The sequence below is a fragment of the Chryseobacterium sp. MEBOG07 genome, from assembly GCF_021869745.1.
Lineage (GTDB): Bacteria > Bacteroidota > Bacteroidia > Flavobacteriales > Weeksellaceae > Chryseobacterium > Chryseobacterium viscerum.
Genome location: NZ_CP084579.1, coordinates 1,730,145 through 2,652,890 on the forward strand (window position 1 = coordinate 1,730,145; position 922,746 = coordinate 2,652,890).

The window sequence follows — 922,746 nt, forward strand, 5'->3', positions numbered from 1 at the left end:
CTTCACCATTCTCTGTGTACAGAGGGTTTTTTGGAAGTAAACCATTTTCAAAAATTAATGAATATCTTATTTCCAAAGGGAAGAAACCTATTTCGTGGTAGAATCTGTTGATTGACCTGCCTTTTTTATCGTAATCCCGATTTTATATTTTCCGGCTAATGCTTTTGTTCCATCCTGTTGTTTTGGGTATGGAGCAACATCCTGTAATGTAATGAGGTATCCGTTAAATTCTGCCGACTGGTGATAATTCCTTCCCGGATAATCTGTACTGGCAAGGCTTAAAATAGCAGGTCGGGTTGCAGTTCCCATTACTTCCACCTGGGCAACAGCTGCTCCGGCCCAGATACAGTTGACCCCTTCAGGACAGCGGCTGTCTTCAGAAATTCCTTTGAATGTTACATTCATCTGGTATTCCTTTAAAAACTTATTCTCACCTTCATTGAAGTATAGAATACCGTCTTTCTGATCATTGGAATTCATAGCTTTTGTATTGGTTTGCATTTCAGAAGCTTTTGTATTAATCTTAGATTTCTTTTGGGCATCACATCCCGTTAATGCAAAAATTCCCAGACTGAGTATGATAACTTTATGGAACATAGTTTCTAATATTTAATTAAATGACACTGAACATATTAAGAAGTACTACCAAAAACATTGCCACTCCTACCACAAAACTGAATCCGGTTCCATAAATGAATCCAATCAGTGCTCCTTTAGTAGATTGTAAAGCTTTATTCATATCCTTACTGTCATGAAGTAATTCGCCAATAAATACCCCTGCAAACATTCCGATCAGAAAACCTAATGGAATTGGAATAAATATTCCAACAATGGTCCCTATTACAGAACCGATACTTCCCCAGCGCGTACCTCCATATTTTCTGTTGGTCTTTGCCGGAATCACATAGCTTAATACTACCGAAGCTAATGTAAGAACTCCGAATGCCCAGATATAAATCATAGATAGATCCGCATCCGTCCCGAATTTATAGATCAGAAGTCCGCAGATACTCAGCAAAAGACCGGGTAAAACAGGAAGAAAAGTTCCCAATATCCCGACAAATAATAAAATAAGGCAGAAAATATTAATAATCGTTGTATCCATTCGTTTTAAAAATATAGATGCAATATAAAAAAAGTGGCCTTATAAAAGACCACTTTGAGAACGAGTTATAAAATTTTATTACAAATTTAAGATTACATATTCCAGAATCGGTCCTGCTTTACCGATATTTCCACTTGCATGGTTATGGAATGTAGTATAATAGATATTTCCGCTATTGGAATTTCCTGTACAAGGTCCCATGGTATCTCCATGTGCCTGATGCGCATTCCATGCATTCTGGTTGATCGTGATGGTGATATTGTTTCCACTGGCGGTGTGATGACAGATCGTAATGTGATTATTATTTAAAGAAGTTCCTACAGGTGTTTGTGGAGCAGAAGGATTGGTGTAATGTCCTGTTCTGATCATCAACGGTTCGTTGCCTTTCTGTACCAGAACATCCCAGAATGCAGGATCATAATTCTGAATTTTTTCCCACGATCCCATGTCATATTGAATATCCAATGTATTAAAGCCTAATGCAGTTGCCAAAGCTGTATTTGAGACGCTGCAGCCAATATAAGAGGTTGCTGTACCAATATCCTTCAGGCAAAGAAGATTATCATTGATGAAACCTCCGGGAGCATTACAATTTTCAGTATTTGTATTTCCCCCTACCAGATAAGCTGAGGCCCAGTCTGAGCTGTAAAGACTTCCGCCATTAGTTACGAAAGTGGAGAGATTGGAGTATACATTAGCATCATTACTTGGAGCGTTGGTTCCTGTCTGTGCATACGCACGGGATCCACAATTCAGGAAGATGATGTCATACTGCGAAATAGTATTGATATTTTTAAATCCTGATAAGTAATCTCAGTTGCGGTATATCCAAGAGAAGTTATAATATCTTCGATTTTGTCATAACTCCCTTTTATATAAGCCATTTTTGCTATCTGATTCAGCTTTGAATCTGTTGTAGTGACAGTAGTTGTTTCATTCTTTTTAACGGCAACCGGAACTTCGGTTCTGAAATTTTTTCCATCACCGGTTTGAATGTGAAGGGTAGTATTTCCTTCAGGAGCGGTTAAGCTGAAGCTGCCATCAGCGCCGGAATAGGTATGGTAAACATTGCTCTGGCTATCAGTGGTGAATACAAGAGCCCCTCCAATAGGCTTTGTCCCGTTTTTAGCAAATACTTTGCCTTCCACTTTTCCTGTGTAGACTACTTTAGTAGGTGTTTCTTCAGGAGCAGCAGTGTCGTCTCCTTTACAATTGGCCAGAAGCACAAGGCTGCATAGCATAATAAATAAGTAATTTTGTCTCATATTTAATTGATTTTGATGGGTTTAGTTTTAACCAAATTTAATAAATAATTAATATTAAAACGTTAAAATTGTGATTATTTTAATATTATTTATTTTATTGTCATTTCCGTAGTTAATTTTTCACCTATAATCAAGTGTTGTGATGGATTTGATATTTTACAATATGGTCTGTGAAAAATTTTTGTCAAATATCTTAGGGTAAATACTTTTTGGGATGAAAATTGATTGTGAATAGTAAAATCATGATTCTTAATTTCATAAATTTGCTGTAATGAATGACCAGTTACAAGAAACCAAAAACTTTATACAGGAGCTGAGCGAGCAGCTTTACATCTATATTACCCGGATTTCACCAACTGGGCTGGACTGGTTTTTTCATATTATTGTAAAACTTAGTCTACTTCTTGTCTTGCTTTTAATTACCGATTTTGTTTTTAAATTCATCATCAATTCTATTTTTCGGTTATTTCATAATGAAGAGAAGTTTCCCATCTTAAAATCTATTTATCAGTCTAAAATCACCAACTCGGTAGCGCATTTTGCTGCTTTGATCGTTGTCGGGTCTATCCAGGGGTCTATATTTCCGGAAAATGCTCTGCCCAAAACAACCATCTTTATTATTAGATGTGTCAATTTGGGATTGGTATTAATACTTGCCGGAATGTTGTATAGATCACTGACTGCTTTTAGAAATTATTTTAGCATCAAACAGGATTTTTATAAAATTATGGCACTCAATGCCATTTCAGAAACGGTAAAAATTTTAGGACTCTTTGTATTTACAGTAGTAGGAATCTGTGTAATCTTTGGGATCAAAGGAACCACTATTGTAGGAAGTCTGGGGGCTATTACCGCTGTTTTGGTACTTGTTTTCAGAGATACAATTCTGGGATTTGTAACGGGACTGCATGTGGCAACTTCTAAAATCCTGAAAGTAGGGGATTGGGTAAGCATTCCCAAATACAGCATCGAGGGAAATATTACAGATATTAGCCTTTTGACAACCAAAATTACCAATTTTGATAAGACGGTTTCCACTATTCCAACCTATGATTTGATGACCACTGAGATCAAGAATATGCAGGTCATGTCTGAATCTAATACCAGAAGAATAAAAAAGTCAATCTACTTTAATATCAATTCTTTTAAGTTTCTGACAGATGAAGATATTGAACGTCTAAAGGAAATTAATCTTATTTCAGATTACCTTGAAGAAAGAAATATTGAGATCAAAAAAGAAAAAGAAAGCCTGGAACATAAAGATAAAATTGTGAACGGAAGACAGCTTACCAATATCGGGGTTTTCAGATATTATGCACAGAAATATATTGAAAATGATCCGGATGTAGACAAAACCGGAACCAGAATGGTTAGACAGCTGGATATCACCCCTCAAGGGCTGCCGCTTGAAGTCTACTGTTTTGCCAGTGATTCCAAATGGGAGCGTTTTGAGCAGATTCAGGCAGATATTTTTGACCATTTATTGGTCGCCTCAAAAGAATTTGAGCTTCAGGTGATGCAGGTAAGCGTAAAAGTATAAAGCAGGAAGATTGAAGAGGGAAGCAGGAAGTTTTACCCCCTTTTCTATAAATTTTAAATTAAATTTTTAAATGATCATGAATGTAGAAGAACCAATTGAAGTGCAAAGTCTGGATTTTATTTCCAGCCCCAAGCTTCTAACTTCTTACATCTCATATCTAACATCTAAAATAAAAAATGACAAAACTAAGCGTAAACATTAATAAAATTGCGACGTTAAGAAATGCAAGAGGAGGTGAAACCCCAAGTGTTACAGAAGCAGCTGTAAAAATTCAGGAATTTGGAGGACAGGGGATTACCATTCACCCAAGACCTGATGAAAGGCATATCACAAGAAAAGATGTCTATGATCTGAAGCCATTGGTTACGACTGAGTTTAATATTGAAGGAAATCCTCATCAGAGCTTTATTGATATGGTATTGGATGTAAAACCGGAGCAGGTAACCTTAGTACCGGATGCTGATGATGCAATTACTTCTAATGCAGGATGGGATACTAAAAAACATTTGGATTTTCTTACAGAGATCATCGCAGAATTTAAAAATGCAGGGATTCGTACTTCTGTTTTCCTTGATCCTTTACCAGAATTGGTAGAATACGCAGCGAAGGCCGGAGCAGACAGAATAGAACTGTATACCGAAGCGTACGCAAAAAATTATCTGACTCATAAAGAACAGGCTATAAAACCTTATTATGACACAGCGGTTGAAGCTACCAATTTCGGATTGGGAATCAACGCTGGACATGACCTAAGCTTAGAAAATCTGAAGTACTTTGCAGATACCATTCCAAACCTGTTGGAAGTATCTATCGGACACGCTTTAGTTTCTGAAGCGCTTTATATGGGATTGGAAAATACGGTTCAGGCTTATTTGAAGAGACTGGCAAAATGGTAATCAATAAGAAACTAGACGTTAGAGATTAAAAGTAAGTAATACTTCGTTTTTGGTCTCTCATATGATCTAGCTTCTAATTTCTCATATCTAACTTCTAAGAAAAATGGAAATTTTAAACTCAAAAATATTCGGCGAAAACTTAACTAATACGCCGTTGTTGGTGTTCCACGGACTATTTGGAATGCTTGACAACTGGGGGAGCTTCGGAAAAGACCTGGGAGAATATCTTCCTGTACACCTGATCGACCTCAGAAATCACGGAAGAAGCTTTCATTCGGAAAGTATGTCTCATGATGATCTGGCAGATGATATTGCCCGTTATATGGATCATTATGGAATTCAGAAAGCACATGTCCTAGGACACTCTTTAGGAGGAAAGGCAGTGATGCAGTTTGCAATAAAGTATCCTGAACGTGTTGAAAAACTGATTGTTGTAGATATTTCGCCTAAAGCATATCCACCCCATCACCAAGGAATTATAAAAGCATTGGAAACTGTTGATTTCAATACAGTAGGTTCAAGAAATGAAGTGGAAGAAGTTCTCAATCAGTATATCCCGGAAAAATCTACGATACAGTTTTTAACGAAAAACCTGTATTGGGATGAAAATAAAAAACTTGGCTGGAGATTTAATCTTAAAACATTATCCGAAAAATATAATGAATTTGTTTCCAACGCTGTTAAATTCGGTGTTTTTGAAGGAGATTCACTCTTTATAGCAGGAGAAAAGTCCAATTACATCCTGCCTCAGGATGAATTCGGAATCAAACAGCAGTTTCCAAAGGCTAAAGTGGTAACGGTAAAAAATGCAGGACATTGGGTACAAGCTGAAAATCCGGTTGATTTTGCAAATGTTGTTAAGGAATTTTTGGAATTAAATTAATTTTATTCTTTGATTTTTGATATTATGTTAAATTTATATTAAAATTTAATATTATTTCTCCATGTTTTGAATTTTTTGTACTTTGGATTTCCAAAACAATAAAAATATTAACTTATGGAAAACAAAAATTCAAAAAAGAAGCCATTTTTTGCGACATTCTTAGAAAAACAAGTTAAAGACCCAGAAACTGTGAAAGGAGGAGCTATTACTTCCAAACTTGCAGACCAGATTACTTCAGTAATCAAGGATCATATCACTACTTCAGCACTTGAAGATAGTGTTACAACGCCTGATAATGATAATGTTACGATGAAATATCCATCTGACGGAGATGATGATGTTTTTGAAATGTAAGAAATATACGAAAGCGTAAGCTAAATTATATATCAAACTAAAACTAAACATTATGAAAAGTAACAGCTCAAAGAAGAAGCCGTTTTTTGCATCATTTTTAGAAAAACAGGTTAAAGATCCGGAAACGGTAAAAGGAGGAACAGATATTATTTCAATTCCTGAAAGAGATATGATCACAAAACCTTCAGTAGACACTGTAACATCTCCAAAAGATGATATGATGCATACGATGAAATATCCATCTGACGGTGATGATGATACCATTACTATTCCACTATAAAATAAGTAGAATATAAATAAAAATAATAGGGGAAACTTAATGTCTAAGTTTCCCTTTTTAATAAAAACCGGCAAATGATTCTCTGCATCACTCATTCACAGGATTTTTATAATATCGATCTCTTTTTCGAATATCTGACCTCCAAAAATATCCCTTATTTCAGACTGAATTCTGACCGGCTGAATCATCTTCAGAAGATCAGTATTCATGAAAATTCGTTTGAATTAACTGACGAATCCGGAAATATAATCCATTCCGATTCTATTAAAGGAGTATGGCACAGAAAAGCCTGGAAAATTAATGCTCCTGAAGAACTGGATCAGGATTATGAAAGAATTTTTCTGAATGAATATGGAAGTTTGAGGTATAATCTGATGACAGCTTTAGAAGATATTCCCTGGATCAATCCTTATGAAAATGAAAAAAAGGTTGATGGAAATAAGATATTTCAGCTGAAAATTGCTCAAAAAAATAACCTGAACATTCCTAGAACTCTTTTTTCCAATGACTCAGAAAAAATAACGGCGTTTTTCCATCAATACTGTAAGGGAAAAGCAATTGCTAAACTTCATGGTGTAACGGCAAAAACGATGTCAGGTGAAAATATGATTTCCACGACTGTTATTGAAGAAGAATCTTTGGAACATCTATCAGATATCGCATATTGCCCAATGATTTTTCAACCCTATATTGATAAAGAATATGAATTAAGAATCGTCTATGTAGACGGTGATTTTTTCACAGGAAAAATTAATAACAGCGAAAATGCAGATTGGAGAGTTGCCCGTGAAGGTTATTTCTGGTCAGCTTATGAACTGCCGCCCACTGTGAAAGCCAATCTCACTTCCATGATGAATGAAATGGGGCTTTATATCGGAGCAATCGATATGATCAAAGGAAGAGATGGAGTCTATTATTTCCTTGAAGTTAATCCACAGGGAGAATGGGGAATGCTGCAGAAAGAACTGGGATTTCCCATTGCAGAAAGAATTGCCGACAATCTTATCAAAAGAATTAATTTCCATGAATAAAATTTTAATTATAACGCATACTGCAGATAATTTTTCAATTGAAAAAGTAACAGAATACATCGGAAAAAATAACTGTGAGGTCATCCGCTTTGATGTGGATGTATATCCTTTACAAAACAAACTGTCTACCATTTTTCAGGATGGAGAATGGATAAGCTACCTTGAAACTCCTGAAGCAAAACATCGCCTGGATGATATTTCAGCCATTTGGTACAGAAGAGCCTACAATATCGGAAAAGGACTGAAAGAAGAGATAGACTCTAAGTTTTACGGAGCAACAATGGGCGAGATCCGCAATACTCTTTTTGGCTTTTTTGAATCAGTGGATACTTATTCTTTGGGAAAACCAAGTGTTTACAGAAGACTCGATAGTAAGGAAGAGCAATTGAAAATCGCCGATAAATTAGGTCTGACCATTCCGGCAACCTGCCTTACTAACAATCCTGATGAAGCAAGGAAATTTATTGTAAAACATCAGAATGTAGTGGCCAAAATGCAAACCGGTTTTGCAATCTATGAAGACGGTGTTGAAAATGTAGTTTTTACCAACGTTGTCAGTGAAGATAAATTGGAAGAACTAGATTCACTCCTGTACTGCCCAATGCAGTTTCAGCAGATGATTCAAAAGAAAAAAGAACTTCGTATTACCATTGTGGGAAGAGATGTCTATGCATTTGAAATAGACTCTCAACAGTCAGAAGATGCCAAAGTAGACTGGAGAAAAGACGGAATAAATCTCATTGATAAATGGACCAGGACAGAACTTCCGGGAGATGTAGAAGCAAAGCTGCTGGAGTTGCTTGATATTTACAATGTAGATTATGGTGCGATAGACATGATCGTTTCTCCTGAAGACGAATATTACTTTATTGAGATCAATGCCGCAGGAGAGTTCTTCTGGCTGGATAATCTTACAGAAGGAAACCTTATTTCCAAGAGTATTGCAGATGTTCTCTGCGACAAGGCTCCAAGAAGAAATAATGAGGTGATGGCTTAAAAACAAAGTATGTTTTCATCATAAAAGTCCTGAAAGTTGTCAATTCTTTCAGGACTTTTTTATTGAATCGGTTGGAACCACCCCGTCAAAAATTCTTTGAATTTTTGCCACCCCTCCAGAGGAGGTGAACTTTCGCTCCTTTAGTTGGAATATTTTGCCACCATTGTAATGTTGTTCAATGCTTTTTTTGTAGACAATCATTTTAAAATATATAGTCTCAAAACTTAGGTGTACTTTTTCATGCAAAGTTTATAATTTAAATAAAAAAAACGGTTAAAAACTTTTGTGACTTTTGTGGTTAAAACTTTCAAGTTTATCGTTTTCAAAATGATAATATTGGTTAAATTAAGTTGAATTATGCTTTAAAAATCGCAAATTTGCAAAAGCGGTTTTTCAGAGGAATTTTCACAGGATTCCGAAGAATTGCCGGATAGAAAATATTGTTATATTTTAGTCAGCAATCAAGCAACATAATTAATGATTTTTGTAACGGGTGCTACCGGAATTCTGGGAAGAATAATTGTACTGGAACTTCTTAAAAGAGGTGAAAATGTACGTGCTTCCAAAAGACCGGGCAGCAATTTAAACGAAGTAAGGCATTCATACAGCTTTTATACGGAGAATCCCGACGATTTTTTTAATAAGATCGAATGGGTAAACGTAGATTTTGATGATCTGGATTCTTTGACAACTGCACTGCAAGGTGTAGATGAGGTGTATCACTGTGCCGCAAAAGTAAGTTTTCATCCAAAAGATGAAAAAGAGATGTACCGTACAAATATCAAGGGTACAGAAGCCCTGTTGTTTGCCTGTGAAGGATCAGGCGTGAAAAAATTTCTCCATGTAAGTTCTGTTGCCGTTCTTGATAATTTCAATGAAAAAGGAGAGTTGGACGAAGATTCTGAGTTTAATCCAAAACTGGAACACTCTGCTTATGCTATTTCAAAACATTTATCTGAAATGGAAGTATGGAGAGCCTCAGCAGAAGGTCTGAATGCAATCATTATCAATCCGGGAATGATCGTAGGAAGTGGAAACTGGAGCCAAAGCAGCGGGGAGCTTTTCTCGACCTTTGAAGATAATAGTTTTACCTTTTCCGGTGGTTCTGCCTATGTTGATGTAAGAGACGTAGCCAATACTGCGATCGGGCTAATGGAAAATAATCTTTTTGGAGAACGTTTTATCATTGTTGCTGAAAACAACCGATATGCTGACCTGGCAAAACAAGTGAGAACCCGTCTGGGGCTTAAAGATGCCAGAATTCTTTCACAATCCGTATTAAATATCGGAAGAATTGCCAACACCCTTTTCGGCTGGCTGATCCCGAAACTGAAAATGGTTACCAAATCAAATATTGAGGCCATTTCATCATTCAACACCATTTCCAATCACAAAGTCAAAGAAAAGCTGAATTATCAGTTTATTCCTGTAAAAGAAAGTATAGACTTTCACCTGAATAATTATATTAACGACAAAAAGCTGAAGAAATGAATCTTGCAGAGGCAATTATCCTTAAAAATGTAGAAAAACATCCTATAAAAGCGGCCATCGGATTTAAAAAGAAAGATGCAGCCTGGAAAGAGCTGAGCTGGCAAAAATTCAGTGAGATTATTTTTAAAACCGCCAATTCCTTAAAAGAAGCTGGTGTTCAGGAAAATGACAGAGTTGCTATTTATTCAGATAATTCATCCGAATGGATGATCGTGGACCTTGCTTCAATGGCTATTGGTGCTGTTACAGTTCCTATTTATTCAACCAATAATGCTGAGCAGGCAGAACATATCATCAACGATTCCGGAGCTAAGGTTGTTTTAGTAGGCAACCAGCTGCAGTATGATGCTTGTTTAGAATTTTTACATAAAGAAGAAAATAATCTGGAAACAATTATTGTTTCCAAAAAAGCAGTGTGGATCAAGAAGGAATTCAATAGTTTTTATCTTGAAGACTTTATTGCAAAAGCTTCACTAGAGCTTGAGTTCTGTAAGAAAGAAAATGATGATACTGCCACATTGATCTATACTTCCGGAACCACCGGGATTCCAAAAGGGGTAATGCTTACCCATGGAAATTTCATTAAAGCATTCGATTCTCACTTTGAATTTTTTAAGTTTAAAAATTTTGAAGAAGAGCTTTCACTGGCATTTTTACCCTTAAGCCATGTGTTTGAAAGAAGCTGGAGCTTACTGTGTTTATACGGGGGTGCCCGAGTTTATTTCCTGGAAGATCCTAAAAATATAGCTAAAGCATTGGAGGAAGTAAAGCCTACTGCGATGTGTGCTGTACCAAGATTTTTTCAGAAAGTATATGCCGGAGTCCTGGAAAAAGCAGAAGAAGGTTCATCATTGAAGAAGAAAATCTTTGATTGGGCGCTTAAAACCGGATGGGAAACTGCTGAATTGAAAAGAAATGAAAAACCGATTCCTTTTGTATTGAAACTTAAAGAATCTGTCGCAGATATGCTGGTTTTTAGTAAAATTAAAGAAAAAATGGGCGGAAGACTTTGGTTTTTACCATGTGGTGGCGCTTCTCTGTCACCGGAAGTTACCCGTTTCTTTGATTCAGTGGGAATTCACGTGACTGTTGGTTATGGATTAACAGAAACTACCGCGACACTGACTCTTTTCCCTCTAACTCATTTTGAACATGGTACAAGCGGAAAACCTTTGCCGGGAGTAGAAATGCGTATCGGAGAAAGTGATGAGATCCAGGCGAGAGGTAACGGGATCATGAAAGGATATTATAACAAGCCTGAAGAAACTCAGAAAGTGTTCACGGAAGACGGATGGTTCAAAACCGGTGATGCAGGAAAATTTGATGATAAAGGAAACCTGATCATTACGGACAGAATCAAAGATCTGATGAAGACTTCCAATGGGAAATATATCGCTCCGCAACAGATCGAAAACCTTTTGACCAACAACAATTTTATCCAGCAGATTATGCTGATTGCGGAAGGAAGACAGTTTGTTTCAGCGTTAATTGTTCCTAATTTTGAATTTTTACAGGATTATATCAAGAAAAATAATATTCCTTTTACCAACTGGGTAGAGGCTGTGAAAAATGAGAAGGTAATCAACCTTTACAAAGAAAAAATTAAAGAATTACAGAGCCACCTGGCAGATTATGAAAAAGTGAAGAAATTCACCTTGATGCCTGCAGAATTTGATATCAATACAGGAGAAATCACTCCTACATTGAAGGTCAAAAGAAACGTGGTGATCAAAAAATATGCAGATATTATAGAGAAGATGTACTAAGAGATTTTGATCTCCTGTTTTCACATATATCACAACTGAAGACGTGAAAATTCCCTTCTCTGGAGGGGTGGCAAAAATTCAAAGAATTTTTGACGGGGGTGGTTAAAAGTTTTATCACTTAAATTAAACGATGACGACACAAGAATTTATAGGAAAAGAAAATTTCAGCATTCATACACAAACGGTTTCAGAAAGCTGTCCGTCCAATATTGCCCTGATTAAATACTGGGGAAAATATGACAACCAGATTCCTGCCAATCCGAGTATCAGCTATACTCTAAACCACTGTAAAACCAATACTTCAATGGAGTTTATAGCGGATGAGCCCTTTTCAGTACAGACTTTTCTGGCTGGAAATGAAGAAGTGAAGTTTGCTGAAAAAATTGAGAAATATTTCAAAAATATAGAACAATACCTTCCTTGGATTTTAAAAGGAAGATATAGTATCAGAACAGAAAATACATTTCCACATAGCTCAGGGATTGCGAGCTCAGCTTCGGGATTTGGAGCGATTGCACAATGTCTGATGGTATTGGATGCTTCATTTACAGGAAAAATTTCTGAAGAAGAATCTTTGAGAAAAGCTTCATTTTTAGCAAGACTTGGAAGTGGAAGTGCATGCCGAAGTTTATACAACGGACTTGTTGTCTGGGGAAAAACTGATGAGGTAGAAGGTAGTTCTGATCTATTTGGAGTACAATATCCGGATACGGAAATTCATGAAGTATTTAAAAACTTTAATGACTGGGTTTTGTTAATTCATGAAGGACAAAAAAGTGTTTCGTCAACGGTAGGACACGGTTTGATGAATACCAATCCTTACTCAGAAAGGAGATTCCAGGAAGCAAGGGAAAACTTTGTTCCCATGAAAGAAATCCTGAAAATTGGGGATATGAACCGTTTTATCAAATTGGTAGAGCATGAAGCACTTACACTGCATGCGATGATGATGATGAGTGACCCAGCTTTTATCCTAATGAAAACAGGAACCCTGGAAGTCATCAACAAAATCTGGGATTTTAGAAGAGAAACCGGACTTTCATTATTTTTTACTCTGGATGCAGGAGCCAATGTTCACCTTCTGTTTCCAAGCAATGATTCTGAAGAAAAGATCAAAGCATTTATTGAAGCTGAATTATTACAGCATACGCAGAAGAATGGGGTAGTGAAGGATGTGATGAAGTTTTAAAAAAATAATATTCAAAAAAGTGGGCTTTAGTCCACTTTTTTTATACTTAATCTTCAGTAACTATAGCTTCCCGGTCGCCGTTTTCCTGCTTTCCTTCTTCTATCATCATTTCGGCTTCTGCTTTTTCTTCAGAAGTTGCTGTTTCTACCAGCTCCTCCTGTTCATCATTATGATGGTCAATGAAAAACTCGCAGTATACCGGAAGATGGTCTGAACCAAAATTCTCCAATGTCTTCAGCTGTTTAATAAAAATATCTTCACTGTGAAACATCAGATCGATAGGAAACCTTAAAAGACGGTATTTTGCATGAAAGGTAGAAACGAAAGAATGCCCGATTCGCGGATCTATCAGATGACTTGTTTTTCTGAAAAGTACAGATGATCTTGACCAGGCAACGTTATTGAAATCTCCTACTACAATGACTGGTTTTTTGATATCCTTTACACATTTGGCTGTGCTTAGAAGATCGCCATCTCTTTCCTTTGATGTTTCCTCTTCTGTAGGACTTGGCGGTGGTGGGTGAACTCCGAAGAAAACAAAAGAAAAGCCATCAGCTGTTTTCATATGTATTTCAATACTCGGAATATCATCTGCTACGAAATAATGAGTTATGGCTTCTTTAATTTCAATCCTGGAATAGAAATGCATACCGTAGGTGTTTTCAAGGGTCACCTTATGTTGGTAACCATATTCTTTTTCTAAAGGTCTCATTGCTTTTTCCCAGTCACCATTGCTTTCCATAGTCATGAAAAAGTCCGGGTTATACTTTTTAACAAGCTCAATGAATTTCTCATACTCTTTATTGAACTGATAGACATTGGCTGAAATGAAATGAAGCTTTTCAGAGGACTTGGTGTGCTGTTTATATTTTTTTACAGGATAAAGAGGGGTATATTTGATGAGTGTCTGGCTATGATAAACAAACAGCACAAGTAAAAATCCCTGATAATACCATACATATTCTATAGGATCAATGATAAGCCCTAATAGAAAAGTGAAAAAGATAAGATAAGTAACCTGTATCTTAGCAAATTCAGGAACCCGGAATATCCAGTGAGAATGCTGAATTTTTGGAAGGATAGTCAAGACCAGTAAAAGTATGGCCAGAACCAGATAAATAATCCACATATGAAAATTCTTTGGCTGAAATAATTTTTGGTACAATTTAAGGAAAATCAATTTTAGAATCCATTTATTAATTTAAATTTTGCTTACTTTTATTTATATAAATCATATTCTATGAATAAAATTATGGCACTGCTTCTGCTGATCAGTATTTCAGCTTTTGGTCAGCAAAATAAGGATATTGAAAAACCGATCCGTAACCTATTCCTTGGTATGAAAAATGCAGATTCTGAGCTGGTAAAATCTGCCTTTTCGGAGAATGCAGTTCTTCAGACTATTACCAAAGACGGTACTGTAAAAAGTGACAGCATACAGGATTTTATTGCTTCAGTTTCTAAATTTCCGAAAGGAGATCTGGATGAAAGAATTATCATAGAAGCCGTTCATACCGATGGAAATCTGGCAAGTGTGTTTACGCCTTATTCTTTTTATTTAAAAGGAAAGCTGTCTCATTGTGGAGCAAATAGTTTTCAGTTGGTGAAACAGAATAATGAATGGAAAATTCAATATGTTATTGATACGAGAAGAAAGGATAATTGTAAGGAAATTAAATAATAAAATTAAACAAGAAGTAGGAAATGAAAATTCATCATATTGCAATCATCTGTTCAGATTATGCCGTTTCAAAGAAATTTTATACAGAAATTTTAGATTTGAATATCATTAGGGAAGTTTACCGTGAAGAAAGACAATCTTATAAGCTTGATCTGGCCATAGGAGATCATTATGTCATAGAACTATTCTCTTTTCCTGATCCAGGTCAGCGTCCGTCACGTCCGGAAGCATGTGGTTTAAGACATCTTGCCTTCTCCGTTGACAATGTTACAGAAAAAAGAAATGAACTGATCGGGAAGGGTCTGAGCTGCGAAGAAATCCGCATAGACGAATTCACTGGAAAAGAATTTTTCTTTACTCAGGATCCGGACCAATTGCCGTTGGAGTTTTATGAAATGTAAAAATTAGTGGGCGTAGCCTGCAAAGAAACTCACTGCCATAATCGCTAAAACAATAGAAGAAATGACTACATATACGTAGTCTTTTTCTTTTAAATAGCCTATTAAAGCGAAAACAATCCTCATTAAAGGTGTAAAGATCAACAAAAGGATCCCCAGCTGAATAATAGCCATGCCTTCTCCTTTACACAGGGAATTCCAGAAATGACTCCATACTTTCTCTGAAGAAGTACCTACCACAAGGCTGGTATATTTTTCGGGCATTTTAAACCCTTCAAAAAATAACTTGATAAAACCAATCAGGGAGGTTGCCACAGACAGAATAACACCCAGTCTAAGAAGATTTCCTACGGAGCGGTTCAGATCTACATCTGTAAAATTCTTTTTCATTATCTGAAGCTTTTGTTGATACCGTTATACATCATATAAACTGAAAGAATGGTTATAACAATGGCAAAAAATACTTTTAATTTTTTGGTCTTTGATACCATCAGCGTTTTTGAACCGATAAAACTTCCGATTACAACCCCAATCAAAACCGGAGCTACAATGACAGGAATAATTTCTCCTCTCTGGAAATAGATCAGTGCACTGGCTACAGCCGTTACTCCAATCATGAAGTTACTGGTGGTGGTAGAAACTTTGAAAGGCAGTTTCATCATATTGTCCATTGCCAATACTTTCAACGCACCGGAACCTATTCCTAAAAGTCCGGACATGGCACCTGCGAACATCATCATCAAAAATCCTGGAACTGTATTTCTTGCTGAATAGCTTTTTAATACTCCTTTATCTGGGAATGTTCCGTACAACTTCAGTTTTTCTTCCAGACTTCCTTTGATCAGAGGTTCCTGGTGATCAGGCTTCCCTTTAAGATTCAAAATAACCGTAAGAAGAAGGATACTTGCGAAAATAATTCCGATGGTATTCGGATTAAGCATTCCTGAAACCAGAGCACCCGCAATAGCACCCGCTGTGGTGGCTATTTCGAGAAACATACCGATTCTCATATTGGTAAAACCTTCTTTGACGAAAGCTACAGCCGCACCGGAAGAGGTACCAATCACCGAGATGAGTGAAGCACCGATAGCATAATGCATTGGAACGCCAAAGCCCAGCGTTAATAAAGGAATGATAATGACTCCTCCTCCTAAACCCGTAAGTGAACCTAAAAGACCAGCGGAAATTGCGCCAAGGAAGAGTATGATGATTTCTGACATACTACAAATAATGGTACAAATATAAAATTATTGTAGTAGTCTGCCAAACATTTGAAAAAGATAAATTTAACGTATTTTTGCATGCATGAAAAACAGAATGAAATTATTTTATGTAATCCTTGGGGCTACCCCTAAGGGAAGAAACATTGAGCAGCACGATGTTTTCTTCGGAATAGCAGAGAATCTTAGAGATCTTGTTCCTGATATGAAGGAGTTTTGGAAGGAAGCAGAAGGAAAAATTCATGTGGACTGTCATCAGGAAGTAAAATTCGCTGACGGATATGAGGTGGAGATTGTAGAAAAAGGAGAAAATTCTTCCGAAGATCAACTGTTTTTTCTCAATCTGGGAGGGTATAAGCCTGGCTTTTTTGAAGAATTTCATGAGCAGCACCTGATGGTGGGGCTGTCTATGGGAGAAATTGTAAAAAGAGCAAGAGGTACTGAGTTTTATCAGACCATGGGATTTGAAGGAGCGGTAAGTCATATTGATGATAAACATGGAGTAGACATTGATGATATCTTCAATGTGAGTGATATTCTTCCAGTACATATGAAAGAAAAATATTCTATCATTCTTAAAAAGTCTGATGCAGAAAACCAGGAGAATCCAATGGGGCTTGGCTATTTAAAAATCGATAAAATTCAATAAGAATAAATCTAATAAAAATAAAAAATGAAAATAGGAATTCTGGGTGGCGGACAGCTGGGAAGAATGTTGATACAAAGTGCACTGAAGTATGATGATGAGTTTTATACTCTGGATCCGGCGTCTGATGCACCATGTCATAATATCTCGTATTTTACACAGGGAAATTTTAATGACTATGAAACGGTTCTGAACTTCGGAAAAGATAAAGATGTCGTAACTATTGAAATAGAACACGTAAATGCCGAAGCATTGGCAGAACTTGAAAAGCAAGGAATAAGAGTGGTTCCTAATGCCAATATCATCAAAACAATTCAGCAAAAAATCCTTCAGAAAGAATTTTATAAAACTCATGATATCCCAAGCCCTGAATTTCAGGTGGTATGGAACAGTGATGAGAAAATTATCATGCCGTTGCCGTTTGTTCAGAAAATGAATACAGGAGGTTATGACGGGAAAGGAGTACAGGTGATCAAAACAGAAGAAGATTATCAGCATATATGGACAGAAGCTTCAGTAATTGAAAGTCTGGTTGATATTGATAAGGAACTCTCTGTTATTGTGGCGAGAAATGAAAAAGGAGAAACCAATATTTTCCCGCTAACGGAAATGGTTGCCGATCCAAAACTGAATCTTTTGGACTTCAATGTATGTCCGGTTCTTCTGACAGAAGATGTTCAGGGGCAGATTGATTCTATCACCGAGAAATTCTTAAATGCAGTAAATTCTCCGGGGCTATTCGCCATCGAATTATTTCTTGATAAAGAAGGAAAAGTATGGGTGAATGAGACGGCTCCACGACTTCACAATTCAGGACACCAAAGCCAGGAAGGAAATACCAATTCACAGTTTGAGCAAATGTACCGTGTGGTAAAAAACTTACCTTTAGCAGATACCGATGCCATCACTTACAGCGGAATGCTGAATCTGGTAGGAGCAGAAGGATACGAAGGAAAAGTAGTTTATGAAGGAATGGAAGATGTCCTTAAGTTACCTGAAACTTATATCCATTTATACGGAAAAACAGAAACCAAACCGGGAAGGAAAATGGGACACATCAACGTCCTTGCAGATTCCAGAGAAGAGCTGATGGAAAGGCTTGTACAGGTGAAAGGAATGGTGAGAGTGATTGCTGAGTAATATCAGTTTAAAATAAATAAAAGGGAGCTGTTTTATATTTAAAAACAGCTCCCTTTTATTTTGTTATATCATTTTTCAATAGGAACGGGCTTTAGCCCGTTTACAAATGAGTATAGATTTAATTGGCTTTAGCCAAAACTTAATTTTAGGTTTCGGCTAAAGCCAAATGTATGCATGTTGTTTATATCGGGCTAAAGCCCGATCCTATTGATGACTCAATTGTCTGATAATGTAAGAAAAGTGATTATTCGCTCATACATAACCTCCATCATCCCTCTTCCAGCTTCCATTCTTTTACTTAAAAATCTTCTGAATCACATTTCCGATCTCCACAAAATCTCCATGATTTCCTACAGAACGTATTTCCGGACTGTTTTTATCATATTCTGAGAAAGGGAATATCAAAAGATAATTATTATCATTCAGGTTTCTGTTCAGAAGTTCCGGAATCATTCTCATTCTCGGAATATAGGACTTCATACCACGTTTTGCCATCAGAATAATCAATGCTTCATCATCTTTCAGCTGAGCAGCGGTTCTTTCTCCGTCCTGCCATGTGTTCATAATAATGAATTCTGCTTCTATATTGGCTTTTTTAATAATTTTCTGTAGAATATCAATAATGTTTTCAGGGGCATAAAAAATAACCGTAGCTCCTGAATTTCTGGCAATATTCCAGACTCTCAGCAGGGCATGGAAGAATCCTGCTTCCTGATGGGCATTTTCAGGAATCATCACTGCATATTTTTTTATGGTGGAAAGTGGTTGTGCTGCATGATAGACTAGTACATTCACATCATCATTCTGCAGATAACCGTTGTAAAGATTATAGACAAAAGATGGAGAGAATCCCTTTTCACCTTCCAATCCTATGATGAGGTCTGTAATTTTCTGTTCTTTAATAACATTGTTGACCCCATTGATCACATCATTGTCGTATCTTTTTAAGGCTTGTAATTTAACATCTGCGGCGGCGGCGGCATCTGCTGCCTGGTGAAGAAGCTTTTCTGCATTTTTTACTGAAGATTCATTTTTATCTTCATTAATGACATTTAAAGCAAACAGATCTTCTGTATTAGAGTGGGCTTTGATTAGGATTCCAAGGTTCACCATTCTTTCAACAGTTGCTTCGTGATTGATGGCCAATAGAATATTCTCTTCCTCATGAGTATTCCCGGAAACAGTATCCTCATTGTCTGTTTCCGCAATTTTCTGAGCACTAGCCATAGAAATGAAAGAGGAGATGGTACACGAAATAAGAATCAATAAAATACTTCCGTTCAGGACATGTTCATTCAGTAATCTTATCGGTTCTCCCGTTTCAGTTTCGGAAAGGATGATATTATAACCTACCATTACTGTGGCTAGCGTTGCAGCAGCTGAAGCAGAACTTAATCCGAAAATAAGTCTTCCTTCCTCTTTAGTAAATTTGAAGGTTTTTTGAGTGATGACTGCAGATATATATTTACCACCAATAGAGGCGACGAGCATAATGGCGGCTACTTTTATGGTCTCAAAACTTTTGAAAAATACAGTAAAGTCAATCAACATTCCGACACTGATCAAAAAGAAAGGAATAAATATGGCATTCCCCACAAATTCTACCCTGTTCATCAAAGAAGAAGTATGTGGAATTAATCTGTTTAAGGCCAACCCCGCAAAGAAAGCTCCAATAATGGCTTCTACACCGGCAAGTTCAGCGAGCATAGCTGCCAGATAAATCATCACCAATACAAAAATGTACTGTGAAATTTTATCATCTACTTTTTTGAAAAACCAGCGTCCTATAATGGGAAATACGATCAAAACAATCAATGCAAAAAGAATAAAGGAAACCGATAGTTTAACCCAAAACGAGGTGCCTACATCTCCTTGTACCATTCCGACCACTACAGCTAAAACCAGCAATGTAGCAATATCTGTGATCATTGTTCCTCCCACAGTGATATTGACCGCCCGATTTTTAGCAATTCCCAGTTTACTGATCAGCGGATAAGTGATCAGGGTCTGAGAAGAAAATAGACTGGCGAACAAGACAGAAGTTAATGTTGAAAACCCTAGCAGGTAATATCCTCCAACATATCCTAAAATAAAAGGAAAGATAAAAGCATAGCCTCCGTATCCTAAGCTTTTCCATTTGTTTTTTTTGAAATCTCCCATGTCAATTTCCAGCCCTGCCAGAAACATGATGTAAAGCAATCCGGTTGTTCCCGTCACAACAATACTGCTGTCTCTGGATAATACATTGAATCCGTTGGGACCAATGATGGCGCCGGCAATGATAAGTCCTAATAGGTGAGGGACTTTAATTTTATTAAGCAGCAGGGGCGCTGCAAGGATAATGATCAGTACCAATAGGAACTTCAGTACCGGATCTTCTATAGGAAGACTCAGGTTGTGTATACTCAGTAAAATCATAAGTGTTTATTTTGTGGAACGTACTAATTCAACAGAGAACTTGGCAGTACAGCCATCAGAAGTGATGCTTCTTGTACCCTTGATCTTGTTGTCTGAAATATCATTAAGAAGAACGCTCATTTCTACATTCTTTTTAGCTGTAGAATCTGTTTTGAAAGACAATCTGATCTCATTATTTTCAAATTTGCCTGTATACAGCCTTACCAGATTATTGTTATTGATGATTTTGGTAATAGGCTGGGTAGAATCGTTATCGAATTCCCAGATATCGGTACGCTGGTCACCCACAGCATATTCACTGCAATTGGATTCTGTACAGATTACCTTTCCGTTCCAGGGACCGGAAATCTCTGTAGGCCATGTCGCGATAACTACAGAATCTTTTTTTGTATAAATACTGTCTCTCATTTTCAGGAGCGACTGATATTCAGACTCTTTCTTGGCAAATACTTTTTCTTTCTCTAATAATTGTTTTTCCCTGTCTGTCAGGTTCTTCTCTTTCTCTTTATAGTCGCAGCTTATCAAAAGAAAAGATGCGGCCAGAAATAAAAAAAATGTGTTTTTCAGCATATTGTATAAGTTGAGTATACAATATAGGAAAAATGAAGGGAATATGAAAATGCCCCGATTATGCCCTTTAGTATTCTAAAGGAATAAAAACAAGTCCTGAGACGTCGTAACCTTGTATATTGGTCTTCCAGGCAGGGGATGTTTTTATGATATCAGTAAGTTGCTTTTTTATTGTATCCGGAACATTCAATTTTTTTATTTCTACAAAAGATGGGGCACCCTTTGAATCTATATCTAAAACAAGAACAGAATTTCCTTTCTCTTTTTCTTGTACTTCTTTTGCAGGACAGGATACACGTTTTTTTCAACCCATTGATACAATGCTGCATCACCACCTTCGAATTCAGGGTGTGGAGGCTTATTATCTTTAAATTTTGGTGGAAGGTCTTTAGGATAAGAGCTCAGGTTTGAATTTTCTTTCACTAATGTAAGCACTCCTTTTTTATTAGGACTATATATTCTATGGTTCATTTTTTCTGTGGTAAGATCAATATCCACAAAATGAATTTCTGTATTGTTTATTCTGTAAATGCCTCTATGAGTTTCTTCTCCTGATGTTTTTTTAACAAGAGCATTTTCCCTGATGGTATCTCCTTTATTGGGAATCAGATAGATTTCCTGATCAGTGGTCTGGTCTTTCTTGCTTTCGATATAGATTTTATAATCAAAGCTTTTCAGTTTGATATCTTCTCTGGGCTCTGTTTTTTGAGAAAAATACAAGGCAGGAAGAAGTAAAACGTAAATGATGGATAATTTTTGCTTCATGGTGATAATAGTTGTGTCTAAACAAATGTAAAGAAATTTTGAAACTTACCTATAAATTTTAATTATCTTCAATACATAGAAATATATAAAGCAAATGAAAAAGGGACTACTTATATTTTTGTTTTCGGCCAATCTTTTTGCTGCGCAGCAAGAGATTTCTGCACAAAATTTACCGTCTATACCTTTATGGACGAAAATCCCTGATGGACCAGGGCCGGGTGGTGAAAGTATCATTTCTGCCAAAGGTTCCATTACCCATATCAGTACCCCAAAACTTATTATTCATCAGCCTGGAAACCCTAATGGAATTGCAGTTTTAGTTATCAGTGGCGGCGGATATGCCCACATTGAATCAGGATCAGAAGGCTATCCTGCAGGAGAATGGCTGAAATCCCTGGGAATTACAGCTTTTGAACTTCAATATAGGCTTCCCTCAGAAGGCTGGGCAACAAAATCAGTTCCTTTTCAGGATGCACAGCGTGCTTTACGAATCATTAGAAAGAATGCTGGAAAATATAAAATAGATCCCAATAAAATAGGAGTGCTCGGATTTTCTGCGGGTGGCCATCTTGCCGGATATATTTCTTCTACATTCGATACATCTTATTATCCACCTCAGGATGACACCGATTTGATTGCTGCTAAGCCCAATTTTACAGCAATGATCTATCCGGTAGTATCGATGCTGCCACCCAACAATACTACCCATTCCTATAAATCTTTATTAGGAAAAAATGCTGATACACAGGATCATATCAGACTTTCGGTTGAAAAGCAGGTGAATGCTCAGACTCCCATCACTTTCCTTGCCCAATCAGAAGATGATCCTATTTCTCCCGTAGAAAACAGTATTCTGATGTACCAGGCTTTGAAAAATAATAAGGTGCCTGCTGAGCTGCATTTGTTTCAATCAGGAGGCCATGGTTGGGGCTTGGGTAAAAAAGGAACTAATACCGGTGAGTGGACGGATCTGTTTTTAAAATGGTTGAAAGTAAACGGAATTTATAGCAGGACAGAGTAGGTCTTCAGGAATTTAAATATGTTTTTTGAAATGTGATATTAATTATTTAACCGCTTTTTAAATAAGTGTTTGTGGTAATATCTGAAGGGTTTAATATTTAAGTAAACCTTTAGCAACGGGCATTAATTTTTAAAATTAAGGTGTCTTTTGTGGTTGGGAAAACTCTCTTTTCGTTATTATGCTTTCTGCCTTTTGAACATTTCCGGTTTGTAATTGATAATAAAAACACCAAAAATGATCATTACAGCAGCAAGGATGAATTTAAATGTCACTTTCTCATCCATAATCAGCCAGCCTAAAAATATGGCAATAATGGTATTGATATACGCCAGAATAGAAACCTGTACCGGCGAAATTTTCGTTAATGCATAATGAAATGCAAAAAAGGCAGCTACAGAACCAAAAACAGAAAGGTATATCATCGCAGAAATACTTTTTGCAGTCCAGTTTCCAAAGTTGTAATTATCAGAAAACAGGAATGCCAGAATGATCTGAACGATTCCGGCAAACAGGAATTGGTAAAACAGATTCAATGTTATATTTCCGCTCTGGATATTTAATTTTTTGGTGAAAATGGTTCCGGAAGCCCAACCTGCGATAGCACAGAAAAGGAAAATCATTCCCATTCTGTAATCCGGATTGGCGAGATCTTGAAGTCCATCCCAGAAAATAAAAAGGATGCCGCTGAAACATAATATGATGCCACTAAGAGCACGCAGACTGAACTTTTGTAATCCTACAGCCACACTTCCCAGAAACACCAGGATAGGTGAGCAGGCACTGATCAACGAAGCAAGACTGCTTGATACGGTTTCTTCAGCCACCGTGGTCATCCCATTAGCAATCACCAGCATCAGAGAAGCAAAAATAATCTGATATCCTAAACTTTTCCAGCCGATCCATTTGAATTCCTTTCTCGAAAGAAGAACAATAAGCATAATGATAGAAGCCAGAAACTGACGGATTCCGGCAACAAACCATGCGGGAATTGTTTCCACAGCAACACGGATGGCTAAAAAAGTCGTTCCCCAGACAATGGCAACGGTAAGAACAGCAAAAATAAGTTTATAATCTTTCAACGTAAATCAAAGTGTAACAAGCAAATTTAGCGGTTTTAAAATGATTTTGATGGATACAGTTGCTTTGATTTTTGCTGGTACAGATGCTGGTTTGCAGGATAGAATTTACAGCAGTTAAGAAACCGTAATGACTATTTTTCCGCTTGCTTTTCTGTTTTCAAGGAATTCATAGGCTGTTTCTATTTGATCTAAAGTATAGGATTGATCATGGAGCTGAACCTTCAATTTTCCAGTTTCAAAAAGTTGGGAAGCCGCTTTTAAAATATCACCGTGATGCTTTTTTCCCTCTCCACTCAATAACGGATATAGGGTAAATACTCCTGAATAGGTAGCATTACGAAAAGATAGAGGAGCCAGATTATGATCTCCCCAGCCCAAAATACTTACTACATGCCCTGTATATTTTTTTACGGCTAAGAAAGAATCATCCAGCACGCTATTTCCTATTGTATCTACTATAGCATCAAATCCAATTCCGGCAGTATATTCATTCACATACTGATCAACAGGCATGGTAGTGTAATCTATGGGAGTAGCACCATAATTTTTTACCCTCTCAAAATGATCCGGGCTTACGGTAGTATATACTTTGGGTCCCATGGCTGCTGCGATCTGAACAGCCATATGACCAACACCACCGGCTCCTCCGTGAATTAATATGGTTTGACCGGGTTGTATATTAATTTTATCAATTAATGCTTCCCATGCTGTAATGAATATCAGAGGGACAGCAGCAGCTTCCTGAAATGAGATGTTTTTAGGTTTTAAACTAATGTGTTCCGCATCAGCCGTAATATATTCTGCTAAAGTTCCCTGATGGCCGCCAACTCCACCAACCATTCCAAATACTTCATCTCCTTTCTTCAACCCTTCTACATTTTTCCCTGTTTCTATTACAATTCCTGACATGTCAATGCCTGGTACAGCCGGAAGAGTAACCTTGGCGTGAGCTGCCTGCCCATTTTTTATTTTAAGGTCTAAAGGATTCAATCCTGCTGATTTGATTTGAATAAGAACCTCATGATCTTTCGGGGTAGGCTTATCTATTTCTCTTAATACAAAAGGTTTTTCAAATTGTTCTGATACCAATGCCTGCATTTTTCTGTTATTGATTTGTGAATTCATTATTTTCTTTTTTCTTCTGCAAATTACTATGATTTAGTACATCAGTATGTTGTATTTTTACATGATAAAAGAGTATAATATTGTCATGAAAAAAGATTTTCTTCAGCAGCCGTTTGAACTTGTTTTGAAAGAACCAGCAGAGGTATGTCCGAGAGGAGATCACAGCGTCAGTTTTTTTGAACTTGTTTATATCGTTTCAGGGGAAGGGGAGCAGGAGATTAATGGGAATACGTTTTCTTACCATGAAGGAAACCTTTTTTTGCTTGTGCCGGAAGATTCCCACCGTTTCCTATTCAAAACAAAAACTCAGCTTTTTTTTATAAGATTCAATAAGATTTTTTTTCAGCTTCATGCGATGACTCCTGTATTTATGAAACAGCTGGAGAAGGTTTTTTCCAGTCATACGCTGCAGGGATCTGTTATTAAAGGAGAGGAGAACAACCTGGTGATCAAAAAAATGATGGAAAGCCTGATGATTGCCATGCAAAGTAAGAATTTCTATAATGATGAATTAGTCCGGCTTCTTGTACAGGCTGTTCTGACGATAGTGGCTCAGAATCTGGTCAAGGAAAATATATTGGAAGTCAGTGAAAGTACTGATCATAAGGCAGCAGATATTATTCAGTATGTTCAGGGGAATATTTATACTCCTAAAAAGCTGACGAGTGAAAACATCAGTACTGTGTTTGGTATCTCGAAAACGTATGTAGGCCGTTATTTTAAGAATAATACAGGAAAAACATTAAATGAATATTCTGCTCAGTACAAGATGAAGCTTATTGAAAACCGCCTGCGATACAGTGATATGCGGATCAGTGAAATAGTCAATGAGTTTGGATTTACCGATAAAAGCCACCTGAACAGGTTCTTTAAAAAAGTGAAAGGAATATCACCTTCTGTATTTAGAAACGAATAAAGTTGTTATTTTAAAAGAAGACATTTATCTTTGAACATCTAATAAAATTGAAGATGGTAGGAATTATTATGGGCAGTCAGAGTGATCTGCCAATCATGGAACAGGCTGCAAATTTTCTTAAAAGCCTTGATATCCCTTATGAATTAACAGTAGTTTCAGCACACAGAACTCCGGAAAGAATGTTCGACTATGCAAAAACAGCTAAGGAAAGAGGGCTGAAAGTAATTGTTGCAGGAGCTGGAGGAGCAGCCCATCTTCCGGGAATGGTGGCAAGCTGTACTACACTTCCGGTAATCGGAGTTCCTATTTTGTCCAGTAATTCTATAGACGGATGGGATTCTGTTTTATCTATCCTTCAGATGCCTGGCGGAATTCCTGTGGCAACAGTAGCTTTGAACGGAGCTTTAAATGCTGGGATTTTAGCGGCTAAAATTTTAGGAAGTGGTAATGAAGAAGTAGCTGCAAAACTTCAGAAATATCAGGATTCTTTAAAAGATAAAGTACTGGGAACAGTAGATGACATCAAAGCCCAGCATCCAAATCATTTTGACAAATAGTTGATCATTACACTCAAAATAAAAGCCTCACTGTACAGCGAGGCTTTTTTGTTTTTATTTTTTGATGAATTTTGAAGAGATTATTTTATCTTTCAGAATCAGCTGCAAAATATAGTTTCCTTTTGATAAAGACCCTACATTAATCATCTCATTATTAGGATTTCCCTCCTTTACGAGTCTTCCGCTTGCATCATAAATTTTATAACTTTTAATATCCTCTAATCCTTCAATGTGGATATCATCTACTGCGGGATTAGGATAGAGCAAAAGTTTTTTTCTGAGTTTTACGTCTGATGAAGCCAGTAAGCAGTTTCCTACCGTATCACCCGACATTGCCCAACCTTTATTGATAAGAATATTCTTTTTATCTGTTACATTGGAAGCATAGGTCAAAGGGGTTACATCATCTAAGTCAATGTTATTGGCAGTATTAGGATTGTCTGCCCATCCGGCCAGTGTTTTACTGAAGTTCTCACAATCTATTCCTGTCTCCGTGAACGCCTGCACACCATCATTAAGGGCGGCCAGATTCCAGTTGGCAAGTGATTGATTAAAACTCGGAGTCGTCTTGAGGAGCTGATCTATTCTGGTAACCTTGGTCATATCCCAATTTTCTAAAGGCTGATTAAAGGCTGTACAGCCATGGAGAGCATGAGCCATAATGGTAACCTTGGAAGTATTCCAACTGTTTAGGGATTGATTGAAAACAGGAATAAAATGAAACATATAACGAATATCTTCAAGACTTGAAGTATCCCAGTGATCCATAGGTTGATTGTAGCTGGAGCAAACAGCAAACATCCATTTCATATCAGTTACCTTCGAAACGTCCCAGTTATTCAATGTTTGGTTAAAGAGTCCTCTTCCTGCAAACATAAAGGAGAGATCAGTTGCTGATGACATGTTCCAACTATTAAAATAAGGTGGATTGAACTGATCAGGAAGTGAGTTTATGATGCTATCAAAGAGAATAGCAAACGCAAACCTAAAATTCTTAATTCTGGAAGTATCCCAATTTTGCATGGAGCTGGCACCGGTAAAGCTTTTTGTACCAAAAAACATATAAGAGGCATCTTCAACATTACTAAGATTGGGGGTGTCAGCAGCCGTGATCTGAATGAGTTTACATTGGCTGAAGGCACTGCCCATCGTTGTCCAGACAATGTTTCCCCATTGTTCTATTTCCAGAATTTTATCAGCACTTCCGTTGATCTGCCAGACCGGAAAAATTTGATTCGGAAGCTGAACCTCCTGTACATCTCCAAATTTTATGTGTTGAAAAATACCATTTCCGTTACTCACTCTTACTCTGTATTTTGCATCATTCTTCTCTGCGATTGATGTCCCAAAATCAATAAGAACCTGTTTGGTAGAGGTTACATTGGTAAGAGAACCATTGTGCTGGGGATATCCTACTTCCTCCCAATAAATGTCATAGTTTTCACCAATTCCGGGAAACCATATTTGTTCAGAACTTGCCTGATAGGGAGCACTTACATTGATAGGCTGCATCACAGTAGAAGCGGGCTTCCAGATGGTGATAAATTCATTCTGAGCTTTCACCATACATACCAGTAAAATAAAAAAGCTGGCCAATAATTTTTTAATACCATATAGAGGAGTTTATCGTTATTTCTTAATGAATTTTGAAGAAACTGTTTTTTCTTTCATAATAAGTTGTATCATATAATTTCCTTTGGGTAAAGAGCTTACGTCGATCATCTCATGATTAGGATTTCCTTCCTTTACCAATCTTCCACTTGCATCATAAATTTTATAATTCTTAATATCGCTTAAGCCTTCAATGTGAATATCATCCACTACAGGATTAGGATAAAGTAGAGGTTTTTTATTCAGCTTCAAATCTGATGAAGACAATAAACAGCTTCCCACGGCGTCACCTATTAATACCCAACCTTTATTGATGAGAATATCTCTTTTGTCTGACACATTTGACGCATATTTTATTCCTATTAAAGAACCTAGTGGAACATTGTTGGCCGTATTGGGATTGTCTGCCCATCCCAGAAGTGTTTTGCTGTAATTTTCACAATTAATGCCCGACATCGTAAAAGCACTGTTCCCATTAGTAAGAGAAGCTAAGTTCCAGTTTCCTAACGGCTGATTAAAACTTGAAGCACTGGTAAGAATCTGATCTATCCTGGTTACCTTAGTTGTATCCCAGTTTTCTAAAGGCTGATTAAAGGCCGTACAGCCATGAAAGATATGCGCCATATTAGTAACATTAGACGTATTCCAATTGAGGGGCTGATTGAAAACCGGAATCATATGAAACATAAAATGCATATCTTCAAGATTGGAAGTATCCCAATTGTCCAGACGCTGATTGAAACTTAGGCACTGGCCAAACATCCAGCTCATGTCAGTTACTTTGGAAACGTTCCAGCTATTGAGAGTTTGGTTAAAAACTTCTCTTCCTGCAAACATATAGCTGAAGTTCGTAGCCGAAGACATATTCCAGGTGTCAAAATAAGGAGGATTAAACTGATCTGTTAATGTGGATGGTGCAAGATCAAATAAAAGGGAAAACATAAAACTGAAATTTTTGATTCTCGAAGTATCCCAGTCTTGCATGGAAGGAGCACCGTTAAAGCTTTTAGTACCAAAAAACATGAAAGATGCATCATCCACATTATTAAGTTTCGGAGTATCTGTTGCTGTAAGCACCATAAGTTTGCATAGGCTGAAGGCACTGTTCATCGTAGTCCATGAGATATTACCCCATTGCTCTATTTCTAACAATTTATCAGCACTTCCGTTGACCTGCCATATAGGAATGAGTTGTTCAGGAGCAGAAAATAGTTGAGCAGACCCGAATTTTATTTGTTTGAAAGCTCCGCTGCCGTTAGTAACTTTTACTCTGTATTTTGCATCATCCTTATCTGCGATTGATGTCCCAAAATCAATAAAAACCTGTTTTGTAGAAGTTACATCGGTAAGGGTACCATTGTGCTGGGGATAACCTACTTCCTCCCAATAAATGTCATAATTTTCACCAATTCCGGGAAACCATATCTGCTCATTGGTAGCCTGATACGGGGCATCTACATTTAATGCCGGGAGTACAGTAGAGGCTGGCTTCCAGATGGTGATAAACTCATGCTGAGCTTTCACCATCAAAACCAATAAAAGGGAAATGAGTATTGGGATTTTTTTTAATATCATGTTGAATGTTTAAGATTATTTTTTGATGAATTTTAAATTCTGAATATTTTCTTTTGAATAAAGCTGTAAAATATAATTCCCAGAAGTTAATGATTGGATATTAATCTGTTCGTTCACTACATTTCCATGTAAAACAATTCTTCCGCTTAGATCAATAATCTTAAAGTCTTTTGCATTGGAGTTTTTCACATAGATAATATCTGCAGCAGGGTTGGGATACAGACTGATTTCACCTTTTATCTTTAGATCGGAAGTTCCAAGCAAGGATTGGCATTCTCCGTTATAAGTATCTCCACTAATGGTCCAGCCCTTACTGTTGATTAAATAATTTCTGGCCGTTACCGCCGCATTATGAGAATAGGTAAGAGGTGAAACTGAAGACAAATTGATATTATCAGGAATTGAAGGATTCTGGCTCCAGCCATAAAGAGTGCTGTCATAATTCTGGCAGTTCAGTGCAGAGTTTTTAAACATATTGGAAGCATAAATCAAAGAACTCAGATCCCAGCTTCCTAAATTTTGGTTAAAGACAATTGCATTATTGAACATGTTGTTTGTGCTTTTTACTAAAGCCACATTCCATTTTCCTATATCCTGATTGAATTTTTTGGCTCCGTTGAACATATCCTGCATCCATTCTACTTTTCTTGTATCCCAGTGAGAAATATTACTGTTGAAGTTCTCTGCATTACTAAACATGCTATGCATAAATTTCACATTTTGGGTGTCCCAGTTGCTGATATCCTGGTCAAAAGCCCTTGCATTCAAAAACATATTATTCATTTCTATAATCTGCGAGGTATTCCAGTTTCCAATTGGTTGATTGAATTTTGAAGCATTTGAAAACATGAATTCAGCATCAAGATTATTAGACATATCCCAACTTCCAATAGGTTGGTTAAACTCTTTAGCCATACTAAACATTGCTGTAGTGGCAGTTACTTTAGAGGTATCCCAGTTGTCTAATGGCTGGTTGAAAAGCTTTGCTACGTTGAACGTTACTCCCATCATAGTCACATTGGAAGTGTTCCAATTTCCAACCGGCTGATTAAAGACAAAACATCCTGCAAACGTTCCCAGCAAAGTAGTTACATTAGCAGTATTCCAGTTGTTGATACTAGGGTTTCCAACTAAATCAGAACATCCTGAAAACATATAAGACATATCCGTTACCATCTTCAGATCGGGAATGTCAGTTGCGGTGAAATCTAAAATTTTGCACGCCTGGAACGCCTGTTCCATAGAAGACCACTGAATAGTTCCCCATTGTTCTACCAATAGTATTTTATGAACATCTCCTACAATTGCGTCATAATTTAGCATATCCCAGTCTGCAAATCTTATTTGATGAAAATTTCCGTTTCCGTTACTTACCTTTATCCGATAAGTAGCATCTGATGGATTGGGATTTTGTGGGGCTCCGAAATCGATCAAGGTCTGATAGGCAGAAGTCACATTCGTTAAAGTAGCATTGTGAGAAGGATAGCCTATCTCTTCCCAATAGATCTGGTAATTGGTTCCTCTTCCGGGAAACCAGATCTGATTATTGTTTGAGTTTACAGGAATTCCTGTATAAGCATTGGGAGGAGGGGGCAGGCTGGGCTTCCACACCGTAATGAATTCATGTTGCGCTTTTGCCATGAATATGAGCAAAAGGAAAATGAGCATCGGAATTTTTTTTAAAATCATGATTAAAATTTTATAGTGATTGGTTTTACGGTTATTTTTTAATGAATGGGAAGGAATGAATTTTATTCTTGGTAACTACCTGTAGGATGTAATTTCCCGGAGATATAGACCTGACAGGAATTTCATCATTTTCTAGGCGGTCTTTGGCAACAGTTCTTCCGCTCATATCCGTGATGATATAGCGTACTGCATTCGGAATGTTTTTCAGGTGAATATTATCTTTTGCAGGGTTGGGATAAATGAAAGTTTTATTGCTGATCTCCATTTCAGAAGTTGAAAGGGTTTGATTACATAGCGCATTATAAACATCCCCTGATATAGTCCAGCCTTTAGAATTGATCAAATAATTTCTTGCGGTAACTGCATCCGGATGAGAATACACTATTGGAGAAACACTAGATAGAGTAATATTATTAGGTGTTGATGAATTCTGACCCCATCCAAAAAGCGTTTTGTCATAATTCAGACAGCTCATAGCAGAATTGAGAAACATATCATTAGCAGTTACCAGCGAGCTGAGGTCCCATTTTCCCAGATTTTGATTAAAAGCTGTATGGTGGAACATTTCGTTCATATTGGTAACACTGGATATATTCCAGTTTTGAATATCCTGGTTGAAATTCTTAGCCTCATGAAACATATGCTCCATGGTGGTCACTTTCGATGTGTTCCATTCGCCGAGAGGTTTATTGAATGCTGTATTATCAAACATAAACGACATATCTGTGACATTGGCCGTATTCCAGCTTCCTACCGGTTGATTGAACAGATCAGTATCACCAAACATATAATACATATCTGTAATGGTAGAAGTATCCCACGTATTGAAAGAAGGATTGCCTACCAATGCTGAACATATATAAAACATCTGACGCATACTGGTTGCCATGCTCAGGTCAGGAGCATCAGTTGCTGTCACGTCCATAAAGTTGCAGAATACAAAAGCGTTGTCAAAGCTTTTCCATTTTATATTTCCCCATTGAGCAATTTGGGTAATTTTTGTTCGGTCTGCCGCATTGTAAGCAGGGACTATTGTATTGTCGAAAAACCTTATCTGATCAAAGCTTCCATTTCCGTTGCTGATTTTGATTTTATAGCTGGCTTGGGATGATTGGGGATTTAAAGGAGTGCCTAGATTGATGATGAATTCCTTGGTAGAGGTTACATTACTCATCGTTCCATTGTGTTGTGGATATCCGACCTCTTCCCAGGAAACCTGAAAATTGGTTCCTCTTCCCGGAAATTTAATTTGTTGTGTGTTCTGGGTTTTCCAGATGGTGATAAATTCATTTTGCGCTTTTGCCGTGAATATTGACAAAAGAAAAATGAGCATTGGGATTTTTTTTAAAATCATGCTTATTGTTTTATGGTATTAGTTTTTCATGGGAAAAATAGAAATAAAGAATATTTTTAACTATATCTCTATTTTATTCGATATAAATATAATAAAAATTTAAAATATTTATGATGTTTTTCGTATTTGTTTCGAATTTTGTTTATTCTGATAAAATAAAAAACTCTCCATTTTGGAGAGTTTTAATTTATTCCTGAATCATATTGTCCCTGGTGTTTTTCTGGACTGCAATAGCTCCAAAGAGAGCGAGCAAAAATGCAAAGGCATAAAATCCTTTTTCACTTGGAAGAATGGTTGCATTCCAAAGTCCTATGGCTAATAGTATAATGGATGATAATGTAGCAAACCAGCAAATGCCATAATAAATATCGGTTACCTGAATATTTTCTAATCGGTCTCTTACTGCTTTTTGCAGAGAAACAACGGCAAATAAGCCATAAAGAAGGATGGTGAAATAATATCCTTTCTCATTCAGAAGCATTTCAGCCCTCACAAGACCCACGATGAAGCCGATCATTCCGGCTCCCAATGCTACCCAAGATGCAGCGATGAATGCATTCGAGACTTTTTGTTTTTTCATGTATTTACTGTTTTATTTAAGGGGCTAAGATATTCATTTTTTATAAATAGAGCTCTAACAGAGGGAAAATATGGGCAAAATACGGTAGAGATATTCATTAATTTTTTGCTAAAGCCTATGGATTTTTATTGAATAGTAAAAACGGATCAAAGTCCGTTCCTATTGAATGTTTATAAGGCTGAACGAAAATTGATAATACATAATTCCTCCCTAGCCCTGATAGCAGCGGTTACCCCGGAGCAAGAGTGGGAGAGTTGAAGAGTTAAGATGTGGGAAAGCGCTGGTGTGAGGAGTATGAGCGGATAGCGGGATCAGCTCATAAAAAAACTCTCCAAATTGGAGAGCTCTTATCTTATTGAGTAATATATTCGTAATTGTACTGAGCGGAAAGACTTCCGTTGGCCTCTTTTGAAATAACCTGTGCAGGAAACCCTGAACTGTTGTATTGTATGGTAGAAGTTCTGGACTGATTTTGTTCCCAGATCCCGTTGTTTTTGAAACTTATCTTTTCTGTCAGATAATTGTTTTTACTTACAACATAAGCTCCTCCCATCATAATTTTGAGATATTTGTTGATGTTTGTGTAGGGGTTCAGTTTATCATCATAAGAGTACACAATTTTAGTGCTGTAGCTGGATCCTCCGCCTTCTGAAGTTTCTGATGAAATATTGTTTCCGTTATAAACATAAGTATCTACAATCGGATTGGAACAGTCCGGCGACTGGCAAAGCGAGGAAGAGATCACCTGCCCGTTCGTATTATAATTATAGGTAATCGTTCTGTTGTAAGCCGTATTAGTGTAGATTGCTTTAGCGTTTACCAGCTGATCTCCATTGTAAGTGTAGGCTGAATAATAGTCTACCGTGCCATCTGGCTTATAATAAGTGGTTTTTACAGGTTTTCCGTTGCTGTATTCAAATGTTGAGGTTCCTGATGCGGACAAGGTTTTTATAAGTTCTCCCTGACTATTGTATTCCAGGGTTTGTATACTGGTTTGTGGCTGAGCTGGGTTATCATAATAAACTGTAGTAATTTTACTCAATAATACCTTTGGTTCAGAAGGGGTATTGGTTCCATCATTATCATCATTACTGCTGCAGCTGTTAAAGAATACTACAGAGCTCATCAACCCTAGAAATAAGAAATTTTTCATGTTATTTTTTGCTGACAAAAATACAGAATGCCTTATAGCTCTGCATAAAAAAATCCCACTATCTTAGAAATAGTGGGATAATATCATGTTTTATATAGATCCTAGTATCTGTAGTATTCAGGCTTGAATGGCCCTTTTACGTCTACTCCGATATATTCAGCTTGCTCAGGAGAAAGAGTTTCCAGCTCAACGCTTAATTTCTTAAGGTGTAAAGCAGCAACTTTCTCATCTAAGTGCTTAGGAAGCATATATACTTCGTTTCCATAAGCAGCAGAGTTGTTCCATAATTCGATCTGAGCCAAAGTCTGGTTAGAGAAAGAGTTAGACATTACAAAACTTGGGTGACCTGTAGCACATCCAAGGTTTACCAATCTACCTTCTGCAAGGATAATTACTTCTTTTCCTTCAATAGTATAGATGTCAACCTGAGGCTTCACTTCAGATTTAGTCTGACCATAGTTTTTGTTTAACCAAGCCATATCGATTTCATTGTCGAAGTGACCGATGTTACAAACGATAGCTTTATCTTTCATTTTAAGGAAGTGTTCCCCTCTAACGATATTAAAGTTACCTGTAGTTGTGATAACGATATCAGCATTATCTACCACTGTATCTAATCTTTTTACTTCGTAACCGTCCATTGCAGCCTGAAGCGCACAGATTGGATCGATTTCTGTAACAGTAACGATAGAACCAGCTCCTCTGAATGAAGCAGCCGTACCTTTACCTACGTCTCCGTATCCGCAAACTACCACTCTTTTTCCAGCCAACATTACGTCTGTAGCTCTTCTTACTGCATCTACTGCAGATTCTTTACATCCGTATTTGTTGTCGAATTTAGACTTAGTTACTGAATCATTTACGTTGATAGCAGGCATTACTAAAGTTCCGTTCTTCATTCTTTCGTAAAGTCTGTGTACTCCTGTTGTAGTTTCTTCAGAAAGACCTTTGATATCTTTTGTGAATTCAGGGTATTTATCAAAAACCATGTTTGTTAAATCTCCACCATCATCCAAAATCATGTTTAATGGCTTTCTATCTTCACCGAAGAATAAAGTCTGCTCAATACACCAGTCAAAATCCTCTTCATTTAAACCTTTCCAAGCATAAACCGGGATTCCAGCAGCAGCAATAGCCGCAGCAGCGTGGTCTTGTGTAGAGAAAATATTACAAGATGACCAGGTAACTTCAGCTCCTAAAGCGACCAATGTCTCGATAAGAACAGCTGTCTGGATAGTCATGTGAAGACATCCTGCGATTCTTGCTCCTTTCAATGGCTGAGAAGGTCCGTATTCTTCACGGATAGACATCAAACCGGGCATTTCTGCTTCTGCAAGGGTAATTTCTTTTCTACCCCATTCTGCAAGGGAGATATCCTTAACTTTGTAAGGAACGTATTGTGTTGTAGTACTCATATGTAATGAATAGTTTTTAAATTCAATTGATAACGAAAGGCAAAATTACGATTAATAATTAAGATATAAAAACGGCAAAATTAAGTTCAGGTTTATGAGATTAAACATGAGTTAATATTATTTAGTCTTAATATAAATAGTTAATTTTAACGGATAAAAAAATATATATATTATGAATCATACTCATACAGAAAAGAGTGTCAAGCCTATTGCTCCAAAAGTACAGGAGCTCATCAATGCTTCCAAAAGTATTATCCTGGCTACAGTGGATGCTGAAGGAATTCCTAATTCCAGCTATGCCCCTTTTGTACAGGTGGAACAGACGTTTTATATCCTGGTATCTTTCATGGCAAAACATACAAAAAACCTTGCTGATGGAAGAAATGCCTCTATCATGTTTATTGAAGACGAATCTGCGACCAAACAGATCTATGCCCGCGAACGTCTGACTATTGAAGCAGCACCTTCTCAAATTGAAAGAGATTCTGAAGTATGGAATGATGTAGTGGCTAAACTTAAAGAAACTCATGGAAAAGTAGTGGATGTCATTTCCGGAATGGGAGATTTTATTTTAATTGCTTTGCAGCCTGTAAAAGGATCTTATGTGAACGGATTTGGAAGTGCTTATTTCGTAGATGCCAAACTTGACATTGTAGAGCACAGAAATGATGCGAATCACCAATCTAAATAAATAAGCTGGGAGCTGGAAGAAGGAAACCTAAGTTTATAAAGATTAATCAAACAAAGTATTTGTTTTTATAACGAGTAGCAACTTCCATCCTCCAGCTCCCATCTTCGTTTCTTCTTTTCCACTAATGGTTTCTTTTTAGTATTTTTGTCCAATAAAAAAAGAATGCCCCTTTACAGAGATTTTTCAGATGATAATGCCACGATCCTTGTTTGGAAATATGATGAGGATGAAGAGCTTGATATCAACGAACTTCTGGAGCCGGAGAATGCTGAAAAGGTGAAAGATTATCATCCTAAGAAACTCCTTGAAGTCCTGATGGTCCGTAAACTCCTGAAAGGACTAAAACCTCATTCTAAAATTTTATATAAAGAGAGAGAACCTTTTCTTTCTCCCAACGATGCGGAAATTTCTATTACGCATTCTTTTCCTTTTGCCGCCATTGCCATTTCTAAAAATAAAATAGGAATTGATGTCGAAAAATTCAACCCTAAGATTTTAAGGGTAATCGATAAATTCACCTATGAAAATGAACGCGGATTCATTCCCGAAGATAAAGCCGATACTTTTTACACCATTATATGGAGTGTAAAGGAAAGCATGTACAAAATTCATCACTCAAAATATTGGTCTTTAAAGAAGAATTATGAGGTGAAACCTTTTGAGCTGAAGCATCTTCATAAAATAAGCTGTCGTGTATATGACGATCAGTTTTCAGATGAATTCAAGGCCAGGGTAGAGTTTTTTGACGACTACTGCTTTACGATTGTGGAGGAGTAGGTTCTGTTTCGTTTTTGTATTTTTCGATGACCTTTCTCTGTTCTTTTGCTACATCATAGATCAGCTCCAGAATATCGTGGATATTTTTAAGCTCCGTCAAATGTGATATTTTATCAGGATCTCTTCTGTCAACGATGTCATTTTCTTCAATCTCGGTTTTTCTTTTCACCAGCATATCTTCAATGGAAGAATCTTCCGGTTCAAGACGGCTTTCCATTTTCAGGGTTTCGTTCACGTCATTTCCGTTGAGAAGGGTAGAGGTCTGCTGCATTTCTGCTTCAATCTTTCTGCTCCAGCTTTCGGCATCTATTTCAGGATATACCTCATTACTTTTTGCATATTGAGATAACGAGGCAGTATAGGCTGTTATCAAATGGGAGGTTGCCACAAACTGATGCACCACTTCCAGTTTTTTCTGCTGATTTTTAGGATCAGAAATCATTCTCTGGAAATTATCAGAAAGATTGGCCAAAGAAATGATGGCATTTTTTCTTTTTACTTTATATTCCTCAAGATCAAAATTTCCCTGTAAGAATTTAGAAATTACACTCTGGAAATAGATAAGGTTGTCTGCAGCAGACTTTTTCATCAGTTCCAGATTTTGGGTATGTTCCCAGACCGGCAATACAATATAAGACACTACAAAAGCAATGATTCCCGCAATAGCCGTATCAACGATTCTGTCTTTAAAAATGATATTGACCTTTCCGGGATTTAAAAAATTAAAACTAAGGAAAACATAAATAGTCATGAATAACACCGCCCAGAAATACCGTCCTTTCAAAAAGCTGAAACACATGATCATACTGATAAGCAGAATAGCCAATAATACTCCGTTAATATGGATAAAATGCAGAATAACGTAAGCAATCGTTGCTCCGGCAATTGTTCCATAGAGACGAAGAAGATTTCGCTGTTTTGTAATGGAATAAGCAGGTTTTAAAATAGCCGTAATGGTAATTAATATCCAGTAAGTATGTCCCAGTCCCAGAAGATCGAACATAGAGAAAAGGTAACCTAACAATAAAGCAGTTGTAATTCTTATGGCGTGACGGAAATGGGAAGATGATAATGAAATATTATTTCTTAAAACCTTGGCATTCAGTTTAGGCTCATTAGGCATAAATTTTTTCAAATCTAATCCTGTGGATAAACTTTTCGCCAGTTTTATATTCTGAGAAAATACTTTATAGATCTCGTTGATTTCTTTCGTGATTTCATAGATACGCATCAGAATCTGACGTAGAATCATGAAATTTTCCAGGTTGTCGGAAGACAGTTGTTTATTTCTAAGCTCGAAATAATTATAATTTAAGTTCTTTAATTCCAGTTCCAGATCGGACAGTGGTTTTGCTCTGGTTCCACTTTGGAGTGCGATTCCTATATTGGTGATCTCTTCTGCCAAAAGATTGAGATAATCATGGATATTTACCAGAATCATGCTGTCTTCGAAACTCTGCTGCAGTTTCTGATAATCACTTTCAGAAGTCATCAGTTTCTCATGAAGGTCCATAGAATTCAGGAACATCAGCATCAACAAACGGCTGGTAGTTGTAGATTCATTGACGATGGTTCTCGTTTTAAAAACCGTTTCTCTGGTATCTTCCTGCAGGTTTTTTATTGCAATCTGTTTCGCAATAACCTGAGTGGTCAGTTTGTTAAAATCTGGATTCTTCTGGTAATAATTGGCTTTAATCTTTAAAAATTCAGCCAGCTGAAGATAATTTTCTCCAATCATCTGACTCGCGAGTTTATAAGGACGTATGGTGGTTACGATAAGGAATATGAGTAAAAACCAGATACAGCCGCAAGCAAAGATCAGCAGACTTTTAAAGATATTACTTCCCGTAAGATGCCCGTCAATAAAGATCGCAAGGACAACCAGGGATAATGAGCCTACAGCAGCCAATCTTTGACCATACACCCCAATTAGTGAGAAAAACATCCCGAATATAATAACCTCAAGAAGAACCAATAGCTTAATATTCATCACAAGACTTGCAATGAGTGCGACAAAAACAAAACAGAAGATCGCAAAAGTAAGGGCATTTCTTCTTCTGATAAATGGACCGGGCTGATCCGTAAGGGCTACAAAGCTGGTTCCGAGAGGGAAGAGGAAGTATTCTTTCAAAATCCCGAAGTGGGCGAGGACTAGACAAGGCAGAACAGTAGCTAATGTAATTCTGATGGCAGAATATACATACTGACTGGTTACAAATTTTTTTAGTTCCGCCGAATAGTTCATATTACAAAAATAGCTATTGAATTTAAGAAAAGCGCCATAAAAAAGAGACTTTTGTAAACTTAAATATTATATTTTTTTAATGAGAGTTATTGAGTGTTTAAAAATAAAGAGACAAGAAAAAGCAGATTGAGGATTCACTTTAACATTTCCGCTGACCAATCGTGTTTTATGAATTCTTACCTTAGCTTATCTCAACTCTTAAATAATCAGGCTCATGAAAATTAGTATTAATAATATAGTTGTCATTTTATTTTCTTTCATTATTCTAAGCTGCAGTTCACGGAATAAGGATCCTTTTAAAGCAAAAGAAATTTATAAATCCAATACTCTGATCATTACTCAAATTTCAGAGCATTCTTTTATTCATACTTCGTTTAAACAGACCAATGATTTCGGAAATGTGCCTTGTAATGGATTGATTGTAAAAGATCGTGATGAAACTATCGTTTTTGATACTCCTACTACTGATAAAACTTCCGAAGAGCTGATTAAATGGATTACTGAAAAACTCCATGCAAAAATCAATGCGGTGATTCCTACTCATTTTCATGATGATAGTTTAGGTGGATTGATGGAATTCCACAAGCATAATATTCCTTCTTATTCATATGCTAAAACAATTGAATTGGCCAAAGAAAATCATTTTGTCATACCTGAAAACAGTTTCAATGATGCAGTTGTTCTGAAAGTAGGAGATAAAGAGGTCACTGCAAAATTTTTTGGAGAGGGCCATACAAAGGATAATGCAGTGGGGTATTTCCCAAGTGAAAATATTCTGTTTGGAGGCTGTTTGTTGAAAGAACTTGAGGCAGGCAAAGGATATTTAGGAGATGCCAATGTTTCTGCATGGTCCAATACCGTTGAAAAAGTAAAAAAAGAATATCCCAATGTGAAAATCGTCGTTCCCGGACATGGGGATTATGGGGATGGAAGACTTCTTGATTATACCATTCAATTGTTTAAAGGTGAATAATCAATTGTTGCAGTATATAAATAAATTAACAAAAAAAAGCCTCATTACGATGTATGAGGCTTTTTTGTATAGCTGTTGCTTTTTTTTTAACGATCGTTATTGGATGTTTCTTCTCCAATGTTCCAGGTAAGACCGAAACGAAGAGTATTATCCAATGCACTGTTGATTTTAGACATATTGATAAGGTAAGAAAGATCAAGTCCGAAAGAACGGTATTTTAGTCCAACACCCGCTGTTGCAAACTGTCTTGCTCCCTGCTCTTCACTTTCATGGAAGTAACCTCCTCTTACAGAAAAAGCATTGTCATAAGAATATTCTAAAGCACCACTGTACATGATACTATTTTTGTTTTTGAAAGATTTTCCAATACCAGCCATTGGTCCTACATTAGGAATTTGATAAATAGGCTGTCTTGTATTAGGGTCTATTCCTGCATACTCAGATCCAGGAACCAAAAGTTTTGAACCTTCTACAGAGATTCCTACTCTGTTCATATCATCCAGGTACATGTCATATCCAACCCCTAATCTTGCCATAGTCGGAAGATAAGATCTTGATTCTTCATTTCCTGTATAATCCAGTTTCGGACCTAAGTTTTGAATAGCCAAACCTGCATTTACTTTCCCATCATATCCACCAATACTGGAGAATCTTGGAGAAGTATAGTATCCTGAAACGTCTACTGCAAAACTGTTTGCAGCCTTAAGTGTAGTATCTGTGTTGAATCCTCCGGCTAAGTCTGAACGAATGAATCTACCGGTAACAGCACCAGAGAATGAATCGGAAAGCTTCAAAGCGTAGGCAACGTCAATTGAGAATTCGTTTGGTTTTGATGTACCCATTGATGCAATTTCTGTACCTACCAACTGCGTCAGGTCTACCTGTCCCATGTTGAAATAATAGATACTTGCAGAAATTGTAGATCTTTCTTCCTGCCCCAGGAACTTGTGGAACGAAGCATATAATAAGAATACATCATTGGTAAGTTTTCCCATGTAAGGTGTATAGTTAAGACCTACGGAAGAACTTGTTCTGCTGAAAGGATATTTAGCCGCATTCCAGAATTGAGAAAATGCATCCGGAGAGGTTACCACCCCTTGATCTCCCATACCTCCTGATCTCGCATCAGGAGCAATTCTTAGGAAAGGAGCTCCGGTAAGAACTGGGTTTACTTTACCTAAATCTTGCGAATAGCCTAAAAAACCAGCACTCAAACCAAATCCTAAAAGCAGTTTAGTAGTTAAATTCATATGTTGTCTTTTATATATTATCAGTTTTTTGTTAATATTATTGTCTATGTATTATTTAATTATTTCAAAAGTACCATTTTTTCTACAGCTGTAGCACTTCCTTTGCATTTTTCTTGATTTTGACTTTTTGCAAATATCTTAAAAATATACGTACCTTTTGCTACTGTAGCCCCAAAATCATCTCTTCCGTCCCATTCTATTGCCTGACGAGGGGTTCTAAAGCCCTGTAGGAACGGTTCTGCTACCACCGGTTGTGATAAAGTTCTTACCAATCTTCCCGTTATTGTATAAATTTGTACGTTCACATCCAGAATATCATCACAATTGTGTTCAAACTGAATATATGTTTTATTCGTAAATGGATTTGGCCAGTTCAGCGGACGGTTGATCGTCAGGTGCTGGTCAGATTCATCCTTAACTTCAAAATTTAACGTAGCACTTGTTGAATTATTGTTTATGTCCCAAACTTTAAATGTCAATTGGTGTTGTCCGATTGCCATATTTCTGAAAGGATAGGTCACATTTCCTTTCTGATAGTCGGCAAGACTTGGGTTTAAACATCCGTTTCCTTCTCCCGGAGCATAAAAATCATTCAAAACAACAGTGTTGATAATCTGCCCGTCAAGGTATACAGTAATATCGTGACCTACTCCTGATCCGGTTGAATTAATTCCTGTATCATCTGTAAGACAAGCCAGAAGCATAGGGTTCTGATTGGTAATTCCACCATCTGCAAAGTTGGTGTTATTCATATACAGTTTTACCTTTGGCGGCTGGTTGTCATTAATTCCGTTAGGGTTGATATCACCTACCTGTACAGCCTGATTATTGAAAACATCCGTAGACTTGTTGTCTGCGTAGGCTAGTATTCTTCCTTGACCTACTGCGTAGTTGATGTCTTTAGGAACATAGAATTCGGCAGTAAATACACCATTCACAGCAGTTCCTGCAGCTTTTACAATGGCGCTTCCTTCTTCAGTATAATCTAATACAGGAGATAAAACTCCATTGTTATTTAAAGTTTTCTTATTTAATCTCTTATCGAAAATATTGATGCTGACCTTTCCGTTGAAGGTACTGTTCAAGGTTCCGTTCGTATTATTGACGTGTCCTTTTATTTTAACAAAATCCAACCCTCTTATCAATCCAGGAACAGGGGTTTCAATATTATCAATGATCAGAAGTCTTTGTGGTCTGCTCAGTTTCATAGCGGGGTCACCCAATAAGTTTACCTTTAAGTGATTATTGTTGGGTCCCTTTTGTTTTTTAGCAATTAAATGAGCATTTCCTAAGGAGTTGAAATCGTCGTTGGTTAGCTTAAATATATTTTGAGTCAATGTATTGGTGAAATCACGTCCGTAATCTACCCCAATGGCACGGCTGGAAGTAATCATTGTTGATGCACCTCCCTGTTTCATTTTAATAAACTGTTCTCCTACAGAGTTGGTTGAAGGCTCATCCCATAAAGTAAATTCACAGGTGATGGTGGATACAAACGGGAATCTGCTGTATACATTGGAGAAGTTATTGGCATTCTGAACCTCAGTACTTGTCAATACCCTTTCCTGTGCCCAACCGTTGATTCCTCCATGTCCGAAATAGAAAAGGTATAAACTGTTTCCGATAGCATTGGAAATAGCCTGGTTTACCTGTGGATATCTTCGACCTCCGGATGTACTCTGAGCGGTAAAGGCATCCAGATATAATTTTTTAACATTATATTCTTTTAGATCTACCTGACCAGGTTGTTCAAATATACTAACCAGAGAGTTGTTCATCACATTATGGAAAGGACTTCCTCCTTCATTATTATCATCCACTACGAAGTCAAGTCTCATACGCCAGTCTCCAAAAGGACTTGATTGTCCCTGAAGAGAATTATAATAAGCCAGCGTTTTATTGATCATATCTCCGGCTTCACTGGTATTCGCAGCAGGAATTCTACCCACTGGCAGATCCGGTAAATTATTTTCAATTAATAATGTAGTCTGAGGCTTGGTCATTACAATATAATCATCCGTTACAAATGATGATACATAATCTGAAGACTGCTCACTCTGGTAGCTAGCAACAACGTTTGTATTATTCGGAACTCTATTCTTATAATCAAATGAGGCATCCCCCAGAATAAATACATATTGAAGTCTCCCTAGAGGAGTATTAAGCTTGCTTACAAAATCTCTTACAGCAGTAAGGTCTTTGCTTCCACTGCCATATTCTTCATAGATCTTGTTAACGTCTACAATTTCTACCTTATAATTATGATTGGTCTGATGGTAGCTGGCAAGTCTTTGTGCCTGGCCCATCATTTCAGGTACAGTAAGGATAAGGTAATCTATATTTTGTAAAGCAGAAAGATTCTGATTCGAAATTCTTCCCACAAACTGAGGACTGAAAGCAGCATCAGCACGGAAAGCCACAAATTCATTATTGAAATTCTGATCAGCGGCAGTATAAGCAAAGTTGAAAGAGCCGGCTCCTCCTTTATTCACCCTTTTAGTAGCATTTGTAATATCTGTTACATCCCATACCTGTTCAATATTAGCAGCGTTGCTAATGCTGAAACCATAATCTGTATTGCTTCCACTTACAATCGAATAATCCCTGAAATTCATCTGTGAACCATTGAAAGCAAGATTTTCTTTATACTGAACTTCTACATAATCAAAATAAAAAGTTCCGTTAGGGTTTTTAGAAATATCAGGGTTCAAAACCATTGTAATCTGGTTCCCGGTAAGATTGGTAAGAGAACCTGTATAGGTTACAGGATAGAAGGTATATTGATATGTTGACGTATCTGAAGGGATTATTTGCAGTGGGTGCGGATTTAAATTATTGATCTTAAAATCAATTGTATTCTGTTGAGAATTATAAGCAACCACTTGTGTTCTGTATCGTACAACATCATTCGCTTGTATGGGCGAATTGGTAGCGAACGTTATTGTTTTTTCATTGTTGAAAGGAGTATCTTCTACCCATGTTCTTCCCACTTTCAACAGGTTTTTCTGATCTTTGTTGATCACCTGATAATTGTCGTATCTTGTAATTACCTGGGCAGGAAGAGTTCCATCAATCGTCGGAACCCTTTTACCGGAACCTTTGTCAAAGTTGATATAGTAATAAGAGAAGTCCTCATATATATTTTTGACATTATTGCTTCTTTCGCTGAATCGGGTATCCTTTCTTTTAAAACCATTTCCATTGGAAGTATCATAAAGATTGTATCCATCAGGTCCCTGTGCATAGAAAAGGGCATAATCATTATCATTCCATACGCCGTCATCTTCACCTACTACCTGAATGGCATTTTCCTGTAAAGCTCCGTATCTCGGATCCTGGTTAAACTCAGGAAGCATTACACCTCCGTTTCCATAGATTCTGAAGTTTTTAGGATTTACAGAACCAGGATTGATTCCGTTATCTTTTAAAAATTGAGAGGTAATTTTGAATACTCCGGACTTGTCTACTTTTATTTTGTAGAAATTTCCACTTGATAATGGGTTAATGTTGGATCCTATTTTACTGACAGTACCTGTAGTATTGACAAATGCGGATGCTTCCGAAACATTAAATGAGGATAATCTCTGAACACGGCCTTTTACATTTTTAAATAATGCGATACTCACACTTGCATAGCTGTCTCCATCTAAAGTATAATAGGCAACATCTGCCACATCATAATTGGGAAGACTCCCTTTATCAAGTTCAAATAAATCCTGATTGGAAACGTTTTCCCAGACAAGGTCTGAAATTTTTAATTGCTTTTCTCCAATTTTTTGCTTGGTTACTATAAAAACGTTATTTTGGTTGAAAGAAAAACCTTCATTTTTAAAACTTGGAAGATTCAATTTTGTGTCACCAAAATCCTGAATTTTAGAGCCACTCCATTCTATGGTGTTTCTCTGGGCGTAAAGTGTTGATGCAAAAGCGATTAAAGATAAAAGCGTAATTTTTCGTTTCATGTTTACTATTGAAATTGCTAAATTACAAAATAAATGAAAATTTTAGAATTAAATTGCGATACAATAAAATTAATTTGTTAACGTTTTTCAAAAAAATCAAATGTTTACTTGATTTATTGAATAATTTATTTTTTCTTTGTACTTTGAAAATATTTATATCAACTATGAAAAAACTAAAGTTGTTTTCATTAATAGCATTAAGTTCTACACTTGCATTAACCAGCTGTGGCGGATCAGGAACCAGCAAGGGTGGCGGTACCAAAAAATTTGTCAGCAAAACAGGTTGGAAACCAAACGAGAAACAAGGTTGGTTTTTTGCAGGAAAGCAACAGAAGCAGAAGGGGTGGCCTGGAATGGTATATGTAGAAGGTGGAACTTTTACGATGGGATTAGTGAAAGATGATGTTATGCACGATTGGAATAACACACCTCGCAGAATGCAGGTAAGTTCATTCTTTATCGGAGAAACTGAAATTACTAACTACGAATACCGCGAATACCTGACATGGTTGAAGTATGTATTCCCACCAAGTGACCCGAGTTTTAAGGAGATCTATAACGGTGCTTTACCGGATACCTTATTATGGGACAACAAATTAGCTAGAAACGATTATAATGAAACGTATTTGCGTTCTCCGGAATTCGATTACTATCCAGTTGTAGGAGTTTCTTGGACACAAGCAAACAGATACTGTGAGTGGCTGACAGACAGAGCGAACGAAAAAGCTTTGATGCAGTCTGGTATTATTGCTAAAGATTTGTATATCAACGAATCCAATAACCAAGGAGGTACTGCATTTAACATGGATAAATTCAAATCGAATGATCCTGAAATGCAAGGATATATTAATGAGAAAAGAATGCAGCAAAAAACTGGTATGAAAACTACAAACCAGAGATTGCTTGCAGCCAACAGAGCTCCAAATTCTGCAATGGTACAGAAGTTCAGACTTCCTACTGAAGTAGAATGGGAATATGCAGCTCTTGGTATGGCTAAAACCAGAGAATATAACCAATACTTAGGTAAAAAACCTGAAATCGAAAGATTAAGAGGTACTAAAGGAAGAGACAGAGGAATGTTCCTTGAAAACTTCAAAATGGGTAAAGGGGATTATTCTGGTATCTCAGGATGGAAGAATGATGGTTCTGCACAAACTTCTGATGTAAGAAAGTACCCATCTAATGATCTTGGTGTTTATGGTATGTTCGGTAACGTTTCAGAATGGACTGCCGATGTTTACAGACCTATCATTGATGAGGATTACAGTGATTTCAACTACTATAGAGGAAACATGCCTCAAGCTATCGTAAGAAACGGTGACGGAACTTATAAAATGATCGACGAAGGTACTATCAAGTATGATACTTTGGCTGACGGAAGATTAGTGTATAAAGGACTTCCTGGACAATTCGAAAGACAGACTATCGCTGACTATAGAAACTATAGAGATGGTGACAGACAATCTTCTTTAGAATATTACAGAGCTTCAGATTCTGCTGCAGGATTTGATATGTACAACGCTCCTAAAACAAGTTTCGTTGTAGATGGAACGGGTAGAGTGAAACTACAGAAAGATACTAAAGAAAGAACTTCTGGAATTTCTAACGAGGTTAGAGTAGTAAAAGGTGGTTCTTGGCAGGATACAGCGTATTGGCTGGACCCGGGACAAAGAAGATATAAAAATCAAAACAGAGCTTATGGTTGGGTAGGATTCCGTGTTGCACAGGATTCTAGAACAAACGATAAGAGTAGAACTAGAAGATAATATTTATCAAAAAATACTTATAAAAAACCTTCCGGATTTCCGGAAGGTTTTTTTATTTTTGAACCATGAAATCGCTTAGGTTAAAAAGTCTAAAATACTCATATAGATTTGGCGATTACATATGACCTCTTTAAAAAATATATATATATATTTCCACATGAATATAGAACAGTTTTATCCTTTATTTCTGCAGGCCGCAAAAGTGACTATTGATAGCAGAAAAATAGCAGAGAATGATATTTTCTTCGCCTTTTCCGGTGAGAATTTCAATGCGGCTATCTTAGCAGAAAAAGCCATAGATGATGGAGCTTTGGCAGTGATTGTTGAGCTTCCGGAATTTGAAAACAGAGATAAAAATATTTTCTATGTTCCGTCTACCCTTGAGTTTTTACAGCAGCTCTCTCTCTATCACAGAAGCAGGCTTACCATTCCTTTTATCGGGCTTACAGGGAGTAATGGAAAGACTACTACAAAAGAGTTGATTCATGCTGTTCTTTCAGAAAAGTTTAATGTTCAGTATACATTTGGAAACCTGAATAACCATATCGGAGTTCCTTTGACAATCCTTTCCATTAAACCTGAACATGAGATGGCCGTCATTGAGATGGGAGCCAATCATCAGAAAGAAATTGAATTTCTGTGTACCATCTCACAACCTGATTTCGGATATATTACCAATTTTGGAAAAGCTCATTTAGAAGGATTCGGAGGATTCGGAGGAGTGATCAAAGGAAAGTCTGAACTGTATGACTATCTTAAAAACAATCATAAAACTATTGTTGTTAACGAAAATGATCCTATCCAGGTTGAGAAAACAGAAAATTATTCACCGAAAATTACCTTTGGAAAAGATGCATCCGATTATAATTTTGAATCTTTTTCGGAAGAACATTTTGTAGGATTAACTTATCAAGGAGTAAAAGCTGTTTCAAAACTGACAGGAGAATACAATTTTACCAATCTTTGTGCGGCAGCAAGTCTTGGTCTTCATTTCGGAATTAGTTTTGAAAAAATAAAACATGCTCTGGAATTGTATACGCCTACCAATATGAGATCTCAGGTGGTGAAAAAAGAGGGGAGAACCTTGGTTCTGGATACCTATAATGCCAACCCAAGTTCTATGACTGCTTCATTGAATAACTTCATCAGTTTTGAAGGCCGTAAAACCATTATTATCGGAGATATGCTTGAACTGGGTGATGAAAGTGAGAAAGAACATCAAAACATCTTAAAACTGGCTCAGGATCTGAATTTCGATGAAATTATTACTGTAGGAAAGTATTTTAAGGCAGTTAACCCTTCAGATCTTGCTTTTGAAAATACAACAGTATTGATGGAATATTTAAAACAGAATAAAATTCAATCTGACAACATATTGTTGAAAGGATCCAGAGGAATTGCCCTTGAGAAACTGATTGACTTTGTATAAAAATCAGAAATTGATTTTAATATAAACCAAAAAATATAGCTGTAGGGGAGAACGGTTTGAATAGAAACATGAGTCTCCCTTTTCCAGCTTCCGGTTTTTAATATTAAATTTATTTAATCTTTAAATCCCAGAATTCTTGTACAATGAGTTGAATATTTTTGAAGGTGCTCGGAAATACTTCATTCTCAATTTGTGCGGTCGTTTTCCAGGCTACTTCAGTAATGCCCTCTTCTATTTGAGGCGTGGAAGTGTCTTCTCCATCGAAGTTCATTTCAAACCAATGGGTGCATTTTAAGATTTTCTCACCATTTCTTTCTATATAAATATGATAGGTGGTATTGATAAACTTTAGAAGTTCAACATCTTTCAGACCAGTTTCTTCTTCTATTTCGCGTACTGCAGACTCTTCTCTGGATTCTCCTTTTTCCATTTTCCCCTTGGGAAGATCCCACTTACCAAGTCTTTTGATGAAAAGAATCTTACCTTCAGGATTATTGACAAGACCTCCTGCTGCTTCTATAATTCTGAAAAGCTTTTGGAATTCCTGCCAGATTTCGTCCAAATTCTCACCATATACATTCAGTTCCTGCACAGAAGTATTCTCCAAAAGATCAAGAGCGATCTCTAAAGTCGTATAATTTTCATACCCAAGCTTTTTTTCAAGTTCTTCAGGATGCTTAGATATTAATAATTTTTTTTCGTTGATAAAAACTTTATACATTTGTAAGAGTTAAGAATTTAAATACAAAAATAAAAAATGAATTTAGAAGGACGAAAGATTATTGTCAATAAATCATCTAAAGAGCTTACCGAATTGCTAAAATCACCTGAAAATTACAAAGATTTTATGCCGGATGGTCTTCAAAAGTTTGAAACAAGAGATAACGGATTTAAATTTGGATTACAGGGAATGCCAGAAATCGCGTTAAAAATAGATGAAGTAGATGATCAAAAAGCTGTTTTAAGATCCGCAAGTTCAAGCTTGGATTTTACATTAACAGCAACTTTAAACCCAATTAGTGAAAACCAGACTGAAGTTCAGATGTTGTTTGAAGGGAAATTTAATCCTTTCATCAAGATGATGGTAGAAAAACCATTGCAGAACTTTATCAATACGCTTACCGATAAGATCGAAGCTTATAAATAATAAAAAAACCTTCATTTTTGAAGGTTTTTTGTTTTTTATCAGATAATGTGTTTAAACTATGATTCCTGAGCAGTGATCATAGGAGCTTCCTGTGGCGGAAGACAATACATTTACCTCGTTATTTATCTTTAAAACACCCATAAAGGCGAAGATCAGAGCTTCCTTATAATCGATGATTTCTTTTTCAGGGATGATGACTTCGGATTTTGTTTTTGCTCTTATTTTTTCAATTAAAAAAGTGTTGTAAGCACCCCTCCGGTGATAAGGATATCTTTTATATTGTTTTTATTGATGACATGAGCGATTTGCTGGGCACAGTGCTCTGTAAAAGTGGCTAGGGCATCTAAAATTTCGATATTCTCAAGAGCCGGAAATACATGTTGATGGCACCATTCTATTCCTAATGATTTCGGATGCGATTGCTGATAGAAATCTAAATGGTTAAGTTCATTAAGTAAAGCTTCATGTATTCTCCCTTTTTTCGCAAGTTCTCCATTTTCATCAAAGCTTTTATGGAGTTTCTTAGCTAAATGATTCAACACAATATTAACAGGGGCAATATCAAAAGCGATCCTTTTTCCGCCTGACTGTAAAGAAATATTAGAAAATCCACCAAGATTCAGACAAGCACTGTATTTTGAAAAAAGCAATTCATCACCTATCGGAACCAATGGAGCTCCGTTTCCTTTCAACAGGACATCCTGACTTCTGAAATCATAGATGACAGGTAATCCGGTTTCCAGCTTGATTGCTCTGCCGTCACCTACCTGCAGCGTAAATCTTCTCTGAGGCTGATGAAAAACGGTATGGCCATGGGATGCAATCAGACTGATATTTTCAAGCTGATGTTGATGAATAAATTCTTTAACCTGCTCTCCCAGATAAAAACCATACTCAGAATGCAGTTCCAGTAAGTCTTCAGCAGAAAGATGAATGGAGTTTTTGAGTCTGTTTTCCCAATCTTCAGAATAAGGTAATGTCTCGGCTTTCAGGATTTGAAAGGTCCATTTGTCCTGTTTTTCAAATGCTGCAAGACAGATATCCAAACCATCCAGACTCGTCCCGGACATGAGTCCAATAGCAAGAGCTTTCATTCTTTTTGGATTTATTTTTTATTCTCGGAAATTCTTTTTGAACTGAAATCTCCGGAGTTGTTATAGAACGTATATTCGGAAAAATCATCTTTAGCCGTCATTCCATTGGCACCCACTAGAGTAGAGCCGTCTTCCATGGTGACATACACCGTATCTTTAGTATAGATTCTGTTCTTTCTTTGATCCCAATAAATACTCTGCATCGCAAATCTCTGTCCTTCATTGGTTTTTATTCTTACATCACCTTTGGCTTCGTAGAATTTTTTGTATTCAAAGATTCTGGCGTATTTGGCTGTAATCCTTCCCGGAACTTTAGGTTTCTTTTTATCAAAGAACTCAATATCAATTCCTTTTCTGGCTACAACATACGGGCTGTCAATAAGCTCATACTTTTCAATGATGGGTGCTTTGGCTTTTAAAGTAACAAAACCAGAGTCACGCTGTATAATATTGGCTTTGTAGATAATCTGTGAAGGGAAGTTTTTACTTTGGCTGCCATTTCTTTTGGTAAGATCCTCTTCACAGGATGTCAATATAAAAAATATAGCACAACTAAAAAGGCATGCTATATTTTTATATGATATTTTTTCTGAAAAATTCATTCTAGTTATAAAGAGCCTTTCTGAACCATTTATCAGCAAAATTAAAGCCGATTTTCAGGTTGATGAAATTCTGATTGATCAGGTTGTTGCTAAGAGTTCCTCTTTTTCCAACTTCTACACCTATTTCAAGACCACTCATTCTTGTGATACTACTGTTTTTGAATGGAAGCATTACCCCTCCGGAGATACCGAATTTGTTGATGCTCGTTCCATCCAGATTAAGATTTCCTCTTTCATAGAAAGCTCCATATCTATAGACTACCCTTGAGAAGTAGCTTCTGAAGTTGTTATAGTTAGGAAGGTACCATCCACCGGCAGAAATTCTGTAGGTATCCTGGAAATCAAAAGTTTTACCAAAATAAGCAATGTTTTCTCCTTTTTTATAGTCAACCTGTCCAGATACAAACCAATGATTTTCACTTCCATATCCAACCCCTACGGATGCCTGTAATGGAAGAAGGTTTTTAGATTTTGTATTCTGTTGTTCTATAATTGTTTCTGATCCGGTAACCTTTGTCGTTTCCTGAGTATCAGAATATCTGTAGGTACTGTTGATGTACTCAGTAGTCATATTACTCGTGTTACCAAATGTAGCAGTAGCTCCTATTGTAAACTTCTTGTCAGTACGTGTATTTAAAGTCTGATAACTTGTACCAAGGGTAAAGTTAAAGTTTCTGATTCTGTTTTTCGTCTGATAACCATTCACGTATTCACCAGCATAACTACCAGTGGCAGCATTATAAGCACGGAATTCGTTAAGGTCACTAAGATCTCCAAAATAAAGGTTAGCTCTTGCCCCCACAGAAAGTTCCTGATTGATTTTATAAGAAACTGCTACCTGTGCGGTGTTCAAAGTTCCGCTTCCTTTAAAGTTATTTTTATAAAGAGGAGTCTTATCGTCAGCAAACTGCTCAGTTACGATATCGTAGCTTTTAGAACTGTATGGCTGATAAGAGATTCCCATTTTTACTTTTGAAGATAACGGAAATGCTAACGAAATACTGGAAAGGTACGTAGAATGCTTTGTAGATTTCATATCGTTAAAGTTCGATTTGAAATAATTGTTTTCATTGGTAGCCTCCAATCTGATACTCGTAAGTTCGAAATTGGCATTGTTTGCCGGGTTGGCAAAATTGAAACTACTGGTAAAATCACTGATAAAAGCAGTGGATATACCTCCCATAGAAGCAGTTTCGATCGTATTATCATATTTCACATCTCCAATTCCATAAGTTGCATAAGGTGAGTTGCTTAGACTCTGTGCGTTCAGAAAATATCCAACTGATATGAATGATACTACAAAGATTTTTTTCATTCTTTATTTTTAAAATAATGCGCAAATATCTTAAATATTAATGAATTGTAAAAATTATATGTGGTTAAAGTTTGTTAAGGGCCTTCCTTTAAAAGAAAAATGCAAATTTTTATCAATAAAAATAGTAATTCTATTATAGAAAAAAGACTGTTCTATGATGAACAGTCTCGGTTTATACAGAGTATTATCTCTATTATTATTTTACCTGAAGAACAGAACGGCTGTGGCTAAAACTTTCAAAGCTGAATTTGCCATGATATTTTCCCATTCCTGAAGTTCCCACCCCTCCAAAAGGCAAATAGTGAGAGCCAACATGGATGATAGTATTGTTTATTTCCGCATCTCCGCTTGTCGTATGATTGAGAATGTAATCTGCAAACTCCTGATTTTCCGTGAAAACATATAAAGCCAATGGTTTAGGACGATTATTGATTTCTTCCAAAGCCTCTTCAATGTCATTATACGTCATAATAGGTAGGATAGGACCGAAAATTTCCTGCTGCATAATTTGATCATCCCAGGTAACATTATCCATTACCGTAGCTTCAAAATGACGGGTTTCAAGATCATAATGCCCTCCATAGATTACCTTTTCAGGAGCTGCTTCCAGGTAACCTGCAAGGTGCTTAATCTGGTTTTGACTTATAATTTTTCCGATTTTTCCTAAAGAATTACCTTCATAAGTGGTTTCTAAATTTGCTTTAAACTTTTCGATAAATGCATCTTTTATAGATTCATGAATGTAAATATAGTCCGGAGCAACACATGTCTGACCGCAGTTGATCCATTTTCCATAGGATATTCTTGTCACTGCTTTATCCAGATCTGCATCCTTATGAACAATAGTAGGAGATTTTCCTCCAAGTTCCAGAGCCAATGGAATTAATTGTTCTGCAGCAGCTTTCATGACGATTTTTCCAACATTAGGACTTCCTGTAAAGAAGATATAATCAAAAGGGAAGCTCAATAAGAGGGTGTTTTCCTCAATAGCTCCCTGAATAACTGCTACATAAGATTCGTCAAAAGATTCATTGACAATTTGCTCAAGAACTTTTGCAACGTGAGGGGTATTTTCCGAAGGTTTTATAATAGCCGTATTTCCTGCAATCAGAGCTCCGATAAGCGGACTGAAAGTCAGCTGAACAGGGTAGTTGAATGGGCCAATAATATAAGTAACGCCGTAAGGTTGATAGGTTATCTTGCTCTCAACTTCTGCTCCTGATGGATGTGGTTTTGAAAGTACCGGAGTCGGCTTTGCCCACTCATCAATATTCTCAAGAAGATAATCAAGTTCACTGATGACAATTTGAATTTCCACATACTCTGCTTCCTTTCTGCTTTTCCCCAAATCGATGGATAAAGCTTCACAAAGATCATCCGTATGCTGTAAAAATACGTCACGGAATTTTCTTAACTGAGTCTTTCTGAATTCAATATCTTTAGTCTGATTCGTTTTGAAAAAAGCCTTCTGTTTCTGAAATACACTTTTGATTTTTTGTTCTAAATCTTTATTCATTGGTTGATGATTTTATTATTAGAGTATAAGTTGAAATGGTAATGTAATTTACGAGAAATTTCACTTCGCAAATATATTGGTTAAAATTAAATTTTACACAATTTAATTTTTGATTTTATTCTAATAAGATTATTGATATTACCTATCATATAATAGATATTCTGAACCTTCAAGAAGTAAGTATATATAGTTTTATGCATTTTAAGCAGACTTAATTTTATAAATTGGAATAAGATTTTTTATCTTTGAAACATGAATTGGGAGAACATCGCCGGACAGACGAATCTGAAAAAACTTCTTAGAGAAAGCATTGCCGAAAACAGAGTGAGCCATGCCCAACTTTTTGTAGGAAAGGAGGGATACGGAACTCTACCTATGGTATTGGCCTATGCACGGGAAATTTTAAGTAAGGAAAATGAACATGCTGCAGCGAAAGTAGAGCATCTCAATCACCTGGACCTGCATTTCAGCTTTCCGGTTTTTACAGATAATAAAAATTCTTTAAGCAAGAATAAATTTGAAGAGTTTAGAGAAATGATACTGGCTTCTCCTTATGCAAGCTATGATGACTGGACGGCTTTTTTAGAATCCGAAAATAAACAGCTTTTTATTTCGGCGGATGAGATTGATGATCAAAATCAAAAATTCTCACTAAAAAGTTATGAAGGAGGAACCAAAATCCTCATTGTTTGGAGAGCTGATAAAATGAATATTGCCGCTTCCAACAAGTTTTTGAAATTTTTGGAAGAACCACCAGCCAAAACGATCATTCTTCTTACTGCAGAAAGCACAAACGATATCCTTCCTACCATTCTTTCCAGAACGCAAGTGGTAGAAATCCCAAGAATCACTGATGAAGATATTGAGAGTCACCTTAAAACGAAATTATCTGTTTCGGAAGATAAAATAAGAGAGATTGTTCATGAGGCACAGGGAGACCTGAATGATGCTGTAAAGCTTTTTAATTCGGGAGATAAAACCAACGAATTTGAAAAACTTTTTGTACAATGGGTGAGAGATGCTTTTATGGTGAAAAAGAAACCCGAGTATCTTAGGAGTATTATTCTTTGGGCGAGAGAAATTGCAGGATGGAACAGGGAAAAACAGAAGAATTTCCTGAATTACTGTTCTGAAATTTTTAGGTTGGCACTCCTTCAGAATTATCAGTCCGAAAATCTGGTATATAAAAAGATCAATGCCAATGGCTTCAATTGGGCAGGATTTTCGAAATTCATCAGCGGAGCTAATATTGAAAGTATTTTAGAAGAAATCAATACCGCAGATCTGCATCTGACCCGAAACGGAAATCCTAAAATTGTATGGACCGATCTGGGCATAAAATTATCAAGATATATTCACAAAAGCACATAAAGAAAACTCCGGTAATGTTACCGGAGTTTTTGTTTTTATCTAAAGACTTGTACTAAGTTTTTTTGTCTTTTCCTGAGCATAGCTCAATGTGAAAAAAACTAGCGCTGCAATTGAAATTATTTTTTTCATGATCTCAATTTTTAAAGTTGATCAATGTAATCCCTTTTTAATTCATTTCCGTAATCTTATATAAACAGAGATATTACTGCGGTTTCTTCTTGTAAATGTAGGATTACCTGTTGTTTCGATATGTAATTATAGAAATAGTCTTTTGTTTACAATAAATTAAATCTATATTAAATAATCAATCAATCGTTTGATTTTAACAAAAACTTATGTAAATTTGCGCCCTGAAAAATGAACACTAACATGATTTCAAAAGAAGAAAATATATTATTTGCGGCCGAGAAGCTCTTTGCAGAAAAGGGGTTTGAAGGAACTTCCACCAGGGAAATAGCAAAGGATGCTAATGTAAATATCTCTATGATCTCATACTATTTTGGCTCTAAGGAAAAACTTTATGAGAAATTAGTGGAATACAGAATGAATGAAGGTCAGTTTTTTTCAAAAGATCTTTTGGGAAGAACAGATATCAACGAATGGCAGAAGATTGAAAGAGTAATTGATCAGTTTTCTAACAAGATCCGAACTCAAAAATGCTTTTACAGGATTATGCAGCGAGAGCAGCTGCACAGTAAAAATCCTCAGATTGTAGAATTTTTGAAGCAAACCAAAATGGGATTCCTTTCTATGTATTCACAAATATTGGAAAGCGGTCTTAAAAATGGAATTTTTACCAAAAACCCACCTATTTATCTGCTTCATTCTACCGTAAGCGGAACTCTGTTTTATGCATTCAATGCTAAAGAAATGTATAAAGAATTCCTGAACGAAACAGAAGATGAGGAGGCTTTTGACGAAAAATACTATACAGAACTTAATAAACATATAAAATATTTACTAAAAGACCTTTTAGGTTATGAAGAGAATAAATAACTCAGTGATTGCATTATCACTATTCGTAGGAATAGCAAATGCAAATGCTCAGGAGAAAAAAACACTTTCTCTTGACGAAGCCGTACAGCTGGGAATCCAGAACAGCAAGAATCTCAAGATCGATGCAGCCAAGATCGAAGAGGCTACAGCTGATCTTTTGGAAGCGAAAAACAAACAGTTACCAGAATTGAAAGTGTCAGGAAGTTACATGTACCTTCCGATAAAACCGAATGTTGATATTAAACTTCCGGGGCTTTCAGGCGGAGCAGGCGGTCCTGAAGTACATCAGGTATTGTATGGTTCAGCTAATCTTAGCGTTCCTATCTACAGCGGAGGAAGAATCAGATATGGGATACAATCAGCTAAATATTTGGTGGAAGCGTCAAAACTAAGTACTGAGAACGATAAAACAGCCATTGCTTATAATGTTGCGCAGGCTTATAACAACCTATTTAAAGCCAATCAGGCGATCAAAGTTTTTGAAGAAAACCTGTCTGCTTCTCAAAAAAGAGATGAAACCTTCCTTAAAATGGAAAATAACGGGTTGATCGCCAGAAATGACAGATTAAAAGCAAATCTTCAGACTTCAAATATTGAACTTCAGCTGTTGGAAGCTAAAAATAATTACAATATTGCCAATATCAATATGGATTTATTACTTGGTATTCCTGAAACGACAGAGATTGAAGTAGATCAGAATTATATTGAAGAAGGAACAGAGGTAAAACCTGTTGATTTCTATGTTACTGAGGCCAGAGAAAACCGTAAAGACTTACAGGCTTTAGCACAGCAGAGAAAAGCTGCAGAATTAGGTTCAAAAGCTGCAAAAGCAGAAAACCTTCCTTCCATCGCATTTACAGGAGGTTATGTAGCAGCAGATATTCCTAAGTTTCTTACGGTCTACAATGCCGTTAATGTTGGGATTGGAGTTTCTTATAATTTATCCAATATCTGGAAAGAAAATTCTTCATTGAGACAGTACAAAGCGAGAGAAAAGCAACTTGCAGCTACTGATGAATTACTGAATGACAACATTAAGCTTGATGTGAACAGAGAATATCAGAACACAGACTATTCAAAAAAGAGAATTGTCGTTTTCGAAAAAACTGCTGAACAGGCTAATGAGAATTATAGAATTACAAAAAATAAATATGATAACGGTCTTGCAACCATGACCGAATTGCTGGATGCAGACGCCGCTCAGATCGCGGCCAACGTTGGCGTGATCAATGCTAAGGCAGATGCTGCACTGGCATACAGAAAACTATTACAGACAACAGGAACTTTAACAATTAAATAAGCAGATCGAAACCAAAATGGAAAATAATAATACACAGGCAATTGAACCTAAAAAGAAAAAAAGTTTAGTTTTTCCTATCATTTTAGCGGCAGTAGTAATCGGAGGAGGAATCTACGGTTACAGAGCCTTCACTTACGGACAGTATCATGAAGAAACTGACGATGCTCAGATTACTTCCAATATGGCTCCTGTAATTTCTAAAATCTCTGGCTATGTAGCTCAGGTAAAGGTAAAAGATAATCAGTTTGTAAAGAAAGGAGATACTTTGGTGATTTTGGATAACAGAGATCAGAAAATGGCTCTTGAGCAGGCTCAGGCAGCACTATCTACAGCCAAAAGTAATATTTCAAATGCAGAAGCTACTACAACGGCTACTTCAAAAAATATCGGTTCTTCAGAAGCTGCTGTAGTAACTGCTAATGCTCAGATAGAAGCAGCGAAAGTAAATATTTGGAAAACTACTCAGGATCTGAAAAGATATGCTAATCTTGTGAAAGACCACTCTATTACAGAACAGCAATATGAGCAGGCTCTGGCTGCAAAACAATCAGCAGACAGACAGCTGCAGGTTTTGATTGACCAGAGAAATCAAATTGCTCAGCAAACCCATATTGCTTCTTCTCAGACAGCAGCAAGCTCCCAACAAATCAGTGTTGCAGGGTCTGTGGCAAAGCAGAGAGAAGTAGATGTTGAAAATGCAAAATTAAACTTATCATATACCGTAATCCTTGCCCCTGAAGATGGACACGTAGGAAAAGTATCTACTCAGGCAGGTCAGTATCTGCAGGCTGGATCACAGTTGTTTGCTTTGGTTAAAAACGACCAGAAATGGGTAGTGGCCAACTTTAAAGAAACACAGGTTGATAAGATGGTAGAAGGACAGAAAGTGAAAATTGAAATTGATGCTTTTCCTGACCAGAAATTTGATGGAGTAGTAAGCTCTTTCTCTCCGGCTACAGGAGCTACTTTCTCTATACTTCCTCCGGATAATGCGAGTGGTAACTTCGTAAAAGTAGTTCAGAGACTTCCTGTGAAAATTGATTTTGTAAATCTTGATAAGAATATTGCAAAGAGATTGAGAACAGGTATGAACGTGAAGGCAGAGGTTGCTTTGAAATAACATTTAAAATTGTTAAAAGTCAATGAACTTCGTTTTTAATAGTGAATCAGTTTTTATAGTCATTTTAATATAAACTGCTTTATAATTCACGATTCACTTGCGAAGCAAAATTCACCATTGATTTTTTACATCGTAAAAAACTTATGCAAGATTCATTAGTAGAATATGGAGCGCGTAGAGTGATCATTACGATTACTGCTATCCTTTGTGCCCTTCTAGAAATTGTAGACTCCACGATTGTCAATGTTGCCTTGAATGAAATGAAGGGGAATCTTGGATCTACACTTTCAGAAGTGGGATGGGTAATTACGGCTTATGCCATTGGTAACGTAATTATAGTACCGATGACAAGCTGGCTTTCCCAGCAGTTTGGGCGTAGAAATTACTTTGCGGCATCCATCATTATATTTACCATATTTTCATTTTTATGTGGAAATGCGACCAATATCTGGGAACTTGTGTTCTTCAGATTGATGCAGGGAATCGGTGGGGGAGCCTTATTGGTAACTTCACAGACGATCATTACGGAATCTTATCCGATTGAAAAAAGAAGTATGGCTCAGGCTATTTATGGTCTGGGAGTAATTATCGGCCCTACCTTAGGTCCGCCTCTTGGAGGGTATATCGTTGATAATTTCAGCTGGCCATATATTTTCTATATTAATATTCCGATCGGAATTGCGGCTACTTTGATGACACTTCAGTTTGTAAGAAGTCCGAAATATGCAGAAAAACGTAAAGTTTCGGATGTCGACTGGATTGGAATTGGTTTACTGGCAGTAACGGTAGGTTCATTACAATTCATTCTGGAAAGAGGACATGAAGAAGACTGGTTTGAAAGCGGAATGATTGTAGCATTTACTGCAGCGGCAATTTTAGGATTTATATTATTCCTTTGGCGGGAACTTACCTTTAAATATCCGATCGTTGAGCTCAGGGTACTTAAAAATAGTAACTTAAGAATCGGAACAATGATGTCATTCGTGCTTGGATTCGGACTTTATGGTTCCACGTTCATCGTTCCACTCTATACACAGAGTATTTTGGGATGGACGGCACTTCAGTCAGGAGCATTGATGATTCCCGCTGCATTGACAACTGCCTTTATGATGCCTATTATCGGTAGACTATTAGCAAAAGGAGCCAAACAGCAGATCCTGGTTTCATTAGGACTCTTTATCTTCTTTGTCTATAGTTTCTGGGGCTATAAAATTCTGACACCAGATACCAGTAAAGATGCCTTTTTCTGGATGTTGATTGTAAGAGGAGCAGGTCTTGGATTATTATTTATCCCGATTACCTCTTTATCACTAAGTACCTTGAAAGGTCAGGAGATTGGTCAGGGAGCAGCCTTTACAGGAATGATGAGACAGTTAGGAGGATCATTTGGTATTGCTGCCATTACAACATTTATCGCCAATGCAGGTCAGAAATACAGGAATAATCTGATTTCCCATCTGGACGAAAATAGCTTTGAAGTTCAGCAGAGGCTGGCTGCCCTAAAGGCAAGCTTTATCGCAAAAGGAAAAACACCTGATGAAGCTATGAATGCCGCTTATAAAATGCTTGATTTATCTGTAACCAAACAGGCAACAGTATTGTCCTATATGGACGTATTTCTTTACCTCGGAATCGTATTCCTGATATGTATTCCGTTTATCTTACTCGTAAAAGAAAGGAAAAGCAAAGAAAAAATAGATTTGAGTGAAGCCATGCACTAAATTTTAAAAAAAAACCTTCGAAATTTTCGAAGGTTTTTTTTATTTAGTCCTTTATATGTATGCCAACTGGACTATTAGCAAATATGCAATTATTAAAGGAGTACATTGTCGGGGTATTAAAATTCAAAAAGGTTGGCGAGAATTCAACAATTGAACCATTAACGTAGTTTTTTCCAGCTATATTAATTTCTTCGTTTTCAGCCCATATTTTTAAGATATAATTATCATTCTCTGTATTACTTATAGTTATTTCATTTTTTTAGATCTAATTATAAAATCCGACTGAGCCCAATATCTATTTGCAGACATCCAAAATATTAGATAACCTTGTTCATTATAGAATCTACAATTTAAAAGTATATTATTATTTACTTTTTGTAATCCCAATATATTTTCTTTATTAATCATTATCAAAATTGGAACATTTTCAAAAAAATTATTTCCTAATTTTACTCTTAAAGTGTTAATGTCAAACTGTATTCCTCCAGATAGTCTGTCTCCTTTCAGGTGAGTTGACTTTCTCTTAAGTAAATCGGATTCTGAAATTTCATTTTTATGAACCTGCGTATGACAATTGGGACACAATAAAATTAAATTGTCAACTTCATGCTTTCCTCCTTTTGAATATTCCTCAATATGATGACGTTCAGTTAATTTTTCACAACACCAAGCACATTCAAAAAAATGCATTTGAAATACTTTATCACTGATTGGTTTAGGTATATGTCTACTCATATTATCTGTAAGTTTTCTAATTAAATATTTAAATATAAACTATTTAACCTTAATGTACTTTTTAAATAAATTAATATCACTTATTGGAGAATTTATTTATTTTTTTAGTTTTACATAACCAAATGAAAAAATATGAATAGATTCCCTCAACCCCAAAATGCCTTTTCAAAAAGTAGAGTCTTACGATATTACAGGACTTTTATCTGAAGAGTATTTGTATCTCAGCTTATCGTATTTTACCCTTTACGATGCTTTTATACCCATAAATGTAATAGTCTTTTTTCCTAAAGGTTGTTATTACTACTATTTTTTCTTTCATACTAAACTTAACCATGATCTCAAAATACTTACAAAACATTAAATATGAATCAAATACAACTTCCGGAGACCTATTTGGCATTATCAGATTTCAGGGAAAATGATATTTACCTTCCTGAAATGAATCAGGCCCAGATTATTTCAGATTTTTTCCCAGGAACTTTTACAGAGCTTACTCAACGCTTGTCAGATATTACAGGAGCGTTTTATGGAGGCATGCTCAAGCAAATCGGAAAGCTTTACGGAGCAGAAGCTATTGAGCAGCTTTCCAGTATTTTTATGTATGATCTCGGATCAAGAATGGCACTGAGGAACCTTGAAGCAAAACCTAATCTGCAGCCCGGTATTCCGGCTGTGGCAAAAATATTGATAGGAGCAGTTTTTACATCCAGTCCCGAATATAATTTTGAATTTAAAGAATTAAATGATCACAGAGGCGAATTGCTGATTAAAGGAGTAGACCGTTACCATAAAATAACGCAGAGCCTGCAGATTGCAAGTTTGCTGAAATGGCCGGTCATAAAGCCTTTCATACAGGGAGTTTGCGATACCATGGGACTGGATGTTTTACTTGAAATAAAAGTCCTGAAGCTTGATCCGGACAGCTCATGCAGTTATCATATCATTGTCTCAGAAAAATAGTAATGAAAATAATAATTTCAAATATCAAAAAAAAGCGGACTTTAGTCCGCTTTTTCTGTAAATGAATATCTAATGGCTTTAGTCAAAGTGCATAAAGCATCTCGCAGATTTTGCTAATTCTGCAGATCTTAATTTTAATAAAATCATAATCATGGAGAAAAAATTCAATAGGAATGGGCTTTAGCCCATTTACAAAAGAACAATACCTTCAATTGGCTTTAGCCAAAACATAAAATCACACACACTTTAACGATAACCTTATCAAAAATATCAGCAGTATTCAATTTTATCGGAGATAAAATCCTTGCGTTTTATAACATATTTATATGAACTTTCTGCGCCTTTGTGTACACTAACAAAATATTTTATTCAATCCTCTCTATCCACTCAATACCACTTACATCAATCAGTTTCAGGGCATAAATTTCACTTTTCAAAAGAATGTCATCAATATTCAGAGTTAAATCCGCCTTTGCTCCCAACGGAATAACAAGACTGTGTTTTCCTGGTTTTACTTTGGTAACGTAATGGTTTTTTATATTGTCTTTAGAAAAATCGGAAAGTTCTTTATGGTTCAATTCTTTTAAAATATTTCCGTTTTTGTCCAGAATATGTATGCCTATCAGAAAAGAACCATAGACATCAGCACCTTCCGTTCTGTACACTTCAAATGTCAGATCCGAATTGCTATGGGAGATATTTGATATTTCCAGCTTGGGTTTTACCGATTTATTATGTAAGGTTCCCCATACACCTCCATGGAAATATTGATTGGTAAAAAGAGTTAATCCGAATATAATGAGCGAGCCCGCAAAGACAATCGTTTTAGGTTTTGAAACGGGCAGATCTCCCGAACCCAACCATGGGAACCATTTTTTTTGAGTAAAGCTCTTGTTATTCTTTATGAAATAATAGTCCATCGAATATGGACCGCTTCCGGTAAGAAACAGAACAAATCCGCCTGCGACTCCTAAAACCCCTATCTGCCACTCATCAAGACAGGTTGTGCCCAGCCATCCGGATCCTAGCAGGATTCCAAGGGCAAGACTGAAGATCCCGATACTCATCAAGCGGGTAAATAATCCAAGGATAATCAATAATCCAACAATGGCTTCAATGATGGTGAAAGTAATCATGGATCTCTCTAAAGCATCCGGATGGGTAACCAGATATTCAATAATTGGTTTTATTCCGAGGGCATTGGGTAAAAAATGATTGAATTTTTCCCCGATATATCCCTGTTCATCGGGAATAAGTTTGTTTTCAAGGATAAGTCTGCGCCAGAAAGCTGAAAAGTAAGTCCATCCGATAACCATTCGGAGAGATAATGTATATAATCCGGCCAGGTCCGAAGACGGGCTGTTTATGGTATGTTTCATTGAAATTAATATTGTTATTGTAAAAAACTGATTTTTAATGAGGTTTAAAAAAGTTTAAACCAGATTAAGTTTCAGTCTTTTAAATAAAATATATTTCGGTGGGCTGTTTCCTGTAGAATGCCCTGAATATTGATTGAAAAAAATCTTCTCTTCAAAAGAGTTCCCAGCAGCGAAATAAATACCGGATAAGGATTCTTTGTATCTGCATTGAGCTCTAGCTTTTGAAACTGATACCCCGGAAGAAGCAGAAGCCGCATCACAGCTGAAGGAAAGAGATGAGGTTGTTTTTACTTTATTGAGGCCGCTGATGTACTGAATGTCAAAAATATCAAGAACATTTCTTTTGACAGAACATGGAGACAATGAAAACACCAATATAAGCATCGTAATGACAGCTTTATAAGTTTTCATATGAAGTCCTGAATGGGGCATAATTACAAATCTACACTTTATTTTAATGTAAGCTTCATGAATTGTAGGAAATCGTCCTGCTGATCTACAAATAAGTAATGGGAGCAATTATCAATACGCTTGAAATTTTTCTTTCCGACCATATTTTTAAGATCATTCAGCTGGTTTTCTGAAAATATTCCATCATTTTTACCATAGACCGCAAAAACGGGAATTCCTTTTTTCCGGATGTCTTTTAAAACAGCGGTATTATCCAGATTGTTCTGAGGTTCATTTTGATAAAACTTCAAGGGAGAATCGGGGTTTCTTATATTGTTTTTGTAAAATTCACCTGCTTTGTATTCATTCCTCAGCATTTCACTTTCGGGGGTAGGATGGGGCATATCGAAGAATCCCAGTTTTCCGGCCATATCATAACATCTTTTTCTATAGGCAGCAGAATTTTTGTTCAGACTTTCTATTTCCGATATTTCTTTGAGCTGGGCAGGATCATTTTTAAAATGTTCTTTAGCTTGTTTTAAAATATGATTATAGGTTTCCTGCTGGGTAAATAATGCACCTGCAAGAGTCAGACTGTTTACTTTATCAGGAAATTGTGCCGTAAATAGAGTTCCGATAATTCCGCCAAAGCTGTGGGCAAGAATATTGGCTTTTTTGATGTTATAAGTTGTGTAGATTCCTTTTAAATCCTCAAAACTTTCTTTGAATGTCATGGTTGCATTTTCATCCTTTGAACGCCCTTCACCGCGTCTGTCATAGACAATGACATAAAATCCTTTGTCAGCAAGATGTTGAGCCGTTGTTCCCTCAAATAAAGTTGCATTTCCGCTTGGCCCGCCATGAATAAAAATCAAAGGCGAATTTTTCGGATTTCCATACGCTTTAGAATATAAATTCTGTGATTTAAAAAACATTGAACATATGATGAAAAGAATGGAAAACAGTGATTTCATGATGGTTTTTTTGAGCCCTCTAAACTACTAAATATTCTCTGAGCAGAAGAAAATAAAGTGATCTGAATTATTATTACATTTAAAAATTGAAAACACTACTGACGGACAGTTGTCATAGTTTCGGTTTATCTTTACACTCTCAAAGCTTACATAAAAACAACAAAATATGGACACCAATAATTTTGATACCATCATAAAACGTTCCTTAGACATCAGAGAAAAATATCATCAGTTGGAAATAAAAGGCAACGGAAAAGAATGGACTCTGGAAGAAGATGCTCTTGCTTATCTTACTGATGCGGGATTGGTAGGAAGAAATGTAATGTCCCATCAGAAAACATGGCTGAAAAAAGATTCAGCGGAAGAACTTGAACATAAATTAGCAGAAAATATCTGGTGGCTGATTGTTCTGGCAGATCGAACAGGAATTGATATTAAAGAAGCGATGGAAAATTTTTTAACTAAAACGGAAAATATATTCTAATGAGTTATTGTTTAGCAATAGAAGGCATGCAGCCTGAAAGCAGAAAAGAACTGCACAAAAATTACCATGACAACTATTATGGTTTTCCTATTCATGATGATAATGAGCTGTTTGGAAGACTGATTCTGGAGATCAATCAGGCAGGATTAAGCTGGGAAACCGTTCTGAAAAAGGAAGACAGCTTCAGAAAAGGCTATGATCATTTTGATATCCAGAAAATAGCGGCTTATACAGAAGAAGACCGTGAAAGATTGCTCGGTGACCCGGGAATTATCAGGAATAAACTCAAAGTGAACGCTGCGATAGAAAATGCAAAAACCATCATTGAACTGCAGAAGGAATTTGGCTCATTTGAAAAATGGCTGGAACATCATCATCCCAAAACATTGCAGGAATGGATGAAATTATTCAAAAAAACCTTCAAATTCACAGGTGGAGAGATTGTCAACGAATTTCTTATGAGTACCGGATATTTGAAAGGTTGTCATACCGAAACTTGCCCTATTTACGTGAAGGTATTGGAAAGTAATCCGTTATGGAATAAAATGGAAGATAAATAGAAAACTGATCAATATATAATTTTAAATTCCTGCGGAATGATAATCGGAGTACTTAGGTTATTCGCATATTTCATCATTCTGTAGGAATCTGGCTTTATCAATTTTTATAAAAAAGATTCTATTAATAGCCATATCCAATATATCTAATATCTTTTTGGCTTGCCATTACGATTAATTCCAGATAAAATGTATCTAATTCCTCAGTCATTCTTTGAAGCTTTTTTCATCAATTCCTTATGCTCATTTCCCCATTTTTCAAACTCCAGGATAATGGGTTTCAGTTTGTATCCTATTTCTGTAAGTTCATATTCTACCCTTGGCGGGACTTCTGCATAGACTGTTCTGGTAATAATCTTGTCTTCTTCCAGTCTGCGAAGCTGAAGCGTAAGCATTCTTTCGGTAATGTTCTGAAGCTTTTTTCTAAGTTCCCCGAATCTCATTTTCCCATTGATCAGATAGCAGCAGATGGCCAGTGCCCATTGCCCTCCGATCGTGTTGGATGCATAGATTTCCGGACATTCATCAGCAAGTGCCTTTTTATTGGCAAAATTGGTTGAAGTTTCCTTTATTTTAGTCATTACTTACATTTTTTATAGTACCATACAATAGGTTGCTAATGTACGAAATGTAAGTTACGTGTTGTAATTTTGTAGCAGAAATTTAAACATAATGAAGACCTTAGTAATTGTTACACACCCAGATATTGAAAAATCAGCCATTAATAAAAAATGGATTGACGAATTGAAAAAATACCCTGAAAAATATACCGTTCATCAACTGTACGAAGCTTATCCTGATGGAAAAATCAATGTAGCAGAAGAACAAAAACTGATGGAATCTTATGACAAAGTTGTATTTCAGTTTCCTTTTTACTGGTTCAGCAGCCCACCACTTTTAAAACAATGGCTGGATGAGGTAGTTTTGTATGGCTGGGCGTATGGAAGCAACAGTGGTTTTAAACTAGCCGGAAAGAAAATGTCACTGGCTGTCACTGCAGGAATAGATGAGGAAGGATACTCTACCTCCGGAGAATATAAATATACGATGAATGAGCTTTTCAGACCTTACGAACTGACTTTTGATTATATAAAAGCAGACTATAAAGAACCTTTCGTCTACTATGGAATTGAAAGAGATTCTTCCGATGAATGGATCAACAGAAGTGTTCCGATGTATCTGGAGTTCTTGGATAATTTATAATGATATAAAAAGTAGGTTGAAACCTTGAATTTCCAATGTGTTCAGCCTACTTTTGAATATATTCAAAAGGTTCCACATTCCAGTCCTGCACATATTTTTTTATCGTATTACTGTCAATATTAAAAGGAACATCCTGATATTTCCAGCCTTTTGAAGGAACTTTTAAATCTATAAGATAGTTTTCAATCGAGTAGATGTCAAGTATCGCTGAATTATTAGGTTTTATAGAATCAAAAATGATAAGGAATTTGTCTCCTTTTTGATAAGAAAAATTAGCAGTTTTAGAATATGTAATACCATTAACATAATATTCATAATCTATTCCCACCCCATTATTATTTTTATAATGCCAGTCTGAGGTGGCTTCTCCAATTGTATATTTAGGGTCTTTGAGTATGTTATTAATCCCCAGATTAGCACTGATTAAACAGAATATAATAAATAGGAAAACGGCTATCAATACAATAATATGAAACTTTTTTAAAATAAATTTTTTCATACTCAATTAATATATTTTTCATTGAACTTTTGTAGATCTACCGCCTGTTCCTGAAAATACTCTTTAAACTTATCTGAAAGATTTTTGTCTTTAAATTTTACAATAGTGTACCCGCTATCAAAAGCAATAATTTCTACAATACTTTCCTGAATAAAAAAATGATTAGGTTTCCAAACACTTGTATCTTCAGCAGATAATCCGGATATTAATGAAGTATCGGGTTCAATATTATCTTTTACAGCTGATATTATTCCCCAAATTATCTGAGTATCGCTGTGATACAGTTTTTCAAATTCCGGATTATTCAAAATAAAAAAATCTTCATCAAAGTTAATGGGAAGCGGCTGATCTGGCATAAAATCTAAATCTGCCAAAATCCATTTATAAACAATGAGGTCATCCCATATAGGTTTCAAAACCTCCTGAAGATTAGTATGATATTTTACCTTTTTGGTACTTCTGATAATCCAGTTCATTTATTCTCTGTTTAAAACCCTGTTGATTCTCTTCTCAGCCTCCTCCTTTGTAATTCCATTATGAAAATCATCTACAAACGGATGGTCATAGCTTTCATGCGGAAAAACAAACGGCCGGCCGATAGCATTGTTTACCACCACTGTTGTCGGAATACTTTCTTCAAAATCATAATCCGGAAGGTAGGTAGAAAGCCATCCGAAATATTCAGCTTCAAATTCCTTATTGTCATAATTTGCAACATATTCATCAAAGTTCTTTTCACTCAATGACACCCAGATTCCATAATCCAGATCCCTGCAGTCATCTGTAACTTCCTGTATAAGAACAGTACGGATAAATCTATGAGTATAGTCAGAATCTTCCACGACACACAAATCTGAACTGAGCTCAGCATTTTTTAATTCTTCTTCGGATAAACACGAATAGAAATAGGGTTCATGATAGGCGAGTGCAGGCCAGTCTTCCTTTTCTTCCCCGCAGCATTGGCAGATGTATTTCATATTGTTGTTTTATTTATAATGTTGGTAAAATTTATTATCAAAAAGTTCCTGAGGATCATACTTCCTTTTCATTTCAAAAAAAGATTCTGCCTGCGGATAGACCTTTCTCATTTTCTCTCTGTCAATATGAAGACGGTAAGGAAGATAAAAAGTACCCTCGTTTTTCAGGGTAATATCTACCAGTTTGTTGGTGAGAACTTTCATGGCTTTTTCCTGCTTCTCTGTTTTCTTCTGGTTAAAAAGTAATACAAATCCGAAAACATGCTCTCTGGCGTAATTCATATAGCTGTCTTCATCCTTATTCACTGCACGGATGGTGATATTCAGGAGATCCAGCCCGGAGTTTCTCAAAACGGGTTTTATATCTTTAATAAACTGATTAAAATTTCTATCCGGAATAAAATACTCCTGCAGCAAATCTGTAGAATTTGGGTCTTTATTTTCAATGAGGGAAACATGATCGTTAAGGAGCTCATTTCTGGAATAAACAGCATCTTTAGTCATTTTATTCATTCCCGTTTCCAGATCCCATCGCAGCCTTTTTCCGTATTCGCTGTTTACGGTACTACGAAAAACAAGACGTTTCGTTTCAGCGTTTTTGGCATTTTGAAGGGGGAGTGGTAAAGGCTTTTCATCTGCTTTTTCAAAATAATTGATGGTAGCTTCTTCAAGGAAATGTTTATCAGAAATTCTCAGTCTTCCGAAAACAAGATTAACATTCGGATTTTCAGAAATAAATTTTTTGTAATAATCGGTATAATGATCAGAACTCAAACGGACATATTTATACTGAAGAGCAAGGTTGTCAACCACTTTTAATTTCACATCAAGAATAATCCCGAAAAGCCCATAACCACCGATTACCAGTTTAAAAAGCTCCGGGTTTTCTTCCCTGCTGCAATTAAGAATTTTCCCACTTTGATCCATCAGTGAAAACGAAACTACACTAGACGAAATGGGAGGAAGATTTTTTTGCCATCCGTGACCGTTGACACTCATAGATCCGCCTACTGAAAAAGAACTGAAAGCCTGCATTACGGCGATAGACTTTCCATGTTTGTCCAGATATTTGATAGCGTCTTCCCAAAGCGCACCGGAACCGATGGTAAGAATGTTGGTCTTTTCATCCAGTTCCATATGTTTATAAGGGAGCATATTTAGCAGGATGCCGTCAGGGTAGATGGTATGTCCGCCCATACTGTGCTGAGCCCCGGCAATAGAGATTTTTAAATGTTTTTCTTTAGCATATTTCAGGATCTGACGAAGCTGGTTTTCAATTTCAGCTTTAGAAGCAGGAACTTTAATCAGCGTATCAATTTTTGTTAAATTTAGCTGGCTTGCATCATTCGTATATCCTTTGGGAATTTCGTTTTTAATACCAGATTCACTCCATTTTGTTTTAAGAACATGAACAACCGGAATAGCAATGAAAATAAGGACCATAACGATCCCTAATATAAAAAAATGTCTCTTTTTCATGGAAATTTAAAAAGCTAAAATACTTAAAAATCCTTATCCCACCGTAGGTGTATCCTCTTCTTTCAGTATTTTTTTATCCTTCATGGTAAGCATCATTCTTTCATATTTGTATTTTTCCCAATTGAATCCGTTGAGAAAATCAAGAGCAGCCTGAAAACCTCTGTTGAAAAGCTCTTCCTTTTCTTCTCTTTTCATAAAGAAATTCAGCCAGCTGCTGGTACCGCAGTTCACGGTTTGTATGCTGTACAGTTTATAGAAAGTATGTTTCGTCAAAAATGTCTTATCATTAAAACCTTTCAAGGTATTGATGATATTTCCGGCATAGCTGAACGGGGTTTTAAGAATTTCTTCACTGGTTTTTCCTTTTTCAGAAAGGATATCAGAATCACTCGTGAGCTGAACTCCGAAAAGAGGCATTCTGGGATAGAAAACTTCATCCGCATGAAACAGATCAATTGGGAAATTAGAAATACTGCCTCCATCAATGAAAACCCCTGCGGGATTAATATCTTCCGGCTTGGTATTCATCCAATATTTCCAGGCGTATTTTACAGAATCTTCGTTTGTATTGATTTGTTTCTGAAAAGGCTCAAAGAAAAAAGGTACCGCCATAGATGCTCTTACAAACTCAGCCGGGCTGATGTGTTTCAGTTCTTCTTCGGACCAGTAGAGATTGGCCATAATCGGAAGCTGTACTTTAATTTTAGCATTGATATCAGTGGTAATCACAACATAATCAGACTGAAGAAGGTAAAACGGATTGTTTTTATAATAATCATTATTGACAGCACTTTCATAGAAAATTCTATATCGGGTCTGATCAATATGTTCCTGATTTTTGATTTTAATCTTTTCGATGCTTTGCAGGGCAATCAAATAGTATTCCTGCCCGTTTCCATAGCGATAGTTGAGGTTGAGGTCCGTTTCTTTCTGAATGAATTTTTCGTTGAGGTGGGTAACCGTTTTTATTCCAAAATGATCCAGTGCGCTTTGCATGGTATTCTGAAAAACGTTTCCGGGATTAAGACCACTGTTTTCTTTCCTGAAATTGTTGTACAGCTTTTTAATGCAGAAAAAAAGAATGACAGCCGGAATCAGAGGAATCAAAAACATCAGTTTGGCATTCAGTATAGTTGTTGAAGGTGCCAGAAAAGGAATGCTAACCAGAATAATGAACAGGATTGCGGCAATAACAGCATTGATCTTAAAGAAATCTTTGTTGTTCAGCATCGCGTGGAGCGTTGTTTTTACATAGGTTTTCCCATCCATAAAATCTGAAAAATCCCAGCTGAAGAGAATATCTTTAATCAGTTCGCTTTTGGCTTCTTCTTTGGTTTTACAAGCAGCGATAAGCATGGTATTGATTGCTCCTGCACTCGTTCCTGCCACTTTCAGAAATCGGACACCGAATATTTCCAATCCATAAAGATAACCCACCAATGCACTTCCCCAGACACCACCACCTTCCTGTACGAATTCCACATATTGATTTCCTGAATGATCCAGCAGATCAGAAAATTCTTTTGCTGAAATAGTCTCATGCAAAGCAATCAGTTTTTCCTTAGATGCCTGCGAAAGAGAATGATCTTCCAGAATGGTGTTAAGGTTTTCAGGGGTCATGGTATTTTGTTTTGAGGGTGTGTAGTCCTTGCGGGCAGAGGAGAAGTGATCTCTAATCTAAAATAGTCAGCGGGTTTAAATGTTATTGGAGATAAAATCTTTGCGGCTTAAACCCACAGATTATTTTATATTCTTATGTGCCTTTACGTTCATATAAAAATTAATTACCACTGTTTTCGCCTCACATAAATAAACGTACTGATCATAATAGTAGCCATGACTCCTAACGTTATAAAATATCCATATTTATGGTGAAGTTCAGGCATATTATCGAAATTCATCCCATAAACCCCAGCAATAAAGGTGATTGGTAAGAAGTAAATAGAATAAATAGCCAGAACTTTCATGACCTGGTTAGCCTTTTGATCCGAAAGTGCCAGGAACATGGAAATAAGGTTGGTAATCTGAATATTTAAATGATCAAAATCTGCCACTACATCTTTATGCTTATCCTTTAAATCTACAATTTCGGAATCCTGAAGATTCAATAATTTGAATTTATCGATCGCATCCGTAGAAATTATCAGTACTCGTGAATTCAATCCTGATTTTCGTTTCAGCTTATAAAGACGGCGGATCTGGCTGGTATGATTGGTGTTTTTAAGGAAAATCTCATTCTCTATATTGTCCATCGTTTCGAAAAGACTCAAAGATTCGTCGTCAAAACTTTTCATAATCAATATAGCGATCATCAGAATGATTTGCTGAGGAGTAAGATCTTGCTGAATCATTGAAACTTTTTTCTTCACCTCGGAGATACTTCTTGTTTTCATCCTGTGGATGGTAATAATGGTATTATCTACCAAAAAGATCCCGATCTTGGTGCTGATATCGCTGATCGTATTCAGATTCTTTCTTTCTAGTTCTGTACTTTCACGGAGTAGGAAGAATTTTACATTTCCGTCTTCTTCATATTTGGGAAGGTGATTAGGATCCATAGTATCTTCCAGGAGAAGATTGTTGATTTCGTATCTTTCATGAAGAAATTTCAGGTCTTCTGCAGTGGGAGCCTCCACATCTACCCATTCGCACTGGGAGGTTCTGTATATCGTATCAATTGGCATAAAGTAAAAATACTAATATTTTGAAAAAGTATGTGTTAAATAAGTTTTATCTTTGCCAAAATTAAAAAACTATATGATTAAAAGTACAATAAAAGGTGTGGGATTTTATGTTCCAGATAATGTTGTTACCAATGATGATCTGGCAGAATTAATGACCACCAATGATGAATGGATTACGGAAAGGACGGGAATTAAAGAAAGAAGGCATCGTAAGAATAGAAACGATTCTCAGGAAACGGCTGCTTATCTAGGATTTAAAGCTTCTGAGAAAGCCCTTGAAAAAGCTGGTCTTACCGCGAAAGATATTGATTATATTGTTTTTGCAACACTTTCTCCGGACTATTATTTTCCTGGATGTGGAGTATTGCTTCAGGATATGCTGGGATGTGATACCATCGGAGCTTTAGATGTAAGAAATCAATGCTCAGGGTTTGTATATTCTATGAGCGTTGCCAATGCTTTTATTAAATCGGGAATGTATAAGAATATTCTTGTTGTAGGAGCAGAAGTTCATTCTTTTGGATTGGATTTTTCTGATGAAGGAAGAGGGGTTTCTGTAATCTTTGGAGATGGAGCAGGAGCAGTAGTACTTTCTGCTACAGAAGATGAAAAAGCAGGAGATATATTAGCTGTAAATATGCATTCTGAAGGGAAATATGCAGATGAATTGTGCACACAGTTTCCGGGTTCTAAGTTCGGATGGAGTGACAGGATGAGAAAGGAACCTGAGAATGTTACCAATAAAGAAGTGTATCCTATTATGAACGGAAACTTCGTTTTCAAACACGCAGTAACAAGATTTCCGGAAACGATGATGGAAGCCCTGAATAAAGCTGGAAAAACCGTTGAAGATCTTGACATGTTTATCCCGCATCAGGCCAATCTGAGAATTGCTCAGTTTGTTCAGCAAAAATTTGGTTTACCGGATGATAAAATTTTTAATAACATCCAGAAATACGGAAATACAACGGCTGCCTCTATTCCGATTGCTTTAAGTGAAGCGATTGAGCAAGGGAAAATCAAAAGAGGAGATCTTGTACTTCTTTCAGCTTTCGGAAGCGGATTTACGTGGGGAAGTGTCCTTTTTGAATATTAATAGGTAAAAGAACCCTCTGGTTTTCACTGATACCACAACTGGAAATGTGAAAATTCTCTTCCTCTGAAGGGGTGGCGAAAGTTCAAAGAATTTTTGACGGAGTGGTTCAATAATATAATAAAAAACCCGCAGAACTTCAGTTCTGCGGGTTTTTTATGGTGTATTACTTATTAAAGACTTTTCAATAATTTTTCTGTATCAGAAGAATCCTGTCCGGTACTTTTTGCAAGTTCAATAGACTTTTCAGCCCACATTTTTGCATTTTTCTTGTCGCCAACCTTATTGTAAAGATTAGCTAAAGTATCTGTATTGGCAAAGTTCTCGTCTTTCTTCACAGATTCCTGTGCCCAGCTGATTGCTTTCTCAAGAGACGTTTTATTGCTTACATTTTCAAAGAAGTTCCATGCAAGAGAATTCAACTCTTCAGAACCTGCTGCAGAATAATCTTTGTAAATGTCAAGAATCAATTTTTCATATTCAGGAATATCTTTATTCTTTAAAGCTCTGTTGGCTTTCATTCTTTTTAAGATCTTGTCCGCCTCTTCTTTGCTCAGGAATTTCTGAGTTTCAGCCATAAAATAGCTGTCATTCCACGTTTTGGTATCTGCGTTATATGCTTTTTTGGAAACGGTATTCAGTTTGATATTTTTGTCGAACTTTTCATACTTATCTTCCGGGAAGAATTTAACGATATCTGCTTTTTTATCCTGGAAAATCTTGTACAAAGGGCTGTCTGTAGTCTGAACTCCCGAAAGAAGCATTTGAATATCTTCCTGGTCTAAGCCTGCTTTCTGCTGAAAATAACGGTTAAGTACTTTACCGGCAAACTCAGCATCATTATACATGGTAAGCCCTGCAAGATTCTTTAAAAACTCAGGATCTTTTTCTCCTTTCTCAAACTGCTGCTTCAAAGAAGTCAGTCTTTTGTTAGGATCTTCAGCATCCTTCGCAAACTGGATAAAGTCTTTCTCTTCAACATATCCTAGCGTTCTGTGTACAGCTTCACCATTTCCATCAATGAACAGGTAAGTAGGGAATGCTTTTACATTATATTTTTTTGCCAGTTCAATTCCTTCTCCTTTTTCCATATCAATTTTAGCATTGATAAAGTGAGAATTATAATAATCACCTACAGCCTGAAGGGGGAAAATGTTTTTCACCATCAGTTTACAAGGTCCACACCATGAGGCATATGCATCTATAAAGACCAGCTTTTTTTCTTTTTTGCTTTGGCCAGGATAGTGGCAAATTTGCCCTCTTCAAATTTAATTCCCTGCGCCCATACAAGGGCTCCTATGAATATGGAGGAAAGTATAGCTATTTTTTTCATAAAAACTTTTTATTCCATGCAAATGTAATAAATATGATGACACATAAGCCGTCCATATTGAAAATAATTATACAGGAACCTTACTTTTAAAACAGATATCAGCTCATATGAAAGATAATCATCTATTGTTTTAGTATAATTGTTAAAATTAATGTAAAATGCTGTTTTGGGTTAAATGATTAAATTTCAATATTATATTTTAATAAAAAATAAAATATCACTAGTTTTGTAAAAAACAAAAAGACACTCCCTGTTAAAGTAATGATGAATTATTATAAAATAAAAATAATAATTTGTTTTTTTATGTCTAAAAATCTTCTGAAATTTTTGTTTTTGCTGGCAACAGCTATCCCCATATTCGCTCAGAAAAAAATAACTTTGATCTTATCTGTGAAAGAACCTCTTCTGTTACAGCTTATAAGGATTTACCCAAAGCGATCAAAACTGCAGATTCTCTTTATCTGTCAGCACAAACGCCTTCAGAGAAAATAAGATGTCTTGTTCTTTCTTCGGAACTTTATCATCATGCAGGAGAGCTTAAAAAAGCAATATGCTATAGTGAAAATGCCCATTCTGTAATCAATCAGGCAAATGATCCGGAATGGATGGCTGTAGTAACCCGATTACTTGCCAGACAATATAGACAGGTAGGGTTATACGAAAGGTCCAAAAAATACATTGTAAAAGGGCTGGAAGCATCAGGGAAGATCTCTGATTTTCAGAAAAGTAATGAGGCAGCAGGATTATTGAATCAGGAAATGGCCTTCTATGAAATGGAATTGGGCAATTATTCAAATGCAATACGATACATTGAGTCATCCCTGAAATATTTTGAAAAAATAGACAGCCGTAATGAAGATAGAACGGCAGCCGCTTCTTATCAGGTGTTGGGAGATGTTTATTTTAAGCTTAATGAATATTCCGTTTCAGAAAATTATTATAGAAAAGCTGAAGGACTGCTTAAAGATGGCAGCTGTACATTGGGATTGGTCTATAATGGGCTGGGAGGTATCCGTTTGAAGCAGAAAAACTGGAAAGATGCCGAATTATATCTTAAAAAAGCTGAAAAAATAGCAGATACCTCCAGAAGTCTTAAGCTTAAAAAAGCAGTATATTCTAATATTAATGATTACTATGAAGGAACGGGGGACAATTTCAAAGCTTCTTTATATGCGGTAAAATATGTAAGGATGTATGACAGCATTGCTGCCCGTAACCAAAGTTTCACCATGAAAGGTCCTGAGATTTCTAAAGGGAAGACTAATAAAAAGAACGGACAGATGAATTTGGTGAAGAATGCTGCTATTATTATCCTGTTTATATCGTTGGTTGGCTTACTTATTTTCTTCAGAACACAGCAGAAAAAACAGCGTTCAAAACTTAGAAATATTATAAGAGCTCAGTTGAATATGATCAGTAAAAGGAATAGTCACCCTTTAAAACAATCCGGTGGTTCTGAGTTTTCCAATATATCCGTGGAAGAAATTGACGAAAAAGACTCTGAAACAGACCGAAAACGTAATGATTCATTGATGACCTCCGAAACAGAATCAAAACTGCTCGAATTGCTGGAAGAATTTGAAAAGGGAAACCTGTATAACAATAAAGGAATGTCCCTGTCTTTTCTCGCAGGCGAGCTGAATACCAATACAAAATATTTGTCTTATGTCATTAATCAGCATAAAAGTGCTGACTTTAAAACGTATATCAACCGCTTAAGGATCAACTATATTGTAGACAAAATGATCAATGATGAGAAGTATAGACAGTATAAAATAAGCATCCTTGCTGATGAATGCGGCTTTTCTTCACACAGTAAATTTGCTGCAGTCTTCAAAGCGGTTACAGACCATTCTCCATCCGCTTATATTAAATATATTGATGCTGAAAATCAATCAGATAAAAATGTTCATTTTCCCGAAAATGATTAAAAAGAAATGTTTTTTTTAATTGTATCTTACCATTTTCGTGAAAATGAACAACCTATTGTTTTATAGGAAAGCCTTGCTATCATATCTTTGCGCCAGCTTTATAAGGGATGAATACAAATACAACAACGGTTGAACTCTTTTATTTTTGAAAGGATATTACATCTTCTGAAATAAAAGAGTGGTAACACAAACTTCAATTCCCATTTTTAACTTCTAACGAAATATTCTGATTCAGAATATTAATCATATCTCATAATCGGGGTTGATTGCCCGGTTTTTTTTCAGTCAAGTTTTTTTAAGTGCAAATCCACAGAAGTCTGTGGATTTGTGATTTTATTTAACTTTTGTATTGTCGGGTTTTGTTTTTGAAGTATCAGAGGCTGCCGGTGAAGGGATTGAATTGGCCACAGCAGAATCACCCATTCTGTTTCTTAAAGAATCTTTGTTGTGAGCATCTTTATATTCCTCTCTTTTTCTTTGTTTTGAGCACAGCTTCCTAAGAAAAGAAGTCCAAGAACTGCTCCTATCAATATTTTTTTCATTGTAATACTATTTTAATGTTGATGTTAATCAAATATAATCATTTAATTAAAAGATTAAAAGATTAAAAGATTAAAAGATTAAAAGATTAAAAGATGTTATTATCAAAATTCAATAGGGGTGGGCTTTATCCCGGCCACTTAAAAAAACAACACCTATCTACTGGCTTTAGCCAAAACTTAAAACTCAATAAAGACACGGTCACTGACCTTTTTATCCTTCTATCTTCACAATAAAAAAATCTGCAGCGCTTTCATCTGCAGATTTTCCATTTTAAATTGAATGTATATTAATACTATTTGACGGGTGATGTCACCGTAGAATCTTTTTTAATCTTGATACTGTCAGGATTTGTCTTCTTTGCAGTCAGAGTATCAGTGGTGGCAGGTGATGCGCTTTTTCGTGCATTATCTACCGTCGCTGAATCACGGCTGCTCGATGACATTGTCGATTCTTTGGTTCCACAGCTCACTGCGAATATTCCTATTCCAACGGCCGTTAGCAATAACTTTTTCATACTATTTTATTTTGGGGTGTGTAAGTGATTAAAAATCAACAATTATTCCTAAGAGGGTATGGGAAGTCGTAAAGTATAGGTAAAGTTTGTTAAAAGATGTTAGGTAGGAGGTGGCAGGGATTAGGGGTGGGAGAGTTTGAGGGTTAGAGGGTATTAGGGTAAAGAGCCTTTCTAACTACCATTAACCTTAAATGTTAAACCTCTAATCCCGCACCCCATTCCACAAAAAAGCCCCGAAACCGAAATTCCGAGGCTGTTAAATCATTTATCAATGATCATTTATCGTTTATTATCCCAGATATGGATATTTGTAGTTTTTTGGAGAAACGAATGTTTCTTTTACGCTTCTTACAGACGTCCATCTTAGAAGATTCATTTTAGAACCTGCTTTATCATTTGTTCCTGAAGCTCTACCACCACCGAAAGGCTGTTGTCCTACTACGGCACCTGTTGGCTTATCGTTGATGTAGAAGTTACCTGAAGCATTTTCTAACGCTTTAAAAGCCTCATTGATAGCATAACGGTCTTGAGAAAATACAGAACCTGTTAATGAATAAGGAGAAGTAGAATCTACAAGTTTCAGCGTTTCTTTCCAGTCCTGATCTTCATATACGTAGATCGATAAGATTGGGCCGAAGATCTCTTCTACCATACTTTCGTAGTGAGGATTTGTCGTTTCGATTACTGTTGGGTGTACGAACCATCCTTTAGAATCATCAACTTTTCCTCCGATCGCTACAGTAGCTTCACCTGAAGCATTTGCTCTGTCGATATATCCTTTACATTTTTCGAAAGAATTTTTGTCGATTACTGCATTTACGAAGTTAGAAGTATCTTCCGGAGAACCTACTTTGATGGTACTCATCTGAGCCTCCATTACTTTTTTCACATCAGCCCAAAGAGACTTAGGTACGTAAGCTCTTGAAGCAGCAGAACATTTCTGTCCCTGGTATTCGAAAGAACCTCTTACCAGTGCAGTCGCTACGGCTTCTACGTTAGCAGAAGGGTGAGCAATAACAAAGTCCTTACCACCTGTTTCTCCAACGATTCTTGGATACGTTCTGTAGTTATGGATATTGTCACCGATCATTTTCCACATTCCCTGGAATACTTTTGTAGACCCAGTGAAGTGAAGACCTGCGAAATCACGGTGAGCCAATACTTTTTCAGCAGTTTCTTTTCCATCTGTAAAGATCATGTTGATAACCCCTGCAGGAAGTCCTGCTTCTGTCAATACATCCATGATTACTTTTGCAGAATATACCTGCTTGTCAGAAGGCTTCCAAACCACTACGTTTCCTAACATGGCCATACAAGTCGGAAGGTTCCCTGAAATTGCTGTAAAGTTGAACGGAGTTACTGCAAAACAGAATCCTTCTAATGGTCTGTACTCTACACGGTTCCAGATTCCATTGTCAGAAACTGGCTGTTCCGAATACATTTCTGTCATGAATTCTACGTTGAATCTTAAGAAGTCGATGAACTCACAAGCAGCGTCAATTTCAGCCTGGTGTACATTTTTAGACTGTCCGATCATCGTTGCAGCGTTGATCACATCTCTGTAAGGTCCAGCCAAAAGATCAGCTGCCTTTAAGAAAATTGCTGCACGCTGTTCCCAGCCTAGTTCATTCCAATCGTTTTTAGCTGCCAATGCCGCGTTGATAGCGTCATCCACATGCTGCATACCACCTTGGTAGTAGAATCCGAAGTCATGAGCATGATCCTGTGGAGACTGAAGCTGTACTTTTGTATCAGTTTTTACTTCTTTTCCATTGATAATCATTGGGATTTCTACCTTTTCAGCCCACATTTTTTTATAAGTGTCGATAAGGCTCTTAACTTCTGGAGATCCCGGTTCATATGAATTTACCGGCTCGTTTACCGCTAATGGTACTTGCGAAATTGCTTTTGACATATTACGTTTTATTATTTTATTAAATTAAATAAGATGTGTATACAAATTTACGATAATTATAAGGAAAGAAAAAAATACCACCTGATTTTATGGAATAAACTTTATTCTTCAATAATCATTAATAAATAGTGGTTTTTTAACATCTGCTATTGAAAATAGAAGATGTATTTATTCGATATTTTAAATAGAAGGAGAAAATGATGTGAACGATCTTAATCATAAGAATAGAAACAACAAAATATTTGTCATAGTTCATAAATGGTGATTAAGTGTTGTAAATAAAGGATTTATGGCGAAATGTTAAAAATGTATAAAATTGCATTTGTTGCGATTTTGAACATTTTAAATAATTTTTTTGATAGCCGGAGTTTTAAGATTGTTCTAATTTTACACCATTATTAATCAGGTATGAAAAAAAGAGTCTTATTTTTCTCTTTTGTCTTATTTTTCTCAGCGTTGTGTGCAGGTCTTTTTGCACATAAAGGGAAAACTCAATCCTATCCTGATGTCCTTTCAAAAATACATCTCCTTCAACAGAAATCCGATCAGCAGACTCAGCCTGAAATGTATAGTTTCACAGATGCTCAGGATGTACAGGATTCCAATGACTGGGAGAAGGTGAAATTTGATTACTCAGTACTTGCACAGCAGTGGTTACACTATTTCTTTGCAGGCTACACTTATAATACACAGGTTGCGGCTGTTCAAAACCGTATTTATTTTACAGCACCAAGATACATTCTGTATCATTCTCTGCAGATAGCAGGCTGCTAATCCCTTTTTGAGATTTTAATGATCCATTATGGTTTGTATTCATGTAAATACAGATCCGTAAGAGTCATTCCCATTTTACATTTTTGAACATTTCTATTTGCCTTACAGAAAGGTGAACAGGATAGTGTTTGTCCAATTTTAAATAAAAATATTATGCACTTAACACCGAGAGAAACGGAGAAGCTTATGCTATTTCTGGCAGGCGAACTCGCTCTAAAAAGAAAGGCAAGAGGCCTTAAATTAAACTACCCAGAATCAATTGCACTCATCAGTCACTTTTTGCTGGAAGGAGCAAGAGATGGAAAAAAAGTAGCTGAATTGATGCAGGAAGGCGCTCATCTTCTTACCAAAGATGATGTGATGCCAGGCGTTTCAGAAATGATCCATGACGTTCAGATTGAAGCCACTTTCCCGGATGGGACTAAGCTGGTAACCGTACACAATCCAATCCGCTAATACTATTGATGATGATACCAGGAGAAATTTTTGTAAAAGAAGGTACAATTATCTGCAATGAAGGCAGAGAAACTGTAAAAATAAAAGTAACCAATACAGGAGACCGTCCTATTCAGGTAGGTTCACACTTCCATTTTTTCGAAGTCAATAAAGCCATGAGCTTTGATCGCGAAAAAGCTTTCGGAAAGAGACTGAATATTGTAGCAAGTACTGCAGTACGTTTCGAACCGGGAGAAGAAAAAGAAGTGGAATTGGTAGAAATAGGAGGAACCAAAAAAGCAATGGGCTTCAACAACCTTGTCGACGGACAGGTAGATTCTGAAGAGCAGAAAAAAGCAAGCCTTGCAAAAGTTGAAGAGTTAAACTTTAAAAATCACTAAGATGAGCTTAAACGTAGACAGAAAACAATACGCCAATATATTAGGTCCAACAGCCGGAGACAAAATCAGACTGGGAGATACTGAAATTATCATTGAAATTGAAAAAGATTTCACCCATTACGGAGACGAAGCCGTTTTCGGAGGAGGAAAAACCATACGTGACGGGATGGGGCAGAATGTGAGTGCCAAAAGAGATGAAGGTGTTTTGGACCTTTGTATCACAGGAGCAGTAATCATCGACCACTGGGGAATTGTAAAAGGTGATATCGGAATCAAAGACGGAAAGATTGTAGGAATCGGAAAAGCGGGTAATCCTGATACGATGGATGGGGTAAGTCCTAATATGATCATTGGAGCTTCAACGGAAGTTCATGGTGGAAAAGGATATATCGTAACTGCCGGAGGTATTGATACCCACATTCACTACATCTGCCCTCAGCAGATCGAAACATCCCTGTACAGCGGAATTACAACAATGATCGGTGGCGGTACAGGTCCTAATGACGGAACCAATGCCACAACTGTTACTCCGGGAAAATTCAACATGCAGAAAATGCTTGAGGCAGCAGAAGAATATCCGATGAACCTTGGTTTCTTCGGAAAAGGAAACTGCTCAGCAGAAGAGCCTATCGAAGAACAGGTGGAGGCAGGGGCTTTAGGAGTAAAAATCCATGAAGACTGGGGAGCAACTCCTGCAACCATTGATGCTGCGCTGAAAGTAGCTGATAAATATGACGTTCAGGTTGCCATCCACACTGATACTTTGAATGAAGGAGGATTTCTTGAAGATACCATGAGAGCGATCAACGGAAGAGTAATCCACACTTTCCACACGGAAGGAGCAGGAGGAGGTCACGCACCGGATATCATTAAAGCTGCCATGTATCCAAACGTATTGCCGGCTTCTACAAACCCTACACGCCCTTACACCGTCAATACAATCGATGAGCATTTGGATATGCTGATGGTATGCCACCACTTGAGTAAAAATATCCCTGAAGATGTAGCGTTTGCAGACTCACGTATCCGCCCTGAAACGATTGCAGCAGAAGATATTCTTCATGACATGGGAGTTTTCAGTATCATGAGTTCAGACTCTCAGGCGATGGGAAGACCGGGAGAAGTGATCACAAGAACATGGCAGACGGCAAGCAAAATGAAGGAGCAGAGAGGAGCTTTGGAAGAAGATCAGAATGCGGAAAACGACAATTACCGCGCCAAAAGATACGTAGCTAAATATACCATCAATCCAGCGATTGCTCACGGTATTTCAGAATATGTAGGATCCATTGAAGAAGGGAAATTAGCAGATTTGGTGATCTGGAAGCCTGCATTATTTGGAGCAAAGCCGGAAATGATTGTCAAAGGAGGATTTGTAATCGCTGCTAAAATGGGAGATCCGAATGCGTCTATTCCAACACCTCAGCCGATTATTTACAGAAATATGTTTGGAGCTCATGGAAAAGCCAAGTTTGGTATTTGTGCCAACTTCGTTTCACAGATCTCTATTGATAACGGAACAATTGCTTCTTACAAATTGGAGAAAATGATTCTTCCGGTGAAAAACTGTAGAAATATTTCAAAAGCAGATCTTATTCATAATGATAAGACTCCTCTAATTGAAGTGAATGCTGAAAACTATAAAGTAACGGTAGACGGTGAATATATCACTTGTGAACCGGCAGAAACACTTCCTTTAACACAATTGTATTTCTTATTCTAAGATAAATATTAAAGCAGAGTGTCTGAAAATTAAAACGATTTGTTTTGTCATTCTGAACGAAATATAATGTAGTGAAGAATCTCAATGGGATTATCAAGGAGATTCTTCCTTCGTCAGAATGACATTTTCAGACACTCTCTTTATCAAAATTGATCTGTTAGAATTTTAAAACAATTATAGAATTAAGTTTAGAATGAAATATTTAAATAAAACAGTTTTTTCTTTTGCCATAGCCGGAATATCTATGCTTTCAGGAAATGTAAGCGCTCAGTTTTTAGGAGGACACCGACTGAAAAGTGATGAAGAAGGCCCCAAAGGACAATTTATGGTGTATGGTTCTTTAGACTATTCTAAAATCACAACACCGTCAAGCAGCAGCAGTACCGTTTCGAGTGCACCGCTGGGAGTGGGATACTTCATCAATAATAATGATCTTATCGGAGTCAATTATGCATACTCACAGAATACGGTTGATCACAATGTTGTCTATAAGCAAAATGAAGCAGGTATCTGGTATAGCCCCTCATTAATGCTTGGGAAATACTTTGTATTGATTGGGCAAGTGGATGCCCATTATGTTTGGGGGCAACAGTTGTCAACGGCGGCTGATGCAATGCAGAACTTTAACGGATTCCGTCTTCGTGCCTATCCTCTGATCGGAATTTTATTAGGTGGAGGCTGGGCTCTGAAATTCAAATTTGCTGAACTTTCAATGCTTCAGACCAAGACAAAAGAAGAAGGTTGGACGAAAAGCTATGTAGCAGGAATCAGTGGTTCAACATTCGGAGTGGGTATTTCTAAAAACTTAGACTTCAGAAAAAAATCCAAAAATGATAATTAATCAAATCATAGGCAATCTAACCGAAAATCCTACAGGGAAAACCATAGATTATCTTGATCTGGAATGGTTTGAAACCACCAAAAGAATCCAGCGCAAAAAAACCAGGCAGGGAACTGATGTTGCCATCAAATTTCTTAGAGAAGGGCAGCGTTTGCGTGAAGGAGATATTCTTTTTGAGGATGCCGAAAAAATAATCGCGGTCAATGTTCTGGAAACAGAAGCTATCGTGATGTCACCCGCTTCATTGTTGGAAATGGGTACCGTGTGCTATGAAATAGGAAACAAACATATTCCGCTTTTTATTCAGGAGGATAAAGTATTGCTTCCTTTTGAAATGCCCATGTTCAGATGGTTGGAAGCAAGCGGTTTCAAACCGGAAAAACAATCCGTAAAGCTGCTGAATCTTCTTAAATCTAACGTAGAACCTCACGGACATGGAAGCCTTGGCTCCACAATCTTTACAAAAATCTTAAAAATGGCCGCTCCGAAAGATGAATAATATGAATATAAACTTTCTGTCAGGACTTCTTCATCTCTCTGACCCTACGCTTCCCATAGGGGGCTACAGCCACTCCAACGGACTGGAAACCTATGTGCAGGAAAGAATCGTGCATAATCTGGCAACAGCAAAAGAATTTGTTCAGAATATGCTGGAGTACAACCTTAAATTCAATGACGGAGCTTTTGTTAAAATGGCTTATCAAGCTGCCGAAAATGGCGATTTGCAACAACTGTTGGATTTAGATAACGAATGTAACGCCATAAAATGTCCGAAAGAAATCCGTCAGGCCAGCCAGAAATTAGGTCTCAGACTGATCAAGATCTTCAAAAGAAGAGAAAGTTCCCCTTTGATGGAGGATTTTGAAAAAGCAGTTCAGCATAAAGAAGCCAATTCTCATTACTGTATTGTTTTTGGGGTGTATGCTTATTTAATGAAGATCCCTTTGTATGAAGCACTTCTGGGATTTTATTATACCTCAGTTGCAGGAATGATCACCAATGCCGTAAAGTTGGTCCCTCTTGGACAGCTGGACGGGCAGGATATTTTGTTTTCCCTCTATCCTGTTATGGAAAAAACAGTTGTAGAAACGATAGAACTGGACAGAGATATGGTTGGACTTTGTAATACCGCTTTTGATATAAGGTGTATGCAGCATGAGAGGCTTTATTCAAGGCTTTATATGTCGTAAGGCAAAAGTAAAAAGATAAAAGGGAGGAAAGGCAAAATGATAATGGAAGACAGGGAAAGCTAAGAAAATGAAGAAACTTAAGATTAAATGAATGGGAGGTTTCTTAGCCGAATGAAATGCCTTTGCATCCCTTATAATATTCTCAATTAATAAAAATAAGGAGATCATTGTTAAGTGAAACGCCTTTGCGATCATAACATAATTCATATTAAACAAAACTTAGCACCCATAGCGTTAAAAAAACAATTAAAATTTTAGAAGAAATGGAAAATAGAAAATATATAAAAGTAGGAGTTGCAGGACCGGTAGGTTCAGGAAAAACTGCATTATTGGAACGTTTAAGCAGAAAATTATTCGGGAAATATGATCTCGGAGTGATTACTAATGATATTTACACCAAAGAAGACGCTGAATTTATGGCTAAAAACAGTCTTCTTCCTCATGACAGAATTATTGGAGTAGAAACGGGGGGCTGCCCTCACACTGCCATCCGTGAAGATGCAAGTATGAACCTTGAAGCAGTAGATGAGCTTGCAGCACGCTTCCCGGACATCGAACTGGTTCTTATTGAGAGTGGAGGGGATAACCTTTCGGCGACTTTCAGTCCGGACCTCGCAGACGTTACCATCTTCATTATTGATGTTGCAGAAGGAGAAAAAATACCTAGAAAAGGAGGTCCGGGTATTACAAGATCAGACTTATTGATCATCAATAAAATTGACCTTGCACCGCATGTAGGAGCCAGTCTTGAAGTGATGGAAAATGATGCCAGAAGAATGAGAAAAGGAAATCCTTTTGTATTTACCAATCTTAAAACAGATGAAGGACTGGATAAGGTAATCGGGTGGATCAAAAAATATGCTCTTTTAGAAGAAATTGAAGAACCGAACTTAGTAAGATAGATGGATAGTCGTTTAAGTATTATTGCAGGATTCAAGGGAGGAGAATCCTATGTGAAAGACCTTTATGTCTCTCTTCCTTTCAGAGTAGTTTCTGTAGGACAGCGAAAAAGTGACAAAAAGCTCTATCAGATGGTGATGAGCTCCTCTCCGGGAATTCTGGATGGAGACCACTATCATCTGGACGTTGCTCTTGAAAAAGGAGCTGCACTTCAGCTGCAGTCACAATCGTATCAGAGGCTTTTCAACATGAAAGATAAGGCACTTCAGGAGCTTAATGTAAAGATGGAGGATGAAACTTCTTTTGCCTACGTTCCTCATCCTATCGTTCCGCATGAAGATTCCAATTTTAAGAGTAAAGCAAATATTCACATCGGGGAAAACAGCCAGATCATCATCAGTGAGATTATTACCTGTGGGAGAAAACATTATGGAGAGGTTTTTAAATTAAAACGTTTTCAGAATGTGATGGAAATCTATCATAACAACAAACTTGTAGTGAAAGATAATGTTCTGATTCAGCCTGATATGATTCCGATCAGCAGTATTGGAAATCTGGAACAGTACACTCATCAGGGAACCCTGATCTTCTACAGCACAAAGGAAAATGTAGATAAGAATGGCTTGATTGAAGAGATCGTTGAGGCAGCAGCCCAACATCATGAAGAAATGGAAGTAGGCGTTTCTGCAATGGAAGACAACGGTTTTGTAGTAAGAGCTTTAGGGCATGGAGGGGAAATGATGTACAACTTCTTCCTGTATATTCAGGAAATTCTTTGGTCTTTAGAATAAAAAGGCTCTCAGGTAAAAAAATAAATTAAAAAATGGATAGTACACTTTGGGCGCTTCTTTTGAGTGCCATTTCAATAAGTTTTATACATACCGCTTCAGGGCCGGATCATTATCTGCCATTCATCGTACTCTCAAAATCAAAAAAGTGGAGCGGAATTAAAACAGCCATATTAACGGTTGTCTGTGGATTTGGACATGTTTTCAGTTCTCTGATCTTAGGTTTTATAGGTGTTTTCCTTGGATGGCAGCTGAATAAGATCTCCTGGTTTCAGGATATCAGAGGGAATTTCTCAGGATGGGCACTGCTTATTTTTGGAGGAGTTTATTTGATATATGGTCTCATTCAGGCGATCAGGAACAAACCTCATAAGCATTTTGATGTGATGGGTGATGATGTTTATGTATACGAACATAATCACACAGAAATGGTAATGCCTCAGAAAAGAATAAAAGTGACTCCGCTTGTACTTTTCATGATTTTCGTAATGGGACCGAGCGAACCTTTAATTCCTTTATTATTCTATTCGGGAGTAAAACATTCAATGTCTGAAATTGCTGTACTGGTAACATCTTTCACGATAACTACCGTGTTGACAATGCTTGGAATGGTACTTCTGGGACGTTACGGTTACTCCACCTTATTCAATACTGAAAAACTGGAAAGATATATGGGTGTGGTAAGTGGAGCAGTGGTAACGGTTTGCGGAGTTGGGATGGTCTTTCTTGGATGGTAAACGAGATTCGGGTTTCGGGATGCTGTGTGCGAGTGGTAGAGTTTGAGGGTAAGAGGGTTTGAGAGTTGAACTGTTTAAAGTTCAAGGTTGTTATCCTTTCACTGATAATTGACTATTCACCATTCACTTGCGAAGCAAAATTGGCTCTGCCTCCAATGTCTATCATCTATCCGTCTCTTATCTTAATATCCACAATCATTAATACAATTAAAAAACTATGAACGAATTTTTCAAAAAAATCCCTTTTTTAGATACTATTTTAAAAGGAATAGGGCAGATTATGCTCCAGGAAAACAGATGGACAGGGCTTTTGTTTCTGATAGGCATCTTTATGGGGAGCTGGCAGTGTGGGGTAGGAGTATTGCTTTCGACGGCAGCCGGAACTTTCACGGCGATGAAGCTTGGATACAATAAATCTGAAATCAATGCCGGGTTGTATGGTTTCAGTGCAGCCCTTGTAGGAGTAGCCTTATCTTTTCTATTCGAAACCACATTATTGATCTGGGTTCTTATTGTACTGGGGGAGCATTAGCTGCTGTTATTCAACATTTTTTTATTCAAAAGAAAATTCCGGTCTTTACTTTTCCTTTTATCATCATTACATGGGTGTTGGTATTTACACTTCATCATTTTACCCATATTCCACCATCTGCGATGTTGAGCAGTGAAGTGGTTCCTACGCAATATGACGATTTGCTTTCCTGTACCAATGGTTTTGGTGAAGTAATATTTCAGGGTGGTGTACTTTCAGGAATGATTTTCTTTCTTGCTGTTTTTATCAGCTCCCCGATAGCTGCTTTATACGGATTGGCAGCCTCTATTCTTGGGGCGGGATTATCACAGTTGAATGGAGAACCTGTTAAAGAAATCCACATGGGATTATTTGGATTTAATGCAGTGCTTTCGGCAATCGCATTCTCAGGAGTTAAGAAAACAGATGGGTTATGGGTACTTATTGCTGTTTTGTTAACCATTGTGATTGATGATCTTTTAATAGATAACCATTGCCTGGATATCGTTGGTGGAGTATTTACATTCCCATTCGTAGCCGGAACATGGATTACTCTTTTAATTCAGAAGATATTTCTTAAAGCAAAAGTATAGCGTTGGAGAGTTTTAGTGTAAATCAATTCATTATTTAAAGTTTAAAGATCTTTCACAAAATGATTGAGGATTGACATCCAAGATCAGGTATCTCCTGTCTCCTGTCTCTTATCTCTCCTCTAATTTCTAATTTAACAAAACAAAAAATGAAAATAACAAAAATAGCCGCAGCATTTCTAGTCATGGCATTCAGTGGAAAAATGATGGCGCAGGAAGCAGAAAAACAACTGCTGATCAAAGATGCCGATGACAAATTTCCAATCGCGGATGTTTTAGTAAAATATGACCACGGAAACAGCCATACCCACACAGGAACAGACGGCACATTTGCCATTCCTGTAAAATCTCTTCCTGATACTCTTGTGATCAGTCGTCAGGGATATGATGAGGTAAAATGGGTGGTCGCCAATGATGAAGATAAAAATAAAGTTATTTTTTTACAACATAAGCCGTTTCAGATTTCTGAAGTAGCCATCAATCACAGTTCCTTTTTATCAGCCATTACCAAAGTAGATCTGAACAAATTTCCGGTAAGCTCTGCGCAGGATCTGTTGAGAAAAGTTCCCGGGTTGTTTATTGCACAACATGCTGGGGGAGGAAAGGCTGAACAGCTTTTTTTAAGAGGATTTGATGCCGATCACGGTACCGATGTAAGCGTGAATGTAGACGGAATGCCGGTAAATATTGTTTCTCATGCCCATGGTCAGGGATACTCAGACTTACACTTTGTCATTCCTGAAACCGTTAATAATATTGATTTCGGAAAAGGAGCCTATTATATGGATCGGGGAGATTTTAATACGGCAGGATATGTAGATTTCCAGACGTACAATGGCTTGAAAAACAGTATAATCAAATTGGAAGGAGGATCTTTTAATTCAAAAAGAGTGCTGGGAATGTTCAATATTCTGCATGATGATCTCGGGAGAAAAAATGCCTATATAGCAGCAGAATATAACTATACAGACGGGCCTTTCGATGTAAAACAGAATTTCAACAGAGTCAATATCTTTGGGAAATACAATCAATGGCTTACCGATAAAGACTATTTTAATATCCAGTTTTCAACATTCAATTCTTCATGGAATGCTTCCGGGCAGATTCCAGAACGTGCTGTAGATGAAGGGATCATCGGAAGATGGGGAAGTATAGACCCTACAGAAGGTGGAAAAACATCCAGAACAAACCTGCAGATGAACTTTAAACATATCATTTCTCAATCCGAGCAGATCGATGCTATGGCTTTCTATTCAAAGTATAATTTCAATCTGTATTCCGATTTTACCTTTAATTTAAAAGATAAAGATCATGGCGATGAAATTCAGCAGACCGACGGAAGAAATATTTATGGAGCCGAAGTAAAATATACAAAGACTTTTTCCCTTGCCAACAGCTCTTTGAGCTGGACTTCAGGAATAGGATTAAGGAATGACGACATTAATACTTTACAACTGAACCATGTCTACCACAGAGATCTGCTGCTTGACAGATTATCCGATGTGACAGGAACGGAAACCAATCTTCATGCCTATTCAGGTTTGATCTGGAAAACCGGAAAATGGACCATCAATCCGGCTTTGAGAGTAGATCATTTTATCTTTAATATGCATAATCTTTTGGATGTGGAGCAATTGCCGTCCGGACAATCCAAAGAAGCGACAAGAGTGAGCCCAAAATTGAATTTCTCTTATGCCCAAAATGATAACGTGATGTGGTTCCTGAAAACAGGGATGGGCTTTCACTCCAATGACCTGAGAGTGGTGGTTCCTAATAAAAACGAAAATACTCTTCCTTATTCTATTGGAGCAGATTTTGGGGTAAGGCTGCATCCTTTCAAATCGTTGATCATTACGCCAGCTTTATGGTATATGGATCTTCAACAGGAGTTTGTATACGTTGGGGATGATGCTGTGGTAGAGCCTTCTGGAAAATCGAGACGTTTCGGAGCAGATCTTGGTATTCGTTTCCAGCCATTAGAAAACTTTTATCTGAATGCAGATATCAATTATTCCCATGCCAGATTTATGGAAGAAGAAAAAGGTCAGGACTATGTTCCGCTGGCGCCTGTAGTAACCAGTACAGGATCTGTAAACTGGGATTTCCTGAATGGCTTTTCTTTAGGACTTCAGTACCGATATCTTGGTGCAAGACCAGCAGTGGAAGATAACAGTATCAGAACCAAAGCTTACTTTGTGAATGATCTTATGCTTTCTTACAACCGTCAGAAGTGGGGAGCCAATATTCAGGTCAACAACTTATTCAATGTACAATGGAACGAAGCCCAATTTGCAACAGAAACCCAATTAAAAGGAGAGGCAGAACCTATCACAGATCTTACCTACACACCGGGAAGCCCTTTTGGAGTAAGAGTAGGGGTGTACTATAAATTCTAAGTGGGAGATTGAGAGGGTAAAAGGGTGAGAGGGTTTGAGAGTATAAGGGTTTGAGAGAGGTGAGTGCGAAATACAGCGGTACTCTTTTGCAATTTTGCTTTTTCGCCCTTCTCAGCCGATTCAGTATTGAGTCTTAAAAATATTTTGTATAACTTTAAATAATCATAACAAGGATATGGAAGTTCTATCCAATTTTCAATATAAAAAGCTTTTTCTACCGAATATCACGGACAAGATATTAGCCAATAATGCTGATCTGCAGCTGTATCGGATAGAAAACTATCTTAAAGGGATTCTAATGCCGGTGATTCCGTACCGTACAACGTTTAATTTTATTATTTTCGTTACCAACGGTCATATCAGACAATATCTTGAAAATAAAGAATATCACGCAGAGAAAGGAGGGGTTATCTTTATAAAACAAGGCACCATTACAGCAACAGTCGAATTATCCGACGATATCGAAGGCTTCTTCCTTGCCTATGAAAATAATATTCTGTCCGAACAGGAACTGCCTAAACATAAAAGCAGTATTTTTTTCATGACCCCTTTTCTGAATCTTGACAGCCTCACCTATGGTACCATTACACAGCTTCTTCCGATTATGGAGCAGGAATTATGGTTGAATAACCTCAATGTCAATGATGTAGTAGTCACTATGCTTCATCTTATTTTAATCAAGATTCTGAGTACAGATTCTGATACCCATCATAAATCTGCGACAAGACCTATGGAACTGTCTCTTCAGTTTCGGGATCTTTTGTTTAAATATCATGTGGTGGAAAAACGGGTGGCATTTTATGCTGATAAACTCTCTGTGACAGAAAGTTATCTGAATAAATGTGTAAAAGGGGTAACTCAGAAGTCACCAAAACAGTGGATCAATGAAATTGATATCAATTACAGCAAGGCACTCCTTCATTCCAGTAAAGATATCGCGGAGATCGCGTATGAGCTGAATTTTCATACGGCCTCCCATTTTACGCAGCTTTTCAAAAAAATTGCAGGGATTACCCCGAAGGAATACAGAACCCAGTTTTTGAACAATAATAGAATATCTGTGTAGTGATGCTGGAGGCGGGATGTCAGATGCTGGAAGCAATGAGGTGCAAATATTTGTCAATAGAACGAATTAAAACTTCAGTCTACCAGCTTCCATTCTACCAGCTTCCTACATTCTCTCGTTTTCCAGAATTTTGAGAACCAGTTTCTCCTCTCGGGTCAGATCAGTTTTCCCGTCATTTTCTTCAATGACCTCCAGTTCATCAAGATATTTTTTGATGGTATTGTTTTCGTAAAGATTGATGACTAAAGGGTGAACGTAGTATTTTCTGCATACAGCTGTTGTATTTCCCAAATGCTCAGCAACAATATCAAGCGCTTCTTTTACCTTCTTTTTATATTGGGTGTCATTTTCTGCATACCCTATTTCTTTAAAAGCAATCAGAGCGCTTACCGTTCCGGACCAGGTTCTGAAATCCTTAGCGGTAAAATCTTCACCACTGAGCTCTTTAATATAATCATTCACCATCCCGGAATCTATAGAGTGGAGATTTCCTTCATCATCAAAATACTGAAAAAGTTCTTTCCCCGGAATATCTTTACACTTCTGAACGAGCCTTGACAATCTTTTACTCCGAAGATCAATACGATGCATAATCCCTTTTTTCCCTTTAAAAGAAAAAGTAATTTTCTGCCCATTCACCTTCACATGTTTGCCTTTCAAAGTCGTCAGGCCAAAAGAACCATATAGTTTTTCATAAATGGCATTGCCGATACGGATGTTGGTTCTCTGCATAAGGCTTACAATTAAAGCCAGAATTTTCCGCTTCTCAAAATTTCGCACAGCAAGGTCCTGTTCTACTTGCAGCCGGATGTCCGGTAATGCATATCCGAACTGAAGCATTCTGTAAAATTTCGTATGATTTCTTAAAGCGTTCCAAAGAGGATGGTAACGGTATTGTTTCCTTTGTTTGGCATCAAAACCTGTCGCCTGCAGATGTCCGTTTTCCAGAGCACAGATCCATACATTTTCCCAGGCAGGCGGAATCACCAGCTTGTTGATTCTTGTAATTTCCTCCTTATTACTTATTTTTTTCCTTCCTTATAATAGGAATATTTTTTTCCTGTTTTCTTACGGATGATTCCGGTGGTTTCCGCATCGGTGGTATATACAAGATGTACCGCCTTTGCAGAAGCTTCCGGATCCTTCATGATTTTAACAATTTTTGAAGGCTTCAGGTGAGAAATGATCTCCAGATCTGTATTCTTCTCCATAAAGCATGGTTAGGAGTTTTTACCCCTCGAAAATATCAGTAAAAGAATCACTACTATCGCACAGACTAGGATGATTCCCCACCACATTCCTGCCTTAAAAATTGTTTCTACTGCCTCACAGCTTGTTAACATCAACAAGCATAATATCGTAATACTGTATAAGCTTAATTTTTTCATAGGTATATATTTGTTTGAGTGTGTTGGTTAAATTCTCAGCCGATCAGCTCTCCAGTTTTTAATAGACCTTTTAATTTCGTCTCCTGATATGTTTTCATGAAGAGCCCTGTATAAAAGCTCCTTGAATTCATCATCATAGGTAAATCTCAATGCAGCAATCTGATCGAATTTCAGTTTTTCAGCAACTTCATCAGATCTTTTATTGAAAATCTCAAAATAACGCTGTTTAAACTCCAGGATCACCATTCGGTTTTGAAGTCCCAGAGCATAATGCTGCCGTGTCATGAATGCCAGATAGAAAAGCAGAAAGATTACAATAGAAAACAGAATCCAGGTTAGCTTATTTTCCGGATCATCCCAGATTTTATAAATTCCGAAAATCTCTAATATGATGAGTAAAGGAAGATAAATAAAATGATGAGGTGGATAAAATTTCCTGTGGTTATTGTAGTTTTGCTGTTTCATGAAATAAAATGTAGCAATAATCTTTCCAAAAAATTGTTATTTTGATAATGTGGTAGCTTTTTTATACTTTAAAATAGTTTGTTTTATGAAATATGTTTGGGATTTTAATGTTTTAAAAGATGTGTTTTTTTGATTTATAAACCGAAATGTTTTTAACTTTCGGAAAACTATTTCAATGAAAAATATCTTATTTATTATAAGTATGTTGTTCTTTTCAATAGCTCTCTTTTCCGGGCAAAATCATAAAAAAGAAGTTCTGGAGTATCTTGCAAAAGAAATGAAAAAGGAAAAGATTCCCGGACTTCAGATTGCTGTTGTTAAGGATAGCAAAATCTTGTTTTCAGAACCCTTGGGGACAGCCAATGTAGAGTTTTCAGCTCCTGTTACACATAATACAATATTTTCTATCAATTCTATTGCTAAAATATTTACCGCTGTTGCTATTATGCAATTGGTAGAAAAGAAAGATCTTGAAATTGAAAAACCCATTTCTGTTTATTTGGATCATATACCAGAAAACTGGGGGAGAATTACCACCAGACAATTACTGAGCCATACTTCAGGTTTACCGGATATTGAATCAGAAAACGGAGACGGTTTGATTAGTGACAAAGGACAGGATTCTTCATGGGTGAAAGTTCAGACTTTACCACTATTGTCTGATCCTGGAGAGAAATTTAATTATAATGCTACTAATTATCTTGTCTTACAGAAGATCATTGAAAAAATAGGAAAACTTCCTTTTGAAGAGTGGGTCGAAAATGGTCAATTTAAAATAGCCAAAATGAATAATACAAAATATGGAAACTCATATGATGTAATGAAAAATAAAGCTCCCACTTATAGTTTTTATAGGTTGGATAAAGCAACAGGAAAACATCTCAAAGGAAATAAACTCAGAGAATTGTATGAGGATTTTCCTACAAGTTTCAGAACAGATGCAGGAGTTTTTACGAGTGCCGGTGATATTGCACAATGGATCATAGCATTACAGGATGGTAAATTTTTGAAGCATCAGGAAAATATCAGAAAAATGTGGATACCCGTGCCATTAAATAACGGAATTTATGAAGGTTTTGGAGGATTATTAAATGCTTATGCATTGGGCTGGCCGGTTATCAGGAGAGACGTTCATTTTGCCGTTTCAGCTCTTGGAGGAGGACGTGCTTCAGTAAATATTTATCCTGATGATAATTTGGCAGTGATTCTGCTGACCAATCTGACCGGAGTTGAAACCTATACTATAGCCGATAATATCTCAAAAATGTTTTTTAAAAACTAAAGCTTGCCATTTAAAATAAGAAAATACTATAAAAATTTTGGTAAAATTTATAGTTGCATAATTGAGGTTGTTTAAAATAAAACATAAAAAAACAAATTACAGTTTCGTTGTAAAAGGATTCCTTTAAAAAAGATCAGATTATTAAGGAGAATAGGGAATATATTTAATCTGCCGACATCAAATTTTTCGTAACTTTCGGTGTTTAAAAAAAGAAAAAGAATGACTTCAAAGGAAAAAGTTGCTGCGCTTCGTGAAGAAATGCAGAAAAATAATGTTGATGCATTTATAGTATATTCTGCAGACCCGCATATGAGCGAATATCTTCCTGAACAATGGCAGGAGAGAGCTTGGTTATCAGGGTTCTTAGGTTCTGCCGGTTTTGTGGTAGTTACCAAAGACAAAGCTGGACTTTGGACAGACGGAAGATACTTTACACAAGCAGCTATTGAGCTGGATGGTTCAGGAATCGACCTTTTCAAGGACGGTATGGAAGGTACTCCTAATTATATCGACTGGATCATTTCAGAAATCCCTGCCGGTGGTAAAGTGGCGGTAAATGCTTTGGCAGCTTCTAATGCCAACTGGGAACTGCTTACTCAAAAATTTAATTCAAAAAATATTACGCTGGTAGATTCTCCGCTTTTAACAGAAGTTTGGAAAGAAAGGGGAACTCCATCTGCCAACCCGATCTTTGTACATCCGATAGAAAGAGCTGGTAAATCGGTGTCTGATAAACTTTCTGCCATCCGTCAGAAAATGGAAGAGCAGGAAGCTACCGTACACATTATATCAAGTCTGGATGATGTAGCATGGACATTGAACCTGAGAGGAAGCGATGTAGAAAGCAATCCTGTATTTTTAGGATATATCGTAATTACTAAAAACGATGCAGTTCTATTCACGGGATTAGAAAAAATGGAAGTGGGGGCAAGAAAACAAATGGATGACTCCTTTGTAAAAATGATGCCTTACGAAGAATTCTACAATTTTCTGAAGACATTCAAGAATGAAAAAGTATTGGTTTCTCCAAATACCAACCAACAGATCTTTGCAACATTACAGGCCGAAAACCAGTTTATCAAAGCTCCGGTTCCCAGTAATCTGATGAAAGCCCAGAAAAATGAGGCTGAGCTGGAAGGTTTCAGAACCGTAATGGTAAGAGATGGTGTTGCGATGGTGAAATTCCTTTATTGGTTAACGCACAATGCAGGAAAAGAAACTATGAATGAATATTCTATCGGACAGAAACTGAAGGGTTTCCGTGCAGAAGGAGAAAATTTTGTAGGAGAAAGTTTCGGTTCTATCATAGGATATAAAGATAACGGTGCTATCATGCACTATTCTGCCAAGAAAGAAGGAAGCAAAGAAGTAACCAATGAGGCTACCATCCTGGTAGATTCAGGAGGTCAGTACCTTGAGGGGACTACAGATATTACAAGAACTTTTGCATTAGGAACGCCTTCTGAAGAGTTTAAAAGAAATTCAACATTGGTATTACAGGGATTAATCCGTCTATCCATGGTGAAATTCCCGAAAGGAACAAAAGGAGTGCACCTTGATGCCATTGCAAGACTTCCGTTATGGATGGAAGGGAAAGATTTCAACCACGGAACAGGGCATGGGGTAGGAAGCTTCATGAATGTACATGAAGGGCCGCAGAATATCAGAAAAGATCTGAATCCTCAGGATCTTCTACCAGGAATGGTTTGTTCAAATGAACCCGGGTATTATCTTGAAGGGCACTATGGAATCCGTCATGAGAATCTGATTGCAGTAAAAGAAGCCGAAAAAACAATTCACGGAACATTCTATGAATTTGAAACGCTTACATTCTGCCCGTTCTTCAAAGATACAGTGGCAAAAGAAATTCTTTCAGAAAGTGAAATTGCTTGGTTGAATGGTTACCATAAAACCTGTGAGGAAAAACTAGGTCCTTACCTGGAAGGAGAAGTTAAAGAATGGTTCTTACAGCTGGTAAGCCCTCTTTAATAAAGTGAATCAGGGTGAAAGTGAATGACAATCATAACTTTAAACCTTGAACTTTAAACAATAAAAAAGAATATTGTTAGATAAACTAAAGTCCTGTAAGGTATGTCCTGCAGGGCTTTTTTGTTTACACAACCGTATTTTTACGGATAAAAGTTTAGGGATTACCCTGATTGATAAAAACCGGGACTGACCTATCTTTGTTACAACAAAACATCATTCATATCTTCATAAATAACTCAAGTAAATTCAAAACGGTAGATCATCTCGTCCTGAGATGATTTTTTTTGTTGTTAATTGAAATTGGCCAGACATATTTGAGTAAGTCTCAAAATTAAGCTAGCATAAAAAAAATATTTAAATTGATTTATATAAAAAAGGCAGAGAATCTATCAGGAAATCTTATTCTTAAGTATGGTAAGACATTGACAAAGTCGGATATGAATTTATATGGTTATGCATGAGCTTAGAAAGAATCAATGAAATTGATGCCGCCTTTGCCCTCTTTACATTAAGACTCTGCAAAAATTAAAACTTTGCGTTGATAAAGCATATTGCCTCCATCTTTTTATTTATTTTCGTGGTTTATTAGAATTCCCTAATGTCAAGAATGATGGTACATGATTATTTTCGAAGCTTTAATCTGTTTTCAGATGATGAAATTGAAGAGTTTTTGCAGCTTTTCGAAATCAGGAAAGTACATAAAAATGATTATTTCATACGGGAAGGCGAGCGATGCCGGGAAGTGGGGTTTATAAAATCCGGAATTTTCAGGTCTTTTTACATTTCTGATGATGGGAAAGATATGACCTATTGTTTCAGGTTTCCCAATACGATGATTGCTGCCTACTCATCATTTATTTCAGGATGTCTCAGTAAAGAAAATATGCAGGCCATCAATGACGCAGAGCTGATGATCCTGAAAAAAGAAAAGATGGATACCCTTATTCAGGATAATCTGAACTGGACCAAATTTCTGAAAATCATTGCTGAGCAGGAATATCTTGAGCTTGAAAATAGATTTTTTCAGCTTCAAAGAGACACAGCTACCCAACGATATACTGCGCTTATTAAAAACTATCCCGACTATATCCAGAAAATCCCACTGCAGTATTTATCCTCTTACCTCGGAATTACACAGCGGCATTTGAGCCGGATCAGGAAGGAGATTACTTTTTAGACATTTGTCCTGTTGATTGGAATAGGAGCGCTCTACTTTTGTCAAAAAAATTATGGAGCAAAATATTCTGATTATTGGAGGAAACGGATTGGTAGGTAAAACGATTGCAAGAATACTGCAGTCAAGAAATCCTCATATCACCATTTTTATTGGGGGAAGAAAAGGAGGTAAAACAGATAAAGATCTGAAGATTGATGTTACAGATCCCTCTTCGTTTAAAGCCATTTCTGATAAAAAAATAAATCTCATCATTCTTTCTGTGAATGATAAAGAAGATCACGTTCTTCGTTTCGCTATCGATCACAAAATAGATTATCTTGATATTACAAAACCTACCCTGGCTTTGGTAAAAGCGTATCATATTGCCGGAAAAGCAGATGTAAACAGCAGGATTGTATTCAGCTCCGGCTGGATGGGCGGGATTGTCCCTGGATTGGTGAATGTCCTTTCGGATTCAGGGGATATTAATGAAGTAAAGCTCTATGTATATTATTCGGTGAAAGATCTGGCAGGAGAGAGTTCTGCTCACTTTATGGCGGAAAATGTAGCGGTTCCTTTTGTCCATTATAAGAATGATAAACCAGTTTCTATCAGACATTTTTTAGATACAGAAAACTTTCATTTTTCCTTTGGAATAGGAAAGAGAAATGCCTATAATTTTGACGTTCCCGATCTGTATATCCTCAACAAAGTAGAAAGAATTTCTGATGTAAGTGTGAAAATGACTTATAATTCAAAATTCATTACCTGGCTGCTTGGGGCATTTCAATATGTAAGAATCTATAATATTTTATCTTTAAAGGAGAGAAAAATGATTTTTGGATCGAGCGGAAATGGAGATCAGGCTGTCTTTGAAATTGTAGTCAACAATCAGTCCGGACAAAAAAAACTGAGTTTGCAGAGTATAAAAGGTCAGGCAGAACTGACTGCTTTATCTGCGGTTCTGCATGCGGAAGAAATCTTTAGAAACCCTCATGAAAATAAGGTGTATTTCAGTCATCAGCTGCATGAGCCCTCATCATTGCTGGCACAGCTTCATGCTTATGATTCTATTAATATCAGTGTAACACAATGAAGAAAATAGCGATTATCAACGGGCATCCCAACAGAGATTCTTTCAACTTTGGAGTTGCAAAAGCGTACAGAGCGGGAGCCATAGAAACAGGAGCAGAAGTAAAAGAAATTGTCATAAAGGACTTAAATTTCAATCCTAATCTGAAGTTTGGATACCAGAAAAGAATGGAACTTGAACCAGATTTATTAAAAGCATGGGAAATCATTCAGTGGGCAGATCATCTGGTTTGGATACATCCTGTCTGGTGGGGCGGATTTCCTGCAGTGATGAAAGGATTTATAGACCGTCTTTTTTTACCGGGAATGGCTTATAAATACCGGGAAAATTCTGTATGGTGGGATAAACTTTTAAAAGGTAAAACAGCACATATTCTTACCACATTAGATCAGCCGGGATGGTATTATCGTTTGTTTTTTGGCAGACCCAGTGTGAATCAGCTTAAGAAATCGATACTTGAATACTGTGGGGTAAAACCAGTGAAAGTAACTTATATTGGAATCATCAGAAATTTTAAAGAAGAGCAGCGTGATCACTGGCTGAAAAAAGTGAAGGTATTGGGTAGGAAACAGAAATAATCCAAAAGAAATTCTTTTCAAAAAAAAAATATAATGAAAACGGTATCCGGCAATAATTTTCTTTTCTATTGTCGGACAACGTTTCATTATTTGGAGAGAAAGGTTGATATTTTTCACTTTTTACAAACCTTTTTTCCCTTCAATCCAATACGCCTGAGATTTTATACATCGTGCAGAAACTCCTTTGGCTTTAAGGAATTTTCTGATCAGAGACATCCTTTCTCCGTTTCCGGTGAGGTAAAAAATGACTTCATCATCGTAGATGGTCTCTTTTTCCTCCCGCAGAAAATCGTTGAGAGCTTCTATCATTTTCATCGTATTATTTTTAGGACAATGATAACCATATAGATTCAGTTTTTCCAAAGCAGAAGTTTCTTCCAGCTCGTGAAGGCATATAAATAACGAACCATAATCCTCCACAGCTTCTTTGATGGAAAGAGAACTTCCCAATGAAGTTTCATCCCCTACAGAAAAATGAATTTTGGCGTTGGGAATAAAGAATTGTTTTCCTCTTGGCATTAAAAGTTTTATGGAATCTCCTAAAGATAGATTGGTTATAAAATTGCTCCCGGCTGCAGTAGCATCATGAAGATGAAATAAGACATCGAAAGTCCCCATTTCCCTGTTGAAGTTGAAAGGAGAATAATTACGGAAATCCCTGTCATTAATTCTTATTCCTATTGCATAAGCAGGCTCATAAGGGACGTCCTGTAAATCTGTTTCAAAACGTATCAGGCGAAGATCGTCTGTGATTTTTTCTATATGGGTAACGGTACAGTCTTTAAATTTTGAGGACCAAACATTTTCTACAGTGTCATTGATCCATTTTGGTAGGCTTGGCATAAATTATTTTTATTGCAAAGGACGTTGCAAAATCAGAAAATACCGATAGCAGTTTCGGGGAATTGATTGGACTATTCGTGGTTGGGTTGTTATTTTTTATTTTCATCACGAAATGCCGACGGAGATTGATCTTCCAGTTTAGAAAATAAACGGCTGAAGTAGGTGTGGTCAATATATCCCAGCTCGTAGGCAACTTCTTTTATGCTCAGATCCGTAAAAACCAATAGTCTTTTGGCTTCGATTAAAATTTCCTGATGAATCCAGTGCTGTGCAGGTTTTCCTGTTGCTTCACGGACAGTTTCCGTTAAGTATCCTCTTGTAATATTTAAAATTCCAGCATATTCTGATGGACTTTTCAAGGTTTTGAATTCTTTTCGCACCAAATTTCTGAATGCTCTAGATACCTGTAAAGCACGGCTTTCGTTGGAAGCCTGAGTAATATTGTTTTGGGAATACATTAGAGCAAACATTCCCAGGAATGCATTAAGCAAAGATTGAGTTACCAGAAACCCTTCTTTAGAAGAAAGCATTTCATGAGTATAGGAGTCATGAAGTAAACCGGCTGCTGTATTTATTTTTTTGATAAGACCTTTGTCAATGGTGAGAGGCTGTATTTCAACCATCGATTCCTGGAAAAAAGAACGTACCACATCGGGTACAAGTTCTGCTTTAACGGCTACGAACCATCCACAAACCTCCTTCATCAATAATCCCTGATGTACCTGACCCGGTAATACACAGAAAATAGTAGGCCCTTTTTTTTCAATGATTTTAAAATCGACCATCATTTTCACATGTCCGCTTTCCATACAGGTAAAAATGTAATGACTGTCTCTGTGTATGCCTTTATCCAGAAGTATATCCTCAGCATCCTGAGTACGTTTATCCATCCTTTTGACATGGAATCTATGGTGGGAAATACCACTCAAATCATAAGTTGGAATTGTATGTTTCATCTTAAAGCACTATAAAAGAAGGCACAGGAAATATAATCTATCCTCTGATTAGAAGAAATACTTAATGGTAAAATTACGTATTTCCACGGTTTTACATTCGCCATATTAGTCTCAAATTTGCCGGACATATCATAACGGCCCCCTTAGATTACGTTTTTATATGAATATACATTAGAATTCGGAACAGAAAGTAACCTGTTCCGGATTTATTTTGCTTTTGAAAATGCCATTTTTATGGCTAAGTAGGTAAGTACGCTGGCCATAAACCATTTCTGAATTTTTATCCAGACCGGATTATTAGAAAAGAATAATGCCACTCTTGCAGCAGTTAATACAATGATGAAATTGATGCTGAAGCTGATCAAAACCTGAATGACTCCCAATTCCAGGCTTTGTGTGAACACAGAACCATACTCAGGTTTGATGAACTGAGGAAAAAAGGATAGGTAAAATACCGCCACTTTTGGATTTAATACATTCGTTAAAAAACCAATAGTGAAAAGCTTTTTGGGACCGTCATGAGCAACATTTTTGTCAACATCAAAGATATTCCTGCTCTTGGGTTTGACAGCCTGATAAGCAAGGTATAAAAGATATACAGTTCCCAGTGTTTTAAGAACCGTATACGCCAATGGAACCGCCAGCAAAACAGCAGTAAGACCAAAGGAAACCATGATGATATGGAATAAAAATCCGCATACGACTCCGGCTAACGAGATAAACCCAGACTTTTTCCCCTGTGTGATGGATTTTGAAATCAGATAAATCATATTGGGGCCAGGGCTGATGACTAAAATGAGTGCAGCCAGAATGAAAAATATGAGCTCGTGGAATGGAATCATGACAGTACTTATTTAAATGAGAAGGTTTCCGGTGCAAAGATACGGGGTGTTTCTGATTTAATTTTATGAAAAACAAAAGAAAAATTCATTTTTATTCAATTAAAATTCATTTTCCACTTGAATGTGATTTAAAAATAAATATCAGTCTGTTTTTTTTGTAAATTTCAACACATAAAATAATTATCATTCACAAATAAATATTATCATGACTACTGAAAACATTTTTGAAGCTATCAGAAAATGGAAAAATCTTATTGATTCTTACAAAAACGGAATTGATATGAATGGAGCAGAAATTTTGAATTATTTGAATCAGGGAACTCACTTCAGCGTTTCGGGTGAAGAAATTGAACAATGGAAAAAAAATCTTGAAATCACAGAACCGAAAATGATTCATGCCTATGTAGGGATTCATGATGGGCAGGTAAAATTTTTCCTGATTGATTCTAAAAGTGATAAAGATGCCAACTTCAGTACCATCCTTATCAAAGATTTTTTACGTGATTTTAGTGAATCAAAAATAGAAAGCAACAATGATATTTTGGTTGAGGTTCCTCCAATTACTGCAGAATCTGCCATTAACCGAAACTTTAGATGGAATATGTTTGGTACTTCGTGGCTGCAGTCTCAGAAAACAGAAGATATTTTTCAGTTGATTTCCATACCGTTTTCAGATTATGAAAATATGGGGATTACAGGAGGGCAGACGTGTATCAGTTTCTTTGGACTTACTGATGATTTAGTAAAAAAAGATTCAGATTTTCCTTATCATATAGAAATTATTACAGTGAAAAGTCTGGCGATTAATCATATGAGCGAAACCGCAGAAAATTATTCTACTCCAAGACCTCCTTTTACGATTATTGATACTCTTAATGATTATCAACTTCTGAAGCAAAGCACCAGTGTTTTCGTATAACAGTTTATCCCTGTATTTACAGATTATTATTAATCTCGTTTTATGTACAGGGCTGATTATATTGGTAAAAGAAGGAATAAGGGCAAAAATTCCTGTGATTGTGCTTCTTTCAGGAGAATTCATGCTGGAGCTGTCTGATTTGGCCGGACGGCTGATGAAATTAAATACATTCAATATCTACAATTATACATTGAGCCAGTTTTTTGGTTTGATGATTCTTACGGTGATCTATAGCAATTACTATATCCAGCTTTCCCGTGAGGTAAAATGGATGATCTATTGTTATGCCATATTAACCCTGATTACGAATGTGCTGTATGTGCAAAATGATATGCAGGTTACCTTTTATTCCAATATTATCACCAGCGTTATTATTTGTAGCTATGCGGCCTCTTATTTTATGAAAATCATCAGGGAAGGCAGGACAGATAGAGATATGTTTGTAGTGAACATCATTGTTTTCCTGTTTTTTTCTATTGAATGTCTCATATCCACTACCTTTAATTTTTTAATCAGCAACCACCTGAATTGGGTAGCCCCTATCTGGCTTTTCAGAGGCATCCTGCTATTGTCTTTTTATATTTCTTTTATTAATCTGGGATGTGGCGTTGGGAAAATCAGGATCAGATAGTTGTATGGATATGGATCGGTATTGGGCTATTTTCTTTAACAACGGTATTCATTACATTATTGGTGATTAGTTATTTAAAAAGCATCAGGAAAAACAAACAGAAGGTCTCCCGGATGGTTCGAAATACAAAAAATGAACATTGGGAGAATATGCTGCTTTTACAGGAACAGGACAGGGAACGCCTGGCAGAAGAACTTCATGATAATATCATATCACAGTTGAATCTCATCCGTCTGAATCTTAATGATAGAAATCCCGAAGAGCTTAATCGTGATTTAAAAAAATCGATGCAGCTGATACGGGAGTTGTCTCATAATCTTACACCACCTGATCTTGAAGAGATTGAGCTGGCGGATTTAATAGCAGATTATCTTGAGCAGGTCAATAAAAATGTAGAGGTGATTTTCCGGCATATTACCATACAAATACCCATCAGCAGTCCTGTAAAACTGAATCTTTTCAGAATCGTACAGGAACTGATCACCAATATCCTGAAACATGCTGAGGCGACCAGAGTGGACGTGTCCTTAAGAATATCTCTGAACTATCTGATGCTAACCATAGAAGATAACGGCCGTGGATTTATCATAGAAACCCAATCTGGAGGTATTGGTCTGAGGAATATTGAGTCGAGAGCACAAAAAATTAAAGCTATTTATAAACTTAAAACCCAGCCTGAGAAAGGCACCAAATTCATTGCCTGTATGGCAATACAATAAAAAATAAACATGGAACACTCAAAAATTAAAATCGGAATTGTAGATGATGATCTGCTGTTTGTACAGCTTTTGAAAAATTATATCGACAATAATGGCGACTATCAGGTTGTCTTGACTTCTACAGGCGGGCATCAGTTTCTCACAGAGCAGGATTCTGTGGCTTTAGATATTCTGATTCTGGATCTGAGAATGACGCACGGTGACGGTCTTGAAGTAATGGCCGAACTCGGCAAAAAAGAAACAGAAACGAAAATTATTGTTCTTTCCAGCTTCTACCGCCGTTCATTCATGGGGCAGATGCTGAAAATGGGAGCCCATGCTTTTTTACCTAAAGAAATTGAACTGGAGGAACTTTTGGCGGTCATCAAAACCGTTCATCATACCGGACATTATTTTTCTAACGATCAGATTGATGTCATGAGAACCCAGCTTTCCAATAAACTTCCGGAATTTCACGCTTTTTCCAGAAATGAGCTCACCGAAAGAGAAATAGATGTTTTACGACTGGTCTGCCAGCAGCTGAGCACCAAGGAAATTGCAGATTCTCTTTTCATTTCACCCAAAACGGTAGAAACGCATAAGACGAATCTTATGATCAAGACGGGAGTGAAAAATATGGCGGGACTTGTTATTTATGCCGTGCAAAATAAGGTGATAGACCCTAACGAAATTGTATTATTTGATAAATAGTTTTTACCCAAAAAAGAATCAGGGAGCACATGACTGTACTCCCTGATAACAAGAAATCTAAAAATACACTATAATTTAGGATTCAATACTTTAGCAATAGAAACTGCATCCGCTACAGTGTCCAGGCTATAGATCTGCAGAATACCCTGAGTAGTTGCTGCCTGACCTAGAATGTTTTGTTGGTTTTGTGCATTCACTGCATTTTCAAACATGATTCCTGTAGAATGTGCAGCAGATTGATATACGTTACTTAAAGCCATTGCAGGAGATTCTGCTACTACTTTTACGTTCGACTGCGTTACTGCGTCTGTGATTTGTTCGTTTACTGGCATAATGATTATTGTTTATTGGGTTAAAGGTTAACCGGATTTTCCGGTGGTTTGGATAATAGTTTTAAAGAGGTCCGCAAAAGTGGATTACGGATTAAGAATTTTAGCCATAGAAACAGCATCTGCAATGGTATCCAGACTGTAGATCTGTGCGATACCCTGTGTAGTAGCTGCCTGAGTGACAACATTCTGTTGGTTTTGTGCGCTCACCGCATTTTCAAACATGATTCCTGTGGAATGGGCTGCTGTCTGATATACGTTGCTTAAAGCTACTGCAGGAGATTCTGCAACTACCTTTACGTTCGACTGTGTTACTGCGTCTGTGATTTGTTCGTTAACTGGCATAATGATTATTGTTTATTGGGGTTAAAAAACAACCGGAAAATCCGGTTGTTCGGAAAATGGAATTCAGCTGTTCACAAAAATGGATTATGGATTAAGGATTTTAGCCATAGAAACAGCATCAGCAATGGTATCCAGACTGTAGATCTGAGTGATACCCTGTGTAGTAGCTGCCTGAGAGACAATATTCTGTTGGTTTTGTGTATTCACTGCATTTTCAAACATGATTCCTGTAGAATGTGCAGCAGATTGATACACGTTAGCTAAAGCCATTGCAGGAGATTCTGCTACTACTTTTACGTTTGATTGTGTTACTGCGTCTGTGATTTTTTCGTTTACTGGCATAATGATTATTGTTTATTGGGGTTAAAATAACCGGTTGTTCCGGCTCTAAAATGGGTTGTATTCTGCGGTATGCAAAATGGATTAAGGTTTAAGAATTTTAGCAATTGAGATGGCATCCGCTATGGTATCCTTACTGTAGATTTGAGAGACTCCTTGCGTAGTGGCTGCTTGTGTAACGATGTTGTGCTGATTTTGGTTGTTCATTGCATTTTCAAACATGATTCCCGTAGAATGTGCAGCAGATTGGTACACGTTAGCTATAGCCATTGCAGGAGACTCTGCTACTACCTTTACATTAGACTGTGTTACTGCATCTGTGATTTGTTCGTTAACTGGCATAATGATTATTGTTTATTTAGGTTAAAAAACGACCGGATTTTCCGGCTGAGAGAATGACTTTTTCTCAAAAAAGTGTAAAAACTATGGCTTAAGAATCTTAGCGATAGAAACCGCATCTGCTACCGTATCCAGGCTGTAGATCTGCAGAATACCCTGAGTGGTAGCTGCCTGACCTAAAATGTTCTGCTGGTTTTGTGCATTTACTGCATTTTCAAACATGATTCCTGTAGAATGTGCAGCAGATTGGTACACGTTGGCTAGAGCCATTGCAGGAGATTCTCCTACTACTTTCACGTTAGACTGCGTTACTGCGTCTGTGATTTGTTCATTAACTGGCATAATTGTAATTGTTTTTTTTGAGATCTGATCTCGGTTAATAATTATTGAGGTAAACTAGTTTTATGTTCTATCTTTTAAACTCACCACAGATCCTCCAGATGAATAGATTTCAAAGGCATTGGTATTGACAGGTTATGAATAAATTAGACTTGAAGGGTGGCTCTGAATACAATGGTTGAAACCCTATCTGTAAAATCTGCGCGAGTTTAAAGCATATTTTTTTGGTAAAAGGATGCGGTTTCTATTTTAATATATGTCTTAAAAATAAATTCCTGCTGCAGGCATGCCGGCAATGTCGGATTCCTTTGGGCTAAATATGGATTCTGAATAATTGCTTTTGTCCATTGACGGCATCTGAAAGAAAGTGCAAATAAATGTTGACCTGATTGTATTATATTGAGGGCACCAGCTTTCATCTTTGCAGGGAAATAAACCGCATCCGTAGTTTTTAGAGACTTAGATTAAAAACGTTCTTTTTTAATGGTCTCGAGCTGCTTGAGCTTTATATTTTTTGGACTCATCTTTTTTACGCCCATGACATAACTGCTGATCCCGTTCATGGCGTTCCGTTGTTGATTCAACGCAGAATTGATCTGCATCTGTCCGGTAGAATGGGCGCTTACCTGTGTGGAAATAGCCTGAGGTACAGCGGTAGACATTCCTGTAATGATTACATTAATTTCGTCCATATATTGATTTTTATATTTTTAAGGTCGGATATTGCCAAATCGGGCATTCAGTTTATTCATTCGGTCCATGATTTTGAGTTCCTTCTCTTTTACCTTTGCTGATGACGCTTCCTGAAGCTTTTTCAGCTGCTCTTCATAGTTCATCACAGGGGTTTCAGGAGGAGCTTGTGTGGCAATCTGAGTCTGGGCAGATTCCTGCTGTTTTACGGCTTCTTCCAGCTTTTCCAGGAGAGGAGCAAGCGACTTCATAGTCTCTTTGACAGCTTTATCTCTGATATAGCTGATAATTTCATCTTCATGTCTTAACACAAAAGGCATGATTTCTTTTTCTACCATTTCTGGTTCCGTCACGGGTACCGGAGTTTGGGGAACGGGAGCTTTTTTGCGGATTCTTCTGCGCATACATCTTGTTTTAGAATACGATACAACGTACTACAGCAGATAATTAATAAATGCAGACGCAGATTTCCAGTCCCGGTTGAGATCTTTAACCACGTTATATCCCGTAATCTCCAAAGCGATACATGCTGAGATAGCGCTGGCAGACAGCATTTCTTTTAACTGGTGTGGAGGAAGAGTGAGGATATAATCATCCGGAATGATAAGCGATTTGCTACCGGATGGAGGGGTTTCATTCACTACAATACTCAGGATTTCCTGAAAATAATGAGCAATCAGCTTGGAAGCCTGAAATTCCAGCTCCCTTTTTAATGCAACTATTTCGTCTTGGGTTACCAGTTCAGAAATGGCACTTACATCCACATCATGTACAGAATATTGTGCCTCACCGGTATCTGAGGGAGTGATCGTAATATCCGTCTTCAGCGTCCATTTTGATTTTTCAAGATTAATTGTAAGAAGCTTTGAGTCGTAATCAGGGACGGCAACTTCGTTCAGGGAAGTAAGAGGCAGGATTCTTACATTACAGTAAAAGACCTTTGGATCATCCAGCTTGACCATAATCACGGCAATTCCCGTGGATTTATCTTTAGGCTCTACCACAAAAGACTGAAAATGATTGTATCGTTTGCCCCCTCTGTTGAGACAGTTAACCAATCTTATGGTAGGCTGAATATTAATATCAGAGGTCTGAAGATTAAACACAAAACGCTCTGAATTGTGATCCGTTTTTTTAGGTTCTGCACTTTTGGTGTCAAGATAATTGATTTCACTGTTTTTGATCAGATAAAGTCGTTCATTTAAATCATTTAAACTTTCCAGATTTAAAATTTTGGCGGGTTTGGTTACTGAGGAATAATTCATCTCTTATTTATTTTAATTTTTTCAATGAGTTGGGCTATTATTGTTTTTTTCTTTGGATTTTCTTCAGATTCTTCCGAAGAAATGACTGCTTCTTTAATTTCTGGTTTTACGAGTGGCTGTGTCAGTTTTACTGATTTTAATACTAATTTTCCCCCATGATCAGCCGTGATAAAGCTTTTTCTCATACCTTCCTTTTCTGATGAGACTTCTTCCGAAACCGGATCTACTCGTTTTTTTTTTCAGGATCTTCAGTCTCAGGGATTACTTCCGTATAGGATGGGGGAGAAGGAAGGGCTTCTGAGACAGGAAGCGTGTTGACATTATAAATAGTATTGGAAATCTTAGCCTTTACTTCAGCATATTCACTTACCATTTTGAATAAGTCTTTCATCATTTCATTTCCTTTTCCTGCATCCTGACCCTGAAGATTCTCGGCCATCTGAACAGAAGTTTCTTTACTGCCTGGAGCCGGTCCGAAAGTGGTTCCATAGGTCAGTAGATTATTGGCCAGTCTGCTTAATGCGATAAGACCTACCTGCTCAAATCCTTTTAAAAAAGACTGTAAATCCTGAACCATCATTCCTGTAGACTGTTCTATCATTACTTTCGTTACTCCGGTCATTGGAGAACCCTTAGGGGGAGCCAGTACCTCACTATTCACAAATACTACAGCTTTCTCCGCCGGAGTGGTAGCATTTGCTGCCTGGGATTGTTGGGTTTCACTGTTGTTTTCACTCATGATTGTAAGGTTTTAGATTATCCTTTTAAAATTTTAATGGCATCTGCAACAATCGCAGGGTTGAGCTGGTTCAAGTTCTGCTGGTTTGTCACAGAATTCTGAATGGAAATTCCACTGGCATGCGTGGCCATCTGGTAAAGCATACTCATAGCCTGTGCGGGAGACTCACCAAGTACGGTAACGTTAGTCTGCGTTACTGCATCTGTAGTCTGGGTGTTTACTGTATCTGCCATATTCTGGTTTTAATGGGTTACTATTATTTTTATTTTCAAGCCTCTTTTTTCAAAGACTTTTCTTTCAACTCAACCTTACTATTATTTTTTGATTAAGTCTTCACTGTGAGATTGTTGATCTCTTTTGTCTGATACAAATTTCATCAAACAGAATAAATCTTTATTAAGGGAAAAAACTGATTTTTAAAAAATAAGGGAATTCTCTCATGAGTGAAATTTTGAAACAATGAGTTTTGTTTTAGAATAATAAAAGCCAGAAATAATTCATGAGCTTACTGAATTAAATACATGAATACACAAATACATCATCTGTGAATACGGGTAAACCCCTAGTTTCTGAAAATGGGTGCATCCCCTCTATACCAGCCGCCGCTTTACCTTGAAATTTGTCTGATAACCTATTCTAACATTTAAAATCATTATATGAATAACCAGAACAACACAGATTCGGAAACAGTAATTCCCTTTATAATAGTGCAGCCGGGATACGCCACAGGAGACATGTTTGCTATTGCTGCAACATTGATAAACAATGAAAGATACCATGTACTAATATCTACAACAGTTGATAAAGATGGAAATGTGAAAGATCCGTATGATAACAGCAAATCAATTATAGAATTCTACAGGAACTCCGGAATAGATGAAAGCAGGATACATACTCTTGATGTGGAAGAAGTGAGAAGCCCCGGGCTGGCAAGTAAATTGAAAAAAGAAGCTATCCGCCTTTTAAAACCCTATGGGATATCAACAGGAGAAATAATCAAAAATCATTATAAACCTGTAGGAGAGGGAACCCAGTACATCGCTAAAAATTTTTCTGAGGCGATGAGGAATCAATTAAAAGATGCATGGGAAATCAACGGAAGCCAGAATGATGCGATAAAAATATGGCTGGAAGAACAAGGCATACCCACAAGTGGAAATAATCTACTGATTTTATGGTCCCGTTTCAGCGGAAAGGGAGGTGATATTCATATAGAACACGACACCAGTTATTGGGGAATCAAGCAGATTGTACACAGAGTGGCCGACATGTATGATGCCGTTATCATTACCGGAGATAAAGGATATCTGAAAGAAAGAGCCAAGAAATATGATGAAACGGCAAATGAGATTAATGGTGGGTCTCAGCCCAAAAAAGTATTCAATATTACAGAATTTTGGAAAGGTGACTCTCCTGCACTGGAAGCATGGGGAGGAAACACCCGTTTGGGGCAGTTTAAGCTGTATGATTATTTTCAGGAACACTTTAAGAATGTAAAACATCTTGGATTCAGAAGCGGTAATCTGGAAGTAATGGCCATGCTGGGATATCAGGTTCGCTATATGGAAGAAAAAGGAAGTGAAAGTGGTGGCAGAATGACCACATGGTTTGATAGCGGGCATGGTGAAACAGCGCTAGGAGGTAAAGCAACAGGATATGAGCGGCTTGTATTAGCAGAACCTCCTACAAGATCCGGTAAATATATTCAATATCAGATCCAGGAAATAAACAGAGAAACCCAGGAAAGAAAAGAACCCTTAGAACAAAAAATTAAAGGATTGGAAAACAGTATGGAAACTACTGATATTCAAATTATTAAAGATCTTAAAAAAGATGTAAAAAAAATAGACGATGAGGGCGAGGCCCAAAAGAAAAGATATGCAGGCCCTGAAATGGCACCTTCCCGTAAAGATAAAATTTCTCCGACTCCTATATCTAAAAAAGAAAAAGAAAATTTTACAGAAGGATTTAGCGAATTTGATATGAAGATTATTCTCAGTTATTTACAACCCTCAGACTGGGTAGAAAGAGAAACAGGATATCAACGCTATATCTCTCAACGAGATAAAAGCTATGAAAGACTATTGGAGAGCTCTGAAAAGACTTATTAAAATAAACATACTTATACTCCAAAGAAACAGCATTTTGTATCCGTACAGAATGCTGTTTTATTTTATTACTATTAAAAAATGTAAATTAGCTGAAGAAAATTAATTGAAAGGCATACTATGTCCAAGCTAAAAGCCATAAGAGAACAAAAAAATCTGACCCAGGAAGAATTATCAGAAAAATCAAGGATTTCTGTAAGAACCATTCAAAGGATAGAAGCTGGGACAGAACCGAAAGGGTATACCCTCAAAACTCTTGCGCAGGCTTTGGAGATAGAAGAATCTGTATTGCTGCAGGACACCCCTCAGGAAATTCCGGAAGCAGATGAGGTGGAAATAAAAGTAGAAGAAGAGCCAATTCCAATTCCTGTCAACTACTCTTATATTAAAATCATTAACCTTTCCTCATTATTATTTACCCTTTTACCCCCTCTGAATATTTTTGTTCCATTGCTGCTGATGTTTACCATGAAACAGCGAAATAGTCTCGTAAGACAAATCATTTCCGTTCAGATAATATGGACGATAATGGCACCTATTGTATTCATGCTCGGAATCTTTTTAAAGCCGGGACCAAAGCTTACATTAGTGCTTATGATCATCATTATCCTGTCTAATATATTTGTTATTCTTCGTAATGCTGCAGAAATAGACCGTTATAAAAAATTATATTACAAGTTGAATTTCAATATGATATAAATCTCGCCAGAGCTTTGTCGGGTTTTTGTCGGGTTCATTTTTATTTGAAAAATGAAATGAAATTGAATCTTTGTCAAAAAAATAATAATGACAAAAACGGCACAGTTTATCCTTCCCTTTTTTATTCTGCTCTTTAGTACAATTCATGCACAGACAGAAAAAACAGATCCTCTTTATAGAACAATTATGTCGAAAGACAGTCTGCTTTTTTCAGTCGCTTACAACACCTGCAACATCGGGCTGATGGAAAGCATGGTAAGCGACCGGTTTGAATTTTATCACGATAAAGGTGGCTTTGAGGATAAAAATAAATTTATAATTGATTTTAAAAACGGATTGTGTAAATCTCCGGAAACCTATCAGCTTAAGAGAGTCTTGGTTGCAAAAAGCACTGAGATTTATCCCATGTATAAAGATGGAAAAATCTATGCTGCCATTCAGAATGGAGATCATCTGTTCTATGAAAAGGCAGGAAGTCAAACTGAGAAATTAGTAGGAGAAGCAAAGTTTACACATCTGTGGGTGCTGGAAAATGCTGAGTGGAAACTTAAGAATTCATTGAGCTTTAATCACCATCCAAAACAAACTACCGATAGTGAAACCATGTTTGATAACGACCAGTCGATGCAAAGCTGGTTGAAAGAAAATAATATTCCTACCCTGGGATTAGGAATTATTGAAGGAGGAAAATTACAGAAAGTAAAAGTTTTTGGAGACTATAAAAAAGGAGTTTCAGCTCCCCAAAATGCCTATTTTAATGTCGCATCGCTCACCAAACCTGTTACAGCAATGGTCGCCTTACGTCTTGTAAGTTCTGGACAGTGGAAATTGGATGAACCTTTAGATGCCTATTGGACAGATCCTGATGTCATCAACGACCCAAGACATAAAAAATTGACAACCAGGATTGTTCTGAGCCATCAGACCGGTTTTCCCAACTGGAGATGGATGAATGCTGACAAAAAACTGAACTTTCAGTTTGATCCCGGCACAAAATATCAATATTCAGGAGAAGGTTTTGAATACCTTCGTAAAGGCCTCGAAAAGAAATTTGGAAAGCCATTGGAACAGCTTGCCAAAGAGCTTATCTTTCAACCCCTCAACATGAGTGACACCAACTATATTTGGGATCAGAATACGGATGAGTCAAGATTTGTGACAGGATACAATGAAAAGGGAAATCCTTATCCAATAGAAAAAATTAAAACAGCTAATGCTGCTGATGATCTGCATACCACGATAGAAGATTACAGAAACTTTATGGTCAGCGTTATGAAGGGGAAAAACCTAAAACCTGAAATATTCCGGGAAATGATCAAAAAACAGGTGAAAATCAAAGAAAATAAGTATTTCGGATTAGGTCTTGAAATCTATGATCTTGGAAATGGTGAATATGCCTTATCCCATGGCGGATCGGATCAGGGTACAAGATGTATTGCCATTGTATTACCCAATTCAGGAAAAGGGATTGTGATATTTACCAATGTAGATGACGGTTACAAAGTCTATGAAAAACTGGTTCTTCATTACCTGGGAGAGCAGGGAAAGAAAATAGTTGATATTGAACAGAAATAAGGATCTAAATAGATAATTCTGCGAAATATTTTTTAAAAGCAAAATCCCCGTTCTTATTAATTGTAAGAAACAGGGATTTTTTTTATTGATTTTTAAAATCTATTTTACTTTTTCCAGCAGATAGAGTTTAGCTCCGGAAAATGCCAGTTTAGGCATCAGGTTTCCTTCCAGAATCATCGTTTTACTGTTGGCATCAACCACCGAAATATAATTATTAGAATTGTATTCTATATAATTCTCCTTTTCCTTAGTGGCAGGATTTTTTCCAAACTCTAAAGAATATTTTACCCAATCTTCATCTTGTGAACTGCAGTGCACCGGTTTGAATTTAGACTTTTTAGCTTTGAAAATAATCTGATCAAAACCTTCTGCGCATTCTGAAGTAAATGAACCATCGGGATTCTGATCCTTTGAGAAATCCTCAAAAGAACCGCGATAAACACCTACCACTTTCCAGGTGCCATCCAGACGGTCTTCATCAATTTTTCCCTTTGCTTTGCTTACTGCCCAGCTGATTCCGTTTACAGTACCTTTTACCGCTTTATAGCTTAAGCTGACTGCTCCGGATACCACTTTTGTAGCCGTTCTTACCACACAGGAATTGAGAACAAGAACAGCCGAAGCCAGGAATATCATTTTTTTCATATTGCCAAGTTTTTTATCTCCTGCGAAGATAGTATTTTAAAAAAAATCTTAAGCTATTTTACAATCAATGGAAAGAAATTAGAAAAATAAGAATACCAATACAGTCTTTACTTCCCGTTAAAATACCTTTTAAGGTCAGATATACTTTTGATATGAAGCTCTTCAGCCTGTTTTCTTCGCATCATCAGCGCATAAGCATTATTAAATCCTAAAGGCTGCAACCATCGAATTCCATATTGCTTTTCAAACTCTGAATTCACATATCTGTAGGTTTTATCAGGACTTTGGGAAACATTGCTGATCATCTCTTTCGTAGGTTGTAAAAGGACCAGAAGCCCGGTTCCTGTATATTCAGGATAAAAATCAATGGCGTCATTTGTTAAAGCATCAAAACAGATTTTGGTCCCGCCCAAACCTGTTTTTGTTTCTACTTTATAATCTGTATAGCCTTCAATAAGCATTTTATACATCTCTGCGAGAATATATTGTTCACCAAAGATCTTTGAACCAATCCGAACCGTCCCTGAATTTCCCTTTCGCGGACTTTTATACAGATTATTTCTGATTAAAAAATCCTTCGCAATCTTTTCCGGGGTCTGATTGAGGTGATCAGATCTATAATTCAAATCGGTCATGATAGAATCATTGAACTTTCCAGCTAATAGGTTTAAGGTCTTTTCCAGCTCCGGAAATTTTTTCAGTGTTTTGGTTTTAATAATAGGAGCCGCAAAATAGGGTGGGAATATCTTCTTATCATCATTCAATACATATAGATCAAAAGCTTTGATTCTGCCGTCTGTAGAGTATCCACTGATCAGATCAAGCTCCTTTTCATAGGCTGCTTTATACATGATAGCATCACTTACCACAAGCGGATGTACGTTGAGTCCATATACAGAACGCAATCCAAGGTCACCATCCTGCCTTCCCATAAACTCCGGGGTAAAACCAGCCTTGATCGTACGATTTGAAACAGAAGTCAGTAGATAACCTATTCCTAGAATAATAAAGAGGATGGGAAGTATATATTTCAGTTTTTGAAAGAATTGATATCCCGATTTTTGTATCATGGCAATGGTTTGATCCAATACAACAGCAAGTAATGCTGCCGGAATAGCTCCTGCCAAAATCATATTGGTATTATTAAGGGAAATACCCCCGAAGATAAATTCTCCCAAACCGCCTGCTGCAACAAAAGAGGCCAAGGTAGCAACTCCCACATTAATAACAGCTGCGGTTCTTATTCCTGCAACGATGACCGGCATCGCCAAAGGAAGTTTTACCTTAAAAAGAAGCTGGCTCCTGTTCATTCCCATTGCTTTGGCTGCCTCAATAACTGCCGGATCTACCCCTGTAATTCCGGTATAGGTATTTCGGATAATGGGAAGAAGTGCATAGATCAGTAAAGCTGCAATCGCTGGTTTTGGACCAATACCAAAAACAGGAATCATAAATCCCAGCAATGCTATACTCGGAATGGTCTGTAAAATCCCAGCAATACCCAGTACGGGACTGGAAAGTTTCTTTTTTCTGGCAATCAGGATTCCTAAAGGGACTCCAACAATAATAGCCAGAAGCAGGGACAGGAAAGTAAGCCCAAGGTGTTGAATAACCTGGGTGATCAGCTTTTCCTGCTGTTCAAAAATAAATTCCCAAAGACTCTGCTGCGTCATACAATCTGTGATTTTCTATAATGATTAAACGCTCTGATCAGCTCCTCATATACCTCAACATTTTGATGACCGGAGCTTAATTGTTGTAAAACATCCCATACGCTTGTATTATCGATGTTTTCTAGCTCATGATATGATGTTTCAGGACTAAGGAAGGGACTGATATGTTGTAAAGTTGCTACTTTATATTCTAATAAAAGCCGGTTTTCAGCAAAGAAATCACGGACAAAATGGTTGGAAGGATGGTAAAGGATTTCTTTGGGAGTGCCGGTCTGTACAATTTTCCCCTGATCCATGAGGCATATCCGATGTCCCAGATCAAATGCTTCCTGTACATCATGCGTAACCAATACAATCGTTTTGTTTTTAAGATCCTCCAGGGATTTAAATTCTGAATGAATATCAGCCTTGGTAATATTATCCAAAGCCCCGAAAGGTTCGTCCATCAGTAACACCGGGCTGTCTGCAATCAAAGCTCTTGCAATACCCACCCGCTGCTGCTGTCCGCCGCTTAGCTCATGGGGAAATCGGGAAAGGACCTCTTCAGAAAGATGAAGTTTAGCCAACAGCTCATGAGTTCTTCTTTCCGTTTTCTTTTTGTCCCATTTCAGCAGTTCCGGAACTACCGCAATATTCTGTTGAATGGTATAGTGAGGAAATAAACCGGAATGCTGCATTACAAAACCAATTCCCATCCGCAGTTCCTCGGCTTTCTGATCACGGATATTCTTACCATCAATGAAAATATTCCCCGCATCTGCTTCTATGAGACGGTTGATCATCTTAAGGGTGGTTGTTTTCCCACATCCGCTGGTTCCCAAAAGAACAAGGATCTCCTGATCAAATGCCTGAAAAGAAATATGATCTACTGCCTTTTTTCCATTAAAACTCTTAGATATTGATTCTACTTTGATCATCGGTGAAAAATTACTGAGCAAGCCTGATTCCTGTGAACTGCCATTTCAAATGGGTTTGAAAAAAATTACGGTACGTATTTCTGCTGTGCCCCGGAGGAGTAGCTTCTGAAGCACCTCGTAAAACCGTTTGATTGACCATAAATTTTCCATTATATTCGCCTACAGCCCCTGCTTCTTTTTTAAAATGAGGATAGGGCAGATACGCAGAATTCGTCCATTCCCAACGGCTTCCCCAATCAAAATGATGAGAAGCTGCTTCCCATTCTGCTTCAGTAGGGAGACGCATTCTTTTCCATGATGCAAAAGCAGATGCTTCGTAGAAATTAATATGGCACACCGGGGCATTGGGATCTATTTCCTGTAATCCGTTTAAGGTATAATTCATCCATTGACCTTCAATATAATGCCAGTATAGCGGAGATTTTGCAGAATTTTGTTTCACCCAGTCCCATCCTTCCGCATGCCAGTGTTTGAAATCTGAATATCCACCTGCTTCCATAAATTCTAAATATTCACCGTTGGTTACCAGTTGATTGGCGATTTCAAAGTCTGTAAGATATACTTTGTGTCTTCCTAATTCATTATCAAAACAGAATCCTTCTCCTTCAAAACCAATTTCATAGATTCCTTCCGAAAATCTGAGCATTTGCAGATCCGCGGAACCATATTGTTGAGGCTTTTCTTTTGTATAAGAAGGGAAGAGTGGGTTGTGTCCTAGAATATATTTGATATCAGTGATTAATAATTCCTGATGCTGCTGTTCATGATTAAGACCTAGCTCCAAAAGTGGTTCTATAGATTCTTTCATAAACGAGCTTTGAAGAAAAGCCTTCATCTGCTCATCTACATATTTTCTATAGAGATACACGTCTGAAACCGAAGGACGGCTGAGGTTTCCGCGGTCGGTCCGGATCACTCGCGCTCCGATGGTCTCATAGTAACTGTTAAAAACAAAATTATATTGAGGATCAAAAACCTCGTATTGGGGGAAATTTGGCATTAAAATAAAAGTTTCAAAAAACCAGGTGGTATGACCAAGATGCCATTTCGGAGGGCTTACATCTACAATAGGCTGTACTACATAATCTTCGATTTCCAGTGGAGCGCAGATTTCTTCAGAACGTCTGCGGATATCCACATATTTTTTCACGATATCTTTTGTGGGGATCTCTGGTGTCATATCTTTTTGTTTTTAGTGCTTGATGTTCATTTTTTCACTCTTGCAGATGTGATGCATTGCAAGGGTTCATTTATTTTACCTGCCAGACAGTATCTACAAACCATTTTTTAGAATCTTTGATCTCTCCGGTGATGGTAAAACCTGATTTTTCGCCCAATTCTTTAATCTTTTCAGCAGAGAATTTCTGTGAAATTTCCATATCAATAAGTTCATTTTCTTCAAATGAAATCCGGGTATCATCAATAGTCACCTGCTGCCTGATAAGGCTTACCAGAAAACTTTTGCAGGCTCCGGTGATGGGATCATAAGTCTGATAATGCTGAAATTGCTCAAGATTAAAATCTCCACCCAGTTCGTTGTTGATGCGGGTCAGAAGATTAAGATTAAAAGAAGCAGTGATCCCTTCTTTATCATTATAGGCACTCAAAATAGTGTGGGGATTCTTTTTAAGGTCAAATCCTATCAACACGCGGTCTTTTGAAGATAGATTGGTATTCAGATGCAGACAGAAATCTTCAGCTTCTTCCGGAGTCATATTTCCGATATTGCTTCCTAAAAACAAGACTACTTTTCTTCGGTCAGATAATGAGGCTGCTTTTTGAAGCATCTCAAAATAATCACCTTCCAAACAGGTGATTTTCATTTCCGGAAACTGACCGCTTAGTTTTTTATGGAGAATCGAAAGAATATTTCCCGAAATATCAATCGGCATATAAGTGAAATCAACTCCATTTTTGATCAACTGTTCCAGTAAATAGGTAGATTTCATAGCGTCACCCGCTCCCAGTTCAATCAAGTCAAAAGATTCGTTCTCAGGAATGAGGAGACGGGTAAGTTCATCCGTTTTATTTTTAAAAATATCCAGCTCGCAACGGGTCAGATAATAGTCAGGCATAGCCATGATTTTCTGGAAAAGGTGATCACCGATTTTATCGTAAAAGTATTTTGAAGATAATTTTTTAGGAGTATGCTGCAGTCCATTCAGAACGTCCAAACGGAAATGATCAACAGACTCTTTTTCAGTCTTAGAATGTGGATCTAACTGTAAATTCATAAGCCTTATTTTGTGTGGTTTTTGTAAAGGGGTGCAATTATCCTGCCTTTCATAACATTCAATTCCTTTGCCTTTTATCTAATTAAATATAAACAATTTTACTTTTAATAGAATGATTTTCAAAATGTTTTTACAAGATGTGGTATTTTTTTATCCATCAGAAATCTTATCAGTTGATCGTAAAAGCTGAGAAAGAAGAGTCGGGAAGCTATTGTCTGGTTTAACGCCGGAAAATCAGTATTCCCCCTTCAATATGACCAGTTTAAAGTATTTACCCTTATTTCTATCTCTGTTTTACAATAGTTTTACCATTACAAAACATCACTATTATGAATACTACATTGAATTTCAGTAAAAAAATACAATTCATTTTATCCTTCGCTATTTTTATGGGAATGGGATTGTTATCTCTAAAAGCGCAGGAAAATACAGCTGTAAGATCAGCTTTCCAGAATACAAAGAAAATCAGAGCCGGACTGTTGGAGGTAGGGTATGCAGAAATAGGACCTGAAAACGGAAAACCCGTCATCCTTCTTCATGGATGGCCCTATGATATCCATAGTTTTGAAGAATCCTCTGCTATCCTTGCTGGAAAAGGTTACCGTGTTTTGGTTCCTTATTTAAGAGGCTATGGAACAACTACTTTTGTATCTCCGGATACAAAACGCAACGGTCAGCAGAGTGCTGTTGCATTGGATATTATTGCTTTTATGGATGCCCTGAAAATTGATAAAGCGATCATTGGCGGATTTGACTGGGGAGCCAGAACAGCGGATATCATGGCAGCATTGTGGCCAGAACGCTGCTCCGGACTGGTGGCGGTAAGCGGATATTTAATAGGAAGTCCAAAGGCCAATGAAAAACCTCTCTCACCCAATGCTGAATTTTTATGGTGGTATCAGTATTACTTTTCAACTGAAAGAGGATATAAAGGGTATAAAGCCAATACAGAAGCATTTAATAAATTAATATGGAAAACTGCCTCGCCAAAATGGGCTTTTGATGACCAGACCTATGAACGTTCTGCCGCAGCATTCAATAATCCAGATCATGTTGATATTGTGATCCACAATTACCGTTGGCGCCTGGGATTGGCTAAAGGAGAAAAACAATATGATATGCTTGAAGCCAAACTGGCAAAATCTCCGGCTATTACAGTCCCAACAGTTACCCTGGAAGGCGATGCAAACGGAGCGGCGTTTCCTGCCCCGGAAAATTATGCTTCCAAATATACAGGCAAATATGCACATCATACGCTGACGGGTGGGATTGGACACAATTTGCCACAGGAAACTCCAAAAGCATTTGTAGATGCGATCATAGAAGTGGATTCTATGTCACAGAACCAATAAAAACCTGCCGGATGTAAAGTATAGTAACATCTTTATTAGAATAATGATCTGATTTAGGGCAAAAAGCGTCTAAGGATTTAGCCAGTTTACAAAATTTCCTGCCTGTACCCTCAATAAAAGCAAAAACCACTACTCAACAGCAGTGGTTTTTTATTAATAGTATATTGTAATACTTACTTCTGGAAACCTTCTTCCAATTTCAGCTTATTTATCAAAGGATTTGCATACATCGCTAAGAAATACTCTCTCGAAACGGGTTCAGAGGGATCAATACGCATTTCAAGTCTGCGGACAAACAATTGTTTTTCCTGTTCAGTATATTCAGAGGCGTAGATATTGGTGTTGTGAAGGAGATCGTAAGCGATGTACTTCGTTGGCCAAAGTTTATAATTACTGATGATTGAACGATCAATAACCTGTGAAATGGCTTGCAGTTGTTTGTTTTTATTATCAATGGTGTTTGCAATATCATCCAGTTCCGTATTAATGACATCACCGGCATGCAGATGAATGCGTTTCTTTTGCCCAAGAATTCCACTTAATATATTGGTAAAATCTTCATTTTTGCCTTTGATATATTCCTCATCCCTGTGCTGTGCCAGCAGTTGAGGCATCTTTAAGGAATCTGTAGGATCATACTCATAAGATATGGAGATCGGAACAATCTTTAATGTTTTAAAATAATCCGTCAACGACTGGTCTCCGGCTGCCATAGCAAGCATTTTCAAAACGCCCTGCTGGGTAGAATCGTTACCGTCTTTTGTACGGCCTTCACGCTGGGCAATCCATACCGAGCGGTTTTCGTGATGCAACAGCTCGTCAATATATTCAGACATGGTCTGTGAACTTTTAAGCTGTTCACGAAGTGACAATCCTCTTTGTACTAAAAAGTTACGGTTCAGCTTAGCCAGTACATTCAAAAACTTTTTACGGACAAGGTTATCACCAATAGCCGAAGCGGTCATAATATAGCCACCTTCCAGCAATACCAGATTAAGCAGTGAAGTATCCAGAACAATATCCCTGTGGTTCGAGATGAAGAGGTAAGAGGTATTTTTATCCAGCTTATCGAAGCCAGAAGTTGTTAAACCCTCAGAACTTTTCGCAAGGATCTGACGAACCGCATAGGCTACAAACTGATGCTGAAAATCACTTATGGAATGAACTTTTTTAAACTGTTCAAGCCAAACCTGCTCATCTGCACCAGGAAAAGTAAAATTCATAAATGCCTTCATCATGGGATCATGGGCAATACTCCCTAATCTTTCATTCACTTCCTGATCAGAAAAATACCGGATTTCATCAAACTTCGACATGCAATTATTCAAAAATTAAAACTTTTTGCAAAAGAACGAAAATTTATCTGGGGATAGGGTATAATGGATGTTAAAGTATTATGAATGGCTTAGGAGTTGGGTAAAATCATCTGGTGAACTGGAGTAAATTACTTTTTAACCATTAAGGATTATGTAGTTATTAAGGGAATTTAAGATGAAAATCAAAGATTTTCTTTAAGTCCACTCTAAAAGCGAAGCTCTTCTTAACATTCTTATCCTCTTAATTTCTTCTTAATGGTTTAAAATAAAGCACTTCATATGTGAGTTTAAATTCCTGCCGGAATGACAAATACTACGCCTTATCTATCATACACTTTGTCATTCCGTAGGAATCTCTACTATTTTATTCAAACCATTTTAATTGAAAATTCAGAATTTATACTAAATTGATCCTCATTATTGCACCGTAATAATTCTATAATCATAGTGAAACAAGTATCAATTTTATTGGCTCTATTTTTTTCTGTAGGAATGGCCAATGCACAACAAGCGGAAGACCAGGGGAAAATAAGCGGAAGAATTGTGGATTCCAAAACGGGAAATACAATAGAGCATGCCAGTATTGGCCTGTTGAATCAGGATAACAAAGAAGTGAACGGAGCTACCTCCAATGAAAAAGGTGAATTTTCCATAGATCATATTGCTTTAGGAACATACAAAATAGCTGTTTTCTATGCAGGGTACAAAAACAAAACGACTTCTGATATTCAGATCGGGAATAGTAATATGACTTTTTCATTGGGTGATATTCAGCTGATCAATGGGGAAACTGTTTTGGAAGGAGTAACAATTGTGGGGAAAAAAGCAGTGGTTGAAAATAAAGTGGATAAAATTGTATTTAATGCCGCCAATGACGTGACTTCTCAAAATGGGGCTGCCATTGATGTCTTGAGAAAAGTCCCTCAGGTAACTGTAGATGCGGATGGAAATGTGGAGCTTCAGGGGAATTCAAATATCCGGTTTTTGATCAATGGAAAACCTTCAAGTATCTTTGGAAACAGTCTGGCGGATGCATTGGCATCTATTCCTGCGAGTCAGATTAAAAGTATTGAAGTGGTTTCCAGCCCGGGAGCAAAATATGATGCGCAGGGAACGGGAGGGATTATTAATATTGTTTTAAAAGACAGTAAAGTAAAAGGAATCAATGGAATTGTGAATGCTACTGGTGGAACCTTATTCGAAACAGGATCATTGAATCTGAATTATAAGAACAATACCTTCAGTATGAATGCCTTTTTTAGTGGGAATGCTCAATTGAAAGCAAAAACTCCTTTTTCTCAGGACAGAACTTCAAGAGATGCTGCCTCCAATACAGGTACTCGTCTATTACAGGATGGTTATACAGATTTTGAGAGACACGGATACAGAACAGGACTGGGATTTGACTGGTCAATGAGTACATCATCCGCTTTAAGTGGCTCACTATCCTTTAACAGCTTCTCAAATAAAAGTACCGGATTGATCAACCAACAGCAGTATATCACAGATTATAACACCTCCAATGTAGAATCGATTATAGGATCAAGGACTTCTGATAATCAGTCTTCCGTTCGTTCCATAGATGGAAGTCTGAGCTTCAGAAAAACCTTTAAAAAAGAAGGGCAGGAGCTTACAGCAGACTATGTGTTCAGCTATGGTTCTCCCACCACCAGCTATTTCCAGACACAGAGTCTGTCAGGAGCTGCTTCTCCGTATAATGGAATTTCGGGGAACAATCCCGGAACAGACAACAGCCATAACCTATCAATTGATTATGTACATCCTCTGAATGACAATGTTACCTTTGAAATGGGAGCGAAAACCGTACAACAGCATATTACCAATGCTACAGATGTGCATGTACTGAATGCTTTATCTGGTCAGTATGAAACAGATCCGCTGCAGTCTTACCATTTAAATTATGATATGGGAATCTATGCCGCCTACTTCTCTTCGAAGCTTAAATTATTAAACTGGCTGGATGTAAGAGCAGGGCTGAGATATGAGTATACCACCCTCAAAATCGATTTTCCGAATACGAATATCCCGTCATACGGTTTGTTGGTTCCTTCCTTCATTTTATCTCATAAATTTGATAGCGGAGAAACCCTGAAGCTTTCCTATACAAGAAGGGTAGAGCGTCCCGAATATACAGAGCTTAATCCTTTCCTAAACTTTAGTGACCCTCATAATATTACCACAGGAAACCCAGCACTGAAGCCGGAAATCGGAGATAATATGGAACTGGGCTACACAAAGAATTTTACTAATGGTGGAAATATCTCCATGTCATTGGTTGAGCGGATCAACAGTCAGGATTTAAAGCAGATTACTACATTTTATCCTTCATTTACAGCCAATGGAACCGAATATACCAATGTATCGGTTACTGCGAGGGACAATATCGGTAAGGAATACAATTCCGGAGGAATCCTCTCTCTTTCTTTGCCGTTTTTTCATAATACAATGAACCTGAGAAGTAATATTATGGTATTTCACCGTTATATCATGAGCCATACCTATGTGGGTAATCTGGATATGGGAATGCGCTACCGTGCAAACCTGAACCTTAATTACCAGTTTCCTAAGCAATTTGTTCTGGAAGTATTTGGAAATTACAACTCAGCAGCTAAAAATATCCAGGGGAAGAATCCACAATCCATTACCTACACCTTAGCGGGTAGAAAAGAATTCTGGAACAAAAAAGCAAGTATCGGTTTTACCATTACCAATCCGTTCAACAAGTATATCCGACAAGTAACCACCGTAGATACGGGAGATTATCAGTCTTATTCTGTAAGAGATTTGCCTTATCGCTCTTTCGGAATCAGCTTCAGCTACAAATTCGGGAAGATGGATTTTAAAAAGGAGAAGGATATGAGTAATGAGTATTTGAATGGGCCAGCAAGTAACTAGTTAATATTTGAATAGAATTTCGGAAACTGGTAAAAAAGGTTCAGCTTTTAAGCTGAACCTTTTTTACTTATAAGTATTAAAGTATGGGTAAATTGATTCCCAATTTAAACACTTTATGGTAGGCCATGATTTGATTATCAGTATTTTCAAACTGATTTTTAATATTTTCAATTGAAAAGTTATGTAATAACGAAGGAGGATTATTGGAATGATCTTTATCAGGTTGGTGAAGATGAGGATAAATAATCAGACAATCTAGTATTTTATCTTCCTCCCAATCATTATTCTTGCTCTTCATTTCATTAATAACCTTCTTTAAACGGGAGTATCCTGAAACCTGGCGGATATCCTGATGAATATGACTTTTAGTATATTTTAGTTTGTATTTGGTATCGATAACCATTTCATAGCCAGGTTTGCTTATTAAAATATCTAATGAATTTCCGTAAGTACTGAATTGATAATGAATATGATGAATATCTTCCGGATTGGCTTTGATCAATTGATAATAAAAATAAAGCTCAAACAGTCTGGGCATATCAATCCAGAAAGGTGGTGTTTCTATTTTTTTCTGGGTAGTTTTCGTAATGGTATACGAAAATCGTTTTAGAATAAACTGTCCTATTCGTAGAGCCTCACCATATTCATTGAAGAAAGGATTTTTTTAATGTGTTTTAAATGATATTCATCAATATCAGAACTAATATGCTCAAAAGCTGGTCTACAATAACTTAAAATATGTTTAATAATTTTTATATTGGAAGAGAATAATAAAGAATTATTTTCAATATAGCTTGCTGCAAACTCCAATACTTTTTTTAGGAATCTGTTTTCTAAATGATCTTCACCAAACACCTGAAATTCACAAAAAGTAGAGGTGAGTCTATTTTTAAATACATTTTTCTTAATGTGCTGGTCTATTAATACTTTACCTTTAACCCTACTGTTAAGGTTCTCTTGAGTTTTATAATATGCCTTTTTCAGACCCTTTCTTACAATTGTTTTTAAATGCTGTAAAAACTGTATTATAAGAAAAGGAGTTAGATGATCGTCTTTTTGATCTATTTCAATATATTTTGCATTCCAATCTATTTGGATGACATCTTTTGAATAGCTGGCAATTTGTGGTAGCGCCATAACTTCGAAAATGATGCTTAGATAGTTTACTTCATGAGCTTTTACTGTTTCCCCACTCTCAAATCGTTCAGGAATTTCAGCTGAATCTTCATCACTATTTAAACAATTATTGAAATATTCAGATAAGCCTGAATTCAATTTTGGTTCTACGTAAATTGTTCTTCCTGTATTTCCTAGCCAGTCGACACCTACATAATAATCTGCCTTAATTTCACATTGATTTTGCTCTTTCATTACTGAAAAAGAAAAAGATTGATGGTTGAACTTTTTACTTTGTAGTGTTGTAAAAAGCTGAAAAGAATCATCATGAAGATGCAGAAGTTTCCCTTTTATATCAGTAAAAGATTCTCCAGCATTTATCCTTTTAATTAAAAAGCTCTTATGTTCTGAAATTAATATCCCCATTAATTATTCAATTTCAGGGTGTTGATATAGTCTTTGATGTTTTGATTTTCATGAGTCCCAACGAGAATTCCATCTTTCACATATTCCAATAAGATAGGAACTACTTCATAGTTCATTTTCATCCTAAAGATTTCATCTCTCTTCTGATGGTTTTCCGGTTCTTCTTTTTGAGCAATGAAATAACTATGACCCAATTGAACATCATTAATTTCAAATTCACTACTTACATTTTTTATTGTAAATAATTGAGATACTTTTTGAAAATCAGAACTATTAAAGTGGATGCTATTATCTTCATTCAAATCTTTAGGGAGAATGTTGACGAAAGCAAAACGCCTTCTTATTGCATAGTCAATATGTCCCACACTACGATCAGCAGTATTCATTGTCCCAATAATATAAAGGTTAAGAGGAAGAATTAAATCTCTTTTACCATCTACCTCATACACACTTTCCACCGTCTTACCTCTATATTCAAGGGCATAGATGAGTTCTCCAAGAACAGAAGATAGATTTGCACGGTTTATTTCGTCAATAACCAACACGTAATTTTCTGTTGAATCAGATAATGATTCATCATTAACTTGAGTAGGGACAGGCTTATCCTTTAAAAATGTTCTTAATTTTTCTACGACTGGAAAATAATAAGCTGTTCTATGGTATACTGACTTTGCAAGATCATCATACTGTTTGGTTTGATCTCTGCTCGTGATCTGATAATTATAAAGTTTTTTTATTTCACTGAATTTTAAGCGATCGCCTTTCCATCCATCACTCGAAATATGGAAAGAACTTTCACCAACATGAGTTAGATAAAGCTTATTAGTAAGTTTTATTTTATAATCATTGGCAATTAATTCTTCTTCTATAGAATTTTTAAAATCTTCAAACATTTCTTCCATCCAAGCTGAATTGGAAACTGTCCCTATACGCTGAGTATGATCACATGCTTTCTTGATAAAATCTCCTAGTACCTTATTCTCAGCCTCATAGATAATACCGTTTCCTTCTTCATCTGGCTTGGCAACGATTCCTCTTACAAAATCCTCATAAGTGTAACTTGGATGAAATTGAATTAGCTTAAACTGAGGGTGGTCTTTTAATTCCTTAGTATTCTTAAGTTTTAATAGCTGGGTAGCTAGTTCTTTTGCTTGTCTGGTTTTCCCTGTTCCAGGAGGGCCTTGTAGAATGATTTGCTTTTTGTATTCCAAAAGTTTTAGGTGTTGGCTCTCTTCTTTTTTTGTTCGTAAAGATTGATGAAATCTTATATATTCTGCAATAGCGGCTGAATAATAACCATCTATTGCATAAGAGGGAGCCTCTGCATGATAATATTTGCTTTCCGGATTTTTCTGTTCCGCTTTTGTATCAGTATAGAGGAACGATAAATATTCTATATCATCACTCTCAAAAAGGTTCTTATCTATCTTTTGTGATAGAACCTCCATAGCCCTTACATAAGAACCAGATTTTCCTGTTTCTTTTTCTCTGTCACTTTTCAACCAAGCTCTATACTGTTCTTTATAATTTATAGTCATATTTATATCCATTTTATTTAGTAATGCTTCGTAATTAGCTTTACTTATTTGTGTTAATGTTTTTAATGCTAGGGTTTGATCAATACTCCATTCTCCTCTTCCTTTCCAATCAATTTTGCGACAGTGTTTATAATCATCTTTTTCATCATCAAAGGTATATTCGCTTTGTACTTCTCCATAGCCAAGTAACACGCTACGCCCTCTTTTGACAACAATAAAATCTCCTATATTGATGGTATTTTTAAAATCAAAATTGGCAGAGGAATCATGAGGTTTATTTGCTTTTCCACCATATACTTCTACAAGTTTATTGTTAATGTCTTTTTTGGTTGGGTATTGACCTAAATCTCCAAGATCATCCCACCCCAAAGCCATTATCCCATTTTTATAAAACTCATCCCACTTGTATGCATTTTCTCCCGGAGCATATAGCCAGTATTTAATAGGACTATTAGAATTGATGATACGGTCTGCTTCATCTAGCATTAGGATATATCCTTCCAGATTTATTACATTTTTCCGAAGATAACTAGAAACCTCTTTTGCATTTATTTCTGTATTACCTGGTAGATCTAGTATAATAATTTTAGCAATCGTCCCAAAATATGAGGTAGCAAGTAAACTTCTATCTTCAAGAGGAAAACTTCGGTAAAGTGAGCATATAGACGTATAGTCATTATTGATATTAATTACTTCCTTGCAGATACCTTTCCAAAATTTATAATAGATAGGGAATTGATCAGGAGCTTGACAATGTTTAATAATGGAAAAAAGATGAGGAATGAATGATTTTAAATTATTGTTCAATTCTAAATCAAATTCTTCTATAGTATCGCAATTCTTAATTGTGTTGAATAATTCAACTAATTTTAAAGTTCTATTTCCTGAAAGGGGAGTTCCTTCCTTAAAGTTATTAATAAAATTCACAACTTTTACGATTGAATCAATTTTGGAAATATAGATGGATAAATTCTCAGTATCGCCATCATCAAATAGATCATCAGATTGTATTTTTCTAATAACGTCTCTAATGATATTTTCAATGATAGGATTTTGTAATCGATGTAGCTTTTCTTCAAGAGGGGCAAACCAACTAACGATTTTTTCATTTTCTACAACTTCATTGAAAGCGTCTTCGTATTGGGCTTTAATTTCTTCAAAACTTTTATTAAAAGAATTTAAATATTCTTTGGTAGTCATAATATAGAGCTTATTATACTATTTCCATATTAGGTTTTAAGTATAAAACCTGATGAATAAAAATAATATTGGTGTTAAAAAATTACGGAGATTTTGAATTTATATTCTAAGTATAAATACATCATGTCATTACGTGTAATATCTTCATGGATTTGTAGTTTTATTTGTTACAATGATATGAAAAAACTTTAGCTTCTGTTTACGGGAAAACGTAAATTTTCTCTAAAAGTCATCATCAATAGAGAGTAAAAATAGTTTTACCCCCTTCCAAAGCCCCTGGAGGGACTTCATCAACGGCCTGGAGCCTCTTCATGAAGGGTCTCTACCCCCTTACCCAAGGGGGTAGAGGGGGTTGTCTAAGGGGGTATAGGGGGTTATGTAAGGGGGTGGAGACCCTTAGTCAAGGGGGTAGAGAGGGGTAGCAAAGGGGCTGGAGACCGTTGATGAAGTACCTCGAGAGGGTTAATGAAGGGGATAGAAGGACTAAAATGCTATTGTAAGAAGTACTCTCATCATCACATCGCTTCATCAGAGGCGCAGCCTCCATTCTTTACACCCTTTGATTATACATTCCGATCTATAAAATCTTTGCGTTTTTTTATCTCGCTCTGAACTTGCAGGAGAAATTATTTCTGTATTTGTTTTAAACGCAAAGTTGCAAGGTTTTTAAATCTTTATATATTTTTAAGGTGCAAGAACATTTCGACTTTGCTCAATGTGAGATTTTCAGCAAGGATTAATGCAGTATACCATTTTATCGGAGATAAAATCCTTGCGCATTAAAAAACGTGTTTAAGATAAGATCTTGCGTCTTTGCGATTTCCAACTAAAGCAAGCAGACCTGTAACCACAAAAAAAGCACGTTTTCACGTGCCCTTAGAAAAAAGTGTTTATTCTTACTGATTGTTGTTTATCAATAAAACCTTTCCTGCTCATGACTTATTATTTTGTTTTAAACGCAAAGACGCAAAGTTTTAAAATATTTATATATATTTTTTTAAGGCGCAAGAAAATCAAAGATTTTCAGCAAGGGAGTATATGGGGATATAGAAATTTTATCGGAGATAAAATCCTTGCGCCTTAAAAAACGTGTTTATGATAAGATCTTGCGTCTTTGCGATTTAACAACCCGTCAACTCCAATTATCCCAAATAATAGCCACAAAAAAAGCACGCTTTCACGTGCTCTAAGAAAAAGTATATTTGCTTTCTACATTAATCCTTACTGATTGTCGGTGGAAGAGGGTGGAGGAACCTCTGGTTGCCCCGGAGTGGTTCCTGATGAGAAAAATTGTTTCATCCCTTCATAAATTACATTGGTACCGGGAACATTTTCTTCAGAAAGAAATCTGATGCTTCGGTAGAAACTGATGGCGTTGTGATAATTATCGTGATCCAGCAAAACCTTGGTATCAGCCAGTTGTTCTACTAAGGAATCCAACAGCTGCAGCCTTTTCTCTATCTGCTCTCTGGCTTCATAATCTCTGTCGAATTCTGCCTTATCAATAAACCCAGGAACGTGTTGAACATTTTGTTCCATGTAGTTTTTGGCTTTATTCACAAAGAGTTTGTTTTGTTCTGCAATTCTTCCGTATTGCTGTCTCTCATCCGGAGTAAGATTGATGGTTTTTCCTGTAAGGACAGTCTGGATGTCCTGAATAGCTTTGTCAATGGTTTCTAAATCGCTTGCTGAAAAGCTTACACTGATTAAATTGTCTAGTGCCATAAGATTGTGTTTTTTGGGTTTGTATGATCAAATATAGCGAGTGTAAATCATAGAAAAATAGGGTGTTGTAAGATTTTTAGAGCGTGTTCGTTAGAAAATGAAAACCAGATAACAGGGTTTGTTTTTTCTTGGTTTTTGATGAAAAAAAGAGGGAATAAAAACGAAAATGGCGAAATAGGAAATGGGGGCAGTTTCAGGGCATCATGATGAAGAACAGAGATTGTAATTAAGCGGTTTTTAAAGACAGTTTTAATAAATATTTTTCTATATTTAAAACTTCATAAATGTTGATTTATCATGGAACATAAAATACATCAAGGCCGCAATGTAAAACGATTCAGGGAAATGCTGGGCATCAAGCAGGAGGCATTGGCTCTTGATCTTGGAGACGACTGGAACCAGAAGAAAGTTTCTCTGCTGGAACAGAAAGAAATTATTGAAGATCCTTTACTGAAAAGAATTTCTGAAGTATTGAGAATTCCGGTGGAAGCGTTTCAGAATTTTGATGAGGAGCAGGCGGTGAATATTATTTCTAATACGTTTACAGCCAGTGATAATGCTACAGGTTTTATGTATAACCATCATCCTACATTTAATCCAATTGACAAAATTGTAGAACTGTATGATCAAAAAATTGAGCTTTATGAAAGGATGCTGAAGGAGAAGGATGAGATGATGGGAAGGCTGGATAGGTTGATTGAGAAGGGATAACTTAAGATATAGAAAAAGGTTCATTGCGTGCTGAACCTTTTTGTTATGGTGTAATTGAAACTTCCTTCTCTACTTACAAAGCTACTTACAGTGAGCACATATAAGATTTTGCATAAATCTATCATTGCAAAATTCTATTTCTCCATGTTTCAATTTCTTTAGAAATTTCAATTTTCCATTGTGGAGCCCTTACATTTCTCATTATTAAGCATCTTTCTAAGAGTGTCTTAAAATCAGAATTTTTAAAACGCTTAATTGTTAATAATTCAAATGCTAAAATAAAATCTGTAATAGTCATAGGTACTATATGAACAAACTCTTCTAAATCTTGTTTATACCAAACACCAATACGAAAAGTTTCAGCCACATTATTATCTATTGTTGGAGCAATAAATAAACAGTATACATCTTTGTTTGGGTACTGTTCTTTATAATTCACAGTATGTCGACGCACTGGCTCACTTTCAGCGGCCATTTGTCTATGGGAAGTGGTTAAAGTTACTTCGACAATTAATACATAAGTTTCAAACTCGATCAATAAATCTGACCCTCCTCCTGGCGCAGTATTTCTGGGGTAAAAGTCTTGATCAACAGGAAAACGCCGTGTAGAATGTACTGGTACTACAATTCCACTAATTGCCAGAAAACTTCTCCATACTACCCACTCTAAATATGAAGGTCTATCATCGATCTCTAAATTAGAATCTGTTGTTTCATTGTTTAATACTTTCAAGTAGTTTAATATATCTAATATTGCTTCCTCTGATTGTTGTTCTATGGCAAAATCTTCTTCTCTTTCCCAATTATTATATGTAATTAACTGAAATCTTATTTGTTGAACATCTTTAATAGGAGAGTTTATTGATAAATTTTGAGCTTGAGCCAGTAAGGGATTATTTTGATCTCGAATGGAATTTGCTAAATATTGGACTTCAGCAAAGGCGAAATCTATATTGTCTGTAGGTAATGGATAAGAGTTTTTATAGTAAAAATTTAGATATGGAACAATTCCTTCCGAATACAAGAATCTTGGTTCAGTTGCTAATAATGTATTTACAAATGTCATTTTACTTTGTCTGATGACTATTGTCTGTCCCTTTCTGGAAAATAAGCCTGATAAAGAAAAATATCTAAAAGTTGTATCAGAATAGTCCATAACCGAGTTTGGACTTATACCAATCTCGCTTTGAAGTTGAATTTTATATTTATTTTTTAATTCTCTTTTTAAAGTAGCTGTTGTACAAGCTTGTAATTCTTGACGAAACTGTAATATTTGTTGAAATACTATATTTGGTAGTTCTTCTGTATGATTTTGAAATTTTTGAAGGAATAATCCTGTTTCAAATTTATTTAATCCTTCGTTGTTACTATCTTGTAATAATTTTAAAACTTGAAGAAACAATATAAAGGGTTTCATTCTTCCTTCTGGGAAACTACTTTCCAGTAGGTTTGGAACTTCATAACAAGTAAACTGTCTTGTGTAAATTTCTTCAATCTCTGGAATAGCGATTGCCTCAATTAATTTCTTACCTGCAGGAGTTAATTGAAAAGCAGAATTAATATGTTGCAGTTCTATCAAAGAGAAAAGTTGTGAAGGTGTTTCGATAGTCTCATTTATTAGATACTTTTCATAACTAATAAAACCTAATTGATAAAAAGCTGCTCGCCACTTTCTCCCATTCCATGCTGAAGCTTCACCATCGAATTCTAATACATCTCTTTCTTTCAATTTTGCGTGCAGTTGTGCTTCTCTTTCAGGCCCTTTAGCATTTCCAGAGAAACCTTCTTCAACGTACACTTTTAAGGCATTTTCTATTCTTTTAGGATTTCTAACAGTTGTGTTACCTATATTCCAAACTTGAGGCATGTAATTAGTTTTATTTTGCTACAAATAAATATTCTTTTACTTTATTGGCATTATTACCAATTTTATGATTTTGGTTACCAAATGAATAAAGATAATCTATTTCATGTACGTTTACATCTTTTTTAAATTTTTTAACATAACTAGCAATTCATCTTTATTTGGAAGTGAATTTGAGCTATATGAAATTACAATAATTGAATCTTTATATGTCTGAATTAAATTTTCAAAAGCTAAATATGTTTCTTTTTTTGTTGAAAATGGTGAGTGGTAGCTTTTAAATTTTTTTGTTTTTGTATTATCCTGAATTTCTAAACCATTCCAATTTTTAGTTAGACCTTCAACAAAATGATATCTTCTAACATAATCGTTATCAGAGTTTGGAGTGTAATATGGTGGATCTAAGTAGATTAAATCCGTTTCGACTACTAAGTTTTGTGCAGAACTATTATGTGAAATACAATTTTTATCATTTGAAAAAACTGCGTTGTTAAATGAAATTACATTTTCTCTAAAATGCTCCTCAAGTGTTAGACGCATGTCTTTTCTTCCATCATCATATCTTTCTCCTGTAAATGTAAATATACCACGAGCTCTTTTTTTCATACAGGCTCTAACTAAAGCGGAAAGAGCTATAGCTCTTTTATATTCAGAATCTAATAAATCTATATTGCCTCTGACAGTATCTAGAAATTTATTATCATTGTTATCAAAATATAAATCTTTAAATGTTTTAGTAATAAATTCTTGCTTATTTGGAGTATTGATTAAAAAACTTACTTCATCCTCGTTAAGCTTCTCAAAAGAATTTTCGATCAATGATTTTGAAATTAGATAGCTGAAATTTAGAAAATCATTGGTAATTACTTTTTTTCCAATAGTTTTAAATAAATAACTAACTACATTACTACCTGCAAATGCATCATAAAATGAATCAAATTCATATTCATTTAATATCTTTAAGATATGAGGAATAAGCTTATTCTTACTACCCATATACCTCGTTCCAGGAAATTTACTGAACTTATCAGCAAAATTAATATCTTCAAACAAATTATCCACGACTCCTTCCAATTACAATAATATCTTTTCCCTTTCTTGTTTTCGCATTGCTACTGATCATTCTTTTCGTTTCAATAATTTTAATTTCATAATCTGAATATAAGTCTAAAATAAATTCATGATCCGAATTTGTTAATAATACATTACAACCTAAATTAACAAGTCTATCAAATTCATTTTTTAATTTAATTTGATCTTCAACATAAAAGAAATCTTTTGTGTACCTTTTAAAGTCAGAGTGTTTCCCTACTGGATGATATGGCGGATCTAAAAAAATAAAATCGTTGTTTTCAGCATAATTCTGTAATATATTAATGTAATCATCATTAATAATTTCTGTATTTGATAAGAATTCACTAGCTGATTTTAGGTTATTCTTATTGAGGAAATTGGAGTTACCTTTACCATATGGAACATTAAATTGTCCTTTCTTATTAACCCTATATAGTCCATTAAAACAAGTCTTGTTAAGATAAATTAATCTAGCAGCTCGATAATTATTACTCAGCTCTTCCGGATTTTTTTGCCTTAGATCATAATAAAATTCGGAATTATTTTCAAATGTTGAAAGTATTTCGATAACATCATTGACTTGATCTCTAACTTGTTGATATGTAATAATAAGTTCAGAATTAGAATCTGCTATAATTGAATTATTAGAATTAATACTAAAATACATAGCTCCTCCTCCTATAAAAGGTTCAATATATTTATTAAAATTAGCAGGTATATATTTATGTAATTCTTGTAATAATTGTGTTTTACCTCCGGCCCATTTTAGAAACGGCTTTATTCCTAAAGAATTTTTATTTATATCTATAGGTTCCTCTACTAACTGCTCAACATCATTATTTTTATTATACATATAGGCTAATTTATTTTGTTTTTATTTCCTTCTTATTATAAATGTAATTATCAATATACTGATAACTTGATCTACAGGAAAATAAAAGAGTAATTCATTTAAATCAATATCTGATAAGCTAGCAAATTTTATGATTTATAGTTTTGCCCTTTGATAATCTTTTTCTTTTGTTACCATTACAATATCAAATTTAAAATCAGGTAAAATGTAATTGTAATGTGTTGATTTTCTTTGTTTTCTTTTATTATCGTCTCAGATTTAGTTATTGAAAAATAGCTAATTGTTAATTTTTTTGTCAAATATAAGAAAGAATTATTCTTTAGTCGATATGTCGATTTTAAAAAATATTTTGTAAATGATAAGTCTAATTTTATATATTAATTATTATTCTATAAAACAATTATTTTAACAGGGAAAATTAATAGAAAATTGGCTAAATATAAATTAATAGTAACCGATTTTTTCTAATATAGTATTTAGGTGATGAAAAAAATACCTATTTATTTAAATCTATTGTCATTATTGGGGATCTCCTACACATCCACCTCCTCAATCTCCACACCGGCAAATACACAAAAATCACAGACAAAATCCCAGCCAGCACACCCACTACTATAGCCATCGCCGTAGCATCCAGCTTATAATCTTTTGAGAAATTATACTGTCCTATAAAGAGCAGGGATAATACCAATGATCCAGTAATCAAACCATGTAGGATGCTTAGCTTGGTCATTAGTTTTTTAATATTCAGTTGCTCGTCTACGGTAAACTCTATGGCTTCCTGGCTGGCTGCATCCGTTACTCTTTTGAGAATGTCAATGGTAAGCACTACCGGAAGGAAAATAGCCATTGGCAGGGTAAGACGGGCCAGGTTTTGAGTTCCTGAGAAGAAATGCGTGTAGCCTAATTCCTTGAAACTGGCATAGGCGATAATGAAATTAAAAAATACATTCGGAAGGACATAGTAAATCGTACGCTTGATGAGAAAGCGTTTGAGGGTGGTTTTCTTGATGGGTTTTGGCTTTGGAGGCTTTATTTTAAATTTCATAGAGAGGTGGTCAATAGCTCGATGGCTTTATCTTTTATCTGGTGAGCTTCCTCTTTGGGAAGAAAATTTTCATTGGACATGAAGGTGAAATCCATCTGCTGGTTGTACGTACTGGTGACTAAAGTGTTCGAGTTCAGCCATGGGAAAGCCACGGTAGGACTGATCACCGTTTCCAGGTTGAAATTTTTGTAATCATTCGGGATGTTTACCTTTCCCATATTGGATAAGGTCACATCATGCCCGCCTTCACTAGATTTCAGCATATTGATCATGCGGCCTACAATGGGGTGCATATGTTCGCCCATCCAAAGGAGCTCGCGGGCTTCCATCTTACCGATTTTCTCCGTAAGGTCTTTTTTGATCTGCTTGGCATTGTTCAGAATATCCTTGCTGTCTTTTCTGATAGAAAGCTCTACTGTCGGGGCAAAAGCAAATAAATGATCTTCTTTGATTTCCGGAATAAAGTGGCGGACATCTACAGGGCTGATCACCTTACCTTTCGCACGGTCTCCCTGAATATCCCGGAAGGCCTGCATCACAGAAGAACACAGCAAAGCATGTACGGAAATTCCGTTGGCTTTACATTTTTCAGTGATAAGCTTGGTGTCTTCTGGCGTCATTTTCCAGTGAATAGCATAATTTTTTCCATGATTTCTCTTTTTACTTTTTCGCTGGATAGAAAAGAATACTCTTGCGAACAGCAAATAGAGGCTGGCCTTATATTTTTTAATTCCTGTATTAAAATCTGAAGGCAAGAAATCATCCACAGATTCAAAAGCAACATAAGGAATAAGCGGTGAATAAGGATTGTCCAGCAAACCAAGAAGCTCACGCAGCAAGGTCACTCCGGTTGTCCCATCTGAAATGCAATGAGGCATTATCCAAAGGATTTCGGAAGCATCCTTTCCCTTTACCCATACTACTTCGGCCAGTGGTTTTTTTTGATCTTCAAAAAGATGGAACCATCCGTTTTCGGATTCCTGCAACCAGTCTTCGTCCGTCTTTCGTTCTACAATATGGAGTGGAATAGGCTCAATATCCTTCTGTCCGACAAAAAAAGGATACTTTCCGATTGTATGATCAATGGTTGCTCTCAGCATCGGATGCTTTTGCTGGATTTTGACTAAGGCTGTTTTAAAAGTTTCCTCAGAAATCTGGCCATTGATTTTTGCGGTATAAATACAGTTTAAAGGCGTTTCCGGATCTACATACATGATCCTTTCCACCATCATTAAAGGTCTTTTGATCATGATACTGCTGTTTGTTTTAGTTGTGAATGAATCGTCTGCATCACCTCATCACGTACTGCCAATGCATCTGTATAGGGTAAATAGCCTTCACTTCCCATGAATGAAAAATCCATTTTACCACGGTACGTTGAGACCACCATGGTTGTTGTATTGCCCAAAGGACCTATCACTGATGGACTGAAAATGGTATCCACCGAGAATTCCTTATACTCATGAGGAATCTGAATGCGTCCCAGATTGGAAAACATACAGTCGTTGGATGATTTCCCATTCTTTAAAAGCTTGGTGAAATTATTCAACGCATCGTGTCCGGATTCCATCACCATCATGGTAATGTAAGGATTCAGCTTTGAAGTCTTTTGTTCCACAGACTTCTGCATTGCACGGAGGTTATCCGTAAAGCTTAGTTTTTCATCTGAAGAAACCACAATCATCAGCCCGAAAGCGAAGATGTGATCTTCCTTGATCTGATTGGCGAAACGCCTGATATCTACCGGACAGGAAACTTTGTTGAAAGATTTTTCACCTCTTGCTTTTTTAAATGCCTGTAATACTGCTGCACTTAAAAAGGTATTCACGGTCACTTCCTGAGATTTGCAGTAAGCTATTAATTGCTTGCTTACCGTTTCATCCAGTTTCCAGTGGATCAGATAGTCATTCTGTCTTTCAACGGCTTTTTTACCCACTGGGATCAATTTGATCGCTGTAGCGGCCAATCTTCCGATAAACTTAGCTTTCAGTTTTTGTCTACGGCTGTTCAGAATATGGGCAGGAACTACATCCTGTATTCCCAGTATCGGATTTTCTATCCCGATATCGGCAGCCGGATTGTCAAGCACTTTCAGAAACTCATTCAGAAAGGTCATTGCAGAACCACCATCACATAGACAATGGTGGAAGGCAAACAGCATATCAGAAACGTTTTCTCCTTTGATCCAGATAAACCGGATCAGGGGTAGTTTTTCATAATTAAAGGTTGTGTTCCATTCTCTTCTGGATTCTTCCTGCCACTGATCTTCCCCTGTCGGGCAATGATTCTTACAGGAATAGAAATAGGTTTTTCCGGAACGTTGAACCAAGGAATATTTTTTTCATCATGACTGATCAATGCTCTCAGCCATGGATGTTTTTTTTGGATTTGAGCAAGAGCCTGCTGGATATCTTTTAATGCAAAGGTACCTCTCAGTCTGAACGGAATGACCGCGTTAAAGGGTTCTGTTCCATCCCCCAGTAACATACGTTCACCAAATAGCAATCTTCTTTTCATATGTAGATCTTTATCTTTTTTTAGATCATATGGAATCGTGTTATCTTTATAGATATTTGTTTTTTTAGTATGATGACGATTTCATAGGCAGATATCTAAAGGCTTATACAGAAGCTAATGTTGAATGTTCCTTTACAAAATTTTCTAACAGTTCTACCGCTTTGTCGTTACCTCCGGCAAGGGTGAATGTATTTCGAACCTCCTGGGCTGCAATTCTGTATTTCGGATTTTCCAATAATTCAAAAACGGTTTCGCGAAGCGCATCTACACGCAGTCTTTTGTATCGGATGCTGATTCCGCAACCTGCCTGCTCAATCAGTTTTGCAATATGGAAATGATCATAAGCGATAGGCGTAATCAACATCGGTAACCCGTTACGGAAGGTATCGTTTACAGTATTGAAACCTCCATGGCAAATTACCATATCCATTTGCTGCATCACTGCAGATTGAGGGACGAAGCTGTTCACAATAAAGTTGTCCGGCCACTCTTCAAAGATTTCCGGTGGAGTAGCGGCAATCACGGTTACCGGCTGATCTTTAAATGCTGCGATAATCTTTTCAAAGAATGCCTTTCTGATGTCTACCAACAGCGTTCCCAATGATACGAATATCTTTGGAGTCGTAGAGGCATTCAGTTTATCCCAGTCAAATGGAGCATCGTTGGGACGCCCTTTCACCGGACCTACAAATTTCATATGAGACGGAACGGTTTCAAACCCTGCAAAAGCCTGTGAAGTGAACACCATATTCAGTTTATGAGAATGGATGTAAATACCTTCTTCATGAATACCTACTTCTTTTTGTAAGTCTTTGATCAGGTTCTGCTGCCATTCCCAGATTTTAGGAGCACTTTTTTCCGTATCTCCCATAACATCGGGTGGTACTGGAGTAGTGGTTACACAAGGAATATTATTTTTATGAGCGAAAAGAGCCCCTCCGAAAGTGATACAGTCATTCACGATCACATCAGGCATCCAGCTTTCTGTGAGTCTGGTTAATCCCGGCATCATCATTTTAGCAAAAGGAACATACGTTTCTTCCAATGCCAGTTTCATCACTTCAGGGCCGGAACACGCCGGTCCGTCATCTTGTCTTTTTAAAATGCGGGCAATCTCCTCCTGATACGGAACAAGATCTTCTTCAGGGTAGAAATAAGATCCTCCTTCCGGAATATGTTTGCTGTCTAAAGGGGTAATCCCGAACCATTTTACTTCATGACCACGGGCAATCAGACTTGCTCCCACACTTAACGTAGGACTTACATGTCCGAAAAATGGAGGGATAACGAATAAAAACTTAGATGGTTTTTCAGGTTTTGAAGCCTTCAGTATCGCTTGTTCCAATAAATTGGCTGCAGTAGCTGAACCTCCGGCTTCCACAAAAGACTGTCCCACTTTCTGAGCAGCTTCTTTGTAGCTAGGATTATTCAGAATTTGCTGTACAGCTTCTCTCAGGTGATTTCCTTTAAACCGGTTAAAATTAAGACGTTCACCCGCTTCTGTACGCACCACACGTCCTGCAACATGCGACTGGTCATACGCAATCGGGATCACTACCAAAGGAATACCGTGTGATAATGTTTCGGATACGGTATTGTGACCGCCATGGCAAACCACACCGTCCAGATGAGATAACAGATCCAATTGTGGAACCTGCTGATAGACCATAAAGTTATCCGGCCATTGCTCAAAAAGCTGTGGATCGGAAACCAGGACAACGGTTAAATCTTCATCTTTAAAGGCATCAATTACCTTTTGGAAAAATGCTTTTTTATGATCGTGATCGAAGGTCGTACCAATACTTACTAGGATCTTTTTATTGTTTTTGCTTTTTAATTTTTCCCAATCGAATTCACATGAGATACGTCTTTCGGTAAGAACCGGACCTGTGAATTGATATTGAGCCGGCAGATCCTCCATTTCCCCAAAGAAATAGTTGGAGGTCAAAACAAGAGTCAGAAGATCTGAGGTCGCCAGAGAACGTTCTTCCTGAAAGCCAAGTTCTTTCTGTAGATCGATGATTTGATTCACTTCCCACTCGTGTACTTTTGGCAGTTCATTCATGATTTTAATGGCAGCCGGAGCAGTAACGGAAGTGGCATAAGGAATTCCAAGAGCCTTCGCTGCCACCGGGGCCGCAAATAACTGATGGTCTCCGATAATCAAATCAGGTTGATATGTTTTTAATAAAGAAACAACACCTTTATAGCAATGTCTGTTCAGCGGGATAAGAACCTCTTCGTAAAGGAATTTAACGCTGTCTATGCCGTACACTACTTTTTTGGAAATAATATCGAGATATTGTTCACTTTCTTTCTTTTCTTCGTCGGTCTGATCGTATTGGATCAGTAATAATTTTCCTCCCTCGGGAAGTTTAGCCTCTAAAGTCGGGTCAAGGCTTATCCAGGCTACTTCATGTCCTCTTTCCAGCAGAGTAGCACCGATGCTTAGGGTAGGGTTGACATGTCCTGTCAATGGTGGAACTATAAATGCAAATTTAGCCATGGTTTTGTGTTAAAATTTTAGATAAAAATTGAGAGATCGTTTCAGCAATGAGCTGAGGTTCCTGGATAGGAATATTGTGATCGCCCGGGATTAATTCAAGTTCAGACTGGCTGATTTGAGACTGCAGCCACTCACCGGTAGGTCTGCAGTTGGAATCAGCGCCATAAAGCAATAAAGTGGAAGCTGTCAATCCATTGAAATTAGCTTCATCAAGAAAATGTTTTTCCCTGATCATATCCGCTTTTATGCTGGTCTGATTAAACAGAAATTCATACATACGATGGTTCTTTTCCATTTGTCTTTTGCCCATCTGTACTTTGGTGGTATCCGTAAAATTGGCTACATAATGCTCAAGGAATTCTTTGCTGTATTCATCAATGATGTTACGGGCTTTTTCATCCTGAGGATCCGGAGCTTCCATCACCACGAGCTGATTCACGCGATCAGGATATGCTAATGCTGTTTTTAACGCAATAAGACCTCCGAAGCTATAGCCGACAAGGTGTACTTTTTCCAGTTGAAGGTAATCTATTAAACCCATCAGATCGGATGACATATTGTCAAGGTCGTACCCATCCAAAAAGCGTTCACTCATACCGTGGCTTTTCAGATCGTACATCACCACATGGAAATGCTTTGCCAGCACAGGGGCAATATTGAAATAATAAATGGACAGGTTACTGAACATACCGTGGATGAGTACCACGGTTTGTTCGGCTCCTTTGTTGAGTTCCTGTATATGAACTTGTCTGTTATTGACAGTGATTATTGGCATTCGTAGATATAATTGATGATCATACTAAGGTCAAGATTGATCAGCTGGTCAAGATCCATAGATGATAACCAACCTGTAAAGTCGATCTGATCGCCAAAATGCGCTTTGATCTTTTCAGAGAAAGAGACAATCTCGATGCTGTCCATTTCAAGATCTTTGGTGAATGAACTTTCAGGAGTAATATCCATCTCTTCTACAAATTCAGCACCTATCACTTCAGTAATAAAACCTTTTAATAAAGTAAAAAGTTCTTCGTGGTTCATTTTTAATGTTGCGTTTACAGTGTCCATCCGATAATATAATTTTTATGTTTAATAGTTTTGATTTCAATGTTGTTGATCCACAAGTGATCATCTTTTATCACTTCGACTTCGAAGGCTTTAGGATTTCCTTTCAGTCCTGTTCCCAGGAACTTTCCGTAAGCTTCCTTAGCTACCCAGAAACGGGTGGTCCATTCTGCCTGATCTCTGTCTTTTAATAAGGCTAATTCTTTGTCGGTAAATACCATGTCATAGAATCCGGAGCTGCGTTCTTCCATCAGTTCCATGTCGATTCCTACAGATTTTCCATATCTCGCGATCCCCACTGCTTCTTTTCCTTTGTGAGCTAAAGAAATATGGATGTCTTCTGTAAAATCACTGATGAGGTAAGGTTTCCCCACTTCATCGGAACGGATTTCAAAAGTGATCGGGAAGCAGGCATGATTTTTTTCCTGACGAAGAAGGTTTCTTACGGCATCTTTCACCGCTACACGGCTTACCATCCAGTTTTTCTTCTTGTTGGGTAATAGCTGCTGGTGATGCTGTTTTTCCGTTTGGTTGAAATATCTTTTCAGGATGAAATCCCATGAAGCAACTCTGGTATACGCCTGGTGGAAAAAGAAAACTTCAGGAGCAATCTCCTCCGAAAGACGGTTGTGCAGCGGTGACATGGAAACATTCCATAAAGGAGCATCAATTTCCAGTCTTCTGTTCTGCCATCCGGTAATCGCACACCATACTTTTCCGTCTCTTTTCAGGATGATATCTGCGATGGCAAATTCATCATTAAGCTCGGTCAGCATACAGGTACATTCAAAAATACCTTCCTGATCGTGCATGTCTCCAAAGAATTCAATATCTCTGATTTTTACAGGGAATGCAATACGGTCTTTCACCAAAGTAAGCTGAAGCCAAAGCCCGAATAGTTGTCCTGCATTATCCAGTAAAGAGCCTTTTCCGCCGTTTCCTTTTATTTTTCCTACGATTCCTTTGTCCCCAACGGCTGAAATTTCAGTAATTCCCTGGTATTTATCTCCATGGAACATGTGCATGTCATAAATTTCTTCAGGGGTTCTTTCGATAGGTAAAAGCTCACCGATAGAAAGGTTGAAAGCGGGTGTTGGAACAGGAGAGGTCTTTAAGATTACTTCTGCATTCGCGAAGTTTTCAATATCCAGGTAAGCATGGTTGGCACCACGCCATTCTCCTTTTACGGTTTTTTCGAAAGGCTTGGCTACGTTCATCCATTGGAATACACTTACGTTCATGATTTTATGAACCAATGTTCCCGGGATTTCTGCCTCTGCAATTTCTGCGAGCTGCTCAAAGATCATGGTCATCGGAATAACCGGTTCCATATCGGCTACATGAGCCCATCCTTTAGGCTGTCTCAATAAACTGTGATCGATCAGGTAAGGATGACTTTCCAGCGTGACGTACAAGTCTTTTGAGAAGGTTTTGCTTCTTACTGGTTTTGGAGCTGCATAGGTTACAGGTGCAGGTCTTTGAATGGTAATTTCCGGACGATTTTGGAATAAAGTGAGTACTTCTTCCTGCATACGGATCATATCGGTTACATTGTCCTGGAATGCCTGTACCAGCGGATGACCACTTTTTGTGGCAATTGCTGAAGCAGTTGCGGTATATTGTTTTGGCGTATCAAATGATTGAGCCAACGCTTTCACTTCTTTAAAATTACGGATAATAGGAGAACCTAATTCCAGTTTAATACCTTTTCCTGATGCTCTTTTCGTATGATTCTGAATCTCCAGAAAATCAAGGGCAATCGTCTTTCCTTCTACAAATAATGAAGCCACAACACGTTGTAGCTGTGCTAATGCAGAACGGGTAGGAACGCTGGAAGCAATCGTACTGAAGGCTTTTCCTTTTAAGGTATCATCAATAAATCCGATCAGCCCTCCTGTGCCCACCTGAATGAACACTCTGGCGCCTTCTTCGTATAATCTATCTGTCAGTTCACGGAAACGAACAGGCTGAACCAAATGCTCGGCACTCAGTTTTCTGATCGCTGCCTGATCTGCAGGATAAGGTTCTAATGTGGTAGCAGACCACAATGGTATTTTTGTCTGCTGGAACTGTGCTTTTTCCATTCCTGCAAGGATCACATCTAGTTTATCAGCGATAAATGGAGAGTGGAATCCGGACTGGAACGGCAATACCTGATGGAAAATCTGCTTTGCTTTTAACAAAGGAACTAATTCATCCAACGATGCATTGCTTCCGCAAAGAATCACCTGATTAGGACAGTTGTCATTGGAAACATAAAGGTTTGAAATTTCAGCAATAAAAGGTTTTATGACATCAATTCCGGCTCCTATGGCGATGAATTTTGAATCTTTTAATTCAAATGTTTCAGGATTCAGCACGTCAATTAAGGCTTTTACAGAATTGGCTTCCGCTAATTCTGAAGAGTAGCCAGCCAACCATTCTCCTAAACTGTGTCCTGCATTCATATCAGGGATAATTCCCAGTTTTTTCAGTGAATTATCAAGGATACTGCAGTTGTTGAAGATGTTTAAAGCATCGGTTAAAAGACCTTCACCTTCTGTTTCGATAGGGGCTGCCAGTCCAAAATAACGACTAACACTGTCTACTTCACCTTTTGCTAAACCATCTAAGCCAGGGAATACAAAGGCTACTTTTCCGCCATCTTTTAATAATGGGGTAGAGGTATACCAGATATCCTGTTTGTTTTTCCAGGTAAGGTTTTTGGAAACAATTTTAATCGCTTTTTCTACTCTTGCAGGAGTAGGATCGAATATCGCAACCCTGAAATCTCCTTCACCAATGGTCGTTTCATTATTTTGTAATGCTGAAAGCAGATCTTCATGGGTAGGTCTTGCCAATATCAATACATGATCTTTTTTCGGCATATCATAGCCTTCCAAAACAACGTGGGCGTTGATTCCTCCAAATCCGAAAGCATTCACTGCCGCTACTTTTGGAAGTCCTGTTTTTGACCAGTTTTTGGCTTCCTGTACCGGTTCAAACCTTGTATTCTGCATATCCGAAGTTGGATTTTCACAGTATAAGGTTGGGGGTAAAGTATCGTGATGTAATGCTAAACAGGTTTTAATTAATCCTGCAATTCCTGCAGCTGGCATAGCATGTCCGATATTGGACTTTACAGATCCGATACCCGCTGCCGGAGCCGCTTCTTCTTTTCCGAAGAACTGAGCTAAGGTCTGAAGTTCTGTTTTATCTCCAAGGGGTGTTCCTGTGCCATGAGCCTCAAGATATCCCACTTTATTTTTATCTAAATCAGCATTGATCCAGGCCTGTTCTAAGGCTTTAAGCTGACCTTTCACTGATGGACTCATCACGCTGGTTCCATTACCATCGCTGCTGACGCCCACCCCTTTGATCACAGCATAGATTTTATCCTGATCCCGAACAGCATCTTCCAATCTTTTTAACACGACGAAACCACATCCTTCACCGATCAATAGACCATCAGCATCTATGCTGAACGGTTTGATCTGCTGCTGATGGGACATTGCTCCCAACTGGGCAAAAATACTCCAGAAAGCAGCATTTTGTCCAGTGTGTACCCCTCCTGCGATCATCATATCAGAACGTCCTCTTTGAAGTTCCTGTACGGCATGATCTACAGCGATTAAAGCACTGGCACAAGCTGCATCCACGGTAAAAGCAACACCTCCTAAATCGAAGCGGTTGGCTACCAATGAAGCAACAAGATTAGGGATTAATCCCATAGCCGTATCTGCTGCGAAACGTCCTTTGCGTTCCTGAAAAGCATGTTTTACTTTTTCAATATCTGCAGAAGAAACCTGAGGCAGCAATTCCTGTAATAATGAGGAGATCTGTTCCCCGGTTCTTACAATTTCGATAGCACGGGTAGCACCAGGACCGGTATAGTTTCCTTTACCGATAATGATTCCTGTTTTTTCAAGGGAAGTATTCTTTTGAAATACCCCTGCATCTTCCAGCGCTTTCTGTACCAGATCAAGGGTAAGCAAATGGTCAGGTTCCGTTCCCTGAACAGCCAATGGTAAAATGCCAAATGCTGTAGGATCGAATGTATAATCAGGGATAAACCCTCCACGCTGACAGTAAAAACGGTCAACGGGACTTGTCGCATCACTGAAATGAACCGGATCTATCCGATCCGCCGGAGCCAGCTCGGTAGAATCGACTTTATTGACAATATTCTGCCAAAAGTGTTGGCATCCTGTGCCCCGGGAAAGACACAGGATAGACCAATTACAGCAACATCTGTTTTTTTCATACTTAGTTTATACAGAGTTTTACCAATTATTTCCTGACATGATCAGCACCTGGCTTTCGGTTCCGTATTTTATCTCATTAAGGAAGATTTCTTTCCCTTCATCCAATGGAATCATGGAAATACCTCTACGCTCGTATTCGGATTCAAGGGTGGAAGAAACCATTCCGGCTCCTTTCCAGGGTCCCCAGTTGATAGAGATTACTTTTCCTTTTAATCTTTTGTTTAAAGCATTCGCGTAATCATCCAGTACACTGTTGGCAGCAGCATAATCTGTCTGGCCTTTGTTGCCGTATACGGAAGCAATACTTGAGAACAGAACTACAAACTGGCAGTCTGAGCGAAGCTGTTCAGCCAATACACGAAGTGGTTTCACTTTAGTATCGAATACTCGTCCGAAAGAACTTGTCGTCTTTTGTTTGAATAATTTATCTTCTAAAAGACCTGCTCCATGGATGACTCCGTCTAGACGGTCATATTTTTCGTAAATACTGCTGATCAGGTTCCCTAAACCTTCTTCATCACAAAGGTCTAATGATTGATAAATAATAGTGTTTCCAAGTTCTTCCATATCACGGATGGTGCGTAGGATCTGATTGTTTTTGAAAACTCTTGTCGTTTCTTTTTCTATTTCTGCAGGAGAAGTGAATTTTCCGGACTTGATAAGGAAACTTCTTATTTCTTCCTTGGTTTTCATACCTTCAAATTCCTTCAGAATAGATGCTTCATTTCTAGGGTCAGCGGATCTTCCTACCAGAATATAAGTACAAGGATAGGCCTGAGACATGTGTTTTGCCAATTCTGCAGTAATCCCCTGTGCACCTCCCAATACCAATACTACAGATTTTTGATCTAATTGAATATGAGCTTCACTCAGACTCATTGACAATGGGGAAGGAATGATATCTACTCTGTGTCGCTGGTCATTTTTATAAATAACTTCAGCAGGTTTATCGTTGGTAAGGATCTCTTTTAAAGTGATTTCAGCAATCTGATCTACTTCCTGAGGAGTACTTAGGCTGATGAGTCTGCAGGTGGTATTGTCAAATTCTCTTGCCAAACTTTTGAAAAGTCCCGGATATCCCTGGTGATGGCGTAATACACGTGCATCAGCGATTTCCTGAAGATGCGCAGGAATATCTGAGATGAGATACACCCATTTTACTTTATCAAAATCCAGTTTTTTTATCAAGTCAACGTGGTCGATAATGCTTGGTTTATCAGTTGCTGAGAATAGGTCTAGCATGATCAATCCGTCAACGTTTGAAAGGTCTTTTTCTGTATCTACCAATTCTACGATGGCTCCATGTTTTTCCAATTCGCTTTTAATCGCTGAGGTTTGTTTGCTGTCATCTTGTGTGATAGCGAAACGTTTTCCCTGCAGAACTTCAGTGTTTTGTACCAAAGAAGCATCGGTTGGAGTGATATCGAAACGAAGGCGTGATAGTACATTATTTGTTGTTTCAGGAGTGGCTGTTTCCTTTATTTCATTTTTAACTTCAGGAGTTTCACCGCTCATTTCGTTGATCCAGCTTGCCAAACCACGAAGTGTTTTAATAGCTGCTAATTTTTCCATTACATCATCAGCCTGCTCAAGGTTTTGACCAAAACCAATTTTGGTTTTAAGATCACCGATGATTTCCATACGTTTAATAGAATCAATACTAAGATCTGCTTCCAAATCTAAGTCTAGCCCTAACATTTCTTTCGGATATCCTGTTTTTTCACTTACGATATTCAGAATAGCATTTTGAAGATCTTCAAGTGATAAGGTAGATTGAGCTTGTGGTTGTGATGTGTTAGACTCCACTGCTGAACCATTGTTTTCGGGAGTAGCTGTTTTGTCTGCCCCTGAGAATTCAGTAAGCCATGAAACTAAGCCACTTAATGTTTTGATTCCTGCCAACTGTTCCATAACGGTATCTTCACTGATATTTCCGTTACCCAAAGTTCCGAGTTCGTTACGAAGTGTTCCGATGATCTCAACTCTTTTAATGGAGTCAATACTTAAGTCAGCTTCAAGGTCCATTTCCATCCCCAGCATTTCCTGAGGATATCCTGTTTTATCGCTCACTACCTGTAGTAATAAGGATTTGATATCTCTTGACGGAGCTTGTTTCACAGCCGCAACGGCTACTGGTTTTTCGTGATGAACAGGCTGAACCGGGATAGCAGACATTTGCTGATGAGCAGGAGCCGCAACCGGAGAAGTATATACAGGAGCAGGGAATGCCTGAGGATTCTGTCCCATAAAGGAAAGCATCACATCACGCTGTGCCTGTATCATTAGTTTCATACTGTTTAAATATTCCTGCAGCATACGTTCAGCGGTAGATTGCGCTTCCACTGCAGGGGGCTGGTTATGAGTAGTAAAATTGTTCATGGGAATAGGGTTTGTGAGTGGTAATGCACCATTAGATGGCAAATTACCAGTGGTTGGGTGGGCAGTCTGCCCGTTAACACGCCAGATGGCAGGGCTTTTCTTATAAAGCTCAGGCTGGTTAAGATCAATAACCTTAACACTTCGGCCGTCAAAAAGTTTATCGATATTGAAACTGCGTCCTGTCCCTAAATATTGGGCAAGCATACAAAGGAGATGGGTAAACTTATTTCGGCTGTTGTCTTCAACATATAGGGTAAGCTGATCTTTTTCTAAACAGGATTTTGTCAATCCCGTAAGCACTTTACCAGGTCCTACTTCGATGAATATTCTTGCACCGTCGTTGTACATGGCCTGAAGTTCTTCTACGAATTTTACAGGCTGTACCAAGTGATCGGTAAGTCTTTCTTTTATTTCTGATGGATTCGTAGGATATACTGCTGCTGTAGTATTTGAATACACAGGAATCTGCATTTCTCCAAAAGGAACATCTTGTAATACCTCAGCATATAGACCTTTGGATTTTGCCAGTAATGGGCTGTGGAATGCACAGGCTACTTCCAGTTTTTTTGCTGAAATACCTTCTTGTTTCAGTACTTCCAGTAATTTGTTGATTGCTTCAGTACTTCCTGCAATAACGCACTGAGTAGGAGCGTTGAAATTCACTGGATAGCATCCTTCCACTTTAGCAATGATCGGCTGTAAACGTTCCGGGGTAGCGCTTGCTGCCAGCATTGAGCCTGGATCACCACCTTCCACTGAATCTAAGATAGATTGAGCTCTCTTAATACTTAAGTCAACCAGTTTATCTTCTCCAAATACACCCGCAAAACATAAAGCCGGTATTTCACCATAGCTGTGACCTGCCAGCATATCCGGAACAATTCCTAATGATTCCAGGAACTTAGCTAATGCAAGATCAACAATTCCTAAAAGCGGTTGTGCTAAACGAGTGTCTTTAATGGTTTCTTTTTGCTGTTTTAAATCAGCTTCATTAAAGGTTTTAACCGGGAAAACTACTTTTTCAAGCTCAGGATAGTCATCAATAATCTTACGCATAGCCGGGAAGACTACGAATAGATCACGAGCCATATTGATTCTCTGACTGCCTTGTCCAGGGAATGTGAAAGCGACTTTACCTTCTTTTTTGTTGACTGTAAAGGTATCTTTTGTCTCAATCCCTAGCAGTACTAGTTCAAGCTTCATCATAAGATCCTCAGCGGTATCAGCAACAATACTGAACTGGATTGGCTTTTCTGAGCTGATGCTTAAACTGTAAGCGATATCTTTTAATGGAATACCATCATTAATTTCTAATAAAGCTTTAATCTGACCTGATTGTCCTTTTGCCTCTTCATAAGTATCTCCGCGGAAAACAAATAATTCTGAAGGCCATGACTGCATGACGATTGAATTATCCTGCTTAGGATGATTTGCAATTACTGTATGGAAATTGGTTCCTCCAAATCCGAAGGCACTGATTCCTGCATAACGGTTTTTCTCACCCCATAATCCACTTTCTGCATGGAATGCAAATGGACTGGTTTCAGCATTGTAATAAGCATTAGGCTGCTGAAGATGAAGGGTAGGTGGTTTTACACCATGATATACTGCAAGGGAAGCTTTAATTAATCCTGCCAATCCTGCCGCACATTTGGTATGTCCGATCTGTGTTTTCACAGAACCTAAATGAGTCTGTCCAGGTAATGCCCCTGAACGGCTGAACAAATTAGTTAATGCACTTAATTCTGTTTTGTCACCTACAACGGTTCCTGTACCGTGAGCTTCCACTAAACCTACAGAAGCAGCACTAATCCCAGCTTGGGAATAAGCACGTTCCAGTGCTCTTACCTGGCCTATTTGTCTTGGAGCAGTAAGCCCAAGAGCTTTTCCATCACTGGATCCGCCAACTCCTTTGATGACTGAATAAATACGGTCACCATCGCGTACTGCATCTTCATATCTTTTTAGTACCAGGATTGCAATACCCTCTCCAAGAGCAATACCGTCTGCATCACTGTCGAATGTAGCACATCTTCCTTTTCTTGATAAAGCATGCGTGCTGGAGAACATCAGGTAATCATTGATACCATTATGTAAATCTGCACCTCCTGCAAGAACCATGTCAGATTTGCCCAATACAAGTTCCTGGCAAGCCAGATCAAGAGCTGCTAAAGAAGAAGCACAAGCCGCATCTACAGTGAAGTTTCTACCACCAAGATCCAGGCGGTTCGTAATCCTACCTGCGATTACGTTGGCAAGAATTCCCGGGAATGAATCTTCTGTGGTATGTGGGAAAGCTTCTTTTACTTCTTCATGAAGTTCTCCGAAAACCTGCTTATAATATCCTCTGAAACTATAGCTGTTGGCAAGGTCATTACCACCTTCAGCCCCTATAATTACAGAAATGTTGTCTCTGTTGATGTGTTTTTCACCATATCCGGCATCTTCCATCGCACGTTTTGCCACCAATAAGGTCAACAATTGTGTAGGTTCAATGGCTGCAAGGGATTGTGGCGGAATTCCGAATGCTAATGGATCGAAATCAATTTTAGGAATGAATCCTCCCCATTTGGAGTGAGAGACATCCGGTCCGTCAGAATCAGGATGGTAATATAGTTCTTTATTCCATCTTTCATCCGGTACTTCGGTAACACTGTCTTTTCCTAAAATAATATTTCTCCAGTATTCATCAAGGTTTTTAGCACCAGGGAAGATACATTCCATCCCTACGATAGCGATGTCCAGTGGTTTTTCCATTGAAACCGGTTCTTCTGACAAGGCAGCATTCTGAACATGCTCGTAATTGTCAACGATGCTTTGATGAAGAGCTGCAAGGGAGATCACACGATTATGCATCGTAGCTACCTGCCCGATCATATACATTCCTAAGTCAAGTTGATCATCCTTAGGAATATTAACAAGTTTGTCACCCTGACGTTCTATACCTTTAGCCGCAATACGTAAACGGCCTACATTTAATTTTTCAAGCTGTTCCCATACCTGTTTTTTATCCATTCCGGCAGCAAGAAGTTTTGTTTTCTCTGTATTGAAATGGTTGGCGAATGCGGTGTTTAGGCAACGCGTTTCATGTCCCGGAGCTGTTTCCAATAGGACCGTATCTTTTGCCTGCATTGCCTGTGCCTGGAATTCTTCCTGAATGGCTCCGGTCTGTACAGCTTCATGAGTATACAGATAAGCGGTTCCCATCAACACTCCAATTTTTACTCCTCTTGCAGCTAATGGTGCTGCCATGATAGAAACAAATGCCGTTGAAAAAGCGTTATGGATTCCACCTGCAAAAAAGACGCTGATTTTTTCAGGATGATCTTCTTTTAAGATACGTTCTATTTGTTTTTCCCAAAGCACTGTGCTTGAGAGCGGGCCTACATGGCCTCCGCACTCACGTCCTTCAAAAATGAAATTCTTGGCACCTTCTTTCAGAAAAATATCCAGAAGGGCAGGGGATGGAACGTGTAAGAAGGATTTTATTCCTGCTTTTTCAAACACTTTAGCTTGAGCGGGTCTTCCACCTGCGATCAAAACGACAGGAGGTTTCGCTTCTAATATATAAGAGGTCTGTTCTTCTCTTAATTCTTGCGGTGCAAATCCAAGAATCCCTACACCCCATGTTTTTTCACCGGCAAGTTGTTTGGTATCCATCACCAAAGCTTTTGCAGATTCTCCTTTCAATAAGGACAGCGCAACAAAAGGTAAGGCTCCGGCATCAGCAACAGCATTGGCAAATAAAGGAACATCACTCACACGGGTCATAGGACCTTGAGCAATAGGGTAGCTCAGACCCAATTCCTTAGCCATATTGTTATCTTTATCAATAACCTTCAAAGCTTTTGCCTGCTTCAGATGCCCATACATGGCTTCTTTAAATCCGAAAATCAGTTTTTTCAGAGTTTTGAAGTCTTCATAGAGGTCTGTTGCCAGCGAAATGTCTTGCCCCATCGGGATATAACATGTACTAAGATCCCAACCGGTAAAGTATTGTTTCAGATCTTCTGCCGTTGCATTTTCAGGTAATGCAGGTGAGTTGGGTCTTACCAATACGCGATGGTTCGCGATCACCTTAGTTTCTGTACCATTCAGTTTTGAGTATACATCTTTCAGTTCGTTAGGAACTGAACTTTCGGGAAACAAGGCCAACTGGCTGTCCAGTACAACTCCTGTTGCTCCTAATGCTTTAAACGCCGCTGCGGTATGGAGACCTATTCCTCCCTGTACCCACACCGGAATGTTCTGGATTTCTTTGATCACACGCTGGAATAATATAAATGTAGATTCATAGCCTACCAGCCCACCTGCTTCATTTCCTTTTATAATGATTCCTTCTGCTCCCAGTTGTTCAGCCTGTCTGGCTTCTTCCACACTGCTTATTTGATAAACGATAGGCAGGTTGGAAGGGTTTGACATTCCGAACGGAAGGATCGCAAATCTTACTTTTTCAGGAATTTGAAGAGATGTGAAATTGTCGTTAGAAAAATAAATACCATACGATGGTACGTCTATCTGGTCAAGTTGATGTAACGCTTCCTGTGCGGCTGTCAACTCATTTCCTAAACTTAGAACGGGAAATGCACCCGCCTGATGTAGTCTAGGGATAAGGTTAACGTCCGGTTTTTCAAAAGGCGTCAGTCCAATAATGGTTAGTTTTTTCATGGCGTGATAATTATTGAATGATAGCAAGAGCTTCATAACAAAATGCTGTGCCTTTCGGTAATAAGGCAGTTGCTTTTTCTGTTATGATATAATAAAATTGGTTTTTGTTAAATCGTCAACGGTTTGATTCGTTTTGTAGTAACTTTTCAATAATCTATTACTTTTTAATAGATTGTTTGATAGTAGGGTGATTTCCGGTTTTTCAAAAGGCATTAGCCTGATTTTAGTCAAGTTTTTCATAGCATTTACGGTATAGAAATGATTAATGATATCTCATAACAAAACATCAATATCATCGGTATAAACGACGATATCCCGTTATGAGGAAATAAAAATAATAAAATTATAATATATCTTTAATCATAAAAGCAATTTGATAATGATTTTTAATAGAAAAATATCAATTGTTCAAATACCATTAAAGTATATTTATTGTTTTCTTATTCTTAGAAACGTGACGATACAATATTAGTAATTTTAAATATAAATAGTTATAGTTAAAAAAATGTTAAGCAAATATAGGAATAAAAAATAAAATATTTCAAAAAAGGGAGATTTGTTTTCGGGTATATTACAAAAAGATAATATACCATGAATAAGGTCCGGAAATGTCAGAATACCCTTTATCAATATGATAAAACGGATAGGTGAATTTATGTAAAATTAATCAATAAATTGTGATTTAATCTGAATTATTTATGAATTTTATCTATCATTTTGATAAATAAACAGATAGGAATTTTAACAAATAATTAAATTATATTTTCGAAATTCATAAAAAAACAGTAAGTATCTGATATACTTACTGTTTTTGAATAGGTTGATCGTTAAAGATTTTTCCAATTAATAACCTTTAAAAGGTTGTTTCAGATCAATTATAGACCAATATTGTTTATTAAGTGTAAATGAATAGGTTGTTAAAATTTAAAATATACTTAATCCATATTGTTTCGCCAGGTCTAAGATCATATGGTATCCGGCTAATGAATTTCCATGCTGATCCAGAGCGGGGCTGAATACACCAATTCCAATTTTTCCGGGAACGCTTACCGTAATTCCACCACCTACGCCAGATTTGCTGGGCAGTCCTACCATTCTGGAATATTCGCCACTGAATTCATACATTCCAGCCGTTAGCATCTGTGATTCTACTAATTTTGCCATGTCAGTATTCTTATAAGTGGAATCACCATCAAATCTTACACATTGGTTGGCAAAGAAATATCCTATTTTCGCCAGATCTTCAGCAGTAAGCTCAATAGAGCATTGTTTGAAATAGTTATCCAGCTGATCCTCGTTTCCTGAAATCAATCCACTGTTTTTCATAATATAAAACATCCCACGGTTACGGTGTCCTGTTGATTTTTCAGACTCATAAACAGATTTGTTATAATCTATTGTTTGATTTTTGGTAATGTATCTTACCATGTCCAGTATTTTAAGGAATGGTTTCTCACCTTCTCCTGAAATTAATGAAGTGGTAAGGATAGCTCCTGCATTCATCATTGGATTAAGGGGCTTACCTGTAGTTTCAAGATTGGAAAAATGATTAAAAGGTTTATCAGAACCGAAATATCCCATTTTGTCAAAAATATGGGCTTCTCCTTTTTCATTAACGGCAACCATTAATGATATAATTTTGGAAATACTCTGCATGGTGAATTTTTTATTTACATCACCGGTGCTGAATACTTTGCCATTTTTGTCTACCACTGAAAAAGCAATTGCTTTAGCATCCATTTTCCCCAGTTCAGGAATGTAATCTGCCACTTTGCCTTGTGTATAATAGGATCTGTTTTTCTCCAGAATAGTATTGAGTGTTTTTTCCGAAATAGTTGAAATGTCCGCTGTTTTCTGAGCGTAAACGATTGTGTTTAAAGATAGAAAAGCTGCGGTAAAAATTCCTTTTGCAGAAAATAAAAAGCTGTTGTTTTTCATAGGGAAGATCTTCAAATAAAATATTTATGATAAGCCTCGAAAAACAAAGATAAAGTATTTTAATCTTGTCAGCAATTCTCCTTTATGATACGCATAGATGTTTGTAGTGTTTCGTTATAAAGCAGAATATAAAGATCCCATAAAAGCTTGTTGTAAGAGTAAGTATGGTATTTAAAAATGGTGTGTTTTTCTTGTTGTTTTGAATATGATTAATTTTAATGTAAATCTCATTTTTTTAGGAAAAAATACACAAATTTAATTATTAGTCATTGTTTTGGTTTTTAATATGATTAAAATATAGGATTTTCTTTGTTGAAAAACCGTCTAAAACGTTCGTAATTGGGGAATTCTTAAATTTTTTAGCATAACTAATATATAGGTGAAATAACATATACGCAGGAATTTGTGTATATTGTTGGGTATGAACTGTGAAAGAATGTTATTTTTTCACTATTAAATGATTTTTGTATTATTTTTTTTATTAATTTGACAAAAAATTAATAACACTTTTTTAATAACTATGAAAAACAACACCTATTTTGGTAGGCAGCACGTCTTTAGATGGCTCCTGCTATGTTGGCTTTTGGTGCCGTGGGCACTACAAGCACAAGCTCAAATTACATGGACCGAACAGGTCGGATGCCAGGAATTCAGAGGCGAAAAAGAAGGTCAGATCCCTGACAACGGAATCGCCAGTTCCTACATCAATTCTTCCCAGTGCCTCCGGGTCTGCGAAAAATCATTAGACCCTGTCAAATATCTGGTTCAGGGATCCAACGTTTCTAATGTACAATGGTCGGTTTCAGGAGGAACTGCTACCATTACCGGAACCGGGAATACCTTAGCGTATGTTACGTGGGGAGCTGCCGGTAATGGTTCTTTACAGGCTGTGATCACTTACAACGACGGAACTGTGGAAACACAGACCATCTGTATTGAAAAAATCAACAGACCTATTGCTAAATTTGAATTGTTAAATCTGGATTATACCGTATGTAATAATACAGCGGTGTATTTTGATAACCTTTCTGAACAGAACGGAGGGTCAGATATTGTCAATTATTACTGGCAATTCGGAGATGGAGTAACTTCCACTTCCACCGCTTTTGAGCCATCTCACACCTACACGACTTCTGGTAATTATACGGTTCAGCTTACTGTAACCAATAAGTGCGGATGTCAGAGTAAATTTAAAAAAGAGATTAAGGTACTGAAATCTTATCCTGTACAGATCAACTGTGCTTCTGTAGTATGCGAAGGAAGCAGAGAGAAGTACAATGCACAGGATGGATGTAATAAAGGACAATGGAAAGTTATCGGTGGACAAATTGTTGCCAATAACGGTAACGACATTGAAGTAATTTGGGATCAGGTAGATCCGCTTGACGGTTTCGGGTATGTAATGTACATGTCTGAATGTGCTTGTCCTGAATGGACTACTATTAAAATCCCTGTGATTTTAAAGAATGCAAAAGTGAAAGGTCAGGAAGTGGTATGTGCTGGTAAGCAATATACCTATTCAATTCCTCAATGGCCTACAACCAGCGTTAAATGGAATGTATCAGGCCCTGCAGGAGGTCAGTTGGTGAATACTCAGCAGAGAAACGAAATTGTTTTCTCAGCAAGTCAACCAGGTACTTATCATCTTGAAGCAACGTATTTCAACACTCTGTTATCATGTGAAGGAACTGCTTCTATTGATATCGTAGTAGAAACACCGGTAGCGATAAGCGGTGGTGCAGATGAAATCTGTGCAGGAACAAGCCAGACATTTACAGCTACACCTAATGTACCTGTTATCTGGAAAGTAACTACTGGAGGTTCTACTGTCACATCGGGAGTAGTATCCGGACCATTTACTTATCCTTTTACAACAGCAGGTACTTATACTATTACTGCTGTTAAGCAAGGTGGAGGTTGTGAAAGCAACTCAAGAATTATTAAGGTATTACCAATTCCACAGCCGCCTACAGGAACTATTTCAGGAGAGACTAAAGTATGTCCTGGAAAACCTTATGTGTACACCATCAGTTCTGTTGATGCAGGAATGGTACCAGTTTGGAGCGTTACCAACGGAACGATCCAGGGTAGTAATGCAGGACCTTCTGTAACGGTTATATTTAATGCTGGTGCTTCATCATATACGGTGTCTGCACAGAATAAATCGATGAGTAATGCAGGTTGTCTATCGGCTCCAATTTCGTTCAATGTAGCGCCATTGGATCTTAATACGATTACGATTAATCCTAACCCAGGGCCTTTCTGTCCAAGTAGTACTCAGACTTTCAGTGCAAATCTGAATGGAATTGTTCCAGACTTTATGGAATGGACGTTTGGAAGTACAAACTTCGGAAGTGTTGTAGGTGGGCAGGGTACAAATAATATTACTGTAAACTTCAACGAAATTTCTTTAACAAGCAATACTACGCTGAACTTAAGAATTGTGAAATGTGGAGTAACAAAAGATATCAGTATTCCAATATCTTTATTAACGCTTCCAACAGTTAGTTTTACGAATGTAGGGGGGCTTTGTTTAGGTTCGAATCTGTCTTTCACTGTAAATCAGGGAACGATCACTTCGGCTACAAATGTTACTTTCACATTTGCTAACGGAACGACATTTACTACAGCTTTCAATCCAGCTGGAAATTATAGTTTCCCAAATAATGGGTATATCTCAAATACTTCAGGAAGTAATGTTTCCCAGGTAGTTACTGTGACTTATTCTGGAACTAACGGATGTAACTATAAGCCTACAGCAAGTGCTACCTTTACTATATATCCTGAAACCATTATTACGGTTTCTCCGGTATATAATATTCTAGTATGTGATCCTACAACAATGACACCGTATACTCTTACGGCTAACAGTTCTACGGGACTTACTAATATTGTATCTTGGCAGTGGTATAAAAATAATGGAATCATACCAGGTGCTACAACGAACTCATACACCATAGGGGGGGCAGGTGCTTTTGGAACCTATAGAGTACAGGCAGTAGATATTAATGGTTGTGTGGTTTCCTCACAAAATATTAATGTGAGCCAGCTATGTCCAAGCAGCGGAACTTGTAATACAGATCCTCAGATCAACTTTGCTGCTTCATGGTCAGGTTGTAATACGATTTCTGTTTCAGGCTTAACGTATAATGGAACTCCTAATGAGATCCAATGGTCATCAGACAGCGTACTTACTTTAACTTCCCCTCAAGGGCAGCCTACAGCAACGTATCAGACTAATCTTGCAGGAGCACATATTGTTTTTGTACGTCTTAGATATGGTGCATGCTGGTACAGCAAAGCAGTAGAAGTAAGAAAGAACTACGAGCCTAAATTCAATGTAAGTACAGTATGTAATGGAAGTGGATACAATGTGACTCTGTTTAATAGTTCTACTATATTTGAGATCAATCCGTCATCTATTACTTATACATTTACGAGTCCGGGTCAGCCAACCCAAACAGGACAGACAGCTACTTATAATAATCTTGCGCCAGGTACTTATACCTTCACAATGACAATGTCTGCACCTGGTAAACCAACGTGTACTACTACGCAGACTATTACATTGGCAGCGGTACCTAGTACAGATTTCCTGATTCCATTTGGATTGTGCGTACGTGAACCGATTACTTTCTCTCCTTTAGCGTATGTTTCAGGGTATACATATACTTGGTTATTTGATGGTACTGCGTATGTTTCTCCAGGAGCAAATGCAACGGTTACTTATAATACAAGTGGTGCGAAAACAATTCAGTTAAGAATCACGAGTCCTCAGGGATGTGTATATCTTTCTCCGATTAAAAATATTAATGTTAATGAAGCTTTACTTAGTGGTAATTTAATACCTATCAATGCAGTTGCTTGTGCAGGAAGCGCCCCGACTATTACATTTAATAATACTTCAATTGGAACTATTTATCAATATATCTGGATGAATGGTAACCAACCGGTACCAGGAGCACCAAACTCAGCAAGTTTTACTCCGACTCAGTCAGGAACTTATTGGCCGGTATTGGTGTCAACAGATCTTTGTAGAACAAGTATTATGAGTACTAATCCGGCAACAGTAACGATTAAAAATGCTCCATATGTTAACATATCAGGAACAGCTAATATCTGCCAAGGATCTTCTACGACACTTAGCGGTCTTGTAACGGATAATACGTTGCAATACCAATGGAAGAAAAATGGTGCTCTGGCATCAGCTGCATGGGCGTCTGGTCCTTATCCAATTAGTTTCAATACAGGATCGTTAACAGCAGGTACATACGTCTTTACTCTTGAAGTAAGAACTCCAGGAGCATCAGGATGTGTAAGTTCTAAAAACTTTACCGTTACAGTAAGTGCGCCACCATCACCGGTTACGATAGCTTACAGTTTGGTGAGCTGCCAGCCTTATAGAATTAAGCTAACTGCATCAGGACCATCTGCAGGAAATTATAACTGGAGCAATGGAATGTCAGGTCAGTCAATTACTGTAAATGAAGGAGGTGCTTATCAGGTTATCTATACTGCGCCAAGCGGTTGTAAAGTATCTAATTATGTAGAAGTACCATTAAGTCTTGAAAGTCTTATGTGGGTATTCCCTACAGGATGCTATGACGAATGTCTTAGAGAGAAGAATTATATTCTGGGACCAAAAGGAGTATTTGATCACCATGATTGGATGTTGTTCGGAAACAGCATTCAGACTGGAAACAATAATTTCATTTTCCCATTATATATTGGAGCTCCGGGTACCTACCAATTACAGGTTAATCATTTAGGATGTCAGTATACATCGGGCACCATGAATTACTATCCAGGTAAAGAATGTGGATACGAAACAGATTGTAAGATTGAAGGAGGAATTAAAGGGATGAAGTGGGTTGGAGATCATTACGCTGTTTTTGGTACAATCCACAATGCAGGAGGTCAGCCAATAAGTCTTAACGTTTCAAGTGTTAATGGATATGGAACTTATATTCCGTCTATCATTACGATTCCGGCGGGAGGTATGTATGATATGAATGCTAATCCATTGGCATTCTATCCAAATCCAAATTTCCAAGGAGCGGATGAGGTCTTATTCTCTAATGAAACGTGTAAGTTTAGTACCAAAGCGGTAGATCCGGACTGGATGGGTATGAGAAGTGCATCAAGAAGCGTTACCGTTACTGCGGTTTCTTCTCTGAAAATGATACCAAATCCTGCGAAGGAAAAAGTGAAAATCTCGTATAATACAGGTAATGAAAAATTACTGGCAAAACAGATTACAGTTTTTGATGCCATGGGCAATATCAAATTCCGTAAAGAAGTGAAAGCGGCTTCCGGAGAGGTAGACGTGGAAATTTCCAGCTGGTTGCAAGGTGTTTACATTGTCATTGTACAAACGGGAGACACATCATTACAAGGAAAACTAATTAAAAATTAGTGACTTATAAATCAGTGCTCTCTTCGGAGAGCGCTGTTTTTTTATAGTATATGATAATTAAATGAATTTATATGATACAATTAAAAAACAAACTGTGGGGATTACTTCTGATATTACCGGCTTTATCATTTAGCCAGACTTACCAATGGCAATGGGGAAGGCAGGCGGGGGGGCAAGTGGGTTCAGTTGATGGAGGATTTAATTATCAGTATGATGAATCTATTCGGGATATTGTAGTAGATAACAATAATAATACCTACTATTTGACAAGTGTATGGAATGGAGATCAAAATCTGAACGGGGTATCTGTGCCTAATTATGGACTTCGTGACCTGATGCTGTTTGCTACAGATTGTCAGGGTAATATATTGTGGTCTACAACGGTAGGAGGATCCGGAGATGGTGAGAATGCATGGCATATTGAGGTGGACAATAATGGTGGGTTATATGTAATGGCTACACTCTATAATAATTCTTATGTAGGGGATCCGAATGCTGTTCCTATGCATTTTGATGTCACTCATACAATACCATTGTATACCTATTATGATCAGACGATAGATCCTGCACATAAAGCGGCTTATTTACTGAAGTATAATACCTCTAATGGTAATCTGGCATGGAGCAAGGCTTTGCAGGGAGATATAAATTATCCTACCCGTGATTGCGATGTTCAGATGATGTACATGGATTCATCCAAAAATATTCATGCGGTGATGGGCTTTAAAGCAGGAACCCATTTAGATGGTTTGATTACCGTACCACCTTCCTATACCTCATCATTCCAATATTACCTGGTTAAATTTAACTATAATAACGGCAGTATGACACCTGTTGCTCCGTTGCTTTTACCTATAACAGGAGGATTAAGAGCGGGAGGAACCGATGGTAAAGTGAACTTACTTTATGATGAAAGCTTAAATCGCTATTATCTGGCAGGAAAAAGAATGATTGGAAACTATGGATCTGCGATGGAAAGTTTCTCGTACAATAATATTCCGTTTACAAAGAATGCTTATGTGCTTGCTTTTAATGGAAGTACAGGAGCGGAGTTATGGAGAAAAGAATTTGATAATAGCTTGCCAGGATTTATGGATGATGAAATTCATTCTGTTATCAAAGGTTCAGGCTCTTCTGATATTTATATTTCTGGACGTTATTTTTCCGGAACTGTTCCAACGACTTTCGGAAGTTACTCTTTTCCTGTACAAAATTACCAGGGGCAGACTCCTTTTGTGATGAAGCTTAATGCGGATGGGGTAGTACAGTGGGCAAAAGTTCCAGACGGGCTTACAAGCTTTTCCGCTTACCGTTTCATGAAAGGGAAAATTGCTCTTAATGGCAATGAATTAGGATTTGCTAAAGGAAGCTGGAATGAGGTTTGGGGAACTTATTCGATGGTTCGTCCTAATGGAGATCTGGCAGATCCTCTACTGGTACGTTTTAATAAAGATACAGGAGCTGTAATTGGTACCGGGGAGATTCATAGTAATTTTCAGGTTCAGGATGAATTTACAGCAATTGCTGTAGATAAAGATGGAAATTATGTATTAGGCGGTCTTTTTCATGACCAGCTGTTTACAGATTCCAATGATAATGTCAATACGATGACGGTGAACGTAACGGGAGGAAAATCCCAGTCTTTCATTACAAAATATGCTAAATCAGCATGCAGTCAGATGTCGGTAGAAGAAACATCTGTTCAGGCAGGAATACAATTATATCCTAATCCGGTGCAGGATGTGTTGAATATCAGAAGTAAAGAGCCTTTGGTTTCCTATGAAATCTTTGGTACTACAGGACAATTGATAAAACAAGGAACTTTGAATATGATGCAGGAACAGGTAGTATTATCTTCTCTTCAGACAGGAGTATATTACATTAAACTTAAAACAAAATCTTCTACAGTAACAGAAAAAATATTGAAGAAGTAAAAACAAAACTGGAAATTAATAACCTTATATACGAACAGCATTCTCCTAAAGAGGATGCTGTTTTTTTATATTCTAAAGGAATGATTTATGCTTTTCTTTTGATGTTTAAGATAATAATATAGCAGTACTTTTCATCTATTCCTTATTTTTGCAGAGAATTAAATAACTGAATTTTTTATTCTGAAATATGAGCAATATATTTTCTGATAATCATCAAATTGAAGTGGTATCCAACTTTTCTGAACTCGTGAATACAGGTTTTAAAGGAGCGATGAATGCAATTTGCTGGCATAGAAATTTAGCAGGGGACTTTAAAGAAATAGTGTCTCAACTTCAGTTAGACGAAAATATTACCGAAGTTTCCGTTGAAGATCTTTTATCATTAAAGCTGTCGGAAAAAGGGAATATAGCAAGGGAAATTATTTTAAATGATTTTCAATTATTGACAGCATTTGGAGCTTCCCCAGTTCTTAATTTGCTTAAAAAATATGAACGGGATGAGGAGCTTGGTTTCATTTCAACCGATGTATATTCATATCATGTCGATCGTTCACCTGTTGCAACGGATACTTTTTTATGTACCTATTATGGGGCTGCAAGTGATATTATTTCAAATGATCAGGTGGAACAGAAAATCATGATTCCGGAAATCCGGGAAAAGCTCAAAGAATTACATGATGGTCCGGAAGAAGAATTTGAAGACTTTCTGAAAGAGTATTTCTTCGATCTGCATTACCAGCCCAAACCTGACGCAGAGCCTGTCAATTTAGGAATAGGACATCTTTGGCGGATCGCTGTAGATCATCCGGCACAACAAGCATTGCCATGTGTTCATAGAGCACCTGTAGAAAATGACGGTGAATATCGGCTGCTGTTGATTTGCTAATGATTATCAATATTTAATCTTGAATAAAGTATCCATTGAGCTTAATAAAAAAATCCAATATCGGAAAGATGTTGGATTTTTTATGGTTGACAGTGTATGTTTGAAATAATAGAATAGAATGTTCTTTTACTCTTGACCTATTGCTGTTAACTGAGCTAAATAATCTTTACTTTCAATATTCCCGATTGCAAATTCGTGTTCCAGGAGTTTAATCTTTTCTGTCTTGGTGTAATGACGGTTATAGAGGGTGTCTAATACACTGGCTTCATCCATGATAGGATCTAAAAAATTCTTAAGGTCACGGTATGCATGGTAATATCTTATTCCCAGAACCCTTTGTGAATGAGCATTGAAATGAACTCCATCAGGGTTCGCTGTAAGCCCTTTTGCACTAACAAAATAACAGTTTTCATGAGATTGGGCAAAAAGCTCCAGTTCCTTATTGACCAAGGGATAATGAGTGAAGTACTGACCAAATATTCCGCTTGATAAATAATCTCCTAAACCTCCAATGATAAGTGGAACTTCAGGAATATTTAATTCTTTCCGCAAAGCATCAATAATTGCAGAAAACTTTTCCTGGTATCTGCCAGCCTTTTCAGGAGAGCAGTCACTTTCGCCTTGGTGCCATAAAATCCCTTTGATCTCGCTTGTTCGCTGGGCAAGCCTGGCTTGTGATACTGCATTTTCAAATAAAGCACTCCCTACAGCCCAATCATCAAGGCTCGTACCTCCATCCGCACATGGAATCAATCCAATTTCGTTTTGCTCATTATCCAGTCTCCAGGAAGCAGCAAATGATGCAGCAAGTCCGACACCTGAACTGGGGCGGTCATAGTTAATAGGCTCAGACATAATCTGCCATAATCCGTTTCTCTGCATTTTAATATGCTCATCAAAGATAGGAGGGACTTCATTTGCGTAGCCACGTCCCGCCATGTTGGACTGACCTATCATTAAAAAAGAATGTATCATTTTTATTTATTTAATTGTAAGCCTATGCTTCTGCTGAATGAATTCCAGGCTAATTTTTTTACTTCATTGGGAGCAATATCTCCGGATCTGTACGCGGTGATGGTTGCTGTAATAACACTGGTGAAGAGGATTCTTATCCAGGGTAATGGCAGCTGGCTATCTATCAGTTGTTCCTTTTGCAGTTTCAGTATTGCATCGAATAAACCATTTCTTGCTTTTAAATAGTCTTTACTTATTTCAACTTCGTAAGTAGGTTCCACTTCATTCAGTTTAATTAAAAAGGCATACTTTGTTCCACTGTCAATGCCAGCATATAATAGATTTTCAAGCTGTACGACGGGATTGCTAGAACTGTTGCAGGCTTTAATAGCTGTTTCTTCCCAGGCTGTCATCATATTTTTGTTGCAAGCTTCCAATAGTTCGTTCCTGCTTTTAAAGTACCGATGCAAAGTTCTGCGGTTAAGGTTACAGCTTGTCGCGATGTCTTCAATTGTTGCCGAAAAATTCTCGTTTAAGACTATTATGGCTGTATCGATAATTCTTTGTTGGGTATCCATTATTTTTAATTGCCTCAAATTTACGACAAATGTCTCAATATTGAGATATTTATTTTTGATTTATCAAATTGATGTTTGCATTTCCTACGAATTGTAAAATTTTCATGGATTTTTGTTTATAAAATTCTAAAAACTTGTTGTTTATGGAAAATGGACTGCGTTTCTAAACGAATCAAATTAAAAATTTGCTTACATTTATTTTTTCACATTAAAAATATATTATCATCTGTTGAGCCCTTATTGGCTTATAAATTGATGGTACAAACCTTATTGAATTTTGATTATTAATGAACAAGTCAGCTATAGTTTTTATTTTCTTTTTAAGTGGTTTTTTCTCTTTAAAGGCACAGGAAAAAAAGGATTCGCTTTATTATAAAATAGAAGAGTTTTCAGATCAAAGAAAAGTTACCAAATTTATTCACCGCTTCATATTCCGAAGAGAGGCGGATTCTACTTCCGTTAAGTCTCGGACTGAAAAACTGTCACAGGAAACTTATAACAAAAAATATATCAGAAAAATCCGAATAGAAACCATTGACCCTTTCGGATACAGTTCAAAAGATAATAAAGAAAGATTGAAGTGGTACGACTGGCTGACAGATCATCTTCACTCCAAAACAAAAAATTCTACGGTGAATAATTATTTACTTTTTGAGGAAGGTGAACAATATAATGCACAGAAACTCTACGAATCCGAACGTTTGCTCAGAACAATGCCATTTGTAAACAGAGTTAATATCAGTGTTTCCGACAGTACTTCCAGTAAAGATTCCATTGATGTGGTTGTGAGAGTTCTTGATTCCTGGAGTCTGAAACCGAGAGTCAGTTATTCCGGAAGCAAAATTGGATTGGGCGTTACTGAAGAAAATGTATTGGGGTTGGGTCACACATTTGATTTCCTTTATAGAAATGATTCCAAAGAAAGACAAAATTATGTTCAGGGAAGTTATACTGCATATAATCTTTTCGGTTCTTATATCAATGCCCAGCTTCTTGGGGAGCGTGATTTTTTGAGGAATGAAAGAGTCAATTTCAATGTCCGAAGAGACTTCTTTTCACCCCTTACGAAATGGGCAGGTGGTTTTACTTTCGAATATTTTAAGCGAAATGTTTTACTTCCGATAGAAACAGACACCACTTATCCTGAAGTTCAGATCAAAGCGTATAGTCAGGATTTATGGGGTGGTTATCAGATTCCTGTTTCCTCTGGTGCAAGCGAAAAAGTATCCAGTAATATTGCGATTATAGGAAGGGTTCAAAACTACCAGTATAAAGACAGCCCGGGAATTGACCAGTACAAATATTTCAAGTCTTACAGTAGTTTTCTGATGTCTATAGGATTTATCCGAAGGAACTTTTCAGTTCAAAAGAATATTTTTCAATATGATCTGCCGGAAGATGTTGCCTATGGTAATTCGGTGAATATTATCGGTGGAGCTTTATCAAGAAGCAGTAATGTGAAGCCTTATGTGGGAATTTCTGCATCTTATGGGGATTTTACACGCCTTGGATATTTCACTGTGAAAGCTCAGTTCGGAAGATTCTTTAATGAGGACAGTCAAAATCGAGAGTCATTCCGCCTGGACGGGACTTATTTTACCAATCTTATGGACTGGAAATTTGCCAAAGTGAGACATTTCTTTTCTCCGACTCTAGCGTTAGGAAATCCACAACATAATTATTCTTATATCGACCGGATCAATCTTTCTTCTGCAGATGAATTTCCGGTGTACAACTCGGATTATATTGGAACTAAAAAGCTGGTTTTAAGATATCAACTTCAGCTGTTTATCAATAAGACCTGGAAGAATTTCCATTTCAGTCCTTATCTGACAATGGCTGCAGGATGGCTGGGGATGCCGGATGATAAACTGCTCAATACAAAAATGAATACCAAAATAGGAGTTGGTGTATTAATTAATAATCCGTTTCTGGTTTTCAACAGAATTCAGATTTCCTTTACCTATTATCCTCGTGTTCCTTTTGATAATAATTCAGTCTTTGATTTTAACAGCAACCGAAATAATCTTTTACCAATGAACAGTTTTGCGACAGAGGTTCCGCATTTTGTGAATTTTGGGAACTGATAAACATTAAAATCTAGGTGAAAAGTACATCCCATATAAATAATGATTTCATTAATCGATCAATAGTTTTTATGTCATAAAATTTTAATTCCTCTCTATAATCTTATATTTTTCCTTTAAAGATAGCTTGCCTTTTTCTTATTCAATGTGCTAATAAGAAGGAGGCTTCTTTGATCATAAGCGGCCAGAAGAGCATGAGAGTATCGTGAATTTGTGTGGAAGTTTAGGCTTTTACATTGGAAATCCATTTTCATTTTTTTTAAAATATCTTAGTTATATACCTTTTACTACAGGACCTTCTTACAGTGTTCTGGCTTTATTCTGACCGCAATTCCTGCATATTTAAGCACACAGATATTCGTACAGCTTTAACATCTATTAGTTCATTATTAAACTATTAATGAGTTGAATGATAGAATTAAAATAACAATTAAGTATATTTATAAACTTTATTATTGTTTTATATGTATATTTGTATACTAATTTTCATGATATGAATTATGATCTTATAAAATCAGTTGTAGAACTTGTTCAGCAATTTATGGAAAGAAATGAGGGTAAAGCTAACTATAACGATGATCTTCATGGTTTTATAGAATGGATTAATGCTTCTCAAGCTGAGGTATCGGGATCTGAAGAATCTGACTGGATAGGGAAGGAGATGGGAAGAAGTCCTGATAGCATCATCAATACTTTACTCGTAAGAATGAGCAGGTATGCGAAATCTTATTCCAGATCTGCAATCCATAATTCAGCTTTCTCAAGCCAGGATGACTTTATTTATCTTATAAGTCTAAAATCTACAGGGCCTATGTCGAAAATGGAATTGATAAGGCATAATGTACATGAAAAACCGGCAGGTATACTTATTATTAATCGCCTGATCCATAATGGCTGGGTAGAACAGACTGTTTCCGAAAAAGACAAAAGAACAAAACATATTCAGATAACGAAAAAGGGGCTTGATATACTTGATAAGCATATGGATAAAATCCGTAAAGCTTCCAGAATTGTAATAGGAGATCTTACTCATTCTGAGCAAATGCTGCTCATCGCCATACTTACCAAGTTAGATGATTTTCATCATTCTGTGTATCATATGAATCTGGAAGCAACGCATTTATTGGATAACGCGTACAAAAAGCTGAACTGAACAGATCTGATACTAAAAAAAACGTCTTTCAAAACTATTAAAAAATGACAATGAGCAGTGGAAATTTAAGGAAGAAAATAGCGGTTATAGGGTCTGGATTTTCAGGGCTCTCGGCCGCGGCATATGCTGCGAAATCAGGAGATGAAGTGCATGTGTTTGAAAAACACAATCAACCTGGCGGAAGGGCAAGACAATTTAAAACAGAAAATGGATATGTCTTTGATATGGGCCCCAGCTGGTATTGGATGCCTGATATTATTGAAGACTTTTTTCGTGATTTTGATATGAAAGTTGAGGATTTCTTTACCCTGGTTTCTCTTGAACCTCAGTTTGAGATGGTTTTTTCAAAAGAAAAAGTGTCTGTTCCCCGGAAGAACGCTGAAATTAGGGCGCTATTTGAAACAATAGAGAACGGAGCAGGTGAGCAATATGATAAATTTATGAAGTCTGCCAAATTTAAATATGAGGTAGGCATGAAAGAATTTGTTACCAAGCCATGTTATAACTGGTTGGAATTTGCATCCCTAAAAATAGCAGGCAGTGCGCTGAAGCTTGATCTCCTCAGTAATTTCCGAAAATATGTTTCAGGCTATTTTTCTGATCAGAAACTAAGATCTCTGATGGAGTTTCCTGTTATATTCCTTGGTGCCTCCCCTCAGAATATTCCGGCTCTTTATAGTTTAATGAACTATGGGGGCTATGTATTGGGAACCAAGTATCCCATGGGAGGATTTTATCAGCTTGTTCTTGCTATGCAGAAGGTTGCAGAGAAGCAGGGTGCTGTTTTCCATTTTAATCATGACGTTGAGAAGATCAATACAGAAAATGGTAAAGTGGTTTCCCTTAGGATAGATGGCGAAGACCATGAATTTGATGCGGTTATTGCTTCATCAGATTATCATCATACGGAAACATTAATTCCTAAATCTCTCAGGAATTACAATAACGCCTATTGGAAAGCTAAAACATTTGCGCCTTCCTGCCTGATCTATTATCTGGGAATCAAAGGAAAAATTCCTCATTTAAAGCATCATACCTTATTCTTTGAAAATGAACTTGATGATCATATAGACTGTATTTATAAAAATAAGAAATGGCCGGCCAAACCACTTTTTTATTTGTGCTGCCCATCAAAAACAGACCCCGATGTAGCCCCTGAAGACTGTGAGAATCTTTTCTTGCTCCTGCCTCTTGCTCCGGGAATATACGATGACGAATCTACCCGGGAAAAATACCTGAATGAGATGCTTGAAAGAGTTGAAAAACATACAGGAGCCAGCCATCTTATCTCAAGAATTGAATATAAAAAAAGCTATTGTGTCAGTGATTTTATTTCAGATTATAATGCGTACGAGGGAAATGCTTATGGATTATCCAATACCTTATCACAAACAGCTGTCTTAAAACCTAAAATAAGAAATAAAAAGATTGGAAATCTTTTTTATACGGGACAGTTGACTGTTCCCGGACCAGGCGTACCACCATCCGTTATTTCTGGAAAGATCGTAGCCGCAGAAGTTAATAAACTAAAACTAAAATAATATGAAAAAATTGTTTGATGATTTGTCTTATGATGTAAGCAAACATACTACAAAGAAATACAGCACCAGTTTTTCATTAGGGATATTAGCATTAAAGCCTTCCATAAGACCTGCTATTTATGCCATTTATGGGTATGTACGTCTTGCCGATGAAATTGTGGATAGTTTTCAGGGATATGATCAGGAAAAACTTTTGATGAGGTTAAAGGCCGAAACTTACAGTGCACTGGAAGATGGTATATCACTTAATCCTATTTTACATTCATTTCAGGAAACGGTTCGTCAATATAATATAGATACCCAGCTTATTAATCAGTTTCTGCACAGTATGGAAATGGATCTTCATGCCATCGATTATAATTCAGAACTGTATAATGAATATATCTACGGTTCTGCAGAAGTGGTGGGATTGATGTGCCTGCAAATATTTACAGGCGGTGACAAGGAGCAATTTGAAGAACTTAAACCATTTGCCATGAAGCTGGGGTCTGCCTTTCAAAAAGTTAATTTTTTGCGGGACCTGAAAGATGATTATCAGATTCTGGGACGTACTTATTTTCCATCTTTGGATATGTCTGTTTTTGATAATTCTGTGAAAGCTATGATAGAGAAGGAGATCGAAGAAGAATTTCAAGAAGCTTTAAAGGGGATCAAAAAACTACCGGGCTCTTCTATGTTTGGGGTTTATCTGGCATACAGGTACTATGTGCTGCTGTTTGAAAAAATAAAAAGAACAACCTCCCATCATATTTTGCAAAACAGAATCAGGATTGCCAATTCACAAAAAATATTTGTTGCATTCAAAAGTTACATCCGCTATAAATCTGCTTATTTATAACATAAAGCCAATAGGGTAAAAGATAACCTGTTAAAAAAAAAGAAATGGTATACCGATTATATAGAGAACAGCAGTTGAGCTGCGATATTGAGACAGTATGGGATTTTTTTCATCACCTCATAATTTATCTGAAATAACACCGGAAAGTATGAATTTTACCGTTCTTTCAGCTACTGAGGAACCTGTTTTTGAAGGAATGGAAATTAAGTATCGTGTTTCACCTTTATTAGGGATTTCGATGGGTTGGAAAACGATAATCAGCCACGTGGATGAATATAAAAGCTTTACCGATTTCCAGAAAGAAGGGCCCTATCAATACTGGAATCATTTTCATGAGTTTATCCCGAATGAAAAAGGAGTATTAATGAAAGATACTGTAGATTATCAGCTTCCTTTAGGGTTTTTAGGCAGAATAGCGCACTATTTATTTGTAAAAGAAAAACTGAATAGTATTTTCAATTTCAGATACAAAGTGCTGGATGATCTTTTTAACAGCAAAAAAAAGTAATATGAATTTCCTGATCGTTTTGGCTGTTTTTATTTCTATGGAAGGCGCTACATGGCTTATCCACAGATATATTATGCATGGTTTTCTGTGGTCTCTGCATCGGGATCACCATGATCATAGCAATGAAGGAAAACTTGAAAGAAACGACCTTTTCTTTTTCATTTTTGCGAGCCCTGCCATAGCATTATTATATCTGGGAGTAAAGCAGGATTTCAGCTGCTGGTTTTTTATCGGTCTGGGAATAAGCCTTTATGGAATGGGTTATTTTTTTGTGCATGATATCTTTATCCATCAAAGAGCAAAGATCTTTACAAAAACAAAAAATCCCTATTTTCTTGCTATACGGCGTGCCCATAAACAACACCATAAGCATCTCGGAAAAGAAGAAGGAGAGTGCTTCGGTTTTCTTTGGGTACCCTTTAAATATTTTAAAATGTATTTTAATAAAAAATGATGTCATATACCTATATCCTGATTAATTTTTTCACTGTCATTATTTGCTTTTTGGCATCTTTTGACAGGAGAATACAATTTAATAAGCATTTCGGAACTTTTCTCTTGTCGTCTACCATTGTAGCTGTTCCCTTTATTTTGTGGGATATCTGGTTTACCAAAATGGGAGTGTGGTGGTTTGATGTGCATTATACTTTGGGAGTTAAAATTGCAGGACTTCCAGTAGAGGAATGGTTGTTTTTTTACTGTATTCCTTTTGCCTGTGTTTTTACTTACTATTGCCTCGAAAAGTTTTTTAACCTGGACTGGGCTGATCTTTTTAATAATCTGATTGTCTTTACGGCTGTTATTGTTCTCGCGGTGACAGGACTTCTCTTTTATGAGAAAATATATACTCTGCTGACTGTGGTTGTAACAATACTCACACTTTGTTATCTGCATTTTGTGGCTAAAAAAGAATGGATTGGGAGGGCAAGTTTTGTCTACTTTATTTTGATGCCTGGTTTTTTTGCTGTAAACGGAATACTGACGGGATCTGTGATTCCTTCTCCTGTTGTTAATTATAACCCCGATGATTTCATGGGAATAAGAATGACGACCATTCCTGTTGAAGATGCTGTCTATGGATACAGCCAGTTCTTACTTAATATTTATTTCTTTAAAAAATTAACTAAAAATGAAAAATAAAACATTTTTTAAATTCATCCTAGCCTTTGCAGTATTGAGTGTCCTGATAGGATGTTCTTCTATGCCTGAAAAAGCAGAAGCTGTTAAAAATTTTGACGTCAACAGGTATTTGGGAACCTGGTATGAAATAGCAAGATTTGATTATCGGTTTGAAAAAGACCTGGACAATGCCATGGCTCAATACAGCCTGAATAAAGATGGCAGCGTAAAAGTGGTCAACAGTGGTTTTAATTTTAAAAAGAACAAATGGGTATCGGTTGATGGTACGGCCAAATTCAGGGGAGATAAGAATACAGCCGCCTTAAAGGTGAGTTTTTTCGGACCTTTCTATGCAGGATACAATGTAGTGGCACTGGAAGACTACAAGTATGCATTGGTTGCCGGAAAGGATTTAGACTATTTGTGGATACTTTCAAGAGAAAAAACTATTCCTGAGAATATTAAGGAACAATTTATCAGTAAAGCCCGCGAAATTGGCTATGATACTTCTAAACTTATCTGGGTAAATCAGGATAAAGCAAGTCCATTTGAAAAATGAATATTGAATATAATTTCTTCTGGCTTTTACAAAAGTATAATATTCAGGTTGTTACAGGGAAATCAAACGGTGTGGGGATAATTGTCAAATTATTTTAAGAATATTTTAACATAATAATTATTTTTTAGGCACAGACATTGTTTATTTATATACCAAATACTTAAATATTACATTATGAATAATTCAGATTACAACAAAGCGGAAAATGCAGTTAACGAAACAGAAAACACTTTAAAGAATGCAGCCAATGATGCAAAATGGAAGGTGAGTGAATTAGCTGATAAAGCAAAAGACTATATCAATGAAAAAAGGGATAATGATCAGGAAGCTTCACAGGAAGACTGGTTAGAAAGGGTGAAATCCAATATATCTGATGCATGGGAGGATATAAAAGATAAGGCAGATGATGCCTGGGAAAAAACCAAAGATGCTGCTGAAGATGTAAAAGCAGAGTGGAATAAAAAGACCAATTAATGGTAGTTTAATAATGAAGGGCCAGAGCTTTAAAAGTTCTGGCCTTTTTTTATCAGAGATTATTTTAGTTTATTTATCATCTACTTCTGTAATTATTTACAATATATTTTATCCTTATTTCTTTTTGTTAGAAAGTAAACTCAATTATGAAATAAGAAACATTTAAATATTTGATTTTTAATACTTTATAATAGAAGTCTGCTTGGGTACTTTACATTAATATAAAATAAGGTATATTTGTAAACTATTTTAAATGAAATGAATTTTACTCTTATCAAAGACTTTATGACGTTGCTTGAGCAATTTGAATCAGATATAGATTTGTATCCGAATTCTTATCCTGTCACTATTCAGGGGTTGAAGAGATGGATTTCAGATAAGGAAAATGTGGAACAGGCAGAGAATAGTGAAGAGCCATATTGGGAAGGAAAAGAAAATGGAAGAACACCGGAAAGTGCAATAAGTACATTGCTTGTGCATCTTAACCGTTATGCGAAAACCTACTCAAAATCTGCAATTTCAGATTCTGAATTTTCTACTCAGGAAGACTTTATCTATTTGATCAACCTGAAGGCTTTCGGAGAGATGAGCAAGATGGCACTCATTAAGAAAAATATTCATGATAAACCGGTAGGTATGCTTATCATTGCAAGGCTGCTTCGTCAAGGGCTTATCGAACAGACAGATTCCGATTTAGATAAACGTAGTAAATTAATCCGTATTTCTGACCGAGGACTCCTGATTCTTGAAAAACAAATGGAGAAAATACGTCAGGCCACAAATATTGTTACGGGAAATCTCAACCATACTGAAAAAATGGATCTCATACGGATTCTTAATAAGCTGGACCGGTTTCATTATCCTATTTTTTCACGGAATATCCATGCTGATAATCTGATCAATATTGTATATGATGAGTATGCATTTAAAGATGCTTAAAATTTATTATGTTTACGGTATAGACTGAAGTGATTTTATTTCAATCGACTTATAATTTTGCATTACTATATTAAAAAGCAGCCTTAAAAAGGCTGCTACATATAAGTTATTTTTGATAAAGGATACTTTTAGAGTTCTTAGTGCTTCCCTTTGTTTCTCTCTTCTAGCCGTTTTGAATTAAAAGCGGGAAGGTCTTCAAAAAATTTCACAAAGAAAATCGCTTCTTCATTGGTTATTAACTGATCAGGATTGATGACACCTTCCAGTAGTACTAATGTATCATAATCTGAAGCGTGTGCATTTCTAGTTTTTAAGAATTTGTTCTATTTCCCCGATACAAAAATAATAAATATTGACTATCAATATTTTATAAATTATAGTAACATTATAGAATCAAATGATTTGAATTTTGAAATTTTCATTGAAATTTCGTCAACTTCCAAGCTACAAAAATATTCATATAGATATTATATAGTAGTGCAATTTGTCATTGTAAAATTCTGAGCATTTTATCTCCATTACACACACTGCTAAAAATTGTGGAAAATTATTATTTTGAAAAAAGAATACATAGAATTACTTGATACCATTTTAGACATATAGAATAATAAAGCTGTTGATTAAGTACTATGCCAGGAAAAGGACACTTTATCACCTCCCTACTATATATTAATATTCGTGGTTATTTATAAGATGAGTGGGTGATACCTGTTTTGCTTCATATTGTGAACATATTGAAAAGATTTCAAAAAAATAACTGAACTTCAAATACGTCCGAAAATATTTACTCTAATTTCCAAAGACGGGGGTACTACCAAAAACTTGCCCTATGGTGGGGTGCTTTTGTGTAGATACCTTATGCTTTGATTCATTTTAGCAGTTATTAAATTATTATATATATTTTTATAAAAAAAACATTCATGAATAACAACACGAAGAAAATAACATTTATTGTAGGAGCTGGAGCTATTGAAAATGCGTGGACACCTGTCTTAGAAGTTCTTAGAGAATCATCAAATATACCTGACTTAGATGCTGACGGAGCTAATAGCATCTTAGCAAGATATGTTTATTTAATGAGATTCTATTCTACAGGAACATTTCCAAATGCAAACGTATTAGCTCAAGAATTTATTTCTAAAATTGACAAATTGAAAGAAGAAATTGCTAATTCTTTAACCAACGCAGAAAAAAATAAAATAACTAAAGCAAGACCACAATTAAAAGATATACTTTATAAATTTATATTTTCTGAAACAAATAAATGTGTAGCTATTACTACAAATTGGGATACCGTATTAGATAACGCTATTAACTCCTTAGGACAGATAAATTTTGGAAATGATATTAATGTTTTACATCTTCATGGAGACGTTAAATCATCTAAAAAACTTTATTTACCTTCAGAAGTTGTTCGAGAACCTTATAGAACAAAAGAGGATGATTTAGAAATGGGGCAATTACACGGGACAGTATGGAGAGCAATAGAAGAATGTAACATTTCTATTTTATATGGACTCTCATTAGACCCTCTTGATGCGGAACTTGGACAAACCTTAGCAGCAGGTTGGTCAAGTCCAAACCTTGAAGAAATAATCATAATTAATCCTACTCATGAAAAAATAGCAAAAAGAGTAAAACTATTGATTGACGAAAGATACCCTGTAAAAATCAGTGGATACTCTCCTGATAATTTAAACACAAAAGTAGAATATTAAGCAAATAAGCCATTTTGGCATAACTCTCTTTTGGCATAGCAATTGAGTATAATGACACGTTGACAAGTTTGACATTAGATTGACCATTCAATCGAAAGTCAGGATTGCCGAAGAACTCATTCGCAAAGTAATGGTGCCAACCTTAATGGCTATTGGACTAATGCTTTCTGTGAAGGGCTCTCTGTCTTAAATGTAAAGTTTATCATACTGACAACAGTTATTCAAAGGGTCTTTGCAATACAGATAACGTCTAAATTCTCCCTAAAAATGTTTCACATTGTTTCTCCATGTTTCCTACTGTTTCAAAATGTAACATTTTTTAACGATGAAATAACAAATTTTATTCCAAACCTAATTCATAGAAACGAAATAGAAACAAATACAATGTATATATTCTGCAATATTAAATTTTGAAACAAAACAAGAGGCAAATAAAAAACCCCTTAAACATCATATTTAAAGGGTTTTTCGTATTATTGCAATTGTAATCTATATACAATCTAAAACATAGTCTACTTTCCGATACAAAACTTAGAAAAAATATTCCCCAGCACCTCATCATTGGTAACCTCTCCGGAGATTTCGCCAAGATGTTCTAAAGCGTTTCTCAATTCATAAGCCAGCAATTCTGTGGAAATCTGGAAAGAAATAGCTTCTTTTACTTTATCTACAGCCTGTAAAGACTTTTGTAAAGCCTCATAGTGACGTTGATTGGTTATGACCACATTGTTTTCGGAAGCTTTTAATTGCTCTACATAAGAAGATAATTCATTTTTAAGATCCTGGATGTTTTGATTTTCAACCGCTGAGATTTTAATAAAATCAAACTCGCTAGAGATTGCATTTCTGAAGATCGCTTCTGCCGTTTCGTATTTTGTAGGAGTAACTTCATCAATTTTTGTAGCACAAATGATCAGTTTCAGATCTTCTCTCAACAGAGATTGGATCATTTCAATATCCTCTGAAAAATCTTCAGTAGCGGCATCAGCTAGATAAACAAGGATATTAGCATTTTCTACCTTTTCTTTGGCTTTTTTTACGCCGATAGCTTCAATCTCATCCACCGTATCACGTAATCCTGCTGTATCAATCAAACGGAAAGCATGCCCTTTGATATGAAGAATTTCTTCAATGGTATCTCGGGTAGTTCCGGCAATATTACTTACAATAGCTCTTTCTTCCTTTAAAAGGGAATTCAATAGAGTAGACTTTCCGGCATTCGGTTTTCCGATGATGGCGACTGCTGTTCCGTTTTTAATGGCATTCCCGTATTGGAAACTTTCAATAAGAGAATTTAATTTTAATTCAATTTTATCCAGTAATCCGCTCAGAGCACTTCTGTCTGCGAATTCTACATCTTCTTCGGCAAAATCCAGCTCCAGTTCAATCAGGGAGACAAAATTCAGAAGATCGGTTCTTAATATAGAGATTTCGTTGGTGATTCCTCCTTTCAATTGGTTGATGGCAACTTTTCTGGAAGCCTCATTCTCAGAAGCAATCACATCAGCAATAGCTTCTGCCTGAGAAAGGTCAATTCTTCCGTTGATAAAAGCACGAAGTGTAAATTCTCCTGCTTTGGCCATTCTTGCTCCATTTTTGGTCAGGGTTTCAAGAATACGTTTTCCAATATGCGGAGATCCGTGAAAAGCAATTTCTACAGAATTTTCAGTGGTGAAACTTTTCGGAGCCAGGAAGATCGAAAGCATTACTTCATCAATAGCTTCCTCCTCATCCATAAAATAACCGTAATGAATGGTATGGGATTTCTGTTTTTCCAGTTTTTTGGCCGGAAAACTTTTCTGAACTACAGACAAAGCTTCATTTCCTGAAACCCGGATGATGCCTAAAGCACCTATTCCATTGGCGGTAGCCAGCGCGCATATCGTATCATTATTCATGATGCAAATTTACGTTTTTTAATATAAATTTTCGCCGGAATCTGTTATTCAGATTATCTATTGTTTTATTCAGAAGGAAAATAGGGAAGGGGGATATTATGAATAAAACCTGTTATCGTTTTGATGATTCTATGTTATGAACGAGGATGCTGTATTTAAAAACATAGGATTTTTTTATTAAGCTATCATCTAATGATGTTAGAAAATACACTTTTGAAATAACCCTTTTTTATTTCTTAACTTAAACAATCTGGGCACTTTCCTTAATGCTGCTCATCACAAAAATACTCTTGGTCTGGCCTATCCCTTCAATTTCTGATAGTTTGTTCACGAAAAACTCGTGGAATTCATCCATGTTGGGAGCGAGAATTTTCAACATGAAATCAAAATCACCGCTGATATTATAAAATTCTACAACTTCCTTCAGTTTACTGACTTCCTCAATGAATTTTCCAGCCGTTTTTTTGTTATGAACATTCAGAGCGATCATACAAATGACCATCATTCCTTTATTGACCTTTTTACGGTCTACAACAGCAGTGTATTCTTTAATGATTCCCTGTTTTTCCATACGTTTGATACGTTCGTGAGTAGGAGTGGGGCTCAGATTGATTCTTGCTGAAATATCACGGACACTCATTTTCGCATCTTTTTGAAGAAGGCGCAGGATAGACAGGTCTTTTTCGTCGGGAATATAATTTTCAGTTGCCATTTTGTTCTGTTTTTATAGATTGTTATTCAGTGTATCAGGTGTTTTGTTCTTTTATATATGATGTGATTTAAATATTGTTCCAAATTTAAGGTTAAATTTTTATATACGTTCTGTTAATTCTAATTTTGCAGGAAATTTGAATATATGGATACAAGGAAGAATGTAATATTAATTTTAGCATCGGTTGGGACGTTTGTAGAGGCTTTGGATATTGCCATTATTAATTTAACAATTCCTTCTATTCAGCAGCAGTTTCAGATCGGGGCAGAAACTGTTCAATGGCTGCAGACCCTATATGTTCTGTTCTTTGGAGGGTTTCTGATCATTGGAGGAAAGCTTTCAGATCAGATAGGAAGAAAGAAAATGTTTTTATGGGGAGCCCTGATTTTTATGCTGACTTCACTGGGAGCAGGATTGTCTCAAAACTTTGAAGTATTGGCAATATTCCGGGCTTTACAGGGATTGGGAGCTGCATTGGTGATGCCATCAGCGTTATCCATCGTGACCAATACGTTCAGAGGCGAGCAGGAAAGAAACCACGCTATCGGAATTTTTAGCTCATTTGCTGCTATTGGATCAGGAAGCGGGCTTTCGGTAGGAGGAATTATCAGTACTTACCTTAGCTGGCACTGGGTTTTCCTGATCAATGTTCCTATTCTTTTAATAACATTGGTGCTGTCTTACTACTATCTGCCTGCAGATGAAAAAAATGAAACCGCACAGAAAACAGATATGGTTTCCGGAATATTGATGGTGCTTGGGCTTTTAAGTCTTACGTATGGAACACACGAATTGGTGCATATTAAAGAACAGCCTTTTCTGGTGATAGGTTCTTTAGTTCTGGCATTAGTGCTTCTTGTTATGGTCTATTACCGATTAAAATCCGTTGCTGAGCCTTTAGTTGATTTAAAATTGTTTAAGCATAGATCCCTGGTAGTTTCCAATGCAGTATTTTTTACGTTGGGCGCATTTTTTATCGGGTTTTTATTCCTGATTTCATTAATGCTTCAGAAAGATATGGGGCATAGCGCTGCTTCTGCAGGATTGATGCTTGTTCCCTTCAGTATCATATCAGCCTTAACAGCTAAATTTATTCTTCCCCGGGTATCAAAACGTTTGAGCTCATCTCAAATGGGGGTGTTGGGATGGTTATTTATGTTAATGGGAGGATTATCCCTGTTGATCTCCGTTTACATAGGACATCCGCTGGCTGTAGTTTTGTTGGGTGCAGCATGTATCTCAGGAGTAGGAATGACGTTTTGCTTTACCGCTCTTTCAGTAATGGGAATTCAGGATGTCGAACCTGCACATTACGGATTGGCATCAAGTTTGAGCTCTACAAGTTACTTTTTAGGAGCAGGAATTGGACTGTCATTCATGACGTTAATGAGTCAGATCTTTCCTTCAGAATTATCAGTAGGAAGCCTGAATCTTATTATTTTGATCGGTTACGCTCTGCTAGCTCTCGGAATGTTATTCTATTTTATATTGAAAAGCTTAAAAGTGAAACAAGCAGAAGTAGCTGTTTCATCATAAGCGGCCTTAAAAATACACAAACTATATGACGAAAGAATCGGTGCTTAGGTATCGGTTCTTTTTTTGTCTTTCCACTTCCCTTCATTATCTTTGTTCTTTTACTAAACATCATGAAAATACAGGTCATCAGCGATCTTCACCGGGAATTTGGAAGTGCGGAATTATGTTTTGATCATTCTGATATTGTTGTGTTGGCAGGTGATATCAATTTGGGAACCAAAGGAATTGAATGGATTAAAAATGTAATTCCGAATAAGCCTGTAGTTTATGTTTTGGGTAATCATGAATATTATAAAGGTTCCTATCCCAAAACACTGAACAAAATTAAAGAAGCAGCGCTGGATTCCAATGTGTTTGTCTTGGAGAATTCATTTGTAGATATTGAAGGAATTCGCTTTCATGGTGCCACTTTATGGACGGATTTTTCCATCTTTGGGAATCCCGTTCAGTATGGAATGCTTTGCCAGCCGAAGATGAATGATTATAAAATGATCAGAAGAGATCCTTCCTATTCGAAAATGAGAACGATGGATACCTTTAAAATTCATCAGTTTTCAAAACAATGGTTGATAGAAAGTCTTGAAAATTCGAAAGGGCTTAAAAATATAGTCGTTACTCATCATGCGCCCAGCATACAATCTGTTCCGGAGCAATATAAAGAAGATCCATTAACTTCTGCCTATGCCTCCAACCTTGAGGATTTAATCACAGAATATAAACCGTTGTACTGGATTCATGGACATATTCATACTCCGTGCAGATATAAAATTGAAGAAACAGAAGTTATCTGCAATCCTCACGGCTATATTGATGAAAAATACAATGGATATGATAAAGAATTGATTGTTACTGTTTAGCAAAGGGATACAATCGCTTATTGGACTTTTCAGTGTTTTCACCTTAATGCCTATCTTCGTGTTTTAATTTTTTCCAATGTCTAAAAAATCCCAGCCAAAACCTGATTTTGTTTCGCAATTAACTTTCGATGAAGTGCTGCAGCAGGTGGAATTTGATCTTCGGATCAAAGAATTTGTTGTCATGGAAATTGATAGAGCCAACTACGTCATAAAGCCGAATACCCCTTACCGTTCTGACTATTTCTGTATTTTTATGATACAGAAAGGGGGCGTTACCTTCAGATTGGATGATAAGAGTTATAAAGTGTCCAAAGGTGATATTGTCTTTTGCCCAATGTTAGAAACTTTTTGGCTGGATGAAATTGCTGAAGATTATGACGGAAAATACATATTCTTTTCGCTGGATTTTATTTCTGATGCAGGTTTTAATTATAAATCAAATAATGTTCTGAAAAGCCTGTCATCGGATCCTACACACATCATCAGAAATGAGCCGGATGTGTACAGGAAGCTGAATTTCCATCTTGATGAGCTTAAGACTTTGAACAATAAAGAAAAAGATAATTATTATTTTAATGAAATGATCTGGCATCATTTTTCCCTGGTGATCTACGAGATTGATAATTATTTTAAAAAGATAGAAAAGCCTCATTCGGTAACCAATAGAGAAGATGAGCTCACCACGAGTTTTTTTAAGCTGGTTCAGGATCATTTCAAAGAAGAACATAATGTTCAGTTCTATGCGGATAAGCTTTTTATCAGCCGTAAATACCTTACAAAAGTCATTAATAAAACCGTATTTAAATCTCCACGCGAGATTATTCATCAGGTTCTGGCGGTAGAAGCCAGATTACTGCTAAGAAATCCCAATTTGAATATTGGTGAAGTGGCGTCACAATTGAAGTTTTCGGATCAGGCGTCTTTCAGTAAATTTTTTAAAAAACACGTAGGGAGATCTCCTTTAGAATACAGGAAAGATGATTTGTATTGATAATCAATGATTTATAATTTTAAGACGTCTTTTCACCAAATTCAAGCTATAATATTGATTGGAAATAGTAAACATTGTTATTTATATTGTCTATGAATGATATTTCTCATGTTTTTTAAAATAAGGAGTCTTTTTGACAAAACAAGGAGTTTTTTGAATAATCCTATTGAATTTTTTTCGTTCGATTTTTGTGCGGAAAATTTAAAAGGACTATTGTTATGCAAAGATTTTTTATTCAAAAATCGACTTTACTTTTCCTCACTTTGATCGTTTTATCAGGATGTAGGAAAAATAATCAAAACCAAGGATATCAACAGCAGACGCCGGAATTGCCGGTTGCAAAAGTGACGCAGGGAGACGCTTCTGTTTCTAGAGAATATGCAGCATCTATCGAGGGAGTTTCCAATGTGGAAATCAGACCTCAGGTAACAGGATATTTAAGCAAAATTTATGTAGATGAAGGAGACTTTGTGAGAGCAGGCCAGCCTTTGTTCAAAATTGAAGATCAGGTCTTCCGCGAGCAGCTGAAAAGTGCTCAGGCAGCTTTGATTACCGCCCAAGCTAATCTTTCAACTTCTAAAATTGATCTGGACAGAAAAAAAGAACTGTTCAGAAACAAAATGGTTTCAGAAATTCAGGTAAAAGAAGCAGAAGCTGCTTATAATGGTGCAAGAGGTGCGGTAAGCCAATCTAGTTCTACCATTGAATCTGCAAAAATCAATCTTAATTTCTCTACGATCAAAGCTCCGGTAAGCGGATTTATCGGAAGATTCAATTACCGTCTGGGAAGTTTGATGACTCCCGGTAACCAGGATCCTATTACTTTATTGTCAGACATTCATCAGGTATATACTTACTTCAGCTTGAGTGAAAATGATTTTAATAATTTCCAAAAGCAGTATGCAGGAAGCAGCATTGATGAGGTGATCAAAAATACTCCGGCGGTAACCTTGTTGCTTTCAGGCGGTGAAAAATACGCTGAGACGGGAAAGATTGATGCTGTGGAAGGACAGTTCAATAAAACAACCGGATCTATTACTTTACGAGCGAAATTCAGCAATCCCAACAATCTTTTAAGAAGTGGAAATACCGGTAAAATCGTATTGGATCAGTTCTACAGTAATGTTGTTTTACTTCCGATTGCTTCTACCAGAACTATTCAGGATAAAGTTTTTGTATTCACTATTCAGGGTGGGAAAGCAGCAATGCTTCCCGTTGAAGTGAATGGAAAAGCCGGCGATAACTTCATTGTAGCCAAAGGACTGAAAGCAGGGGATGAATATATCACCAGCGGTTTTGACAGATTGCAGCCGGGAACTCCTGTCGTGGCACAAAAGAAAAATGCTCAACAGAAAAAATCGTAAGAAGAAATCATGTTAAAGAAAATTATAAAAAGACCCGTACTGGCAACGGTAATTTCCGTATTGCTTGTTATTCTGGGGATTGTAGGTATGGTGAGTCTTCCGATTACCAAATTTCCGGACATTGCGCCTCCTACCGTTATGGTAACGGCTGCTTATCCGGGAGCCAATGCTGAAACGATTGCGAGATCGGTAGCACCACCGTTGGAAAACGCTATCAATGGAGTGGAAAATATGGACTATATTACTTCTACAGCGAGTAATGACGGGACACTGAGCATTACTGTTATTTTTAAACTGGGAACAGATCCAGATCAGGCGGCAATCAACGTTCAGAACAGAGTGGCACAGGTAACCAATCAGCTTCCTGCAGAAGTTATCCAGGCGGGAATCACCACCGTGAAAAGACAGAACAGTATGATTGCGATGGTTTCCCTGACCAGTAAAGATGGTTCCATGAATGATCTTTTCCTTGAAAACTATGCCAAGATCAATATCGTACCGGAGCTGAAAAGGGTAAAAGGAGTAGGAGATGCGATGGTATATGGAAATAAAGATTACTCGATGCGTATCTGGCTGGATCCAAATAAACTAACCTCGTACAACCTTACACCATCCGATGTTTCCCGGGCTATTCAGACCCAAAACCTGGAAGCAGCACCCGGAAGATTAGGAGAAAGAAGTAAAGAAGTAATGGAATATGTACTTCGTTATAAAGGAAAATTTACAGAGCCTGAACAGTATGAAAATATCACCATAAAAGCATTGAATGATGGTTCTGTTTTAAAATTAAAAGACATTGCCAAAGTAGAATTTGGGGCTTACAGCTACACGGTTTCTTCCAATTATAATAAAAAAGCTTCCGTAACGATGGCAATCTTCCAGATGGCGGGGTCTAATGCCAATGAAGTGCAGATCGCTCTTCAGGAAAGAATGAAAGAGCTGGAAAAATCCTTCCCTGCAGGAATGAATTATGAAATTCCTTATGCTACAAAAGATGCACTGGATCAGTCTATAGAACAGGTGATTCATACATTGATAGAAGCATTTATTTTGGTGTTCATCGTAGTGTATATTTTCCTTCAGGATTTCCGCTCAACATTGATTCCGGCTATTGCAGTTCCGGTATCTATTATAGGAACGTTCTTCTTTATGAAAGTGTTCGGATTTTCTATTAATATACTGACATTGTTTGCTTTGGTATTAGCCATTGGGATTGTGGTGGATGACGCAATTGTAGTCGTAGAGGCGGTTCACGCCAAAATGGAACATAAAAAACTGAATCCGAGAGCTGCTACCATGTCAGCAATGAGTGAGATCACAGGAGCCATTGTTTCCATTACATTGATTATGTCTGCGGTATTCGTTCCGGTAGCTTTTATGAGTGGTTCTACGGGATTGTTCTATCAACAGTTTGCATTGACACTGGCGATCGCGATTGTGATTTCAGCAGTAAATGCATTGACGCTGAGCCCGGCTTTATGTGCTTTATTCTTAAAACAACACCATCCGGGAACGCATGAAAAAATGAATTTCAAAGACCGTTTCTTTGCAGGATTCAATGCTGGTTTCAATAAACTGACGTTCCGTTATGGTAAAGCTGTTTTATTCCTGTTAAAAAGAAAATGGGTCGCTTTGATCATGATTGTGGCTTTTGGTGGATTGTTTGCGTGGATGTCTATGACAACACCTAAAGGATTTATTCCTGATGAAGACCAGAGTTTCATCATTGTAACGGCTAATCTTGCTCCGGGAGCATCAAAGGACAGAACCTCTAAAGTAGTTTCTGATACAGAAGATTTGTTGATGAAAAATCCTGCTGTAGATAAAGTGATTTCAGTAGACGGATTGAACTTATTCAGTGGTTCTATGTCATCTTCAGCCGCTTCTATTTTCGTTAAATTGAAAAAAGGAGGCGAGAGAGGAGCTGTTAATAACATCAATGAAATTATCGGGCAGACACAGGGGGTGCTTTCTCAGGATAAAAGAGCTAATTTTCTGGTGATCAATACCCCAACGGTAGATGGTTTCGGAAATACGAGTGGGATGGAGCTGGTGCTTCAGGACCGTACCAACGGAGAACTACAGAATTTAGGAAATATCTCCTATGGAATGATGGGGGCTTTGATGCAGAGACCGGAAGTTGCGGTAGCATTTACCACTTTTGATGTTACGTATCCGCAGTTTGAAGTGCTTGTAGATGAGGTGAAGTCTGCCCAGCTGGGAGTAAACGTTTCTGATGTACTGGGAGTGATGCAGGGGTATTACGGAAGTATTCAGGCTTCGGATTTCAACAGGTTCGGGAAATATTACAGAGTATTGGTACAATCTACTCCGGAAACAAGACAGGACAAAGAATCTCTGAACGGAATTTTCGTTAAAAATAATTTAGGACAAATGGTTCCTATCAATACATTGGTAAGCCTGAAGCAGGTGACAGGAGCTGAAGTGGTAGACCGTTTCAATCTTTTCAACTCATCCAACTTAACGGTAATGGCAGCTCCGGGATACAGTACGGGGCAGGCAATGGCGGCTGTTGAAGAAGTGAGTAAGCAGGTACTTCCTCCGGGATATACTTACGACTATAAAGGGATGAGCCGTGAAGAAGCAGGTTCAAGTTCACAATCAGTCATGATTTTTGGATTATGTATTGTGTTTGTATTCTTCCTTTTATCTGCACAGTATGAAAGTTATATTCTTCCCTTGGCGGTATTGATTGCAATTCCGGTGGGACTTTCAGGAGTTTTTGTTGGGATAACATTCGCAGAATTGTCTAATAATATTTATGTTCAGATTGCTTTGGTAATGCTGATCGGGCTTTTGGCGAAGAATGGTATCCTGATCGTAGAATTTGCGATTCAGAGACGCAGAGCTGGTAAGAGTCTTATTGCTTCTGCTGTGGAAGGTGCTAAAGCCCGTCTGCGCCCTATTCTGATGACTTCCCTGGCATTTATAACAGGATTGATTCCTTTGTTATCCGTAGTAGGACCTTCGGCGATGGGTAACCATTCTATCGGATATGCAGCAATTTCAGGGATGCTTTTCGGAACGATCTTAGGAATTTTTGTGGTTCCGGTTCTTTTCGTGGTATTCCAGGCTTTGCATGAGAGAATCAACGGAAGAGTAGTAACCGATGCAGATTGGGAATATTAATTCAAATGATTTTAAAAAATGAAAATTAAAAATATAGCATATATCGCATTGATTTCAGGGACCGCAATTTCCTGTAAAGTTCAGAAATATGAGCAGCCTGAAGTGAAAATGCCAGAAGCCTTTAGAAGTGACAGCATTGTTGCAGGACAAGATGAAAATATTGCTAAAATCAGCTATAAAGACTTTTTCAAAGATCCTGTTTTGGTAGGATTGATTGATAAAGCGATTGTACAGAATAATGATCTTCAGGTAGCTTTAAAACAGATCGAATTTGCATCATTAGCCTATACCCAAAGTAAGTGGGCTAATATTCCAACGATCAGTGCTTCTGCCAATGCTAATATCAACCGTCCTTCAGACAACAGTATGAACGGAATGATGGCCGGACAGTTCATGGGAAAAAGGTATATGGAAGATTATACAACCTCCCTTAGTTTTTCCTGGGAAGCAGATATTTGGGGTAAGATTAAAGGGAGAAAGGAACAGGCTTTAACAGAATATCTTAAAACACAGGAAGCCGCAAAAGCGGTGAAAACACAAGTGGTGTCTGCAGTTGTACAAGGATATTATAACCTGTTGATGCTGGATACTCAATTGGAAATTACAAAATCCAATCTTGTGTATGCAGATAATACGCTGAAGTTTCTGACCAAACAACAGGAACTTGGGCTGGTAACGGCTTTGGCTGTACAGCAGCAGGAAATTGTGAAAGATCAGATTCTGAAATCAATTCCAGCCATTGAAAGTTCTGTGGCAACCCAGGAAAATGCTTTGAGCCTGCTCACCGGTTCAATGCCCGGAAAAATTGAAAGAAGTGCAAGCCTGAATAATGTGCAGTCTCCGGATCGTATTGCAGCAGGAATTCCTTCAGAATTATTGAGTTACAGACCAGACATTAAAACCGCAGAACTTGAGGTAAGAAAAAGTGCAGCAGCAATCCATGTGGCGAAAATGAGTATGTATCCTTCACTGAATATTACAGCGCAGGGCGGCGTAAATGCTTTCCAGATCAGTAAGTGGTTCAGTGTTCCGGGTTCACTGTTTGGGATGATAGCGGGAGCTGTCGCACAGCCTATTTTGAATGGAAAACAGCTGAAGACACAGTATGAGCAGTCTAAAGTATTGGCAGATCAGGCAGAAATTAACTTTAAACAGTCTGTTTTGAAAGCAGTAGGAGAAGTTTCTGATGCGCTGGTTCAGATCCAAAAGCTGGAAGAACAGCAGAAAATTGCGGAAAGACTGGCATTGAAATCCGGGGAAGCAGTGAAGAAAGCTGATCTGTTATTTAAATATAATTCAGCGACTTATGTAGAGGTAATCATGGCTCAAACGAATAAGCTTCAGGCAGAATTGGATTTGGCATCTTTGAAAACCCAGAGACTGAATGCAATAACATCTCTCTACCGTTCTGTAGGAGGCGGATGGCAATAAAGTAAAATTGAATCTGCTTCGTCTCTAATGATGAAGCAGATTTTTAATCCATTATCACTATGAAAACAAATATACAAGAGGGGATCATTCTTATTCCGGATTTCAGCGGATTTACAGAATTTGTGTTCAATACAAAGTTGTACACAGGCGAGTATATTGTAAGACAATTATTGTCTACACTGATTGATGTGAATGATCAGTATTTTGAAATTTCCGAGATTGAGGGCGATGCCATTTTATTTTACCGTTATGATGAAAATCCATCATACCAAAGTATTTCCGGGATGCTTTGGAAAATGAGAAGTGCCTTCAACAGAAAGATAGAGGAGCTGAGTAAGAGTCTAAGCACAAAAATTGATCTTGGACTTAAGTTTATTGTTCATTATGGATCATTTTCACAATACAATATTGGAAACTTCAGAAAATTATATGGGAAAACCATTGTGGAGGCCCATCAGCTTTTGAAAAACGGAGTGGCAGAGCAGCCTTCTTACGCTCTTTTCAGTAATTCTTTCCTTGAAAACAGCAAGAATCAGGCGTCTGATTTTAATAAGGATCCACTTCTTCTGCCGGAAGTAGGCGTTATCCATTATTTTGAAAATTTAAACTAGCATATATTTTTTAATATTATTCCTTGTAAATTTGCTATTGCTAGCGGCCCGGGTGAGATCCGGGCTTTTTTATTGATTATTTTTAAATAAGTCTCCATTGAAGATAAATGGTTTTTTTAAGAATATTTATTACGAAAGTGATTTTTATTAAGTTGATTTGTTGAATAATTTTTACTTTTTTTAATTTATGTTTAAATGTGATCTTGGTATCTTACTGGGGATTAGATATTTATTTTATTTTTTTACTTTTTGATGTAACGTTTATAGGGAGATAGTGGTCTTATAATAAAAACTATAATTTCACATGAAAGTTATCTTATTTCCAATAGCCATATTAGCAGGTTCATTAGCAATGGCTCAGCAAGCTCCGGCTCCTGCTGCCAAGGATACTGTAAAAGGAAATACAAAAGAAATAGAAGCTGTTGCTCTGGTTGCCAGAAAGCCGACAGTAGAATCTAAAGTAGACAGAACTGTATTCAATGTAGCGAATAGTGCAATTCTGGCAGGAAATACAACGTGGGATGTCCTTAGAATGACTCCTTTGGTAAGTATTAATAATAATGATGATGTAAAAGCCGAAGGACAGGCAGTTACAGTATATATCAATGACAGAAAATCTATTTTTACAGGAAAGGAGTTAAAAGAATATCTTAAAACAATTCCAGCTGATAACCTGATGAAAATAGAAGTCATCACCAGTCCTTCTTCACGGTATGAAACATCAGGGTCTGTTATCAATATTGTCCTGAAAAAAAGGGATGATGAAGGAATGAAAGGAAGTATTTCCCTTAACAACAGACAGAGTACCAAAAACTCACAATACGCAAATTTTAACCTGAATTACCATAAGAAAAAATTTACTCAAACCTTTATAGGAGGGTACAACAGCGGGAATTACGTGCAAAAGACTCAGACTTGGGATAACCGCTTTGAAAACAATAAGCTTACCCAATTCAATCTGGAAAATGTAATGAGAAATGAGAGTCCTTCTCTTTCCTCTACTTCAGAATTTGCAATCAATGATAAAAATAATATCGGACTTGTGCTGGAGTATTCACAGAACAGAAATTTATCTTTGTCAGAATCTGACGGGATGACTTCTTCTAATGATGGCCCCGGTGATTCTTTTCACCAGACTCAAAACACATGGGGATTCAGCCGTAATTTGGGAACTAATGCCTTCTACAAATACTATGATAAAGAGAAAAATAGAATTTTAGATGTTAATTTAGGGACCAATTATTCCAGTAATAACAATGATAATTTAATTGATAAAGAAGCCATTGATAAATTTGGAGGGAAAAAATCTCAGCAATTGGGATTTGTCCGCATGAATCAGATGCGTAATTATTACCTGAAAATAGATTATACACAACCTTTAGGCAAATCAGGAGGTACCATTGAAGTGGGAGGTAAGACTGAAATTAACAATCACACGATTCCCAATAATCTCTATGGATTCAGCATGAATGATCCTCAATCAGAATATTTTGATCTTTCTAAAAATGACAGATTCCATTATGAGGATAATCTGAGCTCTGTATATGCCAATTATAGCAAAACATTCTTCAAGAAACTGGAAACAAGAATCGGAGTTCGTTACGAATATATTGATTATAAAGTAAGACAGGATGTAGCAGGTACTGAGAGAAGGGATTCATATGGAACTTTTCTTCCCAATCTATTGCTGAAATATAGTTTTTCAGACAATTATGATTTGAGTCTTACCTATAACAGAAGTATATGGAGACCATGGTATTCGGAATTTAATCCATTCCTGATGCCTGAAATTAACGGAACGTATTCCAGAGGAAATCTTTATTTGAATCCTAACCCTAATGACCGTCTTTATATGAAGTTCGGGATTATGAAAAAGTACTTTATTTCTGCAAGGTATATGCATACCAACCAGGATTATTGGACTAGTTATGTGACGGAAAATGGAAGAACGGTTTCATTACCAGGGAACTTCGATGGAAAGGTGGAAAAATATTATCTTTTTGCGAATACCAATCAGAACTTCCTGAAAAATAAGCTGAATGTGAACGCCGGATTTGGATGGTACTATATTAACAACAAAGATTTTAACGAGAAAAATAAGCTGGGAGCTAAGGATTATATCAGCTATTGGGGAGCTTCCGCGAATGTATCTTACACGAATCTTTTCAATAAAAACATTAATCTAAGTGCCTGGGTGGAACTTGCCAATGAAAATAATGGAAATTCATATGCCAATAATACCAATGTTTTCCATAATATTTCAGTGACCAAAGTATTCCCAAAAACCCAAATGGAACTGAGCATGCAGCTGATGAATATTTTTAAAAGACCTTACGGCGATAATACAACTTACGGCCAGGACGGAACTTTTAGAGAGTATTCAAAATGGGACTGGTACGGTGTTTCTCTTACTTTTGTAAAACGTTTCGGAAACCAGAAGGTAAAAGAAAATACAAAGACCGATGTAGAGAAAAATGCTGGCGGAGGAAAATAATTCAAGATTTGTTAGATATAATACAAGCAGGTTCCAATTTGGAATCTGCTTTTTTAAACCTTTATGCTTAATAGTCTTTCGCAGATCTCAAAAATCAGTGTAGTCTCTGTGATCTGTGGGAGAATAATAATTTAGATAGTAACGCAAAGTTTTATCTGAATTTCTTATTATTTTAAGGTGGCAAAGCAGGAATCAATGAAATTGATTCTTTCCAAGCGTACATATAATCACAAAGCTTCTTAAGCAACAAAGTTGGTTTCTTTGCTCTCTTAAAAATGTGATGTTTTTTCTTTTAAACTTTGCGTTAAAAAAATATCTCTCGCAGATTATGCAAATTAAGCAGATCTCAAAAATCTGTGTAATTTCGTTGATCCTCGAGAAGCTATCCACACACACACAGAAATTCTTAAACCATTAAGAATATATTAAGCTATTAAGAGTATGAAGAGAATATCTAAGATATTCATTAAACACACTGCTTCATTCAAATTTATTTGAACCTTAACGTTCCTTAAAAACTTAAGCCTTCTTAATGGTTTAAAAAAAGCTCACGCAGATTTAACAAATTAAGTAGACCTCAAAAATCTATGTAATCTGTGGGAGAAATAGAAAAACAGACTCCAATTTGGAATCTGTTTAGCATTCTATCAAATAATTATAAATAGTAGAGTTTTGCACTCTTAACTTTCGGTTTTTTGTTTATTTAAGGGTAAACTTCACTTTCGTTTTAATGGCATCAGAAGAATTTCCAATCAATGCTTCAAAATCTCCCGGTTCAGCTACCCAATCGTGTTTACCGGCATCGAAATAACTTAAAGCTGTTTTATCGATGGTGAAAGTGACTTCTTTCTGTTCTCCAGGATTTAAATATACTTTTTCAAAGCCTTTCAGTTCTTTTGCAGGGCGCGGAACGGATGATTTTAAATCACTGATATAAAGTTGAGCAACCTCAGCCCCAGCTTTTTTACCTGTATTTTTTACGGTTACTGTGAATGTAATTTTCCCATCCTGTGAAATGGTTGTTTGATCCGCTTTTGCTTTCCCGAATTCAAAAGTGGTATAGCTCAGTCCATGTCCGAAGCTGAATAGAGGCTTTATATTTTTGGTATCATGCCAGCGATATCCTACAAAAACACCTTCGTTGTAAGTAATATTGATAGGGTTTTTCTGATCTTTTCCTTTTCCTGCAGCCAACTCATCCTTTTGTCCCGGGTACTCTCCCAACTGATGTGCTGAGTTATCCTCAAGCTTTACCGGGAATGTAAATGGAAGTTTTCCTGAAGGGTTTGCATCACCTGCCAGAACGGAAGCGATGGAATTTCCAGCTTCAGAACCCAGATACCATGATTGTAAAACAGTTGGAACTTCTTTAATCCAAGGCATTGCCACAGCATTTCCAGAAACCAGTACAACTGCCAGGTTTTTATTGGCTTTTGCCAGAGCAGAAATCACGTGATCCTGATTGTAAGGAAGTCCATAGCTTTTTCTATCGTTTCCTTCACTGTCCTGGAAGTCTGCTTTATTCAACCCTCCTACGAAAATCACATAATCTGATTTTTTTGCTAATTCTACAGCTTCATTCAGCAGCTCAGCTTCAGAACGGGTATCTTTTAAATCCTGTCCGGATTTTACTCCGTTATATTCACCTCCGATATCTCCTACATAACCTCTCGCATACTGTACATCAGCTTGTTTTCCAAATCTGGACTTGATACCGTCCAAAGGAAGCGTTTCATATTTTACTTTTAATGATGAAGAACCTCCACCAACAGTCATGATCTTAATAGCATTTTCACCAATAACGGCGATTTTTTTAGCCTTACTAATATCAATTGGAAGAACATTCCCCTGGTTTTTTAATAGAACAATCCCTTCTTCTCCAATTTCCTTTGCTACTGCTTTATGATCTTCAGAAGCAATATTTCCAAAAGGCTTGTTGCGGTTCATCGTTGTTTTATAGGCAAGACGAAGTAATCTTGTTACTTTATCATCCAGTTCTTTGGTATCTGCTTTTCCTGCTTTAATCAAATCAAGATAAGGTTTTGCCAGATAATAATTATCATAAGCATTTTTAGTTCCCGCAGAAAGTCCGTTGGTCCATGATCCGAATTCAAGATCAAGACCGTTATGAATGGCCTGTTCTGTATTGTTTACGGCACCCCAGTCAGAAACTACAACACCTTTATAATTCCATTCTTTCTTTAAAATATCATTTAAAAGATATTGATTCTGGCTGGCATATTGACCTTTGTACATGTCATAAGCTCCCATAATCGTCCATGAATCACCTTCTGTTACCGCTGCTTTAAAAGGCGGAAGGTAGATTTCATAAAGCGTTCTGTCATCCACATTCACATTGCTGGTATGACGGAACATTTCCTGGTTATTCAGGGCAAAATGCTTCACGGAAGTTGCTACACCATTAGATTGTACCCCTTTAATATAAGGGACCACCATTTTTGAAGTCAGATAAGGATCTTCCCCCATATATTCAAAGTTTCTTCCGTTCAGTGGAGTTCTGTAAATATTAACTCCAGGTCCCAGAAGAATATCTTTTTTTCTGTAACGTGCTTCTTCACCCAAAGCCTTACCATAGTTCCATGACATTTTTTTATTCCATGTTGCGGATAATGCAGTAAGAGCAGGGTAGGCGATAATAGAGTCATTGGTCCATCCGGCCTGATCCCATTCATCCCACATTACTTCAGGACGTACCCCGTGAGGACCATCAGTTGTCCAGAATTCCGGAATACCCAATCTTGGAACACCCGGCGAACTGAATTTCGACTGTGCATGAAGCATCGCCACTTTCTCCTCCAGTGTCATTCTGGACAAAGCATCCTGAATACGCTGTTCCACAGGTTTTGATTCATCTAAATAAATGGGTAGAGTAGTATTGGTCTGAGCCATATAAGAAGCAGAAATAAAGGTGAATAAACTTATAATGACGGTTTTCTTTAACATAATGCCTTTCTATTTGATTAAAAGCAAAAGTAAAGAAAATTTTTATTATCTCAAATTGAGAAAATAAAAAATTAGGATATAAAAAACTGCCTGCTTATTTGCAGACAGCTGATCTTAATATTTTTCTTGGTAAAGGTGAAAAAATTGAGGAGAAGCTCACAAGTGAAAAAGTAAAATCCGAATCTGGAAAATTCGTATCCCGAACCCCGAATTTCAAAACGCTCTCACTCTCAAACGCTCTCACTCATCAATCCCATCCCTTCACCGCTCCTCCTTTGAAGATTTCTTTCGCTTTCTTTTCTACTTCCGGAGACTCGTATGCTTTGACAAAATTTTTAACTTTCTGACTGTTCTTATTGTCCGGTCTGGCAACAATTACATTCACGTAAGGAGAATCTTTATCTTCCACTAAGATGCCCTGTTTTTCCTGATCTAAACCGGCCTGGGCAGCAAAATTATTATTGATGATCCCTACAACAACATCTCTGTCTTCTAAAACTCTTGGAATCTGAGCCCCTTCAATCTCCATAATTTTCAGCTCTTTTGGGTTTTCTGTTATATCTGTTACTTTTGGAAGAAGTCCGACATTCGCTTTTAATTTCAGCAGACCGCCCTTCTGAAGCAGAAGTAAAGATCGTCCTCCATTGGTAGGGTCATTGGGAATAACAACAGTGCTGCCGTCCTGCAATTCACTGATGTTTTTAATCTTTTTTGAATACGCTACAATAGGGTAGACAAATGTATTTCCTACAGGTACGAGATTATAGTTTCTCTGTTTTGACTGTTCAGTTAAATAAGGGATATGCTGAAAGGCATTGGCATCAATATCACCATTCGTCAAGGCTTCATTGGGAACTACATAATCATTAAAAGGAATAAGCTCCACTTCCAGATTATATTTCTCCTTCGCTACTTTTTTCGCTACTTCAGCAATTTCCTGTTCTGGTCCATAAGTAATTCCTACACGGATAAAATTCGGGTCATCTTTTCTCCCCGAACATGCACTAAAAAGAAATATTCCTGCAGCTAATAAACCAAAAATCTTTATTTTTTTCATTCTTTATTATATTTAAATGATATTGAGGAAGAAGTGTGAAAAGATGAATGAAGGCACTCTGATACACTCCAACTCTCCAACTCTCCAACCCTCGGACACTCCAACTCAACTACCTGTGATCAAACCTTTTTGACAATCTGTCTCCCATGAATTGGATGATGAAGACCAAAAGAACAAGCAGAATCAATACTGTATTCATAATAACAATATCATAACCGATATATCCGTACTGGTACCCAACCTGTCCAAGTCCTCCGGCACCTACAGCACCTCCCATCGCAGAATATCCTACAAGCGTGATCAAAGTAATCGTAGCATTGTTGATTAATGAAGGTAAAGCTTCAGGAAGTAATACTTTTCTGATAATTTGTAATGGAGAAGCACCCAGTGCTCTTGCAGTTTCAATAAGACCCTGAGGAACCTCAATGAGGCTGTTCTCAACAAGTCTTGCAATAAACGGAGCAGCTCCAACACTTAATGGAACCAGGGCAGCATTCACTCCAATAGAAGTTCCTGCTAAAATTCTGGTGAAAGGGATCATCCATACAATCAGAATAATAAAAGGGATCGCACGGAAAATATTAACCAAAATAGATAATCCTCTATGATAGAATGTATTTTCCAGAAGTTGTCCTTTTCTGGTTAAAAAAAGCATAATCCCAACCGGAAGACCTAACACAAATCCAAAAAATCCGGAGAGAAATGTCATATAAACTGTTTCCCAGGTTCCTTTTGCCAAAAGGGCAATTACCGTATCACTAAGCATATCCTTTTACTGTATTTTGAATTTTATTTTGGTTGAAATAATAGATCGCCTGTTGGTTTTCTTCTGTCTCACCTTGAAGATGCAGCAGAAGCTTACCAAAATTGGAATTTCCGAAATATTCTACGTCAGCCTTTAAAAGCTTGTAAGGGATTTTATATTGATTATACAGAGTTGAAAGAATTTGTTCAACACTAATGTTTTCGTTAAGTTCTATTTCGACCAGCGGAAATAAACCATCTTTTGGTTCTTTCTGCAGTCTGTTACTGAGTTCCTGTGGCAGGGTCATGATGTCTGAATTTATAAACTGGCGGATGATTGGATGTTCCCTATCCGAAATAATCTCGCTTAAAGTTCCTTTTGTTAATAATTTTCCTTTGTCGATCACTGCAACATGGTTACAGACCGATTTGATCACTTCCATTTCGTGGGTAATTAAAAGGATGGTAATTCCCAGTCTCTGATTGATGTCTTTTAAAAGCTGCAGAATAGATTGCGTTGTCGCAGGATCCAGTGCGCTGGTTGCTTCGTCACAAAGCAGAAGGTGAGGATCATTGGCCAAAGCCCTTGCAATCGCAACTCTCTGTTTTTGTCCTCCCGAAAGGCTTCTCGGATAATCATTGGCTTTTTCTTCAAGTCCTACGATTTTCAGAAGTTCATTCACTTTTCTGTTGATCTCATCCTTACTGGTATGATCCAGCTCCAATGGAAGAGCTATATTATCAAAAACAGTTCTCGAAGAAAGAAGGTTGAAATGCTGGAAGATCATTCCTATTTTTTTGCGTTCTTCAGCAAGCTGTTTGGAACCCAGTTTGGTAAAATCTTTTCCATTAATAATAATCTGTCCTTCATCCGGTCTTTCCAATAAATTGACCGTACGGATAAGGGTACTTTTTCCTGCACCCGAAAACCCGATAATTCCTACGATATCTCCTTTCTCTATAGTAAGACTCACCTTATCCAGTGCTTTAAATGACTGTTTTTTCTGGTGAAATGTCTTTGATATGTTTTTGATTTCTATCATTCTGATTTTATATACTGTTTAAATAGGCTGATAGCGTTTGCCTGTTCTATTTAAAAATCTCCTTACTCTTCTGATTTTGACCTTCGACCGTTTGGAAAGTTTGAAATACTTGGTCACATTCGTGAGAAGTACTCCCAGCAATATGATGAATAAACCATACAGCTGACCTCCATTGATACTTTGATGAGCAATAATCCAGCCAGCAATAACCGTTACAATAGGGTTGATGTAGGTATGGGTGCTTACCAAGGCGGCGGGCTTCACGGACAAGAGCCAAATGTACGACAAATAAGCGATTATTGATCCAAAGAAAATCAAAAACAGAACCCCAAACCATGCCGATAATGGAACCGCAGAAACCGAAAAACCAGTCCATTCTTTTCTTAAAAAAGCGATCAGAAAAGAGGCTAATCCCGCTACTATAAGCTGTTGCGCAATATTCATAAAAGTAGATTGTGAAGCCGGATTTTTCTTTGAATATAAAGAACCCAGTACCCATGCTATGGAACTTAATCCCAATACCACAAAAGCTGTAATACGAAGATTTCCGTCAGTGACTGCATGAGCGTTCGAGTTTACACTTCCTTTCAAAAAGAATACTAATCCTACAAATCCGAGTGCCAGTCCGATCGGAATAAATTTATCTGAAAAATAATATTTCCAGTTTTTTCTGTCGATGGCGATGAACCAGAACGGGCCGGTTGCAATAGAAATTGCCGCTTCAGAAGCCGTTACATATTGCTCGCCCCAGGCTACAAGCCCTGTTCCTCCGGTAAGGATAAGAATCCCGGTGATTGCATTTTTTTTCCAGTTGATCAGAGAATTTGCTTTTTCTCCTTTAGACAGAAGATATCCTATTATCAGAATTCCGGCAACCAGAAATCTTAATCCGGAAAGAATGAATGGCGGAAAACCTTTTAAGCCAAATGATATAGCTAAAAACGTAATTCCCCAAATCACATAGATGTTTGTAAACGCTAATGGAATCACCCATTTGTTTTTAGAATTGCTCATTTTTATGTTATTAATGTTGTTCGTTTTCAATAAAAAAAGGCCCTACACGTGGTAGGGCCTTAAAAAATATGTCATATAAAAGTAAGGTCAACCACAGTATTCTTGATGCATAGGCATACAAAAAGCCATCATCATATTTTTGATGGTATGTTTCTTAATTAAATTATTTTTGAATTCTGCCTTCATTTTATTTTATTTCCTGAATACGTTTGCAAATATATAATATAATTTCAATTAGTCCACTAAAAAAGTAGACTTTTTAAATATTAAATTATTGTTAATGGGTTAATGTATTTTAAATCAGTTAATTATAATCTTTATTTTTTATTTATTTAAAACGGTTTACGATATTTTCATATTTTTCATTCCAAATAATGCTCAAATTACATCATAATTGATGTTGTGAAAAACATAATATAAATTGAAAATTTTGAGAATTGTATAAAGGTGTATTTGCTATTTATGTAAGGGTATACTAAAAGATGTTTTGGGAAGCGGAGTTTTATATTTATTAAACTAGTTAAATGCATAGGATTTCTGTTCACTGTAATTTAGCATCAAAATTAAAAGACATGGACAATAGAATATTAGGTCTGCATCATATAGAAGAAGCACTTCCGAACTTATCATAGATCATCGGTCAGCTCTGATAAAGATGCTAATTTTGAATAAAGATTTAAATGTAAAGAATTAAAAGTACGCAAACTTATTTTAGGTAATTATAGCAGAGCGCTTCATCGAATCAAGTTGTTGATTCAAATCTTAGCCAACTTAAAATATACTTGATTATCATTAAGACTTTGCGTTTAAAAAAATACTATTTAATAAAAAAATAAAAATGGAAAGAACAGAAATAGTTTTAGAAGGAAGAAAAGGAGAAATCCAGCTTTTCTCAAACGATCATAAAGCAGGTAAAATGGATATTTCAGTCATTGGAAAAAAACTGACTGTATACCATACCGAAGTGAATCAGGAATATGAAGGGAAGGGCTTTGCCAAAATTTTATTGGAAAGACTGGTTTCCTATGCAAGAGAAAATGATTTGAAAATTGCACCATTGTGTCCATATGTTCACGCTCAGTTCAAACGCCATCTGGAAGAATATAATGATGTATGGTTGAAGGAAGGGATGTAGTGAGTTTGAGAGTCGCAGGGTGAGAGAGTTTCGAGGGACGAGTTTAGGGCTTCGAGTTACAAATCAAAAGTTTTTTGCGATTTTACCATTTTGCTGATGACCCTTTCATTTTCTTAGCCATCATAATAACCAATTAATAATTTCAACACAATGAAACTTATCACAGGACTGCATCATGTTACGGCAATTACCGGCAATGCACAGGAAAATATAGACTTTTATACTGGAGTTCTAGGACTTCGGTTAGTGAAAAAAACAGTCAATTTTGATTACTCGGATGTTTATCATTTTTATTTTGGGGACGAATATGGAACACCGGGCACGATTATGACTACTTTTCCGTATGGTAAAGACCTTATCAATGGAAGACATGGCAAAGGAATGCTCAATACCACCGCTTTTTCAGTTTCATTAGATGCCCTGGATTATTGGATGAGCCGTCTGGAACAGTTTAATATTCCTTTTAAACAGCCACAGCAAAGACTTTCTGATGAAGTTTTCATTTATCTTGAAGATTTTGACGGATTGGGACTTGAATTGGTTTTTAATGATAAAGACGAAAGAAAAGGATATTATAACGGCTATATTCCAAAAGATTATGCCATAAAAGGAATTCATCACGTGGAAATCTGGCAGGATGCTTATGAAAGAACAGCCGCTCTTCTGACGACTCAGATGGATCATAAAGTAATCAAAGAAAGCCCTGATAGATTAAGATTGGGAACAGACAATATGCCGGGGAAATATGTCGATCTGCTGTCTACTCCTAATGCATTGAAAGGATTAGCTGGAAGAGGTACCGTTCATCATGTGGCTTTTGCCACTCCCGATGCAGAATCTCAGCTTGAAATGGTAAAGAGATTAAATGCATATGGGCTGGAACATACCGAAGTGAAAGACAGAAAATATTTTACTTCCGTATATTTTAAAGAGCCGGGAGGCGTTTTGTTTGAAATTGCAACTTCCGGTCCCGGGTTCGATGTAGACGAAGAAGCAGCATTTTTAGGAGAAGATCTGATGTTGCCACTGCAGTTTGAAAAAAGAAGAGAACGTCTTATCGAAGTTCTTCCCAAAATCGATTATCCAACAGAAAAATTCAGATAGAAATAATGAGCCATATTTTAAATATAAAAACAGCAGGAATACCATTAAAGCAGGCAGAAAAAGCTTTGATAATGATTCATGGACGTGGAGGAAGTGCTCAGGATATTTTGAGTTTATCCCAACAACTGAATGTAAAAGAATATGCGTTATTAGCCCCACAGGCTTTGAATCATACCTGGTATCCTTTTTCATTTATAGCTCCGGTGGAACAAAACGAACCGTGGTTGTCATCAGCCCTTGAAATGGTTGAAGAAACAGTAAAAGCTGTTATCAATGCAGAAATTAAACCTGAAAATATATACTTTTTCGGATTTTCTCAGGGAGCCTGCCTTACGCTTGAATTTTTGGCCCGTAATGCTCAGAAATTCGGTGGAGCAGCTGCCATTATCGGTGGAGTAATAGGAGATAAGATCAATCGTGAAAATTACAAAGGAGACTTTGCCGGAACCCCTGTTTTTCTGGGAACCAGCAATCCTGATTTTCATGTTCCCATAGAAAGGGTATACGCTACAGCCAATATTTTGAGAGAAATGAATGCTGACGTAACCGAGAAAGTCTATGCCAATTTTGGACATTCTATCAATACGGAAGAAATTGAATTGGCCAACTCAATACTATTTAAATAGATAATGTAACCACAAAAGTCACAAAAGATAAGATAAGTTAATATTGAACTTTATATAATATTTTATCAGAATTTCTTAAACATTTTAAAATAAAAACTTTGTGACTTTTGTGGTTAACCTTTTTATAGTTGGGATTTAAAAATTCTTAAAACAAAGGCAGCGAACATTCAATAACGGTGGGCTTTAGCCCACCTAATAATATAAATCATTCAATTGGCTTTAGCCAAAACCTAAATAATCCGGAATCTAAAACCTAACTTCTAACCTCTAATTTCTAACTACTAAAAACACATGCACGAACAACTCCTTTTAATCCTGGGACTTTTATTACTCGTTATGATGCTGGTGATGCTGGCACAGCGGATCAAAATTGCTTATCCTATTTTTCTTGTGCTTGCCGGATTAGGAATCAGTATTATTCCCGGAGTACCCGTTTTAAAGCTGGATCCGGATATTATATTTTTAATTTTTCTACCCCCTCTTTTATATGAAGCGGCCTGGTATACCTCATGGAATGATTTCTGGAAATGGAAACGTCCCATCAGTCTGCTGGCCTTCGGTCTGGTATTTCTGACATCTTTAGTGGTAGCATATACTTCACAAATGCTCATTCCTGGTTTTACGCTCGCATTAGGGTTTTTATTGGGAGGAATTGTTTCACCGCCGGATGCTGTAGCAGCTGCTACCGTTTTAAAAGGATTGAAAGTTCCTAAACGAACCCTTGCCATCCTGGAAGGAGAAAGTCTGATTAATGATGCTTCTTCCCTGATCGTTTTCAGATTTGCTCTGGCGGCAGTAATGACAGAAGCTTTTTCAATGCATGAAGCGACAGGTCAGTTTTTTCTGGTAGCAGGAATGGGAATTGTTGTCGGGATTGCAGGAGCTCATATTTTCTATGCCATTCACCGTTTTTTGCCTACAACGCCAGCTATTGATGCAGCACTTACAGTGATGACTCCTTATATTCTGTTTCTTTCTGCAGAACATTTTCATTTCTCGGGAGTAATGGCTGTAGTGAGCGGAGGATTATTTATGTCTTTCCGTGCTCATGAAATTTTCAAAACAGGAACCACAAGAATCAATATGACCGGAGTCTGGAACACCATGATTTTTGTAATGAACGCCTTAGTTTTTGTATTAATAGGTCTTGAACTTCCGGATATCATCAATGGACTGGGGGAAACTTCTTTAATGGATGGAATCAAATATGGTTTAATAATAAGTCTGATCGTCATTGCGGTACGTTTGTTATGGATCTATCCCGTGGCTCATCTTCCAAGATGGTTCAGTGAAAAAGCCCGACGTGACCCAAATCCGGGATGGAAAAATCCTTTGATCATAGGCTGGGCAGGAATGAGAGGAGTTGTTTCTCTCGCAACAGCCTTGTCGATCCCGGTAATGATGAACTCACAAGCAGAGTTTCCGATGAGAAATCTGATCATTTTTATCACATTTGTGGTCATTTTTGTGACCTTAGTATTTCAGGGTTTGACATTACCTTTGGTGATTAAATTAATCAAGATCGGGGAGATAGATCCTATTCTTCCTTCCCATGAACAGCAGGCTGGAATTCAGATGAGGCTGGATAAGCTTGCCGTCCATAAACTTGATAAAGAATACAATGAAACGGTGAACAGCAATAGTCTGCTTGAGAATCTTAAAAAGGCACTGGAAAGTGATATCCAGCTTCACCAGAATCATTTAAGTTCTATTGAAATGTGCACCAACAGAATGAACGATATGGCAGAATATCATAAAGTGATGCTGGATATATTTGCCTTGCAGAGAAAAGAACTGTTTAAAATGAAACGCGAAAAACTCTTCAGTGACGACGAAATCCGAAAAGCAGAATCACAGTTGGACCTGAATGAACTGAAAATTACAGGGAATAAGCATTTGTAGGATGGGTTCGGGAGGCGAGTTTCGAGTTTGAGGGTGAAGGAGTTTGAGAGTCGGAGTGTTCGGGAGTATTAGGAGTTTTGAAAGTGAATATGAGATTCAAATTGCGAGATACGAGTTTGAGGGTGAAGGAGTTTGAGAGTCGGAGTGTTCGGGAGTATTAGGAGTTTTGAAAGTGAATATGAGATTCAAATTGCGAGATACGAGTTTGAGATTAATATGTTAAGATAACTTTTTTGCCAATTTGTCTTTTCGCCAATAATATAAACATTGAACAAAATGAAAACATTACATTTTTTAGCGATTGGAAAGAACCAGGAAATTCTGGATACTTTAAAAAGAATTATAGAAAATAATGAAGGCTGGACAGCAGAAATACAAAGTGATGAAAATTTCTGTTATGAATATATTAAAGAAAATACCGTAGATATTGTCCTTTTAAGCTCTGGCTTAGAAGAAGATTTTGAGAAAGATATTAAAGTATTTTGCGCAGGATTAGATAAAGAGATTAAAGTGATCGACCATTATGGAGGAGGAAGTGGGCTTTTAAAGAATGAAGTTTACAGTCTTTTTCCTAATTTGCAGGGGTAAACTCTGCATTATGTTTGAAAATATCATCAAAAACATTACCCGATTTATCTCTCTCACTCCCGAAGAAGAAAAAACTTTTACAGATTTGCTTGTCTGTCAGTCGTTTCCTAAGAAAACGGTGTTGCTAAGAGAAGGAGAAATCTGCCAGTTTGAGGGGTATATTCAAAAAGGATGTCTGAGAATGTACTGTCTGGATGATGACGGCACAGAAGTCACTTTACTGTTTGCTATAGAAGATTGGTGGATCAGTGATATTGCATCATTTCAGGAACAGAAACCTTCTAAAGTTTATATTGAAACGCTGGAAGATTCTGAGATCTATATGCTGAATCCCACAACGAAGGAGAAATTACTGCAGGAAATCCCTAAATTCGAAAGAGTTTTCAGAATGCTGGTGCAGAGAAATTTGGCAACACTACAGAGCCGACTGGTAAACACCATCTCCAAAACTGCAACGGACAGATATCTTGAATTCATCAAAGTATATCCTTCAATCCCACAAAGAGTAGCACAATATTATATTGCTTCTTACCTTGGTGTTTCAAAAGAATTTGTAAGTACCATCAGAAAGCGCCTTGCTTCAAAGGAAAAGTAGAACTTTGCTATATAACAGGTCGTAAGAAATGACCTAAGAAAATGGAGCGTTAAAAAAATGAATTCTGTGAACGTTAAGAAAACTCTTATGTCTGAGTGCGGACGAAACAGTGATAATAAATATACATTGTTACCGCACGAGTTTAGAGTTTTTAGAGAACAGATTTCATTTTTAGCGGAAGTTTCTTAAGTCTTGAACTTTTGGTTCATTTTGCTTCAAGGCAAAAGAACAAGAGAATATAATCATCATAATCTCGCAGATTTTATCTTGTAAATAATTTTATCGGATATAAAATCCTTGCACCTTAATAAGCCTTATAATATATATATATATATATATATATATATATTATTGCAGCTTTGCGTTTCCCCAAAAAAACAATCCAATCTAATCACACTGCCGAATACAAAACTATCCGGCATTTTTTTTACTTCAAAGTCATTTATTAAACTAGTTAAATGTGCAGGGATTTCAGTGTCTCTAAATTTGTCCTATCAAACAAGAACAAATAACAATCTGATATGGACAGAAAAGATTTTTTAAAGAAAGGATTATTGGGAACAGGAATGTTTGTAGCATCAGCTTCTTTAGCCAGCGCTATGAAAAATGACATCGACGAGATCGAACCACTAGAACCGATCGGATACAATCATCTTCCCAATACAGAATCAAAAATAAAAGAAAATTCTGTGATTCACAGAGCAGATTCAAGAGGAAAAGCAGACCACGGATGGCTGTTGAGCCAGCACACTTTCAGTTTTGCCAATTATTATAATCCTGAAAGAATGCATTTTGGAGTGTTAAGAGTCCTGAATGATGACCAAGTAGAATCAGGAAGAGGTTTCGGAACACATCCTCACGATAATATGGAAATCATCAGTATTCCTCTGGAAGGTGATCTTGAACACAAGGACAGTATGGGAAATACAGCAGTGATCAGAAGTGGAGATATCCAGGCAATGAGTGCAGGAACCGGAATCATGCACAGCGAATTCAACAAAAACAGTGATCAGTCTGTAAAATTCCTTCAAATCTGGATTTACCCGAAAAAGAGAAATGTTACCCCAAGATATGATCAGATCACTTTAGACAAAACAAAAGGGCACAACGAATTTCAGCAGATTCTTTCTCCCAATGCAGATGACGAAGGAGTATGGATCCATCAGGACGCGTGGTTTCACCTTGGAACTTTTGATCAGAATATGGAAACTCATTATCAGATCAGAAAAAAAGGAAACGGATTGTATGTTTTTATCCTTAAAGGAAGCGCAGAAATAGGTGGAGAGACCATTGAAGAACGTGATGGGTTCGGAGTTTGGGATATTCAGGAAATTAAGATCAAAGCACTTAAAGAAGGTACAGAAGTTCTTTTGATGGAAGTACCGATGACCCTATAACAAACATTCCAAAAAATATAGGAACAACTAATACGATAAAAAGTCATGAAAAAATTAAGCAAATTATACATTATTGCAGGGATACTGTTCACAACATTGATTTTCTCACAAACTACAACAGCCATAGGAACCTCTAAAACCTGGGGAATCGTAGACGGAATCTCAATGGTAGGATTAGTACAAGGTCCTTCATCAGCACATGCTCAGCTTCAGGTAGCTTGTGTTTTTGAATATACAGAAGGAGACATCTTCAATGCTCAGGCTTTACCGGCCAATTTGAACGGATTAGTTCATCTGGATGAGGCTTTAAAGGGAGAACTGACCAATATCAGAAAAGCAGGGCAGTTTCAGGGACATTCTTTGGAAACCATTTTAATTACACCTCCTGCCGGATCGATGTCTGCAAAGAAATTATTGTTGATCGGTTTAGGTGACCGTAATAAATTCACACCCGATTTAATGACCTCAGTAGGTGAAGTAGCAGCCCGTGAAGCCATGAGATTAGGCGTTACCAATTTTGCCTTTGCCAGTGATCTGAAAGATGCCGGAATAGATTCTCCCACCGCCCTGGTAGCAGGAAATGTTGTAAGAGGAATCGTAGATGCTAACCGTTCTGAAAATTACCTGAAAGAACACAAACTTTCCACAACCAAAAAATTAGAAAAAGTATATCTTCTGGCTGGTCCTGCCTTCTTTGAAACCGCAGGTGGAGGAATTGCCGATGCCATTTCAGAAGCTCAAAAAAATAATGAACTAGTTTCATTACATTGTTGATTTGGCCCTCTTTTTATAAGGGGGCTTTTTTATAAAAAATATGATCACGATTACATATCTAACAAGCAATTTATTTAAACGCAAAGTTTAATAAATTTTTAAAAAATTCTAAGAGAGCAAAGATGGAATCAACTTCATTGATTTTTATAAGCTTGTGGATTATCCTTTCGCTTCATCAGCGACTCTAGTCGCATTTCTTTGCTCCCTCAAATAAACAATAGAATCCAATAACCTTTGCGTTTAAATAAATGGATATAATATATTGTAAAACTTCACATCTTTAGAATAAAAAACGTAATTTCCTCTCTTTCAATTCCAAGCCCTCAACCCTTAACTAAGTTTGCAATGTCAAAAAAAATCCCGATTTTTGCACTCCTTCAATAAACCCCGAGTTCATGAAATTATGTATTGCCGAGAAACCCAGTGTTGCCAGAGATATCGCCAAAGTATTGGGCGCTACCATGCCTAAGCAAGGCTATATGGAAGGAAACGGCTATTGCGTAACATGGACGTTCGGACATCTTTGTACTTTGAAAGAACCTCACGACTACGGTCCTCAGTTCAAATCATGGAATTTGTTTTCACTACCAATCATTCCAAGCAGTTTTGGTATCAAGCTGATTCCGAACAAAGGCGTTGAAAATCAGTTTAAAGTGATTGAAAGATTAGTTGAGGAATGTGATGAGGTCATTAACTGCGGGGATGCCGGGCAGGAGGGAGAACTCATTCAGCGTTGGGTATTGCAGAAGGCAAAATGCAACAAACCCATCCAGCGTTTATGGATATCTTCATTGACGGAAGAGGCTATCAAAGAAGGTTTTGCGAGTTTAAAACCTGCGGAAGATTATAAAAATCTGTATTTGGCTGGAAATGCCAGAGCGATAGGAGATTGGCTATTGGGAATCAATGCCACAAGGCTTTTTACCAAGAAATTTGGAGGTAATAAAGCAGTTCTTTCCATTGGAAGGGTTCAGACCCCGACCTTGGCGATGCTGGTTCAGCGTCAGAAAGAAATTGATGCATTTACTACAGAAGAATATTGGGAACTGAAAACCAAATATCGTGACGTCATTTTCAATGCTGCGATCGACCGTTTAAAAACGTTGGAACGGGCAGAAAAAGGACTGGAATATCTTAAAGTAAACCCATTTGAAATCGTTTCTTTCGAAATTAAAGAAGGAAAAGAAAAAAATCCACGACTTTTCGATTTGACCGGACTTCAGGTAGAAGCCAACAAAAAATATGGATATTCAGCAGAAAATACGTTGAATTATATCCAGAGCCTTTATGAAAAGAAACACGTAACCTATCCGCGTGTTGATACCACTTATCTATCAGAAAGTTTATATCCGAAAATAGGCGGTATTCTTCAGAAAATGTATCCTTATCAGGAATTAATTGCTCCGTTATTGGAAGCTCCGATTCCAAAATCAAAAGCCGTTTTTGATGATGCAAAAGTAACCGATCACCATGCGATCATTCCTACGGAAATTCCACCTTCTCAGAATCTGAGCAGGGAAGAGAAACTGATCTATGATCTGATTGCGAAGCGTTTTATTGCCGTATTCTACCCGGAATGTAAAATTTCCAATACGTTGGTAGAAGGAAAAGTAGGAACTATTCCTTTCAAAACCAGCGGTAGACAAGTCCTGGAACCGGGATGGAGAGCCGTTTATGCTAAAGAACCCAAAGAAGAATCTGCTGATAAGGAAAAAGAAAAAGAGGAAGAACAGACGATTCCTGAATTTATAGTAGGGGAAACCGGACCACACGATCCGATGATCCACCAGGGGAAAACTACCCCTCCAAAAGCTTATACCGAAGCAACATTGCTGAGAGCGATGGAAACTGCCGGAAAACAGGTAGAGGACGAAGAGCTGCGTGAAATGTTGAAAAATAACGGGATCGGAAGACCATCCACCCGTGCCAATATCATCGAAACCCTTTTCAAAAGAAAGTACATTGAGAAGAAAAGGAAAAACCTCATCGCTACCCAAACCGGAATCCAGCTGATTGATACCATTGAAGACGAGCTGCTAAAGAGTCCTGAACTGACAGGAGAATGGGAATCTAAACTTCGTAAAATTGAAAAAGGGGAGTATGAAGCCAATCTCTTCAAAGAAGAATTGATTCAGATGGTTACAGAACTGACTGAGAAAGTAGTGTACGGAAAAGGAAAAGTCATTACCCTGCAGGGAGAAGAAAAAGAAGAAGTAAAGGAAAAGAAAAAAAGAGAACCTGCACAGAAAAAAGAACTTCAGTCCTGGGAAGAAACGAAATGCCCGAAATGTAAAGAGCACAATCTGATCAAAGGAAAAACCGCAGTAGGATGTTCTGATTTTAAAAATTGTGGCTTTAAAATTACCTTCGAAATTTTCGGTAAAAAACTGTCTGATAAACAGCTTTTAGATTTAGTTTTAAAAGGAAAAACATCGAAATTGAAAGGATTCACTACCCATCCGGAAGCACTTGCAGAAGGTATTTTGACTTTAACTGACGACTTTCAGGTACAGCTTAGCTAATTAATATTGAATTTAATCCAAAAATCTACTCAATCCGTGAGAGGATAAAAATCTGTGACAAATAAAATAAAAGTTATCGTTTAGTGGAGAATACGGGATTCGAACCCGTGACCTTTTGACTGCCAGTCAAAAGCGCCAGCTTTTTGTATATTAAGATTATGTTTGGATTCTTATAGCATGACAAATATAGCGTTTAATTTATTCACACAACTTGTTATTCAGTAGGAATCCAGCCTATATTTTTACAACTTTTATTCTAATAAAAATAGGACAACTGAAGACGTGAAAATTCCCCTCTTCTGAAGGGGTGGCGAAAATTCAAAGAATTTTTGACGGGGTGGTTTACCGGAACAACCTCTCATACCAACCGCCAACATCCTTCTTAATCTCCTCATGATGTTTACATAAAATCATAGCCAGTTCCAGCTCAGACCTTTCAGATTTATAAGGATTCAAAGTAAGAAATCCAAAGAAATTTCCGTCCTGATCAACGATTGCCGGAGGATAAGCTCCATAAGTATTCCATGGAGAATAGGTACTGTAGGTACTTCCATAGTTTCCATAGGTGTTCCAGATTGATCTTGAACTGAACACATTCCCGTAGTCACTAAACTTATTCCATATCGAATTTTTATCAAAATTATCACAGTTCAGACATCCCAGATATTGATCCCGGTCGGCACCTCCATACAAATGTAAAGTCTGCGCATGAAAAATGCAGCATAGGAGAAAACTTAAGACGATGAACACTTTTTTACTGTACATAAGATGATTACTTTATTAAATAATGATAACTACCAGAAATGAAAAGACAGATATCAACTTCCAGCCCCAATTATATTAATCTATTTTAAATTTCTTCGGAGACTTTCCGGTGATCTGGGTAAATTTTCTATAAAAATACTCCAGTGTATTAAAACCGGATTCAAAACATATATTTTTAATACCAATTTCGGGGTTGCTTATTAATAGCTGCTTGGCGTGTTCTATTCTCAAATGGATAATATATTCTACCGGAGTGCAGTTGTAGGAATGCTTAAACTTTTTAAACAGATTGGCTTCACTCATTCCTGCAATCACGGAAAGTTTCTTTATGGTAATCGGTTCTTTATAATTTTGTTTGATAAAATGAACCACTTCCTGCAGTCCGTTCTGTATACTTTCTGCCTTGTCAGAATACAGCAGAATATGTTTTGCATTGGTCTTCATCAGCTCATAGATCAGTTCCTTCAGACTTAAGCTTAAAAGAAAATCAGAAGTACCATACATACTGTTGTCTATTCTTCTGTTGTAAAGATTGGTAAGGCTTCTCCACAAAGATTCATCTGAGCTTACAAACTTTTTTACCATATTTTCTTTCATCATAATTCCCGTTCTGTCCCAGTCCGGATGCCAGGTTTCAATCACTTCAGAAAATACACTGTCAATATATTCCTGTTCTATATTCAGTACCAGGCATTTTGTGGGCTCTTTGAAAACAGGGTGGATGTCTATACTCAGTTCCTTATTACAGGGCGGGATAAATACACTTCTTTCATTAAACTCAAAAGTCTCATCCTCACTGCGAATGATCTTATTGCCACTCAGCATAAGCGTAATGACAGGCTTTTCAAAAAAGAAAGGAAAATCGTGGCATACTACATTCGTTTCAAACACATTCAATTCACCAAAAGGAATGCTGAAAACAGTTCTTTCTTCGATCTTTTCCATGATAGGTAGAGTTTAGGTTAAAAAAAATAGAGAATAGGTAAATGATTTATATCATGTTATTGCCATTTTCGAACTACGTAAAATACAAAATAAATTAAAACAATGGAAAATACATCATTAGCCAAAGAAAATCATATTTCAGACACCTACTTTTTATCCCTAAATCCTTCTACCTTAGAGGTTATAGGTGGAGTTTCCAATACTTCCCATGAGGAGATTGATGCTAAAATTGAGAAAGCAAAAAAGGCCCAAAAACTATGGTCAGCAAGACCGGATGCAGAAAGAAAAGACATTTTATTAAAAGTTGCGGAAGCTTTACAGCAAAATTCAAAACACCTGGCAGAATGGATCACCCGTGAGCAGGGAAAACCACTTAATGGTCCCGGAGCCCATTTTGAAATGCAGGCCTGTGTAGGCTGGACACAAGTTCCTGCATCACTGGATTTACCTGAAGAAATTGTCTTTGAAGATGAAACAAGGAAAGACGTTGTATACAGAAACCCAATTGGAGTCGTTGCCGCCATTGCTCCCTGGAACTGGCCTCTGATGATTGCGATCTGGCAGATTATTCCATCACTCAGAATGGGAAATGCGGTCATCATCAAACCTTCAGAGTATACCACTTTCTGCAGCCTGGAAATGATTAAAGTAATCAACAGCGTGCTTCCCGAAAATCTTTTACAGGTCGTTACTGGCAGGGGTGAAGTAGGCAGTTATCTTACAGCCCATCCTGAAATTGGAAAAATTATGTTTACAGGATCTATTGCAACAGGGAAAAAAGTGATTGAAGCCTCTGTTAAAAATATGGCACGTCTAACCTTGGAATGCGGAGGAAATGATGCAGGGATTATCTTACCGGGTCTTGATGTAACCAAACATATCGATTCTATTTTCTGGGGAGCTTTCTTAAATATGGGACAGACTTGCGCCTGCTTAAAAAGATTATACGTTCATGAAAATGATTATGAAAAAGTAGTTCAGGCTCTGGCAGACTACTCTTCCAATATTCCGATGGGGAATGGTGCAGATGAGAACAATGTTTTAGGACCGATTCAGAATAAAATGCAGTACGATAAAATTCAGGATCTGATCCGTGATTCTGAAAATATAGGTGCTGATTTCATATTCAGAGGGCAAAAACCAGATCTGGAAGGATATTTTATCCCGGTAACCCTTATCGGAAATGTAGATAACGGAAACAGAATTGTAGATGAAGAACAATTTGGGCCGGTATTGCCTATCATTAAATATAAAAACCTGGAAGAAGCTATCAGTAAAGCCAATGATTCTGAAACAGGATTGGGAGCTTCAGTTTGGAGTGATGATCTTAACGAAGCACAAAATGTAGCGGCAAAATTGGAAGCAGGAACAGTATGGATCAATCAGCATGGTGCCATTCACCCTTTTGTTCCTTTTGGAGGAGTAAAACAATCCGGATATGGAGTGGAATTTGGAATTGAAGGACTCAAAGCAGTCACAGTTCCTAAAGTAATCAGTATCAAAAAATAAAGATCAAATTAAAACTCATGAAATACGATTTTATAATTGTCGGATCCGGTTCGGCAGGAGCTGTAATAGCCAATAGATTAAGTGAAAATGAAAATATAAATGTGCTTCTGCTGGAGGCAGGTCCTGATGATAAAGTTGCTGAGGTACAGGAACAGTCAGGGTGGCCTGCCGTATGGAATACCGAAAGAGACTGGGCTTATCATACCGTGGCGCAGGAACATGCAGGAGGAAATACCCGATACTGGCCTCGTGGTAAGACATTGGGTGGTTCAAGTTCTATCAACGGGCTGATCTACATCAGAGGACATCAGCAGGATTATGATAGCTGGGCTTATAAAGGATGTGTGGGCTGGGATTGGAATGCTGTTTTACCTTATTTTAAAAAATCTGAAACCCACGAAGATGGAGGAGACGATATTCATGGGGAGAAGGGCCGCTTTTTGTAAGCCGTATCAAACATCCGAATGCAATTTCAATAAGCGCTATTGAAGCCTGTAAAGAATTGGGTTATCCTTTGACAGACGATTTTAACAAAGAAATATGGGGAGCGGGGCTTAATCACCTGACGGCAGGAAAAGATGGTAAAAGATGTTCTACTGCAAAAGCATTTTTAGACCCGGTGAAATCCCGTACCAATTTACATATTCACACCAATGCTTTGGCTCAGAAATTAATTTTTGAAGGAAATGAGTGTATCGGAGTTCAGTATTTAAAAGACAGCGAATTAATAGAAGTAGAAGCTGAAAAAGAAGTCATCGTATCCTGTGGAACCATAGAATCTGCCAAGCTTCTGATGATTTCCGGAATCGGGGATAAAGAAGAACTGGAATCAGTGGGAATTTCAGTGGTAAAAGACTTAAAAGGAGTTGGAAAAAACCTTCAGGACCACCTTTTGACCAGTGTTATTTTTAAAGCTAAAAAAGAGATTCCCGCCCCGCAAGCTAATTTACTGGAAGCACAATTATTCTGGAAAAGCAAAGAAGAAATGGTATATCCTGACCTGCAGCCTTTGTTCATGGGACTTCCTTATTACAGCCCTGGATTTACAGGACCGGAGGATGCTTTCACATTCTGCGCAGGCTTTATCAGACCCGCGAGTAAGGGATATATAAAATTAACATCTTCCGATCCCTCTGCACCGCTGGAAATTAATCCAATGTATCTTTCTGAGGAATCTGATCTGGACGCTCTTTACCGCTGCGTTGAAATCTGCCGTGAAATGGGAAGAACAGAAGCAATGAAAGAATGGAATGATGGTGAGATCTATCCGGGAGAAGGAAAAACAAAAGAAGAAGTGATCGATTATATTAAAAAATCATGTTCCACTTACCATCATATGACAGGAACCTGTAAAATGGGAATCGACAGTGAGTCTGTTGTAGACCCAAGACTGAAAGTATATGGAATAAAAGGATTAAGAGTAGCAGATGCATCCATTATGCCCGATGTGGTTTCCGGAAATACCAATGCACCTACCATTATGATTGGAGAAAAAGCAGCTGATATGATTAAAGAAGACCATCATTTGAAAATATCAAGTTCATCAGAAAAGTTATCGTTTGTTTAATTCAGAGTTTAGAAGCTCAAAAAGAAGCCGTTTCATCTGATGTGGAACGGCTTTTTAAATGAAACTTTTTGAATATAATAGAAATAAAAAAGGCTGCAGTCCTTATCTTTGATTAAAATAAAATTCATGACTCCTGAGAAAAGAAAACTTATTACAGACAGCTTCAACCGTTCAGAAACCTTACAATTCTATAAAGCAGAACTGCTGGAAGTAGAAACCGATTTTGTATCCATTAAGATTCCCAAAATGGAAATGATGACGAGAAAAGCCGGAATGTTCAACGGGGCTATGATTGCTTCTCTGGTGGATGTTTCTTCAGGGTATGCATCGGTGAGTCATTACGCAGAAGACTGTTATGTAGTCACAGTTGAATTGAAGGTGAATTATCTTCGTCCTGCCATGGGAGATGCTTTGGTGTCAAAATCCTATGTTTTAAAAGGTGGAGGGAGAATAATTGTAGTGAGAACGGAAATCTATGTTCAAACCGAAGGCTCTGATTCTGAAAGTCATGTTGCCACTTCATTAGTAACCATGATGAAAATAAAATAACAATATAAAGGGAAATAAAGATTAAAATATTCCTTAAACAAAGGGTTTTTGTAGAATTTTTTGTTTGAAATGGAATGGCTTTTGCTCAGTACATCCCATCAACATTAAAAAATAACTCAATGAACTTAATTATCCGATTATTTATCACAGCAATTGTTGCTTATCTTTTAACTAAAATCTTACCGGGAGTACAATTTGAAGGATTTTCTTCAGCCATTATCTTTGCTATTGTGCTTGGGGTTCTTAACATATTTGTAAAGCCTATTTTAAGTCTGTTTGGTCTTCCTTTGACCATTCTTACATTAGGATTCTTTGCCTTAGTAATCAATGCCGGAATTGTACTTATTGCAGACTATTTCATAGATAGCATGGTGGTAGATGGTTTCTGGTGGGCATTTATCTTCAGTATATTATTGTCAATCGTTACTTCACTGGCGAACTCAATGTTCTCAGATGGAGAGTAATTAAAATCATAACAGATCAAAATAAAAATCCGCTCAACGAGCGGATTTTTTTATTTTTTGATGAACTTCAGTAGAACCAGATCTCCTTTCGAGTCTTTCAGTTTTAGAAAATAATTTCCCGAAATAAGGTGATGAATAGAAATTTCCTTTACAAACTGATCCTTTAGAACCACCCTTCCATTCGTATCTATGATCTCATACTCCTGAAAGTTACTGTCGGTATTTACCTTTAAAACGTCTGAAACAGGATTCGGATACACCTTGATTAATACATTTTTATTGTGTGGCAAAGTTTCTTTACCCGCTAAAAATAAGCATGACGGCGGAGTTGTTATAGCTCCGTCCGTAAAATCATAATACAAAGTACTTCCCATAGGAATCAAATTCGTACTTATAGTTGCAGGAATATTTTCAAAAGGAGTACAATTATTAAAACGCACATTGGCACTTTCAAAATCTCGGGTAGTCTTATACCAGGATTCACATCCTGCAGGCTGCATGATCACTCCCGGCCAGAATGTATCCATGGCAAACCCATCAATTGAATTGGGGCTCACCATATCGATCATTACACAGCTTCCTGATGTCCAGGTAGAAGGAACTTTAAAATAAATGACCGCAGAAGGAACACTTCCTGTATAATATTTTTTACTGATGACAGCCGAAGAACTTCCCTGCCCATTGACAAGAAATGCCTTGATTTCTTTATTCTGATCAATGGAGATTTGCACATTGTTAACCGCTGAAGTTGAACTCAGGGTCGGGGTGCTTCCATCAGTCGTATAATAAATAGTTCCGTTTCCATTAATAGTGGCCTGATAAGCATTATAATAATGATTGGAAAAAGGGCTTATCGTTAGTTGTGAAAAAAAGAATGAGGATACGAAAAATGAGGAAAAAAATAGTAATTTTTTCATGAAAAATGGGTATTAGTTTGTTTTCGCTAAAATTAATAAAATTCACCCATACATAAATGATTTATTTTTAAATTTTAGGAAACTTAAATGTTAATTCTTTCGTCCGTTTTTATTTTAAATATTAACTTTGGCAATCTTTGAATTTAATAAAAGGATGTATGAAATCATAAAGATTCCGTACCTCCATTAAAAAATGAATATCAACATATGAAACTTAAGTACAGTCTGCTGGCTTTGGCAGCTCCGCTCTTAATGAATGCACAACAAGTAATGACGCCTGAAATTCTTTGGACTTTGAAAAAAGTTGGGGTACAGGCAGTTTCACCAGATCAGGGTTCCCTTATCTATAAAGTTGGACAGGTAGATCTGAAAACAGAAAAAACGAAAAATGAGAACTATTTTCTGAATGTTCTTAATAATCAGTCTTCCAAAATTGATTTCGGTAAAAAAGCACTTATTCAGTGGGATAAAAACGGAATTTATGCTCAGGAAGGAGACAAAATCTACCTTTCTAAAGATGCCGGAAAAACCTGGACAGAGTTTTATACCATCGGTGAAGCCGATAACATTGTAATTTCTCCTGATGGGAAGAAAATTGCTTTCAGTAAGCAGGTGTTGGTAGAAAAAGTAATGGGGAAAGACAAATTCAGTGATACTCCTAAAACAACTGCTCAGGTATACACAGACCTTAACCACAGACACTGGGATTACTTCAATGAAGGGAAATACAACCATGTATTTGTAGTAAATACTTCTGATAAAGCAGAGGGCGCAAAAGACCTGTTGGAAGGGAAAATGTGGGATTCTCCTCAAAGACCTTTCGGGGGTGCTGAAGATTTTATCTGGAGCCCGGATTCTGCACAGCTTTTATACGTTACAAAACCTAAAAGTGGTAAAGAGTACTCTACCAGTACCAATACAGATATCTTTGCTTATGATCTGGCGTCAGGTACAACCAAAAATATTACAGAACCCAACAAAGGATATGATGTAAATCCTAAATTCAGCCCGGATGGAAAATCTTTGATCTGGCAGAGCATGGCCAGAGATGGGTATGAAGCAGATAAAAATGATGTGAAAATCATGGACTGGAAGTCAGGGAAAACAACTAACCTTACTTCTGGCTGGGACGAAAGTGTTTCCGGAGATGTGCTTTGGGGAGCAGATTCAAAAACAATCTACTTTACAGCAGCATTCAGAGGAACAAAACAACTTTTTGCCCTTGATTCAAAATCAGCAAAAGTACAACAGATCACCAAAGGAGATTTTGACGTCAACGAAATCTTTACAGACAATAAAACTTCACTTTTAATAGGAAGAACAGACGTAAACCATGCAACAGAATTATTCTCTGTAAACGTTAAAAACGGAGAAATGAAGCAGGTGACTGAAGCGAACAAAGACACTTATGCTAAGTTGGCTCAGGGGAAATCTGAACTTAAAATGGTGAAAACTTCTGATGGTAAAGAAATGGGAGTTTGGTTCCACTATCCACCGAACTTTGACCCGAACAAAAAATATCCTACTTTGGTATACTGCCAGGGAGGTCCACAGTCTGCTCTTACTCAGTTTTTCAGCGTAAGATGGAACTTTGCTCTGATGGCAGCCAACGATTATATCGTGGTAGCACCCAACAGAAGAGGTATGCCGGGCTGGGGCACAAAATGGAATGAAGAAATTTCAAGAGACTGGGGCGGACAGCCAATGAGAGATTATCTGGCAGCAACGGATTTTGCAAAAACATTACCTTATGTAGACGGTGACAGAGTAGCGGCTGTAGGAGCAAGTTATGGAGGATATAGTGTATTTATGCTGGCAGGAATTCATGATAACAGATTCAAAACGTTCATCGCACACGATGGATTATTTGATATGAAATCTTGGTACTTAACCACTGAAGAACTTTGGTTTGCAAACTGGGATCTTGGTTCACCATGGGAAAAGCCACAACCAAAAGCCTACACAGAATTCAATCCAAGCAATTTTGTAGATAAATGGAACAAGCCCATCATGATCGTTCAAGGAGGAATTGATTTCCGTGTTCCTTACGAGCAGGGGCAGGAAGCTTTCCAGGCTGCAAAATTAAGAGGATTAAAATCTAAACTGGTGTATTTCCCTAACGAAAACCACTGGGTACTTCATCCACAAAACGGATTGGTATGGCAGAGAGAGTTCTTCGACTGGTTAAAGGAGACTTTATAAGACAAATAAGAAAACAATATCAATAGGAGCGGGCTTTAGCCCGCTTTTTTTATGATAAAAAATCCAATGACTTTAGCCAAAATTTATATATTTGAATATGCAAAACCGTATTTCTTCATTTCCACCCCTTATTGATGCCCAATCTGAAATTATAATTTTAGGATCAATTCCCGGAGTGAAATCATTGGAAAAACAACAGTATTATGCCCATCCACAAAATAAATTCTGGAAAATCATTTTTGAATTGCTGAACGAAGAATTTACGGATGATTATACGCAAAGGATCGAAACCATAAAGAAATGCCATATTGCCCTTTGGGATGTTATCGATTCCTGTGAGCGAAAAGGAAGCCTGGATTCTGAAATCAAAAACGAAGAAGCCAATCAGATTGCTGAACTATTGGAAGAGCACCCAAATGTCAAAGCCATTTTCTGCAACGGTGGAAAATCCTATAAAAACTTACAGAAGCTGTTAGGAAAAAGCTATAAACTGCCTGTCATTTTACTCCCTTCTACAAGCCCGCTTCATACGGTTTCCTTTGAGAAGAAGCTGGAAGAGTGGAAGAAGGTTCTGGAGTTTTTGAGTTGAGGAGAGTTGTGGGGTTTGAGAGTGGGAGAGCTTTAGAGTTTGAGGGTTTGGGAGTGAGAGGATAAACGTTAGGTTCCTACGGAATGACAAACAGAGCGCTTAATCTATTCGTACACTTTGTCATTCCGTAGAAATCTAAATATCATATTTAATCCTTAGTAAGGAATTATAAGTAAACATCATTTGCTTCCTAAATATTCCCTTAACCCTTTTAACAGCTCTAACTGATTTTTTGTCCTGTCCAGATTGTGTTCAGGATGTGTGATAGAATAGTAGGTGCTTCCATTCAGGTAGTCGGTTAAAAAACGAAGTTCCTGGATATAAATGGCGACTTGTGCTGCATAATCAAGATTCTCAGATTCTTCCGGTGTCAATTTTTCCTTTAGATAGAATAAAAATCCTTCTTTTACAACCTTATACATTTCAGAGTTGAAATTGTTTACAGCACTTCCGTCATCTTCATGAGTTGTATTGGTGTAAGATTGGATCATCGTTCCAAAATCATATAGAATAGTGGAAATCATCATGGTATCCAGATCAATGACAGCTAGTGGATGATGATTTTGATCGAAAAGGATATTGCTGATTTTTACGTCTGCATGGATGATTCTTTTGGGAATTTGATTACTTTTCTCCATTTCGATCCATTGATCAGGTAAAGACAAAAGCTGGTTGGTGATTTCTATTTCAGCCTTTGCGTTTTCTTTTAAATGAGGAGCTGCATCTTGTAGTGCATTTTTATAATCCGCGACTCTCTTCTCAAAATTAAGGAAATTGGGAAGGGTATCTTCAATAGCAGGGATCTTTTCAGTATTGACGATGGTCAGGAAATAGCTGAAGGTTTTAGCTGCTTCAAAAGCCGTCTGTAAAGATGGAGCGGTAAGAAAGGTAATGCTGTTTTCTACAAAACTTAGCATACGCCATGGCTCATCATTAGCATCTTTTACCAGAAGTTGATGGGTAAGAGAAGGGATGGGCTCTATAATTTGAAAATGATAATTATTTGACCTTAGAAGTTCATTAATCATCAAATGATTATTGATGATAATCTCCGGCTTTTTAAAAACATGATGGTTGATCTTTTGCAGGATAAACTTTTTCCCTTGATCTTTATCTTCCAGAAGGTAAGTGGTATTGATCAATCCGTCATTGATAGGGGAGAGATCATAGTTATCAGTACCGATAAACTCAATGACAATATCTTTTATTTCCATAAATCTTCCGGGTATCTGTTGTTTTTAATCTCTGAGATCAGAAAATCCTTAATTTCCTTTTTATCATCAGCATAAGTGACCCCCATCCATTGCGAAGGAGAGGCCTTTACCTTTACCTGTACTCTGTTTTCATCCATCATTCTCTGTACGGCAGAAGGGATATAAAACTCCTGGTTTGGCAAAGGCTCAGATTCGATAAAGTCATAAAAATAGGCTTCCAGGTAGCAGAAAATATGAGGATGGAAAATAAAAAAATTCATCGAGACCAATGTGTCAGGATCTAATTTTATATTTTCTCCGTTTTTAATGTAGATAATTGAATTATTGATGATTTGAATGGAAGTTTGTTCTTCAACTTTGATCAGATAATTTTCAGAATCCAGGGTACATATTCCTCTTGCTACCGCTCCGTGGCCGCTCAATGTGGTACCTACAGTGTAAGCAACTATTCCTAACTGTGTGTCTGAAATATGGTGATGATTAATTTCATATGCCGCCAGTTGATAAGCTTCTTTTCCGTAAAAATCATCTGCATTGATCATGACAAAAGGTTCCTGTATAGAATACTTTGCACAAAGCACAGCATGAGCAGTTCCCCATGGCTTTTCACGCTCAGGATAATCGAAACCTTCCAGCGAAATAGGAATAATGTCCATTTCCTGATACACCCAATGGAGCTCAAAATTTTTTGCTGTTGAGATGCTGTTGAGTCTTTCAATATAGCTTTCCGGAATCAGCCTGTTGACAATAATGACCACTTTTTGGAAACCGGCTTCCAGAGCATCAAAGATAGAATACTCCAGAATCGGAGAACCATTATTGAGTATACCATCCACCTGCTTGAGGCCTTTATATCTGCTGCCTAATCCGCCTGCTAGTATGAGTAATGTTTTCTTAGAACTCATCGGTCATTCCAAATACAGGTTTACGGGTCTTCCATTTTCCATTGGTGAAATCAGGGATATCAACTACCTGACCACCTTTGGCAATAGACTCTTCACTCAATGGCGTAATCGAATACCACAATGCAAGATCATACACATCCATCGGGAATTCTATATTTCGTTTGATACATTCTATAAAAGTATTCATCACAAAGAAATCCATTCCGCCATGTCCTGCTCCTGCAGCAGAACTTTCAAACTTCTTCCACATCGGATGATCGTATTCTTGCATCCATTTTTCCGTATTATCCCAACGGTGGGTATGGTTCATAGTTTTTTCAAAATAAATATGTCCCTGGTTGAAATCTCCCCATCCGAAATCCTGCCACAATCCTTCAGTTCCCTGAACCCGGAAGCCCAGATCATAAGGTCTTTGTAAACTCGTGTCATGAGTCAGAAGGATGGTTTCCCCATTGGCACAAGCAATTTGGGTGGTTACTATATCTCCCTGGTTGAATTTTACTTTGGCACTTGGGTGATTTTCTCCCCCTTTAGGATGTTCAACGATATATTTGTGAAGCCCTACCGATTTTGATGAAAATGAAGACAGTCTTGTTAAACGGTTTCCTCTGTTGATGTCCATCATCATCGCAACAGGACCTAATCCATGGGTTGGATAAAGCTCTCCATTGCGTTTCACATAATGTTCAGTTCTCCATTTTGCCTCACTGAATCCTTTTTCTCCAAATTCAGCACCGGAATTGTAAGGGGTAACACCGTCATTGAAAAGGACGCCTCTCAGATCATGCTGATAACCTCCTCTTCCATGTACCAATTCTCCAAACATCCCTTTTCGGACCATATTCAGGATGGCCATGATATCTCTTCGGTAACATACGTTTTCCATCATAAAGATAGGAACTTTCGTTTCCTCATATACCTTCACAAATTCCCAGCAGTCCTGAAGCTTTATCGCTCCGGAAACTTCCATGCCCACAATTTTTTTAGCACGCATTGCCTCTACACCTTGTGTAAGATGCCATTCCCACGGAGTAGCAATGACAACAGCGTCTATCGTTTTTAATTGTAAAAGATTTCGATAGTCATATTCCCCATTGGAAAACTCCTTAGCCGCCGGTTTATTATTGTCTTTTAATATTTTTTGAGAAGCAGCAAGCATTCTCTTCTCGGGATCTGCAAACGCTACAATCTCTACATCATTACGTTTTGCCAGTAATTTGACATGTTCCTGTCCACGAAGACCGACTCCAATAAAACCTACACGGACTTTTTTATCTGTTTTAAAATCATTGGAATAGGCAAATAAAGAATTGGGTAAAACCAAGGCTCCAAAACTTGCCAAAGCAGCTGTTTTAAGAAAGTCTCTGCGGGAATTGCTATTGTTCATCTATTTTTTTCTTAAATATATTAAAACTTTTGTAAATCCCGATGGTGTGAGAGGGGAGAGTTGAAAGGTTTTAAAGTATAGAAGTAGATGAGGATAGATTCTTTGCCTTTTTGCTTCTTATAAATTTATTGCCCGTAATAAGCCATAATAAGCCTTTCTCTCATCTTATTAAGGTATTTGATATCTTTGGTATTGGAGAGGATAATCAAGGTAAGGTCTTTATCTGCTAAATGAACCCAATTGGCACTGTGCCCGTATCCTTCACCCTGACGTTCCACAAACAACGTGTTTACAGAACCGAATTTTTTAGGATAAACCCAAAAGCCAAGAGCGGTGTCTTCAAGCTTTTTATCGGCAGTAAGCATGGTATCTAAAGTTGTTTTTTTTAACAGAACGTGATTGAAGACAGCCTGATCAAACGTCAGAAGATCTTTAGGGGTAGAATACATCGCTCCGGCTGAGTAAAAATTGTCAATATAAGTATTGGTGGGGGTATGAAGTGCAAATGGATTGTTTTTGTCTGCAGAATAGCCATCATCTATATTGGGAATGATGTCATTATGGTGCAGGAATCCAGTATTCCGCATTTTGAGAGGAATTAAAATTTGTTCTTTAAGTACCTCTTCAAAGGATTTTTGGTATATTTTTTCAATGATTTTTCCCAGCAGTATAAAATCACCATTGTTATAGCTGAACTTGGTTCCGGGCTGATCTATCAGCTTTTCAGAGAGAAATGTTGTGATAAAATCATCCAGATTCCAGATCGTATTGTCATAGGCCTGATGAATGAGTTCCGGAGAACTGATGTCTTTATTATCTCTCCCGCTGCTGTAAGTAAGAAGGTTTCTTATCGTTGCCTTTTGGGCAGCCTCACCTTTGTATTCCGGATAATAGGCAGCAATAGGAGCGTCCAGGTTGATTTTCCCTTTTTCATAGAGCTGCATAATCAATACAGCCGTAAACGTTTTGGTGAGTGAGAAAATATGAAACCGGGTTTCATCCGAAAAAGGAATATTGTAATGCCTGTTAGACTGACCTTTGTAAGTAAGTAATTCAATCTTTCCATTTTTGGCTAATAATACAGAACCGTTGAAATTATCTGTTTTCACAGCAGTATCAATTACTTTTTCAACTTTCTGGATCTGGGAATGAACGATAATGGTTATCGTCAAAAACAGCCCTGATACTATATTTTTCATGGAGTTTTATTTTACAATTACTGAACTGAATTACTTACCTCAAAGATAATTATTTGTCGATTATTTTTCCACATAGCCAACTTCTTCATAAGACTGGATCAACAGTCATTCGTTGGATTGAAATTTACTGATTGATCCATGCTTTTCTTAAAGCCAGCTGTTTTGAATCAGGATTAGGCAGAACACTTACTTTTCCTGTTGTTTCATCATAGTTAAAACCTGCTTTTTCCAGATATTCTTTCAGAGGAAGAGGCTGGGCACCTTCTATAAAATCTCTGAAAAATGTACGTATTTCCGGATAAGTCATTTTGGTAATTTCATCAAACAGGTCATCATCATTGAAATATTTTCCTTCTCCATATTTTTTCATAAGCAGCAGCATGAGATCCTGAGTTCCCATTTTGCCATTAGAAAGTTCTCTTAATCTTATATCCAGACACAGCCCGAGTAATGGTCCTTTTTGGTAAAAATTCATGTACTGGTCCTGTCTTTCCATTGCATTTTTACTGATGTCTGTAAAAGAGAGCTTATTGTCAAACTCTTTCATGCCGTGTATCTTTTCTTCTATGCTTTTTTCAAAATCTTCCAGGCTGATCATTTTTTGTTTGATAGGCATATGAATTGTAGCATATTCTGTCATGCCCTCATACAGCCATAGATGTTTAGACATGACGGGATTCAGGAAATCATAATGCTGAATTTCTCCTGAATGGATGTTGAGAGGAGTAATAATGTGAAAAAACTCATGGGAGGCCACTCGGTTTAAAGCATTCGGAAGATATTTCATGCTTCCGGAACGGTATAGGCACACTGTAGATTTGGCGTGTTCCAGACCATCTCCAAGGAACCCACTTTCATTGGAAGATTCATAATAAATCAAAAAAGCATACTTGTCTACCGGCAATGTTCCTCCAAGATAAGCTTGCTGATTTTTCAAAATGTTCTCTATCTCATGAGCTATTGTTTTGGAATAATGTCTTTCCTTCTTATTATAGAAGGATACAAGCACTTTGGTATGACCTATTTTCAGCCATGTTGTATCGGGAACAGAATATAAAACGGGGGAATCTACCAATTGTCGGTAATCTTTTGCCCAAACCATATCCATAGTTTTATTTTTCTGTTTATAATCCAAAGCAGATGAAGCATAAAAATGCTTGTTTTTGGTAATATTAATTTGATACGGAATATCTTTCATTTCTTCAAAATATCCCACTAAAGAATTATAATTGATGACAAAAACGCTGTCTTTTTTAAACATGCTGCCGGCAGATCTGGCCTCATTGGATTCCTTTTCCAAAGAGTCCCACCCATCTGCTACCTGGTAAGATATTGTAGCGACGTGTTTAAGATCATGTACCATCCAGCTATTTTTATCCAAACGCTCGGTAACTATTTTTTTTCCGTTTTTATCCGTAGCTGTAAAATGAGAAACATACTGTCCGAAATTCATCGCCTGATAAAATCCGGGAACCAGCTTGGGAATAATAAATTTACCTTGTGTAAGGTTATTCTTTGGGGAGCAAAAGATACCTTTACCTCATCATTAGACATATGAAGAAGATCTATGTGGTATTCATAGTTCTTCTTTGATGTTTGGGCAATCATCATATTAGAGAATATAACGATCGCCAAAAATAGCTTTATAAGAGTCTTCATCTGCTACTATTTTAGTTATTGTGAAAATATAAAATGACGTCTAAGGGCGTTTATTTTTCCATATAATAAACCTCTTCGTAAGGCTGGATCAATACCCATCCGTGTCCTGAAAATTTCATCTGAAACTCTTCACCGCTACCTCTTCCCATTAAACTCTGAAATGAAATATTGGTTTTCAGCTCCGGAATAAGGTTTCCGGACCATGCCACTGTAGCATTTGGATCTGTGAAAACAGGAGTTTCAGGAGTAACCAGTAGGGTCAAAGGATCGCCGTGAGTGGTAATTGCAATATGTCCTGTACCTGAAAGCTTCACCTGGAAAAGACCGCCAGACATCATTCCTGCAATACTTTTAAGCATAGTGATATCACTTTTTATGCTTTGTTCATGAGCAAGCACATCATTTCCGTTTACACATACTGATTCATTATTCAGATAAAGAATACGAACTTTCTTCCCAAAATCAGCGACGTACAATTTACCAGTTCCTTCAGCTTTCATCAGCTTTGCTCCTTCACCACTGATGGCTTTCTTCAAAAAATTGCCAATTCCGCCAGCCAGCATTCCCTGTCTTTCAAAATTTACATTCCCCACATAACTTACCATGCTTCCTTTTTTCGTCCATACTGTCTGGTTATTAAGGTTGATTTCCAAAAGATGCTTGGTTTCCAATTCAAAATAATCTCTTTGCTGAGGATTCTCTTTCGTTTCGTTGATAAATGCTTCTATCGAATATTTACTCATAATGATCTATTTTTAATTTGTTGTTTTTATACTGTTCCTGTTTTTATTTTGTCGAGTTTGTACCTCTTTTGTTACTTTTAGAATTCAAATCCAACAATTTATATTCTTAGAAATTGACATTTAGCTTTAAATATTTCAGTTACTTTTTCTATTGGCCAGGTTTTATAAACATACAGAAGATGGTTACTGAAAAGGGCATTAAAATCCAGTTTTTCATCCGGGTTGTCGATCCTGATTCTTCTCTGTTTCCCACGGTAAGTTGATGATAAAGTACAGCTATGATAATTTTTTCACCCTATTTTGGAGTGTTCATCGGACAAATCTTCGTTTTCTTCAGAGTCTCTATCTCGATTATTTGGGTAATAAGCTTTAGTTTTTAAATGAAAATTAAACCAGGCAAAGTCAATCTTATCGATCCTCTATAATGAGTTGAATATGAAAATTTTATGATCGTCAGAATCCGGATGGTGGACGGAGTGAATTTTACTTATTTGTTCAATATTGAATTTAAATTTCCCTAAAACTAATCTTTTTAAGCTTTAAAAATCCCCATGAAATCAGGGTTTTAAATTTGATTGTAAATAATACTTGACAAAGGGGTATTCAATGTCGTATATTTGCACTCCGAAAATTACACCTTGTAATTTCAGTAATTTTTAAACCGTAATTTAAAAAATGAAAACATCAGATTTTAATTTTGACCTTCCTGAGGAATTATTAGCAGAACACCCATCAGAGCACAGAGATGAAGCTAGATTAATGGTACTTGATAGAAAAACGCAAACTATCGAGCACAAGTTATTCAAGGATGTAGTGGACTATTTTGATGAAGATGATTTGTTTATCTTCAACAATACGAAAGTTTTCCCTGCACGTCTTTACGGAAATAAAGAAAAAACAGGTGCTAAAATTGAAGTTTTCTTATTAAGAGAGCTTGATAAAGAAACAAGAGTTTGGGATGTTTTAGTAGATCCTGCAAGAAAAATCAGAATTGGTAACAAATTATTCTTCACTGAGGATGAATCTTTGGTAGCTGAAGTTATCGATAATACAACTTCAAGAGGAAGAACATTAAGATTCTTATTCGATGGTTCTTACGACGAATTCAGAACGAAATTAAAGGAATTGGGAGAAACTCCACTTCCAAAATATATCAAAAGAGCTGTAGAACCTGAAGATGCAGAAAGATATCAGACGATCTATGCAAAAATAGAAGGAGCTGTTGCTGCCCCTACAGCAGGTCTTCACTTCTCCAGACATTTGATGAAGAGATTAGAGATCAAAGGAATCAATTTTGCTGAAGTTACTCTTCACGTAGGATTGGGGACATTCAACCCGATTGAGGTAGAAGATCTTTCTAAGCACAAAATGGAATCTGAAGAGATTATCATTGATGAGAAGAATGCTTTAATTATCAATAAAGCAGTAGAAACTCACAGAAGAGTTTGTGCAGTAGGTACTACTACAATGAGAGCGTTGGAAACTTCTGTTTCTTCAAACAAAAAAATCTCTGCTTTCAACGGATGGACGAATAAGTTCATTTATCCTCCTCACGATTTTGGAGTTGCTACCTCAATGATCACAAACTTCCACACACCGAAGTCTACATTGCTTATGATGATTGCTGCGTTTGCAGGAAGAGATTTCATTATGCAAGCTTATGAAGAAGCCATAAAAGAAAAGTATAAATTCTATTCTTATGGTGATGCCATGTTAATTCTATAAAAAAGATAATAGGGAATAGGTTGCAGGTAATAGTATCTGCAACCTGTCACCTAAGATCTGCAACTTACCTCCTGAAATGAAAGACATCCGTATATTATCACTAGATCAGCTTAAAGACTACTTTGAAACTTTAGGTGAAAAACCGTTTCGTGCGAAACAGGTCTATGACTGGCTATGGAGTAAAAACCTCCATTCGATTGATGAAATGACGAATCTTTCGAAATCACTTCGTGAAAAAATTTCAGAAGAATATACCATTAACCCTGTTTCCGTAGATCTTCTTCAAAAAAGCTCTGACGGAACCATCAAAAACGGCGTGAAACTTCATGACGGACTGATGGTGGAATCTGTTCTTATTCCTACAGAAACAAGAACGACAGCCTGTGTATCGTCACAGGTGGGATGCTCATTAAACTGCGAATTCTGCGCTACAGCCAAACTGAAAAGGATGAGAAACCTTGAAGTGGCTGAGATTGTAGATCAGGTAGCACTTATTGACACCCAAAGCAAAATGTACTTCGACAGACCGCTTTCCAATATCGTATTTATGGGTATGGGAGAACCGATGATGAATTACAAAAACGTAGTGGAGGCCATCAAAAAAATTACCCAGCCGGAAGGATTGGGAATGTCTCCAAGAAGAATTACCGTTTCTACATCCGGTATTCCTAAAATGATCAAAATGCTTGCAGATGATGAATTGCGTGTGAAACTGGCTTTGTCCCTTCACTCAGCGATCGAATCCAAGCGTAATGAGATCATGCCTTTCTCTGATAAATTCCCGTTAACGGATATTATGGAGTCCCTTCAGTATTGGTATCAAAAGACAGCTTCTGTCATTACTTTTGAATATTGTGTATGGAAAGGGATCAATGACGGAGATGAAGATATCAAAGCTTTAATCAAATACTGCAAACAGGTTCCTTCAAAAGTAAACCTGATTCAATACAACCCGATCGGGGATGGAAAGTATGACAAGTGCAACAAACAGGCGGAAGAAAATTATATTCGTCAGCTTGAAAATGCAGGGATTACGGTAATGGTCAGAAGAAGCCGTGGAGGGGATATAGATGCCGCCTGTGGGCAATTGGCCAACAAAGCAACAGATTAAAATTTCCTTAAAAAAAAACCAAACATTTTCTTAAAATTAGGGTAAGCCATACCTTTGCAAAAATTATTTTTGTGATGATGGATTTTCTTATGAGTGAGGACGGACTGGAAAATGTATATGCATGGTCTATTCCGTTGCACGCTGCCGTCATTTTAGCCGAAATGATTTACAGCCACGTTTCAGAAGCTAAATTATATAGTGGAAAGGACCTTGCCACCAATGTTTATCTGGCACTGATGAACTTTGGCTTAGACCTCATCATGAAAGCATTTGCCATGGGCGTAATGTTTTTCTTTTACAACCACAGACTTTTTTCATGGGATTTTAGCGTATGGTATTTATTAGCATGTTTTATAATAACAGACTTTGCCTATTATGTACTGCACTATGTTGACCACCGTTCCAGAGCCTTCTGGGCAGTTCATATCACGCACCACAGTTCAGAATATTTTAACCTTACAACAGGATTCAGAAGTCCTGTATTACAGCCGCTTTACAGATATTTATATTTTTCACCGCTTGCGTTTTTAGGATTCAATCCATGGCATATTATGGTTGCTTACGCTATCGGACAGGTATATGGGACATGGGTACATACACAGACTGTGAAGAGTCTGGGATTTTTAGAATACATTCTGGTAACGCCTTCTCATCACCGTGTACATCATGCATGCAATGTGAAATATCTCGATAAAAACATGGGAATGTGTCTGATTATTTGGGACAAAATATTTGGAACTTTCCAAAAAGAAGATCCAAATATACCTGTAAAATTCGGAATCTATCCTAAAATGCCGGACAACAGACCGGATACCGTTCTTTTTTATGAATGGAGAAAAATCTGGAAAGATCTTAAACAGCCGGGATTAAAATTCACAGACAGAATCAATTATATTTTCAACTCACCGGGATGGAGACATGACGGAACCGGAAAGACAGTAAGACAATACCAGAAAGAGTATTTTGCAAAACAGGCGAAAAAGAATGAACAACAGCAAAATCAGAAAGAGCAGAAAACTGCTTAACTTTTTGATTTAAAATCAATAAAAATCTGAGGGAAAAGCGGGCTATTTTAGCTCGTTTTTCTATTATAGGAAGTAGGCTGGCCGAAGGATGACTCAGTAAGCAAAAAAGCAAAAAGTAAAATTGCAGATCAACTTTTGTTTTCTACCTATCAGCTATTCCACAACCCATAACCCATACCCCGCATCTCAAAACCCTCAAACTCTCAAACCCTCTGACTCCCCAACTCCCCAACCCCTAAACTCGTAATAAAACCCTACTTTTGTCTTATGAAAAAGTCTCTTTTGATCATTACTCTTATTATTACTCAATCTGTATTTTCACAGCAGGCTGACTTCCTGAGAATAAAAAAATATAGAGTTAATCATTTGGATGATAAAATCAAAGAAACGTCAGGATTAAACCTTCTGAACGGAAAACTCTATACTTTCAACGACAGTGGAAACGATCCCGAATTGTTTGAAATCAATAAAACATCTGGAGAAATTGTAAATGTCTTAAAAGTTAATGGTAGGAATAAAGATTGGGAGGCGCTGACGAATGATGGGACTCATTTTTATATAGGAGATTTTGGAAATAATGGCGGGAAGAGGAGAGATCTTGAAATTTACAAGGTGCCTTTTCAGAATGACAGCCTTCAGAATAGTCAGATTAAAAAAATACAATTCCAGTACCCAGAGCAGGATGATTATGCATCCGGTTATTTAAAAACGGATTTTGATGCGGAAGCGATGGTCTATGTCCATGGGAAGATTCACCTTTTCACCAAAGAATGGTCCGCAAAAGCTGTGACTCATTATATCATAGATCCGGAAAAAGAAGAGAAACAGGATGCTGTAAAGGTGGAATCTTATAAAACCAATTTCGTGGTTACGGATGCTGCTTATTTTGATAAGAAGCTTTATTTGGTAGGATATACCAGAAAAACAGAGGTCTTTTTGGATATCTTTACAGAAACAGAACCGGGAATATTTTTCAAAGAAAGACCGAAGCATTATTATCTTGGAACAGCACTTTCAATAGGACAGATTGAGGGAATAAGTGTGGATGAAAATGGAATTTATATTTCCGGGGAAAAATTCAAATCTCCATTGGGAACTACAAAACCCTCTTTTTATTTTATTCCGAAAGAACAAGTCAAAGATTAATTTTATCCTAAAATTGAGCGAAAAAATTATCTTTGTGAGAATTAATAATTATTCACCCAGCATCGCAGATTGTGGCAAACATTGTAGAAGAAATTAAACGACCCATCAATGATGAAATGAAACTTTTTGAACAGAAGTTTTATGAATCAATGCAGAGTAAAGTAGCTTTATTAGATAAAGTAACCCGTTTTATTGTTACCACCAAAGGAAAGCAGATGCGTCCTATGTTTGTGTTTCTTTGTGCCAAGCTGGTGGGTGAGGTGACAGAAAAGACCTATCGTGGAGCTTCTATGATTGAGCTGATTCATACCGCAACCCTCGTACATGATGATGTGGTGGATGAAAGTTTCAAACGCCGTAATTTCTTTTCTATCAATGCGCTATGGAAGAATAAAATTGCCGTTTTGGTAGGAGATTATCTTTTGTCAAAATCAGTTTTATTATCTACAGACCATAAAGATTACGACCTGCTTGGGGTGATTTCCAGAACGATCCGTGAGATGTCTGAAGGAGAACTTCTTCAGCTGGAAAAAGCCAGAAAGCTGGATATTACTGAGGATGTTTATTATGAAATTATCCGTCAGAAAACAGCAACTTTGATTGCTGCTTGCTGCGAAATAGGTGTTCTTTCTAACAGTACAGATGAAGTGCTTGCTAAAAAGATGCTGGATTTCGGAACCTTTACCGGAATGGCATTTCAGATCAAAGATGACCTTTTTGATTACTTAAGCTCAAATGTGATTGGAAAACCTGTAGGAATTGATATCAAAGAAAAGAAAATGACCCTGCCTTTGATTCATACCCTGAAGAAAGCCAATGAAAAGGATAGAAAATACTATTTCGATACCATAAAACGTTATAATAACAATCCTAAACGCGTAAAAGAGCTTATAGAATTTGTTAAGAACTCGGGGGGATTGGAATATGCCATTACGGTTATGAAAGATTTCCAGCAGAAAGCAAAGGATATTCTTAATGAATTCCCAGATTCTGAAGCAAGAAAATCATTACATAATATGCTGGATTATGTAATTGAGCGAAAATTTTAAACTAAATTATTTTCAGAGTTACAATAATAACAGCTAGAACTATACAAAATAAAGCTGTTAAAAATAAATAATCCGCAATATTCTCAAACGTGTATTCCCGCTTTCTATTCCTTGTTCTGATCGCCAGAAATGAAAAGAAGCAGCTGCACGCAAAAAGAATGCAGGCAAATCCTGCGAATTCGTCCAAATAGGTACTCTGACTGATCTTAGAGATTTTCAATGAGGTAATAATGATCAGTGAAAAACCCAAAAGATTACTCGATGCATTCAAAATATGGGGTGACTTTTTTTCCATCTTTACAATTTTTTTCAAAATAAAGCACAATTTTTTTATTATCAAATTTTTAAAAAATTTTATTAAAAATTAAAATTAATTTAAAAATTGTATATTAGCAAAATACTTGAAGACTAAAAACTTTTTTACTTAGCTATGCAAACAACCTATATTGAAACACAGCAAATATCCTTTCAAGATTTTAAAAATCAAATACTTGAAGATTACAGGTTAGGAAGGATCTCCCGTGAAATGTCTTATCTCGGAAGGAGAGAAGTACTTACAGGAAAAGCTAAATTCGGAATTTTTGGGGATGGAAAAGAACTTCCTCAACTTGCGATGGCGAAAGTTTTCAGAAATGGAGACTTCCGTTCAGGGTATTACAGAGATCAGACTTTTGCATTGGCAATAGATGCCTTAACAGTAGACAGCTTCTTTGCACAGATGTATGCAGATACGAGTGTAGAAAGAGAACCTGCTTCAGCTGGAAGACAGATGAACGGGCATTTTGCAACAAGAAGTTTAAATGAAGACGGGAGCTGGAAAGATTTGACAGCTCAGAAAAATATTTCTTCAGATATTTCTCCTACAGCCGGACAAATGCCAAGATTATTGGGGTTGGCTCAGGCTTCTACAATTTATAAGAATGTAAAATTTGACGGTTCTGAAAAATTCTCAAGAGAAGGGAATGAAATTGCTTTCGGAACGATTGGAGATGCTTCTACAGCAGAAGGGCATTTCTGGGAGACTTTAAATGCAGCTTGTGCACTTCAGGTTCCTATGATTGTTTCTATCTGGGACGATGGGTATGGAATTTCAGTGCCTACAAAAAATCAGAGAGCAAAAGCTGACATCAGCGAAATGCTTAGCGGTTTCCAGAGAAAAGAAGGAGAGAATCAGGGATGTGAGATTATTCAGGTGAAAGCTTGGGATTATCCTGCATTATTGGATGCCTATGCTAAAGCAGAACATTTTGCAAGAACAGAAAGTGTACCGGTAGTGGTTCACGTAATTGATGTTACTCAGCCTCAGGGGCATTCTACATCAGGGTCTCACGAAAGATATAAAAACGAAGAGCGTTTAGCTTGGGAAGCTGAGTATGATGGCCTGGCAAAATTCAGAGAGTGGATCTTAAACTACTCTATAGAGATCGAAGGAAAAGAAGAAGTCATTGCAACTACTGAAGAATTGGAAACAATTGATGATGAAGCAAAAAAGATTGCAAAAACAGGGCAGAAAGCAGCTTGGGAAAACTATCAGAAATCCATTACAGAATTAATTCAATCTATTTTACCTTTAGTAGAAAGTCTTAAGGGGCAGAATGCTGAAGTTGAAACTTATATTGCTCACTTCAACAAACTTGTTTCAAAAGCTAAAAAAGATATCTTCCATTTGGTAAGAAAATCTTTATTGGTTACCAGAGGGACCAATTCTGCAGAAAGAAACCAGTTGATGCAGAAATACCATGAAGTAACAGCTGTTGAAAAAGATAACTATTCTTCTCACTTGTATTCTCAATCGGAATGGAAGTCTGAAAACATCGAAGAAATCAAGCCAGTATATTCTAACAGTTCTGAAGATGTAGACGGAAGAGTAGTGATCAGAAATAACTTTGATAAAATTTTTGAAAAATATCCTGAAACTTTAATCTTTGGAGAAGATACCGGAAACATCGGTGACGTAAACCAGGGATTGGAAGGAATGCAGGAAAAATATGGTGCATTACGTATTGCTGATACAGGAATTCGTGAAGCAACAATTCTTGGACAGGGAATTGGTATGGCAATGAGAGGTTTGAGACCTATTGCAGAAATCCAGTACCTAGACTATGTTCTTTACTGTTTACAGGGGATGAGTGATGATCTTGCAACGGTACATTACAGAACCAAAGGAGGGCAGAAAGCTCCGTTGATTATCAGAACAAGAGGTCACAGATTAGAAGGAATCTGGCATTCAGGTTCTCCAATGGCTGGAATTCTTAACCTTTCAAAAGGTATTCTGGTATTGGTACCTAGAAACCTTACTAAAGCAGCTGGATTCTATAACACAATGCTTCAGGCTGACGAACCTGCAATTATCGTAGAATGTCTGAACGGATACAGATTAAAAGAAAAACAACCCGATAACTTAGGTGAATTCACTGTTCCTGTAGGTAAAATTGAAGTAACAAAAGAAGGAAAAGACGTTACTTTGGTTACTTATGGTTCTACATGGAGAATTGTAACAGAAGCAGCCAACGAATTGGAAAAACTGGGAATTTCTGCAGAAGTGATTGATATTCAGTCGTTGATTCCTTTCGACTTATCTCATGAAATTGCTGAAAGCGTTAAGAAAACCAACAGATTAGTCGTAATCGACGAAGATGTGGAAGGGGGAACTACAGGATTTATCTTACAGCAGATCCTTGAAAACAAAAAGCATTTAGATATCTGGATTCAGATCCGTTGACGATCTCAGCAAATGATCACAGACCAGCGTATGCAAGTGATGGTGACTACTTCAGTAAGCCGTCTACAGACGATATGGTAGAAAAGATCTACGCTATGTTTAATGAAACAAATCCTCAGAAATATCCTGCGATATTTTAATTGGGATTTAATATACTAAAACAATGGGCTTTCAGATTTCTGAAAGCCCATTGTTTTTTAATCCATTTCAGCCAAAGTAATCCGTAATTTATTCAAAGTATTCATTAAAGTAATACTTGCTGTAAGTTCTACAATTTCCCTTTCTGTGAAATGCTCTGTTAGTTTTGCTTTGATCAATTGCCAGCCATCTTTACTGTAAATGACTGCTTCTGCCCACTCTAAAGCAAGCTTTTGTAAAGGATTGAAGACATGAGTATGTTTCCAGCCTGGAAGCCGGTTAATGACATCCTGTTCAAAACCAAAATTGGAAAGTTCTTTAGCGTGATAACTGCAGCAATAGGCACATCCATTGATTTGAGAAACCCGTAATTCGATCAAAGCGATTAGTTTTTCATCAATTCCTGATTTACGGATGCTGTTGTGGGCTTTATACAGATTTCCAATGGTTTCTTTTGCAATTTCTTTGTAATTCATAATGAAATATTTTCTGCAAATTTGCATCAGAAACTGTTTCAAACCTATATACTTACCTTTTGGTTCTATACTTACCTTTTTGAAAGTATACTCCAATGAGAACTATAAGGAATAATAATCAGGGGTTAATAAAATTGTTTTATGCTTTCAATAGATCCTGTTTCTTGATCAACAAACAAATAAACACATCCATCATCATGAAACAGATGGCAATTTTTAATTTCTACCTGACCTAAAAAGAATAAAGGCTTATCATTTTTAATGGGCCAGTTAGGATTTTGTAGCCATTTTGGAGGCTTGCTCTGGTATTTAAAAAGTTCAGTATATTGTTGTTTAATGTACAATTTTTGCTCAGCTTTTGAAAGCTTTTTGTCTTTGGGTAAAATATACTTTTCAATAAAGTTGAGATCAGCATTTACATATTTGGGACGAGTACTTAGAATAAGATCATATTCATCAGAAAACTTTGATGATGGAGTGCTTTCAATTCCGATTTTTGTAAGAAACAAACTGACAGTTCCCTGAGCGTTTAATTTCCCGGAAGCACTTTTATAATCTTGTTCAGCTAAATATAAAAATGGAGTAGTGTCCTGTAGATACGTTCCATGCCAATCAAGCTTAGAGTCTGAAAGCAGTTTTTCTAAATTCGGATTGGCATAAAGTTGTTGCTCAAAATCTTTTTCAGATACTTTACCCCTAACAAAGTCTTTTAAAGTCTGTATATCGTTTTCCACCGGCGAATATTGTTTATCTTAAATTATTGCTGTGTAGATATGAAATAGGTCTTTTATTTATTTCGTTATTGCTTATTAAAATAAATCTGGAATTTTTAAAATCCAAATGCCATCAAATATTGACAGCCTTTTTCGTTTTCTTATTCTCTATACTACAATCCTCAGAATATAATCCTTTCACCTGATATTTTGCTTCCCATTCTTCCAGTAAATATAAAATTGGTAACAACGCCAATCCTTTTTCTGTAAGAGAATATTCTACCCGTGGAGGAAGTTCTTTAAACTCTTCACGGATAACAAGTCCGTCGGTTTCCATCTCCCTCAATTGATCGGTTAATACCTTTCTGGAAATAACATTAATGCGCACAGCAAGCTCTCCAAAACGCAGCCTCCTGTCCTTTATAACAAGAACAATAATGGGTTTCCATTTGCTTCCCAAAGCGGCCATTGCCTTACCCAGAGGACAGCTGTATTGCATTAATTCATTCTTTTTCATAGAGAAATAGGTATTTTAATTATCATATAGAACCGGAGTTTCATACGTTACTTTGATGTTACTAATGTAAGTTACTGCGAAGTTACCACTATTTTTTTAATAAAGGGTACAAATACGAACTATTATTAGTTACTTTGTGTAACAATTATAAAATATAAATTTAAATATGAGCACATCATCATTATTTAAACCGTTTCAATACAAAAATTTACAGCTTAAAAATAGAATTGTAATGGCTCCTATGACCAGAGCACAGTCTGACAATGGAGTTCCTACACAGAATATCGCAGACTACTACGGAAGAAGGGCTGCTTCGGATGTAGGATTGATCCTTTCTGAAGGAACTGTTATCAACAGACCCGGATCAAAAAATTTACAGAACATTCCAGATTTCTACGGAAATGAAGCGTTGAATGGCTGGAAAAATGTAATTGATTCCGTACACAAAAACGGAGGTAAAATGGGACCTCAGATCTGGCATGTAGGCGATACAAGATCGTCGGAAGACTATCCGTTGGTTCCAATGGAAAAAGCTTCAACAATGACCATTGAAGATATTCAGGATACCATTGCACAGTTTGCAGCTTCTGCAAAATCAGCGAAAGATCTTGGCTTTGACTGTCTTGAAATTCATGGCGCTCATGGTTATCTTATCGACCAGTTTTTCTGGGAAGTAAGCAATACAAGAACAGATGAGTATGGTGGTAAAACACTAAAAGAAAGAAGCAGATTTGCTGTTGAAGTAGTGAAAGCTATCAGAGCAGCGGTGGGAGAGGACTTTACGATTATCATTCGTCTTTCACAATGGAAACAGCAGGATTATAAAACTAAACTGGCCTTTACTCCTAATGAAATGGAAGATTGGTTATTACCTTTAAAAGAAGCCGGAGTTGACATTTTCCATTGTTCACAACGTCGTTTCTGGGAACCTGAATTTGAAGGCTCAGATCTAAACTTCGCAGGATGGGCTAAAAAGATTACCGGACAGCCAACTATTACAGTAGGATCTGTAGGATTAAACGGTGATTTCCTTAATTCTTTTGCAGGAGAGGGAACAGAAAAATCAGATCTTACAGAACTGATCAGAAGACTTGATAATGAAGAATTTGATCTTGTTGCAGTAGGAAGAGCCATTTTACAGGATCACCAGTGGGTACAGAAGATCAAAGACGGAAATACCGAAGCTCTTCTGGACTTTTCAGCAGAAAGTATGAGCGTTTTATTTTAATATCAATAATGAATAGAAAATTCGCTTCGCTGTCAATTTTTTAACAGCATATTTTATTCACTTGCGGAGCAAAATTGATTATTCATACCTGATATTAAATCAGCATAATTCACTTTATTTTATATTTAATTTTCACCTATTTATTAAAGAATCGGCTTTCAGGATTTCCTGAAAGCCGATTTTATTTTTTTATTATATGTTATCCTGATACCCACATGCAGTTTCGATGGATTCACGAATCCGATACATTGGGAAACCAGGTTCTTTATAAGGGCATGCTATAGTCCCGGGACGGCAGGTAATATTAGGACCGGCTCCCTCGTTAATTTTTTTTAACTCCGATTTAGCTAATTTCTTTAGATTTTTCCTGTTAATTAGTTTTGTTGAGATCAATATAATTTGTGTAAGTATTGTGGTACTTACTGGTAATAAAGATAAAATTTGGAATTTATAATATCTTATGGACATTCTTTTGTATCCGTTAGACATTTCCAACGAGAAGGAAAGCCGTTGCTACCAGAAATGTAACAGGCTGTAGTTCCTTGTGGACACTCAGGAGCATTTCCTCCATTAATCTTCTTTAATTCAGAAATTAATAATTTTCTTAGATTTTTCATGTTTAATAATTTGTTGATGAATACAAATATAATATTTTTAGAAATAAGACAATACTTTGCACATAAATGTGATATATGTGCTTTCTATTGAAGAATATCTTTTGAAACACTTATATTTACCGTCTTAATAGGTAAATATATGTCTCAAATAACCTCATACTGGCAGCAGTTTATAAGCAGTTTTGATACTGATTCTTTAGCTTTATCTGAACTCGCAGGTTCTTTTCACTTTGGAGGAAAGGAAGATGCTGACTCCATTGCTGAGCTTGTCTTATCAGGAACTAAAACAGCCACAGGTTCATTGTTGTGGGTGTATGAATATGAAAGCAGACCGATTCCTTTGATCGGAGAATACAATATTATTACAGATTCTGATGATCAGCCGGTTTGTATCATTACAACGACCGGATTATCGGTTATTCCTTTTGATAAAGTAGAAGATCAGTTTGCTTTTGATTGTGGAGAAGGTGATAGAACATTAGAGAGTTGGAGAGCAGTGTACATGGAATACATCCAATCAGAATGTGAGCGTATAGGAAAAACACCTATAGCGGAAATTCCGATGGTTTGCGAATATTTTAAAGTAGTGTACAAGGAACCTTTTAACAGATAAAATGTTTCAAAATAAAAATAAACCCGCTCCTGGAATTTCCGGGAGCGGGTTTTAACAGATTTAAATATCTAAAACTGCCTTTAAGTGGCAGAAATGATTTTCTTATAAACCAATATTCTTAGTTGGTTTCAACTGCTTCAAGATACTTTTTGGAATTGCATTTTTGTGAACCAAAATAGCTGTTGATTTATATTCAACGTAAGGTCTTGTTACATAAAGATATCCAGCGAAATCATTGGTTACTCCCCAAGAATTCTTTACCATATAATATTCTTTACCAGTCTGATCTTTTGCCAAACCTACGATATGCATACCGTGATCATCCGTTGTAGAAAGGTTGTTAAGCGCTTTCTGACGCATGTCTTCAGTGATGGTTTTATCTTTTTTAGGTTCTGTAAACAAAGCCTGCTTGTTTTCTGCAGTGATCTGATCAAGTTCCATATCCGGAACATAAGCTACCCCGTTTTTGTAAGAAAAATAAGGCTCAGAAACGTCGGTTGCCCAACCTACAGAATATCCTTTAGTTACTGCGTTGTCGATAATGGCTGTAAGATCTTTCATCGGAACGTTCCAGTCAGAATCGTGGCTCCAGTTATCAGGAATTGGAACTACAAATTTTTGAAAATACGGATAATCTTTGTATGAAGATAATTCTACATAATCTTCAGCATTGATTCCTACCACATCCTTAGCAAATGTTTTAGGAGTGTAGTTTTTTCCTTCATACGTAAAGTTCGCAGGTACTTTTCCTAAATATTCATCAAGAATAGCATCTACAGAATCCATCCAGTTATCGGTCAGTTTTCCTTTTGAAGAAGCCTGAACAAGGCTGTCAAGAACCGGCTTCAGTTTCCCCTGCATTTCCTTGAAGTTGTTTGTAGTCTGTCCGGATTTTAAACCCGTATAAGCATCCTGAGGAACCGCTCCATACTTTTTGTACATGTTGATTACGTCGTGAAGTTCCCCTCCGTCACCCCAGCTGATGGCGCCATTATTTAAAACATATAATTTCGCTTTATCATGATAAGAATTTCTCGCTGTAAAAATTTCAGCAAGATCTACAGGCTTTTTGCCCATTCTCTGCATTTCAGATTCAAGGAACGAATTTCCTGAGTAGCTCCAGCAAGTTCCTGATGAACCTTGGTTCTTTACAGAAGTCGCACCAACGTCTTTTAACGTTGTGAACTGAAAATTAGCATTTTGTGAGTGGTTGTTTTTTAACTTATTGATTAAGTCATCTTGGGCAAACATCATACTTCCTGCAGACAAAACAAAAAGTAATGATGCAATTTTGGCATTTTTCATTACTATAAAAAGATTATTTGTATTAATAGTCGTTGCTAATAGAGATTTGTTACAGAAGGAAAAGTTAAATTTGAAATGTAAAAAAAATGTAAAAAGACAAAGTCGTAGAATCCTAAAAAAGCAAATAGGATGATTGATTAATTTGATTTTCATCTTTTTACCAAAAAAGTTTATCATGTTTCCAACCTTTACAAAAGTTTCGGCATCTATACTATTATAACTCCTGACTATGGAACAAGAATTATTATTGGAATGCCAGCGTAGCGACCGCAATGCCCAGCGGAAAGTTTACGAGAAAATGGCGGGCAGGCTTTACTCAGTCTGCAGACGCTATTTGAAAAACGATGAGGATATAGAAGAAGTATTGGCCGATACGTTCTATAAAATCTTTACGAAAATTACTCAGCTTCAGAACCCTGAAACCTTTGAAGCATGGGCCAGAAAAATTGCGGTGAACGAATGCCTGCAGAAATTAAGAACAAGTAAAGGATTGTTTATTTCCCTTGAAGATAATTTTATTGATCATTCTGAAGGTACTACAGATAGCCTATCCCTGGAAAAAGATATTCTGAGTTTACTGAATTTTCTCCCGGAAGGCTGCAGAGCCATCTTTAATCTTTTCGCTATTGAAGGATATCCTCATAAGGAAATAGCAACGATGCTTTCCATCAGTGAAGGAACTTCAAAATCCCAGCTCAATTTTGCAAGAAAGAAGCTGCAGGAACTTCTAGTGAACCAAAACATTTAAACTTTTACAACAATGGAAAATAATCATATAGATCAACAATTCAATGAAGCCTCTAAGCTTTTAGAAGAACCAACAGTTTTTCCTGGTTTTGAAAAAGTATGGGGAAAAATTGAAGAAAAATTAGATAAAAAAGAAGAGAAAAAGAGAATGATTCCTCTTTGGCTGCCTTATGGGATTGCGGCAAGTCTTATCATCGGCATGGGTGCTTTTTATTTTATGAATAAAAAAGAGACCGCAGAACCATTAAAACCTTTTATAGCAGAGAATAGAACTTCAAGAGGTCCAATTACTAAAATAGACATTGCAAAAATAGACAGTACGGTAAAGAATAACATCAGAAAAGAAGAACTGCCTTTACCTCCTCCTATTGCTTATCAGCCTTCGCCAATTGTTGGGCTAGATCCATATACACTTCCCACTTGTGGTATACCTATACCATCAGTAGAAGCTCCTGATAAAATCGCATCAGCTTTACCATCTATATATGATGATACTTTAAAAACAAAAAGTATTGAAGAGGTGGTAATGGTGGGATATTCAAAAACAGTCCATAGAAAGGTAACATCAGCCTCTTCAACTGTGATGATTGCTTCTACTGATAAAGCTTCTGTAGCAATACCTTCTTTGGCAGGAAGTGTGGCAGGAGTAGAAGTAACGTCTGGAGCTAAACGTCCTGGTGAGATATTGATTAGAGGAGCTAAGAGTATAGACGGTCGTTCCACGAGCCCTTTATATGTTGTTGACGGAGTTATAATAGGTCAGAAATCTGAATTTTTAAATACCCTTGATCCTAAAAATATCAAAGAAATAAAAGTCATAAAAGATGCTGAAGCTACCACTTTGTATGGAAGTAAGGCAAAGAATGGAGTAGTAGTAATCAAAACAAAAGGATTATCCAAAGCAGAATTAGAAAAGCTGAAGGAAGTTTCTTCAGAAAGTGAAACAGAATTACTAAAAGAACCCGAAGAGCCTGAAAAAGTACTTCCTAAAGCAGGCCAGCTGACAGCAGGAGAAGTAAATGATTTCTCTAAATGGGATTACTGGAAGGATATTGCAGTTCCTACTCTCGATCAGTATAAGAATACATGGAAATTTTTTCCTGATAAAAGGGTTTCTGTTCAGCTTGTCAACGGAGATAAAAGACCCGTTGTAGGTGAAAAAATAAAGCTGTTGGATGATAAGAAAAATGTTATTTGGGAAGCCGTTTCAGATAATCTAGGTAATATAGAATTATGGATTTCACCGATGACTGATGAAAGTTCAGATTCAGAGAAATATTATTTGGCTGATCGTTCCGGCCAAGTGATCAGCAGTAATATCAAAACGTTTAAAAATGGACGAAATCTGATTATTCTGGATAAACCCTGCCTGAAAGAGAGAATATTGGATATTGCTTTTGTAGTGGATGCAACAGGTTCTATGGGTGACGAGATTTCTTATCTTCAGTCTGAACTTTTGGATGTGCTTAAAAAGATTGAAGGACAGCTAAAGAATACCACAGTAAGATACGGCTCTGTTTTCTACAGAGATAAAGGAGATGAATATGTAACCCGGAAATTTGATTTTTCAGATAAGGCGGAAGATCTGGTAGGTTTTATCAAAAAACAGAAAGCTGCAGGAGGAGGAGATACACCGGAAGCATTTGTGGAAGCGTTGAATGTTTCTGTGGATGAGTTGAAATGGAGTAATGAAAACTCAACTAAAATCATGTTTTTAATTCTGGATGCACCACCACATCACTCAGAACAGAATATAAAAGAACTTTACAGTAAAATAAAATCTGCAGCAAAGAAAGGAATTACCATCATTCCATTGGCTGCCAGCGATACTGATAAACAAACAGAATATCTGATGAGGACCTTTGCTTTGCTCACAAACGGAACCTACACATTCCTGACAAATGACAGCGGGATAGGAAATAATCATATTAAACCTACCATAGATTCTTATGAGGTAGAAAAACTGAATGATTTATTATTACGATTGATTCTTCAAAGAGCAATTTTACCGGAATGCAGTACAGGAATTTCCAATGAGAATATCAATAAAAAGATGGAGACCGAAATAAACAGCCAGACTGATACTAAGACTGTAGTATTTCCCAATCCGACAAAAGGTCTGCTGCAGATAAAAACAGGAAAAATGATTGATGAGCTGTTTCTTTATGATCTTGCAGGAAAAATTATCATGAGAAAAGAAAATCTGCCGGATGGTAAGAACACAATTGATTTAACATTATACCCACAAGGAGTTTATCTTATACGTATTCATACTCATGGAGTATGGGAGACATTTAAGGTAATTAAAAATTAAATTTAATTGAAAAAAGAAATTTCCCCGGAAATTTCTTTTTTCATATTTTTAAGCATACTAATAACTGATGAAAAAAAATTACCTGCTGCTATTGCCATTCACGATTACCCTATTACAGGCACAAAACTCAAAATTATATTATTCAGGAAAATTTTTAACTCCAAAAAATAAAGCACAGAACTTCCTGAAAATCTATAATAAAAACAATGGCATTTATGAACTGACTGATGAAGAGGGATTTGCCATCATTGCAGTAAAACCTTACGATACTCTTGTTTGGAATCAGGGCAAAAGTACTCATGTTATTTCCTCTTATGAAGTGAGAGAATTAAAAGCTATTCTCGAAGGTCAGACGGAGAAAAAATACGTAAAAAATATTTACAGTAAAACGTATGACAGTCTCATTTCAAAAGAGACTAAAGATGATTTCAGCATTGAAGAAGCGAAAACATTTTTAAGTAAAAAATCCGGCAGAAATTTTTACAAAATAAAAAAATAAAACAGAAGAATGACAGTATTTACCGCTTAAAAAGTATCAATCAGCAAACATTGGTGCTGAATGGAAGCTTTACCACATCTTTTGATATTAAAAGCAGAAATGCAATTCCTGGGACTCAAAATAAATATGTACAGGGAAGATCTGAAAACGGAAACCTTGCCTGGAAAGGACCTGAGACAAATGAAATGTTCAGTTTTGGACCGGATATTTCCACATTAGGATTCAATGGACTAGCCTATGAATATGATCAGAACGGAAGATTGATTCCCTGGGTGAATGGGCTTTCGCGCGCACAACAATATAATAACAACCTTTTTAAAACAACAGTAGGATACAATAACCAACTGAATGTAAATGCTTTTATAAAAGACGGCAATAACGAAAAAATCCGCCTCTCATTAAACTTAGGTCAGCAAAAGAACCAGATGTATTTCATAGATCAGTTTGATATTGCCAATACATTAAAAGCAAAACTGAATACAAATTTTGGTGGATATACAGTGAATCTTGCTTTTAATTATGAAGAAGATAAAGCAACCAATACCAATAGAATAGGGCTGTTCAACAGAGTGTATCAGAATTCACTGTTGACGCCGGTTTCTTTTTCAAATGAGCAAGGTGTACTATTGAATAACGGCTCACAACGATCTTATAGCAAATACGCAGATAACCCTTCATTCCTTTTTGTACAGGATAATAAATACCGTTTCAAGAACCGTCAAAAACAGTTGAGTCTTAACGCTGCTAAAGCCTGGGGAGATTTTAGACTCAATCTTAGTCAGTCTTATGAAAACAATAACATCTGGAACTGGGACCAGTATAAAGCTTCTACGTATGGTTTCAGCAACGGATTACTTAATGAAAGGACTCAAAATAATAATTTGTATCATTCTAATGTGTTGGGGACCTATACGTTGGGAGATTATGACTTTAGAAATACATTCAGTCTGAACTTTATTTTAAACGATAGAAAATCAGATATTTATAATAGTGTAACCCATCAGAAATCTCTCTATCAGAGAACTTCACAGGATCATATTTTTAATTATAACATGGATATCCGTGATTCTGATTTTGAAGCAGGTTTTAATGTTGGAAATTCATTTTATATATCGAATACCTCCCTTAAAAATAACTACTGGCTTCCCAAAGCTAATTTATATTTAAAGTTTAATGACATTTTCAATTGGAATAATGACAGCTTTAAACTGTTGGGAAGCTACACACAATTAAGCTCGGAACCGGAAATTACAAGATCTTACGCTTCCTATGCAACAACTTTGCTGACTGCAGAAAACTATAATCAATATTTTCCTGTGCAGGAAGTTGAAACCTTCAGAAGTTTATCCAATATCAATACCAGAGAATGGAAAGTAGGTGCCAGGTTGAACTTTGGCTATAATATAAGTCTTGAAGGAGAGTATTTCAGCAAAAAAACGACGGACGATATCTTTCCTGTTTTTGAAAACAGTCAGTTGAAACTGAAAAATATTGCAGACCATACCTACAGCGGATATGAATTCAATTTTACCTATGACCGCCTGCGTATGGGATATGACTTTTACAGCATTCACAAAATATCCTTTTTCAAATATAAAGACATTGTAGACCGGATAGCTCCCGGATATCAGAATCTGGCCATTTCGGGATTTAAAGACATTTATAAAACATTGATGGAAGGCCAGGTTTTGGGCGCTGTGATGGGAAGCTATTTTGAAAGAAATGCTGCCGGGCAATTGATTATTGATGAACATGGTTTCCCCAAAAAGGCCGACGGAATGAAAATTATTGCAGATCCTACACCGGATTTTGTGATGAAATTCAATCACAATTTTGTTTATAAAAACTTTTCTTTAGACATCAATTGGGAATGGAAAAAAGGCGGACAGCTCTGGAACGGAACTCAGGCTGTTCTCGATTATTACGGACGTTCTTTCGATTCGGGTGAAGAAAGAAATATCAAAAATTATGTTTTCCAGGGGGTGCAGGCCAATGGAACTGTCAACCAGATTCCTGTAGATTTCTATGATCCCAGCCGTAATGTTCAGGAAAACCGATGGACGAGATATGGCTATCTGGGAGTGGCGGAAAACTATGTTCAAAAGGCAGATTATATAAGAATCAGCAATATTTCACTTTCTTCCAGTTTTCCGATCAACTATGGAAAACAGAATCTTAAACTTACTTTTTATGTGAATAATCTGATGCTTTGGCAGGCCGGCAAAGGAGTAGATCCTAATCAGAATTTTTATGATATGGATAACGGAAGAGGACTGGATTTTTTCAACCTTCCTTCTTTTAAAACATTTGGCTGTATTGTTTCACTCAAATTTTAACACATGAATTTCAAACTTATATCATCCTATATAACCTTGCTGAGCTTATTGTTTTCAACGGTTTTCTTCAAAGCCCAGCAGCCTTTTCAGGACTTTGAAAAAGAAAAAACCTATATACAGACTAATCACGTTTTTTATAAACCTGGTGAAGGAATGTATTTTAAAATGTATGTAGTAAAAGGAAGCAGTAATCTTCCGGCAGAAGACAGCAGAATCGTTAATTTCGAAATAATAGATCCGGCAGGAAGTGTTTTGAAAAAATTTAAATATGAAATTATCAATGGATATGCACAAGGCTATTTCCACTTTGATGAAGACATGAAAGGCGGGATTTATAAAATCAGGGCTTTTACCAATTGGATGCAGAATGAAGAAGGTAAAAATACCTTTGAAAAAGAAATTACCCTGCAAAAAATTGTTTCCCCAAGGATTTTAATGAAGCTTGATTTTCCTAAAAAAGGATATGGACCGGGAGATGAGGTCACAGCCGATTTTTCAATGAGAAGCCTGAGCAACCTTCCGATTCCTTTTTATGAAGCGGATTATACAGTAATGCACGATGGAGAAACCATTTCAGAAGGGAAATTGATTACGGATAAAGAAGGTAAAAAGCAACTGATTTTTAAGCTTCCTGAAGTTTTGAAATCCTCTGACGCCCTTTTAAACATTAAAGTAAATTTTGACGGATTTACAGAATCTATTTCCAGAAATATCCCAATTGTCCTGAATAACCTGGATGTGAAATTCTTACCCGAGGGAGGAACTTTTATTAATGGAATAGAGCAAAATATAGCTTTTAAAATTCTTGATGAGTTTGAAAAACCTGTAGATGCTGTTTTGGCAGTTTACAATCAAAATCATGAAAAAGTAAAAGAAATTTCTGCCTACAATTTTGGGATGGGAAGCTTCCGTTTTACCCCTAAAAAAGGAGAAACCTACTATGCAAAAGTTGTAAAGCCGGAAAATATAACCCAGATTTTTAATTTACCAGTGGCAAAAAATGAAGGGTTGGTTTTAAATGTTAAAAATGAAAACAAAAAACTGAACGTTACCATCACCTCAACTCAGGAGAAAACCATTACGCTGAAAGGGACTTTCCGTGGAAAAGAGGTGTACAGCAAAGATTTTTCGTTAAAAATCGGGGGCAATTCATTGGAAATTGATGAGAAAGATTTTCCTGTGGGAATCTGCAGATTTACAGCGCTGGAAAACAATATTCCTCTTGCAGAACGTATTGTATTCACCAATAAAGTGGATCAAATGAATATAAAGGTTAAGCCCATAAAAAAACATTATCTGCCCAGAGAAAAAGTAATTCTGGATATTGAAACAACTGATGAAAACAACAAACCCATTTCTGCTAATCTCGGATTGAGTGTGGTGGATGATAAACTATGGACGTATGCTGATGACAAGCAGAATAACATCATCTCCTGGCTTCTGATGGACTCCGAATTGAAAGGGAAAATTGAAAAACCTCAGTTTTATTTCGATAAAAAAGAAGAAAAAGCAGATAAAAGCTTAGACCTTGTTATGCTCACGAATGGCTACCGATACTTTGAGCTTATCCCGGAAGTTATCAAAACACATAAATACAAATACCTTCCCGAAAAGAAAAACACAATCTACGGAGTGGTAGAAGATGAGAACAAAAAACCAGTAAAAGCAGATGTTTTCCTTCTAGATGCCGATGACAAAAAGATTCTTAAGCAGGCTGTGGCGGAAAATGGCAGATTTTATTTTTCAGATTTAGATGCAGATCATTCCTATAAGATCATTGCAAAATCTTTCCAGCCTAAACATAAAGTGGAAATCAGGATTTTATCCTACAATCTTGATATTAATCCTTTGGCGAAGCAGAAATTTAGCAACATAGATGTAGAGGAAATTATAAAAGAAGCTGAAAAGAAAGAAGAAATAAAGACTGAAAACAGAAACAATCTGGAACGGTTGAGTAAACTAGGCCATTCAAAAACGGATACCATTCGAAGTCAAAGGGTCGAAGAAGTTGTTGTTTTAGGGTATAATATGAATAAATCTATGAAAACGGTTGCTTCTACAACGATAATCCAATCAATGGAAATTCAAAACCCAAATGTAACTTCATTACTAAGCGGAAAAGTTGCCGGACTTATAATAACACCTACCGGACAGCCTGGAACAGGTGCACAGATAAGAATAAGGGGAGAAGCCTCCATGACCAATAAAAATCCATTATTTATTGTTGATGGAGTTCCTGTAGAAAACTTTAATACCACCATAAATCCCAATGATGTCAGCAGTATTACCGTTCTGAAAGACGCTGCTGCCACAGCAATTTATGGAAGTAGAGCTGCAAATGGAGTCGTGATTATTAATTCGTTGAGAAGCAACAGCTCAAAAATCGAGTTTGATATCACTCCAGCAACTTATATTGCTGTAGAAGCAGTCCCATATAGGAAACTTACCTCATACGCCACATCGAGAGAATTTGCCTATCCCGAATATAAAACAACAAACACCTCCTACCGATTTGATTACAGGGAAACCCTTTACTGGAATCCGGTGGTAGAAACTGATAAAAATGGGAAAGCAAAAGTGGAGTTTTATAATTCAGATGCCAGTTCTGCTTTTAGGATTATGACAGAAGGTATTTCTTCATCAGGACTTTTAGGAATAGATGAAACGACCTATGCAGCACAGAGTCTTATTTCAATGGATGCTAAAATTCCACAGTATCTCACCAGAACGGATCAAATGACTATTCCTGTGGTGATTAAAAACAACTCTCCGGAAATTCGCAAAATGACCATGGATGTGATTGTTCCCAACGATGTAAAGCTGGTAAAGGCTGATAGTCTGATTACCCTCAAACCATTAGAGTCAGGAAGGTTATTTGTTACCATACAAACGGATGAGGTGGTGAATTCTGATATCCAGTTTACAGTAAGATCAGGAGATTTCAGAGAAACCATGATTCTTCCGTTTAAAGTAGAAGAGAAAGGATTTCCACATCACTATTCTATCATTAATAATAAAACAGAAGAGATAAAAGTCAATATTCCGGAATACATCAACGGAAGTCTGCTTTCCTACTATTATGTATTTGAAAATACTGCTTTGCAGATGTTTGAGGATATTGAAAGTCTGAAGAAAGAACCTCATGGATGTTTTGAGCAGCTTTCCTCAACGGTATACCCTAATCTTTTTATTCTGGATTACTTAAAGTCAAGTAAAAAAATCGACACTGCGACAGAGAATCTGGTCATTAAGAACCTGAAGAAAGGATTCCAGAAAATGTTAAGTTATAAAAATAAAGATGGAGGATTCGGGTATTTCAATGATGCTGAATCTGACTTAGCACTTTCTGCATTTGCTCTATTGGAATTTACAGATTTAAAAAAATACGTGCATCCGGATGCTAAATTGATGCAGGGAATTTCTTCATTTATTTTATCCAAAAAGAATGCAAACAGCTTATTTGAAGTAAGAAGATGGTATGAATCAAAAGATACTTTTTCTGAACATTTATGGTCAAAAAATATGTACATTATCTATGCTTTGTCCAAATTGGGCTTTAAAAGTGAAATAGAAGATTCTTTTAAAGTAACAATGAAAAGAGCTTTGGCTACAAAAGATACTTATCAGCTGGCTTTGCTTGCCAATGCGGCCGCTAACCTCGGAAAGCAAAAAGAATATGATGATCTGATGAAGATTCTGGACCAGCAGTATGAAGCAAAGAATGCAAAATCCAAAATTACATTTACAGGATCTTGGGGACGTTCTGCTGAAGCAGAAACCCTTTCATTGTACATGATGGCGCTTCAGAAAGATGAAAAACTCAATGTATTGAAAATTGCCGAAGCAGCAGATCAGCTGATCAATTTCAATGGATATTATGGGTTCGGTTCTACTCAGGCAACAACGCTGGCAATACAAACCCTTTCTGAGTTTTTCTCTAAAAATGAAAAATTATACGGAACTGAAAAACCGGTCATCACGATCAATAAAGCTCAGACCCGGCCTATTATAAGTCTTTCATCAGCTTATAAAACAGGAGAAAATAGTATTCATATTCATTATCCAACTCAAAATGGATTACCTTATAAGCTGGAATATCAATACCATACACTTCAGGCACCGGAAAGTATAGATATTCCTCTTACAATGGAAACAAAACTGAAATCCGGAATATCAAAAGTAGGAGAGACCAGTAGAATGACGATTACCATTAAAAACAAAATAAATGGACAGCTTCCCATGACAATTGCAAAAATTGGAATTCCTGCAGGATTGACTCTTCAAAATGCTTTATTGAAAGATATGGTTGATAAAAAACAGGTTTCTTATTATGAAATCTTTGACAACTATCTGGTTTTATACTGGGAACATTTTGATTCGCAGGAAACAAAAACAATCAATCTGGATCTCAAAGTAGAATTTGCAGGAACTTATACAGGAAAATCAAGCAACGTATATCTATACTATATGCCGGAAGCAAAGTACTGGAATCAAGGAATAACAACCAATATAGAACCTTAAATTTTAATTTTTTATAAAGCTAGACAGGCATTCTTGGGGATGTCTGTTTTATTTTAAAATTAATTTTCAAAAATTATTGAAAATTCAAAAAATATAATTACATTTGCTATAGAAATCTAAAAGAAATAGAAAATGCAACTTTCAGAAGCAAAAGAAAAATACATTCAGACCTGGGGAACCTTTGCTACCAATTGGGGAATCAACCGTACGATGGCACAGGTACATGCACTGCTTTTGGCAACCGGCAGACCACTTTCTACAGATGAGGTAATGGAGCAGTTGGAGATTTCAAGAGGGAATGCCAATATGAATCTTCGTGCTCTGATAGACTGGGGGATCGTGAAAAAAGAATTTGTAAAAGGCGACCGTAAAGAATATTTCGTAGCAGAAAAAGACGTATGGTATCTTTTCAAGCAAATTACCAAAGAACGCAGAAAAAGAGAAATAGAACCAGTAATTTCTTTCCTGGAAGAACTGAAGAATATTGAAGATAAAGATTCAGAAGAAGCTCAGGAATTTATAAAGCTGATGAATGATTTCAGTTCTGTAACCGGAAAAATCAACAATATTATGGATCTGGCGATCAAAAGTGATGATCACTGGCTGGTAGGAAAGATTACTAATTTGTTGAAATAAATTTCCTAGAAATGAAAAATCTTCTCTTATTAGGTCTTTTAAGCCTGACAATGAGCTGTCAGAAAAATGTGAATGCAAATTTTGACATTCATATAGAAAATTCAGATCAGTATGATAATAAGCGTCATGATTTGTATAAAATTGAAATCTATAAGGACGATAAAATATTCAAAATTTTAGAACCTGAAAAGTTTGTCCCTTTCTTAGATGCCAATATAAAGTTGGATAGTTTAAAAGAAGGAAAATATTCATTTGTTTATGAAAGTATTTTTGGAGAAGAAATAAAGAAAGAGATAAAAGTAGATGATTCCAAAACATACAGAATAAGTATCAACCCTGATCTTTTAATAAAGAAAAATAAAAAATCAATTTTTGAAAATCTAAAAGACTCGGAAGCAAAATTGGTATTTCAATCTATAGGATGTTTTCATCAGGATAAAGATTCAATTGTCATCATTAACAAAGGAAAAAATTACTTTCTCCGTCAAAAAAACGGGATCTTGAAACCTATAGATAAAGCAGTATGGGCGTATTTTGTAAAAACGGAAAATAGAATAAGGGAAATTCCTAAAGATGGTGGCTGTACCACAAGAGATAAGTATATTTTCTATCATAAAGGGAAATCAGATACCATTTATGACGGTACATGTGAATTTTCCACCTGGTATACGCTGAAGGATTATCTGAAAAAGAATAAACTACAATAAAAAATAAATCTGGATGAAAATCCTTTTTTATTTCGATTTAACTTTCAAAAATTACTGAAAATATAAAACTTATAATATCATGAAGAATTTTTTTAAACAATACCTCTATTTAAGTCTCTTTCTGACTGTTGTTTTAATTGTTGCAGTATGGTTTTTTCTGGTTTCCAAAGGTGAGTATGGACTCACAATGTTCTTTACCATTCCGGTTTCTATTGGATTTATCATCGGATATGTAAAGTATTTTAAAAAAATTGGATTGATGAATGTTCTGAAGACCATCTTCAAAATAGTATTAGGATTAGTCATTTTCTCTGTGATCTTGATAGCAGCCGGAACAGAAGGAGCTATTTGCATTATTATGGCTATCCCATTTATTGGCTTTGCTATGTTTGTAGGTTTTACAATTGGTTTTATTATTGGGGTTCTTGATGAAAAAAGACATACGGGAAGTGTTATGGTATTTATCCTTTTTATCAATCCGGCATCGTATATTTTTGATACCTATACAAAACCTATTGAGGAGACTATCACTACAGAAATGATTGTGAATTCTTCCAGCGACAAAGTATGGAAACTTTTAAATACACAAATCAATTTCAATGCACCTGATTTCATCCTGTTTGAAAAAGGAGTCAGCTATCCAAAGAATATAAAACTAGTAGATAAAAACGGAAAATTAGGGTATATCTGCCAGACCAATAATGATGAACTACAACTTAATATCTACGAGTTTATAGAAAATAAAAAAGTAAAATTCTCTCTTGAAAATCAAACTGTTCCAATGAAAGAGATAACACCGTATGAAGAAATTGATGCCAAGCATTTACATGATTATTTTATCGTGAAGTATGGTGAAATTACTTTAGACAAACTGTCAGAAAATAAAACAAAAATAATAGCAAAAACAAAATACAGCTACAAAATAGCACCTACCTGTTACTGGAAGAAATGGTCCGGATATATCATCGATAAAATGCAAAGCCATGTATTACAATCTATAAAAACACAATCTGAAAATGAATGATCTGCAGCAATATTTTGACCGTATACAACCCAGATACTATATCAATGAAATTGCATCTTTAGGCTTTACCAGGCTGTTCAGAAAAATGGCGGTCCAAAAGGTGAAAAGTTACGGAGATAAAAGAGTTCTTGATCTGATGAGCGGGCAGGGTGAAAACTTAAAATTCCTTCAGCTGCATAACGAAAATACAGAAATTGTCACTCTGGATTTTTCTTCAGCAATGAATCTGAAACTGTCTTCAACATTTAAAAAGAAACTGTTTGTAAAACAAATTCAGGATGATTTTTTTGCAAGTCATATTCCGGACCGTTCTATGGATATTATATTGTGTTCTTACGGTACAAAGACGATAGAGGAAGATAAGAAACAGATTTTTGCAGATAAACTATCAAAGATTATTGACGAAAAAGGAGAAATAATCATTGTAGAATTTGTAAAACCCAAAACAGCATGGAGACTCACTTGTGTAAAATGGTATATTGAAATTCTGGTTTCAAAACTTTTTGGAAGCGAATTTGGAAAACTCTTTCATTATATCAAAAAAAATGAGAGTCTAGAAGATTTGAAAATACAGTTTATAAAGAACAGGCTGTCTATCATTTCACACAAAAGATACCTGGATCTGGTAGAAATTCTTCACGTAAAAAGAGACTAGTCTTTTATTTGAAACTATATTTCAAAAATTACTGAAAATTTTAAATTAATAATAATTATGAAAAATTTAATCATTCATTTATTCCTGATTATTTATTTCAGAGGAAAAGGATCACTTTAAGCTATACCTACCATGAAGACATTTACAAAATATGATTATTATATTCAGTTGTTCTTTATAATAATTGGTCCTCAGGCTTTTATAATAGGTGGTTTGTCTGGATTCATTCTGTTTTATTTTATAGTAGGAATCCCACAATTGATAAGCTTCCTGATCAAATTATTTCTTGGAACAAAAAAGTCGGTGTCCTATATCATGTATGGAATTGTAATAGTGCCGGTTTGGATTATTGTAATGATTTTGTTTACAGAGAAAAATCTCAATGATTTTTTTGGATATGCTTTAATGGCAGCTCTTTTATATAGTCCCGTTATGGCAGTGGTATATGTTTATGATTGTTACAACACATATGAACCTTACAAACATCATCCTGACAACCATTTAAAAAATTAAGATATGAATCATCTTGAAATTATCAGAACCATAAAGTGGAAAGACCTAAAAAAACTCTCTCCAAAGGAAATACTGATTGAAAATAACATCAGTCTGCCATGGCTTTTTATTTCCCTGTTTTTAGCATATAAAGGATACTATGGATTAGCATTGCCGTTCTCAGGTTTTTATTTCCTCGCTGCATTGAGACAGGTGCATAATGGCTTTCACAATTCATTGGGAACCGGAAAAAGGTTGACATGGTTGTCTTTATATCTTAACAGCCTTACCATGATGGCCTCTATTCACGCTGTAAAATTCAATCACCTGAGACATCATAAATTTTGCCTTTCAGAAGAAGATTACGAAGGTAAATCAGCCTCTATGAAATGGTATCAAGCCATTCTATATGGACCCAAACATATGTTTCTGATTCATTGGATCACTTTTAAAAAAGCCAATAAAACCTATCGGAAGAATATGATGTTAGAGCTCGCCTCTATAGCCATTCTTATAGCAGTAGTGTTTTATTTTCAAATTTATTTCCTGATGTATCACGTCCTCATAATGATTTTTGGTGAATTTCTGATGGCATTTTTTGCAGTGTGGACTGTTCATCACGATACCCACGAGCATCCTGATATCGCCAGAACACAGCGTGGATTCTGGAAGAATAAATTTAGTTTCAGCATGTTTTATCATATGGAGCACCATCTTTTTCCTGCGGTGCCTACCATAAAACTTCCAGAGCTTGCAGAAAGAATAGACAAAAAGCTGCCAGAATTAAACAAAAAACAAACCTTTTAAAAATGTCAAGAATCTATTTAAACACCGTAATCAATGCAGATATTCACTATGTCTTCGACCTGGCAAGGAATATCGATCTTCATCAGCAGTCAACTTCAAAAACTGATGAAAAGCCATTGCAGGACGTACATCAGGATTGATTGAAGAAAATGAAACGGTCACCTGGAGAGCAAAACATCTGGGAATCTATCAGACCCTGACCACAAAAATTGTCAATATGGAAAAACCTGTTCAATTTATCGATGTAATGCAGGAAGGAGCTTTCAAATCTATGCGTCACCGCCATATTTTTAAATCCGTGAATGGGAAAACGCTGATGACAGATATTTTTGAATTTGAATCTCCACTGGGTGTCATAGGAAGACTATTTAATGCCATTTTTCTCACCGGATATCTCAAAAATTTTCTACTGGAAAGAAATGAGTTGATAAAGACCGTTGCAGAATCTTCTATGAAGGAAGGGGTTGCTATTTTTTAATCTAAAAACACATCATTATGAACTTTTTAAAAGCAGAATGGCGAAAATTAGCCATAATCAATTACGAGATCCACCCTGATCTATTATCAGCATATCTACCCAAAGGTACAGAACTCGATTTTTATAAGGACAAATGCTATGTAAGTCTGGTAGGATTCATGTTTTTAAATACCAAACTGTTAGGATTACCTATCCCTTTTCACCGGAATTTTGAAGAAGTGAACCTAAGATTTTATGTTAGGAAAAAAGAAAATGGAGTTTGGAAAAGAGGGGTGGTATTTATCAAAGAAATTGTTCCGAAACCTGCATTAAGCCTGGTGGCGAACTGTATATACAAAGAAAATTACCACACTATGCCGATGAAAAATCTGATTCAGGAGAAAGAAGATGAACTACTGATCCGTTATTCATGGAAAGATAAAAGCTGGTATTCTATTCAGATTATGGCAGAAAATAGAACAAGGCCAATGGAAGAAAATTCAGAGTTTGAATTCATTACAGAACATTATTTTGGCTTTACTAAAAAAGAAATACAACTTCAGAATATGAAGTATGCCACCCAAAATGGGAATTTTATACCATAAAAGACCACCAGTTAGAAATCGATTTTCAAAAGATCTATGGAAATAATTTTGAGTGCTTGAATCATCAGAAACCCATTTCTGTTATGTTGGCAGAAGGCTCAGAAATTGAAGTGAAAACGAAAAAATACATCAGCTAAAAATAAAAAAATCACAAATACAAAACTCCTACCACAAAAATCTGTGAAAATCTGTGCAATCAGTGGGTTAATTCCTTAAATTTAAAAACAATGAAAATAATCATAGCAGGAGGAACCGGATTTCTCGGCGAAAACCTTGAAAAATATTCTACAGAAAAAGGAAACGAGGTGTATATTCTTACCCGTAACCCCCAGCGTAAAAACGAAATCTATTGGGATGCTAAAACAATAGGCGAATGGAAAAACACTCTTGAAAAAGCAGATATTCTGATCAATCTTACAGGAAAATCTGTAGACTGCAGGTATCACGAGAAAAATAAACAGGAGATCTATTCTTCAAGAATTGACAGTACAAAAATTTTGCAAAAAGCAGTTGATCAGTGTTCTGGAAAACCAAAAATCTGGCTGAATGCCAGCTCTGCAACCATTTATGTTCACTCTGAAAAACATCTGAATACAGAAGAAAACGGAATTATCGGAGATGATTTTTCTATGAATATCTGCAAAAGCTGGGAGCAGGAATTTTTTAAGATCAAAAATACCGAAATAAGAAAAGTTGCCCTCCGTACTTCTATTGTTCTTGGGAATAATGGCGGCGCTTTCCCAAAATTGAAAACGGTTACAAAACTGGGGCTGGGAGGAAAGCAGGGGAGAGGAAACCAAATGGTAAGCTGGATTCATATTGATGATTTCTGCAAAGCAATAGAATGGATCATTCAAAATGAAAATATTTCAGGAACCATTAATATCACTGCTCCAGAACCGGTTTCTAATGAATCCATGATGAGAAAATTGAGAAAAGAACTGAAAGCACCTTTTGGACTCAATGCTGCTGTCTGGCAGTTGGAAATAGCCTCCCTATTTCTGAAAACAGAAACCGAGCTGCTCTTAAAAAGCCGGAATGTTTACCCTGAAAGACTTATAAAAAAAGGATTTAAGTTTTCATATCCCGGATTTGATGAAGCTATTCTTAATCTCTTGGAATCCTAATGTTTGCGGATATCCAAAAGGATAATTAAATTAGCGGAAAACTATTCCATATGCTGGTTATACCCAAAATAAAACCCTTTTTCCTTTCATCCCTTCTTATCAGTTCAGTGGTGTTTTCACAAGCCCACAATGTATCCGATGGATATCAGAAACCCACAGATCCACTTGTTGTGCAGAATCTGGAACAATGGCAGGATATGAAATTCGGACTCTTTATGCATTGGGGAACCTATAGCCAGTGGGGAATTGTTGAAAGCTGGAGTTTATGCCCTGAAGATGAATCGTGGACACAGAGAAAGCCTGAACATGGAAAATCTTATGACGAATATGTAAAGAATTATGAAAACCTTCAGACAACTTTCAATCCAACTCAGTTCAATCCTCAAAAATGGGCTGATGCTGTAAAAAAAGCCGGAATGAAATATGTGGTTTTTACCACCAAGCATCACGATGGTTTTGCGATGTTTGATACTCAACAATCAGATTATAAGATTACTTCTTCTAAAACCCCATTTTCAAAAAATCCAAAATCAGATGTCACGAAAGAGATTTTCAATACCTTTCGGAAAGAAGGATTTAAAATAGGAGCTTATTTCTCAAAACCGGATTGGCATTCCGATGATTATTGGTGGTCTTACTTTCCGCCGAAAGACAGAAATGTTAATTATGATCCTAAGAAATATCCGGAAAGATGGGAGAATTTTAAAAAATTCACCTTCAATCAGCTGAATGAGATCACTTCCAATTATGGTAAAGTGGATATTCTTTGGCTGGATGGGGGCTGGGTTCGTCCTTTTCACACCATAGATCCGAAAGTAGAATGGCAGCGTACCATCAAAGTAGAGCAGGATATTGATATGGACAAAATAGGAACAATGGCGAGAAAAAATCAGCCCGGGATCATCATTGTAGACCGTACCGTTCCTGGGAAATGGGAAAACTATATTACCCCGGAGCAGGCCGTTCCGGAACACGCTCTTTCTATCCCTTGGGAAAGCTGTATCACAATGGGAGATTCCTTTTCCTACGTTCCCAATGATAATTATAAAACCTCCCAAAAGATCATAGAGACTTTAGTAAAAATCATCTCAAGAGGAGGAAACTACCTGATGAATATTGCTCCGGGTCCCAATGGAGATTATGATGCCATCGTATATGAAAGATTAAAAGAAATTTCCGGTTGGATGGATAAAAATCAGTCTGCAGTTTTTGCAACCCGTACTATTGCGCCATATCACGAAGTAAACTTTTATTATACACAAAGCAAAGATGGAAAAACAGTGAATATTTTTCACTTGGATGAAAAAACAAATTATGAGTCTCCATCAACATTAAGTTTTACAATTCCTGATAATTTTAAACCAAAATCCTTGAAAGTTTTAGGGTTATCAAACAAAATTCAATGGAAAAAATCTGGGAATTCAATTGAAATTAATTTACCTAAAGAAAGAACTCAGCTAAAATATTCAACTGTAGTTCAAATAATGCAATAGTTGAATTTGTGACTCATTTTTATATGAGCGTTCCAATTCTTGAACTTTTGGTTCTTTTGCTTTAAGGTAAAAGAACAAATTTTAAACTAAATTATTCTTGAGATGTGTTTTAAACTTCGATTTAAAATTATAGGAATTTTCTTGTTGGGCTCAATATTTATTTCTGCTCAAAAACCTTTATACAAAGATTCAAAACAGCCCATTGAAACCAGAATTCAGGACCTTTTGAAGAGAATGACCCCTGAGGAAAAATTCTGGCAGTGTTTTATGATTCCCGGAGATTTGGATCATGTTTCCAAAGGCCAATATGCTCATGGGATTTTTGGATTGCAGGTAAGTGCAGGAAACCAGGGAGGTGGAGCAGCAGGACAATTACTGAAATACAATGCCAATGAAGATGCTGAAAAATTAGCAAAAAAGATCAACGCCATTCAGAAATATTTTGTCGAAGAATCAAGGTTGGGAATTCCCATTATTCCTTTTGATGAAGCTTTACATGGATTAGTTCGGGAAGGAGCAACTGCTTTTCCACAGGCAATAGGGCTTGCAGCAACTTTCAACCCTGAATTGATGAACAAAGTTTCAACAGCGATTGCAAAAGAGTCAAAATTGAGAGGAATTCGTCAAATTCTTACACCGGTAGTAAACCTTGCCAGCGATGTAAGATGGGGAAGAACAGAGGAAACCTATGGCGAAGATCCCTTTCTGACTTCCGTAATGGGAGTGAATTTTGTAAGCTCATTTGAAAATCAGGGAATTATTACTACGCCCAAACACTTTTTAGCCAACGTGGGCGAGGGAGGAAGAGATTCATACCCCATTCATTGGAGTAAAAGATATTTGGAGGAAACCCATTTGATACCATTCAATAACGCCTTTACAAAAGGGAAAAGCCGTTCCGTGATGACCTCTTATAACCTGTTGGATGGAAGGCCTGCAACTGCCAACCATTGGTTACTGACAGAAAAATTAAAAAAAGACTGGAATTTTAAAGGCTTTGTCATCAGTGATGCGAGTGCCGTAGGAGGAGCAAATGTACTCCATTTTACAGCAAAAGATTATGATGATGCTTCTGCACAAGCGATTAATGCAGGATTAGACGTGATTTTTCAGACAGAGTATAAGCATTATGAGCTCTTTATTCCTCCGTTTTTAGATGGAAGAATCTCAAAAGAAAGAATTGATGATGCTGTTTCAAGAGTATTGAGAGCCAAGTTTGAGCTAGGATTATTTGAAAATCCTTATGTTTCAGTTCAGCAGATTGAAGAATTAAAAAAGCTTAACCATAAACCTTTAGCAGAAAAAACGGCTGTAGAATCTTTTGTTTTACTCCAGAATAATAACGGTACCCTTCCTGTTCCTATAAATGTGAAAAAGATTCTGGTAGTGGGAACAGATGCTTTGGATGCAAGATTAGGCGGCTATTCCGGACCGGGAAACAAAAAAATAAATATTCTGGACGGGATTAAAAACTATACTAAAAATAAAGATATAGAAATTATTTATTCAAAAGGAATCGATTGGAATATAAAAGATTTCAACACGATTTCTAATGAATATTTATCCTCAGAAAATAAAAAAGGATTAAAAGGAAGCTATTTTTCCAATACCGATTTAAAAGGAAATCCCGCTTTCGAAAAACAGGATGAGCAGTTCAATTTCAAGTGGACTTTATATTCTCCCGATCCGGCAAAGCTCCAGCCGGATCATTACAGTATTCGCTGGACTGGGAAACTGGAAGCTCCGGATTCCGGGAACTATCAATTGGGATTGCGTGGAAATGATGGTTTTAGATTATACCTGGACGGAAAATTACTCATTGACCAATGGGAAAAACTAAGCTACTCCACAAAAACAGTACATGTAGATTTTGAAAAAGGAAAAAAATATGACATTACCATTGAATTTCATGAAAATCGTGGTGAAGCCAACCTTGAACTGATCTGGAACTATGGTCTGCATGATTACCAGAATGATTTTAAAGAAGCTTTACATCTTGCTCAAAATGCAGACTATATCGTTGTCACTGTCGGAATTCATGAAGGTGAATTTCAGGATCGTGCCTCATTGAGTTTGCCGGGAAATCAAGAATCTTTTATTCATGAAGTTTCAAAATTAAATAAGCCGACAACAGTGGTTTTAGTTGGTGGCTCAGCCATAAAAACAACATCATGGAAAGATAAAGTAGGAGCAATATTAGATATTTGGTATCCGGGAGAAGAAGGGGGAAACGCAGTAGCAAAGACTCTTTTCGGCGTTGAAAATCCTTCCGGAAAATTACCCATCACTTTTCCCACGGAGGAAGGTCAATTACCATTAACCTATAATCACCACCCAACAGGAAGAGGGAATGATTATTATGATCTGAGTGGTGAACCACTGTATCCGTTTGGGTTCGGATTAAGTTACACGACCTTTGAAATTTCCGGTTTGCAGCTGGACAAAGCGAAATATTCAGAAAATGACACTATTATTGCTAAAGTCAATGTGAAAAATACAGGCTCAAGGGCCGGAAGTGAAGTTGTTCAACTGTATGTAAAAGACTTATTGGCTACCGTTTCAAGACCCGTTATTGAACTGAAAGGGTTTCAGAAAATAGAATTACAGCCCGGAGAATCAAAGTCTGTCACTATTGAAATTCCCATAAAACAACTACAGTTTTTAAATGAAAAAATGGAATGGGCTGTAGAAAAAGGAATGTATAGAATTATGGTAGGGAATTCATCGAAGAACCTTCCTTTAAAACAAAATATTGAAGTTTTATAACAATGAAAAAGAGCAGAAATTTCTGCTCTTTTTACGTATATATTGTTGAAGATATCTAGTATTTTCTGGCTAATAGAACGTTCAATAAGAATGTTCCTGTCCAGTTACTGTTATTAGATCCGTTATTTCCCATAAAATCAATACGTGCTACAGACACAGTAAGTCTGGTTCTTCCGGCAGTACCATCGTTGGCTAGACTTACAAATGATGCAGTAAATACATCAGGGAAACTTGAGTTGTTCCCTGCGGTAAGGATAGGATACATATTGGAAACATTAAAAGGAGTACCCTGATATTCATAAACAAGAGTCATTCTACTTGCATTGGTATAGGTGGCAGTATGGGCATTATCTACCGATGTTTTACTGATGATCCACCATCTGTCGTTGGCAGCCCCTGTATCATAGCCTGCATTACCATGAGCAGTCCAGTCGGCAACAGGTGCTGTCCCAAGTCTATGAGGAGGTATGAAAACCTGCGTACCATAAATTTCCACGTTACTTGGTTTAGGAAGAACTGTAAAAGACAAATCCCATGTTCCTCCCGTAGTATTGCTGTTGTTGACCACTTCAGCATAAGCCCCTGTAGGAATTACAAATGAAGCCACCGGACTGCTGTCAATTCTTAAGGTATTACCACTGGATGCCTGTAACGTAATCGCATTCGGAGAAATGTTTTTGATTTTATAAATTCTTCCTGTATAACTTGCTGTGCCCGTTCCTATGACAGGAAGTGTGAAGGTTGCATCTGCTGTTCCGTTATAAGTGATATAATGATCCGTTGACAGAATGTTATACGTTGTAGCAGTGATCTGGGTATATCCAGCCCTTAGTGAACCATTGATGGCGAGAGTACTATTTGGAGTTAAAGTATTGATCCCTACTTGCGCGGAAAGAGGTAGAGCTCCAAATAAAAGGATTGAGATGTATTTTTTCATATTTATAAGATTGGTTTCAAACAAAAATAAAAAAAATATGATGCAAAACTCACCTAATAAAGAATAAATTATATGTTTTTAATATTAAATATTGCATTATGGTTTAAGAATAAGTAAAAAAAGTTAAATCAATCTGCAGGGTACTTCCAGATCCTCAGTAAGATAATAGCTGCAACATAGTCTATGATAACCGTCCGCAATAATCAGTTCATTTTGACCTCTTACCAGTAGTATGGGCGAAAGTTTCTTATTTTTTTCTACTTTTTTCAAGTTTTCTTTTACATGAATATTGGTTTCCGGAAGCAGGGCAAGCTTACTGGCTCTTAAAATATCTTTCGACTTTTTTGTGATGGTAGGAGCTTTCTTTAATTTATCAACCATCTTTTTGGCTTCATCCGGTTTGAAAAGAAGTTCCAGATAATCCTGTGCTGCAGGAAAATCATGGTCTTCAGGTTCTTTCATCCAGATGCTGTCTTTGGAGAGATTATTTTTTTTCACAGACGTTTTCATAAGTGCTTATTTAAATGATAAATAAATGTATGAAAAAATGTTGGTATGATATATGCAAGATTTGTCATGAACCTGAATGAATTTAATTAATAATATAGAATTGATTGAAATCATTCAAAAAAAATATGAACATTATGAAAAAGGTATTAATTTCAACACTATTAGTATTAGGTTTATCTATGAATGTTTCTGCTCAGAAACGTCCGCCAGCTCCACCACACCCGTCAAAAACCGAGTTGGTTAATATTAAAATGCAAGAGCTTACCAAAAAATATAATCTGGAGAAAAAACTGATTCTTAATCATCCGCTTGCTACCAAACAGATGAAGAGAGATCAGATGAAAGCCTTAAATCAAAGATATGCAACTGAAAAGCGATTGCTTAGACAGGCAAAATAATACAGAATTTTTGCAGTTATTAAAATTAAAAGAGCCGTTTTTTATAGGTTGAACTTTGAGAAGTTTTCAATGTAAAAGAAAATTTATTGAAAGAGAGCACGTTTTGTGTTCTCTTTCTTTGTGTAAAATTAAATAAAAATAGCTTTGTTAATGCATTTTAAGATCAGTTTTCAGAAACATGAAACATCCAATATTTTTCCTTAAATTCGCATAAAAATTTTTAAAGTAATGAATTACGATATTATTGTCATTGGAAGTGGTCCTGGTGGATATGTTACTGCGATCAGAGCAGCACAATTGGGTTTCAAAACCGCAATTATCGAGAAGGAAAACTTAGGAGGAATCTGCCTTAACTGGGGATGTATTCCAACTAAAGCTTTATTGAAATCTGCTCAGGTTTTTCATTATATCAACCATGCTGAAGATTATGGTTTGAATAAAGTGGAGGCAAGCTTTGAATTCCCGAATGTGATTCAGAGAAGCCGTGGTGTTGCCAGCAAAATGAGCAAAGGAATCGAATTCTTAATGAAAAAGAATAAGATTGACGTAATTCTTGGTACTGCAAAAGTACAGAAAGGAAAAAAAGTTTCTGTTACAGATAAAGATGGTAAAGTAACTGAATATTCAGGAAACAATATTATCATTGCTACAGGAGCTCGTTCAAGAGAATTACCAAACTTGCCACAAGATGGTAAAAAAGTAATCGGATACAGACAGGCATTATCTCTTCCTGAGCAGCCAAAATCTATGATCGTTGTAGGTTCTGGAGCGATCGGGGTAGAATTTGCTGATTTCTATAACACAATGGGAACTAAAGTAACTGTTGTTGAATTTATGCCAAACATCGTTCCTGTAGAAGATGAAGAAATCTCTAAGCACTTAGAGAAATCTCTGAAAAAAACAGGGATCGAAATCATGACCAATGCTTCTGTAGAAAGCGTTGATACAAGTGGTGAAGGAGTAAAAGCTAACGTAAAAACAGCTAATGGAAACATCACTCTTGAAGCTGATATCTTATTATCTGCTGTAGGTATTGCTGCTAATATCGAGAACATCGGATTAGAAGAAGTAGGAATCCAGACAGACAAAGGAAGAGTATTGGTAAACGAATGGTACGAAACTTCAGTACCAGGTTACTATGCAATTGGAGATATCATCCCAACTCAGGCATTGGCTCACGTTGCTTCCGCAGAAGGAATCACTTGCGTTGAGAAAATCAAAGGAATGCACGTTGAAAAAATCGACTATGGTAATATCCCTGGATGTACATATTGTCACCCTGAAGTAGCTTCTGTAGGTCTTACTGAAAAGCAGGCTAAAGAAAAAGGATACGAAATCAAAGTAGGTAAATTCCCTCTTTCTGCAAGTGGTAAAGCAACTGCAAACGGAAATACAGACGGATTTATCAAAGTGATTTTCGATGCTAAATACGGTGAGTGGTTAGGATGCCACATGATCGGTGAAGGAGTAACAGATATGGTTGCTGAAGCTGTGGTAGCTAGAAAACTGGAAACTACAGGTCACGAGATCATCAAGTCTATTCACCCGCACCCAACAGTTTCTGAAGCAATTATGGAAGCTGCTGCTGCTGCTTACGGTGAAGTGATTCACATTTAATCTGAAATTTACAGAAATTGATATAATAAAAGCCTGGAGAAATCCAGGCTTTTTTTCATTACTACTAATCTGAAATATAGTAAACTAAACCTCATAGGTTTCAAAAACCTGTGAGGTTTGGTATTAAAACATATTAATTGATCATCATACGAGCACTACAAATTAATCCCATTCTGATTTTTTGTAGTGAATTTTTTGACGAAATATTATAGATTTTATTAAAATAATTTTAAAATCAACATATTTATAAAAATTAATCTCATTATATCGGGCTGTTTCCTTACATTTATTCAATGAATTCGGAGAGAGTAGGACTTGTTTTATCGGGTGGCGGTACCAAAGGAATCGCTCATGCAGGAGTATTAAAATTCTTACAGGAAAAACATATTGAGGTTGATATCCTTTCCTGCTGTAGTGCCGGATCTATCGTAGGCTGTCTTCATGCCATCGGAAAAACGCCGGAAGAAATTCTGGAATTTTTTAATTCCATCTATTTTTTCAACTGGAAACATTTTACATTCAATCAGCCGGGACTCGTTTCTTCAATCATATTCAGAAACTATCTGAAACCTATTTTTCATGAAATGAAACTAGGAGATCTGGATATAGAAGTGAAAATTGTGGCAACAGAACTCGTTGCCGGAACCCAGAAGATTTTTGACAACGATTTTGAGATCGTTGATGCCATCATTGCTTCATGCTCCATTCCCGGAATAACGACTCCCTACATTATTGGTGAGGAAATGTACTGTGATGGAGGAGTGTTGAACAATTTTCCTGCAGATATCATCAGGGATGATTGTGATAAGCTGATCGGTGTATTTGTATCTCCGCCCAATGAAGCTAAGATCAAAGATCTGAACTCAATCAAAGCAATTGTTTCCCGTTCTTATGACCTTCTTTCCTACAGAATTGAAAAAATAAAATTTGAGTACTGTGACTGGTTCATTTCTTCCCAGAAACTATCTGCCTACGGAACTTTTGAACGCAGAAAAGACAGACTGGAAGAGATTTTCAATATTGGTTACAATGCAGCCAAAGAAAGCTACGAAGAAAGCAGTCTATTTACAGAACTAAGACAATCCGGAACATAAAAAATCCCGCACCAGTGCAGGATTTTTATTTTATAAGAGAGTTGGGAAGACCTTAGGATCTAAAAACGAGGCTATCAACTTCCAGCCTCCATCTTCCATCTTCCTGCATTTACAATCTAATTTTTAACGACATATCCATCCTGACGCACGATTTCACGATCATTAGCATCGTTTACCACCAATGTATAAGGTGCTTTTTTCGCAGAATCTGTAAGGTAATTTCTCCAGATCTGGTAACTGTGGCCTTCATTGTTGAAAGCAATATAATAATTTCCTCCTGAACCATCAGGAATCAGTTCACCGTCGCTGATGATCATGCTAGGTTTTGCTGTAATCTTTGCATTGGCATTCCATGATTGGTAAAGGTATTTGCCGTTTGGCTGCTTGTCGATTCTGATCTTAAACTTTTTGGTTTTAATAATAACCGTCTTAGGGACCTGCTGAAGAGCAGAAGAGGTTATAAAACGATCTGTTTTCGGGTTCGGAACTTCTTTAGCTGCAACGAAAGAAAACTGAGCTAAGCAGAAGGTTCCTAATAAAATATGCTTTATCATATTAAATGGTTATTGGTTAACATTTCAGACTCTATCAAATATAGCGCCATTTTTCAATTGTAAGGAAGAAGTATAAGGCTGGTAAAGAGACGTTTGAGGTCACAATATGTTTGTTTTTAGAAAATAATGGAACTGATTTTCAATTAATTATCATTTTATTTGTGAAATATTATCAGATTCTGAAACAAGTGAATACTTTTCTTATGTACATTTGTACCATCAAAGGATCTCGTTCCTTTATTATCAAAATGAAACTAATTAACTTTAAGTTTTTTCTATTAAAAGTATCAGAAATCATTTTCACGATTTTTAATACATCTCCTCCTATAACTTCTTAATTTTTTTCGAAAGAATTATCATATAATTCGTACTCTGTTTTTTCGTATTCCGAAGAACCAGAGCAAAATCCCTGTTTTCAAATTTAATCAAAAACAAAACAAACAAACTATGGAATTAGCTTTTCATGGCTGGATGATTCCGGCTGTAATTGCACTTTTGTGCGTACTTTTTTACAAATTTATTTTGAGAATTTTCTTTGGATTAATCATTGTGCCTCAGGACAGAATTGGTTTAGTTACCAAAAAATTCGTGTTGGTAGGTAAGCAGGAACTTCCGGAAGGAAGAATTATCGCAACTAATGGGGAAGCGGGTTTTCAGGCTCAGACATTAGCTCCTGGCGTGTATTTCAGAAAATGGATATGGCAGTATTCTATCGATTTTCAACCCTTTATAGTGATCCCGACTGGTAAAATAGGATTATTATTGGCAAAAGATGGTGCAGAATTAGAAACAGGAAGGATTTTAGCTAGAAAAGTTGACTGTGATTCTTTTCAGGATGCTGAAGCTTTTTTAAGAAACGGAGGGCGAAAAGGCCGCCAAACTGCGATTATTGCACCGGGATCTTACAGAATCAATACGTTGTTGTTTGAAATAGAACTAACGGATATGACTCAGATTCCTGATAATGCAGTGGGAGTTATCACGACAATGGAGGGAAGTCCTTTAGAAGAAGGTCAGATTGCAGGTAAAATTATCAATGACCATAATAAGTTTCAGGATGTTGATACTTTTTTAAATAATGGTGGCTACAAAGGTCTTCAGGAGCAGGTGATCCTGGCGGGTTCTTACTTCTTAAATCCATGGTTTACAAAAGTTGAAATGGTGAAAATGACGGAAATTCCGATTGGTCATGTTGGAGTAATTATCAGCTATGTGGGAGAAGAAGGAAAAGATTTGAGCGGAGTTGATTTTAAGCATGGAAATATTGTTGAGAAAGGACGTAAAGGAGTTTGGGCCGAACCTATCGGTCCCGGGAAATATCCGATTAACCCTTATATTATGAAGGTTGAACTTGTTCCTACTACCAATTTAGTGTTAAACTGGGCTTTTGAAAGAATAGAATCTCATCAGCTCGATAAAAATCTTTCAACCATTACGGTACGAAGTAAAGACGGTTTTCCTTTCAATCTTGATGTTTCGCAAATCATTCATATTCCTACGTATGAAGCTCCAAAAGTGATTGCCCGTTTTGGAAATATGATCAATCTTGTCAGTCAGGTTTTAGAGCCAACGATTGGAAACTATTTCAGAAACTCGGCTCAGGATAGTGATGTGATTGCCTTTTTGGGAACCCGAAAAGAAAGACAGCAATCAGCAAAAGACCATATCAGCAGTGTTTTAGAACAATATAATGTAAATGCAGTTGATACTTTAATTGGAGCGATTGTTCCTCCGGAAAGTTTAATGAAAACTTTAACGGACAGAAAATTGGCAGAGGAACAGAAAATTACTTACGAAACTGAAATGCTGGCTCAGGAAACACGTCAGGCGCTGGAAAAAGAAACAGCTGTTGCTGATATGCAGAAGGAAATTGTAAAGGCAGATCAGGGAGTTTTGATTGCGGAAAGAATTGCAGATGCTTCGGTGAAAAAAGCAACGGGAGATGCCAATTCCGTGAGACTACAGGCGAATGCAGAAGGAGACAGATTGCAGCTTTTAGCAACAGGTGAAGCCGAGAAAACAAGACTTCTTGCAAAAGCCGAAGCCGAAAAGATAGAATTGCTGGCAAAAGCAAGTGCGGAACAAATTTCATTGACCGGTAATGCGGAAGCGGAAAAAATTCTTGCCATAGGTAAATCCAATGCGGAGTCTTATAAATTATCGGTGGAAGCAATGGGCGGTAATAATTTCACCCAATTGAAAATCATGGAAAATATAGCTTCACAAAATGTAAAAATAATGCCCGACGTTCTTATTAGTGGAAGCGGAGATTCTGCAAATGGAGGAATCAGCGGACTTTTGGGACTTCAACTGCTGGAACAGGTTCAGAAGAAAAATGTAGAAACGGTTTCTGTAATTGAAGAAAAACCGGATAACAATTCTTAATTTTAGAAAAAATAAGCAATAAATTTTAATAATGATTTATATAGTTCAGTCAATTATTGTACTTCTAATTATTAGTTTTATTATTTCCTTCCTTATTTATACTTATTGTAAGATTTTAAAAAAAGAATCTAGAGCCTTGCTAGTTACTCTTTTTAGTTTTATTTCACTTATGTTAATGGATAGAGTACGCGATCATTTGATTAAGAATGAGCTTATAGAGAATATAAAGACTTCGAAAATCGAACAGAGTAATTTATCTTTTTCAAAAATAGAATTATCAAATATTACTGTTGTAAGTGAGAAAATAAGAACTCTTGACAAGAATATTTATATAGTGCTTATGCCGCAAAAAGATACGATATATATGAACCAGGATTTTCATAACAAAAATAAATTCTGGGTCCACTATAAAAAGTACGAGATTTTACACATGAAAGTACCAGTAGGATATATCATTAAAAATTAAAAAATCGCCCGAAATTTTTTCGGGCGATTTCATATTCTTTATGCGGTATAACTAGCAAAAGCATCTTCCAGACTTTCAAACTTACCTTTAAACTCATCAATAGGGCAGTCCTGAAGAATATTCCCTTTATGGATAAGAATCACTCTTGAACAAAGCGCTTCTACTTCCTGCATGATGTGAGTAGATAATAAAACCGTTTTTTGCTGACCAATTTCTTTTACTACATTACGGATTTCAATGATCTGATTAGGGTCCAAACCGTTCGTAGGTTCATCCAGAATCAGTAAATCCGGCTGATGAATAATAGCCTGTGCAAGTCCTACACGTTGTTTGTATCCTTTAGATAATTGCCCGATCTTTTTAGATTTTTCAGGGGTAATTCCTACCAATTCTATTACCTCATCTACTCTGGATGCAGAGATTTTGTGAATATTAGCTACAAACTGAAGGTATTCTTTCACATACATTTCCAGATAAAGCGGGTTGTTTTCAGGAAGGAAACCTATTTTCTTTTTGCTTTCAATCTCGTGGTCAGAGATATTCAAACCGTTGAAAATAATCTCTCCCTGGTCAATTTTCAGTGCTCCGACAATAGATTTCATCAAGGTAGATTTTCCGGCACCGTTGGGGCCAAGAAGTCCGATGATTTCATTCTTATCAATAGAAATGTTGATATTGTCAAGGGCAGTCTGCTCCCCAAATTTTTTGGTTAAATTGATTATCTGAAGCGGCATAAGTTATAATGTCTTTCTGCAAAAATAAAATAAAAAAACTCATCCGATGGAATGAGTTTCGCAATATTTATAAAATATAATTATTTTCTTGATTTTTTCTTGGTTCCCCTGTTGTGGGAGTAGCAGTAGAAGCAGTATTAGAAGTTCCTTTATTCGCAGTTGGGCTTACAGCTGAAGGCTTTTCATACATTGCATACTTTCCATTGGTTCTTCCAAAAATTTTCTCCACCTGTTTTTGGTTCAAAAACTGTGATTTACCTATATATTTTCGGTTTTTGTTGATGACCTGGATAAACTGTACGGTCTGCTGACCATAATTCTTTTCATAATGAAGCTCGATGATGTCATTGGGAAGTTCCAATACAATATTCTCATCCGGAGTAGAGATAAAACCATCTATAATAAGTTTAAATAACCCCGTGACATCCCCATTGATATTCTGGAATGAAAAAGATCGGATCGTATTCAGGTTGCTGGTATTCAGATCCTGGTAGTTGACTGTAAATTTATCTTCCTTTTTATAGAGACCAACGGAATTATCTTTACCAATTTCCACCAAACTTTCATTTTTCAACACTTTAATCTGTGAGAAAACCGAAATACCGAACATACATGTAATAAGTAGAATTATTTTTCTCATGAAATGAATTTTAATGTTTTACAACTTGGTGCACATAAATTTACTAATAAAAAAGCGTAAAAGCAATTTTATTCAATTGGAGCAAAAATAACCATTTTTTTTAATATCCATACAGGTTGCTGGAATAATGTTATGCAAATCATTGTATATGAAATTTAATATAACCTATTTATTTACAGTTGTTTACAATGAGTGGGTGTTGCCGTTTTAACAAATGTTAAAATTATGGAATGAAGTGATTATTTGTCATAATCTATTGATATATAGTGAGTAATTTTTTAAATTAAAAATAAAATGTAATTATTTTAATGCCCATAGCTGATCACTCTTGAAATTTTCCATCCATCAGGGGTTTGTTTCCATATATGAACAAATTTGAATGTTCCACAATTGATCAGTGAACCATTTTCCAAGCGGCAAAATTGATGGATCCCGGTTTGTATGGCTCCATAATCTTTAATAGGATATACTTCTACAGATCCGGGAACTAAAACTCTTCGGGTGTATGCATAGTTTTTAGCGACTCTGGTAAAATTATCAATAGTTTCTTTATAGTTTGCAATACCGCCAACATCATGGAAGAACTCAAGATTTTCCGTGAAAAATGTTTTAAGGTTTTCAATGTTTCCTGAGTTGGCAGCGCTAAAAAGAATACTGTCCTTTTTCATGATGGTATTGTAGAGCTCCTGAGAGACTGGCGTATAAGATTTTGATTGTGAGAAAGTGCTAGTCCATACTAAGCAGCATAATAAGATTGAAAATAAGGGGATAAAGAATCTATTTTTCATATTTCATGGTTTTATAATTTGAAACTTTTCAGCAAATTGCTGTATTTGCTTTCAGTGTATTCAAATGTAACCAATTAAATTTTAACAGATTGTAAAAAATATTCTTTTAGTTATTGATAGAACGCTTAGAAATAACAGCGATAAAAGTATCAAATTCATTTTTGTAACTTCTCCCCACAGGAATTTGATGACTGCCAAGCAGAACCTCATGATTACTGAATGCGGTAACGAATTGAGCATTAATGATAAAAGACCGGTGGATCCTTATAAAATCCTTGCCGGATAAAGTCGTTTCAAGATCTGTTATTTTAGTTTTTGAAATAAAACTTTCCTGGTTGGCCAGCACCACTTTGATATCATTTCCCTGACTTTCAAAATAAAGAATTTCCGAAAGTGAAATTTTCCGGTGCATTCCCGTTGTTTTGATAATGATAAAGTCTTCTTTATGTTCAGCTGAGTTTCTCAGGATACGTTCTACCGCTTTGAAAAAACGTTCAAAAGTAATCGGTTTCATAAGATAATCTACTGCTTCCAGTTCAAAACCCTCAATGGCAAAGTCACGATAGGCTGTGGTAAAGATGGTTTTGGGTTTTTGGGGCAATGATTTCAAAAAATCTATTCCATTCAAATGAGGCATCTGAATATCCAGAAACATAAGATCTATCGTCTGATTTTGCAATATTCTATAAGCCTGCATTGCATTTTCAGCTTTTCCTATCAGCTTTAAATCGTCAATCTTTGAGATATGGTTTTCAAGTAATGACGCTGCCAGAGGTTCGTCATCTACAATGATACAATTAATCATAATGTGGAGGAGTGGTTATTTCAACTTTAAAAATATTGTTTTCCTGTGAGATTTGGAAAGTAAAATTTCCCTGATAATGATATTCCAGTTGTCTTTTTATATTTTGCAGTCCGATTCCTCTTTCCTGATCCGGCTGATGGTCTGGGAATGTGTTTTCAATTTTAAAAACAGAATATTGGGTATTGGTTTCCAATTCAATCTTTATTGCTGTGGTTCCTGAACTTTTCCCTGCCCCATGTTTAAAAGCATTTTCTACCAAAGTAAGATACAACAGTGGTGGAATAGTGTTCGGTGAGTTGAGAACAATATGTTTATCTATTTTTAATCTTTCATCATGATAACGAAGGCTTTCCAGCGCAATATAATGATCAATAATCGCCAGCTCATCGGAAACAGGCACCCATTTTTTCTGCCCTTTGTACAAAATATAATCCAGAATATCTGAAAGCTGGCTGATAGATTGTGAAGTCTTGTCGGAATGGCTCATTGACAGAGAATAAATATTATTCAAAGTATTAAAAAGAAAATGAGGATTGAGCTGAGATTTGAGAGATTGTAATTCCAGTTCCGTTTTTTCTTTTTGCAGTTTGATAGTATGTTCCTTTTCATCCTTATAGCGTATGAAAAACATGATGGAAATAAAGATAAATGCCCCACTGATAATCGTGAATGTATAATGCATTAAAAGATAGGGGATATCAGTAAAAATATCGAATACGCTGTCTTTGACTTCATTGGTGAAGAGTGGTTCTGCAATATAAACAAGAAAAAACCTGTTGATGACAGAGATAAGGTAAAGACTAAGAATAAGATACAGCGAAAATTCTATATACCTTTTCCTGTCAAAAAAATATCGGATCAGGATAAAATAGATGAAATTAGCTCCTATAATCTGAAAAATCCAGTGGCAAAAGTTGTAAATCAACACTTCTTTAAAAATTCCGCCATCATATTCTCCATACATTTTTGCGGTTCCAAATAAAAACAAAGCCGTCCAGAAGAATAACTGGAAATAAACGTTTGGTCTGAGTTGGTTTTCTGACGGGGTTTTCATCATCATCAAAAATATAAAATCTTAAGTCACATTATAGAAAAGTAGTGTTAAATGCTTGAAATTAATGGCAGACAGCATTATTGATGATACAAATGGCAAATTTTGCTATTGATATTAAATATTGCGTCGTCTAAACTCTTCATCAGAAATTATACCGGAAATTGTCAACATTTGCATAAAAAATAATGACAGAACGTTCTGAAAGACTTTACGGATTGGATCATCTGAGAGCTGCTGCGATTGTACTTGTATTGATGTACCATTACCGTGCATTTAAACATCCTGACTGGATCGATAGTATCGGAAGATTTGGCTGGACAGGGGTAGATCTCTTCTTTGTTTTAAGCGGGTTTTTGATTTCGGGGCAATTGTTTAAAGAGATAGAAAACAAGGGCAGAATCAGTTTGAAAGTATTCTATATAAAACGGTTTTTCAGGATCATACCTCCTTATTTTTTTACCGTATTTCTCTATTTTACAATTCCTTTTTTCAGAGAGCGGGAGGCTTTATCCCCTTTATGGCAGTTTTTGACTTTCACACAAAACTACGGGCTGGATGTTATCAACCGGGGTACATTTTCCCATGCATGGTCATTGTGTATTGAAGAACAGTTTTATCTTATCCTTCCTTTACTGCTTGTAACAGTATTGCCAACCAAATTATTTAAATATCTGGGATTGGTAGTCATAGCTGTTATCGGATTTTCCTTAATGGCCAGATTGATGGCATGGAATGAATTTATTACAGAAGCAGATACCGCCTCCTCAGATTTCTGGAAATTGTGGTACATGAAAATATATTATCCCACACATACAAGGCTGGATGGACTGGGAATAGGAGTTTTGATCGGCTATCTCATGCAGTATTCATCAGTATTTAAAAAAATGGTTGAAGCGAATGGAAATAAACTTTTCTTTCTTGGGCTCATGCTGTTGGGAATCTCATTTTGGGTATGCAATGAACAGGATTCCAAAACAGCTTCTGTATTTGGGTTTACAATGGTGGCGGTAAGCTATGGAATAATCCTTATGGCTGCAATTTCAAAATCATCTTTCCTATACAGGTCGAGGTCATCTATTACCACTCAGCTGGCAGCTTTATCCTATGCTGTTTACCTTTCACATAAAGGGATTATTCATATGATACAGGAATCCCTCGATTATTTTAAGCTTGAAACATCAGATAATATAAGCCTTCTTCTGTGTCTTTTCGCTTGTATTCTGGGGGGCTTATTCTACAGATTTGTAATAGAAAACCCCTTCTCTATGATTAAAACAAAAGTTTTGAAAAAATATTATTCTAGCTAAAAATCTTTGATTTTTTTTGCGTCTTAAAAATTGTAAGATCAAAAAAAGCTTTGCCCCTTTGCGTTTTCCAAAAAAATAAGGGGTTTAATTGGAAAACGCAAAGGGGCAAAATAGTATAAAAGGTATGTTGTAAGGCGCCAGGATTTTATCTGAGATAAAATTGATGGCAGTATATTTTAAGATCTCTGATAGATGCTTTATAGGATATTTTTTTGATTTACTTAGAGGTAATTGCTTTCAGGACTACATTCTTGATTGATGCTTCTTTAAAGCTCCAATATTCACTTTTTTCAGGCATCTGGTTTTCGAGGATAATCAAACTAGTATCGGTAGAAGGAAAGTAGGCATTAAGGCAGGTGAATCCGTCACCAAGACCCGTTACGGCAAAATAATCTAAGCCCGCTTCTTTGATAAATCTCACATTATATCCGAATCCCATACTTTCTTTTCCGAAGACATTGTGTTGAGAGGTTGTAGAAGGGGTTAGCATTTGTTTTTGAAACTCAGGAGAGAGAAGTTTCCCTTTGAATAGTGCCTGGTCCCACTTTGCGAGATCCTGCACTGTAGAAATGATACCTGCAGCAGGAGCTAAATCATCATTCAGAAATGATTCTTTCACTTTTTCAAACTGATTGTTTATGTTCATATAGCCGGGAACAACAACCTGCTTATTCTTGGTATTGTAAACAAATGTTTTATCCATTTTCAGCTTTTTGAAAAGGGAGTTGGCAAGTTCTGTGAAGGTTTTTCCAGTCGTGTTTTTAAGAATTTCTCCCAACAGCCTATAAGAAAGATTACCATATTTGAATTGGGAACCGGTTTTGAAAGCGGTAGGTTTATTTATATCTGTAATACCATGGGTATGGTTCAGAAGGTGATGTATTGTAACCGTATCTGCCCAGGTCTGTGTAAGCGAAGGTAGGTATTTTTTTATAGGGATATGAAGGTTGAGTTTTCCCTGTTCAGCAGCCTGTAAAATCAAAACTGCTGTGACCTGTTTTGAATTTGACATGATTTCAAACTGGTCATCCGTTTTCAAAGAAACCTTCTTTTCAAAATCTCTGTAGCCATTTGATTTCAGATATTGTATTTTCCCTTTCTGAGCAACCAAAACAACTCCGTTGAACGGTAAGGGGCTGGAAGCCGTTATAATGCTGTCTATTTTATGAGTATAAATATCTTTTTTCTGCGCTGCTGCAGTAATAGATAACAAGGTAGAAAATACACCTGTGAAAAGTAATTTTGTTTTGGTCATTGTTTATTTTTTGAAAACTGGGATGTGTGAATGGAAAAGATTCCAAATATATGTATTTCCTTTTTTCTTTTATTCTAAATGTTTTAATAAATTAGTTTCCATGAAAATTAAAATTATTAGCCTTTCTGTACTTCTTGTCTCCATTATTTCCTGTAAAAAAGATAAAGAATATCCGAAATATGTTGAGCTGCAATCCGGGAACGGAGAATATTCTCTTTATATCAAAAATGGAACTTTCGAATTTTTGAAAACGGAGCAAGTAAGTTATGACCAAATTATAACAGCTCCTTTTTCAGCTGGAAAATACGAGGTTTCAGGGGATGAACTGATTTTAAAAAACTGCAAAGGAAATAAATATATATTCAAAATTGGTAATGAATCTGAACTGATTCCCGAAAAAATGGATTCGTTGAAAGACCTGAAAGGATTGTTTCCAGTACAAATCCTTCACAATAATAAAATGCCAAAAGAAATGGGACGCCTGGATTCTTTAGGAAGAAAAAATGCTTTGTGGCTTTACTTTAATGAAAAAGGTAAGGTAATCAACCAACGACTGTATAAAAACGGTGAGCTGGTAAAAGACAATTACAAATCTGATATTGTTATAAAATAAATAATTTTTAAGAGACTTAAAAATTTGCAGTATTCAATTTTATCGCAGATAAAATCCTTGCGCCTTACAGCAGGTTTTTGATAGCATTGTGCGCCTTTGCGATTTTCCAAAAAAACATAAAGAGTAACAGGTTATATTGGAGATCGCAAAGGCGCAAGTTTTTTTAATTCTATGTATAATTTTAAGGCGCGAAAAAATCAAAGATTTTTAGCAAGTGAAAGTCAAAAAAATATCAGCATCTTACCTTAGTCAATAAAAAAGGCACCATTTACAAGTAAATGGCGCCTCGTCACTGAATATATTTGAATGTAAAATTGTTTTTGGTTTATCTACTCATTCTGCTTGATTTGTGGGTTATTATTAATCTCTTTATTTGGAATCTGGAATCTGAATTTATCTGGTGTCAGGTTAAACCTTCCAAAAGTATGATTCGTTCCTGTGTATACTCTTTCTAAAGGAGTATTTAATCTTTTCATATCAAACCATGCATAGCCTTCACCCCAAAGTTCTATCCTTTTTTGCAGGACAATTTCATTGATCAGCTCATTGCCTGATTTTGTAGACAGCGTGTAGGCTTTATCCCTTTTCGATGTAATGTCGAATAATACCTGTCTTGCTTCCGTTTCTCTTCCCTGTCTGGCAAGGGCTTCTGCTTGTATATAATACAATGAGGAAGCTCTGATGTAAATATAATCTCCTTCAAAAAGGGTAGGATCTTTGAACTTCCAGCTTACGTAAGGCGGATAGTTTTTTGTTTTTCCGTTAAAAGTATAAGCCGCATTCTGACTGCCGTTGAATACTTTTTTACGGTAATCTGTTGCCGGGATCGCTTCATAAAGACGTTTGTCGATCAGCTTACGGATTTGTGCAGCACCGGCATATCCTTCGTTGGTATTATCAAACATGGAGAAGAACGAAGCATAATAATTTCCGATACTCATTGTGGAAATTGTATTATGAAAACCCCATATAACCTCAGGATTATTGATGTTGGAAAATCCGGTAGAGGTATAATCGTCCTCTGTCATAAGGGCAACGCCCTGCTTACTCTCTTCAGCGTATTTAATTGCTTTTACGTAATCTCCGGTTTGCAAAAATACCTCAGCCGCAATGGCTTTGGCGGTTCTTTGGTCTATCTGGGCTCTGGATGGACGCGCATACGTATCTAAAAGACCAATAGACTCTTCAATATCTTTCTTGATTTGTACATACACTTCAGAAACCGTTGATCTTGGTAAACCCTGGCTTGGATTGGCTGCTGTAAGAACCAGTGGAAGTCCCGGTTCAGACTGATGGCCATTATAATCATTAGCATAGAAACGGACCAGATAAAAGTAGGAATAAGCCCTCAAAGCAAGCAGCTGTCCTGCGATTGCTCTGTTCTTTGCATTGGCATTTTTATTTAAATCATCAAGAAGCTTGTTGATCACAAATATTCTTGCATAAAAAGTAGTCCATACAATCTCAGAAGCGATATTGCTGGCATTGGTTGCCTCATAATTATAAAACATTCCCAAGTGCTGGTTGGTAGACTGGATGACATCATTAGACATCAGGTCGGCACCTGCTTTGATCCCCATGATTCCGAAATCTGAGTGAACGGTAGTACCACCGGCACCATTACTGCGAAGGTCAAGATATACGCCGCCCAGAATTTTTTCCGGAGTGGAAGAGTCGTTATTCAGCTGTTCACCGGAAATATCACCTTCCGGTAAGGTATTGAGATCATTGGCACAGCTGGCAGTAATAAAGGCTATGGCTGCCGCTGCTATAAAGTATTTTATTTTTTTCATTGCATTCTTTTAAAAGTTAAGTTTAAAGCCTAAAGAAACACTGGACAACAGAGAATATCGATATGAATCCGAAACTCCTGTCAACGAGGTTCTTGGATCATATCCTTTTCTTTTAGACCACAGATACAGGTTGTTTCCCGTTACATAAATTTTAAGTCCTGATAAACCTGCTTGTTGTGCAAAACCATCAGGAAGCTGATAGGAAAGGGTTATATCCTGAAGACTGATATAATCTGATTTGATCAGATAAAGCGTAGAGTTTCCGTTTTGATTGGTTGCATTAAGATCTACCCTTGGTAAAGCGGCAGTTGGATTTTCCGGAGTCCATGTTTTATCAAGATCTGTAGAATAGTTAGAACCGTAGCTGTCAGAATGGAATAAACTTCTGTAGACATCATCATAACCATATCCGCCAAACTGATACGCAAAATTCACAGCCAGATTGAATCTCTGATAGCTAAAATCTGTTCCGAATCCACCATATACCTTCGGAATAGCTGATTTTCCGGTGTTATAGTCAGTAGCTTCCTTGTAATTGTTGGTCACTGTTCTTTCCTCTTTCTGAGTGACAGGATTTATAGAGGTACGGTACCATAAAGCGTCACCATTGTCAGGATTTACCCCGGCAAATTCTTTAAGGAAATAAGTATAGCGGTCTCCTCCTTCTGTCAGAATAAACAATCCGGAAACCAAACCTGTATTTCTTTGCTCGGCTGGCAATCGGGTGATCTTATTCTTATAATGTGTGGCATTGGCATAAATACTCCATTGGAACTCGTCACCACGAAGAATATCTACGCTTATATTGGCCTGAACACCTCTGTTGGTCATATCCCCAATGTTTCCGTATTTCACATAAGAACCTGCGTTGGATGGAGGAAGAGGAAGGGTATAGATCATATCGGATACTTTCCTTTCAAAATAATCTGCATTCAGGTTTATTCTGTTTTTTAAAAGTGAGATTTCAAAACCGGCATTCAGGTTTTTGGAAGTTTCCCATTTTAAATCTTTATTTCCCTGCTTTTTAAGTGATAGAACTGGTTTGTCATCCCCGAAATTATTAATTCCGTAGATATCCTGATAAGCATAATAATCTCTGCTGGAACCACTCAGAAGAATGTTGTCATTTCCCTGCTGTCCGTAAGAAGCTTTTAATTTTAAAGAATTAATGACAGTGTTGTCTTTAAGAAAATCTTCTTTTGCTATATTCCATGCCAGTCCCAGCCCATAGAAATTCCCCCATCTGCTTTCCGGAGAAAAAACTGAAGAACCGTCTCTACGGATATTGGCATTAAAGAAATATTTTCCGTCATAATTATACAGTAATCTCGTGAAATATCCTTCTACAGCGTATTCGTATCCGCTTCCTGATAAATCGGTAATCTTCACGGCATTGTCAAAGGATTGGGAATTGGGCAATAAAAGCTGTTGCTTTGATCCTGAAAACCCATCATCTTTTATCTTATTCAATTCGTGTCCAACCAGAATATTAAAGCTGTGGCTTCCCAACTTTTTCTGATAAGTAAGTAATTGCTGATGGTTCAGTGTATATTTAAAATTAGAACCTTGTGAAATGGTACCTCCTACAGAAGATGAAGTTCCTCCTTCGGTATTTCCGAACTGCAGATTTCTGGTGTTTTCGAGATAAGCTCCAAAGTTATAGGTGAAATCCAGTCCTTTGATGATTTCGTAATTTAAACCAAGGTTAAGGTTGGTAATATTACTTATGATCTGAGACTTATCTTTTTGAAGGTTCCCGGCAGGGTTTTCAAAAACGGCATAAGATCTTGTAGCTCCGTTGGGTCCCTGGCCGTCTCCATAGTCGTATAAGGCATTTCCATTATTGTCATAAAGTCTCTGATAGTTATCATCTCTAAGAAAGACAGGATAAAAAGGAGCAATATTTCTGGCAAACTGGAAAGGATTGGAAAAGCCTCCCGTTTCCCCAAAATCCTGTTTGCTGTAAGTATAAGATAAAGCACTTGTCAGCTTCAATTTTGAAGTAATAGAATAGTCTACATTCGATCTGATCCCGAATCGCTCAAAACCTGAAGAAATTAAATACCCTTTATCATCCAGATAATTAAGGGAAGTATATGATTTTACCTGATCACTATTGGCATTGATACCTACAGTCGCTTCTCTTCTCAAAGCCGGTCTGAAAAGCAGTTTTTTCCAGTTGTCCTGGTATAATAACTTTGCATCAGGATTGAAAGATCCATCTTTTGAAATCAGCTGGTTGAACGGTATATTATAAGCATCATATCCCAGTTTGTTCAGTGCAGCAAGTCCTACATCATGGGGACTAGGGCCGGAAGGAACAGCGCCCGGTTGTTTTAGTCTTGCAATCTCGCCAATTCTGGCTCTGTTATAATAGGCGGTATAATAATCCTGTGGAGAAGTATAGACCGAATAATCCTCAATAGATCTGAAATTGACCCCGGTTCTTACATCAGCCTCAATACTCAATCCTTTGTTTTTACCTCTTTTTGTATTGACGATAATAACTCCGTTAGCCCCTCTGGAACCATATAAGGCATTTGATGAAGCATCTTCAAGAAATGAAATACTTTCAATATCCGATGACGCAATACTGCTCAGGTTTCCGCTGTACGGAATACCATCCAGTACAATTAGCGGGTCACTGGATGCGTTGATGGAACCTATTCCTCTCATTCTGATGGTAGGCTGGGAGCCCGGTTGTCCTGAGGAGATCACCTGTACCCCTGCTACTTTTCCTCCAATTCCCTGAAGGATATTTCCGTTCTGAAGATTAGAAAGGTCTTTGGCCTTCAATGACTGTACAGATCCTGTGATTTCTTCTTTTTTCTGCTTTCCAAAAGCTACCACCACGACTTCTTTTATGGAGGTTTCCTTGGAAAGGCTGTCTTTACTTTGTGCAAAACCATATTCCGCGAATAGGAGTAAGGCCAATACACCAAGTTTGCATTGTTTCTTTTTCATTATATATTAATCTAGGGTTAAAATTGAACTGTGTAATTACTGTTGATCTCTGTAAGAAATAATGAGATTCCCTGCCTCCTTTTTCAGGGAGGTGTAAGAAATAGAATATTAAAATTTACAGGAGATGTACCCGGATTAAAGAAGCCTTGAACTCTTTGGCTTTAATTCCTACAGTAATGAATGTATCTTTTAGAAAGCTATGACATCATCATTTTGCACATCATATCAAAGCACATATTTTGAGAAATACAGTTGTGCTGTGAATGGCATGAAACTACAGAACATTTATGCTGTATAGGAGCTGCCGTCAGAAGGGTGCAATAGTAAGAATTAAAGGTATTCTTATTCATGAGAATAAAGTTTATGTTTTTTTTAACTGGGTCAAAATTATTTAATAATTGGTAAATCAGGATTAAAGGGGAGTATGAGATAAATCATATTAGTCTACTAAATTAGTAGGTTAATAAAATAAAACATGATTTTACTGATTTATTTACTTGAAAAACAATAAGTTGTAGATGGGTTTGAAAATGTTAAAAAATTATAAAAAAGAACCTTTTTCACGGTGAATTAAAATTAATACAATAAGTCTATTGGTTTTGTAGACTTTTAATTTATTTTATAGCATGAAGAATGATAAAAGTAGGGATTAAGAGCTTTATCCTGCTATCCACTCATATTCCTCTTTTGGCTAAGAAGAAGATAGATTCGGCGAAGTCTCTTTTAGGTACATTTCGGAATTTTACATCAACAAAAAATTAAAGAAATGAATATTGTTTTAACTGGTTCCATCGGGAACATCGGAAAACCGCTTACCAAAGAACTTATACAAAAAGGACATTCAGTAACGGTGATTAGCAGTAATGAAGAACGGGCAGGTTCCATCAGAGCATTGGGAGCAAAAGCGGCTATAGGAAGTATGTTTGATGCAGATTTTCTCACAGAAACTTTTACAGGAGCAGATATTGTCTATTTAATGGAAACAATGGAAGCAGCAGGCGATATGTTTGATAAAAACATTGATTTTATTGGAGCGATCAGTAGAATTGGACAAAATTACAAAACTGCCGTGGAACGTTCGGGAGTGAAGAAGATTATCCACCTCAGCAGTATTGGAGCCCATACAGATAAAGGGACTGGCATAATCGTATTTCATTACCATGTTGAACAGATTTTGAGACAATTGGCTGATGATGTCGTGATTAAATTCATTCGTCCTGTCGGTATTTATTTTAATATGTTTTCGTTCATTAATACGATAAAAAACAAAGGAGCAATTATTTCCAATTGGGGAGGAGATCAAAAAGAGCCTTGGGTTTCTCCATTGGATATTGCAGATGTTGTCGCTGAAGAAATGGACAAGCCATTTACAGAAAGGGAAGTGCGCTATGTAGCCAGTGATGAGGTTTCCCCTGATGAAATTACGAAAGCGCTGGGAGAATCTATCGGTAAGCCGGATTTAGAGTGGAAGGTAATTTCAGATGAAGAATTATTGAAAAACTGGCTTAATATCGGTTTCAATGAACAGGTAGCGAGAGGTTTTGTAGAAACGCAGGCAGCTCAGGGAAGCGGAATTCTCTATGAAGACTATTATCAGCATCAGCCTGTTTTGGGAAAAGTAAAATTGGTGGATTTTGCAAAGGAATTTGCTGATGCTTATCATAATGATGAAAAATAAATATTAAACCACAAAAATTACAAAAGATATAGACACTTAAGTAAGCCTAAGAGAATATTTTGTGTAGAGTAAGTTCACACAAGTTTTAAAAACCTTTGATTTTTTCTGTTAATTGAACTTCTAATGCTGATAAGGGAAATAATAAGGTGTCCTGTAAAAACAATTCGTAATTTTATAGATATGGAACGACGGGTTACAAAAAGAATAAAGAGTATCACAGAATTTCACCGTTCAAGAGGGCTGCCACCTCCTGAGCATCCGCTGATCAGTGTGATCGACTATAAAGATGTAAAGCGGCCTTCAGATATTGGAGAGGTCAACTGGATGCTGGATTTTTACCAGATTTCTTTAAAAATAGGAATTAATGGTAAGTTGAAATACGGTCAGCAGGAGTATGATTTTGATGAAGGAACTTTGTTTTTCATTTCGCCCAATCAGGTTTTCAGAATTGAAACGGAAGCTGGTTCTCAGGAAAAACAATCCGGTTGGATGCTTCTGATTCACCCTGATTTTCTGTGGGGAACATCGCTCGCTAAAATTATCAAACAATATGACTTTTTTGATTATTCAGTGAATGAGGCTTTATTTCTTTCAAAAAAAGAAGAACTTACCATCAATCGGATTATAGAAAATATTGAGCAGGAATACCATGCTGTGATTGATAAGTTCAGCCAAAATATTATCATTTCACATATTGAAACATTACTCAATTATTCCGAAAGGTTTTATGAACGGCAGTTTATTACCAGAAAAATTATCCATCATACTATTCTTAACCGCTTAGAGTCCTTATTAGATAATTATTTTAGTGATAATGATTTGGTTTCAAAAGGGTTGCCCACGGTTCAGCTTGTTGCCAATGAACTTGGGATATCTTCCAATTATCTTAGCCGTTTATTAACAACACTTACAGGCCAGAGCACTCAGCAGTTGATCCATGAAAAACTGATTGAAAAGGCTAAAGAAAAACTCTCTACCACAGATTTATCTGTAAGTGAAATCGCTTATGAATTAGGTTTTGAGCACCCGCAGTCGTTTACAAAACTCTTTAAAAGTAAAACACTTCTTTCTCCACTGGAGTTTAGAACTTCCTTTCAGTAAATAGGAAATATGACACTTTTCTGATAAATACAGAACCCAGCATCATTTGAAAAATAAATGATGCTATGGTTTTTTAAGATCAAAGAAGACAAAATCAATGAAGCAAATAGAAAAAAGCTAAAATAATAAATAGACAACTTTGTCTATTTATTACATACCTTTGCTTCATGAAACAGAGAGGACAGGTTGTCATTGACAAAATTTTAGATACCGCAGAAAAACTATTCTACGAACAAGGATATAGTAATACAGGTATTAATCAGATCATCAGTGAATCTGATATTGCAAAAGCGTCTTTGTATAAACATTTTGAAACAAAGGCGGATCTGTTGGTCGCCTATATTCAGCGTATGCATCAGCTTTGGTTTAGCAGGCTTGAAGCAAGCGTCAGCGAAGTGAGCGATCCGAAGGAAAAACTGCTGGCTATTTTTGATCACCATACCAAACGACAGGAGATCAGGCAGTATGGAGGCTGTCCGTTTATCAAAGCCAATGATGAAGCAGGAACAAACGATCCTAGGGTTTTAGCAGAAATTCAGGCTACAAAAGTTCACAGCAAAGATTTTATAAGGACTCTTGTTATGAATTCCGGTCACAAAAAGATTCTTACAGATGAAGAACTGACAGAAACCATTTATGTCATGCTGGAAGGCTCCATTGTCACCGCTTCTGTTTTTAAAAAGCCGGATGAAATACAATCTGCAAAAAAAATTATTCAAAAACTGATTTAAAATGAAACACACAACCAATAAATGGCTGGAACTGATCATTGTTCTGGCAGCTCCTTTACTTTCCGTTATCGATGTATTTATTATCAATATCGCAATACCCACGATTAAAAAAGGAATTCATGCCACCGATGGCGAAATGCAGTTCGTGATTGCCGGATATCTCCTCGGATATGCTGCTTTTCTGATTACAGGAGGCAGGGCTGGAGACCACTTCGGAAGGAAAAAAGTTTTCTTTTGGGGAATGTTTGCCTTTACCATAGCGTCCTGTTTATGTGGATTGTCACAATCAGCATTCCAATTGAACGTTACAAGATTTTTTCAGGGATTAAGCGCTTCATTTATGGTTCCTCAGACGATAGCATTCATTCAGGTGCTTTTTACAGATACTAAAGAACGGGCAAAAGCATTTGGATTATACGGAATTACTTTGGGTACAGCCGCTGCAATAGGGCAGGTGCTGGGTGGTTATTTATCAGATACACATTGGGTAATAGAAGGCTGGAGGCTGGTTTTCTTTATCAATCTTCCGATAGGAATCATTACACTTTGGGCCACACACAAATACGTTACTGAAACTCCCAGACATGAAAGCACAAAATTTGATTATACCGGAATACTCATTCTCACATTGGCTCTGTTTTCCCTTATCTATCCTTTGATTCAGGGGCGGGAGGCAGGATGGCCGTTGTGGAGTTTCGGACTGTTGGGATTGTCTTTTATTCTGTTTGTTATTTTCATTTATAATCAAAAAATGAAGCTAAGCAGAAGCGGAAACCCCTTGATTGATGTTAGATTATTTAAAATAAAAGATTTTAATATCGGATTAACGGCCGTTTTATTTCACTTTATGCTGCATACCGCCTATTTATTATTGAGTGCGGTGTACCTCCAGAATGGGCTTGGCATTTCGGCTCTTGATTCCGGGTTATATTTTATCGCTCCGGGGATTTTATTTGTCGTTTCTTCTGTAATGGCTTCCCGTTTGATTATAAAATATGGAAAGAGAGTATTGCAGGTAGGCGTCCTTATTCTGTTTATAGCATTTTATCTTCAGATGACCCTTTGGAAACCGGGAATCAGTAACGGATTGGTGATCGGATTAATGGCAGCATGGGGATTTGGAAATGGTCTTGTGCTCCCTTCATTATTGAATATTGCCCTTAAAAATGTTCCGTCTCAATATGCGGGAGGTGCAGCAGGAATTTATTCCACTTTTCAGCAGACCGCTTCTGCATTAGGAGTAAGTGTTATTGGGGGAGTATTTTTCTATTTTTCAAAAGAAAGCTGGCAGACTGCTTACCACTTCGGAATTATTTGTATATTGATTTGCCTGGTTATGGTAGGCGTTATGTTACAAGTATTACCAGGCTCTGAACCTGTAAGTGAACGCAGTAAAAAAATTATAAAAACATAATGAAAGATCCTGATCAATTGGTTTATAAAGATGTTTTGTCTCCTGTGGGACTGATCAAAGTGATTGCTTCTGATAAAGGACTTGTTGCGATCATCTGGGAAGGTGAGGACTACACAAGAACAAAGCTTTCTGCTCCTGTGAAAACAGAAGAGCATCCCATTATTTTGCAGGCAGAGAAAGAGCTTAAAGAATATTTTGAAAATAAAAGAACCATTTTTACCGTACCCCTTGATTTTAAAGGAACCGATTTTCAGGTTAAAGTTTGGACCGCTTTATTAAAAGTTCCATACGGTATAACAAAAACATACGGAGAACTTGCAAAAATCCTGGGTGATGTGAAAGCCGTTCGTGCTGTAGGGGGAGCTTTAAACAAAAATCCAGTATCCATCATTGTTCCCTGTCACAGAATCATTGGAGTATCGGGAAAACTGACCGGTTTTGCAGGAGGATTAAAAAATAAATCGATACTTCTGGATCTGGAAAGAGGATATACAATGCCTTCTTTATTTTAATGAAAAAAGGAACGATGAATAAAAAAACAGATTCTGAAACCTCAGCAATTAGGACAGAGGTTTTCCATTCAGAAAACTTCCATGAATTGTGCAATTATTTAGCAAACCGGGATCCTGATTTAAAATTAATTTTAGATACTCATGGATATCCGCCAATGTGGACACGGGAAAATACTTTTGAGACGCTTGTTCATATTATTCTGGAACAGCAGGTTTCTTTAGCATCGGCTTTGGCAGCTTTACGGCAGTTAATAGAAAAAACAAAGACCATCACTCCGGAGCAGATCCTTACACTCAGCGATGAAGAAATGAGAGCCTGCTATGTAAGCCGCCAGAAAACGATTTATATCAGAGGGCTGGCACAAGCGATGATTAATGGAGAAATTAATTTTGATAAAATGCCGGAAATGTCTAATGATGAGGTCCGCAAAACATTAATTCAACTGAAAGGAATAGGTAATTGGACTATTGATGTATACTTAATGTTCACGCTTCAAAGAACAGATATTTTTCCTATTGGTGACCTGGCAGCTGTCAATTCTTTAAAACGCCTGAAAAATCTTTCTCCCAAGATGAGCAAAGAGGAAATCCTTGAAATGACAAAACAATGGGCACCCTTAAGATCAGTCGCATCAATGATACTATGGCATTACTATCTGTCAGATTCCCGTAAAAAAGCGAAAGTTCAGTTTTAAAGAGCTATTGAAGGTTTTTAACAGAAAAATTAATATTATTTTTGAAATATCTTTATTCTGCACAATTTTTGCTGTAACAAGCTACTTTTAACGGACACCCCTCCAATATAATATTATGATCTATGATGAAAAAATACCTTACTTATATAACACTTCTGGGAGCACCTCTATTTTGGGGTCAAAATAAAACAGTTGAAAAAACGGCCTATCAACAGAGCTGGTTGCAGGAAAAGCAGGGAAATGAAGCCTTAGCATTTGATGCCGACATACAATTGTCTGATGCCGAAATAGCCTTGGACAAAAAAATATTCCAGATTCGAAAGCAGTTTATCAGCGAAACAGAAGCGAAAAAAGTATCGTTATATAACAGTTCTTTTACTGAAATAAAACCAATGATAGAGAAGAGTAAGCTGTTTGAAATATTTCAGACTATGCCGAAAGGAGGTTTGCTGCATACCCACAGTGGAGGGATAACAGATGTAAAATGGGTTATTTCAGCTGCCAGAAAATACCAGGAATGTTATGTGTACGATCAGAAAGACAATGACCAATTCATTACTGGACAACTTGCTTTTTTGAAAAAGGAAAAGTTCCGAACGGATTTGTCAGTCTGGATAAAAAACTGAGCTCAGATCCTGGTTTTGAAAAACAGCTACAGGAGCTTCTTACCCTGAAAAGGGATAACCTTTGTTCTTACACAGATTATTGGATTGAATTTGAAAAACGTTTTAAACGAATCAGCCTGTTGCTGCCTTATCGTCCTTTCTTTAAGGAATATTATTTGAAAGGTTTTCAGGACCTCATAAAAGATAAAGTTCAGCATGTAGAGATCCGATTTATCTTTGACGAGCTTTACGACTTTAAGAATGGAAAATATCCTTTAAAAACATCGATTACAGATCTGCAGGACGTTCTTAAAGAAGTACACAAGTCCGATCCGCAGTTCAGCTTGAAGCTGATCTATTCCAGCTTTAAATTTTTAGATACTGAGAATATTGATAAACAGCTGGAAATGGCTTTCGAGTTGAAGAAAAACTTTCCCGACATGATTACAGGCTTTGACCTTGTAGCAGATGAAGCTGCGGGACACAGTATTAGTTTTTTTGAGAAAAACTGGACCAAACTGAAGGAGCTTAATCAAAAATATGGGATGGAAATGCCTCTTTTCCTTCACGCCGGTGAAACCAATTCTATCTTTAATGAAAATGTTTTGGATATCGCTCTTCTGGACAATAAAAGAATTGGGCATGGCCTGAACCTTATTTACTTCCCAAAAACAATGGAACAGATCAGAAAACAGAATAAACTGGTTGAGGTAAGCCCACTCAGCAATCAGATTTTGGGGTATGTGAGCGATCTTAGAAATCACCCTGCAAGAGTTTTACTGAGCAATGGTGTACAATGTTCCATCAACAGTGATGATCCTTCAGTGTACGGATATACCGGTCTTAGCTATGATTTCTGGGTAGCTATGGTGTATTGGGAACTGGATATAAAAGCATTGAAAAAACTGGTTTTTAATTCGATTAATTATTCTTCTTTGAACGACAATGAGAAAAGAAAGCAGTAACCTACCTGAATCAGCAGTGGAATGATTTTGTCCAGAAAACGAATCAGAAATTAAACTAAACTTAAAAAATAAAATCGCATTATGGAACTCATAATGCGATTTGTCTTTTAATAGAAATATTGATGTGAGATAAAAGAAATTACCTTTTTAAACCGAATTTTGACAATCCCTTTTTTACAGCTGGGTTCAACTTTGTCGGGCTTACTTTTGTAAGGAACAAAGACTCACAACCATTGAAGATGACAAAACGATTTACTGTTTCTATAAAAGGTTTAAGCCACGATTCAATGTCTATCGTATTGTTTTCAATATGCAAATGGATCAACTCCAATTTTTTTTCCTTTCTATGAGCTTTGCAGTCAACTCTTCCGATAAACTGATCACCAAAGAGGATAGGCAGACAGAAGTAGCCGTATTGTCTTTTTTCCTTTGGAACATAGCATTCCAACCTGAAATCAAAATCAAAGATCTGTTTGATCCGGTCACGATGGATAATGGAATTATCAAACGGAGACAGGAGCTGTATATTGGAATCCATCGCATCAAATGTCTTTTCAAAAACCCCGTTCTGAACAAAGACGGAAGGCAATCCTTCTATTTTGATTTGAGATATTAATCCTTCGTCAAGCATCGTTTGTAATACCTTATTGACATTTTGTTTTAAATCATTTCCAGTCCTAAGATGGGTGATCTGTTTTAAAGTGGTAAATCCATACGCCCGGAGATTGGTTTTTACTAAATATTCCGCAAAATCAAGTTGAGAAGGTTCTGTGGTGTCAATGAAAGAAGGTAAAACTCTTTCGGTAAGATCATACGTTTTCTGCATGCCGGAACGTCCGCTGATCATAAGGTCACCTTGGATAAAAAGTCTTTCCAGAGCTAGTTTAGCAGGTTTCCAATTCCACCAGCTTCCTGCCTTATGGCTTTCGTTTTCAAAATCTCTTGCTCTTTTAGGACCTTCATTGCGGATGGTATCGATGACATATTCCATCATTTTAGGATCGGCATTGTAGTACCGGGATTCACCTCGTTTGATGGTAAGCATTTGGGGCAAAGCATAGCGAAAATCCCGTATAGGAAGGTAAGAAGCTGCATGAAACCAATATTCAAATACTTTACGCTCTTCTACCAGCTGTTCTAGGAAATCTGCCTGAAAATCAGGAATTCTCGTCCATAAAGTATGATGGTGGGCACGTTCTACCATAGACAAAGTGTCAATCTGTATGTATCCAAGATGCTCCAAAGCATGAAGAACAGCATTCTTTCCCGTTCCGAACGATGCGTTTTGTGCTAGCCCCTGGCTGTCTAATGTTGCACGCTTTAAGTGCTCTAATGCCAACTTCTTTTCCATATTTTAAATTCGAAGACAACAGGTTTCTGATGTTTCTTTCAAATATAATAAAAGCTTGGGCAAATATCGAAGATATTTGCCCAAGCTTTTTGTGAACATCCTTCGAACAGATTCTTACAATGTCAACACAATTTTTCCAAATAAAGGTCTGTCCCGTTTTGCATCTTCTATTCTTTGATGGGCATTTTTCATCTCTTCAATCGGATATATGCTATCGATAACAGGTTTTACTTTTCCGGTTTCAATTAATTGGGTTATATGATAGAGCTCATCCCTGCTTTGTCGGGTAAAAACGAAATGATAAGTCGCATTTTTTTCCCAGGCGTGAATAAGGTTTTGTGGCTGGGCGATATCAACCAGTGTTACAACGGTTCCATAGTCAGCCAAGGCAAGCGGACTGTCTGAGAGAGTGCTTCCTCCTATGGTATCAATAATGACATCTACTCCTTTTCCTTTCGTATGTACTTGTATTTCTTCAATCCAGTTTTTTTGATGATGGTCAATAACGACATCAGCTCCCAGATTCTGAAGTTTTTCATGTAAAACACTCTGTCCGGTTGTATATACAAAAGCTCCTAATGATTTGGCGATCTGTATGGCAAGTGTTCCTACACCGCCTGCACCTCCAAGGATAAGAATAGTATCTCCTTTTTTCAACTGAGCCCGTACCACAAGCATTTCCCATACCGTTCCTCCAATAAGCGGAACAGCAGCTGCTTCCTCATAGCTGATATTATCAGGCATTCTGGACAATGAAGATTCTTCTGTAAGATGATACTCCGCATAACTCCCGGAGCTGCCAAAGCGAGGTGAATAATAGACTTTGTCACCGGGTTGCCATTTTTTAACAGCTTCACCCACTGCTATAATATCACCAGCAATATCGTGCCCGGTTATAATCGGCAGTTCAAAAAAGGATGCATAATCACCCCGTCTTACCTGGTAGTCAAGTGGATTTACTGACGTTGCTCTTACTTTTACCAATACTTGTGAAGGATCTGTGATAGTAGGAATAGGCATTTCGGTGACCTGCAGAACTTCCGGACCTCCATAGTTTTTTATGACAATTGTTTTCATAAGTGATGTTCCTGTATTTTTTAGTAATTGATTTACTAGTTTATAGATTCTATGAGCTATTTCGGCAATGTTCCCATAAATTCTACTATTTCAGCACCAATCTCTACAGCGTGTGTTTCCAGGGCAAAGTGTCCGGTATTATAAAATTTTAGTTTCGCATTTGGTATATCCTTTTTATAAGCTTCTGCTCCTGCAGGAAGAAAATAAGGATCTTTATTTCCCCACACCAATAATAATTTAGGCTGATACTTTCTGAAATATTCATGGAACTTAGGATATAAGGCTACATTGGTTCTGTAATCTTTCACTAAGTCCAGTTGTATCTCTATATTCCCCGGTCTGTCAAGGAATTTTTGATCAAGAGTGTAAGCTTCCGGTGCAATTAAAGAAGGATCGGAAACACCGTGATAATATTGAAATGTAGTGGCTTCCTTAGAAACGAAATCTTTTAACGCAAGGCGGTTTGCCTGTGATGGTTCCTTCCAGTATTTCTGTATGGGGTTCCATTCATTGCTTAATCCTTCTTCATAGGCATTTCCGTTTTGGGAAACGATTCCTGTGATCTTTTCCGGGTTATTCATGGCCAGGCGTAAACCTACCGGAGCTCCATAATCAAATATATAGACTGCAAAACGTTTCATCTCAAGTTTGTCAACAAATGTCTGTACTGTTTCCGCCAGATTATCAAATGTGTAAGAGAATTGCGTATGATCCGGAGCATCAGAATATCCAAATCCAGGGAGATCAGGTGCTATGACATGGTATTTTTTGCTCAGTATGGGAATCAGGTTTCTGAACATATGAGAAGAAGTAGGATATCCGTGCAGAAGGAGAATGGTAGGAGCATCAACAGGACCTGCTTCTCGGTAAAACAGGTTTAAATCATTGACCTTGATGTTGCGATAGTGGATGGGGTGGTTTTCCATAATGTAATTATTTAATTTTTGATGAGATTGTGCCATTGTCATATTGATTGTAAGTATGCCCAGTGACAAGGTTGTAATGAATTGTCTGAATATTATTTTCATGTATTCTTTTTGATAGGTCAAAATTAATACGGATATTTGATTACTTAAAACGATTAATTATAATAAATTGAATCACTTTTAATGATTAGTTAAAATGAATATAAATGATTTGAAAATATTTGAAGCCGTAGCCGAAAGTGGAAGTTTTACAAAAGCGGCCTCTATGACCTTTACGGTTCAGTCTAATGTTACAGCAAGGATAAAGAGTCTTGAAGAAGAATTTGATACAAAACTTTTTTCACGTACCTCGAGAAAGGTAGAACTTACTTCCGAAGGGATGATCCTGATGCAATACTCCAGACAGATTCAGCATTTGGTGGAGGAGGCGAAGCATAATATCCGAAGCGGGGAAAATATCCGGGGAAACTTGAAAATAGGCTGTATCGAGACCATGATGGCATTAAAAGTGCCTGAAATTCTCAACACATTTGATGAAAAATATCCCGATATTGAGCTGGAATTTAAATCAGACTCAAGAGACTCCATACTATCTGATGTGCTGGATTATGCCCTTGATGCGGCTTTTATTTCTGCTCCCGTGAATGCGAAGGGATTAGAAAAAATTTGTATTAAAGAAGAAAAACTTGTTATTCTGGCATCTTCAAAAGGTCCCAGTCTCCAGACCCTTATTGAAAAAGAACCCTTAAAGATTGTGGTATTTGATGAAGGATGTATTTTCAGAGAAAGATTAGAATCCTGGTTAAGCCATAAAGGTATTCTCAACTACAAAAGTACGGTTCTGAATTCTATTGAAGGGGTGATCAATTTCGTAGAAGCAGGGTTGGGAGTCAGCATATTGCCGGAAGAAGTGGTCTCGAAATATTACGCAGGAAGAGAAATTAAGACCTATGGACTGAACAAGCAGCTGGGAACAATGAATACGATTCTTGTTTTTAGAAAAGACGGCCCGCAGTCGAGAGCTTTGCAATGTTTCATCGATATGCATTTGGAGATATAGAAAGAAGTAAGCACCCATTATAACAGGAAAAATAAAGGCTATGGCAAAAACGACCGAAACCCTTGATGAATTTTACAGACATAAATATGGCGCCGTATCGGGAGACTTTCCTAAAAATGACGGACAGTTTAATGTCTTTAGAATTGAAGACCGAATAAATACCGGAACTTCGTCACCCACCTTTATCCGGAGAGATTTTTATAAGATCATGCTATTTCAGGGTAACAATATATTTCATTATGGAGACCGGAGCATTCCGATAGCGGGAAGTACGTTGCTTTTCTTTACTCCTCATGTGCCTTATACATATGAATCTTTAGAGGAAGATACTAACGGCTGTTTCTGTGTTTTTAAAGATGAATTTTTTAAAGGGAATCTTCGTTTAAACCTATTTGAATTTCCTTTGTTTACAGCAGGTAGATATCCTGTTTTCAGTTTAAAAGAGGAAGAAGCTTCAGAAATAAAAACAATATTTGAAAAGATCATCAAGGAGATTGATTCAGACTTTGCCTATAAATACGACCTTATCAAAAATTATGTCAGTGAATTAATCTATTATGGGATGAAATTACAACCGGTCAATAGTATTTCTGACCATAGCAATGCCGCTTCAAGAATTACCATTGTATTTATGGAATTGCTGGAACGTCAGTTTCCCATTGAATCTACTGCACAACGTTTTGAATTGCGTTCTCCAAAAGCTTTTGCTGATCGAATGTCTATCCATGTCAATTCCCTCAACCGGGCTATAAAAAAACAGACGGGAAAAACCACTTCTGAACATATCTTTGAACGGCTTACCTCCGAGGCCAAAGTTCTTTTAAAATATACAGAGTGGAATATTTCCGAAATAAGCCATGTACTTGGCTTTGAAGACCAGGCTCAGTTTAATAACTTTTTTAAGAAACAGACGGGCAGCAGCCCAAACAGTGTAAGACAGGTTTGAATTTGACAATTATTGGTTTGTATATCACAAAATAGGTTTTGATGCTTAATATAATTTTGCATAAAAATAGAATATATGAGTCATACAAAAATCTGGTATATCACTGGAGCATCGAAAGGGATGGGGTTTTCATTAGTAAAAAAGCTGTTGGAAAAAGGACATAAAGTAGCAGCCACCTCGAGAACAATTACAGCCTTTGAAGGATTGGACGCCGATCCGGACAATTTTCTTCCCTTGGAAGTGGATTTAAAAGATGAACAGTCTATCGCACAATCCATTGAGAAAACAATAAAGCAGTTTGGGCATTTGGATGTGGTGGTCAATAATGCAGGCTATGGACTAGGTGGTGCGATAGAGGAACTCAGTGCTGAAGAGATTGAAGAAAATTTTCAGATCAATTTTTTTGCAGTGTTAAAAGTGATCCGGCAGGCATTGCCCTATTTAAGGAATCAGCGTTCCGGGCATATTATTAATATTTCATCCATTGCAGGTTTTGCACCGGGATTGGGATGGAGCATGTATTCTGCTGCAAAATTTGCTGTAACGGGATTGTCAGAAGCTTTGGCTAATGATCTTAAACCATTGGGAATCAATGTAACAGCCGTTTTACCCGGATGGTTTCGTACCAGCTTTGCTAAGCCGGATTCTATTGCTTTCGGCGAAAATCAGATCGATGATTATCAATTCCTGCGAACGGCACATCAGAAAATGAATGAAATAAACGGGAAGCAATTGGGAAACCCGGAGAAAGCAGCTGATGTTTTTATGAAACTGGCAGAGGTTTCAAATCCGCCGGTATTATTCTTCTTAGGAACAGATGCAGCCCAGAGAGCAGAAAACAAAATTGCGGAATTATCTGAACAGATACAGCAGTGGAAAGCGCTTTCTTCATCCACAGATTTTAAAGAATAGATATTCAATAGGAGTTCATTGCATTTTTCATTCCCTTCAAAAGCACTTTTTACCAAATGGTAAATATTCCCCAATAAGTATTGTTAACTTTGTTATAATGAAAGAGTTTATAGAATACATCCTGCAGTTTGGTCATCTGAACCAGCAGCAAATTGACCTCATCACAAGCAAAGCAAAAGAGATTGAGCTAAGCAAAGATGAGTATTTTGCAGAGGCAGGAAAAGTCCTTAGGCAGGTAGGTTTTATTCTTGACGGAATCATTCGTATTTGCTATTATAACAATAAAGGGGAAGAAATTACCAAGATCTTTATTGAAGAAAAACATCTGCTCTTCAATCTGAAAAATGTGCCTTCCACAGAATATATACAGGCAGCAACCCATTGCAAAATGCTCGTTTTTTCTAATCAGGATTGGAAAGAAATTTCGGATACGATCATAGATTGGGAAAACATTATTCAAAAAGTGACGAACAAAGCACTGGCCCAAAAGCTGGAAAGGGTAAGCCCGCTGATCTCTCAGGATGCCACCACCCGTTATCTGGAATTTATGGAAAAATATCCCACTCTTGTTAATCGTATTCCCTTGTCATACATCGCTTCTTATCTGGGGATTACTCAGCAGTCATTAAGCAGAATAAGAAAAAATATCCGCTAGGCTGCTTTTTACCAAATGGTAAACAGGTTCTTTTTTTATCGGTGCAACTTTGTGGTATCACTTTTAAAAATTAAAAAATGAACCCAACAATTTTCATTACAGGAGCCTCTTCAGGATTAGGAAAAGCAACGGCAAAACTATTTGCTGAAAAAGGCTGGACGGTGATTGCAACGATGCGAAACCCTGAAAAGGAAACTGAGCTTACTGCATTTCCCAATATTCATCTTCTGAAGCTGGATATCAGTGATCCGGAGCAGGTTGCTGGAATAGCTTCAAAAGCAGAAGAAATAAGTCCGGTGGATGTATTACTGAACAATGCTGCATACGGGCTGATGGGACCTTTTGAAGGAACCACTGACGAAGAACTGGCACAGCTCATCAATACCAATTTTTTAGGAACAATGCTTGTGACCAAAGCATTTCTTCCGTATTTCAGAACCAGAAAAAAAGGAACTGTCATTACAGTAACCTCATCCACAGCCAACATTCCTTACCCGTTTGTCTCTGTGTATGCCGCCACAAAATCTGCATTGGAAAAATGGTCCGAAGGAATGAGTTATGAATTAAAAGAGTGGGGGATCAGGATCAAAACCGTAGTTCCTGCTTATATGCAGACCAATTTCGGAAGCAATGCACAAATGGTTTCTCATCCGGATTATGAAACGGTTTTTACTCAATATATAACGGCAATGAGGGGAGATTCAACGGCAAAACGGGATACTCCTGAAACTATTGCCGAGGTTGTTTATACAGCAGCAACAGATAATAGACAACAGCAGCATTATATGGCGGGTGATCTTGCCAACGCAGAATATGAGTGGCTGAAGAAAGAAGGAATAGAAACGGTAATCAACGAGACGAATCAGCGGTTTTTTGGATAATCATGGTATCAAAAAGTCGCCAGCTGAAAAGCTGGCGACTTTTTATTTTAAATGAATTATTTCTTAGGAGTCAAAGAAAAATTATCTACATACACCGCCTGGTGTACGCCGTTCAGTAAAACTTTCAGACCCAGGTGGGTATCTTTTTTTATAGAAATGGTATAGGTTTTCTTCTCACCTGTTATTTTGGATGCTTTAGCGATTGAAGCGTATGATTTTGCATCGGTTGCGCTGGCTACTGAGAAAATTTCCAGAGTAGTTTCTCCTCCGTTGTCCGAAATATCAAGGCTAAGGGTATAGGTTCCTGCTTTTATTTCCGGAGTTACCAGATACATATTCTCACCAGGATTGGTCATAGAATAGAAAATGATCTTTTTGTCACTGGCATACAGCATTGCTTTCCCGCCCTGGGCTGTCCAGCACTTGTTCATATCCTTCCATGTATCAAAATTTTCTGTTATCGCAGATACAGGTTTGCATTGTGCCTGTGCAGTCATCAGCCCTCCCAGAGTCACCATTCCTGCCAATATGATTCTTTTCATAAGTTATTTATATTATCATGTAAAAATACTTAAAAAAGCTAATATCTGCGGTATTCTGTGTAGTAGAGTAGTAGAGAATTTCAAAGATTATTTTACTCGTTTGAAATAAAGGCTCCGAAGTCGGAGATACTCAATCATTATTTGAGGTTCCGAATATATCGGCTGAGGTTTTGGAATAATATTTTTGAGGTTTTGAAATACTCCTTTAAGGTCTTCAAGTTCTACTGACAGGTTTGGGATATCAAATTTGCGGTTGAGAACCCTACGTGGAAGGGTTCTTTATACATCCGGATGGATTTGTAACCGCAAAGGAATATTCTGAAAGGGTAAAATAAGGTTCAAATAACAAACAGCATTATTGTTTGTTATCTATGATGTTTTTCTGCAGGATTCCTTTAGTAATTGAGATGCTTCAAATATTTTAATATTGCCATTGAAATAGGGTCTTCGAAGTCGGGGGTCTTCGGAGTAGTAGAGAATTTCAAAGATTTTTTTTACTAATGGCTTAAACATACACACAGATAATATGCCTTTTTTTTACTGTAATGTATTGTAATATAGTATTTTGTGATTACTCGTACTCTTTTTATTAAAGATTCGTACTTATTTTTCCGGACAATTGGGATCGATTACTTTTATTCGGTCGCATACCTTCAGTGTTTTCCACATCTTTGTATCGAAATAAATGTTTAAACCAAAAAACGATACAATGAAAAATAGCTTTTATATCCTAATTCTTATAGTTCTGCTTTCAAGCTGCGGAACAAGTCACAAAATATTTTCAGAAAAAAAAGACTACAGCTTTCTTACGGATAGCTTACATGCGGAACAGCAATTGGAGAAGTATAAACTTCCGGGATTTAGCCTTGTCGTTTTTGAAAATTATAAGATTGTATATTCTAATCAGGTTGGAGTGAAATCTATGAGTTCTAAAGAAAAGTTAGATGAAAATACGGCTTTTTCCACAGCGTCCATTTCAAAATCAATAACAGCGCTTCTTTGTCATATTCTTGAAGAGAAGGGTTTCATCAATTTGGATGATCCAATCGATCAATACCTAAAACGATGGCATCTGCCAAAAAGCAAGTTTACAGAAAATAACAGCCCTACCTGGAGACAGTTTTTCAATCATACAGCTGGTACAAGCCAGGGCGGATTTGCAGATTATTATGAGGGAGATGCTATCCCCACCCTAAAACAAAGTCTTTTAGGACAGATCCCAAGATACAATAATAAGGAAATTGAATTTTTGTTTGTACCCGGAACTGACTTTCAATATAGCGGCGGGGGCTATGTAATTGTACAAATGGCTTTAGAAGACACTTTGAATACATCTATTGCAGAGCTTGCACAGAAATATATTTTTTCACCTCTTGGAATGAAAAACACGACCATGATACAGCCTAATGAAAAAGGATTTATAACGAATGTTGCTTTTGCTCATGATAAAGAAGGGAAAGTGATAAAAAAAGGCTTACCCATTACGCCACAGGTTGGAGCGTCAGGAGTATGGTCTACTCCTACAGATTTGGCCAAACTTTCTATTGAGATACAAAATGCTTTACGTAATAAGAATAACAACGTGATTTCTCATCAGGTCGCAAAAAAAGTAACGCAAGTAACGGCTTTGAAAAATGCTGTGGGCGGCTGGAGCTATGGATGGCAAAGATCTGTTGCCTACAACAACTATGACTGGTTTATGTGCAGTGGTTCCAATACAGGAGTAGGAGGTAATATTCTTGCAACGATGGAAGATGGAAATGGGATCGTAATTCTGGCGAATGGTGAACAACCTAATCGTATTCCGGTAATGAATGAAGCCCGTATAAAGATTCTGAAGTTGATGGACTGGAATAAGAAAACAGCCCATGAAAACGGTCAGGAGATCCCTTCAAATCTCAAAAAACAACTCATCGGAACGTATAACGATTTTCTCTATGGGCAGGGAATGGAAACAAAAATTGTAGAGAAGAATAACCGACTTTATGTGGAGTCTCCATTTTTGGAACATTTTAAAGGGAAAAATGCTAATGAGCTGTTGTATCTGAAAAATGGGACCTTTAAAATTGTAGATTATCCGAACGTCTTAAAATTCGATTTTAAGAATGGAAAGGTAAGTTCTGTCACCTTAACAAGAGATGCGCTGGAGACTACAATTGACATCACCAATAAAAAATAAATACCAATTTCTATGAAAAAGTTACTGACAGGAATTTTCCTTTTTCATTCCCTCGTATCTTACGCACAAAGGGATGATCAAAAAATGGTTCTTTCTGAAATCACAGAAAAAGTGAAGCATTATTATGTTGATAAAGAAGCTTATAAAAAAGTAGATTCTTCATTTCAAAGTGACCTTAAAAAAGGAACTTTTAAAAAGTTGAATAAAAATGATTTTGCAGCGCTTCTCGCGAAAAAATTGAGATCAGATATAAGAGATCAGCATTTTTCCTTTAGATATCTCGAAAACTACAGCCCCGAAAAAGTGGTTGATGAGAAAGAAAAGAAGAAGTTGCACGATTTTCACAACAGTCTCGAAAATTTTGGTTTTGAAAGCGTTCAACGATTAGAAGGAAATATCGGGTACATTAATTTTAAAGGTTTTGCTTCCTCAGAATCCAGTGCCGGGACATTGGCTGCTGCCATGAATTTTGTTGCCAATACCAACGCTCTGATTATTGATCTTAGAGAAAATCAAGGTGGTGATAATGATATGCTTCTGCTATTCTGTAGCTATTTTTTTGATCAAAAAACAGATCTTTATACGACTTATTTCAGACATGAAGATAAGACGGTAGTCAACAGTACACAACAAGATGTTGTGGGGGCGAAATATCTTCATAAAAAAATCTGTATCCTTACCAGTAAAAGTACTTTTTCTGCAGCGGAAGCCCTTGCTTACTTTTTACAGCAACATAAGCTGGCTGAAGTAATAGGGGAGAAAACACCCGGAGCTGCTAACCCCGTGGATCATTTTGTAATCCAAAATCAATATTTATTGCTTGTTCCTACAGGAAAAGTAACCTCCCTGGTCAGTCATAAGAATTGGGAGCACGTCGGGGTAATGCCCGATCAGGTGGTAAAAGCTAAAGATGCTTTAAAGGCTGCCCAGATTAGAATTCTGAAAAATAGTTTAGCAACAGATACGAAAACAGAGTTGAGTCCATCGGAAATAAAAAGTCTTATTCATAAATTACAGCAATAAGTAAATAGTAATTACATAGGTGATTTGATGGTTAAAATATTGGAATATAAATTAATATAGATAGAGTGTATTTCATAGTTCACTAAAAAGTAAAACCACAACGTAAAAAGTTGTGGTTTTATATTATATGTACTGAAGGCACCTTGTCAGTCTCGTTTTCCTACAAAATTTTTATTCTAATTGAACGGATTCTCAATACGGACGTTTTCTTGCCGCGATGTATTGTTTTTATTTCTGCCCAACCGGTTTTTTATCAGGCAATATGATAGATTCCTTCTAAAAATAACATATACCTTCCGGGTTGATATTCTCCATATGAAAATAGATAGATCAGATCATTATTCTTTAGATAATGAATTTCTAATCCCTCTTCAGATACGTATTTTTCAATGAAACTGTTTCCAAATATTCTAAAAACAGTAATATGATTAAAAGTTCTTTAAAAAGCATCATGCAACTGAGGACAGCAAAAACTATCTTATGAGATTCTGGAATTTGTAATTACCACTCAGTAATTATGCTTTATAAAGATGATTTTTTGAGAAAACGCCTGGAAATAAAAGTCACAGGATGCAATCATGTAGCAGTGAGGGGAATGTAAAAAGCAACCCTAAGGTTGCTAAAATTAGTTGATTAGATCTAATATGTTCTTAGGAATGTAATCCGTTGGATTTCCATATTTTCCGAACCAAGTTTTATCTGGTAAGTAAGTTTCTACTTCAATATAGTCGAATATACTGATGTATTCTTTTTTATCGAAATCAATAAAAAATGTAATTTCGGAAGATTCTTCTGTGAAATTTTCAATAATACTTTTTACTTCTGACATAGAAATTTGATCTTCAGAAATAGACATGAAAAATGGATTTATTTTATCATCGGTTACATTTAATGCCCCATTCCTAAAATTTTGACGAGAAATATCTTGTAATATTGATGGACTATATTTTTCATAATTTAATATCCACCATGCAATTGGCATTAAATAAAATTGATATTTATCCTTATGTTTTATGCAACCTAGTATATAATTTTCATCTAATCTTTGTTTTATACTTTTCATACAATTTAATTTATGGTTGTTCAACTTTCCAACTTCCTTTGATGGCTTGTTCTTCTATTTTTTTATATATTCTTTGGGTAAACCAAATGCTCCTGTGGATTTTGTTGGATCTGAAATCTGTGGTTTTGTAGGATGTACTTTACCTAAGTCTTGAGCTACTGCGCTTTCTCTAATTTCCTTTGCTAATGATTCTGGAATTTCAAAAGATACTATCTTTACATCTAAATCTTTTCCCCCTCGTTTTTCATAAAAATAAACTTGATGTGATTTATCATCTAAAGTTACATAAAGCATATTATCTCCATTTATTTTTACATTTCCACTTTTATCTAACCTTATTCTATGTTGGCTAGCATTCGGTTTTTTCCCCCCTTGTGTTCTATAAACTGTTGCATTTTTTTCTTCAAGCTCCATCAAAAGCTTTTCTTCACTTTCGATATTAAGATCTATTTTACTAGTCGTAGTACCTTTATTGTCTTTTAGCAAACTTTTTACTTTGGCAAGGTCATTATCTGCTATTGCTTTTTCAAGTTCCAAAACCAGTTTGTCATCTTTGGCTAAAGTTTTTGCCTTTTCAAAAGCATTTTTAACCATAATCAATTCTTCAAGACTTAATCCTGTTTTGTTTATGAGTTTGGCTAGTTTGAGTTCGGCTATAAAGCTGTCAAATGTAACAATTCCTTTTCGAATAGCAAATACTGCTCTGGCTAGCAATTCGCCTGTTTTTTCTAAATAAGGTATCTTTACAAAGATAAGTTTTCTCGCTTCTGCAAAACCATCTAGTATTTTTTGTTCTTGAGCTTGTATTTTAGCCTGCTTTACAATGTTTTGTTGTAATTTGTTATCAAGACCTTCAATTCTAGCTAAATCTTTTTCCAAAGCTTTTATCACTTTTTCCCGAGTTGCACGATTTAATCCTGCTTCGGCAAGCTCCTTTTCAGTTTTACCAATATCCTTTGTGAGCTCAAATGTTCTGCCCGCATTTATTAGCTTAGCTGATATTTTAGCCACAGCAGCAGCATCTAAGATGGAACCAACAACAGAAATCACAATCCAAACTGCACTTGGTTCATCTTGGGAAATATCTACTTTATAGGCGGCAAGTTGTGTTCGGTAAGCCTCTATTTCTTCATAAGTTATATAAGCGCCTAGGGCAAAATTTCCTGCAGCCAATAACACGGCTACTGTTCCCGTACCAAAGGAAAGCAATCCTAATGCAACGGCCAAAGCTCCTATTAACAAGCCATTGATAATATGTCTGGTACTTTCACTGCTTTCTTTATCTGCTATTATTAAACCAAAAATACTGCCTTGGGCTATTCCTTGTATTTCTTTGGATTTTTGAAGCAAACTTCCGTAACCATAGATTGAAATACCTTGGTCGGCGTTTAGACTCGTAATGATTTTAGTTATATTTCCTTCCTGGTCATTGATATATCTTTCCAGAAAACTGCGAAGAGCTTGTTTAGTTTCTAGTTTAGCAAAACCTTCTTTATTAAACCCATTATCTTCAACAAGCGGAGTTGCGGAGGATAATTCCTTAATTGCCGCATTACCTTCTGTTTTTTTACTTCTGGCAAAGGCCTCCATCTTAACCTTAAATTCTATTTCTGCTGTACTCGGGTTATCGGCAAAATAGATACCCCCGCTGGCCTTATCGGCGTCTTCATAGCTTTCCTTTGCTTTGGAAGCTTTTATTTTCCCTAATAAATTTGTTATGAAAATATCATCAAGCAATTTCTTTTTCTGCTCAAAAAGAACATGTCTGTATTTTATCAGAGCATCTTCAGCAATGTGAACCGTTTCTTTACGAAAAGCGAGTTCGTAATTTGTAATCAATTTTTCAAATGATGAAAGAGTGAAACCGTGGGCATTAAGTGATTTTAGTAATTCCTCTAATTGCCTGTTTAATGCATTTTCAAAATAGTTTTTGTTAGGATCATTTTTCTCATAGAGGGTACTTTTGTGACTACTTTTAAACTTAATGTAGGTTGTATATTGTTTATATAAAATTTCTAATCCAGGTACTGATAATTGTTCTTGTAGTTTCTCTCTCTTGTTTTTTTCCTGGTTTCGAGTATTCCTGTTTTTAATATATGCCTTAAGCGATTCTTCAATAGCAGCCATATTAGCTGTTTCTGCCGAAACTTTACTCTTATAATCGGCTATTTCTTCCTCTGATAATTGTTTTAATAAATCAAGTATTCGTATGTTTTGAATGTAATCGGTAATACTTGCTGCATTTCTGATAAATTGTTTTTTAGCAGGTGAAAGTGCTTCCACTTCCTTTTCTGCATTATTTGTTTTCGAAGATATTGTATATATAACAGATCCGCCCTTAGACACCAAATCTTTAACATATTCATCCGTAAATTTTGGCTTCCATGTAAGAGGGCGCGTTATCTTCATCTTATACTCAGCAAAGCGGTTAAGGTCTTCATCAGTTTGAATTAATTTTCCATTAAATTTTTGATTTTTTACTACAACAATAGGATAAGGAATAGAATCTGAGTCTTTAGAATCAATGATCTTAGGCTTTTCTGGTTTTGCCGATAAGACTATATTATTGCTAGCTTTATCTTTACTTGCTTCTAATACCTCATTCATTTTCAATAAAGTTTCCCTATCAAAAATTCCAGAGCCTTTAATACCATTCTGTTTTTGGAAGTTGATGAGTGCAATCTTCGTTGTATCCCCAAAAGAAGCTTCGTTTTCAGGTACTTTGTGCCCTAATGCATTGAGGGCTTTATTGAGAGCCAATACATGCAGTCCGCTATTTGAAAACTGTATTCTGGATGAGCCTTTTTCGATTTTATTAAATGCCCTGTTTCTGAAAGGGAGGTGTGTTATTTGGGTAACTTCTGTTTTTGCAAGGGATACTTTGCTATCCTGATCAGTGATCTGCTCATGCTTTTTTTCATCCTCTTTACTATTGGTGGTTTGTGCTTCGGACCTACTGGCCCTTGGCGCAAATGTTTTTTTATGTCTGCTCATGTTGTTGGTTATTAGATGAGTATATTATGCTGTGCTAAGGTTTATTCTGGTTTTTTTACAAATGGGCTCAGACGAGACTGGTTTTTTCCGAAAGCCTTTTCGTTTTCTATCATTAGATAGGTACTTATTAATGAATACGTAATAATGGTTTCATTACGATCATAGAGTGCCATAGCTACATTTTTCATAATGTTGCGGATATTAGCACCTGTATAAGAATACTCCTTCGTTAAATGTTTTAAAAGTTCGTCACTTTCAAAGGTTATGTTTTAAGTAAATAATGCTCCCAAAGCGTCTTTCTGGTAATCTCTGTCGGGCGTATTACATTTACAGATACATCGATACGGCGCTTAAAAGCATCATCCATATTGTTCTCGAAATTAGAGGCAAGGATTGTTAATCCGTCAAATTTTTCAATCCGTTGCAACAAATACGAAACTTCCTGGTTGGCATAGCGGTCATGAGCATCTTTTACATCAGAACGTTTCCCAAACAAAGCATCAGCTTCATCAAAAAACAACATGCTGTTTTTGCCTTGCAGCCTGTTGAATAGCACTTCAAGATTTTTCTCCGTTTCACCAATGTATTTGCTGACCACTTGTGAGAGATCTACATGATACATGTCAATACCAAATGTATTGGCCAGTATTCCTGCTAACATCGTTTTTCCTGTTCCTGGTGCACCGTAGAATAAAGCGATAAAGCCAGGTTTAAAGCTGTGCTCATTGGTTGTGAAAAAGCCATTTTCCAGTGCTTTTATATAATGTCCGATGGGTTTTATTTGTTCTCTGACGTTCTCTTCTAAAATAATATCATCCATGGTGAGATCAGACTTGTAAAGCTTCCCGGGAAAGTAAGAACCATGGTCTAATTGTGGTTTCTGACCGGATAAAAAATAGTTGAGATAAGCGGTATCCAATTCAATTTTTCCATGAATAAACTCTGTTGAAGAACGATTGTAAATAATGTCGTTTTTCAAGAGTACACTGCCATTTATGAGCTGTGCACCATACTGTGACCACAGGGATAAATCTTTCCCTGCAAGCAAAAAAAGTGAGGTTTGAAAAGTTGGCTTAAAGCTGCGGTTGATTTTATCATATTCACCCCCTGCTTCAATAGCAAATGCATGACTGCTTTCTTCTATTTGAACAAATGTTTTTAGGATAGATGGATAATGAGCCGAAGCAATACCCAACGCTAAAATTATTCTGTCTACAACGGTAAGTTGGTGGGTGTTTATCGTAACCGAGTAAGGCGATTCATCATCTGATTCTGGTGGTTCAGGTATTTCATACCCCACATTCAATTCAATCTCATCCTCCAAAAACAGTTCTTTGCACCGCATTTCAATAAGCGATTGTAACCATTTCATTTCTTCATTTAATGAGTTGTGATTTACCTCATTGGCTTGAAATAAGTGATTGGTTTGTTCTGTTTTTCCATTAATTTTTGTTTTTATTAATGATTTCTGTTCATGGTTAATAAGAGATTCCATAATTTTATTTTGAATTGATATTGTTGAAATAGAATGATAGGGCTGTAGTAGATTTGGGATTGCATAACCCCATCAATAAGAAGGTCGTTACCAATTGATAAATATGAATTTTTCCTGCCATGGCAGCTTAACAAGACCGATTCCCCAACCAAGTTTATCAAGTAAAATATCTTGTGTTTTTCGTTCCACGGTAAGGGTGTGTTCATAATTCGTGGCAACCAATTTACCTGGCCGTTGGAAAAACTCGTTTTGCAGTAATGCTACAGATGATTTTTTCATCGGACTCCAGTTATGTTGAACACTTTCTATTACATTTTTAGCTTGTGTTTTATGCTTGCGCGAAAGTTTAACATGCTTGTTAATGGTCTGACCCATTGGAATATTACATAAGAATTTTTCAAAAATCATGTCATATTCAGGAGCATTTGTTTTTCCGGTAGCGATATAATGTAATAAATGAGCGCACAATTCAGGATCAGTAAGCTGCTGCGTTTTTGGATGCAGAAGATCACAATGTTCAAAGAGGGTTTTGATGAATGGGTGGATCAAAATAAGCCCTGCATTTTGAATATATTGTCCATCGTTTTGGAGTAGATCCTCCTGGATTTTTGCATTGTTTTGATGAATGGTTTCCATCGGAGTTTCTGCTGAAGTTCTTTGATTTTCCGGGCTATCAAATGTATTGTTCTTGATGCTTTCAAGAATTTCATTTTTTTTAATAAAAGGGAATATCTCAACAACTGTTTTCCAATTCTGGTTCGTGTTTTTTGCTTGTGATAAACCAGCTGTTTCTATTTTTAATATTTGTTGTAAAAGATATTCCTGAAGATTAGTATTGGATGAGTTCAAATACTCTGATAATAGCTTGAAGACCAAACGCCATACGATGAGTCTGTCAGGATGGCCCAGGTTTGATATACGACGAAGTATATCAGTTTCTAAGTTGATTTTTAACTCCTTATTTTGTACAATCGTCATGCATAACTTCGCAATTTGCTCGTCTGAAAGCTGATTGATCATTCGGTCCTGAACATGTGGTTTTGACAGAACTGGAATGATCCTTTTTTGAAAGTTGTCAGCCAGAATCAGGATGTCAAATACCGCGGGTTCCAAAAAAGCAATGCTTTTTCTAGCCGAATTCCACCATGGCATATGTCCTTTTTCTAAGAAATGGATAAAAGCCTGGAGTATTTTTTCCTGATTGCCAATCAGATATGCCTTAGATTCGCTTTCTGTTTTTTGATCTGAACCTACAACGGGCTTAATAATTTCTGACAGTTCTTCTTTAAAGAGTTGAGCAATTTTATCTTTTAATTCCGTATTTAATGAGCTGCTTTTTACATCCAGATCCAATTCTAAACGCGGAATTTGTAGCGTATGATCAGCCAAATTATATTCTAAAGCGTTGATGTATTGTTCTATTTTTGGAAAGACGTCAATAGACAAAAAACTATTGATATCCTCTTTTATACTCAATGCTTTTTCTTTGTTGTTGAGCGTAATTTCAACAACAACTTTCTGAATGATATGATCTTGCATCACATTAAATAGTTTTTAATTATACAATTTGATGATCGTAAAACCATCTTATTTTTAGTCGAATTCTCCTCCCCAGAAACCTGCAGGGCAAACACTTAATTTGGATCTTTGTTTTGCACTCAGTCTGCATCCGCAACCTCTGGTAAATCCTTCTTGCGGACCATCTAGCACTTCCAATGTCTCAGGATTAAGCCATTTCATAGCATTACAGTTGTTGCCGTTTTTTAAAGGACATGCGTTACAGATTTCTTCTCTTAAAGAAAAAATAGATTCTTCGTTTTGATCTGCCATGCCCATTTTTGAGCGCAGTTCATTGAAATGGCCGCCAATGATTTCATTGCGCTTGCCAAAAAGATTTTTGATATTCATGTGATTACTATTTAAAAATTATTGGGTCAAAATTAGAAGAAGGGAAATCATTTTACGAATTATAAGACCCCTGCATTCTGTCTTTGCAGTAAAAGACAAAATCACTTCCTCAAGATGAAAGCTTATAATTTTTAGAAATTGTTTGGTGCAAAAAAGAAATATTTCTGATAAGGAAAATAACAAAATAGACCTGAGCTCAGGAAGAGTGGGTGGTTTGGATTTTTGAAGCTGAAAGTTTTGGATTTGAAATTTTTATTACCCGGTTAGGTGTTCAATTTACAGCCCTTCTGGGAGAAGAAAATTTTCAACCCTTCAGTTATTGTATCAGGAGAAATCGGAGATGCTTCGAAAATTTAAATATTAAAACTTGCGGTTGTAAAAAAGTTTAAACAGCATCAGTGATTCATCTAAAAAATAGACTTCAATAATAAACTCAAACTTGGTCATCATTGGATTAGGAAAGTCCATAGACTAAATTTTTATTTTTTAATTTAATATTTAATATTTAATATTTAATATTTAATAATTTGATTATGAGTTATTTATTGGTGTTGTTTTTTATTTTTTTCATAAAAACAAAAATCCTATTTACTGCAAAGACTGTATTGGTACCTCAAAATATTTGTCATTTGGGAGGGGGGATTGTATGTTTGCATCATAATAATTAAGAAACAGAAATTATGATTGATAATGTATTAACCGTTTTAAAAGATCAGCTGAACAGTTCAGCAGATTTACGTGATATTGTTGTTGTTGATGACATAGCAAAGCATGATGACGATACCTCAGGGCTTGAAAATAAAGTAGTCATTACTCTGCTAAACGTTGAGGAAGAGTCAACATTGAAAAACAGATCGCGCTACACCAAGAAGAAAATAAGCGATAATCCCACCCGATATGATATGCAGCAGGAGAATGCTCCGGCCTATTTGAACCTGTATGTTATGATCTCTGCCAACAGAACCAGATACTCCAATGCTTTAATAAATATTTCAAAAGTTATTGAAGTTTTTCAAACTAACAATGTGCTGAGTTATATTGACCCTGAGACGACAAAAGATGTCGATTTCAGAATCGAACTGCACTCCATTCCTTTTGATCAGCTGAGCTATATCTGGGGATTGTTAGGCGGAAAGATAATGCCTTCTGCCTTATACAAAATCAGCGTAGTAAAAATCGTTGCTAAAGGTACTTCCACTATTGAATTAATTAACGATGTTAATATAAAAGGTATTAAAGTTAATTAACCATAAAAAAACAAAAACTAATAACCATTAATTTAAACTTTTAAACATGTTAAATCCAACAACACCGGGTGTTTCAGTTGAAGAAATTACAAAACTTCCATATTCAGTTGCATTAGTAGAAACGGCTATACCGGCATTTATTGGGTATACCGAATTAATGCCTTCTGGCGAAAATAAGCCGTTAAAAATCAATTCTCTTTTGGAGTATGAACATCATTTTGGAAAAGCAAAAAAAGAAAATCTCCAACTAAAAGATGTAGAAGGCAAAGGAGTAACTGTTGTGGCCCCTCAGGTACAATTCTTAATGTACTATTCGCTTCAAATGTATTTTGCTAATGGTGGAGGGCCATGTTATATTGTTTCTGTAGGGACATATCCTTTGACAGGAGGTGTGTTATTATCTTCACTGAATGATGGGCTCAATATGATCGAAGTTATAAAAAAACCAATCCTTATTCTTGTCCCTGATGCCATCTCGTTACCCAATGAAGACGATTTTTATATTATCTATAATAAAGTAATTGGTAAAGCAAAAGATGAGGCAAAAAATAGATTTGCCTTATTAGATACGTATTATGGAAATTCTACAGCCTTATCAAACGGTTTCAATACTATTACGAACTTTAGAAAAGAAGTAAACTCAACGAGCCATTCTGCAGCTTATTTTCCTTACTTAAAAACGATTTTGAATTATACTTTTGACGATAAAGCTATTATTGATCATAAAGGTCTGCAGGACGGACCAATAAGTAATGGTGGTAGTTTCTATGCGAATGAAAAAGCGGCTTTACAGGAGCTAAGAAGACTAGCCAGTGATGAAATATTATTTGCATCTGCCAATGTTTTTTTAGTTGCTGATTTACTAGCTCAGGCGGTAGCCATTGTAGAAGAGATCAATGAAACGGCAGATCAGAAAGTTGATCTCGTTGAGCCCATTGCTACCATCGAAGCAATAGAAAACGGGACAATTGACAGCGTAGATATCAACTTTTTAAATGAATTTAATGATTTAATTGAAGGCGTTTCAGTGGCAAAAGATATTTTTGGAAATGCACACGGTATCACATTGCAAAACCTGCAGACTTCTGATTCATTATTATACAATCAAATAAAGGAGGCTATTCAATCTTTAAAAGTTATTCTGCCTCCATCATCCACAATTGCAGGGGTATATGGTAGAATAGACAGTACAAAAGGGGTGTGGAAAGCTCCGGCAAATGTAAGTCTTAATTATGTGATGAGTCCCACAGAAAAGGTTTCCGATCAGGAACAGGCGGATCTCAACATACATGTTTCAGGGAAATCAATCAATGCTATTAGAACTTTTACAGGAAAAGGAACATTAGTCTGGGGAGCCAGAACGCTTGAAGGGAACGATAAAAAAGAAGATGGGAAAGATAACGAATGGAAGCATATACAGGTACGCCGTTATTATAATATGGTTAAGCAATCGATCAGTGAAGCACTGGATAAAAAATTTATTAGCGAACCCAATATACTCTCCACATGGATAAGAGCAAAAGCTACTATAGAAAATTTTCTTCACGAACAATGGATGGATGGTGCGTTAGCGGGTAGTACTCCGAAAGAAGCATACGAAGTAAAAGTTGATGGAGTCAAAGGTTCTCATACGATGGATGTAGAAATCAAAATAGCATTAGTACGCCCTGCAGAGTTTATCTTATTAACCTTTTCGCACAAATTACAACAATTCTAAAAATACAATCAATCACAAATGAACATTCGAAGTTTTACTTCGTGGAATAATTAATAATAACTTAAAATTTTAACAAATGAATTACAAAACCCCTGGCGTTTACGTGGAGGAGCAGGCAAAATTTCCCCCTTCCGTAGCGCAAGTTGAAACAGCTATTCCCGCTTTTATCGGGTACACTGCGAAAGGACCAAAAAATCAGCCAACGAGAATTTCTTCTATGTTGGAGTATGAAGACCTTTTTGGAAAATCAAACCCGGAGATTTTCGCTGTAGCTTTCAATAACGGTGCTGCAACGGCAACACAAACTAAGATCAGCGATTTTAAAATGTATCATGCTATGCAAATGTATTTTGCTAATGGCGGTGGTGCTTGTTATATCGTCTCTGTAGGAGATTACACTAGTGCGGTGACTGTAGGAACACCTACAACAGCAGGAACCTTATTATATGGTCTTGAATTGTTAAAGAAAGAAGACGAGCCTACATTGATCGTTTTCCCGGATCTTCAAGGTCTGGTTCCTGCAGCTGCTGATGTCGCTGCTGCTCAGGCTGCTGCTCTGGTTACAGATAATAATAAAATTGCAGCTAATGCAGCTAAAGTTTCTGCTAAAGCCGTTTCAGACGTTGTTGCAGCTGCTGCTACTCCGGATGCTGCTGTTACTGCTGCTATTGCTAAGGCTGCTACTTATGTTATTACTGATCCTAGTAATGCTTCTCAAGTTGCTGCTGCTCAAGCTGCTCAGGCTGTTGTAGTGGCTACTCAGGTTGCTGCTGCTGTGAGTAATGCTAGTATTGTTACTGTTAAGGCTGCTGCCCAGGCTGTTGCTACTGCTTACGATACAGACTCTACTACCGCTGCTACTATTGCTGGTGTTGCTGCTGCTTCCAGTACTTTAGTTGTTAACAGATCTAACGATGCTGTTGCTATCAGCTTAACCTACTCTTTGTATAACAAAGCTTTAGATCAGGCAGAATTATTGAAAGACAGATTCGTTATCATGGATGTTCTTAGTGATGATGCTACTTTTAGAAGTAAAGTAAGTGTTGCAGGTTTAAAGTACGGTGCAGCCTATTATCCAAAACTAAAAACAGTGTTAAGCTATAATTTTAAAGATGCTGATGTTTTAGTGACTGGTGCATCTGGTATTACCAATCTAGCCGGTTTGAAATCTGCGAATTCAGAATTGTATAACCAGGCTAAAAAAGCAATTGAATTTAAACAAGTAGTATTGGCTCCATCATCAGCAATGGCAGGAGTTTACGCTAAAGTAGACAGCACTTCAGGAGTATGGAAATCACCAGCTAATGTTGGACTAAACTTCGTAGATGCTCCAACAGTAAAAATTTCTAATAAAGAGCAAGATGCGCTTAACGTAGATACTACATCAGGAAAATCAATCAATGCGATCAGAAACTTTACAGGAAAAGGAACATTGGTTTGGGGAGCAAGAACATTGGATGGAAACAGCAATGAATGGAGATATGTATCTGTACGTCGTTTCTTCAACATGGTAGAAGAATCTGTGAAGAAATCTACAGAACGTTTCGTCTTTGAACCTAATACTGCCAATACATGGATCCGTGTACAGACAATGATCGAAAATTTCCTTGATCAGCAATGGAGAGACGGTGCATTAGCCGGAAGTAAGCCAGAAGAAGCTTATTACGTAAGTGTTGGTCTGAACAAAACAATGTCTGCTCAGGATATTTTAGAAGGAAGAATGAACATCGAGATCGGTATGGCTGCAGTGCGTCCTGCTGAGTTTATTGTGTTGCGTTTTTCACACAAATTACAAGAAGCATAGAATAAATTAAATAACAATTAAATATAAATAAAATTATGAGTACATATCCATTAGTAAAATTTGCCTTTGAAGTAGATTGGGGCGGAACAAAGGTAGGTTTTCAGGAAGTAACGGGATTGAATGCAGAAACTGCTTTAATTGAATACAGACATGGGGCAAGCCCGGATTTTAGCAAGATTAAAATGCCCGGAATGACAAGCTACAGTAACCTTACTTTAAAAAGAGGAACTTTCAAGACTGATAACGAGTATTTTGAGTGGTTCAAGACGATTCAGCTAAATACAGTAGAGCGCAGATCCATTACGATTTCTCTTTTAGATGAGAATGGAGAGCCTGCAGTTACCTGGAAAGTGAAAAACGCATTCCCACTAAAATTACAGTCAACAGATTTGAAAGCTGAAGGTAATGAGGTAGCAGTGGAAACTTTAGAAATTGCACACGAAGGATTTACTATTGAAAATAATTAATAATAACTTAAAATTTTAACAAATGAATTACAAAACACCTGGAGCCTACGTAGAGGAAATTGCGAAATTTCCACCATCAGTAGCACAAGTAGAAACGGCCATCCCTGCTTTTATTGGACATACAGACAAAGGGCCAAGAAATGAACCAACAAGAATTGCTTCTATGTTGGAATACGAAACAATTTTTGGAGCAGCAAACAAAGAAAAAACAGCGATCTCTATTTCGATTGAAGATAATGTTGTTACAGCAAATGTCAACAATAGCAATGTAAGTACTTTTAAAATGTATTATGCTATGCAAATGTATTTTGCTAACGGTGGCGGACCATGTTATATCGTTTCTGTAAACGGGTATGGACCAGCTCCATCTTTAGGAACAGAAACTACTGTTGGTAGTTTATTATACGGATTAAAATCATTAGAAAAAGAAGACGAACCTACACTTATTGTTTTCCCGGATGCTGAAGCGTTAGGAGCAAATGCTTACCAGTTATACAATAAGGCTTTAGATCAGGCAGAAGACATGAAAGACAGGTTTGTTATCATGGATGTGGTTGGAGATGTTGCTTCATTTAAAGGAGCTTCAGGGCCTACTTCAGGGCCAAGTGGTGAACGTTTAAAATATGGAGCAGCGTATTATCCAAAATTGGAAACTGTTTTGAGCTATAGCTTTGATGATGCAGATGTTGCGATCACGAGTTATAAAGAAACCAATGGTTCAGGAGTTCTTGTACCTGTTACAACTACTGCTACAAAGTTAGCTGACTTAAAATTGAACAATTCAGAATTGTACAACCTGGCTAAAAGAGCAATTGAGTCTAAAAGAGTGGTTTTAGCTCCATCATCAGCAATGGCAGGAGTTTATGCTAAAGTAGACAGTACTTCCGGAGTATGGAAAGCACCAGCTAACGTTGGACTTAGCTTCGTAGTAGCACCTACAGTAAAAATTTCTCATGAAGAACAAGAAAATCTTAATGTAGATCCAACGGGTGGAAAATCAATCAACGCGATCAGAACTTTTACAGGAAAAGGAACATTGGTTTGGGGAGCAAGAACATTGGATGGAAACAGCAATGAATGGAGATATGTATCCGTACGTCGTTTCTTCAACATGGTAGAAGAATCTGTGAAAAAATCTACAGAACGTTTCGTCTTTGAACCTAATACAGCCAATACATGGATCCGTGTACAAACTATGATCGAAAACTTCCTTGATCAGCAATGGAGAGACGGTGCATTAGCTGGAAGCAAGCCAGAAGAAGCTTACTATGTAAGTGTTGGTTTGAATAAAACAATGTCTGCTCAGGATATTTTAGAAGGAAGAATGAACATCGAAATCGGTATGGCTGCAGTGCGTCCTGCTGAGTTTATTGTGTTGCGTTTTTCACACAAATTACAAGAAGCATAGAATAAATTAAATAACAATTAAATATAAATAAAATTATGAGTACATATCCATTAGTAAAATTTGCCTTTGAAGTAGATTGGGGCGGAACAAAGGTAGGTTTTCAGGAAGTAACGGGATTGAATGCAGAAACTGCTTTAATTGAATACAGACATGGGGCAAGCCCGGATTTTAGCAAGATTAAAATGCCCGGAATGACAAGCTACAGTAACCTTACTTTAAAAAGAGGAACTTTCAAGACTGATAACGAGTATTTTGAGTGGTTCAAGACGATTCAGCTAAATACAGTAGAGCGTAGATCCATTACGATTTCTCTTTTAGATGAGAATGGAGAGCCTGCAGTTACCTGGAAAGTGAAAAATGCATTCCCACTTAAATTACAGTCAACTGATTTAAAAGCTGAAGGTAATGAGGTAGCAGTGGAAACTTTAGAAATTGCACACGAAGGATTAACTATTGAAAATAACTAATCATGGCTCTTTTATATCCTCCAACCAGTTTCTCTTTTATTGTTAATGGGATCTCAACAACTGAGGGTATTGACTCCAGATTTCAGTCTATATCTGGTTTATCAACTGAAATAAGTACTGAAGAATATGCCGAAGGAGGCGAAAACAGATTTACGCATCAACTTCCTTTGAGACCAAAATATCCTAATTTAGTTCTTAAACGTGGATTAATCGTGAGTTCAGGATTGATAAGCTGGTGTAGAAATGCTATGGAAAACTTCGAGTTTGAGCCTAGAAACCTGATTGTTTCTCTTGCAGGAGGACTTCAATCTACAGCCCCTTTAATGGTTTGGAATGTAGTGGGTGCTTACCCTGTAAAATGGGAAGTATCAGAATTCAACGCCGAAGAAAGCAAACTTGCTATTGAAACAATAGAACTGAAATATAGATATTTCACAATACCCTCATCGTTAGCAAGCTTAGGCTTGTAATTTCTAAATCAAATCTAAGCACTAGAGCGTGTGTTAGTTTAAAGATAACTTTTAGCAACATCTTTTTTCATAAAAACAACAGATTAGTCTATAACCGAGACTGAACACACCCTTCATGTGCTTAGATTTTTTAAAATAAATACGTTAAATAATTGGTTTTAAGTTTTTTACGTATTAATAATTAATTAAAAAACAAACGAAATGCCAATAGAAATAAAAGAGCTTCACATTAAAATAAATGTGGACGAAAAAGCAGCAGCAACCACAACTGCCACTTCGGTAGATGAAGAACAAATCATGCGGGCAATCAGCGAAAGTGTAGAGCAAGTAGTAAAAATAGAACAACGTAAAAAAGAAAGATAATGGCAGGAGAAATTATGAAAGTAAAGATAGGGACCTATAAGGATAACAGTTTCGGTTCAGATGCTATAATTGATAGTAAGGCTTTTGTAGCGCTTATTAACCCTACAGGTTTTTCTTTTACCCGTAAAGTTGAATATGATACAACACAGGAACCCGGAGCCAATGGAACCGATGCAAAATATATTAAAACATCTCCTCAATCCTTACAATTAGAGTTTTTATTTGATGGTACGGGAGTGACCAAAGCATATGGAGGTAATAAGCTTATCAATGTGCTAACAAAAAATAAGTTCAAAAAAGATACTGTTAAATCTCAACTGGATCGTTTCTATGCAGCAACAGGAGATTTTAATGGGCCGATTCATAAACCGTATAATGTCATCGTTATTTGGGGAGAATTTGAATTTAAAGGAGCTCTTACTGAATTTACAATAGATTATAAGATGTTTACTCCGGAAGGACACCCATTAAGAGCTATAGGCAAAGCAACTTTTGTAGAGGCTATTAGTAAAGAACTTGCAGCAAGAATGGGGAATAAACAGTCTCCGGATCTTACCCACAAAAGGACAATACAGGATGGAGATACACTTCCCTTAATGACCGAAAGAATTTACGGCGATTCTAAATACTATTTGGAAGTAGCTAAGGTAAACGGTCTTATCAATTTTAGACAATTAACACCAGGGCAAGAATTATTCTTTCCGCCAATAGAAAAAGTTTCATAATATGAATAATAGCGGATACATACAAACAGCAAAAAACTCAGACCTGATCACCTATAAGGTTATGTCCGGAGGTACAGAATTGCCGGGCAAGTATGGTGTGAAAAGCATTGTAGTCGAAAAAGAAATCAACAGAATTCCTTATGCCCACATTGTTATTTTAGATGGAAGTGCACCGGAGCAGGATTTCAAGCTCAGTAATGAAGATCTGTTAATTCCCGGAAAAGAAATTGAGATCACTGCCGGATACCACTCTGAAGAAGAAACCATCTTTAAAGGAGTTGTTGTAAAACACAATATAAAAGTTAGAAACGGTTCTTCTTACCTCATCATCGAATGTAGAGATAAAGCTGTGAAAATGACTTTAGGGAGAAAAAGCAAATATTTCTACGACAGCAAAGACAGCGATATCATTGAAGAATTAATAGGAAATAGCGGTGCAACTGCCGATGTAGAAGCTACCTCAAATTCACATAAAGAACTGGTTCAGTACCGGGCTTCTGATTGGGATTTCATGTTAACCAGAGCACAGGCTAACGGTAAACTTTGTTTTGTAGATAACGGAACGATAAAAGTTGCCAAGCCTGATTTTAGTGGTGAAGCCGTAGAAACAGTGGTTTACGGATCCTCCGTACATGAATTTGACGGAGAGATAGATGCCAGAGATCAATTCAACAAAATTACAGCCAAAACATGGAGTTATACCGATCAGGAAGTGACAGAAGTTGAAGCACAGGATCCGGCTATTAAACTCAATGGAAATCTTTCATCCGGTGATTTAGCAGATGTTTTTGGAATTGAAGACCTTCAGCTTAAACACGGTGGAAACCTTACCCAAAGCGAGCTTCAGGAATGGAGCGATGCGAAAGCAACTTTTCAACAGTTAGCAAAAACCAGAGGAAGAGTACAATTCCAGGGAATTCCATCTGTAGTACCGGGAGTTTCATTAACACTTCAGGGAGTAGGAAACCGATTTAACGGAAAAATATACGTAACCGGTGTCCGTCATGAAATAGCCGAAGGAAATTGGCTGGTAGATGCACAGTTTGGGCTTTCTCCAACGTGGTTTTCAGAAACTTATGATGTAAGTGAAATGCCAGGTTCAGGAATTATTCCTTCCATAAGCGGATTACATGTTGGGGTAGTATCACAATTAGAATCAGATCCGGATGGTGAAGATAGAATTTTAGTGCAAATACCCATCATCAATAACGAGGAAGAAGGTATTTGGGCACGTGTAGCCACTCTTGATGCAGGAGAAAACAGAGGGTCATTTTTCAGACCGGAAATCGGAGATGAAGTCATCATCGGATTCATTAATGACGATCCCAATGATGCAGTGGTGCTCGGAATGCTAAACAGCAGTGCAAAACCAGCTCCAATTGTAGCTTCTGATGATAATCATGAAAAAGGATTTGTCACCCGAAGCGAAATGAAAATGATCTTCAATGATGACAAAATCTCATATACCCTGGAGACACCAAAAGGGAAAAAAGTGATTTTAGATGAAGATGCGGACGTCATTAAAATAGAAGATGAACATTCTAATATTCTTACCCTTAATAAAGATGGTATTAGTATGGAAAGTGCAGGAGACATCAAAATAAAGGCAAAAGGCGATGTAAAAATTGAAGGAACGAATATCGGTTTAAAAGCATCTGCGCAGTTAAAAGCAGAAGGCAGTTCCGGTTCAGAACTTAAATCAGGAGCAGTAACAGTTGTAAAAGGATCTCAAGTAAAAATTAATTAATAATCATGAAACCGGCAGCAAGAATTACAGACATGCATACTTGTCCTATGGTGACAGGCACGGTTCCGCATGTAGGCGGACCCATCATTCCGGCAGGAGAACCTACGGTACTTATTGGAGGTATGCCCGCAGCACGAGTGGGAGACAAAGCAGTATGCACAGGTCCACTAGACACTATTGCATCAGGATCTTCAAGTGTTTTGATCGGCGGAAAACAAGCCGCAAGAATGGGAGATTCTACCGCTCATGGAGGGGTAATAACCGCAGGTGAAGCTACTGTTTTAATAGGTGGATGATCCCATTTAATTAAAAATAAAAATGTAAAACATCCATAACAAAACGGTTAGAATAACTAAAACTCTATGTTACAGATGCAAGATGTTACAATTAAATATAATACAAATAACGTATGAAAATAAATACAGATTTTTTAGGAATAGGCTGGAGCTTCCCGCCTGAGTTTAATCAGACTGAAGGAAAACTGGCAATGACCACAGATGTAGAAGACATCAACAATAGCCTTATTATTTTGTTGTCGACGCGCCCGGGTGAACGTGTCATGTTCCCCAACTACGGATGTGACTTGCAGGAAATGCTCTTTAAGCCTCTGGACTTAACGCTTATTACCCAAATGAAAGGAATCGTTGAGCGTGCTATTTTATATCATGAACCTAGAATAAATATTTTAAGTATTGATATCGATACTCAGGAAGAACTTCAGGGAGAAGTTTTGATACAAGTTGACTACGAAGTAAGAAATACTAATACAAGAAGCAATATTGTTTTTCCTTTCTACAAAGGAGAAGCTACCGAAATATAATGAATTACGGGATGTCTGTAGCCATTTTGAATACTACCAAACACTACATGAAGTATTGCATCTGACCATAGAAAGATAAATATAAACAAATGAAAAAAACAGATACATTTTCACATTATCGTGAAGGAAAATCACAAATGCAGCGCTTTTTAGCAGAATTAGATCCTAGCAATCTTGAATTACACGATTTCGATTTGTTTGATTGGCTATTATTTGCAAACAATTTTGCTAAGCGTGTAAATTATTTTGACAAAGATGATAATACAAAACCACAAGGAAACTGGGGAAACTTCTTCTTGGGTGATGATACCAATGTTGTAATGCCTCGCAGAGAAAGCATTGAGTATAAAAGTATGAAAAAACAGGTTACAGATCTTATGTCCCAGTTTGAACAAGACAGCAACTTGACCCCTCACTTGACATTATTTGTTTGTTTTTTAAAATTATTAGATTTCTCAAAAAAAGCCTTCAACAATCTGACGAAAAGGCATTTGGATTTCTATTATAATGAAATACTTCAAATTGAGAAAAATGATGCTAAATCAGACAAAGTCTACGTGATTTTTGAATTAGCAAAAAAAGCAATTCAGGAAAAAATTCCAGCCGGTACACTGCTGGATGGTGATAAAGACGCTGAAGGAAAAAAGCGAGTGTACAAAACAGATGGAGAACTCATTGCCAACCAGGCAAAAGTAGTCGAAATTAAAAGTTTTTTAAACGATGTTAAAAAAAGAGAGCTAAAAATGGCTCCCATAGCCAATACGGCTGATGGTCTGGGTGATAAATTACCGGAAGACAGCAACTATTGGTGGCCATTCGGGTATAACTCGGATGAAACAGTTTCGGATAAATCTATTTACAAAGAGCTCCCAAAAGCTAAACTAGGCTTTTCAGTGGCGTCCTCTTTATTTGATTTAAAAGAAGGGGAAAGAACAGTCACTCTTACAATAGATTTTAATAAAAATTCGACTCAAAAACTACAGGAAATTGAAGATAAATATATTGAGAATAATATCAAAGTGCTTTGTAGTGGTGAAAAAGAGTGGTTATCGGGCATCGTTTTAAAATGTATTAAAAACGAAGAAGAAAGATTAGAACTTTCTTTTACACTGCCCAAAGATTTCCCGGCAGTTGTAAAATACAATAAGGAAGTACTGTCAGAAACATTCCAAACTCAATTCCCAGTCGTAAGGTTTATGATCGAAGGAGAAAAGTACTACGATATCTACGAAGCTCTTTCAGAAAAACTAATAAAAATATAGAAATAGCGGTTGATGTAAAAGGAGTAAAATCAATAGAGATAGAAAATGACAGCAGTACATTAAATTCGGAAAAACCGTATTATCCATTCACTGCACAGCCCATTAAAGGATCTAATTTCTATATCAAATGTCCTGAAATGTTTTCCAAAAAATGGCTCAATGCAGACATTAGTATTCATTGGAAAAATACTCCGGATTCTATAAAAGATTTATACAACGGATACATCATTCAGCCTAATCAAAATATCAGCTTACAGGATTTTGAAGGCTTAAAAAATTCATCAATTGTAGGTTCTGATGCTTATTTTAAAGCAGATGCCTCATTGTTGGAAAAAGAAATATGGTACGCCAAAGCCAATAATATTGATGTATTCAAAAAAGTAGATGGTGCTTATAAAACCCAGTTTTCTATCAATAATACAAATGAAGAGTCTGGTACCAGTGAGTCTATCAGATTAACATTGAACCAGTCTTCACTACAGGATGTATACCCTAAGTTGTACACATTGGCATTATCAAGCAAACCCATTAGTGGTAAGCTGATTCCAAACGAACCCTACATTCCTTTTGCTGAAGATATAGAACTGAATTACAGCGCAAAGGAAAATGCATATTCGTATTTAGATAAAAGTTCTGACAGTGTGGCCTCAAAAAGTAAAGGGGTACAATTGTATCATGAAGATGCATTCGGACAATATGAAAAAGAAGTTGAAACGAAAAGTATCGTATCTGTACACGGAAACGGAGGTGAGCTATACATCGGTTTGGAAGCAATGCCAAAAACCACCGTTTCACTATTAATCCAAATGCTGGAAGGAAGTGAAAATCCTTTAGTGGATACTTTCCAGGAAAAAGAGTTTATAGAATGGCATATCCTTTCAAATAATACATGGGTGAGTCTGTCGAATTATATGCTGCAGAATGAGACCAGAAGATTTCTGGAATCAGGTATTGTAAAGTTTAAGATTCCTAAAGATATCAATACCAACCATACAAGGTTTACCAACGGATTATTTTGGATCAGAGCCAAATCACAAAGAAGTTATGATGCGGTATGTAAAATTCAGGGAATATATACTCAGGCTGTTTTAGCAACATTCCAGAATCAGGACAATGATCTGTCCCATTTGAATAACGGATTGAAAGCGAAAACTATTGCTAAGCTTATTACCAGAGTTCCTCAGGTGAAATCGGTTAGCCAGCCTTACAATTCTTTCGATGGTAAATACAAAGAAACAGACACAGAGTTCTACAGACGCGTGAGTGAACGTCTGAGACATAAGCACAGAGCCATTACCCAATGGGATTACGAACAACTGGTATTACAGGAATTTCCGGAAGTCTTTAAGGTAAAATGTTTAAATCATACCTCTGAAAAATCATATATGGCTCCAGGGCATGTAACCTTAATGGTAGTGCCGAATATTAAAAATAAAAATGCTTTTGATGTCTATCAGCCAAGAGTAAGCAGAGCCAGTCTGAATAAAATTCAAAATTATGTCAATGAATTAAATACGATGCATGTTAACGCTCAGGTAATCAATCCAAATTATAAAGAAGCAAAAGTAGAAACGAAAGTCAAATTCTTTGAGCAGTACGACGAAACATTTTATCTCCAGCAATTAGACGAAGATATTAAAAAATATATATCGCCCTGGGCTTTTACAGACTCTAAAGATATCGATTTTAACGTGGAACTGAATGTTAATCAGCTCATTAATTACTTGGAGCAGCTGTATTACGTAGATTATATTGACGAGATAAAGATACTGGTAAATAATGTTTTACAAAAACAATCTTTAATCGAAGTAGATCCAAAATCAATTCTGGTATCTGCGAAGCAGCACGATGTAAGTATTACGGACCAAGTATGTATTTAATAATAATAAGAAAACATAATCATGTCAGAAAATAAGCACATTAGTATATCAAAAAATATAGAAACCGGAGATCAAACAGATTTTCATTTTCTACGAAAAACAGGTATTGAATACATAGAAAAATTAGGAGGAAAACTTTGGACCGATTATAACTCTCATGATCCGGGTATTACCACGCTGGAAGTGTTAAGTTATGCCATCACAGATCTTGGGATGAGAATGAACCTGAATATGGAAGATATCTTAGCATCCAAAGATGTAAAGAAAGACATTCATACACAGTTTCTAAAGGCTACGGAGATTTTACCTTCAAGACCTTTAAACGAGCTTGACTATAGAAAGTTGTTTATAGATATCAACCTGGTGGCAGGTCATAAAAGACCCATCCGCAATTGTTGGCTAGTTCCTAAAACTGAAACATTGTACGTTGATTGCAAAACCGGGAAATTAGATTTTAAGCCGATTGGAGAAAAGATACAAGATCTTAAAGTTAAAGGACTCTATGATCTTTATGTAGATTATGCCGAAGATATTGATAATGATGTCGTTGGATGTCAAAAATCCAATGTCAATATCAATATATTAGACCGCTACCATGCCAATAGAAGTCTTTGCGAAGATTTGGCTGAAATTAAAGAAATTGAAACCCAGAAAGTGGCTGTCTGTGCCCGCATCGGACTTGTAAACAAAGCTGATGAAGAGCTGGTACACGCTAAAGTAATAAAAGCGATCAATAACTACCTGTCTCCGGAGGTTCATTTTTATTCACTGAAGCAAATGCTTGACAAAGGTCTGGCTACAGATCAGATTTTTGAAGGACCACTCTTGGACAACGGTTTTATTGATACTGAAGAACTTGAAAAAAGTCAGTTAAGAAAAGAAGTTCGTCTTTCCGATATCATCAGTGAAGTCATGAAAATTGACGGAGTTAAAGAAATTCATGAAATTTCTATTGCGGGTTGTGATAGCGTAATCAAACAAACCAATGATTGGCTGATCTGCATTGAAAAAGGCAGAAAACCTGAGCTATGCGATCTTAGTTCGTTCAGCTACAGTAAAGGCTCTCTTCCATTAAATATCAATGACAAAAAAGTTCAGGAATATTTAGAAATTCTTAAAAGAGAAGAAGAAATATTGAGGGATGATGCAAGACAAAATAAAGAATTGACTTTACCACAGGGAACTTCGTATGATATCGCAAACTATGCTACTGTTTTGAATGAATTTCCGGATACATATGGAGTAGGAGTATCAGGGATTATAGGAAATCAATCTCCAGAGAGAGAAGCTCTGGCCAAACAATTGAAAGGCTATTTGCTGTTTTTTGATCAGATCCTTGCCAGCTACTTCAAACACCTTGAAAAAGTAAAAGAAGTATTAAGCGTAAATGGTGATTTGAAAAGAACTTATTTTACGCAGGCTCTTAAAAATATTAAAGGCTTTGAACAGTTGGTTCATGATTATCCTACTAACGAGGATGAGCTTACTGATTCGTTATATGAAGAGCTGGATAACAGTGTGGAACGCCGAAATGAAGTTTTGAATCATTTGACCTCTCGCTTTGCTGAAACATTCAGTGATTATACGTTCCTAATGAAGTCATTGTATGGAAAATCTGCCGATGAAATTGTCCTGAGTAACAAAGAAACCTTCCTAAAAGAGTATACATCATTAAGTAAAGACAGAGGATTGGGTTACAATTATACATTAATTGGGGATTCAGATATTTGGAATACCAACAATATTTCCGGTGCACAGAAAAGGATAGCCCGTTTGTTGGGGATTAAAAATTATAGGCAGAGAAATTTATCTCAGTCACCTGTTTCAATCATCAAAACAAAAGATAGTAATAATAAAGACAGCTATACCTGGAAAATAAAAGATGCTAATAGCAATATTATTCTATCATCTGTCAATACCTACAAAATTGAGTACGCTGCAACCAAAAGCTTAAATGAAGCGATTTATCAGACGATTCAAATAGATCAGGAAGATCTTGAAAATGAACTAGACAGATTAGATGAGAAGCATCTCGAAGATACAATAGAAAAACTAATAGCATGTGAGTATAATTACTGCTTAATTGGGAATATAAAAATCCGTGTTTCATTGGGAGGTAACTTCTATCTGGAGATTCTGGATGATACCGATAAGCAAAATGTCATTGCTACGCACAAAAAAACTAACCCTTATCCATCATTGCCATTATTGAAAGATGGGATTAGGGAGATCGTGAAGTATTTTAAATATGAATTTACAGAAGAAGGTATTTTCCTTGTTGAGCACTTATTACTAAAGCCAACCTCCAAAGATTATAAACTCATGGGGGCATAGGCTGCATGTCTATAGAAGGGAGCTTTAGAATAATGTATGACCTTGAAGAAAAAGGTATTGCAAAAGATCCAATAAAATATTCAGAAGCTTTCATGCATTCTTGTGAAGAAGATTGCGAAACAGATGTTTTTGACCCTTATTCTTACAGAGTAAGCGTTGTTCTTCCAGGCTTTGCTTATCGTTTCCAGGATCCTGATTTCAGACGCTATGCCGAAACAGTTATCAGACAGGAAATTCCGGCCCATGTTTTAGCAAAAATTTGCTGGGTGGGAGATCGATTGACAGAAACAGAAATTGCTCAGAATGACTTGTCTGAATTTGAAGTGGCCTTTAAAAAATACCTTTTAGATAAATCGAGAAACAATATTGTTAACCTTGGAAACAGCATTACAGATTTATTGACCGCTCTTACCCATTTAAACAATATTTATAGACCGGGAAGACTTCTGGACTGCGCAATGGATGACAATGACAGCTTAGACGGAAAAATCATATTAGGACAATCAAACATATAAAAACCGAAAAACAATGAATGCTAAATTAGATAATATAACAACCCAATATAGAAAGTTCAACGAAAATCAAGCGTTAACAGAAGGGCAATTAAACGAATTTATAGACTATTTCGAAGACCAGGACAGGCTTTCAAGAACTCGCCTGAGCGGGGTGGGAGTAGTATGTGGTTTTCAATCGACATACATAGATTTTGTTTTACAGCCTGATTCTGTAATGGAAAAAAAGTCTGGATCTGAAGATAGAGCAATTGATCTTAATTTTAATACAATTGCGATTACACAAGGTGCCGGAGTTACCACAGATGGTGATTTAATAACGCTGCGCCAGAAAACAGATAAAGAGGCAGAAGTTACTATCGATTTCACTACCAATACTTACAAATATTTTAGAAATTATACTGATAAGGTAGGATACAAACATTTTCTTATTGGAGGGAAACAAATCCCTCTTTTAGAATTGATTACGCAGGAAGAATATACCCAATTAAAAAACCAAGGTGTTAATGTTGGAGATTTTAAGCACACAAAAGAAATCACCAACATCTATGGTAAAACCGTAATTCTGTATTTAGAAAGTTATTCCAATGAAGAATCACCATGTCAGGATGCAGATTGTGACAATACCGGTGCAGAGCAGGTATCCAATCTCAAAGTGCTTTTAGCAGATTCAAATTCTGTTTTAGATCTTATCAAGCAGGGAGATGCAAAAGACACCATCTATAATGTTCACAATTCTTATGAAGAACTTTTTGATCAGTTGCCTAAAATAGAAGCCAAAAGAGTTATTCTGGACCCTGCTGTTGTATCAGCAAAGCAGTTGAAAGAAAAATTCCAAAATGCCATTGGTTCTGTTGCAGAATTAAGCAAAGGTTTTAATGCAATTGCAAGTACCTTTAACGTGAGTGTCAACCTGGGAGGACAACCTCTTTTTGATAAGTTGGATTCTTTACTTAAGAATACGGTACGAGGTTTTGACGACTATCAGTATCGATATGATTTGCTAAAAGATTTAATTGATACTTACAATGAAATAAAAGGATTGATCCTGCATCTTAATGCGGAATGCTGTCCTGCTATAGCTTCATTCCCCAAACACCTTATGCTGGGGGCTGTTGGAGCAGCTCAGGAACTAGGAAAATATATTCCACTCCGTCACGGTTTTTACCATTCACCTGTAACCACAAATGATGATGAGAACTACGAAAGAGTCGTAATGCTTGCCAATCGTTTTGTACAGAAAATAAATGGATTTCAATCCTATATGGGAGCTATTAAAATTACGCCTTCCAATCTTTATGTTAGATTAGGTGAAAAAGCAATCCCTTATTATTATAATGTAGATAAGCCATTATTGGCTCAATGGAACTTTGAAAAAACAAAAACAGATAGAGAAGTTTACAATTTAAGCTATCACACAGCCAATCTGGCTGGGGACGATTTTGTTCAGAATCCTTTGATTTATAATATTGATAACAACGATTTCTATAGAATTGAAGGGCATTTAACACTGCCTTACAAAACAGCCTTACAAAATATCAATGATCTTAAAACAAAATACGGATTAGCCTTTGATGTTATTGCTTTGGTTTTAGAGAAAGGTGAAAAACCTACTGCCGCTGTATCCAATGAAAAAACAGTATCAATAGATGACCTTAGAAAACAATTAACATCAATTTCCAGTGATATCAGTAATAGAAAAGGGGATTCACAAAACACCTTACTAAATATTTCTAAGTTAGACGAGAAATTAAGACTGTTAAATAAAGCTGAATTCGCAAAAGACGGATCACCAGAAGGAGTTACTGTGGTAAAACAAGATCCTAAAAAAGATGATGTTGTAAGCGAACTGTTAAGCGAATTTTTAGAAAGAAAATCAGGCTTAGAGCATGTAGCCGGTGTAGAACCGGGTGGAACCTTTGTCTTAATTTACGCATCAGAAACGTACAATCAGGTTCTTGCAGATTTCTCATTACCTTATCTGTGTTGTTCTAAAAAGGAACCTGTGTTCCTGATGCTGCCAGACAGTAAACTATGTCAGAAAGATGCTCCGATTGCTATGACAATCGTTCCGCAAAACGGAGAAGTGAAAGCATTTATAAATGGTACTCAGATCCCTGCGGTTACGCAGTCCGGAGGTCAAAGCTTCTTCGATCCTAGTTTGGTTAACGCTGCTTATTTTGGACAAACCATTACGTTTACGGTTAATGATGATCTAGTGGAAGCACAGATGGTTGTGTATCCACAACCAAATGTATCTGTTACCACAGGAGGTGTGAGCTATGATGCTCCTACAACGGACGAAAATGCAAACAATCCGGATGCTACGGTTGAATTTAAAGTTGCCGGGGACTTTACAGGTCTTACATTTACTTGGAATTTTGATGATGGTACTCCAGTACAGCATAATGAGGCACCTGCCAACATAAAAACCTATGTGTACAAGCTTGTTGCGGGACAAGAAAAAACGTTCAATCCAATCCTTACAGTAACCAATGCTAATGGCTGTAGTACTGTGTACAAATTAGCTCCGCTGAAATTAAAAGGTCAATCTACTATTGCATGTTTAAGTGGTATGAGAGTGGTCATTCAGTATAGAGATGATATAGACACTGGTCACGTTTGTAATGATGCTACTTTCAACTTAACAGGAAACGATATTGTAATTGGAGGAATAAATCCATACCCTGGCTTTGTTGGAAATATACATTTAAGTAATACAGGAGGTAATCAGGATAGAAACAATCATAAACCTGGTACTCCTCCATTGAGTAGATATAATGAAATTATTATCACTCAAGCCGAAGCCAAACTAATGGCCTCGAAAACAATGGATGGTTTTGTAGAGTTTTCACTTGAATGTGCTTTACCTGTTAATAATAGACCACCAACTGGTTGTCACCAGGATGTTGCCTATACAGAAATCTTCTTGGCAAACGCTACAGTTCCTATTTATAAAGGATATCCAAATGGGAATTTCTTAAAGATAAACCCTTGTACAGGAGTGACAAAATAATAGTCAAATAATAACTTCATAGGCAGTATAAATTGCCTATGAAGTTTATTAAAAGACCTTAATGAATCATTAAAAAATGAACAATAATGAATAATCAATTAAGTAATATAGCAGTCCAATACCGCAAATTCAGTAAAGGACAATACATAGAACACCCCCAGTTCAACGAGTTTTTAGATTTTTTTGAAGATCAGGACCGTTTGTCCAGAGTGCTGTTGCAAGGGGTAGGTATTGTATGTGGTCTCAAACCAGATCTTATTTATACAAATAAGCTGTTGAGCAGCATACAACTTTCTCAGGGAGTGGCTATAACAACCGACGGAGATCTGCTGACTTTGAATAATACCAATGAGGTAAGTAAAGATCTGTATGTAAGTGATTTAAAGACTGTCAAGATAGAAAGTAAAAAGTATACCTATTTTAAAAAATATGATAATTTTAAAGTAAATTATCCTGCATTTTATTATGGAAAAGACAACCAGATTGAGCTGTGGGAATTAGCAACAGATGAGGAAGCAAATTCTGGTTTTCAACCCATCAGCAATCTTTCAGATTTAGAAAATAAATATCTGTTGCTGTATCTGGAGGATTATGAAAAAGAAGTGAAACCTTGTAGGGGAGTTGATTGTGATAACCATGGAATCCAGCAAATTCGAAATCTCAAAGTATTAGTCACTACAGCAAACGGAATCAATTATATTCTTGGAAAAGATAAGATTCAGCCTCATCCATTGTTCGTGGATGATATCCTGGGACCTGTAAAACAGGAGCGGGTTATTGTAGAACAGCTTATTTTAGAAAATGACATTGACACTCCTTTTTCCTTTACTGATTTAAGAGATTTGTATATCAAAGCTTTAGATAAAAATAAGTATGGTGAGGCTCTTTTTCAAAAAATCAATACCATTTCTCAGTTCATGGGAACTTCAGGAGTGAACTATTCAGTTTTTAAAAACACATTAAATAAGTTCCTTGCTAAAGAATCTGGTTTTCAGTATGCTTATGATGTAGTGAAGGATTTGGCAGATACTTATTCTGAAATTATAAAGCTGCTTCCTAAAGCATTTACCAAGTGTCTTCCTGATGTAGTTTCTTTTCCTAAACATATCATGCTTGGGAAATTACTATCGGATACTGAATTAGATTTCTCAAGACATCAGTTTTATAACTCGCCTGTACTGGATGATGAGAAAACAACACAAAGAGTCAAAGTGTTGATTAATCGTTTTAATCAGCAGGTACTGAGTTTCAAGTATCCGGACTTCGTTGAAATTGGGGTGAATTCAAAGATCAAAATTACTCCATCTCAAAAATTGAATCCTCTGAGCAACAAAGCAGTTCCTTTTTATTACGAGCTTTCAGTAGAACTTTTAAAAGCATGGAACTTTGATAAAACAAGTAATCGGTCATTTAGAGATAACCTGGCATATGATACAGGGCTTGCATTAAACGCACATATACAAGATCCTTTGAGTTTTAATATAGATAAAAACTCATTTTATAATATAGAAGGGCATCAGGGATTGGATTATCAAATAGCTTTTGATCAAATAAAAGAAATCAGAGATAAGCAGCAACTGGGATTTGATATTATGCTTGTGTCTTTAGATGAATTAAAAGATAATAAAGACCTGGTAAAAGCCTATTTCAATGAATATGTAGAAAAACATCCGGGATTGGAGCACAGACGTGGTGTTCAGCGAGGAGGTACATTTGTTATTGTTTATCAGAATATTGGGAGAGACAACAGAGTTGTTGCGGATTTTTCACTTCCGTACATATGCTGTACTCCAAAAAATAAAATTGAACTGAGCTTGCCAACCACTACTATTTGTGTAGAATCCCGCCCTATACCTTTTAAAGTAATGCCTGCGAATGGAGAAGTGAAAGCTAATGTTAGTGCAAATGTAAAAGGTGGTGTGGAACTAATCGGTACACAATATTTCTTTAATCCGAAAAAGGTAGACCTAAGTCTGCTTGATAAGGAAATTACCTTTACTGTCAACGGGAAGCCTACCAATTGTAGTATTAAAGTGATTTCACAACCAAATATAAAAGTAGAAGTCGTTGAACCTGTCATTTATTCTGGTGGAGATTCAAAAACAACAATAGTAAACTTTAAAGTTTCAGGACAAAATTTTGAAAACTATACCTACAGCTGGGATTTCCTGGGTAATGATTTTTGGGTTCCTCTAAATCCAGATAAAAATGGATATGTGAGTTACAAGTATTCTAATCTGGATCCAAAAAATATTCCAGTAGTAAGGGTAAAAGTGAGTGGTGGCGGATGTAGTGAGACGATACCTGTAAATTTACCCCAGACCAAAGAGTGTCCGGTGATTTCAAATATTAAATATACAGTTGTTGATAATGGTAATGGTACCCAAACATTCACATTTGATTGGGATTTACCTTCAGATCTTTCTGGAATAACAGGTTTGAATATTTATGATTCAAGTGATCTTGCAAATGGATGGCATTATGAATCTGGATCATTCCGTCCACGAAGAACAATCACATTGCCTTTAGGTAAATACTCTATTAGATTCGGTTTAGTGGGTTCATGTAAAAATCCAGAAAACACATTAGAACTTCCGGGATTTAATGATATTGGAATTATAAAAGATCCGAATAATCACCCACCGGTTGTATCAATCAAATGGAAGGATACTTCAGGAATTGAGGACAGGTTATGCATACAGTCGGCTTGTAGTTTTGCAATTGATGTTTTTGCAACTGATCAGGATGGAGATATTGCAAATATTCAGATTTTTAAAAGTACTGATAATGGGACTACATGGACTTCGTTTACTGGCAGTCTTACGGGGACAACATTTACAGATACTATAAACAGAGCTGGTATGCAGTTGTATAAAGCAATTGTTACAGATATGAAAAACAATAAAGCAACTTCAAATATCCTGTCTTATAAAAAAGAAAATCACCCACCGACTGTATCAATCAAATGGAATGATATATTAGGAAATGGGGATAGGTTATGTACACAGCCTATTTGTAATTATGCTGTTGATGTTTATACAAACGATCAGGATGGAGATATTGCTAGCGTTCAGATTCAGAAAAGTATTAATAATGGAGCTACATGGAGTTCGTTTACTGGCAATTTTAATGGGACGACATTTACAGACTCTATAAATGGGTTTGGTACAAATTTATATAAAGTGGTTGTAATAGATGGAGAAAATAATACCGTTACTTCAAACATTCTTTCCTATAAAAATGAATATCGTCCAACAGTTGTGATAGATAGCATTAGCTTTCCTAATAAAAATTGTTGTATTGTTGAGTTACCCACTATTATAGCTAATGCTGGCGGGGCTCAAAACCTTCTTTTATCTAATTTACCTACCAGGAGATTGGGATTAAAAGGATGGGGTAGAGGAGCGAATGAGCTTTTGTATTTCTGGAGCAAATTAGAAGGTCCGGATGTAATACTTGAAAACGTTAACAAAGATAACTTGATCATCAAGGATTTAAAAGTTGGGAAATATAGATTCCAGCTTTTGGTTAAGGATGCTAATAGTGATGCATTTGAAATCGATGTAGCAGAGATAAGAGTAGATTAAGGAACACATTCTTTGTGCTATATCTAATGTAAAGGGGTGTTTTTTATCTTTTAGAATAATTACAACACCCCTTACATACTAGAAAAAATAAATAATAACAATAAACATAATATAATGGAAAAATGTGATGTTTCATTTAAAATAGAATACCAATCTTCCGAAACAATAAAAGATGCTTTTGTGAAATACAAATATCCACCGGGATCCTCCACTGTAGAGACCGTTGATATAAAGGCCGCATTGCTTCAGAATAGTAATTCAATAAAATTACCCGGTATTCAGGCTGTTGGTACTTATGCGTTGGATGTTGAATTGGCAATAAATGGAAGTGTTGCTACAAGCAATGCTACTTTGGTAGTTGGAGGGTGTAACTCTTCTTGTGAAACTCCGAAGGTCTATGGAGTAAAAGTGTTGGAAAATGGCCAGCTAGTAATGGATTACGAGGTTGAGAATGTTGGCAATCTTGCGACATTGGAATATCAGATAGCAACAGATTCTGGCTTTAGAGATGAAGATATTATTTATTCAAAAGTAGGATTTAGTGATGTAAATTATACTAAATCTGAGAATATTGACATGAGACATGGAAATATTCCTGATAAAACTACTTTATACATAAGAATAAGAAAATATTGCAGGCCAAATGGAATTTCGGATTGGTCGGATTACGTTAAATTTGATTCTGGAATATGGGGGCTAGAAGCTTACTGCCTGTCTCCCAACGATGAGCGGAATCTAAACTCTCTTTGTCATGGAATCTTCCCTGCCTGGCTGTTGAAAGTGATTGTGAAGCCCACTCCACCAGATAGGGGTAGCATAATTTATCTGACTAATGGTAAGCTTGCAATACCGGATAATATAAGAGAATTTGATCAAAATGCTCCTGAAAATTTGAAAAAAAGTGGAATCAGATGGATTACATTTCTAAGGTCCAATTCGGAGTTTAGTCCAAATTTAATTTATCGTGTACAGCCAGAAATTGCTGAAATAGGAGGCATTGAAGAGGAGAAGTGCTATTATTAGAATATCTTACAATGTGATTATCTGAAAGCCCCAATAAAATCCTCAAGAAATTGAGGATTTTATTCACCCGGGCAGTTATCTTCTGTTATTCTTACGTCTGGTACTTATAATATTGAAAAGCTTCGCAACATCCTTGAGATGGATCTCGAAATCCTCATAATATTCGTTCAGAGAATGAAGCGTAATAATACCGTTCTCAACATCATGGTTGATAATTCTTTTTACCAGAATTCCTTTCTCTTTGTGAACGATTACAAAATCCCACTTGTCATAATGCAGCTTACTCATCCAGTAATCCTGTCTGATATTTCTGCATAGAATAATGTCGCCTTCCAGATAGCTTTCGTATGATCCGTTGTCCATGCTGTCTCCTTTTACTTCAAAGCACATGTATTCACCTCGGTGTTCCACATCATCAGTAAAAGGAATGGTAGGTAGACTTTCTATATATTCTTCATCTGCAAATCTGCTTAGATAGCCGGCTTGTGCATATTGATTGGCAAGCGGAACGTTCATGATTTTTAAATCCGAAAAAACAACAGGAGACGCACTATCATTATTGAGTTCCTTTTGTTGTTCCAACAGTAAGTTGGTTACAAAATAAGCCGTTGTTTCCGGTATTTTTCGTTCGCCTTTTTCCCAATATTGAACAGCTCTGGTGCCTACTCCTATAGATTTTGCAATATCAGCCTGCTTCATGTTTAGTTTCTTTCTGATTTCTTTGAATTCTAAATAGTTCATTTTGATATGTTTATAGTTTATTTGTAAAAAAATATGAAAAATATTCTCTTTTGTGTTTTGAAAAACGAACAATGTTCGTATATTTGTTTCGCTGTTCAGATAGAACCGTACAAATATACAAAATTATATTTATAATTGAATGTTGTTTTAATATTTAAAATCCTTGTTTGAATTATATAAACCCCTGTAAACAAAAAGTTAAACAATGGTTTTTATACTTGATACGCTTTGTAGTTAGATTTTGTTTTATCATGCGCTAATTAAAACAAAAAAATCTTTTTAATCTAAATAAGTGTAAAAAGTGCATTTTTTATAAATATGAAAATGGTTTTTTGTGCGTTTGTTTTGTTCGGTTTTATCAGTGAGGAGAATGTGTTTATTTTTTTATTGATTTAAAAATAAAGCAGCTACTGGCTCTTTGTTTTTCGAAAATATGAAATAGAATAAAAAATGCAGACTCACACTACTGGCCAACCTATAAAATATCGATTAATTATAGTGATCAGTAAGATTGTTAATACATCCTAAAGAGGAGATAAAATTTGTTAAACAAGCTCAATTGTTTTTGAGAATAATTTAATATAGACAAATAGGATGTTGTGCTCTTTATAAACAAATACAAAAAGTAAATGCTGACTCTGTGTGCTTATAAAACATCAATTGATTATAAGCATCCTCAGAATGATTTACAAAGAAGTAGAATTTAGAAGAAAGAAGCTGGTGTATCATTTCTATTAGAAGATACCTGGTGTTGACTTTCTAAAAAAACCAAAATTAAATAATGTAATTAGACATCTGTTTAAAGGCCTGAACCATGCCTTTAAGGCTTCTTATGTCCTCAATGAAAAGGTAAAATATAAGAAATACGAAAACTCGTCTAATTCAAAAAAAACTTTTAGCATAAAAAAAACTTTTAACCATACAAACATGAAACGTAGTAAAGAATTAGTAGAGAAAAGAAAAGATTTCGTCATTGAATATGTAAAACGTAATCAAGATAAACAGATGAAAGTAATTGTTACCGAGCTAACAGAAATGTTGTTTTTGTCCGAAAGAACGATATATAATATTCTTCTTCAAAGTTAGTAAAACAAAGTTCAGGCAATGTATTCATATATACTGCATTGAACCTCATTAAGATAATCTTTTAGAACGAGCTTATGAATTGGATCTCAAAATGAAAATATTCTAAAAAGATAGAAAAGGATTCAAAGTTATTATCCTGCCCCAATAACTACCCGTAGATCAGATGAATCAAAGGGTTGTCCTGACCTCTTTCTCAAATGTAAATTGATAGTAAAATACTAAGGTGAAAAACGGTTTTTGCTTTTAAGTTCTATTGTTTTTAGTGAAAACATAGGCCTGAAAAAAAAACCGTCTGGCCTTAGGTTATTAGAGAATCCAATTTCAAAAAAAGTAAAAAACAACTGTTCATTCAATACAACTTAGAAACTTAGAAACTTAGAAACCATGAAAAAAAAAGAAAAGAAAAAGAAGAAAAAAGATAAGGAAAAGCTGCAAAAGCCCCGTAAAGATATCAGTGATCTTATTGACGAATTAGCATATGTGAATGAGACTGGAAATATCCGAAAAAGCAAAAGATTTTTAGATGATATGTACATGCTGGATCAGGAATAATGATACATCTGAAAATTGTAAAAACAAAAATTTTTAATCAATAATATATAGCAAAAGAATGAATTTGGATAGTATAAAAGCCCTTTTAATCGGAACTGCAATAGCATTTTCAGGAGGGTTATTAAGAGTACTGGTCTCAATACAGAATAAGGAGAAGAAGCAACCGTGGGAACATTTTATCACATTGTCAATCGTTGTAATCGTTGGATTTACAATGAGTTATTTGATGAATAGAGCCGAATTACATGACAAATGGTATTCAACAGGAGTATTATTTGTACTTGGGTATGGCTATGATAAATTCCTGAAAATGATCACTACCAATCTACCTAACTGGATTGATAAAGCAGTGAATCTTTTTATAGAAAACAGATATGGTATTAAGACCAATAGACAACCTGAAGAGGAGGAAGAGAAAAAAGATGATATGGTTCAGTAGAAAAATTGAGCAGGGAGAATTCCTTACTGCAACTACAGAATCTATCGTCTAAAAAGCAATTGATTCTCCCAAAAAAGAATGAATTTTGAAATTGAAAAACCATGAAAACTCAAATAAACAAGAGAAAAAATATAAGTGGCTCAGCAGTACCTGTTTCTCATCGCCAAGTTGAATAACCACTTCTAATTACTCAAATTCTTTAAAAAAGATCTACCATATCCGGTTAGATTTTTCACTTCAACAGGTAGGTATAAAGCACAACAATATAAGTTGTGCTTTATATACCTTTTAAAATAATATGTAATTAAAAACCAAGTCAATGAAAGCAGCAAAACCTGTAGAAAAAGACAATAAAGCCCACCAAAACCAACATAAAAACCAAAAGGCTAAAAAACCTATAGTTATACCCCTGCCATTGGTGGAAGTTGTTAATACACAAATACAAACCCCTGAAACATCAGTCGCTAATGCTGGGCTTGAAAACCAGGATAGCAATAAAATGAAACTGAATGGCACTATACCATCAGTTCATGGCTCGAAGACCATTTACGATCAAGGTGCTGAAATAATGTATAAAAAGCATCAGCAGAGCTTGGCGGAAACGGGAGATATCAATCATCCTGAGACCAAGAAGATGGAAAAAGGATATATAGCAACCTTGAGTACCGGCCAGTCACAGAATTATAATGATGTTAAATCCGGAACTCCTTCAAAAACGTTGGAAGAGCAGGCTATGGTTCATCAGCAAAGTAAAAAAATTGATGAAACAAATCCGGCAGTAAAACCTTCAGAGAAAAAAGGGATACCAAATAAAGCAAATGTTGCCAGTGCAGATCAGTCTCAGGAAGTAAACCCTGACAAAGCACAAGTGATTGATACCGAGGTTGTCACGTCAGCAGATGCTAACAGTAATCCTGCGTTTACAGCATTAAGCGGAAAAATAAATAATACAGCTAAGCTGCAGAAACAACACGAACCATCAAGCAAATCGACAAATGATGCGCAAGCTGCTGCACCATCACCTGCCAACGAACGTCAGAGTATGGCGCAAGCAAGTCAAGTGAACACCATGGACGAGCAGAAACCGGGGCTGTTCAAGAAAGAAGATTTCAAAGCTTTGCTAAGTGAAAAAATACACAGCATCAAGCTTCCGAAAAATGAAGAGCAAGCAGATGAATTTGAGAAACACAACAATATACAGGAAGTCAATCAAAAGGCAGTAGGTGATGTTAAAAAAGAGAAGAATGTAGCCTCTAATGATATTGCTTCTGCAACCGCTGCACAACCTAATACCTCTGCACAGCCTGTTCGTGCCGTTGCAAAAATGCCGACACAAAATGTAGGTGCAGCTCCGGGAACACCAAATGTAGCGAATGCGATGCCTGTGAAAAGAAATGCAGCAAGCGTAGAGCAACCTATTAAGGAGCAGACGGCAAGTATTGACAGCGAAATGAAAGCCAATGGAGTTACCGATACGATGTTGGCAAAATCTAATGAGCCTACATTTACGGATGCTTTGGCCCAAAAGAATAAAGCCAAAACCCAAAGTGTTGAAGCAACTCAACAGTTTAGAACCAACGAAAATAAGGAGCTGTCTAAAACCCGTAATGATGCACAAACACAAGCTGCGCATCATATTAGTGGCATGCATGGTGCGAGAAAAGGCGGACTAGGTAACGTACATGGTGAACAAAAACAAACCTCAGGTAAAGACAGTCAAAAACGAAAAGAAATAGCCGATCATATTAATGGTATTTATCTTACTTCCAAAACCGAAGTCGACGGTATTTTAAATAATCTCGATAAGTCGGTGGCAGAAAAATTTGATAATGGCAGCAAAGAAGCTAAAAAAGCATTTGAAGCTCATGTTGATAAAGAAATGAAGGCTTATAAAAAGAAACGTTATGGAGATGCGTATGCAAAATATGGCGCTTTGGTTGCGGCTGGGAAATGGTTATGGGACAAGGCTACCGGCTTACCTGAAGAAGTCAACAAATTTTTTGACAGTGGTAAGGACTTATACATTAAAGTCATGGATAAATTTATTGACCAAATCGCAACCCATGTTACCACTCAACTTAATGCAGCCAAAACCAGAATTGCCAGAGGTAAAAAAGATGTACAGACTTATGTCAACAGTTTGTCGCCAAGTTTAAGAAAAATAGGAAAAGAGGCAATTGCAGAGATCCAAAGCAAATTCAATGCATTGGAAGAAAGCGTAAACAGTAAAAAAGATGCATTAATTGATGTATTGGCTAAAAAATATGCAGACAATATAACAAGTATTGATAACAGAATTGCAGATTTAAAAACACAAAACAGTGGATGGGTTAATCAAGCTCTTGATGCGCTTAAAACCAGTGTATTTGCTGTTATTATTGAAATTAAAAATACGCTTGTCAATTTATTGTCCGGTGTTATCAGCGCTATTCAGGCTATCATCATGGATCCGATAGGGTTTTTCAAAAATCTTATTGCCGGAGTTTCGCAAGGATTTACCAATTTCGGAACCAATATTTGGACCCACCTTAAAACAGGTTTCTTCGGATGGCTGACAGGAGCTATGAAAGGTATTTCTTTAAAGATGCCGGAAGATGTATTCTCTTTAAAAGGAATATTCTCCATTACCACGCAAGTGCTTGGTTTAACATGGGATGGTATTAGAGCTATCGGTTCTAAAGTCGTAGGAGAGCCTGTAATGAAAGTTCTGGAAACCGGTTTTGAAATGGTGCAGATCGTTCGTAAAGACGGTGTTGCCGGACTTTGGGAACATTTGAAAGACCAATTTGCCGACCTGAAAGAAACAATAATGGATACCATAATGGATATTGTCCAAACGCAGGTAATTCAAGCTGGTATTAAATGGATTATGGGATTATTGACTCCAGTAGGAGCATTTATAAAAGCCGCAATGGCCATTATAGATGTGGTAAAATTCTTCATCCAGAGAGCAGCACAAATTATGGAACTGGTAAAAGCCTTTACCGATAGTATAAAAGCAATTGCCAGCGGAAATGTAGGCGCAGTAGCCAAATCAATAGAAAATGCATTGGGAAGAGCAATCCCTGTATTAATTGGCTTTTTAGCTTCATTGCTTGGCATTGGAGGATTGGCAGATAAAGTGGTTGGCGTGATTCGAAAAATACGAGAGCGTATTGTGAAGGCTATTACGAAGTTCTGGACTTTTGTTAAGAGCAAAGCTAAAGGATTGCTTGGTAAAATTGGTGTTGGAGGCAAGAATGATAAGAAGGAGAAAAATGATAAGAATAAAAAAGATAAGAAAGATAAAAATTACATTGGCTCTGAGTCTTTTTCTATGTCTGGAAAATCTCACACATTAACTTTTGAGGATAATGAGGTTTACATGGAAAGTAAGAAAGCGAAACTTTCCACAAAACTAAATAGAGGAAAAGAACAAGTTGAAAGATACCCGGCTTCAAGTGCTTATAATGGTAAGTCAGAACTTATTAAACATCAATTAATTAGATTAAAGGATATAGTCGGTCGTACAGAAAAAGAATTAGAAAAAGCAGAGGCTTCAGGAAACCAAACTGAAATAGATAAAGCTCAAGCTAAAATGCAAAGATTAGGTCTAATGATCCAAAACTTTGGAGATACCTATCAATTAAGAGATATTTTTGATAATGATGGAGGCGAGCATAAAGAGTTTGAGCCAAAACAAGTAAGATTAGAAGCTATTGGAACTCACAAAGTAAGTGTAACTTATTATTTTGATAAAGAGGCTCATGAATATGGACAACAAGACTTTACCATTACAATTGGTTTAGAAGATATGAGTAAACGAACTGTAAATCATATAAATAAAGGTAAAAACCTTGTCTTGAAAAAAGTAGGTTCTCGTGGTCTCACAATACCTGCAGGAAAATTAGGAAAATATAACTATGGTTTGCTGTTAAATTCAGCTCACATTATTGGCGATCAGTTTTTGGGTTCAGGCTATAAGAAAGGATTGAATCTAATTTTAACTTCGGATGAGTTTAATAAACAGACTATGGCTGATGCAGAAGATACCTTACAACAAGCAATTATAGAAAAAATGCATGAGCATAAAGATAAATTTGTTACTTTTGACTTAACAGTAGCTTCTACTTATCAAGTATTAGAGGAAGATCCGTTGATAGAAACATTAAAAGCTGTACATACAGGTATGACTGACAAAGAAAAAAGAGCAACACGTCTAAAATTGCAGAGAATGCAACAGCTTCCAAGACGTTGTGAAAAAGTCGAATATGAAGCTTATATGTATTTAGATAAAGTTCGACATGGAAGACCTCTTGCTGCCAAAACACAGGGGCCTGATGAGTGGCTAAACAAATTATTTAATATTTAATCTATGGAAGAAATTAAGATTTTTTTGACTGAAATTATAGAAAAAGAGAAAAAAGCTATATATTATGAAGGGTATAAAGAAAAGCTTGATGATTATAATAAAATTGCACGAGAATTAAATGAATATGTATCAGATACGATGCCTTCGTTAATGAGGGAGCATGATTCACCTCCTTTTTCTGATAGATTTTATGAAGAAGTAAAAGAGTTTGAAGAACCTATTAATCCTCGTCATTTATTTAAGATAAGCGAATATAATAATGAAAAATACAATACAGTATGGGCATGTTATGTTTCTATTCCTAATCCAAGCGCTAATACAAAAAAGCTAACAAATTCTTTTTTAGTGGCAGAAATAGACCAGAGTTTAAAAATAATAGCAAAAATGGGTGTTGAGCCAGATACGCGCAAATGGAAGTTTTATGGAGGTGATGAAGATAATGGTTTACGTATACATAATTTGGGTACACCGATAAAAGTAGAGCGTTATCTAGAGCCCACTGATGAATGGAGTTTGGAAGAGTATTTAAAAGATAAATAAAAATACATCATAAATCGAAGTTTCTATTTTTTAGAAGCTTCGATTTTTTATTTCTATAAAACGCACTACACTGTGATAAAGATATAGAATTTTGCTTGTAACTTTACAATATATAAATCAAACCAATAACCCATTAAAATATTATAACCATGAAAAAAATACTACTCATTTGCTCCCTCCTTTTTAGTCTTTCTATTATAAGCGCCCAAACCATAGAATCCGGAAGTCACAGTACTACAGGGTATATCAAGAGTGATGGTGCTATAGAAAACAGCAGTCATTCTACAGTGGGGTATATTAAAGGTGACGGAACTATTGAAAACAAAAGTCACAGTACCATTGGCTATATCAAAAGTGACGGCACCATAGAAAACAGCAGCCGTTCTACGGTGGGGTACATAAAAAGCAACGGGACAGTAGAAAACAGCAGCCATTCCACCATTGGGTATATCAAAGACGATGGAACGGTAGAAAACAGCAGTCACAGTACTATTGGCTATGCCAGAGGAGTTAGAAAAGAATGGGCAGCAGTAGTCTATTTCTTTTTTAAATTTAATTGATCATCAGCGCTGCGAAGAAGAAATAATCTCGCTGGACCTATAAGTTAAAATAAAAAGGCTTGGATTTTATAATCCAAGCCTTTTTTAATGATAAATATACAGTGGATGATCTTTAAACAGGTTTTCTATGTACTTTTACCTGGTTTTATTAGACGAAAAATACTCAAACAGACAAAACCCAGCGGTCTATAATTATTCTGAAAAATAGGGTTACTGCAACTACAGAATAGAGGGCTCCAAAAACTTTCACAGGAATAAAAAAAAGATGAATTTTGGGCTTAGAAATTAAGTCACCAATCATCTGATTCTTAAAAGATAAAGGGTACTGCAACTACAGAATAGAGAGCTCCAAAAACTTTCACAGGAATGAAAAAATGATGAATTTTGAACTTTAGATCATCAATAGCAATAAGCTTCAAAAGAGCAATTATACTCATGATATAAGTAGTAAGAATAGAAAAAAATTATGGAAGAAAATAAAGTAACCACCAGAAACAAGTTAAAAACCTATTTTGAAACCGGTAAACATCCGACACAAGGTCAATTTTCAGATTTGATAGATTCCTTAAAACATAAAGAAGATGTACTGACCAATAGAGAAATGGCAATCCTTGCCAATAGCTTGGCAAGAATTGATAATGCATTTATTTATTATAATACAAATGGTGTCGGAAATTTAAAATTTCCAATTGTTATAAGCTCACAGGGTGAGGATGATCAGGTGATTACAATAAAAGAAACTGACAATGTCGTGGTAAAGCAGTTCTTATTAGGAAGTGCACCTTACACCATTAAAACAAAAGAATTTTCAGGAGGAGAATTGAAAGAAACCGAATATTATAATTTGGGTTATCAATTCCACCAGACCTATACGATTAATAGACTCTTCGGAAATAATCTGAATACAATTCCTGATGGTTTTGAGCTCGGAATACTGGATGGTAAAAGGATACCCATACAAATTTACAAACAGAATTTTGGAAAGAAAGTAATGGTCGTAAATACAATTGTTAAGTTTATTAATAACACAGAAATACCTATCCAATATAGAATAGCGACAGGCATCTGGAATGACAGATTTAGGAATGAAGACACTGTTACCGATCATTATGATGTAGTGGATTATCTGTCTTTTTATTATAGTGCTGATCTTCAAGCAAGTAATAAGTCTATAAACTGTGAGGTCTATAATGCAGATAACAACAATCTTTTAGCAACAGCTTTATTACATGCAGGGTCAAGTAGTGACTTTTGGGGTGGAGAGCAGTTAATGGAAGGACTCAGAAATATAAGAATCGAATGTAATTATTCTAAAAATGAAAAATAATCAAGCTGAAGACATTTGGGCAAGAATCAACATCTTAAAACTGTACACCATTTCTGAAAAAATAAGGATTATTGCAACTACAGAACGGAAAGCTCGAAAAGCGGTTACAGCAATAAATAAAAGATGAATTTCGGACTTTACATCATAAATAATAATTGGACCCAAAAAGCAATATGTCTATAACATAAGCTGTAAAAAATATTAAAATAGTATGGAAAAAGATAATTTAACTACGAGAGACAAGCTAAAAACCTATTTTGAAACAGGTAAATATCCGACACAAAATCAATTTTCAGATCTGATAGATTCTTTGAAACTTAAAGGAGATATTCTTACTAATAAAGAGGCGGTAATCATTGCCAATGGTTTGAATGGGGTATTGATGAATAATGCAAGTATAGCTTATTATGCATATAATATTCAAGGTAAAAAATTTCTGTTCACTATAAGTTCAGCAGATAAAGAAGATCAGGTGATTACAATAGATGATAATCCTTACAATGATAAAAAATACTACTTATTTGGGAATGGACCATATGTCATTAAAGCAAAAGAACTCCCAACAGAAGGGTTAGGGGGGACTGAATACTATTCTATGATGATACAAATAGATGATTACGCAGTTAACCGGTTGTTTGGTAATACATTGCCTAAGATTCCTGAGGGGTTTGTGTTTGGAACGCTGAAGGGGAAAAGGGGAAATGTACATATAAGCGGGGTGGATGCAGGGCAGAAATTAAATGTTGTCAACACAAATATTAAGTTTATTAATAAAACTCAGGTACCTGTTCAATACACCCTACAAGGAAATTACTGGAGCAGTGAATATACTGATAAAGATATTGTTACCGATCATTATGATGCATGGGATTCTTTGTATCTATATCTCAGAGCAGACCTTCAGGGAATTAATCAGTCCATAGAATGTAAAGTCTATGATGCAGATCATAACAAACTTTTAACAACAGCCTATTTCGAGGCAGGGCAAAGCAATCAAAGTGTTAGCGGGGGCGAAATAAAGGAAATCAGAAATGTAAGAATAGAATGTAATTATGCTGTCATTGGAAAATAATCAAACTGAAAATATTTGAGGAAGAACCAACATTTTAAAAACTCATAAGTCTTTCCAAAGAAACTTTAGGGAACGTGGAATCGTTATAAAGCAAAACTAAGAGAGAATTAAATATTTTAAAAATTCACCAAAATAGATTACAAAAAATAAAGGGGTGAAAATTTAAAACCAATTGACCAATTATTTGATTATTAAGAAAATAAGAGCTACTGCAACTACAGGATAGGAAGGGCAAAAAACTTTGATAAGAACAAAAAAGTGATTAATTTTGAACTGTAAATCATAACACCAATAGCAATTGCTATCAGGTAACAAAATACAAACCGTATCCTATTACTATAAAATGATGTAGGATCGCAGGACGGGAAGATGTAATCAACGACATTACCCATTACTAAAATACACTCTCAATCGAGTAAGATTTTCAATAATAGAAAGCCCTTTGCCCCTGAAATCTTAAAACATTCTGATGTGCAAAAATCAGGAATTCACCCAGGAAGCAGAATAAAGGCTAATCAGATCTATTTTTTTCAAGAATAAATAACACATTTCGTGCAAGCGGAAAACAAAAACTTTGTTAGAAATAATGAAGGGTAATTTTTGTAATAGAGTATATAATCGTCTGATTATTAAAAAATAAGAGTTACTGCAACTACAGGATAGAGAGGTCGAAAAACTTTTATTAGACCAAAAAAAAGAGGAATTTTGCACTGTAAATAATAGATAATAATTGAATCCAGAAAGCCAATTACACGAAGAACATAAGCACTAAAGAAAATTAAAATAATCATGGAAGAAAACAATAAATTTACCCAAAGAGAGGAGTTGAAAACCTATTTTGAAACAGGTAAATATCCAACACAAAGTCAATTTGGTCAATTCATAGATAATTATGTCCATTTAAATGAGTTTAATTTCGGACTGGAGGTGAAGGCATCAGGAAATTGGAAAGGGAAAAACTATCATTTCTATGTAGCTGAAAATATCCAGAAATCAGGAAGAGGACATCTAAACATTGAAGATGATGGGACAGGAACACCGAAGATCGATAAATATAAGCATGTTTTAAGTGGTAATGTAAAATATAAATTACTCAATATAAAATTATCAAACGACTTAGATATTGATAAATACCAGCCTCAGATTATCATCAAACGATACAAGCAGAAAAAAAGGCTTCAAAGTGGTCGTTTTAAAGAGGCTGGTTATTACAAGGAACGCCCATTAGATGCAAAATCTTTAGGTAGACAGTCCGAATATCCTGTAACGTCTAATGAAATGGTGATCGATATTAATCCTATTAACTATTTCAGGCCCAATGCGAGTTTAAAAGAATTTTATCCATCAGGCACCTTCAACAGACCTGGTTCATTTAGATATTCAGTTCATCATAGAAAACCATTTTCTCTTATTCAAGTGCTTTTGGAAATTAATGTGAATGGAAAAAAATATAGATCGGCTCCCGTTAATATAAAAATTATTTTAGGACGAGACGATACTGATGTGATCAATTATATTATTGATTAATACATCCCCTCAACCGAGTAAGATCCTCAATAATGGGAAGCCTTTTGCGTCTGGAATACTGGAATTTTCTAATGAGCGATCATAAGAATCTCCTCCATGAAGCAGAACGATAGATTATTAAATCTAAAATTTTCTTTCAGACGTAGGATTTATTCTTTAAAAAGTAGGAATTCCAATGAGTGAGAAACTTTCCACAAAGAACCGCTGCGGCAGTTTGGGTAAGACTCTCTAATGTGAGCTACTTTTCGGTTGAGGTTTATTAAAGCAAACCTCAGAATAGAGTGGAAATCTCTTTAATAAAGATGGAGTACACGCTATTTATCAACATACAAACATACCCTCAATCGAGTAAGATCCTCAATAATGGGAAGCCTTTTGCGTCTGAAATACTGGAATTTTCTAATGAGCGATCATAAGAATCTCCTCCATAAAGCAGAATGATAGATTATTAAATCTAAAATTTTCTTTCAGACGTAGGATTAATTCTTTAAAAAGTAGGAATTCCAATGAGTGAGAAACTTTCCACAAAGAACTGCTACGGCAGTTTGGGTAAGACTCTCTAATGTGAGCTACTTTTCGGTTGAGGTTTATTAAAGCAAACCTCAGAATAGAGTGGAGACCTCTTTAATAAAGATGGAGTACACGCTATTTATCAACATACAAACATACCCTCAATCGAGTAAGATCCTCAATAATGGGAAGCCTTTTGCGTCTGAAATACTGGAATTTTCTAATGAGCGATCATAAGAATCTCCTCCATAAAGCAGAATGATAGATTATTAAATCTAAAATTTTCTTTCAGACGTAGGATTAATTCTTTAAAAAGTAGGAATTCCAATGAGTGAGAAACTTTCCACAAAGAACTGCTGCGGCAGTTTGGGTAAGACTCTCTAATGTGAGCTACTTTTCGGTTGAGGTTTATTAAAGCAAACCTCAGAATAGAGTGGAGACCTCTTTAATAAAGATGGAGTACACACTATTTTATCAACATACAAACATACCCTCAATCGAGTAAGATCCTCAATAATGGGAAGCCTTTTGCGACTGAAATATTGGAATTTTCTAATGAGCGATCATAAGAATCTCTTCCATGAAGCAGAACGATAGATTATTAAATCTAAAATTTTCTTTCAGACGTAGGATTAATTCTTTAAAAAGTAGGAATTCCAATGAGTGAGAAACTTTCCATAAAGAACTGCTGCGGCAGTTTGGGTAAGACTCTCTAATGTGAGCTACTTTTCGGTTGAGGTTTTCTTTTTAGCAGCCTATTAAAGGATGCTTTCAAAAATATAAAAGACTAAAAAACCAATGGAGCCTAAACAAATACAAAAATTATTTACTCATTTAGAACAGGTTATTACATGGCGTATCAATAATCCTTCAGAAGATTTTACTATAGGAGCACCTGAGTTTAAACCTAATGACCATGAAGGCTTTCAATTAGGCGACTATATTTCAGGGAAAGAGCTTGTCCATCAGGAAGTTGTTATTCTTCTAATGGCTTTATTACCACGATTGGATCCATCATTGCTGAAACGCATTTATCTGGAGTTCCCCAATACGATGTTGTTTGACTTTTGTTCAACCAATGATAATGGCAGGCTCTTTTATCCTACAGTTCAAGCGATACAATATGTTCTGGGTGGAGATAATATTTCAAAACGATTGAAAGCACTGGATTATTTGAGTCCAGATTCAGTTTTGATAAAAGAAGAACTCATTGTTTTTTCAAATTCAGCACACGAGTATGCCTCAATGAACAGCCAGATAAGTATCCACCACGAAGCTTTTAATACAATAATCTTTGGATCAGAAATATTGCCGAAAATGAGCAATGATTTTCCAGCAGAACAGCTGAACACGGGTAGATCCTGGACAGACCTGATCCTTCCTCAAGCCACGTTACATGAACTTCAGAGTATTGAAGCCTGGTACAACAGCAGCCGGATTCTTATGGAAGACTGGGGCATGCAGAAAAAACTTAAGCCGGGCTTCCGGGTATTGTTTTATGGAGAACCGGGGACCGGGAAAACTCTTGCAGCCAGCCTTTTAGGAAAATATATCAAACGACCTATTTTCAGAGTAGATGTTTCCATGCTGGTCTCAAAATATATCGGAGAAACAGAAAAACAATTATCGAAATTATTTGACAAAGCTGAAAATAAAAACTGGATTTTATTTTTTGATGAAGCAGATGCTATTTTCGGAAAACGAACCTCTGTAAGAGATTCTCACGACAAATATGCCAATCAGGAAGTTTCTTATTTGTTACAGCGGATAGAAACATTTTCAGGGCTTATTATTCTGGCATCCAACTTTAAAAATAATATGGATAAAGCCTTTACGCGACGCTTTCATAGCTGCATACAATTCAACAATCCAAAGCATGAAGAGCGTCTGCGTATCTGGCAGCAAAATTTACCCAAACAATTACAGCTTGAAGACATCAATCTGGAACACATCGCCAAACGATACGAACTCACCGGCTCTAATATTATGAACGTCATACAAGATGTAAGTTTAAAAACAATTGCATTAAAAGAATCTGGGTACAAAGTAAGCTTAGACATGCTGTTAGAAAGTATCAAAAAAGAATATGTGAAAGAAGATAAAATATTTACATAAGAATTGGTGATGTAAACTCATTCAATTTTAAAAATAAAACCGATGAAAACAAATATTCTATTATTGCTTCTATTGAGCAGTCTTCTATTGGGCTGCCGAAGTAAGCAGAAAATGACAACCACTTATAAAGAAGATAGAAAAGAAACGGAAAAAGTGAAAACGGATTCTTTGAGCGTACACCACTCAACATCAATTCAAAATGAATATGCTGATACTGTAGTACAGGAAAAGAAAAATGAAATATCCGGAGATCTGTTGATTACAGGAAAATCCGATACATCCAATCCCTTTGTTTATCATAATGTTATAGGAAGTGATACTGTTCAAAGTATTTCCATCATGGGAAATGCAGAATACACAATCAATACCCATTATACAAAGGCTGATCGTAAAAAATCAGTAGTTAAAAAATCAGTGTTTACAAATAGTATTCAGGATTCAGCTCAGAAAATAGTTTCAAAAGAAGCCGTCAAAGAAGTAGCTTCGAAAGTCACTGAAGAAACAAAAAAAGTAACAGTGAGTGGATTTGAAATTGCAGCCTGGATTTTTGTTACCATCTTGGGAATCACGTTAATACTTCTCTTTTTCACCTATAAATATTTTAAGAAATGAAAACATCACAAAAAGGAATTAACCTGATTTTATCATTTGAAGGTTTCAGTTCCAAACCTTACCTCGATTCCGCAAGAATTCCTACCATAGGATACGGAAATACCTATTACCCGGGTGGAAAGAAAGTAACCATGACAGATCCTGCCATCAGCAAAGAAAAAGGAGCAGAACTATTTTCCTCTGTTTTACCAACCTATGAAAAAATAGTGTACAATAAAATCAAAGTGGGGCTTACCCAAAATCAATTTGATGCCCTTGTATCGCATACCTACAATACCGGAGGCTCAGATGGTTTGTTTTCTTTAGTCAATAAAAAAGCAGGAGAATCTGAGATCAGAAATTGGTTCACTACGAAATATATTACCGCTGGTGGAAAAACTTTAAATGGTTTGATCCGAAGAAGAAAAGCGGAAGCAGATATGTTTTTTGAGAAATAAAAAATCCCCACCTGGTAGTGGGGATTAGTTTTATTGTTCTTTTGATAACATATTTTCAAGCTCTGTGAGCATATTCTCAATTCTGACAATCTTTTCATTAAATCCGTTTTCAAAGGCTTTAAATGAATCTGTAGCCAGCTTAACTGTAATTTCTTGATGTTCCTTATTGTTTGAGCCAATAAGGTTTTTTATGTGTTCTAAACCTTGATTATAATTTTTATCATTTCTAATTTCTGTAATTGAATTTTTCAATTCCTGTACTTCTTTTAAATTCATTGTTAATAATTTTATTTACATCGAATATACAAACAATCCAAACTCAATTCTTACGGATTCCCGTAGAGTTATTACTACAGAGGCACCCGGGAAAATACGGGTTATTATAATGAAGTATGAAAAACCATGTTGGCTATTTTGTCGTATATAAAACAGAAGTCAGAATTCTTTACAATAAAAAATCATAAGGTTTAAAAATAAAGCTCATGTTAAATTGAGTTTTCATGATTATTAGTTTTATCCTCGGAGATCCGGGGATTTTTTATTGCTAATTAGTCACTATATTTGGATATATAATAATGATTTTCGTATAATTGCGCCGAACTAAAAATTATTATAACTATGAAAAAATTACTTTTCGCTTCAGCTTGTGCTTTAACATTGTTATCATGCGTAAGAGAAGAATCAGAGATTCAGGGAGAAAATGATAGTAAAAATATCAATAAATCCACTTTAGTTAAAGGAGGTGAAGCTTCCAAAACTTGGGAAAGAGTTATCACGCGTTATTACAGCAATACTTTGATGAAGCATTACTATGGTTCGCCTAATCAATTGCCGCCTGGATTTCCGGCGCTTGGATGGAGAGATGAAGGAACGGCATTTATTTTAGCAGGAGAGTCAGGTTTAGGACATATTGATCCACTTTATAGCATGGTTCACCCAGGCAATGGAGATAATGTAATAATTTTCGCCCATGATATTCCTGCCGTTGCGGCACTAGGTTATCAGCAAAAAGAATTAATAGGATATGCTTATGGTCCTGATGCGACACCAGTTTACAGGTATTATAGACCTTCAAAACATGGACATTTATATACAACTAATTGGAATGAATTAGGCGGAGGAGGTAATGGATGGACGTACGAAGGTATATTTTTCTATGCTAAATAAACTTATTTCATCATTTGTGTTTTTTAACCTCCCAATATCTATGGGAGGTTTTTTTGTAGATAACTTTTAAATGCGTCAAGTTCTGTCATATAAAGGGTTTTGTTTTGTCCCATGAAAATTTAACAGCGTTTTGTTATGTTTTGGTTCAAAATGTACATGGTTTTGCGATATGAAAACGATCGGAAATTTAGAGTTATTTACGTTGGAAAGTAAAGAACCTGTAGCATTAACGCCTTTAGAAGAGCGTTTGCATGCCGGAGGTTATGGTCTTTTTCCCAGTGCTGCGCTTGACTTTCCTGATGAATCGATTGATTTTTTAAAGCTACTGGTAAAGGATCCGGTGACGGCTTTCTGTAGAGATAGTTCTACAGAAATTCACCTACCACATCACTGGCTAGTGAATTGATAATTTGGTATCTTTAATTGTTCGATTAATTTATATTTCGGATTTTATGTATTCAACGTCCAATACTGGAGGTTTTTTTGATTTTAATGATGCATGACAAACCATGTCGGTTACTTTGTCGTATATAAAACAGAAGTCGGAATTCTTTACAGTGAAAATTATAAAGTTTAAAAATAAAGCTCATGTTTAATTGAGTTTTCATGGTTATTAGTTTTTATCCTCGGAGAGATCCGGGGATTTTTTTTGCTTTTTCTCAGGTCCGGTAAAAGACACCATTCAAACTATTACCAAATCCCGTAAAATTTAAATTGTTGCAAATTGTATGATCATTTGTTTTGTTGTTGTTCAAAATTGCAACAATTTTGTTTCGTGAAATTACGAGGCACCATCAAGGAAGCAACCCATCCTTCTAAAAATAGAATAATAATTGAATTTCAGGATATAAGAAAAAACTGCTTTTTGAAGTGAAATGTTCTTTCAATCCTATGCGATAGAGCTGTAGAATTTCATTCAATACATGATAAAAGATATAAAAGAAAAAGGCGTCAAGTTTTAGACGCCTTTTTATAAATTATTTATGATTAGACTGCATAATGCCTTTGACAAGCCCAAACTCTCTATTAATACGTATAAAATTCAAACACAAATAGTATAATAAAGACAGAAATAATTACGGATTTATTTCCAAAGTTTAGAGTTTGTTCGCTAAGAAAGCTGTTCGCAAACTAAAGCTATGTAATTTTTCTTTGTATTGCATAGTTTTAGCTTGCGACAAAAGTATAAATTATTATCACACGAAAAATGCCCCCTGTTAATGCAGGGGTTTTATTTTGGTAGGGTAATTCTACGGGCATTTAGCGGATCAAGATAGGCAAGCTTTTTCTCGGCTACCATTTTTTCAAATAGTTTATTTCTTTCGGGAATTGGTAAATTTATTAGTTTATCCAGTTCATTTATATCCGTCCCGTTAGATCCGCCATTTACTTTATGATCTTCTTTTACTTTCTCTAGAATTTTCGCTTCTACCTCTTCCATGTTTTCCATGGAGTAAAGATACTAATCTTTGAAGATAATTTAAGACTCCTCATTTTTGGGCTTAAAGTTTCTTCCGGCTCCTTGTCTTAGAAAGGTGATTTTTCCTTGTGTTTGCTTGGCTTTTTCAAGAACTTCTAGCGCTTTTGTTCGTTCGTTCATTTTACCTGCATGCGTTATACTACCTTGATTTTCAATTTTTTTCATGTATCAATATAGTGAAAATAAATGAGAAAAACAAATAATAAGCATTTCAAGTTCCGTGCTGGGGTCTGTTATGGTTTATAAGTACAGTTATATCCGTAAATTCCCCAATATCTTTTTTCATATTCTAAAATTATTTTATGTTAAATCTCTAATTGAGGAATAATTGTTATATTTGGGCTTAAACTAAAATCAAAACCATGAAAAATTTCAAAAAAATTTCTAGAGATCAGTTAAAACAAGTAAATGGTGGCGGAGGCCGAGATGGTATTTGTAAACCTCAATACATATGGGTTTGTGAAGCTACAGGTATTTGTGGACCAGAATCAGATGCTGCTTGTAATTGCTATTGCATTCCAATCGTTTAAGATAAGAATAGATCCCTCACTTTGAGGGATTTTTTATTGAAATAGGGCAGTGGTATTGCAGACTATTTTCGTTTGTCGAAAGTTCGAACTCTTCCAACTAAATAATTTCTAGAAAGTTTAATTTTTTTTTAAGTGTTTTTATAACATATTATTAATGCAGATAAAACATACAGTTATTTTATTATGTTAAATCTCTTATTGGGGAATAGTTGTTATATTTGGACTTAAACTAAAATCAAAACCATGAAAAATTTAAAGAAAATTTCAAAATTGAAATTAAAGAGTATTAATGGAGGAGGCAAAGGAGGTCCGTTCAATTGTCCTCCAGGATATTTTCACTGTCCGCTTCCTTGGGGAAATGAAGGTATTTGTCTTCCTCATGAAAATCATATGGCTTGTCCGGATTTATAAGATACAATCCCTCATTTTGAGGGATTTTTTATTGGAATAGGGCAGCGGTATTATAGTCTGCTTTGGCCTGTTGAAGGTTGGAGTCCTTCCAACTTACTATTATAGTGTATCAAAGTCAGTTATTTTGAAGATTATCCCTCTTCAATTCTCTTTCAATTTCATCTATGTCTGGTAGGGGAGAAAGAAAACTTTCTTCGATATATTTTCGGATATTTTCATCAATCTTATTGTTTATCTTTCTGATAAAAAGCTGATTACTGGATTTTAGGGACTTAATATAATTGAATGTATTCTGTTGATTGGGGAAGATCGATTTCTCAAGCACGGCTCTTTTATCATCATTGATGATAATATCATTAAATGACGTATTCATCAGAACGGTTTGAAAAAATGATTCTGCAGGTAAAAAAGTATGAAAATAGTAATCTTCAAAATCCATTACCATTTGGTTATTGGCTAAAAATGAGCAGGTTTCTCTTGTGAAAATAAACCATTTTCCTCCGATATAAGGAGTCACTCCTTTCATAAATGCTCTTTTATAAATAAGTGATGAGATCATATGAGCTAGCTCGGTAAAATGATTTTGTATTCTTTGAAGAGTATCTGGTCTGTAAAATTTCTGATCATAATAAAAAAGATAATTTCGGCCTTTATTGATCGTTAGAAATTCTCGGATAATATTTTGTGACTTAAGGGGATAGTCTTCACCACTAAGGTTAATAAAATAATCCCATTCCCGGCTTACATTTAGGAGAAACTCCATGGCATTAAGCTCTGCCTGAACCATGCTGAATCCCCCGGAAACGATATTCAGACTGTCTAGAATATAGACATTAGGAAACTGAATGATATAGAGTTGTATTTCTTCTCTAATTTTTGATTTAGTTTTTCTATCAATATGGATAAGATAGAACTGATCTCTTGTATAGATCTTCTGAAACATCTCTTTAAATAGCTCAGGCTTATGATGTACCATGATAAAATAAGCAATTCTTACATGTGGAGATGTAGGGGAGCCTAAAGTCTTGGGATAGGGGTATGCTATGGGGGAAGGCGTTTGCATATTTAGGATCTTAAAATCATCCGCATTAGCAAATAATAGGGTTGACGTGCGAAAGCTACGAATATATTTTTGATAATCAATCGATTAAATGCGTTTTTTTTATTGTATTTTTGCAAAACATTTATAAAACAGGTCACTGCCTTTGCTATTCTGTAATAGTTTAAAATCACAATTTTTTCTTTCAGTTTTGCTTTTTCAGCTACCAATTTATAATCAGTTTCAACAGCAGAAATCAAAGATTATAAAGTTCTATTGTAGATAAAAGCGATATGTTATTGCTGGTTATCAATGATATATTAAGGTCATTATTGTAGCTAAAGCAAGAAAAAAGATAAACAAAAAAGGAATAGTCTTTACTAGTTTGTCAATACACCAACTCAAATTCTGATAATCAGATTTGCTTACAAACTACCGGAAGACCGGAATTTATAATGAGTTTTAAAAATTTAAATTTAATCAACCCAATTATCCGCGCAATGACAGAAGCCGGATATTCTAAGCCTACTGAAATACAGTATACCGCAATTCCGCATATTTTAGCTGGAAGGGATATTGTAGGGTGTGCCGAATCGGGTTCGGGGAAAACGGCTGCTTTTGCAATGCCTATTTTGCAGTTGCTAAAAAGACATACCCCGGAACATAAAGAAATACGAACTCTGATACTTACTCCAACACGAGAATTAGCGATAGAAATAGAAGAAAATCTTGGAATTTACAGTAAGTATTTACCATTGTCTCTACTTTCCATTTATGAAGGTGTTTCTATTGGGAGCCAGCTTGCTGCTCTTAGAAAAAGGGTAGATATTTTGGTGGCAACACCTGGAAGACTGCTGGATTTGATTAGCCATAGACATATTGATCTTTCTAAAATAGAAATATTTGTTTTGGATGAGGCAGACAGAATGCTTGATAAGGCATTTGTAGATGATGTAAAAAAGATTTTAAAACTGATTTCCGCAAAAAGACAAACCTTATTTTTCTCTAAAACAATGCCGGCAAGTATAAAAAGTATTGCCAAAACGATCCTCAATAATCCCATAGAGGTTATTGTGAACCCCGTTTCTTCTACAGTACAACCTGCTAAGCAGTCACCCTTTTTTGTAGAAAATAAAAAAAAACGGATTTACTGGTTGACGGCATCGGGAGAAGTAACCGCTATCTCATTGTGTAATGTGGATAAGCGCTTAGAACGTAAAAATATTCAAAACTGATACGGCTTACTACCTGTCAGGGATTTTTAATAAATAAAATCTGTAAAGTGTACAGATAAAATATACAATTTTTAATAATAATTACAATGCAAGAAGGCACCGTAAAATTTTTCAATGAAGCAAAAGGCTTCGGGTTTATTACTCCGGCAGATGGAAGTAAGGACATATTTGTACATTCTTCAGGATTAACTACAAGAGTGATCCGTGAGAATGATAAAGTAGTTTTTGATGTACAAAAAAGTGATAAAGGTTTAAATGCTGTTAACGTAAAGTTGGCATAATTTAGATTTCAATTACAAGTATGTTAATGTAACATCCTTTATAATATCAAGTCTCATATTTTTATATTTTTTTACAAATTCAAAATCCGTACTCTTTAGTATCTGGATATATGGTTTGAAAGAACATTGATGTCAATGAGATTCGTTTTTATTTTCATCATGTTCATTGCCTCTTACTATATGTGAGAGGTTTTTGAGGGATTTAAATAGATGAGACTTGATATATAATTGTTACAGTGATTATGATAGCAATTATATATATTCTAATTTCTCAAAAGCTTCAGAAAATAATATGATTATTATCAATAGTTTTAATGAGTATAAGGCTCTTGAGGGTCAGATAATAGGAGCTTCTGCCTGGCATAAAATAGATCAGGCGCAGATCGACAGATTTGCAGATGCAACTTTAGATTATCAGTGGATTCATACTGATAAGGAAAGAGCAGAAAAAGAGGGTCCTTTTAAATCTACCATTGCTCATGGCTATTTAACATTGTCTTTGATTCCTTATCTCTGGAAGCAGATTGCAGATGTTAGAAATGTAAAAATGGAAATCAACTACGGAATAGAGAACCTTAAATTTGGAGAAGCTGTTCCGGTAAATAGTGAGGTAAGACTGCAGGCAACTGTAAAATCAGTAATCAACCTTCGGGGGACTGTAAAGGCTGTTGTTGAGGCCAAACTATTAATCAAAGATCATATAAAGCCAGCCTATACGGGTGATGTGGTTTTCCTTTATCATTTTATCAACGCCTCTTAAACCTCAAATATATTTCGGTTTCGTTTCCGGCGTTACTCTTTTCCTTCTGTCTGGTGTTCCGTCAGACTTATCAGACTTTAGATCTGGTTTAATTGCTTTAATGGTTTTCATACTACATTGTATTTAATGTATACAATGTAAGACCATATACACTCCTTACATTAAGTGAAACTATATTTTTAGAAATGTCTTGTTCTAATGTACTGCGCTGGTATATCAATTTTCCTTCATTTTCTAATGAGAAACTTAAACCCTTAATTTCTAATCTTACCCCCTGTAATTACACCAAAATAATAATAAAAAAACAAGACACTATATGGTGTTTTATTTATATATTTGTCTGGAATAGAAAGGCTATAAAACAAAGTCGGATTTTCTATATCAGGGTAATTTCATATCTACATTAAGGACAGCTCATATAATAAAATTAAAAGAATATGTTTGGATATCGTACTAAAATAGCTTCTGTTTTCATTTTCCTTTTGGTAACCTTTGCAAAAGCGCAATTCTATGAACTTTACCAGCCCGTAGCCGTAGAGCAGTACAAAGGGAAAAATTTTTTGCTTGAGGCAAAAATATGGTATACGAATAATATGACGAATTCCTCATGGACGGTTCTGGCTGTAAGGAATGTGGATGCCAATTCTAAGGTGATAAAACAACCCTTTTATAATGAGGATGCAGGGGAGTATTACAAAAAAAATGAATGGAGCCCTTATGAATTGAAAGGAAAAATAGATTCAAATACAAAATTTTTAACAATAGGGTTTGCTTTTGCCGGAAATGATAACTATTTCATAGATGATTTGAAACTCTATGTTTTGGATGGCAAAAACAAAATTGAAATACCTCTGAAGAATAGTGATTTTGAAAATGAAGATCTCAAAGAATGGAAAAATTTCCCAAAAGATGATCATGTAAAAGTGGCGATATCATCAGAAAAATTCTATTCAGGGAAGCAATCGCTTTACATTGATAATTCGAATGTGAAAACAAAGCCAACACTTGGAAATAATGCTGAGATTGGAAAATATGCTGAGGTGAATGGGGTGAAGCTTTATTATGAAATATACGGCAGCGGGACACCGGTTCTTTTGCTGCATGGCAATAATTCTTCTATGGGAGCCTTCAGAAATCAATTCGATCCCCTTACCAAAGGTTTTCAGTTGATAGCACTGGACAGCCGTGGACAGGGAAAATCTTCGGGTGACGAAACGCCTTTGACCTATGAGCTTATGGCTAAAGATGTAAATGCATTTCTGGATCAACTCGGATTAAAGAAAGTAGATGTTTTAGGATGGAGCGACGGGGGAAATATTGCCGTTATCCTCGCAAGAGATTATCCGGATAAGGTGAACAAAATGGCCATCATGGGCACTGTCTTATACAATGATGACAATTCTGTGGAGAAAGAGATCAATGTGCTGCTGAAAGAGCAGGTGAAAGCCATGAAAGAGCGTGGCATTGCAGAAAACAATATGGATTACCGGTTGAAAATGCTGCTCATCAATGAACCGCATATTGACCCTAATTCTTTAGAGAAAATAAAATCACCAAGCCTGATCATGGCTGGTGAGCACGATGTTGTAAAGGAAAAGCACACCAAACTCATTGCCGAAAAAATCCCCAACAGTAAGTTATTAATTTTTAAAGGAGGTGACCACGAAGCACCAGAAAAAATACCCGGAATTTTCAACAAAGCTGTTGTAGATTTTTTTACCAGTTAAGTTTAGAAATAATCCCTTCCCAAATATGGCGAAGGGATTTTATTTTATAGCATTTGTATCTTCAAAGTCAGTAAGTTTCCGGGAGGAGAGAGTTTGCTGACAGTAATTTTCAATTAATAATATTCAAATTCTCTTTCTATTTTTTGTTGTACAATTCCCTTATCGTCTATCAATTCCTCATAAATTGAGTTTGAATTGGTGTCAAGCTTCACATTTTTATAGATAAGTTTAGACTTTTTTTGCTGAATGATATCCTCAAGAAGCATTTCACTTTTTATGGCATTGGTATAAGTGTACAAAATGGTATTGTTAATCGGGGTTTCATAAAAATTTCCTGTTTCTTCTGTTTTTATAAGGCGGTTACTTTTGTCGAAATAAAACAACTTGGTAAGCGACATCTTGTGATCAGTAGCATTTGAAACTCTTTTATACAGAGAATCGGAAATTTTTTCAAAATAACCGGTAGTTTCTATCTTCTTATTTCCAGGATTAATGCTTTTGAAATGGCGTTTAGCTTTATCCTTTGAATCGTAGATAAGAAAGTCACCGATCAATCTTTTATCAGGAAATTCAATGGTGGCTGCATTATAGCGTTCAATTTTTGTCAGAAAGCCCTCTTTGTCAAAATAAGAAATACTTTTATTAATCTTCTGAGGTGAAAACGTGATGATCTCTGTCACTTTTTTTGGCTGCCCCGAATAGTTAGAAAATTCCAGGTCATTAATGATTGATTTTCCCTGACCGCTTACAAGGGTATAGAGTATAATAAAAAGATAGCTCAATTTTATTTTCATATTGTAAGCGTTACAGTGTTCTACAATTCCCACTAATGCTCAAATATAGGTTTTCTGATTACCAGAAAAGGTTGAGAAAATTAACGGACAAGAAGATAGATTCCAACACCAATTGCGGTATAAGCCGTAACCGTAAGAATATCAGCGATAGGTTGTGAAAAGCGTTTTTCTGCAATTTTCTCGCTATTGATCTGGTTCTTATGGAATTTCATGATTTTTTTAGCATTACGAACCGGGTGCACTACCAGGCTATCATTTTCCCACTTATCAACGATTACTTTATAACTCTTACCATCCACTTCAATTTTAACATTTTTACCAGAGGCTAGTTTCTCCTGAACATTGATCGGAGCAGGTGCTTGTGGGGCGTTCAGATTTGGGGATGAAGCTGCTGTACCATTCATTTGTGGAGCAGTAGTATTAGCAATCGCTGTATTCTTTTTAGAGTCTTGCTTGTTGTCAGCCGTTGGATCCGCCTGCTTTTTTACCTGATAAGTATAGCAACTGGTAAGAGAAAATAATAGAATGATGAGGTATAAATTCTTTCGCATGAGCCAAATTTAAGAATTAAACGGAATATTTGGGAGTTTCTTTTGAAAGATACTGTTAAAAAATCTCTGAATACGAGTTTTTTTATTCGTCATCCAATTCGTCATCATTCAATTTTCTATAAGTATCAAGTTCTTCATGAGTAAAGAGAATTTGATGGGTTTCAGATTTTGAATACATTTTGGTTCTTTTGCTAAGCTCTATTTCGTCATCTTCATCGAGGAAAACTTTAATTTGTTTTTCTTTAATGTATTCAATTCCAGTATCAAAATATTCTTTTGGACTATGAAATTCATCATTTATATTATAATCATCATTTCTGCAAAATTTGCATTTCCCTTCTTCACAAGAAAAATATCCACAAATTTTACACTCCTGAAGATTACTTTGTTTCTTAGTATTTATATTATTTGCATCTCCTAAATAGCAGCTTTTACATAAAGTAGATGTCCATCCATTAATGTATCTTTCTTTTCCATTTCCTCCACACTTCTCACAAGTTTTTGCAGATAGAATAGTGTAGGTTTGCACTATTCTTTTGATTGTTTGTTCCAATTCCTTATTGTCCAGAAGAATATAGCAACGCAAACCACCATATTTTTCTTTTCCATAAACATCATTATTGATATCCCAACCAGCAATACAAAATTCAAAAAGCATTTTCTTAATCAAATCATGCCAACCTTTTCCATTAAGTTGAAAATTTGAAAGATTTTTCTGGACGAAATTGTCAATGTTTTTACTATACATCCTATCTATTCTGTTTAAAATAACGGCTAACTTTCAAGTTTACACCATTGCGTTAATCTGATTAATATATCTTTCCGTAAAGCTATTTCTGCTACTAATTTAAAATTTGGTAATTATATACGATTTTACACTAATCTTGATATCTCAATTTTGTTGTAAGCAATCCATCGTTTGAGATTCCCAACCATTCTTTTTAAATGATCTTCATTCAGGAAAATATTGGTCCAATATTCAAATCTGTCGCACTGAACACTGATATAATAGGTCATAATTGCTAAACATGCGTAGGATAGAAACTTTTTTTCGTCGTCACTCATTTTAGTTACTGTCTCGTAACCTTTGATGAAGCTATCTGCTTTTGCTTGATATTCCTCTTCGTTCAAATGGGTTGAAAATAACTGAAATAGGAAATAAGAAATGTCAAAGCATAAATAACCGTTGCCACAAAAATCAAAGTCAAAAAATGTTATTTCTTTTTCATCGTCAATATGCAAATTGTCAAACCAAACGTCAAGATGAACAGCTCCATATCTCATTTTCTGTTGGTCAATATTTTCCATTTTTAGCGTTAAAAAATCAGAAAGGGTTTCTAAAAATTCAATTTCGCTGGTATTTTTACTATAAAATTCTTTTGTTCTTAAAACAGGATTTTTAAGCATGTTTTGAGTATTATAAGACATTCTCATCAGTTCGATATTTTCTGTGGTTTGATGAACTTTTGCTAATGCCTGTCCAATTAGAAAGCTTGTTTGGGATGAAAATTTTGCGGTCTTTGTGCCCTTAGCATACGAAAATAAAACACCAAATCTTGTACCTTCCGGGGCTTCAATTTCCTGAATGAATTTGTTTGATGTATCAGCTATTGGAAAAGCAACTTGCCGGTCTCCTTCTTTTAGGAGAATTAAAAGTCTTAATTCTTCTTCAATTTCTAATTGAGTCCGCCAATTGTGGGTGTAAACTCTAAAAACGTATTTGTTTTGGCCATCATGAACAATGTATAAATGATTCATAGCAAGTCGAAATATACTACATTCCGTTTTGTCGGTCAGTTCATATTTTCGTTGAATAAGTTTGCCAAGTCCATGGGGCGAAAGTGTACTATTTATTGTAGGAAATTTCTCTGTCATTAGTTATTAAGTCGTAGTGGGTTATAAAGTATCTGCAATTTCGTTAACATTTTTCGGTTTCACACCTATTATCTATATAAATTTTCCTTTTATCCCCTTGTTACTGCACGATTGTATTGTGTGGTTTCTATTTCAATCACTTTTGTAGAGTAAAGGGGTAATTAGCCAGAAGGTTATAGCATAGCAACAGTGGCTGATACTGGTTTTGAGCTTTTTATGTTTTTTGAAATGTTAGATAAATTATTGATATAAAAATAAGAATTTTATCTTTTGAAGGAATGGCTTGGCAATATAGGAAAAGAAGGTACTAAAGACAATCAATGCTGGTAAACTTGAAATAACAGGTAGTAAACAGGGGGACACCAGCACTATATTATTAAATATCCTATTTACTGGATTTTCAAAGGCTAAAATAATATTATTTTTTTTATTCACTATTTGATGATCCATGATAAAAATATACTTTTGTAATCGACAACATAAAATCAATATAGCTGATCATATTGTTGTTGCTAAAAAAACTAAAAACCGAATTTTAAAACTAATTAAACCATGAAAAAGAACAAGACTACACGGTATTTATTTCTGTAATACCTCAAAACTAAAGTGTTCCCGGCAATGTAACAACAGTAAACTCCTCAGAATTTCTTGAGAGCTGCCAATCCTATAGGACCTGTAAGGCTTATTTGATTATTTCCGTCCATCAAGATGGGAAAGCTTCATGTTGTATCCGTTAAGATATTATACCATCGCGGTCAGCGAGACATTTTTTAATCAATAGTAATTTATTGATGCAAATCTTTATACCATTATCCTGTACCCGGCAAAGGATGCAATGGGAAAATAACAGCAAGTAAATGATTAAAAAGCCAAAGAATATAATTTAATAATAAACTCAATAATTTTTACACTATTATGACAAAGAAACTACTCATCGTTGCCTTCACAGGCTTATCATGTACTATGGCTTTTGCCGCTGATTTATATGTTAGAAATGGCGGAGCAGGCGGAGCTTATCCTACTGTAAGTACAGCAATCACAGCGGCTTCAGACGGAGATCGGATCATCATTCAGCCTAAAGCGAATGGAGAAGCCTATGTAGAAAATCTGATTATCAACAAATCGCTCACTTTTGTTTCCGAAACCCATTATACCAAATATATCATTCAGGGAAATGTAAGCATCAATCCGGCAACAGGAAGAACGGTGACGATCAGCAATCTGAGCTCAGGATATTACGGCATGTACAATGTAGAAGCAACTTTTCCAATAGGTACAGGAAGAACTATCATTAATATTGTGAACTGTGATCTGCATAATGTTTTAACAGACAAAGTGAATTTCACTACGAACATCTCCGGCTGTACGATTAGTGGAATCCTGAAGTTTTCTCACGGAAGATGCACCGCGAATAAAGCACAAAGTATCGCCGTGATAGCTACGCAGGACAGCAGCCCTGTTGGATCTGATATTGAGGTATATGGAAATGTTTCTAGTTCGTTTATATCCAATTCACAATCCAATTATAATTTTAAGTTTAACAATAATTTTTGTGCCGGTATTTATATTTATGGTCTTAAAGCAGGAAGCTCTAACGAAATCATTAACAATACCGTCTATAATTATACTCCCGCAGATACAGCTCCGTTTTACGTCAACTTGGGGAATAACCTTAATGTAGGGAATATTGCTATTATCAACAATGCCTCTTCTTTTGTGGTAGGAGGGACTAATGCGTGCATTCAAAACAAAAGCAATAACGTTGCTATAACGGCTAATTATAATGTATTCACCAATACTTTTGTAACGGAAGGTAATATGACCCAGAGCGACAATTCCGGATCAATGACCCTGAACTTCGATAATGCAGCCTATACGGTAACCGGAATGAATGTAAATGCCGGAAATCCTGGTATAAAATACACCGATTTAGACTTAACAAGAAACGACGCCGGGCATTATGGGGGCTCTAACAGCTGGATGAATTACTGGCCGGCAAATAATGGTAATAAACCTCAGGTAAACTATCTGTCGACTCCAAGATCTATTACCAGCGGAACTTTCAACCTCAGCGGATCTGGTTTTTCTAAATAATTCTAATATAACGATATGAAAAATTATATCTATAGTATAATTGCCTTGTTGATGGTGATGCTGTGCCCGGCACAAGTATTGGTCAGCCAGGCAGAATATTTTTGGGATATCGATCCCGGAACAGGAAATGGAACTCCTGTATGGGCTGCCGATGGAACTTTCGACAACGTTGTGGAGCAGCTTTCCAAAACAGACATTGCCACCCCGGGTAGCGGTTTACACAAATTAAGTATCCGTGTCAAGGACAATACAGGAGTTTGGGGGCCGGTTTTCACCAACATTATTGATGTTCAGTCCAATCAGACCTCTGCAGTAATAGCTCTTTCTCAGGCAGAATATTTTTGGGATACTGATCCGGGAGCAGGAAATGGGAATCCCGTATTGGCTGTCGATGGTACTTTTGACAGCGTTATTGAACAGCTGAATGCATCAGGAGTTGCCACTCCGGGCAGCGGTTTACATAAATTCAGTATCCGTGTCAAGGACAATACAGGAGTTTGGGGACCGGTTTTTACCCATGTCATTAATATTCAGCAAACTTCGGCATCTCCCATAATAACTGTTTCGCAGGCTGAGTATTTTTGGGATATAGATCCGGGAGCAGGAAATGGAAACGCTTTATTGGCTGCTGATACAAATTTCGATACCTCTTTTGAGCAATTGGCTGATGCAGGAATTGCTTTACCTGCTAATGGTTTGCATGTATTTAATGTTCGTATTAAAGACAATACGGGTGCTTGGGGGCCTGTTTTTAGAAATGTTATTGATGTACAGACCACAGCTTTTACAGGCTGCTGGCAAAGCCTTATCACAAGAGGAGACCATTCGGTAGGAATCAAAACAGACGGAACCCTGTGGGCCTGGGGAAGTAATACATCAGGACAATTAGGAGACGGAACTACATATGTCAAACTTGTCCCTATCCAAGTAGGAACATCAGCAGATTGGAAAAGCATATATGTCGGTAACAGGCATACCCTTGCCATTAAAACAAACGGAACGTTGTGGGCGTGGGGGAATAATGCTTCTGGGCAATTAGGAGACGGAACTCTAACCGGCAAAACGGTTCCCACTCAGATAGGAACTGCAACGGACTGGCAAAGTCTTGGCGGTGGAGCTGAACATTCCGTAGGAATTAAAACCGATGGAACGCTATGGGCATGGGGAGGTAACGGTAACGGACAATTGGGAGACGGAACTACAGTTTCGAAAAATATTCCAACACAAATCGGAACGGCCGCCAATTGGAAAAGTATTCGTGCTGCCAATTATCAGACCTTAGCCATCAAAACCGATGGAACGCTGTGGGGATGGGGAATTAATAACTATGGACAACTGGGAGACGGAACTTCAGTGTCAAAAAACACCCCAACGCAAATCGGAAGTGCTACTAATTGGAAAAGTATTGATACAGGAGTTCAGCATTCGATAGGAATCAAAACCGATGGAACGCTATGGACCTGGGGCAATAACAGTAATGGGCAACTGGGAGATGGTACTACCATTTCAAAAAACACTCAAATACAAGTAGGAACAGCAACCAACTGGCAAACTGCAACGGTTGGAAATAGTTTTACATTTGCAACCAAGACAGACGGAACGCTTTGGTCGTGGGGCAGCAATAATTTTGGACAGTTGGGTACTGGTACAACTGGAGGAAGTACTACATCACCTACACAGGTAGATTCCTCTTCAGACAATAAGCAGGTTTTTGCTGGAGAAAATCATATTCTTGTACAGAAATTTGACAGTTTTCTAAAAGTTTGTGGACGAAATGATAGCTGGCAGCTAGGTGACGGTACGAAAGTTAACAAAAATACATTTATTTCTACGGCTTGCCCTGGGTATTGTATTCCTCCGACACCGGTTTCATCTGCCAATATTACTTCTGCAACGGCTACTCTTAACTGGACAGCAGCAACGGTGGCTCCTGGTCAGGGGTATGTGTATCTTTACAGTACCAGCCCAACGGTTGGAGGGATTCAAGGAGGTGTACCTTCTACTTCTACAACAGCCAATTTAACGAATTTACTACCTGACACTACTTACTATTGGTGGGTGGGGTCTAATTGTGGATTCAGTCCGTATATCTGGGTGCCGGGAGGTTCCTTTACTACACTTCCTACCACTGCAACAGGCTGCTGGCAAAGTGTGAGCGGTGGTGTTGATTTTTCAATGGCGCTCAAAGCAGATGGAACACTATGGGCCTGGGGAAATAACTATGAAGGAGAGCTGGGAGACGGAACTATGATCAATAGAAATACCCCAACACAAATTGGCACCGAAAATAATTGGGTGAAAATAGCTACCGGGCCTTATTTTTCAGCAGGTATGAAAGCTAATGGATCTATATGGACCTGGGGAGAGAATAACAGAGGACAATTGGGTGATGGAACTGCAATCACGAGAACTGTTCCAACGCAGGTAGGAACCGCAACAGGATGGTTGGATATTGCAACGGGGGAGAAACAGACATTCGCTATACAATCAGATGGAACACTTTGGGCCTGGGGTATAATAACAGGGGACAGTTAGGTGATGGTACTCTCATTAACAAAAGCATACCTGTACAAATAGGAACAGCAACAGACTGGGTAAGTATCGCCTCTGGAGGATATCATACCCTTGCTATAAAAAGCGATGGAACGCTATGGACCTGGGGAGATAATAATTATGGACAATTAGGTGATGGTAGTACAGTAGCAGTAAGTTACCCTACTCAAATAGGAACGGCAACGAATTGGAAATCTGTTACTGCAGGAACGAATCATTCAATAGCACTCAAAACCGATGGAACGCTATGGACCTGGGGATATAATGACAGGGGACAATTAGGTGATGGAACTACAAATCGAAAGAATATTCCGACACAGGTAGGAACAGAAGCCAACTGGCAAAGTGTGAAGACTGGCATGTACGGTTCAACTTTAGCCATCAAAACTGATGGTACCTTATGGACCTGGGGGTATAATGGCTGGGGGCAATTAGGAGATGGTACAGAGACTAGCGCCTCTACACCTATGCGTATCGGAAATGCAACTGACTGGCAAAGTATTGCAGCAGGAGCTAACAATACTTTTGCTATCAATGCTAATGGATTTCTGGCCATCAGTGGTTATAATTTCAAGGGACAGATTGGAGATGGTACTAATGCTATAAAGAGAATTTTCACACCAGTTGCTTGTGGTACAAGTAATGGAACTGTTACTAAAGTTTCAACTTCCGCTAAAGGAAGTTTAGCAGTTGATGAAATTACAACAAAAGCTGATCAGCTGAAGATCTATCCAAATCCGGTACAGGATATCCTGACCATTTCGTTTGACCAGAAGATACTGTTGGTAGCGGTTTACAATGCAGCCGGACAGGAGGTACTTACAAAGGCTATCAATGATATGAAAGGAACCATTGATGTTTCCGGACTCGTATCAGGAGCTTATCTGATTAAAGTAAATGCTGCTAATGACGTTGTGAAAACAGTAAAAGTAATCAAGCGATAAGCATTAAAACCTTATGAGACTCGCTAAGATTTCTTTACATTTGAAATCTTTCAAAATAGCGCCACTTAGAAATAAGTGGCGCTATTTTTTTTATATTCTTTTTCTGATCTCTTTTCTTTGTTATACAAAGTCTACCGACTTTGATTATACTCAAAACTCTTTGCTGCCACACTAAAGCAATAGTGACGGCAATTAAGGAAAATTTTACAGAAAACAGAAAAGAGTTTTTATTAGATTTCTTCCTTAAAGAGGGTTCAAAAACTTCAAGTGTAACTAAATAAAAACAATTTTTGTAAAACATTCTCCAAAGTCAGGAAACTTCGAGGAGCAGAGAGGGAAGAGGTACATCTAATAAATAGAAATTTTATTGACGCAAAGGTTTACTGTAATGATGCATAGAGTAGGAGGCAAAGAGAGAATCAATCAAGGATTGACTCGATGAAGCGGTCGTGTTATCCATCCGCTTCATCAGTGGAGAACCCGCCACCTTTGCTTTCCTAAAAATCATCAGGATCTTATAAAAACCTTTGCGTTAAAAAAGCGTAATCTTATCCCCAATACAATTGAATTCGGATTAGCTGAAAATCTTTGATTTTCTTTCGCCCTAGACTCCCGCCCCAGACTCCCAATACGGCTTAAAAAGCCTTGCGCCTTTGCGATGTTCCAACAAAGCAATAAGCAAAAGTTTATCCAGCAGTATAGATTTTGCAAAGGAGTAAAAATGCTTCCTCAGCCAGACCTGAGTTAATGAAATTCCCGTTTTTCCAAGAGTCCGTTTTTATACATTTCAGTGTATACTAATGGTCCTTTTTTCCTTGTATTGATGATGGAATCTCCTGTTTCCTCACTGTATTTCTGTAGTAATTTGTAAAATTTCCATGTTCCAACGGGTAGCCCATTTTTATACTCCGCTTCCAGATAAGTATAGGGATCTGTGAAATCCGGATGTTTTTGTAGGTCTATAGAACTATTGGATTTGGTTTCTATCCATTTTCCTTCTTTAAGGTGGTTTTTCACCGTGCCCTGTTCTTCCTCATTTTTATAAGGTCCATCTTTGTCATAGTATCTGGAAAATTTTCCGGAGGGTAGAATTTGGTATTGCTGTAAAGGTTTTAGTTTGAAAGGATCTTCAGTAAACTCATAATCCTGCAGAGAAATAATGTGATTTTTATCGATATTAAATAGGGTGTAGTTGGCAAAACCCATTTCTCCCTGATGATTAAGATAGATTCTCTTCATATCGATAAGCTTACCATCCTTGGTTGAAACTAAATACATTTTTTCAATAAATGGTTCGGCGTAACGAACAGTATTATAGACCGCCATAAAGTAGACTGAATAGTCTCTATAACACAGAAAATCAGAGGCTATTTTAATACGGTCATATTTTTCATTGACAGTAGTGCTGAATGGCAGAAGGACATCATATTCTTCAGGAAGTGATACAAGATCTTTTTTGATTGTTGTTTCAAATTTCAATGCATTGATTTTCTTCAATGTATTCTCATCTTGTATGACAGGCAAAATGGCATCAGCAGTTGTTCGTTTTGAAAGGTCTGAATACCCAAATGGCAGTGTTATACAATCCGCCTTATTGGTGTTAAAAGAAAACGATCCTTTATCTGTTGAATGTACTTCTGTGTTTGTTGCCTTATTTTCTGTTTGAGCCTTACTGTAGCAGGAAAAAAGGAAAAAAAGACAAGAAAAAAAAGCGATATTAATTTTAAACATATATATCTGATATTGGGGTGAAACCGTGGACATGCAAATGATTATTATGTCGTGGAGTAGCGGTATGGGTGGTATGAGGTAACCGCGTGCTGGCATTGTCTGCCGTACTGGCATTTGCCGTGTTGGAAAAATCCTCTGACCGGCCTAATATAAAACCAAAGTCATAAAGGATGTTTCTAAGAATCACTTCATTATCATAATCAAAATTCGCGGCCGTAAGGATCGTATTGTTTCCATTCTGCTGATTCGTCAATAAATTCAAATCTCCTGCTTCTCCATTCACATGTTCTGCACTGGGATAACACGACGCATCAGCATAAGAAAAACCCTGAGATACGATATAATGATTGTGTCCTTCCTGTCTGAATTGCGCCAATGATCCTAAGAAACCTGCAAATAAATCCGGCTGAATACTTCTTCTTCTGGTATGCTGAAATCCATATCGGATGATGACTCCATTTTGATTATAATTGAATGCTTCAAAAATCTGTGGTCCCACACCAACATTCGCTAAAATATCCATATCCACCATTTCAACATCTCCCTGTTGATTGGCATACCATTTATCGGTGGCTCCATCACCAAGTGTTCCGTTAGCATACACCAATAACTGATGAGCATCGATCTGTTCGCCGGCAGCCCTGTTGGCGGTAAAATCTATGGTCTGCAACAGCGCTCCTCTCTGGGCCAGCGGCGGAATGGTATTCACTCTTCTTTTTCTGGTTATTGTTTCTTTGGTTCTGGCACAAATCCTGTGTTCATTATCATTTTGATCATAATAAAAGAAGATAATCTGCGTAGATTGGGCGTTCAGAACTTTCTGAATCCTTCTTCTTCTTTCCGGATTGGTACTGATCACGGCTAAAGTATTGTACGTATTACTGCCATGGTGAATGGTATAGATATTTTTATTGACCACTCTGAATCTTGCTGTGTCATCATTTAAGAAAATACCGGCTCCATTTACTTCTTGCTGTTCATCTCTATAGGCACAGGGATTATTGTCTGTTCTTTCTACCGCCACTTCCAGATTGATACTGCCATCTGCCAGTCTTCTGGTCCAGTCATCAAAAGTTGCTCTTCCATCCGGTCTGAGCTGCAGTTTAATAATCGCTTTATTGATATGGTCACTTTGCAGATTGGTATAATGAGCATGACTGCCTGCTCTGTTGTTAAGGGCATCAAAATTTCCGACCTGTACCGTCAATAGCCTCTGTACTTCATACCGGTTGGGAGATACAAAACGCATGAGCTGTAATGTGTCTGTATTTTCTGTCATAGTACTGGCTGAAGGTCTTATCACTGCATCTATACTCAGGTCTGTCATATTGCTGGTCTCTATGATCAGATACACGGTTTTTCCTAACATAGAATCGTAGGGAATTTCCACATTATCATGATCCCGCTGTATGTGGGCAGAATCAATTTTTGTGAAGCTTACTCTTGTTCCATTGTCTGTGGTCACTTTTTTGGCAAAATAAACATCACTGATGCGTTGCAATGAGTCATCGGGAGTATCCGGAGCCAATGGGCCATTTAAAGTCTGTGTCTGCCCGGAGTCTGTTATGGTAATACGTGTTGCCATTTTAAGATTTTTCTTTTTTTAATACGGGAGTTTCTGATATTCCATGACGAGGATGATCCGTGATGTTATCTTCTTTAAATGAGATGAGGTTCAGACCGTCAAATTTTTCATCCAGCTGGTTCTGCAGTTCTTCGATCCATCTTATTTTTTTATAATTCTTCATGGCTTATTTCTTTTATATGATAGATGATTTTCTTTTGATAGTTTTCTCCCAGGGAAAATTCTATGGTCAATTTATGTTCCAGCACTTCTTTGGTCACAGCATCTAATAACATTTGTCCTTTATATTTGTCCAGTTTTGGAAAATCGGTTTCGCTATGATAATCGATTTCCTTTCTTTTCATCTCTCCATAAAACATTTCCCAGTTTTTGTCTGAAGGGATATCGCCGGTGTACTGTAATAGTAGTAATTCATCATCACAACGCATAGCCTCTGTCTGTATACTTTCGTCTATATCGATTACGGTATTAGCCATAAAATTACGGTAACGTACCCTATGCTTTTTCTGATTCTCTTTTTCATGCCTTCCGTAAAATTGATGGAGGATCATTCCGAAATGAATATTTTTAAAAAAATCTTTACCCACCAGATTTTCCTTTTGGTAAAATGTTTTTAAAAACTGATAGAAATCTTCAGCTTTTTTGCCAACATAGGATCTGGAGAGCTTTTCTATGGCTTTTTCCATTCTGTCCTGAAGAATTGTTAATCCCTGTATGTTTTTCAAACGACAGTATTCATCCGTTATAAGCACTACATCATCATTGACAGCTGCAATTCTGGTTAAAAAATCTTTTTCGGAGAGCGAGAGTTCCTTATCCCGGTGTACTCTGTCAAAAGTTTCGATATGGTATTCAAATCTTTCTGTTTCTAAAAGCTTCAGCGTAACATGAAAATTTTTGTTGAGCTCACTTCTGTGAGTTTTCCCATTGGTGGTGGTATATTCATTAAAAGAATAACGATAAAATTTCTTTCCTTCGAGAAGGTTTAATTTAATATGTATCGGAAACACTGGCTCCATAATTTTTCACCCGTTTTTTACAACTTGTTATCGCTGATTAAACCATTACTTTTATTTAAAAACTACTTTCCCGCCAGACGAAACCCACTGGCTTTTTTTGTTCCATGATCCATCACAGTCTTGCTGCATTTGTTTAACTATTTTTGCTGTTTTCAGATCAATAATAGCACAAGTATAGTTTTCATGCAGGGTACTGTCTTTATCACTTTCATGCACATAGTCTTTGATGATGGCATCTACCACTACATAATTGGCATTGGGTGATAATCTGGAGAATAGCTCACTTCCCGTACCTTTGTATTCATTTCCTTTCCCTACTTTTATCTTCTTCTTTTTATTAATAATATAAAGATTATACCATAGTTTCATATCGCTGTTATAGGATGCATAATACAGTGATGAGGTATTATTCAAAGTAATGAGGGTGTCTTTCTTTACCTTTTTATTCTGTACATCATGATTTCGATGGGAAACAGTGTTTCCGCATGTAATACAAATGACTAAAATCATTAGGATGTTTATAATTTGTTTCATGATGATAAATTTGAATTTTTTTCCATTTTTTCATACCGTTTGTCCATATCGGTACCTCTTCTTGTATTGCCGTAATCATCGAGGATTTCCTGCTCATATTTACCGTGCATATCTCCCCACTCGCCAGGATTTCTTGATAGCTTTTCTATTTTTTCACCCTCTTTTTTGGTTTTATTTTCTTTGGCAGTGTTGGCATCTTTTTTGGCAAAAAACCGATCTAATGCAGCCCCAAAATCATCTTTTACGAATCCCGGTCTGTTGATGTGATGATCCAATACGGTGGCTTTTCCTAATTTTGATTGTAAATAATCTGACAATTTATAGGAATAGCCTGTAGGAGTTAAAGGAAGTACAACTTCTTTTAATCTCGTGATAAAATCCAGCACTTGTTTTTCCTGAAATGTCTTATCAATAACAGCATTTACAATCGGTTGCAGCGGCTTGCATTCTACTGTTTTTCCAAATAAAGATTCTTTACAGTTTTCTCTGATTTTGTTTGATAATGTATTTCCTGTAATTTTTTCCGCTTTGGAATCTGCCGGATCTTTATAATACAAAACCCCTGAGTCCACGGTCCACCCGCACGATACAAATAACTCGTCATATTTTTCAGGATGCTGAGCTTTAAATTCTTCAACTTGCGTCGTAAATTCACCTTTTCCGGTATGATCCACTGTTTTTTGCATGGCCCCGGCCGTTAATATCATCTGCTCACCGGAGAGGTCCCAGTCATAGGACTGTACAGAGTCTAATTTGCCCTCATTTTCAGACATTCCCACTAAAATAGCCTTTTCTTCAGCCGTAATTTTTTTATCTTCAATTAATGTATCCCAATCGGAATAATTTTCAAGTTTTTTTGATCCCCAATAGGCGGGTCCATATCTTTTACTGTATCGGGTACAGGTAATATCATAATTGTTTCCACAATTACAGTATCTGATCTCGAATCTTTCATTGTCTTTATTTAAAAACTCATGCGTTTCATCCGGAAATTTCACTTCATCCTCCGTTCCCGTTACTTCAGCTTTGAAATATAAAAACGCGTTTTTATCATCTCTTTTATTAAATTTCTCTATCAGTTTTTTCAAATCTTCATCACTTTTGGGACGCATTGCTATTTCTTTGGCATATACCAATGTTCCGTTGATCGTGAATTCAATTTTGCTTTTTTCCTCCTCGCCATCCAGAAACTTTACAGGATTTTCATAGATGTTTTCCTCATTTTTTAATTTATTTTCATGAATCTCAACCGATAGCTTTCCGCTGGCTCCTTCACAATTGGCTACAACCCAGACTTTCTTTTTAATGGTGGTACTGTTTATTCTCTCAAAATCAAAATCCAGGCTGCCATCAGCTTTTTTTGCCTGTACCTCTTCTTCCCATGTAATTTTCACCGACTCTTTTGCTTTTAATCTTACAGAATCTTCTTTATCAGCCTGTAGGTTCCTTCTTCCTTTTTTTCATACTTCTTTTTGACGTCAGATACCAGCCCTCCGCTTTTTACAGTATAGGGTTCTTCTTTCTTTTCCCAGATCATTTTAGGAACTTGTTTCGCAAAATATATTTTCACCACATTCACTTCATGATCCACCTGGTGAGGCATATCATAAGTCTTTTGATTGGGGTTTGCAGCGTAATCATCTTTTTCTTGTGCTTCTTCACTCATACCATTTTATTTTGAGCTGATTATTGAAAATTACTAGAGTTATTATATTTTGTTTCCAGGTCTTTAATCACTTTTAAAATTATTTATCTACCAACAAAATTTATCTGATACAGCATATTCTGTACATTGATCAACCGTCTTCAGCTGGTCTCCAACAATTGTATTTTTATAAAGCTTTCTTTCTTTGGTATCACTCACTCCGGTTATTAGATATTTTCCTGTTTTATCCCATCCATAGAAAGCTGCTTTATCGAAAAAATCTGGCATAAATATAAACTTGTTTTCTTTTTTTGACCATTTGTAAAATTGATACATATCATTGTCTCTCATAGAGCTTGAAAGATCCAGAATAAGAAGGTCTTCATATCCATCATTATCCATGTCTGTTATTGTTATAAAGTTATAATCTCCATTGCGAAAAATTATTTTTTTCTTATTTACAAAATCATTTTCTTTAAATTCTTTATTTTTATAATAATCATAAGTATCATAGTATGAACTATTATTTATAACTTGCCAATGTTGAAGCTCTATAGTTCCTTCTATACATTCGTATGCAGACTTAGGTAAAAAAAAGCTATTTGTGTCTTCTTGTATTTCAATAATGGTATATTTTTTTCGTCCTGACAAATCTTCAGACTTCGAGAGTCGCAACTGAATGTCCATCTTTTTTTTATTAACTTCCAACGGGATTGTTACTACATATTGCGAAGGAATACTCAATGTATCTAAATATTTTTGAATATTTTGCTTCTTGGAAGACGTAGATATTTTACCATCAATCTCCGTAGAATCAATTTTTGCTATATTGACATCCTCTTTGTTTGAGGTTCTTTTAGATTGATTTTTCGCACAGGAAATTAACAATATTAGTATTAAAATGTAATTTTTCATTCAGTTATATTGCTAATCTTTTCAACATAATAAATTTTTATCCCTTTATATTCTTCATAGTTTTAAAGGTGGAATTTCTATTACTATTATTCGTTAAATATTTTTATTCTTCATCAATTGTCCAAATAGTTTTTTTATCAGCTTCCAATTTCTTTCTATTTTCTTCATATTTTTTTAAACTATAACTATTGTCAACTGGAAAATTATTTTTTTGTATTTCTATAGATTGGAATACTTTTGCAGGATTAACTGGCTTATATTTTTTTATTTCTTTACATCCATTTTTAGGAATACAAATACCAATGCTATCAATCAGATTATTTTTTTTATTGACAAAATAATTTAATTGAAGAAAAAAAATCTTTTCATTTTTAATTAAATTTTCTCCTAAAAAATATTTAGAATAATAATTACCTTTATGATATCCAAAAATGACCCAGATATGGTTTATGTTATTCTTAGGAATATTATCTAAAATCATTTTATGATAATTTTTCAGCTTGTCTGGACTTATCTTTGTTGAATCCAGGATATTATTTTTTGATGATTTTATAAATTCATTCTTACTAAAGCTTTGAATAAAATCTTTAAAAGGAGTTTTTGTATCATAATAAAAATGTCCTTCTCCTAAAATATCAACATTATAATGTCTTTGAGCATTATAAAACACAGAGAAAATGAACAGTCCTAAAAAAAGTAGTTTTTTCATATTTTATATTTTATATTTTATATTCCTTTTCTCATCTCATCCCACTGCCATTTGTAGTATGCTAATCTTGTATTTCTATTTTTATCTGTTGAATCTTCTACATCTACTCTTACTCTTTCTGAATAATCCATAAAATTATCTGTATGTCCTTTATAAAATCTATATGGACTATTATCAAATAAATGCCATAATCCTAAATTATGTCCAAATTCGTGAGCAATTGTAGGATTGTCTAAGGTCTGTTCTGTGAAAAAAACAACCGTATTTCCAACTGGTTGTGCTGCTTTAAAATATGCAAAAGCATCTACATTTATTACTTTAATAGAAAATGATTCATTTCCTGCCGGGTCCTTTGTAATAAAAAATCTTTCTTCTTTTTTTCCCATTTGAACAAAAATATTTGCAAAAAACATAAATTTATTTTTATCGTTTTTGTTTCTTACAGGGTTTTTATTTATTCCATTTTTTTCATATAAACTCATTAACTCATCTCTGAAAACTTCCAAATTTTCTATATCATTCTCAGCAATTCTGGTAGAAGCTTTTTTAGGAGAGATCTCTAATTCTTTCATTACTGAAGCCTTCTCCAAACTATATTTTTCTACTAGTGTTTTTCCATTTTCTTTGTATAATCTCAAATCAAAATCTTCAGGTGTTTTTACTTTACATTGAATCAGAGCTTGATTTAAAACTTTTGAATTTAGATATGTTTCCAAATCGCTTCCTCTTTTTCTTTTTAAAGCCTTTGAACTATCATTATTGATCAAACAATCTATAATTGTTATATCTATATTTTTAATTTCATTGTTAGCATAAATAAAGAATTTTCCTATTTGTTCATTCGTTTTTTCCTTATCTCCATCTTTTAAAACTGCTTTTACTATAATTTCTGTGTCTTTCGATAATGCTTTTTCACATTTTATTATTATCCCTTTTTTAGCTTCTTTTATACTTTTTGCAATTTTAGGAGTGATTTGCACATCAGCATTTTCGCATTCAAAGTGAATTTCTATTTCAGAAGGCTTTTTTACTTTTTCATTTTCTTTAAAATCTTCAAATACTTCGATATCCAATTTAACACCATTTATATGAGGAGAATTCGGATAATCAATTGGAAATATAGATAACCAGGTACAGTAGTAGTCTTTCTGAAATCTAACAAATGGTCTATATTGAGATTTCAGCTCTTCAAAATTTTCACAAAGAGGTATTTTTGTAGCTTCAGCTTTTCCGTTGGGTCTAGTTTTAAAAGGAGTGGGAGGATTGCTATTATTATACAAAACTTTTTCCAATGGCTCAATATATTCTTCTCGTAACCAATCAAAACCATATTCTCCTTTGTAAGAATTTCCTCTTCTGAAATTGACCAAAAACTTATAATCAATTTCAGATTTTGGTTCTTCTGGTGTTAAAATCTTCTCCACTTTCGGAATCGGTGTCGCAGCAGCAGCATTAAACTCAGGGTCACAATTGATAAAAGACTCTTTTACTAAAGCTGTTTGTTCCTGTATATTAGAGGTTCCCAAATTATCCCATGGACTTAATTTTATCACGCTCATACAGGGTGGGGGAGACATATTTCTTGCAGGCCATTTCGGGTGCCCGCAGTTTCCTTTGAATTGAAGGTTGACCATGTTGTTTCCATCTCCCTTTGTGGCAAATATCTTATCCTGAAGGTTTATTTCGTTTGAGGTCACTTTCAGTTCTCCGGGCGCCTGGGCATAGGGACACTTCAATGTGGCTCCATGTATGACCATTTCTCTTTTTTCTGAAGGAGAATCTTCGGTGGATTTTTTTTGTTTTTCGGCTCTTTTTTCAGAAAGTTTCTGATCATGCGCTGAAGTATTCTGATCTTCCATGGGTTACTATTTTGGATTGGATTCAATTGTTAAGGCGGAAATCATATTTGCAGGCAGCAATGAAAATGTATTTTCATCACCCGAAATAGATTTAGCCTTTACTTACTTTAACGTCTTTTCCTCCCTGGAATACGGCCAATGATGTTCCTCTCAGCTTTAAATCACCTTTAGAGGTTTGTATATCGGCTTCTCCGGAAATACTTTTAAATGTATTACCTGTACTTTCTGTTTGATCTTTCTTAACGATAACACTTTTATTTTCGGAGGTTTGGGTGTATCTCTTTGTAATAGATTCGGTATGGTCATTTCCAATATTGAGGGTGCTGTCCTGCCCAATCTTAGTGGTCATATTCCTGCCTACAGAAATGTGCATATCTTCGCCTGCCGTAAAAGTCATATTCTTCGGTGCCGTAACATTAATGTTTCCCTGGCCATCCATAAAATAAGTATTTCCGCTCGGATCTTTAATGGTTACACTTTTGTCTGCATCATTCATTAAAACCTTAATGCCGCTTCTCGTCTGTATAGATTTAAGGTGATTGTCCACGCCTCCGCCCAGACCTACCTGCCCATGAAACATTCCCCCCATGGCAAATGGAAAATCGGGGTTGTGGTATTCAAATCCTACCATCACCTGATCGCCTATCTCCGGAACTGCTACAAAACCTCTGTTTTGGGTGATCGCATCTGTTCCTCCTGCATCGGGGCTCATCATTCTGATAAAGTGGGTGGTATCATTTAACTGCCAGTCAAACCGAACCTGTATTCTGCCCTGATTCAATGGATCTACATTGGAGATCACGGTGGCCACCTGCGGTTCTGCTTTGGGCATTTCAAAATCAGGCTTAGGCATAAAACCGGTACCTTCAGCAATTGCTTCAAAGCTTCCTGTATAATATCCTCTTGCATTTACTTCATGGGTTACCTCTGTAATCATAAGTGTTGTAAAATGCGAGGTTTCATTAGTATCCGTTTTTCTCATGGCTAAATCTGCAACGCAGCCAATATATAGAAACGGAACTGTTGTTTGTCCTGTAACGGTAAAAACCTCTACGGCTTTACTTCCTCTTGCACTCTTCTGGGAATCATCCACATCCAGGAACATATTGGCATTAACGGGAGTGGGAGTCAGTGACCGTGTAGTAAAAATAGTGTCATTCAGTTCATAAGCTTTAGAAGATAATTCTCCTAAATGTTGTATACGATCATCAGCACCCACCATTTTAGTGTGGTTGCTGCTGTTGTAGCCAAAATATTCCGGCTTGGTGTGAACTGCTTTTAATTCAACAATCACATCATTTACATTGCTTCCATATACCAATTGGATAGGCTTTTCAGAAGAAGGAAGCTTTCCGAAATGAAGAATTTCGCCATCATAATAAAACTGCTCTCCATAGGCTTCTGCAATTCTTGTAAGGTAATTGTAATGGGTTTCGTTGTATTGTGAACTGTAACTGATATAACTTTTGTTTTGGGTGTCTACCCTGAAATCAAATTTGTTGGTCCCTAAGGTCTCCTTGATAATCCGGGTGGCAATAATATTGGTGTTCACCGTCTGGCTTCCTCCGAAACTTTGGGTATGGGGCGCAGCATCCATCAGAATAGTGGGGCTTTTCCCTTTTAAAATAATATTTCCCAAACTCATTTTTTCCTGACTGAAGGCTACCTGGGTAATGAGGCCCACAAATGTTCTTTCGGGGCTTTCACTTTCAGCATCTTTATATCTAAAAATAACGGTGATTCTTTTTCCTAAAAACTTTTGGGCCTGCTCAAGGTTGTGGTTTTGTACCTCACCTAAAGAGTCATGAGCCAATACCAGTTCAAAATCATGGTGCTTTCTTGCACTCTGTTGCAAACGAAAGTGCTTAAAGTGATTGACAGCTTTGCCCTCAACCACAATTTCCAGTTTTACCACCCGGTTGATACCCGAAATGTGGTTGTCTGAAACTTTCTCAGAATTTGAGGAGTTTTTCATAATATTTTATGCGTTTTTTTTGGTATTATGTCACCGAATTTAGATAAAAAATAGATTACAAATTGTAATATTATATTAAATCTGAAAAATTGTAGTAAAACTACGATTGACTAAAAATCTTGCTCAAAATAGCTTTAGATTGATGATATAAAGAAAGTACTGGAAATTGGGGGATTTTCAGGTGGAGAAATACTTTTCATAAATTCAAAACTTTGTATTGGATTTGTTTAAATTGATTATTAATAAAAGGATTGAATCTTGTCTTTGCATTTTAGAAAAACTATAGAATGAAAGTAAGGGGAAGAGTCTGGAAGCTGGAATATAGCTTTCTTCTTCAAAACAAAAAAGCCTTTCAAGATTATTGAAAGGCTTTTCTATTATTTTAAAATCTGTTGATCATAAAGAAGATTGTCATCTTCATCAAAGCTTATAATCAAAACTTTAAATTGTTTTGCAGTGTCATTATTAAAGAATTTAATTCTTGGCGGAACGTAATCACTATCAAATAAATTAGGATTCCAGTAAAGGGTTTCCCGGGTGTCAGTTTCGATTTTCGTTGGAGAATCATCGTCTAACATTTCAATAGGAAATTCTGACGGTCTATCATATCCCTTTACTATTGATGCATTATTTTTTTTCTTGTCATTTCCAGTGCTTTTAGATTTCATATTGCCCCTCATCGTATAGACTGCTACTGCATCACCTATTAATCCTGCTCCTTTTATAATTTTCACCATCGCAATATTGCTTACAGGAAGGTTTGAAATCATCGTAGGATCAGTAAGCACTTCATCTAAATAGAGCTTAGCGGGCTGGTTACGGATGTAGGGTACGTTTACCCCTGAGCTATTTCTTTGAAATGTTAAGCCGGCAGCTCTCCCTTGCAGCCAGTCTAATATATTGATTGATCCGGCAGCGTGTTGGTCTTCATTGACGAAGTCAAATATGGTAGAATTGATAGAATTAAACATTCCGGTAGACAGTTGCTTGTTGAGCTCTTCTTTTGGATCTTGTTTTTTTCCGGCTAATTTTACTTCTTCAATCTGTACCTCAGCATTTTCATTTTTTTTGTTATTTTTTTGAGTGTTGATGGCTCTGGAGATAGCGGGTGGAAGTTTCCTGTTTGCATTGGCTTTCACCAGTCTGTATTTTGTATTGGGGAAATTGCCTTTAAATTGTGTTGGCTTCACCATGTGTTCAACCGTAACATATAAATCATCAGTACTTGATTCTTTACCATTTTCAGGATTTACAAATAATGAAACAGCTAAAGGCTCATCAAAATCAACACTTTCTAAATAAACATATCCATTTTGATCTGTTTTAAACAGGTTGAAATTAGGTGGGTTCTCACCTAACTTTAATGCTAAAGTCACGTTGGTATCTCTCAGTATCGCATTGTTTTTAATAGGCTGTACTTTGTAAGAAAGAAATTTTGGAGAATTGTTTTTAATACTAGGAACAGATCCACTTAGTACAGAATTCCAGTCAAATCTTTTCCATTTTTCAGAAATAAGCAGTGCATCCAAAGCTTCACTGTTGGCATTTTTAGAGAAATATTGTGCCGGTGCATTTATTTTGTCCGTAAAATCTCCCGTCAGCCACAGTCCACTCAGTAGATTTTCTTCTTCTGAATTACCACTTCCGTCATCCTCACTTACCAAAACGGTATAGTTTTTAAAATAGGTCTCTGGTGAAAGATCGATACTATTGAAAGACCTAGGAGTCTGTTTTAAACTCTGAGCAACAATTTGGGCTTTCTCAATCTTTAAATTGTTGGGTCTTATAAAACAAAGTCTTGTTGCAACCAGATTATCCTGTTCATCAAAAATGGCTAGCTGCAAAATACCATTGTTCCCATTGCTGATTTTTGTAGGAATAAGACTTGATACTTCATTGGTCAACTGATTGATATTGGCTTTATAAGCCAGATGGTTGTTGATGGTTCCTACAATTTTATAATTTTGGAGTTGTTGTTTTAGATTAACTCCTTTTAAGCTGTATTTAATCCCTTCTTTAGAGCTGTTGACTTCTAAACTAAGACCGCTGTCTGCCACTTCCGGTAAATCGATCGTTTGCTTTTTTCCAGTATTATCCTGAATAATAACTTGATATTTTTTTCCTGAAGCTGGAGTTATTTTAAAAGAGGCCACATTTTTATCAAATGATGTAAACGATGTAATAGATACATTTGGATTTTGTGTGTCAACTATTTTTCCGGTCCAGCTTTCTGGCAGTGAAGAATCGCTTGATAACCTTACGGCGAATTTCGTGGGCATCCCATTGATGAAAGTTCCACCTTCGGCAAAAGCTTTGGCAGACCAATCAGCATTTTTAGAAACCTCTAATGTTTCGCTTGAGCTAGGGTTGTAAATCGGAATTGTTTTAACAATCTGAAAATCTTCGTTAAAATTGGTCATGTAAAGAGTATAAGCCCTTACAAAATAAACCTGCTCAGGAAGGTCTTCTTTCAGTTTAAAATCTCCGCTGCCTTCACCATTGGTTAAACGTACGGTTTTCCAGTCTATTAATTTTTTATCAGCATCATACAATTCAACAAATAAAGTAGTAGACAACGTGGAACGATTGTAACCATCAAATACAAAGCTTTTGAACCAGATCTGGTCACCCGCTGCATATTGTGATTTGTCAGTAAGCAAGTATACTTTTTCCTGTTCGTAATTATTCTCAAGACTTGTAATTGCTTTTTCTAGCTTAGTTTGTGCCAGTACAGGCTGTACCATTGAAAGAAGCAATACACAGAATATATTTTTCATAGAAATCTCAGCGCATTTTAATTCACTGCTAATGTAGTCATTTAAAGACTTCGGAGATTGATATTTAACTTCTTATTTCAGAGAAAAAAATAAGATTGATGATGTCTTTTGGGTGGAAATTCTGAGCTGCAATACCTGGTAGGATATTGAGAGCCTACAAATTGAATTTGTGAATTAAATAGGAATGTGCTGTAAATTAAAATTTTAGATAGAAAAAAATAATCAACATTGTGTGATAAAAACTTTGTTGAAAGAATATTTTTATTATTTTTATAAAAAACTAATACATGAAAATAAATGATAATTATTCATTCATAAATATTTACTTAGGCAAAATATTTTATAAATAATCCATTTTATTTTTAATAATACAATTTACTTACTCGTTGGTAAGCTGGTCTTGCTATGGGCATAGGATACTGTGTTATTAAGAATATATACCGACAGAACTCAACTTAAACATACAATCAAACCAAATCATTCTTATGCAAAAACAACACACGCACACGCATGGCTGCACCCATTGCTCTTGTGACAATCCTATTTTGAAAATTTTTAAAGAAGAACTTTTCAGTGCAGAAAATCTCACGAAAATAAATCCCGGTTCCGGAAAAGCTACCCATGAAAAACCACAAACTCTGATGATCAGTGGAGGAACCATTCGGCCTATGATTGAAGGGTCAACAGCTAATGTGGAAGCTATTGGGGTATCTGATGGAAAAGTGGTTATAACCGGTGAGAAAAAAGAGGTAGAAGAATACATGGTCAAAAATCATCCAGGTTTTCATAAAAAGGAACTCACCGGAACCCAAACTTTACTGCCTGGTCTTATTGAGCCCCATGTTCATATGGTTCCTACGGCAATGATGCATGGCTGGCTGGATTTGAGCCCTTTTGAGGAACAGAATTTACGTCCTATATACGATTTGACTTCTGTTGGATTAATCATCAACAAGAACATTCCTAAAATTCCCGGATATGTCATTTTAGGAAGAGGGCTAGATCCGTCATTAATGCCTTTTGAAGAAATAAATGGCAAAAAAGAGTTAATAACAATTAATAATACGGTACTTGATGGTATTAATGCTGATACGCCTATGATGCTGTTAAGTGCTTCCATGCATACGCTTTATCTGAACACTAAGGCATTGAAGCGTGTTTTTGATCACAGTACTGAGATTCAGGACAATTATAAAACTGTTGAAAGATATATTAGTGAAACCAAAGGCCAGTTGCAGGAAGGTTTACAAATGACACCTGCATTGAAGGTCGTAAAGCTGCAGATCATTGTGATGAGCATACAGATTAACAGTTATCTGACTGATCTTTTTAAAACAGCAAACTCCAGAGGAGTTACTTTTATGTATGATGCCGGCCTGAATAAAGGTTCAGAAATACTTTTGACCAAATATTTTGAGACTCATCCTGAATTGGTGAGGACAGGTGGGGCATATCTTTGCTCAAGCCAGGAAGATGTTGATAAGCTGGATCCTTATAAAGAGCCGGATCACTACAAGCCTGTATATTGTGGACACATAAAAGTGGTTTCGGATGGCTCCAATCAAGGACTTACCGGATATCAGAGTTCTCCATATTTGTGTGATCCTGCTGACAACACAGGGGTATTCAATTTTCCACAGGCAGGTATTCCTGCCCATACGATTCCGCCAAGTTATAATACCCTCATCAATACTGTTGTTGCCGTAAAAGGCTGGCCGCTGATGGTGCATGCCAATGGCGATCAGGCCGTAACATTTGCGATCAATGCTTATCAGCGTACTCTCGCTCAATACAGAGGTCCTGAGCTTCGTAACCGTATAGAACATTGCTCACTTCTGACAGCGGATCAAATTACTAATATGCTGCAAATGGGAGTTTCACCGAGTTTCCTTATCGGGCACGTGGGGTATTGGGGATATGCTTTTAAGAAAGTAATATTCGGTGAAAAGGCACAAATGCTTGACCTTTGCGGTTCAACTCTTGCTGCAGGTATGAGAATTACTCTTCATAGCGATAATGAGGTAAGCCCATTAGGACCTTTGAGAATGATGGAACAATCGATTACCAGAATTATGGAAAGGAAGACAACAAGCATTGAAGTCTTAAATAGCGCCGAATGTATTACTCCTGAACAAGCTTTGATTGCTGTTACTTATGATGCTGCATGGCAGTGTTATGCAGATAAATGGGTAGGTTCATTAAATACAGGTTACTTTGCTGATTTCGTCATATTGGAGCAGGATCCTCTTACATTAACGACTCAGGCCTCGCAATATATGAAAATGCGAAACATCCCGGTATTGGAAACCTGGGTGGGTGGCATCCCTGTTTATGTAAACGCTAAGAACGCAAAAGCAGTGACCGAAAAAGACATGACCCTTTCAGAAAACCAGTAACAGGTCATACAAAAAATGGTCTGATTAGCTAATCAGATATCAATCAGAGTAGATTATTTTCTACTCTGATTTTTTTATACCCAGATTCCAGTTAATCGCAGGAATCTTTCAAAGAAGGATTCGGATTCTTAGTTTGTTAAAATGGGGATTTGAAAATTTTATTTAAAGTACTGCAGATCTCCTGCAACTACAGAATGGAGAGTCCAAAAAACTTTCGTAGGAATTAAAAATAAATGAATTTTGAACCCCTGTAATTACGAAACACAATCATTTCATTTCAGAAAAATAAAGTCTCCTGCAACTACAGAATAGAGGGGTCAAAAAACTTTCACAGGAAATAAAAAAAAATCAATTTTGAACCCTGTAATTACAAAACACGATCATCCTGTTTAGGAAAAATAAAGTCCACTGCAACTATAGAATAGAGAGGCCAAAAAACTTTTATAAGAGGTCAAGAATGATGAAATTTGAGCTCTAAGGAATCCGAATAATCATTAAATTCAAAAAAATAGTATACCAAGAAAATAGGCTTGGAATAGTATAGGAAAACGTAAGTGGTTTTGTTAATATCAAACAGAACTACAGGACATTAACAAAATGGATGGTTTTCTTAATGATCGTATAAACAATTCACTAATTGATAGGACGATAAAAGAGGAGTAAAATCAAAAATTGCTCAAAAAAATATAGAATTCTATCTAGGGCGAACAGTCCATGAACACTATAGATCTTTCCAATTATCAATTTTATCAAAATTAATTTTCAATAATCAAATGAGTACACCATTAAATATAATTTTCAGCTGGTTCGAAAAAGGTGATATTCCTACAGAATATCAGTTTAAGGAGACCTTTTCTTCATTCCGCCATTTAGATGAAAAAATCAAAATGGATGAGGTGATGGGCTTATATGAAGCTTTTCAAAAAACGTTGTCTACCACAACTTTTACAAATCATCTGGAGGATGAAAATGCACATCATTTAGTGCTGGCAAAGCTTAATGCGTCCAATCTTACTGCTGCCAATATAGATGAATGGAAAGAAAAATTAAAAATCAAATTAGCGGCTACTATAGATGGAGGTGAAGAGGCTGGAAACGTCTATACAAAAGAGCAAATCGGAGAAATTGTAAATATATTTCAGGCAAAGGATGAGGAAATGCTTGAAGGTATTATGAAAATTAACGAAATGCTGGCCTCTAATGATGTAAATCTTGATAAACTTCAGGAGATCGTAGACTATATCAAAGAAAACAGGGAGCAGATAAAATTGCTTCAAGAATCGGTCATCAGAAATATTTTAGATGATAAAATCTATCTCGTTGGGAGGTATACAAACTGGGGTGCGATCACTTATCAAAATCAGTTTAATGATTTGGTATATGATAAAATTAAAACGATCGAAGATCTGGCCAGTTCCGAAAAAATTAAATACGAAGAGAGAGTGAGGGGAGACTCCAGGATCAAACATGATCTTGATACATTAAGTTTTGTGATGGATGCTTATGACATCGTTACAAAGTTTACAGTACCCCTTAAAGTGAGAAGAATAGATACCAATAATATTGAAGTGCTGTTTGACTCATTACCACCAAATATAATTCAAATAACAATTAAAAAAATATAATTATGGACATTAAATACGCTTATTATCGAAGTTCTGTTGGATACAAAATAGAAGGGAAAACAGACAATGATATTCTAACCGCAGGCGGTAGCACGAGATCAATTAATTCTTTCTGGCATGATGGAAATTTAAATCCGTTAGACTATGTGCCCAAAACAAGAACTTTAACAATTAACGGTACAGCTTATGATTTGTCAGCAAACAGATCATTTACAACGCCAGACACCATTACCCGTCTTAAAGGAGGAGCATCAGGTTCTTTGGTTTCCGGGGATGTTACCCTTGCAGCAGGTTCTAATATGGTGGTTAATCAAGCCGGAAATACAATCACATTAGCCTCTACGGATACAACTTACAGTGCGGGTAATGGTTTGACATTGACAGGAACTTCATTCTCCTTACCGGTTGCTACTTCAGGTACAGGAAATGTGGTTACAGGAATTACTCAGACGACCAACGGAATAACAGTGAATCTGGGCTCTATGCCTACTTCAGCAGATTTGGCTAATTATGTTCCTTTATCACAAAAAGGTGCGGCGAATGGGGTTGCTTCATTGGATGCATCGGGTCAGGTGCCTGCATCTCAATTGCCATCTTACGTGGATGATGTTTTGGAGGGATATTATAAATCTGCTGACGGAAAGTTTTACAAAGAAGCGGCTTATACTAACCTCATCGCCGGGGAGACAGGTAAAATTTATGTATCTCTTGATACCAACAAAACTTACCGATGGACGGGAACAACGTTTGTTTATATTACCTCCGGAGCGGTAGATTCTGTAAATGGATTAACAGGTGTTGTTGTCTTAAACAAATCTCATGTTGGCTTAAGTAATGTTGATAATACGGCAGACGCCGCGAAAAACGTTCTTTCTGCTACAAAATGGACTACAGCGCGAACGATTACGCTTTCCGGAGTTACTGCAACGGCACAAACAATTGACGGTTCCGGAAATGTAGCAGTTCCTATTACTGCTGTTCCTGCGACATTACTTACAGGGATCGCAGCAATCAATACAACCGGATCAGCGGCAAAATTGACAACACCGAGAACAATTTCTGCAACAGGTGATGCTGCATGGACAACCACTTTTGACGGTTCAGCAAATGCTAGCTCAGCGTTGACATTAGCTGCAACAGGGGTAACTGCCGGAACTTATAATGAGGTTACAGTGGATTCTAAAGGTAGAGTTATTGCCGGAAATAATAATGTAAAATCATACACTACTGCTATTTCCGGAACGTCGAGTGTGGCGCACAACTTAGGGACTAGAAATGTAGATGTTGCCATGTATGACACCGTGACATTTTACAAAATTGATGGCAGGATAAAATTAACTGATCCTAATAAAATAGATGTTGAATTTGATTCTGCTTTGCCTAATACTGTATCAATAACAGTAACCCGTAAAGATATTTAGAATGGATGTAAAATATGCATATTATAGCACTTCTAAAGGCTATAGAGTAGTGGGCGGTACAGCCGCCCACTTTTTAAAGGCGGATGGTTCCTTAGATAGTAAAGAGTATATTGATAAGAATTCAGAGCAAACCATAGATTCTACTAAAACCATAGGTATTCAAAATACGATATATTCCGGATGGGACAGATCATCAGTAGCTAACCCACAAATGGGGCCAATCTCTTTACTTAATCTTGCATTACAAGGAGCTTATCCTTTATATGGAGATGAGGAATTCAGAAATGGAACCAATAATATAGCTGTTTATAATAACTATGGTAATGGTAATGTAACCATGACCAGAGAAGCGGCCTCTAATCTTCCGAATAAGTCAGGAATGCAATTGAGATTCAATTACAATGGTAGTGGAGCGACTCCTGGTTTAGGCGGATTTATATTAGGATTTATGGCAAGAACTAATGCTGTATTTATTCAAAAGTTTATGGCTAAACTTCCTGTAGGATATTTATTTAATAATGCTGAAAACTACATGGGAGCTAATGCTTCAGTCACTTGGTTAACATCAAGAGCCGGGACTGGAAAATGGGAAACTTATGTTAGAGCAGTGATGTGCGGAACTGGAACTGGTTTTGGAACTGGAGGTCATGTATATGTGAGTGGTCCAAATACTGCACTGGAATTCTATTTAGCTTTTGCTGAAATTTATGAAGTAAACAGCTCCGTATTTTCCAGAATAAAAGAAGCTTTCTATGCTAAGAATGAAACAATCCATTTTAATGGAGCTATATCTGATTTAATTACTGTTGGGGATTCATATACTCAGAAAAAATTATTATCCACATCATGGGATGGAACTAATGGAGATCAAATTCTCTTAAGGGTTCCGGGAAATCAAAATAATGGAGCTTATCTCCGATATTCTCAGAATGGAACTTTAAATGGTAATATAGGATTATTGGGGTCAGATAATTTAACGGGTGGCCAGATACTCAATTCTCAAGGAGATATTCTGTATCTGGGAAATCCAGCATTACCCAATATGCTACTTCAAACGACTACCAATACTCAATTTAATTATGCCGGAGTGGGTAGTATTTATAACTTTAATGTAAATGGAGTTTACTTAGATAGAAATATTAATTTTAATCAGGATAACTCTGGCGTTAATTTCTTTGATGGAGGTAAGATTTATAAAAAAGCTGGAGGGGGAGTCCATATTAATAAAGGAAATAATGGACTGGATCCCAGAATTGAAAATGCGGATGGGTCTCAATCATGGGTAATATTCCATGGAGGAAATCACAGTCCTTTTAAGAGTTTAAGAAATGGAGCTGTTTTAGAAGATGTTTCAGAATCAGGGATTTACAGACAGGAAGTTCCAACATCCGGATTTAATTATACAACTACTTTAAACCTAAACTCTTCTGATGGCAGGCAGCAACTTACTATTGAGAGAACTGGAAAAGGAATGAAATTCCGCGGAACTCCTACAGGTTCAGGAAATGCAAGCTGGTCAGAATGGAGAGACGTTTATCATACAGGGAACTTTAATCCTGCAAATTATATAACACAATTGGCTTTAAATACCCAGTTAGGTAATTATGCTGCATTGAATGGTGTTCAGACTTTTACAAATACCAATACTTTTCAGCGAAGTCCTGTTATTCCGCCAGGAACTTTAGGGACTCATGCTGTAAATGTAAATCAGCTAAGTACAAAAGCTAGTGGTCAGGAAAATGCTACGGCAGTTGGTTTCTCGTCTGGAAATGTACCGACTTCAGATGGAAATTCGTTTCCGTATATGTATCATAATTCAGGGTTATATGTAGCATTAGCAACACAGTCTTATCTACAAACAAACTTTTTAAGTACCCCGAATGGTACCTCTGTCATCATATCAGGTTCAAATCTAAATAATTACCTTAAAACAGGTTTTTACAGAGGCTCAGGATTAACTAATGCACCTTTTAATAATACTGGTTGGTGGTATGTGACCGTTGAAACTCATGATGGTACCTGGGTTACACAAAAGGCAACTTCATTTGGTTCAGGTAACACTTCCAATATAAGCTACCAAAGGACTATGGCTGGAGGTAACTGGTCAGATTGGGCACAAGTTTGGACCGCTCAGGATTTTACTGCAACGAATATTCAACAATGGAATTATATGGCGCAGTACGGGTTACAGCTGAACTCGGACTTTTCAGTCAATACAGGATCAGCTTTAGCTATTGGAGATGGTCAATTTGGGGCTGAATCAGGTGTTATAGATTTTAAATGGAAGGCCCTTGTAGCCGCAAAAAGAAAAGAATATTACTGTTATGGTTCAGAGCATGATGGATGGTCTGGTCTCAACTACCATGGGGAGAGTAAACTCTTTGGAATGGGAAGGGAGTCTAATAAGTATGATAAGTTAACCGTAGAAGGCTCCGTAAAAGCCAGTAAAAACTTTAAGTCAGAGGAGGAAAACCCAGATACAATGTTTATTCCTAATGGGAGAACAGCTACTCTTAAAGATGAAATTATTAATGATCAATCTGATCCTGATAACTATGCTGTTAGATTAGATCCACACGAATATGAGTTCGCTTCTTCTGGGAATCTTTATATAGACGATAGAAACAGACTTCTCCATATTATTGGAGAAAAGACTAAAATGGTGGCGAGTTTCAAAGAAATCTATCCAAAACAACAGATCGTTATTTATAATTTTGACAGTGGCGGAGGAACCATGGGAGTTGATATATATGGCAAAAGAGTATATAATATTAGCGCAGGCTGTTCCCTTAGATTGTATGTGACAAGATCACGAAGAGTGATTGCAGAACAAGAACAGAAATCTAAGTTTATTTGGCCATAAAATAGAACAATTATTCTACGGAATATAGAAATTAAAAACTTCTCACAATAATTTAAGATAAAGCCCGCAGTTAGAGGATAAAAGTCTTCTGATTGTGGGTTTTTTTGTTGTATTACGATGAGAGTTGTAACTATAAAATTGATACCTATATCGATGAAAAAATCAAATAGATGAATATATAAGAAGAGCATCAAGTGTTTTTAAGTTAAAGAGAATTACAGAACGCTTTTTCAGCCTTAAATTTCTGATAATTTGTAAACATTTATAAAAACAAATCCCAACTCTCGTCAGGATTTATTCATTTTTCAGTTTTGCACTCTATCCATTACAAACAAAATCCTTGCTAGCTTTAATTTTTAGATAGAATTGATATTAAAATCGATAACCAATACTCAATCCAAGCTTTATTACCTGGTCATGATCTATTTTGTCTGCGTTGAACAAAAGTCTTCCATAGCCTGCGTTGGCTTCAAAAACAAATCCTTTTTTTGTGACCAGTTTATAGCCCAGACCCGCGCCTAATGCGAGATCATAAACATTTTTACCTTCAGTGAATGTCACGTTGTCTGGTGCGTATATTTTTTTTCCATCAATGGAAGTGAACATTCCAAATCCTTCGACAAAAAAACCGGAAGCATATTTCTTTCCAAAATAATATCGGTAATAAGGGGAGATGAAGTAATTCATATCATCCTCTTTTGTATTATCATATACAACAAATGCAGAGATTCCCAATGATGAGTGTTTGTTAAGATGTCGCTCGAAACCTACTTCCACAGCACCGGATAATGGTGAAATAAGATTCAGTTTAATTTCATTTTTTTTCTCATACGGATCTCCATTGTTTTCGTTATTTTGAGCCTTGACAGAATAGAAAGCAAACAAAATGATGAGCAATAAAAAGTTTTTTTTCATAAAAATTTAATTTGAATTATTTAACTGCAAAACTCAAATAATTCAAATTAGAAAGGGTTTCAAAAGCTTAAAAATGGAGAAAATGGTACTTATTTGATGGTGTTTTTGTATTCATTGGGCGTCTGACCTGTAACTTTTTTAAAGGCTTTATAGAAAGTCGTTTTTGAAGTAAATCCAGATTCTAAGCCCATCGTCAGCAACGTATAGTTTTCATATTCCGAATCTGATATCATTTCCTTGACAGCTTCCACTCGATATTGATTGATATAATGAGCAAAGTTGTCTCCTGTTATCGTGTTTACAATTTGTGAAACATATCCCGCACTTATGCCTAGCTTTTCAGCGACTTTTTCTCTGTTTAATGTACTGTCGGTATAAATGTGCTGATCCTTGCAAAGAAGTTCCAGTTTTTGAAAATAAAGATTATCGGCCGTGATAGATTCCTTATATTCTTGAGATATATTCCTTTCTACAACTTGCAGATTGGAATATGGAATAGCTGAATCATTATTTAGAAAATTATAGATAGCCTCTTTGTTTTTGGCCAATTTATATTTGTAAATACCTATATAAGCGGTCCAATGAATGATGAATGTTGCAAATAAAGCCACGGCACTCATGGTAGAAGAAATGTCATAGTTAAAAAGTAAGCCCGCTAAAGCGGCAATAAGCCAAGCAAATAACAATAAAGAAACAATTGTTAATAAAGTAAGTATCCATTTTTTTTCCTGTGAATCCTTTAAATGTCTTATCATCAAATAAGAGTAAATCGGCAGAAATGGAATGAATGTAACGGCTAAAAAAAGTTGAATAAGACCAAGTATTTGAATGATAGCGATGCCTGACTCGGAAAAAGTATAAACTCCTGCAACATGATCAAGATCGTTTACAATGTTAAGGACAGCGGAGTAGGCAAATGGAATAAAATATAAATAATTTCTTAGTTTGTTTTTTCCATTATGATCAACTCTGTTTATAATAAAAAGGAATAGAAAAGCAGGAATTAGAAATACCCACTCGATGTTGTCTAAAATATGCAGAAGAGGGTAGGAGGTAAATACCTGTTCAATATCAAAAACATGAGTCAGTAATTTAATTGAAAGGGTAAATAGTAAGCAGGCTAAATACTTATTTGAATTGCTATTAAATAGGGAAGATTTTAATATAACTACGCCTAAGACTATTCCCTGAAAAATCGCAATATTTAAAAGTGTTGTATAGATCAATTTTATAAAAGTGGTTATAAGGATTTATGGTGGCTAAATGTACCTCTTTCATAAGGATTGATAAAAAGAATTAACTTTTTAAGAATTAGGAAATGAGCTCGGCTAAAATTATTTGATGGCATTATACAAGCTATCAACTACTTTTCTAAAATTTCTCCAGTTTCATTAAAACTGGTGTTTGTCAATATGGATATCCCTATATTTTGTTTAGGATAAATCACAAACCAATTCTGCATTCCGTATATACCACCGTGATGTCTATACATGAATGTATTATCATTTTCTATGATGTACCAGTGATACCCTTCCCAAAAATCAGAACCTTCTTTATATAGTTTTTTATGAGATTCATTGACAATAAGATTTGATGGGTCAAGCTGCAATTTCATATATTTTACTAAATCCGGAGCCGTAGAGTGTAATCCTGAAATTCCACCCCATAAAGTTCTGTTGAAGTTGGGCATGAGCTCGTTTTTATCGTTATAACCTTTTACCAATCTCGTTCTGTCATTTTCATTGAGGGTAAACTTAGTTTGACTCATGGCATTGGGTTTCAAAACAAATTCAATGATCAATTCCTCAAAAGATTTTTGATACACTTTTTCAAGGATATAGGCTGTCAGCTCCGGTGCCGTGTTTGAATAGGAATAGAGTTCTCCAGGTTTCGTTTCAATTTTGATGAGTTTTAATCCTTCAAAAAAAGCCGTTTTATTTTCGCTTTTTATAGGGAAATTAGGAAATCCACTGGTATGTGTGATGAGGTGCTTGATTCTTATAGGTTCACCTTTGAACTCTAAATTGCGATAAGGTTCATTGAGATAGATTCTAATATCATCCTCTAAATTGAGTTTTTTATCAAGTACAGCTTTAGCGGCTATATAACCTGTAAAGGTTTTAGTCACAGAAGCTAATTCATAAAGTGTAGAATCGTTGGGTTGGTTTCCCTTTCCAATAGTTAATTCTCCAAAATGTTTTATCGTGGATTTTCCATCTTTAAGCACTGCAATGGAAACAGAATGAAATCTTTTGTCCTCTAATAGCTGAAGAGCATTTTTTGTAATCGCATTTTCAACATTTTGTGTATTGATTGGGTGAACACTTTTACACCCAAATAAGGCAAAAAATAAAATAGGGGCTACATATTTCATGGTCAAAATTTTAATTTGATATTCATAATCTGACGCAAATATGCTGTAGAGAATCCAGAAAAAAGTCCGTATAAAAAAGTCGGACTCATTTTATTCATTAAAATGAGTTCGATTTTTTACAGTCTAAAGTTCGATTTTTTACAATTAATTAATTATCAGCTGTTTCTGAATGCTGTTGGTGTTTGATTTGTATATTTTTTAAATGAAGTATGAAAAGAAGATTTTGAATTAAAACCCACTTCATATAAAATTTCTAGTACCGTATATTCTTTTTTCGTGGGATCTTTCAGAATGGTCATTGCTTTTTTAATGCGGTATTCATTCACAAAATCAAAAAAGTGCTGATTGATATGATGGTTAATCAAAACAGACAACTCACGAACAGGAATTTCCACCTGATCTGCCAATTCCTGAATTGTTAGAGAGGGGCTTAAAAAGGGTTCTTTTTCAGCCATGAATTTTTTAAGCTGTTCGATCTGAAAACTTTTTGTTTCGTCGGTTGTATTTTCAGTTTCCAGCGTTTCGGCAAAATCTTTTGTTGGTTGTAAGGTGGAATCAATTCTGCGAAAAAGCTCGGGGTAATTTAATGCCTTTAAGATAAACCAGCAGGCAGCCAATAAAAACACGGTTCCCGCAACAATATTCAGCCAGATAAATAGATCTCTATGCTGGGTGTATCTTACGATGTTTTTTAAAATAATACATACATGGATGACTAAGAAAATCATGGTAAGCTGAGACAGCCATTTGTATAACAAGGTGTTGGGATTCGTGTAGTTTTCAAGATAAATCTTCTTGTATTTTTTAAGAACAAGGAATACCCCAACAATATAAAAGAAATATTGCAGTTCCCCAATCAGTTGATAAACCAACATTTCAGGAGAGTTCCACATCGTTGTAAAGAACTCTTCTTTAGCAGCACCTTCTGCCAGATAAAGTCTTGGAACCAATATTAAGTTGACGACAATAAAAGGAATAAGATGCAGTAAATGCTTTCTTTTTAAGGTGAAATCAGAATAGCAAACGGCATTTACATACAGATAGAAAAGAGGCATTACCAATAAGTAAGCAGATATTTTGAAAGCTTTCAGATTATAACTATCCACAAAAAGATGCATAAAAAGTCCGCTGATATCAATGGCATTAATGATAAGGAACGCGGCAAATAATCTGTTTTCCAGTTTCCTTTCTGTTTTTACCGTTAACAAAAATACGGCAAGCAGCAGCGATACAAAAACAGCCATCGCAGCAATAACTTCCAGAAAACTTAATTTGTCCATTAGTTTTTTTACAAAAATAGGATATAAGTCATAAAGAGAAATGATTGTCAATCATCATTTTTCAAATATTGTATTTTATCATTAATAGTCCTTCAAATTTCATTAATCTGTTCTTTCACAATCTAATGCTTCAGTGGGTTGAGATTATTTTTATTTTATTATTTTCAATAAAAACAGTTTAAATTTCGTATATTTATAAAAATGTCTATTAATACTTTATGAAATAAGTTGTAAACATTAGTAATTTTTAAATTAAATAAAATGAAAAGTGTTTATGTAAGCGAAAGCGACGGACATAGAATTGGTGAAACTCCAATGAAATCAATAAGTATAGCATACTTAATTTTAGTACATCGCTTACCGAATCAATTTAAGAAGCTTTTTAAAGCCATCTACGATTCTACTAACTTCTACCTTATTCATATTGACAAAAAAGCCAATCAGGAAATTGGTAAAGATGTAAAGGATTTTTTAGAACAATATCCAAACGTACATATCCTAAACAGCGAAAATGTTATTTGGGGAGGATATAGTATGGTTCAGGCTGAGTTGGATGGTATAAAATACCTGTTGAGCATGAATGCAAAATGGGATTATTTTATCAACCTAAGCGGGCAGGATTATCCGTTAAAATCACAAAAAATCATCAAAGAGTTTTTATCGAAAAATAATGGTAACAGTTATATTAAGATTGACAATCAGGAAAAAATAAGACCTGAAACCATGAATAGAATTGAGAACTATTTTGAAGAATTGGAAGATCGTATTTCTGAAAAAACTCATAAAAGAGGTTTTATGAAAGATGTCATCCCTTATATTGGAGGACAATGGATGATTTTGACGAGAGATTGCTGTGAATTTATAAACAGCAATGTTGAGGTTAAAAAATTTGAAGAGTATTATTTAAATACACTCATTGCTGATGAATCTTTCTTTCAAACCGTTTTAATGAATACTTCATTTAGAGGAACTTTAGTCAATGATGACAAAAGAGCAATTATCTGGATTCCTGACGGAGACATCAAATTACGCCCTAAAACATTCACCAAAACAGATATAAGCTTCCTCCAAACAGGAAATCATCTTTTTGCCCGGAAGTTCGATGATAATGTTGACAATAAAATAATTGATTATATTAAGATGAAATATGATGAGCCTTTTAAAACATCAGTAAAAATAACCCATGTGAAAAATATTGAGAGAAATTTTAATCATCTGAACTAAAAAGAGTATTGAAATTCTAATAAAAAAACCTTTATCAAACTTGATAGAGGTTTTTTTATTGCTGTTAAAAGCTGGCAAATCTCTGTTGCGCAAAGTCTCCCGACTTTGAGCTGGTGAATAAGATTGTTTCTTTTAAACTTGGTCTAAAGTAGGAGGCTTTGGAGAGCGTATTATTCTCTTTTATTGATTTTTTTTCTAAACCAATTCTTTATTTTTTTTAAAAACTCTAGATGAATATTTTCTAACCTATATATATGTTCATCTAATTCCTTTAATAGTTCAAATTGTTTTTCAATATATTCATTGAAACCAATGATCTTGTCATCATAAAGTTTTTCATTTTCTTGCAGAGCTTTTTTAATTTCTTTAAATGTCATGAATTTATAGGGTGATTTTTTTACTTGATCTCAGCATTTCTCTGACAGCGATCATAAAATTATTGCTAAAGTTATGGTTCTCCATAATCAAAAAATCCCAGCAGAGCTGAGATTTTAAAGGACCTTTGTAATAATTCTAAAATTATTTTGAATCTCCAGGTTTGTGTTTGTGAGGTTTTAGATCCGGATGCTTTGGTTTTGTTTCCGGTGTTACTCTTCTCCTTTTGTCAGGAGTTCCGTCAGCCTTATCAGGTTTTGGACCAGGTTTAATTGCCTTAATTGTTTCCATAATAAAATTTATTTAACATACTAAATTTAAGGTAAGTCAAACTTCCTACATTACGGAAAACCACAATTGATGTATTATAATCTTCTTATTTTTATATATAAATAACTTAATATGATACTAACGTTAATTAATATCTTATTTGGTATTGGTGAATTTTTCTCAACAACATTCTTAATTTTAATTATTTTATCATTCTGCGTTTATCTCTACAGGATTTCCAAATATAAAAGGTATCAGAAATCTAAATATGCAATTTCATGTCTTTCAATCATATTAACTCTACATTTAGTAGTCTTTCCTCTTCTATATACTTTAATGCTCAAAAGTAATCCAGCTAGTTTTGAATTTAAAACAGCTATTCATGATAGTCGAAAACGAGTGGTGCTTAATGAGTGGATTGATGATTCGAAGAATATTCCTTATGAGATTAAATCTCTCGAAAATATTAAAATTTCAAATTATACTATCCTAAACAGGCAATTAAAACAATTGAAACAATTAAATTTTACTGAAAGTAATATATTATTTACAGATTACAAGATTAATTTGCCAAGTAAAAATTTTGACTTTACAGCAACTATCTATATTTTTGATAGAAAAGGTATTTTAAAAAAGGAATTGTATAAAGATGGAACTCAGGCTGAATTAGATTCTGTGAAATTTGGAAGTATAATAAATCAAAATATTAAATACCTTAAAAATGAATTGCATTATTATAAAGTTAAAAAAGCAGAATTAGATAAAAATAATTTTTGGACTTATGCAACACTACTTCCATATAGTATATCTTCAATATTTACAGGAAATATGTCTCCATTAACGCCAATGGCTAATATATTATATACTATTCATTATGCTGTCATCTATTGTATTGGGATAGGCATTTTTCTTTATTTTCTAATTAAAAATCTGGAGTTCATTATTAGAAATCGAAAATCTTAATTCTTTTGACTATGATTATGAAAGTGTTGCGTTTTTTCAAATATTGTTTTTTTTATTTTTTACTTTAAGTAATATCTCTAAAGTCTGAAGGCTTCGAAGAGCGGAGGTAAATAGGATCATTCTCTTTGATTTTGCTCCAAAGTCAGGAGACTTCGGAGAGCGGGGGATTGCTTTGCTTAAAAAATCCCAACGAAAGCTGGGATTTTTTTATTTTAATGTATGTTGCAAAGTCTCCCGAATTTGAGCTAGTAAACAAGATCATTTTCTTTAAACTTGCTGCAAAGTTGGGAGGCTTCGTAGAACTAGGGAACAGGAAGCAAGTTTATCCAATATCTTGTAAATGAACTCTATATTTTAATCCATTTTGCCAGACTATTGTAGGTCTATTATTTTTGTATTTTTCTTTTATTACTTTAGAAATATGTTCATTCGCAATCATATCACTATCGTAAAAATTTGGAAGCTTGAAATTGTGCTTATAATTAAGATGTAATTCTTCAACTAAACCCTTTGCAAAATCAAAATTTTCTAAATCATAAAAAATTTCATATTCATCTAAACCAATGTTTTTTCTCGATAGAAAAGAAAAATAAGATAAAATACATTCGAGAATTGTTTTATGTGAAAATTTATAATCGCCATTTGAATTTCTGTTTAAAAGTGTTCTGCTACGAATTTCTAATTCATTTAAATTTATATTATTTTTGAATGCAATTGCTTGTGATTCTTCAAAACTAATAAAATACCCATTTTCTTTATAGTTATTATAAATAGATATTGCTAACTCATATGTAAATAAATACAAATTACTTTTAAAAATATATCTTTCTGATTCAAGATATTTATTAGATTCTCTATTAATCCAAGCTTCGATTAATGTTTCATATACTTCAAATTTTAAGAAGTCATTTCTATTTAATTTTACCAAATCGTCAATATAGGATAATAACATAGGGCGGAAGAAAATATCTTTTGTGCTCAGAATAATTTTTTTTGCCTTTTCTTTCTTTTCAATTTCCCAGAAAGGGAATGTATTCTTTAGATATTTATTAACATCGGCTTTATTGAATGGTGAAAGGTAAACCTTTTTAATTATATGAAAACCATTACCTTCTGTGTTGTATTTTTTTATTTTTAGCTCGAATGGTTCATCTTTTTCATTTATAAAAAAATTAGTTCGACAAGTGATTATTACCTGTTTAAAGTGAGAGACTGAATTTATTAATTTGTCCAAAAACAAAGAGTAATTATTTGTCTGTTCGTGAAAAAAAAGATTTGATTCGTCAAGTGCATCCAATAACAATATAGTTTGCTCAGGCTCTGGAATTTCAGAAATTATTTTTTTTAATTCGTCAAAACTTTCTCCTAGAGGTAAAAGCTTCATTTTTTCATTTGAAAAAACAATATTTCTAATGTTTTTGTTATAAAGTCTAAATAGATTTAGAAGGAAAGTAGTTTTCCCCATACCTGCATCTCCTAATATTATATAGTATTTCTGTTCAGGATCTTTAATTCTAAAAACATTCTTTAAAAAAAAGTTCAGTAAGTCCTCACGAACTGCAAATGCAAAATTGTTATTGTATTCAATTTCGTTTGATGGGTCAATATTTTGGCATTTTGAACGAATATATTTTTTCTTAGCAGACTGTAGAACTGTATTTGTGTAGTAAGGTTTAAGACTAAGATTGTTTTTTCTTTTTAAAAATAAATTGTAAACGTATTTAGTAATAAAAGTTATAGCTGTAAAAATAGCTCCAAAATTTATAATTTCAGCTAATATTTTAGATATTTTAGGTGTAAAAAAGTGATTGAAAAAAGTTTCAATTAATTCATTCATTGTTAATGTTTTTATATGGTATGCGCTAAGTATTTAATGATAATGATAAAATCCCAACACGTCATAATTTCCTATTACTATTCATTTATATTTTAAACATTTTTCTTAAAACTCCGCATTTATTTTAAGACTTAAACTTAGTTAAAACTTAATATAAATGTTCAAATTTATAAATCAATAGATTAGGTTTCTTAGGGGTTTCCGTAATGAACAAAAATAAAGATCATCTCAAAATTTTGAATCAGTATTTTTACTGAATTTCTTACAGATTTCGAAGAATTTCATCACAAAAAAATCCCAACTCTCGTCAGGATTATTCATTTATAAGTTTAAAGAAATCAGATAAACTAATTTTTCTTGCTTCACATATTTTAAAAAGTGTTTCAACTGGTATTCTGTAAGTTTCTTCACTTTTAATTTTTCTAATAGTACTTTCTTCTACACCATGATTTTTGGCAAAAGAATTTTGTGACTTGCCTTCTTGAAGCCAAGGTATCAACCATTTTTTTGTAATGTATAAACAAATTTTTTCGTTTATATCTGTCATAGAGCAAATGAAATAATTAAATAATAAAAAATTACGGTCGATCGACCGTAATTAAATTTCTTTTCTTACATTTATAAAAAAATACAAACTCATGAAAAAGATAAAAACAGATTTTGATCCCCGGTTTCGGGCAGACAAGAAACACTCAGGGTTGCAGTTGATGGAAACGTTCTTTCAGTTCAATGAGCTGGATGTTTCCAAAGAAAGGCTCAGCAACATTATGAATTATGCAGTAAAGAGAAATAGTTGGATCAATGAAGATATGGCGGTGATCTTTCAGTTTCATCAGTCGATGAGGTCGTTGATCAGGGCAGGATATCTCATCATGCTGAAGGAAAAGAAATGGACTGTCGATACTCAACCGGAAAAGATTTCCCCGTGGGTTCTTGGTCTGCTTTCGGAGAAAGAATACCGGAATCCTCTGCTGGTTTTCAAAAACGCATTCAGAGAATACAGCATCAAAGAATTTGATTATTTTATGTCCGGAATCGTCTATTTCTCAATGGGTGTCTATGAAAATCTACCGGAAAGAAATATCGTTATGCCCTACATTCATACGGTTAAAATGCTGGATGCTGCACACCTTATACTTCAAAGAAGGAGAGAAAAGAAGATGGAGGACACCCATTCAGAATAAAAAAGTTGAGCATAATGAAGCTAAAGCCTTGCGTTAGAAAAACATACCATCAGTACACTATTTTTGATTACAAAGATTAACGCAAAGTTGATGGATAATTCCGCTTTATTATAAGTGGGCAAAATGATGCAACTTCGTCGCTGATGAAGCATTATGCTTTTCCATGCGCTTCGACGAATCAACGAAGTTGATTCTATGCTTTGCTTTCTGAAAACATGCATAATGTAGCTAAAGCTTTGCGTTAGAAAAACATACCATCAGTACATTATTTTGATTACAAAGATTAACGCAAAGTTGATGGATAATTCCGCTTTATTGTAAGTGGGCAAAGTGATGCAACTTCGTCGCTGATGAAGCATTATGCTTTTCCCTGCGCTTCGACGAATCAACGAAGTTGATTCTATGCTTTGCTTTCTGAAACTCTGCATAATGTAGCTAAAGCTTTGTGTTAGAAAAACACGCCATCATTACATTATTTTGATTACAAAGATGAACGCAAAGTTGATGGATAATTCCGCTTTATTGTAAGTGGGCAAAGTGATACAACTTCGTCGCTGATGAAGCATTATGCTTTTCCCTGCGCTTCGATGAATCAATGACAAATGATTGTCAATAATCATTTGTCAAATATTGTGTTTTATTGTATCTGTTGCGCAAGGTCCCTAGAGTTTGAGCTAGTAAATAAGATTATTTCCTTTACACTTGCTCCAAAGTCAGGAGACTTCGGAGAGCGGAGACGATGAAGAGCATTCAATACTTGTTATTCAAATATCAATCAGAGTAGATTATTTCTGCTCTGATTTTTTAAGGGGTAACAGTTGCAATGATGGTCTCTTAAAGTAACCTCGACAGGATTCAAACTTTTTCTTAAATGATCAAAAAAACACTTTATTTATCGGGTTTTTCAAATAGCGATTTTTTATTAGTGACAAAATTAGTACAGTTTTTAATCTATTAATTCCGTTACTGTCTAACAAAATTAATAATTCACATTGAATTGAACAAAAACTTGTGTAATAGTTCAAATAGTTTTACATTTGTTCAACAACTTTTATAGTCCTTTTATATTTTTTCAAAGCTTTATATATTTGATCGATTTAATTATATACAATGAAAAAATTATTATTAGCTGTTTTACTTACAACAGTTGTAGCTTGTGAAAGAGAAGAGGGTAAAGTTGAAAAACAAGAAAACTCTAAAAACAAAGTAACACTATTTAAAAACAATGAAAAAGCTTTTAGCAAAACTGATTCTGCCGATTCAATTCGTGTTAAGAATATCTCACCAGCAGCAGCAGGCTTACAGGACGAATCGGAAGATGTTGATCCGAAAGATATCAACCCTCCTAGAAGATAATCCTTTTATTCAAAAAATTTTAAAATTTAGAAAAGAGATAAACATCTTTTTAACTAAATACAGTAGAAGCATTAAAGTAATATCTTCTACTGTATTTTTAATTTTTGCATCACTGCTTCCTTATTCTGATATTTTCCTGGATATTTTTATAGATACTAAATCTATAGAAATGAATAGGTTTCCCAATCTTTCAGCTGCAATTTGGTCTTATTCAATGCCAATAAGTAATTTGCTCGTTTTATATATTGTGAAAGAAAAAAATCCTTGGTATGTCGCATATATATTTCCGATTTACGTTAATATTACTATGTTATGTGGATTTCTATTCTTAGATTTAAACATAAATATAAAATCTGATTGGGTTTTTAGAATAGTAACATTTTCTATCAGCATAATTTTATTCATATTATGGAGAAGGTTATTTGCTAGCTATTTTAAAACAATTATAACAGAAGACAGATTGGATTTTGAAATTAAAAAAATTACGGAACTAGGAGATGACCAAAGAACAGCTTAAAATTTGTAATGAATTGTTTTCAATTGCAAAACAGCAATTTGAAAATGATGTAATAACTAGAGAAGAATATGTAGAAACTCTGCTATTAATAAAAAGTAAGGTAGACGAAATAAAAAAAGGATTTGATAAAATAGATTTCACATATAAAACATTTAAAAAACCTATATTTGAAATTAACGTAAAAGAAACAGTTAATTTTGTTTTATCAATGAATTAATATTCTTTAAAAAAAACTCTTTCAGATTGAAAGAGTTTTTTTATTATGATTTTTTACTTATTTTTTTTCTAAAGTTCTAATTTCTTCAGGGCTAGAAGAGTTTTTAGAATTTGAAGTATAATTTCATTATCCAATGCAAATACATCTATTTTATCATTTAACTTTTGAACAGATGTAATTATAAAATCTAACTTTTCGTTTAAAGTTAATAAAGTGACAGGAGAGTGTTGTTGATTTTCAAATGTGTTAATAGCCTCTTTTAATTTTTCCAGATTCCTAATACTTGGAGACTTTGATCTCCCATCTAAAATCTTATCAATTCCTACGTGAGAAAGGTCAGTTAATTTGGACAACTGATAACCTGATAGTTTCAATGCTTTTACTCTATCTAAAATAAATAATAAAAGTTCCTGTCTAACGGCTTGATTTTCAGTTGTTTTGTTTAGCATAGTGAAATTTATTTTAAAAAAAGTTTAAAAAGTTACATTAAGTTGGTGAACTTTTGTTACTTTTGTGTAAAGATTCAAACAAATGTACGAATTTTTACACACAAAAAAATAAAAACAGGATATGGCATTTTATATCAAAAACGAAATGATTCAGCAACTTAACGATAATGGGAAATTCAGAATTCGATTAGCTGCTGCTTTAGAAGTAAGCGATAGGGCTGTATATGATATTGTGAAAAAAAGTCAAAAAAAGCCTATACCTAATTCAACTTTAACAAAAAAAGCAGCCTTAGATTTTTTCAAGCAAGAAGGATATGAAGAGGATAGCTTTTTAACAAAAATAAAACCGGTTATAAAACCGTAATGCTTATTACTGTAAGATACGAAGGGGCCGTAAATACCAGCTAAGAAGTAGTGCAGTATCTTAAAAATTAATAAAAGCACTTCAAGAAAGGGACTTAAAATAAACTTATTCTTCAATGATTGTCTAATTTTTAAGAGCAAAGTCCTGATCAGCGTAGAAGTTCAAAAAGTGCTTTTTCTTGGTCTCATAGTTCAGTGGTTAGAGCATCTCGCTCATAACGAGAAAGTCGGGAGTTCGAATCTCCCTGAGACCACACTCATGTTTATTTGAGTTTTCATGGTTATTAGTTTTTACCCGGTCTCCGGACCGGGTTTTTTGTCAAGTTGCCTGAGTGGTTTAAGGTAGTTGGTTTTCCAAACACAGAGCAGTTCGATTCTGCTACTTGACACAGCTTAATTTTTTGAGCAGTTGAAATTAGTTTACCCGGCTGGCTTTTGCCGGTCGGGTTTTTAATTTAAAAAGAAGCTGCTTATACATTATATCAAAATAAACAAGCAGTCTAAATATGATTTATAATTCGGATATCAGAGACTTTATTGAGGTAGAAAAACATAAAATAAAAAAAAGCAAAACTAAAGTACCTACAATAATGGATTTAGTAAAAGATCATAACCAAGTGATTTTGTTAGTATGTCGATGTTGTGGTAATGTTTTCGATTTGAGAATGGAGTCAAAAATAGAATGCCCAAAATGTAATAGTACAAACTTATTATGAAAATTTTAAAATCCATCATCCGAAGATTTTTTTTCTGGGTTTTTTCAGATCAATTGGAGGCTTTGCATTTTTATTTAAGTGAGAATAAGAAAATAAACAGGAAATTAAAAATATGCTGAATAATATTGATGTTAGCGTTGATCACAATTTAATGTCAAAATCATGGGCTGTAATTTCAATTCAAGGTCAAAAAAAAGATTTTATAAAATTCATTGATTTAGATAATAATGATATAAGACATATCCAGGAATTCCTTAAAAAATTTGACCGAAAAAAATAGATGCATCACCAGAAATTTACAGACTATTCAATAGAGGATTCTTTTAAAGTACATATATGAAAACAATCAATTCAAGGCAATATAAGCAGCTAACTATTTTTTGTAAGCATCTTTTCAAGGAACAGAATTATATCAGCCAGAAACGTCTGAATTTACTTATACAGCAACAATTGAATCCATGTTCTACAAGGTACAGGAGAAACTTAATAGATCTGCAGCTCATTTATGAAAAAACAAATTGATTTATCCAGGGCCTTTACTCTACCATTTTAAGCAAAGAGACTTTTTTACCATAAATAAACTGCTAAAAGAAGGTGAAGTTAAGATATCCGGAAAATCTATACAAATCACTACAGTTAAAATAGAGACACTTAATATAGAATTCCCGGTGAATTGGGAATTAACATATAAAACAAAAACTAAACTAATTTTCAATGTCAAAAATATCACAACAAACCATTGACGAGATTAAAGATACACCGTTATCTCAGGCTCTGAATGGATTTATTAAGCTAAAACCTTCCGGTTCTGTATTGAAGGGGATTTCTCCCTTCAATATTGACGAAAAGACACCGTCCTTTATGGTTTCTGATAGTAAGGGAATTTGGAAATGCTATTCATCCGGTAAAGGAGGAAAGGATTTGATTAAATTCTTAATGGAAACAGAAGCACTTGATTACTTGTCGGCTGTCATAAAGGCTGCGAAAGAATTACAGATCAATATCAGATATGATCAGGAAACATCCGAAGAAAAAGAGAGGAGGGAGAAAAAGGAGATTCTCCAAGATATTGTTACTAAAGCAAATGAATCTTACATAAATAATTTTAAGAGACTTCCTGCTGACCATTGGGTAAAAAAATACATGATTGAAGTCCGTGGTTTCACTCCAGAAATTTTAGATCTTTTTGATATTGGATATTCTTTCAATGACAGTCATCTTACAAAGATTATTAAAAGTCAGGGGCTTTTATCCGATGCTTTGGAGTTAGGTCTTGTAAAGAAAGATAAGGTTAACGAAACACAACATTATGACTTCTTTAGGGATCGTGTTATGTTTCCGATTATTAATCATAAAACATACTGTATTGGATTTACAGCCCGTATAAATCCGGAAAAATCTGATGAAGTAAAACAGAAGTATCTTAATTCTTCTGACAGTATCATTTTCAATAAAAGTACTGCTCTTTATGGTTATAACCTTGCTAAAGCTAAAATAAAGTTTTTCGGATATGCACTATTAGTTGAAGGGCCTACTGATGTCATGCGAATGCACCAGGTCGGATTTGATAATGCAGTAGGAACTCTTGGAACAGCCCTAACAGTTGACCAAATTAATTTGTTAAAGAAAGTAACGGATAAAGTAGTTATTTTCAGAGACAATGATAAAAATGGAGCAGGTCAAAAGGCTGCCATCCGTGATATGGAATTATTACTTAAAAACGGAATGCTTGCGGAAATAATTGTTCCTGAACATGAAGGTGATGATCCAGACTCGATCGGCAAAAAAATGGGTGATGATTCTTTATCTTATTTATCAGCTCTTCAGGAAGATTCTGTAATGTATTTATTGAAGAATAAGTACCAGGAATTAATGGCACCAGCAATCCAGGAACGTGATGAAGAAATAAAGAAACATAAGAAAGAGACCGGCAAGGATTTAAAGCCAAAAAAATTAATAATGTCTCCTGCCAGTAAAAAGGCATTCGTAGAATTTACAGGCAAAGTGATAAGCTATGTTTCTGATAGTTTAGTCAAAAATCAATATATAAAAATTGTAGTCGACCGCTTTAAAGATGATATCTCTACAAAAGAAATCAATGACATTCTAAAAGATATTGAAGAGGAAAGCAAGCCTAAAACAAAGGTCTACATGAATCTTGATTGGGAATATGAATTGCCTAAAGATTTATTAGATGCCGGTTGTAAAACTGAAGACTTTATCGAAGATATCCAGAGGTATGGTTTATTCATGGCAAAAAATAGGATATGGCATATTATGGGTGATGAAGCTCCATACAATTTTAAGCATGTTTCCAATTTCAGCTTTGAAATTATCCAGCATATGAGTGGGGAAACCTCTAAAAAGCTTTTCAGAATGACTAACGTTTTTGGAAAAGATGTTATTGCTCATGCTGAAAGTAACCTTTTTAATTCCGTAATCGGCTTTAAAAATATTGTTACAGATAAAGGGGGTAACTTCCAGTATAAAGCCAGTAATCAACAGCACGAAAATATTTTATCATTCCTTTACGATAAAATGGGTGATGGCCTTATGATTGAACAATTGGGATGGATTCCTTCAGCGAAATTCTGGGTATGGAACAATGAAATTATTTTACCGAAAGAAGGGAAAGTAATCCCGATGCAAGAGAATGGTGTTTATGTATATAATAAAGTTTCTTATTATTTCCCATCTGCAAACAAAGTTTATAAAGATATCCCTGGGAAATACGTTCCACAGAAAAAATTCCTTTCTATTGATAGCAGGTTAGACTTTTATAGTTTAATGGCTAAAATCGTAAAGGTTCACAAGCAAAGAGGGATGACGGCAATTCTTTTCGGTATATCAGCTTTGTTTCAAGATATCGTAGAACATCATACAAAATCATTTCCTATTTACTTTTTATACGGTGAAGGAGGATCCGGAAAAGACAATATTGCTGAAATCATTCAGTCATTTGTGGGAGAACCTCAGTCGGTTATTAACCTGGCTGCAAAGTCTTCTACTCTTACATCACAAATCAGAAAGATATCACAGTTTAACAACGGTATTGTTCATTTCTCTGAATATCGTAGAGGCTTAAACCTGGACGAACTGATCAAACAATATTTTGATAGAAGGGGTCGTGAGATTGGAACTACAGAAAGTAAATTTTCTACAGATGAAATTCCTATGACATCAGCTGTAGTGATCACCGGAAACGAATACTCTGAGGACTCTCCAACTATGTCCAGACAGCTTTTTGAAGAAATTTCAGTCAGCAAGCATACTGAAGAAGAAACAGATGCATACAATGATCTTAAGGAAATGGTTATTGAAGGATTTTCAAAGTATAGTAATCAGTTTATTTTAGATAGGGAAAGGTTTGAAAAGAGCTTTTTAAAGGAATATAATATGAATAAAAGGCACCTTTCAAGTCTTCCGGATCTTAAAGATACAATGAGTAGAATGATTCAAAATTTATCAGTTCTATACACTACCTATACTTTGTACTGCGATACGATTAACTTTCCTTTTACAAAGCTTGAGCTTGAAAACCATTTTGCAAAGATTGTAAAGAATATGAAAAATAAAATGGCAGGAGCTTCTCCGATATCCAGATTCTGGGAATGTTTTATGGCTTCAATGCGTGGAAATTCTTCTGAGGTTATTATGCTTCATAAGGATTATAAAGTAGAAGGTAATCTAATCTTTATCAAGTTTACACAGGTTTATAATACGGTCTTAAGCAGATGGCTAAGAACATATAAAGAAACAATACCTGCAAAATCTGAAATGCTTGAAATGCTTAAAAATGACAGCTCTTTTTATAATTACAAGGATAAATGCAGAATAAGTAATAACGCAAAGGTAGGGCCTACCAGTGCATTTATTTTTGATCTGAATAAAATGATCTATGTAAAAGATGATATTCTATCCTTATATGAGCTACAGAAGAATCATGGCTCTTTATTTCAGGAAACTATCCCAGAAGATGAAACCGTAAAATTTGCTGCTGAAAACGATTAAAAAAGGTTTTTTTAAAAACTATATATAAGAGAAAAAAATGAAAATCTAAAAATTATAATCCTACAAATACTACAATATGTATAACGTATTGAAAATTAAAAAAATACAATTAAATAACTATGTAGTAAATGATGTGTATTGTGTAGTATTATGTAGGATGAAAAAAACAAAACCCTACAAAACCCTACACTTTTTGATAAAAACATCCATCCTGTAGGGAAAGAAAAAATACTGTAAAACATTGATTAATAAAGTCTTTTTGCTGTTTTGTAGGATTTGTAGGGAGAAACAGAATCAAAATATAGGCTAGTCAACTTTAAACAACCAAAAATGAAAGAATTTAAAATCGAAAAAATAGAATTTACAGAAACCATTAAAATAAATCAATGCAAGGTTTCAATCTTATGGAAAGATAATAAAGACAGGCAAACAGCCAGGACCCGGAAAGAATCTTTTGATATAGTATCTAAAAAAGTCAGGGAAACAATTAATGAGCTTGAAAGCTGGGGAATCTATCCTGACGAATTTACATTTTCAATAACAATAAAAAACTAACTATGATTCTAACAAGAAACGGAAACAAAAGGAGATTGAGCCAGCTTTTGTATAGTCATTTTCCACAGCATAGAATGAGAATAGAGCTTTTTTTGGTGCAGGAGGTAGCTTCTTTTATTTGCCAGAACCAAAATATTCTATTCTTAATGATTTAGATGATGATGTTACCAATTTATATTTGGTTGTTAAGCAATCGCCTGAAAAGCTTAAGGAAGAAATCTTAAAGGTTCCAATATCAGAATCTTTATTGAAGTATTACAAAAGGAATTTAGAATCAGATCCGGTTCAAAAAGCAGTGAGGTTTTTACTTCTGTCAAACTTTAGTTACCTGGGAAAAGGAGATACTTTGAGAGTAGGTTTGGATAATGCAAAGAAAACAATACTCAAAAATATTGATCATACTTTCCTGAAACTTCAAAACTGTAAGATCCTAAATAAAGATTTTAGAGAGGTATTACCTACTATTTCTTTTACCAAGGGGCTAAATGATAAAGAAAACTGTTTTATTTATCTGGATCCGGTATACCATGAAACCGAACATTGGTACAAAGTACCTAATTGGAAAAAATCTGACACGTTAGACTGTCTTGATTTACTTAATAGTTGTGGAATTAAGGCTGCAATGTCAGAGTTCAGTAGCGACTTTGTAATTAATGCAGCGACCGAAAGAAATCTAAATATTATCTATCTGAAGGAGCGTAGGAACATAAAAAATACCAGAACTGAAATTTTAATAACAAACTATTCTGAATCACAATTAAAGATAGATTTTAACCTTAAAAATTAAATATATGCAATGTAACGATTTAAACATTTTAGCAATAGGCAATTGGAATGTATGTGATTTTCAAAATCCTGAATCACTTTTAAGTAAGATTAGAATGAGTCCAGTTTATAGTATTGGAAAATTAGTTACAGAAGAGGAGATAAAAGCTCTTTCAGAAACTAAAATACCACCATCAGAGGCATTGCTTACGGAAGTTAGAAAAACAGTGTCTTACTACGAGAATTTAGGTAAGTCAAGGAGGTGGATCCGTCGATATGTTAAGAGAAAATTTAACATCGTAGAGTATTAAGCTGAACGAATAAAAAAAAATAGATATCATGAAACTAATGTCAATGCTAAATTTTGTTATAAAGTACAGTATGCCTCAGACGTGTGGGGAATCAGAGAGTGAATCTTTATTAATGTATTCATTTTGGGGTAGGGTTAATAACTATGCAGCTTTTCTTAAGGAACCTACAAAATTAGGAATGTTTGTTCCAACTGATGAAATGGGTAATATTTTAGAGAGACCTGGTTATTACTCCTCCTTTCTTGATAATTCTTATTTAAATCATCCTGGACTAATAAATTATGAAAATTGTATTGCTTATCAAAAAGCAGAAAGTAAGTTGTTGTTTAAAGGTTACAGATGTTTAGGTCTTGCAACAATTGTACTTCACGACTGTGAAACCATAGAAGATATTGCAAATAAATACTATGATGTAGAATTAACAGAAACAGCAGTAAATTACATATTATGACACCATTTCCAAAACATACAACAGTACCGGATCCAGAAACAGAAAGAAAAATTTCTGCTGATCATTGGCACGCTCAGGCCCATACCGACAATATAAAAGATGACGGTTCCGGCAATGATAGTTTTTCAATAAATATTTCCGGAGAGACTATTTTACCACCAAGTGTATACAAAATAGTTCCTACTTTCAAAGTCCTTTTCTTCATTCCTCCTATAATATAGTTTTGTCCGTGAATACTAACAGTATGCACGGAACAAACAATTTTTTCAATGAACCAATTATGATAGATCAGTCATTTTTAATGTCTGTTATGTCACAATTGGTTCTTGGTTTTAAAAACCAATCTTTCCAAACAAGGGAAAAAATCAACGAATCATATTTTAATAATATCAATAGACAGATGTCAACATTTGCTGACAATGGTATAAATCAATACCCAGTTGTTGTTGATATTATTGGGCCTATTATAAAGTATTCTGATTGGTGGTATACCGGAACACAAACAATTCTGCAGGTAATGAAAGAATTAGAGAATGATGAGCGTGTTTCCGGTATTCTACTCAATATTGATTCCGGTGGTGGAATGGGTGATGGAACCAGGGAGTTAGCAAATTATATTTCAACGATGAAAACACCGACTATTGGATATTCCAATGGTTTGGTATGTTCAGCAGCCCTTTATCTTTTTGGGGCTTGTAAATATCGCGTGTTAAATACTCATGCAAGTTGGGCGGGTTCTTTAGGAACTTATATTCCAGTTGCTGATATGAGTGGTATCCTAATCAAATTGGGAGCATCTATGAAAGATATTTATGCCCCTACAAGCTCGTTGAAAAATAACGCCTGGCGTGAATGGGTAGATAACCAAAACGAAAAACCATTTGAGGAAATGGCACAATCATTCAATTCTGAGTTTATCAATGATATGAGAGGTTTTTATGGTGAGAATCTAAAAGATGATGGTAAAGTATACAAAGGAGAGCTTTACCGGCCTAATGAGGCTCTTAAAATTGGTTTGTGTGATGAATTACTAACCAAAGAACAAGCATTACAATTATTTTAAAATGAAATATCCAAAATTAACAGCCCTATTAGGCTTACAAACAATCACTATTCAATCCGGTTTATTTGGTGCTAATGCACATACAAGATTGGATGAAGAGCAGCTCCAAAAATTGGAAGATCAGCTTTCTATTCATGGAGGTGATGCCGAACTTCAGACAAAGTTTGATGCACTACAAAAAAGTTTCAACACGCTTAAGGGAGAAAAAGATGGTTTGCAAAGTGCCGTTACCCAGGCTTTAGAATTAAACAGCCTTACTGCTGATCTGCAAGAGAATGCAACAAGTGTTCAAGCAATAGAACTTTTAGGAACTAAGTGTAAAGAATATGGAGCTTCCAATAATCGACACAATTTCCCTAAAAACGATGGAAAAGATAAAAATGATGTAGATCCCGATCCGAGTGAAAATTATCAGCATAATAAAATTTTATCTGATAGAAGCAAATTCCCAACTTTAAAATAATTTAAAATGTTTGAAATAGACGAAATTAGATCGGAATTGGTTTCTTATGTAAATCAAAACCCTCAAGCCTTTCAGGCAGCTTTATTGTCTGAATCAATTTTTTTAAGCAAATATGCTAAAAGGCTTACCAAAATTAATGGTGAATATCCATCAGTTGTAGCATTAATGGGAAATGTGGTTCAAGCTTTTTATTCTAAGAAGTTTACACCTTTTACGGATGTTACATTCAAAAAGAAAGATTTAAGATCATACCGTCAAAAAGTAGATTTTTTATTAGATCCAGCGGAAATTCTGGGAACCATTTACGCTTATAAATTTGAAGAAGGAAAAGACCCTAAAGATAAGCTGATCACTAAAGAAACTATGGATATGGTTATCGCTAAAATCATTGATGATTTAGATTTCCTACATATTCAAGGGGTATATGATGCGAGTAAGGTAGGAATTGACAATCCTGTTTTCGGTTTTTCAATGGATGGTATTCAAACCACTTTAACTAAAATTTTAGCAGATGTTCAATCTCCTGCATATCTTATTCCGGGTAACGCTGTGACTGCTAATAATATTTTAGGTGAAATTAATTCATTTGAAAAAAAGCTACCTGCAAAGTCTAAAATGAAAGTTAAACAGATTTTTACTTCACTTGAAGATAAGGAAGAGTACGAAGAGGCGTATGATGATACTTATAAAAATACTCCTTCTTTCAATTCTGCTGATATTACCAAAACAAGGCTCGGAAAAAGAGAAATTGTCGGTGTTCCTGGATTAGATAAAGGAACTATTTTCGCAACAATTGATAACAATTTACTTGAATTGGTAGATGTTGTTGAAAATCCGGGTTACATTTCTGGAATTCAGGTTCAGGACAGGAGTATTAAGCTTATGTCTGAATTTTCTCTGAATTATGACTTTGCTATCAATCAATATTTGTATGTACATACAGCGGATGCTACTAAAAAGATTGGATTGAATAATGCAGCTCAAAATAAATTATTCTATCAAAACGAAAGTAAAATTGCTTCATAATTATTACAATGAAAGAAACAAAAACAAAGGTCACTCCTCTTAATGAGGAGCAGCCTACAACAGAGAATAAACAGCCTGAAAATATTCAATCTGATAAAATTGAAGGTTCGGAGGATTTAACTGAAAAAATACAATCTGATTTAGAGTTGATAGAATTTTCTATTGAAGAGCGTGAAAGTGATGTTGAAGAGCGAGAATCGGCTGTTGAGGAAAGGGAAAATTCCGTTGAAGAGCGTGAAAATGAGGTAGCAAAAAGAGAATCAGCTGTAAATGTTCGTGAGAAAGCTGTTGAAAAAAGAGAAAATTCGCTTAAAGAATCGAAATCGGATGAAATGCTTCCGGGCTTGGAATTTGAGTTTCAAGGTGAAAAAAAGAAATTCAAAGATTCGGCTCCCAAATTAATCCGTTATGAAGGAGAGGCGATGACACAACAACAAATTATTAATAATGAAGATGCTTTACTTGATCTTGTATCTTCTAATTCAGGTTACATCCAAAATTTATAAGCAATGGCAGATCCAATTTTAGACGAATGCATAAAAAAAATACTCATGCAAAACCTTACCAGTTGTGGTGATGGTGAGGAAGTTGCAGGTTTAGCAACTACATTGTATTACATTCCCAAAGATCATATGGGAACATTTACAAAGCCTCCTAAAATTCCCAAATCTTATGAAGAGGCAGCAACAATCCCTTCAGCAGGTTTAGTACCATTGACAGGCTATGGATGGAAAAAAATAGATATTCTTGTTGATAAAAATAAGCTTACAAACTTATTTGTCGGAACAAAGGGGAATATGAAAATAAAAGTTGATCTTGATATTTTTGTGAAAGGTTTCAAGAAAAAAACGGTAGGATTCCAAATTGTTCATGTAAATACCCCAATGATTTATGCTATTCCAGATTCCACAGGGCAGTTGTGGGTTATCGGAAATAAAGAAAACGGAACTTACTTTGTCTCTTCAGAAAACACTTCAGGAGATACTGGTGAGTCTGACAGTGGAATAACTGGAAAACTTTCAGCAAACACTACTGTTTATGCTTATGACGGGGATATAACATTACTACCTGATACACCTATAGTAACATAATATGAAAGAAATTATCATATTAGCAGTACCAAAAGGTTCTATTATCAGAAAAGGTGATGGATCTACAGTAGTTCTTAACGACGTTCCTGAAAATGCATTAGAGCTTATCGAAGCAGGCGCAACTTATTTAATGCTTAAAAAAGAAGCCAAAGACCAGCTTAAAAGACTTTCTAATGAAAGACTGCAGAATATCATTAAAGTAAGAAAGGCACAAAACTTAATACATGATGTATCTGTGTTGGAACTGGCTTTAGCGGAAAAAATGGCAGGTAAAAATAAAGATGCAGAACCTCTGAAAGAAAAATCTTAGTAATAAATAATTATAAAATAAAACTCTCTTCTTTAGAGAGTTTTTTTCATATGGATAGAAAAACTCACAAAGAATTATTAAGTAAATATTTTAGCCTTGGAGGTGACCAGGTCATGATGAAAAAACTATCATCATTTAGTCTTGTAAATCATTCCAAGTTAAAATATTTGATAAAGCAATTTGATGTCCAGAGTACTGAAGAAAAAAAAGAAATTGAATCTGATAAATCTGAGTCGGAACCAGAAATAAAAATTATAATCCAGAAAAGGGAAAGTAAATTTTCAGATCTTATTTCGAATTATCCTCAAGAGCTCCATCCTGTTTTTAAAAGTAGATATGATCATTGGCTATCTGCCTGTTCTCTTAAGCAACAGCTCAACTCGGTTGATAGATTGGATGAAATAACAGCATTAAAAATTCAATGGGAAATCCTGGGAAATATTGAAGCTATGGAAGACTGTCAAAGGGCTTTAGACTATTATCAGGACCACAAACGTATTTTACCAATAAAAACCAATAAAAACTTTTCCGGTCTTACTGCTATTGAGCTTTTAAAGACAAGGAATAATTTGAGATCAAATATTACAAAACGTATCAAAACATTAAACCAAATGGAATCCAATCTTCCCGAAATAGGAGATAAAGAATATAATCTGAAATTACATCTGGTCAACCGGAAAAGAGAAAAGCTGCAGGAGTATATTAATCAGGTTACAGAACTTGATAAATTGATAAACCAGCATTAAAAAAGCACTCATAATTGAGTGCTTCTATTTATTCCCATTCCACAGGAACTTTAACATTTTTTTTATACAGGAACTTTAAAAAATTTATGTCGTCCGTATATGATGAATCACCACTTCCAGCTAACGCTTCATAATCTCGTAAAACCTGCAATTCTTCCTGATCGTATTTGCTTGTATGATAGTTTAATACATAAATGCATAGTGTTAACAAAAGTGACTTAAAAGTTTTGTGATTTTGTGAATCATAATACCCAGCAAAATAAATTGGGAATTCTGGTTGTCCCCAAATACTTTTTACAGTATCCTCGAATCTCATTGCTATATCCATAGTTATAATTTTTTGTTAAATATATGAGATTTTTTGAAATATGCTCTAATCTTTTTTTTGTCCTTTTAATAGCCTTTTTCTGGGGCTATTTTCGTTTTATGGAACTTGTAAGCTTTACTAAAAATAATCTCCTCCAACGTCTTAAAAACAATTATATAGACGAAAATTTCATGCTTGAACCTGCTGATTTTGAAAAGAAAAAACTTTTTGAAAAAATTTGGGCATTAAGGGTAAATAATAAATATCACCAGAATGATATCATAGGAATTCTTATGCGGGCAAAGGATAGAGGCGGTGAGGGATTATCAAGAACTACCGCTTATCGATTTTATCAGATTTCGATGCAATTATTTGGCGATTTGGATAAAGTAGATTCAGCTGCAGAAATAGCAGTGGCAAGATCTGTCTTTTATGATTTATATATCACTGCGAAAAAGAAAGGAGATCTTAAGACGGCTAATAAAGCGTACGAAAACTACTGTAAGTATATTCCGGAAGACAAAGGTAATGAAGTTGATCCTAAGAAACTTGAAGCATCTATATACAGGCAAATCTTACCTCCAGCAGTTAAGAAAATGTTTAGGAAGGCTGCCGAACGTGGAGTTGTTGACTTAATGTTTTTAGGAGCTGAGGATGTAGAATTCCAAGAAATAGAAAATCCGGAAGATGATGAGTAGTTTTTCACAGTATCAGATGCCTATTGTTGATGTTCCGCTTAATCTGATGCAAATGGCGGTCGTAGATGCTATTAAGGCAGGTGTTCCAGAGATTGATGTAGAAGCAGCAAGGGGATCTGGTAAATCAACCGTTATTGGTAAAAAGATTCAAACCAACGTTAAAGAGATGGCAATGTCCACCGGTGTTATTGTTGGGGAAACCTTTGTTCAGATTAAGACTAGAACATTACCATCTACAAAAGAGGGATTAAAAATGTTTGGCCTTTACGAAGATATTGATTATGTTGTGGGATCCAGTGGCAAGAAATTAGGATTTGAAATGCCTTTTTCCAAACCGGATAGTTGGAATAATGTGATTCATTTCCGGAATGGGACTGTAGCAAATTTTGTGTCACTGGATAATCCTGATTCCGGCCGTGGTCTGAATGCTTCATGGGTAGTAGGAGACGAGGCGGCCCTGTTGGATTATACGAGGCTTTTCAATAACGTTTTAACTACAAATAGAACTGTAAAATCAGAGTTTAAGAATGCCAAATCATTAAACTCCACTATGTTCGTTTCTTCCGTTGCCATGACAAGGAAGGGCGAATGGTTTACAAATAGAGAAAAGTTAAGTCTTAAAAAAACTAATAAGTACCGATTTATAAAGGCTAATTCCTTTGTAAATGCTCACAATCTCAGAAAGGGCTGGATTCAGGACATGAGGACAGAGGCATTATCACAGATGATGTTTGAAGCCGAAATAATGAATATAAGACCTCGTGGGGTTGTAGATGGCTTCTATCCTCAATTAAAGCTTAAACATTATTATGATTCTAAGGATGATTTTAAATTATTGGGTGGGGTTACTGAAGGCTTTACTCCCTCATGTAAATATGATACAGATTTGGTGCGTAATGTACCGCTTGACTTTAATATTGATTTTGGAGGTAAAATAAACTGTGGAACTGTATCACAACATCTGAAATCTACGAATACTTTAAACTTCATTAAAGAATTTTTTGCTAAGGCAGCTGATCAGGAAAAGTTAAGTGATCTGGTCAAAAAGTTTATTGATTACTATGAGCCTCACAAATCATCTTGTAATATTGTTCATTTATATCATGACCGTTCAGGGTATAAGGAAGAAGCAAACAGTAAGACAACACTTGCTGAAGATGTAGAGAATCAGTTGAGGGCTGCAGGATGGAAAGTTATTAACAAGACACCTAATACAAATAATCCTAGCCACATTCTAAAGTATAGACTCATTGAAACAATTCTTAGTGAAACTGACTTTACATTACCTACAGTAAGAATCAATGCTGATAGATGTCCTAACCTAATCGTTTCTATGGAGAATGCAGAAGTTACCCACAAAGATGGTTTTGAGAAGGATAAGAGTAGCGAGCGTTCTAAGACAATTCCCCAGGAACACGCCACCCACTTCTCAGACACATTTGATTACAGATTGTTCTGGGGCTTCGCCTCTGCTATAGACCCTTCCTATCGATCATCATACATTATTACCAACTTATAAAGATAAGGCCCCGGAGGGGCCTTTTTTTATGCCCATTTGCGGGGTCTGCTCATATTTCAGTCAGCTGAAAAACGGCAATTGTAGTTTTAAATAAGGCGGCTGTGGGGCTCTCTTTCAAAAAATGGGACTTTATGCTTTTTGGATTGGGTTAATGGTCATGTTTTCAATTGGTTGGTTTTTTATTTGTGGGATTCGCCCTGCTATTTTTGCAATTTTAGTGCTGTCCTTTTGCTATGCAGTATCAATTCTGACATTTGAAACGTGGAAAAAACAATGTTTTTAAGTGATGCTCTCAAAATAATGAAGAGTCTGGACGAAAATAAAAATCCAATTCTTTTTGATATTGAAATAAGGACTGGTAATAGGTATAACAAAACCGGAGGGAGATATGTTATTCATATGAATGCTGAACTTTTGCAACCCCCTAAAAGAAAAGGAGTCAAAAGGTTGTCAGATCCTACACCGTTTAAAAATCCTAATCACTTTAAAAATCATACAAGAAATATAAAAGTTGCTGGGGATATTATAACCATTAATATTTTTTTCATTATCCGGCTTAACGGAATATTAGTCATTTTATAGATATGAAAAAGCCTAAACAGCCCTTATTAAGGTGTATTAGACAAGGTGTGGGTACATTCTGTAAGAAATGTAATTCCACTGCTTCCAAAAAAGGATTTTTAGGATTATTTGGTTCAAGAACTTGTGATAATTCTAAATGTAAAAATTCAAAAGAACCATTTTATAAATTATGAAAAGTAGAATTTCAGAAGGTATTTGGTCCATTGGTGACAACAAAGCAGCAGTGATATTCAATGCTGTAAAAGGTATGCCACAGCATTCACAACCAAAACAAGTAAAATCCAATGGAGATTCTGATGTTTGTGTCTGGGGTGATAACAATTTATATCCAATAGAGTTTGAAAGAAAACTAAAAAAATCAGGTACAGCGATTGGAGGTTTGGAAGTTCTGACTTCTGCGCACTATGGAACTGGTTTTTCTTTATTTGAAGAAATTGATACTGATTCTGGTACCGATTTTAAAAAAGTTAGATTGACTAAATATCCGGAAATTCATGAGTTTTTTAGGAGGACAAAATATAACTTATTTAATCTGGGTATCATTAAAGATTTTGAATCTTATCGATGGACAACTCCAGAGTTTCTTTTGAGTCCGGATTTTTCTAAAATTATTTCCGTCAAAAGGCAGCCAGTTGCAAAAAGCAGGTTTCAAGTCCCGAATGAACAATCAGGGCTTATTGATAATATTATTGTCAACAATAATTGGGAATCTCGGAAAAAAGAGAATGACATTCTTATACCTGCATTTGATCAGATGTTTTCTGTTGAAGAAATAAAAGAAGAATGTAAGAGAAGAAAGATTCACAACTTTACAATTCCTGCAATGGATGTTTTAAGTATTGAGAATGTTTACCCTTCTGTAGGTTGGCACTCTTCGTTTAAAAACGGATGGATGGATGTTGTGTTGGCTATTCCAGAATTTAAAAAATTTATGTTTGAAAATCAGCTTAATTTTAAGTATTTGATACATTTAGCTGATGATTATTTTGCACATATTTACCAGGATGCCTGGATTGATTTTACCGATGAAGAAAAGGAGAGCAAAAGAAAAGAACTCGTTGATAAAATTGACTCTAAAATAGCAGGAAATAAAGGGGCAGGAACTTCAATCATTTCTCCATTTTTCCGTGATAAAAATAGCGGTGAGCTAATCAAAGGAGTACAGATAGAAACAATTAAACAAGATCAATCTAATGGAGATTTTCTTGTGGATGCATCCGCCGGAAACTCAGAAATTTTATTTCCGATGGGGGTTGATCCTTGTTTACTTGGTGCTGGAATTCCGGGTGGAAAAAATCTTTCTGGATCCGGATCTGACAAACGGGAAGCATACACCATCCTGTGTTCAAGATTACCGGCTAAACATGCAGTGACCTTGGAAATATTTCTAACTATCCGTGATTGGAATGGATGGGATCCTAATTTGATTGGGAAATTCCCAAATATTCAGTTAACTACACTTGACAAAAATCCAACCGGACAAACCTCCGTACCGCTATAAGTGACAAATTATTTTTTTTCAAAAAAAAGTATTAAAAATGCAACATACATTAACACAGGAAGATTTTAAAGAATATGTTGGTCTTCCAAAAAATTTCGGTCTTGATGTCATCAACCCACATCAAGAAACAGCATTTAGGAAAAAAATATTTCCCTACATATCCAGTGATTTTTTATCTGAACTTAGAAACTCATCTAAAGAAAGTGAGGAATTTATTTCGACTCTTATTTATAAAGCTGCTGCATGCTACTCCGTAGTAATTGCAATACCATTTATTAAATCTAAAATTAAAAGTTGGGGGATTGTCACAAGTGAAGGAGATAAAACAAAACCAGCTGATTGGTGGGATATTCGTGATATGGCTTTAACACTTGTTAAAATAGCAGATGAATGTTTATCAGATGCTTTGACAGAAATTTCAAAAGATCCTGATTTGAAATCTAAATGTGATTTTTATAAGCATTATTCATATGGTCCAATCCCGAACCCTGAAGAATTCAATAAGATTTATTCAATTAACAAATCAATGGATATGTATATTCTTATGGTCCCATTGATGCAGAGAGTTTGGCTATTTTCTATTTCAAGTAAAATTAAAGGCTGTACATTGGAAGAGGTTGAAAAAGAGCCTGTTTTATCTACTTTACTAAAGGAAAGTTTAGTCTATTATTCTTTAGGAAATGCTTTAAGTCTCTCTCAATTTACATTCATTTCTTCCGGAGTTGTATTTCAATATGAAGAACTTCCGTGGCAAAAGTCAGTTTTGGTGTCAGATCAGGAAAAATTAAGATTAAAACACTCATTTCTAAATATTGCTACAGACTCTTTTTCCAAAATTTTAGAATACATAAAAGAAAACAAAGAAGACTTTCCATGCTACCAAGAAAATAGTAAAAAAGTCGGAAGAGAAATCATTGAGAGAAAATCAGGTTTGTACATGTAATGTCCTTTTAACAGCTTTATAATGAACATACTTTCGCTTAAATATAAAAATATTTAAGATGCGTCATATTTTTTCCTCCGTACCAGGAGATCCGGGTTCATTAGTATTTCAATTTAATGGACAATTTGCTTTAAAAAATTACAATGTTGAAATAATCAACGGAAATCGTCTAAAAGTAACATCAGCACAAAATGAATTGTTTTCATTATTAGAAGTTGATGTTACAGAAGTTGAAATCAATGGAATTATTTATAATGATGCAGGTTCTGCTCAAATAGCGCTTCAGTCTTTAGTTTTTAGTGAAGAAATTCCAGTAGTATTGTCAGCAAATGATAGAGCTGCAATAATGGCCGGTTACAAAGGAAGTATTAATAAATCTACTCCTACACCGTCCAAAGAAGGTTTTTATTTATGTGAAGAATCTGGTGTTTATCCCCATATAAATAATCTGGAGGCTTTAGATCATTTTGTGAGCTTTTTTACTTTTGATGGTTCTACCTGGTCAGTAGCAAAGATTGAAATTCCAGGAGGAAATGTAGCTGATCATTTTGATCCAACAAATTCAACCGAAGCACAAGGGGGTAAACAGATAGCAAATAGATATGATCATCTATTGAAAATTAGTGATGGTTTTTTTGAAAAAGTGATTCCAGATCATGAAACGGCTGTTACTATTGGGGCTACATCTGCAATTTTTGGAGGAAAATTTTTGCAGCCTGATAATGCTTTACAAAATAATGGACAATATCCAAATATAGGAGTAGTTCATAATTTCCCTATAGAAGAACTTACTTACAGACTGGAAGTTCAGGGGATGATTAATATCGGTAATAATAATTTACCGGCTATTTTGGGTATTAAAAAAGACAATTCTATTATCACCTTGTTAAATTATGCCGATGCTGATTTTACCGGATTACATAAATTTAATACAGCAGATTTAAAAGCTGTATCTATTCAGGTTGTTGATGGTGCTTTTCCAACAATACAATTATATCAATATGAAAAACAATGGTTTGATGCTAGGAAATATTCAGATGATAGGTTTGCAACTATTGATTTTTGTTTGAATCCTGTTGATCAAAAATGGAGTGATTTATCTATTCCACAGCCAGATGAGCACGCAGGTGCATTTTTAAATACATCATGGCAGCAATATCCTGTTTCAGGACTAAACAATGGAGAGATTCTACTGTCAAATATGCCAGCTGATATTGATCAGATCCAGATTGAGGGAGTTGCTTTTAATATCGCTGGTGCTGGTATTTTATGGCTTGGAGCTATAAATACAAAGACAGGTTTAAAAGTTCAATTACTCAAAGGTAGTCATGAGCCTGGAGTTTATACGTTCCCTGTTGAAAGAGAAAAGTATGACAAATATGTATATTCAAGAATTCCAGGTGACCAAAAATTTAAAATAAGAACTACAACTAAGCTTCCAATTAAAAAAGACAGTGTAAAAGATTATATAGACAATCATATTTCCAGTGGTTCCATTATTTCTAATGAAAAAAAAGCTCAAATAAAACGTCCTACAAAATTATTGCGTTTAGATTTTACAACCCCGGATTCTTTACCTGTAGATAAAACTACAAAAGCTTCAGGAGTAGTCTTAATTTCTGATATGGAAGGATTAGGACTTAAGAAATTTGCAACTATAGAAGTGCAAGGATCATCTTCTGCTATTTATCCAAAAAAGAACTGGACCATTGCTCTTTTTAACAACGAGTCTAAAACAGACGAATTTAAATTAAGGGTAGGGAATTGGGTGGAACACTCAGAGTTTGTTTTTAAATCCAATTGGATTGATGCTACTCATGCACGTAACCTTATTTCAAATAAGATATGGGAAGACATTGTGCAAAGCAGAACCGACTTTCCTAAGCGAGAAAATGAGGTTGCATACATTGAAGGTAACACTACGCAATTAGGTCGATTTGATAGTGGCGCATTAACTCACGTTGATGGAGTTCCCGCTGAACTTTATATCAATGGTACTTTTTATGGTATAGGAAACTTCAATATAGGAAAGAAGAGAGATAATTACGATCTCAAATCTTCAAATCAAAATCATATCCAGATAGCTGCAGAAGATCATGCAAGCTTTTACAGTTATGTCCCCGCACAATGGGAGATCCGGAACCCAAAAACCCCCGATGCCGATTTTCAGACAAAAATTAACGCATGGTTTGCGTCTAATTTACTTTCAGGGTCAGCATTTAAAGCCAATTTTGAAACAAATCATAATCTTAGAAACGCAATTGATGTTTATTTATTGGCCGAGTTTATAATGTCGGTTGACATGTTTGACAAAAATTTGATTGTGACATCCTGGGATGGTGTGAAATTTTACTTTCTTCCTTATGATATGGATACAACTTTTGGGTTACGCTGGGATGGAAGTGCTTTTGATGGCTGGTCTGCATCAATTCGTTCGGCAAGTTTCTGGCAGAAGTTTTACAATGCTTATTCTGTAGAAATTAAGGCTCGTTATGCAGATTTAAAATCAAAAGGAGTATTTACGCTAAATAACGTCTACAAACATGCTGACCTGATCAATAAAACATTCGGTTTAAATTCCTTTACAAAAGAACAGGCTAAATGGCCAGACGTACCATCTAATAGTATTATATACACTGGGTATAATCAAATATATGATTGGACTAAAAACAGAATAGCATGGTTAGATTCTCAATACTCATAAAATTTAAAAAATGGAAAAAATATTTATAATAATTTGGATATTATTCGGTATTAATATCGAGGTCTTTCTTATAGTCATGGCAGATTTGTGGAGTGGTGTCCGGAAGGCTAAAAAAAACGGTGTAGCAAGGTCAAGCTATGGATTTAAAAGAACCGTTGAAAAACTAGGCAGATATTATAACGTTATGTTTGCTCTAATGGTTATAGATTCGATGCACATGACATGTATTTGGTATCTCAATACATTTCATGGTTACAATCTCATATTCTTTCCATTTATTACTCTATTAGGGTCTATCGGTCTAAGCTTAATAGAATTGAAATCAATATATGAGAAAGCAGAAGATAAGCAACGTTTTCATGAAGCCGGGGCTCTAATTACCACTATAGCAAAAAATAGAACTGATATTGAACAGATAGCACGTGAAGTACACGAATATTTAAACTCCCAAAAAAAGAAGATGAAAGCAGCAATACTAATAATGACTAGTTTTCTATTATTAGCATGTGGTTCTAGGAATAAGAACCTAACGAAAATGAATGAACAAACAGAATCAGAAAACAATGTCGGTTTAACTGAAAAAAAGCTATCAAAAAATACAGAATCAGGAGTTACGGACATTAGAAATTTTATAGTAAGCAATGGTATAAAAATAAAGTCCACCGGTCAGGACTATGAGCTAAAATATGGTGATATGACTTTCTCAGGATCAGCAGATCTGGAATTTACCGAAAATAGGGAAGAAACTCTTATACACCATGTTTACCAGCTTCACACAACCTATGTGACAGATACTAAGTATCAGACTAAAACCTTCTATAAAACAGAGAAGGGATCCAAGAGTCTTAATATTGAAAGATCCGGGATATCTTTTGGTTCAATTTTTTGGATAGTCTCATCATCATTAATCATAGGAGCTATCATAGGTCAGTTAATTAGTTTTTACCTAAAAATAAAAAAATGACAGCATTAGAATTATCAAAAAAATATCAGACACTTCTTAACGAAAATGGAATTAATACTTCCATAAGATTAGCGCATTTTTTTGCTCAGGCTGATCATGAAAGCGGTTTAAAAGCCAAAACTGAAAATCTAAATTATTCAGTTTCTGGATTAATAGAAACCTTTGGAAGCAAAAGGATTTCTCATACTCAGGCTTATGACTATGGTAGAAGCTCAAATCATAAAGCTAACCAGGAAATCATTGCAAATATAGTTTATGGGGGTGATTGGGGCCGTAAAAGTCTTGGAAATACCAAATTAGGTGATGGTTGGAAATTTAGGGGACGTGGAATATTCCAAATTACTGGAAGATCAAACTATCAACAGTTGACAGATTGGGCACAAAGTAAAGGGTTTAATGTTAACTATGTAGAGAATCCAGATCTTCTTTTAAATGAATCAGATTCTATTATTGGAGCAGTATGGTACTGGAATAGTAGAGGTATTAATCGTTTTTCTGATCGGGATGATGCTCTTTCTGTTTCAAAGATAATCAACCTTGGAAGTGCAGATTCTAAAAAGAAACCGAATCATTTGAAAGAAAGAGAAGAAAAAGTTAAGTACTATAAAACAGTTTTTAAATAGAATTTAAAAATATTTTCCCCGGTTACCCGGGGATTTTTTTTTGTCTTTTACTTTCTGTTTTTTTATAAAAATTAAAAAAGCAAAGTAGATATTAAGGCTTTTTTTAGATTAAAACAGACTACATAAAAATTTTTTATTATGGAATTCCGTAATGAAAATGTTTTTCTTTAACGTAATATGCAAGTGATTATAATAAAAGTATTTAACATAAAAATAATTCTATTGTAGTATGAATTATTTTTATATTTTTGAAAAGATTTTTATAATTTAATAATTAATCATTAAAAACAACCTATGAAAAAATTAATTTTATTAGCAACTATTGGAGTTGCTGGACTTGTTAGTGCAAAAGGTACACTAGAAAACAAAATTGAAAAAAAGACCGTTAAAGTTGCAATTCAATTATGTGGAGTTATGGTAACCTATTATAATTCATCAGGACAAGCTACGGGGCAACAATGGTTTACTTCTGATCAACCAAATTTAAACTCGTGTATGGCTTACCAGGCGGGTGTTATTGCAGATTTAAGGTCCAAAGGGTATAATGTTAAGCCACAAGGAGCGAGTACTGACCTTAATTAACTCTTAAGAATTAATCAAAGAATCTATAATGAACAAATTCCTTTTTCTTATTTCCCTTTTGATTTTTGGGATTTTATCAGCACAAAAGCAGATTCATATACAGTATATGAATGTTAGATCACCAATTGCTAATGTTTATGAGGACTTATATACTAATGGTACCAAGGTGATATCAAAACAAGATGGAAATATATTGTGGACTGATCCGAGCTTTAGTAAAAATAAAAAGACTCAAGACTTTTATTTTATTTCTACAATTGATGAAACTACAAAAGACAGAAATTTCTTTTTTACTTCATTTGTTAGAGACAATGCGGAAGATTATTATTTTGTTTATGATAAAGTTCAGCAGATCAATTGGAAAATTGAAAAAGAATCTACTAAAAAGATCCTTGGTTTTGAGTGTACGAAAGCAACGGCAAATTTTCGGGGCTCTCCAATAACTGCTTATTTTACTAAAGAAATTCCTTATTCTGTGGGTCCATTTAAATTTTTTGGGTTACCTGGAGCAATTTTAGATGTCAGAGTTGACGGAAAAGATTTTGATCTATGGAAAGCTATTAAGGTTGACTTAAATGATAGTTCTAAAGTTGAATACAATCCAGAATTTCCTAACTTCACAAAAGTTAAAATGAAAGATTATGTAATAAGAAAGGATGACACTAACACCAATTTCTTAAATAATAGCAAGGTAAGCGGAAGCACCGGAAAAATTGCCTCAGTACGTCTTGGAGTTGAGCAACATTTTGAATGGGAAGACCAATAAAAAAAAATAGTTTAAAAGTAAATTATAGATAAAAAGCACCTGGTAAAACAGGTGCTTTTTTTATTTAAAAATGATCATTCAATTTTTTGATTTCATTCATAACAAACTCTTCCATCTCTTCGATTACTTTTGATCTTTCATGAGTAGATAAAAACATTGCATTTTCAAAGACTCTTGAAAGCATCGTAGGGTTGACCTGATCAACCTTGAATAAAAGTGATTTCCCGGGACTTTCGTAGTAGACAAAGTATTCTTGCTGGGAAGGCTCATAGAATAATTTAAGTGTCCTTTTCATTTCAGATGGATTTGAAGAAATTGCATCAAAAATAATGCTATGATTTGGAATCAGGATATGTAGAATTTTAGAAATAAAAGGAGTTGGTAAATAAAGCCCTCCGCTTAAAAAAAGATCTCACCCAATTTTTAATATACACCCGAAGGTACGGAGGACAATTAGTCTTCTGTTCTTCGGGTTTTCGAATTGGGTGAGATCTTGCAAAGATAGTAAAAACAATGTTAAAATTTATGTTATGAATTACAATTATGTAAATGCCCCTTTACCATTTCAAGGGCAAAAGAGAAATTTTTTAAAAGCATTTAAAGAAGTTTTAGATAATACCCCTTCAAATGCGATTTATATTGATTTATTTGGAGGATCTGGATTATTAAGCCATACAGTTAAAATTCGCCATCCTGATGCTACCGTAATTTACAATGATTATGACAATTATAGTAAAAGATTAGCTAATATTGATTCTACAAATATTTTACTTACAGACATTAAGGAAATTGTAAAGAATAGTGAACCAGAGATAAAACTGACGAAAGAATATAAGCAAGCTATTTTAGATCGAATTTCAAAAGAAAATGGATACGTGGACTTTATTACTGTTTCTTCATCGTTATTGTTCTCAATGAACTATGCAAATTCTTTTGAAGAACTCCAAAAACAAACGTTCTATAACAATGTTAAAAAAAAGACCTACAATTCTGAAGGATATCTTAAAGATGTAACCGTTGTTAGTTCTGATTATATGGATTTGTTTGAATGCTATAAAGACAAAGAAAATGTAATCTTTATCATTGACCCTCCTTATTTATCTACTGATACATCAACATATAAAAATACTGACTACTGGAAATTATCCGATTATCTTAACATCCTTAAAACTTTAGAAGACACTAATTATTTCTACTTTACCAGTGAAAAGAGTCAATTATTAGAATTAACAAGTTGGCTTGATGAAAACCAATATGCTAAGAATCCTTTTCAAGGAGCTATTGTAAATGAAATACAATCATCAGTTTCAAAAGGTAAGTTTTACAAAGATATAATGATATACAAAATTGTTTAAAAGAAGGCCCTATATATAGGGCCTTCTTTCAAGTCCTTTTATCAAACCTGTTACATTATTACTTTGCTGAAAATTTCAAAATGAATATTACTAGAGCAAGTTCCTGGAAGGATTTAAATAAATGGCAGTTAGAGGAAGTAGTGGAGTTGTATCTTCATCTTACTGAAGAAAATTATAAATCTACTTTGAAACAATTTGTTACTTTAATTTTACAGGAAAAAAAAGGCTTTTTTAGTCGTATTAAATATAGATCACTTAAGAGAAAAGCTCCTATTTCAAGCTTTTATAAATATGTAAAATTCCTTTTGGATCCTCCTAATCTATATTCTTTTCCGGATTTACCTGGTTTAAAAAAACCAACTGATAAAATGACTGATTTGACGATCAAGCAGTATGGAATTATGGATCAGTTTTTTCACGCCTGGATTACTACGAAAAATGACAATTTTTTGAAAGCGTTGGTTGCATCTATTTACAGGATCGATAGTTCTTTTGATGAAGAAAATATAACCTTAATTTCTGAAAGAGTAAATAAATTGACGAAAAAGGAAAGGCAGGTAATAGGATTTATCTACATGAGCTGTAACCATTACATTGGCGATTCTTTTCCAGATGTTTTTCCGAAAGTTAAAGAATCTGAGAAGAAAAAGAAGAAAATTCCTAATCCATTTAAACACAAGCCGTTCTCAGAAGTTATTATTAATGTTGCTATGCATGAGCAGCAGCCTTTAGGGAATCTCCATGAAAGCAATAAAACTAAAATATTTGAATTTATGAACGTTTTAACTAAGATTGTTATTAACCAGGAAAGACTTAGAAAAGAATATGAAAAATCAAAATAATTCTTACTTAAATCTCAAAGACTATTTTGAAAAATTAGTCGAAAATTCTACATTTCTCAATAGTTTCGCTGGATATTTTAACCGGGAACTACTCAATAAAGAGGCAAATGATGAACTTAATGAACCATATTTAGCAATTTTTGATTATTCTATTGGTCTCAAAGGACCTGAGCAGAATACAATTAGTGTCAGGAAATTAACGTTTGCAATAATTAAAAATAATGTTCCTGAAGATGATTTTCAGCTGCAATACAAAGCTATTGACGATTCTGAAGATATGGTTCTGCAGGTGTTATCAAGAATCAGAAATGATTCTCAAAATCCAGCACATTTTCTATATAACTCTTTCTTGAAAGACAGCGTTTCGATCGAACCGGTTGAATTGAATGCTAATTCTTATGGATCTGTATGTTATTTGGAGTTTCAAAATAATAAATCACTTCAGTTTAAAAAGGAATCCTGGAAGGATATTGAAAATATTTGTAATTAAATTTTTATAGATATGTTGGATTATAAAGAAATAATGAGAGAACTCTTTCAACGAAATTATTCAAGTACAGGGGAGGAGTGGCAAATGAAAAAAATGTCAACAATGTATATTCAATCATTGTTTTCAGTGTTGATTCCTAGCGAAACAATAACAGAACATGATGTTTTTGAAATGTTACAGGAGTTAGGCTATCATCCCGTTTTAGAAACCTTGTACGAACCAATTTGTATTTTTGAAGGTAATGAGGATGAAGGCAGGGAACCAGAATATGATCAAAAAGAAGTAGGAAAGGTTTTTAAATGGTTAGTTTTTGAAAAATAATTAAGAATGGAATTTCAAAACGAAAGAGAAATAGCGGATAGAGCAAGACGGCTATTGGGTTCCAAACTCAGAAGCCGGGCTGAAGCTTTTCAACAACATGTAAACAGCCGGCAAGGAAGTGCAATTAAAGATGTTGATGCTGTTACTGCTGTTAGAATGCACACTAATGACGGAGTTACAAAGTCATATTTCAATAGTCTATCCATAAAAATGGGAAAGCACGGGTTTATACAGAATTTTGGTGTAGAAACTCAGAGAAAAGGGGGGATGAGAAGGAGAAAAAAGCCTCACTCTATTTCATACAATTTCACCGCTCATTATTTTAAATTGAAAGCAGTACCATTCATAAACCAGGCGATTGAACAATCAGGAGTTATTCCTTTTGTTCTGGAGAACGTGATGAAGGTCCGGACGGACGGTTTTTTTTTAGAAACAAGAAATATTTTAACACGAAGAGACTAAAGCCTGCAATAATGCAGGCTTTTTTTTTGTCCTTTATACTGATCACTTTCTGAACAATCTTGCATTAAAATTATCATTTAATGGCAGGTAGAAGAAATACTATTACTCAAACAGGAGTCCTAATCATTAACGGACAACAGGTTGAAAATACATTTAATGGGCTGAAAAGAGTCGTTAACCAGTACGAACGCCAATTAAGAAACCTCACGCCTGGAACAGAAGAATATATCAGAGTTTCGGAACAATTAAGACAAGTTCGGCAAAGATTTCAGGAGGTCCGTCAGGAAATCCAGGGAACGAATGAGGAAACTTCCAGATTTAGCGAGATTATGGGAGGGAACATTGCTGCTGATTTTTTTTCAGATATTTTAGGAAAAGCCCAGGAACTTGGAACACAGTTAGCGGAACGTATCCAACAATTAGTTGATATTAAGGGGACATTATCTACGTTGGATAGTGGTCTAACCGGTGCTAATCTTGACAAAGCAGCCGTAACGGTTCAGTCTATTGCTGATACTTACAAAAAAGATGTTGAAGAAATACAGACGGCTGTTAAGGCTTTAAATGCCCAAACTAAGGACACAAATAAATCATTAGATCTTATTAAGAAAGGTTTTGATTCTGGAGCTGATGCATCGGGTGAAATGCTAACTCAGATGAAAGAGTACCCTACTATGATGGAGGATGCAAAAGTATCTGCTGAGCAAATGATCGCAATAATGGCTCAATCTGAAAAAATGGGGGTGTATGATGATAAAGGTATCGATGCTATAAAAGAAGGTATGCTACGTGTTCGAGAGGGTACAAAATCTGCGAAAGATGCAATGACAGCTTTAGGGTTAGATGTTCCTGGCATTTATAAAAAAATATCTTCCGGAGCTTTAACCTATTTTGATGTTCTGAAAATGATATCGAAAAGAATGTCTGATATAGGTGCAGACAGTCGATTAACCGGAACCGCGATTGCAGATTTATTTGGAGGCCCCGGAGAAGATGCTGGCTATGCTTACCTTTCTCAATTAAAAGATATTAATACTAATTTAGATAGTCTTACCAATTCTACAAGTGCAAGCGTTGTTGCAAAAAAGACAGAACTTGATGCCAATGAGAAACTAAATGGGATTTGGGTCCAATTAACTGGAACCGCCACTGTGTTGACAACCATTTATTCTGGTATGAAATCCGGATTAGCTGATGTTTTAACCGTCCTATTTAACCTAAAACAAGAAGATACTGAACATGAATCGCGTTTAAGACAGATGAAGGAAATATTCCTGGCTGTAATTGCGGTTATGGCAAGTTACAGATTAGGTTTATCTCTGACAGTGTTATTGACAAAAGAAGGCTGGAGACAGACAATATTATACACAGCTGTTCAAAAAGCTAAAATGATTTTGGATAAAGCTGATATCGCTCTTACTCACTTAAAAAATGCTGCTTATTTTTTATTTACAGGACAATTAAAGCTAGCTAAGGCCGAAATGATCGCATTTAATGCAGTTGCCCGGCTTAATCCAATTGGATTGGTTCTATCGGTTCTTACAGCTGCCACTGCTGCTTTTTTAATCTATAGAAATAGAGTAAATGAAGCTAGAAAAGAGATCCGGGAACTTTCTCGTGAACAAAAGCTAAATAATGAAGCTCAAAAGGCGATGAATAAGCAAGTTCAACAAGACACTGAAGATTTAAGACAAAAGATTAATCCTCTCATTAAAATTCTTAATGATCAGAATACGTCATTAGCTCAAAGGAAATCAGCCTATGAGCAGTTAGTGAAAATAGCTCCGGAATTTAGGAATACCGTAGATAAAGAATATCATGCAACATTGCGTTTAGGTGATGCTTATGGGAAATTGATTGATAGAGTTACCAATCTTGCTAAAAAAAGGGCATTAGAGTCTTTGACAGCAGAAAAACAAATGGAGCTTATAAAACTAGAATCTTCAATTGATACATTAGTTGCTGAAAAGGAGGAGAACATGTATAAAACAACCGGGGTTATTCCTGGAAAAAAATGGGTTGTAGATAAAGATGTTCCTAAATTGGATAATCACGAAAGAAATGTAATATCTGAAAGAAATAAAGCTATTGATATTCAGATTGCTGCCATAGAAAAAAAGAAGGCCGAGTATGAAAAAAGTATCGGAAATCTAAACTATACCATTCAAAGGCGATATGGTGACATTTTGGATGATCCCAAAAGTAAAAATAAATCTTCATATGATGTTGATTTAGATGCTGAAGCAGCTGCTAAGAAAGAAGCGGAGAAAAGAAAGAAAAAAGAAGAAGCCGATAGGAAATCAGCAGCTAAAAAGCTGGAAGATCAAAATAAGAAAGATAGAGAGGAATCCGCCAAAATGGTGATTGATTCAAATAACCAATTACAACAATCTCAAAGTGACTATTTCACCAAAAGAGCTGAGATTTTAGAGAATAACCTTTCAAACGAAATTAGTATTGAAAATGCTAAAAGATCAGAAGACCTTACCAAACAAAGGGAGTATCAGGATGAGAAATTAAGGCTGATTGATAGTATTGAAAAGAAAATTAATGAAACAAAATCTCCGGAGGCAAAAGAAGATTATAGGAAATCCCTGAAAAGAGAAAGGGAAATTCTTCAGACTCATGATCAAATTGTTATCACTTCTGAGGAAGCTCATCAAAAAAAAATAGATACAATTCGTGAAAAGTGGGCTACTAAGGATTATGAAAAAAAGGTCGAAAAACTAATTAGAGAGAATGACCTAGAGAGAAAATCTGCTGAAGATATGATTAACAACATATCAAATATGGCAGAAGCTCGGCAAGCTCTCTCTCAGATGACTCATTTAAAGCTTACAAACACAGAGCTTAAAAACATTAAAACTCTGGAAGATGCAAAAAAAGCTTTACGTGAAGACGCTGATAGAGCTTACATTAAAAGCCAGGTAAAGTTGATTGACGAGCAGATAAGTGTTCTTAATAAACTACTGCAAGATCCTGCTTTATCAGGCGAAGCCCTGGAAAAACTAAAAAAGGACCTTGATGAACTAAATATTAAAAAAAGCCAATTAACGGCAACCGCTAAATCAGGAAAAGAAGGGGATGATAAAAAGGTAACTGAAGAGAGTGATACAGAAAAGGAAAAAATTGATATCCTTGGATTTTCTGCAAAAGACTGGGAAGATACCTGGAAAAACTTAGACACCACAGCTGGTAAAATCAAAGGTGTAAAAATGGTGGTTCAGGCTTTGTCATCTGCATTTCAAAGTTTCGCCCAACTACAGCAGACTCTTGGGGAAAGAGAAATGCAAAAATTTGAGAAAGATAATGACAAAAAGAAAAAAGATCTTTTAGTTCAGCTCAATCAGGGGTACATCAATAAAGAACAGTACGAAAAAGGGGTTCAATTATTAGAGCAGGAAACTGCCAAGAAAAAAGCTGAAATCGCCTATAAACAAGCAAAGACAGAAAGAGCGATTAAGATTGCTGAAATCATTACCAATACCTCCCTTGGTATTATGCAAGCATATTCACAGTTAGGGCCTATAGGTGGTACAATTGCAGCGGTGTTAATAGGTACTTTAGGAGCCATTCAGTTAGGAACTGTTATGAATACGCCTCTTCCGGAAATTCCAACTTTTGCTGAAGGAGGTTTCGGAAAAGATGGATTTGAAGGATTTACCGGATCAGGATTCGGAAGACCGGACGAAACAGGAGAAAGAAGAGCCCAATTAGCTTGGTTGCATGAAGACGAATGGACCGCGCCCAGATGGATGACTGAGCATCCTGTTTATTCGAGAAAAATCAATGAACTTGAATATGCCAGAAAAAATAAAATAAAAAGTTTTGCTGAAGGAGGTTTCGCTAGTGGCAACCCTGATCAAAGTCCAAATATCCCAGGTGCTCCAAACGAATATAATAGTGTCAAATTAGCTTCAATAATGACTAATGTACAGGAACTCCTACAATATCTTAAAGAAAACGGAATAGAAGCATTTATGGTGGAATCAGTTGAAAACGGAAAAAGAATAGATAGAACAGTAAACTCATTTAAAAAATATGAAACAAGAAATTCAAGAAGATAGTTTTCAGAAATTGAGAATTTTTGAAGAAAATCAGGTAAATATTTATTGCGATCTTTTAAGCAATGAAGTTTTTAATATTACCGGTAAAAAACCTCATTTGGTTGGTTCTGTAGCAAGAATGCTACGAGGAACGCTCCCTGAAAATTATACTCCTAAGGATGTAGATTTTGCCATTGATAATATCTCTTTTAGGAAAGTTTTACAATACCATCAAAATAGAAATTCACTTTTTAATTTTGGGAGAATGGTGGAAACACGCCCTGAACGGTTTATTATTTATCTGGATGATAAATGTATTGAACTTTGGAACTTTTTCTATAAAAATTATAACGAAAAACTAGACTATTATAAAGATAAAATCCCTTTTTTATGGCAATAAGATTTAAAACCGTTCAGGTATGTTGGTGGACTCCAAATTCTAACAATGATCCATCACCGACATATGTATGTGTTGACCAGGTTCTCCCAATCAGAGATTGGAATGCTACGCCTGGCCAATTAAATAAATTATGGACTCAAGGGACTGTTGCAACATCATTGTATCAGGATATCACTTTTCCTGAATTGGAATTTGTATACTCATATCCGGTTAACAAATACAAGTTTAAAATCAGAAAAATTTCATCTGCCGGAATAGATTGGTTGAGTGTACATTCTAACTCATTTGGAAATGCTCAGGAGTTTGTTCTGAGCAGTAATTCTGTGGTGCGTTTTTTTTATGACTTTATTAATTTGGATAATATCCCAGTGGGAACGCATACCATTGATGTTTTCTTTGATGCTTATGGAATTAATGATCAAAATAACGAAGTGTTTGTAGAGAATTTTTCTACTACAATTACTCTGACTGTTAAAGCAGGAACAGGTATTTCAACGGATAAGAATATATATAATCTGACATTTAATAAAGCAAATAATACTTTATCCGGTGATGAAAAAATAATTGTTTATTCAAACGATTCTGTCAATTTTACAACTTCAGATTTATTTATCCAGATTTCACAAGCAGGAGAACCAGGTGTAAGGCTTCTTAATTTTCTTAATAATTCAAATATTCAAAGTAAGTCAATTGGAAATTATACTGGAACCGTAATACTTACACAAAGCAATTATACAAAGACGATAACTGTAAATTTGGATGTTATTAATGATGCTACAGAATTTGACGTAAATCCGAAAAATTTTGCGATAACCGTGCAAAAAACACCTGGTAATTTTAAAACTCTTACTGCTAATATTAGCAATCCAAACAATCTAAATATTTTAGTAGATTTAAAGCCTACCTTTATTTCGGAAGCATCAATAACTAACAATGTCTTAACATTAAAAACTGAAAATTCATCAAATTTAGCTATCGGAAATTATGCCGGTAAAGTTATTTTGAGGGCTGGGTCTAGAACAAAAGAAATCAGTATTAGTCTATCAGTTATTCAATCTATAGAGCATGATTTTAAGAATAAACCTTACTACTTTGCTGAAGACCCTAATAAAGCAACTATATATAAAATAAACTCAACGGGTACTTATGTAAAGATGAAGCTGGAAATGTATTTTAAAGGCTATGGAGAAGAATTCACAGAAACACAAGAAGGGTCAATTCCATTTTTTAAAGGTATGGCTGAATTTTATCCGGGTGAGGAAATTAATGATTTCTTTATTAGGTGTAGAAACTTCAAAGAAACAGCAGATATTCAATATTTAATGAATCTTGCATCAGTAAAAATCACTTTTAGTGAAATGAATGATAAAGATGTAGAGTTATCCAGTATCATTTTAGATAACCTTCTTTTTGCACCAGGGAAAAAGCCCCTTTGTTTTCCAGTTTTGACAAATTATAAAATTAGGAGAACTTTTCCTAAATCGGAAATAAAACTTCCGATAGATCGGTTATCAACTAAATCAGAGATTGAAGAGCTTAAAACAATTTATTTAGATAATCTAATTCCTGAGCAGCCGAATACATGTATCGATTTATATACCTTTAAAAGAGATCACTTCAAATCAGGCTATGAAAAAAAATAATCTCTGCAGGAGCTATGAAGTTTATACCATTGCCAGAGAAAAGAGAATTAATTCATATTATATGGGAAAATAATAATCTAGTTTTTGAATGGTTTAGTGCACCATTAGAGTATAAATATAAAGATGATATTGAGAATGTTTTTGCAGAGACTAAAGATTACAAAGAGGAAAAAGTGGATAGTACAAGTTCAACACTATTAACAATTAATTCAGGCATAATTTTAAGAGAAGAAATTAAAATGTTGACGGATTTACTAAAATCTGATGTTTGCTATATAAAGTTCCATGGGAAAGTAATTAAGGCCTATCCTGTAGGTAATGTCAATGAGCTGGATGAAAACAAATCTAATATTCTGCAAATGGATTTAGAATTTAAAATATTTGTCAATAACAAATAATGTCCTTTAAAAGACAAGTACAGTCTTTCATTTTTGTAAAAAAAATATGAAAGACTGTATTATTACTGATGCATTTATTATAGATCTTACCTACGTTAAAACTAACTTTACAGAGGAAAACCCACGCTTTAAAGATACTTTTTGGACAAAGTACACTCTTCCAGTTGATATTCAGCTTACTCGTGATTTTAAAAGTAAAGTAGGAAACTATTCCTCTTTTATTGCGATGAATCTCAAAAAAAATCAAGATTGTTACCATGTATTTGAAGGAAAAATATTCAAAGGGAAACTGGAAATTTCAGATATCCGAAAAAAAACTATTAAAATACAGATAGATAGTGGATTTGAAACTTTACCAAACTTTGAAAAAAAACTCAATGAACTACCTTTCGAAGTCATAAAAGTAGATGATATTTACAGCCATGCAAACACTGTTGTTACCAAAAAATATCCTGAAGTAAATTATAATTTTCCTAAACTTATTCCTGTAGAATATAACAAAGACAGTCCAGAATGGAAATATTTTGGAGGCTTTGTAAATAACCGGATTTCTACTCCTTTAGGAACAAAATTCCCAGAAAATACAGTAGAAAATTCAATGGATGTTTATAACAGAAATATTATTCATCCATTGATTTATTTTATTCATATGCTTAAAGTAGGTTTTGAAGATGCTGGATTTATTTTAATGGGAGATATTTTAGAAGACAAGTTTTTAAAAAATCGATGCGTTTATTCGGGCGAGAAGTACTATAGCACAGGTAATCAAGAATATCAAAAAACAAACATTTTCCAATTAGAATTTTATGATCATCAGAATTTTTCAGGCAATATCTTTGGACATTGGGAAAAGGCTATTAAGATTAATGCTCCGGGTAAGTATAGACTAATCGGTCATGCATTTACTGAAAATAGCGGAAATTGCACTTTAGAAGTTTTTAGAAATGGAAGTTCAATATCTCTAATCGGTAGCGGTACAACATCTGATAAATTATCCTTTGACATTGTAATAGATGTATCTATTGACGAGGCTGAAACAGGTGTAGATTTGAAATTACAATATTTTGGTAAAGCAATCAATGATAAAACAAATAATGAAGGAGTGAATATTGGGGTATCTGAAATAAACCTAAATCCAATTAGACAAAACACACCAGATGGAACTGCTATTCCTTTCATATTTAATACCGATCGTGTTGATCTAAAAAAAGCATGTCCGGACATGACTTTTGGGGAAGTGGTTACTGCCGTAAAAAATTGGAGAAATTACGAACTGATTTTTGAAGGAAACAGGGTCTTTATGAATGTTATTAAGATAGACAAAACCAAAGATCCGGAGGATTTTAGAATGAACGAAGTTGAAGAGCCTCTAAGGAATTTTACAGAAAAGCAATCATTTAATCTTAAATTTCCGGTTGTTGAAGGATTATCACTAGATGACATTTATTACGATGAAAATGGATATACGCTTAATAAGAGTCCTATTCCTGAAGGAACAACTGAAATACCCATTAATGGGTTTTGTCTGCCATTAAGTAAGATAAGCGGGGTCACAACGGCAAAAACGTTTCAAGAAAATAGTTTGATGCTTGTTTACTATGAAGGATTAAACGAAAATGGAGATAATCACGCTAAAAATCCTCCTGGACTGCATGGATCTGAACTCGCTGAAGAAAATAAAGAATGGTTTATGAATAGGCTTACCAATTGGGTTTTTAGATGGACATTTACTATTTTTAAAAGCCAATTGAGGAAGTTCAATATTAGATCAGAAATATTTGCTTATAATAAAAAGCATTGGATAAAATCATGGGTAAAGAATTCCATTTCCAAAAAGAAATATTCTGTAGAGATAGAAACAGAAACATACTAATAAAGTAGTTATATTAGTTTAATTGTCTGCAATTTTTGTCAATTCAATTTTTAGATTAGCAATTTCAAGAAGTTGCAAAAGATCAGGAAGATCAGGAAATGTGGTGCAATTTAACCATTTCGCCACAGTAGTTTTAGACTTACCCATTTTCTTGGCTATAAAATATTTGGAAATTCCAAATATTTTAAGTCTCTCTGAAATTAAATTCATTATTTCCTGTTCATTCATTTCTATTTAAATTTTAATAGTAAATTTGTAATGTTTTAGTTGTGTAAATATAACTAGAATATTTTTGACAAAAAGGCCCTCTAATAGAGGGCTTTTTTTATTTAAAAATATTTTTAAAAGACCATTTTTTACTTGGTTTTTTATTTAATTTTTCTAATTCTATTTTTAACTCTTTTTCGTAATTACTATGTTGACGTTCCATAAATTCAGCTACAGTATCTAAGAAGCTAGTATCATTGCAATCATAAATCATTTGATAAACCTTCTGATCAGGAACTTCTTTAATAGCATGACAAAATTCAAGATAAGCATACAGAGCATCATTTTTCATGGAATACAATGTTTGTTTATAATTGTTCATTTTTTTTCTCCCTCCATTATCACATTGGGGTTCGGTTTTTAGTTGTACGAATATTTTTGACTAAGTAAAAGTACAACTAATTTCCTAAATAGTCCATTTAAATGGACTATTTATTTTTTAATCTAATAATGTCAGTGTATCTACTATCTCATCTTCAACAATATGAACATAAATCATTGTCGTAGAAATTTTAGAATGACCAAGTAAAATTTGTAAATCTTCTACTTTTCCTCCTTTACGTAGATAATTTGTTGCAAATGTATGACGAGCCACGTGTGCAGATACTTTTTTTCTGATACCTAAAAAAGAGCATATTACCTTTATTGTTTCGTTTATTGTTTTAGCTGTAATTTTATTAATAAATAAGCTTTTATCATGATCTAAAATTTTTATACAAGTTTCATTTGTCATTAAAATTTGTTGTTTTTTAGATTTTTGATTCCAGAAATTAAAATATCCTTCAGTTAGCTCATGTCTGTTTAATCTTCGTAGATCTTCTATACGAAGGCCTGTCATACAATTAAATAAAAAATACCCTAATACTCGGCGCTGATGTTCAGGGATGAAAGAAGAAAAATAAAATTCTTTCATCCGGTCAACTTCAGAAATAGTAAGGTTTGTTCTATGTGATTTATGCTGTTTAATCTTTATATCGTCAAGATCTATATTTATAACGAAACCTCTTTTCTTTGCAACTTTTATATAATGCTTTATTATTTTTATGTTACTATCTATAGTTACTTCTGCATTCCCTTTTTTCGACGATAAGTGTTTTCTGTACTTTTTTATAAAAACATCATTAATTTCTCCAAATATGATACTAGATTTATACTCTTTTAATTTTTCCAGTACTACTTCATGATTATCCTTGGTGTCCCTACTAATTTCTTTTAGATTCATTTCATATTCCATGAAACGTATAAAATTAATAGCAATATCAGGATATTTTAATAGTTGAGCGCATTTATCAACAGTGAGAACTTGATTAGTAAGTCTAAATTGAATTTCAATCTTATTTATTTGGGCTTTGATTTCCTTAATAATAAGATTAAGAATTTCTAATTCTGGGTTTTTAATAACCTGTTTTTTTGCATCCCAATCTGTTTTTTTTACGAAAATATCTGCGGGGATTCGTTTTCTTTGTCCGTGGATGTACAAATTGATATATAAAGGATATTTTCCTTCCTTGTTTTTGTAATCAGTTTTTAAGTAAAAAGAATGTTTCATAGCTTTTATTATTGTTGTGTTGCTATGAAAAATCGTCGAATAATTCGGTGTTGTTCCAATCATAGTTAAAATTTTAATTTTAACCGGTTGATTTTGTCACTAAAAAAAAAAATAGTGTCACAGTTGGTGACAAAAAAAGGAATAATAAGCATAAATTATATAAAGTTAATTACTCCAATATAACCGTAATGCTTATTATTCCTGTATTTTGTAAAATTTCTTAAAATAGAAATTATACAATAGTGACCTCGACAGGATTTAAACCTGTAACCTTTTTAAAGCCTTACAGAAGTTACCCACCTCAGACCCTAGGATAAAATTTCGGTCAGCACCTGATCTTTTCGGTTCGATGAAGTTCCGCTTACTTTAATGACCTTTATTCCAAGATCCTCAATCCAGTCATAAAGTAGCTCATTAACCTTATGCCTGAGTTTTGGCAGCTCTATCTGATGGTTGGATATCAGATAGGGTTCTTCAATAGGGACAAAAATAAAAATATCAATTTCATCGATGATGGTTTGAACTTTTTCAAAAAGAAACTGGATATTTCGACCAGAATCAAGAACATGAAGATACGCTAAGATATCAATGACACATCTATCAAATATGACATCATCTCCGCTTTTGAAGACCAGTTTGGCTGAATAATTAAATTGTTCAAGAAAATCGTCAGGATGAGGTTCTTCTGAAAATTCATACCCTGAAGACTCCATCTGGTAGTAGGGTTCTATTTCAAGGGTGTACCCGGGAAGGTTCTCCAGAAGTTCTTCTGCCAATGTGGTTTTACCGACTTTGTGAGCACCAATTATTGCAATTCTCATATTTCAGTTTATATTGTAATCCAAAAGTCTGGTACGAAATTTTCGTGCCTATTTTTTTGAGCGTCCATTGTATAGCGTTTTGTCAATCTATTTAATACCATAATTTTTATATATTTAGAACACGTATATAAATATAATATAAAAAAGACAATGCCAATAAACCTACTACCTCCGGATGGAGGCATGTTATACAAAGAAACAGATATGGCCCAATTTTTCCCTGAGCCATTAAATGCAATAACTGCTATATTATTTTTAGCCATAGCTATTTTTGGACCCTTAAAATGAAGGGTAATTTTAAAGAATATCCTTTTTTAACATACTGCCTGGTGTTATTATATATTGGTGCCATAGGGGGAACTGTTTACCATTCATTCAGACAATGGCCGGTATTTATTATGATGGATTGGATGCCCATTATGTTGCTCTGTTTGTCTGCCGGATTTTATTTTTTAGCTCAGAGCATCAGATGGTACTATGCCGTTGTAATGGTTCTCATATATATAATGCTCATGTTTGCCTTGAGAAATTGGATTTTGGTAGATAACCCTTCTCTCTTTATCAATGTAAATTATGCAATCATGGCTTCATTTGTGCTTTTTTCGGTATTAAGTTATTTGATTTATACCCAATGGAAAGCTGGTAAATGGGTAGGCTTTGCTTTATTGTCGTTTGCTCTTGCACTCACTTTCCGCATCGTTGATAAATGGGAATGGTTGAGTTTCGGAACACACTTTTTATGGCATACTTTTGGGGCGGCAGCCACATTTTGCATGTTTAATTATATCTATCTTACACGGAATACGATTAGAAAAACATAAGGAGTTTTTATTTTCTTTGAAACTCTAATTCATACATTAAGTCTGCTTAAATGTAACCACAAAAGTCACAAAAGTTTTTATTTTTTTAACACTTTAGGACACTTAAGAAGGTTTAAAATAATACAGCATAAAAGTACCTGAAGAAAAAAATCAAAGATTTTTAAAACTTATGTGGACTTATTGTGCGCCAGGATATCCTCTTAAGCTCACTTAAGTGTTTCAATCTTTTGTGCCTTTTGTGGTTTGTTTTAATTAGAGATGGTAAAAATTTTTGCAGAAAACATGACCTACACATTGTCCTTTTATTTTTAACACTTTAGTACACTTTAGAAAGTTGAAGGAAATATCACACAATTTTAAGTTCACATAAGATGAAAATCTTTGACTTTCAACAAACCTTTAATGTACTTCTTATACACAAAGTATATAACTTAAATAGCTAAAGTGTTTAAAAATCTTTTGTGCCTTTTGTGGTTTAATAAAAAAATAAACAGCTTTTTTTATGAAATTCATACTTTAATTCTTTTAAGGTTGAAAGAAAGATGATTTACTTATATTTGCTCTGCAAAGTAAAATTAAATGTTCAAAAAAGTAAGCACTGTATTTATCCTTGGATTTTATACGGTTTTTTGTTCGGCCCAACAGGTTCGACCTTCAAAATCATCTGAAATTTATCGTGAACTCAAAACACTTAAACAGCTGCCTAAAGTTTTATACCTTGCGGCTCATCCTGATGATGAAAATACAGGATTACTCTCCTGGTTAATCAACGACCAAAATGTAGAAACGGGCTATTTATCTTTAACGAGAGGAGATGGTGGTCAGAATTTATTGGGCACAGAACAGGGTGCTGCATTGGGATTAATCAGAACGCATGAGCTTTTAGAGGCAAGAAAGTTAGATGGCGCCCAGCAGTTTTTTACCCGTGCGATTGATTTCGGGTTCTCTAAAAATACTACTGATACCTTTAAACAATGGGATGCAGACAGCATTACAGCGGATGTGGTTTGGGTAATCCGTAAATTCCGTCCGGATGTTATCATTTGTCGTTTTCCTCCTACTGCTGCGGCAGGGCACGGACAACATGCGGCTTCGGCTGTGGTTGCGGAAAAAGCTTTTAAGCTGGCAGGCGATAAAACTGCTTTCCCAGATCAACTAAAATATGTCAATGTATGGCAGCCAAAACGTGTATTATGGAATACCTTCCGCTTTGGTGGGGTCAATACGACAGCTGAAAATCAACTGAAAGTTACCGTTGGGCAATATGATGCGCAATTGGGAATGGGCTATGGTGAATTGGCAGGATTAAGCAGAAGTTTACATAAAAGCCAGGGTGCGGGAACACAGTCTGTAGCCGGCATCAGAACTGAATATTTTGCCCACGTTACTGGCGATCTTGCAAAAACAACACTTTTTGACGGAGTCGTTAAAACCTGGACCGCAAAAGGAAACGCTGATATTGACGAATCATTAGATAAAATTATTTCCGCTTTCAATTTCAATAATCCTGACCTCAGTTTACCTGCTTTGCTTGCTTTGCGAAAAAAGGTTGTGGCGCTACAGGATGGAGATCTAAAAAAGGATAAAATTAAATCTCTTGACAATATCATTGTAAGCTGTGCCGGATTTATGGGCGAGGTAGTTACCAATCAGGCTGAAGCTGTTGCTGGGGATCATTACAATTTCAGGTTAAATCTGATTTCGAGAGCTGCAAATCCTGTCGTTTTAGAAAATGTAAAATGGTTAAGTCAATCAGAAAGCTTCAACAGAAAACTATCAAAAGATTCTTTAATTACCATTCAGCATGACATTCAGATTCCTGCAGATGCAGCACTTACAGAACCTTACTGGTTGGCAAAATCTCCCACGAACGCAGCAACTTTCTCTGTTCCGAATGATACTTTAATCGGTTTGCCCGAGGCAGAATCACCACTGAATGTTTTGCTTAGTTTAAAAATCGGTTCGGAAAATTTTCAGGTTAAACTTCCTTTATCTTTCAAGAAATTGGACCCAGTGCGTGGTGATGTGGTCGAAGCTTTGCGTATTGTTCCTGCAGTGGAGCTGAAATTTGCACAACCCCTTTATGTGGTCAAAGAAAATGAAGATGTACATTTGAGTTTAAATCTTAAAGTTAATTCTAACAAACAGTATAATAACGGTGTTCTAAACCTGATGTATAACGGAGAACGATTAGGCGGCACTAATATAAATTTGCTCAATGGAAAAGATACTACCATCAATTACGTGATTCCAAAAAATAAGCTAGCTTCAATACATTCATCTCGCTTGCAGATAGATGCCAATTTTGTTGCAGATGGAGTCACTTATAATAAAAAACAAGTATTAATTCAATATCCTCATTTACCCTCTTTACAATATTTTTCGCCTGCAACTGCCATCGTAATGAAAGGCGATATTCAGGCGAAGGTTAAAAAAGTAGGTTATGTAGAAGGAGCAGGCGATTTCATTCCTGAGTTCCTACGTATTGCAGGTATTCAGGTAGAGGTACTGAAAGACGAAGATTTTTATGGCAACGTAGATGAATCTGGCGGAAACGGCAGTCAAAACAAGCTATCGCAATATGATGCCATCGTACTGGGGGTTCGTGCCAATAACACAGAGAAAAAGCTGGGCCGCTGGATGCCTTTTTTATGGTCTTATGTAAAATCCGGAGGTAATCTGGTGATGCAGTATAACACGAATCAGGATACAACTGTTGACCAATTGGGGATGTACAATTTCAGCATTGCCAATAAGCGGGTTACCGAAGAAAATGCTGCGGTTACATTTTTAAATCCAAATCATAAATTACTGAACTTTCCTAACAAAATTACTGCGGATGATTTTAATGGTTGGGTACAGGAGCGTGGTGCCTATTTCCCTGCTCAATGGGATGCAGCGTATGAACCGCTTTTTGAAATGCACGATACCGGTGAAGAGCCACTGCAGGGATCAACTTTATATGCCAAATACGGGAAGGGTAATTTTATTTACACACCGTTGGCATTTTTCAGACAGCTGCCTGCGGGAAATGTGGGGGCGGCACGTTTATTTTTTAACTTTTTATCTGCACAGAAAAACTGATGAACAATAAACTTAAAAATTGGAATACCTGGTACATACTATTAGCAGTTGCATTAGTATTCCAGATCGCATTTTATTATTTGTTTACTAAATTCTGGGCATGAGTACTATAGATTGGACAGTTCTTATTTTTACACTTGTTGCAGTGGTGGTTTACGGCGTATTGATCGGTCGTGGCCAAAAAAGCAACGAATCATACCTAAAAGCAGATAATAAAATGCCTTGGTACATTGTGTTGATAGGTATTATGGCAACGCAGGCAAGTGCCATTACATTTCTTTCGGCACCGGGCCAGGCGTATACAGACGGTATGCGTTTCGTTCAGTATTACTTTGGTCTGCCTTTGGCGATGATTGTGATCTGTATCACTTTCATCCCGATTTTTCAGCGCTTAAATGTGTACACCGCTTATGAATATCTGGAAAACCGTTTTGATAAAAAAACAAGAGTGCTTACTTCATTGCTTTTTCTTTTTTCCAGAGGTTTATCAACAGGAATCAGTATTTACGCTCCAAGTATCATCTTGTCAAGTGTTTTAAACTGGAATATTTATTTAACCAATGTTTTAACGGGTGGTATTCTGTTGATTTACACCTATGTTGGCGGTGCAAAAGCGATCGCTCACACCCAAAAACTACAGTTTCTCATTATTCTGGGAACCATGGCTTTTGCAGGGTATTTGCTTATTCAAAATATGCCGAATGGAATTGGTTTTAACGATGCGCTTTATCTGGCAGGGAAATCCGGAAAGCTCAATGTAATCACCACGGAATTCGATTGGAAAGATAAATACAATATTTGGAGCGGATTAATTGGTGGTTTTTTTCTGGCACTTTCTTATTTCGGGACGGACCAGAGTCAGGTCGGGAGGTATATTACGGCGAAAGACGATACCAATGCAAAAATGGGCTTGCTGTTGAACGGATTGGTTAAAATTCCGATGCAATTTGCTATTCTTCTCATTGGTGCTTTGCTTTTCGCTTTCTTTTCTCTAAAACCGGCTCCGATTTATTTTAACGAACGCTCTTACCAGCATTTAAAGGAAGAAAAACCTGAACAGGCTGCAGTTTTTGAAAAAGAGCATCAGAATTTGCAAATAAAATTTAATGCAGAATCGAAAGAAATTCTAAAGTTGAAAGAAACTCATTCTCCCCAACTTAGCAAAACAATTCAGGATTTTAAAAATACACAAACCGAGGTGAAAGCACTTCACAGCAGGGTAGAGGAAGCGATTAATAATTCAAACTATAATGCCGAGAAAACGGATACGAACTATATTTTTCTGTATTTCGTAAAAAATACATTGCCTGTAGGAATGATAGGTTTACTGTTTGCTGTCATTTTTCTGGCCAGCTGGGGTTCAATTTCTGCAGCGTTAAATTCCCTCGCGGCTTGCTCATTAAAAGATGTTCATTTGATATTTAAAAAAGAAATTCCTGATGATGCAACCGAATTGAAATACAGTCGCCTACACACTTTAGCCTGGGGAATCTTCTCAATCGGTGTAGCTATGTTTGCCACTCAAATGGGCTCCCTTATTGAAGCGGTAAATGTATTAGGTTCTCTTTTCTACGGTCCGATATTGGGGATTTTTCTTGTCGCCTTTTACTACAAAAAAATCGATGGCGCGAATGTATTTATTTCTGCAATTTTATCAGAAATTGCGGTTATTGCCGTTTATAAGTTCGATATTATTTCTTTCCTTTGGCTTAATGTAATCGGGGCTGCGGCAGTCATTATATTTTCGACAATCGGGTTATTGTTTTATAAGCAGAAAGCAGTAAATTCGTAAACGAACAAAGTAAACATACAAACAAAAATATTATGAAAACTATCATTAAATCTGCTCTCGTCCTTGTTGCGACAATGACAATCTCTATGAATGCCTTTGCACAGGACACTAAAAAACCTGCCAGCCCTCCAGCTACTGCAACGGGAAAAATTAAAGATGCAACCGTTACCATTGCCTATAGCAGTCCTTCTGTGAAAGGGCGTACAATCTGGGGTGGTTTAGAAGCTTATAATAAAGTTTGGCGTGCAGGTGCCAATGAAGCAACTACTTTTGAAACGGATAAAGACATTACCGTTCAGGGTAAAAAACTGCCTGCAGGTAAATACAGCTTTTTCTTAATTCCTAAAGAAAGCGGAACCTGGACTGCGATTTTAACAAAGAGCCAAAACAATGGGGCGCTTATAAATACGAAGAAGCAAAAGATGCTTTACGTGTTGATGTAAAAACAAAAGCTTTACCAGCAACACAGGAAACTTTAGTGTATAAAATAAACAATAATGGATTCACAATGGATTGGGATAAAATCTCAGTTCCTGTTGAGATCAAATAAATTTGAATATCAGAAATTAAAATCCCGGTTAATCCGGGATTTTTTTGTTTAAAATTTTACTTCCCTATTTCTTTCTCTATTTTATCGATCATTTTTTCAGCATTACCATTGGTTCCGCCAAGACTGATTGCTTTTTTATAATTCTCTAATGCTAAATCATATTGCTTATCTGTAAAATAGGCTTCCCCTAAACTATCGAAAAGATTGGCATCTTTAGGAAACTCTTTTGTTGCCAATTTAAATATTGTTATGGATTCATTGATTTTTCCGAGTCTTGATAATTCATATCCTAACTTATTAAGCTCTCCTGGATTCTCAAAACTATATTCATTTTTAGATTTTTCTTTGAGTAAATAATAAGTCTCTATCCCTTTATTTACATCGTTGAGAGATTCTTTTCTTATCGCTTGATAAATAGATTTTTTAGGAATTTCATACTCTTTTCCTAACATTAAGTTGTGAATAATATGCCCTAAATCCCAAACTCTATTGAGATTATTGGACACCAGAATTATCGTAATTTTATTTTTAAAATCGTTTAAAAAAATGGATTCAAATTTATACGAAATTCCATTGTGTCTTTGTAGATCTTCTTTTTCAAAGTATCTGCCAAGCGATCCGCCTTCCTCTTTTGCGTATGGGTTATTCAACAAAGTTTGAAAGGATTTTTTGGATATTAAACGATTAGAATTCAGCGCTTCAGTCCATTTATAGAAATCATTGATATCTACCCAAAGCCAGCCGCTAATAAATTTCAATTCCGGGCATCGGACATTGTCCATATCATAACAAGAGGTTCTGTTTTTAGAGTCAAATGTTGGATCAAATACCGAATTGGTCATTTTCAAAGGTTTAACTATGTTTTTAATGACAAACTGCTGAAAAGACATTCCGGTTACCTTTTCAATAATTCTTCTTTGTAAAAAGACATTGCCATTATCATACCTGTAACTGGTTCCTGGTTCAAAGAGTAGACTATCATTACTTCTCAAAATATTCCATGTCTCCGCATCATTTTCGGGTTTTAATCGTTCGATTGGAGGAATATCACTGGCATAATTAATCAGATGACATATAGAAACCTTTTCTGCCCATTTTGGTAATCCTAAATTAAATTTGGATACCTTGTCATCAAGATTTAGAAGACCACGTTCAACCAAAATCATGATGGCAACAGCATTAAATTCCTTTGCAATAGAGCCAATGTTGAATATTGACTTGCTGTTTAAAGGAGTTTGTCTCGTTTCATCGGTAAAACCAAATGATTTTTGATAAATAATTTTATCATTTTTAGCAATAAGGACATTTCCATTGAACAAACCTCTTTCGTAAGATTTTGCCATTAAGGAATCAATTTGACTAATTTCTGATTTTTGTTCAATCGAATTTTGATGTATTTTCTTTGTTTCTTTGGGATTATTTAACCCTTGGGCAGAAAGCGTATTTGTCAATAAAACAGTTGTTAATAATAAGAAAAATCGGTTCTTCATTTTAATTAGTTTTTTGGAAATAGAGTTTGATTGATTTTTGAAAGCATTTCTTTGGCATTATCATTATTAGGATTCAGTTCCAACGTTTTCTGATAATTCTTTTTAGAAGCATTATAATCTTTTTTAAGAAAATAAATCTCACCACGTGTATCATAAATATTGGAAGAGTTGGGAAATTCTGAAACTGCATAATCAATAATCTTTAAAGCATCATCAGGTTTTCCTTCACCCAAAAACTTGTATGTTAATCTATTCAATTCATTTTCAAAACCATTAAAATTATAAGAATCGAATTTGTTTTTCTTCAGTTCTTTCAAATAAGCAATTCCTTTTTCTACTGATTCTGTTTTCATTTTTTTATAAACTTCGAAGATAATTAATGGTTTAGGCAAATCAACTTTGGTATTGTATAGAATTCCGAAGACATCATCGATAACAGCTTCCAATTGTCCGCCTCTTTTACCTGCTCTAGTGTTATCAAGCAGGATTACATATATTTTGTCCTCAGGAATTCTGGCAATATTGCAGGAAAAACCATTGATTCCGCCACTATGTGCCATTGTTGTAATATCTTTTCCTGAACCTAAAAAATTCTGATGTTTCTGAACAACCAAACCGTAAGCGTAATCACCTAAATTGGGCGTGAAATATATTTTTTTGTTCTCGTCATTCAGCAAAGTATTCGTGTATAAAGCATCATCCCATTTTCGCATATCATTTGCTGTGCTGTACATTCCGCCAGCAGAAAACACTGCAGTTTTGATATTAATGTAATCTGTTTTTTGATAACCGTCGTAATCAAAATCATATCCTTGAGCATAATTTGAAATGATTTCTTTTGGATCTTCAACTCCTGTATTTTTCATTCCAAGGACATCAAATATCTTTTCCTGAAGAACCTTCTCATAAGGTTTCTTGGTAATTTCCTCAATAATTAACCCTAATAGATAATAGCCCGTATTGCAGTAATTCTGCTTTGTTCCTGGTTCAAATCCTAAATTATCCTTGAAATATTTGACAGCAAAATCTTTCCCAGACAAATTTTCGAAAACCATTTTAGTTTTAAAATCAGGGAAATCAGTGTAATTTGGCAAGCCAGAAGTATGCGTTAACAATTGATGAATGGTAATTTTGCTTCCTGTCGTTTTGCTAAACCAAGGAAGATAATCACTTATTTTGTCATCCAGTCTGATTTTTCCTTCTTGTTTTAACTGCATAATCAGCATTGCAGTAAACTGCTTCGTTACGGAACCAATTCTGAATTTGGTATCAGAAGTTGTTTCTATATTCCAGCCCATATCAGATTTTCCATAATTTTTTTGCAAGATAATTTCGCCATTTTGAACAACCAAAGCACTTCCGTTGAAAAGATTGTAGTTGTGATATTTTCCAATAATCAAATCGATTTTTTTTGCTTTTTCTTTATTGGAATTTGATATGGCTTTTTGTGCAAAAGTATTCAGAGATAAAAGCACAAGAAATACACACAGGAAATTTTTCATAATCGATTCTGATTTCATAATTTGATGCAAAGGTGCTTTAAAGTACCTCAGTACGCGACCGACTAAAAAAAGTCGAACGCATTTCTTAGAAAAAGAATGGATTAATTTGTGTTTTTTCTGAAATCTGTCGGTGTTGTGCCTGTATATTTTTTAAAAGAAGTACTAAACGACGATTTGGAATTGAAACCAACCTCATAAAGAATTTCTAAAATAGTCAGTTCTTTTTGCAAAGGATTTTTCAATATTTCTTTAGCTTTTTCGATTCGATATTCATTAATGAAATCAAAAAAATGCTTATTCATATACAGATTAATCAAAGCCGATAAATCTTTGACGGGCATATTTAATTGTTCTGCCAAATCCTGAATCGTTAATGAAGAATCTAAATAAGGTTCATTTTTAATCATAAATTCTTTCAAAGCTATGATTTGCTTATTTTTTCATCGTCAATTATGGGAGAAGATTTTTGTTTCTGAATTAGATCTACGATAGGCTTTAATTGAGAATTAACTCCTCTGAAAAATTCAGGATTATTTAATGCAACAAATAGATACCAACAGGTACAAAAGAAAAAGGCAAATCCGTCAAGGGTAACAATCCATTGTCTAAGTTCTCCCAAACCAAAGATAAAGCTAACCAGCCATCTTATAAGAACTAAAAAATGTAAAGCATAATATAGAATTGTTATTTTGTAAAGTGCATTAAGAATAGAAATATTTGGATTTGTATAATTCTCTAGATAGATGGTTTTAGACTTTCTAATCACCAGAAATGAAGCAATAAAATAAATTTGAAATAGAAATTCGAAAAGAAAATAAAAAAATGCATGATAGGCGTTTGATTCATCGCATTTATGAAACTCACTTTCGCAGCTTTATCTTCAAAATATATCCCTGACATCATATACAAATTGAAAGCAACAAACGGAATTGTATGCAATAAATGTTTCGGTTTTAATCGAAATTTGGAAAAACAAACGGACAATACATAAAGATAAAACGATGCCGGAACTAAATAATTGATACTCCAACGAAAAGCCTCGAGGTTAATGAAATTAACAGGAAAATCACGCATCAAAAATTTAAAAGCATCTACAGCGTTTGTAAAAAGAAAAAAAGCAAGAAGCCAATTTGCAAGTCTGTGCTTGGTTTTTACAGTTAATAAAAACAACGCAAGAAAAAATACAAGAAAAATTCCAATAAAAGCGGTTATTTCTAAAAAGCTGTATTTGTCCATAGTTTTTTTAACATAGGTGCAATTTAATATTTAAATAGGAAAACTTAAAGACGTATAAATGGTTTTATCCCTTTACTTTACCACATGTTAAAAATGTTCCGCTCAAATTCTAAAATTAGTATTGTTGTAAGTGTCAATATTTCATTCTTTTAGATGATTTTGAAATAGTTAAAGAGGTAGAAAGGGATACAAAAGAAACGCTGAAAAATTTCTTCAAATTTTGTACTTGTTCCGAGATCTTAATAAGTAAATAAAAAAGCATCACTTTGATTTAAAGTGATGCTTTATAGTCTTGTGACCTCGACAGGACTACATCAAGTTAATTTATAATTTTCTAGTAAACTGTAATTGTATCTGTAAACAGCTTATAATAGGGGAGTTTAATTAACTGGAATTTAAATTAATTTAGATAGAATAAATAAATCGGATACAAAAACGGATACATTTTAGTATTTTAGAAAACCAAAAAATATATTTAACTATGGCATCAGTCGTATTTTTTCTGAGAAGTAATATTAAGAATAAACCTAGCAGTATTTGGGTAAGATTTAAGGACAAGGGTACTGATATTAGTTTATCCATGAAAGATTTAAAATGTAGTGTTGATGAATGGAAAAATGGGAAATGTAAAAACGCCAATAAGAAAATGTTTGATACAGATTTAGAATCTATCAATACCAAATTATTAAAAATAGAAGGATATATTTTACAAGAGTATAACAATCTCAACTCTGTTTTAGACTTAAAGGTTTGGCTGAAATCTTGTGTAAATTACATTTTAAACCCTAAAGAAAAAAGTGTCTATTCATCAAATCTAATTGATTTTATAGATACTTATTTAGAACTTAGACAGAATTCAATTACAAAAAGAACGAACTATAAAATTAAAGTTTTGAAGAGTATGTTAATTGACTTTTGTAATTTCAGCAAAAGACCTCCTGTTATACAGTTTAAGGAAATGGATAACTATTTTAAAGATAGTTTTGAAAAATATTGTTTAAATATAAATTATAAACATGACACGATATACAGCAAGTTAAAAGATGCAAAAGCCATATCGAAATTTGCTGAAAATTATGACATTGAAACCCACCCACATACAAAGGAGTGGAAACTTGGAGTTACAAAATTTGTAAAAGATAAACCAAAACATATTTATTTAAGTTTAGAAGAGCTTGAACGAATTAAAAATTGTACTTTAATTCAGGATGATTTAGATATAGCAAGAGATTGGCTTATTGTTGCTTGTTTTTCAGGTCAGAGAGTGAGTGACTTTCTTAGATTTGAAAAATCTATGATTGTGGAAGATAAAGATATGAGATACATAGAATTCAGACAGGAAAAGACAAGGAAATTAATGCAAATTCCAATTCTTAAAGAAGTACAAAAAATATTGGATAAAAGAAATGGTGAATTTCCTAAAAAAATATCAGATGTAAAACTGAATCAGGATATTAAAATTGTATGTAAGCACGCTAAAATAACTGAACTCGTTTATGGTAGTAAATCTCAAGTTTTAGAAGATAAAACAAAAAGAGGAGTTCTTGGAAATTATCCAAAATATAAACTTGTTGCAAGTCATATTGGTAGAAGGAGTTTTGCAACTAATTTTCACACTTTGTTACCGACGGCAGATGTTATGTATGTAACGGGGCATTCGACTGAAAAGCAGTTTTTAATGTATATTGGTAAAACAGAAAAAGAAATGGCAGTACGAGCAGCAGACAGTTTTGCTAAAATTGGTTTTTAATTTATAATAAAGATATTTCGTATATGACAAAAATTGACAATATTAAAAATAATCTTCAATCAATTAATATATATGACAGGCATACATTAGAAAAATTTATGCTTGGCAAAAATGTAACTGTTTTTGATGAAAAACAAAATGCTATTGGAAAGATTAATATTGTCGAACATTTGATACCGATTGATAGAGAAATGAAAGAAGCTGTTAAAAGCAAAGGGTTCATGTATGTTCTGGCTTTTGATTCCTTTAACGGCTCTTCAAATACTGAAAATATCAGAATCATTAACTATTTTGATTTCATTGAACAGAAAAATAATTATTCTGATATTTTATTACAGGATTTTACAGCAATTCTTACTCAAATAGAAAAAGATTTAGAAGATTATATACTAGATAATTCTAAAACTGATATAGAAGAAATAAAAAATTTTATTAATTCTGAACTTTTGCAACAATTTCATGATTGCAGAGAAAAGATAAAAGAAAATCTTACTTATTATAAATTTGCGCCATTCATTTTTACTAATACTGTTACGTTTTATATTGATATTGAAAATATTAAAAAGATTTTTGGATTGTTTAATAAATCAATGATGCGGATAGTAGGAAATCATAAAAAGTATATTGATAAAACTTCTCCTTTCTATAAAACCTATAAAGAAGAAAATAAATTTATTTTAAAAAAGGAAAAAAAGCAGAAGAAAGATAATAAACATGAAAACAGCGTGGATTGGAAAGATATATTTAAAGAAAAATCTACATATAAACAATTTCTAGAATACGCTAAAAATCATATAGTCAATGGATTTGTTGATTATTCGTTCCTTTTTCAAAAGATGAAACAATTAGAACTTGTTTTTAATCATAAACATTTTAAATATATTGACTGGTTGAACGAAAATAACTTCATTACCGAAAGAGACTACGAGGAATTTATAAAAAATGCGGGTTTCAGAAGTCTTGGTAAATCATATTCAGAACAAAGAGAAAATAATTTTAGCAATATTTTTAATTTGTAATTTTTAATCGGAAAAAACGTCCGATTTTCGGAAACACCTAATTTCTACCTTCGTATCATAATAATAAAAACAAAAAAATATGATACAATTAATTTCAATTTCAAAAGATGAACTAATGCAAGAATTTGAGCAAATAGTTTACAAGGTATTGGAAAAAATGCAACAGGATCAAGCATCAAAAGACCAAAAAGAGTTTTATACTCGTGAAGAAACTGCAAAGCTGTTAGATGTTAGTCTTACAACGCTTTTTCATTGGAATAATGATGGAACTCTAAGAAATACTAAAATAGGTAAAAGAGTTTATTATTCTAAGAATGAGGTTTTAGCTAGGTTAAATCCTTAAATCTTCAATCATGGGAAATTCTAGACAATCCCAATTACAGAGTTAGATTTTTCTTCTCAATCTTTTCAGTCTCCAAAATTTTAACGAATCAAGATATAGCTATAGTAAAGTACTATGGAGAGCTAAAGCTATGCTTAAAATTAAATATAATCTGCAATGGGAATACCATTGTTTAAAACTCGAAAATTTATGTTCTCACTTATAACAAATGTAAAAAATAGAAATATTATCGGACAAATAAACTCTGTAGTTGAGTTTGTTGAACATCTTAAAAATGAAAAAAGAATAGAGGTTTCCGAAATTTTGAAGTTGCGAGAAATCAAAGAAAAAAATAATGATTATCAAGCGATAAAAATAGCTCTTCCTTCTATTTGTTTTAATTATACATTTAAAAATAGCTACATTAATAATGATAATGCGGATGAATCTACTGGATACTTATACTTTGATATAGATGGAGAAAAAGACTTTGATTATGATACAACGTATGTTACAGCATTATGGCGTAGTGTAGGTGGAAATGGATTTGGACTATTAGTAAAAGTAAGAAACCTTTCAAAAGAAAATTTCAAAGAAAGCTATGAGTATATAGTAAATATTTTAGATATTCCTTATGATAAAGCTTGTAATGATTGTAGTAGAATTAACATTATTAGTTTTGATACAGAAGCTTATTATAATGAATATGCTGATGAAATAGATCTATTAGAGTTTAATACAAATATTATAAATGAAATTAAAAGATTCCCCCATTCTAATAGTAATAAAATAAACAATTTAGGTTACTATCATAATGGGGGAGGAAACATTAGGTTTAATAATTTGTCAGATGTTTTGGCAGAAAAAGATTTCAAGTTTAATGAAGAAGGATATTATGATTTTGGAAAAAATAAAATAGAATATTGTAAATGCTATACACCTTACAAGATTATACCAGAAGGATTAAGGAATCAGAAGTTAGTTGCTTACGCTTACTGTATTATTTCTATAAATCCTGAAGCAGGTTTTACCTTGTTTAAACGTTATTTACAAAAATATAATGATAAATGCTGTCGCCCTCCTCTTGAAATGGAGGAAATTGATGAAATAGCCATAAAAATTTATAATCTAAGAGGGAAAGTCAAGCCAAACAATAAGGCGAAAAAGAGAATTATATATAGTGATAATATTAAATTGTCTGAAAAACTAAAAATTAATGGTAAAATTCTAGGTAACGAAAGATCTGAAAAAACATTTAATGAATTACTGAATTTTGTACTGAATTGGGACTACGAAAAGCATCCAAAAATCACTCAGAAGAAATTAAAAGAGTTAACTGGTAAGAATAAAAAAACAATTGAAAAATACTATCGTAGTGTGCTTAATACTGTAGAGAGATTGAGAAACTGAGTTCATTTTGAATGATCCATCTGTAAAGCTACTTATGATATATTTCACAAAATAATTTTATCTTATAAATTTATTAGGAAAAAAAATTAAGTTGATTGATAATATCTTTTCAAGTTTATAATAAAACTATTTAAATGTAATGTTAAAATCCTGAAAAACCCCTTGTTATAGAGGGGTTTAGTCATTGTATTTAATATAAAATATTTCTTTTAAATTCAAGGTCTTAATAAATCGGTTTTTCTATTTCATTTTTAATCATTTTTCTAATCTTATAAAATCCTGATTCTGAACTTAAGCCTGAAAACAAACCACCTTTTTTCCAATCTTTGGACATTATTTTACTATCCATTATAATCTTTCTAAACGCATCAAATGCTTCTGTATTATCTCTATATTGTTTTAAAACTTCACTGTAAATACCATTTAGTACTTTCACACCTAGTGTTTTTTGAATATAATAATCATTAGAATAATATATATGTTTTAACTCACCAGCCTCATTTTTCACAATCGATTCACTAAAGCATTCACTCCATTTTTTTCTTATTATTTCGTTCCAAACTTTATCCAGTTCATTTGCTATATCTTTAGCCAAGAAATCATAATCTCTGATTATCTGGGAGTTAGATGCTTTTGATTTATTTTTCAATTTTGATTCTAAAAGAATAGAAATTATTGGATCGATAGATTCTCTAAACAATGTAACGCCCACAATTCCTAGCGAGATGTCAGAGTGGATATCAAATTTTATTGCAGAATTCCAAACTGATTTGGGAAAATCTTCTTTTAAATGATAAGCAGTTTTAATAGCAATATGTCTAGGTGCATTATTTTCGATCACTGAATTTTCCTTAATCTCATAATCAAATCTTGCCAATGTTGCAAGATCAGTACTAATTCTTTTCGCTGTTGAGTTAATATCTATAAAGGCTTCTAATTCAACTGATTTTTTATTTTCTGGACTTACTAATATAACAACATTAAACAATAAATCTAATAAGGAATTATCATCTTTTAATGCTTCATTAATTCCTTCAATTCTGTGTTGTCCATCTACTATTCTGAAAATTTTTTTTTGAAAATTTTCATCAAATTCAAGATAATTACCACAGTCATCATATTTGAGTAATTTGGTAATTTCGCTTTTGTCACATCCTAAAATTAATGAGGTAGGAAATTTGAAGTCATTTTTATTTTTTAGTATGTAGTTTTTAATTTTGAGATAATGCGACCTATTAGGCTTTCTCTGATACCCATCATCATCTATCTCGTAAACCAAAACTTTACTCGTATTAGAAATTATACTAAACGGAAAGACACCAGAAATATATTCTTGATTGTTTTGAGAATATTTTGAAACTCTAATGATTATATTATTCATCTTATTGATTAGTTAACATTGTGATAATTTTTTCAGCTGTATGTATGGTCAGAATTGATTTTTTTATAGTATCACCAACTTTTAAATCAGCTCTTGTATTCTCCTCATTTTTTCGTAGATATTCTTTAAAATCATAAGCTATAGAATCAAGTGTAGATGAAATTTCATCTTCTATTTTCTCGTATAATCTTTTTAGTTCATCCAATGCTGATTGAGAGCTGTAACCTAAAGCTTCAATTACATATAGCTTTTTGAATGCAGATTTAAATTCATTTGCATCAACCCCATCTACAAATAAATCTTCTTTGTCTTGGAAAAACTCTTCAACTGTGCTTTCTATTTTTACAATATTAATTAATGTTTTTTCAGACAGGTATAGATCGTGATTTTTTATATGATAACTATATTGCAATACTGTATTGATTAAATTACCTTCACCAATTTCTGCAGCAATAGCTGAATTCTCTTTTTCTATAACATTGTGAAAATTGTTAAAAAATATTGATAAATATTCATGTAATTTTTCTTCATAATTCTCGTGTGATAATAAAAATTTATCATGTTGAATATTCCAACTAAAATATGATATTTCCAAGATCATTAACTCAAAAGAGTTGTTACGAATAGTTATATATTTTTTAAGGTCATTATTGTCTACATTAAATTGTAAAAAATCGCAGTTTAAGTCATTTAATCTTTGTGGTACATCTATATTTTGTAATGCTGTTGATTTAAGGTGTGTTAAAAAACTAGCGATTTTTTCAATTTCAAAACTGATTCCTAATTTCTTATGAATTAAAGGGAATAGTTCATCATTTAAATCTTTAAGATTTGATAGTTGTTCTAAATTCTCTTGATACTCAGTACTTGAATTTCTTAAGCCAAGTAAAATCTCGTCAACATTGTCGAGCAATTTACCTACATTATTCATAGTTACTTGAGTGACATTTTTAATGGGAGTAACTGAATAATCTTTATAAAATATGGCATGATCCATATCTCCCCATGCTTCTTCTATTTTCCCTTTTATTTGCAATTCAAATCCAAATGAACCTCTAAAAATCCCCTTTATTTTATAGATGAATAAGCCATTCTTCATTTTTTGAGGTTGGGAATCTAAATCTATTTTATCAAATAGTATTTCATTAGTTATTAGTAAATCATTATGTGCACGAAGTAAAGAAAGAACTTGTTTACAATCATGTTTTAATTCTGTCACTATCCTACAACCAATTATGTCAGGGATTTTTTTTAATTCGGCTATAAGTAAAGGCTTTTTAGTTGATACATCTGTAACACTATTTAAATCAACAACATTTGAAATTGTAAAACCGTCGTTCTTTCTTACAAATTTTTCAATTAAACTTTCTTTACTTTTAATTCTATATTTTAAAGAATAATATTTAATGGGATTTACATCATTCAATGTTTCTAAATTATAAATCCTAGAGTTTTGATCAAGAATTTTCTTCAATCTTTTTACCAATTCTTTGGCTTCATGATCAAGGTCTTCCTTAACTTCAGTTTCGTAAACTTTAGTAATTTCATTAAAAATTTCAATATTTGAATCGATTAAATCAGGCACAATATTTAATTTGAATTGGTTAATAGTTATGAAGTTATTTTCTTATGTAAAAGTAAAAATATCATATTGTCTAATATATAAAAATATTACTCAATTTATACAATTTCATTCTTATTAATTTTTTTACGGAAACCCATAATGGTTTAATTGAATGTTTAAATACCTTTCTAAACTATTAAAATAGAAATATCATGCATAAGACAGATTTAAAAAGAGTTATATTTTATTCTAAAGAAGATATGGCAGGAGGTTACCAACTTTCTAAAGGAGAAAATATACTGAGAAATAATACAAAAATTGATTATACAGATATCAATGATATAATAGAACTTTACAATATCAAAAAATATTTTGATATTGGTATGTATTTGAACAAATGGTCACAAGAAGAGATTCATAATTTTAAAGAAAAAGTTAATGGATATAAAAAAATTATAGGAAAATTCATTGCAAATATAAATGATGAAAATGTAATTGATTTGCACGAAGAAACTCTCTACGGTTATGTTGATTCATTTTGGGAGTTAATAGATAACCTTAATGGATTCAAGCGGATATCTAAAGCCAATTTTAAAATTATTCTGTCTAATGAACCTTACCTCATTAATATTATATTAACTCACAAAAATTTAGTTAATTATTATGATGCCGAAATAAAGAAGTTCTTACTGACCTATCCTAAAACAGCTGAAATTTTGTTATCTTTTTATGAAAAGGAAGACAGTTTTCAACAAAAGAAAATTTTCCTTCCAAAAAGCCTAATTGTTGAAGACAAAGAAGTTATTATAGAAAATTATTTGGATTCTAATGATACGAATTTAAATTATGTTCAACTTATTGAAAATGTAAGAAATAAGAGTGATTTTAAAATTAAGGATAAAACAAGATTAAAAGCAAAACGTTTAAATAAAAGCGAAACTGAAAAGTTTTTCCTTGGAAATAAAGGTATTAAATATGGGGTTACAGTTGGCTTTAAAGAAGGTATTGATAAAATTAAAGAAGGCTCAATTGATGATAATCATACTGTTCATTATTTGTATAGTTCAGATTTTATAAAACAATACAATGACCCATATTCTTTATTTGTTAATTTTAAAAACTTATTTGAGTATGTTGACGAGCAAAATAGAATAGATCTTATCAGTAAAAAAAATGATATAGATGTTTATGAAAGAATTATGGGTGTGCGCTCTCAAAACGAATATAAATTTGGAAGAATATTTTTTTTATCAGAAATGACTTCAGAAGCACAAATTCATGCCTATAGTAAGATGTTAAGTTTACTAAATATTTCATTGGAAACTATCCTACAATCTATTTTTACAAACGTTTTTCCAGAAAAATATAATTTTGCTAACAATGCGACTTTTTCTATTCCAACAGCAATTTCAAATTTTGAAAAAGTAAGATTTTTAGCACCAGAATTTGAGTCTTTATTAAAGCAGTATAAGCTTTATGTTGAAGATGGAATCATCGATTTTGAGCTTTTACAAATATCATCTTTACCATCTACAATAAAAGATATTCCAAGTTTAAACGATAATAAGTACATTTATTTTAATGAAGAATGTGATGAAATTTTAGCTTATTCAAATTTATTTTTCTCTGACCAAATGCTTCTTGCTTATGTTGAGCCTTTTCTTGAGAAAAAATATACTACATTTTTTGACTTGCTTGCAAATGAAAAGGTTAAATTTAATTCTTATCATGAACATCAAAAGCATCAACTTAATTATTTAATAGAAAAAGGTTTAATACTTGTAGATGATGATGGATTTCTACAAATAACAAACATACCAAGAATTTTTATTATTAAAGATCTAAGGGAAAATGAAGCGGGTTCGTATTATCATTACCCTCCTGATTATCAACAGGAAGTTCAAAAAATGATATCTGAAGATATGATATATTTCCATTCCTCTCTTTTTTCAAAACCAGAACAGGCGTATTTAAATTATTTTTTAAATAAGAGTGATTTTACAAATGGTATGGATTTGAGAAATAGTTACTTACATGGTACTCAAGCTACTCCCGACCATACTGAGAAACACGATCATGCTTATCTTATTTATTTAAAGCTAATAGTATTAGCGTTATTGAAAATTGATGATGACTTAGCGATTTTTAGACATAATAATCAACAGTGATAACTTTTTTGGTGTTTATTGGATTCTATTATCTATAGCATAGTTGAATAATTCACCAGCTATTTTTTGAAGCCGTATTCCCTTCCATGGCTTTGGATTATTATCTGGTGATTCAATAAAGTTTTGTAATTTTTTGTCTATTGTTATATTATGAAATCCAAATTGTAAATTATTAATCTCTATATAAGCACATCTGTCTGCTTTTTCAATATAAAATTGAACTTCAGATTTAAAAGTTTCATTTTCTATAATGTATATTAAGAGTTGGGACACCTTTGGCTTTAACATACCATAGTAAACTTGTTCTTGAAATTTTTTATTTTTAATAGCCGCATTAATAAGATTCATTGAGCAAATGACACTAAAAAGTTCAATCTTATTTTTTGGTTCAATATTGATTAAACTTTTAGCTTGAATAATTTGATTTAAAGTAATATCTGTTTCAAATTCATCATTTTTGGATAATTCAATTATAGCTGTTAAAGATTTGGTCATAGAAATTTAATATAAATAAAATTAGCATAAAGTTAATATTTAATAGTTTAATTTATACAGTTTGATTTGTTTTAATTTTATTCTTAATTTGAAAATTAATTGCATACAAATAAACATTTCGTATGGGTGATAAAATTGAAGATAATTCTTCATTTGAAGAATTTAGAAATAATATAAAAGGAGGAAAAGCAATTAAACAAATTGCATCACTCTTAGCACCATTTAGTAAGACTGCCAAAAATATTTTGGGAGCTTTAGAAAATTTTGAGGATTTGGAAAAACAATTCAAAGAAATTTCGGAAAGCCCAGATAAATTTAACAAATATTTTAGTGAATTAGGTTGGATTGCTCATGAGTCAATAAATCATAACCTCATGCTGGAATGTATTCAACTTGCTGAAGCTAATAATATAACTAGTGCTGAGAATAAACTTGCAGATTATTATACTTCTGAAGAAATAAAATGGCTTGTTTCATCAACCTATGGAATACCAGAATTTCGAAAAAGAAATGAACTGATAAATGCTGCTTACGAAGATACAATGGCAAAGAGATTTTATTCAGCAATACCTTTACTATTGATGATAATTGATGGCGCTGTCAATGATATAAGTAAAAGTAAAGGTTTCTTTGCTGAAAATACGGATTTAACAGCTTGGGATTCTATTGCTGCACATAGTACGGGGCTTTCAAAATTACGAGATATACTAAATGTTACTAGAAAAGGTACTACTACTGATGAAATATTTTTTCCATATCGAAATGGAATACTTCATGGAAGGGATATTTCTTATGGCAATAAATATGTAACTGCAAAATCTTGGCTAACTCTATTTGCCATTAATGATTGGGCAAAGGTTCTAAAAAAGAATAAAGAAAATCCGCCTAAAGAAAATAAAGAACAAAATTTAAAAGAATCTTTTCTTGAATTAAAAAACACCACTACTAAATATCAAGAACAGCAGTTAAAGTTTAAAGAAATGGATAAATTTATGAACTGTTGGAAAGATAGGAAGCCAATAATAGATAAGGATTTTCCATCAAAGGGCACATTAAATGATTATAAAGATTTTACTCCTGAAAAAGATGCTATAAAATTTCTAATAAATTGGCAAAACAATAATTATGGTGCTATAGCTAAACAAATTTCTTTTTTCACAAAAGAAGTGAACTTTGGTAAGGAAGCAGGAAAAGTAAGAAAGGTATTCGAAAATAAAAAATTAAGAGATTTTGAAATAATTTCAATTGATCATAAAGCGCCAGCTATAACAGAAATAGTAGTAAAAACTATTATTTTATTTAATGAAAAAGAATACACGGAAGAATTATTATTACGAATGATATATCAAAGTGAAAAAAATGAAAATCTAGTATTTGGGCAATCAGGAGGAGTATGGAAAATAATAGATTCTTTTTCCTTTCCTAAAATAGAATATTTAGGATGCTAATCGACGGAAGAGAAATTTATAGTATGAAAATAAAAAATCAGAATTGTATTCGTATTTTGGTTACGGTATTCTAGAATTTTTTAGGTGTTTTTCCATACATTCTGAATTAATATTTTTACAAATCTAAATTTATTTTACGATAAAATGTTTTGCATTTTTTTAACTTTTTGCTATTATTTTTATGGATAGACGTTTAAAGTATAAAAGAGACCTTGATTATTTTAATCAAGGTCTCTTTTATTAAAATTTTACTAAATCAAACCAAGTACCACTACCATTGTCTTTATCATTAGGATCGTCTATTAAACGAAGTTTTTCCACGGCTTTACTAAGCGTACTTCCTTCATCATTTATTAGGGCATTTCGCTCTTTTATACTCAAAGCTGTTTCTTTAACATTATCCCAAATAAATTCTTGAAATTTTTTATATCTCCATTTTCCGTCCTCAAAATCATTAATTATGGATAATATTTTTTTATTGTCAATTCCTGTAAGTTCTCCATCAGAAGAGTAGTTACAGAAATTATCATCTATTAGAATTTGAAATTTCATATTTAATTAGTTTTGCTATTAGTTTATATGTTAAAATAGGTGTTTTAATGCTAAAATACACAATATTATATAATATTAAATGCATTATTGAACGAATATTATTGATATTTATAAAAAACTATTATGGATGAAGTTTAGAATTTTTTGAACAAATTAAAAAAAGGACTAAGGTTACAAGCTTTTTGTAAATATATTTATATTCCAAATTGCCCCAAACGTCTCAAAATCCTATATGGAAACACCCTATATCCCAATTCTGAAATTTTATATAGAGATTTTGAGAGCCAACCTACCAATCATAAAAAGGTATATCTAATCAACAAAAAATTTGCTATACCCCCTATACTCGAATTGTGATTTTTGAAACTGGTTTTGCTTTTTTGCCATCTTTCCAAAACGATTAAAATCTTTTTAAAAACATTACTTTTTAAGTTAAAACTATCTTGAACACTTGTATCTATGAGGATTTTTATGTATCTTTATTCTGCATTTTAATAGCAACTTTCTACTAAAATACATCTTAATTATACAAAAAAAGCCTTGAGGTGTTGGAGCACGACAAGGCACATCAATAAATTTTAACGTATCTAAAACTTATCAACATGACAAATTTACAAAATTGTCTTGATACTGCTAGTATCTATGTAGGAACTTATCGCAAGTACAACAACTCAAGTATTTATGGCAAATGGCTGAATCTTTCTGATTATTCAAATTTTGAAGAATTACAGGAAGCAATGCGAGAGCTACACTATGACGAATCCGAACCTGAGTTTATGTTTCAGGATTATGAGTACTGCGAACTATTTGAGAAACTCGGATTGATAGGAGAAAGTTTTTTATCTCCCCAGATTTACGAGATTGCTGAGCAAATAAATGAATCAGAGTATGATGCAGAAGTGTTTGAAGCAGTTTTGGATAATCTTGGTAAGATCGATTTTCAAAGTGCTTATGAGTATGCCAATAATTTTTACTGCGGGAGCTATCCTGATGATGAAACTTTTATACAGGAGTTATACGAAAATGATATTCCTTTCAATCTCCCAAACTTCGTTGTAATAGATTGGGAAGCTACGGCAAGAAACATTATGTGTGATTATTTTGAAAGTAACGGGCGTTATTTCAAATCGTAGTATATTTGTATTATTGTAAGTGTTTTTGTTGATTACAATTCAGATAGATTTAATTAAGTTCAAATAGCTTTTAAAAAGTTTATTTTGAAAATTCGGATACAAAAACGGATACAAAAAGAAAAAAGAGAATTTGTAATTAATTGGATTCCAATATTTTACAAAATTCTCTTTTAAAATATAGTGACCTCGACAGGATTCAAACCTGTAACCTTCTGAGCCGTAATCAGATGCGCTATTCAGTTGCGCCACGAGGCCTTGTGTTACCTTGTTGTTTAAAGGTTTGCAAATATAGCACTTTTTTCCGTTCTTTGAAAGATGAAACAGAAAATTTTACTTTTATTTACGGTATTTTCGCTAATAGCCTGTAAAAGAGAATCAAAAATTTCGTCCTCAGATTGGACAAATATCTCAGGTCGTATCCAATTTAAGGAACATGATGGAGCCCTGGAGCTAAAATCCGGGAATTTCACTTATAATTTTAAGCAAAATCAAACTCCTTTTAAGAAAATAATTCTGCTGAATGCTAGTATGGCTGGGTATATTTCAGAGTTGGGAGCAGAAAATTTGATCATAGGGGTTTCAAGTCCGGAATATATTTATTCGGAAAAAATACAGAATCTGCTTAAAGAAGGGAAAATACAGAATGTAGGAAGCGAGCAGAAATATGATGTGGAAAAGATCATCTCCATGAAACCGGATGCTATTTTTACCAATCATATTGCCAGTTTTGACAATACTTATGAACTGTTGAAAAATAATGGAATTCAGGTTATATTCCTGGATGAATATATGGAACAGCAGCCATTAGAAAAAACAGCTTATATCAAGCTTTTCGGGGAGTTTCTAGGAAAAGAAAAAGAGGCTGAAGCTAAATATCAGGAAGTTGAGAAAAACTATAGTGAGCTGAAAAAACTGGCTTCAACAGCAAAAGAGAAACCTGTTGTCCTGGCTAACGAAATGTATGGAGATGTGTGGTATCTTCCTGGAGGAAATACTTCTGTTGCTCATTATATTTCTGATGCCAATGCTAATTATATCATGAAGGATAATAAAGATGAAAAAGCTTTGACAATGAGCTTTGAGGAAGTCTATGCAAAAGCAGGGGGCGTTCAGTATTGGGTGAATGCAGGAAGTCATACTTCAAAAAAAGAAATGCTGGGTATGAATCCTTTCTATGGGAAGCTGGATGTATTTAATAAAGGAAAGATCTACACGATCGCAGGAAAAGAGAAGGTTAAAGCCAATGATTTCTTCGAAAGCGGTGTTGTAAGAGCAGATTTAATCCTTAAAGATTATATTAAGATCTTCCATCCAGAGCTTTTACCCGATTATCAGCTTACTTATATGAAAGAATTGCAGTAACTCATACTATTTGCTTATTTTTGCCTTTCCTTTTTATAGATTATGTGGAAAAAAATTAAACAGCTTATCTTCATCGTTCTTGTTCTGAATGTTGTTTTTATTATATGGGGTAGATTTTTTAATCCTCCTATAACGATTACCCAGATAGGAGGGCTTTTTGAATACGGAAAACTACACAGAGATTATATTTCCTATGACGAGATGGGAAACAATGTGAAAAAGGCTGTGATAGCCTCTGAAGATCAGAAATTCTTTGATCATGATGGTTTCGATTATACAGCCATCGAAAAAGCCATGAAATATAATGAGAAAGGCAAAAAAGTAAGAGGTGGAAGCACGATTTCCCAGCAGACTGCTAAAAATGTTTTTCTTTGGCAGGGTAGAAGCTGGGTGAGAAAAGGACTGGAAGCGGTCTATACTTTTATCATCGAAAAAGTGTGGAGCAAAGATATTATCCTTGAAAGATACCTTAATTCCATTGAAATGGGACGAGGAGTATTTGGGGTAGAAGCGGCTGCCCAGTATTATTTTGGAAAACCATCCAAAGATCTAAGTGCTTCAGATGCAGCCTGGATTGCTGCTGTATTACCTAATCCAAAGAAATATGATCCTAAAAATCCATCTCCTTATTTGAGAAAGAAACATAATTGGATTATGAGACAGATGAGGAATGTGAGTTTGAAATAGTATCTTTGTACTAATGAAATTCTTTAATTCCAGCACAAACTTTGAGTCAGTTCTTAAAAAATATTTTTCTTTTAAGAATGAAACCCTTTCTTTAGAACCCTTTGCAGAGTTTTTAGAGACGATCAAAGAAGCAGACTTTACAGATGTGCTCAATTTTTTCAGAAGCAATCCTAATTTTGCCGAGAACTTTAAACATTATATTCACAATATTTTTAGGGGAAGACCATTCAATCTTTCGCTGACGGAAGCTAATATTCTTTCAGAAAATGCCTTCTTTCCGGAACTTAAAAAAAGAATTCTGAACAAGGTTTTGCCACCCGTTGAAAATGAAAAAACGGTGTGGTATATGATTGATAATGTCAGTCTTAGACCAAATAAAGATTTAAAATACCTTCACAATCTGCCTGAAAATGAGATTGATGAGTTTTTAAACATGCTAGGTGCTTCGGATTTTATTATCCGGCCCAACGTGAAAAAAGAACTTATTTTCTCTATGAATATTCTTTCATGGAGGGTTACAGGGATGGCTATGGAAGTGGAGGTGGTGAGAATGGCCCCACAGTACAGGAATTTACACAATCCGTTTCTTGCCCTTCAGAATGAGCTGGAAACATTAGCCGAAGATCTGGTAAAAGATCCTGAAATGCAGCTGCATTCTAAGGACAGCAGATATAAGCAGATAAAAATCTATGCAGAACAATGCCAGGAGTTCGTTAATATTGCTTTTAAAAACTCAGCCAAATATGGTATTTCCGGAAAGATCAATCAGTCCCTGTTAAAGATTCGCCAGCAGACAGAAAGAATATATGAGATTGTTCAGCTCTTGGTTATTGATACCGATGAGGACGTTCTGATAAAGTCTAAACGGTTGATTTTTAATATTTTAAATTATAAATCTCATAAAAACAATATTTCAGATCTCATCAACGACAGTACGAGACTGATTTCCCATCTTATTACCAATCATACCGCAGAAGCCGGAACCCACTATATTACTTCTACAAGGAAAGAATATATGACCATGTTCTACAAAGCGAGTGGTGGTGGAATCATTGTAGGAGCACTTTGTGTTCTGAAAATGCTGTATGGATACATCCCCGGAAGTGATTTTTCACACGCCTTTCTGTATTCCATGAACTACGCGATGGGATTTGTCATGATCTATCTGATGGGGTTTACTCTTGCCACAAAACAGCCGGCTATGACGGCTGCTACGATGACGAAAGTATTATCTGAAGAGGGAAAAGCCCAAAGAAATAATACGGAGTTTGCCCATTTAGTTTCTAAATTATTCAGAAGTCAGTTCATTGCCTTTGTAGGAAATGTATTGCTTGCCTTTCCGATAGCATTAGCCATCATTTACGGGCTGGATGTATTTTTCTCACAAAACCTTGCTATAGAACGTTCGGATAAATTATTAAAAGACCTTGACCCTTTTAAATCAAAAGCAATTCTACATGCAAGTATTGCAGGGTTCTATCTTTTCATTTCCGGGATTATCTCGGGGAATATCGGAAACAATTCTGTGTTTTACCAGATTCCTGAAAGAATTGCTAAAAACCTTTCGATAAGAAGTTTCTTTGGGAAAAAATTTGCAAAAGGACTTTCAAAATATTATGCTAAAAACTGGCCGGGAATCATTTCCAATTTCTGGTTTGGTGTTTTTCTGGGAGCAACAGCTCCGGTAGGAATGTTTTTTGGGCTGGATCTGGATATCAGACACATTACCTTTGCGGCAGGTAACTTTGCATTGGGGCTGTATGGAAAAGATTTTTCAGTAGATTCTTATACCTTCTGGATGTCTTTTATAACTGTATTCCTGATAGGTTTCTTTAACTTCCTGGTAAGTTTCAGTTTATCGATGTTTCTGGCATTCAGATCTAGAAAAATGAATTTCGGACAGGTAAGTGAGATCTATAAAGAAATTTTCAGATACTTTGCAAAACATCCGCTGAAATTCTTCCTGCCATTAAGCTCAGGACTGGATAAAAAAGCAGATGATTTAATGAGCAGTACCATTTCTAATAAATCAGAAGAACATTAATAGTATTTAAAATAAAAAATGCTACCCGAGGGTAGCATTTTTCTATAGGTATAGCTTTAGTCTTACAATATCTGAAGATCTTTAAATTTTTCCGCTCCGAATTTATCCTGAAACTTTTTGAGATAAAAGCTTTTACGCATTTTAAAATCATGTTTCAGCAGAGGAGAATCAATTTTGATAATAATACATTCTTTTTCAATATTGACACTTCTTATTTCCTTGAAAAGGCTTTCATCAAGATACTCTTCAAGAAAATCTTTAATGTCAAAAGCAACAAGTTTATGTTCAAAACCGTAGATTCTGGCAAAAGATTTTACCAGCTCAGAGGATTGATATTCACGTTTTTTCTTCTTCATACTATTTTTTCTCTACATATTCAGTTGTTAGTCCTTTACTTCTAAAAAACTTTTGCAAATCAGGATAAAGATACTCACAAGTTTTGAAAGGATCTAGTATATTTCTGGGTGAAGATTCAATTCCTGAACATTCAAAACAAATTTCGAAATAAGCAAAAATCGTATCACTTTCATCATAGAATAAGATTGCATTTCTTGGGAAAAAACATCCGCTGGAGGAGACTAATTTAATATAATACTTGTCGCAGGTATTGTAGATTACATCAGTAAGCTCAGAAATCTCAGGCAAAGTTAAAATTTTGGATTCCTGAATGCCGGCAAAGACAGATTGGTCAACAGCTTCTCTTAATTCAAACTTTTTATTTTTTTTAATACTATCGTAATATTTTGTAAGCCTAATAGAGTCTTCCTTCGTTTTTGGCGGCGGAGGAGCAAGCGTATAAGAATTGGCAGTACTTCTTTTTAAATTCAGATTATAAGAAATGATTTTTACCTTCGTTGCTTTATTAAAAGGAAATGTGGCCATTCTCTTATGGAGTGGTGTGGGTTTAAAATCCTTTCTGAGATCACCATCTTTGAAAGAATGATATTCCGCTAACAGATCCACAGGTTTTTTCTTTTTCTTCTGCCCGTAAGAAAATAGAAAGAGTACTGAAAATAATAAGATAAGAGTTTTTGATGTCATATCTCAAAAATTATACTTTCCTCATTAATTTTCTTTACCACACTTTCCGTACGTTCTCTGTGAGTATCCGTAATGAAAATCTGTCCGAAGCTTTCTTTATTTACCAGTTCTATCAATTGTGAAACTCTGGTGTCATCAAGCTTATCAAAAATGTCATCAAGCAATAGGATAGGGGTCTTTTTAGTTAATTCCTTTACAAGGCTCATTTGGGCAAGTTTAAGCGAAATAAGAAAGGATTTCTGCTGTCCCTGAGACCCAATCTTCTTGATCAGAACATGATCCATCTCAAAAAGCAGATCATCCTTATGAATTCCCTTTGAAGTATAAGTCAGCATACGGTCTCTTTCAATACTTTCTTTTAAAAGAGTTTCAAAAGAATCTTCCAGCAGATGAGATTCATAAATAACAGATACCGTTTCTTTTCCGCCGGAAATAATCTCATAGAAATTCTGAACAATGGGGTTCAGTTGTTCTACAAACTCTTTTCTTTTCTTAAAAATTTTTGTCCCGAATCGGGTTATAGGGTCATCATAGATTTCCAGGGAATCTCTATCCCACGTCCTGTTCTTGGCAAAATATTTCAGCAAAGCATTTCGCTGCTGAATGGTTTTCTGATATTGAATGAGGTCAAAAAGATATTCAGAATCTGTTTGAGAAATCATAGAATCCAGAAACTTTCTTCTGCTTTCTCCAGAATCCGAAATAAGATTGGAATCATAGGGAGAAATCATCACACTCGGAAGATAACCGATATGGTCCGCAAGCCTGTCATAGCTTTTATCATTCTTCTTGATTACCTTTTTAGCTTCTTTGGGTTGGGTAATTCTAATGATATCTTCACTGTCCTCATTTTGAATTTCAGCATCAATGGTGAAGAAATCTTCCTCTGCTTTAATATTGTTAAGATCAGTATTTCCCAGAAAGCTTTTTCCTACGGATAAATAATGCAGAGCGTCCAGAAGATTCGTTTTTCCCACGCCATTATTCCCCACAAAACAATTGATCTGTGGTGAAAATTCAAATTTTTTCTCTGAGTGGTTTTTGAAATTGTAGAGGGAAAGCTTCTTGATAATCATTCGTCAAAAATACTCCATTATTAGTAAAAATAAAAAAGGAAGTGCCGAACAAGTTTCCACCCCGAATGAATAATACGTGTCATCTCTTTTGTTATCAGAGAAATAGATGAAAATATAAGTTATAATGCTTGCCATAAAAAAAGCCAAAGCATAATGTAATTCAAGATAGAAAGTAGCAATGATACAGCTGATGAAAACAAGGGCATACGCAATGTATTTAGTATTTTGTACCCCTATCAGCATGGGAAAGGTTTTTACATTGTCACTATTCATATCCCTGATATCAAAAGGAAGGACAAGTGCCGTGATAAAGAAAAAACTGATCAGAAAAATCGGAATACTGAATTCCGGAAGAGTGAGCCAGCAATTAACCAGCGCCCATACCAATCCTACATAAAAAACTTTCAGTAAAGGGATTTTCCGGATGTAAACATCAAGGAAAAAGCTGTTGTAAAGTAATCCCAATACTACAATGATGAACCATTTCAATAGTCTTATTTCATTATGATTATAAATGATCAGGAGTGCACAGGTGATTCCTGCGAGTGCATTGACAAACAGTATTTTGAAAAAATGCTTGGTATATTGATATTTAGTATACAGATAACCACTGAAATAAGTGATGAAAATAAGTGCAAAAGTAGGGAAGCGGAATGTGTTTTGCTCTGTCATGAAAAATACTGCAAAAAGAGTTCCCATAAGGGAGACATAAATTTGGCTGTCTATGATAGTTTTTTTGAGTATTTTTAAGATGTTCATTTATCAAAATTAATATATATGAAAAGATTTTCCAAGATTTTTTTGCTTTTGCTTGTAATGCTGAGCTTTACAACGGTATCCGCACAGAAATACGATACCCAATGGAAAAAAATTGTTGAAAACAGTACGAAAGGAGCTTATAAATCTAATCTTCCCATTATTTTAGACATACAAAAACAAGCCATGAAAGAAAATAATGCCTTCGAGCTGATCCGATCTCTGAAAGCGGAGTTCAGTATTGTAAACCAAACTGTGGATGATGATCAGAACGATTCTGCTTCCCAATTTTTCAAAAAACTTAAGGATGCGGAAGGGAAAGTGAACGGAGAAGGCAAACTGGTCTATAAAGTCTTACTGAATGGCTTTTTCATGGATTATTACAACCAGAACTCATGGAAAATAAACGGAAGAACCAATATCAACTCTCAGGATGTTTCACAGATTGAAACATGGAGTAAGCTTGATTTTAAAAACTATTTGACTAAAAACTTTCAGGAACTTGATCAGGAGAAGTCTGCAATGAAAAAGATTTCCCTGGAAAAGTATAAGAATATATTTTCTGGAACAAGTGATATAGCCTATTTTCCAACACTGGCAGATTGGTATGCAATGAAGAAGGTAGCATTTTTATCTGAAAACAATATTTTCACCAAAAATGAACTGACAGCAAACCATACGACGATCAATGCTATCTATGATGAACTGATCGAACAGAACAGCGGTAATTCAAAGCTGTATTTCATGAAGGAAAAGTTGACGGAGAACTGTAATTTCAGTCATTGCAAAGATAAACTTCAGCAGCTTCAAAATCTGTTGAAATCTAATGTAGAAGGGGATTATAAAGTGATGATCATGGGAGATATTATGGATGAACTTGTTGCCCAGAAGAAACCTAAAGAAGCGATTGCACTGGCTGCTCAGGCTAAAAGTGAATATCTGAAATCTCTTTTCCTCGAGAATATCAAAAGCAAAGAAGCTCAGATTGTAAATCCTTACCTGACCCTAAAATACGAATCCCAGACTCAGAATAATCTCCCGATTCATTTTGTGGCAGAATATCAGAATGTATCAGAATTTACCCTGAATATTTATGAAGTGAAAGACGATTTTACTTCGTTGCTTCAATATGCTCAGGACTCTTATTCCAATACCTTTGGAAAACTGAAAAAGAATCTGGTAAGGAAAGAAACATTCCAGCTTCCGGATCCTAAAGATTATCAGAATCATAAAACTTCATTGGAAGTGAGACCACTTCCTTCAGGAGCTTATGTAGCAGAATTCACTGTTGCCGGAGCTGATATGAAAGATACCGATTCGAGACATAATTTTTACTTTTTGGTTTCCGGAAACAGAATTATCTATCAATCTAAAACGGACAGAAAACCTCTTGCAGATGAGTTGAAGCTGGTAAATAGTGAAAATGGTAAAACGATTACAAATGAGGGACTTAGATTTTATGAATTTGTTTCCAATAAAACATTAAATAAAATTGAAGGTAAAACCAATGAAAATGGAGTATTTAAGTTCCCATCAACCGAAAGTAAAGACTATTACAGAACTTTCCTGATCCAGCAGCCTAAGACGAATGATTTCCAGATCATGCAGGTGTATGGAAACAGAGGATATGCTGACGATTATAATCCTAATAAACAGACTCGCTCAACCGCTCAGATTTTCATAGACAGAGGAATATATCGTCCCGGACAGACTGTTTATTTCAAAGTTATTAATACAAGAATCGATAAGGAAGTTGAAGGAGTTCTGTCTGGATTAAAACAAAAAATAACTTTATTAAATACAAATAGTGAAGAGGTTTCTTCGCAAGAGTTCACTACCAACGAATTTGGTTCTTATCATGGAAGTTTCATCCTTCCAAAAGGAAAACTGAATGGTAATTTTTATCTGAGAATAGACGGAGAAAGCCAGGGATATAAAAATTTCAAAGTAGAAGAATACAAAAGACCTAAGTTTGAAGTCACTTTTGATCCTGTAAAAGAGGAATACAAATACGGACAGACTATAGAGCTGAAAGGAAAAGCGGTTATGTTCTCCGGAGTTCCATTGAACAATAGCACAGTGAACTATGAAATCAAGAAACAGAATATCAGATGGAGATACTTCAGCTGGTACCCACAGAATAATGATAATGAAAACTCAATTCTTGGAGAAGCAAAAACCAATGAAAAAGGAGAGTTTGTTATCCGTCTGGAGCTTAAAAAAGATGAAAAACTGGAAGGAATACAGATTGACAATTATGCCATCAATGCATCCGTTACAGACATCAATGGTGAAACGCAGACAGCGGATACTCAATTGAAAGTAGCGTCGGTTTCTCATTATATTCAGGCAGAAAATATCAGCAATATTTTTACAGACGAAAATGTAAAATTAAAGGTAGAAACTAAAAACTATAACGAACAGAATCTTAAAAAGCCATATCAGGTTAAGCTATCAAAACTGATTGCTCCAGACAGGATTTTCAGAGATAATTTCAAATCTGATGTTCAGAATTTACCAAAATATTCAAAAGAAGAATTTATCAGCAAATTCCCACACGATCTTTTTGATAAAAATGATGAGATCAAAAACTGGAAAACGGAAAAAGTACTGGTTGAAAGACAACAACAGCCATCTACTGACAATACTCAGCTTTCAACCAATCTTGATTTAGGAAAACTGGAAACAGGAGATTACCAGCTGGAACTTTTCAATATAGAAGGAAAAGATACCATCAAAACTTCTCAGTATTTCAGTGTTTGGGATAAAACAGCTTTACAACCTACTCAAAAAACATTCCTTACAGTAATTGCTCCGAAAGAAGAATTGTCAAGAGGAGAAAAGGCGAAAGTTTATGTGTTCTCCGCAGTTCCTGATGCATTGGTCAATGTTTTTGTACAGGATGGATCTGGAAAAACTGCTTCAGAAGTTCATCAGATGAAAAAAGGAATATTAGAATATACCGCTGAAATTCCTAAAGATAAAAGTGTATCAGATCTGAACCTTCAGTTTCAGCTGGTAGCATTCAATGATGTGAATACAGAATCTGTTTCTTTAAAAATAAAAGACACAGAAAAACCTTTAAAAATTGAAACGGTAACCTTCAGAGATAAGCTTGAGCCGAATGCTAAGGAAAAATGGACGGTGAAAGTAACCGGAAATGATAAAGAAAAGATCAATGCTGAGTTTTTAGCCAATATGTATGATATGTCTCTGGATCAGTTTGCTGCAAATAGTTACAGCTGGAGAAAATTATATACCCCATTTGTGATTGTAACTTCTTATGGGATCAAAAATTATCTGCAGCAGCAAAACTATCAGAAGAGACTAAGATATTTTGAAGACAGGTATATAGCTGTTCCTGAGTTTAACTGGTTTGATGGTGATTTTTCGTATTTTTCGATTTCAAAAGAAACAATTGTAGGATTTAGCAATCAGGAAGGAGTGAAATCTCCGGCTTATGCACCGCCGCCATCACCCATTGCAGGGGCAAAATTTAAAACTGCCAGAGCTGCAGTTGCAGAAGATAGATTGGAAGTTATTCAAAATGTAGTTCCTGAACCTGTAAAAGCTCCGAAGGTAGAAACTCTTCCTCCAGGATCTTCTGAAGAAAACCTGGACAAAGTAGCTGTTCGTAAAAATCTGAACGAAACGGCATTCTTCTATCCGGATCTGAAAACCGATGCCGAAGGAAATGCAAGCTTTGAATTCACTTCTCCGGAAGCGTTGACAAAATGGAAACTGATGTTCTTAGCACACACTAAAGATGCAAGAGCTGCTACTTTAGAAAAAGAAGTGGTAACGCAGAAAGAATTCTCGGTAACACCAAACTATCCGAGATTCCTGAGAGAAGGAGATGAACTGAATCTGCAGTCGAAACTATCAAACCTTACCGATAAAAAACTGAATGGTTCTGCCGAATTACAGATTCTGGATGCTTTTACCAATGAAAATATTTCTTCAAAATTCGGAATCACTTCAGGAGTACAAAACTTCAGTTTGAATGAAAACGGAAGCAATGCACTCACATGGAAATTGAAAGTTCCGAACAATGTTTCCTCTATTATTTTCAAAGTTGTTGCCAAAGCTGGAGCCTATTCTGATGGGGAACAACAGGCTATAGCCGTATTGCCCAACAGAATGTTGGTGACGGATGCCGTTCCTGTTTTTGTGAAAGAAGGTGAAACGAAAACATTTGTACTGGATAATCTTAAAAATAATACCTCTACAACAGCTTCTAATGTTTCCAATACACTGGAGCTCACTACGAATCCGATCTGGGAGATTATGTTTGCGCTTCCAAGTCTTAAAAATGATCAGAATAATTCTGCGGATGTAATCTTTAATAAATGGTTTGCGGATGTGCTGGCTTCGGAAATATTCAAAGCCAACCCGAAAATGAAAACAGTTTTTGAAGAATATCAGAATAAAGGATTATTAAATTCAAATCTTGAGAAAAATCAAGAGTTGAAACAGTTGTTGCTTGAAGAAACTCCTTGGGTACTGGAAAGTAAAAATGAAGGGGAGCAGATGCAGAAGCTGGCATTATTATTTGATGTCAATACAATGAAAAATTCTATCAATCAGGATTGGGATGATTTCAAAAAACTGCAAAACCCTGACGGTGGATTCTCATGGTATCCTGGTTATCCAAGTTCTTACGGAACATCATTGTATATTCTGAAAAACTTAGGAAAAATCAATTCATGGTTAAAAGATAATGTGAAAGACTATCAGAGCTCAGAACAGAAAGTTTTAGTAGCAAAATTGATTCAATATGTAGACAATGAAGTCAGCAAATATTTTGATGTGAAAAAAGGCAACGTTTGGAACAACTGGGCGATAGATTACCTTGATACCAGAAACTATTGGGAAAAGCAATATCCTTTAAAAGGAAAAGGAGCTTCTCTGAAAACGTTGGTAAAACAAAAAGCAAAAACAGCTAAAATCACAGATTTCACATTCTTCGGACTTCACCGTTCAGCATTATTGATGAATGATTATGGTTTGAAAGAGATATCTGATAAGTTGATGGCCTACCTTAAAGAAACTTCCACAGATACAAAAACACAAGGAGTTTACTGGAAACAAAACCTGAATGACTGGGGATGGTTTGGTTCTAAAGTCGTAAACCATGCAGGAGCGTTGGAAGCTTTCAATAAGTTAAAATCCAATGACCAAAACTTTATTGAAGACATGAAAATCTGGCTGGTAACTCAGAAAGAAGTCAACTCATGGGGAAGCTCAAGAGGTACGGCAGAAGTGATCTTCACTATTTTGAATTCAGGAAAATCATGGACGGGAGCAGAAAGTGATAAAGCTACCATCGTTTGGGGCGGAAAAGAATTAGCTCCTCAGACTCAGGCAACAGGATATGTGAAATCAACAGTGAAAACAGATGCTGTAGATAAAAACTTAGCAACTGTCACCGTTACAAAACCTGGTCCCGGAATTGTTCAGGGAGGATTGTTCTGGCAGTATTATGAAGATCTGGATAAAATCAAATCTTCAGAAAACTATATTTCCGTGACGAAAGAACTTTATAAGAAAGTGAAAACCGTAAACGGAGAAGAACTTCAGAAAATCTCAACCGAAACCCCGTTGAAAGTAGGAGATAAGATAACGGTAAGAATGATCCTGAATACCGACAGAGCGATGGAGTTTATTCATATTAAAGATATGCGTGCTGCTGGATTTGAGCCTACAGATGTGCTTTCAGGTTACCAATGGAAAAATAACCTAGGGTATTATCAGTCGACCAAAGACGCCTCTACCAATTTCTATATTCAGTACATGCCGAAAGGAAAATATGTTTTTGAATATGATGTGGTGGCCAATGCATCCGGTAAATTCTCCAACGGAATTACGACCATGCAGAACTATTATGCACCACAGATGAATGCTCACACAAAAGGAAATAATGTGACAATCTCAGAATAATTTATAAGCATAAAAACTGTAGTGATTTTACTACAGTTTTTTTGTTTAAAGCTTTCAAGTAAAAATATAATTAAATCGAAAAACCAAACAATTGTTTAATTATGGAATGATTTTTGGAATTAAGGTAATACAAATTAAAAAATTATTAAAAGATGAAATTTTCTAAAACTTTAATTACAGGATTGATATTAATGGCTGGAGTAAATGCTTTCGCACAAAAGAAGGCAGAAAAGTTTGAAAAACTACAGATTGAAATGTTCCCAAAAGCGAAAGAAGGATATAAACAAGTATATATTCAGCTTCCCGTGGCAAAAAATGAAAACGATTTAAAAGTTGAGCTTTTCGTAGGTGCTGAAAAAATGGTAGATTGTAACAATTACTTCCTGATGGGAGAAATGAAAACTCAGGATCTTCAGGGATGGGGATACAACTATTATGAAGTAGAGTCTAAAGGAGAAACAGCCGGAACATTGATGGGATGTCCTGGTCAGAAAGAGACTAAGAAGTTTGTTACCTTAAAACCTGAAATCGTAAGATACAACAGCAAACTTCCATTGGTATTCTATGTACCAAAAGATATTGAAGTACGTTACAGAATTTTACGTCCGGATGCTGCGATGAAAAAAGCAGTTCAAAAGTAAATCAGCTTATTATAATTATACAGAAAACTCCTCACAGTGATGTGGGGAGTTTTCGTTTATAATTGAATATTATCTCTCGCAGATTTTGCTGATTGAGCAGATCATTTTTCCAAAAGCCTGTCCTCCCAGTTTCTCATTCCGTAGGCATCCAGCTTCCAAAATTTAGATTGGATTAAAAGAATAAAGCGAATTTTATTATGTTATCCAATGATTAATTACCTTAATATTCCAACCTTCAGGAACTCTTGTTATGACATAAGTTTCACCTCTGGAAACTCCATTATGGATTAAAATATAAGTGTCTTTTTATCATCACATTTGAAAAGTTTGCTGTAAACAGGAACATATAAATTACTAAAACTTTGTTGGACGTATTTTGAAAATTCTTTTGAGGTGAGAAAAATTATTCTTTTACCCAAAGTATCTGCTCTTCTTAGGTTTTCGTCATCAGTTACAATAACATCATATTGCAGCATATCAAGGAAACTCTTTTTATCGTTATTTGAATAAGACTTATACCTTTCCCTCTGTGAAGCAAAGTCTTCTTTAAATGTTTTTAAATTCACGATAAACTCAATGGTTAATGGATCAGGATTATTAATGAGATCATATTCTCCATATATGGCGGCTAGTAATGCTTTTGTAAAATCATTGTCTGTCGTTTTATATTTGGGGTTATTATCCTCGGAATCAGAAACTCCATCGTTGTCGGTATCTTTTGAATGAGGATTGGTAAAAAGTTCCATTTTTTCTTCAAGATCATTAAGCCCGTCACCGTCAGAATCTTTTATGATCTCATCAATATTAATAACAACCAGTGCATTGTTTTTTAAGGTCTCATATTCAGGTCCGCCATGGGGAAAGGTCAATGGTCTGGTCATTCTTACAATATCTGCTTCAATTTGTAGATGGCGGCTGTCTTTCCACAATGGGAATTGAGAATTGCTTTTAAAAAAATAGTTATTATTCTTTTCCATTCCGGTATAATAATTCTTCCATGTTTCTCCATTGTCCATTGAGATTCTCAGATAGTATTTCACATTGAAATAAGAATCAGTCTGATAAAGGATAGCAATGGTATTATTAAATTTGCCTGTCTTAACAATTAATGGCCAGGGAACATCTCCATATTGTTTTGCAAATTCTATTTTTTTTATGGAATCACTTACTTTATAATTTCCCAATAGACTGTCGGATGCCACTTTGCTTGCTGCAGAAGCTATTTTTGTTTCTAAAGAATCTATTATGTTTTCAGATCTTGAAAACCTTTTTAAATATTGGATAGATATGAATTTAAAAGGAGGAGTAAGTGCTTGTTTTCTGGTTATTTTATAATGGTAAGAATCAGTTTTTCTTGAACTGTCCCTGGCTTTTTTTAAAGCTTCACACTTGCAGATCTCCTGATCTTGTGCTGCGGAAAAGATGTATAGTAAAGAGAAGAATAAGGTGAGAATTTGTTTCAAAATATATTTTTTATTAAATAGGTTGTTGTGAATTTAAGATGAAATGCTGTTTTTGTTATTTTCCAAAAAGTCTATCTACTCGGTTTCTCATTCCGTAGGAATTCGGCCTCCAAAATTCAGGATAGAATAAAAAATAATCAGTGATTTTTTTCGGAAGAATATCATTTTATCCCTTTGTTTACTTATGAAATCATAATAGAAAGTGAATGGAAAAAGTAGAGTTAAATATTTTTTCAAAGTTTTTTAGTTTTTAATTAACATTTAAACGATCTGGCCAAAACTTTATTTTGTAGGGATTTAAACTTAAACATATTTTAAACTTACTTTAAATTCACCATATTGTAGAATTATCTTTAAGGATTTTATCTTTTTTTGCATTATATTTGTTATAAACATAAACCATGAAAAACAATTTATTGATTTTTACGTTTAGTTTTTTTGCTTTCCCTGCTTTTGGCTGGGCTCAGTCTGCGCCGGATTTTAAAGAACTTCTGGATAGTGCTATGGTTCAGGATTCGAACCTCAAAATGCAGATTACCCAAAATAAACTTACTGATCTTGACGAACACAAACTAAAGGATATCTTTCTTCCTACTTTGGAATTAAGTGGTAAAGCCGGCTATCTCAACGGAACAGCAAGACTGACGTCACCGGAATTCAATCTCGCTCCCTTTATCAATATTCCGGAAGGAGCTTTTAACAATAATTTCAATGTGTCAGGTTTTTCAGGGATTGCCAAGGCAGATGCCAAAATGCTTCTGTATTCAGGAGGAAAGGTCAAGTACCTGAAAAAAGCCGTTGAAGAAAAGAAAAAGTCTGAAGATATTCTGCTGGAAAAAACAAAAGATGAGGTTATTGCCACTATTTCTAAAGCATATGATCAGCTAGCCCTGATTCATCAGTCTAAAAAAGTGCTGGATGAAAGTAAAAAAAGACTAGACATTAACAGAAAGACCGCAGATAAAGCGCTTGGTTATGGTTTGATTACACCTTACGATCATAAGAAAATCGAACTGGCTCAGGCTACTTTAGATGCAAAAATGGTAGAATATGAAGGAAAGAAGGAACTGCTTCTTACCCAGCTTTATATTTTAACCGGCATCAGCAGAGACCGACTCAGAATGATTGATCCGGTATTGTCTCCGATAGAATTGCTTGCTGCAGAAAAAGGAATAGAACAGAGAGCCGAGATCCGTGCTTTGGAACATGGCATCAGTGCGGCAGACTATAAAATAAAAGCTGAAAGAACATGGATGATTCCTAAAGTACAGTTGATGGCTTCCGCCTATTATATCGGATTGTATGGTAACAGGATCAAGTCTTCAGAAAACGTTATTCCGGCAGTCCCAATACTTGGATATGAAGGGAAAAAACTGGACTGGAGACCCAATAATATCAACGTATTTCCATTGATCACTGCTGGAGTAGGCTTTAAATGGGAGATTTTCGACGGTAAAGAAGGAAAACATGCAGAAGAGACAGCTAAAGTCGGAAAAGAAGTACTCCAAAACCAGAAAGAAGATGCCCTGAAAAAACTGACACTGAATCTAGCCAATAATCAAACCAACTATGATATTGCTTCTGCACAGATCCCATTAAAAGCCAAAGAAAAAGAATTGGCAAAAATGCACTCATACAGGCAGAAAAAGAATTCAGATATGGGATGAGTAAATCTTCTCAGCTGATCGATGCAGAAAACGACCTTGAAGTTGTCGAACTGGAATATCAGAATGCCATTTTCAACCAGAGAAGAGCGGGAATAGAACTGATGAGATCTACCCAGGAACTGGATATCACCAAATTTTATTTAATCCCTTAAAAATTTAAATGATGCATAAAAATATATCTATACTCTTCGCTGTTTTCTTTATGCTGGGGAGCTGTGACAAAAAAATGAAAAGATCAAAGATCCAGAAGGTAAAACAAAAAAAGATGTGATTTCTTTTGCCCCTAAGGTAACCGGAAGGATTTTAAAAATATATGTTTCCGAAGGACAAACTGTGAAAAAGGAGATACCCTGGCACAACTTGATGTACCGGAAGTTTCTGCAAAAATAGCTCAGGCTCAGGGTGCCGTAAGTGCTGCCACAGCCCAGGAGCAGATGGCGAAAAACGGAGCTACAGCCGATCAGATGAGGCAGCTTCAGGCAAAATATAAAGGGTTGAAAGAACAATATGAATTTGCACAGAAATCTTACAAAAGAGCAAACAATATGTTCCGTGACAGCTTAATGTCTCCGCAGGCTCATGACGAAATCTATGCAAAATTGCAGGGAGCAAAAGCACAATATGATGCTGTTGTAGCAGAACTGGATGATGTACAGAGAGGAACCCGTTTCGAAAAAGTGGAAATGGCAGCAGGTCAGGCATCACAGGCCAAAGGAGCTTTACAGGAAGCTAATGTGGCTTACTCTGAAAGATACATCATTGCGACCAACGATATGGAAATAGAAACCATCAGCCTGAACACTGGTGAGTTGGCAACCGCTGGTTTTGCCCTGTTCAACGGATATATTCCGGAAAGCACCTACTTCAGATTTACTATCCCGGAAAGTTCAATTTCAAAATATAAAAAAGGGCAGGAGGTCAATATGCAAGTGGTTTATAATAAAGAAAACCTGACAGGAAACATTGTGTATATCAAGCAGCTGACAAAGTATGCAGATATCACCACTGCTTATCCTGACTATCAGCTGCAGGACGCAATCTACGAGATTAAAGTAAAACCCAAAGATATGAATAAGGCTAAAAGTATTTTGGTCAATGCCAATGTAATCATTAAATAAATTGAAATGGAACAGATGAGCTTTAAGTAAGATTCATTTTGTTCTTCACAATATAAAAATATACAGATGAAAGAATTTTTCCGTCTTTTAAAACGAGAGTTCAAACTTTTTATCGGCAATTCTACCTTAAGGACGGTGTTCTTTTTGGCTCCCGTTTTCTATGCCACTTTGCTGGGGTTTGTCTACAAAAGCGGAAAAGTTGAAAATACTCCCGTATTGGTGGTCGACAGAGACAATACTCCTTTGTCTAACCAATTGACGGAAATGCTGGATGATAATAAAAGCATCAAAATTATCAAATATTTGCAGGAACCTCTGAGCATTAAGGATGAGGTGATCAGACATGAAGCAGCGGCTGTCGTGATTATTCCCTCAAGGTTTGAAGGAGATATGCTTCAGAAAAAATACCCTGAACTGAATGTTTATATCAATACAGGGAATGTTTTAACTGCAAATTTTGCTTCCAAAGCGCTTCAGCTGACCATAGGAACATTTTCTGCCGGAGCTTCCATCAAAGCCCTTCAAAAAGCAGGAATGCCTGCTGCAAAAGCGGCTACACAATATGAACCTTTCAAAGCCAATTATATTACCCTGTTCAATACAACAGGAAATTACCTTATCTTCATGTGGCCGGCGATGCTGGCAGTGGTATTACAGCAGGTAATCCTCCTGGCAATGGCCGTAAGTTTCGCTGCCGAATTTGAAAGAGGATCTTTTGTGAAAGAATATCTGAAAATGAAAAAATGGGCCTTCCCAACTATGCTTATTAAAGTGATCCCAATTTGGGTATTTTCTATTCTGATTGTTGGTATTTATTACTTTATGCATATGATTTTCCACGTTCCGATGCCCCAAGGAATACTCAATTTTATTCTTCTGACAGCCGTTTTTGTGGGATCAGCTTCATTTTTAGGTGTATTTATCAGTATTCTGATTCCTGACGCATTGAAGGCAACACAGATTCTTATGGTAATTGCCTCACCGGCTTTCATCATCAGTGGTTTTACATGGCCTTTGAATGCAATGCCTGGTTTCGTTCAGTTTATTGCCAATATTATTCCGTTAACTCCTTTTTTACAGGCCTTTAAAATTCTATTAATTCAAAAAGGTTCGGTAGAACTTACATTCCCTTATTTGAAGCATCTAAGCATTCTTTTAGTGGTATATGCGATTATAGGCTGGATTGCTTTAAAAATCAAACTTTGGTTTATTTTCAAAAAAGCAGCTCCACAGGAAATTGCGGTTGAGAATACTTCTCAGGAGGATGTTGAATAGTTTTTTGTTGCAGGTTAATTTGTTGCCGGCAACTCTCAATTTTTTCAACCGACTATAAAATCAAACGAAAAAACTAATATATTTGTCCATAGTAAAATAGAAATTATATGGAAAATGTATTTGATGCAAAAGATGCTCAAAACTATATTGATAGAATAAACAGACTGGTGGAAGATACCCATGGTTTGTGGGGTAAAATGACGGTAGATCAGATGTTGGCACACTGCAGTATAACCTATGAGATGATCTATGAACCCGAGAAGCATAAGAAACCGGGATCTATTGCAAAATTTATATTAAAGACCTTTGTAAAACCTAAAGTAGTAGGAGAGAAAGCATATCCAAGAGATTCTCCTACCGCTCCGCAGTTTTTGATAACGACCAGAAAAAATTTTCACGAAGAAAAAACAAGATTGATTGGTTTTATCCAAAAGACCCAGCAATTGGGAGCAGATGCTTTTGATGGTAAAGAATCTTTCTCTTTCGGAAAATTGAAATCTCAGGAGTGGAATAATATGTTTGCCAAACATCTGAACCACCACCTGTCACAATTTGGCGTTTAAAAATCACTGCATGAAAAAACTTTTATTACTCCTCATTCTGACCGCCAATTTTGTGTTGGGGCAGATGCCTGATATTTCAAATACCTGGCTGAACAATAGTAAACCTTATATAGGAACTATTGGAAACAAAGGTCAGGAACTGAAGCTTAAGATCAATATTTCTGAACAGAATAAAAAGAATGATCAGGAATATTTTGTTTCAGGATACACTCTTGTAGATACCAACTATACAAAATTTGAAGGTAAGATTACCATTTCGAAATATAAAGATTCCAAAAAGCAGGGAACTGTATTTGGGGAATATGAGCTGGCGGAAGAGAACAAAGGAAAACATTCAGGGCTTCTTAAAGGAAAATTGGTCTACAACTTCAAATGGAATAAGAAAACAGAAAAAATTGAAGAACAAAACATTGAGCTTGTTGGCGACTGGAAAAGCTACGATGGAACTCTGGAGTTTGCAACCCATTTAAAAAACCAATAATCATGCTGAGAAGAATATTGGCAGTGGTAGTGGGGCTTATTGTGGGATCTCTATGCATTACGTTAGTAGAAAATATTGGCCATTATTTATATCCTCCTCCTGCAAAAGCGGGTACCGGAGATATGGAGGCACTGAAAGTGTATGTAGGTGAAGCTCCTTTTATGGCGTTATTTTTTATCATTCTTGCCTATGCATTAGCTGCCTTTCTTTCTGGATTTACAGCTACAAAAATTTCAAATAACGGGAAAAATACAGCAGCAATACTCTGTGGAATTATTTTTTTACTGATGACCATTTATATGATGGTAACATTACCTACTCCAATCTGGTTCTGGATCGCAGGAATTCTCGTTTGGGGATTGATTTTCGCAGGACATCAACTCGCTTTAAAAACAAAAAAAATATGAAATTAGGAGCATTTTCAATCAGCTTAAGTGTAAAAGATCTTCAGAAATCTAAGGACTTTTATGAGAAGCTGGGCTTTACAACCATGGCAGGAGCTGCAGAACAGAATTACCTGATTATGAAGAATGGTTCTACATTGATCGGACTTTTCCAGGCAATGTTTGACGGAAATATGCTTACTTTCAATCCGGGATGGGACGAAAATGCACAGAATCTCGAATCTTTTGAAGATGTGCGTGAAATTCAGAAAAGATTAAAAGAAAGCGGGATAGAAATCGGGAAAGAAGCGGATGAAACCACTTCAGGACCTGAACATATTTATCTGAAAGATCCGGATGGAAACATGATTCTTATAGATCAGCACAGATAAACATTTGAAAATCAACAAAGACTACTTAAAACAAACTTAACTAATAAAAAACAATTATGGCATCAGTAAACGTTTATTTAACATTTAATGGAAATTGCAGAGAAGCATTCGATTTCTATAAGTCGGTTTTTGGCGGAGAATATCCTTACATCGGAACATTTGGGGAAATGCCTCCAATGGAAGGGAAAGAAGCTTCTGCAGAAGATAAAGACAGAATCATGCACGTTTCTCTTCCGATTTCTAAGGAAACAATATTAATGGGAAGTGATACAGGCGGAGAATGGGCTTCTAACTTCAAAGAAGGAAACAATTTTTCTATTTCTGTGAACGCAGAATCTAAAGACGAAGCAGACAAATTATTCGGCGGTCTTTCTGCTGGCGGACAGATAACTATGCCAATGGCAGATACTTTCTGGGGAGCTTACTTTGGAATGTTTACCGATAAGTTCGGGATCAACTGGATGGTAAATTATGATGATCCTGCTAAAATGCAGCAACATCCGTAAATTCATTTTTGTATTGAAAATATTGAAAAACCGACAGATATCTGTCGGTTTTTTTAGTATGTATTGTAAACTGTTTGTAAGAAATAGCTTTTTAGTTCTTTTTAATGACTTTATAGCTTGCTGATTCTGTTGTGATGAGATAAATTCCTTCGGGAAGTTCGGTGATGTCAAACTTATTTTCACCTTTTACCGCTTCTGTAACTTTCATCAGTTTTCCAGACTGGTCATATAAAGAGACTTTATCATTTTTCTTCAGATCTATATGGAAGACTCCCGAAGTTGGATTAGGATAAATATTCGCTTTGTCTTTGATCGTGTTTTCTGAGGTTCCCAGCATTGAAACTTTTGTCCATGTAAAAGCATCGAGACACATATAGAGATATCCTCCGGTGGATTGCAGCTGGATTTCATCAATGGTTGTGTTGCTGTTATTCTGGTTATTCAGGGTAGCAAGATCAATTAGAGTAAACCCGTTGTTGATGCCTGTTGTTCCCGCTGTTGCATTGAATGTTGTATTAAAGCCGGATGTTTTTGTGGTGGTGAACTTTGTAACTCCTGCTAATTTTCCTGTAATGATCAGCGTTCCTGATGAGGTCGTCTGGTTTAAAGCAGTATTGCTTAAGAATACCCAAAACTTGGACACAGTGAATGAAGAACTGCTTTTAACACTGAAGGAAGGAGCATTGATATTGGTTGTTCCTGTATTGTCGATATAGACATTGTCATTAGCTGTTCCGTTCCATCCGGTGCCCGGATAATTGCTTTGAATTCTAAAAGTTCCGGCTTGTGAAACAATATTGAATGTATATCCATTGCTGGTAAAGTTTGTACTACCGCCAGGTGAAGTTTCAAAAGTTACAGTGGTTATCTGTGCATTGATCGCTGCAATATTGCTTAGGATAACAAAAATTGCAAAAAAGATATTTTTTTTCATGATACAGATTTTTTAGTGTTTACAGAAGACCATAAGCTTCCGGTACTGTTTGTATTCTCACGAGGTTTTCCTATAAAGGATACCACAAAGAAACAGTGAAATACAAAGCGATAACAGCGTATTAAATGCCAAATTGAAAAATGCGTAGAAATACGCGATTTTATTATTTGATATTACTATAATTTTGGAAAATGGATATTATGTTAATTAAAATGAATTTATTTCACAGTATGGTTAGTTTTTTTTCATAACTTGTAATGTGCACTTACAGTGATTTTATTCTAAACCTATTATATAATTTAAAACAAGAAAAACTATGGAACTACCTAAACATGCAGTATCATTAGATGATGCTAAAACATGGATTGCAAATTGGCAAAATACAAAAGTGATTGACGGAATGTCTATACGGGCTCACCTTATCCCTGCAAAAGACGTTCATGATATTTTCATTAAAGACAAAGGATTTGAAAAATATCGGGGGTATAATGCAATTACCAATAAAGGAGAATTTAAGTTTCTGATGGTAGGGGTAGATGCAGATGATAATGATATTGTAGATTATGATAAAGGATATTATGTATATGATATGACGACACCTTGTCCAAGTGTATGTTCCGTTGTGAAATGGTTGAATCTGTAACCTGAAAAACTAGAGATCATTGGATCATTGGATTGAAATATTGTCATTAATTGGAAAAGGCATTCTGCTGATTAATCTGGCAGTATATTGCATAGGCTTTTCCGGTTCTGGAAAAGCCTATACATTTTTCATCGGCTATTTGGCCTGGATATTACTATGTGAAATTGTTTTCTATGTAATGAATTATCAGAAGATTAATAATCTGTTTTTCTCACATTATTATCTGATAGGTCAGTTTTTGTTACTGGGGTTGTTCTTTCATGAAATTTTAACGGAAAAATATCAGAAGAAAACAGCACGTACTCTTTTAATTATCATTCCTATCGTTCTCGTTATACAATATATAATATATCCGGAAAAATATTATGTTTTTAATCTATTTGAAATTTTTGTCACTTCTTATTCTATTATAATTCTGGCATTATTTCATTTATATAATATACTGGATACCAACAAGAAATACAATTATATAAGCCTGGGACTTTTACTGTATCTGATAAGCAGTACCGTTATATTTTTGTCCGGAAATCTGTATACGGTGATGAATAGGAAACTGCATAAAGAAATATGGGTATTCAATGTGGTTATGTTTATTGTGTACCAGATTTTTATTCTGACAGAATATCTTTCTTCCCGTAGAAAAAATGTGTAATTACTGTTATGATTTTACAAGATGAATGAGAATACAATTATTTCCACTATCGTTTATACCTTTCTGGCATTTACCTTATTGGCTGTTACCCTGATCATATTTTATTATTTTTCAAATAAGAAAATAACAAGAAATCTTATTCAGAAAAAAGAGCTGGAGGTTAGATACGAGAAAGATCTTACCCATGCTATTATAAGTGCTCAGGAAAAAGAAAAGCTGCGGATCGCTCAGGATCTGCATGACGACATCAGCTCAAAACTAAGCGTGGTCTCTTTACATATCCATCTCCTGGATTTTGATAATATGGCCAGAGAAGAATACAACGATCAGAAAAATAAAATCATACATCTGGTCAATAAAACTGCCGAAAGCGCCAGACAAATCTCTCATGATCTGCTTCCTCCCATTTTAGAAAAATTTGGACTGCATGCTGCAATAGATGCATTGTGCTCAGAAATTAACCTGTCCAAAACCCTGCAGGTTACTTATTCTAGCAGTCTGTATTTTGCAAAAGCAGAAGATGAAAAAAATTTACATATCTTTAGAATACTTCAGGAACTCATTAACAACTCTATAAAACACGGTGAAAGTACTCATATTGACATAGAATTTTTGGGGAGAGACGGAAAGAATACCTGTATTTATAAAGATGATGGTAAAGGATTTAATCTTGATGAAAATACTTTGAAAGGAGGATTAGGGTTGCGCAATATCAGAAGCAGGGTAGAACTTATCAATGGAACACTGAACATTGAAAGTGAAAACACTAAAGGAATTACTGTTGAATTTACATTTTAAATATTTATAAGATGGAAAAGGATATGATTCGTGTAATAACTGTAGATGATGAAGCGCTGTTTCGTCAGGGAATTTCATTATTGATACAGCGGGAGAAAGATATTGAGCTGGTAAGCGATTTCAGCAATGGGAAAGAGCTGCTTGATGCACTTGTAACGCTGGAAGAACTGCCGGATATCATTCTGATGGATCTCAATATGCCGGAAATTAACGGAGTAGAAGCGACCAAACAAATCCATATCAAATATCCTCAGATCAAGATTATTGCATTGACGAGCTATAATACAAAAGCGTTTATTGTCAATATGATACAGTCAGGAGCCTGTTCCTTTCTTAAAAAAAACTCAAGTCCCGCAGAATTACTCACTGCAATCCGGGAAGTATATAGTAAAGGTTTTTTCTATAATAATGAAGTAATGGAAGCATTACATCAAAACCTTACAGAACCTAAAAAGAAAGTTTCCAGTATTTTTGATGCCAATCATATTTCCAAGAGAGAAAAAGAGGTATTGGAATTAATCTGTAAACAATACAGCACTTCTGAAATTGCAGATCAACTTTTTTTAAGCTCCAGAACCGTTGAGGGGCATCGCAATAGTCTTTTGCTGAAAACCGGAGCCAAAAATACAGCAGGTTTAGTGGTATATGCCATAGAGAGTAAAATCGCAGATATGAACTACTTAAAAGACAGGTTCGAATAAATATTCTTAGAACTGTTTTCATTAATAAATTAAATAAAATTTATATTTTCTGATGACATGAATTTTTGTTTTTATAAGCAGATGCAGATGATTTGTTTATGAAAAAATAATAATTTTATACCCTTAAAAAGTAACACTCAGAAAATACAAAAGAATGAAATTTACAATTGAAAACATTAAAGCAGAACACCAAAAAGTAAAAAGCGGAGCCGATTTCCCCCAATATATCCAAGCTATAAAGACGTTGGGTGTTTCTCACTACAAAGCATATGTCTCGGAAGGAAATACCGAATACTTTAATACCGAAAACCAATCTGTGCAGACCGGAAGCAAGTATGATTCTCTCACCATTTCTGATACCTTAAACCTTGAAAATTTTAAAGTAAGACTGAAGCTTCATCAGCAAGGAGGAACAGATTACATAACTTTTTGTAAAGATTGTGCAGAAAATGGAATCAAAGGCTGGACAATGGATCTCCATGCAATGACCTGTACTTATTTTGACCAGAATGAAAATGATATTCTGGCAGAACAGGTTCCTGGATAATACTTTATGGATAATAGAGGTAAACCATTTCATCAGAATCTCTTTAAATCGCAGTATAAAATATTGTTTGCTATTATTGATTTAAATTATTAATTTTGTTAAAAACGATAGATAATAATAATTATTAAGCATGAAAAAGGTTTTTACGAAGTTGGCATTCACGGTATTAAGTTTAGGATCAATATTGACATATGCTCAAAAAAATGATATGGGAGCATGGTATATGTATTTTGGAAATAACAAGATCAGCAAGAAGCTGAATTGGCACAATGAGATTCAGTACCGTAATTTCGACGCAGTAGGAGACCTGGAACAATTGCTGATCCGTACAGGGATTGGATATGATCTTACAGAAAATAATAATAATGTTTTACTAGGATATGGTTTCATTCTGAGCCAGCCCTATGTAAATGGTGAGAAAAAAGAAAATATTGAACACAGAATTTTCCAGCAGTTTATAACCAAGCAGAAATTCGGGCGTTTTAATCTTCAGCACCGTTACCGTTTGGAAGAACGTTTTCTGGAAGATGATTTCAGAATGAGATTCCGTTATATGATTGGAGTGAATATTCCGATTACCCAAAAGGAAATGCTGCCAAAAACCTTGTATGCTTCGGTATATAATGAGATCTTTCTTCACTTTAATAGTCCGGTTTTTGATAGAAACAGAGTCTATGGAGCTTTAGGATATGTCATCAATAAAAACATGAGGATTGAAGCAGGTTATATGAATCAGATTCAGGAAAACAGGAACCGGGGGCAGATTCAGATTGGTTTTTATAACAATATTCCGTTTACTAAAAACTAATATTGATCGGTATCGCTGAATGCTCTGATGAAATCATTATTTAAAAAATAAAATAATAAACACAAATAAATAAACACTTATGCATTCAGGAAAAAGGTTTGGAGCTCGTGAGTTCATTAGCTGGACCAGAAGAAGTATTTACGCGCTGATTGTACTATCAGCTATTCCTACAGTCCTGTACTTTTTAGGCTGGACATTTCTCTCTGTTCCCTGGCAGCCGATTGCGATCATGGGAACCGCAGTAGCGTTCATTGTAGGATTTAAAAACAATGCGAGTTACAGCAGGCTCTGGGAAGCAAGACAGATTTATGGAGCTATTATTAACGACAGCCGCAGTTTTGGATATATTCTCAGAGATGCGCTGATTTCAAAAGATTCCGCTAAAGTAAAAGAGATGTTTCTTCGTCATTATGCATGGCTTACAGCACTGAGATTTCAGCTTCGCGAGCCAAGAGCATGGGAAAATATGGGGACGGCCCAGTTTGACGAATATTCCAAAAAATATGACATTCCGGAGAGACTTTCCAAACTGGATGAAGAATTGAAAAATTATCTTTCAGAACCTGAAGTTCAGTATATTTTAAGCAAAAAGAACAGAGCAACACAATTGATGGCCAGCCAAAGTAAAGTATTGTCTGAAGCCTATGAAAAAGGAGAGTTAAACGATTTCCAATGGACGCAGATCAACCAGCAATTGGTAAAGTTTACCGATAGTCAGGGAAAAGCTGAAAGAATTAAAAACTTTCCTTATCCCAGAAATTTTTCTTCCATTACCACTTATCTTTTGCTGTTATTTATTGTCTTTGTGCCTTTCGGATTGCTGAAAGAATTTGATAAATTAGGAGAAGGAACCATCGTTGAAGGATGGGCAATATGGTTTAATATTCCGTTTTCTTTACTGGTGACATGGTGTTTTCATACCCTGGACAGTGTAGGAGAAGCTTCTGTCAATCCATTTGAAGGAAGTCCCAATGATGTTCCCATCACTCAGATCAGCCGTACCATTGAAATTGATATGAGAGATATGCTGGATGAATCTGACCTTCCGCCGGCAATTACTCCGAAGAATAATATTGTACTTTAACCCTTTCAGTTTTATATTCTTTATAAAACAAAAAGAGTTGGACTTAGAATATAAAGGAAACCTTATAGGTTTCTAAAACCTATAAGGTTTGGATAATACATTAAGTTATATCCGGAAATAAAAATAACACTTAAAAAAAACTGACTCAAAATGATTCACAGCTATGTTATAATATCCATTGCAGTACTGCTTTCTGTGATGATATTGGTGATGATCGGGCAAAAATTAAAAGTCGCTTATCCAATTTTTCTTGTGATTGCAGGATTATTAATAAGCTTTATACCGGGAATGCCCCGTATTGAAATAGAACCTGATCTTGTGTTCCTTATTTTCCTGCCGCCTATTTTGTTTGAAGCGGCTTGGTTCACCTCATGGCAGGACTTTCATAAATGGAGAAAGCAGATTTTTTCCATGGCTTTTGGATTGGTATTTTTAACCTCCATAGTCGTGGCCTATCTTTCGTCCTCTATCATTCCTGGCCTTACAATAGCCATGGGATTCCTGTTGGGAGGGGTCAATTCCCCACCGGATGCGGTAGCGGCTACTTCGGTACTGAAGCATATGAAAATCCCTAAAAAGATCACCAGTATTCTGGAAGGGGAGAGTCTTATTAATGATGCATCCAGTTTGATTGTATTCAAATTTGCTTTGGCAGCAGTTATTTCAGGACAGTTTATCTGGAGAGATGCTGTTCAGGATTTCTTTACAATGGCAATTGGAGGAATCGCGGTAGGGGTTGCTGTCGGTTTTCTGTTTGGAGCATTATTGAGGGTCATTCCTACCAACTCCAATATAGATACGATCATCACACTTATTGTACCTTATATCATGTATGTAGGAGCGGAACATTTTCATTTTTCCGGAGTGCTTTCAGTAGTTACCGGAGGATTGCTGATGTCATACAATTCACATTGTTATCTAAGCCATACCTCAAGGATTCAGTCCGGAAATGTATGGAGTGTCCTGATATTCCTGATGAATACGATCATCTTTATCCTGATTGGTCTTGAACTTCCTATCGTAGTCGAAGGAATGAAAGAATACACCATTTCAGAAGGTATTTTCTACAGTGTGGTTATTGGGGGAGCTATTATCGGGACAAGAATTCTATACAGTTATGCATTAATGTATTTCCCAAGAGTATGCTCCAAAGAATTAAGATTAAAAGTTCCCAAGCCGGATTGGCGGGAGCCGTTTATCATCAGTTTTGCAGCGATGAGAGGGGTCGTTTCATTGGCAGCAGCATTGTCGATACCCGCTTTTTTACCAAACGGAGAAGCATTTCCCCACCGGAATATTATTTTATTTGTAACTTTCGTTATCATATTGATTACTCTGGTAGGACAAGGATTATTGCTGAGCCCGATCCTGAAATTATTGAATATCCAGGATTCCGGAAGTGAACTGCCGGAAGAAAAACAGGAAGTAATTCTTATGCGTAAGCTGAAAGAAACAGCATTGCATAAACTGGATAATGATTTTTCTGAGCTGGCCGTAACAAACAGTCTGGTACGTCATCAGAAACATAAACTGGAAAACGAAATGATGCTGATGGCAGACAAAGCGCAATGTATGGCTTCCACAGGAGATTATGTAACGGCGATTAATGAAAATAAAGATGTCTTGCGACAGGTTATTCAGGCACAGAGAAACGAGTTGCATAGAATGAAAAGAGAAAAGATATTTGATGATCATGTGATGAGAGCGATTGAAATGCAGCTGGATTTTGATGAAGCGAAGATCACCGGCTTTTCACATGGATAATTAAAAAGAAAACCACAAAAGTCACAAAAGAATTTAGTCTAAAATGAACAGGCACTTGTAAAAAGTTTACAAAATGAAAATTTTAAGATTTTCAGAACTTAAGTGTACTTCTCGCTAGTAGAAACTTAAACTTTAAACAACTTAAGTGTTTAAAAAAAATGTGACTTTTGTAGTTAAATATTTCAACCAAAATATTGTAAAATTAAACATATTAAATCCATAATATGAACACACCAATCACTGTTCAGTACACAATAAATGCTCCGGCTGAAAAAGTATGGAAAGCATTAACCGATAAAAATGAAATGAAATCCTGGTATTTTGATATCCAGGATTTTGACTTAGAAATAGGGAAGCAATTCAATTTCTACGAACCCGGTGGAGAAAATAAATACCACCATCAGGGTGAAATTTTAGAAATAATACCCAATCAGAAGCTAAAACATACATGGTCATATCCCGATTCTTCACCTTTGAAAACAATGGTCACCTGGGAATTACAATCAGAAGATGGACAGACTGTGATAACGCTGACCCATGAGGGAATTGAAAACTTCATAGATTTAGGCGACGGATTTTCAAGAGAAAACTTTACACAAGGCTGGAAAGCTATCGTAGGACAAAGTTTAAAAATATATCTGGAAAACTAAATCATGATTACATTACTGCCTTTTACAGTTGAAGACGTACCGTTGCTTATTTCAAAGATAACCGATGAAAGAATGCTTCTTCAGTTTGCCGGACCTGCCTACCAATTTCCGCTTACAGAACAGCAGCTGGAAACCGATTTGTCTGATAAAAACAGAACCTTATTTAAAATTACAGATCAGACCGGAAATACAATGGGGCATGCTCAGATTTTTTTGAAAGAAAAGACATTCCTTTTGGGAAGAATTCTGATCTGGGATGAAAACAACAGAGGAAAAGGGTATGGGGAAAAAGTAATGCAGGAGCTTCTCAAATACGGTTTCAGTCATTTTGATAAAGAAACTGCAGAACTGAACGTTTACGACTGGAATACCGGAGCTATTGAATGTTACAGAAAAGTAGGTTTTGCTTTTGATTCTGATGTTAAAAGCGAAGCAAAGATTGATCAAGAAACATGGATTTCCCTGAATATGAAAATCCATAAAAACACCTTTGAATTACAGGAATTATGACACGGTTTACTGCAGTTCATCCTATTCTCTGGACAGAAAACCTTGATGAGACCATAGCATTTTATATGAATATCCTTGGTTTTACCCTTATGGACAAAAATGAGGACTGGCAATGGGCTTCTCTTCGTAAAGATGAGGTACTTATTATGCTTTCTCAGCCTAATCAGCATGAAAAGCCTTCTTCAATTGGTTTTTCAGGGTCATTTTATTTTAATGTAAATGACGTGGATGCCCTTTGGGAAGACCTTAAAACAAAAGCCAAAGTCTGTTATGCGATTGAGACTTTTGAATGGGGAATGAGAGAATTTGCAGTCTATGACAACAACGGATATAGATTACAATTTGGACAGGCTGTAGATAATCTTGGCAATACGGAATAAAATTTGCTATTTTTGGGGAAATATTTAGAAAATCAATGAAAAAAAATATAATAGCAGGTTTCGCAGCGATTTTATTATTGGCATCTTGTAATAAGGATAAAGAGATTCTTAATACATTAAATACCTATAATCTTTCTATGGAGGCGAAAGGATACCACTTCGGAGATAAGTTTGAGCTTCCGAAAGAGGTGACAGAAAATGCAGAAAGCGTAACGATCAGTTTCGGGGATAAAGAAACAACGGATTTGACTATTGATCCGAAATTTTTTACACTGGGTGATAATGCCGTTACATTCAATATCAAAACAAAAGGGGGGGAAGTCCTGAACCAGGATGCTACCATCAATGTATTTGCAAAAAATCCTGAAAAAAATATCACATATCAGATTGTAGCAGAATATCCTCATGATCCTAAAAATTTTGTACAGGGATTCCAGATCGAAGGAAACACCATCTATGAAAGTGACGGGCAAAACGGATCTTCTCAGATTTTAAAATATACGTTGGGAACAACCACTCCGCTTGCTTCTACCAAACAGGCTCAGGAAGACTTTTCTGAAGGAAGTACCATCGTAGGAGATAAAGTATATCAATTGACATGGCAGAGTAAAAAAGGATATATCTATGATAAAAGTTCTTTAAAGCTGTTGTCAGAATTTGCTTATCCTAATGTATTGGGAGAAGGTTGGGGATTGACGTATGACGGAAAAAGCCTTATCGCTTCTGACGGGAGTAAACTATTGTATTTCCTCGACGTAAATAACCCTTCAAAACTGATCAAATATATTGCTGTTGCAGGAAGTTCTCAGGCATATGACCAATTGAATGAACTGGAATTCCACAACGGATTTATCTATGCGAATGTATGGCAGAAGCCAATTGTTTTAAAGATCAACCCTGCCAATGGAGAAGTCGTTGGAACGTTTGACTTTACAGAAATTGCAAAACAGAATACCAAAGGAAGTGATGATGTATTGAACGGAATTACCTTCAAAGGAGATAATATGCTGGTAACAGGGAAAAACTGGCCAAAGATCTATGAAGTTCAGATCAAATAAGATCTTCATGGATTAATGAAAAATATAGTAGCGCTCTATGGGGCGCTATTTTCCTTTTTAAGGATTAAAATTTTAGTATTTTTGATAAATGATTAACAATTTTATTAAGCGAAATATCACTGTTGGTTTTGTCGCAGTTCTTTTGCTGGCCTCATGTAGTAACAACGAAAAAATGCTTGATTCTCTGGCAGATTATAACAACTCAAAAGAGAAAAAAGGCTATCATTTCGGAGATAAAATTGAATTGCCGAAAGAAATTACAGAAAATACAGAAAGCATAGCGGTCAGCTTCAGAGATAAAGAAACAACGGACTTAACAATTGATCCGAAGTTTTTCACTTTGGGAGATAACAATGTCATCTTTATCATCAAAACAAAAGGAGGTGAAGTCCTGAATCAGGATGCTACCATCAATGTGTTTTCAAAAATCCCCGAACAGAATATTCCCTACAAAATAGTAGCCGATTACCCTCATGATCCCAAAAACTTTATTGAAGGTTTTCTGATTGAAGGGAATACAGTATATGAAAGTGACGGGATGAAAGGATCTTCCCAGCTTATAAAATATACTTTAGGATCGGCTGTTCCCAAAATTGTCGCAAAGCAGCCTGCTGAGATTTTCTCGGAAGGTTGTACCATTGTAGGAGATAAGGTGTATCAATTGACGTATCAGAATAAAATTGGTTTTGTTTATGATAAAAACACGTTGAAAAAAATATCTGAATTTCCATTGCCTGATGCAATTGGAGAAGGATGGGGACTGACCTATGATGGGAATAACCTGATCGCTACAGATGGTTCAAAGAATCTTTATTTTCTAGATATCAATGATCCTTCAAAAGTAGTGAAAACTATAGCTGTTGCCGGAAATTCAGAGCTTTATACTCAGCTCAATGAGCTTGAATACCACAATGGTTTTATCTATTCCAATGTTTGGCATAAACCAGTTATTTTGAAGATTAATCCAGCAACCGGAGAAGTTGTAGGGAAGTTTGATTTTACCCAACTGACAAAGGAGAATAGTGGAGGAGACAGTGAACATGTTTTAAATGGAATTGCATTTAAAGGGGACAACATGCTGGTGACAGGTAAAAACTGGTCAAAAATTTATGAAATTTCTTTTAAGTAACCTTCAATATATCAAAAGGTTTACATGGGGTAGAATGTTCTTTTTTCATCGACAAGATGGTCTCGATTTTGCTTAATAGTAAAGAAGATTCTATTAGGTTTTACCCTCTTTTGGATGAAATTATTTTTCAGTATATTCAACACATTAAAAAAACAGAGTGAAGTTTTTAAACATACTATTCTTTTTCCTTTTCTGTACGGTTTCGGCGCAGAATATTATTCCTTTGGATACTTTAAAATTGAAGGAAGCCAAAGATATGCTTGCCGATGACTACGGAAGTCTGTATATCTATAAAAGCAAAGATTTTAGTTTTACCAAATATGACTCTTTAGGAAAGCAGATTGGCAAAATGATGTTTACTGTTCCCTACAAAGTGCAGTCGGTTCAAAATCCTCTGAATGTGCCTTTGTTTTCTGAAAATGCACAGGATATGAAATTCGTAGACCAGAATATGAATGAAATTCAAAAGCTGGATTTTAAGCAGAAATTTGGTTTTATAAGAATGGCTTATGCTGAAGATCAGCAACAGTTGTGGCTTCTGGATGACAGTACAAAACGACTGATACAGTATAATTTTCGAAACGATACAACCATCAATTCATACCCTTTTGACATTAGTTTTGAGGATCTGACGGATATGTTGGTCTATGAAAATAAAGTCTATATTTTAACGAGAAAACACATCAGGATTTATAGCCTGAAATTTGAAAAGCTTTTCGAAGCACCCTTAGATAACGGGAAAAGATTTAGAAGAGAGAATGATGCCATTCTGGTCATTGCGAATAATTTCATTTCGCAATATGTTCCTGAAAAAGGAATGGTAACCGTTTTTGAAGATCAGGATGCACAAATTGTGGATAAAAACATCCTTTCTTATTTTGAAATCAAAGGGAACAAACTCTATCTTTACAGCCTTGAAAAAGTAAAGAAAGCCAAACAGCAAAAACAGCTGGACGCTCAGCCGGAAACTCTACAGCCCTCTACAGAAAAACCCGTAGAAAAAACTGAAGAAAAACCCAATGAGAATACAGTAGAGAAACCTTCAGACAATACCCTACAGAAATTGATTGAAGATGTTTCCGAAGTTCAGTCTGTAGAAGTAGAAAAGCTTATTAATCAGTAAATACAAGGAAAAAGAATATGCATATTGCAGTTACCGGAAACATCGGAGCAGGAAAAACAACTTTGACGACGATGCTTTCTAAGCATTACGGATGGGATGCACAATTTGAAGACGTAGATCACAATCCTTATCTGGAAGACTTTTATTCAGATATGAGCAAGTGGAGTTTTGCACTGCAGGTATATTTCCTGGGAAGCAGATTCCGTCAGGTGAAGGAGATCAGAGAAAGTGGTAAGAATATCATTCAGGACCGTACCATTTATGAAGATGCCCATATTTTTGCAGAAAACTTAAATGATATGAATCTTCTTTCGGACAGAGATTTCAATAATTACTCGTCCGTTTTTGATTTGATGAAGTCTTTTGTATCGGCTCCAGATCTGCTTATCTATTTGAAATCAGATGTTCCCAATCTGGTAAAAAAAATCTACAAAAGAGGTCGTGAGTACGAAGCATCTATCAGTATTGAATACCTTTCAAAGCTGAACCAGAAATATGAAAAATGGATCTCCAATTATACAGAAGGAAAGCTTCTGATCGTTGAAGTGGATGATCTTGATTTTGTTGAAAAGCCGGAAGATTTCGGGCTGATTCTGGAGAAAATTGAAACAGAACTTCACGGGCTGTTTTAACATATTTTTATCAGAACATTAAGACATACTCAATTTAATTCTTTCTAAATTTGTTTAAAACAAGTTTAACTTTTTGAATAATTATATCATGGTAGTTAAAGTTTTACATAACGGGAACTGTTCAAAGTCAAATGCCGTACTGGAGTATCTTGACGAAAACGGAGTACCTTTTGAGATCATTAATATTGTTGAGGATCCGTTAAGTATTCTTGAGATAAGAACTGTACTGAAAAAACTGAATCAGAGTGTTTTTCATATCATTCGTAAAACAGATAAGATGTATCTTGAAAATTACGCAGATAAAAATTATCCTGAAGAAGAATGGATCAGGATTCTTTCTGAAAATCCATCCTTGATCCAAAGGCCAATTTTGGTAAAAGGCTCAGTCGCGATGCTGGGAAGGCCTATTGAAAATGTGAAATTCTTTATTGAGAAATAAAATAGCAAAAAAAATCCGTTCTATAGAAGAGCGGATTTTTTTATTTTATGGAGCTTTCTTTTCATTTTGGGTTCCCATGATAGCATTATATAAAGCTTCCAGCTCTTTTGGAGGGTAGCCGGAGTCGAAACTTCCAGAAGTGTAATCCGTTCCATTGGAAGTAATAATAATGGTAGCTGCCAATGCACGGTCAGAATGCCTTCCTGTGGTTGGTGATGGGAGATCTGCTATTTTGGATAAGGCAATACTTTCCGCCAGCTTGGAGATGTTTTTCCATTCTGAAGGAGTGGTCTTAGAGTTATCTATCACTTCGTTCGTATTCACTGTTTTTGAAGATGAGGTAAGAACAATGCTTTTGCTGAATCCTCTTGTTCTCTCCGTTAACTGGATCTTTTCAATTCTTTGTTTCTGGACTTCAGAGGTGATATTCGCTTCGTTATTTCCCCTGTTGTTTTGATGCATACAGCTGGTGGAAGATATTCCCAAAATAACATTAAATAGGATCAATTGGATGTTCATGCTGTTCTTGTTTATTTTTTATACAATAAAAAACCGTTTCATTACTATGAAACGGTCTGTGTTTTTATAATAGAATAACGCCTTCTATTTTTGCAACTTCCTGATAAATTGTTACAACCTGGTTCGCATCCAAAACAAATGCATTAATGTTACAGGCAGTGTATTTTCCATTTTTACTTTCACGGTTTCCTAATGTGAATCTGATACCATCAAAAACCTTATAAATTTCAGTAAGTTTTGACTGATCTGTAGGAATAATAAATTTAAATAAATAATCTTCCGGAAAATCATGATGATCCTCCAGTTTCTCCTTCAAAGACTTATAAAAATCTTCAGGATTTGCGTGTTGATTTCCTTGTAATATGTCCATCTCCAATTGTTAATATAATATAAATATAACGAAATTTCTCTTATTTTCCAAATGGTCCTAGCAGAGATTTGGAGTTCTGGTGCTCATAATCTTCAATAATATTGAATAATCCATTGACTAGTTGTTCAGAAGCCAACTGGCTCAATCCACCTGAGTTCACTGTATTTTTACTTCCTCCTAAAAGACCGCTTAGAAAATTACTTCCCGATAATGCTGAATTGATTGTTTTTACAATTCCATATTCATTCAGTTTCTCATCTACTTTGGGAGCAATAGCAGAAATAAGTTGCTGGGAGGTCTTTTCCTTCAGGATCTGTGTAGCAGTAGTTCCCTGCATGATTCTTGTTACATCCTGAGCGTTCAGGCTGTTTACAGCATCCTGTAAAATAGGTTTTGAGGTGTTTACTGTATAAGCTGCTGCCTGTGCAATATAATCTCTCTCTTTAGCTACCAGCGACGGAGCTACTTTTTCCAGCATAGAGTTGATGTCTCTCAGTTCTTTTGGAAGTGCTTTGTCTACCATATTATTCTGAAGAAAGGCCTCTTTGTTTCCGTAGATTCCCATTCCTTTATCAATACCATTGAGCAGGATTCTTTTAATAATAGAAAGCCCCATGTCTGATGTGGCCAGTGATGTACAAGATTGTACAGTGGTGGTAATGACAGCACCAGTCCCGATCAAAAGAGCGGCTGCAATGATATATTTTTTCATTGATCTTTTTATTGTTTATTTCCTAAATGCTTTTCTCAAAAACTGCACCAAAGGTAATTACTATTCTCTATTTAACAAAATATTAAATTCAAGTGCTTGTTTGGTGAATTTTTGTGTTAAAAATGTTAATTTGCTATTAATAATTTGCTATTTAATTCATAATTATTTTGAATATAAAATTATAAAACTTGATGAGTTGTCGGGTTTTGTCTAATAAAAGGTGATAATTTTTAAATGTTTAAGATAAATTAACATTGTAGGATATTTTTTATATTTTTGGCTAATGTCTTTTTTTGAGATTTTAAATAACTCCACTATTTAAGACAGGTACAAATTTGAATTTATTTGAATAAAATTGAAACTATATGAAACAAAGTAACTTAAAGTACTCATGTCTCATTGCTGTTCTGTACTTCGGTATGAATGTCAATGCACAGACTACTCCAAAAGATACGACTGCCAAAGAGCAGAAGATCGAGGAAGTAGTTTTGATCGGATATGGGTCTCAGAAAAAAGAAAACGTGACGGGAAGTATCGGAATGATTTCAGCAAAGGATCTTGCCGATAAACCGAACGCTAACCCAATAAGTTCAATACAAGGTAAATTATCCGGTGTACAGATTCTAAATTCCGGTACGCCTGGAAGCTCACCAAGAGTAGATATCAGGGGAGTAGGTTCCCTTACTGGTAAAACAGTATTCATTGTTGATGGAATGATCACAGATGACATCTCTTTCCTTGGTTCTCAGGATATTGAATCCATGAGTGTTTTGAAAGATCCTTCCAGTTTAGCAATCTTCGGAGCTAGAGCGGCCAACGGAGCTGTAATTATTAAAACAAAAACAGGAAGAGGGAAACCAATATTCAATTTCAATTCTTATTTAGGAATTAAGAAGGTTACCAATGTTCCTAAGATGGTTAATTCCGACCAATACATTCAGCTTTATAATGAGAAGCTGATGAATGATAACGGAAATCTTAATGGAGCACTTTCCAGAGCAAATTTCCCTGCAGATACAGATTGGTTCAACGAAATTTTCAGAACAAGTATCATTAATTCCAATGATTTTTCTGCTTCTGGAAGCTTAGGAAAGCTTAATTATTATGCGAGTATAGGGAATTTACAGGATGAAGGTAATATTGCTGCAGGAGGAGGAATCAATTCAGGATCAGGATTTAATAGGTTTAATACCAAATTAAATCTTAGCTATAAGATTACTGACAACCTGACCATCGGTAACAATTTTACATTTTCTAAAATGCGTACTGATCAGGCAAAAAATCCTTTACTGAATGCTTATAATGCACCTTCTATTTTCTCTGTGATGAATCCAGGTACAGGAGGTTATCAATACTTTAACGGATATTCTATCCCAAATCCAAGAGCTGTATTAGATCTATATCGTTCTCAGATCAGACAAGAAAGACTTTTAAATAATATTTGGGCAGAATATAAGTTTTTGGATGACTTTACTTTAAGAATAAGCTATACAACAGATAATTATAATAAAAACGAGTATGAGTATACTCCTACATTCGGTTATGTTCCTGTTTCTGATCAGAAGCCTAATAAATTGATCACAAGAGATTCAAGAAGCAGAAATTATATCTGGGATAATACCTTAAGCTGGAAAAAATCATTAGGAGATCATAATCTTGAAATTCTTGCCGGGTTCTCTAGAACAAGAAACTCTTATGCTCAGACTTATAGAGATGCCAATAATGTATATTATAATGGTAACAATGAATCCTTAAATGTATTTAATGGAACGGAAGTTTTTTCCACTACTTATGATCCTTTAAGAACAGTAGTTCCTTATCAGGATAGAATAGAATCTATGTTTGGTAGAATTAATTATGATTATAAGGGAAAATATTTACTTAACGGATCTGTGCGAAGAGATGGTACTTCTAAGTATTCTTCAGGGGATAGACACAGAATATTCCCTGCAGTAAGTGCCGGTTGGGTTATCTCGAAAGAAAATTTCATGAGTGACCAAAACCTGTTTAGTTTATTAAAATTAAGAGCGAGCTGGGGTAAACTAGGAAACCCTGATGTAACAAGAGCATATACCCTTGTTACCTCTATTTTCAAAGAAGGTGCTTATTTTGGAAATACAGGATTCCCGGCACAAACCATTGATCAGGTTATTGATCCAAATATTGGTTGGGAGACTACCACGGGTAGGGATATTGGTTTAGAAATGGGCTTATTCAATAATAAATTGAAAATTGATGCCACCTATTTTGATAAAGATACTAAAGATGTAGTATATGGTGTTGTACAAGGTACAGTTTCCGGTGCAAGTAACTGGAATAACTTTATTACAAACGCCTATTCATTTAATAACAGAGGTTTTGAAGTATCTGTAAATTATGATACTAAAATTTCAGATAAAGTAAAATTAGGAGTCTATGGTAACCTTACCACCCTTAAAAATAAAATTACTTCCGTATATGAAGGTTCTTATCTGAATACAGGGGCGAGCTTATTTGGAAATTCTATTGTAAGATTACAAAACGGACAGGCTGTAGGATCATATTATGGTTATCAGGTTGATGGGGTATTCCAAACTGACGCAGAAGCTGCTGCATCAGGTCAGACTGGGGCAAAAGCAGGATGGCTTAAGTTTGCAGATATGGATGGAAATGGAGTTGTTGATTCCAGAGATAAAACATTTTTAGGAAGCCCGATTCCGAAAGGAACTTATGGTTTCGGAGTTAATTTAAATGTTTATGATTTTGATATTGCAGTAGATTTCCAGGGAGTATTCGGAAATAAAATCTATAACTATAACCGCGAACAGCGTTATGGAAATGAAAACTGGGATCTTGATTTCTACAATAACAGATGGAATGGTGCAGGGACATCCAATGCATATCCAATGACTACCAATAATCAGTCTGTTATTCTTCCAAGCAGTTTCTTTGTGGAAGATGGAAGTTATTTCAGAATCAGAAATATTACGGTAGGGTATAATTTACCGAAAGACTTTGCAAAATCCTTATTGCTTACGAAATTCAGACTTTATCTAAGTGCTCAGAACCCTTGGACAAGCTTTAAATACCACGGATTCTCTCCTGAGATTATGAATACAGACAGAGTACAAATGGGGGTTGATAATAATATTTATCCAATTTCAGCCATTTATACAATCGGTATGAACTTAACATTTTAATTAGAAGAACATGAAAAAAATATTTTTATCCGTCGCTTTATTTTCTTTAGTGATAAGTTGTAAAGAGGATTATCTGGATATAAAACAGGAAGAAGCTACAGAAGCAGGATCTTTTTTTAAGACTCAGGAAGATGCAATGCAGGCTACTAATGCGATTTATATATTTTTAAGAAGTTGGGAAAATTCAGCTTTCCCTTATCAGTTTGTATTCGGTGTACCGGCAGATGATGTGGTGAAAGGATCTAACCCTGGGGATGGATCTTTTATTAATGCTTATGATCAATTTACGTATACAGTAGGTGATGAAGGAGTAAGAGGGTATTGGATAGGACAATGGCAGGCTGTGAACAGATGTAATCAAGTGATTACCAATGTTCCGAAAATTGAAATGGATGCCACTTTAAAGACAAGATTGATTGCTGAAGCAAAAATGCTGAGAGCCTATTTCTATTTTAATTTATTAAGAATTTATGGTGGAGTTCCTATTTTTGATGGTATTCCTTCTACCTATAAAGTTCCTAGAAACTCTGCAGAAGAAGTGTATAACTTTATTATTTCAGATCTTACCAGTGCTGCAGCTATCCTTCCTCAGAGCTATGCAGCGGCTGATCTTGGAAGAGTAACTAAAGGAGCAGCTTTAGGATTGCTTTCAAAAGTTTATCTGTACAAAAAAGATTGGCAGAAAGCATACGAGACTTCTAATCAGGTAATGTCTATGGGGTATGATTTAGATCCAGATTTCAATCATGTATTCAGAATCGCAGGAGAATTTGGAAAAGAATCAGTATTTGAAGTAAACTGTGAATGTTCATCTCAATTCGGAGGTAGTCAATATGCTCAGGTACAAGGAGTAAGAGATCAGTTTGGATGGGGATTCTTTACTCCTTCTCAAGCATTGGAAAATGCATTTGAGCCAGGAGATATCAGAAAAGAATTAACAATTCTTAGAAATGGTGAAACGACACCGGAAGGAGATCTTATTGCAATGGGAGATCCGAATTCTGTAACAACGTTCAATCAAAAGGTATATCTTCCAAAAGCTCTTAATAACAGTGCTTGTGACTATGGTTCAAGACAAAATATCAGAATTCTGAGATTTGCTGAGATTCTGTTAATTAATGCAGAAGCAGCTAATGAAATGGGTAATACCTCTACAGCAACTACCAACCTTAATAAGGTAAGAACAAGAGCTCAATTAGCAGGAACCACGGCTACAACGCAAGGAGCATTAAGAACAGCAATCTGGCATGAGCGTAGAGTAGAGCTTGCTATGGAAGGTGATCGTTTTGTAGACCTTGTAAGAACAGGGCAGGCGGCTACTGTACTTGCTTCTTATGGATTCAAAGCAGGGAAGAACGAATTATTCCCGATTCCATTGGATGCAATGAATGAAAGTACAGGATTGTTTACACAGAATCCTGGCTATTAAAAATAAATCATAAACATTAGAGGAGAATGAAAGTTCTCCTCTTCTTTTAGAACCCAATAAAAGAGATCTCATGAAAAGGAACCTATTATCAATTGCCGTTACCTCTTTATTCTTTGTGTATTCCTGTAAAAATGCTTCTGTAGCAAAACAGGAAATTGGAAAAACTGAAGCTGTAAAAAGTAATATTACTGATGAACAGCTGATGGACAGAGTACAGAAAGATGCCTTTAAGTATTTTTGGGACTATGCTGAACCAAAGTCGATGTTAGGAAGAGAACGTTATCATGAAGACAATATTTATCCGGATAATGATAAACATGTTATCACTACAGGAGGCTCAGGATTCGGATTGGCAACGATTCTGGTAGGGGTAGAAAGAGGATTTGTTCCGAGGAAAGATGCTGTAAAAAGACTTACACATATCATGGATTTTCTGGCAAAGGCAGATCGTCACAAAGGAGCCTGGTCACATTGGATCAACGGAGAGACAGGAAAAACTGTTCCTTTCGGTAAAAAAGATAATGGAGGTGACCTTGTGGAAACCGCATTCCTTACTTCAGGAATACTGATGGTTCGTGAGTATTTTAAAAATGGAACTCCGGAAGAAAAAGCATTAGCTGCAAAATGCGATGAGCTATGGAAGGGAATTCAATGGAACTGGTATACCAAAGGAGGTGAAAAAGTATTGTATTGGCACTGGTCACCAGAATACCAATGGGAAATGAATTTTCCTCTCGAAGGATACAATGAATGTCTCATTACCTATATTTTAGCAGCCTCTTCGCCAACTTATTCTATCGATGCGGAGACGTATTATAAAGGTTGGACCAGAAATGGAACTTACCTTTCAGATAAAGAAAAATACGGACTTCCAATGTACGTGAAACACAATGGAGCTGAAGAATATGGAGGACCATTATTCTGGACGCAATATTCATACATTGGCTTAGATCCAACAAATTTATCTGATAAATTAATTAAAAATTATTTTGATTTAAATAAAAATCAAGTCCTTATCGACTACAAATACTGTGTTGAGAATCCAAAACAATGGAAAGGCTACGGACCAAATTATTGGGGGTTAACAGCCGGATATTCAAGGAATAAAGATGGAAGTGTTGGTTACGATGCTCACTTTCCACAAAATGACCACGGTGTAATCACTCCTACAGCTGCATTGAGCAGTTTTCCGTATTCACCCAAAGAGTCAATGGCTTTCCTGAGGTTCATCTATACCCAAAAGCCGGAATTCATCGGTTCTGCAGGTCCTTACGATGCCACTTCGATCAATTATGACAATTGGACGACACCAAGATATTTAGCGATCGATCAGGGAACAATTGCTCCAATGATCGAAAACTACAGAACAGGATTTTTATGGAAATTATTCATGAATGCTCCGGAAATCCAACAGGGATTGAAAAAATTAAGCTTCCAGTCAGCCAAATATGGAATAAAATAATTCAATAGAAATGGGCTTTAGCCTGTTTAAATAAAAAAGATCAAATCCATTGGCTTTAGCCAAAACCTAAATAACAATATGAAACTAAAATTGAAACATCTTCCCCTTTTACTCCTGCCGTTTTCAATGCAAATGAATGCGCAGGAAATAAAAGGAGAATTAAATAAAGAAATTAAAAGGACAGAAAAAATGCCCTACATTCTGGATTATCCTCAGAATACAAAAGGAAATGTACCCTTGATTGTCTTTCTTCATGGTTCCGGTGAACGTGGAAATAATCTTGAGCTGGTAAAAGCACACAGCCCGTTTACGTATAAAAACCTGATCAAAGAACCGGTGGCTATTTTGGCCCCGCAATGTCCCGAAGGGGTATGGTGGGATACTGTTACGGTCTACAATCTGATCAAGGAAATTCAGAAGAAATATAAAATTGATGCATCCCGTATATATCTTACAGGACTTTCTATGGGAGGTTGGGGAACTTTGAAGCTGGCAATGGAACATCCGGAAATGTTTGCTGCAGTAGCTTCAGTTTGTGCCCCTACAGATCAGGTAATGACGGCTAATATCCATCAATTTAAAGATTTGAATATGAAAATGTTTCAAGGCGGAATGGATGATATTGTACTTCCGGAAAATGCTTTTAATTTTTATCAAAAGCTGCATCCGGTAAATCCAACTGCAGAATTGGTTATTTTCCCGAATGACAATCACAATTCATGGGACTCAGCCTATTCAAACCCGCAGCTTTATGAATGGATGCTGTCCAAAAAGAAAGAAAAGTAACCAGACACACAATAATTGAAGAAAAAAAATCCGTTGAATTAAAAAATATAAAACAATAATTTAAGAAGATAGATTTATGAAAAAGTTAATTGTAATCGCCACTTTAGCATTGGCACCTGTTTTTTCAGCCCAGGAAATGGTAACAAAGCCCGTTCAGGCTTATCAGACGGCTCAATATCAGGCTAAAAAGAAAGCTTTTGTAGACAACCTTTTGTCAAAAATGACATTAGACGAAAAGATCGGACAGCTTAACTTACCAAGTTCAGGCGATTTTACTACAGGATTGGCTAAAAGTTCCGACATCGGTAAAAAAGTTGAACAAGGTTTAGTCGGTGGACTATTCAATATAAAAGGAGCTGAAAAAATCAGAGCCGTTCAGAAAGTAGCGGTAGAAAATAGCCGTCTTAAAATCCCTTTGATCTTCGGAATGGATGTTATTCACGGTTATGAAACGACATTCCCAATTCCATTAGGTGTAGCTGCTTCATGGGATATGAATTTAGTTCAGCAGTCAGCAAGAGTAGCAGCAAAAGAAGCCTCTTCTGATGGGATCAACTGGACATTTTCTCCAATGGTGGATATTTCCCGTGAGCCAAGATGGGGTAGAGTTTCCGAAGGTTCCGGTGAAGATCCGTATTTAGGAAGTGAAATTGCTAAAAATATGGTGTATGGTTACCAGGGCAAAGATCTTGCAAATGGTACAAATATACTGGCTTGTGTAAAGCACTTTGCATTATATGGAGCTGGTGAATCCGGTAGAGATTACAACACGGTTGATATGAGTCATGTGAGAATGTTTAACGAATATTTTCCTCCTTATAAAGCGGCTGTAGATGCAGGGGTAGCTTCTGTAATGGCTTCTTTCAATGAAGTAGACGGAGTTCCTGCAACAGGAAGCAGATGGCTTCAAACAGAAGTTTTAAGAAATAAATGGAACTTTAAAGGTTTTGTGGTAACCGATTATACCGGTATCAACGAAATGGTTGACCATGGAATGGGAGATCTTCAGCAGGTTTCTGCATTGGCATTGAAAGCAGGTGTTGATATGGATATGGTAGGAGAAGGTTTTTTAACAACATTAAAAAAATCTTTATCTGAAGGAAAAGTAACACAGGCTGAAATCGATTTGGCAGCAAAAAGAGTTCTTGAATCAAAATATGATTTAGGATTATTTACAGATCCGTATAAATATGGTGATGCAAAACTGGCAGCAAAAGAGGTTTACAGCATGGAAAATAGAAATATTGCAAGAAATGTTGCGGCTCAGTCAATGGTTTTGATGAAAAATGAAAATCAGGTTCTTCCTTTGAAAAAATCTGGAACTGTTGCGGTAATCGGACCATTGGTGAACAACTCACTCAACATGGCCGGAACATGGAGTGTAGCTGCAAAACATGATAAAGCTGTCAACTTGATGCAAGGTCTTCAGGCAAGCTATGGAAAAGAAGTGAAATTCCTTTCTGCAAAAGGTGCCAACATCGATTATGATGCCAAATTGGAGGATATCTATGCAGCGCATGGAAAGAAAACAGACCGGGATAACCGTTCTAAAGAAGAACTTTTAAAAGAAGCGGTAGATATAGCCAATAAAGCAGACGTTATCGTTCTTGCTATTGGAGAATCTGCAGAAATGAGTGGAGAATCTTCTTCAAGAACTGAAATTACAATTCCTCAATCCCAGGTTAATTTATTAAATGAATTAAAGAAAACCGGAAAACCAATTGCGATGGTTCTTTTCACAGGTCGCCCACTAGCTTTAACCAATGTGAAAGATACTCCTGATTCTATTTTGAATGCATGGTTTGCAGGATCTGAAGCTGGAAATGCAATTGCTGATGTCTTATTTGGAAAAGTAAACCCATCAGGAAAACTTCCGATGACTTTCCCAAGAAGCCTTGGACAGGTTCCTATTTATTATAATGCTAAAAATACGGGTCGCCCATTGAGTCAGGAACTTACTGATAAATGTGAATATCAAAGATTCCGTTCCAACTATATGGATGAATGTAACACTCCATTGTATCCGTTTGGATTTGGTTTAAGCTATACGAAATTCGGATATTCGGACATCGCGGTATCGAATACAAACCCTAAAGGAAATCAAACGATTCAGGCATCGGTTACTATAACCAATGATGGAAATTATGATGGGGCAGAAGTCGTTCAGCTATATATCAGAGACATGGTAGGGAGTATCACAAGACCAGTAAAAGAACTGAAAGGCTTCCAGAAAGTATTTTTGAAAAAAGGAGAATCTAAAAAAGTTACTTTTGATATCACTCCTGAAACTCTTAAATTTTACAACGGAGATTTGAAATATGACTGGGAATCAGGTGAGTTTGATGTTATGATTGGTACCAGCTCTGCTGATGTAAAGCATTCAAAGATCAATTGGACTAAGTAATAAAAAAGAAATTTATTCACAGAAATGTGTGTTATGGTTTGTTTGGCATGATTTTTAATAATAACTCGGTAACTATTATTATATAAAAAAATCAATATGAAAAAAACAATTTTCCTTAGCGCAATGTTCCTTGGTTCTTTAGTATTTGCACAACAAACACATGTTGTAGGTGCAGACAGAGATGCACATGGATGTATTGGTTCTGCAGGGTATACCTACTCTCAGATTAAAAAAGACTGTGTAAGAACTTTTGAACAAAAGATCAAGCTAACAGAAGTTGATCCGAAAGGAAGTTCTACTTCAATAGCTGCTGTTATTTTTAGCAAAGACATGAAAAAAGCTGAGGTTTTCGTTAAGGATACTGAAGCAGGAAGCATCATCCTAACCAGAGCAGGAGGTAAAGCTAAAGCTTGGAAAAAGGACGGCTATGTATTGGTTCCTTTCAAAAAAAGCGGATACCAGCTTAAAAAAGATAATGTTGTGATCTATCAATAAGACTAGATTGCAAAAAATAGAAAGCTACTCGTATGAGTGGCTTTTTTTGTAACTTAGAGCAAAACTAATACCCAGTTTGGGGACATAGTTTTACCCATCAAAAAACAAAAAATCTTATATATGAAAAAAACAATTTTATTCAGTGCCGTATTTCTTTGTTCCTTAGTTGTTGCACAAAAAAAAGCTCCAGTAGTAGGAGGAGATAGAGATGTTCACGGTTGTATCGGTTCTGCCGGATATACCTATTCACAATTAAAAAATGATTGTGTAAAAACTTTCAATCAGAAAATAAAACTAAAAGAAGTAAGTTCAGATAAAAGTTATACTTCTATGACCGCAGTTATTTTCAATAAAGACATGAAAAAAGCTGAAGTCTTCATCCCGGATGGAGCTGCGAAAAGCATTATCCTGAATAAAGAAGGAAAAGAAAAAATCTGGAAAAGCGGAACTCACATTAAAGACAGTTATGTTTTAGCTCCTCACAAAAAAAGCTACCAAATTAAGAAAAATGACGTAGTAATTTACGAATAAGATCAGATTTCAAAGAATAGAAAACCACTCGTAAGAGTGGTTTTTTTTTGGTGGGTATATAACTAATTAGTTTCAAATAGATTTTTATACGACAATTTCTGCCGCTAAGTAGAGATAATTTTACATGAGAATAACACAGACTTTACTCCATCATAAAGAAGATTTAATTATTAATAGTATGATTTACAGCAAACTGCATTAAGTTGATTTTCGTGTTTCAAAAACTATTAAATTCACACCGTTTCAATAAACTAATTACTAATTCAGAAAACAACAACACAGGAATGAAAAAATCTATATCGGTGCATTCACCTTATGCACGGTTTTGGGCATCTCTGCCCAGGAAGTGGTATGGCAGAAAGACATCAAATCCTCTACACAGGATTTTCTAAGCCAGGTCACCACAACCATTGATCAGCAGTATTTGATCACGGGAAGCTCTATTCAAAGCAATAAACAGCAGGCTTCAGGAAGCAAACAAAACAACGGTTACGATTTCCATTTGGTTAAACTCAATCAGCAAGGAAATGAAGTTTGGGAAAAATACTTTTCAGGGCAAAATCATGATTATTTATCAGCCACAGTTACCACACAGGACGGCGGATTTCTTTTAGCCGGAACCTCCTATTCGGGGAAAGGATTGGATAAAAAAGAGGATTCGAAAGGCGGATCAGACATCTGGCTGATCAGAATCAATGAATTCGGAGATGAACTATGGCAAAAAACCTTGGGAAGCTCTTCTGATGAAGAAGCCAGAGCGGTGATTCAAACAACCGATTTAGGATTCTTTGTTGCCGGAAATATACAAAACGCTGCAAAAGGTTACGGTTCCAAAGATGTCTTGATTATGAGACTTGATAAAGACGGAAAAGAATTATCACAATTAATTTTAGGCGGAAAAGGTTTAGACGAATTCGAGAAAATTATTCCAACGAAGGACGGCGGAGCTTTACTGGGAATTTATTCAAGAAGCGGATCCGTTAAAGCAACCCATCAGCAATCAATAATCAATAGTAATGCTCCGTCTGAAAAACCTGCAGCCCGCAACCTGCTATCTACAACCTCAAAACAAAGCGACAACTTCGGTGAGGGCGACTATTGGAGTGTAAAGCTCGATAAAAACGGAAAAGTAGAGTGGGAAAAGAACTTTGGAGGAAAAGGAGATGATCACATCAGAACTCTGGCCTTAACTTCAAATGGTTTCATCATTGGTGGCGAATCCAGATCAGAAAGATCAGGAAACAAAACCGTAGGCATTGAAGAAGGAACAGATCTTTGGCTGATTTCTTTAAACGAAAGAGGGGATGAACAGTGGCAGAAATCCTACAATTTCAAGAACCGTGATATTTTAATGAGTATGAGTGTCCTTCATTCTGCAGATGACAAATCTTCCAAAGGAATCTTATTGGGAGGCTACACTCAGGCTGAAGGAAGAATACAAACAGATGACGAAACCTTCTGGATGCTGTACTTAGATCAGAATGGTAATGAACAGTGGAGAAAGCATATCACCGGAGAATCCAGGAAGAAGGAGGAAAGGCTTTCTGATTTAAAACTCAATAGGGATGGTTCCATTATTCTGGCCGGAACCAGTGCAGAAGAACTGGGTAAAGAGAACTGGAAGATTGTGAAATTGGGAGACAAGCAGGTTGACCAGTTGATCGAAAAATATGATATCAAAATCTATCCAAACCCAGTTTCAGATTATGCTTATGTAGAAATCGGTTTTGATTTTAAAGATGCAGATATTCTCTTGTATGATATGAGCGGAAGACAGCTTCAAAGTATAAAAACCAAGAACAGAGTGACTAAGATCAATACCCAAGCTTTGATTCAGGGAGCTTATCTGGTGACTATAAAAACCGAGACGAATAAGACAGCGAATGCCAAATTAATCAAGAAATAAAAACACAATGAAAAAGAATATAACAAGTTTGTTTTTCTGCTTATCCATGGGAACAGCATTAGCGCAAACTACAGGAAGTAAACCGTCCACCCTTCCTAATATCATTCCTCCATCTGCTGAGTCTTATAAACTCGGATCCTTTGGAAATCTTCCGGTAAGTCTTTTCACAGGAAATGCCAATGTAGATATTCCTGTAACATTCTTCGCAACTGAAAATATCAATATTCCCATCAGGCTCAATTATTTTTCCAATGGAATAAAAGTAGATGATATGAACGGCTCTACAGGATTGGGCTGGACTATGGTTTCAGGAGGAGTAATTACTCGGGTAATCCGTGATCTTCCGGATGAAAACAATCTGTCTAATGTTTCTATTCCTACCAATTTTGATGATATAGGGGCTAATAATCCCATTGCCATGCAGTTTTTTCAGGATGCTTCCAATGATAATGTAGATACGGAACAGGATTTATATATGGCCAATTTTGGCGGAATGCAAATCAAATTTATCTTTGACAAGAAAGGAATTCCAGTCATATATTCCCAAAAGGATGTCGTTATTGAAGGGGTAAGTGGTGGGGATTCATTTACCATTACCACTGAAGAGGGTACTAAATACTATTTTACGGATAAGGAATCAACCTCCAACCGCACAGCTGGTGCAGGACACTCTTTGATCAGTATTTCTACAACTGCCTGGTATTTGACAAAAATTGAAGATACCTCTACCGGAGAAATTGTATTTATTGAGAATGTGGACGGCGGATATACAGCGACTATGAGCCAGTCGCAGACTTTATCTTATACCAGTCCCAACGGAGGACCTATGTTTTCTTCCTGTGGAAACCCCGCATTTATAAGATACCCGCAGGTCAGTGAGTTGATCAGCCACAACCAGACGGTCAATGGCAAGCAGATCAAAAGAATATACAGTAACAATCCATCCTATGGAGAAATTATTTTTGACTATCTGCAATCGGGAGGCAGCAGTGATTATAAACGTTTGCAAAAGGTCACCAAAAAAGTGAATAATAGCATAATCAATGATGTTATCTTAAATTATACCTTAACTTCTAATAACCGATTGTTTCTGGGTTCTGTTTCTGATAGTGTGTTAGGCAGCCTGCACAGTTTTCAATATAATCTGCCCGATCAGTTTCCGCCGAGGCTTTCATTTAATAGGGATGAATGGGGGTATTTCAATGCGGCTACATACAATTCCAATTTGATCCCTTATATTCCAAAAATTATGAATTGGAACGGCTATCAGGCTTCTCTGAGAGGTGTTGACCCTTCTAAAACTTCTATCGGAATGCTCCAAAAGATTACGTACCCTACTAAAGGATATTCAGAATTTTTCTATGAAAATAATTCAGTTGTAGAAAAGAATGTAGTGCTTATTCCGGAAAGTAAAACCGGGGTCCAGATTGGTGCGGAAAAAGGAAGCAGCGGTCCGCAGGTAAGTAACTCTACAACATTTATGCCTGTTAAAGATGAGGAGATTACCATAGGCGGAGGAGCATGGTTCAATAGTGATAAATGTGATTCTCAATGGGAAGTAGCAGGTAAGCACCGTGCTGTAGCCAATCTTAAACGTGCCAATGGGCAAAGCGTTACTCTTTATCAAAAAACGCCTAGCGGCATGCTCACCAGTCCAACTACTTCCCTAACGCTTCCGGCCCCCTATGCTTATTATGCACTGGTTCAAAAAAATGAAGTACTAACCCTAAATCTCAGTACACTTTTTGTGTGCGTGCAGGCAGAAGCAGCAGCAAGCTATACTGAGGCTCTTGAAGTGAGAGGAGACAGAGAGGCACCTATCGGGGGAGTAAGAATTGCTAAAATTGTGGACACTGCAGAAAATGGGGTGGCTTCAACCAGAAAGTTTGTTTACCATGATCTGGGTGAGCAGACCACTGAAGCTATTGTGCTAAGAGAACCCCAATTTGAAGAACAGCTGTATTATACAAGAACATGCAATAGTCTTCCTAATCCGGGGAATAACGGAGGTAATGTGCCGATGGGGGTGGAGAGGTTCCCATACTATACCATCACCTCAACCAATATCAATCAGCTCTTTGCGACCCATCCCAATGTATTTTATAAAACGGTACAGGAAATTGTAGATGGAAAATCAAATATCATACATTGTTATTCAACAGAATCGGATGATTTTGGTAAAGTACTCTATGGAAATAATATCAGAAACTCAGTGCTGACTAATTTTGGTTGGAATAATGGCAAGGAGAAATTGACGAAATATTTCGATGGCGGAAATAATTTGGTTCGGACTGTTGAGATGAACTATGAAGAAGATAATAGCCGTAAATATCAGGTAGATGGTTTTTCAATCAGAAAGAATTATGATAATCCGGTAGGGCAGAATGTAACAAAAACCTGTACAGCTGAAGACATTACCAGAACAGTAGATTATACTTATTGTATCACTAATCATTCCCATCATTACAGTACCACAGATTGGTACAAAAACTGCCATGCCACAGGTGCCAATAACATAACTATGACTTATAAAGATGTCTGTTTTGGAAAAAATGTAGGCGAAGTGATTGCTTTTGCTGATCAACTGGACAATCTTGACATTATGCAGTATAAGAACATTTCTCGTTTCGAATATCTGAAGTCCCAGAAAACAACAGACTATCTGAATGGAACTGCGATGAAAACAGAAACCCAGTATTTCTATGGTAATCCAAAACATACTCAGGTGACGAGCCAGAAAACTATTTTTCCGGATCTGTCCACAGCAGAAAAAACATATCAGTATGCTCATGAGAAAGGGAACCAACTGATGATCGGTAAAAATATGGTGGGTATTCCATTGGAAACAAAGTCGCAACAAACCGTAGATAATATCACCAAAGTGACATCAAGGGAAGAAACGATTTATCCAACCACTTTACCCAGTGCGGTGACCGGAATTTTAGTACTTCCGTTATCAGAATATTCTTATGACAATTTGAATCCTGCTGTTTCTTCCAAGGATGTGAGCTATGATAAATATGATGAAGCCGGAAATATTCTCCAATACAGACAAAAAGACAGTACACCTGTAAGTATTGTTTGGGGTTACAATAAAACCAAGCCGATTGCAAAAATTGTAGGAGCCTTATACAGCCAGGTGGAAGGTTTGATTGCTAATATCGTAGCTAAATCCAATGAAGATGCTGCTGACCCAACCAAAGAAGCGGAACTTCTATTGGCTCTTGATGCCTTTCAGCCCGTTGGAATGACTACTAAGTATACCTACGATCCTTTGGTGGGGGTAACCACGATAACACCACCATCAGGAGTTAGGGAACTTTATGTTTATGATAATGGCAACCGATTGAAGCAGGTTCAGGTAAGAGAAAGAGATAATGCAGGAGGATACAGCTATAAGGTAGTCAAAGAATTCAAGTATAACTATAAGCCGTAAACACCAATGAAAAAAATACAACTATTAGGTCTGCTGTTTACAGTGATGGTGACCTATGCACAAAGTACAACAGAAAACTTTATACAATCCAAAACCTGCCTAAGCGGTGATTGTAGTAAGAAAATAGAAACTATTACTTATTTCGATGGGTTGGGAAGACCCAAACAAATTGTCAGTGTAAAATCAACTACTACCGGAAAAGACCTGGTTACCCCTTTCACTTATGATGGGTTTGGCAGACAAGTCAAGGATATTCTTCCTGTTCCGGCTAATACCCTCAATTCTGCTATTCATACTGGGATTGTGAATGAGAGTACGGCTAATTCTTATTATGGAGTGGTCAATGCCTATACAGAAAAAGAAATTGAAAATTCTCCTTTAGACAGGGTACTACAATTGGCTCAGCCGGGAGATCCATGGAAGATGGGAGCCGGACATACCCAAAAGTATAAATATGAAGTAAACCAAGGCACAGAGGTAAAGAAATTTATTACCAGTACTACCACCAGTACGGTAGGAACAGATAATAAAACAATTTCCTCGGTATCTTTAGCACCAGGTAATGGCTTTTATGATGCAGGAATTCTGTATAAAAATACAGTAACCGATGAAGACGGAACTCCGGTAATACAGTTTCAGAATGGACGTGGTGAAATTGTACTGGTACGCAGAACTGATGGATCACAGAACATTGATACTTATTATGTCTACAACGAATATGGGCAAAAAGCATTTGTAATTCCTGCTCTGGCGGTAAAGAAAATAGAACAGAATAACAATGCTGTTTCCACGGATATTTTGAACAGCCTGTGCTACCAGTATCGATATGATGGACTGGGCAGACAGGTAGAGAAAAGGTTGCCAGGAAGGGATGATTGGGAATCAGTGGTGTATGATGCTGCGAACCGCCCGGTCCTTACTCAGGATGTAAACCTAAAGAATAAAGGACAATGGCTGCTCATCAAGTATGATGGCTTTGGGCGTGTTGCTTACACAGGACTTATAGCTGGTGGAGACAGGGCTGCAATGCAAAGCCAGATCGGCAGTCAGGTGATTAGCGAAAGCCAGACAGACAGGGTGGGGTTTGACAAAAATGGGCTCATGGTATATTATACCAACAATTTCCTTTCAGGGTTTCCCACGCTGCTTACCGTCAATTACTATGACAGCTATCCAAGGGATGCCAAAGAATTTCCTCCTGCGAAGATCCTTGATCAGTTTGTAATCAACCCTGATCCGACACAGAATGGAGGTATCAATACGTCCGGACTTCCAACAGCTTCTTATGTAAAAAATATAGAAGATGACAACTGGACGAAAACCTATTTCTACTACAATACCAAAGGGCAGAAAGTAGGTGAGAAAAGTTGGAACCATTTGGGTGGATACACCAAAAAAGAGTTTAAGCTTGATTTCTCAGGTTCTGTGGATGAAAGCTATACCTATCACAAAAAAGGAACTTCAGATGCTGAGCTTGTTATCAAAGAAAGGTTTGTATATGACGATCAGAAAAGACTACTAAAACATTATCACCAAGTAAATACTCAGCCAGAAGAATTATTGGTGGAAAATACTTACAATGATCTGGGACAGCTTACCAATAAAAAAACAGGTAATACTACCGGGACACCCTTACAGTCTATAGACCAAACCTATAATATCAGAGGATGGCTTACGAAAGTAAATGATCCTCTGAATTTAAACGGGAAACTTTTCGCTTATGAGCTTAAATACCACAATCCTGCTTATTCTACAGTTTCTGCCGGAAAATACAATGGGAATATTGCAGAGATAGACTGGGCAAGTGCTGATAATGGAATCTTCAGAAGGTATAATTATCAGTATGATGGATTAGATCGGTTGAAAAATGGAATTTATTCTGAACCTAACGCAACAGTTCCCCAAAATAATTATTACAATGAATCTTTGAGCTATGACGTAAACGGAAATATTCAGACCCTTAAAAGAAATAGGCTATTGCAGGGGCTTGGGGCACAACAGATAGATGACCTTAGTTACATATATTCAGGGAACAGACTTAATACAGTAAGTGATGCTTCGGGCAATTATGCGGGCTATCCAGCCTATGTGCCAACTGCAATTCCCTATGATGGCAATGGTAATATGATCAACCATCAGGATAGAGGAATATTACAAATAGATTATAATTATCTGAATCTTCCCAACTACATAAAATTTAATAAAACATATGTCACCCATGATTTCGAGAATACTTATAATGTAAATACAAAATATCTGTATAATGCTGGCGGAACTAAGCTTAGAAAAGTCTATACCTCCGGAACAGGAAGAGCTCAGATGGAGGTTGTCAACACAACTGATTATTTAGACGGATTTCAGTATAGTAATGATGTATTAAGTTTTGTTCCTACCTCAGAAGGCTATTATGATTTCGTTCAAAATAAGTATATTTACAATTATACCGATCAGGTAGGGAACATCAGATTAGCGTATTATAAAGATGCTTCCGGAAACCTGAAAATAGACAGAACCACTCACTATTATCCTTTTGGGTTAGAGTTTGGAGGGGATTTGAATATTTCGCTTTCAATATCTCCAAACTACAAGTATTCTACCCAAGGACAGGAGAAGCAGACAGAAACAGGATGGAGTTCTTACCGATGGAGAAATTATGATCCTGCGATGGGAAGGTTCTTCAATGTGGATCCGTTGAGTGAAAAGTACACTTATCAGTCACATTATAATTTCTCAGAGAACAGAGTTGTTGATGCAAGAGAGTTGGAAGGTTTAGAGCGTATAAGCATCCATACTGCAAGCTATGCTCCTTTCGATTCATTCGGAGGACCTCTACCAGCACTTACGTATTATGGGAATCATTGGGGGTTTAGAGTTCAAGGGCCATTTGCGGGAGACGGTGCTGATAGAAAACCTGGTACCAATCCAAATGCTTCATCCAAAATCTATGGAAGAGTAGATTTGGACTTAGGGGCAAATTCGGCTAAAGATGCATTAGTAAATGTTGTGGCTAGAGGGTCACATTCTAAAGATTTATCCTCAGGAGAGACCACCCTATCTGAAGCTTCTTTAACGGTATCCTTGGTTAAAGATGAAAATCAGGTTAATTTAGATATGCATCTTTCAGGCAATAATGATTTGGTTACTCTTTCTCCTGATATAGATGTTAAGCCTTCAATGACAATAGCAACAACTTCACTTTCAGGCGGTAATAAAATGTTGCATATTAGAGGAACTGTATCTGGTGATCATTTTCCGGCGAATGAAACTTATATTACAGGCCAAAATGGTCAAGGTGTAACCTTAGGAAATTCTGGACCTCTTGGTGGAAAAATAAAAGGTCCAACCACGTCATTGCCAGGAGATAATAATAGACCAATGTCTCAGTTTAATAAAATAATTTATTTAGATAAGGATAATAATATAATTCAACCTCCAAAAAATTGGTAATATGAAAATAATAAATTTTTATTTGCTATTGATACTAGCAATATTTTTAAATTGTAGTAATGGTTCTTCCAAAAACATTTCTTATTACATTCCTAATCAACATAAAGGAATAATTATAATTATTTTTGAAGAAAAAATCAAGAAAGAATCTTCAAATTTCACTATTCCTAAAAATGGAATTCTATATAGTCCATATTTAAGAAATAAAGGAATTTTAAAAAACAAATTCTTTTATACTGAAAATCAGAGCATCATTAAAGAAATCGAAGATTACGATTATCAAAAATATCATAATAAATTAATTGATGGGCAGACATATGTATTCGATTTGTTCGATGGAAAATTTAGCGTTAAATCTAAGGATAAATACAATAAAACTTCTAATAGTTATAGTAGTACTGATATGAAAATGTTAAATTGGATTTATTTTACTATTGGGGATAATATAAAAGAAAGAGCTACATTGCGACAAGAGGCAAATAAAGTTATTGATAGTTTACAGCAAGAACTAAATAAATAGTGAATAAAATTTTCCCTTGTGGGCGTGTTGTTTCTGTAGTGGGTAATGTTTCAAACATATTGGTAATGAATTAGTGTATTGGAAACCAATACACTAATTTTTAAAATACTAGTAAAAATTTGAATTTGACATAATATTGAGATATCCAGAGCAGAAGAAAAGAGAAAAATAGACTATCTAAAATATTGGAGATCATGTATGGGGTTTCAGATGTGTTGGTAAATAATAACTCATCAGACTTGTGTATTACAAAAATGCTTCCGGAAACCTGAAAATAGACAGAACCACTCACTATTATCCTTTTGGGTTAGAGTTTGGAGGGGATTTGAATATTTCGCTTTCAATATCTCCAAACTACAAGTATTCTACCCAAGGACAGGAGAAGCAGACAGAAACAGGATGGAGTTCTTACCGATGGAGAAATTATGATCCTGCGATGGGAAGGTTCTTCAATGTGGATCCGTTGAGTGAAAAATATAATTATATTAAAAAAAAATTATGTCTCAACAAGCTTCTGAAGAAAATAAAAAACTTTCTAACTATATAACAAATATTGTTGGTATTAATAAAATGATTGATCGTCATTATGACAAAGACGAAAAGAATTTTTTCGATATTTTCACCTGTGATGACCCTCTCTATCCTAGAATAAAAATTTGTGGTACGATAGGAGTGTCTGATCACCCCAATAAAATTGAAATGAATGATAATAGCTTTAAAAACATTCCAATAGAACTTTTAATTGGTGGTTACAGGGAATTCAGAATGTTGGCTAATATTCTTTCCACATCAGGGTTTTATATTACTAATAATGGGTGGGAATGTCAACCAGGCTCAGTATTTATGAGAATCGTTGAAATGTACTTTGAAACTTCTGAAATGAAACATATTATGTTTATATCACCATTTTTGTGGGAGGATAAATTACAACCACTAAAACTTGAAACGAAAACTGTACATTGGCTTTTATGCATTCCTATTTCTGATAAAGAACTCGAATATAAAATGGAAAATGGTACATCAGCATTAGAAGACATATTTCAAAAAAAAGATATTGACATCTTTGATATTAATAGAAAGTCGGCTATTTAAGGACTTTATTTTAATAGCAAAATCACAGCTGCCACACGAATATTTTTGTGTGGCATTTTCCTGAACTTAGTGACTAAATAATTAACTAAAAATATGATACTACATAACGAAATTGAAGTAAATGTAAATGATAATATTTATGTGGAAACCAAAGGATTAAATTCTTATATATCTAAAGAAATTAAAGTTATTATTGGTAATAATCAACCCGAAAACTATATAGAGGTTATTAAGTACATTATAGATTATATTGTAGATAGTAAACCGATTATTTCTGAAAACCAAAATATTGGTTATTATTCGTGGCTTTTACAATTTAGGTTGGGTGAAAATAACTGCTATGATATATATGAAGCAAACTCTGACGGCAGTGACTTTAATAAAGGCTGTGATATGGCAATTTCAGTTGTTAGAAAGCAAAGTGAAATATGCTGGCAACAGAATCTTGTTCCTCTTTTTCCAAACTTCAATCAGTCTGTGGTTATTTCAGATGGTGTTTATGAAGGAAAAGATATTGAAGGAATTAGATATGATTCACCTCAGGACGAAAGCGGTTGGTATCTTATTACTGATGATTATAATGATGATATTAAATCATTAAAAATGGTACACTTTTTTCATGTTGCTTTTGCTCGTCCTGATATTTTGAAATATTTAGCTATACCTTTCGGATTCAGATTTATTATGAAAGAAGGAAATATTGAAATACGTAAGAATGAGGATGAATAACTTTCAATTAAAATAATATCAGTAAAAGGTAATTTTACAAATGTGTTGCTTATTTATGGTATTGTTCTCAATGCTATAATTTTATTTTGAAATACCGGATTTGTGTTTTATAAAGATGTTTCCGGTAGCCTGAAAATAGACAGAACTACTCATTTTTATCCTTTCGGGCTTGAGTTTGGTGGGGAATTGAGTACATCTAATTCTATTAATCCAAATTATACTTATTCTTCCCAGGGGCAAGAAAAGCAGATAGAAACAGGATGGAGCTCTTACAGATGGAGAAATTATGATCCTGCAATGGGAAGGTTCTTTAATATAGACCCGTTAGCAGAAAATTATCATACCTGGTCAACGTATGCCTTCAGTGGAAACAGAGTTGTTGATGCAAGAGAGTTGGAAGGTTTAGAGCCTATGGAAATAAATAAAACTACTAAAAACTTAGTCATTGTTAATCAAGGTTGGGTGAGAGCAAATCCTCCTGATGGGGCAACTCAATCACAAAATTTTGGAAAGATAAATAAGGACGGTGGAATTGATTATGATGGTATAGGTATTCTTAACAATCTGAATAGCAAAACAACACAAGTAGGTGTGTTTGGCTCTTCAAACACTGAAAATACCAAGAATGATATTTTATCATCAATTCAAAGCTTTAGGAAACAGAGCTCGAACGGTAAATTAATTATGGTTGGGCATAGTAGAGGAGCAGATAATCTTATAGAATTAGTTAATAAGTATACAGATGTGAAAGTAGATTTATTATTTACATTAGATATAGCAGATGATTATGATGATGATAGTATACCTTCTAATGTTAAAACTGCCGTTAACTATTATAATAAAAATGATGGATTTATGGGAAGTTCAATTGGAGGTGAAGATATTGAAGCAGAAGATCCTTCTAAAACAAAAATTTTAAATGTACCAGTTAATGCATCACATACTGAAATAGATAATAAATATCGATATAATGTATATAATGCCGTAGTAAGAGAGTTAAACAAAAAAGAAGATAAAAAGCCATGAAAAATTATATAATATTTATATTCAATTTATTAATTTGGATTTATAGTACTATTATCTGTTATATACATATTAATGGAGGGGATAATAAAAACTTACTTCTTTATTCAGGTATATCAATTGGATTATTATTAGGGATTAACCTAGTATATGCAAAAGGAAAAATATCTTTGAAAGATATAATTTGTATTTTGATTAATATTATTTTACTTATTCTAATCGTTTATTTATCATTAGTGTTTATACAATTAGATGTAAGATAATAGGGAAATTTCAAAAAAATTAGTTTCTATTATTAAAGATATATAAAACAGGTATCCATATTAGGTTGTCTGTTTTATTTCTTTGAAGAAAAATCAATATTTACAACTATACAGATCAGGTAGGAAACATCAGACTGGCATATTACAAGGATGCTTCCGGAATCCTTAAAATAGACAGAACCACTCACTATTATCCTTTTGGGTTATAGTTTGGCGGAGATTTGAATATTTCGCTTTCAATATCTCCAAACTATAAGTATTCTTCACAAGGACAGGAAAAACAATTAGAAACAGGATGGAGTTCATATAGATGGCGTAATTATGATGCTGCAATGGGAAGATTCTTTAATGTTGACGCATTAAGTGAAAAATACGCTTACCAGTCGCATTATAATTTCTCGGAAAATAAAGTTATATCTCATAGAGAATTGGAAGGTCTAGAGGCAATAGATTCTAATAAGATTAGAGAAGCTTTTGCTAATGGTAAAACAGGGAAAAATTATCAATTAGTTATTCATGTTGATCAGCCAGGTGATGGAGGAGATAGGGATGTTTATCAAATTTTACCTAAGAGAGACTCAGGACATTCATTTGTAACTTTAAATAGAAAGAATACTGATGGGACAACGGATTCTAAAACTTTTGGATTTTATCCCTATCCTCCCAGTGTAAATCCTCTTGCATCAAGTGCTAGTGGAAAAATAAAAGATAATGCAGGGCATGAAGACGAGGTTGTACAAACAAGAAGTATTAGCGAGATAAATTTCAACGATATATTAGATTTTGTTGACTCAAAAAAAATACGACATATGATTTAAATACAAATAATTGTGCAGATTTTGTTATAAATGTTGCAGCTGCTGGAGGAATCAAATTGCCAAAAACTAAAAGTTCATATCAAGGATTTAATGGACATAATCCTGGAGATTTAGGAGAAGACTTAAGAGAACAAAATAATAATATTCGGATGGGAAAAACTCCTGAAGGTAATTCAAAACCGCAAAAAAACAAAAATAATGAAAACGATAACGACAGAGTTAAAGGTATTGGTTTATAGTTTAGCAGTTATTTTTTTCTGCTTTAGCTGTTCAAAGTCAAAGCAGCAATATACTGACCCGGTTTTTGCAACTTTTTTTAGTGAATTAAATAATGAGAGTGCTGAGAAATTTTATAGCTCTTACTATAAAGATAAACCAAAAGAGTACAAGGAGGGATATATTCAGATACTAAAGGAGTTTAAGAAATATAATTGTGAATTTACTATTACAGATTATAATTCTTATAAAGGCGAAAAACCTGATTTAGATGGTGCGACTGAAGGCGTTTATATTTTAGAAAATAAAAATCTAAAAGATCCATTTTTTTTAAAAATTGAGAATAATAAGGTACAATATTTACTTCCAATCGGCAAAGGAAAAGAGGATATTATTGGCTGGCTTTAAAAAGGGGGCTTTTAAAGAGAGTTGGAGGGTTTAGAGCCTATGGAAATAAATAAAACTACTAAAAACCTAGTCATTGTTAATCAAGGTTGGGTGAGAGCAAATCCTCCTGATGGGGCAACTCAATCACAAAATTTTGGAAAGATAAATAAGGACGGTGGAATTGATTATGATGGTATAGGTATTCTTAACAATCTGAATAGCAAAACAACACAAGTAGGTGTTTTCGCTTCTTCAAAAGGAGAAAATACTAAAAATGATATTTTATCATCAATTCAAAGCTTTAGGAAACAGAGTCCAAGTGGTAAATTAATCATGGTTGGGCATAGTATGGGAGCAGATAATGAGGTTGAACTCGTAAATGAACATCCTAATATCAAGGTTGATTTATTATTTACGTTAGACATAGCTGATGATCCACGATCTGGAATTGATGATGATAACATCCCATCTAATGTTAAAACCGTTGTTAATTACTATAACAAAAATGATGGATTCATGCATTCCGGCATAGGTGGAGAAGATATTGAAATTAATAATCCTTCAAAAACAAAAGGAATAAATGTACCTGTAAGTGCTGCACATACTGAAATTGACAATAAATATCGCTATAATGCATATAATGCTGTAGTAAGAGAATTAAATACAAAAGAAAAAAAGAAGCCATGAAAAAAAATATTATAATTTTGATAATCAATATTATCTACTTCCTATTAATAGGAATTTTTTCTAAAAGTAATTATGCATTTTTAATGACACAAAATATAATGATTGCTCTTTCTTTGATAGGCTGTTTTTATAGTTTATTTGCAATTATTGTTTCAATAAAACTTAAAAGCAAATTTAAATGGTTGTTTTTGACAATTAATATTTTATTTTTTTTAATGTATTCATACGGGATATATTTTGATATAGTTGCTTATAATTCATAAGATTTTTGGAATGCTCTAAATATTTAGTAATAAAAATAGCGTTGAAAATCAACGCTATTTTTAAAAGGAATCAACTCAAATTAAAAATTTCAAAAGTTATTCAAAGGCTAGTATAATTTTGGAGGTGGTTCTACAAAAACTATAAAATGTAGGAGCAGGAATTACAGGAAACTAGATCTGGACTTAGTAGCAAATTCAGCTAAAGATGCATTAGTAAATGTTGTGGCTAGAGGATCACATTCTAAAGATTTATCCTCAGGAGAGACAACTTTATCTGAAGCTTCCTTAACGGCATCCTTGGTTAAAGATAAAAATCAGTTTAATTTAGAAATGCATCTTTCAGGTAATAATGATTTGGTTGCTTTTCCCCCTGATATAGATGCTAAACCTTCAATGACGATTACAACAACTTCACTTTCAAGCGGCAATAAAATGTTGCATATCAGAGGAACTGTATCTGGTGATCATTTTCCGGCGAATGAAACTTTTATTATGGGCCAAAATGGACAAGGTGTAATTTTAGGGAACTCTTAGCCTCTTGGTGGAAAAATAGTAGGCCCAACGACATCATTGCCAGGAAATAATAAAAGACCAATGTCTCAGTTTAACCAAATAATTTATTTTGATAAGAATAACAATATAATTCCACCTCCTAAAAAATGGTAATATGAAAACAATAAATTTTTATTTGCTATTGATACTAGCATTATTTTTAAATTGTAATAGTAATTCTTCCAAAAATATTTCTTATTACATTCCTAACCAATATAAAGGAGTAGTTATAATTGTTTTTGAAGAAAAAGTCAAAAAAGAGTCTTTAAATTTCAATATCCCTAAAAATGAAGTTCTATATACTCCGTATTTAAGAAATAGAGGAATTTTAAAGAACAAATTCTTTTATACTGAAAACCACAACATCATTCAAGAAATTGAAGATTATGATTATCAAAAATATCATAATAAATTAATTGATGGAAAGACATATGTATTTGATTTGTACGATGGAAAATTTAGCATTAAACCTAAAGGTAGATACAATAACGATTCTAATAACTATAGTAGTGCTAATATGAAAATGTTAAATTGGATCTATTTTACTATTGGGGATAATGTAAAAGAAAGAGCTAAATTGCGACAAGAGGCAAATAAAGCTATTGATAGTTTACAACAAGAACTAAATAAATAGTGAATAAAATTTTCCCTTGTGGGCGTGTTGTTTGTGTAGTGGGTAATGTTTCAAACATATTGGTAATGAATTAGTGTATTGGAAACCAATACACTAATTTTTAAAATACTAGTAAAAATTTGAATTTGACATAATATTGAGATATCCAGAGCAGAAGAAAAGAGAAAAATAGACTATCTAAAATATTGGAGATCATGTATGGGGTTTCAGATGTGTTGGTAAATAATAACTCATCAGACTTGTGTATTACAAAAATGCTTCCGGAAACCTGAAAATAGACAGAACCACTCACTATTATCCTTTTGGGTTAGAGTTTGGAGGGGATTTGAATATTTCGCTTTCAATATCTCCAAATTATAAGTACTCTTCTCAAGGACAGGAAAAACAATTAGAAACAGGATGGAGTTCATATAGATGGCGTAATTATGATGCTGCAATGGGAAGGTTCTTTAATGTAGATCCATTAAGTGAAAAATATGCATACCAATCTCATTACAATTTCTCAGAAAACAGGGTTGTAAATGCAAGAGAGTTAGAAGGATTAGAAGCTGTTCCTGCGGATAATTTTAATAAAAATCATTCAACCTTAGTAGTTTTAGGATTAGGAAGAGCTGACGGAAGAAATGGAGACGGTGTTGGAAGTGGAGCGAATACCCTTTATTCCAATCTTCCTAAAAATCTACAAACAGATGGAGCCTTAGCTAGTCTTCAAAATAGTTTGGGAAGTAATATAGCAGTTGCAGCTTATACAGGAACTGACAGTGGCCTGGCTGCGACTCATATGGGTCAAACTATTAGTAATTACAGAAGCGTAAATCCTAATGGGAATGTTATAATGATAGGACATAGTTTAGGAGGTAAAGATGTTCTTAATGCAGCAAGCTCAACAACTGAAAATATTAATCTAGTCTTAACAATGGAACCTGTATCTGTAAATGCAGGAGGAGGAACTGCTTATAGTTCAGATCCATATTCTGCAAGTTTAGGAAGTAATGTTAAAAATATTATTAGTTTAAGTGCTGATAAAAATATGTTTTCTGGAGGAGGTGGTTTAAAAACTACTACTGGTCAAACCTCTATAAAAGCGACAATGACAGGAACAGGACACACTAACATTGATGATTCTATGACCCCTTATCTAAGGCCATTAATACAAAGAACAGATCAAGGTGTAAATCCAGTAAAGTGGTTTCAAAATGTTAATTGGAATAACTTTCAGGTTCAACCAAATGTAAGAACTGGAAATCAAAAAAAGAAAGGAACTGGAACTTAAACTAATTTATAAAATATGAAAAAGAAATATATAATTATTATTTTAGCTTTATTCGTAATAATAGGATTTTCTAATATTAAAATAGCTTATAATTTTTCATCGCCGCATCCTATATTAGATTTAGAAACATTGAGACAAATGTTTAATCCATCAAGCTGGAAGTATATAAACTTAAGTGCAGATTATTGTGGTAATTTTTCCATACTATATTTGGAAATACTACTATCAATAGTAATATTCATACTTACGGTTTTCATTAAAAACTCTAAATATATTTTATATTCTTCAATACTTTTATTGATTGTTTGGCTTAAGAATCTGATTTTATTTAAAGGAATTATTGAACAAGACATATATTTAAGTTCATCAATACTATTTTTAATTAGTCTTTTAGTATTAAATATTTTGAACTTTTATTATAAGGAAAAATCATTAAATATGTAAATAATCCCTTGGTCTCATTATTCATTTAGTGGAAACAGAGTTGTTGATGCAAGAGAGTTGGAGGGTTTAGAGCCTATGGAAATAAATAAAACTACTAAAAACCTAGTCATTGTTAATCAAGGTTGGGTGAGAGCAAATCCTCAAAACTATATATTACCAAATAATCAGAAAGAAGAAAAGAAAAAGAATTAACAGAAAATAGTATGAGAAGTTACTTAAACATTTTAGGACTATTAATTTTATTATTTTTGATCTCTTGTAAAAAAGAAACTAAAAATAAAGAATTTATTGATAGGTTATCCTCTGTTCAAAATGGTTTACCATCACCATACTTTAATTATTATTTATATTTTAAAATGGATAATAATAAAGTTATAGAAACTAATATAGATTTAATATATGAAATGTATAAAGATTATTATTCCCAACAGTATACTAGTTTAAATATTTTCTTGGAAAAACTTTTTATAGGAAAAGAAATTATAAAATCTGAAAATATAAATATTCTGAAAAAAAGAGGTGATTTTTTAATAAATGTAAGTGATATTGATAATAAGATTGATAAAATGTCTATTCTAAAAATAGAAAAGAGTTATTTAAAAACAGAACCACAAGATACCTTTATATTAAAAACTAGTAAAATTGAACCTGTAAGAGTGCAAACAATACTTTATAAAATGTTTGCAAATGAATATATAGTAACCTTCAGTGATTATGGAGGATATTATAATATAAAAAAATACAAAGAAGGATATTTTAAATAGTTTAGAAAAGCCACCCATATCGGTGGATTTGTTATCAGTACAAGTACAACGGAAAGGAATTTCAGGAAATCGGTATGTATGATTATGGCGCGAGATTTTATCTACCGGATTTGGGAAGATGGGGTGTGGTGGATCCGCTGGCTGAGAAAATGACAAGGTATAGTCCTTATAATTATGCTTTTAATAATCCTTTGAGATTTATTGATCCTGATGGAAGACAGGGGAAAGATATAATTTTATCAATGGGGTTTGATAAATGGGGGGAGAAATAAAAGCTAGATATGAAGGAGGAAAATTATATTCTTATGATAATGGAAAAAGATCAGATACTGAATACACTGGTGATATATCAAAAGTAAGTGGAATTATATCAGATCTCAATAAATTGAGTGAAAATTCAGCAGGAAAAGCTGATCTTATAGATTTCTTTTCTCAAGAAGGTAATGACGTGAGAATTAGAACCAATACAGATCCTGGAGCTGTAAACGAATATTTAAATGGGTTAGGAATAGTTGTAGTTACTGGTAAATCTGTCTCGATAGCAACTACAGAAGGAATGCAAAACTTAGATTCATATGTAGTATTAGGACATGAACTAGGACATGCTAAATCAGATATTTCTAAGCAAGAAGGTAGAGAAGAGGCTTGGTATACCACACCTAGTGGAAGAGTTCTAAAGGTTGATGAAATAAATGCTTCTCATATTGAAAATAAAATCAGAAAAGCTGATGGACTTCCTTTAAGAACACAATATAATCCTAACAGGCCGGATACATCTGTTTTAACTCCTGATAATAAAAAAAGTTTATATATTGATAAAACTGAAAATTATCCTACAAATAAACCAATTAAAAATAATAATTATGAATATTAAAAATACCATAATAATATTTGTTGTTACAATTTTCCTTACTGGTTGTAAAATGAAAAGTCAATGTAATATTTATTCAAGTATAATAAATAGAAGTATCAATTCTGACTATAATACATTTTTAAAAGAAAATGTTAATAAACTTAAAATGGGAAAAATTAAACCGGACCCTTTAAACCACTATACCAGTTTTAATAGTTGTAATAGAAAGAACATTTTGTTTTCATTTCCTAAAGATTCTATTTTTGTGATCGAAAATATCTTAGAAGATGATTATGCTGGAACTACTATAAATGTAACCAGTATCTATAAGAAAGATAAAGTCTTTTTCTTTAGATCAACAAGTAAGGGTATCGATTCTTTGAATGTTGATACAGATTACATTTTGAATGATAAATATACGAGCAATATATATAGATATATATTAGAACTAAAGCAAAATAGAGTGTCGAAAATAAAAAGTACTGATAATCCTAAATGTATTCCATTAAAAGATATGATTTATATATCATTAATTGTAGATAAAAAACTAAAAAAGGTTTATAGAGTTTGTTCAGAAAAACTTATACGATTATAGATTCAAGGACATATCTTAAATAGGCAATGTTTCAGACATGTTGGCTTAATTTATCATGGAATACAACAAAAAGAAACTTAAATAAATTATTTAGAAAACCGGGTAATCTAAATGGTTACCCCCGCTGCCGCACGAATCCTTTCGTGTGGCAGATAAACAAAAAACCACTGCAATTGTGGTGGTTTTTTCTATTTTTCTGGAAAAGCCGTTATATTTATCAGTATAAAGATCATTTAGGAAATGTGAGGGTAAGTTTTGCAAAGAATAGTGCTGGAGAGTCGCAGGCCATTGATACCAATAAACCATAAGTATAATAATCTTGAGGATCAAGACATAATATATGGTGACCCAGATCCAAATGAAAAAGTTATAAATACTATCAGAACTGAATTAGATGCATCAGAAAGCTTTAAATTACCATTTGGACAACGAAAATCCTATTCTCCAAAAGAGGTAGGAGGTGTAAATTTCAGCCCTTTTAGTAATGAAGCATACAAAAAAGGACCTTCTAAGGTTGACACTAAAAAAGACTTATATATTAAAACTTTAAAGAAATAAAATGAAAACCTACCAAATGTTTATTTATTGTATGGTAATTTCTGCCTTTGTCAATTGCCAGTCTCTATCAAAAATTAGATATAGTGAAGCTTATACAGCAATTCAAAATGACTTTCTAAGTAAAAAAAACTCAATAGAAAAGTTTGGTAAAGATATTTCGGGCGTATATATTTATAGCTCAATATATCCCAACCCCCTAGATAAGGAAGATTATACAAATGTTTATAAAGATATTTTATCAGATAAGTTTGAAGTAAAGCCTTTGAGGAAAGATAAAGATTTTAAACAACTATCTAATAAATATTTAAATAGTAATTGGAATTTAAATACAAATTTTAATACTGTTTGGGGAAATGTTGTACAATATACAGATGTTCCAAATGGCCCTTTAAATGCCGCTGTATTTTCGGAAATCAAAGATGATCAATTAAGAGTTGATATTGTTCCTTTTTTTGTAGGGTCTCCTAAATATTGTGGATCAATAACTAAATATTATTTTAAGTTTGCTAAAACTGAAATAATTGAGAGTAAAAAATGGACGGATCATTATGAGTGTTGGTAATATTGAATAAAAAACAAAGCTAGCTTTTGTTCTAAACTCTAAAGTTAACAATTATTATCCATTTGGATTAAATCATATTGAGGGGATGCTTAGTAGTTCTAATTTTGGAAGCTATTATAGTTACAAGTACAACGGAAAGGAACTTCAAGAAACGGGAATGTATGATTATGGAGCAAGATTCTATATGCCTGATATTGGAAGATGGGGTGTAATTGATAACAAAGCTGAAAAGTACTCGCCAATGTCACCTTATACTTATGCGGGAAATAATCCAATTGCATTTATCGATCCGGACGGAAATGAATTAATTCTTTCATTTGCAACCGCTTCAGCAGAGCAATCTTATAAAGATTTAGTTAAGAATACACTCGGTGGGAAATATGAAGCTGTTTATACTCAAATCGCTGGTACAAGTACATATAAAGTAACTCTCAATATGATTAATAAAGATGCTTCGTTGACGAAAGAACAACAAGCTTTCTATGATAGCTATAATGATGTTATTACAGCGAAAGAAATCGTTAGCCAAGATTTAGTAGAAAACGACAAATCAGTTGTGGTTGGGAGTTTTCAAACAGGAGAAATTGATATGGCAGATGTTTTAGAATTTGATAAAGTTGGAGCAGGAGGAACAAGCAGTGCTGGAGCTATAACTCATGAGCATACTAAGCAGTTGGAAAAAGCTAAAATGGGAATAGCAAAAGGAAGCGTGGGAAAAATAGAAACTGACGCTGCTGGAAATAAAACATATCCTGATTTTAATAAAGCTCATGAAAAAGCATTTAAGAAAGAGGGGAAAGTAAATGGAAATGAAAGAATAGAAACTGAAGGCCCAATGAGTATCAATGTATTCCAAGAAAAAGATAAAACCAAAACTAATCAAGCTATTTGGAAAAATGATACTACTGGAGGAATAACAGTTAAAAAAACAAAATTGCCATAATATGAAAAATATATTTTTTATTGTAGTATTGTTACTATTAGTGAATTGTGCTAATTCTGTAAAGAAAAGCAACAATGTGTATGTCAATGGAGGCTGTATTGAAAATTTAGACTTCAAAAAGGAATATTTTTCTAATATCAAGATTATTGATAGTCTAATAAATAAAAATGAAGGCAGTCAATTTAATAAATCCCTTGTATTTATTTCAAAGTATTCCCATGTTTCTTTTGAAAGCAGACTCAATTATGCAGGTCTGTATCCGTCTGGAATTTATGAGAAAGACCGAAAAGGTTGGCTAGATTGGTATGAAAAAAATAAGTGTAATAATATACAGTTTAAGAAAAAATAACAACAACTAATTTTTATGATAATAAGTAACCCCCTCTGTCGCGAGCGTCTCGCTCGTGTTCATAAATAAAACAGAAAACCGCTGCAATTGCAGTGGTTTTTGCTCTTTTACCCTGAAAACCATTACATTTCCAGTATAAGGATAAGTTTCCAGTGGATGTTTATATTTTATGAAGTTCCTAACTTATCAAGCGTTATCAAAGCACACTAACCACTTCGAAACCACCTCCAGCCACTATAACAAGCCTCTCTAGCCCCTTCTCCAAGTGGCTATAACCAGTTCAGAACAGCCTAAAGCCCCTTAGTCAACGGTCTCTAACCCGTTCAATAAGTGCCTGTAACCCCTTATCAAAGTGGTGGTAGCCCCCTTAGGAGCCATCTTTAGCCCGTTTCATAAGTCCCTATACACCCTTGCAGAAGGGGTTGCAGCCCGTTATGATACTCCCTCCAGCCCCTTATATAACCGGGTATACCCCCTTGGGTAAGGGGGTAGAGGGGGTTGGTGAAGGGGGTAGTAATCGTATTTCAATAAATGGATTTGAGTAATGAAAACAGGTCGCATTGGAATATTTTAATTTTCTAACTATTCACAAAAATCAAATAAATAGATCAATCACCGACAAAGATCAAATGATCGGAATCTAAAGAGTAAGTGAAGCTGTTGTCTATACTTTGAAGAAGAAGATGGATTAAGAACGGTTTGTTTTAAAAAATATAGAAAATCAATTATGGTTCAACTTTACGGGCTCATATGTTTCAGTATCTTAGTCAACGAAAACAAAAGAAAAATGATAAAATATCTGCTCATTCTTTTTCTATGTGCAGTTGTCTCTGTTCAGGGGCAACAAGCCATGTCTACTATTGCTAAAACTCAGGATAGCTCTTATGACATCCAGGATAGTGTCATGGTGAAAACCAGAGATGGAGCTATGATTTCTGCTATGATTGTGAAGAAGAAAGGAGAGAAAGGGCCCCTTCCGGTGGTTTTCCAGTTTACAATCTATGTTCGCGATACCGGACGGGATTTTCAAAGTTTGAAGAATGCTGCTGATAAAGGATATATAGGCGTTATAGCCTATGCCCGTGGCAAAAGATTGAGTCCGAATAATATTAATCCCTATGAATTTGAAGCCACAGATACCTATGATGTTATTGATTGGATCAGTAAACAGAAATGGTGCAATGGAAGTATAGGAATGTATGGAGGCAGCTATAATGGCTTCAGCCAGTGGGCAGCCTGTAAAACAATGCACCCTGCATTGAAAACGATTGTTCCGTATGTGGCAAACCGTCCCGGAATGGGACTTCCTATGGAAAATAATATATTCATTAACCCCAATTATGAATGGGCATTTTACGTTGGAAACAACAAATATCTGGATAATGAAACAGGAAACGACAGACAGCGTTTCAGATCAATGATGTTTACATGGTGGGATAAAGGCGGGGCATACAACAAAATGGACAGCATTGATGGTACACCCAACAGATGGTTTCAACGGTGGATCACTCATCCCGATTTTGATGAGTACTGGCAAAAGATGGCTCCTTATAAAGACGATTTTAAACAGATCACTATTCCGGTTCTTGCTTTTGACGGATATTATAACGACTCTCAAAATTCCAGTCTTTATTACCTTAAAGAATTGCAGAAATATAGCCCAAGTACTCCGTTTTATCTGATCATTGGCCCTTATGGACATTTTGGAACCCAGCAAGGAGGTGAGAAAGAAGTGAATGAATACAAAGTAGATGAGGTTGCCCTTTTTGATATCAATAAAATCACTTATGAATGGTTTGATTATATCCTGAAAAACGGGCCTAAGCCATCAGTCCTTAAAGACAAAATCAATTATGAAGTCATGGGAGCTAATGAATGGCGCAGTGCTCCCTCCTTTGAAAAAATGAACAATGAGGTTCTGAAATTTTACCTTTCCCATCAAAAAAAGGGAAGTACTTACTTTCTGGATTCCAAAACTTCCAATAAAAATACATTCCTTTCACAGATCGTTGATTTTAAAGATCGAAAATTGAGTGGCAACAGTGATTATTACCCGTCTCCGATAGAGAAAAATGAGCTGGATAAAAGTTCAGGTTTCATTTTCACCAGCAATCCGGTAGAAAAACCAACAATTGTAAATGGTTCTTTTGTGGGAGGACTTCACATCTCTATTAATAAAAAAGATGTGGATCTTGGAGTGACTTTATATGAATTGACTCCCGAAGGAAAATATTTCCATTTGTCATATTATATCGGAAGAGCCAGCTATGCAAAAGATATTACCAAAAGAAATCTTCTGAAGCCTGGAGACAAAACATGGATAGAATTTACCAATAGCCATTTTATAAGCAAAAAACTTCAGAAAGGAAGCAGGCTGGTTGTGAAAATTGATGTTAATAAAAATCCGTTCTCCCAACTGAATTACGGAACAGGGAAGGAGGTAAGCACAGAAACTATCAAAGATACTTCCATTCCTCTGCAGATCAAATGGTACAATGACAGCTATGTGGAAATTCCGGTTTTAAATGAATGATAGTGACATTTATTGATTGTTTTTAATAGTAGGATTAAAAAGTTTATTGCAATATAAGTTGTGTGAAATGAACTGATTATGTCTTTGTATTTGAAAAATATGTATATTGGTATTACCAAATTAAAGCGTAATCCGAAAAGCATATAGAGTAGGAAAAAAACAAAAAATAGTACTATGAAAAATCTAAGAAAACTTTCAAAAAGAGAATTGAAAACAGTTCAAGGTGGTATCCCTATGTGTCTGCCAGGATACTTCTGGTGTTCATTTGTGAAAAAATGTATTTCTGTAGGATCACCATGCGGACTTATTGATTAATTCTATTCATAAAAATAATGTAAAGAAAAGGCTATTTCAGAAATGGAATAGCCTATTTTATGTCCTATTCATTAATTGACTTAGGAATCAGGAGCGTTAAGAAAATTTGAATGTAATCCGTTAAAAAATTTCCACTGTCTGAGCATGGGCGAAATTTAGAGCCGAAGAAGAACCATGTGATCCATGCGAGTTTGGAAATTTTAAGAGTACATTGAAATTTTTAGCGGATGATTCCCGTCTTGAACTTTTGTATACTTTTGCTTCAAGGTAAAAGTATACATGCAAATCTTTTATTTGATTCGGAATATGGTTGAAAAATCATGAAAGCAGGATTTTTATCTCTCACTGAAAAATCGTATTTTTGTGCATCTAAAAAGTAAAAGAACGAATGAATTCCTACAAAAATCCATTGGAAGAGCGCTACTCCAGTGAAGAAATGTTATTTAATTTCTCACACAATAACAAATTCCAGAATTGGAGAAAACTTTGGATAGCTCTTGCTGAAATCGAAAAAGACCTTGGACTTGAAATTACAGACGAGCAGATCGCTGAGTTAAAAGCTAATGCTGAAAATATCGATTATGAGAAAGCAGCAGAGTACGAAAAGAAATTCCGTCATGATGTAATGGCTCACGTTCACGCTTATGGTGATGTGGCGCCTTCAGCAAAAGGAATTATCCACTTGGGAGCAACTTCAGCTTTTGTAGGAGACAATACAGACTTAATTCAAATTCGTGACGGACTTTTAATCTTAAAGAAAAAGTTGGTTAACGTAATGAAGAACTTAGCAGACTTTGCTATTCAATATAAAGACCTTCCTACTTTAGGATTCACCCACTTCCAGCCCGCTCAGTTGACGACTGTTGGTAAAAGAGCAACACTTTGGTTACAGAGTTTGGTTCTTGACATCGAAGAACTTGATTTCTTCCTTGAAACCCTTCGTTTCAGAGGAGTGAAAGGAACTACAGGAACTGCCGCAAGTTTCCTTGAGCTTTTCAATGGTGACTATTCTAAAGTAAAACACTTAGATAAAGAACTTTCAAAAAGATTCGGTTTCGATAAAGTTTTCGGAGTTTCCGGACAAACTTACGATAGAAAAATTGATGCTAAAGTAGTAGCTTTATTAGGAAATATTGCTCAATCTGCGCACAAATTCACAAACGATTTACGTTTACTTCAAAACCTTAAGGAAATTGAAGAACCATTCGAGAAAAACCAGATCGGTTCATCAGCAATGGCGTACAAGCGTAACCCAATGAGAAGTGAAAGAATCGGAGCGTTGGCAAAATACGTGATGTCTTTGACAACGAGTTCTGCAATGGTAGCTTCTACACAATGGTTTGAAAGAACATTAGATGACTCTGCTAACAAGAGATTGACAATTCCTCAGGCGTTTTTAGCTGTTGATGCCATTCTATTGATCTGGAACAACATCATGAACGGAATCGTAGTATATCCGAACAGAATCAACAAACACATTATGGAAGAACTTCCTTTCATGGCGACAGAATACATCATCATGGAAGAAGTAAAAGCAGGAGGTGACCGTCAGGAAATTCACGAGGTGATCAGAGTTCACTCTATGGAAGCATCCAAGAAAGTGAAGGAAGAAGGAAAAGAAAATGACCTTATCGAAAGAATTTTAAATGACGATTCTTTAAAACTAGACAAATCAAAACTCAAAGAAGTTTTAGATCCTAAGAACTTTATTGGTTTTGCACCAATCCAGACGGAGGAATTCATCGCGAATGAAGTTCAGCCGATTTTGGACCAGAATAAAGACCTGATAGGATTGGAAGCTGATCTTAAAGTATAAAATATATGCAGCCTTTTGGGCTGCATTTTTTATTTCCAACCATATGAAAAGTATACTATTAACCATTTTATTAGTACCCATTCTCACTTTTTCTCAGCAAAAAGAGGTTTTACATTATTTTAAAACTAAAGATTCCCTGGTTGGAGTAAAAAGTAAAGCAGGGAAAATTATAGTTCCGGCCCAATTTAAAATCTTTGGATACCTTAAAGACGGTGATCCGGTAGAAGGAGAAACCATTTTATTCGATGGCAGCAAAGAAGGAGAAAAATATCAGAAAAATACCTGGGGGTATGTGTATGACAGAAAAGGAAACTTTCTTTATACCCCATTTCTCTATGACAATGGAGCAGATTATTTCTCTGAAGGTGTAAGAAGATTGGTGAAAAATGGTAAAGTAGGATTTGCAGACCGAAACGGAAAGACTGTCATTGAAGCTGAGCATGATTTTGCATCACCCTTTAATTATGGATATGCTGCATTTTGTGACGGCTGCGATTGGGAGAAAACGGATGATGAGCATAAAGCAATTGTAGGGGGAACCTGGGGCGTAATGAATGGTAAGGGACAAACTGTTCAACCTCTGGCTAAACAATCAGAGAAGGATGTTGAAATAGATGGAAAGTATTATCCAAATCCTTTTCAATACAATGGAAAAGAGAAAAATATGCTGCAGTTCTTTGAAAAGCAAAACAAAAAGTTATCAGACCTTTATTATGTAAACGTTTACAATAAATTATCTGACAATGAAAAGAATCTGCTTTTTGAAATCGTGGAAAGACCAAAAGAAAACTTCCCGTATTATCAGATAAACACCTATGATTACAGGAAAAAAGATTTAGGAATGTTGTCACGTTTTAAATTTCTGGTATCAGAAGATGGGAAAGCATTCTATGCAATAGAGGATGAGAATGAAGAAAGAATTCCTTTCGGAGAATGGTTGAAAAATGAAATAGAATCGGCTGAACAATATCAAAAGGAGCACCCGGATAATCCCAATAAGTTCATCAACTAATAAAATCTATACCATGAAAAATGCTTTATTATTTGTATTTGCTTTACTATGTATAAAGAGTCATGCGCAAAATGATCAGACCATCAATTCAATCATTGATGCAAATGCCGAAAAGCTTGCTCAGAAATCAGGAGCTTACTCTGTATCTATCGGGATTCTGAAAGATGGTAAAGTATACACCAGGCACTTTGGAGAAATTGATAAAGGAAAAGGAAATAAAGCAGATGATAATACCTATTTTGAAATCGCCTCAGTAAACAAACTTTTGACAGGTCAGTTGCTGGCAAAAGCTGTTCTGGATGGAAAAGTAAACCTGGATGACGATGTACGTAAATACCTGAAAGGGTCTTACCCGAACCTGGAATATAAAGGCGTTCCGATAAAAGTGAGAAATTTGATCTCTTATCAGACAGCATTGCCGAGAAACCTTCCTAATGATGATGAATTAAGAAAAAATATGTCGGATGAAACTCCTTTTCTGTATAACAAACTGAATGAAAATTATACAAAAGAAGACTTTAAGAAAGACCTGACAACTGTACAACTGGATATGCTTCCCGGAACAAAATACAGATATAGTAATCTGAGCCTGGAACTTACAGGACTCATGTTGGAAAATATATACGGGAAAAGCTATGAAACCCTTTTACAGGAGAATATCTTTTCAAAATTGGGGATGAACCACACCAAACTGGAGCTCGATAAAAATGAAGTACAAGCCAATGGTTACCATATCAATTACCGTCTGATGCCGGCTTCAAAAAGCGACTTGTGGGGTGCCGGCGGTGCAAAAACCAAATCTACAATGGGAGATATGGTGAAGCTTTTAAGAGAAGAATTAGATTCAAAAAATACAATAGCACAGGAATCACAGAGAAATATTGATAATAGTAAAGAAGCATGGTGTGGATATTTCTGGAACAAATACTTTATCAGTGAAAAAGGGAAAGTAGGTTTTAAACATGGCGGGTCTTACGGAACAAATACCTGGTTTGCTGTATATCCCGAATTGAATATAGGGGTTTGTATCATTGTAAATATCAACGGACCTGAAACGTTTGGGATCCTTTATAATACAGCTGCGGATTTAGTGGGAAATTTGATTTCTACGTCAGACAAAAAGCAGGTCTATGGATATTCTATTAAGGGAAATCAAGTTGTTTTCTCTTACACCCATCCAAAGAATCTGAATGCTGACCTGATCAATACCATCGCTGTAGCAGGAAGTTTCAACGACTGGAACCCTGAAAATAAAGAATATCAAATGACCAAGAAGGATAATAACTCTTTTGAATTGGAAGTTCCAATATCCAAATTTGAAAAAGGGAAGACCTATTCCTTTAAATTTGTATTCAATAAAGAAGGCTGGATGACAACTCCCCCAAATGCCTCCAATACCGACGGAACTAAAAATAATAGTCTAGTAATAACATTGTAAAGAACAGGTATACTCTGAGTTAATTGAATGAAAAATATATTCGTATTGACGTTAGTATTTGTGAAAAATTATGCACAAACGGATAAAACGTTTTATTCGATCATAGATGCAGCTGCTCAGAAAGTTGCAAAAGAATCAAAAGCATACTAAAAATGCATCCAATAATGACGGTACCAAGGATAATAATCTGGCATTCGTTTTATAAGAAAAAGATAGAGGAAAAAGAAAGTAAAAAGAGTAAATTTGTACTCAATAATATAGGGTGGATGATAACACTCAAAAAGAGAATCAGTACAGAAAGCAATAATCTGTGATGGATACTCTGAAATCAGAAAAGTAAAAGAAAAATAAATCTAATATTAAAATCTGACATCTAATGTCTAATAACAAAAGAATTTTCGTAGAAAAAAGAGGAATTTTCGATGTTGAAAGTCCAAAAATTTTTGATGAAGTAAAAGCAGTTGTCCCGGCAATTCAAAGTGTGAAAGTATACAATGTATATGATATTTTCAATTTGAATGACGGAGAATTTGAAAAAGTGGTGAACAATACTTTTGTAGATCCTGTTACTGATATTTTACATACAGAAAACCCAGTAAAAGCTATTCATTTCGGAATGGAATTTTTACCTGGCCAGTATGATCAGAGAGCAGACTCTGCACAACAGTGTATCGCTTTGCTGACAGAAAATGAAAAATCAAAAGTAAGAAGTGGAAAGCTGATCGAATTTGAAGGAGTTTCTGAAGCAGATCTGGTTAAAATCAAAGACCTTCTGATCAACAAAGTAGAATCTCAGGAAAAAGACTTAACCATCTTAAATATCCCTGCAGATGAAACACCATCAAAAGTGATCATCCACGAAAACTTCATCAATTTCAATGATGCGGAACTTGAAGATTTCTATAACAATCATGGTTTTGCACTAGGATTGGATGACCTGAAATTCATTCAGGAATACTTCAAAACTGAACAGAGAAATCCTACGGAAACAGAACTGAAAGTATTAGATACATATTGGAGTGACCACTGCCGTCACACGACATTCGAAACAGAATTGTCAGACATCCAGTTTGAAGGTCAGTTCAAACACACATTGGAAACTATTTTCAATGACTATATCGAAAAAAGAAAATTCTTAGGCCGCGAGCTGAAGCCAATTTCCCTAATGGATCTTGCAACAGTATGCGGTAAATATTTCCATAAAACAGGAAACCTGGATAACCTTGTAATCTCTGATGAGATCAACGCATGTACCATCCAGATTGAAGCAGAATACGACGGTAAAAAAGAACCTTGGTATCTATTGTTCAAAAACGAAACGCACAACCACCCAACAGAAATTGAACCTTTCGGAGGAGCATCTACTTGTTTAGGAGGAGCCATCAGAGATCCATTATCAGGAAGATCTTTTGTATTCCAGGCTATGAGACTGACAGGTGCTGCAGACGTTTTAGAATCGGTAGACAAAACATTACCAGGAAAATTACCACAGAAAACCATTACAAAACAGGCTGCCAATGGATATTCATCTTATGGTAACCAGATTGGTCTTGCTACTACAATGGTTTCTGAAATCTATGACGAAGGCTATAAGGCGAAAAGAATGGAGGTTGGTTTCGTTACCGGAGCGGTTCCTGTAGACTGGGTAAGACGTGAGAAACCTGAAAATGGTGATTCAATCATTATCTTAGGAGGGGCAACAGGTCGTGACGGAGTTGGAGGAGCAAGCGGAAGTTCAAAAGAACAGGATGAAACCTCTATCCATACCATGAGTTCAGAAGTTCAGAAAGGAAATGCTGTTGAAGAACGTAAAATTCAGAGACTATTCAGAAATCCTGAAGTAACGAAGCTGATCAAAAAATCAAACGACTTCGGAGCAGGAGGAGTTTCTGTGGCGATCGGTGAGATTGCAGACTCTTTAGAAGTGAACTTAGATGTATTACCATTAAAATACGAAGGATTGAACGGAACCGAGCTTGCTATTTCTGAATCTCAGGAAAGAATGGCGGTAGTCGTAGATCCGAAAGATAAAGAAAAGTTCATCAAATTCTGTGAAGCTGAAAACATTGTTGCCGTAGAAGTAGCAAAAGTAACAGATTCAGGAAGAATGCAGATGTTCTGGAAAGGAGACAAAATTGTAGACCTTTCAAGAGCTTTCTTAGATACCAACGGATGTTCCAAGTCTCAGGAAGTGAAAATCACTCACCTTGATGAAGTAAAAGAAGAAACTAAAGCTTTCACAGCTGAAAATTTCCTGAACATCTTAAAAGATAAAAATGTAGCTTCCCAAAAAGGGCTATTGGAAATGTTTGACTCTTCAATTGGAGCAACTACAGTGGCGATGCCTTTAGGAGGGAAATACCAGCAGACTCTGATGGAAGGAAGTGTGCAGACCCTGCCAATTCTGGGAGCAAAAGACATTAAGACTGTTTCTTTGGCAAGCTGGGGATTTGATGCTGAAATTTCAAAACAAAACTCACTATTAGGATCATCTTATGCTGTAGTGGAGAGTGTTGCGAAGATCGTTGCCATGGGTGGAGACTACAAAAATATCAGATTAAGCTTCCAGGAATACTTTGAAAAATTAGGACAAAACCCTGAGAAATGGGGTAAACCTTTAGCTTCACTTTTAGGAGCTTACGATGCACAGATCAAACTTGGTTTAGCAGCAATCGGAGGTAAAGATTCTATGAGTGGAACGTATCAGGATCTGAATGTTCCGCCAACCTTGATTTCTTTTGCATGTGCCAACGGGGATAAAGAAAATATCATCTCTCCTGAATTGAAAAATGCAGGCAATAAACTGTATTTCTTCAATCATATTGCCCAGGAAAACGGACTTCCGAATTATGATGCTTTAAAAGAAGTTTTTGAATTCATCTTCGAAAATATCAAGGCAGGTAAAATTGTTTCTGTGAAAACAGTGAAAGAAGGAGGTCTTGCAGTAGCGTTAGCAAAAATGAGCTTCGGGAACAGATTAGGTGCTGAGATCAATGCTGATGAAACAGTTTTATTAGCGAAAAATATCGGAAGCTTAATCATTGAATCAAAAGAAGAATTAAGCTCAGCTGCTCTTCAGTTGATCGGAGAAGTAAAAGATTCAGGGAATTTAAAAATCAACAACCTTGAATCCAGTATTGTAGATCTTGTATCTGCCAATACAAACACATTCGAAAACCTTTTCCCAACAGTAGAAAAAGAAAAGATCACGATTGAAATTGATGAAAAATCAAACTCAATCCATCCAAGAAATATAATCATTAAAAAACACGGAATTGCACAGCCAAAAGTTTTTGCTCCAGTGTTCCCAGGAACCAACTGTGAGTATGATACACTCAATGCATTCCAGAAAGAAGGAGCTGTAGTAAGCAGTCTGCCTTTGATCAATATCAATCACCAATTATTGGATGAAAGCATTGATGCATGGGTAGAAGAGATCAGAACCTCTCAGATTCTGGCATTCTCAGGAGGTTTCTCAGCAGGAGACGAGCCGGATGGTTCTGCAAAATTCATCGTTAACGTTCTGAAAAACGAGAAAATGAAAAAGGCAGTTCACGAATTGTTAGATAGAGACGGAATGATCATCGGGATCTGTAACGGATTCCAGGCTCTCGTGAAGTCAGGGTTGTTACCATACGGAAGAATCAAAGATCTTGATGAAAACTCTCCAACATTGGCTCACAACGCAATCAGAAGACATATCTCTCAGATGGTGACTGTACAAGTATTGAATGACGAAAGCCCTTGGTTAAAAGGAATGAAAGGTCAGACTTTTACTATTCCTATTTCTCACGGAGAAGGACGTTTCATGGCTTCAGAAGAAGAAATCAAGAAGTTGTATGAAAACGGACAGATCGCAACTCAATACATAGATCTTGATGGAAACATCGCTCACGGAATGCCATTCAACCCGAACAACTCATTATTCGGAATTGAAGGAATTACCAGCCCATGTGGAAAGATCTACGGAAGAATGGGACACCCGGAAAGATTTGCTGAAGGTCTCATGAAAAATATACCAACCGCGAATTATCACAATATATTCAAAAACGGTGTTGAATACTTCAAATAACAATACAAGAAAAATGATCGTCATCAATGGCGGTCATTTTTCGTCTTTAGGAGGTTTCTACGAAGAGATCTCCAATGTTCTGATGAAAGATACGGATTGGAAAGTAGGAACGCTGGATGGCTTTGATGATATTCTCTACGGAGGTTTTGGCGTAATCGATGGCAAAGAAGAAATTGAAATAGTCTGGAAAGAATCACAGAAATCAAAAGAAGACTTAGGCTTTGATACGACCCGTGAATTTTATGAAAATAAAATCAGACAAGGAAAACCTTTCAATATAGAATTGATTCAGCAGAAATTAGATGAATTAACGGAAGGAAAAGGGCAGACACTTTTTGATATTCTGATAGAAATTATAGAATCACATACCAATATTACGCTGAGGTTGGAATGATAAGTAATGGGTGGAAATTTTTAAATGTTTATTTTCCAGCTAGCTTCATCAAATCAACTTGTTGATTCCCTTCTTTGCTCTGTTTAGTTTGCAGTATACATTCCAGACTTTGCCTTTAAAAAAATAGGTAAATTGAAAGAATTTAATACTATTGAATAATTTTTTCTTAATACTTTTACTTCAACAAAACAGGAAACAATAAAAGTTGAATGAAGAAAATTATTTACGGGCTGTTCTTCGGTGACAGCATTACCTACGGGGAGTATGACGGAGTTTTTGGCGGGTGGGTAGATATTCTGAAAAGATACGCCCTGCAGAAATTTCACGAAGGAAATGGAGATGAGCTGATCCTGTTCAATCTGGGAATAGGAGGAGAAACTACAGAAGGATTGCTGAAAAGGATTCCCCACGAAATGGATGCAAGGAATTCTCCCGACGGGAATATCGTTTTTTTAAGCTATGGAGCCAATGATCTTGCTGTAAAAGAGGGTGTACAGATTGTAGATCCTGAAAAATTTAAAAAGAATATTAAGACAGCCATCGCACATGCTGCACAATTTTCAAATGAAATTTATCTCGTAAGTATTCTTCCTTTCTCTCAAAAGGTAGATGGAGTAGTAGTAAGCTCAGGGAAGTTAAGAACCAATGAAGAAGTGATCATTTACAACCAGATCCTGAAAGAGCTGGCAGCCGAAAATTCGTTGAAATATATTGATTTTTACTCCGCTTTTCTGGATGATAAAGAGATACTGCTTTCCGCAGACGGTGTACATCCTAATGAAAAAGGCTATGGAATAATGGCCGAAATCGCTATCCCAATCATTGAAAAATATTTATAATGCCACAATTATTTTCTTACGGAACATTGCAGAAAGAGCAGGTTCAAATGGAGACTTTTGGACGTCTTTTACAAGGTGAAAAAGATACCTTATCAGGATATAAACTCAATATGCTTGAAATTACAGATCCGGAAGTATTACGGAAAAGCGGGCAGAAATACCATCCGGTATTGGAGTTTTCAGGGAATGATGAGGATCAGGTAGAAGGAGTACTTTTTGAAGTAACAGAAGCGGAAATCTTCCAGGCAGACGAATATGAAGTAGACGATTATAAAAGAATTGAAACCGTTTTTAAATCCGGAAAAAAAGGATTTATCTATGTTGGAAAATAATTCCTCTACGAAACTTTATTTAAAACAATCAATAGGAGTGGGCTTTAGCTCACTTATCTTATAAAAATAAATCCACTGGCTTTAGCCAAAACTTAAAAGACTCCTGACACACCGTTGTCACAATCTGTCTTTATCTTTGTCTTACAAAAAAAATCAGGAAATGAATAACGTGAAAATAGAACCTTTTAAGGTCATCGGGATCTCGGTAAGAACGACCAATGAAAATGAACAGGCAGCACAAGACATCCCGGTATTATGGGGAAAAATGATCAACGAAAATATAATCAATTCGATTCCTAATAAAATAGACAACACGATCTATTCCATTTATACGGATTATGAAAAAGACCATACTAAGCCCTATACAACGGTTCTTGGGTGCAAAGTAGAAAATCTTGATCATATTCCTGAAGGAATGGTAGGCTATTCTTTTGACGGTGGAAATTATGTGAAGTTTACAACAAAAGGAGACCTTTCAAAAGGGTTGATCATCAATGAATGGCTGAAAATCTGGGAAATGGATATGGGAAGAGTATTTACAGCCGATTTTGAAGTCTATGGAGAAAAAGCACAAGATCCTTCAGATGCAGAAGTGGATATCTTAATTGCGGTGAAATAAAATCGGAAAGAAAAATATTGACTCAGTAATAATAAAAAAGCCTGCCACATTAATGTTAGCAGGCTTTTTCTATTTTTACTATGGATTACTTATATAAAACATATTTTGTGTAATCATTAATTCCATCGTTGTTATGATCTTCATTATCCGTAACAAGGAAGATAAATTTATTGGATGAAAGTTCAATCACTTTTGCGGTATTACTGCCTATTGTAACTTCCATGTAGGCAGAAGAATAAGAGTAACTAATAGTGGCTTCAGCTTTTTGACATCCGGAACTGACACTGTTATAATCTGTCATATAATACTTTCCGTCATTTCTGAATTCATAAGTGCTTTTCTTCTTGCAGTCATCAGGAGCATATTCTTTTATAACAGTCGTTTTATCAGTACCGGAAACTGTATATTGGGTTTGTATTTTCCATGTTCCCACAATATTTCCCGTAGTAGAATTTCCATTGTTTTCTATAGGTAAAGTATCACTATCATTACCACATGATGAAAGAAGTACTAAACCCAGAACCCCCGCCAAAATCTTTTTCATAAATTAATTTTTCGCGAACATAATAAAAAATATTCATTGAAGAACTTTGAATCTATAAAAACAGGTGCTTTAGGATATAAATGGTAAAATATATTTTCCATACACCAGAATTCCAACAATCACCGAGGCAATAGCTGTCAAAACAACAGCTCCTGCAGCAATATCTTTAATAAACCCGATTCTTTTGTCGAAATCAGGTTGAATGATATCACAGATCTTTTCAACGGCAGTATTGAAAATTTCGGCAGACAGAACTGCAAAAGAAGCAATCAGTACCAGAGCAGTATCTGTACTATTCAGACGGAAATAGAAAATGAAGAAGAGGTTGACAAAAAATGCCAAAAGTTCAATCTGGAAATTCCTTTCCGTTTTTATCATCATAAAAACACCCCGGAAAGCATTGAGAAAACTTTTATGGATAGGCGGTTTTTGCATGATTTCTAACTTTTCACACAAAGATAGACTTTGTATTTTGATAAAAAAATGAATCTTCACGGAAATCAAAGCATAATGTCAAGGCTCAAAACAGATTAAGGATATTTGTTCAAAACTACTCCATATTATTCTTTTCTTTGTTGTATCTATTTATTATATTTGTACAAACTTATTTTATAAATCTATGAAATTTATTATTTCAAGTGGTGAACTGCAGAAGGCTTTGCAAACTGTAAGTGGCGTAATATCAAGCTCTCAATCGAGACCGATTTTAGAAAACTATCTTTTTGAATTAGACGGAAATAATGTTACCATTACAGCATCTGACGGCGAGACAACTCTTGTTACTTCTCTGGAAGTAAAGTCTGATGATACAGGTAAATTTGCTGTTCCTGCTAAAATTTTTCAGGATTTTATCAAGACATATGGTGAACAGCCTCTGACATTTGTTGTAAAAGACAATGCCGAAGGAACTGGCAGCCAGCTTGAGATTTTAGATGAAAAAGATAATTTCGCAGTAGCATTAGACAATGCGGATGACTATCCGGAATTGCCAGAATTCGACGCTTCACAAAGCGTGACGATGCCGGCAGGAGTTTTGTCTGAAGCTTTGACGAACACCCTATTTGCGACAAGTAACGATTCTCTTCGTCCGGTAATGACAGGAGTTCTTTTCCAGTTTGGAGAAAACGAAACCAATTTCGTTTCTACAGACTCCCACAGATTGGTGGTATACAAAAGATCAGACCTTATCAATGCTGAGCCGATGGAGTTTATCATGCCTAAAAAGCCTCTTAACATTTTCAAAAATATCCTGGCAAGTTCTAATGAAGACGTTACCATCGACTTCAATGAGAATATGGCTAAATTTACTTTTGGTAAGCATATCTGGATCTGTAGACTGATTGATGGAAAATATCCAAACTATACAGCGGTAATTCCGAAGGAAAATCCAAATGTATTAACGATCAACAGAAACCTTTTGCTAGGGGCGATCAAAAGAGCATCTATCATGTCTAATAAATCTACCAATCAGGTAAGATTCAAGCTTTCTGGAAATATTCTTCATCTTCATGCTGAAGATACTGAATATGCAAACAAAGCAGACATGCAGATTCCTTGTGACTACAACGGAGAAGATATCAATATTGGATTCAGTTCTAAATTCTTAACTGAAATGCTGACGATTTTAGGATCTGACGATATCACTATGAAAATGTCCCAACCTAACAGACCAGGGATCATCGAACCTCTTGACGGTCTTGAAGAAAACGAAAATATCTTAATGTTATCAATGCCGGTAATCGGATTGTAAGATTAATATATACCCATAAAAAGAAAGCTGGAATTTTTCCGGCTTTTTTGCAATTCTGCCATCTGACTCATAGTTGTAAATATGGTATAATTGACTTAGGAATCAGGAGCGTTAAGAAAATTTAAATGTAATCCGTCAAAAAATTTCCACTGTCTGAGCATGGACGAAATTTAGTATCGAAGCTGGATCAGATAATCCATGCGAGTTTGGAAATTTTAGGAGTATATTCAAATTTTTAGCGGATGATTCCCGTCTTGAACTTTTGTATATTTTTGTTTGACTACGTCGAATCTTCGATTTCAAGGCAAAAGTATAATCAAAAAAATAAAACATTAACCATGAAAAAAATAACAGTTTTTGGATTTCTTGTTTGCTCTCTATGGGCTTTCTCGCAAAAGAGTGCAAAAATGTATTATGAACACAAAAAAGATGTCATTACTTATTATGCTGATAATATTGAAATCTATCCTATCTCAATAACATTCTCTGAGCAGCCCGAGGTAGAAAATCTGAAGAGCCCGGAAGGGTTTAAAATGATCACAGTATTGCCTCCTAAATCTATGAAGAACAAAATTGCTTATTTTGTTGTCAATGATAATAAAAAAGGGTGGAAAATCAAAAAAATGCCTGCTTATTATACATTGGCTGGAGATGCAACGATCAAGACGTATGATACCGATTACCAATATGATCTTCCTTTTCAGAAAGGAAAGTCTTTCAATGTTTATCAGGGATATAACGGAGTGTTTTCTCATCAGAATGAAAATTCTTTAGATTTCGTAATGCCTGAAGGAACCGAAATTACAGCGGCAAGAGAAGGTAAAGTGATTGATGCCGTTCAGAATAATAATACAGGATGCCCTACTATAAGCTGTGCCAACCTTGCCAATTATATTTCAATTTTACATTCGGATGGAACCATTGCTCAATATTTTCACCTTAAAGAAAATGGAGTTAAAGTTAACATAGGAGATGAGGTTAAAAAAGGAGATTTAATAGGACTGAGCGGAAATACAGGCTGGACAAATGGTCCTCATTTACATTTCCAATGCTTTCTTCCTGATCCTTCAAAATCTAAACAAAAAAATACTCTCAGAACCCTTTTCAGAACTGGTGACGGAACTAAAAGCGAATATTTGATGGAGAAGAAAACATATTCAAAAAAATATTAAATAACATACAAATAGTGTTATTTGTGAATGATTAGAGTTATTCGTGTTTAAATAGTTTTATCATGAAAATAAAAATACAGTCTTATCATACCTCAGATCTTCCCTCAGAACTGGCTACAGAAAATTATAGTATTGTTCTATGGAAAGGTTCCGGTGTTTTTTCTGTGGATGATATCAATTATTCTTATAATGGATACAATATCCTGTTTCTTTCCCCATATCAGAAGTTGAAGTTGGCGTCGGAGTCTGATGATAATATCCATGTGCTTTTCTTCCATGGTGACTATTACTGTATAGAATATCATAAAGAAGAAGTGGCGTGCAACGGACTTCTCTTCAATAATATTTATCTGAATCCGGGAATTGAACTGTTTGAAGAGAACTATCATTATATTCTCGAGCTTTTTAATCATATCAGAAAAGAAGAATGTGAAAAACACCATTTTTCAGAATCCATCATCAAAACCTATATACAGCTTATTCTTGCGATTGGGAGTAAACAGAAAAGCATCATTGAAAACAGCACGATTTCTACTGATAAGCTGCCCAATAAATATGCTGCAGAATTTCAGAAACTGCTGGAATCCCATTTTAGAAATGAAAAAGAGCTGTCATTTTACAGCGATAAACTGAGCATCACCAATAATACATTAAGCAAGGCTGTAAAAAAAGAATTTGCAAAAACACCTACACAGCTTATCAATGAAAGAATCATCCTTGAATCTAAAAAACTGCTGCACCTAACGTATCGGTCTGTAAAGGAAATTGCTTCGGAGCTTGGGTTTACAGATGAATTTTACTTTAGCAGATATTTCAAAAAATCGGTGGGATGCTCTCCCAAAAAGTATAGAGAAGAAGTGGGAATTTCTGTGGTGGCGAAAATGTCCATGTAATGTCCTCAAATATCTATGTCGGTGCTCTAAGCATGTGAATACCTTTGAAAAAAATAAATCACATGCAAAACAACAGACTTTATCACCGTTTATTACAATTGGATACCTTGTTTTTCAATTTTCTAAGAATTTCAATCTTCATCGTTATGGCCTGGATTGGAGGCTTAAAGGCGTTTCATTACGAAGCCGACGGAATTGTTCCTTTTGTAGCCAACAGCCCTCTGATGAGTTTCTTCTACAAAAATGCGGGCACCAAAGTTCTTAATGAAGATAAAAAGCCTGTTGCAGAATATACTCTGTATAAAAACCCTGAAGGAAAAGTCGTTCAGAAAAACATTGATTGGCATCAGGAAAACGGAACCTATCCATTTTCTTATGGATTGGGAGCAATGATTGTTGTGATCAGTGTTTTGGTTGTATTAGGTATTTGGTTTCCTAAAATTGGAGCTGTTGGAGGGGCTTTAACATTTTTAATGTCATTGGTTACGCTGTCATTTCTGATCACGACTCCCGAAGTGTATGTACCCAATCTGGGAGGAGATTGTTCCACACCTCAGTATGGGTTTCCCTATCTCTCAGGGGCAGGACGTCTGGTCTTGAAGGATATTATCATGATGGCCGGAGGCCTGATAGTATTCTCCGATAGCTTGAAGAAAGCGGTGAGACCATCTGACCAATAAATCCACGAATCAGAAGCGAATCTATTAACGAAAATTTATTATCTTAAAGTCGCTTCTAAATTTCTCTATTTCTCAAAAAAACACGACATTTGTAGCTTGAAAAATCATACCGGAATACAGGGTGGAATTTCAAATAAAAGTTTCAAAATAGAGCAGATGAAATTCTAATACTCATCTGACGAATTAAACAAGTAGATAGATAAACAAATGAAAATATCAAACAACTGGCTGAAGGACTTTGTAAAAACGGAATCAAAAACTGAAAGAATCGGTGAATTCCTTACAGATATAGGTCTTGAGGTTGAAGGGATAGATAAATTTGAAAGTGTAAGAGGCAGTTTGGAAGGAATCGTTGTAGGTAAAGTATTAACCTGCGAGAAACATCCGAATGCTGACAAACTGAAGAAGACAACAGTAGAGGTAGGAAACGGAAAAGTATTAAATATTGTTTGCGGAGCTCCTAATGTAGAAGCAGGACAAACTGTTCCTGTAGCAGTTGTCGGAACTAAAATCTATGACAAAACCGGAAACTTTTTTGAAATTAAAGAAGCAAAAATCAGAGGAGAGGTTTCTCAGGGAATGATCTGTGCAGAAGACGAATTGGGTCTTAGTGAAGATCACGGAGGAATCATGGTGCTGGATGAAACCAAATATGAAGCAGGGAAAAACTTTGCTGACTATTTTGAGCTGACTAATGATGAGGTTTTTGAAATCGGATTAACACCGAACCGAACAGATGCAATGTCTCACTATGGTGTTGCCAGAGATCTGCATGCTTATCTTTCTACAAATCAACTAAAGTCGCAGTTCAATAAAGTGGCTTCTGAAGCTTTGAATAATGAAGGAACTCATGAGTTCTCTTTGGAAATTGAAGATGCAGAATTGTGTCCAAGATATATCGGAGCCGTAATTGAAGACGTAAAAGTAGCAGAATCTCCATCTTGGTTAAAAGACAGATTGAAAGCGATTGGGTTGAGCCCAATCAATAATGTTGTAGATATTACCAACTATATTCTTCACGGATACGGGCAGCCGCTTCACGCATTTGACGCAGACAAAATTGCAGATAAAAAAGTGAAAGTAGGAGTCGTAAAACCGGGAACAAAATTTACTACTTTGGATGGGGTGGAAAGAACACTGAATGGTTCTGAAATCATGATCAAAGATGGTAAAGACAATCCAATGTGTATCGCTGGAGTATTCGGTGGTGCTAATTCCGGAGTATCTGAAACGACAAAAACAATATTCCTGGAAAGTGCTTATTTCAATCCGATTGCGGTAAGAAAAGGAGCAAAAGCCCACAGCTTGAATACGGATGCTTCTTTCAGATTTGAAAGAGGAGTAGACCCGAACCTTACAAGAACGGCGATCACTCATGCTATTAAAATGATTCAGGAAATTGCTGAAGGGAAATTAGTAGGAGATTTATTGGAAGAGTATCCTAAGAAAATAGAAGACAACTATGTGATCCTGAGATTCTCTAAAATTGAGCAGATTTTAGGAACAAAAATTCACAGAGAAAAAGTAAAGGAAATCTTAAAAGCATTGGAAATTCAGGTTTTAAATGAAATTCCTAATGGTTTTGAAATCTCTGTTCCTGCTTACAGAGCAGATGTAACAAGAGAAATAGATGTTATAGAAGAGATTTTAAGAATCTACGGATATAATAAAATTGATGCTCCACAGAAAATTTCGTTTACCCCGGTTAAGCTAAGTGCTAACGATCAGGATGAACTGGAAAATACCTGGGCAAGAGGTTTACAGAGCCTTGGTTTCAATGAAGTGATGAATAACTCATTAACTTCTGTAAAAGATGAAACTGATGCCGTAAAACTTTTAAATCCTTTAAGCGGAGATTTAGCATTCATGAGAAAGTCTTTATTGGAAGGCCTTCTTCAGAATACAGCATACAACATCAATAGAAAAAACCAGGACATCAAGTTCTTCGAATTAGGAAAGATCTATCATAAAAAAGATAAATACGAAGAAAGAAAACAACTTGCATTATTGGTTTCTGGTAGAGATACTGCAGAAAACTGGCTTCAGCCGAAATCTGCTGTAAGTTTCTATAACCTTAAAGCTTATGTAAAGGTTTTATTGGAAAGACTGGCTGTAGACTATAAAGAAGTTGCTCTGTCTGATGAAAGATTCTCTGATGCATTGGTATATGAAGCAGATGGTAAAGCTTTAGTAAGAATCGGAAAAGTAGCTCCTGTTTTATTAAAAGATTTTGATATTGATCAGGATTGCTTCTACGCAGAAATTGAACTGGAATATGCTCAGGAATTGCGTTCTAAAAATGAACTGAAATTCAAAGACATTCCGAAATTCAACAAAATCAGAAGAGACTTAGCGTTGTTGATCGATAAAAATGTAAACTATCAGGATTTATATCAGACTGCTAAAAAGAATAAATCTCCATTCATTAGGAGTGTTAATCTATTCGATGTGTATGAAGGTAAAAATCTTCCTGAAGGTAAGAAGTCTTATGCAATGAGTTTCGAGCTGTTAAATGAAGAAAAAACACTGGAAGAAAAAGAAATTACAGAAGTAATGGATTCTTTGATCAAATCTTTCCAGAAAGAATTCAACGCAGAGTTGAGATCTTAATACTTGAAAATATATATTTCATTATAATTGAAACGGACTTTATGAAGTCCGTTTTTTTGTTTTGAATTGGGTTTGTATTTATAGGTTTCGGCTAAAGCCATTTGAATATCTCTTTTTTAAGTAAACGGGCTAAAGCCCGTTCCTATTGAATTGTATTTCTTTGCGTTTTCCAATTTATGACTATAGATAATATCTTTCATCCTTAAAAAATAGACCTGGAAAATATTCAAGATATAAGATGTTAAAGAATAATAAAATTCGCCGCAGCCCGTTTAGATAATATAATTTCCGTAAATTTGGATTAATTCAAAAAGAAAAAAATGAAAAATCTTTTTTTAAGTATATGTACAGCTGCAGTATTGGCTTCATGTGGAAGTATGACAAGCCCGTCTGCCTCTAAAGTAGGAAAGGCTCAGCCTGCTCTTGCCAGTACAAAATGGACATTGGCTGACAATGTAAAAGGTAAAATTCCAACATTGAATATTGAAGGAGAAAAGATCACAGGAAACGCCGGATGTAACAACTATTTCGGAACGGCTACCATAGATCCGTCTACAGGTGGTTTTATAGCCGGACAAATGGGATCTACAAAAATGATGTGTAACAACATCGGAGTAGAGCAGAACTTTATGGATATGATGGGAAAAGCAAACAAATATGTGATTTCCGGAAATACTTTAGAATTGTATAAAGACAATCTTTTATTATTGAAATTCACAAAATCAGAATAAAAAAACAAAAGGAACTCAATTGAGTTCCTTTTTTATGTTTAGAGTATTATTAATCTTCCTCTTCTTCGTCGTACTTAGCCAATTCTTCGTCGCACCATTTGAACGCTGCTTCTACTACTTTAGTCGCTTCGTCTGCCATAGTTTCTTCATCATCACCCTCAAGATCATCTAACCACTCAACTTCTTCTTCCTCAACGTTTAAGATAAATCTTGGATATTCTGTATGAACTACGAATAGATCTTCTGGAAACTCCGAATTATCTGCTAATAAAAACTTTGGTAATTTCATTTTTTTAATGTTTTAACTTTCTCAAAGATAAATAAAATTATTGATTTAAGATTACTTCAAAAACATTTTTGAAACTTTTTCAGCTTTTTTGCTTTCAGAATAATCGTAGAAGCCTTCACCTGATTTTACACCCAGTTTTCCTGCTGTCACCATGTTTACCAATAATGGGTTCGGTGCATACTTAGGATTTTTGAAACCGTCATACATTACATTCAGGATGGCAAGACATACATCAAGACCAATAAAATCTGCCAGCTGAAGCGGACCCATCGGATGTGCCATTCCCAATTTCATTACCGTGTCAATTTCTTCTACACCGGCAACACCGTTATAAAGTGTTTCGATAGACTCATTGATCATGGGCATTAAAATTCTGTTGGCCACAAAACCAGGATAGTCATTTACCTCTACAGGAACTTTGCCCAATGTTTTACTCATTTCATAAATTGCATCAAAAGTCTCCTTAGAAGTGGAATATCCTTTGATAATTTCTACCAGTTTCATGATGGGAACCGGGTTCATAAAGTGCATACCGATTACTTTATCAGCTCTTTTAGTGGCTGCAGCAATTTTGGTGATAGAAATAGAAGAAGTATTGGTAGCAAGGATACAACCTGCAGGAGCCAGCTCATCCATCTGGCCGAAGATCTTCAGTTTAAGATCCATATTTTCTGTAGCAGCTTCTACAACAAGATCCGCAGCTCCTACAGCATCCTTCAATGCTGTAAAAGTAGTGATGTTTCCTAGCGTTTCAGCTTTTTGCTCCTCTGTAAGATTTCCTTTTGCAATGATTCTGTCAAGATTGGTAGTAATGGTTTTTAAACCTCTGTCCAGAGCTTCCTGAGATACATCTACAAGATTTACTTTAAAACCGCTTTGTGCGAAAGTATGTGCAATACCATTTCCCATGGTTCCCGCTCCGATAACTACAATGTTTTTGATCATTTTTCCTTTATTTTTTATAGATAGTTAAATTTTTTGATTCTGCAATATCTGATTGAGCAATAGTAAGTTCCGGATCAAAATTGACATTTCCTTTATTGCTTTTCTCTTTGTTGTTGTTTTGATTGGAAACAGTAGCCATAAGACCTCTTATAAGTCTGTTCTTTTGATTTTTTGTTAGGTAATCTGTACCCACGTATAATGTATATTCACCTTCTCTGCCCATTCCTTTTTGTATCAGGATTTCCAGGCTTTTGATCTGATATTTTCTCTTGAATTCTTTCAGAAAGCTGGTGACAGGTTTATCAGATGGCGGACCACAGCATACACTTCCATAGCTGATCTGTAAATAATTCTGATTCTTCTGTGAGTAAAAGAATGTAAAAGCTAATAGAGCTGTTGTTAATATTATTTTTTTCATGTTAAAATCGCTTAAAAATAAGCTTAAAATTTTATTTATTAAAATATTCCCAAACTTCCTTGGAAATATCAGAAATCATCCTGCAGTTTGCAGCGTCCGTTTCCATTGATTTACTGACAAATACAGTTAATGCATAATGTTTGCCATTAGGTAAAGTAACGATTCCTATTTCGTTTTCTGCCCCTGTTAAGCCTGTTTTATTTTTCCCGGAAGCTCCCGTTTTTCTCGCCACAGGAGTATTTTTGGGAAGCTGTTCCACCATTTTGTTTAATCCCGTTGAAGTAGACAGCATGACCTTCATCAGATACTCTGTAGATTTTTTTGATAATAATTTTCCGTCATAGAATTTTTTAAGGACATCAACTGCTGATTTTGTAGTGCTGTAGTTTTCATACTGAACATTCCAGTCTTTGTGCATCGCTTCTTCATTATATTTAATCTGAAAACCTTTTACCCCTTTAGAATCCATGAATTTCTGAACAGTCTGAGTTCCACCTAATAGTTTGAGAAGAATATCACATCCATTGTTATCGCTTTTCGCAACAGTATATTCAATCACTTCACTTAACGGAATCCCAGCACTTCCTTCAGGATACTTGTCACGAAGCGGCGACCATGTATTCTCCAGTAAATTCGATTTGTTCAAGACAATTTTCTGATCCAGTGAAAGTTTTCCCTGATCTACAAAATTCAGAACCGCTGCTGCAATGTGAAATTTAAATACACTTTGCATAGGCAGCTTTTTGTCTGCATTTTTATCATACTTAAAACCATTTTCAAAGCCCAGAACAGAAACCCCTACCGTTGCTTTTTTGTTCTTAAGAATTGAGTCTATTTTTTGTTCTAATATTGAAGTTTGAGCAAATGAGAATGCGGAGATCAGAAGAAAAAGGAATGCTGTTTTTTTCATAGTGGTATCATTAAAAAAGCCCTCTTCTGAAGACCGGAAGAGAGCTGCAATTTAAGATAATTATTACTATTTTACTTCAAAATAATTTAGATTGACACCATCATTTTCAAAGAAAATTCTGATCGTGTTTTCCCCCTTCTGAAGACTGATATTCTTTACAGAAATGGTTTTCCAGCTGTCATTTCCTCCGCTGGAAGCTAATGATACACTGGCTAAAACTTTTCCGGAAGCCGTTTCAATTCTTATTTTAGAATCATTAGCAGCCGAATATCTGATGTCAAACGTATAGTTTTTGGCTCCTTTGGATTGAACCGTATACTGAAGCCATTCTCCGGTTTCCGTTTTTCCTACATAATACTGATTGGTAATTGTATCGTTACATTTATAGATATCTACCCCGTCATTTCTCATCTGCTGTCCAAAGTTCCACTCCGATCTTTTGGCCGGATCACTTACCCAAAGATTAATGAAATCCTTATCCAGATAAGCCGCCCCGATTCTTCCCAAATCATATTCCGAAGCAAATACTCTTCCCGGAACCTGATGATTTTTGAAGGGCTTTGTTGAGGCATCCGTTGTCTGTCTGAACATTGCATCAATCACATCTCTTTTGATTTCCGTATTGCTCAGTTTATAATTGTCTGCAATCTGCATTAAAGCTTTCTTTGCATATTCTTTAGAAGGTTTTTCACCGCCATTTTTCCAGTAATCCAATAGTTTCTCATACTCAGGCGTGATTTTCACATTGGTAACTCCTGCGATATTATCAATCTTTTTCATTGGCCAGAATGCATACCCGATATTATGCTTATCCAAAAGCTGAATCAGCTCAGTAAACCATACATTAGAATTTTCGCCGGTTTCCCCCAGCCAGATCGGCATATTATGCTTCTCTCTAAGGTCCAGTGCAAATTTCAACGTCTGGTCATCATTATAGTTCCAGTATTTATGGAAACTGAACGCCATATTGTTGTCCCAGAGAGCCGGCAGCCCGTTATAATTATTTCCCCATCCATTTCCTTCAATGAAAATGATATGTTTCTTATCCACCTCTCTGATGGCTGCTGTAATATCTTTTTGAAGCTTCCACAACGGAGCATTAGACATTTCATCAGTACCATTCGGATTTTTACCCGTGAAATTAATATTAGGTTCGTTGATCAGGTCGTAGCCACCAATCCATGGATTGTCTTTATATCTTTCGGCCAATTTTTTCCATAGTGCTATCGTTTTTCTCTGATTCTCTTCATTTTCCCACAACGAAGGCTTAGACTTATCATTATCAGAGATATTGGCATCATTTCCCTGACCGCCGGGAGCCGCATGAAGGTCTAGGATCAGATAGATTTTATTATCTGTACACCATTGAAGCAGATCATCCGTCATTTTAAAACCCTCTTCCAGCCATGTGTCTTTGCCTTTTACAGCCTCTTTTTCAATCGGAAGAGTATAAAGATTGTAATGCATTGGAAGTCTTATAGAATTGAATCCGGATTTTGCCAGAAAATCAATATCCTGTTTCGTGATTCCGTTTTTATGATAAGCTTTATAGAACTCATTCATTCCATCTTCACCAATTAATTCTGCAATTTTCTCCTTAATCTTATACTGAGGTCCTGCAAAATCAGCAGTTTTCAGCATATATCCCTCCTGAAGCATCCAGCCGCCAGGGCCAAGACCTCTCAATTGAATATTTTCACCTTTATCATTAACAATTTTCTGTCCGGAAGTCTTTAATAATTGTGATGTCCCAAATTGAGACAATAAAACTGCGGATAATAGAATAGCTCTTTTCATAGTAGTTTCAATGGTTTAAAATAGTAGGAAATATTTTTAGAAATTAATCATAATGAATGGTCACATCATAATAAGAGTCTACATTCAGACCACTTATTTTGCCGGGAATCCATTGTATATGTGAAACAAAATCTTTCAATTGTTTATTGAATTGTTTTTCAAATATATTGTTTTTTTTGTTTTGAAATTCACTTTCTACTGATAAATCTTTAATTTTTCCGTTTTTAGTGAGTGTAAATGTAGCAGAAGTATAAGAGTAATATTTTTCTCTTTTCCTAATGTATTCTTTAGGGATTGGATGCTTTTGAAGGTAATCAACTTTAATTTTTTCAAACTGATTATCCATTGTTGAATTAGGATAACGTGAAAGATCATCGCATCTTTCATAAGAAAACACTTCATCAGGATGACTTTTTATAAACTGTTGCTTTGCAGTATCACGTAAAGAGTCTATAAATTTCTTGCCGAAGTTTTTTAGAATAAGCCTGTTCATCTCAATTTCCCTGCAGTTTTCATACTGATCATTAGGAAATCTTACACAGGATATTGGGATTTTCTTGGTTTTTATATGATTCTGATTCAGAAGTATGATAAATTCATCCTCTCCCAGATAATCAGAGGCTAAACCGGAGAAAATGGTCAAGGTATAATTTTTATAATTGAAATCATTTTGAGCCTGCTTTTTTTGATCATCACAATCTATCTCGTAACCATTTTTCTTCTGATTACAAGATAGCATTGTAATTGCTGCCAGAAATAGAGCAGACTTTATGTTCATATTAGCTGATAAGCTTCATAATTTGCAGAGCAATTTTTAGTGCTTCAGTTCCGTCTTCAAGAGATACTTCTACATTTTTGTCATCTGTGATGGCATCCGCAAAAGAATTTAATTCATCAAGAATAGCATTGTTAGGCTGAATATTCGGATATTCAAACAAGATCTGATTTTTCTCTCCATCAGCGTTCTCAATGATCATATCAAATGGAGTAGGGCTTTCAGGAGCATCCTTCATTCTGATAACTTCAGCTTTTTTCTCAAGGAAATCTACGGAAATATAGGCATCTTTCTGGAAGAACCTGCTTTTTCTCATGGCTTTCATAGAAATTCTTGAAGTAGTAAGGTTGGCTACACATCCGTTTTCAAACTCTATTCTTGCATTGGCAATATCCGGAGTCTTGCTTACTACACAAACACCGCTTGCATGGATGTTTTTAACCTTGGATTTCGCCATACTCAATAGAATATCCAGATCGTGAATCATAAGGTCCAATACCACAGAAACATCTGTACCACGAGGATTAAACTCAGCCAGCCTGTGGATTTCAATGAACATCGGATTGCTGATGTATTCTTTAGTCGCAATGAAAGCCGGATTGTATCTCTCAACATGTCCTACCTGCGCCTTGATACCATTTTCCTGGCACAAACGAAGAATTTCTTCTGCCTGCTCAAGAGTCTGGGTAACCGGTTTTTCAATAAAGAAGTGGAGACGTTTTTCAATCGCTTTTAATGCATAATCATAATGATAAACTGTCGGAGTGACAATATCAAGCATGTCAATCTGGTCCAATAATTCATCAAAATTTTCAAAATATTTATATCCGAATTCGGCTTCTAATTTCTTTCCGTTTTCAACATCTTTATCGTGGAAACCTACAAATTCATATCTATCTGATTGATTAAGAAGTTTTAAATGTATTTTTCCCAAGTGTCCGGCACCTACCAAACCTGCTTTTAACATAGCTGTATTAAATTTTTGTAAAGATAAGAAAGATGTTACATTGTAGAAGCAGTTTTTGTGGATAATTCTTTTCTTCAATTTAGGAAATCTAATTTCTAATTTCTTACTTTTGTCAAATGCAGGATTCGTTTGTACATAAAGGAAAAAGAAAGATTTTAGTTGAATATCTTCGACACAGAATTGGAATTTCGGATGAAAATGTACTTCGGGCGATGAGTGAAGTTCCGAGGCACCTTTTTATCGAAAGTATTTTTGAAGATTTTGCCTATGAAGACAGGGCTTTCCCAATTCTGGCACACCAGACTATTTCCCACCCTTCCACGGTGGCAGAGCAGTCTGAGCTGTTAAAGGTAAAGGCAGGTGAAAAAGTTTTGGAAATAGGAACAGGGTGCGGATATCAGACCGCAGTTTTATTGGCAATGAAAGCTCATGTATATACAGTGGAAAGGCAGAAAGATCTGTTTGATTTTTCAAAAAAGAAACTCAGAGAGATGCATCTCTATCCGAAGTTTCAAAGCTTTGGGGATGGTTTTGCCGGATTGCCTACTTTTGCTCCTTTTGATAGAATTATCGTTACCTGCGGAGCTTCCACACTCCCTACAGAACTGTTGAAACAATTGAACATTGGAGGAATTATGGTCATTCCATTAGGGCCAACGGATGAGCAGGTTTTATTCAGGTTTACGAAAGTAGGTCCTACAGAATTTGAAAAAGAAGAATTCGGAGCGTATAAATTTGTTCCGATGTTGGGAAATACCAATCAATAATTTTATCAATAGAACGGAACTGGTAGAAGAACTGGTCTCAAACACCAATTCTTTAGTAAACCTATCTTATCAATAAGAACGAACTTTAGTCCGTTTTTCATTAATAAAAACTCACTAGGCTTTAGCCAAAATTTAAAATCTTTTAACTCCATTTCGGAATGAAAATTGATGGAATTAAAACCCCTCGATCTTAAAATTCCTTATCAGGAAAAAATAAAATAGATACTGAACAAACATTCAGATGAAAAGAAATAAATTTTTAATATTAAAGTTCAATAACCTTACTTTTTGCGAGTGAGGTTTTTTATTTACAATCATCAAACAACAGTATAATGAAAGTTTTTATCAATAAAAGAATTCCAGAAACAGGAATTAAAATGCTGGAAGAAGCAGGCCTGGAAATTATATTATCGGAAAATGAAAACCTTTCTCACGAAGAATGGCTGAGCTATTGTAAAAATACAGATACCATCCTAAACGTAGGCGGTGACTTTAAATATGATAAGAAATTTTTTGATGCCTGCCCAAATGTCAAAGCTATTGCTTTATACTCTGTAGGATTTGATCATGTGGAAATAAAAGAGGCCACACAAAGGCATATTCCAATTGGAAATACCCCTGATGTTTTGAGCAGAGCTACTTCAGATGTAGCCTTTTTACTGATGCAGTCTGTGGCAAGAAGAGCCAGTTATAATTTCCAGAAAGTAAAAGACGGAAACTGGAATGCATTTGACCCTTTGCATGCTTTGGGACAGGAACTGTACGGAAAAACGCTGGGAATTTTCGGATTGGGGCGAATCGGCTATGAAATGGCAGAGAAATCAAAGAAAGCTTTTGGGATGAATATCATTTATCATAACCGAAATCATAATGAAGAAGCAGAACGAGAATTGGGAGCAGCTTATGTTTCTTTCGAAGAGCTGATCAAAAACTCAGATGTATTGAGTGTTCATGCCAACTTTACCCCTGAGCATAAAGAATTATTCAATTATACACTATTTGAACAGATGAAATCGGACTCTATTTTTATTAATACGGCTAGAGGAGGTTTTCACAATCAGAAAGATCTATATCAGGCGTTGGTAGATAAGAAAATATGGGGAGCTGGCTTGGATGTTACCAATCCGGAGCCAATGTCATCGGACGATCCTATTCTTGGGCTTTCAAGTGTTTGTATTCTTCCGCACATTGGATCTGCTACTGTTGAAGCCCGTAACGGGATGGCAAGACTGGCTGCAGGAAATATTATTGCTTTTTCAAAAAAGGAAAAAATGCCTTATTGTGCAAATCCGGACGTTTATTCTGATCATGCATCATAACTTGGAATTATTTTTGTTCTGACTATATAAACCTAAAACCTTACATATCATGGCACCAGAGAAAAATATTAATGAACAAAACAAGAGGTTAGAACAAATGGATTATAACCCTAATGAAGATATATTTAAGAAAGAAAAGCACATTTCGCTTGATGGAGATGGTAATCCTATTTTAGAAGAAGATTTTGACGAGGATAAAATTGATAAAGGTTTAGATATCCCCGGCACAGAAGATGATGATGAAATGGAAGAAATAGGAGAAGAAGATGAAGAGAACAATTATTGGAGTCTCAGCGATAATGAAGACGACCATGAAGAAGAAAACGATGATGTTTTAACCTAAATTTTTACGAAAAACAAACCAGCCTTATTGATTTTCAGTAAGGTTTTTTTATGTTGAATAAGGACTTCTTTTGGTAGGGAATTGAGGTGCATCTTTTCAAATATAATATTTAATATCAAATCTTCATTAGTTTTGTAAAAAAGCAAATGTATTCCCTTCGCTATTTAGCTTACCCCCTTGCCTATATTTTCTAATTTGAATATCTTTAAAACTTCAAACATTGTTTCAACATAGACCTTTAAATAGCAATATGACATTTCAAGAACAGATACAGCAGGGGATTCCTAATCAGCTGCCACAACCCAAACCATACGAGACCAATATCAACCATGCTCCGAAGCGTAAAGAAATTTTAGGAGAAGAAGAGAAAAAACTGGCATTGAAGAATGCTTTACGTTATTTTGATCCTCAGTTTCACGCAGAGCTGATTCCTGAATTTAAGCAGGAACTGGAAGATTATGGAAGGATTTATATGTACCGTTTCCGTCCGGATTATGAAATGAAGGCGAGACCTATTACAGACTATCCCGGAAAATCTGAGCAGGCGAAAGCGATTATGCTGATGATTCAGAACAATCTGGATTATGCAGTGGCACAGCATCCTCACGAACTGATTACATACGGTGGAAACGGAGCTGTTTTCTCAAACTGGGCACAGTACCTTTTAACGATGAAGTATCTTTCAGAAATGACAGATGAGCAGACGTTGACAATGTATTCGGGACATCCGATGGGGCTTTTCCCTTCTCATAAAGATGCACCAAGAGTAGTTGTGACGAATGGAATGATGATCCCGAACTATTCAAAACCGGATGATTGGGAGAAGTTCAATGCATTGGGAGTTACCCAGTACGGACAGATGACCGCGGGAAGTTATATGTATATCGGTCCGCAGGGGATTGTTCACGGGACAACGATTACGGTGTTAAATGCTTTCAGAAAAATAAAAAAAGAGACAAAAGGAGGACTTTTTGTAACGTCAGGATTAGGAGGAATGAGTGGTGCTCAGCCAAAAGCGGGTAATATCGCTGGCTGTGTTACCGTATGTGCCGAAGTGAATCCTAAAATCACCAAAATTCGTCACGATCAGAAGTGGGTGAATGAGATCTATGAAAATCTTGATGAACTGGTAAAAAGAGTAAGAGAAGCGCAGGACAATAAAGAAACGGTGTCTTTGGCTTACCTTGGAAATATTGTTGAAGTTTGGGAGAAATTTGATCAGTCAGATTTAAGAATCGATATCGGGTCAGACCAGACTTCACTTCACAATCCTTGGGCTGGAGGGTATTATCCTGCAGGACAAAGTTTTGAAGAATCCAATACCATGATGGCTGAAAACCCTGAATTATTTAAAGAAAAAGTTCAGGAAACATTGAGAAGACATGCTGCAGCTATCAACAAACATACAGCGAAAGGAACGTATTTCTTCGATTATGGAAACGCCTTTTTATTGGAAGCTTCCAGAGCCGGAGCTGATGTAATGGCGGATAATCCTACATTGGGAAGAGAATTCAAATATCCGAGTTATGTCCAGGATATTATGGGACCTATGTGTTTCGATTATGGTTTCGGACCGTTCCGTTGGGTATGTTCCAGTGGAAATCCGGAAGACCTGCAGAAAACAGATGATATTGCATGTGCAGTATTAGAAGAAATGGTTAAAAATTCTCCTGAAGAGATTCAGCAGCAGATGAAAGACAATATCCAATGGATCAAAGGAGCGCAGGAAAATAAACTGGTTGTAGGTTCTCAGGCAAGAATCCTTTATGCAGATGCAGAAGGAAGAATGAAAATTGCAGAAGCCTTCAACAAAGCCATTAGAAACGGTGAAATAGGACCTGTAGTATTGGGGAGAGACCACCATGATGTTTCGGGAACAGATTCCCCTTACAGAGAGACTTCCAATATCTATGACGGATCAAGATTCACAGCAGATATGGCGATTCACAATGTGATTGGTGATAGCTTCCGTGGGGCTACCTGGGTTTCCATTCACAATGGTGGTGGCGTTGGCTGGGGAGAAGTAATCAACGGAGGTTTCGGAATGCTGTTGGACGGAAGCGATGATGCCGACAGAAGACTGAAGTCTATGCTTTTCTGGGACGTGAACAACGGAATCTCAAGAAGAAGCTGGGCAAGAAACGAAGGCGCTATTTTCGCCATTAAAAGAGCCATGGAAGCAGAACCGAACTTGAAGGTGACGATTCCAAATCTTGTAGACGAAAACTTACTGTAATATATAGAATTCAGCATTGGCAACGATCAACAAAAAACTGTTTTCACACCTGAACGTAGAGGATAGTGATCCTGTATGGGGGAAGTTTGCTGAGGTTGAATTTTCAAAGAAAAACATATTTCCGGACGACAAAGCCTATCTTGTAGAAGATGGGCTTGTCCGTAAATATTACATCAACAGCACATCGGATATTGACACCGAGATCTGTGCAGAATTCTACTTTCCCGGTGATATTTTTACCGTTGAAGAAAAAAGCTCCGATGCTGTCTACGAATCTATCAACAACGGACTGGCATGGGAAATCACCTTAGATGAGGTGAAAGATATGTTCGCTGTAAATCCACACTGCCGTTTCGTTCAGAATTACTATCTGAGCAGAAAACTCAATGCTGCTATGAAGAGAGAAATGCTTCTGCTGAAAAACACTCCGCAGGATCTCTATGAATACTTGCTGAAGAACAAACCTCATTATATTCAGAATATTCCTCTGAAATATCTGGCTTCTTATATTGGGATTACGCCTATCTCTTTAAGCCGAATCAGAAAGAGGATTTTGTAAGAAGCTGGAAGCTGGATGAGGGGAGTTGGAAGTTACTCTCAGTCTTCAGATCTTCTGTAGGTTTAATAATTGGTAGATTATTTCAAATAAAAAAGAAGGAATAGTTGTTCTATTATCTCAATCACTTCCATCCTCCATCCCCAAGCTTCCATCCTCAAAACATCCTCATTTATTATCTTTTGTTTATTGTCTTGCCTTCCGTAAGTTTTTTCCTTTGTTGAAAAAAGAATATGGAAATACAAAAACTCAACTGGGCAGGCATTCGTCTCACTTCTCACCACAAAACCATCTTAATAGACGCGGTAGAAGATTTCTCTTACTATAAACCCGTTTTGGGTGATGCTGTAGAGAATCTTTTAGAATTTTCAGAGTATGTACAGGCAGATTATATTATGTTTACCCACCTGCATCTCGATCATTTTGACAAAGGAGTGATTCGAAAATGCTTAAAGAAAGATGGAAAACTGATCGTCTATGCAGGACTGGAATCTGTTGTAAGAAAGTTGGTAGATGATGTAGAAATCATTGTTCTTGATCTTGATGAAACCTTCACAGAAAACAATATCACCTTCAAACCTGTATTTGCAATGGATGGAGTGGGAGAAATACAATCCTCCTGGATCGTAGATGATGGGATTATCAAAATATTTCATGGCGGAGATACTATCTGGCATAACCAATTCTGGAAGCTCGGAAAAGAAAATCCAAACATAGACTATGCTTTCTTACCGGTAAACGGTGTCATTGTCAATTTTGAGATCATCGGATTGGAATACAGCCCCATTCCCGCGTCCCTCAATCTGAAAGAAGCTTTTGCAGCAGCCCATCTTCTACATGCCAAAAAGCTGGTGCCCATTCATTACGGATTGTTTGCTCATGAGAAATGCTATATTCCACAGGTGTTTGACGATCATGATTTGAAGAGCGTTTCTGAGGAAGTAGGACAGGAGTATATGATTTTGAAAGATGGAGCGATGCTGGTAGAATCTTAAACGGTATTGGTAAGGAAAATTGTCATTCTGAATGAAATGAAATGTAATGAAGAATCTCAACAGGAATTGGATGGTTGAAAAACTCCTTGGTTCATTTTAGTAAAAACAAATTGGAAAACGCAAAGGCGCAAAACGTTATTAAAATAAACTTTCTTAAGACGCAAAGATTTTATCTCCGATAAAATTGATGATGTGTCACTTGCTGGAAATCTTAGATTTTCTCGCGCCTTACCATAAAACGCTCAAAAACTTTGCGCCTTTGCGTTTTTCCAACAAAAAAGCTATGAAAAGTTTTCCATAGCCTAGTCTTGATAATCGATGAGTTCATATTCTATTGACTCTGTTTCTATATAGTTTTTCAACTCTTCGAGATCTGTCCACACATAAGAAGAGCTGTACTGACAGATATAAATACCATCCTCCTCAAAAATAATACTGATATTAGGTATTTTTCCAGTGTTCTCTGCATGCCTGAAATCCCGGAACAGCTGATGGGCATATTCATATTTTTTCTCAAAAAGAACAGAGCTTTCCAACAAATCCTGAATTTCTGCAGTTTGTCTGTCTGTAAGTTTTGTTTTTAATTTATATTCGAATCCCATGGTGACTTCCTAATATTTTATGTAGCTATTACAAATCTAATCTATCAATTAAATACTTTTTCTTATAACTAGGTAAATATGCTGAGCCAACAGTTTCTAAAACTTCTACGTTATATGGTAGAAACTCATTTAAGAATTTTTTAATAAAATTATTATTATTTTCGATGATGTTATTAAGATTACTAGTGCTCAAACCAATTTCTTCATTTATGCATTGTCTTAATTTTTGTATTCTATCCAATGGCTTAGGATGTGTTAATGAGTAATTAATCTTTGGAAATAAATAATCTTCTACTTTATCACACATATCTAAATATGAAAAAAATAAAAATGCTCCATCAAGCAACTCAGTCTGATCATGTTTATTATATAAAGTATTTGTAATTGCATTTTTATCTGCTTCGAATTCACATTCTTGCTTGTAAGTATAGAATTGGACATTACTTGTCAAGTAGTTAATTCTATCATAAGATTTCATTATTGTACTATTTTCAAGATGTCCGAGATAATGATGGGCATACTCGTGCCCAATTATGAAAAGCATTTGCCAATCAGTTAGATAATCGATTTTCCTCTTAATTGATTTTGGTAATTTTCCTCTTGGGTCAATTTCAAAATCTAAAGATTCAGTACCTAATCTTATACGATTTGCTAAAATGAATGAATGAAAAGTGTCAATATCTTTTATGCCCAATTGATGTCCGAAATGAAAGATATTCATATAATACAAAAACTGACGTAAGGAATAAGATAGAACAATTATATTTCCAAATGGTGTTTTTATACATAAACCATTTGAATCATTTAAATGAATTGTTCCATGTGGAATATCTTTGCACTTTTCTCTTAAATCAGGCTTTAATTTTTTTAAATAATATTTATATTGATTAGATTCAAAATAGTTTGTGAATGACCAATTTACACCAATTTTTTTTTGAAGTTTGTTAAACGTTCTTTTCAATCTAATATTATTTTCAACCTGTTCTGCTCTTAATTTGAGTAGGTAGTCTTCGGATGATTTTATATTAAATATTATTTTAATTTCTTCCTTACTAAGAAATGGATAAAAAAAAACTTCTTCCTCAGATAAGTCTTCAATTTCTGAATATTCAAATCTATTATGAATTTGCGCAAAAATGTCTAATTTTTCATCGTAGATAAAATCATTTTTTAATTTTTCATATTGTTTATGCTTCTTTAATTCTTTAAAAAAATAATCAATATATTCTTTAGGAGGGTTCTTTATGATTTCCAAATCTAATTGATAATCAGAATTTGGTAGATTTCTTAGTATAAATTCATTAAATTCATTATTTTGATTCATCTTATATCATTGTTTTTAAATTTTTATAGTTTTTTGAATTTTTTAATCCAAAAAACATAATTTTCAAATGTAATTAACTAGGAATACATTGATCTCCGTATTTTCACGGAAATTTAACCAAATATAAACTACATTTAATCCAAAAAATTACGGGTTCCCATAACCACCAAAAACTCCCAACCCCAAAACATTCTGTTTGTAACCTCCCAACACCTCAGGAAGTCTAAAACAATAGTAAAACAAACCTCCGGAGTCCTCAGTTTGTTAAAAACATATATGTTTGGAACTTCCGGAGATCTCCGGAAGTCTCCTGCAAGTTGTGGGAAACCTCCGGAGGTGTCGGGAGGTTTGTCGCAGGTATGTTTGTAACCCAACAACTTTTTTCTATATTTGAGCATTAATTTATTAATCCCAAAAAACACAAAAATGAAAATTGCCCTCACTAAGCTGAGTACTAAAGACCTTGCGGCTTTAGCTCAAAGAGTTATTTCCAATGCCCAATCCGGCAAATATCCCGTTATTACCAGTCATCCTCTTGTTGAAACTTTGGTGGCTTCGTATGCAGAATATGATAAGGTGTATACCAAGCAGATCTACAGCGGAAAAGGGATAGATGTGGCCACAGCAGATCAGGAAAGAGACATGGCCTACAGAAGCCTGAAAGGCTTTCTAAACGGATACAGAAAACTACCGTCTGCCAATTATTATCAAACCGCAGAAGAGCTGTATCAGGTATTTAAAAAATTCGGGCTGAATCTTGACAGAATGAGCTACTCCTCACAAACGGCCCAAATGAAAAAACTGATAGAAGAGCTGGAAACCTCCGAAAATACACAGAGATTGTCTGCACTTTCTCTGGATATAGCATTTGCTGATATGAGGATAAAGCATCAGAGTTTTGAGTTGCTTTTTGCAGAACAGGCCGAGCAGAATGCAGACCTCCGATTGATGAACAGCGCGAGCGCCATCCGTAAAGATCTTGAAAAAACACTGAAAACTTATATGAATCTTCTCACGGTGATGAAAGAGGTCTCAGGCTGGGAGCTGCTGTACAGTGATACCAATGAGCTGGTGAAAGCTGCAAAAAACTCTTCGCTTGTAAAGAAAGAGGGTGGTGATACTACACCGCAGCATTAAGAAACTGTTTGCTCTTTTAGAAACAAAAAACTCAGCATATTGCTGAGTTTTATTTTTTTGAACCATTAAGGGATTGAAGTGGTGAAGATGAGTTAAGGGAAACCAAAATATTTAGTATTCAATTTTATCGGAGATAAAATCTTTGCGCCTTAAAACAGATAGTTTTTCATAACCATTGCGCCTTAGCGTTTATCCTAACTACGACACAATAAAACTCAGCATATAGCTGAGTTTTATTTTTTGAACCATTAAGGGATTGAAGAGGTGAAGATAAGTTAAGGGAAACCAAAATATTTAGTATTCAATTTTATCGGAGATAAAATCTTTGCGCCTTAAAACAGATAGTTTTTTATAACCATTGCGCCTTAGCGTTTATCCTAACTACGATACAAAAAAACTCAGCATATAGCTGAGTTTTATTTTTTTTGAACCATTAAGAGGATTGAAGAGGTGAAGATAAGTTAAGGGAAAGATCAAAGATGTTTTTTAAGCGTTGTGCTTTATTTTACAGTTCTTATTACTTTCAATCTTCTTAATGTTCTATATAAAGCGTTGAGAGCTTTTTACTTATTCTTAAGTACTTTTATCTCTTCTTGTAATCTTTGGTTTTCTTTTTTCAGAGTTTCTATATAGTCTCTCTGGTTTTCCAAAAGAAATTCCGGTATGTTGCAGTAATAGTTTCCACTTACTGTTCCAATATTATTACTGTTTGTATTGTTTTCAAAATGATTGATCTGTTTTGCTTCCTCTTCTTCAAAGATTTCCTCCACAGGAACTTCCAGGAAGCGGGCAATCTTTTCCCATTCTTCTTTTCGTATGGATACATCTCCACTTTCTTTTCTGCTGTAGTTGGATACATCTGTAGCGATGATATCTGCGACTTGTTGTTGCGTGAAGCCTTTTACTTTCCTTGCGTTGCGTAGTCTCTCTTTTTGCATGACCCGTATTTTCTACAAATATGCAAAATATTACCCGAAAAAAAACTTTCTTTTTGTTGGAAATCGTAAAGGTGCAACGTTTTTATTGTTGATATATTTTTTCAGGTACATGAAAATCAAAGATTTCCAGTAGGCGATACGTCATCAATTTTATTGGAGATAAAATCTTTGCGTCTTAAAGCGATATATTTTCACTGTCATTTTGCGCCTTTGCGTTTTCCAACTGAGTTTATCTTTTTGAACCATTAAGGGAGTGAAGTGGTGAAGATCAGTTAAGGGAAACATCAAAGATGTTTTTTTAAGCGTTGTGCTTCATCTTAATATTCTTAAACTATTTTCCCGCAGACCTCACAGATCTTTTCATATTATCTGCTTAATCTGCACAATCTGTGAGAGATCAAAATAGACAGTGTTTAATTTTATTGGAGATAAAATCTTTGCGTCTTAAAACAGCATCTTTTTACTATCATTTTTTGCCTTTACGTTTTCCAACTTAAGTTAAAAGACAAAAACATTTTATATCCCTTTCCAACCTTTTCTACCATAAGCTCATCTTTATAAGCAAAAGAATACTATGAAAATTACCATACCCAAACCCTGTCATGAAAACTGGAATACAATGACCCCAGATGAAAAAGGAAGATTCTGTGCCGTTTGTTCCAAAACGGTGAGAGATTTCAGGAACACTCAGGACGATGAGATCATAGATGTTTTTGTGAAGGCTACAGAAGAGATCTGTGGGAATTTTAATCCGTCACAGCTTAACAGGGATCTACATTATTCCTATATCAATGCTTTATTGGTGAAATTTGCAGTTGGTGTCATGCTGATAACGGGAGGAATGGTACGTATGAATGCACAGCAAAATAAAGCTAATGATACTTTAAAAATTGAAGAAATACAGGACGTTGTCTTGTCTGAATTCAGGAAAGAAAGGAGATTACTTGGGTCAGTTTCTGTAGTGTCTATGGATGCTTTAGCCTGCAAAGAAAAGGAAGGTAAAGGAGCCGTTCCCGATGTGCCAAAAATATTTTTCAGCCAGATCTCTCCTAATGTGCATCCAGAGATAAGTGCAATACGCATTGGCGGGGTACCTTCAAGCGGAGCAAAACCCTATAATCCATTGTATGTTGTAGATGGGAAGATAAGCGATTATGAGAAAGTAAAAGCACTGGATCCTAATGTAATAAAAACAGTTAATGTTTTGAAGGAAGCTTCTGCAACGGCAAAGTATGGCAAAAAAGCAAAAGGTGGAGTAGTCGTGATTACGACTAAAAGGAAAGATAAGAAATAAAGGATATTTCAAATACAATGTGCCAACATTCCGATTATTAATTTATATTAGTATAAAAAATAACCATGAAACTTACCATACCCAGGCCTTGTCATGAGAACTGGGACAATATGACTCCCGAGGAAAAGGGAAAATTTTGTTCTGTCTGCTCTCAATCTGTTTATGATTTTACAGATCTTTCTGACGAGGAAATCAGTAATTTTAATTTTGATCAAAAGATATGTGGCCGGTTCCGGGAAGACCAGCTAGGCAGGAATCTGAATTTCTCAATAGCCGGTAAGCTGGCAGCAGGACTGCTGATTGCAGGAGGAGGTTTGTCTACATTCCACGCACAGGAAGCAAAATCTCAGGAAATAACAGTGTCTGATGCGTCAAAAGAAAATACACTTAAAAAGGAGCCTTTTAGGTTGATAATAGGACACACGGCTTCAGATCTAAAAAATCATTTCTTAATTTTATTGGACAATAAAAAGAGTTCTGCAGAGGAATATAGACAGCTGGCCCCAGGGAGTATTGAGAGTATCAAGATTATTAAAGATAAAACTATTCTGGAACAATACGGTAAAGAAGCTGAGGATGGAGTGATAGTCATTACAACGAAGAAAGAAAAACAACACATAGAAAAATAAAATTTTCTATTACAGATTTACAATTATATAACTGCTAAAAAATAACGATGAAACTTACTATACCAAAACCCTGTCATGAGAATTGGGAAGCGATGACAACCGATGAAAAAGGAAAACTCTGTGGGGTTTGTTCTAAAACAGTAACAGATTTTACAGGCTATTCGGATGAAGAACTTTTAATGAGCTTTAAGTCTGATAAAAAGGTTTGTGGAAGGTTTACAGATGATCAGCTGGGAAGAAATCTAAGGTTCTCATTAACCTCCAAAATAGCCTTAGGATTATTGGCCGCCTGTGGAATGGTAACAACTGCCAATGCACAGGAATTGAAAGATGAAGAAGTAAAGAAAGTAGACTTTAAAAAAGGATTACAGGGGGTAGAAGTCATCAACAATACATTAAATAAAACTATGTGGCTGGGCATGCCTACTGAGGAAGAAATTGAGGCTACACAACCGTTGATCCTGCTGGATAATAAAAAGATAAACGAAAAGAAGATGAAAAAGATAAATGGAGATAAAGTGAAAAGCGTAAAAATACTTTCCGGTGAAGGAGCCACTAAATTGTATGGAGATAGAGGTAAATATGGCGTGATTGTAATTGAAAGTAAAAAATAAGAGCATGCTGAAATTCACGTAATATGGATGATTATCATTCGGAATAAGTTGTTTTTTACTCAATAAATTAATACATTGAAGAATGAAAAAAATTGGAATTATAGGTTGTGGCTGGTTGGGCGGTCATATTGCAGAAAGATTATCCGGGCAATATGAGATTTTTGCAACCACTACTTCTGAGTCTAAAATACAGGATTTATCAGATAAAGGATATCACGTTACACAGATTAGTTTTGAAGACGATAGATCCGAAACAATAAGAGAATGGGAGATTGCACCGCAATTGGACGCTGTAATTATTACCGTTCCTTTTGCAGGCGTAAGAGGAGCAGAAATTCCATTGCAGGAGAGAGCTCAGAATCTGCTTGCATTTCTGGGAGATTATAAAGGGCAGCTCTATTTGATGAGTTCTACCGGCGTATATCCGAATGTCGATCAGGAATTTACAGAAGATGACCGATCTGCAAAGGATGTTCCCAGTGAAAGTGCAATAGCAAACAGATTCCCTGAAGTCAATATTTTAAGACTGGCAGGATTAATGGGTGATCAGCGCCTTTTAAAGAATTATAATATTTCAAATCTGGACTTGCTGGTGAATCATATTCATTATGCCGATATCTGTTCGGTTGTTGAGAAAATGCTGGAAAATAAATCTCATTCCAAGGTCTATAATGTGGTGGCTCCTGTTCATCCCAATAAAGAAGAGATCATCAATGCTCAGAAAGATCTGCCTTATTCGGGAGAACGTACGACCGAAGGCCGAATTATTTCACCCGAAAAATTAATTTCAGATCTGAATTTTGAATTTCAATATCCGGATCCGAGGTATTTTCATTTGTAAATGCTTCAGGAAATTAAGTGATTCTGATGATCACTAAAAAGAAAAAAGAATGTAAAATAGAAGCTCCGGCGATCGAAGATCGCCGGAGCTCTTTATAATATTAAAAGCAAAAGCTTATTTTCCCACAGCTGCAATAGCGGCTTCATAGTTGGGTTCCTGTGAAATATCCGGTACCTGCTCTTCATAAATAATGTTTCCTGAAGGATCTATCACAACAACAGCTCTGCTCAGCAATCCTTTCATCGCAGAATCTACCATTTCCACACCATAGTTCCATCCGAAATCTGAACGGAAATCTGAAAGCATGATCACATTTTTGATCCCTTCCGCACCACAGAACCTTTTCTGGGCAAACGGCAAATCTTTGGAAATACAAAGGACTACCGTATTGGGAAGATTCCCCGCATCCTCATTGAAATGGTGTACAGATGCAGAGCAAACTCCTGTGTCTACACTTGGAAAGATATTCAGAATGACATATCTTCCTTTGTAAGAATCCAGTGTCTGATCATTCATATTGACATCTGTAAGGGTAAATTTAGGGGCTGGCTTATTCAGGGCCGGCAATTTGGCATAAGTATGTACTTCTTTTCCTCCCATTAAAACAGTATTGGTTGCTTTGGATTTTTGAGCAAAGCCCACCGCAGAGAAGAACAACAGGGTACTGAAAACTAATTTTGAAAACATGAAAATTTATTTTTCAGCTAAATTATTCTTTTTTCAGGAGCTAAGATTAATTTTAATTCAAATAGATCGAATCTATGGTCAGATTGTTTTTTTCAAAACATTTTACTTCTACCTTTATATTATCAAACGTTGCAGTTTCGAAGTGTCATTCAGAATGACGAAAGTCAAATTGTTTGATTTTTGAGGCAGCTTCAATTTTATCACATTAAAAAAATAGAAAGATTTATGAGTTCAGAAAATACAGCATCATTCCATCACATTTTTAAAAATGAAAACGAAATCCCGGAAGAATATAAAGTACCGGTTATTCATCAGAAAACCTATCTTTTGAATGGTGAGTTGGTAGAATGGAACGGAGAGGTGACAGAAATCTATTCTCCGGTATGCATTCCTACAGAAAACGGATTGGAAAGAAAGCTTTTGGGAAGTATCCCGAATATTGGTCCCAATGAAGCGATGGAAGTGCTTGAAGCCTGTGTGAAAGCTTATGATAACGGTCTGGGTGAATGGCCTACAATGTCTGTGGCAGAACGTATCAAATGCATGCAGAAATTTGTATACCTGATGATCCAGCAGAGAGATCTGGTGATTAAGCTGCTGATGTGGGAAATCGGGAAAACACTGGCCGATTCTACGAAAGAGTTTGACCGTACTGTAGATTATATCAACCAAACCATTGATGCCTTGAAAGATTTGGATAGAGAATCTTCCCGTTTTCAACAGGCAGAAGGAACTATTGCACAGATCAGAAGAGCTCCGCTTGGAGTAGTCTTAAGCATGGGACCCTTCAACTATCCTCTGAATGAAATTTTCACCACCCTTATTCCCGCTTTGATCATGGGAAATACCATCCTGTTCAAACTTCCAAAACATGGGGTATTGGCTCACTATCCTTTATTGAACGCTTTTAAAGAAGCATTCCCGAAAGGAACTGTAAATACATTATACGGAAAAGGGTCAGAAATCATTACTCCGATCATGGAAAGTGGAAAAGTGAATGTGTTAGCTTTCATCGGATCAAGTAAAGTAGCTAACGGATTGAAAAAACTGCACCCTAAAGTGAACCGTCTAAGAGCAATTCTGAGCCTGGATGCAAAAATGCAGCCATTGTTACCAAAAATGCAAATCTGGATGTAGCGGTAAGTGAATGTATTCTGGGAGCGCTTTCCTTCAACGGACAACGCTGTACAGCATTGAAGCTGATCTTTGTACAGAAAGAAGTTGCAGCAGAATTTACCAAGAAACTAAGTGAAGCGGTATCTGCTCTTAAACCTGGACTGCCATGGGAAAAAGACGTGAAAGTAACTCCGCTTCCTGAAGTGAATAAACCTCCTTATCTGAAAGAATGTATAGAGGATGCTTTACAAAAAGGAGCTACAGTTTTGAATAAAGATGGTGGGTATACAGAACAGTCTTTTGTTTTCCCGGCAGTGGTATATCCTGTAAACAGCGATATGAAGCTGTATCATGAAGAGCAGTTTGGTCCTGTGATTCCTGTTGTTCCGTTTGAGGACATAGAAGAACCGATAGAATACCAGGTGAATGCATCCCACGGAATGCAGGTGAGTATTTTCAGTGAAGATCCGCATGAAGTTGCAAAGCTCATTGATCCTTTTGTAAACCTTGTAAGCCGTGTCAATATCAACTGTCAGGCACAGCGCGGACCGGATGTCTTTCCTTTTACAGGAAGAAAAGATAGTGCTGAAGGAACGCTTTCTGTTTTTGATGCACTTCGTTCATTCTCTATCCGTTCTTTAGTTGCTGCAAAACTGACAGATTCTAACAAAGAATTACTCAATACTATCGTCAGAGACCATGATTCCAACTTCTTAAGCACCGATTATATTTTCTGATTCTAAACGGTATCGTATTTAACATAAATAAAAATCCTCAATAAACTACTGTGTTTTTTGAGGATTTTTTTAACTTAATGCCGGAAATTAGAGTTTTGTGTTATAATAAGGTGTGTTTTTGTAAATATCACCTAAGGATCAGTGTGTAAATCATGTCTTCACCCGAAAAAGAATTTTTAGAGAAAATTGAAAAGCACAAAGGTGTTGTTTTCAAGATTTCTAAAATGTATATGGATAATAAGGACGATCAGAATGACCTCTATCAGGAGATCATCTACCAGGCTTGGAAATCATACGGTGATTTTCAAAAGAGAAGTGATTTCTCAACATGGTTGTATAGAACTGCGCTGAATACAGCAATTGTTTTTCTGCGAAGTGAAAAAAAACGTAGTTTTATACAGAACCAGAATATAGATGGATTGGGCGTTCGGCAGGAACCTTATAATGATACAGATGATATGAATATGAAACTGATGTATGAAGCCATCCATCAGTTGAGCCCTATTGATAAGGCCCTTATATTTTTCTTTTTAGAAGGCTTTTCGGGAAAGGAAATTTCTGTTCAGCTGGGAATTACCGAAGTGAATACACGGGTGAAATTGAAAAGGGCAAAAGAAAAACTGAAAGAGATCATTACCAGACAAGGGGGAGGTTCCAATTAAAAGATAAGACATGGAGTTAGAAAACTTTAAAGAACTTTGGAATAAAGATACAGGACAGGAGTCTCCTGAAATTTCTCTGGAAAAGCAGAGAGAAATACATTCTCCGTTGCAGATGCTGAAAATCAATATGGAAACTGAATTTTGGCTGATGGTCATTACACTGCCTTTACTTTTGACCAATTTTCCATTTGCTTCTACAGATTCTAATATTAGAATCATATCAGCATTCGTCACCATCCTGACGCTCGCTTTTATAGTTTATTTTTATTCCCGTTTTCGGAAATTGTATAAGCTGCTTCGGAAAAACAGCATCAATACGAATTACGATTTATTCAATCTTAAAACACAGCTTCTTATCTCGAAAGAAATTTACATTTCCTATTATATCTCCTACATACCCCTTGGTTTCATTCTGTCCCTTATCAAAATTAATTTTCATTTTGACATGGAGTATAACCTGGCCATCTTCGGAATAAGTCTTCTGATTACTCTGTTGCTGGTTGCCTTTATTATAAAGTATTGGATCTATTATATGTATGGAAGGTATATAGATGATGTAGTACGCCTTGTAGATGAGCTCAATGATATTGAAGTAAAACCTTTAACCAAAAAGAAAGGAACATGGTTTGAGCGTTCACAGAAATTTTTCATGAACAAGTTTGGAATTAAAGGAAATGTAGTGAACACTGTGATATGGTTTGCATCCATGTATATTTTTATCATTGTATTCCTGACAGTTGTACTTTTAATCATCATAATAGCAGGAGCGAAACTGGATTTTCTTGATTTCGGATCATTGCAGAGAGCATTAAATAAACTGAATTAGAAATTATTTTATCTTCTGCAAATTTTCTATCTTTAAAAACTTGAGTTGTAAAAAAATATCAGATGGATGAGATTAAAAATCAGATGTATTCTATAGAAGAATTTCTGGAGCTCGTAAAGAATAAACAGGACCGGAAGGCATCATATGATCCGGATTATAATTATGCGGTATATTCTTCAAAAGATGAATTTAAGCCGGAAATGAAGGTTTTTATCGGGGATCCACTGGATATTGGTGAGGATGATAGCGAAAGCTTGCCTGATTTTGTTTTTCATAATAAGCTAAAATATATGTGTTCTGATGAGAACATTCAGGATGTTGTGGATCTTGCGTTCCGTCAGCGTGCTGAGGTTACATGTTCTCAGCTCATCACGGCATTGAATCATTATCTTGAAAAAGATGATTTTTTAGATTTTAAATAACAGTAGAATAACATATTAAATAAAGAACCTGATATAAAAAATGTCAGGTTTTTTTATGCAATATTTTTACTTTTTTATACTAACTGATTGTATTTGATAGAATTGCGTAAATTTAAAAAACATACAATGAAGCCTGGTCGTATTTTTCTATCAGTTTTTTTATTCCTTTTGTAAAAAACTGTAACAATTTTTTTAAACGAAAACTAACTCTATAGAGTAACAAGCCATGACCTCACAAGAAAAAGAGTTTATAAGTAAAATTGAACAGCATAAAGGAATCCTATTTAAGATTTCTAAAATGTACATGACTGAAAAAGATGATCGTGATGATCTTTTTCAGGAGATTACGTATCAGCTCTGGAAAGCATTTCCCAGCTTCAGAGGGGATAGCGAATTTTCAACATGGCTGTACAGAATTGCTTTAAATACAGCAATTATTTTCCTTAAATCAGAAAAAAGAAGAAGCTTTATTACCAATGAAGATTTTTCTAATCAGATGATTGTTCAGGAAGACTACGACTATCGTAAAGAGGACCGCCTGGTTGAAATGTATAAGGCTATTCATCAGTTGAATTCTATTGATAAAGCCTTTATATTCTATTATCTGGAAGATTTTTCAGGAAAGCAGATTGCAGAACAGATGGGAATTTCTGAAGGGAACGCAAGAGTGAAAATGAACCGGGCAAAAACTAAACTTAAAGATATCTTAAGCCAAATAAAAAACAACAAACATTAAAATCAGTAATCCAATGAATATCGATGAATTGAAAAACACCTGGAATGAAGATATTGTGGAGGAAACTCCTGAAATAAGCACAGAACAAAGAAATAAGCTCAATCTTCCCCTTGAAAAAATACGTAAAAATATGCGTGTGGAATTCTGGTGGGTCATAGGAATCTTTGTCTTTGCCTTTTTAGTCTGCTCATTCTGCCGACTCTTCAAATTACAATTATATATAACGGTTTTAATTGCCTCCATGCTTATTGTCACCGTTTTCTTTTTTAGCAAGTTCTTTAAATTGTATAATGAAATCAGTAATCCTGTACCTAAGACTTATGATTCTCTGAAAGATCTGGTCATGCAGCTGAATCTGAATAAACAGTACTACCTTTCATACTATATCAGTTTTGCACCATTTCTGGTATGTGAAATACTTATTGTTCTGGAGTTTATCCCCTGGCCTAAACCTTTGAGTGAACTGAAGATTGCAGTGATCTTAATTGGTTCTGTGATAGGAGGGCTATTCTTGCTCTTTCTGGCTGGGAAATATTGGTTTTACAGGTATTACGGAAGATATATCCAGCACATTGAAGGTCTTTTGGAAGAATTAAAAAGATAGAAAAAAAATATTTCGGCGGGCTAAAAGCCCGCCGAAATATTTTTATTAATTATTGTCCTTTATTTTCCTTTTCTTTTGCGATTTCGTTTTTTATCCAATCCAGCTGAGGATCTTTTTTATCAATAATATCCTGCATACTTTCAGTAACGACAACATCAGGGACAACCCCTTTTCGTGAGTCTGAGAAATTGATATTAGGTTGTACAAGCAGTAATCCGATAGGAAACCTAATCTCAGAATTAGGAAGCTTTTGATAAGAATAAAAACCCGCTACAGTTCCATCATTGGCGCCGCCTGTTTCTTCTCCCACGAGAGTGGCTCTTTTGTCATTTTTAATCTTGGCAGTAATGATAGAAGATGCTGAGAAACTTCCACCATTGATCAGTACAAAAACTTTTCCGTGGAAGGCTTGTTTATTAGGTTTTGTAGGCTTATCAGCCTTCATTTTGTAGAAAACTTTTCCATCTTTTTTATAAGTACTGAACGCCTGTGCGAAAAAGTAACTTGGGTATGCTATGCTTTTAAGGGCATATTCCAAAGGATTGCTTTTTCTGAAATAATTCGTGCGCAGAGGAGTATCCCTTGAGGTCACCTGGGAAGGTTTGATCAGGGTAAATGGTACTTCTGCCAAATAAGAATAGAGGTTATTGATCTCATAGAGAGAGCCTCCGTAGTTATTTCTGACATCTATGATGAGGTAAGGAGACTTTGCATCATTAATCTTGGCAAATGTTTTTTTATAAAACTCATCCGAATACTCTCTGGAGAAACTTTTCACTTTTATATAAGCAATCGTGCTGTCTTTATCCAGAAATTTGAAGCTTCTGTTATAAGAATTACTGGAAGCTACATAGTCATTCAGTTTCTTTTCCTGAGTCTTTTTTTTCATTTCCTTATCCTTTTCAAGATCAGAATCAGATTTTATTTCTCGGGTTAAAGTATAAGTCTGTTTTTCTCCTTTATAAAGCGTCTCAAAGGTTGCTTTGCTGGGAAAGCCATTCTCCGCAGTATAAAAATTAAAGAATAAGTCTTTTAAAAAATAAGGATAAAAAGTAGTATTATCGCCATCACTGCTGATCAGGCTTCTGTACTTCTTGATATACTCTGAAACGGGAACTTTATTGATGGATAAAATTTCAGTTCCGGGTTGTATATGATCAATAGAATCTTTGTTTTGAACAATATACATCTGCTCACCTGAAATATAATATTCGAAACGGCTGAACATTCCTTTTTGATGTTCCAGCTTTTTTAATTCTTTTTTGGTGAATTTCTTTCTGGGAATTCTCAATGAAAGATGGCCTTCACGGATTCCTGCAATAACCGGCTGAAGTTTAAAATAAAACTGAAGAGGAGTGAGGGGCTCTGTGAGAGTCTGTTTTAGGCTGTCAAATTTATGGTCCAATTCCTGCTTGGGAATGTACCAATAGAGTTGAGGGTGCATCTGCTGTAATTTTGAATACGCATAATCTACATCCTCCTTAAGCTGTTCCGGTGGAATATATGAAGCCCGCTGTTCGTTGTGTTTTTTTATAGAGGCACAGGACGAAAGTATAGCGAGAAGAAATATTACCGAATAATTTTTCAATTTCTTTGAGTTTTTTAAGGTGCTAAAATAGAAAGTTTAAAATTAATCCTGATGTAAATGAATAATAAATTTTCTACAACACCTGATAAAATTAGTTAAAAAATAGAGTAAAATGGAATATGTTTTCATTTAAAAGCAAAAGTTGATACATTTGACACTTATTTTTTGCAGATGATTTATTGGATTATTATAGGTGTGGTTGTCTTAACGGTTACTTTTTTTATCGTGATCAATATGAAGGTGTTTGGAGGCGTACCAAAAGGAAAGCGGCTGAAACGTATAAGGCAGTCCAAACTTTATAAAAAGGACAGTTTCAGAATATCAGCCATACACCATCTATTACAGAAGGTTACAAAATGTCAAAGGTGACTTATGATTTCTTTTTGGGCAAAAAAGATCCGCTGCTGAAACCTTTGAAAGATATTCCCTCTATTCATACCAATTTGAAAGCTATAGATAAAAATGCAGATGTTTTTATATGGCTGGGACACTCATCTTATTATTTTCAGACAGATGGTGTTTCCTTTTTAGTGGATCCTGTATTGAGTTTGTATGGTTCCCCTTTTAAATACTTTAACAAAGCATTCAAAGGTTCTGATATCTTTACCCCTGAAGATATTCCAGATCTGGATTATCTGGTGATTACTCATGATCATTTCGACCATTTGGATTACCCGACTGTAAAATCCATAAAGGAGAGAACGGGTGCTGCCATTTTACCTTTGGGAGTAGGAGCGCATTTTGAAAGATGGGGATTTGAAGAAAATAAGCTTATTGAAGAAGAATGGGGGACAGAAGTTGCCCTTAAAAATGATATAAAAATTGTTTTTACCCCTGCCAGACACTTTTCCGGCAGGAGAATCAGGCAGAATGATACCCTTTGGAGTTCCTATGTACTGAAGACGCCTACAAAGAAAATTTTCTTAGGAGGAGACAGCGGCTACGATACCCATTTTAAGGCAATCGGTGATCAATATGGCCCTTTTGATTATGCTATTCTTGAAAACGGACAATACGGAGAAGCATGGAGATATATTCATACGTTACCAGAAGATGTTATTCAGGCAGGTATTGATCTCAATGCGAAGCGTATTATTCCCGTTCATGCTGCAAAATTTGCACTGGCTCTTCACCCATGGAATGAACCTTTACAAAAGATAACAAGTCTTGGAAAAGCAAAAGGACTTAACATCTTCACTCCGATGATCGGTGAGGTTGTAGATCTGAATCAGTCAGAACAGCAATTTACTGTCTGGTGGGAAAGCTGATCAGGCATGCCAGATCTCTTTATATCGTGCAGGGTGGTTTTCAAACTGTTGTCGGACAAAATCACATTCAGGGTCTACAAGCAAATCTTTTTCTTCTGCGTAACGCACCAACTCATCCAGTAATAGTTTGGCATATCCTTTCCCTTCACGCTCTTCGTCAAGTTTCGTATAATATACGATAAGCAGTCTTCCGTCAACCTCTATGGACATATATCCTGCCTTTTCCCCGTCAATAAGTAGCTGCAATTCATCCTGATATTGAGATACCTGAAACTTTATATTTTCCATAATAATGTAAGATTTGGTTGATTAAAAATAATTTAAGAAGATTTCCTGAAAAACGTTCTCTCCATTAAAATTACGAAATTAAATAATATGAAATAATAGTTTTTAGAAATCTTAACGAATTTTATAACATAAATAATAAAAATTTGAAATAATAGAATTCAATAGAGGATAGCTTTAGCCCGCCTTTAAAAAATGAAACGAGATCCAACGGCTTTAGCCAAAACGTAAAAATATTTTTATTTTAAAAATCCCAAATTTAAAATTACAACCCATTGATTATTTATTGCTTACAAGGATTTATTTTAATAAAATTAAATATATTCCGATCATGATCTTAGTTTAATTAAGGTTTAATGATTCTATAGAATTTTAGAAAATATTTTAAAGATAATCAGTTGTTTGTGACTTTTCTTAACAAAAATTGGCATTTGTGTTTAAAAGTTGGCACTTTAATTGACTCTTTCACCATGTCTAATTTTAAAGGGGAATGAAATGAAAAAGTTACTATTAACAGCGCTTCTGGTTGGGACATTCAGTTTGAGTTATGCCCAGTCAGATTATTATAATGACTACAGAAGAAGTATTTCGGATGTCAACTGGCAAAGAGTTGTTGCCGATCTGTTGCTTTCTACAGCACAAGCCAATCAGGTGTATGGATTGAATGACAGATATCGTGATTATGATTCGTGGAACAGAGTATATGTGGTAGATCCAGGGAGATGGAGAGGCGACCGATATAATGAACTGGAAAGAATCATGGGCAGAGAGAAGTATATTATCTTTAAAAAGAAATATTACAGAGGCCAAAATCCAGTGATCGTTTATGGAAGAAATAAAAAGGATTATAAGAAATACCATAAGCAACAGGAAAAATATTATAAGAATCAAGAGAAATATTACAAAAAGCAAAACAAAAAACACGGGCATGACCGTGATGATGATTGGGATTAAACCATCATCAACTATATATTCACTTTTAAATGGCTGGCATCTTTGTCAGCCATTTAATATTATATCAATTCGAATTATTTTTAGTGATTAATTTGTTTGAATTTTATAATTTTGATCCATGGAATCAAACGAATCAATCAAAGGTTTTTATGAAAGAAATGCTCCCAATCTGGCATCACAATGTATTGGGGTCAACAAGATGGGGCATTTCAATGTGTTTTCACGGGAATATTGTTCACCATTGACACCTTACAGCAGAAGAGATTATTATAAGATTTCGCTCATCATAGGAAAAGGGAAGCTTCATTATGCTGATAAATGGATTAAAGTGGACCGCCCTGCATTATTATTTTCAAACCCTATTATTCCTTATTCATGGGAAGCAGATGACGAAGATCAGAAAGGCTGGTTTTGCTTATTTACAGATCAGTTTCTGCATAATGGAAGCCGTATGGGAAACCTTCAGGATTCTCCGCTTTTCAAGATTGGAGGAACTCCGGTTTTCTTTATAGATGAAGAACAACAGAAAACACTTGCGGATATTTATACGAAAATGATGACGGAAATTCAGTCAGATTATATTCATAAATATGATATGCTCAGAGCGTATCTTCATCTGATGATTCATGAAACCATGAGAATGCAGCCGGCAGAAAGTTTTGAACCTTATCAGAATGCCTCCCAAAGAGTTGCTTCCTTATTTATGGAACTTTTGGAAAGACAATTTCCTATTGACAGTCCCGAAGCTTTCTTAAAATTAAAAACGCCCAACGATTATGCTCAAAGTCTTTCCATCCATGTAAATTCATTGAATCGTTCCGTAAAAGAGATGACTGGGAAGACAACCAGCCAGCAGATTACAGGAAGGATTATTCAGGAAGCCAATGCCCTGCTGCAACATACAGATTGGAATATCTCTGAAATTGCTTATGGATTGGGCTTTGAAGAACCCGCTTATTTTACCAATTACTTTAAAAAACAAACAGGAATTACTCCCAATGCCCTAAGAATGGATGTTGTTTGAATTTTATAATTCTTAGTTTGAATTCTATATCGCAGTTGACCTCTGCATGTTCTAATTTTGTCCTATAAAATTAAATCATACCTATCATGAAATTTAAAAAATTAGGAAACACAGAAGAACAATTGTCAGCAATCGGTTTAGGATGCATGGGAATGAGTTTTGCTTATGGGCCAACAGATGAACAGGAAAGTATCAATACCTTACACAGAGCTTTAGACCTTGGGGTAAACTTTTGGGATACTGCAGATATGTATGCCAATGGAGAAAATGAAAAACTGATCTCTAAGGTGTTGGTTCCGAACAGGGATAAGATTTTTATTGCAACCAAATTCGGATTCAGGTTTAAAGATGGTAAAGCAAGCCACAGTGGTGCTCCCGGAACTTATTTTGACGGTTCTCCGGAGTGGATCAGAAAAGCAGTAGATTTAAGCCTTCAAAGATTAAAAATAGATACTATTGACCTGTACTATGCTCACAGAGTAGACCCAAATGTTCCTGTAGAAGAAACAGTGGGAGCAATGGCAGAGCTGGTAAAAGCAGGAAAGGTGAAATATATCGGATTGTCTGAAGCTTCAGCAGAATCTATCAGAAAAGCAAACAAAATTCATCCGATTACAGCGTTACAGTCAGAATATTCTATCCTTACCAAAGATGTTGAACAAGAAATCTTACCAACGATCAGAGAACTGGGAATTTCTTTAGTGCCTTATTCTCCGCTTGCAAGAGGTCTTTTCACCAATATTTATGATGTGCAGAACCTTGGTGATGACGACTTCAGAAAATCATTACCGCGTTATCAGCAGGAATATCTTGAAAATAATACCAAACTGGCTAACGAAATCAATGAGTTTGCGGCTTCCAAAGGAGTGAAAGGAACTCAGCTCGCCCTGGCCTGGGTATTGAATCAAGGAGACGATATCATCCCGATTCCGGGTACCAAACGAATCAAATATCTGGAAGAAAATATTGTGGCCGTCAATATAGACCTCTCCCAGTCAGATCTGGATACCATTGATTCCATTCTAAAAAAATACCCGAATGTAGGGGAAAGATACACTGAAGGTTCAATGAAACTGGTCAACAACTAAAGACTATTATATAAAAACTGAGTTCCTGCTTATGATGGGAGCTCAGTTTTTTGTTATTATTCTAAATGAGGAATGTATAATAATGAAAAACTAAATTATGAACAGACGAGAATTATTAAAGAGTGGTTTATTGGCAGGAACATTAAGCATGATTCCTTTTTCAAGTGTATGGGCAGAAACTCCAAAAACGCCTGAAAAAACAGGCGACGATCTTTCGGGCTTTAAAAAACAGAAGCTTGGAGAACTGGAACTGTTTGTTCTTACAGACGGATATATTCATGAAGAAAATCTCAACTTATTTGCTCCCAGAGGAACTGTTTCAGAGCTGAAATCAATCCTTAAAGATAATTTCAGACCCGAGAATTATATTGATATGGCCATGAATATCCTATTGGTGAAAACAAAGAATAAACTCATCCTGCTAGATACCGGAATGGGTATTTTTGCTGATGAAAGAACAGGATTTCTATTAAAAAGCCTCCAAAAAGCCGGATTTTCACCGAAAGATATTACGGATGTTTTTATCTCCCATGCACACCCTGATCATATTGGAGGCGTCGTTGATAAAAACAGAATCTCGTTTTTCCGAACGCCAATATTTTCATTTCAAAAATTGAACATGACTTTTGGATGAAGGCCTCTATTAAAGATTTTAATAACAGTGCACTGAAAACGCAGCCTGAATTTCTTAATCAGATTATCCCCTCCATTCAGAATGTTCTGAAAACAATTCAGCCAAAGCTTAAATTCTATGACCTTAATAATCCTTTCTATGATTATTTCAGTTTTCAACTGGCTCCAGGTCATACCCCTGGTTTGGTAGTGACAACCATATCTTCAGGAAATGAAAAGCTGATCTATATTGCAGATTTGATTCATTCTGATGTCATTCTTTTCCCACATCCTGAGTGGGGTTACTTTGGGGATACCGATCTGGATATTGCAACCGCCTCAAGAAAAAAACTTCTTCAGCAGCTGGCAGATACCAAAATCAGAGCATTTGCCTATCATTTGCCATGGCCGGGTCTTGGTTTTACAAAATCAAAATCCGGTGCATTTGAATGGTTCCCGGAAAGTTTTATGAATTAGGTAGTAGGTTGCAGGTAGCAGAGATTAGGTAATAGGGATTAGGGATGCGCTGACCAGAATTACTAAATACGTGCTCAGCATTCCCCTCCTCCGGAGGGGTGGCAAAAATTCAAAGAATTTTTGACGGGGTGGTTAATCATACGCGTAACACAATCAATAGAAGCGGACTTTAGTCTGCTTTCATAAACAAACCCATTCATCCGGCTTTAGCCAAAACATATAAAATAACAGATCCTCCCGGGCAACGGAAGGATCTGTTTCAACATAAGAAAAAATTAGAGTTTTATAATCATCAAGCCTCTCCAGATGTCAGCTCGTGAGAATACAGTTTCCTGAACATCAGGTAAGTCATCGAAAGCACAGAGAAAGCAACTATTGCATCTATTGTAGATGAAAAACCAAGTACCACTATTTTGAGAAGAATGCAAACAGGATATCGAAAAACATTCCTGCAAATACCCATTCTTTTAATCTCAATAGCCTATTGGGTAGTAGTAGAACAAGAACCCCTGCAATTTTAAAAACACCCAATATATAGATAAAATGAGGTGGATAGCCGAGCTGCTGAGTGATGTCCCAGACAACCGGATTTTTTGTGAGTTCAAAGAAACCGCTGGCTCCAAACCATAATGACATAAAAATGGCTCCTGCCGAATAAATGATTTTTGTTGTTTTTGTTTTCATTGTAGTAATTTTTAATGATGATTGTGTTGTATAGAATTTTACTTGAAAGCAGCTTTTGCTGATCCTGATATCTGTCCGGTTTTTGCATTCTGAATAAAGGCTATCACCTCCCAGTTGTCTGCTGAGAAACCTTCCGGAAGTTTGAAAGTAGTTGTTCCTTCCAGCTGCTTATTCAATGAGATCTGGTTTTGTTGGTGAACAATCTGCCAATGGTGCAGATGACGGCCTTCATTTTCACCTTTACCTACCTGGGTGGAAGAATGCTTTTCAACCAGATTAATGAGAAGCATGTTCTTAGGATCAGTGGCACACGTTTTATACTGTACATTGATATCCTTCTGGGAGATATTTGCCGATAGCTCTACAGTTGTTTTTTTAGGGCTAAACAAGGCTTCCTGAATTGCATTTTTAATAGAATTTTCATTAGATCCTATAAATTCCGTTTTCCCATTGACAACCAGTTGAGGAGTATAGACCTGTGAGTTCAATATACGGCTGTACTGCTGTTGTCGCTGTGAATTTTCAGCAGTGCTGAATCGGTCTTTCCATCCTAGGCGGTTCCAGTAATCAACGTGGTAGGAGAGAAGATAAACGGGTTCATCTTTATATTCTTTTTCGATTTTCCCCATCAGTTCATCTGCCGGAGGACAACTTGAGCAGCCTTCCGAGGTGAAAAGTTCCAAAACGGCAAAGCCATTATTTTCAGAAGTTGACTGCTGTGTCGTCTTTTGGACTTTATCTTTATAAATAAATGCTGATGTAGCAAATAATAATACGGTGAAAGCGCTTACTGTGATTAAGTTTTTTAGTATCATTTCTTTTAATTTGATTCAAAAGTAGATACTCTGGAAAGGCGGAAGAATAGAAAACAGGTTCAAACGGACAAATCAAACGGTGAATCCGGAAATTGGGAAGGGAAAGATTTTAAGGCTGGAAGCTGGAAGAGGGAGGAAGGAAGTTTTTGAAGTGTAAAAAGGAATTGATGTTTATATTTTTTGATAGTAAAAATATGAGCAATGAAGCTTAAAAAATTAAAGCAAAAGAAAACCCTGACCATATCAATCAGGGTTATAATATATTTCAAAAGACTTCTGTATCTCAGAATAGCTTCAAGCACTTCCAGCCTCCAGCTTCCTTACTCCTCTATCTGTCCTCCAGCCAGGTAAAGAAACTATGCGTCTTCTCTTTATTGATAAGAAGTTTTTCGGGAGTTTCTACAGTGAGTTTTACCAATATTTTACGTTGAAAATAATGCTCCATCTCCTTAATCGCTTTAAAATTCACCAGATATTGCCGGTTGACTCTGAAGAATTGTTTGTCAGAGACCTGTTCCGCGACCTGCCCCAAAGGCTGGGTAAGGGAAAACTGCTCTTTGCCAAATGTTACCAGATGGGTTATTTCATTATGGATATAAAAATAGGCAATATCTTCTGTAGGGATTGTAGTATATTTCTGATTTTTAAAAACGAGAAAATTACTCTTTCCGGCAGGCTGATTGATCTTCTGTATAAGTGATTCCAGATCCGGGAGATCGTTCTTCTGAAAGAATTTTTTCAATTCATCAACCTTTCTCAGAGCTTCTGCAATGTCTTCTTTGGAAAATGGTTTTAAAATATAATCAACGCCTTTGCTTTTAAAAGCGTCCAGTGTATATTGATCAAATGCGGTACAGAAAACCACTGGGCAGGTAATGTCTACCGATTTGAAAATCTCAAATGAAAGGCCGTCCGAAAGCTGGATATCCATAAAAATAAGATCAGGTTTGATCGTACTCAATCCTTCAATACTTGTCTCAATACTGTCATAAACACCCAATATCTTTGAGCCCGGTTTTAAATCTAAAATTAAATTCTGAAGGGATTTTGCAGCCCTGAATTCGTCTTCAATGATGATGATATTCATAGATTAATGGTAGTTTTATCTGAAAAGTTTTTTCGTCCGAATAAATAGTCACATCCTTTTCCAGTAAACGCCTGTAACGCATTTTGATGTTGTCAAGTCCTACGCCCAGAGAATCTTCAATGTTTACTTTTCGCTGTATAGGATTTTCAATGATAATTTTAGCGTCAGCGTTATAGATTTTAATATGCAAAGGCTTACTCTGCGAAACGATATTGTGCTTGATGCAGTTTTCTACCAGAAGCTGAAGGGTAAAAGGAGGGATGAGGGTTTGACCAATTTCTTTCCCAAGCTCATTGGTAAACTTAATGCCTTCCCCAAAACGGGCTTTCTGAAGAAAAAGATAGGCGTCTACTATTTTCATTTCTTCCTGAACACTGATGAGGTCTAGTTTTCTACTTTCGAGGGTAAATCTATAAAAATCAGAAAGTTTTACGATAAAATCAACCGTTTCTTCATCACGGCTTTCTGCCATTAGTTTTAATGTATTCAGGCTGTTGAAAAGAAAGTGTGGATTGATCTGTTGCTTTAATAATTCATATTGGGCACCCAGATTATCACTTTTTACCTTTTCCAGTTCAAGCTGTACCTGCTGGCCCGTATAATTATTCTGAAGCAGATGCAGGAACATATAACACACGAGATTGATTAAGATTCCCCTTACTTCAATCATCAGCATAACCGGCCCGAAATTGATATGAGAAAGAATAAGCTGCTGGATCCATGCCAGCCCAAACATGATCACCATACCAAAAGCGAGCACCACCATCAATCTTGAATATGATATATGCTGCCTTCGTTTTTCTGTACGGTTCAGCATATAAATATTGATATACCACATGATGACAGAAAATGCTGCCGTAATCCCTGAGTTGACAACCGCTTCTTTCAAGTTGAACTCATGAGAAGCAAGCTGAGGGACGGAAGATAAAAGACCCAGAAAAATGGAGCTTATCCAGATAATAACCTGTGAGATTTTTATTTTTTGCTGTTGCATGAAATCTGCTGATTTGAAAAGGTTAAATTAATGCTTTTTATTGAAAATATTATGATAAATAGTGAAGGGGAATTGTTGTTCGCATTCACTATTCATCGGCTTTATCAAATTAAACATTTATAAAAGTAATCCTGAGGTTGCCTTTTACGGCCTGCTGACAGGGGTGTAACTCATGAAATAGCGGATTCTTTCTTCTTTGTTGGGTGAAGCAGCATTAGACTGATCATTTTTAATATCATAAGAAACATTTCCAGTATTATCCGCCTGAACAGTTTCAATACTGACTAATTCTCCAGTGATGGTTCCGCCAATATATTGAGGATTATCATGATAACGCCAGGTTACCAACTTCATCACAGCACCAGCTTCCGGTGCCTGACTTTCTTTGGATAAAGATTCCAGCGCTTTTTCATTTCCATATAAAGCGGACATAGTCTTTTTCTTAGGATGTAAAGATGTTGAGATGAATTTAAGATTCCCCGGGTCAAAAACAGCTCTCACAAGCCCGTTATCTTTATCATTGTTCTCTTTGCTGCAGGCGGTAAGGGAAACAAGGCTTACCAATAAGATGAAGATTATATTTTTCATTTTTTCTGTAAATTTTGGATTAATCTTTGGGTATTTACTTTCATAGGGACATCAAACAGATAGCCTGTTTTTTCTGCTAATTGTCTGTGGCAGGCAATACAGGATTCTTTGGCGAAAGAGGCTGTTTTTCCAGTTGGATGCAGTTCATCTCCTGAGAATTTTGCAAATCCCCAGCCCTCAGTATCTTTATATTGTTGGGCATCTTTTACCATAAACTGTGCATTGACGAATTTTCCCGGTCTGATCTCTCCGTCAGGCAGTTCCTGTTGTTTCCATACAGACTTTACCACAATACTTCCGTCTGGCCATGGATGAAAATTTTCTGTTTCCACAGCTTTTACAGCGATATCATTTCCATAGATAACACGGATAGAGTTGTCAAACAGCGTACTCATGCTGATCACTTTCCAGTTTTTGAAATCAGGAGTGTATTGAACTCCATTGGGAGAAACGGGAAATTTTGCTGGAGTAGGAATGGGGGCGGCTGAGGATGGATGAGGTTCCATCTTATTTTGAGCTGATGGACTTACAGAAGATAATGAAAGCGTATACTTTTTAATGGTTTCAATATCTTGCGTTGTAATCTTAGCAGAAGGATGCAGAAGCGTATATTCATGGAGAGGCATTTTTCCACTCTGCATCATATTGAGAATAGCATACATTTTTCCCTGATGTTCAGCAGGGGAGTACTTTTCCCACTCCGAAAAATTAAGAACTTCTCTGGCTCTTTTGATGTCTTTGTTCACCGCCCAGGAAACAGGAGCAATTTTATCATACCAGTTTAGATTTTGCTGGTTAGAATGACAGCTGAAACATGAGTTTTCAAGAATGCTGATCACTTCCTTTGGTGCTTCAATTTTTCCTGTAACCGGTTTTCCTTCTAAAGGTTTACTGAATAGCTGCAACCCTCCGAAGATTCCTAGTATCGCCAGAAAGACTATGGCAATGGAGTTTCTTTTTTCTTTACGGTATCCATAATGAGTATTGTTTTTATTTTCTGGACCAAAAATAGGCGGGCAGCCTATGCTGTGAAATGGGAAACAGGATAAGACAGACAAATTAAAAGGTGAATCCGGAATTTTTGGCTCCGAAAATGCACAAGAAAAATCCCGGTAATTGTGTTACCGGGATGTATTGAAATTATAGTTTACAAAGTCATACCACCATCTATGATAATTTCAGTGCCGGTCATATAGCTTGAAATAGTATCATCAGAAAAATGAACAACCAATTTTGCAACATCTTCTGCTGTTCCTATTTTTTTAGAGGGATTGTATTAATCATCCATTCATTAATTCCTTCCAACGTTTTTTCTTCTAAGCCGGCTTTATTCATAATCTCTGTTTTTATAGGACCTGGACTTATCATATTCACTCTGATTTTTCTTGGAGCTAATTCTGCTGCTGCCGTTTTTGCAATAGAGTTCAATGCCGCTTTGCTTGCCTGATAAACAGAACTGTTGGGTTTATAAGTAGATGCTACAATAGAAGATAAGAATATTACAGAAGCTCCATCATTCAGTAAGGAGATGAATTTGTTTAAAGTAAAATAAGCACCTCTGAAATTAATGTTCATCACCTGATCAAAATTTTCGACATCCATATTTTCAATAGGAATCAATCCTCCTGTAATTCCTGCGTTGATAAATAAAATATCAACCTTTCCGTGCTGATTTTCAACTTCCTTCTTTAATAAATCAATATCATTAAGATTCCCCTGATCTGCTACAAAGGGAATTGCTCCCAATTCTTTCGCTGCCTTTTCTACAGCTTCTTTTCGTCTTCCGGTGATGATCACGGTTGCTCCTTCTGAAATAAGTTCTTTTGCTGCAGCGAACCCGATTCCGCTGTTTCCACCTGTTACTATAGCCAGTTTATGGGTTAATTTTTTCATTGTAAAATATTTTTGACAAAGTTATTTCAAAATGGTATACTTTTGTAACCAGTATCACAGAGTATACCAGTATAACGAATGATATCACTTAACTTTACAAGTATGGAAAGAGATCAAAACGAAGAGCTTAGAGCCTTACAGGATACCCTTTATTTCATTGGAGGGAAATGGAGAATTCCCGTGATCAATTCACTTTGCAACGGGAACAGACGCTTCAGGGAAATTGAACGCAGTATTCCCGGAATCACTACAAGAATGCTTTCAAAGGAATTAAAAGATATGGAACTGAATAAACTTGTTAAACGAAATGTTTATCCTGAAACACCCGTCTTAATTGAATATGAAGCCACAGATTATTGCAGAACTTTCGGAAATATCATTCAGGAAATGATCAATTGGGGAAGAGAGCATAGGAAAGTGATTGTGGAGGATAGGTAGTGAGAGGGGAAGGTTGCAGATATTAGGTTGCAGGTTGTAGGGAATAGGAATGCGTTGACCTTGATTAATAAGTACATGCTCAATATTCCCATCCTTTGGAGGGGTGTCAAAAATTCAAAGAATTTTTGACGGGGTGGTTTTCGGTATATCTTTTAAAGAATAGCAGAAACAAAAAAGCCCCTTAAAAAAGGAGCTTTTAATTTATATCAAAACAAACAATTAAATTCCGTCAATGATTTCGTTTAAAACAGTGCTTGGTCTCATTGCTGAATACGTTTTATACGTATCAGTCTTATAGTACCCTTCAATGTTTTGAGGTCTACCTTGAGCACCAATTAATTCTGCATTGATTACTTCTTCGTTTTCCTGCATTGCCTGAGCAATAGGAGCAAACTTAGCAGCCAATTCAGCATCAGCAGTCTGGTTAGCTAACGCTTCAGCCCAGTACATTGCTAAATAGAAGTGAGAACCTCTGTTGTCAATCTGACCTACTTTTCTAGCAGGAGATTTATCTGTAGCCAAGAATTTAGCATTTGCTTCATCCAGTGCATCAGCTAAAACCTGAGATTTTGTATTTCCCTGAGTCTGTGCTAAATGCTCTAAAGAAGCCTGAAGTGCTAAGAATTCACCTAGAGAATCCCATCTTAAGTATCCTTCTTCTAAGAACTGCTCAACGTGTTTTGGAGCAGAACCTCCGGCACCTGTTTCAAATAAACCACCACCGTTCATCAATGGAACGATAGAAAGCATTTTTGCAGAAGTACCAAGCTCAAGGATTGGGAAAAGATCCGTTAGGTAATCTCTCAATACGTTTCCTGAAACAGAGATAGTGTCTTTACCTTCTCTTGCTCTCTTAAGAGTTTCAGTCATCGCATCTTTTACATCAAGAATTCTGATGTCTAGACCTGTTGTATCGTGATCAGCAAGATATTTCTCTACTTTTTTGATGATTTCTCTGTCGTGAGCTCTTCCTTTGTCTAGCCAGAAGATTGCAGGAGTATCAGATAATCTTGATCTGTTTACCGCTAGTTTTACCCAGTCCTGAATAGGAGCATCTTTAGTCTGACACATTCTGAAGATATCGTCTTTTTCTACTTTTGAGAAAGAAGAACGTTTCCAGCCTCGTCCTGAACTTCTACAGTTCCGTCAGCAGACAATTGGAAAGTTTTATCGTGAGAACCATATTCTTCAGCTTTCTGAGCCATTAAACCTACGTTTGGAACAGATCCCATTGTTGTAGGATCTAGCTTTCCATGCGCCTTCATATCGTCGATTACAGACTGATAGAAACCTGCATAAGAGCGATCTGGAATGATACAAACTGTATCTTCTTCGTTTCCTTCTTTGTTCCACATTTTACCTCCGCCTCTTACAAGCGCAGCCATAGATGCATCAACGATGATGTCAGAAGGTACGTGGAAGTTCGTAATTCCTTTGTCAGAATTTACCATTGCCACTCTAGGTCCGTTTGCCAAAGCAGCTTCAATATCAGCTTTGATGTCAGCTTCCTGAGCATTTCCTTTGATTTTATCGAAAAGATCAGCAAGACCATTATTGGGATTAACGTCTAAAGACTTGAAAGTCTCAGCATATTTAGTAAATACTTCTTTGAAGAAAGTCTCAACGATAGCCCCGAAAATGATTGGATCAGAGATTTTCATCATGGTCGCTTTAAGGTGAGCAGAAAGAAGTACATTTTTTTTCTTAGCTTCCTCGATTGCTTCCTGAACAAATACTCTTAACGCATTTAAGTTCATTACAGAAGAATCAATTACCTCACCAGCCTGAAGACCAGCGAAGTCTTTTAATACAGATTCAGAACCGTCATTTCCTTTAAATACGATTCTATATTTTGCAGCGTTTTCTAATGTAGTAGAATTTTCTGTACCGTAGAAATCACCATTGTTCATGTGAGCTACGTCAGTTTTGCTGTCAGATGCCCAGTTACCCATTCTGTGAGGGTTTGCTTTTGCATAGTTTTTAACAGCTTTTGGAGCACGTCTGTCAGAGTTTCCTTCTCTTAATACAGGGTTTACAGCACTTCCTAATACTTTAGCATATTTAGCTTTGATTGCTTTTTCATCGTCATTTTTAGGCTCTGCAGGATAGTTTGGAACTGCGAAACCTTTACCTTGTAGTTCAGCAATAGCGGCATCCAATTGAGGCACAGAAGCAGAAATGTTAGGTAACTTAATGATATTAGCGTCAGGTTGAGTAGCCAGTTGGCCTAGTTCTGATAAAGCATCACCAATTTTTTGGTCATCTTTTAAAAACTCAGGGAAGTTTGCTAGAATTCTTCCTGCCAAAGAAATATCTGGTACTGCGATTTCGATATTTGCTGATTTTGTGAAAGCTTTTACAATTGGTAAAAACGAATGAGTAGCCAGCATTGGAGCTTCATCAGTAAGTGTGTAATAGATTTTTGATTTTTCTGACATTATACTGTTATTTTTTATTTGAAATTTTAAGTCCCACAAATTTAGTAAATATCATTGTTTTATTTAGGATATTTCCATAAAAAATAGAGGCTTTTGAATCTTTAATGGGATATCTGTATAATTTATGCTCCGGTTCTGTTTGCATTTATTTGAAAACAATTTTATAATTTTCATAGGCTGAGCTTTTTTTCATAGAGATCTTCGTTTTTTCAGGCTGTTGGTATGGAAAAATTTTTGTCTGGAAAACTGATTATCAGGTGAAAGGCTTTTATTTTCACTTTAAGATTAATTTAACCTTTATGAGACAGGAGAAATTTTCTTTTTTGATTAAATTTGAAGAACTAAAAAAATAAATATTATGTCCACGACAATCACTTTAAAAGGAAACGAAGTACACACAATAGGAACATTACCAGCTGTAGGAACCTCTGTAAAAGACTTTGCATTGGTAGATTCAGGATTAGCGGTAAAAACACTTGAAACTTTTGCAGGAAAGAAAAAAGTATTCAATATTTTCCCAAGCATTGATACTCCAACTTGTGCTGCTTCTTCAAGAAAATTCAATGAAGAGGCTTCAAATCTTGACAATACAGTAGTGATCAATGTTTCTAAAGACCTTCCTTTTGCATTAGGAAGATTCTGTGCAGCAGAAGGATTGAACAATGTAGAAACTCTTTCAGACTTCAGAAGCAGCTTTGGAGATGACTATGAAGTGACTATCACAGATTCTCCTTTGAAAGGTTTATTAAGCCGTGCAGTAATTGTTACAGACGAAAACAACAAAGTAGTATATACTGAGCAGGTTTCAGAAATTGCTAACGAACCTAATTACGATGCGGCACTTGCTGCATTGAAATAATAGAAATAATTTTGTAAAAAGCCTTGTGAATCATTTTGCAAGGCTTTTTTTGAATATAAAAACGAATCAATAACACCAAATGATGCAAGATAATTACAAGAAATATGGAGAACTTTTTCAGGTAGACTCAGAACATTTTGAAGAATTCTATGCTCTTCTTCACGATACAAAACTCCTAAAATCTGATTTTTTTCTGAAACAGGGAGAAAAATGCAAATACCTGGGCTTTGTTAAAAAGGAATAATCAGGTCTTTCTATATCAATGACCAGGGACGCGAAATCAATTTTGGATTCTATTTTGAAAATGAATTTTTTACCGATTATGAAAGCATTCTATGTGATACTGTATCCAATATGAATATTCAGGCGCTCGAAAACTGTGAAATTTTACTACTGAGTAAAGATCATCTGCAGGATTTATATAAAAAGGAAGCTTATTGGCAGCAATTTGGGAGAATGATGAGTGAAAAGATTTATCTGGATGCCAAAAAACGGATTGACGATCTGTTGTGCTTTTCCCCTGAAAACAGATATCTCAATCTTGTCAAAAAACAGCCTGCACTTTTTCAGAAAATAGCACAGAAACACATTGCCAGTTACCTTGGCGTAACAGAGCAGTCACTCAGCCGGATAAGAAGCAGGATTGTTAATTAACTTAAGTTAACGTCCACTGATATTTTAAACCGTAGCTTTATCATCATCAAATTTTAACACAATCATTATGGAACAAAAAGATTTAACCATTATTTTGGTACACGGAGCATGGGGAGACGGATCACACTGGCAATACGTTATTCCTTCACTGACAAAAGCGGGATATAAAGTAAGAAGTGTACAGAATCCATTAACTTCACTGCAGGACGATATTAATAAGACTAAAGATCTTATTGATGCCCAGGACGGGAAAGTGCTTTTAGTAGGGCATTCTTATGGAGGTGCTGTTATTTCAGGAGCAGGACATCATGACAAAGTAGCAGGACTGGTTTATATTGCGGCCTTTGCCCCTGATGCAGGAGACAGTCTGGGATCTCTGTTGGGAAGAAGAGAATCGCCGGGTGGAGCAAGTATTTATCCAGATAATAAAGGTTTTTTATGGATTAAATACGATGAATTTAAATCCGCTTTCTGTCAGGATTTAGACGATGAAAAAGCATTAGTGATGTCGTTGTCACAAAAACCTATTCACGGTCAGTGTTTTGGAGATGTAGCGGGAGAACCTGCCTGGAAAACTCGCCCAAGTTGGTATCAGATCTCATTGCAGGACCGTATGATCCCTGCTGAGACCGAAAAAGAAATGGCAGAACGTCTTGAACCTAAGAAAATAATCTCTTTAGATGCAGGGCACGCTTCATTGGCATCGCATCCTGAAGAAGTTACTCAATTGATTTTAGAAGCAGCAGCTTCCATCTAATATATAACAGAATAATTGATTAAGCCTTGTGAAATTTTACGTAATTTCACAAGGCTTTTTTAATGAAAAACGATTACAAAATGGTCAAGAGAATTGTAGCCAATATCAAAACAGGAAACCTCACGAAAGCAAACATTTTTTATCAGGATATCCTGGAACTGGATGTTTTGATGGATCATGGTTGGATCAAGACTTTGGGGAACGATGAAGAAACAAAAGTTCAGATCAGCTTTGCCGAGCAGGGAGGAAATGATACCGAAGTTCCGGATCTTTCCATTGAAGTGGATAATGTAGATGAAATATATAGCAAAATGAAAAATGCAGGTTTTGAAATCACCTACGAACTCACTGATGAAGAATGGGGTGTTCGCCGGTTTTTCGTTAAAGATCCATTTCAAAAACTAATCAATATACTCTCTCACCAATAAATACATTGTACAATGAAAGCAGAAAGAATTATTCCTATATTAAGAATCTTCGACTATCAGAAAACAAAAGAGTTTTATGTAGACTGGCTGGGATTTGAGATCGTTTGGGAACATTATTTTGATGAAAATACCCCCGTTTATATGGAAGTGAAAAGAGAAAACATCATTTTCCATTTAAGTGAACATCATGGAGACGGAACACCGGGAACAAGGGTCTCAATCTGGGGAGAAGGTGTCCCTCAATATCATAAAGAACTGATTGATAAAAAATACAAATACAACCGTCCCGGACTTGAAAAAACGTTCTATGGAGCCGTATCTTTTACGGTAATTGATCCTTTTGGAAATAAAATTACATTCGAAGAAGAATATAATGAAGAAAAACATAAAGATCTGGAGCTGTATTCTCACGATTGATTCAGCCCGAACAGCATAATAAATAGTTTTAATACACCATGTTTTCCAATATACATCAGGAATTTGCAACTCCGGAAGAACTTCGGGATACCATCAAATGCTTTTGGTATAACAGAAGGGATTATGGAGAAAAACCATCCGAATTTACAGTACTGCCGGATGGTTATGCTGAAATTATCTTTCATTTTGGTAGTGGGTGCAGTATTTTACATGATGGGAATATTCAGGCTTTGCCTTCTCCGTTTATCATGGGGCTGCTCAATCAGCCTGCTGTTTTTTATGCTCAAAACCAATTGGAAATTATTGGGGTAAGATGTTTTCCATGGGCTGTTTTTGAGTTGTTGGGATTGTCCTCAGAAAAAACCGAAAACGGAGTCCATACATTCGAGCATCCTGTGGCAGCGCTTCATTTTGTATTAAAAGATCTCATTACCCAAGGGAAGGTAGAAGAAGCAATCTCTCAGATAGCGCACTATTTTCTGAAACTACACGCACTCATTACAGTGGATAGTCTGCTCTTCAAAGCAGGAGCAGCTATGAGGAAAAACTATGGTGCTACTCCCGTGAATCAAATAGCTGACTCGGCTCATACAACAGTTCGGACATTAGAAAGAAAGTTCAAACAATCTTCTGGTCACACTGTAAAAGATGTATCCGGAATTATGCGTTTTGAACAGATAAGAAATCGATTGTGGCATGCTCCAGAGACTCACATTGCTGCTCTGGCACAAGAATTTGGATATACAGATCAATCGCATTTAAGCAGAGAATTTAAACGGTATAGCGGTACAACACCTGCTGTTTTTGCCCGGGAGGCCAGAAAAAGAAAGCAGATTGTAAACAATGATTTTGTCGCATTTGTACAAGCCTGATACAATTGCATTCCTGAATTTTGTGACATAATAAATACATCAAAAATTATGACACTTAAACATAAAAAAATAGCCATTATCGGAGCAGGTCCAGTAGGTTTAACCATGGCAGTCTTGTTACAGCAGAAAGGCGTTGAAGTAAATGTTTATGAAAGAGATCTGAATGCGCAGACAAGGGTTTGGGGCGGGACATTGGATCTTCATCAGCAATCGGGACAGAAAGCCATGAAAAACGCTGGACTTCTTGATCAATATTACGCTGCCGCATTGCCTATGGGGATTAATATTGCTGATAAACAAAGTAATATACTGTTTACAAAGAAGATTACACCCGAAAATCAATATGACAATCCCGAAATCAACAGAAATCACCTGAGAGAAATGCTGCTTGGCAGTCTGGCAGATCATACAGTAATCTGGGATATGAATTTTACCGGGATGGATGAAAATGACGGAACATGGCTGCTTCATTTTGAAGATAAACCTGATGTGACTGCCGATCTGGTCATTGGTGCTAATGGAGGAATGTCCAGAGTAAGAAAATACGTTACAGATGCTGAGGTAGAAGATACAGGAACTTTTATTATTCAGGGAGATATTCCACAGCCTGAAAAATCATGTCCCGAATTTTTTGAATGGTGTGATGGAAAAAGACCAATGGTGGCTTTTGAAGGTAACTTATTGGTAGCCAATCCATATAATAATGGAGCTTTGACTTATGGCGTTATCTTTAAAAAACCTGAAGAATGGAAAGATGGCTGTACATTGGATTTTAAAAATACAGAAGAGGTCTGTCAGTTTCTTTCCGAAAGATTTTCATCATGGAGTAAGCTTTATCAGCAATTATTCCGTTCAACTTCCTTTTTTGTAGGGCTGCCAACACGGAAAATACCATTAGACAAACCGTGGAAAAATAACCGTTCTCTGCCTGTAACACTTATTGGTGATGCCGCACATCTTATGCCGCCTTTTGCAGGACAGGGAGTGAATAGTGGATTGTTGGATGCTTTAATTTTATCAGAAAATCTGACAGAAGGAAAATACCAAACAATATCGGAAGCCATTAATGCTTACGAACAACAAATGTTTGTCTATGCCAAAGAAGCACAGCTCGAATCCGGTAAAAATGAACTGGAGATGCGTGATGTCAACTTTTCTTTTACAAGTCTTATCCAATAGTTGATGATTCTAAAGGAGCAATTAATGATCCGGATCATCAAATAATAAGATGAATAAAACTTACCTTTACATTTTAATAATAGAATGAAACGTTCAGGAACAGCAGATCTACCTCTTCACTATGGCAAAGTACCGCCATGGCTGTACGAGCGTATGTCTGTACTCGGACTTTCCATTATTGAAGTCATCCTCATGGATTATGGTAAAGACGAAGTATTGCGCAGGCTGGCAGATCCGTTCTGGTTTCAGAGTTTTGGAGCAGTGATGGGGATGGATTGGCATTCTTCGGGAATTACCACTTCCGTTATGGGAGCTCTGAAACGTTCTATTAATCCCAATTCACAATCTTTGGGAATTTATATCTGTGGTGGAAAAGGGAAACTTTCCAGGGAAACCCCGTCAGAACTGATCCGGATCGCAGATAAAACCGGATTGAACGGAACAGAGCTGGTAAGAGCCAGCAAACTTTCTGCAAAGGTTGATAATACGGCAATTCAAGATGGATACCAGCTGTATCTGCACAATTTCATTCTTTCAGATAATGGAAACTGGAGTGTGATTCAGCAGGGCATGCATGAATCAGACGGAACAGCAAGACGGTACCACTGGCATTCTGAAAACATCACATCATTTATAGAAAAACCGCATACAGGAATTAATGGAATTTCAAGAGGAAGAATTCTCAATCTTACCGATACCGATGCTTCAGACAACAGAAAAGGAATTCTGGATATTTCTCATACCGATTCAGTAGATGTAATGAAGGATTTTGCAAGACTGATTCTTCCTGCCCATCATGATGTTCAGGCTTCTGACGTAGATCTGAAAAGGTTGGGAGCGCTTTTATATGTCACCCGTGAGCAGCAGCCTCAGAATTTTGAAGACTTACTGATGCTGGAAGGGGTAGGACCAAGAACCATGCAGTCATTGGCTTTGGTAAGTGAAGTCATTCACGGAGCACCATCCAGATTTGCAGATCCTGCTAGATTTTCCTTTGCACATGGGGGTAAAGACGGTCATCCTTTCCCGGTTCCTACCAAAACCTATGATGAAAGTATCAGTATTCTCAGAAAAGGAATAGAAAAATCCAAATTGGGAAATTCTGATAAATTGAATTCTTTAAATAAGCTTCACCAGATCGTAGCTACAGCAGAAAAAGATTTTACTCCGGATTTTGATATTCAGGAAGTCATTGAAGAAGAAAGACAAAACTCCTGGCGTTTTGGTGGAAAAACAGTGTTTGGGGATGCTCAGAAACCCAATCCTCCAAAATCTATACAGCTTTCACTCTTCTAAGCTTTCTCTTTTATCTCCTAAAGTTCTGTTAATGTCAAATAAATGTTTCACCATTCCCATCCTTTGGAGGGGTGGCAAAAATTCAAAGAATTTTTGACGGGGTGGTTAATATGTTCAAATAACTGTTTAAATTTTATCCACTTTCAAGTATCTATTATTTCAGTATCATAGATAACCTTCTATGAATACTTAAATGACTTTGTTTAATATTTTTTATCTTTAATTCAATTAAAAATTTTATTTTTAAAAACTTAAAAAAAATTGACCAAATGACGAATCAAGCCCTGGAAATATGTTACGATTTTCCTTTCTTTTTCCCTGAAGAACTTGCTGAAATATTTAAGGCTCATGAAAAAACATCATTCCAAAAAGGTGATTTTATTCTTGAAGAAGGAAAAACAGCCAATGAATATTATATCCTCGAAAGCGGATTGGCACGTTCCTATGTTAATGATTTCAATGGAAATGAAGTAACCACCCATTTTTTTACCGAAAATGAAGTCATTATCGAGGTTTTATCAATGTTTCAACGGGTTCCGTCCCAAGAAAATATCGTTTGTATTACAGACTGTGAATGCTGGAGGCTGGATTATGATACCTTTCAGGAATTATTCCATAAAATCCCCAACCTAAGAGAATGGGGGAGATCCTGGATGTCTCAGGAACTTTTTGCCTATAAACAGCGTTCTGTTGAGATGTTTACCCTTTCAGCTACCAAAAGATATCTTAATCTCCTGGAACAGAAATCTAAAGTCATACAATTTGCTCCTTTAAAACAAATTGCTTCCTATCTGGGAGTGACAGACACTTCTCTGAGCCGTATCCGTAAAGAAATCGTTTCCCATCCTAAGAAAAATTAAATCTTGCCTTATGACAAGTTGATTTTCATCACACCTTGGTAATTTTGGTTAAAAGTTTAACACTAAAAATTACAAAAAATGAAAGTCAATCAAATCTATGTCAACCTTCCGGTAAAAGATGTGCAGAAAACAAAAGAATTCTGGACGAAGGTAGGTTTTCCAATCAATGAACAATTCTCTGATGATAAAGCAACCTGCGTTGTGTTGAATGATACCATCTATGTGATGTTTCTGCAGGAAGAATATTTTATGACCTTTACCAATAAACCTGTTGCCAAAGAGAATACCAGCCAGGTTCTTGTAGCAGTAGGTCTCAATAGCCGTGAAGAAGTTGATCAGGTAGTAAGTACTGCAGTAGAAAATGGAGCATGGCAGCACGAAGAACCTCAGGATTACGGATGGATGTACCAAAACTCTTTCTGGGATCTGGATGGGCACGGCTGGAATATCACTTTTGCAGATATGTCTCAAATGCCAACAGAATAAAATACACCACTAAAAATTATAAAATGAATATTAATGATATTTACGTCAATTTACCAGTAAAAGACGTTCAAAAAACCAGAGTATTCTGGACGGAGCTTGGCTTTTCTATCAATGAGCAGTTTTCAAATGATAAGGCAATATGTGTAGTGATGAAAAAAGATCATATCTATACCATGTTTCTTAAAGAAGATTTTTTCCAGACATTTACCAACAGACCTTTTGCTAAAGGAGATACTACACAGGTACTCCTTGCCATCGGAGTAAGCAGTCGTGAAGAAGTAGATCATATGGTAAAAACGGCTATTGAAAACGGAGGGTCGAAATATGGTGAGCCTGTAGATTACGGATGGATGTATCAAAACAGTTTTGCAGACATCAACGGTCATCAGTGGGAAGTTATGCATGGGGATGTTTCCCAAATGCCTGCAGAATAATCTGTTATTATAAATACGCATCACATGGAAACACAATCAAACGATATAGAAATCATAAAAAATCAGGTAGTCAGTACCTATTATTTGATTACTTCGAATATTGACGGCATTTCCCATGAAGAATCTATGATTTTTCCCAATGGTGAAGCCAATTGTATGAACTGGGTTCTTGGACATTTGATCCATATAAGAAATCCCTTACTGAATATTCTTGGAGAAGAATCTGTTTGGGACAACGAAAAATTTTCATTTTACAACAGAGGTGAAATTGCTTTAGATCACAAAGATGAATTAATCAACTTCAAAGATTTAAAATCGTATTTGAAACAATCTCAGGATACACTGGAAGCAAAACTCAATACTCTTGAAAGTTTTAAACCTGAAATGATTAAAGATATATCCACCCTAAGTCTTCATGAAATTTACCATAGCGGACAGCTAGGATATCTCCGCAGAATTTTAGGAAAACCAGGCGCAATAAAATAAATCGTGTACTTAAAGTCTTCAGACTGATTTTTCATAGCGATCTGTGACAACAGATTTAGCAGAATAATAAATAATCATCTATTGGCATTACCTTTTAGATAAGTACAATTTTAACAAAGATAAAATCCTCGCGTCTTAAAAACACACAGTTTATAGAAACCTTGCGTCTTTGCGTTTCTCCAACCCTCCAACCTCTAATTTCTAACTTCTAATCACTAATTAAAAAATGGACACACCAAAATCAAAAAAAATGGAAGTCATTATTCCGGCTTACAGAATGCATTCCCAAAGCTTTATGAATGTTTTGGAAGGCATCTCGGAAGAAGACGCTTTGAAAAGAATTGAAAACAAAACCAATCATATTGTATGGATGGCCGGAAATTTTGTCAACATGCGCTATGGTTTAGGCTGGGTACTTGGACTTCGGGAAGAAGACCCTTACAGTGACTTGTTTTTCCAGGGAAAAGCTTTGGATGAAAGCTTTCAGTATCCAACTTTAGCAGAACTGAAAGAGAATTTTCATGCCATCTCCGCAAAAGTATACCAGAAACTGTTTGAAGTAACCGATGAAGAACTAGACGAAATATTTGAAATAGGAATGAATATCCCTTTCGTTAAAGAAACAAAACTCAATTTTGCAGGAATGTGCATCGGCCGTGAAGACTACCTATGCGGACAGATAGGTTTGATGCGCAGGATTTTAAACTATCCGGGAATGAAGTATGGTGTGGATGAAAACCTTAAGTACTAACCGATGAATCCAGTAGAAAAAGGCTATAAGAAAGTCAACGGAATCCAATTGTATTATGAGATCTATGGATCTGGAAAACCCTTGGTTCTGATTCATGGAGGAGGTTCTTCTATTTTGTACGATTTTGAAGAGGTTATTGTAAGACTGAAGAACAGCTTTCAGCTAATAGGAATCGATCTGCAAAATCACGGACGAAGTGAGCATCGTGATATTCCTGAAACATTTGAACAGGATGCTGATGATGTTGCCGGACTTTTGGTAGAACTCAACATTCAAAAAGCCTCGTTCTGGGGATTCAGCAACGGTGGAAATACGGTGATGCAGATTGCTCATCGCCATCCGGGAATCATAGAGAAACTGGTTGTGGCCTCAGCATTTTATAAAAGAAACTGAATGATAGACGGATTTTTTGAGGGAATGCAGGAAGCTACGTTTGAATCTATGCCGGAACCTTTCAAAATTAATTTTTTAAACCTCAATCCGGACTTTTCAAAGCTGGAGAATCTTTTTGAGAAAGACTGCAGAAGGATGCAGACTTTTGAAGATTGGAATGATGAAGTGCTGTCTTCCATACAATCACCCGCATTATTCATCAGTGGGGATAGAGACGTTATGAAACCGGAGCACACAACAGCGATGTGGGGTTTGGTGAAAGGCTCACGATTAATGATCCTTCCCGGAACTCATGGCGTATATATGATGCCTGACTTTGACGGAAATATTGATGAAAATTTAATAGGCTTTACAGTCAAAGAAGTAGAAAAATTTTTAACCCATTAAGAACTTTAAAATAGTATGCTGAGCGAAGGTAGAACAAGATGATCAATACTCCTTTAAATTGAAACTCTGCTTACTATTCATAGTAAATTAATCAATCCTTAATGGATCAATAGTAGAACCTTTACTTTATAATAATAACTTTAAAATTTAAAATCATGGCTAAATTAAATCCGTATCTAAATTTTGACGGAACAGCTGAAGAAGCGTTCAATTTTTACAAAACTATTTTTGGAGGCGAATTCGTCGGAGGAATTCATAAAATGGGAAATGCTCCAGGCACCGAAAACCTCTCTGAAGAAGAAAAAAACAGAGTAATGCACATCGCACTGCCTATTGGGGGTGACCTTTTAATGGCATCTGATATTGTACCCGGATTTGGACAGACCCTTACTGTAGGGAACAACAATTATGTTTCTGTTTTCCCTGATTCCAGAAACGAAGCAGATAGACTTTTCAAAGAACTTTCTGACGGTGGAAATGTAGAAATGCCGATTGAAGATCAGTTTTGGGGAGACTATTTCGGTTGCTTTCAGGATAAATATGGTGTTCATTGGATGGTGAACTATAATGAAGAATATGCAAAATAATCCTATATTTAACTAATGATAAAAGAGATGAGGTTGTCTCAAAAGTGTCATTCTGAACGCAGAGAAGGTCTGCGAATGGAGTGAAGAATCACATATAATTGGAAATCAATAAGATTCTTCCTTTATTAGAACGACGGAAACCCAATTGTTTGACTTTTGAGACAGCTACAGCTCTTTATTTAAAATTTAAAAAAAATAGAACTATGGATCCAATTAAAATAGACATTACAATTTTAGCACCGGTTGAAAAGGTTTGGAATTATTTCAATGAGCCAAAACATATCACAAAATGGAATTTCGCCCACGAAAGCTGGCAGTGCCCTAGTTCTGAAAATGACCTTAGGGTAGGTGGTAAATTCAAAAACAGAATGGAAGCTAAAGACAAAAGCTTCGGATTTGATTTTGAAGGAGTATATGATGAAATTATTCCTCATGAAATCATTAAATATCATATAGAAGATGGACGTAAAGTAGAAGTCGTTTTCGATAAGATAGATGAAAATACAACGAAAGTCATTGAGATTTTCGAGCCCGAAAAGCAAAATTCCGTGGAAATGCAGCGAGATGGCTGGTATGCCATTCTTAACAACTTCCACAAATATGTTGAGAATCACTAACTATATTTTTTTGTAGCCATGATCAATTTAGTTATCATGTCAAAGAGTTTAAATTCCATTTATACTTTTAATTATGACCCTCAAGAAGAATTTCTTCATGGGGTTATTGCAATACCTGCAAGAAAAGCTTTAGAAAAAGAAAAAATAAATTCTTTAGAAAAACTGTCGGATTATTCTGAAAAAGAAATTATGCAGCTTCATGGTTTCGGGAAAAATACGATGGTGAAACTGAAGAACTATATGAAAGAAAATCAGGTAGGCTTTAAGGAAATATAATACTATATAAACAAAATTTTATGCCTTTGCAGATAAAGTGACTTGTCTCTTTTAAGTGCAAAGGCATAAAACTTCGCTTGCTTTATGTTTTTGTGAAAAAATAGAACAGCCCTAATAAAATTTAAAATTATGAATAAAGATATTTTTCCATGTCTCTGGTATGACGGAGACGCCAAGCAGTCTGCAGAATTTTACTGTAAAGTTTTTGGAGGCGAAATTACGGCAGATACCCCTGTAGTGATGAATGTTGATCTGTTTGGACAGAGGTTGATGCTTCTGAACGGAGGTCCACAATTTAAAAAAAATGCTTCCATCTCTTTCATGGTGATCTGTGGGACAGAAGATGAGGTTCAGAAATACTGGGATCAGTTACTGGATGGCGGTATAGCTCTGATGGAACTGGGTTCTTATTCATGGAGCAAAAAGTACGGCTGGGTTCAGGATAAATACGGTGTAACGTGGCAGCTGTTTTTGGGTGAAAAAGCAAGCGATCAGAAAATAATTCCTACTTTGATGTTTATCCATCAGAATAACGGAAAAGCAAAAGAAGCAATAGAATTGTATACCCGTACTTTTCCCAACTCAAACATAGGAAATATATTGACCTATGGAGCAGGAAGTGAAGGACATGATATACCGGAACCGGCAGAAAATGTTCAGCATGCTCATTTTGTTATTGACAACTACAGCTTATTCTGCATGGATAATTCTTACAATCATCAGTTTGATTTTAATGAAGGAATATCATTGGTTGTAATGACGGATGACCAGCAGCAGACCGATCATTACTGGAATACCCTGACGGCAGATGGAGGTAGAGAAAGTATGTGTGGCTGGTTAAAAGATAAATATGGAATGAGCTGGCAGATTGTACCTAAAAGACTCATTCAGCTAATGAACGATTCCGATCAGGAAAAAGCGTATAAAGTAGTTCAGGCAATGATGAAAATGCAGAAAATCATCATTCAGGATTTGGAAGATGCTTATCATTCTTAAATTATTTTCGGCGTATTGTTTGATATGATTTAGAGAAGAGATTTGCTTATGAAAACACAGAACAAGTCAAAATCTAACTCAAAAGTCCCTAAAGAAGGGTTGTTTCCGGAGAAGACAGGCTGTAGCCGTTCATTTCGCCAGAGAAGGTAGAAGTGGTAATATAATAATCCTCTCACTCTCAAATGCTCCAGCCTAATTATCTGCAACCTAAAACATTAAAAAAATATATGGAACGATTATCATACGAAATAGAAATTAATGCCGAACCTGAAAAAGTATGGAGTGTGCTTTGGTCAGAAATCACTTACAGGCAATGGACCACTGCTTTTACAGAAGGTTCTTTTTACGAAGGAGCTCTTGAGGAGAAAAGTATCGTTAAATTTTTGGATCCCAAAAACAACGGAATGTACAGCCGGGTAGAAAAAGTAATTCCTAATGAGGAAATAAAATTTCTGCACCTTGGCGAAATTTATGAAGGTATTGAAGTAGCTCAGGATTGGGGTGAGGCAACAGAAGCCTATTTTCTTGAGGAGAACGAAGAAGGAACATTATTGAAAGTAGAAATTCAGACCCCTGCAGAGTTTAAAGAATTTTTTGAAGAGAAATTCCCGAAAGCGATGCTTATTGTTAAGCACTTATCGGAAAACCAGCTGTAGTCATACATGAAGGAGGTTTATAAAATATTGTAACAAATCATTAAAATATAAAATATGGAAACCTTATCATACGAAACAATAATTGATGCTCCATTACAGAAAGTCTGGGACATTCTTTGGAGCCCTGAAACATATAGTGAATGGACCCGGTATTTCGGTGCCGGATCCATCATGAAATCTGACTGGAAAGTAGGTGGCAAAACCTATTTTCTGAATGCTCATGGTGAAGGGATGGTCTCTACTATTGACAGTCTGGATGAACCGAATCAGATCGTGTTCAAACATCTGGGAATGGTAGATAAAGACGGTAATGAGGATACACAAAGCAAAGAAGTCATGGAGTGGAATGGCTGTCTTGAAAAGTATTTTCTCATCGATTTTGATGGAAAAACCAAGCTTCATGCTGAAGTTCATGTTGAAAAACAATGGGAAGACCATATGAATACAGGCTTCACAAAAGGATTAATAGTGGTAAAAAGCCTTGCCGAAGGAGTCAATTTAACCTCAGTATAAAAAGAGTAAGTATCTTCCTAATCCCTATCACCTAAAAAAATATGAAACTATTAGTAATTCTTTTCGTAACATTTATTCTGGCTTTGCTGGGAACATTTTTATTTCAGGGGAAACCGGATTTTATATTTTCGGGAAACCTGGGAATGGCAGTTTTTATTCTGTTTACAGGTTTTTCACATTTTAAATTTCAGAAAGGAATGGCGATGATGATTCCTGATTTTATGCCTGCAAAAATGTTTTGGGTATATTCTACAGGAGTCCTTGAAATTGCGGTAGGAATTGGTCTTATGATTCCGGCCATTCGTGAAATAACAGCAATTTTACTGATCCTTTTTTATGTATTGGTTTTTATTGCCAATATCAATTCTTCCAGGAAAAAGATTAATATTTTTAAAGCAGATTATACAGGTCCCGGGATGAAATATCTTTATTATCAAAGGATACCCATGCAGATTATTTTAATAGTCTGGACCTGGTATTTTGGAATTTATTTACACTAAGTAAAAGACAGTCATTAAGGCTGTCTTTTTTAATAAAATCATTTTTTTAAAATTAATCAATAAAATAATGTAACGTTTTATAGGGGTAATGTGTCTTATTGTATAAGTGCATTTATTTTTTATTGTTTTAAAAATAAGTGCTTTCTATAACTTTAACCCTAAAAACAGAAGTTATGCACCTAAATCACAAAATTTTCGGTACAGCCATTATTGTACTATCTACTATGATGATCAACGCACAAAGTTCTACAGCCAAGCTGCCTGGAGATCCTACTTTGCCATCTTCCAAAGCTAATATTGAGAAACTTATTTCTTATGATAAAGGAAACTTTACCTACAAAGTTGAAGATTACTTTGCAAGACCCAAAGCTTCAGGATTTAAAATCTCTCCTGACGGGAAATACCTTTCCTATAAAGAAAAAGATCAGGACAAAAAAAATCATGTCTATGTAAAAGACTTAAGTACGGGAAAAGCTACCAAAGCTATCGTAGAAAAAGACGATTTGATCAAAGGCTACGGCTGGCTGAATAAAAAACGTCTTTTTTATACTCAGGATAAAGGAGGAAACGAAAATATTCACTTGTATGCTACAGATATTGATGGAGGAAACCAAAAGGATTTGACACCCTTTGAGGGAGTTAAAGTAGGTTCTATTATTCCTGTAAAAGATACTGACTTCGTTGTGGTTACCATGAATAAGAACAATAAGCAGATTTTTGAACCTTTTAAAATCAACTATATTACTGGAGAAACTACTCAGTTATATGAAAATAAGGATGTAAACAGTCCTATTGACGATTATATTTTGATAAAGACGGAAATCTGAGAGGATACAGTGTTCTGGAAAACGGATTGACAACAAAAACATATTATAAAGATCTGCAAACAGGGAAATTCAACCTGATTAAATCTGCGGACTGGTCTGATACCTTTGGAATTATCAGCTTTAATGACAATTCTAAAAATAAAGATGAAGCATATGTAGTGACCAATCTGGATAGTGATAAAGCAAGAATCGTCCTGTATGATCTAAAGAAAAATGCAGTGATCAAAGAGGTTTATTCCAATCCTGTATATGATGTGAGTTCTATAAGTGCTGCCGGTAAAAATAGAAATTATGAACTGGATTATATCAGCTATGAAGGAACAAAAGGAGAGACTGTTCCGGTAAGTAAATTTTATAAGGAAATTGATGCCCAATTAAAATCTCAATTTGGGGGCAAAGAGTTCGGTATCGCTTCTTCAGATGATAACAATGATAAGCTTTTAGTTGTTGTGGGAAGTGATAAGCTTTATGGAACCTATTATGAATATGATACAAAAACGAAACAGACCAAACTTCTTTACAACCTGATGCCTCAGCTGAAGGAAGAAGATATGGCTGAAATGAGACCTATCGAATTCAAAAGCAGAGACGGAGTTACTATTCACGGATATATTACACTGCCTAAAGCAGCATTGGACGGCAAAAAAGTTCCAATGATTGTGAATCCTCACGGCGGTCCTCAGGGGATCAGAGACAGCTGGGGATTCAACCCTGAAGCCCAATTATTTGCAAGTCGTGGATATGCTACCCTTCAAGTCAATTTCAGGATTTCCGGAGGCTATGGTAAATCATTCCAGAAATCAGGTTATAAACAAATTGGAAGAAAGGCAATGGATGATGTGGAAGATGGAGTAAAATATGCAATCAGCCAGGGATGGGTAGATAAAGATAAAGTAGCCATCTATGGAGGAAGTCATGGTGGGTATGCCACATTAATGGGACTGATTAAAACTCCGGATTTATATACTTGTGGAGTAGATTATGTTGGAGTTTCTAATATTTTCACTTTCTTTTCTTCCTTCCCAGAATACTGGAAGCCTTATAAAGAAATGGTAAAACAAATCTGGTACGATCTTGATAATCCTGAAGAAGCAAAAATTGCTAAAGAAGTTTCCCCGGTGTTCCAGATAGACAAAATCAAGAAACCATTATTTGTGGTACAGGGAGCGAATGACCCAAGGGTGAATATCAATGAGTCTGATCAGATTGTAAAAGCTATGCGTGCTAAAGGTTTTGAAGTTCCTTATATGGTAAAATATGATGAAGGACACGGATTTGGAAAAGAACCAAACAGAATAGAACTTTACAAGTCGATGTTAGGATTCTTTGCAGAAAACTTTAACAAATAAACTATTAATTAAATAATGTTTGAACGGAGGACTAAGGTCTTCCGTTTTTTTTGTCATTGTGGATGTTGGAAAAAGTCATTGCGAACCGAAGGTGAAGCAATCTCAATATTGTTTTTACATTGATGATTGGAAAATGCAAGGACGCAAAGCTTTTATAATCATTATGCATAATGGTGAGACGCAAGAATATTTCAACTTCGCTCAATATGAGATTTTTCAGCAAGCGATCTATTATTATTATTATTATTATTATTATTATTCTCGCAGATCATGCAGATTACGCAGATCTTTTTCATAATCATCTGCCTCGTTTGCAAAATCAGCAAGAGGATTTAAAAATATGCAGTGTTCAATTTTATCAGAGATAAAATCTTTGCGTCTTAAAAGCACCGGCCTCATAAAATCTTTAGCGCCTTTGAGTTTTCAAACCAAAAAAAGAATATTATTTTATAATTCATACCCCTAGCCCTGATAGCAGCGGTTACCCCGCAACAAGAGTGGGAGCAAGAAGGTTTGAGGGTGGGGGGAGAGCGCTGTGTGAGGAGTATGAGCGGATAGCGGGAACAAGCTTCTGAAAAACAGGAAAATATTTTCATGAAATAAAGGCCGATGGATAAAAGAAAAATTGATTTGTAAGAAAAATATTTTAAATTTATTAAAGTAAAACCAAAAGGATAGCCGTCATAACAATATGGAGGTTGTCGAAAAAATAACAATGCCACAGAAGGAGAAAGAAAGCATCATCTCACAGACCGTTTCCAACTACGGAGGAAAGCTGATGTCTTATATTCGTCCCAAAGTGAAAAACACGGAGGATGCGGAAGATATTCTACAAGAGGTGTGGTATCAGTTCAGTAGCCTTACGAATATTTCTGAAATCGTAAACGTTGGAGGCTGGCTATACAGGGTGACGGCAAATAAAATCACAGACCGTTACCGTAAAAAGAAAACAGAAAATCTTGAAGATTTCGTATATGAGGATGAAGACGGCAGTTTTTCTATCAAGGATATTCTTTTGATGGATGATAGCGCCGGCCCTGAAGTGAAGATGTTTCAGGATGAGATATGGAAAAAACTGTTTGAAGCACTTGATGAACTTCCCGAAAAACAAAGGCTGGTCTACGTAGAAAATGAATTGAACGACAAAACCCTCCAGGAGATCGCCGATGAACAGGGAGAAAACATCAAGACCATCATCAGTAGAAAAAACTATGCTGTGAAGCACTTGAGAAACCGATTGAGAAAGTTATACGAAGATTTAAAAAGTTAGAAAAAGAAATTATGAATTATAGACACAAGAAGGGTTGGATTTTTTTATTGTTATGTCCACCAGTAATCTTAGCTGCTGTTACATGGATTGTAATGCTGCTTTGGAATTGCCTTCTTCCGGAAATTTTAGGAGTAAAAACGATTACATTCTGGCAGGCAATGGGAATACTGATCCTTAGCAAAATTCTTTTCGGAGGCTTCCATTTCGGTAAAGGAATGAAAGATTTCAAGGAAAGAAAAATGAGAGAAAAAATGGCAAGCTGGTCCCCTGAGGAAAGAGAAAAATTCAAAGAAGTTTGGAGAAATAAGTGCTCAGGAGGATTCTTCAACAGAAACAACGAATAATTTAAAAACTTTAAAGAAGTAGTAAAGTAAAATTAAAATTCATTCGTCTTTATAAAAAACAAGAAGTAGTAAAATTTAAAATTTTGAAAAAATGAAAAATTCAGCATTAAAAGGAGCTCTAGGAGCACTAGCCGTTGTGGGTGTAGCATTAATTGCTAAAAAAGCAGTACAAAGAAAAAGATTTATCAAAGGTATTTTTGATGAATATGGAATCAAAGAAAAATCGCCTTTCGGACTGGCAGATAAGATCAGAGAAATGAATGAGGAAGACTATCAGGAACTGAAAGGGAAATTCAAAAAAGAATTCCATTCAAGATGCTGCAAAAAGGATAATACCTGCGAAGCATAAGAAGTAAAAAACTAAATTGAAATTGTTGAACTCCGGCTCGGGAAGCTTTGCTTCCCGAGCCGGAGTTTTTATTTAAAAGAATTACGCAGATAATACAGGTGGTTGCACATTATAGATCTGCAACATCAGCTTAATCTGCGAGAGAATTATTTTCAACACAAAGTTGAGATTCTTCGCTTTGCTCAGAATGACAGAAGCCATATTAAAATGTTCATTAGTAGAGTGAAATTTTATCGAAGATAAAATACTTGCGCCTTAAAAATATAGTTTATAAATTACTTTGCGCCTTTGCGTTTCCCAACCCTATTTTCCAACTCCAGCTTATGAATTATTGAGATGGGTTCACCTTCGGTTCCCAATGACTTCTGGTCTGTTTTATTAGCTGAAATTTTGTAGTAAATATCAAACGCAAAGAAAAATAAATCCTTATTTTTGTATTGCTCAATGAAAGATTACTACTATTTTCTCGGTATATCCCAGGATGCTTCGGAAGAAGACGTCAAAAAAGCCTATCGAAAGTTGTCTTTAAAATATCATCCTGATAAAAATGACAATGATGATTTCTTTGCTGACCGTTTCCGGGAAATTCAGGAGGCTTACGAGACATTGAGTGATCCGTCCAAAAGACGTACCTACGACCAGAATTTAGAAAGTCATCAGCGAAGTTTCAGATATAATATTCCGCCTGCAATCAAAACTTTTACAGCGAATAAAATTCATGCAAAAAAAGGAGAGGAGATTATTGTCAACTGGCAGACGAGCAATGCTGATGTAGTGAAAGTATTGCCTTTCGGATTAGAAAAGCCGTATGGAGAAAGGATCTTTAAGATCACAGAATTTAAAGATGGAAAATTCCAGCTTTTGCTTCATGCAACAAATTCTCTTTTGCACAAAACAGTTGTTCAGGGAATTACCATTACAGAGGTTTTTGAAAACGATTCTGAGAAGTTCAAAAGCACTGTAGAAGAAATGTTGAAACCACAACCCAAAACGGTAATGAACAGGTATGGACAGCCTAAAATAATGATGCTGATTTGGGGGGTTATTATAATAGCAGCTGCTATATATATGCTAATCAGAAGCTTCGGTTAGCCTAAGCTATTTTCTTTCTTCCTGGGCATTTTTTGCATCTTTTCCCTTTTTTGAACTTTTTGCAGCAAGATTTCTTTTCACAGAACATCTCTTCGTTTTTGAATGAGTAAGGAGCCAAAGGCGCTACTTTAAATGGTACAATCATATTCATGTTGCAAATATATTAATTTAGAATAAATATAATTAATAAAATTTCATAAAATTCATAAGCCCTGATGGATAACATCGGGAACCCGCTTTCACAAGGGAAAAACAAATCTGGATTCTTTAGCAGATTGCATTTTAATTTCTCCAAAAATTGAAGTTAAGTTTAGGTTTTAAGTAAATAAAAGCGAATTTGATAGAAAGAGAAGATCACTAACAGTTTGCAGAGTTATTAAATTAATACACAACTATTTTATTGGAATTAAATTGACGTTTTTTTTGCATATTATGCATGGAATAGGGGTGATCTTTATTTAAACTAATGTTAACCTTACCAGAAGTTTATTAAAAATAGAGTAGGTCGAATGGCTTCATTGTTTTTGTGAATTATCACTCATGGAATCCTCTTGTACAATCGTTCAAAAAAATGTAATTTTACGAATCTTTTTACAAACAAAATCTAATAAATAAAAATGAATACAGAACAGTTTGTGAGCCGTCACATTTCTCTTAATGAAGCCGATAAACAGGCGATGTTGGAAAAACTTGGCGTTTCTAGTATTGAAGAGTTAATTTCTCAGACCATTCCATCATCTATCCGTTTAGAGAAAGATCTTGAGATCTCGGAACCGCTTTCTGAATACGAAATGTTGAACCACTCAAAAGAATTGGCATCAAAAAATACAGATTATACTAGTTATATCGGTTTTGGATACCACAACACCCTTTTGCCTTCAGCAATCCAAAGAAATATTTTTGAAAACCCTAGCTGGTATACGGCTTATACTCCGTATCAGGCAGAAATTGCACAGGGAAGACTGGAAGCTCTTCTTAATTTCCAGACTGTAGTGTGTGATCTTACAGGTTTTGCATTAGCCAATGCATCTTTGCTGGATGAATCTACTGCTGCTGCTGAGGCGATGCACATGTTCTTCAACAACAGAACGAAAGACCAGAAAAAAGCAGGAGCTAATAAGTTCTTCATTTCTGATCTTGTTCTTCCTCAAACAGTTTCTGTATTAAAGACAAAAGCTGAAGGATTAGAAATCGAAATCGTAGTAGGAGATCATAAAACACATCAGTTTGATGGTTCTTATTACGGAGTTTTACTACAATATCCTGGTAAAAACGGAATCGTTTTAGATTATACAGAAGATATCGTAGACTATAAAAAACTAGACCTTCAGGTAGCAGTTGCTTGTGATCCGATGGCTTTGGTGAAATTGAAGTCTCCGGCAGAAATGGGAGCGGACTGTGCAGTGGGAACTACACAGAGATTTGGTATTCCTTTAGGATATGGAGGTCCTCACGCTGCATTCTTCGCTTGTAGAGAAGATTATAAAAGAGATATTCCGGGAAGAATCATCGGGGTTTCTCAGGATATGTACGGAAAACGTGCATTAAGAATGGCTCTACAGACAAGAGAGCAGCACATCAAAAGAGAAAGAGCAACTTCAAATATCTGTACAGCACAGGTTCTTTTGGCAGTAATGGCTGGAATGTATGCTGTTTACCACGGTCCAAGAGGATTAAACTATATCGCAGATCAGATTCACTTTAAAGCAAACGCTTTGAAGAATGGTCTTAAAGCACTAGGATATCAGACCGTAGAAGAACCTATCTTCGATACGGTGAAAATGACAATGTCTGAAGACGAGAAAGCAAGATTAATAAGATTGATGCAGGATCACAGACTTAACCTTAACTATTTCACAGAAGGGGTAGTAAGTATTGCGATCAACGAAAGTACAACATTAGAGAAATTAAACTATCTGATGGCTTCTTTCGCTCAGTTTAAAGACAAGCAGACTTTCAAATTAGAAATAAAAGAAGGATACAGTATTCCTGAAGAAAACTTAAGAAAAGACGAAATTCTTACAGAATCAGTTTTCAACAAATACCATACGGAAACAGAATTGATGCGTTACATCAAGCGTCTTGAGAGAAAAGATTTATCATTGACGCATTCTATGATTTCTTTGGGATCTTGTACGATGAAACTGAACGCAGCAACTCAGATGTTACCGCTTTCATGGGAGAATTGGGGAGCTGTTCACCCATTTGTACCAGTTAACCAGGCTGAAGGGTATCAGGAAATGATTCGTGAACTGGAGAAAGATTTAGCAGAAATTACAGGTTTTGCAGGAACTTCTCTTCAACCTAACTCTGGAGCTCAGGGAGAATATGCAGGATTAATGGTTATCAGAGAATATCACATTTCAAGAGGAGACCACCACAGAAATGTAGTATTGATCCCTCAGTCTGCACACGGAACAAACCCAGCTTCTGCTGCTATGGCAGGAATGAAAATCGTTGTTGTGAAAAACCTTGAAAACGGTGAAATCGACTTCGAAGATCTTAAAGCTAAAACAGAACTTCATTCAGCAAACTTATCAGCTGTAATGATTACATATCCGTCTACTTACGGATTCTTTGATGCTAACATTAAAGAAATTACCAACCTTATCCACGAGCACGGAGGACAGGTATATATGGATGGTGCAAACATGAACGCTCAGGTAGGATTTACAAGTCCAGGAAACATCGGAGCTGACGTTTGCCACCTTAACCTTCACAAAACTTTCGCAATTCCTCACGGAGGGGGAGGTCCTGGAGTAGGTCCTATCTGTGTTGCTAAACACTTGGTTCCTTTCCTTCCTTCTAATGCGAATATCAGAATCGGATCTAAAGAAGCGATTGAAGGTATTTCTGCTGCACCTTACGGTTCAGGATTGATCCTTAATATTTCTTATTCTTACATCAAGATGCTGGGAACTGAAGGTTTGAAAAAAGCTACAGGACATGCTATCATGAATGCGAACTACCTGAAAGAAATTTTAGCAGAACACTTCCCAATCTTATATTCAAATGAGAATGGAAGAGTAGCTCACGAATGTATCGTAGACTTCCGTCAGTTCAAATCTTTAGGAATTGAAGTGGCAGATGTGGCGAAAAGATTGATGGACTATGGTTTCCATGCTCCTACCGTTTCTTTCCCGGTTGCAGGTACATTGATGATTGAGCCTACAGAATCTGAAAGCAAGTCTGAAATCGACCGTTTTGCAGAAGCATTGATCTCTATCAAAAAAGAAATTGATGAAATTGCCAACGGAGAAGCAGATGCAGCGAACAACGTATTGAAAAATGCTCCTCACACAGAACAATTGGTGATCTCAGATTCTTGGGATAAACCATACAGCAGAGAAAAGGCAGCTTATCCGCTAGAGTGGGTAAGAGACCACAAATTCTTCGCTACTGTAGCAAGAGTAGATGAAGCTTATGGAGACAGAAACTTAGTTTGTACTTGTGAGCCAATTGAAGCTTATATGTAATCTTAGTTTTAGATATAACAAATCCCTTTCAGTAATGAGAGGGATTTTTGTTTGTTATAATTATTGCGAGCAAAGCCAAGCAGCCTCAAAGTCTGAAGTATTTTTATATTTTTGCGTATAATTAAACTAATAACCAAATAATTACTGGATGAAAAAATCGATCATCTTGGCTTTTTCCCTGACATGTGTCATGGGATTTTCACAAACGGGTTTACCTCAGAATATTGTTATAGATGGAACTTTCGGGATTTCTGATCCTGTAGATATGGTGTCACGGGATCTCAATAATGACAACAAAAAAGATATTCTGGTAAAAACATACTATACAAAACTTTTCTGGATCAAGAATAAAGGAAACGGATTTGAACATCCTGAACTTATTTATGAATCTCCCATTGAAAATATTAAAAATTTTGAAAGTGCAGACTTTGATGGGGACGGAAAAGCAGATGTTATCTTTAGTACCGCAAAAGGTTTGTTTTTGATGAAGGGAACAGGAAGTGGTGGAGCTGCAACCTTCACTCAACCCATTCAATTGTCTGATCAGAATATTCCGCTTTTCAGAATTGGTGATATAGATGGAGATGGTGATCAAGATATCTATATACATCAGCCAATTTCGGGAACATGGTTGAAGAATAATGGTAACGGAACATTTACATCTGGAAATCTTATTTTTTACTCTCTTCAGAAGCCGGATTCTGTTATTTTAAAAGATTTGGACAATGATAACAAGCCGGATCTTCTGGTTAGAATTAATGAATCAAGGATGTTACGCTGGTATAAAAATGACGGAAGCGGTAATTTCACTTTAAAGCAGACAATTGACGATTTTGCCCTGGGTGAGTTTTTTGATCTTGGAGATGTAGACGGAGACGGGGATTTAGATATCATCCATTTATTCGAAAACGGAAATGTCAAGCAGTTTAAATGGTATAATAATACAAATGGTTTAGGAACTTTTTCTACGTCCAACTTAATATCGAATGTACCGTATAATCCGTATTCTGTACAAAATGTGAAAAGATACGGAGTGAAAATGTTTGACCTTGACGGAGATGGTAAACAGGATCTGGTATTCTGTGTTTATTGGGACAATAAGCTTTCCTGGAAAAAAAATCTGGGGAACGGAGTTTTTGGTCCTGAACAGATTATTTCTCAGAATGCCATAAGAGTTTCCAAGTTTGATGCTGCTGATTACAACAATGATTCAAAAATCGACTTAATCTCAGTTTCTGGAGGTGACAGTAAGGTGGCGTGGTATGAAGGAGTAAATGGTACTGGAAGCTTTTCTGCCGAAAAGATTCTTACAACAGATGTTTCGTCGCTTAGCTCGGTAGAGACGGGAGATGTTGATGGAGACGGAGATACGGATATTGTAGCAGTATCAGGAAGTAAAATTTCATGGTTTAAAAATACAGATGGTCATGCAGATTTTTCAGATCAGCAGAAAATAATAAGAAATAACCTTCAGCTTGCTTCTGACATGTCGCTGGCGGATGTTGACAGTGATGGTGATAAAGATATTATCTTCAAAAAGCAATTTGATACAAGTCCTACTACATCCAAATATCTGTGGCTTGAAAATAATGGAACGGGGAATTTTAATGTTGAGCATACAATAGTTGATGTGGGGAATAACTTGGGGCATCTTAGTACTGTAGGTGATTTTAACGGGGATGGTAAGAAGGATTTTGCTTACATAGGAAACGCTACCAAACTGACTGTTTTACTGAATACAGGAAATGGGAATTTTGGAACTCCTACTGAGTTTTTGGATACTCTGACCAGCTTTATATCTTCATGTAAAAATGCTGATATGGATGGAGACGGGGATTTGGATCTTGTTATGGCCTTTTCTGATGGTAAAATCATTTGGTATGAAAATGTAAACGGGCTGGGGAGTTTTACGGTAAAGCATACTGTCGCAAGTTCTTTATTTGGAGACATCAGGCTTCATATAGCAGATCTTGACGGTGACGGAGATAATGATATTTCTTATGTCAATGATAACGGAAATAAAATAAGCTGGTTTGAGAATGTAGATGGACAGGGGAATTTTGGACAGGAAAAAATAGTTGGACCGGGAACTGTAACCGGACCATATGCAATCGCGGCAATTGATATTGACGGCGATGGACGTAAGGATATTGTTACCAACTCTAAAACTCAACCAAAATTAAGATGGTATAAAAATAACGGAAATGGTATTTTTGATAACGTTCCTCAGTTAATTACCAATAATGTAGGGCTCGCTACCTCTCTATTAAGTACTGACTTAAATGGAGACGGAAACCCGGAATTAGTAGTTGGATCAAAATACTTGACAGGTTATAAAGAAGATATGATCTCGTGGTTTGAAACAGGACCTGCTTTCCAAAATAAAATAAATGGAAAAGTACGCTATGATATTGATAACAATGGTTGTGATACCAATGATACTTCTGCTTCGATGATGATGGTTTCTACGCAAAGTCCTACGCATAAGTATTCCACTTTTACCAATGGAAACGGTGAATATTCTCTTATGGCAAAGCAAGGGCAATACATGACTTTTGTAGATGCACAATTGCCTAATTATACGATAAATCCTCAAAATCATTCCTATAATTTTGTATCGACAGGTGTTACAGATATTGCTGATTTCTGTATTGCGCCGAATCAGGTATATAAAGATCTCGAAATGAGTATCTATCCGATTCTTGCAGCAAGACCAGGATTTGAGACAAAGTACAGGATGGTAATTGCCAATAAAGGGACTCAGAAGGTAAGTGGAGATATTGTATTCAATTATAACGGAACAAAGATGAGTTTCCTTCAGGCTTCTTCTCCGTTAGTTTCACAAAACAATGGTAGTATAACCTTTAATTATCAGGATTTATCACCATTTCAAACAAAAACCATTGAATTGAAATTCAACGTTCTTCCTATCCCGGTTAATAATATTGGAGAAAAATTGAACATTAATGGAGTAGCCAATGTTGCTGGTGATGTAACGCCTTCAAATAATGAATTTACTTTAAATCAGAATATCGTAGGATCTTTTGATCCAAATGATATTACAGTCTTGGAAGGTTCTCAGGTTCTTTTACAGGATGCAGATGAATACCTACACTACATAATCCGTTTCCAGAATACAGGAAATCATTTCGCAGAAAAAGTGAAGATTCATAATGTTTTGGATAGTAAACTGGATGGTTCTACTTTAGTTCTCGAAGCTTTCAGTCATTCTAATGAAGCGAAAATTACCAATGAGAATGATATTGAATTTAATTTTAATGCGATCTATCTTCCGGGATCAAATGATGAAGCAAACTCACATGGTTTTATCGCGTATAAAGTGAAGCCTAAGGCTAATGTACAAATGAATGATATCATCAATAACGTGGCGGATATTTATTTTGATTACAATCCTGCAATTATTACGAATACGGTTTCTACAAAAATTATTGATGTGGTTTTAGGAACAAATGAAAAGTTGACAAACACAATAAAGATTTACCCCAATCCTACTACCGGAATTATTAATCTGAATACTAAGTCAGTTCCTGAAAAAGTAGAAGTACATAATGTTTTGGGACAGGTGGTAAGGACGTTCCGGAATGTTAACAGAATAGATATTTCAGATCTGGCAGCTGGAATTTATCTGTTAAAAATAGCTTCAAAAAATGAAAGTTCTGTTACAGTTAAGATAATAAAGAAATAAACCCAAATTAAAACACCGCCCATATGGAGCGGTGTTTTTTGTTCATTTAAATACCATTTTTCCAATAATTATTGGCAGCAGCAATCGTTGCAAATTCTGTAGCAACGGTTTGCCCGATAGCAATCAGCATTGAGGCATCATCCGCATATACAGGACGTAGTTTTTCACGAACTGCAGCATCGGGTTGTGTTACTTTAATGATTAATCTGGCCAATTTTACGGCTAATTGTCGTCCTTCTTCAGGAGTTTTTGTTAATAGAGAATTGTTCGGTACTAATTGGATGGGTTCACTCATTGTATTACTTTTTTTAATTTTGATGTTTCTATCTAAATATAATTTTATTCTGTAACACAAATATAGAAGTCATCATTTCCAATATAAGTATCAAAAGTCACTGATCAATAGTTTTATTTTTCTATTATTTTGTGTTAATTTTTTATCCAGTTCAATCTTTTTCATCAACCTTGAAATGACTTCTCTCGTAGTACCCAAATCATCGGCAATGCTTTGATGTGATATGGCAAGTTCATGGGTGTCGGAAATTTTTGCTTTTGTTTTCAGATAATCCCAAAGTCTGTCTTCAAGTTTGTAACAAATAATCTGCTTGGTGGTATGCAGTAAGTCATTGTAGTGTTTCTGAAATTCAGCAATAATGAGGTTGTTGAAAGACGGAAACCGGATCAGCCATTCTTTCGCTTTATCAATAGGGATAAGCAGTATAGTCGATTTTCCTTCCGGAATGGCTGAAAAATCAATAGGATGTTGATTAAACAGATGCACAAAACTGAATATACAGGAAGATCCTGGCTGAATATAATACAGTAAAAACTGAATGCCGTCTTCTTCACTATATGCTTTTACACTACCTTCTAAAACAATAGGCAGATAGCGGATCAACTGTCCTTGTTTTACAATAAAATCATTGCTGGAAAATATTTTAATGATTCCGAATTTTTCAATTTCTGCTATCAGCTCTTTTCCAAAATCGGGTAGGCATTTTTCAAGAATATCTGTATGGGGCATAAATCAGAATGTCTTTATCATATTGAAGGCATCCGATATCAAAATTATATTATATTCTATTAAAAATAAGAAACCTGTTCTAATATTTTTTTTGCTAGTTTCTTCTTTAAACAAAATCACCTCTCAATTTTGAGAGGTGCCTTAGTATTTAAATTCTGGTTTGTTATCTTCTTTTAAAGCTATAGGCAACCAAAATGGCTACCCCCATAGTAACGCAGGTAATAATTGAAATGGTTTCAATTGAAATTCCACTTTTCATCTGTGTGTTTTCTTTTTCACATGAAAAAAAGAATAATACTGTCATGAGTAGACAGACCGAGAGTAATTTTTTATTCATAAATGCATTTGTTTGGTTATGAAAGTTTTACAGCAAAAAGTATACCGAATTTGTAGACTATAAAGTATAGAAATTCAATTTATTTCTTCACTTTTCCTTCATCCCAATAATAGCTGTCCGGATAGATTCTCGCTCCAAAAACAGCAGTCCCCACACGTACAATCGTGGCTCCTTCTTCAATAGCTGTTTCCAGGTCTCCGCTCATTCCCATGGAAAGTTCTTTCATTTGCACATTGGGAATATTTTCCTGCATAATGTCCTGCTGAATATTTTTCAGAATTTTAAAGCACGATCTTACTTTCTCGGTTTCTGCACTGAATAAGCCGATCGTCATCAAGCCTTTTATTTTCAAAGTAGAGAATCCGGCAACTTTTCGGGTCAATTCAATCGCTTCACTGGGATCAACTCCGAACTTGCTTTCTTCATTTGAGGTATTCACCTGAATCAGGACATCAATCGTTTTGTTTTCGACCAAAAGCCTTTGGTGGAGTTTTTCCGCCAATTCCAGCCGATCTAGAGATTGAACGCAGATAACATCATATTTCAGGATATCTTTAATTTTATTGGTCTGAAGATGTCCTATAAAGTGGTTTTCATGAGGGGTATTCTTTAAGTCATCATATTTCTCCTTCAACTCCTGTACTTTATTTTCAGCAATTAAGGTCTGTGAGTGTTCCAAAGCGATTTTGATTCGCTCTGCAGAAACTGTTTTGGTGGCCAGTAATAGCTTCACTTCGTCAATATTCCTTCCGGATTTTTCACAGGCACTTCTTATCCGGTCATTGATGACGGCGAGATTGTGGAGAATATCTTCTTTCATGATGATATTGTTTCTTTTGCTTCCAGTTTTTTGATTAAAGCAGCTTTAACGGCCGTTAGAGCATGGTCCTTTGCTTCGGCAAAAGAAATAGAATACTTTCTTTCAACCGTTCTCATATCTTCGGGAAATTGACCTAGTAATTGATCATAGAAAGTATCCAGAATCTCAGCAGAAGGCATTTCGTAATTGATCTTTAGCTGGAAGCGTCTTAATAGGGCAGTATCAATAATTTCAGGATGATTGGTGGCACAGATTAAAAGTGAATTTTCAGGATAATAATCAATCAATTGAATCAAAGTATTAACGAGTCTTCTCATTTCGCCCACATCCTTATCATCACTTCCTCTAGCTTTCCCGATCTGATCCAGTTCATCAAGAAAAAGTACAGATCTTTCTCTGGCAGCTTTATCAAAGATCATTTTAATATTCTGGGAGGTTTCGCCAATACGTGATGAAACGATATTACTCAGATTCAGGATAATAATATTCTTCCCTAAAGCATTGGCTATCGCCTTTGCTGTCATTGTTTTTCCGCATCCTGAACTTCCCTGAAGCAGAATTTTATTATTAACCGGAAGGCCGTACTCCTGCAGTTCTTTAACATAAGTGTTTTCCTTGATAAGCTGTACAAGATGTTCCTTGTTGTTTTTATCGAGAAATACTTCGTTAAGGGTTACCTCTTCTTTATCTTGAATAATAAGATTATACAGGTTCATAATGACAATTAAATGATTATTGAATAAACAAAGATAAAACTTTATTAAGTGCTGAAAGAAATCCTGAATAATAATAAACCGCTAGGCCAGAAGTAGGGTGTTGATAAATTAAAGATAATGAATTATGAATATAATATATAAACTTTCATATTCAATAGAACGACTTGAAAATAGTCACAAACACCTGTAGAAATCTGGGATTAAAAAGAGATGAGGTTCTCAGGTATGAAACAAAAATAAAGCCGGACTTGCGAACGGCTTTATTCATTTGGATATAAAAATTTGTTGTGAAACTAAGATCTTTTTGCTTATGTTTTTGGGCCCTTTTACCCAATGAGTAAAAGAGCAATCTGATCTCTCAGACTAAAAACATAAAACAATATAATTAGTATAGATATTCTATAGGCTTGTTTTATTTAGAATTAGTTTCTTTCTCTTCTTACTGTCATAAGATATGAAGCGATTACTACTAGACCTGTTGCGATTCCGATATAAGTTATCATTTTGTATTATTTTTAATTATTTGACTTTATTTTATCAATCTTTCAATTGCAATATTACTACTTTCAAATCACGTGCCAAAGTAAAACATTATGATGTTTATCAGTGTATTACGGGGGTTGTTGCTCTTTTATTGATGAAATTTTGTTTACATTAAATTAATACATTATTGAAAATTTATTAATACTTTTATTATTCTATCTGTAAAATTTTGTGAAAACGTTAATCGTTTATCGACTTCTATATTGGACTTGATAAAATAAATAATAAATAATGCGTAGCATAATATCCTTATGAATCACATTTCTTGAATGTATATTATTCACCTGAAAATGATTTTCATGTTAAGAAAATTTATTTTTAGCCCTCGTTTTTATTTTGGATTTTTTGTCAGTTGTCACATTTCATGACATGGAGAAATATTGTTTTTTATGCCATAACTGAAAAATAAACTTACCTATTGGCCTATTTTTCTGATCACACAACTCTTTCAAAAAATGGATATAACTAAAAATAAGACACTTAAATCATTAAAGTGCCTGTGAGAAGTATTGCTGGATTGCTGAAGTTTTGAGAACGCTGGATTTTTATAGAATAAGAAAGAGTAGACCAGCACTTGCTATATTTGGAGTAAAGAGAGAATCATATCTCTTCCCTTTTTGGAATTACCGGAAGGCTTTTGCTACTTTTGTACAAAGAATAAATTTATGGGACGCAGTTATATTTTTCTTGCGCTGGCAATTGTATTTGAAATAATCGCTACTTCTTTCCTGAAAAAATCCGAGGAATTTTCCAAGTTGTGGCCGTCTGTGATAACCGTAATCGGGTATGCGTGCGCTTTTTATTTTCTGAGCCTTACCCTTCGCCAGATCCCGGTAGGAATTACCTATGCGATCTGGTCCGGAGTCGGCATTGTCTTTATAACGATGATTGGGGTAATAGCATTCAAACAGATTCCTGATCTGCCTGCAATTATCGGGATTGTTCTGATTGTCCTTGGCGTGATTATTATTAATGTATTTTCAAAAATGGGGACTCATTAAAAAATAATCTCCTGATGTTTTTGCTTCTGTTTCCAATGTTGAGATCTTGTTTTGTATAAAAAAAACTTTCCCAGCTTATATTTGAACTTTAAATAGCCGCGGAACTCAATGCCGCCAAATAATGTAAACGGAATTGCAGGGTTTTCCTCTAATGATTTCTTTATTCCTTTACTAAATACAGTAGGACCTGTAGTAGCATGTATATTATGGGGGTAGCGGTGACTGTTTATATTATCAATCATCAGTTCTAATGTTTTCTTTAGAAAAGGATGATTTTTATTGAAAATAAGTGCCCATTGAACATACAGATTTTCGTGTCTTTCTACACTGATCACAGCTTCATCATTTTCCTTAACCAATTCTCTGAACGGTTTTATAATGCTGCTATCGATATCTAGATATACACCTCCTTTCTTATATAAAACAGCATATCTGAAAAAATCAGCTTTTGAAGCACCGATTCTCAGTTTACGATAAGTTTCAATATATTCAGGAGGAAATTCTTCTGTGAGAAATTTTTCTATGTCCTGATCATCATAAAAGTAATACTTGTATTCCGGATTTTTTCTTTTCATATTCCAGATATGATAACGCGTAATCAGAGGAAGTTTTTTAGTTATAAAAGTCTGAAATATCTGTTTAGGTACTGCCATATTCAATTTTATTCAATTCTTAAAGGAAAATCCCGAAATCATTTTAATAAACCATTCGCATAAGTGGTAATAAGATTTTTCATAAATGAGAATACTCTTAATTTGTGTTTTCTGAGGTTTTGATTGTATTTTGGATGAATGGTTAAATCCCAATAGATAGAAATTTTAATTTTTTTTAATATTTTTTTCAGACCCTGATAATGAGCTAGAAAACTTTAACATTGAACTACCGATTGATCTTATTTTACTCTTCGTCTTTCAAAAGGATTATAAGAAATTCCGACATTGAAATAGAATGAAGGCTTATAAGTCCCTTTCCATATATAATCATTAAAGGAGTCCTGTTTATTAAATGCCCTGGAATTGATATTTGCTCTGAGTCCTGTTTTAAAAGTTCCTATGAAATTTCCGCCCAGATTATGCTCATAAATCGCTCCTGAGTTGAGAGCAACCTGCCGGAATTCGTAAGTACTATTATTCCGGTACGTATAAAAGGAGGTATTGTCCATTTCTGTTCCCAGCGAAATTCTTCCGTTGGAGAAAACATCTTTTCTGACCAATACTTTTTTCGGAAGCAGAATGTCAAGAACCCATCCGTTATTGAATCTGTTTTCTAAAGTGAAAATAGGCAGGACGGGAATTTGGCTGCTGGGATCAATAATACCAGCAAGTCCGAGGGATATTTTTGTTTTTGGAGTTGCTTTTAAAATTAAAGAAGCGGTTACCAATCCTCTTATCCGTTCAAAATGCTGATCACTTCCATCTACAGAAATATTGGCCGAGTATATTGCCGTCTTTTTGAATAGCCTTGAAAAATAGACTAGATTAATAGCTTCCGAATGATAATGGAAATTTTCCTCCGTTTCAGTTCCTGGGATTACAGGATTTTCATTACTGATCGAAGTGTAACGATAGTTCAGGGCAGTGCTCAAAAGCCAGTTCTTCTTCTTGATAAAGTAAATATTAGCATCCGCTTTCATCTGTTGGAAGCTTTTTACCTTATTGTCCGGCAGATCCTGTCCGTGAAGTTGTGACGAGAATGAAGAAGGGGTAACCAATGTATACTCAATATTAAAATTCCTTGCCTGTGGGATTTTATCAGCATAAAAAGCGCGGACCTTCAAAGGAATACTGTCTTTTTTTGAGCATATATCATACTTTTAAAAGGGAGCAGCGCCAGTGGGATAAGCGCTCTTCTTAATGTTTTCATGGGCAGTTTATTGTAAGGGGTGAATGATCGATTGGAAAAAATTGAATGAAAAAATTTTGTCATAGAAAATATCCAGACTGTTTTCAATGATGGCATCAGTATATCCGGAGGTATCCTGAACATAGGTTTCTTCTACGAACACAAACCAGAGTTCTGAGAGATCATATCTTCTTTTAAATTCTTCAGAAGCATTACTATCAGGTACAGCAGAGTATTTCAGATCACAAAACAGGATTCCTTTTTTACCCTCCTGATGTTCCACAATATTGATAGGATGGTGGAAGTAGCTGAGGATTTTTATTTTTGAATCAAAACATTCTACAAAATGATGTAAATCAATGAGCTGTATTACTTTTTCTTCCTGTTGGGATTCTGTCATAAAGAAACATTCTACTGATATTTCCTGGGTCAATTCGTGAAAAGCGGTCAATTCCATATGCATTCATTTAACAGTGCAAAGGAATATAGAAAAGAAGCGCCCGAATTTGTTTTTATACAAAATGGCAGGTATTTTATACAAAACCCTGACCGCAAATAATTCGTATAATAAAATGCAGGTTTTGTATAATAAAATAGTTGTAAATTACGTTATTCTCTATTTTTGTTAATGATAAAATGAGTCTAGAATATGAAATATAGCCCTTGGAAATTTGAAGAAACCTTTGTAATGGATTTTTTGGTGGAGGGGAGGTATAGATTTCAAAGACATCTGCTGTTTCTGATCTTTTTTTTCCTTTTGATGTACAGTGCAAGGTTCTGGCATTGGTACTCGGGAATCTACCAATATTATGTTCTGTTTTTTGTATATACTATTTTGATTACAATGGTTTACATTAATATATATGTATTGGTTCCCCGATTTTTCTTTAAAACAAAATATGTCACCTATCTTGTTTTACTTGTTTTGATGGGAGTATTGGGACTCAATTTTATAGGGTATAGTTTTAGATTATTCTTCGAAGAATTCAGAATAAAAAATATTCTTAAAGAAAATGAAAAAGGGGGAATCTATGAAGGTGTTCTGATGTGTATTCCGATTATCATGACCACGACTACGGTAAAGCTTTTGCAGAAATGGATCAGTGATAATAAAAGGATCAATGAACTGAGCAATCTCACCCTGAATATGGAACTGAATGAGCTCAGAAATCAGATCAACCCGCATTTTCTGTTTAATATGCTGAATAATGTAAAAGCACTCATCAGAACAGATCCGGCAAAAGCATCGGTGGTCATTGTAAAACTTTCTGAATTTCTAAGATATCAGCTATACGAAAACAGTGAAGAAAAAACGTTACTAACTTCAGAAATTGATTTTCTGTCCAACTTTTTAAACCTTGAAAAAATAAGACGTGACAATTTCTCTTTTGATATCCGTACAGATGCTGATAAAAGAACATTAAACAGTACCTTCATTCCTCCAAACCTATTTACTACTTTCGTTGAAAACGCTGTTAAGCACAGTGTAGATCTCAGTGGAGAAGAGTCTTATGTGAAAATAGACATCAATATCGAGGATAAACAGCTTTATTTTAGATGTGTCAATTCAAGGAGTGCCGGCTATATTGTTTCGGACAAAAAAAATAGCGGGCTTGGACTCGCCAATATCACAAGAAGACTGGAACTCCTTTATGGCGACACTTTTAACCTGCAGATAGAATCAGGAGATAAAGAATATAGTGTAAAATTAAAAATTCCCGTGTGATGAACTGTATTATAGTTGATGATGAACCTCTGGCAAGATCTGAAATGAGATCGCTGATTGCCGAAATTTCCAGTATTGATATCCTTGGTGAATTTTCCAATGCACCGGCTGCCCTTGAGTTTCTTAAAGATAATGATGTAGACCTTATTTTCCTCGATATAGAAATGCCCATGGTAACAGGCCTTGAGTTTGTAGAAATGCTTCCCAAAAAATCGCTGATCGTCTTTACGACAGCTTATTCTCAATATGCATTGAAGAGTTATGAACTGGAAGCTGTAGATTATCTTCTGAAACCCATTGATCCCCAAAGATTGGAAAAAGCGATTGATAAAGCACTGCTTTACACTGAGCTTTTGTCTAAAGATACGGTGAAGAATACGGTAGAATCTAATACGGCAGACTTTTTATTCATCAAAGCAGAGCGAAGATTTTATAAAATCAGTTTTTCAGACATTAAGTTTATAGAAGGTCTTAAAGACTATGTAGTCATTCATACTCAGCAGCAGAAACTGATCACTGCGATGAATCTGAAAACCATTCATCAGAAAATTTCCGGTGAAACCTTTATAAGAGTCAGTAAATCATACGTTGTGAACATGAATTATATTGATTCATTTGACAATCATAATATCTACATCGAAGACTTTGAAATTCCCCTTGGTGAAGTATACAGAGCTGATTTTTTTACAAAATTTGCGGGTGGACTGCTTAATTCAGACTAATATATGAGTAATGAGTAATCAGCAATGAGTAATATAATACTCAAGGTCAAAAAAAAATAGACATCATTATCTGTGAAAATCTGTGTAATCAATAGGGGAAAAATGTATTCAATAGAAACAGGCTTCAGCCCGTTTAAATAAATCAAATCCTAGCCAAAACTTGAAATATTATCATTTATTTTAATAAAGCTTCTGATCCTTTTCACAAAAGAAACTTCTCCTTTTTCCGACTCCCGTTTGTTTTTTGATAAGTTTCTGCCCACATATCGGACAAACGGATTTGGTATGAACCAGCCAGTGCTTTTTCAAAACAGATTCTCTTTTCCATTTCAGAAAATCAAAACTGTAATTTCTGGCTTCGGCGATAAGTTCTTTTCTTTTTTTAGCAGGAAGATTACCCAACAGACTTTCTGGCTGAACTCCAATTCTGAAAAGAACTTCATTTTTAATAATATTTCCGACTCCCGAAAAAATATCCTGATTCATCAATGCATCACAGACCATCATTTTCGGATTGGATTTTAATTTCTCTTCAGCTTTTTTAGAATTCCACTGATCACTCATTATATCAGCTTCCCAATCAATGGTGGAAAGATATTCAAGAGGTACGGATTTTACAGAACAGGTGTAGAAATAGATGCTTCCGGTAGAGAAAAATAATGCTAAACGCAGACTTTTATCCGGTTTGGTCTGCTCATTAATACTGTAAGAGCCAAACATTAATAAATGGATACGAATGGCTGATTTTTCAAAAATAAGGTAAGTCTGTTTTCCAAAAGTCCGGATTTCAAGGAGAAATTGGCCAATGAACACCTCTTTTTCGAATTTGGCATTTCCTGAAACTTCTGTCACTTGCTGACCTGCAAATGGCTGCAGGCTTTCTTTCATTAATATGATGGATGGACCTTCAGGCATACGTTTATTTTGAGATAAAGATTCAAATAATATTCCAGAATTGGATAAAATATAAAGTTTTATCCCAAAATAAACCTATTCACAATAGAGTCAGACGAGCTTTTGTCCCACAAACCGGATCACAGAACCCGTCCCATTATGGAATAGCCCTTCATTGAGTTCTATCTCTGTTTCTGATAATTCAATAATTTTATAATCAGGAAAATCAGCTTTGATCTCATCAATGGAGAATAATGATTCAATATCCTTGGGTCCGCCTACCTTTTCATTTCTTGCAATATATTCAAGATGACTTTTACTGAATGCTTCAAAAATGATAACTCCTCCTTTACGCAAGTATTGATTCAGCATTTGATGGATTGAAGACTTAATGTCTGCAGGAAAATGAGCGTAGATCAGAGCAATAGCATCAAATTGCTCTGGCTGATAATTCAGGGTAGAAAGTTCCCCAACCTTGTAATCAATGGTAGTTTGCAATTGTTCGGCAAGCTGTAATGCTTTACTCTGTCCATTTGAGCTGATATCAAAAGCTGAAACCTGCCATCCTTGTGTTGCTGCAAAAACAGCGTTTCGACCTTCACCTTCTGCTGGGAAGAGTATTTTGCCGGGTTTTAATAGAGCCAGCTGCTCTTTCAGATAATTATTCGGATCTGTTCCATACGCAAACTCTTCGTTGCTGTATCTATCATCCCATCTGTTGAGCCATGTGTTGTCTGTCATGATAAAAAGAATTTAAAATTTAAAAGAAGAAATGTGAATATTATTCCGCTTATTAGTTGTATCAAATGTAGAATATTTCCTGAAGCTTTCCGATCCCTAAAAAACGTTTACTATAATAGATTTTTTGAATGGCAGATCTCTCTAATAAAAATCTAAATACTATTCCATACAATTAAAATTTGGAGTAATTTTGAAAAATGATGAATTTAAACCAGATTTTCACCAATCAACGTACAGGAAACAATCCACAGACTAGGGCTTCAAGAACTGATTTTCAAAGAGATTTTGACCGAATTATTTTCTCCTCTGCTTTCAGAAGATTACAGAACAAAACCCAGGTTTTTCCTCTTCCCGGAAGTGTTTTTGTACACAACAGACTTACTCATTCCCTGGAAGTTTCATCTGTAGGAAGAAGTTTAGGAAGTATTATCGGTGAATTTATTGCTGAAGATTTTAAAAGTGAACTTACTGAAGATTCAAAGAATTTTTATCTCTATAATTTAGGAAATGTAATTGCGGCTGGGTGCTTATGTCATGATGTGGGAAATCCTGCTTTCGGGCATTCGGGAGAAGATGCTATTGCAAGCTATTTTGAAAGAAATGAAAAAGATCTGAAGTCAAAGTTCAATGAAAAGGAGTGGGCAGATCTGGTGAATTTTGAAGGAAATGCCAATGCGATCAGAGTGCTGGCACAGCAGCAGCAAGGAAAAGATGCGGGAGGTATTCAGCTTACTTTTTCAACGCTGGCAAGTATTGCAAAATATCCATGTGAGGCAGTAGCCAAGAAAAAAGGAATCATTCACAGAAAGAAATTCGGGTTTTTCCAGAATGAAAAAGATATTTTCCTTGAAATTGCCAAAGGAACCCAGCTTATTTCTGAAAGTGAAGAACCTCATATTTTCAAGAGACATCCGTTTGTGTGGTTAGTAGAAGCTGCAGATGACATCTGTTATAATATCATTGACATGGAAGATGCCCACCGATTGGGTATTGTTTCAACAGCAGATTGTAAAAATCTATTTTTCGAACTGGTAAAATCTGAAACAGATGATGTTAAAAGAATCGAAACAAAGCTAAGTTCTATTTCTAACGAAAATGAACAGATTTCTTATTTAAGAGCGAAAGTAATCAATGCATTAATCAATAAATCTATTGAGATGTATAAACATAACTTTGAAACGATTCTTGAAGGAAATCTTGACAACGGTCTGCTTGATATCTATAAAAACGAAAATAAAGCATTACAAGATATTGCCAGTTTTTCGGTGGAAAAAATTTACAATCATAAAGCGGTTGTGGAAATTGAAAATGCAGGGTATAATGTAATGTATGAATTGCTGGATCATTTCATCCCATCCATCCTAAAACCGGAAGATGAAAGAAAATCGTATGATAAGAAAGCCTTGAAGCTGCTTCCAAAACAATTTATTTATAATGACGGGACCGATTATCAGAAAGTCCTTGGAGTTGTTGATTTTGTTTCGGGAATGACGGATAATTATGCTACCGATTTATATAGAAAAATTAAAGGAATAGACATCGGAATGACTGTTTAAGCAGGTTCTTAAACTGATGGTAAGCTGAGAGAATACTTTTGGATATATAATGGCAGTTTGTATGAGAATTTTATTTTTTTGTTTTTTTTTAGGAGCTTTTTTAAGTGGGCAAACAATAACCGGTAAAGTACTATCCCAAAACGACAGCCGTCCTGTTCCTTATGCAAAAATTGGTATCGGGAGCGAAGAGAACGGTACTGTTGCTGATGAAAATGGTAATTATACACTTGATTTAAACGGTGTAAATAAAGAAGTGAACTTAATGGTAGACGTTGGCGGGTTTGATAAATTTGCAGTACCCATTCACATTTTCTTACAAAATGATGTCCACAATATTTTTCTAAAAGAAAAAGTGAAATATATTCCGGAAGTTATTATTACTCCTAAACGATTTAAAGATAAGCATTGGGGAGTAGATTCTAAATCGAAGAAAATCTTGTTTGCAACATATCCGGAAAGAAAAAAGGAAAAAGAAGAGCAGTCTCGTGAACTGGCAATTAAGTTTTCAAACAGAAAAAAGGTAAAGATTCAAAAAATAAACCTTAATGTCGCTGATTTTGACACAGATGTACCCGTTCAATTAAGAATTAATGTATATGACGAGAAAAATGGTGTACCTAATCAATCTATCTTGTATAAGGATGTTACGACAGTTGTGACAAAGGATTCTATTATAGATAACACATTTACATTTGATGTTAGCGATCAGGATATTTATGCAGATCATGATTTTTTTGTCAGTATACAATTTATGAATTTTTTTAAAGGACACATTTTCCTTAGCGGATCACTGCTTAAAACTGTATTTAAACGGAAATATTATGGTAGTTGGGAAAAATCATCAATCGCTTCTCCTGCTATTAATATTGATGTAAAAGTTCAAAAATAAAAAGGAATAGACATCGGAATAACGATGTAAATTCTATTTATTATAATAATTCAGAAGCCTCTTCGATTAATGACAGCATTAAAGTGGAGGCTTTTTTATGCTTTAAAATAGGGGCAATCTGACCTGCCCAAAAGAAAACAAAATCATTCTTTTGCTGTTCCAAAGCTGCTTTTCTCAGCGCTCCCATGAAATGAGTCTGCAAAGGAAAGGGTAGAGTTTTGTCCGTTGCGGTCAATATATCTCTAGTAATTTTTGAGGTAATTCCACGTCCCAATCTTCCAGTATAAGCTCTGGTAAGGGATGTAGATTTTGCAGCGTCAGAAAATAAAAACTCTTTGTGAATCGGTAAAGCTCCGGATTCCTCAGTGGCCAGAAAAGCAGTTCCAATTTGTACAGCTTCCGCTCCCAGTTGAAAAGCTCCGGCAATTCCACGGCCGTTAGCAATACCTCCGGCAGCCACGACAGGTATTTTTACTTTATCTTTAATCAATTGAATCAGAACAAAAGTTCCCGTTGTAGAAAGTTCAGACTGATCCAGAAATGAAGGACGGTGTCCGCCACTTTCAAAACCGGAAGCTATAATCACATCTACTCCTGTTTTTTCCAGAGCAACAGCTTCATCCAGTGTTGTAGCATTTCCGAATACAACAGTTCCCTGGCGGTGAAGGTCTTCGATGATATTTTCGTTTAGCAATCCAAACATAAAGCTGAATACTTTAGGCTTAATATCAAAAATGACTTCCAGCTGATTCTGAAACCTCGATTCAAAAGAGGGTGGAGGTGCCGGAATATCCGTATTTAAAAGATCAAAGTAAGGTTTGAAAATCTCAACAGCCTTTTGGTATTGCTTTTTTGTATGTTCTTCATCAATAATATCATGATCATTTACCCAGAGATTGAGGTTGTAAGGCTTATACGTTTTCGACTGTATTTCTCTGTGAATATCATAAATTTCCTGTGGCGACAAAGTATAAGCTCCAAATCCTCCCAAGCCACCAAGATTGCTCACCGTTGTTGTCAGTTCAACAGTGGACAGCCCTCCGCCAAAAGGACCTTGCAGAATAGGGTATTCAATTCCTAATAACTCTGTAACTCTATTTTTATTCCACATGATTTTGTTAATTTAAGGTTGTACGTTAGTCAATGTCTTATTAACGATGAGCCACTCTTTGTCTATCTTATTGAAAGTTATGAAATTATAATAATTAAAATCATACATCTTTACATGCAATTTTACGGTGGCAATCGAATTAATGAGATCAATTGAAATGATAACAGCTTTAAAATCTTTCCCAGATTTTTCCGGGCTTACCCGGCTTCCAACTCCTTCAATATATTGTTCTGCAGTTTTGAAATACGCAACGCCGTCGATATCTCCGAAAAGCAACGCCTCTTTATAGAAAGCTTTTGTAAGAAGTTCAGTATTCCCCTCATAAATTCCTTTGAAATAATAATTTTCAATCACATTTCTTATTTCAGCTTCTGATGTTGGGTTGGTTTTCATATCCTTTATATTTTGTGCATGACTGTTCAATGGAAAACGGAACAGCCATGCAATAATTAATACTAGTTTCATGATAAATGATGCCCGGCACCCATTCCTCCGTCAACGTTGATGATCGCTCCAGAAATTAATTTATTTTTAGCAATTGCATGAATCATCTGAGCGACTTCTTCCGGTTCCCCGATACGGTTGATCAGGTGAAGTCCTGCATTATTATCCAGATCTGGGCCATGCATCGGAGTTCTGATCAGTCCGGGAGCCACTGTATTGACCCTGATATTATCTTTTCCAAATTCTGCAGCCAGTTGCAAGGTCAGAGCATGAATAGCTCCTTTGCTCGAAATAGGTGCCGTGGAGGGAGACTGTGCAATAGCATGATACACTAAAGGCGTTCCCACATTGATAACCACTCCGTCTTTTTGCTTGATCATTTGAGGAATAACAGCCTGTGTTGTGAAGAATGTTCCTTTTAAATTTGTTGTTAAAAATCGATCCAGATAGTCTTCAGTAACTTCCAGGAATGGTTTGTTCTCATAAATCCCTGCATTATTGATCAGGACATCAATTGATCCAAATCTCTCAAGCGCAGTTTTTACCAATGCTTCCCCTGTTGATGGCTCTGAAACACTTCCGGCGACCATGGCAAGGTGGTCTCCGGCTCCCAATTTATGATAAACTTCCTCTAATTTTGAAGCTGTTTGTGAATTGATGATTACATGATCGCCTCTGTCTAAGAAATAACGGGCTGTTTCCAATCCTATTCCTGATGATGCTCCTGTTACGATTACGGTTTGCTTTTTCATTTCTGATTTATTTTTTTTCTGTTGAAAATCCTTGTTCTTTTAATACTGAAACCTGTTCTCCGGCATATCCCCAGTTATCATCTTCAATTTCATTGATGACAATGTGGGTCAAATGGGGATCCTTGTTCAAAACTGAAGTCACAGCTTCACTTATTTTTCTGATTAACTGTTGTTTTATTTCGCGGTTAATGTCTTCGCGAAGTACTTCTACTTTTATGAATGGCATGATGGTCAATTTTTAAGATTAATAGATATTTGAATGGCATTAATGAGTTGCCGCAACAAGATGAATGTTTAAATCAAAATTGTTGTAGATCAGGGTGTCACCAAGGTTGGTGAAGAAATTGGATGATCTGAATTTGATGTTGAATTTCGTTCTGTCGACCACAATTTTAGTATCCAGAACAGCCGTATTGTCTGTTGCAACAATGTGCAGGCTTGTGTCGATAGGATGTGTAATACCTTTTATGGTAAGATCTCCTTTTACATAATAGAGATTCTGATCACCCGGCTCAGCATGAGTGATTTCAAAAAAAGCTTCAGGAAACTGATCCGAACCAAAGAAATCGTCAGAAGCCAGATGTTGGGCAAACTGTGTATTGGTTTCAGAATCCTCGATATCAAGGATTTTAATGGCCCGGGTATCAATGACAAACTTTCCTGATGTAAGTTTTCCGTCTTCGAATGTGAAGTTTCCTTCTTTTACACCTATTGTTCCATTATGAGCTCCGGTTACCTTTCTTCCAATCCAGTTGATTGTGCTGATTTCATTATTGATTTTAAAATTTTTTGTGTCCATTTTTTATTGGGTTTAAATAATGACACAAAGTTCAGCCGATCGAAAGAAATAGTTACGTGATGTACCTCACAAAATAGGAACAAGAATAAAAGGTTTTTTATTGATGAAGTCTGCTGAGGGTTTCTCTGGTTACTCCCAAATAAGACGCAATCAGATGTTTCGGAACGAGATTGTACAGTTGAGGATACATGGATAGAAGCTCCTGATACCGGAATTTAGCATCATTATTCATAAAAGAAAGCAGACGTTTCTGTGCTGCCACATATCCTTTATTTGTTCTCCATCTGAAAAAATGCTCTACCTCATGAATTTCATTGCAGATCTTTTCCCTGTCTTCGTTAGAAATAGAGAGAATACTTGCATTGGTGATACAGTCTACATTAATGGTAGCCCTTGTTGCATTGTAAAGCGCATCAAAATCCGTTACCCACCAGGTCGGCATGGCAAACTGAAGGATAAACATTTTCATGCTGTCATTAACGTAAAATGCTTTCAGGCAGCCTTCCAGAACGAAATATTCGTGATTGACGAAATCGCCCTCGGATATTAAGCTTTGTCCTTTCTTTAAAGTAATCAGATTAAAATGTCCAAGAACATAATCCAGCTGCTCTTCCGTGAGAGATGTGAATTTTGAAATATGATCTTTTAATATTTCTTTAGAATTGATCATGATGTGTAATGAATATTCAAAAATAAGTCTTTTTCGGAATAATTTTAATTTAAAAATGAGGAAGAGTGTTCAAGCTTGATTTTCAATGAGTCGTGTTCCGGGTCTTATATTTATTTTTCTTATATTTAAGCAAGCGGTAATAAAAAATGTTTTTAACGAAACAGGATTTACTGCGACATATTAATAAAAATTAGAACTATGAGTATATATTTAGCGCCCATTATTCTCTTCGGGCTTATTATTTTATTCGCTTCGTTTTTTGTCGTTAAGCAGGAAACAGCGGCTATTATTGAACGCTTTGGAAAGTTTCAGGGGGTAAAACATTCAGGGCTTCATCTTAAACTGCCAATCATAGATCAGATCGCCAAAAGACTGAATCTGAGAATTCAGCAGCTGGATGTAATGATTGATACAAAAACATTAGACAACGTTTTCATCAAAATGAAAATTTCCGTTCAGTATCAGGTCATCAGAGAGCAGGTGGGAGATGCGTTCTACCGTTTGGAAAATCCTGAAAATCAAATTACCTCTTTTGTATTCGATGTGGTACGTGCTGAGGTTCCGAAACTGAAACTGGATGATGTTTTTGTAAGAAAAGACGATGTGGCAATTGCCGTTAAAAGTGAACTTCAGGAGGCTATGAATAGTTATGGGTATGATATTATCAAAGCTTTGGTCACAGATATTGATCCGGATGAGCAGGTAAAACATGCGATGAACAGAATCAACGCGGCGGAAAGAGAAAAAACAGCTGCAGAATACGAATCTGAAGCACAAAGAATCAGAATTGTAGCCGTTGCCAAGGCAGAAGCAGAATCTAAAAAACTGCAGGGGCAGGGGATTGCTGACCAAAGAAGAGAAATTGCAAAAGGGCTTGAAGAGTCTGTAAGAATGCTGAATAATGTAGAAATCAATTCGCACGAAGCATCAGCACTTATTGTTGTGACACAGCATTATGATACATTACATTCCATTGGAGCAAGTAATAGAAGCAATCTGGTTCTTCTTCCCAATTCACCTACAGCTGCGAGCAGTATGCTGAATGATCTTGTAGTAGCTATGACGACTGCAAATACGGTAGGAGAGGCTAGTAAAGGCAAATATCCGGATCCACCTCAAAAAGAATCAGGATTTTAGGAAATAAAAATTGAAACCAATTTTAATAAAAAAATCTCCCGAAATTTTCGGGAGATTTTTTATTATTTCTTCGTTTTAGAAACCTGTTCTATCAATGTATATTTGATGGAAGAAGCATCTGCCGGAGGATTATCTATTTTTTCTGTTTTTACTTTTAAAACATATTCGTAACCCGGCTCATACGTAAATCCTTCGATATTGCTATAGAAATTAGTCCAGCTTTCAGAAGCATTTTCCTTTACCTGCATACATTTCATACGTCCTGCTCCTGCGGAACAATCTACCGTCTGTGGTCCTACGATAAGTGTTTTTTCGTTGGCTGCCATTGCTGCTTTTTTGGTTTTAGAAACCTGCTTTACCAAGGTGTATTTTATAGAAGATCCGTCAGCTGGAGGATTGGCAATTTTTTCTGTTTTTACTTTTAAAACATATTCATAACCCGGCTCATACGTAAATCCTTCAATATTGCTGTAAAAATTGGTCCAGTTTCCAGATGCATTTTCCTTTACCTGCAGACATTTCATAGGAGCTACTCCTGTACAATTTGCTGTTTGTGGTCCTACGATGAACGTTTTTTCATCGCCAGCGGATGCACCGGCAGTTGTTGTACATTGCGTCATTGCAAATAATGCTAATGCGGGTGCTGCCCCTTTTAGAATTGTTGCTATACTTTTCATAAACTTGATTTTCCCCATACCTCGCAATTACTATGCCGAAATTGGCTTTCCTGAATTTGTAGTACTTCTGCTATTGTTTTTTATTTTTTTAATCATTTAATTTGAATTTATTAACACGCTAGCCAGAAAACAAATACTAAAATACATATGAATAATCAAATGCAAGTTGAAAATTACAGGATTCAAAAACCTGAAATGTGGGCAGGAAATATTGGAGATCAGGAAATAATAGATCTGATCAAAGACTCCGAATTTGCCAAAAGACAAATTGATGAAGGCCGTGACTACTGCTACTTTTTAGATAAAAAATACTATACAAGCAATACGGAAAACAGTGAGTATGTCTGCATGGCATATACCCTGAATGAACCTGGGAATCTGGAGAGAGCTTCTGCTTCTGATGTAATTGTTGAAGAAAATGAAGTCTATCAGATCCATAGGATTAGCGTTTTAAGAGAAGGGGTACTGATAGATAAAATCCCGGATACAAATATTAAAGTTCTTGACAGCGAAAATCAGAGCAGCGGAGGAGTTCTGAGCAGTAATAAAAAGATCAATATTACGATTAAGGATCTCAGGCTGTATGATGTATTGATTTTAGAAGATTCAAGGATTAAAGAATTTACGGATCGTGATTTTCTCAGAAAAGAATTCTCAAAATATGTATGGGTAAGTCCTGATAATTACTGGGCATATGGCAGTTTTAAGTTTACTTTTATCAATGAACGTGAGCAGGCTATTGCATACAAAAAAACATTTTTCAGAGATGAGCAGGGCAATGTTCTGGAACCGGAAACTAATCTTTTGAAAAAAGGAGAGAGGTTTGTGATTGAAGAGCAGAATTATATCAATCCTGTAGATTCTGGGCGTGAGATTTTTCCTTATATAGATTTTGCTACAGATAGTAACTGGAAAGATCTGTCTAATTATATTGTTCCTATTTATGACGAGATTTTTAAAGCATCTTCTTTAAAGGATTTTGCTCCGAACCTGATTGAAAAATTAGATGCTATTGCTGATCAGGATGAGAAACTTCAGTTTGCAATAGAATATGTTCAGAACCATATTTATTATACCTTCAATGCTAATGAAATGAATGGGCATAAGCCACAGGAGCCTTCAGTAACCTATGAAAACAAGCAGGGAGACTGTAAGGCGAAATCAGTTTTGTTAAAAGTAATCCTTGATTATATAGGAGTAGAAGCGTCTGTAGTACTGGTGAATTTTAATACAGATTATTATATCAAATATTATCTGCCTTCCCTTTTAAACTTCAATCATGTTGTCGTAAAAGTAAATTACAAAGGGCAGGAATATTTCATTGATGCGACGATTCGTGATGAATTTGGATTGATAGAAAACAGAGGGTTCATGTTTTTTATGCATTATCTTGAAGTGAAAAAAGATCAAGAACTGCAGGTGAGAAAACCTTATAAATTTCCCTATTTCTGTATTAATGAAAAAATAGATTTCAATGTACAGGGGACTACAGGAAAATTTATGCTGTCAACTACTTATAAAGGAAACAGGGCCAATGCGATGAGAAGGTATTTTAAAAGTACCAATAAAAGAGAGATTATAGACGGCTGGAACAGCTTCCTTTTCCATGCACTTAATTATTCCAGTGACAGAAACGGTACAGATGTACGAAACGTATTCAAAGATGCCGCTATTGACGTGGTAAGTGATGACAAAAGGCTGAATGAGGTGAAAATTCAATATACCGCTATCGTTGATAATCCTTATTATGTAGATCTACAGAAAAACCGTTTTCTCATGTACTTTGACCGGAATGTAGTGAAGGCAAGCGCAAGGGATTTTATGCATGAAGATTTACCGTTCTGGCATAATTTCGACAGTGAGAGATATGAAATTAACCTGTATACGGATCAGAAAATTGATACAGAAGAAAAATATACTATTCAGGAAAGCACCATTGCGAATCCATATTTTGACTATAAAAGCCGTAAAAAGGTGAGCAAGAATGGAGCAAGCGTATCCATTGAACACCATCCTCTGATCAATACTGAAATTCCGAAAAACGAGTTTGAAAAGTTCAGAACCGACCATCATACTGTTGCAGACAGTAATTTCGGAGTGGGAATTGACATTATAGAACCAGGCTTGATGAATAGGCTTAAATTCAGTTTTAAGAAAAAATTTAAATAAAATTTAATTGAATGTTTAGTGTTTCAGCAGGCGGCGAAGCCGCCCGCTGAAACACTTTATTCTAATTATTATATTCGTTTAATCCTCAAAAGACCCAAAATCATTTTCCCTCCTTTCATCAATGGACAGAAATTAACCAAAGAAAATAATAACGTATCATTTGCTGAAAATCTTAGATTTTCTTACACCTTAAAATATACTCAAAGGATGAAGTTCCTGCGCCTTTGCGTTTCCCAGCACCCAATACTTTTTGTATAAAAGAGACAAGAAAAAAATTAAGGCTGTTCCTGCTTCTGAGGTCGATTGCCAACCCCAAAGAATTTCTGTTTACCAATAAGCAATTCGAAAAACAATCTGAAATCTGAAATTAAAGACCATAAAGGATATTTAAAAGTAGCCGGTTTATTTCTTTCAATCACAGCATGGCTGAACCAGGCAAAGCCGTAGCCTACAATTGGAATATACCATAGAAATCTCTCTTTTCCGGAGCTGATGACATACCATATAACGAAAAATACGAGAAAAGTTCCGATAAAATGGAATATTCGGGTTCCTGTTTTACTGTGTTCTGTAAGATAAAACTGATAAAACTCTCTGTAGGTTCTGATTCTTTCGGCCATGGTAGTCTAGTTTATTGATTATATTGTAGTTAAAGCAATAATTCTGCCGATTTTGTAATAAGAGATAAAAAAGAAAAAGGCAAAATCGCAAATCAGTCTCTCCATTGGGTTTGACTTTTTTGCCATTTTGCCTTTCGCAGTTGTGCTAATTATTCCTTAGCTATTCCTTAATTCTTTTCCAAGTTTACTGTTTTTGTAGCCGTAGCAGAAGTAAATGACCATACCAATAAGGAACCACATTCCGAACCAGAACCAGTTCTCATGGCTCATTCCCGTAAGAAGGTATAGACATGAGCTTAATCCAACCAATGGAATTAATGATAAGTTCTTGATAAAAGCAACTACACATAAGACCAGGTTGATGATGATAAAGAAGAAAATAGAAGCTCTGAATTCTCCTTCTTTAGGATCTGACCAGTTCATCAGATTATCAAAAAACTCTGGCTGCCATTTGTAGAAGACGAGTAAACTACCAATGAATACAACAGGGAAAATGATTTTACCGTTCACATACGGAAGGTGAAATCTACCTTTAATTTTTTCTTTGGCAGGAAGAAGAAGTACTCCTGCACATACCAATACGAATGCGAAAATAGTTCCGATACTGGTAAAGTCAAGGATAAAAGTTTTATCCGTAAATAAGATCGGGATTCCTACTACAATTCCTGTAACAACAGTTGCATACGACGGTGTTTTATATTTAGGGTGTACCTTTTGAAACCTTGCAGGCATCAATCCGTCACGGCTCATTGCATACCAGATTCTTGGCTGTCCCATCTGGAAAACCAATAGTACTGTAGTAATAGCAACAATGGCAACGAAGGAAACTACAAGCTCCATCCAGGCTACATTAGCATTTGTTTTCTCAAATATGAATGAAAGCGGATCTCCTACACCATCAAATTTCTTGTAATCTACCATTCCCGTTAATACCAGCGTTAAGGCAATATAAATTACAGTACACAGTACAAGAGAGATGATCATTCCTTTTGGAAGGGTTTTCTGCGGATCTTTGGTCTCTTCAGAAAGTACACTTAAGGCATCAAATCCGATATAAGCGAAAAACACTCCGGATACTGCGCTCATTACTCCGGCAAAACCATTTGGCATGAAGGAAGGCGTTCCGGTTGTAGGGCTTACTGGTGTCCAGTTTTCAGTGTTGACATAAGCACAACCTACAAGAATTACCAGTATGATCACCGCCAGTTTTAAAATAACCAGAGAGTTATTGAAGTTTTTACTTTCTTTTACTCCTACATAACAAAGCCATGTTATCAAACCGTTGATAACCAATGCCGGAACGTCTACGATAAATTTCAGACTTCCGATCAATGGAGCGGTATTCCATGCACTTAATAATTCTTTATTTTCTGAGCCATATTGAAAAGCTTTTCTTGCTTCTGTATAGCTGCAGGTCAGATAATCAGGAATATGCATTCCGATACGTCCCAGGAAACTGGTGAAATAATCTGACCACGAAAAGGCTACATAAATATTCCCGAAAGAATACTCCATAATCAGGGCCCAGCCAATTATCCAGGCGATCAGTTCTCCAAAACTGGCATAAGCATAGGTATAGGCAGAACCTGCGGTAGGAATTCTGCTGGCAAATTCAGCATAGCATAAAGCTGTAAATCCACAGGCAAAACCACAAATCAAATATAGAAGGATAACACCCGGGCCACCTCTGAAAACGGCTTCCCCCAGACTGCTGAAACTCCCAGCTCCAATAATAGCCGCAATACCAAAAAATACGATGTCCCATACACCTAAGACTCTTAAAAGTCCCGTTGAAGTATCTGTATCTGAATAGATTTTTCTTCTAAAAAGTTGACTCATTCAATAACTATATTTGATTTGAAAAAAAGCAAATGTAATGATTTTTTATTTTGATGTTAACAGTCGTTAAGAACATTTAGTTAAAAATGCTTAAACAAAGGTCTTTAGTCATTATAAACAGGGATTTCTACATAGCTGTCATTGTACCATTTTATTTCTAAAGGTTCCCCGGAATCCTTTATGGTTTCATCACTTACGTCTTTACCGGAACCATAATTGACCTGCCAGTTTTTATTTTTATTAATCCCTACCAATAATACCAGTTTGCTTCCCTTTTCTATTTTTTTGCTCATAAACAATGAATTTTTGATTGGGATTTGCTCCTTTTTGCCAGGCTTAAGAAGATGACGTTTGGAATTGTCTTTTGCATAGCTGGCTCTTGTAAGATGCGTAGATAGCAAAAACGTCTTACCATCCGGCTGTACCTGATATAATAAGGTGTTGGGGTCAAAATCTTTCTTATTAATAGAAACATTGAATACTCCGGATAAATTTCCGCTTAGTATAATATCCTTATCCAGAATTTCGCTTTCAAAATAAACGGAATTGGTTACATAGACACTGTCCTGTTTGCTTACTTTATGATAAAGATATTTCGGATTTCTGTCTTTAAAATCAACGGTCTGTTTGGTAAATTGCTCAGTTTTGGGCTTCTCAAAAACCGAAGAACTGTTTTTACGATCCTGAAGATAAAATTTAAGAGTAGACGAGTGCATTTTATCAAGAGTAGGAACATGTTTCCATGTATTGGTGGTCATAATCTGAAAATTAACTTTATCCTTTAGAAGTTCCGGTTTTTTGCCATCTTTAAGAATATAATCGAACCATGAAAAAGCAAGTTCATCAATACTTATTCTGGCTACAGGATCTATAAGAGTACTCCCAGAACCATAAACATAATTGTACCCGTAACTTTGAGCTCCTGGGTGATCATAAGGTCCTATTACTAAGTAGTGGTTAGGGTTTTTGTTGTATGTGTGATGTTGTTTATAATAATATAATGCTCCGATCTGATCAGCATCATAATAGCCTGTAGTCGTTAAAACCGGAATGTTTATTTTAGCAAAATCCTTTTTGTAAGGAACCATTTTTTTCCAGTATTTATCATAACCGGGGTGATCCAGCCATCTTTGGAAAATTTTATTGGGTTTCCCGCTGATGGAATCCAAAGCTCTGAATGACCTACCACTTTTGTACCATGCTGTATTAATAGAATCCCATTTTGGATAATTGGTGAAGGTTGCTTCGTCGGTCAGTTTATTATTAGTGACATAGCGGATCCACTGCATCATATAGCTCATGAATACATTGTTTTGAGCAGGATAATCTATCCCGATACCTACCGCTACCTGAGGTACAATTGTTTTCAAAGCCGGATGCAGTTTTTTGACAGCTGCCCATTGGCTGAATCCTAGATAACTTCCGCCTATCATCCCTACTTTACCATTGCTCCACGGTTGTTTGCTTACCCAGTCTATCACTTCATAAAGGTCCTGTGCTTCATCTTCAAATGGGTTGTTGGGGTCATTACTATCTCTTTTTCCACGGGTGTTAACCACGGCTCCTACATAATTGTAAACTGCTGCTCTTTTCCCCATTCCTGCATCTACAAGTTCTCCGGCATAAATATTATTGGTAAGAATAACGGGAAGAGGAGAAGTGTTTTCTTTTTTTCGTACAATAGTAATCGTGAGTGTCGTTCCGTTTTTTAAGGTAATGTTCTTGGTTTCGATGATGAATTTTTCCTGCTCCTTTACTTTGAAAAGCTGCATAACCTGAGGCTTGATGCCGGAATAGGTCTTATAATTGACATAAGTTTTACATAAAGCCAGAGCGGAAGCATAATCTATACTGTCCTTATCTTTTTGCTTATCAAGTGCTGCTTTCAGAGATTTTTTATATTCCCTTACATCACCATCCAGAATGGTTCCGATCTTGGCAGTCAGTGGATCTGAGAAACTTTCATATTTTGTTGTAAAGGCTGTTTGAAGAGCATTGGAAAAAGAAGTTTTTTTATCCTTTTCCGTCAGTTTGGCCATACTGTAAATTTCATAAGCAAGAGATTTGTTCCCTGCCATATTATGATCTGCGTATTCTTTACGATAATCATTTAAGCTTGCAATAGAATTTTTGTAATCTTTTGCAGCGAGCTGTAAACGAAACAGGTTGTCTAAAAATGTGACGGTAGATTTCGGTTTATTTTTAGGAGACTGATGTTCAGTAATCACCTTTAGAGCGAGTTCCGGTATTTGTTTTTCCAAAATTACAGAATCTGTTGTTGCTGTTTTCGGAAAGTAAAATTTCTGGGCCTGCATTAGATTTACAAGAAATAATGCTAAAAGTATCTTAAATTTCATTAATGGGTGTGTTTTAGGCTGCTCGATGAAAAAGTATTACATCAAAATATGTTCTTGATCATTGAGTCCTCAATTGGTTATGTTTTTAGCCGACTAAATTAAGAATTTTTATCATTAAAGAATGAACTGATTTCGTTGTTGTTTTATCGTATAAAGTTTGATTAAATCTGCTCAAACAAAGGTTTTTTAATCTTTATAAACTGGGATTTCCACATAGCTGTCATTGTACCATTTTATCTCAAGAGGTTCCCCGGAATCCTTTATCGTTTCATCACTTACATCTTTACCGGAACCATAATTGATCTGCCAGTTAGGATTTTTATTAACTCCCACCAGTAAAAGTAATTTACTTCCTTTTTCTATCTTTTTACTCATAAAATAAGAGTTGTTGATCGGAATTTGTTCCATTTTATTGGGTTCAAGAAGCTGGCGTTTTTCATTATTCTTCGCATAGCTGGCTCTTACAATATGGGTCGATAATAAAAATGATTTCCCATCCGGCTGAATCTGGTACAGATAAGTATCCGTATCAAAATCTTTTTTGTTGATGGAAACATTAAAGATTCCGGACAGATTTCCACTGATGATCATATCTTTATCAAGAGCTTCACTTTCAAAAGCAATAGAATTAGTCGTTTTTATACTGTCTTTTTTGCTGACTTTGTAGTAAATGTCTTTCTGGTCTCTGTTTTTAAAATCAACAATTTGAGTTGTGAAGCTTTTAGTCTCAGGTTTATTAAACACTGATGATGTATTTTTTTTGTCCTGAAGGTAGAACTTCACGGAAGAAGTATGCATTTTGTCTAGACTGGAAACATGCTTCCAGGTATTGGTATTCATCACCTGAAAATTAATTTTATCTTTTAAAATTTCCGGTTTTTTACCTCCTTTAAGAATATAATCAAACCATGAAAAAGCAAGATCATCGATACTTATTCTGGCTGCCGGATCAATAGGATTGCCATTCACATAAGTAAATCCGAAACTTTGTGCCCCTCCATGATTGTAGGGACCTATGACCAGATAATGATTTGCATTTTTGTTGTATTGGTGATGCTGCTTGAAATAATACAGTGCACCAATCTGATCATCATCATAATATCCTGTCGTGGTCAGGATCGGAATATTGATTTTGGAAAAATCCTCTTTGTAAGGAACCATTTTTTGCCAATACTGATCATATCCCGGATGATCCAGCCATCGTTGGAATATTTTGCTGGGCTTTCCGCTTATTGTATCTAAAGATCTGAACGATCTACCACTCTTATACCATTTCGTATTGATAGAATCCCATTTTACGGCATTGGCAAAATCTTTTTCATCGGTAAATTTGTTATTGGTCACATACTGTATCCACTGCAGCATATAGCTCATGAAGATATTATTCTGAGCAGGATAATCAATTCCGATTCCTACTGCAACCTGTGGCACGATAGTTTTTAATGCCGGATGCACTTTTTTTACTGCTGCCCACTGGCTGAAACCCAGGTAACTTCCGCCGATCATTCCCACCTTTCCGTCAGACCATGGCTGTTTGCTTACCCAGTCTATCACTTCATAGAGATCTTCCGACTCATGCTCAAAAGGATTGTTCACATTATTACTGTTCCTTTTGCCGCGGGTATTGACAACTGCTCCTACATAATTATAAATAGCAGCTCTTTTTCCAAAGAGCTCATCAAACGAACCTGCATAGATATTATTGGTAAGAATAACGGGAAGTGGGGAAGTATTCCCCTTTTTTCTAACAATAGTAATCGTTAAGGTATTTCCGTTTTTTATCTTAAGATCTTTGGTTTCAATGATGAATCTCTCTTTGTCTTTTGATTCCAGTAATTGTAAAACCTGAGGTTTGATGCTGGTATACGTCTTATAATTAATATAAGATTTGCATAGCGCAAGGGCTGTTTTGTAATCAATACTGTCTTTGTCTTTTTGCTTATCCAGTACTTTTCTCAGCTGTTTTCTGAATTCTGCCACGTCCCCATCAAGAACAAGTTTAAGTCTGGGAGTCAGCTTTTCCGGAAGGCTTTCATATTTTTGAGTAAAGACTTTCTGAAGAGCATTGGAAAAGGAAATATTGTTTTCTTTTTGTGCCATTTTAGCCATACTGTACAATTCAAATCCCACCAATCTATAGCCAGCCATATTGTGATCGGCAAACAGATTTCGGTTTTCGGAAAGAGAGACAATCGATTTTTTATAATCTTGCGTGGCCATCTGCAAACGGAAAAGGTTGTCCATAAGGTCAATATTATTTTCCGGTTTGTACTTTGCAGATTGAAGGAGCGGAATCACTTGCTGAGCGAGTCCCGGAATCTGTTTTTCCAATGTAACAGAGTCTGTTACAGCGGTCTTTGGAAAGTGAAACTTTTGTGCCTGTATCAGGTTTACAAAAATTAATGCTAAAAGTATCTTAAATTTCATGTGATGGTGTGTTTATGGTATGTTTTTAGCTGTTGTTCAGAAAGTATCAAACTTAAATATGTTTTTGATAACTATTTATTAAAATTGTTTACATTTTATCAGACGAAAGTAGTAAATTTTATCATTGAACAGTGAGAAATTTTTCATTGTTGTAAAATCACTATTTATAACCATTAAGTTTGCTAAAACTTGCTTAAACAATAAGTTTTTAATATTTTCGTTAACTTATTTAGACTAATATTCTTATATCAAGAAGAATGAAATCAAAAAAAATACTCTTAGCGGCTGCAGTAATTTATTTCGGAATCTCCGATGCTCAACAGTCCCAATATTTTACCCAGAAAGAAAACTACAGGTTCAATCTAGCCGAAAATCTTTATCAGACCAAAATATACAATGCTTCTCAATACGAATATGCAAGACAATACTTCTACAATCAGAATTTGTCCCGTTCGAAAAAGGAAGCAGCGCAGTTTTTTGATAATGTGATCGGTGTGATTCTTCAGAAAAATCATGCTGAAGAAGGGTTAACAGCTTTCATGAAAGAATACCCGAATTCTGCTTATTTTGCACAGGCTAATCTTCCTTTGGCAGATTACTACTTAGCGAAAAAAGATTTTGAAAAAGCGTTGGAGACTTTGAAAAAAGTAAACCAGTATCAACTTTCGAAAGAGGAAAATACACAGTATATTCTGAAGCTTGGATATGCAAAATTCATGATGGGTGACTCTAAAGGGGCAACAGATGCACTGGAAGAAGCCTATAAAACAGCAGATCAGTCCCAAAAGGGAGATATCGCTTATATGCTGGGACATTTATATTACAGCAACAGACAAAATGATAAAGCTTTCCAGTATTTTGATTCTATAAAAGATCAGGATAAGTTCTCTAAGCTTGTGCGTCCTTATTATGTACAGATGTACTATAATGATAAGAACTACGATCAGGCGATTACGGAAGGAACAGCTTTATTGAAAGAAAATATTTCTGACTCTTATAAAGCGGAAGTTCACAAGATTATCGGAGAGAGTTATTTTATGAAAAATGACTATACATCTGCTTATCCACATTTGAAAGATTATCTGAGCGTACAGCAAAATCCATCTGAAAACGATTTGTATGAGATGGGATTTGTGGCTGCACAGTTAAAAAAATATGACGAAGCGGTTTCTTATTACAACCAGCTTCTTAACAGTAGTTCAGCTTTGGCACAAAACGCTTATTATCAGTTAGGAAATGCATACCTGGCAGTAGATAAAAAGCAGGAGGCCCTTTCTGCATTCCGTTCCTCTTACCAGATGGATTATGATGCGAAAGTGAAAAAACTGGCTCATGAGCAGTATGCTAAGTTAAGTTACGATATCGGTAACCCGTTTGAAAGTCCTTCTGCGGTGATCCAAAGTTATATCAACGATAACCAGAACGGAGCCAATGCTTCAGAAATGAGATCGCTACTGGTGAAATCATATCTGTACTCCGGAAATTATAAAGAAACTCTGAACGCAATTGATAAATTGCAGAGTTCTACTCCTGACATCAACAAGGTGGACCAGGAGGTTTCTTATTTATTAGGGACTGAAGAATTCAACAAAGGAAATTATGATGAGGCTGAGAAATATTTCTTAAGAAGCCTTGGTTTCAATATCAATAAAGAATTCAACAGCAGGGCTTTATATTGGCTGGCTCAGGTATATTACCAGAAAGGAAATTATCCGTCTGCCATTGTTCGATATGAAAAACTTCTTACTGAAAGCTTCCCTGAAAAACAACAGCTGCCTTATGATTTAGGGTATGCTTACTTTAAATCTAAGAAATTTGATCAGGCAGCCACCTACTTCAAACAGTATCTTACCAATCCGAAACCTGAATTTAAAAATGATGCAGAGCTTCGTTTGGCAGATATCCATTATGCAAATAATGACCTGAATGAAGCCATTGCTATCTATGATAAAAATGAAGATGCAACGGATTATACTGTCTATCAAAAAGCAATGGCTTTAGGATTTAAAGGAGATACACAGGCGAAAATCACTAACCTTAAAAACCTTTTATCGAAATATCCGGATTCCGAATATTACGATGATGCTCAATATGAAATAGGAACAGCGTATGCTGCTCAGGATGATTTTGCCAATTCGAATGATTATTTCGGAAAAGTGATTAAATCATCATCAGACAAAGATCTGATCGCTAATGCTTCTATTTACAGAGCACAAAACTATATCGATCAGAACCAGAATGACAAAGCGCTTTCTGAACTGAAATCTCTGGGTGAGCAGTATAAAAATACAGCGTATGCTCAGAAGATCGTTCAGGCAGCAAAACCTATCTTCACGAAAAACGGAGATGTTTCCGGATATGAAGCTTTTGCTAGAAATATCGGTGTGAATGTGGATGCTGCTGAAATTGATGAGATCAACTTATCTACCGGAAAACAATACTTCTCGAAGAAAGATTATAAGAACGCTATTTCTTACTACGAAAAGTATCTGACACAAAACCCAACAGGGGAAGGATTGTACCAGGCGAAGTATGAATTGGGAGAAAGTTATTATCAGACTAATAATTCAACTAAAGCTTTACTTGTGCTTCAGGAAGTGGCTGTAATTCAGGATGATTACCAGGATGATGCACAAACTCGTTTAGCTCAAATATTTATTGCACAAGGGAATACTGCGGAAGCGAAAAAGTATCTTGAAGGTATTAAAAACTCTTCTGATATCAGTATTAAAAACTATGCGAATGTAGAGCTGATGAAACTGTATGCTGAAGAAAAGAACTTCTCTGAAGCTGAAAAATTAGCCAATGCAGTGATCGCTAATTCTAAAAACTCAGCAGCAGTAATTGAAACGGCGAAAGTCATCAAAGCAAGAAGTCTGATGAACTCAGGAAAAGATAAAGACGCTCAGTCCGCTTATGTTTCTCTTGAAAAATCGTCCAACACTTCAGTAGCTGCAGAAGCATTGTATGCGAAAGCATATTATCAGAACAAAGGAAAAGCATTTAAGTCTTCCAATGAGACGATCTTTAAGCTTGCCAATAACTATGCATCAGAAGAGTTCTGGGGAGCAAAAGCCTTGGTATTGATGGCGAAAAACTATATCGGTCTGAAGGATAACTACCAGGCAAGTTATACATGTGACCAGATCATTGCCAACTATAAGGATTTCCCTGAAATCGTTGCAGAAGCAAAAGAAGTTAAAAAACAAATTAAGAAATAATACATGAAGGTTTTTAAAATTGCCCTATATTCTTTTTTAATTTCTACTTCTCTTTGGAGCTGCATTCCTTCGTACAGTGCATATCCTAAAGAGTATAACCGTGCGAAAGCTGAGTTTCCAAAACAAAAGGCTTTTGTAGTGAATAAAGAGCTTAAGAAAGAATTTGAGATTTTAAAACATTCTGATATTTATGAAATCGTAGAAGACAGTACTCATGCAGCTAAAATAACCCTGCATCCAATGTTAACGCGTACTCCTCCATGCGGAAATCCTATGATTGGAAGTATGCTTACAGTCGGATTACTGCCTTCGGGGTTTCCGTACGACATTGCTTACAGTTATGATGTAGCTGAGAACAGTACAACGAAAAATTATCAATACAAATTACAAGTTTATCAAAGCCTTTGGCTGTTTAATATATTCAGACTAGGGAGAACTTTTTCAAAACAGTCAGGGAAAGCTTTATTAGGCAATTATATTGCTTCCAATAAATAAAAACCCGGTATATATTTTTTTCAAATAAAGAAAATATGAACAAGAAAATTCAAATATTATCCATATTATTTTTAGGGGTTTCGTCGGTGGCGTTTTCCCAGATCAAGGAGGAAAAACTGGTTCTTAACAAAAAGAGAGAACCTGAAGTGAAGAAGATCGAGAAGAAGAAGACTTCTGTGGAAACCATTAAAAATTATCCGCCGGAAGAGAAATCGCAGACTCCCGTGAAATATACAATCACGGATGTTCCTGCCGTTTCTGACTTCAAAACTTCAACGATTCAGGGAGAGGATGTTGCTCCGAAATTTGACGGAACCGCTCAAAACAATTACTTCCAGATTGGAATGGGTAATTATGGGAAAGTCTTAGTAGATGGAAACATATCCAAGACCCTTGAAAACAAATTTGAAGTAGGAGCGGATGTTCATGTACTTTCTACGAATGGTCTTAAAAAAGAATATGACTGGAAATCCGGGCAGACTTCAGCGACTATTGGAGCTTTCTTAAACTCTTATGGAGAGAAAGGAAAATTCAATATTAATGCTGAATATGGCTTAGACAACTATAATTATTATGGGATTTATGCCATGCAGCCTACCGGTGAACTTGATCTTAAGCAAAAGGTGAATCAGTTTAAAGTAAATGGGTACTATGATTTTTACTCCAATGAAATCTTAAATGATGTAAGGGTAAAATCATCATTCCTGAAAGATCATTTTGATGCTTCGGAAAACCAGGTTTCCATTTTGGCTAACTTCTCCAAACATGCTGTTGAATTAGGAAAATCAGGAATCAACCTGAATGCTGACCTTGGAGTAGGATTGGATGCTGTGAAGACTGATTTTGCGATCAGAGATAAAAACTCTTCCAATTTCTTCAATACGAACCTGACTCCAAAAGTAACGTTCAGAAAAGGAGACTCTTATTTGATGTTAGGATCTTCATTCTCTTTCCTGAATGCTAAAAATTCTAACGATCAGCTGGAACAGCAAAAAATAATAAAGCGTATTGGTTTCCTCAGGCAGAATTCCAGTTTGCGGCTGCTAAAGAATTCAAATTCTATGGTGGGGTCGATGGAGGTCTGAAGCTGAATACGTATGGAGATATGCTGCAGGCGAATCCATTCATCCTTTCTGACCAGTTTTTAAAGCCTACAGAGACGAAATATCATTTTTATGTAGGATTGAGAGGAGATATCGATGAAACGCTGAAATATGACTTCTCTGCAGGGTACGGAAAGATGAGAGATATTATGTTCTTTAAGGCTAACGGTCTTTTCGATAATAATTCTGTTAACCGTTCTGCATACAACTTTGCCAATACATTCTCTGCAGTATATGATGACGGAAATGTAAGCGATATCAAAGGAAGTGTACAGTATTTCCCGTTAGAAAACCTGATTTTAGACGGAGAATTAAGATTTACAAAATACGATCTTAAGAATTACGACAATATTTATAACGTTCCTTTGTTCAATGCAAGCATCGGGGCAAAATATACAATGCTTGACAAGAAACTATTGTTAGGGTTCAAAGGAATCTTTGCAAGTGACAGAACTACAAACTCTTATGCAATCGAAGGGATGGGTGCTCCGAATGTGATCTTCCAGTCTACAGAGAATACAAACGATAAAGTTGGTGGTTACGCTGATTTAAATCTTTCCGCAGAGTATAAAATTCACAAAAATTTCAGTATTTTCGCACTCGGAAATAATCTTCTGAGCTCAAAATACCAAACGTACAAAGGATATAAAGTTCTTGGTGCTCAGATTCTGGGAGGTGTGAAAATTACTTTCTAAAGGTAGAAATAGGATAGAAGTAAAAAGGCTCAGCGCCCTGCTACCTAAACCCTATGATCTGCTACCTGGAATAGGCTGCATAGTTTAATGGATAGAACTTTGGATTTCGGCTCCAACAGTGAGGGTTCGAATCCTTCTGCGGTCACAATACAAATAAACAACCTGCTGTTTTACAGTGGGTTGTTTTGTTTTGTATTGATTTGTTTTGCAAGTGCTCAAGGTTTTGGTCAAGGTAAATGTTAAATTGAAATAATTTGAGAGACTTCAATTGATCTTTATAATAGCAAACGATAAATAATTTACCAATTCATTATGTAATCACTATCACAATATAAATAAGTACCAAACATTACACAGCTTTCATTTTTATGTTTAATGGCAAGTTATTGTTCCAGGAACCACATTTCAAATAAGCTTCCTTTTTCCAGGGGTCTGTAATTTAAATACCCTTTGTGTGCTTCAATAATGCTTTTGCTGAGCGTTAAACCTATTCCGGAGCCACTGACCCTGGTTGTAAAAAAGGAAGGAAAATTTTATCTTTAATTTCGTTTGAAACTCCGATTCCATTGTCTTCAACGCTTAGAACGATTCTTTTATTAAGAATTTTAATCTCTGTTTTGATGATCTTTTCAGAATTGTCTGCAACAGCATAGATGGCGTTTATATAAAGATTTATTAAGCATCTTTCGATCATTTTTTGATCTGCCAAAATCATTTGATCTTCTAATGAATTGATGATCGTAATATTGTTCTTTTCAAATTCAGGTTTTAGAAAATTAAGTGCAGATTTTACAATTTGAGTTAAAGAAATGGTTTTAAAAACAGGTTTTGGTAATTCGGCAACTTGTCGGTAATCGTCTACGAAATTCAGTAATTGTTTTGATTTTGAACTAATGATCGTTAAGCTTTCCTTCATTTCCTGTTGATCTTCTTTTTCAACAACATCTTGATTGGCAATGTATTCCAGATTCTGAATTAAACTGTTGACTGGCGTCAGCGTATTCAGAAGTTCATGAGAAATTACCTTCATCAGATTGTTCCATGCGTGCTTTTCTTTCTGTTCGATAATTTTTTGAACAGATTCCAGACTGATGATACAGAAACGATTTTTAACATTCTGTACTTTTTTTGTTCTCAGAGAATACGACTGTTTCACATTTTCATTGATTGAAATATCAAAGAATTCCTGAGAGTTTTCATAATTCGCGTGTTCAATGATCTTATAAAAATTGGGCGTTTTAGATTCATATAATTCCCATGAATTGTATTTCGGAATTTGTAGGATTTCCAAAAAAACAGGATTTACATAAAACACATCCCATTTATTATTTTTTTCGGAAAGAATCATCAGTCCAATTTCCAATTGACTCAAAATTTCTTCATACAGAAGTTTATAGGAAGAGTACGAAAGGTGTTCTTCTTTGCTTTGGTAATAAAGTTTTACAGCATTGTCAAACAAACTGTTTTCCTCTGTTTTTGGGAAAAGAGAAAAGTCTTTTTTCTGAATTGCCAGCAATATTTTTTCAGTTTTCTGAATAAATGATAAGGCTGAAAGTTGGGCTAAAATAATACACGCAATAGCAATGATTGTAAATAAACCGAAATTAATCCACTTATTCTGTGAATAAAAATCAAATGCAAAAATCCCGCTAACGACTGCCAGCAAGATGAAAACTAACCAGATAAGTTGCTGTTTTTTCATTTACAGTTCAAATTTTTCCATTCTTCGGTAAAGTGCAGCTCTGGACAATCCGAGATCTTCGGCGGCGAGAGAAATATTTCCTCTGTGCTTTTGCAACGCTTTTTTGATGAGAATTTCTTCCATTTTCTCGATATTCAGGTCGATTATTGGATTGTCAGCTTCTTCGTCCTGTGGCATTAGTAATTTAAGATTTTTATCGTTAGAAAGAATTAAGCTTCTTTCAATGCAATGATCCAATTCACGGATATTTCCCGGCCAGGAATAATTTACCAATTCCTCAAGTAATGTTTCGTTAAGAGCAAGCTCCGTTTTATGATATTTCTGCTTGTATTTTTCCAAGAAATAATTTCCCAAAGTTGGAATATCTTCCAATCTATCTCTAAGATTAGGGATCTGCAATTCTACAGTGTTGATTCTGTAATAAAGATCTTTCCTAAAACGGTTTTCGGACACCGCTTTTTTGAGATTTTCGTTAGTCGCAAAAATAAATCTTATGTCTAATAATCGTTCTTTATTTTCACCAAGTCTTGATAATTTTCGATTTTGGATAAGACTTAATAATTTGGTCTGAAGGTGGGACGGAAGATTTCCTATTTCATCCAGAAATACGGTTCCGTTTTGGGCATTTTCGATCTTTCCGGAGTAATCTTGATTGGCATCGGTAAAAGCTCCTTTTTTGTAACCGAATAATTCCGCTTCAAAAAGGTTTTCCGAAAGACTTCCCAAATCAATGTGTACAAAAGGTTGATTTTTTCTTTCTGACAATTCATGAATATGTTCCGCCAAAACATACTTTCCGGTTCCATTTTCTCCTAAAAGCAGAACATTAGCATCAGTGGCCGCAACTTTTGTAATTTGATCCATCACGGCCTGCATTGCAGCAGATTTTGTATCCAACTGATATTGATTGGTTTTGATGCTTACATTTTCCCACTGATTCAGTTTTTTATTCTTTCGTGAAATATCAACTGCCAGATTGACGGAAGCATATAATTTTTCATTATTCCAGGGTTTTAAAATAAAATCTGATGCACCATTTTTGAGAGCTTCAACAGCCAATTCTACTTCACCATATGCTGTCATGAGAATGATAGGGAGTTGAGGTTCTAAAGTTCTTATTTCCTGCATCCAATACAGCCCGTCTCGTCCGTTTTCAAATCCTTTTCGAAAATTCATATCCAAAAGGACGGCATCGATTTGCTGTTCGGCCAAAACTTCAGAATATTCTTCGGCTGGCTGAGACAGCTGACTTCCGTGAAAAATTTCTTGAGCCAGACCCTTGCCGAAAATAAAATATCCTCGTCATCATCAACAATTAAAATATGGGCTTCTTTTTTTCGCATTTTTGAATGTAAATTAAGGCTTTGATTAGAATTACTCTGACAATTTTATCAGTTAACTAATAACTATTTATCACTTATAATTTATTATTTATAATTATCGTGTCCGTTTTCGCACAAAAAGTGTCCGATAATGAACAGTTCTGAAATGGATAAAATTATTTTTGTTCACGTTTTCAGACTCTTACGGGATTATAAATCTCTGGTATTTGATTTGTCTAATATATTGTAAGTAAATTAGTTATCTCAAATATGGATACGAAAATAGTAAAAAAGAAGTCTAAATTAAAATTAATATTAATCATCGTTGCTTCTGCGCTGGCAGTTTCAGTTTTTGGTTGGTATTTTCTGAATCAGAAAAAAACGTATAATGTGAAGTCAGAAGATATTCAAGTGGATGAGGTTACAGTAGGAAGATTTGAAGATATGTTGATGGTAACCGCACAGACCCAATCTTTAAATTCATCATTAGTCAACGTTTTGGAAGGCGGTGCCGTGAAAGAAATCTTTGCAGAAGACGGACAGATGGTAACCAAAGGCCAGCCACTCGCACGAGTTTACAATCCGAATACAGAATTCAATTATCTGAATCAGGAGACGGGAATTATGCAACAGATCAGCCAGATGAGAAGTACGCTTTTGGAACTTAAAAACCAGGAATTCAATCAGGATAAGGAGCTGCTTCAAGCTCAGAACGATTACAATACGGCATTGCAAGCTTTCAACCTTCAGAAAAGACTGTATGACGCGGAAATCGGAAAGAAAACGGATTATGATATTAGTCTTCAGAATTTAAACTATCAGAAACAGAGAAAAGGAATTGTGGAAAAAGGGGCTTCCAGTGAGAAAGCTTCCAGAAATTCTCAATTCTCAGCGATCAATAATTCTATTAATCAAATGGAGAAAAGTTTAAATATTCTTCGTTCCAACAAAAACAATTTCCTTATTATGTCGCCTGTTTCAGGAAGATTGTCATCGTTCAATATTACGCTTGGGCAGAATCTGACAAGTGGAGAAAGTATAGGAAAAGTAGATTTAATGGGCGGGTACAAACTCATTGCAAAAGTGGATGAATATTACATCAATAAACTTCAAAACGGAATTAAAGGAAGTCTTGAAAGCAATGCAAAACAGTTTGAAGTTATTATTACAAAAATTCTTCCGGAAGTGAAAGAAGGACAGTTTTCTGTGGAACTAACTTTCATTGATGTAAAACCTGAAAACCTGAAAATAGGAATGACCTTCGGAGTAAAATTAAAATTATCTGCCGATACCCAAAGTATGATGATCCCGAAAGGAAATTTTCACAAAGACACCAACGGAAAATGGATTTTTGTTCTGAAAGGTAACAAAGCTGAAAAGCGAAACATCAGTCTGGGAAGAGAAAATCCCCTTTATTATGAAGTTGTTTCCGGATTGAAACAAGGCGAAAAAGTGATAAGCTCTGATTATTCTGAGATTAAAAATATGAAATACTTGACATTCAAAAATAAAATGGAAGGTTTCATTGAAAAAATCCTGACGAATAAAAAATATCAAACACGAGAAATCAAAAAAACAACATTTAAAAAATTAATAAAATGATAAATATTCAAAACATTTCTAAAGTTTATAAAACTGAGGACGTTCAAACCAATGCTTTAAACAACGTAAGTTTAAGCATAAAAGAAGGTGAATTTGTAGCAATAATGGGACCTTCAGGCTGTGGGAAATCAACTTTTCTTAATATTTTGGGATTGCTGGACAGTGCTTCATCAGGTTCTTATAAGTTTGGTGAAACTGAAACTATTAATTTAAATGAAAGAAAAAAATCTGACATCAGAAAGAAAAATATTGGTTTCATTTTTCAGAATTTTAATTTGATCGATGAACTTACAGTCTACGAAAATATTGAACTTCCATTAATATACAACGGAGTTTCGGCTTCTGAAAGAAAAAGACAAGTGGAGGAGATTATGGACAAGATCAACATCGCTCACAGAGCAAAACATTATACACAACAGCTTTCAGGAGGTCAGCAACAAAGAGCTGCCGTTGCAAGAGCATTGGTAACGAAGCCAAAACTAATTCTTGCCGATGAACCAACAGGAAATCTTGACAGTTCTAACGGAAACGAAGTTATGAATCTGTTGGCAGAACTGCATAGAGAAGGCTCTACCATCGCAATGGTAACGCACTCTTCTTACGATGCCGGTTATGCTTCGAAAATTGTGAATATGAAAGATGGCGAGATTTTTTCAGAAGAGCATTCTTCCCAGAGAAAAGATGTTTTCGAAAAAGCAGATGCTAAGAATTTTGCATAATAAAATTCTGTAAAAAATACATTCATTCATCCTTATTTTTCAAAAATTACAGAGAGCAGTTTAGCGCTGTTTCTCTGTGATTTATCACCATTTATTACCTCAATTATGATAAACAATTGGCTCAAAATTGCCTTCGTCAATTATAAAAAGAATTGGCTCTCAACTCTCATCAATTTATTTGGATTGACGATAGGGTTAACGGGATTTATGCTCATCCTGATGCATTGGAATGACGAAGAATCCTTCGAAAAATGGAATCCCAAGAAAGACCAGATCTACTATTTTCAAACGTATCATAAGTCGGAAAATTCTTATGGAAATAATATTTCTATTCCGATGGCCAGACGTGCGAAAGAAGTAATTCCGGGTGTTGAAGATTACGTTCTATTCAATGGTTCCGGAATTGGTGTGAAGATGACCACAAAGGTTAAAACCGTTTTCCAGAAAGATGGAATGACGAGTACAGAAAGTTTTTTCAAATTCTTTCCTTTCAAGTTGGTTGCCGGAAGTTATAAAGATGCCCTGAAAGGCGAAAGTGTAATTGCGCTTTCCACAGATGCTGCCAAAAACCTCTTTGGGAAAATAAATGCTGCAGGAGAAAGTGTAAAATTTGATAACAAAAATTATGTAGTGACTGCAGTTTATGAGTTACCGAAAGAAAATAGCCAGATTAAGCCCGAATTTATCATTAATCCTGTAGAACAGATCAAAAGTGATGAAAAGAATTGGGGAAACTTCAATTACGGATCGTTTTTTATGCTAAAAAAAGGAACAGATCCTAAAGTTGTACAGCAAAAATTTATAAAAGATATTTTTGAATATCGTGCAAGTCTGGATAAAGATGCTGCAGGAATGACCATTCAGCAATATCTTGATTTGTACGGACCTACGGATAGCCTCTTGACACGATTGGATGAAATAAAACTTCATACAAAGACATCTTGGTTCGGAAATCCGGATTTTAAAACTTTAATGATTCTTTTCACACTTTCCGTTTTGATTGTTGTGTTATCAGCTATTAATTTCATCAATCTTAAAACGGCGCAAGCTTCTCAAAGAGCAAAAGAAATCGGGGTTAGAAAAGCAATTGGGAGTACAAGATCCAACCTTGTTCTGCAGTTTTTGATGGAGACATTTGTGATCTGCATCGCGTCATATTTGCTTTCATTGGCTTTAACGGAGCTTCTTTTACCAAGCTTCAACAAGTTCTACGACAAAGAAATGAAGATGAACGATTGGCATATTTACTTTTATTCATTTGTGATGGTCATTATGGTGACGCTGATCTCAGGATTGATACCGGCAACCTACCTGGCCAACTTCAAAGCCATAGAAACCTTAAAAGGAAATTTTGCAAGAAGCAAGCATGGCGTTTGGCTGAGAAATGGAATCCTTACCTTACAATTGGTCATCTCTTCATTTTTTATTATTGGCGGATTGATCGTTAATCAACAGGTGAAATACATGATGAATAAAGATTTGGGTTACAGCGGAAAACAGATCGTCATGATCAACTTTAATGAAAGCAATCCAAAACCTTGGCTGAAATATGAAAGACTTAAAACAGAGATGAGAAAAATCCAGGGTGTGACCGATGTCTCTTACGGAGAAGCGGTTCCCGGAAGTAACAGATCAAGCAGTTCCAATGTGGATTTTATGGATAAAAGTATTCAGGGACAGCATGGATCTATGGATTATAATTATCTGAAATTCCTTAATGTTAAACTAAAAAAAGGCCGCTGGCTGGATCCTAATCTTTCATCGGATACGTTAAATAATGTGTTGGTTAATGAAGCTTTTGTAAGAAAATTCGGCTGGAAAGATGAAGATGCTTTAAAGAATGAAATTAAACCGGGATTTGATAACAAAAAGTATAAAATCGTAGGTGTTGTAAAAGATTTCAACATCAGAAGTTTAAGAACGGAAGTAGAACCTATCATATTTTTCCATTATAAAGAAACGGAATGGAAGCGGTTTAATGTCTATAATATTCAGTTGAAAATAGATCAAAATGATATTGATGGTACTGTAAAAAGATTGAAGACCTATTGGCAGAGTAATGTGGAGCCGGGTTATCCTTTCGATTACTATTTTCTGGATAAGAAATTTGCTGAAACATTCGTAAAGTATCAAAAACAGCAGACGCTTTTCACCATCTTGAATGCAATGGTTTTAATAGTTGCATTGTTAGGTTTATTCGCTTTGTCATCATTAATGATTGAGCAGAAACTGAAGGATGTTGCCATCAGAAAAACACTTGGAGCATCAGACAGAATATTGATTCTTGGGTTAACGAAACAGTTCCTTTGGATTACATTTACTGCTGTTGTTATCAGCATCCCGATCAGTTATTATTTGATTAATGAATGGCTGAAAGACTTCGCGTACAGAATAGATATGCCGGTTTGGCCATTTATTTTCAGTCTTGTTATTTTGCTTTTACTTACGTTTTCTGTGGTAAGCATCAAAGCTTACCAGGCCACAAAAGTGAATCTTGTAAAATATCTGAAATACGAGTAAGCTGTAAATCATAAGCTTTTCTATCAACTATTAATTATCAACTGTCAGTCAATTTATTATGAGAAAATTATTCTTCATATTCATCATCAATCTTTTTCCGGCTCAGCAGGTTTGGACGCTCGACCAATGTCTGGATTATGCAGCCACAAATCATCCGTTGATAAAGCAGGCTACCGTTACAATTCAGAAAAATGAGCATCAGATTTCTGCTGCAAAAGGAATGTTGCTGCCGTCAGCTGAAGCGGGAGTTAATCATAATTACAATTTCGGATTAGGGATCAATCAGAATAACAACCAAAGAGAAGCGATAAATACACAATACGACAAAGTGTATGCACAAGCCAATTGGGAACTGATGAACTGGCGAAATTATCTCAATATTTCTTTATCAAAAATTAATAAAGAGAGCTCAACTTACAAAATGAGACAGGCTCAAAATGAAGTAAAACTGAATGTTATCCAAATGTTTTTCAAATATCAGAACAGCAAAAGCTGGCTGGATGTTCTGGAAACCCAAATCTCAGGAATCGAAGATCAGATCAAGCGCACCGAGAAAGAAGTTGAAATTGGAAACCGACCAAAAAGCGATGTGTACGACATTAAAGCAAACCTCGGAACTTTACAGGAACAGTGGGTTTCTGCAAAGAATGCCCGGGATCTTTCTAAAATAAATTTATTGAATGCGCTGGCTATCACAGACGATTCTTTAGATTTTAAAATGACTGAAGAAAATCTGTCCGATTTTAACTTTAATGATCCCGAATTTCTGAAAACTCTTTTGGAGAAAAACCCTGCTTATAAAACGGTAATCACAGAAATAAATGCTGCCGAAAAGAATATCAGTATTGCAAGATCTGCCTATCTGCCTACGCTTAACGGTTCTTATAACTGGTCAAGTTTTTACAGCAAGGTTTTGGGGGAATCTGCAGATCCTTTTTCGGATCAGTTTAAAAGAAATAAAAGTCAGCAGGTTTCATTCGGACTTTCGGTTCCGATATTTAATAAACTGCAAGTGAAAAACAGTGTTGAAATTGCAAAACTGAATGTTATTCATTATAATTACGAGAAAGAAATTGTCATTAATAATCTTACACAAAGTATCAATTCCATCAAAACACAGTTTCAGAATTCTGAGGAAAAATATACTTTGCTGAAATCGAATTTTGAAAATCAGAAATTATCTTTCCAAAAATCAGAAGAAAAATACAAAGAAGGATTGATGGATGCGTATACGTTTTTTGTGGTGAGAAATAACTGGCTCCAGGCAAATTATAATCTGATCAACAGTAAAAATGAAGTTATGCAGCAAACGGAATTATTAAAAGTACTTCAGTTTGATTATTAATTGGTCAAAATTTATTTTCTAATTTAGTAATAGGTGAAAATTGGGACATTAGGAAATGATCATTTCATTTATTGAATATTAAAAGGAATATTAATAACTACCCCAGAAAGCCAGATACTTTTTGGGGCAGTTTATTTTTAAGATGAGTAGGTCTATTTATTCTCTTTTTTAAGTATAAATCCATAAATTACACAACTTTCTACGATTCTAAAACGAAATAAATGCAAAATTTAAAGTTAATAACTTCCATTCTTGGACTATGTTCAGCCATGATGTTTTCCCAGAATTATAAAACTTCCTCAACAATATTGGAAGGGAAAGAATTTCCGAAAGTTAATGCAGAAAGGCAAGCTCAGTTTAAAGTTTATTTTCCGGCTGCAAAATCTGTTGTTTTAGAGGGGGGAGATGGAATGCAAAATTTAAAATCAGTTACCGCTAAAGATGAAGATGGCTTTTGGAATATCTCTACTCCTCCAATGGAAATTGGATTTCATTATTATTGGTTCAATGTGGATGGCAAACGCACAAATGATCCCAATACAGAAATTTATTTCGGTTATGGTCAGCCTACAAGCGGAATTGAAATTCCTTCAGGTGAAGATTTTTTCTTCAGGAAAAATGTAAAGCACGGAAAAATTGTTGATGACAGTTTACATTCAGAAATAACCAAGGGAAAAAGAAATTTCAAAGTATATCTTCCTCCAAATTACGGAACTGAAAAATTTCCGGTTTTATACCTTTATCACGGAACTGGTGAAGATATTACAGGTTGGGAAAAACAGGGATATATCAAAAATATTCTTGACAATCTTTTTGCTGAAAAAAAGGCGAAAGAAATGATTGTCCTGATGGATTATGGGGTTGCCCTGAACCCGGAAGAAGAAAAAATACCGGACAATTATCCAAGAACTGTTCTTTCAACTAAAAACCTTGAAAAGATCGTCATTAAGGAACTGATTCCCTACATCGAAAAAAAATATAAGACTAATGGCAAAAGAGCAATTGCTGGCCTTTCTCGCGGGAGTTATCAGGCAATGTTGATCGGGGCAAACAATCCGGAGCTATTTTCAGCAATCGGATCTTTCAGTCCTGTTATTTATGAAGGAACAGACATTGAGCCTTTTAAAGAACTTCCTATCAGTAATTTATTAAAATCACAACAAAGACCTTTTTTCTTCATCGGAATTGGTGAAAAAGAGGACGCTAGATTTCTTGAGTATAATCAAGCGATTATCACTTATTTTAATCAAAATAAATACCCGTATTCTCAATATAAATCTCCCCAGACATACCACGAATGGCTGACTTGGAGAAGATGCCTTTATCAGTTTGTGCAAAAGATCTTTAGATAATTTGAGTGTAGTTGTAAGAATACTTTAAGGATATCATTGCCAAATCTATATGACCTATTGTCATTCTATATTGAGGATCCATAAGATAATGCGGATTAGAAAAGATAATTTTTGACCTTCACTAAACATCTATTTTCAATTATATTTTTAGCTATAAAATAAAACAATACTAAAATTCTCACATAAAAAAGATCGGTTATTGATCTTTTTTATGTGAGATCTTATTTATACAGCCTTCATATTAAGTCTTGTATCAGCAACTTTTGTTAAAAGAGCATCACATTTTTTTTCTTCATCCAGTGTGGCCAGGAAGTTTTTAAGACAGAAATTCTCTTTTAAAACTTTGGCATATGCTGCTAATGTCCCATAAGTGGCAATTTCATAATGTTCTACTTTCTGAGCTGCTGCTATAATACCTGCATCCCTTACAGACCCAGCTTCTGTTTCTTCCATGATACTCTTGCCTTCATCCAGCAGTCCTTGCATAGCATCACATTTCTTGGCTTGTGGCTTTCTTTTGAGGGCTTTAAAACATTCCTCCAGTCTTTTTACATGAATTTCAGTTTCCATTAAATGACCTTCTATCGCAGTTTTAAGCTTTTTATCTGTAGCATTTTTTTGCATTTTAGGTAATGCTTTCACAAGAGCTTTTTCAGCCCAATAAATGTCTTTTAGTGAATCCTCAAATAAATCTTTCAGTTCCTTAGCTGCATTTTTTTTAGCTGGTGTTTTTGTTGATTTTCGCGTGCTTGTTTTTTTGTGGTGGTTCTGGTTGCCATAATAATAGATTTAGTGATTAGAGTTAAGATGTACAATTTTAAGGCCGTTTTGAAGAGTACATCATCTTAGAGCTTTTTCATTATTATGATCTGGCTCATAAAGAAATAGCCTTGTTTTGCATACATTAGAGAAATCATTACCAGACAACATTGCATTTCTTTTTACAGTTTCAGTTTTGAAATATTGTTTTGTACAAAATCCCCCTTTAATTATGAAAAAGAACCTTTTTGACCAGTTTTCGGACTGGGCTGTATGTTTTACAGGAAGTGCAGGTGCATTTGTTGGAGCAAGTTTGATGGTGGCCGTCTGGGCAGCTACCGGTCCTATATTTAAATTTTCAGAAGTTTGGCAGATGGTCATCAATACTGGAACTACTATTATTACCTTTCTTATGGTGTTTCTCATTCAGAAAGCACAGAATAAAGATTCAAAAGCTATTCAGATTAAACTCAATGAACTTATTGCAAGCCATGAGGGTGCTAGTAATCAGCTAGTTGATATAGAAGATCTGACCGAAGATGAACTTGACCAGCTACATAAATTCTACGAAAAATTAGGAAAATTTCCTGGCGGTAAAAAAAAATCAGCTGGGAAAAGTGATGATCAACCCAGAACAGATCGCTATAAATAATGGGATTCATAGAAATGAATCTCTTAATAAAAGATACAAATCTAGAATACCAAGGATAATGGTATTCAGATCACTCCTATTATCCACTAATTTCTACCACAACAAAAAGTATTGATATGAAAAGCAAAAAAAATCAAAATGAAAAGCTTAATCAGTTGGAGTCATTAAGTACATCCAATGATAATGAGAAGCTGACCACAAATCAGGGCCTGAAAATTAATAATAATCAGGATTCTCTGAAATCAGAAGAAAGAGGTCCCACATTACTGGAAGACTTTATTCTCAGAGAAAAGATTACCCATTTTGACCATGAAAGAATTCCTGAGAGAATTGTTCATGCCCGGGGATCAGGAGCTCATGGTATTTTCAAGCTTCATAAAAGCATAGAAAAATATACAAAGGCTGGATTTTTAACAGAGATTGGAAAAGAAACCCCCATTTTTGTGAGATTCTCAACCGTTGCGGGAAGCAAGGGAAGTACAGATCTTGCAAGAGATGTCAGAGGATTTGCCGTTAAATTCTATACAGATGAAGGAAATTATGATCTGGTAGGTAACAATATTCCTGTATTTTTTATTCAGGATGCCATGAAGTTTCCGGATCTGGTTCATGCTGTAAAACCTGAACCTGATAACGAGATTCCACAGGCAGCTTCTGCCCACGATACGTTCTGGGATTTTATATCATTAATGCCCGAAAGTATGCATATGATTATGTGGACAATGAGTGACCGTGCTATTCCACGGAGTCTTAGGATGATGGAAGGTTTTGGCGTTCACTCATTCAAATTTATTAATAATGAAGGAGCTGTTCATTTTGTGAAGTTCCATTTTAAGCCTAAGCTTGGAATTCATTCCGTAGCATGGGAGGAAGCACAGAAAATATCGGGTATTGATCCTGATTTTCATAAAAGAGACCTTTGGGAAGCCATTGAAAACGGAAACTTTCCTGAGTGGGATTTCGGAGTACAGATTATTCCTGAGGAAGATGAAAATGATTTTGACTTTGATCTGCTGGACCCTACCAAGCTTGTTCCGGAGGAATTGGTTCCTGTAGAAATCATAGGAACGATGACCCTGAATAAAAATCCTGAGAATTTCTTTGCAGAAACGGAACAGGTTGCCTTTCATCCGGGACATCTTGTTCCGGGTATTGATTTCAGTAATGACCCTTTACTTCAGGGTAGGTTGTTTTCCTACACAGACACGCAATTGTCCAGATTAGGATCACCTAATTTTCATGAGATTCCTATTAATCGCTCTGTCAATACCGTTCATAACAATCAGCGTGACGGTCATATGAGACAGCAGATTGTCAAGGGAAAGGTAAGCTATGAACCCAATTCTATTGGCGGAGGCTGTCCTTACCAGGCCATGATGAAAGAGGGTGGTTTTGCATCACACCAGGAAAGGATTTCCGGAACTAAAGTAAGAGCCAGGAGTAAAAGTTTTGTAGATCATTATTCACAGGCCAAATTATTTTACAACAGCCAGTCAGAGCCTGAAAAGAAGCACATTCAGAAAGCTTTGATTTTTGAACTCTCCAAGGTCACTATTCCTGAAATTAGAGAAAGGGTAGTAGGACAACTGGGATATATCAATATGGATCTTGCTGAAAAAGTAGCTGATAAATTGGGGCTGGAAGTGAAAAAATTGGATCAGCCTAATCAAAGTATTCCGGCAGATGTAAACCCTGACACCTTACAGAGTAAAGTCCATGAGCCAAAACCAGATATATCGGAAGCTCTTAGCATGCAAAACACCGTTAAAGACACCATACAAAGTAGGGTAATTGGATTTATTGTAGCCAATGGATTTGATGAAGCCCCTGTAGATGCTCTAAAAAATAAATTGGAAAGTCTTAATGCGCGGGTGGACTTTATTGCGCCAAGTCTGGCTCCTGTGAAGCCTAAAAACGGAAATCCGATCAGTCCTAAACATACATTGACAAATACGGGAAGTGTATGTTTTGATGCATTGTACATTTGTCCTGGAGAGAATTCTGTGGAAGAACTTTTAAACCCTGAAAATAAGCAGTTGGTGTTAAATTTTATCAATGAAGCTTACAGACACTGTAAAGCAATCTATTTTGGAGATAAAACTGATGAAGTTTATAACGCCAGCAATATCGGTAATAAGAAGAACGATGATCCTGCGGTGATTGCCAATGCTCATAAGAACGGGGATGAAAAATTTATAAAAGCAGTAGCTGGGCACAGGGTATGGGAATTTGAAAAAGAACGAAACATGTAAAGTATCATCAAATGTATTTAGTCTATCAACAGAAGGAAGGTGTGATATATGTAAGAACATTATAAATATATGTAGCATATTGTATTCTAAAGCCCCCATCTTTGTATACTGGTATTCAGTCAATCAGGAATATTAAGAGAAAGTTTTTACGACAATTATTGCATACCCTGACTGTACAGTTATACTTCATAGAATAAATACAAACCGTGAAAAGTACGTGAAATTCGTAGTTATATTCAATTAAATAATGAGCTTATTAAAATCAAAAACAGTAGAACTGTTTTTCAGTATTTTAATTAATAAAGGGATAAGAGGCTACGGCCTCTGTTCCTTTATCTATAAGCCATTCACAGGGATGTAATCGATATGCCATAGCTACCAGATAAAAACCGAATGTCACCTTATAAAAGGAAATAACAGGCAGTTAAACTGTCCCCAGAGGTACAGGGACTTGTGCCCATCAATAATACATAATCAAGGCATGAAAACAATCCATCTTTTTCAGTTTAAAAATTCCATTTCCCGTAAAATTCCGTTTTTTAAGGATGAATGCAGGTTGGATAATCTGAATGATTTAATGACTTATGATTTAATGAATACTGAAAAGGTCACCGAATTTATTATCGATGTTCCTGAAGATTTCATTTTTGAAGATACTCCAAGGAAAGATATTATAATGATGTGCAAAAATGCCAATGAAATGATTGAGCACTATTTTGCTACAACAGTGGATAATTACGATGTTATTTAACAGTAATGGCAGTGTAAAATGATTTGTAAAGCAGATAAATAGTAAATAATTTATATCATGAAATTCCAGCAAAACTTACTCGACTACATCAGTACTTCACTCGTTACGATAGGAGAGACCGTATCTATAGCAGAAAGTGTAACTTCAGGATTATTGCAGTTGGCTTTTTCGCAGATGCCTAATTCAAGCTTGTTTTATAAAGGGGGTATAACCACCTTTACATTACCTGAAAAGCGCAGATTTCTGGACAGCAACTGTATTGAGGAACAGGAAAATGATTTTGAGACCCAGCGTATGGCCGATATCATGGCTGTAAAGGTAGCTTCGTCATTTGGAACAGACTGGGGAATATCATCCACAGGCTATGCAAAATCTGCAAGGAATTCGGGATTTCATGTTTTTTCGTTCTGTTCGTTCAGCTATAAAGGGGAGATCATACTTTCCAAACGAATAGATCTTCATGATAAATATAAGGCCCTGGATGCTCAGCTGTATTACACCGAGTTCATTCTAGGATGTTTTAAAGGTGCTTTGAATCAAATACTGATCTAAGAAAATTAAATGAATGAGAAACGGTTCATTTTGTCTTAAGAATATTAGTCAGATCTTCCAGATAATCAGTTTGTACTTCTTGTATTTCAAGCAGTTTTTTGTTTTGACTCACAAGAAGATGATCTATTTTTTCGCTCAAAAGCTGTATTTCCAGTTCGGCTTTTAGATTAATCTTATAATCGTGTTCAGCTCTTATCCTGTCTTTTTGTTCCAGCCGGTTTTGGCTCATCATTATAATGGGAGCCTGAATAGCCGCCAGACAGGAAAGAATCAGATTAAGCAGTATAAATGGATATGGATCAAATGATTTTACTGCTAAAAACCAGATGTTTGCTGCAATCCAGACGAGTATAAATGAAAAAAAAGCCAGGATAAATGTCCAGCTTCCTCCAAAAGAAGCTACATTATCGGCTAGTTTTTGAGAAAAACTAATCTTGGCTTCTATTTCATCTTGTATATTTTCCGAGAGGATAGAGTTGTTTTTGATCGCATTTATGACATCAAGATCTATACTTTCAAGTTCTCCTTTTTCTTCAACAATTAAAGAAGTGAGATACAGCCTTCTGTAATGGTTAAGCTCTGTAATGGATATATAGTCATCTTGGCTTACATCCGGAAAATTCTGTTGTATAAGCATAAATATTCCTTCTCTAATGTCTTCACCTTTTATTTGTTCTCCCTCCGGAATCTTTTGCTGGCTAATATGACTCGTTTTCATTGTTAAATGTATTAACTGGATGACTATTTAATCTCTGAATAAATGATTTCTAATGTTGCCATAATCATTTATTCCGGTGACGAAATAATGTTCTATTATTTTTTGAGCTTTTTTGCATGCCTGTAGAAGATCATCTTTGGATGTTTTTTCAAAAATAAAATCATCATGAATCTTAACGACATACTCCGTTACTATTTCAATATTCATCAGTCCAAATTCTGTCAGATCATTTTTCAACCTATGCTCTTCCTTAAAAAACGGAATTTTATGGAAGATGGAATTTTTAAACTGAAAAAGATGGATTATTTTCATTGTACAAATATTTAATAGCTATGGATGGAAGCGAAGGATTATTTAGGAAATTTTTCTTTCATTTTTCCGTTAATCCATCTTTTAAGCATAACGCGCTCTGACGGTAACTGGTACATACCTCCTGAAAGTATATGTAATAAACTCTCCCAAAGGTTACTCTTTTTATTGAATTCATGACTATAATCTGTCAATATTTTCAAATATTCGTGTTCGTACTCCCTTGCTTCTTTTAAAGTGTAATCTTTCGGGATATCTTTAATAATATCCACTGTAATTTTGTTGAAGATTTTAGGGTTATATCTTTCAATAAAGTCGGATTCAAGTTTACATATGCTTGTAAGCGGAGCGAGTAAAGATAAAATTTCATCGTAAAAATTGCATATAGCTGCTTTCCAGGATAACCTTTCTTCTTCTGGCAGAAGTTGATTAGCCATCTGAATGAGTTTTTCATGATTACCTTCCAAACCGTTCATATAGATTTTGTTTTGCTGCCAGAATAGAGGAGAATTGATTTTGTTTTTTTGTATAATATTCGCCAGTATATATTCAAACTGGAATCTGATATATTGTATGTTGTCATGAAGATCAACGAGTACAGACTGCCACAGATTATGCTTGCTGAGACCGCAATGCGTACTGAAGACCAATCTGGATTTGTTATTGAGGTTCTGTAATTCTCTTAGCATTCTGAGAATTTCCTTTGCATCTCTTTCCAAAGTGATATTGGTATTTCTGATGTAGAATAAGGAGACAAACTGAGAATAATAGGCCTTTCGCGAAGTATTCTTTTTACTTCTAACTCCAAATCTATTTTTGGGTTTAGGATGTTTATTGAGCTTTTTCATTAGAAAATTATTTTTTTTATCCTTTTTTCGAAAGATTTCTGTTGCATACTAAGGGAAATAAGATATTGTCTTAAGTCCTTGATCGTGATATCTTTCTCTGTAAAAGAAAAGAATAATGGGGTTTCATCTAGCAGCTCATACAGTTCAGGAAATTTTTTCTGAATTTCAAGCGTTTTTTTTAATATCCTTTTTGTTAAAATGGATACAGTGTGTATTTTATTCATAGCCGCTTTTTATTATGGTTAATATCATTTTAAAGCGTTTATTTCCTTTTATGGAATGAGGTTGGTGAGCCGGAATCACAATGCATTCACCTTCTTCCATAAAATAAGAAGCTCCATCTATGACGATCTCAGTCTTACCCTCGATAATCTGTATAGCAGTATCAAAAGGAGATATTTTCTCTGGAAGTCCTTGCTCATCATCAAAAGACAGGATATTGATAGTACCTGTTAATTTTCCCAGTATTGTTCTGCTAACTACAGAATTTGAAATATATTCTACAATCTGGCTGATAACGTATACTTTGGATTTCTCAATTTCTTTATGATTCATCACAGTTTGTTTAAGAGTAAAGTGTCATTGTATGGTAAATAAAAGGGATGGAACTGCCTGACTTTCCACCCCTTTTTCAGTTAGAACCTTCTTTAATCGATTTTCACTGCATTCGCAAAAAGTTTATGAAAAATTAATTTCTTTTAAAATGGTAAGAACCTCTTCACGGTTTTTTCTTAGTCTGTTTCCAATTCTTTCAAGCATTTCCTTTTCTTTACCTTCTTCAAGCTTCAGATCGTAATCTGTCAATGTTGAAAATTTTTCTTTTAGATGTTTTGACTGCACATTCCAGTCTCCCGGAATTTTGAAAAATTTGTCACCTTTGTTGTGGTTTGTGTCCATAATGTGAAGTTTAGTGTAACTTAATTGCTACTATACAAAGTTGATTGTTTTATAATCTATTGTATTACAGATTGCTTTTTTAATGTTGTACATATCACACTTTTGTCAATTTTTTAGATTTGTATTGCTGCTGAAACAGAGCGCGCCCTGTAAGAAGAAGAAAATGTTCCTATTATAATGATAATAAGTGATTGATAATTTGTACCTTAGTACATTATTACGTTGAACTCCCAATTTGGAGGATTTAAGTTCCTGCCTATTACTTCTTTTTCAGTAGTTAAAATTTCTGATATAGTATCTTTGAAGCACTTCTGACCGTTCATATATCCTGTTTTTAAAATAGAAATATAAACCTGTTGATTTTCTCAAAAGCTACGGTTCATCCTTATAAAAAATAATTACTGTTTATATGAATACAAAAAAATATTTATGGATGTGGACATTCTTAGTGCCCATTCTGGCTTGGGTTTTTTATTTTGGGAACCCTATTTTTGCTTCCGTTTATTATTCTGTAATTCTTACTTTATTTCTAATGGGAAGTGTTCTTGCAGCAGTGTATCACTCTGAAGTTATTGCCCATCGTCTTGGTGAGCCTTTCGGAACTTTACTTCTGGCATTTGCCATTACGGTAATAGAGGTTGGGTTGATTATTTCCATTATGCTTGGAGCTAAAGGTGTAGAAACGATCACCCTTGCCAGAGATACGGTCTTTGCAGCAGTGATGATCATCCTTACAGGAATTATCGGAGGTTGTATTGTGATAGGTTCTTTAAGATATAGAGAACAGAGCTTTACATTGCAGGGAGTAAGTACTGCGCTGATTACTCTTACCTCTGTTATTATTTTTGTGCTGATCCTGCCCAATTATACGATAAGTCATCAGGGAGGCGAATATACGTGGTTTCAGCTTCTTTTTATAGCCTTGATTTCTTTAGGGCTTTATCTCGGCTTTACCATGATTCAGACGCTTAGGCACCGAAGCTTTTTCATTTCTCCACAAAACAAGCTATCAGAAAACCAATCGACACAGAATAGTCACGAAATAATTTCCCAAAAACAATTGTATATCAGTTGTATATTGTTAATCTTATGCCTGGGAATAGTGGTCTTATTGGCGAAACTCCTTTCAAAGGATGTTGAACATATTGTGATTTCAGCTGGTGCTCCAAAGTCTCTGGTGGGTATCATTATTGCGGGTATTGTTCTTCTTCCGGAAGGGATGGCGGCATTCAGAGCGGCAAAAAGTGATGAGATCCAAACCTCATTAAACCTTGCTTTTGGTTCTGCTTTGGCAAGTATCGGACTCAGCATTCCTGCCATTGCCATTATATCTGTAATGACTGGAATACGAATGACATTAGGAATAGATATTAAATCAACGATACTTTTGGGGCTGACGCTTTTTATTATTACCGTTTCACTGGCAACAGGCAGAACCAATATTATGCAGGGAATTGTACTGATCGCTATATTTTTAATCTACCTTTTCATTACAATAGTGCCATAAATTGTTAGGTTGTTATTTAGGAAAACAAAGCCTTGCCATGAGATAACTAACTGTTGATTCCGCTCCCTGATTGAGATTAACATTTTTCTCTTCAAGACCGTCATAACATCCACCTGTTACAGGGTTGTAAATGATCTGATGTAAATGATTCTTTCCTAAAAACCAATTAAAAGCACTCCTCATCATCTGTAAGTATTTTTCATCCTTAAAAACCCTATAAAATGTAGATAAGGCCAGTATGGTATAGGCTACATCAATGGGCTGTTCACCGCCAATTGATTCAGGATCTTTAACCATCTCTTTTTGCAGCCATCCTTTGTTGGAAATTACTTTGATCTCTCCCTTAATAAATATTTTAGAAAGAAGAAACTGGAAAGATTCATGGGCAATCTGCTTATATATTTCGTCTTTGGTTGTAATCCATGCACACAATAAAGCTTCAGGGAGTAAACTGTTTCCATAGGTCAGATAGCTTTCAAACCAATGCCAGTCTCTGTGTTTTTCATGCTGATACATTTTTACCAACCGATTGGCAAGCTTTTTTAATAATGGAATATTGTTTTCAGAGTTTTGATAATGTAATCCCTTGATGATAAAGCCCATCGCTCGAGTAGAATGTATTTTCTCAAGCACTGAAAGACTTTTTTCAATCACAGACTCTGCTTCATCAGAAAACTGTTGAGGTAAGATTTCCTTTATTGAAAGAAGATATCCCAGTGCCCAGATTGCTCTTCCGTTGGAGTCTTCGAGATTGGTCTCCTCATTCTGCGGTGTAAATTCCTTGTGTTGATTTATATAATTGAGGAAACTTCCGTCAGTTTGTTGGCAAAACTTGATGACATTCAGGTACGTTGAGATCAGTTCAAGGTCAGATTCATCTTTGCTCATCTTATAATGTCTGCAGGCTGCAATCATAGCACGGGCATTATCGTCCAAAGTATACCCGGAATCTATATCCGGTTTGTTGATCTTAGAAAACTGGATCATTCCAAAATCTGTTGTCATATTTTTGATATGGCTAAGATTGATGATGGGGAATGTATAATGTAAGGCCATCTTATCTTTGCTGTATTGCTGAAATAACATAGCGTGTGAAATAGAAGAATTCTCCCAGGCTGTCGGAGCCATTTTTTCTAAACTTTTTGATCGTAATCTTTCCTGTACAACTTCATTTTTCAATAAAGTATTCACAGCAGCAGCCAGCTGTTCCGGAGCTTCAAAATCAATAATAATTCCCAGGTCTTCATTCAATACTTCTAAAGCATGCGGAATTGGAGTAGAAATAATGGGACATCCACAACTGATAGCATAGGAAAAAGTGCCGCTTACTGCCTGATTTCTGTCTTTTGATGTGAAAAGATAGATATTGGTAAGCTGAAGATAATCTAACAACTCTTCCAGAGGGAGATATTGGTTGATAAAGTGAGTATGTTTTTCTAAATGGAGTCTCTTGATCGTTTTCTGCAAAGAATCACGATATTCTTCGCCTTCATGCTTAATGATGCTTGGATGCGTTTTTCCGATAATCAGAAACATTACATCCGGGTTTTGGGTGATGATTTCAGGCAGTGCTTCTAAAGAGGTTTCAATATTTTTCCCGGAACCCAATAAGCCAAATGTTGAAAGTATCTTTTTATCTTTAAATCCATATTTCGCTTTCAGTGAAGCTTTGTCGATAAATGGTAATAAATGGGTACCATGCGGTATCACTTTAATTTTATCAGATGGAATATCATAATCATTAGAAAGGATATTTGCAGAAATACCGGTCATCACAATAATATATTTAGAAAAACGACTTATGTCTTGTACCTTTTCTTTTAACTTGTAATCTGGTTTTGGCAGAATGGTGTGAAAAGTAACGATGATGTCTTTTTCTAAATTTTGGAGAAAAAGCGGTAATCCGTTTTTGGTTTCGTTGAAAAATCCAAATTCATGCTGCAGCATAACCAGTTGAATATTGTCATTTTTATTGATTTTATCAGCCAGCTCCAAATAAGAAATGGCATCGGATGTATTCAGGCGATATTCAGTATTTTCGTCATAATGATAGTTTTCATCCTCCGTTTCCATTGGGCAGATGATTATTTTGAACGATTCTCTGAATTTTATCTGTAGAGATTTTATCAAATCCTGACAATACGTTGCAATACCGCACACCTTAGGAGGAAAAGTACTTATGAAGATAATTTCAGGTTTATAATTAATTGTGTTTTTTTTACTTTGGACAGATCTTCTTTTTGTCTTTTCCTCCACGTTTGGGTTTATATTTTTATTCATGTTGATATCTATTTTAAAGTCTGATATTCCGTACAATCTATTATACTCTGTACTGTAGTAATTCTTTCAATAATTCTGTGATATTTAAAGAAACAACAGCAATTCTTTCATCCGCAGCCCCGTAATAAATACGGAGTGTATCTCCTTCTACGATAGCTCCGGTCGGAAAGCAGACATTATTGACTTCTCCTTTCTTTTCCCATTGCTGTTCGGGTTTGAATAGAGGGTAGGGAAGTCTTGAGATTTCTTTCTCAGGGTTATCAAGATCCAATAAAGCAGCACAAGCGTTGTAAACATATCCGTCAATGGTATTATGTACCCCATGATAGATCAAAAGCCATCCATGCTCAGTTTCTATGGGAGGACATCCTCCTCCGATATAGCTTATCTCATGCTCATGCTGAGGTGATAAGAGGATATGATCTTCAAAATGAAGGAAATAATCTTTCCAGAAATTAGGATTTAAATCTTCAATATTTTCTATACCTGCAATTTGGATGTCAGGTCTTATGCGATGAAGAAAATAAAGCTTTCCTTTGATTCTTCTTGGGAAAAAGATCACATTTTTATCCCATATGAAGAGATCCTTATTCTTTTCTTGGATAGGCGAGAATGTATTGGAGTTTTCGTATTTTCCTGCTATTGCCCCTTTAGATTCTGTTAAAAGTTTAAACTTTTTATAGGGAATCTTTGGAACAATAATTCCCAGTTTTTGCCAAGATGTAAAATCCTTGGATATTGCAAGTGCTCCCAATGCATTGATTCCATCGTAACCGGTATAGGTAAGATAAAATAAATGATCTATTTTTACAATTCTTGGATCTTCAACACCATGTTTCTCGTATTCAAACTCAGGAATGATAACCGGATTGCTCAAACGAGTTTCTATAGTCTTATAATCTGACAATATACAGTATCCTATACTGGAGAAATTATTCTTTGCAACAGCCCTGTAAAATAAATGTATTTTTCCGTTTTCCTGAATAACTGCGGGATTTAAAACACCTTCACTTTCAAAAGCTAATTCGGTTTTTCTAAGTATAATACCTTCTTTTTTCAGAGCTACCATTTAGTTACCGGTATTTCGGGCTTCATTTTCCCTGTCTTTTCGTTTGTTCATTTTATCTTCTCGTTTCTCTTTCAGGGATTTTACAGCTGGAGTTTTGTCTGATTTCTTTTTTCCGTCTTTTTCTTTTGACATTATGAAATATTTTTGTTATCTGTAAATTTCAACCATTAAAAAAGGAAAGCGTTGTAATAGTCTTTGAATTTGTTATATAAATCATAGATATTCCCGATTTAATAGACTAACTTTGAGTAAATTGCTGTTAATGAAGTAATTGGTAAGGATAATGAAGTTGTATGTAAAATATATGGTAAGCTTGCGCTGCAAAATGGTTGTCCATCAGGAACTGGAAAGACTGGGCATTAAAAATGCTGTTGTCGATTTGGGAACTGTAATCCTATTGGAGGATATTAGCCCCAAACAAAGACAAATACTGAAAGAAAACTTGCTTAAAACAGGACTAGAGGTATTAGATGATAAAAAAAGTATCCTGATAGAAAAGATAAAAAATGTTGTCATAGAAATGATACATTATTCAGATGCGCTTCCAAAAGAAAATTTCTCAGATTACATAAGTGAAAAACTAGGATACGATTATACCTACCTGGCAAATACCTTTTCTGAAGTGAAGGGAATGACGCTGCAGCATTTCATCATTATTAATAAAGTAGAAAAGGTAAAAGAATTACTGCTATATGACGAGCTCAATCTTACAGAAATCTCTTATAAACTCAACTACAGCAGTGTTGCCCACCTCTCTAATCAGTTTAAAAAAATTACGGGCCTTTCCCCCTCATTTTACAAACAATTGAAACAGAAACGCTTAGGAAACCTGGAAGACTTGTAAGGTCGTGGATAAGATGAAAGAGGAGATTAAGAATGAATTCTTATCCAATATATAATTTCCTATGCGTAATTCGTTTGTTTCCATAATCCAAATTTAGAATATTTCTATTTGATTTAAAAGTTCTTCCGCTTCTCCTTGCGTAGTGGCTGAAGGATTTCTTTAAATACTATTGCGTGCTTCGGTGATGCTCCGGTAATAGTTTTGTCTTTGTTGGCCGTCAGAGAGTTCCAGATGTTATCATCGGATGGTTCTTTCTGGTAGTTGGTGCAGAAGGTTGTTAGGTTTGCTTCCCAGTCTCTTTTTGATATCCGTTACTGTCTTCAATAGATCTCATAGTATTGTTTTGTTCTCTGAAATGGGACAGCAGAAGAATAATACTAATGATAATTAATGAGCATAAAATAATCAGCTTAGAACGTTTAGGTTAAGAATATTTAAGGAAAACTGATTAATAAGTTTTATAATGTAAAGACAGAGTATTCATTATAAAAAGACCTTTTCATATCATAAAAAAATCTTCCTTGCCGAAACAAGGAAGACTTATTAACCAGAAAATCATCTAAGATTATTTCCGGTACTAACTACAACACAACATCTATCTTTACATTGATATTACCACGGGTAGCTTTTGAATAAGGGCATGTTGCATGGGCTGTTTCCACAACCTTTCTGGCTTCATCCATTGGCAGTCCCGGTAAATGGATCTGTAAATGAGTCTGCAGGAAAAATCCTTCGTCATTGGTAGCCAGATCTACGGAAGTGTTGACTGCCAGATCTGGAGGAAGAACAACTCCGGTTTTTGAAGCCCCTAGATGCATGGCTCCTATAAAACATGCCGACCATCCCGCTGCCAATAGCTGCTCCGGATTGGTACCGTTTCCTTTCGTGCCGGGGGATGTCAGTTCTATGTTGAGTTTACCATCATTGCTTTTTGCTTCCCCATTTCTTCCCCCGGTTACGACAACATTCCCAGAATATACTACTTTGCTAATGTTTACTACGGTTGTATTTTCTACTTCTTGAATTCTGTTTGATTCCATATTTTTATTATTTATTTAGATTGAACAAGATGACTGTTAAAGCTTTTTCCTTAAATCTTTGAATGCCGCTCTAAGCTCTTCTGTAAAGACCTGTGGCTGTTCCCATGCAGCAAAGTGTCCTCCTTTTGATGCTTTATGATAATAGTATAATGTAGGATAGGCACTTTTTGACCAGCTTTCTGGAGCTTGGTAGATCTCATGGGGAAATACTGAAATGGCTACAGGAACCTTTATATCTTTTGTTTTTTGTGCTTCAGAGCTGAAGTTGTTCTTATTATTTTCCCAATAGAAACGTGAAGAAGATGCACCGGTATTGGTAAGCCAATACAGGGTAATATCATCCAGAATCTTATCACGGCCTATTACATTTTCAGGGTGAAGGTTGCTTTCACTCCATTCGGCAATCTTTTCGTAAAGAAATGCTGCTAAAGCACTTGGTGAATCAGAAAGCAAATAGCCCGTAGTCTGTGGGCGTGTTACCATCATTCCTCCATACGCTGCATTTCGTCCAAAGAAAGTACTCATTGCGTTATAAGCCTGCAGTTCCGAAGCCGAAAGTCCGGTTGGCGCTGGATCACCGGCATTGATAGGTTTTACCAGATCAGAGGGAATAGTGGCCGGCATAGTAAGATGAATGCCCAGGAGACCTGAAGGAGCCTGTTTTGCTAATGCATCAGATATTACAGAGCCATGGTCACCACCTTCGGAAACATATTTTTTGTAGCCAAGTCTTTTCATCAGCACATCCCAGGCTTTGGCAACGCGATCTGGATTCCAGCCCAATTCAGTGGGGATTTCTGAAAAACCATACCCCGGAATAGCTGGTATGATGACATCAAACGCATCACTTGCTTTTCCTCCATACTTTACGGGATCAGTCAGCGGACCGATAGCATCGATGAACTCTAGCGGAGAACCTGGCCAGCCATGGGTAAGGATGACAGGCATCGCATTGGATTCTTTTGAACGCACGTGAATAAACTGAATATCAATACCGTCAATCTTTGTTACAAATTGTGGAAGAGCATTGAGTTTATTTTCTACTTTTCGCCAATCATATCCGTTGCCCCAATAAGTAATCAATTCTTTTAACTGTGCGAGTTGAATTCCCTGGGAAGCATCTTTCACGGTTTCTTTATCCGGGAATCTGGTTTCAGAGATCCTTTTTTTCAGTTCGTCCAGCTGAGATTGCGGGATGTTGATGTGAAAAGCCCGAATACTGGAATCAGATTTTGATGATAAAGAAGTCTCTTTATTATTTTGCGCTTTGGAAATGGCAGGAGTACTTAGAGTAAAAGTGGCTGCTAACAGGATGGTGGAAATTGTTGTTTTCATTGTTTTTGTTGTATTAGATTTAGATTTGTTTTTCTTTTTTGATGAGACAAAATTATGCTCCGAGAAGTGCCTGGGAAACAGGTAATTTGTTCAAGTAGTCATATTTCGTATCGAAATAGACATTCCAGATGGTGAACAGGAAAATGATTTGGGACATAGGGATGAATCTGGTGAAAAAGAAATACTAAGGAAAGCCGTTCATTTCTCATTTTTTTTGTAGTTTCGTTGTGCTGCCTATCACATTATATAAGCTTTTATGAAACGAAATTTTATCAATCAGGAAGAACTTTCTGATAAATTCTGGAATATTGAATATTCTGGAACTACACAAAAAATAGCATTCGGGAAAACCGGAACCAAAGGACGTGAAACCAGTAAAGAATTTGCCGACGAAAAAGAATGCATTCGGGAATCTGAAAAACTCATCAGCCAAAAGATAAAGAAAGGATATACCGAAATTCAGGAGAACGAAGAAGTCCCTCAGAAAAAAGAACTTTCAGAAAATGAAAAAGCAGATATTTATTTCTGGGAAGCGATCGAAAAATCCAATACCTATAAAAAAGCCCATTGGAGCGAATATGATATGGATGAACACCTGGAAAATCTAACGGCCTATCTTGCTAAATTTGGAAAAGAAAGGCTTATACTTTTTGAAAAGACGCTTCAGGAAAAATTGAACGAACTGTATACTGCCGAAATTGCTGAGCTTTCCTTTATCCTTGAAGGTGATTTCAAGTCAGAAAACGGAACCTATGTCTTTGATGGCTTCCTTTCTGATGACGGATTTATTTATTTCCGATGCTGGCTGCTCCTTAAAGGAAAAGAATTCTTTGAAGACATTACAAAAGATATCCAGTCATTTGTAAGCGGAAAATACAGCTTTAATATCGGTGATTGCTGGGGGGAGGGACTTCTGTATGTCTCAGATGAAGCTTACTCCGAAAATCATGACAACGATGATGAGTCAGAAATAAGAGATGCAGTGGATGAGCGGTATCCGGATAATCATTATGACAGTATGGACCGCCAGATGAACAGAGAGCTAAAAGAGGGGACTGATCTCCAGAAGATGTATCCGAAATTGGTAAAAGAGATCTGTGAATTGAGAAAATAAAAGACTTCTTAAAAAAAGATAAAATAAGCTCCGTTTTACACAAAAAACGGAGCTTATTTTATGATCGTATTTCTTTAAAAGACTATCCGTGAGCTTCTACAGATACATCATTCCATTCTTCCCAAAGCTTTAATCGCTGTTCATAATTGTGCTTTACAAATGGAAGAGCTACTTTTCCAAGCAATAAACGCAAAGGAGGGTTTTCCGTTTCTACCAATTTTATAAGGGCCGGTGCTGTAGCATCTACACTTCCAAAAGAGGTTTCAGATTCAGCAAAGGCTTTTTTAACGCCATCATATGCCGGATTGCTTTGGGTATTAATTCCTGTATGCCAGATATTAGAGGCATAGCCGTTAGGTTCTACCAAAGTCACGTGAATTCCAAATTCTTTCACTTCCGTAGCTAAAGTTTCACTTAATCCTTCAAGAGCAAACTTAGAAGCATTATAAAGTCCCATAGTGGGTAATGTTGCCAATCCTAAAATGGAAGAAACCTGAATAATATGACCACTTTTCTGATCTCTCATGATAGGAAGAACAGCCTGTGTAAGCCATAGCGTTCCAAAGAAATTGGTTTCAAACTGAGCTCTGGCTTCCTGCTCATTCGTTTCCTCTACAGCCCCTGTTAAGGCATATCCTGCATTGTTGATTAAGATATCAATGCTGCCGAAGTGCTGATGTACTTTCTGAACCACAGTTAAAGATTCTTCCCGTTTGTCGACATCTAATGTTAAAGCTAATACAGAATCTCCATATTTATCTTTTAAATCATTAAGGGTTTCTACATTTCTAGCAGTTGCTGCTACGTTGTATCCTTTTGCTAAAAAGGCTTCTGCCCAGGCTTTTCCAAAACCTTTTGATGCTCCTGTAATTAAAACTGTTTTTGACATTGTTTTGTTTTTTATTAATTGTTACGAGTATACTTTTTTATAAAGTTTAATTTTACTATGTGACCGATCGGTCATTTTTAGGATAAAAAAAATTACATGCTATTTTCTTCAATCATTTTTTTCAGACTATTGCCAACAACCTCCATTCTCTCATTATTGCCAGACACTCTGGACATTAAATGACCTCCTTCAAGCATCGCAAAAAGAACGGTCGCAAAATCTGCCGGATTCCAGTCTGCTTTGAACTCTTTATTGGCAATTCCCTTTTCTATAATGCCGGAAAGCAGGTCTTGGCCTTGTTTAATGGCACGGTTCACTTTTTCTTTGACGATAGGATTAGTGTCATCAGCCTCTGTTCCAAAATTTAATAAAGGGCAGCCTCCAACAACCGGTGGGTGATTGGGATCACTGAAGAAATCGATATAAGCCAATAATTGCTCTTTGGAAGTTTTATGTCCGCTCAAAGTCCTTTGAAGCTTGTCGCTTAAGATTTTCATATTATGCTCAACGGCTGCGCAGGCAAGAACTTCTTTATTTTCAAAATGAACATACATACTGCCTTTAGACAATTTGGTTGCCTCCATAATATCACTCATAGAAGTAGCTGCAATCCCTTTTGTATTAAAAATTGGAGCGGCTTGTTCTATAATGAACTGTCTGGTTTCTTCCCCTTTTGCCATGATGAATCTTAATTAGGGTACAAATATATGACCGATTGGTCATAAAAACAAAATATTTTTTACTTTTTTTAATGTAGATGTTGTAAATTGTATATAATCAATAAGTTAATTTTGTTTGAGTGATTTGATTAAGCCTAATGGAACAGGTCTGAAGAATGTGAAATTACCTTAAAAATAAGAGAAATTGAAGTTATAAGACTCTATCTTCAGGGATTAAAAATAGAAGAAATTGCAGAACAATTGTTTGTGTCACCTAGTACAGTGAAGTTTCACAGGAGCAAATTGTTTGAAAGAATTGGGGTGAAAAATATTAGAGAAGCAATATCCTACGTAATCACAAATAATTTGATTTAAATTTTACTTTGTGAAAATTTTTCAGGCAGCAAATATTGAAGAATAAAATATTTTTCCCCGGGCTACTTTCAGTTTTTAAGATATTGAAAACGGTATGTTTTTGACGTAATACCATTTTTGAGAATTGCCCCTCTACAAAACTATAGAGGGATAATAATTCAGAACAGCTTAATTAAGCTGATAATTGGCGATCACTAAACTCAGGATAAAGTGAACATAGTTTTCTTCTACGTCTTTTCTATTGATCAATCTGTTTTTGTACTCGTAAGAATTCAGGTCTCTGGATAATCTCTGATACGTTTCAAAATCATCACCTTTTATCTTTACTCTTACATTACCATCTCTTCTGTTGACAATTACGTTATCTAAAGTTCTTACTTTAAATAAAACTTCACATAATGTTGGACGAGCCCTCATTGACCCGATATATCTTTCAACTATATTAATCTTGAACGAATCAAATATGACGGTATTAAAAACAATTTTAGAATTTGGCTCCTGAGTGTTGAGTTCAAGTTTATAGTGCATTACTTTTAAATTTTCGCAAATATAAGTTTAATTATACCAAAAAACAGACTGTTTTAATAGATCATTCCCATAATAATGATTGAATTTTATTCTTCTGAAGGAAAAGTATATGAAAATGTGAATATTAGTAGCTTATAAATGAGGATGAAACAGAGTTAGAATAAATTTTTTCTTTTCTTTTATTTTTTTCCTTATTCGCATTTACGTAATTTTATTGTCTGTATAACAAAATACATATAATATCAATATAATGGATAGATATAGTTATGGAATGGTTGGCCTTGGAGTAATGGGGCGGAATCTTCTTTATAATATCGCTGACAACGGATTCTCAATTGCAGGATTCGACCTTGATCAGGAGAAAGTTAAAGAATTAGAAGAGGGAGCTGCTTCTGAAATGAAAGTAAAAGGTACAGGCTCTTTAGAAGATTTTGTATCAGCATTAGAGACCCCAAGGAAAATTATTCTTATGGTTCCTGCAGGAAAGCCTGTAGATGCAGTCCTGGAAAATATTACCCCGCTTTTGGATGAAGGTGATATCGTGATTGACGCAGGAAATTCTTATTTCGAAGATACCAACAGACGTGTTGCCGATCTGGCATCAAAAAAGCTGCACTTTATGGGAATGGGAGTATCTGGAGGTGAAAAAGGAGCCAGAACAGGTCCCAGTATCATGCCTGGAGGAGATTTGGAAGCTTTCAAACTTCTGAAACCCATGCTTGAAGCTATTGCTGCAAAAGTAGACAACGAAGCATGTACAGCCTATATGGGGAAAGGATCTGCAGGGAACTATGTGAAAATGGTACACAACGGTATTGAATATGCCATCATGCAGCTTATCAGTGAAGCTTATGATCTTCTTAAAAGAGGAGCAGGCTTAAATAACGATCAGCTCTATCAGGTTTTCAAAGAATGGAATAACGGTGAAATGAACTCTTTTCTGATTGAGATCACAAGAGACATTTTTACACAGAAAGATACATTTACAGACCAATATCTTGTTGACCAGATTTTAGATAAAGCAGGAGCAAAAGGAACCGGAAAATGGACTTCTGAGCAGGCTATGGAAATCGGAGTTTCTATTCCTACGATTGATATTGCGGTAACTTCAAGAATTTTATCAGCATATAAAGAAGAGAGAGTTCAGGCTTCCAAAATATACGCTGAAAAAGAAATAACAAAACCGGAAGATATAGAATTGTTTATTAAGGAAGTGGGCGATGCTCTTTTCCTTTCTACATTGATTAGCTATGCACAAGGATTATCTTTATTGGTAAAAGCATCTGGAGAATACGGTTTTGAAATTCCGTTGAAAGATGTTGTGAAAATCTGGAGAGGAGGATGTATTATCCGTTCGGTATTATTGGAAAAATTCTATTCTGCCTATACACAAAACCCTAATCTGTCTAATATTCTTCTTGATCACGATATTTCTGAACTTGTAAAATCAAAAATTAAAGCCCTGAGAAAAACAGCAAGTTATGCTGCTGCTAACGGAATTTCAAGCTTAGGAATTCAAACCACTTTGGGATATTTTGATGCTTATACTACAGAATCTTTGCCGGTGAATCTGATCCAGGCTCAGCGTGATTATTTCGGAGCTCATACTTATCAGCGTATTGATAGAGAAGGAGTTTTCCATACATCTTGGCAAACTGCAAACCAATAAAATTCGGAAAAAATGAATCAAAATAGAGTCTTGCAGCCAACAAATATTGTTATTTTTGGTGCTACAGGAGATCTGGCAAAAAGAAAACTTTTTCCGGCATTTTATAACTTATATATCGACGGGAGAATGCCCAAAGGCTTCAATATTATTGCTTTGGGAAGGGCAGAAAATACCGATGAGAATTTCAGAAATTACATCAAAGAAAATCTTGAGAGCTTCTCCAGAAAGAAAGTGACTTCTGAAGATTGGGCTGGTTTTCAGGCTCATATTACTTACTTTCAGCATCAATTGGATGAGGAAAATTCTTATAAGTCTCTTCAGCAGAAATTACAGGATTTTGATGCCGTTTACGGAACAAGAGCCAATAGATTGTTTTACCTATCAATCGGACCTAATTTCATTTCAACGATTTCCAACCATATCAAAAGTACATCATTAGCTTCTGATCCGAAAAGAGACCGTATTATTATCGAGAAACCTTTTGGTCATAATAAGCAGTCGGCGATTGAGCTTAACAGTCTTCTGGCAAAAACATTTGAAGAAGAACAGATCTATCGTATCGATCATTATTTAGGAAAAGAAACAGTACAGAATATATTAGCTTTTAGATTCGGGAACTCTATTTTTGAACCATTATGGGATCATAAATACATAGAATCTGTACAGATTACTGTAGCTGAGGAAGTAGGGGTTGAGACAAGAGGGGCTTTCTACGAACAGACGGGAGCTTTGAGGGATATGATTCAGAATCACCTGTTGCAGATCCTTTGTATGGTGGCTATGGAACCACCTGCATCATTGCAGTCAGGTGAGATCAGAGATCGTAAAGTTGATGTTCTGAAATCTATTCGAAGAATCTCTTCAGATCAGGTTGATCATTATGCGGTACGAGGCCAGTATGCGAAAAGTATCGTAAGCGGAGCAGAAGTAAAAGGATACCGCCAGGAAAGCGGAATTGCAGAAGATTCCAATACAGAAACTTTTGCGGCCATAAAATTCTATCTGGATAATGAAAGATGGCAGGATGTTCCTTTCTATGTTCGTACCGGAAAGAAAATGAAAGAAAAGCACTCTTATATAACCATTCAGTTTAAACCGCTTCCTCATTCAACATTTTCGGATAGTCCGCACCATTTGTCAGCTAACAGGTTGATTATTAATATTCAGCCAGCAATGGATATTAGGTTGCAGTTCATGACAAAAAAACCGGGCTTGACATTAGATTTGAAACCAGCAGAAATGATTTTTGATAATTTTGCCTGCCAGGATGATACTCCAGAAGCTTATGAAACCCTTTTACAGGATGCTCTTTTAGGAGATCTTACTCTATTTATGCGTTCTGATCAGGTAGAAGAGGCGTGGGATGTTGTCACAACAATACAGGAAGCCTGGGAAAACAATAAAGATTTATCTTTCCCCAATTATAAAGCGGGAAGCTGGGGTCCGGAAGACAGTAATGCCTTGGTTGAAAGACAAGGACACAGCTGGGTATAATATAAAATTTAAACAGAAAAAAAATGAATATTACAGTATTTGACGACTTGGAAAAACTGTACACAAAGGCAGCAGATACTTTTGTTGACCTTTCAAAAAAATCTATTCAGAAAAATGACCGTTTTGTGGTGGCGCTAAGTGGAGGTTCTTCTCCCAAAGCCATTTTCAAGCTATTGGCGACCCAAAAGTATGCTGAACAGATTGAATGGAATAAGGTTTACTTCTTTTGGGTTGACGAGCGATGGGTTCCTTTAAATGACAATAAAAGCAACTTCCGAATGACGGATGAGTCGCTTCTCAGTCTGGTACCCGTTGATAAAGCTCATGTTTTTCCTATGTATGCTGAAGGAATAACTCCTGAGGATTATGCAAATTCATATGAACAGCAGATAAGAAATGTTCTTGGTGATGAAGGCGTTTTTGACTTTATCCTTTTAGGAATGGGAGATGATGGTCATACAGCATCTTTATTCCCTGGTGAAGCAGTTTTGGAGGAAAAAGAAAAATGGGTATCCGCTTATTATCTGAAACCTCAGGAAATGTTCAGAATCACTTTAACTGCACCGTTGATCAATAAAGCAGAAAATATTCTGGTTATCGCATTTGGTGAATCCAAAAAACATGCATTAAATGAAGTGTTAAACGGTGAATACAATCCCGCATTATATCCACTGCAGCTCATTGAAAGAAAGCAAGGATTTGAGTTTTTTACAGACGAAAAAGCAAAAGGGTAATCGCCTTTACTCTTTAAAAATAGAACCCTTACAGACTTGTAAGGGTTTATTTATATAAGATGATATTACTTTTTAGAGACTATTTTGTCGGCCATTTCTATATATCCGGTATCTGAGGTATCTTCAAGAATGATCTGGGGTTTCAGGCCTTCTCCTACTTTATCATATTCTTTTTTATCCCGGTCAATCGTATTGCCTATAGTCAGTGCGATAAAAGCTCCGTCCGAAAGTTTGTATTCCTGATTTCCAGATGTTAATCCCTGAGTTTTCTCCCCAATGATTGTTGCATTTTTCTGTCCTACAAAAGCAATTGCACAGAACTCTCCGGAGCTTGCCGTTTTTTTATTGACCATTATAACAATGGGCTGGGTGATGGGTTTGGGTGCTTTTTTAACGGTAAACTGGTGGGTAACTGTTTTTCCTTCCGAAAACTTTCCGTCTTTATAATTGAAAAAAAAGCGGCTTCCTGTAGCATCTACAGTTCCTATTACATTGCTCTGATTCAGCATAGGAGATATGGAGGCGAGCATGGGATAAAGCATTCCGCCATAGTTGTCTCTGAGATCCAGGATCCAGCCTTTAGGATTTTGAAGGGCAAGCTCTTCAATTTTTGTATAAAATGTATTTACAAATTCGTCCCATTCTTTGAAATTATAACAGGCGATAGGGGGTACTTTAATGTAGGCAATCTTTCCGCTGGTCATTTTTGATTCAATAACAGGGAACTCCTGACCGGTGGCTCTGTATCCAAGAACATAAGCCTTAACCAATTCCGGAGGATAGAAATTGGAATGAGCGTCTTTCAGGGCGCTTAGTGCATCTTTGATGATGGGATAGGTAGACTTGATATCCTTCAGATCTTTTGCTTTGCGGCGGCTGTCGGTATATAAAGAATCCCATTTAACAAGGTTTTTATTCACAGATTTAGCCTTCATAATATCAAGAGCTTTCACTACATAGTTCTGGATACTGTCTGTTTGTGCATGAAGGGTTTGTCCGGTTGAAATAAGAAAAATTACAATTATAAAACACAATTTGTTCATTGCTGTCAATTAAGTGGGGTAAAAGTAGTATTTTTTACTGTGTAATGATGTATTAATCTTAAAGTTATCAGAATATGGATGAATAAGTAAACAGTAATTTTAGTATCCATCAATAAAAATTCCACAACGTCCCAATATCAGGACCTCATGGAATTTCTAAATGTTTGGTAATGTATAAAAGAATATCTCAGTTATTCCAACACGGAACCATCAGTATATACAACTTTCTGTACGTCAAAATCAAAAATTAAATCTTCAAATTTTGCAGACGCTATTTTTTTATCATCATTGGAGAATTGGTTATAATCGAAAGCAGCATCACCTTTAAAAGTAGTATTTGCCGCAATTCTGTCATCTGTAAAATCCATGCTGTAAGAATCTCCGATCTGTTCCCCCAAAGCATTAAAAATCTTAAAACTGATCTTCGCCGCTTTTATCTCTTTAGATGATTTGTTCTGGAGAGCATATTTGAATAGATTGTAATCCTCCAGTCTTCCGGCATCAAAGTTACTTGGGACATATTCTTTGGCAAAAATAGTGACGGTAACAGCATTTTTCATTTTCTGTTTTCTTTCCTCAGCTTCCTTTTTTGCTTTTTCTGCTAAAGCATCCTCTTCGGCTTTAAATTTTTTGGCTTCATCCAGAATATTCTGATACGTCTTGTTTTCCAATGATTCGCCTTTTAATTTAGCTCTTATCAGCCATCCTGCAAATAATCCGGCATCCTTCTCATTCCATTTCTTGCTTTCACCGATCTCTTTAAGATCCTCAGTTATTGTCGCTTCATTATATTTTTTGCTGGTAGGATTTGAGCAGGCGGTTAAAAATATCAAACCGGCTGCTATTAAAATTTTTTTCATGATTTTCTTCTCTGATTATTAGGTTTTACAATATTAGTGACCTCTGTAATTTAAAAACAGCATCATTAGAGATCTAATGATACTGCCGCATTTAATGTTTTTACCTTAGTTGCTTGTGTTCGAAATGTTCATTTTTTCCAACTCAAATAGTGCTTCTATATAAAATGGTTATTAGTTTGAAGCAAATATACAAATTAAGACACTATGTAGTGTCTAAAAATGAAAAAAATTTAAAAAAAATTTCAATTAGTGTTTTGTCCTATCGATAAAAGTCAATGTTAGAGGGCATTTAAAGAAGATTTTAGAATCAAAAAAAAATAGATTTAATTCAAAAAATTGAAATGTAAGAGGTGTTCATTGAGTATAAAATCTAAAAAATGCTTTTCAGAAATAAAAACAGCACCATTATATTGATAATGATGCTGCTTGAGTAATGTTTTCCCTCAGTCATTGAATGTTGAAACATTTTGAACTGAGGGAACTAACGATACAATTTGAACTCTCTTAATCACGCAACTTCAATCGTTACTTTAAATAAAAATGGTTATTAGTTTTTGCAAATATATAAATTTAGACACTAAAAAGTGTCTAAAAACGAAAAAAATTTCATAAACTTGTAGAATTGAAAGTTTACCATGGAAAGAAAGTCAGTAGCAGGAAGTATCCGGAACAAAGAACGCAGTATAAAAAAATTTTTAGATGCCGTGGGGAAGATACTTCGAACAAAAGGGTATACTGGATTGAAGGTGAATGATATTGCTGCTACAGCCGGGGTAGATAAGAAAATGATCTATACTTATTTTGGGGGGATGGATGGTCTGATAGATGAATACATCCGATCACAGGACTATTGGAGTAAAGTAACTACAGAAGAAATTGAAAAAATAAAGCCCAAATTAGATGATGGAGGCAAATCATTCATGGAAAACATGCTGCTTTCACAGTTTGATTATGTTTACGAAAACAAAGAAGCACAAAAATTACTTCTATGGCGCTTATCTGAGCCCCGAAAATCATTGAAAAAACTGACCGATACACAGGAAGAAAACGGTGAATATATTTTTAAACTCCTGATGGATTCCCATTTCAAAGAAAATGCAGAAGATGTGCGTTCTATTATGGCTATCATGGTTTCAGGGCTTTATTATCTCAATATGTATGCTGCTATAAATGGTAGCATTTTCTGCGGAATAGACGTCAACAGTTCTAGAGGAAGAGATAAAATCAAAAAAGCGATTTCTTTTTTATTAAACCATACTTATGAAAACCTGTAATGTTCAGGTAATAGAAATTGTAATGGAGGAAAGTTTTCAGTAAAAAAAAACAAACCATTAGAAATCTAATGGCTTGTTATGGGTTGTGTTTCTACCTTAGTTGTTTCGTGTTCGAAATTGTCTTAAAGTAAGGGAACATAATAATACAATTTAAATTGTTTATTTTTCCAACCTGAATAGTGTTTTAATATATAGATGGTCTTAGTTTCTACAAATATATATAAATAAGACACTATAAAGTGTGCAAAATGATATTTTTTTTTAATTTATATTTAATTCGTTGATTATCAATGTAATTATTTTTAATATTAAAAATAAAATCTCCTTATATTGGGTAATAATTCCCCATTTGCATTCCCAAAAATAAAATAATACCGTCTTTTCAAGCCTTGAAATATGAATTTCATTCACAAAAAAAGCACATGTTGCTTATAATATCCTTTTAAAAGATTTATTTACTTTCTTCAAAAAATAAAAAAACGGCATCATTATAGAAAATGACGCCGTTTGGTTGTGTTGTTACCTCAGTCGTTAATGTTCGAAATATTTTAAACTGAGGGAACTAACGATACAATCTGAACTCTCTTAATCATGCAACTTCAATCGTCACTTTATATAAAATGGTTATTAGTTTGTGCAAATATATACAATTAGATGTAATTAGACACTATTTGGTGTCTAAAATGATAAAAAAAATTCTTAAACTTGTATGATAGAAACTTGAATTATGGAAAGAAAGTCAGCATCGGGGAGTATTAGGAACAAAGAACGCAGTAAAAAGAAGTTTTTAGATGCCGTTGGGAAAATTCTGAAGACGAAAGGATATGCAGGTTTGAAAATCAATGATATTGCTGCGACAGCTGGGGTAGATAAAAAGATGATCTACACCTATTTTGGCGGGATGGATGGCCTGATGGACGAATATCTCCGTACACAAGATTTTTGGGTGAAAGCAACAAGTGAAGAAGTTGAAAAAATGAAGCCGAACCTTGAAGACGGAGGAAGACAGTTTATTGAGCATATGCTGCTGTCACAATTTGACTATGTGTACACCAACAAAGAAGCTCAGAAATTATTATTGTGGACGATATCTGAACCCCGAAAATCATTAAAAAAACTGATCGATACTCAGGAAGAAAACGGAGAATATATTTTTAAATTATTGATGGAGTCCCGTTTCAAAGAAAATATGGAAGTGTATCGTTCTGTTATGGCCATTATGGTTTCAGGGCTTTATTATTTGAATATGTTTGCTTCCCTGAATGGCAGTGTTTTTTGCGGAATAGATGTCAATACGCCAGAAGGACGTGCCAATATTAAAAAAGCAATATCTTTTATGGTAGATCAAACGTATGAGGGATTGTAATATTTGGAAAGGTATTATGCTGTAAGAAAATAAAAAGAGGCAGTAATCTGCCCCTTAGTTTGTATCATTGATGAGTAATTGACCAGCAATTATTGACAAATAGTCACTCATTTCATTTATTATTTTAATAAGATATCATTAATTTTAGCCAATAGGTTTTGTCTCATTTTTGAATTTCTTTGATTGAGAAGAATGATGAAACCCCAGTTTTTAGCTCTGTTGTAGCATATAATTGAAGATTGTCCCATGGAATCTCCCGATTTTAAATAAAGGGTGTCACCGTCATCCGTAGAAATACTTACCCCTAGCCCCATTTCTCTTTTTTCATCTTTATAGAAGATCTTTTCTGTAAGGATTGCCGCTTTACCGATGGTTGTTTCCTTATTGAGAACGCCTTTTAAATAGAGAAGCATATCAGAAGCGTTGGATTTTACCAATCCGGCAGGAGCTGTAATGTTCCATTTGAAAAACTCCTGAATACCGCCCTCAGGATTATGACCCACAGTTCTGTTTTTTACATCAAAATCTTTAGTGAATGTATTATTCATCTGCAAAGGTTTTATTATTTTCATTCTGATAATTTCGTCGTAGCTCTTGCTATATACTTTTTCTACTATTTGTCCCAGCAGGGTATATCCAATAGTAGAGTAGCGGTATTTGCCATAATCGGTCAGTTCACTGCAATTATTGATAATATCGGCTAATGTTTTCTGAGTTACACTACTGACAGGTTGTTGTGGATTAAGCTCTACGAGTTTTCCGAAATCAACATCAGGTAAGCCGGACTGATGGGAAGCCAGATCTGAAATTTTTATTTTATTTCTAAGGTTTTTATGGAGAACATAGTCTTTGGGAAGATAACTGTCTATATAATCATCCAATTTTATTTTATGGTCAAGAGCAGCTTGTGCAATTAAATTAGACGTTAAAATTTTAGTAATGGATGCAATTTCAAATAAGGAATTTTTATCAATTTTAGCAGACGTTTCTGCATTCAGATTACCATAGGCGGTAAAGTATTTCTCATTATTTTTGATCAGACCAACGCTGATTCCTACGTCAGGATTTTTTTGAAAATTATCCTTTATTAATGAATCTATCTTTTGGTTTACAGTCTGTCCAAAAGTAAAAGTGCTTAATAATAGCACGGCTAAAAAGTTGAATGAAGTTTTCATTGTATCGTTATTGATGGTTAAACATTATTATGATACAAATGTGAGAAAGAAGCCTATCCTATGCGACCGAGTACATGTAATCGGGCGGATTTGATCAGAAAAATGAGTTCGGATACTTTGAAAAAAAGTACGAGTAATTACAATGTGTTGTTTTGTAATGTTTTACGATAAGTGGTCGGGGTGTTTCCAGTATGTTTTTTAAAAGCAGTATTAAAAGAAGATTTTGAATTAAAACCCACTTCATACAAGATTTCAAGAATCGTTACCTTAGTTTTTGTAACATCTTTTAAAATATCCATAGCATATTCTATACGATAAGTATTCACGAAATCATAAAAATGCTGTCCTAGCTTATGATTGATCAAAACAGACAATTCACGGGTAGGAATTCCAATATGATCAGAAATATTCTGGATCGTGATAGAAGGATCCAGAAAAGGCTTTTCTGCGGCCATATAATTCTTTAATTTCGACAGCTCCTCATTATATTCTTTTTCCTGTACCGCTTCAGGCTCTCTCTTTTCTTCCTCTAAAACAATATCGGAGACAAGCTTTAATTTTGAATTAATGCTTCTGAATAAACCGGGATTGTTGAGTGCTTTGAATAAATACCAGCAAACAATAAAGAGCTGGGCGACCTGAATGCCAATTTTTATCAGCTCAGAGAGGTACGGGTAATCTGAAAATTTTAAAATGTTTTTTAAAAGAACCGTTAAATAAATAACAGCCAGTACACTGGTAAACTGGAACAGCCAGCTATAGGAATTGATGCTTGTACCAGAGTAATTCTCGAGATATAGTTTTTTTGCCTTTCTCAAAAGTATAAAAACAGCAGTAAAATAGGTAAATGCCTGTATATGAAAAAGAATATGATTGAACTGGAGCTCTATCATATGTTGACGATTCATAATAAAATCAATTTTAGAAGCCGTATCCACTGAATAAAAACGGGGGATCAAAGCGATGTTTGCTGCTAAAAAAGGAAGCAGGTGTAAGAGATATTTAGGCTTAAATTTAAAATCAGAGTAACAAACTGATACTACATACAGGTAAAAAACCGGAATCTGTAGAAAGGCAAGCGTATTTCTGAGCATTCCAAGATTGGAAGGAACATCACTTATTAAACTCAATAAAGGTTCGCCGGTGTCTATTGCAGTGATGATGAGAAAAAATGCCAAAAGATAATTGCTCGTTTTATGCTTTGTTTTGACTGTAATGAGAAAAAAGGCAAGAAAAAATGAAACGAACAGAGAGATTACTGTCACAATAATTAATAAATTACTCTTATCCATTTTTTATTTTTTTGTTCATAGTTGGGTAGTCTTTTTTTGTTTGTATCTGAACTTTTCGTGGCCAAAATGAGCCTTGAAATCCAAAATCAAACTCTGCAAATATAAAAATTAGATTGAAGTAATCTATTTTTTTTTACTACTAGTGCTAATGCTATAAACGATCTGAAATCAAAAGGCAGTAAATCATAGTTTTATGTTGTTTTTTGATATGGGTAAAATGGCATTTGTAAAGGTAAATGATCCTATACGAAGAGGTTTTTCACACAAATAGGAGACCACAAAGGCCTCCTATTTTTTATTCCGGATATTGATGCAGTTAGATACCACAAATTTTTTCAATATTACCCTTTATGATAAGGACATCCTGAAGCAGCATGAGAAGTTCCGGCAGGAGCAAAGAACTGATTTTCGATTACTTCTCTCTGGTCTTCAGGAATATCTTTCAGCTTACGAAGCGTATTTACCTGGATATGAGGCCAGCTTGTAGTACCTCCGTCGTTTCCGAAATCAAATTCGAAAAATACAATTTGCTCGTATTGAAGCTGAAGAATTTCTTTTCCGTCTTCAATTACCGTTTCAATCCACATATCCATATCCACTTCAACAGTAGGAACAAAACGATTTACAAAAGGAACATTTAAAACTCCTCCCTGCGCTCCGGTTTTCATTTTGGATGACATCTTAACGTGAACGTAATTGCTCACTTCCTGACCTCTTAATGTATCTCTAAGCCTTAGATCCGGTCTTACAGAATAAGGATATAAATCGTCTGCCAATATTCTCTGGGTATAAATTTTGTTTGAACCCGGATCATTTTTATCATTTAAAGTTTCATGTACCCAGTCCGGTGCAGGTTTATCAAGATCAATGATATTGTCTGGTGTTACTCCCGCGTTACCCATCGTGCGTGAAATGGCGAGATGATTAGTGTCCCATGCTTCTTTACCATAAGGGAATTTAGGAGAACCGTCAATTAAATAAATGGTGTCACCTTCAGAATTTCTTTGAGCCGCAATATCTCCCAGTAAAGTAATGGTACTTCCATGAGGAATGACGCCACTTCGCGAAATAGAGTAGTCCGGAATAAAATAAGGACCATCAACTCCTGCTCCCGGCTTTATTTCCTGTGCCGGAATAATCTCATAATAAGGCTGTCCCGGTTCCAGCTGGCTCAGAAGGATATACTTTTTTTCTTCCCCGTCTGGTGTTACCCTTACCAAAGGTTCATCTCTGTATTCTCCCGTATATCCATACTTCTCAGCATCTTCTGTTGAAAAAGCATGAATACCACGGTCTCTTTTAATAGATTCCTTCGTTGCAGCATGATTGTAGACATCACTCAGCCATAGATACATCCCGTTTTCTTCATGAATAGGAGTGTACTTTAAAGCGTCTTGCCCTTCCACAGTATTCACACTTTTGATACTTTGCTCGTATTTAACAGCTCCGCAGAAAAGTTCACTTGCACCACCACGGTTACGAACTCCACCGGGAACGATAGAAAATGTTAGCTTCTCAATATATTCTTCACTGTCAAAAGCAAATTTACCGGGAATGGTACCGGAATTGGTACCAGGAGAAGGCATAATGGTAGTATGCACTCCGCTCGCTAATGAAGGTTTGGTAATGTCTTTATTGTAATTCACATTATAACTTACCCAGGTTCCGTCAAGTGCTTCAAGAATTCCATAGTCTACACTATCTTCTATTGCCTGCAGATTTTCTTCTCTAAACGGTCTTACCGGATCGTCGATAAGAAGTTTTGAATATCCGTCCATTAATTCTGCCAAAGATTCCTGGTTCTGACCTGGCATTTTACGGAATAACTGTTCACCTCCCGCTTCGGGACTTTCTTTTTTTCTTTTAAGCATGATGTATCGTTTTTTAAGGGTTATAAATTGATGTATTCGAAAGTAGGACCTGCATTAGTCTGAGAGTCCAATGGTTGTTTCATCAGACCTACTGCCTGCTCTTTCAGGGCATACATGTACATAATGGATTTTTCCAGTTCTCTTTGATTTCCTTCCACGGCACTTTGAATAGCATCTAATAAACGCTTATAGGTTTTATTAAACTCAACGCCCTGGGCATATAGTTCTTTATTCTCTTTATAGTCTTCAAGCTTAGGATTAGGTTTCATCGGGTATGCCTGGTTCCAGTCTACAGGTAAATCTTTTCCTGTAGGTGGCGTAGTGACAGGCATCATGCCGTTTTCATCCATAAAAGGTTCGTAGTTTCCTCCAAGATAAAAATGCTCATGGAAAACCTCTTTAAATCTGAAATAATGAGCCAATTCCACTCCTTCTTCAAACTGTGACGGATCGACATCAAAAATAGAATCGTCAGCCCCTTCACCTTGTCCTTTGATTTCCTGGAAAACGGCAATTACCCCAGCCAAAGCTTCTACAGAGTGTAGTTTCCCGCCACTTCCGTAATATTGCTCAGGACGGATCTGTTTTGCAGGGTTTCCCGTGAAAATTCCTCCGGTATTGAGTTCCTCGAAATTCTTGGGAAGGCTTCCATATTCTTTGTAATACGCCATGATTTGGAAAACAACAATATAGAAGAATAAAGCATCGTAATATTCACCGATGGTATGTACGTTTTCCATAATGAAGCCTTTCATGTTTTCAAGAGTCCAGAAGTTGTTTTCCTGTACAGCAGCTCTTTGAGAATATAAGGCTGAAGAATCAGTTTCATGATCATATTTAGGAGCTTTTACCAAAGGATTTCCCGGGCTTTCAATAGCGATAAATGTTGCAATGCTGTTTGAGGAGAAGGTTTCCAGACCAACATAGAAATCAATATTCATGGGTAATTTCATAGGATAGGTAGGATAGTTCTCCTGCTGGTTGACAGAGGGTTGAATATCGATGGCGTTCAGGACATTACAAACCATAATCAGGTGAAGCATTTCTTCCACAGCAACACTTCTGATAATCTGGGAAGCCAGAGCATTGGTTCCATCCTTTATTGAATACAAAGCAGTAAGGTAAGGAGGAATGGTAGAGTGTTCGATAAGAATAGCTGTCTGTAAAAGGTCCTGTAAAACCGGACGGTAATCCACATCAACTAAGTCTTTTTTTACTTCTGAAATTTCTGAACCTGATTGAGATTCCAGATAAGCATTAAATTCTTTAATCCGATCATTGAGCAAAAGGCTCGTCACCATTTTGCTGTGGTGTTTAACTCCTTCAACCCAATCTTCTTTGCTGAGCGTTGAATCAAATAATAAAGAAGGTAGTGAAACGGCTTCTGCAACGACAGCACTTCTGCCTGCCATATTGGATCCTTTTAATAATGTTTCCTGTGGTTGTTCTGTTTTATTGATAAGTCTTTGTCTCATGTTTTTATTTTTTAAGTTGAATTTCAAGATCAGCAAGGATAGATTCTACCGAACGGATCGTGAATGCTGATAAGGTTAAAGTAGGATTTGAAGTTCCTAGAGTAGTCATATTTCCAGCTCCTACAACGTATAAATTCGGGTGATCCCAAGTTTTACAGTAGCTGTTGGTTACAGAATCTTCTGCTGTAGAACCCATTCTGTGAGTTCCTACAATATGGCCTGCACCGTTGTAAGAATATCTTACACCGTTGTAGATCACAGAGTTTTTGTCTTCCACAGTATATTTTGTAAAATCCTCAATCCCTAATCTTTTGAACATTTGGTCCGAAGCACTTTTTGCCTGCTCCATAGATCTCTTTTCGTATTCCGTCAGTTCATAATGAATAACAGGACGAGGAATACCCAGAACATCCAGATATTGATCATTAATAGTTACCCTGTTGTTTGGATTGGGAAGCTGCTCGATCTCAAAGTGGAACAAAACCTGCTTTGAAAGCCTGTTGGTAAGCTTTTCTCTTAATTCTGCCCCAAAACGTTTTTCTTTGATAAAGTAGGCCACATCAGAACCTGGAGAAAATGCAGGCCATCCCCATCCCCAGTTGTCAAGAGGAGAAATCCATGCAGAAAATTCACCTCTGAAATTTCCGTCACGGAAAGATGAAATGTTTGTAGTCGAACCGGGACCTCTGTACGGATATACCGGTTCTGGGAAAAGTCCCCACGTAAGCATTACCATATGATCCATCAGGTTTCTTCCTACCTGGTCACTGCTGTTAGCAGCCGTTTTTACAACATTGTTAACGGCATATTTGGAGTTCAATAAAATTTTTGGATTTTCAAAAGCATTGGCTGCCAGAATTACGATAGAGTCTGAAGTGTCAATAGCTTCTTCAACAAAATCTGTTTTCTCCCTTGAAGTATATCTTCTCAGATGAACTTTGGAAATTTTATCTTTATTATCCTGATCCACACTTAATTTATAAACCACACTCTGAGCCTGAATCTGCATGTATGGATTACGCTTAAGATTTTCATTCTCATTAATTTTGTATAAAGCTTTTTTCAATGTTTTTAAAGCATTGTATTTTGCCTGAACCGGACAGATCGGAACACAGGATGCATTTCCTTCGCAGCGTTCTCCCATATAAGGGTTCCATACAGAACCAAGAGCTTTGTATTCTTCCTTTTCTGAGCTGTCTAAAACAAGTTTGTATCCCGTTTCTTTAGGTTCAGCTTTGATGATCTTTGTTTTTCCGTATTTTGGGTTCGGAATAGAATTTCTTCCCTGTGGAGAAGGTACCATCAATAAAGGAATTTCTCCTGAACTTAGCGCTACACTTGTCCCTTTAAGTCCCTCAATGATCTTATGATCCATATAACTCTGAGGAATTTCTTCCATCGGGAACACATAATCTCCATAATATTCTTCCATATTCTCAGAAATAGGATATTCCTGTCTTGAAACATCTCCTGAAACTCCTATTTCAAATTCTGCCATTTCATAATAAGGCCTTAGTTCTTCATAATCTATTGGCCAGTTGATGGGTGTTTTTTCTTTAGAATCCGGCTTATCTATTGTAATTCCGTATTTCTCTGTAAGTTTGAAATCGTTCGGAAGCATCCTTGGAGTAGTTCCCAGCCAGTGAAGGGTAGTCCCTCCGCCCACTCTGATAGCATCACTCGCAAACGGCATTGGCCCAAACTGAACCAGATATCCCTTTTTATCAGGAAATGGTGGGATAATATGCTCCATATCGAGTACATTCGGAGAAGGAGCCTGCTTTAAATTCGGATAGGGGGAGTTGGGAACTTTGGCTTCTTCCATATAAAAAGTTCGCATATACTCATTATATGTAGTCATTGAAGACACGGAATCCAGCTCCAGACCGGCTTCTAATCCCGCTTCGTACATCAGGATTGATATTTCACGGATATTGTCAGATTTTCCGGCATCTGCACGGTGGATCATTTTTCCTTTTGTTACATCAAATACATGGTCAGTCAGCAGTTTTGCAATAAGAGATCCTGCGATCCCCGTTCCTACGATGATGACATCTTTTTTATGGTTGATCTTATTCATGAGTTGTTGTTACAGGTTTAATATTCCATGATTTGTAGCCAGGCTGTTTTGCTCCGGGTGGATGAGAATGCATCAGGTTCCAGACAAGGCCCTCTTTGTAAGAAAGATCATTGATATAGGCTCCTTCCCAGGTTCCCAGATACCACATTGTAATAATCTTCCCGGCAATATCATTCATTCTTGGTTTTGCTATAATTTCGGATTGAATGGCTTTTTTTAACTGATCTTCATCGGAAGAGCTTTCAAGAATATTTTTAGAAACAGTAAGGAATTCCACAAAAGTAGCTGCATCTAAGCTTTTGAGAACGTAAGTGTAATAGGTTTCTGCCAAGCCAGTAGACTGTAATTCGTTGACCGTAAATCCGGCAAGCGCTTCCGAGATAGACATAAACACGTCGAAATAGTAATCGTCGACGTTGAGGATTTTGTTAATAATGTTCATTTCGTTAAAAATTTGGGTTAGATATCTTCAACTCCTTTCAACAGGAGATGATCATGCCGATTGATCTATAGCTGCAGAATTTTTCAGATACCATCTCTTTTCTCAGAAATGAATGCATGTCTTTCAAGCGATCCATAGTTATCAATTTTTGTTAAATCGAAATTAATCAGATCCTGTTAGATAAGATTCAGTATTTCTACGTAATTTATAGTAGTTATTGTTTGTGATTTTGTACGTAATCCTTTATACATAATGGTTTTTGGAAGTTTTGTTTTCACCTAGTTTAGAATTAATTTAAATAATGTGGTAGGATATTTTGTATTTAAAATAGGTATAGATGATACTGATATTTGAAAATAAAACACTGAAATTATGTAAGATGAAAATGATTTTTAAATCTAAAGAGGAATAGTCTTACCTTAGGCGTCAAAGAAATAAAATACTGCAGTTGTTTCTATAATTATAATCCGAATACAATCAATTGTTTCAAAACCATGAAAAAACTTACTTTAACCATATTATGCTTGATCTCTTTTGCTTTATCAGCGCAACAACTGAAGGATAAAAAAGAAACCGCTTCTCATTTGTCCCAAAATATAAAAGAACAGTCGGTACATCAATCCGTTCAGCTCGAAACAGACAGGATATTTGATAAGTTGGTTACTGTTAGGAGAAGCTTTCATGAAAATCCGGAACTGGCAGGCAAGGAAGTGCAAACTCAGGAAAAGATTAAACAATATCTGCTTGATTTAGGATTGGAAGTTCAAACGGATATTTACGGATATGGTGTTGTAGGAATCCTGAAAGGGGATAAGAAAGGAAAAAAAATAGCCTGGAGATCGGATATGGATGCATTACCCAATGATTATCCGGATCCGGAGACATTCAAATCGAAAGTAAAAGGTGTTCAGCATGGTTGTGGTCACGATATTCATATGGCGGTTGGACTAGGAATTGCTGAAGTTCTTGCAAAAAATAAAAAATCATTAAAAGGAACCGTTTACTTCATATTTCAAGCTGAAGAGGAAACTTTCAAAGGCGCAAAAGAAATGCTGAATAACGGGTTGCTTTCCAAAATACATCCTGAAGAAATTTATGGATTGCATGTAACTGCAATACCAGCTGGACAGATCATGGTGAAACCTAATGAAATGTTTGCCTATCAAAAGAAAATAAGGATTCAGTTGAAAAATGGATTGTCAGAAGAACAGACCAAAGAATTAACAAAAAAGATCAGCAATTCTTTATTTCGTGCTTCTTCCGGAAGTAAACCATGGGAAATACATTCTATGGTTGATCCTAAAATCGGGCTGACAAATCCGAATACTATTTTCAAAGATTATCTGTTCATAGACGGAAATTTTGCCGCCTATTCTAAAAATAATGAATCTTTTCTTGAAGCATATGTATATGAGACGAATGTCTCTAATGTAGATAAGATAATTCCAGAAGTTCAAAAGATTATCGAGGATAATGGTTACAAAGACCAACTTCTTTCTGTTTCATTCACGCAGGGAAATCCAACTGTTATCAATAATGAAAAATTAACCCATTCAGTGACAGAAATCCTTCAGAATATGTATGGGAAAAATACAGTTGCCATAGCTTATGGGCAGGTTCCATTTTTTAATGATGACTTTGCTTATTTTCAACAAAAAATACCGGGAGTTTACTTCTTTCTTGGTGGTTCCAATTTTGAAAAAGGAGTGATTGCAATGAATCATTCTCCTAATTTTCAGGTGGATGAGGAAAGTATCAGAACCGGAGTGAAATGCTTTTCATCGTTAATTATAGAACGTCTTAATAGCAACTAACCTTTTATTGTAATACGATCTATTTCAAACAAAACTTCTGGTAAAGAAGTGTATTCTATATAAAAAATGCTGTCCTTAAAAAAGAACAGCATTTTTAATTTTTTACTCTACAACAATACTTTCAATGCCTTTTTGCAATGCTGTGTCCTGAATAACCGGAACAGAAAGTCCTTCTGCACGGACAACAGAAATATCCGTCATTCCCATAAATCCTAAAGTTTGTTTTAAATAAGGAACTACAAAATCATAAGCCTGCCTTTCACCTTCAGAATAAACACCACCACTTGAAAAAGCAAGATATACTTTCTTGTTTTTCACCAGACCTTCAGGACCGTTTTCACTGTAGCTGAAAGTTTTTCCTGCCCTTGCAATATGATCAAGCCATGATTTCAGCGTAGAAGTGATACTGAAATTATAAAGCGGAGCTTCAATAATGATAATGTCAGCCTCATGAAGCTCAGCAATCACCGTATCAGAAAGTTTTACAGTTTCCAATTGCTCAGAAGTACGGTTTTCTGCAGGAGTGAAGAATGCATTGATATGGGCTTCTTCCAAGTGAGGAAAAAGAGGATTGGTCAAATCACGTTTTTTGAAAATACTGTCAGGATATTTTGCGGTAATTTTTTCTACAACAGCATTTCCCAGTTTTTTGCTGACCGATGATTCGCTTCTTGGGCTTGAGATAATATGAAGTACTTGTTTCATTTTTTTATTTTTTAAAATTGATGTTTCAAAATTATCTATATTTACTAATAAAAAGATAGTAGTTACCAAAAGGTTAGTAATAACATTTAGGTTAGTAACAATAGAAAAAAATAGAATGGAAGAAGAAAAAATAGTGTATTCAAGGCCACAATGCAGCACTCATCTGTCTGCAACTGAGGATGCTTTATACGTTCTTGGCGGGAGATGGACCATCCGGGTCATGATTGCTATTCTTGGCGGACATACACGGTTCAATGAATTACAGCGGACCATCAATGGAATTTCGGCACGCGTGTTATCCAGTGAATTAAAAAAACTGGAGGTCAATCATTTGGTGGAAAGAACGGTTCTCATCGATCACAAGCCCGTTTTGGTAGAATATGTTCCTACAGAATACAGTGAGTCACTGAAAGATGTGATTGCAGCCCTGGCTGATTGGGGGGTAAAACATAAAAAGAAAATTACAGCCTGATAACACAATAGAAGAGTAGGTTAGTATCATGAAATGCTGCATTTTTGCTGTATTTTATGAGTTGCACCATTCATTATACTTTATATACTTTTACTCAATTAATAATGACAAGATGATCATATGCGAAGAATTATTATTTTCCTGGGGAGCCAGTCTGGAAAAATATGAAGCTGGAGATGTTATTTTTCAGGAAGGAACTACTGCAAAATATTATTTTCAGATAAAGGATGGCACTGCGAAACTGAATACCTTTTTAGAAGATGGGAAAGAATTTGTTCACGGCCTTCCCTTTGATGGTCATTGCATCGGTGAGAGTTACTTATTTACAGACCATCATTATGCAGTCAATGCGATTGCAGTTACCACCTGTGAAGTGATTAAGATTTCTAAAACCAAATTCCTGCAAATACTATTGGAAAATCCCACATTAATGCTGGAGATTAATAAATATACAGCTGACAGGATGCATTTCAGGTATTTAATTTCCAGTTTTCTGGCCATTTCGGATCCCATTATAAAACTTAGGAAGCTTTTTGATCATATTAAAGACTATTTCGGTTTTGAAGAAGCTTACTCATTCCTGATTCCCTATACCAGACAGCAAATAGCTACTCTTACCGGTCTTCGGGTAGAAACGGTGATCAGATATGTCAAAAAGATGCAGGAGCAGGAACTTGTTAAAATTGAAAGCTCTAAAATTTACTATTAGTGTTCAGTGATTTACTTTAAGATCAATACTGGCTGATGGGTATTTTGGTAAATTCCTTCAGAAATACTTCTGCTTGCCAGATAATACAAAAAGCTGTGCTCACCTGGTAGCGCAATAATAAGATCAGCCGCATGGGAGGTTGCGAAAGTCAGAATACCATTAATAACATCTTTATCATAAGAATAATGAATACTGCTCGGAATTTCCGTTAAATGTTCGCGGATATAGTCTTCCAGCTCCCTTTTTTTATCCTCATCCTCTTTTTCACTGGTTTTGATGTTTAAAAACAACAACCGGACATCTTGTTTATGAATAACAGATTTGTGATGAAATAATCTCTGTAATCTTTTAATTCCCTTTATATCGCAAGGAATAAATATATTTTTAATAGGAGTGTAGTGGTAGCTGTTGGGAACAATTAAGGTCTTTACAGGGCTGGTTCTTGCAATGCTTATAATATTATCAGAAACAAAACTTTCGTTAGAAGAAGTTGGATCGTCACTGCCCAGAAGAATCAGTTCTACAGACGGTTCATTCTTTAAAAGCTCATTGATGCTTCTGGTAAGAGCCCAGTCACTTAGCACTCTGGAAACCTTGAGGTCAGGGTGTTTTTCTGTAATGATACTGCTTAACTGATCAAATAATAACTCTGTCCTTTGAAGCAGATTATTGAGGCTTTCTTCATTCACAAATGAATGCCCTTCTGCAATATGCAGATAATCAAACTCAGATTCTCCTGCTGTTTTCAGTAAGATGATGTTTTGATATTCATAGGTTTTTGCCCAGTCTGCGGCAACTCTTACTGCATTTTCCGTAGTTGATGTAAAATCAATGGGTACAAGGATTGTTCTCATAGTATATCATTTTTTTGATCCTGATTCTTCCAGATTTGCTGTCATTTTTTTACTAATAGAAGAGCTTTGCTGATCTCTTCTTCATCAATATCTCCAGCTGCTTTTTTATAAAGATCCAATGCCCATGGATAAACAGTTTCTACAATCTGTTTCCCTTTCACAGTTAAAAAGATCTGCTTATTCCTCCGGTCGTTTTTATACGCTATCCGTTCAACCAGATCCCGCTTTACAAGGCTGTTGATAAGATAAGTGATGCTGGATTTGTCTTTACTTACTTTATTCCCTATTTCCTGCTGGTTGATGCCATTATTGCGTGAGAGTAATCCCAGAATCTCAATCAGTTCAAAAGAAAGATCCGGATCATATTCATTAATGGTGGTCTGAATCTTCTGTCGAAGGCGGCTTTTCATTTCACTCATAGCCAGACCTAGCTCCAGAGCCAGTTCCGAAATATTATTCTGTTGTACAGGCATACTTTTACAATATATTAGAGCAGGATAAGATGCATATCGAAAAGATTTTATCGCATAACTTATCCTAACAAATATACGTAAAATTAGTTTTAATTAAAACTAATTAGGTGTAAAATAGTATATGTCAGGTTATAAATGAATTGAAAAATAACCTTACACAAACAAATTTTGCTGTTTGATTACTATAAGATCCGGAAAAGATCACATTGTTATATGCCGCTAGAGACGAGGAGCTCTGGCATCCGATTATTCTGAAAAAGTACCTTAGAAATATCAAATAAAAAAAGCAGAGACTAATTCTCTGCTTTTTCTTTTTTAACGGCTTGATTCATAATAAGGATAATTCCCAATAGGAAACAGGCGATGATCAGATAACGCCAGGAAAGGTCTTTTTGATCAGTTACCGTTCCGCTCACTGAAATGATAAAACTTGTTATTGAAGTAATCACATACACCAATCCACCCATCAGTCCGCCGGCAGTTCCTGCATTTTTAGGAAAGTAAAGCATACTTGTCGTAAAAAATGAGGTAAATAGAATTCCGGAACAGATATGAATGAAAAAGGCAAAAGGAATCATAATGAAAAGACTTTGTGCATAGTAACTGGTGATGATCAAGCCTGCAATCAGGATCAGCTGCAGAAGGATAGGTTGTAAGATTCTTGGTTTAAAATCAAGAGTCAGTTTGCGTTTTCCGATAAATCCGCCGATCATCCAGGAAAAACCTAAAATCAAGGTACAATATCCAATGACTACCGGAGTAAAATGAAAGGTATTTTCTATAATAAAAGGTCCGGTAATATTAAATAACATCACAATAGAGTAGCTTAATCCCAAAATGAAAATTCCAAGCATGAAAATCCTGTTCTTAAGCATCATTTTGTAAAGACTGATATTCTCTGACAGATCCAGTTTCTTTTTCTGAGGAAGACTTTCACCACTGAAGAACCATTCAAACAAGAACAGAAGTCCGGCGTACGCAGCAAGAAAATAAAAATTAGCATGCCAGTTAAAAAGTTTTTCAAGATAACCCCCTAAGAAAGGCGCCAGAATTGGTCCGCACGACCATACAATCGTAAAATAACTCAGATAATGCTTCACTTTCTCCGAATCATAAAGATCTACAAAAATAGCACGGGTTGCCACTACAAGAACGGAAACAGCCGCTCCCTGAAGAATACGAAGCAGACAGATCAGTAAAATACTGTTGGTCATGGTAATTAAAATACTGGTCAGAATCAATAGGAACAACGCTATCAATTTGGGACGATAACGGCCGATACTGTCCAGAATTCCTCCAACAAATAACTGTGAAATTCCGTAACTCAGAAGATATGAAGTTAAAGTGAGCTGGATATCTTTTTCTGAAACCATCATTTCTTTAGCCATAGAAGGGAATGATGGCAAATAAATGTCTGTGACAAACCCGGAAAGCGGGATTGACACGAAAGCCATAATAGTAATTAATCTGATTCTTTTTTCAGATGCATCTTTCAACATATTCAGTCATTTTTTACCATGCAAAAATAGCTCAAGAAATATAAATATGGATTTTAAAAGACAAAGTAAAAATTACAAAAATCAAATATTAAGATAAATTCTTAAATTTTAAGGGTGAAGTCTGGGCATGCTTTTTAAAGAAATTATTAAAATGAGCCGGCTGATCAAAGCCTAAAGTATAGCCTATCTGAGCAATATCCCAATTCGTATACTTCAGCAGGTTTTTAGACTCTTCAAACATCTTTTCCTTAATGATCTGTGTAGTAGTAAGATTGGTGACGGATTTTACGGAAGAATTCAAATGATTGACATGGACATTGAGATGATCGGCAAAGTCGGATGGACTTTTTAACGCAAGTGGATAGGCAGGGGAATCCAAAGGAAACTGTTTATTGAGCAATTCATCAAATAGTTTGTAGAGCCGTACATTCCCGGGAAGCTCATTGGGATTGATATCTTCTAAACGGTTTTCCAGTGCCAGATGCATAACAGATGCCAGATTGCTTTTGATACTGCTGCATCGGAAAGGGTAGGAAGAATTATTCATCCTGTAGATTTGATCAAAATAAAGAGTAGCCAGCTCGGTCTGTTCGTCCGTCAGAAAAACAACTGGCTTGCTCCATTCCTTGAACATTGATGTTTTTTTAAACAGGTTGAATTCTGAATTTCCATTAAAAAATTCCTGATTGAAAAGACAGAAATACCCTTCCTGAAAATCACTCTCACATTCCCAGGAATACGGGATGCTTGGAGATGGGAAAAATAGAGCCGGACGGTCAATATACAACTGATGCGTACCATAATGAATGGTGCCTTTTCCTATGATAAAACTTATTTTATAATAATCACGGCGGTTATAGGGACTCTTGAAGCTGCAATATCTCCGCATCGAAATATTGAAATGGGATTTGCCTGTTTCAAACTCCTCCGAATCAAACATTTTGACCTCGTTTTTACGGATGCGTCTGTAATAGTCTTCTATAGTTTCCAGTTGATCACTCATAGGTAAAAATTATAAAAATCAAAGATAGGTAAACTAATACCTACTTACATTAATTTTAAGTGAAATAATAAAAATGAGAATTATAGCTTGCTTCAATAATATCAGTATTAAAAATCGGCTTACTTATTATAAAATATGCAGACATATCCGTCTAAACTTGAGAAATCTGTAGTTGAAAATCTAATTTTTATTAATCTCCAATTCTAAAATATGTGATGGAAGTTGAAAAGGACCTGCCTTTGAACTGACTGTAGACATAAAACCGGATTCTTTTAAAAACTCCTGAAGTGGATCGTGATCCAGCATATTGATCCAGATAATATCTGTAAAACTCACAGCCGATCTGCATTTTTTCCAAAGCGACTGTCTTACCTCCGCTGAATCAAATTCTGAAGGAATGACAAAGCTGATTTCTGTAGCCCTTTTTCCATCAGGTATTCCGGGATGCAAAGAACCACTTTTTATAATACTGTACCCGATGGGTTTCTGATCAGCATACGTCATAATAAGCTGGTTAGAAAGATTGTTCAGTTCATTGATCATCTTTCTTGGGTCTATTTCATGGTGGATGTATTTTTTAATGTCTTCTTCACTTACAAACTCCTTGTGCAATGTATAAATTGAAGAATCAATAATGGTTATAAGATCAGAAATTCCCTCTTCAGAACCTACCTTAAATTTTGAAATGATATCCATGGGGCTTTTTTTTATTCAAAATTATAAGTTTAATCCTTTCAAAAGGGATACAGTTCGTTAAAATATAACCAGTACAGAAAGGTATTTTTGTAAATTTGTTCAGTACAGTTGTTGTGTTATGATGAAACCTTATAAGTATGAAGTTTTTACGAAAGTAATAGAGGAGCAGATCCGCAACGGAATCCTACAGAAAAATGAAAGACTTCCTTCTGTTCGGGAGATTAAAGAAAAATACAGACTGAGTACAAGCTCAGTACAAAATGGATTTGAATATCTCATGATCAAAGGGTTGATCAGGAGCAATCCTCGGTCCGGTTATTTTGTTGCAGAAACTCAGGAAGAAAATATTCCGGAGGTAAAAACAACGCTGCCTGCGGTTGTAAGGGATGAGGTATTTATGAAAAATATGATGCTGACTTCCAAAAGAACTTCGGAATTCAGTTCTTTTAATACAGCGGTTCCGGGAGATTTGCTCATTCCGCAGAAGCTTATCCTCAGAACCATGCAGGAAGTGATTCGTGAAAAAGGAGCGGCCTTGCTCAGATATTACCCTTCCAATGGGCTGGAAGCATTAAGGAAACATATTGCAAAACAAATGGGAATTTACGGAGGCACCATCAATCCTGATGAAATCATTATTACAGATGGCGCTTTGCAGGCACTCACAATCGCTTTGAAATCGGTCACCAAAGCTGGAGATGTGGTGGCTGTCGACAGTCCGTGTGTATTTTCTGTGCTGGAGGTGATTGCTCATCTGGATCTGAAAGTGATGGAGATTCCCATACATTACAGAAGTGGTTTTGATACGGAATACCTGCGGAAAGTCTGCGAAGAAAATGATATCCGGGCTCTTGTCACGACTCCGAATTTTCATAACCCTACAGGAATGATGATGAGTGATGAAATGAAAAAAGAAATCATTCGTATTGCAGAATTCCATCAGTTATGTATCATTGAGAATGATATGTATTCTGATCTTTATTTTGGGGAACAAAGACCACGCAGTATAAAAAGCTTTGATAAAAATGGGATGGTTATGACCTATTCATCATTTTCAAAACATTAGCGCCTGGAATTCGGTTAGGATGGCTGTATGCAGGACATTTTTATGCAAAATCAGAAAGAGCAAGATTTGCTTTGGGACGATCTGTTTCTCCTATTTATCAAGAACTGGTTCTGAAACTCCTGCAGGGAAGCAGCTATGAAAGGCATCTGCGGTCATTCCGGAAAAAGCTAAACCAGCAGGCTGCTCAGGTATTGGATGCTTTAAGAAATTCTTTTCCTGAAGATTCCTATTTTCACAGACCTCAGGGTGGATACAGTATTTGGGGACAACTTCCAGCAAATATAGATAGGGAAAAATTCTATCAGTATTGTGAGAAGCATCAGATTTTATTTACTCCCGGAGACACCTTTTCTTTTACGGATAAATACCACTTTCATTTCCGGATTGTTTTTGCAGAGCGAATTACTTCTGAAAGCATTGTTTTACTGGAAAATGCGGGACGAAAAGCAAAGGAATTATTGTTATAAACCCATAGGAATACTGAAATTAGTAAGAAGGGGTAAGAAATCAGAAGGATTTTAAATAAGAGATTGATTGAATTTCCTTCAATTATTACAGGTTTTTAATTGATTCTTAATGGGTTAAAATATATTCTGTTTTCAGATTGAAATTGATGCTTAATTTCCTACCATCATTTGATTTTATTTTAAAAATTAATTTGAATTGAAGAAAGACTCAAAAAAATAATCAAAACCACTATTTTTTTTCAACACAATTAGGCTGGAATCACCATAAAACCTATATTTGCAGCCTAAATTTTTAAATAAATGAAAGAACTAATTGAAAAAATTAACGCAGAATTTGAGGCGTTCACAACTGAGGCAAACCAACAAGCGGAAAAAGGAAACAAAGCAGCTGGTACAAGAGCTCGTAAAGCAGCTTTAGAACTAAGCAAATTGTTCAAAGATTTCAGAAAAGTTTCTGTAGAAGAAGCTAAGAAATAATTTACCTTTAGCCGGCTTTTGAAGCCGGTTTTTTTATCCCCTGTCGAATTTGAAATAGGGTAAAATTTTTTAAATTGTACTTTTTAAGACCAGTATCTGGAATAATGTAGCTATAAAAATAGGAGCAACATTACTTTCCGAACAAGAACAGATATTTCTTAAAGGAAAACAAGAATTCGACTTCAGAAAAAATATATAAAGACTATCTTATTGATGGTCTTTTTTTATGGATTATAGTTATTCATTGATTTTTGTTCTTTAATAAAGATGAAAAAGTTAAGAATATCTATGAAAAGGCTCTTTTTTAGGCTCAATCTTTCACCATCTCCCTAATTTCTTTTATCTTTAAACCAATCAATATATATTATGAGGATAAATAGATTTTTTGCAGTGCCTGCCGTAGTGCTGGCTGCTCAGTTTTCCTGGGCTCAGGTAAAGGTTGACCCCAAAGAAAGGTTAAATCCTATCGTAAAAAGTTTTGTAGATGAAGTAAATAATAATTCCCAGTTGGAAAATCTTGCCTACGAGCTGTTGGACGGTATTGGTCCCCGTCTTGTAGGAACTCCTGAAATGCTTGCCGCAAACGAATGGAGTGCAGGTAAGCTTCGTTCATGGGGAGTAGATGCCAATCTTCAGCAATTTGGAACATGGAAGGGATGGCAGAGAGGTACCACTCATGTTGATATGACTTATCCACGGATGAAATCTCTATCTGCAACGCAGCTTGCATGGAGCCCGGCTACTAAAAAAGCGATTGAAGCAGAAGTAATTATTCTTCCTAAAGTATCTTCAAAAGCTGAGTTTGATCAATGGCTTCCTTCTGTAAAAGGAAAAATAGTGCTGATGGCACAATATCAGAAAATCGGACGTTCTGATGAGCAGATCAAAGAATTTGCTACTCCGGAATTGTATGAAAAGCTTAAAGCAGAAAAAGATCAGGCTGCTAAAGATTTTACGGCTTATGTAAAGAACATCGGATACGATAACAATAGCCTTCCAGATGCTCTGGAAAAAGCAGGAGCGGCAGGAATTGCTATTTCAAACTGGACTGGAATCATGGGCGCAAACAGAATATTCGGAGCAAAAACAACCAAAATTCCTATGGTTGATATTGATGTAGAAGATTATGGAATGCTTTACAGAATGGCAGAAAAAGGAGCTCAGCCTAAAATCAAAATTGATGCCCAGTCAAAAATACTTCCTGAAGCCAAAAGTTTTAATACAATCGGGATGATCAAAGGGAAAGAAAAACCTGATGAATATGTCATTCTATCCGCTCACCTGGATTCGTGGGACGGAGCTCAGGGAGCTACAGATAACGGAACCGGTACAATTACCATGCTGGAAACCATGAGGATTCTTAAAAAATATTATCCTAATAATAAGAGAACTATCGTGATCGGACTTTGGGGAAGTGAAGAGCAGGGATTGAATGGTTCCAGAGGCTTTGTTGCAGATAATCCTCAGATTATAAAAGGAGTACAGGCTGCTTTTAATCAGGATAACGGGACCGGACGCGTTGTGAATATCAGCGGTCAGGGATTTGTAAAAGCGTATGATTATGTCGGGAAGTGGCTTGATGGTGTTCCCAAAGCGGTAAAAAGCCATATTAAGACTGATTTCCCAGGAATGCCTGGTGGCGGTGGTTCTGATCACGCTTCATTTGTGGCAGCAGGAGTACCCGGAATTTCTTTAGGTTCCCTGAACTGGGGTTATTTCGGATATACATGGCATACGACAAAAGATACCTATGACAAAATCGTTTTTGATGAGGTGAAAAATAATGTGATTCTAACGGCTGCATTAGCATATATGGCGTCCGAAGATCCAGAATTCAGCAACAGAGAAAAAAGAGTAATGCCTCAGGATGAGAAAGGAGATACGGTAAAATGGCCGGAACTAAAAGAGCCTAGAAGGAGTTCTAAGGATTATAAATAAAATTCTATTCTAAGAGTAGGATTAAAAAAATAAAGAGGCTGCCTTAGAGGGCAGCCTTTTTGTATTCCTGACGAAGCAGTTCTCTTATTTCTTTTACTTTATTTTCTTTCACAATATGAGTTTTACAGATCTTGTTATTCAAATGCATACTGAAGTTCATTTGAGTGCCTTGTGTTTCCCAGGTATGACTGGGAGGAGGCGTGTAATCTGTTAAAATCGGGCAAAAGTTGGCCAGACACAAAATATTTCTTAACAATGATTTTATAAAACCTGGCTGATTTCCATGATCATCAAGGATTTTAAGCTTAAAAATTTTCTTGCCTAAAGTGGTTCCAAAATACCATTCACAAAATGTTCCCGATATAATCACACAAGGAATTGAAAGGATGATACCGAAAAAGACGGGCAGATGAAATATAAATACGAATATCATTAAAAAAGGAATCATATCAATCACCTTGGAAAAAAGGCGTTCCGTTTCATTTCCTTTATGAGTAGGAACATAAGGCAACTCATATTCGAATTCGTTATAGATCCTGTTTCCCGATTCATCAAAATGCCGGGTAGGTCTGTGAATAATTCTCTTTTCTTTAAGCTCAGATATCTTCATTATTGTATACTATCAGAAACAGAGTCTTTTAAATCTGAAAATGTAAGAATGGATGGTTCGTAAAGAGAATTGTTTAGCTTTCCAAAACCATATTTACAGAAAATAAACGGTAATCTATTAGAACCTGCGGAGTCATAATCAGTCTGGGTATCTCCAATATATACAGAATCTTCTGTGGATAATTGGTTTCTTTCCATAAGAAGCTGTATGTTTTCAGATTTCGGCTTTTGGGTTCTTCCGTGAGATTCAAAATCTACAAACAGGTTGTTGAACTGATAATACTCTAAAAATGATTCAATATACCCATCCTGACAATTGCTTACGATAAAAAGTGAATGCGTATTGGCAAGGCTTTTCAACGTTTCTTCTACCCCTTCATATAAAATTCCACCCTGTATGCGAAGGACTTTATTCTCTTCGGCTACAATTTCAGAAAGAAGTTCCTGGGTCTGCAGATCAGAAATGCCGGGAATCATATCTTTCAGAATATCATGAGCCAATAATCCCATGTATTGATCCATATCTTCAGGCTTCAGTTCTCTTTGGATCAACTGATGTCCGGCCAATACCTTATTCCATATTTTGATGATGGTTGCTCTGGGGTCCCATAATGTCCCATCCAGATCAAAAATTAAGTTCTTTGTACTCAAAACAGATATTTTGTGGTTTATACTTTACGATACAGTCATTAAATTACAAAATCATACTCAGCTGTACTCTTTTTCTGGCTTCATCTACTTCTGTTACCTTTACGCGGACATGCTGGTGAAGTTTTACCACTTCATTGACGTCAGAGACAAATCCATCTTTCAGCTGGGAAATATGAACCAGTCCGCTTTCTTTTATTCCAAGATCTACAAAACATCCGAAAGCTGTAATATTATTGACAATTCCCGGAAGAATCATGCCTGTTTTTAGGTCTTTAATGCTTTTAACATTAGGGTCAAATTCAAATACTTTGGCCGCCTTTCTTGGATCCAGACCCGGTTTTTCAAGCTCTTTTAAAATATCTTTAATTCCTAAGATCCCGACTTCACCGGTGATATAGCTTTCCGGTTTTACCAGAGCTATTTTTTCTTTGTTGGCGATCAGTTCATCCGTTTTAATTCCTAAATCTTTGGCTATTTTTTCTACGATTCCATATGCTTCAGGGTGTACAGCAGAATTATCCAACGGATTTTTAGCATTCGTAATTCTTACAAAAGCGGCGGCCTGCTGGAATGCTTTTTCTCCGAGTCTTGGAACTTTTTTAAGCTGTTTTCTGTCTTCAAATGCTCCGTTTTCAGCACGATAATTGACAATATTTTCAGCCATTTTCTCTCCGATTCCTGAAACGTAGCTTAAAAGAGACTTACTTGCAGTATTTAGATTAATTCCCACAGAATTTACGCACTTCATCACTGTAGAATCCAGTTCATTCTTCAGTTGAGTCTGATCTACATCATGCTGATACTGTCCAACACCAATAGATTTCGGATCAATTTTCACCAATTCTGCTAATGGATCAGAAAGTCTTCTTCCGATGGAAACAGCACCACGTACTGTGACATCATAGGTAGGAAACTCATCTCTTGCAATTTTACTTGCAGAATAAACCGAGGCTCCTGCTTCTGAAACGACAAAAACCTGCAAAGGCTTATCAAACGCAATCTTTTTAATGAAAAATTCAGTTTCACGGCTAGCCGTTCCGTTACCAATAGAAATCGCTTCAATATTATAAGCATTGACCATAGAACGGATCTTTTTCATAGCCATTCCGCTTTCATTCTGCGGAGCGTGAGGGTAGAGGGTTTCATTGTGCAATAAGTCTCCTTTTTCATCCAGACATACCACTTTACATCCGCTTCTATATCCGGGATCAATGGCCAGGATTCTTTTCTGTCCTAACGGAGGAGCCAGAAGGAGTTGGCTTAAATTTCCGGAAAATATCTCAATGGCCTTTTGATCTGCTTTTTCTTTGGCTTCCTGTAGTGCTTCGTTCGAAATAGCCGGTTCTAAAAGTCTTTTATAACTGTCTTTTATAGCGAGTGCTATCTGGTCCGAACTTTCATTATTAGATTTGATAATAGCCTTTTCAATAAAATCAATGGCTTCTTCCTTATCTATTCCTACGTTTGTTTTTACAAATCCTTCCGTTTCAGCTCTTAACATGGCGAGAAGTCTGTGAGAAGGTGTTCTCCTAAGGTTTTCTTCCCATTCAAAATATTGGGAGAATTTTTGGGCATCTTCTTCATCTTTTTTAGCTTTTACTACTTTGGATGTAACGACTGCCTTACGCTGAAAGAGTCTGCGGAGATTCTTACGGACATACATATTTTCGTTGATCCATTCTGCCATGATGTCTCTCGCACCCTGAAGCGCTTCTTCCTCGGAGGCTACCTCATTGTTCAGATATTTTGAAGCCAGAAACATAATGTCGTTATTTTTCTGACTCATAATGATCCTGGCTAAAGGTTCCAGTCCTTTTTCTTTAGCAGCATCAGCTTTGGTCTTCTTCCGTTTTTTGAAAGGCAGATATAGATCTTCCAGCTCCTGGATATCAAAGCTGTCTTCAATTCTTTGCTGAAGCTCAGGAGTTAGAGCATTCTGTTCTTCTATAGATTTTAAAATAGATTCTTTTCTCTTGACAATATCTTCAAACTGCTTGCTGATTTTTGAGATCTGTTCGATCTGTACTTCATCAAGATTTCCGGTTTTATCTTTTCGGTAACGGGAAATAAAAGGAATAGTGCAGTCTTCTGCTAATAATTGTAAAGTATTGTTGATGCTCTTTTCAGAAATATTGAGCTGTTTTTGTATAAATTCTACGGTCGTCATTGTTCTGTTTTCGGATAGCTAAAATAGGGTTTTTAAAAAGAAAAAAGGCGAGTTGCCCCGCCTTGAATGTTTTCACAACGGAATAATCCTTATTGTGAATTGCTTTTCAAAATTATTATTACAAATATAGAAGAAAAAATCTTGATCATAATTATGGAAATCCGTAATTAGAATGATTTTTTATTTCTATTTTTATGTAGTATCAAAAATTAGAATGATGGTCAAAAATATACTTGGATTAGACTTGGGAACGAACTCTATTGGGTGGGCTTTAATAGTAGTTGATGAAAATAATACTCCTATCCGAATTATTTCTATGGGTTCTAGAATAATTCCTTTATCAACAAGTGATAAGGAAGAATTTCAAAGAGGTTTGTCAGTTACCAAAAATCAAAGTAGAACGGTAAGCCGTACTCAGAGAAAAGGCTATGATAGAAAACAATTAAAGAAAAGTGATTTAAAGAAAATTCTGAACAAATACAATATTTTCCCAACAGAAGAATTGTTAAAACTTCCAATGCTTGATTTGTGGAAACTAAGAAGTGACTCTGCTAATCCCAATGAAAATATTTCTGCAGAACAATTAGGACGCATTTTCTATATGCTTAATCAGAAAAGAGGGTATAAGTCTGCCAGAAGTGAAGCTAATTCCGATAAAAAAGATACAGATTATGTTCAGACGGTAAAAGGACGTTACGCTCGGTTGAAAGACAGAGAGCAGACTATTGGACAGTATTTTTATGAGGGGCTTTTTACCGCTTTTTCAGACAAAAATAATCAACAGTATTTTAGAATCAAAGAAGAAGTTTATCCAAGAGAAGCTTACATAGAAGAGTTTGATACTATAATTAATGCTCAAAAAGATAAGCATGATTTTCTCACAGATAAAATGGTCCATCAATTAAGAAATGAAATCATTTATTTTCAAAGGAAACTGAAATCTCAAAAAGGATTGGTGAGTATTTGTGAATTTGAAGGTTTTGAGAAAACTGTTTTTGATATGGAAAAAAACAAAAATAAAGTGGTGTTTATTGGGCCGAAAGTAGCTCCTAAAACGTCTCCATTGTTTCAGCTTTGCCGGATCTGGGAAGTTGTCAATACAATTACTTTAAAAATAAAAAATCCAGAAGGAAGCCAATATAAATGGGGTGAAAAGATTCCGGATTTAAAGGAGAAAGAAATTTTAGCAGATTATTTATTTAAAAATGAAAGTTTAAGCTTTAATAAACTTCTCGAAATTTTAGAATTAAAAAAAGAAAATGTATATGTGAATAAACAAATTCTGAAAGGTATTAAAGGAAATGAGACATATGCAATGCTTCATAGTGTTTTAGGCGATAATGAATTTTTGAATTTTGATGTATCTATCATTACTTCAAATCATACTGCGATATTGATGGATAAGAAAACAGGCGAAATTCTTGAAGAAAGAGCTGGTCTTGAACTTGACTCATCTTTGGAAAAAGAGCCGTTATATCAATTATGGCATACCATTTATTCCCTGAAAGATTTAGATGAGTGTAAAAATGCATTAATTAAAAGGTTTGGCTTCGATAAAGACATTGCTGAAAAATTATCTCATATCGATTTTAATAAGCAGGCTTTCGGTAATAAATCGAATAAATCGATGAGAAAAATTCTTCCTTTTCTGATGGAAGGCTATGATTATTCTCAATCCTGCAGTTTGGCAGGTTATAACCATTCTAATTCTTTGACGAAAGATGAAAGAGAACAGCAAATTACCTTAGACCGATTAGAACTTCTTCCTAAAAATAGTTTGAGACAGCCTATTGTCGAGAAAATTCTGAATCAGATGATTAATGTAGTTAATGCAATTCTTGAGCAATACGGAAAACCATCTGAAATTAGAGTTGAACTTGCACGTGAGCTTAAACAAAGTAAAGACGAGCGAAACGAGACTGATTTACAAAATTCTAAAAATAAAAAACTCAACGAAGAAATTGGAAAACGATTATCGGAATTGGGACTTCCTGTAACCAAGCGGTATATTCAAAAATATAAATTCATTTTTCCATCACTTAGTAAAAACCTGAAAGATGCTCACGTCAATAATCAATGTATTTATTGTGGAGAAACTTTCAATTTAACAGAAGCTTTGAGTGGAGATGCTTATGATGTTGACCATATTGTACCGAAAGCTTTATTATTTGATGACTCACAGACCAACAAAGTTTTGGTTCATCGAAAATGTAACTCTACAAAAACTAATCAAACTGCGTATGACTATATTGCTACAAAAGGCGATGAACAGGTTAGGGTATATTCAGAACGGGTGGATGACTGGTTCAAGAGAAGAATTATCTCTTACAGTAAAATGCAAAGGTTGAAAGTTTCACACAAAGAGTACCTGGAAAGGAAAAAACTTGGAAAAGAAACAGAAACGGATAAGAAGCTTTGGGAAAATTTCATCGACAGGCAATTGAGAGATACTCAGTATATTTCTCGTAAATCAAGGGAAATTTTGCAAAAAGTATGCAATAATATAACAACAACAGAAGGTGGAGTGACTGCAAAACTTCGTAATTTATGGGGTTGGGATGATGTTTTAATGAATCTACAAATGCCTAAATACAGAGAACTAGGGCAAACCATCATCAAAGAATGGACAAGCGAACACGGGAAAAGAAAACATCAAAAAGAAGAAATCGAAAACTGGACAAAAAGAGACGATCATCGTCATCATGCCATTGATGCTTTAGTAATTGCCTGTACAAAACAAGGTTTTATTCAACGGATAAATACTTTGAACTCGAGTGAGACAAAAGATTTGATGATAAAAGAAGTTGGGGAAGCTAAAATAGAATTTAACGAAAAGACTACACTTTTAGAAAAATATCTAAAAACTCAGAAGCCTTTTAGTACACAGGAAGTAATGAAAGAAGCTGATAAAGTTTTAATTTCTTTTAAAGCAGGTAAAAAGGTAGCAACGATAACTAAATTTAAAGCAATAGGAAAAAATAAAGAGACAGGTGTAATCGTTCCAAGAGGGGCTTTACACGAACAATCTGTTTATGGTAAGATAAAAGTAATCGAGAATGATAAACCTTTAAAATACCTGTTTGAAAACTCAGATAAAATTGTAAATCCAAAAGTTAGAAATCTTGTTGAAACAAGACTCTCAGAAAATGGAAATAATTTTAAAAAGGCTTTATCAACAGTAAAGAAAAATCTGATCTTTTTCAATAAAGAAAAAAACGAGATCTTAGAAAAAGCATCCTGCTACAATGATGCCACTGTTTTGAAATATAAGTTACAAAATATAAAAGCAAGTCAGGCTGATGATATTGTTGACGAAAGAGTGAAATCTTTAGTAAAAGAAAGGCTTGTTCAATTTGGAAATAAAGAAAAAGAAGCTTTCAAGGATACATTATGGTTTAACGAAGAAAAACAAATCCCGATTATAACTGTTCGTTTGTTTGCACGTCCAGATGCTAACAATTTACAGACAATTAAGAGAGATGAAAATGGTAAAGATATTGGTTTTGTTTTGACAGGAAATAATCATCATATCGCAATTTATGAAGATAAAGACAATAAGCTTGTTCAGCACAGTTGTACATTTTGGCATGCAGTAGAACGAAAAAAATATAATATTCCTGCTGTTATTGGAAATTCATCAGATGTTTGGAATCAATTATTAGACAAAGAACTTTCTGGGTCATTTTTGGATAAATTACCAGCTGATGAACTCAATTTAAAGTTCAGTATGCAGCAAAATGAAATGTTTATTCTGGGTTTATCACAAGAGGAATTTGAGGAAGCAATAACAAATAATGATAAATCTTTATTGAGTAAACATTTGTACTTAGTTTGGAGTATCTCCAATAATGATTATTATTTCAGACATCATTTAGAAACAAAGAATACTGAATTGAAAAATATTTCTACAGCAAAAGATTCGAAAAGATATTTTAGATTTAAAAGTGTTGGTACACTGGTTGGAATTAATCCAATAAAAGTCAGATTGAATCATTTAGGAGAAATTACCAAAATAGGAGAATAATAACTATGATCACTCGTTCCATCTATATCGGCAATCCTGCTTATCTTAAACTTAAAGATGAACAGATGTATATTTTAGAACCTTCCACAAATGAGATGAAGGGTAAAATTGCGGTAGAAGATTTAGGGCTATTGATGTTGGATCATTTCCAGATTACCATCTCACATCAATTGATTCAAAAAATGATGGGAAACAATGTGGTAGTAGTTAGTTGCGATGCGCATCATTTACCACATGGGATTATGCTTCCGTTGTATGGACATACTGAACATTCCGACCGGATTAAAAATCAATTGGAAGCCAGCGAACCTCTCAAAAAACAACTTTGGAAGCAAACGGTTGAGTGTAAAATTGAAAACCAAAAAGAAGTTTTAAAACGTTTGGAAAATTATTATGAACCAATGATTGATTATCAGAATAACGTGAAAAGCGGGGATATTACCAATATGGAAGGCATTGCAGCTCAGCATTATTGGAAGTACCTCATCAGTCTTGATTTTTTGAGACAACGTTTTGGAGATTCACCCAATCAGTTTTTTAATTTCGGGTATTCAGTTCTCAGAAGTATTGTCGCAAGAGCAATTGTTGAGACCGGTTTGCTCCCTGTTCTAGGAATTTTCCATAAAAATAAATACAATCCTTACTGCCTTGCTGATGACCTGATGGAGCCTTATCGTCCTTTTATTGATTTACTAGTAATGCAATGGCTTGCAGCCAATTCAGAAACGGAAGAATTAACTAAAGAATTTAAAGCTTTCATTTTACAGATTGCAACCAAAGATGTAAAAATAGACGATAAAACCAGACCGTTATTGGTTGCAGTAAAAACAACAGCCACGTCACTGTATAAATGTTATACGGGAGAAAAGCGTCTGATCTCTTATCCTGAACTGATATGAATGCCGAAAGGTTTAATGCTTACCGAATTATGTGGGTTTTAGTATTATATGATTTGCCGAGCGAGACTAAAGCCAATATGAAAGACGCTAACCGCTTTCGTAAATCTTTACTTGATGATGGTTTTACATTATTTCAGTTTTCAATGTATGTGAGACATTGTCCAAGCCGGGAAAACGCTGAAGTTCATATTAAAAGAGTGAAATTTATGCTTCCAAAAGCCGGAAAAGTTGCTATTATGTGCATTACTGATAAACAGTTTGGGGATATCGAAATTTTCTTTGCCAGAAATAAAGAAGAACCACCCCCAACCTTTCAGCAGCTTGAATTATTCTAAATTTTAAATCCTAAAAGCAAAAACAATCTGCTGATTTTCAGTAGATTGTTTTTTGAGGCTGTGACTAATCACGAAGATAATAATTTTTGAAAGCAATTCACAACTTATGGCGGCCATAGTTGGGGCCATGGGTGGCTGTGACTAATCACGAAGATAATAATTTTTGAAAGCAATTCACAACGAAGTTTGCTACTACTTCAATAGCGCAAAGGCTGTGACTAATCACGAAGATAATAATTTTTGAAAGCAATTCACAACGCTGGCCGCGTCAACCCTCTTAAGGCTTCGCTGTGACTAATCACGAAGATAATAATTTTTGAAAGCAATTCACAACTGTATGCCATTGGATGCAAAGCGACCGGTAGCTGTGACTAATCACGAAGATAATAATTTTTGAAAGCAATTCACAACTTGCCGGGCACGTACATCCTTAACGGCGTTGCTGTGACTAATCACGAAGATAATAATTTTTGAAAGCAATTCACAACTATTCTTTCGCAACACTACCGTAAGCCCGTGCTGTGACTAATCACGAAGATAATAATTTTTGAAAGCAATTCACAACTGGCTTCGTATTCGTCGGCGTCTACCTTTCGCTGTGACTAATCACGAAGATAATAATTTTTGAAAGCAATTCACAACTAGACGAAGACGGTAACGACATTTGGACCGGCTGTGACTAATCACGAAGATAATAATTTTTGAAAGCAATTCACAACCTGACGATGTAGTTAATATATTTTCGTCTTGCTGTGACTAATCACGAAGATAATAATTTTTGAAAGCAATTCACAACGACTATAACAGTGGGGCGGCAGAAGCCGAGCTGTGACTAATCACGAAGATAATAATTTTTGAAAGCAATTCACAACGTTATTCACGAATACATAACTAAGAAAGGGCTGTGACTAATCACGAAGATAATAATTTTTGAAAGCAATTCACAACCCGTGCGAACAATACATTTGACGTATTGAAGCTGTGACTAATCACGAAGATAATAATTTTTGAAAGCAATTCACAACTATAAACCTCTTTGCCCTCCTCTGTGTCTCGCTGTGACTAATCACGAAGATAATAATTTTTGAAAGCAATTCACAACATACCGATAAGATATATACATACGGTAAAGGCTGTGACTAATCACGAAGATAATAATTTTTGAAAGCAATTCACAACAAGGTTGGCACCATTACTTTGCGAATGAGTGCTGTGACTAATCACGAAGATAATAATTTTTGAAAGCAATTTACAACGTAACCTGCAAATAACAAAAAACCCGCATCGCTGTGACTAATCACGAAGATAGTGATTTATTCTTTACCAAAATTATACTGTTGTTTTTGATGCTTAATAAATAAAAAAGCCTGATTACAACAAAATGCAATCAGGCTGTATAATAAATTTGAAATTAATTAAGGCAGTACTTCATTATAATAAAGCGGAGTATCATTGTTTTTATCATATCCTATTATAATAACTTTATACTTCTTCGCATCATCATTGTTGTAAAACTGTACTTTTGACGGCTCTTCAGGCAGTGCTTCAAGAAAGGAATTCCAATAAAGAACACTGCGTGTATCCTGTGCAACTCCTTTAAATTTTTCATTTTCATAAGAAGGGGCTTCAAATGGTAATTCTTTATCATATCCGGTTAATGTAATCTGTCTTAACTTCGATGATACAATTTTCTCGGAAGAAGCTCCTCGACGGCTATAAATGGCGATTGCTCCATTACCACCACCACCGAAACCACCTGCAAAAAAACCTTTTATAACTTTTACCATGGCGATGTCTGAAGTAGATATATTGTCTACCTGACTGGGATCAACAAGCATTTCGTCAAGATAGATACCCACTTGTGCTCCTCTTAGGGATGCGGTGTAGCTTCCGCGCTGCATTTGAATCGTTAAGCCAGCAACTCTTCCCTGCAGCCACTTCAGAATATTGTTTGAAGTCATCATGGAGGTTTCATTTACAAAATCAAAAACCTGTTCATTAACACTTTTGAATTGGGGACTGCTTAATTCATCATTTAATTTTTTAGTCTTATTCTTGACTTCTCCCTTCAGTTTTATTTCTTCAATATTGGTTACACTTTCACTAATGACTTTTTGGGCATTGAGTGCTGTAAGCGATCGGCTGACTTCATCAGAAGGTTTATCATCTGCAGGACGTTGAACCAATTTATAAGAGGTTGATGGCAGATTCTTTTTATAAGGGATAAAATTGAACGTAGGCTGGAAGTAAACAGAATAATTATTATTAATATCCTTTGGCTCAGAATTTAATTGATAAAAGAATTTCATTGAGTCTTCAAAAACCAGATTGTTCAAGGTCAGAAAACCATTGTTATCAGATTTGATCTGAGACATTCTGGATCCGGGTTCCGAACCGAAAATTAAATTTATTTCAGTATTAGGAGCCGGTTTTCCCTGAATATTTACTTTTCCTTTGTAAGAAAGATAACTTTCCGGTTGATATTTGATCATCGGGTAGTTTCCTGTCATGATGGGTTTCCATTCGAAGCGCTTCCATTTTTCTGAAATCAGCAATGCATCCAGTGCATCCGTATTGCGGGTTTTCGTAAAATATTGGGCAGGATTGGTGATGGATGATGTAATATCTCCGGTTAGCCATAAAGAGCTTAATAAACTCTGATCCTCTTCGGTACTCTTTGTATTGGCATCAAGCACCAAAACAGTATAATTGGAAAAATTGGTATCTTTGGGGATATCAAATGAGTCTTTTCCACGAGGTGTATCTCTTAATGAAAGAGATTGCAGTATTGGTTGTTTGAACTGCAATACCTGAGGCTGAACAAAAGAAAGTCTGTTGGAGACAACATTCTCCTTATCATCAAAAATAGTAAGCTGCAAAATTCCACTGACAAGTTGGTTATTGGAAATTGAATATTGAGTCTCGTTATTGATTTTGCTGATCTTCGCTTTGTAAACAAGTTGATTATTAATTGTTCCAAGAACAGTATAATACTGAGATTCCTGAGCCGAATTTTTGGACTTTAAAGTATACTTTACATGGTCTTTATCACTTATCACCTGTAGATTTATCCCTGATGAAGACACTTCAGGCAGCATGATGTTTTGTTTTTGTCCGTTTTTATCCTGAACAATCAATTGGTATTTCTTTCCGCTTTTTGGAGTGATGCTAAATAGTCCAATATTTTGGTCAAATCCTTTAAATGTTATGATTTTTGTATCAGGATTATCAGAATCTACGACATATCCTTCCCAGTCAGAAGGTGCTGTTCCGTTGGATTGTAGTCGTACCGCTACTTTTGTAGTGATTCCGTCTATAAAACTTCCGCTTTCCGGATATACTGATGCTACCCATGGAGTAGGATTGGCTATTAATTTCTCCGGAGACGAAGGATTATAAACAGCAATAGGTTTTATAAGTTGAAAATCTTCATTGAAATTAGCCATCCAGCCAGTATAAGCCCTGATATAATAAACGTCTTCTTTCAAAGAAGTGGGAAGAGCAATGTTTCCGCTTCCTTCTCCATTAATTAATGGGACTAATTTTTTGCTGATCTGATTTTTGTTGCTATCATACAACTCTACAAATAAGGTAGTAGAAATAGTAGATGTAGTGTAACCATCAAATACAAAAGACTTGAACCACAGATTTTCCCCCGCGACATAATTACTTTTGTCCAGTAATATATGTATCTTTTCCTGAGGATATTTCTGTTCAAATGTTTTAAGAGCTTCTTCAGCCTTTGTTTGCGCATTAAGACAATAGATCGTACTTACTGCTAATAGTGTTATTAGTTTTTTTGTCATATTCCATTAAAATTTGCGTTTTTCTTACGAAGCGCCAAAAATACATTTTTATTGTGATGTGCAATAATGAAAATATAAAATAATGAAGATGATATAAAGATTTGAGTTTAGACAAATCGTTGAAGTAAGTTTATGGTTTCCTATATTAAATAAATTAAAACCCCATCATCGGTCTTTATGAATGTAATCTTAAGTGATTTAAAATTAATTTTTAAATTTCTATTTACTGTGGTTTTGTATTTAAATATTTACTTATTTATGTTCTCATAATATCAAAACTAATAACATGAGAACAATATTTACATTATTGATTTGCTGCTTTTTTTTAGCATCCTGCTATCAAAAAGAGCCTGAAGAACCTAAAACATGCAAATGTAAGGTACAGGAGTATGAACGGGTTGTTTTATTTAAAAATGAACATGATGGCAGTTATACAGATTATTCTGACACAGGGTGGATTGCCAAAGGAGATCTCCAGGAAGACAATGCTGCAGATTGCTTTAGAAATGAAACGGTAAAGAACCAGGAATTCTCCAGCAGTTATGACTCGCAGTATAGAAGAGAGGTGTCTCGTAAATGGGTTTACAACTGCAAATAATATAGAATTTTGTATTTCTTGATGTATGATAAGGTGCTTCCAAATAGGTTTTTCTATTTTTGTACCCGAAAACAACAAAATTCAAACAAACTTTTTAAACAGTTCAATATGAAAAAAATTAGCGTAATTGCATTAGTAGGAGTAGGATTGCTTTTAGCATCATGTGATAAACAAAAATCTGCAGATTCAGCAGCTACAGCTCAGGAGCAAACAGTAGCTGAGAGCAAAGGTGAAGTATTAGCAGTAGATGCAGCAGCTTCAGTAGTAAATTGGAAAGCATTTCACAAAGGAGGTATGGCACCTCGTTGGGGAACACTTACTGTAAAATCAGGAGATATCAGTGTTGAAGGAGGTCAGGTTTCTGCTGGAAACTTTGTGATTGATATGAACTCTATCAAAGTAGATCCGGCTTCAGTAACAGAAAAAGATAAAAAACCTGCAGATCTTGAAGCTCACTTGAAAAATCCTGATTTCTTTGATGTAGCGAAAAACCCTACTTCAGATTTCAAAATCACAAGTGTTTCAGATTTGAAAGAAGCACCAAAAGATGCAGTAGCAGGAGCTAATAAAACAGTAAGCGGAAATCTTACATTATCAGGAAAAACAATGAATGTTACTTTCCCTGCTAAAGTAGATGTAACAGAAAACTCAGCAGCTGTTCAGGCTAAATTTACAGTAAACAGAGCAGACTGGGGAATCAAATTCGGTACTTCTGAAGCAGACCCTGCAGAATGGATGATCAGCAAAGATATCGAGATTGCTATCGATGTAAAAGCTAAAAAATAAGTTATTCAAATGGTAATAACGACTGAGCTGTCTTGATAAAGGCAGCTCTTTTTATTTTCGGGTTTTCTTTATTTAATACGATAAAAGAAATCAATTCCAAATCCCCGAATTCTGAATTCTTACACAATATTCACTTCCAAGGTACAAAGGATTGCCGTGCTTTTCAGACCAGAATCCATCCAGCACATCTTTACTCAAACAACGGTATACTGCAACTCCTTTATAGGTGTTATGATCTTCCCCTTCATAGTTAAAGTTGATCACCAAAATATGATCTTTATAAAAACCTGTGCCATGTTGCAGATGATCACCAATAAGCCATTGGGCAATAATTCGGTTGTTTTCATCAATGGACAAGGTTAATATGCCTTGATAAGAAGCTTGTGAAGACTCTTCCTGATTGCTTCCTTCGATAGAATAACTTCCTGCCAGATCCTGTACTGTCATTGATTTGTTTTTATGAATGACAAATGTAAAAAAATCTTGTTTGGATAACACTACAAATATTTTCCGTGCTCTGGATTAAAATTTTGAAATTTTCCCATATATAAATTAAACTTTATTTTTGCTGCAAAATAATTTCAGAATGCTTCCTTTCCTTTTCATAACTAACCTATTTACGTTTGGAGTGTTTGGCTTTGATAAATGGCAAGCCAAAAAACAACAATGGAGAATTTCCGAGAATACTCTTTTGGGGCTTTCTCTTATAGGGGTCGTAGGAGCAGTCTCCGGAATGATTATCTTCCATCATAAAGTTTCCAAAAAATCATTTCTAGTAAAATTTTTTATTGTGGTTTTAATTAATCTGGTCCTTTTTTACCGATTGATAAGGCATTGATATAAAAAATGTTACAATGTTTTTGTTAAATGTTAAATATGATAATAAAATAGTTCTTGTTGTGATTTTTTTATATTTTTATCATGCTAATAACAAATAGACAAAACAACATGAAAAATCTTAAAAAAATTTCCAGAATTGAAATGAAATCAGTTCATGGAGGAATTATTAAAGGAATGGTAAGATGTAAAGATGCCGATACATGTGCCGTAAGATGGGGGTGGGGAACTGGATTCTCCAGTAACTGTGGTGAGTTTGACATTATATGTGGAGAACCACCTGCAGTAGATCCATGTGAAGTACAAATCTGTATTTAGATAGAATGAAGGGTGTTTTTTAACACTCTTTTTTTATAATCTTGTAAATAAGTTATTTAAACAAAATATTAAATATTTCGATAAGTAAATATTTTTTCATTAAAAATCACTACTTTTGCACCCGTAAAAATCTTTTATGCAAAACATTAGAAATATTGCGATTATCGCACACGTTGACCACGGAAAGACGACTTTGGTTGACAAGATCATTCACGCTACCAATATTTTCAGAGAAAATCAGGAAAGTGGGGAGTTAATTATGGATAACAACGATCTTGAAAGAGAAAGAGGGATCACAATCTTATCCAAGAATATTTCTGTTACTTATAAAGACACAAAAATTAACGTAATTGATACTCCTGGTCACGCCGATTTTGGTGGAGAAGTAGAGAGAGTATTGAAAATGGCTGATGGGGTTATTTTGTTAGTGGATGCGTTCGAAGGACCAATGCCACAAACAAGATTCGTACTACAGAAAGCATTGGAATTAGGATTGAGACCATTAGTGGTGATCAATAAAGTAGATAAGCCAAACTGTCGTCCTGACGAAGTTCATGATAAAGTATTTGACTTGTTCTTCAACCTTGAAGCTACAGAAGAGCAATTGGATTTCCCTACATTCTATGGATCTTCAAAACAAGGATGGTTCAACACTTCATTAGAGCAAACTGAAGATATTATGCCATTATTAGATGGTATCTTACAGTATGTTCCTGAACCTAAAATAACTGAAGGAAATCTTCAGATGCAGATTACTTCATTAGATTTCTCTTCTTTCTTAGGAAGAATTGCAATCGGAAAAGTAACAAGAGGAGAGCTTAAAGAATCTCAGTGGATCGGTCTTGCTCAGGCAGATGGAAAAGTTGTAAAAGGAAAAGTAAAAGAATTATACGTTTTCGAAGGTTTAGGAAAGAAAAAAGTAACTGAAGTACAAGCGGGAGATATCTGTGCTGTAGTAGGTTTTGATGCTTTCCAGATCGGAGATTCTTTCGTAGATCTTGAAAATCCTGAACCATTGCAAAGAACTGCAATTGATGAGCCTACGTTGAACATGACGTTCTCAATTAACAATTCACCTTTCTTCGGTAAAGACGGTAAATATGTTACTTCAAATCACCTGAAAGAAAGACTATACAAAGAATTAGAGAAAAACTTAGCATTAAGAGTTCAACAAACTGATGATGCAAACACTTTCTTAGTTTTTGGTAGAGGTATTCTTCACTTGTCAGTTTTAATTGAAACAATGAGAAGAGAAGGGTATGAAATGACAATTGGTCAGCCACAGGTTATCTTGAGAGAAATCGACGGAGAAAAATGTGAGCCTTATGAATCTTTAGTTGTTGACGTTCCTGAAGAATTTGCTTCAAGAGTAATCGACTTAGCAACTCAGAGAAAAGGTGACCTTCACATTATGGAAACTAAAGGTGAAATGCAACACATGGAATTCGAAATTCCTTCAAGAGGTTTGATCGGATTGCGTTCTCAAATGTTGACAGCTACTGCAGGTGAAGCTATTATGGCACACCGTTTCACAGAATACAAGCCTTTCAAAGGTGCTATTCCTGGAAGAAGTAATGGTGTATTGATCAGCAAAACTCAAGGTCCAGCTACAGAATATTCTATCGCTAAATTACAGGATAGAGGTAAGTTCTATGTTGATCCGGGTGAGGAGATCTATGCAGGTATGGTTATCGGTGAGCAAAATAAGCCGGGTGACTTGGTTGTAAACATCGTTGAAGCAAAACAGTTGAATAACATGAGAGCTTCTGGAAAAGATAAAGATACAGGTGTTGCACCAAAAATCTTATTCTCTCTTGAAGAATGTATGGAATATATCCAGGCTGATGAAGCAATCGAGGTTACTCCAAACTTTATCAGAATGAGAAAGAAATTACTTTCTGAAGAAGAAAGAAAAAGAGTAGAAAGATCTGGAAAAGCATAATAAAAATCTTATACATAAAATCAAAGCCTCGATTTTCGAGGCTTTTTCTATTTAAACCCATTAAAATGCTTATTTTGGCATAATAATCTCTGAGAAATAAAAAATAAATTTTAAAGTAGTTTTGTGACTATGAGAATGAATAAATTAAAACTTATCGTTTTATTGGGCTTTTTTGCATCGTACACTAGTTCATGTTCTGTTCAGAACAATGTTGTAAAAACACCCTCCACGAAGAATCCGACAAAACCTGCCAACAATACAACCCCGCCCAAAGTAAATCCTGTAGCTGTAAAACCTACAACAGGAACTCCAGCTTCATCGGATGATAATTTCAGAACCAATCTTCCGGAAATCAAAAGAGAATTCCGTGGAGCCTGGATCGCGAGTGTCGCCAATATCAATTGGCCTTCAAGAAATGATCTTACGGTGGATCAACAGAAAGCAGAAGCAATCAGTATGCTTGATATGTTGAAAGACAATAATTTTAATGCTGCTATTTTTCAGATCAGACCTTCGGCAGACGCGCTCTATACAAGTAATATCGAGCCGTGGTCTTATTTTCTGACAGGAGAAACAGGAACGGCACCTTCTCCGAACTATGATCCGCTTCAGTTCTGGATAGAAGAAGCTCACAAAAGAGGATTGGAGCTGCATGTCTGGTTAAACCCTTATCGCGCCCATCACACCAATGGAGGATCTGTAAATAGACTTTCAATGGCCAATAAACTGTCCGATATTGTCGTAAGATTAAAGAACGGAATGTACTGGTTTGATCCGGCCAATCCGAAAACTCAAGGTCATGTTTCCAATGTAGTAAAAGATATTGTAAAAAGATACGATATTGATGCCATTCACTTTGATGATTATTTCTATCCATACGCAACCTACAACAAAGGAGCAGATTTCCCTGATAATGCAACCTGGAATGCTTACGTAAGCAGTGGTGGTAACTTATCCAGAGCAGACTGGAGAAGAGATAATGTGAATAAATTTGTAGAAAGAATCTATAAAGAAATTCATGCAGAAAAAAATAATGTAAGATTTGGGATCAGCCCGTTCGGAATATGGAAGCCAGGATATCCTTCGGGAGTTGTGGGATCTTCACAATATGACGAGTTGTATGCAGATGCCAAATTATGGTTAAATAAAGGCTGGGTAGATTACTTTTCACCACAACTTTACTGGCCTATTGATTCTAAAGGACAGAGTTTTGAAGCACTTTTAAACTGGTGGAAGTCTGAAAATACAATGAACCGACACCTATGGCCGGGATTGAATACCGTTGAGATCAGAGTATCAGATCGTCCGACAGAGATCAAAAATCAGATTGAGATTTCCCGAAATATTCTGAAAAATGATGCTGGAGAAATTCATTGGAGTATTGCTGGGCTTACCAAAAATCCCAACATGCTTCCTACCTTGAAAAATGGACCATATAATGAAAAAGCAGTAGTGCCAAAATCCCCATGGATAAAAACTGCTCCATTGCAAACTCCAACATTATTTGTTGCAGATAACGGAAGCTTTGCACAAACAAGCTGGAGCACAAAGAATGCTGCTGATGTTTTTCTGTGGGCCATTTTCACGCAATACAACGGAGTATGGCAAACAGAAATTGTAACGCTGGATACCCTTTCAAAAGACATTCCTAAATTTAAAGAAGGCAAAAAACTGAACGCAGTTGCCATTAAAGCCATCGATAGATTAGGAAATGAAAGTGATTATACAGCGAAAAAGATTAAATAGTGCTTATGATAAAATAAGCAAAAAAGAGAATTTGTGACCCTACAAAATCCATAATCAATACTTGCCATTGCGAACCATTAGGTGAAGCAATTTCAATCATAACAATAAAACCCAGTCCTGAAAAGAACTGGGTTTTTATTTTAGAATAACTATAAATTATCAATTTAAAATATTGAAAATCAGTATGATTTTTAAGCGTTATGTCTATTTTTATTTAAAATAATAACCGTATCGGAACCATTTTTGCATCATTACTCACATAATCACCAAAATATAAATTTATGAATACTAAAAGACTTTCCACAAAAATGGAAAAAGCACTTAGTGACCAGATGAATAAGGAAATTCATGCATCACACATTTTTTTATCTTACGGAATTTGGGCCGATGATAAAGGCTATCAGGGAATTGCCAATTTTCTTTACCGTCATTCTCAGGAAGAAAGAAACCATTCGATCAAATTCATGGAATATATTTTAAACCGGGGCGGAAAGCCAAAAGTAAATGCAATTCCAGCTCCTCCGGCTGACCCTAAAACTCTTACAGCATGCTTCGATGGCGTTTTTAAACATGAAGTTGATAATACAACATCCATCTATAAAATTGTAGATCTTTCTATGGAAGAAAAAGACTGGGCAACCTGGAATTTTATGCAGTGGTTTGTACAGGAACAGATTGAAGAAGAAACATTAGCACAGAATTTAATTGATAAATTGAAAATTGCAGGCGGTGACAGAGCTACAGACGAATCTTTATTTACTTTAGATAAAACTTTACAGGAAGCACCTAATGATGTTCCGTTGGCTCAGAATGCTACGGGAAATAATCCATAAAACATCCGGTGAAACCAAACCTTTTGAAAATCTGTCAGAATACTGACAGATTTTTTTATTATGAAACTCCCTCAAAAATCACTATCTTTGCACACTCGTAATTCAAGGTTCGGAGTTCAATGTTTAACGTTGCAGATACCTTGGGTTGCTTCTAAACCTTAAACTTTGAATTTTACAATATGAAATGTGGAATCGTAGGCTTACCGAATGTAGGTAAATCAACTCTTTTTAACTGTCTGAGCAACGCAAAAGCTCAATCAGCAAACTATCCTTTCTGTACCATTGAACCGAACCTTGGGACGGTTTCTGTGCCAGACCAAAGATTGTTTGAACTGGAGAAAATCGTAAAACCTGAGAAAGTTTTACCCGCTGTAGTTGAGATTGTTGATATTGCTGGTCTTGTAAAAGGAGCCAGTAAAGGAGAAGGATTGGGAAACCAGTTCTTAGCTAATATTCGTGAGTGTGAAGCGATCATTCATGTTTTAAGATGTTTTGATAACGGAAATATTATTCACGTTGAAGGTTCAGTAGACCCTTTAAGAGATAAAGAAATTATTGATATTGAGCTTCAATTGAAAGACCTTGAAACAGTAGGAAAAGCAGTTGAAAAAGCTAAGAAATTTATTAAGTCAGGGAAGAAAGAAGACCTTCTTACTTACGAAATACTTCAGAATCTACAGAAATTCCTTGAAGATGGTAAGAATGCAAGAGAATTTGCTACTGATGATTTCGCAAAATCAATTATCGCAGAGGTTCAGTTACTAACCAACAAACCGGTACTTTACGTTTGTAATGTAGATGAAAATTCTATCAAGAACGGAAATGATTGGATTGGTAAGATTGAAGAAATGGCAAAAAGCGAAAATGCTGAAGTAGTCGTATTGGCTGCACAGATCGAAGCTGACATCAATGAGCTTGAAACATTTGAGGAAAGAGAAATTTTCCTTGAAGAATTAGGTCTTACAGAGCCAGGAGTAAACCGTTTGATCAGAAAAGCGTATGATCTTTTAAAACTTCAGACTTATTTTACTGCTGGAGTGAAAGAAGTAAGAGCTTGGACTATCGGACAAGGATGGACAGCTCCACAGGCTGCAGGAGTAATCCACACAGACTTCGAAAAAGGATTTATCCGTGCAGAAGTAATCAAGTATAATGATTATATCAATTTCGGTTCTGAAGTAAAAGTAAAAGAAGCCGGAAAACTTTCTGTAGAAGGTAAAGAATATATTGTACAGGATGGAGACATCATGCACTTTAGATTCAATGTATAAGAAAATATTAAAGTTCGTTTATAATAAAAAACGTTTCCATGAATTTGGGAGCGTTTTTTGCTTTTAAATACTAAACTTTAACGATGAAAATCTTTTATTTCACAATCCTTATTTTATCTTTTTCCTGTTCAAAATCTAATGAAGATAATTGTTTTGTTGACAAGATCAATGACACGGATGACGTTATTGTCTTCGAAATAAAAAAACCTTACACCGTTAGACAAATTCTTGCTGAAAAGCCAGCTTATCTTGATATTATAAACCTTAAGAAATATAGAAAATTTAAAAAAGACCGTGTGGAATCTCATTCTTATATTCAGGGTTTTGAAGAAAACATAACAAAAAATGAAGATAGTTTCAAAATATTAAATGAGAAATTTTTTGATCAATTCTATTTTTTAGCAAAACAGAAGATCGGAAATACTCTGTATGGCTTAGGCAAAAATAATCTAGGTTTCTGGCTGCTTAAAATCGAAAATAGCATCCCTAAAGCTTATTTTCTGGGACTTAGCACCAATCATTATTATTTTAATCGGACTCAGGAAAACCCAATAATTCAGGGAGATTATCTTCAGGTTGAAGGAGGTCTGGTGAAAACGGTAGAGGTGGGCGGACGTCCCGGTTATACTGATTATTCGGCAATGGAAGACGGTAAGTTGTTTAAAATCAAGTTAAAGGATCTGATTGAGGACACTGATAATGATGGTTATAATGATGTTTTTGAAAAAAGTTTTGGTCTAAATCCTGATAATAAAGATTCAGATGGCGATGGAATTGACGATTTTGAAGACATGAATCCAATGTTTAAATCTGAAAAGAATAAATTCACTGAGCTTTATGAATTGTTGCTGCCATATTACGGAAATGCAAATCTGAAAAATAGGCATTATACATTCCAGGTTTACAAAATAATTGTGATTATTTTCACCAGATCAATCCAGAGATCAGAGTTTTATTTATGCCTGAAGAAAAGAATAATCAAACCTACTATACCAAAGTTACAGATCTTGTGGATCAAGAAATTTCCAAAATACAGAAAAATAAAAATAATCCGAACAGTTTCTATATATATAAAGTTGGAAACAGCTTTAAAAATGATTATGTTGCAGATTATGAAAAAGGAAAATGGGTACTCAAAGTTGTAGGAGGATATATTATTTAAATACACTGATTCATCCAAATAAAAATCGCTTCCAATAAAGAAGCGATTTTATTATTAGATAGGCAGTTCTGCGTTATTAAATGATTTTTAGTATTGATTAAATTTCAATACCAGGCTGACATTGTGGCTCTGCACAGGCAAAAGAAATTCTCTTGCATGTAAGGTCAGAAAGCAGACACATTTCTTTTCCACCGGTAATGACTCTTAATTGTTTTTTATTCAATTTTTTTCCGTGGTTTAAGTCTTGATTTTTCATAATGTTTGATTTTAATGATTGATGATTTATTTACAATTCAATGGGTCCAGGATCCTGAGGTCTGCATATTTTCTGAGCACAGCCGACAGAGATGGTGGTACAGTTTCTAATGTCTCCCGGTGGATAAGTCTCACAAGGGAACTCTGTGCATAGGATTGGTTCCATACAGTTCAGCATACCCCCCTGAATTGTCTTTAATTCTTTTTTGTTGAGTCTTTTCCCTTTGTTTAGGTTCAGTGATTTCATAGTATTTTTTTTGTATATAAAATTACTTTGTTATTATTGTGGTCTGCAAATTTTTTGAGCACAACCAACTGAAATCTTAGTACAATTTCTTACATCATCAGGTGGATACGTTTCACAAGGAAATTCAGTACATAGAATTGGATCCATACAATCTAACATACCTCCCTTAATCGTTTTTAATTCTTTTTTGTTTAATTTTTTCCCGATTTGATTGATTTGATTTTTCATTGATTTGATTTTTAATAGGTTAGTTTTAACGAAAGTAATAAAAATAATTGAAGTATATCACTGTATTTGGAAAAAACGTGTAATTATTTAACTAATTAATTATAATATTAACAATTAAGCTTGCATTAAATTAGCAAATCAGTTGAACTTTTCAACACAATAAGAATGGACTTTTCAACACATTGATTCAATGTTTTATTTTGGAAATTTGCCTTACTAATACTTCAGAAAGATGGAAAATAAAGAAACGGTTTTGGTAACAGGAGGTTTAGGTTTTATAGCCTGCTATTGTATGATTGCTCTGCTTAATAATGGATATAAAGTAAGAGCTTCCCTTCGTTCCCTTAATAAGTCGGAATTGGTAAAACAAATGTTGAAAGAAGGAGGAATCAGCTCTTTTGAAAACTTAACTTTTGCGGAAGCCAATTTAGAAAATGAAGCAAGTTGGGAAAAAGCTGTTGAAGGCTGTAAATATGTGATTCATACGGCTTCACCTACTCCTCATACCGATGCAAAAACAGAAGATGATTTTGTGATTCCGGCCAAAAACGGAGTGCTTTTTGTGCTGAGAGCAGCCAAAAAAGCAGGGGTAAAAAGAGTAGTCTTGACTTCAGCCTTTGGTGCCGTGAGTTATGGTACATTGAAAAATACGCCCTACACGGAAGAAGACTGGACGGTGCTCAATGATACAGTAGCGCCTTATCAGCGTTCTAAAACCATTTCAGAAAGAGCTGCCTGGGATTTTATCAAAAATGAAGGCAATGGGATGGAACTGTCTGTAGTGAATCCAACAACTGTGATGGGACCGGTTTTATCAAATGATTATGCGCATTCTATTCAGATTATAAAACAAATGCTCAATGGAGAAATGAAAGGCTGCCCTAAGCTGATTACAGGCTTTGTAGACGTACGGGATGTTGCAGATCTTCATCTTAAAGCATTAAGTATGCCTGAAGCCAATGGTCAGCGCTTTATTGCTGTAGCAGGAGAAGCCCTTTCTATGTTGGAAGTGGCAGCTGTTCTCAGAAAGAATTTAGGAAAGGTTGCAGAAAAGGCTCCTACAAAAGAATTGCCTAATTGGATCATTCAATTGTTTGCTGTTTTTAATCCAAAATTAAAAATGATTGTTCCTCACTTGGGATTGGTAAAAAGAGCCAGTAGTGAAAAAGCAAAAAAAATATTAGGATGGAAGCCAAGAAAAGCGGAAGAAGCTATATTGGCTGCCGCAGAAAGTTTAATTAAATTTAATCAGATTTAAAAATGAAATTCATTAGTAAGGTAATGTGGGCAAGACTAAAAGGAAGAACTGAAAACGCTTTGCTTAAACTTCCTTTTAAAGTAGTATATAATTTCCGTCGCGGATTCATGAGGCCCGTAAAAGGTCAGAAAAATGTTGGTTTTATTTACCGTATTTTTGATACACTTTCACCATTATGGTACTTGGCTTTTCCCAATTGGATCTGCAGGATGAATGAAGTAGGATTAGCTATGATTCACTGTGTTTCCAAAGGATATCCCCAATCTGTCTTGGAAGTGAAAGACATTAAAATATCAGCCCGATGAAAACATTCTTAAAACTGCTTAAAAGAACTCTAATTGCTTTATTGTGTCTCATTCTGATAATGATCTTTATAGGTTGGTTTTATATGAAGAAGCCACAATTTGGAGCGTTACCGGAAGGAGAAAGATTAGAACAGGTCAAAAAAATCACCTCATTATAAAGAAGGGAAATTCAGGAATCTGGAAGAGAAACCAACGATTACTCAAGGATACAGCATGTTAGGTGAAATATGGAGATCGCTGGCCAAAGAATATCCTCATACAGAAACCATTGATGCCATGCCTTCCATAAAAACGGATCTGAAATCAATTCCTGCAAATGAAAATGTAATCGTATGGTTCGGACACTCATCTTTCTTTTTACAGCTGGATGGAGTTAAGATTTTAGTAGATCCTGTTTTCAGTGGTAAAGCATCACCATTGCCATGGGGAGTAACAGCTTACAAAGGAAGCGATATCTATACAACAGATGATATGCCGGAGATCGATTATATGCTGCTTTCACATGATCATTACGACCATCTGGACTATGAAACGGTACAAGCTTTACAACCCAAAGTAAAACATGTGGTTTGTGGACTGGGAGCAGGCGCACATTATGAAAGATGGGGCTATACAAAACAGCAGATTATTGAAAAAGATTGGGGTGATAAAGTACAGGTAAAGCCTGATTTTACCATTTTTACTGAAAGTACTCATCATGACGGAGGGAGAGGCTTTAAAAGTTCACAAGCTTTATGGCTCTCATTTTTTATCCAGTCACCCGCTATGAATGTTTATTATAGTGGAGATGGAGGCTATAGCAGTCGTTTTAAGAAGATTGCTGAAAAATATCCTTCCATCGACTGGGCTATCATGGAATGCGGACAATACAATAAAGCATGGCAGTCGGTGCATGAGCTTCCTGAAGAAGTAGCGTTGGCAGCTACAGAATTGAAAGCAAAAAATATGCTTCCTGTTCACCATTCCAAATTTACACTGGCAAGACATCCATGGAATGAACCTTTAGAGCGTATTTCAGCACTCTCACAGTCAAAATCTTACCGCCTTGCTACTCCTATGATTGGTGAAAAGGTAAAACTGAATGACAGTACACAGCAATTTAAACAATGGTGGAAAAATATAAAATAATGCGCAATGAAAATAACTGAGATAAAGTCCTGCTTTGTAGGTCCCACAATTTCGCCGGAACAATTTATAGCTGAACATTTCTTTTTATTTCTGGCAAAAGGAACCATGAACGGTTATGATGGCAATAAACATTATGTGCTGAAGCCTGGTGACAGTTGCATTGTTCGTAAAAACCGTCTGGCTCGTTATAATAAACAGAAAGACAATAACGAATTTGAAAAAGTCATTTTTATTTTTGATGAACCATTTTTAATAAACTTTCATAAAAAGCACAGCCTGTCATTTCAGAATCATCAGTCAAAAGATGCTTTTATTCCTATAAAAAAAGACACTTTGATTAATAGTTTTTTGCTTTCATTAGAACCTTATTACACAGATTCCGGGCAGATAAACAATGCATTTTCAGACGTAAAGAGAGAAGAATTATTACTCATCCTCTTGCAGCTGCATCCAGAGTTGTCCGCTATACTCTTTGATTTTGGAGTTCCGGGAAGATTAGACCTTGAAGAGTTTATGCAGAAAAATTATAAGTTTAATGTTAATTTAGAACGCTTTGCCTACCTTACAGGACGCAGCTTATCTGCTTTTAAAAGAGATTTTAAGAAAATATTTGATGAAACACCCAACCGCTGGTTAATCAAAAGACGCTTACAGGAAGCAAAATTTCTGATTGAAGAAAAAAAACAAAGACCCTCAGACATTTATATTGACCTTGGATTTGAAGATCTATCACACTTTTCATTTGCATTTAAAAAAGAATTTGGAGTGCTGGCAAGTAATCTTTAATACATTCAAAGCTGACTGTTTCATAAGTTTGTATATTTGAATTTTACAAATCATCTGCGATGGAAAAAATAGCACATACTTCACTCGAAGACTTTTATAAAGAGATGGCCGCCAAATTAGGCAAAGATCTGGAAAGTATTTTTCCAAAGGGACTTCATAAAGATATTGGGCACTTTAATGTATTTGATATTGCCCAGACGATTGAAAGGGCAAAAACGACTTCCGAAATGCCTTATAACAGAAGGAAATACTATAAGATAAGTTTTATAAGAGGGAGAAATAGGGCAGAATATGCAGACAAAGTAATTTCAATCAAGCAAAACGCTTTATTATTTGCTACTCCTAAAGTTCCCTATCATTGGGTACCTGAAGATCCAGACCAGTCAGGAAGTTTCTGTGTGTTTACAGAAGATTTTTTCATTAAAGATAAATCCTACTATAACCTCGAAGATCTCCCTATTTTTCAGCCTGGGGGAGTACCCGTCTTTGAAATTGATAATGAACTTGCAGAAGAGATTGAAAACCTTTTTAAAAAAATAAAAAAAGAGATCGATTCAGACTATGTATTTAAATATGATCTGATCAGAAACTATGTCCTGGAACTGATTCATTATGGGCAGAAACTACAGCCGGCATCCAAAATATCGGCCTCAAATGATGCTTCCATGAGGGTTGTTTCTTTATTTATAGAGTTGTTGGAAAGACAGTTTCCTATTGAATCCTGGGAACAGAGATTGCAGTTGAAAACGGCAAAAGATTATGCAGACAGACTCGCTGTGCATGTCAATTATCTGAATAAAAGATTAAAAGAAAGCACCGGAAAAACAACGACGGAATTTATTTCTGACCGTATTACTCAGGAAGCCAAAATCTTGTTAAAACAGACCAGATGGAATGTGTCGGAAATATCCTATGCTCTAGGTTTTGAAGAAATAGCCCATTTTTCCAATTTCTTTAAAAGAAAAACCACATTTACCCCATTGGAATTCCGTTCCTGATTTGAATTTCGCAAATTTCAGATTGATTCAAGCAAACACTTCATTCTGAAAATACCCCAACTTTGTACCATCAAAATAATCAAAATACAATGAACACAAAAACAAATATCGCATTGGTAACCGGAGGAAGCCGTGGATTGGGAAAAAACTCAGCGCTTAAGATTGCTCAAAAAGGACTTGATGTTATCATTACGTACAGAAGCAACAAAGAAGAAGCAGAAGCTGTTGTTAATGAAATTAAATCAATAGGAAGAAACGCTACAGCCTTTCAACTGGATACCAAAGACATGAAAAGCTTTGATGCTTTTGTGAAAAACGTTACGGATCACTTACAGGAAAATACAGGAAGCACGCATATCGACTATCTTGTCAATAATGCAGGAACAGCTTTGTATTCGCCGATTACGGAAGTGACAGAAGAGCAGCTGGATGATGTTGTGGATATCCATTTCAAGGGAGTGTTTTTCCTGACTCAGAAATTATTGCCATTCATCAATGATGGAGGAGGAATTATCAATGTGTCTTCAGGATTGGCAAGGTTTGCAACACCCGGATCTTCTATTTATGGATCAATAAAGGCTGGTGTAGAAATGCTTACAAAGTATATGGCCAAAGAATTGGGATCAAGAAAAATTAAAGCAAACGTAGTAGCTCCGGGCGCTATCGAAACGGATTTTGGGGGTGGAAGAGTGAGAGATAATGAAGAGATCAATGCAATGGTAGCAGGTGCTACAGCTCTTGGAAGAGTAGGTCTTCCTGATGATATCGGTGGAGTAGTAGCCTTCCTGTGTACGGAAGATGCCAGATGGATCAATGGCCAGAGAATTGAAGTTTCAGGAGGAATGTTTTTATAGACTTGATTTTCTGAGATTAATCTTAATTATAATACAATCGGCTGGCTCAAAAATGAGCCAGCCGATTGTATTATTTACTGTTTCTTTGAGAAGAGTAGACTTTTGATTCTCATTCAATCTACGCATCTGGTTCAAGAGGTTCCGGTAGCTGGCATTCTGCTTCTCTACATCCAGGGCCGATATATACACAATATCCTGAAGAATTGGTACATCTTACATTCCCAAAACCTCCATTCACTGTATGTAATTCTTTCCTTGTTAATTTTTTCTTTTGATCTCTTTTTTCATGGTTTTATTATTTAATAAGTTGATTATTATAAATATATGAAAAATTACAATATATAAATCACTTATTGAAGAGAAAAATCATTTATTGTTTCAGCCAATAATAAATAAAAATCTGCAAGAGAATAAAATATATAGGTGACCGTATACAATTTTATACTATTGTCATTGACTACGCCGAATCTTCGATTTCTGACGAAGGAAGAATCTCATATATGGCCTAGATTCTTCATTTCACTTCCTGAATTACGTTCGCAGACCTTCAGTCTGTATTCAGAATGACAGAGTTATAATAATTAAATATCATGATTAGTGTAAAATCGTATATAATTACAATATATAATATCCTTTAAAAAGATAGATTTCCCGTTGCATTCTTAAAAGAGAGTACAGTTGAGAAATACACATCATTTTAGGAAAGCGCAATTTTATCGAAGATAAAATCTTCACGCCTTAAAACATCTAGCTTATAAAATTTCTTTGCATCTTAGCGTTTACCAACAAAACAATAAAAACATGATTAAATCCGCGATAAATTCTCAATAGCCCTTTCTAAGGTCTCCTGCTTCTTGGCAAAACACAATCTGATCACATTTTCATTCAGTTTATTTTTATAAAACGAAGAGAAAGGAACACTGGCAACTTTATGATTAATAGTAAGCTCTGAGGCAAAGTCAAAATCATTTTTATCCGATATTTTACCATATTTTACGGCCTGAAAATATGTTCCTTCACAATCCAGAAGTTCAAAAGAAGTTCCTTCAAGACCTTTTCTCAGGAAATCTCTTTTTTCCTGGAAAAACTGATTCAGATGGGTATAATGCTCTTCATTTTTCATGTATTCTGCCAATGCAAGCTGAATAGGAGTATTTACACAAAAAACATTGAACTGGTGCACCTTTCTGAATTCGTCTGTTAGGATTTTAGGAGCAGCACAATAGCCAACCTTCCAACCGGTAACATGGAAAAGTTTCCCGAATGAGGCAACAAGAAAACTTCTTTCTTTAAGCTCAGGATATTTACAGATGCTCAGATGCTGTTTTCCATCAAAAACAATATTTTCATACACTTCATCACTTAAAATAAGAATGGAAGTTCCTTTTACCAGTTGAATAAGCTCCTGGATATCATTTTCTTTAAGGATTTTACCTGATGGGTTATTAGGATTGTTAAGAATGATCATTCGGGTTTTGTCGCTGACAAGATTTTTTACAGCAGCCCAGTCGATTTCATAATCCGGAGCTTTCATTTCAAAACGTTTTACAATCCCTCCGAAAAGTTCTACGGTAGGTTCATAACAGTCATAGGCCGGTTCAAAAATAATCACTTCATCATCTTTCTTGATAAAAGAAGCGATAGCGGTGAAAATAGCCTGAGTTCCGCCTGCTGTAATCGTTATTTCAGTATCCGGATGATAAACTGCCTGATGGCTGTTTTCGATTTTTCGTGCAATTTCTTCCTTTAGACCAATAATCCCTCCTAATGGAGCATACTGATTGAAACCTTTTTTAATAAAATGATCTACGTAATTCAGTAATTCCGGATCAGGAATAAAATCAGGAAAGCCCTGGGAAAGATTGATCGCCTCATTTTCATTGGCAAGTTGAGTCATCTGACTGAAAATGGTAGTCCCTACATTGGAAAGTTTTGATAAAGGAAGTTGTATCATAAAAACAGTTTTGTTGATCGAATTTAATGAAATATTTGAAGCAGTTTGAATTTGAAAGAACAAAAATTATATAAAGTGTAAGTTTACATCGGATGCTAAGAGATTTCCTAGCAAAACATGACTTTAAACATATGTTTGGTTTTCTCTTTTGAATCTACAGAAAGATACCTAAATTTGTTTGGCAGATAACCTGTTAAAACAAATAACAATGAAGATTAAAAAGACAGAGTTTCCTGAAAAATCTATATTATTCAAAGGGAAAAAAAATTTGATTATATTGATAGTTTTGAAGGAGAACTAACGAACAGAAGGAATATTGATATTACAGAAGTTGGAAAAACTTTCTTTACAAGCGTGCCGAAATGGGGAAAGAAAATGTTTGTTTTCAGGAATAAAGTAGTCGGATTATTCGGATTGAAAACCGGTGCTGAAACAAGAAATAAGTTGACGGAGAATGATTTTAAATATGAAGTGGGAGAGCGTATAGGACTTTTCAAAATATTTGATAAAACGAATAACGAAATTATTCTGGGAGAAGATGATAAACATTTGGATTTCAGAGTTTCCCTTTTATTTGACAAAAATAAAGATGATCAGGAAGAAAATTCCCTTACGATATCCACTGCGGTAAAATTTCATAACTGGTTGGGGGTGTTATATTTTTTGCCTGTTCGCCCTTTTCATAAGCTTATTGTCCCTGCTATGCTCAAAAACATTTTAGGTAAGTTAGAAAGTACAAGATGAAATGCTTATTGATAAGTATAAAGCGAAATTTTTATTATATATGATATATTAACGAAAATTTTAGGGTTTAGAATGAGCTTTGATTGCTTTTGTGCTGTGACAAATTTGATTGGGTTAAAACTCTATGACTGTTCTCTTGACAAAACGATAAAAGTTAGTAAAAAATGATTTTTAAAATTCGGATAATTTTGGACAATTTTGTACTTTTGTATGTTTGCTGAAATCATATATGTCACAAGAAATAAATCCAACCTACTCCGAAGATAATATCAGAACCCTCGATTGGCAGGAACACATCCGTCTGCGCCCCGGTATGTACATCGGGAAGCTCGGTGATGGTTCTTCCGCTGATGATGGTATTTATATATTGCTAAAAGAAATCCTTGATAACTCTATTGATGAGTTCAGGATGAGATCCGGGAAAAGAATTGAAATAAAACTGGACGACGGCAAAGTTACCATCCGTGACTTTGGACGTGGAATCCCGTTGGGAAAAGTCGTAGATGCTGTTTCCAAAATGAATACCGGTGGTAAGTACGACAGTAAAGCGTTTAAAAAATCTGTAGGATTGAACGGGGTCGGTAGCAAAGCGGTGAATGCCCTTTCAGACTACTTTAGGGTACGTTCTTTCCGTGACGGAAAAATGAAAGCGGCTGAATTCTCCCGTGGAGTGATCACCGAAAATTTTGAAGAAAAAGAGACTTCAGACAGAAATGGTACTGAAATCTCCTTTGTTCCTGATGGAGATATCTTCCTGCACTTCAAATACAGAAAAGAGTATATCGAAAGAATGCTCCGCAATTATGCCTATCTGAATCCAGGACTTAAAATTCTTTTCAACGGAGAAACATATTATTCTGAAAATGGACTTAAAGACTTGTTGGAAGAAGAATTGGAGAGTGATATCCTTTATCCGATCATTCATTTGAAGGATGAAGATATTGAGGTAGCGATTACTCATTCTGACAAATCACAGACAGAAACCTACTTCTCATTCGTTAACGGGCAGAATACCACTCAAGGGGGAACACACCTTAATGCATTCCGTGAAGCGTATGTAAAAACGATTCGTGAATTCTTCAATAAAAGTTTTGATGCTTCCGATATCAGGAAGTCTATCATCGCAGCAATCTCAATCAACGTAGAAGAGCCTATTTTCGAATCCCAGACCAAAACAAAATTAGGGTCTAATGATATGGGACCGAATGGCCCTACGGTAAGAATATTTATCATAGATTTCCTTAAAAGTAAACTGGATAACTTCCTACATAAGAATCCAGACATTGTAGAAGCGATCCAAAGAAAGATATTGATCTCCGAGAGAGAAAGAAAAGAACTTTCCGGAATCCAGAAACTGGCGAGAGAAAGAGCAAAGAAAGTTTCTCTTCACAATAAAAAACTTCGTGACTGCAGACAGCACTATAATGATCAGAAAGCAGAGAGAAAAGGAGATTCTCAGATCTTCATTACCGAAGGGGATTCTGCATCAGGATCTATCACAAAATCCAGAGATGTAGAAACACAGGCTGTATTCTCGCTCAAAGGTAAACCGCTGAACTGCTATGGTCTTACCAAGAAAGTGGTATATGAAAACGAAGAGTTTAACCTTCTTCAGGCAGCTTTGAATATTGAAGAAAGCCTGGAAGACCTGAGATATAATCAGGTAATCATTGCTACCGATGCCGATGTCGATGGGATGCACATCCGTTTGCTGATGATTACTTTTTTCCTGCAGTTCTTCCCGGATCTGATAAAAAACGGACACCTTTATATCCTTCAGACTCCGTTATTCAGAGTGAGAAATAAAAAAGAAACAAGATATTGCTATACAGAAGCAGAAAGAGTAAAAGCATTGAATGAGCTGGGGAAAAATCCTGAAATCACACGATTTAAAGGATTAGGAGAGATTTCTCCGGACGAATTCAAGCACTTCATCGGTAAAGATATCAGATTAGAACCTGTAGTGATAGGAAAAGACCAGACTATAGAACAACTTCTGGAGTTTTATATGGGGAAAAATACTCCGGACAGACAGGTTTTTATTCTTGAAAACCTAGTGGTGGAGGATGATACTGATATTGATAAAAAAGTAATTCCGGATGAATTAGAAAATTAAAAAAGCTTAAAAAAATCAAAAAAAATGGTCGTTAAAAGCCATAGAGAGACTGAAAAAACACAGGTTTGGATGAAGTAGGAAAATTATAAAACTTACACACCAAAAAAATCAAAATGAGACTAAGTAACCGTAATAAAGTATCAGTTTATAACTCTTTGAGTACCCTGCTTTTGATGATGATGATGTTTGGATTAATCGTATTTGCAGCCAATAAATACAGATTTAATGCATTGGGGAAAGAAAGTTATTTATTGGTTATTGTTCCCGTTCTGCTGCTGATTATCTTTTATATTTGCGGACGACAAATTTTTGAATATGACAGCGATGGAGAAGCGCTTAATTTTAAAAACAGGAATATTATTCCTTTTTTAGATAAGCCTCTTCACGATGAGTTTCCGAAATATAAACTGATAAAATATGATGTGGTTTGTATTTTCTTTGTCAAAAGATTATATGTTACAGTTTCAAGTAAGAATAATGGTTCTACCATATTGAAGTACCAGATTTCTTATTTGACCAAAAAAGAAGTAAACGATTTAAAACTCTCTCTGAACAAAGTAGTGAAAACTAATAAGGAGAAAAAAGATTAACAAAACAGATGACGACAGAAGAATATTCGCATGAGGGTGAAAGCTTAAAGAAAGTTTCCGGTCTATACAAAGACTGGTTCCTGGATTATGCTTCCTATGTAATTTTGGATAGAGCTATCCCTTCGGTATATGACGGTTTGAAACCCGTTCAGCGAAGAATCATGCACTCTATGCGGGAACTGGAAGACGGCCGTTATAATAAAGTGGCCAATATTGTGGGAAATACAATGAAGTATCACCCCCATGGAGATGCTTCCATTACTGATGCCATGGTGCAGGTCGGGCAAAAAGAATTACTGATAGATACCCAGGGAAACTGGGGAAATATCTATACAGGAGACTCTGCTGCTGCTGCAAGATATATTGAAGCAAGGTTGACTCCTTTTGCCCTGGAAGTAGTTTTTAATCCTAAAACTACAGAATGGACAAAGTCTTATGATGGGAGAAATAATGAACCTATTGACTTACCGGTAAAATTCCCTTTGCTTCTTACACAGGGAGTAGAAGGTATTGGTGTAGGGCTTTCTACTAAAATACTTCCCCATAACTTCAATGAGCTTATCAATGCATCTGTAGCACATCTGAAAGGAAAGAACTTCGAAGTGTATCCGGACTTTTTAACAGCCGGTTATCTGGATGTTTCCGAATATAATGACGGACACAGAGGAGGAAAAGTAAGAGCAAGAGCAAGAATTACCCAGACGGATAAACATACATTGGTTATTTCTGAGCTTCCTTACTCAAAAACAACAACCGATCTTATTGACTCTATTTTAAAGGCCAATGAGAAAGGAAAGATCAAGATCAAAAAGATTGAGGATAATACTTCAGATAAGGTAGAAATCCTAATTCATATTCATAGTGATGTTTCGCCGGATAAGACGATTGATGCTTTGTATGCATTCACCGACTGTCAGGTGACAATCTCTCCGAATGCCTGTGTGATCGTAGGTGACAAACCTATGTTTATGAATGTTTCTGATATTCTGAAAATGAATACAGAGCATACGGTGTCATTGCTGAAGAAAGAACTTGAAATTGAACTTCATGAGCTTCAGGAAAGCTGGCATTTCTCTTCATTAGAAAGAATTTTTATAGAAAACAGGATCTATCACGATATTGAAGAGGTAGAAACCTGGGAAGATGTCATAAAAACAATTGATGCAGGATTAAAACCTCATACCAAACATCTTTTAAGAGCTGTTACAGAAGAAGATATTTTAAAACTGACAGAGATCAGAATCAAGAGAATTTCAAGATTCGATTTAGATAAATTTAAAGAAAATATCGCCGCACTGGAAGGTAAAATAGAGCAAGTTAAGCACCATCTTGCGAATTTGATTGCCTATGCCATTGATTATTATTTGAATATTCAGAAAAAATACGGAAAAGACAAGCAGAGAAAGACTGAGCTTAGAATCTTTGATACGATTGATGCTACAAAAGTAGCCGTAGCCAATGAGAAATTCTATGTGAATTTTGAAGAAGGCTTTATCGGAACATCACTTAAAAAAGACCAGTATCTGTTTGACTGTTCTGATATTGATGATATCATCATTTTCAGAAAAGACGGAAGCATGAAGGTGGTAAAAGTAGAAGCTAAAACTTTTGTCGGAAAAGATATTCTGCATGTTGCCATATGGAAGAAAAATGATAAGAGAACAGTGTATAATATGATCTACCGCGAAGGCAGGGAAGGTCCTTATTATATGAAGCGTTTCTCCGTAACAGGAGTTACCCGAAACACAGACTATCCGCTGGCATCAGACAAAAAAGGCTCAGAAACACTTTATTTTTCGGCAAATCCTAATGGAGAAGCAGAAACCGTGACTGTTCTTTTAAAACCAAACCCTAGAATCAGGAAGAATAAAATGGAGATCAGTTTTTCTGATCTTGCCATCAAAGGACGTGATTCAAAAGGAAATTTGGTGACAAAATATGCCGTGAAGAAAGTAGATATGAAAGAAGAAGGAGTTTCTACTCTGGCACCTAGAAAGATCTGGTTTGATGATACGGTAAGAAGACTGAATGCAGATGTAAGAGGAACGTTACTCGGAAACTTTAAAGGTGATGACAGAATTCTGACGATCAATACCAATGGTGAGGTAAAACTGGTATCTTTTGATTTGGGTAACCGTTTTGATGACGAATATCTTATCCTGGAAAAATGGAGACCTGCACAGCCGATCACCTGTATTTATTATGATGGAGAGAAAGATATTTACTTCATCAAGAGATTCTTACTGGAAAATACAGTAAATGTACAGACTTTCATGCCATCTGAGCATCCAAAATCATTCATTGAAAACATTATCGTTGCTAATGAAGCAACCGCTGAAATTATTTTCGCGAAAGATAAAGGAAAAGACCGTGACTCTGAAACCATAAATATCGACGAATTTATAACCGTAAAAGGAATAAAAGCAATCGGTAACCAGTTTACGAAATTTAAAGTAAAGGCAATTAATATTACCATTCCTGAACCGGTAGAAGAGGAACCTGAAGTATACGAAGATCCGGAACCAACCGGAGATATGGATGAAGATGGAGGAATTATAGGGGACCTGTTCAACGGTGATGGAAATAATGAAAATGAATAGACCATAGATGTCTGTTCAGGTATAATATAAAAAATATAAGATGAGTATAGTTGTTTTAATTATCATTGCAGTCACATGTATCTTTAGTTACATGGGGCTAAATAATATAGCATTATTTGAAAAATATAAATTCAATGTCGGAGCGATTACAAACCGTAAAGAATATATAAGGCTTATCAGTTCTGCATTTTTGCATGCAGACTTTATGCATTTATTCTTTAATATGCTTTCTCTATATTTTTTCCAGGGAGTCGTTGTTAACTTCTTTGGTGAAGTAGGATTTTTGATTCTCTATTTTGGGTCAATGATTCTTGGGAATTTATTCAGCTTACAGATTTATAAAAAACAACCTTGGTATTCTGCAATCGGAGCATCAGGAGCCGTTTCAGGAATCATTTTTGCATCCATTGCAATGGCTCCGAATGAGATCAGTGTCAACTTTTTACCGGGATGGCTATTTGGAACTATCTATTTTGGATACTCTGTATACATGATGCTGAATCCTAAGCAATGGGATAACCTGGGGCATGCAGCTCACCTTGGAGGAGCATTTTTCGGACTTGTTTACTCTATTGTAATGCATCCGCAGCTAGCCATGAGTAATATCCTTTTCTTAGGAATCATGTCACTTCCCTTAATTTATTTAGGATATGAAATATTTGTAAGGAAACGAATAGGATAATAGACTATTTTTAATTAAAATATCAAAACCAATGAACACATCAGAGTTAAACAGTTTCATCGTGATACTTATCTATGGTTCATTGGTTTTGCTTTCTCTACTAAAGCTGGCCAATCCTTTAAGGGTGAACCGAAAAGCCAATTTCTGGTTTGGGATCTTTCTTTTTCTGTGGTCTACCTTCTGGCTGGATGAGGTTTTGTTTCTGATCACAGGCTCAACAGTGGAATTCCATTCTCTGTTTTTCGTGAGATGTATTCAGTTTTTCACCCCCATTGTCTTTTACTTCAGTGTCCTGTTTTATACCAACCCCGCTTTTACTTTCAAGACTAAAGACTTAAAGTTTTTATTACTTCCTGCAGCTTTCGTTCTGTGCCTTATATTGGTAAAATTGGGCTATGACACTCCGTTTGAATATCTGAGTGTTATTTTGATCCTGATTCAAGCCTTATTTTACACGGGTCTTTCTTATATTACCATCAGAAAACACCAGCGGAAGATCCAGCAGTTTTCGTCCAATACAGAAGGAATCAATCTGAATTGGCTGGAATATATTATCCTGGTACTTCTTATTGTGAACATTATCTATGTGATTTATAATCTGTTCTATGACCCAAAATCACTGAATTTCTTTATCAATACCGTTTTCCTTTTCGTTATTTATTGTGTAGGATATTATTCTCTGAAGCAGAAAGAAATTTATCCTTTAGAAGAAAAACAGATAGAGGAGCTGATTTCTATGAATGAAGATTCAGATCCTGAAGAAGTAAAAAGAAAACTGATTTCTGATGATGAATTATTAAAAATTAAATCTTCGCTTGAAAACATCATGGAAACCCAGAAACCTTACCTTGAAAGCGAATTGAATCTTATCAAACTTGCAGAAATCCTGTCGGTTTCTACCCATCATCTTTCTTACGTTATCAATACAGGTTTTGGAAAGAACTTCTTCCAATATGTGAATGAATTCAGGGTAGATTACGCCAAACAACTTCTGAAAGAACCCAACAGTAAATTATCCATTCTGGGGATTGCCTATGAATCCGGATTCAATTCCAAAACCTCTTTTAATACAACTTTTAAAAAAGTAACCGGGCAAACCCCTTCTGAGTTCAAAAAATAAGTTCCGGTTTATAAAGTTTTACTTTTTAATTTTTATAAATTATTGATTTTCAACGAATTGATTGTTTTGTTTTTCCTGCTTAAAAATCAGTTCGTTCAGATAATCTGGAACATTCAAACTGGTCTATCCCTGTAGCTTTGTACCGTAAAATTTAAACTTATGGATACCAAAGAATCATATGCCGTCGTTACAGGAGCAAGCCAGGGACTTGGTAAAGCATTCGCCGAAAATCTGGCAAAGAAAAACATCAATGTTGTTCTTGTGAGTCTTCCGAATCAAAATCTGAAAGAACTTTCTGAGGAACTGGAAGAACAATATCATATAAAAGCCTATTATTACGAAACAGATCTTTCCGTCAATGAGAATGTTATGAAACTTACAGAATGGATCAACCACTCCTTTGATATTCATATCCTGATCAATAATGCAGGGCTTGGTGGGACTAAGAAATTTACAGAAGCCTCTTCGGATTATATCAATACCATTCTGCAGGTGAATGTAGCTGCAACTTCACTCATCACCCATCAGCTTCTTCCCAATCTTTTAAGACAGCCAAAAGCTTATATTTTAAATGTTTCAAGCATGGCAGCCTTCTCTCCGATAGGTTTTAAAACGGTATATCCTGCGACCAAAACCTTTATCCATTCATTTTCAAGAGGATTGCATGAAGAATTGAAAGATACTAATGTTTTTGTAAGCGTTGTAAATCCCGGCGCTATGAAAACCAATTCAGATGTCTGCGAAAGAATTGAAAAACAAGGCTTTATAGGAAGATTAACACTTTTGAATCCTGATAAAGTAGCGTCATACTGCATTCGTCAATTATTTAAAAAAGATTCCGTAATTATGGTGAATCCAATCAGCTGGCTTGTGATGAAAATTTTACCAATATGGATCAAACTTCCGTTGATGACCCAGGCTATAAAAAGAGAAATCGAAGCATGAAAAAAATTTGTGTAACCGGAGCTACAGGACTTCTGGGAACTAATGTTATTATAAAATTACTACAAAATGGTTATTCTATTATTGCTCTGGTGCGCAAGAAAAGCACATGGTTGGGCGAAGAAAACGAGAATCTGAAGCTGGTGGAAGCAGATCTTTTATCCGATCTCTCATCATTGCTTATAGATATAGATTGTATCATCCATATTGCGGCAGAAACACGGCAAAATCTAATCAGGTATAATGAATACAGAAAAGTAAATTATGAAGCTGCCGTGAACCTGTTTACTCAGGCAGAATCAATGAAGGTAAAAAAGTTTTTGTTTGTGAGTACGGCCAATACTTTAGGATATGGGAATACGACATTCTGGGGGAGTGAAAAAGCACCCCAGCTTTATCCTTTTACCCGTTCATTTTATGCTCAAAGCAAACGGGAAGCCGAAGACTATCTTTTAAATAACTGTAAAAATACAGAAGTCAGCATTGTAAATCCCACTTTTATGATCGGAGCTTATGACAGCAAGCCGAGCTCCGGAAAAATTATCTTTTGGGCCTGGAAAAAGAAACTGGTTTTCTATCCAAAAGGAGGAAAGAACTTTGTACATGTAGAAGATGCTGCCCACGGAATAGTGAATGCTATTGAAAATGGGAGAAATGCTGAAAAATATCTTTTAGCCAATGAAAACTTAAGTTATAAAGACTTTTTTAAGAAAATAAACCGGATTACCAACCAAAAACCAATGATGCTGCCCATTCCGAATACAGTTTTGAACTTCCTTGGATTGATTGGTGACGGGCTGAGAAAATTAAACATAAAAACAAACCTCAGTACTTCCAATATGAAAGCCCTGCAGATTTGTAACTATTATAACAACCAGAAATCGGTAGAGGAGCTGGGGATCCGGTATCAACCTGTTGATAAAGCAATCGAAGATGCTATCCAATATTTTACTAAAAATAATAAACATTGATTTTCATTTTGTCAATAATAAAAAAGCCAGCTTTTTGACTGCTGGCTTTATAAAATTATGTTGTTATTTTCTGAGTTACGTTTTTATTAGAAATCACACAGGCTTTGCTGCAGTTATTTGAATTTGAAATATTAACCTGTATCAACCCTGGCATTGATCTGTATTCTTCTGTATTATAAGGAGCTTCAGTACCATTTCTTCCACCGCCCTTGATATCATATTGTATTTGGGCAATTCCTGTAAATCCAATTGCTGGCTTGAAAGAAAGTTTTCCTGTAGTAGAAGTATACGTCCATGTCCCCTGATTGTTGGTATAGACACCCCCTGTTATATTCGGAATCACCGCACCATTCATATCCAGAAAACGAAATGAATTAAAATCAATGTTGTTATAAGAAATCGTTGGTGGGTTTTGTCCACCTGCTGAAGTATATGCTGCATCATTAAGTAAAGGGAAATAATTAGATTTTATTCCTGGACATCCTGTAAAAAGATCGTCCGTAACTTCTGCTGCATAAGGTCTTGTAACCCCTAAGTTTTTTAATAAGTGGATATTTTTAGCAGCTCCGGTAGAAGCCGCAAAACCAATTCTGAAAGTAGAAGGAGGCGAAGTATCCAGTGTTCTTACCGTACTGTTGGATATTGTAGTCTCCGTATATTTCAGAGAAGTTGGATAATAATAACTATCAATTACTGTTTCTTTCACAGTCCCGTGCTGTATTTCGAGAGTTACATTGTAACCGCCGGAAGGATTGGGAATCAATGTGATATATGCTTTTCGGAATCTAGTGTCATTCTCGTTCTGAGGAATCGTAGTTCCGCCACTTTCAATACTGAATTGCTGAAGATTTGTATTTTGAATACCAACATACTTTCCGGTTTGAGTATTCAGATAAGCGGATCGGTTGTTACTGGAAGTTGCAGCATTGGTCGCTGTACTGTAAAGTAATGGATAACCATTGTATCCTGCCGGCTCAGCGGAAGACAGATATTGATTTCCACGTTTTCCTCTTAAGCTGACATTACTTCGCCCGCCAGCTAATGATACTCCAAAAATTCCATTTCTAACCCTTTCTCCCTGGTTAAATGCTGTTTTGAAATTTCCATATTCATCCAGACCTATCCCTAGATAAGCGCCTCTCAGTCCTTCTCGGGACTCACCTCCACGTACAAAACTATACCCTAATCCTCCTCCAAAGTATCCGAGATTAAGTTGATCTTTAGGAATAGAACCATCTACAAGGAATATAGAAATACCATCTCCTCCGTTAGTCTCTCCACCATAAATTGCAAATTCAAATTCGAACTTAATTCCCTGGTCACTGTTAAATATCTTATCAGCGAGGATAACTCCTCCCGAAATATTATTCACACTTCGGGTCAGTCGCAATCCATCTGTCGTAAAAGTAGCATCATTCTGGATACCGCTAGTAGATACTTTGTAAGCTTCCTGAGGCTGTAATCCTTGTGTAAAGTTGACAAAATACGGGTAGCCGGTTCCTTGCTGATTCTGTGCCTTACTATTTTGGGTGAAAATAAACAATGAAGAAACAAGCAAAAATCTTTTGCCCCATATAATTCGAGTACTTTTTATCATAACTCAATTATTTAACTACAAAAACAATATTAATAAATGAACAGTCTGTAGCAGCAGCTTTTACATCATACGTCATTACCCCGTCATCAGAAATAGAAATATTACTGAATACATTAGGATCAGCATCTGTTACATAATAGTAAATATCTTTGCTTGACGGGAAAAAAGGAATTGATGCAGGCGCGCTGGTGCTTTTTGCTTTTGGAGATCCAAACTGAGTTTTATACAATGTATACAAATCTTTAGTTCGGCCATTGGCGCTGGTGGAAGTATCAAAAGAAACACTAGGCATGTAAAACATTTTTACAGCATTGCTACTGATACATAGCCAATCAGGCTTCGTAGGGCTTCCAATATTCTGGCTTAAACATTTCTTATCAGTATCATAGATAAGAAGAGAGTTGGCCGGATTAGATATAGCGTCTCTTTTTGCAGTACTGAGTCTTGGAATCAGCATTCCTTTATTTTGACTATAGACATCCAAAGTTGCGCTTCCATCAGGTGTTGGTGTGTTGATCCCAACCTGTGCGAAAGAGAATGTACTTATTAAAACGATTGGTAGAAATAACTTTTTAATCATGATGTTCTTAATAATTTTTAATCTGTGTATGTTTTTTATGTTTTTTTGAAGGCATTTTTTTCAGCCAGGTCGATTCCATAAAAGGAATAAGTATCACAAACAGTTCATTTGAATAATGAATTGTTTCCATAGAATGGCATGAGGAAATCTTTAAATTCCTAAAAGCCAATAACAGATATAACATGATGTCTCATAGAGGAGATTCTATGTCTTATCTGAAATAGTCGAAAAAGTAAATTGAATTATGTAGCCGTATAAGCTCTTAAATAAGTAAGATTCATATTCCCTCGTGTTTTTTGCAAATATACAAAGAAATATTCACACGTTTGTATTTATAGAATTAATTCTAAATTTCTCTTAATAATTAACATATTTTGGTTTAAATTTTTACATAGTTTGTAAATCAATAGGATTGTTTTTATTATGTAAATCTTTGTATAGTATTAAGAAATCTTAAAAAACAGATTATATTGAGATCCTGATATTTGAAAAAGAAGAAAAATTTCATCTTTTTTGTTATAAATAATTGAAAAAGAGTCTATTTTGAAAAATTATTCAGCGAATCTTCCAGAGTGTTTACAAAATTGACGTGTTTTGTTTTGTTGCTTTCAAAAATAAAATCCTTCAGACTTTTGCTTTCATATTTGTCAAAATCACCTACAATAGTCAGACCGATGCGATAGTTTGAAAACTTTTGAAGAATATCACCTGCCATTTTCGTTTTTAAGTCAAAGAATTCAGGGACGATATTTTTTTCATGAAGAATTAATGTATCAAAACCCTGATAATAGATATTTCCCATAAGATCAAGCCCGTCCGCAGCAGATTGAATGATTATATCATCGGAAATTACTTCCGCAATTTTTATATTGTTGATTTCATGTGATTGAATAATCATCTTTATTCGAGTGTTTTTTTGATATCATGTAAGAAATTATCTAAAGCAAATGCGTCTCCCTGGTTGGTAAGTGCTATAATACAGGTGTTATGCTGCAAATCTCTCCAGAATAAAGCTTTAAAGCCGCTCAGACCTCCTGTATGCATTGCTGTTTTTTCTCCATTTTTATTCTCTATAAACCATGAAAATCCATAATTTGACACTTGTCCATTAGATAATTGGGAAGGAGTATACATGATGACTGTATTTTCCTTATTGATTAAAGTATGATTTCTTAAAGCCTGATCAAATTTATAAAGATCTTCAGGAGTAGAGTAGATCCCACCGTCACCCGTGGTCAGGATCGAATAATCATCAGGTTCCTTCTGTTTATTATATCCCAACGCCTTATTCTGAATAACCGTAGAAGACTCATACACATAGGTGTGAACCATTTTTAAAGGAGTGAAGATCTGCTCATTGAGAAAAGTTTTATAGGATTTTCCGGATACCTTTTCGATAATCTGGGAAAGGATTATATATCCGCTGTTGCTGTATTTAAACTGACTGTCAGGAACAAAATCTAGTTTTTTAAGACTAAAAAGCCAATCAATTACCTCCTGATTAGTCAATCCCTTTTTTGAAAATAAATTTTCATAGTCACTTATTCCGGAAGTATGGTGCAAAAGCTGTCTGATACTGATGTTTTTAGCATATTCAGGAAGCTCAATGAATTGAGAAGCTTTATCATCAAATTTTAATAATCCTTGCTGCTGTAATATCATAATCGCTGCAGCAGTGAAAGGTTTGCTCAGAGAAGCAATATAAAAAGAAGTATTTTTATCTGTTTTCAGTCCTTTTTCAAAAGAACGGAAGCCCATGGCTGTATCACATACAATCTTGCCATTTTTCACGATCAGAACAGAACCGTTGAATTCTCCCTTATTGTAGTATTCATCTACAATATGCTGAGAATTTTGTTTACAGGATGCCAGTTGCAAAATCAGGAAAATACCGAAAACGATATTCCATATCAAAGTTTTCATAGGTTAGGTGTATGGAAGCAAAATTACTTATTTTCTTCCATAAATAAACCTGTCATTTTCAGATAAATCCTTCAATAGTTGAGCGTTAGAAAAATACTGATACAGTTCCAAAGTTTCAGGACCTAATTTTTGATTGATTTCCAAAAACAAAAATCCGTCCTTGTTCAGATGCTTTTTAGCATCTTCAGCTATTTTCCTGTAAAAAATCAAAGCATCTGCAGTAGGGGAGAAAAGGGCCATTTTAGGTTCAAATTCTTTCACTGAATCAGCAATTTCAACCTCTTCCTCAATTCCTATATACGGAGGATTTGAAATAATGATATCATAATTTTCAATCAGTTCAAAATTCAGATAATCAGCATGAATGAATTTAATTTCCAGTTGATGATAATCTGCATTTTTTTTGGCAGTTTTCAATGCTTTTTCCGAAAAATCTATGGATGAAACGTCCGCTTCAGGGAAATATTTCTTTAAAACCAAAGGAATAATTCCGCTTCCGGTTCCTATGTCCAAAATCTTTAAACCTTGAAGTTTAAATGGTGAGCGTTGAATTTCCTTGATGGCAATCTCCAGCAGTTCTTCTGTTTCAGGGCGGGGAATCAGTACATTTTCATCCACAAAAAACTTCATCCCGTAGAATTCCGTTTCGCCCAGGATTTGCTGGTAAGGCTTCCCGGTTTTAAGTTCGGAAACCAGATGGCAAAGTTTTTCTTCATCATCGATCAAAAGTTCCTGCTCAGAAAACCGTCTTTGATGAAAGCTGTCAAAACCTACAATCTGATGCATCAATAATGATGATAAAAAAGCACTTTCCGACTCAGTATAAAGCTCGGAAAGGGCTGTTTTGAAATATTTTTTGAATGCTGATATTGTCATTTATCTTGTAAAAACCAGTTTTGTATCCGTAGACTTCTCTTCATCAATTCTATACCCTTCATAGTTGAACGCCTTTACATCTTCCAGAGTTTTGGCATTAGTTTCAGCACAGAATCTTACTACCAGTCCTCTTGCATGCTTGGTATATACAACAATGGTTTTCAGTTTTCCTTCTTTTAATTCATAGAAATCAAAATCGATCACTTTATGGTTCAGTTTTTTTCTGTCGATTACTTTTCCATACTCATTGCTGGCAAGATGAAGCAGGATTTCTCCTTTTTTCATCTCAGAATTCAATTGCTCAGTGATTTTTTCTCTCCAGAATTCATACAGGTTTTTGTACTCCTCAAATTGAAATGGGCGCCCCATTTCCAGTCTGTAAAGCATCACTTTATCAGATGGCTTCAAAAGACCGTAAAGTCCGGAAAGCATTCTGTAGTTTTTCTGCAGATAGTCTACCGCATTTTTATCCAGGGTTTTGGCATCCAGTCCTCTGTAAACCTCTCCTGTAAAAGCAAACATAGCCGGAGCAGATTCTTTTGCAGTAGGTTTGGATTTCCATTTTTGATTTCTTTCCCAGTTTTCATCAGCCAGTTTAGGCGATATTTCCATCAGTTCGGAAAGATATTTTGGGGATTTTTCTTTTAAATAAGAATGTATCAATGCTGCATCTTCAATGAATTTCGGAGTAGTGGATTTCAACAGCTCTGTTGAATTTTCTACGTTCATTAATTTTGCAGGAGATGTTATAATTTTCATAATGTTAAAATGCAGATAAATGTTTAATGTCAATAAAATTCATGGCCATCAGAGAGATAAAGTCAACCATAAAATGACAAATGATCAAAATTTTAATGTTTGAATAAAGTTTATAAAACACAGCAAAAACGACTCCAATAAAGAAAGGAATGACTACCTGGCCTATGGTTCCGTAAGTACTGTGCAGAATTCCAAATAGAATGGCTGAAACAAAAATACCCAGAAATGGACTGTTATAAAGTTTTTCAATTCTTGGCTGTATGTACCCCCGCATTAGAAACTCTTCTACAGCACCTGCTGTAAAGCATGTAAAAATAATTAAAAAATAATCATTTTTAAAAATGGAAGTAAGCTCAAAAAGTTTTTCACTTATTTTTTCCTGAACCAAAAGCTGAATCATTACATTTAGAAGTGCTCCACCAACGCTGCAGATAAAATATAAGCATAGAATGGCTTTTATATAAAATACGGCAGAATATTTTTTTTCTTCTTTGAGTAAAAAAGTGCTTTTTTCGATAAAAAGACTGTACAGAAATACAATGAGGAAAACTCCCCATATTGCAACTCTACTGAGGAAGAAGTTGTCTTTTGTAATCCCTATTATCCCTGTGATCATCGTAACGACAGGAAAAATATAAAGCATCACAGCAGCCAACAGCACAAAAGTGAGTAAAATTCCTATAGAATATTTCCCATTAAGACTCATAATACAATACCCCTAAACTTTGAACTTTATATTTTGAATTAAATAATTCCTTTTCCCTGACGGATAACTTCCGGTTCTCCAGAAGTAAGATCAACAATCGTAGAAGCAACATTATCTCCATATCCTGAATCAATAACAATATCCACCAAATGGTCATATTTTTCGGCAATAAGTTCCGGATCAGTAGAATATTCAATGATTTCATCATCATCTCTGATGGACGTGGAAGCAATAGGGTGTCCTAATTTTTCAACGATAAGCTGTGGGATCGGGTGATCAGGAACACGGATACCAATTGTTTTATGTCCTTTATATGCTAAAGGTAAACTTTTGTTGGCTTCAAGAATGAAGGTAAACGGTCCCGGAAGATGACTTTTAAGAAATCTGAAAATCGAGGTGTCAATAGGTCTTGTAAAGTCGGAAAGATGGCTGAGATCATTACATATAATTGAGAATTTTGACTTCTCAAGCTTTATTTTTTTGAGCTGCGCCAATTTTTCCATGGCTTTTATATCAAAAATATTACAGCCTAAAGCGTATATCGTATCCGAAGGATAGATGATAAGTCCGCCATTTTTTAAAGTTTTAATAACCTCATTCACAAGATTTTCCTGTGGGTTATCGGGGTAGATTTTTAATATTTTTGCCATTAAACAAAGATACAAATAATAAAATAGTTTTCATGAAAGTCCTTTATTTAAAAGAAAAATTAGGATTTGTGAAAAATATTCGTACCTTTGCAATCCAATATCGCGGGATGGAGCAGTAGGTAGCTCGTCGGGCTCATAACCCGAAGGTCATCGGTTCGAGTCCGGTTCCCGCTACTAAGAAAGTGTTTTCGGTAAACACTCTAAAAATACACCGCGGGATGGAGCAGTAGGTAGCTCGTCGGGCTCATAACCCGAAGGTCATCGGTTCGAGTCCGGTTCCCGCTACTAAGATAGTGCTTTCGGTAAGCACTCTAAAAATACACCGCGGGATGGAGCAGTAGGTAGCTCGTCGGGCTCATAACCCGAAGGTCATCGGTTCGAGTCCGGTTCCCGCTACTAAGATAAGTGCTTTCGGTAAGCACTCTAAAAATACACCGCGGGATGGAGCAGTAGGTAGCTCGTCGGGCTCATAACCCGAAGGTCATCGGTTCGAGTCCGGTTCCCGCTACTAAGATAGTGCTTTCGGTAAGCACTCTAAAAATACACCGCGGGATGGAGCAGTAGGTAGCTCGTCGGGCTCATAACCCGAAGGTCATCGGTTCGAGTCCGGTTCCCGCTACTAAACGAGAGAAGCAATATACTATTGCTTCTCTTTTTTGTTTTGGGTTAGTTGCTGAATAAGACTCCAAATTTTGGAAGATTTTAAGTATATTATTTCAGAGCTATTTTTGTACAAAAATACTGTGGGGGATAAGAATACCATCTCCTTCTCTACCATATTGTGGTACAATAAATCCTTTAGGCTCATATCGGTTGGTGCCGGAATTATAATACCAATTTGCACAGCCGCTTATCTGTAATTTAATGTGATAGATATGGTTATATGCCGCTTCCTGAAACTCTCCGAAATCGGGAAGAGATTGATGCAGATCGTCTAACTCCCGGCCATATGCATCGTGTAATCTCATGGCTTCTGTACATGCTTCCTGATAAGATAGTTTATACTGGTGACTTAGAATAAAGATGATGTTCAGACTTTCAGTCTCTATTTCAAGTTCTTTTTTCAAGGAGGCAAAATCATTCTGAATCACAATAATCAGAGAAAGCAGTTCCCTGCAACGTTGTACAATAGGGTGATTGTAAATATGAACAGGCAGTACAGAATTGGTAGCAGGATCTATCAAATCACCATATGGCCACATACCGATTGAATATTTCCGAAAGCTAAGATAATGTGGAAGTAGGGGATAGATTCTGGTTTCAGATTGTTTGAAAGGGATCTCTTCCGCCATTCCATACATGATAAATTCATAGAAATTCATAGAAACACGATCTATCCAGAATTGAGGCATTCCATTTGTAATCCATTCTTTTCTTGCCTTTGCCATTTGTCGCAAAATTCCGATTTCGTCAGGACGCGGCTCATCACCCATCATGACTTCATACACTCGATCAGCCATTATTTTTAATTCTTTTGCAGGTGTCAGCCCGAAATAGTCATCGAAAATTGTGATATAGATCATTAGTCTGGCACAGGGGCGCATCCGTTCTATGCTATCACAAGTTGGGTTCATATAAGTAGCTACCCGGGATAAGAACTGAGGTTTGCATCTTTTTATTCCCTCTTCAGAAATAAAAGTATAATCATCATCATACCATTCTTTTTCTTCCTCATCAAAGGCATTAGCAATAGGACTATTCACTGTTGCCCACGGGTAATGGCATTGAGGTACTATTAATTCTTCTCTCATGTATTTGACTTTTAATAAATTATTAATAATATTATAGCTGATTTAGTTTTTCTTTCAGTTCTTTTGCTTCCGGAAACTCCATTGCATTGTAACGATCCAGTTTGGTAGATATGTTTTTCCAGCCACTCAATACCATACTCATATAATGGACCCAGTTTACTACGGCATCGTGCCATATCCCAAAATCTGGGAGAGAAGCTTGTAATTCTAAGAATTCTTTCAGGTCTTCATTGTGAAGGCGCAAATCTTCGAGGCAGGCTTCCTTCAGTGACATTTGATGTTCATGTTGAATCACTTTTACTATATTGTAATAAATACTATCGGTTGCCTCATCTTTCAGTACAGACTGTACTTCATTGAAAAAAGTAACCAGATGACAGGCTAGTGTTTGTAAACGAATGATTACCGGATGTTCATGTATTTCCGGGGGTAGAATGATTCCCGTTTCCAATTCTGTAAGCTGTAGGAAAGGATAGAGACAAATAGAGTTTTCACGAAGAGCGATACATTCAGTCACACTGGGATAAATTTTGTGTTTCTTGTATTTTAATTCAGTTTCTAATCCTGTGAAATATCTGCTGATCATTTGCGTAAAGCGGGAAATTGATTCTTCCGGGATAAATTGTAGTAATTCCAGTCTTAGAGAAGCTAACATTTTCCCTAATGGTATTCCTGAATCTTCTGCACTTATCTCGCCATTGAGTATGGCAACGGATTGAATACGTACATGTTCAATATCTTCGGGTTTGCTTTCCTCATATAGGTCATCATTGTACAAAGTCCACAGCATTAGCCGGCAAATTGGTTTGAATCTTTCCGGTGGTGCGGTAGGAAACCATTGAGCTGCAATATGGGCTGTTTTAGTTTTTTTGTACTTTTTGCGAAGAGTAGGGTTTTGCTCATAAATCCATAGATAATCACCGTCTATCCATTGATTCTCAGTAATCTCCTGCAACTGATCTGCATTCGGGTTTTTTAGTGTTGGGAAAGGATACCTGAATTGCTTGTGAAGGAGTTCAAGGGTGTTAAAATTTTCATTGTTCATGGTATTGAGTTTTGGTATAAGACTAATATATCATTTTATTTAACATAATATATTATATTTCACAGAACGTTGATATTTTATTTTGTATATGTCGATATGCTAATGGTAATAGTCGATTAAAAGGAGGAACATGTTGAATTATAGTATGAAACTGAGGATATCTCCACTTATTTTAAATAATTTTTGCTTTTTTTTCTCCTTTTTTGATTGCAGAAACCTTCAGAAAATAGAAATTTTAAAAAAAATGTGAAAATTTAAAATCAATTATGTGGTTTAATTGTCTCATTTGTAAAATATTAGAGTAATATTTTGGTGAAAAATTAAGAATAGGAAGCCTCTGATTAATAGTACTAGGGTAGCAAAGCAGATATATAATATGAATGGTAATATATTCTTTATATAATCTCTTGAGGTTGTATTGTTTTAGTCATCTGATAGTATTCAGAAGAGATTACTTTTCCATCTTTTATATTCTTCTCTCATGCAATGCCCACAAGGACGATAATTGTTTTGCAATGCTTCTTTTTCATCTGTGAAGAAAATCCTGTTTTCCTTTTTCATTCTTTTTCCTGATCGGCAGTTGAGTAATCCAAAGATCTTCAGTTTTTTATTGCCTCCAAAACGAACTTCTCCGCTGTGGATTTTACTTCTCAGGCTTTCGGATGATATTTGAGAATGCTGTAACATTATGATTAAAAGTTTATACTTGAAGGTTTAAAAGTGTTGATAGAAACAATTCAGATTCGTTATATGACTAGCTTATTGCATCATGGAAAATAATTCCTAACGCATAACGGCTGCCTTCTTTTACTTCGCTTATTCCATGTTTCATATTGATTCTATAGTAGCCTTTGGTTCCTTTTTCAGGTTTAAATTGAGTCGTGAAAATGAGGACATCTCCTTTTTTAGGCTGTAAGACAATAGCTTTTGACTGCGCTCTTGGAATCTGTTGGGTAAGAACAAATTCTCCTCCTGTGAAATCCTGATCAGGCTCACTGAGCATTAATACGATTTGGATAGGGAAGTACAGGTCGCCATACAAGTCCTGATGCAAAGTATTGAACCCTTTTTCTTTATATTTTAAAATCAAAACAGTGGCTTTATGCTGACCATTTGCATGACATTGCTGTAAAAACTCCTGATGATCTAATGGAAATTGGATGTCAATATGCAAAGCTTTGAACCATGAATTGGCTATAGGAGCCAGATATGGATATATATTTGTTCGTACAGTCTGGATGATTTCAGGTAACGGATAGTTAAAATATTTATATTCACCCAGGCCAAAACGATGCCGGGCCATGATAACAGTTTTGCGGTAAAGGGCCGTGTTATCATAATTTGACTTTATGATTTCACATTCTTCATCTGATAATAGATTGGGAATAACAGCATAGCCGTTTTCATGCATCATTTCTGTAATGTTCTGCCAATCTGTGTTTTTAATTGTCTGGATGATGTCTTTCATTGGTTTGATTTTATACGGCAAAAATCCGAAGTTGTTCAGATTGATAAAATCCAAAACATGCGGTATTTACATTTTGTGAGTTGAAGATCTCTCGGTTTCTGCTTCTGGACTATGGATATAAGATTAATCTGGATGACAAGACTGGTCCTGTTTAAGGCTACTTTTGCGCTGTTAATCAAAATAAATAACGATGAATTACATTATTAAAAAGGCAAGTCTTGAGGATCTTAATGAAACGGCAGAATTATTTGATCTTTACCGTGTTTTTTACAGACAGGAATCTAATATTGAAAAAGGAAAGGCTTTTCTGAAAGAACGATTTTTAAACAGTGAATCAGATATTTTTCTTGTCATAGCCGATGGAAAAGCTGTAGGATTTGTACAGCTTTACAAATTATTTCATTATACCAAATTAGAAAAGCAATGGCTGTTAAGTGATTTGTTTGTTCACCCAGATTATAGAGGAAAAGGGCTTTCTGTAGCATTAATTGACCGGAGCAAGCAATGGTGTGAAGAAACAGGAGCATGTGGACTAATGCTTGAAACAGAAAAGACAAATGATATTGGAAATACATTGTATCCGCGTTGTGGATTTGAGTATGATGGGCAGCACAATTATTACCATTGGTGGAAATAAGTTAACAATATTTCAGCCCTAAATATTGTCATAATAAAAATAAAGCACCTGAAAAAACGGGTGCTTATTTAGTTTCTATGCTAAAAAGTAGTATTAGTTCTACAATTCCAAACATTTAATTCTACATGCATTTCCTATCATTAGTGGCGTATAGTTCTATTTTTGTAATGCTCTTACAGATCATGGGTAGGACAGTTGATCTGTAGAGTGTATGCAAAAAAATCTCTGCCTCATTTTCTACTTTTTCCCCAAGAGTTTTATGATTAGTACCACAAAACTGCTTTTTCCGGCGGAGATTTTTTGCTTTAAATAAAAAAGAGAACCGCTATTTGCAGTTCTCTTTTTTTATGTGGTAAGGATTGGTTTATATTATTGAGCCAGCTGAGAATAAGGAGTCAATTTGTTATCATCAGACATGGTCTGTCCTAAAAACTCTCTTTTCTGATCGGCTTTCATTCTTCCTGCAGCGTCATTGGCATTGAAATAAGCTTCACTTAGTTTTGTCGCAATATCAGCAGGTTTAAAATCAAATTTTGTATCTCCTTCAACTCCTAAATATCCGTTCTTTCTTGTAAGATTAGAAATATAGTTGTTGTAATTGATGAATGTATTTCTCAGATACTGTGTGTGGTATTCCATACATTTTTTAGCTTTTTTAGAAGAATTGTTCAGAATACAGTTTTTCATATTGTTTCTGTATAAGAACCATTCTGATTCTAAAATGCCATATTCTTTACCTAAAGCAATTTTCCCGTTGTTGACAATATTATTATCCCCTTCTTTTGTAGAAATAGTCTGAAGATGCTGGATAACTAATGGAACGGTAGCTTCGATTTTTGATTTTGTATCTTTTAGCATGCTAAGATCAGCAGCAGGAGAACCCTTCTTTTGTGCTGTAGTAACATTGAAAATAAGGAGTAATAGTACAATCAATAAATTATATCTTTTCATGAGAAATTTTTAAAGCACTAAAATAAATATAATTTCCCAGTTAAAACAAATACATTTTAATATTATTTAATAAAATTTAACAATTCTTTAATGTATGGTATTCATTGTTGTATAAATAGTGTAGTTAGGGTCTTTATTGAAGTGATTTTTATAATTGAATTTATAGATGAAAAGCAATTTCACCTACTTACAATGCTCTTTTTCTGAAAATATCATTCTCAACCTTTCACCAGGATAGTTTAGGGATTGCAGTAAAGCAATAATAACAGGGGTAAAAAAAATCCACTACTATCGAAATGATAGTAGTGGATTTTTAATTGACTGATCAATTTATTTAAAATAATGAGTAATCTTATCACTTTCAGGAACTACTTTAGAATCAAAATGTTCCAATAGTTTTCCTTCCGGACTGATCAGGAATTTGTTAAAGTTCCAGCTTATCGCTGCATCCAATACTCCATTTTGTGCCTTGTGGGTCAGGTAGTCAAATACAGGCGTTATTTTTGAACCTTTCACGTTCACAGAAGTGGTAAGTGGAAAAGTTACCCCATAGTTTTTTTCGCAAAAAGACTTGATTTCAACATTGTCATGAAATTCCTGATCCGCGAAATTGTCAGACGGGAAACCGATCACAACCAGTTTATCTCCGTAATCTTTATACAGCTGCTCCAATCCTTTGTACTGAGGAGTATATCCACATTTGGATGCTGTATTGACGATAAGGATGTATTTTCCTTTGTAATCAGAGAAATTGATTTTTCCTCCGTCAATGGATTCAATCTTAAAATCATAAATTGATTTCGCAGGTTTTGGGCCTGTAGAATCATCTGATTTGATAAATGATGAAAGGCTTATAATCCCTATAAGTACCATTCCGATAAAAAGTATTTTTTTCATTTGAAAAAAGATTTTAATATTAATTTATAAAACTTAGATTATTTATTTAAGAGCATTGTTTGATCTGAAGCAAATACTTTGCCTTCTTCATCTTTAAAAATTTTTCCTTCATTTTCCATTTTTTTCAGTACTCTGCTTACAACTTCTCTTGAAGTTCCCAATCCTCCTGCTATTTCTCTGTGCTTTATCTTCACAGGCTGATTCCCTGCCAGGGTTACTTTTCTTTTAATATAATTCAAAACCCGGGTGTCCAGATGATGAAACATGGCCTCGTTAATCATATCCATTACCGCTGAAAACCTTCTTTCATATTGGTGAAAAAACATTTTGTTAATGGTCGGAAATGCAACCAGCCATCTGTTCATTACAGATAACGGAACCAATAATACTTCAGAATCCTCTTCCGCAGTAGCATATACCTTACTTATATTGTTATTAAAAATAGATGAAAAGGTCATCAGGCAGTTTTCATTATCTCCAATATGATAGTAAGTAAGTTCACGTCCATCATTAAGTGAATAGACTTTAATGGCTCCTTTTATTAAAAATAAAACATATTTCACACGGTCGCCTTCCCGGATAATTTCCTGTCTGGCCTCTATGGTATCATATACAGCATAAGTTTTGATCTCTTCCAGAAAGCCATCACCCAAAAAGCCAAATTTACGGTTAATAAACTCGCTTACGATATTATTTTTTGATCCATTTTATATTTTTAATAAGACAAAACATTACCTTTCTCCGATTATAATCGGAGAGTCGTTTTAATGTATATTTTTGTAAGGGTTGCTGTCTCTTTTATCGCTCTTCAAGCCATTGAAGGAATCGGGAAGCTTTATCTTTTGTGACGAGAGGCCTTTCAGGAGTGGTAATCTTCAAACTGACAAGAAGTTTGCGGGAAAAATAATGTTCCACCTCCACAATAGCTGTAAAATTGATCAGATATTGTCTGTTGATCCTAAAGAACTGAATTCCTGAAACCAGCTGTCCCACCTCATCCAGAGACTGTGGTATTGAATACTCTTTCTGATCGAAAGTTACCAGTACCGTACTTCCGAACTGACTATAAAAACAGGCAATTCTGTCGATAGGAATATTATTGTATTTATTATTGGAAAACACCAGGAAATTGGTCTTGCCTCTGCCGGTAGTCAGATTAGCCAGTATATCTTCCAGTTTCCGGTCCGGTGAAGGGGAGTGCTGAAAGAAATTTTTAAGGTTGTTGATCTTTTCAAAAGCCGACTGAATATCTTTTTTCTCAAAAGGTTTTAATATATAATCTACTCCGTTACTTTTAAACGCTTCTATCGCATATTCATCAAATGCAGTACAGAAAACAACCGGAACTTTTATACTAACTTGGCTGAATATCTCAAAACAGTTTCCGTCTGCCAGCTGGATGTCCATAAATATAATATCCGGAGTTTCATTTTCTGAAAGATATTCTACCGCCATGGCAACACTCTCAATGTATTGTACTACAGTAGCATCCGGCTGTACTGTAACAATCATCCGCCCCAAAGCCTTTGCGGTTTTGATCTCATCTTCTATTACTAAAACTTTCATCTACTATTGGTAATTTGACTGTGAAATTAATATCATTTTGCAGTATAGTCAGTTCTTTTTCAGCAAAGTGCTTGTAACGTTCCCGGATATTTTCAATTCCTATGCCTGCGGAATCCTGCGGAATATTCTTGGGCTGAAAATTGTTTTCAATAATAATATATCCTTCATCACTGTATAACTTTATGATTAATGGATGTGCCATTGATACGATATTATGTTTGATACAATTCTCACACAAAAGCTGCAGGGTAAATGGTGGGATATAAGAATTTAATATCTCTTCCTGAATGTCTATTTTAAACTCAATACCGTCTTCAAATCTTGAAGTCAGGAGAAAGATATACGCATCCAGTATGGCGAGTTCTTTTTTTAAGGGAATAAGATCCAGCTTTCTGTTATCTAAAGTAAAACGATAGAAATCAGCCAGCCTGACAACAAAATCCCCGGAATTATCATCTTTTATATCAATCATAGACTTCAGCGTATTGAGGCTGTTGAACAAAAAATGAGGATTAATCTGTTGCTTCAACAGTTCATACTGAGCATGAAGGTTATCGGTTCTGATCTGCTCAAGCTCAAACTTGATCTGCTGTGAATTATAAGTCTGATACAAAAGATACAAAAACATATAAATAGTCAGATTAATCAGTATTCCTCTGAATTCGTACATCAATACCATCGTATTGAATCCATATTTTGGAAAGATAATATGATGAATAAGTACTATTGCCGCCATCACTACAATCCCTATAGACAGACTGATTACAAGCTTTTTGTTGAAAAAACGGGTCGATATATTTTGGATAGAAAACTTGGGCAGACTATAAATATTAAAATACCATACAAACAAGGAGAATAGAAATGAGATAGAAAAATCGATCATCAGTTCTCCCAATGTAATATGGATACGGAGTATTTTAGGTACCGAAGCCAGAATCCCCATAAATAGGGAGCTGAAGAGGATGATTCTCGGATCAATCCTGAATACCTTTCTTCCGTTTGTGTTTATATATTTAGCATAGATCATAAATAAAAATCAGGCAGTTAAGCAATAACAAATATACAAAAGCTAAATAACGGCATGGCAGCACGTCCGTTATTTAGCACAGAGATTTCTATAAAAACAAAAAATTAAGGCATAGCTGCTGCCATATTCTTCACAGGAACGGGCCAGATACCGCCAGGAGCAGGGAAGGAAACTCCTTTATTGGATCCCATCACCATATTATCCTGACCAAAGCGGTAAAGCGGCCATCCTTTATAAGTAAGCTGTTTTCTTCCAAATACAGTAATCGATCCGAAAAGTGATTTATCCAAACCGGATGGAACCACTATTTTATCCGTTTCATAAATAGGCCATACTCCATTATTCGAAAAATCAGAAGCTGTAAAATTGTTTTTATTCTGCTTATCATTTTTAAAGGTGTATAGCGTTACCCCTTTAGCATCTGTAAAATATAATGTCTTTCCTGTGCCTTCTGTATAAGTTGATGTATAGTTTTTCCCGTCATGCCCTACAAGCTGAGCATTGGTAAGCATAATGGTATAATCTGGTTTTGCTACAAACCATACACCTCCGATATTTTCGCCTCCGGTTTTTCCTGCATCTTCTTTTACATTGGTTCCGTTCACCAAAGGGGCATAGTAATAAAGAGGTCTTCCTTTATAGGTTACCTGCTTTTTCCCGGAACCCGTTGTTATTGTTGTAAAATCAGAAAGTTCCAATCCTGATCCCAGTTTTTCAGCAGAAAGATGATCTATATTGAAGATGGGCCATACCGGTTCACATCCTCCTGTGCAGTTATTGGTAGCGGTGGCATCATTAGCAAAAGAATAAAGAGTACGCCCTTCTTTATCTGTTAGAACACTTCCAAGGCTTGCATCATTTCTCAATTGTACCTCCTTTACTGCAGGATCAGAGCTTTCATCCTGATTATCTTTTGAACATGCAACGGAAGTAAAAAGCAGTAGCGCTGCTGAAATGCATCCCGTTACTATGCTTGAACTGAATTTAACTTTTTTCATTTTTTAATAGTTTTAATGAATATTATTTTTTTTATATGTGATTTTTAAGGCATGATAGAAGGTTTCATACTGAGAATGGTATGGATTCTTTCCGTTCCGCTGGCATCTACATTTTTAAGGTGTTTCCCTTCATATCTTTTGTAACTGATTTCTGAAGGATCTGAAAAAGGCTGTCTGCTTTTAATAACTTCTACAGATAACAGATGATCCGGGATTTTTGCCCCATACCAATAAGGGTCGTCCTTCTGTGACCAGGTGATCAGGGTCAATATTCTTTCCGTATGTTCCTCTTTTCCGGCATTACCTTTCAATTCATCTATAGCCGGGACATTACCATAAAGAGTTGTCATAGTCTGCTTTTTATGATTAATAGAAGAGGTTACCACTTTCAGATTCATGGCATTAAAATTAAAACTTTCAGGAAGTGAGGCGTTTTCATTCACTGCTTCGTATTCTTTTTTAGAACTGTAGCTCATAATAAGTGCACCCATCATTAAATAAACAATCAGATTCTTCATAGTTTAATGGTTAATAGGGGAGGTAAATATAAAATCATTATCTTTCATAGGTCGGTGGCAGCTGATGCATTCGTTGGTAAAATCTGCTGTTTTTCCGTAAGGTTCTAGCTTGGGAGATAAAAATCTTGCCCAGCCCCATCCTTTTGTGGAAGCGAATTTTTTAGAGTCCTTGATCATATATTCAACCTGTTTGAAAGATCCGGTTGTGACATTGCCATCACTGTCAATAATCTGGTCCCATGCTACTTTCGCCAATATGGTTCCGTCAGGCCAGGGATTTGTTTTATGTTCTTTTGCTGCTTTTATCGCAATATCATTTCCGAATATGATACGCATTGTCCCATTATCGAATCTCTCAGTAGAGCTTATTGGTTTCCAGTTTTTATAATCAGGAATATAGCTGATGCCGTTCAGAGCAGTTGGTAATGAAAGGTTAGGTGCTGCAGTATGCATTGCATTCACTTGCAGATATTGTTTGTTATAAGCAGAAACTTTTGCTGTATCAGGCTTTTGTTTAGGAGCAAGAGAGCTTACATATTTTTTTAGGATGTTGATATCTTTTTCAGAAAGTTTAGCTTCCGGGTGAAGCAGTTCATAACTTTTGAGCGGCATCGCTTTCAGATTAATCTGATTGAAAGCTTCCCAAAGTTTTGCATTTTGTGCCGGAGGGGCTAGTTTGTCCCACTCAGAAAAGTTCAGTCCTTTTTTTCCTTCTTTAATATGATTTGCTACCAGCCAGTAAGCCGGAGCAATCTGATCAAACCACTTCAGGTCTGTCTGGTTAGAATGACAATCGAAACAGGAACGCTGCAAGATGGCTCTTACATCACTGGGAACATGAATCTCACCGGTTATTGGTTTTTGTTTCATTTCAGGTCTGTAAAACTGTATCCCTATAAAAACAATAAGTACAATGAGCAGTATATTTTTTGTTTTTATTTTTTTTACAAAACGGTTCATATCTGTCTATTTTTATTCAAATTTCGCGACTTTACAGAGGATGTTTTCTTAGAAATTTGATCAATCGGACAAATTTTACTTTGAATCTGACAATTGTGATTATGAATTTTTTTTAGCTTAAAAAATAAGCAGAGAAAATATTTTCATGATACTTTTTTACTTTAGTGATCATCCTTGTCAAGGTTTTAAACCTTGACAAGGATATGAGTCCAAAAACGTATTTCTTAAATGAACTAAGCCTTTACTATTAATTAAGGTCTTGGAGTAATCTGAGACTTTTTACTATAAAATAATAACCCCATTGAATGATTTTCTATACAATAAACAGCAAATAATTTCATTCATTAAAAATTTAATAAATTTTAACTATTTTTATACAGTTGATTTTCAGGCAATTATATTTTAATATTGTTTATCACTAAAAAAATAGTTGTTTGATTCAATTTTATTTCTACATTTGTATAACTAATTTCTTAGTGATATAGAATTGGATACTTTATATCACGATAATGATAAAATGAACAGGATATGAAAATTCAGACTTTAACAAAAGCAGAAGAACAGGTAATGCAGTATGTATGGAAAATAGAAAGAGGCTTCCTAAAGGATGTTCTTGATCTTTTTCCGGAACCAAAGCCGCATACCAATACGGTTTCTACCATTTTAAAAGTATTGAAAGATAAAGAGTTTGTAGACTTTCATGTTCATGGAAGACAGCATGAGTATTTTCCGCTTGTTTCAAAAGAACAATACTCCGGGAAAACCATGAAAAGTCTTGTGAAAAACTATTTTAAGGGATCCTATAAAAGTGCCGTTTCGTTTCTGGTAGAAAAAAATGAAATGACCGTGGAAGATCTTGAGATGTTATTGGATGAACTCAAAAAGAAAGATTAATACTATGGAAGCAATACTTTTATACTTTGGGAAAACTATTTTATGTTCGGGTGTAACGTTTTTGTACTATCAGTTGTCTTTAAAAGACAAGACATTCCATCATTATAACAGATTTTATCTGTTGGCAGCAATTGTGATATCACTGTTATTACCGCTCATCAGAGTAGATGATTTTACGATAGAAGTAAATAATGATATGTACATGCTTCTTGACAAGATTCAAAATTTTAAAACAGAAAAAAACATAGACAATGGTAACCTTTATTTTAACATTATTTTTTCAGCTCTGGGACTGGTTTCTCTCTATTTTTTAGGGAAACTTATCTATGGGATTTTTAAAATCCAGCAGTTTAAAAAACAGTTTCAGAAAGAGAGTTTTGACGGGATCAATTTTTACCGTACAGACCTCACTGAAGCTCCATTTTCGTACTTTAAAAACCTTTTCTGGAAGAATGCTATCACCTTGCATTCAGATATCGGGAAACAGATTTTAAAGCATGAGATGGTACATATTGAACAGAAACATTCCTTTGATAAAATTTTTATCGAGATTATTACGTCTGTTTTCTGGTTCAACCCGTTCTTTCATATCATCAAAAAAGAAATTAGTTTAATCCACGAATACCTGGCTGATAAAAAAGCCGTCAAACAATCGGACACCAAAGCATTTGCGCAGATGCTTTTAGCAAGCCACTTTTCCGGAACACAGTTGGCTGTTGCCAGTCCGTTTCTAAGTTCAAACCTTAAAAAAAGACTTAAGATGTTACAAAAACCAAAAACCAAGTTCGGATATGCGCGAAGAATTTTTGCATTACCGGTTTTATTTTCAGTAGCCTTTGCTTATCTGGTAAATGCTAAAAACAGAGAAATTGAAGAAACAAACCTTTCTATTAAAAAAGTCGTTTCAGAAATCAAAAAAGATACTGTAAGACCTGAAAAATCTGGACAGGAAATAAATTCAGAATTGAAATCTTTATCAGCAGAAGATCACACAAAATTGACTGATTTAGAGAAAAAAATAAAAGAAAAGGAGAAGGAGCTGAATGGACTGGATCCTGAAAGTGCTCTCTTCAGTGATAAAATAGAAGAAATAAGCAATCTGGCATCTGAGATAGGAGAGATTGCAGCAAATGCTGAAGTTGATGAATATTTCAATTCTGCTGAATGGAAGAATCAGATGAAGGAGCTTGAAAATATGGATCCTCTTGATAAAAAAGAGCTTCGTAAAATTGAAAGAGCAGCCAGAAAAGCGGCAAGAGCGGCAGCCAGAATAGAAAAATTGCCAGTTCCGCCTGCTCCTCCCAAAGAACCCAAAGAACCGAAAATAACGTATTTCAAAACCAATAAAACGGTCTACTATAAAGACCTAAGCCCTAAAGAAAAAGAAGAAGTACGCAAAGCAATGGCAGAAGCTAAAAATGCTATGAAAGAAGCAGCAAATGCTAAAGTGGAAGGAGAAAAAGCCAGAATAGAGAGTGCAAAAGCTAGGATAGAAGGCGAAAAGGCCAGAAAAGAAAGCGAGTCTTTCAGAATAGAGAGAGCAAATGCGAGAATAGAGAGTGAAAAAGCCAGAAAAGAAAGCGAAGTTGCCAGAATAGAGAGTGCAAGAGCAAGGATAGAAGGAGATAAAGCCAGAAAAGAAAGTGAAGTTGCCAGAATAGAGAGTGCAAGAGCCAAGATAGAAAGCGAGGCTTTCAGAAGAGAGGGTGCAAAAGCCCGCGCAGAAGCAGAGAAAAGATCAATCAGCTTTAAGGACGGAACTTTTATTAAAGTTGCTAGCAGCTCACCTAATGTTATCGTAATGAATGCAGATTTTATTAAAAAAGACGGCAACGGAAACATTGCAATGAATGGGGTGAAAAAGTTCAAAATCAGCGGTAGTGATGACGTAAAATACAAATATTATATTGACGGGAGAGAAGTTTCTAAAGATGATATCAATTCATTAGATACAAGTAATATATCTAGAGTCAATGTCAATACTCAGAAGAAAGGAGATCTTAAACAGGGAGAAGTAAGAATCCAGACAAAGAATTAAAGTTCCATCAGGCTTTGTCAATATCAATTGGCAAAGCCTTTTTTAAAAAATACATTATGAAAATTAAAATTCTATTTTTTATGTTTCTGGGAGTACTTGCCAGTGCTCAGGTCAACAGATTCTTTTATGACTATAAGTATATTTCTGATTCTACCAATAAAGCAGATGTGAAAAGTGATGTTATGTTTTTGGATATTGATAAAAATGGATCCAAATATTACAGCCGTGAAAAGTTTGTTGCAGATTCAACGATGAAAGCAGATATTGCTAAGCAGATGAAAGGAGGATTCGGAGGCGGTATTAATATCAAAAGAAATATAAAGCAAGGAACAATTTCTTCAACTGTGATCAAAAAGTATCCGGATTATAGTGTTTCATTCTCTGAAAATATTGGGAATACGGCCTATAAAATGGCAGAAGATCAAAAACCAGAATGGAAAATTCTTCCTGAAAAACAGAAGATCGGAGAGTATAATACTCAGAAAGCAACCACAAATTATGGAGGAAGAAGCTGGATAGCATGGTTTTCTACAGATATTCCATTTCAGGATGGCCCCTATAAATTCTATGGACTACCAGGCCTTATTGTTAAAATTGAGGATAAAACAGGCTCTCATATCATGACTCTAATGGGTAACAAGAAAACGGAAGCCACATCGCAAGAGGATATTCAAATGCCAGGCCTGGCTATAATAGGTTTAGGAGGTAAAGAAATAGAGATCAGCAAAAAGCAGTTTAAAAAAGCCTGGAAAGATTATCTGCTTGACCCTACAAAAGATATGAAGCAGACGATAAGTACTCTTCCTGGAGGAGCTGTTGTAAATATGAGAAACCAGGATGGGAAAAGTATTGATATGAATGAAATGTATAGAAATATCGAAAAAAGAGCAAAAGAAGAGCAACTAAAAAATAACAATAAAATAGAACCGGAATTATATAAATAATAAGCCGTTTCTATTGGATTAAAATACAGCAAGATTAGTACTAATCTTGCTGTATTTTTTTTGTATTATGTATCTTTAATCCCAGAACTTACAATTCCAGATTATGACAGAAAAGGAAAAATGTGCAGCCGGACTTTTGTACAATGCCAATTATGATAAAGAACTGATTCAGGAACGTATTGCCTGCAAAGATTTGTGCCGGGAATATAATGGACTGAAAAATTCTGATACAGAAAATAGATACAGATTACTCAAAAACATTATCGGAAGTATCAAAGAAAATATCTGCATAGAACCCAGCTTCTGGTGTGATTACGGGTATAACATAAAAGTAGGTGAGAATTTCTATGCCAATCATAACCTTGTCATTTTAGACTGTGCAAGTGTAGAGTTTGGAGATAACGTGTTCATTGGCCCCAACTGCAGCTTTTATACAGCAGGCCATCCACTGGATGCAAAACAGAGAAACGAAGGCATGGAGTATGCACATCCGATCAAAGTTGGAGATAACGTGTGGCTGGGAGGGAATGTCGTAGTACTTCCCGGAGTTTCTATTGGAAATAATGCTGTGATTGGTGCAGGAAGTGTAGTAACGAAAGATATCCCGGACAATGTAGTGGCAGTGGGAAACCCCTGTAGGATTGTTAAAAATATAAAAGAAGAAAACTAAAACTATATCAAAAACTAACCATGAAAAAAATTATCATCTTATTCAGCCTCATAATGGCTATGATGACGAATGCCCAAAATCAAAGATTTATTTACGAATATAAATTTATCATCGATTCTACGGCTAAAGAAAAACAGGAAACCGAAATCATGTTATTGGATATTGCCCCAAAAGGCTCCAAATTTTACAGTAAAGATTATTTTGAATCAGATTCCATAATGAGAGCTATGATTGACAAGCAGTCTCAGAGCGGAAATTTTAATCTTTCAGGATTTAAATTTAAAGGTAAAATACGGTATAGTATAGAAAAAATGTACCCGGAATATTCTGTTAATTTCTTTACTACTCTTGCTTCTGAAGAATACCTGGTACAGGAAAGCAGAAAACAGGAATGGAAAATTCTTCCTGAAAAAGAAAAAATAGGAGAATTCAATGCACAAAAAGCTATTTGTGATTTCGCTGGCAGAAAATGGACGGCATGGTTTACAACAGATCTTCCCATTCAGGATGGTCCCTATAAATTTCATGGACTTCCGGGATTGATTGTAAAACTTGAAGACCATAGCCGTACCCATTCATTCGAATTAAAAGGAGCTAAAAAACTTCAGGCAGGCTATGAATGGAAGAGTACCAAAGATAAAGAACGGTATAATTCTATCATCACACTTAACGAAAAAAAATACAAAAAAGCATTTAAAGACTATTGTAATGATCCCATCAAGAGTGAAAGACAAATGATGGCACAGGGAGTTCTCATGGAAATGATAGATGAATCAGGAAAATTGATGGACCCGGAAAAAGCCTTAAAAGATCAGGAAGCAGTGGCCAAAGCCAATATTAAAAAGGAAAATAACATTATTGAACTGGATCTGTTGAAATAATATTCCAATACATCATACAATGTCTGAAACACAATTTCAGGCATTTTTTATTTCAAAATCTTATCCCAAAGTTCTCTGTGGAATTGTATCATATTGCTGTATACATTTGGATTTTCCCCCATTCTTACAATAATAAGATTCTTGCTGGGAACAATATCGAGGATTTGACCGTTTTTACCCAATGCACAAAACATATCTTTAGGAGCACCAGGAACCAGTGACTGACTGAACGATTTTTCAAATCCGGGAACCCTTGCTTTTTCTTTTCCGTTAAGCCACCAAAGGTAACCATAGGAAGGGTTGAGGTCCTGTGAAGTATCAGTCATTTGCTGAAAATAGCTGTCATACTTGTAATAGACCTTTTCATTCAGTTTCCCTTTATTTAAAACAAGTTTTCCGAATTGTAAAAAGCTCTTTGCAGTACTTGAAAATACAAGTCCGTTCTCATAAGGAATCCATTTTCCTGAAATTCCCGAACCTGAAAGCTTTTCAGAAGTATACTCATCCATACTTTTATGACTTGCCTTTTCAATCACTTTTGCCAGTTGGGAATAGATTGAAGTATCATAATACCAGAAATTCCCAGCTGGATTTTTAAAAACAAAACAGTTTCCATATTCACAGGCCTGATCTTTAGAATAATCAAGTCCGGAAGTCATGGTCAGAAGATTTCTGATGGTAATTTTATCTTCAGCACTTTTATCCATTCCGGTCCATTTTCCAATGTATTTTGATACCGGATCATTGATGTTGAGCAAATTTTCCTGTTGAGCAATTCCGATAAGAACAGCGGTCAGGGATTTCCCGGCAGAAGCCCAGTACCAGTTAGAATTTGAATCGAAAGGCTGTTTGTCAATCATCTTTGTTCCAAAATATTTTTCATTAATGATTTCTCCATTCTGAAAAATGATAAAAGCACGGCTCTTATTTTCAAGATTAAACTGATTAAGCTGTTCCAGTTTTTCCTTTGAAAAAATGATGTTTTGAGAGAACCCGAAAACAAAAGAAAATAGGGTAAATAGAATGACATTTTTTTTCATGGCTCTTTTTGTTTTTGGATTCAGATAATGTAAAGTAGTTAAATCAAAAAAATCCCGAAACAAAGTTCCGGGATTTTTATATCTGAATAAGAGTCAGTTATTATGCTAATTTCTGAGAGTCTGCAATAAACTGAGCCAAACCACTGTCTGTTAATGGGTGCTTCAATAAGCTCAAGATCGGAGGAAGTGGAGATGTAATTACATCAGCTCCGATTTTAGCGCAATCGATAATGTGCATAGAATGACGGATAGAAGCTGCTAAGATCTCAGTTTCGAACATATAGTTATCGAAAATCAATCTGATTTCTTCGATAAGGTTCAGACCGTCTGTAGAAATATCATCTAATCTTCCTAAGAATGGAGAAACATAATTAGCTCCTGCTTTAGCTGCTAAAAGAGCCTGCCCAGCAGAGAAGATCAATGTACAGTTCGTTTTGATTCCTTTATCAGAAAAATATTTTAAAGCTTTGATACCGTCTTTGATCATAGGGATCTTTACAACGATATTTGGGTGAATAGCTGCCAATTCGTCTCCTTCTTTAATCATTTCTTCATACGTTGTAGAAAGAACTTCAGCAGAAATATCTCCATCTACAAGCTCGCAGATCGTTTTATAATGGTTTTTGATTGCTTCAGCTCCCTGAATACCTTCTTTTGCCATTAATGAAGGATTGGTGGTTACTCCATCTAAAATTCCAAGGTCTCTTGCTTCCTTGATTTGCTCTAAATTAGCTGTGTCAATAAAAAATTTCATTTTGATAAATAGATTTATTGATACAAAGATAGGGAATTAATTGGGTTCTGAAGTATGAATTTTGAGTTACAAAGATTCCGTTTGAGAGTAAAAGAGTGGGAGGGTTATAGAGGGAGAAAAAATAATTTTATGCTGATCTTAAATCAAATAGTTATTTTAGCTTGTAGCTTTTAAATTTGTTATCCATGAAAGACAACAGCTTCACCGCCACATTAGACATCATAGGAATTAATCCTTTTGTATTTGTTCCGGAAGAGATTTTGGACAGGATTTTTGAAGAATCAGGGAGAAATAAAAGCCCGATTCCCGTAAAAGGAACTGTAAATGAAAAGGAATTTACACAAAACCTAATGAAATATCTGGGTGAATGGAGGCTGTATATTAATCTGACGATGTTGAAAAATTCCCCAAAAAGAATCGGCGAAGTCATAGAAGTTGTATTGGAATATGATGATTCTGACAGAAGTATTGCTATTCACCCCCAATTGGAAAAGTCAATCAGAGAAAGTGCCTTAGCAGCAAAAAATTTCGAAAATCTGATTCCATCAAGAAGACATGAGCTGATTCGATATATCAATAATCTAAAAACAGAAGCCAGTATCCAACGGAATATTGAGAAAATAATGAAGCATCTGCATGGGGAAACAGATTTTTATGGAAAGAGGATTGAGTAGATGGAAAGAACCAAGATGGCGTATGTCAGACTTTTATAATAAAAAAAGACCGGAAATTTTTCCGGTCTTTTTTTATGAATTTAAAGCTTTGCTAAGCTTTACAGCATCTTGATTAGTTGGGTCATACTGTATTGACTTGGCGATATGCTCTTTCGCTTTATTAGGATCAGTTTGCTGTTCTGAAAAGGCAAGATAGAAATAGGCATAGGCAAGATTTTTCTTATTTTGCTCTACTTCTTCCGGTTTTACAGTCGCAATGTACTTTTCATAGGCAATTTTTGCATTGGCATCATCTTTTGAAGCCTGATACACATAGGCCTGGCTGTAATAAGAAGGTGCCCAGTCCGGCAATAAAACGGATATTTTCTTCCAGGTATCAATGGCATTGGTCCAGTCTGATGCTTCCTGATAGGCATTAGCCAATTTTGCTAATGATTCTGCATCCTTTGGATTGGCCTCAATTTGTTTTTTAAGACCTTCAATAGTTGGGTTGGTCGATTGACTCGTTGAAGCCGATGTTTCCGGCTGAGTCGTTTGTGCATTTACAAGACTTACACTTCCTGCTAATATTAAACCTAAGAAAAGGTTTCTGCTATTAATTTTACTCATTTTCATAATCTTATATTTTAAATTCATAATCTAAAATTCAATAATAATTCCACAAAAGCATAAATTTTAGAGGCTTTAAGATTTTTTAGAAAATATTAACGGGATTGAGGTTTTTTTTAGATTAATTTTTGATTCGTTACTGTTTGAGGTTATCTTTGTGATTCACTTTTTTAATAATAAATATAATTTCGTGGTATGAACATCATATTAGCCTCAACATCCACAATTTTTGGTGGAGAATATCTGGAATATTTAAGAGAAGAATTAATTCAACTATATAAAGGAATTGACGAAATTGTGTTTATCCCTTTTGCAAGACCAGGGGGAATTTCCCATGCTGACTATACTGCAAAAGCCCGTTCTTTCTTTGAAACCATCAATATAAAAGTAAAAGGACTTCATGAATTTGAAGATAAAAAGGAAGCCCTACACCAGGCAAAAGGGTATTTTACCGGAGGTGGTAATACTTTTTTATTGGTTAAAACATTACACGAAGAAGGTCTGATGTCTGTATTAAAAGAAAATGTATTGAACGGTAAAGCATATCTTGGATGCAGTGCAGGAAGCAATATCGGAGGGCAGAATATGAAAACGACCAACGATATGCCGATTGTATATCCGCCAAGTTTTGAGTGTATGGGATTGGTCCCTTTCAATATCAACCCTCATTACCTTGATCCTAATCCGGATTTGAAACACAATGGGGAAACCAGAGAAACCCGTATTCAAGAGTTTCTTACCCAGAATGACATCAAGGTTGTAGGCCTTAGAGAAGGAAACTGGATTAGAAGAACAGATGATTCAATTACTGTAGAGGGAAGCGAACTGACAAGGATTTTTGAAAAAGGGAAAGAGCCTTACGAAATAGAGAGTGGAAGCTCATTATCATGAAACAGGAAGACGTTGCTGTTATACCTATTCTGAGAATTTAGAACTGAATGCCGCTATCAAAGATATTACCGCAAAATATACAGATCTATCTGTAAAAACATGTGAGATATGCGGTCATAAAGCTGTTCATCAAAAAAGCTGTCTACGCTGTCACCAGGAGCACTGGAATGATTCAGGATATTTTATAGAAGATTACGGCGAAAAATCCAATTATATAAAATCCTGCCAGCTGGATATTTTTACAGACGAGGATGATTATGAGAAATACTTTAAATATGACCAGTCATTCGAGAAATCTCCCGACCATAAGATCCTTTTCAGTCATCATGACCTCCGGGAATATGAAAAAATACATTTTTAGCTATCTTTGAGTAAAAATGGGGCGAGAGCTGCTCAGACCTTTAAAGGTTTATGATAAGCAGAATCGCCAAACATAAATGAAGTTAAGAACCAAACAATAATGCAATGAAAAAAATACTTGCTGTTCTCACACTTTCTGTACAGATGGTTGCTGCGCAGAATATGACCCAGAAATTAGATAAAGTAACCAAAGATCTTATGGATTCTTCGGGGGCAGTTTCTTCGAGTTTATCATTTTATGTTTCAGATGAAAACGGCAACTTTATATACGAATATCAGGGAAGCAAAGGACTTTCCACAGCTTCTACCCAGAAAATTTTTACCGCTGCTGCTGCTTTGGAAACGTTAGGAAAGAATTATACTTATACAACAACTTCCAGCTATTCCGGGAATATATCAGGAGGAACGCTTAGCGGAAACCTTTTCATTAGTTCCAATGGTGATCCTACATTGGGAAGCTGGAGATATGATGCCTATAAACCTGAAAATTTTAAAAAGAAGCTGATGGATGCCATTAAAAACTCAGGGATTACAAAAATATCCGGAGATCTGGTCATTGATGATTCTTATTTTGACCATCAAACCATTCCGGGAGGCTGGCCGTGGGATGACCTTGGAAATTACTATGGAGCAGGTGTATGGGGAATCAACTGGAAAGAAAACCAGTTTGATATCAATATTAGCGGAACAGATTTTAAAAGCTTTTCTTATCCTTTAGAAGGCGTACAATGGCTGAATGATCTGAAAACAGGCGGAAGTTCAGATCAGAGTCTTATTTTCACTGCCCCTCATTCAAATGTTGCATTGATCAACGGAATGCTTCCGGCGGGAAAGACGGTAATGGTTTCCGGTTCTACTCCTAATCCACCTTTACAGCTGGCGGCAGAAGTAAAACAATGGCTGAAAGAATCAGGAATTGAACTTTCAGGAAAAGCTGTAACCAATTCACAACTTGAAATAGAAGGAAAAAAAGCTTTAGAAGCTCCGAAAAATACCATTATTCTGACGTACCAATCTCCAACGCTGGATAAAATGGTGTACTGGTTTCTGAGAAAAAGTGTTAATCTGTATGGAGAAACATTTATTAAAACCCTGGGAAAAGAGAAAAAGGGAAATCCAAGTTTCAAAAGTGGAGTGGCCTATCTGAAAGAATTCTGGAAATCAAAAGGAATCAATCCTAATATGATCAATTTTGCTGACGGAAGCGGACTTTCCCCACAGAATTATGTAGCGGCAAAAGCAGAAGTGCAGGCCCTTTTATATGCTAAAAAGCAATCATGGTTTGAAGCATACTACGATGGATTCCCGGCTCAGGACAATGGAATGAAAATGAAAAGCGGAACCATGAGAGATACCAAATCTTTTGCAGGATACCATACCGCAAAAGATGGTAAAAAATATGTATTTTCGATTATTATCAACAACTATCAGGGAAGTGGAAGTGCAGAGCTGCAGAAAATCCTGAATGTTTTAAAATAAAATACCTTTGAGAAAATCTATACTCACCAGGCTAAATAACTGGATTATTTTTGTTGTTATGACTACTTTGGTTATTGCCATTGTAGCGGCTTCAACATCGCTTATTAATTTTCTCAGAAAAGAGGAGATCAAAAGGATAAGCCTTCTTTCTAAAGCGATAAGAATACAGCAGGAAGTAAAAACTCCGGATACAGATGTTCTGGATCTGCTGCCGGATATCCTTAATATTAACAATACCATTCCGTTTATCGTAACAGATAAATTTAAAAATCCGATTCTTGATCTTGGATACTACCGGAATATTCCTGAAAGTACCATAAAAGATCCTGAAAAGCTTCAGGGCCTGATCCTGAAGATGGAGAAGAATTATGATCCTATTGAAATCAAAGTACCTGATGGAAATAATCAGTTTGTGTACTATGATAACTCGCGTATGCTTAATAATCTTCAGTATTCGCCTTATATTTTAGGACTGTTTATTCTGCTGTATTTTGGGTTTTCGTTCTGGTTTTTCAGGACCATCAAAAAGACAGATGAAGGTTATCTTTGGGCAGGTCTGGCTAAAGAAACGGCCCATCAGATTGGAACTCCTTTATCTTCCATGATTGGCTGGATAGAAATAATGAAGTTGGATGATCCGAATTCGGAGGGGGTGCATGAGATTGAAAAAGATATTGAAAGGCTTAGAACCATCTCTGAGAGATTCTCAAAAATAGGTTCTGTTCCTGAGTTGAATGATAGGAATTTCAATAAAACGATTCAGGAGAATTATGATTATTTAAAGACTAGAATTTCAAGGAAAATCAATTTTACGTTGAATCTTCCTACTTATACCGTCTTGGTTCCTCACAATAAAATTCTGATGAGCTGGGTGATTGAAAATCTGGTAAAAAATGCTGTAGATGCTATGAAAGGTGAAGGGGCTATTACGATGTCAATTTTTGAAAGGAACAAAAATATTCTGGTCGAAGTAAAGGATAACGGAAGCGGAATGACAAAACAGCAGGCGAGAAACGCTTTCAATCCCGGATATTCTACCAAAAAAAGAGGTTGGGGATTGGGATTGTCATTAGCAAGAAGAGTAATTCATGAGTACCACAATGGTGATATTAAGATTTCCCAGACTGAAGTTGGAAAGGGAAGTACCTTTAGGATAACAATAAGGAAAGGAGAGGGTATTTAATTGGAATTTAGTTTTACAAACAATAAACCTATAAGGTTTAAATATACAACTTGAAGAAAATAAAAAGCGGGGAAAATTTCCCCGCTTTTCTGTTTATTTCTTACCCGTAAGCCACTGTGTCTGTAGTTTCAGTTCTTCCGGAGTTGGATTCGCCTTAAATGAAGGAGTTTCCAATATCATTTTATCCAGAATAGCCTTTCCTTTCAGGTTCATTTTCTCTTTCTTACCGGCATTATCTCTTAAAATCGTTACCGTAACGTCTTGTCCGTCTTTGATGGTTCTTGTATAGGCAATAAAATCCTGTACTTTTTTGATGTCTACTGTTTTTCCATCTATGGCAAGTACCTGGTCGGTGATTTTAAATCCTATGCTTTTTGCAAATGGAGATAGGGCAGAATGGTCATCAAAAGCAAATGCATTGTTCTTTTCATCAAAACCAGTCTGGTTCGGGTCTTTAATAAACCAGAAAACGGGCTGGCTTTCCTGCTTTTTGATATCCACACCTACCATGCTTAGATATTTTGCATAAGGAGTTGGCTGGTTTCCTGCAATATATTGATTATAAAAATCTTTCACCTGAGGGTATCCGGTTACTGTTACCAATTCATCAATCAGTTTATCATCTTTGAAAGGTTTGTTTTCTCCAAATCTTTGAGACAATTTTCTGATCATATCACGATATCCCATTTCTCCGTTAGAAAGCTTTCTTAGCTCAATATCAAGACACATTGCCAAAAGAGCTCCTTTCTCATAAACATTTCTGTATTGGTCCTTATAAGGTTCCACCAATACGTTCTTACTCATTACCGTAAACGGCATTGTATCATCGTAGCTCTTGGAATTAGCAATTTTCTCTGCCATTCTTTGAAGGAACTGATCTTTATTGATCAAACCTTCCTGAATCTGGAATAGATTGGCAAAATATTCTGTACCCCCTTCATACATCCATAAGTGTTGAGACATTTTAGGATCTGCATAGTCGAAATAGTGGATCTCTTCCGAGTGGGTTTTCAGAGGATTTACTGTGTGGAAAAACTCGTGAGAAACCACATCTGTAATGGTATTGTCAATAGCCTCTTTCGGCATTCCTTCCGGAAGCACTACACTTGTTGACTCATGGTGTTCCAGCGCTCCGAAACCTTTCACTTTAGGTCCGTCACCACCGGAAAGATAAAGCATGATTGCATACTTTTTATTGGTATTCATATCCCCCAGGAATTTCTTCTGAGCGACAACCATTTTTTCCAGATTTTCTTTGAAGTCTGCTGCTTTGTATTTTCCTGTTGGAGAATATACCCCCAGTACAAGATCCATTCCTCCAGCATTGAAGGTAATATAATCCGGTTTTGTGTACATTAACGGAGAATCGGTTACCTTAGCATAATTGGCAAGGGTAAACGTATCTGTAGCTTCAGATTTATCCTGATCTACCAAAGCTGTTGTTCCGTAGAAGTCAGTGGGTTTCTGAATTACCAGCTGATAAGGAACATCCTGCATATTTTCAATATATCCGATAAACCCATGGGTATTGATCATATATATTTTTCCTGCTTCAATATCAGTTCCTGACGGAGAAAATACCGCTTTATGCTTTGAAGTATCATTTTCTTCATCAAAGCTGTCATTCACAAGATAAGAGATTTTGGAAAGGCCCTGAGCATTTTTCAATGAATAGGTATTATCATTTACTTTGGTAAAAGTAAGTTCTTTACCCTTATTATCGTAAAATTTGATCCCTTCGATGAATCTTCCATAATCGTCTATAGAATAAGTACCCGGAACCGTTTTGGGGAAATGAAATTTGATATCCCCGGATTTCATTTTCGGAAAATCCATGGTAACGGCTACTTTATCATCTTTTACATTGACAAGATCAATGGTTGTTTTTATAGACTGAGCATTTGCTAAAAAAGAAGCAAAAATACCTAGACTAAGTACTGTTTTTCTCATTAGGTTTACATTAATAGTTAAATAGTTGCTTTTTTTGTCACTTTGTTACGGAAGAAGTATTAAACTTTTCATAAAATTTTAAACTTAAAAAGCAAAAAGGCAAATTTGCTTGATCCGCGAATTTGCCTTTTTCTTTATGTAGTGCTATAAAAATTAATATAATAGTTGGGGTTAAACTCAACCGGAGTATTCTTTTTAAGCTTTACGGTCTGCCAGTTTTCTGTAGGATTGATAGTCTGGTCACCATTAATGATGATAGGTAATTTCAGGTTCTTTACCCCATCTGCATATCGGAACTTTAAAGTATCACCATTTTGAGTATACTCAAGGGTTGGGATTTTTATTGTTCTCAGATACTGATCAAAAACAGTTGAGAAATCGATTCCTGATTTTGATGAAATATATTTTTCGATCTGTTGGGTGGTAACGGTCTGATGGTAAAAATCTTGGTTGAGTCCCCTTAGAATCTGTCTGAATTTTTCATCATTATTGATCACCTGTCTTATCGTATGAAGCATATTGGCTCCCTTTGGATACATATCTCCGCTGCCTTCATTTCTTACTCCATAATGTCCAATAATAGGGATGTCGTTATTAATAGTATTTCTAATTCCTATTATATAAGTTTCTGCCGATTTTTTATCCAGATATTTTTCTGTGAAAAGAACTTCAGAATACATGGTGAAACTTTCATGAATCCACATATCAGCCTGATCTTTTGCCGTAATATTATTAGCAAACCACTCGTGGCCACTTTCATGAATGATGATGTAGTCCCATTTCATCCCAACTCCCGTTCCGGAAAGATCTTTTCCACGATAGCCATTCTGATAACCGTTTCCGTAGGCAACATTACTTTGATGTTCCATTCCTAAGTAGGGTGAATCAACCAGTTTATAAGAATCTTCATAGAAAGGATAAGGTCCAAACCAGTACTCAAAAGCAGAAAGCATAGGTTTTACCTGCTGAAACTGTTTCTTTGCTTTATCCAGATTATAGTCAAGTACCCAATAATCCAAATCAAGCTTCCCTTTTTCCCCATCATAAGTATCCTTGAAATTCACATACTTACCAATATTGGGAATAATAGAGTAGGCATTGATAGGGTTTTTTACTTCCCATGTGTATGTCGTTTTATTCCCCTCTGTCTTTTGGTTGGTAAGTCTTCCGTTTCCAACTCCTACAAGATTGCTTGGAGTAATGATGTTCATAACGATGCCATTATCAGGTTCGTCACTCCAGATATCCTTTGTAGGAAGCCAGATTGAAGCACCTATTCCTTCATCAGCAACGCTTATCCATGGATTTCCGTTTCTATCTTTAGTGAACACCCAGCCTCCATCCCATGGAGCATTTTTGGCAATGGTAGGTTTTCCGGAATAAAGAACGTTAATGGTATATTTTTCTCCCTTTTTGAATTTTTTATTCGTTGTAATTAAAATAAAGTCTCCCTCTTGCTTGTAATTTACAATAGGAAGGCTTCCTTCTATTTTATCAGCTTTCATGGGCTGCTGAAGGTCAATCTGGAAAACAGGATTGGTAACATCTTTGATGATCTCAAAGCTGATTGTATTATTTCCTTTAATGCTTTTTTGTTCAAAATCAGGCTCTACAGAAAGATCATATTTTTTGACATCCCAGAAATTTCTGAATTCAGTATTGGAACCTTTTAAAATATCCTGCTTGGTGAAAGTCTTATCTTTCTCAAAGAACTGCCCGAAAACAATCCCTGATGCAAATAAGAGTGTATATGATAATTTTTTCATTACAATTTTTATTAATACTTCTCAAAAGTATAAAATTAAATTAATAGCCCCATGCCAGAGCTCAAATTAAATATAAATTTTTGGAAGGCATAAAAAAAGCCCGGTCATTGCCGGGCTGTAAAAACTGATAGGTTTTATTTTTTGATGAATTTCAGATTTGAAGTAGTTCCTTTGTCTTCAATTGAAATGATATAAGCTCCTGTAATCAGTTTTGATACAGAAATTTTATTGTCATTAATCTGACCATTCATTACAGTTTGTCCTGCTGCATTAGTAATGATAAACTGAGCTTTAGAGGAAACTTTAAGTACATTCAGTACATCAGTTGCCGGGTTAGGGAAAATCTGAATGGTGCTGTTGTTTTGCGTTACATCTTTTGTACTAAGTGCATCTTGTACAAGAATAGGATAGTCTTCAGTTTCTCCATATTCCGGGCTGGTGCATGCATCCACAGGCTGGCTAGTGTAAGCCATCATCACTCTTATGATAATATTTCCTCCGGTATATGCATCATTAGGAACAGAGAATGATCCTGAAACAGGAGTTGTTTTACTAGGAGCACTCGTGTAGATCTGTTCAGAACTTGAGAATACTCCGTCTTTATTGAAATCTATCCATGCAGTTACTCCTTCATTATATTTAGTACCTGACCATTGTTTAGCTATACTGATGATGTTACCTGAAGAACCTTTTTTAAGAGTAATTAGTTTTGTAGCGTCAGTAGTGTAATTAGAGTAAGCTGATGCACCGCTGTTATTTGAAACAGCTGCCATACCAGTAGGAGTTACAGTAACATTGGATATAAATTCATCCGAAGAATCTGAAGAGACGGCACATACACTAAATGAAAGTGTTGTGAAATTAGTAGATGCTGAATAGGTTCCGGTTGCGGATGCGCATACATTGGCTACTTGTACTTCATACTGCGTGGCTTCTTCTAATCCTGTAATAGGATAAGAATTTGTAGTGACCGGAGTGGTAGTCCATGCAGTGCTTCCTGTTTTTCTATATTGTAAAGAATAAGTAGCTCCCTGTACACCTGGCCAGCTTATAGTAGCAGAAGATTTCGTTATTCCTGAAACGGCAACTCCTGTTGGTGCTGTTGAAGAACAGGCAGAAGCAGCTGAAACAGTAGCGTTTCCAATAGCATAAAATACATTGTCAATAGCACTTACCCTTATCTTTAGATTGGCACCTGCAGCAAGTGTAGAAAATGAATACGGTTCTACTCCGTCATTAGGCGTTGATGGTGTGATAACGGTCCATGTATTTCCATTATCCGTTGTATAATCTATCTTAACATTTGCTACGTTATAAGTAGTATTGTTTGTATTGGCGACATCCCAGGTAATAGCCCCGGATGTATTATTATATACTGTAGATGAGGATAGTTTAAATGGTCCGTCATTTCCTACATTTATTTTAACCAAACTGCTCTGAGTTTGTTGTTGGGCAATATCAGGATTATTATCTCTTACAGTTACTTTAAAGTTCATTTCTCTGCTCACATTAGACACCGTTTCCCAGTCCTGAGCATTGGTAAGATTTCCATTAAGAACACTGGATAGTTTTGGAAAATAACGTGTTGGAGAATTTGTAGGGAGAATCGACCTGAAGTTGGCTCCATTAGTACGATTGGCATCCACATTATTAAATTTAGTAGTTGCGATATCATATTGCTCCCAGGTATACGTCATAGGATCGTTTTGGGCATCAGCAGCGCTTGCGGTCAGTACGAAAGCCGTTCCTTTGGGAATAGTTTTAGTAGGAATTGGCTGTATTGCCGGTGGAGTATTGGCAACCGGAGTGACAATACCACAGTTTTGAGAATTTACATATTGTTGTATTTGTTCAATATTGAGTACGTGGAAATAGGCATCAGAATGCATTTGAACATTTGCTGCAGTAATTCCGGCATACCCCATAATCGTAGATCCTGATCCTGGTTCTATTGGACGATCGGTCTGAGGATGAACGACAGACATCGTATGGCGACCTCCAAACTGATGTCCCAGCTCATGGGCTACATAATCAATATCAAAGGTATCACCAAAAGGTTGATCATTGACACTTGGAGAAGTGATTCCCGCTCCTTTTGAAGTAGCATCGTTATTATTGGAAGGGTTTCTACATACATTTCCAATGTCACCAGCAGATCCACCGCCACCTCTATGTCCGAAAAAATGGCCAACATCATAAGTCCCATTCCCTACACCAGCAGTATTCGTTAAAGTTTGTTGAACTTCCAGGTTCCATGAATTAGGTGCAGAATAAGAACCGTTAGCATTTTGAACAACATTTGAATAGGGGTCGGTAGCAGGATCGGTAAAAATCAGTTGTGGTAAATCCTGTACCACCATATGAATTCCTAAATCCTTTTCGTAGACACCGTTTACCCTGTTTATAGTAGCATTAATGCGGGCTGCTGCTCCGGGAACTCCTCCTGCTAATTGGGTATATTCACCATTTACAGAAACAGCTAACCTATACGTTCGGTATTTTTGATCATTACTTTTTTTTGAGTTCCTGATTTTTCCAAAGTACTTTTTGAATTGAGCAGCTTTTTCATCTGCTTTTTTGACTGCTCGGTTTCAGATACTTTACATTCAAAAGGATTACCGTCTGATGTTTTGTTGGATTTAAAGAAAACCCCGAATACATCCTTTTCTTTATTAATAGGCTCTATGAATTCATATTGACCTGTTTTGGTGTCAAAAAGCATCGATTGGAAATCATTAGGCGCCGTACTGAATCTTACCTGCTTGCTGGGATTATCCAACCCTACACCAGAGTAAGCTCCCAATTGATATCTTTCTGCCATTGATTTCTCAACAACAGGCGAGCTGTACACAGAGAATCTTTCAACTCTTCCATCAGTAGTAGGTAAAGAGACAACTACCGGGCTTCCTTTTCCTGCTTCCGGAGCACTTCTTAAAAGTTCTCTCAGTGAATTAAGATCAAATTTGTAAGCGTAAATAACATTAACCTCTTTCCTTACCGGAGTAATTTTTTGGGATACGGGCTCCCAACGTTGTGCCTGTAAATTCGTCAGGCCAATTGCTAATGCAAAAACGAAAATAATTTTCTTTTTCATAAAATAATATAGTTATTTGGATTTGTTTTTGTGAATTTTATGCAAATTTAATAAATTAAATACGAAAAATTCATTAAAATTATTTATTTATTGATTTTAATTCAAGTGATGAAATAGAAACTTTAATTAGTCTTATTTGTGAAAAAAAATTTAACAAATTGTAATATTTTAAGAAAAATTTACATGAGGTTTTTGAAGAGGAAAATGAAAAAAAGCGCTGATTTTGCAATGCAGAATCAGCGCTTTTTTATCGTTTATTTATTAATTTATTTCTGTACTACCGGAAGGTTTCCGTTGTTTTTCTGTGCTTTCTTATAGGTGACTGTACACATCATGATACTGAATTCATATAGAACAAGCAACGGTAATGCCGCCATAATCATACTTAATACGTCTGCCGGAGTAATGATTGCAGCAACAACCATAATTAAAACAATAGCATGACGGCGATATGTTTTCATAAATTGAGGCGTCAAAATTCCGATGCTGGTGAGGAAATAGATAAGAATAGGGAATAGGAAAATAATTCCCATACCTAAAACCACCTGCAAAAATAGAGTCGTGTAATCACTTAAGTCATACAGCGGAACGATAATATCTGAGATTTTAAAAATAACCCCAAAATTAACCGCAAACGGAAGGATTAAAAAATATCCGCATAATACTCCGGTCATGAAAAGCATCCATACCGAGTTGATGATATAAATAGAATTTTTTCTCTCTTTGGGATGTAAAGCCGGACCAATAAAACGCCATAATTCCCATACAATATATGGAAATGCAGCCACCATTCCTCCAAAAATAGAAACTGCCATCATCACATTGAACTGCTGATACAATCTCTGTACACGCACAGGGAATTCTTTTGGAAGGTGAATACTATCTTCCCCCAAAATCATTCTTGAAAAATGATTAACAATTCTGAATGTAGGGAAATCATTTCTGGTGGGACCAAAAAAGATATGGTCCATAATCCAGTTGATATTAAAGCCCACTACAAATGCCGCAATTATGATAGCAATAATCGAACGGACCAAGTGTCCTCTTAATTCTCCAATGTGCCCAAGAAAGGACATGTCTTTTTTATTGTCCATATAGTAGAATCTGTCAAAATGCCAGCCCTATGGCAAGCAGTTTAAGTGTGCGAAATTATGAAATAATAATCAGTATTTAGAATTTATTGTCAATGATTTTGTTCAAGTTTATGTTACAGACAGTTGACGTATTCTTAAAGATACTTTTGAATACAAAATCTTGCAGCCTAAAATGATTATTTTAGGCTGCAAGCTGTTTTTTATCTTTAGTTCTGGGTGCTTATTTTTCCAACATTTCCAATACCTTATCTGCTACAGCACCTCCTGATTGAGGGTTTTGTCCTGTAACAAGTCTTCCATCAGAAACGGCAAAAGGAATAAAATCCTGATCTGCTTTTACATAATGTGCTCCATTACTTTTCAATACGTCTTCTGTTAGGTAAGGCATGTGATCGGCCAATTCTGCAGCAATTTCCTCTGAGTTTGAAAAACCAGTAAGTGTTTTTCCATTAATCAGACGTTCTCCATTGGATAGCTTTATATTAAAAAGTCCTACAGCTCCGTGGCATACTGAGGATACAATTCCCCCATCTTCATAAATACTGCGGGCAATTTCCTTTAATTCCTTATTGTCAGGGAAATCCCATACAACCCCATGACCTCCTGTGTAATAAATAACTCCATAATCTTTAGGGTTGATCTCTTCTGGCTTTAAAGTATTAGCCATTTTTTCTCTGAAAATATCATCACCATAGTATTTCCAATCTACAGGTTGTACAAACATTTGTAGGGAAATTGGGTCTAGTGGAGTATAGCCGCCTTTTGGACTTACAAAATCAATCTCATAGTCTTTTTCATGTAACTTTTCATAAAAATGAACAGCTTCACCCAGCCAAAGACCTGTTGCTCTTTCCATATTAGGATATTTTTCCACACTTGTTACTACAATTAATGCTTTCTTTTTCATTGGTATTTATTATTAAAAATTATAATACAAAGATTGGACTTTTAAACCTATCCTTATAAGGACATACCTCAAAAAAAAGATGTGACCTAGGTCACATCTTAAGAGTATAGTCTGCTTAATGTCTCTCTGGAAACTCCCAGATAGCTTGCAATAAGCTGCTTGGGGATATGGTCTATAAAACCTGGATATTGTTGTATAAAATCTTCATAACGCTCTTTTGCAGACTTACTCAGCAATGAAAGAATTCTCTGCTGTAGAGCTACATACCCGAAGTTGGACTTTATCCTGAAAAAATGTTCCATTGCGGGTATTTTTGAACAAAGAAGGTTTAAATCTTCATAAGATACTGCATACACTTCAGAATCTTCAATGCATTCCACTGCCAGTGATGAGGTTTCCTGCTTAAAAAAGCCGGCAAAATCTGAAATCCACCAGTTAGGTGCTGCGAACTGAAGAATATGTTCTTTTCCTGTATTATCTATAGTACTGCTTTTAAGAACACCTTTCTCTATAAGAAAAATTTCATGCACAGGTTGATGTTCCTGGATCAGAAATTGTCTTTTCCGGAACCTCTTTTTTGTGAAAAACTTTTGTATAACCTCAAAATCATCATCTGTAAGGTCAACGATTTCCCGGATATGTGCATGTAGAAAATGGCTCATATCATCAGTATTAATTTATTCCTTCATCCAATAACTTATGCAGGTCAATGATTCCGAAATACGTTCCGTTTTCCGTTACAATCAGCTGGCCGATATTATTTTCTTTCAGAACTTTCATGGCTTCTTTGGCAAGAGCTTCCTTTTCAATCGTTCTTGGATGGGAAGACATAATATCTTTAGCCAAAACTTTATTGATGTCTTCTCCTTTCATCAGCATTCTTCTTAAATCTCCATCTGTGATGACCCCGATGATCTGGTCTCCATTGGTTACCACTGTGATTCCGTGACTTGAAGCACTGATTGAGATGATCACATCCCTTATCGAAGCATCTTCTGCAACCTGAGGCTTTTGAGAAGAAAGGAACTGTTCTACGGTAGACGTAAGGTTCTTTCCTAAGCTTCCTCCCGGATGGAATTTGGCAAAATCGTTGGCCTTGAAATCGTTCAGTTCCATTAAAGCAACAGCCAAAGCATCTCCCAATGCCATCTGAATCGTGGTAGAGCTGGTAGGAGCCAGTTTATTCGGGCACGCTTCAACATCCACATGAGTATCTAAGATAACTTCAGAGAATTCAGCCAGTTTGCTGGTTTTATTTCCGGTCATTCCGATCAAAGCTGAAGAATAACCTTTTAAATAAGGAACCAGGTTGGCGATTTCAGGAGAATTTCCAGAATTGGAAATACATAAGACCACATCCTGCTTCTGAATAACCCCAAGATCTCCATGGATAGCTTCTGAAGCATGCAAAAATTGAGAAGGAGTACCTGTTGAATTCAATGTAGCTACAATTTTGTTACCTACATGGGCAGATTTCCCTATTCCTACTACGATGAGCTTTCCTTTTGCCGAGTGGATGATTTCTACTGCCTGGGCAAATTGATCGTCAATTCTATTTTTTAATTTTTCGAGCTCAGAAATCTCTATTTCTAAAGTGCTTTTTGCAATTGATATAATGTTGGTTCTATCCATTTTACGATAATAAGGTATACAAAAAAGTTCTTAAAAAACGTTATATTTTAAAAAGAATATTTAATATAAATTTTATTTTTATAAATTCGTTCGCTTTTATTTTAAGCAGAATTTTTATAACTTTGGGTGAGTTGCAAATTTAGCAATAGAAAATTAGATGAGCGCAAAAAAAGCCAATTTATCAGGCGAATTGAAAAAGTATTTTGGGTTTTCTACATTTAAGGGCCAGCAGGAACAAATTATAGATAACCTATTGAATGGGAAGGATATATTTGTTTTAATGCCTACAGGAGGTGGAAAATCATTATGTTATCAACTTCCGGCACTGATTTCGGAAGGCACAGCAATAGTTGTTTCGCCCTTAATAGCGTTGATGAAAAATCAGGTAGATGCAGTGAACGGCCTTTCATCTGAAGATGGGGTAGCACACGTATTGAATTCATCATTGAACAAAACGCAGACCAAACAGGTTTTTGACGATATCAGAAGCGGCAAAACCAAACTTCTGTATGTAGCTCCTGAATCATTGATTAAAGATGATTACCTGGAATTTTTGAAAGATGTGAAAATTTCTTTCTTTGCTATTGATGAAGCCCACTGTATTTCAGAGTGGGGACATGATTTCAGACCAGAATACAGGAATCTGAAACAGATTATAGACAAAATTGCCAATGTACCGGTGATTGCTTTGACAGCTACTGCCACGCCTAAGGTTCAGGATGATATCCAGAAAACGTTAGGAATGACCAATGCATTGGTATTTAAGGAAAGTTTCAACCGTCCTAATCTATACTATGAAGTATGTCCGAAAATCAACGTAGATAGGGAAATTGTAAAATTTATCAATCAACATAAAGGAAAATCAGGGATTGTATATTGCCTGAGCCGAAGAAAAGTTGAAGAGTTTGCCCAGCTTCTGCAGGTAAACGGAATCAACGCACTTCCTTATCATGCAGGTCTTGACCAGAAAGTCAGGGTGACCAATCAGGATAAGTTTCTGATGGAGGAGGTGGACGTAATTGTAGCAACCATTGCCTTTGGAATGGGAATTGATAAACCGGATGTCCGTTTTGTGATCCACTACGATTTTCCAAAATCGCTGGAAAGCTATTATCAGGAAACCGGAAGGGCAGGAAGAGATGGTGGTGAAGGCCATTGTCTGGCATTCTACGATCCGAAAGATATTGAAAAATTAGAAAAATTCCTGGCACAAAAACCTGTTTCTGAAAGAGAAATCGGATTACAACTTTTGAATGAAGTGGTAGGCTATGCCGAAACTTCTATGAGCAGGAGACAATATATTCTGTATTATTTTGGAGAAACTTTTGATCCGGTAAAAGGAGATGGTGCCAATATGTGTGACAACTCTTCCAATCCGCCAAAATTGAAGGATGCAACTGCGGACTTGAAAAAAGCGCTGGAACTGATCAATGATACAGGAGAAAAATTCAAATCCAAAGATCTGATTTCTGTCATCGTAGGAAAAGAAACTGCAGTGACGAAGTCTTACAAACTAGAGCAAACTTCTCATTTTGGTTTTGGAAAAGATGAAAAAGATAATTATTGGAAAACGATCCTTAGACAAGCTACTGTTCAGAACTTTTTACAGAAAGATATTGAAACCTATGGTGTTTTAAAGCTTACAGAAAAAGCAAAAACTTTTCTGAATGGAAAATCTAAAGATCTCTTTTTAATTGCTGAAGACAAAGAATTTGATCTTACCCAGGCAAAAGCGGAGAGCGATCAGATACAGCAGCAAGCTGGGGGAGGTTTGGATCAAAAACTTTTTAACCTGTTAAAGGAACTTAGAAAGAAAGTAGCCAAGAAACATGGGATTCCACCGTATACTGTATTTATGGATCCTAGTTTGGAGGATATGACGGTTCAATATCCGATTACAGTAGATGAGATCACCAAAATTTATGGTGTAGGAGAAGGAAAAGCCAAAAAGTACGGTAAAGAATTTGCTGACTACATTAAAACATATGTAGAAGATAATAATATAGAACGTACTCAGGATATGGTATTGAAGCAGGTGGCCAACAAATCGAGCCATAAAGTTTTCATTATCCAGAGCACTGATAAAAAAATCGACCTTGAAGATATAGCAAGAGCTAAAAACCTTTCTATGGATGAACTTCTGAAAGAAATGGAAAGGATCGTTTATCAGGGAACAAAACTGAATATCGATTACTATATTGAAGATAATTTTGACGAAGACATCGTAGACGGCTTCATGGAATTTATGAACGAATCTGAAAGTGACAGTATGAAAGTATTGCTGGACGAGTTCGGGGATGAATTGTCTGATGAGGAAGTGAGGATGCTGAGGATTAAGTTTATCAGTGACGTAGCGAATTAAACATTTCATTATAATATAAAAAATGCATTAAGCCCTTCAATCGAAGGGCTTAATGCATTTTTGTCTGTTTGTGATGTTTAGAATGAATACAAAATAAACTCCGATTTTAAAGCTTAGTTAATTTCTGTTAATAAATATCAATACGCGCTGGCTTCACTTTAAACATAACCAAACTTTTTACTAACTTTACAGTGATGAAAAAGATATCTGTCATATTTATTCTGCCGGACTTAGAAACCGGGGGAGCAGAAAGAATTGTTACTACTATAGCGAATCATCTCTCCAGAGATCGGTTTGAACCCAAGATTTTGCTGTTACGTAAACAAGGCGGATATCTGAATTTTCTGAAAAAAGACGTTGAAATTATCGACATCAATACCGAAAGAATAAGGCATTCATTAAAGCCGATTTTAGGAGAAATCTACAGAAGAAAACCTGATATCGTATTCTCCGGTTTTGGGGAAGTAAATGCTTATTTGTCTCTATTTATAAAGCTTTTTCCAAGAACAAAATTCATTGCCCGCGAAACCAATGTGGTGACGCAGCATGTCACCCGGAAAGAAATTAAATTTTTCTATAATTTTTACAATAACTATCAGAGAATTATTGCTCAAAGTGATGATATGATGAATGATCTTGTCGATAATTTTAATATTAAAAAGAAAAGAATTGTTAAGATCAATAATCCTGTAGACTTTGATTTCATTGAAGATAAAATGGCATTGTCCTTAAAGCCTGAATGCTTCAAATACAACTATAAGAACGTAGTAGCAATTGGTAATTTATCATCCAGAAAAGGATTTGATAACCTGTTGAAAGTTTTTTCAAGACTGAAAAATGAAAATATTATGCTTCATATTTTAGGAGATGGAAAAGACAAAGATCTTCTGCTTCAGACGAAAGAAATTTTAGGACTGAAAAAAGTCATCTTCCACGGAAGACAGGAAAATCCTTATCAATATCTGAAGTATGCAGATTTATTTGTTCTTTCTTCAAGGTATGAAGGATTTCCAAATGTTCTTCTGGAAGCGGGTGCATGTGGTATTTATTCTCTGGCCAATAACTGCCCGGGCGGGATTAATGAGATTATCCAGCACAATATAAATGGCGAAGTTTCAAATATTGAAAACTATGATGGTTTTGCCCAGCAGATTGTAAGAGTGCTGCACAGCAATTATAATCGGGATGCTATAAAAACTCGATTAAATCTAGGTTTTCGAAGAATATTATATTAGACAAATATGAGCAGGTTTTATTGGATTTAATGAAGTAGTGTTGCCCTATTATTTGTCTTATGGAGTTTTATTTTCTTAGATTTGGACCCGGATAAAATAAATGTCAATGAATAAAATTCCCAAAATAGGATGCTCTTGTGAAAAACCAGATTCCAACTACACAGAATATAGAAGTTCAGAATTGGGTATAGATCATACTAACGGAAGATATGGAGAAGTAACCATTCAACAGTGTAAGTTGTGCCAAAGAATATGGATTCGTTATTTTGTTGAATATGAAAGTTTTTCAAAATCAGGAAGATGGTACAAAGGAATCGTTTCGAAAAAAGATCGATTACAGATAACCCCGGAAAATGCAGTGGAATATTTGGAAAACCTGGAATGGTATGTGTACGGAGGGTCATTTTTTGAAAGCACAGGCGAATTTGGACAAGGAAAATTGAATGTATAGTATTTGATGCTGATTTAATAATAAAAACAGTAAAATTAAATATCATATCAATGAAACCATTTATAACTGCTATTTTGATACTGAATTCTGTTGTAATAGTAGCTCAGCAGAAGACAATCTCCAGAAAAGAATTATTAAAAACGGCTATTGATCAGACCATTACATCTGCAGAAATTCAGGAAATAACAATGGCGGTAGGTCAGGGAGCTCCCGAACATCTGCATCCTTGTCCCGTTTTAGGAATGATAAAATCAGGAGAAGCTGTTTTTCAGATAGAAGGACAACCGAAAGTGGTACTTCATGAAGGTGATGCTTTTTATGAGCCCAAAAATGTAAAAATTCTTCATTTTGATAATGCCTCAGCAGAAAAGCCACTTGTCTTCACTGCGATTTATCTGAAAGAGGGAAATGAAGAAAATATCAAGTTCATAAAATAATACTTTTCATAAAACTAAAGCATATAATTATCATTTTTAAAATTGATAAAACTCACTTTGGTGCTTGGTAATTTATATGTAAATTTGTGAGAATTAAGATAGATAATAATAAACAAATTCATACAATAACATGAGTCAATTCGATGTTACCGTAATAGGTTCTGGTCCCGGTGGTTATGTTGCTGCAATCCGTGCAGCACAATTAGGTTTCAAAACAGCAATTATTGAAAAATATTCAACTTTAGGCGGAACTTGTCTTAACGTTGGATGTATTCCGTCAAAAGCACTTCTTGACAGCTCTGAACATTTCGAAAATGCAAAACATAATTTTGCAGGTCACGGAATTATCATCAATGAGCCACAAGCAGATATCGCAAGAATGATTGCGAGAAAAAATGAAGTAGTAGAGCAGACTACAAAAGGAATCAACTTCTTGATGGATAAAAACAAAATTACTGTTTTTGAAGGTCTTGGAAGTTTTGAATCTGCGACTCAGATTAAAGTGACTAAAAACGACGGTTCTACTGAAACCATCGATTCTAAATATACAATCATTGCAACAGGTTCTAAACCTTCATCTTTGCCTTTCATCACTTTAGATAAAGAAAGAGTGATCACTTCTACAGAAGCTTTAAATTTAAAAGAAATTCCTAAGCATTTAGTAGTAATCGGTGGTGGAGTAATCGGTCTTGAATTAGGTTCAGTTTATTTGAGACTTGGAGCTCAGGTTACTGTTGTTGAATTTATGGATAAAATCATCCCTACAATGGATGGAGCTTTAAGCAAAGAATTGACTAAAGTTCTGAAAAAACAAGGTATGAAATTCATGCTTTCTACGGCAGTTTCTGCAGTTGAAAGAAATGGAGATACAGTAAAAGTAACTGCAAAAGACAAAAAAGGAGAAGAAGTTTCTGTTGAAGGAGACTACTGTTTAGTTTCTGTAGGTAGAAAACCTTATACAGACGGTCTTGGATTGGAGAAAGCAGGTGTAGAACTTGACGAAAGAGGAAGAGTAAAAACAAATGATCATTTACAGACCAATGTTGCAAACATTTATGCAATCGGTGATGTAATTAAAGGAGCAATGTTGGCTCACAAAGCTGAAGAAGAAGGAGTTTTCGTTGCTGAAACTTTGGCTGGACAAAAACCTCACATCAATTATAATTTAATTCCTGGAGTGGTTTACACATGGCCGGAAGTTGCTGGAGTTGGTAAAACTGAAGAGCAATTGAAAGAAGAAGGTGTAGCTTACAAAGTTGGGTCTTTCCCAATGAGAGCTTTAGGAAGAAGCCGTGCAAGTGGTGATATCGACGGTTTGGTAAAAATTATCGCTGACGAAAAAACGGATGAAGTTCTTGGTTTCCACATGATTGGAGCAAGAGCCGCAGATTTAGTTGCTGAAGGTGTAATTGCAATGGAATTCCGTGCAAGTGCTGAAGATATCGCAAGAAGTTCTCACGCTCACCCAACGTATGCAGAAGCAATTAAAGAAGCTGCATTGGATGCTACGGGAAAAAGACCAATCCATATGTAATATCTGATTAAAGATTTAATCATTTAAATATTTAAAAATAAAAAGGCTGTTTCTTTTGAGACAGCCTTTTTTACGCCATTTATGGCATGAAAATGGAGATAGATTTTGAAAATTTCATAGATGAAAAAGATTTTTATCAGTTGGATGCTTTTGGCAGGGATCAGCTCATTTGCCCAGGAAGCAGGAAAGGCAGGAGAATTATTAAAGAATGAAGCTTCTGCCACAGAAATGAGAACTTCTAAAAGCCCGGATGAAAAAAATAGAACTTTTGATCAGTCGAGATCAGGAAATACTCCGATTCCTCAGAGAAACAGAAATGAAAACAGAATAAAAAACTCTAATTATCAATGGAACAGAAATTACGGTTATGCTGAAGTTTTTCTGAGAATTCCTGAACAGGGCTTTTTTACAGTTGAAGTTGGAGATCAGATGATGGCAAACGGCTCCGGAAAATACAGATTCTTTGATTTGTCTTCAGGAAGAATGTCTATCTCAATCTACGAGAATGGTTTTCTGATCTATAGAACCACTTTGATGCTTCGCAATAACAGTAGAATGGTACTCGATTTCTTCACCAATGAAGGTTTGTATCTTTTGGATTCTTATCCTGTTCAGGGTCAGTATGGCTTTAATGACTGGAATGATGTATGGAATAATCCGTACGGAAATCAGTCAGGAGACTGGTCTCATCAGGGAAATGTAATGGATAATAATTCTTTCCGTCAGTTTTTTGATATGATGATGAGTAATGAGAGTTTTGACGATGGAAAAGTTGCCATGATCAATCAGCAGATGCGAACTTCTATGTTTACATCTGCACAGATCAGGGAGCTTGTAAAAGCGATCAGTTTTGATAATAAAAAATTAGCACTCGCTAAATCTATGTACCGTAATTGTGTAGATAAAAACCGATATTTCATGGTCTATGATGCTTTTGATTTTGAAAGCAGCAAGCGGGAACTGATGGATTATATTTCTAAATTATAGTATTGAATAGGAACGGGCTTTTAGCCCGTTTTATTTTTTTACATAAGTTTCATTTTGTCATAAAACTTTGAATATTTCGGTGTAATGTTGAATTGTATTCCAAAAGTTACTCCTTTAAAATACTTTTCTTTATGAATAGGGAAAGCGTATCCTGTATTGAGAAAGATTGCATTAAATATCGAAAATCCTATTCTTGGTTCTAATGAATACGGATTACCTGATACTCCAAACAATAGTCCGGCGCGGATAAAATTAATATTCACCTCCGGAATGAATTTGTCCGTCTGATTGACACGGGTGTAAAGTAAGGAAGGTCCCAAAATAATAGATCCATCATAGCTTTCGCCAAATCTGTATTCTAATCCTGCCTGCAGAACGTTTCTTCCTGTGTATCGGTAAGAAATATTGAGTGCCGTTTTCTCAAGCAACTGAGCATTTGAAAAGATAACCGAAAAGAACAGAGGTAAGATGAAATACTTTTTCATGATTATTTTTTTGTTCAAATGTAAGGGTTTTACGGCCTTTATGAAAAATGAAAATAATTCTTTAAAAGAATTATAATAGCATTGACTAGGTTGGCATCTTCAAATTTCCGTACCTTTGTCAGCTAATTTTATCATCAATGCAACTCGGAAAAACTCAAACTTTAACAATTTCAGAAAAAATTAATTCAGGATGGTTCCTTGCGGACGAATCCGGTGAAAGAGCTTTTCTGCCTAAAATTTTCATTCAGAATGAAAAAGAAATAGGCGAGGAGGTTGAAGTTTTTGTGTATCAGGATGACGATAAATTGAAGGCAACTACTGAAATTCCTTTGGCGGAAGTAGGCGAATTTGCAGTAATGAGCTGTGTACAAAGTCTTCCAAGCGGAGCATTTATGGATTGGGGAATCATTAAAGATTTATTTATCCCTTACAAACAGCAGAAAACCAAAATTTTAGAAGGAAAAAGGTATCTGGTTTATCTTTATGTAGATGAAGATATGGAGCTTATCACAGGAACTACAAAATTCAAGAGAAATCCTCAGTATGATGATCTTGAGTTCAAAAAAGGAGATAAAGTAGACCTGATCATGATGAATGAAAGTGAGCTGGGCTGGAACGTTATCATCAATAAACAATATATTGGCTTGATATACGCTTCAGATGTTTTCAAAAAACTATATCCATTATCGGAAGAAAGCGGGTATATCAAAACAATACGTGAGGACGGAAAAATAGATATTTCCTTACAGCCGGAAGGGTTTGAAAATATTGACGAGTTCAAGCAGAAAATCCTGAACAAGCTGGAAGAAAATTATGGACTTCTGTATGTTTCAGATAAATCTTCTCCTGAAGATATTCAGGCTGAACTTCAGATGAGTAAGAAAAACTTCAAAAAGGCGATCGGTGGACTATATAGAGATAAGGTTATCGATATTTTGGAAGATAAGATCAAATTATTATAAAATAAAAAACGAGCAGAAATTTCTGCTCGTTTTTTTGTTACTCTCTGTTTTTGATCAGAAGCCATCCGTTGTAGATTCTTCCGTCAGATACTTTTATAGTGTACCAATAATTTCCTGTAGAGATGGGTTGAGATTCATATTTTCCGTCCCATTGGAAAGGTTTCTTTTTAATGACTTCTTTATAGATTATAGCTCCTTTTCTGTCATATAAATACACTTCTGTTCCAGGATAGTTTTCCAGTCCGGCTATTCTCCATGTATCATTAATTCCATCGCCGTTAGGACTGATTGCATTAGGAATATTGAATATCGAGAAGTTTTTCTGTCCGATAATACATCCGGATTTTGTTCTTACATATACAGTATATTCTCCCATATTTAAATTGGTGAAAATATTAGAATCCTGCCATGTGAAATTATTTAAAGAGAATTCGTAGTTTCCACTCTGAGAAAGAATAACTGTTGCTGTATTATTTGTAATATTCACAGAAACAATATGGGCTAAAACAGAATAGCTTACCTGAGTAGAACTTGTACTTTCACATCCGAAAACATTGGTTACTTTCACGGTATAAGTTCCCGGAGTAGATACGGTAATGGTTTGGGTGGTTGCTCCGGTATTCCATTCATAAGATTTGAGTCCAGGTCCTGCATCCAGAATGACCGATTTTCCTTCACAGAAATCCAGTTGATTAGGAAGCTGAACAAACGGTTTTGGATTAAGGGTAAGATTGAGTCTCACAACTTTAAAACATCCGTCCGGAGTTGCTACTTTAACGTGGAGAAGGGTTGTTCCTACATTTAACACATACGCTGAAGGATTGGCAATAGGATTTCCTGCCGTATCCGTATAGGTAAAAATATAACCGCCGGGATTATTAATAATACCCGCTTCATACGAATGAAGGTTGACTACCATTGAAGTGGCTGTAGTAGTATTACACTGTACCTGTGTAAAGTCTTTAGCGGGAACATTATCTGTAGATAGAGTCACGGTTATAGCCAGTTTCTCAGATTCACAGTTGTTTAATGTCTGAGTTACATAATATGTTTGCCCATTTACAAGAGGAGTTGTCATAGGTATCACAGCTCCGGCTGCATTATAAAATATCAGTGAATTTCCAGTTACAACAAGCTTATCCAAAGTAGGGTTGGCAGAAGCACAGAAATCCTGGTTTGCATTGGCTGTTGGCTTAGGAGTACTGTTTACTGTGACCTGAATAGCTGTTTTATTACTTTCACAACCATTAATAGTCTGAGATGCATAATAGGTTTGTCCATTGACAAGAGAAGTAGTTGCCGGTAAAATATTTCCTGCGGTGTCATACCATTTGATATTCTGTCCTGTAATCTGAATATCAGAAACTTTTGGGTTGCTGGTAGCGCAGAATGTTTGATTTAAAATAGCCACAGGTATTTGTACGGCAGTAATAATGACCGTTTGACTCTGTGTTAAAATATTCCCATTCCCATCATCATAGGTCCAAAAGATTGTATAAGTACCTGGAACCGAATAAGTAAGAGGAGCAGGTGTTGTGGCTGTAATTGTTCCGGAACAATTGTCTAATGCTGTAGGGAAAGAGGTAATCACAGTGTTGCAGTCTCCGGTGATTGTTTGAAGCTGTGCTACATTTGGAACAGGAGGTGTATTGTCTCCTACAACAATGTGCACTGAAAAACTGCCATCGCATCCGTTTGTTGTTCCTGAAACATGGCAGGTATATATGCCGGAATGAACAGGAGATGAATTTGCAATTACTGGATTTTGCAGATTAGATGAGAAGCCATTCGGACCTGTCCAGCTATAATGAGTGCCTCCCGAAGCATTTAGTTGGATAGAAGAACCTAAACATATATTCTGACTGGAATTTTGTGGAATATTAGTACATTTTTCCATTTTTAATAAGAAGCCATCAGTGTTTGACTGATTACCGTTGATTGCATGTAAAAAATATTCGTTGGGGGATGGGTCAAAATCACAATGCCAGTCAAACGTTCCTACATAATAATAGGCGTTACCTTTATTTATAGTCTGATATATTCTTGAATGGGAGTTAGGATAATTATAGGTATCTGATCCTATCTTAAAGGAATTTTTATACTGTCTGTTGGTATCAAATGATATAGTACATCCTTCTATATACCCATTTCCTTTATTAATCATATTGACAGAAACATCTGGATTTGCATCAAAACTCTTGTCAAATGTTCCGTTCACATGAATTTCATTATTGTCATCACAATCCAGTCCAAAAATAACCAATGGGAAATTCTGCCCTGTATTTATATATTTTTTTACATCAAGTAAGCTGTTACTGGTATCAAACCATAACAAATAAAGACTTTCGTAGGTATTGGATGGAAGTAAATATTGATTGGCAGAAGGATCTACATCGATAGGTGAAAATTGAGCATTCCATCTGCCCGAAACAACTAATTTGTCATTTTTATCAATCGTAATATTTGAAAAATTTTGTTCTTGTAACTCACCGGACCAAAGTAGGTTTCCGGAAGAAGAATATCTTCTTAGCATATATGCTCCAGGACCGTACAGTTTATTCATAGCGAAATAAACATCATTATTTGAGTTTAATGCTATTTGATTTTCTATACCTCCAGTTATTTTTTTTAACCATTCAACCTGTAAGTTCGGATGTAATTTTATAATATATGAGGTGGCTACCGAGTTGGTATCATTAAACGCAGTATTAGAAGCCTGTGAAAAAATAAGATTGGAAAAAGCGAATGTGCTCACGTATATATTTCCACCATCATCCACAGCCAGAGAATTAGGTGTGGAATTGGTAAGCATTGCTTCATTAATTAAATTTCCACTGGTATCCAGAATAGTTATTGTCGTGTATCCGGTAATATAAATGCCTTGCTGTGAAGATTTGCTCGTTAATGCATATACTTTACCATTCTTTACTTTAAGATCATAATCGTAATCATTATGTATATCACTGATTTTGCGGCTCCATAAATAATTTCCATTACTATCCAATTTCACTACGAAAGTAGTGCCATAAGTACCAGAACTTATATAATTGGTGGGAACTATTAATTGTACATTTGGGCCGGGATCTACATCTATTCCGCTGAATCCGAGTGTTCTGCCTAATAAATAGATGTTGCCATCAGTATCTTTTTCAACCTTTGTAATAAAATCTTCATAATCAGTATAACTTTTAAATTGTTTTACCCAGGAAAAGTTTTGTGAAAATAGAAGGACTGCGCTCAAAACCGAGAACAGCGAAAGAATTTTCTTCATCAGGTTATTAATTTTGCGGCAAAGATATAAAAATAGCCTTCTCGATAGACATTAAGTAATCACAATCTTAAATTCAAAAACATGACGCATATCATAACATGAGTGTTTAATTTTTTTGTTTAACAATTTTGTCAAAAATAAAATTTAATATAAATTTGCACAAATTTGTTTAACAAAAATGTCAAATCAAGCAAAAAAAGACCAAACACAGGAATTGATCAAAGAGACAGCGAAGAATTTGTTCTTTGTGAAAGGAAAATTTGATGCTACTACGCAGGAGATTGCAGATGAAGCAGGGGTGAACAGAACCCTTATTAATTACTATTTCCGTTCAAGAGATAAGCTTATCCAGATCATCTTTGACGATGCGCAGAGAGTAGAGCAGGAAAAATCGAAGATCATTCAGAATTCTGATCTGCCTTTTAAAGAAAAGATCGGCAAATTTATAGAAAGCAGTCTTTCTACAAGTCTTCAGTATCCTTATCTGGAAACGTATATCGTATCACAGATCAATAAAGGGACCTGCCATCACAGAGAAATTGAAGAAGATATCCTGAACGAGATGTACAGTGATATTGAAAAAGAAATGGAATTGGGAAATATTGAGAAAATGGCTCCGGTTCAGTTTATTCTGAATATGGTTTCGTTATTGGTGTTCCCAAGTGCCATAAGACCATTATTTATGGAGAATTTGTTAATTAATGATGAAGAATATGATAAGATAATTTCTGAGCGAAAACAGATTATTATCAATATGTTGTTCAAAAACTAAAAAACTAAAGTATTTCTCACAATGATTCGTCATTTAGAAATAAATAATGACTGAACGAAAATTAAATAAAAAATAAACGAAGTATAAAATTATGAATAGAAAACGTATAACTGCTACAAAGCTAAAGATTGGTATAGCTTCAGCATTTATGATTTTCGGCTCTTCATTGGTGTCTGCCCAGCAGCAGGTTTCCCTGCAGGAAGCAATTAAACAGGCGCTTCAGAATAAAGCAGAAGCCAAAAAGCTGCTTTACAGGTAAGGAAAGCCGAATATAAGATTGATGAGGCCAGAGCCGGAGCTCTTCCACAGATCACTGCGACGGCGGGCTTAACATATAACCCGATTATTCAGGAATCTTTACTGGAATTTGGAGGAGAGAAGATCAGGGCTCAGTTTGGGCAGCCATGGGGTTCCACAGCTTCTGTACAACTTCAGCAGGCGATTTTTGATCAAAGAGTATTCACAGGACTTAAAGCAGCAAAATCAACAAGAGAGTTTTATGTACTGAATGCCCAATTAACCAACGAACAGATTATTGAAAATGTAGCAACAGCTTATTATCAGGTGTTTGTACAGGAGGAAAATCTTAAAACGGTAACCGCCAGCTATGCCAACACTGAAAAAGTAAGAAATGTTATTAAAAGCTTAGTTGATAACGGTTTGGCAAAATCAATCGATTTGGACAGAACAAATGTTCAGCTTACGAATATTGGTTCCAATAAGCAGACTTTAATCAACTCTGTTGAGCTTTCAAAAAATGCACTGAAGTTTTATATGGGAGTCCCTATTGCTACAGACATCGAGCTTGAAGAAAAAGAGATCCAACCAAAGCCTGAGCTGATTGCAAGCAACGTAAATCTTAATGATCGTACAGAAATCAAAGTTTTAAATAAAAACAGAGAGCTTTTGGTTTTCAATAAAAAAGCAACCGAAGCTTATCTTTATCCATCAGTAAATCTTACTGCGAACTACGGATGGGGAGCAAACGGAGCAAAATTCCCGTTGACAAGTGGTCTTAGTAAGGGAGTTCTTTGGAGCGATTATTCAGCAATTGGTTTAAATGTAAATATTCCTATTTTCACGGGAGGAGCTACAAAAGCGAAGATCAATCAGGCAGAAATCGATATTCAGGATCTTGATGTTGATATTGAAAACACTCAGTTGAGCTTAAGCTTAGATTATAAAAATGCAGTCACCAATATGGAAAATGCATTGATTAATATCGAAAGCATGAAAGATAATGTAGGATTGGCAGAAAGAGTTCAGAAGAACACTCAGGCAAACTATCAATATGGTTTAGCAACCCTTACAGAAGTACTGGATTCTGAAAATGCTCTGACGCAAGCAAAACAGAACTATTCTAATGCATTGCTAGATTACAAACAGGCAGAGATCAAGCTGATAAAAGCTAAGGGTGAACTAAACACACTACAAAACTTATAATAAACTAAAATGAAAAAAACTTTAATATATATCATCGTAGCAGCTGTACTTGTAGGTTTAGCCGCTTATAAGATTGCCGGTAACAAAGAAAAGCAGAATAAAGAAGTAAAAGAGGTTGCCAAGCAGGTAGATAAAATCAACGTTAATATTGTAACCGTTACAAGAGAAAATATTGATACAGACTACTCAGCCAACGGAACTTTTCTTCCAAAACAGGAAATGAACCAGTCTTCTGAAATCGCAGGACGTATTGTAAATGTTTTGGTTAAAGAAGGTTCAAGAGTATCAGCAGGTCAGGTCTTAGCAACTATAAAAAGAGATGCTATCGAAGTTGATGTTAGTCAGGCTCAAAACAACTTACAGAATGCAATCATTGACAACCAACGTTATGAAAACGCATACAAAACAGGAGGAGTTACAAAACAACAGGTTGATAACTCAAGATTACAGCTGAAAAATATGCAGGCTGCTGTTAAAGCTCAGGGAGTAAGAGTAAATGATACAAGTATCCGTGCAGGAATCAGTGGTACGATCAACAAAAAAATGGTTGAGCCGGGAACAGTAGTTTCTATAGGAACTTCCATGTTTGAAATTGTTAATATCAACAGCCTTAAACTTTCTGTATTGGTAGACGAAAGCCAGATTGGCAGAATTGCACTTGGTCAGGAAGTTCCAATTAATGTGAATGTCTTACCGGAAGATTCTTTCAGTGGTAGAATTACATTCATTGCTCCTAAAAGTGATGCTACTTTAAATTTCCCGGTTGAAATTGAGGTTCAGAATAGAGGAAATCTAAAAGCAGGGATGTATGCAACGGCTACATTTAAAACCAATCACGGTGCTGAAACCCAAAATATGTTGACTGTTCCTGCACAAGCTTTTGTAAACGGAGTAAGTTCAGGTCAGTTATTTATTGTAAACAATGGTACTGCTAAATTAATTAAGGTTCAGACCGGAAAAGTATACGGCGACAAAGTTCAGATCTTAAGCGGACTGAATGGAGGCGAGCAGGTAGTTACCAGCGGACAGATTAACCTTGATAATGGTTCGAAAATCAATATCGTAAAGTAAGCAGAAGATGAAGTTAGCAGAAATATCCATTAAAAGGCCATCGCTGGTTATCGTATTATTTACGATACTTACGCTGGGTGGTTTATTAAGTTACTCCATGATGGGGTATGAGTTGATTCCAAAGTTTGAAACCAATATGGTAACCATTTCTACGGTATATCCGGGAGCTTCACCTGCTGAGGTGGAAACTTCGGTAACCCGAAAAATTGAAGATGCTGTAGGTTCTTTGGAAAACGTGAAAAAAGTAGAATCTTCATCTTACGAAAGTTTATCGGTTATCATGGTGCAGCTGAATACAGGTGCCGATGTAAACTATGCTTTGAATGATGCACAGAGAAAAGTAAATGCTATTTTGGCAGATCTTCCCGATGATGCAGACCCTCCTTCTTTGCAAAAATTCTCATTGGATGATCTCCCGATTATGACTTTGAGTATTTCAAGTAATAAACTGAATAATAAAGATCTTTATGACCTTTTAGATAAAAAATAGAGCCTATTTTTTCCCGTGTAAATGGTGTTGCTCAGGTAGACCTTGTAGGGGGTCAGGAAAGAGAAATTCAGGTAAGTTTGGATGAAAAGAAAATGCAGGGATACGGTCTTGCCATCGCAGATGTACAGCAGGCAATTCTTTCTTCCAATCTGGATTTCCCGACGGGAGCTTTGAAAACGAGGACTTCAAGATCTACGATCAGACTTTCTGGAAAGTATAAAAATGTTGCGGAGATGAATAACCTTGTCGTTTCCAATAAAAATGGAGCTCAGGTTCGTTTATCTGATATTGCAACCGTTTTTGATACACAGAAAGATGTCGAGAAAGTGGCAAGATATAACCAGAATTCAACGATTTTACTTCAGGTTAAAAAACAATCTGATGCCAATGCGGTTTCAGTTTCAGAATTAATTAAGAAAACAATAGCTGATGTTCAGACCAATTATAAAACTCAGGCGATTAAAATAAATATTGTAGATGATACAACAGACTTTACGCTTGAAGCTGCAGACCATGTAATTTTCGATTTATTCTTAGCGATTATCCTTGTAGCGGTAGTAATGTTATTGTTTCTTCATAACATCAGAAACGCATTTATCGTAATGGTTTCTATTCCTATGTCATTGATTGCGACGGTAATTGGAATGTATCTGATGGGATATACCTTAAACCTGATGAGTTTACTGGGACTTTCATTAGTTGTTGGTATTCTTGTGGATGATGCGATTGTAGTTTTGGAGAACGTTTATCGTCACATGGAGATGGGGAAAAGCAGAATTCGTGCGGCATATGATGGAGCTTCGGAAATTGGATTTACCGTAACGGCGATTACATTGGTAATTGTGGTGGTATTCTTACCGATTGCAATGAGTTCAGGATTGGTTGCTGATATCTTGGCACAGTTCTGTGTAACCGTAGTTATTGCGACAATGTTTTCATTATTGGCTTCATTTACGATTATTCCTTGGCTATCTTCAAGATATGGTAAATTGGTACACCTTTCAGGTAAAAACCCTTTTGAGAAGTTTATTCTTTGGTTCGAAAAGCAATTGGAGAAATTCACACACTGGATTACAGGAATTCTGGAATGGTGTTTGAAAACGACATTAAGAAGAGTAATGACGGTTATTATAACATTTATTATTTTGATCTCTTCATTTATGTTGGTTGCATTTGGATTTATCGGAGGTGAATTCTTCCCGAAAATGGATAGAGGACAGTTCCTTGTTCAGATGGAATTACCAAAAGATGCTTCTGTAGAAAAAACCAATCAGGTTACTCTTGCCGTTGAAAAATATCTGAGAGAAGACAAAGATGTTGTAGATATGATCACGACAGTTGGTCAGCAGTCATCAGGTTTTGGTGGGGCACAGGCTACATTGTATCAGTCAGAGATTCAGGTAATTTTGGTAGATAAATCTGAGCGTAATGAAAGTACAGATATCAAGTCTGCAAGAATCAAGAGAGCTTTAGAAGAAAAATTCACAGGAGTTGAATTTAAAACAGCACCGATTGGATTAATGGGAGCAGATAACGCACCTATTGAAATGGTAGTGACCGCTCAGGATAATGAAACAGCAAATAAAGAGGCCAACAGAATTCTAGAGTTACTTAAAAAAGTTCCTGGTTCTGTAGATGCCGAATTATCAACTGACGCCGGAAGCCCTGAAGTACAGGTGAATATCGACAGAGATAAAATGGCTTCTTTAGGCTTAAATCTTTCTAGTGTAGGACAAACAATGCAGACTGCATTTAACGGAAATACAGACGGAAAATTCAGAGCTGGAGAATATGAATATGATATTAATATCCGTTTTGGGGATGCGAACAGACAGTCTATTGAAGATGTAAGAAATCTTATGTTTACCAATCCTAAAGGAGAACAGGTAAGATTGAGCCAGTTTGCAGAAGTAAAAATGGGTTCAGGACCAAGTTTGTTGGAACGTAGAGATAAAGCGCCTTCTGTAAAGGTAAAATCTAAAGTAGTAGGTCGTCCTGTAGGGGATGTTGCCAATGAATGGGCTGCTAAGTTTATGGACAACGAAAAGACCAAACCGGCAGGAGTAAGCTACATCTGGAGTGGTGATATGGAAAACCAGACCGAAGGTTTCGGTACTTTAGGGATTGCATTGATGGCTGCTATTGTATTGGTTTATTTGGTAATGGTTTCATTATATGACTCATTTGTTTATCCGTTCGTGGTATTATTTTCCATCCCTCTGGCATTGATCGGGGTAATGGTTATTCTTGCCATCACCGGAAATTCATTAAACATATTTACCATGCTGGGGATGATCATGTTGATTGGTTTGGTCGCGAAGAATGCCATTATGATTGTCGACTTTGCGAATATGAGAAAAGAAGCCGGTGCAAGTACGCATGATGCTTTGATTCAGGCAAACCACGCACGTCTTCGTCCGATCCTTATGACCACTATCGCGATGATCTTCGGTATGATACCGATTGCAATTGCAAAAGGTGCCGGAGCAGAAATGAACAACGGATTAGCTTGGGTAATTATCGGTGGTTTGACATCATCTTTATTCCTGACTCTAATTATTGTACCGGTAGTTTACTCATTATTTGACTCTATCTTAAGAAGAATGGGCAGACATGAAAAAGTGGATTATGAAGCTGAAATGAAGGCTGAATATGAACACAAAGAACTAAGTGAAGACGGTTACACACCGAAACACGTAGACTAAAATATAACAACCTTTAATTAACCGAAAGCGCCTCAGATTTTCTGAGGCGCTTTTTTATATCTATGTTTTTAATTGAGTTGCTTACTTCTGATTGTGCCGCCAATGGATAAATTTCTGGGTTGATTGTGGATCACTTTTGAACCAGAGATTCATATTCTTTAAAAGTTCTGCTTTTTCTTTGGAGATGATCATATTGCTTTTCAGAATTTGTTCCTTATACTTTTTCAGAAAAAGAAAATATACTTGTAGGTCTGCTAATATTGCTCTGAAAGCAAAGGTAACTACAAAAGAAAAGATCTGGGGGCTTTTAAAAAATAAAATTGCCGGCAGAATGCAGGTTCATGAACAGTTTATTGAAAATAAAGAGGATTTGGAAATGATTAGAAGAAATGCCATAGAGGTTGAAAAAAATTTAAATCCTATCGAATTAAGTATATACTGAAAATACCTTTTTTAAGATATTTCTTTTACAAAAAAAGCTTTCAGAATACACTGAAAGCTCTTATATATTGTAATATAAAAAAATTAGTCTGCCATTACTTCTCCAGACTTTCTATACACGAAATTTCCGTAGATATGTCTTCTTGCAAAACGGCTTGGTGAATCAGCGTTGACCATTTTGATGTAGGTATTTCTTGGAACTCCCATATACTCATACATGTTTCCATTCAAATGCTGAACAGTCAAAATCGATTTTTCAAGATAAAAATCCTGAATGTTAGATTTTGTAGTCGTTTCTGTGTATTCTTCTTTATATTTTTCCTGTGTTTCGGTATTAATGCTTACCAAAAAATGGTAGGCTTCAATCACAGACTTGCTTTTTTCTTCAGCTTCAAGTTTTCCAGCCTCATCATTTATGAATTTATCAGGATGTGTATCTTTCATCACATTTCTGTAAATTGTTTTCAATTCTCTTAAAGTAACATTTTTATCTACCCCAAGAAGTGTTCTGTGTTCACCAATTTTTTTCATATCTCTAATCCTTATTTTCGGGGTGCAAAATTAAGGATTTTAATTTGATAAACCATAACTTATTCATTATTAATTTATTTAGCACCTTATAAGATGAGAGTATGATCATGATTATAGAAGTATGAAATTTGTACAATTAACTTTTACAATTAGTTAAACTCCGAATACAGGTTTTTATTCAATTTAAAATAAATAAAACCGTTCTTAAAATCAATTACAGTATTGAATCTTTTTAAAAACTGATTTCCAAAAAATCCCGCCATTTTTTCTGTAGAATCAATTCCTTCTGTAGAGCCAGAAAGTGTGATTGGCAGGTTATAAAGATACTTTTGTGCGAATTTTATAGCCGGGCAAAGGACAACGGGCATTTCATACACAGAGCCATCTGAACCCTGGGCAGTAGCTTTTCCTATAGTCTTCATGGTTTTGGACAAAGCATTGTTTTTCGCAAAAGGAGAAGCTATAGTAAGCGCATCATCCGCACCGCTGTCGAGTCCGAAGAGCCCAGAATATTCTTTACCATTCACGATAATACTGCTTTCTACAGAAGGGTAGTTATCCACCATATGAAGTTTCATTTTCTCATATCCTGCCAGGTCAATGGAAAAATTACTTTCTTCATAAAATCGAATTTCGTTTTTATGGTAATCAACTTCAATGATTTTTCCCATCATCAGATCTGTTCCGAAAACCCCGTCAAAATTGGCAGAATCATAGGGGATAAGAGTAAACTGGATATCGTTTTTCTGGATATTTCCAAACTGTACGGTATTGTGGCTGCTGTGTTCCACGATATTCACACCGTTTGATCCTTTGTTTTCAGATTTTCCATCTATTTTCAGCGGTACTTTTTTCTTGGAGTTGATATTGATCACAGAACCGTCAGCACCCGTATCAAACAGGAACTTAATGCTGTCGGTTTTATTCACTTTACAATACACATAAATGGAATTGTTTTCCAACGAAAAAGGAATGACAGTTGGTGATTTTTGAGCAGATATAACGGTACAAAATAGCGATGTCAGGAAAATAACAATGAGTTTCATGTAAATGGTTTTTAGATGGGCGAAAATAAATGGAATTATCGCTTTCCCAAAGAAATAACAGACCATTAACTCTCCTTTAACCGTTCCTTAACCGTTCTCAATTCTATTATCCCACAACTTATTCTCATAAAAAAACAGTACCCAATCCGGATACTGTCATTATATTTTAAATAATTAAATCTTTTAATCAACCCTACGGCTCATCACAAGTTCTCTTCAGTTTTGTAAAGATCTTATCAAAATCCTTGTAAGACGTTTCTTCATCATTACGTTTTTGTCTGAAGCTGCTGTTGGCACAGTTGTGAAACCCCAGGCCAATCATATCGATCAAAGCATAATCTTCCTTTTGCGGATCACTCATCTTGGTATTGAATCTTGACATTACCCCCTGTGGATCAGAATTATTTTTGCTTTTAAGCTCAATATAGTTTTTCCAGGCTGCAAACATCTTTTCTCTGTCAGGAGAAGATATAGCGTCAATCTGCTCTCTGCAGGTATTATAATATTTACTGTTTTTAAGGGTGAAAGGATCAGAATATGCGATAATTTCTTCTTTATTCAGCTGGTATTCGTTTTCAAATGATTCCATGACTTCTTGCTGAAGCTTTTTCCATCTTGGAAGATCAATTATTTTAAGGCTGTACAATTCCTTTTTCTTTTCCTCATATTGCTTTTCAAGATCCTGTAAATAAGTTTCTCTGTTTTGACGGATTTCTTCAAGCTGGGAAAGTTTAAAAACAGGTCGGGTATCAAATACAACTCCATTGAATTGGTATAAAAGCTTATTGACTCCGTCTATTTCTTCTTTATTATATTTAGCCGAGTCAAAATACCCTTGATTGTCACAATTAAAAGTCTGATAGCTGTAAGGAGTCAGATTGTTTGCTTTAGCAGGAGTTTTTTGCCCCCATATAGTAATGGATAAGGCCAAAGCAAGCCCAATCATCATTTTTTTCATGCACATAACTTGTTGAAAGAATCCGAATTTTCTGAATTTCTATGCAAAATTAAGGCTTTAAATTCGAAATCTAAAGGATTAAATAGATTTTTTCAATTGATTTTGCAAATTTTATATAGTTTTTGTACCATTATTCTAAAATTGTACAAATTGAAGAAAATAGAATACTAAAAAAAGGGTGAAGAAAACGGAGATTAGGGTAGTTTTTTACTTAGTAATAGTTACTTACCTCAATGAGATTCTGATCCGGATCGCGAAAATAAACCGATTTTATTTTTCCCACAGCTCCGGTTCTGTCTACAATTCCTTCAATGATATCCACATTTTTCTGCTTGAGTTCCTCCATCACATCATCAATGTTGGTCTGAGCAATGAAACAAAGATCTGCAGAACCACAGGTCGGGCTTTCTGCTTTGGGCTCAAATTCATTTCCTTTCTGATGCAGATTGATTTTTTGATTTCCGAAAATCAGAGCTTTTCTGTTGTCTCCAAAAGTAACCTCTTCAAATCCCATTATTTTAGTATAAAATTCAATGGTTTTATCAATGTTGGCCACTGTTAATACAAGATGGTCCAGATTCTTTATTTCCATAATTTATCTTTTGTTTTACTCATAAATATCGATCAAAAGTAAGTTTATTTATAAGCCTGTTATTACTATTACTGATTGTTTTTTTGGATTTAAAATAATAGATTTACACAAATTAACACAAAACCATGATATATTATTTTTTTCTTTTATTTATTATCGCTGTTTTTGGAGGGATCGCTTATCTGATGATGCGTTTTTTCAGTAGATGGACCCGGAATAATAAATATGAAGTGATTTTTAACACCTTATTATTTATCGGATCATTTTTCCTGGTATCATTTCTCAGTCTCTATATTTTCTTCTCCACTGTTGATTTTTCCAGGTAAGACTGCACTTTTTCTGAGAACTAAATAAGCAATGAAAAGGTTTATAAAAAGAGCTGCCCAGACATTCAAACCATAAAAAAGCTGGTAATCATGATGCTCTTCATTATAAAACAGATTTTTAACGATTCTGAAAGTAATGGCTGTGGTAGTTACTGCATAGCTTAGAATCATATAAGTTTTATGCCTGCTGACATTTTGTTTTTTGATAGAAAGTACAGCAGCAACGGTGAAAAAAGCCCAAAGAATATCCTGTATCAGAAATCCTGTAATTCCGATAAGTCCTCCGTTGGAAAAAATTCCCAGTACAAAACATGCCGGAACATTGATGATAAGAATGTTGTAAACATATATTTTACCAATGATTCTATGAAGCTTTCTGTTTTCAACCAAAAAACGACTCGAAAACTGGGTCAGACCAGCTAAAAGGCAAAGTGTGATTGAAAAGATATGAATGTAGAAAAAAGCCATCCAGTAAGGATTGCCTACTACCTGCTGCTTAAAAGCCAGAAATCCAATATTTTTGTCAAGAGAGGTGTACTGCGAAATAGTTTTCAGCATCAGAATACTGAAAATAAGAATTGAAAATAAACCGGTTGCTTTAATGATTTTTATTCCCAAAGACTTTATCTTTTCTGATTAAAAATATTGAATATCTAATCTTTCAAAACTTCCCTGATCTGATTTTCCAGATCTTCCATATTTTCAAATTTTCTCAGTTCTATAGTTTTCCCTGTGCTTCTCAGTTCTGTAATAATATCAAGAATCAGTTCTAAAGGCTCTGCTTCATAACCGAACATATTATTGTCAAAATTGGTTCCCACGATAAGCCCGTCAATATTCATTCCTAAGCACCAGTTTTCCAGGAATTCATTCAGGGGAATAGAAGAAGCCTCATACTGATTCCACTCGTTTTCTATACACGATTTTGCTCTTGCAGCATCTGACCAGAAACAAATGATCTGTACGGGGTTACCGTCTTCATACTCTATTTCGCTGGAGTAGGAGGTAGCATATCCTTTTTCATCCTTTAAAGCATAGACTATTTCTGTCTCACTAATTTTTTTGATAAAGTCTTTATGGCGGTTCTGAACCGTAATATGGTCTTGAAGCATTATTTTTAATTATAAATGATTAGTTATGAATGATGAATTGGCTGTTGAATGGTAAGTCTTATATTTTATGAAATTTCACTGCTGTTGATATGAATAATTTGGGGATTTTGACCATCTGAATCTCTTTTAGATCTACCGTAAAGTCCTATTTCAAGATCATTTGGGGATTCATTGTCCAGTTCGGAAGGATGTACATACGTATACATACCATATCCATGCCCGGACACCAACCATCCTTCAGTAAGGGTTAAATGAATTACATTGAAATCACCGGCAGGACCTCCGGCAGAAACCGGGCCGAATTCTTTCATTAATTGTAATGCTTCCTCTTTTACATTTTCGATAGTACTGATGTCATCAAAAATAATATAAGTGCCATTTTCAAAAAGAACCCAATCCTGAAATTTGGGGTTAATGGCAAGCTTCACATGTTCAATCATCTGTTAATAGTTTAAAATAAGAGTTATAAGTTAATAATTTTATTTAAATATGCAGTTTTTAAGTATCGATCATCATTGATATCTCATTCCTACAATATCCCTTTGATACGTAAGTGCTGCAAAAGCATAATTGTTTTAGCATCCTTGATTTCTCCGGTGTCGATCATGCTAAGGCTTTGCTCAAAAGGTAATTCCAGAACTTCTATATTTTCTCCTTCTTCTTCCAATCCACCACCATCATTAATTTTCATTTCATGAGAATATTCTGCAATAAAGAAATAGAGTATTTCTGTCACAGATCCGGGTGACATATAGGCCTCAAATATCTTTTCAACTTTGGAAATTTTATAACCGGTTTCTTCTTCTGTTTCTCTTTTTATGCAATCTTCCGGATTGTCATTGTCCAAAAGTCCTGCACAGGCTTCAATAAGCATTCCCGTAGAGTTTCCGTTGATGTAAGTAGGCAGTCGGAATTGTCTGGTTAAGATAACCGTGTTGGAAGTTTTGTTGTAAAGAAGAATAACAGCCCCATTTCCGCGGTCATACGCTTCTCTGCTCTGGGTTTCTGTAGTTCCGTCTTTTTTTGAAACGGAATAGGTAACTTTATTTAAAGTATACCAGTTGTCTGAAAGAATTTCTGTGTTTAATAAGGTTATATTAGGATTTTTCATTAGGAATAAATAGGTGTAAAATTTTTTTAATTGAATATGATGTTCTATTGTGCGGTTACTTCTTTAATAAATCTTTTAAAGCCTCAGTAAGATCGGGAAATTTAAAATGAAAGCCTGCATCCTGAATTTTCTTTGAGGAAGCTCTTGAACCTTCCAATATAGCGGTAGCCAGCTCTCCAAATATCAGTTTTAAAACAAAACCCTGAACATTGGGCATAAATAAAGGCTTTTCAAGTACTTTTGCGATTTTTTCTGTCAGATCCCGATTGGTGGCATGCTGTGGCGAAACCGCATTATAAGCGCCTTCAGCCGTTGGATTTTTTAAAACAAATTCATAGATAGAACAGATGTCCTCGATATGAATCCATGGCATATATTGTTTACCGCTTCCTAAGGGTGAGCCGATATAATATTGAATCGGAGGAATCATTTTTTTTAAAGCTCCATCTTTCTCAGAAAGTACGACAGCAGTCCTTATTTTGACAACTCTTTCAGCCAGATTTTGTTCCTTAAATTCATCAGCTGCTTTTTCCCATAGAACGACAACCTCACTTAAAAAATCATTGCCCCGCGGATCGGTTTCAGTATAAATCTTTTCTGAAGTTTCGGTACCGTAAAAATTGATTCCTGAAGCTGAAATAAAGGATTTGAGCTTTATATTTTTTTTCTTTAAAGTAGTTCTTAGTAACTCCGCTGAATCAACTCTGCTGGAGATCAGTTCTCTTTTTCTTTCCGTTGTCCAGCGTTTTTCTGAGATATTGGCACCCGCAAGATGGATAATATGAGAAACATGATCTAAGGCAGATTCATCCATACTTCCTTTTCTGATGTCCCATTCATAGTCATAATCATGCTTCTTTTTTCGGGTCAGAAACCTGATTTCATATTCCTTACCTATTTTTTTTGCCAGTTCTTTGGCGATCATACCACTGGCTCCGGTGATCAGAACAACTTCTTTCATAATATTCTATTTAAGGTGTGTAAGGTTTTATGCCTGGTTTTTTACAATCAGCACAAAGTCTTCTTCCAGAAGTTTATAGCCGTAATCATAAATAAACTTGTATTCAGAACCGTTTTTATAAACTTTCAGGTTGGTGAAATAGTCAAAATCAAAACCTAAGCCATCCAGTCTGGCTCTCGTAACTTTTGTTTTACCATCGGTATTGATTTCCATAAGGATACGGTAGTTCTTGCGGAGTTTGTTGTTCACATTCCGCATCAGATTGCTAGAATCCTTATTCTGCTTATTGTTGTAGGCATTCCGGCAGGCGTCGTTGCAGAATTTTTTATCTGACCTTCCGATTATTTTCTCGCCACATTCCAGACAATTCATTATTTATTTTTTTATTTTGTGAGCATGGGTGTGTCTTTTCTTCAGCAGCTTTTTAAACATGCTGTGAGTAGGATAGCTTCTGTTGGGCGTAATATTATTAAAAAATAAGGCTACAATGAGAAGGATAATACATCCTGAAAGAACAGGAGAGATGACATACCAATATCCTAATTCCGGAATTTTTCCCGTAGAACTTACCGCAATCAGAGCAGTAGCACCACCTGGCGGGTGCAGGGTTTTTGTATACTGCATCAGTACAATAGAAAAAGCCACTGCCAGAGGAGCCGAAAGCCAGATGATATCTGGGATGAATTTATAGACTGTAACCCCCACTAATGCTGACAGAACATGTCCGCCTATAAGATTTCTGGGTTGTGCCAGCGGACTCTGAATGGCTCCATATATAAGAACACTTGAAGCTCCAAAAGAACCAATCAGAAATATATTCTCCGTTTCCGTTAATGAATGAGATTGGATAAATGCGATGATTCCAATCCCAAAAAATGCACCCAGAAATGACCAGAAATGTTCTTTGTAATCTACAAGCGTTTCTTTATAGATCACATATTTGGAAACTCTGAACGTTCTTTTTATTGTCTTCTTCATTTAGTCTTCTTTATTTTTTATAATTTCAATTAAGTTTTCTACAAACGGACGGGTATAAATCCCATTTTTATCATAATCAGGATCTAAAATGGTAATCTCGATCCCGAAGCACAACGAACTTTGAAATAAAGGTTCCAGTATTTCTCTGAGATCTTCGTAGATGATACCGTCCTCCATTCTGCTGTCTACAGCTGGCATTACCTCATCTTTCAAAATATCTACATCAAAATGGATGAAAAAACCATCCAACCCTTTTTCATTGACCATTTTCAGGAAATTATCAGCCGTTTTTCGGAAACCATTCTTTCTAAGCTGATAGAGATCAAAATAATGTATATCGGAATTGACGATCTGGCTGACGTATTCCTCATCATCCGTTTCTGCATTTCCACAGCAGAAAATATTTTCCTCGAATATGTATGGTTTTAAACCATTGATATTGGTCAGCTTTTCATGGCCTGTTCCGGTAATGATGGCGAGATCCATTCCTGCGATGCCTCCGGTTTCAGAAAGTTCCGGCGTGATAAAGTCTGTATGTCCGTCAAGATAAAAAAGTCCGAAATTTCCCAGCTTTTTCAATGCCATTGCATTTCCGATCAGGATGCTGCAATCTCCTCCAAGAATAATATTGAATGTATCTTTTTCGTAATTATTCAGAATACACTCAGCTTGCTTTTTTGCATATTCAATAATAGGGTCTGCATTTCTGACATTTGACTCCTTATCAAAATCCATAGAATACTTTGGAGCTTCAAGCCTGAAAACATTTTTAGGAGCAATTCTACTATGAAAATCAAATTTCCTGAGCCAATCCGGAAGTTTTCGAACCCCGGGTTCTGTCTCATGTTCCTTTTTTGTAAGTCCCAAATTGAGAGGAAACTCAAAAATATTGATGTCCCTTTTCATAGATGAATTTTGACAAAGATACGGAATTATCCGTTTGTAAATGGATAGGATTCAGCCTTCAAAGTTTTTATTGTACTTACTTTTTATTTGATTTATGGAAAACCGTAATAAGATCTTTTGAAAGAAATATATATTGCAATCTGTAAATATTTAAAAAATAAATAATGAAATTATTAGTTCATTCAAAAAATTCTGTAAAACTTAGAAATGAAATAGAGAATTATCTAAAAAGTGATGAGAGTACATGGTTGTACATCGATGATTACGAAACAATTTCAGGCACAACCCGACCGGTATTTACGCACAAGTCACCCAATTATAAGAATAAAGCAAAATTTGCTGTTTACAATCAGCCAGATTCGGATCAGGTTTTGTTCTATTTTACTGATAAAGAAAGCTCTAAGCTTGAAGCACAATATATGGGAATGCTTATTCCTTTGGTTATGAATAATTTTCCTAATTATTTTACTTCGATATCTGTAGAGAAATAGGTAAGAAACGATTGCTAATGACTATGATCATTCGGAAAATTGAGATTTAAGTTTCGCTATTTAAAGTAAACCAATATCTTAATTTTTCCGGGTGATTTTCTATGAATTTATATTAAAAAAATTAAAATACTTTAATATTATAAATGGCTTTCAGCCCCGAAGTCACTGGAGATGGGTTGTTATCCTGCAAATAATTTCCTGCTTTGAAATAAACAGATTCTGATTTCCAGCTGTCTCCCAGTATGAGGGTGGTGTTTTTTAAATTAATTTTCACTCGTACATTTAAGCTCTCAAAATATTCTTTAAGCCGAAAAATTATATTTATGATTAGCGGGCTTACATTATTCTCTCTGAAATATATAATCCGGAATTATTCCATAAATAGCATAATTACGAACAGCAAGCTCACGGATAACTTCTGGGATTGATTGAACAGTCATTCTATAAACAAAACCGTAGTCTTTTTCTAAAATAAAGTTTTCTTTTCCAATATAATTATCGATGATTTCTTTAACTTCTCCTTTACTTGAAGGGAATACCTCAATATAAACTGAATATTTTTGATCTGAATAATCTAATGGTGTCATATATTTTTTATTTAACTGAAAATTAATTCATTTCTAACTATATTTTAAATTAATAATAAATTCTTTCTAGGCCGGATCCCGAAGTAATAGAAGTCTAAAAGAGTAAGTTGATCCTCGTAATAGTTTGTTGGGATATGCGAAAGTTTTATTATAGCTGTATACAATTTAAGTAATTCTTCTTATTGCAAGATAAGTCTTCTCTTCCAATAAGTTATTACCAGTAATTCGTAATTAATTACCAAAATACAGTTCAATTTAGAGTTTGCTTAGATGATGCTAATATCCTAATAAACGTTAATAATAAACAAGGTAAGAGCTTTTATATTATTCTTTAAAATTTAACATTCCGATATAAATTTTATTCTAAATTTATATATTAATAAAAAGGGAGTTATTAATATATAAATAACTACAGAATGGTATATAGTGTAAATATTAAAGATATTACCTCTATGATTGATCCTGAATGGATCAGCAATGAATACTTTATATCAAAGGGCGAACCCAGCTTTGAAATCTATCCTCATAAAGTACGTACAAACTTTTACTTGCTTTTTCATATGGTAGAAGGCTGGATGGATGTCAGAATAGGGGAAGGCGAAATTGTTCGCATAGAAAAGGGTATGATGCTTGCTATTTCACCGGAAATTACAGCACAGGATATTGCTTGCAGCGATTCTTACACTGCACATGCTATCTGTTTTACTAAAGATTTTATTCTTAAAAATATTGCAGGCAAATATACTTTGGATTTCTTTACTTACTTTTCTTATAATGCTTATCCTATTATTAAAGTTAATGATGAAAACAAAATTAATCTGCTTCAGTTATATAATATAATGAAGAGCAAAAGATACGAAATAAGCTCTGAAGCCCATCTGGACCTTCTAAGAGCATTATTTTTCTCTTACCTATACGAAGCTTTAATTATATATAATATTAGAAACGGCGAAAATGATAATAATCCATTTAAACTGTCGGTAAAAGAAATGGATATTTATATGAGTTTTAAATTATTGATTTCTAATAATGTTCAGCACAATCGTGATTTAAAATTCTATGCCTGTGGGCTTTCTGTTACTCCAAAACATTTAATTAAGCTTATTAAAAATATTACCGGTAGCACCCCGAAAAATATTATTAATGATTCATTAATTGCATTAGCAAAGAATAGGCTTACATATACAGCTTCATCTATTTTATTAATCTCAGAAGAATTAAATTTCAGTAGCTCACCAGCATTTTGTAGGTTTTTTAAGCAGAAGACCGGGATGACTCCTTATGAGTTTAGGAATTCTACTTCCTAAAGCTTATTATTTCTAAATCACTGAAAAATCCATCTGAAGATTTTTCTTTCCAAGTTTGCTGAACTTTACTCATGACAGCGGACATAATTCTCATTTTTCCAATAATTTCATTTTGAGCTCTAAAAAAAGAGCTTTTTTTATGAATTAAATTACTGAAAATTACAATGTACCAATATGGTAATATTGTGCGATTTTAAGGTAATGCTTTATTTATTGAGGGAAATTATCTTTGTCACATAAATAAAACACAAATTGGTATTTATACAATTGTTTAAAACGGTAAATCGACTTTACCCTTAGGGTTATTGGAATGAATTTCTGACCACTAGATTCACATGAAATTGAACTGACACATAATTATAAAGTTATACAAATGAATTATTGTTTTTTTTAATATTTCATATAAAAATAACATACTAAAAAAACTTATGAAAAAATTATTATTTCTATCGATACTGATGGCTTTTTCTGCTGTCTATTCACAGGTTGGAATTAATACAGCAACACCTCATCCAAGTTCTGCCCTGGATATTGTTGGCATTAATAAAGGGGTCCTGGTCCCGCGTATTTCCAATCTTTCAAGTATAGTACAGCCTGCTACCGGGCTCCTGGTGTATGATTTGAATAGAAAATGTCTGAGTCAGAATACCGGAACTCCATCTGGTCCTGATTGGATTTGCATAAGCGGAAATATTGTTAAATTTTTCTACATGCCCTCAGTTAGTGTAAATACCTCAACTACAGGAACAGGAACTCTCAATTTATATAATCTATATAAAAATCAATTTTCTGCACCCAGAGTAGTCAGTGCCGGTGCTCCTTCCCAGATCCCATTTTTTCCTTCTCCTGCGGAACTATACTATTATGTTACGGACTATGATACTTCTGTTTTTTCTAGTGTGTCAATTAATGCGAGTGGGGTCATGTCATATAATGTTACTGCAGTAGCTACCGCATGTTCATATATAAATATTGTTTTTGTGGTCAAATAAATACTCAAATGATGAAAAAAAAGATATTCTCAACTGCAGTCCTTTTGTTTTTCTTAAGCATATTGCCATTACATGCGCAGGAGATTGTTCAGCTTCCCTCACTAGGCTGTGGAAGACTGTTAGATGTCAACAAGTTTGGAGCAGACCGGGGTGCCGAAGGAACTATACTAAACCCCGGAACATGCCGGGCCAGAATTGGAAGGGTAGCTGAAAATCCATCTGCGATGGCAGACCCTAATGTAAATTCCTATGGAAGGTTAAATGTAGGGATCGGCGCAGCAATAAGTTGCCGTATGTTTCTGGCAGCATATCGGGATGATGGGGTTAAATTTCCTGCTCAAAAACCAATATATGTAGATATTGAGGCTCAGGGTTTTAATTTTAATGCAAGTATAAATAACGCAAATGTGGTATTCTATAATGGAAGTAGCCTTGTGAGTCGTCAAAGTATAGGAGGTAAATTTTTTTTTGATTTTGGAGGAAATGCTGCCCGTAAATTAGTGAAGTTTATCCCACCTGCTCAATGGGACAGAATTGAAATTGAAACAAGGGAATTTGCTGGAATAGGTTTTACCTTTTCAGAAATTAAGGTCTACAATATTTTTTCAGAATTTTACAGGTTGCAGAATTTAATTTTTAACCAGCAACCTACAGACAAAACTGTAATTGTAGGGGGCAATACAAATATGCAGGCCAACATTGTGATCAATGATGAAATACCCATCCCTATTTTATATCAATGGCAGGTTAATACAGCAGGTAGTTGGGGCAATCTTCAGAATAATGGAATATATAGCGGTGTTAATACACCCTCTCTTCAGATAAATAATATTCCTGCAAACTTCGATGATAATCGGTACAGACTAACAGCTCAGTCGAAGTTTGGAACCTGTTTATTTAACGGAACTTCAAACGAGGCCTTACTCCGGGTGAATTTTGTATCGGGTGGAGAGATAAGTGCTAATCAAGCTCTGTGTATTGGAAAAGATGATGATCCTGCAGCATTTATTCAGATTACAGCAGCCTCAGGATTGGGGAACTTAGCCTATCAATGGGAATCCTCACCCAATAATGTGTCTTTTACTGCAATATCCGGAGCAACAGCTCTGTTATATGATCCGCCACCTGGCATTGTACAGACTACTTATTACCGTAGAAAAGTTAGTTCAACACTTAACAGTACAGTAGTATCAGCTTACACGAATGTTCTTAATGTTTCTGTCGTAAAATGTTATTTGGATTGCATCATATCTAATAAAATGACTACAACTTTATTAAAGAATTAAATTTTCCCAATAAAAAATTGACCAAAGATTCCTTACAATAATCTTGATGAAAAGAATAATTTATTGACTAACTTTAATTTGGTAAATAGCCACGGTTCCAGATGTTACCGGAGTTTTATTATCCTGAAGATAATTCCCTGCTTTAAAATATACAGATTCAGATTTCCAGATTTCTCCAAGATTGAAAGTAGTAGTTTGTTGATTAATAGTGACCTGAATCTCCAAATTATTTTGCTGGATACTATAATCAAAGATCTGTCCTAAAGATATTTTTTTCAATAGGGTAGTACGTTGCTCCTTACCTTCAACTTCTTTTTTAAATCCAGCCTGAATTTCCCCATTATTCCACCATATTTTTACAGCTTCTGTACCCTTGGAGCTTCCATGGATCTGACCAATAATGATTTTCCCGGTGCTGGGCTGCTTTAGAACAGCCATTTTAACCTGCAAATTATGCCTGTTTTCAAAATGCCATTCATCTATCTGGCGTAATTCCGTTCTTGGATAATGAGAGCCCTGAGTAGTTTTTCCATCTGAAGAACAAAAAAAACGAATGCTTTTATCCTCAGTTGAATAATAGAAATTTTCTGACGAAAATTGAGCAAGCTCCGAACCCTTAATAATGGTAATAGAATTGTTTTTTTGAATCGGGAGCTGAAGATTAAAGCCTTTCAGATCAAACTGTGTGGTAGGGACTGTAGTATAAGTGGTTTTTTGTGCATGAAAAAGAATAGGACACAATAATCCGCAGTGTACTATGATTTTAAAAATGTTTTTCATAGTAAATTTATTACTGTTAAATATATAATACGAATGTATATAATTTCTTTGATAATAGCTTCAAATAAGGACTAATTTCTATTGATCTCTTGTGCAAAAAAAAGGAAGCCAATGAGACTTCCTGCTTTTAAATGCTAAAATTTAAAGATTATGCTAAAACCAATTCCTCAGTATAGACAAGGCCTTCATAACAAGCATTATAAATGGCCTTTAACTCCTCTAAAGAAGGTACTCTAGGATTGAACCCTGTACAAGGATCCGCCAGTGCATTGGCTGTGATATAGTCAATGTTTTTATCCCAATCCTCTCTTGAAATTCCGAATTCTTTAATCGCTGACTGATTGTTAACCTCTGAACGTAACGCCTCGATTGCCTGAGCAAGATCTTCAGCCGTTTCTTTACCTATTACTCTGGCTAAATCAGGGTAACGTTCTGTAGCTTGGGCGTTATAACGGATAACATTAGGAAGGAAAATAGCATTTGATGCACCATGAGGAATTCCATATAGAGCTCCAACCTGGTGAGATAATGAGTGAACAATTCCTAACCAAGCATTATTGAATGCCAGACCTGCCATAAAAGAAGCATCGTGCATATTCTGACGAGCTGTAATATTGGTTGGGTTTTCTACCGCTTCCTTTAAGTTATTGAAAACAATCTCAAGTCCACCTTTTGAAAGTGCATCTGCAATATTATTATCAATATTAGAAACAAAAGCCTCTACACAATGGGTTAATGCATCAAGACCTGTATTTGAAGTAACGTGGGCAGGCATTGAAGCGCAAATCTCCCCATCTACAATAGCAATATCCGGTGTTAATTCATAAGATACGATAGGATATTTTACCCCTTTTTCTCTGTCCGTAATCACAGCAAGACCTGTTGTTTCGGTTCCCGTTCCACTTGTAGAAGGAATAGCAATAAACTTTGCTTTATTTCTTAAAACCGGAACCGTGAAAGGTTTAATCATCGCATCGAAATCAGCACCGGGATATTCATAAAATACCCACATGATTTTAGCAGCATCAATGGCAGAACAACCTCCTAATCCGATAATCCAATCCGGCTCAAATGCTTTGATCATTTCAGCTCCTTTCATACATGTCGCTGATGATGGATCTTCCTCTACACCTTCGAAAATTTGAGTTTCGATTCCTGCTTCTGTAAGGTAAGCAATCGCTTTATCAAGAGTTCCGCTTTTTCTCATAGAGCTTCCTCCTGTTACAATGACTGCTTTTTGCCCTTTAATATTTGCTAATTCTGAAAGACTTCCGGCACCATGAAATACTTCTCCTGCAATAAATAATTTGCTCATTTTTTTTGTTTGATTTTAATGAGACAAAATTAGAAAAGGCCAAAAGGACGATGCTATACAAATAGGATTATGTGTTATACATTTGCGCCAATTCCTGCTGAAGAGCAGTAGGCGTTTCCTTCAATTTTGCTTTTACAAATTTGTTGAGGGCAGAAGGGGAATTAAAACCAAGGTCAAAAGCAATTTCCTTATGAGAAAGATCAGAAAACATCAATTGTCGCTTAATCTCCATTAAAATTCGGTTGTGAATGGCCTGAATTGCAGTTTCTCCACAATGCTTCTTCGTGATAGCATTTAATTTTTTTGGAGTAATGGCCAGTTCATTAGCATAGTATTGTACGGTTCTGTATTGTTTATAATGTTCATTCAATAATTTTTTAAAACGGACATAAACAGGTTTGTCAGCGGTTTCTTTGTACAAAATAGGATGTAACCCATGAACAGACTCAATTAAACCTAACAGAAAAATTTTGATCTGAAACCTTGCCTGCTCTTTTTTGATGAGACTTGGCTGTTGATAAATTCCTTGAATGATGGATATCGAATATAAACTCTGCTGGAAATCTTCTGAAGATAAAACAGTACAATGAAGTTGTGTAGAAAGATTGACATTATAAGTACTCAGTTCGTTTTTCAAAATATCCGAACAGAACAGTATTTCTTCAAACAGAATGATTTTTCCTTTCAAATCATCGCTTGTATCAGAAATAAAATGAACCTGCTCCGGAAATACTACAGAGATTTTTCCGGGTTTTAAAAAATGAATTTTATCCTCAATATGAAGTTGTAGTGTTCCCTTTTCAATGACGATAATGAAAAAATGGTCTTTCTTGTGAGGTTGATCATAATCTTTCAAATATTCATTAGTCAAATCAAAAACCCGAAAAGAAAGATTCTTATCTTCTTCCTTCTGAATATTCTTTTTAATTTCTAGCTTCCTCATAAACTCATTTCTTTATATTAAAACACACACGGTGCATTCTTTAATATGGAACAGAATGCAAAAATAATTTAAATCAAAATAAAATAACCACAAATGCATGAATAAAAAGAATTCCTGCATTCGTGGCTAAAAAAAACAGAATAGAAAATAATCTATCCTGATTTATATATAAGTTGAAGAAAATCGTTTACTGTTTATTTTTCAGTTTATTGATTTCTTCTTTCAGTAGACTGATATATTCCTGTAGATTTTTAATGATTTCTATGCTTAATTCATTACTGATATATCCAATATTGTTGGCAGAAAAATTACTGTTGCCAACGTTTGCTCCAGGGCTGTCATTAAATACAGGGTTTTCGATAATAATCCTAGCATCCTCTTCTTCGTAAATTTCCTCAACAGGAACATCTAAAAAATGAGCAATCTTGGTCCATTCTGTCTGTGTCATTGATACAGCACCGCTTTCTTTTCTGCTATAATTGGAAACGTCAGTCGGGATCACATCAGCCAATTGCTGCTGAGTGTAACCTTTACTTTTTCTTACTGTACGTAGTTTTTCTTTTTGCATATCAGACATTTTTACAAATTTGCAAAAAAAAATTAAATTAAGTAGAAAAAATCCTTTGTAATACATCTATTTTTCAATGTTTTTAAACTAAGAAAAATATTTTAGAAGATGTTTTTTTATCTTCAAATTTTTCATTTTACAATAGAAATTAATCTCTGTAATCCTTATAAATCCTATTTTATATAGGATTTATTTTATTTCATTATCCATTTTCAAACGACTACAAACGGATTTAAATAGTTTACAACCGACTGTGATTTGATAACGTCGCAATCTTTGCAACAGAGATTTGAGAAAAACAGTGAACGTCTCTTATCTGAATTATTAATCTTTAAAATCTAAAAGTTATGTCACTAAGAAACAAAGTAACACTAATTGGTTACACAGGTAAAGAAGTTGAAATGGTAAACTTCGACAATGGAAATGTAAAAGCAAGCGTATCCTTAGCAACCAGTGATCATTACACGAATGCTAAAGGAGAAAAAGTAGAAGAAACGCAATGGCACAATCTTATTGCATACGGGAAAACAGCAGAAATTTTTGAAAAATATGTTCCCAAAGGAAAAGAAATTGCCATAGAAGGAAAGCTTACCTACAGATCATATGATGATAAAGATGGGGTGAAGCGGTATATCACGGAAATTCGTGTAGATGAGATTTTATTATTAGGAGGAAAATAATTCTAAAAACACAAATGATGAAAGTAAAAGTTTTTAAGATCAGACTTCCGGAAGAATTACTCTACAGAGATCAGAAAATACTGGATGATTTTCTGGAAAGAAACGAAATTATAAAAGTGGAGACTGCTTTTGTAAACGATGAATGTTATTGGTCTGTGATCTTGTATTTTGAAGAACTTAAATTAGTCAAAAATACAGTGAAAGAGCCAAAGGTGGTTAAATACTCTGCGGATAATGATTTCCTGAATCCCGATGAAGAACAAATTCTCAATGCCCTGAAACTTTGGAGATCGGAGAAAGCGAGAGAACAAAATTTGCCTACTTACTTCATAGCAAGTAACAAAGAGCTGATGTCTGTAGCCAAGTATAAACCTGCCAAAAAAGAAGAACTGCTGGAGATCAAAGGTTTCGGAAAACATAAGATTGAAAATTATGCTGAAGAAATATTGGAAATCCTTGAAAGTGTATGATTTTTCGGAATAAATGATCTTGTTAACTTTGCGAGCTGGAGAAGATTGCTTCTCCAGCTTTTTATACTGTGTAAAATTCCTTGTAATTCCGTACTTTTGTGCTTATCAAAATGACATACAACAAATGAAGCCAAGTTTAGCAAAAGGGACGAGAGATTTTACAGCACAGGAAGTTTCCAGAAGAAAATATATCATCAATATTTTACAAAATAATTTTGAATTATTCGGGTTTCAGCCATTGGAAACACCAAGCTTTGAAAATCTGTCTACATTGACGGGAAAGTACGGAGAAGAAGGTGACCGTTTGATTTTTAAGATTTTAAATTCGGGAGATTATACTTCTGAAGTCAATCAGGAAGACTGGGATAATAAAAACCATCAGAAGCTTACTTCTCAAATTTCAGAGAAAGCTCTTCGATATGATCTTACAGTACCCTTTGCAAGATTTGTGGCTATGAATCATGGAAAGTTGACATTCCCATTCAAACGTTCTCAGATTCAGCCGGTTTGGAGAGCTGACAGACCTCAGAAGGGAAGATACAGAGAGTTTTATCAATGTGATGCAGATGTTGTAGGAAGTGAGAGCTTATTGCAGGAAGTAGAGCTGGTTCAGTTGTATCTGAAATCTTTTGCAGATCTGAAAGTTCCGGTAACTATTCATATGAACAACAGAAAGATTCTTTCCGGGTTGGCAGAATATGCAGGAATCACAGATAAACTGATTGACTTTACGGTAGCATTAGATAAACTGGATAAGATCGGAAAAGAAGGAGTTGTAAAAGAACTATTGGAAAGAGAAATTGCTCAGGAATCTATTGATAAACTGGATTTCCTATTCAGTCAGTCAGACGATGCACTGGAAAACCTTCTTCAGCTGAAAGAAAAATTTGCAGGAAATGAAATCGGTCTGAAAGGAGTAGAAGAACTTGAATATGTTCTTACACAGTCTCTGAACCTTGGTGTGGATATGCAAAACCTTATATTCAATATTACGTTGGCAAGAGGACTGGATTATTATACAGGAGCTATCTTTGAAGTGAAAGCAGATGAAGTTGCTATGGGATCCATCGGTGGTGGAGGGAGATATGATAATCTTACAGAGGTTTTTGGAGTGAAAAACATTCCGGGAATAGGAATTTCATTCGGATTAGACAGAATTTATCTGGTCATGGAAGAATTGAATCTTTTCCCTGAAGAAGCATCTTCTAAAATAGAATACCTGTTTGCTAATTCTGGAGACGAGGAAACAACAGAAGCTTTGAAACTGATCATGCAGCTAAGAGCAAAAGGAATCTCAGCGGAATTATATCCTGAAAATGCCAAAATCAATAAGCAATTTACGTACGCAGAAAAGAAAGGAATAAAGAAAGTGGTTTTCTTGGGTGAAGAAGAACTTAAAAATAACACCGTTACTTTTAAAGATCTTGAAGCCGGAGAAAAGAAAACGGTTTCTTTAGAGGAATTCTTAGGGCAATAATACGATACACATATTAAAAAATAAATCAACCACAAAAGCTATTTTTGTGGTTGATTTATTTGATGGATGCTAAGATTTAAATATTTTTGATCTTTAAAATTGGTTTAGAATTTGTAATTTGGATCGATATTATTAAAACAGAGTTAAAAATAAGCTCTGTATTCACTAAAAAACTTTTAAACATAAAAACCAAATGAACACTATTTGCGCATTGTGTGGAACACCACTTACAGCAACAGATATGCTCGTAGGTAAAAATAAACTTGCAGATGGCGGTTACCTATGTGCCGGATGCTTTACGAAAGCAGTTAATATCAACAGAGACCTCATCAATAATCTCGATCAGTTTTATTTTGCAGAAATTACAGGAATGATTTTGAAAAGTAAAATTGATGCAGACCAGAGCCAGGGAGGATCTCAATATACAGCTGGCAGTCGTTATGAATATGATGCACCTACCAGACTGGATGAAATCAAAGATCAGATTGTAGCTCTTAACGCAAGACTAAGTGTTCTGGCGAATGAAGAGGTTAAAGAACTACCTACTGTTCTGGACAGAGATGAAAGACTGTTGGCCATTGCGGAAGGCATAGACCTTCAAAGCAACAGAGAAGGGATTATATTTTCAACCCAGAAAAGAGTTGCCTTTATTGATAAAAATTTCTGGGAGGAGTTGTTAAGAATGAATTTCAAATTCAGGATATTTCTTCCATTGAGCATATTGAAAACCTTTTGTATTCAATACTAAAGATCAATACCTATGGAGGTTCTACACAGTTTAAATTGCACAATAAAAATGACGGAAGAGCATTTTCAAATGTCAAAAGTAAAAGCATGAACTATTCCGAAAACGAATTCAGACCGGATCCAAGCCCATTACATGCATTTTCTCAAACGATTCCGGATTTGGTGCAGGAAAATGTATACAGTACGAATAAGGAAGATTCAGGAACTATTCTTGAACAATTGGAAAAATTTGGTAAGCTCAGAGAAAGTGGAATCTTGACAGATACAGAGTTTGCAGAACAAAAGAAAAAACTGTTGGATAAATTATAAAAGAAGAAGAAATGAGTAATAATTGTGCATTGTGTAACGCAGAATTAACATCTATGGATACGCTCTTGGGAGCTAATAAGCTTTCAGATGGCAATGTTTTATGCAATAAGTGTTTGAACAAATCAAGCAATATTAATGAAGAATTGCTGTACAATCTTAATAAATTCAGCATTGATGATATTCATAAAATGCTGAATGTTGAAATAGCAGAGCCCGTTCAGACATTGGTAACTCCAGAACAAAACCTGCCTGCAGCTATAGATTCAGGATCTCGTCAAATTTCAAAAGAGGTTTACAAAAGGAGACAGCAGAAAATAAAATATGAACTTGAAAAGCTGAATGCCAACCTCTCTATATTTACCAAAGGAGAAATCAAAGAACTTCCCTTTCTGATTTCAGAAGATGAACAAATAACAGCAATTACAGATGCCCAGTTTGTCAATACACTGGCTGCAGGAATACTGGTGGCGACTTCCAAAAGAATGATCTCTGTTTCAAAAGCAATGTTTGGAGCAGCAACGATCAATGATTATTCTAATGAAGCCATCAAAAGCGTAAGTTTTGTAACGGATCCGAGATCTCCAATCATTAAATTACATCTTGATGAAAGAATAGTAGAGTTTGAATGTTTTATGGATAAAGATGATGCAGAAAACTTCTACGATAAGATAAAATCAATTTATAATAATCCTCAGGAAACATCTTCAAAGCGAATTGATAATGTTGTCAATAAAGGCGCTTCATCAGAAGAGATTCTTAACCAGCTTGAAAAACTAGGAAAACTGAGAGAAAACGGAATCTTAACAGATACCGAATTTGCTGAACAGAAAAAGAAGCTATTGGAGCAATTAAAATAAACTTCTAATGTCAAATCATGAAGGACAAAGTATCTGCAGAAATAGTAGAAAGTTGGCTTAAGGGATGGTGCTTATCAAGAGAAGTATCTTTTCCTGTTCAATATAAATCCGGATTCAAAGTGATTGTAGGAGATGAAAAACAAAAAGAACGTTTTGTATTTCCTGAGCTTAATGACGATTTTTTCCAACTTGCCCATTCAATTGATGTCCCGTGGATTCATCTGAAAGTATCTACTTCCCCTGATGAATTGATGGGAAAAATTCCTGAAAGATGGCAATTACAGGCACAAGGATATTTGATGACTTGTTTTCATCAGATGACATTCCCCGAAATCAGTCTTGCAGAAGGATATCACTTAGAATTTTCTGAGTACAATACAACTTTTGTGGTAAGAATTGTAGCTGAGAATGGTGAGCAGGCCTCAATTGGGCGTGTCTCTTTGATAGATAATGTTGCTGTTTATGACAGGATTGTTACCGAAATAAATCATCAAAGGAAAGGACTCGCTACTTTTTTATTAAAAGAATTGGAGAAGATAGCTTTGTCTAAAAGAGTTACAAATAATCTTTTAGTAGCAACAGAAGAAGGAAAACGATTGTATGAAACTTTAGGCTGGAAGATGTACTGCCTGCACACTTCTGTAGTGATCCCTTCAAAAATTTAATATTTTTATTGAATTAAAACTTTTATTACTAATAAATAGTAATTTAGACCCATAAACTAACACTATGAGTGAAAAATCAAGACTTGACGAAATAAGAGAAGAACTTGAAAAGCTGGATATCAGTCCTACCATATTTGCCAGAAAAGAGATCCGGGAATTGCCGGATATCGTCTCAAAAGAGGAAAAAATTGTCTATCTCGTTGAGGGCAGAAATAAAATAAACAATCATCATATTATTTTAGTAGCTACAGACAGAAGAGTGATCTTTGTGGATAAAGAATTCATGTATGGATTGAAGGTAGAAGATTTTTCTTACAGTAAAATCAGTTCAATACAGTATGAAACTTCATTATTGCTGGCCTCTATATATATTCAGGTTACAGATGACATCGTGGAAATTGATGGAGTAGGAAAGTACCATGCAGAACTTTTTTGTGAAAAGGTAAGAGATTTTATGTCCCCTCCTGAAGAATACACTCAGCAAAAATCTGAACCCAGTGTTTTGGACCAGCTCGAACAATTGGGAAGGTTAAAAGAAAGCGGAGTTTTGAGTGAAGAAGAATTCAATGTTCAGAAGAAAAAATTAATGGAGAAGTTATGATAAAAGAAGTTGTTTTTAGAGCATTAAACTGGAGATGGTATTTTACCTCTTTCATCGCCTTATTTGTTGGAATTATCTGTTGGCTGCTTATTCTCATTTTGCCCATCAGTAGTTTTACATGGAATTTTTTCTCTGCTGTACCATTTTTGATCGCTTTTATAAGCTTTGTCTTGGGGATTTCGAGAATGTTCAAAAAAGATGAATTTAAAAATGGTCTTTGGCAATGCCTTCTTAGCTTTATGATGTTTTTTATCATTGGTGGCTTATTTGCTTTTTGTCCGCCTAAAAGTCCTTATAAAGCTTACAACAATGATATCAAGAATCCAAAGAATGCAAAGTTTTCAATGCCTTTAAAACTGTTTTCAGATGAGAAAGAACTGGTTGAGGTTACCCAGCCCGATGTACTTATTTATGATTACTTACAGCCGGGATCTTATAAATACGATGTTTTCCTGAATAAAATAGAAAAAGGGAAGGTATATTTAAAAGTGTATGATTTCAATACCAATAGGATTCTTTCTGAAAAAGAAATTAAAAAACAATCCATCAGAAATGTCTTTAATCCCAATGATGAGCTGAAAGAGTTTTCGAGTGATGAGAAGGATTTTACAGTGAAAGAAGGAGATTGGGGCGATTATTACGGAAGCAGGATTGAAGTATGGTTTCAGCCGGAGGATTCTAATCAACCTGAAAGAAAATTAATAGAAAAAAATTATATTATTCAGGGAAACTAAAACTATTTTAAACTAAAACCATGGAAAATTACTTAGAAATAAACAAAAAATCGTGGAATGCTAAAGTAGAACCGCATTTGAAATCGGATTTCTACTTTGTAGAAGAATTTTTAAAAGGAAGAACCTCACTGAATTCAATAGAACTTGAACTTCTGGGAGATATAAAAGGAAAGACTATTCTGCATTTGCAGTGTCATTTCGGGCAGGATTCTATTTCACTGTCAAGAATGGGTGCAAAAGTTACCGGGATTGATCTTTCTGACAAAGCGGTTGATACAGCTAAAGACCTTGCACAAAAGTGCGGAGCTGATACAGAATTTATCTGTTCGGATGTATATGAACTGCCGAATGTTCTGGATCAGAAATTTGATATCGTGTATACGAGCTATGGTACAATAGGCTGGCTTCCAGACCTTGAAAAATGGGCAGGCGTTATCAATCACTTCCTAAAACCCGGAGGACAGTTTATCATAGCAGAATTTCATCCTGTAGTTTGGATGTTTGATGATGACTTTATAAAAGTTACCTACAACTATTTTAATGAAAAACCGATTGTAGAAACTTATGAAGGAACTTACGCAGATCAGTCTGCAGCTATTGTACAGGAATATGTAATGTGGAATCACTCTTTATCAGAAGTTCTTGACAACCTGATTAAAAAAGATTTGCAACTGAAGACTGTCCAGGAGTTCGACTGGTCACCCTATCCATGTTTCAGACATGTAGAAGAAGTTGAAAAGGGAAAATGGAGAATTCCACAGTTTGGAAATAAAATACCTCTTGTGTATGCATTGGCAGCACAGAAAAAATAAAAATTTGGTAATTATTACGATTTTAGACTAGTCCTGATATTTTAATTATTATGACTCTGTCATTCTGAATGCAACGAAGTGAAATGAAGAATCTAAGCTATATATGAGATTCTTCCTTCGTCAGAATGACAAATGTATAAAATTGTATATAGTCACCAAAAATTTAAAATAAGATATTTTTAACCATTAAGTTTTGATAAGTCTTTAATGGGTTCCTAACTGTAGTGGTTTAATTAAACTAAAAAGTCATCGTAGTGCTATTACGATGACTTTTTCTATATATGAATGTTAAAAAAAACTGCTCTTTGTTGGTTAGCTGATAGAATCTTCAGCCTTTGTTTTTACTTCGTCCACTTTATCCTGAACTTGGGAAGCAACATCATTGGCTTTGCTTTTAAGATCATTTCCCCATTTGTTAAGATTATCTTTTGCTGTATTCAGTTTATCCTTAACAGCTTGTTGATCTTCAGGGCTTGAGTTCTTATATTTCCAATAAGCTAATGCACCTAAACCTAGTAGAGCTAATAATCCTTTTGTTTTGTTTCCCATGATTTCTATTTTTTTATGTATTAATATTAAAATTTGTTATTACTATTAATGTAAAATACGTGCCAAAAAAATAAATACAATTATAAAAAAATGTTAAATTTAAGAGAAGACTTTGAAATTTTTGCCATCAAAACTAGCAAAGACCATAGTAGGATAAGAATCCTGATGGTATATATTTCCATCCTTATCAATAGCGATAGCGCCTGCAAATCCATCAATGGTTTTAAGCTCTTCAAATGTCTTGCTGAAAGCCTGTTCAAGATTCATTCCGTCCGTAACTCTTGTTACGATTTTTGTGGCTGTAGCGTTACTGACAATATCTTCTCCTACGCCAGTACAGCTCACAGCACAGAATGCATTGGCATAATTTCCTGCCACTGTGGCGGAATCTGAAATCCTTCCGGGAATTTCAAAACCTTTCCCTCCCGTAGAAGTAGCAACGGCAAGTTTTCCGTCATGATCTATTGCTACGCAGCCAACAGTGCCTTTTCCGCCGTTTTTAAGCTTAGCTTCATATTCTTTTCTTCTTTGAGGGATTTCCGTGGAGAAATTTTCAAAACCATGTTCATTAGCATAGTTCTTCGCGCCTTGTCCTCCTAAAACTCTATCATCTTCACTGATCAGATCTTTAGCAACAAAAATAGGATTCTTTACATCCTGAATATTAATCACCCCGCTTAGCTTCTGAGTGTCTCCATTCATAATCGCAGCACTCATACGGATAACACCGTCACTTTGAATCTGAGAGCCTATTCCTGCATTGTACAATGGATTGTCTTCCAACAGTGAAACAGCATACGCCACCGTATCGAAAGCGGAATGGGTTTCAAGATAATCAAAAGCTTTTTGTGCTATTTCTTTTAAAGATTCCTGCTTTGCAGTTTTTACTTCATGGCTTTGGTCGCTTTCAGAGAAAAAACCGCCGTGGATAATGATTTTCATAGTAGATATAGGTTTCGTGTTCCGGAGTTCCGTATTTATAATAATCAATAATACGAATCCCGGTTATTAATACGAAGAAAAGATAAGAATTTTATTAATATCCTGTCGTAACGCAAGTTTCGTGTTCCGTGATTTCGAGTTTATTGTCTTTTGAAAACCCTCATCTCAAAACTCCGCAACCCCGTACTATTTATCTTGTGGTATCGGATTAAACTGAGAGTTCTCGATAGTTAATGTTTTTGTTGTAAGATCATAATGATCATTCATAGACATCACATGTACCGTTAAATTATCAATAGAGATGGGTTCTCCAAGGTTGATATTCGTAAGATTGGTATCCTTAATAAACCTTCCGTCTACCAATATAACAAGACCTGAACCTACAGCAGTCATTACATCATTATGAATGAAAAGTCCTGTATCTTCTCCAAGCCCGATTCCCAATGTTCTAGGATTGTTAACTACTGCCTGAAAAAGACGCCCGATTCTGCCTCGCTGTACAAAATGTGTATCGATAATTACGTTATCTATAAGACCTAATCCCTGGGTTGTTTTGATTTCTCCTTTTAAAAGAGCTTCAGAGCTGCTTCCCTGATAGATCATATTTTCAGAAGCTGCCGCAGCACCTGCAGAAGTTCCTGAATAAATAAAATCCTGTTCCTGATATTTTAATAAAATGGTATCATGAAATCTCGTCCCTCCCAGAATAGAAGTCAGTCTCAGCTGATCTCCTCCGGTGAACATCATTACATCTGCAGCATTGGCTCTTGCCACCATCGCATCAGAATTAGCCTCTTCACGGTTGTGGATGTCAAGGACATTTACATTTTTAGCACCGAGAAATTCAAATGCTTTTTTATATTCAGAGCCTACGATCTGGGGGATTTGAGAAGCGGTAGTAACGATTTCAATGACAGAATCTTCTTTATTTTTTGATTCGTTGATGATCTTTCGTAAGATCCCACGTTCAAAAAAGTTAAGATTCTTTTCTATATTCTGATCATAATCGGTTTCAGCAAAACTTCCTTTGTTTACAGCTCCTCCAATAACTATTAATTTTCCAACAGGTTTCATCATGGTACAAAATTAAAAAATAATTAACATTCTTTCGCGAATTTTATGCCATCTTTAATTGATTTTTAATGATTTATAAATGTTAATAGAAATTAATATTTTTTTAATAAATCTTTAATTTACCTATGGTTTCATTTAGGGTTTTACATTATCTTTGGCTATGAAAGGAGTTATTGTTAACTGTTAAAATGCCAATAGACTATGAAAATCGAAAAGATTCAGGCACTACGAGGTCCTAACATCTGGAGCATCAGAAGAAAGAAGCTGATACAGATGAGGTTGGACTTGGAAGAAATGGAGGATTATCCTACCAATAAAATAGAAGGTTTCCGCGAGAGGATTGAAAAATTAATTCCTTCATTGATTACCCACCGATGCTCGGAAGGAGTAGAAGGAGGCTTTTTCCATAGAGTGGAAACAGGAACCTGGATGGGGCATGTCATTGAGCATATTGCTTTGGAAATACAAACTCTTGCAGGAATGGATGTGGGGTTTGGAAGAACTCGTGAAACAAAAACTCCGGGAGTGTATAACGTGGTATTCAATTATATTGAAGAAAATGCCGGTATTTATGCTGCGGAAGAAGCAGTGAAAATTGCGGGAGCTATTGTAGAAGGGACAGAGTATGATATGCATGCATGCATTCACCGATTAAAAGAGATCAGAGAACGTGTCCGTCTGGGACCTTCTACAGGAAGTATTGTGGAAGAAGCCGCTTCCAGAAAAATCCCATGGATCAGGTTAGGGACGAATTCCCTGGTACAGTTAGGGTATGGGGTAAATCAACAGAGATTTCAAGCGACTATTACTGGAAAAACAAGTTCTATTGCGGTGGATATCGCATGTAATAAAGAATTGACAAAGAGAATGCTTCATGATGCAGCAATTCCAGTTCCGATTGGAGATTTGATAGTTGATGAAGAAGGTTTGAATGCTGTGATCAGGAAAATAGAATATCCTATTGTTTTAAAACCTTTGGATGGAAATCACGGAAAAGGTTCGTCCATTAATGTCAACGACTGGGAATCTGCTAAAATAGGTCTGGAGCATGCTCAGAAATATTCCAAAAAAGTAATTGTTGAGAAATATATTACAGGCTATGATTTTCGTATTCTGGTCATCAATAATAAAATGGTGGCAGCGGCAAGAAGAGTTCCCGCCCATGTTGTAGGAGATGGTGAGCTTAATCTTCAACAGCTTATCGAAAAAGAAAATAAAGACCCAAGAAGAGGATATGGTCATGAAAATGTCCTTACCGAAATTGAGGTAGATAAAGATACACTGGAGCTGCTTGAGAAGCTTCACTACACGCTGGAAACGATTCCTCAAAGAGGAGAAGTAGTTTACCTGAAATCAACAGCCAATCTTTCAACGGGGGGAACATCCATTGATGTAACGGATATGGTGCACCCGGAAAATATCACAATGGCTGAAAGGATCTCCAAAATTATCGGTCTGGATGTCTGTGGTATTGATGTGATGGCAGAGAACCTTACACAACCCTTGAAAGAGAGTGGCGGAGCGATCATAGAAGTTAACGCAGCACCAGGATTCAGAATGCACCTGGCGCCAAGCGAAGGATTACCAAGAAATGTAGCTGCTCCGGTAGTAGATATGCTTTATCCGCAAGGAAAACCTTTTACCATTCCAATCATTGCGGTGACAGGAACCAATGGTAAAACAACCACGACAAGGCTTATTTCACATATTGTAAAAAGCAACGGGTATAGAGTAGGATTCACGACTTCGGATGGGATCTATATTCAGAATACGATGCTGACAAAAGGAGATACTACAGGACCTATTTCTGCAGAATTTATTTTAAAAGACCCTACGGTAGAATTTGCAGTTCTGGAAACTGCCAGAGGAGGAATTTTACGTTCCGGACTTGGTTTTTCACAATGTGATATCGGAGTTCTTACCAACATTGAGGAGGATCATTTGGGAATGAATGATATTCATAATTTAAAAGATCTTACCAAAGTAAAAAGGGTAGTGCTGGACAGCGTAAAGAAAAGCGGTTGGAGTGTACTGAATGCAGACAGCGAATATTCTATGAGGATCATCAATGATCTTGATTCTAATGTTGCGATCTTCAGTATGGATGAAAATAATCCTCATATCGTAAAATTTGCGAAAGAAGGAAAAATCACGTGCGTATATGAAGAAGGTTTTGTCACCATTAAAAAAGGAGACTGGAAGATCAGAATAGGAAAAGCCAAAGATTTCCCGATTACGATGGAAGGGAAGGCAAGATTCATGATTGAAAACGTATTGGCGGCAAGTTTAGCGAGCTACCTTTATGGATTCGGGATTGAAGATATTTCCAATTCTTTGAGAACCTTTATCCCAAGTGCTCAGCTTACGCCGGGAAGACTGAATGTTTTTAAATTCAAAAACTTTAAAGTTCTCATAGACTTTGCTCATAATCCTTCAGGATACGAAGCTATTGAAGATTATCTGAAAAATGTAGAGTCTACGAAGAAAATCGGTATTATTTCCGGTGTTGGGGACAGAAGAGACAGTGATATCAGAGAATGCGGAAAGATTGCAGGAAGAATGTTTGATCATATCATCATCCGAAACGAAAAACATCTTCGTGGAAGAACCGAAGAGGAAATCAATGGATTGATTATCGAAGGAATGCAGTCTGCAGGAAAAGATGTAAGCTACGAGATTATCCCAAAGGAAATAGAAGCATTAAAACACGCTATGGGAATGGCAGAAGAAGGAACGTTTATTACGGCTCTGAGTGATGTTATTTCCAATGCAATTGATCTGGTACAGGAATATCAGGCAAGAGAATTATTAGAAGACGATAAAAACGTGTAAATAAATCTTTATAAACTTATTAAAATTGCAATGCGGAATCAATAAAACGTATTGCAATTTTTTTTGCTCCTATAGCACTGTAGATGATTTGAAGGCAGTTTTTCTAATCATTGAGTATAAGTTGTAAACACTTTTAACTTTTTTAAATTGAAAAAAATAAAAAATTATTAACTTGCCATACGATCGGTTTTTATGAAAAAGGCACTATTTATTTTCTTTCTTTATGTTTCTATACAGTCTTATTCTCAAAGCTATACTCCGGCAAAGCTGGATAGTATCACAAGTATCTATAAGAATAAAGGAGAGTATGAGAAGGTTTTTCGATACAATATAGCTGCACTTCAGTATTATAAAGAACATGATAACCCCGAGGGTGAGGCTTTAGCTAATATTAATATTGCTAATGCCCTTTCTACATTTGATGAGCACCAGAAAAGTCTACATTATCTGAATGAAGCGAAAAAACAGCTTAAATTAGTTAATGATAATGGACTGAATGCCAGATTGTGTAATGAAATTGCAAGGAATTATTCTTTTTTAGGCCTTTATAACCAGGCCAATATTCAGCTGAATAAATCTATAGAATATCTTAAGCATGCCTCTGATACAAAAGAGAACAGAAATTCTTTATTTTTTGTTTACATCTGGAAATGGTCCAATTTTGAGGATTTAAAGCTTCCGGATTCCATTAACGCAATGCGGAAAAAAGGATTAAAAGATTTTCCTAACGAACCTAAGATTTATGTAAGAATTGCAGAACAGTTTTTATCCAGAAAACAACATCTTGATTCTGTAGAATATTACCTGAATAAGGCTTCTGTACTAGCCGTAGAAAATAACAGCTCACTCCACGCTTACGGAGCTATTGCAACAAGACGCGGAAATCTGTACACGCTGAAAAAAGATTATCCAAAGGCACTCGAGTACTATCAGGAATCTTTGCCCATCTATCTGAAAATAAATCGTGGTGCAGATATTATAGATACCTATAAAAAGATCTATCAAACTTATCTGGCTTTACATGATATTCCAAAAGCAAATGAATATCTGGCAAAATATACCGAACTCAATGACAGCATCCAATCCGGAGAAAGAAAAGCCGTTGCTTCGGTCGTTAATAATCTTGCCATTGAACAGGAGAAAGAGAGAAATAATCTCTACATCATTATTGTTGCTATTGCTGGTATTGCTATTGTATCTATTGCCGCAATATTTATGATTCGGAAACGGAATAAAAGAAGAGATCAGCTGCTTGAAGAACAGAAGAAACTCATCGGTGAGAAAATAATTGAAACGGATCAACTGAAAAAGAAAGTAGATACTTCAATTAATGAATTGTCTAAAATGGCTACTTCCAACAATCCTTTTTTTATAAGTAAGTTTAAAGAAGTGTATCCGGATTTTTATGAAAAACTGATTTCACAATATCCCGATCTTACCAATCATGATATAAAATTTATCGCTTATGTAAGGCTTAATCTGACCAATAAAGAAATCGGACAATGCGGAAATGTAACTGTAAGAGCTGTGGAAACCAAGAAATACAGGCTTAAGAAGAAACTCGAATTACCCGCTGACATGGACTTCGGAACCTGGGTTTCAGAATTATAATTAAAATAAAAATGCCTCAGGTATTTCTGAGACATTTTATTGTGATTGATTATAATTTTTCAGACTTTTCTAAATAAGATAAGAGTTTATAAGCAATATCAATCCTTTCAGAATTAGGATAGTTTTTGTTGGCAAGAATTACAACACCAATTTTTTTCGAAGGAACATACATTACATAAGCTCCAAAACCATTGGTAGCCCCGGTTTTATTAATCAATACATCTGTTGTCGGTTTCTGATGAGGAAGGATTTCCTTTACAGGATTGGGCTTAAAGGCCATATCCGCTGAATTTCCTTTTTGAAGCTGTTCCAGTGTTACCGGATAATTATATTGCTCCCAGATAAGATCCTGCGTCATTTCTGAGGTGTTAAAGTAGCCGGTATGAGTATTCATTATTGCGGCAGATAATTTATGGTCAATGTTTCCAATTCCCATGTTGGCATCCACAAACGTAATCATATCCTGTGTACAGGATTTCACTCCATAAGCTTCATCTGCCAAAACTCCTGGGTTTACACGGATCGGTTCATCATTTTTACTATAACCGAATGCATATTGGCTCATATTTTCAGCTGGTACTGTGTAAAATGTATTATTTAATCCCATTTTAGCAAAAACATTTTCAGTCATTGCTTTTGTGAAAGGTTGATTCATCGTTTTTCCTGCAATAACCCCTAACAGGCCGATGCTTGGATTGGTGTACATTCTTTGAGTGCTTGCAGGATAATCAGGCTTCCATGTTTTATAATAATGGATGAGTTGTTCATTATTAGTAATCTCTTCAGGTAGTTGCAGCGTAAATCCGCCTGCAGTATGTGTTCCCAGATTATAAAGCTTTATTTGGTCAAATGCTGTATTTTTCAGTTCTGGCATGTATTTGCTCACTGGATCAGATAAGTTAAGTGTTCCGTTAATTTGTGATAAACTGGCTAAGGTAGCTGTGAAAGTTTTGCTTACAGAACCCAGTTCAAATAACGTTTTATTGGTAACTTCTATCTGGTCTGCTTTTGAAGCTAATCCGTAATTGAAAAAAGTGTGTTTTCCATCTATCGTTATGGCGATACTTAACCCCGGAATTTTATTTTTCTCCATCACAGGTTTTACCAAAGCATCTACATAATTATTAAGATCTGACCCATTCTCTTTCTTGGGATTGTTACAGCTTGACAAAAAAGATAAACATAATACCGCAGCAGATATTTTTTTTAAACTTCGCATAATTTTAAGATTTTATTATTGAATTTTTTACTACTATTTACAATGAGAAATTTTCGAAAATTTTAAGCGAAAGTAAAAGGAATTTGGTGATGTCGCTGTACTACAATTGCACTACAATTACTTAACGTGTTGAAAATTAAGTTTTTGTAATTTTATTGAAGAGCTTTTGAAATAGGAAGGAATGTGTAGAAAAGATTACCTGAAAGAATTTTATCCTTCAAAAAATAGGTAATGAATGGATATGTGAAGAAGAGCTGTCTCAAAATTGTCATTCTGACGAAGAAAGAATCTCATTAGATAATATGAGATTCTTCACTACGTTCTCAAACTTTCAGTCTGTGCTCAGAATGACAAAACCAAATAATTTAACTTTGAAACAATCTATTTTATTTCAAATAATTATAATAAACGAATGTTATCCTTCAGCAAAAAAAGCATTTGAGCTTCCGATCCAGATGGCATCTTTTTTATTGAAATCTACATTTACCATTGCAGCTTTAGTCATTCTTCCCAAATTTTCCAATAGGATAGGACGTTCATCATTTTCCCGCCAAATATATAACAAACGGATCTCTGCTTTTGAAAATTCTCCATTGATATCTTCAAAAATAGGTGCATAATGTACTTTTCTCTGTAAGATATAATTTTCCTTATCCTGAATAGAATCGGTAATTTCCTTTGTAGGATTTAAATCAACACCGCTTCCTGCGAAGGAGAATAAAGGTTTCAAGACAAAATCCTCAAGATTTTCGTTGTTTGGAAACTCATGTAAAAAGTAACTCTTTGGAACAAATTGGTGTTGTAGCAATGGCAAAAGGAACTTTGAGATTTTAAAGAACCAGTTGGGATGAGTGATCCATTTTACATCAACTTCTTCACGGAAATCAAAATCTGTGGTTAGATCAGGAATGTTGTCCAGTTCATCAAATATAACGCGGTTGTAAATTCTCTTGATTTCAGTCAGCTTTCCATTATTTTCATAATACAGTTTCTTGCCTTCTTTCTTTACTTTTGTCAAACATACTGTTTTGATTCCTAATAATTTCTCTGTCAGAGCAAAATCAATGGCTGTTTTTTGCTTTTCCGGGAAGATTTCAAGTAAGATGACATTTTCAGGATTTTCATCGCCTACAATGAGTTCCTTCAAATAATTTTTGAACGTTTCACGAGGCATAGGGTTTTTGATTTCTGAAATAAAAGGATAAACTTCACAATACGTTTCTTCATATACTTTCTGAAAAGCATACAGAGAAGGAAATGCCTGAAGTTCTATCAGCTGAGGTTCTATTTCGCCGTTTTCATTTTTGCAGATTCCAAAATCTATGGTGAAAAAATGAGGCTGATTGGTATCATTGGGAACTCTGCAATTGTCAGGAATGGCTTTCTGAAGTGTTTCTGCAGGAAGCGCTTTAATCTGGCTGATAATGCTTTCACTGGCATCAATAAGTTGGCTTTCAAATTTTTTAGTCAAAAAAATAGGACTTTCTGAAACTCTGAAAGTAGGTTCTATCCCTCCTTTTTCTGCCAGTATATTTTTTAATTGACTGTATTTTTCTTGTGAAAACTCCTGATTAAATTGTTTTCTGTATTTTGGGATCATATTTTTTTCTTTGTGATGTTAAAAAATCGAGCATTTCTGCCCGATTTCAGTATTTTTATAAACCTTATTTTTCTTTTCAGACTAAAGATTTAGCTTCTTTCAAGATGTTTTTTTTTGCAAACTGAAGGAATCTCGGAAGGATTTGATTTCTGGTCAGAATGATCTTGTCTTCATCATCTATTCTGTCCATGGTCTCAAGATATTTTTCCATTCCGAAATTTTCAATCATCGCTTCTCTGTTTTTTTTATCTTTCAGATTTTCAATCAAAGATTCAGGATTAGCTTCGGGGTGAAATTGTGTTCCGAATATTTCATTGGAGAAACGAACTGCCATTACCGCTCTTTCCAGATTGATATGAGGACGAAATTTTTCAATCGCCATCACGGTCATTCCAAGTTCTTCCAAACGGTCATGATCCGGCTCAATAAACTGATAGGCTCTGGAGTCTACAGCATAAAAAGGATCTTTAAGATTTTTGAATAAAAATTCTTCTCGCCCTTCTTCCGATTTATGAACAGGCATTACTCCAAAAGAATAAGATTTTCTTTTGCAGATATTACCCAGTTTCCAGTGGATACTTGCCAGCTGAAAAGAATGGCAGATAAGGAAAAGGTATTTTTTATCTTCGCTGTATTGATTGTGTTCAAAAACGGCATCTAAAAAATGTGCAAATCGGTCTTCCCAAGCCAAACCTTCTCGGTGTGGATCTCCTGGCCCGCCTGAAGAAATAAAAATATCAAAGTCTCCAATTTCCGGCATTTCATCTTTAAATCTCACATCAAATGTCTTGATGACAACATTTTCTTCAGAGTTCTGCTGAAATGCTTCAGAAATTTCTTTAATGTTTCTAAAACCTTGATTCACATGATTATTGTTCATGTCCAGCAGAGCAATTCGAATATCTTTCATTACATCATATTTTTTGTAAAGTTACCAAAAATATTATGAAGCATTTTCACCATGTGTTATGCCATACTCTGTTTCAGAGATCATATAATCAACGACTTTCTTCAGATCACCAGTCTCCTTAAAGATTTGAAGCTGTCTGTCTGCACCCGTTCCGTTTTCCAGGATTTTCCAGGCATACTCAACTTCATGACGGCATCCTAACTCGTCTACCACATCGTCAATAAACTCTAAAAGTTCTTTTAACAAATGAGGATAAGGAACAGATTCTTCTTTTCCGAAATCGATCAGATGGGCTTCGATACCACTTTTGGAAGCACGCCATTTATTTTCATTCAGCAACAACCTTCTATAGCTTCTGAAACTAAGATTTTGCTGGTGAAGTTTATAGATTTTAGCAACTAAACACTGCATGATTGCTGCAAGACATACGGTTTCATCAATCCTTAACGGCATATCACAGATTCTGAATTCAATCGTAGGGTAGAAAGGGTGTACCCGTAAATCCCACCAGATTTTCTTAGCATTGTCTATGGTTCCTGTTTTTATAAGAAGGTCAACATAGCTGTCGAATTCTCCAAGAGAATTAAAATAACTTGGAATACCGGTTCTCGGGAATTTTACGAAAATTTCCTGTCTGTAAGATTTAAAGCCGGTGTATCTTCCAATCCAGAATGGTGAATTCGTAGAAAGGGCATACACGTGAGGAAGGAAATAACGCATTACATTTTGAATTCTCACGCCTTCTTCACGGTTTGGAATCCCGATGTGAACATGCAGTCCGAAAATAAGATTTTCACGGGCTACATCTCCCATATCATCTACGATTTTGATGTACCTTTCCCCCTGAGTGATATTGTTTTCCGACCAGTGAGAAAATGGATGGGTGCCTCCTCCAGAAACACGCAGTCCCTGTTCATGGGCGATATTGATGAGGTGTCGTCTTAAATTTGTTAATTCTGCTCGGGCCTCCTGAATATTCTGGCAGATCCCGGTTTCCATTTCAATCATAGATTCGTGCATTTCGTGCTTTAAATTTTCACTTAAAACCGCTTTGCCGCCTTCAATGATTTTTGAAACATGAGAAACCAGATCTCTGCTTTCTACATCAATGATCTGATATTCTTCTTCAATTCCAATAGTAAACTGATGCATTCTTATTGTGTTTTTTGTTTTTTAATATTATTTTATGGAATCTTTCACGAAAGTTCCCCAAGTAATATTGGGTTTCCCCGGAACATATTCTTTGGCTTTTTCGATAGCTAGTTTTGCAGCATGTTCTATGATCCACGCAAAATTTTCTTCTCCTACAGAATTTTTGTCTGCATCCGGAGCCGGATTACAAAAATCGATCGCATAAGGAATCCCATCTCTTACAGCAAATTCTACTGTATTGAAATCATATCCCAAAGCTTCATTCATGGTAATCGTATAATCATGAATAGTCTTCAATAATTTTTCGAGCTCTTCACCCTGTGTCTGATGGGTGGTAGCATATCTTAAATGAGGAGCATTTCTAGGCTCATAAGGCATAATGTGAACATATTTCCTGCCCAGACAGTAAACCCTGTAATAATCATCAAAGACAATTTCTTCCTGTACCATCATAACCAACTGCTCTGTTTCTCCTAATTTGTTCCAAAGGTCATCCGGATTCTCAACTCTGTAAACACTTTTCCAGCCTCCGCCATCATGAGGTTTCATATAAGCAGGGAAACCTACATAATTGAAAATATATTCCCAGTCATGCGGAAATTTCAGGTTTCTAAATGAAGTTTCCGAAGTATTCTCAGGTCTTTCGTGTGAAGGAAGCAAAACCGTTTTAGGAAGTGGAATTCCCAGTTTGGACATCAGGGCATTGTTGAAAAATTTCTCATCAGCACTCCACCAGAAAGGATTGTTGATTACATAAGTGCCGTTAAGTGCTGCATTTTTAAGATAGGCTCTGTAAAAGGGAACGTCCTGTGAAATTCTGTCGATGATTACTGCATAACCATAATCTGCACCCTGTTCTAATTTATCAATATGAACGGGTTCAGCTATGATATCTCCGCCTCCCAGTTCATTTACTTTGTCTATAAATGCCCAGGGAAATGTGTCTTCCATACCGAAAAGAATTCCTACTTTTTTTGCCATAATTTTTGTTTTTTAAGGTGAGTGTATATTTTTTTCTATTTGTCTTTTCTATTGTTTTTAAGAGAAAAAGGCTCCTATGAAGGTAGGGAAAACCATTCTCCACAAAGGCCAGTCGTGGCCGATCCATTTTCTTTCATCATACCAGAAGTCTATGCCCTTTACCCTTAGGATCTCCGCCATTTCAACATTTTTTTCTTTACAGATGTCCTGATCGGAGGTACTTAATACAATATGCATGTGTTTGTATTTCCATGCTTCATCATTTCTTATAAACTCTCTTGGGCAGTTGAAATATACCAGCTCATCAGAATAACCATCCATGAAATTTCTTATACTGAATGCCCCTGAAAGGCAAAAAAGATGAGAAACCACATCAGGAAATCTAAAAGCAAAGTTCGCAGCGTGATATCCTCCGAAACTGGCTCCGGCAACCGCTACACGATGGGTCTTATGAAGTTTCTGAATGTAGGGTACAAATTCTTTGATCAGGAATTGTACATATCGTTCATAGTTTCTTATTCTTTGCTGAGGAGATATATTGTCATCATAAAAGCTCCATTTGTCGATGGTCTGAACATTGTAAAGTTTTACTTTTCCTTGTTCTATAAACCAGTTGATGCTTCCGTTCAGCTGAAAATCATGATTCTGGGTATATTGTCCCTGGGAAGTAGGAAACATGATGATAGGATGACCGTAGTGCCCGGTCACCTCTACCTGGAGACTTGTTCCCAATATATTTGAATAATATTCTGTATGTTCTATGTGAGGCATTTTTCCTTATTTAGTTTTTACTATTGTGTTTTATATTAAATTGACAAATTCTATTCCTCCAGGTTGATCTTTTTCTAAAACATCCAGTACAAGAGTCCCTAATTTTGGATGTTCCAGGATTATATTTTCTTTAAAAATCCATTTTGAGCCCGGTGTATTGGCATTGTGAGAGTCAACGAACTGATAATATGCTTTGTTATGCCATTTTCCGGAACTTATGTTTTCTAAGTTACGTTTTAGAATAGATTCTTCTGGAAGATTATATATTATGAATTCAATAACATTTTTGATGTCAATATTGGACTTCATGATCTAGGAAGTAAGCTTGTTGCTTTTGGGAGGCAGAATATTCAGCATATCTGCATGAATCATTTCTGCAGCAGAATCCAGCCTGTCCTGTACAATGAAGGCATCACTGGATTTGTAAACAATCCCAACATGATAATCTATCGGAAGGAATTTGACAACCTCCTCGCATTCAAAATTACTGTAATCCGGCTCTTTATCCTTAATCAGGGCAACAATCAGCCCGGAATAATATCCTGTAGGAGGGGAGATGTTGTAATGATTGCCTCTTAAAAGAGCATCTTCAATTTTAGCCCATTCTCTCCAGATATTAATTCCGCTCGAGGCCTCCACCAAATCGGGAATGTGAGCACCACCAACTCTGGATGAAGTTTCTAGGAAGTACCATTTTCCGTCTTCCTTTCCGCGGATAAATTCTGTATGGGTTGCACCATTGATAAGCCCAAAATTGGAAAGGACTTTGGCGTTAATTTCTTCCAGCGCTTTAAATTCTTCAGAATACCTTCCCAAAGTCTTGGAACGGAATACGCCTCCTTCATGCGAAACCTGCATGGGTGGAGCCAGATATTTTGAAGCAGAAGTAAATACAATCTCTTTATTGAAAGTAAGGCTGTCTACATGATAAACATCTCCAGGTTTAAAACTTTCCAGTAAAAAAAGATGGCGTTCTTCCCCAAGGATATCTAATGCTTCATGCAACTGTTCTTTGGTCGTTATTTTCTTAATTCCTGATGCAGAAGCTTCCGATCTGGGTTTCAGTACCCATGGTGCCGGAACAAGGTCTGTAAATTCATTGACTTCATTATCATTGAATACAGCTGTAAATTCAGGAACACTGATCCCTGAATCTTTAGCTTTTTGCCGCATAGCCAGTTTATCTCTGAAATAGCGGTGGGTAGTTTGTCCCATTCCCGGAATACGGAATGTTTCTCTGATTAATGCTGCTTTCTCTACATCATAATCATCCAATGCCACTACAGCATCTACTTTTCTGGTTTTCATGAGGTGGGAAAACCCCTGGATCAGATGCTCCAGATTCCATACGGACGGTTTAAGTTCAGGCATATAAAATACCTCTTCAATAGCATGCCAGGGCCAGTTTTTTTCTTTGAGGTTTTCTGAAGTTACCAGGATGATTTTATTGCCGAGATTCTTCATTTCGTCCATAAAATCGTAGCCTTTGTAATAGCACGAAATACACACAATAGTTTTCTTCTCCATATAATGTTTTTTAATATTTAGTGAATTTTCAAAAATAAAAGCGTTTATTTATTATTTTATTAATATTAAAAAATGCGATATCGTGCGTTTTTGAAAATTCACTAATCAATTATACAGAGATTTTTTGTAAAAAACTAATTTTTAGTGATAATTTTCGATTAAATCCGCGAGCAATTGAACTCCAAAACCGGTAGCTGCTTTTTCCTTGGCATAGCCTACACTTCCGAAGGCTACTCCCGCAATATCGAGATGGGCCCAATTGGAATGATTTTCAATGAATTGTTCTAGAAATTTTGCGGCAATGATACAGTCTCCGATAGGCTTCAGAGAGATGTTTTTCATGTCAGCTACATCAGACTTAAAGTCGTCTTTCCATACATCCCATAAAGGCAGGTTCCAGAGCCTTTGGTTGGTTTGATCTCCGGTTTTTATAAGCGTATTTTTCAATTCTTCATTATTGGAGAACATCGCGGCACAAGTGTCCCCGAACATTCGTACTGAGCTTCCTGTTAAAGTAGCCAGATCAATCAGGAGATCGGTCTTATAGTTTTTAGAAAGATAAGACAATCCGTCGGCAAGAATCAGTCGGCCTTCAGCATCGGTATCAATGATTTCAATAGTCTTTCCGTTATAAGCCTTGATAACATCACTTGGGATGAGTGCTTTTTCGGAAATGGCGTTATCTGTGATAGGAAGAACGGCTACAATATTGACAGGAAGTTCCATTTCCGCAGCATAGATTAATGCTCCCAGAACGGCTGTTGCTCCTCCCATATCAGACTTCATATAATGCAGATTGGTTGAATCTTTCAATGATATACCGCCTGTGTCAAAAAGTACACATTTTCCTACCAGTCCGAAAGTTTTGGCATTTTTAACGGTAGTTTTATATTCTAAAATAGTGAAGGCTGCATCATAGGCACTTCCCTGGTTAACGGCAAGGTAAGCACCCAGTCCAAGTTCCTCACATTTTTTTCTGTTGAAGACCGTATATTTTAATTCATGTTTTTTAGCCAGATTTTTTAGATAAGCACTGAAAATATCCGGTTTTTTCAGATTAGCAGGTTTGTTGAGCCAGTCCTGGCAAGCGGTCTGTCCATTAATTAAGGCTTCTGTTTTCTGGCTGATATGGTCTAATTTCTTTTGGCTTAAATTCTCAAAATGCAATTCAAATTTTGCGTTCCAGAAAGCATGTGTTTTTTCAAAAGGGTAGTTGTACGTTCCAGCCAATAGACCTTTTACCAACTCTTCAAATTGTTTTTCATTCATGAAATCTGCCAGTGCCAGTGTAGGAACAGCCTGCAGTTTTTCTTTCTGTGTCTGTGAGAATTTGGCAGCAACCTGTTGGATTTCGAAGTTTTGTAATGTCGATTTTCCTAATCCGATGAAATAGGTAATTCCCTCTTCATGAGCATTGATGAAAACTTCATACTTCTTTCCCGTGAAAAAAGTGGAAATATTTTTATTGAAATTTTTACTGGTTTTAGTCCATTCTTCCTCTGTGAATATGTGGAAAACCTGAGTGTAATTTTTGTTTTTTTTATTAATTAGTTTCATAAATAGATATTATTTTTTTTCTAAGATCATACGCAATCGCCACCTTCATATACCTGAATTTTACTCAGCGATTGTGTATCCTTAGTTTTTAATGCTTTGTTGTTGTGGTTTTACTTCTACAGGGTTTTCTGTATTGTCATAAAACAGCCATTCAATAGCTCTTGGGAATTCCTGCGACCAGTAAAATTCATTATGGGTTCCCTCAGGATTGATATTGGTTTTAAATTCAAAATCAAAAAGCTTTTTCTCCTCCCATCTTTTCAGATATTCTTCAAAAATATGAATCCTTTTGACCATTTTAGAGCCTTCCTGACCTCCGCCGTAGAGATAGATTTTTGTTTTAAAAGGGACCCGGAAGTTCATCATGGGGAAGTTGTTATTCGGTTCTACCCAAAGAGAAGGGGAGAAGATCAGTAATTTGGAATATACTTCAGGATAAAGGAACCCGCTGTAGATACTGATTAATGCGCCCAATGAGCTTCCTCCGATTCCGGTATTGTCGCGGTCTTTTTTTGTTCTGTAATTTTCATCCACAAAAGGCTTTAAAGTATCTGCAATAAAACGGATGTATTTTTTGCCCTCAGAACCATTGGCAACATGATCATTATCAAAAATATATTCTTTGATTCTTTCTTCGCTGCCATGCTCTATTGCGATGATGATAAGGTCACCACGGCCATATTCTGCAAGGATAGATAGTTTTTTGTCGATTTCCCAGTTCCCGAACCCACTTCCTTCATTAAACAAATTCTGTGCATCCTGAAGATACAGCACCGGATAACGCTTATCGGTAGTATGATAGTCATAAGGAAGCAGTGCCCATACTTTACGATAACGGTCGAGCTGCGGGATATAGAATTTTTCGGAAATTACCTCTGCGGTGGGGAAATATTCTTCTTTGAACGGTCCCCAGTTCAATCTCCATTTTTTTATAGTATCAGATGCTTTACCTACTGATTTTTTTACTTTCCGGTTGGGGGTGATATTGCCATATTGATCCAGTTCCCCATTTTCCCAGCCTCCTCTTGTGAATTTGTATTCAATGTCTTCAGGAAGGAGCTGATCCTCAATTTCGATAAAATAATGAAGAGAATCCTCTTGTTTAAGCTGAAAATTGTAGTCCTTAGGGTTCCAATTGTTGAAATTCCCGGTGATAAAAACCGGTCTGTCGTCTTTTTCTTCTGTATAAAGTTCAAACCTCATCATATGTGTTTAATAAAATGTAGTGCTAAATTTATAAAAAAGATTGTTTTGAAATCATAAAAAATGTGAGTTAAAAAATGATATATTTGATAGATAGACGAAATCGGAAATTAACTTGACAATTATTTGACGAATAATTAATCGCTGTTGTCAGTATTTTTCGTAGTTTCAAACAAAATATAAATACAAACCGATCTTGATGAATTCTGTTAAAACCTACACGCTTTTCACCGATCATGATGTGTATCTTTTCAAGGAAGGGAGACATTATAAGCTGTATGGTAAATTTGGAGCACATTCTGCAGAAAAAGATGGAGTAAAGGGAGTGTATTTTTCAGTATGGGCACCCAATGCAAAGAAAGTTTCCGTCATCGGAAATTTTAATAACTGGAATCATAAAGATCATATTTTGTTTCCAAGGTGGGACGAATCAGGAATCTGGGAAGGATTTATTGAAGGATTAACCTGGGGAACATTATACAAATATGCTATAGAAACACCAAGAGGAGAGATCCTTGAGAAAAGTGATCCTTATGCAGCAAGCTGGGAACAGAACATTCAGGCGGCTTCATTGGTTTCCACAACCTGGTATGAATGGAGTGATCAGGAATGGATGGATAACCGCTGGAAAAAGAATACGCTGGAAGCTCCCTTATCTGTATATGAACTTCATTTGGCTTCGTGGGTAAGGGAAGGGGATTATCCCGACCGTTTTCTGAATTACCGGGATATTGCAGAAAAACTGGTTCCTTATATCAAAGAAATGGGTTTTACTCACGTAGAATTTATGCCGGTGATGGAATATCCGTATGACCCAAGCTGGGGATATCAGATTACGGGCTTTTATGCAGCGACTTCACGTTTCGGTTCACCTCAGGATCTGATGTTTCTCATTGAAGAACTTCATAAAAATGAAATAGGTGTTATCCTGGACTGGGTTCCATCACATTTTCCGGGAGATGCTAATGGTCTTCACCGTTTTGACGGGTCATATCTCTATGAACATGAAGATCCGAGAAAAGGCTTTCATCCCGATTGGAAATCGCATATTTTCAATTACGGAAGAAATGAAGTGAAATCTTTTCTGATTTCAAATGCGATGTTCTGGCTGGACCGCTATCATGCTGACGGATTGCGTGTAGATGCTGTAACTTCAATGCTTCATTTAGATTATTCACGAAATGAAGGGGAATGGGAGCCTAATATCTATGGAGATAATGTAAATCTGGAAGCGAAAGCCTTTTTGCAGGAATTCAACACAGCGGTTTATAAGGAATTTGGAAACGCTATTATGACGATTGCTGAGGAAAGTTCAGATTTTCCTATGCTTACAAAACCCGTTCATGATGGTGGAGTAGGCTTTGGAATGAAATGGATGATGGGATGGATGCATGATACTTTGGATTATTTTAAAGAAGATTTTGATAATCGAAAGTTCCATCACCACAAGCTTACATTTGCCTCTATGTACATGTATAATGAAAATTATATGATGCCTTTGTCACATGATGAAGTTGTACACGGAAAAGCAAGTCTTATTTATAAAATGAAAGGGGACGAATGGCAGAAATTTGCCAACCTGCGTACCTTATATGTATATATGTACACCCATCCCGGAGCAAAATTGCTTTTTATGGGCGACGAATTCGGGCAGACGAGTGAATGGAACTTTAGAAAAAGTCTCGACTGGCATTTGCTGAAATATCCTGTTCATAAAGGAATGCAGGAAATCGTCAAAGAACTTAATCATTTGTACACATCGGAAACAGCATTGTATGAAAATCAGTTTGACAAGCACGGTTTTGAATGGGTGGAGGCAGATGATATGGAGAACTCAGTATATGTGTATCTCAGAAAAGGTAAAAAAAGAGATGATATGATGATGGTAGCTCTGAATCTGGCTCCAAAAGTACTGGATTATAAAATTGGGATTCCTGCAGGAACCCATTGGGAAGTTGTTTTGAGTTCCGATGATGAAAAATACAACGGAAGTGGCGTAGAACCCGAAATACTGGAAGAGAAATATGAAGAATGGAGAGGACATCAGAAATCAATGACTGTAAAGCTTCCTCCATTGTCAGGTATTATTTTGAGACAGAAGAAAGATAAAAAGTATAAATTACACAGAATTAAACACAAGAGATAAAGGATGGTTATTTATCATTTAAGCACAGAATGTTATCCTGTAGCCAAAGTAGGAGGTCTTGCGGATGTAGTTGGAGCACTTCCAAAATATCAGAATAAAATAAAAGGAATAGATGCCAAGGTCGTGATGCCATGGTATAATAAACCCTTTGTTTATGAACATGAATTTGATCTGGTTTTTGATGGGTTTATTCATCAGGGACCTGATATGTTGAAGGTTCAGGTCATGAAAGAAAAAACAAATGTTCTGGGATTTGAATTATATATGGTGAAAATTCCCGGATTATTAGATAGAGACAATCCTTATGGATATCAGGATGAAAGTTTCCAGTTTCTGGCTTTTCAACATGGAGTATTGCATTGGTTGTGTGCCATGGAAATCCGTCCGGATGTACTGCACTGCCATGATTATCATACCGGATTGGTTCCCTTTATGGTAGGAAACTGTCCGGAATTTGAATTTCTAAAAGGAGTAAAAACAATTGGTACTATTCACAACGGTGAATATCAGGGAATGATGAGCTGGAATATGGCGAATTATATGCCTTCTTTTGACTCTTACAAAGGGGGACAAATGGACTGGAATGGATTTATGAACCCATTGGCAAGTATGATCAAATGTGCTGATGCCTTTACTACCGTCTCCGAAGGATATCTGGAAGAACTTTTTATAAGCTTCCGCGGACTGGAAAGCCTCGTTCGTCAGGAATTCGGGAAAGCATACGGTATTATTAACGGTATTGATGCAGAAGTCTGGAATCCTGAGACCGATCCGATGCTGGACTTTAATTTTAACAGTAAAAATGCAGTCGCTCGAAAGAAAAAAAATAAAGAAAAACTGTGTAAGGAATATGGACTGAAGCCTGAGCTTCCTCTTTTTGCTTTTATTGGAAGATTTGCCACAGAAAAAGGAGCAGATCTGTTACCGGATGTAGTGTGGCGAAGCATCAAACAAAGTTATGGGGCTTTAAATATCATGATTCTCGGCTCAGGAAATACGTATATAGAGAATAAGCTGAAAGAATACGACTATACTTACACCAATTTTGCCCTGGATCTGGGGTATAAAGAACATCTTTCTCATAAGATATACGCTTCGGCAGATTTCCTTCTGATGCCTTCAAGGGTAGAACCTTGCGGACTGAATCAAATGTACTCTATGAGATACGGAACAGTTCCGGTAGTAAGATACACGGGTGGCCTTAGAGATACGGTAGAAGATATCTCCACGGGGGGAGCCGGTCTGAATTTCACCTATCCGGGTGTGGATGATATTGTACATGCGATGAACAGGGCGATGGCGATCTATAATCAAAAAGGAGTGATGGAAGATCTTATCCATGCCAACATGAATTTTGATTTTGCATGGGAGAAATCTGCGGAAAAATACATAGCTTTATATAATAGCTGATACGATGAAAATTTTCGGGTTTCTTTCTCTATTAATGCTTATGCTGTTTTCCTGTAAAGAAGATAGAGGAAGTTATCATGGAGGTTATTATTGGATCTATGGCTATGGTCTTCCAGCAATAGAAAAATACGAAGCTATGGCTGGTATTTCTGAAAAATGGAAAATTAAACATTATTCTGCTGGCGACTGTCTGGTAGAACCTGACGAAATAAAGAGAATAGATGCTCTTAATAAAAGAACTTATGCAGCAATAGAAAGAAAATATGGAAAAGGCTGGAGAGAAGAATATCGTAAGGATGTTGACGGTTTTGTAATGAAGAGTGCAGATGTAATGGATATTCTTATTACGAATCAGATCTTCAGAAATGAGCTTGAAAAATATAATATTGAAATCTACAATCTGGATAAAGAGATTTTAGCATTGAATGATAAAGAAGATTTTCGGGTGGTTGTTTATAATCATAAACTCCAATATGAAAATAAAGAATGCTTTAGAGTGATGGTAAACACTAAGAATAGAACAGTAAACTTAATAAAATAAAAAAACGCAAGATATTTATGAATCGAAATGTAATCTCCATTGTTTTAGGAGGAGGCAGAGGGACAAGGCTATTCCCGTTAACGTATTCCAGATCAAAACCTGCTGTACCTATCGCAGGAAAATACAGATTGGTAGATATTCCTATTTCAAACTGTCTGAATTCGGGATTGAATAAGATTTTGGTTTTAACGCAGTTTAATTCTGCTTCCCTCAATTCACACATCAAGAATTCTTACCACTTTGATATTTTCAGTAAAGGTTTTGTTGATATTCTGGCAGCCGAACAGAATGTAGAAAATGAAAGCTGGTATCAAGGAACGGCAGATGCTGTACGCCAGTCGATGAAACACCTTGAAAAATATGATTATGACTATATCCTGATTCTTTCAGGAGATCAGCTGTACCAGATGGATTTCAGGGAAATGCTCGATTTTCATATCGAAAACGGAGGGGATCTTACCATTGCAACCATTCCGGTGAATGCAAAAGATGCCACTGGTTTTGGGATCTTAAAATCGGATGATGAAGGAAATATTACCTCTTTCTATGAAAAGCCCGATTATGATATGCTGGAAGGGCTGCAATCTGAAGTTTCAGAAGAAAATAAACGCGCCGGAAAAGAATATCTGGCTTCTATGGGAATCTATATTTTTACCAAGAGTATCCTTAAAAAAATGTTTGATGAAGGAGCAGGTGATGACTTTGGAAAAGATATTATTCCAAGTTCTATTGGGAAATACAAGACCTTAAGCTATCAGTATGAAGGCTACTGGACAGATATCGGAACCATAGAATCTTTTTACGAAGCCAATCTTGACCTTTGTCTGGATCTGCCACAGTTTAATCTTTTCTCTTCTTCTCCTATCTATACCAGAGCAAGGATGCTTCCTCCATCAAAAATCAACGGATCTTATGTGAGTAAGGCGGTTTTTGGAGACGGATGTATCATCATGGCAGATAAAATTGAAAATTCGGTGATCGGAAACAGAACGAGAATTGATAAAGGAAGTACGATTGTGAATTCCTATGTCATGGGTGCTGATTTTTACCAGAATACAACAGAAATTGTGCTGAACGACAGAAGTGGCCGCCCTAATATGGGGATCGGAAAATATTGTTATATAGAAAAAGCAATCCTTGATAAAAACTGTTATATTGGTGACAATGTGAAGATTATTGGAGGAAAACATATCCCGGATGGAGATTATGGAACCTATTCGGTACAGGATGGGATTGTGGTAGTGAAAAAAGGAGCTGTAGTGGCGCCGGGAACCCATATAGGGTAAGAGAAAGGAAGATAGAAGTTATTAAGGACGAAGAATGACCAGAGATCTTATCATATAAAATTCCTGTTTATTGGGTAAGGTCGAATATTTTTAATCAAAAATGATTAGTAATTATCTGCCGAATAGTAACCTCCAGCTTCCCTCACCCAGCTTCCAGCCATAAACTAGGTTAATTATTGTTAAACATAAAATCAGAGTGATCAGCATATTGGTCACTTTTTTTATTTGTATTACTTTTGTGCGATGCGTATTTTTAAGATATTAACTTTTATCATTGTTCTGTTGGGAGGAGCTTATGCTGCTTCCATGTACTATTTTGTGGAGGAAAGCAAAAATTTCACGATTGAAAAAGAGATCGATTATCCGGTGGATAAAGTTTTTGCTCAGTTTAATAATCTTCAGAACTTCACAAGATGGAACAACTTCTTTACCAGTTCACAATCTATAGATATCGATTACTATACGCCTTACGAAGGACAGGGAAGTGCAATCAGTTATGTGGATCCTAAAAATGATAGCGATGGGGAAATGTTCATCAGATATGAGAATCTTAACAAGACTCTGAAATATCAGCTTTTTCAGGATGAAAATGAAAACCCAACACTGGTTGATGTTAAATTTAAGCCGGTTTCTGCAGAAAAAACAAAAATAATATGGTACGTACATACCCCTAAACTATCTGTTTGGAGAAGGGTAGAGAACTTCTGGACGGAAGACCGCTTTGCTGAAAATATAGACAAAAGCATGGCGAATCTTAAAAACTCTTTAGGAAATAAAGTAGAAAAAGATAACCAGATGGCAGCCATCAAATATGACAGTCTGATGGTGGAAAAAGAAGAAGACAAGCAGTTGTTGGGGATCAATGTGAGTACATCCAACAAAAAAGATGCTCTTTACAAAAATATCGTGATGAATTATAACAAAGTTTACAATTTCGTGACGATGGACCTTGGTAAAAAAGATGATGAATTCGGATATCCGATCCTGATTACTGATGCGGATAATTACAAAGACAAGGAGGTTTCTTATTTCCTCGGAATTCCACTTTCTAAGAAAATTGGAGTCTCTGATAATAATTTCAATTTTAGGTCCGTAAATCCGTCTCAAAATTATGTGATTTACTATAAAGGGAACTATGAGGGACGAATTCGGGCAATCCAGCAGTTGATTCAGAAAGCCAAAAAAGACGAGATGCGCTTCAATGAGATTCGTCAGACCTTTATTGAACGTCCGATGGAAGGACAGGATACTAATGTTAAGCTCTCATTATCAGTATATAAGTAAATTTCCTTTAATTATTTTTTTCTTAAGTTTTTTTAACGGTTTGAGACTGTTCTAACTCGGTTTTTTTATTAAATTTGAAGATTAATTCTACAAATAAATTTTAATAAATAGATAAACTGTAATAATGGACAGATTTTCATTCCTAAACGCAGCTCATTCTCAGTTAATTGAGGATTTATACCAACAATACTTAAAATTCCCGGACTCTCTAGAACCATCATGGAAAGCTTTCTTTCAAGGCTTCGATTTTGCTTTAGAGAACTATGGAGATGACGATAGCATTCAATTTATCCAGGCTTCGGCCAATGCTGCCCCGGCAGTACAACAGATTTCTCAGGCGGTATCAAATGGAGAAGTTTCTGAGCACATCAAAAAAGAATTTAAAGTAGTAAACCTTATTGAGGCTTACAGAACAAGAGGACACCTTTTTACAAAAACTAACCCAGTTAGAGAAAGAAGACATTACACTCCTACTTTAGACATCGAAAACTTTGGTCTTTCTAAAGAAGACTTAAATACAAAATTCAACTGTGCTGTTGAAACAGGAATGAAAGAGCCTGCTACTTTAGCAGATTTGATCAAACACCTTGAAAGCATCTACTGTGATTCTATCGGAGTAGAATATATGCATATCAACAATGTTGAAGAAAAAGATTTTATCAAGAGATGGCTTCAGGTAAACGAAAACCACCCGAATCTTTCTGCGAATGAAAAAACAGAAATCTTATTAAAATTAAACCAGGCTGTTGCCTTTGAAAACTATCTTCATACAAAATTTGTAGGTCAGAAAAGATTCTCATTAGAAGGAGGAGAAACATTAATCCCGGCTTTAGATCAATTGATCTCAAGATCTTCTCAGTTAGGAGTAGATGAAGTGGTATTAGGAATGGCTCACAGAGGTAGACTGAATGTACTGACTAATATTTTCGGAAAATCTTACAAGCAGATTTTCTCAGAATTTGAAGGTAAAGAATTCGAAGAAGATGTATTCTCAGGTGACGTTAAATATCACTTAGGATCATCTAAAAAGATCAAAACGGCTTCAGGAGAAGAAGTTTGTATCAACCTTACTCCCAACCCATCTCACCTTGAAACGGTTGCTGCTCTGGTAGAAGGTATCTGCCGTGCAAAAGTAGATGATAAATACAAAGATTATTCTAAAGTATTGCCAATCATTATCCACGGTGATGGAGCTATTGCCGGACAAGGTATTGCTTATGAAGTGGCTCAGATGATGACATTGGAAGGATACAGAACAGGAGGTACAGTTCATATCGTTGTAAATAACCAGGTTTCATTTACAACAAACTATATGGATGCAAGATCTTCAACATATTGTACAGACATCGCAAAAGTTACAGAATCTCCTGTAATGCACGTGAATGCTGACGATGCTGAAGCAGTTGTTCATGCTATTCACTTTGCTGCTGATTTCAGAGCAAAATTCGGAAAAGATGTTTACATTGACCTTTTAGGATATAGAAAATACGGACATAACGAAGGGGATGAGCCAAGGTTTACTCAGCCTAACTTATATAAATCTATCTCAAAACACCCGAATCCAAGAGAAATTTATAAAGATAAATTGCTTAAAGACAGCGTTACTTCCAATGATGTAATTGCTAAAATGGAAACGGAATTCAAAGCTCTTTTAGATAAAGACTTTGATGCTTCAAAAGAAATTGAGAAGAACATAATGGATTTGTTCATGGCTGAAGACTGGACAAACTATCCAATTGGGAAAAGAGGTGCTGTTCAATTGCCGGTTGATACAAAATATGATATCGCAAAACTGAAAGAATTGGCGCTTAAAATGTCAACACTTCCTGTAGACAAGAAATTCATCAATAAAATTTCAAGACTTTTCGAAAACCGTATCAAAGCTATTGAAGGTAATTCATTAGACTGGGCGTTAGGAGAGTGGTTAGCTTATGCAACACTCCTTGTAGAAGGTCACAACGTAAGAATTTCTGGAGAAGATGTAGAAAGAGGTACATTCTCTCACAGACATGCTGTTGTAAAAACTGAAGATACAGAAGAAGAATATATCCCGTTAAGACATGTATCAGAAAGCAGATTTGATGTATTCAACTCTCACCTTTCAGAATACGGTGTTCTAGGTTTCGACTATGGATATGCAATGGCTTCTCCTAATACATTAACAATCTGGGAAGCTCAGTTCGGAGATTTCGTGAACGGTGCTCAGATCATCGTTGACCAATATTTAGCAGCTGCAGAAGAAAAATGGAAACTTCAGAATGGATTGATCATGTTATTGCCTCACGGTTCAGAAGGACAAGGTGCTGAGCACTCTTCAGCAAGATTGGAGAGATTCCTTACCCTTTGTGCTAATGAAAACATGGTGGTAGCCAATATTACTTCACCTGCCAACTACTTCCACTTATTGAGAAGACAGTTGAAATGGGGATTCAGAAAACCATTGATCGTAATGAGCCCTAAATCTTTATTGAGACACCCTAAAGTGGTTTCTCCGCTTGAAGATTTTGCAACCGGTTCATTCCAGCCAATCCTAGACGATCCTACTGCAGATCCTAAAAAAGTAGAAAAAGTAGTTCTTTGTTCAGGTAAATTATACTTCGAATTATTAGCGAAGAAAGAAGAACTTAATTGTGAAAATATTGCATTAGTAAGATTCGAGCAGTTATATCCACTTCAGGCAGATGCTATTGAAGCGATCTTCAACAAATACGAAAACAGAAAACAACTTGTATGGGCTCAGGAAGAACCTGAAAACATGGGGGCTTGGTCTTATATCCTGAGAAACTTCAGAGATACAGGTATTCAGGTAGTAGCTCCGGTACCAAGCGGTGCTCCAGCTCCAGGTAGTCACAAAATGTTTGAGAAAAATCAAAATGCCGTGATCAACAGAGTTTTCGACAGAGATGATGCTCCGGCAAAAAGACCTGTTACAGCTTAATTTAAATAATATTCCATTAAAAAATAAAAAATACTCGATATGTCAGTTTTAGAAATGAAAGTTCCTTCACCGGGCGAATCAATTACAGAAGTTGAAATTGCAACTTGGTTAGTAAAAGATGGTGATTATGTAGAAAAAGATCAACCTATCGCCGAAGTGGATTCAGATAAAGCAACTCTTGAATTGCCTGCAGAACAAAGTGGTGTGATCACTTTAAAAGCAGAAGAAGGTGAGGTAGTACAGGTAGGTCAGGTAGTTTGTTTAATTGATATGGATGCTGCAAGACCAGAAGGTGCTGCACCTGCTGCTGAAGCTCCAAAACAGGAAGAAGCTCCGAAAGCTGCTGAGCCTGCTAAACAAGAAGCTCCAAAACCAGCTGCTCCGGTAGCTGCACCACAAACTTATGCAACAGGAGCTCCATCTCCGGCTGCAAAGAAAATCCTTGATGAAAAAGGAATGAATGCTGGTCAGGTTTCAGGAACAGGAAGAGACGGAAGAATTACTAAAACTGATGCTGAATTAGCAGCTGTTCCTGCATTAGGAGGAACTCCTTCTACAGCAACAGGGGCAAGAACTACCACTACGACTAAACTTTCAGTGTTAAGAAGAAAAATCGCTCAAAGACTGGTTTCTGTAAAGAACGAAACAGCAATGTTGACGACTTTCAACGAAGTGGATATGTCTGAAATCTTCAGATTAAGAAAACTATATAAAGAAGAATTTGCTCAGAAACACGGAGTTGGACTTGGTTTCATGTCTTTCTTTACAAAAGCTGTTACAAGAGCATTACAAATGTATCCGGATGTAAATGCATCTATCGACGGAGATTTCAAAATAAACTATGACTTCTGCGATATTTCAATTGCAGTTTCAGGTCCTAAAGGATTAATGGTTCCTGTATTGAGAAATGCAGAAAACATGTCTTTCAGCGGAGTTGAAGCAAACATCAAAGATCTTGCTACAAAAGTAAGAGACGGTAAAATTACTGTTGACGAAATGACTGGTGGTACGTTTACGATTACAAATGGTGGTACTTTCGGATCTATGTTGTCTACACCAATTATCAACCCTCCACAATCTGCAATCTTAGGAATGCACAACATCATCCAGAGACCAGTTGCTGTTGACGGACAGGTAGTAATCAGACCAATGATGTACGTAGCAATGTCTTATGACCACAGAATTATCGACGGAAAAGAGTCTGTAGGATTCCTTGTAGCGGTAAAAGAAGGTATCGACAATCCTGTTGAAATATTAATGGGAGGTGACGAAAGAAAAGGCCTTGGATTATAAGTTTTAATAAATTTTTAACATAAATATATAATCTCGCCTCAAAAAGGCGAGATTTTTGTATTTATTAAGAAAATGCTACAATGATGTTTTCAAAAATGACTTCCAATATCAAAGTTTCAGTAATACCTGAATATGATAGTAAAAACAGTTATCCATCCGAAAACCGTTACGTTTTTAAATATAATATCACGATAGAAAATGACGGAAGCTTTCCTATCAAAGTATTGAAAAGAAAATGGTTAATTTTTGACGTAGGATTTGGATACACAGAGATTATAGGTGATGGCGTAATCGGCCTTACTCCTGAAATAGGAACAGGTGAAAATTTCGCTTACTTCTCCAATGTAATGCTTCGTTCCGGAGTAGGAAATATGAGCGGAAAATACCTGGTTAAAAATCTGGAAACACAAGAGACTTTTGAGATTGATATTCCAAAATTCAATCTGTTGTCTGAAGTGTTGAGTAATTAATGATTAATAAATTGCAGACTAAGAACCCGGGTTCTTATTAAAGCTTTTTGATTTTCGCTTTCATATAATCGTTTACTTCATCATTACTGGTGAGAAACAATTTCTCAAAAGCCAGTAGAGAGATCTTGGCACATACTTCAGCATCAGCTCCCGCTCTGTGGTGGGTAAAATCAATTTTGTGATATTCTGCCAATGGTTTTAAGCCGTATTTCGGAAGGTAATTCCATGATTTTTTCGCCAGCTGTATGCTGCACAGATAGTTCAGATTGGGGGTAAACATTCCATAATGCTGAAGACATCCTCTTAAAACAGAAGCATCAAAACCTGCATTATGAGCAATCATAAGACTGCCATACATCATTTCCTGAGCTTCATACCATACTTCATCAAAACTCGGTGCGTCTTTTACATCTTCAGGATGAATTCCATGCACCGCAATATTGAATCTACTGAAATAAGGAAAACTCGGAGGTTTGATCAGCCAGGTTTTAGTTTCTACAATCTTAGAATCCTGTACCACACAAATTCCCATCTCACAAGCTGAACTTTTCTCGTGAGTGGCCGTTTCAAAATCTATTGCACAGAAATCCATTGTTTTAAAGGTATAAATTATAAATTGATTGATAGTTACTAGTTGTAGATTCTCTAGTTTAGAATTTAATGTTTTAGGTTGGAAGTTTAAAATTAATAAAAAGTATAAATCTTCTCGTAACAGTGTCCAGTCTTTAGTATTACAGATATTTGTATTTCCCTAATTTCTATAACCTGCAACCTATTACCTGCCACCTTTTATCTTCTACTTTCCTCCCAAAAAATGTCTAAAAATCAACCATTTCGATTGATAGAACTGCTTCTTTTGATTTTTCTGACGCAGCTTCCATGTTCCCGGAAGTTGTGCGTAGAATCCGAAATGCGCCCTTACTACCGCCCACAGGTGTGGGAAACCATGTTTTAATCCAAAATAAATTCCGGCAACACCATCCAGACATAATCTGAAAAAAATCAGCGGGATCAATTGAGGAAAAGGAAGATTCTTAAGCATCATAGAAAGGTTATTTCTGATGTTGAGATAGGTCTTTTGGGCACTCTGCTTGTTGAGCGTTCCACCGCCCACATGATATACGCTGGATTTTTCGGTATAATAAATCTTTTTTCCAGAATTGATGAGCCTCCAGCACAAATCAATTTCTTCTTGATGGGCAAAAAACCTTGCATCGAAACCATTCTGCTCCCAGAAGTCTTTTGAACGGATAAATAAACAGCATCCTGATGCCCAGAAGATTTCTGTTTCATCATTATATTGCCCTTTGTCTTCTTCCAGATCATCAAAAACTCTCCCTCTGCAATAAGGATATCCAAGATTGTCAATCAAACCACCGGCTGCTCCGGCAAATTCGAAAGAATTTCTATTATGATAGGATAAGATTTTAGGCTGCACTGCAGAAACTGCAGGATTCTTTTCTAATAATTCCAGAGCCGGTTCTATCCAGTTCTCTGTAACCTCTACATCAGAATTGAGAAGACAGTAGTATTCATTTTTGATTGATTGTAATCCTTCATTATAACCGCCTGCAAACCCATAGTTTTTATCATTTTTAATAATGTGTACTGTAGGGAAATTTTTTTGTAAAAAATTTATAGAATCGTCTGTAGAAAGATTGTCAATAACATAAATATCCGCATTCTGGGAAAATTGAACTACACCCGGAAGAAATTTTTCAAGCCAATTTCTGCCGTTCCAGTTTAAGATGGCAACTGCCAGTTTTTTCTGCATTTCAATCTAATTTTTTTCAGAATCAAAATTTTTGATAGAGTCCTGATATTTCCATTTTCTGTGTGACCAAAGATAGTTGTCCGGATTTTTATGCAGTGTATTTTCCAATAATTTATGAAACTTTCTCACAACTTCATTTTCCGTAAATTTTTCGCCATCCGGATATATTCTGTGATAATTAACCTGATAATAACCCCGTTTTACCTTTTTCATCTCACAATAGATAATAAAAAGATCCATTCTTGTAGCGAGCTTATCGTATCCTATAAAAGCGGGAGTTCGTTGGTTCAAGAATTCCAATCCATAAGTAACATGAGCGTGGTGAGGGGTTTGGTCAGCAACAAACATATAGGCTGATTCACCATTGTTTTTAGATCGGAAAATATTCATAATTACTTCATTGGCTTCCAATGCTTCATTTCCGAATTTGTTTCGGACCTTCTTCATCTGGTTCTCCCAAAAGTCATTATTTACCTTTCTGTATACAGGGTGACAGTGAGCCTGAGGAACAATCTTTGCCAATGCATTGATCCATTCCCAATTGAATACATGTCCTGCCAGCAGGATAATGTTTTTACCTTCCTTCTTAGCGTCATGAAACAACTCCTGATTGATATGCTGCATTCTCACTCGGGCCTCTGTTTCAGAAATACTGAAGGATTTTATAGTTTCTACCAGATAATCTGAAAAATTAAGGTAGAATTTTTTTCGTATCTCTTTGATCTCTTCTTCAGATTTCTCCGGAAATGAGTTTCTCAGGTTCTGAGTAATGACCTCTTTTCTATATCCTACGAGATAATAATTTAGGAAGAAGATGACGTCCGAAAAAATATACAATATTTTAAGCGGAAGCTTAGAGATCAGATATAATATTTTGATTAGGAAATTCATAAAACAGGCAAATTTAGTGATAATAAAATTATGGTTCTATTTTTGCAGAGGGATATATATTATTTTTTTACTTTTATGTTATGAAAAAATTGACAATATTAGCTTTCGTGGGATTAAGCACTCTGGCTTTTTCACAGGATGCAAAGAATTTACCAGATAAAGGAAAGCAAAAAACGGCGCTTATTGTACCGACTGGGCAGGCAGAATTAGAAGCTAAGAAAAAAGCGGCTGAAGAAAAAGCTAAACTTCCTAAACCATATGATCCAAAAGCAGATGCTCAGGCAGATATAAATAAAGTTATCGCTCAGGCTAAGAAGGAAGGTAAGAATGTAATGATCCAGGCTGGTGGAAACTGGTGTATCTGGTGTCTTCGTTTTAATAATTTTGTACAGAATACCCCTGAACTGAAGGAAATAGCAGACAAAAATTATGTATACTATCACCTGAACTATTCTCCTGAGAATAAGAATGAAAAAGTTTTTGCTCAATATATCAATATTAAAGAGCAACAATTTTATCCTTTCTTCATCATTTTAGATAAAGAGGGTAAAAAGATTCATGTTCAGCAAAGTGAGGTTTTGGAAGAAGGAAAAGGATATAGTAAAGAAAAAGTAAAAGAATTTCTGGAAAAAGGAAAAGTCCTATAAAAGAAAAACCTTTCTAAAAATAGAAAGGTTTTTTTGTTTTTTATCGTATTAAGCACAATTTTCTACACGGATTGCACCTCTTCCATTGGCATCATAACAAGCAGCCCCGCCTGAATATTGGATGCATGAAGTGCAAGAACTTATATATACCATACCTCCATCTGAACAAGATGAAGCACATGATAGTCCTCCTGATAGTTTACTTAATTTTTCTCTTGATAATTTTTTTAAATTTTTCATGGGTTATAAATTTAGTTTAGGCTGTAAATATATTATTTTTTTATTTAAAATCCCCGCTTAGGGACAAATTAAAGCAATTTTTTAATCCAGCTTAATTTCTTTTCAGAATACGGTGGATATTTGATGTTGGGTTCACCCCAGGTCGCTTTTTCGAGAACGGCTTTTTGATGGGAAAAGGCTTCAAAACCATATTTCCCGTGATAATTTCCTATTCCTGAACTTCCCACTCCTCCAAATGGCAGATTGTCATTGCTTAAATGCATAATAGTATCGTTAATACAGCCCCCTCCGAAAGATAATTTCCGGGTAAACATTTCTTTTTCTTCAGAATGATTCGTAAAAAGATAAGCGGCTAGAGGTTTTTCAAGTTCCAGGATAGAATTCAGTGCAGCATTATAATTCTGAAAACTGATAACGGGCAGGAGCGGACCGAAAATTTCTTCCTGCATGATCTCATCATTCCAATCTACGTGATTCAGAATTGTGGGTTCTATGTACAGCTTTTCTTCATTGAAGCTCCCTCCGGAATAGATTTTTTCTTTATCAATAAGGCGTATAAGGCGCTGAAAATTCCTTTGATTAATGATTCTTGTATATTGTTCAGAATCGGGATCATATCTGAATTCTTTGATGTATTTCCTAAGCATTTCCAGAAATTGCTCCTGAATAGTTTCCTCTACCAGCAGATAATCGGGAGCTACACAGGTTTGTCCGGCATTGAGAAATTTTCCCCAGACAATTCTTTTAGCTGCTATTTCGAGATTGGCATTTTTGGTAACGATAACAGGAGACTTTCCGCCCAATTCAAGGACTACGGGAGTAAGATGCTCTGCAGCTGCTTTGTAAACGATCTTTCCTACTTTTGTACTTCCGGTAAAGAATATTTTATCAAATTTTAATTGTAGAAGAGCCGTAGTTTCGTCAATGCCGCCTTCATATACATAAAGATATTCGGGTGGGAAATTTTATTGATGATGGATGCCATAGCTTTCATGGTATTCTCAGCGATTTCGCTGGGCTTTAGAATACAGCAGTTTCCGGCTGCCATGGATGCAATAAGAGGAGAAAGTGATAACTGATAAGGATAATTCCAGGCTCCGATAACTAATGTACAACCCAAAGGGTCAGCATGAATTTTACTGCTTCCTAGTTGATTAGGAAGATTGGTGCTTACTTTTTTAGGTTTTGAAAGGGGTTTTAAATGCTTTGTATAATAATTAATATCGTTAAGAATAAAGGACAATTCTGTTGTAAACGTATCGAATTTTGATTTTCCAAAATCCTTATTAATCGCTTCATACAGCATGTTTTCATTAGAAATAATAAGATTTTTAAGCTTTTCAAGATACATTTTCCGGAAAGTAAGACTTTTGGTTTGCTGGGTGGCAAAAAAATCTCGTTGCTTCTGTAAAATACTTTCAATTTGCATGGGTAAGCTTTTGTTTTAAACTAAATAATCTGTGCAATATTGCTATCGGAAAAGAGGAACAATAAACCGGCCAAAGTGGTTAGAGATGATGGAAGAAGTAACTCCTGATCGTTTGAAGATAGGTCGTTATTTGAATAAAAAATTATTAAACGTATGTGATCGGAGAAACTTTAATTATTATACACGTCTTACTGCTTTCTTTCTTTTACATAATATTTCTCACTGCTATTTTTACAGGATGATAAAGCAGTAGACCAATTGCCGTAACAAGTGCCAGCCAGAACAGCCCTGTGAAAATTTCCATATTGGAAAGAAGGATAGACTGAGCCATTATTTTAGCTTTAAAAGCGCCTGCTGTCATAGATAGCGATTCATTGACCGGAAGTTTTGAAATATTGGATCCGAAAAGCTGGCTCCATTGACTGTAAAAAACAGGATTGGTATCGATGAGATTAGAACTCAGTGTATCAGAATGTTTTAAGGTTAAAAATAACATCAGGTTCTGCATCAAAGCATATCCGATGGCTGTTGTCCAGAAACGGGTTGTAGTTCCTAAAGCTGTAGCATTGGCAACATATTCTTCCGGTGTAGCTGAAATTAAAAAGAAAACCAACGGGGTAAATAATAGTCCCTGAGCCACACCCTGCAAAAATAAAGGCGGACAAATGGTGGAAAGGGTGGTGTCAGGGTAAAAAGTGTAGGTAAACCATGCACAATCAATGGCAAGCAAAAGAAATCCTGTAAAGAAAACAATCCTTGAAGAAACCCCGCGAACCAGGCAGATTCCCGATAATAACACCCCCAAAAGAGTTCCTGCAACATTCCAATACTGGATGTTTACAATATAATCCCATGGCCATTTCCATACAGTTGCCATGATGCTGTATACATTGTTAAGCCCTGAACGAATCAGATAAAAAATGAAAAACAGAATCATTCCTGCGATCACATTTTTTGAACTGAAAACTTCAAAGTGAAACAGCGGTCTTTTGGAGTTTCTCTGCTTAAGCATGAATAATCCTCCGGAAAGCAGGAATACAAACAAGCACATGATAACAGTATCAGACTCAAACCACATGAGTCTTTTGCCATAAATAATGGCGTATCCACCAGCCTGCAGGCATGCCCAAAGTAAAAACCAGCTGGTAATATCCAATTGGTATAAAGGTTTTTTAGGGAAAAATCTGTTTTTGTTGAATAAGGCAATACCAATGATGAGTACAAATACATGAAAATAGAGCATCATCAGGATCATATGCTGGAAATCGTAATTTTCAATGCTTGATTTTAACAGTGAAGTGGTGATTGTACCTCCGGTCAGCATGATCGTATACATAAAGAGATAGGCTACAACTTTCGCATGTCTTGTTTTTAGTTCGGCAATAATCAGGGGAAGAAAAATAGCCCCTTCCAATAATCCAAAAATACCTTCTAAGAAGCGAATCACCAGAATAACATGATAATCATGGGTAACCGATAAAACATAAAGAATAATCACTGAAACAGAGGCCATAAGCAGTATATAATATTTTACACTGAAATAAGCCATAAACCGCTGTAAAACTAAAAGGGTAACCACAAATGTCCCGTACATCAAAATCATTAAGTATTGGATGTCGTCTGAATCTACATCCATAAAAGAAGATGTGAAGGCGCTATTGGAATGCAAAAGCGACAACAACATCAGGTGGGGAAACAATGCCAATATAAGCAAAGGCAGTTTCAGCCATTGTGGTACCCATTTATGATAAACTGTATTGTGTTGCATAATTTTTGGAAAGCACTAAGCTTAGAAAGAGAAATGGCACATTGCTATTGAGCCAGATTTAAAAAAAGCGAAAAGACAAAAGGAATGAAAGTGTAAAAGGTAAAATGACAAATATGCTCAAGAAAAAATTCGCAGATCTGTTATATTGCCCTTTTGCCTTTTCGCTAAAAAAATAATTTAATTTGAAAGTCTGAAATGTGTCGATTAGAAGGTAATTTTATACTCTAAAACTCTAAAACTCTAAAACTCTAAAACTCTAAAACTCTAAAACTCTAAAACTCTAAAACCATAAACCCATAAACCCTCCCACACTCAAACTCATATTTTCTTCGCGCTCACCAGAACATTCATTCCGGAAAGCAGTTTTTTGTTGTCTTTATTGTTGTCAAGAATAATTTTCACAGGGAATCTCTGTTCTATTTTTACAAAGTTTCCGGTGGCATTATCCGGTTTTACTAAAGAAAACTGTGATCCTGATGCAGGGGAGATGGAAAGTATTTTTCCTTTAAATTCAACATCGGGATAAGCATCTGCAGTGATGATTACTTCCTGCTTTTGATCAATTTGCCCAAGCTGTGTTTCTTTATAATTGGCGATGATCCATTTTTCTTTGCTGACGATTTGTACCAGGGCTTGTCCTTCTTTGATCAGTTGCCCTTCCTGAATGGTCTTTTTCCCGACCCATCCATCATACGGAGCGGTAATCACGGTATAAGAAAGATAAAGCTTTGCATTGTTCAGGCTGGCAGAACTTTGCTGAATCTGGCTTTTAACGGGAGCAACTTTAGTCTGCTGTTCATTGGCTCCGGCTCTTACTGAGTTTTTCTGCTGTTCCAGTGCCAGAAGATTAGTCTTTGACTGGTCATAAGACGCTTTTATATTTTCAAATTCCTGTTCTGTTGCTGCCCCTTCTGCCAGTAGATTTTTATATCTTTTATAATCCTGTTCTGTTCGCCAGATATCAATTTTAGCGGAAGCAATTTTAGCATCAATGATCTTAGTATCACTTTCTTTGGTGTTTACACCGCTTTCAATAGTACTTATGGTTGCCGCATTAGCATGAAGGTTGGCTTCTGCCATATTCACCTGGTTCACAAACTCTCTGTTGTCTATGACGATTAAAGTGTCACCTTTACGCACAAACTGATTTTCATTAAACTTTATTGTTTTAATAAACCCTGAAACCTTACTGGATACAGGCGTAATATACTGTTCAATCTGTGCATCATTGGTCGTAACATTTTTTCTCGAAAAAAGATAAAAGCTGACCATACCCGTAATTCCACTGATGATCAGGATCCAGGCCAGTAAAGTAATGGACTTGTTGATTCTTTTTTCCTTTTGTGTCAATTGTTTCTGTGCCATAGTTTTTATAAGTTCCCAATCGTATATTGGAGTTGGTAATATTTAAGTTGTCTGTTGATTTTTATAGAAATAAGATTAGATTCAGCCTCCAGATAAGTATTGTCAGCATCTATCAGTTCAGTGATAAGACTTAGCTTATTGGCATATTTTGTTCTTACAATACGATAATTCTCTTTAGCCTGGGTAATAGCTTCTTCGGCAATTTTTACTTTCTGATCTGTTTCTTCAAACTTTTTGTAAGCTTCATACACACTGTGTCTGATCTTCTCTTCGTTTTCCTCTATCTGAAGCTTGGCAAGATCAATATTTTCTCTTGCTTCCTGCATTTTGTATTTATTTTTATACAGATTTTCGATAGGATAGGTAAGATTCACACCCACCATTCCCAGACGATAAGCATAGGGTTCAGGAGGAAAGAACATCATATTGGGATACTTTAAAAAATATTCTCCACCCGCTGTTATTTTGGGTAAATAATTCGCTCTGATAATTTTTTGATCTAATTCCCTTAATGAAAGATTTTTGTGAGTGATATCAACAGACTCGTTTTTGTGTAAAGCTGTCTCCGTCAATTCATTGATATAAGGTATTGAAGCATTATCCGAGATTAAATCTTCTGTGTTGACATGCATTTCCTGGCTTTCCGGAAGTGAAAGAATCGTTTTAAGCTTATGCTCTGCAATCTGAATATCATTATTCAGTTCTGTCCAGCTCATGGTATGATTGGAAAGCTGCAAAGAAGTTCTTAACACTTCATTTACAGTTACAACTCCGTTAGCTTTAAGCGCTTTTACCTGTTTGATGTTCACAGAATCTTCCTTCATCTTATCATTGATCAGACTTTGCTGTTCTTTTAAATGATGGATCTGTAGAAAAGCAGTAATAATTTCCATGGTAAGCTGTCTCTCATCCAAATGGGTTTTTAAAGATGAAATTTCAGTGTCAATGGCGGCCTTCTTTTCCGTATTCTTGATTTTTCCACCCATATACACCGGAATGGATGCAGATAATGTAAAATCATACATACCATTGATCACATCGTATTTTGTTGCTTTGTTGAATACGCCATTCTCATGTTGAAAAAGGTTCGTTACCTGATTATAGCTTGTATGGAATTCAATGTCCGGAAGTTTTTCCATTTTAAGATCTTTCTCTTTGGTAACGGACATTTCCTGTTTTAGATGGCTTATCTGTATATTCTTGTTGTTTTTCAGACCGATCTCTACAGCTTGCTGTAAGCCGAGGTGTTGGTAGTCTATCATCTGTGAATGTAAAAAACTGCTCAATAATAAGCACAACGCAATATACAGATGTCTGTATGCGTTAAATGTGATATTCATAAATTAATTAAAGGATTTTTGCTAAAATGATTTTGATGCAGCAAATTTACGACAACAAGTATCGGACCCTATTTGTGAAAACAGAAAAAGATTTGCTCATTTACGCCAGTTTAAAAATTCTTCTTATCTTTATTTCATGAATGACAGTCATTTTAAAATAGTAGAAGAGGATGATACAGAATTTTACGTTTACCATGTTCTTACAGGAAATGTAACAACAGAGGTTCATTATCACAGTTCTGCACAATTGGTGTATGCAGAAGGCGGTATCGTGCATGTTTTTACAGATCAGAAACATTGGTACCTTCCGGCAAGATGCTTTATGTGGATTCCTGCAGGAACCCCTCACTATATTTTTTCTACCAGCCCAAAAGTTGATTTATATAACTTTTATTTTAAAAAAGAAGAAAATGAAAGTGGCTTTTTTGATGAAATTAATATTTATTCTGTTAATGAATTACTTCGGGAGATGATTTTATACACTAAAGAATGGGATGGGAAAATCACAAAAAATGAGAGTTCTAAATATTTTTTCCTCAAAGCACTTAAAGGAGTTTTACAGCAAAAAGAACACAGACACCTGGCATTTCCAATACAGCATCCTTTTCCAAAAGATGAGACCTTATTAAAGATTGCAAGATACATTCATGCTAACCTTGAAAAGCCTCTTACCATCGAATCTACGGCCAAAGAATTCGGATTGAGTACAAGAACCCTTTCGAGGAAATTTAAAGAGATTCTGGGGATGAATTACGTTCGTTTTCTAAGATCATTAAGAATCACCCGCTCTCTTGAGATGATGCTGGAAGGGAAATATAATATGTATGAAATTGCAATGATGGTAGGGTACAACAGCCTGTCTTCTTTCAGTAATATTTTCAAAAAAGTAATCGGTATTGCCCCTACAGAATATCAGCAGAAACTAAGAGGGAATAAGTAGTGAGTAGGAGCGTTTGAGGGTTTGAGGGCTTGAGATTCGGGGTACGTGTTACGGGGTAGCGGGGTTTTATAATGCGGGATAAACTTTTCTTGCCTTTTCTTATTTGAAGATTGTGAAAAAGGCAATTTAACGAGTAATAGCAGTTAAGATTTCCTACATTTCCCTTCCCTGAAGGGGGTAGATTTTTGCAAAGCAAAAAGACGGGATAGTTATTATACAAAAGAAAAACCACCTCAATACAATTGAAGTGGTTTATATTATGAGAAAATCTCAGTTGCTTACAATTAAGCTTCTTCAGATTTAACTTCTTCTTTTTTAGCAGCTGGAGCAGCTACAACTGGAGCGTCAGATACGATTTCGAATTCGAAGTTGTACTCAACGTTTCTGTGTAATCTGATGTTTGCTGTTACTTTACCAGTTCTCTTAATAGTGTTCCCTGGGATTTTGATATATTTCTTCTCTACAGAAACTCCAGACTTAGCAAGAGCAGCAGAAAGATCTGCATTGTTGATAGATCCGAATAATTTGTCACCAGAACCTACTTTTGCAGGGATAATGATAGAAGTTTTCTTCAATTGATCTACTACAGCGTTAGCAGCAGCGATTAATTTAGCTTCTTCTTCTTTTCTAGCTTCCAAAGTAGCTTCTAGAGCAGCTTTGTTTTTAGGTGTAGCTAAAAGTGCAATACCCTGAGGAAGTAAGAAGTTTCTTGCGTAACCTGGCTTTACACTTACTGTATCAAACTCAAGTCCTAAGTTTTCTACGTCTTGTTTTAGGATGATATCCATTGTTGTTGTCCTTTTTTTAGATTTTAGAGTGTTCTAAAATCAAGTTAGAATTAATTATTTATTCAGCAACAAAAGAAGAGATTGCTCTCTTCTCTTATTTATTTTTGTCTTATTTCAATAAGTCAGCTACATAAGGTAGTAAAGAAAGGTGTCTTGCTCTTTTGATAGCAGCAGAAACTTTTCTTTGGTATTTTAAAGAAGTTCCAGTGTATCTTCTTGGTAAGATTTTACCTTGCTCGTTTACAAATTGTAATAAGAAATCAGCATCTTTGTAATCAACGTGCTTAATTCCGTATTTTTTGAATCTACAATATTTCTTTTCAGATTTTGTATTGATATCAAGTGGAGTAAGAAACTTTACTTCTGATTCTCCTCCTGCAGAGGCTTGTTTAGCCATTTCATCTATTGCCATGTCTTGTCTTTTTTAAAAAATAGGGTTAATAATTAAGCTTTAGCTGCTTTTACTTTAGTTCTTCTAGTTACAGCGTACTCAATAGCATGCTTGTCAAGTTTTGTAGTAAGGTAACGGATTACTCTCTCGTCACGCTTAAATGCCAATTCTAGATCAGCTACTACAGTACCTTCACCTTTAAATTCGATTAAAGTATAGAACCCGTTCTTTTTTAATTGGATCGGATAAGCTAATTTTTTTAATCCCCAGTTTTCTTTAGCAACGATTTCGCAGTTCTTTTCTTTGATAAGATCTACATACTTGTTTACTGCTTCCTCTACCTGTGACTCAGATAGAACGGGAGTTAAAATGAAAACAGTTTCGTAATTGTTCATAATGTTAAATGAATTTGTTAATTATTTCGAGGTGCAAAATTAGACAATATATTTCTTATATACAAGAGTATTGGTGAAATAGTTGAGCAATATTGACAATACTTTTTCTCTTTTAATAACAGTTTTTGATCTCTGGTTACTCTTTGGCTCTGATTTCAGCCAGGAAATTTGCTTTCAATACATCATATAAAGAATGTCTGCTTACCAGAATAGAGGCAATAGAAGAAACCATACCTGCCAGCATCAGATGGAAAATCAGAGAATGTCTGTCGGTCATTTCCAGAACAATAATGGCTGAAGTGAATGGAGCCCGGGTAATTCCTGTAAGAAAAGCGACCATTCCGGCGAGGATCACTACATTGGTTTCGTTAGGTGTCAAGTGAATAAGTCCTGAAATAACAGAACCTATACTTGCTCCCGCACTAAGAGCAGGGGCAAAAATTCCGCCTGCACCCCCGGAAGTGAAAGAAAGGGCAGGGCCAAGCATTCTTAGAATCGGAACATACCAGTCTTCGTGTTTATCTTTGGTAAAAAGAACACGCTCCATAATCTCTTTTCCTGAGCCAAGAATTTCCCTGTTGATGAAATACGCTATAGAAGCAATAATTAAAGCACAAATGATCAGGAATACCACATTCGCTTTATCTGTTTTCAGTTTTTTCTTCTTCCAGCTATTGATTTTAAGCATAACAACAGAAAGCTGGCTGGCCAAAATACCAGCTGTGGCTGCAACGAGCACGATCGGAAACATGACCATTAAAGAAACATCATTGGTCTTCGGGTATCCCAGATATAAATAAGACCCGGCAAGGGTTTGCGCTGTGAGACCAGCAATAATAACCGCGGTAAATAAAGCTGTTTTGAAATAATTGATATGGGTTTTTGACAGTTCTTCAACCGCGAAAACAATTCCTCCCAACGGAGTGTTGAAGGCTGCCGCAAGCCCGGCTGCAGCTCCGGTCATAATCATATTTTTCTTAGAAATCTTCGGCCACCACTCGGGAAGATATTCATTAACTTTTCTGAACACCGAACCTGCAATCTGAATCGTAGGTCCTTCACGTCCTACAGCACCTCCTCCGATAACCAAAATGACAGAGGACAGAATTTTGAAAAAGATAATCTTAATGCTTAGCAGACTTCTGATCTTACGGTGTTCTTTGGGGTTGGCAAGTTCTACAGCTGCCATCACCTGCGGAATACCACTTCCTTTAGCGTTTGGAGCAAATTCTTTTACCAGCCACCAGGAAAGTACAAATCCAACGGGAGCGATAATAAAAATCATCCACGCATGCCAGTCAAAAATAAAATTCATAAGATGCTCACCCCAGGCAAATACCTGCGCATACATAACGGCAAAAAAGCCTGTAATGACAGATCCTATCCAAAAAGGAATAGCCTGAAGCAGATTGTTCTTCAGTTGTTCATTCCGGATATTGTCGAAGGATTTTTTGAGGGATCTTCTAATGAGGATTAAAAATTTCAGCATTTGTTAATTTTGAGTGGTAAAAATACGGGATCTTCTATAATCGGTATCTATTTTCAAATAATATTCGTTTTAAAATTAATACTAATAACTTAAACTTCCAAGAAAGTGATTGTAATGTAAAATGAATTAATTTAAATTATTGATATTTCATTAAATTATCATTTTGTTTAAATTATTTTAAAATTTAAAAATCAAATAGTATGAATTTTGAATAAAATAAATAATGTTTAAATCAAATAAAAAATCCCGACTTTTGTCAGGACTTTGTTGAGTGAGATTATGTGATTTTTAATTATTTTTTCTGAGCGAGAAGAGCTTCTATTTTAGTGATCATAGTAGAACCATTTGTGTTTTGTGGATCCAGTTCAAGAGATTTTTTATAATTTTTTAACGCCAAAGGATAGTTTTTAGCATTGAAATAACCTTCTCCCAGGCTGTCATAAGCACCTCCGGATTGTGGATGTTCCTTTACATTCAATTCAAAAACTCTAACAGCGTCATCCACTCTTGAACCTCTCATTAAAATATACCCAACGTTATTCAAGGTGTTTTCAAAATCCCATGTTGGATTTTTAGCTTTGATATTAAAGTAGTTTTTTTCTGCATTTGGACTGCTGGCTTTCGCAAATTCAGCAATAATAGATTCTTCAGCTATAGAATAAGCGTCGGTTAGATTTTTATCAATGATGGATGCAATATGGTTGACAATATGGTACTGTGCCGGGAAGAAATTATATCCGTTCGACATCATAATAATGGCCATGTTATTCTGTGGGAACACTCTGTAAGCGCTTACATTTCCACCAGAAAAGCCATAAGACGGAATGTTGTTCGCTTTGTTGATCTCCCAGCCGTAGGCAAAAGAATCTTTTTTGTTTCCATAATCAAACGGTTTCCACATCATCTCTTTTGTGTTTTGATTTAGGAGATCGTTTTTGCTGAGATGGCTGCTCCATTGTAAAAAAGCGGGAAGGGTAATGGCCAATCCATTTCCGGAATGTGATCTTACGCCATTGTCAAATGGCGTTTTCTCATATTGTTTTGTTTCATTGTTGTAGTTGTATTTCTGAACTCTGTTGGGAATCTGCTCAAGAGAATTTGATGAGAAATAGACCTGGTTTCTTACATCAGAAAATTGGTTGCTTATAATAAAATCATCGAAAGACTTCCCTGTAATCTTTTCTATGATCATGGTAAGCAGCATGTAATTCGTTTGATTGTATCTGAATTCATTTCCTGTTTTAAAATCCATTTTTTCTTTGGAAAGACGTTCAATAACTTTTGCGTTGGAATCATTAACCGAAATATCCTCAAAAGCAATAAAATTTGGAATTCCGGAAGAATGCGTCAGCAGGTTTTTTACTTTTACTTCCTGCCATTCTTTGGGAATATTTTCAACATATTTGGAGATATTATCTTCCAAAGATAATTTTCCCTGCTCAATCAGTTGAAAAATACCGACATTGGCTGTTAATTTTGAAGTAGAGTAGATTCTAAACATCGAACTGGGGCTCACTTTTTTGAGGTCTTCCAGATTTTCCGTTCCGTAATATTGCTCGAAAATTACTTTGCCGTCTTTAATAATTCCAAGAGCCATTCCCGGGATTTTATTGTTCTTCATTGCTTCTTTCACATAGCTGTCAATCAATTTAGACTGATTGGTTTGCTGCGAAAAAGCGGTCGTGGAAATATGTAATGCAAATGCTGCTAAAAGAATTTGTTTCATGTGTGGAGAATTCGGGTTTATGGTTCTTATATAAGACAATTGAGTGACACCCTCTGTTACATTGTTTGTAAGTTATTTGTATAAAATGTTCAGCTTTTTTCCAATAAAAAAACCTTCGATTTAATCGAAGGTTTTGTATTTAAAATCGGCAAAATTACTTATTGCTGATTACTCATTACTTATATTTCTGTGTTCAGATCCCAGTTTTGAAGATAGTCGTGAACGTGCTTCAGCATCATTCCTCCTAGAGATCCGTCTACCACTCTGTGGTCATAAGAGTGAGACATAAACATTAAGTTTCTGATCGCGATTACATCTCCGTCAGCTGTTTCAAGAACTGCAGGCTTCTTAACGATAGCTCCGATTGCTAAGATAGCTACCTGAGGCTGAGGAATAATCGGTGTTCCCATAAGGTTTCCGAAGCTTCCTACGTTAGAAATTGTATACGTTGCTCCCTGAGTATCTTCAGGTCTTAATTTTTTGTTTCTTGCTCTGTAAGCCAGGTCGTTGATTGCTTTCGCAAGGCCTGAAAGAGATAACTGATCTGCATTTTTGATAACAGGAACAATAAGGTTTCCGTCTGGAAGGGCAGTCGCCATACCGATGTTGATGTTTTTCTTTTTGATGATATTTTCACCATTGATAGAAACATTGATCATTGGGAAATCCTGAATTGCTTTCACTACCGCTTTTACGAAAATTGGCATGAACGTAAGTTTTTCACCTTCACGTTTTTCGAAAACTGCTTTGTTTTTATTTCTCCATTTTACAACGTTGGTAACGTCTGTTTCGATGAAAGAAGTCACGTGTGGAGCAATTTGTTTTGCTTTTACCATGTTCTCAGCGATGATCTTTCTCATTCTGTCCATTGGAATGATCTCATCACCAGCATTTACTGAGATAGTAGCTGCAGGAGCAGATACCGCTGGTTTTGGAGCTGAAGCTGCTTGTGCAGGAGCTGCCTGCTGAACCGGCTGGCTTCCTCTGTTAGCAACATAAGCTAATATATCTTCTTTTGTAATTCTTCCTTCCAAACCGCTTCCTTTGATGGATTTCAGTTCAGTTTCAGAAATATTTTCCTGTTGTGCAATAGATTTTACAAGTGGAGATAAATAAAGGTCTCCTGAAAATTCTACATTTGAAGCAGCAGCTGTTTGTAGAGGCTCTTCAATTGCTTTTAGAGTGTTAGCATCCGGAGTAGCTGCCGGAGTTTCAGTGGCTGCTTCTTCTGAAGCTGAACCTTCTCCTTCAATTTCTAAAATAGCAATGGCTTCACCTACTTTTGCAACTTCATCTTTTTGCTTTAAAATCTTTACTATTTTCCCCGAAACTGGTGTCGGAACGTCTGAATCTACTTTATCTGTTGCAATTTCTACTATGGAGTCATCCTCCTTTACGCTATCACCTTCATTGAATAACCAAGTGATAATTGTCGCTTCCATAACACCTTCTCCCATGGAAGGAAGCAATAATTTGTATTCTGCCATTTTTGATTTTTAGATTTTGACAAATATATAAAAAAAATCGGTTTTTTTATGAAATATATAATCTTAGCTGAATTCGATGTAGATATTTTCACCTACATTCAATCCAAACAGGCTTTTAGCGCCATTTTTCTTACTTCCTTTGTAGATCGTAAGCTCCAATAATTGACTGTCATTGAAGATTGCAGCCGACTGCCCGTGGAATTCGGTCTCCCTTTCCCAGTCTGAAACAACTTCTGTATGGCTGGAAAATATCCTTGAAAGACTCAGATTTCTGAATTTTATCGTGAAACTGTTGTAGCCTTTACTGATATTCTCGAAAAAATCTTTGTTGATATTTGAGATTATATTTCCGAAATTATCAATATATGCAACATCACCAATAATCATACCTTCCGATTCATTATAAACCGGTCTTGCGAACATCAGCTGTTTAGCCGAATGTATTTTTCGTCCTATTACTTCAGGAAGTCCACCATTGGCAAGATGTACCGCCGCAGGAACAAAAATATCTGTTGAAGTAAAGTCGATGATGTCATCAAAACGGTTGTTCAATGTAAGCTCATAGATCGCTTCCGGCTTAATGTCGAAAAATATAAGGCTCAAAAGTCCGTTGTCGGCCGCCAGAAAGTAAGATCCGTCAGCTTTATAAATGAGATTTTTTCTTGATTTGTTGTAAAAACTGTCTACGGAAAGGATGTGAATGGTTCCTTTCGGGAAATATTTATAGGCATTTCTTACAATGTACGAAGTCTGTATAAGGTTGAATGCCTGGATGTCGTGGGTTATATCAATAATATTAACCTCAGGGTTTAGAGACAGGATTTTGCCTTTCACAGCAGCAACTCTGTAATCTAAATTTCCGAAATCCGAAGTAAGGGTAATAATTGACATGAGCAATTTATAGAATAGTGTAGTATTGCAAAGTTATTTAAAATAAAAAGAAAGCCCGAAAGATTGTTGAAAAGAATTTGATATAAATTTGAAAAAAAGCTTTAATTTTAAAATCTAATAAATAAAATACTGCATGTTTGAATTAACATATGATTTGGAAGATATCGACAAGAAAGTCTTCTATGGAGTTAATAACCAATATTTCAACTTATTAAAATCAAGCTTTCCAACCATTAAAATTACAGGAAGAGATCATGTTATCTTTGCAATGGGAAATCAGGAAGCTTTAGACATACTGAAGCAAAAACTGAACGACATTGTCGCATTTATCTCTAAAAACAATTCAATAGAACTGAAAGACGTTGAAAATATATTGAATATTAAAGATGAAAACGAGAAACATCTGATCTTTGATCAGGATATTATTGTAAAAGGGGTCAACGGAAAAGTCATTAAGGCTAAGACTACCAATCTTAAAAAGCTGGTAAAGGAAACGGAGAAAAAGGATATGGTATTTGCCATAGGTCCTGCAGGAACCGGGAAAACGTACACCAGTGTCGCATTGGCGGCAAGAGCATTGAGAGATAAGGAAGTAAAAAGAATTGTCCTGACAAGACCGGCTGTAGAAGCAGGCGAGAGTCTGGGATTCCTGCCGGGTGACCTTAAAGAAAAGCTGGATCCGTATTTGCAACCTTTATACGACGCACTTCGTGATATGATTCCCCATGAGAAACTGGAGGGATTCATGGAGAAAAAAGTGATTGAAGTAGCTCCTTTGGCTTTTATGAGAGGACGTACCCTGGATGATGCCTTTGTGATTCTTGATGAAGCACAGAACACCACTCATGCGCAGATGAAGATGTTCCTTACCAGAATGGGGATGAACGCCAAGTTCATTATTACAGGAGATCCAAGCCAGATTGACCTTCCAAAAAATCAACAGTCAGGGCTGAAAGAGGCTATGAGAATTTTAAGTGGAGTAAAGGAGATCGGGTTTGTACATCTTACAGAAGAGGATGTTGTAAGACACCCTGTGGTAAGAAAGATTATCCTTGCCTATAATGATGAAGATAAAAGATTGAGAAACGAGTAGTTCTGAATAAGTAAAAGTTCCTATTAACCTTTCATTAACCTTTAATTATTTTATTAAAATTTGTTAATTTGAAAAAAATAATTAGCTTTGCAATCCTTAAATGTAAAAACTAATTAAAACATGAAAAAACTTTTACTTGTTGCAGCCGTTGCTGTTATGGGAATTTCTGCAAACGCACAAGAATTTCGATTTGGTCCTAAAGCTGGATACTCTTACTCTACAGTTAAATTAAAAGGAGACGGACAGTCTGAAACTTCAGATCCTGTACATACTTTCTATATTGGTGGTATTGCTGAATACAAATTGAGCGATAAATTTGCTCTTCAGGGAGAACTTTTATACTCGCCACTTGGAGGAAAGGTAAACGTAGCTGAAGCTGATCCTGATAATCCAACTACTTTTTTAAATGTAAAGGCAAAGCAGACTTATCATACTTTATTGGTTCCTATTTCTGCTAAATATTTCATCACTGAAGGGTTGTCAGTTTCTGCAGGAGCAAGTTTCGGATTTATTCTTTCTGCTAAACAAAAGCTTACCGCTGATTTCGGATTCGGAATTCCAGGATTTGAGATTAATGCAGACGATGAAAGAGATATCAAAGATCAAATGAATACTTTGAACATCGCTCCTTTCCTTGGTGCAGAATATGCTTTAGAAAATGGATTGTTCTTTGATGCAAGATATAATCTTGGAATTTCTAACCTTGCAAAACATCCAGATGGGAACGAAAAAGCGACTAACAGCTTTGCACAAATTGGTGTAGGTTTCAAATTCGGAGGAAACTAATTCTGAAATTTTAATATCAGATTATAACATAAAGCAGGACAAAATTGTCCTGCTTTCTTTTTTGTAGCTTATATATAGCTTATACGAATATTGTATCAGATTTTTTTAATATAATCAACCTACAGCGATTAGAAAAGACGAAATTATTCCTCAACAATAAACATTTGTTTAGATTTTAAGAGTTAATAACTTAAAAATTAATATTTTAGGTTAATTAATTTTGGTATTTTTGTAGAATTCATGGGGGTTTAGAAAAAAAAGTAAAATCTAAAAAAGTAAACATATCTGTCTCTTGTTGATAAAATGTAGTTTTTTTATTCATAATATTGTGAAAAACCCAAAGACTTCTCCCGAATAGGATTTATTTTTACAAAACCCTGAATTTTAACAATGATATTAATCACATTAACAAATTTTAATATTCGTGGTAGCCACTGTAAATTTGCCCTCAGAAAGTATTAAAATTTTTTAAAATGAAAAAAATATTATTAGCGGGTGCTGTTGCACTTTTTGGTTTATCAAACGCTCAAATTGCTAAAGGAACTACATATTTATCAGGATCTGTTGGTTATTCTCAAGTAGAATCTAACAACGGAAACATTAAAAAAGAAAACTTCAACGTATTACCTACAGTTGGATATTTCGTAAACACTAACTTAGCAGTTGGATTAGGAATTGGTTACCAAACTGAAAAGAACACTACCACTACTACTGCAACTTTAGGAAACACTACAATTGTAAACGAGAACGTTACTAAAACTCCAGCTTTTGTTGTTGCTCCTTTCGTAAGAAAATACTGGACTTTGTCTGACAAGTTATATTTCTTCGGACAATTAGCAGTACCAATGCAGTTTGGAAAAACTGAGGTTGAAAACAGTTCTGTAGCTACTACAGGAAATACAGTTGTTTCAAACTCTACTTCTACTGAAGCTAAGTACACTAAAATCGGTGTTACTGTGAAGCCAGGTTTAGATTATTTCTTAAACAAGAACTGGTCTATCGAAGCTACTATCGGTGAGTTCGGTTATAGCAACTACAAGCCAAAAGATGGTGATGCTACAAACAACTATAACTTCGGATTGAATTTATCTTCAGTAACTTTCGGAGTTAAATATGTATTTGCAAAGTAATAAACAAAGCATATAGCAAGAAAGCCCTGAGTTAACCCTTAGGGCTTTTTTTAATAAAAAAACTAATATAATAATCATGAAAAGAATCGTATTGATGGGCGCTGTTGCGCTTTTCGGTTTATCAAATGCGCAGATTGCAAAAGGAACGTCCTATCTTTCAGGACAGGTAGGATATTATCACAGCGAAAATAATGATGATGCTGGTAGCAGAAGAAAAGATGATGTGATCAGAATCCTTCCTACAATAGGGTATTTCGTTAATAGCAACTTAGCTGTAGGCCTTGGTATAGGTTATAAAAATGCTGTTACAAAATATAAAGTAAGTGGTTTTGGATCCCTTAATACAATTGAAATTAAAGATACGGATAACGCATTTGTTGTTGCTCCATTCGTGAGAAAATACTGGACTTTATCCGATAAATTATACATCTTTGGACAATTGCAGGTTCCATTGGAATTTGGAAAGGAAAAAGTGGATTTTAACAGCGAAGGTGACGGTGGAGATCCTATACTTTCCGCTCCGTTTAAACAAAAAAATAACTATACGAACATTGGAGTGAATATTAAACCGGGTCTGGATTATTTCGTGACTAAGAACTGGTCAATTGAAGCTACAATAGGGGAGTTTGGATACAATACTTACAAAAGAGATATTGACGGAGCTAGAAGAGCCGATGACTATAAATTCGGTATCAGCTTAACTTCAGTAACTTTTGGAGTGAAATATGTATTTGCAAAATAATAAATAATAAATTAGTCCTGAGATCTATCTTAGGACTATTTAATTTAAAACTATTTATCATAATAATCATGAAAAAAATTTTATTGGCATCTGCAATTGCTTTATTTGCAGGATTAAATGCCCAAACTACATTTGGCGTAAAAGCAGGTTACGCTCTGTCAAAATTGAACTCTAATGAAGGTGATTTTGAATTTGGGGGAATTGAAGGAGGTTTAAAATCCAAGTCAGGGTTTTATATCGGAGGTTTGGTTGAACATAAATTCAATAACAAATTTGCGATTCAGGGAGAGGTAGAATATGCTAACCTTGGTGGAAAAGCAGAAGTTTCACTACCAGGTATTACGGTAACAGAAAAGATGAACCTGAACAGAATTGTAATTCCTGTATCCGCAAGATATTATGCAACGCCGGAGTTGGGAATTTATGCAGGTCCGTATGTGAGTTTTAAGACCAATAACAAAGTGAAATTTGAAATGAGCGGTCCAAATGCAGGTATGACAAATCCTGCAGGGATAGCAGAAGGAGAGCGTTATGTAGAAAGATACCTGAACGATACGCTAAAATCTACAGATTTCGGGTTGTTCTTTGGTGCAGATTATAATGTATACAAGGGGTTATTTGTAGATGCCCGCTATAGCTTTGGTCTTACTAATATGATCAAAAACCCTGTAGATGGTGAGAAATTAAAAATGAATTTCTTCCAGTTAGGAGTAGGATACAAGTTTAAATAAACAAGTATTTCCATAAAAATAAAAAACTCTCAGAAATCCTGAGAGTTTTTTTATGACTGATTTTGTCTTTTTTATTTTCCACCCATACCAGGCATTCCGGGCATATTCGGCATTTTGCTCATCATCTGCATCATCTGCTTTCCTTGAGGTCCCTGCATCATCTTCATCATTTTACCCATCTGTTCGAATTGTTTCATCAATTGATTTACATCTTCGATTTTTCTTCCGGCACCTTTAGCAATTCTGCCTTTTCTCTGAGTGTTGATGATAGAAGGTCTTCTTCTTTCGTCAGGAGTCATAGAATAGATAATCGCTTCGATGTGTTTGAATGCATCATCACTGATTTCTACATCTTTGATCGCTTTTCCAACCCCAGGAATCATTCCCATCAAATCCTTCATGTTACCCATCTTCTTGATCTGGTTGATCTGCTTAAGGAAATCATCAAAACCGAACTCATTTTTAGCGATTTTTTTGTGAAGTTTTTTAGCTTCTTCTTCATCAAACTGCTCCTGAGCTCTTTCTACTAAGGAAACAACGTCTCCCATTCCCAGGATTCTGTCTGCCATCCTTTCCGGGTAGAAAAGGTCTAAAGCTTCCATTTTTTCCCCTGTAGAGATAAATTTGATTGGCTTTTCAACAACAGAACGGATTGTCAGTGCAGCACCCCCTCTTGTATCACCATCTAATTTCGTTAAAACAACCCCGTCAAAATTCAATGCATCGTTGAATGCTTTTGCCGTATTTACAGCATCCTGACCTGTCATAGAGTCAACTACGAAAAGAGTCTCTTGTGGCTTGATGAAATAATGTACAGATTTGATCTCGTTCATCATCTGCTCATCAATCGCCAAACGACCTGCGGTATCCACGATTACTACATCATGATTGTTGGCTTTTGCAAAATTGATTGCATTTTCAGCAATGGTAGAAGGATTAGTAGAGCCCTCTTCAGTAAAGACAGGAACATTAATCTGTCCTCCTAATACTTTCAGCTGATCAATTGCTGCAGGACGATAAACGTCACATGCTACCAATAAAGGCTTTTTATTTCTTTTTGTTTGTAAATAATGAGCAAGCTTTCCTGAGAAAGTAGTCTTACCAGATCCCTGAAGACCTGCGATAAGGATTACAGATGGCTTTCCAGAAAGGTTGATCCCTTCCTGAGAACCTCCCATAAGTCCCACAAGTTCATCATGAACGATTTTGGTCATCAGCTGTCCCGGAGTAAGGGAAGTAAGAACGTTCTCTCCTAATGCTTTATCCTGAACTCTTTTGGTAAGATCTTTTGCAACTTTATAGTTAACGTCGGCATCTACCAATGCTCTACGGATCTCCTTTACGGTTTCCGCTACATTGATTTCTGTAATTTTTCCTCTACCGGAAATATTGTGTAATGCCTTGTCTAATTTATCCTGTAAACTATTAAACATATTGATTGTAAATTATAGGTTTGCAAAAATAAGGAATTTTTAGCACATCTAAAGTGTCCGGCACGTAATATTATATATATAAGAAAAAATGATATATATCAAATCATATCATAATACGATAGAAAAAGTCTATTTTTGCGATCAATTAAAATTTAGAATGAAAATCAATCCTAATATTCTTGTTGTCATTTTATTCTTTCTGACGTTTCTTGTACATTTTTCCCTTTGGAAATTTGTTTTTCATCTGGATGAAATTACAATCATTAAATTTTATCTTTTTCTAAGCGTCATGTTTATGATGATGATCACTCTTATTATTTTAATTAATAGAGTAGCCCCGCAATTTTTAGGATTGTCTGTTATTGGTTTGATCCTTTTAAAATTTGGTTTAATGTACCTAATCAGAAAAAAACTGAACTTTGAAGTCATTCCAGACTATAAATTTCATTTCATCATTCCGTATTTTGTCCTGACAGCAATGCTTACCTACTATGCGATCAAGCTGATTAATCATGATAAAAAACAGTAAAATAATTTATTGAAAATAGAAAAAATATCATATTTTTGCACAACGAAAAAAACCTATCAATGTTTAAGAAATTCGCAGTTTTATTCTACAGTATTTTTGTATTAAACTTAGTGTCTGCACAGCACGGTGAGGCTCCTGCTGGGGCAGCTCCTGCTCAAGAGCTTTCAGAGAAAGACAAAGTAAGCAAAGAAAACAAAGAGTTCATCGATCATCACTTGTTGGATGCGCATGATTTCACATTGATGGTTGATAAAGAAGGTCACCACATCGGTTTCCCTCTTCCTGTTATTGTATATGATAACGGTTTTCACGCTTTCATGAGTAACAAAGAAGGGTTTATGCACGGAGAGCCTACTGAAGTAGATGGTTCTTTTTATGTACTGCACCATGAGAAAATCTATAAGACTGATGCTGCTGGAACTATAACTCTTGATGATCACGGTCACCCAACTAACGTAAAGCCATTAGATCTTTCTATTACAAAAAGTGTACTGATGATTTTATTGGTATCAATCTTTATGTTAGTGTTATTCGGTGGAATGGCTAAATCTTATAAAAAATCAGTTGTTCCTACAGGTGTAGCAAGATTTTTAGAACCTCTAATTGTTTTTGTAAGAGACGAAGTTGCAATCCCAAATATCGGACATAAGTATAAGAGATTTATGGGTTATTTATTAACTGTATTCTTCTTTATTCTTTTTCTTAACGTTTTAGGATTAATGCCTTTCGGAATCAATGTTACAGGTAATATTACAATGACATTCTTCCTGGCTATCCTTACCTATTTGATTACAACATTCTCAGCGAATAAAGATTACTGGAAACACATCTTCTGGATGCCGGGAGTTCCTGTTCCAATGAAACTGATCATGCTTCCTATCGAATTATTAGGAACAATCACGAAGCCATTCGCATTGATGATCCGTCTTTTTGCAAACATGACTGCAGGTCACATCGTAGTAATGAGTTTGATCGGATTGATCTACGTATTTAAGAATATTATTGCAGGTGTTGCATTCCCATTCCTTACATTGGTAATTTATTTACTAGAAGTATTGGTGGCATTCCTACAGGCTTATATCTTTACAATGTTATCAGCTTTGTTTATCGGAATGGCAGTACAAGAGCACGAGCACGAACATCATGCTGCTCACTAATTGAAAGAGTTAATTAAAGTAAAACAAATTTTTTAAAATTATATATTATGGAAATCCCTAAAATTGTAGGTGCTGGTATCGTAGTACTAGGTGTAGGTATCGGTCTTGGTAAAATCGGAGCTGCTGCTCTTGAAGCTATCGCTAGACAACCTGAGCAATCTGGAAAAATCCAAACAGCTATGCTTATCGCAGCTGCACTTGTAGAAGGTGTTGCGTTTGCTGCTCTATTCGCAGTAAACTAATTAAAATCAGACCATTATCTGTAACGGTTGGTTGCAGATAATGGTTCTTTAAAAAAGTAATAATTATTTATACATTTATATAATGGAATTAATTCATCAGTTTTCATCAGGATTATTTATTATCCAATCTGTTATTTTTCTAGCATTATTATTCTTGTTAGGTAAATTCGCTTGGAAACCTATTTTAACGTCTATCAATGACAGAGAAACATCTATTGTTGACGCTCTTAACCAAGCTAAATTAGCTAGAAAAGAAATGGAAACTTTAAAAGAGGATAACGAAAGAATCATTCGTGAAGCAAAAATCGAAAGAGATGCTATCCTTAAAGAAGCTAGAGAGATTAAAGACAGAATCGTAGGGGAAGCTAAAGATGTTGCTAAAGCTGAAGGAGACAAAATGATCGAAGCTGCTAAACAGACAATCAACGCTGAGAAAAATGCTGCAATGGCAGACATCAAAACTCAAATTGGTACTTTATCTGTAAATATTGCTGAGTCTATCTTGAAACAAAAGCTGGATAACAACGAAGCTCAAAACGAATTAGTTCAAAATTATTTAAACAAATCAAACCTTAACTAAGAATGCTTACATCTAAAGTAGCTAAAAGATACGCACAAGGTTTACTTGACTTCACCAACGAATCAGGTCAAACGGCTACTGTATTTTCTGAAATGAAAGATGTAGCAAAGATCATGAAAGAGTCTGCGGACTTAAATAAATTTTTCATGACTCCTTACATCGATTCAAAAAAGAAGATAGAAGTAGCAAACGAAATTTTCAAAGGTTTATCTGTTTCTTCCCAAAATCTGATCAGATTGGTGATTAAACACGGACGTGAAAACCAATTGAAAAATATCGCTCAGGAATTTATCAATAAAGTAGAAGACCTTAGTGGTATACAAAGAGTAACGCTTACTACAGCAACTCCGCTTTCAAAAGAAAATCTTGACCAGATTTTAAGATCTACCAATCTTGTAAATGCTGATTCAAACTTCGATTTGAAAGTAATTGTAAAGCCTGAAATTCTTGGAGGATATGTTCTGAGAGTAGGTGACCAGCAGGTAGATGCGTCTGTGAAGACAAAACTTAACCAAGTTAAAAAAGATTTCCAATTAAATTAAGAAAAACAACCATACAATGGCAGAAATAAATCCGGCAGAAGTATCTGCGATCTTAAAACAGCAATTGGCCAACTTCGATACTCAATCCAACGTTGAGGAAGTAGGTACAGTTTTAACCATCGGTGATGGTATTGCTCGTGTATACGGGTTAGAAAACGTACAATACGGAGAGTTGGTGAAATTTTCTAGTGATGTAGAAGGTATTGTACTTAACCTTGAAGAAGACAACGTAGGTGTTGCTTTACTTGGTGAAAGTAAATTAGTAAAAGAAGGTGATACAGTAAGAAGAACAAACAGAATCTCTTCTATCAAAGTAGGAGAAGGAATGTTAGGAAGAGTAGTAGATACTCTTGGTAACCCTATCGATGGTAAAGGTCCTATTACTGGGGATTTATACGAAATGCCATTGGAAAGAAAGGCTCCTGGAGTTATCTTCAGACAGCCGGTAACTGAGCCTTTACAATCAGGTATTGTTGCAATTGATGCGATGATTCCGGTAGGAAGAGGTCAGAGAGAGCTTATCATTGGTGACAGACAAACAGGTAAAACTACTGTTGCGATTGATACGATCATCAACCAAAGAGAATTTTTTGATGCAGGTAACCCTGTATATTGTATATATGTTGCGATCGGTCAGAAAGCTTCTACTGTAGCACAAATCGTTAAAACGCTTTCTGATAAAGGAGCTTTAGCATATACTGTAATCGTTGCGGCTAACGCATCAGATCCAGTTCCAATGCAGGTATATTCTGCAATGGCAGGAGCTTCTATCGGGGAGTTCTTCAGAGACACTGGTAGACCAGCGCTTATCGTTTATGATGATTTATCTAAACAAGCTGTTGCTTACCGTGAGCTTTCTCTACTATTGAGAAGACCACCGGGCCGTGAAGCTTATCCTGGAGACGTTTTCTATCTTCACTCAAGACTATTGGAAAGAGCTGCAAAAGTAATCGCTGATGATAACATTGCTAAGCAAATGAACGATTTGCCAGAATCTCTTAAACCAATCGTGAAAGGAGGTGGTTCATTAACTGCTCTTCCAATCATTGAAACTCAGGCTGGTGACGTTTCTGCATATATCCCTACAAACGTAATCTCTATTACAGACGGACAGATCTTCTTGGAGTCTGATCTATTCAACTCAGGGGTTCGTCCAGCGATCAACGTTGGTATCTCTGTATCGAGAGTAGGAGGTAATGCTCAGATCAAATCAATGAAAAAAGTTTCTGGTACTCTTAAATTAGACCAGGCTCAATATAAAGAACTAGAAGCGTTCGCGAAATTCGGTTCTGATCTTGATGCTTCTACTTTAGCAGTAATCTCTAAAGGAGAAAGAAACGTAGAAATCCTTAAGCAGCCGGTAAATGCACCACTTCCTGTAGACAGTCAGGTAGCGATCGTATATGCTGGAACAGAAAACTTAATGAGAAACGTTCCTTTGAACAAAATTAAAGAATTCCAACACGAGTACATCGAATTCCTAAGATCTAAGCACCCTGATACAATGGCTGCTATTAAGTCTGGAAAAATCGATAACGATATTACAGGTGTTCTTAAGCAGGCTGCTAACGATTTAGCTTCTAAATACAACTAAAAAAATAAATGTTTAAGGTTTAAAAGATAACATTTTAAGCCTTAAACTTTAGACCATAAACTTTGAACCCAAATTAATGGCAAACTTAAAAGAAATACGAGGAAGAATTACGTCAATTTCATCTACGATGCAGATTACCCGTGCTATGAAAATGGTTTCCGCTGCGAAACTTAAAAAAGCACAGGACGCAATCGTAATGCTAAGACCATATTCTGAAAAATTACAGGAGCTTATCCAGAATGTAAATTCTAGCTCAGATCCTGATCAGATTTCTGTATATGCTCAGAAAAGAGAGGTTAAAAGAATACTTTTTATCGCTGTTACTTCAAACAGAGGTCTTGCAGGAGCTTTTAACTCTTCAATTGTAAAAGAGCTTAACCTTCAGTTTCAGAACAATTCTCAATACGAGGTTGAAGTTCTTCCTGTAGGTAAAAAAGCATTTGATGCTGTAAGAAGAAGCCGTTCGGTATATGCTAATGGAAGTTCTGTTTATGATAATCTGAACTTTGATGCAGTTGCTCATATGACTGAAGGAGTAATGACAAGCTTCAGAGAAGGTAAATTTGACGAAGTATATGTTATCTACAATAAATTCGTTAATGCAGCGACTCAGGAAGTAACAACAGAACAACTTCTTCCGATTCTGATGCCTGAAAACACAGAGCCACAGGTGGAAACAGATTACATTTTTGAACCTAACAGAGCTGAGATTCTGGATAACTTGATTCCAAAGTCTATCAAAACTCAGGTTTTCAAATCAATTCTGGATTCAGTAGCATCTGAGCACGGAGCGAGAATGACAGCAATGCACAAAGCTACAGACAATGCAGAATCTTTGAGAAATGATCTTAAGATCTTCTACAACAAAGCAAGACAGGCTGCAATTACCAATGAAATCTTGGAAATTGTTTCCGGAGCAGAAGCTTTGAAAAATTCATAAAGAATTATTTTAACATACAATTAAAGCACCGATACATTCGGTGCTTTTTTAGTTATATAAGGTTAAAACCGCTGTTTATTACCCAAAAGGTCTCTTTTTACGGAGAAATGAAAGTTGCCCTTCAGATATTTTTTTATTGGAAAATAGCCACATCCTATCCCTTCATATTTTTCTTTCAAAAAATACTCAATTGAAATAATCTATCCCGATTCAGGTTATTTTTATTTTGCATATCTTTGTAGCTAATAAAATTTATACAACTTCTAAATGGACTCGGACATAGTCAGGCTTTTGCTGGCCTTATTTCTTGTTTTACTAAATGGCTTTTTCGTAGCCGCAGAATTTTCAATTGTTAAAGTTCGTTACTCACAAATTCAGTTAAAAGCTGCAGAAGGCAATTCTATGGCTAAACAGGCAGAGCATATCATCAAACATCTTGATGAATATCTTTCCGCCACACAATTAGGAATTACATTGGCATCACTTGCCCTTGGATGGGTAGGGGAAAGTGCCCTGCATCATATTGTTGAAAATATTTTCGCGTCTTTGAGCATTGAATTGACTCAGACAACGATTACTACAATTTCGGTAGTGACAAGTTTTGTATTGATTACCATTATGCATATTGTATTTGGTGAGCTTATTCCAAAATCAATCGCGATTAGAAAATCTGAAGCAACCACTATGGCAACTGCGGTTCCATTGAGGGTTTTTTACACGGTTTTTAAACCATTTATCTGGTTGATGAACTCGATGTCAAATGGCTTCCTTAGATTGGTTAAAATCCACCCGGCTTCCGAACAGGAGATTCACTCTACTGAGGAACTTCAGCTTTTGGTAAAACAAAGTGCTGACAGCGGAGAAATTGAGGAAGAAAACTATGAGATCATCAAAAATGCATTTGATTTTACAGATCATTCTGCTAAACAGATCATGGTTCCAAGACAAAATATCACTTCCATCGATTTTGAAGAAGATGTCAACGACATTATCAACAAGATTATGGATAGCGGATATTCGCGTATTCCTGTATATATTGATTCTATTGACAATATCATTGGTATTTTCTATACAAAAGAAATCATCAGAGAATTTGTTAAAAGAAAAGGAGACCTGGATCATGAAGACCTTAAAGATCTGATGCGTGATGCGTTTTTCGTAGTAGAAAGCAAGAAAGTATCAGACTTACTGAAAACATTCCAGCTTAAAAAACAACATATAGCGGTCGTTATAGACGAGTTTGGAGGAACTGAAGGGATTATCACATTAGAAGATATTCTGGAAGAACTGGTAGGAGAAATTCAGGATGAAGAAGACGATGAAGAAAAGATCGTTGATAAAATAGCGGACAATACCTATTGGGTACAGGCTACACAGCCTTTGGACGAAATCAATGAATTCTTGCCAAAAAGACTTCCTCTTTCCGAAGAAAGTGAATATAATTCATTAGCCGGATTCATTCTTTATGAATTGGAAGAAATCCCGGAAGAAAATCAGGAGTTTGACCTTGAGGATTATCACTTCAAAATTCTGAAAATGAATAATAAGAGTGTAGAGCTTGTAGAGCTGATCTATCAGGAACCTAATGCTATAGATCATTTAGCAGATAAAATTGGAGAAGTTTAAAACCGTTAGGATGAATTTTTATAATAGCATTAAAGACTACGAAAACCCAAAACGTCAGTATGAAGAAGAAGTCCTCGTTTTGGATGATACAGATGAAGTTTATAAACTCGTATTGCATAATGATGATATTCATACATTTGATTATGTAATAGACTGCCTGATCGAAATCTGTAAACATTCTTTGGAACAGGCCGAGCAATGTACAATCCTTGTTCACTACAAAGGTAAATGTACTGTGAAAACAGGCTCAATAGATGTTTTGAAACCTATGCATGACAAATTAATTTCGCGCGAATTAACAAGCGAAATCGTATAAAATAAAAAACCGACAAATTAATTGTCGGTTTTTTTTATTAAATCCGGAGATGAAAATCAAGTAATAGCAATACATCACAAAGAGTAATGGCCTTTCGGGAAATCTTTTAATCTTTAAATGCTTTAATCTTTTAATTTCTCAATATTCTTACATTGTCATATTTTATCTAAAATAGTATATTTGTACCAACTATAAAGAAACAAAAAAGAATGCTTGTAATAGGAATTGCTGGTGGTACTGGATCCGGCAAAACTACAGTTGTTGATAAGATACTTCAGCAGCTTGATATTGAGGGAATGAATATCCTCTCTCAGGATAATTATTATCACGACAACCAAGGTCTGACACTGACAGAAAGAGAGGCTCTGAATTATGACCATCCGAAGTCTATAGATTTTGAATTATTGATAAAACATGTGAAAGCTTTAAAGAATAATGAGCCTATTGAACAGCCGATTTATAGCTTTGTCACTCATTCCAGAACAGGAGATCATGTCACTGTAGAACCTAAAAACGTATTGGTAGTAGAAGGAATTCTGGTATTGACCAATAAAGAACTACTGAAAGAGTTTGACCTGAAAGTATTCGTTCATGCAGACTCTGATGAAAGGCTGATCAGGAGGATCAGAAGAGATACCCAGGAAAGGGGGAGAGATCTGAGCGAGGTACTACACCGTTATCAGACTACTTTGAAACCAATGCACCAGGAATTTATCGAGCCATCTAAAAATGATGCCGATCTTATTATCCCTAATATGAAACAGAATTCCGTAGCGATTGATTTTTTAACTACTGTTATTAAAAACTCGTTGAAAAAACATTAAAAAAAATGGAAGAAAACAACCTTATCAAAGACATTCAGCCGAAATCTGAAACATTCAAACTTATCCAGAAATATGTTTTGAATAAGTATACCATTACGATCTGTCTGTTTTTGGTATGGATGGTTTTTTTCGATAAAACCTCATTTCTTGTTATTAACGAACTGAATGGTGAGATTCACAAGTATGAAGAGCAACTGGACTATTATAAAAAAGAATATGATAAGAACGATGCTTTTTATAAAAAACTGATGAACAACAAGTCAGAGAAAGAAAAATACGCAAGAGAAAATTATTTTATGAAGAAACCGAATGAAGAAATCTTCATTTTGGTGGTAGACAGCACAAAGGTGCCTAAAAAATAATAGAAGTCGAATAAAATAGGTCAATGGTGAATAGTCAATTCGCTTTGCTTGTCAATTTTTCAATGTAATGGAAATTTACTTGTGGAGCCAACTTTATCATAGACAATTCATAAAAAATAAAACTAATGTCAAATACAGATATCCTTTCAAACTGGGAGAGTTTAGTCAAAAAACAACTTAAAACAGAGGACATTTATCCCATTTTAGAAAAACAGAATCTAGAAGGAATAGAGGTGAAGCCTTTTTATACAGAAGTTCAGAAACCTTTGGTAAACCTGCCTAGAGTTGAGGAAAGTACCCATTTGGTAGCAAGATACCATGAAAGTTTGGAAGATGAAGTATTTGCATTTATTTTGGATCAGAATGTAGAAAATCTTGATCAGAAAGCTATTTTTATCAATAATAAAGACCTTGCAGGACACATCAGTCCCAAAGAGGAAGACCAGTATTTTTCTTTGATCGATGTTTTTAATGAAAAAGAAGGAAACATTGATGATCAGCTGGCAAAAGAATTACTGGCAAAAGATTTTAAAAGAAATATTTGTGTAGATATTTCACTGCATCAGAATGCCGGAGCAGCTATTTATCAGCAGCTTGGTTTTGCTTTAGCAAAAGCTAAGGAACTGGTAGAAGTATATGGAGCAGAAATTTTAAATAAACTGATCTTCAGAATAGCAGTAGGTGGCAGTTATTTCTTTGAAATGGCAAAACTGAGAGCTTTTAAAATACTTTTCAATCAACTTTCCAAGGAATACGGGATGGATGAAATCCCTTACATCTTTGCAGAAACTTCGCAGAGAAATAAAGCCATTGCTGATAATGAAAACAACCTTATCCGCTCAACCTTAGAGCTTGCTTCGGCAATGATAGGAGGAGCAGATGCTGTTTTTACCAATAACTACCTTGTAGCCAGAAGTACTGATAACTCAGAAGAGATTTCTTTCAAACAACAGATTGTGCTGGCTTATGAAAGTATTATCAATGTATTTGAAGATGCCTCTAATGGAAGTTACTATATCGAAGACATTACTCAGCAGATTGCAGAAAAGTCATGGGCGCTATTCATTGAAATTGAAGAAGCAGGAGGATATCTTGAACTTATAAAGCAAGGAGTTGTACAGAAAAAGATCTATGATCACGCTGTTGAAGAGCAGCAATGGATTGAAGAAGTGAAAATAAAGCTGATAGGAGTGAATTTATACCCTAAACTAGACGTTAAAAAGTCTATTGCAGATCTTTACAACGAAAAAGAGATAAAAGCAGTACGTTGGGCTGAAATGTTTGAATAAAACATTAATCATACTATGAAAAAAAGTTTTCTAATTTTCCTTTTATTGTTTTTTGGAGTATGTTTTTCTCAAACTGAGAAAAATCTATACGGAAAATGGGTTGGAACAGATGCTGTTAGTAACGGATCATTTACATTTTTTTCCGATGGTTTTGTAAAAGTAGAACTTGATGGACTGAATATTGACGGTAGAAATCATATAATTCCTGACGGACCCAATAAAGGTAAAGTTGCGCATGTAAAATATACTACGGATTTTTCAAAAAAAGTTGTTAAATTTAATTTGATTGCATCATACAATGATTTCAATAATAAACTTGAAGAAAGCAAGTTTTTAAGTGGACTTATCAAATTTGTTAGTGAGAATGAATTTCTATTATTTTTAGACTTTGAAAATAGAAACCCGACAGATATTGATCCTACGTCCCCAAATGTGTTGACGTTGCATAAAGATAACAATTTATAGTTTTTACTAATGAAAGAAAAACTGATTGATTTATTTGAATATACCTATCATTTCAACCGTGAAATGATTAAAGTTATTTCTGAAAATAAAGAAGCTTTGGATGAGAAGACAATCAGTCTCATTAATCATACAATAAATGCTCAGCAGATCTGGAATGCAAGAATATTGGGCGAAATAACTTTTGAAGTCTGGCAGATCAATCTTTTTGAATCCCTTGATGAGATCAACCATGGGAACTTTCTTAAAAGCATTGATATTATAAATAATCTTGATCTCGAGAAAAGGATAGAGTATCAGAATTCAAGAGGAACAAAATTCGATAACAGTATTTTTGAAATGCTTTTTCACGCGGTCAATCACTCTACTTATCACAGAGGACAGATCAATTCTTTGTTGAAACAGAATGGTATACCCCCGCTATTGACTGATTATATTTTTTATAAAAGATAATTTTTAGCATACTATCTATTATTTACAATCTGGGAAAAATCTGTGGTTAAAATACTCAACAAAGACGTTCAACATTATATCAATGCAAATCTGAATACAGATTTACATGCATTATTACTGAAAAAATCCCCATTTCCAGAAGTTTCCATGCATGAAATTGTACAGCAGATCAAAGGAAAACAGGTAGCAGAGAGAAAATTTCCTTTTCTTTTGAAAGAAGGCATTATTTTTCCGCCACAGTTGAATCTTGAACAGGCTTCATCAGAAAAAACAGCCCTGTACAAATCCGGAATCTTGAAAGGAAGGAAATTCATTGATCTGACAAGCGGTTTTGGTATCGATGCCTATTATCTTTCTCAAAATTTTGATGATATTACTCTGGTAGAGCAAAATACGGAGCTTTTAGAGATTGTTGAAAATAACTGGAGTACTTTAGGCCGTCAGGCGAGATTTATCAACCGTAAACTGGAAGATTTCCTGAACGAGAATCAGGAACATTTTGACGTTATTTACCTTGATCCAGCAAGAAGAGACCAGCATAAAAATAAAGTTTTTCTTTTGGAAGACTTATCTCCTGATATTCTTGAAATTCAGAAAAAGTTACTTTCTATCTCCAATCAGGTGGTGATTAAGCTCTCTCCGCTTATTGATCTTAAATATCTTGTTTCAGTGTTACCTGATATTTCAAGGATTGAGATCATTGCTTTGAAAAATGATGTAAAGGAAGTCGTTGTTTTCTTATCTAATGAAAATAAGGATGGAATTATATGCAACTGTGTGAACCTTGAGAGTGGTGAATCTGCTTTTACCTTTACATTTGGAGAAGAGGAAACTGCAGAATCGGAGTATTCGGAACCTGAAAAGTACATTTATATTCCCAATAATGCTATTTTGAAGGCGGGTGTCTTTAATTTGATTTCAGAAAAATTCGGATTGAAAAAACTTCACCCAAACAGCCATTTTTATACTTCCAACGAAAAGAAAGAGGAATTTCCAGGGCGATTTTTTGAGATTGAATCAATTGATTCTAAACAGATTAAGAAGAAAAGTCAGTTCAATATCATTTCAAAAAACTATCCTTTAAAACCTGAAGAAATCAAAAAGAAATACGGGTTGAAAGACGGGGGAGAACACTACCTTATTTTTACACAATCCAAAAAAGGGAAAATTATTTTAAAATCAGTATAAAAATGTTGCTGAAAAATATAGGATTTCTTAATTTTGGGCAATCAAAAATATAAGCATGAAATCGCTCGCTGTTTAAATAACCAGAACAGACTACAATAAGGCGGTTTTATATGACTTTTAAAAAAAAATAAATTTTGCATATGAAAAAATTGATTATATGTTTAGCTATTGCAACTGTAGCTGTAAGCTGTAAAAAAGTATCTGCTGGTGGGAATAAGAACACTCTAAAACTAGAAGAAGGAGTAGAAAGATATTCTGATGACGCACAGGGAGGAGAAGCTCACGGACACGGTCATGAGGCTGCTACTGCCGCTGAAGGACACAAAGAAGAAGCTGCAAAACCTGAAGCTCACAAAACAGACAGTACTGCTGCTGCAAAACCTGCTGAAGCAGAAAAAGCTCCTAAAGCTGAACACTAATTAGTCGTATAAGATATACAAGTGCCCTGTTTCTGCAGGGCATTTTTTTATGAAAAAGATCGCTATAGGGCTCATTAGCATAAGGTTCATAAAATACTGCCTTTTTGCTTGGTCCTGCCAGGCATTTTTTTTAATTTTAACAAAATAAAATTTTACAATGCAAGAGACATTAAATTACATTAACGAAAACAAACAGCGTTTCGTGGATGAATTATTTGAGTTATTGAGAATTCCTTCTATTTCTGCAGATCCTGCGTATAAAGATGACGTTTTGAAATGTGCAGATGTAGTGGCGGCTTACCTTAAAGATGCAGGCGCTGACAATGTTGAAATTTGCCAGACAAAAGGGTATCCAATTGTTTTCGGAGAGAAGATTTTAGATAAAAGCTTACCTACAGTATTGGTATATGGACATTATGATGTTCAGCCGGCTGATCCATTGGAACTATGGACAAAACCACCTTTTGAGCCTTATATTGAGAAAACTGAACTTCACCCTGAAGGAGCAATTTTTGCCAGAGGTTCTGCTGATGACAAAGGACAGTTCTTTATGCATTTGAAGGCTTTCGAAGCTATGATGAAAACCAATGCTCTTCCTTGTAATGTTAAATTTATCCTGGAAGGAGAAGAAGAAGTAGGATCTGTAAGCTTAGGAGAATGGGTAAATGAAAATAAAGAGAAATTAGCTTGCGACTGCATCTTAATTTCCGATACTCATATTTACAGCAACGAACAACCGACTGTTACTACAGGATTAAGAGGTTTAAGTTATGTAGAAGTAGAAGTGGAAGGTCCAAACAGAGATCTGCACTCAGGTCTTTACGGAGGAGCAGTTCCAAACCCTATTCACGTTCTTTCAAGAATGATCGCTAATCTGATTGATGAAAATGGTCATATTACCATTGATGGTTTCTATGACAACGTAGAAGCCGTTTCAGATGCAGACAGAGCTGATATGAATAAATTGAAAGATAATCTGGAGGAATTCAAAAAATCAATCGGATTAAGTAATATTGAAGGGGAGAAAGGATATACAACCTTGGAAAGAACATCTATTCGTCCTACTTTAGACTGCAACGGAATCTGGGGTGGTTATACAGGAGAAGGAGCGAAGACGGTAATTCCTTCAAAAGCATTTGCTAAAATTTCTATGCGTTTGGTGCCTTACCAGACTCCTCAGGAGATCACAGAGAAATTCACGAAATATTTTGAAAAAATTGCTCCGGATACAGTAAAAATTAAAGTAACGCCTCACCACGGAGGAATGCCTTACGTTTTACCAACGGATACCAAAGAATTTGCTGCAGCAAAACAAGCTATGGAATCAGCATTCGGAAAAGAAGTTCTTCCCTACAGAGGAGGAGGAAGTATTCCGATTACAGCCATGTTTGAGCAGGTTTTAGGAGCTAAGTCTGTATTGATGGGCTTTGGGTTGGATTCTGATGCGATTCACTCTCCAAACGAGCATTATGGATTATTTAATTTCTATAAAGGAATTGAAAGTATTCCATTGTTTTTTGAAAATTATTCAAAGTAATTCAATAAAAAGCAAAAAAAATAAGGTGTTTCTGCAAAGAAATACCTTATTTTTTTTGCTTTTTTGAATCAGATAATAGACTTTTAAGGGGCTTTTTTTAGGAATTTGAAAATTAAATCCCTGAAAATAAAACGGTTATTTTTTATTTGCAATAAGTTATTTCACCATTCGTGGAAAGTTTATATTTTTAATACAAAACTTGATTTACCATGAAAAAATACTACTCAATTGCATTTATTGTTTGCTCAGTGTGCATTTTTGCCCAACAAACTGTATCTTTTGAATCTAATGAAGGATTCAGTGTTGGAAATATCAACGGACAAGCAGGGTGGATCAGTACCCCTACAGGAGGAGTGCCGGAAAATGTGACCAATCAGATCATCACTATAGATAAAGCCAGTGATGGAAGCAGTTCTCTGAGAATTGTCAAAGAAAATGTCTACGGAACCCAGTCTGATCCCATCATCGGAGGCTTTTATAATTTATCAGCACCTCTTCCCTTCAATAACTTCTCGGTATCATTTGATATTAATATCTCGCAGCTTAACGGCTCTGATTTTGGCTTTCAAGGGGTGAGCAATATTGATGATCAGTATGTTGTAAGATTGGATTTTGATAAAATAGGATTGATGAAAATTCTGAATACCGTGTCTGGCATACAGGATTTGATTTCTATCCCTTCAAGCTGGCTTCCTAATACCTGGTACAGGTTTAAGGTCGTAGGAACTACCACGGATGTAAGGTATTACGTTAATGATAGTTTAATTTATACAGGATTGCCTGCTGCTTCGCTCAATATCAATCAATTGCGTTTTGTACACAATAATGCATTAGGATCTGCTTATATTGATAATATTAAAGTAAATAGTGAACTGCAGGTAATGGGAGTTAAAGATTCTAAGATAAATGCTAAAGAAATATCTCTTTATCCTAATCCTGCAACTGATTTTATACATATTAATTCTGTCCGCAAAGTGAAAAGTGTAGAGATGTATGACACTTCCGCAAGGCTTGTAAAGACTGAAATAAGCAACAACAAAATAGATGTAAGAGGCTTATCAGTAGGTACATATTTCGTAAATATAAAAACAGAAGGAAGAAATTTTACAGAAAAAGTGATTATTAAGTAAATTATTTTATTGAACTGAAAATAGGTCTATTTTTTAGTGTATTGTTTTATTTATAGATGGTATTTTGGAAATATAACTTTTCTATAGTTTTAATATCTTTATTTATTTTGATTAAAATATATTATGTTAATTTGATATAAAATGTAAAATATTAACCTGTTTGGCTTTTTAATTAAAAAACATATATTTGCTCAAAACAAATAAAGATCATGAAGAAGCTTTTACTTATTGGGCTATTAGCAATCAATACTTTAGCCTTTGGCCAGGCAACAACTACTATTCCTACTTTTACTGTAGGAGGTGCATCATTTGCAGTTTTGCATAACAGTGGTGCACTGCAAGGTACATTAACAAGTGTGTCATTAAATGCAACTCTAACTGCGCAGACAGGTACAACCTGGGCAAATGATTTAGCCATCATTGTAATGCCTACAAGTGCATTAGCAGGAACTCCTTTGTTGCAGGTAGGAGGAACCAGTAATTTCGGAGCTGCTGTAAGTGCTGAATGGGCCAATGGAGGAGCTAGTGCACCAGGAACAGCATTGACTGGTAGCTACACACTTACCACTCCAATTAATTTCACTGCTAATCCTCTGTATAGTGTTCATATCGGTAATGGCTATGCCAATACAAACCCACCAACAAATTCCGGAACATGGACCAATATAACAGCAACATTAGCCGGAGTTTCAGTATCTGCCTTAGGAACAAAAGAAATTACAGAAAAATCCAATGTAGGAGTAACGGTATATCCTAATCCGGTTACTGATGTAATAAATGTTACCTCAAAAGATGCAAAAATTAACTTGGTGAGTGTTATTGATATGACCGGAAAATCAATAAAAACAGTATTGTCTAGTGATAAAAAGAATGATGCATCTGTAAATGTATCAGAACTCACTGCCGGAAATTATATTTTAATCATCGACACAGAGAAAGGAAGATTCAATAAGAAATTCATTAAAAAATAATTCCTGATAAATCTTAGTATCAGCAAAACGCTCCAATTGGAGCGTTTTTGTTATTTTAGAGAATTAAAATTTTGAAGCATATGTCAGAAAATAAAACAGCTTATATAACAGGAGGAACCAAAGGTATTGGTTTCGGGATTGCTAAAATTTTACTTGAAAATGGGATCTCGGTAGCATTTTCAGGAAGAAAAAGAGAAGATGTGATGAAGGCGGAAGAAGAGCTTAAACAATATTCGGAAAATGTTTTGGGAATTGTTTCTGATGTAAGAAGTCTGGAAAGCGAGCAGGAAGCTGTAAAATATACAGTAGAAAAATTCGGACGACTGGATTATATCATTGCTAATGCAGGATTGGGTATTTTTAAACCCGTAGATGAACTGACTGCGGAAGAATGGAATGATATGATAGAAACCAACCTGACAGGTGTTTTTTATACCTTAAAAGCTTCTGTAGAAGAATTAAAAAAGACTGAGGGTTATTATATCACCATCTCAAGTCTGGCAGGTGCCAACTTCTTTGAAAACGGAACCGGCTACAATGCTTCGAAATTCGGAGTGGTAGGTTTCACACAGGCGGCCATGATCGATTTAAGAAAATACAATATTAAGTCCACGGTGATTATGCCGGGATCTGTAGCCACTCATTTTAATGGAAATATTCCTTCAGAAAAAGACAGTTGGAAGATTCAGCCGGAAGATATGGGGAATCTTATATTGGACATTTTAAAGATGAATCCACGAGTTTTGCCAAGTAAAATAGAGTTTAGGGCAACAAAACCAGCTAAGTAACTACATCTAATGTATTGAATAATAATTTAATAAGTATTATGCATGCATAATATATTTTTTATTTATATTAGCAAAAATTAATTCAAACAAAATCTCTGCATAAACTGTCATGATTTTATGCATTAAAGGGAAAAAATAAAATAGTACACATGAAAATATTAGTTTGTATTAGTAGTGTTCCGGATACTACTTCCAAAATTAACTTTACAGCAGATAAATCTGCTTTCGACAAAAACGGAATTCAGTGGGTAATCAATCCGTTAGATGAATTTGCGTTGACAAAAGCGGTTAAACTTCAGGAATCTCAGGGAGCAACAGTAACAGTAATCAACGTAGGGGATGCTGCTACAGAACCTGTGATCAGAAAAGCTTTAGCAATTGGTGCTAACGATGCTGTAAGAGTAAATCTTGATCCAAAAGATAGCTATTCTACAGCAAAAGAAATTGCAGCTGTAGCTCAAAATGGAGGATATGATCTTATCCTTTGTGGAAAAGAATCAATCGATTATAACGGAGGTTCTGTTCCTGGAATGGTGGCTCAGCTATTGAACCAGCCTTTCGTAAACGCTTCAGTAGGATTAGACGTAAACGGAAGCGAAGCTACTGCAGTAAGAGAAATTGAAGGAGGAAAAGAAACTATTTCTGTAAAATTACCAGCAATTATTGCAGGTCAGAAAGGATTGGTAGATGAAAAAGACCTTATCATCCCGAATATGAGAGGAATTATGTCTGCAAGAACAAAACCTCTACAGGTAGTAGAGCCTACTTCTTCAGAAGTAAAAGTTCAGGGAGTATCTTATGACAGCGTGCCTGCAAGAGCAGCTGTGAAAATGGTTTCTCCTGACAATCTGGATGAATTGGTAAGATTACTTCACGAGGAAGCTAAAGTAATCTAATCATTGATTCTTTAAATTTTTCAGTCTTTTAATTTTTAAATTTAAAAAAATGGCAGTATTCGTATACGCAGAAAATATAAACGGAGTTTACAAAAAAGCAGCTTTCGAAGCAGTTTCTTACGCTAAAGCTGTTGCTGACAAAGCAGGAGATACCGTTACGGCAATCTCTGTAAACCCAACAGATTCTTCAGATTTATTATATAAATATGGAGCATCAAACGTTATCAATATCAAAGACGAAGGTCTTAAAAATTTCTCAGCAAAAGCATTCGCACAGGCTGTAAATGAAGTGTTAGACGGAAATACCATCGTTTTCCCTCATACAACTGATGCTTCTTCAATCGCTCCAATGCTTGCTGTGATGAAGAATTATTCTTTAATCACTAACGTATTAGAAGCTCCAGAAAGCCTTTCACCTTTCCAGGTAAAGAGAAGAGCATTCTCTGGAAAAGGATTCATGCATGCAAAAGCTGAAGGAAACGGAGTAATCGTTACGGTTTCTCAAAACGCTTTCGGTGTTAAAGAAAATGCAGTATCAGGTTCAGAAGAAGTGAAAAACTTATCAGTAGCCAATGAGGATACTAAAGTGATTTCTCATGAGCAGAGTTCAGGTAAATTAGACCTTAAAGAAGCTGAAGTTGTTGTTTCTGCTGGTAGAGGATTGAAAGGACCTGAAAACTGGGGAATGATCGAAGATTTAGCAAACGTTTTAGGAGCTGCTACAGCATGTTCTAAGCCAGTTTCTGATATCGGATGGAGACCTCACACAGAGCACGTAGGACAAACAGGTAAAGCAATTTCACCGAATCTTTACATCGCTGTAGGGATTTCAGGGGCAATTCAGCACCTTGCTGGAGTAAACTCTTCAAAAACGATCGTAGTAATCAATAGCGATGCTGAAGCACCATTCTTCAAATCTGCTGATTACGGAGTAGTAGGAGATGCTTTCCAGATTATTCCTGCATTAACAGAGAAAATTAAAGCAATAAAAGGATAAGAGTCAATTGTAAATAGTCAACCCGCTTTGAGTGTCAATTTTTAATGATTCACCTGTAAAGTAATTCATTATTGACTATTTACAATTCTTTACTATACCAATAAAAGCTCGGCTTTCCGGGCTTTTATTTTTGCGTAAAAAAGTGAAATCACAATAAAAAATTAATCTATATTTGTAGCTATGGATTATAAGCAGCTAATTATTCGCGGAATATCGTACAGCCAGACGCAATCAGGGGCTTACGCATTGTTATTGGAGCATGAAGAAACACACATAAAATTACCTGTTGTTATAGGAAATTTCGAAGCCCAATCCATCTCTCTAGGACTGGAAAAAGACATCCATCCGCCGCGTCCTCTTACTCATGATTTATTTACAAAATTTATAGTTTCTGCCAATTATGAATTGGTTTCTGTTGTTATCTATCAGATTGTAGACGGAGTATTCTTTTCAAATATCAACTTTAAGAATAAAGCAAACGAAGAAGAATTAATCCTTGATGCCAGAACTTCTGATGCAGTTGCAATGGCTGTAAGATTTGATGCACCTATATTTACCACTCAGCAGGTCCTGAACGAGGCTGGGATTTTATTGGAACTGGAAGATGTTTCAAAAGAAGAACAACCTTTCTCAGAAACTGTACAGACAGAAGATAATTTAACATCTCTTTCTATGGAGGAACTTCAGAAATTATTAGAAGATGCCGTGAAAGAAGAAGATTATGATACTGCCCTTGAAATTCAGGAAGAAATCAAGAGGAGGAAAAAGAAAATTGACTAAAGAGATACTTTTTATATAAATTATGAATTTAAAATTACGACTGACCATCCTCAGTTTTCTCCAGTTTTTCGTTTGGGGAGCATGGCTGATTACGATGGCAAACTTTTGGTTTGGCACAAAACATTGGGAAGGAACTCAGTTTGGAGCTGTTTTCGGAACAATGGGAATTGCTTCCATTTTTATGCCTACCATTACTGGGATTATCGCTGACCGCTGGATCAATGCGGAGCGCATATTTTCAGTATTACACATTCTGTATGGGGTTACTCTTTTCATATTACCTCATTCCACAGATCCGAATTCTTTCTTTTCGGTAATGCTTCTGGCAATGTGTTTTTATATGCCTACGATAGCACTTGCCAACTCAATTTCTTATACAATCCTGAAAAATAATAATCTGGATGTCGTAAAAGATTTCCCGCCGATTCGTGTATGGGGAACTATTGGTTTTATTGTTGCCATGTGGATTACAAACCTTAGTGGAAACAAAGCTACAGAAGGACAATTTTATATTGGAGGAGCAATCGCCATATTCTTAGGAATTTATGCTCTTACATTACCAAAATGTCCGCCACAAAAGCTTATTGATAAAAATTCACCATTATCCGAACAATTAGGATTGAATGCATTCAAGCTTTTTGGAAACTATAAAATGGCATTGTTCTTTCTGTTTTCAATGCTTTTGGGAGCTGCACTTCAGCTTACCAATGCATACGGAGACGTTTTCTTAAGTGAATTTGCTCATTTTCCAAAATATGCAGATTCGTTTGTAGTGCAGAGATCTACCATTATCATGTCCATTTCTCAGGTTTCAGAAACCTTGTTTATTTTGGCAATTCCTTTCTTTCTGAAGAAATTCGGAATCAAAAAAGTAATGCTGATGTCGATGCTGGCATGGGTTCTAAGATTCGGATTCTTTGCTTATGGTGTTCCGGACGGATTCGGGCTTTCACTGATCATTCTTTCATGTATTGTATACGGAATGGCTTTTGATTTCTTTAATATCTCAGGATCACTTTTCGTAGAAACAACGACTGATAAAAAAATACGTTCTTCGGCTCAAGGGTTATTTATGATGATGACCAATGGTTTTGGAGCTGTTTTTGGAAGTTATATTGCAGGATGGGCAATAGATAAGTTCTTTACACATAAGTTTACGACGGCTTCAGATCTGTCTACTTATCTGGAAACGACCCCTGATAATCCTACTTTCCTGGGAATTTTGAAAAATAGCTTCAATGCTGCTGTTAACTCAGACGGAACCCTTTCTTCTGTGGTGATGGTAAAAGACTGGCAGCAGATATGGCTTTCTTTCGCAATCTATTCGCTAGTATTAGCGATATTCTTTGCTTTATTGTTTAAGCATAAACACAATCCGGAAGATGTTTCATCAGTAAAACATTAATCGAAACTTACATTTATTAAGATATTAAATTGCATTTTTGAAAAAAAATGCAATTTTTTTTATTTTCAGGCAACCTTTTACAAAATATGCTGTCTTATAGATAGAAACAGATCCATGAAGAACATCGAAGAGAATTTTTTATTGGCTAAAAAACAGGACCGGAGAGGGCAAAAAGCTCTTTACGAGATGTTTTCTCCTAAAATGCTGGCCATTGCAAATTCTTATGTCAACAATCTTCATGATGCGGAAGATATCCTGCTGAATGCCTTTATGAAATGCTTTACCAAGCTTGATGAATGCAGAGACTGGAAAAGCTTTCCGTTCTGGCTTAGAAAAATCATTGTGAATGATTCTATCTCCTTCCTCCGGAAAAACAAAAATATCCTCTATGCTGATGTGGAAATCGCAGATGATTATAGCGAAGATGATAATGAATATCCGGAAGAACTCAATATTGAAGAAATATTTTCTCAAATGCCGGTAGGATATAGACTGATTTTTAACCTCTATGTCTTTGAAGAGAAAAAGCACAGTGAGATTGCTGAAATTCTCAATATTTCTGAAGGAACAAGCAAAAGCCAGTTGAGCAAAGCAAAAAAATGGCTTGCTGAATTTTTAAAAGCAAAAGAAAATGAAAAAAGAACTCCTGAAACAGTTAAGATCTGATTACGAAGGGCTTGAAATAAAGCCTTCTGCGGATCTTTGGAGCAGATTGGAGCAAATGGACCTGAAAATAGAAAAGAGTCCTACTATGAGCTCTAAAAAGGCTTTCCAGTGGTGGAAATATGCTGCAGTATTGACTCTGTTGTTTTCGGTAGGTGTATTGCTTTATTTTAACGAAAATCATCCTGTCAACACCATCCATTCAACAGCTCATACAAAACCGGCAAAAAAGAACATTGAAAAACTTTTTCCACAAAATCCGGATATTCATGTAGCTGAGAACATAAAAACGGAAAACAGTACGATTCAGAAAAGGGTAGAAGAGAATGAAAGTATTCCTCAAGATTATCAACAGGAAGAAATTGTACAGAAAGAAAGATTCAGCAGCAGCAAGGAAGAACAGATTATAGTTTCTGATTATGAGATCAAAGCTCCTGTATTAGACAGAAATATTGATCTGGTACCCGATAAAGTTTCTTTAGCAGAAAAGAAAAAAACGGAATACATCAATGCTGATGAACTTCTTCAGGGCAGAGAATTTCAAAAAAAACGGGAAGAAAATAAAACCGATATCAGAAAATTCGGAACTCTGGATATGACGAAAATTAAGGTTAAAAGTCCAAACTCGCTTAAGGTCTTTGGAGTAACAGTCTTTTCTGATTCACTGGAAAGTAAATAAACAATCATTTTTTTATCTTAAAAAAACTGCCCCAAAATAGGGACAGAGATCGGATATTGTCTTAAAATTAATAGAAATATGAAAACAAAACTAATATTGATGGGTGCTGTTATGGCTTTTAGCTATGGGCTTGCTCAGGAATCTCCTGAGAACAACCTCAGTATCTATTCCAAAAAAATTGACAGTATTGTCATGACTGAAAAAGGTAAAATGAGTATCGAGCTGGATCAGATCGACAAGAGTTTCAAAGCAAAGAAAATCACATCTGATGAAAAACAAAAGCAACGTACTGTAATAGCTTCAAAATATGAGCAGATTATTAATGAAAAAATAGATTCCCAGAAACAGGATCTTGAGACGGCAACCAAAGAACTAGTGAAAGATGCCGTTTTTAAATCTGATGATACCTTAAAGAATAAAAAAGATCAATTCTGGCTGGGACTGAACGGGTTTAATATGAAACTCAACGAGAAGAAAAAAAGAAACAATCCCAAAAACTATTTACAAACATTTGAACTCTCTGTAAGTATGGGAGGAGCGGGATTAACCTCAAAGAACGAGCCTTTTGGCTTTTACAACAAAAACTCCGATATTAAAAACAGTGTTATAAATTCCTGGCAGCTGACACTTTGGTATGGGAATCAGATAGGAAGTTACACCAGCCCTTTTTTCTACCGTTTCGGATTGGGCGTGAGATCAGATCAGCTTACGCCAAAGTATGGACAGGCATTTAAACAGGATAAATACAATGTATTCGTTGGTGATTTTGACCGTGGAAATCTTAAAAAAAGTATTCTTTACAATACCTATATCACGGTTCCTGTAGATCTGAAATTTGTTTTAAATCCTAAATATAAAGAATATGAAGGAGTGAAATACGTGGATAACAACCAAGACCAGTTATCTCTTATTCTGGGCATTTATGGAGGCTTTAAAGTAGGAAGCATAAATTATTCTAAGTACTCCAATGAATTTTCCGATAGAATTGTTGAAAGAGAAAAAGTGATGCATGGGGTAAACGATTTTGTTTTCGGAGGAAAAATCGGGATCAGTTATGCCGGGTTCAATCTATTTGTTCAGAAAGACTTTACTCCCGCTTTCAATGACAATGCTTTGCTGAAGAAAAAATATGGACTTCAGATCGGGATAGAAATAGCAAATGTTAATTTTTAATTTATCAATAAATGAATTATTTCTTTAATTAATAGATAAAAATAGTAAGATTTTTTTATGACTAACGAACGTTTGTGCAGGGAAATCCTATTTTTAAAACACACTCTTTAAAAGTGTGTTTTTTTTTGTATTTTGGCACTTTAGTAAATATGAAAAATATTCAGTTATTAGGATTACTGTTAGTGATTATAGGCAGTTTTTTACCTCTGGTACATGTACCCATCATTGGGAACTGGAACTATTGGAAACTCGATCATTATCTGGCTATTGCATGCTGGATCTTTGCCGCATGTGCCGTTTTTGGCATTGTCAATAACAGTGCAAAAATCGTAAGATTTTTGGTATTCTGCTGATCCTTTTATTTGCATTTACCTTATTTGCTGTGAAGATGCAGTCTTTACAATACTTCAGCTTTTTACCTTTCAAATCCTGGCAGGAAACCTTTGCAGGAGTTGTTAAATTGAAATGGGGTTGGGCTGTAGAATTTTTAGGCGCTTTTCTAATGGTTTTTGCAGGAGGAAATAAAAAAGTAAATAACCGCACACAAATATAAAAATGAATTTCTTAAAGATATTTTCAGTAGGAATTTTGTTGATGAGTGCCACACAGGTTTATGCTCAGTCAACAGACCAGAAAAAACCGGATAATCCGGCTAAATGTGCCAATATAAAAGAAGGTAAATTTGTAAGACCCAATTACCCGGAAGCAATATGGTATATGACCATTAAAGACAATGTTCAGACCGAATATTTCAATAATGGAAAAGACTTTATCAAATCAACATTGGTTTTTGTGGATGATTGCAACTACAAAGCAATCGTTATGGAGAAATCCGATAAAAATGATCCCGCACAAATTGGCGATGTCTTCAATAATAAAATAGTAGCGACTCAAGATAATATTTTGAAAGTCAATACTAAAATTGAAGGAACACAATTCGACATGGTTTACGTAAAAGTAAAATAAATTCAAACTATAAAAATGGAGCGCATGTTCCGTTTTGGCTAAAAATAAAAATTATATACATGAAAGAAGTATTCATCGTTTCCGCAGTAAGAACACCTATGGGAAGTTTTATGGGAAGCTTATCAACAGTTCCGGCTACAAAACTGGGAGCAACTGCTGTAAAAGGAGCATTAGATAAAATCGGTTTAGATCCTAATGCTGTTCAGGAAATCTATATGGGAAATGTTCTTCAGGCAGGAGCAGGTCAGGCGCCGGCTCGTCAGGTAGCTTTAGGAGCAGGTCTTTCAATCAATACACCTTCTACTACAGTAAATAAAGTTTGTGCTTCAGGAATGAAGGCTGTAACAATGGCTGCTCAGGCAATCAAAGCTGGAGATGCAGAAGTAATTGTTGCAGGAGGTATGGAAAACATGTCTTTAGTTCCTCACTATTACAATGCAAGAGTCGCTACAAAATTAGGCGATATCAAAATGCTAGATGGGATGGTGCTAGACGGTCTTACAGACGTATACAACAAAGTACATATGGGAGTTTGCGCAGAAAAATGTGCAGTAGACTATAATATCACAAGAGAAGATCAGGATAACTTCGCTGTAGAATCTTACAAAAGATCAGCAAAAGCTTGGAGCGAAGGTAAATTCAATGAAGAAATTGTACCGGTTTCTATTCCTCAAAGAAAAGGAGAACCTGTAATCTTTGCTGAAGATGAAGAGTACAAAGCAGTAAACTTCGACAGAATTTCAACACTTCCAACAGTTTTCAAAAAAGAAGAAGGTACCGTAACAGCAGCTAATGCATCTACTTTAAATGACGGAGCTTCTGCATTGATCCTTGTTTCAAAAGAAAAAATGGAAGAATTAGGATTAAAGCCTTTGGCAAAAATCGTTTCTTATGCTGATGCAGCTCACGAGCCTGAAAACTTTACAACTGCTCCGGCGAAAGCATTACCTATCGCTCTTAAAAAAGCAGGATTAGAGGTTTCAGATATCGATTTCTTCGAATTCAATGAAGCTTTCTCAGTAGTAGGATTGGCAAACAATAAAATCTTAGGATTAGATGCTGCTAAAGTAAACGTAAACGGAGGAGCGGTAGCTTTGGGACACCCACTGGGAAGCTCAGGTTCAAGAATCATCGTTACATTGATCAACGTATTGAAGCAAAATAATGCAAAATACGGTGCTGCAGCTATCTGTAATGGCGGTGGCGGAGCTTCTGCTATCGTGATTGAGAACATATAATATTCTGTTTTATAATATATTACCATTAAGGAATCGATAATTTTTTTAAAAACTTATCCATTTCTTAATGGTTTTTCTATTTTTGTGCTACTAATATTTATTTGAAATGTCTGAAACTGAGAATCGACACCCTAAAAACATAAAGAATAATCCGAAGATTATGAAAGCCTGGGCGGTATATGACTGGGCAAACTCCGTTTATTCCCTTGTTATTACCTCTACTATTTTTCCGATCTATTATTCTATCCTTACCACGGCTTACGAGAAGAAAGAGTATATCGCGGAAACAAAATCATGGATTGATGTTCCCGTAAGACATATGATCAAAATTTTTGGAGAAGAATACAAACCGGATACCGTGTACGGATATTCATTAACGATATCTTTCCTTATTGTTGTATTGCTTTCACCATTTTTATCTTCTTTGGCAGATACAATCGGAAACAAAAAATCTTTCCTACAGTTCTTTTGTTATTTAGGAGCCACATCATGTATGGGATTAGCCATGTTTACGGGGATGCATAATGTATTTCTGGGGCTTCTCTTCAGTATTACGGCAAGTGTCGGTTTCTGGGGAAGTCTGGTGTTTTATAATTCCTTTCTTCCGGATATTGCCACACCGGACAGGCAGGATGCACTTTCTTCCAAAGGATATGTATACGGATATATTGGGTCTGTAGTTTTAGTGGTGATCTGTTTGATGCTGATTCAGGTTTTTGCCAAAGGGGCTGCACAGCAGTTATTATTTACAAGAATCAGTTTCTTGCTTACAGGAGCATGGTGGTTTGGTTTTTCTCAATATACATTCAAACACCTTCCACAGTTTGGAGACGTAAAAGATAAATTGCCTAAAGATCTTGTATTATTGAACTATAAAAATATTTTCAAAAAACATGAAGAGCAAGGGGGCTTTTTTGAAGTATTAAAAGATAATATGAGCTTCTATAAAGATATTGCTAAAGAAAGCTTTCATGAACTTTTTAAAGTAGGAAGAGATCTTTTCAAAGACAGGAACCTGAAGTTCTTTTTGTCAAGTTTCTTCTTTTACAGTGTAGGAATGCAGACGATTTTCCTTATGGCAACTTTATTCGGGAAAAGTGAGATTAATCTGGCTCAAGATAAACTTATCGGAACACTGTTAGTAATTCAGATTGAGGCTATTATTGGGGCTATTATTTTCTCAAGATTATCCAAAAGAATTGGAAACAGGAATGTTATTTCCATTGCAATCATCTTATGGATAGCTGCTTGTATATGGGCTTACTTCTTGAAGAAAGAAAGTCCAACCGTAGAATACCAGTTTTATGGAGTAGCTGCAGTGGTAGGTTTGGTAATGGGAGGGCTTCAGGCGATGTCCAGATCCACGTATTCAAAACTGCTTCCAGAAAACTCGATGGAAAACACTACCTACTTCAGTTTCTATGACGTATTGGAGAAAATTGCCATCATCATTGGGACATTCATCTTTGCAACATTGATAGAGTATTTCAATAATATGCGTATCGCAGCATTGTCAATGACCATATTCTTCGCTGCAGGATTAGTTTTAATCAGATTCCTGAAAGTCAAAATGAGAACAAACAGAGAAACTTTATAGAAAAATTAAAAGACGTTATTTTTAACGTCTTTTTTTATTTTAACGAATAAAAAACACTCATATAACTGTTTGATTTAATTTATTTATAGGGTTGTTACAAATGTTAGAATACAGCAATGATTTTTCACTATATGTTGATATTTTTTGTTTATTTGTAAAAATGATAAAATTATCAAAATAATGAAAAAGTTTCTATTAATTTGTTTTTTACAATGTTTTGCTCTGGGGTTTTCTCAGAAATTAAAACCTGTTGCTCAAAAAGTTTTGGAATATCATAATTCTAAAACTGAAATTAAAAGCTATGACTTATTTGAAGTGAATAAAGCTGCTGATAAGCTAGCTGAGTACAAACGTGCTGCAACAGACATTACAGTGATGTCTTTGAAGGCTGCAGAATTGAAAAGATTAATCAAAGAAAAACCTGATTTTCTTGAAATTTCTTTTCCTTTTGATGGTGGCAGACAGATCACTATTGAAATGTACAGGCATCAGATCTTAACCAACGATTTTAAAGTCGTTACAGATAAAGGCAAAACAGTAGATTATACACCAGGTGTTTATTATCAGGGAATTGTAAAAGGAGATAATTCTTCTATTGTAGCTTTTAGCTTTTTTAATAATGATATTGTAGGAGTTGCTTCTACACCCGAATTGGGAAATATTGTGGTAGGAAAAGCAAAAAACTCTGAAGACTTTGTAAGTTATTCAGATGCCAAGTTGACAGGTACTAATCCATTTGTTTGTGGTGTTGATGGACTCAAAGAAAATCAGTCTCAGAAAGTCTCTTTTAATCCTAAAAACGCAAATAATAAAAAAACGGATAATTGTGTAAGAATATACTATGAAGCCGGTTTTGGACCCTATACTCAAAACGGAAGTAATACTACCACTACCACTGATTGGGTGACTGCTATGCATAATAATGTCTCAACTTTGTATGCCAATGAGAATGTTAATGTGGCTCTAAGTGGGGTTTTTGTTTGGACCACTACTGATCCTTATACAGGATCACCAAGTGCAATTCTCAACCAATTTAGAACAACCAGAACTACTTTTAATGGAGATCTAGCACAGTTATTAAGAAATCCGGCTACAACAAGTATTGCTTATGTCAATGGATTATGTACTAATTCAAGGTATTCTTATTGTGGCGTCAACTTCACGTATCAGAATGTTCCAACGTATTCTTGGAATATAGAGGCGATGACCCATGAACTTGGCCATAATTTAGGTTCACCACATACTCATGCTTGCTTTTGGAATGGAAATAATACGGCAATTGATGGCTGTGGACCTGCATCGGGAAATAATGAAGGATGTAGTGCTGCCCTTCCTGCTGCCGGTGGAGGAACTATTATGAGTTATTGTCATTTGGTAAGTAGCGTGGGTATTAATTTTGCCAATGGTTTTGGTGTACAGCCGGGAACGCTGATCAGAAATACAATAAATTCAAAAGGATGTCTTGGGACTAATTGTACAACATCATGTCCTACATCGATCACGAATTTAAATATTGCAAATATTACCCAAACCTCTGCAAATGCTACTTTCACAGATGCTGCCTCAACATCCTGGAAGTATAAGCTTACGACAATTGACGGAACAGCCGTATCTAGCGGAAACGCCAATACACCGTCTTTCAATTTTGCAAGTCTTCAACCCGCGACTTATTATAAGCTGAATGTTGGAACTG

The 922,746-nt window shown here is 35.7% G+C and carries 854 protein-coding genes, 8 tRNA genes, 11 pseudogenes and 1 CRISPR repeat array (2 of these 874 running past the window's edge); of the genes and pseudogenes, 532 read left to right on the plus strand and 341 right to left on the minus strand.

Annotated elements, in window-relative coordinates:
* Positions 1–101, plus strand: partial view of a uracil-DNA glycosylase gene (locus LF886_RS07935; RefSeq protein ID WP_124533867.1) — the end only. 541 nt of this gene lie to the left of the window's left edge; the window shows 101 of its 642 coding nt (coding positions 542–642); its start codon lies off the left edge, out of view; the stop codon is at positions 99–101.
* On the opposite strand, the gene LF886_RS07940 is transcribed toward LF886_RS07935, so the two are convergent.
* From LF886_RS07940 to LF886_RS07955, 4 genes are all read right to left on the minus strand, one after another.
* The gene (locus LF886_RS07940; RefSeq protein ID WP_236853626.1) at positions 88–597 is read right to left on the minus strand and encodes a hypothetical protein; all 510 of its coding nucleotides are present in this window, start codon (positions 595–597) and stop codon (positions 88–90) included. The genes LF886_RS07935 and LF886_RS07940 overlap by 14 nt on opposite strands.
* A 16-nt stretch (positions 598–613) precedes the next feature.
* Positions 614–1,105 carry a DUF456 domain-containing protein gene (locus tag LF886_RS07945; protein WP_124533863.1) on the minus strand — a complete coding sequence of 164 codons (492 nt, stop codon included), beginning with the start codon at positions 1,103–1,105 and terminating at the stop codon, positions 614–616.
* Positions 1,106–1,183: 78 nt separating this feature from the next.
* The gene (locus LF886_RS07950) at positions 1,184–1,597 is read right to left on the minus strand and encodes a hypothetical protein (RefSeq protein WP_236853627.1); all 414 of its coding nucleotides are present in this window, start codon (positions 1,595–1,597) and stop codon (positions 1,184–1,186) included.
* Positions 1,598–1,857: 260 nt separating this feature from the next.
* A complete protein-coding gene (locus LF886_RS07955) occupies positions 1,858–2,370 on the minus strand; it encodes a carboxypeptidase-like regulatory domain-containing protein (protein ID WP_236853628.1) in 513 nt (170 codons plus the stop codon).
* Between the two features lie 271 nt (positions 2,371–2,641).
* Here LF886_RS07955 and LF886_RS07960 point away from each other — a divergent pair, with 271 nt between their 5' ends.
* From LF886_RS07960 to LF886_RS08005, 10 genes are all read left to right on the plus strand, one after another.
* A complete protein-coding gene (locus tag LF886_RS07960) occupies positions 2,642–3,910 on the plus strand; it encodes a mechanosensitive ion channel family protein (RefSeq protein WP_124533861.1) in 1,269 nt (422 codons plus the stop codon).
* Between the two features lie 176 nt (positions 3,911–4,086).
* The gene (locus tag LF886_RS07965) at positions 4,087–4,806 is read left to right on the plus strand and encodes a pyridoxine 5'-phosphate synthase (protein ID WP_124533859.1); all 720 of its coding nucleotides are present in this window, start codon (positions 4,087–4,089) and stop codon (positions 4,804–4,806) included.
* Positions 4,807–4,909: 103 nt separating this feature from the next.
* Complete coding sequence (locus LF886_RS07970; RefSeq protein WP_109737953.1) at positions 4,910–5,689, plus strand: alpha/beta fold hydrolase; 780 nt, start codon at positions 4,910–4,912, stop codon at positions 5,687–5,689.
* Between the two features lie 114 nt (positions 5,690–5,803).
* Positions 5,804–6,043: a microviridin/marinostatin family tricyclic proteinase inhibitor gene (locus LF886_RS07975; RefSeq protein ID WP_109737954.1), complete on the plus strand. Its 240-nt coding sequence runs from the start codon at positions 5,804–5,806 to the stop codon at positions 6,041–6,043.
* Positions 6,044–6,095: 52 nt separating this feature from the next.
* Positions 6,096–6,323: a microviridin/marinostatin family tricyclic proteinase inhibitor gene (locus LF886_RS07980; RefSeq protein ID WP_124533852.1), complete on the plus strand. Its 228-nt coding sequence runs from the start codon at positions 6,096–6,098 to the stop codon at positions 6,321–6,323.
* A 74-nt stretch (positions 6,324–6,397) separates the two neighbouring features.
* Positions 6,398–7,354: an MvdC family ATP-grasp ribosomal peptide maturase gene (locus LF886_RS07985; RefSeq protein ID WP_236853629.1), complete on the plus strand. Its 957-nt coding sequence runs from the start codon at positions 6,398–6,400 to the stop codon at positions 7,352–7,354.
* A complete protein-coding gene (locus tag LF886_RS07990; RefSeq protein WP_236853630.1) occupies positions 7,347–8,351 on the plus strand; it encodes an MvdD family ATP-grasp ribosomal peptide maturase in 1,005 nt (334 codons plus the stop codon). Before LF886_RS07985 ends, LF886_RS07990 begins: the two co-directional genes overlap by 8 nt.
* 477 nt (positions 8,352–8,828) lie before the next feature.
* The gene (locus LF886_RS07995) at positions 8,829–9,842 is read left to right on the plus strand and encodes an NAD-dependent epimerase/dehydratase family protein (protein ID WP_236853631.1); all 1,014 of its coding nucleotides are present in this window, start codon (positions 8,829–8,831) and stop codon (positions 9,840–9,842) included.
* Positions 9,839–11,608, plus strand: coding sequence for an AMP-dependent synthetase/ligase (locus tag LF886_RS08000; protein WP_124533844.1), 1,770 nt, complete (start codon positions 9,839–9,841; stop codon positions 11,606–11,608). The genes LF886_RS07995 and LF886_RS08000 overlap by 4 nt, the downstream gene beginning before the upstream one ends.
* 130 nt (positions 11,609–11,738) lie before the next feature.
* On the plus strand, positions 11,739–12,797 hold the full coding sequence (locus LF886_RS08005) for a diphosphomevalonate/mevalonate 3,5-bisphosphate decarboxylase family protein (protein ID WP_236853632.1): 1,059 nt from the start codon (positions 11,739–11,741) through the stop codon (positions 12,795–12,797).
* Between the two features lie 46 nt (positions 12,798–12,843).
* Here LF886_RS08005 and LF886_RS08010 read toward each other — a convergent pair whose 3' ends face one another.
* On the minus strand, positions 12,844–13,926 hold the full coding sequence (locus LF886_RS08010; protein ID WP_236853633.1) for an endonuclease/exonuclease/phosphatase family protein: 1,083 nt from the start codon (positions 13,924–13,926) through the stop codon (positions 12,844–12,846).
* A gap of 111 nt (positions 13,927–14,037) precedes the next feature.
* Between LF886_RS08010 and LF886_RS08015 the strand changes: the two genes are divergently transcribed.
* Positions 14,038–14,478 (plus strand): nuclear transport factor 2 family protein, encoded by a 441-nt coding sequence (locus LF886_RS08015; protein ID WP_236853634.1) that lies wholly within the window; start codon positions 14,038–14,040, stop codon positions 14,476–14,478.
* 23 nt (positions 14,479–14,501) lie between these two features.
* Positions 14,502–14,879: a VOC family protein gene (locus LF886_RS08020; protein WP_124533836.1), complete on the plus strand. Its 378-nt coding sequence runs from the start codon at positions 14,502–14,504 to the stop codon at positions 14,877–14,879.
* Between the two features lie 3 nt (positions 14,880–14,882).
* Here the strand turns inward: LF886_RS08020 and LF886_RS08025 are convergent, their stop codons facing one another.
* Together LF886_RS08025 and LF886_RS08030 are read right to left on the minus strand one after the other, a co-directional pair.
* Positions 14,883–15,266: a DUF1634 domain-containing protein gene (locus tag LF886_RS08025; RefSeq protein ID WP_109737959.1), complete on the minus strand. Its 384-nt coding sequence runs from the start codon at positions 15,264–15,266 to the stop codon at positions 14,883–14,885.
* Positions 15,266–16,096 carry a sulfite exporter TauE/SafE family protein gene (locus LF886_RS08030; RefSeq protein WP_103232576.1) on the minus strand — a complete coding sequence of 277 codons (831 nt, stop codon included), beginning with the start codon at positions 16,094–16,096 and terminating at the stop codon, positions 15,266–15,268. Before LF886_RS08030 ends, LF886_RS08025 begins: the two co-directional genes overlap by 1 nt.
* 97 nt (positions 16,097–16,193) lie before the next feature.
* Here LF886_RS08030 and LF886_RS08035 point away from each other — a divergent pair, with 97 nt between their 5' ends.
* Together LF886_RS08035 and LF886_RS08040 are read left to right on the plus strand one after the other, a co-directional pair.
* Positions 16,194–16,745: a DUF1543 domain-containing protein gene (locus LF886_RS08035; protein WP_236853635.1), complete on the plus strand. Its 552-nt coding sequence runs from the start codon at positions 16,194–16,196 to the stop codon at positions 16,743–16,745.
* A 24-nt stretch (positions 16,746–16,769) separates the two neighbouring features.
* Positions 16,770–17,882, plus strand: coding sequence for a 5-(carboxyamino)imidazole ribonucleotide synthase (locus LF886_RS08040; RefSeq protein WP_236853636.1), 1,113 nt, complete (start codon positions 16,770–16,772; stop codon positions 17,880–17,882).
* 294 nt (positions 17,883–18,176) lie between these two features.
* On the opposite strand, the gene LF886_RS08045 is transcribed toward LF886_RS08040, so the two are convergent.
* The 3 genes from LF886_RS08045 to LF886_RS08055 all read right to left on the minus strand — a co-directional run bounded on the left by LF886_RS08045 (position 18,177) and on the right by LF886_RS08055 (position 21,635).
* Positions 18,177–20,300 carry a cation:proton antiporter gene (locus LF886_RS08045; protein ID WP_236853637.1) on the minus strand — a complete coding sequence of 708 codons (2,124 nt, stop codon included), beginning with the start codon at positions 20,298–20,300 and terminating at the stop codon, positions 18,177–18,179.
* 6 nt (positions 20,301–20,306) lie between these two features.
* Complete coding sequence (locus tag LF886_RS08050; RefSeq protein ID WP_236853638.1) at positions 20,307–20,870, minus strand: hypothetical protein; 564 nt, start codon at positions 20,868–20,870, stop codon at positions 20,307–20,309.
* Between the two features lie 234 nt (positions 20,871–21,104).
* Positions 21,105–21,635, minus strand: coding sequence for a hypothetical protein (locus LF886_RS08055; protein ID WP_236853639.1), 531 nt, complete (start codon positions 21,633–21,635; stop codon positions 21,105–21,107).
* A gap of 94 nt (positions 21,636–21,729) precedes the next feature.
* On the opposite strand from LF886_RS08055, the gene LF886_RS08060 reads away from it, so the two are divergent.
* Positions 21,730–22,656, plus strand: coding sequence for an alpha/beta hydrolase (locus LF886_RS08060; protein ID WP_236853640.1), 927 nt, complete (start codon positions 21,730–21,732; stop codon positions 22,654–22,656).
* A 176-nt stretch (positions 22,657–22,832) separates the two neighbouring features.
* Here LF886_RS08060 and LF886_RS08065 read toward each other — a convergent pair whose 3' ends face one another.
* Both LF886_RS08065 and LF886_RS08070 read right to left on the minus strand, forming a co-directional pair.
* Positions 22,833–23,735: a DMT family transporter gene (locus tag LF886_RS08065; protein WP_236853641.1), complete on the minus strand. Its 903-nt coding sequence runs from the start codon at positions 23,733–23,735 to the stop codon at positions 22,833–22,835.
* A gap of 114 nt (positions 23,736–23,849) precedes the next feature.
* Entirely contained in the window at positions 23,850–24,860 is a 1,011-nt protein-coding gene (locus LF886_RS08070) for a zinc-dependent alcohol dehydrogenase family protein (RefSeq protein ID WP_236853642.1), read from the minus strand.
* Positions 24,861–24,945: 85 nt separating this feature from the next.
* On the opposite strand from LF886_RS08070, the gene LF886_RS08075 reads away from it, so the two are divergent.
* Together LF886_RS08075 and purE are read left to right on the plus strand one after the other, a co-directional pair.
* The gene (locus tag LF886_RS08075) at positions 24,946–25,776 is read left to right on the plus strand and encodes an AraC family transcriptional regulator (RefSeq protein WP_236853643.1); all 831 of its coding nucleotides are present in this window, start codon (positions 24,946–24,948) and stop codon (positions 25,774–25,776) included.
* A gap of 53 nt (positions 25,777–25,829) precedes the next feature.
* Positions 25,830–26,333 (plus strand): 5-(carboxyamino)imidazole ribonucleotide mutase, encoded by a 504-nt coding sequence (gene purE, locus LF886_RS08080; protein WP_103232583.1) that lies wholly within the window; start codon positions 25,830–25,832, stop codon positions 26,331–26,333.
* A gap of 54 nt (positions 26,334–26,387) precedes the next feature.
* Here purE and LF886_RS08085 read toward each other — a convergent pair whose 3' ends face one another.
* The 7 genes from LF886_RS08085 to ahcY all read right to left on the minus strand — a co-directional run bounded on the left by LF886_RS08085 (position 26,388) and on the right by ahcY (position 35,710).
* Positions 26,388–27,929: a BspA family leucine-rich repeat surface protein gene (locus tag LF886_RS08085; RefSeq protein ID WP_236853644.1), complete on the minus strand. Its 1,542-nt coding sequence runs from the start codon at positions 27,927–27,929 to the stop codon at positions 26,388–26,390.
* A gap of 33 nt (positions 27,930–27,962) precedes the next feature.
* Positions 27,963–29,519 carry a BspA family leucine-rich repeat surface protein gene (locus LF886_RS08090; RefSeq protein ID WP_236853645.1) on the minus strand — a complete coding sequence of 519 codons (1,557 nt, stop codon included), beginning with the start codon at positions 29,517–29,519 and terminating at the stop codon, positions 27,963–27,965.
* Between the two features lie 15 nt (positions 29,520–29,534).
* A complete protein-coding gene (locus LF886_RS08095) occupies positions 29,535–31,208 on the minus strand; it encodes a BspA family leucine-rich repeat surface protein (RefSeq protein WP_236853646.1) in 1,674 nt (557 codons plus the stop codon).
* Between the two features lie 31 nt (positions 31,209–31,239).
* Positions 31,240–32,541 (minus strand): BspA family leucine-rich repeat surface protein, encoded by a 1,302-nt coding sequence (locus LF886_RS08100; protein ID WP_236853647.1) that lies wholly within the window; start codon positions 32,539–32,541, stop codon positions 31,240–31,242.
* A gap of 208 nt (positions 32,542–32,749) precedes the next feature.
* On the minus strand, positions 32,750–33,142 hold the full coding sequence (yiaA, locus tag LF886_RS08105; protein WP_103234617.1) for an inner membrane protein YiaA: 393 nt from the start codon (positions 33,140–33,142) through the stop codon (positions 32,750–32,752).
* 352 nt (positions 33,143–33,494) lie between these two features.
* Positions 33,495–34,295: a DUF2963 domain-containing protein gene (locus tag LF886_RS08110; RefSeq protein WP_236853648.1), complete on the minus strand. Its 801-nt coding sequence runs from the start codon at positions 34,293–34,295 to the stop codon at positions 33,495–33,497.
* A 101-nt stretch (positions 34,296–34,396) separates the two neighbouring features.
* Positions 34,397–35,710: an adenosylhomocysteinase gene (gene ahcY / locus LF886_RS08115; protein WP_124533807.1), complete on the minus strand. Its 1,314-nt coding sequence runs from the start codon at positions 35,708–35,710 to the stop codon at positions 34,397–34,399.
* Between the two features lie 172 nt (positions 35,711–35,882).
* Here ahcY and LF886_RS08120 point away from each other — a divergent pair, with 172 nt between their 5' ends.
* Both LF886_RS08120 and LF886_RS08125 read left to right on the plus strand, forming a co-directional pair.
* Positions 35,883–36,401 (plus strand): HugZ family protein, encoded by a 519-nt coding sequence (locus LF886_RS08120; RefSeq protein WP_236853649.1) that lies wholly within the window; start codon positions 35,883–35,885, stop codon positions 36,399–36,401.
* 162 nt (positions 36,402–36,563) lie between these two features.
* Entirely contained in the window at positions 36,564–37,178 is a 615-nt protein-coding gene (locus LF886_RS08125; RefSeq protein WP_236853650.1) for a 4'-phosphopantetheinyl transferase family protein, read from the plus strand.
* Here the strand turns inward: LF886_RS08125 and LF886_RS08130 are convergent.
* Positions 37,159–39,423, minus strand: coding sequence for an FUSC family protein (locus tag LF886_RS08130; RefSeq protein WP_236853651.1), 2,265 nt, complete (start codon positions 39,421–39,423; stop codon positions 37,159–37,161). The genes LF886_RS08125 and LF886_RS08130 overlap by 20 nt on opposite strands.
* A gap of 214 nt (positions 39,424–39,637) precedes the next feature.
* Here LF886_RS08130 and blaCHM point away from each other — a divergent pair, with 214 nt between their 5' ends.
* The gene (gene blaCHM / locus LF886_RS08135) at positions 39,638–40,396 is read left to right on the plus strand and encodes a CHM family subclass B1 metallo-beta-lactamase (protein WP_236853652.1); all 759 of its coding nucleotides are present in this window, start codon (positions 39,638–39,640) and stop codon (positions 40,394–40,396) included.
* Positions 40,397–40,482: 86 nt separating this feature from the next.
* Here blaCHM and porV read toward each other — a convergent pair whose 3' ends face one another.
* Together porV and porU are read right to left on the minus strand one after the other, a co-directional pair.
* A complete protein-coding gene (gene porV / locus LF886_RS08140; RefSeq protein WP_124533797.1) occupies positions 40,483–41,646 on the minus strand; it encodes a type IX secretion system outer membrane channel protein PorV in 1,164 nt (387 codons plus the stop codon).
* Between the two features lie 59 nt (positions 41,647–41,705).
* The gene (gene porU, locus LF886_RS08145; protein WP_236853653.1) at positions 41,706–45,608 is read right to left on the minus strand and encodes a type IX secretion system sortase PorU; all 3,903 of its coding nucleotides are present in this window, start codon (positions 45,606–45,608) and stop codon (positions 41,706–41,708) included.
* Between the two features lie 164 nt (positions 45,609–45,772).
* Between porU and gldJ the strand changes: the two genes are divergently transcribed.
* Both gldJ and LF886_RS08155 read left to right on the plus strand, forming a co-directional pair.
* Positions 45,773–47,374, plus strand: a complete 1,602-nt coding sequence (gene gldJ / locus LF886_RS08150) for a gliding motility lipoprotein GldJ (RefSeq protein ID WP_236853654.1) — start codon at positions 45,773–45,775, stop codon at positions 47,372–47,374.
* A gap of 157 nt (positions 47,375–47,531) precedes the next feature.
* Complete coding sequence (locus tag LF886_RS08155) at positions 47,532–48,803, plus strand: UDP-N-acetylmuramoyl-tripeptide--D-alanyl-D-alanine ligase (RefSeq protein ID WP_236853655.1); 1,272 nt, start codon at positions 47,532–47,534, stop codon at positions 48,801–48,803.
* Positions 48,804–48,912: 109 nt separating this feature from the next.
* On the opposite strand, the gene LF886_RS08160 is transcribed toward LF886_RS08155, so the two are convergent.
* Positions 48,913–49,524: an NUDIX hydrolase gene (locus LF886_RS08160; RefSeq protein WP_317207651.1), complete on the minus strand. Its 612-nt coding sequence runs from the start codon at positions 49,522–49,524 to the stop codon at positions 48,913–48,915.
* A 36-nt stretch (positions 49,525–49,560) separates the two neighbouring features.
* Here LF886_RS08160 and LF886_RS08165 point away from each other — a divergent pair, with 36 nt between their 5' ends.
* On the plus strand, positions 49,561–49,950 hold the full coding sequence (locus tag LF886_RS08165) for an SRPBCC family protein (protein ID WP_124533789.1): 390 nt from the start codon (positions 49,561–49,563) through the stop codon (positions 49,948–49,950).
* A gap of 230 nt (positions 49,951–50,180) precedes the next feature.
* Here the strand turns inward: LF886_RS08165 and LF886_RS08170 are convergent, their stop codons facing one another.
* From LF886_RS08170 to mdlD, 4 genes are all read right to left on the minus strand, one after another.
* Positions 50,181–51,044, minus strand: a complete 864-nt coding sequence (locus LF886_RS08170; RefSeq protein WP_317207652.1) for an anhydro-N-acetylmuramic acid kinase — start codon at positions 51,042–51,044, stop codon at positions 50,181–50,183.
* Between the two features lie 11 nt (positions 51,045–51,055).
* The gene (gene lptC / locus LF886_RS08175) at positions 51,056–51,646 is read right to left on the minus strand and encodes an LPS export ABC transporter periplasmic protein LptC (protein WP_236853656.1); all 591 of its coding nucleotides are present in this window, start codon (positions 51,644–51,646) and stop codon (positions 51,056–51,058) included.
* 1 nt (position 51,647) lies between these two features.
* Positions 51,648–52,961: a hypothetical protein gene (locus tag LF886_RS08180; RefSeq protein ID WP_236853657.1), complete on the minus strand. Its 1,314-nt coding sequence runs from the start codon at positions 52,959–52,961 to the stop codon at positions 51,648–51,650.
* Between the two features lie 196 nt (positions 52,962–53,157).
* Complete coding sequence (gene mdlD, locus LF886_RS08185) at positions 53,158–54,477, minus strand: NAD(P)-dependent benzaldehyde dehydrogenase MdlD (RefSeq protein WP_236853658.1); 1,320 nt, start codon at positions 54,475–54,477, stop codon at positions 53,158–53,160.
* Positions 54,478–54,729: 252 nt separating this feature from the next.
* Between mdlD and LF886_RS08190 the strand changes: the two genes are divergently transcribed.
* The 5 genes from LF886_RS08190 to LF886_RS08210 all read left to right on the plus strand — a co-directional run bounded on the left by LF886_RS08190 (position 54,730) and on the right by LF886_RS08210 (position 60,985).
* Positions 54,730–55,848 (plus strand): ATP-binding protein, encoded by a 1,119-nt coding sequence (locus LF886_RS08190; protein WP_236853659.1) that lies wholly within the window; start codon positions 54,730–54,732, stop codon positions 55,846–55,848.
* A gap of 357 nt (positions 55,849–56,205) precedes the next feature.
* Positions 56,206–56,844 carry a TetR/AcrR family transcriptional regulator gene (locus LF886_RS08195; protein WP_124533775.1) on the plus strand — a complete coding sequence of 213 codons (639 nt, stop codon included), beginning with the start codon at positions 56,206–56,208 and terminating at the stop codon, positions 56,842–56,844.
* Complete coding sequence (locus LF886_RS08200; RefSeq protein ID WP_236853660.1) at positions 56,828–58,144, plus strand: TolC family protein; 1,317 nt, start codon at positions 56,828–56,830, stop codon at positions 58,142–58,144. The genes LF886_RS08195 and LF886_RS08200 overlap by 17 nt, the downstream gene beginning before the upstream one ends.
* A 16-nt stretch (positions 58,145–58,160) precedes the next feature.
* Complete coding sequence (locus tag LF886_RS08205) at positions 58,161–59,264, plus strand: HlyD family secretion protein (protein ID WP_124533771.1); 1,104 nt, start codon at positions 58,161–58,163, stop codon at positions 59,262–59,264.
* A gap of 143 nt (positions 59,265–59,407) precedes the next feature.
* Positions 59,408–60,985: a DHA2 family efflux MFS transporter permease subunit gene (locus LF886_RS08210; RefSeq protein ID WP_124533769.1), complete on the plus strand. Its 1,578-nt coding sequence runs from the start codon at positions 59,408–59,410 to the stop codon at positions 60,983–60,985.
* Positions 60,986–61,231: 246 nt separating this feature from the next.
* Here the strand turns inward: LF886_RS08210 and LF886_RS08215 are convergent, their stop codons facing one another.
* Positions 61,232–61,720 (minus strand): HNH endonuclease, encoded by a 489-nt coding sequence (locus tag LF886_RS08215; RefSeq protein WP_236853661.1) that lies wholly within the window; start codon positions 61,718–61,720, stop codon positions 61,232–61,234.
* A gap of 363 nt (positions 61,721–62,083) precedes the next feature.
* Here LF886_RS08215 and LF886_RS08220 point away from each other — a divergent pair, with 363 nt between their 5' ends.
* Positions 62,084–62,680: a hypothetical protein gene (locus LF886_RS08220; RefSeq protein ID WP_236853662.1), complete on the plus strand. Its 597-nt coding sequence runs from the start codon at positions 62,084–62,086 to the stop codon at positions 62,678–62,680.
* 365 nt (positions 62,681–63,045) lie between these two features.
* On the opposite strand, the gene LF886_RS08225 is transcribed toward LF886_RS08220, so the two are convergent.
* Genes LF886_RS08225 through LF886_RS08235 form a run of 3 tightly spaced genes read right to left on the minus strand, consistent with a single transcriptional unit; the run spans position 63,046 to position 65,423 of the window.
* Complete coding sequence (locus LF886_RS08225) at positions 63,046–64,059, minus strand: TQO small subunit DoxD (protein ID WP_236853663.1); 1,014 nt, start codon at positions 64,057–64,059, stop codon at positions 63,046–63,048.
* Positions 64,060–64,113: 54 nt separating this feature from the next.
* On the minus strand, positions 64,114–64,470 hold the full coding sequence (locus LF886_RS08230; protein WP_236853664.1) for a hypothetical protein: 357 nt from the start codon (positions 64,468–64,470) through the stop codon (positions 64,114–64,116).
* 38 nt (positions 64,471–64,508) lie between these two features.
* Positions 64,509–65,423, minus strand: a complete 915-nt coding sequence (locus tag LF886_RS08235) for an alpha/beta hydrolase (RefSeq protein ID WP_236853665.1) — start codon at positions 65,421–65,423, stop codon at positions 64,509–64,511.
* A 166-nt stretch (positions 65,424–65,589) separates the two neighbouring features.
* Between LF886_RS08235 and LF886_RS08240 the strand changes: the two genes are divergently transcribed.
* Positions 65,590–65,907: a MazG-like protein gene (locus LF886_RS08240; protein WP_236853666.1), complete on the plus strand. Its 318-nt coding sequence runs from the start codon at positions 65,590–65,592 to the stop codon at positions 65,905–65,907.
* Complete coding sequence (locus LF886_RS08245) at positions 65,907–66,467, plus strand: DNA-3-methyladenine glycosylase I (RefSeq protein ID WP_236853667.1); 561 nt, start codon at positions 65,907–65,909, stop codon at positions 66,465–66,467. Before LF886_RS08240 ends, LF886_RS08245 begins: the two co-directional genes overlap by 1 nt.
* A gap of 200 nt (positions 66,468–66,667) precedes the next feature.
* Here LF886_RS08245 and LF886_RS08250 read toward each other — a convergent pair whose 3' ends face one another.
* Positions 66,668–67,045, minus strand: a complete 378-nt coding sequence (locus LF886_RS08250; RefSeq protein ID WP_124533753.1) for a winged helix-turn-helix transcriptional regulator — start codon at positions 67,043–67,045, stop codon at positions 66,668–66,670.
* Between the two features lie 91 nt (positions 67,046–67,136).
* Here LF886_RS08250 and LF886_RS08255 point away from each other — a divergent pair, with 91 nt between their 5' ends.
* The gene (locus LF886_RS08255; RefSeq protein WP_103233027.1) at positions 67,137–67,667 is read left to right on the plus strand and encodes an NAD(P)H-dependent oxidoreductase; all 531 of its coding nucleotides are present in this window, start codon (positions 67,137–67,139) and stop codon (positions 67,665–67,667) included.
* Between the two features lie 46 nt (positions 67,668–67,713).
* Here the strand turns inward: LF886_RS08255 and LF886_RS08260 are convergent, their stop codons facing one another.
* The 6 genes from LF886_RS08260 to LF886_RS08285 all read right to left on the minus strand — a co-directional run bounded on the left by LF886_RS08260 (position 67,714) and on the right by LF886_RS08285 (position 73,306).
* A complete protein-coding gene (locus tag LF886_RS08260; RefSeq protein WP_236853668.1) occupies positions 67,714–68,166 on the minus strand; it encodes a hypothetical protein in 453 nt (150 codons plus the stop codon).
* Positions 68,167–68,168: 2 nt separating this feature from the next.
* Positions 68,169–68,642 carry a hypothetical protein gene (locus LF886_RS08265; protein ID WP_236853669.1) on the minus strand — a complete coding sequence of 158 codons (474 nt, stop codon included), beginning with the start codon at positions 68,640–68,642 and terminating at the stop codon, positions 68,169–68,171.
* The gene (locus tag LF886_RS08270; protein ID WP_236853670.1) at positions 68,643–69,143 is read right to left on the minus strand and encodes a DUF2199 domain-containing protein; all 501 of its coding nucleotides are present in this window, start codon (positions 69,141–69,143) and stop codon (positions 68,643–68,645) included. It abuts the gene before it with no gap.
* 9 nt (positions 69,144–69,152) lie between these two features.
* Positions 69,153–70,622, minus strand: coding sequence for an FAD-dependent oxidoreductase (locus LF886_RS08275; RefSeq protein WP_236853671.1), 1,470 nt, complete (start codon positions 70,620–70,622; stop codon positions 69,153–69,155).
* Positions 70,623–70,655: 33 nt separating this feature from the next.
* Complete coding sequence (locus LF886_RS08280; protein ID WP_236853672.1) at positions 70,656–72,242, minus strand: patatin-like phospholipase family protein; 1,587 nt, start codon at positions 72,240–72,242, stop codon at positions 70,656–70,658.
* Between the two features lie 164 nt (positions 72,243–72,406).
* The gene (locus LF886_RS08285) at positions 72,407–73,306 is read right to left on the minus strand and encodes a CorA family divalent cation transporter (RefSeq protein WP_236853673.1); all 900 of its coding nucleotides are present in this window, start codon (positions 73,304–73,306) and stop codon (positions 72,407–72,409) included.
* A gap of 73 nt (positions 73,307–73,379) precedes the next feature.
* Between LF886_RS08285 and LF886_RS08290 the strand changes: the two genes are divergently transcribed.
* Positions 73,380–74,402, plus strand: coding sequence for a 3-oxoacyl-ACP synthase III family protein (locus tag LF886_RS08290; RefSeq protein ID WP_236853674.1), 1,023 nt, complete (start codon positions 73,380–73,382; stop codon positions 74,400–74,402).
* Positions 74,403–74,572: 170 nt separating this feature from the next.
* Here the strand turns inward: LF886_RS08290 and LF886_RS08295 are convergent, their stop codons facing one another.
* Positions 74,573–75,652 carry a thioredoxin family protein gene (locus LF886_RS08295; protein ID WP_317207667.1) on the minus strand — a complete coding sequence of 360 codons (1,080 nt, stop codon included), beginning with the start codon at positions 75,650–75,652 and terminating at the stop codon, positions 74,573–74,575.
* Positions 75,601–75,732, minus strand: coding sequence for a hypothetical protein (locus tag LF886_RS23900; RefSeq protein ID WP_262913045.1), 132 nt, complete (start codon positions 75,730–75,732; stop codon positions 75,601–75,603). Before LF886_RS23900 ends, LF886_RS08295 begins: the two co-directional genes overlap by 52 nt.
* Before the next feature lie 605 nt (positions 75,733–76,337).
* Here LF886_RS23900 and LF886_RS08300 point away from each other — a divergent pair.
* Positions 76,338–77,663 carry a tetratricopeptide repeat protein gene (locus LF886_RS08300; protein WP_236853675.1) on the plus strand — a complete coding sequence of 442 codons (1,326 nt, stop codon included), beginning with the start codon at positions 76,338–76,340 and terminating at the stop codon, positions 77,661–77,663.
* A 1,346-nt stretch (positions 77,664–79,009) separates the two neighbouring features.
* Here the strand turns inward: LF886_RS08300 and pruA are convergent.
* Entirely contained in the window at positions 79,010–80,635 is a 1,626-nt protein-coding gene (pruA, locus tag LF886_RS08305) for an L-glutamate gamma-semialdehyde dehydrogenase (RefSeq protein ID WP_124533731.1), read from the minus strand.
* A 408-nt stretch (positions 80,636–81,043) separates the two neighbouring features.
* On the opposite strand from pruA, the gene LF886_RS08310 reads away from it, so the two are divergent.
* The 13 genes and pseudogenes from LF886_RS08310 (at position 81,044) to LF886_RS08370 (ending at position 92,987) form a co-directional block, all read left to right on the plus strand.
* On the plus strand, positions 81,044–81,409 hold the full coding sequence (locus LF886_RS08310; RefSeq protein WP_152289875.1) for a hypothetical protein: 366 nt from the start codon (positions 81,044–81,046) through the stop codon (positions 81,407–81,409).
* A 153-nt stretch (positions 81,410–81,562) separates the two neighbouring features.
* The gene (ureA, locus tag LF886_RS08315) at positions 81,563–81,865 is read left to right on the plus strand and encodes an urease subunit gamma (protein WP_103232561.1); all 303 of its coding nucleotides are present in this window, start codon (positions 81,563–81,565) and stop codon (positions 81,863–81,865) included.
* Between the two features lie 11 nt (positions 81,866–81,876).
* The gene (gene ureB / locus LF886_RS08320) at positions 81,877–82,245 is read left to right on the plus strand and encodes an urease subunit beta (RefSeq protein ID WP_047378418.1); all 369 of its coding nucleotides are present in this window, start codon (positions 81,877–81,879) and stop codon (positions 82,243–82,245) included.
* Between the two features lies 1 nt (position 82,246).
* Entirely contained in the window at positions 82,247–83,968 is a 1,722-nt protein-coding gene (gene ureC / locus LF886_RS08325) for an urease subunit alpha (protein WP_236853676.1), read from the plus strand.
* A 193-nt stretch (positions 83,969–84,161) separates the two neighbouring features.
* A complete protein-coding gene (locus LF886_RS08330) occupies positions 84,162–84,809 on the plus strand; it encodes a hypothetical protein (RefSeq protein WP_103232558.1) in 648 nt (215 codons plus the stop codon).
* A complete protein-coding gene (gene ureE, locus LF886_RS08335; protein WP_103232557.1) occupies positions 84,799–85,308 on the plus strand; it encodes an urease accessory protein UreE in 510 nt (169 codons plus the stop codon). Before LF886_RS08330 ends, ureE begins: the two co-directional genes overlap by 11 nt.
* A gap of 1 nt (position 85,309) precedes the next feature.
* Entirely contained in the window at positions 85,310–85,999 is a 690-nt protein-coding gene (locus LF886_RS08340) for an urease accessory protein UreF (protein ID WP_152289878.1), read from the plus strand.
* A gap of 263 nt (positions 86,000–86,262) precedes the next feature.
* On the plus strand, positions 86,263–86,901 hold the full coding sequence (ureG, locus tag LF886_RS08345) for an urease accessory protein UreG (RefSeq protein ID WP_103290289.1): 639 nt from the start codon (positions 86,263–86,265) through the stop codon (positions 86,899–86,901).
* On the plus strand, positions 86,902–87,690 hold the full coding sequence (locus LF886_RS08350) for an urease accessory protein UreD (RefSeq protein WP_236853677.1): 789 nt from the start codon (positions 86,902–86,904) through the stop codon (positions 87,688–87,690). It abuts the gene before it with no gap.
* 32 nt (positions 87,691–87,722) lie between these two features.
* Complete coding sequence (locus LF886_RS08355; RefSeq protein ID WP_236853678.1) at positions 87,723–88,424, plus strand: hypothetical protein; 702 nt, start codon at positions 87,723–87,725, stop codon at positions 88,422–88,424.
* A 280-nt stretch (positions 88,425–88,704) separates the two neighbouring features.
* A pseudogene (locus LF886_RS08360) lies at positions 88,705–89,528 on the plus strand (urea transporter).
* Between the two features lie 146 nt (positions 89,529–89,674).
* Complete coding sequence (locus LF886_RS08365) at positions 89,675–91,921, plus strand: TonB-dependent receptor (protein WP_236853679.1); 2,247 nt, start codon at positions 89,675–89,677, stop codon at positions 91,919–91,921.
* A gap of 175 nt (positions 91,922–92,096) precedes the next feature.
* Positions 92,097–92,987, plus strand: a complete 891-nt coding sequence (locus LF886_RS08370; RefSeq protein ID WP_103232552.1) for a helix-turn-helix domain-containing protein — start codon at positions 92,097–92,099, stop codon at positions 92,985–92,987.
* A 105-nt stretch (positions 92,988–93,092) separates the two neighbouring features.
* On the opposite strand, the gene LF886_RS08375 is transcribed toward LF886_RS08370, so the two are convergent.
* The 3 genes from LF886_RS08375 to LF886_RS08385 form a co-directional block, all read right to left on the minus strand.
* Positions 93,093–93,974, minus strand: a complete 882-nt coding sequence (locus LF886_RS08375; RefSeq protein WP_236853680.1) for a DNA topoisomerase IB — start codon at positions 93,972–93,974, stop codon at positions 93,093–93,095.
* A gap of 35 nt (positions 93,975–94,009) precedes the next feature.
* Entirely contained in the window at positions 94,010–94,198 is a 189-nt protein-coding gene (locus LF886_RS08380; RefSeq protein WP_236853681.1) for a hypothetical protein, read from the minus strand.
* 204 nt (positions 94,199–94,402) lie between these two features.
* Positions 94,403–94,840, minus strand: a complete 438-nt coding sequence (locus LF886_RS08385; protein ID WP_236853682.1) for a DUF6526 family protein — start codon at positions 94,838–94,840, stop codon at positions 94,403–94,405.
* 175 nt (positions 94,841–95,015) lie between these two features.
* Here LF886_RS08385 and LF886_RS08390 point away from each other — a divergent pair, with 175 nt between their 5' ends.
* The 5 genes from LF886_RS08390 to LF886_RS08410 all read left to right on the plus strand — a co-directional run bounded on the left by LF886_RS08390 (position 95,016) and on the right by LF886_RS08410 (position 100,938).
* The gene (locus LF886_RS08390; RefSeq protein WP_236853683.1) at positions 95,016–96,122 is read left to right on the plus strand and encodes a serine hydrolase domain-containing protein; all 1,107 of its coding nucleotides are present in this window, start codon (positions 95,016–95,018) and stop codon (positions 96,120–96,122) included.
* Between the two features lie 219 nt (positions 96,123–96,341).
* On the plus strand, positions 96,342–98,111 hold the full coding sequence (locus LF886_RS08395; RefSeq protein ID WP_236853684.1) for an aminopeptidase P family protein: 1,770 nt from the start codon (positions 96,342–96,344) through the stop codon (positions 98,109–98,111).
* A gap of 610 nt (positions 98,112–98,721) precedes the next feature.
* Positions 98,722–99,288, plus strand: coding sequence for a Crp/Fnr family transcriptional regulator (locus LF886_RS08400; RefSeq protein ID WP_152290033.1), 567 nt, complete (start codon positions 98,722–98,724; stop codon positions 99,286–99,288).
* A gap of 52 nt (positions 99,289–99,340) precedes the next feature.
* Complete coding sequence (locus LF886_RS08405; RefSeq protein ID WP_236853685.1) at positions 99,341–100,363, plus strand: NAD-dependent epimerase/dehydratase family protein; 1,023 nt, start codon at positions 99,341–99,343, stop codon at positions 100,361–100,363.
* Positions 100,360–100,938 (plus strand): NAD(P)H-dependent oxidoreductase, encoded by a 579-nt coding sequence (locus tag LF886_RS08410; protein ID WP_236853686.1) that lies wholly within the window; start codon positions 100,360–100,362, stop codon positions 100,936–100,938. The genes LF886_RS08405 and LF886_RS08410 overlap by 4 nt, the downstream gene beginning before the upstream one ends.
* 120 nt (positions 100,939–101,058) lie before the next feature.
* Here the strand turns inward: LF886_RS08410 and LF886_RS08415 are convergent, their stop codons facing one another.
* The 3 genes from LF886_RS08415 to LF886_RS08425 all read right to left on the minus strand — a co-directional run bounded on the left by LF886_RS08415 (position 101,059) and on the right by LF886_RS08425 (position 103,579).
* A complete protein-coding gene (locus LF886_RS08415; RefSeq protein WP_236853687.1) occupies positions 101,059–101,781 on the minus strand; it encodes an FAD-binding oxidoreductase in 723 nt (240 codons plus the stop codon).
* An 89-nt stretch (positions 101,782–101,870) separates the two neighbouring features.
* The gene (locus LF886_RS08420; RefSeq protein ID WP_236853688.1) at positions 101,871–102,737 is read right to left on the minus strand and encodes a helix-turn-helix domain-containing protein; all 867 of its coding nucleotides are present in this window, start codon (positions 102,735–102,737) and stop codon (positions 101,871–101,873) included.
* A 206-nt stretch (positions 102,738–102,943) separates the two neighbouring features.
* Complete coding sequence (locus LF886_RS08425; RefSeq protein ID WP_236853689.1) at positions 102,944–103,579, minus strand: LysE family translocator; 636 nt, start codon at positions 103,577–103,579, stop codon at positions 102,944–102,946.
* Between the two features lie 205 nt (positions 103,580–103,784).
* On the opposite strand from LF886_RS08425, the gene LF886_RS08430 reads away from it, so the two are divergent.
* The 4 genes from LF886_RS08430 (at position 103,785) to LF886_RS08445 (ending at position 106,538) form a co-directional block, all read left to right on the plus strand.
* Complete coding sequence (locus LF886_RS08430) at positions 103,785–104,498, plus strand: hypothetical protein (RefSeq protein WP_236853690.1); 714 nt, start codon at positions 103,785–103,787, stop codon at positions 104,496–104,498.
* A complete protein-coding gene (locus LF886_RS08435; RefSeq protein WP_236853691.1) occupies positions 104,485–105,129 on the plus strand; it encodes a hypothetical protein in 645 nt (214 codons plus the stop codon). Before LF886_RS08430 ends, LF886_RS08435 begins: the two co-directional genes overlap by 14 nt.
* Positions 105,130–105,242: 113 nt before the next feature.
* Entirely contained in the window at positions 105,243–105,848 is a 606-nt protein-coding gene (locus tag LF886_RS08440) for a sensor histidine kinase (RefSeq protein ID WP_236853692.1), read from the plus strand.
* A 9-nt stretch (positions 105,849–105,857) separates the two neighbouring features.
* Positions 105,858–106,538: a response regulator transcription factor gene (locus LF886_RS08445; RefSeq protein ID WP_236853693.1), complete on the plus strand. Its 681-nt coding sequence runs from the start codon at positions 105,858–105,860 to the stop codon at positions 106,536–106,538.
* 68 nt (positions 106,539–106,606) lie between these two features.
* Here the strand turns inward: LF886_RS08445 and LF886_RS08450 are convergent, their stop codons facing one another.
* From LF886_RS08450 to LF886_RS08500, 11 genes are all read right to left on the minus strand, one after another.
* Entirely contained in the window at positions 106,607–106,870 is a 264-nt protein-coding gene (locus LF886_RS08450; protein ID WP_047378387.1) for a RebB family R body protein, read from the minus strand.
* An 84-nt stretch (positions 106,871–106,954) separates the two neighbouring features.
* Complete coding sequence (locus LF886_RS08455; protein WP_103232200.1) at positions 106,955–107,212, minus strand: RebB family R body protein; 258 nt, start codon at positions 107,210–107,212, stop codon at positions 106,955–106,957.
* A gap of 84 nt (positions 107,213–107,296) precedes the next feature.
* Positions 107,297–107,554 (minus strand): RebB family R body protein, encoded by a 258-nt coding sequence (locus LF886_RS08460; protein ID WP_047378385.1) that lies wholly within the window; start codon positions 107,552–107,554, stop codon positions 107,297–107,299.
* Positions 107,555–107,635: 81 nt separating this feature from the next.
* The gene (locus tag LF886_RS08465; protein WP_410685556.1) at positions 107,636–107,893 is read right to left on the minus strand and encodes a RebB family R body protein; all 258 of its coding nucleotides are present in this window, start codon (positions 107,891–107,893) and stop codon (positions 107,636–107,638) included.
* 81 nt (positions 107,894–107,974) lie between these two features.
* Positions 107,975–108,232, minus strand: a complete 258-nt coding sequence (locus tag LF886_RS08470) for a RebB family R body protein (protein ID WP_047378383.1) — start codon at positions 108,230–108,232, stop codon at positions 107,975–107,977.
* A 461-nt stretch (positions 108,233–108,693) separates the two neighbouring features.
* Positions 108,694–108,921 (minus strand): RebB family R body protein, encoded by a 228-nt coding sequence (locus tag LF886_RS08475; RefSeq protein WP_236853694.1) that lies wholly within the window; start codon positions 108,919–108,921, stop codon positions 108,694–108,696.
* Positions 108,922–108,939: 18 nt separating this feature from the next.
* Complete coding sequence (locus LF886_RS08480) at positions 108,940–109,323, minus strand: hypothetical protein (protein WP_124533675.1); 384 nt, start codon at positions 109,321–109,323, stop codon at positions 108,940–108,942.
* Positions 109,324–109,353: 30 nt separating this feature from the next.
* Positions 109,354–110,184, minus strand: coding sequence for a hypothetical protein (locus LF886_RS08485; RefSeq protein ID WP_236853695.1), 831 nt, complete (start codon positions 110,182–110,184; stop codon positions 109,354–109,356).
* The gene (locus LF886_RS08490) at positions 110,181–110,369 is read right to left on the minus strand and encodes a hypothetical protein (protein WP_236853696.1); all 189 of its coding nucleotides are present in this window, start codon (positions 110,367–110,369) and stop codon (positions 110,181–110,183) included. The genes LF886_RS08485 and LF886_RS08490 overlap by 4 nt, the downstream gene beginning before the upstream one ends.
* A gap of 38 nt (positions 110,370–110,407) precedes the next feature.
* Complete coding sequence (locus tag LF886_RS08495; RefSeq protein ID WP_236853697.1) at positions 110,408–110,923, minus strand: hypothetical protein; 516 nt, start codon at positions 110,921–110,923, stop codon at positions 110,408–110,410.
* A 17-nt stretch (positions 110,924–110,940) separates the two neighbouring features.
* Complete coding sequence (locus tag LF886_RS08500) at positions 110,941–111,156, minus strand: RebB family R body protein (RefSeq protein WP_047433885.1); 216 nt, start codon at positions 111,154–111,156, stop codon at positions 110,941–110,943.
* 423 nt (positions 111,157–111,579) lie between these two features.
* Here LF886_RS08500 and LF886_RS08505 point away from each other — a divergent pair, with 423 nt between their 5' ends.
* From LF886_RS08505 to LF886_RS08515, 3 genes are all read left to right on the plus strand, one after another.
* Complete coding sequence (locus tag LF886_RS08505; RefSeq protein ID WP_236853698.1) at positions 111,580–113,034, plus strand: hypothetical protein; 1,455 nt, start codon at positions 111,580–111,582, stop codon at positions 113,032–113,034.
* A 117-nt stretch (positions 113,035–113,151) separates the two neighbouring features.
* Positions 113,152–113,730, plus strand: coding sequence for a helix-turn-helix domain-containing protein (locus LF886_RS08510; protein WP_236853699.1), 579 nt, complete (start codon positions 113,152–113,154; stop codon positions 113,728–113,730).
* Between the two features lie 87 nt (positions 113,731–113,817).
* Positions 113,818–115,305, plus strand: coding sequence for a class A beta-lactamase-related serine hydrolase (locus LF886_RS08515; protein WP_236853700.1), 1,488 nt, complete (start codon positions 113,818–113,820; stop codon positions 115,303–115,305).
* A 99-nt stretch (positions 115,306–115,404) separates the two neighbouring features.
* Here the strand turns inward: LF886_RS08515 and LF886_RS08520 are convergent, their stop codons facing one another.
* The 5 genes from LF886_RS08520 to egtD all read right to left on the minus strand — a co-directional run bounded on the left by LF886_RS08520 (position 115,405) and on the right by egtD (position 120,774).
* Entirely contained in the window at positions 115,405–115,950 is a 546-nt protein-coding gene (locus LF886_RS08520; RefSeq protein ID WP_236853701.1) for a hypothetical protein, read from the minus strand.
* Positions 115,951–116,057: 107 nt separating this feature from the next.
* Positions 116,058–117,623 carry an ABC transporter permease/substrate-binding protein gene (locus tag LF886_RS08525; RefSeq protein WP_236853702.1) on the minus strand — a complete coding sequence of 522 codons (1,566 nt, stop codon included), beginning with the start codon at positions 117,621–117,623 and terminating at the stop codon, positions 116,058–116,060.
* Positions 117,620–118,540, minus strand: a complete 921-nt coding sequence (locus tag LF886_RS08530) for an ABC transporter ATP-binding protein (RefSeq protein ID WP_236853703.1) — start codon at positions 118,538–118,540, stop codon at positions 117,620–117,622. The genes LF886_RS08525 and LF886_RS08530 overlap by 4 nt, the downstream gene beginning before the upstream one ends.
* 10 nt (positions 118,541–118,550) lie before the next feature.
* A complete protein-coding gene (egtB, locus tag LF886_RS08535; protein WP_236853704.1) occupies positions 118,551–119,720 on the minus strand; it encodes an ergothioneine biosynthesis protein EgtB in 1,170 nt (389 codons plus the stop codon).
* 70 nt (positions 119,721–119,790) lie between these two features.
* Positions 119,791–120,774: an L-histidine N(alpha)-methyltransferase gene (gene egtD, locus LF886_RS08540; RefSeq protein ID WP_236853705.1), complete on the minus strand. Its 984-nt coding sequence runs from the start codon at positions 120,772–120,774 to the stop codon at positions 119,791–119,793.
* 329 nt (positions 120,775–121,103) lie between these two features.
* Between egtD and LF886_RS08545 the strand changes: the two genes are divergently transcribed.
* Positions 121,104–122,126 (plus strand): alpha/beta fold hydrolase, encoded by a 1,023-nt coding sequence (locus tag LF886_RS08545; RefSeq protein ID WP_236853706.1) that lies wholly within the window; start codon positions 121,104–121,106, stop codon positions 122,124–122,126.
* Positions 122,127–122,299: 173 nt separating this feature from the next.
* Here the strand turns inward: LF886_RS08545 and LF886_RS08550 are convergent, their stop codons facing one another.
* Positions 122,300–123,442 (minus strand): 1-acyl-sn-glycerol-3-phosphate acyltransferase, encoded by a 1,143-nt coding sequence (locus LF886_RS08550; protein WP_236853707.1) that lies wholly within the window; start codon positions 123,440–123,442, stop codon positions 122,300–122,302.
* Between the two features lie 447 nt (positions 123,443–123,889).
* On the opposite strand from LF886_RS08550, the gene LF886_RS08555 reads away from it, so the two are divergent.
* Complete coding sequence (locus LF886_RS08555) at positions 123,890–126,358, plus strand: TonB-dependent receptor domain-containing protein (RefSeq protein ID WP_236853708.1); 2,469 nt, start codon at positions 123,890–123,892, stop codon at positions 126,356–126,358.
* A 76-nt stretch (positions 126,359–126,434) separates the two neighbouring features.
* Here LF886_RS08555 and LF886_RS23905 read toward each other — a convergent pair whose 3' ends face one another.
* From LF886_RS23905 to LF886_RS08570, 4 genes are all read right to left on the minus strand, one after another.
* A complete protein-coding gene (locus LF886_RS23905; RefSeq protein WP_317207668.1) occupies positions 126,435–126,983 on the minus strand; it encodes a hypothetical protein in 549 nt (182 codons plus the stop codon).
* Positions 126,980–127,900, minus strand: coding sequence for an McrC family protein (locus LF886_RS23910; protein ID WP_262913048.1), 921 nt, complete (start codon positions 127,898–127,900; stop codon positions 126,980–126,982). Before LF886_RS23910 ends, LF886_RS23905 begins: the two co-directional genes overlap by 4 nt.
* Complete coding sequence (locus LF886_RS08565) at positions 127,900–130,638, minus strand: AAA family ATPase (RefSeq protein ID WP_236853709.1); 2,739 nt, start codon at positions 130,636–130,638, stop codon at positions 127,900–127,902. Before LF886_RS08565 ends, LF886_RS23910 begins: the two co-directional genes overlap by 1 nt.
* A 1,221-nt stretch (positions 130,639–131,859) precedes the next feature.
* Entirely contained in the window at positions 131,860–132,363 is a 504-nt protein-coding gene (locus LF886_RS08570; protein WP_236853710.1) for a hypothetical protein, read from the minus strand.
* A gap of 297 nt (positions 132,364–132,660) precedes the next feature.
* On the opposite strand from LF886_RS08570, the gene LF886_RS08575 reads away from it, so the two are divergent.
* Complete coding sequence (locus LF886_RS08575) at positions 132,661–133,074, plus strand: helix-turn-helix domain-containing protein (RefSeq protein ID WP_236853711.1); 414 nt, start codon at positions 132,661–132,663, stop codon at positions 133,072–133,074.
* Positions 133,075–133,195: 121 nt separating this feature from the next.
* On the opposite strand, the gene LF886_RS08580 is transcribed toward LF886_RS08575, so the two are convergent.
* The 12 genes from LF886_RS08580 to glsA all read right to left on the minus strand — a co-directional run bounded on the left by LF886_RS08580 (position 133,196) and on the right by glsA (position 157,227).
* Positions 133,196–134,941 carry an AlwI family type II restriction endonuclease gene (locus tag LF886_RS08580; protein ID WP_236853712.1) on the minus strand — a complete coding sequence of 582 codons (1,746 nt, stop codon included), beginning with the start codon at positions 134,939–134,941 and terminating at the stop codon, positions 133,196–133,198.
* Between the two features lie 111 nt (positions 134,942–135,052).
* Entirely contained in the window at positions 135,053–136,012 is a 960-nt protein-coding gene (locus LF886_RS08585) for a DNA adenine methylase (RefSeq protein WP_236853713.1), read from the minus strand.
* Entirely contained in the window at positions 135,993–136,865 is an 873-nt protein-coding gene (locus LF886_RS08590; RefSeq protein ID WP_236853714.1) for a DNA adenine methylase, read from the minus strand. Before LF886_RS08590 ends, LF886_RS08585 begins: the two co-directional genes overlap by 20 nt.
* 496 nt (positions 136,866–137,361) lie before the next feature.
* The gene (locus tag LF886_RS08595) at positions 137,362–137,913 is read right to left on the minus strand and encodes a hypothetical protein (RefSeq protein ID WP_236853715.1); all 552 of its coding nucleotides are present in this window, start codon (positions 137,911–137,913) and stop codon (positions 137,362–137,364) included.
* Positions 137,910–139,163, minus strand: coding sequence for a phthiocerol/phthiodiolone dimycocerosyl transferase family protein (locus LF886_RS08600; protein ID WP_236853716.1), 1,254 nt, complete (start codon positions 139,161–139,163; stop codon positions 137,910–137,912). The genes LF886_RS08595 and LF886_RS08600 overlap by 4 nt, the downstream gene beginning before the upstream one ends.
* On the minus strand, positions 139,160–140,242 hold the full coding sequence (locus LF886_RS08605; RefSeq protein ID WP_236853717.1) for a condensation domain-containing protein: 1,083 nt from the start codon (positions 140,240–140,242) through the stop codon (positions 139,160–139,162). Before LF886_RS08605 ends, LF886_RS08600 begins: the two co-directional genes overlap by 4 nt.
* A gap of 291 nt (positions 140,243–140,533) precedes the next feature.
* Positions 140,534–142,936 (minus strand): glycosyltransferase, encoded by a 2,403-nt coding sequence (locus LF886_RS08610; RefSeq protein WP_236853718.1) that lies wholly within the window; start codon positions 142,934–142,936, stop codon positions 140,534–140,536.
* Positions 142,929–143,711, minus strand: coding sequence for an alpha/beta fold hydrolase (locus LF886_RS08615; RefSeq protein WP_236853719.1), 783 nt, complete (start codon positions 143,709–143,711; stop codon positions 142,929–142,931). The genes LF886_RS08610 and LF886_RS08615 overlap by 8 nt, the downstream gene beginning before the upstream one ends.
* Positions 143,702–144,001 carry an acyl carrier protein gene (locus LF886_RS08620; protein WP_002977699.1) on the minus strand — a complete coding sequence of 100 codons (300 nt, stop codon included), beginning with the start codon at positions 143,999–144,001 and terminating at the stop codon, positions 143,702–143,704. The genes LF886_RS08615 and LF886_RS08620 overlap by 10 nt, the downstream gene beginning before the upstream one ends.
* Positions 143,989–148,209: a beta-ketoacyl synthase N-terminal-like domain-containing protein gene (locus tag LF886_RS08625; RefSeq protein ID WP_317207669.1), complete on the minus strand. Its 4,221-nt coding sequence runs from the start codon at positions 148,207–148,209 to the stop codon at positions 143,989–143,991. The genes LF886_RS08620 and LF886_RS08625 overlap by 13 nt, the downstream gene beginning before the upstream one ends.
* Before the next feature lie 51 nt (positions 148,210–148,260).
* Entirely contained in the window at positions 148,261–155,289 is a 7,029-nt protein-coding gene (locus tag LF886_RS08630; RefSeq protein WP_236853720.1) for a type I polyketide synthase, read from the minus strand.
* A gap of 924 nt (positions 155,290–156,213) precedes the next feature.
* Positions 156,214–157,227, minus strand: a complete 1,014-nt coding sequence (glsA, locus tag LF886_RS08635) for a glutaminase A (protein ID WP_236853722.1) — start codon at positions 157,225–157,227, stop codon at positions 156,214–156,216.
* 520 nt (positions 157,228–157,747) lie between these two features.
* Here glsA and LF886_RS08640 point away from each other — a divergent pair.
* The 3 genes from LF886_RS08640 (at position 157,748) to LF886_RS08650 (ending at position 165,463) form a co-directional block, all read left to right on the plus strand.
* Positions 157,748–162,643, plus strand: coding sequence for a PKD domain-containing protein (locus LF886_RS08640; RefSeq protein WP_236853724.1), 4,896 nt, complete (start codon positions 157,748–157,750; stop codon positions 162,641–162,643).
* 71 nt (positions 162,644–162,714) lie between these two features.
* Complete coding sequence (locus LF886_RS08645; RefSeq protein ID WP_236853725.1) at positions 162,715–164,577, plus strand: T9SS type A sorting domain-containing protein; 1,863 nt, start codon at positions 162,715–162,717, stop codon at positions 164,575–164,577.
* A gap of 187 nt (positions 164,578–164,764) precedes the next feature.
* Positions 164,765–165,463: a DUF1826 domain-containing protein gene (locus LF886_RS08650; protein ID WP_236853726.1), complete on the plus strand. Its 699-nt coding sequence runs from the start codon at positions 164,765–164,767 to the stop codon at positions 165,461–165,463.
* Positions 165,464–165,589: 126 nt separating this feature from the next.
* Here the strand turns inward: LF886_RS08650 and LF886_RS08655 are convergent, their stop codons facing one another.
* Both LF886_RS08655 and LF886_RS08660 read right to left on the minus strand, forming a co-directional pair.
* A complete protein-coding gene (locus LF886_RS08655) occupies positions 165,590–166,438 on the minus strand; it encodes a sialate O-acetylesterase (RefSeq protein WP_236853727.1) in 849 nt (282 codons plus the stop codon).
* A gap of 2 nt (positions 166,439–166,440) precedes the next feature.
* The gene (locus tag LF886_RS08660) at positions 166,441–166,995 is read right to left on the minus strand and encodes a TetR/AcrR family transcriptional regulator (RefSeq protein ID WP_236853728.1); all 555 of its coding nucleotides are present in this window, start codon (positions 166,993–166,995) and stop codon (positions 166,441–166,443) included.
* A 287-nt stretch (positions 166,996–167,282) separates the two neighbouring features.
* Here LF886_RS08660 and LF886_RS08665 point away from each other — a divergent pair, with 287 nt between their 5' ends.
* The 11 genes from LF886_RS08665 (at position 167,283) to LF886_RS08715 (ending at position 177,931) form a co-directional block, all read left to right on the plus strand.
* Positions 167,283–169,082 (plus strand): hypothetical protein, encoded by a 1,800-nt coding sequence (locus LF886_RS08665; RefSeq protein WP_236853730.1) that lies wholly within the window; start codon positions 167,283–167,285, stop codon positions 169,080–169,082.
* Positions 169,083–169,575: 493 nt separating this feature from the next.
* Positions 169,576–170,235, plus strand: coding sequence for a MarR family winged helix-turn-helix transcriptional regulator (locus tag LF886_RS08670; protein ID WP_236853731.1), 660 nt, complete (start codon positions 169,576–169,578; stop codon positions 170,233–170,235).
* A gap of 50 nt (positions 170,236–170,285) precedes the next feature.
* Complete coding sequence (locus LF886_RS08675) at positions 170,286–171,776, plus strand: phytoene desaturase family protein (RefSeq protein WP_236853733.1); 1,491 nt, start codon at positions 170,286–170,288, stop codon at positions 171,774–171,776.
* A 1-nt stretch (position 171,777) separates the two neighbouring features.
* Complete coding sequence (locus LF886_RS08680) at positions 171,778–172,614, plus strand: phytoene/squalene synthase family protein (protein ID WP_236853735.1); 837 nt, start codon at positions 171,778–171,780, stop codon at positions 172,612–172,614.
* Positions 172,615–172,762: 148 nt separating this feature from the next.
* Positions 172,763–173,122 carry an SRPBCC family protein gene (locus tag LF886_RS08685; protein WP_317207653.1) on the plus strand — a complete coding sequence of 120 codons (360 nt, stop codon included), beginning with the start codon at positions 172,763–172,765 and terminating at the stop codon, positions 173,120–173,122.
* Position 173,123: 1 nt separating this feature from the next.
* Entirely contained in the window at positions 173,124–173,576 is a 453-nt protein-coding gene (locus tag LF886_RS08690) for a sterol desaturase family protein (RefSeq protein ID WP_236853736.1), read from the plus strand.
* Positions 173,573–174,262: a lycopene cyclase domain-containing protein gene (locus LF886_RS08695; protein WP_236853737.1), complete on the plus strand. Its 690-nt coding sequence runs from the start codon at positions 173,573–173,575 to the stop codon at positions 174,260–174,262. Before LF886_RS08690 ends, LF886_RS08695 begins: the two co-directional genes overlap by 4 nt.
* Complete coding sequence (locus LF886_RS08700; protein WP_236853738.1) at positions 174,252–174,800, plus strand: lipocalin family protein; 549 nt, start codon at positions 174,252–174,254, stop codon at positions 174,798–174,800. The genes LF886_RS08695 and LF886_RS08700 overlap by 11 nt, the downstream gene beginning before the upstream one ends.
* A 174-nt stretch (positions 174,801–174,974) precedes the next feature.
* Complete coding sequence (locus LF886_RS08705) at positions 174,975–175,274, plus strand: hypothetical protein (protein ID WP_152289933.1); 300 nt, start codon at positions 174,975–174,977, stop codon at positions 175,272–175,274.
* A gap of 258 nt (positions 175,275–175,532) precedes the next feature.
* The gene (locus tag LF886_RS08710; RefSeq protein ID WP_236853740.1) at positions 175,533–176,213 is read left to right on the plus strand and encodes a MarR family winged helix-turn-helix transcriptional regulator; all 681 of its coding nucleotides are present in this window, start codon (positions 175,533–175,535) and stop codon (positions 176,211–176,213) included.
* A 920-nt stretch (positions 176,214–177,133) separates the two neighbouring features.
* Positions 177,134–177,931, plus strand: coding sequence for a hypothetical protein (locus tag LF886_RS08715; protein ID WP_236853741.1), 798 nt, complete (start codon positions 177,134–177,136; stop codon positions 177,929–177,931).
* 512 nt (positions 177,932–178,443) lie between these two features.
* Here the strand turns inward: LF886_RS08715 and mnmE are convergent.
* Together mnmE and LF886_RS08725 are read right to left on the minus strand one after the other, a co-directional pair.
* The gene (gene mnmE / locus LF886_RS08720; protein ID WP_236853742.1) at positions 178,444–179,829 is read right to left on the minus strand and encodes a tRNA uridine-5-carboxymethylaminomethyl(34) synthesis GTPase MnmE; all 1,386 of its coding nucleotides are present in this window, start codon (positions 179,827–179,829) and stop codon (positions 178,444–178,446) included.
* 241 nt (positions 179,830–180,070) lie between these two features.
* Positions 180,071–180,541 carry an Lrp/AsnC family transcriptional regulator gene (locus tag LF886_RS08725; protein WP_103234178.1) on the minus strand — a complete coding sequence of 157 codons (471 nt, stop codon included), beginning with the start codon at positions 180,539–180,541 and terminating at the stop codon, positions 180,071–180,073.
* Positions 180,542–180,685: 144 nt separating this feature from the next.
* On the opposite strand from LF886_RS08725, the gene LF886_RS08730 reads away from it, so the two are divergent.
* The 8 genes from LF886_RS08730 to LF886_RS08765 all read left to right on the plus strand — a co-directional run bounded on the left by LF886_RS08730 (position 180,686) and on the right by LF886_RS08765 (position 192,975).
* Positions 180,686–182,077, plus strand: coding sequence for an MFS transporter (locus LF886_RS08730; RefSeq protein WP_236853743.1), 1,392 nt, complete (start codon positions 180,686–180,688; stop codon positions 182,075–182,077).
* A gap of 110 nt (positions 182,078–182,187) precedes the next feature.
* Positions 182,188–182,934 (plus strand): metallophosphoesterase, encoded by a 747-nt coding sequence (locus tag LF886_RS08735; protein ID WP_236853744.1) that lies wholly within the window; start codon positions 182,188–182,190, stop codon positions 182,932–182,934.
* A 76-nt stretch (positions 182,935–183,010) separates the two neighbouring features.
* Positions 183,011–183,925, plus strand: a complete 915-nt coding sequence (locus LF886_RS08740; RefSeq protein ID WP_236853745.1) for a helix-turn-helix domain-containing protein — start codon at positions 183,011–183,013, stop codon at positions 183,923–183,925.
* A 218-nt stretch (positions 183,926–184,143) separates the two neighbouring features.
* Positions 184,144–185,289: an efflux RND transporter periplasmic adaptor subunit gene (locus LF886_RS08745; RefSeq protein WP_236853746.1), complete on the plus strand. Its 1,146-nt coding sequence runs from the start codon at positions 184,144–184,146 to the stop codon at positions 185,287–185,289.
* Between the two features lie 9 nt (positions 185,290–185,298).
* A complete protein-coding gene (locus tag LF886_RS08750; RefSeq protein WP_236853747.1) occupies positions 185,299–188,439 on the plus strand; it encodes an efflux RND transporter permease subunit in 3,141 nt (1,046 codons plus the stop codon).
* Positions 188,440–188,457: 18 nt separating this feature from the next.
* Positions 188,458–189,870, plus strand: a complete 1,413-nt coding sequence (locus LF886_RS08755) for an efflux transporter outer membrane subunit (protein WP_236853748.1) — start codon at positions 188,458–188,460, stop codon at positions 189,868–189,870.
* Positions 189,871–189,929: 59 nt separating this feature from the next.
* Complete coding sequence (locus LF886_RS08760; RefSeq protein WP_124533389.1) at positions 189,930–190,481, plus strand: DUF2652 domain-containing protein; 552 nt, start codon at positions 189,930–189,932, stop codon at positions 190,479–190,481.
* A 304-nt stretch (positions 190,482–190,785) separates the two neighbouring features.
* Complete coding sequence (locus LF886_RS08765) at positions 190,786–192,975, plus strand: TonB-dependent receptor domain-containing protein (RefSeq protein WP_236853749.1); 2,190 nt, start codon at positions 190,786–190,788, stop codon at positions 192,973–192,975.
* Positions 192,976–193,674: 699 nt separating this feature from the next.
* Here the strand turns inward: LF886_RS08765 and LF886_RS08770 are convergent.
* From LF886_RS08770 to LF886_RS08790, 5 genes are all read right to left on the minus strand, one after another.
* A complete protein-coding gene (locus tag LF886_RS08770) occupies positions 193,675–195,885 on the minus strand; it encodes a glycoside hydrolase family 3 C-terminal domain-containing protein (RefSeq protein WP_410685628.1) in 2,211 nt (736 codons plus the stop codon).
* A 301-nt stretch (positions 195,886–196,186) separates the two neighbouring features.
* The gene (gene metQ / locus LF886_RS08775) at positions 196,187–196,996 is read right to left on the minus strand and encodes a methionine ABC transporter substrate-binding lipoprotein MetQ (protein ID WP_236853751.1); all 810 of its coding nucleotides are present in this window, start codon (positions 196,994–196,996) and stop codon (positions 196,187–196,189) included.
* A 109-nt stretch (positions 196,997–197,105) separates the two neighbouring features.
* Entirely contained in the window at positions 197,106–197,762 is a 657-nt protein-coding gene (gene metI / locus LF886_RS08780) for a methionine ABC transporter permease MetI (RefSeq protein WP_103234640.1), read from the minus strand.
* Positions 197,755–198,783: a methionine ABC transporter ATP-binding protein gene (locus LF886_RS08785; protein ID WP_236853752.1), complete on the minus strand. Its 1,029-nt coding sequence runs from the start codon at positions 198,781–198,783 to the stop codon at positions 197,755–197,757. The genes metI and LF886_RS08785 overlap by 8 nt, the downstream gene beginning before the upstream one ends.
* An 18-nt stretch (positions 198,784–198,801) precedes the next feature.
* On the minus strand, positions 198,802–199,797 hold the full coding sequence (locus tag LF886_RS08790) for an EamA family transporter (protein ID WP_109738001.1): 996 nt from the start codon (positions 199,795–199,797) through the stop codon (positions 198,802–198,804).
* An 838-nt stretch (positions 199,798–200,635) separates the two neighbouring features.
* Between LF886_RS08790 and LF886_RS08795 the strand changes: the two genes are divergently transcribed.
* The 9 genes from LF886_RS08795 (at position 200,636) to LF886_RS08835 (ending at position 210,440) form a co-directional block, all read left to right on the plus strand.
* On the plus strand, positions 200,636–200,932 hold the full coding sequence (locus LF886_RS08795; RefSeq protein WP_236853753.1) for a GNAT family N-acetyltransferase: 297 nt from the start codon (positions 200,636–200,638) through the stop codon (positions 200,930–200,932).
* Between the two features lie 150 nt (positions 200,933–201,082).
* Positions 201,083–202,036, plus strand: coding sequence for a VOC family protein (locus LF886_RS08800; RefSeq protein WP_236853754.1), 954 nt, complete (start codon positions 201,083–201,085; stop codon positions 202,034–202,036).
* Between the two features lie 5 nt (positions 202,037–202,041).
* Positions 202,042–202,662 (plus strand): alpha/beta hydrolase, encoded by a 621-nt coding sequence (locus tag LF886_RS08805; RefSeq protein ID WP_236853755.1) that lies wholly within the window; start codon positions 202,042–202,044, stop codon positions 202,660–202,662.
* 291 nt (positions 202,663–202,953) lie between these two features.
* On the plus strand, positions 202,954–204,564 hold the full coding sequence (locus tag LF886_RS08810) for a Na+/H+ antiporter (protein WP_236853756.1): 1,611 nt from the start codon (positions 202,954–202,956) through the stop codon (positions 204,562–204,564).
* A 276-nt stretch (positions 204,565–204,840) separates the two neighbouring features.
* Positions 204,841–205,152, plus strand: coding sequence for a hypothetical protein (locus tag LF886_RS08815; RefSeq protein WP_236853757.1), 312 nt, complete (start codon positions 204,841–204,843; stop codon positions 205,150–205,152).
* Positions 205,153–205,162: 10 nt separating this feature from the next.
* Positions 205,163–205,747, plus strand: a complete 585-nt coding sequence (locus LF886_RS08820; protein WP_236853758.1) for a Crp/Fnr family transcriptional regulator — start codon at positions 205,163–205,165, stop codon at positions 205,745–205,747.
* 521 nt (positions 205,748–206,268) lie between these two features.
* Positions 206,269–207,144 carry a pirin family protein gene (locus tag LF886_RS08825; protein WP_236853759.1) on the plus strand — a complete coding sequence of 292 codons (876 nt, stop codon included), beginning with the start codon at positions 206,269–206,271 and terminating at the stop codon, positions 207,142–207,144.
* 45 nt (positions 207,145–207,189) lie between these two features.
* On the plus strand, positions 207,190–207,918 hold the full coding sequence (locus LF886_RS08830) for a M17 family peptidase N-terminal domain-containing protein (protein ID WP_236853760.1): 729 nt from the start codon (positions 207,190–207,192) through the stop codon (positions 207,916–207,918).
* 395 nt (positions 207,919–208,313) lie between these two features.
* Positions 208,314–210,440 (plus strand): type IA DNA topoisomerase, encoded by a 2,127-nt coding sequence (locus LF886_RS08835; protein WP_236853761.1) that lies wholly within the window; start codon positions 208,314–208,316, stop codon positions 210,438–210,440.
* 342 nt (positions 210,441–210,782) lie between these two features.
* On the opposite strand, the gene LF886_RS08840 is transcribed toward LF886_RS08835, so the two are convergent.
* Together LF886_RS08840 and LF886_RS08845 are read right to left on the minus strand one after the other, a co-directional pair.
* Positions 210,783–211,205, minus strand: a complete 423-nt coding sequence (locus tag LF886_RS08840) for a hypothetical protein (RefSeq protein ID WP_236853762.1) — start codon at positions 211,203–211,205, stop codon at positions 210,783–210,785.
* Positions 211,206–211,280: 75 nt separating this feature from the next.
* Positions 211,281–212,150, minus strand: a complete 870-nt coding sequence (locus tag LF886_RS08845; protein WP_236853763.1) for a helix-turn-helix domain-containing protein — start codon at positions 212,148–212,150, stop codon at positions 211,281–211,283.
* Positions 212,151–212,252: 102 nt separating this feature from the next.
* On the opposite strand from LF886_RS08845, the gene LF886_RS08850 reads away from it, so the two are divergent.
* From LF886_RS08850 to LF886_RS08870, 5 genes are all read left to right on the plus strand, one after another.
* Positions 212,253–213,659 (plus strand): aldehyde dehydrogenase family protein, encoded by a 1,407-nt coding sequence (locus LF886_RS08850; protein ID WP_236853764.1) that lies wholly within the window; start codon positions 212,253–212,255, stop codon positions 213,657–213,659.
* 17 nt (positions 213,660–213,676) lie between these two features.
* Positions 213,677–214,105, plus strand: coding sequence for a GMC family oxidoreductase (locus tag LF886_RS24100; protein WP_410685576.1), 429 nt, complete (start codon positions 213,677–213,679; stop codon positions 214,103–214,105).
* Between the two features lie 38 nt (positions 214,106–214,143).
* Complete coding sequence (locus tag LF886_RS24105) at positions 214,144–215,226, plus strand: GMC family oxidoreductase (RefSeq protein ID WP_410685629.1); 1,083 nt, start codon at positions 214,144–214,146, stop codon at positions 215,224–215,226.
* A 126-nt stretch (positions 215,227–215,352) separates the two neighbouring features.
* The gene (locus LF886_RS08865) at positions 215,353–215,775 is read left to right on the plus strand and encodes a PaaI family thioesterase (protein ID WP_236853765.1); all 423 of its coding nucleotides are present in this window, start codon (positions 215,353–215,355) and stop codon (positions 215,773–215,775) included.
* Between the two features lie 119 nt (positions 215,776–215,894).
* A complete protein-coding gene (locus LF886_RS08870) occupies positions 215,895–216,239 on the plus strand; it encodes a phage holin family protein (RefSeq protein WP_124533348.1) in 345 nt (114 codons plus the stop codon).
* Between the two features lie 50 nt (positions 216,240–216,289).
* On the opposite strand, the gene LF886_RS08875 is transcribed toward LF886_RS08870, so the two are convergent.
* Positions 216,290–217,156, minus strand: coding sequence for a chitobiase/beta-hexosaminidase C-terminal domain-containing protein (locus LF886_RS08875; RefSeq protein WP_236853766.1), 867 nt, complete (start codon positions 217,154–217,156; stop codon positions 216,290–216,292).
* Positions 217,157–217,363: 207 nt separating this feature from the next.
* Between LF886_RS08875 and LF886_RS08880 the strand changes: the two genes are divergently transcribed.
* Positions 217,364–219,358, plus strand: a complete 1,995-nt coding sequence (locus tag LF886_RS08880; RefSeq protein WP_236853767.1) for a S9 family peptidase — start codon at positions 217,364–217,366, stop codon at positions 219,356–219,358.
* A 97-nt stretch (positions 219,359–219,455) separates the two neighbouring features.
* Positions 219,456–219,947 carry a DNA-deoxyinosine glycosylase gene (locus LF886_RS08885; protein WP_236853768.1) on the plus strand — a complete coding sequence of 164 codons (492 nt, stop codon included), beginning with the start codon at positions 219,456–219,458 and terminating at the stop codon, positions 219,945–219,947.
* Between the two features lie 179 nt (positions 219,948–220,126).
* Here LF886_RS08885 and LF886_RS08890 read toward each other — a convergent pair whose 3' ends face one another.
* The 7 genes from LF886_RS08890 to LF886_RS08920 all read right to left on the minus strand — a co-directional run bounded on the left by LF886_RS08890 (position 220,127) and on the right by LF886_RS08920 (position 227,054).
* Entirely contained in the window at positions 220,127–221,161 is a 1,035-nt protein-coding gene (locus LF886_RS08890) for a phosphotransferase enzyme family protein (protein ID WP_236853769.1), read from the minus strand.
* Positions 221,152–222,066: an NDP-sugar synthase gene (locus LF886_RS08895; RefSeq protein ID WP_236853770.1), complete on the minus strand. Its 915-nt coding sequence runs from the start codon at positions 222,064–222,066 to the stop codon at positions 221,152–221,154. The genes LF886_RS08890 and LF886_RS08895 overlap by 10 nt, the downstream gene beginning before the upstream one ends.
* Positions 222,056–223,453 carry a Gfo/Idh/MocA family protein gene (locus tag LF886_RS08900; RefSeq protein WP_109738011.1) on the minus strand — a complete coding sequence of 466 codons (1,398 nt, stop codon included), beginning with the start codon at positions 223,451–223,453 and terminating at the stop codon, positions 222,056–222,058. The genes LF886_RS08895 and LF886_RS08900 overlap by 11 nt, the downstream gene beginning before the upstream one ends.
* 125 nt (positions 223,454–223,578) lie before the next feature.
* Positions 223,579–224,652, minus strand: coding sequence for a serine hydrolase domain-containing protein (locus LF886_RS08905; protein ID WP_236853771.1), 1,074 nt, complete (start codon positions 224,650–224,652; stop codon positions 223,579–223,581).
* Between the two features lie 124 nt (positions 224,653–224,776).
* Positions 224,777–226,105 (minus strand): hypothetical protein, encoded by a 1,329-nt coding sequence (locus LF886_RS08910; RefSeq protein ID WP_236853772.1) that lies wholly within the window; start codon positions 226,103–226,105, stop codon positions 224,777–224,779.
* The gene (locus tag LF886_RS08915) at positions 226,102–226,311 is read right to left on the minus strand and encodes a hypothetical protein (protein WP_236853773.1); all 210 of its coding nucleotides are present in this window, start codon (positions 226,309–226,311) and stop codon (positions 226,102–226,104) included. Before LF886_RS08915 ends, LF886_RS08910 begins: the two co-directional genes overlap by 4 nt.
* A 50-nt stretch (positions 226,312–226,361) precedes the next feature.
* A complete protein-coding gene (locus LF886_RS08920) occupies positions 226,362–227,054 on the minus strand; it encodes an AIM24 family protein (RefSeq protein WP_236853774.1) in 693 nt (230 codons plus the stop codon).
* A gap of 675 nt (positions 227,055–227,729) precedes the next feature.
* Between LF886_RS08920 and queA the strand changes: the two genes are divergently transcribed.
* The 6 genes and pseudogenes from queA (at position 227,730) to LF886_RS08950 (ending at position 235,972) form a co-directional block, all read left to right on the plus strand.
* Positions 227,730–228,779, plus strand: a complete 1,050-nt coding sequence (queA, locus tag LF886_RS08925) for a tRNA preQ1(34) S-adenosylmethionine ribosyltransferase-isomerase QueA (protein ID WP_103231984.1) — start codon at positions 227,730–227,732, stop codon at positions 228,777–228,779.
* A 76-nt stretch (positions 228,780–228,855) separates the two neighbouring features.
* Positions 228,856–229,890 (plus strand): 23S rRNA (adenine(2503)-C(2))-methyltransferase RlmN, encoded by a 1,035-nt coding sequence (gene rlmN / locus LF886_RS08930; protein ID WP_236853775.1) that lies wholly within the window; start codon positions 228,856–228,858, stop codon positions 229,888–229,890.
* 74 nt (positions 229,891–229,964) lie between these two features.
* Complete coding sequence (locus LF886_RS08935; RefSeq protein ID WP_236853776.1) at positions 229,965–230,915, plus strand: sterol desaturase family protein; 951 nt, start codon at positions 229,965–229,967, stop codon at positions 230,913–230,915.
* 267 nt (positions 230,916–231,182) lie between these two features.
* On the plus strand, positions 231,183–232,061 hold the full coding sequence (locus tag LF886_RS08940; RefSeq protein WP_236853777.1) for a hypothetical protein: 879 nt from the start codon (positions 231,183–231,185) through the stop codon (positions 232,059–232,061).
* Between the two features lie 71 nt (positions 232,062–232,132).
* Complete coding sequence (locus tag LF886_RS08945; RefSeq protein WP_236853778.1) at positions 232,133–233,110, plus strand: polyprenyl synthetase family protein; 978 nt, start codon at positions 232,133–232,135, stop codon at positions 233,108–233,110.
* Between the two features lie 430 nt (positions 233,111–233,540).
* Positions 233,541–235,972, plus strand: a pseudogene (locus LF886_RS08950) (thiamine pyrophosphate-dependent enzyme).
* A gap of 57 nt (positions 235,973–236,029) precedes the next feature.
* Here the strand turns inward: LF886_RS08950 and LF886_RS08955 are convergent.
* The 3 genes from LF886_RS08955 to LF886_RS08965 form a co-directional block, all read right to left on the minus strand.
* A complete protein-coding gene (locus LF886_RS08955) occupies positions 236,030–236,446 on the minus strand; it encodes a carboxymuconolactone decarboxylase family protein (protein ID WP_236853779.1) in 417 nt (138 codons plus the stop codon).
* A 125-nt stretch (positions 236,447–236,571) separates the two neighbouring features.
* Positions 236,572–237,180, minus strand: coding sequence for a hypothetical protein (locus tag LF886_RS08960; RefSeq protein WP_236853780.1), 609 nt, complete (start codon positions 237,178–237,180; stop codon positions 236,572–236,574).
* 112 nt (positions 237,181–237,292) lie between these two features.
* Positions 237,293–237,676, minus strand: coding sequence for a winged helix-turn-helix transcriptional regulator (locus tag LF886_RS08965; RefSeq protein WP_152289978.1), 384 nt, complete (start codon positions 237,674–237,676; stop codon positions 237,293–237,295).
* A 166-nt stretch (positions 237,677–237,842) separates the two neighbouring features.
* On the opposite strand from LF886_RS08965, the gene LF886_RS08970 reads away from it, so the two are divergent.
* Together LF886_RS08970 and LF886_RS08975 are read left to right on the plus strand one after the other, a co-directional pair.
* Entirely contained in the window at positions 237,843–238,904 is a 1,062-nt protein-coding gene (locus LF886_RS08970) for an NADH:flavin oxidoreductase (protein ID WP_236853781.1), read from the plus strand.
* Between the two features lie 756 nt (positions 238,905–239,660).
* Positions 239,661–240,134: an ASCH domain-containing protein gene (locus LF886_RS08975; RefSeq protein ID WP_236853782.1), complete on the plus strand. Its 474-nt coding sequence runs from the start codon at positions 239,661–239,663 to the stop codon at positions 240,132–240,134.
* Positions 240,135–240,236: 102 nt separating this feature from the next.
* Here the strand turns inward: LF886_RS08975 and LF886_RS08980 are convergent, their stop codons facing one another.
* Positions 240,237–241,439, minus strand: coding sequence for an aminopeptidase C (locus LF886_RS08980; protein ID WP_236853783.1), 1,203 nt, complete (start codon positions 241,437–241,439; stop codon positions 240,237–240,239).
* 229 nt (positions 241,440–241,668) lie between these two features.
* Between LF886_RS08980 and LF886_RS08985 the strand changes: the two genes are divergently transcribed.
* From LF886_RS08985 to LF886_RS09060, 17 genes are all read left to right on the plus strand, one after another.
* On the plus strand, positions 241,669–242,187 hold the full coding sequence (locus LF886_RS08985; RefSeq protein WP_236853784.1) for an RNA polymerase sigma factor: 519 nt from the start codon (positions 241,669–241,671) through the stop codon (positions 242,185–242,187).
* Between the two features lie 12 nt (positions 242,188–242,199).
* Positions 242,200–244,500, plus strand: a complete 2,301-nt coding sequence (locus tag LF886_RS08990; RefSeq protein WP_236853785.1) for a TonB-dependent receptor plug domain-containing protein — start codon at positions 242,200–242,202, stop codon at positions 244,498–244,500.
* A gap of 67 nt (positions 244,501–244,567) precedes the next feature.
* Positions 244,568–244,999: a hypothetical protein gene (locus LF886_RS08995; RefSeq protein WP_236853786.1), complete on the plus strand. Its 432-nt coding sequence runs from the start codon at positions 244,568–244,570 to the stop codon at positions 244,997–244,999.
* 53 nt (positions 245,000–245,052) lie between these two features.
* Entirely contained in the window at positions 245,053–247,335 is a 2,283-nt protein-coding gene (locus LF886_RS09000) for a hypothetical protein (protein ID WP_236853787.1), read from the plus strand.
* 3 nt (positions 247,336–247,338) lie between these two features.
* On the plus strand, positions 247,339–251,856 hold the full coding sequence (locus LF886_RS09005) for a TonB-dependent receptor plug domain-containing protein (RefSeq protein WP_236853788.1): 4,518 nt from the start codon (positions 247,339–247,341) through the stop codon (positions 251,854–251,856).
* Between the two features lie 132 nt (positions 251,857–251,988).
* A complete protein-coding gene (locus LF886_RS09010; protein WP_103232512.1) occupies positions 251,989–252,492 on the plus strand; it encodes a GbsR/MarR family transcriptional regulator in 504 nt (167 codons plus the stop codon).
* A gap of 11 nt (positions 252,493–252,503) precedes the next feature.
* Complete coding sequence (locus LF886_RS09015) at positions 252,504–253,199, plus strand: hypothetical protein (protein ID WP_236853789.1); 696 nt, start codon at positions 252,504–252,506, stop codon at positions 253,197–253,199.
* A 79-nt stretch (positions 253,200–253,278) separates the two neighbouring features.
* Complete coding sequence (locus LF886_RS09020; protein WP_236853790.1) at positions 253,279–254,223, plus strand: hypothetical protein; 945 nt, start codon at positions 253,279–253,281, stop codon at positions 254,221–254,223.
* The gene (locus LF886_RS09025; protein WP_236853791.1) at positions 254,216–254,878 is read left to right on the plus strand and encodes a class I SAM-dependent methyltransferase; all 663 of its coding nucleotides are present in this window, start codon (positions 254,216–254,218) and stop codon (positions 254,876–254,878) included. Before LF886_RS09020 ends, LF886_RS09025 begins: the two co-directional genes overlap by 8 nt.
* Positions 254,879–255,010: 132 nt before the next feature.
* On the plus strand, positions 255,011–255,391 hold the full coding sequence (locus tag LF886_RS09030) for a hypothetical protein (protein WP_236853792.1): 381 nt from the start codon (positions 255,011–255,013) through the stop codon (positions 255,389–255,391).
* Between the two features lie 3 nt (positions 255,392–255,394).
* A complete protein-coding gene (locus LF886_RS09035; RefSeq protein ID WP_236853793.1) occupies positions 255,395–256,177 on the plus strand; it encodes a fatty acid desaturase family protein in 783 nt (260 codons plus the stop codon).
* A 2-nt stretch (positions 256,178–256,179) separates the two neighbouring features.
* Positions 256,180–256,317, plus strand: a complete 138-nt coding sequence (locus LF886_RS24010; RefSeq protein ID WP_317207655.1) for a hypothetical protein — start codon at positions 256,180–256,182, stop codon at positions 256,315–256,317.
* A complete protein-coding gene (locus LF886_RS09040; protein ID WP_317207656.1) occupies positions 256,314–256,655 on the plus strand; it encodes an SRPBCC family protein in 342 nt (113 codons plus the stop codon). The genes LF886_RS24010 and LF886_RS09040 overlap by 4 nt, the downstream gene beginning before the upstream one ends.
* Positions 256,656–256,672: 17 nt before the next feature.
* Positions 256,673–257,239 carry a DUF2071 domain-containing protein gene (locus LF886_RS09045; protein WP_317207657.1) on the plus strand — a complete coding sequence of 189 codons (567 nt, stop codon included), beginning with the start codon at positions 256,673–256,675 and terminating at the stop codon, positions 257,237–257,239.
* A 227-nt stretch (positions 257,240–257,466) separates the two neighbouring features.
* On the plus strand, positions 257,467–258,366 hold the full coding sequence (locus LF886_RS09050) for a TIGR01777 family oxidoreductase (protein ID WP_236853794.1): 900 nt from the start codon (positions 257,467–257,469) through the stop codon (positions 258,364–258,366).
* A 50-nt stretch (positions 258,367–258,416) separates the two neighbouring features.
* Complete coding sequence (locus LF886_RS09055; protein WP_236853795.1) at positions 258,417–259,859, plus strand: alpha-L-fucosidase; 1,443 nt, start codon at positions 258,417–258,419, stop codon at positions 259,857–259,859.
* A gap of 141 nt (positions 259,860–260,000) precedes the next feature.
* A complete protein-coding gene (locus LF886_RS09060; protein WP_236853796.1) occupies positions 260,001–262,625 on the plus strand; it encodes a glycoside hydrolase family 3 N-terminal domain-containing protein in 2,625 nt (874 codons plus the stop codon).
* A gap of 55 nt (positions 262,626–262,680) precedes the next feature.
* On the opposite strand, the gene LF886_RS09065 is transcribed toward LF886_RS09060, so the two are convergent.
* Positions 262,681–263,562, minus strand: a complete 882-nt coding sequence (locus tag LF886_RS09065; RefSeq protein WP_236853797.1) for a hypothetical protein — start codon at positions 263,560–263,562, stop codon at positions 262,681–262,683.
* A 123-nt stretch (positions 263,563–263,685) separates the two neighbouring features.
* Positions 263,686–264,072 (minus strand): hypothetical protein, encoded by a 387-nt coding sequence (locus LF886_RS09070; RefSeq protein ID WP_236853798.1) that lies wholly within the window; start codon positions 264,070–264,072, stop codon positions 263,686–263,688.
* 134 nt (positions 264,073–264,206) lie between these two features.
* On the opposite strand from LF886_RS09070, the gene LF886_RS09075 reads away from it, so the two are divergent.
* The 3 genes from LF886_RS09075 to LF886_RS09085 all read left to right on the plus strand — a co-directional run bounded on the left by LF886_RS09075 (position 264,207) and on the right by LF886_RS09085 (position 267,181).
* Entirely contained in the window at positions 264,207–264,470 is a 264-nt protein-coding gene (locus LF886_RS09075; protein ID WP_228447824.1) for a hypothetical protein, read from the plus strand.
* Positions 264,471–264,698: 228 nt separating this feature from the next.
* A complete protein-coding gene (gene lpdA / locus LF886_RS09080) occupies positions 264,699–266,087 on the plus strand; it encodes a dihydrolipoyl dehydrogenase (RefSeq protein WP_152289994.1) in 1,389 nt (462 codons plus the stop codon).
* 293 nt (positions 266,088–266,380) lie between these two features.
* The gene (locus LF886_RS09085) at positions 266,381–267,181 is read left to right on the plus strand and encodes a patatin-like phospholipase family protein (RefSeq protein WP_236853799.1); all 801 of its coding nucleotides are present in this window, start codon (positions 266,381–266,383) and stop codon (positions 267,179–267,181) included.
* Positions 267,182–267,297: 116 nt separating this feature from the next.
* Here LF886_RS09085 and LF886_RS09090 read toward each other — a convergent pair whose 3' ends face one another.
* Entirely contained in the window at positions 267,298–267,735 is a 438-nt protein-coding gene (locus LF886_RS09090) for a hypothetical protein (protein ID WP_236853800.1), read from the minus strand.
* A gap of 447 nt (positions 267,736–268,182) precedes the next feature.
* Between LF886_RS09090 and LF886_RS09095 the strand changes: the two genes are divergently transcribed.
* Positions 268,183–270,120, plus strand: coding sequence for an SPFH domain-containing protein (locus LF886_RS09095; RefSeq protein ID WP_236853801.1), 1,938 nt, complete (start codon positions 268,183–268,185; stop codon positions 270,118–270,120).
* A 504-nt stretch (positions 270,121–270,624) separates the two neighbouring features.
* Here LF886_RS09095 and LF886_RS09100 read toward each other — a convergent pair.
* The 5 genes from LF886_RS09100 to LF886_RS09120 form a co-directional block, all read right to left on the minus strand.
* Entirely contained in the window at positions 270,625–271,320 is a 696-nt protein-coding gene (locus LF886_RS09100; RefSeq protein WP_236853802.1) for an ABC transporter ATP-binding protein, read from the minus strand.
* 67 nt (positions 271,321–271,387) lie between these two features.
* Entirely contained in the window at positions 271,388–271,960 is a 573-nt protein-coding gene (locus tag LF886_RS09105) for a hypothetical protein (RefSeq protein WP_236853803.1), read from the minus strand.
* 305 nt (positions 271,961–272,265) lie between these two features.
* Positions 272,266–272,748 carry a nuclear transport factor 2 family protein gene (locus LF886_RS09110; RefSeq protein ID WP_236853804.1) on the minus strand — a complete coding sequence of 161 codons (483 nt, stop codon included), beginning with the start codon at positions 272,746–272,748 and terminating at the stop codon, positions 272,266–272,268.
* A gap of 106 nt (positions 272,749–272,854) precedes the next feature.
* On the minus strand, positions 272,855–273,553 hold the full coding sequence (locus LF886_RS09115; RefSeq protein WP_236853805.1) for a LytR/AlgR family response regulator transcription factor: 699 nt from the start codon (positions 273,551–273,553) through the stop codon (positions 272,855–272,857).
* Positions 273,546–274,613 carry a sensor histidine kinase gene (locus tag LF886_RS09120; protein ID WP_236853806.1) on the minus strand — a complete coding sequence of 356 codons (1,068 nt, stop codon included), beginning with the start codon at positions 274,611–274,613 and terminating at the stop codon, positions 273,546–273,548. Before LF886_RS09120 ends, LF886_RS09115 begins: the two co-directional genes overlap by 8 nt.
* 179 nt (positions 274,614–274,792) lie before the next feature.
* Between LF886_RS09120 and LF886_RS09125 the strand changes: the two genes are divergently transcribed.
* A complete protein-coding gene (locus LF886_RS09125) occupies positions 274,793–275,914 on the plus strand; it encodes an acyltransferase family protein (protein ID WP_236853807.1) in 1,122 nt (373 codons plus the stop codon).
* Between the two features lie 217 nt (positions 275,915–276,131).
* Here the strand turns inward: LF886_RS09125 and LF886_RS09130 are convergent, their stop codons facing one another.
* Complete coding sequence (locus LF886_RS09130; protein ID WP_236853808.1) at positions 276,132–277,169, minus strand: serine hydrolase domain-containing protein; 1,038 nt, start codon at positions 277,167–277,169, stop codon at positions 276,132–276,134.
* 100 nt (positions 277,170–277,269) lie between these two features.
* On the opposite strand from LF886_RS09130, the gene LF886_RS09135 reads away from it, so the two are divergent.
* Positions 277,270–277,782 carry a hypothetical protein gene (locus LF886_RS09135; RefSeq protein ID WP_236853809.1) on the plus strand — a complete coding sequence of 171 codons (513 nt, stop codon included), beginning with the start codon at positions 277,270–277,272 and terminating at the stop codon, positions 277,780–277,782.
* A 329-nt stretch (positions 277,783–278,111) separates the two neighbouring features.
* On the opposite strand, the gene LF886_RS09140 is transcribed toward LF886_RS09135, so the two are convergent.
* Complete coding sequence (locus LF886_RS09140; RefSeq protein ID WP_236853810.1) at positions 278,112–279,575, minus strand: RagB/SusD family nutrient uptake outer membrane protein; 1,464 nt, start codon at positions 279,573–279,575, stop codon at positions 278,112–278,114.
* Between the two features lie 9 nt (positions 279,576–279,584).
* A complete protein-coding gene (locus LF886_RS09145) occupies positions 279,585–282,539 on the minus strand; it encodes a SusC/RagA family TonB-linked outer membrane protein (protein WP_236853811.1) in 2,955 nt (984 codons plus the stop codon).
* Positions 282,540–283,305: 766 nt separating this feature from the next.
* Between LF886_RS09145 and LF886_RS09150 the strand changes: the two genes are divergently transcribed.
* From LF886_RS09150 to LF886_RS09185, 8 genes are all read left to right on the plus strand, one after another.
* Positions 283,306–284,217 (plus strand): SDR family oxidoreductase, encoded by a 912-nt coding sequence (locus LF886_RS09150; protein ID WP_236853812.1) that lies wholly within the window; start codon positions 283,306–283,308, stop codon positions 284,215–284,217.
* Between the two features lie 180 nt (positions 284,218–284,397).
* Positions 284,398–285,318, plus strand: coding sequence for an AraC family transcriptional regulator (locus LF886_RS09155; RefSeq protein ID WP_236853813.1), 921 nt, complete (start codon positions 284,398–284,400; stop codon positions 285,316–285,318).
* Positions 285,319–285,485: 167 nt separating this feature from the next.
* The gene (locus LF886_RS09160) at positions 285,486–286,049 is read left to right on the plus strand and encodes a TetR/AcrR family transcriptional regulator (protein WP_236853814.1); all 564 of its coding nucleotides are present in this window, start codon (positions 285,486–285,488) and stop codon (positions 286,047–286,049) included.
* Between the two features lies 1 nt (position 286,050).
* Positions 286,051–287,463, plus strand: a complete 1,413-nt coding sequence (locus tag LF886_RS09165; protein ID WP_236853815.1) for an MFS transporter — start codon at positions 286,051–286,053, stop codon at positions 287,461–287,463.
* Positions 287,463–287,975: a methylated-DNA--[protein]-cysteine S-methyltransferase gene (locus tag LF886_RS09170; protein ID WP_236853816.1), complete on the plus strand. Its 513-nt coding sequence runs from the start codon at positions 287,463–287,465 to the stop codon at positions 287,973–287,975. The genes LF886_RS09165 and LF886_RS09170 overlap by 1 nt, the downstream gene beginning before the upstream one ends.
* Positions 287,976–287,989: 14 nt before the next feature.
* Positions 287,990–288,670 carry a DNA-3-methyladenine glycosylase family protein gene (locus LF886_RS09175; protein ID WP_236853817.1) on the plus strand — a complete coding sequence of 227 codons (681 nt, stop codon included), beginning with the start codon at positions 287,990–287,992 and terminating at the stop codon, positions 288,668–288,670.
* 122 nt (positions 288,671–288,792) lie between these two features.
* The gene (locus tag LF886_RS09180) at positions 288,793–289,296 is read left to right on the plus strand and encodes a hypothetical protein (protein ID WP_236853818.1); all 504 of its coding nucleotides are present in this window, start codon (positions 288,793–288,795) and stop codon (positions 289,294–289,296) included.
* Between the two features lie 119 nt (positions 289,297–289,415).
* The gene (locus tag LF886_RS09185) at positions 289,416–290,240 is read left to right on the plus strand and encodes a hypothetical protein (protein ID WP_236853819.1); all 825 of its coding nucleotides are present in this window, start codon (positions 289,416–289,418) and stop codon (positions 290,238–290,240) included.
* 139 nt (positions 290,241–290,379) lie between these two features.
* On the opposite strand, the gene LF886_RS09190 is transcribed toward LF886_RS09185, so the two are convergent.
* The 3 genes from LF886_RS09190 to LF886_RS09200 form a co-directional block, all read right to left on the minus strand.
* Positions 290,380–291,591: a winged helix-turn-helix domain-containing protein gene (locus LF886_RS09190; RefSeq protein WP_236853820.1), complete on the minus strand. Its 1,212-nt coding sequence runs from the start codon at positions 291,589–291,591 to the stop codon at positions 290,380–290,382.
* A 114-nt stretch (positions 291,592–291,705) separates the two neighbouring features.
* The gene (locus LF886_RS09195; RefSeq protein WP_236853821.1) at positions 291,706–292,668 is read right to left on the minus strand and encodes a zinc-binding dehydrogenase; all 963 of its coding nucleotides are present in this window, start codon (positions 292,666–292,668) and stop codon (positions 291,706–291,708) included.
* Between the two features lie 56 nt (positions 292,669–292,724).
* Complete coding sequence (locus LF886_RS09200; RefSeq protein WP_236853822.1) at positions 292,725–293,696, minus strand: alpha/beta fold hydrolase; 972 nt, start codon at positions 293,694–293,696, stop codon at positions 292,725–292,727.
* 109 nt (positions 293,697–293,805) lie between these two features.
* On the opposite strand from LF886_RS09200, the gene LF886_RS09205 reads away from it, so the two are divergent.
* From LF886_RS09205 to LF886_RS09225, 5 genes are all read left to right on the plus strand, one after another.
* Positions 293,806–294,654, plus strand: a complete 849-nt coding sequence (locus tag LF886_RS09205; RefSeq protein ID WP_236853823.1) for a LysR family transcriptional regulator — start codon at positions 293,806–293,808, stop codon at positions 294,652–294,654.
* 40 nt (positions 294,655–294,694) lie between these two features.
* Positions 294,695–295,600 carry a helix-turn-helix domain-containing protein gene (locus tag LF886_RS09210; RefSeq protein ID WP_236853824.1) on the plus strand — a complete coding sequence of 302 codons (906 nt, stop codon included), beginning with the start codon at positions 294,695–294,697 and terminating at the stop codon, positions 295,598–295,600.
* Positions 295,601–295,675: 75 nt separating this feature from the next.
* Positions 295,676–296,512 (plus strand): SDR family NAD(P)-dependent oxidoreductase, encoded by an 837-nt coding sequence (locus tag LF886_RS09215; RefSeq protein WP_236853825.1) that lies wholly within the window; start codon positions 295,676–295,678, stop codon positions 296,510–296,512.
* A 97-nt stretch (positions 296,513–296,609) separates the two neighbouring features.
* Positions 296,610–297,167: a Crp/Fnr family transcriptional regulator gene (locus tag LF886_RS09220; protein WP_103234429.1), complete on the plus strand. Its 558-nt coding sequence runs from the start codon at positions 296,610–296,612 to the stop codon at positions 297,165–297,167.
* 77 nt (positions 297,168–297,244) lie between these two features.
* A complete protein-coding gene (locus LF886_RS09225; RefSeq protein WP_236853826.1) occupies positions 297,245–298,048 on the plus strand; it encodes an SDR family oxidoreductase in 804 nt (267 codons plus the stop codon).
* A 56-nt stretch (positions 298,049–298,104) separates the two neighbouring features.
* Here the strand turns inward: LF886_RS09225 and LF886_RS09230 are convergent, their stop codons facing one another.
* The gene (locus LF886_RS09230) at positions 298,105–298,590 is read right to left on the minus strand and encodes a hypothetical protein (protein ID WP_236853827.1); all 486 of its coding nucleotides are present in this window, start codon (positions 298,588–298,590) and stop codon (positions 298,105–298,107) included.
* A gap of 709 nt (positions 298,591–299,299) precedes the next feature.
* On the opposite strand from LF886_RS09230, the gene LF886_RS09235 reads away from it, so the two are divergent.
* Positions 299,300–300,769, plus strand: coding sequence for a serine hydrolase domain-containing protein (locus tag LF886_RS09235; protein ID WP_236853828.1), 1,470 nt, complete (start codon positions 299,300–299,302; stop codon positions 300,767–300,769).
* 12 nt (positions 300,770–300,781) lie between these two features.
* Positions 300,782–301,792, plus strand: a complete 1,011-nt coding sequence (locus LF886_RS09240) for a S41 family peptidase (RefSeq protein ID WP_236853829.1) — start codon at positions 300,782–300,784, stop codon at positions 301,790–301,792.
* Between the two features lie 625 nt (positions 301,793–302,417).
* Here the strand turns inward: LF886_RS09240 and LF886_RS09245 are convergent.
* The 6 genes from LF886_RS09245 to LF886_RS09270 all read right to left on the minus strand — a co-directional run bounded on the left by LF886_RS09245 (position 302,418) and on the right by LF886_RS09270 (position 309,252).
* Entirely contained in the window at positions 302,418–302,855 is a 438-nt protein-coding gene (locus LF886_RS09245) for a hypothetical protein (protein WP_236853830.1), read from the minus strand.
* 54 nt (positions 302,856–302,909) lie between these two features.
* On the minus strand, positions 302,910–305,849 hold the full coding sequence (locus tag LF886_RS09250) for a peptidoglycan-binding domain-containing protein (RefSeq protein ID WP_236853831.1): 2,940 nt from the start codon (positions 305,847–305,849) through the stop codon (positions 302,910–302,912).
* 41 nt (positions 305,850–305,890) lie between these two features.
* Positions 305,891–306,037, minus strand: coding sequence for a hypothetical protein (locus tag LF886_RS09255; protein WP_236853832.1), 147 nt, complete (start codon positions 306,035–306,037; stop codon positions 305,891–305,893).
* 74 nt (positions 306,038–306,111) lie between these two features.
* Complete coding sequence (locus LF886_RS09260) at positions 306,112–307,344, minus strand: ATP-binding protein (RefSeq protein WP_236853833.1); 1,233 nt, start codon at positions 307,342–307,344, stop codon at positions 306,112–306,114.
* A gap of 87 nt (positions 307,345–307,431) precedes the next feature.
* Positions 307,432–308,883 carry a contractile injection system tape measure protein gene (locus LF886_RS09265; protein WP_236853834.1) on the minus strand — a complete coding sequence of 484 codons (1,452 nt, stop codon included), beginning with the start codon at positions 308,881–308,883 and terminating at the stop codon, positions 307,432–307,434.
* Positions 308,884–308,937: 54 nt separating this feature from the next.
* A complete protein-coding gene (locus LF886_RS09270; protein WP_236853835.1) occupies positions 308,938–309,252 on the minus strand; it encodes a hypothetical protein in 315 nt (104 codons plus the stop codon).
* Positions 309,253–309,932: 680 nt separating this feature from the next.
* On the opposite strand from LF886_RS09270, the gene LF886_RS09275 reads away from it, so the two are divergent.
* The 19 genes from LF886_RS09275 (at position 309,933) to LF886_RS09365 (ending at position 334,101) form a co-directional block, all read left to right on the plus strand.
* Positions 309,933–310,499, plus strand: coding sequence for a DUF4255 domain-containing protein (locus LF886_RS09275; protein ID WP_152290027.1), 567 nt, complete (start codon positions 309,933–309,935; stop codon positions 310,497–310,499).
* A 46-nt stretch (positions 310,500–310,545) separates the two neighbouring features.
* Positions 310,546–312,216, plus strand: coding sequence for a phage tail sheath family protein (locus tag LF886_RS09280; protein ID WP_236853836.1), 1,671 nt, complete (start codon positions 310,546–310,548; stop codon positions 312,214–312,216).
* Positions 312,217–312,292: 76 nt separating this feature from the next.
* Positions 312,293–314,020 (plus strand): phage tail sheath family protein, encoded by a 1,728-nt coding sequence (locus tag LF886_RS09285; protein WP_236853837.1) that lies wholly within the window; start codon positions 312,293–312,295, stop codon positions 314,018–314,020.
* A gap of 35 nt (positions 314,021–314,055) precedes the next feature.
* The gene (locus tag LF886_RS09290; RefSeq protein WP_236853838.1) at positions 314,056–314,487 is read left to right on the plus strand and encodes a phage tail protein; all 432 of its coding nucleotides are present in this window, start codon (positions 314,056–314,058) and stop codon (positions 314,485–314,487) included.
* Between the two features lie 22 nt (positions 314,488–314,509).
* Positions 314,510–315,895 carry a phage tail sheath family protein gene (locus LF886_RS09295; RefSeq protein WP_236853839.1) on the plus strand — a complete coding sequence of 462 codons (1,386 nt, stop codon included), beginning with the start codon at positions 314,510–314,512 and terminating at the stop codon, positions 315,893–315,895.
* Positions 315,896–315,930: 35 nt separating this feature from the next.
* Positions 315,931–316,362 carry a phage tail protein gene (locus LF886_RS09300; protein ID WP_236853840.1) on the plus strand — a complete coding sequence of 144 codons (432 nt, stop codon included), beginning with the start codon at positions 315,931–315,933 and terminating at the stop codon, positions 316,360–316,362.
* A gap of 2 nt (positions 316,363–316,364) precedes the next feature.
* A complete protein-coding gene (locus LF886_RS09305) occupies positions 316,365–316,832 on the plus strand; it encodes a phage tail protein (RefSeq protein WP_103235303.1) in 468 nt (155 codons plus the stop codon).
* A 201-nt stretch (positions 316,833–317,033) separates the two neighbouring features.
* Positions 317,034–317,195: a DUF5908 family protein gene (locus LF886_RS09310; protein ID WP_185147220.1), complete on the plus strand. Its 162-nt coding sequence runs from the start codon at positions 317,034–317,036 to the stop codon at positions 317,193–317,195.
* Positions 317,195–317,920 carry a CIS tube protein gene (locus LF886_RS09315; protein ID WP_236853841.1) on the plus strand — a complete coding sequence of 242 codons (726 nt, stop codon included), beginning with the start codon at positions 317,195–317,197 and terminating at the stop codon, positions 317,918–317,920. The genes LF886_RS09310 and LF886_RS09315 overlap by 1 nt, the downstream gene beginning before the upstream one ends.
* Position 317,921: 1 nt before the next feature.
* Positions 317,922–319,667: a type VI secretion system tip protein VgrG gene (gene vgrG, locus LF886_RS09320; protein WP_124535467.1), complete on the plus strand. Its 1,746-nt coding sequence runs from the start codon at positions 317,922–317,924 to the stop codon at positions 319,665–319,667.
* A 5-nt stretch (positions 319,668–319,672) separates the two neighbouring features.
* Positions 319,673–319,963, plus strand: coding sequence for a PAAR domain-containing protein (locus tag LF886_RS09325; protein ID WP_066757051.1), 291 nt, complete (start codon positions 319,673–319,675; stop codon positions 319,961–319,963).
* Positions 319,964–320,076: 113 nt separating this feature from the next.
* Positions 320,077–320,487, plus strand: coding sequence for a GPW/gp25 family protein (locus LF886_RS09330; RefSeq protein WP_109738065.1), 411 nt, complete (start codon positions 320,077–320,079; stop codon positions 320,485–320,487).
* Between the two features lie 89 nt (positions 320,488–320,576).
* Positions 320,577–321,749: a hypothetical protein gene (locus LF886_RS09335; RefSeq protein WP_236853842.1), complete on the plus strand. Its 1,173-nt coding sequence runs from the start codon at positions 320,577–320,579 to the stop codon at positions 321,747–321,749.
* A gap of 137 nt (positions 321,750–321,886) precedes the next feature.
* Positions 321,887–323,629, plus strand: coding sequence for a baseplate J/gp47 family protein (locus LF886_RS09340; protein WP_236853843.1), 1,743 nt, complete (start codon positions 321,887–321,889; stop codon positions 323,627–323,629).
* Between the two features lie 21 nt (positions 323,630–323,650).
* Positions 323,651–325,963, plus strand: a complete 2,313-nt coding sequence (locus LF886_RS09345; protein WP_236853844.1) for a hypothetical protein — start codon at positions 323,651–323,653, stop codon at positions 325,961–325,963.
* A 32-nt stretch (positions 325,964–325,995) separates the two neighbouring features.
* A complete protein-coding gene (locus LF886_RS09350) occupies positions 325,996–326,478 on the plus strand; it encodes a hypothetical protein (RefSeq protein ID WP_236853845.1) in 483 nt (160 codons plus the stop codon).
* 13 nt (positions 326,479–326,491) lie between these two features.
* A complete protein-coding gene (locus LF886_RS09355; protein ID WP_236853846.1) occupies positions 326,492–329,491 on the plus strand; it encodes a PKD domain-containing protein in 3,000 nt (999 codons plus the stop codon).
* 86 nt (positions 329,492–329,577) lie between these two features.
* Positions 329,578–333,078 (plus strand): hypothetical protein, encoded by a 3,501-nt coding sequence (locus LF886_RS09360; RefSeq protein ID WP_236853847.1) that lies wholly within the window; start codon positions 329,578–329,580, stop codon positions 333,076–333,078.
* A 114-nt stretch (positions 333,079–333,192) separates the two neighbouring features.
* Entirely contained in the window at positions 333,193–334,101 is a 909-nt protein-coding gene (locus LF886_RS09365) for a hypothetical protein (protein ID WP_236853848.1), read from the plus strand.
* 75 nt (positions 334,102–334,176) lie between these two features.
* Here LF886_RS09365 and LF886_RS09370 read toward each other — a convergent pair whose 3' ends face one another.
* Complete coding sequence (locus tag LF886_RS09370) at positions 334,177–334,842, minus strand: S24 family peptidase (protein ID WP_228410003.1); 666 nt, start codon at positions 334,840–334,842, stop codon at positions 334,177–334,179.
* A gap of 1,470 nt (positions 334,843–336,312) precedes the next feature.
* Here LF886_RS09370 and LF886_RS09375 point away from each other — a divergent pair.
* The 11 genes from LF886_RS09375 (at position 336,313) to LF886_RS09425 (ending at position 349,970) form a co-directional block, all read left to right on the plus strand.
* Positions 336,313–336,480 (plus strand): hypothetical protein, encoded by a 168-nt coding sequence (locus LF886_RS09375; protein WP_236853849.1) that lies wholly within the window; start codon positions 336,313–336,315, stop codon positions 336,478–336,480.
* Positions 336,481–336,544: 64 nt separating this feature from the next.
* Positions 336,545–336,919 (plus strand): hypothetical protein, encoded by a 375-nt coding sequence (locus tag LF886_RS09380; RefSeq protein ID WP_236853850.1) that lies wholly within the window; start codon positions 336,545–336,547, stop codon positions 336,917–336,919.
* Between the two features lie 319 nt (positions 336,920–337,238).
* Positions 337,239–341,270, plus strand: a complete 4,032-nt coding sequence (locus LF886_RS09385) for a hypothetical protein (RefSeq protein ID WP_236853851.1) — start codon at positions 337,239–337,241, stop codon at positions 341,268–341,270.
* A 3-nt stretch (positions 341,271–341,273) separates the two neighbouring features.
* Positions 341,274–341,810: a hypothetical protein gene (locus tag LF886_RS09390; RefSeq protein ID WP_236853852.1), complete on the plus strand. Its 537-nt coding sequence runs from the start codon at positions 341,274–341,276 to the stop codon at positions 341,808–341,810.
* A 149-nt stretch (positions 341,811–341,959) separates the two neighbouring features.
* On the plus strand, positions 341,960–342,370 hold the full coding sequence (locus LF886_RS09395) for a 5-fold beta-flower protein (RefSeq protein ID WP_236853853.1): 411 nt from the start codon (positions 341,960–341,962) through the stop codon (positions 342,368–342,370).
* A 466-nt stretch (positions 342,371–342,836) separates the two neighbouring features.
* Positions 342,837–343,697 (plus strand): hypothetical protein, encoded by an 861-nt coding sequence (locus LF886_RS09400; RefSeq protein ID WP_236853854.1) that lies wholly within the window; start codon positions 342,837–342,839, stop codon positions 343,695–343,697.
* A 211-nt stretch (positions 343,698–343,908) separates the two neighbouring features.
* On the plus strand, positions 343,909–344,769 hold the full coding sequence (locus LF886_RS09405; protein ID WP_236853855.1) for a hypothetical protein: 861 nt from the start codon (positions 343,909–343,911) through the stop codon (positions 344,767–344,769).
* A 789-nt stretch (positions 344,770–345,558) separates the two neighbouring features.
* Complete coding sequence (locus tag LF886_RS09410; protein ID WP_236853856.1) at positions 345,559–346,296, plus strand: hypothetical protein; 738 nt, start codon at positions 345,559–345,561, stop codon at positions 346,294–346,296.
* Between the two features lie 1,308 nt (positions 346,297–347,604).
* On the plus strand, positions 347,605–348,921 hold the full coding sequence (locus LF886_RS09415; RefSeq protein ID WP_236853857.1) for an ATP-binding protein: 1,317 nt from the start codon (positions 347,605–347,607) through the stop codon (positions 348,919–348,921).
* Positions 348,922–348,963: 42 nt separating this feature from the next.
* Entirely contained in the window at positions 348,964–349,533 is a 570-nt protein-coding gene (locus LF886_RS09420; protein ID WP_236853858.1) for a hypothetical protein, read from the plus strand.
* Entirely contained in the window at positions 349,530–349,970 is a 441-nt protein-coding gene (locus tag LF886_RS09425) for a lysozyme (RefSeq protein WP_236853859.1), read from the plus strand. Before LF886_RS09420 ends, LF886_RS09425 begins: the two co-directional genes overlap by 4 nt.
* A 30-nt stretch (positions 349,971–350,000) precedes the next feature.
* Here the strand turns inward: LF886_RS09425 and LF886_RS09430 are convergent, their stop codons facing one another.
* On the minus strand, positions 350,001–350,246 hold the full coding sequence (locus LF886_RS09430) for a hypothetical protein (RefSeq protein ID WP_236853860.1): 246 nt from the start codon (positions 350,244–350,246) through the stop codon (positions 350,001–350,003).
* Positions 350,247–350,588: 342 nt separating this feature from the next.
* On the opposite strand from LF886_RS09430, the gene LF886_RS09435 reads away from it, so the two are divergent.
* Entirely contained in the window at positions 350,589–351,137 is a 549-nt protein-coding gene (locus LF886_RS09435; RefSeq protein WP_236853861.1) for a hypothetical protein, read from the plus strand.
* 169 nt (positions 351,138–351,306) lie between these two features.
* Positions 351,307–351,543: a hypothetical protein gene (locus tag LF886_RS09440; RefSeq protein ID WP_236853862.1), complete on the plus strand. Its 237-nt coding sequence runs from the start codon at positions 351,307–351,309 to the stop codon at positions 351,541–351,543.
* A gap of 825 nt (positions 351,544–352,368) precedes the next feature.
* Here the strand turns inward: LF886_RS09440 and LF886_RS09445 are convergent.
* A complete protein-coding gene (locus LF886_RS09445; RefSeq protein WP_236853863.1) occupies positions 352,369–352,578 on the minus strand; it encodes a hypothetical protein in 210 nt (69 codons plus the stop codon).
* A 39-nt stretch (positions 352,579–352,617) separates the two neighbouring features.
* Entirely contained in the window at positions 352,618–352,782 is a 165-nt protein-coding gene (locus tag LF886_RS09450; protein WP_236853864.1) for a hypothetical protein, read from the minus strand.
* Between the two features lie 197 nt (positions 352,783–352,979).
* On the opposite strand from LF886_RS09450, the gene LF886_RS09455 reads away from it, so the two are divergent.
* Together LF886_RS09455 and LF886_RS09460 are read left to right on the plus strand one after the other, a co-directional pair.
* A complete protein-coding gene (locus LF886_RS09455) occupies positions 352,980–353,147 on the plus strand; it encodes a bacteriocin-like protein (protein WP_236853865.1) in 168 nt (55 codons plus the stop codon).
* A 243-nt stretch (positions 353,148–353,390) separates the two neighbouring features.
* The gene (locus LF886_RS09460; RefSeq protein WP_153816318.1) at positions 353,391–353,558 is read left to right on the plus strand and encodes a hypothetical protein; all 168 of its coding nucleotides are present in this window, start codon (positions 353,391–353,393) and stop codon (positions 353,556–353,558) included.
* A 115-nt stretch (positions 353,559–353,673) separates the two neighbouring features.
* Here LF886_RS09460 and LF886_RS09465 read toward each other — a convergent pair whose 3' ends face one another.
* The gene (locus LF886_RS09465; protein WP_236853866.1) at positions 353,674–354,621 is read right to left on the minus strand and encodes a beta-1,6-N-acetylglucosaminyltransferase; all 948 of its coding nucleotides are present in this window, start codon (positions 354,619–354,621) and stop codon (positions 353,674–353,676) included.
* A 476-nt stretch (positions 354,622–355,097) separates the two neighbouring features.
* On the opposite strand from LF886_RS09465, the gene LF886_RS09470 reads away from it, so the two are divergent.
* From LF886_RS09470 to LF886_RS09485, 4 genes are all read left to right on the plus strand, one after another.
* Positions 355,098–355,832: a DEAD/DEAH box helicase gene (locus tag LF886_RS09470; RefSeq protein ID WP_236853867.1), complete on the plus strand. Its 735-nt coding sequence runs from the start codon at positions 355,098–355,100 to the stop codon at positions 355,830–355,832.
* An 86-nt stretch (positions 355,833–355,918) separates the two neighbouring features.
* Positions 355,919–356,113, plus strand: a complete 195-nt coding sequence (locus tag LF886_RS09475; RefSeq protein ID WP_103232247.1) for a cold-shock protein — start codon at positions 355,919–355,921, stop codon at positions 356,111–356,113.
* A 292-nt stretch (positions 356,114–356,405) separates the two neighbouring features.
* Entirely contained in the window at positions 356,406–356,873 is a 468-nt protein-coding gene (locus LF886_RS09480) for a MaoC family dehydratase (protein ID WP_236853868.1), read from the plus strand.
* 437 nt (positions 356,874–357,310) lie between these two features.
* Positions 357,311–358,600: an alpha/beta fold hydrolase gene (locus LF886_RS09485; protein ID WP_236853869.1), complete on the plus strand. Its 1,290-nt coding sequence runs from the start codon at positions 357,311–357,313 to the stop codon at positions 358,598–358,600.
* A gap of 113 nt (positions 358,601–358,713) precedes the next feature.
* Here the strand turns inward: LF886_RS09485 and LF886_RS09490 are convergent, their stop codons facing one another.
* The 4 genes from LF886_RS09490 to LF886_RS09505 all read right to left on the minus strand — a co-directional run bounded on the left by LF886_RS09490 (position 358,714) and on the right by LF886_RS09505 (position 361,820).
* Entirely contained in the window at positions 358,714–359,394 is a 681-nt protein-coding gene (locus tag LF886_RS09490) for a hypothetical protein (RefSeq protein ID WP_236853870.1), read from the minus strand.
* 80 nt (positions 359,395–359,474) lie between these two features.
* Complete coding sequence (locus LF886_RS09495; RefSeq protein ID WP_236853871.1) at positions 359,475–359,945, minus strand: hypothetical protein; 471 nt, start codon at positions 359,943–359,945, stop codon at positions 359,475–359,477.
* Between the two features lie 82 nt (positions 359,946–360,027).
* Positions 360,028–360,693 carry a hypothetical protein gene (locus LF886_RS09500; RefSeq protein ID WP_236853872.1) on the minus strand — a complete coding sequence of 222 codons (666 nt, stop codon included), beginning with the start codon at positions 360,691–360,693 and terminating at the stop codon, positions 360,028–360,030.
* Positions 360,694–360,818: 125 nt separating this feature from the next.
* Complete coding sequence (locus tag LF886_RS09505; protein ID WP_236853873.1) at positions 360,819–361,820, minus strand: phosphotransferase; 1,002 nt, start codon at positions 361,818–361,820, stop codon at positions 360,819–360,821.
* Positions 361,821–362,735: 915 nt separating this feature from the next.
* On the opposite strand from LF886_RS09505, the gene LF886_RS09510 reads away from it, so the two are divergent.
* Genes LF886_RS09510 through LF886_RS09520 form a run of 3 tightly spaced genes read left to right on the plus strand, consistent with a single transcriptional unit; the run spans position 362,736 to position 367,411 of the window.
* Entirely contained in the window at positions 362,736–363,914 is a 1,179-nt protein-coding gene (locus LF886_RS09510) for a hypothetical protein (RefSeq protein WP_236853874.1), read from the plus strand.
* A gap of 15 nt (positions 363,915–363,929) precedes the next feature.
* Positions 363,930–366,449 (plus strand): fibronectin type III domain-containing protein, encoded by a 2,520-nt coding sequence (locus LF886_RS09515; protein WP_236853875.1) that lies wholly within the window; start codon positions 363,930–363,932, stop codon positions 366,447–366,449.
* Entirely contained in the window at positions 366,356–367,411 is a 1,056-nt protein-coding gene (locus tag LF886_RS09520) for a T9SS type A sorting domain-containing protein (protein WP_236853876.1), read from the plus strand. Before LF886_RS09515 ends, LF886_RS09520 begins: the two co-directional genes overlap by 94 nt.
* Before the next feature lie 744 nt (positions 367,412–368,155).
* Here the strand turns inward: LF886_RS09520 and LF886_RS09525 are convergent.
* The 12 genes from LF886_RS09525 to LF886_RS09580 form a co-directional block, all read right to left on the minus strand.
* Complete coding sequence (locus LF886_RS09525) at positions 368,156–369,142, minus strand: hypothetical protein (protein WP_236853877.1); 987 nt, start codon at positions 369,140–369,142, stop codon at positions 368,156–368,158.
* Positions 369,135–370,727, minus strand: coding sequence for a hypothetical protein (locus LF886_RS09530; RefSeq protein WP_236853878.1), 1,593 nt, complete (start codon positions 370,725–370,727; stop codon positions 369,135–369,137). The genes LF886_RS09525 and LF886_RS09530 overlap by 8 nt, the downstream gene beginning before the upstream one ends.
* A 1-nt stretch (position 370,728) precedes the next feature.
* Positions 370,729–370,890 carry a hypothetical protein gene (locus LF886_RS09535; protein WP_236853879.1) on the minus strand — a complete coding sequence of 54 codons (162 nt, stop codon included), beginning with the start codon at positions 370,888–370,890 and terminating at the stop codon, positions 370,729–370,731.
* A complete protein-coding gene (locus LF886_RS09540; RefSeq protein ID WP_236853880.1) occupies positions 370,877–371,746 on the minus strand; it encodes a hypothetical protein in 870 nt (289 codons plus the stop codon). The genes LF886_RS09535 and LF886_RS09540 overlap by 14 nt, the downstream gene beginning before the upstream one ends.
* Positions 371,747–371,797: 51 nt before the next feature.
* Positions 371,798–372,280, minus strand: a complete 483-nt coding sequence (locus tag LF886_RS09545; RefSeq protein ID WP_236853881.1) for a hypothetical protein — start codon at positions 372,278–372,280, stop codon at positions 371,798–371,800.
* A complete protein-coding gene (locus tag LF886_RS09550) occupies positions 372,277–373,674 on the minus strand; it encodes a hypothetical protein (protein WP_236853882.1) in 1,398 nt (465 codons plus the stop codon). Before LF886_RS09550 ends, LF886_RS09545 begins: the two co-directional genes overlap by 4 nt.
* A gap of 20 nt (positions 373,675–373,694) precedes the next feature.
* Positions 373,695–373,946: a hypothetical protein gene (locus LF886_RS09555; RefSeq protein ID WP_236853883.1), complete on the minus strand. Its 252-nt coding sequence runs from the start codon at positions 373,944–373,946 to the stop codon at positions 373,695–373,697.
* A gap of 87 nt (positions 373,947–374,033) precedes the next feature.
* Positions 374,034–374,840: a hypothetical protein gene (locus LF886_RS09560; RefSeq protein ID WP_236853884.1), complete on the minus strand. Its 807-nt coding sequence runs from the start codon at positions 374,838–374,840 to the stop codon at positions 374,034–374,036.
* Between the two features lie 103 nt (positions 374,841–374,943).
* Positions 374,944–375,549, minus strand: coding sequence for a hypothetical protein (locus tag LF886_RS09565; protein ID WP_236853885.1), 606 nt, complete (start codon positions 375,547–375,549; stop codon positions 374,944–374,946).
* 17 nt (positions 375,550–375,566) lie between these two features.
* Positions 375,567–377,408, minus strand: a complete 1,842-nt coding sequence (locus LF886_RS09570; RefSeq protein WP_236853886.1) for a PAAR-like protein — start codon at positions 377,406–377,408, stop codon at positions 375,567–375,569.
* Between the two features lie 91 nt (positions 377,409–377,499).
* Positions 377,500–379,383 carry a type VI secretion system Vgr family protein gene (locus LF886_RS09575; protein WP_236853887.1) on the minus strand — a complete coding sequence of 628 codons (1,884 nt, stop codon included), beginning with the start codon at positions 379,381–379,383 and terminating at the stop codon, positions 377,500–377,502.
* 377 nt (positions 379,384–379,760) lie between these two features.
* Positions 379,761–382,160, minus strand: coding sequence for a hypothetical protein (locus tag LF886_RS09580; protein WP_236853888.1), 2,400 nt, complete (start codon positions 382,158–382,160; stop codon positions 379,761–379,763).
* A 485-nt stretch (positions 382,161–382,645) separates the two neighbouring features.
* On the opposite strand from LF886_RS09580, the gene LF886_RS09585 reads away from it, so the two are divergent.
* The 4 genes from LF886_RS09585 (at position 382,646) to LF886_RS09600 (ending at position 390,465) form a co-directional block, all read left to right on the plus strand.
* Entirely contained in the window at positions 382,646–384,556 is a 1,911-nt protein-coding gene (locus LF886_RS09585) for an amidohydrolase (protein ID WP_236853889.1), read from the plus strand.
* A 773-nt stretch (positions 384,557–385,329) separates the two neighbouring features.
* Positions 385,330–386,181, plus strand: a complete 852-nt coding sequence (locus tag LF886_RS09590; protein WP_236853890.1) for a hypothetical protein — start codon at positions 385,330–385,332, stop codon at positions 386,179–386,181.
* Positions 386,182–386,183: 2 nt separating this feature from the next.
* Positions 386,184–387,602, plus strand: coding sequence for a hypothetical protein (locus LF886_RS09595; RefSeq protein ID WP_236853891.1), 1,419 nt, complete (start codon positions 386,184–386,186; stop codon positions 387,600–387,602).
* A gap of 1 nt (position 387,603) precedes the next feature.
* On the plus strand, positions 387,604–390,465 hold the full coding sequence (locus LF886_RS09600) for a pyocin knob domain-containing protein (protein ID WP_236853892.1): 2,862 nt from the start codon (positions 387,604–387,606) through the stop codon (positions 390,463–390,465).
* A gap of 372 nt (positions 390,466–390,837) precedes the next feature.
* Here LF886_RS09600 and LF886_RS09605 read toward each other — a convergent pair whose 3' ends face one another.
* The 4 genes from LF886_RS09605 to LF886_RS09620 all read right to left on the minus strand — a co-directional run bounded on the left by LF886_RS09605 (position 390,838) and on the right by LF886_RS09620 (position 395,034).
* Positions 390,838–391,380 (minus strand): DUF3575 domain-containing protein, encoded by a 543-nt coding sequence (locus LF886_RS09605; protein ID WP_236853893.1) that lies wholly within the window; start codon positions 391,378–391,380, stop codon positions 390,838–390,840.
* Positions 391,381–391,469: 89 nt separating this feature from the next.
* Positions 391,470–392,606 (minus strand): helix-turn-helix domain-containing protein, encoded by a 1,137-nt coding sequence (locus tag LF886_RS09610; protein WP_236853894.1) that lies wholly within the window; start codon positions 392,604–392,606, stop codon positions 391,470–391,472.
* A 137-nt stretch (positions 392,607–392,743) separates the two neighbouring features.
* Positions 392,744–393,754 (minus strand): serine hydrolase domain-containing protein, encoded by a 1,011-nt coding sequence (locus LF886_RS09615; RefSeq protein ID WP_236853895.1) that lies wholly within the window; start codon positions 393,752–393,754, stop codon positions 392,744–392,746.
* Positions 393,755–393,909: 155 nt separating this feature from the next.
* On the minus strand, positions 393,910–395,034 hold the full coding sequence (locus LF886_RS09620) for a helix-turn-helix domain-containing protein (RefSeq protein WP_236853896.1): 1,125 nt from the start codon (positions 395,032–395,034) through the stop codon (positions 393,910–393,912).
* Between the two features lie 261 nt (positions 395,035–395,295).
* On the opposite strand from LF886_RS09620, the gene LF886_RS09625 reads away from it, so the two are divergent.
* Positions 395,296–396,258, plus strand: a complete 963-nt coding sequence (locus LF886_RS09625) for a beta-1,6-N-acetylglucosaminyltransferase (protein WP_236853897.1) — start codon at positions 395,296–395,298, stop codon at positions 396,256–396,258.
* A gap of 170 nt (positions 396,259–396,428) precedes the next feature.
* Here LF886_RS09625 and LF886_RS09630 read toward each other — a convergent pair whose 3' ends face one another.
* Complete coding sequence (locus LF886_RS09630) at positions 396,429–396,635, minus strand: hypothetical protein (protein WP_236853898.1); 207 nt, start codon at positions 396,633–396,635, stop codon at positions 396,429–396,431.
* 142 nt (positions 396,636–396,777) lie between these two features.
* Positions 396,778–396,924: a hypothetical protein gene (locus LF886_RS09635; RefSeq protein WP_165571998.1), complete on the minus strand. Its 147-nt coding sequence runs from the start codon at positions 396,922–396,924 to the stop codon at positions 396,778–396,780.
* A 315-nt stretch (positions 396,925–397,239) separates the two neighbouring features.
* Here LF886_RS09635 and LF886_RS09640 point away from each other — a divergent pair, with 315 nt between their 5' ends.
* Complete coding sequence (locus LF886_RS09640; protein WP_236853899.1) at positions 397,240–397,866, plus strand: hypothetical protein; 627 nt, start codon at positions 397,240–397,242, stop codon at positions 397,864–397,866.
* Between the two features lie 322 nt (positions 397,867–398,188).
* Here the strand turns inward: LF886_RS09640 and LF886_RS09645 are convergent, their stop codons facing one another.
* Together LF886_RS09645 and LF886_RS09650 are read right to left on the minus strand one after the other, a co-directional pair.
* Positions 398,189–399,703: an NACHT domain-containing protein gene (locus tag LF886_RS09645; RefSeq protein ID WP_236853900.1), complete on the minus strand. Its 1,515-nt coding sequence runs from the start codon at positions 399,701–399,703 to the stop codon at positions 398,189–398,191.
* 313 nt (positions 399,704–400,016) lie between these two features.
* Entirely contained in the window at positions 400,017–400,250 is a 234-nt protein-coding gene (locus tag LF886_RS09650) for a helix-turn-helix domain-containing protein (protein WP_047486272.1), read from the minus strand.
* A 91-nt stretch (positions 400,251–400,341) separates the two neighbouring features.
* Between LF886_RS09650 and LF886_RS09655 the strand changes: the two genes are divergently transcribed.
* The 3 genes from LF886_RS09655 to LF886_RS09665 all read left to right on the plus strand — a co-directional run bounded on the left by LF886_RS09655 (position 400,342) and on the right by LF886_RS09665 (position 402,977).
* A complete protein-coding gene (locus LF886_RS09655; RefSeq protein WP_236853901.1) occupies positions 400,342–400,887 on the plus strand; it encodes a hypothetical protein in 546 nt (181 codons plus the stop codon).
* Between the two features lie 1,110 nt (positions 400,888–401,997).
* Positions 401,998–402,243: a hypothetical protein gene (locus LF886_RS09660; protein ID WP_236853902.1), complete on the plus strand. Its 246-nt coding sequence runs from the start codon at positions 401,998–402,000 to the stop codon at positions 402,241–402,243.
* A gap of 497 nt (positions 402,244–402,740) precedes the next feature.
* Positions 402,741–402,977: a hypothetical protein gene (locus LF886_RS09665; RefSeq protein WP_236853903.1), complete on the plus strand. Its 237-nt coding sequence runs from the start codon at positions 402,741–402,743 to the stop codon at positions 402,975–402,977.
* A gap of 68 nt (positions 402,978–403,045) precedes the next feature.
* Here the strand turns inward: LF886_RS09665 and LF886_RS09670 are convergent, their stop codons facing one another.
* Positions 403,046–403,426, minus strand: a complete 381-nt coding sequence (locus tag LF886_RS09670; protein WP_236853904.1) for a hypothetical protein — start codon at positions 403,424–403,426, stop codon at positions 403,046–403,048.
* Between the two features lie 121 nt (positions 403,427–403,547).
* Here LF886_RS09670 and LF886_RS09675 point away from each other — a divergent pair, with 121 nt between their 5' ends.
* The 15 genes from LF886_RS09675 to LF886_RS09745 all read left to right on the plus strand — a co-directional run bounded on the left by LF886_RS09675 (position 403,548) and on the right by LF886_RS09745 (position 415,297).
* Positions 403,548–403,790 carry a hypothetical protein gene (locus LF886_RS09675; protein WP_236853905.1) on the plus strand — a complete coding sequence of 81 codons (243 nt, stop codon included), beginning with the start codon at positions 403,548–403,550 and terminating at the stop codon, positions 403,788–403,790.
* Positions 403,791–403,970: 180 nt separating this feature from the next.
* A tRNA-Ile gene (locus tag LF886_RS09680) sits at positions 403,971–404,043 on the plus strand.
* A 1,176-nt stretch (positions 404,044–405,219) separates the two neighbouring features.
* Complete coding sequence (gene dnaG / locus LF886_RS09685) at positions 405,220–408,516, plus strand: DNA primase (RefSeq protein WP_236853906.1); 3,297 nt, start codon at positions 405,220–405,222, stop codon at positions 408,514–408,516.
* A 330-nt stretch (positions 408,517–408,846) separates the two neighbouring features.
* Entirely contained in the window at positions 408,847–409,071 is a 225-nt protein-coding gene (locus tag LF886_RS09690) for a hypothetical protein (protein ID WP_236853907.1), read from the plus strand.
* 118 nt (positions 409,072–409,189) lie between these two features.
* The gene (locus tag LF886_RS09695) at positions 409,190–409,858 is read left to right on the plus strand and encodes a DNA adenine methylase (protein WP_236853908.1); all 669 of its coding nucleotides are present in this window, start codon (positions 409,190–409,192) and stop codon (positions 409,856–409,858) included.
* 4 nt (positions 409,859–409,862) lie between these two features.
* Entirely contained in the window at positions 409,863–410,147 is a 285-nt protein-coding gene (locus LF886_RS09700) for a hypothetical protein (protein WP_236853909.1), read from the plus strand.
* Between the two features lie 28 nt (positions 410,148–410,175).
* Positions 410,176–410,598, plus strand: coding sequence for a hypothetical protein (locus tag LF886_RS09705; RefSeq protein WP_236853910.1), 423 nt, complete (start codon positions 410,176–410,178; stop codon positions 410,596–410,598).
* Positions 410,595–410,819, plus strand: coding sequence for a hypothetical protein (locus LF886_RS09710; protein ID WP_236853911.1), 225 nt, complete (start codon positions 410,595–410,597; stop codon positions 410,817–410,819). The genes LF886_RS09705 and LF886_RS09710 overlap by 4 nt, the downstream gene beginning before the upstream one ends.
* Positions 410,820–410,842: 23 nt before the next feature.
* Positions 410,843–411,661 (plus strand): hypothetical protein, encoded by an 819-nt coding sequence (locus tag LF886_RS09715; RefSeq protein ID WP_236853912.1) that lies wholly within the window; start codon positions 410,843–410,845, stop codon positions 411,659–411,661.
* Between the two features lies 1 nt (position 411,662).
* Complete coding sequence (locus LF886_RS09720) at positions 411,663–412,124, plus strand: hypothetical protein (protein ID WP_236853913.1); 462 nt, start codon at positions 411,663–411,665, stop codon at positions 412,122–412,124.
* Between the two features lie 6 nt (positions 412,125–412,130).
* The gene (locus LF886_RS09725) at positions 412,131–413,150 is read left to right on the plus strand and encodes a hypothetical protein (protein WP_236853914.1); all 1,020 of its coding nucleotides are present in this window, start codon (positions 412,131–412,133) and stop codon (positions 413,148–413,150) included.
* An 8-nt stretch (positions 413,151–413,158) separates the two neighbouring features.
* Positions 413,159–413,656 carry a hypothetical protein gene (locus tag LF886_RS09730; RefSeq protein ID WP_236853915.1) on the plus strand — a complete coding sequence of 166 codons (498 nt, stop codon included), beginning with the start codon at positions 413,159–413,161 and terminating at the stop codon, positions 413,654–413,656.
* 3 nt (positions 413,657–413,659) lie between these two features.
* Positions 413,660–414,241, plus strand: a complete 582-nt coding sequence (locus LF886_RS09735; protein WP_236853916.1) for a hypothetical protein — start codon at positions 413,660–413,662, stop codon at positions 414,239–414,241.
* 1 nt (position 414,242) lies between these two features.
* The gene (locus tag LF886_RS09740) at positions 414,243–414,551 is read left to right on the plus strand and encodes a hypothetical protein (RefSeq protein ID WP_236853917.1); all 309 of its coding nucleotides are present in this window, start codon (positions 414,243–414,245) and stop codon (positions 414,549–414,551) included.
* Between the two features lie 50 nt (positions 414,552–414,601).
* A complete protein-coding gene (locus LF886_RS09745; protein WP_236853918.1) occupies positions 414,602–415,297 on the plus strand; it encodes a hypothetical protein in 696 nt (231 codons plus the stop codon).
* A gap of 28 nt (positions 415,298–415,325) precedes the next feature.
* Here the strand turns inward: LF886_RS09745 and LF886_RS09750 are convergent, their stop codons facing one another.
* Positions 415,326–415,625 (minus strand): hypothetical protein, encoded by a 300-nt coding sequence (locus LF886_RS09750; protein WP_236853919.1) that lies wholly within the window; start codon positions 415,623–415,625, stop codon positions 415,326–415,328.
* Between the two features lie 23 nt (positions 415,626–415,648).
* Here LF886_RS09750 and LF886_RS09755 point away from each other — a divergent pair, with 23 nt between their 5' ends.
* The 10 genes from LF886_RS09755 (at position 415,649) to LF886_RS09800 (ending at position 426,486) form a co-directional block, all read left to right on the plus strand.
* The gene (locus LF886_RS09755) at positions 415,649–416,302 is read left to right on the plus strand and encodes a hypothetical protein (RefSeq protein ID WP_236853920.1); all 654 of its coding nucleotides are present in this window, start codon (positions 415,649–415,651) and stop codon (positions 416,300–416,302) included.
* On the plus strand, positions 416,295–417,821 hold the full coding sequence (locus LF886_RS09760; RefSeq protein WP_236853921.1) for a hypothetical protein: 1,527 nt from the start codon (positions 416,295–416,297) through the stop codon (positions 417,819–417,821). Before LF886_RS09755 ends, LF886_RS09760 begins: the two co-directional genes overlap by 8 nt.
* Before the next feature lie 273 nt (positions 417,822–418,094).
* The gene (locus LF886_RS09765) at positions 418,095–418,403 is read left to right on the plus strand and encodes a hypothetical protein (RefSeq protein ID WP_236853922.1); all 309 of its coding nucleotides are present in this window, start codon (positions 418,095–418,097) and stop codon (positions 418,401–418,403) included.
* 169 nt (positions 418,404–418,572) lie between these two features.
* Positions 418,573–419,904, plus strand: coding sequence for a hypothetical protein (locus LF886_RS09770; protein WP_236853923.1), 1,332 nt, complete (start codon positions 418,573–418,575; stop codon positions 419,902–419,904).
* A gap of 37 nt (positions 419,905–419,941) precedes the next feature.
* The gene (locus tag LF886_RS09775) at positions 419,942–420,847 is read left to right on the plus strand and encodes a DUF6712 family protein (protein WP_236853924.1); all 906 of its coding nucleotides are present in this window, start codon (positions 419,942–419,944) and stop codon (positions 420,845–420,847) included.
* A 58-nt stretch (positions 420,848–420,905) separates the two neighbouring features.
* Complete coding sequence (locus LF886_RS09780; protein WP_236853925.1) at positions 420,906–423,551, plus strand: CotH kinase family protein; 2,646 nt, start codon at positions 420,906–420,908, stop codon at positions 423,549–423,551.
* A gap of 10 nt (positions 423,552–423,561) precedes the next feature.
* Complete coding sequence (locus LF886_RS09785) at positions 423,562–424,515, plus strand: hypothetical protein (protein WP_236853926.1); 954 nt, start codon at positions 423,562–423,564, stop codon at positions 424,513–424,515.
* Complete coding sequence (locus tag LF886_RS09790; protein ID WP_236853927.1) at positions 424,512–425,138, plus strand: glycoside hydrolase family 19 protein; 627 nt, start codon at positions 424,512–424,514, stop codon at positions 425,136–425,138. The genes LF886_RS09785 and LF886_RS09790 overlap by 4 nt, the downstream gene beginning before the upstream one ends.
* Before the next feature lie 294 nt (positions 425,139–425,432).
* Entirely contained in the window at positions 425,433–425,720 is a 288-nt protein-coding gene (locus tag LF886_RS09795) for a hypothetical protein (protein WP_236853928.1), read from the plus strand.
* A gap of 28 nt (positions 425,721–425,748) precedes the next feature.
* Entirely contained in the window at positions 425,749–426,486 is a 738-nt protein-coding gene (locus LF886_RS09800; protein WP_236853929.1) for a GLPGLI family protein, read from the plus strand.
* 64 nt (positions 426,487–426,550) lie between these two features.
* On the opposite strand, the gene LF886_RS09805 is transcribed toward LF886_RS09800, so the two are convergent.
* The gene (locus LF886_RS09805; protein ID WP_236853930.1) at positions 426,551–426,781 is read right to left on the minus strand and encodes a hypothetical protein; all 231 of its coding nucleotides are present in this window, start codon (positions 426,779–426,781) and stop codon (positions 426,551–426,553) included.
* Positions 426,782–427,016: 235 nt separating this feature from the next.
* On the opposite strand from LF886_RS09805, the gene LF886_RS09810 reads away from it, so the two are divergent.
* From LF886_RS09810 to LF886_RS09855, 10 genes are all read left to right on the plus strand, one after another.
* Positions 427,017–427,841, plus strand: coding sequence for a DNA adenine methylase (locus tag LF886_RS09810; RefSeq protein ID WP_236853931.1), 825 nt, complete (start codon positions 427,017–427,019; stop codon positions 427,839–427,841).
* Positions 427,842–427,921: 80 nt separating this feature from the next.
* Entirely contained in the window at positions 427,922–428,683 is a 762-nt protein-coding gene (locus LF886_RS09815) for a hypothetical protein (protein WP_236853932.1), read from the plus strand.
* Positions 428,667–429,173 (plus strand): hypothetical protein, encoded by a 507-nt coding sequence (locus LF886_RS09820; RefSeq protein WP_236853933.1) that lies wholly within the window; start codon positions 428,667–428,669, stop codon positions 429,171–429,173. The genes LF886_RS09815 and LF886_RS09820 overlap by 17 nt, the downstream gene beginning before the upstream one ends.
* 12 nt (positions 429,174–429,185) lie before the next feature.
* Positions 429,186–429,494: a hypothetical protein gene (locus tag LF886_RS09825; protein ID WP_236853934.1), complete on the plus strand. Its 309-nt coding sequence runs from the start codon at positions 429,186–429,188 to the stop codon at positions 429,492–429,494.
* A 6-nt stretch (positions 429,495–429,500) separates the two neighbouring features.
* On the plus strand, positions 429,501–429,956 hold the full coding sequence (locus tag LF886_RS09830; RefSeq protein WP_236853935.1) for a hypothetical protein: 456 nt from the start codon (positions 429,501–429,503) through the stop codon (positions 429,954–429,956).
* Between the two features lie 80 nt (positions 429,957–430,036).
* A complete protein-coding gene (locus LF886_RS09835; RefSeq protein ID WP_236853936.1) occupies positions 430,037–434,023 on the plus strand; it encodes a phage tail tape measure protein in 3,987 nt (1,328 codons plus the stop codon).
* Positions 433,998–434,402: a hypothetical protein gene (locus LF886_RS09840; protein ID WP_236853937.1), complete on the plus strand. Its 405-nt coding sequence runs from the start codon at positions 433,998–434,000 to the stop codon at positions 434,400–434,402. Before LF886_RS09835 ends, LF886_RS09840 begins: the two co-directional genes overlap by 26 nt.
* The gene (locus tag LF886_RS09845; protein ID WP_236853938.1) at positions 434,393–436,045 is read left to right on the plus strand and encodes a hypothetical protein; all 1,653 of its coding nucleotides are present in this window, start codon (positions 434,393–434,395) and stop codon (positions 436,043–436,045) included. The genes LF886_RS09840 and LF886_RS09845 overlap by 10 nt, the downstream gene beginning before the upstream one ends.
* Before the next feature lie 14 nt (positions 436,046–436,059).
* Complete coding sequence (locus tag LF886_RS09850; protein ID WP_236853939.1) at positions 436,060–436,443, plus strand: hypothetical protein; 384 nt, start codon at positions 436,060–436,062, stop codon at positions 436,441–436,443.
* Between the two features lie 46 nt (positions 436,444–436,489).
* Positions 436,490–438,316, plus strand: a complete 1,827-nt coding sequence (locus LF886_RS09855; RefSeq protein WP_236853940.1) for a hypothetical protein — start codon at positions 436,490–436,492, stop codon at positions 438,314–438,316.
* 18 nt (positions 438,317–438,334) lie between these two features.
* Here the strand turns inward: LF886_RS09855 and LF886_RS09860 are convergent, their stop codons facing one another.
* The 4 genes from LF886_RS09860 to LF886_RS09875 form a co-directional block, all read right to left on the minus strand.
* Positions 438,335–438,544, minus strand: coding sequence for a hypothetical protein (locus LF886_RS09860; protein WP_236853941.1), 210 nt, complete (start codon positions 438,542–438,544; stop codon positions 438,335–438,337).
* A 97-nt stretch (positions 438,545–438,641) separates the two neighbouring features.
* Positions 438,642–438,875: a hypothetical protein gene (locus LF886_RS09865; protein WP_236853942.1), complete on the minus strand. Its 234-nt coding sequence runs from the start codon at positions 438,873–438,875 to the stop codon at positions 438,642–438,644.
* Between the two features lie 147 nt (positions 438,876–439,022).
* Positions 439,023–440,195, minus strand: coding sequence for a site-specific integrase (locus LF886_RS09870; RefSeq protein WP_236853943.1), 1,173 nt, complete (start codon positions 440,193–440,195; stop codon positions 439,023–439,025).
* A 245-nt stretch (positions 440,196–440,440) separates the two neighbouring features.
* Positions 440,441–440,953: an AAA family ATPase gene (locus LF886_RS09875; RefSeq protein WP_236853944.1), complete on the minus strand. Its 513-nt coding sequence runs from the start codon at positions 440,951–440,953 to the stop codon at positions 440,441–440,443.
* A gap of 284 nt (positions 440,954–441,237) precedes the next feature.
* Between LF886_RS09875 and LF886_RS09880 the strand changes: the two genes are divergently transcribed.
* The 4 genes and pseudogenes from LF886_RS09880 to LF886_RS09895 all read left to right on the plus strand — a co-directional run bounded on the left by LF886_RS09880 (position 441,238) and on the right by LF886_RS09895 (position 447,200).
* The gene (locus tag LF886_RS09880; RefSeq protein WP_236853945.1) at positions 441,238–441,774 is read left to right on the plus strand and encodes a hypothetical protein; all 537 of its coding nucleotides are present in this window, start codon (positions 441,238–441,240) and stop codon (positions 441,772–441,774) included.
* A 579-nt stretch (positions 441,775–442,353) separates the two neighbouring features.
* Positions 442,354–444,858 carry a PIG-L family deacetylase gene (locus LF886_RS09885; RefSeq protein WP_236853946.1) on the plus strand — a complete coding sequence of 835 codons (2,505 nt, stop codon included), beginning with the start codon at positions 442,354–442,356 and terminating at the stop codon, positions 444,856–444,858.
* A 100-nt stretch (positions 444,859–444,958) separates the two neighbouring features.
* Positions 444,959–446,650: a sodium:solute symporter gene (locus LF886_RS09890; RefSeq protein WP_236853947.1), complete on the plus strand. Its 1,692-nt coding sequence runs from the start codon at positions 444,959–444,961 to the stop codon at positions 446,648–446,650.
* A gap of 86 nt (positions 446,651–446,736) precedes the next feature.
* Positions 446,737–447,200, plus strand: a pseudogene (locus tag LF886_RS09895) (DUF2911 domain-containing protein).
* 56 nt (positions 447,201–447,256) lie between these two features.
* On the opposite strand, the gene LF886_RS09900 reads toward LF886_RS09895, so the two are convergent.
* From LF886_RS09900 to LF886_RS09910, 3 genes are all read right to left on the minus strand, one after another.
* Positions 447,257–448,690, minus strand: a complete 1,434-nt coding sequence (locus LF886_RS09900) for a serine hydrolase domain-containing protein (protein WP_236853948.1) — start codon at positions 448,688–448,690, stop codon at positions 447,257–447,259.
* 5 nt (positions 448,691–448,695) lie between these two features.
* Positions 448,696–450,192 (minus strand): serine hydrolase domain-containing protein, encoded by a 1,497-nt coding sequence (locus LF886_RS09905; RefSeq protein WP_236853949.1) that lies wholly within the window; start codon positions 450,190–450,192, stop codon positions 448,696–448,698.
* Positions 450,193–450,293: 101 nt separating this feature from the next.
* Positions 450,294–450,611: a helix-turn-helix domain-containing protein gene (locus LF886_RS09910; protein WP_236853950.1), complete on the minus strand. Its 318-nt coding sequence runs from the start codon at positions 450,609–450,611 to the stop codon at positions 450,294–450,296.
* A 629-nt stretch (positions 450,612–451,240) separates the two neighbouring features.
* Between LF886_RS09910 and LF886_RS09915 the strand changes: the two genes are divergently transcribed.
* From LF886_RS09915 to LF886_RS09935, 5 genes are all read left to right on the plus strand, one after another.
* Positions 451,241–451,444 (plus strand): hypothetical protein, encoded by a 204-nt coding sequence (locus LF886_RS09915; protein WP_236853951.1) that lies wholly within the window; start codon positions 451,241–451,243, stop codon positions 451,442–451,444.
* 465 nt (positions 451,445–451,909) lie between these two features.
* On the plus strand, positions 451,910–453,178 hold the full coding sequence (locus LF886_RS09920) for a phage integrase SAM-like domain-containing protein (protein ID WP_236853952.1): 1,269 nt from the start codon (positions 451,910–451,912) through the stop codon (positions 453,176–453,178).
* A 23-nt stretch (positions 453,179–453,201) separates the two neighbouring features.
* Positions 453,202–454,197, plus strand: a complete 996-nt coding sequence (locus LF886_RS09925) for a hypothetical protein (protein WP_236853953.1) — start codon at positions 453,202–453,204, stop codon at positions 454,195–454,197.
* A 79-nt stretch (positions 454,198–454,276) separates the two neighbouring features.
* The gene (locus tag LF886_RS09930) at positions 454,277–454,540 is read left to right on the plus strand and encodes a helix-turn-helix domain-containing protein (protein WP_236853954.1); all 264 of its coding nucleotides are present in this window, start codon (positions 454,277–454,279) and stop codon (positions 454,538–454,540) included.
* Positions 454,541–454,696: 156 nt separating this feature from the next.
* A complete protein-coding gene (locus LF886_RS09935) occupies positions 454,697–455,929 on the plus strand; it encodes a BT4734/BF3469 family protein (protein WP_236853955.1) in 1,233 nt (410 codons plus the stop codon).
* Between the two features lie 223 nt (positions 455,930–456,152).
* On the opposite strand, the gene LF886_RS09940 is transcribed toward LF886_RS09935, so the two are convergent.
* Both LF886_RS09940 and LF886_RS09945 read right to left on the minus strand, forming a co-directional pair.
* On the minus strand, positions 456,153–457,310 hold the full coding sequence (locus LF886_RS09940; RefSeq protein WP_236853956.1) for a DGQHR domain-containing protein: 1,158 nt from the start codon (positions 457,308–457,310) through the stop codon (positions 456,153–456,155).
* Position 457,311: 1 nt separating this feature from the next.
* On the minus strand, positions 457,312–458,895 hold the full coding sequence (locus LF886_RS09945; RefSeq protein WP_236853957.1) for a hypothetical protein: 1,584 nt from the start codon (positions 458,893–458,895) through the stop codon (positions 457,312–457,314).
* 191 nt (positions 458,896–459,086) lie between these two features.
* Between LF886_RS09945 and LF886_RS09950 the strand changes: the two genes are divergently transcribed.
* Entirely contained in the window at positions 459,087–461,042 is a 1,956-nt protein-coding gene (locus tag LF886_RS09950; protein WP_236853958.1) for a hypothetical protein, read from the plus strand.
* Between the two features lie 15 nt (positions 461,043–461,057).
* On the opposite strand, the gene LF886_RS09955 is transcribed toward LF886_RS09950, so the two are convergent.
* Positions 461,058–461,537, minus strand: a complete 480-nt coding sequence (locus LF886_RS09955) for a hypothetical protein (protein ID WP_236853959.1) — start codon at positions 461,535–461,537, stop codon at positions 461,058–461,060.
* Positions 461,538–461,659: 122 nt separating this feature from the next.
* On the opposite strand from LF886_RS09955, the gene LF886_RS09960 reads away from it, so the two are divergent.
* Complete coding sequence (locus tag LF886_RS09960) at positions 461,660–462,985, plus strand: hypothetical protein (protein WP_236853960.1); 1,326 nt, start codon at positions 461,660–461,662, stop codon at positions 462,983–462,985.
* A 240-nt stretch (positions 462,986–463,225) separates the two neighbouring features.
* Here LF886_RS09960 and LF886_RS09965 read toward each other — a convergent pair whose 3' ends face one another.
* The gene (locus tag LF886_RS09965) at positions 463,226–463,537 is read right to left on the minus strand and encodes a hypothetical protein (protein ID WP_236853961.1); all 312 of its coding nucleotides are present in this window, start codon (positions 463,535–463,537) and stop codon (positions 463,226–463,228) included.
* A gap of 602 nt (positions 463,538–464,139) precedes the next feature.
* Here LF886_RS09965 and LF886_RS09970 point away from each other — a divergent pair.
* Positions 464,140–464,670: an antirestriction protein ArdA gene (locus tag LF886_RS09970; RefSeq protein ID WP_236853962.1), complete on the plus strand. Its 531-nt coding sequence runs from the start codon at positions 464,140–464,142 to the stop codon at positions 464,668–464,670.
* A 181-nt stretch (positions 464,671–464,851) separates the two neighbouring features.
* Here the strand turns inward: LF886_RS09970 and LF886_RS09975 are convergent.
* Positions 464,852–464,925, minus strand: a tRNA-Arg gene (locus LF886_RS09975).
* Positions 464,926–464,985: 60 nt separating this feature from the next.
* On the opposite strand from LF886_RS09975, the gene LF886_RS09980 reads away from it, so the two are divergent.
* The 3 genes from LF886_RS09980 to LF886_RS09990 are packed head-to-tail and all read left to right on the plus strand — an operon-like array spanning position 464,986 to position 468,763.
* On the plus strand, positions 464,986–466,032 hold the full coding sequence (locus LF886_RS09980; protein ID WP_236853963.1) for an ABC transporter substrate-binding protein: 1,047 nt from the start codon (positions 464,986–464,988) through the stop codon (positions 466,030–466,032).
* A gap of 42 nt (positions 466,033–466,074) precedes the next feature.
* The gene (mtgA, locus tag LF886_RS09985; protein WP_236853964.1) at positions 466,075–466,719 is read left to right on the plus strand and encodes a monofunctional biosynthetic peptidoglycan transglycosylase; all 645 of its coding nucleotides are present in this window, start codon (positions 466,075–466,077) and stop codon (positions 466,717–466,719) included.
* Positions 466,720–466,732: 13 nt separating this feature from the next.
* The gene (locus LF886_RS09990; protein ID WP_236853965.1) at positions 466,733–468,763 is read left to right on the plus strand and encodes a site-specific recombinase; all 2,031 of its coding nucleotides are present in this window, start codon (positions 466,733–466,735) and stop codon (positions 468,761–468,763) included.
* A gap of 62 nt (positions 468,764–468,825) precedes the next feature.
* Here the strand turns inward: LF886_RS09990 and LF886_RS09995 are convergent, their stop codons facing one another.
* Genes LF886_RS09995 through LF886_RS10010 form a run of 4 tightly spaced genes read right to left on the minus strand, consistent with a single transcriptional unit; the run spans position 468,826 to position 471,579 of the window.
* Complete coding sequence (locus tag LF886_RS09995) at positions 468,826–469,119, minus strand: hypothetical protein (protein WP_103233801.1); 294 nt, start codon at positions 469,117–469,119, stop codon at positions 468,826–468,828.
* A gap of 1 nt (position 469,120) precedes the next feature.
* Positions 469,121–469,804, minus strand: a complete 684-nt coding sequence (locus LF886_RS10000; RefSeq protein ID WP_236853966.1) for a hypothetical protein — start codon at positions 469,802–469,804, stop codon at positions 469,121–469,123.
* Positions 469,801–470,880 (minus strand): DNA replication/repair protein RecF, encoded by a 1,080-nt coding sequence (gene recF / locus LF886_RS10005; RefSeq protein ID WP_236853967.1) that lies wholly within the window; start codon positions 470,878–470,880, stop codon positions 469,801–469,803. The genes LF886_RS10000 and recF overlap by 4 nt, the downstream gene beginning before the upstream one ends.
* Before the next feature lie 3 nt (positions 470,881–470,883).
* Positions 470,884–471,579: a hypothetical protein gene (locus tag LF886_RS10010; protein WP_317207659.1), complete on the minus strand. Its 696-nt coding sequence runs from the start codon at positions 471,577–471,579 to the stop codon at positions 470,884–470,886.
* Positions 471,580–471,657: 78 nt separating this feature from the next.
* On the opposite strand from LF886_RS10010, the gene LF886_RS10015 reads away from it, so the two are divergent.
* Together LF886_RS10015 and eco are read left to right on the plus strand one after the other, a co-directional pair.
* Entirely contained in the window at positions 471,658–477,576 is a 5,919-nt protein-coding gene (locus LF886_RS10015; protein WP_236853969.1) for an alpha-2-macroglobulin family protein, read from the plus strand.
* Between the two features lie 152 nt (positions 477,577–477,728).
* On the plus strand, positions 477,729–478,217 hold the full coding sequence (gene eco / locus LF886_RS10020) for a serine protease inhibitor ecotin (protein WP_124535314.1): 489 nt from the start codon (positions 477,729–477,731) through the stop codon (positions 478,215–478,217).
* A 287-nt stretch (positions 478,218–478,504) separates the two neighbouring features.
* Here the strand turns inward: eco and LF886_RS10025 are convergent, their stop codons facing one another.
* A complete protein-coding gene (locus LF886_RS10025) occupies positions 478,505–479,680 on the minus strand; it encodes a hypothetical protein (protein ID WP_236853970.1) in 1,176 nt (391 codons plus the stop codon).
* Positions 479,681–480,081: 401 nt separating this feature from the next.
* Between LF886_RS10025 and LF886_RS10030 the strand changes: the two genes are divergently transcribed.
* From LF886_RS10030 to LF886_RS10070, 10 genes are all read left to right on the plus strand, one after another.
* The gene (locus tag LF886_RS10030) at positions 480,082–481,347 is read left to right on the plus strand and encodes a TolC family protein (RefSeq protein ID WP_236853971.1); all 1,266 of its coding nucleotides are present in this window, start codon (positions 480,082–480,084) and stop codon (positions 481,345–481,347) included.
* The gene (locus LF886_RS10035; RefSeq protein ID WP_236853972.1) at positions 481,344–481,499 is read left to right on the plus strand and encodes a hypothetical protein; all 156 of its coding nucleotides are present in this window, start codon (positions 481,344–481,346) and stop codon (positions 481,497–481,499) included. Before LF886_RS10030 ends, LF886_RS10035 begins: the two co-directional genes overlap by 4 nt.
* A gap of 115 nt (positions 481,500–481,614) precedes the next feature.
* Positions 481,615–481,737 carry a biotin/lipoyl-binding protein gene (locus LF886_RS24110; protein WP_410685618.1) on the plus strand — a complete coding sequence of 41 codons (123 nt, stop codon included), beginning with the start codon at positions 481,615–481,617 and terminating at the stop codon, positions 481,735–481,737.
* Positions 481,738–481,781: 44 nt separating this feature from the next.
* Positions 481,782–482,465 carry an HlyD family secretion protein gene (locus LF886_RS10040; protein WP_236853973.1) on the plus strand — a complete coding sequence of 228 codons (684 nt, stop codon included), beginning with the start codon at positions 481,782–481,784 and terminating at the stop codon, positions 482,463–482,465.
* A 66-nt stretch (positions 482,466–482,531) separates the two neighbouring features.
* The gene (locus LF886_RS10045; protein ID WP_236853974.1) at positions 482,532–483,740 is read left to right on the plus strand and encodes an ABC transporter permease; all 1,209 of its coding nucleotides are present in this window, start codon (positions 482,532–482,534) and stop codon (positions 483,738–483,740) included.
* Positions 483,741–483,847: 107 nt separating this feature from the next.
* Positions 483,848–484,303 carry a DUF1569 domain-containing protein gene (locus tag LF886_RS10050; protein ID WP_236853975.1) on the plus strand — a complete coding sequence of 152 codons (456 nt, stop codon included), beginning with the start codon at positions 483,848–483,850 and terminating at the stop codon, positions 484,301–484,303.
* A gap of 10 nt (positions 484,304–484,313) precedes the next feature.
* Positions 484,314–484,784 carry a hypothetical protein gene (locus LF886_RS10055; RefSeq protein WP_236853976.1) on the plus strand — a complete coding sequence of 157 codons (471 nt, stop codon included), beginning with the start codon at positions 484,314–484,316 and terminating at the stop codon, positions 484,782–484,784.
* A gap of 2 nt (positions 484,785–484,786) precedes the next feature.
* A complete protein-coding gene (locus tag LF886_RS10060) occupies positions 484,787–485,191 on the plus strand; it encodes a hypothetical protein (protein ID WP_236853977.1) in 405 nt (134 codons plus the stop codon).
* On the plus strand, positions 485,188–485,559 hold the full coding sequence (locus LF886_RS10065) for a VOC family protein (RefSeq protein WP_124535300.1): 372 nt from the start codon (positions 485,188–485,190) through the stop codon (positions 485,557–485,559). Before LF886_RS10060 ends, LF886_RS10065 begins: the two co-directional genes overlap by 4 nt.
* 56 nt (positions 485,560–485,615) lie before the next feature.
* The gene (locus tag LF886_RS10070; RefSeq protein ID WP_103235231.1) at positions 485,616–486,065 is read left to right on the plus strand and encodes a VOC family protein; all 450 of its coding nucleotides are present in this window, start codon (positions 485,616–485,618) and stop codon (positions 486,063–486,065) included.
* A 91-nt stretch (positions 486,066–486,156) separates the two neighbouring features.
* Here the strand turns inward: LF886_RS10070 and LF886_RS10075 are convergent, their stop codons facing one another.
* Positions 486,157–486,999 carry a T9SS type A sorting domain-containing protein gene (locus LF886_RS10075; protein WP_236853978.1) on the minus strand — a complete coding sequence of 281 codons (843 nt, stop codon included), beginning with the start codon at positions 486,997–486,999 and terminating at the stop codon, positions 486,157–486,159.
* Positions 487,000–487,315: 316 nt separating this feature from the next.
* Between LF886_RS10075 and LF886_RS10080 the strand changes: the two genes are divergently transcribed.
* From LF886_RS10080 to LF886_RS10155, 16 genes are all read left to right on the plus strand, one after another.
* The gene (locus LF886_RS10080; protein WP_124535296.1) at positions 487,316–487,642 is read left to right on the plus strand and encodes a hypothetical protein; all 327 of its coding nucleotides are present in this window, start codon (positions 487,316–487,318) and stop codon (positions 487,640–487,642) included.
* A gap of 19 nt (positions 487,643–487,661) precedes the next feature.
* Positions 487,662–488,294 (plus strand): hypothetical protein, encoded by a 633-nt coding sequence (locus tag LF886_RS10085; protein WP_236853979.1) that lies wholly within the window; start codon positions 487,662–487,664, stop codon positions 488,292–488,294.
* A 21-nt stretch (positions 488,295–488,315) separates the two neighbouring features.
* Positions 488,316–489,092 (plus strand): sensor histidine kinase, encoded by a 777-nt coding sequence (locus LF886_RS10090; RefSeq protein ID WP_236853980.1) that lies wholly within the window; start codon positions 488,316–488,318, stop codon positions 489,090–489,092.
* Positions 489,093–489,103: 11 nt separating this feature from the next.
* On the plus strand, positions 489,104–489,793 hold the full coding sequence (locus LF886_RS10095; protein WP_236853981.1) for a response regulator transcription factor: 690 nt from the start codon (positions 489,104–489,106) through the stop codon (positions 489,791–489,793).
* Between the two features lie 154 nt (positions 489,794–489,947).
* On the plus strand, positions 489,948–490,340 hold the full coding sequence (locus LF886_RS10100) for a DUF1398 domain-containing protein (RefSeq protein ID WP_236853982.1): 393 nt from the start codon (positions 489,948–489,950) through the stop codon (positions 490,338–490,340).
* Positions 490,341–490,470: 130 nt separating this feature from the next.
* Complete coding sequence (locus tag LF886_RS10105) at positions 490,471–491,148, plus strand: DUF2490 domain-containing protein (protein ID WP_236853983.1); 678 nt, start codon at positions 490,471–490,473, stop codon at positions 491,146–491,148.
* A 79-nt stretch (positions 491,149–491,227) separates the two neighbouring features.
* Complete coding sequence (locus LF886_RS10110) at positions 491,228–492,232, plus strand: bestrophin family protein (RefSeq protein WP_236853984.1); 1,005 nt, start codon at positions 491,228–491,230, stop codon at positions 492,230–492,232.
* A gap of 150 nt (positions 492,233–492,382) precedes the next feature.
* Positions 492,383–493,996 (plus strand): Na+/H+ antiporter, encoded by a 1,614-nt coding sequence (locus LF886_RS10115; RefSeq protein ID WP_103233793.1) that lies wholly within the window; start codon positions 492,383–492,385, stop codon positions 493,994–493,996.
* Between the two features lie 224 nt (positions 493,997–494,220).
* A complete protein-coding gene (locus LF886_RS10120) occupies positions 494,221–494,646 on the plus strand; it encodes an SRPBCC family protein (RefSeq protein ID WP_236853985.1) in 426 nt (141 codons plus the stop codon).
* A gap of 3 nt (positions 494,647–494,649) precedes the next feature.
* Complete coding sequence (locus LF886_RS10125; protein WP_236853986.1) at positions 494,650–495,156, plus strand: GNAT family N-acetyltransferase; 507 nt, start codon at positions 494,650–494,652, stop codon at positions 495,154–495,156.
* A complete protein-coding gene (locus LF886_RS10130) occupies positions 495,153–495,536 on the plus strand; it encodes a VOC family protein (protein ID WP_236853987.1) in 384 nt (127 codons plus the stop codon). The genes LF886_RS10125 and LF886_RS10130 overlap by 4 nt, the downstream gene beginning before the upstream one ends.
* Before the next feature lie 35 nt (positions 495,537–495,571).
* The gene (locus tag LF886_RS10135) at positions 495,572–496,594 is read left to right on the plus strand and encodes a glutaminyl-peptide cyclotransferase (protein WP_236853988.1); all 1,023 of its coding nucleotides are present in this window, start codon (positions 495,572–495,574) and stop codon (positions 496,592–496,594) included.
* A 103-nt stretch (positions 496,595–496,697) separates the two neighbouring features.
* The gene (locus LF886_RS10140) at positions 496,698–497,723 is read left to right on the plus strand and encodes a glutaminyl-peptide cyclotransferase (protein ID WP_236854305.1); all 1,026 of its coding nucleotides are present in this window, start codon (positions 496,698–496,700) and stop codon (positions 497,721–497,723) included.
* Between the two features lie 157 nt (positions 497,724–497,880).
* On the plus strand, positions 497,881–498,846 hold the full coding sequence (locus LF886_RS10145) for a hypothetical protein (RefSeq protein ID WP_236853989.1): 966 nt from the start codon (positions 497,881–497,883) through the stop codon (positions 498,844–498,846).
* Positions 498,847–498,863: 17 nt separating this feature from the next.
* Complete coding sequence (locus LF886_RS10150) at positions 498,864–499,478, plus strand: deoxynucleoside kinase (protein WP_103235575.1); 615 nt, start codon at positions 498,864–498,866, stop codon at positions 499,476–499,478.
* Between the two features lie 88 nt (positions 499,479–499,566).
* Positions 499,567–499,917, plus strand: a complete 351-nt coding sequence (locus LF886_RS10155) for an ArsC/Spx/MgsR family protein (protein WP_236853990.1) — start codon at positions 499,567–499,569, stop codon at positions 499,915–499,917.
* A gap of 45 nt (positions 499,918–499,962) precedes the next feature.
* On the opposite strand, the gene LF886_RS10160 is transcribed toward LF886_RS10155, so the two are convergent.
* The 3 genes from LF886_RS10160 to LF886_RS10170 form a co-directional block, all read right to left on the minus strand.
* On the minus strand, positions 499,963–500,436 hold the full coding sequence (locus LF886_RS10160) for a hypothetical protein (RefSeq protein WP_236853991.1): 474 nt from the start codon (positions 500,434–500,436) through the stop codon (positions 499,963–499,965).
* Positions 500,437–500,500: 64 nt separating this feature from the next.
* Entirely contained in the window at positions 500,501–500,806 is a 306-nt protein-coding gene (locus tag LF886_RS10165; protein ID WP_103233488.1) for a DUF493 family protein, read from the minus strand.
* 40 nt (positions 500,807–500,846) lie between these two features.
* Complete coding sequence (locus LF886_RS10170) at positions 500,847–501,518, minus strand: DUF4197 family protein (RefSeq protein WP_236853992.1); 672 nt, start codon at positions 501,516–501,518, stop codon at positions 500,847–500,849.
* 365 nt (positions 501,519–501,883) lie between these two features.
* Between LF886_RS10170 and LF886_RS10175 the strand changes: the two genes are divergently transcribed.
* From LF886_RS10175 to LF886_RS10375, 42 genes and pseudogenes are all read left to right on the plus strand, one after another.
* The gene (locus tag LF886_RS10175) at positions 501,884–504,697 is read left to right on the plus strand and encodes a SusC/RagA family TonB-linked outer membrane protein (RefSeq protein ID WP_236853993.1); all 2,814 of its coding nucleotides are present in this window, start codon (positions 501,884–501,886) and stop codon (positions 504,695–504,697) included.
* Between the two features lie 10 nt (positions 504,698–504,707).
* Complete coding sequence (locus tag LF886_RS10180) at positions 504,708–506,126, plus strand: RagB/SusD family nutrient uptake outer membrane protein (protein ID WP_236853994.1); 1,419 nt, start codon at positions 504,708–504,710, stop codon at positions 506,124–506,126.
* Between the two features lie 70 nt (positions 506,127–506,196).
* Positions 506,197–507,588, plus strand: a complete 1,392-nt coding sequence (locus LF886_RS10185) for a glucoamylase family protein (protein WP_236853995.1) — start codon at positions 506,197–506,199, stop codon at positions 507,586–507,588.
* Positions 507,589–507,666: 78 nt separating this feature from the next.
* A complete protein-coding gene (locus LF886_RS10190) occupies positions 507,667–508,374 on the plus strand; it encodes a prolyl oligopeptidase family serine peptidase (protein WP_236853996.1) in 708 nt (235 codons plus the stop codon).
* Positions 508,375–508,450: 76 nt separating this feature from the next.
* Positions 508,451–510,778, plus strand: coding sequence for a beta-glucosidase BglX (gene bglX / locus LF886_RS10195; protein ID WP_236853997.1), 2,328 nt, complete (start codon positions 508,451–508,453; stop codon positions 510,776–510,778).
* 96 nt (positions 510,779–510,874) lie between these two features.
* On the plus strand, positions 510,875–511,273 hold the full coding sequence (locus LF886_RS10200; protein ID WP_236853998.1) for a hypothetical protein: 399 nt from the start codon (positions 510,875–510,877) through the stop codon (positions 511,271–511,273).
* Positions 511,274–511,393: 120 nt separating this feature from the next.
* Positions 511,394–511,804 carry a hypothetical protein gene (locus tag LF886_RS10205; protein WP_236853999.1) on the plus strand — a complete coding sequence of 137 codons (411 nt, stop codon included), beginning with the start codon at positions 511,394–511,396 and terminating at the stop codon, positions 511,802–511,804.
* Between the two features lie 325 nt (positions 511,805–512,129).
* A complete protein-coding gene (locus tag LF886_RS10210) occupies positions 512,130–513,710 on the plus strand; it encodes a T9SS type A sorting domain-containing protein (RefSeq protein ID WP_236854000.1) in 1,581 nt (526 codons plus the stop codon).
* A gap of 7 nt (positions 513,711–513,717) precedes the next feature.
* Positions 513,718–517,146, plus strand: a complete 3,429-nt coding sequence (locus LF886_RS10215; RefSeq protein ID WP_236854001.1) for a hypothetical protein — start codon at positions 513,718–513,720, stop codon at positions 517,144–517,146.
* Positions 517,147–517,152: 6 nt separating this feature from the next.
* Complete coding sequence (locus LF886_RS10220; protein ID WP_236854002.1) at positions 517,153–520,593, plus strand: DUF6443 domain-containing protein; 3,441 nt, start codon at positions 517,153–517,155, stop codon at positions 520,591–520,593.
* A 1-nt stretch (position 520,594) separates the two neighbouring features.
* Positions 520,595–521,113 carry a hypothetical protein gene (locus LF886_RS10225; RefSeq protein WP_236854003.1) on the plus strand — a complete coding sequence of 173 codons (519 nt, stop codon included), beginning with the start codon at positions 520,595–520,597 and terminating at the stop codon, positions 521,111–521,113.
* A gap of 241 nt (positions 521,114–521,354) precedes the next feature.
* Entirely contained in the window at positions 521,355–521,660 is a 306-nt protein-coding gene (locus LF886_RS10230; RefSeq protein ID WP_236854004.1) for an RHS repeat-associated core domain-containing protein, read from the plus strand.
* Entirely contained in the window at positions 521,612–522,205 is a 594-nt protein-coding gene (locus LF886_RS10235) for a suppressor of fused domain protein (RefSeq protein ID WP_236854005.1), read from the plus strand. Before LF886_RS10230 ends, LF886_RS10235 begins: the two co-directional genes overlap by 49 nt.
* 93 nt (positions 522,206–522,298) lie before the next feature.
* Entirely contained in the window at positions 522,299–522,934 is a 636-nt protein-coding gene (locus LF886_RS10240) for a hypothetical protein (RefSeq protein ID WP_236854006.1), read from the plus strand.
* Positions 522,935–523,036: 102 nt separating this feature from the next.
* Entirely contained in the window at positions 523,037–523,960 is a 924-nt protein-coding gene (locus tag LF886_RS10245) for an RHS repeat-associated core domain-containing protein (RefSeq protein ID WP_236854007.1), read from the plus strand.
* A gap of 481 nt (positions 523,961–524,441) precedes the next feature.
* Positions 524,442–525,038: a hypothetical protein gene (locus tag LF886_RS10250; RefSeq protein WP_236854008.1), complete on the plus strand. Its 597-nt coding sequence runs from the start codon at positions 524,442–524,444 to the stop codon at positions 525,036–525,038.
* Between the two features lie 56 nt (positions 525,039–525,094).
* Positions 525,095–525,277, plus strand: coding sequence for a hypothetical protein (locus tag LF886_RS10255; RefSeq protein WP_236854009.1), 183 nt, complete (start codon positions 525,095–525,097; stop codon positions 525,275–525,277).
* A complete protein-coding gene (locus LF886_RS10260) occupies positions 525,237–525,662 on the plus strand; it encodes a hypothetical protein (protein ID WP_236854010.1) in 426 nt (141 codons plus the stop codon). The genes LF886_RS10255 and LF886_RS10260 overlap by 41 nt, the downstream gene beginning before the upstream one ends.
* A gap of 39 nt (positions 525,663–525,701) precedes the next feature.
* Complete coding sequence (locus LF886_RS10265) at positions 525,702–526,328, plus strand: hypothetical protein (RefSeq protein ID WP_236854011.1); 627 nt, start codon at positions 525,702–525,704, stop codon at positions 526,326–526,328.
* A 485-nt stretch (positions 526,329–526,813) separates the two neighbouring features.
* Positions 526,814–527,125, plus strand: coding sequence for a hypothetical protein (locus LF886_RS10270; protein ID WP_236854012.1), 312 nt, complete (start codon positions 526,814–526,816; stop codon positions 527,123–527,125).
* A gap of 133 nt (positions 527,126–527,258) precedes the next feature.
* A complete protein-coding gene (locus LF886_RS10275) occupies positions 527,259–527,777 on the plus strand; it encodes a hypothetical protein (RefSeq protein ID WP_236854013.1) in 519 nt (172 codons plus the stop codon).
* A gap of 241 nt (positions 527,778–528,018) precedes the next feature.
* Positions 528,019–529,050, plus strand: a complete 1,032-nt coding sequence (locus LF886_RS10280; RefSeq protein WP_236854014.1) for an RHS repeat-associated core domain-containing protein — start codon at positions 528,019–528,021, stop codon at positions 529,048–529,050.
* A 15-nt stretch (positions 529,051–529,065) separates the two neighbouring features.
* Complete coding sequence (locus LF886_RS10285) at positions 529,066–529,494, plus strand: hypothetical protein (RefSeq protein ID WP_236854015.1); 429 nt, start codon at positions 529,066–529,068, stop codon at positions 529,492–529,494.
* A 203-nt stretch (positions 529,495–529,697) separates the two neighbouring features.
* Positions 529,698–530,258 (plus strand): hypothetical protein, encoded by a 561-nt coding sequence (locus LF886_RS10290; protein WP_236854016.1) that lies wholly within the window; start codon positions 529,698–529,700, stop codon positions 530,256–530,258.
* A gap of 32 nt (positions 530,259–530,290) precedes the next feature.
* Positions 530,291–530,476, plus strand: a pseudogene (locus LF886_RS10295) (RHS repeat-associated core domain-containing protein); the annotation flags it as partial.
* 38 nt (positions 530,477–530,514) lie between these two features.
* A complete protein-coding gene (locus tag LF886_RS10300; RefSeq protein WP_236854018.1) occupies positions 530,515–531,132 on the plus strand; it encodes a M91 family zinc metallopeptidase in 618 nt (205 codons plus the stop codon).
* Positions 531,122–531,706 carry a hypothetical protein gene (locus LF886_RS10305; protein ID WP_236854019.1) on the plus strand — a complete coding sequence of 195 codons (585 nt, stop codon included), beginning with the start codon at positions 531,122–531,124 and terminating at the stop codon, positions 531,704–531,706. Before LF886_RS10300 ends, LF886_RS10305 begins: the two co-directional genes overlap by 11 nt.
* 255 nt (positions 531,707–531,961) lie before the next feature.
* Positions 531,962–532,264, plus strand: a complete 303-nt coding sequence (locus LF886_RS10310) for a hypothetical protein (protein WP_236854020.1) — start codon at positions 531,962–531,964, stop codon at positions 532,262–532,264.
* 1 nt (position 532,265) lies between these two features.
* Positions 532,266–532,826, plus strand: a complete 561-nt coding sequence (locus LF886_RS10315) for a hypothetical protein (protein WP_236854021.1) — start codon at positions 532,266–532,268, stop codon at positions 532,824–532,826.
* 85 nt (positions 532,827–532,911) lie between these two features.
* Positions 532,912–533,769: an RHS repeat-associated core domain-containing protein gene (locus LF886_RS10320; RefSeq protein WP_236854022.1), complete on the plus strand. Its 858-nt coding sequence runs from the start codon at positions 532,912–532,914 to the stop codon at positions 533,767–533,769.
* A gap of 1 nt (position 533,770) precedes the next feature.
* Complete coding sequence (locus tag LF886_RS10325; RefSeq protein ID WP_236854023.1) at positions 533,771–534,118, plus strand: hypothetical protein; 348 nt, start codon at positions 533,771–533,773, stop codon at positions 534,116–534,118.
* Between the two features lie 787 nt (positions 534,119–534,905).
* A complete protein-coding gene (locus LF886_RS10330; protein WP_236854024.1) occupies positions 534,906–536,651 on the plus strand; it encodes a CocE/NonD family hydrolase in 1,746 nt (581 codons plus the stop codon).
* 174 nt (positions 536,652–536,825) lie between these two features.
* The gene (locus LF886_RS10335) at positions 536,826–536,966 is read left to right on the plus strand and encodes a bacteriocin-like protein (RefSeq protein ID WP_153816321.1); all 141 of its coding nucleotides are present in this window, start codon (positions 536,826–536,828) and stop codon (positions 536,964–536,966) included.
* Between the two features lie 388 nt (positions 536,967–537,354).
* Positions 537,355–538,782, plus strand: coding sequence for an adenylosuccinate lyase (gene purB / locus LF886_RS10340; protein WP_109738461.1), 1,428 nt, complete (start codon positions 537,355–537,357; stop codon positions 538,780–538,782).
* A 43-nt stretch (positions 538,783–538,825) separates the two neighbouring features.
* Positions 538,826–539,794, plus strand: a complete 969-nt coding sequence (locus tag LF886_RS10345; protein ID WP_236854025.1) for a WG repeat-containing protein — start codon at positions 538,826–538,828, stop codon at positions 539,792–539,794.
* A 13-nt stretch (positions 539,795–539,807) separates the two neighbouring features.
* On the plus strand, positions 539,808–541,232 hold the full coding sequence (locus LF886_RS10350) for a serine hydrolase (protein ID WP_236854026.1): 1,425 nt from the start codon (positions 539,808–539,810) through the stop codon (positions 541,230–541,232).
* A gap of 27 nt (positions 541,233–541,259) precedes the next feature.
* Entirely contained in the window at positions 541,260–541,382 is a 123-nt protein-coding gene (locus LF886_RS23915) for a hypothetical protein (RefSeq protein WP_262913052.1), read from the plus strand.
* A 226-nt stretch (positions 541,383–541,608) separates the two neighbouring features.
* Positions 541,609–545,304, plus strand: coding sequence for a phosphoribosylformylglycinamidine synthase (locus LF886_RS10355; RefSeq protein ID WP_236854027.1), 3,696 nt, complete (start codon positions 541,609–541,611; stop codon positions 545,302–545,304).
* Positions 545,285–545,698: a ribonuclease inhibitor gene (locus LF886_RS10360; RefSeq protein ID WP_236854028.1), complete on the plus strand. Its 414-nt coding sequence runs from the start codon at positions 545,285–545,287 to the stop codon at positions 545,696–545,698. Before LF886_RS10355 ends, LF886_RS10360 begins: the two co-directional genes overlap by 20 nt.
* 209 nt (positions 545,699–545,907) lie before the next feature.
* Positions 545,908–546,537, plus strand: coding sequence for an SGNH/GDSL hydrolase family protein (locus LF886_RS10365; protein WP_236854029.1), 630 nt, complete (start codon positions 545,908–545,910; stop codon positions 546,535–546,537).
* Positions 546,537–546,869 (plus strand): gamma-glutamylcyclotransferase family protein, encoded by a 333-nt coding sequence (locus LF886_RS10370; RefSeq protein WP_236854030.1) that lies wholly within the window; start codon positions 546,537–546,539, stop codon positions 546,867–546,869. The genes LF886_RS10365 and LF886_RS10370 overlap by 1 nt, the downstream gene beginning before the upstream one ends.
* A gap of 160 nt (positions 546,870–547,029) precedes the next feature.
* Positions 547,030–547,488 (plus strand): GyrI-like domain-containing protein, encoded by a 459-nt coding sequence (locus LF886_RS10375; protein ID WP_236854031.1) that lies wholly within the window; start codon positions 547,030–547,032, stop codon positions 547,486–547,488.
* 85 nt (positions 547,489–547,573) lie between these two features.
* Here LF886_RS10375 and LF886_RS10380 read toward each other — a convergent pair whose 3' ends face one another.
* Together LF886_RS10380 and LF886_RS10385 are read right to left on the minus strand one after the other, a co-directional pair.
* Positions 547,574–548,032, minus strand: coding sequence for a lipocalin family protein (locus LF886_RS10380; RefSeq protein ID WP_236854032.1), 459 nt, complete (start codon positions 548,030–548,032; stop codon positions 547,574–547,576).
* Between the two features lie 69 nt (positions 548,033–548,101).
* Positions 548,102–548,467, minus strand: coding sequence for a diacylglycerol kinase family protein (locus LF886_RS10385; protein WP_236854033.1), 366 nt, complete (start codon positions 548,465–548,467; stop codon positions 548,102–548,104).
* Between the two features lie 184 nt (positions 548,468–548,651).
* Here LF886_RS10385 and dnaN point away from each other — a divergent pair, with 184 nt between their 5' ends.
* From dnaN to LF886_RS10415, 6 genes are all read left to right on the plus strand, one after another.
* Entirely contained in the window at positions 548,652–549,782 is a 1,131-nt protein-coding gene (gene dnaN / locus LF886_RS10390; protein WP_236854034.1) for a DNA polymerase III subunit beta, read from the plus strand.
* A 338-nt stretch (positions 549,783–550,120) separates the two neighbouring features.
* Positions 550,121–550,954, plus strand: coding sequence for a M23 family metallopeptidase (locus LF886_RS10395; protein ID WP_236854035.1), 834 nt, complete (start codon positions 550,121–550,123; stop codon positions 550,952–550,954).
* A gap of 62 nt (positions 550,955–551,016) precedes the next feature.
* Positions 551,017–551,847, plus strand: coding sequence for a helix-turn-helix domain-containing protein (locus LF886_RS10400; RefSeq protein WP_236854036.1), 831 nt, complete (start codon positions 551,017–551,019; stop codon positions 551,845–551,847).
* A gap of 62 nt (positions 551,848–551,909) precedes the next feature.
* Positions 551,910–552,527: a DUF417 family protein gene (locus LF886_RS10405; RefSeq protein ID WP_236854037.1), complete on the plus strand. Its 618-nt coding sequence runs from the start codon at positions 551,910–551,912 to the stop codon at positions 552,525–552,527.
* Positions 552,528–552,734: 207 nt separating this feature from the next.
* Positions 552,735–555,137 carry a phenylalanine--tRNA ligase subunit beta gene (gene pheT, locus LF886_RS10410; RefSeq protein WP_236854038.1) on the plus strand — a complete coding sequence of 801 codons (2,403 nt, stop codon included), beginning with the start codon at positions 552,735–552,737 and terminating at the stop codon, positions 555,135–555,137.
* Between the two features lie 320 nt (positions 555,138–555,457).
* Positions 555,458–555,868: an META domain-containing protein gene (locus LF886_RS10415; protein WP_236854039.1), complete on the plus strand. Its 411-nt coding sequence runs from the start codon at positions 555,458–555,460 to the stop codon at positions 555,866–555,868.
* A gap of 49 nt (positions 555,869–555,917) precedes the next feature.
* Here LF886_RS10415 and LF886_RS10420 read toward each other — a convergent pair whose 3' ends face one another.
* The 7 genes from LF886_RS10420 to LF886_RS10450 all read right to left on the minus strand — a co-directional run bounded on the left by LF886_RS10420 (position 555,918) and on the right by LF886_RS10450 (position 561,969).
* Entirely contained in the window at positions 555,918–556,157 is a 240-nt protein-coding gene (locus LF886_RS10420; RefSeq protein ID WP_002977986.1) for a hypothetical protein, read from the minus strand.
* A gap of 51 nt (positions 556,158–556,208) precedes the next feature.
* Positions 556,209–557,099, minus strand: a complete 891-nt coding sequence (locus LF886_RS10425) for a 3-hydroxybutyryl-CoA dehydrogenase (protein ID WP_185145131.1) — start codon at positions 557,097–557,099, stop codon at positions 556,209–556,211.
* Between the two features lie 10 nt (positions 557,100–557,109).
* Complete coding sequence (locus tag LF886_RS10430; RefSeq protein ID WP_236854040.1) at positions 557,110–557,520, minus strand: hypothetical protein; 411 nt, start codon at positions 557,518–557,520, stop codon at positions 557,110–557,112.
* Between the two features lie 31 nt (positions 557,521–557,551).
* The gene (bla-A, locus tag LF886_RS10435) at positions 557,552–558,430 is read right to left on the minus strand and encodes a CGA/CIA family class A beta-lactamase (protein ID WP_236854041.1); all 879 of its coding nucleotides are present in this window, start codon (positions 558,428–558,430) and stop codon (positions 557,552–557,554) included.
* A gap of 66 nt (positions 558,431–558,496) precedes the next feature.
* A complete protein-coding gene (locus LF886_RS10440; protein ID WP_236854042.1) occupies positions 558,497–560,227 on the minus strand; it encodes a cellulase family glycosylhydrolase in 1,731 nt (576 codons plus the stop codon).
* Between the two features lie 43 nt (positions 560,228–560,270).
* Positions 560,271–561,005: an energy transducer TonB gene (locus LF886_RS10445; RefSeq protein ID WP_236854043.1), complete on the minus strand. Its 735-nt coding sequence runs from the start codon at positions 561,003–561,005 to the stop codon at positions 560,271–560,273.
* 1 nt (position 561,006) lies between these two features.
* Positions 561,007–561,969 (minus strand): Gfo/Idh/MocA family protein, encoded by a 963-nt coding sequence (locus tag LF886_RS10450; RefSeq protein ID WP_236854044.1) that lies wholly within the window; start codon positions 561,967–561,969, stop codon positions 561,007–561,009.
* Positions 561,970–562,085: 116 nt separating this feature from the next.
* Here LF886_RS10450 and LF886_RS10455 point away from each other — a divergent pair, with 116 nt between their 5' ends.
* From LF886_RS10455 to LF886_RS10480, 6 genes are all read left to right on the plus strand, one after another.
* On the plus strand, positions 562,086–562,736 hold the full coding sequence (locus LF886_RS10455; protein WP_103234121.1) for a protein-L-isoaspartate(D-aspartate) O-methyltransferase: 651 nt from the start codon (positions 562,086–562,088) through the stop codon (positions 562,734–562,736).
* 332 nt (positions 562,737–563,068) lie between these two features.
* Positions 563,069–564,055, plus strand: a complete 987-nt coding sequence (locus tag LF886_RS10460; protein ID WP_236854045.1) for a 2-hydroxyacid dehydrogenase — start codon at positions 563,069–563,071, stop codon at positions 564,053–564,055.
* A 49-nt stretch (positions 564,056–564,104) separates the two neighbouring features.
* The gene (locus tag LF886_RS10465; RefSeq protein WP_103234119.1) at positions 564,105–564,398 is read left to right on the plus strand and encodes a hypothetical protein; all 294 of its coding nucleotides are present in this window, start codon (positions 564,105–564,107) and stop codon (positions 564,396–564,398) included.
* 250 nt (positions 564,399–564,648) lie between these two features.
* Positions 564,649–566,634 carry a urocanate hydratase gene (locus tag LF886_RS10470; protein WP_236854046.1) on the plus strand — a complete coding sequence of 662 codons (1,986 nt, stop codon included), beginning with the start codon at positions 564,649–564,651 and terminating at the stop codon, positions 566,632–566,634.
* A 16-nt stretch (positions 566,635–566,650) separates the two neighbouring features.
* Positions 566,651–567,193 carry a Crp/Fnr family transcriptional regulator gene (locus tag LF886_RS10475; protein ID WP_236854047.1) on the plus strand — a complete coding sequence of 181 codons (543 nt, stop codon included), beginning with the start codon at positions 566,651–566,653 and terminating at the stop codon, positions 567,191–567,193.
* Between the two features lie 230 nt (positions 567,194–567,423).
* On the plus strand, positions 567,424–568,185 hold the full coding sequence (locus LF886_RS10480; RefSeq protein ID WP_236854048.1) for an MBL fold metallo-hydrolase: 762 nt from the start codon (positions 567,424–567,426) through the stop codon (positions 568,183–568,185).
* 302 nt (positions 568,186–568,487) lie between these two features.
* Here the strand turns inward: LF886_RS10480 and LF886_RS10485 are convergent, their stop codons facing one another.
* The 3 genes from LF886_RS10485 to LF886_RS10495 form a co-directional block, all read right to left on the minus strand.
* Positions 568,488–568,787, minus strand: coding sequence for a hypothetical protein (locus tag LF886_RS10485; protein WP_236854049.1), 300 nt, complete (start codon positions 568,785–568,787; stop codon positions 568,488–568,490).
* A 28-nt stretch (positions 568,788–568,815) separates the two neighbouring features.
* Positions 568,816–570,111, minus strand: a complete 1,296-nt coding sequence (locus LF886_RS10490; protein WP_236854050.1) for a hypothetical protein — start codon at positions 570,109–570,111, stop codon at positions 568,816–568,818.
* Between the two features lie 134 nt (positions 570,112–570,245).
* Complete coding sequence (locus LF886_RS10495; RefSeq protein WP_236854051.1) at positions 570,246–570,509, minus strand: hypothetical protein; 264 nt, start codon at positions 570,507–570,509, stop codon at positions 570,246–570,248.
* A gap of 28 nt (positions 570,510–570,537) precedes the next feature.
* Between LF886_RS10495 and LF886_RS10500 the strand changes: the two genes are divergently transcribed.
* The gene (locus LF886_RS10500) at positions 570,538–571,248 is read left to right on the plus strand and encodes a DUF6261 family protein (RefSeq protein ID WP_236854052.1); all 711 of its coding nucleotides are present in this window, start codon (positions 570,538–570,540) and stop codon (positions 571,246–571,248) included.
* A 563-nt stretch (positions 571,249–571,811) separates the two neighbouring features.
* On the opposite strand, the gene LF886_RS10505 is transcribed toward LF886_RS10500, so the two are convergent.
* On the minus strand, positions 571,812–572,186 hold the full coding sequence (locus LF886_RS10505) for a helix-turn-helix domain-containing protein (RefSeq protein WP_236854053.1): 375 nt from the start codon (positions 572,184–572,186) through the stop codon (positions 571,812–571,814).
* A 574-nt stretch (positions 572,187–572,760) separates the two neighbouring features.
* Here LF886_RS10505 and LF886_RS10510 point away from each other — a divergent pair.
* The 4 genes from LF886_RS10510 (at position 572,761) to LF886_RS10525 (ending at position 575,564) form a co-directional block, all read left to right on the plus strand.
* A complete protein-coding gene (locus tag LF886_RS10510; RefSeq protein WP_236854054.1) occupies positions 572,761–573,480 on the plus strand; it encodes a TonB-dependent receptor plug domain-containing protein in 720 nt (239 codons plus the stop codon).
* Between the two features lie 65 nt (positions 573,481–573,545).
* Positions 573,546–574,109 carry a hypothetical protein gene (locus tag LF886_RS10515; RefSeq protein WP_236854055.1) on the plus strand — a complete coding sequence of 188 codons (564 nt, stop codon included), beginning with the start codon at positions 573,546–573,548 and terminating at the stop codon, positions 574,107–574,109.
* Between the two features lie 47 nt (positions 574,110–574,156).
* Positions 574,157–574,723: a hypothetical protein gene (locus tag LF886_RS10520; protein WP_236854056.1), complete on the plus strand. Its 567-nt coding sequence runs from the start codon at positions 574,157–574,159 to the stop codon at positions 574,721–574,723.
* Between the two features lie 82 nt (positions 574,724–574,805).
* Positions 574,806–575,564 carry an NAD-binding protein gene (locus LF886_RS10525; protein ID WP_236854057.1) on the plus strand — a complete coding sequence of 253 codons (759 nt, stop codon included), beginning with the start codon at positions 574,806–574,808 and terminating at the stop codon, positions 575,562–575,564.
* 114 nt (positions 575,565–575,678) lie between these two features.
* Here the strand turns inward: LF886_RS10525 and tpx (LF886_RS10530) are convergent, their stop codons facing one another.
* Entirely contained in the window at positions 575,679–576,251 is a 573-nt protein-coding gene (gene tpx, locus LF886_RS10530; protein WP_185145129.1) for a thiol peroxidase, read from the minus strand.
* Between the two features lie 225 nt (positions 576,252–576,476).
* On the opposite strand from tpx (LF886_RS10530), the pseudogene LF886_RS10535 reads away from it, so the two are divergent.
* From LF886_RS10535 to LF886_RS10560, 6 genes and pseudogenes are all read left to right on the plus strand, one after another.
* Positions 576,477–578,104 (plus strand): annotated as a pseudogene (locus LF886_RS10535) (NADP-dependent glyceraldehyde-3-phosphate dehydrogenase).
* A gap of 152 nt (positions 578,105–578,256) precedes the next feature.
* Positions 578,257–578,766, plus strand: a complete 510-nt coding sequence (locus LF886_RS10540) for an RNA polymerase sigma factor (RefSeq protein ID WP_236854058.1) — start codon at positions 578,257–578,259, stop codon at positions 578,764–578,766.
* 10 nt (positions 578,767–578,776) lie between these two features.
* Entirely contained in the window at positions 578,777–579,592 is an 816-nt protein-coding gene (locus LF886_RS10545) for a hypothetical protein (protein ID WP_236854059.1), read from the plus strand.
* A 62-nt stretch (positions 579,593–579,654) separates the two neighbouring features.
* A complete protein-coding gene (locus LF886_RS10550) occupies positions 579,655–580,014 on the plus strand; it encodes a hypothetical protein (protein WP_236854060.1) in 360 nt (119 codons plus the stop codon).
* Positions 580,015–580,240: 226 nt separating this feature from the next.
* The gene (locus LF886_RS10555) at positions 580,241–580,750 is read left to right on the plus strand and encodes an RNA polymerase sigma factor (protein WP_236854061.1); all 510 of its coding nucleotides are present in this window, start codon (positions 580,241–580,243) and stop codon (positions 580,748–580,750) included.
* Between the two features lie 13 nt (positions 580,751–580,763).
* Positions 580,764–581,354 (plus strand): hypothetical protein, encoded by a 591-nt coding sequence (locus LF886_RS10560; protein ID WP_236854062.1) that lies wholly within the window; start codon positions 580,764–580,766, stop codon positions 581,352–581,354.
* A gap of 49 nt (positions 581,355–581,403) precedes the next feature.
* Here LF886_RS10560 and LF886_RS10565 read toward each other — a convergent pair whose 3' ends face one another.
* Entirely contained in the window at positions 581,404–582,942 is a 1,539-nt protein-coding gene (locus LF886_RS10565) for a S41 family peptidase (RefSeq protein WP_236854063.1), read from the minus strand.
* A 356-nt stretch (positions 582,943–583,298) separates the two neighbouring features.
* On the opposite strand from LF886_RS10565, the gene LF886_RS10570 reads away from it, so the two are divergent.
* Entirely contained in the window at positions 583,299–584,210 is a 912-nt protein-coding gene (locus tag LF886_RS10570) for an MBL fold metallo-hydrolase (RefSeq protein WP_236854064.1), read from the plus strand.
* On the opposite strand, the gene LF886_RS10575 is transcribed toward LF886_RS10570, so the two are convergent.
* On the minus strand, positions 584,211–584,498 hold the full coding sequence (locus LF886_RS10575) for a GNAT family N-acetyltransferase (protein WP_103234390.1): 288 nt from the start codon (positions 584,496–584,498) through the stop codon (positions 584,211–584,213). It lies immediately after the preceding gene.
* 492 nt (positions 584,499–584,990) lie between these two features.
* Here LF886_RS10575 and LF886_RS10580 point away from each other — a divergent pair, with 492 nt between their 5' ends.
* The 5 genes from LF886_RS10580 to LF886_RS10600 all read left to right on the plus strand — a co-directional run bounded on the left by LF886_RS10580 (position 584,991) and on the right by LF886_RS10600 (position 588,650).
* Positions 584,991–585,449, plus strand: coding sequence for a hypothetical protein (locus tag LF886_RS10580; protein ID WP_236854065.1), 459 nt, complete (start codon positions 584,991–584,993; stop codon positions 585,447–585,449).
* 118 nt (positions 585,450–585,567) lie between these two features.
* Positions 585,568–586,473, plus strand: coding sequence for a helix-turn-helix domain-containing protein (locus tag LF886_RS10585; RefSeq protein WP_236854066.1), 906 nt, complete (start codon positions 585,568–585,570; stop codon positions 586,471–586,473).
* Between the two features lie 86 nt (positions 586,474–586,559).
* Positions 586,560–587,561, plus strand: a complete 1,002-nt coding sequence (locus tag LF886_RS10590; RefSeq protein ID WP_236854067.1) for an aldo/keto reductase — start codon at positions 586,560–586,562, stop codon at positions 587,559–587,561.
* A 97-nt stretch (positions 587,562–587,658) separates the two neighbouring features.
* On the plus strand, positions 587,659–588,195 hold the full coding sequence (locus LF886_RS10595; protein WP_236854068.1) for an MBL fold metallo-hydrolase: 537 nt from the start codon (positions 587,659–587,661) through the stop codon (positions 588,193–588,195).
* The gene (locus LF886_RS10600) at positions 588,192–588,650 is read left to right on the plus strand and encodes a hypothetical protein (RefSeq protein WP_236854069.1); all 459 of its coding nucleotides are present in this window, start codon (positions 588,192–588,194) and stop codon (positions 588,648–588,650) included. Before LF886_RS10595 ends, LF886_RS10600 begins: the two co-directional genes overlap by 4 nt.
* 408 nt (positions 588,651–589,058) lie before the next feature.
* Here LF886_RS10600 and LF886_RS10605 read toward each other — a convergent pair whose 3' ends face one another.
* From LF886_RS10605 to LF886_RS10635, 8 genes are all read right to left on the minus strand, one after another.
* Positions 589,059–589,334: a DoxX family protein gene (locus tag LF886_RS10605; protein ID WP_236854070.1), complete on the minus strand. Its 276-nt coding sequence runs from the start codon at positions 589,332–589,334 to the stop codon at positions 589,059–589,061.
* 38 nt (positions 589,335–589,372) lie between these two features.
* Positions 589,373–590,149, minus strand: a complete 777-nt coding sequence (locus LF886_RS10610; RefSeq protein ID WP_236854071.1) for a DUF1223 domain-containing protein — start codon at positions 590,147–590,149, stop codon at positions 589,373–589,375.
* Positions 590,150–590,477: 328 nt separating this feature from the next.
* The gene (locus tag LF886_RS10615) at positions 590,478–591,236 is read right to left on the minus strand and encodes a LytR/AlgR family response regulator transcription factor (RefSeq protein WP_152289421.1); all 759 of its coding nucleotides are present in this window, start codon (positions 591,234–591,236) and stop codon (positions 590,478–590,480) included.
* Positions 591,217–592,230: a sensor histidine kinase gene (locus LF886_RS10620; protein WP_236854072.1), complete on the minus strand. Its 1,014-nt coding sequence runs from the start codon at positions 592,228–592,230 to the stop codon at positions 591,217–591,219. The genes LF886_RS10615 and LF886_RS10620 overlap by 20 nt, the downstream gene beginning before the upstream one ends.
* A gap of 144 nt (positions 592,231–592,374) precedes the next feature.
* The gene (locus LF886_RS10625; protein ID WP_236854073.1) at positions 592,375–592,818 is read right to left on the minus strand and encodes a hypothetical protein; all 444 of its coding nucleotides are present in this window, start codon (positions 592,816–592,818) and stop codon (positions 592,375–592,377) included.
* On the minus strand, positions 592,815–593,876 hold the full coding sequence (locus LF886_RS10630; protein ID WP_236854074.1) for a heme-binding domain-containing protein: 1,062 nt from the start codon (positions 593,874–593,876) through the stop codon (positions 592,815–592,817). The genes LF886_RS10625 and LF886_RS10630 overlap by 4 nt, the downstream gene beginning before the upstream one ends.
* Before the next feature lie 89 nt (positions 593,877–593,965).
* Positions 593,966–594,049: a hypothetical protein gene (locus LF886_RS24015; protein ID WP_317207670.1), complete on the minus strand. Its 84-nt coding sequence runs from the start codon at positions 594,047–594,049 to the stop codon at positions 593,966–593,968.
* Positions 594,050–594,072: 23 nt separating this feature from the next.
* Positions 594,073–594,711 (minus strand): SDR family NAD(P)-dependent oxidoreductase, encoded by a 639-nt coding sequence (locus LF886_RS10635; protein WP_317207660.1) that lies wholly within the window; start codon positions 594,709–594,711, stop codon positions 594,073–594,075.
* A gap of 102 nt (positions 594,712–594,813) precedes the next feature.
* Between LF886_RS10635 and LF886_RS10640 the strand changes: the two genes are divergently transcribed.
* On the plus strand, positions 594,814–595,149 hold the full coding sequence (locus tag LF886_RS10640) for a winged helix-turn-helix transcriptional regulator (protein WP_236854075.1): 336 nt from the start codon (positions 594,814–594,816) through the stop codon (positions 595,147–595,149).
* Between the two features lie 219 nt (positions 595,150–595,368).
* Here the strand turns inward: LF886_RS10640 and LF886_RS10645 are convergent.
* Positions 595,369–597,587, minus strand: a pseudogene (locus tag LF886_RS10645) (NADP-dependent isocitrate dehydrogenase).
* Positions 597,588–597,945: 358 nt separating this feature from the next.
* Here LF886_RS10645 and tpx (LF886_RS10650) point away from each other — a divergent pair.
* The 30 genes and pseudogenes from tpx (LF886_RS10650) to LF886_RS10795 all read left to right on the plus strand — a co-directional run bounded on the left by tpx (LF886_RS10650) (position 597,946) and on the right by LF886_RS10795 (position 624,404).
* Entirely contained in the window at positions 597,946–598,446 is a 501-nt protein-coding gene (gene tpx, locus LF886_RS10650) for a thiol peroxidase (protein WP_103233241.1), read from the plus strand.
* Between the two features lie 79 nt (positions 598,447–598,525).
* On the plus strand, positions 598,526–598,690 hold the full coding sequence (locus LF886_RS10655) for a hypothetical protein (RefSeq protein WP_236854076.1): 165 nt from the start codon (positions 598,526–598,528) through the stop codon (positions 598,688–598,690).
* Between the two features lie 35 nt (positions 598,691–598,725).
* A complete protein-coding gene (locus LF886_RS10660; protein ID WP_410685630.1) occupies positions 598,726–599,100 on the plus strand; it encodes a Crp/Fnr family transcriptional regulator in 375 nt (124 codons plus the stop codon).
* Between the two features lie 67 nt (positions 599,101–599,167).
* Entirely contained in the window at positions 599,168–599,857 is a 690-nt protein-coding gene (locus LF886_RS10665) for an alpha/beta hydrolase (protein ID WP_236854078.1), read from the plus strand.
* 62 nt (positions 599,858–599,919) lie between these two features.
* The gene (locus tag LF886_RS10670) at positions 599,920–600,285 is read left to right on the plus strand and encodes a VOC family protein (protein WP_236854079.1); all 366 of its coding nucleotides are present in this window, start codon (positions 599,920–599,922) and stop codon (positions 600,283–600,285) included.
* A 12-nt stretch (positions 600,286–600,297) separates the two neighbouring features.
* A complete protein-coding gene (locus LF886_RS10675; RefSeq protein ID WP_236854080.1) occupies positions 600,298–600,702 on the plus strand; it encodes a glyoxalase superfamily protein in 405 nt (134 codons plus the stop codon).
* 38 nt (positions 600,703–600,740) lie between these two features.
* On the plus strand, positions 600,741–601,574 hold the full coding sequence (locus LF886_RS10680) for a helix-turn-helix domain-containing protein (RefSeq protein WP_236854081.1): 834 nt from the start codon (positions 600,741–600,743) through the stop codon (positions 601,572–601,574).
* Positions 601,575–601,622: 48 nt separating this feature from the next.
* Positions 601,623–602,753: an FAD-dependent oxidoreductase gene (locus LF886_RS10685; RefSeq protein ID WP_236854082.1), complete on the plus strand. Its 1,131-nt coding sequence runs from the start codon at positions 601,623–601,625 to the stop codon at positions 602,751–602,753.
* Between the two features lie 84 nt (positions 602,754–602,837).
* On the plus strand, positions 602,838–604,049 hold the full coding sequence (locus tag LF886_RS10690) for a DUF763 domain-containing protein (protein ID WP_236854083.1): 1,212 nt from the start codon (positions 602,838–602,840) through the stop codon (positions 604,047–604,049).
* A 269-nt stretch (positions 604,050–604,318) separates the two neighbouring features.
* Positions 604,319–604,909 (plus strand): Crp/Fnr family transcriptional regulator, encoded by a 591-nt coding sequence (locus tag LF886_RS10695; protein ID WP_236854084.1) that lies wholly within the window; start codon positions 604,319–604,321, stop codon positions 604,907–604,909.
* Positions 604,910–604,987: 78 nt separating this feature from the next.
* On the plus strand, positions 604,988–605,395 hold the full coding sequence (locus LF886_RS10700; protein ID WP_236854085.1) for a VOC family protein: 408 nt from the start codon (positions 604,988–604,990) through the stop codon (positions 605,393–605,395).
* Positions 605,396–605,418: 23 nt separating this feature from the next.
* Complete coding sequence (locus tag LF886_RS10705) at positions 605,419–605,829, plus strand: VOC family protein (protein WP_236854086.1); 411 nt, start codon at positions 605,419–605,421, stop codon at positions 605,827–605,829.
* A 24-nt stretch (positions 605,830–605,853) separates the two neighbouring features.
* Complete coding sequence (locus LF886_RS10710; RefSeq protein ID WP_236854087.1) at positions 605,854–606,315, plus strand: hypothetical protein; 462 nt, start codon at positions 605,854–605,856, stop codon at positions 606,313–606,315.
* 226 nt (positions 606,316–606,541) lie between these two features.
* Positions 606,542–607,066, plus strand: a complete 525-nt coding sequence (locus tag LF886_RS10715; RefSeq protein ID WP_103233233.1) for a hypothetical protein — start codon at positions 606,542–606,544, stop codon at positions 607,064–607,066.
* 3 nt (positions 607,067–607,069) lie between these two features.
* Positions 607,070–607,459, plus strand: a complete 390-nt coding sequence (locus tag LF886_RS10720; protein WP_236854088.1) for an alpha/beta fold hydrolase — start codon at positions 607,070–607,072, stop codon at positions 607,457–607,459.
* The gene (locus LF886_RS10725) at positions 607,460–607,846 is read left to right on the plus strand and encodes an alpha/beta fold hydrolase (protein WP_236854089.1); all 387 of its coding nucleotides are present in this window, start codon (positions 607,460–607,462) and stop codon (positions 607,844–607,846) included.
* A 155-nt stretch (positions 607,847–608,001) separates the two neighbouring features.
* Entirely contained in the window at positions 608,002–608,433 is a 432-nt protein-coding gene (locus LF886_RS10730; RefSeq protein WP_124536743.1) for a VOC family protein, read from the plus strand.
* Positions 608,434–608,636: 203 nt separating this feature from the next.
* On the plus strand, positions 608,637–609,050 hold the full coding sequence (locus LF886_RS10735; RefSeq protein ID WP_236854090.1) for an SRPBCC family protein: 414 nt from the start codon (positions 608,637–608,639) through the stop codon (positions 609,048–609,050).
* A 36-nt stretch (positions 609,051–609,086) separates the two neighbouring features.
* Positions 609,087–609,326, plus strand: coding sequence for a hypothetical protein (locus LF886_RS10740; protein WP_236854091.1), 240 nt, complete (start codon positions 609,087–609,089; stop codon positions 609,324–609,326).
* Between the two features lie 129 nt (positions 609,327–609,455).
* Positions 609,456–610,322 (plus strand): VOC family protein, encoded by an 867-nt coding sequence (locus tag LF886_RS10745; protein ID WP_236854092.1) that lies wholly within the window; start codon positions 609,456–609,458, stop codon positions 610,320–610,322.
* 227 nt (positions 610,323–610,549) lie between these two features.
* The gene (locus tag LF886_RS10750; protein ID WP_236854093.1) at positions 610,550–610,978 is read left to right on the plus strand and encodes an SRPBCC domain-containing protein; all 429 of its coding nucleotides are present in this window, start codon (positions 610,550–610,552) and stop codon (positions 610,976–610,978) included.
* Between the two features lie 54 nt (positions 610,979–611,032).
* Entirely contained in the window at positions 611,033–611,491 is a 459-nt protein-coding gene (locus LF886_RS10755; RefSeq protein ID WP_236854094.1) for an SRPBCC family protein, read from the plus strand.
* A gap of 41 nt (positions 611,492–611,532) precedes the next feature.
* A complete protein-coding gene (locus tag LF886_RS10760) occupies positions 611,533–611,991 on the plus strand; it encodes a hypothetical protein (protein ID WP_236854095.1) in 459 nt (152 codons plus the stop codon).
* Between the two features lie 173 nt (positions 611,992–612,164).
* Positions 612,165–614,167 (plus strand): annotated as a pseudogene (locus tag LF886_RS10765) (prolyl oligopeptidase family serine peptidase).
* Between the two features lie 715 nt (positions 614,168–614,882).
* Positions 614,883–615,437, plus strand: coding sequence for an RNA polymerase sigma factor (locus LF886_RS10770; RefSeq protein ID WP_223601627.1), 555 nt, complete (start codon positions 614,883–614,885; stop codon positions 615,435–615,437).
* Positions 615,438–615,448: 11 nt separating this feature from the next.
* The gene (locus LF886_RS10775) at positions 615,449–615,781 is read left to right on the plus strand and encodes a hypothetical protein (RefSeq protein ID WP_109738488.1); all 333 of its coding nucleotides are present in this window, start codon (positions 615,449–615,451) and stop codon (positions 615,779–615,781) included.
* A gap of 91 nt (positions 615,782–615,872) precedes the next feature.
* Positions 615,873–616,130, plus strand: coding sequence for a hypothetical protein (locus tag LF886_RS10780; protein ID WP_103233807.1), 258 nt, complete (start codon positions 615,873–615,875; stop codon positions 616,128–616,130).
* A 444-nt stretch (positions 616,131–616,574) separates the two neighbouring features.
* Positions 616,575–617,222 carry a J domain-containing protein gene (locus LF886_RS10785; protein ID WP_236854096.1) on the plus strand — a complete coding sequence of 216 codons (648 nt, stop codon included), beginning with the start codon at positions 616,575–616,577 and terminating at the stop codon, positions 617,220–617,222.
* A 617-nt stretch (positions 617,223–617,839) separates the two neighbouring features.
* Positions 617,840–620,698 (plus strand): aminomethyl-transferring glycine dehydrogenase, encoded by a 2,859-nt coding sequence (gcvP, locus tag LF886_RS10790; RefSeq protein ID WP_236854097.1) that lies wholly within the window; start codon positions 617,840–617,842, stop codon positions 620,696–620,698.
* Between the two features lie 148 nt (positions 620,699–620,846).
* Positions 620,847–624,404 carry a T9SS type A sorting domain-containing protein gene (locus tag LF886_RS10795; RefSeq protein WP_236854098.1) on the plus strand — a complete coding sequence of 1,186 codons (3,558 nt, stop codon included), beginning with the start codon at positions 620,847–620,849 and terminating at the stop codon, positions 624,402–624,404.
* 46 nt (positions 624,405–624,450) lie between these two features.
* Here LF886_RS10795 and LF886_RS10800 read toward each other — a convergent pair whose 3' ends face one another.
* The 4 genes from LF886_RS10800 to LF886_RS10815 all read right to left on the minus strand — a co-directional run bounded on the left by LF886_RS10800 (position 624,451) and on the right by LF886_RS10815 (position 627,301).
* Entirely contained in the window at positions 624,451–624,699 is a 249-nt protein-coding gene (locus tag LF886_RS10800; RefSeq protein WP_236854099.1) for a hexameric tyrosine-coordinated heme protein, read from the minus strand.
* Positions 624,700–624,789: 90 nt separating this feature from the next.
* Positions 624,790–625,428 (minus strand): Crp/Fnr family transcriptional regulator, encoded by a 639-nt coding sequence (locus tag LF886_RS10805; RefSeq protein WP_236854100.1) that lies wholly within the window; start codon positions 625,426–625,428, stop codon positions 624,790–624,792.
* Positions 625,429–625,844: 416 nt separating this feature from the next.
* Positions 625,845–626,585: a YggS family pyridoxal phosphate-dependent enzyme gene (locus tag LF886_RS10810; protein ID WP_236854101.1), complete on the minus strand. Its 741-nt coding sequence runs from the start codon at positions 626,583–626,585 to the stop codon at positions 625,845–625,847.
* Positions 626,582–627,301: an AAA family ATPase gene (locus tag LF886_RS10815; protein WP_236854102.1), complete on the minus strand. Its 720-nt coding sequence runs from the start codon at positions 627,299–627,301 to the stop codon at positions 626,582–626,584. The genes LF886_RS10810 and LF886_RS10815 overlap by 4 nt, the downstream gene beginning before the upstream one ends.
* 1,208 nt (positions 627,302–628,509) lie before the next feature.
* Between LF886_RS10815 and LF886_RS10820 the strand changes: the two genes are divergently transcribed.
* Complete coding sequence (locus tag LF886_RS10820; protein WP_103235629.1) at positions 628,510–628,845, plus strand: DMT family transporter; 336 nt, start codon at positions 628,510–628,512, stop codon at positions 628,843–628,845.
* Here the strand turns inward: LF886_RS10820 and LF886_RS10825 are convergent.
* From LF886_RS10825 to LF886_RS10835, 3 genes are all read right to left on the minus strand, one after another.
* Positions 628,842–629,498, minus strand: a complete 657-nt coding sequence (locus tag LF886_RS10825) for a glycosyltransferase family 32 protein (RefSeq protein WP_236854103.1) — start codon at positions 629,496–629,498, stop codon at positions 628,842–628,844. The two genes, LF886_RS10820 and LF886_RS10825, sit on opposite strands and share 4 nt — an antisense overlap.
* A 239-nt stretch (positions 629,499–629,737) precedes the next feature.
* Complete coding sequence (locus tag LF886_RS10830) at positions 629,738–630,622, minus strand: hypothetical protein (RefSeq protein WP_236854104.1); 885 nt, start codon at positions 630,620–630,622, stop codon at positions 629,738–629,740.
* 93 nt (positions 630,623–630,715) lie between these two features.
* Positions 630,716–631,144: a hypothetical protein gene (locus LF886_RS10835; RefSeq protein ID WP_236854105.1), complete on the minus strand. Its 429-nt coding sequence runs from the start codon at positions 631,142–631,144 to the stop codon at positions 630,716–630,718.
* A gap of 192 nt (positions 631,145–631,336) precedes the next feature.
* Here LF886_RS10835 and LF886_RS10840 point away from each other — a divergent pair, with 192 nt between their 5' ends.
* Both LF886_RS10840 and LF886_RS10845 read left to right on the plus strand, forming a co-directional pair.
* Positions 631,337–632,413 carry a sensor histidine kinase gene (locus LF886_RS10840; RefSeq protein ID WP_236854106.1) on the plus strand — a complete coding sequence of 359 codons (1,077 nt, stop codon included), beginning with the start codon at positions 631,337–631,339 and terminating at the stop codon, positions 632,411–632,413.
* Complete coding sequence (locus LF886_RS10845) at positions 632,413–633,135, plus strand: LytR/AlgR family response regulator transcription factor (protein ID WP_236854107.1); 723 nt, start codon at positions 632,413–632,415, stop codon at positions 633,133–633,135. The genes LF886_RS10840 and LF886_RS10845 overlap by 1 nt, the downstream gene beginning before the upstream one ends.
* Positions 633,136–633,315: 180 nt before the next feature.
* On the opposite strand, the gene LF886_RS10850 is transcribed toward LF886_RS10845, so the two are convergent.
* Both LF886_RS10850 and LF886_RS10855 read right to left on the minus strand, forming a co-directional pair.
* On the minus strand, positions 633,316–634,050 hold the full coding sequence (locus tag LF886_RS10850) for a DNA-formamidopyrimidine glycosylase family protein (protein WP_236854108.1): 735 nt from the start codon (positions 634,048–634,050) through the stop codon (positions 633,316–633,318).
* A 90-nt stretch (positions 634,051–634,140) separates the two neighbouring features.
* Positions 634,141–634,770 carry a class I SAM-dependent methyltransferase gene (locus tag LF886_RS10855; RefSeq protein ID WP_236854109.1) on the minus strand — a complete coding sequence of 210 codons (630 nt, stop codon included), beginning with the start codon at positions 634,768–634,770 and terminating at the stop codon, positions 634,141–634,143.
* Positions 634,771–634,970: 200 nt separating this feature from the next.
* Between LF886_RS10855 and LF886_RS10860 the strand changes: the two genes are divergently transcribed.
* Positions 634,971–636,326: a deoxyguanosinetriphosphate triphosphohydrolase gene (locus LF886_RS10860; RefSeq protein WP_236854306.1), complete on the plus strand. Its 1,356-nt coding sequence runs from the start codon at positions 634,971–634,973 to the stop codon at positions 636,324–636,326.
* Positions 636,327–636,387: 61 nt separating this feature from the next.
* On the plus strand, positions 636,388–637,215 hold the full coding sequence (locus tag LF886_RS10865; RefSeq protein WP_236854110.1) for a carboxypeptidase-like regulatory domain-containing protein: 828 nt from the start codon (positions 636,388–636,390) through the stop codon (positions 637,213–637,215).
* 40 nt (positions 637,216–637,255) lie between these two features.
* On the opposite strand, the gene LF886_RS10870 is transcribed toward LF886_RS10865, so the two are convergent.
* The 6 genes from LF886_RS10870 to LF886_RS10895 form a co-directional block, all read right to left on the minus strand.
* Positions 637,256–638,326: an NAD(P)H-dependent flavin oxidoreductase gene (locus LF886_RS10870; protein WP_236854111.1), complete on the minus strand. Its 1,071-nt coding sequence runs from the start codon at positions 638,324–638,326 to the stop codon at positions 637,256–637,258.
* 12 nt (positions 638,327–638,338) lie between these two features.
* Entirely contained in the window at positions 638,339–638,791 is a 453-nt protein-coding gene (locus tag LF886_RS10875) for a nuclear transport factor 2 family protein (protein WP_236854112.1), read from the minus strand.
* A complete protein-coding gene (locus LF886_RS10880) occupies positions 638,788–639,522 on the minus strand; it encodes an SDR family NAD(P)-dependent oxidoreductase (protein WP_236854113.1) in 735 nt (244 codons plus the stop codon). The genes LF886_RS10875 and LF886_RS10880 overlap by 4 nt, the downstream gene beginning before the upstream one ends.
* A 7-nt stretch (positions 639,523–639,529) precedes the next feature.
* The gene (locus tag LF886_RS10885; protein ID WP_236854114.1) at positions 639,530–639,748 is read right to left on the minus strand and encodes a tautomerase family protein; all 219 of its coding nucleotides are present in this window, start codon (positions 639,746–639,748) and stop codon (positions 639,530–639,532) included.
* Positions 639,749–639,787: 39 nt separating this feature from the next.
* Positions 639,788–640,321 (minus strand): YceI family protein, encoded by a 534-nt coding sequence (locus LF886_RS10890; RefSeq protein ID WP_236854115.1) that lies wholly within the window; start codon positions 640,319–640,321, stop codon positions 639,788–639,790.
* Positions 640,322–640,418: 97 nt separating this feature from the next.
* Positions 640,419–640,991 (minus strand): Crp/Fnr family transcriptional regulator, encoded by a 573-nt coding sequence (locus LF886_RS10895; RefSeq protein ID WP_124536789.1) that lies wholly within the window; start codon positions 640,989–640,991, stop codon positions 640,419–640,421.
* A 198-nt stretch (positions 640,992–641,189) separates the two neighbouring features.
* Here LF886_RS10895 and LF886_RS10900 point away from each other — a divergent pair, with 198 nt between their 5' ends.
* A complete protein-coding gene (locus LF886_RS10900; protein WP_236854116.1) occupies positions 641,190–642,128 on the plus strand; it encodes an SPFH domain-containing protein in 939 nt (312 codons plus the stop codon).
* Between the two features lie 62 nt (positions 642,129–642,190).
* Here LF886_RS10900 and LF886_RS10905 read toward each other — a convergent pair whose 3' ends face one another.
* A complete protein-coding gene (locus tag LF886_RS10905) occupies positions 642,191–642,805 on the minus strand; it encodes a DUF4377 domain-containing protein (protein WP_236854117.1) in 615 nt (204 codons plus the stop codon).
* A 147-nt stretch (positions 642,806–642,952) separates the two neighbouring features.
* Here LF886_RS10905 and LF886_RS10910 point away from each other — a divergent pair, with 147 nt between their 5' ends.
* Positions 642,953–644,974 carry a hypothetical protein gene (locus tag LF886_RS10910; RefSeq protein WP_236854118.1) on the plus strand — a complete coding sequence of 674 codons (2,022 nt, stop codon included), beginning with the start codon at positions 642,953–642,955 and terminating at the stop codon, positions 644,972–644,974.
* 275 nt (positions 644,975–645,249) lie between these two features.
* Here LF886_RS10910 and LF886_RS10915 read toward each other — a convergent pair whose 3' ends face one another.
* The 4 genes from LF886_RS10915 to LF886_RS10930 form a co-directional block, all read right to left on the minus strand.
* The gene (locus tag LF886_RS10915; protein WP_236854119.1) at positions 645,250–645,594 is read right to left on the minus strand and encodes a DUF962 domain-containing protein; all 345 of its coding nucleotides are present in this window, start codon (positions 645,592–645,594) and stop codon (positions 645,250–645,252) included.
* 156 nt (positions 645,595–645,750) lie between these two features.
* A complete protein-coding gene (locus LF886_RS10920; protein ID WP_236854120.1) occupies positions 645,751–647,433 on the minus strand; it encodes an APC family permease in 1,683 nt (560 codons plus the stop codon).
* A 104-nt stretch (positions 647,434–647,537) separates the two neighbouring features.
* On the minus strand, positions 647,538–649,790 hold the full coding sequence (locus LF886_RS10925) for a CocE/NonD family hydrolase (RefSeq protein WP_236854121.1): 2,253 nt from the start codon (positions 649,788–649,790) through the stop codon (positions 647,538–647,540).
* A gap of 186 nt (positions 649,791–649,976) precedes the next feature.
* On the minus strand, positions 649,977–652,217 hold the full coding sequence (locus LF886_RS10930; protein ID WP_236854122.1) for a CocE/NonD family hydrolase: 2,241 nt from the start codon (positions 652,215–652,217) through the stop codon (positions 649,977–649,979).
* Positions 652,218–652,474: 257 nt separating this feature from the next.
* Between LF886_RS10930 and LF886_RS10935 the strand changes: the two genes are divergently transcribed.
* From LF886_RS10935 to LF886_RS10950, 5 genes are all read left to right on the plus strand, one after another.
* Entirely contained in the window at positions 652,475–655,438 is a 2,964-nt protein-coding gene (locus LF886_RS10935; RefSeq protein WP_236854123.1) for a tetratricopeptide repeat protein, read from the plus strand.
* A gap of 3 nt (positions 655,439–655,441) precedes the next feature.
* Positions 655,442–655,933, plus strand: a complete 492-nt coding sequence (locus LF886_RS10940; RefSeq protein ID WP_236854124.1) for a hypothetical protein — start codon at positions 655,442–655,444, stop codon at positions 655,931–655,933.
* 35 nt (positions 655,934–655,968) lie between these two features.
* Positions 655,969–657,018, plus strand: coding sequence for a hypothetical protein (locus LF886_RS24020; protein WP_317207661.1), 1,050 nt, complete (start codon positions 655,969–655,971; stop codon positions 657,016–657,018).
* 20 nt (positions 657,019–657,038) lie between these two features.
* The gene (locus LF886_RS24025; RefSeq protein ID WP_317207662.1) at positions 657,039–657,731 is read left to right on the plus strand and encodes a hypothetical protein; all 693 of its coding nucleotides are present in this window, start codon (positions 657,039–657,041) and stop codon (positions 657,729–657,731) included.
* 73 nt (positions 657,732–657,804) lie between these two features.
* Positions 657,805–657,876 (plus strand) — tRNA-Arg (locus tag LF886_RS10950).
* Positions 657,877–658,218: 342 nt separating this feature from the next.
* Here LF886_RS10950 and LF886_RS10955 read toward each other — a convergent pair.
* Positions 658,219–659,433: a sensor histidine kinase gene (locus LF886_RS10955; protein ID WP_236854125.1), complete on the minus strand. Its 1,215-nt coding sequence runs from the start codon at positions 659,431–659,433 to the stop codon at positions 658,219–658,221.
* Positions 659,434–660,776 (minus strand): annotated as a pseudogene (locus tag LF886_RS10960) (sigma-54-dependent transcriptional regulator).
* Positions 660,777–661,025: 249 nt separating this feature from the next.
* Between LF886_RS10960 and LF886_RS10965 the strand changes: the two are divergent.
* From LF886_RS10965 to LF886_RS10985, 5 genes are all read left to right on the plus strand, one after another.
* On the plus strand, positions 661,026–662,357 hold the full coding sequence (locus tag LF886_RS10965; protein ID WP_236854126.1) for an efflux RND transporter periplasmic adaptor subunit: 1,332 nt from the start codon (positions 661,026–661,028) through the stop codon (positions 662,355–662,357).
* Positions 662,354–663,076 carry an ABC transporter ATP-binding protein gene (locus LF886_RS10970; protein WP_236854127.1) on the plus strand — a complete coding sequence of 241 codons (723 nt, stop codon included), beginning with the start codon at positions 662,354–662,356 and terminating at the stop codon, positions 663,074–663,076. The genes LF886_RS10965 and LF886_RS10970 overlap by 4 nt, the downstream gene beginning before the upstream one ends.
* Positions 663,077–663,181: 105 nt before the next feature.
* The gene (locus LF886_RS10975) at positions 663,182–665,596 is read left to right on the plus strand and encodes an ABC transporter permease (protein WP_236854128.1); all 2,415 of its coding nucleotides are present in this window, start codon (positions 663,182–663,184) and stop codon (positions 665,594–665,596) included.
* A gap of 58 nt (positions 665,597–665,654) precedes the next feature.
* Positions 665,655–666,941: a TolC family protein gene (locus tag LF886_RS10980; RefSeq protein ID WP_236854129.1), complete on the plus strand. Its 1,287-nt coding sequence runs from the start codon at positions 665,655–665,657 to the stop codon at positions 666,939–666,941.
* A gap of 221 nt (positions 666,942–667,162) precedes the next feature.
* Positions 667,163–668,293, plus strand: a complete 1,131-nt coding sequence (locus tag LF886_RS10985; protein ID WP_236854130.1) for an alpha/beta hydrolase-fold protein — start codon at positions 667,163–667,165, stop codon at positions 668,291–668,293.
* 225 nt (positions 668,294–668,518) lie between these two features.
* On the opposite strand, the gene LF886_RS10990 is transcribed toward LF886_RS10985, so the two are convergent.
* On the minus strand, positions 668,519–668,935 hold the full coding sequence (locus LF886_RS10990) for a ferritin-like domain-containing protein (RefSeq protein WP_317207663.1): 417 nt from the start codon (positions 668,933–668,935) through the stop codon (positions 668,519–668,521).
* 349 nt (positions 668,936–669,284) lie between these two features.
* On the opposite strand from LF886_RS10990, the gene LF886_RS10995 reads away from it, so the two are divergent.
* The 4 genes from LF886_RS10995 to LF886_RS11010 all read left to right on the plus strand — a co-directional run bounded on the left by LF886_RS10995 (position 669,285) and on the right by LF886_RS11010 (position 673,259).
* Positions 669,285–669,704 (plus strand): low affinity iron permease family protein, encoded by a 420-nt coding sequence (locus tag LF886_RS10995; protein ID WP_236854131.1) that lies wholly within the window; start codon positions 669,285–669,287, stop codon positions 669,702–669,704.
* A gap of 116 nt (positions 669,705–669,820) precedes the next feature.
* Entirely contained in the window at positions 669,821–671,956 is a 2,136-nt protein-coding gene (locus LF886_RS11000; RefSeq protein WP_236854132.1) for a catalase, read from the plus strand.
* Positions 671,957–672,437: 481 nt separating this feature from the next.
* Positions 672,438–672,707, plus strand: a complete 270-nt coding sequence (locus LF886_RS11005; protein WP_236854133.1) for a heme oxygenase — start codon at positions 672,438–672,440, stop codon at positions 672,705–672,707.
* Between the two features lie 57 nt (positions 672,708–672,764).
* Positions 672,765–673,259 (plus strand): CinA family protein, encoded by a 495-nt coding sequence (locus tag LF886_RS11010; RefSeq protein ID WP_236854134.1) that lies wholly within the window; start codon positions 672,765–672,767, stop codon positions 673,257–673,259.
* Between the two features lie 25 nt (positions 673,260–673,284).
* Here the strand turns inward: LF886_RS11010 and LF886_RS11015 are convergent, their stop codons facing one another.
* The 5 genes from LF886_RS11015 to LF886_RS11035 form a co-directional block, all read right to left on the minus strand.
* Positions 673,285–673,977, minus strand: a complete 693-nt coding sequence (locus LF886_RS11015; protein ID WP_236854135.1) for a DUF1003 domain-containing protein — start codon at positions 673,975–673,977, stop codon at positions 673,285–673,287.
* 27 nt (positions 673,978–674,004) lie between these two features.
* Entirely contained in the window at positions 674,005–674,289 is a 285-nt protein-coding gene (locus tag LF886_RS11020) for a heme oxygenase (RefSeq protein WP_103234111.1), read from the minus strand.
* Positions 674,290–674,327: 38 nt separating this feature from the next.
* Positions 674,328–675,134: a hypothetical protein gene (locus LF886_RS11025; RefSeq protein ID WP_236854136.1), complete on the minus strand. Its 807-nt coding sequence runs from the start codon at positions 675,132–675,134 to the stop codon at positions 674,328–674,330.
* Positions 675,135–675,350: 216 nt separating this feature from the next.
* Positions 675,351–675,689: a cupin domain-containing protein gene (locus tag LF886_RS11030; protein WP_236854137.1), complete on the minus strand. Its 339-nt coding sequence runs from the start codon at positions 675,687–675,689 to the stop codon at positions 675,351–675,353.
* A gap of 123 nt (positions 675,690–675,812) precedes the next feature.
* On the minus strand, positions 675,813–676,031 hold the full coding sequence (locus LF886_RS11035) for a hypothetical protein (protein WP_103234107.1): 219 nt from the start codon (positions 676,029–676,031) through the stop codon (positions 675,813–675,815).
* Between the two features lie 409 nt (positions 676,032–676,440).
* On the opposite strand from LF886_RS11035, the gene LF886_RS11040 reads away from it, so the two are divergent.
* Positions 676,441–677,538 (plus strand): calcium:proton antiporter, encoded by a 1,098-nt coding sequence (locus LF886_RS11040; protein ID WP_236854138.1) that lies wholly within the window; start codon positions 676,441–676,443, stop codon positions 677,536–677,538.
* Between the two features lie 12 nt (positions 677,539–677,550).
* Here LF886_RS11040 and LF886_RS11045 read toward each other — a convergent pair whose 3' ends face one another.
* The 3 genes from LF886_RS11045 to LF886_RS23920 are packed head-to-tail and all read right to left on the minus strand — an operon-like array spanning position 677,551 to position 681,019.
* Entirely contained in the window at positions 677,551–679,818 is a 2,268-nt protein-coding gene (locus LF886_RS11045) for a glycosyltransferase (protein ID WP_236854139.1), read from the minus strand.
* A 40-nt stretch (positions 679,819–679,858) separates the two neighbouring features.
* Positions 679,859–680,887, minus strand: a complete 1,029-nt coding sequence (locus LF886_RS11050; protein WP_236854140.1) for a pesticidal protein Cry7Aa — start codon at positions 680,885–680,887, stop codon at positions 679,859–679,861.
* Positions 680,888–681,019: a hypothetical protein gene (locus LF886_RS23920; protein WP_262509918.1), complete on the minus strand. Its 132-nt coding sequence runs from the start codon at positions 681,017–681,019 to the stop codon at positions 680,888–680,890.
* Between the two features lie 151 nt (positions 681,020–681,170).
* Between LF886_RS23920 and LF886_RS11055 the strand changes: the two genes are divergently transcribed.
* On the plus strand, positions 681,171–681,731 hold the full coding sequence (locus tag LF886_RS11055; protein ID WP_236854141.1) for a helix-turn-helix domain-containing protein: 561 nt from the start codon (positions 681,171–681,173) through the stop codon (positions 681,729–681,731).
* A gap of 581 nt (positions 681,732–682,312) precedes the next feature.
* Here LF886_RS11055 and LF886_RS11060 read toward each other — a convergent pair.
* Together LF886_RS11060 and LF886_RS11065 are read right to left on the minus strand one after the other, a co-directional pair.
* Positions 682,313–682,771, minus strand: coding sequence for an organic hydroperoxide resistance protein (locus tag LF886_RS11060; RefSeq protein ID WP_236854142.1), 459 nt, complete (start codon positions 682,769–682,771; stop codon positions 682,313–682,315).
* Between the two features lie 36 nt (positions 682,772–682,807).
* Positions 682,808–684,106, minus strand: coding sequence for an epoxide hydrolase family protein (locus tag LF886_RS11065; protein ID WP_236854143.1), 1,299 nt, complete (start codon positions 684,104–684,106; stop codon positions 682,808–682,810).
* 256 nt (positions 684,107–684,362) lie between these two features.
* On the opposite strand from LF886_RS11065, the gene LF886_RS11070 reads away from it, so the two are divergent.
* On the plus strand, positions 684,363–685,220 hold the full coding sequence (locus LF886_RS11070; RefSeq protein ID WP_236854144.1) for a DUF4240 domain-containing protein: 858 nt from the start codon (positions 684,363–684,365) through the stop codon (positions 685,218–685,220).
* Positions 685,221–685,302: 82 nt separating this feature from the next.
* On the opposite strand, the gene LF886_RS11075 is transcribed toward LF886_RS11070, so the two are convergent.
* Both LF886_RS11075 and LF886_RS11080 read right to left on the minus strand, forming a co-directional pair.
* Positions 685,303–686,109, minus strand: coding sequence for an SDR family NAD(P)-dependent oxidoreductase (locus tag LF886_RS11075; RefSeq protein WP_236854145.1), 807 nt, complete (start codon positions 686,107–686,109; stop codon positions 685,303–685,305).
* A gap of 92 nt (positions 686,110–686,201) precedes the next feature.
* A complete protein-coding gene (locus LF886_RS11080) occupies positions 686,202–686,789 on the minus strand; it encodes a TetR/AcrR family transcriptional regulator (protein ID WP_103235193.1) in 588 nt (195 codons plus the stop codon).
* A gap of 219 nt (positions 686,790–687,008) precedes the next feature.
* On the opposite strand from LF886_RS11080, the gene LF886_RS24115 reads away from it, so the two are divergent.
* Complete coding sequence (locus tag LF886_RS24115) at positions 687,009–687,143, plus strand: response regulator transcription factor (RefSeq protein WP_410685631.1); 135 nt, start codon at positions 687,009–687,011, stop codon at positions 687,141–687,143.
* A gap of 168 nt (positions 687,144–687,311) precedes the next feature.
* Here the strand turns inward: LF886_RS24115 and LF886_RS11085 are convergent, their stop codons facing one another.
* Positions 687,312–687,671: a prevent-host-death protein gene (locus LF886_RS11085; RefSeq protein WP_103233266.1), complete on the minus strand. Its 360-nt coding sequence runs from the start codon at positions 687,669–687,671 to the stop codon at positions 687,312–687,314.
* A 250-nt stretch (positions 687,672–687,921) separates the two neighbouring features.
* On the opposite strand from LF886_RS11085, the gene gndA reads away from it, so the two are divergent.
* The 3 genes from gndA to pgl are packed head-to-tail and all read left to right on the plus strand — an operon-like array spanning position 687,922 to position 691,568.
* Positions 687,922–689,340 (plus strand): NADP-dependent phosphogluconate dehydrogenase, encoded by a 1,419-nt coding sequence (gene gndA, locus LF886_RS11090; RefSeq protein WP_236854146.1) that lies wholly within the window; start codon positions 687,922–687,924, stop codon positions 689,338–689,340.
* Between the two features lie 12 nt (positions 689,341–689,352).
* Positions 689,353–690,834: a glucose-6-phosphate dehydrogenase gene (gene zwf, locus LF886_RS11095; protein WP_236854147.1), complete on the plus strand. Its 1,482-nt coding sequence runs from the start codon at positions 689,353–689,355 to the stop codon at positions 690,832–690,834.
* Between the two features lie 23 nt (positions 690,835–690,857).
* Positions 690,858–691,568 (plus strand): 6-phosphogluconolactonase, encoded by a 711-nt coding sequence (pgl, locus tag LF886_RS11100; RefSeq protein WP_236854148.1) that lies wholly within the window; start codon positions 690,858–690,860, stop codon positions 691,566–691,568.
* A 65-nt stretch (positions 691,569–691,633) separates the two neighbouring features.
* Here the strand turns inward: pgl and LF886_RS11105 are convergent, their stop codons facing one another.
* Both LF886_RS11105 and LF886_RS11110 read right to left on the minus strand, forming a co-directional pair.
* Positions 691,634–692,611, minus strand: coding sequence for a S41 family peptidase (locus LF886_RS11105; RefSeq protein WP_236854149.1), 978 nt, complete (start codon positions 692,609–692,611; stop codon positions 691,634–691,636).
* Between the two features lie 191 nt (positions 692,612–692,802).
* Positions 692,803–693,471 carry a hypothetical protein gene (locus LF886_RS11110; protein ID WP_236854150.1) on the minus strand — a complete coding sequence of 223 codons (669 nt, stop codon included), beginning with the start codon at positions 693,469–693,471 and terminating at the stop codon, positions 692,803–692,805.
* Positions 693,472–694,106: 635 nt separating this feature from the next.
* Here LF886_RS11110 and LF886_RS11115 point away from each other — a divergent pair.
* Both LF886_RS11115 and LF886_RS11120 read left to right on the plus strand, forming a co-directional pair.
* The gene (locus tag LF886_RS11115; RefSeq protein ID WP_236854151.1) at positions 694,107–694,745 is read left to right on the plus strand and encodes a TetR/AcrR family transcriptional regulator; all 639 of its coding nucleotides are present in this window, start codon (positions 694,107–694,109) and stop codon (positions 694,743–694,745) included.
* Positions 694,746–695,472: 727 nt separating this feature from the next.
* Positions 695,473–696,111, plus strand: coding sequence for a TetR/AcrR family transcriptional regulator (locus tag LF886_RS11120; RefSeq protein ID WP_124536915.1), 639 nt, complete (start codon positions 695,473–695,475; stop codon positions 696,109–696,111).
* 119 nt (positions 696,112–696,230) lie between these two features.
* Here LF886_RS11120 and LF886_RS11125 read toward each other — a convergent pair whose 3' ends face one another.
* The 6 genes from LF886_RS11125 to LF886_RS11150 form a co-directional block, all read right to left on the minus strand.
* A complete protein-coding gene (locus LF886_RS11125; protein WP_236854152.1) occupies positions 696,231–697,286 on the minus strand; it encodes a serine hydrolase domain-containing protein in 1,056 nt (351 codons plus the stop codon).
* A gap of 137 nt (positions 697,287–697,423) precedes the next feature.
* Positions 697,424–698,578: a helix-turn-helix domain-containing protein gene (locus LF886_RS11130; RefSeq protein ID WP_236854153.1), complete on the minus strand. Its 1,155-nt coding sequence runs from the start codon at positions 698,576–698,578 to the stop codon at positions 697,424–697,426.
* 341 nt (positions 698,579–698,919) lie between these two features.
* Positions 698,920–700,449, minus strand: coding sequence for a peroxidase, FMP-type (locus tag LF886_RS11135; RefSeq protein WP_236854154.1), 1,530 nt, complete (start codon positions 700,447–700,449; stop codon positions 698,920–698,922).
* 20 nt (positions 700,450–700,469) lie between these two features.
* Positions 700,470–701,924, minus strand: a complete 1,455-nt coding sequence (locus tag LF886_RS11140; RefSeq protein WP_236854155.1) for a ferritin-like domain-containing protein — start codon at positions 701,922–701,924, stop codon at positions 700,470–700,472.
* A gap of 4 nt (positions 701,925–701,928) precedes the next feature.
* Positions 701,929–704,004: a GMC oxidoreductase gene (locus LF886_RS11145; protein ID WP_236854156.1), complete on the minus strand. Its 2,076-nt coding sequence runs from the start codon at positions 704,002–704,004 to the stop codon at positions 701,929–701,931.
* On the minus strand, positions 703,997–704,446 hold the full coding sequence (locus LF886_RS11150; protein WP_236854157.1) for a hypothetical protein: 450 nt from the start codon (positions 704,444–704,446) through the stop codon (positions 703,997–703,999). The genes LF886_RS11145 and LF886_RS11150 overlap by 8 nt, the downstream gene beginning before the upstream one ends.
* 494 nt (positions 704,447–704,940) lie before the next feature.
* On the opposite strand from LF886_RS11150, the gene LF886_RS11155 reads away from it, so the two are divergent.
* Positions 704,941–706,260 (plus strand): M20 family metallopeptidase, encoded by a 1,320-nt coding sequence (locus LF886_RS11155; protein ID WP_236854158.1) that lies wholly within the window; start codon positions 704,941–704,943, stop codon positions 706,258–706,260.
* Between the two features lie 102 nt (positions 706,261–706,362).
* On the opposite strand, the gene LF886_RS11160 is transcribed toward LF886_RS11155, so the two are convergent.
* Positions 706,363–706,965: an FMN-dependent NADH-azoreductase gene (locus LF886_RS11160; protein WP_236854159.1), complete on the minus strand. Its 603-nt coding sequence runs from the start codon at positions 706,963–706,965 to the stop codon at positions 706,363–706,365.
* A 115-nt stretch (positions 706,966–707,080) separates the two neighbouring features.
* Between LF886_RS11160 and LF886_RS11165 the strand changes: the two genes are divergently transcribed.
* Both LF886_RS11165 and LF886_RS11170 read left to right on the plus strand, forming a co-directional pair.
* Positions 707,081–707,437 carry a winged helix-turn-helix transcriptional regulator gene (locus tag LF886_RS11165; RefSeq protein WP_124536932.1) on the plus strand — a complete coding sequence of 119 codons (357 nt, stop codon included), beginning with the start codon at positions 707,081–707,083 and terminating at the stop codon, positions 707,435–707,437.
* A gap of 112 nt (positions 707,438–707,549) precedes the next feature.
* Positions 707,550–708,146, plus strand: a complete 597-nt coding sequence (locus LF886_RS11170) for a Crp/Fnr family transcriptional regulator (protein WP_236854160.1) — start codon at positions 707,550–707,552, stop codon at positions 708,144–708,146.
* A gap of 11 nt (positions 708,147–708,157) precedes the next feature.
* Here the strand turns inward: LF886_RS11170 and LF886_RS11175 are convergent, their stop codons facing one another.
* From LF886_RS11175 to LF886_RS11195, 5 genes are all read right to left on the minus strand, one after another.
* A complete protein-coding gene (locus LF886_RS11175; protein ID WP_236854161.1) occupies positions 708,158–709,000 on the minus strand; it encodes a universal stress protein in 843 nt (280 codons plus the stop codon).
* Positions 709,001–709,041: 41 nt separating this feature from the next.
* Complete coding sequence (locus LF886_RS11180) at positions 709,042–709,473, minus strand: MarR family winged helix-turn-helix transcriptional regulator (RefSeq protein ID WP_236854162.1); 432 nt, start codon at positions 709,471–709,473, stop codon at positions 709,042–709,044.
* A gap of 293 nt (positions 709,474–709,766) precedes the next feature.
* Positions 709,767–710,972, minus strand: coding sequence for an MFS transporter (locus LF886_RS11185; protein WP_236854163.1), 1,206 nt, complete (start codon positions 710,970–710,972; stop codon positions 709,767–709,769).
* Positions 710,973–711,060: 88 nt separating this feature from the next.
* Entirely contained in the window at positions 711,061–711,975 is a 915-nt protein-coding gene (locus LF886_RS11190; protein ID WP_109738533.1) for a helix-turn-helix domain-containing protein, read from the minus strand.
* Positions 711,976–712,155: 180 nt separating this feature from the next.
* Positions 712,156–712,671: a hypothetical protein gene (locus LF886_RS11195; protein WP_236854164.1), complete on the minus strand. Its 516-nt coding sequence runs from the start codon at positions 712,669–712,671 to the stop codon at positions 712,156–712,158.
* Between the two features lie 118 nt (positions 712,672–712,789).
* Between LF886_RS11195 and LF886_RS11200 the strand changes: the two genes are divergently transcribed.
* The 4 genes from LF886_RS11200 to LF886_RS11210 all read left to right on the plus strand — a co-directional run bounded on the left by LF886_RS11200 (position 712,790) and on the right by LF886_RS11210 (position 716,619).
* A complete protein-coding gene (locus LF886_RS11200; protein WP_262913058.1) occupies positions 712,790–713,737 on the plus strand; it encodes a PLP-dependent aminotransferase family protein in 948 nt (315 codons plus the stop codon).
* A 23-nt stretch (positions 713,738–713,760) separates the two neighbouring features.
* Positions 713,761–714,204 carry a hypothetical protein gene (locus tag LF886_RS23925; protein WP_262913063.1) on the plus strand — a complete coding sequence of 148 codons (444 nt, stop codon included), beginning with the start codon at positions 713,761–713,763 and terminating at the stop codon, positions 714,202–714,204.
* 300 nt (positions 714,205–714,504) lie between these two features.
* On the plus strand, positions 714,505–714,681 hold the full coding sequence (locus LF886_RS11205; protein ID WP_047377485.1) for a histone H1: 177 nt from the start codon (positions 714,505–714,507) through the stop codon (positions 714,679–714,681).
* A 366-nt stretch (positions 714,682–715,047) separates the two neighbouring features.
* The gene (locus LF886_RS11210; protein WP_236854165.1) at positions 715,048–716,619 is read left to right on the plus strand and encodes a M20/M25/M40 family metallo-hydrolase; all 1,572 of its coding nucleotides are present in this window, start codon (positions 715,048–715,050) and stop codon (positions 716,617–716,619) included.
* 43 nt (positions 716,620–716,662) lie between these two features.
* On the opposite strand, the gene LF886_RS11215 is transcribed toward LF886_RS11210, so the two are convergent.
* Genes LF886_RS11215 through LF886_RS11225 form a run of 3 tightly spaced genes read right to left on the minus strand, consistent with a single transcriptional unit; the run spans position 716,663 to position 720,046 of the window.
* Positions 716,663–717,229 (minus strand): RDD family protein, encoded by a 567-nt coding sequence (locus tag LF886_RS11215; RefSeq protein WP_236854166.1) that lies wholly within the window; start codon positions 717,227–717,229, stop codon positions 716,663–716,665.
* Complete coding sequence (locus LF886_RS11220; RefSeq protein WP_236854167.1) at positions 717,229–717,879, minus strand: HAD family hydrolase; 651 nt, start codon at positions 717,877–717,879, stop codon at positions 717,229–717,231. Before LF886_RS11220 ends, LF886_RS11215 begins: the two co-directional genes overlap by 1 nt.
* Before the next feature lie 43 nt (positions 717,880–717,922).
* Positions 717,923–720,046: a Tex family protein gene (locus LF886_RS11225; RefSeq protein ID WP_236854168.1), complete on the minus strand. Its 2,124-nt coding sequence runs from the start codon at positions 720,044–720,046 to the stop codon at positions 717,923–717,925.
* Between the two features lie 214 nt (positions 720,047–720,260).
* Between LF886_RS11225 and cas9 the strand changes: the two genes are divergently transcribed.
* From cas9 to cas2, 3 genes are read left to right on the plus strand one after another with little or no spacing between them, the layout of a single operon-like run.
* Positions 720,261–724,070 (plus strand): type II CRISPR RNA-guided endonuclease Cas9, encoded by a 3,810-nt coding sequence (cas9, locus tag LF886_RS11230; protein ID WP_236854169.1) that lies wholly within the window; start codon positions 720,261–720,263, stop codon positions 724,068–724,070.
* Between the two features lie 5 nt (positions 724,071–724,075).
* Positions 724,076–724,969 (plus strand): type II CRISPR-associated endonuclease Cas1, encoded by an 894-nt coding sequence (cas1, locus tag LF886_RS11235; RefSeq protein ID WP_236854170.1) that lies wholly within the window; start codon positions 724,076–724,078, stop codon positions 724,967–724,969.
* On the plus strand, positions 724,966–725,304 hold the full coding sequence (gene cas2 / locus LF886_RS11240; protein ID WP_236854171.1) for a CRISPR-associated endonuclease Cas2: 339 nt from the start codon (positions 724,966–724,968) through the stop codon (positions 725,302–725,304). The genes cas1 and cas2 overlap by 4 nt, the downstream gene beginning before the upstream one ends.
* Before the next feature lie 57 nt (positions 725,305–725,361).
* Positions 725,362–726,560: a CRISPR direct-repeat array (repeat unit 47 nt; unit sequence GCTGTGACTAATCACGAAGATAATAATTTTTGAAAGCAATTCACAAC).
* Between the two features lie 159 nt (positions 726,561–726,719).
* Here the strand turns inward: cas2 and LF886_RS11245 are convergent.
* The gene (locus LF886_RS11245; protein ID WP_236854172.1) at positions 726,720–729,110 is read right to left on the minus strand and encodes a hypothetical protein; all 2,391 of its coding nucleotides are present in this window, start codon (positions 729,108–729,110) and stop codon (positions 726,720–726,722) included.
* A gap of 286 nt (positions 729,111–729,396) precedes the next feature.
* Between LF886_RS11245 and LF886_RS11250 the strand changes: the two genes are divergently transcribed.
* Both LF886_RS11250 and LF886_RS11255 read left to right on the plus strand, forming a co-directional pair.
* Positions 729,397–729,708: a hypothetical protein gene (locus tag LF886_RS11250; RefSeq protein ID WP_236854173.1), complete on the plus strand. Its 312-nt coding sequence runs from the start codon at positions 729,397–729,399 to the stop codon at positions 729,706–729,708.
* 108 nt (positions 729,709–729,816) lie between these two features.
* Positions 729,817–730,494: a YceI family protein gene (locus LF886_RS11255; RefSeq protein ID WP_109738665.1), complete on the plus strand. Its 678-nt coding sequence runs from the start codon at positions 729,817–729,819 to the stop codon at positions 730,492–730,494.
* 90 nt (positions 730,495–730,584) lie between these two features.
* On the opposite strand, the gene LF886_RS11260 is transcribed toward LF886_RS11255, so the two are convergent.
* Positions 730,585–730,941, minus strand: coding sequence for a hypothetical protein (locus tag LF886_RS11260; RefSeq protein ID WP_236854174.1), 357 nt, complete (start codon positions 730,939–730,941; stop codon positions 730,585–730,587).
* A 139-nt stretch (positions 730,942–731,080) separates the two neighbouring features.
* Here LF886_RS11260 and LF886_RS11265 point away from each other — a divergent pair, with 139 nt between their 5' ends.
* From LF886_RS11265 to LF886_RS11295, 7 genes are all read left to right on the plus strand, one after another.
* Positions 731,081–731,332 (plus strand): DUF1294 domain-containing protein, encoded by a 252-nt coding sequence (locus LF886_RS11265; protein WP_236854175.1) that lies wholly within the window; start codon positions 731,081–731,083, stop codon positions 731,330–731,332.
* Between the two features lie 110 nt (positions 731,333–731,442).
* On the plus strand, positions 731,443–731,649 hold the full coding sequence (locus tag LF886_RS11270) for a bacteriocin-like protein (RefSeq protein ID WP_236854176.1): 207 nt from the start codon (positions 731,443–731,445) through the stop codon (positions 731,647–731,649).
* Between the two features lie 136 nt (positions 731,650–731,785).
* Entirely contained in the window at positions 731,786–733,591 is a 1,806-nt protein-coding gene (typA, locus tag LF886_RS11275; protein WP_236854177.1) for a translational GTPase TypA, read from the plus strand.
* A 129-nt stretch (positions 733,592–733,720) separates the two neighbouring features.
* A complete protein-coding gene (locus LF886_RS11280; protein WP_236854178.1) occupies positions 733,721–735,337 on the plus strand; it encodes a glycoside hydrolase family 10 protein in 1,617 nt (538 codons plus the stop codon).
* A gap of 281 nt (positions 735,338–735,618) precedes the next feature.
* Positions 735,619–736,170 carry a ferritin gene (locus LF886_RS11285; protein ID WP_236854179.1) on the plus strand — a complete coding sequence of 184 codons (552 nt, stop codon included), beginning with the start codon at positions 735,619–735,621 and terminating at the stop codon, positions 736,168–736,170.
* A 179-nt stretch (positions 736,171–736,349) separates the two neighbouring features.
* The gene (gene ychF / locus LF886_RS11290; protein WP_236854180.1) at positions 736,350–737,441 is read left to right on the plus strand and encodes a redox-regulated ATPase YchF; all 1,092 of its coding nucleotides are present in this window, start codon (positions 736,350–736,352) and stop codon (positions 737,439–737,441) included.
* 83 nt (positions 737,442–737,524) lie between these two features.
* Positions 737,525–738,586 (plus strand): thrombospondin type 3 repeat-containing protein, encoded by a 1,062-nt coding sequence (locus LF886_RS11295; protein WP_236854181.1) that lies wholly within the window; start codon positions 737,525–737,527, stop codon positions 738,584–738,586.
* Positions 738,587–738,700: 114 nt separating this feature from the next.
* Here the strand turns inward: LF886_RS11295 and LF886_RS11300 are convergent, their stop codons facing one another.
* The 3 genes from LF886_RS11300 to LF886_RS11310 are packed head-to-tail and all read right to left on the minus strand — an operon-like array spanning position 738,701 to position 739,333.
* Positions 738,701–738,859, minus strand: a complete 159-nt coding sequence (locus LF886_RS11300; protein WP_236854182.1) for a hypothetical protein — start codon at positions 738,857–738,859, stop codon at positions 738,701–738,703.
* A gap of 30 nt (positions 738,860–738,889) precedes the next feature.
* On the minus strand, positions 738,890–739,105 hold the full coding sequence (locus LF886_RS11305; protein WP_236854183.1) for a bacteriocin: 216 nt from the start codon (positions 739,103–739,105) through the stop codon (positions 738,890–738,892).
* Positions 739,106–739,138: 33 nt separating this feature from the next.
* The gene (locus LF886_RS11310) at positions 739,139–739,333 is read right to left on the minus strand and encodes a bacteriocin (RefSeq protein ID WP_236854184.1); all 195 of its coding nucleotides are present in this window, start codon (positions 739,331–739,333) and stop codon (positions 739,139–739,141) included.
* 232 nt (positions 739,334–739,565) lie between these two features.
* On the opposite strand from LF886_RS11310, the gene LF886_RS11315 reads away from it, so the two are divergent.
* The 7 genes from LF886_RS11315 to LF886_RS11345 all read left to right on the plus strand — a co-directional run bounded on the left by LF886_RS11315 (position 739,566) and on the right by LF886_RS11345 (position 744,662).
* The gene (locus tag LF886_RS11315) at positions 739,566–740,591 is read left to right on the plus strand and encodes an SDR family oxidoreductase (protein ID WP_236854185.1); all 1,026 of its coding nucleotides are present in this window, start codon (positions 739,566–739,568) and stop codon (positions 740,589–740,591) included.
* A gap of 2 nt (positions 740,592–740,593) precedes the next feature.
* Positions 740,594–740,896, plus strand: coding sequence for a hypothetical protein (locus LF886_RS11320; RefSeq protein WP_236854186.1), 303 nt, complete (start codon positions 740,594–740,596; stop codon positions 740,894–740,896).
* On the plus strand, positions 740,893–741,054 hold the full coding sequence (locus tag LF886_RS11325) for a hypothetical protein (RefSeq protein ID WP_236854187.1): 162 nt from the start codon (positions 740,893–740,895) through the stop codon (positions 741,052–741,054). The genes LF886_RS11320 and LF886_RS11325 overlap by 4 nt, the downstream gene beginning before the upstream one ends.
* A gap of 55 nt (positions 741,055–741,109) precedes the next feature.
* A complete protein-coding gene (locus LF886_RS11330) occupies positions 741,110–742,024 on the plus strand; it encodes an MBL fold metallo-hydrolase (protein WP_236854188.1) in 915 nt (304 codons plus the stop codon).
* 6 nt (positions 742,025–742,030) lie between these two features.
* Complete coding sequence (locus LF886_RS11335; RefSeq protein ID WP_236854189.1) at positions 742,031–742,810, plus strand: helix-turn-helix domain-containing protein; 780 nt, start codon at positions 742,031–742,033, stop codon at positions 742,808–742,810.
* A 59-nt stretch (positions 742,811–742,869) separates the two neighbouring features.
* The gene (locus LF886_RS11340) at positions 742,870–743,808 is read left to right on the plus strand and encodes a helix-turn-helix domain-containing protein (protein ID WP_124536973.1); all 939 of its coding nucleotides are present in this window, start codon (positions 742,870–742,872) and stop codon (positions 743,806–743,808) included.
* 89 nt (positions 743,809–743,897) lie between these two features.
* Positions 743,898–744,662: an SDR family NAD(P)-dependent oxidoreductase gene (locus LF886_RS11345; RefSeq protein ID WP_236854190.1), complete on the plus strand. Its 765-nt coding sequence runs from the start codon at positions 743,898–743,900 to the stop codon at positions 744,660–744,662.
* Positions 744,663–745,467: 805 nt separating this feature from the next.
* Here the strand turns inward: LF886_RS11345 and LF886_RS11350 are convergent.
* Entirely contained in the window at positions 745,468–746,616 is a 1,149-nt protein-coding gene (locus tag LF886_RS11350) for a methionine aminotransferase (protein WP_236854191.1), read from the minus strand.
* A 321-nt stretch (positions 746,617–746,937) separates the two neighbouring features.
* Between LF886_RS11350 and LF886_RS11355 the strand changes: the two genes are divergently transcribed.
* The 8 genes from LF886_RS11355 to LF886_RS11390 all read left to right on the plus strand — a co-directional run bounded on the left by LF886_RS11355 (position 746,938) and on the right by LF886_RS11390 (position 756,381).
* Positions 746,938–747,360: a DUF2867 domain-containing protein gene (locus tag LF886_RS11355; RefSeq protein ID WP_236854308.1), complete on the plus strand. Its 423-nt coding sequence runs from the start codon at positions 746,938–746,940 to the stop codon at positions 747,358–747,360.
* A 229-nt stretch (positions 747,361–747,589) separates the two neighbouring features.
* Complete coding sequence (locus LF886_RS11360) at positions 747,590–749,476, plus strand: DNA topoisomerase IV subunit B (protein WP_236854192.1); 1,887 nt, start codon at positions 747,590–747,592, stop codon at positions 749,474–749,476.
* A 113-nt stretch (positions 749,477–749,589) separates the two neighbouring features.
* Complete coding sequence (locus tag LF886_RS11365; protein ID WP_236854193.1) at positions 749,590–750,066, plus strand: hypothetical protein; 477 nt, start codon at positions 749,590–749,592, stop codon at positions 750,064–750,066.
* Positions 750,067–750,074: 8 nt separating this feature from the next.
* Positions 750,075–752,666: a DNA gyrase/topoisomerase IV subunit A gene (locus tag LF886_RS11370; protein WP_236854194.1), complete on the plus strand. Its 2,592-nt coding sequence runs from the start codon at positions 750,075–750,077 to the stop codon at positions 752,664–752,666.
* A 40-nt stretch (positions 752,667–752,706) separates the two neighbouring features.
* Positions 752,707–753,348, plus strand: coding sequence for a rhomboid family intramembrane serine protease (locus tag LF886_RS11375; protein WP_236854195.1), 642 nt, complete (start codon positions 752,707–752,709; stop codon positions 753,346–753,348).
* 31 nt (positions 753,349–753,379) lie between these two features.
* Complete coding sequence (locus LF886_RS11380) at positions 753,380–754,468, plus strand: helix-turn-helix domain-containing protein (protein WP_236854196.1); 1,089 nt, start codon at positions 753,380–753,382, stop codon at positions 754,466–754,468.
* A gap of 159 nt (positions 754,469–754,627) precedes the next feature.
* Positions 754,628–755,413, plus strand: coding sequence for an SDR family NAD(P)-dependent oxidoreductase (locus LF886_RS11385; RefSeq protein ID WP_236854197.1), 786 nt, complete (start codon positions 754,628–754,630; stop codon positions 755,411–755,413).
* The gene (locus LF886_RS11390; RefSeq protein WP_236854198.1) at positions 755,410–756,381 is read left to right on the plus strand and encodes an NAD-dependent epimerase/dehydratase family protein; all 972 of its coding nucleotides are present in this window, start codon (positions 755,410–755,412) and stop codon (positions 756,379–756,381) included. The genes LF886_RS11385 and LF886_RS11390 overlap by 4 nt, the downstream gene beginning before the upstream one ends.
* 55 nt (positions 756,382–756,436) lie before the next feature.
* Here LF886_RS11390 and LF886_RS11395 read toward each other — a convergent pair whose 3' ends face one another.
* The 8 genes from LF886_RS11395 to LF886_RS11430 all read right to left on the minus strand — a co-directional run bounded on the left by LF886_RS11395 (position 756,437) and on the right by LF886_RS11430 (position 763,472).
* Positions 756,437–757,978 carry a lectin-like domain-containing protein gene (locus LF886_RS11395; RefSeq protein ID WP_236854199.1) on the minus strand — a complete coding sequence of 514 codons (1,542 nt, stop codon included), beginning with the start codon at positions 757,976–757,978 and terminating at the stop codon, positions 756,437–756,439.
* 7 nt (positions 757,979–757,985) lie between these two features.
* Entirely contained in the window at positions 757,986–758,558 is a 573-nt protein-coding gene (locus tag LF886_RS11400; RefSeq protein WP_236854200.1) for a hypothetical protein, read from the minus strand.
* A gap of 538 nt (positions 758,559–759,096) precedes the next feature.
* Positions 759,097–759,456 (minus strand): DUF4180 domain-containing protein, encoded by a 360-nt coding sequence (locus LF886_RS11405; RefSeq protein WP_236854201.1) that lies wholly within the window; start codon positions 759,454–759,456, stop codon positions 759,097–759,099.
* 2 nt (positions 759,457–759,458) lie between these two features.
* On the minus strand, positions 759,459–760,481 hold the full coding sequence (locus LF886_RS11410; protein WP_236854202.1) for a serine hydrolase domain-containing protein: 1,023 nt from the start codon (positions 760,479–760,481) through the stop codon (positions 759,459–759,461).
* Between the two features lie 27 nt (positions 760,482–760,508).
* A complete protein-coding gene (gene prmC, locus LF886_RS11415) occupies positions 760,509–761,357 on the minus strand; it encodes a peptide chain release factor N(5)-glutamine methyltransferase (protein WP_236854203.1) in 849 nt (282 codons plus the stop codon).
* A complete protein-coding gene (gene yaaA / locus LF886_RS11420; RefSeq protein WP_124536987.1) occupies positions 761,358–762,116 on the minus strand; it encodes a peroxide stress protein YaaA in 759 nt (252 codons plus the stop codon). It abuts the gene before it with no gap.
* A 4-nt stretch (positions 762,117–762,120) separates the two neighbouring features.
* Entirely contained in the window at positions 762,121–762,822 is a 702-nt protein-coding gene (locus LF886_RS11425; protein WP_236854204.1) for a CPBP family intramembrane glutamic endopeptidase, read from the minus strand.
* A gap of 38 nt (positions 762,823–762,860) precedes the next feature.
* Positions 762,861–763,472, minus strand: a complete 612-nt coding sequence (locus LF886_RS11430) for an L-threonylcarbamoyladenylate synthase (protein WP_236854205.1) — start codon at positions 763,470–763,472, stop codon at positions 762,861–762,863.
* A 101-nt stretch (positions 763,473–763,573) separates the two neighbouring features.
* Between LF886_RS11430 and LF886_RS11435 the strand changes: the two genes are divergently transcribed.
* The 5 genes from LF886_RS11435 to LF886_RS11455 all read left to right on the plus strand — a co-directional run bounded on the left by LF886_RS11435 (position 763,574) and on the right by LF886_RS11455 (position 764,091).
* Positions 763,574–763,646 (plus strand) — tRNA-Met (locus tag LF886_RS11435).
* Between the two features lie 38 nt (positions 763,647–763,684).
* A tRNA-Met gene (locus LF886_RS11440) sits at positions 763,685–763,757 on the plus strand.
* A 38-nt stretch (positions 763,758–763,795) separates the two neighbouring features.
* Positions 763,796–763,868 (plus strand) — tRNA-Met (locus LF886_RS11445).
* Between the two features lie 39 nt (positions 763,869–763,907).
* Positions 763,908–763,980 (plus strand) — tRNA-Met (locus LF886_RS11450).
* A 38-nt stretch (positions 763,981–764,018) separates the two neighbouring features.
* Positions 764,019–764,091 (plus strand) — tRNA-Met (locus tag LF886_RS11455).
* A 103-nt stretch (positions 764,092–764,194) separates the two neighbouring features.
* Here LF886_RS11455 and LF886_RS11460 read toward each other — a convergent pair.
* The 4 genes from LF886_RS11460 to LF886_RS11475 all read right to left on the minus strand — a co-directional run bounded on the left by LF886_RS11460 (position 764,195) and on the right by LF886_RS11475 (position 767,736).
* The gene (locus LF886_RS11460) at positions 764,195–765,223 is read right to left on the minus strand and encodes a terpene synthase family protein (RefSeq protein WP_236854206.1); all 1,029 of its coding nucleotides are present in this window, start codon (positions 765,221–765,223) and stop codon (positions 764,195–764,197) included.
* Positions 765,224–765,254: 31 nt separating this feature from the next.
* Complete coding sequence (locus LF886_RS11465; RefSeq protein WP_236854207.1) at positions 765,255–766,268, minus strand: terpene synthase family protein; 1,014 nt, start codon at positions 766,266–766,268, stop codon at positions 765,255–765,257.
* Between the two features lie 441 nt (positions 766,269–766,709).
* Positions 766,710–766,955 (minus strand): Ada metal-binding domain-containing protein, encoded by a 246-nt coding sequence (locus tag LF886_RS11470; protein ID WP_236854208.1) that lies wholly within the window; start codon positions 766,953–766,955, stop codon positions 766,710–766,712.
* Positions 766,956–767,022: 67 nt separating this feature from the next.
* Positions 767,023–767,736: a 2OG-Fe(II) oxygenase gene (locus LF886_RS11475; RefSeq protein ID WP_236854209.1), complete on the minus strand. Its 714-nt coding sequence runs from the start codon at positions 767,734–767,736 to the stop codon at positions 767,023–767,025.
* Between the two features lie 190 nt (positions 767,737–767,926).
* On the opposite strand from LF886_RS11475, the gene LF886_RS11480 reads away from it, so the two are divergent.
* Complete coding sequence (locus LF886_RS11480) at positions 767,927–768,373, plus strand: GNAT family N-acetyltransferase (protein ID WP_124532020.1); 447 nt, start codon at positions 767,927–767,929, stop codon at positions 768,371–768,373.
* Positions 768,374–768,742: 369 nt separating this feature from the next.
* Here LF886_RS11480 and LF886_RS11485 read toward each other — a convergent pair whose 3' ends face one another.
* The 8 genes from LF886_RS11485 to LF886_RS11520 form a co-directional block, all read right to left on the minus strand.
* A complete protein-coding gene (locus LF886_RS11485; RefSeq protein ID WP_152288959.1) occupies positions 768,743–769,324 on the minus strand; it encodes a hypothetical protein in 582 nt (193 codons plus the stop codon).
* 330 nt (positions 769,325–769,654) lie between these two features.
* A complete protein-coding gene (locus LF886_RS11490) occupies positions 769,655–770,221 on the minus strand; it encodes a glutathione peroxidase (protein ID WP_236854210.1) in 567 nt (188 codons plus the stop codon).
* Between the two features lie 38 nt (positions 770,222–770,259).
* Entirely contained in the window at positions 770,260–770,874 is a 615-nt protein-coding gene (locus LF886_RS11495; RefSeq protein WP_236854211.1) for a Crp/Fnr family transcriptional regulator, read from the minus strand.
* Positions 770,875–771,019: 145 nt separating this feature from the next.
* Entirely contained in the window at positions 771,020–771,787 is a 768-nt protein-coding gene (locus LF886_RS11500) for a LytR/AlgR family response regulator transcription factor (protein ID WP_236854212.1), read from the minus strand.
* On the minus strand, positions 771,762–772,814 hold the full coding sequence (locus LF886_RS11505; RefSeq protein ID WP_236854213.1) for a sensor histidine kinase: 1,053 nt from the start codon (positions 772,812–772,814) through the stop codon (positions 771,762–771,764). Before LF886_RS11505 ends, LF886_RS11500 begins: the two co-directional genes overlap by 26 nt.
* A gap of 104 nt (positions 772,815–772,918) precedes the next feature.
* Positions 772,919–773,812: a hypothetical protein gene (locus tag LF886_RS11510; protein WP_236854214.1), complete on the minus strand. Its 894-nt coding sequence runs from the start codon at positions 773,810–773,812 to the stop codon at positions 772,919–772,921.
* A gap of 44 nt (positions 773,813–773,856) precedes the next feature.
* Positions 773,857–774,330: a hypothetical protein gene (locus tag LF886_RS11515; protein WP_236854215.1), complete on the minus strand. Its 474-nt coding sequence runs from the start codon at positions 774,328–774,330 to the stop codon at positions 773,857–773,859.
* Between the two features lie 3 nt (positions 774,331–774,333).
* The gene (locus LF886_RS11520) at positions 774,334–775,290 is read right to left on the minus strand and encodes a heme-binding domain-containing protein (protein ID WP_236854216.1); all 957 of its coding nucleotides are present in this window, start codon (positions 775,288–775,290) and stop codon (positions 774,334–774,336) included.
* Positions 775,291–775,818: 528 nt separating this feature from the next.
* Here LF886_RS11520 and LF886_RS11525 point away from each other — a divergent pair.
* From LF886_RS11525 to LF886_RS11545, 5 genes are all read left to right on the plus strand, one after another.
* The gene (locus LF886_RS11525) at positions 775,819–776,184 is read left to right on the plus strand and encodes a BlaI/MecI/CopY family transcriptional regulator (protein WP_103233056.1); all 366 of its coding nucleotides are present in this window, start codon (positions 775,819–775,821) and stop codon (positions 776,182–776,184) included.
* A 4-nt stretch (positions 776,185–776,188) separates the two neighbouring features.
* A complete protein-coding gene (locus tag LF886_RS11530) occupies positions 776,189–778,222 on the plus strand; it encodes a M56 family metallopeptidase (protein WP_236854217.1) in 2,034 nt (677 codons plus the stop codon).
* 56 nt (positions 778,223–778,278) lie between these two features.
* Positions 778,279–779,166 (plus strand): GLPGLI family protein, encoded by an 888-nt coding sequence (locus LF886_RS11535; protein ID WP_236854218.1) that lies wholly within the window; start codon positions 778,279–778,281, stop codon positions 779,164–779,166.
* Positions 779,167–779,269: 103 nt separating this feature from the next.
* Positions 779,270–779,836: a sugar O-acetyltransferase gene (locus tag LF886_RS11540; RefSeq protein ID WP_236854219.1), complete on the plus strand. Its 567-nt coding sequence runs from the start codon at positions 779,270–779,272 to the stop codon at positions 779,834–779,836.
* Between the two features lie 20 nt (positions 779,837–779,856).
* Positions 779,857–780,717, plus strand: a complete 861-nt coding sequence (locus LF886_RS11545) for a GLPGLI family protein (protein ID WP_236854220.1) — start codon at positions 779,857–779,859, stop codon at positions 780,715–780,717.
* A gap of 47 nt (positions 780,718–780,764) precedes the next feature.
* Here the strand turns inward: LF886_RS11545 and LF886_RS11550 are convergent, their stop codons facing one another.
* On the minus strand, positions 780,765–781,757 hold the full coding sequence (locus tag LF886_RS11550; RefSeq protein ID WP_236854221.1) for a serine hydrolase domain-containing protein: 993 nt from the start codon (positions 781,755–781,757) through the stop codon (positions 780,765–780,767).
* 100 nt (positions 781,758–781,857) lie between these two features.
* Entirely contained in the window at positions 781,858–782,511 is a 654-nt protein-coding gene (fsa, locus tag LF886_RS11555; protein WP_103234673.1) for a fructose-6-phosphate aldolase, read from the minus strand.
* 185 nt (positions 782,512–782,696) lie between these two features.
* Between fsa and LF886_RS11560 the strand changes: the two genes are divergently transcribed.
* A complete protein-coding gene (locus LF886_RS11560; protein ID WP_236854222.1) occupies positions 782,697–783,185 on the plus strand; it encodes a YdeI/OmpD-associated family protein in 489 nt (162 codons plus the stop codon).
* Positions 783,186–783,257: 72 nt separating this feature from the next.
* Here LF886_RS11560 and LF886_RS11565 read toward each other — a convergent pair whose 3' ends face one another.
* Positions 783,258–783,794, minus strand: a complete 537-nt coding sequence (locus LF886_RS11565) for a tetratricopeptide repeat protein (protein ID WP_236854223.1) — start codon at positions 783,792–783,794, stop codon at positions 783,258–783,260.
* Positions 783,795–783,989: 195 nt separating this feature from the next.
* On the opposite strand from LF886_RS11565, the gene pepE reads away from it, so the two are divergent.
* From pepE to LF886_RS11585, 4 genes are all read left to right on the plus strand, one after another.
* Positions 783,990–784,685, plus strand: coding sequence for a dipeptidase PepE (gene pepE / locus LF886_RS11570; protein ID WP_236854224.1), 696 nt, complete (start codon positions 783,990–783,992; stop codon positions 784,683–784,685).
* Positions 784,666–785,046: a hypothetical protein gene (locus LF886_RS11575; protein WP_236854225.1), complete on the plus strand. Its 381-nt coding sequence runs from the start codon at positions 784,666–784,668 to the stop codon at positions 785,044–785,046. The genes pepE and LF886_RS11575 overlap by 20 nt, the downstream gene beginning before the upstream one ends.
* A gap of 104 nt (positions 785,047–785,150) precedes the next feature.
* On the plus strand, positions 785,151–786,524 hold the full coding sequence (gene dacB / locus LF886_RS11580; RefSeq protein ID WP_236854226.1) for a D-alanyl-D-alanine carboxypeptidase/D-alanyl-D-alanine-endopeptidase: 1,374 nt from the start codon (positions 785,151–785,153) through the stop codon (positions 786,522–786,524).
* A gap of 7 nt (positions 786,525–786,531) precedes the next feature.
* Positions 786,532–787,707: a sensor histidine kinase gene (locus LF886_RS11585; RefSeq protein WP_236854227.1), complete on the plus strand. Its 1,176-nt coding sequence runs from the start codon at positions 786,532–786,534 to the stop codon at positions 787,705–787,707.
* Between the two features lie 93 nt (positions 787,708–787,800).
* On the opposite strand, the gene LF886_RS11590 is transcribed toward LF886_RS11585, so the two are convergent.
* From LF886_RS11590 to LF886_RS11625, 8 genes are all read right to left on the minus strand, one after another.
* Positions 787,801–789,657, minus strand: coding sequence for a PDZ domain-containing protein (locus LF886_RS11590; RefSeq protein WP_236854228.1), 1,857 nt, complete (start codon positions 789,655–789,657; stop codon positions 787,801–787,803).
* Between the two features lie 134 nt (positions 789,658–789,791).
* Entirely contained in the window at positions 789,792–791,423 is a 1,632-nt protein-coding gene (locus LF886_RS11595; protein ID WP_236854229.1) for a M1 family metallopeptidase, read from the minus strand.
* A gap of 134 nt (positions 791,424–791,557) precedes the next feature.
* Positions 791,558–793,954, minus strand: a complete 2,397-nt coding sequence (locus tag LF886_RS11600) for a reprolysin-like metallopeptidase (protein ID WP_236854309.1) — start codon at positions 793,952–793,954, stop codon at positions 791,558–791,560.
* Complete coding sequence (locus LF886_RS11605) at positions 793,903–794,517, minus strand: hypothetical protein (protein ID WP_236854230.1); 615 nt, start codon at positions 794,515–794,517, stop codon at positions 793,903–793,905. Before LF886_RS11605 ends, LF886_RS11600 begins: the two co-directional genes overlap by 52 nt.
* Before the next feature lie 266 nt (positions 794,518–794,783).
* Positions 794,784–795,611 carry a twin-arginine translocase subunit TatC gene (gene tatC, locus LF886_RS11610; RefSeq protein WP_152288945.1) on the minus strand — a complete coding sequence of 276 codons (828 nt, stop codon included), beginning with the start codon at positions 795,609–795,611 and terminating at the stop codon, positions 794,784–794,786.
* Positions 795,612–795,831: 220 nt separating this feature from the next.
* Positions 795,832–796,518, minus strand: a complete 687-nt coding sequence (locus tag LF886_RS11615) for a type 1 glutamine amidotransferase domain-containing protein (protein ID WP_236854231.1) — start codon at positions 796,516–796,518, stop codon at positions 795,832–795,834.
* Between the two features lie 98 nt (positions 796,519–796,616).
* Positions 796,617–797,180: a Crp/Fnr family transcriptional regulator gene (locus LF886_RS11620; RefSeq protein ID WP_236854232.1), complete on the minus strand. Its 564-nt coding sequence runs from the start codon at positions 797,178–797,180 to the stop codon at positions 796,617–796,619.
* A 10-nt stretch (positions 797,181–797,190) separates the two neighbouring features.
* Positions 797,191–798,150, minus strand: a complete 960-nt coding sequence (locus tag LF886_RS11625) for an SIS domain-containing protein (RefSeq protein ID WP_124531976.1) — start codon at positions 798,148–798,150, stop codon at positions 797,191–797,193.
* 157 nt (positions 798,151–798,307) lie between these two features.
* On the opposite strand from LF886_RS11625, the gene recQ reads away from it, so the two are divergent.
* The 6 genes and pseudogenes from recQ (at position 798,308) to LF886_RS11655 (ending at position 805,156) form a co-directional block, all read left to right on the plus strand.
* On the plus strand, positions 798,308–800,512 hold the full coding sequence (gene recQ / locus LF886_RS11630; protein WP_236854233.1) for a DNA helicase RecQ: 2,205 nt from the start codon (positions 798,308–798,310) through the stop codon (positions 800,510–800,512).
* Positions 800,513–800,706: 194 nt separating this feature from the next.
* Positions 800,707–801,785: pseudogene (locus LF886_RS11635) on the plus strand (glycosyltransferase).
* Between the two features lie 68 nt (positions 801,786–801,853).
* Entirely contained in the window at positions 801,854–802,198 is a 345-nt protein-coding gene (locus LF886_RS11640; protein ID WP_236854234.1) for a hypothetical protein, read from the plus strand.
* Between the two features lie 50 nt (positions 802,199–802,248).
* Complete coding sequence (locus tag LF886_RS11645) at positions 802,249–802,635, plus strand: cupin domain-containing protein (protein WP_236854235.1); 387 nt, start codon at positions 802,249–802,251, stop codon at positions 802,633–802,635.
* Positions 802,636–802,765: 130 nt separating this feature from the next.
* A complete protein-coding gene (lpdA, locus tag LF886_RS11650; RefSeq protein ID WP_236854236.1) occupies positions 802,766–804,169 on the plus strand; it encodes a dihydrolipoyl dehydrogenase in 1,404 nt (467 codons plus the stop codon).
* 120 nt (positions 804,170–804,289) lie between these two features.
* Complete coding sequence (locus tag LF886_RS11655) at positions 804,290–805,156, plus strand: DUF4476 domain-containing protein (protein ID WP_236854237.1); 867 nt, start codon at positions 804,290–804,292, stop codon at positions 805,154–805,156.
* A gap of 38 nt (positions 805,157–805,194) precedes the next feature.
* Here LF886_RS11655 and LF886_RS11660 read toward each other — a convergent pair whose 3' ends face one another.
* On the minus strand, positions 805,195–805,641 hold the full coding sequence (locus tag LF886_RS11660; RefSeq protein ID WP_236854238.1) for a hypothetical protein: 447 nt from the start codon (positions 805,639–805,641) through the stop codon (positions 805,195–805,197).
* A gap of 137 nt (positions 805,642–805,778) precedes the next feature.
* Here LF886_RS11660 and LF886_RS11665 point away from each other — a divergent pair, with 137 nt between their 5' ends.
* A complete protein-coding gene (locus LF886_RS11665; RefSeq protein WP_236854239.1) occupies positions 805,779–806,603 on the plus strand; it encodes a S1 RNA-binding domain-containing protein in 825 nt (274 codons plus the stop codon).
* A gap of 37 nt (positions 806,604–806,640) precedes the next feature.
* Here the strand turns inward: LF886_RS11665 and LF886_RS11670 are convergent, their stop codons facing one another.
* Positions 806,641–809,874, minus strand: a complete 3,234-nt coding sequence (locus LF886_RS11670) for a T9SS type B sorting domain-containing protein (RefSeq protein ID WP_236854240.1) — start codon at positions 809,872–809,874, stop codon at positions 806,641–806,643.
* A gap of 178 nt (positions 809,875–810,052) precedes the next feature.
* Here LF886_RS11670 and LF886_RS11675 point away from each other — a divergent pair, with 178 nt between their 5' ends.
* The 5 genes and pseudogenes from LF886_RS11675 to LF886_RS11690 all read left to right on the plus strand — a co-directional run bounded on the left by LF886_RS11675 (position 810,053) and on the right by LF886_RS11690 (position 816,355).
* Entirely contained in the window at positions 810,053–810,646 is a 594-nt protein-coding gene (locus tag LF886_RS11675; RefSeq protein WP_103233207.1) for a TetR/AcrR family transcriptional regulator, read from the plus strand.
* Positions 810,647–810,737: 91 nt separating this feature from the next.
* Positions 810,738–810,905, plus strand: a complete 168-nt coding sequence (locus LF886_RS24030) for a hypothetical protein (RefSeq protein WP_317207664.1) — start codon at positions 810,738–810,740, stop codon at positions 810,903–810,905.
* Between the two features lie 17 nt (positions 810,906–810,922).
* On the plus strand, positions 810,923–812,089 hold the full coding sequence (locus LF886_RS11680; protein WP_317207671.1) for a TolC family protein: 1,167 nt from the start codon (positions 810,923–810,925) through the stop codon (positions 812,087–812,089).
* 9 nt (positions 812,090–812,098) lie between these two features.
* Positions 812,099–813,160 carry an efflux RND transporter periplasmic adaptor subunit gene (locus tag LF886_RS11685; RefSeq protein ID WP_103233205.1) on the plus strand — a complete coding sequence of 354 codons (1,062 nt, stop codon included), beginning with the start codon at positions 812,099–812,101 and terminating at the stop codon, positions 813,158–813,160.
* Positions 813,161–813,167: 7 nt separating this feature from the next.
* A pseudogene (locus LF886_RS11690) lies at positions 813,168–816,355 on the plus strand (efflux RND transporter permease subunit).
* A 525-nt stretch (positions 816,356–816,880) separates the two neighbouring features.
* Here LF886_RS11690 and LF886_RS11695 read toward each other — a convergent pair.
* The 12 genes from LF886_RS11695 to LF886_RS11750 form a co-directional block, all read right to left on the minus strand.
* Positions 816,881–817,327 (minus strand): KTSC domain-containing protein, encoded by a 447-nt coding sequence (locus LF886_RS11695; RefSeq protein WP_236854241.1) that lies wholly within the window; start codon positions 817,325–817,327, stop codon positions 816,881–816,883.
* Between the two features lie 149 nt (positions 817,328–817,476).
* Positions 817,477–818,373 carry a retropepsin-like aspartic protease gene (locus tag LF886_RS11700; protein ID WP_236854242.1) on the minus strand — a complete coding sequence of 299 codons (897 nt, stop codon included), beginning with the start codon at positions 818,371–818,373 and terminating at the stop codon, positions 817,477–817,479.
* A gap of 193 nt (positions 818,374–818,566) precedes the next feature.
* Positions 818,567–819,331 carry a hypothetical protein gene (locus LF886_RS11705; RefSeq protein ID WP_152288934.1) on the minus strand — a complete coding sequence of 255 codons (765 nt, stop codon included), beginning with the start codon at positions 819,329–819,331 and terminating at the stop codon, positions 818,567–818,569.
* 211 nt (positions 819,332–819,542) lie between these two features.
* Positions 819,543–819,923: a VOC family protein gene (locus LF886_RS11710; RefSeq protein ID WP_236854243.1), complete on the minus strand. Its 381-nt coding sequence runs from the start codon at positions 819,921–819,923 to the stop codon at positions 819,543–819,545.
* A gap of 275 nt (positions 819,924–820,198) precedes the next feature.
* Positions 820,199–820,867, minus strand: coding sequence for a DUF2306 domain-containing protein (locus tag LF886_RS11715; protein WP_236854244.1), 669 nt, complete (start codon positions 820,865–820,867; stop codon positions 820,199–820,201).
* Between the two features lie 35 nt (positions 820,868–820,902).
* Entirely contained in the window at positions 820,903–821,361 is a 459-nt protein-coding gene (locus tag LF886_RS11720) for a DUF2750 domain-containing protein (protein ID WP_236854245.1), read from the minus strand.
* Between the two features lie 65 nt (positions 821,362–821,426).
* A complete protein-coding gene (locus LF886_RS11725; RefSeq protein WP_202980633.1) occupies positions 821,427–821,801 on the minus strand; it encodes a hypothetical protein in 375 nt (124 codons plus the stop codon).
* An 89-nt stretch (positions 821,802–821,890) separates the two neighbouring features.
* Entirely contained in the window at positions 821,891–822,472 is a 582-nt protein-coding gene (gene nudK / locus LF886_RS11730; RefSeq protein ID WP_236854246.1) for a GDP-mannose pyrophosphatase NudK, read from the minus strand.
* A gap of 55 nt (positions 822,473–822,527) precedes the next feature.
* Positions 822,528–823,433 carry a TIGR01777 family oxidoreductase gene (locus LF886_RS11735; RefSeq protein WP_236854247.1) on the minus strand — a complete coding sequence of 302 codons (906 nt, stop codon included), beginning with the start codon at positions 823,431–823,433 and terminating at the stop codon, positions 822,528–822,530.
* A 27-nt stretch (positions 823,434–823,460) separates the two neighbouring features.
* Positions 823,461–823,805 carry a hypothetical protein gene (locus LF886_RS11740; RefSeq protein WP_103233509.1) on the minus strand — a complete coding sequence of 115 codons (345 nt, stop codon included), beginning with the start codon at positions 823,803–823,805 and terminating at the stop codon, positions 823,461–823,463.
* A 3-nt stretch (positions 823,806–823,808) separates the two neighbouring features.
* On the minus strand, positions 823,809–824,411 hold the full coding sequence (locus LF886_RS11745; RefSeq protein WP_236854248.1) for an HPP family protein: 603 nt from the start codon (positions 824,409–824,411) through the stop codon (positions 823,809–823,811).
* On the minus strand, positions 824,412–825,317 hold the full coding sequence (locus tag LF886_RS11750; RefSeq protein ID WP_236854249.1) for an arginase family protein: 906 nt from the start codon (positions 825,315–825,317) through the stop codon (positions 824,412–824,414).
* 164 nt (positions 825,318–825,481) lie between these two features.
* Here LF886_RS11750 and LF886_RS11755 point away from each other — a divergent pair, with 164 nt between their 5' ends.
* Positions 825,482–825,808 carry a hypothetical protein gene (locus LF886_RS11755; RefSeq protein ID WP_236854250.1) on the plus strand — a complete coding sequence of 109 codons (327 nt, stop codon included), beginning with the start codon at positions 825,482–825,484 and terminating at the stop codon, positions 825,806–825,808.
* 121 nt (positions 825,809–825,929) lie between these two features.
* On the opposite strand, the gene LF886_RS11760 is transcribed toward LF886_RS11755, so the two are convergent.
* Both LF886_RS11760 and LF886_RS11765 read right to left on the minus strand, forming a co-directional pair.
* The gene (locus LF886_RS11760; protein ID WP_236854251.1) at positions 825,930–826,082 is read right to left on the minus strand and encodes a polysaccharide lyase family 7 protein; all 153 of its coding nucleotides are present in this window, start codon (positions 826,080–826,082) and stop codon (positions 825,930–825,932) included.
* A gap of 67 nt (positions 826,083–826,149) precedes the next feature.
* Positions 826,150–826,395, minus strand: a complete 246-nt coding sequence (locus LF886_RS11765; RefSeq protein ID WP_236854252.1) for a hypothetical protein — start codon at positions 826,393–826,395, stop codon at positions 826,150–826,152.
* Positions 826,396–826,811: 416 nt separating this feature from the next.
* Between LF886_RS11765 and LF886_RS11770 the strand changes: the two genes are divergently transcribed.
* The 3 genes from LF886_RS11770 to LF886_RS11780 all read left to right on the plus strand — a co-directional run bounded on the left by LF886_RS11770 (position 826,812) and on the right by LF886_RS11780 (position 829,980).
* Positions 826,812–827,702: a helix-turn-helix domain-containing protein gene (locus tag LF886_RS11770; RefSeq protein WP_236854253.1), complete on the plus strand. Its 891-nt coding sequence runs from the start codon at positions 826,812–826,814 to the stop codon at positions 827,700–827,702.
* A gap of 428 nt (positions 827,703–828,130) precedes the next feature.
* On the plus strand, positions 828,131–828,694 hold the full coding sequence (locus LF886_RS11775) for a hypothetical protein (protein ID WP_236854254.1): 564 nt from the start codon (positions 828,131–828,133) through the stop codon (positions 828,692–828,694).
* 8 nt (positions 828,695–828,702) lie between these two features.
* Positions 828,703–829,980: a hypothetical protein gene (locus LF886_RS11780; protein WP_236854255.1), complete on the plus strand. Its 1,278-nt coding sequence runs from the start codon at positions 828,703–828,705 to the stop codon at positions 829,978–829,980.
* Between the two features lie 60 nt (positions 829,981–830,040).
* Here LF886_RS11780 and LF886_RS11785 read toward each other — a convergent pair whose 3' ends face one another.
* From LF886_RS11785 to LF886_RS11800, 4 genes are all read right to left on the minus strand, one after another.
* Positions 830,041–830,760, minus strand: coding sequence for a polysaccharide lyase family 7 protein (locus tag LF886_RS11785; RefSeq protein ID WP_236854256.1), 720 nt, complete (start codon positions 830,758–830,760; stop codon positions 830,041–830,043).
* A gap of 148 nt (positions 830,761–830,908) precedes the next feature.
* The gene (locus tag LF886_RS11790; RefSeq protein WP_236854257.1) at positions 830,909–832,075 is read right to left on the minus strand and encodes an iron-containing alcohol dehydrogenase; all 1,167 of its coding nucleotides are present in this window, start codon (positions 832,073–832,075) and stop codon (positions 830,909–830,911) included.
* A gap of 67 nt (positions 832,076–832,142) precedes the next feature.
* Positions 832,143–833,018, minus strand: a complete 876-nt coding sequence (locus tag LF886_RS11795; RefSeq protein ID WP_236854258.1) for an AraC family transcriptional regulator — start codon at positions 833,016–833,018, stop codon at positions 832,143–832,145.
* A 187-nt stretch (positions 833,019–833,205) separates the two neighbouring features.
* A complete protein-coding gene (locus LF886_RS11800; protein WP_236854259.1) occupies positions 833,206–833,586 on the minus strand; it encodes a helix-turn-helix transcriptional regulator in 381 nt (126 codons plus the stop codon).
* A 347-nt stretch (positions 833,587–833,933) separates the two neighbouring features.
* Between LF886_RS11800 and LF886_RS11805 the strand changes: the two genes are divergently transcribed.
* The 10 genes from LF886_RS11805 to LF886_RS11850 all read left to right on the plus strand — a co-directional run bounded on the left by LF886_RS11805 (position 833,934) and on the right by LF886_RS11850 (position 840,938).
* Complete coding sequence (locus LF886_RS11805) at positions 833,934–834,266, plus strand: single-stranded DNA-binding protein (protein ID WP_236854260.1); 333 nt, start codon at positions 833,934–833,936, stop codon at positions 834,264–834,266.
* 14 nt (positions 834,267–834,280) lie between these two features.
* Entirely contained in the window at positions 834,281–834,736 is a 456-nt protein-coding gene (locus LF886_RS11810) for an HRDC domain-containing protein (protein ID WP_236854261.1), read from the plus strand.
* 124 nt (positions 834,737–834,860) lie between these two features.
* Positions 834,861–836,213: a histidine--tRNA ligase gene (gene hisS / locus LF886_RS11815; protein WP_236854262.1), complete on the plus strand. Its 1,353-nt coding sequence runs from the start codon at positions 834,861–834,863 to the stop codon at positions 836,211–836,213.
* Between the two features lie 193 nt (positions 836,214–836,406).
* Positions 836,407–836,961, plus strand: coding sequence for a hypothetical protein (locus LF886_RS11820; RefSeq protein WP_236854263.1), 555 nt, complete (start codon positions 836,407–836,409; stop codon positions 836,959–836,961).
* Positions 836,946–837,269 (plus strand): SHOCT domain-containing protein, encoded by a 324-nt coding sequence (locus tag LF886_RS11825; protein WP_236854264.1) that lies wholly within the window; start codon positions 836,946–836,948, stop codon positions 837,267–837,269. Before LF886_RS11820 ends, LF886_RS11825 begins: the two co-directional genes overlap by 16 nt.
* Positions 837,270–837,280: 11 nt before the next feature.
* Positions 837,281–838,126: a PH domain-containing protein gene (locus tag LF886_RS11830; RefSeq protein ID WP_236854265.1), complete on the plus strand. Its 846-nt coding sequence runs from the start codon at positions 837,281–837,283 to the stop codon at positions 838,124–838,126.
* 17 nt (positions 838,127–838,143) lie between these two features.
* Entirely contained in the window at positions 838,144–838,791 is a 648-nt protein-coding gene (locus LF886_RS11835; RefSeq protein WP_236854266.1) for a GNAT family N-acetyltransferase, read from the plus strand.
* Positions 838,792–838,855: 64 nt separating this feature from the next.
* Positions 838,856–839,392: a PH domain-containing protein gene (locus LF886_RS11840; RefSeq protein WP_236854267.1), complete on the plus strand. Its 537-nt coding sequence runs from the start codon at positions 838,856–838,858 to the stop codon at positions 839,390–839,392.
* Positions 839,389–840,126 carry a hypothetical protein gene (locus LF886_RS11845; RefSeq protein ID WP_236854268.1) on the plus strand — a complete coding sequence of 246 codons (738 nt, stop codon included), beginning with the start codon at positions 839,389–839,391 and terminating at the stop codon, positions 840,124–840,126. The genes LF886_RS11840 and LF886_RS11845 overlap by 4 nt, the downstream gene beginning before the upstream one ends.
* Positions 840,127–840,146: 20 nt before the next feature.
* Complete coding sequence (locus LF886_RS11850) at positions 840,147–840,938, plus strand: class I SAM-dependent methyltransferase (protein ID WP_236854269.1); 792 nt, start codon at positions 840,147–840,149, stop codon at positions 840,936–840,938.
* Positions 840,939–841,250: 312 nt separating this feature from the next.
* On the opposite strand, the gene LF886_RS11855 is transcribed toward LF886_RS11850, so the two are convergent.
* The 3 genes from LF886_RS11855 to LF886_RS11865 all read right to left on the minus strand — a co-directional run bounded on the left by LF886_RS11855 (position 841,251) and on the right by LF886_RS11865 (position 843,503).
* Positions 841,251–841,487, minus strand: coding sequence for a YtxH domain-containing protein (locus tag LF886_RS11855; RefSeq protein WP_109738580.1), 237 nt, complete (start codon positions 841,485–841,487; stop codon positions 841,251–841,253).
* Between the two features lie 99 nt (positions 841,488–841,586).
* Entirely contained in the window at positions 841,587–842,429 is an 843-nt protein-coding gene (locus tag LF886_RS11860) for an isoaspartyl peptidase/L-asparaginase (protein ID WP_236854270.1), read from the minus strand.
* A 186-nt stretch (positions 842,430–842,615) separates the two neighbouring features.
* Positions 842,616–843,503: a cyanophycinase gene (locus tag LF886_RS11865; RefSeq protein ID WP_103234845.1), complete on the minus strand. Its 888-nt coding sequence runs from the start codon at positions 843,501–843,503 to the stop codon at positions 842,616–842,618.
* 201 nt (positions 843,504–843,704) lie between these two features.
* On the opposite strand from LF886_RS11865, the gene cphA reads away from it, so the two are divergent.
* Together cphA and LF886_RS11875 are read left to right on the plus strand one after the other, a co-directional pair.
* On the plus strand, positions 843,705–846,335 hold the full coding sequence (gene cphA / locus LF886_RS11870; protein WP_236854271.1) for a cyanophycin synthetase: 2,631 nt from the start codon (positions 843,705–843,707) through the stop codon (positions 846,333–846,335).
* Between the two features lie 192 nt (positions 846,336–846,527).
* Entirely contained in the window at positions 846,528–847,946 is a 1,419-nt protein-coding gene (locus tag LF886_RS11875) for a tetratricopeptide repeat protein (protein ID WP_236854272.1), read from the plus strand.
* Positions 847,947–847,995: 49 nt separating this feature from the next.
* Here LF886_RS11875 and ampC read toward each other — a convergent pair whose 3' ends face one another.
* From ampC to LF886_RS11925, 10 genes are all read right to left on the minus strand, one after another.
* Positions 847,996–849,165 (minus strand): class C beta-lactamase, encoded by a 1,170-nt coding sequence (gene ampC, locus LF886_RS11880; RefSeq protein ID WP_236854273.1) that lies wholly within the window; start codon positions 849,163–849,165, stop codon positions 847,996–847,998.
* A 415-nt stretch (positions 849,166–849,580) separates the two neighbouring features.
* Entirely contained in the window at positions 849,581–850,765 is a 1,185-nt protein-coding gene (locus tag LF886_RS11885; protein ID WP_236854274.1) for a hypothetical protein, read from the minus strand.
* 76 nt (positions 850,766–850,841) lie between these two features.
* Entirely contained in the window at positions 850,842–851,675 is an 834-nt protein-coding gene (locus LF886_RS11890) for a type 1 glutamine amidotransferase (protein ID WP_236854275.1), read from the minus strand.
* Between the two features lie 33 nt (positions 851,676–851,708).
* The gene (locus LF886_RS11895) at positions 851,709–852,827 is read right to left on the minus strand and encodes a carboxylate-amine ligase (RefSeq protein ID WP_103234824.1); all 1,119 of its coding nucleotides are present in this window, start codon (positions 852,825–852,827) and stop codon (positions 851,709–851,711) included.
* Between the two features lie 27 nt (positions 852,828–852,854).
* Positions 852,855–853,808, minus strand: coding sequence for a RimK family alpha-L-glutamate ligase (locus tag LF886_RS11900; RefSeq protein WP_236854276.1), 954 nt, complete (start codon positions 853,806–853,808; stop codon positions 852,855–852,857).
* A gap of 57 nt (positions 853,809–853,865) precedes the next feature.
* Positions 853,866–854,579 carry an alpha/beta hydrolase-fold protein gene (locus LF886_RS11905; protein WP_236854277.1) on the minus strand — a complete coding sequence of 238 codons (714 nt, stop codon included), beginning with the start codon at positions 854,577–854,579 and terminating at the stop codon, positions 853,866–853,868.
* A 30-nt stretch (positions 854,580–854,609) separates the two neighbouring features.
* Entirely contained in the window at positions 854,610–854,888 is a 279-nt protein-coding gene (locus LF886_RS11910; RefSeq protein WP_236854278.1) for a hypothetical protein, read from the minus strand.
* 3 nt (positions 854,889–854,891) lie between these two features.
* Complete coding sequence (locus LF886_RS11915; protein WP_236854279.1) at positions 854,892–856,106, minus strand: acetyl-CoA carboxylase biotin carboxylase subunit family protein; 1,215 nt, start codon at positions 856,104–856,106, stop codon at positions 854,892–854,894.
* Positions 856,107–856,247: 141 nt separating this feature from the next.
* Entirely contained in the window at positions 856,248–857,663 is a 1,416-nt protein-coding gene (locus tag LF886_RS11920) for a leucyl aminopeptidase family protein (protein ID WP_236854280.1), read from the minus strand.
* Between the two features lie 81 nt (positions 857,664–857,744).
* On the minus strand, positions 857,745–858,869 hold the full coding sequence (locus LF886_RS11925; protein WP_236854281.1) for an alpha/beta hydrolase: 1,125 nt from the start codon (positions 858,867–858,869) through the stop codon (positions 857,745–857,747).
* A gap of 196 nt (positions 858,870–859,065) precedes the next feature.
* Here LF886_RS11925 and glgB point away from each other — a divergent pair, with 196 nt between their 5' ends.
* The 8 genes from glgB (at position 859,066) to apaG (ending at position 870,234) form a co-directional block, all read left to right on the plus strand.
* Positions 859,066–861,012: a 1,4-alpha-glucan branching protein GlgB gene (gene glgB, locus LF886_RS11930; RefSeq protein WP_236854282.1), complete on the plus strand. Its 1,947-nt coding sequence runs from the start codon at positions 859,066–859,068 to the stop codon at positions 861,010–861,012.
* A gap of 3 nt (positions 861,013–861,015) precedes the next feature.
* Positions 861,016–862,422 (plus strand): glycogen synthase, encoded by a 1,407-nt coding sequence (locus LF886_RS11935; RefSeq protein WP_236854283.1) that lies wholly within the window; start codon positions 861,016–861,018, stop codon positions 862,420–862,422.
* 4 nt (positions 862,423–862,426) lie between these two features.
* Entirely contained in the window at positions 862,427–862,963 is a 537-nt protein-coding gene (locus tag LF886_RS11940) for a hypothetical protein (RefSeq protein WP_236849785.1), read from the plus strand.
* A 17-nt stretch (positions 862,964–862,980) separates the two neighbouring features.
* Complete coding sequence (locus LF886_RS11945; protein WP_124531869.1) at positions 862,981–864,249, plus strand: glucose-1-phosphate adenylyltransferase; 1,269 nt, start codon at positions 862,981–862,983, stop codon at positions 864,247–864,249.
* Between the two features lie 243 nt (positions 864,250–864,492).
* Complete coding sequence (locus tag LF886_RS11950; protein WP_124531867.1) at positions 864,493–865,533, plus strand: SRPBCC domain-containing protein; 1,041 nt, start codon at positions 864,493–864,495, stop codon at positions 865,531–865,533.
* Between the two features lie 124 nt (positions 865,534–865,657).
* Positions 865,658–868,471, plus strand: a complete 2,814-nt coding sequence (locus tag LF886_RS11955; RefSeq protein WP_236849786.1) for a 2-oxoglutarate dehydrogenase E1 component — start codon at positions 865,658–865,660, stop codon at positions 868,469–868,471.
* Between the two features lie 39 nt (positions 868,472–868,510).
* Entirely contained in the window at positions 868,511–869,764 is a 1,254-nt protein-coding gene (gene odhB, locus LF886_RS11960; protein ID WP_109738590.1) for a 2-oxoglutarate dehydrogenase complex dihydrolipoyllysine-residue succinyltransferase, read from the plus strand.
* 80 nt (positions 869,765–869,844) lie between these two features.
* Complete coding sequence (gene apaG / locus LF886_RS11965) at positions 869,845–870,234, plus strand: Co2+/Mg2+ efflux protein ApaG (protein WP_065398091.1); 390 nt, start codon at positions 869,845–869,847, stop codon at positions 870,232–870,234.
* A 37-nt stretch (positions 870,235–870,271) separates the two neighbouring features.
* Here the strand turns inward: apaG and LF886_RS11970 are convergent, their stop codons facing one another.
* The 3 genes from LF886_RS11970 to LF886_RS11980 all read right to left on the minus strand — a co-directional run bounded on the left by LF886_RS11970 (position 870,272) and on the right by LF886_RS11980 (position 872,899).
* Positions 870,272–870,826: a 3'-5' exonuclease gene (locus LF886_RS11970; RefSeq protein ID WP_124531861.1), complete on the minus strand. Its 555-nt coding sequence runs from the start codon at positions 870,824–870,826 to the stop codon at positions 870,272–870,274.
* 204 nt (positions 870,827–871,030) lie between these two features.
* A complete protein-coding gene (locus LF886_RS11975; protein ID WP_236849787.1) occupies positions 871,031–872,008 on the minus strand; it encodes a glycosyltransferase family 2 protein in 978 nt (325 codons plus the stop codon).
* 6 nt (positions 872,009–872,014) lie between these two features.
* Positions 872,015–872,899, minus strand: coding sequence for a lysophospholipid acyltransferase family protein (locus LF886_RS11980; protein ID WP_103233327.1), 885 nt, complete (start codon positions 872,897–872,899; stop codon positions 872,015–872,017).
* A gap of 80 nt (positions 872,900–872,979) precedes the next feature.
* Here LF886_RS11980 and LF886_RS11985 point away from each other — a divergent pair, with 80 nt between their 5' ends.
* Positions 872,980–873,546, plus strand: a complete 567-nt coding sequence (locus tag LF886_RS11985; RefSeq protein WP_236849788.1) for a thioredoxin family protein — start codon at positions 872,980–872,982, stop codon at positions 873,544–873,546.
* Between the two features lie 48 nt (positions 873,547–873,594).
* Here the strand turns inward: LF886_RS11985 and LF886_RS11990 are convergent, their stop codons facing one another.
* The 5 genes and pseudogenes from LF886_RS11990 to LF886_RS12010 form a co-directional block, all read right to left on the minus strand.
* Complete coding sequence (locus LF886_RS11990; protein WP_123921451.1) at positions 873,595–873,786, minus strand: hypothetical protein; 192 nt, start codon at positions 873,784–873,786, stop codon at positions 873,595–873,597.
* Positions 873,787–873,854: 68 nt separating this feature from the next.
* Positions 873,855–875,215, minus strand: a pseudogene (locus LF886_RS11995) (aldehyde dehydrogenase).
* A gap of 205 nt (positions 875,216–875,420) precedes the next feature.
* The gene (locus LF886_RS12000; protein WP_236849789.1) at positions 875,421–876,983 is read right to left on the minus strand and encodes a hypothetical protein; all 1,563 of its coding nucleotides are present in this window, start codon (positions 876,981–876,983) and stop codon (positions 875,421–875,423) included.
* 318 nt (positions 876,984–877,301) lie between these two features.
* The gene (locus LF886_RS12005; protein ID WP_236849790.1) at positions 877,302–878,348 is read right to left on the minus strand and encodes an HlyD family secretion protein; all 1,047 of its coding nucleotides are present in this window, start codon (positions 878,346–878,348) and stop codon (positions 877,302–877,304) included.
* Positions 878,349–878,353: 5 nt separating this feature from the next.
* The gene (locus LF886_RS12010; protein WP_236849791.1) at positions 878,354–879,688 is read right to left on the minus strand and encodes a TolC family protein; all 1,335 of its coding nucleotides are present in this window, start codon (positions 879,686–879,688) and stop codon (positions 878,354–878,356) included.
* 136 nt (positions 879,689–879,824) lie between these two features.
* On the opposite strand from LF886_RS12010, the gene LF886_RS12015 reads away from it, so the two are divergent.
* The gene (locus tag LF886_RS12015; protein ID WP_236849792.1) at positions 879,825–880,628 is read left to right on the plus strand and encodes a helix-turn-helix domain-containing protein; all 804 of its coding nucleotides are present in this window, start codon (positions 879,825–879,827) and stop codon (positions 880,626–880,628) included.
* Between the two features lie 284 nt (positions 880,629–880,912).
* On the opposite strand, the gene rplI is transcribed toward LF886_RS12015, so the two are convergent.
* From rplI to LF886_RS12050, 7 genes are all read right to left on the minus strand, one after another.
* The gene (gene rplI / locus LF886_RS12020) at positions 880,913–881,416 is read right to left on the minus strand and encodes a 50S ribosomal protein L9 (RefSeq protein WP_236849793.1); all 504 of its coding nucleotides are present in this window, start codon (positions 881,414–881,416) and stop codon (positions 880,913–880,915) included.
* A gap of 109 nt (positions 881,417–881,525) precedes the next feature.
* Positions 881,526–881,828, minus strand: a complete 303-nt coding sequence (rpsR, locus tag LF886_RS12025; RefSeq protein ID WP_034706728.1) for a 30S ribosomal protein S18 — start codon at positions 881,826–881,828, stop codon at positions 881,526–881,528.
* 32 nt (positions 881,829–881,860) lie between these two features.
* The gene (gene rpsF, locus LF886_RS12030) at positions 881,861–882,202 is read right to left on the minus strand and encodes a 30S ribosomal protein S6 (RefSeq protein WP_103235592.1); all 342 of its coding nucleotides are present in this window, start codon (positions 882,200–882,202) and stop codon (positions 881,861–881,863) included.
* A gap of 136 nt (positions 882,203–882,338) precedes the next feature.
* Positions 882,339–883,691, minus strand: coding sequence for a chloride channel protein (locus tag LF886_RS12035; protein WP_236849794.1), 1,353 nt, complete (start codon positions 883,689–883,691; stop codon positions 882,339–882,341).
* Positions 883,692–883,983: 292 nt separating this feature from the next.
* Entirely contained in the window at positions 883,984–885,417 is a 1,434-nt protein-coding gene (locus LF886_RS12040; RefSeq protein WP_236849795.1) for a serine hydrolase domain-containing protein, read from the minus strand.
* A gap of 179 nt (positions 885,418–885,596) precedes the next feature.
* Positions 885,597–886,904, minus strand: a complete 1,308-nt coding sequence (locus LF886_RS12045) for a dihydrolipoamide acetyltransferase family protein (protein WP_236849796.1) — start codon at positions 886,902–886,904, stop codon at positions 885,597–885,599.
* Between the two features lie 63 nt (positions 886,905–886,967).
* On the minus strand, positions 886,968–887,795 hold the full coding sequence (locus LF886_RS12050) for an S-adenosyl-l-methionine hydroxide adenosyltransferase family protein (protein ID WP_236849797.1): 828 nt from the start codon (positions 887,793–887,795) through the stop codon (positions 886,968–886,970).
* Between the two features lie 133 nt (positions 887,796–887,928).
* Here LF886_RS12050 and LF886_RS12055 point away from each other — a divergent pair, with 133 nt between their 5' ends.
* From LF886_RS12055 to LF886_RS12075, 5 genes are all read left to right on the plus strand, one after another.
* Positions 887,929–888,888, plus strand: coding sequence for a PhoH family protein (locus LF886_RS12055; protein WP_236849798.1), 960 nt, complete (start codon positions 887,929–887,931; stop codon positions 888,886–888,888).
* A gap of 120 nt (positions 888,889–889,008) precedes the next feature.
* Complete coding sequence (locus LF886_RS12060; RefSeq protein ID WP_236849799.1) at positions 889,009–889,674, plus strand: porin family protein; 666 nt, start codon at positions 889,009–889,011, stop codon at positions 889,672–889,674.
* Between the two features lie 473 nt (positions 889,675–890,147).
* Positions 890,148–890,804, plus strand: coding sequence for an outer membrane protein (locus tag LF886_RS12065; protein WP_236849800.1), 657 nt, complete (start codon positions 890,148–890,150; stop codon positions 890,802–890,804).
* A 76-nt stretch (positions 890,805–890,880) separates the two neighbouring features.
* A complete protein-coding gene (locus LF886_RS12070) occupies positions 890,881–891,546 on the plus strand; it encodes an outer membrane beta-barrel protein (RefSeq protein WP_236849801.1) in 666 nt (221 codons plus the stop codon).
* A 68-nt stretch (positions 891,547–891,614) separates the two neighbouring features.
* Positions 891,615–892,277, plus strand: coding sequence for a porin family protein (locus LF886_RS12075; protein ID WP_236849802.1), 663 nt, complete (start codon positions 891,615–891,617; stop codon positions 892,275–892,277).
* A gap of 71 nt (positions 892,278–892,348) precedes the next feature.
* Here LF886_RS12075 and ffh read toward each other — a convergent pair whose 3' ends face one another.
* On the minus strand, positions 892,349–893,710 hold the full coding sequence (ffh, locus tag LF886_RS12080; protein WP_236849803.1) for a signal recognition particle protein: 1,362 nt from the start codon (positions 893,708–893,710) through the stop codon (positions 892,349–892,351).
* A gap of 157 nt (positions 893,711–893,867) precedes the next feature.
* Between ffh and LF886_RS12085 the strand changes: the two genes are divergently transcribed.
* From LF886_RS12085 to LF886_RS12240, 32 genes are all read left to right on the plus strand, one after another.
* Complete coding sequence (locus LF886_RS12085) at positions 893,868–894,239, plus strand: hypothetical protein (RefSeq protein WP_236849804.1); 372 nt, start codon at positions 893,868–893,870, stop codon at positions 894,237–894,239.
* A 59-nt stretch (positions 894,240–894,298) separates the two neighbouring features.
* Positions 894,299–895,396 (plus strand): F0F1 ATP synthase subunit A, encoded by a 1,098-nt coding sequence (gene atpB / locus LF886_RS12090; RefSeq protein ID WP_236849805.1) that lies wholly within the window; start codon positions 894,299–894,301, stop codon positions 895,394–895,396.
* Between the two features lie 47 nt (positions 895,397–895,443).
* On the plus strand, positions 895,444–895,638 hold the full coding sequence (gene atpE / locus LF886_RS12095; RefSeq protein WP_002979108.1) for an ATP synthase F0 subunit C: 195 nt from the start codon (positions 895,444–895,446) through the stop codon (positions 895,636–895,638).
* 82 nt (positions 895,639–895,720) lie between these two features.
* Entirely contained in the window at positions 895,721–896,218 is a 498-nt protein-coding gene (locus tag LF886_RS12100) for a F0F1 ATP synthase subunit B (RefSeq protein WP_109738606.1), read from the plus strand.
* A gap of 2 nt (positions 896,219–896,220) precedes the next feature.
* Positions 896,221–896,760 carry an ATP synthase F1 subunit delta gene (gene atpH, locus LF886_RS12105; RefSeq protein ID WP_103234313.1) on the plus strand — a complete coding sequence of 180 codons (540 nt, stop codon included), beginning with the start codon at positions 896,221–896,223 and terminating at the stop codon, positions 896,758–896,760.
* Positions 896,761–896,776: 16 nt separating this feature from the next.
* Positions 896,777–898,354, plus strand: a complete 1,578-nt coding sequence (gene atpA / locus LF886_RS12110) for a F0F1 ATP synthase subunit alpha (protein ID WP_109738607.1) — start codon at positions 896,777–896,779, stop codon at positions 898,352–898,354.
* 76 nt (positions 898,355–898,430) lie between these two features.
* Positions 898,431–899,294, plus strand: coding sequence for an ATP synthase F1 subunit gamma (gene atpG / locus LF886_RS12115; protein ID WP_236849806.1), 864 nt, complete (start codon positions 898,431–898,433; stop codon positions 899,292–899,294).
* Positions 899,295–899,561: 267 nt separating this feature from the next.
* Positions 899,562–900,920: a hemolysin family protein gene (locus LF886_RS12120; RefSeq protein WP_236849807.1), complete on the plus strand. Its 1,359-nt coding sequence runs from the start codon at positions 899,562–899,564 to the stop codon at positions 900,918–900,920.
* 10 nt (positions 900,921–900,930) lie between these two features.
* Positions 900,931–901,236, plus strand: a complete 306-nt coding sequence (locus LF886_RS12125; RefSeq protein ID WP_236849808.1) for an ATP-dependent Clp protease adaptor ClpS — start codon at positions 900,931–900,933, stop codon at positions 901,234–901,236.
* Positions 901,237–901,445: 209 nt separating this feature from the next.
* Positions 901,446–902,060: a uridine kinase gene (udk, locus tag LF886_RS12130; RefSeq protein ID WP_045497309.1), complete on the plus strand. Its 615-nt coding sequence runs from the start codon at positions 901,446–901,448 to the stop codon at positions 902,058–902,060.
* Between the two features lie 5 nt (positions 902,061–902,065).
* Positions 902,066–902,422 (plus strand): FtsB family cell division protein, encoded by a 357-nt coding sequence (locus LF886_RS12135; protein ID WP_103234308.1) that lies wholly within the window; start codon positions 902,066–902,068, stop codon positions 902,420–902,422.
* Between the two features lie 125 nt (positions 902,423–902,547).
* On the plus strand, positions 902,548–903,711 hold the full coding sequence (locus LF886_RS12140; protein WP_236849809.1) for a methylmalonyl-CoA mutase family protein: 1,164 nt from the start codon (positions 902,548–902,550) through the stop codon (positions 903,709–903,711).
* Positions 903,712–903,726: 15 nt separating this feature from the next.
* The gene (locus LF886_RS12145) at positions 903,727–904,176 is read left to right on the plus strand and encodes a hypothetical protein (RefSeq protein WP_236849810.1); all 450 of its coding nucleotides are present in this window, start codon (positions 903,727–903,729) and stop codon (positions 904,174–904,176) included.
* 9 nt (positions 904,177–904,185) lie between these two features.
* Complete coding sequence (locus tag LF886_RS12150) at positions 904,186–904,626, plus strand: DinB family protein (protein WP_236849811.1); 441 nt, start codon at positions 904,186–904,188, stop codon at positions 904,624–904,626.
* Positions 904,627–904,668: 42 nt separating this feature from the next.
* Positions 904,669–905,814, plus strand: coding sequence for a class I SAM-dependent methyltransferase (locus LF886_RS12155; protein WP_236849812.1), 1,146 nt, complete (start codon positions 904,669–904,671; stop codon positions 905,812–905,814).
* Between the two features lie 140 nt (positions 905,815–905,954).
* Entirely contained in the window at positions 905,955–906,233 is a 279-nt protein-coding gene (locus tag LF886_RS12160) for a hypothetical protein (protein WP_236849813.1), read from the plus strand.
* A gap of 157 nt (positions 906,234–906,390) precedes the next feature.
* A complete protein-coding gene (locus LF886_RS12165) occupies positions 906,391–907,770 on the plus strand; it encodes a dipeptidase (protein WP_236849814.1) in 1,380 nt (459 codons plus the stop codon).
* A gap of 209 nt (positions 907,771–907,979) precedes the next feature.
* Positions 907,980–908,900 carry a T9SS type A sorting domain-containing protein gene (locus LF886_RS12170; protein ID WP_236849815.1) on the plus strand — a complete coding sequence of 307 codons (921 nt, stop codon included), beginning with the start codon at positions 907,980–907,982 and terminating at the stop codon, positions 908,898–908,900.
* A 209-nt stretch (positions 908,901–909,109) separates the two neighbouring features.
* Positions 909,110–909,871: a T9SS type A sorting domain-containing protein gene (locus tag LF886_RS12175; RefSeq protein WP_236849816.1), complete on the plus strand. Its 762-nt coding sequence runs from the start codon at positions 909,110–909,112 to the stop codon at positions 909,869–909,871.
* A gap of 80 nt (positions 909,872–909,951) precedes the next feature.
* On the plus strand, positions 909,952–910,659 hold the full coding sequence (locus LF886_RS12180) for an SDR family oxidoreductase (protein ID WP_047374432.1): 708 nt from the start codon (positions 909,952–909,954) through the stop codon (positions 910,657–910,659).
* Between the two features lie 149 nt (positions 910,660–910,808).
* The gene (locus LF886_RS12185) at positions 910,809–911,555 is read left to right on the plus strand and encodes an electron transfer flavoprotein subunit beta/FixA family protein (RefSeq protein ID WP_103232816.1); all 747 of its coding nucleotides are present in this window, start codon (positions 910,809–910,811) and stop codon (positions 911,553–911,555) included.
* 49 nt (positions 911,556–911,604) lie between these two features.
* Positions 911,605–912,552 (plus strand): electron transfer flavoprotein subunit alpha/FixB family protein, encoded by a 948-nt coding sequence (locus LF886_RS12190; RefSeq protein ID WP_236849817.1) that lies wholly within the window; start codon positions 911,605–911,607, stop codon positions 912,550–912,552.
* Positions 912,553–912,732: 180 nt separating this feature from the next.
* On the plus strand, positions 912,733–913,332 hold the full coding sequence (locus tag LF886_RS12195) for a bifunctional nuclease family protein (protein WP_103232814.1): 600 nt from the start codon (positions 912,733–912,735) through the stop codon (positions 913,330–913,332).
* A gap of 22 nt (positions 913,333–913,354) precedes the next feature.
* Positions 913,355–914,737, plus strand: coding sequence for a nucleoside permease (locus LF886_RS12200; RefSeq protein ID WP_236849818.1), 1,383 nt, complete (start codon positions 913,355–913,357; stop codon positions 914,735–914,737).
* Positions 914,738–914,851: 114 nt separating this feature from the next.
* Complete coding sequence (locus LF886_RS12205; RefSeq protein ID WP_236849819.1) at positions 914,852–915,403, plus strand: RNA polymerase sigma factor; 552 nt, start codon at positions 914,852–914,854, stop codon at positions 915,401–915,403.
* Positions 915,369–916,079: a hypothetical protein gene (locus tag LF886_RS12210; protein ID WP_236849820.1), complete on the plus strand. Its 711-nt coding sequence runs from the start codon at positions 915,369–915,371 to the stop codon at positions 916,077–916,079. The genes LF886_RS12205 and LF886_RS12210 overlap by 35 nt, the downstream gene beginning before the upstream one ends.
* A 78-nt stretch (positions 916,080–916,157) precedes the next feature.
* Positions 916,158–917,252, plus strand: a complete 1,095-nt coding sequence (locus tag LF886_RS12215; protein WP_236849821.1) for a hypothetical protein — start codon at positions 916,158–916,160, stop codon at positions 917,250–917,252.
* A 149-nt stretch (positions 917,253–917,401) separates the two neighbouring features.
* Positions 917,402–917,605: a hypothetical protein gene (locus LF886_RS12220; RefSeq protein ID WP_236849822.1), complete on the plus strand. Its 204-nt coding sequence runs from the start codon at positions 917,402–917,404 to the stop codon at positions 917,603–917,605.
* Between the two features lie 202 nt (positions 917,606–917,807).
* A complete protein-coding gene (locus LF886_RS12225; RefSeq protein ID WP_236849823.1) occupies positions 917,808–918,218 on the plus strand; it encodes a hypothetical protein in 411 nt (136 codons plus the stop codon).
* A gap of 59 nt (positions 918,219–918,277) precedes the next feature.
* Positions 918,278–919,456 (plus strand): acetyl-CoA C-acyltransferase, encoded by a 1,179-nt coding sequence (locus LF886_RS12230; RefSeq protein ID WP_236849824.1) that lies wholly within the window; start codon positions 918,278–918,280, stop codon positions 919,454–919,456.
* A gap of 106 nt (positions 919,457–919,562) precedes the next feature.
* Positions 919,563–921,053, plus strand: a complete 1,491-nt coding sequence (locus LF886_RS12235) for an MFS transporter (protein WP_236849825.1) — start codon at positions 919,563–919,565, stop codon at positions 921,051–921,053.
* 180 nt (positions 921,054–921,233) lie between these two features.
* Positions 921,234–922,746, plus strand: partial view of a M12 family metallo-peptidase gene (locus LF886_RS12240; RefSeq protein ID WP_236849826.1) — the 5' portion only. The gene runs 650 nt beyond the window's last position; only the first 1,513 of its 2,163 coding nucleotides appear in the window; its start codon is at positions 921,234–921,236; the stop codon falls past the right edge of the window.

What these genes read in the sequence shown, in the direction of transcription:
- LF886_RS07940 (WP_236853626.1), bottom strand. Translation starts at nt 597, where the DNA reads ATGTTCCATAAAGTTATCATACTCAGTCTGGGAATTTTTGCATTAACG.
- LF886_RS07945 (WP_124533863.1), bottom strand. Translation starts at nt 1,105, where the DNA reads ATGGATACAACGATTATTAATATTTTCTGCCTTATTTTATTATTTGTC.
- LF886_RS07955 (WP_236853628.1), bottom strand. Translation starts at nt 2,370, where the DNA reads ATGAGACAAAATTACTTATTTATTATGCTATGCAGCCTTGTGCTTCTG.
- LF886_RS07960 (WP_124533861.1), top strand. Translation starts at nt 2,642, where the DNA reads ATGAATGACCAGTTACAAGAAACCAAAAACTTTATACAGGAGCTGAGC.
- LF886_RS07965 (WP_124533859.1), top strand. Translation starts at nt 4,087, where the DNA reads ATGACAAAACTAAGCGTAAACATTAATAAAATTGCGACGTTAAGAAAT.
- LF886_RS07970 (WP_109737953.1), top strand. Translation starts at nt 4,910, where the DNA reads ATGGAAATTTTAAACTCAAAAATATTCGGCGAAAACTTAACTAATACG.
- LF886_RS07975 (WP_109737954.1), top strand. Translation starts at nt 5,804, where the DNA reads ATGGAAAACAAAAATTCAAAAAAGAAGCCATTTTTTGCGACATTCTTA.
- LF886_RS07980 (WP_124533852.1), top strand. Translation starts at nt 6,096, where the DNA reads ATGAAAAGTAACAGCTCAAAGAAGAAGCCGTTTTTTGCATCATTTTTA.
- LF886_RS07985 (WP_236853629.1), top strand. Translation starts at nt 6,398, where the DNA reads ATGATTCTCTGCATCACTCATTCACAGGATTTTTATAATATCGATCTC.
- LF886_RS07990 (WP_236853630.1), top strand. Translation starts at nt 7,347, where the DNA reads ATGAATAAAATTTTAATTATAACGCATACTGCAGATAATTTTTCAATT.
- LF886_RS07995 (WP_236853631.1), top strand. Translation starts at nt 8,829, where the DNA reads ATGATTTTTGTAACGGGTGCTACCGGAATTCTGGGAAGAATAATTGTA.
- LF886_RS08000 (WP_124533844.1), top strand. Translation starts at nt 9,839, where the DNA reads ATGAATCTTGCAGAGGCAATTATCCTTAAAAATGTAGAAAAACATCCT.
- LF886_RS08005 (WP_236853632.1), top strand. Translation starts at nt 11,739, where the DNA reads ATGACGACACAAGAATTTATAGGAAAAGAAAATTTCAGCATTCATACA.
- LF886_RS08010 (WP_236853633.1), bottom strand. Translation starts at nt 13,926, where the DNA reads ATGTGGATTATTTATCTGGTTCTGGCCATACTTTTACTGGTCTTGACT.
- LF886_RS08015 (WP_236853634.1), top strand. Translation starts at nt 14,038, where the DNA reads ATGAATAAAATTATGGCACTGCTTCTGCTGATCAGTATTTCAGCTTTT.
- LF886_RS08020 (WP_124533836.1), top strand. Translation starts at nt 14,502, where the DNA reads ATGAAAATTCATCATATTGCAATCATCTGTTCAGATTATGCCGTTTCA.
- LF886_RS08025 (WP_109737959.1), bottom strand. Translation starts at nt 15,266, where the DNA reads ATGAAAAAGAATTTTACAGATGTAGATCTGAACCGCTCCGTAGGAAAT.
- LF886_RS08030 (WP_103232576.1), bottom strand. Translation starts at nt 16,096, where the DNA reads ATGTCAGAAATCATCATACTCTTCCTTGGCGCAATTTCCGCTGGTCTT.
- LF886_RS08035 (WP_236853635.1), top strand. Translation starts at nt 16,194, where the DNA reads ATGAAATTATTTTATGTAATCCTTGGGGCTACCCCTAAGGGAAGAAAC.
- LF886_RS08040 (WP_236853636.1), top strand. Translation starts at nt 16,770, where the DNA reads ATGAAAATAGGAATTCTGGGTGGCGGACAGCTGGGAAGAATGTTGATA.
- LF886_RS08045 (WP_236853637.1), bottom strand. Translation starts at nt 20,300, where the DNA reads ATGATTTTACTGAGTATACACAACCTGAGTCTTCCTATAGAAGATCCG.
- LF886_RS08050 (WP_236853638.1), bottom strand. Translation starts at nt 20,870, where the DNA reads ATGCTGAAAAACACATTTTTTTTATTTCTGGCCGCATCTTTTCTTTTG.
- LF886_RS08055 (WP_236853639.1), bottom strand. Translation starts at nt 21,635, where the DNA reads ATGAAGCAAAAATTATCCATCATTTACGTTTTACTTCTTCCTGCCTTG.
- LF886_RS08060 (WP_236853640.1), top strand. Translation starts at nt 21,730, where the DNA reads ATGAAAAAGGGACTACTTATATTTTTGTTTTCGGCCAATCTTTTTGCT.
- LF886_RS08070 (WP_236853642.1), bottom strand. Translation starts at nt 24,860, where the DNA reads ATGAATTCACAAATCAATAACAGAAAAATGCAGGCATTGGTATCAGAA.
- LF886_RS08075 (WP_236853643.1), top strand. Translation starts at nt 24,946, where the DNA reads ATGAAAAAAGATTTTCTTCAGCAGCCGTTTGAACTTGTTTTGAAAGAA.
- purE (WP_103232583.1), top strand. Translation starts at nt 25,830, where the DNA reads ATGGTAGGAATTATTATGGGCAGTCAGAGTGATCTGCCAATCATGGAA.
- LF886_RS08090 (WP_236853645.1), bottom strand. Translation starts at nt 29,519, where the DNA reads ATGATATTAAAAAAAATCCCAATACTCATTTCCCTTTTATTGGTTTTG.
- LF886_RS08095 (WP_236853646.1), bottom strand. Translation starts at nt 31,208, where the DNA reads ATGATTTTAAAAAAAATTCCGATGCTCATTTTCCTTTTGCTCATATTC.
- LF886_RS08100 (WP_236853647.1), bottom strand. Translation starts at nt 32,541, where the DNA reads ATGCTCATTTTTCTTTTGTCAATATTCACGGCAAAAGCGCAAAATGAA.
- yiaA (WP_103234617.1), bottom strand. Translation starts at nt 33,142, where the DNA reads ATGAAAAAACAAAAAGTCTCGAATGCATTCATCGCTGCATCTTGGGTA.
- LF886_RS08110 (WP_236853648.1), bottom strand. Translation starts at nt 34,295, where the DNA reads ATGAAAAATTTCTTATTTCTAGGGTTGATGAGCTCTGTAGTATTCTTT.
- ahcY (WP_124533807.1), bottom strand. Translation starts at nt 35,710, where the DNA reads ATGAGTACTACAACACAATACGTTCCTTACAAAGTTAAGGATATCTCC.
- LF886_RS08120 (WP_236853649.1), top strand. Translation starts at nt 35,883, where the DNA reads ATGAATCATACTCATACAGAAAAGAGTGTCAAGCCTATTGCTCCAAAA.
- LF886_RS08125 (WP_236853650.1), top strand. Translation starts at nt 36,564, where the DNA reads ATGCCCCTTTACAGAGATTTTTCAGATGATAATGCCACGATCCTTGTT.
- LF886_RS08130 (WP_236853651.1), bottom strand. Translation starts at nt 39,423, where the DNA reads ATGAACTATTCGGCGGAACTAAAAAAATTTGTAACCAGTCAGTATGTA.
- blaCHM (WP_236853652.1), top strand. Translation starts at nt 39,638, where the DNA reads ATGAAAATTAGTATTAATAATATAGTTGTCATTTTATTTTCTTTCATT.
- porV (WP_124533797.1), bottom strand. Translation starts at nt 41,646, where the DNA reads ATGAATTTAACTACTAAACTGCTTTTAGGATTTGGTTTGAGTGCTGGT.
- porU (WP_236853653.1), bottom strand. Translation starts at nt 45,608, where the DNA reads ATGAAACGAAAAATTACGCTTTTATCTTTAATCGCTTTTGCATCAACA.
- gldJ (WP_236853654.1), top strand. Translation starts at nt 45,773, where the DNA reads ATGAAAAAACTAAAGTTGTTTTCATTAATAGCATTAAGTTCTACACTT.
- LF886_RS08155 (WP_236853655.1), top strand. Translation starts at nt 47,532, where the DNA reads ATGAATATAGAACAGTTTTATCCTTTATTTCTGCAGGCCGCAAAAGTG.
- LF886_RS08160 (WP_317207651.1), bottom strand. Translation starts at nt 49,524, where the DNA reads ATGTATAAAGTTTTTATCAACGAAAAAAAATTATTAATATCTAAGCAT.
- LF886_RS08165 (WP_124533789.1), top strand. Translation starts at nt 49,561, where the DNA reads ATGAATTTAGAAGGACGAAAGATTATTGTCAATAAATCATCTAAAGAG.
- LF886_RS08170 (WP_317207652.1), bottom strand. Translation starts at nt 51,044, where the DNA reads ATGAAAGCTCTTGCTATTGGACTCATGTCCGGGACGAGTCTGGATGGT.
- lptC (WP_236853656.1), bottom strand. Translation starts at nt 51,646, where the DNA reads ATGAATTTTTCAGAAAAAATATCATATAAAAATATAGCATGCCTTTTT.
- LF886_RS08180 (WP_236853657.1), bottom strand. Translation starts at nt 52,961, where the DNA reads ATGAAAAAAATCTTTGTAGTATCATTCATATCAGTTGGATATTTTCTG.
- mdlD (WP_236853658.1), bottom strand. Translation starts at nt 54,477, where the DNA reads ATGAATAAAGATTTAGAACAAAAAATCAAAAGTGTATTTCAGAAACAG.
- LF886_RS08190 (WP_236853659.1), top strand. Translation starts at nt 54,730, where the DNA reads ATGAATTGGGAGAACATCGCCGGACAGACGAATCTGAAAAAACTTCTT.
- LF886_RS08195 (WP_124533775.1), top strand. Translation starts at nt 56,206, where the DNA reads ATGAACACTAACATGATTTCAAAAGAAGAAAATATATTATTTGCGGCC.
- LF886_RS08200 (WP_236853660.1), top strand. Translation starts at nt 56,828, where the DNA reads ATGAAGAGAATAAATAACTCAGTGATTGCATTATCACTATTCGTAGGA.
- LF886_RS08205 (WP_124533771.1), top strand. Translation starts at nt 58,161, where the DNA reads ATGGAAAATAATAATACACAGGCAATTGAACCTAAAAAGAAAAAAAGT.
- LF886_RS08210 (WP_124533769.1), top strand. Translation starts at nt 59,408, where the DNA reads ATGCAAGATTCATTAGTAGAATATGGAGCGCGTAGAGTGATCATTACG.
- LF886_RS08215 (WP_236853661.1), bottom strand. Translation starts at nt 61,720, where the DNA reads ATGAGTAGACATATACCTAAACCAATCAGTGATAAAGTATTTCAAATG.
- LF886_RS08220 (WP_236853662.1), top strand. Translation starts at nt 62,084, where the DNA reads ATGAATCAAATACAACTTCCGGAGACCTATTTGGCATTATCAGATTTC.
- LF886_RS08225 (WP_236853663.1), bottom strand. Translation starts at nt 64,059, where the DNA reads ATGAAACATACCATAAACAGCCCGTCTTCGGACCTGGCCGGATTATAT.
- LF886_RS08230 (WP_236853664.1), bottom strand. Translation starts at nt 64,470, where the DNA reads ATGAAAACTTATAAAGCTGTCATTACGATGCTTATATTGGTGTTTTCA.
- LF886_RS08235 (WP_236853665.1), bottom strand. Translation starts at nt 65,423, where the DNA reads ATGAAATCACTGTTTTCCATTCTTTTCATCATATGTTCAATGTTTTTT.
- LF886_RS08240 (WP_236853666.1), top strand. Translation starts at nt 65,590, where the DNA reads ATGGACACCAATAATTTTGATACCATCATAAAACGTTCCTTAGACATC.
- LF886_RS08245 (WP_236853667.1), top strand. Translation starts at nt 65,907, where the DNA reads ATGAGTTATTGTTTAGCAATAGAAGGCATGCAGCCTGAAAGCAGAAAA.
- LF886_RS08250 (WP_124533753.1), bottom strand. Translation starts at nt 67,045, where the DNA reads ATGACTAAAATAAAGGAAACTTCAACCAATTTTGCCAATAAAAAGGCA.
- LF886_RS08255 (WP_103233027.1), top strand. Translation starts at nt 67,137, where the DNA reads ATGAAGACCTTAGTAATTGTTACACACCCAGATATTGAAAAATCAGCC.
- LF886_RS08260 (WP_236853668.1), bottom strand. Translation starts at nt 68,166, where the DNA reads ATGAAAAAATTTATTTTAAAAAAGTTTCATATTATTGTATTGATAGCC.
- LF886_RS08265 (WP_236853669.1), bottom strand. Translation starts at nt 68,642, where the DNA reads ATGAACTGGATTATCAGAAGTACCAAAAAGGTAAAATATCATACTAAT.
- LF886_RS08270 (WP_236853670.1), bottom strand. Translation starts at nt 69,143, where the DNA reads ATGAAATACATCTGCCAATGCTGCGGGGAAGAAAAGGAAGACTGGCCT.
- LF886_RS08275 (WP_236853671.1), bottom strand. Translation starts at nt 70,622, where the DNA reads ATGAAAAAGAGACATTTTTTTATATTAGGGATCGTTATGGTCCTTATT.
- LF886_RS08280 (WP_236853672.1), bottom strand. Translation starts at nt 72,242, where the DNA reads ATGACCCCTGAAAACCTTAACACCATTCTGGAAGATCATTCTCTTTCG.
- LF886_RS08285 (WP_236853673.1), bottom strand. Translation starts at nt 73,306, where the DNA reads ATGCCAATTGATACGATATACAGAACCTCCCAGTGCGAATGGGTAGAT.
- LF886_RS08290 (WP_236853674.1), top strand. Translation starts at nt 73,380, where the DNA reads ATGATTAAAAGTACAATAAAAGGTGTGGGATTTTATGTTCCAGATAAT.
- LF886_RS23900 (WP_262913045.1), bottom strand. Translation starts at nt 75,732, where the DNA reads ATGAAAAAAATAGCTATACTTTCCTCCATATTCATAGGAGCCCTTGTA.
- LF886_RS08300 (WP_236853675.1), top strand. Translation starts at nt 76,338, where the DNA reads ATGGCTGTAGTAACCCGATTACTTGCCAGACAATATAGACAGGTAGGG.
- pruA (WP_124533731.1), bottom strand. Translation starts at nt 80,635, where the DNA reads ATGTCAAAAGCAATTTCGCAAGTACCATTAGCGGTAAACGAGCCGGTA.
- LF886_RS08310 (WP_152289875.1), top strand. Translation starts at nt 81,044, where the DNA reads ATGAAAAAAAGAGTCTTATTTTTCTCTTTTGTCTTATTTTTCTCAGCG.
- ureA (WP_103232561.1), top strand. Translation starts at nt 81,563, where the DNA reads ATGCACTTAACACCGAGAGAAACGGAGAAGCTTATGCTATTTCTGGCA.
- ureB (WP_047378418.1), top strand. Translation starts at nt 81,877, where the DNA reads ATGATACCAGGAGAAATTTTTGTAAAAGAAGGTACAATTATCTGCAAT.
- ureC (WP_236853676.1), top strand. Translation starts at nt 82,247, where the DNA reads ATGAGCTTAAACGTAGACAGAAAACAATACGCCAATATATTAGGTCCA.
- LF886_RS08330 (WP_103232558.1), top strand. Translation starts at nt 84,162, where the DNA reads ATGAAATATTTAAATAAAACAGTTTTTTCTTTTGCCATAGCCGGAATA.
- ureE (WP_103232557.1), top strand. Translation starts at nt 84,799, where the DNA reads ATGATAATTAATCAAATCATAGGCAATCTAACCGAAAATCCTACAGGG.
- LF886_RS08340 (WP_152289878.1), top strand. Translation starts at nt 85,310, where the DNA reads ATGAATATAAACTTTCTGTCAGGACTTCTTCATCTCTCTGACCCTACG.
- ureG (WP_103290289.1), top strand. Translation starts at nt 86,263, where the DNA reads ATGGAAAATAGAAAATATATAAAAGTAGGAGTTGCAGGACCGGTAGGT.
- LF886_RS08350 (WP_236853677.1), top strand. Translation starts at nt 86,902, where the DNA reads ATGGATAGTCGTTTAAGTATTATTGCAGGATTCAAGGGAGGAGAATCC.
- LF886_RS08355 (WP_236853678.1), top strand. Translation starts at nt 87,723, where the DNA reads ATGGATAGTACACTTTGGGCGCTTCTTTTGAGTGCCATTTCAATAAGT.
- LF886_RS08365 (WP_236853679.1), top strand. Translation starts at nt 89,675, where the DNA reads ATGAAAATAACAAAAATAGCCGCAGCATTTCTAGTCATGGCATTCAGT.
- LF886_RS08370 (WP_103232552.1), top strand. Translation starts at nt 92,097, where the DNA reads ATGGAAGTTCTATCCAATTTTCAATATAAAAAGCTTTTTCTACCGAAT.
- LF886_RS08380 (WP_236853681.1), bottom strand. Translation starts at nt 94,198, where the DNA reads ATGGAGAAGAATACAGATCTGGAGATCATTTCTCACCTGAAGCCTTCA.
- LF886_RS08385 (WP_236853682.1), bottom strand. Translation starts at nt 94,840, where the DNA reads ATGAAACAGCAAAACTACAATAACCACAGGAAATTTTATCCACCTCAT.
- LF886_RS08390 (WP_236853683.1), top strand. Translation starts at nt 95,016, where the DNA reads ATGAAAAATATCTTATTTATTATAAGTATGTTGTTCTTTTCAATAGCT.
- LF886_RS08395 (WP_236853684.1), top strand. Translation starts at nt 96,342, where the DNA reads ATGACTTCAAAGGAAAAAGTTGCTGCGCTTCGTGAAGAAATGCAGAAA.
- LF886_RS08400 (WP_152290033.1), top strand. Translation starts at nt 98,722, where the DNA reads ATGGTACATGATTATTTTCGAAGCTTTAATCTGTTTTCAGATGATGAA.
- LF886_RS08405 (WP_236853685.1), top strand. Translation starts at nt 99,341, where the DNA reads ATGGAGCAAAATATTCTGATTATTGGAGGAAACGGATTGGTAGGTAAA.
- LF886_RS08410 (WP_236853686.1), top strand. Translation starts at nt 100,360, where the DNA reads ATGAAGAAAATAGCGATTATCAACGGGCATCCCAACAGAGATTCTTTC.
- LF886_RS08415 (WP_236853687.1), bottom strand. Translation starts at nt 101,781, where the DNA reads ATGCCAAGCCTACCAAAATGGATCAATGACACTGTAGAAAATGTTTGG.
- LF886_RS08420 (WP_236853688.1), bottom strand. Translation starts at nt 102,737, where the DNA reads ATGAAACATACAATTCCAACTTATGATTTGAGTGGTATTTCCCACCAT.
- LF886_RS08425 (WP_236853689.1), bottom strand. Translation starts at nt 103,579, where the DNA reads ATGATTCCATTCCACGAGCTCATATTTTTCATTCTGGCTGCACTCATT.
- LF886_RS08430 (WP_236853690.1), top strand. Translation starts at nt 103,785, where the DNA reads ATGACTACTGAAAACATTTTTGAAGCTATCAGAAAATGGAAAAATCTT.
- LF886_RS08440 (WP_236853692.1), top strand. Translation starts at nt 105,243, where the DNA reads ATGGTTCGAAATACAAAAAATGAACATTGGGAGAATATGCTGCTTTTA.
- LF886_RS08445 (WP_236853693.1), top strand. Translation starts at nt 105,858, where the DNA reads ATGGAACACTCAAAAATTAAAATCGGAATTGTAGATGATGATCTGCTG.
- LF886_RS08450 (WP_047378387.1), bottom strand. Translation starts at nt 106,870, where the DNA reads ATGCCAGTAAACGAACAAATCACAGACGCAGTAACGCAGTCGAACGTA.
- LF886_RS08455 (WP_103232200.1), bottom strand. Translation starts at nt 107,212, where the DNA reads ATGCCAGTTAACGAACAAATCACAGACGCAGTAACACAGTCGAACGTA.
- LF886_RS08460 (WP_047378385.1), bottom strand. Translation starts at nt 107,554, where the DNA reads ATGCCAGTAAACGAAAAAATCACAGACGCAGTAACACAATCAAACGTA.
- LF886_RS08465 (WP_410685556.1), bottom strand. Translation starts at nt 107,893, where the DNA reads ATGCCAGTTAACGAACAAATCACAGATGCAGTAACACAGTCTAATGTA.
- LF886_RS08470 (WP_047378383.1), bottom strand. Translation starts at nt 108,232, where the DNA reads ATGCCAGTTAATGAACAAATCACAGACGCAGTAACGCAGTCTAACGTG.
- LF886_RS08475 (WP_236853694.1), bottom strand. Translation starts at nt 108,921, where the DNA reads ATGGACGAAATTAATGTAATCATTACAGGAATGTCTACCGCTGTACCT.
- LF886_RS08480 (WP_124533675.1), bottom strand. Translation starts at nt 109,323, where the DNA reads ATGCGCAGAAGAATCCGCAAAAAAGCTCCCGTTCCCCAAACTCCGGTA.
- LF886_RS08485 (WP_236853695.1), bottom strand. Translation starts at nt 110,184, where the DNA reads ATGAATTATTCCTCAGTAACCAAACCCGCCAAAATTTTAAATCTGGAA.
- LF886_RS08490 (WP_236853696.1), bottom strand. Translation starts at nt 110,369, where the DNA reads ATGAGAAAAAGCTTTATCACGGCTGATCATGGGGGAAAATTAGTATTA.
- LF886_RS08495 (WP_236853697.1), bottom strand. Translation starts at nt 110,923, where the DNA reads ATGAGTGAAAACAACAGTGAAACCCAACAATCCCAGGCAGCAAATGCT.
- LF886_RS08500 (WP_047433885.1), bottom strand. Translation starts at nt 111,156, where the DNA reads ATGGCAGATACAGTAAACACCCAGACTACAGATGCAGTAACGCAGACT.
- LF886_RS08505 (WP_236853698.1), top strand. Translation starts at nt 111,580, where the DNA reads ATGAATAACCAGAACAACACAGATTCGGAAACAGTAATTCCCTTTATA.
- LF886_RS08510 (WP_236853699.1), top strand. Translation starts at nt 113,152, where the DNA reads ATGTCCAAGCTAAAAGCCATAAGAGAACAAAAAAATCTGACCCAGGAA.
- LF886_RS08515 (WP_236853700.1), top strand. Translation starts at nt 113,818, where the DNA reads ATGACAAAAACGGCACAGTTTATCCTTCCCTTTTTTATTCTGCTCTTT.
- LF886_RS08520 (WP_236853701.1), bottom strand. Translation starts at nt 115,950, where the DNA reads ATGAAAAAAATGATATTCCTGGCTTCGGCTGTTCTTGTTCTCAATTCC.
- LF886_RS08525 (WP_236853702.1), bottom strand. Translation starts at nt 117,623, where the DNA reads ATGACGCAGCAGAGTCTTTGGGAATTTATTTTTGAACAGCAGGAAAAG.
- LF886_RS08530 (WP_236853703.1), bottom strand. Translation starts at nt 118,540, where the DNA reads ATGATCAAAGTAGAATCAATATCTAAGAGTTTTAATGGAAAAAAGGCA.
- egtB (WP_236853704.1), bottom strand. Translation starts at nt 119,720, where the DNA reads ATGACACCAGAGATCCCCACAAAAGATATCGTGAAAAAATATGTGGAT.
- egtD (WP_236853705.1), bottom strand. Translation starts at nt 120,774, where the DNA reads ATGAATTTACAGTTAGATCCACATTCTAAGACTGAAAAAGAGTCTGTT.
- LF886_RS08545 (WP_236853706.1), top strand. Translation starts at nt 121,104, where the DNA reads ATGAATACTACATTGAATTTCAGTAAAAAAATACAATTCATTTTATCC.
- LF886_RS08550 (WP_236853707.1), bottom strand. Translation starts at nt 123,442, where the DNA reads ATGTCGAAGTTTGATGAAATCCGGTATTTTTCTGATCAGGAAGTGAAT.
- LF886_RS23910 (WP_262913048.1), bottom strand. Translation starts at nt 127,900, where the DNA reads ATGGGGATATTAATTTCAGAACATAAGAGCTTTTTAATTAAAAGGATA.
- LF886_RS08565 (WP_236853709.1), bottom strand. Translation starts at nt 130,638, where the DNA reads ATGACTACCAAAGAATATTTAAATTCTTTTAATAAAAGTTTTGAAGAA.
- LF886_RS08570 (WP_236853710.1), bottom strand. Translation starts at nt 132,363, where the DNA reads ATGGCACTAGACAATTTAATCAGTGTAAGCTTTTCAGCAAGCGATTTA.
- LF886_RS08575 (WP_236853711.1), top strand. Translation starts at nt 132,661, where the DNA reads ATGGAACATAAAATACATCAAGGCCGCAATGTAAAACGATTCAGGGAA.
- LF886_RS08580 (WP_236853712.1), bottom strand. Translation starts at nt 134,941, where the DNA reads ATGCCTCAAGTTTGGAATATAGGTAACACAACTGTTAGAAATCCTAAA.
- LF886_RS08590 (WP_236853714.1), bottom strand. Translation starts at nt 136,865, where the DNA reads ATGTATAATAAAAATAATGATGTTGAGCAGTTAGTAGAGGAACCTATA.
- LF886_RS08595 (WP_236853715.1), bottom strand. Translation starts at nt 137,913, where the DNA reads ATGAAATTTAAAATAAAGCCTCCAAAGCCAAAACCCATCAAGAAAACC.
- LF886_RS08600 (WP_236853716.1), bottom strand. Translation starts at nt 139,163, where the DNA reads ATGATCAAAAGACCTTTAATGATGGTGGAAAGGATCATGTATGTAGAT.
- LF886_RS08610 (WP_236853718.1), bottom strand. Translation starts at nt 142,936, where the DNA reads ATGGCTAAATTTGCATTTATAGTTCCACCATTGACAGGACATGTCAAC.
- LF886_RS08615 (WP_236853719.1), bottom strand. Translation starts at nt 143,711, where the DNA reads ATGCCAATAATCACTGTCAATAACAGACAAGTTCATATACAGGAACTC.
- LF886_RS08620 (WP_002977699.1), bottom strand. Translation starts at nt 144,001, where the DNA reads ATGGACACTGTAAACGCAACATTAAAAATGAACCACGAAGAACTTTTT.
- LF886_RS08630 (WP_236853720.1), bottom strand. Translation starts at nt 155,289, where the DNA reads ATGAAAAAACTAACCATTATTGGACTGACGCCTTTTGAAAAACCGGAC.
- glsA (WP_236853722.1), bottom strand. Translation starts at nt 157,227, where the DNA reads ATGAAAAACAACAGCTTTTTATTTTCTGCAAAAGGAATTTTTACCGCA.
- LF886_RS08640 (WP_236853724.1), top strand. Translation starts at nt 157,748, where the DNA reads ATGAAAAACAACACCTATTTTGGTAGGCAGCACGTCTTTAGATGGCTC.
- LF886_RS08645 (WP_236853725.1), top strand. Translation starts at nt 162,715, where the DNA reads ATGATACAATTAAAAAACAAACTGTGGGGATTACTTCTGATATTACCG.
- LF886_RS08650 (WP_236853726.1), top strand. Translation starts at nt 164,765, where the DNA reads ATGAGCAATATATTTTCTGATAATCATCAAATTGAAGTGGTATCCAAC.
- LF886_RS08655 (WP_236853727.1), bottom strand. Translation starts at nt 166,438, where the DNA reads ATGATACATTCTTTTTTAATGATAGGTCAGTCCAACATGGCGGGACGT.
- LF886_RS08660 (WP_236853728.1), bottom strand. Translation starts at nt 166,995, where the DNA reads ATGGATACCCAACAAAGAATTATCGATACAGCCATAATAGTCTTAAAC.
- LF886_RS08665 (WP_236853730.1), top strand. Translation starts at nt 167,283, where the DNA reads ATGAACAAGTCAGCTATAGTTTTTATTTTCTTTTTAAGTGGTTTTTTC.
- LF886_RS08670 (WP_236853731.1), top strand. Translation starts at nt 169,576, where the DNA reads ATGAATTATGATCTTATAAAATCAGTTGTAGAACTTGTTCAGCAATTT.
- LF886_RS08675 (WP_236853733.1), top strand. Translation starts at nt 170,286, where the DNA reads ATGAGCAGTGGAAATTTAAGGAAGAAAATAGCGGTTATAGGGTCTGGA.
- LF886_RS08680 (WP_236853735.1), top strand. Translation starts at nt 171,778, where the DNA reads ATGAAAAAATTGTTTGATGATTTGTCTTATGATGTAAGCAAACATACT.
- LF886_RS08685 (WP_317207653.1), top strand. Translation starts at nt 172,763, where the DNA reads ATGAATTTTACCGTTCTTTCAGCTACTGAGGAACCTGTTTTTGAAGGA.
- LF886_RS08690 (WP_236853736.1), top strand. Translation starts at nt 173,124, where the DNA reads ATGAATTTCCTGATCGTTTTGGCTGTTTTTATTTCTATGGAAGGCGCT.
- LF886_RS08695 (WP_236853737.1), top strand. Translation starts at nt 173,573, where the DNA reads ATGATGTCATATACCTATATCCTGATTAATTTTTTCACTGTCATTATT.
- LF886_RS08700 (WP_236853738.1), top strand. Translation starts at nt 174,252, where the DNA reads ATGAAAAATAAAACATTTTTTAAATTCATCCTAGCCTTTGCAGTATTG.
- LF886_RS08705 (WP_152289933.1), top strand. Translation starts at nt 174,975, where the DNA reads ATGAATAATTCAGATTACAACAAAGCGGAAAATGCAGTTAACGAAACA.
- LF886_RS08710 (WP_236853740.1), top strand. Translation starts at nt 175,533, where the DNA reads ATGAATTTTACTCTTATCAAAGACTTTATGACGTTGCTTGAGCAATTT.
- LF886_RS08715 (WP_236853741.1), top strand. Translation starts at nt 177,134, where the DNA reads ATGAATAACAACACGAAGAAAATAACATTTATTGTAGGAGCTGGAGCT.
- mnmE (WP_236853742.1), bottom strand. Translation starts at nt 179,829, where the DNA reads ATGAATAATGATACGATATGCGCGCTGGCTACCGCCAATGGAATAGGT.
- LF886_RS08725 (WP_103234178.1), bottom strand. Translation starts at nt 180,541, where the DNA reads ATGGCAACTGAAAATTATATTCCCGACGAAAAAGACCTGTCTATCCTG.
- LF886_RS08730 (WP_236853743.1), top strand. Translation starts at nt 180,686, where the DNA reads ATGGATACAAGGAAGAATGTAATATTAATTTTAGCATCGGTTGGGACG.
- LF886_RS08735 (WP_236853744.1), top strand. Translation starts at nt 182,188, where the DNA reads ATGAAAATACAGGTCATCAGCGATCTTCACCGGGAATTTGGAAGTGCG.
- LF886_RS08740 (WP_236853745.1), top strand. Translation starts at nt 183,011, where the DNA reads ATGTCTAAAAAATCCCAGCCAAAACCTGATTTTGTTTCGCAATTAACT.
- LF886_RS08745 (WP_236853746.1), top strand. Translation starts at nt 184,144, where the DNA reads ATGCAAAGATTTTTTATTCAAAAATCGACTTTACTTTTCCTCACTTTG.
- LF886_RS08750 (WP_236853747.1), top strand. Translation starts at nt 185,299, where the DNA reads ATGTTAAAGAAAATTATAAAAAGACCCGTACTGGCAACGGTAATTTCC.
- LF886_RS08755 (WP_236853748.1), top strand. Translation starts at nt 188,458, where the DNA reads ATGAAAATTAAAAATATAGCATATATCGCATTGATTTCAGGGACCGCA.
- LF886_RS08760 (WP_124533389.1), top strand. Translation starts at nt 189,930, where the DNA reads ATGAAAACAAATATACAAGAGGGGATCATTCTTATTCCGGATTTCAGC.
- LF886_RS08765 (WP_236853749.1), top strand. Translation starts at nt 190,786, where the DNA reads ATGAAAGTTATCTTATTTCCAATAGCCATATTAGCAGGTTCATTAGCA.
- LF886_RS08770 (WP_410685628.1), bottom strand. Translation starts at nt 195,885, where the DNA reads ATGGCTCAGACCAATACTACTCTACCCATTTATTTAGATGAATCAAAA.
- metQ (WP_236853751.1), bottom strand. Translation starts at nt 196,996, where the DNA reads ATGAAAAAAATAAAGATTTTTGGTTTATTAGCTGCAGGAATATTTCTT.
- metI (WP_103234640.1), bottom strand. Translation starts at nt 197,762, where the DNA reads ATGCTTAGTGATACGGTAATTGCCCTTTTGGCAAAAGGAACCTGGGAA.
- LF886_RS08785 (WP_236853752.1), bottom strand. Translation starts at nt 198,783, where the DNA reads ATGATAGAAATCAAAAACATATCAAAGACATTTCACCAGAAAAAACAG.
- LF886_RS08790 (WP_109738001.1), bottom strand. Translation starts at nt 199,797, where the DNA reads ATGAGCAATTCTAAAAACAAATGGGTGATTCCATTAGCGTTTACAAAC.
- LF886_RS08795 (WP_236853753.1), top strand. Translation starts at nt 200,636, where the DNA reads ATGGAAAGAACAGAAATAGTTTTAGAAGGAAGAAAAGGAGAAATCCAG.
- LF886_RS08800 (WP_236853754.1), top strand. Translation starts at nt 201,083, where the DNA reads ATGAAACTTATCACAGGACTGCATCATGTTACGGCAATTACCGGCAAT.
- LF886_RS08805 (WP_236853755.1), top strand. Translation starts at nt 202,042, where the DNA reads ATGAGCCATATTTTAAATATAAAAACAGCAGGAATACCATTAAAGCAG.
- LF886_RS08810 (WP_236853756.1), top strand. Translation starts at nt 202,954, where the DNA reads ATGCACGAACAACTCCTTTTAATCCTGGGACTTTTATTACTCGTTATG.
- LF886_RS08815 (WP_236853757.1), top strand. Translation starts at nt 204,841, where the DNA reads ATGAAAACATTACATTTTTTAGCGATTGGAAAGAACCAGGAAATTCTG.
- LF886_RS08820 (WP_236853758.1), top strand. Translation starts at nt 205,163, where the DNA reads ATGTTTGAAAATATCATCAAAAACATTACCCGATTTATCTCTCTCACT.
- LF886_RS08825 (WP_236853759.1), top strand. Translation starts at nt 206,269, where the DNA reads ATGGACAGAAAAGATTTTTTAAAGAAAGGATTATTGGGAACAGGAATG.
- LF886_RS08830 (WP_236853760.1), top strand. Translation starts at nt 207,190, where the DNA reads ATGAAAAAATTAAGCAAATTATACATTATTGCAGGGATACTGTTCACA.
- LF886_RS08835 (WP_236853761.1), top strand. Translation starts at nt 208,314, where the DNA reads ATGAAATTATGTATTGCCGAGAAACCCAGTGTTGCCAGAGATATCGCC.
- LF886_RS08840 (WP_236853762.1), bottom strand. Translation starts at nt 211,205, where the DNA reads ATGTACAGTAAAAAAGTGTTCATCGTCTTAAGTTTTCTCCTATGCTGC.
- LF886_RS08845 (WP_236853763.1), bottom strand. Translation starts at nt 212,150, where the DNA reads ATGGAAAAGATCGAAGAAAGAACTGTTTTCAGCATTCCTTTTGGTGAA.
- LF886_RS08850 (WP_236853764.1), top strand. Translation starts at nt 212,253, where the DNA reads ATGGAAAATACATCATTAGCCAAAGAAAATCATATTTCAGACACCTAC.
- LF886_RS24100 (WP_410685576.1), top strand. Translation starts at nt 213,677, where the DNA reads ATGAAATACGATTTTATAATTGTCGGATCCGGTTCGGCAGGAGCTGTA.
- LF886_RS08865 (WP_236853765.1), top strand. Translation starts at nt 215,353, where the DNA reads ATGACTCCTGAGAAAAGAAAACTTATTACAGACAGCTTCAACCGTTCA.
- LF886_RS08870 (WP_124533348.1), top strand. Translation starts at nt 215,895, where the DNA reads ATGAACTTAATTATCCGATTATTTATCACAGCAATTGTTGCTTATCTT.
- LF886_RS08875 (WP_236853766.1), bottom strand. Translation starts at nt 217,156, where the DNA reads ATGAAAAAATTACTATTTTTTTCCTCATTTTTCGTATCCTCATTCTTT.
- LF886_RS08880 (WP_236853767.1), top strand. Translation starts at nt 217,364, where the DNA reads ATGAAACTTAAGTACAGTCTGCTGGCTTTGGCAGCTCCGCTCTTAATG.
- LF886_RS08885 (WP_236853768.1), top strand. Translation starts at nt 219,456, where the DNA reads ATGCAAAACCGTATTTCTTCATTTCCACCCCTTATTGATGCCCAATCT.
- LF886_RS08890 (WP_236853769.1), bottom strand. Translation starts at nt 221,161, where the DNA reads ATGGAAATAAAAGATATTGTCATTGAGTTTATCGGTACTGATAACTAT.
- LF886_RS08895 (WP_236853770.1), bottom strand. Translation starts at nt 222,066, where the DNA reads ATGAGTTCTAAGAAAACATTACTCATACTAGCAGGCGGATTAGGCAGC.
- LF886_RS08900 (WP_109738011.1), bottom strand. Translation starts at nt 223,453, where the DNA reads ATGAACAATAGCAATTCCCGCAGAGACTTTCTTAAAACAGCTGCTTTG.
- LF886_RS08905 (WP_236853771.1), bottom strand. Translation starts at nt 224,652, where the DNA reads ATGAAAAATATAGTATCAGGGCTGTTTTTGACGATAACCATTATCGTT.
- LF886_RS08910 (WP_236853772.1), bottom strand. Translation starts at nt 226,105, where the DNA reads ATGAATTTCGGACAGTATGTTTCTCATTTTACAGCTACGGATAAAAAC.
- LF886_RS08915 (WP_236853773.1), bottom strand. Translation starts at nt 226,311, where the DNA reads ATGAAGACTCTTATAAAGCTATTTTTGGCGATCGTTATATTCTCTAAT.
- LF886_RS08920 (WP_236853774.1), bottom strand. Translation starts at nt 227,054, where the DNA reads ATGAGTAAATATTCGATAGAAGCATTTATCAACGAAACGAAAGAGAAT.
- queA (WP_103231984.1), top strand. Translation starts at nt 227,730, where the DNA reads ATGAAAACATCAGATTTTAATTTTGACCTTCCTGAGGAATTATTAGCA.
- rlmN (WP_236853775.1), top strand. Translation starts at nt 228,856, where the DNA reads ATGAAAGACATCCGTATATTATCACTAGATCAGCTTAAAGACTACTTT.
- LF886_RS08935 (WP_236853776.1), top strand. Translation starts at nt 229,965, where the DNA reads ATGATGGATTTTCTTATGAGTGAGGACGGACTGGAAAATGTATATGCA.
- LF886_RS08940 (WP_236853777.1), top strand. Translation starts at nt 231,183, where the DNA reads ATGAAAAAGTCTCTTTTGATCATTACTCTTATTATTACTCAATCTGTA.
- LF886_RS08955 (WP_236853779.1), bottom strand. Translation starts at nt 236,446, where the DNA reads ATGAATTACAAAGAAATTGCAAAAGAAACCATTGGAAATCTGTATAAA.
- LF886_RS08965 (WP_152289978.1), bottom strand. Translation starts at nt 237,676, where the DNA reads ATGAAAAAGAATGAATTAATGCAATACAGCTGTCCTCTGGGTAAGGCA.
- LF886_RS08970 (WP_236853781.1), top strand. Translation starts at nt 237,843, where the DNA reads ATGAGCACATCATCATTATTTAAACCGTTTCAATACAAAAATTTACAG.
- LF886_RS08975 (WP_236853782.1), top strand. Translation starts at nt 239,661, where the DNA reads ATGTCTCAAATAACCTCATACTGGCAGCAGTTTATAAGCAGTTTTGAT.
- LF886_RS08980 (WP_236853783.1), bottom strand. Translation starts at nt 241,439, where the DNA reads ATGAAAAATGCCAAAATTGCATCATTACTTTTTGTTTTGTCTGCAGGA.
- LF886_RS08985 (WP_236853784.1), top strand. Translation starts at nt 241,669, where the DNA reads ATGGAACAAGAATTATTATTGGAATGCCAGCGTAGCGACCGCAATGCC.
- LF886_RS08990 (WP_236853785.1), top strand. Translation starts at nt 242,200, where the DNA reads ATGGAAAATAATCATATAGATCAACAATTCAATGAAGCCTCTAAGCTT.
- LF886_RS08995 (WP_236853786.1), top strand. Translation starts at nt 244,568, where the DNA reads ATGAAAAAAAATTACCTGCTGCTATTGCCATTCACGATTACCCTATTA.
- LF886_RS09005 (WP_236853788.1), top strand. Translation starts at nt 247,339, where the DNA reads ATGAATTTCAAACTTATATCATCCTATATAACCTTGCTGAGCTTATTG.
- LF886_RS09010 (WP_103232512.1), top strand. Translation starts at nt 251,989, where the DNA reads ATGCAACTTTCAGAAGCAAAAGAAAAATACATTCAGACCTGGGGAACC.
- LF886_RS09015 (WP_236853789.1), top strand. Translation starts at nt 252,504, where the DNA reads ATGAAAAATCTTCTCTTATTAGGTCTTTTAAGCCTGACAATGAGCTGT.
- LF886_RS09020 (WP_236853790.1), top strand. Translation starts at nt 253,279, where the DNA reads ATGAAGAATTTTTTTAAACAATACCTCTATTTAAGTCTCTTTCTGACT.
- LF886_RS09025 (WP_236853791.1), top strand. Translation starts at nt 254,216, where the DNA reads ATGAATGATCTGCAGCAATATTTTGACCGTATACAACCCAGATACTAT.
- LF886_RS09030 (WP_236853792.1), top strand. Translation starts at nt 255,011, where the DNA reads ATGAAGACATTTACAAAATATGATTATTATATTCAGTTGTTCTTTATA.
- LF886_RS09035 (WP_236853793.1), top strand. Translation starts at nt 255,395, where the DNA reads ATGAATCATCTTGAAATTATCAGAACCATAAAGTGGAAAGACCTAAAA.
- LF886_RS24010 (WP_317207655.1), top strand. Translation starts at nt 256,180, where the DNA reads ATGTCAAGAATCTATTTAAACACCGTAATCAATGCAGATATTCACTAT.
- LF886_RS09045 (WP_317207657.1), top strand. Translation starts at nt 256,673, where the DNA reads ATGAACTTTTTAAAAGCAGAATGGCGAAAATTAGCCATAATCAATTAC.
- LF886_RS09050 (WP_236853794.1), top strand. Translation starts at nt 257,467, where the DNA reads ATGAAAATAATCATAGCAGGAGGAACCGGATTTCTCGGCGAAAACCTT.
- LF886_RS09055 (WP_236853795.1), top strand. Translation starts at nt 258,417, where the DNA reads ATGCTGGTTATACCCAAAATAAAACCCTTTTTCCTTTCATCCCTTCTT.
- LF886_RS09065 (WP_236853797.1), bottom strand. Translation starts at nt 263,562, where the DNA reads ATGAAAAAATACATCTCAATCCTTTTATTTGGAGCTCTACCTCTTTCC.
- LF886_RS09070 (WP_236853798.1), bottom strand. Translation starts at nt 264,072, where the DNA reads ATGAAAACGTCTGTGAAAAAAAATAATCTCTCCAAAGACAGCATCTGG.
- LF886_RS09075 (WP_228447824.1), top strand. Translation starts at nt 264,207, where the DNA reads ATGAAAAAGGTATTAATTTCAACACTATTAGTATTAGGTTTATCTATG.
- lpdA (WP_152289994.1), top strand. Translation starts at nt 264,699, where the DNA reads ATGAATTACGATATTATTGTCATTGGAAGTGGTCCTGGTGGATATGTT.
- LF886_RS09085 (WP_236853799.1), top strand. Translation starts at nt 266,381, where the DNA reads ATGAATTCGGAGAGAGTAGGACTTGTTTTATCGGGTGGCGGTACCAAA.
- LF886_RS09090 (WP_236853800.1), bottom strand. Translation starts at nt 267,735, where the DNA reads ATGATAAAGCATATTTTATTAGGAACCTTCTGCTTAGCTCAGTTTTCT.
- LF886_RS09095 (WP_236853801.1), top strand. Translation starts at nt 268,183, where the DNA reads ATGGAATTAGCTTTTCATGGCTGGATGATTCCGGCTGTAATTGCACTT.
- LF886_RS09100 (WP_236853802.1), bottom strand. Translation starts at nt 271,320, where the DNA reads ATGCCGCTTCAGATAATCAATTTAACCAAAAAATTTGGGGAGCAGACT.
- LF886_RS09105 (WP_236853803.1), bottom strand. Translation starts at nt 271,960, where the DNA reads ATGAGAAAAATAATTCTACTTATTACATGTATGTTCGGTATTTCGGTT.
- LF886_RS09110 (WP_236853804.1), bottom strand. Translation starts at nt 272,748, where the DNA reads ATGAAAAATAGATTCTTTATCCCCTTATTTTCAATCTTATTATGCTGC.
- LF886_RS09115 (WP_236853805.1), bottom strand. Translation starts at nt 273,553, where the DNA reads ATGATTAATTGTATCATTGTAGATGACGAACCTCTGGCAGCGTCATTA.
- LF886_RS09120 (WP_236853806.1), bottom strand. Translation starts at nt 274,613, where the DNA reads ATGATGATGAAAACCCCGTCAGAAAACCAACTCAGACCAAACGTTTAT.
- LF886_RS09125 (WP_236853807.1), top strand. Translation starts at nt 274,793, where the DNA reads ATGACAGAACGTTCTGAAAGACTTTACGGATTGGATCATCTGAGAGCT.
- LF886_RS09130 (WP_236853808.1), bottom strand. Translation starts at nt 277,169, where the DNA reads ATGACCAAAACAAAATTACTTTTCACAGGTGTATTTTCTACCTTGTTA.
- LF886_RS09135 (WP_236853809.1), top strand. Translation starts at nt 277,270, where the DNA reads ATGAAAATTAAAATTATTAGCCTTTCTGTACTTCTTGTCTCCATTATT.
- LF886_RS09140 (WP_236853810.1), bottom strand. Translation starts at nt 279,575, where the DNA reads ATGAAAAAAATAAAATACTTTATAGCAGCGGCAGCCATAGCCTTTATT.
- LF886_RS09145 (WP_236853811.1), bottom strand. Translation starts at nt 282,539, where the DNA reads ATGAAAAAGAAACAATGCAAACTTGGTGTATTGGCCTTACTCCTATTC.
- LF886_RS09150 (WP_236853812.1), top strand. Translation starts at nt 283,306, where the DNA reads ATGAATATTGTTTTAACTGGTTCCATCGGGAACATCGGAAAACCGCTT.
- LF886_RS09155 (WP_236853813.1), top strand. Translation starts at nt 284,398, where the DNA reads ATGGAACGACGGGTTACAAAAAGAATAAAGAGTATCACAGAATTTCAC.
- LF886_RS09160 (WP_236853814.1), top strand. Translation starts at nt 285,486, where the DNA reads ATGAAACAGAGAGGACAGGTTGTCATTGACAAAATTTTAGATACCGCA.
- LF886_RS09165 (WP_236853815.1), top strand. Translation starts at nt 286,051, where the DNA reads ATGAAACACACAACCAATAAATGGCTGGAACTGATCATTGTTCTGGCA.
- LF886_RS09170 (WP_236853816.1), top strand. Translation starts at nt 287,463, where the DNA reads ATGAAAGATCCTGATCAATTGGTTTATAAAGATGTTTTGTCTCCTGTG.
- LF886_RS09175 (WP_236853817.1), top strand. Translation starts at nt 287,990, where the DNA reads ATGAATAAAAAAACAGATTCTGAAACCTCAGCAATTAGGACAGAGGTT.
- LF886_RS09180 (WP_236853818.1), top strand. Translation starts at nt 288,793, where the DNA reads ATGATGAAAAAATACCTTACTTATATAACACTTCTGGGAGCACCTCTA.
- LF886_RS09190 (WP_236853820.1), bottom strand. Translation starts at nt 291,591, where the DNA reads ATGGAAAAGAAGTTGGCATTAGAGCACTTAAAGCGTGCAACATTAGAC.
- LF886_RS09195 (WP_236853821.1), bottom strand. Translation starts at nt 292,668, where the DNA reads ATGAAAACAATTGTCATAAAAAACTATGGAGGTCCGGAAGTTCTGCAG.
- LF886_RS09200 (WP_236853822.1), bottom strand. Translation starts at nt 293,696, where the DNA reads ATGAAAATAATATTCAGACAATTCATTACAACCTTGTCACTGGGCATA.
- LF886_RS09210 (WP_236853824.1), top strand. Translation starts at nt 294,695, where the DNA reads ATGGCAAAAACGACCGAAACCCTTGATGAATTTTACAGACATAAATAT.
- LF886_RS09215 (WP_236853825.1), top strand. Translation starts at nt 295,676, where the DNA reads ATGAGTCATACAAAAATCTGGTATATCACTGGAGCATCGAAAGGGATG.
- LF886_RS09220 (WP_103234429.1), top strand. Translation starts at nt 296,610, where the DNA reads ATGAAAGAGTTTATAGAATACATCCTGCAGTTTGGTCATCTGAACCAG.
- LF886_RS09225 (WP_236853826.1), top strand. Translation starts at nt 297,245, where the DNA reads ATGAACCCAACAATTTTCATTACAGGAGCCTCTTCAGGATTAGGAAAA.
- LF886_RS09230 (WP_236853827.1), bottom strand. Translation starts at nt 298,590, where the DNA reads ATGAAAAGAATCATATTGGCAGGAATGGTGACTCTGGGAGGGCTGATG.
- LF886_RS09235 (WP_236853828.1), top strand. Translation starts at nt 299,300, where the DNA reads ATGAAAAATAGCTTTTATATCCTAATTCTTATAGTTCTGCTTTCAAGC.
- LF886_RS09240 (WP_236853829.1), top strand. Translation starts at nt 300,782, where the DNA reads ATGAAAAAGTTACTGACAGGAATTTTCCTTTTTCATTCCCTCGTATCT.
- LF886_RS09245 (WP_236853830.1), bottom strand. Translation starts at nt 302,855, where the DNA reads ATGAAAAGTATAAAACAAAGATTAGATGAAAATTATATACTAGGTTGC.
- LF886_RS09250 (WP_236853831.1), bottom strand. Translation starts at nt 305,849, where the DNA reads ATGAGCAGACATAAAAAAACATTTGCGCCAAGGGCCAGTAGGTCCGAA.
- LF886_RS09255 (WP_236853832.1), bottom strand. Translation starts at nt 306,037, where the DNA reads ATGAAAAATGTAGCTATGGCACTCTATGATCGTAATGAAACCATTATT.
- LF886_RS09260 (WP_236853833.1), bottom strand. Translation starts at nt 307,344, where the DNA reads ATGGAATCTCTTATTAACCATGAACAGAAATCATTAATAAAAACAAAA.
- LF886_RS09265 (WP_236853834.1), bottom strand. Translation starts at nt 308,883, where the DNA reads ATGCAAGATCATATCATTCAGAAAGTTGTTGTTGAAATTACGCTCAAC.
- LF886_RS09270 (WP_236853835.1), bottom strand. Translation starts at nt 309,252, where the DNA reads ATGAATATCAAAAATCTTTTTGGCAAGCGCAATGAAATCATTGGCGGC.
- LF886_RS09275 (WP_152290027.1), top strand. Translation starts at nt 309,933, where the DNA reads ATGATTGATAATGTATTAACCGTTTTAAAAGATCAGCTGAACAGTTCA.
- LF886_RS09280 (WP_236853836.1), top strand. Translation starts at nt 310,546, where the DNA reads ATGTTAAATCCAACAACACCGGGTGTTTCAGTTGAAGAAATTACAAAA.
- LF886_RS09285 (WP_236853837.1), top strand. Translation starts at nt 312,293, where the DNA reads ATGAATTACAAAACCCCTGGCGTTTACGTGGAGGAGCAGGCAAAATTT.
- LF886_RS09290 (WP_236853838.1), top strand. Translation starts at nt 314,056, where the DNA reads ATGAGTACATATCCATTAGTAAAATTTGCCTTTGAAGTAGATTGGGGC.
- LF886_RS09295 (WP_236853839.1), top strand. Translation starts at nt 314,510, where the DNA reads ATGAATTACAAAACACCTGGAGCCTACGTAGAGGAAATTGCGAAATTT.
- LF886_RS09300 (WP_236853840.1), top strand. Translation starts at nt 315,931, where the DNA reads ATGAGTACATATCCATTAGTAAAATTTGCCTTTGAAGTAGATTGGGGC.
- LF886_RS09305 (WP_103235303.1), top strand. Translation starts at nt 316,365, where the DNA reads ATGGCTCTTTTATATCCTCCAACCAGTTTCTCTTTTATTGTTAATGGG.
- LF886_RS09310 (WP_185147220.1), top strand. Translation starts at nt 317,034, where the DNA reads ATGCCAATAGAAATAAAAGAGCTTCACATTAAAATAAATGTGGACGAA.
- LF886_RS09315 (WP_236853841.1), top strand. Translation starts at nt 317,195, where the DNA reads ATGGCAGGAGAAATTATGAAAGTAAAGATAGGGACCTATAAGGATAAC.
- vgrG (WP_124535467.1), top strand. Translation starts at nt 317,922, where the DNA reads ATGAATAATAGCGGATACATACAAACAGCAAAAAACTCAGACCTGATC.
- LF886_RS09325 (WP_066757051.1), top strand. Translation starts at nt 319,673, where the DNA reads ATGAAACCGGCAGCAAGAATTACAGACATGCATACTTGTCCTATGGTG.
- LF886_RS09330 (WP_109738065.1), top strand. Translation starts at nt 320,077, where the DNA reads ATGAAAATAAATACAGATTTTTTAGGAATAGGCTGGAGCTTCCCGCCT.
- LF886_RS09335 (WP_236853842.1), top strand. Translation starts at nt 320,577, where the DNA reads ATGAAAAAAACAGATACATTTTCACATTATCGTGAAGGAAAATCACAA.
- LF886_RS09340 (WP_236853843.1), top strand. Translation starts at nt 321,887, where the DNA reads ATGTTTTCCAAAAAATGGCTCAATGCAGACATTAGTATTCATTGGAAA.
- LF886_RS09345 (WP_236853844.1), top strand. Translation starts at nt 323,651, where the DNA reads ATGTCAGAAAATAAGCACATTAGTATATCAAAAAATATAGAAACCGGA.
- LF886_RS09350 (WP_236853845.1), top strand. Translation starts at nt 325,996, where the DNA reads ATGTATGACCTTGAAGAAAAAGGTATTGCAAAAGATCCAATAAAATAT.
- LF886_RS09355 (WP_236853846.1), top strand. Translation starts at nt 326,492, where the DNA reads ATGAATGCTAAATTAGATAATATAACAACCCAATATAGAAAGTTCAAC.
- LF886_RS09360 (WP_236853847.1), top strand. Translation starts at nt 329,578, where the DNA reads ATGAATAATCAATTAAGTAATATAGCAGTCCAATACCGCAAATTCAGT.
- LF886_RS09365 (WP_236853848.1), top strand. Translation starts at nt 333,193, where the DNA reads ATGGAAAAATGTGATGTTTCATTTAAAATAGAATACCAATCTTCCGAA.
- LF886_RS09370 (WP_228410003.1), bottom strand. Translation starts at nt 334,842, where the DNA reads ATGAACTATTTAGAATTCAAAGAAATCAGAAAGAAACTAAACATGAAG.
- LF886_RS09375 (WP_236853849.1), top strand. Translation starts at nt 336,313, where the DNA reads ATGAAAAAAAAAGAAAAGAAAAAGAAGAAAAAAGATAAGGAAAAGCTG.
- LF886_RS09385 (WP_236853851.1), top strand. Translation starts at nt 337,239, where the DNA reads ATGAAAGCAGCAAAACCTGTAGAAAAAGACAATAAAGCCCACCAAAAC.
- LF886_RS09390 (WP_236853852.1), top strand. Translation starts at nt 341,274, where the DNA reads ATGGAAGAAATTAAGATTTTTTTGACTGAAATTATAGAAAAAGAGAAA.
- LF886_RS09395 (WP_236853853.1), top strand. Translation starts at nt 341,960, where the DNA reads ATGAAAAAAATACTACTCATTTGCTCCCTCCTTTTTAGTCTTTCTATT.
- LF886_RS09400 (WP_236853854.1), top strand. Translation starts at nt 342,837, where the DNA reads ATGGAAGAAAATAAAGTAACCACCAGAAACAAGTTAAAAACCTATTTT.
- LF886_RS09405 (WP_236853855.1), top strand. Translation starts at nt 343,909, where the DNA reads ATGGAAAAAGATAATTTAACTACGAGAGACAAGCTAAAAACCTATTTT.
- LF886_RS09410 (WP_236853856.1), top strand. Translation starts at nt 345,559, where the DNA reads ATGGAAGAAAACAATAAATTTACCCAAAGAGAGGAGTTGAAAACCTAT.
- LF886_RS09415 (WP_236853857.1), top strand. Translation starts at nt 347,605, where the DNA reads ATGGAGCCTAAACAAATACAAAAATTATTTACTCATTTAGAACAGGTT.
- LF886_RS09420 (WP_236853858.1), top strand. Translation starts at nt 348,964, where the DNA reads ATGAAAACAAATATTCTATTATTGCTTCTATTGAGCAGTCTTCTATTG.
- LF886_RS09425 (WP_236853859.1), top strand. Translation starts at nt 349,530, where the DNA reads ATGAAAACATCACAAAAAGGAATTAACCTGATTTTATCATTTGAAGGT.
- LF886_RS09430 (WP_236853860.1), bottom strand. Translation starts at nt 350,246, where the DNA reads ATGAATTTAAAAGAAGTACAGGAATTGAAAAATTCAATTACAGAAATT.
- LF886_RS09435 (WP_236853861.1), top strand. Translation starts at nt 350,589, where the DNA reads ATGAAAAAATTACTTTTCGCTTCAGCTTGTGCTTTAACATTGTTATCA.
- LF886_RS09440 (WP_236853862.1), top strand. Translation starts at nt 351,307, where the DNA reads ATGAAAACGATCGGAAATTTAGAGTTATTTACGTTGGAAAGTAAAGAA.
- LF886_RS09445 (WP_236853863.1), bottom strand. Translation starts at nt 352,578, where the DNA reads ATGGAAGAGGTAGAAGCGAAAATTCTAGAGAAAGTAAAAGAAGATCAT.
- LF886_RS09450 (WP_236853864.1), bottom strand. Translation starts at nt 352,782, where the DNA reads ATGAAAAAAATTGAAAATCAAGGTAGTATAACGCATGCAGGTAAAATG.
- LF886_RS09455 (WP_236853865.1), top strand. Translation starts at nt 352,980, where the DNA reads ATGAAAAATTTCAAAAAAATTTCTAGAGATCAGTTAAAACAAGTAAAT.
- LF886_RS09460 (WP_153816318.1), top strand. Translation starts at nt 353,391, where the DNA reads ATGAAAAATTTAAAGAAAATTTCAAAATTGAAATTAAAGAGTATTAAT.
- LF886_RS09465 (WP_236853866.1), bottom strand. Translation starts at nt 354,621, where the DNA reads ATGCAAACGCCTTCCCCCATAGCATACCCCTATCCCAAGACTTTAGGC.
- LF886_RS09470 (WP_236853867.1), top strand. Translation starts at nt 355,098, where the DNA reads ATGACAGAAGCCGGATATTCTAAGCCTACTGAAATACAGTATACCGCA.
- LF886_RS09475 (WP_103232247.1), top strand. Translation starts at nt 355,919, where the DNA reads ATGCAAGAAGGCACCGTAAAATTTTTCAATGAAGCAAAAGGCTTCGGG.
- LF886_RS09480 (WP_236853868.1), top strand. Translation starts at nt 356,406, where the DNA reads ATGATTATTATCAATAGTTTTAATGAGTATAAGGCTCTTGAGGGTCAG.
- LF886_RS09485 (WP_236853869.1), top strand. Translation starts at nt 357,311, where the DNA reads ATGTTTGGATATCGTACTAAAATAGCTTCTGTTTTCATTTTCCTTTTG.
- LF886_RS09490 (WP_236853870.1), bottom strand. Translation starts at nt 359,394, where the DNA reads ATGAAAATAAAATTGAGCTATCTTTTTATTATACTCTATACCCTTGTA.
- LF886_RS09495 (WP_236853871.1), bottom strand. Translation starts at nt 359,945, where the DNA reads ATGCGAAAGAATTTATACCTCATCATTCTATTATTTTCTCTTACCAGT.
- LF886_RS09500 (WP_236853872.1), bottom strand. Translation starts at nt 360,693, where the DNA reads ATGTATAGTAAAAACATTGACAATTTCGTCCAGAAAAATCTTTCAAAT.
- LF886_RS09505 (WP_236853873.1), bottom strand. Translation starts at nt 361,820, where the DNA reads ATGACAGAGAAATTTCCTACAATAAATAGTACACTTTCGCCCCATGGA.
- LF886_RS09510 (WP_236853874.1), top strand. Translation starts at nt 362,736, where the DNA reads ATGACAAAGAAACTACTCATCGTTGCCTTCACAGGCTTATCATGTACT.
- LF886_RS09515 (WP_236853875.1), top strand. Translation starts at nt 363,930, where the DNA reads ATGAAAAATTATATCTATAGTATAATTGCCTTGTTGATGGTGATGCTG.
- LF886_RS09520 (WP_236853876.1), top strand. Translation starts at nt 366,356, where the DNA reads ATGGTTGGATATTGCAACGGGGGAGAAACAGACATTCGCTATACAATC.
- LF886_RS09525 (WP_236853877.1), bottom strand. Translation starts at nt 369,142, where the DNA reads ATGTTTAAAATTAATATCGCTTTTTTTTCTTGTCTTTTTTTCCTTTTT.
- LF886_RS09530 (WP_236853878.1), bottom strand. Translation starts at nt 370,727, where the DNA reads ATGGCAACACGTATTACCATAACAGACTCCGGGCAGACACAGACTTTA.
- LF886_RS09535 (WP_236853879.1), bottom strand. Translation starts at nt 370,890, where the DNA reads ATGAAGAATTATAAAAAAATAAGATGGATCGAAGAACTGCAGAACCAG.
- LF886_RS09540 (WP_236853880.1), bottom strand. Translation starts at nt 371,746, where the DNA reads ATGGAGCCAGTGTTTCCGATACATATTAAATTAAACCTTCTCGAAGGA.
- LF886_RS09545 (WP_236853881.1), bottom strand. Translation starts at nt 372,280, where the DNA reads ATGAAACAAATTATAAACATCCTAATGATTTTAGTCATTTGTATTACA.
- LF886_RS09555 (WP_236853883.1), bottom strand. Translation starts at nt 373,946, where the DNA reads ATGAGTGAAGAAGCACAAGAAAAAGATGATTACGCTGCAAACCCCAAT.
- LF886_RS09560 (WP_236853884.1), bottom strand. Translation starts at nt 374,840, where the DNA reads ATGAAAAATTACATTTTAATACTAATATTGTTAATTTCCTGTGCGAAA.
- LF886_RS09565 (WP_236853885.1), bottom strand. Translation starts at nt 375,549, where the DNA reads ATGAAAAAACTACTTTTTTTAGGACTGTTCATTTTCTCTGTGTTTTAT.
- LF886_RS09570 (WP_236853886.1), bottom strand. Translation starts at nt 377,408, where the DNA reads ATGGAAGATCAGAATACTTCAGCGCATGATCAGAAACTTTCTGAAAAA.
- LF886_RS09575 (WP_236853887.1), bottom strand. Translation starts at nt 379,383, where the DNA reads ATGAAAAACTCCTCAAATTCTGAGAAAGTTTCAGACAACCACATTTCG.
- LF886_RS09580 (WP_236853888.1), bottom strand. Translation starts at nt 382,160, where the DNA reads ATGAAAAATATATTCTGTGTATTGCTTCTTTCAATGGTACAGCCTGTA.
- LF886_RS09585 (WP_236853889.1), top strand. Translation starts at nt 382,646, where the DNA reads ATGCAAAAACAACACACGCACACGCATGGCTGCACCCATTGCTCTTGT.
- LF886_RS09590 (WP_236853890.1), top strand. Translation starts at nt 385,330, where the DNA reads ATGAGTACACCATTAAATATAATTTTCAGCTGGTTCGAAAAAGGTGAT.
- LF886_RS09595 (WP_236853891.1), top strand. Translation starts at nt 386,184, where the DNA reads ATGGACATTAAATACGCTTATTATCGAAGTTCTGTTGGATACAAAATA.
- LF886_RS09600 (WP_236853892.1), top strand. Translation starts at nt 387,604, where the DNA reads ATGGATGTAAAATATGCATATTATAGCACTTCTAAAGGCTATAGAGTA.
- LF886_RS09605 (WP_236853893.1), bottom strand. Translation starts at nt 391,380, where the DNA reads ATGAAAAAAAACTTTTTATTGCTCATCATTTTGTTTGCTTTCTATTCT.
- LF886_RS09615 (WP_236853895.1), bottom strand. Translation starts at nt 393,754, where the DNA reads ATGAAATATGTAGCCCCTATTTTATTTTTTGCCTTATTTGGGTGTAAA.
- LF886_RS09620 (WP_236853896.1), bottom strand. Translation starts at nt 395,034, where the DNA reads ATGGACAAATTAAGTTTTCTGGAAGTTATTGCTGCGATGGCTGTTTTT.
- LF886_RS09625 (WP_236853897.1), top strand. Translation starts at nt 395,296, where the DNA reads ATGAAAAGTGTTTATGTAAGCGAAAGCGACGGACATAGAATTGGTGAA.
- LF886_RS09630 (WP_236853898.1), bottom strand. Translation starts at nt 396,635, where the DNA reads ATGACATTTAAAGAAATTAAAAAAGCTCTGCAAGAAAATGAAAAACTT.
- LF886_RS09635 (WP_165571998.1), bottom strand. Translation starts at nt 396,924, where the DNA reads ATGGAAACAATTAAGGCAATTAAACCTGGTCCAAAACCTGATAAGGCT.
- LF886_RS09640 (WP_236853899.1), top strand. Translation starts at nt 397,240, where the DNA reads ATGCTCAAAAGTAATCCAGCTAGTTTTGAATTTAAAACAGCTATTCAT.
- LF886_RS09645 (WP_236853900.1), bottom strand. Translation starts at nt 399,703, where the DNA reads ATGAATGAATTAATTGAAACTTTTTTCAATCACTTTTTTACACCTAAA.
- LF886_RS09650 (WP_047486272.1), bottom strand. Translation starts at nt 400,250, where the DNA reads ATGACAGATATAAACGAAAAAATTTGTTTATACATTACAAAAAAATGG.
- LF886_RS09655 (WP_236853901.1), top strand. Translation starts at nt 400,342, where the DNA reads ATGAAAAAGATAAAAACAGATTTTGATCCCCGGTTTCGGGCAGACAAG.
- LF886_RS09660 (WP_236853902.1), top strand. Translation starts at nt 401,998, where the DNA reads ATGAAAAAATTATTATTAGCTGTTTTACTTACAACAGTTGTAGCTTGT.
- LF886_RS09665 (WP_236853903.1), top strand. Translation starts at nt 402,741, where the DNA reads ATGACCAAAGAACAGCTTAAAATTTGTAATGAATTGTTTTCAATTGCA.
- LF886_RS09670 (WP_236853904.1), bottom strand. Translation starts at nt 403,426, where the DNA reads ATGCTAAACAAAACAACTGAAAATCAAGCCGTTAGACAGGAACTTTTA.
- LF886_RS09675 (WP_236853905.1), top strand. Translation starts at nt 403,548, where the DNA reads ATGGCATTTTATATCAAAAACGAAATGATTCAGCAACTTAACGATAAT.
- dnaG (WP_236853906.1), top strand. Translation starts at nt 405,220, where the DNA reads ATGTCAAAAATATCACAACAAACCATTGACGAGATTAAAGATACACCG.
- LF886_RS09690 (WP_236853907.1), top strand. Translation starts at nt 408,847, where the DNA reads ATGAAAGAATTTAAAATCGAAAAAATAGAATTTACAGAAACCATTAAA.
- LF886_RS09700 (WP_236853909.1), top strand. Translation starts at nt 409,863, where the DNA reads ATGCAATGTAACGATTTAAACATTTTAGCAATAGGCAATTGGAATGTA.
- LF886_RS09705 (WP_236853910.1), top strand. Translation starts at nt 410,176, where the DNA reads ATGAAACTAATGTCAATGCTAAATTTTGTTATAAAGTACAGTATGCCT.
- LF886_RS09710 (WP_236853911.1), top strand. Translation starts at nt 410,595, where the DNA reads ATGACACCATTTCCAAAACATACAACAGTACCGGATCCAGAAACAGAA.
- LF886_RS09715 (WP_236853912.1), top strand. Translation starts at nt 410,843, where the DNA reads ATGCACGGAACAAACAATTTTTTCAATGAACCAATTATGATAGATCAG.
- LF886_RS09720 (WP_236853913.1), top strand. Translation starts at nt 411,663, where the DNA reads ATGAAATATCCAAAATTAACAGCCCTATTAGGCTTACAAACAATCACT.
- LF886_RS09725 (WP_236853914.1), top strand. Translation starts at nt 412,131, where the DNA reads ATGTTTGAAATAGACGAAATTAGATCGGAATTGGTTTCTTATGTAAAT.
- LF886_RS09730 (WP_236853915.1), top strand. Translation starts at nt 413,159, where the DNA reads ATGAAAGAAACAAAAACAAAGGTCACTCCTCTTAATGAGGAGCAGCCT.
- LF886_RS09735 (WP_236853916.1), top strand. Translation starts at nt 413,660, where the DNA reads ATGGCAGATCCAATTTTAGACGAATGCATAAAAAAAATACTCATGCAA.
- LF886_RS09740 (WP_236853917.1), top strand. Translation starts at nt 414,243, where the DNA reads ATGAAAGAAATTATCATATTAGCAGTACCAAAAGGTTCTATTATCAGA.
- LF886_RS09745 (WP_236853918.1), top strand. Translation starts at nt 414,602, where the DNA reads ATGGATAGAAAAACTCACAAAGAATTATTAAGTAAATATTTTAGCCTT.
- LF886_RS09750 (WP_236853919.1), bottom strand. Translation starts at nt 415,625, where the DNA reads ATGGATATAGCAATGAGATTCGAGGATACTGTAAAAAGTATTTGGGGA.
- LF886_RS09755 (WP_236853920.1), top strand. Translation starts at nt 415,649, where the DNA reads ATGAGATTTTTTGAAATATGCTCTAATCTTTTTTTTGTCCTTTTAATA.
- LF886_RS09760 (WP_236853921.1), top strand. Translation starts at nt 416,295, where the DNA reads ATGAGTAGTTTTTCACAGTATCAGATGCCTATTGTTGATGTTCCGCTT.
- LF886_RS09765 (WP_236853922.1), top strand. Translation starts at nt 418,095, where the DNA reads ATGTTTTTAAGTGATGCTCTCAAAATAATGAAGAGTCTGGACGAAAAT.
- LF886_RS09770 (WP_236853923.1), top strand. Translation starts at nt 418,573, where the DNA reads ATGAAAAGTAGAATTTCAGAAGGTATTTGGTCCATTGGTGACAACAAA.
- LF886_RS09775 (WP_236853924.1), top strand. Translation starts at nt 419,942, where the DNA reads ATGCAACATACATTAACACAGGAAGATTTTAAAGAATATGTTGGTCTT.
- LF886_RS09780 (WP_236853925.1), top strand. Translation starts at nt 420,906, where the DNA reads ATGCGTCATATTTTTTCCTCCGTACCAGGAGATCCGGGTTCATTAGTA.
- LF886_RS09785 (WP_236853926.1), top strand. Translation starts at nt 423,562, where the DNA reads ATGGAAAAAATATTTATAATAATTTGGATATTATTCGGTATTAATATC.
- LF886_RS09790 (WP_236853927.1), top strand. Translation starts at nt 424,512, where the DNA reads ATGACAGCATTAGAATTATCAAAAAAATATCAGACACTTCTTAACGAA.
- LF886_RS09795 (WP_236853928.1), top strand. Translation starts at nt 425,433, where the DNA reads ATGAAAAAATTAATTTTATTAGCAACTATTGGAGTTGCTGGACTTGTT.
- LF886_RS09800 (WP_236853929.1), top strand. Translation starts at nt 425,749, where the DNA reads ATGAACAAATTCCTTTTTCTTATTTCCCTTTTGATTTTTGGGATTTTA.
- LF886_RS09805 (WP_236853930.1), bottom strand. Translation starts at nt 426,781, where the DNA reads ATGAAAAGGACACTTAAATTATTCTATGAGCCTTCCCAGCAAGAATAC.
- LF886_RS09810 (WP_236853931.1), top strand. Translation starts at nt 427,017, where the DNA reads ATGAATTACAATTATGTAAATGCCCCTTTACCATTTCAAGGGCAAAAG.
- LF886_RS09815 (WP_236853932.1), top strand. Translation starts at nt 427,922, where the DNA reads ATGAATATTACTAGAGCAAGTTCCTGGAAGGATTTAAATAAATGGCAG.
- LF886_RS09820 (WP_236853933.1), top strand. Translation starts at nt 428,667, where the DNA reads ATGAAAAATCAAAATAATTCTTACTTAAATCTCAAAGACTATTTTGAA.
- LF886_RS09825 (WP_236853934.1), top strand. Translation starts at nt 429,186, where the DNA reads ATGTTGGATTATAAAGAAATAATGAGAGAACTCTTTCAACGAAATTAT.
- LF886_RS09830 (WP_236853935.1), top strand. Translation starts at nt 429,501, where the DNA reads ATGGAATTTCAAAACGAAAGAGAAATAGCGGATAGAGCAAGACGGCTA.
- LF886_RS09835 (WP_236853936.1), top strand. Translation starts at nt 430,037, where the DNA reads ATGGCAGGTAGAAGAAATACTATTACTCAAACAGGAGTCCTAATCATT.
- LF886_RS09840 (WP_236853937.1), top strand. Translation starts at nt 433,998, where the DNA reads ATGAAACAAGAAATTCAAGAAGATAGTTTTCAGAAATTGAGAATTTTT.
- LF886_RS09845 (WP_236853938.1), top strand. Translation starts at nt 434,393, where the DNA reads ATGGCAATAAGATTTAAAACCGTTCAGGTATGTTGGTGGACTCCAAAT.
- LF886_RS09850 (WP_236853939.1), top strand. Translation starts at nt 436,060, where the DNA reads ATGAAGTTTATACCATTGCCAGAGAAAAGAGAATTAATTCATATTATA.
- LF886_RS09855 (WP_236853940.1), top strand. Translation starts at nt 436,490, where the DNA reads ATGAAAGACTGTATTATTACTGATGCATTTATTATAGATCTTACCTAC.
- LF886_RS09860 (WP_236853941.1), bottom strand. Translation starts at nt 438,544, where the DNA reads ATGAATGAACAGGAAATAATGAATTTAATTTCAGAGAGACTTAAAATA.
- LF886_RS09865 (WP_236853942.1), bottom strand. Translation starts at nt 438,875, where the DNA reads ATGAAAAATGATGCTCTGTATGCTTATCTTGAATTTTGTCATGCTATT.
- LF886_RS09870 (WP_236853943.1), bottom strand. Translation starts at nt 440,195, where the DNA reads ATGATTGGAACAACACCGAATTATTCGACGATTTTTCATAGCAACACA.
- LF886_RS09875 (WP_236853944.1), bottom strand. Translation starts at nt 440,953, where the DNA reads ATGAGAATTGCAATAATTGGTGCTCACAAAGTCGGTAAAACCACATTG.
- LF886_RS09880 (WP_236853945.1), top strand. Translation starts at nt 441,238, where the DNA reads ATGAAGGGTAATTTTAAAGAATATCCTTTTTTAACATACTGCCTGGTG.
- LF886_RS09885 (WP_236853946.1), top strand. Translation starts at nt 442,354, where the DNA reads ATGTTCAAAAAAGTAAGCACTGTATTTATCCTTGGATTTTATACGGTT.
- LF886_RS09890 (WP_236853947.1), top strand. Translation starts at nt 444,959, where the DNA reads ATGAGTACTATAGATTGGACAGTTCTTATTTTTACACTTGTTGCAGTG.
- LF886_RS09900 (WP_236853948.1), bottom strand. Translation starts at nt 448,690, where the DNA reads ATGAAGAACCGATTTTTCTTATTATTAACAACTGTTTTATTGACAAAT.
- LF886_RS09905 (WP_236853949.1), bottom strand. Translation starts at nt 450,192, where the DNA reads ATGAAAAATTTCCTGTGTGTATTTCTTGTGCTTTTATCTCTGAATACT.
- LF886_RS09915 (WP_236853951.1), top strand. Translation starts at nt 451,241, where the DNA reads ATGAAATTAACAGGAAAATCACGCATCAAAAATTTAAAAGCATCTACA.
- LF886_RS09920 (WP_236853952.1), top strand. Translation starts at nt 451,910, where the DNA reads ATGGCATCAGTCGTATTTTTTCTGAGAAGTAATATTAAGAATAAACCT.
- LF886_RS09925 (WP_236853953.1), top strand. Translation starts at nt 453,202, where the DNA reads ATGACAAAAATTGACAATATTAAAAATAATCTTCAATCAATTAATATA.
- LF886_RS09930 (WP_236853954.1), top strand. Translation starts at nt 454,277, where the DNA reads ATGATACAATTAATTTCAATTTCAAAAGATGAACTAATGCAAGAATTT.
- LF886_RS09935 (WP_236853955.1), top strand. Translation starts at nt 454,697, where the DNA reads ATGGGAATACCATTGTTTAAAACTCGAAAATTTATGTTCTCACTTATA.
- LF886_RS09940 (WP_236853956.1), bottom strand. Translation starts at nt 457,310, where the DNA reads ATGAATAATATAATCATTAGAGTTTCAAAATATTCTCAAAACAATCAA.
- LF886_RS09950 (WP_236853958.1), top strand. Translation starts at nt 459,087, where the DNA reads ATGCATAAGACAGATTTAAAAAGAGTTATATTTTATTCTAAAGAAGAT.
- LF886_RS09955 (WP_236853959.1), bottom strand. Translation starts at nt 461,537, where the DNA reads ATGACCAAATCTTTAACAGCTATAATTGAATTATCCAAAAATGATGAA.
- LF886_RS09960 (WP_236853960.1), top strand. Translation starts at nt 461,660, where the DNA reads ATGGGTGATAAAATTGAAGATAATTCTTCATTTGAAGAATTTAGAAAT.
- LF886_RS09965 (WP_236853961.1), bottom strand. Translation starts at nt 463,537, where the DNA reads ATGAAATTTCAAATTCTAATAGATGATAATTTCTGTAACTACTCTTCT.
- LF886_RS09970 (WP_236853962.1), top strand. Translation starts at nt 464,140, where the DNA reads ATGACAAATTTACAAAATTGTCTTGATACTGCTAGTATCTATGTAGGA.
- LF886_RS09980 (WP_236853963.1), top strand. Translation starts at nt 464,986, where the DNA reads ATGAAACAGAAAATTTTACTTTTATTTACGGTATTTTCGCTAATAGCC.
- mtgA (WP_236853964.1), top strand. Translation starts at nt 466,075, where the DNA reads ATGTGGAAAAAAATTAAACAGCTTATCTTCATCGTTCTTGTTCTGAAT.
- LF886_RS09990 (WP_236853965.1), top strand. Translation starts at nt 466,733, where the DNA reads ATGAAATTCTTTAATTCCAGCACAAACTTTGAGTCAGTTCTTAAAAAA.
- LF886_RS09995 (WP_103233801.1), bottom strand. Translation starts at nt 469,119, where the DNA reads ATGAAGAAGAAAAAACGTGAATATCAATCCTCTGAGCTGGTAAAATCT.
- LF886_RS10000 (WP_236853966.1), bottom strand. Translation starts at nt 469,804, where the DNA reads ATGACATCAAAAACTCTTATCTTATTATTTTCAGTACTCTTTCTATTT.
- recF (WP_236853967.1), bottom strand. Translation starts at nt 470,880, where the DNA reads ATGATTATCAAGAAGCTTTCCCTCTACAATTTCAAAAACCACTCAGAG.
- LF886_RS10010 (WP_317207659.1), bottom strand. Translation starts at nt 471,579, where the DNA reads ATGGGAACTCTTTTTGCAGTATTTTTCATGACAGAGCAAAACACATTC.
- LF886_RS10015 (WP_236853969.1), top strand. Translation starts at nt 471,658, where the DNA reads ATGAAAAGATTTTCCAAGATTTTTTTGCTTTTGCTTGTAATGCTGAGC.
- eco (WP_124535314.1), top strand. Translation starts at nt 477,729, where the DNA reads ATGAAATTTTCTAAAACTTTAATTACAGGATTGATATTAATGGCTGGA.
- LF886_RS10030 (WP_236853971.1), top strand. Translation starts at nt 480,082, where the DNA reads ATGAAAAACAATTTATTGATTTTTACGTTTAGTTTTTTTGCTTTCCCT.
- LF886_RS10035 (WP_236853972.1), top strand. Translation starts at nt 481,344, where the DNA reads ATGAGTAAATCTTCTCAGCTGATCGATGCAGAAAACGACCTTGAAGTT.
- LF886_RS10040 (WP_236853973.1), top strand. Translation starts at nt 481,782, where the DNA reads ATGGCGAAAAACGGAGCTACAGCCGATCAGATGAGGCAGCTTCAGGCA.
- LF886_RS10045 (WP_236853974.1), top strand. Translation starts at nt 482,532, where the DNA reads ATGAAAGAATTTTTCCGTCTTTTAAAACGAGAGTTCAAACTTTTTATC.
- LF886_RS10050 (WP_236853975.1), top strand. Translation starts at nt 483,848, where the DNA reads ATGGAAAATGTATTTGATGCAAAAGATGCTCAAAACTATATTGATAGA.
- LF886_RS10055 (WP_236853976.1), top strand. Translation starts at nt 484,314, where the DNA reads ATGAAAAAACTTTTATTACTCCTCATTCTGACCGCCAATTTTGTGTTG.
- LF886_RS10060 (WP_236853977.1), top strand. Translation starts at nt 484,787, where the DNA reads ATGCTGAGAAGAATATTGGCAGTGGTAGTGGGGCTTATTGTGGGATCT.
- LF886_RS10065 (WP_124535300.1), top strand. Translation starts at nt 485,188, where the DNA reads ATGAAATTAGGAGCATTTTCAATCAGCTTAAGTGTAAAAGATCTTCAG.
- LF886_RS10070 (WP_103235231.1), top strand. Translation starts at nt 485,616, where the DNA reads ATGGCATCAGTAAACGTTTATTTAACATTTAATGGAAATTGCAGAGAA.
- LF886_RS10075 (WP_236853978.1), bottom strand. Translation starts at nt 486,999, where the DNA reads ATGAAAAAAAATATCTTTTTTGCAATTTTTGTTATCCTAAGCAATATT.
- LF886_RS10080 (WP_124535296.1), top strand. Translation starts at nt 487,316, where the DNA reads ATGGAACTACCTAAACATGCAGTATCATTAGATGATGCTAAAACATGG.
- LF886_RS10090 (WP_236853980.1), top strand. Translation starts at nt 488,316, where the DNA reads ATGAATGAGAATACAATTATTTCCACTATCGTTTATACCTTTCTGGCA.
- LF886_RS10095 (WP_236853981.1), top strand. Translation starts at nt 489,104, where the DNA reads ATGGAAAAGGATATGATTCGTGTAATAACTGTAGATGATGAAGCGCTG.
- LF886_RS10100 (WP_236853982.1), top strand. Translation starts at nt 489,948, where the DNA reads ATGAAATTTACAATTGAAAACATTAAAGCAGAACACCAAAAAGTAAAA.
- LF886_RS10105 (WP_236853983.1), top strand. Translation starts at nt 490,471, where the DNA reads ATGAAAAAGGTTTTTACGAAGTTGGCATTCACGGTATTAAGTTTAGGA.
- LF886_RS10110 (WP_236853984.1), top strand. Translation starts at nt 491,228, where the DNA reads ATGCATTCAGGAAAAAGGTTTGGAGCTCGTGAGTTCATTAGCTGGACC.
- LF886_RS10115 (WP_103233793.1), top strand. Translation starts at nt 492,383, where the DNA reads ATGATTCACAGCTATGTTATAATATCCATTGCAGTACTGCTTTCTGTG.
- LF886_RS10120 (WP_236853985.1), top strand. Translation starts at nt 494,221, where the DNA reads ATGAACACACCAATCACTGTTCAGTACACAATAAATGCTCCGGCTGAA.
- LF886_RS10125 (WP_236853986.1), top strand. Translation starts at nt 494,650, where the DNA reads ATGATTACATTACTGCCTTTTACAGTTGAAGACGTACCGTTGCTTATT.
- LF886_RS10130 (WP_236853987.1), top strand. Translation starts at nt 495,153, where the DNA reads ATGACACGGTTTACTGCAGTTCATCCTATTCTCTGGACAGAAAACCTT.
- LF886_RS10135 (WP_236853988.1), top strand. Translation starts at nt 495,572, where the DNA reads ATGAAAAAAAATATAATAGCAGGTTTCGCAGCGATTTTATTATTGGCA.
- LF886_RS10150 (WP_103235575.1), top strand. Translation starts at nt 498,864, where the DNA reads ATGCATATTGCAGTTACCGGAAACATCGGAGCAGGAAAAACAACTTTG.
- LF886_RS10155 (WP_236853990.1), top strand. Translation starts at nt 499,567, where the DNA reads ATGGTAGTTAAAGTTTTACATAACGGGAACTGTTCAAAGTCAAATGCC.
- LF886_RS10160 (WP_236853991.1), bottom strand. Translation starts at nt 500,436, where the DNA reads ATGAACATCCAATTGATCCTATTTAATGTTATTTTGGGAATATCTTCC.
- LF886_RS10165 (WP_103233488.1), bottom strand. Translation starts at nt 500,806, where the DNA reads ATGGACATATTACAAGGAAATCAACACGCAAATCCTGAAGATTTTTAT.
- LF886_RS10170 (WP_236853992.1), bottom strand. Translation starts at nt 501,518, where the DNA reads ATGAAAAAATATATCATTGCAGCCGCTCTTTTGATCGGGACTGGTGCT.
- LF886_RS10175 (WP_236853993.1), top strand. Translation starts at nt 501,884, where the DNA reads ATGAAACAAAGTAACTTAAAGTACTCATGTCTCATTGCTGTTCTGTAC.
- LF886_RS10180 (WP_236853994.1), top strand. Translation starts at nt 504,708, where the DNA reads ATGAAAAAAATATTTTTATCCGTCGCTTTATTTTCTTTAGTGATAAGT.
- LF886_RS10185 (WP_236853995.1), top strand. Translation starts at nt 506,197, where the DNA reads ATGAAAAGGAACCTATTATCAATTGCCGTTACCTCTTTATTCTTTGTG.
- LF886_RS10190 (WP_236853996.1), top strand. Translation starts at nt 507,667, where the DNA reads ATGAAACTAAAATTGAAACATCTTCCCCTTTTACTCCTGCCGTTTTCA.
- bglX (WP_236853997.1), top strand. Translation starts at nt 508,451, where the DNA reads ATGAAAAAGTTAATTGTAATCGCCACTTTAGCATTGGCACCTGTTTTT.
- LF886_RS10200 (WP_236853998.1), top strand. Translation starts at nt 510,875, where the DNA reads ATGAAAAAAACAATTTTCCTTAGCGCAATGTTCCTTGGTTCTTTAGTA.
- LF886_RS10205 (WP_236853999.1), top strand. Translation starts at nt 511,394, where the DNA reads ATGAAAAAAACAATTTTATTCAGTGCCGTATTTCTTTGTTCCTTAGTT.
- LF886_RS10215 (WP_236854001.1), top strand. Translation starts at nt 513,718, where the DNA reads ATGAAAAAGAATATAACAAGTTTGTTTTTCTGCTTATCCATGGGAACA.
- LF886_RS10220 (WP_236854002.1), top strand. Translation starts at nt 517,153, where the DNA reads ATGAAAAAAATACAACTATTAGGTCTGCTGTTTACAGTGATGGTGACC.
- LF886_RS10225 (WP_236854003.1), top strand. Translation starts at nt 520,595, where the DNA reads ATGAAAATAATAAATTTTTATTTGCTATTGATACTAGCAATATTTTTA.
- LF886_RS10235 (WP_236854005.1), top strand. Translation starts at nt 521,612, where the DNA reads ATGTCTCAACAAGCTTCTGAAGAAAATAAAAAACTTTCTAACTATATA.
- LF886_RS10240 (WP_236854006.1), top strand. Translation starts at nt 522,299, where the DNA reads ATGATACTACATAACGAAATTGAAGTAAATGTAAATGATAATATTTAT.
- LF886_RS10260 (WP_236854010.1), top strand. Translation starts at nt 525,237, where the DNA reads ATGAAAACGATAACGACAGAGTTAAAGGTATTGGTTTATAGTTTAGCA.
- LF886_RS10265 (WP_236854011.1), top strand. Translation starts at nt 525,702, where the DNA reads ATGGAAATAAATAAAACTACTAAAAACCTAGTCATTGTTAATCAAGGT.
- LF886_RS10275 (WP_236854013.1), top strand. Translation starts at nt 527,259, where the DNA reads ATGAAAACAATAAATTTTTATTTGCTATTGATACTAGCATTATTTTTA.
- LF886_RS10285 (WP_236854015.1), top strand. Translation starts at nt 529,066, where the DNA reads ATGAAAAAGAAATATATAATTATTATTTTAGCTTTATTCGTAATAATA.
- LF886_RS10290 (WP_236854016.1), top strand. Translation starts at nt 529,698, where the DNA reads ATGAGAAGTTACTTAAACATTTTAGGACTATTAATTTTATTATTTTTG.
- LF886_RS10300 (WP_236854018.1), top strand. Translation starts at nt 530,515, where the DNA reads ATGGGGGGAGAAATAAAAGCTAGATATGAAGGAGGAAAATTATATTCT.
- LF886_RS10305 (WP_236854019.1), top strand. Translation starts at nt 531,122, where the DNA reads ATGAATATTAAAAATACCATAATAATATTTGTTGTTACAATTTTCCTT.
- LF886_RS10315 (WP_236854021.1), top strand. Translation starts at nt 532,266, where the DNA reads ATGAAAACCTACCAAATGTTTATTTATTGTATGGTAATTTCTGCCTTT.
- LF886_RS10320 (WP_236854022.1), top strand. Translation starts at nt 532,912, where the DNA reads ATGCTTAGTAGTTCTAATTTTGGAAGCTATTATAGTTACAAGTACAAC.
- LF886_RS10325 (WP_236854023.1), top strand. Translation starts at nt 533,771, where the DNA reads ATGAAAAATATATTTTTTATTGTAGTATTGTTACTATTAGTGAATTGT.
- LF886_RS10330 (WP_236854024.1), top strand. Translation starts at nt 534,906, where the DNA reads ATGATAAAATATCTGCTCATTCTTTTTCTATGTGCAGTTGTCTCTGTT.
- LF886_RS10335 (WP_153816321.1), top strand. Translation starts at nt 536,826, where the DNA reads ATGAAAAATCTAAGAAAACTTTCAAAAAGAGAATTGAAAACAGTTCAA.
- purB (WP_109738461.1), top strand. Translation starts at nt 537,355, where the DNA reads ATGAATTCCTACAAAAATCCATTGGAAGAGCGCTACTCCAGTGAAGAA.
- LF886_RS10345 (WP_236854025.1), top strand. Translation starts at nt 538,826, where the DNA reads ATGAAAAGTATACTATTAACCATTTTATTAGTACCCATTCTCACTTTT.
- LF886_RS10350 (WP_236854026.1), top strand. Translation starts at nt 539,808, where the DNA reads ATGAAAAATGCTTTATTATTTGTATTTGCTTTACTATGTATAAAGAGT.
- LF886_RS23915 (WP_262913052.1), top strand. Translation starts at nt 541,260, where the DNA reads ATGAAAAATATATTCGTATTGACGTTAGTATTTGTGAAAAATTATGCA.
- LF886_RS10355 (WP_236854027.1), top strand. Translation starts at nt 541,609, where the DNA reads ATGTCTAATAACAAAAGAATTTTCGTAGAAAAAAGAGGAATTTTCGAT.
- LF886_RS10365 (WP_236854029.1), top strand. Translation starts at nt 545,908, where the DNA reads ATGAAGAAAATTATTTACGGGCTGTTCTTCGGTGACAGCATTACCTAC.
- LF886_RS10370 (WP_236854030.1), top strand. Translation starts at nt 546,537, where the DNA reads ATGCCACAATTATTTTCTTACGGAACATTGCAGAAAGAGCAGGTTCAA.
- LF886_RS10375 (WP_236854031.1), top strand. Translation starts at nt 547,030, where the DNA reads ATGAATAACGTGAAAATAGAACCTTTTAAGGTCATCGGGATCTCGGTA.
- LF886_RS10380 (WP_236854032.1), bottom strand. Translation starts at nt 548,032, where the DNA reads ATGAAAAAGATTTTGGCGGGGGTTCTGGGTTTAGTACTTCTTTCATCA.
- LF886_RS10385 (WP_236854033.1), bottom strand. Translation starts at nt 548,467, where the DNA reads ATGCAAAAACCGCCTATCCATAAAAGTTTTCTCAATGCTTTCCGGGGT.
- dnaN (WP_236854034.1), top strand. Translation starts at nt 548,652, where the DNA reads ATGAAATTTATTATTTCAAGTGGTGAACTGCAGAAGGCTTTGCAAACT.
- LF886_RS10395 (WP_236854035.1), top strand. Translation starts at nt 550,121, where the DNA reads ATGAAAAAAATAACAGTTTTTGGATTTCTTGTTTGCTCTCTATGGGCT.
- LF886_RS10400 (WP_236854036.1), top strand. Translation starts at nt 551,017, where the DNA reads ATGAAAATAAAAATACAGTCTTATCATACCTCAGATCTTCCCTCAGAA.
- LF886_RS10405 (WP_236854037.1), top strand. Translation starts at nt 551,910, where the DNA reads ATGCAAAACAACAGACTTTATCACCGTTTATTACAATTGGATACCTTG.
- pheT (WP_236854038.1), top strand. Translation starts at nt 552,735, where the DNA reads ATGAAAATATCAAACAACTGGCTGAAGGACTTTGTAAAAACGGAATCA.
- LF886_RS10415 (WP_236854039.1), top strand. Translation starts at nt 555,458, where the DNA reads ATGAAAAATCTTTTTTTAAGTATATGTACAGCTGCAGTATTGGCTTCA.
- LF886_RS10420 (WP_002977986.1), bottom strand. Translation starts at nt 556,157, where the DNA reads ATGAAATTACCAAAGTTTTTATTAGCAGATAATTCGGAGTTTCCAGAA.
- LF886_RS10430 (WP_236854040.1), bottom strand. Translation starts at nt 557,520, where the DNA reads ATGAAAAAAATAATATTAACAACAGCTCTATTAGCTTTTACATTCTTT.
- bla-A (WP_236854041.1), bottom strand. Translation starts at nt 558,430, where the DNA reads ATGAAAAAAACAGCATTCCTTTTTCTTCTGATCTCCGCATTCTCATTT.
- LF886_RS10440 (WP_236854042.1), bottom strand. Translation starts at nt 560,227, where the DNA reads ATGAAAAGAGCTATTCTATTATCCGCAGTTTTATTGTCTCAATTTGGG.
- LF886_RS10445 (WP_236854043.1), bottom strand. Translation starts at nt 561,005, where the DNA reads ATGAACATAAAGTCTGCTCTATTTCTGGCAGCAATTACAATGCTATCT.
- LF886_RS10450 (WP_236854044.1), bottom strand. Translation starts at nt 561,969, where the DNA reads ATGTTAAAAGCAGGTTTGGTAGGTGCCGGACACTTGGGAAAAATACAT.
- LF886_RS10455 (WP_103234121.1), top strand. Translation starts at nt 562,086, where the DNA reads ATGCAGGATTCGTTTGTACATAAAGGAAAAAGAAAGATTTTAGTTGAA.
- LF886_RS10460 (WP_236854045.1), top strand. Translation starts at nt 563,069, where the DNA reads ATGAAAGTTTTTATCAATAAAAGAATTCCAGAAACAGGAATTAAAATG.
- LF886_RS10465 (WP_103234119.1), top strand. Translation starts at nt 564,105, where the DNA reads ATGGCACCAGAGAAAAATATTAATGAACAAAACAAGAGGTTAGAACAA.
- LF886_RS10470 (WP_236854046.1), top strand. Translation starts at nt 564,649, where the DNA reads ATGACATTTCAAGAACAGATACAGCAGGGGATTCCTAATCAGCTGCCA.
- LF886_RS10480 (WP_236854048.1), top strand. Translation starts at nt 567,424, where the DNA reads ATGGAAATACAAAAACTCAACTGGGCAGGCATTCGTCTCACTTCTCAC.
- LF886_RS10485 (WP_236854049.1), bottom strand. Translation starts at nt 568,787, where the DNA reads ATGGGATTCGAATATAAATTAAAAACAAAACTTACAGACAGACAAACT.
- LF886_RS10490 (WP_236854050.1), bottom strand. Translation starts at nt 570,111, where the DNA reads ATGAATCAAAATAATGAATTTAATGAATTTATACTAAGAAATCTACCA.
- LF886_RS10495 (WP_236854051.1), bottom strand. Translation starts at nt 570,509, where the DNA reads ATGCTCAAATATAGAAAAAAGTTGTTGGGTTACAAACATACCTGCGAC.
- LF886_RS10500 (WP_236854052.1), top strand. Translation starts at nt 570,538, where the DNA reads ATGAAAATTGCCCTCACTAAGCTGAGTACTAAAGACCTTGCGGCTTTA.
- LF886_RS10505 (WP_236854053.1), bottom strand. Translation starts at nt 572,186, where the DNA reads ATGCAAAAAGAGAGACTACGCAACGCAAGGAAAGTAAAAGGCTTCACG.
- LF886_RS10510 (WP_236854054.1), top strand. Translation starts at nt 572,761, where the DNA reads ATGAAAATTACCATACCCAAACCCTGTCATGAAAACTGGAATACAATG.
- LF886_RS10515 (WP_236854055.1), top strand. Translation starts at nt 573,546, where the DNA reads ATGAAACTTACCATACCCAGGCCTTGTCATGAGAACTGGGACAATATG.
- LF886_RS10520 (WP_236854056.1), top strand. Translation starts at nt 574,157, where the DNA reads ATGAAACTTACTATACCAAAACCCTGTCATGAGAATTGGGAAGCGATG.
- LF886_RS10525 (WP_236854057.1), top strand. Translation starts at nt 574,806, where the DNA reads ATGAAAAAAATTGGAATTATAGGTTGTGGCTGGTTGGGCGGTCATATT.
- tpx (WP_185145129.1), bottom strand. Translation starts at nt 576,251, where the DNA reads ATGTTTTCAAAATTAGTTTTCAGTACCCTGTTGTTCTTCTCTGCGGTG.
- LF886_RS10540 (WP_236854058.1), top strand. Translation starts at nt 578,257, where the DNA reads ATGTCTTCACCCGAAAAAGAATTTTTAGAGAAAATTGAAAAGCACAAA.
- LF886_RS10545 (WP_236854059.1), top strand. Translation starts at nt 578,777, where the DNA reads ATGGAGTTAGAAAACTTTAAAGAACTTTGGAATAAAGATACAGGACAG.
- LF886_RS10550 (WP_236854060.1), top strand. Translation starts at nt 579,655, where the DNA reads ATGGATGAGATTAAAAATCAGATGTATTCTATAGAAGAATTTCTGGAG.
- LF886_RS10555 (WP_236854061.1), top strand. Translation starts at nt 580,241, where the DNA reads ATGACCTCACAAGAAAAAGAGTTTATAAGTAAAATTGAACAGCATAAA.
- LF886_RS10560 (WP_236854062.1), top strand. Translation starts at nt 580,764, where the DNA reads ATGAATATCGATGAATTGAAAAACACCTGGAATGAAGATATTGTGGAG.
- LF886_RS10570 (WP_236854064.1), top strand. Translation starts at nt 583,299, where the DNA reads ATGTCAAAGGTGACTTATGATTTCTTTTTGGGCAAAAAAGATCCGCTG.
- LF886_RS10575 (WP_103234390.1), bottom strand. Translation starts at nt 584,498, where the DNA reads ATGGAAAATATAAAGTTTCAGGTATCTCAATATCAGGATGAATTGCAG.
- LF886_RS10580 (WP_236854065.1), top strand. Translation starts at nt 584,991, where the DNA reads ATGAAAAAGTTACTATTAACAGCGCTTCTGGTTGGGACATTCAGTTTG.
- LF886_RS10585 (WP_236854066.1), top strand. Translation starts at nt 585,568, where the DNA reads ATGGAATCAAACGAATCAATCAAAGGTTTTTATGAAAGAAATGCTCCC.
- LF886_RS10590 (WP_236854067.1), top strand. Translation starts at nt 586,560, where the DNA reads ATGAAATTTAAAAAATTAGGAAACACAGAAGAACAATTGTCAGCAATC.
- LF886_RS10595 (WP_236854068.1), top strand. Translation starts at nt 587,659, where the DNA reads ATGAACAGACGAGAATTATTAAAGAGTGGTTTATTGGCAGGAACATTA.
- LF886_RS10600 (WP_236854069.1), top strand. Translation starts at nt 588,192, where the DNA reads ATGAAGGCCTCTATTAAAGATTTTAATAACAGTGCACTGAAAACGCAG.
- LF886_RS10605 (WP_236854070.1), bottom strand. Translation starts at nt 589,334, where the DNA reads ATGAAAACAAAAACAACAAAAATCATTTATTCGGCAGGAGCCATTTTT.
- LF886_RS10610 (WP_236854071.1), bottom strand. Translation starts at nt 590,149, where the DNA reads ATGATACTAAAAAACTTAATCACAGTAAGCGCTTTCACCGTATTATTA.
- LF886_RS10615 (WP_152289421.1), bottom strand. Translation starts at nt 591,236, where the DNA reads ATGAATATCATCATCATTGAAGACGAATTCAGGGCTGCAAAATCCCTT.
- LF886_RS10620 (WP_236854072.1), bottom strand. Translation starts at nt 592,230, where the DNA reads ATGCAACAGCAAAAAATAAAAATCTCACAGGTTATTATCTGGATAAGC.
- LF886_RS10625 (WP_236854073.1), bottom strand. Translation starts at nt 592,818, where the DNA reads ATGAAAAATATAATCTTCATCTTATTGGTAAGCCTTGTTTCCCTTACC.
- LF886_RS10635 (WP_317207660.1), bottom strand. Translation starts at nt 594,711, where the DNA reads ATGAAAAAATTAACCCATAAACTGGCTATAGTAACAGGTGGAAACAGC.
- LF886_RS10640 (WP_236854075.1), top strand. Translation starts at nt 594,814, where the DNA reads ATGGAAAGAGATCAAAACGAAGAGCTTAGAGCCTTACAGGATACCCTT.
- tpx (WP_103233241.1), top strand. Translation starts at nt 597,946, where the DNA reads ATGTCCACGACAATCACTTTAAAAGGAAACGAAGTACACACAATAGGA.
- LF886_RS10655 (WP_236854076.1), top strand. Translation starts at nt 598,526, where the DNA reads ATGATGCAAGATAATTACAAGAAATATGGAGAACTTTTTCAGGTAGAC.
- LF886_RS10665 (WP_236854078.1), top strand. Translation starts at nt 599,168, where the DNA reads ATGGAACAAAAAGATTTAACCATTATTTTGGTACACGGAGCATGGGGA.
- LF886_RS10670 (WP_236854079.1), top strand. Translation starts at nt 599,920, where the DNA reads ATGAAAAACGATTACAAAATGGTCAAGAGAATTGTAGCCAATATCAAA.
- LF886_RS10675 (WP_236854080.1), top strand. Translation starts at nt 600,298, where the DNA reads ATGAAAGCAGAAAGAATTATTCCTATATTAAGAATCTTCGACTATCAG.
- LF886_RS10680 (WP_236854081.1), top strand. Translation starts at nt 600,741, where the DNA reads ATGTTTTCCAATATACATCAGGAATTTGCAACTCCGGAAGAACTTCGG.
- LF886_RS10685 (WP_236854082.1), top strand. Translation starts at nt 601,623, where the DNA reads ATGACACTTAAACATAAAAAAATAGCCATTATCGGAGCAGGTCCAGTA.
- LF886_RS10690 (WP_236854083.1), top strand. Translation starts at nt 602,838, where the DNA reads ATGAAACGTTCAGGAACAGCAGATCTACCTCTTCACTATGGCAAAGTA.
- LF886_RS10695 (WP_236854084.1), top strand. Translation starts at nt 604,319, where the DNA reads ATGACGAATCAAGCCCTGGAAATATGTTACGATTTTCCTTTCTTTTTC.
- LF886_RS10700 (WP_236854085.1), top strand. Translation starts at nt 604,988, where the DNA reads ATGAAAGTCAATCAAATCTATGTCAACCTTCCGGTAAAAGATGTGCAG.
- LF886_RS10705 (WP_236854086.1), top strand. Translation starts at nt 605,419, where the DNA reads ATGAATATTAATGATATTTACGTCAATTTACCAGTAAAAGACGTTCAA.
- LF886_RS10710 (WP_236854087.1), top strand. Translation starts at nt 605,854, where the DNA reads ATGGAAACACAATCAAACGATATAGAAATCATAAAAAATCAGGTAGTC.
- LF886_RS10715 (WP_103233233.1), top strand. Translation starts at nt 606,542, where the DNA reads ATGGACACACCAAAATCAAAAAAAATGGAAGTCATTATTCCGGCTTAC.
- LF886_RS10720 (WP_236854088.1), top strand. Translation starts at nt 607,070, where the DNA reads ATGAATCCAGTAGAAAAAGGCTATAAGAAAGTCAACGGAATCCAATTG.
- LF886_RS10725 (WP_236854089.1), top strand. Translation starts at nt 607,460, where the DNA reads ATGATAGACGGATTTTTTGAGGGAATGCAGGAAGCTACGTTTGAATCT.
- LF886_RS10730 (WP_124536743.1), top strand. Translation starts at nt 608,002, where the DNA reads ATGGCTAAATTAAATCCGTATCTAAATTTTGACGGAACAGCTGAAGAA.
- LF886_RS10735 (WP_236854090.1), top strand. Translation starts at nt 608,637, where the DNA reads ATGGATCCAATTAAAATAGACATTACAATTTTAGCACCGGTTGAAAAG.
- LF886_RS10740 (WP_236854091.1), top strand. Translation starts at nt 609,087, where the DNA reads ATGTCAAAGAGTTTAAATTCCATTTATACTTTTAATTATGACCCTCAA.
- LF886_RS10745 (WP_236854092.1), top strand. Translation starts at nt 609,456, where the DNA reads ATGAATAAAGATATTTTTCCATGTCTCTGGTATGACGGAGACGCCAAG.
- LF886_RS10750 (WP_236854093.1), top strand. Translation starts at nt 610,550, where the DNA reads ATGGAACGATTATCATACGAAATAGAAATTAATGCCGAACCTGAAAAA.
- LF886_RS10755 (WP_236854094.1), top strand. Translation starts at nt 611,033, where the DNA reads ATGGAAACCTTATCATACGAAACAATAATTGATGCTCCATTACAGAAA.
- LF886_RS10760 (WP_236854095.1), top strand. Translation starts at nt 611,533, where the DNA reads ATGAAACTATTAGTAATTCTTTTCGTAACATTTATTCTGGCTTTGCTG.
- LF886_RS10770 (WP_223601627.1), top strand. Translation starts at nt 614,883, where the DNA reads ATGCCACAGAAGGAGAAAGAAAGCATCATCTCACAGACCGTTTCCAAC.
- LF886_RS10775 (WP_109738488.1), top strand. Translation starts at nt 615,449, where the DNA reads ATGAATTATAGACACAAGAAGGGTTGGATTTTTTTATTGTTATGTCCA.
- LF886_RS10780 (WP_103233807.1), top strand. Translation starts at nt 615,873, where the DNA reads ATGAAAAATTCAGCATTAAAAGGAGCTCTAGGAGCACTAGCCGTTGTG.
- LF886_RS10785 (WP_236854096.1), top strand. Translation starts at nt 616,575, where the DNA reads ATGAAAGATTACTACTATTTTCTCGGTATATCCCAGGATGCTTCGGAA.
- gcvP (WP_236854097.1), top strand. Translation starts at nt 617,840, where the DNA reads ATGAATACAGAACAGTTTGTGAGCCGTCACATTTCTCTTAATGAAGCC.
- LF886_RS10795 (WP_236854098.1), top strand. Translation starts at nt 620,847, where the DNA reads ATGAAAAAATCGATCATCTTGGCTTTTTCCCTGACATGTGTCATGGGA.
- LF886_RS10800 (WP_236854099.1), bottom strand. Translation starts at nt 624,699, where the DNA reads ATGAGTGAACCCATCCAATTAGTACCGAACAATTCTCTATTAACAAAA.
- LF886_RS10805 (WP_236854100.1), bottom strand. Translation starts at nt 625,428, where the DNA reads ATGCCCCATACAGATATTCTTGAAAAATGCCTACCCGATTTTGGAAAA.
- LF886_RS10810 (WP_236854101.1), bottom strand. Translation starts at nt 626,585, where the DNA reads ATGAAAGAAGATATTCTCCACAATCTCGCCGTCATCAATGACCGGATA.
- LF886_RS10815 (WP_236854102.1), bottom strand. Translation starts at nt 627,301, where the DNA reads ATGAACCTGTATAATCTTATTATTCAAGATAAAGAAGAGGTAACCCTT.
- LF886_RS10820 (WP_103235629.1), top strand. Translation starts at nt 628,510, where the DNA reads ATGGGACGCAGTTATATTTTTCTTGCGCTGGCAATTGTATTTGAAATA.
- LF886_RS10825 (WP_236854103.1), bottom strand. Translation starts at nt 629,498, where the DNA reads ATGGCAGTACCTAAACAGATATTTCAGACTTTTATAACTAAAAAACTT.
- LF886_RS10835 (WP_236854105.1), bottom strand. Translation starts at nt 631,144, where the DNA reads ATGGAATTGACCGCTTTTCACGAATTGACCCAGGAAATATCAGTAGAA.
- LF886_RS10840 (WP_236854106.1), top strand. Translation starts at nt 631,337, where the DNA reads ATGAAATATAGCCCTTGGAAATTTGAAGAAACCTTTGTAATGGATTTT.
- LF886_RS10845 (WP_236854107.1), top strand. Translation starts at nt 632,413, where the DNA reads ATGAACTGTATTATAGTTGATGATGAACCTCTGGCAAGATCTGAAATG.
- LF886_RS10850 (WP_236854108.1), bottom strand. Translation starts at nt 634,050, where the DNA reads ATGCCTGAAGGTCCATCCATCATATTAATGAAAGAAAGCCTGCAGCCA.
- LF886_RS10855 (WP_236854109.1), bottom strand. Translation starts at nt 634,770, where the DNA reads ATGACAGACAACACATGGCTCAACAGATGGGATGATAGATACAGCAAC.
- LF886_RS10860 (WP_236854306.1), top strand. Translation starts at nt 634,971, where the DNA reads ATGAATTTAAACCAGATTTTCACCAATCAACGTACAGGAAACAATCCA.
- LF886_RS10865 (WP_236854110.1), top strand. Translation starts at nt 636,388, where the DNA reads ATGAGAATTTTATTTTTTTGTTTTTTTTTAGGAGCTTTTTTAAGTGGG.
- LF886_RS10870 (WP_236854111.1), bottom strand. Translation starts at nt 638,326, where the DNA reads ATGTGGAATAAAAATAGAGTTACAGAGTTATTAGGAATTGAATACCCT.
- LF886_RS10875 (WP_236854112.1), bottom strand. Translation starts at nt 638,791, where the DNA reads ATGAAACTAGTATTAATTATTGCATGGCTGTTCCGTTTTCCATTGAAC.
- LF886_RS10880 (WP_236854113.1), bottom strand. Translation starts at nt 639,522, where the DNA reads ATGAAAAAGCAAACCGTAATCGTAACAGGAGCATCATCAGGAATAGGA.
- LF886_RS10885 (WP_236854114.1), bottom strand. Translation starts at nt 639,748, where the DNA reads ATGCCATTCATAAAAGTAGAAGTACTTCGCGAAGACATTAACCGCGAA.
- LF886_RS10890 (WP_236854115.1), bottom strand. Translation starts at nt 640,321, where the DNA reads ATGGACACAAAAAATTTTAAAATCAATAATGAAATCAGCACAATCAAC.
- LF886_RS10895 (WP_124536789.1), bottom strand. Translation starts at nt 640,991, where the DNA reads ATGATCAATTCTAAAGAAATATTAAAAGATCATATTTCAAAATTCACA.
- LF886_RS10900 (WP_236854116.1), top strand. Translation starts at nt 641,190, where the DNA reads ATGAGTATATATTTAGCGCCCATTATTCTCTTCGGGCTTATTATTTTA.
- LF886_RS10905 (WP_236854117.1), bottom strand. Translation starts at nt 642,805, where the DNA reads ATGAAAAGTATAGCAACAATTCTAAAAGGGGCAGCACCCGCATTAGCA.
- LF886_RS10910 (WP_236854118.1), top strand. Translation starts at nt 642,953, where the DNA reads ATGAATAATCAAATGCAAGTTGAAAATTACAGGATTCAAAAACCTGAA.
- LF886_RS10915 (WP_236854119.1), bottom strand. Translation starts at nt 645,594, where the DNA reads ATGGCCGAAAGAATCAGAACCTACAGAGAGTTTTATCAGTTTTATCTT.
- LF886_RS10920 (WP_236854120.1), bottom strand. Translation starts at nt 647,433, where the DNA reads ATGAGTCAACTTTTTAGAAGAAAAATCTATTCAGATACAGATACTTCA.
- LF886_RS10925 (WP_236854121.1), bottom strand. Translation starts at nt 649,790, where the DNA reads ATGAAATTTAAGATACTTTTAGCATTATTTCTTGTAAATCTAATGCAG.
- LF886_RS10930 (WP_236854122.1), bottom strand. Translation starts at nt 652,217, where the DNA reads ATGAAATTTAAGATACTTTTAGCATTAATTTTTGTAAACCTGATACAG.
- LF886_RS10935 (WP_236854123.1), top strand. Translation starts at nt 652,475, where the DNA reads ATGAAATCAAAAAAAATACTCTTAGCGGCTGCAGTAATTTATTTCGGA.
- LF886_RS10940 (WP_236854124.1), top strand. Translation starts at nt 655,442, where the DNA reads ATGAAGGTTTTTAAAATTGCCCTATATTCTTTTTTAATTTCTACTTCT.
- LF886_RS24020 (WP_317207661.1), top strand. Translation starts at nt 655,969, where the DNA reads ATGAACAAGAAAATTCAAATATTATCCATATTATTTTTAGGGGTTTCG.
- LF886_RS24025 (WP_317207662.1), top strand. Translation starts at nt 657,039, where the DNA reads ATGCTGCAGGCGAATCCATTCATCCTTTCTGACCAGTTTTTAAAGCCT.
- LF886_RS10955 (WP_236854125.1), bottom strand. Translation starts at nt 659,433, where the DNA reads ATGAAAAAACAGCAACTTATCTGGTTAGTTTTCATCTTGCTGGCAGTC.
- LF886_RS10965 (WP_236854126.1), top strand. Translation starts at nt 661,026, where the DNA reads ATGGATACGAAAATAGTAAAAAAGAAGTCTAAATTAAAATTAATATTA.
- LF886_RS10970 (WP_236854127.1), top strand. Translation starts at nt 662,354, where the DNA reads ATGATAAATATTCAAAACATTTCTAAAGTTTATAAAACTGAGGACGTT.
- LF886_RS10975 (WP_236854128.1), top strand. Translation starts at nt 663,182, where the DNA reads ATGATAAACAATTGGCTCAAAATTGCCTTCGTCAATTATAAAAAGAAT.
- LF886_RS10980 (WP_236854129.1), top strand. Translation starts at nt 665,655, where the DNA reads ATGAGAAAATTATTCTTCATATTCATCATCAATCTTTTTCCGGCTCAG.
- LF886_RS10985 (WP_236854130.1), top strand. Translation starts at nt 667,163, where the DNA reads ATGCAAAATTTAAAGTTAATAACTTCCATTCTTGGACTATGTTCAGCC.
- LF886_RS10995 (WP_236854131.1), top strand. Translation starts at nt 669,285, where the DNA reads ATGAAAAAGAACCTTTTTGACCAGTTTTCGGACTGGGCTGTATGTTTT.
- LF886_RS11000 (WP_236854132.1), top strand. Translation starts at nt 669,821, where the DNA reads ATGAAAAGCAAAAAAAATCAAAATGAAAAGCTTAATCAGTTGGAGTCA.
- LF886_RS11005 (WP_236854133.1), top strand. Translation starts at nt 672,438, where the DNA reads ATGAAAACAATCCATCTTTTTCAGTTTAAAAATTCCATTTCCCGTAAA.
- LF886_RS11010 (WP_236854134.1), top strand. Translation starts at nt 672,765, where the DNA reads ATGAAATTCCAGCAAAACTTACTCGACTACATCAGTACTTCACTCGTT.
- LF886_RS11015 (WP_236854135.1), bottom strand. Translation starts at nt 673,977, where the DNA reads ATGAAAACGAGTCATATTAGCCAGCAAAAGATTCCGGAGGGAGAACAA.
- LF886_RS11020 (WP_103234111.1), bottom strand. Translation starts at nt 674,289, where the DNA reads ATGAAAATAATCCATCTTTTTCAGTTTAAAAATTCCATCTTCCATAAA.
- LF886_RS11025 (WP_236854136.1), bottom strand. Translation starts at nt 675,134, where the DNA reads ATGAAAAAGCTCAATAAACATCCTAAACCCAAAAATAGATTTGGAGTT.
- LF886_RS11030 (WP_236854137.1), bottom strand. Translation starts at nt 675,689, where the DNA reads ATGAATCATAAAGAAATTGAGAAATCCAAAGTATACGTTATCAGCCAG.
- LF886_RS11035 (WP_103234107.1), bottom strand. Translation starts at nt 676,031, where the DNA reads ATGGACACAAACCACAACAAAGGTGACAAATTTTTCAAAATTCCGGGA.
- LF886_RS11040 (WP_236854138.1), top strand. Translation starts at nt 676,441, where the DNA reads ATGAATACAAAAAAATATTTATGGATGTGGACATTCTTAGTGCCCATT.
- LF886_RS11045 (WP_236854139.1), bottom strand. Translation starts at nt 679,818, where the DNA reads ATGAATAAAAATATAAACCCAAACGTGGAGGAAAAGACAAAAAGAAGA.
- LF886_RS11050 (WP_236854140.1), bottom strand. Translation starts at nt 680,887, where the DNA reads ATGGTAGCTCTGAAAAAAGAAGGTATTATACTTAGAAAAACCGAATTA.
- LF886_RS23920 (WP_262509918.1), bottom strand. Translation starts at nt 681,019, where the DNA reads ATGTCAAAAGAAAAAGACGGAAAAAAGAAATCAGACAAAACTCCAGCT.
- LF886_RS11055 (WP_236854141.1), top strand. Translation starts at nt 681,171, where the DNA reads ATGAAGTTGTATGTAAAATATATGGTAAGCTTGCGCTGCAAAATGGTT.
- LF886_RS11060 (WP_236854142.1), bottom strand. Translation starts at nt 682,771, where the DNA reads ATGGAATCAAACAGAATTCAAGAAGTAGAAAATACAACCGTAGTAAAC.
- LF886_RS11065 (WP_236854143.1), bottom strand. Translation starts at nt 684,106, where the DNA reads ATGAAAACAACAATTTCCACCATCCTGTTAGCAGCCACTTTTACTCTA.
- LF886_RS11070 (WP_236854144.1), top strand. Translation starts at nt 684,363, where the DNA reads ATGAAACGAAATTTTATCAATCAGGAAGAACTTTCTGATAAATTCTGG.
- LF886_RS11075 (WP_236854145.1), bottom strand. Translation starts at nt 686,109, where the DNA reads ATGTCAAAAACAGTTTTAATTACAGGAGCATCAAAAGGTTTTGGAAAA.
- LF886_RS11080 (WP_103235193.1), bottom strand. Translation starts at nt 686,789, where the DNA reads ATGGCAAAAGGGGAAGAAACCAGACAGTTCATTATAGAACAAGCCGCT.
- LF886_RS11085 (WP_103233266.1), bottom strand. Translation starts at nt 687,671, where the DNA reads ATGCACTATAAACTTGAACTCAACACTCAGGAGCCAAATTCTAAAATT.
- gndA (WP_236854146.1), top strand. Translation starts at nt 687,922, where the DNA reads ATGGATAGATATAGTTATGGAATGGTTGGCCTTGGAGTAATGGGGCGG.
- zwf (WP_236854147.1), top strand. Translation starts at nt 689,353, where the DNA reads ATGAATCAAAATAGAGTCTTGCAGCCAACAAATATTGTTATTTTTGGT.
- pgl (WP_236854148.1), top strand. Translation starts at nt 690,858, where the DNA reads ATGAATATTACAGTATTTGACGACTTGGAAAAACTGTACACAAAGGCA.
- LF886_RS11105 (WP_236854149.1), bottom strand. Translation starts at nt 692,611, where the DNA reads ATGAACAAATTGTGTTTTATAATTGTAATTTTTCTTATTTCAACCGGA.
- LF886_RS11110 (WP_236854150.1), bottom strand. Translation starts at nt 693,471, where the DNA reads ATGAAAAAAATTTTAATAGCAGCCGGTTTGATATTTTTAACCGCCTGC.
- LF886_RS11115 (WP_236854151.1), top strand. Translation starts at nt 694,107, where the DNA reads ATGGAAAGAAAGTCAGTAGCAGGAAGTATCCGGAACAAAGAACGCAGT.
- LF886_RS11120 (WP_124536915.1), top strand. Translation starts at nt 695,473, where the DNA reads ATGGAAAGAAAGTCAGCATCGGGGAGTATTAGGAACAAAGAACGCAGT.
- LF886_RS11125 (WP_236854152.1), bottom strand. Translation starts at nt 697,286, where the DNA reads ATGAAAACTTCATTCAACTTTTTAGCCGTGCTATTATTAAGCACTTTT.
- LF886_RS11130 (WP_236854153.1), bottom strand. Translation starts at nt 698,578, where the DNA reads ATGGATAAGAGTAATTTATTAATTATTGTGACAGTAATCTCTCTGTTC.
- LF886_RS11135 (WP_236854154.1), bottom strand. Translation starts at nt 700,449, where the DNA reads ATGCTTAAAAGAAAAAAAGAAAGTCCCGAAGCGGGAGGTGAACAGTTA.
- LF886_RS11140 (WP_236854155.1), bottom strand. Translation starts at nt 701,924, where the DNA reads ATGAGACAAAGACTTATCAATAAAACAGAACAACCACAGGAAACATTA.
- LF886_RS11145 (WP_236854156.1), bottom strand. Translation starts at nt 704,004, where the DNA reads ATGAATAAGATCAACCATAAAAAAGATGTCATCATCGTAGGAACGGGG.
- LF886_RS11150 (WP_236854157.1), bottom strand. Translation starts at nt 704,446, where the DNA reads ATGAACATTATTAACAAAATCCTCAACGTCGACGATTACTATTTCGAC.
- LF886_RS11155 (WP_236854158.1), top strand. Translation starts at nt 704,941, where the DNA reads ATGAAAAAACTTACTTTAACCATATTATGCTTGATCTCTTTTGCTTTA.
- LF886_RS11160 (WP_236854159.1), bottom strand. Translation starts at nt 706,965, where the DNA reads ATGAAACAAGTACTTCATATTATCTCAAGCCCAAGAAGCGAATCATCG.
- LF886_RS11165 (WP_124536932.1), top strand. Translation starts at nt 707,081, where the DNA reads ATGGAAGAAGAAAAAATAGTGTATTCAAGGCCACAATGCAGCACTCAT.
- LF886_RS11170 (WP_236854160.1), top strand. Translation starts at nt 707,550, where the DNA reads ATGATCATATGCGAAGAATTATTATTTTCCTGGGGAGCCAGTCTGGAA.
- LF886_RS11175 (WP_236854161.1), bottom strand. Translation starts at nt 709,000, where the DNA reads ATGAGAACAATCCTTGTACCCATTGATTTTACATCAACTACGGAAAAT.
- LF886_RS11180 (WP_236854162.1), bottom strand. Translation starts at nt 709,473, where the DNA reads ATGCCTGTACAACAGAATAATATTTCGGAACTGGCTCTGGAGCTAGGT.
- LF886_RS11185 (WP_236854163.1), bottom strand. Translation starts at nt 710,972, where the DNA reads ATGTTGAAAGATGCATCTGAAAAAAGAATCAGATTAATTACTATTATG.
- LF886_RS11190 (WP_109738533.1), bottom strand. Translation starts at nt 711,975, where the DNA reads ATGAGTGATCAACTGGAAACTATAGAAGACTATTACAGACGCATCCGT.
- LF886_RS11195 (WP_236854164.1), bottom strand. Translation starts at nt 712,671, where the DNA reads ATGGATATCATTTCAAAATTTAAGGTAGGTTCTGAAGAGGGAATTTCT.
- LF886_RS11200 (WP_262913058.1), top strand. Translation starts at nt 712,790, where the DNA reads ATGATGAAACCTTATAAGTATGAAGTTTTTACGAAAGTAATAGAGGAG.
- LF886_RS11205 (WP_047377485.1), top strand. Translation starts at nt 714,505, where the DNA reads ATGAAAGAACTAATTGAAAAAATTAACGCAGAATTTGAGGCGTTCACA.
- LF886_RS11210 (WP_236854165.1), top strand. Translation starts at nt 715,048, where the DNA reads ATGAGGATAAATAGATTTTTTGCAGTGCCTGCCGTAGTGCTGGCTGCT.
- LF886_RS11215 (WP_236854166.1), bottom strand. Translation starts at nt 717,229, where the DNA reads ATGAAGATATCTGAGCTTAAAGAAAAGAGAATTATTCACAGACCTACC.
- LF886_RS11225 (WP_236854168.1), bottom strand. Translation starts at nt 720,046, where the DNA reads ATGACGACCGTAGAATTTATACAAAAACAGCTCAATATTTCTGAAAAG.
- cas9 (WP_236854169.1), top strand. Translation starts at nt 720,261, where the DNA reads ATGATGGTCAAAAATATACTTGGATTAGACTTGGGAACGAACTCTATT.
- cas1 (WP_236854170.1), top strand. Translation starts at nt 724,076, where the DNA reads ATGATCACTCGTTCCATCTATATCGGCAATCCTGCTTATCTTAAACTT.
- cas2 (WP_236854171.1), top strand. Translation starts at nt 724,966, where the DNA reads ATGAATGCCGAAAGGTTTAATGCTTACCGAATTATGTGGGTTTTAGTA.
- LF886_RS11245 (WP_236854172.1), bottom strand. Translation starts at nt 729,110, where the DNA reads ATGACAAAAAAACTAATAACACTATTAGCAGTAAGTACGATCTATTGT.
- LF886_RS11250 (WP_236854173.1), top strand. Translation starts at nt 729,397, where the DNA reads ATGAGAACAATATTTACATTATTGATTTGCTGCTTTTTTTTAGCATCC.
- LF886_RS11255 (WP_109738665.1), top strand. Translation starts at nt 729,817, where the DNA reads ATGAAAAAAATTAGCGTAATTGCATTAGTAGGAGTAGGATTGCTTTTA.
- LF886_RS11260 (WP_236854174.1), bottom strand. Translation starts at nt 730,941, where the DNA reads ATGACAGTACAGGATCTGGCAGGAAGTTATTCTATCGAAGGAAGCAAT.
- LF886_RS11265 (WP_236854175.1), top strand. Translation starts at nt 731,081, where the DNA reads ATGCTTCCTTTCCTTTTCATAACTAACCTATTTACGTTTGGAGTGTTT.
- LF886_RS11270 (WP_236854176.1), top strand. Translation starts at nt 731,443, where the DNA reads ATGAAAAATCTTAAAAAAATTTCCAGAATTGAAATGAAATCAGTTCAT.
- typA (WP_236854177.1), top strand. Translation starts at nt 731,786, where the DNA reads ATGCAAAACATTAGAAATATTGCGATTATCGCACACGTTGACCACGGA.
- LF886_RS11280 (WP_236854178.1), top strand. Translation starts at nt 733,721, where the DNA reads ATGAGAATGAATAAATTAAAACTTATCGTTTTATTGGGCTTTTTTGCA.
- LF886_RS11285 (WP_236854179.1), top strand. Translation starts at nt 735,619, where the DNA reads ATGAATACTAAAAGACTTTCCACAAAAATGGAAAAAGCACTTAGTGAC.
- ychF (WP_236854180.1), top strand. Translation starts at nt 736,350, where the DNA reads ATGAAATGTGGAATCGTAGGCTTACCGAATGTAGGTAAATCAACTCTT.
- LF886_RS11295 (WP_236854181.1), top strand. Translation starts at nt 737,525, where the DNA reads ATGAAAATCTTTTATTTCACAATCCTTATTTTATCTTTTTCCTGTTCA.
- LF886_RS11300 (WP_236854182.1), bottom strand. Translation starts at nt 738,859, where the DNA reads ATGAAAAATCAAGACTTAAACCACGGAAAAAAATTGAATAAAAAACAA.
- LF886_RS11305 (WP_236854183.1), bottom strand. Translation starts at nt 739,105, where the DNA reads ATGAAATCACTGAACCTAAACAAAGGGAAAAGACTCAACAAAAAAGAA.
- LF886_RS11310 (WP_236854184.1), bottom strand. Translation starts at nt 739,333, where the DNA reads ATGAAAAATCAAATCAATCAAATCGGGAAAAAATTAAACAAAAAAGAA.
- LF886_RS11315 (WP_236854185.1), top strand. Translation starts at nt 739,566, where the DNA reads ATGGAAAATAAAGAAACGGTTTTGGTAACAGGAGGTTTAGGTTTTATA.
- LF886_RS11320 (WP_236854186.1), top strand. Translation starts at nt 740,594, where the DNA reads ATGAAATTCATTAGTAAGGTAATGTGGGCAAGACTAAAAGGAAGAACT.
- LF886_RS11325 (WP_236854187.1), top strand. Translation starts at nt 740,893, where the DNA reads ATGAAAACATTCTTAAAACTGCTTAAAAGAACTCTAATTGCTTTATTG.
- LF886_RS11330 (WP_236854188.1), top strand. Translation starts at nt 741,110, where the DNA reads ATGTTAGGTGAAATATGGAGATCGCTGGCCAAAGAATATCCTCATACA.
- LF886_RS11335 (WP_236854189.1), top strand. Translation starts at nt 742,031, where the DNA reads ATGAAAATAACTGAGATAAAGTCCTGCTTTGTAGGTCCCACAATTTCG.
- LF886_RS11340 (WP_124536973.1), top strand. Translation starts at nt 742,870, where the DNA reads ATGGAAAAAATAGCACATACTTCACTCGAAGACTTTTATAAAGAGATG.
- LF886_RS11345 (WP_236854190.1), top strand. Translation starts at nt 743,898, where the DNA reads ATGAACACAAAAACAAATATCGCATTGGTAACCGGAGGAAGCCGTGGA.
- LF886_RS11350 (WP_236854191.1), bottom strand. Translation starts at nt 746,616, where the DNA reads ATGATACAACTTCCTTTATCAAAACTTTCCAATGTAGGGACTACCATT.
- LF886_RS11360 (WP_236854192.1), top strand. Translation starts at nt 747,590, where the DNA reads ATGTCACAAGAAATAAATCCAACCTACTCCGAAGATAATATCAGAACC.
- LF886_RS11365 (WP_236854193.1), top strand. Translation starts at nt 749,590, where the DNA reads ATGAGACTAAGTAACCGTAATAAAGTATCAGTTTATAACTCTTTGAGT.
- LF886_RS11370 (WP_236854194.1), top strand. Translation starts at nt 750,075, where the DNA reads ATGACGACAGAAGAATATTCGCATGAGGGTGAAAGCTTAAAGAAAGTT.
- LF886_RS11375 (WP_236854195.1), top strand. Translation starts at nt 752,707, where the DNA reads ATGAGTATAGTTGTTTTAATTATCATTGCAGTCACATGTATCTTTAGT.
- LF886_RS11380 (WP_236854196.1), top strand. Translation starts at nt 753,380, where the DNA reads ATGAACACATCAGAGTTAAACAGTTTCATCGTGATACTTATCTATGGT.
- LF886_RS11385 (WP_236854197.1), top strand. Translation starts at nt 754,628, where the DNA reads ATGGATACCAAAGAATCATATGCCGTCGTTACAGGAGCAAGCCAGGGA.
- LF886_RS11390 (WP_236854198.1), top strand. Translation starts at nt 755,410, where the DNA reads ATGAAAAAAATTTGTGTAACCGGAGCTACAGGACTTCTGGGAACTAAT.
- LF886_RS11395 (WP_236854199.1), bottom strand. Translation starts at nt 757,978, where the DNA reads ATGATAAAAAGTACTCGAATTATATGGGGCAAAAGATTTTTGCTTGTT.
- LF886_RS11400 (WP_236854200.1), bottom strand. Translation starts at nt 758,558, where the DNA reads ATGATTAAAAAGTTATTTCTACCAATCGTTTTAATAAGTACATTCTCT.
- LF886_RS11405 (WP_236854201.1), bottom strand. Translation starts at nt 759,456, where the DNA reads ATGATTATTCAATCACATGAAATCAACAATATAAAAATTGCGGAAGTA.
- LF886_RS11410 (WP_236854202.1), bottom strand. Translation starts at nt 760,481, where the DNA reads ATGAAAACTTTGATATGGAATATCGTTTTCGGTATTTTCCTGATTTTG.
- prmC (WP_236854203.1), bottom strand. Translation starts at nt 761,357, where the DNA reads ATGACAATATCAGCATTCAAAAAATATTTCAAAACAGCCCTTTCCGAG.
- yaaA (WP_124536987.1), bottom strand. Translation starts at nt 762,116, where the DNA reads ATGAAAATTATAACATCTCCTGCAAAATTAATGAACGTAGAAAATTCA.
- LF886_RS11425 (WP_236854204.1), bottom strand. Translation starts at nt 762,822, where the DNA reads ATGAGTCTTAATGGGAAATATTCTATAGGAATTTTACTCACTTTTGTG.
- LF886_RS11430 (WP_236854205.1), bottom strand. Translation starts at nt 763,472, where the DNA reads ATGGCAAAAATATTAAAAATCTACCCCGATAACCCACAGGAAAATCTT.
- LF886_RS11460 (WP_236854206.1), bottom strand. Translation starts at nt 765,223, where the DNA reads ATGAGAGAAGAATTAATAGTACCTCAATGCCATTACCCGTGGGCAACA.
- LF886_RS11465 (WP_236854207.1), bottom strand. Translation starts at nt 766,268, where the DNA reads ATGAACAATGAAAATTTTAACACCCTTGAACTCCTTCACAAGCAATTC.
- LF886_RS11470 (WP_236854208.1), bottom strand. Translation starts at nt 766,955, where the DNA reads ATGTTACAGCATTCTCAAATATCATCCGAAAGCCTGAGAAGTAAAATC.
- LF886_RS11475 (WP_236854209.1), bottom strand. Translation starts at nt 767,736, where the DNA reads ATGAAAGACATCATCCAGACAATTAAAAACACAGATTGGCAGAACATT.
- LF886_RS11480 (WP_124532020.1), top strand. Translation starts at nt 767,927, where the DNA reads ATGAATTACATTATTAAAAAGGCAAGTCTTGAGGATCTTAATGAAACG.
- LF886_RS11485 (WP_152288959.1), bottom strand. Translation starts at nt 769,324, where the DNA reads ATGAAAAGATATAATTTATTGATTGTACTATTACTCCTTATTTTCAAT.
- LF886_RS11490 (WP_236854210.1), bottom strand. Translation starts at nt 770,221, where the DNA reads ATGAAAAAAATACTTTTTATCGGAATGGTACTTATAGGGATTATAAGC.
- LF886_RS11500 (WP_236854212.1), bottom strand. Translation starts at nt 771,787, where the DNA reads ATGAAAGTTTTAGTAATAGAAGATGAGATCAAAACCGCAAAGGCTTTG.
- LF886_RS11505 (WP_236854213.1), bottom strand. Translation starts at nt 772,814, where the DNA reads ATGATCTATGCTAAATATATAAACACAAACGGAAGAAAGGTATTCAGG.
- LF886_RS11510 (WP_236854214.1), bottom strand. Translation starts at nt 773,812, where the DNA reads ATGAAAAAAGTTAAATTCAGTTCAAGCATAGTAACGGGATGCATTTCA.
- LF886_RS11515 (WP_236854215.1), bottom strand. Translation starts at nt 774,330, where the DNA reads ATGAAGAATCTGATTGTTTATTTAATGATGGGTGCACTTATTATGAGC.
- LF886_RS11520 (WP_236854216.1), bottom strand. Translation starts at nt 775,290, where the DNA reads ATGAACCGTTTTGTAAAAAAAATAAAAACAAAAAATATACTGCTCATT.
- LF886_RS11525 (WP_103233056.1), top strand. Translation starts at nt 775,819, where the DNA reads ATGAAAATTCAGACTTTAACAAAAGCAGAAGAACAGGTAATGCAGTAT.
- LF886_RS11530 (WP_236854217.1), top strand. Translation starts at nt 776,189, where the DNA reads ATGGAAGCAATACTTTTATACTTTGGGAAAACTATTTTATGTTCGGGT.
- LF886_RS11535 (WP_236854218.1), top strand. Translation starts at nt 778,279, where the DNA reads ATGAAAATTAAAATTCTATTTTTTATGTTTCTGGGAGTACTTGCCAGT.
- LF886_RS11540 (WP_236854219.1), top strand. Translation starts at nt 779,270, where the DNA reads ATGACAGAAAAGGAAAAATGTGCAGCCGGACTTTTGTACAATGCCAAT.
- LF886_RS11545 (WP_236854220.1), top strand. Translation starts at nt 779,857, where the DNA reads ATGAAAAAAATTATCATCTTATTCAGCCTCATAATGGCTATGATGACG.
- LF886_RS11550 (WP_236854221.1), bottom strand. Translation starts at nt 781,757, where the DNA reads ATGAAAAAAAATGTCATTCTATTTACCCTATTTTCTTTTGTTTTCGGG.
- fsa (WP_103234673.1), bottom strand. Translation starts at nt 782,511, where the DNA reads ATGAAATTTTTTATTGACACAGCTAATTTAGAGCAAATCAAGGAAGCA.
- LF886_RS11560 (WP_236854222.1), top strand. Translation starts at nt 782,697, where the DNA reads ATGAAAGACAACAGCTTCACCGCCACATTAGACATCATAGGAATTAAT.
- LF886_RS11565 (WP_236854223.1), bottom strand. Translation starts at nt 783,794, where the DNA reads ATGAGTAAAATTAATAGCAGAAACCTTTTCTTAGGTTTAATATTAGCA.
- pepE (WP_236854224.1), top strand. Translation starts at nt 783,990, where the DNA reads ATGAACATCATATTAGCCTCAACATCCACAATTTTTGGTGGAGAATAT.
- dacB (WP_236854226.1), top strand. Translation starts at nt 785,151, where the DNA reads ATGAAAAAAATACTTGCTGTTCTCACACTTTCTGTACAGATGGTTGCT.
- LF886_RS11590 (WP_236854228.1), bottom strand. Translation starts at nt 789,657, where the DNA reads ATGAGAAAAACAGTACTTAGTCTAGGTATTTTTGCTTCTTTTTTAGCA.
- LF886_RS11595 (WP_236854229.1), bottom strand. Translation starts at nt 791,423, where the DNA reads ATGAAAAAATTATCATATACACTCTTATTTGCATCAGGGATTGTTTTC.
- LF886_RS11605 (WP_236854230.1), bottom strand. Translation starts at nt 794,517, where the DNA reads ATGAAAAAGAAAATTATTTTCGTTTTTGCATTAGCAATTGGCCTGACG.
- tatC (WP_152288945.1), bottom strand. Translation starts at nt 795,611, where the DNA reads ATGGACAATAAAAAAGACATGTCCTTTCTTGGGCACATTGGAGAATTA.
- LF886_RS11615 (WP_236854231.1), bottom strand. Translation starts at nt 796,518, where the DNA reads ATGAAAAAGAAAGCATTAATTGTAGTAACAAGTGTGGAAAAATATCCT.
- LF886_RS11620 (WP_236854232.1), bottom strand. Translation starts at nt 797,180, where the DNA reads ATGAGCCATTTTCTACATGCACATATCCGGGAAATCGTTGACCTTACA.
- LF886_RS11625 (WP_124531976.1), bottom strand. Translation starts at nt 798,150, where the DNA reads ATGGATAGAACCAACATTATATCAATTGCAAAAAGCACTTTAGAAATA.
- recQ (WP_236854233.1), top strand. Translation starts at nt 798,308, where the DNA reads ATGAGCGCAAAAAAAGCCAATTTATCAGGCGAATTGAAAAAGTATTTT.
- LF886_RS11640 (WP_236854234.1), top strand. Translation starts at nt 801,854, where the DNA reads ATGAATAAAATTCCCAAAATAGGATGCTCTTGTGAAAAACCAGATTCC.
- LF886_RS11645 (WP_236854235.1), top strand. Translation starts at nt 802,249, where the DNA reads ATGAAACCATTTATAACTGCTATTTTGATACTGAATTCTGTTGTAATA.
- lpdA (WP_236854236.1), top strand. Translation starts at nt 802,766, where the DNA reads ATGAGTCAATTCGATGTTACCGTAATAGGTTCTGGTCCCGGTGGTTAT.
- LF886_RS11655 (WP_236854237.1), top strand. Translation starts at nt 804,290, where the DNA reads ATGAAAAAGATTTTTATCAGTTGGATGCTTTTGGCAGGGATCAGCTCA.
- LF886_RS11660 (WP_236854238.1), bottom strand. Translation starts at nt 805,641, where the DNA reads ATGAAAAAGTATTTCATCTTACCTCTGTTCTTTTCGGTTATCTTTTCA.
- LF886_RS11665 (WP_236854239.1), top strand. Translation starts at nt 805,779, where the DNA reads ATGCAACTCGGAAAAACTCAAACTTTAACAATTTCAGAAAAAATTAAT.
- LF886_RS11670 (WP_236854240.1), bottom strand. Translation starts at nt 809,874, where the DNA reads ATGAAGAAAATTCTTTCGCTGTTCTCGGTTTTGAGCGCAGTCCTTCTA.
- LF886_RS11675 (WP_103233207.1), top strand. Translation starts at nt 810,053, where the DNA reads ATGTCAAATCAAGCAAAAAAAGACCAAACACAGGAATTGATCAAAGAG.
- LF886_RS24030 (WP_317207664.1), top strand. Translation starts at nt 810,738, where the DNA reads ATGAATAGAAAACGTATAACTGCTACAAAGCTAAAGATTGGTATAGCT.
- LF886_RS11685 (WP_103233205.1), top strand. Translation starts at nt 812,099, where the DNA reads ATGAAAAAAACTTTAATATATATCATCGTAGCAGCTGTACTTGTAGGT.
- LF886_RS11695 (WP_236854241.1), bottom strand. Translation starts at nt 817,327, where the DNA reads ATGAAAAAAATTGGTGAACACAGAACACTTCTTGGGGTAGATAAAAAT.
- LF886_RS11700 (WP_236854242.1), bottom strand. Translation starts at nt 818,373, where the DNA reads ATGAAACTCATTGTTATTTTCCTGACATCGCTATTTTGTACCGTTATA.
- LF886_RS11705 (WP_152288934.1), bottom strand. Translation starts at nt 819,331, where the DNA reads ATGAAAAAAATGATGATTGGGCTTGCTTTGGCCTTATCCATTACTATA.
- LF886_RS11710 (WP_236854243.1), bottom strand. Translation starts at nt 819,923, where the DNA reads ATGGAAATAAAGAATCTGGACCATCTTGTATTAACAGTGGCCAACATT.
- LF886_RS11720 (WP_236854245.1), bottom strand. Translation starts at nt 821,361, where the DNA reads ATGCTTCAAGACCATATTACGGTTCAGAACCGCCATAAAGACTTTATC.
- LF886_RS11725 (WP_202980633.1), bottom strand. Translation starts at nt 821,801, where the DNA reads ATGATTGAACATGTGAAGCTTGCCATTAACCCCAAATTTCAGGATTGG.
- nudK (WP_236854246.1), bottom strand. Translation starts at nt 822,472, where the DNA reads ATGAAAAATCCTAATATAACCTTATTAAACACAGAAATTCTTTCAGAC.
- LF886_RS11735 (WP_236854247.1), bottom strand. Translation starts at nt 823,433, where the DNA reads ATGAAAGAAGTTGTTCTGATCACCGGAGCCAGTGGTATGATCGCCAAA.
- LF886_RS11740 (WP_103233509.1), bottom strand. Translation starts at nt 823,805, where the DNA reads ATGAATTGTCTGGAATGTGGCGAGAAAATAATCGGAAGGTCAGATAAA.
- LF886_RS11745 (WP_236854248.1), bottom strand. Translation starts at nt 824,411, where the DNA reads ATGAAGAAGACAATAAAAAGAACGTTCAGAGTTTCCAAATATGTGATC.
- LF886_RS11750 (WP_236854249.1), bottom strand. Translation starts at nt 825,317, where the DNA reads ATGAAAAGGGACATCAATATTTTTGAGTTTCCTCTCAATTTGGGACTT.
- LF886_RS11755 (WP_236854250.1), top strand. Translation starts at nt 825,482, where the DNA reads ATGAAATTATTAGTTCATTCAAAAAATTCTGTAAAACTTAGAAATGAA.
- LF886_RS11765 (WP_236854252.1), bottom strand. Translation starts at nt 826,395, where the DNA reads ATGACACCATTAGATTATTCAGATCAAAAATATTCAGTTTATATTGAG.
- LF886_RS11770 (WP_236854253.1), top strand. Translation starts at nt 826,812, where the DNA reads ATGGTATATAGTGTAAATATTAAAGATATTACCTCTATGATTGATCCT.
- LF886_RS11775 (WP_236854254.1), top strand. Translation starts at nt 828,131, where the DNA reads ATGAAAAAATTATTATTTCTATCGATACTGATGGCTTTTTCTGCTGTC.
- LF886_RS11780 (WP_236854255.1), top strand. Translation starts at nt 828,703, where the DNA reads ATGATGAAAAAAAAGATATTCTCAACTGCAGTCCTTTTGTTTTTCTTA.
- LF886_RS11785 (WP_236854256.1), bottom strand. Translation starts at nt 830,760, where the DNA reads ATGAAAAACATTTTTAAAATCATAGTACACTGCGGATTATTGTGTCCT.
- LF886_RS11790 (WP_236854257.1), bottom strand. Translation starts at nt 832,075, where the DNA reads ATGAGCAAATTATTTATTGCAGGAGAAGTATTTCATGGTGCCGGAAGT.
- LF886_RS11795 (WP_236854258.1), bottom strand. Translation starts at nt 833,018, where the DNA reads ATGAGGAAGCTAGAAATTAAAAAGAATATTCAGAAGGAAGAAGATAAG.
- LF886_RS11800 (WP_236854259.1), bottom strand. Translation starts at nt 833,586, where the DNA reads ATGCAAAAAGAAAAACTACGTACAGTAAGAAAAAGTAAAGGTTACACT.
- LF886_RS11805 (WP_236854260.1), top strand. Translation starts at nt 833,934, where the DNA reads ATGTCACTAAGAAACAAAGTAACACTAATTGGTTACACAGGTAAAGAA.
- LF886_RS11810 (WP_236854261.1), top strand. Translation starts at nt 834,281, where the DNA reads ATGATGAAAGTAAAAGTTTTTAAGATCAGACTTCCGGAAGAATTACTC.
- hisS (WP_236854262.1), top strand. Translation starts at nt 834,861, where the DNA reads ATGAAGCCAAGTTTAGCAAAAGGGACGAGAGATTTTACAGCACAGGAA.
- LF886_RS11820 (WP_236854263.1), top strand. Translation starts at nt 836,407, where the DNA reads ATGAACACTATTTGCGCATTGTGTGGAACACCACTTACAGCAACAGAT.
- LF886_RS11830 (WP_236854265.1), top strand. Translation starts at nt 837,281, where the DNA reads ATGAGTAATAATTGTGCATTGTGTAACGCAGAATTAACATCTATGGAT.
- LF886_RS11835 (WP_236854266.1), top strand. Translation starts at nt 838,144, where the DNA reads ATGAAGGACAAAGTATCTGCAGAAATAGTAGAAAGTTGGCTTAAGGGA.
- LF886_RS11840 (WP_236854267.1), top strand. Translation starts at nt 838,856, where the DNA reads ATGAGTGAAAAATCAAGACTTGACGAAATAAGAGAAGAACTTGAAAAG.
- LF886_RS11845 (WP_236854268.1), top strand. Translation starts at nt 839,389, where the DNA reads ATGATAAAAGAAGTTGTTTTTAGAGCATTAAACTGGAGATGGTATTTT.
- LF886_RS11850 (WP_236854269.1), top strand. Translation starts at nt 840,147, where the DNA reads ATGGAAAATTACTTAGAAATAAACAAAAAATCGTGGAATGCTAAAGTA.
- LF886_RS11855 (WP_109738580.1), bottom strand. Translation starts at nt 841,487, where the DNA reads ATGGGAAACAAAACAAAAGGATTATTAGCTCTACTAGGTTTAGGTGCA.
- LF886_RS11860 (WP_236854270.1), bottom strand. Translation starts at nt 842,429, where the DNA reads ATGAAAATCATTATCCACGGCGGTTTTTTCTCTGAAAGCGACCAAAGC.
- LF886_RS11865 (WP_103234845.1), bottom strand. Translation starts at nt 843,503, where the DNA reads ATGAAACCTGTTGGAAAATTAATAGTTATTGGAGGAGCTGTAAACAAA.
- cphA (WP_236854271.1), top strand. Translation starts at nt 843,705, where the DNA reads ATGAAAATCGAAAAGATTCAGGCACTACGAGGTCCTAACATCTGGAGC.
- LF886_RS11875 (WP_236854272.1), top strand. Translation starts at nt 846,528, where the DNA reads ATGAAAAAGGCACTATTTATTTTCTTTCTTTATGTTTCTATACAGTCT.
- ampC (WP_236854273.1), bottom strand. Translation starts at nt 849,165, where the DNA reads ATGCGAAGTTTAAAAAAAATATCTGCTGCGGTATTATGTTTATCTTTT.
- LF886_RS11885 (WP_236854274.1), bottom strand. Translation starts at nt 850,765, where the DNA reads ATGATCCCAAAATACAGAAAACAATTTAATCAGGAGTTTTCACAAGAA.
- LF886_RS11890 (WP_236854275.1), bottom strand. Translation starts at nt 851,675, where the DNA reads ATGAAAGATATTCGAATTGCTCTGCTGGACATGAACAATAATCATGTG.
- LF886_RS11895 (WP_103234824.1), bottom strand. Translation starts at nt 852,827, where the DNA reads ATGCATCAGTTTACTATTGGAATTGAAGAAGAATATCAGATCATTGAT.
- LF886_RS11900 (WP_236854276.1), bottom strand. Translation starts at nt 853,808, where the DNA reads ATGGCAAAAAAAGTAGGAATTCTTTTCGGTATGGAAGACACATTTCCC.
- LF886_RS11905 (WP_236854277.1), bottom strand. Translation starts at nt 854,579, where the DNA reads ATGCCTCACATAGAACATACAGAATATTATTCAAATATATTGGGAACA.
- LF886_RS11910 (WP_236854278.1), bottom strand. Translation starts at nt 854,888, where the DNA reads ATGAAGTCCAATATTGACATCAAAAATGTTATTGAATTCATAATATAT.
- LF886_RS11915 (WP_236854279.1), bottom strand. Translation starts at nt 856,106, where the DNA reads ATGGAGAAGAAAACTATTGTGTGTATTTCGTGCTATTACAAAGGCTAC.
- LF886_RS11920 (WP_236854280.1), bottom strand. Translation starts at nt 857,663, where the DNA reads ATGAAACTAATTAATAAAAAAAACAAAAATTACACTCAGGTTTTCCAC.
- LF886_RS11925 (WP_236854281.1), bottom strand. Translation starts at nt 858,869, where the DNA reads ATGATGAGGTTTGAACTTTATACAGAAGAAAAAGACGACAGACCGGTT.
- glgB (WP_236854282.1), top strand. Translation starts at nt 859,066, where the DNA reads ATGAATTCTGTTAAAACCTACACGCTTTTCACCGATCATGATGTGTAT.
- LF886_RS11935 (WP_236854283.1), top strand. Translation starts at nt 861,016, where the DNA reads ATGGTTATTTATCATTTAAGCACAGAATGTTATCCTGTAGCCAAAGTA.
- LF886_RS11940 (WP_236849785.1), top strand. Translation starts at nt 862,427, where the DNA reads ATGAAAATTTTCGGGTTTCTTTCTCTATTAATGCTTATGCTGTTTTCC.
- LF886_RS11945 (WP_124531869.1), top strand. Translation starts at nt 862,981, where the DNA reads ATGAATCGAAATGTAATCTCCATTGTTTTAGGAGGAGGCAGAGGGACA.
- LF886_RS11950 (WP_124531867.1), top strand. Translation starts at nt 864,493, where the DNA reads ATGCGTATTTTTAAGATATTAACTTTTATCATTGTTCTGTTGGGAGGA.
- LF886_RS11955 (WP_236849786.1), top strand. Translation starts at nt 865,658, where the DNA reads ATGGACAGATTTTCATTCCTAAACGCAGCTCATTCTCAGTTAATTGAG.
- odhB (WP_109738590.1), top strand. Translation starts at nt 868,511, where the DNA reads ATGTCAGTTTTAGAAATGAAAGTTCCTTCACCGGGCGAATCAATTACA.
- apaG (WP_065398091.1), top strand. Translation starts at nt 869,845, where the DNA reads ATGATGTTTTCAAAAATGACTTCCAATATCAAAGTTTCAGTAATACCT.
- LF886_RS11970 (WP_124531861.1), bottom strand. Translation starts at nt 870,826, where the DNA reads ATGGATTTCTGTGCAATAGATTTTGAAACGGCCACTCACGAGAAAAGT.
- LF886_RS11975 (WP_236849787.1), bottom strand. Translation starts at nt 872,008, where the DNA reads ATGCAGAAAAAACTGGCAGTTGCCATCTTAAACTGGAACGGCAGAAAT.
- LF886_RS11980 (WP_103233327.1), bottom strand. Translation starts at nt 872,899, where the DNA reads ATGAATTTCCTAATCAAAATATTATATCTGATCTCTAAGCTTCCGCTT.
- LF886_RS11985 (WP_236849788.1), top strand. Translation starts at nt 872,980, where the DNA reads ATGAAAAAATTGACAATATTAGCTTTCGTGGGATTAAGCACTCTGGCT.
- LF886_RS11990 (WP_123921451.1), bottom strand. Translation starts at nt 873,786, where the DNA reads ATGAAAAATTTAAAAAAATTATCAAGAGAAAAATTAAGTAAACTATCA.
- LF886_RS12000 (WP_236849789.1), bottom strand. Translation starts at nt 876,983, where the DNA reads ATGCAACACAATACAGTTTATCATAAATGGGTACCACAATGGCTGAAA.
- LF886_RS12005 (WP_236849790.1), bottom strand. Translation starts at nt 878,348, where the DNA reads ATGGCACAGAAACAATTGACACAAAAGGAAAAAAGAATCAACAAGTCC.
- LF886_RS12010 (WP_236849791.1), bottom strand. Translation starts at nt 879,688, where the DNA reads ATGAATATCACATTTAACGCATACAGACATCTGTATATTGCGTTGTGC.
- LF886_RS12015 (WP_236849792.1), top strand. Translation starts at nt 879,825, where the DNA reads ATGAATGACAGTCATTTTAAAATAGTAGAAGAGGATGATACAGAATTT.
- rplI (WP_236849793.1), bottom strand. Translation starts at nt 881,416, where the DNA reads ATGGATATCATCCTAAAACAAGACGTAGAAAACTTAGGACTTGAGTTT.
- rpsR (WP_034706728.1), bottom strand. Translation starts at nt 881,828, where the DNA reads ATGGCAATAGATGAAATGGCTAAACAAGCCTCTGCAGGAGGAGAATCA.
- rpsF (WP_103235592.1), bottom strand. Translation starts at nt 882,202, where the DNA reads ATGAACAATTACGAAACTGTTTTCATTTTAACTCCCGTTCTATCTGAG.
- LF886_RS12035 (WP_236849794.1), bottom strand. Translation starts at nt 883,691, where the DNA reads ATGCTGAAATTTTTAATCCTCATTAGAAGATCCCTCAAAAAATCCTTC.
- LF886_RS12040 (WP_236849795.1), bottom strand. Translation starts at nt 885,417, where the DNA reads ATGAAACAAATTCTTTTAGCAGCATTTGCATTACATATTTCCACGACC.
- LF886_RS12045 (WP_236849796.1), bottom strand. Translation starts at nt 886,904, where the DNA reads ATGGCAGAATACAAATTATTGCTTCCTTCCATGGGAGAAGGTGTTATG.
- LF886_RS12050 (WP_236849797.1), bottom strand. Translation starts at nt 887,795, where the DNA reads ATGTCAATTATTACCCTTACTTCGGATTTCGGAAATTTAGATTACAGA.
- LF886_RS12055 (WP_236849798.1), top strand. Translation starts at nt 887,929, where the DNA reads ATGTTTGAATTAACATATGATTTGGAAGATATCGACAAGAAAGTCTTC.
- LF886_RS12060 (WP_236849799.1), top strand. Translation starts at nt 889,009, where the DNA reads ATGAAAAAACTTTTACTTGTTGCAGCCGTTGCTGTTATGGGAATTTCT.
- LF886_RS12065 (WP_236849800.1), top strand. Translation starts at nt 890,148, where the DNA reads ATGAAAAAAATATTATTAGCGGGTGCTGTTGCACTTTTTGGTTTATCA.
- LF886_RS12070 (WP_236849801.1), top strand. Translation starts at nt 890,881, where the DNA reads ATGAAAAGAATCGTATTGATGGGCGCTGTTGCGCTTTTCGGTTTATCA.
- LF886_RS12075 (WP_236849802.1), top strand. Translation starts at nt 891,615, where the DNA reads ATGAAAAAAATTTTATTGGCATCTGCAATTGCTTTATTTGCAGGATTA.
- ffh (WP_236849803.1), bottom strand. Translation starts at nt 893,710, where the DNA reads ATGTTTAATAGTTTACAGGATAAATTAGACAAGGCATTACACAATATT.
- LF886_RS12085 (WP_236849804.1), top strand. Translation starts at nt 893,868, where the DNA reads ATGAAAATCAATCCTAATATTCTTGTTGTCATTTTATTCTTTCTGACG.
- atpB (WP_236849805.1), top strand. Translation starts at nt 894,299, where the DNA reads ATGTTTAAGAAATTCGCAGTTTTATTCTACAGTATTTTTGTATTAAAC.
- atpE (WP_002979108.1), top strand. Translation starts at nt 895,444, where the DNA reads ATGGAAATCCCTAAAATTGTAGGTGCTGGTATCGTAGTACTAGGTGTA.
- LF886_RS12100 (WP_109738606.1), top strand. Translation starts at nt 895,721, where the DNA reads ATGGAATTAATTCATCAGTTTTCATCAGGATTATTTATTATCCAATCT.
- atpH (WP_103234313.1), top strand. Translation starts at nt 896,221, where the DNA reads ATGCTTACATCTAAAGTAGCTAAAAGATACGCACAAGGTTTACTTGAC.
- atpA (WP_109738607.1), top strand. Translation starts at nt 896,777, where the DNA reads ATGGCAGAAATAAATCCGGCAGAAGTATCTGCGATCTTAAAACAGCAA.
- atpG (WP_236849806.1), top strand. Translation starts at nt 898,431, where the DNA reads ATGGCAAACTTAAAAGAAATACGAGGAAGAATTACGTCAATTTCATCT.
- LF886_RS12120 (WP_236849807.1), top strand. Translation starts at nt 899,562, where the DNA reads ATGGACTCGGACATAGTCAGGCTTTTGCTGGCCTTATTTCTTGTTTTA.
- LF886_RS12125 (WP_236849808.1), top strand. Translation starts at nt 900,931, where the DNA reads ATGAATTTTTATAATAGCATTAAAGACTACGAAAACCCAAAACGTCAG.
- udk (WP_045497309.1), top strand. Translation starts at nt 901,446, where the DNA reads ATGCTTGTAATAGGAATTGCTGGTGGTACTGGATCCGGCAAAACTACA.
- LF886_RS12135 (WP_103234308.1), top strand. Translation starts at nt 902,066, where the DNA reads ATGGAAGAAAACAACCTTATCAAAGACATTCAGCCGAAATCTGAAACA.
- LF886_RS12140 (WP_236849809.1), top strand. Translation starts at nt 902,548, where the DNA reads ATGTCAAATACAGATATCCTTTCAAACTGGGAGAGTTTAGTCAAAAAA.
- LF886_RS12145 (WP_236849810.1), top strand. Translation starts at nt 903,727, where the DNA reads ATGAAAAAAAGTTTTCTAATTTTCCTTTTATTGTTTTTTGGAGTATGT.
- LF886_RS12150 (WP_236849811.1), top strand. Translation starts at nt 904,186, where the DNA reads ATGAAAGAAAAACTGATTGATTTATTTGAATATACCTATCATTTCAAC.
- LF886_RS12160 (WP_236849813.1), top strand. Translation starts at nt 905,955, where the DNA reads ATGAAAAAATTGATTATATGTTTAGCTATTGCAACTGTAGCTGTAAGC.
- LF886_RS12165 (WP_236849814.1), top strand. Translation starts at nt 906,391, where the DNA reads ATGCAAGAGACATTAAATTACATTAACGAAAACAAACAGCGTTTCGTG.
- LF886_RS12170 (WP_236849815.1), top strand. Translation starts at nt 907,980, where the DNA reads ATGAAAAAATACTACTCAATTGCATTTATTGTTTGCTCAGTGTGCATT.
- LF886_RS12175 (WP_236849816.1), top strand. Translation starts at nt 909,110, where the DNA reads ATGAAGAAGCTTTTACTTATTGGGCTATTAGCAATCAATACTTTAGCC.
- LF886_RS12180 (WP_047374432.1), top strand. Translation starts at nt 909,952, where the DNA reads ATGTCAGAAAATAAAACAGCTTATATAACAGGAGGAACCAAAGGTATT.
- LF886_RS12185 (WP_103232816.1), top strand. Translation starts at nt 910,809, where the DNA reads ATGAAAATATTAGTTTGTATTAGTAGTGTTCCGGATACTACTTCCAAA.
- LF886_RS12190 (WP_236849817.1), top strand. Translation starts at nt 911,605, where the DNA reads ATGGCAGTATTCGTATACGCAGAAAATATAAACGGAGTTTACAAAAAA.
- LF886_RS12195 (WP_103232814.1), top strand. Translation starts at nt 912,733, where the DNA reads ATGGATTATAAGCAGCTAATTATTCGCGGAATATCGTACAGCCAGACG.
- LF886_RS12200 (WP_236849818.1), top strand. Translation starts at nt 913,355, where the DNA reads ATGAATTTAAAATTACGACTGACCATCCTCAGTTTTCTCCAGTTTTTC.
- LF886_RS12205 (WP_236849819.1), top strand. Translation starts at nt 914,852, where the DNA reads ATGAAGAACATCGAAGAGAATTTTTTATTGGCTAAAAAACAGGACCGG.
- LF886_RS12210 (WP_236849820.1), top strand. Translation starts at nt 915,369, where the DNA reads ATGAAAAAAGAACTCCTGAAACAGTTAAGATCTGATTACGAAGGGCTT.
- LF886_RS12215 (WP_236849821.1), top strand. Translation starts at nt 916,158, where the DNA reads ATGAAAACAAAACTAATATTGATGGGTGCTGTTATGGCTTTTAGCTAT.
- LF886_RS12220 (WP_236849822.1), top strand. Translation starts at nt 917,402, where the DNA reads ATGAAAAATATTCAGTTATTAGGATTACTGTTAGTGATTATAGGCAGT.
- LF886_RS12225 (WP_236849823.1), top strand. Translation starts at nt 917,808, where the DNA reads ATGAATTTCTTAAAGATATTTTCAGTAGGAATTTTGTTGATGAGTGCC.
- LF886_RS12230 (WP_236849824.1), top strand. Translation starts at nt 918,278, where the DNA reads ATGAAAGAAGTATTCATCGTTTCCGCAGTAAGAACACCTATGGGAAGT.
- LF886_RS12235 (WP_236849825.1), top strand. Translation starts at nt 919,563, where the DNA reads ATGTCTGAAACTGAGAATCGACACCCTAAAAACATAAAGAATAATCCG.